The organism is Bradyrhizobium sp. STM 3557, from assembly GCF_045571465.1.
Lineage (GTDB): Bacteria > Pseudomonadota > Alphaproteobacteria > Rhizobiales > Xanthobacteraceae > Bradyrhizobium.
The window spans coordinates 6,116,375-7,018,966 of record NZ_CP120697.1 but is presented as its reverse complement, the minus strand read 5'-3'; the positions used below and the strand labels follow the sequence as shown (position 1 = coordinate 7,018,966).

At 64.1% G+C, this 902,592-nt stretch carries 827 protein-coding genes, 5 tRNA genes, 2 other RNA genes, 10 pseudogenes and 1 riboswitch (1 of these 845 running past the window's edge); of the genes and pseudogenes, 460 read left to right on the top strand and 384 right to left on the bottom strand.

Annotation, left to right across the window (positions count from 1 at the left end; translation table 11 throughout):
- On the bottom strand, positions 1-1,374 hold the 5' portion of the coding sequence (locus P6U24_RS32470) for an MFS transporter (RefSeq protein WP_407156487.1). Its footprint begins 45 nt before the window's first position; 1,374 of the gene's 1,419 nt are visible here — the first part of the coding sequence; the start codon lies at positions 1,372-1,374; the stop codon falls past the left edge of the window.
- On the opposite strand from P6U24_RS32470, the gene P6U24_RS32465 reads away from it, so the two are divergent.
- Positions 1,364-1,534: a hypothetical protein gene (locus tag P6U24_RS32465; protein ID WP_407156486.1), complete on the top strand. Its 171-nt coding sequence runs from the start codon at positions 1,364-1,366 to the stop codon at positions 1,532-1,534. The genes P6U24_RS32470 and P6U24_RS32465 overlap by 11 nt on opposite strands.
- Positions 1,535-1,734: 200 nt before the next feature.
- On the opposite strand, the gene P6U24_RS32460 is transcribed toward P6U24_RS32465, so the two are convergent.
- A complete protein-coding gene (locus P6U24_RS32460; RefSeq protein ID WP_407156485.1) occupies positions 1,735-2,238 on the bottom strand; it encodes a hypothetical protein in 504 nt (167 codons plus the stop codon).
- A gap of 137 nt (positions 2,239-2,375) precedes the next feature.
- Here P6U24_RS32460 and P6U24_RS32455 point away from each other — a divergent pair, with 137 nt between their 5' ends.
- Together P6U24_RS32455 and P6U24_RS32450 are read left to right on the top strand one after the other, a co-directional pair.
- Positions 2,376-2,960, top strand: a complete 585-nt coding sequence (locus P6U24_RS32455; RefSeq protein ID WP_407156484.1) for a hypothetical protein — start codon at positions 2,376-2,378, stop codon at positions 2,958-2,960.
- A 777-nt stretch (positions 2,961-3,737) separates the two neighbouring features.
- Positions 3,738-4,415: an AAA family ATPase gene (locus P6U24_RS32450; RefSeq protein ID WP_407156483.1), complete on the top strand. Its 678-nt coding sequence runs from the start codon at positions 3,738-3,740 to the stop codon at positions 4,413-4,415.
- A gap of 60 nt (positions 4,416-4,475) precedes the next feature.
- On the opposite strand, the gene P6U24_RS32445 is transcribed toward P6U24_RS32450, so the two are convergent.
- The 4 genes from P6U24_RS32445 to trxB all read right to left on the bottom strand — a co-directional run bounded on the left by P6U24_RS32445 (position 4,476) and on the right by trxB (position 7,974).
- Complete coding sequence (locus P6U24_RS32445) at positions 4,476-4,610, bottom strand: hypothetical protein (RefSeq protein ID WP_407156482.1); 135 nt, start codon at positions 4,608-4,610, stop codon at positions 4,476-4,478.
- A gap of 49 nt (positions 4,611-4,659) precedes the next feature.
- On the bottom strand, positions 4,660-5,637 hold the full coding sequence (locus P6U24_RS32440; protein WP_407156481.1) for a 4-hydroxy-tetrahydrodipicolinate synthase family protein: 978 nt from the start codon (positions 5,635-5,637) through the stop codon (positions 4,660-4,662).
- A gap of 434 nt (positions 5,638-6,071) precedes the next feature.
- Positions 6,072-6,965, bottom strand: a complete 894-nt coding sequence (locus P6U24_RS32435) for a LysR family transcriptional regulator (RefSeq protein WP_407156480.1) — start codon at positions 6,963-6,965, stop codon at positions 6,072-6,074.
- A 43-nt stretch (positions 6,966-7,008) separates the two neighbouring features.
- The gene (gene trxB / locus P6U24_RS32430; protein ID WP_407156479.1) at positions 7,009-7,974 is read right to left on the bottom strand and encodes a thioredoxin-disulfide reductase; all 966 of its coding nucleotides are present in this window, start codon (positions 7,972-7,974) and stop codon (positions 7,009-7,011) included.
- A 292-nt stretch (positions 7,975-8,266) separates the two neighbouring features.
- Here trxB and P6U24_RS32425 point away from each other — a divergent pair, with 292 nt between their 5' ends.
- Positions 8,267-8,746 (top strand): Lrp/AsnC family transcriptional regulator, encoded by a 480-nt coding sequence (locus P6U24_RS32425; protein WP_407156478.1) that lies wholly within the window; start codon positions 8,267-8,269, stop codon positions 8,744-8,746.
- 149 nt (positions 8,747-8,895) lie between these two features.
- On the opposite strand, the gene P6U24_RS32420 is transcribed toward P6U24_RS32425, so the two are convergent.
- The 4 genes from P6U24_RS32420 to P6U24_RS32405 all read right to left on the bottom strand — a co-directional run bounded on the left by P6U24_RS32420 (position 8,896) and on the right by P6U24_RS32405 (position 14,999).
- On the bottom strand, positions 8,896-9,300 hold the full coding sequence (locus P6U24_RS32420; RefSeq protein WP_407156477.1) for a DoxX family protein: 405 nt from the start codon (positions 9,298-9,300) through the stop codon (positions 8,896-8,898).
- Between the two features lie 203 nt (positions 9,301-9,503).
- Positions 9,504-9,977, bottom strand: a complete 474-nt coding sequence (gene greA / locus P6U24_RS32415) for a transcription elongation factor GreA (protein WP_407160665.1) — start codon at positions 9,975-9,977, stop codon at positions 9,504-9,506.
- A gap of 231 nt (positions 9,978-10,208) precedes the next feature.
- The gene (gene carB, locus P6U24_RS32410; RefSeq protein WP_407156476.1) at positions 10,209-13,673 is read right to left on the bottom strand and encodes a carbamoyl-phosphate synthase large subunit; all 3,465 of its coding nucleotides are present in this window, start codon (positions 13,671-13,673) and stop codon (positions 10,209-10,211) included.
- A gap of 165 nt (positions 13,674-13,838) precedes the next feature.
- Positions 13,839-14,999: an MFS transporter gene (locus P6U24_RS32405; RefSeq protein ID WP_407156475.1), complete on the bottom strand. Its 1,161-nt coding sequence runs from the start codon at positions 14,997-14,999 to the stop codon at positions 13,839-13,841.
- A 118-nt stretch (positions 15,000-15,117) separates the two neighbouring features.
- On the opposite strand from P6U24_RS32405, the gene P6U24_RS32400 reads away from it, so the two are divergent.
- The gene (locus tag P6U24_RS32400; protein WP_407156474.1) at positions 15,118-15,483 is read left to right on the top strand and encodes an ArsR/SmtB family transcription factor; all 366 of its coding nucleotides are present in this window, start codon (positions 15,118-15,120) and stop codon (positions 15,481-15,483) included.
- 88 nt (positions 15,484-15,571) lie between these two features.
- On the opposite strand, the gene P6U24_RS32395 is transcribed toward P6U24_RS32400, so the two are convergent.
- Both P6U24_RS32395 and P6U24_RS32390 read right to left on the bottom strand, forming a co-directional pair.
- A tRNA-OTHER gene (locus P6U24_RS32395) sits at positions 15,572-15,648 on the bottom strand.
- Positions 15,649-15,729: 81 nt separating this feature from the next.
- Entirely contained in the window at positions 15,730-16,434 is a 705-nt protein-coding gene (locus P6U24_RS32390) for a class I SAM-dependent methyltransferase (RefSeq protein WP_407156473.1), read from the bottom strand.
- Between the two features lie 113 nt (positions 16,435-16,547).
- Here P6U24_RS32390 and P6U24_RS32385 point away from each other — a divergent pair, with 113 nt between their 5' ends.
- Positions 16,548-17,075 (top strand): Dps family protein, encoded by a 528-nt coding sequence (locus P6U24_RS32385; protein ID WP_407156472.1) that lies wholly within the window; start codon positions 16,548-16,550, stop codon positions 17,073-17,075.
- 163 nt (positions 17,076-17,238) lie between these two features.
- On the opposite strand, the gene P6U24_RS32380 is transcribed toward P6U24_RS32385, so the two are convergent.
- Together P6U24_RS32380 and carA are read right to left on the bottom strand one after the other, a co-directional pair.
- On the bottom strand, positions 17,239-17,769 hold the full coding sequence (locus tag P6U24_RS32380) for a hypothetical protein (protein ID WP_407156471.1): 531 nt from the start codon (positions 17,767-17,769) through the stop codon (positions 17,239-17,241).
- Positions 17,770-17,955: 186 nt separating this feature from the next.
- Entirely contained in the window at positions 17,956-19,152 is a 1,197-nt protein-coding gene (gene carA / locus P6U24_RS32375; protein ID WP_407156470.1) for a glutamine-hydrolyzing carbamoyl-phosphate synthase small subunit, read from the bottom strand.
- 192 nt (positions 19,153-19,344) lie between these two features.
- Between carA and P6U24_RS32370 the strand changes: the two genes are divergently transcribed.
- Both P6U24_RS32370 and P6U24_RS32365 read left to right on the top strand, forming a co-directional pair.
- A complete protein-coding gene (locus P6U24_RS32370) occupies positions 19,345-19,800 on the top strand; it encodes a GatB/YqeY domain-containing protein (protein ID WP_407156469.1) in 456 nt (151 codons plus the stop codon).
- Between the two features lie 698 nt (positions 19,801-20,498).
- On the top strand, positions 20,499-21,284 hold the full coding sequence (locus tag P6U24_RS32365; RefSeq protein WP_407156468.1) for a DUF2189 domain-containing protein: 786 nt from the start codon (positions 20,499-20,501) through the stop codon (positions 21,282-21,284).
- Positions 21,285-21,475: 191 nt separating this feature from the next.
- Here the strand turns inward: P6U24_RS32365 and P6U24_RS32360 are convergent, their stop codons facing one another.
- The 3 genes from P6U24_RS32360 to P6U24_RS32350 are packed head-to-tail and all read right to left on the bottom strand — an operon-like array spanning position 21,476 to position 22,763.
- Positions 21,476-21,988, bottom strand: a complete 513-nt coding sequence (locus P6U24_RS32360) for an SRPBCC family protein (protein WP_407156467.1) — start codon at positions 21,986-21,988, stop codon at positions 21,476-21,478.
- A gap of 3 nt (positions 21,989-21,991) precedes the next feature.
- Positions 21,992-22,456 carry an SRPBCC family protein gene (locus tag P6U24_RS32355; RefSeq protein ID WP_407156466.1) on the bottom strand — a complete coding sequence of 155 codons (465 nt, stop codon included), beginning with the start codon at positions 22,454-22,456 and terminating at the stop codon, positions 21,992-21,994.
- Entirely contained in the window at positions 22,449-22,763 is a 315-nt protein-coding gene (locus P6U24_RS32350; RefSeq protein ID WP_407156465.1) for an ArsR/SmtB family transcription factor, read from the bottom strand. The genes P6U24_RS32355 and P6U24_RS32350 overlap by 8 nt, the downstream gene beginning before the upstream one ends.
- A gap of 190 nt (positions 22,764-22,953) precedes the next feature.
- Here P6U24_RS32350 and P6U24_RS32345 point away from each other — a divergent pair, with 190 nt between their 5' ends.
- The 3 genes from P6U24_RS32345 (at position 22,954) to P6U24_RS32335 (ending at position 25,867) form a co-directional block, all read left to right on the top strand.
- A complete protein-coding gene (locus P6U24_RS32345) occupies positions 22,954-24,339 on the top strand; it encodes an LVIVD repeat-containing protein (RefSeq protein WP_407156464.1) in 1,386 nt (461 codons plus the stop codon).
- Positions 24,340-24,368: 29 nt separating this feature from the next.
- A complete protein-coding gene (locus P6U24_RS32340; RefSeq protein WP_407156463.1) occupies positions 24,369-24,944 on the top strand; it encodes a hypothetical protein in 576 nt (191 codons plus the stop codon).
- Between the two features lie 302 nt (positions 24,945-25,246).
- A complete protein-coding gene (locus P6U24_RS32335; protein WP_407156462.1) occupies positions 25,247-25,867 on the top strand; it encodes a LysE family translocator in 621 nt (206 codons plus the stop codon).
- 137 nt (positions 25,868-26,004) lie between these two features.
- Here the strand turns inward: P6U24_RS32335 and P6U24_RS32330 are convergent, their stop codons facing one another.
- Positions 26,005-26,844: a PhzF family phenazine biosynthesis protein gene (locus tag P6U24_RS32330; RefSeq protein ID WP_407156461.1), complete on the bottom strand. Its 840-nt coding sequence runs from the start codon at positions 26,842-26,844 to the stop codon at positions 26,005-26,007.
- A 24-nt stretch (positions 26,845-26,868) separates the two neighbouring features.
- Complete coding sequence (locus P6U24_RS32325; RefSeq protein WP_407156460.1) at positions 26,869-27,111, bottom strand: hypothetical protein; 243 nt, start codon at positions 27,109-27,111, stop codon at positions 26,869-26,871.
- Between the two features lie 212 nt (positions 27,112-27,323).
- On the opposite strand from P6U24_RS32325, the gene P6U24_RS32320 reads away from it, so the two are divergent.
- From P6U24_RS32320 to P6U24_RS32305, 4 genes are all read left to right on the top strand, one after another.
- The gene (locus P6U24_RS32320; RefSeq protein WP_407156459.1) at positions 27,324-27,722 is read left to right on the top strand and encodes a gamma-glutamylcyclotransferase; all 399 of its coding nucleotides are present in this window, start codon (positions 27,324-27,326) and stop codon (positions 27,720-27,722) included.
- A 182-nt stretch (positions 27,723-27,904) separates the two neighbouring features.
- Positions 27,905-29,908 (top strand): DNA primase, encoded by a 2,004-nt coding sequence (gene dnaG / locus P6U24_RS32315; protein WP_407156458.1) that lies wholly within the window; start codon positions 27,905-27,907, stop codon positions 29,906-29,908.
- A 422-nt stretch (positions 29,909-30,330) separates the two neighbouring features.
- Positions 30,331-32,454 (top strand): RNA polymerase sigma factor RpoD, encoded by a 2,124-nt coding sequence (rpoD, locus tag P6U24_RS32310; protein WP_407156457.1) that lies wholly within the window; start codon positions 30,331-30,333, stop codon positions 32,452-32,454.
- Between the two features lie 660 nt (positions 32,455-33,114).
- Positions 33,115-34,050: a DUF817 domain-containing protein gene (locus tag P6U24_RS32305; RefSeq protein ID WP_407156456.1), complete on the top strand. Its 936-nt coding sequence runs from the start codon at positions 33,115-33,117 to the stop codon at positions 34,048-34,050.
- A gap of 114 nt (positions 34,051-34,164) precedes the next feature.
- On the opposite strand, the gene P6U24_RS32300 is transcribed toward P6U24_RS32305, so the two are convergent.
- A complete protein-coding gene (locus P6U24_RS32300; RefSeq protein WP_407156455.1) occupies positions 34,165-34,401 on the bottom strand; it encodes a hypothetical protein in 237 nt (78 codons plus the stop codon).
- A 262-nt stretch (positions 34,402-34,663) separates the two neighbouring features.
- On the opposite strand from P6U24_RS32300, the gene P6U24_RS32295 reads away from it, so the two are divergent.
- A complete protein-coding gene (locus P6U24_RS32295; RefSeq protein WP_407156454.1) occupies positions 34,664-35,038 on the top strand; it encodes a thiol-disulfide oxidoreductase DCC family protein in 375 nt (124 codons plus the stop codon).
- A 55-nt stretch (positions 35,039-35,093) separates the two neighbouring features.
- Here the strand turns inward: P6U24_RS32295 and P6U24_RS32290 are convergent, their stop codons facing one another.
- From P6U24_RS32290 to P6U24_RS32280, 3 genes are all read right to left on the bottom strand, one after another.
- Positions 35,094-35,546 (bottom strand): hypothetical protein, encoded by a 453-nt coding sequence (locus P6U24_RS32290; RefSeq protein WP_407156453.1) that lies wholly within the window; start codon positions 35,544-35,546, stop codon positions 35,094-35,096.
- 428 nt (positions 35,547-35,974) lie between these two features.
- Positions 35,975-36,301, bottom strand: a complete 327-nt coding sequence (locus tag P6U24_RS32285) for a hypothetical protein (protein WP_407156452.1) — start codon at positions 36,299-36,301, stop codon at positions 35,975-35,977.
- A 36-nt stretch (positions 36,302-36,337) separates the two neighbouring features.
- A complete protein-coding gene (locus P6U24_RS32280; protein ID WP_407156451.1) occupies positions 36,338-36,850 on the bottom strand; it encodes a hypothetical protein in 513 nt (170 codons plus the stop codon).
- Between the two features lie 164 nt (positions 36,851-37,014).
- Between P6U24_RS32280 and P6U24_RS32275 the strand changes: the two genes are divergently transcribed.
- Positions 37,015-37,821, top strand: a complete 807-nt coding sequence (locus tag P6U24_RS32275) for a lytic murein transglycosylase (RefSeq protein WP_407156450.1) — start codon at positions 37,015-37,017, stop codon at positions 37,819-37,821.
- 219 nt (positions 37,822-38,040) lie between these two features.
- Here P6U24_RS32275 and P6U24_RS32270 read toward each other — a convergent pair whose 3' ends face one another.
- The gene (locus tag P6U24_RS32270; protein WP_407156449.1) at positions 38,041-38,880 is read right to left on the bottom strand and encodes an SDR family NAD(P)-dependent oxidoreductase; all 840 of its coding nucleotides are present in this window, start codon (positions 38,878-38,880) and stop codon (positions 38,041-38,043) included.
- Positions 38,881-39,033: 153 nt separating this feature from the next.
- On the opposite strand from P6U24_RS32270, the gene P6U24_RS32265 reads away from it, so the two are divergent.
- Together P6U24_RS32265 and P6U24_RS32260 are read left to right on the top strand one after the other, a co-directional pair.
- Complete coding sequence (locus tag P6U24_RS32265) at positions 39,034-39,435, top strand: response regulator (RefSeq protein WP_407156448.1); 402 nt, start codon at positions 39,034-39,036, stop codon at positions 39,433-39,435.
- A 79-nt stretch (positions 39,436-39,514) separates the two neighbouring features.
- Positions 39,515-40,126 (top strand): LysE family translocator, encoded by a 612-nt coding sequence (locus tag P6U24_RS32260; protein WP_407156447.1) that lies wholly within the window; start codon positions 39,515-39,517, stop codon positions 40,124-40,126.
- 115 nt (positions 40,127-40,241) lie between these two features.
- Here the strand turns inward: P6U24_RS32260 and P6U24_RS32255 are convergent, their stop codons facing one another.
- A complete protein-coding gene (locus P6U24_RS32255; protein WP_011924498.1) occupies positions 40,242-40,322 on the bottom strand; it encodes a hypothetical protein in 81 nt (26 codons plus the stop codon).
- Positions 40,323-40,696: 374 nt separating this feature from the next.
- Here P6U24_RS32255 and P6U24_RS32250 point away from each other — a divergent pair, with 374 nt between their 5' ends.
- Positions 40,697-41,932: a GGDEF domain-containing protein gene (locus P6U24_RS32250; protein WP_407156446.1), complete on the top strand. Its 1,236-nt coding sequence runs from the start codon at positions 40,697-40,699 to the stop codon at positions 41,930-41,932.
- Between the two features lie 119 nt (positions 41,933-42,051).
- Here the strand turns inward: P6U24_RS32250 and rpoH are convergent, their stop codons facing one another.
- Positions 42,052-42,951 carry an RNA polymerase sigma factor RpoH gene (gene rpoH, locus P6U24_RS32245; RefSeq protein WP_407156445.1) on the bottom strand — a complete coding sequence of 300 codons (900 nt, stop codon included), beginning with the start codon at positions 42,949-42,951 and terminating at the stop codon, positions 42,052-42,054.
- A 218-nt stretch (positions 42,952-43,169) separates the two neighbouring features.
- A complete protein-coding gene (locus P6U24_RS32240; protein WP_407156444.1) occupies positions 43,170-44,222 on the bottom strand; it encodes an RluA family pseudouridine synthase in 1,053 nt (350 codons plus the stop codon).
- Here P6U24_RS32240 and P6U24_RS32235 point away from each other — a divergent pair.
- The 4 genes from P6U24_RS32235 to P6U24_RS32220 all read left to right on the top strand — a co-directional run bounded on the left by P6U24_RS32235 (position 44,221) and on the right by P6U24_RS32220 (position 45,351).
- Positions 44,221-44,556, top strand: a complete 336-nt coding sequence (locus P6U24_RS32235) for a hypothetical protein (RefSeq protein WP_407156443.1) — start codon at positions 44,221-44,223, stop codon at positions 44,554-44,556. The two genes, P6U24_RS32240 and P6U24_RS32235, sit on opposite strands and share 2 nt — an antisense overlap.
- A 215-nt stretch (positions 44,557-44,771) precedes the next feature.
- Positions 44,772-45,044 (top strand): DUF2846 domain-containing protein, encoded by a 273-nt coding sequence (locus tag P6U24_RS32230; RefSeq protein WP_407156442.1) that lies wholly within the window; start codon positions 44,772-44,774, stop codon positions 45,042-45,044.
- A complete protein-coding gene (locus P6U24_RS32225) occupies positions 45,035-45,181 on the top strand; it encodes a hypothetical protein (protein WP_407156441.1) in 147 nt (48 codons plus the stop codon). Before P6U24_RS32230 ends, P6U24_RS32225 begins: the two co-directional genes overlap by 10 nt.
- A 95-nt stretch (positions 45,182-45,276) precedes the next feature.
- A tRNA-Glu gene (locus P6U24_RS32220) sits at positions 45,277-45,351 on the top strand.
- A 645-nt stretch (positions 45,352-45,996) separates the two neighbouring features.
- Here P6U24_RS32220 and P6U24_RS32215 read toward each other — a convergent pair.
- The 4 genes from P6U24_RS32215 to P6U24_RS32200 form a co-directional block, all read right to left on the bottom strand.
- Positions 45,997-46,806, bottom strand: coding sequence for a hypothetical protein (locus tag P6U24_RS32215; RefSeq protein WP_407156440.1), 810 nt, complete (start codon positions 46,804-46,806; stop codon positions 45,997-45,999).
- A gap of 802 nt (positions 46,807-47,608) precedes the next feature.
- Positions 47,609-48,793 (bottom strand): cytochrome P450, encoded by a 1,185-nt coding sequence (locus P6U24_RS32210; protein ID WP_407156439.1) that lies wholly within the window; start codon positions 48,791-48,793, stop codon positions 47,609-47,611.
- 226 nt (positions 48,794-49,019) lie between these two features.
- Complete coding sequence (locus P6U24_RS32205; protein WP_407156438.1) at positions 49,020-49,547, bottom strand: ParB N-terminal domain-containing protein; 528 nt, start codon at positions 49,545-49,547, stop codon at positions 49,020-49,022.
- 521 nt (positions 49,548-50,068) lie between these two features.
- Positions 50,069-50,365 carry a DUF2061 domain-containing protein gene (locus P6U24_RS32200; RefSeq protein WP_407156437.1) on the bottom strand — a complete coding sequence of 99 codons (297 nt, stop codon included), beginning with the start codon at positions 50,363-50,365 and terminating at the stop codon, positions 50,069-50,071.
- 430 nt (positions 50,366-50,795) lie between these two features.
- Here P6U24_RS32200 and tnpA point away from each other — a divergent pair, with 430 nt between their 5' ends.
- The 3 genes from tnpA to tnpC all read left to right on the top strand — a co-directional run bounded on the left by tnpA (position 50,796) and on the right by tnpC (position 53,223).
- Positions 50,796-51,200: an IS66-like element accessory protein TnpA gene (gene tnpA, locus P6U24_RS32195; protein ID WP_407153975.1), complete on the top strand. Its 405-nt coding sequence runs from the start codon at positions 50,796-50,798 to the stop codon at positions 51,198-51,200.
- Positions 51,197-51,547 (top strand): IS66 family insertion sequence element accessory protein TnpB, encoded by a 351-nt coding sequence (gene tnpB / locus P6U24_RS32190; RefSeq protein ID WP_407153976.1) that lies wholly within the window; start codon positions 51,197-51,199, stop codon positions 51,545-51,547. Before tnpA ends, tnpB begins: the two co-directional genes overlap by 4 nt.
- 62 nt (positions 51,548-51,609) lie before the next feature.
- On the top strand, positions 51,610-53,223 hold the full coding sequence (gene tnpC, locus P6U24_RS32185) for an IS66 family transposase (RefSeq protein WP_407153977.1): 1,614 nt from the start codon (positions 51,610-51,612) through the stop codon (positions 53,221-53,223).
- Positions 53,224-53,250: 27 nt separating this feature from the next.
- Here tnpC and P6U24_RS32180 read toward each other — a convergent pair whose 3' ends face one another.
- Together P6U24_RS32180 and P6U24_RS32175 are read right to left on the bottom strand one after the other, a co-directional pair.
- Positions 53,251-53,451: a hypothetical protein gene (locus P6U24_RS32180; protein ID WP_407156436.1), complete on the bottom strand. Its 201-nt coding sequence runs from the start codon at positions 53,449-53,451 to the stop codon at positions 53,251-53,253.
- Between the two features lie 45 nt (positions 53,452-53,496).
- Positions 53,497-55,209, bottom strand: a complete 1,713-nt coding sequence (locus P6U24_RS32175; RefSeq protein WP_407156435.1) for an SUMF1/EgtB/PvdO family nonheme iron enzyme — start codon at positions 55,207-55,209, stop codon at positions 53,497-53,499.
- A gap of 162 nt (positions 55,210-55,371) precedes the next feature.
- Here P6U24_RS32175 and P6U24_RS32170 point away from each other — a divergent pair, with 162 nt between their 5' ends.
- On the top strand, positions 55,372-56,823 hold the full coding sequence (locus P6U24_RS32170) for a caspase family protein (protein WP_407156434.1): 1,452 nt from the start codon (positions 55,372-55,374) through the stop codon (positions 56,821-56,823).
- A 472-nt stretch (positions 56,824-57,295) separates the two neighbouring features.
- A complete protein-coding gene (locus P6U24_RS32165) occupies positions 57,296-58,237 on the top strand; it encodes an OmpA family protein (protein WP_407156433.1) in 942 nt (313 codons plus the stop codon).
- A gap of 134 nt (positions 58,238-58,371) precedes the next feature.
- Here the strand turns inward: P6U24_RS32165 and P6U24_RS32160 are convergent, their stop codons facing one another.
- The 6 genes from P6U24_RS32160 to P6U24_RS32135 form a co-directional block, all read right to left on the bottom strand.
- Positions 58,372-59,271, bottom strand: a complete 900-nt coding sequence (locus P6U24_RS32160; protein ID WP_407156432.1) for a DUF4399 domain-containing protein — start codon at positions 59,269-59,271, stop codon at positions 58,372-58,374.
- Positions 59,272-59,423: 152 nt separating this feature from the next.
- On the bottom strand, positions 59,424-60,590 hold the full coding sequence (gene metC, locus P6U24_RS32155) for a cystathionine beta-lyase (protein ID WP_407156431.1): 1,167 nt from the start codon (positions 60,588-60,590) through the stop codon (positions 59,424-59,426).
- Between the two features lie 355 nt (positions 60,591-60,945).
- Positions 60,946-61,404 (bottom strand): MaoC family dehydratase, encoded by a 459-nt coding sequence (locus tag P6U24_RS32150; protein ID WP_407156430.1) that lies wholly within the window; start codon positions 61,402-61,404, stop codon positions 60,946-60,948.
- Positions 61,405-61,551: 147 nt separating this feature from the next.
- On the bottom strand, positions 61,552-61,965 hold the full coding sequence (locus P6U24_RS32145; protein WP_407156429.1) for a hypothetical protein: 414 nt from the start codon (positions 61,963-61,965) through the stop codon (positions 61,552-61,554).
- Between the two features lie 21 nt (positions 61,966-61,986).
- On the bottom strand, positions 61,987-62,154 hold the full coding sequence (locus P6U24_RS32140; RefSeq protein WP_407156428.1) for a hypothetical protein: 168 nt from the start codon (positions 62,152-62,154) through the stop codon (positions 61,987-61,989).
- Positions 62,151-62,408, bottom strand: a complete 258-nt coding sequence (locus tag P6U24_RS32135) for a hypothetical protein (protein WP_407156427.1) — start codon at positions 62,406-62,408, stop codon at positions 62,151-62,153. The genes P6U24_RS32140 and P6U24_RS32135 overlap by 4 nt, the downstream gene beginning before the upstream one ends.
- Before the next feature lie 83 nt (positions 62,409-62,491).
- Here P6U24_RS32135 and P6U24_RS32130 point away from each other — a divergent pair, with 83 nt between their 5' ends.
- From P6U24_RS32130 to P6U24_RS32090, 9 genes are all read left to right on the top strand, one after another.
- Complete coding sequence (locus P6U24_RS32130) at positions 62,492-62,635, top strand: hypothetical protein (protein WP_407156426.1); 144 nt, start codon at positions 62,492-62,494, stop codon at positions 62,633-62,635.
- Between the two features lie 201 nt (positions 62,636-62,836).
- On the top strand, positions 62,837-63,535 hold the full coding sequence (locus P6U24_RS32125) for a hypothetical protein (RefSeq protein ID WP_407156425.1): 699 nt from the start codon (positions 62,837-62,839) through the stop codon (positions 63,533-63,535).
- A gap of 248 nt (positions 63,536-63,783) precedes the next feature.
- Positions 63,784-64,647 (top strand): NAD-dependent epimerase/dehydratase family protein, encoded by an 864-nt coding sequence (locus tag P6U24_RS32120; RefSeq protein ID WP_407156424.1) that lies wholly within the window; start codon positions 63,784-63,786, stop codon positions 64,645-64,647.
- Positions 64,648-64,707: 60 nt separating this feature from the next.
- The gene (locus tag P6U24_RS32115; RefSeq protein ID WP_407156423.1) at positions 64,708-66,015 is read left to right on the top strand and encodes an MFS transporter; all 1,308 of its coding nucleotides are present in this window, start codon (positions 64,708-64,710) and stop codon (positions 66,013-66,015) included.
- 380 nt (positions 66,016-66,395) lie between these two features.
- A complete protein-coding gene (locus tag P6U24_RS32110) occupies positions 66,396-67,103 on the top strand; it encodes a hypothetical protein (protein WP_407156422.1) in 708 nt (235 codons plus the stop codon).
- 26 nt (positions 67,104-67,129) lie between these two features.
- Entirely contained in the window at positions 67,130-68,614 is a 1,485-nt protein-coding gene (locus tag P6U24_RS32105) for a hypothetical protein (protein ID WP_407156421.1), read from the top strand.
- A gap of 40 nt (positions 68,615-68,654) precedes the next feature.
- Positions 68,655-69,062: a PilZ domain-containing protein gene (locus P6U24_RS32100; RefSeq protein ID WP_407156420.1), complete on the top strand. Its 408-nt coding sequence runs from the start codon at positions 68,655-68,657 to the stop codon at positions 69,060-69,062.
- Between the two features lie 330 nt (positions 69,063-69,392).
- The gene (locus P6U24_RS32095; protein ID WP_407156419.1) at positions 69,393-71,063 is read left to right on the top strand and encodes a TolC family protein; all 1,671 of its coding nucleotides are present in this window, start codon (positions 69,393-69,395) and stop codon (positions 71,061-71,063) included.
- 256 nt (positions 71,064-71,319) lie between these two features.
- Positions 71,320-93,873: a hypothetical protein gene (locus P6U24_RS32090; RefSeq protein WP_407156418.1), complete on the top strand. Its 22,554-nt coding sequence runs from the start codon at positions 71,320-71,322 to the stop codon at positions 93,871-93,873.
- 31 nt (positions 93,874-93,904) lie between these two features.
- Here the strand turns inward: P6U24_RS32090 and P6U24_RS32085 are convergent, their stop codons facing one another.
- Positions 93,905-95,281, bottom strand: coding sequence for an HlyD family type I secretion periplasmic adaptor subunit (locus tag P6U24_RS32085; protein WP_407156417.1), 1,377 nt, complete (start codon positions 95,279-95,281; stop codon positions 93,905-93,907).
- Between the two features lie 225 nt (positions 95,282-95,506).
- On the opposite strand from P6U24_RS32085, the gene P6U24_RS32080 reads away from it, so the two are divergent.
- Positions 95,507-97,633, top strand: coding sequence for an ATP-binding cassette domain-containing protein (locus P6U24_RS32080; RefSeq protein WP_407156416.1), 2,127 nt, complete (start codon positions 95,507-95,509; stop codon positions 97,631-97,633).
- Positions 97,634-97,731: 98 nt separating this feature from the next.
- Here P6U24_RS32080 and P6U24_RS32075 read toward each other — a convergent pair whose 3' ends face one another.
- From P6U24_RS32075 to P6U24_RS32065, 3 genes are read right to left on the bottom strand one after another with little or no spacing between them, the layout of a single operon-like run.
- The gene (locus P6U24_RS32075) at positions 97,732-98,229 is read right to left on the bottom strand and encodes a GNAT family N-acetyltransferase (protein ID WP_407156415.1); all 498 of its coding nucleotides are present in this window, start codon (positions 98,227-98,229) and stop codon (positions 97,732-97,734) included.
- A 3-nt stretch (positions 98,230-98,232) separates the two neighbouring features.
- Positions 98,233-98,535, bottom strand: a complete 303-nt coding sequence (locus tag P6U24_RS32070) for a DUF1778 domain-containing protein (protein WP_407156414.1) — start codon at positions 98,533-98,535, stop codon at positions 98,233-98,235.
- Positions 98,536-98,590: 55 nt separating this feature from the next.
- Positions 98,591-99,520, bottom strand: coding sequence for a LysR family transcriptional regulator (locus P6U24_RS32065; RefSeq protein WP_407156413.1), 930 nt, complete (start codon positions 99,518-99,520; stop codon positions 98,591-98,593).
- Between the two features lie 117 nt (positions 99,521-99,637).
- Here P6U24_RS32065 and P6U24_RS32060 point away from each other — a divergent pair, with 117 nt between their 5' ends.
- The 7 genes from P6U24_RS32060 (at position 99,638) to P6U24_RS32030 (ending at position 107,056) form a co-directional block, all read left to right on the top strand.
- Entirely contained in the window at positions 99,638-100,939 is a 1,302-nt protein-coding gene (locus P6U24_RS32060) for a CitMHS family transporter (RefSeq protein ID WP_407156412.1), read from the top strand.
- 76 nt (positions 100,940-101,015) lie between these two features.
- On the top strand, positions 101,016-102,347 hold the full coding sequence (locus P6U24_RS32055; protein ID WP_407160664.1) for an acyclic terpene utilization AtuA family protein: 1,332 nt from the start codon (positions 101,016-101,018) through the stop codon (positions 102,345-102,347).
- Between the two features lie 2 nt (positions 102,348-102,349).
- A complete protein-coding gene (locus P6U24_RS32050) occupies positions 102,350-102,667 on the top strand; it encodes a hypothetical protein (RefSeq protein WP_407156411.1) in 318 nt (105 codons plus the stop codon).
- A gap of 44 nt (positions 102,668-102,711) precedes the next feature.
- Positions 102,712-104,034, top strand: coding sequence for a tannase/feruloyl esterase family alpha/beta hydrolase (locus tag P6U24_RS32045; protein WP_407156410.1), 1,323 nt, complete (start codon positions 102,712-102,714; stop codon positions 104,032-104,034).
- The gene (locus P6U24_RS32040) at positions 104,012-104,365 is read left to right on the top strand and encodes a tannase/feruloyl esterase family alpha/beta hydrolase (protein WP_407156409.1); all 354 of its coding nucleotides are present in this window, start codon (positions 104,012-104,014) and stop codon (positions 104,363-104,365) included. Before P6U24_RS32045 ends, P6U24_RS32040 begins: the two co-directional genes overlap by 23 nt.
- Before the next feature lie 271 nt (positions 104,366-104,636).
- A complete protein-coding gene (locus P6U24_RS32035) occupies positions 104,637-106,130 on the top strand; it encodes an amidohydrolase family protein (RefSeq protein ID WP_407156408.1) in 1,494 nt (497 codons plus the stop codon).
- Entirely contained in the window at positions 106,127-107,056 is a 930-nt protein-coding gene (locus P6U24_RS32030; RefSeq protein WP_407156407.1) for a CobW family GTP-binding protein, read from the top strand. The genes P6U24_RS32035 and P6U24_RS32030 overlap by 4 nt, the downstream gene beginning before the upstream one ends.
- 240 nt (positions 107,057-107,296) lie before the next feature.
- On the opposite strand, the gene P6U24_RS32025 is transcribed toward P6U24_RS32030, so the two are convergent.
- Together P6U24_RS32025 and P6U24_RS32020 are read right to left on the bottom strand one after the other, a co-directional pair.
- Complete coding sequence (locus P6U24_RS32025; protein WP_407156406.1) at positions 107,297-108,517, bottom strand: ABC transporter substrate-binding protein; 1,221 nt, start codon at positions 108,515-108,517, stop codon at positions 107,297-107,299.
- A 157-nt stretch (positions 108,518-108,674) separates the two neighbouring features.
- A complete protein-coding gene (locus tag P6U24_RS32020) occupies positions 108,675-109,661 on the bottom strand; it encodes a DnaJ domain-containing protein (RefSeq protein ID WP_407156405.1) in 987 nt (328 codons plus the stop codon).
- 531 nt (positions 109,662-110,192) lie between these two features.
- Here P6U24_RS32020 and P6U24_RS32015 point away from each other — a divergent pair.
- From P6U24_RS32015 to P6U24_RS31990, 6 genes are all read left to right on the top strand, one after another.
- Positions 110,193-112,880 (top strand): M1 family metallopeptidase, encoded by a 2,688-nt coding sequence (locus P6U24_RS32015; protein ID WP_407156404.1) that lies wholly within the window; start codon positions 110,193-110,195, stop codon positions 112,878-112,880.
- 311 nt (positions 112,881-113,191) lie between these two features.
- Positions 113,192-114,067, top strand: coding sequence for a dihydrodipicolinate synthase family protein (locus P6U24_RS32010; protein ID WP_407156403.1), 876 nt, complete (start codon positions 113,192-113,194; stop codon positions 114,065-114,067).
- Between the two features lie 247 nt (positions 114,068-114,314).
- Positions 114,315-116,639: a xanthine dehydrogenase family protein molybdopterin-binding subunit gene (locus tag P6U24_RS32005; RefSeq protein WP_407156402.1), complete on the top strand. Its 2,325-nt coding sequence runs from the start codon at positions 114,315-114,317 to the stop codon at positions 116,637-116,639.
- Positions 116,640-117,841: 1,202 nt separating this feature from the next.
- On the top strand, positions 117,842-118,453 hold the full coding sequence (locus P6U24_RS32000; protein ID WP_407156401.1) for a LemA family protein: 612 nt from the start codon (positions 117,842-117,844) through the stop codon (positions 118,451-118,453).
- A gap of 25 nt (positions 118,454-118,478) precedes the next feature.
- Positions 118,479-119,369: a TPM domain-containing protein gene (locus P6U24_RS31995; protein ID WP_407160663.1), complete on the top strand. Its 891-nt coding sequence runs from the start codon at positions 118,479-118,481 to the stop codon at positions 119,367-119,369.
- A gap of 1 nt (position 119,370) precedes the next feature.
- Positions 119,371-119,868, top strand: a complete 498-nt coding sequence (locus tag P6U24_RS31990) for a TPM domain-containing protein (RefSeq protein WP_407156400.1) — start codon at positions 119,371-119,373, stop codon at positions 119,866-119,868.
- 72 nt (positions 119,869-119,940) lie between these two features.
- Here the strand turns inward: P6U24_RS31990 and P6U24_RS31985 are convergent, their stop codons facing one another.
- The 3 genes from P6U24_RS31985 to P6U24_RS31975 all read right to left on the bottom strand — a co-directional run bounded on the left by P6U24_RS31985 (position 119,941) and on the right by P6U24_RS31975 (position 121,870).
- Positions 119,941-120,192 (bottom strand): hypothetical protein, encoded by a 252-nt coding sequence (locus P6U24_RS31985; RefSeq protein WP_407156399.1) that lies wholly within the window; start codon positions 120,190-120,192, stop codon positions 119,941-119,943.
- Positions 120,193-120,376: 184 nt separating this feature from the next.
- Positions 120,377-120,475 carry a DUF1127 domain-containing protein gene (locus P6U24_RS31980; protein WP_407156398.1) on the bottom strand — a complete coding sequence of 33 codons (99 nt, stop codon included), beginning with the start codon at positions 120,473-120,475 and terminating at the stop codon, positions 120,377-120,379.
- Positions 120,476-120,811: 336 nt separating this feature from the next.
- A complete protein-coding gene (locus tag P6U24_RS31975) occupies positions 120,812-121,870 on the bottom strand; it encodes a helix-turn-helix transcriptional regulator (protein WP_407156397.1) in 1,059 nt (352 codons plus the stop codon).
- Positions 121,871-121,964: 94 nt separating this feature from the next.
- Here P6U24_RS31975 and P6U24_RS31970 point away from each other — a divergent pair, with 94 nt between their 5' ends.
- Together P6U24_RS31970 and P6U24_RS31965 are read left to right on the top strand one after the other, a co-directional pair.
- Positions 121,965-122,609, top strand: a complete 645-nt coding sequence (locus P6U24_RS31970) for a glutathione S-transferase family protein (protein ID WP_407160662.1) — start codon at positions 121,965-121,967, stop codon at positions 122,607-122,609.
- Positions 122,610-122,852: 243 nt separating this feature from the next.
- Positions 122,853-125,195, top strand: a complete 2,343-nt coding sequence (locus P6U24_RS31965; RefSeq protein ID WP_407156396.1) for a mechanosensitive ion channel domain-containing protein — start codon at positions 122,853-122,855, stop codon at positions 125,193-125,195.
- 24 nt (positions 125,196-125,219) lie between these two features.
- Here P6U24_RS31965 and P6U24_RS31960 read toward each other — a convergent pair whose 3' ends face one another.
- A complete protein-coding gene (locus tag P6U24_RS31960; protein WP_407156395.1) occupies positions 125,220-127,427 on the bottom strand; it encodes a prolyl oligopeptidase family serine peptidase in 2,208 nt (735 codons plus the stop codon).
- A 293-nt stretch (positions 127,428-127,720) separates the two neighbouring features.
- Here P6U24_RS31960 and P6U24_RS31955 point away from each other — a divergent pair, with 293 nt between their 5' ends.
- From P6U24_RS31955 to P6U24_RS31930, 6 genes are all read left to right on the top strand, one after another.
- Positions 127,721-128,116, top strand: coding sequence for a BlaI/MecI/CopY family transcriptional regulator (locus P6U24_RS31955; protein ID WP_407156394.1), 396 nt, complete (start codon positions 127,721-127,723; stop codon positions 128,114-128,116).
- On the top strand, positions 128,116-130,644 hold the full coding sequence (locus P6U24_RS31950) for a M56 family metallopeptidase (protein WP_407156393.1): 2,529 nt from the start codon (positions 128,116-128,118) through the stop codon (positions 130,642-130,644). The genes P6U24_RS31955 and P6U24_RS31950 overlap by 1 nt, the downstream gene beginning before the upstream one ends.
- 6 nt (positions 130,645-130,650) lie before the next feature.
- Positions 130,651-131,706 (top strand): aminoglycoside phosphotransferase, encoded by a 1,056-nt coding sequence (locus P6U24_RS31945; RefSeq protein ID WP_407156392.1) that lies wholly within the window; start codon positions 130,651-130,653, stop codon positions 131,704-131,706.
- 227 nt (positions 131,707-131,933) lie between these two features.
- On the top strand, positions 131,934-133,277 hold the full coding sequence (locus P6U24_RS31940; protein WP_407156391.1) for a hypothetical protein: 1,344 nt from the start codon (positions 131,934-131,936) through the stop codon (positions 133,275-133,277).
- Between the two features lie 204 nt (positions 133,278-133,481).
- Entirely contained in the window at positions 133,482-135,005 is a 1,524-nt protein-coding gene (locus P6U24_RS31935; protein WP_407160661.1) for a hypothetical protein, read from the top strand.
- A gap of 81 nt (positions 135,006-135,086) precedes the next feature.
- A complete protein-coding gene (locus P6U24_RS31930; protein ID WP_407156390.1) occupies positions 135,087-135,254 on the top strand; it encodes a hypothetical protein in 168 nt (55 codons plus the stop codon).
- A gap of 68 nt (positions 135,255-135,322) precedes the next feature.
- Here the strand turns inward: P6U24_RS31930 and P6U24_RS31925 are convergent, their stop codons facing one another.
- The 5 genes from P6U24_RS31925 to P6U24_RS31905 form a co-directional block, all read right to left on the bottom strand.
- The gene (locus tag P6U24_RS31925; RefSeq protein WP_407156389.1) at positions 135,323-136,543 is read right to left on the bottom strand and encodes a CaiB/BaiF CoA transferase family protein; all 1,221 of its coding nucleotides are present in this window, start codon (positions 136,541-136,543) and stop codon (positions 135,323-135,325) included.
- A gap of 255 nt (positions 136,544-136,798) precedes the next feature.
- Positions 136,799-136,999, bottom strand: a complete 201-nt coding sequence (locus P6U24_RS31920) for a cold-shock protein (protein ID WP_407156388.1) — start codon at positions 136,997-136,999, stop codon at positions 136,799-136,801.
- Positions 137,000-137,225: 226 nt separating this feature from the next.
- On the bottom strand, positions 137,226-137,531 hold the full coding sequence (locus P6U24_RS31915; RefSeq protein ID WP_407156387.1) for a cytochrome c: 306 nt from the start codon (positions 137,529-137,531) through the stop codon (positions 137,226-137,228).
- Between the two features lie 12 nt (positions 137,532-137,543).
- On the bottom strand, positions 137,544-138,740 hold the full coding sequence (locus tag P6U24_RS31910; protein ID WP_407156386.1) for a molybdopterin-dependent oxidoreductase: 1,197 nt from the start codon (positions 138,738-138,740) through the stop codon (positions 137,544-137,546).
- Positions 138,741-138,881: 141 nt separating this feature from the next.
- The gene (locus P6U24_RS31905) at positions 138,882-140,618 is read right to left on the bottom strand and encodes an adenylate/guanylate cyclase domain-containing protein (RefSeq protein ID WP_407156385.1); all 1,737 of its coding nucleotides are present in this window, start codon (positions 140,616-140,618) and stop codon (positions 138,882-138,884) included.
- A gap of 231 nt (positions 140,619-140,849) precedes the next feature.
- On the opposite strand from P6U24_RS31905, the gene P6U24_RS31900 reads away from it, so the two are divergent.
- Complete coding sequence (locus P6U24_RS31900) at positions 140,850-142,385, top strand: glycosyltransferase family 39 protein (RefSeq protein WP_407160660.1); 1,536 nt, start codon at positions 140,850-140,852, stop codon at positions 142,383-142,385.
- A gap of 265 nt (positions 142,386-142,650) precedes the next feature.
- On the opposite strand, the gene P6U24_RS31895 is transcribed toward P6U24_RS31900, so the two are convergent.
- Positions 142,651-143,703, bottom strand: coding sequence for a YcjF family protein (locus tag P6U24_RS31895; RefSeq protein WP_407156384.1), 1,053 nt, complete (start codon positions 143,701-143,703; stop codon positions 142,651-142,653).
- Positions 143,700-145,169 carry a YcjX family protein gene (locus tag P6U24_RS31890; RefSeq protein ID WP_407156383.1) on the bottom strand — a complete coding sequence of 490 codons (1,470 nt, stop codon included), beginning with the start codon at positions 145,167-145,169 and terminating at the stop codon, positions 143,700-143,702. The genes P6U24_RS31895 and P6U24_RS31890 overlap by 4 nt, the downstream gene beginning before the upstream one ends.
- Before the next feature lie 176 nt (positions 145,170-145,345).
- Here P6U24_RS31890 and P6U24_RS31885 point away from each other — a divergent pair, with 176 nt between their 5' ends.
- From P6U24_RS31885 to P6U24_RS31875, 3 genes are all read left to right on the top strand, one after another.
- The gene (locus P6U24_RS31885) at positions 145,346-146,041 is read left to right on the top strand and encodes a hemolysin III family protein (RefSeq protein ID WP_407156382.1); all 696 of its coding nucleotides are present in this window, start codon (positions 145,346-145,348) and stop codon (positions 146,039-146,041) included.
- Positions 146,042-146,062: 21 nt separating this feature from the next.
- Positions 146,063-146,857, top strand: a complete 795-nt coding sequence (locus P6U24_RS31880) for an SDR family oxidoreductase (protein WP_407156381.1) — start codon at positions 146,063-146,065, stop codon at positions 146,855-146,857.
- Positions 146,858-147,153: 296 nt separating this feature from the next.
- Positions 147,154-147,921, top strand: coding sequence for a class I SAM-dependent methyltransferase (locus tag P6U24_RS31875; RefSeq protein ID WP_407156380.1), 768 nt, complete (start codon positions 147,154-147,156; stop codon positions 147,919-147,921).
- Here P6U24_RS31875 and P6U24_RS31870 read toward each other — a convergent pair.
- Positions 147,913-148,383 (bottom strand): MarR family winged helix-turn-helix transcriptional regulator, encoded by a 471-nt coding sequence (locus P6U24_RS31870; protein WP_407156379.1) that lies wholly within the window; start codon positions 148,381-148,383, stop codon positions 147,913-147,915. The genes P6U24_RS31875 and P6U24_RS31870 overlap by 9 nt on opposite strands.
- Before the next feature lie 82 nt (positions 148,384-148,465).
- Between P6U24_RS31870 and P6U24_RS31865 the strand changes: the two genes are divergently transcribed.
- Positions 148,466-149,260, top strand: a complete 795-nt coding sequence (locus tag P6U24_RS31865) for an SDR family NAD(P)-dependent oxidoreductase (protein ID WP_407156378.1) — start codon at positions 148,466-148,468, stop codon at positions 149,258-149,260.
- A 113-nt stretch (positions 149,261-149,373) separates the two neighbouring features.
- On the opposite strand, the gene mdlC is transcribed toward P6U24_RS31865, so the two are convergent.
- From mdlC to P6U24_RS31845, 4 genes are all read right to left on the bottom strand, one after another.
- Entirely contained in the window at positions 149,374-150,993 is a 1,620-nt protein-coding gene (mdlC, locus tag P6U24_RS31860) for a benzoylformate decarboxylase (protein WP_407156377.1), read from the bottom strand.
- A 123-nt stretch (positions 150,994-151,116) separates the two neighbouring features.
- Positions 151,117-151,968 (bottom strand): MaoC family dehydratase N-terminal domain-containing protein, encoded by an 852-nt coding sequence (locus P6U24_RS31855; protein ID WP_407156376.1) that lies wholly within the window; start codon positions 151,966-151,968, stop codon positions 151,117-151,119.
- Positions 151,965-153,083: a CaiB/BaiF CoA transferase family protein gene (locus P6U24_RS31850; protein ID WP_407156375.1), complete on the bottom strand. Its 1,119-nt coding sequence runs from the start codon at positions 153,081-153,083 to the stop codon at positions 151,965-151,967. The genes P6U24_RS31855 and P6U24_RS31850 overlap by 4 nt, the downstream gene beginning before the upstream one ends.
- A gap of 9 nt (positions 153,084-153,092) precedes the next feature.
- The gene (locus P6U24_RS31845; RefSeq protein ID WP_407156374.1) at positions 153,093-154,265 is read right to left on the bottom strand and encodes an acyl-CoA dehydrogenase family protein; all 1,173 of its coding nucleotides are present in this window, start codon (positions 154,263-154,265) and stop codon (positions 153,093-153,095) included.
- 109 nt (positions 154,266-154,374) lie between these two features.
- Here P6U24_RS31845 and P6U24_RS31840 point away from each other — a divergent pair, with 109 nt between their 5' ends.
- Entirely contained in the window at positions 154,375-155,298 is a 924-nt protein-coding gene (locus P6U24_RS31840) for a LysR substrate-binding domain-containing protein (protein WP_407156373.1), read from the top strand.
- A gap of 235 nt (positions 155,299-155,533) precedes the next feature.
- Here P6U24_RS31840 and P6U24_RS31835 read toward each other — a convergent pair whose 3' ends face one another.
- From P6U24_RS31835 to P6U24_RS31815, 5 genes are all read right to left on the bottom strand, one after another.
- Positions 155,534-156,115, bottom strand: coding sequence for a thiamine pyrophosphate-dependent enzyme (locus P6U24_RS31835; RefSeq protein WP_407156372.1), 582 nt, complete (start codon positions 156,113-156,115; stop codon positions 155,534-155,536).
- Positions 156,115-156,669: a phosphonopyruvate decarboxylase gene (locus tag P6U24_RS31830; protein WP_407156371.1), complete on the bottom strand. Its 555-nt coding sequence runs from the start codon at positions 156,667-156,669 to the stop codon at positions 156,115-156,117. Before P6U24_RS31830 ends, P6U24_RS31835 begins: the two co-directional genes overlap by 1 nt.
- A 295-nt stretch (positions 156,670-156,964) precedes the next feature.
- A complete protein-coding gene (locus P6U24_RS31825; RefSeq protein WP_407156370.1) occupies positions 156,965-158,239 on the bottom strand; it encodes a cytochrome P450 in 1,275 nt (424 codons plus the stop codon).
- The gene (locus tag P6U24_RS31820) at positions 158,236-158,385 is read right to left on the bottom strand and encodes a hypothetical protein (protein ID WP_407156369.1); all 150 of its coding nucleotides are present in this window, start codon (positions 158,383-158,385) and stop codon (positions 158,236-158,238) included. The genes P6U24_RS31825 and P6U24_RS31820 overlap by 4 nt, the downstream gene beginning before the upstream one ends.
- A 21-nt stretch (positions 158,386-158,406) precedes the next feature.
- Entirely contained in the window at positions 158,407-159,678 is a 1,272-nt protein-coding gene (locus tag P6U24_RS31815; RefSeq protein WP_407156368.1) for a cytochrome P450, read from the bottom strand.
- 252 nt (positions 159,679-159,930) lie between these two features.
- On the opposite strand from P6U24_RS31815, the gene P6U24_RS31810 reads away from it, so the two are divergent.
- From P6U24_RS31810 to P6U24_RS31800, 3 genes are all read left to right on the top strand, one after another.
- A complete protein-coding gene (locus P6U24_RS31810) occupies positions 159,931-161,103 on the top strand; it encodes an isovaleryl-CoA dehydrogenase (RefSeq protein ID WP_407156367.1) in 1,173 nt (390 codons plus the stop codon).
- A 137-nt stretch (positions 161,104-161,240) separates the two neighbouring features.
- Positions 161,241-162,386 carry a DUF898 family protein gene (locus tag P6U24_RS31805; RefSeq protein ID WP_407156366.1) on the top strand — a complete coding sequence of 382 codons (1,146 nt, stop codon included), beginning with the start codon at positions 161,241-161,243 and terminating at the stop codon, positions 162,384-162,386.
- Complete coding sequence (locus P6U24_RS31800) at positions 162,361-163,500, top strand: M48 family metallopeptidase (RefSeq protein ID WP_407156365.1); 1,140 nt, start codon at positions 162,361-162,363, stop codon at positions 163,498-163,500. Before P6U24_RS31805 ends, P6U24_RS31800 begins: the two co-directional genes overlap by 26 nt.
- A 200-nt stretch (positions 163,501-163,700) precedes the next feature.
- On the opposite strand, the gene P6U24_RS31795 is transcribed toward P6U24_RS31800, so the two are convergent.
- Both P6U24_RS31795 and P6U24_RS31790 read right to left on the bottom strand, forming a co-directional pair.
- Entirely contained in the window at positions 163,701-164,465 is a 765-nt protein-coding gene (locus P6U24_RS31795; protein ID WP_407160659.1) for a DUF2927 domain-containing protein, read from the bottom strand.
- Positions 164,466-164,533: 68 nt separating this feature from the next.
- The gene (locus P6U24_RS31790; RefSeq protein ID WP_407160658.1) at positions 164,534-165,073 is read right to left on the bottom strand and encodes a L,D-transpeptidase; all 540 of its coding nucleotides are present in this window, start codon (positions 165,071-165,073) and stop codon (positions 164,534-164,536) included.
- A 378-nt stretch (positions 165,074-165,451) separates the two neighbouring features.
- On the opposite strand from P6U24_RS31790, the gene P6U24_RS31785 reads away from it, so the two are divergent.
- Together P6U24_RS31785 and P6U24_RS31780 are read left to right on the top strand one after the other, a co-directional pair.
- Positions 165,452-166,999, top strand: a complete 1,548-nt coding sequence (locus tag P6U24_RS31785) for an acetolactate synthase large subunit (protein WP_407156364.1) — start codon at positions 165,452-165,454, stop codon at positions 166,997-166,999.
- Between the two features lie 259 nt (positions 167,000-167,258).
- Positions 167,259-167,750, top strand: coding sequence for a hypothetical protein (locus P6U24_RS31780; protein ID WP_407156363.1), 492 nt, complete (start codon positions 167,259-167,261; stop codon positions 167,748-167,750).
- A gap of 148 nt (positions 167,751-167,898) precedes the next feature.
- On the opposite strand, the gene P6U24_RS31775 is transcribed toward P6U24_RS31780, so the two are convergent.
- Together P6U24_RS31775 and P6U24_RS31770 are read right to left on the bottom strand one after the other, a co-directional pair.
- Complete coding sequence (locus P6U24_RS31775; protein WP_407156362.1) at positions 167,899-168,105, bottom strand: hypothetical protein; 207 nt, start codon at positions 168,103-168,105, stop codon at positions 167,899-167,901.
- A gap of 302 nt (positions 168,106-168,407) precedes the next feature.
- Positions 168,408-168,677 (bottom strand): hypothetical protein, encoded by a 270-nt coding sequence (locus P6U24_RS31770; RefSeq protein ID WP_407156361.1) that lies wholly within the window; start codon positions 168,675-168,677, stop codon positions 168,408-168,410.
- 691 nt (positions 168,678-169,368) lie between these two features.
- Here P6U24_RS31770 and P6U24_RS31765 point away from each other — a divergent pair.
- Positions 169,369-170,139: a hypothetical protein gene (locus tag P6U24_RS31765; protein ID WP_407156360.1), complete on the top strand. Its 771-nt coding sequence runs from the start codon at positions 169,369-169,371 to the stop codon at positions 170,137-170,139.
- Between the two features lie 102 nt (positions 170,140-170,241).
- Complete coding sequence (locus P6U24_RS31760) at positions 170,242-170,676, top strand: type II toxin-antitoxin system PemK/MazF family toxin (protein ID WP_407156359.1); 435 nt, start codon at positions 170,242-170,244, stop codon at positions 170,674-170,676.
- Between the two features lie 321 nt (positions 170,677-170,997).
- On the opposite strand, the gene P6U24_RS31755 is transcribed toward P6U24_RS31760, so the two are convergent.
- From P6U24_RS31755 to P6U24_RS31715, 9 genes are all read right to left on the bottom strand, one after another.
- On the bottom strand, positions 170,998-172,170 hold the full coding sequence (locus tag P6U24_RS31755) for a tyrosine-type recombinase/integrase (RefSeq protein ID WP_407160657.1): 1,173 nt from the start codon (positions 172,168-172,170) through the stop codon (positions 170,998-171,000).
- Positions 172,053-172,319 (bottom strand): helix-turn-helix domain-containing protein, encoded by a 267-nt coding sequence (locus P6U24_RS31750; RefSeq protein WP_407160656.1) that lies wholly within the window; start codon positions 172,317-172,319, stop codon positions 172,053-172,055. The genes P6U24_RS31755 and P6U24_RS31750 overlap by 118 nt, the downstream gene beginning before the upstream one ends.
- 40 nt (positions 172,320-172,359) lie before the next feature.
- The gene (locus tag P6U24_RS31745) at positions 172,360-172,605 is read right to left on the bottom strand and encodes a hypothetical protein (RefSeq protein WP_407156358.1); all 246 of its coding nucleotides are present in this window, start codon (positions 172,603-172,605) and stop codon (positions 172,360-172,362) included.
- Positions 172,606-172,978: 373 nt separating this feature from the next.
- Positions 172,979-173,152 (bottom strand): hypothetical protein, encoded by a 174-nt coding sequence (locus tag P6U24_RS31740; protein WP_407156357.1) that lies wholly within the window; start codon positions 173,150-173,152, stop codon positions 172,979-172,981.
- 16 nt (positions 173,153-173,168) lie between these two features.
- Entirely contained in the window at positions 173,169-173,618 is a 450-nt protein-coding gene (locus P6U24_RS31735) for a hypothetical protein (protein WP_407156356.1), read from the bottom strand.
- Positions 173,619-173,655: 37 nt separating this feature from the next.
- A complete protein-coding gene (locus P6U24_RS31730; RefSeq protein WP_407156355.1) occupies positions 173,656-174,810 on the bottom strand; it encodes a DNA-directed DNA polymerase in 1,155 nt (384 codons plus the stop codon).
- Positions 174,811-174,826: 16 nt separating this feature from the next.
- Positions 174,827-175,084 carry a hypothetical protein gene (locus P6U24_RS31725; RefSeq protein ID WP_407156354.1) on the bottom strand — a complete coding sequence of 86 codons (258 nt, stop codon included), beginning with the start codon at positions 175,082-175,084 and terminating at the stop codon, positions 174,827-174,829.
- Complete coding sequence (locus P6U24_RS31720; protein WP_407156353.1) at positions 175,084-175,479, bottom strand: hypothetical protein; 396 nt, start codon at positions 175,477-175,479, stop codon at positions 175,084-175,086. The genes P6U24_RS31725 and P6U24_RS31720 overlap by 1 nt, the downstream gene beginning before the upstream one ends.
- 96 nt (positions 175,480-175,575) lie before the next feature.
- Positions 175,576-176,286: an XRE family transcriptional regulator gene (locus tag P6U24_RS31715; protein WP_407156352.1), complete on the bottom strand. Its 711-nt coding sequence runs from the start codon at positions 176,284-176,286 to the stop codon at positions 175,576-175,578.
- A 242-nt stretch (positions 176,287-176,528) separates the two neighbouring features.
- Here P6U24_RS31715 and P6U24_RS31710 point away from each other — a divergent pair, with 242 nt between their 5' ends.
- From P6U24_RS31710 to P6U24_RS31660, 11 genes are all read left to right on the top strand, one after another.
- Positions 176,529-176,903, top strand: coding sequence for a helix-turn-helix domain-containing protein (locus tag P6U24_RS31710; protein WP_407156351.1), 375 nt, complete (start codon positions 176,529-176,531; stop codon positions 176,901-176,903).
- Positions 176,904-176,915: 12 nt separating this feature from the next.
- A complete protein-coding gene (locus P6U24_RS31705; protein WP_407156350.1) occupies positions 176,916-177,692 on the top strand; it encodes an ATP-binding protein in 777 nt (258 codons plus the stop codon).
- A gap of 39 nt (positions 177,693-177,731) precedes the next feature.
- On the top strand, positions 177,732-178,355 hold the full coding sequence (locus P6U24_RS31700; protein WP_407156349.1) for a DUF669 domain-containing protein: 624 nt from the start codon (positions 177,732-177,734) through the stop codon (positions 178,353-178,355).
- A gap of 200 nt (positions 178,356-178,555) precedes the next feature.
- Positions 178,556-179,605, top strand: coding sequence for a hypothetical protein (locus P6U24_RS31695; RefSeq protein WP_407156348.1), 1,050 nt, complete (start codon positions 178,556-178,558; stop codon positions 179,603-179,605).
- Positions 179,517-179,852, top strand: coding sequence for a hypothetical protein (locus P6U24_RS31690; RefSeq protein ID WP_407156347.1), 336 nt, complete (start codon positions 179,517-179,519; stop codon positions 179,850-179,852). The genes P6U24_RS31695 and P6U24_RS31690 overlap by 89 nt, the downstream gene beginning before the upstream one ends.
- The gene (locus P6U24_RS31685; RefSeq protein ID WP_407156346.1) at positions 179,849-180,490 is read left to right on the top strand and encodes an MT-A70 family methyltransferase; all 642 of its coding nucleotides are present in this window, start codon (positions 179,849-179,851) and stop codon (positions 180,488-180,490) included. The genes P6U24_RS31690 and P6U24_RS31685 overlap by 4 nt, the downstream gene beginning before the upstream one ends.
- The gene (locus tag P6U24_RS31680) at positions 180,480-180,845 is read left to right on the top strand and encodes a hypothetical protein (RefSeq protein ID WP_407156345.1); all 366 of its coding nucleotides are present in this window, start codon (positions 180,480-180,482) and stop codon (positions 180,843-180,845) included. Before P6U24_RS31685 ends, P6U24_RS31680 begins: the two co-directional genes overlap by 11 nt.
- A complete protein-coding gene (locus tag P6U24_RS31675; RefSeq protein ID WP_407156344.1) occupies positions 180,845-182,833 on the top strand; it encodes a DEAD/DEAH box helicase family protein in 1,989 nt (662 codons plus the stop codon). The genes P6U24_RS31680 and P6U24_RS31675 overlap by 1 nt, the downstream gene beginning before the upstream one ends.
- Before the next feature lie 14 nt (positions 182,834-182,847).
- Entirely contained in the window at positions 182,848-183,114 is a 267-nt protein-coding gene (locus P6U24_RS31670; protein WP_407156343.1) for a hypothetical protein, read from the top strand.
- Positions 183,115-183,247: 133 nt separating this feature from the next.
- The gene (locus P6U24_RS31665) at positions 183,248-183,451 is read left to right on the top strand and encodes a DUF6511 domain-containing protein (protein ID WP_316228685.1); all 204 of its coding nucleotides are present in this window, start codon (positions 183,248-183,250) and stop codon (positions 183,449-183,451) included.
- Between the two features lie 80 nt (positions 183,452-183,531).
- Positions 183,532-185,970: a bifunctional DNA primase/polymerase gene (locus P6U24_RS31660; RefSeq protein ID WP_407156342.1), complete on the top strand. Its 2,439-nt coding sequence runs from the start codon at positions 183,532-183,534 to the stop codon at positions 185,968-185,970.
- 88 nt (positions 185,971-186,058) lie between these two features.
- Here P6U24_RS31660 and P6U24_RS31655 read toward each other — a convergent pair whose 3' ends face one another.
- The 10 genes from P6U24_RS31655 to P6U24_RS31610 all read right to left on the bottom strand — a co-directional run bounded on the left by P6U24_RS31655 (position 186,059) and on the right by P6U24_RS31610 (position 191,258).
- Positions 186,059-187,306 (bottom strand): hypothetical protein, encoded by a 1,248-nt coding sequence (locus P6U24_RS31655; RefSeq protein WP_407156341.1) that lies wholly within the window; start codon positions 187,304-187,306, stop codon positions 186,059-186,061.
- Between the two features lie 726 nt (positions 187,307-188,032).
- On the bottom strand, positions 188,033-188,320 hold the full coding sequence (locus P6U24_RS31650) for a transglycosylase SLT domain-containing protein (RefSeq protein WP_407156340.1): 288 nt from the start codon (positions 188,318-188,320) through the stop codon (positions 188,033-188,035).
- A 14-nt stretch (positions 188,321-188,334) separates the two neighbouring features.
- On the bottom strand, positions 188,335-188,679 hold the full coding sequence (locus P6U24_RS31645) for an HNH endonuclease signature motif containing protein (RefSeq protein ID WP_407156339.1): 345 nt from the start codon (positions 188,677-188,679) through the stop codon (positions 188,335-188,337).
- The gene (locus tag P6U24_RS31640; protein ID WP_407156338.1) at positions 188,676-188,912 is read right to left on the bottom strand and encodes a hypothetical protein; all 237 of its coding nucleotides are present in this window, start codon (positions 188,910-188,912) and stop codon (positions 188,676-188,678) included. Before P6U24_RS31640 ends, P6U24_RS31645 begins: the two co-directional genes overlap by 4 nt.
- Positions 188,912-189,118: a hypothetical protein gene (locus P6U24_RS31635; RefSeq protein ID WP_407156337.1), complete on the bottom strand. Its 207-nt coding sequence runs from the start codon at positions 189,116-189,118 to the stop codon at positions 188,912-188,914. The genes P6U24_RS31640 and P6U24_RS31635 overlap by 1 nt, the downstream gene beginning before the upstream one ends.
- The gene (locus P6U24_RS31630; RefSeq protein ID WP_407156336.1) at positions 189,118-189,603 is read right to left on the bottom strand and encodes a hypothetical protein; all 486 of its coding nucleotides are present in this window, start codon (positions 189,601-189,603) and stop codon (positions 189,118-189,120) included. Before P6U24_RS31630 ends, P6U24_RS31635 begins: the two co-directional genes overlap by 1 nt.
- Entirely contained in the window at positions 189,600-189,851 is a 252-nt protein-coding gene (locus P6U24_RS31625; protein WP_407156335.1) for a hypothetical protein, read from the bottom strand. The genes P6U24_RS31630 and P6U24_RS31625 overlap by 4 nt, the downstream gene beginning before the upstream one ends.
- Before the next feature lie 2 nt (positions 189,852-189,853).
- Positions 189,854-190,573, bottom strand: coding sequence for a hypothetical protein (locus tag P6U24_RS31620; protein WP_407156334.1), 720 nt, complete (start codon positions 190,571-190,573; stop codon positions 189,854-189,856).
- A 29-nt stretch (positions 190,574-190,602) separates the two neighbouring features.
- Entirely contained in the window at positions 190,603-190,866 is a 264-nt protein-coding gene (locus tag P6U24_RS31615) for a hypothetical protein (RefSeq protein ID WP_407156333.1), read from the bottom strand.
- Positions 190,867-190,877: 11 nt separating this feature from the next.
- Positions 190,878-191,258 carry a hypothetical protein gene (locus tag P6U24_RS31610; protein ID WP_407156332.1) on the bottom strand — a complete coding sequence of 127 codons (381 nt, stop codon included), beginning with the start codon at positions 191,256-191,258 and terminating at the stop codon, positions 190,878-190,880.
- Positions 191,259-191,685: 427 nt separating this feature from the next.
- On the opposite strand from P6U24_RS31610, the gene P6U24_RS31605 reads away from it, so the two are divergent.
- The 4 genes from P6U24_RS31605 to P6U24_RS31590 are packed head-to-tail and all read left to right on the top strand — an operon-like array spanning position 191,686 to position 194,287.
- On the top strand, positions 191,686-192,552 hold the full coding sequence (locus tag P6U24_RS31605) for a hypothetical protein (protein WP_407156331.1): 867 nt from the start codon (positions 191,686-191,688) through the stop codon (positions 192,550-192,552).
- Positions 192,553-192,588: 36 nt separating this feature from the next.
- A complete protein-coding gene (locus P6U24_RS31600) occupies positions 192,589-193,206 on the top strand; it encodes a hypothetical protein (RefSeq protein ID WP_407156330.1) in 618 nt (205 codons plus the stop codon).
- Positions 193,207-193,259: 53 nt separating this feature from the next.
- The gene (locus P6U24_RS31595; RefSeq protein WP_407156329.1) at positions 193,260-193,640 is read left to right on the top strand and encodes a hypothetical protein; all 381 of its coding nucleotides are present in this window, start codon (positions 193,260-193,262) and stop codon (positions 193,638-193,640) included.
- Positions 193,637-194,287, top strand: coding sequence for a hypothetical protein (locus P6U24_RS31590; protein ID WP_407156328.1), 651 nt, complete (start codon positions 193,637-193,639; stop codon positions 194,285-194,287). The genes P6U24_RS31595 and P6U24_RS31590 overlap by 4 nt, the downstream gene beginning before the upstream one ends.
- Positions 194,288-196,059: 1,772 nt before the next feature.
- Here P6U24_RS31590 and P6U24_RS31585 read toward each other — a convergent pair.
- The 3 genes from P6U24_RS31585 to P6U24_RS31575 are packed head-to-tail and all read right to left on the bottom strand — an operon-like array spanning position 196,060 to position 197,643.
- On the bottom strand, positions 196,060-196,689 hold the full coding sequence (locus tag P6U24_RS31585; RefSeq protein WP_407156327.1) for a hypothetical protein: 630 nt from the start codon (positions 196,687-196,689) through the stop codon (positions 196,060-196,062).
- A 15-nt stretch (positions 196,690-196,704) separates the two neighbouring features.
- Positions 196,705-197,208 (bottom strand): hypothetical protein, encoded by a 504-nt coding sequence (locus tag P6U24_RS31580; protein WP_407156326.1) that lies wholly within the window; start codon positions 197,206-197,208, stop codon positions 196,705-196,707.
- Positions 197,209-197,223: 15 nt separating this feature from the next.
- Positions 197,224-197,643: a hypothetical protein gene (locus tag P6U24_RS31575; RefSeq protein WP_407156325.1), complete on the bottom strand. Its 420-nt coding sequence runs from the start codon at positions 197,641-197,643 to the stop codon at positions 197,224-197,226.
- Between the two features lie 721 nt (positions 197,644-198,364).
- Between P6U24_RS31575 and P6U24_RS31570 the strand changes: the two genes are divergently transcribed.
- The 4 genes from P6U24_RS31570 (at position 198,365) to P6U24_RS31555 (ending at position 201,925) form a co-directional block, all read left to right on the top strand.
- Positions 198,365-198,967: a deoxynucleotide monophosphate kinase gene (locus P6U24_RS31570; protein WP_407156324.1), complete on the top strand. Its 603-nt coding sequence runs from the start codon at positions 198,365-198,367 to the stop codon at positions 198,965-198,967.
- Entirely contained in the window at positions 198,967-199,533 is a 567-nt protein-coding gene (locus P6U24_RS31565; RefSeq protein WP_407156323.1) for a terminase small subunit, read from the top strand. Before P6U24_RS31570 ends, P6U24_RS31565 begins: the two co-directional genes overlap by 1 nt.
- Before the next feature lie 173 nt (positions 199,534-199,706).
- Positions 199,707-201,671 carry a phage terminase large subunit family protein gene (locus P6U24_RS31560; protein ID WP_407156322.1) on the top strand — a complete coding sequence of 655 codons (1,965 nt, stop codon included), beginning with the start codon at positions 199,707-199,709 and terminating at the stop codon, positions 201,669-201,671.
- An 8-nt stretch (positions 201,672-201,679) separates the two neighbouring features.
- Positions 201,680-201,925: a hypothetical protein gene (locus P6U24_RS31555; RefSeq protein WP_407156321.1), complete on the top strand. Its 246-nt coding sequence runs from the start codon at positions 201,680-201,682 to the stop codon at positions 201,923-201,925.
- Between the two features lie 8 nt (positions 201,926-201,933).
- Here the strand turns inward: P6U24_RS31555 and P6U24_RS31550 are convergent, their stop codons facing one another.
- Positions 201,934-202,764, bottom strand: a complete 831-nt coding sequence (locus tag P6U24_RS31550; RefSeq protein WP_407156320.1) for a hypothetical protein — start codon at positions 202,762-202,764, stop codon at positions 201,934-201,936.
- A 1-nt stretch (position 202,765) separates the two neighbouring features.
- Entirely contained in the window at positions 202,766-203,599 is an 834-nt protein-coding gene (locus P6U24_RS31545; RefSeq protein WP_407156319.1) for a hypothetical protein, read from the bottom strand.
- A 17-nt stretch (positions 203,600-203,616) separates the two neighbouring features.
- Between P6U24_RS31545 and P6U24_RS31540 the strand changes: the two genes are divergently transcribed.
- From P6U24_RS31540 to P6U24_RS31405, 28 genes are all read left to right on the top strand, one after another.
- Positions 203,617-205,197: a phage portal protein gene (locus P6U24_RS31540; RefSeq protein WP_407156318.1), complete on the top strand. Its 1,581-nt coding sequence runs from the start codon at positions 203,617-203,619 to the stop codon at positions 205,195-205,197.
- On the top strand, positions 205,194-206,486 hold the full coding sequence (locus P6U24_RS31535) for a S49 family peptidase (RefSeq protein ID WP_407156317.1): 1,293 nt from the start codon (positions 205,194-205,196) through the stop codon (positions 206,484-206,486). Before P6U24_RS31540 ends, P6U24_RS31535 begins: the two co-directional genes overlap by 4 nt.
- Positions 206,487-206,502: 16 nt before the next feature.
- Positions 206,503-206,868 (top strand): head decoration protein, encoded by a 366-nt coding sequence (locus P6U24_RS31530; protein WP_407156316.1) that lies wholly within the window; start codon positions 206,503-206,505, stop codon positions 206,866-206,868.
- 39 nt (positions 206,869-206,907) lie between these two features.
- Positions 206,908-207,966, top strand: a complete 1,059-nt coding sequence (locus tag P6U24_RS31525) for a major capsid protein (protein ID WP_407156315.1) — start codon at positions 206,908-206,910, stop codon at positions 207,964-207,966.
- Positions 207,967-207,969: 3 nt separating this feature from the next.
- The gene (locus P6U24_RS31520; protein ID WP_407156314.1) at positions 207,970-208,416 is read left to right on the top strand and encodes a hypothetical protein; all 447 of its coding nucleotides are present in this window, start codon (positions 207,970-207,972) and stop codon (positions 208,414-208,416) included.
- Positions 208,416-208,784 carry a head-tail joining protein gene (locus P6U24_RS31515; protein ID WP_407156313.1) on the top strand — a complete coding sequence of 123 codons (369 nt, stop codon included), beginning with the start codon at positions 208,416-208,418 and terminating at the stop codon, positions 208,782-208,784. The genes P6U24_RS31520 and P6U24_RS31515 overlap by 1 nt, the downstream gene beginning before the upstream one ends.
- Position 208,785: 1 nt before the next feature.
- The gene (locus P6U24_RS31510) at positions 208,786-209,316 is read left to right on the top strand and encodes a hypothetical protein (RefSeq protein ID WP_407156312.1); all 531 of its coding nucleotides are present in this window, start codon (positions 208,786-208,788) and stop codon (positions 209,314-209,316) included.
- 88 nt (positions 209,317-209,404) lie between these two features.
- Complete coding sequence (locus P6U24_RS31505; RefSeq protein ID WP_407156311.1) at positions 209,405-210,106, top strand: hypothetical protein; 702 nt, start codon at positions 209,405-209,407, stop codon at positions 210,104-210,106.
- Positions 210,107-210,160: 54 nt separating this feature from the next.
- Complete coding sequence (locus P6U24_RS31500) at positions 210,161-210,577, top strand: GPW/gp25 family protein (RefSeq protein ID WP_407156310.1); 417 nt, start codon at positions 210,161-210,163, stop codon at positions 210,575-210,577.
- Complete coding sequence (locus P6U24_RS31495) at positions 210,577-211,437, top strand: baseplate J/gp47 family protein (protein WP_407156309.1); 861 nt, start codon at positions 210,577-210,579, stop codon at positions 211,435-211,437. Before P6U24_RS31500 ends, P6U24_RS31495 begins: the two co-directional genes overlap by 1 nt.
- Entirely contained in the window at positions 211,437-212,288 is an 852-nt protein-coding gene (locus P6U24_RS31490) for a hypothetical protein (RefSeq protein WP_407156308.1), read from the top strand. The genes P6U24_RS31495 and P6U24_RS31490 overlap by 1 nt, the downstream gene beginning before the upstream one ends.
- A complete protein-coding gene (locus P6U24_RS31485; RefSeq protein WP_407156307.1) occupies positions 212,272-212,970 on the top strand; it encodes a hypothetical protein in 699 nt (232 codons plus the stop codon). Before P6U24_RS31490 ends, P6U24_RS31485 begins: the two co-directional genes overlap by 17 nt.
- Positions 212,970-215,969, top strand: a complete 3,000-nt coding sequence (locus P6U24_RS31480; protein WP_407156306.1) for a DUF4815 domain-containing protein — start codon at positions 212,970-212,972, stop codon at positions 215,967-215,969. The genes P6U24_RS31485 and P6U24_RS31480 overlap by 1 nt, the downstream gene beginning before the upstream one ends.
- A 24-nt stretch (positions 215,970-215,993) precedes the next feature.
- Positions 215,994-216,191: a hypothetical protein gene (locus P6U24_RS31475; RefSeq protein ID WP_407156305.1), complete on the top strand. Its 198-nt coding sequence runs from the start codon at positions 215,994-215,996 to the stop codon at positions 216,189-216,191.
- A gap of 3 nt (positions 216,192-216,194) precedes the next feature.
- Positions 216,195-217,238 carry a hypothetical protein gene (locus P6U24_RS31470; protein ID WP_407156304.1) on the top strand — a complete coding sequence of 348 codons (1,044 nt, stop codon included), beginning with the start codon at positions 216,195-216,197 and terminating at the stop codon, positions 217,236-217,238.
- Entirely contained in the window at positions 217,238-217,840 is a 603-nt protein-coding gene (locus P6U24_RS31465; protein WP_407156303.1) for a hypothetical protein, read from the top strand. Before P6U24_RS31470 ends, P6U24_RS31465 begins: the two co-directional genes overlap by 1 nt.
- A gap of 86 nt (positions 217,841-217,926) precedes the next feature.
- The gene (locus tag P6U24_RS31460; protein WP_407156302.1) at positions 217,927-219,339 is read left to right on the top strand and encodes a phage tail sheath C-terminal domain-containing protein; all 1,413 of its coding nucleotides are present in this window, start codon (positions 217,927-217,929) and stop codon (positions 219,337-219,339) included.
- Between the two features lie 12 nt (positions 219,340-219,351).
- Positions 219,352-219,855: a phage major tail tube protein gene (locus P6U24_RS31455; protein ID WP_407156301.1), complete on the top strand. Its 504-nt coding sequence runs from the start codon at positions 219,352-219,354 to the stop codon at positions 219,853-219,855.
- Positions 219,856-219,917: 62 nt separating this feature from the next.
- Entirely contained in the window at positions 219,918-220,205 is a 288-nt protein-coding gene (locus P6U24_RS31450) for a phage tail assembly protein (RefSeq protein ID WP_407156300.1), read from the top strand.
- Between the two features lie 159 nt (positions 220,206-220,364).
- Positions 220,365-222,941, top strand: coding sequence for a phage tail tape measure protein (locus P6U24_RS31445; RefSeq protein ID WP_407156299.1), 2,577 nt, complete (start codon positions 220,365-220,367; stop codon positions 222,939-222,941).
- A gap of 2 nt (positions 222,942-222,943) precedes the next feature.
- Positions 222,944-223,330, top strand: coding sequence for a phage tail protein (locus tag P6U24_RS31440; protein ID WP_315743085.1), 387 nt, complete (start codon positions 222,944-222,946; stop codon positions 223,328-223,330).
- The gene (locus tag P6U24_RS31435; protein ID WP_407156298.1) at positions 223,330-223,539 is read left to right on the top strand and encodes a tail protein X; all 210 of its coding nucleotides are present in this window, start codon (positions 223,330-223,332) and stop codon (positions 223,537-223,539) included. Before P6U24_RS31440 ends, P6U24_RS31435 begins: the two co-directional genes overlap by 1 nt.
- Complete coding sequence (locus P6U24_RS31430) at positions 223,536-224,618, top strand: phage late control D family protein (protein WP_407156297.1); 1,083 nt, start codon at positions 223,536-223,538, stop codon at positions 224,616-224,618. The genes P6U24_RS31435 and P6U24_RS31430 overlap by 4 nt, the downstream gene beginning before the upstream one ends.
- Before the next feature lie 73 nt (positions 224,619-224,691).
- Positions 224,692-225,579 carry a glycoside hydrolase family 19 protein gene (locus tag P6U24_RS31425; RefSeq protein ID WP_407156296.1) on the top strand — a complete coding sequence of 296 codons (888 nt, stop codon included), beginning with the start codon at positions 224,692-224,694 and terminating at the stop codon, positions 225,577-225,579.
- Between the two features lie 10 nt (positions 225,580-225,589).
- The gene (locus tag P6U24_RS31420; RefSeq protein ID WP_407156295.1) at positions 225,590-225,958 is read left to right on the top strand and encodes a hypothetical protein; all 369 of its coding nucleotides are present in this window, start codon (positions 225,590-225,592) and stop codon (positions 225,956-225,958) included.
- A 57-nt stretch (positions 225,959-226,015) separates the two neighbouring features.
- Complete coding sequence (locus tag P6U24_RS31415; protein ID WP_315762349.1) at positions 226,016-226,486, top strand: hypothetical protein; 471 nt, start codon at positions 226,016-226,018, stop codon at positions 226,484-226,486.
- 5 nt (positions 226,487-226,491) lie between these two features.
- Complete coding sequence (locus tag P6U24_RS31410) at positions 226,492-226,830, top strand: hypothetical protein (protein ID WP_315743075.1); 339 nt, start codon at positions 226,492-226,494, stop codon at positions 226,828-226,830.
- Positions 226,827-228,128 (top strand): hypothetical protein, encoded by a 1,302-nt coding sequence (locus tag P6U24_RS31405; protein ID WP_407156294.1) that lies wholly within the window; start codon positions 226,827-226,829, stop codon positions 228,126-228,128. The genes P6U24_RS31410 and P6U24_RS31405 overlap by 4 nt, the downstream gene beginning before the upstream one ends.
- 29 nt (positions 228,129-228,157) lie before the next feature.
- On the opposite strand, the gene P6U24_RS31400 is transcribed toward P6U24_RS31405, so the two are convergent.
- Together P6U24_RS31400 and P6U24_RS31395 are read right to left on the bottom strand one after the other, a co-directional pair.
- On the bottom strand, positions 228,158-228,436 hold the full coding sequence (locus tag P6U24_RS31400; RefSeq protein ID WP_407156293.1) for a hypothetical protein: 279 nt from the start codon (positions 228,434-228,436) through the stop codon (positions 228,158-228,160).
- A gap of 74 nt (positions 228,437-228,510) precedes the next feature.
- Complete coding sequence (locus P6U24_RS31395) at positions 228,511-228,840, bottom strand: hypothetical protein (RefSeq protein WP_407156292.1); 330 nt, start codon at positions 228,838-228,840, stop codon at positions 228,511-228,513.
- Positions 228,841-229,145: 305 nt separating this feature from the next.
- Here P6U24_RS31395 and P6U24_RS31390 point away from each other — a divergent pair, with 305 nt between their 5' ends.
- Positions 229,146-229,379 (top strand): hypothetical protein, encoded by a 234-nt coding sequence (locus P6U24_RS31390; protein ID WP_407156291.1) that lies wholly within the window; start codon positions 229,146-229,148, stop codon positions 229,377-229,379.
- Positions 229,380-229,861: 482 nt separating this feature from the next.
- Positions 229,862-230,089 (top strand): hypothetical protein, encoded by a 228-nt coding sequence (locus tag P6U24_RS31385; protein WP_407156290.1) that lies wholly within the window; start codon positions 229,862-229,864, stop codon positions 230,087-230,089.
- A 694-nt stretch (positions 230,090-230,783) separates the two neighbouring features.
- On the opposite strand, the gene P6U24_RS31380 is transcribed toward P6U24_RS31385, so the two are convergent.
- From P6U24_RS31380 to P6U24_RS31370, 3 genes are all read right to left on the bottom strand, one after another.
- A tRNA-Val gene (locus tag P6U24_RS31380) sits at positions 230,784-230,858 on the bottom strand.
- A 221-nt stretch (positions 230,859-231,079) separates the two neighbouring features.
- Entirely contained in the window at positions 231,080-232,369 is a 1,290-nt protein-coding gene (locus P6U24_RS31375) for a hypothetical protein (RefSeq protein ID WP_407156289.1), read from the bottom strand.
- A gap of 166 nt (positions 232,370-232,535) precedes the next feature.
- A complete protein-coding gene (locus P6U24_RS31370) occupies positions 232,536-233,141 on the bottom strand; it encodes a DUF1134 domain-containing protein (protein WP_407156288.1) in 606 nt (201 codons plus the stop codon).
- A gap of 115 nt (positions 233,142-233,256) precedes the next feature.
- Here P6U24_RS31370 and P6U24_RS31365 point away from each other — a divergent pair, with 115 nt between their 5' ends.
- The gene (locus P6U24_RS31365) at positions 233,257-233,772 is read left to right on the top strand and encodes a YHS domain-containing (seleno)protein (RefSeq protein WP_407156287.1); all 516 of its coding nucleotides are present in this window, start codon (positions 233,257-233,259) and stop codon (positions 233,770-233,772) included.
- 21 nt (positions 233,773-233,793) lie between these two features.
- Here the strand turns inward: P6U24_RS31365 and cysQ are convergent, their stop codons facing one another.
- Positions 233,794-234,636, bottom strand: coding sequence for a 3'(2'),5'-bisphosphate nucleotidase CysQ (gene cysQ / locus P6U24_RS31360; protein ID WP_407156286.1), 843 nt, complete (start codon positions 234,634-234,636; stop codon positions 233,794-233,796).
- Positions 234,637-234,912: 276 nt separating this feature from the next.
- On the opposite strand from cysQ, the gene chpT reads away from it, so the two are divergent.
- The 8 genes from chpT (at position 234,913) to P6U24_RS31320 (ending at position 243,664) form a co-directional block, all read left to right on the top strand.
- A complete protein-coding gene (gene chpT / locus P6U24_RS31355) occupies positions 234,913-235,602 on the top strand; it encodes a histidine phosphotransferase ChpT (protein ID WP_407156285.1) in 690 nt (229 codons plus the stop codon).
- A gap of 256 nt (positions 235,603-235,858) precedes the next feature.
- On the top strand, positions 235,859-238,681 hold the full coding sequence (locus P6U24_RS31350) for a chemotaxis protein CheW (RefSeq protein WP_407156284.1): 2,823 nt from the start codon (positions 235,859-235,861) through the stop codon (positions 238,679-238,681).
- 28 nt (positions 238,682-238,709) lie between these two features.
- The gene (locus P6U24_RS31345; RefSeq protein WP_407156283.1) at positions 238,710-239,180 is read left to right on the top strand and encodes a chemotaxis protein CheW; all 471 of its coding nucleotides are present in this window, start codon (positions 238,710-238,712) and stop codon (positions 239,178-239,180) included.
- Between the two features lie 80 nt (positions 239,181-239,260).
- Positions 239,261-239,626, top strand: coding sequence for a PleD family two-component system response regulator (locus tag P6U24_RS31340; protein WP_407156282.1), 366 nt, complete (start codon positions 239,261-239,263; stop codon positions 239,624-239,626).
- A 73-nt stretch (positions 239,627-239,699) separates the two neighbouring features.
- On the top strand, positions 239,700-240,923 hold the full coding sequence (locus P6U24_RS31335; RefSeq protein ID WP_407156281.1) for a chemotaxis response regulator protein-glutamate methylesterase: 1,224 nt from the start codon (positions 239,700-239,702) through the stop codon (positions 240,921-240,923).
- Complete coding sequence (locus P6U24_RS31330; protein ID WP_407156280.1) at positions 240,920-241,792, top strand: CheR family methyltransferase; 873 nt, start codon at positions 240,920-240,922, stop codon at positions 241,790-241,792. The genes P6U24_RS31335 and P6U24_RS31330 overlap by 4 nt, the downstream gene beginning before the upstream one ends.
- Before the next feature lie 183 nt (positions 241,793-241,975).
- Positions 241,976-242,167, top strand: coding sequence for a hypothetical protein (locus tag P6U24_RS31325; protein WP_407156279.1), 192 nt, complete (start codon positions 241,976-241,978; stop codon positions 242,165-242,167).
- A 12-nt stretch (positions 242,168-242,179) separates the two neighbouring features.
- Positions 242,180-243,664 (top strand): sensor histidine kinase, encoded by a 1,485-nt coding sequence (locus tag P6U24_RS31320; RefSeq protein WP_407156278.1) that lies wholly within the window; start codon positions 242,180-242,182, stop codon positions 243,662-243,664.
- A 226-nt stretch (positions 243,665-243,890) separates the two neighbouring features.
- On the opposite strand, the gene P6U24_RS31315 is transcribed toward P6U24_RS31320, so the two are convergent.
- The 5 genes from P6U24_RS31315 to P6U24_RS31295 form a co-directional block, all read right to left on the bottom strand.
- Positions 243,891-244,280, bottom strand: a complete 390-nt coding sequence (locus P6U24_RS31315; protein ID WP_407156277.1) for a hypothetical protein — start codon at positions 244,278-244,280, stop codon at positions 243,891-243,893.
- A gap of 124 nt (positions 244,281-244,404) precedes the next feature.
- The gene (locus tag P6U24_RS31310) at positions 244,405-245,565 is read right to left on the bottom strand and encodes a glutathionylspermidine synthase family protein (RefSeq protein WP_407156276.1); all 1,161 of its coding nucleotides are present in this window, start codon (positions 245,563-245,565) and stop codon (positions 244,405-244,407) included.
- A 12-nt stretch (positions 245,566-245,577) separates the two neighbouring features.
- Positions 245,578-245,802: a hypothetical protein gene (locus P6U24_RS31305; protein WP_407156275.1), complete on the bottom strand. Its 225-nt coding sequence runs from the start codon at positions 245,800-245,802 to the stop codon at positions 245,578-245,580.
- A gap of 156 nt (positions 245,803-245,958) precedes the next feature.
- The gene (locus P6U24_RS31300) at positions 245,959-246,315 is read right to left on the bottom strand and encodes a hypothetical protein (protein WP_407156274.1); all 357 of its coding nucleotides are present in this window, start codon (positions 246,313-246,315) and stop codon (positions 245,959-245,961) included.
- Position 246,316: 1 nt separating this feature from the next.
- Positions 246,317-246,721, bottom strand: coding sequence for a DUF350 domain-containing protein (locus tag P6U24_RS31295; protein WP_407156273.1), 405 nt, complete (start codon positions 246,719-246,721; stop codon positions 246,317-246,319).
- Positions 246,722-247,134: 413 nt separating this feature from the next.
- Here P6U24_RS31295 and P6U24_RS31290 point away from each other — a divergent pair, with 413 nt between their 5' ends.
- The 3 genes from P6U24_RS31290 to P6U24_RS31280 all read left to right on the top strand — a co-directional run bounded on the left by P6U24_RS31290 (position 247,135) and on the right by P6U24_RS31280 (position 249,441).
- Entirely contained in the window at positions 247,135-247,587 is a 453-nt protein-coding gene (locus P6U24_RS31290) for an ester cyclase (RefSeq protein ID WP_407156272.1), read from the top strand.
- Between the two features lie 379 nt (positions 247,588-247,966).
- On the top strand, positions 247,967-248,569 hold the full coding sequence (locus P6U24_RS31285) for an HdeD family acid-resistance protein (RefSeq protein ID WP_407156271.1): 603 nt from the start codon (positions 247,967-247,969) through the stop codon (positions 248,567-248,569).
- 71 nt (positions 248,570-248,640) lie between these two features.
- Entirely contained in the window at positions 248,641-249,441 is an 801-nt protein-coding gene (locus P6U24_RS31280) for a DUF1269 domain-containing protein (protein WP_407156270.1), read from the top strand.
- Positions 249,442-250,470: 1,029 nt separating this feature from the next.
- Here P6U24_RS31280 and ctrA read toward each other — a convergent pair.
- The gene (gene ctrA / locus P6U24_RS31275; RefSeq protein WP_407156269.1) at positions 250,471-251,172 is read right to left on the bottom strand and encodes a response regulator transcription factor CtrA; all 702 of its coding nucleotides are present in this window, start codon (positions 251,170-251,172) and stop codon (positions 250,471-250,473) included.
- A 373-nt stretch (positions 251,173-251,545) separates the two neighbouring features.
- Between ctrA and fliI the strand changes: the two genes are divergently transcribed.
- From fliI to P6U24_RS31255, 4 genes are all read left to right on the top strand, one after another.
- Positions 251,546-252,871 carry a flagellar protein export ATPase FliI gene (gene fliI, locus P6U24_RS31270; RefSeq protein WP_407156268.1) on the top strand — a complete coding sequence of 442 codons (1,326 nt, stop codon included), beginning with the start codon at positions 251,546-251,548 and terminating at the stop codon, positions 252,869-252,871.
- Between the two features lie 105 nt (positions 252,872-252,976).
- Positions 252,977-253,396 carry a flagellar export protein FliJ gene (gene fliJ / locus P6U24_RS31265; protein WP_407156267.1) on the top strand — a complete coding sequence of 140 codons (420 nt, stop codon included), beginning with the start codon at positions 252,977-252,979 and terminating at the stop codon, positions 253,394-253,396.
- A 165-nt stretch (positions 253,397-253,561) separates the two neighbouring features.
- Positions 253,562-254,107, top strand: a complete 546-nt coding sequence (locus P6U24_RS31260) for a sigma-70 family RNA polymerase sigma factor (RefSeq protein WP_407156266.1) — start codon at positions 253,562-253,564, stop codon at positions 254,105-254,107.
- Between the two features lie 36 nt (positions 254,108-254,143).
- The gene (locus P6U24_RS31255; protein WP_407156265.1) at positions 254,144-255,097 is read left to right on the top strand and encodes an anti-sigma factor domain-containing protein; all 954 of its coding nucleotides are present in this window, start codon (positions 254,144-254,146) and stop codon (positions 255,095-255,097) included.
- A 128-nt stretch (positions 255,098-255,225) separates the two neighbouring features.
- Here the strand turns inward: P6U24_RS31255 and P6U24_RS31250 are convergent, their stop codons facing one another.
- Both P6U24_RS31250 and flhA read right to left on the bottom strand, forming a co-directional pair.
- Positions 255,226-255,426 (bottom strand): hypothetical protein, encoded by a 201-nt coding sequence (locus P6U24_RS31250; RefSeq protein ID WP_407156264.1) that lies wholly within the window; start codon positions 255,424-255,426, stop codon positions 255,226-255,228.
- A gap of 370 nt (positions 255,427-255,796) precedes the next feature.
- Positions 255,797-257,935, bottom strand: a complete 2,139-nt coding sequence (gene flhA, locus P6U24_RS31245; protein WP_407156263.1) for a flagellar biosynthesis protein FlhA — start codon at positions 257,933-257,935, stop codon at positions 255,797-255,799.
- A 1,032-nt stretch (positions 257,936-258,967) separates the two neighbouring features.
- On the opposite strand from flhA, the gene P6U24_RS31240 reads away from it, so the two are divergent.
- The 4 genes from P6U24_RS31240 to P6U24_RS31225 all read left to right on the top strand — a co-directional run bounded on the left by P6U24_RS31240 (position 258,968) and on the right by P6U24_RS31225 (position 260,947).
- A complete protein-coding gene (locus P6U24_RS31240; RefSeq protein WP_407156262.1) occupies positions 258,968-259,243 on the top strand; it encodes a type II toxin-antitoxin system ParD family antitoxin in 276 nt (91 codons plus the stop codon).
- A 2-nt stretch (positions 259,244-259,245) separates the two neighbouring features.
- The gene (locus P6U24_RS31235) at positions 259,246-259,479 is read left to right on the top strand and encodes a type II toxin-antitoxin system RelE/ParE family toxin (protein ID WP_407156261.1); all 234 of its coding nucleotides are present in this window, start codon (positions 259,246-259,248) and stop codon (positions 259,477-259,479) included.
- Positions 259,480-259,725: 246 nt separating this feature from the next.
- On the top strand, positions 259,726-260,010 hold the full coding sequence (locus P6U24_RS31230) for an immunity 53 family protein (protein ID WP_407156260.1): 285 nt from the start codon (positions 259,726-259,728) through the stop codon (positions 260,008-260,010).
- Between the two features lie 331 nt (positions 260,011-260,341).
- Positions 260,342-260,947: a hypothetical protein gene (locus P6U24_RS31225; protein ID WP_407156259.1), complete on the top strand. Its 606-nt coding sequence runs from the start codon at positions 260,342-260,344 to the stop codon at positions 260,945-260,947.
- Positions 260,948-261,094: 147 nt separating this feature from the next.
- On the opposite strand, the gene P6U24_RS31220 is transcribed toward P6U24_RS31225, so the two are convergent.
- Positions 261,095-261,496: a RidA family protein gene (locus P6U24_RS31220; protein WP_407156258.1), complete on the bottom strand. Its 402-nt coding sequence runs from the start codon at positions 261,494-261,496 to the stop codon at positions 261,095-261,097.
- Between the two features lie 427 nt (positions 261,497-261,923).
- Here P6U24_RS31220 and P6U24_RS31215 point away from each other — a divergent pair, with 427 nt between their 5' ends.
- The gene (locus tag P6U24_RS31215) at positions 261,924-263,459 is read left to right on the top strand and encodes a hypothetical protein (RefSeq protein WP_407156257.1); all 1,536 of its coding nucleotides are present in this window, start codon (positions 261,924-261,926) and stop codon (positions 263,457-263,459) included.
- A 202-nt stretch (positions 263,460-263,661) separates the two neighbouring features.
- Here P6U24_RS31215 and P6U24_RS31210 read toward each other — a convergent pair whose 3' ends face one another.
- On the bottom strand, positions 263,662-264,279 hold the full coding sequence (locus tag P6U24_RS31210; RefSeq protein WP_407156256.1) for a hypothetical protein: 618 nt from the start codon (positions 264,277-264,279) through the stop codon (positions 263,662-263,664).
- Between the two features lie 417 nt (positions 264,280-264,696).
- On the opposite strand from P6U24_RS31210, the gene P6U24_RS31205 reads away from it, so the two are divergent.
- The 3 genes from P6U24_RS31205 to P6U24_RS31195 all read left to right on the top strand — a co-directional run bounded on the left by P6U24_RS31205 (position 264,697) and on the right by P6U24_RS31195 (position 266,709).
- Positions 264,697-265,944, top strand: coding sequence for an alpha/beta hydrolase (locus P6U24_RS31205; RefSeq protein ID WP_407156255.1), 1,248 nt, complete (start codon positions 264,697-264,699; stop codon positions 265,942-265,944).
- Between the two features lie 358 nt (positions 265,945-266,302).
- Positions 266,303-266,512, top strand: coding sequence for a hypothetical protein (locus P6U24_RS31200; protein ID WP_407156254.1), 210 nt, complete (start codon positions 266,303-266,305; stop codon positions 266,510-266,512).
- 2 nt (positions 266,513-266,514) lie between these two features.
- Positions 266,515-266,709 carry a hypothetical protein gene (locus P6U24_RS31195; protein WP_407156253.1) on the top strand — a complete coding sequence of 65 codons (195 nt, stop codon included), beginning with the start codon at positions 266,515-266,517 and terminating at the stop codon, positions 266,707-266,709.
- Between the two features lie 428 nt (positions 266,710-267,137).
- On the opposite strand, the gene P6U24_RS31190 is transcribed toward P6U24_RS31195, so the two are convergent.
- On the bottom strand, positions 267,138-267,350 hold the full coding sequence (locus P6U24_RS31190) for a 4-oxalocrotonate tautomerase family protein (RefSeq protein WP_407156252.1): 213 nt from the start codon (positions 267,348-267,350) through the stop codon (positions 267,138-267,140).
- 62 nt (positions 267,351-267,412) lie between these two features.
- Positions 267,413-268,153, bottom strand: a complete 741-nt coding sequence (locus tag P6U24_RS31185; RefSeq protein WP_407156251.1) for an SDR family oxidoreductase — start codon at positions 268,151-268,153, stop codon at positions 267,413-267,415.
- A gap of 103 nt (positions 268,154-268,256) precedes the next feature.
- Here P6U24_RS31185 and P6U24_RS31180 point away from each other — a divergent pair, with 103 nt between their 5' ends.
- A complete protein-coding gene (locus P6U24_RS31180) occupies positions 268,257-269,150 on the top strand; it encodes a LysR family transcriptional regulator (RefSeq protein WP_407156250.1) in 894 nt (297 codons plus the stop codon).
- Between the two features lie 53 nt (positions 269,151-269,203).
- On the opposite strand, the gene P6U24_RS31175 is transcribed toward P6U24_RS31180, so the two are convergent.
- The 8 genes from P6U24_RS31175 to P6U24_RS31140 form a co-directional block, all read right to left on the bottom strand.
- A complete protein-coding gene (locus P6U24_RS31175; protein WP_407156249.1) occupies positions 269,204-270,370 on the bottom strand; it encodes a TAXI family TRAP transporter solute-binding subunit in 1,167 nt (388 codons plus the stop codon).
- A gap of 338 nt (positions 270,371-270,708) precedes the next feature.
- Positions 270,709-272,934 carry a tetratricopeptide repeat protein gene (locus P6U24_RS31170; RefSeq protein WP_407156248.1) on the bottom strand — a complete coding sequence of 742 codons (2,226 nt, stop codon included), beginning with the start codon at positions 272,932-272,934 and terminating at the stop codon, positions 270,709-270,711.
- 197 nt (positions 272,935-273,131) lie between these two features.
- Complete coding sequence (locus P6U24_RS31165; protein ID WP_407156247.1) at positions 273,132-273,434, bottom strand: copper-binding protein; 303 nt, start codon at positions 273,432-273,434, stop codon at positions 273,132-273,134.
- Positions 273,435-273,495: 61 nt separating this feature from the next.
- Entirely contained in the window at positions 273,496-273,960 is a 465-nt protein-coding gene (locus P6U24_RS31160; protein ID WP_407156246.1) for a cupredoxin domain-containing protein, read from the bottom strand.
- 43 nt (positions 273,961-274,003) lie between these two features.
- Positions 274,004-275,335: a multicopper oxidase family protein gene (locus tag P6U24_RS31155; RefSeq protein WP_407156245.1), complete on the bottom strand. Its 1,332-nt coding sequence runs from the start codon at positions 275,333-275,335 to the stop codon at positions 274,004-274,006.
- Positions 275,336-275,405: 70 nt separating this feature from the next.
- The gene (locus P6U24_RS31150) at positions 275,406-276,821 is read right to left on the bottom strand and encodes a TolC family protein (RefSeq protein WP_407156244.1); all 1,416 of its coding nucleotides are present in this window, start codon (positions 276,819-276,821) and stop codon (positions 275,406-275,408) included.
- A gap of 2 nt (positions 276,822-276,823) precedes the next feature.
- Entirely contained in the window at positions 276,824-277,120 is a 297-nt protein-coding gene (locus P6U24_RS31145) for a hypothetical protein (RefSeq protein ID WP_407156243.1), read from the bottom strand.
- 67 nt (positions 277,121-277,187) lie between these two features.
- On the bottom strand, positions 277,188-277,646 hold the full coding sequence (locus P6U24_RS31140; protein ID WP_407156242.1) for a hypothetical protein: 459 nt from the start codon (positions 277,644-277,646) through the stop codon (positions 277,188-277,190).
- 140 nt (positions 277,647-277,786) lie between these two features.
- Here P6U24_RS31140 and P6U24_RS31135 point away from each other — a divergent pair, with 140 nt between their 5' ends.
- Positions 277,787-279,085, top strand: a complete 1,299-nt coding sequence (locus P6U24_RS31135) for an MFS transporter (RefSeq protein ID WP_407156241.1) — start codon at positions 277,787-277,789, stop codon at positions 279,083-279,085.
- Positions 279,086-279,239: 154 nt separating this feature from the next.
- Here P6U24_RS31135 and P6U24_RS31130 read toward each other — a convergent pair whose 3' ends face one another.
- Positions 279,240-279,848, bottom strand: a complete 609-nt coding sequence (locus P6U24_RS31130) for a hypothetical protein (RefSeq protein ID WP_407156240.1) — start codon at positions 279,846-279,848, stop codon at positions 279,240-279,242.
- Positions 279,849-280,164: 316 nt separating this feature from the next.
- Between P6U24_RS31130 and P6U24_RS31125 the strand changes: the two genes are divergently transcribed.
- Positions 280,165-281,298 carry a hypothetical protein gene (locus tag P6U24_RS31125; protein ID WP_407156239.1) on the top strand — a complete coding sequence of 378 codons (1,134 nt, stop codon included), beginning with the start codon at positions 280,165-280,167 and terminating at the stop codon, positions 281,296-281,298.
- Between the two features lie 14 nt (positions 281,299-281,312).
- Here P6U24_RS31125 and P6U24_RS31120 read toward each other — a convergent pair whose 3' ends face one another.
- Together P6U24_RS31120 and P6U24_RS31115 are read right to left on the bottom strand one after the other, a co-directional pair.
- Positions 281,313-281,720, bottom strand: coding sequence for a DUF4864 domain-containing protein (locus tag P6U24_RS31120; RefSeq protein ID WP_407156238.1), 408 nt, complete (start codon positions 281,718-281,720; stop codon positions 281,313-281,315).
- Between the two features lie 104 nt (positions 281,721-281,824).
- Positions 281,825-282,127 carry an ArsR/SmtB family transcription factor gene (locus P6U24_RS31115; protein ID WP_407156237.1) on the bottom strand — a complete coding sequence of 101 codons (303 nt, stop codon included), beginning with the start codon at positions 282,125-282,127 and terminating at the stop codon, positions 281,825-281,827.
- Between the two features lie 60 nt (positions 282,128-282,187).
- Between P6U24_RS31115 and P6U24_RS31110 the strand changes: the two genes are divergently transcribed.
- Complete coding sequence (locus P6U24_RS31110) at positions 282,188-283,141, top strand: threonine/serine dehydratase (protein WP_407156236.1); 954 nt, start codon at positions 282,188-282,190, stop codon at positions 283,139-283,141.
- 100 nt (positions 283,142-283,241) lie between these two features.
- On the opposite strand, the pseudogene P6U24_RS31105 reads toward P6U24_RS31110, so the two are convergent.
- The 6 genes and pseudogenes from P6U24_RS31105 to P6U24_RS31080 form a co-directional block, all read right to left on the bottom strand.
- Positions 283,242-284,836: pseudogene (locus P6U24_RS31105) on the bottom strand (gamma-glutamyltransferase).
- Positions 284,837-284,968: 132 nt separating this feature from the next.
- Complete coding sequence (locus P6U24_RS31100) at positions 284,969-285,352, bottom strand: RidA family protein (protein WP_407156235.1); 384 nt, start codon at positions 285,350-285,352, stop codon at positions 284,969-284,971.
- Between the two features lie 230 nt (positions 285,353-285,582).
- The gene (locus tag P6U24_RS31095) at positions 285,583-287,910 is read right to left on the bottom strand and encodes an acetamidase/formamidase family protein (RefSeq protein ID WP_407156234.1); all 2,328 of its coding nucleotides are present in this window, start codon (positions 287,908-287,910) and stop codon (positions 285,583-285,585) included.
- A gap of 205 nt (positions 287,911-288,115) precedes the next feature.
- The gene (locus tag P6U24_RS31090; protein ID WP_407156233.1) at positions 288,116-289,357 is read right to left on the bottom strand and encodes an acetamidase/formamidase family protein; all 1,242 of its coding nucleotides are present in this window, start codon (positions 289,355-289,357) and stop codon (positions 288,116-288,118) included.
- Between the two features lie 59 nt (positions 289,358-289,416).
- Entirely contained in the window at positions 289,417-291,018 is a 1,602-nt protein-coding gene (locus tag P6U24_RS31085; RefSeq protein WP_407156232.1) for an amino acid ABC transporter permease/ATP-binding protein, read from the bottom strand.
- Positions 291,019-291,293: 275 nt separating this feature from the next.
- A complete protein-coding gene (locus tag P6U24_RS31080; RefSeq protein ID WP_407156231.1) occupies positions 291,294-292,184 on the bottom strand; it encodes an ABC transporter substrate-binding protein in 891 nt (296 codons plus the stop codon).
- A 417-nt stretch (positions 292,185-292,601) separates the two neighbouring features.
- On the opposite strand from P6U24_RS31080, the gene P6U24_RS31075 reads away from it, so the two are divergent.
- From P6U24_RS31075 to P6U24_RS31040, 8 genes are all read left to right on the top strand, one after another.
- Entirely contained in the window at positions 292,602-293,426 is an 825-nt protein-coding gene (locus P6U24_RS31075) for an ABC transporter permease (protein WP_407156230.1), read from the top strand.
- Positions 293,426-294,496 (top strand): ABC transporter ATP-binding protein, encoded by a 1,071-nt coding sequence (locus P6U24_RS31070; RefSeq protein ID WP_407156229.1) that lies wholly within the window; start codon positions 293,426-293,428, stop codon positions 294,494-294,496. The genes P6U24_RS31075 and P6U24_RS31070 overlap by 1 nt, the downstream gene beginning before the upstream one ends.
- Positions 294,497-294,505: 9 nt before the next feature.
- Positions 294,506-295,537 (top strand): extracellular solute-binding protein, encoded by a 1,032-nt coding sequence (locus P6U24_RS31065; protein ID WP_407156228.1) that lies wholly within the window; start codon positions 294,506-294,508, stop codon positions 295,535-295,537.
- Positions 295,538-295,540: 3 nt separating this feature from the next.
- Positions 295,541-296,371 (top strand): ABC transporter permease, encoded by an 831-nt coding sequence (locus tag P6U24_RS31060; RefSeq protein ID WP_407156227.1) that lies wholly within the window; start codon positions 295,541-295,543, stop codon positions 296,369-296,371.
- Positions 296,372-296,675: 304 nt separating this feature from the next.
- On the top strand, positions 296,676-298,286 hold the full coding sequence (locus P6U24_RS31055; RefSeq protein WP_407156226.1) for an amidohydrolase family protein: 1,611 nt from the start codon (positions 296,676-296,678) through the stop codon (positions 298,284-298,286).
- Positions 298,283-299,296 carry a CobW family GTP-binding protein gene (locus P6U24_RS31050; protein ID WP_407156225.1) on the top strand — a complete coding sequence of 338 codons (1,014 nt, stop codon included), beginning with the start codon at positions 298,283-298,285 and terminating at the stop codon, positions 299,294-299,296. Before P6U24_RS31055 ends, P6U24_RS31050 begins: the two co-directional genes overlap by 4 nt.
- Positions 299,293-301,119, top strand: coding sequence for a CocE/NonD family hydrolase (locus tag P6U24_RS31045; RefSeq protein ID WP_407156224.1), 1,827 nt, complete (start codon positions 299,293-299,295; stop codon positions 301,117-301,119). The genes P6U24_RS31050 and P6U24_RS31045 overlap by 4 nt, the downstream gene beginning before the upstream one ends.
- Positions 301,120-301,172: 53 nt before the next feature.
- Positions 301,173-301,751 carry a peptide deformylase gene (locus tag P6U24_RS31040; protein ID WP_407156223.1) on the top strand — a complete coding sequence of 193 codons (579 nt, stop codon included), beginning with the start codon at positions 301,173-301,175 and terminating at the stop codon, positions 301,749-301,751.
- Between the two features lie 297 nt (positions 301,752-302,048).
- On the opposite strand, the pseudogene P6U24_RS31035 reads toward P6U24_RS31040, so the two are convergent.
- Positions 302,049-302,863 (bottom strand): annotated as a pseudogene (locus P6U24_RS31035) (IclR family transcriptional regulator).
- 176 nt (positions 302,864-303,039) lie between these two features.
- On the opposite strand from P6U24_RS31035, the pseudogene P6U24_RS31030 reads away from it, so the two are divergent.
- From P6U24_RS31030 to P6U24_RS31000, 7 genes and pseudogenes are all read left to right on the top strand, one after another.
- Positions 303,040-304,111 (top strand): annotated as a pseudogene (locus P6U24_RS31030) (ABC transporter ATP-binding protein).
- Positions 304,112-304,131: 20 nt separating this feature from the next.
- Positions 304,132-304,977, top strand: coding sequence for an ABC transporter permease (locus P6U24_RS31025; RefSeq protein ID WP_407160655.1), 846 nt, complete (start codon positions 304,132-304,134; stop codon positions 304,975-304,977).
- Positions 304,978-304,982: 5 nt separating this feature from the next.
- Complete coding sequence (locus P6U24_RS31020) at positions 304,983-305,777, top strand: ABC transporter permease (protein ID WP_407160654.1); 795 nt, start codon at positions 304,983-304,985, stop codon at positions 305,775-305,777.
- Positions 305,777-306,061 (top strand): (2Fe-2S)-binding protein, encoded by a 285-nt coding sequence (locus P6U24_RS31015; RefSeq protein ID WP_407156222.1) that lies wholly within the window; start codon positions 305,777-305,779, stop codon positions 306,059-306,061. The genes P6U24_RS31020 and P6U24_RS31015 overlap by 1 nt, the downstream gene beginning before the upstream one ends.
- Positions 306,058-307,458 carry an FAD-dependent oxidoreductase gene (locus P6U24_RS31010; RefSeq protein ID WP_407156221.1) on the top strand — a complete coding sequence of 467 codons (1,401 nt, stop codon included), beginning with the start codon at positions 306,058-306,060 and terminating at the stop codon, positions 307,456-307,458. Before P6U24_RS31015 ends, P6U24_RS31010 begins: the two co-directional genes overlap by 4 nt.
- A complete protein-coding gene (locus P6U24_RS31005) occupies positions 307,442-308,569 on the top strand; it encodes an NAD(P)/FAD-dependent oxidoreductase (RefSeq protein ID WP_407156220.1) in 1,128 nt (375 codons plus the stop codon). The genes P6U24_RS31010 and P6U24_RS31005 overlap by 17 nt, the downstream gene beginning before the upstream one ends.
- Before the next feature lie 25 nt (positions 308,570-308,594).
- Positions 308,595-309,641, top strand: a complete 1,047-nt coding sequence (locus P6U24_RS31000; protein WP_407156219.1) for an ABC transporter substrate-binding protein — start codon at positions 308,595-308,597, stop codon at positions 309,639-309,641.
- A gap of 123 nt (positions 309,642-309,764) precedes the next feature.
- Here the strand turns inward: P6U24_RS31000 and P6U24_RS30995 are convergent, their stop codons facing one another.
- A complete protein-coding gene (locus P6U24_RS30995) occupies positions 309,765-310,487 on the bottom strand; it encodes a pyridoxamine 5'-phosphate oxidase family protein (RefSeq protein ID WP_407156218.1) in 723 nt (240 codons plus the stop codon).
- A 64-nt stretch (positions 310,488-310,551) separates the two neighbouring features.
- On the opposite strand from P6U24_RS30995, the gene P6U24_RS30990 reads away from it, so the two are divergent.
- Entirely contained in the window at positions 310,552-312,009 is a 1,458-nt protein-coding gene (locus P6U24_RS30990) for a PLP-dependent aminotransferase family protein (protein ID WP_407156217.1), read from the top strand.
- A 90-nt stretch (positions 312,010-312,099) separates the two neighbouring features.
- Here the strand turns inward: P6U24_RS30990 and P6U24_RS30985 are convergent, their stop codons facing one another.
- Complete coding sequence (locus tag P6U24_RS30985; RefSeq protein WP_407156216.1) at positions 312,100-313,257, bottom strand: patatin-like phospholipase family protein; 1,158 nt, start codon at positions 313,255-313,257, stop codon at positions 312,100-312,102.
- A 108-nt stretch (positions 313,258-313,365) separates the two neighbouring features.
- Positions 313,366-313,983 (bottom strand): hypothetical protein, encoded by a 618-nt coding sequence (locus P6U24_RS30980; protein ID WP_407156215.1) that lies wholly within the window; start codon positions 313,981-313,983, stop codon positions 313,366-313,368.
- Positions 313,984-314,247: 264 nt separating this feature from the next.
- Here P6U24_RS30980 and P6U24_RS30975 point away from each other — a divergent pair, with 264 nt between their 5' ends.
- On the top strand, positions 314,248-315,330 hold the full coding sequence (locus P6U24_RS30975) for an SMP-30/gluconolactonase/LRE family protein (RefSeq protein WP_407156214.1): 1,083 nt from the start codon (positions 314,248-314,250) through the stop codon (positions 315,328-315,330).
- 161 nt (positions 315,331-315,491) lie between these two features.
- Here P6U24_RS30975 and P6U24_RS30970 read toward each other — a convergent pair whose 3' ends face one another.
- From P6U24_RS30970 to P6U24_RS30930, 9 genes are all read right to left on the bottom strand, one after another.
- Positions 315,492-316,160: a class II aldolase/adducin family protein gene (locus tag P6U24_RS30970; RefSeq protein WP_407160653.1), complete on the bottom strand. Its 669-nt coding sequence runs from the start codon at positions 316,158-316,160 to the stop codon at positions 315,492-315,494.
- A gap of 363 nt (positions 316,161-316,523) precedes the next feature.
- Positions 316,524-317,729, bottom strand: a complete 1,206-nt coding sequence (locus tag P6U24_RS30965; protein ID WP_407156213.1) for a mandelate racemase/muconate lactonizing enzyme family protein — start codon at positions 317,727-317,729, stop codon at positions 316,524-316,526.
- Between the two features lie 282 nt (positions 317,730-318,011).
- Positions 318,012-319,553 carry a galactarate dehydratase gene (garD, locus tag P6U24_RS30960; protein ID WP_407156212.1) on the bottom strand — a complete coding sequence of 514 codons (1,542 nt, stop codon included), beginning with the start codon at positions 319,551-319,553 and terminating at the stop codon, positions 318,012-318,014.
- A 229-nt stretch (positions 319,554-319,782) separates the two neighbouring features.
- On the bottom strand, positions 319,783-321,231 hold the full coding sequence (locus P6U24_RS30955; RefSeq protein ID WP_407156211.1) for an aldehyde dehydrogenase family protein: 1,449 nt from the start codon (positions 321,229-321,231) through the stop codon (positions 319,783-319,785).
- Positions 321,232-321,286: 55 nt separating this feature from the next.
- A complete protein-coding gene (gene gudD, locus P6U24_RS30950) occupies positions 321,287-322,642 on the bottom strand; it encodes a glucarate dehydratase (protein ID WP_407156210.1) in 1,356 nt (451 codons plus the stop codon).
- A gap of 187 nt (positions 322,643-322,829) precedes the next feature.
- Positions 322,830-323,774, bottom strand: a complete 945-nt coding sequence (gene kdgD / locus P6U24_RS30945) for a 5-dehydro-4-deoxyglucarate dehydratase (protein ID WP_407156209.1) — start codon at positions 323,772-323,774, stop codon at positions 322,830-322,832.
- Between the two features lie 130 nt (positions 323,775-323,904).
- A complete protein-coding gene (locus tag P6U24_RS30940) occupies positions 323,905-324,810 on the bottom strand; it encodes a LysR substrate-binding domain-containing protein (RefSeq protein ID WP_407156208.1) in 906 nt (301 codons plus the stop codon).
- A 427-nt stretch (positions 324,811-325,237) separates the two neighbouring features.
- Complete coding sequence (locus P6U24_RS30935; RefSeq protein WP_407156207.1) at positions 325,238-326,584, bottom strand: MFS transporter; 1,347 nt, start codon at positions 326,582-326,584, stop codon at positions 325,238-325,240.
- 234 nt (positions 326,585-326,818) lie between these two features.
- Entirely contained in the window at positions 326,819-327,595 is a 777-nt protein-coding gene (locus P6U24_RS30930; RefSeq protein WP_407156206.1) for a class II aldolase/adducin family protein, read from the bottom strand.
- A gap of 168 nt (positions 327,596-327,763) precedes the next feature.
- On the opposite strand from P6U24_RS30930, the gene P6U24_RS30925 reads away from it, so the two are divergent.
- Positions 327,764-328,789, top strand: coding sequence for a histone deacetylase family protein (locus P6U24_RS30925; RefSeq protein WP_407156205.1), 1,026 nt, complete (start codon positions 327,764-327,766; stop codon positions 328,787-328,789).
- A 313-nt stretch (positions 328,790-329,102) separates the two neighbouring features.
- Here P6U24_RS30925 and P6U24_RS30920 read toward each other — a convergent pair whose 3' ends face one another.
- The 4 genes from P6U24_RS30920 to P6U24_RS30905 all read right to left on the bottom strand — a co-directional run bounded on the left by P6U24_RS30920 (position 329,103) and on the right by P6U24_RS30905 (position 333,889).
- Positions 329,103-330,641: a Do family serine endopeptidase gene (locus tag P6U24_RS30920; RefSeq protein ID WP_407156204.1), complete on the bottom strand. Its 1,539-nt coding sequence runs from the start codon at positions 330,639-330,641 to the stop codon at positions 329,103-329,105.
- A 369-nt stretch (positions 330,642-331,010) separates the two neighbouring features.
- Positions 331,011-331,745, bottom strand: coding sequence for an SDR family NAD(P)-dependent oxidoreductase (locus tag P6U24_RS30915; protein ID WP_407156203.1), 735 nt, complete (start codon positions 331,743-331,745; stop codon positions 331,011-331,013).
- A 64-nt stretch (positions 331,746-331,809) separates the two neighbouring features.
- Entirely contained in the window at positions 331,810-332,793 is a 984-nt protein-coding gene (gene glk, locus P6U24_RS30910) for a glucokinase (RefSeq protein ID WP_407156202.1), read from the bottom strand.
- Positions 332,794-333,001: 208 nt separating this feature from the next.
- Positions 333,002-333,889, bottom strand: a complete 888-nt coding sequence (locus P6U24_RS30905) for a LysR family transcriptional regulator (protein ID WP_407160652.1) — start codon at positions 333,887-333,889, stop codon at positions 333,002-333,004.
- A 121-nt stretch (positions 333,890-334,010) separates the two neighbouring features.
- Here P6U24_RS30905 and P6U24_RS30900 point away from each other — a divergent pair, with 121 nt between their 5' ends.
- From P6U24_RS30900 to P6U24_RS30875, 6 genes are all read left to right on the top strand, one after another.
- On the top strand, positions 334,011-335,432 hold the full coding sequence (locus P6U24_RS30900) for an amidase (RefSeq protein WP_407156201.1): 1,422 nt from the start codon (positions 334,011-334,013) through the stop codon (positions 335,430-335,432).
- Between the two features lie 93 nt (positions 335,433-335,525).
- Positions 335,526-336,476, top strand: a complete 951-nt coding sequence (locus P6U24_RS30895; protein ID WP_407156200.1) for an ABC transporter permease — start codon at positions 335,526-335,528, stop codon at positions 336,474-336,476.
- The gene (locus tag P6U24_RS30890; RefSeq protein ID WP_407156199.1) at positions 336,473-337,357 is read left to right on the top strand and encodes an ABC transporter permease; all 885 of its coding nucleotides are present in this window, start codon (positions 336,473-336,475) and stop codon (positions 337,355-337,357) included. The genes P6U24_RS30895 and P6U24_RS30890 overlap by 4 nt, the downstream gene beginning before the upstream one ends.
- A gap of 2 nt (positions 337,358-337,359) precedes the next feature.
- Positions 337,360-338,373 (top strand): ABC transporter ATP-binding protein, encoded by a 1,014-nt coding sequence (locus P6U24_RS30885; RefSeq protein ID WP_407156198.1) that lies wholly within the window; start codon positions 337,360-337,362, stop codon positions 338,371-338,373.
- 5 nt (positions 338,374-338,378) lie between these two features.
- Complete coding sequence (locus P6U24_RS30880) at positions 338,379-339,416, top strand: ABC transporter ATP-binding protein (protein ID WP_407160651.1); 1,038 nt, start codon at positions 338,379-338,381, stop codon at positions 339,414-339,416.
- Between the two features lie 30 nt (positions 339,417-339,446).
- Entirely contained in the window at positions 339,447-340,937 is a 1,491-nt protein-coding gene (locus P6U24_RS30875; protein WP_407156197.1) for an ABC transporter substrate-binding protein, read from the top strand.
- A 299-nt stretch (positions 340,938-341,236) separates the two neighbouring features.
- Here the strand turns inward: P6U24_RS30875 and P6U24_RS30870 are convergent, their stop codons facing one another.
- Both P6U24_RS30870 and P6U24_RS30865 read right to left on the bottom strand, forming a co-directional pair.
- Positions 341,237-342,091 (bottom strand): NAD(P)-dependent oxidoreductase, encoded by an 855-nt coding sequence (locus P6U24_RS30870; protein ID WP_407156196.1) that lies wholly within the window; start codon positions 342,089-342,091, stop codon positions 341,237-341,239.
- A gap of 73 nt (positions 342,092-342,164) precedes the next feature.
- Positions 342,165-343,088: a LysR family transcriptional regulator gene (locus P6U24_RS30865; protein ID WP_407156195.1), complete on the bottom strand. Its 924-nt coding sequence runs from the start codon at positions 343,086-343,088 to the stop codon at positions 342,165-342,167.
- A 159-nt stretch (positions 343,089-343,247) separates the two neighbouring features.
- Here P6U24_RS30865 and P6U24_RS30860 point away from each other — a divergent pair, with 159 nt between their 5' ends.
- From P6U24_RS30860 to P6U24_RS30825, 8 genes are read left to right on the top strand one after another with little or no spacing between them, the layout of a single operon-like run.
- Positions 343,248-344,309 (top strand): class 1 fructose-bisphosphatase, encoded by a 1,062-nt coding sequence (locus P6U24_RS30860; protein ID WP_407156194.1) that lies wholly within the window; start codon positions 343,248-343,250, stop codon positions 344,307-344,309.
- Between the two features lie 34 nt (positions 344,310-344,343).
- A complete protein-coding gene (locus tag P6U24_RS30855; RefSeq protein ID WP_407156193.1) occupies positions 344,344-345,219 on the top strand; it encodes a phosphoribulokinase in 876 nt (291 codons plus the stop codon).
- Complete coding sequence (gene tkt, locus P6U24_RS30850; RefSeq protein ID WP_407156192.1) at positions 345,216-347,240, top strand: transketolase; 2,025 nt, start codon at positions 345,216-345,218, stop codon at positions 347,238-347,240. Before P6U24_RS30855 ends, tkt begins: the two co-directional genes overlap by 4 nt.
- A gap of 23 nt (positions 347,241-347,263) precedes the next feature.
- Complete coding sequence (fba, locus tag P6U24_RS30845; protein ID WP_407156191.1) at positions 347,264-348,346, top strand: class II fructose-bisphosphate aldolase; 1,083 nt, start codon at positions 347,264-347,266, stop codon at positions 348,344-348,346.
- 35 nt (positions 348,347-348,381) lie between these two features.
- A complete protein-coding gene (locus tag P6U24_RS30840; protein WP_407156190.1) occupies positions 348,382-349,842 on the top strand; it encodes a form I ribulose bisphosphate carboxylase large subunit in 1,461 nt (486 codons plus the stop codon).
- 13 nt (positions 349,843-349,855) lie between these two features.
- Positions 349,856-350,278, top strand: coding sequence for a ribulose bisphosphate carboxylase small subunit (locus P6U24_RS30835; RefSeq protein WP_407156189.1), 423 nt, complete (start codon positions 349,856-349,858; stop codon positions 350,276-350,278).
- Positions 350,278-351,210, top strand: a complete 933-nt coding sequence (gene cbbX / locus P6U24_RS30830) for a CbbX protein (protein ID WP_407160650.1) — start codon at positions 350,278-350,280, stop codon at positions 351,208-351,210. The genes P6U24_RS30835 and cbbX overlap by 1 nt, the downstream gene beginning before the upstream one ends.
- A complete protein-coding gene (locus P6U24_RS30825; protein ID WP_407156188.1) occupies positions 351,207-351,932 on the top strand; it encodes an HAD-IA family hydrolase in 726 nt (241 codons plus the stop codon). The genes cbbX and P6U24_RS30825 overlap by 4 nt, the downstream gene beginning before the upstream one ends.
- A 110-nt stretch (positions 351,933-352,042) precedes the next feature.
- Here the strand turns inward: P6U24_RS30825 and P6U24_RS30820 are convergent, their stop codons facing one another.
- Positions 352,043-352,756: an LrgB family protein gene (locus P6U24_RS30820; protein ID WP_407156187.1), complete on the bottom strand. Its 714-nt coding sequence runs from the start codon at positions 352,754-352,756 to the stop codon at positions 352,043-352,045.
- A complete protein-coding gene (locus tag P6U24_RS30815) occupies positions 352,728-353,150 on the bottom strand; it encodes a CidA/LrgA family protein (protein ID WP_407156186.1) in 423 nt (140 codons plus the stop codon). Before P6U24_RS30815 ends, P6U24_RS30820 begins: the two co-directional genes overlap by 29 nt.
- Positions 353,151-353,262: 112 nt before the next feature.
- On the opposite strand from P6U24_RS30815, the gene P6U24_RS30810 reads away from it, so the two are divergent.
- Entirely contained in the window at positions 353,263-354,150 is an 888-nt protein-coding gene (locus P6U24_RS30810) for a LysR family transcriptional regulator (protein ID WP_407156185.1), read from the top strand.
- 84 nt (positions 354,151-354,234) lie between these two features.
- Here P6U24_RS30810 and P6U24_RS30805 read toward each other — a convergent pair whose 3' ends face one another.
- The 4 genes from P6U24_RS30805 to P6U24_RS30790 all read right to left on the bottom strand — a co-directional run bounded on the left by P6U24_RS30805 (position 354,235) and on the right by P6U24_RS30790 (position 358,713).
- Positions 354,235-354,993, bottom strand: coding sequence for a hypothetical protein (locus tag P6U24_RS30805; protein ID WP_407156184.1), 759 nt, complete (start codon positions 354,991-354,993; stop codon positions 354,235-354,237).
- A 669-nt stretch (positions 354,994-355,662) separates the two neighbouring features.
- Positions 355,663-356,409: an SDR family NAD(P)-dependent oxidoreductase gene (locus P6U24_RS30800; RefSeq protein ID WP_407156183.1), complete on the bottom strand. Its 747-nt coding sequence runs from the start codon at positions 356,407-356,409 to the stop codon at positions 355,663-355,665.
- A gap of 9 nt (positions 356,410-356,418) precedes the next feature.
- Positions 356,419-357,336: a polysaccharide deacetylase family protein gene (locus P6U24_RS30795; RefSeq protein WP_407156182.1), complete on the bottom strand. Its 918-nt coding sequence runs from the start codon at positions 357,334-357,336 to the stop codon at positions 356,419-356,421.
- An 84-nt stretch (positions 357,337-357,420) separates the two neighbouring features.
- Entirely contained in the window at positions 357,421-358,713 is a 1,293-nt protein-coding gene (locus P6U24_RS30790) for an MFS transporter (protein ID WP_407156181.1), read from the bottom strand.
- A gap of 254 nt (positions 358,714-358,967) precedes the next feature.
- Between P6U24_RS30790 and P6U24_RS30785 the strand changes: the two genes are divergently transcribed.
- Positions 358,968-359,798, top strand: coding sequence for a lytic transglycosylase domain-containing protein (locus P6U24_RS30785; RefSeq protein WP_407156180.1), 831 nt, complete (start codon positions 358,968-358,970; stop codon positions 359,796-359,798).
- 284 nt (positions 359,799-360,082) lie between these two features.
- On the opposite strand, the gene katG is transcribed toward P6U24_RS30785, so the two are convergent.
- Positions 360,083-362,305 (bottom strand): catalase/peroxidase HPI, encoded by a 2,223-nt coding sequence (katG, locus tag P6U24_RS30780; RefSeq protein WP_407156179.1) that lies wholly within the window; start codon positions 362,303-362,305, stop codon positions 360,083-360,085.
- 269 nt (positions 362,306-362,574) lie between these two features.
- On the opposite strand from katG, the gene P6U24_RS30775 reads away from it, so the two are divergent.
- The 4 genes from P6U24_RS30775 (at position 362,575) to P6U24_RS30760 (ending at position 365,559) form a co-directional block, all read left to right on the top strand.
- Positions 362,575-362,850 carry a hypothetical protein gene (locus tag P6U24_RS30775; RefSeq protein WP_407156178.1) on the top strand — a complete coding sequence of 92 codons (276 nt, stop codon included), beginning with the start codon at positions 362,575-362,577 and terminating at the stop codon, positions 362,848-362,850.
- A gap of 65 nt (positions 362,851-362,915) precedes the next feature.
- Entirely contained in the window at positions 362,916-363,806 is an 891-nt protein-coding gene (locus P6U24_RS30770; protein WP_407156177.1) for an NAD(P)-dependent oxidoreductase, read from the top strand.
- Between the two features lie 23 nt (positions 363,807-363,829).
- Complete coding sequence (locus tag P6U24_RS30765) at positions 363,830-364,933, top strand: LLM class flavin-dependent oxidoreductase (RefSeq protein ID WP_407156176.1); 1,104 nt, start codon at positions 363,830-363,832, stop codon at positions 364,931-364,933.
- Positions 364,930-365,559, top strand: coding sequence for an aspartate/glutamate racemase family protein (locus P6U24_RS30760; protein WP_407156175.1), 630 nt, complete (start codon positions 364,930-364,932; stop codon positions 365,557-365,559). The genes P6U24_RS30765 and P6U24_RS30760 overlap by 4 nt, the downstream gene beginning before the upstream one ends.
- Before the next feature lie 16 nt (positions 365,560-365,575).
- On the opposite strand, the gene P6U24_RS30755 is transcribed toward P6U24_RS30760, so the two are convergent.
- Entirely contained in the window at positions 365,576-366,376 is an 801-nt protein-coding gene (locus P6U24_RS30755; protein ID WP_407156174.1) for a cyclase family protein, read from the bottom strand.
- Between the two features lie 252 nt (positions 366,377-366,628).
- On the opposite strand from P6U24_RS30755, the gene P6U24_RS30750 reads away from it, so the two are divergent.
- From P6U24_RS30750 to P6U24_RS30740, 3 genes are read left to right on the top strand one after another with little or no spacing between them, the layout of a single operon-like run.
- Entirely contained in the window at positions 366,629-366,823 is a 195-nt protein-coding gene (locus tag P6U24_RS30750) for a hypothetical protein (RefSeq protein WP_407156173.1), read from the top strand.
- 50 nt (positions 366,824-366,873) lie between these two features.
- Positions 366,874-367,875: an amidohydrolase family protein gene (locus P6U24_RS30745; RefSeq protein WP_407156172.1), complete on the top strand. Its 1,002-nt coding sequence runs from the start codon at positions 366,874-366,876 to the stop codon at positions 367,873-367,875.
- A 37-nt stretch (positions 367,876-367,912) separates the two neighbouring features.
- Positions 367,913-368,803: a polysaccharide deacetylase family protein gene (locus P6U24_RS30740; protein WP_407156171.1), complete on the top strand. Its 891-nt coding sequence runs from the start codon at positions 367,913-367,915 to the stop codon at positions 368,801-368,803.
- A gap of 832 nt (positions 368,804-369,635) precedes the next feature.
- Here the strand turns inward: P6U24_RS30740 and P6U24_RS30735 are convergent.
- The gene (locus P6U24_RS30735; protein WP_407156170.1) at positions 369,636-370,985 is read right to left on the bottom strand and encodes a transposase; all 1,350 of its coding nucleotides are present in this window, start codon (positions 370,983-370,985) and stop codon (positions 369,636-369,638) included.
- Between the two features lie 347 nt (positions 370,986-371,332).
- On the opposite strand from P6U24_RS30735, the gene P6U24_RS30730 reads away from it, so the two are divergent.
- Together P6U24_RS30730 and P6U24_RS30725 are read left to right on the top strand one after the other, a co-directional pair.
- Positions 371,333-371,560, top strand: coding sequence for a hypothetical protein (locus P6U24_RS30730; RefSeq protein ID WP_407156169.1), 228 nt, complete (start codon positions 371,333-371,335; stop codon positions 371,558-371,560).
- 355 nt (positions 371,561-371,915) lie between these two features.
- Positions 371,916-373,124, top strand: a complete 1,209-nt coding sequence (locus P6U24_RS30725; protein WP_407156168.1) for an SMP-30/gluconolactonase/LRE family protein — start codon at positions 371,916-371,918, stop codon at positions 373,122-373,124.
- Positions 373,125-373,497: 373 nt separating this feature from the next.
- Here P6U24_RS30725 and P6U24_RS30720 read toward each other — a convergent pair whose 3' ends face one another.
- On the bottom strand, positions 373,498-374,787 hold the full coding sequence (locus tag P6U24_RS30720; RefSeq protein WP_407156167.1) for a Spy/CpxP family protein refolding chaperone: 1,290 nt from the start codon (positions 374,785-374,787) through the stop codon (positions 373,498-373,500).
- Positions 374,788-374,929: 142 nt separating this feature from the next.
- On the opposite strand from P6U24_RS30720, the pseudogene P6U24_RS30715 reads away from it, so the two are divergent.
- Positions 374,930-375,064: pseudogene (locus P6U24_RS30715) on the top strand (IS5/IS1182 family transposase); the annotation flags it as partial.
- Positions 375,065-375,354: 290 nt separating this feature from the next.
- Entirely contained in the window at positions 375,355-376,347 is a 993-nt protein-coding gene (locus tag P6U24_RS30710) for a Bug family tripartite tricarboxylate transporter substrate binding protein (protein ID WP_407156166.1), read from the top strand.
- A gap of 118 nt (positions 376,348-376,465) precedes the next feature.
- On the opposite strand, the gene P6U24_RS30705 is transcribed toward P6U24_RS30710, so the two are convergent.
- A complete protein-coding gene (locus P6U24_RS30705) occupies positions 376,466-377,404 on the bottom strand; it encodes a helix-turn-helix domain-containing protein (protein WP_407156165.1) in 939 nt (312 codons plus the stop codon).
- Between the two features lie 638 nt (positions 377,405-378,042).
- Here P6U24_RS30705 and P6U24_RS30700 point away from each other — a divergent pair.
- Entirely contained in the window at positions 378,043-380,910 is a 2,868-nt protein-coding gene (locus tag P6U24_RS30700; protein ID WP_407156164.1) for an ATP-binding protein, read from the top strand.
- On the opposite strand, the gene P6U24_RS30695 is transcribed toward P6U24_RS30700, so the two are convergent.
- Positions 380,858-381,592, bottom strand: coding sequence for a helix-turn-helix domain-containing protein (locus P6U24_RS30695; protein ID WP_407156163.1), 735 nt, complete (start codon positions 381,590-381,592; stop codon positions 380,858-380,860). The genes P6U24_RS30700 and P6U24_RS30695 overlap by 53 nt on opposite strands.
- 269 nt (positions 381,593-381,861) lie before the next feature.
- Between P6U24_RS30695 and P6U24_RS30690 the strand changes: the two genes are divergently transcribed.
- Together P6U24_RS30690 and P6U24_RS30685 are read left to right on the top strand one after the other, a co-directional pair.
- Positions 381,862-382,539 (top strand): type 1 glutamine amidotransferase domain-containing protein, encoded by a 678-nt coding sequence (locus tag P6U24_RS30690; RefSeq protein ID WP_407156162.1) that lies wholly within the window; start codon positions 381,862-381,864, stop codon positions 382,537-382,539.
- Positions 382,540-382,678: 139 nt separating this feature from the next.
- Positions 382,679-383,875, top strand: a complete 1,197-nt coding sequence (locus tag P6U24_RS30685; protein ID WP_407156161.1) for an adenylate/guanylate cyclase domain-containing protein — start codon at positions 382,679-382,681, stop codon at positions 383,873-383,875.
- 74 nt (positions 383,876-383,949) lie between these two features.
- Here the strand turns inward: P6U24_RS30685 and P6U24_RS30680 are convergent, their stop codons facing one another.
- The 3 genes from P6U24_RS30680 to P6U24_RS30670 are packed head-to-tail and all read right to left on the bottom strand — an operon-like array spanning position 383,950 to position 387,201.
- The gene (locus P6U24_RS30680; RefSeq protein WP_407156160.1) at positions 383,950-384,963 is read right to left on the bottom strand and encodes an amino acid ABC transporter substrate-binding protein; all 1,014 of its coding nucleotides are present in this window, start codon (positions 384,961-384,963) and stop codon (positions 383,950-383,952) included.
- Between the two features lie 12 nt (positions 384,964-384,975).
- Positions 384,976-386,325: an aspartate aminotransferase family protein gene (locus P6U24_RS30675; RefSeq protein ID WP_407156159.1), complete on the bottom strand. Its 1,350-nt coding sequence runs from the start codon at positions 386,323-386,325 to the stop codon at positions 384,976-384,978.
- 3 nt (positions 386,326-386,328) lie between these two features.
- Positions 386,329-387,201 (bottom strand): MurR/RpiR family transcriptional regulator, encoded by an 873-nt coding sequence (locus tag P6U24_RS30670; RefSeq protein ID WP_407156158.1) that lies wholly within the window; start codon positions 387,199-387,201, stop codon positions 386,329-386,331.
- A gap of 86 nt (positions 387,202-387,287) precedes the next feature.
- Here P6U24_RS30670 and P6U24_RS30665 point away from each other — a divergent pair, with 86 nt between their 5' ends.
- From P6U24_RS30665 to P6U24_RS30645, 5 genes are all read left to right on the top strand, one after another.
- Complete coding sequence (locus tag P6U24_RS30665) at positions 387,288-388,475, top strand: amino acid ABC transporter permease (protein WP_407156157.1); 1,188 nt, start codon at positions 387,288-387,290, stop codon at positions 388,473-388,475.
- Positions 388,476-388,477: 2 nt separating this feature from the next.
- The gene (locus P6U24_RS30660) at positions 388,478-389,587 is read left to right on the top strand and encodes an amino acid ABC transporter permease (protein ID WP_407156156.1); all 1,110 of its coding nucleotides are present in this window, start codon (positions 388,478-388,480) and stop codon (positions 389,585-389,587) included.
- Entirely contained in the window at positions 389,571-390,071 is a 501-nt protein-coding gene (locus P6U24_RS30655; protein ID WP_407156155.1) for a metallophosphoesterase family protein, read from the top strand. Before P6U24_RS30660 ends, P6U24_RS30655 begins: the two co-directional genes overlap by 17 nt.
- Positions 390,072-390,445: 374 nt before the next feature.
- Positions 390,446-390,916 (top strand): hypothetical protein, encoded by a 471-nt coding sequence (locus P6U24_RS30650; RefSeq protein WP_407156154.1) that lies wholly within the window; start codon positions 390,446-390,448, stop codon positions 390,914-390,916.
- 105 nt (positions 390,917-391,021) lie between these two features.
- The gene (locus P6U24_RS30645) at positions 391,022-391,237 is read left to right on the top strand and encodes a DUF2892 domain-containing protein (RefSeq protein WP_407156153.1); all 216 of its coding nucleotides are present in this window, start codon (positions 391,022-391,024) and stop codon (positions 391,235-391,237) included.
- Positions 391,238-391,336: 99 nt separating this feature from the next.
- Here P6U24_RS30645 and P6U24_RS30640 read toward each other — a convergent pair whose 3' ends face one another.
- From P6U24_RS30640 to mgtA, 10 genes and pseudogenes are all read right to left on the bottom strand, one after another.
- On the bottom strand, positions 391,337-391,468 hold the full coding sequence (locus P6U24_RS30640; RefSeq protein ID WP_407156152.1) for a hypothetical protein: 132 nt from the start codon (positions 391,466-391,468) through the stop codon (positions 391,337-391,339).
- 103 nt (positions 391,469-391,571) lie between these two features.
- Entirely contained in the window at positions 391,572-391,784 is a 213-nt protein-coding gene (locus P6U24_RS30635; protein WP_407156151.1) for a hypothetical protein, read from the bottom strand.
- A 108-nt stretch (positions 391,785-391,892) separates the two neighbouring features.
- Complete coding sequence (locus tag P6U24_RS30630; protein ID WP_407156150.1) at positions 391,893-392,072, bottom strand: hypothetical protein; 180 nt, start codon at positions 392,070-392,072, stop codon at positions 391,893-391,895.
- Positions 392,073-392,092: 20 nt separating this feature from the next.
- Complete coding sequence (locus P6U24_RS30625) at positions 392,093-392,815, bottom strand: CBS domain-containing protein (protein WP_407160649.1); 723 nt, start codon at positions 392,813-392,815, stop codon at positions 392,093-392,095.
- Between the two features lie 81 nt (positions 392,816-392,896).
- The gene (locus P6U24_RS30620; RefSeq protein WP_407156149.1) at positions 392,897-393,217 is read right to left on the bottom strand and encodes a c-type cytochrome; all 321 of its coding nucleotides are present in this window, start codon (positions 393,215-393,217) and stop codon (positions 392,897-392,899) included.
- A 14-nt stretch (positions 393,218-393,231) separates the two neighbouring features.
- Positions 393,232-394,360 (bottom strand): annotated as a pseudogene (locus P6U24_RS30615) (ABC transporter permease).
- 5 nt (positions 394,361-394,365) lie between these two features.
- Positions 394,366-396,888 carry a ribosome-associated ATPase/putative transporter RbbA gene (gene rbbA, locus P6U24_RS30610; RefSeq protein WP_407156148.1) on the bottom strand — a complete coding sequence of 841 codons (2,523 nt, stop codon included), beginning with the start codon at positions 396,886-396,888 and terminating at the stop codon, positions 394,366-394,368.
- On the bottom strand, positions 396,885-397,991 hold the full coding sequence (locus P6U24_RS30605; RefSeq protein ID WP_407156147.1) for an HlyD family secretion protein: 1,107 nt from the start codon (positions 397,989-397,991) through the stop codon (positions 396,885-396,887). The genes rbbA and P6U24_RS30605 overlap by 4 nt, the downstream gene beginning before the upstream one ends.
- Positions 397,992-398,011: 20 nt before the next feature.
- Entirely contained in the window at positions 398,012-398,854 is an 843-nt protein-coding gene (locus P6U24_RS30600) for a universal stress protein (RefSeq protein ID WP_407156146.1), read from the bottom strand.
- Between the two features lie 99 nt (positions 398,855-398,953).
- Positions 398,954-401,509, bottom strand: coding sequence for a magnesium-translocating P-type ATPase (mgtA, locus tag P6U24_RS30595; RefSeq protein ID WP_407156145.1), 2,556 nt, complete (start codon positions 401,507-401,509; stop codon positions 398,954-398,956).
- A gap of 223 nt (positions 401,510-401,732) precedes the next feature.
- On the opposite strand from mgtA, the pseudogene P6U24_RS30590 reads away from it, so the two are divergent.
- Positions 401,733-403,522, top strand: a pseudogene (locus P6U24_RS30590) (PHA/PHB synthase family protein).
- A 4-nt stretch (positions 403,523-403,526) separates the two neighbouring features.
- Here the strand turns inward: P6U24_RS30590 and P6U24_RS30585 are convergent.
- Genes P6U24_RS30585 through P6U24_RS30575 form a run of 3 tightly spaced genes read right to left on the bottom strand, consistent with a single transcriptional unit; the run spans position 403,527 to position 406,392 of the window.
- On the bottom strand, positions 403,527-403,784 hold the full coding sequence (locus P6U24_RS30585; protein WP_407156144.1) for a hypothetical protein: 258 nt from the start codon (positions 403,782-403,784) through the stop codon (positions 403,527-403,529).
- 50 nt (positions 403,785-403,834) lie between these two features.
- Positions 403,835-405,412, bottom strand: a complete 1,578-nt coding sequence (locus tag P6U24_RS30580) for an AAA family ATPase (RefSeq protein WP_407156143.1) — start codon at positions 405,410-405,412, stop codon at positions 403,835-403,837.
- Positions 405,409-406,392, bottom strand: coding sequence for a zinc-dependent alcohol dehydrogenase family protein (locus P6U24_RS30575; RefSeq protein WP_407156142.1), 984 nt, complete (start codon positions 406,390-406,392; stop codon positions 405,409-405,411). Before P6U24_RS30575 ends, P6U24_RS30580 begins: the two co-directional genes overlap by 4 nt.
- A gap of 163 nt (positions 406,393-406,555) precedes the next feature.
- Here P6U24_RS30575 and P6U24_RS30570 point away from each other — a divergent pair, with 163 nt between their 5' ends.
- From P6U24_RS30570 to P6U24_RS30545, 6 genes and pseudogenes are all read left to right on the top strand, one after another.
- Positions 406,556-407,014, top strand: a complete 459-nt coding sequence (locus P6U24_RS30570) for an HPP family protein (protein WP_407156141.1) — start codon at positions 406,556-406,558, stop codon at positions 407,012-407,014.
- Positions 407,014-409,740, top strand: a complete 2,727-nt coding sequence (locus tag P6U24_RS30565; RefSeq protein ID WP_407156140.1) for a GNAT family N-acetyltransferase — start codon at positions 407,014-407,016, stop codon at positions 409,738-409,740. The genes P6U24_RS30570 and P6U24_RS30565 overlap by 1 nt, the downstream gene beginning before the upstream one ends.
- Before the next feature lie 95 nt (positions 409,741-409,835).
- On the top strand, positions 409,836-410,942 hold the full coding sequence (locus P6U24_RS30560; RefSeq protein WP_407156139.1) for an MlaE family lipid ABC transporter permease subunit: 1,107 nt from the start codon (positions 409,836-409,838) through the stop codon (positions 410,940-410,942).
- A gap of 2 nt (positions 410,943-410,944) precedes the next feature.
- On the top strand, positions 410,945-411,688 hold the full coding sequence (locus P6U24_RS30555; protein WP_407156138.1) for an ABC transporter ATP-binding protein: 744 nt from the start codon (positions 410,945-410,947) through the stop codon (positions 411,686-411,688).
- A 14-nt stretch (positions 411,689-411,702) separates the two neighbouring features.
- Positions 411,703-412,809 carry an ABC-type transport auxiliary lipoprotein family protein gene (locus P6U24_RS30550; protein ID WP_407156137.1) on the top strand — a complete coding sequence of 369 codons (1,107 nt, stop codon included), beginning with the start codon at positions 411,703-411,705 and terminating at the stop codon, positions 412,807-412,809.
- Positions 412,810-412,896: 87 nt separating this feature from the next.
- A pseudogene (locus tag P6U24_RS30545) lies at positions 412,897-414,033 on the top strand (OpgC domain-containing protein).
- A gap of 32 nt (positions 414,034-414,065) precedes the next feature.
- Here P6U24_RS30545 and P6U24_RS30540 read toward each other — a convergent pair.
- A complete protein-coding gene (locus P6U24_RS30540; RefSeq protein WP_407156136.1) occupies positions 414,066-414,965 on the bottom strand; it encodes a DUF2189 domain-containing protein in 900 nt (299 codons plus the stop codon).
- Here P6U24_RS30540 and P6U24_RS30535 point away from each other — a divergent pair.
- The 6 genes from P6U24_RS30535 to P6U24_RS30510 all read left to right on the top strand — a co-directional run bounded on the left by P6U24_RS30535 (position 414,964) and on the right by P6U24_RS30510 (position 420,048).
- Positions 414,964-415,326 (top strand): hypothetical protein, encoded by a 363-nt coding sequence (locus P6U24_RS30535; RefSeq protein WP_407156135.1) that lies wholly within the window; start codon positions 414,964-414,966, stop codon positions 415,324-415,326. The genes P6U24_RS30540 and P6U24_RS30535 overlap by 2 nt on opposite strands.
- Positions 415,327-415,516: 190 nt before the next feature.
- Positions 415,517-416,350 (top strand): cytochrome c oxidase subunit II, encoded by an 834-nt coding sequence (locus P6U24_RS30530; RefSeq protein ID WP_407160648.1) that lies wholly within the window; start codon positions 415,517-415,519, stop codon positions 416,348-416,350.
- A gap of 72 nt (positions 416,351-416,422) precedes the next feature.
- Entirely contained in the window at positions 416,423-418,198 is a 1,776-nt protein-coding gene (locus P6U24_RS30525; protein ID WP_407156134.1) for a cbb3-type cytochrome c oxidase subunit I, read from the top strand.
- On the top strand, positions 418,195-418,899 hold the full coding sequence (locus P6U24_RS30520; RefSeq protein WP_407156133.1) for a cytochrome c oxidase subunit 3: 705 nt from the start codon (positions 418,195-418,197) through the stop codon (positions 418,897-418,899). The genes P6U24_RS30525 and P6U24_RS30520 overlap by 4 nt, the downstream gene beginning before the upstream one ends.
- Positions 418,900-418,914: 15 nt before the next feature.
- A complete protein-coding gene (locus tag P6U24_RS30515; protein ID WP_407156132.1) occupies positions 418,915-419,637 on the top strand; it encodes a heme-copper oxidase subunit III family protein in 723 nt (240 codons plus the stop codon).
- Between the two features lie 9 nt (positions 419,638-419,646).
- Positions 419,647-420,048, top strand: coding sequence for a cytochrome C oxidase subunit IV family protein (locus P6U24_RS30510; protein ID WP_407156131.1), 402 nt, complete (start codon positions 419,647-419,649; stop codon positions 420,046-420,048).
- A gap of 126 nt (positions 420,049-420,174) precedes the next feature.
- Here the strand turns inward: P6U24_RS30510 and P6U24_RS30505 are convergent, their stop codons facing one another.
- The 5 genes from P6U24_RS30505 to P6U24_RS30485 form a co-directional block, all read right to left on the bottom strand.
- Positions 420,175-420,828 carry a DUF4142 domain-containing protein gene (locus P6U24_RS30505; protein ID WP_407156130.1) on the bottom strand — a complete coding sequence of 218 codons (654 nt, stop codon included), beginning with the start codon at positions 420,826-420,828 and terminating at the stop codon, positions 420,175-420,177.
- Between the two features lie 46 nt (positions 420,829-420,874).
- Complete coding sequence (locus P6U24_RS30500) at positions 420,875-422,245, bottom strand: cytochrome B6 (RefSeq protein ID WP_407160647.1); 1,371 nt, start codon at positions 422,243-422,245, stop codon at positions 420,875-420,877.
- A 184-nt stretch (positions 422,246-422,429) separates the two neighbouring features.
- The gene (locus P6U24_RS30495) at positions 422,430-423,314 is read right to left on the bottom strand and encodes an SIS domain-containing protein (protein ID WP_407160646.1); all 885 of its coding nucleotides are present in this window, start codon (positions 423,312-423,314) and stop codon (positions 422,430-422,432) included.
- 125 nt (positions 423,315-423,439) lie between these two features.
- The gene (locus P6U24_RS30490; RefSeq protein WP_407156129.1) at positions 423,440-424,396 is read right to left on the bottom strand and encodes an N-acetylmuramic acid 6-phosphate etherase; all 957 of its coding nucleotides are present in this window, start codon (positions 424,394-424,396) and stop codon (positions 423,440-423,442) included.
- Between the two features lie 21 nt (positions 424,397-424,417).
- Positions 424,418-425,356, bottom strand: coding sequence for a BadF/BadG/BcrA/BcrD ATPase family protein (locus P6U24_RS30485; RefSeq protein WP_407156128.1), 939 nt, complete (start codon positions 425,354-425,356; stop codon positions 424,418-424,420).
- Positions 425,357-425,472: 116 nt separating this feature from the next.
- Between P6U24_RS30485 and nagA the strand changes: the two genes are divergently transcribed.
- The 3 genes from nagA to P6U24_RS30470 all read left to right on the top strand — a co-directional run bounded on the left by nagA (position 425,473) and on the right by P6U24_RS30470 (position 428,878).
- Entirely contained in the window at positions 425,473-426,648 is a 1,176-nt protein-coding gene (gene nagA / locus P6U24_RS30480; RefSeq protein WP_407156127.1) for an N-acetylglucosamine-6-phosphate deacetylase, read from the top strand.
- Positions 426,649-427,857, top strand: a complete 1,209-nt coding sequence (locus P6U24_RS30475; protein ID WP_407156126.1) for an aspartate kinase — start codon at positions 426,649-426,651, stop codon at positions 427,855-427,857. It begins immediately after the preceding gene.
- A 226-nt stretch (positions 427,858-428,083) separates the two neighbouring features.
- Positions 428,084-428,878 carry an adenylate/guanylate cyclase domain-containing protein gene (locus tag P6U24_RS30470; RefSeq protein WP_407156125.1) on the top strand — a complete coding sequence of 265 codons (795 nt, stop codon included), beginning with the start codon at positions 428,084-428,086 and terminating at the stop codon, positions 428,876-428,878.
- A gap of 83 nt (positions 428,879-428,961) precedes the next feature.
- Here P6U24_RS30470 and P6U24_RS30465 read toward each other — a convergent pair.
- Positions 428,962-429,037: transfer RNA gene (locus P6U24_RS30465), tRNA-Ile, on the bottom strand.
- A 208-nt stretch (positions 429,038-429,245) separates the two neighbouring features.
- Positions 429,246-430,220: a Bug family tripartite tricarboxylate transporter substrate binding protein gene (locus P6U24_RS30460; RefSeq protein ID WP_407156124.1), complete on the bottom strand. Its 975-nt coding sequence runs from the start codon at positions 430,218-430,220 to the stop codon at positions 429,246-429,248.
- A gap of 170 nt (positions 430,221-430,390) precedes the next feature.
- On the opposite strand from P6U24_RS30460, the gene P6U24_RS30455 reads away from it, so the two are divergent.
- The gene (locus P6U24_RS30455; RefSeq protein ID WP_407156123.1) at positions 430,391-431,356 is read left to right on the top strand and encodes a TAXI family TRAP transporter solute-binding subunit; all 966 of its coding nucleotides are present in this window, start codon (positions 430,391-430,393) and stop codon (positions 431,354-431,356) included.
- A 164-nt stretch (positions 431,357-431,520) separates the two neighbouring features.
- Here P6U24_RS30455 and P6U24_RS30450 read toward each other — a convergent pair whose 3' ends face one another.
- Together P6U24_RS30450 and P6U24_RS30445 are read right to left on the bottom strand one after the other, a co-directional pair.
- Positions 431,521-432,687 carry an ABC transporter substrate-binding protein gene (locus P6U24_RS30450; RefSeq protein ID WP_407156122.1) on the bottom strand — a complete coding sequence of 389 codons (1,167 nt, stop codon included), beginning with the start codon at positions 432,685-432,687 and terminating at the stop codon, positions 431,521-431,523.
- Between the two features lie 170 nt (positions 432,688-432,857).
- A complete protein-coding gene (locus P6U24_RS30445; protein WP_407156121.1) occupies positions 432,858-433,763 on the bottom strand; it encodes a substrate-binding domain-containing protein in 906 nt (301 codons plus the stop codon).
- Between the two features lie 86 nt (positions 433,764-433,849).
- Between P6U24_RS30445 and P6U24_RS30440 the strand changes: the two genes are divergently transcribed.
- Genes P6U24_RS30440 through P6U24_RS30430 form a run of 3 tightly spaced genes read left to right on the top strand, consistent with a single transcriptional unit; the run spans position 433,850 to position 436,113 of the window.
- A complete protein-coding gene (locus P6U24_RS30440) occupies positions 433,850-434,539 on the top strand; it encodes an ABC transporter permease (RefSeq protein ID WP_407156120.1) in 690 nt (229 codons plus the stop codon).
- A 3-nt stretch (positions 434,540-434,542) separates the two neighbouring features.
- Positions 434,543-435,265: an ATP-binding cassette domain-containing protein gene (locus tag P6U24_RS30435; RefSeq protein WP_407156119.1), complete on the top strand. Its 723-nt coding sequence runs from the start codon at positions 434,543-434,545 to the stop codon at positions 435,263-435,265.
- 32 nt (positions 435,266-435,297) lie between these two features.
- A complete protein-coding gene (locus P6U24_RS30430) occupies positions 435,298-436,113 on the top strand; it encodes a substrate-binding domain-containing protein (protein WP_407156118.1) in 816 nt (271 codons plus the stop codon).
- A gap of 181 nt (positions 436,114-436,294) precedes the next feature.
- Here the strand turns inward: P6U24_RS30430 and P6U24_RS30425 are convergent, their stop codons facing one another.
- The 3 genes from P6U24_RS30425 to P6U24_RS30415 are packed head-to-tail and all read right to left on the bottom strand — an operon-like array spanning position 436,295 to position 438,426.
- A complete protein-coding gene (locus P6U24_RS30425; protein ID WP_407160645.1) occupies positions 436,295-436,897 on the bottom strand; it encodes a cation transporter in 603 nt (200 codons plus the stop codon).
- Positions 436,898-436,901: 4 nt separating this feature from the next.
- Positions 436,902-437,543: a molybdenum cofactor guanylyltransferase MobA gene (gene mobA / locus P6U24_RS30420; protein WP_407156117.1), complete on the bottom strand. Its 642-nt coding sequence runs from the start codon at positions 437,541-437,543 to the stop codon at positions 436,902-436,904.
- Positions 437,536-438,426, bottom strand: coding sequence for a formate dehydrogenase accessory sulfurtransferase FdhD (locus P6U24_RS30415; RefSeq protein WP_407156116.1), 891 nt, complete (start codon positions 438,424-438,426; stop codon positions 437,536-437,538). Before P6U24_RS30415 ends, mobA begins: the two co-directional genes overlap by 8 nt.
- Positions 438,427-438,610: 184 nt before the next feature.
- On the opposite strand from P6U24_RS30415, the gene mobB reads away from it, so the two are divergent.
- The 6 genes from mobB (at position 438,611) to fdhF (ending at position 447,907) form a co-directional block, all read left to right on the top strand.
- Positions 438,611-439,132 carry a molybdopterin-guanine dinucleotide biosynthesis protein B gene (gene mobB, locus P6U24_RS30410; protein WP_407156115.1) on the top strand — a complete coding sequence of 174 codons (522 nt, stop codon included), beginning with the start codon at positions 438,611-438,613 and terminating at the stop codon, positions 439,130-439,132.
- An 11-nt stretch (positions 439,133-439,143) separates the two neighbouring features.
- Positions 439,144-440,397: a gephyrin-like molybdotransferase Glp gene (glp, locus tag P6U24_RS30405; RefSeq protein ID WP_407156114.1), complete on the top strand. Its 1,254-nt coding sequence runs from the start codon at positions 439,144-439,146 to the stop codon at positions 440,395-440,397.
- Between the two features lie 49 nt (positions 440,398-440,446).
- A complete protein-coding gene (locus P6U24_RS30400) occupies positions 440,447-440,689 on the top strand; it encodes a sulfurtransferase TusA family protein (protein WP_407156113.1) in 243 nt (80 codons plus the stop codon).
- 739 nt (positions 440,690-441,428) lie between these two features.
- Positions 441,429-443,084: an OFA family MFS transporter gene (locus P6U24_RS30395; RefSeq protein ID WP_407156112.1), complete on the top strand. Its 1,656-nt coding sequence runs from the start codon at positions 441,429-441,431 to the stop codon at positions 443,082-443,084.
- Positions 443,085-443,438: 354 nt separating this feature from the next.
- Positions 443,439-445,142, top strand: coding sequence for an NADH-ubiquinone oxidoreductase-F iron-sulfur binding region domain-containing protein (locus P6U24_RS30390; protein ID WP_407156111.1), 1,704 nt, complete (start codon positions 443,439-443,441; stop codon positions 445,140-445,142).
- Entirely contained in the window at positions 445,139-447,907 is a 2,769-nt protein-coding gene (gene fdhF / locus P6U24_RS30385; RefSeq protein WP_407156110.1) for a formate dehydrogenase subunit alpha, read from the top strand. Before P6U24_RS30390 ends, fdhF begins: the two co-directional genes overlap by 4 nt.
- Here the strand turns inward: fdhF and dapA are convergent.
- The 4 genes from dapA to P6U24_RS30365 all read right to left on the bottom strand — a co-directional run bounded on the left by dapA (position 447,849) and on the right by P6U24_RS30365 (position 449,994).
- Entirely contained in the window at positions 447,849-448,823 is a 975-nt protein-coding gene (dapA, locus tag P6U24_RS30380) for a 4-hydroxy-tetrahydrodipicolinate synthase (protein WP_407156109.1), read from the bottom strand. The two genes, fdhF and dapA, sit on opposite strands and share 59 nt — an antisense overlap.
- Positions 448,820-449,092, bottom strand: a complete 273-nt coding sequence (locus P6U24_RS30375; protein WP_407156108.1) for a hypothetical protein — start codon at positions 449,090-449,092, stop codon at positions 448,820-448,822. The genes dapA and P6U24_RS30375 overlap by 4 nt, the downstream gene beginning before the upstream one ends.
- Positions 449,093-449,235: 143 nt before the next feature.
- Positions 449,236-449,520 carry a hypothetical protein gene (locus P6U24_RS30370; RefSeq protein ID WP_407156107.1) on the bottom strand — a complete coding sequence of 95 codons (285 nt, stop codon included), beginning with the start codon at positions 449,518-449,520 and terminating at the stop codon, positions 449,236-449,238.
- A gap of 24 nt (positions 449,521-449,544) precedes the next feature.
- Positions 449,545-449,994, bottom strand: a complete 450-nt coding sequence (locus P6U24_RS30365) for a hypothetical protein (RefSeq protein ID WP_407156106.1) — start codon at positions 449,992-449,994, stop codon at positions 449,545-449,547.
- 318 nt (positions 449,995-450,312) lie between these two features.
- Between P6U24_RS30365 and P6U24_RS30360 the strand changes: the two genes are divergently transcribed.
- From P6U24_RS30360 to P6U24_RS30325, 8 genes are all read left to right on the top strand, one after another.
- Complete coding sequence (locus P6U24_RS30360; RefSeq protein WP_407156105.1) at positions 450,313-450,441, top strand: hypothetical protein; 129 nt, start codon at positions 450,313-450,315, stop codon at positions 450,439-450,441.
- 13 nt (positions 450,442-450,454) lie between these two features.
- Positions 450,455-450,544, top strand: a complete 90-nt coding sequence (locus P6U24_RS30355; RefSeq protein ID WP_407156104.1) for a K(+)-transporting ATPase subunit F — start codon at positions 450,455-450,457, stop codon at positions 450,542-450,544.
- 39 nt (positions 450,545-450,583) lie between these two features.
- Positions 450,584-452,287 carry a potassium-transporting ATPase subunit KdpA gene (gene kdpA / locus P6U24_RS30350; protein ID WP_407156103.1) on the top strand — a complete coding sequence of 568 codons (1,704 nt, stop codon included), beginning with the start codon at positions 450,584-450,586 and terminating at the stop codon, positions 452,285-452,287.
- Between the two features lie 24 nt (positions 452,288-452,311).
- On the top strand, positions 452,312-454,423 hold the full coding sequence (gene kdpB / locus P6U24_RS30345) for a potassium-transporting ATPase subunit KdpB (protein ID WP_407156102.1): 2,112 nt from the start codon (positions 452,312-452,314) through the stop codon (positions 454,421-454,423).
- Positions 454,424-454,547: 124 nt separating this feature from the next.
- Entirely contained in the window at positions 454,548-455,153 is a 606-nt protein-coding gene (locus P6U24_RS30340) for a K(+)-transporting ATPase subunit C (protein ID WP_407156101.1), read from the top strand.
- Between the two features lie 45 nt (positions 455,154-455,198).
- Positions 455,199-457,916, top strand: coding sequence for a DUF4118 domain-containing protein (locus tag P6U24_RS30335; protein WP_407156100.1), 2,718 nt, complete (start codon positions 455,199-455,201; stop codon positions 457,914-457,916).
- Complete coding sequence (locus P6U24_RS30330) at positions 457,913-458,602, top strand: response regulator (RefSeq protein ID WP_407156099.1); 690 nt, start codon at positions 457,913-457,915, stop codon at positions 458,600-458,602. The genes P6U24_RS30335 and P6U24_RS30330 overlap by 4 nt, the downstream gene beginning before the upstream one ends.
- 81 nt (positions 458,603-458,683) lie before the next feature.
- Entirely contained in the window at positions 458,684-458,956 is a 273-nt protein-coding gene (locus P6U24_RS30325; RefSeq protein ID WP_407156098.1) for a DUF6496 domain-containing protein, read from the top strand.
- 103 nt (positions 458,957-459,059) lie between these two features.
- Here the strand turns inward: P6U24_RS30325 and P6U24_RS30320 are convergent, their stop codons facing one another.
- Positions 459,060-459,944 (bottom strand): Ku protein, encoded by an 885-nt coding sequence (locus P6U24_RS30320; protein WP_407156097.1) that lies wholly within the window; start codon positions 459,942-459,944, stop codon positions 459,060-459,062.
- Between the two features lie 121 nt (positions 459,945-460,065).
- On the opposite strand from P6U24_RS30320, the gene ligD reads away from it, so the two are divergent.
- On the top strand, positions 460,066-462,738 hold the full coding sequence (gene ligD, locus P6U24_RS30315) for a DNA ligase D (protein WP_407156096.1): 2,673 nt from the start codon (positions 460,066-460,068) through the stop codon (positions 462,736-462,738).
- 190 nt (positions 462,739-462,928) lie between these two features.
- Here ligD and P6U24_RS30310 read toward each other — a convergent pair whose 3' ends face one another.
- On the bottom strand, positions 462,929-463,093 hold the full coding sequence (locus P6U24_RS30310; RefSeq protein WP_407156095.1) for a DUF3309 family protein: 165 nt from the start codon (positions 463,091-463,093) through the stop codon (positions 462,929-462,931).
- Between the two features lie 165 nt (positions 463,094-463,258).
- On the opposite strand from P6U24_RS30310, the gene P6U24_RS30305 reads away from it, so the two are divergent.
- Positions 463,259-463,570 (top strand): polyhydroxyalkanoic acid system family protein, encoded by a 312-nt coding sequence (locus P6U24_RS30305; protein ID WP_407156094.1) that lies wholly within the window; start codon positions 463,259-463,261, stop codon positions 463,568-463,570.
- 17 nt (positions 463,571-463,587) lie between these two features.
- Here the strand turns inward: P6U24_RS30305 and treY are convergent, their stop codons facing one another.
- Genes treY through treS form a run of 5 tightly spaced genes read right to left on the bottom strand, consistent with a single transcriptional unit; the run spans position 463,588 to position 475,666 of the window.
- Complete coding sequence (gene treY, locus P6U24_RS30300) at positions 463,588-466,380, bottom strand: malto-oligosyltrehalose synthase (protein WP_407156093.1); 2,793 nt, start codon at positions 466,378-466,380, stop codon at positions 463,588-463,590.
- Positions 466,380-468,149 carry a malto-oligosyltrehalose trehalohydrolase gene (treZ, locus tag P6U24_RS30295; RefSeq protein ID WP_407156092.1) on the bottom strand — a complete coding sequence of 590 codons (1,770 nt, stop codon included), beginning with the start codon at positions 468,147-468,149 and terminating at the stop codon, positions 466,380-466,382. Before treZ ends, treY begins: the two co-directional genes overlap by 1 nt.
- The gene (gene glgX, locus P6U24_RS30290) at positions 468,146-470,221 is read right to left on the bottom strand and encodes a glycogen debranching protein GlgX (protein ID WP_407156091.1); all 2,076 of its coding nucleotides are present in this window, start codon (positions 470,219-470,221) and stop codon (positions 468,146-468,148) included. The genes treZ and glgX overlap by 4 nt, the downstream gene beginning before the upstream one ends.
- Before the next feature lie 4 nt (positions 470,222-470,225).
- Complete coding sequence (glgB, locus tag P6U24_RS30285; RefSeq protein WP_407156090.1) at positions 470,226-472,370, bottom strand: 1,4-alpha-glucan branching protein GlgB; 2,145 nt, start codon at positions 472,368-472,370, stop codon at positions 470,226-470,228.
- Positions 472,367-475,666, bottom strand: a complete 3,300-nt coding sequence (gene treS, locus P6U24_RS30280; RefSeq protein WP_407156089.1) for a maltose alpha-D-glucosyltransferase — start codon at positions 475,664-475,666, stop codon at positions 472,367-472,369. The genes glgB and treS overlap by 4 nt, the downstream gene beginning before the upstream one ends.
- A 514-nt stretch (positions 475,667-476,180) precedes the next feature.
- Between treS and malQ the strand changes: the two genes are divergently transcribed.
- Positions 476,181-478,151, top strand: a complete 1,971-nt coding sequence (gene malQ, locus P6U24_RS30275; protein WP_407156088.1) for a 4-alpha-glucanotransferase — start codon at positions 476,181-476,183, stop codon at positions 478,149-478,151.
- Positions 478,152-478,185: 34 nt separating this feature from the next.
- On the top strand, positions 478,186-479,997 hold the full coding sequence (locus P6U24_RS30270) for a glycoside hydrolase family 15 protein (protein ID WP_407156087.1): 1,812 nt from the start codon (positions 478,186-478,188) through the stop codon (positions 479,995-479,997).
- A 150-nt stretch (positions 479,998-480,147) separates the two neighbouring features.
- Here the strand turns inward: P6U24_RS30270 and P6U24_RS30265 are convergent, their stop codons facing one another.
- The 6 genes from P6U24_RS30265 to P6U24_RS30240 are packed head-to-tail and all read right to left on the bottom strand — an operon-like array spanning position 480,148 to position 487,680.
- Complete coding sequence (locus tag P6U24_RS30265) at positions 480,148-480,957, bottom strand: HAD family hydrolase (RefSeq protein ID WP_407156086.1); 810 nt, start codon at positions 480,955-480,957, stop codon at positions 480,148-480,150.
- The gene (locus tag P6U24_RS30260; RefSeq protein ID WP_407156085.1) at positions 480,954-481,511 is read right to left on the bottom strand and encodes a gluconokinase; all 558 of its coding nucleotides are present in this window, start codon (positions 481,509-481,511) and stop codon (positions 480,954-480,956) included. Before P6U24_RS30260 ends, P6U24_RS30265 begins: the two co-directional genes overlap by 4 nt.
- Positions 481,492-482,241 (bottom strand): 6-phosphogluconolactonase, encoded by a 750-nt coding sequence (gene pgl / locus P6U24_RS30255; protein WP_407156084.1) that lies wholly within the window; start codon positions 482,239-482,241, stop codon positions 481,492-481,494. Before pgl ends, P6U24_RS30260 begins: the two co-directional genes overlap by 20 nt.
- Positions 482,242-482,252: 11 nt before the next feature.
- A complete protein-coding gene (zwf, locus tag P6U24_RS30250; protein ID WP_407156083.1) occupies positions 482,253-483,773 on the bottom strand; it encodes a glucose-6-phosphate dehydrogenase in 1,521 nt (506 codons plus the stop codon).
- Between the two features lie 5 nt (positions 483,774-483,778).
- Positions 483,779-484,777, bottom strand: a complete 999-nt coding sequence (gnd, locus tag P6U24_RS30245) for a phosphogluconate dehydrogenase (NAD(+)-dependent, decarboxylating) (RefSeq protein WP_407156082.1) — start codon at positions 484,775-484,777, stop codon at positions 483,779-483,781.
- A 56-nt stretch (positions 484,778-484,833) separates the two neighbouring features.
- Positions 484,834-487,680, bottom strand: coding sequence for a bifunctional transaldolase/phosoglucose isomerase (locus P6U24_RS30240; RefSeq protein WP_407156081.1), 2,847 nt, complete (start codon positions 487,678-487,680; stop codon positions 484,834-484,836).
- Positions 487,681-488,390: 710 nt separating this feature from the next.
- On the opposite strand from P6U24_RS30240, the gene P6U24_RS30235 reads away from it, so the two are divergent.
- The 5 genes from P6U24_RS30235 (at position 488,391) to P6U24_RS30215 (ending at position 495,527) form a co-directional block, all read left to right on the top strand.
- The gene (locus tag P6U24_RS30235; RefSeq protein ID WP_407156080.1) at positions 488,391-489,176 is read left to right on the top strand and encodes a hypothetical protein; all 786 of its coding nucleotides are present in this window, start codon (positions 488,391-488,393) and stop codon (positions 489,174-489,176) included.
- A gap of 90 nt (positions 489,177-489,266) precedes the next feature.
- Positions 489,267-491,210, top strand: a complete 1,944-nt coding sequence (locus P6U24_RS30230; protein ID WP_407156079.1) for a PrkA family serine protein kinase — start codon at positions 489,267-489,269, stop codon at positions 491,208-491,210.
- 26 nt (positions 491,211-491,236) lie between these two features.
- Entirely contained in the window at positions 491,237-492,511 is a 1,275-nt protein-coding gene (locus P6U24_RS30225; RefSeq protein ID WP_407156078.1) for a YeaH/YhbH family protein, read from the top strand.
- Positions 492,508-494,049, top strand: coding sequence for a SpoVR family protein (locus tag P6U24_RS30220; RefSeq protein ID WP_407156077.1), 1,542 nt, complete (start codon positions 492,508-492,510; stop codon positions 494,047-494,049). Before P6U24_RS30225 ends, P6U24_RS30220 begins: the two co-directional genes overlap by 4 nt.
- 188 nt (positions 494,050-494,237) lie before the next feature.
- Entirely contained in the window at positions 494,238-495,527 is a 1,290-nt protein-coding gene (locus tag P6U24_RS30215) for a TMEM143 family protein (protein ID WP_407156076.1), read from the top strand.
- A gap of 19 nt (positions 495,528-495,546) precedes the next feature.
- Here P6U24_RS30215 and P6U24_RS30210 read toward each other — a convergent pair whose 3' ends face one another.
- The 10 genes from P6U24_RS30210 to pqqA (P6U24_RS30165) form a co-directional block, all read right to left on the bottom strand.
- Complete coding sequence (locus P6U24_RS30210; protein ID WP_407156075.1) at positions 495,547-496,602, bottom strand: 2-oxoacid:ferredoxin oxidoreductase subunit beta; 1,056 nt, start codon at positions 496,600-496,602, stop codon at positions 495,547-495,549.
- Positions 496,599-498,449 carry a 2-oxoacid:acceptor oxidoreductase subunit alpha gene (locus P6U24_RS30205; RefSeq protein ID WP_407156074.1) on the bottom strand — a complete coding sequence of 617 codons (1,851 nt, stop codon included), beginning with the start codon at positions 498,447-498,449 and terminating at the stop codon, positions 496,599-496,601. Before P6U24_RS30205 ends, P6U24_RS30210 begins: the two co-directional genes overlap by 4 nt.
- A complete protein-coding gene (locus P6U24_RS30200; RefSeq protein WP_407156073.1) occupies positions 498,419-500,218 on the bottom strand; it encodes an FAD-dependent oxidoreductase in 1,800 nt (599 codons plus the stop codon). Before P6U24_RS30200 ends, P6U24_RS30205 begins: the two co-directional genes overlap by 31 nt.
- A gap of 548 nt (positions 500,219-500,766) precedes the next feature.
- Entirely contained in the window at positions 500,767-501,429 is a 663-nt protein-coding gene (locus P6U24_RS30195) for a hypothetical protein (RefSeq protein WP_407156072.1), read from the bottom strand.
- A 261-nt stretch (positions 501,430-501,690) separates the two neighbouring features.
- Positions 501,691-502,701: a prolyl aminopeptidase gene (gene pip / locus P6U24_RS30190; protein ID WP_407156071.1), complete on the bottom strand. Its 1,011-nt coding sequence runs from the start codon at positions 502,699-502,701 to the stop codon at positions 501,691-501,693.
- Entirely contained in the window at positions 502,694-503,893 is a 1,200-nt protein-coding gene (gene pqqE, locus P6U24_RS30185) for a pyrroloquinoline quinone biosynthesis protein PqqE (protein ID WP_407156070.1), read from the bottom strand. Before pqqE ends, pip begins: the two co-directional genes overlap by 8 nt.
- Positions 503,890-504,198: a pyrroloquinoline quinone biosynthesis peptide chaperone PqqD gene (gene pqqD, locus P6U24_RS30180; protein ID WP_407156069.1), complete on the bottom strand. Its 309-nt coding sequence runs from the start codon at positions 504,196-504,198 to the stop codon at positions 503,890-503,892. Before pqqD ends, pqqE begins: the two co-directional genes overlap by 4 nt.
- Before the next feature lie 257 nt (positions 504,199-504,455).
- On the bottom strand, positions 504,456-505,211 hold the full coding sequence (pqqC, locus tag P6U24_RS30175) for a pyrroloquinoline-quinone synthase PqqC (RefSeq protein ID WP_407160644.1): 756 nt from the start codon (positions 505,209-505,211) through the stop codon (positions 504,456-504,458).
- 20 nt (positions 505,212-505,231) lie between these two features.
- On the bottom strand, positions 505,232-506,161 hold the full coding sequence (pqqB, locus tag P6U24_RS30170) for a pyrroloquinoline quinone biosynthesis protein PqqB (RefSeq protein ID WP_407156068.1): 930 nt from the start codon (positions 506,159-506,161) through the stop codon (positions 505,232-505,234).
- A gap of 228 nt (positions 506,162-506,389) precedes the next feature.
- Positions 506,390-506,470 carry a pyrroloquinoline quinone precursor peptide PqqA gene (gene pqqA / locus P6U24_RS30165; protein ID WP_012029362.1) on the bottom strand — a complete coding sequence of 27 codons (81 nt, stop codon included), beginning with the start codon at positions 506,468-506,470 and terminating at the stop codon, positions 506,390-506,392.
- Between the two features lie 464 nt (positions 506,471-506,934).
- Here pqqA (P6U24_RS30165) and P6U24_RS30160 point away from each other — a divergent pair, with 464 nt between their 5' ends.
- Positions 506,935-507,192, top strand: coding sequence for a DUF6894 family protein (locus tag P6U24_RS30160; RefSeq protein WP_407156067.1), 258 nt, complete (start codon positions 506,935-506,937; stop codon positions 507,190-507,192).
- Between the two features lie 147 nt (positions 507,193-507,339).
- Here P6U24_RS30160 and P6U24_RS30155 read toward each other — a convergent pair.
- Positions 507,340-508,490: pseudogene (locus P6U24_RS30155) on the bottom strand (lactonase family protein).
- Between the two features lie 242 nt (positions 508,491-508,732).
- Here P6U24_RS30155 and P6U24_RS30150 point away from each other — a divergent pair.
- The 6 genes from P6U24_RS30150 (at position 508,733) to P6U24_RS30125 (ending at position 514,229) form a co-directional block, all read left to right on the top strand.
- The gene (locus tag P6U24_RS30150) at positions 508,733-510,124 is read left to right on the top strand and encodes an amidase family protein (RefSeq protein WP_407156066.1); all 1,392 of its coding nucleotides are present in this window, start codon (positions 508,733-508,735) and stop codon (positions 510,122-510,124) included.
- A gap of 2 nt (positions 510,125-510,126) precedes the next feature.
- On the top strand, positions 510,127-510,603 hold the full coding sequence (locus P6U24_RS30145) for a glutathione peroxidase (protein ID WP_407156065.1): 477 nt from the start codon (positions 510,127-510,129) through the stop codon (positions 510,601-510,603).
- On the top strand, positions 510,600-510,863 hold the full coding sequence (locus P6U24_RS30140; RefSeq protein ID WP_407156064.1) for a DUF3297 family protein: 264 nt from the start codon (positions 510,600-510,602) through the stop codon (positions 510,861-510,863). Before P6U24_RS30145 ends, P6U24_RS30140 begins: the two co-directional genes overlap by 4 nt.
- Before the next feature lie 131 nt (positions 510,864-510,994).
- Positions 510,995-512,164: a mandelate racemase/muconate lactonizing enzyme family protein gene (locus P6U24_RS30135; RefSeq protein WP_407156063.1), complete on the top strand. Its 1,170-nt coding sequence runs from the start codon at positions 510,995-510,997 to the stop codon at positions 512,162-512,164.
- Between the two features lie 275 nt (positions 512,165-512,439).
- Positions 512,440-512,985 carry a hypothetical protein gene (locus P6U24_RS30130; protein WP_407156062.1) on the top strand — a complete coding sequence of 182 codons (546 nt, stop codon included), beginning with the start codon at positions 512,440-512,442 and terminating at the stop codon, positions 512,983-512,985.
- 197 nt (positions 512,986-513,182) lie between these two features.
- On the top strand, positions 513,183-514,229 hold the full coding sequence (locus P6U24_RS30125; protein WP_407156061.1) for a hypothetical protein: 1,047 nt from the start codon (positions 513,183-513,185) through the stop codon (positions 514,227-514,229).
- Between the two features lie 87 nt (positions 514,230-514,316).
- On the opposite strand, the gene P6U24_RS30120 is transcribed toward P6U24_RS30125, so the two are convergent.
- The 3 genes from P6U24_RS30120 to P6U24_RS30110 form a co-directional block, all read right to left on the bottom strand.
- Entirely contained in the window at positions 514,317-514,607 is a 291-nt protein-coding gene (locus P6U24_RS30120; protein WP_407156060.1) for a DUF1330 domain-containing protein, read from the bottom strand.
- Positions 514,608-514,857: 250 nt separating this feature from the next.
- Positions 514,858-516,204: a malonyl-CoA decarboxylase gene (locus P6U24_RS30115; protein ID WP_407156059.1), complete on the bottom strand. Its 1,347-nt coding sequence runs from the start codon at positions 516,202-516,204 to the stop codon at positions 514,858-514,860.
- Positions 516,205-516,294: 90 nt separating this feature from the next.
- Positions 516,295-517,149 carry an AraC family transcriptional regulator gene (locus tag P6U24_RS30110; RefSeq protein ID WP_407156058.1) on the bottom strand — a complete coding sequence of 285 codons (855 nt, stop codon included), beginning with the start codon at positions 517,147-517,149 and terminating at the stop codon, positions 516,295-516,297.
- Positions 517,150-517,211: 62 nt separating this feature from the next.
- Between P6U24_RS30110 and P6U24_RS30105 the strand changes: the two genes are divergently transcribed.
- Positions 517,212-518,393 (top strand): MFS transporter, encoded by a 1,182-nt coding sequence (locus P6U24_RS30105; RefSeq protein ID WP_407156057.1) that lies wholly within the window; start codon positions 517,212-517,214, stop codon positions 518,391-518,393.
- Positions 518,394-518,595: 202 nt separating this feature from the next.
- Here P6U24_RS30105 and P6U24_RS30100 read toward each other — a convergent pair whose 3' ends face one another.
- Together P6U24_RS30100 and P6U24_RS30095 are read right to left on the bottom strand one after the other, a co-directional pair.
- On the bottom strand, positions 518,596-521,751 hold the full coding sequence (locus P6U24_RS30100; protein ID WP_407156056.1) for an efflux RND transporter permease subunit: 3,156 nt from the start codon (positions 521,749-521,751) through the stop codon (positions 518,596-518,598).
- 9 nt (positions 521,752-521,760) lie between these two features.
- A complete protein-coding gene (locus P6U24_RS30095) occupies positions 521,761-522,873 on the bottom strand; it encodes an efflux RND transporter periplasmic adaptor subunit (protein WP_407156055.1) in 1,113 nt (370 codons plus the stop codon).
- Here P6U24_RS30095 and P6U24_RS30090 point away from each other — a divergent pair.
- The 4 genes from P6U24_RS30090 (at position 522,872) to P6U24_RS30075 (ending at position 525,115) form a co-directional block, all read left to right on the top strand.
- A complete protein-coding gene (locus tag P6U24_RS30090; protein WP_407156054.1) occupies positions 522,872-523,024 on the top strand; it encodes a hypothetical protein in 153 nt (50 codons plus the stop codon). The genes P6U24_RS30095 and P6U24_RS30090 overlap by 2 nt on opposite strands.
- A 266-nt stretch (positions 523,025-523,290) precedes the next feature.
- Positions 523,291-523,878, top strand: a complete 588-nt coding sequence (locus P6U24_RS30085; RefSeq protein ID WP_407156053.1) for a cysteine rich repeat-containing protein — start codon at positions 523,291-523,293, stop codon at positions 523,876-523,878.
- A 71-nt stretch (positions 523,879-523,949) separates the two neighbouring features.
- Positions 523,950-524,159, top strand: a complete 210-nt coding sequence (locus tag P6U24_RS30080) for a hypothetical protein (protein WP_407156052.1) — start codon at positions 523,950-523,952, stop codon at positions 524,157-524,159.
- 158 nt (positions 524,160-524,317) lie between these two features.
- Positions 524,318-525,115: a transporter substrate-binding domain-containing protein gene (locus P6U24_RS30075; protein WP_407156051.1), complete on the top strand. Its 798-nt coding sequence runs from the start codon at positions 524,318-524,320 to the stop codon at positions 525,113-525,115.
- A gap of 36 nt (positions 525,116-525,151) precedes the next feature.
- Here the strand turns inward: P6U24_RS30075 and P6U24_RS30070 are convergent, their stop codons facing one another.
- The 4 genes from P6U24_RS30070 to P6U24_RS30055 all read right to left on the bottom strand — a co-directional run bounded on the left by P6U24_RS30070 (position 525,152) and on the right by P6U24_RS30055 (position 528,569).
- On the bottom strand, positions 525,152-525,466 hold the full coding sequence (locus P6U24_RS30070; RefSeq protein WP_407160643.1) for an alpha/beta fold hydrolase: 315 nt from the start codon (positions 525,464-525,466) through the stop codon (positions 525,152-525,154).
- Positions 525,467-525,550: 84 nt separating this feature from the next.
- Positions 525,551-526,177, bottom strand: a complete 627-nt coding sequence (locus P6U24_RS30065; protein ID WP_407156050.1) for a histidine phosphatase family protein — start codon at positions 526,175-526,177, stop codon at positions 525,551-525,553.
- A 250-nt stretch (positions 526,178-526,427) separates the two neighbouring features.
- Positions 526,428-527,222 carry a substrate-binding domain-containing protein gene (locus tag P6U24_RS30060; RefSeq protein WP_407156049.1) on the bottom strand — a complete coding sequence of 265 codons (795 nt, stop codon included), beginning with the start codon at positions 527,220-527,222 and terminating at the stop codon, positions 526,428-526,430.
- A gap of 126 nt (positions 527,223-527,348) precedes the next feature.
- The gene (locus P6U24_RS30055; protein WP_407156048.1) at positions 527,349-528,569 is read right to left on the bottom strand and encodes a polyhydroxyalkanoate depolymerase; all 1,221 of its coding nucleotides are present in this window, start codon (positions 528,567-528,569) and stop codon (positions 527,349-527,351) included.
- 148 nt (positions 528,570-528,717) lie between these two features.
- On the opposite strand from P6U24_RS30055, the gene P6U24_RS30050 reads away from it, so the two are divergent.
- Positions 528,718-529,371 (top strand): glutathione S-transferase family protein, encoded by a 654-nt coding sequence (locus P6U24_RS30050; RefSeq protein WP_407156047.1) that lies wholly within the window; start codon positions 528,718-528,720, stop codon positions 529,369-529,371.
- A 464-nt stretch (positions 529,372-529,835) separates the two neighbouring features.
- Here P6U24_RS30050 and P6U24_RS30045 read toward each other — a convergent pair whose 3' ends face one another.
- Positions 529,836-530,114 (bottom strand): hypothetical protein, encoded by a 279-nt coding sequence (locus P6U24_RS30045; RefSeq protein WP_407156046.1) that lies wholly within the window; start codon positions 530,112-530,114, stop codon positions 529,836-529,838.
- A gap of 136 nt (positions 530,115-530,250) precedes the next feature.
- Here P6U24_RS30045 and P6U24_RS30040 point away from each other — a divergent pair, with 136 nt between their 5' ends.
- The 7 genes from P6U24_RS30040 to P6U24_RS30010 all read left to right on the top strand — a co-directional run bounded on the left by P6U24_RS30040 (position 530,251) and on the right by P6U24_RS30010 (position 539,636).
- On the top strand, positions 530,251-530,640 hold the full coding sequence (locus tag P6U24_RS30040; RefSeq protein WP_407156045.1) for a hypothetical protein: 390 nt from the start codon (positions 530,251-530,253) through the stop codon (positions 530,638-530,640).
- Between the two features lie 221 nt (positions 530,641-530,861).
- A complete protein-coding gene (locus tag P6U24_RS30035) occupies positions 530,862-531,788 on the top strand; it encodes an SMP-30/gluconolactonase/LRE family protein (RefSeq protein ID WP_407156044.1) in 927 nt (308 codons plus the stop codon).
- Positions 531,789-531,905: 117 nt separating this feature from the next.
- A complete protein-coding gene (locus P6U24_RS30030) occupies positions 531,906-532,499 on the top strand; it encodes a GNAT family N-acetyltransferase (RefSeq protein WP_407156043.1) in 594 nt (197 codons plus the stop codon).
- Between the two features lie 75 nt (positions 532,500-532,574).
- Positions 532,575-534,212 (top strand): GMC family oxidoreductase, encoded by a 1,638-nt coding sequence (locus P6U24_RS30025; protein ID WP_407156042.1) that lies wholly within the window; start codon positions 532,575-532,577, stop codon positions 534,210-534,212.
- Positions 534,213-534,322: 110 nt separating this feature from the next.
- Positions 534,323-536,446: a phosphocholine-specific phospholipase C gene (locus tag P6U24_RS30020; RefSeq protein WP_407156041.1), complete on the top strand. Its 2,124-nt coding sequence runs from the start codon at positions 534,323-534,325 to the stop codon at positions 536,444-536,446.
- Positions 536,447-536,705: 259 nt separating this feature from the next.
- A complete protein-coding gene (locus tag P6U24_RS30015; RefSeq protein WP_407156040.1) occupies positions 536,706-538,469 on the top strand; it encodes an ATP-dependent Clp protease adaptor ClpS in 1,764 nt (587 codons plus the stop codon).
- A gap of 12 nt (positions 538,470-538,481) precedes the next feature.
- The gene (locus P6U24_RS30010; RefSeq protein ID WP_407156039.1) at positions 538,482-539,636 is read left to right on the top strand and encodes an AAA family ATPase; all 1,155 of its coding nucleotides are present in this window, start codon (positions 538,482-538,484) and stop codon (positions 539,634-539,636) included.
- An 81-nt stretch (positions 539,637-539,717) separates the two neighbouring features.
- On the opposite strand, the gene fabF is transcribed toward P6U24_RS30010, so the two are convergent.
- Positions 539,718-540,980: a beta-ketoacyl-ACP synthase II gene (fabF, locus tag P6U24_RS30005; protein WP_407156038.1), complete on the bottom strand. Its 1,263-nt coding sequence runs from the start codon at positions 540,978-540,980 to the stop codon at positions 539,718-539,720.
- A 6-nt stretch (positions 540,981-540,986) separates the two neighbouring features.
- Positions 540,987-541,526 carry a winged helix-turn-helix transcriptional regulator gene (locus tag P6U24_RS30000; protein WP_407156037.1) on the bottom strand — a complete coding sequence of 180 codons (540 nt, stop codon included), beginning with the start codon at positions 541,524-541,526 and terminating at the stop codon, positions 540,987-540,989.
- Positions 541,527-541,942: 416 nt separating this feature from the next.
- Between P6U24_RS30000 and P6U24_RS29995 the strand changes: the two genes are divergently transcribed.
- On the top strand, positions 541,943-542,785 hold the full coding sequence (locus tag P6U24_RS29995; protein ID WP_407156036.1) for an amidohydrolase family protein: 843 nt from the start codon (positions 541,943-541,945) through the stop codon (positions 542,783-542,785).
- A 132-nt stretch (positions 542,786-542,917) separates the two neighbouring features.
- Here the strand turns inward: P6U24_RS29995 and P6U24_RS29990 are convergent, their stop codons facing one another.
- Positions 542,918-543,880 (bottom strand): sulfonate ABC transporter substrate-binding protein, encoded by a 963-nt coding sequence (locus tag P6U24_RS29990; protein WP_407156035.1) that lies wholly within the window; start codon positions 543,878-543,880, stop codon positions 542,918-542,920.
- Positions 543,881-544,737: 857 nt separating this feature from the next.
- On the opposite strand from P6U24_RS29990, the gene P6U24_RS29985 reads away from it, so the two are divergent.
- Positions 544,738-545,838: an IS4 family transposase gene (locus P6U24_RS29985; RefSeq protein WP_407156034.1), complete on the top strand. Its 1,101-nt coding sequence runs from the start codon at positions 544,738-544,740 to the stop codon at positions 545,836-545,838.
- Between the two features lie 395 nt (positions 545,839-546,233).
- Here P6U24_RS29985 and P6U24_RS29980 read toward each other — a convergent pair whose 3' ends face one another.
- Positions 546,234-546,812 (bottom strand): TetR/AcrR family transcriptional regulator, encoded by a 579-nt coding sequence (locus tag P6U24_RS29980; protein WP_407156033.1) that lies wholly within the window; start codon positions 546,810-546,812, stop codon positions 546,234-546,236.
- Positions 546,813-546,930: 118 nt separating this feature from the next.
- Between P6U24_RS29980 and P6U24_RS29975 the strand changes: the two genes are divergently transcribed.
- Positions 546,931-548,160, top strand: coding sequence for an MFS transporter (locus P6U24_RS29975; protein WP_407156032.1), 1,230 nt, complete (start codon positions 546,931-546,933; stop codon positions 548,158-548,160).
- 131 nt (positions 548,161-548,291) lie between these two features.
- On the opposite strand, the gene P6U24_RS29970 is transcribed toward P6U24_RS29975, so the two are convergent.
- The gene (locus P6U24_RS29970) at positions 548,292-549,134 is read right to left on the bottom strand and encodes an AAA family ATPase (RefSeq protein WP_407156031.1); all 843 of its coding nucleotides are present in this window, start codon (positions 549,132-549,134) and stop codon (positions 548,292-548,294) included.
- A gap of 209 nt (positions 549,135-549,343) precedes the next feature.
- Here P6U24_RS29970 and P6U24_RS29965 point away from each other — a divergent pair, with 209 nt between their 5' ends.
- The 3 genes from P6U24_RS29965 to sseA all read left to right on the top strand — a co-directional run bounded on the left by P6U24_RS29965 (position 549,344) and on the right by sseA (position 552,086).
- Positions 549,344-550,519, top strand: coding sequence for a vWA domain-containing protein (locus P6U24_RS29965; protein ID WP_407160642.1), 1,176 nt, complete (start codon positions 549,344-549,346; stop codon positions 550,517-550,519).
- Between the two features lie 193 nt (positions 550,520-550,712).
- The gene (locus P6U24_RS29960; protein ID WP_407156030.1) at positions 550,713-551,126 is read left to right on the top strand and encodes a rhodanese-like domain-containing protein; all 414 of its coding nucleotides are present in this window, start codon (positions 550,713-550,715) and stop codon (positions 551,124-551,126) included.
- 102 nt (positions 551,127-551,228) lie between these two features.
- Positions 551,229-552,086: a 3-mercaptopyruvate sulfurtransferase gene (gene sseA / locus P6U24_RS29955; protein WP_407156029.1), complete on the top strand. Its 858-nt coding sequence runs from the start codon at positions 551,229-551,231 to the stop codon at positions 552,084-552,086.
- A 10-nt stretch (positions 552,087-552,096) separates the two neighbouring features.
- Here the strand turns inward: sseA and P6U24_RS29950 are convergent, their stop codons facing one another.
- Complete coding sequence (locus P6U24_RS29950) at positions 552,097-553,161, bottom strand: hypothetical protein (RefSeq protein WP_407156028.1); 1,065 nt, start codon at positions 553,159-553,161, stop codon at positions 552,097-552,099.
- Between the two features lie 349 nt (positions 553,162-553,510).
- Between P6U24_RS29950 and P6U24_RS29945 the strand changes: the two genes are divergently transcribed.
- Both P6U24_RS29945 and P6U24_RS29940 read left to right on the top strand, forming a co-directional pair.
- On the top strand, positions 553,511-554,821 hold the full coding sequence (locus P6U24_RS29945; RefSeq protein WP_407156027.1) for a L,D-transpeptidase family protein: 1,311 nt from the start codon (positions 553,511-553,513) through the stop codon (positions 554,819-554,821).
- Positions 554,822-554,943: 122 nt separating this feature from the next.
- Positions 554,944-555,909, top strand: coding sequence for an NAD-dependent epimerase/dehydratase family protein (locus P6U24_RS29940; RefSeq protein WP_407156026.1), 966 nt, complete (start codon positions 554,944-554,946; stop codon positions 555,907-555,909).
- A 13-nt stretch (positions 555,910-555,922) separates the two neighbouring features.
- On the opposite strand, the gene P6U24_RS29935 is transcribed toward P6U24_RS29940, so the two are convergent.
- Positions 555,923-556,885 (bottom strand): D-2-hydroxyacid dehydrogenase family protein, encoded by a 963-nt coding sequence (locus P6U24_RS29935; protein WP_407156025.1) that lies wholly within the window; start codon positions 556,883-556,885, stop codon positions 555,923-555,925.
- 137 nt (positions 556,886-557,022) lie between these two features.
- Positions 557,023-557,241 (bottom strand): hypothetical protein, encoded by a 219-nt coding sequence (locus P6U24_RS29930; protein ID WP_407156024.1) that lies wholly within the window; start codon positions 557,239-557,241, stop codon positions 557,023-557,025.
- A gap of 382 nt (positions 557,242-557,623) precedes the next feature.
- On the opposite strand from P6U24_RS29930, the gene ettA reads away from it, so the two are divergent.
- The 3 genes from ettA to P6U24_RS29915 all read left to right on the top strand — a co-directional run bounded on the left by ettA (position 557,624) and on the right by P6U24_RS29915 (position 561,381).
- Complete coding sequence (ettA, locus tag P6U24_RS29925; protein WP_407156023.1) at positions 557,624-559,273, top strand: energy-dependent translational throttle protein EttA; 1,650 nt, start codon at positions 557,624-557,626, stop codon at positions 559,271-559,273.
- Between the two features lie 132 nt (positions 559,274-559,405).
- Complete coding sequence (locus P6U24_RS29920; RefSeq protein ID WP_407156022.1) at positions 559,406-559,990, top strand: TIGR00645 family protein; 585 nt, start codon at positions 559,406-559,408, stop codon at positions 559,988-559,990.
- 161 nt (positions 559,991-560,151) lie between these two features.
- Positions 560,152-561,381: a lytic murein transglycosylase gene (locus P6U24_RS29915; RefSeq protein WP_407156021.1), complete on the top strand. Its 1,230-nt coding sequence runs from the start codon at positions 560,152-560,154 to the stop codon at positions 561,379-561,381.
- A gap of 81 nt (positions 561,382-561,462) precedes the next feature.
- Here the strand turns inward: P6U24_RS29915 and P6U24_RS29910 are convergent, their stop codons facing one another.
- Positions 561,463-561,747, bottom strand: coding sequence for a hypothetical protein (locus tag P6U24_RS29910; RefSeq protein WP_407156020.1), 285 nt, complete (start codon positions 561,745-561,747; stop codon positions 561,463-561,465).
- Between the two features lie 228 nt (positions 561,748-561,975).
- A complete protein-coding gene (locus P6U24_RS29905) occupies positions 561,976-562,287 on the bottom strand; it encodes a hypothetical protein (protein WP_407156019.1) in 312 nt (103 codons plus the stop codon).
- Between the two features lie 393 nt (positions 562,288-562,680).
- Here P6U24_RS29905 and P6U24_RS29900 point away from each other — a divergent pair, with 393 nt between their 5' ends.
- Positions 562,681-562,962 carry a bacterioferritin-associated ferredoxin gene (locus P6U24_RS29900; protein WP_407156018.1) on the top strand — a complete coding sequence of 94 codons (282 nt, stop codon included), beginning with the start codon at positions 562,681-562,683 and terminating at the stop codon, positions 562,960-562,962.
- Between the two features lie 116 nt (positions 562,963-563,078).
- Positions 563,079-563,564 carry a bacterioferritin gene (gene bfr, locus P6U24_RS29895; RefSeq protein ID WP_407156017.1) on the top strand — a complete coding sequence of 162 codons (486 nt, stop codon included), beginning with the start codon at positions 563,079-563,081 and terminating at the stop codon, positions 563,562-563,564.
- Between the two features lie 207 nt (positions 563,565-563,771).
- Here bfr and P6U24_RS29890 read toward each other — a convergent pair whose 3' ends face one another.
- The 4 genes from P6U24_RS29890 to P6U24_RS29875 form a co-directional block, all read right to left on the bottom strand.
- Positions 563,772-564,377, bottom strand: coding sequence for a pyridoxamine 5'-phosphate oxidase family protein (locus P6U24_RS29890; protein WP_407156016.1), 606 nt, complete (start codon positions 564,375-564,377; stop codon positions 563,772-563,774).
- A 73-nt stretch (positions 564,378-564,450) separates the two neighbouring features.
- Positions 564,451-564,804, bottom strand: coding sequence for a hypothetical protein (locus P6U24_RS29885; protein ID WP_407156015.1), 354 nt, complete (start codon positions 564,802-564,804; stop codon positions 564,451-564,453).
- Between the two features lie 135 nt (positions 564,805-564,939).
- Positions 564,940-565,989 (bottom strand): alpha/beta fold hydrolase, encoded by a 1,050-nt coding sequence (locus P6U24_RS29880; protein WP_407160641.1) that lies wholly within the window; start codon positions 565,987-565,989, stop codon positions 564,940-564,942.
- 114 nt (positions 565,990-566,103) lie between these two features.
- Positions 566,104-566,349 carry a DUF2188 domain-containing protein gene (locus tag P6U24_RS29875; protein ID WP_407156014.1) on the bottom strand — a complete coding sequence of 82 codons (246 nt, stop codon included), beginning with the start codon at positions 566,347-566,349 and terminating at the stop codon, positions 566,104-566,106.
- A gap of 135 nt (positions 566,350-566,484) precedes the next feature.
- Between P6U24_RS29875 and P6U24_RS29870 the strand changes: the two genes are divergently transcribed.
- Positions 566,485-566,757 carry a DUF2277 domain-containing protein gene (locus P6U24_RS29870; protein ID WP_407156013.1) on the top strand — a complete coding sequence of 91 codons (273 nt, stop codon included), beginning with the start codon at positions 566,485-566,487 and terminating at the stop codon, positions 566,755-566,757.
- 100 nt (positions 566,758-566,857) lie between these two features.
- A complete protein-coding gene (locus tag P6U24_RS29865) occupies positions 566,858-567,145 on the top strand; it encodes a hypothetical protein (protein WP_407156012.1) in 288 nt (95 codons plus the stop codon).
- A 6-nt stretch (positions 567,146-567,151) separates the two neighbouring features.
- On the opposite strand, the gene P6U24_RS29860 is transcribed toward P6U24_RS29865, so the two are convergent.
- Entirely contained in the window at positions 567,152-567,664 is a 513-nt protein-coding gene (locus P6U24_RS29860; protein WP_407156011.1) for a collagen-like protein, read from the bottom strand.
- A gap of 147 nt (positions 567,665-567,811) precedes the next feature.
- Positions 567,812-568,090, bottom strand: a complete 279-nt coding sequence (locus P6U24_RS29855) for a helix-turn-helix domain-containing protein (protein ID WP_407156010.1) — start codon at positions 568,088-568,090, stop codon at positions 567,812-567,814.
- A gap of 279 nt (positions 568,091-568,369) precedes the next feature.
- Here P6U24_RS29855 and P6U24_RS29850 point away from each other — a divergent pair, with 279 nt between their 5' ends.
- Both P6U24_RS29850 and P6U24_RS29845 read left to right on the top strand, forming a co-directional pair.
- Entirely contained in the window at positions 568,370-568,849 is a 480-nt protein-coding gene (locus P6U24_RS29850) for a J domain-containing protein (protein WP_407156009.1), read from the top strand.
- 203 nt (positions 568,850-569,052) lie between these two features.
- A complete protein-coding gene (locus P6U24_RS29845) occupies positions 569,053-569,493 on the top strand; it encodes a hypothetical protein (RefSeq protein WP_407156008.1) in 441 nt (146 codons plus the stop codon).
- Between the two features lie 153 nt (positions 569,494-569,646).
- Here the strand turns inward: P6U24_RS29845 and P6U24_RS29840 are convergent, their stop codons facing one another.
- From P6U24_RS29840 to P6U24_RS29790, 11 genes are all read right to left on the bottom strand, one after another.
- A complete protein-coding gene (locus P6U24_RS29840; protein WP_407156007.1) occupies positions 569,647-570,168 on the bottom strand; it encodes a mismatch-specific DNA-glycosylase in 522 nt (173 codons plus the stop codon).
- Positions 570,169-570,178: 10 nt separating this feature from the next.
- Positions 570,179-570,691 (bottom strand): IS1096 element passenger TnpR family protein, encoded by a 513-nt coding sequence (locus P6U24_RS29835; protein ID WP_407156006.1) that lies wholly within the window; start codon positions 570,689-570,691, stop codon positions 570,179-570,181.
- A gap of 226 nt (positions 570,692-570,917) precedes the next feature.
- Positions 570,918-571,217: a hypothetical protein gene (locus P6U24_RS29830; protein WP_407156005.1), complete on the bottom strand. Its 300-nt coding sequence runs from the start codon at positions 571,215-571,217 to the stop codon at positions 570,918-570,920.
- Positions 571,218-571,459: 242 nt separating this feature from the next.
- The gene (locus tag P6U24_RS29825; RefSeq protein WP_407156004.1) at positions 571,460-571,843 is read right to left on the bottom strand and encodes a RidA family protein; all 384 of its coding nucleotides are present in this window, start codon (positions 571,841-571,843) and stop codon (positions 571,460-571,462) included.
- A 294-nt stretch (positions 571,844-572,137) separates the two neighbouring features.
- Positions 572,138-572,830: a glutathione S-transferase family protein gene (locus P6U24_RS29820; RefSeq protein WP_407156003.1), complete on the bottom strand. Its 693-nt coding sequence runs from the start codon at positions 572,828-572,830 to the stop codon at positions 572,138-572,140.
- Positions 572,831-573,057: 227 nt separating this feature from the next.
- Positions 573,058-574,956 (bottom strand): phosphomethylpyrimidine synthase ThiC, encoded by a 1,899-nt coding sequence (gene thiC, locus P6U24_RS29815; RefSeq protein WP_407156002.1) that lies wholly within the window; start codon positions 574,954-574,956, stop codon positions 573,058-573,060.
- A gap of 146 nt (positions 574,957-575,102) precedes the next feature.
- On the bottom strand, positions 575,103-575,711 hold the full coding sequence (locus tag P6U24_RS29810; RefSeq protein WP_407156001.1) for a thiamine phosphate synthase: 609 nt from the start codon (positions 575,709-575,711) through the stop codon (positions 575,103-575,105).
- Positions 575,698-576,480: a thiazole synthase gene (locus tag P6U24_RS29805; protein WP_407156000.1), complete on the bottom strand. Its 783-nt coding sequence runs from the start codon at positions 576,478-576,480 to the stop codon at positions 575,698-575,700. The genes P6U24_RS29810 and P6U24_RS29805 overlap by 14 nt, the downstream gene beginning before the upstream one ends.
- Before the next feature lie 199 nt (positions 576,481-576,679).
- Positions 576,680-576,877: a sulfur carrier protein ThiS gene (gene thiS, locus P6U24_RS29800; RefSeq protein ID WP_407155999.1), complete on the bottom strand. Its 198-nt coding sequence runs from the start codon at positions 576,875-576,877 to the stop codon at positions 576,680-576,682.
- Positions 576,868-577,884 (bottom strand): FAD-dependent oxidoreductase, encoded by a 1,017-nt coding sequence (locus P6U24_RS29795; RefSeq protein WP_407155998.1) that lies wholly within the window; start codon positions 577,882-577,884, stop codon positions 576,868-576,870. The genes thiS and P6U24_RS29795 overlap by 10 nt, the downstream gene beginning before the upstream one ends.
- Positions 577,872-577,981: riboswitch (TPP riboswitch) on the bottom strand. It overlaps the preceding gene by 13 nt.
- A gap of 93 nt (positions 577,982-578,074) precedes the next feature.
- Entirely contained in the window at positions 578,075-578,956 is an 882-nt protein-coding gene (locus P6U24_RS29790) for a transglycosylase SLT domain-containing protein (RefSeq protein WP_407155997.1), read from the bottom strand.
- A 247-nt stretch (positions 578,957-579,203) separates the two neighbouring features.
- On the opposite strand from P6U24_RS29790, the gene P6U24_RS29785 reads away from it, so the two are divergent.
- The 3 genes from P6U24_RS29785 (at position 579,204) to P6U24_RS29775 (ending at position 581,782) form a co-directional block, all read left to right on the top strand.
- Entirely contained in the window at positions 579,204-580,697 is a 1,494-nt protein-coding gene (locus P6U24_RS29785; RefSeq protein ID WP_407155996.1) for a hypothetical protein, read from the top strand.
- 200 nt (positions 580,698-580,897) lie between these two features.
- Positions 580,898-581,122 carry a hypothetical protein gene (locus P6U24_RS29780; protein ID WP_407155995.1) on the top strand — a complete coding sequence of 75 codons (225 nt, stop codon included), beginning with the start codon at positions 580,898-580,900 and terminating at the stop codon, positions 581,120-581,122.
- A gap of 117 nt (positions 581,123-581,239) precedes the next feature.
- The gene (locus P6U24_RS29775) at positions 581,240-581,782 is read left to right on the top strand and encodes a PRC-barrel domain-containing protein (protein WP_407155994.1); all 543 of its coding nucleotides are present in this window, start codon (positions 581,240-581,242) and stop codon (positions 581,780-581,782) included.
- An 80-nt stretch (positions 581,783-581,862) separates the two neighbouring features.
- On the opposite strand, the gene P6U24_RS29770 is transcribed toward P6U24_RS29775, so the two are convergent.
- The 7 genes from P6U24_RS29770 to P6U24_RS29740 all read right to left on the bottom strand — a co-directional run bounded on the left by P6U24_RS29770 (position 581,863) and on the right by P6U24_RS29740 (position 590,456).
- Positions 581,863-583,191, bottom strand: a complete 1,329-nt coding sequence (locus P6U24_RS29770; protein ID WP_407155993.1) for an ATP-binding protein — start codon at positions 583,189-583,191, stop codon at positions 581,863-581,865.
- Positions 583,192-583,222: 31 nt separating this feature from the next.
- Complete coding sequence (locus tag P6U24_RS29765; protein ID WP_407155992.1) at positions 583,223-583,963, bottom strand: response regulator; 741 nt, start codon at positions 583,961-583,963, stop codon at positions 583,223-583,225.
- A 361-nt stretch (positions 583,964-584,324) separates the two neighbouring features.
- On the bottom strand, positions 584,325-584,963 hold the full coding sequence (locus P6U24_RS29760; RefSeq protein WP_407155991.1) for a VOC family protein: 639 nt from the start codon (positions 584,961-584,963) through the stop codon (positions 584,325-584,327).
- 230 nt (positions 584,964-585,193) lie between these two features.
- Positions 585,194-586,150, bottom strand: a complete 957-nt coding sequence (locus P6U24_RS29755) for a phosphotransferase family protein (RefSeq protein ID WP_407155990.1) — start codon at positions 586,148-586,150, stop codon at positions 585,194-585,196.
- Positions 586,151-586,304: 154 nt separating this feature from the next.
- Positions 586,305-587,516, bottom strand: a complete 1,212-nt coding sequence (locus P6U24_RS29750) for an ABC transporter substrate-binding protein (protein WP_407155989.1) — start codon at positions 587,514-587,516, stop codon at positions 586,305-586,307.
- A 150-nt stretch (positions 587,517-587,666) separates the two neighbouring features.
- Entirely contained in the window at positions 587,667-589,295 is a 1,629-nt protein-coding gene (locus tag P6U24_RS29745) for a DUF4403 family protein (RefSeq protein ID WP_407155988.1), read from the bottom strand.
- A 441-nt stretch (positions 589,296-589,736) separates the two neighbouring features.
- Positions 589,737-590,456 (bottom strand): L,D-transpeptidase, encoded by a 720-nt coding sequence (locus P6U24_RS29740; protein WP_407155987.1) that lies wholly within the window; start codon positions 590,454-590,456, stop codon positions 589,737-589,739.
- Between the two features lie 322 nt (positions 590,457-590,778).
- On the opposite strand from P6U24_RS29740, the gene P6U24_RS29735 reads away from it, so the two are divergent.
- From P6U24_RS29735 to P6U24_RS29725, 3 genes are all read left to right on the top strand, one after another.
- Positions 590,779-591,834 carry a glycosyltransferase family 4 protein gene (locus tag P6U24_RS29735; RefSeq protein ID WP_407155986.1) on the top strand — a complete coding sequence of 352 codons (1,056 nt, stop codon included), beginning with the start codon at positions 590,779-590,781 and terminating at the stop codon, positions 591,832-591,834.
- A 48-nt stretch (positions 591,835-591,882) separates the two neighbouring features.
- On the top strand, positions 591,883-592,572 hold the full coding sequence (locus tag P6U24_RS29730) for a class I SAM-dependent methyltransferase (RefSeq protein WP_407155985.1): 690 nt from the start codon (positions 591,883-591,885) through the stop codon (positions 592,570-592,572).
- A gap of 141 nt (positions 592,573-592,713) precedes the next feature.
- Complete coding sequence (locus P6U24_RS29725) at positions 592,714-593,349, top strand: hypothetical protein (RefSeq protein ID WP_407155984.1); 636 nt, start codon at positions 592,714-592,716, stop codon at positions 593,347-593,349.
- Between the two features lie 325 nt (positions 593,350-593,674).
- Here P6U24_RS29725 and P6U24_RS29720 read toward each other — a convergent pair whose 3' ends face one another.
- Positions 593,675-595,342: an aminotransferase class III-fold pyridoxal phosphate-dependent enzyme gene (locus P6U24_RS29720; protein WP_407155983.1), complete on the bottom strand. Its 1,668-nt coding sequence runs from the start codon at positions 595,340-595,342 to the stop codon at positions 593,675-593,677.
- Between the two features lie 35 nt (positions 595,343-595,377).
- Between P6U24_RS29720 and asd the strand changes: the two genes are divergently transcribed.
- The 6 genes from asd (at position 595,378) to P6U24_RS29690 (ending at position 602,850) form a co-directional block, all read left to right on the top strand.
- A complete protein-coding gene (gene asd / locus P6U24_RS29715) occupies positions 595,378-596,247 on the top strand; it encodes an archaetidylserine decarboxylase (protein ID WP_407155982.1) in 870 nt (289 codons plus the stop codon).
- A 105-nt stretch (positions 596,248-596,352) separates the two neighbouring features.
- Positions 596,353-597,516, top strand: coding sequence for an NUDIX domain-containing protein (locus P6U24_RS29710; RefSeq protein WP_407155981.1), 1,164 nt, complete (start codon positions 596,353-596,355; stop codon positions 597,514-597,516).
- 580 nt (positions 597,517-598,096) lie between these two features.
- Positions 598,097-598,624, top strand: a complete 528-nt coding sequence (locus P6U24_RS29705; protein ID WP_407155980.1) for a (2Fe-2S)-binding protein — start codon at positions 598,097-598,099, stop codon at positions 598,622-598,624.
- Entirely contained in the window at positions 598,621-599,637 is a 1,017-nt protein-coding gene (locus tag P6U24_RS29700; RefSeq protein ID WP_407155979.1) for an FAD binding domain-containing protein, read from the top strand. The genes P6U24_RS29705 and P6U24_RS29700 overlap by 4 nt, the downstream gene beginning before the upstream one ends.
- A gap of 4 nt (positions 599,638-599,641) precedes the next feature.
- Complete coding sequence (locus P6U24_RS29695; RefSeq protein WP_407155978.1) at positions 599,642-601,846, top strand: xanthine dehydrogenase family protein molybdopterin-binding subunit; 2,205 nt, start codon at positions 599,642-599,644, stop codon at positions 601,844-601,846.
- Between the two features lie 125 nt (positions 601,847-601,971).
- The gene (locus P6U24_RS29690; RefSeq protein WP_407155977.1) at positions 601,972-602,850 is read left to right on the top strand and encodes a DMT family transporter; all 879 of its coding nucleotides are present in this window, start codon (positions 601,972-601,974) and stop codon (positions 602,848-602,850) included.
- A 7-nt stretch (positions 602,851-602,857) separates the two neighbouring features.
- On the opposite strand, the gene P6U24_RS29685 is transcribed toward P6U24_RS29690, so the two are convergent.
- Entirely contained in the window at positions 602,858-604,051 is a 1,194-nt protein-coding gene (locus P6U24_RS29685; RefSeq protein WP_407155976.1) for a FecR domain-containing protein, read from the bottom strand.
- A gap of 48 nt (positions 604,052-604,099) precedes the next feature.
- Positions 604,100-604,237 (bottom strand): hypothetical protein, encoded by a 138-nt coding sequence (locus tag P6U24_RS29680; protein ID WP_407155975.1) that lies wholly within the window; start codon positions 604,235-604,237, stop codon positions 604,100-604,102.
- A gap of 38 nt (positions 604,238-604,275) precedes the next feature.
- On the opposite strand from P6U24_RS29680, the gene P6U24_RS29675 reads away from it, so the two are divergent.
- From P6U24_RS29675 to P6U24_RS29660, 4 genes are all read left to right on the top strand, one after another.
- Positions 604,276-605,520 carry an extensin family protein gene (locus P6U24_RS29675; protein WP_407155974.1) on the top strand — a complete coding sequence of 415 codons (1,245 nt, stop codon included), beginning with the start codon at positions 604,276-604,278 and terminating at the stop codon, positions 605,518-605,520.
- Positions 605,521-605,858: 338 nt separating this feature from the next.
- Positions 605,859-606,125, top strand: coding sequence for a hypothetical protein (locus tag P6U24_RS29670; protein ID WP_407155973.1), 267 nt, complete (start codon positions 605,859-605,861; stop codon positions 606,123-606,125).
- 41 nt (positions 606,126-606,166) lie between these two features.
- Positions 606,167-606,646, top strand: coding sequence for a nickel-responsive transcriptional regulator NikR (nikR, locus tag P6U24_RS29665; RefSeq protein ID WP_407155972.1), 480 nt, complete (start codon positions 606,167-606,169; stop codon positions 606,644-606,646).
- Positions 606,647-606,805: 159 nt separating this feature from the next.
- Positions 606,806-607,162, top strand: a complete 357-nt coding sequence (locus tag P6U24_RS29660) for a low affinity iron permease family protein (RefSeq protein ID WP_407155971.1) — start codon at positions 606,806-606,808, stop codon at positions 607,160-607,162.
- A 184-nt stretch (positions 607,163-607,346) separates the two neighbouring features.
- Here the strand turns inward: P6U24_RS29660 and P6U24_RS29655 are convergent, their stop codons facing one another.
- From P6U24_RS29655 to P6U24_RS29640, 4 genes and pseudogenes are all read right to left on the bottom strand, one after another.
- The gene (locus tag P6U24_RS29655; protein ID WP_407155970.1) at positions 607,347-608,531 is read right to left on the bottom strand and encodes a radical SAM protein; all 1,185 of its coding nucleotides are present in this window, start codon (positions 608,529-608,531) and stop codon (positions 607,347-607,349) included.
- 39 nt (positions 608,532-608,570) lie between these two features.
- Entirely contained in the window at positions 608,571-608,888 is a 318-nt protein-coding gene (locus tag P6U24_RS29650) for a hypothetical protein (protein WP_407155969.1), read from the bottom strand.
- A gap of 265 nt (positions 608,889-609,153) precedes the next feature.
- Positions 609,154-609,354, bottom strand: a complete 201-nt coding sequence (locus P6U24_RS29645) for an Lrp/AsnC ligand binding domain-containing protein (protein ID WP_407160640.1) — start codon at positions 609,352-609,354, stop codon at positions 609,154-609,156.
- A 180-nt stretch (positions 609,355-609,534) separates the two neighbouring features.
- Positions 609,535-609,633, bottom strand: a pseudogene (locus P6U24_RS29640) (AsnC family transcriptional regulator); the annotation flags it as partial.
- A gap of 75 nt (positions 609,634-609,708) precedes the next feature.
- On the opposite strand from P6U24_RS29640, the gene P6U24_RS29635 reads away from it, so the two are divergent.
- The 4 genes from P6U24_RS29635 (at position 609,709) to P6U24_RS29620 (ending at position 615,062) form a co-directional block, all read left to right on the top strand.
- A complete protein-coding gene (locus tag P6U24_RS29635; protein WP_407155968.1) occupies positions 609,709-610,161 on the top strand; it encodes a nuclear transport factor 2 family protein in 453 nt (150 codons plus the stop codon).
- 547 nt (positions 610,162-610,708) lie between these two features.
- Positions 610,709-612,217, top strand: a complete 1,509-nt coding sequence (locus P6U24_RS29630) for an amidohydrolase family protein (protein ID WP_407155967.1) — start codon at positions 610,709-610,711, stop codon at positions 612,215-612,217.
- Positions 612,218-612,610: 393 nt separating this feature from the next.
- Positions 612,611-613,018 carry a hypothetical protein gene (locus tag P6U24_RS29625; RefSeq protein WP_407155966.1) on the top strand — a complete coding sequence of 136 codons (408 nt, stop codon included), beginning with the start codon at positions 612,611-612,613 and terminating at the stop codon, positions 613,016-613,018.
- A gap of 250 nt (positions 613,019-613,268) precedes the next feature.
- A complete protein-coding gene (locus tag P6U24_RS29620; RefSeq protein WP_407155965.1) occupies positions 613,269-615,062 on the top strand; it encodes an adenylate/guanylate cyclase domain-containing protein in 1,794 nt (597 codons plus the stop codon).
- 566 nt (positions 615,063-615,628) lie between these two features.
- On the opposite strand, the gene P6U24_RS29615 is transcribed toward P6U24_RS29620, so the two are convergent.
- Positions 615,629-615,892 (bottom strand): hypothetical protein, encoded by a 264-nt coding sequence (locus P6U24_RS29615; protein WP_407155964.1) that lies wholly within the window; start codon positions 615,890-615,892, stop codon positions 615,629-615,631.
- Positions 615,893-616,785: 893 nt separating this feature from the next.
- Positions 616,786-617,424, bottom strand: coding sequence for a TetR/AcrR family transcriptional regulator (locus P6U24_RS29610; RefSeq protein ID WP_407155963.1), 639 nt, complete (start codon positions 617,422-617,424; stop codon positions 616,786-616,788).
- A 164-nt stretch (positions 617,425-617,588) separates the two neighbouring features.
- On the opposite strand from P6U24_RS29610, the gene P6U24_RS29605 reads away from it, so the two are divergent.
- The 3 genes from P6U24_RS29605 (at position 617,589) to P6U24_RS29595 (ending at position 622,824) form a co-directional block, all read left to right on the top strand.
- A complete protein-coding gene (locus P6U24_RS29605) occupies positions 617,589-618,899 on the top strand; it encodes an HlyD family efflux transporter periplasmic adaptor subunit (protein ID WP_407155962.1) in 1,311 nt (436 codons plus the stop codon).
- Positions 618,900-619,098: 199 nt separating this feature from the next.
- Entirely contained in the window at positions 619,099-620,688 is a 1,590-nt protein-coding gene (locus tag P6U24_RS29600) for a DHA2 family efflux MFS transporter permease subunit (protein WP_407155961.1), read from the top strand.
- A 324-nt stretch (positions 620,689-621,012) separates the two neighbouring features.
- Positions 621,013-622,824, top strand: coding sequence for an ABC transporter ATP-binding protein (locus P6U24_RS29595; protein WP_407155960.1), 1,812 nt, complete (start codon positions 621,013-621,015; stop codon positions 622,822-622,824).
- A gap of 128 nt (positions 622,825-622,952) precedes the next feature.
- On the opposite strand, the gene P6U24_RS29590 is transcribed toward P6U24_RS29595, so the two are convergent.
- Positions 622,953-623,315: a ClpX C4-type zinc finger protein gene (locus P6U24_RS29590; RefSeq protein ID WP_407155959.1), complete on the bottom strand. Its 363-nt coding sequence runs from the start codon at positions 623,313-623,315 to the stop codon at positions 622,953-622,955.
- A 101-nt stretch (positions 623,316-623,416) separates the two neighbouring features.
- An RNA gene (rnpB, locus tag P6U24_RS29585) (RNase P RNA component class A) lies at positions 623,417-623,848 on the bottom strand.
- A 140-nt stretch (positions 623,849-623,988) separates the two neighbouring features.
- Between rnpB and P6U24_RS29580 the strand changes: the two genes are divergently transcribed.
- Both P6U24_RS29580 and P6U24_RS29575 read left to right on the top strand, forming a co-directional pair.
- On the top strand, positions 623,989-624,342 hold the full coding sequence (locus tag P6U24_RS29580; protein WP_407155958.1) for a YciI family protein: 354 nt from the start codon (positions 623,989-623,991) through the stop codon (positions 624,340-624,342).
- Positions 624,343-624,497: 155 nt separating this feature from the next.
- Complete coding sequence (locus P6U24_RS29575; RefSeq protein WP_407155957.1) at positions 624,498-625,745, top strand: RNA polymerase sigma factor; 1,248 nt, start codon at positions 624,498-624,500, stop codon at positions 625,743-625,745.
- A 4-nt stretch (positions 625,746-625,749) separates the two neighbouring features.
- Here the strand turns inward: P6U24_RS29575 and P6U24_RS29570 are convergent, their stop codons facing one another.
- Positions 625,750-626,592, bottom strand: coding sequence for an N-acetylmuramoyl-L-alanine amidase (locus P6U24_RS29570; protein WP_407155956.1), 843 nt, complete (start codon positions 626,590-626,592; stop codon positions 625,750-625,752).
- Between the two features lie 543 nt (positions 626,593-627,135).
- On the opposite strand from P6U24_RS29570, the gene rsmH reads away from it, so the two are divergent.
- The 19 genes from rsmH (at position 627,136) to ligA (ending at position 653,575) form a co-directional block, all read left to right on the top strand.
- Positions 627,136-628,131, top strand: coding sequence for a 16S rRNA (cytosine(1402)-N(4))-methyltransferase RsmH (rsmH, locus tag P6U24_RS29565; protein ID WP_407155955.1), 996 nt, complete (start codon positions 627,136-627,138; stop codon positions 628,129-628,131).
- Between the two features lie 3 nt (positions 628,132-628,134).
- The gene (locus tag P6U24_RS29560) at positions 628,135-628,530 is read left to right on the top strand and encodes a hypothetical protein (RefSeq protein ID WP_407155954.1); all 396 of its coding nucleotides are present in this window, start codon (positions 628,135-628,137) and stop codon (positions 628,528-628,530) included.
- On the top strand, positions 628,527-630,296 hold the full coding sequence (locus tag P6U24_RS29555; protein WP_407155953.1) for a peptidoglycan D,D-transpeptidase FtsI family protein: 1,770 nt from the start codon (positions 628,527-628,529) through the stop codon (positions 630,294-630,296). Before P6U24_RS29560 ends, P6U24_RS29555 begins: the two co-directional genes overlap by 4 nt.
- Before the next feature lie 61 nt (positions 630,297-630,357).
- Positions 630,358-631,818 (top strand): UDP-N-acetylmuramoyl-L-alanyl-D-glutamate--2,6-diaminopimelate ligase, encoded by a 1,461-nt coding sequence (locus P6U24_RS29550; protein WP_407155952.1) that lies wholly within the window; start codon positions 630,358-630,360, stop codon positions 631,816-631,818.
- Positions 631,815-633,197, top strand: a complete 1,383-nt coding sequence (murF, locus tag P6U24_RS29545; protein WP_407155951.1) for a UDP-N-acetylmuramoyl-tripeptide--D-alanyl-D-alanine ligase — start codon at positions 631,815-631,817, stop codon at positions 633,195-633,197. Before P6U24_RS29550 ends, murF begins: the two co-directional genes overlap by 4 nt.
- A 193-nt stretch (positions 633,198-633,390) precedes the next feature.
- The gene (mraY, locus tag P6U24_RS29540; RefSeq protein WP_407155950.1) at positions 633,391-634,497 is read left to right on the top strand and encodes a phospho-N-acetylmuramoyl-pentapeptide-transferase; all 1,107 of its coding nucleotides are present in this window, start codon (positions 633,391-633,393) and stop codon (positions 634,495-634,497) included.
- Between the two features lies 1 nt (position 634,498).
- Positions 634,499-635,899 (top strand): UDP-N-acetylmuramoyl-L-alanine--D-glutamate ligase, encoded by a 1,401-nt coding sequence (murD, locus tag P6U24_RS29535; protein ID WP_407155949.1) that lies wholly within the window; start codon positions 634,499-634,501, stop codon positions 635,897-635,899.
- A gap of 322 nt (positions 635,900-636,221) precedes the next feature.
- A complete protein-coding gene (gene ftsW / locus P6U24_RS29530) occupies positions 636,222-637,376 on the top strand; it encodes a putative lipid II flippase FtsW (RefSeq protein ID WP_407155948.1) in 1,155 nt (384 codons plus the stop codon).
- 117 nt (positions 637,377-637,493) lie between these two features.
- Positions 637,494-638,594: an undecaprenyldiphospho-muramoylpentapeptide beta-N-acetylglucosaminyltransferase gene (murG, locus tag P6U24_RS29525; RefSeq protein WP_407155947.1), complete on the top strand. Its 1,101-nt coding sequence runs from the start codon at positions 637,494-637,496 to the stop codon at positions 638,592-638,594.
- A 145-nt stretch (positions 638,595-638,739) separates the two neighbouring features.
- Positions 638,740-640,143, top strand: coding sequence for a UDP-N-acetylmuramate--L-alanine ligase (gene murC, locus P6U24_RS29520; protein ID WP_407155946.1), 1,404 nt, complete (start codon positions 638,740-638,742; stop codon positions 640,141-640,143).
- Positions 640,144-640,348: 205 nt separating this feature from the next.
- Positions 640,349-641,272 carry a UDP-N-acetylmuramate dehydrogenase gene (gene murB, locus P6U24_RS29515; RefSeq protein WP_407155945.1) on the top strand — a complete coding sequence of 308 codons (924 nt, stop codon included), beginning with the start codon at positions 640,349-640,351 and terminating at the stop codon, positions 641,270-641,272.
- A gap of 67 nt (positions 641,273-641,339) precedes the next feature.
- Positions 641,340-642,329 (top strand): D-alanine--D-alanine ligase, encoded by a 990-nt coding sequence (locus P6U24_RS29510; protein WP_407155944.1) that lies wholly within the window; start codon positions 641,340-641,342, stop codon positions 642,327-642,329.
- Between the two features lie 292 nt (positions 642,330-642,621).
- Positions 642,622-643,683 (top strand): cell division protein FtsQ/DivIB, encoded by a 1,062-nt coding sequence (locus tag P6U24_RS29505; protein ID WP_407155943.1) that lies wholly within the window; start codon positions 642,622-642,624, stop codon positions 643,681-643,683.
- A complete protein-coding gene (gene ftsA, locus P6U24_RS29500) occupies positions 643,680-644,999 on the top strand; it encodes a cell division protein FtsA (protein WP_407155942.1) in 1,320 nt (439 codons plus the stop codon). The genes P6U24_RS29505 and ftsA overlap by 4 nt, the downstream gene beginning before the upstream one ends.
- 111 nt (positions 645,000-645,110) lie before the next feature.
- Entirely contained in the window at positions 645,111-646,934 is a 1,824-nt protein-coding gene (gene ftsZ / locus P6U24_RS29495) for a cell division protein FtsZ (protein WP_407155941.1), read from the top strand.
- 346 nt (positions 646,935-647,280) lie between these two features.
- Positions 647,281-648,240, top strand: coding sequence for a UDP-3-O-acyl-N-acetylglucosamine deacetylase (gene lpxC, locus P6U24_RS29490; RefSeq protein WP_407155940.1), 960 nt, complete (start codon positions 647,281-647,283; stop codon positions 648,238-648,240).
- A 363-nt stretch (positions 648,241-648,603) separates the two neighbouring features.
- The gene (locus P6U24_RS29485; protein WP_407155939.1) at positions 648,604-649,500 is read left to right on the top strand and encodes an outer membrane protein assembly factor BamD; all 897 of its coding nucleotides are present in this window, start codon (positions 648,604-648,606) and stop codon (positions 649,498-649,500) included.
- Between the two features lie 154 nt (positions 649,501-649,654).
- Positions 649,655-651,325, top strand: a complete 1,671-nt coding sequence (gene recN, locus P6U24_RS29480; RefSeq protein ID WP_407155938.1) for a DNA repair protein RecN — start codon at positions 649,655-649,657, stop codon at positions 651,323-651,325.
- 102 nt (positions 651,326-651,427) lie between these two features.
- Positions 651,428-653,575 carry an NAD-dependent DNA ligase LigA gene (gene ligA, locus P6U24_RS29475; protein ID WP_407155937.1) on the top strand — a complete coding sequence of 716 codons (2,148 nt, stop codon included), beginning with the start codon at positions 651,428-651,430 and terminating at the stop codon, positions 653,573-653,575.
- Positions 653,576-653,674: 99 nt separating this feature from the next.
- Here the strand turns inward: ligA and P6U24_RS29470 are convergent, their stop codons facing one another.
- The 3 genes from P6U24_RS29470 to P6U24_RS29460 form a co-directional block, all read right to left on the bottom strand.
- Entirely contained in the window at positions 653,675-654,955 is a 1,281-nt protein-coding gene (locus P6U24_RS29470; RefSeq protein WP_407155936.1) for a multidrug effflux MFS transporter, read from the bottom strand.
- 350 nt (positions 654,956-655,305) lie between these two features.
- Complete coding sequence (locus tag P6U24_RS29465) at positions 655,306-657,129, bottom strand: aminopeptidase P family protein (protein ID WP_407155935.1); 1,824 nt, start codon at positions 657,127-657,129, stop codon at positions 655,306-655,308.
- 548 nt (positions 657,130-657,677) lie between these two features.
- Complete coding sequence (locus tag P6U24_RS29460; protein ID WP_407155934.1) at positions 657,678-658,574, bottom strand: 50S ribosomal protein L11 methyltransferase; 897 nt, start codon at positions 658,572-658,574, stop codon at positions 657,678-657,680.
- Positions 658,575-658,831: 257 nt separating this feature from the next.
- Between P6U24_RS29460 and P6U24_RS29455 the strand changes: the two genes are divergently transcribed.
- Positions 658,832-658,996 carry a Flp family type IVb pilin gene (locus tag P6U24_RS29455; RefSeq protein ID WP_407155933.1) on the top strand — a complete coding sequence of 55 codons (165 nt, stop codon included), beginning with the start codon at positions 658,832-658,834 and terminating at the stop codon, positions 658,994-658,996.
- A gap of 222 nt (positions 658,997-659,218) precedes the next feature.
- On the opposite strand, the gene P6U24_RS29450 is transcribed toward P6U24_RS29455, so the two are convergent.
- Positions 659,219-660,820, bottom strand: a complete 1,602-nt coding sequence (locus P6U24_RS29450) for a phytoene desaturase family protein (RefSeq protein ID WP_407155932.1) — start codon at positions 660,818-660,820, stop codon at positions 659,219-659,221.
- Positions 660,821-660,970: 150 nt separating this feature from the next.
- Between P6U24_RS29450 and P6U24_RS29445 the strand changes: the two genes are divergently transcribed.
- Positions 660,971-663,265 (top strand): spermidine synthase, encoded by a 2,295-nt coding sequence (locus tag P6U24_RS29445; RefSeq protein ID WP_407155931.1) that lies wholly within the window; start codon positions 660,971-660,973, stop codon positions 663,263-663,265.
- A 363-nt stretch (positions 663,266-663,628) separates the two neighbouring features.
- Here the strand turns inward: P6U24_RS29445 and P6U24_RS29440 are convergent, their stop codons facing one another.
- Positions 663,629-664,426, bottom strand: coding sequence for a L,D-transpeptidase (locus tag P6U24_RS29440; RefSeq protein WP_407155930.1), 798 nt, complete (start codon positions 664,424-664,426; stop codon positions 663,629-663,631).
- Between the two features lie 332 nt (positions 664,427-664,758).
- Between P6U24_RS29440 and P6U24_RS29435 the strand changes: the two genes are divergently transcribed.
- From P6U24_RS29435 to P6U24_RS29420, 4 genes are all read left to right on the top strand, one after another.
- The gene (locus P6U24_RS29435) at positions 664,759-665,100 is read left to right on the top strand and encodes a hypothetical protein (protein ID WP_407155929.1); all 342 of its coding nucleotides are present in this window, start codon (positions 664,759-664,761) and stop codon (positions 665,098-665,100) included.
- A gap of 107 nt (positions 665,101-665,207) precedes the next feature.
- Complete coding sequence (locus P6U24_RS29430; protein WP_407155928.1) at positions 665,208-666,245, top strand: sugar ABC transporter substrate-binding protein; 1,038 nt, start codon at positions 665,208-665,210, stop codon at positions 666,243-666,245.
- Between the two features lie 27 nt (positions 666,246-666,272).
- Positions 666,273-667,355 carry an ABC transporter permease gene (locus P6U24_RS29425; protein WP_407155927.1) on the top strand — a complete coding sequence of 361 codons (1,083 nt, stop codon included), beginning with the start codon at positions 666,273-666,275 and terminating at the stop codon, positions 667,353-667,355.
- Complete coding sequence (locus tag P6U24_RS29420) at positions 667,352-668,161, top strand: ATP-binding cassette domain-containing protein (protein WP_407155926.1); 810 nt, start codon at positions 667,352-667,354, stop codon at positions 668,159-668,161. The genes P6U24_RS29425 and P6U24_RS29420 overlap by 4 nt, the downstream gene beginning before the upstream one ends.
- A gap of 278 nt (positions 668,162-668,439) precedes the next feature.
- Here P6U24_RS29420 and P6U24_RS29415 read toward each other — a convergent pair whose 3' ends face one another.
- Positions 668,440-669,201 (bottom strand): ABC transporter permease, encoded by a 762-nt coding sequence (locus tag P6U24_RS29415; protein ID WP_407155925.1) that lies wholly within the window; start codon positions 669,199-669,201, stop codon positions 668,440-668,442.
- On the bottom strand, positions 669,198-670,121 hold the full coding sequence (locus P6U24_RS29410; protein ID WP_407155924.1) for an ABC transporter ATP-binding protein: 924 nt from the start codon (positions 670,119-670,121) through the stop codon (positions 669,198-669,200). The genes P6U24_RS29415 and P6U24_RS29410 overlap by 4 nt, the downstream gene beginning before the upstream one ends.
- A gap of 268 nt (positions 670,122-670,389) precedes the next feature.
- Here P6U24_RS29410 and P6U24_RS29405 point away from each other — a divergent pair, with 268 nt between their 5' ends.
- Entirely contained in the window at positions 670,390-671,130 is a 741-nt protein-coding gene (locus tag P6U24_RS29405; protein ID WP_407155923.1) for a hypothetical protein, read from the top strand.
- Between the two features lie 118 nt (positions 671,131-671,248).
- Complete coding sequence (locus P6U24_RS29400; RefSeq protein WP_407155922.1) at positions 671,249-672,370, top strand: alpha/beta fold hydrolase; 1,122 nt, start codon at positions 671,249-671,251, stop codon at positions 672,368-672,370.
- On the opposite strand, the gene P6U24_RS29395 is transcribed toward P6U24_RS29400, so the two are convergent.
- From P6U24_RS29395 to P6U24_RS29370, 6 genes are all read right to left on the bottom strand, one after another.
- Positions 672,322-672,939 carry a methyltransferase family protein gene (locus P6U24_RS29395; RefSeq protein WP_407155921.1) on the bottom strand — a complete coding sequence of 206 codons (618 nt, stop codon included), beginning with the start codon at positions 672,937-672,939 and terminating at the stop codon, positions 672,322-672,324. The two genes, P6U24_RS29400 and P6U24_RS29395, sit on opposite strands and share 49 nt — an antisense overlap.
- A gap of 39 nt (positions 672,940-672,978) precedes the next feature.
- On the bottom strand, positions 672,979-674,007 hold the full coding sequence (locus tag P6U24_RS29390; protein WP_407155920.1) for an NAD-dependent epimerase/dehydratase family protein: 1,029 nt from the start codon (positions 674,005-674,007) through the stop codon (positions 672,979-672,981).
- Positions 674,007-674,558, bottom strand: coding sequence for a DUF962 domain-containing protein (locus tag P6U24_RS29385; protein WP_407155919.1), 552 nt, complete (start codon positions 674,556-674,558; stop codon positions 674,007-674,009). The genes P6U24_RS29390 and P6U24_RS29385 overlap by 1 nt, the downstream gene beginning before the upstream one ends.
- Before the next feature lie 273 nt (positions 674,559-674,831).
- Positions 674,832-675,494, bottom strand: a complete 663-nt coding sequence (locus P6U24_RS29380) for an OmpA family protein (RefSeq protein WP_407155918.1) — start codon at positions 675,492-675,494, stop codon at positions 674,832-674,834.
- Positions 675,494-675,907, bottom strand: coding sequence for a hypothetical protein (locus tag P6U24_RS29375; protein ID WP_407155917.1), 414 nt, complete (start codon positions 675,905-675,907; stop codon positions 675,494-675,496). Before P6U24_RS29375 ends, P6U24_RS29380 begins: the two co-directional genes overlap by 1 nt.
- A 125-nt stretch (positions 675,908-676,032) precedes the next feature.
- Entirely contained in the window at positions 676,033-678,690 is a 2,658-nt protein-coding gene (locus P6U24_RS29370; RefSeq protein WP_407155916.1) for a UvrD-helicase domain-containing protein, read from the bottom strand.
- A gap of 281 nt (positions 678,691-678,971) precedes the next feature.
- Here P6U24_RS29370 and P6U24_RS29365 point away from each other — a divergent pair, with 281 nt between their 5' ends.
- Positions 678,972-679,145: a DUF1328 domain-containing protein gene (locus P6U24_RS29365; protein ID WP_407155915.1), complete on the top strand. Its 174-nt coding sequence runs from the start codon at positions 678,972-678,974 to the stop codon at positions 679,143-679,145.
- A 156-nt stretch (positions 679,146-679,301) separates the two neighbouring features.
- A complete protein-coding gene (locus P6U24_RS29360; protein ID WP_407155914.1) occupies positions 679,302-680,801 on the top strand; it encodes an amidase in 1,500 nt (499 codons plus the stop codon).
- Positions 680,802-680,926: 125 nt separating this feature from the next.
- On the opposite strand, the gene P6U24_RS29355 is transcribed toward P6U24_RS29360, so the two are convergent.
- Entirely contained in the window at positions 680,927-681,799 is an 873-nt protein-coding gene (locus P6U24_RS29355) for an alpha/beta fold hydrolase (protein ID WP_407155913.1), read from the bottom strand.
- A gap of 106 nt (positions 681,800-681,905) precedes the next feature.
- Positions 681,906-682,745, bottom strand: a complete 840-nt coding sequence (locus P6U24_RS29350; protein ID WP_407155912.1) for a class I SAM-dependent methyltransferase — start codon at positions 682,743-682,745, stop codon at positions 681,906-681,908.
- Between the two features lie 316 nt (positions 682,746-683,061).
- Here P6U24_RS29350 and P6U24_RS29345 point away from each other — a divergent pair, with 316 nt between their 5' ends.
- Positions 683,062-684,597, top strand: coding sequence for a helix-turn-helix domain-containing protein (locus P6U24_RS29345; protein WP_407155911.1), 1,536 nt, complete (start codon positions 683,062-683,064; stop codon positions 684,595-684,597).
- Here P6U24_RS29345 and P6U24_RS29340 read toward each other — a convergent pair.
- Positions 684,594-685,109 (bottom strand): thioesterase family protein, encoded by a 516-nt coding sequence (locus P6U24_RS29340; protein ID WP_407155910.1) that lies wholly within the window; start codon positions 685,107-685,109, stop codon positions 684,594-684,596. The two genes, P6U24_RS29345 and P6U24_RS29340, sit on opposite strands and share 4 nt — an antisense overlap.
- A gap of 73 nt (positions 685,110-685,182) precedes the next feature.
- Here P6U24_RS29340 and P6U24_RS29335 point away from each other — a divergent pair, with 73 nt between their 5' ends.
- Positions 685,183-686,604 (top strand): FAD-binding oxidoreductase, encoded by a 1,422-nt coding sequence (locus tag P6U24_RS29335; protein ID WP_407155909.1) that lies wholly within the window; start codon positions 685,183-685,185, stop codon positions 686,602-686,604.
- 368 nt (positions 686,605-686,972) lie between these two features.
- On the opposite strand, the gene P6U24_RS29330 is transcribed toward P6U24_RS29335, so the two are convergent.
- A complete protein-coding gene (locus P6U24_RS29330; protein ID WP_407155908.1) occupies positions 686,973-688,688 on the bottom strand; it encodes a SulP family inorganic anion transporter in 1,716 nt (571 codons plus the stop codon).
- A 280-nt stretch (positions 688,689-688,968) separates the two neighbouring features.
- Positions 688,969-689,886 carry a LysR family transcriptional regulator gene (locus P6U24_RS29325; protein ID WP_407155907.1) on the bottom strand — a complete coding sequence of 306 codons (918 nt, stop codon included), beginning with the start codon at positions 689,884-689,886 and terminating at the stop codon, positions 688,969-688,971.
- A gap of 106 nt (positions 689,887-689,992) precedes the next feature.
- Here P6U24_RS29325 and P6U24_RS29320 point away from each other — a divergent pair, with 106 nt between their 5' ends.
- The 14 genes from P6U24_RS29320 to P6U24_RS29255 all read left to right on the top strand — a co-directional run bounded on the left by P6U24_RS29320 (position 689,993) and on the right by P6U24_RS29255 (position 711,156).
- Positions 689,993-690,427 (top strand): DoxX family protein, encoded by a 435-nt coding sequence (locus tag P6U24_RS29320; protein WP_407155906.1) that lies wholly within the window; start codon positions 689,993-689,995, stop codon positions 690,425-690,427.
- Between the two features lie 22 nt (positions 690,428-690,449).
- On the top strand, positions 690,450-691,262 hold the full coding sequence (locus tag P6U24_RS29315; protein ID WP_407155905.1) for a DODA-type extradiol aromatic ring-opening family dioxygenase: 813 nt from the start codon (positions 690,450-690,452) through the stop codon (positions 691,260-691,262).
- Between the two features lie 493 nt (positions 691,263-691,755).
- On the top strand, positions 691,756-692,676 hold the full coding sequence (locus P6U24_RS29310) for a LysR substrate-binding domain-containing protein (protein WP_407155904.1): 921 nt from the start codon (positions 691,756-691,758) through the stop codon (positions 692,674-692,676).
- Between the two features lie 269 nt (positions 692,677-692,945).
- The gene (locus tag P6U24_RS29305; protein WP_407155903.1) at positions 692,946-694,343 is read left to right on the top strand and encodes an MFS transporter; all 1,398 of its coding nucleotides are present in this window, start codon (positions 692,946-692,948) and stop codon (positions 694,341-694,343) included.
- Between the two features lie 191 nt (positions 694,344-694,534).
- Positions 694,535-695,731, top strand: a complete 1,197-nt coding sequence (locus P6U24_RS29300) for an ABC transporter substrate-binding protein (RefSeq protein WP_407155902.1) — start codon at positions 694,535-694,537, stop codon at positions 695,729-695,731.
- A gap of 21 nt (positions 695,732-695,752) precedes the next feature.
- Positions 695,753-696,610: a branched-chain amino acid ABC transporter permease gene (locus P6U24_RS29295; protein ID WP_407155901.1), complete on the top strand. Its 858-nt coding sequence runs from the start codon at positions 695,753-695,755 to the stop codon at positions 696,608-696,610.
- Positions 696,610-698,409 carry an ABC transporter permease subunit gene (locus tag P6U24_RS29290; RefSeq protein ID WP_407155900.1) on the top strand — a complete coding sequence of 600 codons (1,800 nt, stop codon included), beginning with the start codon at positions 696,610-696,612 and terminating at the stop codon, positions 698,407-698,409. The genes P6U24_RS29295 and P6U24_RS29290 overlap by 1 nt, the downstream gene beginning before the upstream one ends.
- A complete protein-coding gene (locus P6U24_RS29285; protein ID WP_407155899.1) occupies positions 698,390-699,139 on the top strand; it encodes an ABC transporter ATP-binding protein in 750 nt (249 codons plus the stop codon). Before P6U24_RS29290 ends, P6U24_RS29285 begins: the two co-directional genes overlap by 20 nt.
- A gap of 93 nt (positions 699,140-699,232) precedes the next feature.
- Positions 699,233-700,264: a TRAP transporter substrate-binding protein gene (locus P6U24_RS29280; RefSeq protein WP_407155898.1), complete on the top strand. Its 1,032-nt coding sequence runs from the start codon at positions 699,233-699,235 to the stop codon at positions 700,262-700,264.
- A 264-nt stretch (positions 700,265-700,528) separates the two neighbouring features.
- Positions 700,529-702,379 carry a TRAP transporter large permease subunit gene (locus P6U24_RS29275; protein ID WP_407155897.1) on the top strand — a complete coding sequence of 617 codons (1,851 nt, stop codon included), beginning with the start codon at positions 700,529-700,531 and terminating at the stop codon, positions 702,377-702,379.
- A gap of 256 nt (positions 702,380-702,635) precedes the next feature.
- On the top strand, positions 702,636-703,613 hold the full coding sequence (locus P6U24_RS29270) for an NAD(P)-dependent oxidoreductase (protein WP_407155896.1): 978 nt from the start codon (positions 702,636-702,638) through the stop codon (positions 703,611-703,613).
- Between the two features lie 1,007 nt (positions 703,614-704,620).
- Complete coding sequence (locus P6U24_RS29265) at positions 704,621-705,919, top strand: MFS transporter (RefSeq protein WP_407155895.1); 1,299 nt, start codon at positions 704,621-704,623, stop codon at positions 705,917-705,919.
- 90 nt (positions 705,920-706,009) lie between these two features.
- Entirely contained in the window at positions 706,010-707,242 is a 1,233-nt protein-coding gene (locus P6U24_RS29260; protein ID WP_407155894.1) for a cytochrome P450, read from the top strand.
- A 113-nt stretch (positions 707,243-707,355) separates the two neighbouring features.
- Positions 707,356-711,156: an AsmA family protein gene (locus P6U24_RS29255; RefSeq protein WP_407155893.1), complete on the top strand. Its 3,801-nt coding sequence runs from the start codon at positions 707,356-707,358 to the stop codon at positions 711,154-711,156.
- Positions 711,157-711,164: 8 nt separating this feature from the next.
- Here the strand turns inward: P6U24_RS29255 and P6U24_RS29250 are convergent, their stop codons facing one another.
- Complete coding sequence (locus tag P6U24_RS29250; RefSeq protein ID WP_407155892.1) at positions 711,165-712,091, bottom strand: LysR family transcriptional regulator; 927 nt, start codon at positions 712,089-712,091, stop codon at positions 711,165-711,167.
- 93 nt (positions 712,092-712,184) lie between these two features.
- Here P6U24_RS29250 and P6U24_RS29245 point away from each other — a divergent pair, with 93 nt between their 5' ends.
- Complete coding sequence (locus P6U24_RS29245; RefSeq protein WP_407155891.1) at positions 712,185-712,970, top strand: NAD(P)H-dependent oxidoreductase; 786 nt, start codon at positions 712,185-712,187, stop codon at positions 712,968-712,970.
- Between the two features lie 27 nt (positions 712,971-712,997).
- Here P6U24_RS29245 and P6U24_RS29240 read toward each other — a convergent pair whose 3' ends face one another.
- The 7 genes from P6U24_RS29240 to ssrA all read right to left on the bottom strand — a co-directional run bounded on the left by P6U24_RS29240 (position 712,998) and on the right by ssrA (position 718,582).
- Complete coding sequence (locus P6U24_RS29240; protein WP_407155890.1) at positions 712,998-714,869, bottom strand: ferrous iron transporter B; 1,872 nt, start codon at positions 714,867-714,869, stop codon at positions 712,998-713,000.
- A 19-nt stretch (positions 714,870-714,888) separates the two neighbouring features.
- Entirely contained in the window at positions 714,889-715,164 is a 276-nt protein-coding gene (locus P6U24_RS29235) for a ferrous iron transport protein A (protein WP_407155889.1), read from the bottom strand.
- 100 nt (positions 715,165-715,264) lie between these two features.
- Positions 715,265-715,546 (bottom strand): ribbon-helix-helix domain-containing protein, encoded by a 282-nt coding sequence (locus tag P6U24_RS29230; RefSeq protein WP_407155888.1) that lies wholly within the window; start codon positions 715,544-715,546, stop codon positions 715,265-715,267.
- Positions 715,546-715,731 carry a DUF4169 family protein gene (locus P6U24_RS29225; RefSeq protein WP_407155887.1) on the bottom strand — a complete coding sequence of 62 codons (186 nt, stop codon included), beginning with the start codon at positions 715,729-715,731 and terminating at the stop codon, positions 715,546-715,548. Before P6U24_RS29225 ends, P6U24_RS29230 begins: the two co-directional genes overlap by 1 nt.
- A gap of 260 nt (positions 715,732-715,991) precedes the next feature.
- Complete coding sequence (fumC, locus tag P6U24_RS29220) at positions 715,992-717,413, bottom strand: class II fumarate hydratase (RefSeq protein ID WP_407155886.1); 1,422 nt, start codon at positions 717,411-717,413, stop codon at positions 715,992-715,994.
- 97 nt (positions 717,414-717,510) lie between these two features.
- Positions 717,511-718,035, bottom strand: a complete 525-nt coding sequence (locus P6U24_RS29215) for an SspB family protein (RefSeq protein WP_407155885.1) — start codon at positions 718,033-718,035, stop codon at positions 717,511-717,513.
- A 194-nt stretch (positions 718,036-718,229) separates the two neighbouring features.
- Positions 718,230-718,582, bottom strand: a transfer-messenger RNA (tmRNA) gene (ssrA, locus tag P6U24_RS29210).
- 122 nt (positions 718,583-718,704) lie between these two features.
- On the opposite strand from ssrA, the gene P6U24_RS29205 reads away from it, so the two are divergent.
- From P6U24_RS29205 to P6U24_RS29155, 11 genes are all read left to right on the top strand, one after another.
- The gene (locus tag P6U24_RS29205; RefSeq protein WP_407155884.1) at positions 718,705-719,301 is read left to right on the top strand and encodes a chromate transporter; all 597 of its coding nucleotides are present in this window, start codon (positions 718,705-718,707) and stop codon (positions 719,299-719,301) included.
- The gene (locus P6U24_RS29200) at positions 719,298-719,834 is read left to right on the top strand and encodes a chromate transporter (RefSeq protein ID WP_407155883.1); all 537 of its coding nucleotides are present in this window, start codon (positions 719,298-719,300) and stop codon (positions 719,832-719,834) included. The genes P6U24_RS29205 and P6U24_RS29200 overlap by 4 nt, the downstream gene beginning before the upstream one ends.
- 111 nt (positions 719,835-719,945) lie before the next feature.
- Positions 719,946-720,725 (top strand): tripartite tricarboxylate transporter TctB family protein, encoded by a 780-nt coding sequence (locus P6U24_RS29195; RefSeq protein WP_407155882.1) that lies wholly within the window; start codon positions 719,946-719,948, stop codon positions 720,723-720,725.
- 7 nt (positions 720,726-720,732) lie between these two features.
- A complete protein-coding gene (locus tag P6U24_RS29190) occupies positions 720,733-722,247 on the top strand; it encodes a tripartite tricarboxylate transporter permease (protein ID WP_407155881.1) in 1,515 nt (504 codons plus the stop codon).
- Positions 722,248-722,415: 168 nt separating this feature from the next.
- Positions 722,416-723,210: a thymidylate synthase gene (locus P6U24_RS29185; protein ID WP_407155880.1), complete on the top strand. Its 795-nt coding sequence runs from the start codon at positions 722,416-722,418 to the stop codon at positions 723,208-723,210.
- 8 nt (positions 723,211-723,218) lie between these two features.
- Positions 723,219-723,704, top strand: coding sequence for a GNAT family N-acetyltransferase (locus P6U24_RS29180; RefSeq protein ID WP_407155879.1), 486 nt, complete (start codon positions 723,219-723,221; stop codon positions 723,702-723,704).
- A complete protein-coding gene (locus P6U24_RS29175) occupies positions 723,701-724,219 on the top strand; it encodes a dihydrofolate reductase (RefSeq protein ID WP_407155878.1) in 519 nt (172 codons plus the stop codon). Before P6U24_RS29180 ends, P6U24_RS29175 begins: the two co-directional genes overlap by 4 nt.
- Positions 724,220-724,453: 234 nt before the next feature.
- The gene (gene hflK, locus P6U24_RS29170) at positions 724,454-725,629 is read left to right on the top strand and encodes an FtsH protease activity modulator HflK (protein WP_407155877.1); all 1,176 of its coding nucleotides are present in this window, start codon (positions 724,454-724,456) and stop codon (positions 725,627-725,629) included.
- Positions 725,626-726,561 carry a protease modulator HflC gene (gene hflC, locus P6U24_RS29165; protein ID WP_407155876.1) on the top strand — a complete coding sequence of 312 codons (936 nt, stop codon included), beginning with the start codon at positions 725,626-725,628 and terminating at the stop codon, positions 726,559-726,561. Before hflK ends, hflC begins: the two co-directional genes overlap by 4 nt.
- Positions 726,562-726,687: 126 nt before the next feature.
- Positions 726,688-726,894 carry a DUF2065 domain-containing protein gene (locus tag P6U24_RS29160; RefSeq protein WP_407155875.1) on the top strand — a complete coding sequence of 69 codons (207 nt, stop codon included), beginning with the start codon at positions 726,688-726,690 and terminating at the stop codon, positions 726,892-726,894.
- A 268-nt stretch (positions 726,895-727,162) separates the two neighbouring features.
- Positions 727,163-728,668, top strand: coding sequence for a Do family serine endopeptidase (locus tag P6U24_RS29155; RefSeq protein WP_407155874.1), 1,506 nt, complete (start codon positions 727,163-727,165; stop codon positions 728,666-728,668).
- A 139-nt stretch (positions 728,669-728,807) separates the two neighbouring features.
- Here the strand turns inward: P6U24_RS29155 and P6U24_RS29150 are convergent, their stop codons facing one another.
- Together P6U24_RS29150 and serB are read right to left on the bottom strand one after the other, a co-directional pair.
- Positions 728,808-729,173, bottom strand: a complete 366-nt coding sequence (locus tag P6U24_RS29150) for a hypothetical protein (RefSeq protein ID WP_407155873.1) — start codon at positions 729,171-729,173, stop codon at positions 728,808-728,810.
- A 341-nt stretch (positions 729,174-729,514) separates the two neighbouring features.
- A complete protein-coding gene (serB, locus tag P6U24_RS29145; RefSeq protein ID WP_407155872.1) occupies positions 729,515-730,405 on the bottom strand; it encodes a phosphoserine phosphatase SerB in 891 nt (296 codons plus the stop codon).
- Here serB and miaA point away from each other — a divergent pair.
- From miaA to ilvC, 8 genes are all read left to right on the top strand, one after another.
- A complete protein-coding gene (miaA, locus tag P6U24_RS29140; protein ID WP_407155871.1) occupies positions 730,383-731,456 on the top strand; it encodes a tRNA (adenosine(37)-N6)-dimethylallyltransferase MiaA in 1,074 nt (357 codons plus the stop codon). The genes serB and miaA overlap by 23 nt on opposite strands.
- A 38-nt stretch (positions 731,457-731,494) precedes the next feature.
- Positions 731,495-731,752, top strand: coding sequence for a FitA-like ribbon-helix-helix domain-containing protein (locus P6U24_RS29135; protein ID WP_407155870.1), 258 nt, complete (start codon positions 731,495-731,497; stop codon positions 731,750-731,752).
- Positions 731,753-732,179: 427 nt separating this feature from the next.
- Positions 732,180-733,949, top strand: coding sequence for an acetolactate synthase 3 large subunit (locus tag P6U24_RS29130; RefSeq protein WP_407155869.1), 1,770 nt, complete (start codon positions 732,180-732,182; stop codon positions 733,947-733,949).
- 154 nt (positions 733,950-734,103) lie between these two features.
- A complete protein-coding gene (locus P6U24_RS29125) occupies positions 734,104-735,087 on the top strand; it encodes a threonine dehydratase (RefSeq protein WP_407160639.1) in 984 nt (327 codons plus the stop codon).
- A 144-nt stretch (positions 735,088-735,231) separates the two neighbouring features.
- Positions 735,232-735,774, top strand: a complete 543-nt coding sequence (gene ilvN, locus P6U24_RS29120) for an acetolactate synthase small subunit (protein ID WP_407155868.1) — start codon at positions 735,232-735,234, stop codon at positions 735,772-735,774.
- 3 nt (positions 735,775-735,777) lie between these two features.
- Entirely contained in the window at positions 735,778-736,464 is a 687-nt protein-coding gene (locus tag P6U24_RS29115; protein ID WP_407155867.1) for a class I SAM-dependent methyltransferase, read from the top strand.
- Positions 736,465-736,469: 5 nt separating this feature from the next.
- Positions 736,470-737,072: a LysE family translocator gene (locus P6U24_RS29110; RefSeq protein ID WP_407160638.1), complete on the top strand. Its 603-nt coding sequence runs from the start codon at positions 736,470-736,472 to the stop codon at positions 737,070-737,072.
- 146 nt (positions 737,073-737,218) lie between these two features.
- Positions 737,219-738,238: a ketol-acid reductoisomerase gene (gene ilvC / locus P6U24_RS29105; RefSeq protein ID WP_407155866.1), complete on the top strand. Its 1,020-nt coding sequence runs from the start codon at positions 737,219-737,221 to the stop codon at positions 738,236-738,238.
- Positions 738,239-738,497: 259 nt separating this feature from the next.
- On the opposite strand, the gene P6U24_RS29100 is transcribed toward ilvC, so the two are convergent.
- The gene (locus P6U24_RS29100) at positions 738,498-739,604 is read right to left on the bottom strand and encodes a DUF2336 domain-containing protein (protein ID WP_407155865.1); all 1,107 of its coding nucleotides are present in this window, start codon (positions 739,602-739,604) and stop codon (positions 738,498-738,500) included.
- Positions 739,605-740,101: 497 nt separating this feature from the next.
- Between P6U24_RS29100 and P6U24_RS29095 the strand changes: the two genes are divergently transcribed.
- Entirely contained in the window at positions 740,102-740,344 is a 243-nt protein-coding gene (locus tag P6U24_RS29095; RefSeq protein WP_407155864.1) for a hypothetical protein, read from the top strand.
- Positions 740,345-740,602: 258 nt separating this feature from the next.
- On the opposite strand, the gene P6U24_RS29090 is transcribed toward P6U24_RS29095, so the two are convergent.
- The 5 genes from P6U24_RS29090 to P6U24_RS29070 all read right to left on the bottom strand — a co-directional run bounded on the left by P6U24_RS29090 (position 740,603) and on the right by P6U24_RS29070 (position 745,136).
- Positions 740,603-740,737: a hypothetical protein gene (locus P6U24_RS29090; RefSeq protein ID WP_407155863.1), complete on the bottom strand. Its 135-nt coding sequence runs from the start codon at positions 740,735-740,737 to the stop codon at positions 740,603-740,605.
- A 10-nt stretch (positions 740,738-740,747) separates the two neighbouring features.
- Complete coding sequence (locus P6U24_RS29085) at positions 740,748-741,569, bottom strand: hypothetical protein (RefSeq protein ID WP_407155862.1); 822 nt, start codon at positions 741,567-741,569, stop codon at positions 740,748-740,750.
- Positions 741,570-741,829: 260 nt separating this feature from the next.
- Positions 741,830-743,053: an ABC transporter substrate-binding protein gene (locus tag P6U24_RS29080; protein ID WP_407155861.1), complete on the bottom strand. Its 1,224-nt coding sequence runs from the start codon at positions 743,051-743,053 to the stop codon at positions 741,830-741,832.
- Positions 743,054-743,087: 34 nt separating this feature from the next.
- Positions 743,088-744,077, bottom strand: coding sequence for a Bug family tripartite tricarboxylate transporter substrate binding protein (locus tag P6U24_RS29075; protein WP_407155860.1), 990 nt, complete (start codon positions 744,075-744,077; stop codon positions 743,088-743,090).
- A 165-nt stretch (positions 744,078-744,242) separates the two neighbouring features.
- On the bottom strand, positions 744,243-745,136 hold the full coding sequence (locus P6U24_RS29070; protein WP_407155859.1) for an IclR family transcriptional regulator: 894 nt from the start codon (positions 745,134-745,136) through the stop codon (positions 744,243-744,245).
- A gap of 208 nt (positions 745,137-745,344) precedes the next feature.
- On the opposite strand from P6U24_RS29070, the gene P6U24_RS29065 reads away from it, so the two are divergent.
- Positions 745,345-745,722 (top strand): rhodanese-like domain-containing protein, encoded by a 378-nt coding sequence (locus P6U24_RS29065; RefSeq protein WP_407155858.1) that lies wholly within the window; start codon positions 745,345-745,347, stop codon positions 745,720-745,722.
- A gap of 14 nt (positions 745,723-745,736) precedes the next feature.
- On the opposite strand, the gene P6U24_RS29060 is transcribed toward P6U24_RS29065, so the two are convergent.
- From P6U24_RS29060 to P6U24_RS29035, 6 genes are all read right to left on the bottom strand, one after another.
- On the bottom strand, positions 745,737-746,945 hold the full coding sequence (locus P6U24_RS29060; protein ID WP_407155857.1) for an MFS transporter: 1,209 nt from the start codon (positions 746,943-746,945) through the stop codon (positions 745,737-745,739).
- A gap of 17 nt (positions 746,946-746,962) precedes the next feature.
- A complete protein-coding gene (locus P6U24_RS29055; RefSeq protein ID WP_407155856.1) occupies positions 746,963-747,292 on the bottom strand; it encodes a hypothetical protein in 330 nt (109 codons plus the stop codon).
- 1 nt (position 747,293) lies between these two features.
- Positions 747,294-747,860, bottom strand: a complete 567-nt coding sequence (locus tag P6U24_RS29050; RefSeq protein ID WP_407155855.1) for an isochorismatase family protein — start codon at positions 747,858-747,860, stop codon at positions 747,294-747,296.
- Positions 747,861-747,891: 31 nt separating this feature from the next.
- Positions 747,892-748,347 (bottom strand): MarR family winged helix-turn-helix transcriptional regulator, encoded by a 456-nt coding sequence (locus P6U24_RS29045; RefSeq protein ID WP_407155854.1) that lies wholly within the window; start codon positions 748,345-748,347, stop codon positions 747,892-747,894.
- A 299-nt stretch (positions 748,348-748,646) separates the two neighbouring features.
- On the bottom strand, positions 748,647-749,282 hold the full coding sequence (locus tag P6U24_RS29040) for a response regulator (RefSeq protein ID WP_407160637.1): 636 nt from the start codon (positions 749,280-749,282) through the stop codon (positions 748,647-748,649).
- 20 nt (positions 749,283-749,302) lie between these two features.
- A complete protein-coding gene (locus P6U24_RS29035) occupies positions 749,303-750,736 on the bottom strand; it encodes a HAMP domain-containing sensor histidine kinase (protein ID WP_407155853.1) in 1,434 nt (477 codons plus the stop codon).
- Positions 750,737-750,953: 217 nt separating this feature from the next.
- On the opposite strand from P6U24_RS29035, the gene P6U24_RS29030 reads away from it, so the two are divergent.
- The gene (locus P6U24_RS29030) at positions 750,954-751,928 is read left to right on the top strand and encodes a DUF2380 domain-containing protein (RefSeq protein WP_407155852.1); all 975 of its coding nucleotides are present in this window, start codon (positions 750,954-750,956) and stop codon (positions 751,926-751,928) included.
- 22 nt (positions 751,929-751,950) lie between these two features.
- Here the strand turns inward: P6U24_RS29030 and P6U24_RS29025 are convergent, their stop codons facing one another.
- Positions 751,951-753,513 (bottom strand): ABC transporter permease/substrate-binding protein, encoded by a 1,563-nt coding sequence (locus P6U24_RS29025; RefSeq protein ID WP_407155851.1) that lies wholly within the window; start codon positions 753,511-753,513, stop codon positions 751,951-751,953.
- On the bottom strand, positions 753,510-754,292 hold the full coding sequence (locus tag P6U24_RS29020; protein ID WP_407155850.1) for an ATP-binding cassette domain-containing protein: 783 nt from the start codon (positions 754,290-754,292) through the stop codon (positions 753,510-753,512). The genes P6U24_RS29025 and P6U24_RS29020 overlap by 4 nt, the downstream gene beginning before the upstream one ends.
- Before the next feature lie 146 nt (positions 754,293-754,438).
- On the opposite strand from P6U24_RS29020, the gene P6U24_RS29015 reads away from it, so the two are divergent.
- From P6U24_RS29015 to P6U24_RS28995, 5 genes are all read left to right on the top strand, one after another.
- Positions 754,439-755,248: an ABC transporter ATP-binding protein gene (locus P6U24_RS29015; protein ID WP_407155849.1), complete on the top strand. Its 810-nt coding sequence runs from the start codon at positions 754,439-754,441 to the stop codon at positions 755,246-755,248.
- Positions 755,249-755,474: 226 nt separating this feature from the next.
- Positions 755,475-756,260 carry an ABC transporter permease gene (locus P6U24_RS29010; RefSeq protein WP_407155848.1) on the top strand — a complete coding sequence of 262 codons (786 nt, stop codon included), beginning with the start codon at positions 755,475-755,477 and terminating at the stop codon, positions 756,258-756,260.
- A 231-nt stretch (positions 756,261-756,491) separates the two neighbouring features.
- A complete protein-coding gene (locus tag P6U24_RS29005; protein ID WP_407155847.1) occupies positions 756,492-757,532 on the top strand; it encodes an ABC transporter substrate-binding protein in 1,041 nt (346 codons plus the stop codon).
- Positions 757,529-758,260: an NUDIX hydrolase gene (locus P6U24_RS29000; RefSeq protein WP_407155846.1), complete on the top strand. Its 732-nt coding sequence runs from the start codon at positions 757,529-757,531 to the stop codon at positions 758,258-758,260. The genes P6U24_RS29005 and P6U24_RS29000 overlap by 4 nt, the downstream gene beginning before the upstream one ends.
- Positions 758,257-759,183, top strand: a complete 927-nt coding sequence (locus P6U24_RS28995) for a polyphosphate kinase 2 family protein (RefSeq protein ID WP_407155845.1) — start codon at positions 758,257-758,259, stop codon at positions 759,181-759,183. Before P6U24_RS29000 ends, P6U24_RS28995 begins: the two co-directional genes overlap by 4 nt.
- Positions 759,184-759,222: 39 nt before the next feature.
- On the opposite strand, the gene P6U24_RS28990 is transcribed toward P6U24_RS28995, so the two are convergent.
- Both P6U24_RS28990 and P6U24_RS28985 read right to left on the bottom strand, forming a co-directional pair.
- Entirely contained in the window at positions 759,223-761,976 is a 2,754-nt protein-coding gene (locus P6U24_RS28990; protein ID WP_407160636.1) for an EAL domain-containing protein, read from the bottom strand.
- A gap of 113 nt (positions 761,977-762,089) precedes the next feature.
- On the bottom strand, positions 762,090-763,346 hold the full coding sequence (locus P6U24_RS28985; protein WP_407155844.1) for a FecR domain-containing protein: 1,257 nt from the start codon (positions 763,344-763,346) through the stop codon (positions 762,090-762,092).
- A gap of 218 nt (positions 763,347-763,564) precedes the next feature.
- Here P6U24_RS28985 and P6U24_RS28980 point away from each other — a divergent pair, with 218 nt between their 5' ends.
- The gene (locus tag P6U24_RS28980; protein WP_407155843.1) at positions 763,565-765,271 is read left to right on the top strand and encodes a ShlB/FhaC/HecB family hemolysin secretion/activation protein; all 1,707 of its coding nucleotides are present in this window, start codon (positions 763,565-763,567) and stop codon (positions 765,269-765,271) included.
- Positions 765,272-765,286: 15 nt separating this feature from the next.
- Here the strand turns inward: P6U24_RS28980 and P6U24_RS28975 are convergent, their stop codons facing one another.
- Entirely contained in the window at positions 765,287-766,537 is a 1,251-nt protein-coding gene (locus P6U24_RS28975) for a multidrug effflux MFS transporter (RefSeq protein ID WP_407155842.1), read from the bottom strand.
- A gap of 307 nt (positions 766,538-766,844) precedes the next feature.
- On the opposite strand from P6U24_RS28975, the gene P6U24_RS28970 reads away from it, so the two are divergent.
- Positions 766,845-767,165, top strand: a complete 321-nt coding sequence (locus P6U24_RS28970; protein ID WP_407155841.1) for a hypothetical protein — start codon at positions 766,845-766,847, stop codon at positions 767,163-767,165.
- A gap of 11 nt (positions 767,166-767,176) precedes the next feature.
- Complete coding sequence (locus P6U24_RS28965) at positions 767,177-767,827, top strand: CAP domain-containing protein (RefSeq protein ID WP_407155840.1); 651 nt, start codon at positions 767,177-767,179, stop codon at positions 767,825-767,827.
- Positions 767,828-767,939: 112 nt separating this feature from the next.
- Here P6U24_RS28965 and P6U24_RS28960 read toward each other — a convergent pair whose 3' ends face one another.
- The 3 genes from P6U24_RS28960 to P6U24_RS28950 all read right to left on the bottom strand — a co-directional run bounded on the left by P6U24_RS28960 (position 767,940) and on the right by P6U24_RS28950 (position 769,935).
- A complete protein-coding gene (locus tag P6U24_RS28960) occupies positions 767,940-768,668 on the bottom strand; it encodes a Crp/Fnr family transcriptional regulator (protein WP_407155839.1) in 729 nt (242 codons plus the stop codon).
- A 184-nt stretch (positions 768,669-768,852) separates the two neighbouring features.
- Positions 768,853-769,212 (bottom strand): response regulator, encoded by a 360-nt coding sequence (locus P6U24_RS28955; RefSeq protein WP_407155838.1) that lies wholly within the window; start codon positions 769,210-769,212, stop codon positions 768,853-768,855.
- A 150-nt stretch (positions 769,213-769,362) separates the two neighbouring features.
- Positions 769,363-769,935, bottom strand: a complete 573-nt coding sequence (locus P6U24_RS28950) for a hypothetical protein (protein WP_407155837.1) — start codon at positions 769,933-769,935, stop codon at positions 769,363-769,365.
- Between the two features lie 380 nt (positions 769,936-770,315).
- On the opposite strand from P6U24_RS28950, the gene P6U24_RS28945 reads away from it, so the two are divergent.
- The 5 genes from P6U24_RS28945 to P6U24_RS28925 all read left to right on the top strand — a co-directional run bounded on the left by P6U24_RS28945 (position 770,316) and on the right by P6U24_RS28925 (position 774,081).
- On the top strand, positions 770,316-771,800 hold the full coding sequence (locus P6U24_RS28945) for a PLP-dependent aminotransferase family protein (protein WP_407155836.1): 1,485 nt from the start codon (positions 770,316-770,318) through the stop codon (positions 771,798-771,800).
- 88 nt (positions 771,801-771,888) lie between these two features.
- The gene (locus P6U24_RS28940) at positions 771,889-772,518 is read left to right on the top strand and encodes an FMN-binding negative transcriptional regulator (RefSeq protein ID WP_407155835.1); all 630 of its coding nucleotides are present in this window, start codon (positions 771,889-771,891) and stop codon (positions 772,516-772,518) included.
- A 53-nt stretch (positions 772,519-772,571) separates the two neighbouring features.
- Positions 772,572-773,018, top strand: coding sequence for a DMT family transporter (locus P6U24_RS28935; RefSeq protein WP_407160635.1), 447 nt, complete (start codon positions 772,572-772,574; stop codon positions 773,016-773,018).
- Between the two features lie 18 nt (positions 773,019-773,036).
- On the top strand, positions 773,037-773,663 hold the full coding sequence (locus tag P6U24_RS28930) for a LysE family translocator (protein WP_407155834.1): 627 nt from the start codon (positions 773,037-773,039) through the stop codon (positions 773,661-773,663).
- Between the two features lie 151 nt (positions 773,664-773,814).
- Positions 773,815-774,081, top strand: coding sequence for a hypothetical protein (locus P6U24_RS28925; RefSeq protein WP_407155833.1), 267 nt, complete (start codon positions 773,815-773,817; stop codon positions 774,079-774,081).
- A gap of 155 nt (positions 774,082-774,236) precedes the next feature.
- Here P6U24_RS28925 and P6U24_RS28920 read toward each other — a convergent pair whose 3' ends face one another.
- A complete protein-coding gene (locus P6U24_RS28920) occupies positions 774,237-775,343 on the bottom strand; it encodes a DUF1236 domain-containing protein (protein ID WP_407155832.1) in 1,107 nt (368 codons plus the stop codon).
- A 195-nt stretch (positions 775,344-775,538) separates the two neighbouring features.
- Between P6U24_RS28920 and P6U24_RS28915 the strand changes: the two genes are divergently transcribed.
- Positions 775,539-775,718: a hypothetical protein gene (locus P6U24_RS28915; protein WP_407155831.1), complete on the top strand. Its 180-nt coding sequence runs from the start codon at positions 775,539-775,541 to the stop codon at positions 775,716-775,718.
- Positions 775,719-775,809: 91 nt separating this feature from the next.
- Here P6U24_RS28915 and P6U24_RS28910 read toward each other — a convergent pair whose 3' ends face one another.
- Positions 775,810-776,178: a hypothetical protein gene (locus P6U24_RS28910; RefSeq protein ID WP_407155830.1), complete on the bottom strand. Its 369-nt coding sequence runs from the start codon at positions 776,176-776,178 to the stop codon at positions 775,810-775,812.
- 1,492 nt (positions 776,179-777,670) lie between these two features.
- On the opposite strand from P6U24_RS28910, the gene P6U24_RS28905 reads away from it, so the two are divergent.
- From P6U24_RS28905 to P6U24_RS28865, 9 genes are all read left to right on the top strand, one after another.
- Complete coding sequence (locus P6U24_RS28905; protein WP_407155829.1) at positions 777,671-779,248, top strand: 2-isopropylmalate synthase; 1,578 nt, start codon at positions 777,671-777,673, stop codon at positions 779,246-779,248.
- 312 nt (positions 779,249-779,560) lie between these two features.
- Positions 779,561-780,559 carry a TRAP transporter substrate-binding protein gene (locus P6U24_RS28900; protein ID WP_407160634.1) on the top strand — a complete coding sequence of 333 codons (999 nt, stop codon included), beginning with the start codon at positions 779,561-779,563 and terminating at the stop codon, positions 780,557-780,559.
- Between the two features lie 96 nt (positions 780,560-780,655).
- Complete coding sequence (locus P6U24_RS28895; RefSeq protein WP_407155828.1) at positions 780,656-781,228, top strand: TRAP transporter small permease; 573 nt, start codon at positions 780,656-780,658, stop codon at positions 781,226-781,228.
- Complete coding sequence (locus P6U24_RS28890) at positions 781,228-782,511, top strand: TRAP transporter large permease (protein ID WP_407155827.1); 1,284 nt, start codon at positions 781,228-781,230, stop codon at positions 782,509-782,511. The genes P6U24_RS28895 and P6U24_RS28890 overlap by 1 nt, the downstream gene beginning before the upstream one ends.
- A 143-nt stretch (positions 782,512-782,654) precedes the next feature.
- A complete protein-coding gene (locus P6U24_RS28885; RefSeq protein WP_407160633.1) occupies positions 782,655-783,239 on the top strand; it encodes a Spy/CpxP family protein refolding chaperone in 585 nt (194 codons plus the stop codon).
- Between the two features lie 162 nt (positions 783,240-783,401).
- Positions 783,402-783,477: transfer RNA gene (locus P6U24_RS28880), tRNA-Lys, on the top strand.
- 167 nt (positions 783,478-783,644) lie between these two features.
- Positions 783,645-784,136 (top strand): pyridoxamine 5'-phosphate oxidase family protein, encoded by a 492-nt coding sequence (locus tag P6U24_RS28875; protein ID WP_407155826.1) that lies wholly within the window; start codon positions 783,645-783,647, stop codon positions 784,134-784,136.
- 285 nt (positions 784,137-784,421) lie between these two features.
- The gene (locus tag P6U24_RS28870) at positions 784,422-785,501 is read left to right on the top strand and encodes a HoxN/HupN/NixA family nickel/cobalt transporter (RefSeq protein ID WP_407155825.1); all 1,080 of its coding nucleotides are present in this window, start codon (positions 784,422-784,424) and stop codon (positions 785,499-785,501) included.
- Between the two features lie 384 nt (positions 785,502-785,885).
- Positions 785,886-788,147 (top strand): TonB-dependent receptor, encoded by a 2,262-nt coding sequence (locus P6U24_RS28865; RefSeq protein WP_407160632.1) that lies wholly within the window; start codon positions 785,886-785,888, stop codon positions 788,145-788,147.
- Positions 788,148-788,189: 42 nt separating this feature from the next.
- Here P6U24_RS28865 and P6U24_RS28860 read toward each other — a convergent pair whose 3' ends face one another.
- From P6U24_RS28860 to P6U24_RS28845, 4 genes are read right to left on the bottom strand one after another with little or no spacing between them, the layout of a single operon-like run.
- A complete protein-coding gene (locus P6U24_RS28860; protein WP_407155824.1) occupies positions 788,190-788,804 on the bottom strand; it encodes a HupE/UreJ family protein in 615 nt (204 codons plus the stop codon).
- Complete coding sequence (locus P6U24_RS28855) at positions 788,801-789,400, bottom strand: HupE/UreJ family protein (RefSeq protein WP_407155823.1); 600 nt, start codon at positions 789,398-789,400, stop codon at positions 788,801-788,803. The genes P6U24_RS28860 and P6U24_RS28855 overlap by 4 nt, the downstream gene beginning before the upstream one ends.
- Positions 789,401-789,417: 17 nt before the next feature.
- Positions 789,418-790,389 (bottom strand): HupE/UreJ family protein, encoded by a 972-nt coding sequence (locus P6U24_RS28850; protein WP_407155822.1) that lies wholly within the window; start codon positions 790,387-790,389, stop codon positions 789,418-789,420.
- Between the two features lie 2 nt (positions 790,390-790,391).
- Positions 790,392-791,180, bottom strand: a complete 789-nt coding sequence (locus P6U24_RS28845; RefSeq protein WP_407155821.1) for a peptidyl-prolyl cis-trans isomerase — start codon at positions 791,178-791,180, stop codon at positions 790,392-790,394.
- Positions 791,181-791,574: 394 nt separating this feature from the next.
- On the opposite strand from P6U24_RS28845, the gene P6U24_RS28840 reads away from it, so the two are divergent.
- The 3 genes from P6U24_RS28840 (at position 791,575) to P6U24_RS28830 (ending at position 794,966) form a co-directional block, all read left to right on the top strand.
- The gene (locus P6U24_RS28840) at positions 791,575-793,593 is read left to right on the top strand and encodes a hypothetical protein (RefSeq protein WP_407155820.1); all 2,019 of its coding nucleotides are present in this window, start codon (positions 791,575-791,577) and stop codon (positions 793,591-793,593) included.
- 100 nt (positions 793,594-793,693) lie between these two features.
- Positions 793,694-794,038 (top strand): hypothetical protein, encoded by a 345-nt coding sequence (locus P6U24_RS28835; protein ID WP_407155819.1) that lies wholly within the window; start codon positions 793,694-793,696, stop codon positions 794,036-794,038.
- 304 nt (positions 794,039-794,342) lie between these two features.
- Complete coding sequence (locus P6U24_RS28830; RefSeq protein ID WP_407155818.1) at positions 794,343-794,966, top strand: 2OG-Fe(II) oxygenase family protein; 624 nt, start codon at positions 794,343-794,345, stop codon at positions 794,964-794,966.
- 6 nt (positions 794,967-794,972) lie between these two features.
- Here P6U24_RS28830 and P6U24_RS28825 read toward each other — a convergent pair whose 3' ends face one another.
- Positions 794,973-797,579, bottom strand: coding sequence for a spermidine synthase (locus P6U24_RS28825; protein ID WP_407155817.1), 2,607 nt, complete (start codon positions 797,577-797,579; stop codon positions 794,973-794,975).
- Between the two features lie 959 nt (positions 797,580-798,538).
- Here P6U24_RS28825 and P6U24_RS28820 point away from each other — a divergent pair.
- Positions 798,539-799,084 carry a hypothetical protein gene (locus P6U24_RS28820; protein WP_407155816.1) on the top strand — a complete coding sequence of 182 codons (546 nt, stop codon included), beginning with the start codon at positions 798,539-798,541 and terminating at the stop codon, positions 799,082-799,084.
- Positions 799,085-799,279: 195 nt separating this feature from the next.
- Here the strand turns inward: P6U24_RS28820 and P6U24_RS28815 are convergent, their stop codons facing one another.
- Complete coding sequence (locus P6U24_RS28815; RefSeq protein ID WP_407155815.1) at positions 799,280-799,978, bottom strand: GntR family transcriptional regulator; 699 nt, start codon at positions 799,976-799,978, stop codon at positions 799,280-799,282.
- Positions 799,979-800,120: 142 nt separating this feature from the next.
- Between P6U24_RS28815 and P6U24_RS28810 the strand changes: the two genes are divergently transcribed.
- From P6U24_RS28810 to msrA, 5 genes are all read left to right on the top strand, one after another.
- Positions 800,121-801,035 (top strand): VOC family protein, encoded by a 915-nt coding sequence (locus P6U24_RS28810; protein ID WP_407155814.1) that lies wholly within the window; start codon positions 800,121-800,123, stop codon positions 801,033-801,035.
- Complete coding sequence (locus P6U24_RS28805) at positions 801,032-802,636, top strand: bifunctional 3-(3-hydroxy-phenyl)propionate/3-hydroxycinnamic acid hydroxylase (protein ID WP_407155813.1); 1,605 nt, start codon at positions 801,032-801,034, stop codon at positions 802,634-802,636. The genes P6U24_RS28810 and P6U24_RS28805 overlap by 4 nt, the downstream gene beginning before the upstream one ends.
- A gap of 36 nt (positions 802,637-802,672) precedes the next feature.
- The gene (locus P6U24_RS28800) at positions 802,673-803,521 is read left to right on the top strand and encodes a fumarylacetoacetate hydrolase family protein (RefSeq protein WP_407155812.1); all 849 of its coding nucleotides are present in this window, start codon (positions 802,673-802,675) and stop codon (positions 803,519-803,521) included.
- A 76-nt stretch (positions 803,522-803,597) separates the two neighbouring features.
- Complete coding sequence (locus tag P6U24_RS28795) at positions 803,598-804,923, top strand: MFS transporter (protein ID WP_407155811.1); 1,326 nt, start codon at positions 803,598-803,600, stop codon at positions 804,921-804,923.
- A gap of 117 nt (positions 804,924-805,040) precedes the next feature.
- Complete coding sequence (msrA, locus tag P6U24_RS28790; protein ID WP_407155810.1) at positions 805,041-805,553, top strand: peptide-methionine (S)-S-oxide reductase MsrA; 513 nt, start codon at positions 805,041-805,043, stop codon at positions 805,551-805,553.
- A 402-nt stretch (positions 805,554-805,955) separates the two neighbouring features.
- Here msrA and P6U24_RS28785 read toward each other — a convergent pair whose 3' ends face one another.
- Positions 805,956-807,230, bottom strand: coding sequence for a DUF2130 domain-containing protein (locus P6U24_RS28785; RefSeq protein ID WP_407155809.1), 1,275 nt, complete (start codon positions 807,228-807,230; stop codon positions 805,956-805,958).
- A 208-nt stretch (positions 807,231-807,438) separates the two neighbouring features.
- On the opposite strand from P6U24_RS28785, the gene P6U24_RS28780 reads away from it, so the two are divergent.
- Complete coding sequence (locus P6U24_RS28780; protein ID WP_407155808.1) at positions 807,439-807,699, top strand: hypothetical protein; 261 nt, start codon at positions 807,439-807,441, stop codon at positions 807,697-807,699.
- Positions 807,700-807,715: 16 nt separating this feature from the next.
- Here the strand turns inward: P6U24_RS28780 and P6U24_RS28775 are convergent, their stop codons facing one another.
- From P6U24_RS28775 to P6U24_RS28765, 3 genes are read right to left on the bottom strand one after another with little or no spacing between them, the layout of a single operon-like run.
- Entirely contained in the window at positions 807,716-808,099 is a 384-nt protein-coding gene (locus P6U24_RS28775) for a VOC family protein (RefSeq protein WP_407155807.1), read from the bottom strand.
- A gap of 13 nt (positions 808,100-808,112) precedes the next feature.
- The gene (locus P6U24_RS28770; RefSeq protein ID WP_407155806.1) at positions 808,113-809,252 is read right to left on the bottom strand and encodes an MFS transporter; all 1,140 of its coding nucleotides are present in this window, start codon (positions 809,250-809,252) and stop codon (positions 808,113-808,115) included.
- Between the two features lie 28 nt (positions 809,253-809,280).
- Entirely contained in the window at positions 809,281-810,036 is a 756-nt protein-coding gene (locus tag P6U24_RS28765) for a DeoR/GlpR family DNA-binding transcription regulator (protein WP_407155805.1), read from the bottom strand.
- A gap of 234 nt (positions 810,037-810,270) precedes the next feature.
- Between P6U24_RS28765 and P6U24_RS28760 the strand changes: the two genes are divergently transcribed.
- Positions 810,271-810,894, top strand: coding sequence for a class I SAM-dependent methyltransferase (locus P6U24_RS28760; protein WP_407155804.1), 624 nt, complete (start codon positions 810,271-810,273; stop codon positions 810,892-810,894).
- A 391-nt stretch (positions 810,895-811,285) separates the two neighbouring features.
- On the opposite strand, the gene P6U24_RS28755 is transcribed toward P6U24_RS28760, so the two are convergent.
- Positions 811,286-811,879 (bottom strand): TetR/AcrR family transcriptional regulator, encoded by a 594-nt coding sequence (locus tag P6U24_RS28755; RefSeq protein WP_407160631.1) that lies wholly within the window; start codon positions 811,877-811,879, stop codon positions 811,286-811,288.
- 109 nt (positions 811,880-811,988) lie between these two features.
- Here P6U24_RS28755 and P6U24_RS28750 point away from each other — a divergent pair, with 109 nt between their 5' ends.
- Positions 811,989-813,398, top strand: coding sequence for an amidase (locus P6U24_RS28750; RefSeq protein WP_407155803.1), 1,410 nt, complete (start codon positions 811,989-811,991; stop codon positions 813,396-813,398).
- 692 nt (positions 813,399-814,090) lie between these two features.
- On the opposite strand, the gene P6U24_RS28745 is transcribed toward P6U24_RS28750, so the two are convergent.
- Positions 814,091-815,050, bottom strand: coding sequence for a LysR family transcriptional regulator (locus P6U24_RS28745; protein WP_407155802.1), 960 nt, complete (start codon positions 815,048-815,050; stop codon positions 814,091-814,093).
- Between the two features lie 289 nt (positions 815,051-815,339).
- On the opposite strand from P6U24_RS28745, the gene P6U24_RS28740 reads away from it, so the two are divergent.
- From P6U24_RS28740 to P6U24_RS28730, 3 genes are all read left to right on the top strand, one after another.
- Positions 815,340-816,824 carry an MmgE/PrpD family protein gene (locus tag P6U24_RS28740; protein WP_407155801.1) on the top strand — a complete coding sequence of 495 codons (1,485 nt, stop codon included), beginning with the start codon at positions 815,340-815,342 and terminating at the stop codon, positions 816,822-816,824.
- A 76-nt stretch (positions 816,825-816,900) separates the two neighbouring features.
- Entirely contained in the window at positions 816,901-819,060 is a 2,160-nt protein-coding gene (locus P6U24_RS28735; RefSeq protein ID WP_407155800.1) for a carboxypeptidase-like regulatory domain-containing protein, read from the top strand.
- A gap of 66 nt (positions 819,061-819,126) precedes the next feature.
- Complete coding sequence (locus tag P6U24_RS28730; protein WP_407155799.1) at positions 819,127-819,921, top strand: fumarylacetoacetate hydrolase family protein; 795 nt, start codon at positions 819,127-819,129, stop codon at positions 819,919-819,921.
- A gap of 53 nt (positions 819,922-819,974) precedes the next feature.
- On the opposite strand, the gene P6U24_RS28725 is transcribed toward P6U24_RS28730, so the two are convergent.
- The 5 genes from P6U24_RS28725 to xoxF5 all read right to left on the bottom strand — a co-directional run bounded on the left by P6U24_RS28725 (position 819,975) and on the right by xoxF5 (position 824,563).
- On the bottom strand, positions 819,975-820,157 hold the full coding sequence (locus P6U24_RS28725) for a hypothetical protein (RefSeq protein WP_407155798.1): 183 nt from the start codon (positions 820,155-820,157) through the stop codon (positions 819,975-819,977).
- Positions 820,158-820,373: 216 nt separating this feature from the next.
- A complete protein-coding gene (gfa, locus tag P6U24_RS28720; RefSeq protein WP_407155797.1) occupies positions 820,374-820,937 on the bottom strand; it encodes an S-(hydroxymethyl)glutathione synthase in 564 nt (187 codons plus the stop codon).
- 33 nt (positions 820,938-820,970) lie between these two features.
- Entirely contained in the window at positions 820,971-822,080 is a 1,110-nt protein-coding gene (locus tag P6U24_RS28715; protein WP_407155796.1) for an S-(hydroxymethyl)glutathione dehydrogenase/class III alcohol dehydrogenase, read from the bottom strand.
- Between the two features lie 57 nt (positions 822,081-822,137).
- On the bottom strand, positions 822,138-822,656 hold the full coding sequence (locus P6U24_RS28710) for a c-type cytochrome, methanol metabolism-related (protein ID WP_407160630.1): 519 nt from the start codon (positions 822,654-822,656) through the stop codon (positions 822,138-822,140).
- A gap of 104 nt (positions 822,657-822,760) precedes the next feature.
- Positions 822,761-824,563 carry a lanthanide-dependent methanol dehydrogenase XoxF5 gene (gene xoxF5, locus P6U24_RS28705; protein WP_407155795.1) on the bottom strand — a complete coding sequence of 601 codons (1,803 nt, stop codon included), beginning with the start codon at positions 824,561-824,563 and terminating at the stop codon, positions 822,761-822,763.
- 446 nt (positions 824,564-825,009) lie between these two features.
- Between xoxF5 and P6U24_RS28700 the strand changes: the two genes are divergently transcribed.
- Positions 825,010-825,960, top strand: a complete 951-nt coding sequence (locus P6U24_RS28700) for a helix-turn-helix domain-containing protein (RefSeq protein ID WP_407155794.1) — start codon at positions 825,010-825,012, stop codon at positions 825,958-825,960.
- Positions 825,961-825,976: 16 nt separating this feature from the next.
- On the opposite strand, the gene P6U24_RS28695 is transcribed toward P6U24_RS28700, so the two are convergent.
- The 3 genes from P6U24_RS28695 to P6U24_RS28685 form a co-directional block, all read right to left on the bottom strand.
- Entirely contained in the window at positions 825,977-826,930 is a 954-nt protein-coding gene (locus P6U24_RS28695; RefSeq protein WP_407155793.1) for a substrate-binding periplasmic protein, read from the bottom strand.
- Positions 826,927-827,232, bottom strand: coding sequence for a c-type cytochrome (locus tag P6U24_RS28690; RefSeq protein WP_407160629.1), 306 nt, complete (start codon positions 827,230-827,232; stop codon positions 826,927-826,929). The genes P6U24_RS28695 and P6U24_RS28690 overlap by 4 nt, the downstream gene beginning before the upstream one ends.
- A 67-nt stretch (positions 827,233-827,299) precedes the next feature.
- Positions 827,300-828,964: a methanol/ethanol family PQQ-dependent dehydrogenase gene (locus P6U24_RS28685; RefSeq protein ID WP_407155792.1), complete on the bottom strand. Its 1,665-nt coding sequence runs from the start codon at positions 828,962-828,964 to the stop codon at positions 827,300-827,302.
- Positions 828,965-829,213: 249 nt separating this feature from the next.
- On the opposite strand from P6U24_RS28685, the gene P6U24_RS28680 reads away from it, so the two are divergent.
- From P6U24_RS28680 to pqqA (P6U24_RS28670), 3 genes are all read left to right on the top strand, one after another.
- A complete protein-coding gene (locus P6U24_RS28680) occupies positions 829,214-829,606 on the top strand; it encodes a hypothetical protein (protein WP_407155791.1) in 393 nt (130 codons plus the stop codon).
- Positions 829,607-829,869: 263 nt separating this feature from the next.
- Positions 829,870-830,271: an EF-hand domain-containing protein gene (locus P6U24_RS28675; RefSeq protein ID WP_407155790.1), complete on the top strand. Its 402-nt coding sequence runs from the start codon at positions 829,870-829,872 to the stop codon at positions 830,269-830,271.
- A 169-nt stretch (positions 830,272-830,440) separates the two neighbouring features.
- On the top strand, positions 830,441-830,521 hold the full coding sequence (gene pqqA, locus P6U24_RS28670) for a pyrroloquinoline quinone precursor peptide PqqA (RefSeq protein ID WP_035721241.1): 81 nt from the start codon (positions 830,441-830,443) through the stop codon (positions 830,519-830,521).
- 138 nt (positions 830,522-830,659) lie between these two features.
- Here pqqA (P6U24_RS28670) and P6U24_RS28665 read toward each other — a convergent pair whose 3' ends face one another.
- Positions 830,660-830,971 (bottom strand): EthD family reductase, encoded by a 312-nt coding sequence (locus P6U24_RS28665; protein WP_407155789.1) that lies wholly within the window; start codon positions 830,969-830,971, stop codon positions 830,660-830,662.
- 172 nt (positions 830,972-831,143) lie between these two features.
- Here P6U24_RS28665 and P6U24_RS28660 point away from each other — a divergent pair, with 172 nt between their 5' ends.
- Together P6U24_RS28660 and P6U24_RS28655 are read left to right on the top strand one after the other, a co-directional pair.
- Positions 831,144-832,007, top strand: a complete 864-nt coding sequence (locus P6U24_RS28660; protein WP_407155788.1) for a hypothetical protein — start codon at positions 831,144-831,146, stop codon at positions 832,005-832,007.
- Positions 832,008-832,123: 116 nt separating this feature from the next.
- Positions 832,124-832,360 (top strand): hypothetical protein, encoded by a 237-nt coding sequence (locus P6U24_RS28655; protein WP_407155787.1) that lies wholly within the window; start codon positions 832,124-832,126, stop codon positions 832,358-832,360.
- A 21-nt stretch (positions 832,361-832,381) separates the two neighbouring features.
- Here P6U24_RS28655 and P6U24_RS28650 read toward each other — a convergent pair whose 3' ends face one another.
- From P6U24_RS28650 to P6U24_RS28635, 4 genes are read right to left on the bottom strand one after another with little or no spacing between them, the layout of a single operon-like run.
- Positions 832,382-832,732, bottom strand: a complete 351-nt coding sequence (locus P6U24_RS28650; RefSeq protein ID WP_407155786.1) for a hypothetical protein — start codon at positions 832,730-832,732, stop codon at positions 832,382-832,384.
- Between the two features lie 22 nt (positions 832,733-832,754).
- A complete protein-coding gene (locus tag P6U24_RS28645; RefSeq protein WP_407155785.1) occupies positions 832,755-833,498 on the bottom strand; it encodes an ABC transporter ATP-binding protein in 744 nt (247 codons plus the stop codon).
- Entirely contained in the window at positions 833,488-834,225 is a 738-nt protein-coding gene (locus P6U24_RS28640; protein ID WP_407155784.1) for an ABC transporter permease, read from the bottom strand. The genes P6U24_RS28645 and P6U24_RS28640 overlap by 11 nt, the downstream gene beginning before the upstream one ends.
- A gap of 1 nt (position 834,226) precedes the next feature.
- Positions 834,227-835,228: an ABC transporter substrate-binding protein gene (locus P6U24_RS28635; protein ID WP_407155783.1), complete on the bottom strand. Its 1,002-nt coding sequence runs from the start codon at positions 835,226-835,228 to the stop codon at positions 834,227-834,229.
- A gap of 56 nt (positions 835,229-835,284) precedes the next feature.
- Here P6U24_RS28635 and P6U24_RS28630 point away from each other — a divergent pair, with 56 nt between their 5' ends.
- Positions 835,285-835,644: a hypothetical protein gene (locus tag P6U24_RS28630; RefSeq protein WP_407155782.1), complete on the top strand. Its 360-nt coding sequence runs from the start codon at positions 835,285-835,287 to the stop codon at positions 835,642-835,644.
- 21 nt (positions 835,645-835,665) lie between these two features.
- On the opposite strand, the gene P6U24_RS28625 is transcribed toward P6U24_RS28630, so the two are convergent.
- Both P6U24_RS28625 and P6U24_RS28620 read right to left on the bottom strand, forming a co-directional pair.
- A complete protein-coding gene (locus P6U24_RS28625) occupies positions 835,666-836,487 on the bottom strand; it encodes a quinoprotein dehydrogenase-associated SoxYZ-like carrier (protein ID WP_407155781.1) in 822 nt (273 codons plus the stop codon).
- A gap of 65 nt (positions 836,488-836,552) precedes the next feature.
- Positions 836,553-837,476 (bottom strand): quinoprotein relay system zinc metallohydrolase 2, encoded by a 924-nt coding sequence (locus tag P6U24_RS28620; protein WP_407160628.1) that lies wholly within the window; start codon positions 837,474-837,476, stop codon positions 836,553-836,555.
- A 94-nt stretch (positions 837,477-837,570) separates the two neighbouring features.
- Here P6U24_RS28620 and P6U24_RS28615 point away from each other — a divergent pair, with 94 nt between their 5' ends.
- On the top strand, positions 837,571-838,455 hold the full coding sequence (locus P6U24_RS28615; RefSeq protein ID WP_407155780.1) for a substrate-binding domain-containing protein: 885 nt from the start codon (positions 837,571-837,573) through the stop codon (positions 838,453-838,455).
- Positions 838,452-839,009 (top strand): PQQ-dependent catabolism-associated CXXCW motif protein, encoded by a 558-nt coding sequence (locus tag P6U24_RS28610; protein ID WP_407155779.1) that lies wholly within the window; start codon positions 838,452-838,454, stop codon positions 839,007-839,009. The genes P6U24_RS28615 and P6U24_RS28610 overlap by 4 nt, the downstream gene beginning before the upstream one ends.
- Positions 839,010-839,055: 46 nt before the next feature.
- On the opposite strand, the gene P6U24_RS28605 is transcribed toward P6U24_RS28610, so the two are convergent.
- The 5 genes from P6U24_RS28605 to P6U24_RS28585 are packed head-to-tail and all read right to left on the bottom strand — an operon-like array spanning position 839,056 to position 843,509.
- Positions 839,056-839,664, bottom strand: a complete 609-nt coding sequence (locus P6U24_RS28605) for a hypothetical protein (RefSeq protein ID WP_407155778.1) — start codon at positions 839,662-839,664, stop codon at positions 839,056-839,058.
- Positions 839,661-840,506, bottom strand: a complete 846-nt coding sequence (locus P6U24_RS28600; RefSeq protein WP_407155777.1) for an ABC transporter permease — start codon at positions 840,504-840,506, stop codon at positions 839,661-839,663. Before P6U24_RS28600 ends, P6U24_RS28605 begins: the two co-directional genes overlap by 4 nt.
- Positions 840,503-841,318: an ABC transporter ATP-binding protein gene (locus P6U24_RS28595; protein WP_407155776.1), complete on the bottom strand. Its 816-nt coding sequence runs from the start codon at positions 841,316-841,318 to the stop codon at positions 840,503-840,505. The genes P6U24_RS28600 and P6U24_RS28595 overlap by 4 nt, the downstream gene beginning before the upstream one ends.
- Positions 841,315-842,298: a YVTN family beta-propeller repeat protein gene (locus P6U24_RS28590; protein ID WP_407155775.1), complete on the bottom strand. Its 984-nt coding sequence runs from the start codon at positions 842,296-842,298 to the stop codon at positions 841,315-841,317. Before P6U24_RS28590 ends, P6U24_RS28595 begins: the two co-directional genes overlap by 4 nt.
- Before the next feature lie 29 nt (positions 842,299-842,327).
- Positions 842,328-843,509 (bottom strand): ABC transporter substrate-binding protein, encoded by a 1,182-nt coding sequence (locus P6U24_RS28585; RefSeq protein WP_407155774.1) that lies wholly within the window; start codon positions 843,507-843,509, stop codon positions 842,328-842,330.
- Positions 843,510-843,668: 159 nt separating this feature from the next.
- Here P6U24_RS28585 and P6U24_RS28580 point away from each other — a divergent pair, with 159 nt between their 5' ends.
- Positions 843,669-844,148, top strand: coding sequence for a DUF3280 domain-containing protein (locus P6U24_RS28580; protein ID WP_407160627.1), 480 nt, complete (start codon positions 843,669-843,671; stop codon positions 844,146-844,148).
- A 167-nt stretch (positions 844,149-844,315) separates the two neighbouring features.
- Here P6U24_RS28580 and fghA read toward each other — a convergent pair whose 3' ends face one another.
- Positions 844,316-845,161, bottom strand: a complete 846-nt coding sequence (gene fghA / locus P6U24_RS28575; RefSeq protein ID WP_407155773.1) for an S-formylglutathione hydrolase — start codon at positions 845,159-845,161, stop codon at positions 844,316-844,318.
- Between the two features lie 43 nt (positions 845,162-845,204).
- Positions 845,205-845,825, bottom strand: coding sequence for a response regulator (locus P6U24_RS28570; RefSeq protein WP_407155772.1), 621 nt, complete (start codon positions 845,823-845,825; stop codon positions 845,205-845,207).
- 142 nt (positions 845,826-845,967) lie between these two features.
- Here P6U24_RS28570 and P6U24_RS28565 point away from each other — a divergent pair, with 142 nt between their 5' ends.
- The 5 genes from P6U24_RS28565 (at position 845,968) to P6U24_RS28545 (ending at position 851,930) form a co-directional block, all read left to right on the top strand.
- Positions 845,968-847,305: a histidine kinase gene (locus P6U24_RS28565; protein WP_407155771.1), complete on the top strand. Its 1,338-nt coding sequence runs from the start codon at positions 845,968-845,970 to the stop codon at positions 847,303-847,305.
- A 145-nt stretch (positions 847,306-847,450) separates the two neighbouring features.
- A complete protein-coding gene (locus tag P6U24_RS28560; protein WP_407155770.1) occupies positions 847,451-849,892 on the top strand; it encodes a TonB-dependent receptor in 2,442 nt (813 codons plus the stop codon).
- A 190-nt stretch (positions 849,893-850,082) separates the two neighbouring features.
- Entirely contained in the window at positions 850,083-850,439 is a 357-nt protein-coding gene (locus P6U24_RS28555) for a hypothetical protein (protein WP_407155769.1), read from the top strand.
- Between the two features lie 356 nt (positions 850,440-850,795).
- A complete protein-coding gene (locus P6U24_RS28550; RefSeq protein WP_407155768.1) occupies positions 850,796-850,951 on the top strand; it encodes a hypothetical protein in 156 nt (51 codons plus the stop codon).
- 118 nt (positions 850,952-851,069) lie between these two features.
- Positions 851,070-851,930 (top strand): SDR family oxidoreductase, encoded by an 861-nt coding sequence (locus tag P6U24_RS28545; protein ID WP_407155767.1) that lies wholly within the window; start codon positions 851,070-851,072, stop codon positions 851,928-851,930.
- A 24-nt stretch (positions 851,931-851,954) separates the two neighbouring features.
- Here P6U24_RS28545 and P6U24_RS28540 read toward each other — a convergent pair whose 3' ends face one another.
- The 3 genes from P6U24_RS28540 to P6U24_RS28530 all read right to left on the bottom strand — a co-directional run bounded on the left by P6U24_RS28540 (position 851,955) and on the right by P6U24_RS28530 (position 854,444).
- Complete coding sequence (locus P6U24_RS28540) at positions 851,955-852,959, bottom strand: hypothetical protein (protein WP_407155766.1); 1,005 nt, start codon at positions 852,957-852,959, stop codon at positions 851,955-851,957.
- A gap of 397 nt (positions 852,960-853,356) precedes the next feature.
- Positions 853,357-853,887, bottom strand: a complete 531-nt coding sequence (locus P6U24_RS28535) for a carboxymuconolactone decarboxylase family protein (RefSeq protein WP_407155765.1) — start codon at positions 853,885-853,887, stop codon at positions 853,357-853,359.
- Between the two features lie 2 nt (positions 853,888-853,889).
- Complete coding sequence (locus P6U24_RS28530) at positions 853,890-854,444, bottom strand: peroxiredoxin (protein WP_407155764.1); 555 nt, start codon at positions 854,442-854,444, stop codon at positions 853,890-853,892.
- 278 nt (positions 854,445-854,722) lie between these two features.
- Here P6U24_RS28530 and P6U24_RS28525 point away from each other — a divergent pair, with 278 nt between their 5' ends.
- Positions 854,723-855,835, top strand: a complete 1,113-nt coding sequence (locus P6U24_RS28525; protein ID WP_407155763.1) for a mechanosensitive ion channel family protein — start codon at positions 854,723-854,725, stop codon at positions 855,833-855,835.
- Here P6U24_RS28525 and P6U24_RS28520 read toward each other — a convergent pair whose 3' ends face one another.
- The 3 genes from P6U24_RS28520 to P6U24_RS28510 are packed head-to-tail and all read right to left on the bottom strand — an operon-like array spanning position 855,836 to position 858,410.
- Positions 855,836-856,534 (bottom strand): DUF1045 domain-containing protein, encoded by a 699-nt coding sequence (locus tag P6U24_RS28520; RefSeq protein ID WP_407155762.1) that lies wholly within the window; start codon positions 856,532-856,534, stop codon positions 855,836-855,838.
- A 23-nt stretch (positions 856,535-856,557) separates the two neighbouring features.
- Positions 856,558-857,751 (bottom strand): alpha-D-ribose 1-methylphosphonate 5-triphosphate diphosphatase, encoded by a 1,194-nt coding sequence (locus P6U24_RS28515; protein WP_407155761.1) that lies wholly within the window; start codon positions 857,749-857,751, stop codon positions 856,558-856,560.
- Positions 857,748-858,410, bottom strand: a complete 663-nt coding sequence (locus P6U24_RS28510) for a DapH/DapD/GlmU-related protein (protein WP_407155760.1) — start codon at positions 858,408-858,410, stop codon at positions 857,748-857,750. Before P6U24_RS28510 ends, P6U24_RS28515 begins: the two co-directional genes overlap by 4 nt.
- Positions 858,411-858,583: 173 nt before the next feature.
- Between P6U24_RS28510 and phnC the strand changes: the two genes are divergently transcribed.
- From phnC to phnE (P6U24_RS28490), 4 genes are all read left to right on the top strand, one after another.
- Entirely contained in the window at positions 858,584-859,393 is an 810-nt protein-coding gene (gene phnC / locus P6U24_RS28505; RefSeq protein ID WP_407155759.1) for a phosphonate ABC transporter ATP-binding protein, read from the top strand.
- Between the two features lie 81 nt (positions 859,394-859,474).
- Positions 859,475-860,404 carry a phosphonate ABC transporter substrate-binding protein gene (gene phnD / locus P6U24_RS28500; protein ID WP_407155758.1) on the top strand — a complete coding sequence of 310 codons (930 nt, stop codon included), beginning with the start codon at positions 859,475-859,477 and terminating at the stop codon, positions 860,402-860,404.
- Positions 860,405-860,477: 73 nt separating this feature from the next.
- Positions 860,478-861,362 (top strand): phosphonate ABC transporter, permease protein PhnE, encoded by an 885-nt coding sequence (gene phnE / locus P6U24_RS28495; RefSeq protein WP_407155757.1) that lies wholly within the window; start codon positions 860,478-860,480, stop codon positions 861,360-861,362.
- On the top strand, positions 861,359-862,207 hold the full coding sequence (gene phnE / locus P6U24_RS28490) for a phosphonate ABC transporter, permease protein PhnE (RefSeq protein WP_407155756.1): 849 nt from the start codon (positions 861,359-861,361) through the stop codon (positions 862,205-862,207). Before phnE (P6U24_RS28495) ends, phnE (P6U24_RS28490) begins: the two co-directional genes overlap by 4 nt.
- A gap of 83 nt (positions 862,208-862,290) precedes the next feature.
- Here phnE (P6U24_RS28490) and P6U24_RS28485 read toward each other — a convergent pair whose 3' ends face one another.
- From P6U24_RS28485 to phnF, 3 genes are all read right to left on the bottom strand, one after another.
- Positions 862,291-862,719, bottom strand: coding sequence for a GFA family protein (locus P6U24_RS28485; protein ID WP_407155755.1), 429 nt, complete (start codon positions 862,717-862,719; stop codon positions 862,291-862,293).
- Positions 862,720-862,812: 93 nt separating this feature from the next.
- Positions 862,813-863,640 (bottom strand): EamA family transporter, encoded by an 828-nt coding sequence (locus P6U24_RS28480; protein WP_407155754.1) that lies wholly within the window; start codon positions 863,638-863,640, stop codon positions 862,813-862,815.
- 6 nt (positions 863,641-863,646) lie between these two features.
- Positions 863,647-864,372 (bottom strand): phosphonate metabolism transcriptional regulator PhnF, encoded by a 726-nt coding sequence (gene phnF / locus P6U24_RS28475; RefSeq protein WP_407155753.1) that lies wholly within the window; start codon positions 864,370-864,372, stop codon positions 863,647-863,649.
- 160 nt (positions 864,373-864,532) lie between these two features.
- On the opposite strand from phnF, the gene phnG reads away from it, so the two are divergent.
- Genes phnG through P6U24_RS28430 form a run of 9 tightly spaced genes read left to right on the top strand, consistent with a single transcriptional unit; the run spans position 864,533 to position 871,430 of the window.
- Positions 864,533-864,946 carry a phosphonate C-P lyase system protein PhnG gene (gene phnG / locus P6U24_RS28470; protein ID WP_407155752.1) on the top strand — a complete coding sequence of 138 codons (414 nt, stop codon included), beginning with the start codon at positions 864,533-864,535 and terminating at the stop codon, positions 864,944-864,946.
- A 3-nt stretch (positions 864,947-864,949) separates the two neighbouring features.
- On the top strand, positions 864,950-865,546 hold the full coding sequence (gene phnH, locus P6U24_RS28465; protein ID WP_407155751.1) for a phosphonate C-P lyase system protein PhnH: 597 nt from the start codon (positions 864,950-864,952) through the stop codon (positions 865,544-865,546).
- Positions 865,547-865,550: 4 nt separating this feature from the next.
- Positions 865,551-866,654, top strand: coding sequence for a carbon-phosphorus lyase complex subunit PhnI (locus P6U24_RS28460; protein WP_407155750.1), 1,104 nt, complete (start codon positions 865,551-865,553; stop codon positions 866,652-866,654).
- The gene (locus P6U24_RS28455; protein WP_407155749.1) at positions 866,651-867,529 is read left to right on the top strand and encodes an alpha-D-ribose 1-methylphosphonate 5-phosphate C-P-lyase PhnJ; all 879 of its coding nucleotides are present in this window, start codon (positions 866,651-866,653) and stop codon (positions 867,527-867,529) included. Before P6U24_RS28460 ends, P6U24_RS28455 begins: the two co-directional genes overlap by 4 nt.
- Positions 867,529-868,323, top strand: a complete 795-nt coding sequence (phnK, locus tag P6U24_RS28450; RefSeq protein ID WP_407155748.1) for a phosphonate C-P lyase system protein PhnK — start codon at positions 867,529-867,531, stop codon at positions 868,321-868,323. Before P6U24_RS28455 ends, phnK begins: the two co-directional genes overlap by 1 nt.
- Positions 868,324-868,333: 10 nt before the next feature.
- A complete protein-coding gene (phnL, locus tag P6U24_RS28445; protein ID WP_407155747.1) occupies positions 868,334-869,032 on the top strand; it encodes a phosphonate C-P lyase system protein PhnL in 699 nt (232 codons plus the stop codon).
- A gap of 13 nt (positions 869,033-869,045) precedes the next feature.
- On the top strand, positions 869,046-870,203 hold the full coding sequence (locus P6U24_RS28440; RefSeq protein ID WP_407155746.1) for an alpha-D-ribose 1-methylphosphonate 5-triphosphate diphosphatase: 1,158 nt from the start codon (positions 869,046-869,048) through the stop codon (positions 870,201-870,203).
- Positions 870,200-870,841: a phosphonate metabolism protein/1,5-bisphosphokinase (PRPP-forming) PhnN gene (gene phnN / locus P6U24_RS28435; RefSeq protein WP_407155745.1), complete on the top strand. Its 642-nt coding sequence runs from the start codon at positions 870,200-870,202 to the stop codon at positions 870,839-870,841. Before P6U24_RS28440 ends, phnN begins: the two co-directional genes overlap by 4 nt.
- Entirely contained in the window at positions 870,819-871,430 is a 612-nt protein-coding gene (locus P6U24_RS28430) for a pyridoxamine 5'-phosphate oxidase family protein (protein WP_407155744.1), read from the top strand. Before phnN ends, P6U24_RS28430 begins: the two co-directional genes overlap by 23 nt.
- Before the next feature lie 24 nt (positions 871,431-871,454).
- Here the strand turns inward: P6U24_RS28430 and P6U24_RS28425 are convergent, their stop codons facing one another.
- Positions 871,455-871,670: a hypothetical protein gene (locus P6U24_RS28425; protein WP_407155743.1), complete on the bottom strand. Its 216-nt coding sequence runs from the start codon at positions 871,668-871,670 to the stop codon at positions 871,455-871,457.
- 364 nt (positions 871,671-872,034) lie between these two features.
- Between P6U24_RS28425 and P6U24_RS28420 the strand changes: the two genes are divergently transcribed.
- Together P6U24_RS28420 and P6U24_RS28415 are read left to right on the top strand one after the other, a co-directional pair.
- A complete protein-coding gene (locus P6U24_RS28420) occupies positions 872,035-872,988 on the top strand; it encodes a YbhN family protein (RefSeq protein WP_407155742.1) in 954 nt (317 codons plus the stop codon).
- Positions 872,989-873,227: 239 nt separating this feature from the next.
- Complete coding sequence (locus tag P6U24_RS28415) at positions 873,228-873,416, top strand: hypothetical protein (protein WP_407155741.1); 189 nt, start codon at positions 873,228-873,230, stop codon at positions 873,414-873,416.
- 138 nt (positions 873,417-873,554) lie between these two features.
- Here the strand turns inward: P6U24_RS28415 and P6U24_RS28410 are convergent, their stop codons facing one another.
- Together P6U24_RS28410 and P6U24_RS28405 are read right to left on the bottom strand one after the other, a co-directional pair.
- Complete coding sequence (locus P6U24_RS28410; RefSeq protein ID WP_407155740.1) at positions 873,555-873,749, bottom strand: hypothetical protein; 195 nt, start codon at positions 873,747-873,749, stop codon at positions 873,555-873,557.
- A gap of 299 nt (positions 873,750-874,048) precedes the next feature.
- Positions 874,049-874,309, bottom strand: a complete 261-nt coding sequence (locus P6U24_RS28405) for a hypothetical protein (protein WP_407155739.1) — start codon at positions 874,307-874,309, stop codon at positions 874,049-874,051.
- Positions 874,310-874,654: 345 nt separating this feature from the next.
- On the opposite strand from P6U24_RS28405, the gene P6U24_RS28400 reads away from it, so the two are divergent.
- The 4 genes from P6U24_RS28400 to P6U24_RS28385 all read left to right on the top strand — a co-directional run bounded on the left by P6U24_RS28400 (position 874,655) and on the right by P6U24_RS28385 (position 879,759).
- Complete coding sequence (locus P6U24_RS28400; protein ID WP_407155738.1) at positions 874,655-875,992, top strand: c-type cytochrome; 1,338 nt, start codon at positions 874,655-874,657, stop codon at positions 875,990-875,992.
- Entirely contained in the window at positions 875,989-876,477 is a 489-nt protein-coding gene (locus P6U24_RS28395) for a (2Fe-2S)-binding protein (protein ID WP_407155737.1), read from the top strand. The genes P6U24_RS28400 and P6U24_RS28395 overlap by 4 nt, the downstream gene beginning before the upstream one ends.
- The gene (locus P6U24_RS28390; RefSeq protein WP_407155736.1) at positions 876,474-878,711 is read left to right on the top strand and encodes a molybdopterin cofactor-binding domain-containing protein; all 2,238 of its coding nucleotides are present in this window, start codon (positions 876,474-876,476) and stop codon (positions 878,709-878,711) included. The genes P6U24_RS28395 and P6U24_RS28390 overlap by 4 nt, the downstream gene beginning before the upstream one ends.
- 73 nt (positions 878,712-878,784) lie before the next feature.
- Positions 878,785-879,759: a quinone oxidoreductase family protein gene (locus P6U24_RS28385; RefSeq protein WP_407155735.1), complete on the top strand. Its 975-nt coding sequence runs from the start codon at positions 878,785-878,787 to the stop codon at positions 879,757-879,759.
- An 86-nt stretch (positions 879,760-879,845) separates the two neighbouring features.
- On the opposite strand, the gene P6U24_RS28380 is transcribed toward P6U24_RS28385, so the two are convergent.
- Together P6U24_RS28380 and P6U24_RS28375 are read right to left on the bottom strand one after the other, a co-directional pair.
- Entirely contained in the window at positions 879,846-880,121 is a 276-nt protein-coding gene (locus tag P6U24_RS28380; RefSeq protein ID WP_407155734.1) for a hypothetical protein, read from the bottom strand.
- Between the two features lie 176 nt (positions 880,122-880,297).
- Entirely contained in the window at positions 880,298-880,936 is a 639-nt protein-coding gene (locus P6U24_RS28375; RefSeq protein ID WP_407155733.1) for a helix-turn-helix transcriptional regulator, read from the bottom strand.
- A gap of 157 nt (positions 880,937-881,093) precedes the next feature.
- Here P6U24_RS28375 and P6U24_RS28370 point away from each other — a divergent pair, with 157 nt between their 5' ends.
- Together P6U24_RS28370 and P6U24_RS28365 are read left to right on the top strand one after the other, a co-directional pair.
- A complete protein-coding gene (locus P6U24_RS28370) occupies positions 881,094-881,627 on the top strand; it encodes a GcrA family cell cycle regulator (RefSeq protein ID WP_407160626.1) in 534 nt (177 codons plus the stop codon).
- A gap of 68 nt (positions 881,628-881,695) precedes the next feature.
- The gene (locus P6U24_RS28365) at positions 881,696-882,301 is read left to right on the top strand and encodes a DUF6456 domain-containing protein (protein WP_407155732.1); all 606 of its coding nucleotides are present in this window, start codon (positions 881,696-881,698) and stop codon (positions 882,299-882,301) included.
- Positions 882,302-882,348: 47 nt separating this feature from the next.
- Here P6U24_RS28365 and bamA read toward each other — a convergent pair whose 3' ends face one another.
- Positions 882,349-884,652, bottom strand: coding sequence for an outer membrane protein assembly factor BamA (gene bamA / locus P6U24_RS28360; RefSeq protein WP_407155731.1), 2,304 nt, complete (start codon positions 884,650-884,652; stop codon positions 882,349-882,351).
- A gap of 266 nt (positions 884,653-884,918) precedes the next feature.
- Here bamA and P6U24_RS28355 point away from each other — a divergent pair, with 266 nt between their 5' ends.
- Both P6U24_RS28355 and P6U24_RS28350 read left to right on the top strand, forming a co-directional pair.
- Positions 884,919-885,971: a hypothetical protein gene (locus tag P6U24_RS28355; protein ID WP_407155730.1), complete on the top strand. Its 1,053-nt coding sequence runs from the start codon at positions 884,919-884,921 to the stop codon at positions 885,969-885,971.
- Between the two features lie 538 nt (positions 885,972-886,509).
- Positions 886,510-887,274 (top strand): SPFH domain-containing protein, encoded by a 765-nt coding sequence (locus tag P6U24_RS28350; RefSeq protein ID WP_407155729.1) that lies wholly within the window; start codon positions 886,510-886,512, stop codon positions 887,272-887,274.
- A gap of 61 nt (positions 887,275-887,335) precedes the next feature.
- Here the strand turns inward: P6U24_RS28350 and P6U24_RS28345 are convergent, their stop codons facing one another.
- Together P6U24_RS28345 and P6U24_RS28340 are read right to left on the bottom strand one after the other, a co-directional pair.
- Positions 887,336-887,569: a DUF6894 family protein gene (locus P6U24_RS28345; protein WP_407155728.1), complete on the bottom strand. Its 234-nt coding sequence runs from the start codon at positions 887,567-887,569 to the stop codon at positions 887,336-887,338.
- A 226-nt stretch (positions 887,570-887,795) separates the two neighbouring features.
- Complete coding sequence (locus P6U24_RS28340; RefSeq protein ID WP_407155727.1) at positions 887,796-887,981, bottom strand: hypothetical protein; 186 nt, start codon at positions 887,979-887,981, stop codon at positions 887,796-887,798.
- A gap of 25 nt (positions 887,982-888,006) precedes the next feature.
- On the opposite strand from P6U24_RS28340, the gene P6U24_RS28335 reads away from it, so the two are divergent.
- Complete coding sequence (locus P6U24_RS28335; RefSeq protein WP_407155726.1) at positions 888,007-888,189, top strand: hypothetical protein; 183 nt, start codon at positions 888,007-888,009, stop codon at positions 888,187-888,189.
- Positions 888,190-888,200: 11 nt separating this feature from the next.
- On the opposite strand, the gene P6U24_RS28330 is transcribed toward P6U24_RS28335, so the two are convergent.
- The 4 genes from P6U24_RS28330 to P6U24_RS28315 form a co-directional block, all read right to left on the bottom strand.
- Positions 888,201-888,521 carry a cupin domain-containing protein gene (locus P6U24_RS28330; protein ID WP_407155725.1) on the bottom strand — a complete coding sequence of 107 codons (321 nt, stop codon included), beginning with the start codon at positions 888,519-888,521 and terminating at the stop codon, positions 888,201-888,203.
- The gene (locus tag P6U24_RS28325; RefSeq protein WP_407155724.1) at positions 888,518-889,180 is read right to left on the bottom strand and encodes a YqcI/YcgG family protein; all 663 of its coding nucleotides are present in this window, start codon (positions 889,178-889,180) and stop codon (positions 888,518-888,520) included. Before P6U24_RS28325 ends, P6U24_RS28330 begins: the two co-directional genes overlap by 4 nt.
- A 117-nt stretch (positions 889,181-889,297) precedes the next feature.
- On the bottom strand, positions 889,298-890,590 hold the full coding sequence (locus P6U24_RS28320; RefSeq protein WP_407155723.1) for an MFS transporter: 1,293 nt from the start codon (positions 890,588-890,590) through the stop codon (positions 889,298-889,300).
- Positions 890,590-891,303: a hypothetical protein gene (locus P6U24_RS28315; protein ID WP_407155722.1), complete on the bottom strand. Its 714-nt coding sequence runs from the start codon at positions 891,301-891,303 to the stop codon at positions 890,590-890,592. Before P6U24_RS28315 ends, P6U24_RS28320 begins: the two co-directional genes overlap by 1 nt.
- 65 nt (positions 891,304-891,368) lie before the next feature.
- Here P6U24_RS28315 and P6U24_RS28310 point away from each other — a divergent pair, with 65 nt between their 5' ends.
- Both P6U24_RS28310 and P6U24_RS28305 read left to right on the top strand, forming a co-directional pair.
- Complete coding sequence (locus tag P6U24_RS28310; RefSeq protein WP_407155721.1) at positions 891,369-892,385, top strand: GlxA family transcriptional regulator; 1,017 nt, start codon at positions 891,369-891,371, stop codon at positions 892,383-892,385.
- A gap of 119 nt (positions 892,386-892,504) precedes the next feature.
- Positions 892,505-892,858 carry a phasin gene (locus tag P6U24_RS28305; RefSeq protein ID WP_407155720.1) on the top strand — a complete coding sequence of 118 codons (354 nt, stop codon included), beginning with the start codon at positions 892,505-892,507 and terminating at the stop codon, positions 892,856-892,858.
- A gap of 378 nt (positions 892,859-893,236) precedes the next feature.
- Here the strand turns inward: P6U24_RS28305 and P6U24_RS28300 are convergent, their stop codons facing one another.
- Positions 893,237-893,476: a hypothetical protein gene (locus P6U24_RS28300; RefSeq protein ID WP_407160625.1), complete on the bottom strand. Its 240-nt coding sequence runs from the start codon at positions 893,474-893,476 to the stop codon at positions 893,237-893,239.
- A 533-nt stretch (positions 893,477-894,009) separates the two neighbouring features.
- Positions 894,010-894,270, bottom strand: a complete 261-nt coding sequence (locus P6U24_RS28295) for a hypothetical protein (protein ID WP_407160624.1) — start codon at positions 894,268-894,270, stop codon at positions 894,010-894,012.
- A gap of 163 nt (positions 894,271-894,433) precedes the next feature.
- On the opposite strand from P6U24_RS28295, the gene rocF reads away from it, so the two are divergent.
- On the top strand, positions 894,434-895,411 hold the full coding sequence (gene rocF / locus P6U24_RS28290) for an arginase (RefSeq protein ID WP_407160623.1): 978 nt from the start codon (positions 894,434-894,436) through the stop codon (positions 895,409-895,411).
- A gap of 5 nt (positions 895,412-895,416) precedes the next feature.
- Here rocF and P6U24_RS28285 read toward each other — a convergent pair whose 3' ends face one another.
- From P6U24_RS28285 to P6U24_RS28275, 3 genes are all read right to left on the bottom strand, one after another.
- Positions 895,417-896,946: an FAD-dependent monooxygenase gene (locus P6U24_RS28285; protein ID WP_407155719.1), complete on the bottom strand. Its 1,530-nt coding sequence runs from the start codon at positions 896,944-896,946 to the stop codon at positions 895,417-895,419.
- 95 nt (positions 896,947-897,041) lie between these two features.
- Positions 897,042-897,287, bottom strand: a complete 246-nt coding sequence (locus tag P6U24_RS28280; RefSeq protein ID WP_407155718.1) for a hypothetical protein — start codon at positions 897,285-897,287, stop codon at positions 897,042-897,044.
- 193 nt (positions 897,288-897,480) lie between these two features.
- On the bottom strand, positions 897,481-898,296 hold the full coding sequence (locus tag P6U24_RS28275; RefSeq protein WP_407155717.1) for a transporter: 816 nt from the start codon (positions 898,294-898,296) through the stop codon (positions 897,481-897,483).
- 80 nt (positions 898,297-898,376) lie between these two features.
- Between P6U24_RS28275 and P6U24_RS28270 the strand changes: the two are divergent.
- The 3 genes and pseudogenes from P6U24_RS28270 to P6U24_RS28260 form a co-directional block, all read left to right on the top strand.
- Positions 898,377-899,144, top strand: a pseudogene (locus P6U24_RS28270) (DUF1800 family protein); the annotation flags it as partial.
- Positions 899,092-900,099 carry a DUF1800 domain-containing protein gene (locus P6U24_RS28265; RefSeq protein WP_407155716.1) on the top strand — a complete coding sequence of 336 codons (1,008 nt, stop codon included), beginning with the start codon at positions 899,092-899,094 and terminating at the stop codon, positions 900,097-900,099. The pseudogene P6U24_RS28270 and the gene P6U24_RS28265, both read left to right, overlap by 53 nt.
- 20 nt (positions 900,100-900,119) lie before the next feature.
- A complete protein-coding gene (locus tag P6U24_RS28260; RefSeq protein ID WP_407155715.1) occupies positions 900,120-901,313 on the top strand; it encodes a DUF1501 domain-containing protein in 1,194 nt (397 codons plus the stop codon).
- 274 nt (positions 901,314-901,587) lie between these two features.
- On the opposite strand, the gene P6U24_RS28255 is transcribed toward P6U24_RS28260, so the two are convergent.
- Positions 901,588-902,475: a TauD/TfdA dioxygenase family protein gene (locus tag P6U24_RS28255; protein ID WP_407155714.1), complete on the bottom strand. Its 888-nt coding sequence runs from the start codon at positions 902,473-902,475 to the stop codon at positions 901,588-901,590.
- Positions 902,476-902,592: the final 117 nt, after the last annotated feature.

Sequence of the window (902,592 nt, the reverse complement as noted above, 5' to 3'; positions counted from 1 at the left end):
CCGGGCCACGAGCGCGCCAAGTGCCGCGCTTGCTCCGGATGCGAACATCACCGTCCGGAATGCGAAGGCGAACGCATCGATTGCGTGCAGATCGATATCGTCAGCACGACCAGACATCACGGCGCCGAGGGCCCCAGCGGCCGCGGCGCGGTCGGCGCTGTTCAAATCGCTCCTGAAGCTTGCGAACAGGACGGCGCCCAGGATCGCGACGGCGAGCAGGCCGGCGATCCGTGCCACCGCGTTGTTGACACCGGACGCGACCCCGGCGTGCTCGTCTCCGAGCGCCGTCATGACGGTCGCGGTCAGCGGGGCGACGGTGATGGTCATGCCGGCGCCCATCACCAGGACTGCCGGCAACACGGCTGCGTCGTATGGTGCCGAGAGATCGGCAAATCCCAGCATCGCGAAGCCAGGTGCGGCCAGCAAGGGGCCGCCTGATAGCATGAGGCGTGCGCCATAGCGATCGGCGAGCATGCCGGCGAAGGTCGATCCGAAGCCGAGCATGAGAGCGAGCGGCAGCAGGGCAGCCCCGGCCTGTGTCGCGGTATAGCCGCCGATCCGGATCAGGCCGAACGGCAGAAAATACATCAGGCCGCCGAGCGCAAAGTAGAGCAGCAGCGTCAGCGCGTTGGTGCCCGAGAAATCACGCGAGCGGAAAAACGAGAGCGGCATCATGGCCTCAATCCCGGCCTTCGCCTCGACGACGAGGAATGCTGCGAGCGCGCAGGCGCCGAACAACAGGCTCGCCATGACGCGAATATCGGACATTCCGGAAGCCGGAATCGCGCCAAGCGCCCATGCAAACGAGGCGAGGGCGGCTGCGATCGATACCGCGCCCGGCCAATCCAGACGGCCCTTATGGGGATCGCGGCTTTCGCAAGCGAACAATGCCGCGAAGACCACGGCGCCGGCCGCCAGTGGAATGTTGATCAGGAAGATCGCGCGCCAGGACAATTGGTCGACCAGCCAGCCGCCGAGCACGGGGCCGATCGCCGAGGTAAGGGCGCCGAAGCCCGCCCACAGGCCGATGGCCCGGTTGCGGTCTGCTTCGCCGAAGGCGGCACCGAGCATTGCGAGGCTCGCCGGCGTCAGCAGCGCGGCGCCGCAGCCCTGGGCAGCACGGCTGACGACGAGCGCAGGCGCATTGGGTGCCAGACCGCAGGCGACGGATGCGAGCGCAAACACGATGACGCCTGAGATGAAGACTCGCCGGCGTCCGTAATGGTCCGCGGCCGAACCGCCGATCAGCACTAACGCGCCGAGCATCAACAGATACGCGTTGGCGAACCACTGCGTGGTGCCTGCGCCCGCGCCGAGATCGCGCTGGATGGCGGGAAGGGCGACATTCACGACGGACGAGTCGATGAACGCCATGGACGAGCCGAGAATCGTCGTCACGAGCGTCATGCGCTTGCGTAAGCCAGACAGCGGCTCGGGCGAGGTTCTGCTTGCCCGTATCTGCGCCCTGTCGCAATGGGATCTGGCAACGCTCAGCATTGATGGATGTCCAATTGATATTCCGGCTGCTACCTGAGATTTGAGGGCAGACCGGGTATCCGTCAGGTAGTCACCGCCAGGGACTGCGCAAATCACCAAATCCTGATGAAAGTTGCAGGATGGAGATCGCAAAGGCCTTTCATATGTCGGTCGTCATCGCATGGACGGGCGATGCCGGACGAGCCGCTTAAGAATCGGGAGTCTGATCAGCCGTCATGGGTGGGGAGCCTGATCCAGTCAGTGGCCGTTGTAGCTCCAGTGCGGCGGATCGGCCATCACATTGACGAGGTGATAGACGCCGTAGGACTTGCCGACGCTGATCAGTTGCTGGTTGGTGCCATTTCTTGGCGAAGTCGCTATTGTTTTGATGGCGCCCGCATTGTCCTTGATGGACAGAGTGCCGCTCCAGGAGATGACCATATCGAGAGCTTTTCCCGCGATATGGTTCGACCTCAAAGCCGGCGGAACGTGCAGATTGGAGATACTGAACCCCATGACCATCTGATGCGCGGCATTCTTGCTCGCGGCGAGGTCAGGTTGGCCCGATGGCGTTCGATGCAGCCACTGGATGTCGACCGGTGACTCGCCGGCTTGCGGCACGAAAGCCGGTATGTTCGCAGCAGTCGTGCTTTTCCAATCCTTCCAGATGCACCAGGCATAGTGCATCAGATAGGCCCGCTCCGCCGGTCGCTTCGTCGCCGTGATTTGCACGCTGGCCCCGGCTGCGACCAGGGCGTCCAAGAATTGCTTAACTTTCGGACGAAATGAGGGGTCCAAACTCGCAAGGCTGTTGCTGGTTGGATACATCGATACCCAGCTTCGACCGCTCAGTCGCATGGGTCAGATCGCTTTTGCAAAACCAATGTAAGAAAGATCTTATGCTAGCAAAGACGGCGAAACATTGGAAGGTCGATATGTATCCTGCGCCGAATATCCTGCGAACGAGTGCGGTCCTGATCTTCGCCAGCTCGCTCTTGACCGCCGCGATCTGCAACGCTGCGGAGCAGGTCTCGCCCATCGGAAGCTATCGAAGCATGCGTCTCACAGACGAGCATTGCGACGGCTACGAGATCAAGTTGTGGCGCTTCGAAAATACCGCCCTCGGCATCCTCAATTACTGCGCCGGACTGGTGGACACGCGGTCTTTCGGCTCGCTGGAAGATACGAAGTTTGATCCGGTAACGGGCGAGCTGGAATTTTCCGCGCGGCTGACCGTCGGCATGGACTACCTCCCCGGTGGCGAAAGTCCATCGAAGGATTTTTGGACCTTTCGTGGGAAGCTCAGCGGAGGAAAGCTCTCCGGTACCCTGGTGAAAGTCGACAAGAACTATCCCACGCGTCCTCCGCAGCAGACCCGATTGTCGCTGAAAGAGTCCAGGGAGAAATTGAAGTCGTTTCCCAGCCGCGAGGATTGGAAGCGCTCGACGGCGGCCGAGTCGAGCGGAAACGGCCCCAAGTGGTGAGCGGGCCGTGGGTCGTAGGCTGATTAGCGACAGCGTAGTCCGCCATTTTCAATCTGAACGACAACGAACCGGCCCCTGCGGCGTGATCTCAGCCAACTAACCCGCGTACGTCTCATTCGGCGCGTCACCGGTTCGTTCTGCAAACAAGAAAGGTACAATTGAAGTGGCATCGGACGGGCGCAGGCCGGCCGATGGCTGGCGCGTCTGGTCCAGCACGAGGAGCGTGCCCTCTCGCCGTGATGCCAGGCGTGTCCATGCACGCCTTTCCCGGTGTGACCCGGCGTCGGCTGCCGACTTGCGAATCCCTGATCGTTGAATCACCCTTCGCAACGATCGGCTAGGGCCGGTGCGTGCGGCGTCTTTCCTGACCTGTTGCCGAGAGCCGCCAAGGGGGCGGCCAAGGCCAAAATCGACCGCCAAGCCGTCCAAGACGAACCGGCCGCACATGACGAGGTCCGCAAGGTCGTAAGGACGTCGGCGAGATCGCAGGCAGCGTGCGGATCGCGGCCTCGATCGGGAGCGTCAGTTTGTTGTTTGTTACGGTGCCACTCCTGCGAACGCAGGGGGGTGGTGCGACGCGAGCCCCCGCGTGGTCAGTGCCGGCTCTCGTCCGTGCGACCAGACCCAGTGGTTCCACGGGCTCTCGCGTCATGTGTGACGCAAAAACCAACAAAGATGGGAATCAGGCGCGACGTCACATTGCGCACCAAATTTGTCTTCCGCGAATCACCGTGCTGATTCATTTTTGAAGCCAAGGTCAATCTGGAGGCCAAGGGTATGAACGTCATTGTTTTTGCATCGCGTAAGGGCGGCTCGGGAAAGAGCACCCTGGCCGCGCACCTCGCCGCGCAGATCAAGGCGAGCAAATCCTGCCTGCTCATCGATGCCGATCCGCAGGGGTCGCTGACGCTCTGGCACAAGCTGCGCGGCACCAACGAGCCGCCGATCAAGACCGCCGTGAATTCGGTGAGCGGAATTGTCGCAGCCGCCCGCCGCGATGGCGTCGAATGGGTGCTGATCGACACGCCGCCGAACGTCTCTGCCGTGGTCGACGATGCCATCAAGAACGCCACCATGGTGATCATCCCGGCGCGCCCCGGCGTGTTCGACGTCAACGCGGTGCAGGAGACGATCCAGACCTGCCGCGCCGCGCGCAAGCCCTATGCCGTGGTCTTGAACGGCGCGCCGGCCCGGCGCGATGACTCCGAAAGCCCGATCGTCACCATCGCCCGCGAGGCGCTCGCCAAGTTCAAGGCGCCGGTCTGGGGCGGCCAGATCACCAACCGCGCCGACCTCTTGATGGCGCTCGGCCAGGGCGAGGGTGTGCGCGAATACTACGCCGAGGGACGGGCCGCTCAGGAGATCGCTAGGCTCTGGGCTGCGATCGAGCGCTCGGTGAAGGCGATCCGCGGCACGGTGTCCGCGAACGGCGCGATGCACAAGCAGGCGGCCTGATCGGCGCCTGCGAGGCTCCAATAGGACCAGGTGAGGAACGCGCAGGTCCCGGCAGTGGCTTCAGGCCACCATCACCATGTAGAACAGGATCATCGGCGTGAGCGTCAGGATCGTCGACCAGACGCCGACCGCCCAGAGAATGTCCCCAAAGCTGAAGCCCTGTTGATCAGGGTATGGATTGTCCTGCAGTGCCACAACGTCCTCGCGTTCCCGACTCCTTTTCAACAGTGATATTGGAATGGATTTAAGAACCTGGTCTCGAAATGGCCCGCATTTGAACGGGCTTGCTACTTCGCATTAACCAGCAGCCTGCAGCGGCGGCGGCCGCCGGCCGCCTGGCGATCTCCTGGTCGAGCCGCGCGGCGAGCGCCTCGCCGACCTCGACCATCGGCAGCCGCACTTGCGGGCTGTCGATCAGGCCGATCCGGGCCAGCCAGTACTTCGCCGGCGCGGGGCTGGGCTCGGTGAACAGGAGGCGGGTCAGCTCCGACACCCGCTCCCACAGCGCTGCGGCAGCGGCGTGGTTGCCGGCCTTCAGATGGGTCTGGATCGCGGCAAAGGTTGCGGTCTCGACATGGGCTGACAGCAGGATCGCGCCGTCAGCGCCGGCCTGCAGCGCATCGAAGGACTGCGCATCCTCGCCGGTCAGCACCCGGAAGCCGGCGGGGCGCAGCCGGAGCAGCTCGCGGGTCTGGGCGCGATTGGCGCAGCAATCCTTGCACCCGACGATGCTTGGATGCTCAGCCAGGCGCAGCAGCGTCTCGTTCTCGAGCCCGACCGAGGAGCGGTAGGGAATGTTGTAGAGCAGGATCGGATGCGCCGCGCGCTCCGCCAACCCGGTGAAATGCGCAAGCAGTCCGCGCTGCGAGGGGCGGACGTAGAACGGGCTCGAGATCAGATAGCAGTCGATCGGCCAGGGCGCGGTCGCGTCCAGCGCCTCGATCACGCGCGCGGTTGCTGCACCGGTGAGGCCAAGGCAGATCGGCAGCTCCCGGCGGATCATTGCGAGCTCGTCGCGCACCACCTCGACCAGGGTGGCGAGTTCGAGCAGTGACAGCGCGAGTCCTTCGCCCGAGGTCGCACCCAGGACCAGCCCCTCGATCGGCTGCGCGGCGTAGTGGCGGATCAGGTTGCGCAACGATGCGGTGTCGAGCGCGCCGTCACGAAACGGCGTCACCAGCGGCAGCCAGAGGCCGTGTAGTCGGTTGTGAAGGTCGGTCATGGCCCATCTCCTTAAGGTTTGATGCCGGGAGACGGGAGCCAACAAAAAACCCCGTCCTTTGCGGCGGGGTTTTGCGGAATGCGGCGTCGAATGAAACTCTAGCGCACGCGTTCACACCTCCCCGGAAGGGGAGCTTTTTTCGACGACAGCTTGCGGGCTGAACGTGTGAACATGCCGGCACCATGCGGCGCGCCTGATGTGCTGTCAACCTGCGGATGTGACACGCACAAAAAAATAGCCGGGCCCAGAGAGCCCGGCTGGAGGTATTGGCCATGTGAGGCCGACACAATCACCTTCCAAGAGGGATTCCTGAGCACCCGCGCCACTGGAGGAGGGGGACAAATGCGCAACGCGAGCGCTCAGTATGGAAACATTATGGTCGCCTGCACGGGCCTGCGGCAACCATGCAAGCCGCATGTCAGACATGCGCAAAATCAGGACGGCCAGCGCTGCGCTTTGCTCACGACGAAGTCACGGAACACCTGCACGCGAGCGACCGTTTTCAACTCCTCGGGATAGACGAAGTAGGTGTCGAGCTGGATCGAGTCGGACTCGCCGAACAGTTGTACGAGGCGGCTGTTTTCCTCGACCAGGTAATCGGGCAGCGCGGCGATGCCGAGCCCCTGCTGGCAGGCGCGCACCAGCCCAAGGATGTTGTTGACCTTGAAGTAGGCCTCACGTGGCCCGGAGCCGTTGCGTCCGGCCTCGATCAGCCAGTTGCGGTTCTGCAAGTGAGGCGCGACCTGGCCATCGGCCAATGTGATGATGCGGTGCGCGTCGAGCTCGTCGAGCGTGCGCGGCGTGCCGAAACGCTTGACGTATTCCGGCGAGCAATAGGCATGGAAGCCCATCGCGAACAGCTTGCGCTGGATCAGGTCGGGCTGCGTCGGCTTGCGGGTCCGGATGGCGACATCGGCCTCGCGCATCGAGAGGTCGAGCTCCTCGTCCGTGACGATCAGCGAGATGCGGATCTCGGGATAGAGCGCGGTGAATTCGCCGAGCCGCGGGATCAGCCAGTTGATTCCGACGCCGGGCGTGGTCGTGATCTTGAGGTCGCCGCTCGGCCGCTCGCGGCTGTCGGTAAGCTTGGCGCGGGCCGCCTGCAGCTGCATGAACACGTCATGCGCGGTGCGGAAGAGCAGGTCGCCCTGCTCGGTGAGGATGAGGCCGCGCGCATGGCGGTGGAAGAGCGACACTGAAAGCTCCTGCTCCAGCGCGCTGACTTGGCGTGAAACCGCCGATTGGGACAGGCCGAGCTGCTCCCCGGCATGCGTGAAGCTCCCTGCTTCCGCCGCTGCGTGAAACACCTTCAGCTTATCCCAATCCATATCCGTAGATCCGTCGCGTGTTCGTGATGCCATCGTCGTCAGTTCATTCCGCAGCCGCGCGTTCGCTTAACGAATGCGCGATGAAGCGCTCGGCCTCGAGCGCGGCCATGCAGCCCATGCCGGCGGCGGTGACCGCCTGGCGGTAGGTGTCGTCGGCAACGTCGCCGGCCGCGAACAGGCCGGGCACGGACGTCGCCGTGGAATTCGGGGCCACCTCGACATAGCCGGACGGCTTCAGCTTCACCTGGCCGGCGACGAGCTCGGTCGCGGGCGCGTGGCCGATCGCGATGAAGACGCCATCGGCGGGCAGCTCTTGCACAGCGCCCGTCTTGATGTTCTTCAGCCGCACATGCGTGACCTTGGACGGATTCTCGGCACCACAGACTTCGTCGAGCACGCTGTCCCACACCACGTTGATCTTGGGGTGCTTGAACAGCCGCTCCTGCAGGATGCGCTCCGCGCGGAAATGGTCGCGCCGGTGCACGATCGTGACCTTCGAGGCGAAGTTGGTCAGGAACAGCGCTTCCTCGACCGCGGTGTTGCCGCCGCCGACCACGATCACCTCCTTGCCGCGATAGAAGAAGCCATCGCAGGTCGCGCACGCCGATACGCCAAATCCCTTGAATTTCTCTTCCGACGGCATGCCGAGCCAGCGCGCCTGGGCGCCGGTGGCGAGGATCACGGTTTCGGCCAGGTAAACGTCGCCGGAATCGCAGGTCAGGCGGAACGGCCGTCGCCCGAGCTCGAGCTTGGTGACGAGATCGGTGCGGATCTTGGTGCCCATATGGGCGGCCTGCTTCTCCATCTGCTCCATCAGCCAGGGGCCCTGGATGACATCGGCGAAGCCCGGATAGTTCTCGACGTCGGTGGTGATGGTGAGCTGGCCGCCCGGCTGGATCCCCTGGATCAGCACCGGTTCCAGCATCGCGCGCGCGGCGTAGATCGCGGCGGTGTATCCCGCGGGACCGGAACCAATGATAACGACCTTGGCATGAACAGGAGCTTGCATGTGGCAGGTTTCTCTGGGCGGGGAGGCTTTGGGCTGGCGCAAGGATACGGAATGCGTGGAAGCGTCCCGCGGCCGCGTCAAAAAATGTCAAATCCAAGTCTAAGGCATCTGGCTAGCTATGCAAGAATTGCAACGCATCTCGGCGAATTTTCCCTTCACGAGGCGGTCAATGGGGAAAGTTTGCGCAATAAAATTGCGCAGCGGTGGCGAGCTGCGCTAAGAGAGTTGCCGTTCCAATCTCATTGGCCGCTCGCAGTTGCCATTCCCCCCCCGCCAGGACCCCATAATTCCCGTGTCGAAAAATCTGGACGAGATCGATCTGAAAATCCTGAGCGAGATCCAGGCTGACGGCCGAATCACCAACGTCGAGCTCGCCAAGCGGGTTGGTATCTCGCCGCCACCCTGTCTGCGGCGGGTCCGGGCGCTTGAAGAGGAGGGCTACATCACTGGCTATCGCGGCCTGCTCGATCCGCGTCGGCTCGGCTTTGACGTCACGGTGTTTGCCTCGGTCCATCTGTCCAGCCAGGCCGATGCGGATCTCCGCGCATTCGAGGAGTTCGTCCGCGCCGAGCCGCTGGTGCGCGAATGCTGGATGCTATCGGGCGAGGTCGATTTCATCCTCAAATGCGTGGCGCCTGACATGGCGACGTTCCAGGAATTCGTTACGCACCTGACCGCCGCGCCCCATGTGCGCAACGTTCGGACCTCGCTGGTCCTGCACAATTCGAAATATGAGGCGGCGGTGCCGCTCGAGGTGAAGGGACGGGGGTAGGGCTCGACGGCCGCTATCCACGCTGTCATCGTCCGCGAAGGCGGACGATCCAGTACGCCGTGACGGCTCGGCTCAATCACCTCTGCCGCGGCGTACTGGATGCCCCGCCTGCGCGGGGCATGACGGCGTTTGGATCGATGCGGTCGGGCTCACACCTTCTTTCGCAACATCGCGTCGAGGCTGATCGGGCCGCCGCCGGCTGTGGACAGGTACAGGCAGGCAAAGCAGAACAGGATCGCCGCAGTGCCGTTATTCAAGAGCGGAAGCCAGACCGGCTCGCCAGTCTTGAACATATGGCCGATGAAGTATGCGAACGCCATCTCGCCGGAGAGGATGAAGGCGGCCGGACGCGTCAACAGGCCGACAAGCAGCAGCGCGCCGAGCACGAGTTCGAGCAGTCCCGCGGTATAGATCAGCGGCGGGATGTTGGCGAAATAGGGCACCACCGGAAACTTGAAGATCTTGGCGACGCCATACTGAAACAACAGCAGCCCGGTAATGAAACGAAACAGGCTGAGCGCCATCGGTTGATACCTGGAAAGCATCTGGTCCATTCTGTCATCCCCAATCTTGAACCTCGCGAATTGTAGCACCAGCCGAGCCGGATTTCGTCACCCGCGTGCCACAGCCGGCGCCGATCCATCGCCACAATCTTGGAAGGCATAACACCGACCGATCAAAAAGATTTCAGCGGTGGCAAACGACAAAAGGCCGCGCGGGACGCGGCCTTTTGCAGTATCGAAAGATGCGGGAACGGCTAGCGCCATTCCACCTTGGCGATCTCATAGGACTTGGCGCCGCCGGGCGCCATGACCTCCACGGTGGTGCCCTTGGTCTTGCCGATCAGCGCGCGTGCGAGTGGCGAGGTGATGGAGATCTTGCCTTTCTTGGCGTCGGCCTCGACCTCACCGACGATCTGCCACACCGTCTTCTTCTCGGTGTCCTCGTCGATCAGGGTTACGGTGGCGCCGAACTTGACGGTGTCGCCGGACAGCTTGGAGACGTCGATCACATCGGCGCGCGCGAGCTTGTCCTCCAACTCGGCAATACGGCCTTCATTGTGCGACTGCTCCTCCTTTGCGGCGTGGTACTCGGCGTTCTCGGAGAGGTCGCCATGCGAGCGCGCTTCCGCAATGTGTTCGATGATGCGCGGACGGTCCACCGATTGACGGTGCTTGAGTTCGACTTCAAGTGCGGCATAGCCACCCGACGTCATTGGAACCTTTTCCATCATCTCTTTCGTCCTTCCATCGTGCGGGCCGGCGGGCGCGCACGAGCAGCTCCTTCAGGATAGGCCTTTCGGGCTCGAACCCGAAAGTAAATATTCGGCCTCATGGAAGGCCGAGACAACATCATGTGCGGCAGCTTGTTCCTGTCAGCAACCGTCTGCCCGGCGATGCGGGACTCGATTTGCCGATTGCCGCCAATCGCTTGGCGGCGCGGGGGGCCGCACCGGCCACGATCAATTGTCGGAAAAGTAACTCTGCAGGGTGCGGACCTCAAGGTCCCCCCCAAGATAGGCACGGACGCCCTGCGCTGCCGCCACGGCACCGGAGAGAGTGGTGTAGTACGGCACTTTATGCAAGAGGGCAGCGCGCCGCAGCGAACGGCTGTCTGCGAGCGCCTGCGGCCCCTCGGTGGTGTTGAAGACGAGCTGGATGTCGCCATTGGTGATGGCGTCGACGATGTGCGGCCGCCCTTCCAGCACCTTGTTGATCTTCTCGGCCGGCACCCCGTGATCGCTCAGGAAGCGCTGCGTGCCCGAGGTGGCCAGCACCTTGAATCCAGCCTCCTGCAACAGCCGAACCACTTCGGTGATCCGCGTTTTATCGGTGTCGCGCACCGAGACGAACACGGTGCCCTTGCGCGGCACGCGGGTGCCGCCACCGAGCTGGCTCTTGGCAAATGCGATCTGGAATGAACGATCGATGCCCATCACCTCGCCGGTGGAGCGCATCTCCGGCCCGAGCACGGTGTCGACGCCCGGGAAGCGGGCGAAGGGGAAGACGGATTCCTTGACGCCGACATGCTTGAGCTCACGCTTCTTCAGGGCGAAATCGGCGAGCTTCTCGCCGGCCATGATGCGCGCCGCGATCTTGGCCACCGGCGTGCCGACCACCTTGGCGACGAAGGGCACGGTGCGCGAGGCGCGCGGGTTGACCTCGAGCACGTAGATATCGCCGTTCTTGATCGCGTATTGCACGTTCATCAGGCCGACCACGTCGAGGCCGAGCGCGAGCTCTCGGGTCTGCCGCTCGAGCTCGGCAATGGTCTTGGCGTCCAGCGAATGCGGCGGCAACGAGCAGGCGGAGTCGCCGGAATGGATGCCGGCCTCCTCGATATGCTCCATGATGCCGACGATGAAGGTGTCCTTGCCGTCGGACAGACAGTCGACATCGACCTCGGTGGCGTCGGACAAATAGCGGTCGAACAGCAGCGGGTTCTTGCCGAGCACGGTGTTGATCTGACCGGTCTTGTCGTTGGGATAGCGCGCCTTGACGTCGGCCGGCACCAGCTCGGGCAGGGTGCCGAGCAGGTAGTCGCTGAGCTGGTTGTCCTCGCGAATGATCTGCATCGCGCGGCCGCCGAGCACGTAGGAGGGGCGTACCACCAGCGGCATGCCGAGATCGGCGGCCACCAGCCGCGCCTGCTCGACCGAATAGGCGATGCCATTCTTCGGCTGCTTCAGGTGCAGCTTGTCGAGGATACGCTTGAAGCGGTCGCGGTCTTCGGCAAGGTCGATGGCCTCAGGCGAGGTGCCGAGGATCGGCACGTCGGCTGCTTCCAGCGCGTGCGCCAGCTTCAGCGGTGTCTGGCCGCCGAACTGCACGATCACGCCATGTAACGTGCCGTTGGTACGCTCGGTCGCGATGATCTCCAGCACGTCCTCGGCCGTCAGCGGCTCGAAATACAGCCGGTCGGCGGTGTCGTAGTCGGTCGACACCGTCTCCGGATTGCAGTTGATCATGATGGTCTCGTAGCCCGCGTCATGCAGCGCAAAGCAGGCATGGCAGCAGCAATAGTCGAACTCGATGCCCTGGCCGATCCGGTTCGGGCCGCCGCCGAGGATGATGACCTTCTTCTTGTCGGACGGCGCGCTCTCGTCGCCGAGCTCGCCTGCGAACGGCGTCTCATAGCTCGAATACATGTAGGCGGTGGGGGATGCGAACTCCGCCGCGCAGGTGTCGATGCGCTTGAACGCCGGGCGCACGCCGAGCGCCCGGCGCCTCGCCGCAACTTCGGCCTCGCTGGTCTGGGCCAGCACGGCAAGCCGCGCGTCGGAGAAGCCCATCGCCTTCAGGCGGCGCATGCCGTGCGCGTTCGGCGGCAGGCCGTGGCGGCGCACCTTGTCCTCCATCTCGACGATGCCGCGCATCTGCGCCAGGAACCACGGATCGATCTTGCAAGAGTTGAAGATGTCGTCGTCCGACCAGCCGAGCCGCATCGCCTGCGCGACCTGCAGGATGCGGTTCGGCGTCGGCGTTCCGAGCGCGGCACGGATCGCGTTCTTGTCGTCGCCGCGGCCGAGCCCTTCGATCTCGATCTCGTCGAGGCCGGTCAGCCCGGTCTCGAGCCCGCGCAGCGCCTTCTGCAGGCTCTCCTGGAAGGTGCGGCCGATCGCCATGACTTCGCCGACCGATTTCATCGAGGTGGTCAGCGTGGTCGAGGCGCCCGGGAATTTCTCGAAGGCGAAGCGCGGGATCTTGGTGACGACGTAGTCGATGGTCGGCTCGAACGAGGCTGGCGTGGCGCCGCCGGTGATGTCATTGGCGATCTCGTCCAACGTGTAGCCGACCGCCAGCTTGGCCGCGACCTTGGCGATCGGAAAGCCGGTGGCCTTGGAGGCCAGCGCGGAGGAGCGCGACACGCGCGGATTCATCTCGATCACGACCATGCGGCCGTCGGCCGGATTGACGCCGAACTGCACGTTGGAGCCGCCGGTCTCCACCCCGATCTCACGCAGCACCGCCAGCGAGGCGTCGCGCATGATCTGGTATTCCTTGTCGGTGAGCGTCAGCGCCGGCGCCACCGTGATGGAGTCGCCGGTGTGCACGCCCATCGGATCGAGGTTCTCGATCGAGCAGACGATGATGCAATTGTCCTTCTTGTCGCGGACAACCTCCATCTCGTACTCCTTCCACCCCAGCACCGACTCTTCGATCAGCACTTCGTTGGTGGGCGAGGCATCGAGACCGCGCTCGATGATGTCGAGATATTCTTCCTTGTTGTAGGCGATGCCGCCGCCGGTGCCGCCCATGGTGAAGGAGGGGCGGATGATCGCGGGCAGGCCGATCTCGGAGAGCGCCATCAGCGCCTCGCCGAGCGCGTGCTCCTGGTAGCGCTTGCGCCGCTCGTTCTCGCCGATCGCCCATTGCCGATCGAGTTCGTCGCGCTCAGGGCCTGACAGCTTCTCACGCTCGGCAAGATATTTGTCGCGATACTGCTTCTTCAGGGCCGAGGCGTTGGCGAGCCGCGACTTCGGCGTCTGCAGCCCGATCTTCTCCATGGCGTTGCGGAACAGCTGGCGGTCTTCGGCCTTGTCGATCGCGTCCGCCGTGGCGCCGATCATCTCGACGTCGAACTTCTCCAGCGTGCCCTGCCGGCGCAGCGACAGCGCGCAGTTGAGCGCGGTCTGGCCGCCCATGGTCGGCAGCAGCGCAAAGCCGCCGGGAACCACGTGGCGTTCCTTCTCGATGATCCTGGCGACGATCTCCGGGGTGATCGGCTCGATATAGGTCGCGTCTGCCAACTCCGGGTCGGTCATGATGGTGGCCGGATTGGAATTGACGAGGACGACGCGATAGCCCTCTTCCTTCAGCGCCTTCACCGCCTGCGTGCCCGAATAGTCGAACTCGCAGGCCTGGCCGATCACGATCGGGCCGGCGCCAATGATCAGGATGGTGGAGATGTCGGTTCGTTTCGGCATTCAGTCTCACGGGCTCTGGGGGCCAGGAATTAGGCACAAAAAAAGGGCGCGCAAACCGCGCGTCCCCGTAAGGCCAAGGCGCGACCAATCCTCGCGCGCAAGCGGCTCTTTAGACCAGTTTCCCCAAGGCGGAAAGGGCTTTGAGAGGCCCATCAACGGGCAATTTCAGGCCGGTTTCAGCCGTGCGCGACGGCCGCTCAGCATCAGAACGGCCAATGCCGAGCCGACGCTCAGGCCGCCCACCCAGCCGAGATCGCTGGGAGACGAGGTGGAGAGCACGATACCGCCGAGCGCGCCGCCGATGGCGAAGCCGAAATACATGAAGGAGGAGTTGAGCGACAGCGCGACCGTCGCCGCCTGCGGCTCGATCCGGATGATGGCCGCGGCCTGGGCCGGGAAGAAGCACCAGCCGCAGACCGCCCAGCCGAAGATCGGGAGCAGGACGAGGTAGCGCGTGACGTCGCCATCCACCTCCTTCAGCACCGCCGACAACAGGATCAGCGCGATGGCCATGCCGGCCAGCGCGGCGGCCGAGGTCGGCGCCGGCCCGAGACGGTCGGCGAGCAGGCCGCCTGCGATATTGCCGATCGCGGCCGCCGAGCCGAACCCCAGCAGCGCGCCGCTGATCTCGGCTGCGCTCAATCCAATGCCCTGCAGCGGGATCGCGAGATAGGTGAACACGGTCAGGCCCCCGATCGCCCACAGGGTCGTGGTGGCGAGCGCGATCAGAACGCCCGGGTGCCGGGCCACCGCCAGCCGCTCGGCGAAGCTGGCGGTCTGCCGGGGCAGGCCGGAGGGCAGGCGCCACAGCACGCCGCCCAGCGCGATCGCGCCGAGGCCGGCGACCAGCACGAAGGTGGCGCGCCAGGCGATCTGGCTGCCGACAATGGTTCCGAGCGGCACGCCGATGACGGTCGCGATGGTGAGACCCGAGGTCACCAGCGAGACCGCGCGGCCGCGTCGTTCGGGCGGGGCAATCGCGACCGCAACGCCGATCGCGGTCGGCGTGCACAGACCGGCGCTCAGCGCCATAAGGATGCGGGAGAACATCAGCAGCGGAAATCCCGGTGCGATCACCGCGAGCAGGTTGCTGAGGATGAAGCAGCTCAATGCCAAAGCCAGCACGGTCCTGCGGTCGACATTGTGGAACAGCACGGCCAGCACCGGCGATCCCAGGGCATAGGCGAGCGAGTAGGCGGTGACCAATTGGCCGGCGGCGGCTGCGGAGATGTGCAGGTCGGCCGATATCGCGGGCAGCAGGCCCGCGATCACGAAGGCCTCCGTGCCGATCGCAAAGGTCGCCAAGGCCAGCCAGAGCATGCTCATGTCAACTCCACTCATGTTCAATGGTTTTTGAACCATCGGCGGAAGATCAATAATTGTCAATTGGTTCAATAAATATTGAACATTGCGGCAGGCTGGACTGTGCCCTATGATCTCCAGCATGAGCCGTACGCCCCACCATCCGACCCGCGAGCAGATCGAGCTGCCGATCTTGCTGGATTGCCTCAGCGATCCGATCCGGCTGGCGATCGTCTACAATCTCGACAGGACCGAGGGAGAGCTGCGCTGCGGCGACTTCAACGCCTTCAGCGGCAAGTCCAATCTGGCCTACCATTTCGCAAGGCTCCGGGAGGCCGGCCTGGTGCGGACGCGGATCGTGGGCACCGCACGCTACATGAGCCTGCGCCGGGCCGACCTGGACGCGCGCTTTCCCGGGCTGCTGGATGCCATCATCGCTTCGTGCGCGCGCGATGCCACACGGCTACAGATGCCCGAATGCGAGGCGACGCCGACGCTCGAGGCTTGATTCGAGGCCGTGCAATTGGCTTGCCGAGCCGAAGCCGCAATAGCGGCGAAGCTGGCCTACCGAGCCGAAGCTGCGAAGCAGCGTAGGCTGGAGGCCCGGCCTGGACTTGAACCAGGTTCAAGAGCGTTGCACCGCTCTTTGCGTCGTAGCTTCCGCCACCGGGCCGAGCCCAGAATGCCTGATCACGGCGCGGTGAGCCACTATGGGCGCGCGTTAACCTTATTCATTTCGGAATGTGTCTGCGGCTCAGCCGCCAGCCAATGCATGCCGAGCCACGAACGTCATCCGCCAGCGATTATGGCCGATATTCTTGGGCGCGCGGACTGCGCTGAAGCCGGCCTTCTTCAGCTTGGCGAGCATGTCCTGCTCGCTATAGCGCTGCAGGCCGACCTTGGTGCGGAGCTCGCGATAGTCGGATAGTGCGGTCTTGATCAGGCCGATCAGGGCGTCCTTCAGGAAGCGGTGTCGCGAGGCGAACATCAACAGCGCCAGCACGTCCCTGATCATGCCAACCTCGGGCCGCAGGATGTCCCCAAGCACCAGCCGGCCGTTCGGCTTCAGCAGCCGCCGGATCACGGCGAACGCCCCGCCAAGTTCGTCCGGTTGCATGTATTGCGCGACCGAGTTCATCACCACGAGGTCGATGGAGCCGCCGGGCATGCTGCGCAGCTCCTCCAGCGAGCGCACCCGGATTTTTGTGTTCGGCGCGAACCGCGCGATCAGCCGGCCGCGCACGCCTGGCGCGGGCTCGGCCAGGATCAGCATCCCGCAGGCTTCAGCCACTTTGCCGGCCGAGAGCGCCTCGCCGCAGGAATAATCGAGCACGATCGCGTCGGGCGAGGGGATGTAGCTGATGATGTCGCGCGCGATGACCTGAAAGTGCAGGTCGCGATGCAGCTTGCTCGCGTAAATCGTATGCGTGGAATCGTAATAATCGATCCAGTCGTTCATGGGTTCAAAAGTCCGGGATACCCGGTTCCTGTCTTGGAACTGGCGTCATCAGCGAGCGTTAGAGCGTCCGATCAAACCTGTCTATCGCTGGTTTCTAACAGGAAGGTTGCACCGTGAGTAAAGCAAAGTCTGACAAGGCCGCCCCCGATCTCGATACCCCGAGCGATCTGTCCCCGGATGCGGTGAACAAGATCTCGGCCGCGCTGAACACGTTGCTGGCTGACGCCTTCGCGCTCTACCTGAAGACCAAGAACTTCCACTGGCACGTCAGCGGCCGCCATTTCCATGACTACCATTTGATGCTGGACGAGCAATCGGACGCGATCTTCGCCACCACCGACCAGCTGGCCGAGCGCGTTCGCAAGCTCGGCGGCACCACGCTGCGCTCGATCGGCCAGGTCAGCAAGCTGCAGACCATCAAGGACAACAACGACGATTATGTCCCACCGCGCGAGATGCTGCGCGAGCTGATGGAGGACAACAAGCACATCGCCGCGGCGATGCGCAAAGCCCACAAGCTGTGCGACGATCACGAGGATTCCGGCACCGCCGGCCTGCTCGAAACCTTCATCGACGAGACCGAGCGCCGCACCTGGTTCCTGTTCGAGGCCAGCCGCCAGGAAGGCAGCAACGCGGCCTGAGAGGCGAGGGCGTTGCCCCGTAAAGGTGTCGTCCCCGCGAAAGCGGGGACCCATACCCACCGGCGGCGGGAGTTGGCTAAGCTGAAGCCACAGCTAATTTCGACAACAAGGCGGCGGTGTTTATGGGTCCCGGCGCAAGGCCGGGACGACACCGATTTTGGGTCTACGAGCGAGGCTTCCACAGCCTCACCAGCGGCCCGTCCTTTCCCATCACCGGATCGCTCTTCGGCAGCGGCACGAGCGGAATCGTCTGGAGTGCCTTGGCGTGGTTTTCTGGCGTCGGCCGGGTCACTTGCATCTTCGGCCCCGGCGGATAGGCGCCGACCACGCAGAAATCAGAGCTTGCCGAGATGCGCTGGTGCCCGGTTCCGGCGGGGAGGATGGCGACATCGCCGGCTGCGAGATCGAACACCTTGCCGCTGTCGCCGCCAAACCGCACCTTGGCCTGTCCCCGCGCCACGCCCAGCGCCTCGTGCACGGTGGCGTGATAATGCAGATAATCGAAGATGCCGTTGCGCCACATGTCGCCCCAACCATTGTCGCCGAACAGCTCTTCGATCGTCTCCTCGGGGTGGCCGCCTGTCACGTCCACCGCGCCTTTGTAGACAAGGAACGGCATCGGATTGTTCGGAACGAGACCATCGTCCTCGAACACGATGGTGAGCGGCTCAATTCTCTCTTTGACGAGCGACATGACGCAACCCTCCGGATCTTGCAGCATCGCGAGATTCAACAGGGGTCTCGTCGGTGCGTTCCGCCGGCGCACCGCAGCGATACAAGCGATACGTAAGCAAATGCCCGGACCTTCGCCCCGCACCCAAGGGCCTTTGGCCCCGCAGGCAGGACGCGCCGGGTATCGTGCTTGGATCAGGGAGCGCCCTTACATGCGCGCCCGCTTGTTCTCCCGCATCAGTTCGGCAAAGCGCTGGAACAGATAGTGCGAGTCGCGCGGGCCGGGCGATGCCTCGGGATGGTACTGCACCGAGAACACCGGTTTGTCGTCGAGCGCGATGCCGCAATTGGAGCCGTCGAACAGCGAGATGTGGGTCTGCGTCGCGCCCTTCGGCAGCGTGTCCTTGTCGACCGCAAAACCATGGTTCATCGAGGTGATCTCGACCTTGCCGGTGGTCTCGTCCTTGACCGGATGATTGGCGCCGTGATGGCCCTGATGCATCTTCCGTGTCTTGGCGCCGACGGCGAGGCCCAGCATCTGGTGACCCAGACAAATGCCAAAGGTCGGCGTGCCCGAGGCGATCACCTGCCTGATGACGGGAACGGCATATTCGCCGGTCGCGGCCGGATCGCCCGGACCATTGGAGAGGAACACGCCGTCCGGGTTCATCGCCAGAATATCCTCGGCCGGCGTCGTCGCCGGCACCACCGTCACCTTGCACCCGACGCCGGCCAGCAGGCGCAGGATGTTGCGCTTGATGCCGTAGTCGATGGCGACGACGTTGAACTCCGGATCGGTCTGCCGGCCGAAACCTTCATTCCACACCCAGGGCGTCTCGTCCCAGGTGAAGCGCTGGCCCGAGGTCACCATCGGCACCAGGTCCATGCCTTCGAGGCCCGGCCACTCCCGCGCTTCCTTCTTCAACGCGTCGAGGTCGAATTTGCCGTCCTTGGCATGTGCGATCACGCCGTTCGGCATGCCCTTGGAGCGGATCAGCACGGTCAGCGCCCGCGTGTCGATGCCGGAGAGGCCGATGATGCCGCGCGCGCGCAGCCACTGGTCGAGATGGCGGGTGGCGCGGTAGCTCGACGGATCCGAGATCGCCGTGCGCAGGATCACCCCGCGCGCGCCCGGCGTCGCCGCCATGTTCACCGTCTCGATATCCTCGTCGTTGGTGCCGACATTGCCGATATGCGGGAAGGTGAAGGTGATGAGCTGGCCGGCATAAGAGGGATCGGTCAGGATCTCCTCATAGCCGGTCATCGCGGTGTTGAAGCAGACCTCGCCCACGGCGTGGCCTTCGGCACCGAGGCCGAAGCCTTCCAGCACCGTGCCGTCGGCGAGCACGAGGAGCGCGGTCGGTTTGTGGTCCGGCCAGGCGGCGTCAGTATCGATATGTGTCATGAGCGCCCTACATAGTCGCGCGAGCGGCCGGCGTCAAAGCTGGAACGGCTGATTTCACCCGCCATTTTCGGTCGATCGGCATGCGAAACGGTGGGACTGACAGCTGTTCGAGGAGAACAAGTCCGGAACCGAGTTGTGTCCGGGACGTGATGAGCCTAGACCACCCGTCAATGATTTCGAGAGGTTCAGATCATGCTGCGCGACGACATCAACAATGCGGTCAAGGAGGCGATGAAGGCCAAGGACGAGCGCAAGCTCTCGACCTTGCGCATGGTCAACTCGACCTTGAAGAACGCCGATATCGAGGCGCGCGGGCAGGGCAAGCCGCCGCTCGGCGATGGCGAGGTGCTGGCCGTGCTGCAGAAGATGATCAAGCAGCGCCAGGAGGCCGTCGAGCTCTATGACAAGGGTGGCCGCGCCGAGCTTGCAGCCCAGGAGCGCGAGGAGATCGCGGTGATCTCGGCCTATCTGCCGAAGCAGATGTCGGAAGACGAGGTGAAGGCCGCGATCTCTGCCGTTGTCGCCGAGACGGGTGCCTCCGGCATCAAGGACATGGGCAAGGTGATCGGCGCGCTGAAGGCGAAATACGCCGGCCAGATGGACTTTGCCAAAGCCAGCGCGCTGGTGAAGGCCGCGCTGTCAGGCTAGAGCGTTTTCAAGCGAAGTGGATACCGGTTCGCGTCAAGAAAACGCGTCAAGACAAAAAGCTAGAGTCCCGTTCCGATTCAATCGGAACGGGGCTCTAGCTGCGCTCTCCGTTGCCGGCATCGTCATTCACGTCATTGCTCAAGTTGCGCGCGTAATGGGTTGCGCGTGTATTCGGTTGCTCGCGTCGCCTTGCTTGCCTGGCGACGCGAGCTTTTCAGGTATTCTGAAGTGCCCGTGAGCTTTCCCAGGTTTAATGGGAAGGCGCGGAATTTTTCGGCTCCTCGTCCCGTACTTGTCTCAGTGAACCGGTCGTGGAGCCTCTCATGACAAAGCCATCCGTCCTTGTGGCCTTGCCGCTCATCCTGTCGCTCGCCGTCATCCCCGCCGCACGAGCGCAGCCCGCACATTCCGGCTGGCGGACCGCATACGACAGTATCGTCGTGATCCCTCACGGGAGCGCCGAAGAGTATCCGCAAATGCGTGGACCGCGATGGTTGGCGCCACTTCCTGCGGCTCGGTCTCCGGATCTTATGAAGGATCCCTTCGCAGACTTGCATTTCGAGTAGGCACTGACCCGGAAGGGATTGGCGGAGTCTTTTTCCTCCCGGTTTTGAAGCCTGTTCGTCACGTTCAAATTGAAGTTGCACCGCACACGCTGGTAGCCTTTTGCCAAGCAAGAATGGCAGGAGGAAACGGCAATGACGACATCCGTGTCAGGCAAGGTCGATCCCGTGGTGCGTCGCATCACGACAGCCGATATCGCGGAAGCATTGACGGAAGGGCTGCGCGACTTCCAGGCCATGCCGCTCTATGGGCTCAGCTTCGCTCTGATCTATGTGCTAGGCGGCATCGGCATCATGCTCTGCCTCACCGCCTTGGGCCTCGTCTATCTGGCCTACCCGCTGGCGGCGGGGTTTGCATTGATCGGTCCGTTTGTTGCGATCGGTCTCTACGATGTCAGCCGCCGCCGCGAGACTGGCCAGCCGGTGTCTTATGGCGCGATCTGGCGTACCATCACCTCGCGTGCCGAGATCGGCTGGATGGCGTTCGTGACGCTATTCTTATTCGTGATCTGGATGTACCAGGTCCGGCTGCTGATCGCGCTCCTGCTCGGGCTGAACGCCTCGTTCTCGAGCCTTCGGGAGTTCATGAACGTCGTGCTGACCACCCGTGAAGGGCTGCTGTTTCTCGCCCTCGGCAATCTCGATGGCGCGGCGCTGTCCCTGATCCTGTTCTCGTTGACCGTGGTGTCGTTCCCTCTCCTTCTCGAGCGGGAGGTCGACTTCGTCACCGCGATGATCACGAGCGTGCGGGCCGTGGTGACGAGCCCGCTGCCGATGATCGGCTGGGGCCTCGTCATCGTGGTGCTGCTGATCGTGTCGGCTCTGCCTTACTTCCTCGGACTGCTGGTGACGCTGCCTGTGCTCGGCCATGCCACCTGGCACCTTTATCGGCGCATCGTGGCGCCGGTGCCCGGCTCCTGACTCGGCCGGCTTGGTGCACGAACTATCAACGCCTCGGTGTCGCCCCTGCGAACGCAGGGGCCCATAACCACAGGGCAGGGCTTATCGCGAGATGCTCGTGACATCTTTCGTCGTAACAAACTCCTGCCGCGGAGTATGGGTCCCGGATCGCCCTCGCTGCGCTCGGTCGTCCGGGACGACAGCAGTGGATGTTACGGCACTTTGATCCCCAGCTCCTTCAGCGCGGCCAGCATTCTTGCCGGCGGTCCCATCTTCACCTGCAGCGGTTTGCCGGTCTCCAGTAAGCTCTTCAGGCTGGAGAGGATCGCGGGCCAGCCCTGGCGGCCGCCTTCGAGGATGTCGTCCGAGAGCGGCCGGTCGTGCCACTCCGTCATGGTGAGGCGGACGGCGTCGCCAGCGGGTTCGATCTCGTACGACACCAGCGTCGGTCCGAGCTTCTCGATCAGGTCAGGCCAGTTGACATTGAAGGTGAAGGTCAGCTTGCGCGGCGGGTCGCATTCGGCCACTTCACCGCTGATATGCAGTGCGCCATCGGGCGTGCGCACAATGTAGCGGCCGCCGACCTTCCGCTCGATCTCGACGCTGTTGCCGAAGAAATATTGCCTGCTGAACTCAGCCGATGTCAGCGCCTCCCACACCTTCTCAGGCGCGGATGCGATGTAGATCGTGTAGACGGTGGCGGGCTTGAACTTTGCGGTATCCATGGCTCAGAGTCCCTTGGTGCCGAGGGCCGACAGTGGAATCGCTAGAGCATTGCCCGTTTCCAGCAGGCTCTTCAGGCTGGACAGGATCGCCGGCCAGCCGTTCGAAATTGCATTCAGCAACTCCTGTGCGCCGTCAAAGCCTTCATGGGTCAGCGTCAGCTTGACGAGTTTGCCGTGTGGCTCGAGCGTGAACACCACCTTGGTCGGCCGCTCGTTGCGAAACTCCTGTTTAAGCACGTGCTGGAATGTGTAGGAGAGGCGGCGCGGCGGATCATATTCGAGGATCTCACCGACATCACTGGTCGTGCCATCCATGACCAGCGCGAAGGGTGAGCCGACCCGCCAGTCGGAGCGCAGCTCGGTGCCGAACCAATAGGCCTTCGAGAACTCGCTCGATGTCAGCGCCTGCCAAAGCTTGTCCGGCGTGGTTTCGATGTAGGTGACGTAGACGAATTCCGGCTTAGTCATCGCGCTTCTCCAATTGCCGTTTCAATTCACTGAGCGCTGCGAGCCTGCCGCGCTCGAATTTCTTGATCCAGCGCTCGCCGATCTCGTGGATCGGGACCGGGTTGAGATAGTGCAGCTTCTCGCGGCCATGCCTGATCGTCGTGACCAGATTGGCCGCTTCCAGAATCGCAAGATGCTTGGTCACGGCCTGTCGCGTCATGTCGAGGCCGTCGCAGAGTTCATTCAGGGTCTGGCCATTACGGGCATGAAGCCTGTCCAGCAGCGAGCGCCGCGATGCGTCCGCCAGCGCTTTGAAGACCTCATCCATGCGCTCAATGATAGGCAACCATTTGGTTGCATGTCAAGAGCGTGTGTTCGAGGCCGCCCTTGCGCGTGTTAGGTTCCGATCGCGCCGGCGCGGAGATCGGCGGACAAAACAGTTGGGGTGGATGGAAATGGGTGGTCGTATTGGGTGGGCTGTGGTTCTTAGTTCGGTTCTTGCGCTGGAAGCGCTCGCAATGCGGACGGGGCACACGCAGCAGGTGATCGGTGCACCGCCGGAAGCTTCCAACATGAAGCTGGTCGGGATGAGCGATCTGCAGGCGCGCAGCGCCTATCAGCCGACCATCCATCATCAGGGCGATCGCTGGATCGCCTATATCGGCCACCACGGCGGCACCGACGCTACTCCCGATCCGCTCAATCCAATGACGGGCAAGGCCGAGCCGAACGGCACGTCGATCGTCGACGTCACTGACCCCGCGCATCCCCGATATCTGCATCACATTCCCGGACAGGAGGGAAAATACGAATCCGGCGGCGCGCAGATGGTGCGGATCTGCGACGGCAAGTCGTTGCCAAAGGGCGATCCCAGCGCGGTCTACATGCTCCGCACCTTCGGCAGCGAGGCGCATGAAATCTGGAATGTCGCCAATCCGGAGAACCCGGTGCTGGTGACGCGCATTGGCGGACTGAAGGACACGCATAAGAGCTGGTGGGAATGCGACACCGGCATCGCCTTCCTGGTGTCGGGTGCGCCGGATTGGCGCGTGCGGCGCATGACGCAGGTCTTTGACCTCAGCGACCCCGCGCATCCCGTGAAGATCAGGGATTTCGGCCTGCCGGGACAGGAGCCCGGCGCCACCGGTGCGGTGCCGACGGAACTGCACGGGCCGATCTCACTGGGTCCGCAGGCCAACCGAATCTATTTCGGCTACGGCACCGACAAGGGCGGCATCCTGCAGATCGTCGACCGCGACAAGCTGTTGAACGGTCCGAAGGAGCCGACGCCGGACAATCTGCGCTATCCTGAGATCGCACGCCTGCCGATGTCCGCCTTCAACGGCGCACACACGGTGTTTCCGATGATGCACATGCCGATTGCCGAATATGCCAAGGACAAAGACGGCAAGACGCGGGACATCGTGATGATCGTCGACGAGGCGATCCAGAACGAATGCGGCGAGCCGCGGCAGATGGTCTGGTTTGCCGACGTCACCACCGAGGCGCGTCCGATGATGATCTCGAGCTACACCGTGCCGGAGGAGAGCGGGCACTTCTGCGCGCGCGGCGGCCGCTTCGGCTCACACTCCTCGAACGAGAGCATGGCGCCGGTGTTCTACAAGAAGCTGGCCTTCATCGCCTTCTTCAATGCCGGCGTGCGCGCGCTCGACATCCGCGATCCCTATCATCCCAACGAAGTCGGCTATTTCATTCCATCGATTACTGCGAATACCGACAAGCGCTGCGTCGGTGAGGGCGAGGAGCACTGCAAGATCGCGATCCAGACCAACAATGTCGAGACCGATGAGCGCGGCTATATCTATGCCGTCGACCGTGCTAACACCGGCCTGCACATTCTGGAATTGACCGGAGAGGCGCGCAGCATCTCCGGTCTGCCATGATGTGAGCTCCGAGTCACTGCAAAGGAACCATGCCGCGCTTCAAGCCGCTTCTGATGATTGCTCTGCTTGCGATCAGCGCCATCTGGGCGGTGACCGTGTTCCAGATGGTGCAGTCGCGCGCCGAGCGCCGCGAAGATCTCGGCGCGCAAAAGCTCGGCTGGCGCGAGATTGCCTGGCCGTTCCCGCGCGACGGCTGGCCGGCGGGGCGTGCGTTCCGCTGCCAGCAGGCTGCCTGTGTCGAGGGCAGCGAGATCTATGTCCGCGCCAAGCTCGGCTTCTGCAATTGCGACACCGGAGTCGCCGACGATGACGAGGTCGATCGCGTCGCCGATCTCGACCTGATCAGTCCGCGCTTTACGGCGCGTGCAGCTGGCCAAGTGGTTCGCGTCGCAGACCTCGCTGGGCGCTCGCGCAGCTACGATCTCGATGTTGCCGACGCACGCCGCGGCGCGATCGGCTTCGCATTGTCGCATCGCTGCGACCTGATGGTCGCCGTGGTGCAGGGCAGGGCCGCTGAGCCGCTGGTGCAACATGCCGCACAACAATTTTTGCAGTCACCCGACGTGCAGCGCTGGATGATGGCGGCGCTGGGAAGCGGGAAGTAGCGTGGGCTTTTCATCTTTCCTCGCCTGCGACGTACTGTTGTATGGCCGTTCTCTTCGCGACCCTCTCCACGAACGTCGCAAGCGGCCTTTCTTCCTTCTCCCCTTGTGGGAGAAGGTGGCGCGAAGCGCCGGATGAGGGGTCTTTCTCCGCGGAGACAGACCCCTCACCCGCCTCGCTTCGCTCGGCACCCTCTCCTACAAGGGGAGAAGGTACAGTTGCGCAAGCCGTTAGAGGCGAGGCTTTCTCTCACGCGTAAGCCGTGCATTAATGCCGGCATCATCACGCGTATCGAGCCCGCATCATGTCCCTGCAAGCCTATCTCGCCTTCGTCGCCGCCTGCATTGCGCTGGCGCTGCTGCCCGGACCAGTGGTCACGCTGCTCATCGCCAACGGGCTGCGTCACGGCACCCGCGCCGCGCTGATCAACATCGCGGGCGTGCAGACCGGGCTTGCGATCGCGATCGGCATCGTCGCTGTTGGGCTGACCTCGCTGATGGCGACGATGGGTTACTGGTTCGAATGGGTGCGGCTGCTCGGCGCGGCCTATCTGGTCTGGCTCGGAATCAAGCTGATCCGCTCACCGGTGGAAGGCATTGCCGCGGATGATGCTCCGCCGCCACCTCCGCGCGGCGGCTTCTTCCTGCAGGGCCTGTTGGTGCTGCTGTCGAATCCCAAGGTGTTGGTGTTCTTCGGCGCCTTCCTGCCGCAGTTCATGGACATGAGCCGCGATCACGTCCCGCAGGTCGCGCTGCTCGGCGTCACCTTCATGGTGATCGCGGCGCTGACGGACGGGGTCTATGCACTGCTTGCCGGCCGGGCGCGAAAACTGTTCTCGGCACGCCGCACCCGGCTGGTCTCGCGCATCTCCGGCGGCTTCATGATCGGCGGTGGCCTCTGGCTCGCACTGACACGGACGCGGTAGCTCTGTTCGGCTGTTAGTCACGCCGTCATTGCGAGCGAAGCGAAGCAATCCAGAATCAGCAAGAAGATCTGGATTGCTTCGTCGCCTTCGGCTCCCGCAATGGCGGAATCACGAGTTCGGTAGAATGGTTGCTGAGTTCAAACCGTGATCGTCCCGCTCACGCAGGTCGTGACGTCGCCGCCGATCCAGATCGTCTCGCCATCCTTGGCGACATGGACGCGGCCGGCGCGGCCGAGCGCGGTGCCCTGAGCCGCCACATATCGGCTCGGAGCAATCCCGGCCCCGATCAGCCACTGCGCCAGGCTCGCATTGAGGCTGCCGGTGACCGGATCCTCGCCGCCGCTCCACATGAAGCCGCGCACCTCGAAATCCGCATCGGTGCCGTCGCGCGCCTTGTCGCAGGGCGCTACCACGCCGAGCGGCTGGTTGCCCTGCAGTGCGGTCGCATCGAAGCGCAGGCCAAGCAGCTCGCTGCGTGAGCGCAGCATCACCGCCACCCAGCCGGGACCGTTGTCGACCCACTGCGCACGGACGATCGCATCCGTCGTGATGCCGAGCGCCTGCGCGATGCGCGCCAGCAGATCGGGGGCGACCTCGCCGGAGCGGCGCTGGGGCGGAGCTGCGAACGCAAGCCGGGCTCCATCGCGCTTGATCCGCACCAGGCCGGCGCCGCATTCCTGCACGACGTGCTCGGATTTCGGCCGGCCACCGAGCCCGAGCCAGACATGGCACGAGCCGAGCGTCGGATGGCCTGCGAACGGCAGCTCGCGATGCGGCGTAAAGATGCGGACGCGATAGTCGGCTGTGGCATCGCTCGGGCGCTGCAGGAACGTCGTCTCCGAGAGATTGGTCCAGTTGGCGATCGCCTGCATCATCGCGTCGTCGAGGCCGTCGGCCTCGGCGATCACCGCCAGCGGATTGCCTTTGAACGGCGTCGCCGAAAACACATCGACCTGGCGGAATGGAACGTTGCGCATGCGGTCTTCCTCCTCAATCGATCTTCAATCGCGCCAGAACGGCTTTGTCATTTCGCGTCGGACCATTTCAGGATCGAGCCCGCAATCGCGCATCTGCGCAAGGTCGAGCGTCTTGAGCTCGGCGCGCCAGAACAGCCGCTGCAGCCAAAGCAGCGGCGGGCGCACCTGCCGGATCGTTCCGTTCTTGGTGATGATCTTGGTCGTCGTCTTGGCCAGCCGCAGCGCCGCCAGGCGTGCGGCCGGCATATGGGAGATAGTCGTCGCCATTGCTCTTCGGCCTTTTCAAGTTGGATCAGAGCAATGACTCAGTGCAAATATGAGAGCAATGGAAACATTGATCTCGGTGCAATATAGGGTGACCGCCCGATGAACGGCGCCGGTTTCCTCCAGGGGACGACCGGGACTTGCGAGTGCGGCTCGCATCCAAATCGGATGCCGGATCGCTTCGCTTCGCGTGCCATGCCGGTTATAGACCGGTCATGACCTCCGATCTCCTGTTCGTCTACGGCACCTTGATGCGCGGCTTCGACCATCCGATGGCGCGGCTGCTCGCCGCCAATGCCGACTTCATCGGTGAGGCAAGCAGCCAGGGCCGGCTCTATCTGGTGAAGCATTATCCCGGCCTCGTGCTCACGGGCGACGCCGCCGACATCGTCCATGGCGAGCTGTTTCGTCTGCGCGAGGTCGATGCGATGCTGCGCGAATTCGACATGTACGAGGCCTGCGGCGAGGGTTTTCCCGAGCCGACGGAGTATGTCCGCCGCCAGCTCGCGGTCACGCTCGCCGACGGCTCGGTCCGCGACGCCTGGACCTATCTCTACAATTGGCCGGTCGACGGCCTGCCGCGCATCGCCTCGGGGCGGTTTCTGGAGCATTGATCTGGAGTGAACGACGGCGGCGTCCTCCGACGTGGAAGCAGACCTAGCCTGTGCAAAGCTCGGAAAACGCGGATAAGCCTGGACGATTTTGACGAACTCAAAATTTCTTTGATTCGCCCCTATATTCCTGTCCGATTGCTGCCGGCTTCACAGCCGCCTCGCCGGAACCCGCGCACCGCCCCATGGCCCGCTTCACCACCGAATTCCTCGACGAGCTGCGTGCCCGGCTTCCGGTCTCGGATGTCGTGGGCAAGCGCGTCAAGCTGAAGAAATCCGGGCGTGAGTGGAAGGGGCTGTCCCCGTTCCAGCAGGAGAAGACGCCGTCCTTCTACGTCAATGACCAGAAGGGTTTTTACCACGACTTCTCCTCCGGCAAGCACGGCAACATCTTCGATTTCATCATGGAGACCGAGGGCTGCTCGTTCCCGGAGGCGGTCGAGCGGCTGGCCGGCATGGCGGGCCTCGCGCTGCCGGTGGCGAGCCCGGACGTCGCGCGGCAGGAAAAGCACCGCAAGACGCTGCATGACGTGATGGAGCTGGCGGCGACCTTCTTCGCCGATACGCTCGCCTCGCGTGTCGGCGCCAAGGCGCGCGGCTACCTCGCCGATCGTGCACTCAGTCCGCAGACGCAGCTTCAGTTCCGGCTTGGCTATGCACCGCCGGATCGTTTTGCGCTGAAGGAGCATCTCGGCAAGCACGGCGTGCCGGTCGCCGACATGGTCGAGACGGGCCTTCTGATCGGCGGCGACGATATCCCGGTGCCTTACGACCGCTTCCGCGACCGCGTGATGTTTCCGATCACCGACATCAGAGGCCGCGTCATCGCTTTCGGCGGCCGTGCGCTGGAGAAGGACGTGCCGGCGAAGTACCTCAACTCGCCGGAGACGCCGCTCTTTCACAAGGGCGACAATCTCTACAACTTCGCCACCGCGCGCCAGGCTGCGCACAACGGCGCGCCCCTCATCGTGGTCGAAGGCTATGTCGATGTGATCGCGATGGTCACCGCGGGCTTTGCAGGCAGCGTCGCGCCGCTCGGCACGGCGCTGACCGAGAACCAGCTGGCGCTGCTGTGGAAGATGGTCGACGAGCCGATCCTCTGCTTCGACGGCGACCGCGCCGGACAGAAGGCGGCCTATCGCGCCGCTGATCTCGCCCTGCCGCACCTCAAGCCCGGCAAGAGCCTGCGCTTTGCGCTGCTGCCCGAAGGGCAGGACCCTGACGATCTCGTCCGCTCCGGTGGCCGCGGCGCGGTCGAGGAGGTGCTGGGCGTGGCCAAGCCGCTCGCCGAACTGATCTGGGCGCGCGAGATCGAGGGCGGCAGCTTCACCACGCCCGAGCGCCGCGCGGCGCTGGAGGCCCGGATCGGGGAACTCACAAACGGCATCCGCGACGAGGTGGTGCGGCGCTATTACCGGCAGGACCTCTCCGAGCGCCTCGCCCGCGCCTTCGCCCCGGAAGGCGGGCGCGGCTACGGCCGGGCGGGCCGCGAATCAGGGCGCGGATTTGCGCCCCGCGGGCCAGGTCCCGGCCGGTTATCCACAGGGGGCGGGGGCGGATTCCGGCGCGGTGCACCGCCATCCACAGGCGCCGCGCTTGGCCGCGGACCCTACCAGGCGGCGAGTCCGCAGCTCGCTTTGAGCCCGATCATGCGCGGCCAGCGCAGCGCCATCTCGCGCCGCGAAGCGCTAATCCTGCTCTCGCTGATCAACCATCCCTGGCTGCTGCATGACCATCTGGAGGAGGTCGCCGCGCTCGAGCTGGCCCATCCCGAGGCGCACAAGCTGCGCGCCGCCATCATCGCCGCCTTCGCCCATGACCACCATCATTCGCCGGATCCCGAGGAGCAGGCCGAGAAGATGCGCGCCGATTTGGAGGCAGGCGGGTTTTCCGAGCTTCTTCAACGGGTTGAGCGGGCGATCACGACGGACGCGGTGTGGGCGGCGAAATCCGGCGCGGCGCGCGAGGATGTTCTTTCCACCTGGCATCAACTGGTTGCCTTGCATCGGCAATGGCACTCATTACTTAGGGAGCTGAAGGATGCCGAGCTGGCGCTTGGCGACGAGCCGAGCGACGCCAATCTGGGCTGGCTCCGTGACGTCAAGGCCAGGATGGCGGAGGTGGACGGCACCGAGGCGCTGATCGAAGGGTTCGGCCAATTGTCCGGTCGGTTCCAGAAATCGGTCTGAAGCACGTTCGCGCCTGAAGGCGCCGGCCAGTTCCCGGCGTTACGGAAAAGACTCGCCAAATCCATGGTTTGGCTGCAAAAACAGGGTTAAGCGAAGTTTAAGGGGTCCGGAGCATTTTCAGCCGCGAGAGGGTCGCTGGAGCCGTCGGAGGCAGCGTCACATCCCGGGGATCGCCCATAGCAGGGCACCTCAAAGGATTCGCTATCCGATTGCGCAAACCGGTATCGCTTTTGCAAGCACTTCCGTGCAGAAAAGCGCACCGGGCCGGGGACGAAACCAGCGACAGGGATTTAAGGGGTGGCGATGTTAAAACTGCGCCGCCCTTTCTCGCGTCGTCAACAGTGTGAGTAGAGCAAGCGGGTGCTGCGCTGCCAGGGTGCAGATTGCCACAGGCAGAAGCGGGCGCGTTTCGGGAGCAATGAATGGCCACGAAGGCAAAGACGCTGCAGGTGAAAGACAAGGAAAAGGACGACAAGGCCGCGGACGCTCCCGAGAAGGACGCCGCCGACGCCCCCTCGCCGTTGCTGGACCTGTCGGACGCGGCCGTCAAGAAGATGATCAAGCAGGCCAAGAAGCGCGGCTTCGTGACCTTCGATCAGCTCAACGAGGTGCTGCCGTCCGATACGACCTCGCCTGAGCAGATCGAGGACATCATGTCGATGCTCTCGGACATGGGCATCAACGTCACCGAGGCCGAGGACGCCGAGGAGGCCGACGAGAAGGACGACAGCGACGACGAGACCGACAACGAACTCGTCGAGATCACGCAGAAGGCCGTCACCGAGGTCAAGAAGTCCGAGCCGGGCGAGCGCACGGATGATCCCGTACGCATGTATCTGCGCGAGATGGGCACGGTCGAATTGCTCTCGCGCGAGGGCGAGATCGCGATCGCCAAGCGCATCGAGGCCGGCCGCGAGGCGATGATCGCGGGCCTTTGCGAAAGCCCGCTGACCTTCCAGGCCATCATCATCTGGCGCGATGAGCTCAACGAAGGCAAGATCTTCCTTCGCGACATCATCGATCTCGAAGCCACCTATGCCGGTCCCGAGGCCAAGGGCGGCATCAATCCGCAGATCGCGGCGCCTGTCGCCGGCGAGGCCAATGGTGACGGCAGCGAGGCCGTGGCGTCAGTCGCGCCCGCCCATGTCGCGCCTCCGGCGGCGCCGCCGCAGCCGACCCCGTTCCGCGCCCAGCCGGCACCGGCCGGCGAGGTCGAGGAGAAGGATCCCGGCGAGGCCGCGGCCGAAGCCGATATGGACGACGACGAGTTCGAGAACCAGATGTCGCTCGCGGCCATCGAGGCCGAGCTGAAGCCGAAGGTGGTCGAGACCTTCGACAAGATCGCCTCCGAGTACAAGAAGCTGCGCCGCCTGCAGGAGCAGGACATCGCCAACCAGCTTCAGAGCGAGTCGCTGTCGCCCTCGCAGGAGCGCAAGTACAAGAAGCTGAAGGACGAGATCATCGTCGAGGTGAAGTCGCTGCGCCTCAACCAGGCCCGCATCGACTCGCTGGTCGAGCAGCTCTACGACATCAACAAGAAGCTGGTCTCGTTCGAGAGCCGCTTGATGCGGCTTGCCGACAGCCATGGCGTGGCGCGCGAGGATTTCCTGCGCAACTACCAGGGCTCGGAGCTCGATCCGCGCTGGCTCAACCGGGTGTCGAAGCTTTCGGCCAAGGGCTGGAAGAACTTCGTCCATCACGAGAAGGACCGCATCAAGGACCTGCGCCACGAGGTGCAGTCGCTGGCGGCGCTCACCGGTCTTGAGATCGTCGAGTTCCGCAAGATCGTGCACAGCGTGCAGAAGGGCGAGCGCGAGGCCCGTCAGGCCAAGAAGGAGATGGTGGAAGCCAACCTCCGGCTCGTGATCTCGATCGCCAAGAAGTACACCAACCGCGGCCTGCAGTTCCTCGACCTGATCCAGGAAGGCAACATCGGCCTGATGAAGGCGGTCGATAAGTTCGAGTATCGCCGCGGCTACAAGTTCTCGACCTACGCCACCTGGTGGATCCGGCAGGCGATCACCCGTTCGATCGCCGACCAGGCTCGCACCATCCGCATCCCCGTGCACATGATCGAGACGATCAACAAGATCGTGCGCACCTCGCGCCAGATGCTCAACGAGATCGGCCGCGAGCCGACCCCGGAGGAGCTGGCCGAGAAGCTCGGCATGCCCCTGGAGAAGGTGCGCAAGGTCCTCAAGATCGCCAAGGAGCCGCTGTCGCTCGAGACGCCCGTGGGCGACGAGGAAGACAGCCATCTCGGCGACTTCATCGAGGACAAGAACGCAATCCTGCCCATTGACGCGGCGATCCAGTCCAACCTGCGCGAGACAACCACGCGCGTGCTGGCCTCGCTCACGCCGCGCGAAGAGCGCGTCCTGCGCATGCGCTTCGGCATCGGCATGAACACCGACCACACCCTCGAAGAGGTCGGCCAGCAGTTCTCGGTCACGCGCGAGCGCATCCGCCAGATCGAAGCCAAGGCGCTGCGCAAGCTGAAGCATCCGTCAAGGTCGCGGAAGCTGCGGAGCTTCTTGGATAATTGATATGACGTAGCCCGGATGAGCGAAGCGACATCCGGGTTTCTCCAAGGTCCCGCATATCGCGGCGCGTGCCCACCATGAAACGTGTGGGTGGGTACGGCGCGCGCAACGACGCCACAAACCGATGCAGCGCGCTCGGCACCTTTGCTCACGCTACGCATCGCCGCCCGTGCCAGGGGTCTGCCCGCATGAACGTCAGCGCTACGGCGTCGTTTTGCCCAACCTGAGTGAGTGAATTCAGTATCCCTTTGTGCTGCGCCATGCAGCGCCCTCTCCCCTTGTGGGAGAGGGCACCTCCGGCCCATCCACGCGCGCGATCGGGTGAGGGGTATCTTTCCGCGAACGACGCTTGTGGAGGCATACCCCTCACCCGATCGTGCCCCGCCGTGCTTTCCTACATGCCCTCTCCCACAAGGGGAGAGGGCGCATTCATTTGCACCGCGCCTCATCTCACCCATGTTCAATCGCCTAGAAGACGCGTTGAATGATGGCTACGACATGGAGGCTGCGAGTTCTACCCCGCTGATCCGCTCGTCGCCGTAGTTGCCGAGCGGATCGTGTCCGCAGTTGTCCGCATTGCTCCGGGAGAAGGCCGAATTTTCCGCTGACGTGACGTGGGAAGCTACTGCTACGCGTTAGGTCTTCCGCCGGTTCAGCCTTCCCATGCAGAACGATAGACGTCCGTCATCCTCTTCGAACAAAAGCCGAAGTGCCGCCGCGATCTGGCCGCCCTTGCGCCCCTTCATTGCCGCCGAGGCGCGGCTCTCCGCGCGTGCGGCTACGAGGCCCTGGACCTCGGCCGTCTACGAATTCCTCCGCTTCGGCGTGAAGCAAGGATGGGCGTGCCTGTTCGGCGGCATCGCGGTCGCGCTGATGCTGCTGACCTGGAAATTCTATCCGGCGCACGCGCCGCTCGCGCGTTACGACTTTCTCTTCCTCTGCATGCTCGGCGTCCAGGCGGTGCTGCTAGCCACGCGGCTGGAGACGTGGGAGGAGGCCAAGGTCATCCTGGTCTATCACCTTGTCGGCACCGCGATGGAGCTGTTCAAGACCGCGACCGGCTCCTGGATCTATCCGGAGCCGAGCCTGATCCGGCTTGGCGGCGTGCCGCTGTTCTCGGGCTTCATGTATTCCTGCATCGGCAGCTATCTCTGCCGGGTCTGGCGGCTGTTCGATTTCCGCTTCACCGATCATCCGCAGCGCCGCTGGCTGATCGCTTTAAGCGCGGTGATCTACCTCAACTTCTTCCTCGACCATTACGGCGTCGATCTGCGCCTTACGCTGTTCGTGCTGGCGGCGCTGCTGATCGGACCTGCCACCGTTCATTTCAGGGTCTGGCGCGTGTACCGGTCGATGCCGCTGCTGCTCGGCCTGGTGCTGGTCTCGCTGTTCATCTGGCTGTCGGAGAACATCGGCACCTTCACCCGGGTCTGGCTCTATCCGTCTCAGAGCCAGGGCTGGGCAATGGTCTCGTTCGCCAAGCTCGGCTCGTGGTTTCTGCTCCTGATCATCAGCTACACGCTGGTCAGCCTGATCAACCGGCCGAAGGCGATGGAGGTACGGTCGATCGCGGCCGAGCCGGAGCGGGAGGCGGCATAATGGGCCGATCGTAGCAGGCGGAGCCAGGATGAGCGAAGCGACATCCGGGACTTCGATACGTGCAACACCGGATATCGCGAACGCTCATCCGGGCTGCGGGAATGTCGAGACGCGCTACTTCTTCTTCGCGCCGACGCGGGCAATGCTCTTGATGGCGAGCACTGGGCGGCCGGACTTTTCCGCGATCTCGCGGTCCTGCTCCATGATGTAGCCTCTCGCCGGCTCGTCGCCGTCGAGGCCACCGAGCAGCTCGGCGGGCACGCGCCGGTTCGATTTCTGGGAGCCGTCCTCGTAGACGACGTTGAAGAAGGCGAATTCGCCTTTCGGATTGGTTCCTGGCTTCTTGGGCATGGTGGGCTTTTCCGCGATCTCGGACGCGGCGTCAACGACAGTGAACGCCGGCCTGCTCGCCAAATTCGCTGAATGAGATGGTTGAGCGCGCAAGCGGGCCAAGCGGCCGCTGCCGAGCGGCGAGCCCCCTTCGCGATCTTCACTGCATATGGTGGGCATGCCGTGCTTTGCCACCCTGTGAGGGCAATCGAACTCCTCGATTTTGCCGGATGGGCGTGCCTTGATGCGCCGAATTCCATGTCAGGTTGATGAATACATGCCGATGCCGCAGCTGACCGTCTGGTACAACACGCGCTGCCCGGTGTGCGATGCCGGGATCGACTGGCAGCGCAACAAACTCCTGGCACTCGTGCGCTCGGGCCGGGTCGCCTTCAAGGACATCAACGAGCAGCCGGAGGCCCTGAGCACCTATGGCGCCTGCCTCGACGATGTCAGGCGCCGGCTGCACGCGACCGACGAGGAGGGCAGGCTGATTGTCGGCGCCGATGTCGCGCTGCTGCTCTGGAAGCTGACGCCGGGCCAGGGCTGGCTGGCGAAGCTGCTCGGCAACCCTCTGATACGGCCAATGACGCGCTTCGGCTACGACCGCTTCGCGGATGTGCTGTTCGCATGGAATAGGTGGAAGGGCCATTGGTGACGGCGGGTGCCCTACGCTGTCTCCAATGGCATTTCGTTGTGGAAGCAAGGCGAGATCAGTTGGTCACGCGCAAGAAAAACCGCGTCGGCGTCTTGCCCCCTTTTCCGCTCGCAAAGCGGAAGTGTGGCTTGGGCTGCTGATTATCGGCAATAACCATCTCGTCCTGATTAAGCACATTGAGAACCAGATAGATGTGATCCTGACCATGGTGAGCCGTCCGCCCGCATGTCGACCCCACGTCGCCGACCTGCTGTTTTCCAAGTTCGATCAATTGCCACCCTCTCTCCTTTAGCACGTTGCCTAACGCGAGTGCCGTGTACGTGTTCTTGACGTTGAGTCCGGCTTCTTGGAGCAGGACAGACAACGTAATGGCACACCCATCCTTGGGGTAAATCTCGCCATCATATTCCAACAGTCGAGCGGCTGCGACATGCTGCGCCGCGAGCAACCTATTGGGGTCCGAAGCGATCGCAACGAGATGGGGAATGAACTCGCTATCGTTTTGCATGCAAAAATCCTCTTAGTTGAAATAAGAACTAAAACAATCCTAGATTACTCCCTGGACCCTGCCTTGTAAACGGCATGCGTCCTGTCGTTAGTTGCCGTTCAAAATGCGCAGGTAATAACTAACCGTTGCAACACGACTGAGGGGGCGTTTGCGCGTGGCCGTTATTTCGTACGCTATGGTCGCTTCGCGGATTTGCTATTCGCCTGGTACACTTGCGGCGGTGCTGGTGAGTAGAATGCTAAGATGCGCCACCGGCTCACTGTTCACCTCTCTCCGATGTAGAAGAGGTCCGATTGCACCATTAGATGCAAGCCGGTTGATGGGCGGGTGCCCTCGACGGATCTGAACCCGTCACCCGGCCTCTCAATGGCGGAGAGCGCGCCTGTCTTGTGGCAGAACAAATACAAGCTCGCGCGCTTTATCGCGCGTTATGGCCCCTTTACTCTCGCCATCGCCGTCTCGCTCTGCGCCGGCGTCCCGCTGCGCGGGCGCCGGCTCTCGTCGCGTCGGCCGAGCGCCATGATCGCGGTGCCCATCGCGGCGGAGCCGAAGGTGATGAAGAACGACATCAAGAGCAGCGCCAGCGCGACGCCGGGCGAGCGGTCATCGACGATCAGGTGACGCAGGCCGCCGGGATCGAGCGCCAGCAGGCCGCCGACGATCAGCGCCGCGACGCAGAGGCCAGCCGCCAGATTGATCGCGCGCAGCCGCAGCAGCGGCAGCCGCAACAGGCCGCGGCGCTTCCGTGTTTTCATCTGCATCGCAGCTCGCCTGTCATCGCCGGCAGAAGACTACGCCGCTTCGCCTTCGGCCACGCCGTGCTGCTTGGCGATCACGTTCTGCCACAGGCTCGCGATCGCGCGCTGGGTCTCGGGAGTGACGAGGCAGTGGCCGACATTGTCGAAGCCGCAGAAGCGCGCGGACGGATCATGTTTGATCTCGGCCAGTGCCTGGTTGATCATCTCGAGGCAGGCCATCACCTGGCTGATGTTCTGCAGCCGCGTATGATGCAGGATATCGATTAGGCGGAACATCATCACCGGAGGCTGTCCGAACGCGATGCCGGGACGGCTGAACTCGAACAGCACGTTGACCGCCGGCAGCACGCCCTGGACCTGCATCAGCACGCGCGCGGCATCGTCGATCGTCATGGCAACGAGATGAGTACTTTGCGGCGGCAGGCTCGGCGTCGGCGGCGTCTCCGCCCCAAGTCCAAGACCCGATAACACCTGGTGCTCGATCCAGCGCCGCACGTCCGGCGGCGCATTGCGGATATCCTCGGCGGACAGCGTAATTCCGATCATGGCGTCGTCTCCTCTCACCCCGGCAATCTAGGTGGGGCGGTCGATCTCGGCTTGACCAGGATCAAATGTATCAACCGGGCTCTGCGATCCTCGCCGTTTTTGACGGCGCCGTTGCGGCCATGGCATGATCTGCGCCATCTATGGTCACCCAAGAAGGATATTGCATGCTGATTCGTCGTCTGGCTGTGTTGCTCGCGGTCTCTCTTGCGGCAAGCTCCGCGCAGGCCGCCCGCTGTGGCGGCGATTTCAATTCGTTCATTTCGAGCTTCTCCGCGGAGGCGCAACAGGCCGGCATCTCGCCCAGCGTGGTATCGAGCGCGCTCGGCGGCGTCAGCGTCGATCCCGGCGTGCTCGCCTTCGACCGTCGCCAGCGCTACACCTTCACCAAGACATTCGAGCAGTATGTTTCGACCCGCGTCGGCTCGGGCCGCATCAATGGCGGCCGTGCCATGCTGCAGCGTCACGCGGCGCTGTTGTCGCGCATCGAGCAGCAATATGGCGTGCCGCGCCAGATCCTGGTGGCGATCTGGGGACTGGAGACCGATTTCGGCAAGGGCGATATGGGCAAGCTGCCGGTAATCCGCACGCTCGCCACGCTGGCGCACGATTGCCGCCGCTCCGATCTGTTTCAGGGCGAGCTGCTGGCGGCGCTGAAGATCGTCCAGCGCGGCGACCTGCCTCTGCGCGACCTGATCGGCGCCTATGCCGGCGAGATCGGGCAGACGCAGTTCCTACCGTCGTCCTACATCAAATACGGCGTCGATTTCGACGGCGACGGCCGTGTCGATCTGCGCCACAGCGTGCCCGACGTCTTGGCCTCCACGGCGAACCTGTTGCACACCAACGGCTTCAAGATGGGCGGCTCCTACGAAGAGGGCAGCGAGAATTTCGAGGCGATGCGCGAGTGGAATCACGCGGTGATCTATCGCAAGACCATCGCGTATTTTGCTGACAGGTTGATCGGGAGATAGGACGGGTGTCTCCGCATCCTCTGCTGTCATTCCGGGCTCGTGCTACGCGCGCTCCGGAATGACGGCGGAGGAATGAGTGTGCTCCATCCACAACCGTCATTGCGAGCAGCCGTAGGCGACTAAGCATCCAGACTCCTTGCCTCAGCTCTGGATGGCTCAGCGTCGCAGGCGATGACATCGAATACAACAACGCAGTTCGTGACGGTGACCGGCAGACGGTCACCCCTCCTTCACCGCTTTCGCCAACCGCCGTTCCATCACGCGCCAATACGTGCCCGGCAACAACCGCTGCAGCAGGTCCATGAAGCGGGCATCATTGCCGATCAGGATGCGCGGCTCGTTGCGCTCGATGCCCTTGGCGATGCGCAGCGCCGCATCGCGCGGCGAGGTCTTCGCAAGCCTGTCGAATCGCTCGATCGCCTCCACGCGCCGCGCGTTGTCAGTGACGCCGCTGCCCATTCGCGCATTGCGCGCGATCGAGGTTGCCACGCCGCCCGGATGCACCACCGACAGCCTGACCTGGCTCTGCGCGGCCGCGAGCTCATGCCGCAGGCTTTCCGAGAACCCGCGCACCGCGAACTTCGCAGCTGCATAGGCCGATTGTCCGGGTGGTGCGATGATGCCGAAGATCGAGGACAGGTTGACGATATGTGCTTCGCGCATGCGCGACAGATGCGGCAAGAAGGCGCGCGTGCCATGCATGACGCCCCAGAAGTTGATCGCGAACAGCCACTCCATCTCGGCCTGGTCGATCTCGTGGAATTGGCCGAACAGCGCGACGCCGGCATTGTTGATCAGGATGTTCAGCGCCGGATGCGCGGCGCACGCATCTCGCGCGAAGGCGCTGATCGCGGCGGGCTCTGCGACGTCGATGCAGTGCACGGTCACCTTGCTATGCGTGCTTGCGGCGATCTCGGCGGCGACCTCTTTCAGTCCGGCCTGGTCGCGATCGGCCAGCGCCAGATCGCAGCCCCTTGTAGCAAGCTCGATAGCGAGCGCGCGTCCGATGCCCCCCGCCGCTCCCGTCACCGCCGCGCCGGCCCCCCTGATTGTCGTCATTGTTCCTCCCGATGGTTGTCAGAATGCAAATCAGCGTGCACCCAAAAGTTTTCGGAGGTTTTGTGGCACTTTTTTAAATTGGAACCGAACCATCCGAGGGTTCCTTTTTTAACCCACGTTACTGCTGCAACTCGCACCTTTTCGGGAGGCCCCATGGGACAAGCAAAGCCCCTTCGCGCAACGGCGCTGATCGTAGAAGACGATCCAATGCAGCGAGAGATGATGAGCCTCCTGTTGGAGGAGAGTGACTATGACGTGATCAGTTGCGAAAGCGCCGAGGCTGCCGAGCTCGTGTTGAAGCGGAGCGGGGGCCGCGTCCTGCTGCTGATGACCGACGTGCAGCTTGCCGGTCGCATGAACGGCGTGGAGCTGGCGCATATCGCCAAGCAGCGCAACCCGCGCCTCAACGTGGTGGTGACCTCGGGCCGGCCGCCGCCGCAGCCGCTGCCGGAGAATGCCAAGTTCTGGGCGAAGCCATGGGCGCCGCTCGACGTGCTGCGGGAGGCCGAGACCGCGCTGGTCACGAGCCAGTCCGCGGCTGGGCGGCGGGAGTAGGCGGGTGCGGCCGGCTTCCGCCGCCGCGCGCGCCGTGATAGCAGCAAGGCAACACTGATTTTCGCCGGGGGAGCTTGCTGTGATGACCGCATTCCTGCTGACGTCCCTCATCGTCGTGGCCTCGCCCGGCACCGGCGTGCTCTATACGCTCGCGGTGGCGCTGACGCGCGGCGGCCGTGCCAGCATCGCGGCGGCGCTCGGCTGCACGCTCGGCATCATCCCGGCGATGCTGGCTGCGATCTTCGGGCTTGCCGCCGTCCTGCACACCAGCGCGCTGGCGTTCGCGGCGCTGAAATGGTGCGGCGTGCTGTATCTGCTCTATATGTCCTGGCAGACGCTGCGCGAGACCGGCGCGCTTGCCGTCGAGCCGCCGAGCAGGGCGCGCACGAACCGTGAGGTGATTGCGACCGGCTTTCTGATCAACATCCTCAATCCGAAACTGTCGATCTTCTTTCTCGCCTTCCTGCCGCAGTTCATCGCCTTGGACGCGCTGCATCCGCTTAAGGAGATGCTCGTGCTCAGCGCGGCCTTCATGGCGATGACGTTCGTGGTGTTCGTGATCTACGGGATGTTCGCGGCGCGCCTGCGCGAGCGTGTGATCACGAGGCCCCGGGTGATGAACTGGATGCGCCGCGCCTTTGCCGGCGGCTTCGTGCTGCTCGGGGCGCGGCTCGCCCTCACGGAGCGCTGAAGCGGACCCACGCCCTTGCCGCGCCTCGATTTCAGCTGGGAAGGAGAGAGCCGCAGGCGCGGCGAGAGCCCGGGTGAAGCGGTGCCCCACCCGGGAAGCAACACGCTAGTCTAGATTACTTCTTCTTGGCGGCCTTCTTGGTCTTCTTGGCCGTTTTCTTGGTGGCCTTGGCGGCCTTCTTCGCCTTCTTCGCCATTGTGTCCTCTCAAGGAGTGATGGAGTGAAACGCGACTCGAGGCATGCTCTCTCGGACTATATCCTTGCAACATCCTCGAACATCGATCCCAGCAGATTCGCGTCGCGCTGCCTCACCGCACGCCCGCCTGTCACCCCTTTATCCACAAGTGTCTTGCATTCCGGGCGATTTCCGCGCGCGCGAGAGAGCGGCCACATAGGGTTAACGGCGCGCAAACCCGCTCTTCATTGATTCACAACCAAGGCGTGATCTCGCCGGCGCCATTGAGGGTCCGTTAAGCGCGCCGGTCCCATGTTGCCGGCATTTGCAGGGATGATCATGAACCAGACGTTCGGAAACAGAGGGGAGAGGACGACGCGCGTCCTGCTGCTGCGATGCTGAGCGTTCCGACGCTGTGGGTGGTGATTATCTTCAACTTCCTCGCCATGGGCCTGGTCTGGGTCTATGTTACGCGGGCCTATCCGAAGTTCGAGGCGGCGCGCTACTGGGCGGGGGCGTCGCTATGTGCATCGACCGGCGCTTCGATCACGATGCTGCGCGGCGTCATCGAGCCATTCTTCCCGCTGGTGGTCGGCGGCAGCCTGATGGTGTTGGCCTGCTGCCTCGCGGCCGTGGGCGTGCGGCGCTTCTATGACGCGCCGGCCTCTTGGCGCATGCCGGTGGCGGTCACCGCGGCTACCGCCCTGGGGCTTTCTTTCTTTGTCTATGCGGTCGACGATATCGGAATGCGCATTGTCGTCTACTCGATCGGCCAAGCCATCGGGCTGCTTTCGACGTTGAAGCTGATGCTGGGCCGCCATTTCAATCGCACCAATCCCGGCGCGCGGCTGGCCTGCAGCATCGCGATCATGATCCTTGGCCTGCATGTCGTCCGTTCGACCTGCGCGGTGCTGCAGATCGGGGGCCCGCTGACGCTCGCCGATTTCAATGGCCTGCAGACGCTGTTGATGCTGCTCCTGGTCTTTCTGAGCCTGTCGTGGAATTTCGCCTTCCTGCTGATGGCCGTGGACCGGCTGCGCAACGAGGTGGCTGATCTGGCGCTGCTCGATGATCTCACCGGCGTCGGCAATCGGCGCTACCTGATGCAGCGGATGACCGAGGAGTGCGCGCGCTCGGAGCGCTCGGGCGAGGCGTTCGCGCTGCTGGTGATCGATCTCGACGGCTTCAAGACCATCAACGACACCTACGGTCACGCGGCCGGCGACGCCTGTTTGCAGCACTTCACGCTGATGGCGCAGACACGGCTGCGGCCGGGCGACATGCTCGCGCGCGCTGGCGGCGACGAGTTCTGCATCGTGCTGCCGGGGTCAACCTTGCGCGAAGGCGCGATGATCGCAGAGCGCGTGCTGCAGGTCTGCCGCGACGATGCGCAGGCCTGTACCGGCGTCGAGATTCCGATCGCGGTCTCGATCGGCGTCGCGGAGTGGACCCGCGAGGTCGGCGCCTTCCCCGACCGCTTGGTTGCGCTGGCCGATCAGGCCCTTTATGCGGCGAAGAAGGAAGGCAAGAACCGCTACGCGCTCTATGATGGCGCCCCTTCGCTCGCGCCCGGAATCGAGGCGGCGCTCGAGGCCGCATTGTTTGCCGACCAGCGTAGCTCGGCGGAGTAAATCCGGCCCTCCGACGACCAGCGCGGCAACAGAAAAGCCGGCGTTGCCGCCGGCTTCCAGCCATTCAATTCGGCCATCCCTTGCAATTCGGCCATCCCTTGGAGGCCGGTTGCCGCGCTTTAGTGCGCGGCTTCCAGCGCCGCGGCCTCCTGCTTGGCGATGGCGCCCTTGACCGCGGACTGCACCTTCTCGAAGGCGCGGACCTCGATCTGGCGCACGCGCTCGCGGGAGACGCCGAATTCGGCGGCGAGATCCTCGAGCGTCATCGGCTCATCCGCCAGGCGCCGCGCCTCGAAGATGCGGCGTTCGCGCGGGTTGAGCACGCCGATCGCACCGGTCAGCGCCTGCCGGCGATGATCGAACTCCTCGTGCTCGGCCATGATGGCTTCCTGGTTGGGCGAGGTGTCGACCAGCCAGTCCTGCCATTCGCCGGCTTCGCCGTCGTCGCGGATCGGCGCATTCAGCGAGGCGTCGCCGCCGAGGCGGCGGTTCATGTCGACCACGTCCTGATCGGTCACGCCAAGGCGCTTGGCGATCAGCTTAACCTGATCGGGATGCAGGTCGCCCTCATCCAGCGCGGAGATCCGGCTCTTGGCCTTGCGCAGGTTGAAGAAGAGCTTCTTCTGGTTGGCCGTGGTGCCCATCTTGACGAGCGACCAGGATCTCAGAATGTACTCTTGTATCGACGCTTTGATCCACCACATGGCGTAGGTGGCGAGACGAAATCCCTTTTCGGGTTCGAACCGCTTCACCGCCTGCATCAGGCCGACATTGCCTTCCGAGACGACCTCGGAGATCGGCAGGCCATAACCGCGATAACCCATCGCGATCTTGGCCACGAGCCTGAGATGGCTGGTGACGAGTTTTTGCGCTGCGTCGCTGTCGTCATGCTCGCGCCAACGCTTGGCGAGCATGTACTCCTCCTGCGGTTCCAGCATCGGGAACTTACGGATTTCAGCGAGGTAGCGGGCAAGTCCGGATTCTCCGTTGAGAACCGGTAGAGTAGCTGTACGGGCCATTGAGCGCCCTCCAGTGGTTCAGGCCCCCGATAGCGGCGGGCCAGGCAAGACGGTCGCTTTCCTTAAAGCCGGCCGGCTGGCGATGTTCCTGCGCCGGTTATTCGACGCAGGTGCAATATACACGATGTGCCCCCTTCCGTGGAAGGATTGCGGGGGTCACGTCCGCGTGTGCCTGGTATAACCTTTTGGTATAGTTGCTGTTTTCCAACGGGCCTGCGTCATAGCGCCGCTTCCAGGGCCCGGCGGAGGTGGAGCAGGTCTGCAGGCAGATCGGACTCCCAGCGCAGAATCTCCCCGGTCCGGGGATGCTCGATGGCCAACATATAAGCATGCAGAGCCTGCCGGCCAAGGGCGGCGAGCGCGGCCTGCGCCTCGGACGCAAGCTGGTTCGCCTTGGTCTTGAAATGCGGGCCGTAGACGGCATCCCCGAGCAGCGGATGGCCGAGATGGGCGAGATGCACCCGGATCTGGTGGGTGCGTCCGGTCTCCAATCGAAGCGCCAAGAGGCTCGCGACCGGCTTGCCGTCGCGGCCCGAAAACACCTCCTGCACCTCGTAATGCGTGACCGCCTCGCGGCCATGCGGGCGCACCGCCATCTTCTCGCGCGCGTGCGGGTGGCGATCGATCGGTGCGTTGATGGTGCCATGCTGCCGGTGCGGCACGCCCCAGGCAAACGCGAGATAGCCGCGCTCCATCTCGCCGGTCCGGCCGTGATCGGCGAACTGCGCGCTCAGCGATTGGTGGGCGAGGTCGTTCTTGGCGACCACCATCAGCCCGGAGGTGTCCTTGTCGAGCCGGTGCACGATGCCCGGGCGCTTAATGCCACCGATGCCGGACAGGCTCGCGCCGCAATGGGCGATCAGCGCGTTGACCAGCGTCCCGCGCTCGTGGCCGGCGGCCGGATGCACCACGAGGCCGGCCGGCTTGTCGATGACGATGATATCGGCGTCCTCGTGGACGATGATGAGCGGAATATCTTCCGCCTCGGGCTCGGCAGGGGCGGCTTCGGGCACGTCGATTGTGATCGTCTCGCCGCGGCTGACATGATAAGCGGGGTCGCGAACCGCGCCGATGCTGGCTTGGCCCGTGCTGGTTTGGCCGATGCTGCCTTGGCTGATGCTGACTTGGCCCGCCAGGATCAGCGCCTTCAGCCGGGACCGCGACAGTTCCGGCAGCCGCGCCGCGAGCACCCGGTCGAGCCGCGCCGAACCCTCGTCGCCGGCGACGACCACCGTGACCAAGCCTTGAAGATGCGAGCCTGAGATTTCCATGAATGTGACCGTTGCGCCCGAACCATCTCCCGAGCAGGCTCAGCTGATGGCGCGTCTGCGGCGCATGATGATGATTGCGGGCGTGACCACGTCGGTGGCGATCGCGGTCCTGCTGGTTGCCATCGGCTACCGCCTTTTCCGCGGCGAGGGAAGCAGCGCGTCGGGGCCTGACGTCACCGCGGTGCTGCCGAAGGGCGCCCGGGTGGTTTCCACGGCGGCGGCCGGCGACCGGCTGGCGGTGACGTTGGATGTCGGTGGCACCACCGAGCTCCGGACCTTCGATGCGAAAACCTTGAAACCCGTCGGCCGGCTGCGCTTCGCCGTCGAGCCGTAACGGGCGGGTTCGGCGCAGAGTAGCGGTCGCTGCAACCGGCGGTATCATTGTCGGCCGGTTCCGCCTTTGCTTTAAAGCCCCCGGGGAACTCTGGGGTGGGGCGGAATGACTGGATATCTCTATCGCGCATTGAGCCTGCTGGGGGCGGCGCTGCTGCTGGCGGCCTGTGCCGGCTCGGCCGCGCTGGAATCGCAAACCAGCAGCGTGATGCGAAGATGGCGCGACTGTATTCCCTTCGTGAGAAGGGCCTCGTCGGCGCCATGGGCGGCACGGCGGCTACGGCCGAGGTCAAGGTCGACGGTAAGTCCGTCGGTGCGCTCCGCAACGGCTATTATCTTTTCGTCGATCGTCCCGCCGGCGCCCACACGCTGACCGCCGACAACGGGGTGTCGATGGCGTACGAGACCGAGATCCAGGTCGACGCCGGGCAGTTCTATTATTCAACATCGGGTCGCAAGCCTCCGGAGCGCCGGGCCAGGTGCTGCTGAATCAGGCCTATGCGGGCGGCAGCGGCACACCGATGCAGTCGAAATCCTGGTTTGCCGGCGCCATGTCCGGGCTCACGATCTATCGGATGGAGCCCGCCGCGGGCGCCGCGCTGATGGCCCAGCTGCAGGTGCCCTGAGGCGAGGGACGAAAGCCGTTCCGCAACATTGCTGACGAAAATTTCCCCGCCCGTCTTGCGGTGCGCCGATTTCGCGGCTATGCGGTTCACCTCACGCTCCCTTCGTCTAGCGGTTAGGACGCGGCCCTCTCAAGGCTGAAACAGGGGTTCGATTCCCCTAGGGAGCGCCATTCCAGGCGCTTTTCCCCTTCATCTCCGACCTGATGGCGCGGCTTCGCTGCCTCGCGGCGCGTTTTCGCGTCCGAGCTTTGCTCTCGTGGACGCCCTCATGGAGAAGGCGCAGGGAAGGCCGGGTGCAGGCCGCACCCATGGCCCGCCTGCAACAAAGAAAGCAGGCGGCAGTCACCACAGGTACGAGCCGAACATCCGGCCTTCCCTGCGCGATGGTCTTCACGGCTGCTCCGTGCTCTCCCAGGGGACCGGGCTTGCTTGCCCCGTCATCGGCATCGTCGCCGACCAAGACACCAGCGTCGGGGTGTCGGGACCACACGGCTTGACCGTCCGCACAGAATCGTTCGTCCGCACGCATCTTGAGCATGGTCTTGGCCGGAAAACCGCAAACGCACTTTGCGCTTCGCGGCCTTCGGCACCGCAACCATACTCGCGTACTGCGACCCGATGCGGCCACCGCATCCCACGCTCCACGGTCCGTGACGATCGCGAAACGCCCCTCCAGTGAGCGCGAGACGGCGAGGAGGATCGTTCTGATTTGCCCGACGACACAAGCCGGACCGCCCGCGACGGAGTGGCACGACGGGCAATTTGGGCATGGGTGGGATGCGGGGGGCGAGCTATGAATTATTGGCGCGCGGCATCTAGCGTGGTTCTGGTTCTATGTCGTCGCCGCGAAGCAGTAGCCCTTCGTCGATCTTGATCGGGTCTTGATACTGCGGAGTATGAAGAAGCACTTTGAGCACGAAGCGAAGCAAGTCCGATGCGATTAGCCTCTCTCTCGAATTGAGGTCGTCAGCCGGTTCGGCTGCTTTTTTGGAGCGTTTCTTTCTCTGCTCGTGCATGATAGCCGAGCGTGCCTCATAGAGTCGCTTAACCTTCATGGCGATTTCGGACGGCGGATAGGCCGGGTCCGCGCGATGCATTGCGAGGGCGGCAGCGCGAAGGCGAAGTTTGTACGACAGCGATTGGTTCTGATCGTCGCCGAGAAGCACTTCAAGACCGATCGTGCCGTCGAGAATGGCGTCCGCTGCATCGTCACGAGTGAGGCATCCATTCAAACGATTGAACGCAAGCCTAATTGCTTCGCTCTCGCTATTGAGCAAAGCTTCATAAATGTGACGTGCCGCGCCAAGCTCCTCGGCAGTCACCGTCGCGCCCTGTTTCACCCATCCATAATTGTCAAATTCGTTTGGATATCGCCTTAGCGTCGCTCCGTAGACGGGCGTTAAGTTGCAGTAGTAATCCAGTGCCCAACCTCTCGGCGCCCACAATACCTGAGCATATCCCGTGCTAATCCCCGTTGCCACTCTTAGTGCGCCGAAAAAACTGTCGATCGCATCCAAAACATTTGATGAGACCTGGCCCAACGAGCCGTGCACCTCGTCGAAGCTGTTTACATCGAGGGTCCATCCATTGGACACGAACGCATGCGTGGCCGCGCCAACGACCATCTTTACGGCTCCGGATCCAAGCGTATCTATTCGGGCCCGAGCCAATTGCAGCTTCTTCGGAATCCTCGTAATGTAGCTCGTTGTGTTAAGTCGGAAATGACTGACTTCGAAATGAGTCAAGGCGATGGGCACGACGAGGCGGACGGCTAACGGCTTATTGATGGTTCCAAATATCAGGGGCCAGATAACAGCGTGTTGGCTTGCAGGTCCGCTTCGAAACGCTCGATTTACCGAATCTATATTGCTTGCTTTGAACTTGCGCAATTTGGAGTCCGCGGCCTAGGGTCCCTAGGCGTCGATGCAACGCCTCGGCAAAAGCGCGGCCGGTGTGGTCGGCGCGCTACCAAGCAATTGCGGCGCTTGCTCTGGACCCGCAGAGAGGCCAACAGTTGATATTCCTGTTAGGATGCAATCATATTTTGGCGGTCTAAACGATCGCTCGCACAGCGTGCTGGCAGTGCCGGGTGGCTTCGTGTTTGTGATCGCGGCCTGACGAGAAGGACTCGTGTTCAGCATCATCTTCCCGAGTGGTCATCGAGTTCAAGTGTCCATCACTGATCCGACCGTGGACGCTGATAGCATTCTTGTTCGCAGTGTCTCAGATAGAGTGTTCGTTTCTTTCCCGCAGCTTCGAAAAACCGTCGGCCCGATAAGTTTGCTTGAGTATATCGCATGGACCGGAAAGGCGCACCCTTTGCCCCAGATAGACCGAGTGCTTGGCGCCATCACGGATAGATCTGCTCTCCCGCCGCTACGATAGGAGGCGGGCAACACGCAGCAGAATGAGCCCCCGGCCCCAATCCTACTGCAGCCGAACCGGCAAATTCAGCGGCCCGCGAAACCCAAACCCATGCCACCGCACGCCCGCGGGATCCGGCAGCGTCATGTTCGGAAAACGCTCGAACAGCATCGGCAGCAGGATGGCGCCGACGGTGCGGCGGGAGAGGTGGGCGCCGGCGCAATGATGCGGGCCGTTGCCGAAGGCCTGGTGGGGATTGGGGTCGCGCAGCGCGTTGTAGTTCTCGCCGTCGTCGAACAGATCCTCGTCCCGGTTTGCGGAGGCCTGGATCGTCATCACGGTGTCGCCCTTCGGAATCAGGCAGCCGCGAATCTCCGTGTCCTCCATCACGAGGCGTGAGCTCGCCTGGATCGGCGCCACCCAGCGCACCCCTTCCTCGAAGGCGGCGCGCCATCTGTCCTGTTCGCGCACGGCAGCAAGCTGCTCCGGATTGGTCAGGAGGCCGTAGAGGATCGTCAGCAGGGCGTCGCGCGGCTCGTTGATGCCGCCGCCGATCGCGATCTTGATGTTGGCGATGATCTGGCTTTCCGGAATCGGGTTCTTCGCGTTGACCATGAAGGAGAGCGCCGACGAATCCGGTTCAGCCCGCACGCGTTCGGCATTGGCGCGAATGCATCGGTCCATCTCCGCATTGGCGAGGTCAGTCGCGTCGAACGGCCCCGGCGTCCAGCCAAAGTTTCCGGCACCGTCGATCAGGGTCTGCGACCACCGCTGCATGTCCTGGTCGCTCGCGTCCGGAACGCCCATCACTTCAGCGAGAATACGCGCGGCCAGCGGTCCTGCGAGGGCGGGGAAGAGATCGACCACCTCGCCGCGCGGCAGCCGGTCGAGATAATCAGTGGCGAATTTGGTATATAGCGGCTCCCAGACGGCTTCGATCGTTTTCGGCATCAGCGCCGGCATCATCGCCATGCGCTCGGCCCGGTGCTCGTCGTGATCCTTGCGCATCAAGGTATGCGCGAGGAAGGCCCGCTTCATCGGCGTGTTCGGATCGTTGGAAGAGAACAGCGCCGCATTGTCCTTCACATATTTGGTATCAGCCGCTTTCGTGAGGAACGTACGGCCCACCGACTTGACCCGCAACACCGGCGCTTCGCGTCTCAGGCGTCGGTAGATCGGATAGGGATCGCGCGTCAGCTCCGCGATCGTGATGGTCTCGTCCAGGGGAGCCAAGCTCGCGGTCGGCATGGGGCGATCCTGTTGGATACGGGCCAGCGCATGTCTAGCCTGAGGATAGTGGCACGGACGGAGCCGTGCAATCCTGGTCCGATGCGTTGGCAGGACGATCGTCTGTTCTGAACGAATTCTGACCTCGGCGGTTCCGCTACTGGAGCAAGCAGAAGAGCTATTTGCTATTCAGCCACAAAGTTCCTGCGCCATCCGAGCTGTCTAGGAGGCGATCGTTTGTGGCGAGTCAATATCGACCACCGCTGCGCTCTTGTTGTTTGATCCAATCCGACAACGTCCGGGGGGTTGATCCCTGGCTGGGGCGCGATTGTTTCGACGTTGTGGAGAGCTTGCTGCGGATCGTCTTCTCCGGGTACTCGCGCTGACGCGTCGGGGCGTCCGTCGCTGTGGCAGCTCTTGATGGAGCGGCGAGCTTCTCCGCCGCCTCTTTTTCGAGGCGGAGTTTTCGCAGGCGCTCCATCTTTTCGCGTTCGGGGTCGACGGGTGGAGGCGGGAGCTCCCGCTGGCGGGCGGCCTCGGCCGAGATCAGCACGCCAAGGATGGCGCGTTCGCCGAGCGCCTTGCAGGCTTCCAGCCGATGCAGGCCCTCGACCAGCACGAAATGGTCTTTCTCGCGACGGACGAGAATGGCCTCGCGTTGTCCGATGTCCAGGATGCTCTCTGCGATGTCCTCGACGATTTCGGGTTTGAGCGCTTTCCGCTTCTTCTCGGGAACGTGAATTTTTTCGATGGGAAAGCTTTGCGGTTCGGACACAGGCCTTGCTCCGTCAGTTGGCGCTCCCTCGTGATCACGCCCGCTCCAACGGACCGGCCGGAACTTGCAACGAATCCCAAGTCCGGAACGAGGCATCGCGAAGGCATGCAGAAGCCGGTGCGCGCCTCTACAATAGTGACATTGCGCTTCGGGCCGCAAGCGTGGTGATCGGGACCAATGGTGGCGTCCCTTCGTCCGCGATGGGTCCATCGCGAAATCGACGGGGTCGCGATGTCAGCGCCTTGCTTTCAGCACGCGTGGGGCGGATTCGCGGAGCGTCATCCGTCATTCGGCAGGAACGCCCTCCTGGTCGCTTCGATGCGTGATGGGCGGCGCGCGCATGCAAGGCGCATCGCGGCGGATGACGCGGCGCTGATCCGCCCTGCTTGCTGCACGATATCGGTGCCGTCCACCATGCGGTGACCCTGTTCAGCGGCTATTCGGATCGCCTCACGCGCCCTTTGTCCAGCGCGCCATCATGCGGCGAGTCTTCACCATCCCGACTGCGTGCGCCATTTCCATCAGCTTGCGCGCGGCGGCGTCGAGATCGCCGAATGTCCGGGCTCCACGAACACGTCATTGCCAACCCTTAAGGCCGGTGTCAGTCGAATACGCGATAGACCAATCATGTCCGTCCGGCCTTCGGGCCAGTTCCAGACCAGCTCGTGCACCACGTACAAGAGAACCGAGGTGACGGCTGCGAGTGCGGCGGTGTGCCCGGCGGTCGCGATGTGCCCCGTTGTCCAAAAAGAGATCGCAAAAATCTCGGTGGTTCCGATCAGTCGCCAGGTGAGGGCCTTCGCGATCGCCTTGCGCATTGGGATGCTCTCCTCGGTTTTTCCCGTGCTCCGAGTGTCCGGCAGACCCTCATGGGCCGTGCGCCGCGCGCTTCTCGGGAGCCTTCGCGCTGAACATTGAGAATGCCGTCGTCATCGTCGCTGAATGTCGCCGAGGCCGTTGCGCCGCTTCGGCTGGACCCCTCATCAGCGGGTCCACCGGCTGCCCGACTGATCATCATGGTAATCGATAAAATTTTATCGACAATTGAAAGCAATTGTTAAGGTTACCGTGGCCGCGATGGCCATACGAGACCTTCTGCCGAGCGCAAACGCCGAGACCATCTGAGCGGAAAGAACCTGCGTTCGAGCGCGACGGCCGGACCTGAAGGCTGATCGTTGGGCGTTCGGCCGTACCCCTCCGGTGAGAACCGCCTTGCGCTGATGCAGGGAGGCGCGAAGACATAGTCGTATGACTGAGCATACGACTATGCCGAAGGTGTCGCGGCTTGAGGTGATCCAGACCGGGTCGCGGCGTCGCTGGACGCTGGAAGAGAAGCGGCGGATCGTCGCCGAGAGCGATAGCGGCACGCGGCAGGTCTCGGCAACCGCCCGGCGGTATGGCTTGTCGACCGGTCAGTTGTTCACCTGGCGTCGGCTGGCACGCAAGGGGCGACTGGGCGGGAATGCCGAGCCCGTGTCGTTTGCCGAAGCGGTGATTGCGGATGGAGGATCGGCCGCGGCGGCATCGCCGCCTCCCGCTGGTGGGTGCAGACGCATGGAGATCGTGCTTGCGGATGGGCTGCGGGTCATCGTCGAGCAAGGCGTCGATCCCGGTGCGCTGGCGCGGATGATCGGCGCGCTGGAGCGGCGATGACGATCCCTATTCCGAGCGGGGCGCGGGTGTGGCTGGCGACAGGCCGCACCGACATGCGCAAGGGGTTCGATGGGCTGGCGCTGCTGGTGCAGGAGACCCTCAAGCGCGATCCGCATGGCGGCCACCTGTTCGTATTCCGCGGCCGGCGCGGCGACCTGATCAAAGTGCTGTGGCACGATGGCCAGGGCATGTGCCTGTTCTCCAAGCGCCTGGAGCGCGGCCGCTTCATCTGGCCGTCGCCGGCGGACGGGACGGTGGCGATCACGCCGGCCCAACTCGGGTATCTCCTGGAAGGGATCGACTGGCGGCTGCCGCAGCGGACATGGCGGCCGGAGGCGGCGGGCTGAACGCGTTGGAGCGCGATAGGAAGGGCATACAAACCGCGCGCCCTGTGATTCCATCATTGGCGATGAGCCCCAGTGATTCTCCCACGGATGAGATCGAGAGATTGACGCGCCTGCTGCGCGATCGCGACGCCGAGATCGCGCGGATGCGTGCCGAGGCGACTGGCGCGGAGGCTCTGATCACGCATCTGCGTCTGACGATTGCGAAGATGCGGCGCGAGCTCTTTGGACAGCGCAGCGAGCACAAGGCGCGGCTCCTTGACCAGATGGAGCTTCAGCTTGAGGAGCTGGAAGCAACTGCGGCGGAGGACGAACTTGCGGCCGAGAAGACAGCCGCTGCTGTTGGCGAGACGCCGCCGCTGTCTGCGTTCCCGCGCAACAAGCCTGCGCGCAAGCCGTTCCCGGCGCATCTGCCGCGCGAGCGGGTCGTGCTGCCCGGTCCCGATGCCTGCGCCTGCTGTGGCTCGACCCGGCTCGCCAAGCTCGGCGAGGATGTTACTGAGACACTGGAGGTGGTGCCGCGGCAGTGGAAGGTCGTGCAATACGTGCGCGAGAAGTTCACCTGCCGGGACTGCGAGAAGATCACGCAGGTGCCTGCGCCGTTCCACGTTCTGCCGCGCGGCTTCGCCGGGCCTTCTCTGTTGGCGATGATCCTGTTCGAGAAGTACGGGCAGCACCAGCCGCTCAATCGCCAGTCGGAGCGCTACGCGCGCGAGGGCATCGCGCTGAGCCTGTCGACGCTCGCCGACCAGGTGGGCGGTTGCGCGGCGCTGCTGCGGCCGCTGCATGATCTGATCCGTGCGCACGTGCTCGCGGGCAACCGCGTCCATGGCGACGAGACCCCGGTGCCAGTGCTTGCCAAGGGCCAGACGGCGACTGGACGGGCCTGGGTCTATGTGCGCGACGATCGCCCATTCGGCGGCCACGATCCACCAGCGGCAGTGTTCTTCTACTCGCGCGACCGCGCGGGCGAGCACGCCGAGCGTCACCTGCACGGCTATGGCGGCATCCTGCAGGCCGACTGCTACGCTGGCTTCAACCGGCTGTACGAGGCCGGCCGCAAGGGAGGGCCGATCACCGAGGCCGCTTGCTGGGCGCATGCTCGGCGCAAGTTCTTCGTGCTCGCCGACGTCACCGCCAAGGCGCGTGGCAAACTCGCCGTCATCGCGCCGATGGCGTTCGAGGCGGTGAAGCGCATCGACGCGATCTTTGACGTCGAACGCAAGATCAACGGCCGGGTGCCGCTCGAACGGCTCGCCGAGCGCGCGCTGCGCGTTGCGCCGCTGGTCGCTGATCTGCAGATCTGGATGCGCACCGAGCGCGCTAAGCTGTCACGGCACTCCGAGGTCGCCAAGGCCATGGACTATATGCTCAAGCGCTGGGAGACGTTCGCGCGCTTTCTCTCCGACGGCCGCATCTGCCTGACCAATAACGCCGCCGAGCGCGAGTTGCGCGGCATCGCACTCGGCCGCAAGGCGTGGCTGTTCGCCGGCTCCGATCGCGGCGGCGAACGGGCCGCCGTGATGTACACGCTGATACAGACCGCCAAGCTCAACGACGTCGACCCTCAGGCTTGGCTCGCCGACGTCCTCGCTCGAATCAACGACCACAACATCCGCACGCTTGACCAGCTTCTGCCTTGGAATTGGAAGCTCTCAGCCCAGAAGCTCGTCGCCTGATCCTTGGACTGGCGGGGCGGCAATCGACTAACCCGCGGTCTTCACCGGATACTTACGTTCGGACTCATGCGACAGCAACCGCCATTCGCGATCGCTTGCTCGTTTTCCGCCCGCGAGCGGATGCTTGAAATCCGGATCGGTCCATTCCGGGCAAAGAACCGGACCTGAATCAGCCGGCACCGATGTCGCAGCATTGATGGCATGGCGAATTGCCGTGCGAAGCATCATCAGACCATTCGCCTCGCGCAGGCACGCCGACCCGTCATGCAGCCGCTATTTGTCCCGAGCGACCCGGAATCCATTTGAAGAATACCGGACGTCGTAGTCGTATTTGAACCGCGCCGCTGACCGTACGTATTTGGGGTCGTTGTTGTACGCGCCGCCACGGAGCACGCGCTCCGCGCATGCTGGTTTTATCAGAGCCGCGCCGTCATTGGGCGCACCGCGATAGCCCTCGGTCCAGCAATCCTCCACCCATTCTGCGGCGTTGCCGGCCATGTCATAGACGCCGAAGCCGTTGGGCTTGAATGACCCCACCTCGATCGTGCTGTTGTGAGGCACGCTGGTGCAGCCCAGGCAGTTTGCTCGATCCTTTTCGAAGGCGCGTCCCCACCAATAGGCCGACGTCGTCGATGCCCTTGCAACATATTCCCACTCGCTTTCCGTCGGAAGGCGGTAGGTCTTTCCACTCTTGTGCGACAACCAGGCGATGTAGCTCTTGGCGTCGTTCCAATCCAGGTTGGTCGCAGGCCGACGGCCGCGCCCAAGACCTCGATCGTCCGGCCGGTATGTGCAGCCCTTATCCGCGACGCACGCATCCCATTCGTCGTAGGTCACTTCGAAGCGTCCGATGTAGAACGGCTTTCGAATTGAGACTTCATGAGGTGGTCCTTCGATCGGACTATCGGTGGAGCCCATCATGAAGCGGCCGGCTGGGATCGACACAAGCTCCGGGCATTCGGGGCAGTCTCGGATGGGAGCGGGCGGCTCGCTGGCCATCGACGCGAGCTTTTCGGCGCCCTTGGAGAGGATGCCTTGAAGCCGCTCACGCGCCGCGGACGCGAAGGCGCCGTTCGGATAGGAATCGAGGTAGGCCTGAAAGTCGGCCGCGTTGGCGCTATCCTTGATGGTATCCCAAAAACCCTGCTCCAAGGGCGCTGCGGGAGGAGAACGGACCGCCTGGACCCCCCTCTGCTCGGGATTCGGCATGACGACGAAGTCGGCAGTATCAACCGAACTTTCCCAAGGCACCTGCTTGTTTCGCGTCGCCTTCGCCACGGCCGCCTGGGTGAGGCCGAAGGCCTCCTTGAACGTCCGGCCCGAAACCTTGGCCGCCTTGACGAACTCGCTCGCGAAGAGGCCCTGGGTTCCCTTCTGGTCATCGACGGTCTGGCCGGGCGCCGCCGGATAGACCTGGGTTATGCCGTGGATGGCGCTCACATTCGCAAGGCCGTTCGTCTGGGGCGATATCCTCCTTTGCCAAGGATTGTTCCTTGTTGCATCGAGAATGACCACGGCCCCCTTGGGCCGATCCACGATCAGGGGATCAAGGATGAGATCAACATCGACTGCCTGAGAGCGTACATCTGCGTCCGACGAAATGGTCGCGTCGACAGGCACCAAAAAATTTCGATCCTGGCTCTGAACCGCGTGACCTGCGAAATACACAAATGCCGTGTCACCTGCCTGGAGCTTCTGGCTGAACTGCTTGATCGCAGCCTGGATCTCCGCGCGCTTGGCATCCTCCGCATAGACGATGTCGAACCCGCCATCATGCAGAAGCGCCGCCATCGCCTTGGCGCTGGCGATCGCCGTACTGATGGGCGACGATGGATACGCGTCGTTGCCAATAACAAGCCCGACCCGCTTTCCCGGCGATGACACCGTTGCGTCCTGCGCCGCCGTGGAAGTCACCTCGAGCAACGAAAAGATTGCCGCCAGGGTCAAGAACAGGACTAATGCGCGGTTTCCATTCAAAAATGCCATGAGCCTACGCCTAAGCTGCACCAATTACCATCTTTGCAATGCACAAATGGATGTCTGAGATAGTCTGAAATAACCGCCAATCCGGATCAACTTAATATGCTGATCCATCGGCAGCAATAAGTTGCGGACAAGCCGAATTGGTCCTACGTTTCGAACGTTTCATTGATCGGCGGCAACGGCATCGGGGCGGTCGTGAAGGTTATTGGCTTGCGCTCTATTTTTCTGTTGATCCTTATCCTCGCGGCGTCACTGAATCCTGGGAAGGTGCACGCCCAAGGCCGCGTCGCGCTCGTCGTCGGAAATGCGACCTATCTGAACGCGCCGGCGCTGCGGAACAGCGGCAATGATGCCGACGACATTTCCCAACAATTGCAGCGTCTGGGATTCGACGTGCTTGATGGTCGCAATCTCGATGGCCGGGCCATGCGGGTGGCCCTGGCGCGCTTTGCGCAGAAATTGAAAGGCTCCGACGCAGCCCTGTTCTACTACTCCGGTCACGGCTTGCAGATGGACGGGCAGAATTATCTCGTTCCGATCGACACCCCGGTCGACGGCAATTCGATCATGCCGTTTGACCTCGTCAAGCTCGACGACGTGATCGAAGCCCTTTCCTATTCGACGGGAACGCGACTGCTCATTCTGGACGCTTGTCGCAGCAATCCGTTCACGAAGAGCCTCGCGCAGCGAAACGGCACGCGTGGCGGGGAGGTCACGAGAGGCCTTGCCCGGATCGAACGAACACAGGGCATGCTGATCGCCTATTCCACCCAGGCCAACATGATTGCGGCTGATGGTTCAGGCCGCAACAGTCCCTTCACGCAGGCGCTGCTGCGCGAGCTGCAGGAGCCGGGCCTCGAGGTGGGAACGTTGTTTCGACGCGTTGCCATCGAGGTGAATCGCAATACTCAGGGGCAGCAAACGCCCGAACTGTCCGTCTCGCTGCTCGGAGAATTCTACTTGAATCAGCACGAGAGCGACATCGATGCGTGGAAAAGACTGGGACCATCAGCGAATGCGGCTGCGCTCAAGGAGTTCATATCCAAATATCCGTCCAGCACTCTTGTGGGCGCCGCGCAGGCCCGGATCGATGTTCTGGAAATTGCCGGCGAGCGAGAACGACTGATCCGGGAATACCAGGAGAAGGAGCAGCAGCTCCGGCGGGAGCTCGATCAGGCCGAAGAGGGGTTTCGGAAGGCGAGCAACGAGCTGAAGCAGATCAGGCAGCGCAACGAATCGATCGCAGCCGATAAGGACAAGAAGGCCGGCTCTGGCGATCAGCCGGCTGCGGTCGCCGCCGCTCCGGAAGCGGAAAGAAGAGAGCAAGACCGGCTTGCAATGCAGGTCTCCGCGCTCGAAGCCAACAAGAAGAGGCTCGAAGAGGAACGGGCGTCCTTGGAACGGGCGTTGCAGGACAAGTTGATGAAGACGCAGTCGGACCGCGCGCGGGCCGAGCAGCGCATCTGGAGAGAAAATGGGCGATCGCCGGCCATTGCAAGCGAGACCCGCGCTGCTCCCACAACGCGGTCGGCGGCAAGTTGTCAGGATCTCACCGCCCGCGCTCAATTGGGGGACATCACCGACGCCGATCGGTCGGCGCTTCGGCTGTGTCGCTAGTGCGATGGATTTGACATTCGCTTCAGCGTGGCCGGGGGAGATTTAAGAACGTCATCCAGACCGCACGAGATCATGATTTCGCTGGTGTCCAAAGGCTCCGACATTCATGGACGAGCCCGCGGCAAACCGATCCGAATGTCAGAGCCGGGCACGCGCCGGGCTCCGTTTGAGGATATGAATGATGTTTGATCGCCAGGCTCTTCTGCCTCAGCTCCTTTGCGCGGCCAGTCTCTTTTGCGCGGCAGCCCCGCTGGCTCTCGCACAGGGGACGCCAAGCCCGCAAACGGCGCCGCCTGCGCCGGCTCCTGCCCAGCCGCCGCCAACGCCAATTCCGTTTGAGGACGCGGTGCTGCGGGCGGCCAACGATCTGCTGTCCAAGGCCGTCTTGCCGCCGGCGCCGGCCAAGGTCGAGCTCGTCATCGATCCCTTGATCGATGGTGCGAGCGGTTCCCAATCCTCGGCAACCCGGCTCATGCAGGAGCGGATCAAGGATGTCATCAGCACGTCCTTTCCGCGCTTTGTCGTCCAACCGTTTTCGAGCGAGACGCTGGCGCGGTCTCCATTGGTTCTCATCGGCACGCTGACGGCCATCAACAACGCGGGCGCGCCCGACGGCGTGCGCGATGCCTACAGGGTGTGCCTGGCGCTGGCCGATTTGCGCAGCGGGAGCATCGTGTCGAAGGGTGTTGCTCGCGCCAAGCCCGAGGCCATTGATGTCACGCCGTCTCCAGCGTTTGCGGACAGTCCGGTCTGGGCGAATGATCCGGCAACAAACACCTATATCAAGGCCTGCCAGGGGTCGAAGCCGGGTGACCGCCTGGATCCCGTCTATGTCGAGCGGATCGCAACCTCTGCCTTTGTCAGCGATGCCATCCTGGAATACGACGACAAGCGCTATCGGGAGGCGCTGGCCTACTATCGCACGGCACTCGAGATGCCCGGAGGCGATCAATTGCGCGTTCGCTCCGGTATCTATCTGTCCAACTGGAAGCTGAATCGCAGAGTGGACGCGACGGAGGCCTTTGGCCGGCTGGTCGACTACAGCCTGGCTGGAAACCGATTGTCCGTGCGGCTCCTGTTCAAGCCAGGGACGACCAAGTTCCTCGACGATCCCGAGATCACGGCGCCTTATCCAATGTGGTTAAGTCAGATCGCCACCCGTGCGATGCAGCGCGATTCCTGCATCGATGTGGTCGGCCACACGTCGACCACGGGTCCTGTGCAGGTCAATGAACGTCTTTCCGTCCTGCGCGCGCAATTCATCAAGGATCTGCTGCAGAGCGCATCGCCCGCGCTGTCTGGCCGACTGACGGCGATCGGGGTCGGATCGAAAGAAGCCATCGTCGGCACGGGGCGTGACGACGCCAGTGACGCGATCGATCGTCGCGTCGACTTCAATGTGCGGCGCTGTTGAATCGGTCGGGTCAAAACTGTGGTGCGCGGCCCGGCCGCGATCGGGTTGGAGTTCGGAAGTCAGCCCGCCTTGGCTCCCAAGGGCTGCCGCGGGATGACTTGCCGGATTCATCCTCCGGATAAGTCGATCTCTGCTCAGTGCTCCAGCCGCCGATGATGATGCCGTCGAGGCCTGTGTGGCGGGCGACCGGTGGGCGTCACCGTGACGTTGATGGCTTCCGAGTAAACGGGCGGGTCGTGCGGAATATGGCTCGCATCCGCGAACAACAGCCGCAATGTGTGCTTGCCGGGCGACAGCGATATCTTGGCCTCGGTCTGGCCGGCGCCGAAGTGAACGTGATTGAGGTCGTTAGGTATGGGTTGGTCGAGCGGAGGCAGATTGGCATCGATCAGCAGATGATGGTGACCTGTATTCGGCTTGTCCAAGCCTGCCGGGGCGACGCCCATATTGAGCAGGCCGAAGCGAACGACCGTGTTCGGTTTGATATAGGCGCCATCGGTCGGATAGATGAAATAAACCTTGGCATCCTTGGGAGAGAGCTTCCGGCCGCCGCTGGATGAAGCCTGCGGAGGCGGAGCCGATGCCTGCTCCGCAACTTTGACCTTGATGCGGTCGGACACGATCGGCGGATTGTGCGGAACGTGGTTCTTGTCGCCGAACACGAGCTGAAGCGTGTGCTCTCCTGGCGTCAAAGTCAAATCGGTTTCGGTCTGGCCTGATCCGAAATGGAGATGCTGGGAGTCGCTTGGGATCTCGGCATTGAGCGGCGGGGTCGGAGCGTCGATGATCAGATGGTGATGTCCGGAGTTCGCCCGGTCGGAGCCCGCAGGCGCCACCCCCATGCCGCGCAGGCCGAAATGGATCGTGGTTTTGGGCGGTATCGTATCGCCATCCTTCAATCCGACGAAGTAAACGGCGGCGCCTGGCGGCGACGGCGTAGGCCCGCCGGTTTGGGCCTGGGCGTTCGCAGTGTCTTTCAGTATAAACAGACCAAACAGCAAACAAACGAACAAAGTCGATGCTCGTCGTTCCATTGCAATCTCCTCAATGGCGCGCGCCGGGCGTTTTCAATCAACTCCGGAACGATATCGATTTGCCACGCCAAGTAAATCGGATTCTGACGGTCAGTACCGCGGATCAGATTCGGCAATCAGCACAGGTGATCGGGACGTTAGAATGGCGGATGTCAGGTTGCGGCGATCGCAGCAAGAAAGCTCGCAAGATCGGCCCAGAGCTCGCCGGGCTCTTCAAGACCGATGCTGATGCGCAGCAGGGATTCCGACGCGTCCCACGGCCGTACGCTGCGGTCGCTTTCGACGTTCATCGGGGCGATCAGGCTGTGCGTGCCGCCCCAGGATGCGCCGATCGCAAACACGCGAAGCGCTGCCATGGCCGGATAGACCCGATCCTTGAACTCGGGCTTCACGACGATGCTGAACACCGCGCTCGATCCCGCGAAGTCCCGCTTCCACATCTCATGGCCGGGACAAGAGGGCAGGGCCGGATGCAACACCCGGCTTACCACGGGCGAGGCCTGCAGCCGTTCGGCGAAATCCTTGGCGACGCGTCCGGCATGCGCCATGCGAACGCCCATGGTCTCGATGCCGCGCAGAGCCAGCGCGGCCTCGTCCGGCGAGACGCCGATGCCGAGCATGCGCAGCACATCCTTGAGCGCCTTGCGCAAGGAGAGATCCTTCACCGTGATCGAGCCGAGCAGCAGGTCGGAATGGCCGCCGACATATTTGGTCAGCGCTTCCACCGCGAAATCCGCGCCGTGGGCTAGCGGCTTGAACAGCAGCGGACTGGCCCAGGTATTATCGCAGCCGGTCAGCACGCCCTTGGCTCGCGCGATCGCCGCGATCGCCGGGACGTCCTGCACCTCCATCGTTCCCGAGCCCGGCGATTCCATCCAGATCAGGTGGGTCTTGGAATCGATGATGCCGGCGATGCCGTCACCGATCAGCGGATCGTAAATCGCAAATTCGATGCCGCGCGGCGCCAGATAGTCTTCGCAGAGGCGGCGCACTGGCGGATACACGGTATCGGGGATCAGGACTTTTTGCCCCGGCAGCAGTACGGCCAGCATCGTCACCGCGACCGCGGCCTGTCCCGATGGCACCAGCACCGTGCGGACACCGCCGTGAAGGTCGGTGAGCTGTGCCTCGAGCGTCCGGGTCGTCGGCGTGCCGTGCAGCCCATACGTATAGCCGTCGAGGCCGCGCTCCGCTCGCCGCGCGAAAGATTGCGGATCATCGTAGACGATTGTGGAGGCGCGATAGGTCGGGACTGCCAGCGAGGCAAATCCTTCGTGGGAAACGGCGGGGTGCTGAACGCAGCGGGTCAGGTCGTGCATGGAAACCTCAGTCCGGGGTGACTGAGGCTAACGAACCGGCGGGTGCCTGCAATTGAAATAAAGGCATCAGGCTATGTGTTTCAGTTATAGGGGCACATGGAGTTCACTTCCCGCGCCATTCGCTCAGATGACGCGGACCGCCATTGAAGACCGAATTTCTGCCGGCACGCTTCGGACAAATCGAGAATGCATCCATCGCCCGTGGCCGCGGTCGCCGGCGTGACGAAACAATTCGACGATTTTCCTTCACCGGCTGGCTTTCCTTCCACGCGCCCCAATCTCGGATGTCCAGCTCATCACGGCAGTGTCATGAATAGCGGTAGCGGAGGTCGTATATCGGCTAAAGCACAACATGTCAGCGGATGTGCAGCGCGATCAGTTCGGCTACGCAAGCCGGACGTTGGCCGCCTTCGATCTCGATCACGAGTTGATAATTGACCCGCAGGCCATTGGGCGGAACATCCTCGATCTCGGCAACGCTGGTGCGTCCACGCAGACGCGATCCCGCCGGAACCGGGGCAAGATAGCGGATGCGGTCTGCGCCATAGTTCAGCGTGTTCTTCAGCCCCTTGAGCCCTATCACGGAGCGGATGAACATCGGCGCGAGACTGAGCGAGAGCAGTCCATGCGCGATGGTCCTGCCGCCCGGAAGTTCTTGTTTCGCACGATCCTGGTCGACGTGGATCCACTGCTCGTCGCAGGTTGCTTCCGCGAATTTGTTGATGCGATCCTGCGTGATCTCGATCCAGTCGCTGACACCCACTTCGGTCCCGACGGCTGCCTTTATGTCATCAAAGCCGTTGAATATCCGCATGGCCGTGCACTCCAGACGACGCAGAGCGTCAGATTTTCATTTTCGCTTCCTGCACGGAGACTGCTTTCATGGCAGGCTCTGTAGCCTCGCGGCAGCGTGGGGCCTGTAGAGCGGCGGACTTTGATTTGGGTCAATGTCCGCGCGGTCTCACACCGCCTTGTCGTTGCCCACGCCTATGCCGGCCAGCATGTCCGACCAGAGCTTGCGGACCTGGACATGTCGGCCCTCGACTGCCGCGCTGACCGCCTCGCGGCAGGGAAGAAGATCCTGTCCTTTCAGGAAAATAATCTGCGCCTGCATGATGCGGCCGTTCTCGAATTCGATACGGCGGAGCGCCATCACGAAGGGGTCTTCCGCCAGGACTGGGTCCGGCAATAGCGCGGCTGGGCGGATCGTCGCATGCACGGCGTGACCGAGCGCTGCGACGTCGACCACGCGCGCGATGATCGGGTCGGGCAGGCCAATGAGCGGCTGCGGCAGCCAAGCGGCCTCCCACGAGGCGGAGAGCACCAGTAGTTCGGGATCGAAGACCCAGGATGTCGTGCGCAGCAGCAGCGCCACGATTTCCGTCTCGCGATAGAATTAGGCGTTGAGCTCGGTCTGCCAGCCCGCATTCAACGGCCCGTACAGCGTGAAGGCCAGTTGCCGCGCCAGGGCGCCGTGGGCCGAGACGAGGAATGCCGCAATGCGGGTCTGCTGGCGCGGCGGCACGCGGCCGCTCGCGTCCAGCGGACCGAGGAACGGGCTCACGCGAGCACCGTCGCACGCGGAATGGCGCGCAGATGATCCTGTCCGGCGGGAAAGGGGATCAGCGCGCCACCTGCCGTTTCCGGCGCGATCCAGACAGATTGCTTTCCCGCCCATCGCTTGGCCAGCACGTCCTCGGCGAAAGTCGCGAGCAAATCCGCTGCCAGTTCGGGTTTCTCGAGCGTGAAGGCGTGATAGGCGCGCGGGACGATCACCAGGGCACTGTCGGCAATATGAACCCGCAAGGTCTCGTGCAACGAACGCGGCGTGAGAAAATCGAACTCGCCATTGAGGATCAAGGTCGGGGCCCTGATGGAGGCCGCCTGGAGTGGGGCATTCCATGAACTTGGAGCAGCCGGCGCTCTACGCGGGCAATCTTGGAGCCTGGTTCGGTGGCCTGCAGAGCGACGCAGTCTACAAGACGAAGCGGATTGGGTTTTGGGGGCTGTTCGATCACTGGCAGCCGGACAGTCACGCCTTCTGATCGATCAGTTCGGCAGTCGCGCACCGATCCTTTCATCGGCATCGTTCTCGAAAAAGAGCCGGGCTTTCGAAGTCCCGACCGGCGTAGCCTGCTGCGCCGGTCGACCAACCTCGCGCCACCGAAAAGCGGACTTATCGGAAACTCGTTGTCAATGTCAGGGCCACTCCCAATTTCGATGACGGGCGGGCGATTGGCAATGTCGTGCCCGAAATAAGCCAAAAGGTCGGTTCTAATCATCATCGCTGCGGTTCGGATCACGTCGGTCCGGCATTGCAGCAATTGACTGATCGACGATGCCGCGCATGGGAGGGTGTCATGGCTTTTCGGAATCAGGCGGCCTTCAACAAACCGAGCAGCCGCATGATGGCGGAAGGCATGGACTTGCGGACGTCCAACGCCATCGTCGATCACCGCGGCAATGTCCTGGCTTATGCCCAGACCGGCGGCATCATCGCGCCGACACGCTTCGAGATCGCGCCGGGCACGACACTGTTTCGGTTCGGCAATATTACCGCGGGGGTGCATCGCGTCGCCGGCGGTGCGTGGTGGATGGAGCAGGCCGCTTTTGAGAAGCTCTTCAACTTCGCGCAGGTTCATGACCTCTCGGTTGGGGTGGCGCTGCGCTACCTTTGCCTGGTGCCGCCGGAGTGGAGCGACGCGACGCTGTTGATCCGCGCCAGAGCGGTGGCGCCGCTCCTCGCCTGGCGCGGCCTCGCCAATTCGGTTGTGACGAAAGCGAATGATGGCGGTCCCGCCGTCAGGATGCCGCAACAAAACGAGATTGCCGCGCGCCGGGTTCATCAGCTCTTCATTCCCGGGCTCGATGGAGGTGCATTGAGCATCGAGCAGGATTATCCCCTGGACAAAGAGTCCAGTCGACGCGGTTTCCTCTATCTCTGACGCGAAAGGCGCTGCGCGTCCCGGGATGCTCACAAGCACCTCCGGCTTTCGAAATGCCATTCGCGTGTTGGCGGTCGCCATCCGCGCGATCGCGCACTCGCCTTCAATGCACAAATTGAATTGATCGATGCTCAATAGCATGTCGATCCCGCAAGGAATGTCTTCTAGAGGTCCTTTGTTCCAAGCAGAAAACGGCCCGGGGAAATTACCGGGGTCGAGCTGGAGGCGAGGGAAATGCCGGGCGCCCAATGTCGGGGGCTTACGCGATTCATCGCCGCCAGTCGCACGAGGGCGGACCAGACATGACCAAGGTTGCGCTGTCAGGCGCCGATGGACAGCTCGGCCAATTCTTACGCCGGTGCTTGCTCGCTCAGGGTATTGCCCTCCGCTCGGCCGGCCTTCAGCCGCTCGAGCCGCTTCATCCCGAGGAGGATCTGACGCACGGCGACCTCCGTGATCCCGACGTCGTCGATCGGCTGCTGCAGGGCGTCGACGTTCTGATCCATATGGCGGGCACCAGCGTAGAGCGGCCCTTGCCTGAAATCGTTCAGAACAATTTGTTCGCGCTCCACGAGGTGTATGAAGGGGCGCGACGCCACCGTTTGAAACGCGTGGTATTCGCCAGCTCCAATCATGCGGTCGGCATGCACAAGACGAATGAACGGCTCACGCTTGATTGCGACTATCGCCCCGACGGCTTGTACGGCCTCAGCAAAATGTGGGGCGAGGGCCTAGCCCGCCTCTATTGGGACAAGCACGGCATCGAGAGCATATGCGTACGGATCGGAAGTGCGCTCGAGCGGCCGACCGAATTCCGCCACCTCAGCACCTGGTTCGGCTTCGAAGATCTCTTGCGGTTCATCAATTGCTGCATCAAGACGCCGAATGTCGGTTTCATCACTGCATGGGGCGTATCAAACAATTCCCGGAGCTATTGGACGCCGACGGGCTGCGAGGCTCTCGGTTACCGGCCCATGCAGAATTCCGAGGAATTCGCGTCTGACATCATGCGGCAGCAGAACCCGCTTGACGTGGTCGGCCAGCGATATCAGGGCGGCAGCTTCGCTGCTTTTGACTACACGCCGCGGGATCAGCGACCCCGCGGCTGCTGACACCGCAGCCGCGCGGCCAAAACACGCCAAATCCAAGGGGCGATTTCAGGGAGGACTTAAATGAATACGCAAGACCTAAAGGCCTTCACCAAGGCCTCCACGCGCTACCGATGGGTCGTTTGCGGATTGCTGTTCCTCATTACGACCATCAACTACATGGATCGCAACATCCTTGGCGTGCTCAAGCCGACGATTCAGGGCGATCTGCATTTCAGCGAAACCGATTTCGGCAATATCATCTTCTTCTTTTCGTTCGCTTATGCGATCGGCTATGCGGGCATGGGCTGGCTTACCGACAAGATCGGGATTCGCTACGGCCTTGCCGTCGCCGCGGTGCTGTGGTGCTTGGCGTCGATGGCGCATGGCATGGTTGCGTCCGTCGCCGGCTTCATGGTCGCCCGCCTTGTGCTCGGCCTTGGGGAGGGCGGCAACTTCCCGACCTGCATCAAGACGATCGCTACCTGGTTTCCGGTGCGTGACCGCGCGCTCGCCACTGGTATTTTCAACAGCGGCAGCAACGTCGGCGCGATGCTGGCACCGCTGATCGGCGCATTGGTCGTCAGCCTGGCTGGCTGGCAAGCCGCTTTCTATGTGACCGGGGCGATCGGTCTGGTTTGGGTGGCGTATTGGCTGATCGTCTATCGCAGCCCCGCCGAGCACCCTCGGGTGTCGCCGAGCGAACTCGCCTACATCAACAGCGACCCGGAAGTCGCCGCAGACAAGGTCCCGTGGGTCAAGCTGCTGGCTTATCCCGGAACGTGGGTTTACATCGTCGGCGGCGTGCTCACCAATCCCGCCTGGTGGTTCTACAACAACTGGGTTCCGAGCTTCCTTAATAGCAAGTTTCACGTCACGTTGTTTGCCGTGGGCTTGCCGCTCGTCGTCATCTACCTGCTTACGGATGCCGGCTCGATCGCCGGCGGTTGGATCTCGTCGACCCTGATCAAGCGCGGCATGGATGTGTTCACCGCCCGCAAGATCACGCTGCTCGTCTGCGCAGCCTGCACCGTGCCGGTTTTCCTTGCGCCGCAGCTGGACAGCATGTGGGCCGCGGTCGTCCTGATCGGCGTTGCCATGGCCGCTCACCAGGGATTTTCAGCCAACCTGTTCACGCTGGTGTCCGACACCATGCCGCGCGGAGCCGTCGCCTCCGCGGTCGGGCTCGGAGGCGGCATCAGTTCCCTGGCGGGAGCATTTTCTGCCGCGGCTGTCGGCCGGGTGCTCGACGCGACCGGGAATAACTACACAGTGGTGTTCTTCGTCTGTGCCAGCGTCTACGTGGTTGCTACCGCGATCATCCACTTCGTTTTGCCGCGGACGAGAGCCGCGATCGTTACGGCAGACGAGGGGCTGGTGTCGGTCGGTTGAGGTCGCGCTCCGGACAACCACACGGGTTGTCATCGTTCGCGATGGTCGTAGGGTCGTCGCCATCAGATTCGCCCGGCGTAAGCTTGCTCCGGGCGAATGAGTTGAATTCGTTCGTGCCCCCAAAGATTGGAAGGGGCGAGGTGAGCGGAGGCAGCCGCGGCTTCCTGGTGCGCTCAATTAGCACCTGTAGCAACTGCGCGACTCTCGCCGTCATCAGGCGAACCAGCGCAGATGAGGGCATTCCGTCCATCCCGTCGAGATCATGATACCGCAGGATGGATTTGCTTCGAGCCGCCTGCACCCATTAGTAACAATTCTGATTTAATCACAGGGAGCCGATGCGTTCGGATCTGGCATCGTGAGGATACGACGGCCATTCCATGTCGCACGGCTCGGAGGAAGGTGAAAATTACTGGCCAGGGTACGTCGATGCGTTGACGTCCATGGTGCAGGTGCTGGCCTTCGTCATGATGATGCTGGCAATGGCCGTGTTCGTGCTGTCGCAAAGCGTGTCGAAGAAGGCGATCGAAGCCATCGCCAAGGCCGTCAACGCCGAGGTCAAACCCGACTCGGACGTCAAGCAGCTCACGCAGGCCGTGGTCGCGCAGATCGATCGGTTGCAGAAATCCGCTCCGGCCGCAGACCAGAGTCCGGCTGCCAAGTCGATCCCTGAAGCCGCGACTCAATCCGAGAACGACCGGCCAACGACCATGCGGATGAGCGCACGACAGACGCAGCCGTCTCAGGCTGCGATCGACGTGCCATCGGATGCGCCGCGACTGACGGTTGGCTTCGCTGACCGAAGCTTCAAGATCGAGGCCGACCAGGCGCAGTCGATCGCAAGCTTCATCGGCGAAAATCAGGGCGCCACCGCTGGCCAGACGGTCGTCGTCAATGCCTATGCGTATTCCGGTGAAGGAGCCATTTCGGAAGCGCGGCGGCTTGCCTATTACCGCGGGATGATCGCCCGCAAGCAGCTGGTCGACGCGAAGGTCAAGCCGGAAAGCATTCGGATCAGCGTCAACGATACCACCGACAAGTCCAAGGGAATGACGGTCGAGCTGATCGTCGCAGGCAGCGCCCACTAGCCGGCGCCGGGCGAGGGACCAGGGTCATGGAAAAGCAAATCGCGCAGATCCGAAACAAGATGATCGGATTGATTGCGATCATCGCGCTGGTCAGTGCCTGGCAGCACGAGTTCATCGCCGAAGGCGTGGCTGCGCATGTCTATGTGACCGGTTCGATTCTGGCTGCTTTCGCGTTCTCGATCGTGATGTCCTTCATCTTCGTCTCGAAGCTCAAGAACGAGGTGATCGCCTTCAACGCACTGAAGGAGATGTGGGACGACATCCGCAAGGGGCCCACGGAGCAGGCGGCGGATCCGCTGTGGCGCCATTACCGTTGCTCACGGCCGGGACGCCTGTTCCGGCGGCCGCGACTCCTGGGACATGCCTACGACCTCGTGACCGAGGAGCTCGCGCGCACCAAGAAGATCCGCATCTCCGTCGAGACGATGAACACGCTGGTTCACAAGATCAGCCAGACCATCGACGATGAGAAGTCGCTGCTCGGCTACATGTCGGGCCTCCTGGTGTTCATGGGCCTGATCGGCACCTTCATCGGCCTCCTGCACATGGTCGGCTCGATGGGCGGCATCATCGGCACGCTGGCCAGCTCGACCGGCGGCGGATCGGCGGGCGCGGATGCATTCCAGCAGCTTCTGGGCGCCTTGCAGGAGCCGCTCAAGGGCATGGCGTCGGGCTTTGCGGCGTCGCTGTTCGGCCTGTTCAGCTCGCTGATCGTCGGCCTTCTCAATCGCCTGGCCGGGCAGGCGGCCGGCGTGTTGAAGCACGAGTTCGAATCCTGGCTGGCCGGCGTCGTGCAGATCGGGGACCAGGAGCGCGAGGAGGCCATGGCGCCGAGAGGCTTCCACGGGCCGGTGGACGGCTCGATGATGCTGGCGACCGCGACCATGATGGCCGACTACTCGAAAGTTGCGTCGAGCTTCGATGATGCGGTCCGGCTGTTGCACAGCCTGCAGGCGAGGCAGGAGGATCACGCCCGGCTGATGGAAGGCGTGATGCAGACCCTCTCGCAGCTCGGCAGCAGCCTCGACGCGCTGACGAGCGGCGTGACACACACCGTCACCACCGAATTGGCTGCGACGCGGGGCATGGTGAGCGACCTTGCCGGAGCTCACAGGCAGTTTGCTCAATTGCACGCCGACACCTCCGCGCGGCTGGGTGACGCCATCGAGCAGACTGCGCAGACGTCGGAGCGATTGTCGGCGCGCCTGACCGACGACATGGGCACGCGGATTCAAGAGGCGGTCAAGGATGCGGTCGCTCCGATGGGGCTCTCGGTCGCCGACCAGATGCAGCGGCTCGAGCAGGCCGTCGCGCAGTTTTCGCAGCGGCGTCCCGCCGAGCACCGTCTTCCCGGAATGAGCGGCGATCTGCCGATCGAAATTCGCACCGATGTCGAGCCCGAGCTCTCGCCGAGCCTTGACTGGCTCAAGCGCGATGCCGGCGTATCGATGACCGCCTATTCGGACGGGCGGCAGCAGGCGGATCGCGGAGACATGGTTGCGAGCAACTGATGTCCGACTGCGACGTGATGAGAGAAGCAGGAGCCTTCCGATGAGCAATGCAGCCAGCAGGAGCGTGATCGGGCTGCCGCGGCTTTCGCTGCCAAAGCTTCGCAGGAGCAAGAAGCCGACGTTTTCCAGGCGCCACAACCGTCATGCCTGCGTCCTCATCGGCACCATGAAAGTCATCGAGATCGGCGCCGAGTTCGACGGCGCGCTGCTCGAGGTCTCGCTCGGCGGCTGCACCTTCCGGCAAGCCTCCATGTTCGTCCTGGACCGTGTGAACGAGGTGGTGCTCATCCATACCGAGTACTTCGAGATCGAAGGCCGCATCCGCGCGGTGCGTCCCGAAGGCTACGGCATCCAGTTCTTCGGTGAGATCGAAGAGAGCGTGGTCGATCGCATCATCGACGAATACGGTTTCAACGTCGCTGATTCGTTCCTTGCGAAGCGCAACTAACACGCGATTAGTTCGCTCATGCTCGATATCGAGCAGAATTTGCAACTAATAATAATATTACCCGGACAAACGCATCCTTGGGTGACTACGTAGTTATACGGCCATCCGGAAAATGGTAGGGCGAATGGCCCACGTTTTAGTCGGCATTAACGATAATGGAGCATTAACAACGATGTAGATGTTCGTATTTTTGGCGTCGTGAACCATGAGTGTCGTTTCTGAATTTCCGCGGATGGTCCGCGACGGGTGCTTGCGCGGTGCTCGCGCCGCAAACCTTTCTCCGACCGTTCCGGCAGAGTAATGGCTCACGCGTGCTCATGGGTTGCGGGGATGCGCAGCCGATCCGCCGATGTTGCGCGGCTCGCGGCGCTCTCGCTTCTGGCGGTCCCGCTCGGGGCGTGCGTGACGACCTCGGTGCCGAACAGCCCGTTCCTGACCGCGGTGGTGCGTCTCAATCCGCTGACTCCCCCGCCGGAATCCGTCGCCCACGCCAATGCCGCGGTCATCGGCCCGCCGGCGATACGGCCGGTTGCGTCCGAGGTAAGCGCGCAAAGCCGGAAGGCCGAGCCCCAGGCCACGACCGCTGACGTCGCAACAACATCCGCAGTCGGACCGGCCGTCGAGCGAAAGGAGGTCTATCCTCAGGTCGCCAGCGCCTCGAGCAATCTGGCATCGATCGCCGCTCCATCAGCGCCGCAGATCGCAAGGCCAGGCTCGAATGACATTGCCAAACCCGCGCTGAAGGGACGCGGAATTCTGCTCGGCGAAGCCGTCGGAGCCGCTGTGCTCAGCCACCCGCTGATGGGCGCGCAGGCGGCCAAGGTGACGGGATCGCTCGCGGACGTCCGCACCGCGCAAGGTGCGCTCAAGCCGCAGCTCCAGGTCTACGGCGGTTCCGGCGGCTCCTATCTCGGATCGTATGTGAATTATCCGCAGCAGTTTAGCGACGTCGCCATTCCCGGCAGCTCGCGATCGGACGCGGGATTGACGCTGCGGCAACTCGTCTATGATTTCGGTGCAGCGAAAGCGGACATTGCGCGCAGCAAATCGCTTGTTGATGCCGAGCGCCTTCGCCTGGCGGACCAGGCGGAAGACATCGCGCTGCGCACTGCCAATGCCTACTTCAACCTGCTGGAGCAGCGCGAGCTGATTGCGCTGATCGACCAGGTCGTCGCTGACGACAATGCGTTTGCCAAGCTGGTGACGCTCAGCGAGAGCCAGGGTAATGGCACCGTCGCCGACGTCAACCGGATCAAGTCCAAGGTGATCGAGGTGGAGGCGGTGCGGACCGACATCACGACCTCGCTCAAGACGGCGGAGGACGAGTTCTTCCGGCTCACCAAGCTTGATCCGGCGCAGGTCCGGCGATCGCCGCCGCCGCTGCCCCGCATTCCCGCCTCGTATGAGCCTGCGCTCGCGGCGGCCAGGCAATCCAATCCGTCGCTGCTCGCCCTGAGCGCGAACGGCGCCTCGATCGACTATCAGCTCGCCTCGCAGAAGGCGCAGCAATTGCCGCGCGTGGACCTGCAGGGCGACGGGCTCGTGAAGCACTATATCGGCAATGCGGCGGCAAGCCAGGGCATCGTGGATTCGCGCCTGATGGTGATGGTGTCCTACAAGCTGTTCGACGGCGGCATCATGGCAGCGCAGGCCGATCGGATCCGCGAGGACAAGAAGGCCAACGACTTCCGGACGCTGGATGAGAAGGAAGGCATCGAGCTCAATCTGAAGCGCTTCTACCAGGCGTTGTCGGCCAATCGCATCAAGGAGGCATCGGCGATCCAGGGCATCGCCACGGCGCAGAAAGCCAACACGCTTTATTTGGAGCAGTTCAAGGCCGGCAAGCGCACCGTGTTCGAGGTGCTGGACAGCCGCATGGTCGTCTTCACCATGCAGAAGAACGCCGTCAACGGCAAATACGAGCAGCTTCGGGCCGCCTACGGAATTCTGCGCAATGTCGGAACGCTGGTCGAGACGGCCGTGCGCTCTCCGGCCGGCTAACGAGATGCCCGGGTGTCTGCTGCATTGTTGAGCCTGTTGCCCGAACCGATCCGAGCGGCGGTCGGTAATATCCCAAGATGCCCCGGCTGCCGGCTTTTTGGCAGTGAGTTTTAACAGCCAGTAAACCAGCCGGCGACCTCGCCGCTCGCGAGGCTCGCCGGTGTTCTAAGAGGAAGTCCACGTTAACGAAGGACACGGATGGTGAACGGACTGAGTGACAGCCTTTGTGTCGCCAATCTGTTCCGGTGTTGCCATTATGGACGTTGCCGACACGACATCTGATAACGCCAGGCCAGGCGCTCCGTCGCAGGGGGAAAAGGCGGCGGCACTCGCGCCGGCGCAAGGCGGCGATGCCATTGTCACGTCGATTCACCGGCCGGCGCCGGGCTCGATCAATGTCGTCGAGGTCCCGCCGGGGGCGCATCTTAAGCTCGACTTCGCCTCCACCGACGTCAAGTTCGCGGTGCTCGACGTCGATCTCGTGATGCTGTTTCCTGATGGCGCCAAGGTCATTCTGCCGGGTTATGCCTTCAGCCTGGTCGGGCCGGAGAGCGCGGACGCCAATTTCTCCGACAAGATCGTCTCGCCGCAGCAGATGCTTGCCGCGGTCGATGATCTGCATCTGCTGAATGACGACAACGCGGCATTGCTCGGCTCGGGAACCAAGCCCGATCCGCAGAACCAGGACCAGGGCAAGGATCAGAAGGAGTCGAAGGAGACGGCGGAGGAGACCCCGCCCGCACCGCCGCCACAGCCTGCAGCGCCGACTGCGAAGATCGCCGCCGTCGCCGATTTCGACAAGCCGCCGGAGCCGCCCGCGGACCGCTCCTTCAAGCGGCCGCCGGGCGACGACGCGGTCCCGGCCTCATCGGGATCGCCGCCGTCGTCGCATCATACGTCCGACGCCGTTCCCAACACGAACACCAGCACGGACCACGGCAACGGCAATGGCGACGGCAACGTCAGCGCCGCCAACCTCTCGATTACGCTGCTCGGCGTCTCCGGTGACAAGGTCACGGCGCTGCCGTCGGGCGGCAACCAGATTCTCGGCGCGGCGTCCGAAGTCCCGGCCACGACCGATCCGACATTCTCGGTCCAGCAACAGATGCGCACCCTGACCGGGACCGCGCAGAACGACATCATCTACGCGGCAGATCCGAACCGGATGCCATCCGGCACCACGGAACGCCTGATCGACGTGCATGTCAGCTTTCCCGATGCGGGCATCACGGCGAAGACGGCGACGATCACCAACCTGCCTGCAGGCTATGCGATCAACAACGGCGTCCAGAGCGGCTCGAACTGGATCGTCCAGCTCGATCCCTTGGATCCGACCCATCTGCAGATCGAGCTGCGCTATGTCCTGCCGACATCGGCCACGCAGCCGGATACCAACGGATTCCTCGGCAGCTTCAATCTCAACATTCTGTTCGGCACGGTGGACGCCAACGGCGCGACGCGGCTGTACTCCGGAAGCCAGGCCTTCGTCATCCGCGATATCACCAGCGAAAGCGATGTAACGATCGTCTCGGCGGACGGCAAGTCGACGATCTACGCGCTGAACGCCACGCCGCCGGGCGCGACGATCTCTGCGGGCGCCGGCGACGATTGGGTCTATGCCGGACCGGGTCACGACAATCTGGACGGCGGCACCGGAAACAACACCGTCTCCTACAAATACTCCAACGAAGGGGTCACGGTGGACGTGTCCACCGGCAGCGCGCACGGAGGCTACGCCGAAGGCGATGTGCTGCAGAACTTCACCAATATCGAAGGCTCGCGGTTCGCAGACAAGCTGACCGGCACCGTCGGCGACAACACCTTCTATGGCAGTGGCGGCGGCGACATTATCATCGGCAATGGCGGCAACGACACCGTCGATTACAGTGCCTCCACGGCGGGTGTCTCGGTCAATCTCACCACCGGGCTCGGCTCCGGCGGACTCGCGAACGGCGACGCGCTGATTGGCATCAGCAATCTGATCGGCTCGGCCACCGGCAACAACACGCTGATCGGCAATAGCGGCGCCAACGTCATCACCGGCGGTACCGGCAACGATGTCATCGATGGTGCCGGCGGCGCCGACACGTTGATCGGCGCGGGCGGTGATGACACGATCACCTATCATGGCTCCGAGATCTCGATCGACGGCGGCACGGGAACGAACACGCTCGCGCTCGCTTCGGCCGTCACCGTCAACCTCGCCAATGCCGACCAGACAACAGGCGATGCGGTCAGCGTCACGAACTTCCAGAATGTCGACGCCTCGGCGCTGAGCGCGGGTGTTTCGATCACCGGCTCCGCCGGGGTCAACGCTATCACCGGCGGCGCCGGGGCCGATATCATCGATGGCGGCGGCGGCGCCGATGTTATCCATGCCGGCGCCGGCAACGATAGCGTGATCTATCGCGGCACCGAAGCCGTGATCGACGGCGGAACGGACAACAATACGCTCGTGATGCTGGCACAGGCCACGGTCAATCTCGCGAGCGCCGACCAGACCAGCGGCGACACCACGACGGTCACCAATTTCCAGAACGTCGATGCCTCGTCGCTCACGTCCGCGCAGCCGGTCTCGATCACCGGATCGGCCATCGCCAACATCCTGACCGGCGGCGCCGGCAACGATACCATCGATGGCGGCGGCGGCAGCGACACCATTTGGGGCGGCGGAGGCGACGACACGATCGCCTATCACGGCACCGAGAACACGATCGATGGCGGCAGCGGCAACAACACGCTGCTGATGCTGGCCGCGGCGATCGTCGAACTCTACAACGCGGACCAGACCGCAGGCGATGCCACCAACGTCGCCAATTTCCTCAATGTCGACGCTTCGCCACTGAGCACGAGTGTCAATATCACCGGCTCGACTGGCGCCAACATCATCAAGGGCGGATTGGGCGATGACACGCTCGATGGCGATGGTGGCGCTGATACGATCAGCGGCGGGGCCGGCAACGATACCGTCATCTATCACGGGACGGAAACGTCGATCGATGGCGGCGCGGGCACCGATACGCTGGTGTTGGCCGCGTCCGGCGGCATCACCCAGGTCAATTTCGCGGTCGCCGCAGGCGCCGACCAGACTATCGGCGACGCCGTCAATGCAACGCGGTTCGAGAACCTCGACGGCAGCGCGCTCGCGTCGGATCTCATCGTGACGGGATCGACATCGGCCAATTCGATTATCACCGGCAGCGGCAACGACACGATCGATGGCGGCGGCGGCGCCGATGTGATCCAGGCCGGCGCTGGTGACGACACGATCGCGTATCACGGTGGCGAAACCAGCATCGATGGCGGCACCGGCACCAACACGATCCGCCTGTTGGATGCCACCGACATCAATCTCGGACACGCCGATCAGTCGGTCGGCGATTCTGTGCTCGTCTCCAATTTCCAGAACGTCGATGCCAGCGCGCTCGGAAGCGGGCAGGGCATCTCGATCATCGGATCGTCCGGCGCCAACATTATCACTGGCGGTGCCGGCGCCGACGTGATCAATGGCGGCGGCGGTGCCGATGTGATCAATGCCGGTGCGGGGAACGATTCCGTCTCCTATTGGAGTACGGAAGTCTCGCTCGATGGCGGCACCGGCACCAACACGCTGGTGCTGCGCGCGGCCGCCACCGTCAATCTCGCCAATGCCGATCAGACCAGCGGGGACTCCACGAATGTCGCCAACTTCCAGAATGTCGATGCCTCGGCGCTGACATCGGGCGCGACGATCACCGGATCTGTGGCTGCGAACACCATCACCGGTGGCTCCGGCAATGATACGATCGATGGCGGCGGCGGCGCCGACACCATCAGCGCCGGTGCCGGCAACGACATCGTCTATGTTCACGGCAATGAGGTCTCGATCGACGGCGGCGACGGCAACGACACGCTGGTGCTGCCGGCCGCGAGCACGGTCACCGCGGTCAATTTCGCCGTCGCCGCCGGTCTCGACCAGACCGCGGGCGATACCGCGGTCGTGACCAATTTCGAGAATGTCGATGCCACCGCGATGACGACGGCCCTGACCGTCACGGGATCGCTGTTGGCCAACACGATCCTGACCGGATCGGGCAACGATGTCATCCATGGCGGCGGTGGCGGCGATGTGATCGATGCCGGCGCCGGCGACGACCAGGTGGACTATACCGGTACCGAAGTGTCGATCGACGGCGGCAGCGGCAGCAACACGCTGGTGATGCGCGCCTCCGCGGATGTCGATCTCACGGCCTCCGACCAGACCACCAACGATTCGACTGCGGTCGCGAACTTCGTCAACATCAACGCCAGCGCCGTGTCGACCGGCGTGTCGATCATCGGCTCTTCTGCGGCCAATGTCATCACTGGCGGCAGTGGCGCGGATACGATCGACGGCAATGGTGGCGCGGACACCATCAATGCGGGCGCCGGCAATGACAGCGTGACCATCCACGGCACCGAAGTCGCCGTCGATGGCGGCGCGGGCTCCGACACGCTGGTCGTCGGCGCGGGCTCGGCGATCTCCGCGATCAACTTCTCCGTCGCGGCCGGTGCCGACCAGACTTCCGGCGACGGCGTGCTCGTCGCCAATTTCGAGAACCTCGATGCCGGCGCGCTGACCACGGCACTCACCGTCACCGGATCGAGCGCGGCCAACAGCATCATCACCGGTTCCGGAAACGATAGCGTCGATGGTCGCGGCGGCGCAGACGTCATCGCCACGGGCGCCGGTGACGACATCGTCACCTATTATGGCACGGAAGCCTCGATCGATGCCGGCGCCGGCGTGAACACGCTGGTGCTACAGGCAGTGACGGACGTCAATCTCGGCCACGTCGATCAGACCGTCGGCGACGTCGTCACAGTCTCGAACTTCCAGAACGTCGATGCGAGTGCGCTCGGCTCTGCGCAGGGCATCAATGCCATCGGCAGCGCGCTGGCGAACGTCATCCTCGGCGGCGCGGGCAATGACACGATCGACGGCGGCGGTGGCGCCGACGTCATCGATGCCGGCGCGGGCGACGACATCGTGGCCTATCGCGGAACCGAGGCTTCGATTGCCGGCGGCGCCGGCGACAACACGCTGCAGCTCAAGACGGTCGCCACCGTTGATCTGGCGAGTGCGGATCAGACCACGGGCGATTCTGTCAACGTCTCTGGGTTCGAGAACGTCGACGCGAGCGCGCTCACTGCAGCGCAGGGCGTCTCGATCAGCGGCGATGCGCTAGGTAACACCATCACCGGCGGCGCGGGCAACGATACGATCGATGGCCGCGCCGGCGCCGACGTCATCGACGCCGGCGGCGGCAACGATACGGTCCATTACCACGGCACCGAAGTCCTGATCGACGGCGGCTTCGGCTCGAACACGCTGGTGATCGACAATCCCGGCGGCATCACCCATGTCGACCTCAGCGTTGCGCCGGGCTCCGACCAGACCACCGGCGACACCGTCAACGTCGCGAACTTCCAGAACATCGATGCGTCGATCCTGATCACGGCGCTGGTCGTGACGGGCTCATCGTCTGCCAACGCGATCACGACGGGCTCGGGCAGCGACACGATCGACGGCGGCGGCGGTGCTGACGCCATCAACGCCGGTGCCGGCAACGACACGGTCGCGTATTACGGCACGGAAGTCTCGATCGACGGAGGCACCGGGAGCAACACGCTGGTGCTGCACGCCGCTGCGACGGTCGACCTCGGCGCCGCGGACCAGACCACGGGCGATTCCGTCACCGTGGCCAATTTCACCAATGTCGATGCGTCCGCGCTCGCGGTGGGCGCGTCCATCACCGGCTCGGCGGCGGCCAACACCATCGCCGGCGGCGCAGGCAACGACGCAATCGATGGCGGCGGCGGCGCCGACGTCATCAATGCCGGCGGCGGTGACGATACAGTTGTCACGCACGGCACCGAAGCCTCGATCGACGGCGGCACCGGCTCCGACACGCTGATGCTGATGGCATCCAGCACCGTGACAGCGGTCGATTTCTCCGTCGCGCCCAACACCGACCAGACGACGGGCGACACCGTCAACGTCGTCAATTTCGAGAACCTGAACGCCGGCGCGATGACGACGGCGCTGGCCGTCACCGGCTCCTCAGGCCCCAACGTGATCACCACGGGCTCCGGCAACGACACGATTCATGGTGGCGGCGGTGCCGACATCATCAGCGCCGGAGCCGGCAACGACGCGGTCGACTATTGGGGCACGGAGGTCTCGATCGACGGCGGCGCGGGGACCAACACGTTGGTCGTGCGTGCCTCGGCGACGCTCGACCTCTCGGCGGCGGACCAATCCGCCGGCGATCTCGCGACCGTCACCAATTTCCAGAATATCGATGCGTCCGGGCTGACTGCGACCCAGGTGCTCTCGGCGAAGGGCTCGTCGGGCGCCAACGTTATCACCGGCGGTGCCGGCGCAGATATCATCGACGGCAATGGCGGCGCTGATGTTATCAGCGCGGGCGCCGGCAACGACACCGTCACCTTCCACGGCACCGAGGTATCGGTGGATGGTGGCACGGGCTCCGACTCGCTGATCCTGATGGCCGGATCCACCATCACAGCGGTGGATTTTTCGGTGACCGCCGGCAACGACCAGACCACCGGCGATACGGCGGCTGTCACCAATTTCGAGAATCTCGACGCCGGCGCGCTGACCACGGCGCTGACCGTGACCGGCTCGTCCGGCGTCAACACGATTCTGACCGGCTCTGGCAATGACGTCGTCGACGGCGGTGGCGGCCTCGACGTCATCAGTACCGGCGCCGGCAATGACACGGTGACCTATCGCGGCACCGAACTGTCGATCGACGCCGGCACCGGCACCAACACGCTGATCCTGGACGCGACGACCGACGTCAATCTCGGCCGCGTCGACCAGACCGTCGGCGATGCGGTCACGGTGATGAACTTCCAGAACGTCGACGCCAGCGCGCTGAGCGCGACCGAGGGCGTCAACATCATCGGAAGCTCGTCGGCCAACAGCATCATCGGCGGCCTTGGCAATGACGTGATCGACGGTGCCGGCGGCGCTGATGCGATCAGCGGTGGCGGCGGCGACGACATCATCGCCTATCGCGGCTCGGAGGTCTCGCTGGATGGCGGCAGCGGCAGCAACACGCTGCAGCTCAAGACCGCGGTGAACGTGAACCTCCTGAATGCCGACCAGACGTCAGGCGATTCCGTCAACGTTGCCAATTTCCAGAATGTCGACGCGAGCGCCTTGAGCGCTGCGCAGGGCATTTCGATCACCGGCACCGCGGCGGCCAACACGATCACCGGCGGCGCCGGAGCAGATACGATCGACGGCGACGGCGGCACCGACGTGATCACGGCTGGCGGCGGCAACGACACCGTCAAGTACTACGGATCGGAAATCTCGATCGATGCCGGCAGCGGCAACGACACGCTGGTGATGACCGCATCGGGCGGCACCAGCCTTGTCAATCTCGGTGCCCCGGCGAATGTCGACCAGACCTCCGGCGACGGCGTCGATGTCTTCAATTTCGAGAACGTCGATGCCTCGGCGCTCTCGACTGCGATCGCGGTCACCGGTTCGGCATCAGCCAACATCATCACGACGGGCTCGGGCGCCGACACCATTGATGGCGGCGGCGGTGCCGACGTGATCTCGGCCGGCGCCGGCGACGATGCAGTGTCTTACTATGGCAGCGAGGTCTCGATCGACGGCGGCACCGGCACCAACACGCTGGTGCTGAAGGCGGCCGTCGGCAGCATCAATCTCGGCAACGCGGATCAGACCTCGGGCGATGCGACCAACGTCTCGAACTTCCAGAACGTCGACGCCTCGGCGCTGAGCGCAGGCGCGACGATCAACGGCTCGAGCGGAGCAAACGTCATCACCGGCGGCGCCGGTGCCGATACGATCGACGGCGGCGTTGGCGCCGACGTGATCAATGCGGCTGCTGGCGACGACACGGTGGTCTATCACGGCTCGGAGATTTCGATCGACGGCGGCTCCGGTTCGGACACGCTGGTGCTCAGCGCCGGCGTGCCGGTGACGGCGGTGAACTTCGCCGTCGCGGCGGGCGTGGACCAGACCACTGGCGACTCTGTCCTGGTCAAGAATTTCGAGAACCTCGACGCGAGCGCGATGACGACGGCGCTCAGCGTCACCGGTTCGGCCGCTGCCAATGTCATCACCACCGGCTCCGGCGACGACGTGATCCAGGGCGGCGGCGGCGCGGACATCGTCAGTGCCGGCGCCGGCAACGACACCGTCGATTTCTGGGGCAGCGAGGTCTCGATCGACGGCGGCACCGGCGCCAACACGCTGGTGGTGCACACCTCCGCGACCATCAATTTGACCTCGGCCGATCAGACCACCGGCGATCTGACCACCGTCAGCGGCTTCCAGAACGTCGATGCGTCGGCGCTGAATGTCACGCAATCCGTCTCGGTGCTCGGCACGGCGGCGGCGAATACGATCCTTGGCGGCGCCGGTGCCGACGCGATCGACGGCAATGGTGGCGCGGACGTCATCAGCGCCGGCGGCGGCAACGACACCGTCACAGTTCACGGCAGCGAGACCTCGGTCGACGGCGGCGCCGGCTCAGACACGCTGGTCCTGACTGCTGGCACCAGCGTCACATCGGTCGATTTCGGCGTCCTTGCGGGCAACGACCAGACCAGCGGCGATTCGGTCACGGTGACGAATTTCGAGAACCTGCTCGCCGGCGCAGTGACCACGGCCCTGGCGGTGACGGGCTCGTCGGCCGCCAACCTCATCACGACAGGCTCGGGCAACGACGCCATCGACTCCAGCGGTGGTGCTGACATCATCGATGCGGGCGCCGGCAATGACACGGTATCGTACCGCGGCACCGAAGCCTCGATCGACGGCGGCACCGGCACCGACACGCTGGTGCTCAAATCTTCCGGCGGCATCTCCACGGTCGATCTGAGCGGCGCGGCAGGGTCCGACCAGACCTATGGCGACAGCGTCGCGGTCTCCAACTTCGAGAATGTCGATGCCTCGGTGCTGCTCGCGGCGCAGGGCATCACCATCATCGGGTCGACCGGCGCCAATGTCCTCACCGGCGGAGCCGGCGCCGACATCATCAACGGCAATGGCGGCGCTGACGTCATCAGCGGCGGCGGCGGCAACGATTCGATCTCCTTCTATGGCACCGAAGCCTCGATCGACGGCGGTACGGGCACGGACACGCTGATCCTTGCCGCGTCGGGCGGCATGACCGCTGTGGATTTCTCTGTGGCTGCCGGTGTGGATCAGACGACCGGCGATACTGTCAATGTCGCGAATTTCGAGAATCTCGACGCGTCTGTCGTCGCAACTGCGCTGACTGTGACCGGATCGGGCGGCGCCAACGTGATCACGACCGGCTCGGGTAACGACGTCATCGATGGCGGCGGCGGCGCGGATATTCTCAGTGCCGGCGCCGGCAACGACTCGGTCTCCTACTACAATTCCGAGGTGTCGATCGACGGTGGCACCGGCAACAACACCTTGGTGCTCAAGGCGGTGACGACCGTCAATCTCGGCAATCTCGACCAGACCAGTGGTGACGCGGTCTCGGTCAGCAATTTCCAGAATGTCGATGCCTCGGCGCTGTCCTCGGGCATTTCGATCACTGGCTCGGCCGGTGCCAACACCATCGTCGGCGGCAGCGGCAACGATACGATCGACGGTGCTGGCGGCACTGACACTATCGACGCAGGCTCGGGCAACGATACCATCACCTTCCATGGCACGGAGACGGCGATCGACGGCGGCGCCGGCGCGGACACGCTGATCGTCACCAGCGGCGCCACGGTCAGTGCGATCGACTTCTCTGTCGCGTCGGGTGCCGACCAGACCACCGGCGATTCCTCGCTCATCAAGAACTTCGAGAATCTCGACGCCTCCGTGATGACGTCAGGATTGACGGTCACCGGGTCGTCCGCGGCCAATGTCATCACGACCGGCAGTGGCAACGATACGATTGACGGAGGCGGTGGCGCCGACGTGATCAACTCGGGCGCCGGCAACGACATCGTATCCTACTACGGCTCAGAAAGCCTCATTGACGGCGGCACCGGCAGCAACACGCTCGTGCTCAAGGCCGTGACGACGGTCAATCTGGGCAATGTCGACCAGACCACCGGCGATGCGACCAGCGTCGCCAATTTCCAAAACGTCGATGCGACGGCGCTGTCGGCGTCGGTGTCTGTCACCGGCTCGGGCGCGGCCAATATCATCACGACCGGCTCCGGCAACGACACGATCGACGGCGCTGGTGGCGCCGATGTGATCGGCGCCGGCGCAGGCGATGACACGGTCTCCTATTACGGCACCGAAGCCTCGATCGATGGTGGCGCAGGCACCAACACGCTGGTGATGCGGGCGGCCGCGACCGTCAATCTCGCGAGCGCCGACCAGACGGTCGGCGACACCGCAGGCGTTGCCAACTTCCAGAACGTCGATGCGTCCGCCCTGTCTTCGGCGCTGTCGATCACCGGCTCGTCCGGCGTCAACATCCTGACCGGCGGCTCCGGAGCTGACACGATCGACGGAAATGGGGGGGCCGATGTCGTCAATGCGGGTGGCGGCAACGACACCGTCACCTATCGCGGCACGGAAAGCGCAATCGATGGCGGCACCGGCGCCGACACGCTGGTGCTGGCCGCCGCCGGCGGCACCACCGCGGTCAATTTCGCCGTCGCGACCAATGTCGATCAGACCACGGGCGACACGGTCAACGTCACCAATTTCGAGAACCTGGATGCGAGCGCGGTCGGCTCGGCGCTCTCGGTGACCGGCTCGGTATTTGCCAACAGCATCGCGACGGGTGCCGGCAACGACACCATCGATGGCGGTGGCGGTGCCGACGTCATCAGTGCGGGCGCAGGCGACGACACGGTCGCGTATTACGGCACCGAAACCTCGATCGACGGCGACGCCGGCACCAACACGCTGGCGCTGAAGACCGCGGCAACTATCAATCTCGCCGCCGCAGCGGATCAGACAACAGGTGATTCCACCGTCGTCAGCAATTTCCAGAGCATCGACGCCTCGGCACTGTCGACCGGGGTCACTCTCACCGGCTCGTCATCGGCGAACGTCATCACCGGCGGCACCGGGAACGACACCATCGATGGCGGCGGTGGCGCCGATGTCATCTCGGGCGGCCTTGGCGACGATACGATTTCCTATCACGGCACCGAGGTGTCGATCGATGGCGGGGCGGGCAACGATACGCTGGTGGTCAGCGCCGGATCTACGATCACCGCGGTCAACTTTGCCGTCGCCGGTGGAAGCGATCAGACCACGGGCGACTCGGTCCTCGTCACCAATTTCGAAAATCTCGACGCCAGCGCGCTCGCGACGGCGCTGACGGTGACCGGCTCCAGCGCGGCGAACGTGCTCACCACAGGTGGCGGCAACGACGTCATCGACGGCGGAGGCGGCGGCGACGTCATCAGTGCCGGGGCCGGCAACGACACCGTCTCGTACTACGGCACCGAGGTGTCGATCGACGGCGGCACCGGCACCAACACGCTGGTGATGCGTGCCGCCACCACGGTCAATCTCGGCAATGTCGACCAGACCACGGGCGATACGACGACAGTCGGCAGCTTCCAGAACGTGGACGCCTCCGCGCTGATAGCCGGCGTCTCTATCACCGGCTCGTCCGTTGCGAATGTCCTGACTGGCGGCTCCGGCACTGACACGATCGACGGTGCGGGCGGCGCGGACTCGATCTCGGCCGGCGCCGGCAACGACACCGTCACCTATCACGGCACCGAAACCTCGATCGACGGCGGCAGTGGCTCCGATACGCTGGTGCTTGCAGCGGCCGGCGGCGTCACCGCCGTCAATTTCACCGTGGCAGCGGGCGCCGACCAGACCGCGGGCGATACCGCGATCGTCGCCAATTTCGAAAATGTCGATGCGTCTGTCGTGACGACGGCGCTGACCGTGACCGGCTCGTCATCGGCCAACACCATCACCACGGGATCGGGCAATGACACGATCGACGGCGGGGGCGGTGCCGACGTGATCAGCGCCAATGCGGGCGACGACACCGTCTCCTACTACAATTCGGAAGTCTCGATCGACGGCGGCGCCGGCACCAACACGCTGGTGCTGCGCGCGGCCGCGACCGTGAACCTGGCGGCCGCAGATCAGACCGTCGGCGATGCAGTCTCGGTTGCCAACTTCCAGAACGTCAACGCGTCGTCATTGTCGACCGGCATCTCGATCACGGGTACCACGAGTGCCAACACCATCATCGGCGGCTCGGGCACGGACACGATCGACGGCGCCGGAGGCGCAGATGTCATCAGTGCCGGCGGCGGCAACGACACTGTCCAGTATTACGGAACGGAGACTTCGATCGACGGCGGCAGTGGCGCCGACACGCTGATCCTCACCGCCTCGGGCGGCATCACCGCGATCAATTTCGCGGTCGCCACGGGCAACGACCAGACCACCGGCGACGCCGTGAGTGTCGCCAATTTCGAGAATGTGGACGCCTCCGTCGTGACGTCAGCCCTGACCGTGACCGGCTCCGCGTCAGCCAACACGATCACCACGGGCTCGGGCAACGACGCGATCGACGGCGGCGGCGGCGTGGATGTCATCAGCGCCGGGGCAGGAGACGACGCCGTCTCCTACTACAATTCCGAGGTTTCGATCGACGGCGGCACCGGCACCAATACGCTGATCATGAAGGCGGCCATCACCGTCAACCTCAACAATTCCGACCAGACCACCGGCGACACTGCGACGGTTTCGAACTTCCAGAACGTCGATGCGTCGGCGCTGACGTCCGCAGTCTCGATCACCGGCACCTCCAGTGCGAACGTCGTCACCGGCGGGGCCGGCAACGACACCATCGACGGCGGCGGCGGCTCTGACACGATCGTCGCTGGCGGCGGCAATGACTCGGTCGCCTATTACGGCTCCGAAGTTTCGATCGACGGCGGTGCGGGCACCAACACGCTGGTGATGAAGGCGGCAGCGACCGTCAACCTCGCCAATGTCGACCAGACCACCGCCGATACGACCAACGTTTCAAACTTCCAGAACATCGACGCCTCGGCGCTGTCGTCGGGTATCTCGATATCAGGATCGACAAGCGCCAACTCGATCATCGGTGGTGCGGGCAATGACACGATCGACGGCGGCGGCGGCGCCGACATCATCAACGCCGGGGCCGGCGACGACACGGTGCTTTATCACGGCACGGAGGTGTCGATCGATGGCAACACCGGCACCGACACGTTGATCGTCGCGGCCGGCTCGACGCTGAGCGCGGTCAACTTCGCCGTCGCCTCGGGCTCCGACCAGACCACCGGCGATACCGTCAGCGTCACCAATTTCGAGAACCTCGACGCGGGCGCGCTGACCACGGCGCTGGTCGTGACCGGCTCGGCCTTCGCGAATACGATCACGACCGGGTCAGGCAATGACACGATCGACGGCGGCGGTGGCACCGACGTGATCGTGGCGGGCGCCGGCGATGACACCGTGTCGTATCACGGCAGCGAAACCTCGATCGACGCCGGTACCGGCACCAATACGCTGCTGCTCAAGACGGCAACGACAGTGGTGCTGAGCGCGGCGGATCAGACCAGCGGCGATTCCACCGCTGTCGCCAATTTCCAGAATGTCGATGCCTCGGCACTGGCCTCCGGCGTCTCGATCACTGGCTCCTCCGGTGTCAACACGATCATCGGCAGCTTCGGCAACGACACCATCGATGGCGCTGGCGGTGCCGACATCATCAACGCCAGCGGCGGCGACGACACCGTCACCTATCAGGGCACCGAGGCGTCGATCGATGGTGGCACCGGATCGGACACGCTGGTGCTGGCCGCGACCGGCGGCATCACGGCTGTCAATTTTGCCGTCGCAGCCGGTGCCGACCAGACCACCGGCGACGGCGTCGTCGTTGCCAATTTCGAGAACCTCGATGCGGCCGTCGCCACGACAGCGCTGAGCGTTCAGGGATCGTCGGCGATCAACGTCATCACCACAGGATCGGGCAACGACACGATCGACGGCGGCGGCGGTGCCGACATCGTCACGGCCGGCGGTGGTGACGACACCGTCTCCTATCGCGGCACTGAGTTCTCGCTGGATGGCGGCACCGGCACCAATACGCTGCTGCTGCGCGCGGTGACGACGGTCAATCTCGGCAGTGCCGACCAGACTTTGGGTGACGTCGTCACCGTCACCAATTTCCAGAACGTCGATGCCTCGCAGCTGGTTGCCGGCGTGTCGATCGCCGGAACGGCCGCCAGCAATGTGCTGACCGGGGGCGCCGGCAATGATACGATCGATGGTGCCGGCGGCGCCGACATCATTGCCGCAGGCGCGGGCGCCGATACTGTCACCTATTACGGGACCGAAGCCTCGATCGACGGCGGCACCGGTTCCGACACGTTGGTGATGGCGGCGTCCGGCGGGACGACGGCGGTCAATTTCGCCGTCGCGGCAGGCAACGACCAGACGACTGGCGACGTCGTCGGCGTCACCAATTTCGAGAACCTCGATGCCAGCGCGCTCTCGACCGCGCTCACGGTGACGGGGTCGAGTTCGATCAACTCTATCACGACGGGTTCGGGCAACGACATCATCGACGGCGGCGGCGGCGCCGACATCATCGCGGCGGGCGCCGGCAACGATACCGTGACGTATCGCGGAACCGAGGCTTCGATCGACGGCGGCACCGGCAACAATACGCTGGTCATGACAGCCGCGACCACGATCAATCTCGGCAATATTGATCAGTCCACCGGCGACATCACGGCCATCACCAATTTCCAGAACGTGGACGCGTCCGCGCTCTCGGCCGCGGTCTCGATCACCGGCGATGCGAACGCCAACATCATCACCGGCGGCTCGGGTGCCGACACGATCGACGGTGGCGGCGGCGCGGATGTCATCTCGGCTGGCGCGGGTGACGATACCGTCTCCTATCGCGGCACCGAGGTCTCGATCGACGGCCAGGCCGGCACCAACACGCTGCTGATGCGTGCGGCGGCGACCGTCAATCTGGCGAACGCCGACCAGACCACCGGTGACAGCACGACCGTCGCCAACTTCCAGAACGTCGATGCCTCGCTGCTTGCGACCGGCGTCAGCATCACCGGCGCGAGCGGCGTCAACCAGATCACCGGTTCCTCCGGCGACGACACGATCGATGGCGGCGGCGGCAGTGATACGATCCTTGCGGGCGCCGGCAACGATACCGTCACCTTCCGCGGCACTGAGACTACGATCGATGGCGGCAGCGGCTCCGACACGTTGGTGCTGTCCACCGCCGCCGGCATCACCTCGGTCAATTTTGCGGTCGCGGCGGGTACCGATCAGGCCACCGGCGATGCCGTCAAGGTGTATAACTTCGAGAATCTCGACGCCAGCGCGCTGAGCTCTGCGTTGACGGTGACGGGCTCGGCGGCCGCGAACACGATCACGACCGGCTCGGGCAACGACACCATCGATGGCGGCGGCGGTGCCGACATCATCGCGTCGGGAGACGGCAACGACACCGTCACCTACTACGGCGGCGAAACCTCGATCGACGGCGGCAACGGCACCAACACGCTGATCATGCGTGCCGCTGTAACGGTCAACCTTGCCAATGCCGACCAGACGTCAGGCGACACCACAGCGGTCGCGAACTTCCAGAACGTGGATGCGTCATCGCTTGCGGTCGGCGTGTCCCTGACCGGCTCGGCCGCCGCCAACGTTCTCAGCGGCGGCGCGGGCAACGATACGGTCGACGGCGGGGGCGGTGCGGACGTGATCGCGACCGGCGGCGGCGACGATACCGTCACCTATCATGGCACCGAGACCTCGATCGACGCCGGCAGCGGCATCGACACCCTCATCATGGTGGCAACCGGCGGCACGACGGCCGTCAACTTCTCGGTCACTGCCGGCACCGACCAGACCACCGGCGACGGCACCGCGGTCACAAATTTCGAAAACCTCGACGCCAGCGCGCTGGCGTCGGGCCTCACCGTCACCGGCTCGACCTCGGCGAACGTCATCACCACCGGATCGGGCGACGACACCATCAACGGCAACGGTGGCGGCGATACGATCAACGCCGGTGCTGGCAACGACATCGTCGCCTATTGGGGCACGGAGACCTCGCTCGACGGCGGCACCGGCACCAACACGCTGCAGATGAAGGCCACCGGCACGGTCAATCTGGCGGCCGCGGACCAGACCTCGGGCGACGTCAGCACCGTCACCAATTTCCAGAACGTCGATGCATCCGCGCTCACGGTCGGTGCGTCCATCACCGGCTCGTCAGGCATCAATATCATCACCGGCGGCTCCGGTGACGATGGGATCGATGGTGCCGGCGGGGCCGACGTGATCGCCGCGGGCGGCGGCAATGACGGTGTCACCTATCACGGCACAGAAGTCTCGATCGACGGCGGCTCGGGCACCGACACGCTGACGCTCGCAGCGCTCGGCGGCATCACCGCGGTGAACTTCTCCGTTTCGGCCGGCACCGACCAGACCACCGGCGATACGGTCACGGTCACCAATTTCGAGAACCTCAACGCCTCGATCGCCAGCACGGCATTGACCGTCACCGGCTCCACGGGCGGCAACAACATCACGACCGGTTCGGGCGCTGACACGATCGACGGCAAGGGCGGCTACGACTCCATCGCCGCGGGCGCCGGCAACGACACGGTGAGCTACTACGCGAGCGAGAATTCGATCGACGGCGGCAGCGGCACCAACACGCTGATCCTGCAGGCCGCCGCGACGATCAACCTCGGCAATACCGACCAGACCACTGGCGATCTCACCACCGTCACCAACTTCCAGAATGTCGACGGCAGCGCGGTTGCAACCGGGATGAGCATGACCGGCTCGTCCGGCGCCAACACCATCACCGGCGGCTCCGGCGACGACGTGATCGACGGCGCCGGTGGCGCCGACATCATCGCGGCAGGCGCTGGCAACGATACTGTTTATTACCGGTCCGGCGCGACCTCGTATGACGGCGGCACCGGCACCAACACGTTGATCCTGAGGAGCGTCGTCACCGTCAACCTCGCCAATGGCGATCAGACCAGCGGCGACTCGGCCACCGTTACGAATTTCCAGAACGTCGACGCCAGCCAGGTCGCCGGGCCGGAGACGATCACGGGCTCGTCCGGCGCGAACACCATCATTGGCTCGACCGGCAATGATACGATCGATGGCGGCGGCGGCCTTGATGTGATCGACGCCGGCACCGGCAACGACACTGTCACCTATCGCGGCACGGAAACATCGATCGACGGCAACAGCGGTACGGACAAGCTCGTGCTGGCGGCCGCCGGCGGCATCACCGCGATCAACCTGGCGATCGGCAGTGACCAGACCACCGGCGACACCGTCGTGGTGTCGAACTTCGAGAGCGTCGACGCCAGCGTCATGACCACTGCGGTCACCGTGACCGGCTCCTCGTCGGCCAACACCATCACCACCGGCTCCGGCGATGATATCATTCACGGCGGCGCTGGCGCCGACACGATATCGGCCGGCGCTGGCAACGACACCGTGGACTATTGGGGTTCGGAAACCACGATCGATGGCGGCACCGGCACCAACACGCTGATCGTCAAGGCCGTCTCGGGCCTGTCGGCCGTCGATCTGTCGGTCGCGGCCGGTTCCGACATCACGACCGGCGACACCGGGACGGTGAAGAATTTCCAGAATCTGGATTCGAGCGCGGTCAGCACTGTGCTGACCGTGACGGGATCATCTGGGGCAAATTCCATCATCACCGGTGGTGGCGTGGACACCATCGACGGCGGCGGCGGCGCTGATATCATCAGTTCGGGCGCCGGCGACGACGTCGTCACCTATCGCGGCGCGGAAGTCTCGATCGACGGCGGTGCCGGTAACGACACGCTGGTGCTTGCGGCGAGCGGCGGCATCACGGCGATCAATCTCGGCGTCAGCGCGGGCTCGGACCAGACCACGGGTGACAGCGTCACCGTTGCCAATTTCGAATATGTCAACGCCAGCGCCTTGTCGACCGGCATCACCATCACCGGTTCATCCGGCGCCAACATCATCACCGGCGGCTCCGGCGCGGACATCATCGACGGTGCCGGCGGCGCCGACACCATTGCCGCGGGCGCCGGCAACGACACGGTGACCTATCGCGGCTCGGAGACCTCGATCGACGGCGGCAGCGGCACCAACACGCTGGTGCTGGCGACGGCCACGACGGTCAACCTGTCGGTTGCGGACCAGACGACGATCGACGTCACCACCGTCACGAACTTCCAGAACGTGGATGCCTCGGCGCTGTCGACGGGCGTCGCGATCACCGGCACGTCCTCGGCCAACACCATCACCGGCGGCTCGGGCGGCGACAGCATCGATGGCGGCGGCGGCGCCGACGTCCTCTCCGGCGGCGCCGGCGACGATGCCATTTCCTACTACGGGGCGGAGAGCTCGATCGACGGCGGCACCGGCAACAACACGCTGGTGCTGCGTGCCGCGGTGACGGTCAATCTCGCCAATGCCGACGTCACGACAAGTGACGGCATTACTGTCACCAATTTCGTCAATGTCGATGCCTCTGCGCTCGGCGCCGCCGTGACCCTGACCGGCTCGTCAGGTGCAAATACGATCGTTGGCGGCGCGGGCAATGACACGATCGATGGCGGTGGCGGGGCCGATATCATCAACGCGGGCGGCGGCAACGACACGGTCACCTATCGCGGCACCGAGAGCTCGATCGACGGCGGCTCCGGCACCGATACGCTGACCTTCGCCGCGAGCGGCAGCGTCAGCGCGATCAATCTCACGGCGGGCGACCAGACCACCGGCGACGGCGTCGTCGTCGCCAATTTCGAGAACGTCAATGCTGGCATCTTCACCACGGCGCTGACCGTCACCGGCTCGTCCTCCGCCAACACGATCACGACCGGTTCAGGCAACGACACGATCGATGGCGGCGGCGGCGCCGACGTGATCAGCGCCGGCAGTGGCAACGATACCGTCTCCTATTACGGCACCGAGACCTCGGTCGATGGCGGCACCGGCACCAATACGCTGATCATGAACACCTCGGCGGTGCTGAACCTCGCGAATGCGAACCAGCTGTCGTTCGGCGCCGGCACGATCAGCAACTTCCAGAATGTCGACGCATCGGCGGTTGCGGCGGCGGTATCGATCACCGGCTCGTCGGGGGTGAACGTGATCACCGGTGGCGCCGGCAACGATACGATCGACGGTGCCGGCGGCAACGATACGCTCGCCGGCGGCGCCGGCAACGACACGATGTCCTACTACGGTACGGAAGTCTCGGTCGACGGCGGCACCGGTACCAACACGCTGATCATGAAGGCGGCTGCGACCGTCAACCTCGGCGCCGGCGACCAGACCAGCAGCGACTCCGTCACCGTCACCAATTTCCAGAATGTCGACGGCTCGGCGGTGTCGGCGACGATGTCGATCACGGGCTCGTCGTCTGCCAACACCATCACCGGTGGCTCCGGCGACGATACGATCGATGGCGCAGGCGGCACCGATGTCATCAACGCCGGCGGCGGCAACGACACCGTCACCTATCGCGGCAGCGAGACCTCGATCGACGGCGGCGCCGGCGCCGACACGCTGGTCCTGGTCTCGGGCGCCAGCGTCACCTCGGTGAATTTCACCGTCGCTTCCGGCGCAGACCAGACGACCGGCGACTCCGCATCGATCATGAACTTCGAAAACGTCAACGCCGGCGTTCTCTCCACCAACGTTACCGTTACCGGCTCGTCCTCGGCCAACACGATCACGACCGGCTCGGGCGACGACACCATTGATGGCGGCGGCGGCGCCGACGTGATCTCGGCGGGCGCCGGCAACGACTTGGTGTCCTTCTATGGCAACGAGAGCTCGATCGATGGCGGCACCGGCACCAACACGCTGGTGATGCGTGCGGCGGCGACGGTGAATCTCGGCAATGCCGACCAGACATCGGGCGATAGCGCCAACGTCACCAATTTCCAGAACATCGATGCGTCCGCGCTGGTATCGGCCGTGTCGTTGACCGGCTCGTCGTCGGCGAACACGATCACCGGCGGCGCCGGCAATGACACCATCGATGGTGGCGGAGGAGCCGATATTATCAGCGCCGGTGCAGGCAATGACAGCGTCACCTATCGCGGCTCCGAGGCTTCGATCGACGGCGGCGCGGGCGCCGACACGTTGGTGCTGGCCGCCTCGGGCGGGACCACAGCGATCAACTTCTCGGTGGCGGCGGGCACCGATCAGACCACCGGCGATAGCGTCGGCGTGACGAATTTCGAGAGCGTCGATGCCTCGGCACTCAGCTCCGCGCTGACCGTGACGGGTTCGTCCTCCGCGAACACGATCACGACCGGTGCGGGCAACGACAGCATCGACGGCGGCGGCGGCGCTGACGTCATCAGCGCGGGCGCCGGCAACGACACCGTCACCTATCGCGGCTCGGAAGCCTCGATCGACGGCGGGTCCGGCACCAACACGCTGGTCATGGTGGCTGCCGCGACCGTCAATCTCGCGAATGGCGACCAGACGTCCGGCGACTCGGCTGTCGTCAGCAATTTCCAGAACGTCGATGCCTCGGCGTTGTCGACCGCGCTGTCGATCACCGGCTCGTCGGCGGCCAACACCATCACGGGCGGCTCCGGAAACGACACCATCGACGGCGGCGGTGGCACCGATGTTATCAGCGCCGGCGGCGGCAACGATAGCGTCTCCTACTACGGCTCCGAGACGTCGATCGATGGCGGCACCGGTACCAACACATTGCTGCTGAAAACGGCTGTGACGGTGAACCTGGGCAATGCCGATGTCACCTCGAGCGACGCGATCAATGTCACGAATTTCCAGAACGTCGACGCATCGGCGCTGTCGGCGGCGGTGACGCTGACCGGCTCCTCCTCCGTCAACGCCATCACCGGCGGCTCCGGCGACGATACCATCGATGGCGCAGGCGGCGCTGATGTCATCAACGCCGGCGGCGGCAATGACAGCGTCACCTATCGCGGCACCGAGTCCTCGATCGATGGCGGCGCCGGCAGCGATACGCTGACATTCGCAGCCGCCGGCAGCGTCAGCGCGATCAATCTCACGGCAGGCGATCAGACCACCGGCGATAGCGTCGCAGTGGCGAATTTCGAGAACGTCAATGCGTCGATCTTCACGACGGCACTGATGGTCACCGGCTCGTCCTCGGCCAATACAATCACGACCGGCTCGGGTAACGATACTATCGATGGCGGCGGCGGCCTTGATATGATCGCGGCCGGTGCCGGCAATGACAGCGTGTCCTATTACGGCGCCGAGACGTCTATCGATGGCGGCACCGGCACCAACACGCTGCTGCTGAAGGCGGCGGTGACGGTGAACCTCGGCAACACCGATGTCACCTCGGGCGATGCCGTCAACGTCACCAGTTTCCAGAACGTCGATGCCTCGGCGCTGTCGTCGGCCGTCACGCTGACCGGCTCGTCCTCGGCCAACACCATCACGGGCGGCGCGGGCGCCGACACCATCGACGGCGCTGGCGGCTTGGATGTCATCAGCGCGGGCGGCGGCGACGATAGCGTCACCTATCACGGCACTGAGTCCTCGATCGACGGCGGTGCCGGCAACGACACGCTCGTGCTGGCGGCAGCCGGCGGCATGACTGCAGTGAATTTCTCGGTTGCGGCCGGTTCGGACCAGACGACCAGCGATTCCGTCGGCGTCACCAATTTCGAGCATCTCGATGCGTCATCGGTCAACTCGGCACTGACCGTGACCGGCTCGTCCTCGGCCAACACGATCACGACCGGCTCCGGCAACGACGTGATCGATGGCAATGGCGGCGCCGATACGATTCACGCCGGCGCCGGCGACGACACCGTCACCTATCACGGCACCGAGAGCGTGATCGACGGCGGCACTGGTACTAACACCCTGCTGATGGCGGCGAGCGCCACGGTCAATCTCGGCAATGCCGACCAAACCTCTAGCGATTCGGCTGCGGTCAGCAATTTCCAGAACGTCGATGCCTCCGGATTGTCATCGGGCGTCTCGATCACCGGATCGTCGTCGGCCAACAGCATCACCGGCGGCTCCGGCAACGATACGATCGACGGCAATGGTGGTGCCGATGTCATCAGCGCCGGTGGCGGCAACGATACCGTCACCTATCACGGCACGGAGGCGTCGATCGATGGCGGCAGCGGGACCAACACGCTGGTCCTGAATGCCGCGGCCACGATCAACCTCGGCAATGCCGATCAGACCTCCGGCGACTCGACCGCCGTTAGCAACTTCCAGAATGTCGACGGCTCCGCGCTGTCCTCCGCGCTGTCCATCACCGGTTCTTCCGGGAATAACACCCTGACCGGCGGCTCCGGCAATGACACGATCTCCGGCGGCGGCGGAACGGATCATCTGTTCGGCAATGGCGGTGACGACATCTTCATCATCGACCATTCGTCGCTCTCCGCCGGCTCGACCATCGATGGCGGCAGCGGCAACAACACCGTCAACATCTCCGCCAATTCCGGCACGGTCAGCGACACCGAGCTGCTCGCCGCGCTGACCAACATCCAGACCATCGACTTCACCGCCAGCAACGTCAACGCGTCGGTCAGCCTGTCCGGCAGCCAGATCAGCCAGATGGATGGCGGCGCCGCGAACACGCTGACGATGCTGATCAATGCGGGAGATTCGGTGAGCATCACCGATCCCGCGTCGAACTACACAACATCGGCCGTCGGCAACACGACGACCTACACCATCTACGACGACGCCTCGCACACCAACGTCATCGCGCACCTGTCGTTGGTGGCGTGAGGAGGACGCAATCGATAGGGTACGCTGACGGCTACTGCCTCAGCGCGTTGTCCTTGATCCGGCGTAGCGGCCGGAGCAGGGTGCCCAGCACGCTCTGCCGGCTGCCGATCACGTCGACATCGGCCAGCATGCCTGGCAGCACGGGATGCTCCGGCCCCAGCGCCGCGGCGTCGGCCTCGAGCCGGACCTTGAAATACGGTACGCCGCGCTCGTCCTGATGCGCATCCGGCGAGATGTCGGAGACGCGCGCGCTCAAGCCGCCATAGACCGAGAACTCATAGGCGCTGATCTTGACGATCGCCCGCTGCCCCAGCCAGACGTCGGCGCGGTCCGCCGGCGACAATTTCATCTCGACATCGATCGAACCGTCGGAGGGGACGATCTCGGCCAGGGCCTCTCCCGGCTTGACCACGCCACCGACGGTACTCACGTTCAGCTTGTTGATGATGCCGCTGACGGGGGCGCTGACGTCGGACCTGCTCATGCGGTCCTGCAGCGCCTCGATGCTCTTGGTCAGCTTCTCCAACTCCGTCGATGTCTGCGCCCGTTCCTTCTCTGCGTCGGCCTGGAAGCGCGAGGTGACCTCCGCCTTGCGTTTCTCCAGCTCCGAGAGCGCGGCTTCGGCGCGCGGGATCTCATGGGCGAGATCGGACAGACGCGCGACCGCCTGCTGCACCACGCGCTCGGCTTCCAGCTGCTCATTGTTCGAGGCCGCGCCAGCGGCGGTGAGCTTTCGCAAGGAAGCGAGGCGCTCGTCGGAGATCTGCCGTTCGCGGGTGACGGAGGGAAGGCGGGAGCGCAGCTCCGACAGCTCGATCTCCTTCTGCCGCTGCTGCTGCGTCACGATCGAGAGCTGCTCGTTCAGGTTCGCGCGACGGCGTTGAAACAGCGACAGCTCGTTGTCGATCACCTGCTGGCTGATGTTCAGCGAAGGTGGCGGGAACGAGACCTCACTTGCACCCTTGGTCTCGGCTTCCAGGCGAATGAGGCGAATCCGCTTCGCCGCCTGTTCGATCGCCGCCTGCGCCAGCTCCGATTTGAAGAAGCTGTTCTCCACGCGCATCAACGGCTGGCCGGCAACGACCCGATCGCCCGGCTTGACCATGATCTCCGCGATGATGCCGCCCTCCAGATGCTGCACCTCCTGCTTCATCTGCTGCGTGACGATGCGCCCCGATCCGCGCGTCACCTTGTCGATCTGAACGATCGCCGACCAGATCAACGCGGCGAGCGTGCAGAGCCCGACGATCACGACGAAGCGTCCCTGCGCTTCGGTGGCGATGCGATCGATCCGGCGCGGGAAGACGGCGGCTCGCTCCATACCGGCCACGACAGCGCGGTCGCCGGCCGGCATGCGTTCCGGTGCGACGCTACCTGCAGCGGTCTGGTGGGCGCGAAGTGGATGCAATGCCGTCTCGGTCCGGATCGATAACCCATTGAAACCGAAAGCGGTGCACGAACAATTAAGGCTAATGAACGATCATCGGGATCCATACTGCCTTGTAGGTGCATTGCGGACTCCATGTTTCAGAGCAGCATCAGGTCTGACCGTTCCGGTCCGGGAGTCGATGCGGCCGTGGGGCGGCTGGCAAGAATCGGTCGGGCGGAACGACGGGATCCGGAGCGGCTCGATATGTCCCGGCTGCCGCCGCCGGATCACCTCGCCAGGCTTCTGACGGAGATTGCCGCAGTCTGGAACAGGCAGCGCGGCGAGCCGGTGCGATCAGGCGCCAGCGCGCTACAGGACATCGACAGCCCGGAGACGCTGATCTCCTTCGCCGCGACCAACGGCATCGATGTCGTGTTCGAGAACCGTCTGGTCGCCTCGCTGTCATCAGAAGATCTCCCCGCAGTGATGCTGACCAACGAGGGCATGGGACGGATGCTGCTCGCGCGCCGCGGGCGCGAGTTCACCGCCCAACATGGCGGCGCGACCTATGCGATCGACAAGGATGCGCTGGCGGCCGAGGAGGCCGGCACGCTGTTCCTGGTTCGCCCTCGCGGCATCGTGCCGTCGGACAATCTCGCCGAGACCGTCGCGGAGGTCGCATCCTCCGAGGCCAGCGATCCGGTCCGCGGCATCCTCGATTTCATGACCGACCGGCATCGCAAGATGCTGGCCGAGCTCCTGGTCGCGGCGGCCTTCTCCAATTTGATGCTGCTGGCGCTGCCGGTCTATTCCGGCCTGATCTTCGATCGGGTGATTCCACATTCGGCGTTCGATACGCTGTGGGCGATCTCGATTGGCGTGACGCTCGCATTGCTGGCGGATCTCGCCGTGCGCTGGGTTCGGCTGAAGATCCAGGACTCGCTGGCGAGCTCGGCGAGCGCCGCCATTCAGGGCTCGGTCATCAGGCGGCTGCTGCAGGCCAAGATGGGCGAGGCACCGCGCTCGTCGGGCGCGATCACGCTCCGCCTGCGCAATCTCGATGCGATGACGCAGCTGATCCCGCAGCTCGTCACCGGCGTGCTGGTCGACGTTCCCTTCCTGCTGATCGTGTTCACGCTGCTGTGGCTGAACGGCGGCGCGGTCGTGCTGGCGCCTGTCGCTGGCATTGGCGTGCTGGCGGCGCTGCATCACTGGACCAGCCTTGGCTCCGACGCCGAGCAGAAGCGCTCGACCACATTGCTGCAGCTTCAGACCAATCGCCTGAACGAGGCGGTCGAGGTGCTCGAGACGATCAAGTCGACGCGCACCGAGCTGCGCGTGCTGAACCGCTTCGAGCAGATCTTCGACGAGTACGCCTATTCGACCCATGTGGTGCGGCTGTATCAGGGGCTCGCGGCCTACGCCAACGTCACCATCGGGCAGATGATGGTCGCAGTGGTGCTGGTGATAGGGGCCTATGAGGTTTCGGCCGGGGACATGACGATCGGCGGTCTCTCTACCTGCTCGCTGCTGATCGGGCGCGTCATCAGCCCAATCGGGCAGCTGATCGCGGTCATCCACCGCACGCTGCAGAGCCGCGCGCTTTTGAAGTCGCTGGCGAGCGAAAGCCGATATCAGAGCGAGACCGCCGGCGACGAGAGCGGCGCTCTGCGCAAGCCCGAGCAGTGCGCGCTGCGTCTGCAGAGCGTCGCGTTCTCCTATCCGGGCCAGAGCACGCGGCAGATCGACAATCTCACCACGACCATTCAGCGCGGCGAGCGCGTCGCCATTGTCGGCCGGTCGGGATCGGGAAAGTCGACGCTGCTGCGGTTGATTGCAAGGTTTGCCGAGCCCGACCGCGGCTCCATCCTGCTCGACGGCTTCGACGTCCGCCAATATGAGCCCTCGGATCTCCGCTCCGCGCTGGGCTATATGGGCCAGGGCGCCGGGATCGTCGAAGACACCCTGATGCGAAACCTGATGCTCGGCCAGAGCGAGCTCGATCCGGATCACTTCGCTGAAATCATGAAGCTGACCGGCATCTCCGATTTCGCCGCCACGCATCCGCAGGGCTTTGGTATGAATGTCGGTCCCCGCGGCGAGCGGCTGTCCGGCGGCGAGCGCCAATCGGTGGCGCTGGCCCGCATCCTGCTCTCCGATCCCAAGGTGCTGCTGCTGGACGAGCCGACCGCCTCGATGGATACGATGCTCGAGGCGAAGCTGGTCAAGAACATCGGAAAATTCATCGGCGACCGGACGCTGATCGCCGCGACCCACCGCGCGCCGGTGCTGCAGCTCGTCGACCGCCTGATCTGGCTGGACGGCGGCAAGGTCATCGCCGACGGCCCCAAGGCCGAGGTGCTGAAGCGCATGTCCGGCGCGGCGGCTTAGAGCGTTTTCAAGCGAAGTGGACACCGGTTCGCGTCAAGGAAACGCGTCAAAACAAAACGCTAGAGCCCCGTTCCGATTCAATCGGAACGGACAAGGCTCTAGCGAAGAGAGGCTGCGATATCGCCGATCGATCTGAAGAGCATCAGTGGATCGTCTCTTGAGGGAATGAACCCGCGCCGCACCCAGAACGCCGCAGCCTCCGTATCAACCGCCCGGACCAGCAGCGCGCGGCCTCCGACAAGGCCTGCAGCCGTGACGCAGCGCTGCAGCGCATGTTTGACCAGCCCCGTGCCGATGCCTTTGCCGCTCCAATTCTGATCCGTTGCAAGCTGACCCAGCAGCAGGCAGGGGACGGGATCGGGCGGCTGACCGGTTCGGATGGAGCGTGGCAGGATCGAAGGTACGACGGCCGTGGGCGCCAGACCATAATAGCCGATGACACGCTTGTCTTCATGTACGACGAGGACGGCTGTAAAGCCTTTCTCCTGATTGGAGAGTGCACGCGTCTTCAGCCACCGATCGAGGGAGGGCTTGCCACAGGAGAACGCTGCGATGTCGTGGACTGCGGTCAGCAACTCAGGCTCTGAGATCGCCAATTCCTAGCCCCGTTTCTTCGATCTGCCTGTCTCCCACGGGGCCGCGCGTTCGAACAGTTCGACCATTTCGGGGACTGCGGTGCCCGGTTCGGACAGCGCCGCCGTGAAAGCCTTGAAGCCGGCAGGACTCATCCGAATGGGGGCTGTCTCCATCAACGCATCCTCCGCCGCGCGGACAGCCGCATCACGGACAAAATCGGTACGTGAGCGGCCGCGCAATGCTGCTGCCCGATCGATGATTGCGATGTCCGCTTCGGGCAGCCGCATCGAGAGCGGATATTCCTTACGTTTGACGGTTCGTGGCACGACAGCCTCCTGATGCAACAGATTAATCCATTGTAGCGCATTTTGCAATACGTAGCTAGGCTTGACGCTTCTTCGAAGTTCTGTTTTTTCCCAGGCTCGCCCGCATTTCTCCAATCAGATGTTTTGCAAAGGCGTCGCTGAGCGCGGGCAGGGTGCGGCCGGCATGCTTGATGACGCTGATGCGGCGCGCGAAGGCGGGATCGTCGATCGCGCGTGAGCGGACGTCGCGCTCGGCCTTGATCTCGCGCGCGGAGCCTGGCAGCACTGCAAGGCCGAGGCCGGCGCGGACCATCGCCACCGCGGTCATCATGTAGGTGGCCTCGCAGGCCGGGTTGGGGATCAGGCCGCGTTTGTGGAACGCAGCCTCGACCACGGTGCGTACGCTGGTGTCGGCGGCCATCATGATCAGCGGATATTGCGCGAGCAGCGCCGGCGTCACCGCGGGCTCGCGGCTGATTTTGTGACCGGCGGGATAGACCACGTGCATCTGGTCCTGCACGCTGAACATCACCTCGATGCCGGGCTGCGCCACCTCGCCGCCGACGATGCCGAAATCGACCTCCTCGTTCCGGACGAGATCGAGCACCTGTTTGGCGATCACGTCGCGCAAGGCGAAATAGACATTCGGCTTGCCGGAACGAAACGACTGGATCGCATCGGGCAGAATGCCGGAAGCAATCGAGGGCAGCGCTGCGAGGCGCACGATGCCGCGCTGCCTGGTGCTGCCGCCCTGCACATCATGCACCAGCGTCTCGATCTCCTGCAGCAGCTTCTCGAATCCCGGCAGGATGTCGGCGCCCGTCCGGGTCAGCTCGACCGAGCGACTGGTGCGGTCGAGCAGGCGCGCCTTCAGCGTTTCCTCGAGCCGCCTGATCTGCACGGTCAGCGCCGGCTGCGAGAGATGGAGCAGCTTGGCCGCGCGGGTAAAGCTCTTCAGCCGCGCGACGGTCACGAAGGAGCGGATCTGGGTGAGAGCGACGTCCATAATGCAAGACTATTGCTGTGATAAAATCATTTCAATTGTTTAATCGAGCCTCCGATGGCAAGCCCATTGGCAAATCAATGAAATAAACCTGCGCGAGCACTCGCGCCGGAGGAAACAATGCTTGCCCTGCTCGGCCTCTTCACGATCGCGATCCTGCTCGTTGTCATCATGACAAAGCGGATGTCGCCGCTGATTGCCCTGATCACCATTCCGATCCTGGCGTCACTGGCCGGCGGCTTCGGCTGGGACACCAGCAAGTTCATCGTGTCGGGCCTGCAGAGTCTGGCGCCCGTGGTCGGCATGTTCGTGTTCGCGATCCTGTTCTTCGGCATCGTCAGCGACGCCGGCATGCTCGATCCGATCATCGACCGCATCCTGCGCACGGTCGGCACGCGGCCGACGCGCATCGTGATGGGCACCACGCTGCTGGCGCTTCTGATCCATCTCGACGGTTCCGGCGCCGTGACATTCCTCGTCACCATTCCCGCCATGCTGCCGCTCTATGAGCGGCTCGGCATCGACAAGCGCATCCTCGCCTGCGCGGCCTCGATGGCGGCCGGCGTGAATTTCCTGCCCTGGACCGGGCCGATGATCCGCGCTTCGGCCTCGCTGAAGCTGCCGATTCCGGAGATCTTCAATCCGCTGGTGCCGGTGCAGATCACCGGACTCGTCTTCATCTTTGCGGTCGCCTGGTGGCTCGGGCGGCGCGAGGAGCGCCGGCTCGGCTATGTCGCCGGTGCCAGCGTGGAAGCGCCGCAGCGCGTCATCACCGAGGCCGAGAAGGAGCTGCGCCGGCCCGGCAATTTCTGGATCAACATCCTGCTGACCGTGTTCGTGCTCGGCAGCATGGTGATCCTTGGGGATAAGCTGGCGCCCGCGATCGTGTTCATGGTCGGAACCTGCCTCGCGCTGCTCATCAACTATCCCAATGTGGACATGCAGCGTCGGCGCATCGATGCGCATGCCAAGGCGGCGCTGCTGATGGCTTCGATCCTGATCGCCGCCGGCGTCTTCACCGGCGTGATGCAGGGCACCGGCATGCTGAAGGCGATGGCGCAGACGGCGGTGAGCTTCGTGCCGGCGGATGCGGCGAGGTTCATTCCCGTCGCGCTCGGCATCGTCTCGATGCCGCTCAGTCTGCTGTTCGATCCCGACTCGTTCTATTTCGGCGTGCTGCCCGTCGTGGCCGAGGTTGGATCGCAGCTGGGGGTTGCGAAGGTGCAGGTCGCGCAGGCCGCACTTCTCGGCCAGATGACGACAGGCTTTCCGGTCAGCCCGCTGACACCCGCGACGTTCCTGGTGGTCGGTCTCTCCGGCATCGAGCTGGCCGACCACCAGAAGTTCACGATCCCCTTCCTGTTCGGCGCCTCGGTCGTCATGACCATCGCCTGTGTGCTATTCGGTCTGTTCCCGCTCTAGGTTTTTATTGACGCGTTTTCTTCACGCGAACCGGTACCCACTTCGCTTGAAAACGCTTTTGGATCGGAGAATGACGATGCGAACCATCAGGATCGGCGCCGGCGCCGGCTATTCCGGCGACCGCATCGAGCCCGCGATCGAGCTGGCCGAGAAGGGCGCGCTCGATTACCTCGTGTTCGAGTGCCTTGCCGAGCGCACCATCGCGCTGGCGCAGCAGGCGCGCATGAAGGATCCGGCAGGCGGCTACGATCCGCTGCTGGCGGCGCGCATGCAGGCCGTGCTGCCGATCTGCCGCGTCAACAAGGTCCGCATCATCACCAACATGGGCGCGGCCAATCCGCTCGGTGCCGCCGAGGCGACGCGGTCGATTGCGCGCAAGCTCGGCCTCTCAGGCCTGAAGATCGCAGCCGTCACCGGCGACGACGTGCTGACGAAAGCCAAGGACGCCGATCTCGCGCTCGACAATGGCGACACCATCAAGGGCCTCGGCAATCGCGTTGTCTCGGCGAATGCCTATATCGGTGCGCGCGGAATCGCCGATGCGCTCGCCGCCGGCGCCGACGTCGTCATCACCGGCCGCGCCGCCGATCCCGCGCTGTTTCTCGGGCCGCTGGTGCACGAGTTCGGCTGGGCGATGGATGATTGGGACCTGCTCGGCAAGGGCACGATGGTCGGCCATCTCCTGGAATGCGCCGGCCAGATCACCGGCGGCTATTTCGCCGATCCCGGCGTCAAGGATGTGCAGGATCTCGCCCGGCTCGGCTTTCCGATCGGCGAGGTGCGCGAGGACGGCGATCTCGTCGTCACGAAAGTCGCGGGCTCGGGCGGCTGCGTCACGCCAGCGACCGTGAAGGAGCAGCTGCTCTACGAGATCCACGATCCCGCCGAGTATTTCCAACCCGACGTGGTCGCGGATTTTTCACAAGTGCGGGTCGAAGAGGTCGGCCCTGATCGCGTCCATGTCACGGGCGGGCGCGGCAAGCCGAAGACGGGCCTGCTCAAGACCTCGGTCGGCTATATCGACAGCTATGTCGGCGAGGGCCAGATCTCCTATGCCGGTCCGGGTGCAGTGGCGCGCGGCCGGCTCGCGCTCGACATCGTACGCGAGCGGGTTGCGATGACGGGTGCGCAGACCACCGAGCTGCGCTGCGACCTGATCGGCGTCAACGCGCTGCACGGCGAGGCGTCCGGCGCCGGCGCGCCGTATGAGGTGCGGGTGCGCGTGACCGGCCGCACCGAGACGCTGGCGGAGGCCGTCAAGATCGGCAACGAGGTCGAGACGCTCTACACCAATGGTCCTGCGGGCGGCGGCGGCGCCTGGAAATCGGCGCGCGAGGTCATCGCCGTCGCCTCGTGTCTCGTTCCGGAGAACGCGGCGCAGCTCAGCGTGTCGCTGGTGGAGGCCTGAGCATGAAGCTGCGCGACATCGCCCATTCCCGGACCGGCGACAAGGGCAACATCTGCAATATCTCGGTCATCGCCTATCGCGCGGACGACTACGCGCTGCTGTGCCACGTCGTCACTGCCGAGCGCGTGAAGGCGCATTTTGCCGGGGTCGTGCATGGCGAGGTCGTCCGCTATGAGCTGCCCGGCATCGCGGCGCTGAACTTCGTCCTCAAGGATGCGCTCGGCGGCGGCGTCACCCGTTCGCTGGCGCTCGATGCGCACGGCAAATCGCTGAGCTCGCGGCTGCTCGATCTCGACATCAGGCCGGCCGACGGCAGCTGAAGCCGATCCTATCACGACCATCAATCATAAGAATGGGAGGTTTGATGATGACGATCGCGAGCGCTGTATCTGGCCGGACAAACCGGCCCGCCCGTCGCGGCTACGTGGCGGCCTTGTCCGCGATGAGCCTATTGCTGTTGTCGCCGTCTCTGGCTGCGGCCTCATGCGATCAGCTAGTCAAGCTCGCCGTCGACAACACCACCATCTCGGCCGCCGAGGCGCGCCCCGCCGGCTCGTTCGCGCCGCCGAGCGGCGCCGCGATTGCTGATCTTCCCGGCTTCTGCCGCGTGCAGGGCGTCATCTCGGCCGTGCCCGGCTCGCGCGTCGGTTTCGAGCTCTGGCTGCCGCAAGACGGCTGGAACGGCAAGATCGAGATGGTCGGCAATGGCGGTTACTCCTCGGCCATGTCCTACAAGGCGATGGCGCCACTGCTCAAGCGCGGCTATGCGGCGGTCGCGACCGACACCGGCCACACCGGCGATGATCCAAGCTTCGCGATCGATCATCCAGAGGCGATCGTCGATTGGGGCCATCGCGCGGTGCATGTCACGATCGCGGCCGCGAAGTCCGTGACCTCGGCGTTCTACGGCGAGAATCCGAAGCACAGCTATTTCGCCGGCTGCTCGACCGGCGGCCACCAGGCGCTGATGGAAGCGCAGCGATACCCGACTGATTTCGACGGCATCATCGCCGGCGATCCCGGCAATAACCGCACCCATCTGAATGCAGGCTTTCTCTGGCAGTTCGTCAGCAACCACCGCGCCGATCTCGGCGTCATTGTCCCTCCGACGAAACTCGCGGCCATTACCGATGCGGTGGTCAAAGCCTGCCGAGGCAAGGATGGCGGATTGGCGACTGATAGCTTCCTGACCGACCCCGAAGCCTGCAACTTCGAACCTGCGCAGATGCTCTGCAAGCATGGTGACGCCGACGACTGCCTGACATCGGAGCAGGTGGATGCGCTGGCGACCATGTATCGCGGTGCCCGCGGCGCGCATGAGGGCGAGCAGATCTATTATGGTTGGCCGAAGGGCAGCGAGAATTCAGGTCGCGTCATCGCGAGCCTGCCAGGCTGGAGCCTGTATTGGGCCGATCCGCAGCACGCCGACCGGCCGGCGCGGCTGAACTTCTGGAAGGTCTGGGCGTTTCCGGGAACGGACTGGGACTGGCGCAATTTCGAGTTCGGCAGCGGCATCAAGGCGGTCGACGACCGGCTTGCGCCGGTCATCAACGCGATGAGCACCGACCTATCTGCGTTCAAGGCTGCCGGCGGCAAGCTGATCCAATATCACGGCCTTGCTGATCCCGTGGTGCCACCGCGCGACTCGATCGACTATTACGCGAGTGCAGGCCGCCGAAAACGCTGACAAGCGCGCCGATGCGACCGCGGATTTCTATCGCCTGTTCCTGGTGCCCGGCCTCTACCATTGCGAGGGCGGGCCGGGGCCGAACGTGCTGGACACGCAGGCGGCACTGGAGAACTGGGTTGAGCAGGGGGCGGCGCCGTCGACCATCGCCGCAACCAAATTCCGCAACGACAAGCCGGCCGATGGCGTCGAGATGAGCCGGCCGCTGTGTCCCTATCCTCAGGTTGCGCATTACAAGGGCGAGGGCGATCCCACGGATGCCGCGAGCTTCGTGTGCACGGCGGGCAGGCGTTACCCAACGCCGCTGCCGGCTGCCGCCTATTTGCGCTGAACGCGCTGATCGGCGCAGGTTTCGTCATCCGTTGTGTCGATGAATGGGCGCCGTCGGAGGCGCAACTCGCTGAGCAGCCGGAGCTGCAGGACGAGCTCGAGCGGCCGATGATGGTGTTGATCTCGGCGCAGAGCACGTGACGGGCGAGCGTGTGGCGCCGTTGCCACCTCAGCGATCTTGAGGTGTTCACCCCGGCATGCAACCTTTTCGGCGCGGCGCGGTAGGTTATGCGTGATCGCCGCATTCCCGCAGTTTGGAACCCTTGATTGCAATGAACCGATACGACCTGATCATTCGCGGAGGCCGCGTCCTCGATCCTGAAACCTCGTTCGACGCCGTTGCCGACGTTGCGGTCAAGGACGGCGTGATCGCGGCGATCGGCGACATCGCGGGATCGGCCGAGCGGGTGATCGACGCCATCGGCCTCGTCGTCAGCCCCGGCTTCATCGACCTTCACGCCCACGGCCAGTCGCTGCCGGCCGATCGCATGCAGGCATTCGACGGCGTCACCACGACGCTGGAGCTCGAGGTCGGCGTGCTGCCGGTGGCGCGCTGGTATGACGAGCAGGCGGCGCAGGGGCGCACGTTGAATTACGGCGCTGCGGCCGGCTGGGTGTTCGGCCGCATCGCCACCATGACGACGCAGCAGACTGCCTCCAGTGTCGCCGGCATGGGCGAGGCGATGCGCGACAAGCGCTGGGTCGAGGAGGTCGCGACGCCGGCGGAGACCGCCGAGATCGTCGAGCGCGTGCGCGTCGGGCTGGAGCAGGGCGGCCTCGGCATCGCCTTTCCGAATGCCTATGCGCCCGGCACCGGCGTGAAGGAATTGTCTGAGCTGTGCAGCCTCGCTGCCCGCCACAACGTGCCGACCTACACCCACATCGCCTACATGTCGAACGTCGATCCGCGCAGCTCGGTCGACGCCTATACACGTCTCATCGGGCTTGCGGGCTCGACTGGCGCGCACATGCACATCTGTCACTTCAACAGCACCAGCCTGCAGGATGTCGAGCGCTGCGCCGAGCTGGTGCGAACCGCGCAGGCACAGGGCCTGAAGGTGACCGTCGAGGCCTATCCCTATGGCACCGGCTCGACCGTGGTCGGCGCCGAGTTCTTCGCCGATCCGGCCTTCTGCCAGCGCCAGGGCACCGGCTATGACGCGATCGAGATGGTCGCGGAGCGCCGCCGGCTCGCCAGCCGCGAGGAGCTGCTGGCGCGACAGAGAAGCGAGCCCGGCGCGCTGGTGCTGATCCATTTCCTCGATGTCGCGGTCAACCCACGGCATCGCGATCTGCTCGACATCTCAGTGATGTATCCGGGCGGCGCGATCGCCTCCGATGCCATGCCCTGGATCCTGGGCAACGGCACGCTCTACACCGGAGATGCCTGGCCGCTGCCTGAGGATGCGGTGTCGCATCCGCGCTCGTCCGCGACCTTCACCAAGTTCCTGCATGACTGGGTGATCGAGCGCAAGGCGGTGCCGCTGATGGAAGGTATTGCCAAGTGCACCTTGATCCCCGCGCAGATCCTTGGGGCTTCGACGCCTGTCATGCACAAGAAGGGACGGCTGCAGGTCGGCTGCGATGCCGACATCGTCGTGTTCGATCTCGCCACACTGAAAGACCGTGCCGACTTCCTCAACATGAACCGGCCCTCCGACGGCGTGAAGCATCTCCTGGTGAACGGTGAGGCCGTGATCGCCGATGGCGCCTTGTTGCGCGATGCGCGGCCTGGACGGCCGGTGCGGCGGCTGGTTGCGTCATGATCGTTCCGGTCTTGCTGGTCACCGGTTATCTCGGGGCGGGCAAGACCACGCTGCTCAATCATCTTCTCGCCAATCCCGGCGGACGCCGGATCGCCGCGGTCGTCAACGACTTCGGCGCTATCGATATCGATGCCGGGCTGCTCGGCACGGTGTCGGATGGCGTGGTATCGCTGAAGAACGGCTGTATCTGCTGCTCGCTGCAGGGCGATCTGCTGCGCACGCTGGCCTCGGTGATCAAGCGGCCGTCGCCGCCGGATGCGATCGTGATCGAGACCTCCGGTGTTTCGGATCCCGCCGAGATCATCCGCAACCTGATGGACCCTGTCATCTTCAAGGTGGCGCCGCTGGAGACGGTGGTGACCCTGGTCGACGCGCGGCGCGTGCTCGACGAGCCCGAGCTGGCGCAGGATGCGCTGTGGCGCTCGCAATTGCGCGCGGCGGATTTCGTTCTGCTGACCAAGACCGATCTGCTTGATGATGAGGAGCGCGGACGCGTCGCTGAATTCCTCGGCCGGCACAGGCCGGCGAACGTCGTGTTCGATGTTGTCCAAGGGGCGGTCGCGCCAGATCTGTTGTTCAGCCGCACTGCCGCCGGGCCGCGAACCGCTCCGACGCCCGCGCTGTCGGCGTCCGAGCCATTCGCGTCCATAACCTGGACCTCGCAGGCGCCGCTCTCGCTGGCGCGCTTTCAGCAGGTTGTGAGTGCACTTGCCGCCCGGACCCTGCGCATGAAAGGAGTCTTCGTCTTTACCGAGCACCCCGCGCAGCCGATGCTGTTCCAGTGCGTCGGCACGCGCGCGACGCTGTCGGCTTCGCAGCTCGCCCCGCCGGATGGTCTCACCGCGCAGCTCGTGCTGATCGGCCGGGAAGGCCAGATCGATCGGGATGAGATCGAGCAGGTGCTGAAGGGGATCGTTGCGGATTGAACCCTACCAATACCGATTGATGCGACCGAATTGCACGGTAGCTGCTCTCTCTTCCCTTCTCCCCTTGTGGGAGAAGGTGGCGCGAAGCGCCGGATGAGGGGTTGCTTCCGCAAACTCACACCGCAAGAGACCCGCTCGCCGAGAGAGACCCCTCACCCGTCTCGCCGCTACGCGGCGAGCCACCCCTCCCACAAGGGGAGAGGGTGCACCGAGATCGTCGCGCTGGCGATGATCCTGCCGCTATTGCTTCCCGATATACGGGCATCCGCCCTCCGCGAGCGGACGGAACGCCTGGTCGCCGGGGACGGTGGTCTGGTATTCGTAGAGGTCCCACTTGCCCTTGGATTCCTCGGGCTTCTTGATCCGCATCAGGTACATGTCGTGCACCATGCGGCCGTCCTCGCGGACGACGCCATTCTCTGCGAAGAAGTCGTTGACCGGGGTCTTGCGCATCTGGCGCATCACGGTCTCCGCATCCACCGAGTTGGTGGCCGCCACCGCCTTGAAATAGTGCCGCAATGCCGAGTTGACGCCCGCCTGGTAGGCGGTCGGCATCGCGTCATGACGTTTGAAGAACTCCTGCGCGAAGGCGCGCGTCTCCGGCGTGCGGTCCCAATAGAAGGAATCGGTGAACAAGAGGTCATGCGCATGCGCGAGCCCGAGCGCCGGCACGTCGGTCAGCGTCACCTGCAGCGCCACCACCTGCATGCTGCCTCGGATGTTGAACTCATCCGCCTGCGCCACGGCATTGCGGAAGTCGGAGCCGGCATTGGCGAGCGCCAGCACCTTGGCGGTGGAGGACTGCGCCTGCAGCAGGAAGGAGGAGAAGTCGGCGGTGTCGAACGGATGCCGCACGGCGCCGAGCACCTTGCCGCCGGCCGCATTGACCGCCTTGCTCGCATCGCGCTCCAGCGCCTGGCCGAAGGCGTAGTCGGCGGTGAGGAAGAACCACGGCGTGCCGCCGCGCGCGACCACCGCCTTGGCGGTGGCGTTCGACGATGCGTAGGTGTCGTAGGTCCAGTGCACCGAGGTCGGTGAGCACTGCTTGCCGGTGAGATCGGAGGAGCCGGAGCCCGAGATCAGGAAGATCTTCTTCTTCTCGCGGGTGACGTTCTGGATCGCCAGCGCCACCGCGGAGTTGACGCCTTCGGCGATGACGTCGACGCCCTTGTTGTCGATCCAGTTGCGCACGATGCCGACCGCCACGTCAGGCTTGTTCTGATGGTCGGCCGAGACGATCTCGATCTTACGGCCGGCGACCATGCCGCCGATTTCCTCCGCGGCCATCTGCGCCGAGATCACCGAGCCGGTGCCGTTGCCGTCGGCATATTGCCCGCTCATGTCGGTGATGATGCCGACCCGCAAAACGCCGTCTTGGGCGCGCGCCGCGCTGCTCGCAAACAGAATGGCAGCGCCCAGCAACAACAAGGTTCTCGCCAATGAAACCATCACCTTCAGCATTTCGTCTCCCGAAAAATTCTTCAATGTTATTCGGGAATTAGAACTGCAGGATTTGCCTCGGCCAGGCAATCTCGTATGACGCATGGCCGCTCCGCGGGCCAAAACGCTTTAAACGTCACTCGAGAGCGACGACGGGCAAAATGCGACAGACGGTAGCTTAGTCCGCGACCGAAGTGCGCCGCTGCGATACCCGCGTCAGCTTCGGCGGATCGAGCTTCAGCGGACGCAGCGGCTGCTTCCGCGCCATCGCATCCATCACTGCGCGGTTCGTCTTCTCGATCCTCTTGGCGCTGGCGACGTCGGCGAAGGCGCGGTCGAATTTGCCCATGCGATAGAGCACCGCGCCGCGATCGACATAGGCGGCGGAGAACTTCGGATCGATCTGGATGGCCTGGTCGAGATCGGCGACGGCGGCGGCCAGGTCGCCCTTGCGATAGGACGCCATGCCGCGGTCGCGGTAGAACTTGGCGTCGTTCACGCCGGGCGCGCCAGCTGCGGCGGACGTGTTGGCCGGCCCCGCAGCGGTCTCGGCGGGGCAGCCATTGCTGCCAGGCACTGAGGCGCAGTGAGCGCGGGCGTCGTCATCGGCGCTGTTCATCGAGTCCGCCTGCTCGGACGCGGCAGGCTGCGTTGCCTTCTCCGGCAGGCTCGCAACGGTCTCCACGGCGGCATCTCCTGCCGCCGGGGCAGCAGGCTCCGGCGCGAGGGCGGCAAGTTCGACCGGCTTGGTCGCCACCGCAATGATCTTGATCTTGTCCGTCGTCACGACGATCGGCTTGAGCGGCGCAATCGATGCGGCCGAGACGTGCATGAACAGCAGATAGCCGCCGACCGTCGTCGCCGCGGCGCCCGCGATCGCCATCACGCCGGAAGCGACCTTGTGGACCTTCGCCGCGACCGCGCGCTTGGATTCCTGCTCCTGCTCCTCGCGTGCGAGATCCAAGAGATGATCATAGGCCGCGCGCTGGTCACGGTCGCTGAGAATATCGTTGGCGCGCACGATCTGCCGGAAGCGCAGCGCTGCATCGGGATCGCCAGGATTGATGTCGGGGTGAGTGCCCTTGACGGCCTTGCGAAACGCAGACCGCAGCTCCTCGGCGTCGTCATCCGGAAGAGCTCCGAGCAAATCGTAAAGCGTCTTCATCGCTCTCGCCGCAGGGTCCTCTCGTCTCCGAGCAAAATTCCCGCCGCGAATTTACGCTGGAGCACGCTTACTAACACACTATCTACGGTTGGGATGATCCCCATCCAGTACGGCGGAAAAATGACTGAATTGCGCGGAGTTGGAGCCATTTCTGTCGTGTCGCCGTCACTCGGCTTCGTGTTGCGGACGTCCCTCAGCCCATGCCCGCGTGCATTATGCGTGCGCGCGCGGTACGACATTGTGGGATTTGCAACCAGGGATTGATGGAAAGCGCCGCCACCTAGCCGGATAGCGCCGCCTGCTGCCGGATCAGGGTGAATGGAAAGTTTGAAGCAGGTTCTAAGAATTAAGGTTAATGCGCATTTAAGCGCGGTCCTGTTGCCGAATGATCACGCCGAGATGAGCGGCCTTGATCGGGAGCCGGTCTTACCTCCTTACCGAGCGCGCGCTATCGTGGCGCGTGATGAGCCCGGCTTGCACGGATGCGGCGCGCCCCGGGCAAGGAATAACCTGGCGCTGCGGGAGGCCTCCATGTCGCCATTGAGGCCGCGCGGCGCGCGGCTCGGCTTTGTCGCGCTGCTCATGATGCTGCTGCCCCTTCCGCTCGCCGCGGAGCCGCTGTTCTCGTTCGAAGCGACGCCGGGCAAGCTGCCGAAGACGGCTCTGCCGGTGCGCTACGACATCGATCTCACCCCCGATCTCGCGCAGCTGACAATCGCGGGCCTGGAGACGGTGGAGGTCGAACTGCGCGAGCCGGCGGCGCGGATCACGCTGAACGCGGTGAATATGACCATCGACGAGGCGAGCGCGGATGACGGCGCGCAACACGCCGCCGTCGCGCTTGACGCGGCGGCCGAGACGGCGACGCTGTCGTTTCCGCAGGCGCTGCCGGCGGGCGCGCATCGCCTGAGCCTGCGGTTTTCAGCAAAGATCAACGCGTTCGATCGCGGCCTGTTCTTCGCCGACTATCCGACCGAGCAGGGCAGCAAGCGGTTGATTTCGAGCCAGCTCGAGCCGGCCGATGCGCGGCGGATCTTTCCCTGCTGGGACGAGCCGTCGTTCAAGGCGAGCTTCAAGCTCACCGTGACGGTGCCGCAATCGTTCATGGCCGTATCCAACATGCCGGTCGCGCATGAGGAGATGGCCGCGCCCGGCCTCAAGCGGGTCAGCTTTGCGCCGACGCCGAAAATGTCGAGCTATCTGTTCGTGCTCACATCAGGCGAATTGGAGCGGATCACGGCGGACGCCGGTGGCGTTGCCATCGGCGTGGTGACGACCAAGGGCAAGAGCGACAAGGGGCGCTTTGCGCTGGGTGAGGCCGTGAAGCTGCTCGGCTATTACAACGACTATTTTGGCGCCGCTTTTCCGCTGCCGAAGCTCGATCTGATCGCGGTGCCCGGCGGCTATGGCGGCGCGATGGAGAACTGGGGCGGCATCACCTTCTTCGAAAGCCGGCTGCTGTTCGATCCCGCCACGGATTCGGATGCGCATCGGCGCGACATCTTCAGTGTCATCGCCCATGAGATGGCGCATCAATGGTTCGGCGATCTCGTCACCATGGGCTGGTGGGACAATCTCTGGCTCAACGAGGGCTTTGCCAGCTGGATGCAGGAGAAGGCGGCCGAGCATTTCCATCCGCAATGGCGCAGCTGGCTGAACGGCTACGGCCAGAAGCAGGTCGCGATGGCGCTCGATGCCCGCCGCACCTCGCATCCGATCCAGCAGACAGTCGCCGACGAGAGCGAGGCGATGCTCGCCTTCGATGGCATCACCTACAGCAAGGGCCAGGCCTTCATCCGCATGCTGGAAGCCTATCTCGGACAGAACCCGTTCCGCGACGGCATCCGCGCCTACATGGCCGCGCATGCCTATTCCAACACCACCACTGCCGATCTCTGGCAGGCGCTGGCGCAGTCGACCGGCAAGCCGGTCGCCGCAATCGCATCGCCCTTCACCGAACAGGCGGGGGTGCCGCTGGTCTTCGCCGAGACCGATTGCAGGGATGGCGTGCAGCAACTCGCGCTGCAGCTGGAGCGGTTCGCGATCATCCCCGCGCGGTCCTTCTCGAGTGCCTCCGAGCAGAAGAGCCTACCGAGCGTGTCCTGGAAATTGCCGCTCGCCTTCGGGTCCGTCGGCGCGGGCGCATCGCCATCGGCCGTGCTGCTCGACGGGACGACGAGCTTCACTGGGGGTCCTTGCGGCGAGCCGCTCAAGGTCAATACCGGCGATATCGGCTACTACCGTGTGAGCTATGGCCCGCGAAGCGGCGCGGCGCTGGTGGCGGCGCTCGACCTGATGGCGCCGGAGGATCGGCTCAACATGCTTGCCGATGGCTGGGCCATGGTGGCAGGCCGGCGCGCCGAGCTAAGCTCCTATCTCGCGCTGGTCGAGCGGCTCTCGCCAAACGATCAGCGCGCGGTGTGGGATCAGGTGATCTCCAGTTTCGCGACGCTCGATCACTTGGCACGCGGCCAAGCTGAGCGCGAGGCGCAGCGCGCCTACGCACGGGCGCGGCTGCGTCCCGTGTTCGATCGACTCGGCTGGGATGCTGCGGGTCATGGTATGGTCGCCGGCGATGATGACGACACCTTGCTGCGCGCGCGGCTGATCCGCGTGCTCGGCGATCTCGGCGACGCCGAGATCGTGAGCGAGGCGCGCGCGCGTTTTGCGCGTTTCCTCATCGACCCGCAGACGCTGGCGCCCGAGCTGCGCGACAGCGTGATCCATCTCGTCGGCCTCAGCGCGGACGCCACGACCTACGAGCAACTGCTCAGCCTGGCGCGCGCCAGCACCGTGACCAGCGAGCGGGTGCGCTACTATCTGGCGGCTGCAAGCGCGCAGGACGCGGCGCTCGCAAAGCGCACGCTGGCGCTGACGCTGACGTCGGAGATTTCGGTGACGATCGTGGGGCCGGTCATCGGCAGCGTTGCGTCCTTCGCCGAGCAGCCGGAGCTGGCCTGGCGGTTCGCGCGGGAGAATTTCGATGCGTTGCTGGCGCGGCTCGGTCCGGGATTTCGAGACCAGATGGTGCCGAATCTGATGACGAACTTCAACGACGAGGACCATGCGCTGCAGCTTGCGCATTTCGAACCGTCACAGTCGACCGCCGGCGGCCGCATCGCCAGCGCGCGTGCGCTGGAGACCATGGCGATCGCGGCGGATTTCAAGGCGCGGGCTCTGCCTGAACTCTCCGCCTGGATCAGGCAGCACAAGCCTTGAGCCACATCGCCGCCTCATATTCAGTGTCGTCCCTGCGAAAGCAGGGACCCATAACCGCAGTTGTGTTTTGGTTAGAGCAGCCCTAGCTCCATCCATCGCAACACAAGACCTTGTGGATATGGATCCCGGGTCTGCGCTCGCGTTGCTCGCTTGCCCGGGACGACACCTTGCTTGAGGCACATTGTCGCCTCACACTCCGCTGTCGTCCCGGCCTTGCGCCGGGACCCATACGCCGCGGCCTCGCGATGAGGCAGAGTGGCCGACACGGCGGCGCTTGCGGAGATCGGCGTCCGGCCGCTATACCCCGGGGTATGGCTGATTTCCACGGCGTCTTTCCCTATCTCGTCTCGCCCGTCGATGCCGACGGCAATATCCGCACCGCGGTGCTCGGCAGGCTCTGCGATGACCTGATCCACGCCGGCGTGCACGGGCTGACGCCACTCGGCTCGACCGGTGAGTTCGCTTACCTTGACCGCGCCCAGCGCATGACTGTCGTCGAAGCCACGATCGATGCCGCCAAGGGGCGCGTGCCCGTGGTTGCCGGCGTCGCCTCGACCACGATGGCGGATGCGGTCGCGCAGGCCAGGGCGTATCAGAAGCGCGGCGCCGACGGCATTCTCGCAGTGCTGGAAGCCTACTTCCCGATCAGCGATGCCGGCGTCGAGGCCTATTTCCGCAGCATCGCGGATGCGGTCGACATTCCCGTCGTGATCTACACCAATCCGCAATTCCAGCGCTCGGACCTCTCGCTCGAGGTGATCGCGCGTCTCGCCGAGCATCCGCGCATCGGCTACATCAAGGATGCCTCGACCAATACCGGCCGGTTGCTGTCGATCATCAATCGCTGCGGCGATGCCATCAAGGTGTTCTCCGCCTCGGCGCATATTCCGGCGGCGGTGATGCTGATCGGCGGCCAAGGCTGGATGGCAGGGCCGGCCTGCATCATCCCGCGCGCCAGCGTCGAGCTCTACAATCTCTGCAAGGCGTCGTGCTGGGACGATGCGCTTGTGCTGCAGAAGAGGCTGTGGCGCGTCAACGAGGCCTTCGCCCGTTTCAACCTCGCCGCCTGTATCAAGGCGGGACTTGCCATCCAGGGCTATGATGTCGGCGATCCCGTTCCGCCACAGGCCGCGCTGACGGCCGAGCAGCGCAAGCTGGTGGAAGAGGTGCTGCAGGGGTTGGGGTGATTGGTTCGCGTTTGCCTCGCTCTCCCCACATCGCCATTCCGGTGCCCGCGCAGCGCCAGCACGGAATCCATCCGCCGTGACGCATCTGTTGGGCAGGCCAGGAGACACCGAGCCCATGAACCGCGGTCTGTGGTCATGGATTGCGGGCCCATCGCTGCGCGATGTCCCGGAATGACGGCAACGGTTGTTTTGGCGAACAGATCGGCTAAAACGCCCGCCACATTTCGATATGACGTGAAGGACGACGATGAACATTCTTCCGAGCAACATGCGATTTGGTGCGGGCCAGCCGGTCAAGCGGCTTGAGGATCAGCGGCTCGTCACCGGGAAGGGCCGCTTCATCGACGACAAGCCGGAGGACGGCGCGCTCTGGCTCCATGTGCTGCGCTCGCCGCATGCGCATGCGAAGATTGTTTCGATCGACACGACCGCGGCACGTGCGCTGCCGGGCGTGGAGGCGATCTTCACCGGCGCCGATCTGGTCGCCGATGACATTGGCACCATCCCGACGCTGGCGATCTTCAAGCGGCCGGACGGCAAGCCCATGACGGTGCCGCCGCGGCGTCTTCTGGCGCATGAGACCGTGCGTTTCGCTGGCGAGGCGGTTGTGGCGGTTGTCGCGACATCGCGCGCGATCGCGCAAGAAGCCGCCGAAGCGGTCCAGCTCGACTACGAGGTGATGCCGGCGGTGGTCGATCCGGTCGAGGCGATCAAGCCGGGCGCGCCGGCGGTGTGGCGTGATGCTCCCGACAACATCGTGGCTGCGATGAGCTATGGCGATGCTGCCAAGGTCGAGGAAGCCTTCGCTGGCGCGGCGCACAAGATCTCGCTCGATGTCGTCAGCCAGCGCCTGATCCCATCCGCGATGGAGCCCCGCTCGACCATCGCCGAGGTCGAGAAGAAGACCGGCCGTCTGATCCTGCACGTGCAGTCACAGACGCCGGCCTCGACCCGCGATGTGCTGGCGGACGTGTTGAAGCGGCCCAAGGAGAACGTGCGTGTGCTGGTCGGCGACATCGGTGGCGGCTTCGGCCAGAAGACCAATCTCTATCCGGAGGACGGCATCGTCGCCTATGCCGCGACCAAGCTGAATCGCAGGATTCGCTGGCGCGGTGAGCGCACCGACGAATTCCTCGGCGGCACACATGGCCGCGATCTCACCTCGACCGCCGAATTCGCGCTCGATGCCAAGGGGCGCGTGCTGGCCTATCGCGTGCGCTCGATCGGTGCGACGGGGGCCTATTCGTCCGGCGCCGCCAACATCATTCCGCTGGTGCTCGGCCCGTTCGTGCAGACCGGCGTCTATGACCTGCCGCTGGTGCATTTCGAGGTGAAGACGGTCATGACGCACACGGCGCCGGTCGGCGCCTATCGCGGCGCAGGCCGGCCCGAGGCGGTGTTCATCGTTGAGCGGCTGTTCGATGCGGCCGCGCGCCAGATCGGCATGGACCCGCGCGCGATCCGTAAAGTGAATTACATCAAGCCGGCGCAGTTGCCCTACACCAACGCGGTCGGGCAGGTCTACGATTCCGGCGCCTTCGCGCACATGTTGGAGCGCGCGGCCAAGCTCGCCGACTGGGACGGCTTCAACGCGCGCAAGCGCGAAGCCAAGAAGAAGGGCCTGCTCTATGGCCGCGGGCTGACCAGCTACATCGAATGGACCGGCGGCCGCGCCCACACCGAGAAGGTCTCGCTGCACGCGACCGCGGAGGGCCGCGTCGTGCTGCATTCGGGCACGATGGCCATGGGGCAGGGGCTTGCCACCACCTACACCCAGATGATCGCGGACACGCTCGGCATTGGCATGGACAAGATCGACGTCGTGCAGGGCGACACGGATCTGGCGACCGGCTTCGGCAGCGTCGGCTCGCGCTCGCTGTTCGTCGGCGGCACGGCCGTGGCGGTGTCCTCCAACGATCTCATCACCAAGGCGCGCGAGAAGGCCTCGAACCTGCTCGAGACCTCGGTCGAGGACATCGAATATCGCGACGGTTTTCTCACCGTGGTCGGCACCGACCGCCGCATCAGCCTGTTCGACATCGCGCAAAAAGAGCAGGGCGCCAAGCTCTCGGTCGACAGCGAGGGCGAGGTCGATGGGCCGAGCTGGCCGAACGGCACTCACATCTGCGAGGTCGAGATCGATCCCGATACCGGCGTCACCCGCGTGGTGCGCTACACCACGGTCGACGATGTCGGCATCGCGGTCAATCCGATGCTGGTGACCGGCCAGATCCATGGCGGCGTCGCGCAGGGCATCGGCCAGGCGCTCTATGAGGGCGTGACCTACGATGCCGACGGCCAGCTCCTGACCGCGACCTATCAGGACTACTGCATCCCGCGCGCCGACGACGTGCCGCCGATCGTGGTCACGCTCGACGATGCCGCGCCGTGCAAGACCAATCCTTTGGGCTCCAAGGGCTGCGGCGAGTCCGGCGCGATCGGCGGCCCGCCCTGCGTCACCAATGGGGTGATGGACGCGCTGGCCGAGTTTGGCATCACCAATCTGCAGACCCCGCTGACGCCGCAGAAGGTGTGGAAGGCGATCCAGGAGGCGAAGGCGGCGCGGGTGTGATTGCGCGGGCTTTCACTGACCGCGCGGCCTGCTCTCCGTCATTGCGAGGAGCCCACCGGGCCTCGCCTTCGGCGAGCCCGATGACAGGCTCCGGCGACGAAGCAATCCAGTTCCTCGTCTGCAAAGAGATTCTGGATTGCTTCGACGCGTAGGCGCGCGCCTCGCAATGACGGATGAGGAAGCTGCAGAGATGTGCGCGTCTGAAGCGGTTACGCGAAAGCGCGGCCACAAATTCGATGTCGTCCCGGCCTTGAGCCGGGACCCCCGACCTTTGTTTTGCGAAGGCTGGAGCGGTCGTCTCGTTTCATTACCCTTGCAGGCGGTTATGGAGCTTGGCTCTGCGCTCCGCCTGGCCGGGACGATACCGCTTGTGTGAGCGCCTATGTGACGTGCCGTCGGGCAAATCGCTGTGCGGCTTTGCGCAATCTTGCCACGCGACAGAGCTGCGGGAGGCGAACGAAACGCCGCGCAGAAAAACTCATTTCGCGAGCGGCTTCAATGTGCTGCGCTCCGCGCCGTCGGCGGCCCGAAATTTTGTGCTTTCGTTTTTCCGAAAAATTGTGGATCATGTACGCATCCCGCCTCGTCGAGAGGGGCGTTTCGCGCGATCGTCAGGAGACGCGAGGCGGGAATGCGGTGGCCGTGCCTGTCTTGACAGCGTGATCCTTCACGCAGACGAACGAGGCGGATGCGGACGTGAAGTCGTGTGGTCCTGGCATTCCGGTGCTAATGCCAAGTCGGCTGCGATGCTTTTCAAGTGTCGTACCGACGACGGGGGCAAACAAGCCGGTCTCCGGGGAGAGCGCGTATAAGCGTTAAGACCGCCGCGCAGGGAATGCCGGGTTGATCGGCTGCACCTGTGGTGACTGCCGCCTGCTTTTTTTCTGCAGGCGGGCCATGGGTGAGGCCTTCACCCGGCATTCCCTGCGCCCTCTCGATTCTCTCGAAGGGCATGTCCGTCGCAGAACCCGGGCGCACGTCGCCGCGGGAATGCGACCATATGTCCGAACAGGCTGCGTGAAATCCGGATCGAAGGCGCTGGCGCGCAGCGCCGGAATGTCGATGCGGGAACGCGGATGGTGCGTAAGGCGTTCAAGCCGGAGAGCCGCGGGCGGCCGACATTCGTTCGGTGGCTTTCGTTGCGCCGACAGCGGGACTGTGCTGTTAGATGGGCGCAGATGTTTCCGCGAAGGGGTAGTGCGATGCGCAGATTTTTGACCGTATTGGCGGCGCTGGCGACGTTGAGTCTGACCAATTGCGGTTACAATGCCATTCAGACCAATGACGAGCAGGTCAAGGCCAACTGGTCGGAAGTCGTCAACCAGTATCAGCGCCGCGCCGATCTGGTGCCGAACCTGGTCAATTCGGTGAAGGGCTTTGCGCAGCAGGAGAAGGATGTCCTGCTCGGCGTCACCAATGCCCGGGCCAAGGTCGGCAGCATCCAGGCGACGCCGGAGGTGCTGAACGATCCGGCGGCCTTCCAGAAATTCCAGGCCGCGCAGGGCGAGTTGACCAACGCGCTGTCGAAGCTTCTGGTCGTCACCGAAAACTATCCGCAGCTCAAGTCGGACGCGCTGTTCCGCGATCTGATGTCGCAGCTCGAAGGCACCGAGAACCGCATCACGGTGGCGCGCAACCGCTACATCAAGTCGGTGCAAGACTACAATGTCGGCATCCGCACCTTTCCGAACAACCTGACCGCAATGCTGTTCGGCTACAAGGAGAAGCCGAACTTCACTGTGGACAATGAGCGCGAGATCTCGACCGCGCCGAAGGTCGATTTCAACGCGCCAAGCCCGGCGCCGGCGAAGTAGTCCGGAGCGTTCGGCCGTGCGGGCGATGTCGGTCGCGAAAGCATTGGTCGCAGCGCTGCTCCTCTGCTTGACCTTCGCAGCTTGGGCCGAGGTCGCGGTGCCGCCGCTCACCGGCCGCGTCGTCGACCAGACCGGCACGCTGTCGAGCAGCGACATCGCGGGCCTCACTCAGAAGCTGAAGGATCTGGAGGCGCGCAAGGGCAGCCAGATCGCGGTGCTGATTGTCCCGACCACGCAGCCGGAAGACATCGCGCAGTTTTCCATCCGCGTCGCCGAGGCCTGGAAGATCGGGCGCAAGAAGGTTGATGATGGCGCGCTGCTGGTGGTGGCCAAGAACGACCGCAAGCTGCGCATCGAGGTCGGTTACGGGCTGGAGGGCGCACTGACCGACGTGACATCGCGGCGCATCATCGACGAGATCATCGTGCCCCAATTCAGGAGCGGCGATTTCGCCGGCGGCATCAATGCCGGCGTCGATCGCATGATCGCCGTCGCCAATGGCGAGCAGCTACCAGCGCCGCAGCCGCAGGCTTCGCATGGGGTGGATCTGGATTGGGACACGGTCACGTCGCTGGCGCCCTTCGTGCTGATCGGTGCGATCATCGTCCTGCGCGCCATCCTTGGTCGGCTGCTCGGATCGGTAGCGACCGGCGGCCTGTTCGGCGTCATCGCCTGGATCGTGGCCGGCTCGCTGCTGGCGTCGGTCCTGGTCGGCCTCGCCGGCTTCGTGATCGCGATGTTCGCAGACGCCGTCAACGCGGCGGGGCCGCCGATGCGCGGCCGCTCGCGCGGCGGCTGGGTGGGCGGCGGCTCGTCCTCTGGAGGCTGGAGCAGCGGCGGCAGTTCGAGCGACAGCGGCGGCTTCTCCGGAGGCGGCGGCAGTTTCGGTGGTGGCGGCGCTTCGGGGAGCTGGTGAGATGGGCATCGGACGCATCGCGCGGCACCTTCTCGCGCATCATTGGCGGGTTCGGCGCCTGTTTCCGCCCGCCGTGCGCGATCGCATCGCGCAGGCCATTCGCGCCGGCGAAGCCACCCATGCGGGGCAGGTCCGCTTCGTCGTGGAAGGCGCGCTCGATGGCCGACCGTTGCTGGCGAACCAGCCGGCGCGCGAGCGCGCGCTCGATATCTTCTCGCACCTGCGGATCTGGGACACCGCACATAATAACGGCGTGCTGATCTATCTTTTGCTTGCCGATCGCGACGTCGAGATCGTCGCCGATCGTGGCATCGATGCGCGGGTCGGCCAGGCCGACTGGGACGCGATCTGCCGCGATATGGAGGCTGCGTTCCGCGCCGGCCGCTTCGAGGACGGCGTCATAAAGGGTATCGAGGCCGTCTCGCGCGAGCTTGCGCGGCACTTTCCGCCGCAGCCTGGTCAGCGCAACGAACTGCCTGATCAGCCGGTGGTGATGTAGCCGGACGGAGGCCAGGTGGCGTCAGTCTCCGCGCCTCCAGGATGTTTGCAGGCGCGAACGCGCTGCGCGTGCTCACCATTGTCCCGGCTGGGCCGGCGGCCGCCCGGTCTCGAACAGATTGGGCGACGACATTGAGGGCGCCGGTGCTATCTCGTCCTGGCTCGGCATCCTGGCGTAACTGTGCCGCACCGTTCCGGCTGAGACGTGCTTCGTGGCTTTCGCGGCGTGCCGATGTGTCGGCGCTTCGCCGGCGTGGGCCAGCGCCAGCGCGAACAGCGAAAAGGCGCCCGCGCCGAGCGCGGCGAAAAAACTCTGTTTTGACATGTCACGTTTCCTTCGTCTGGATTCATCTCGCCGTGAGATGTGGCTTCTGCACGCCTGCGATTAGGCGCGACAGAGCGAAAGGACTTTTTGTTCGGGACGAACAGTGCTTGCGAGCCGCCGCTGTCGCGATACACGTGGATCGCGCCGGCGGGATCTTTTGTTCGGTCTGCACGGTCGCTCCGGTTCATTCCCATGGTCCGACCCGCGGGATCTGGTCGATCTCGCAACGGAGCAGCCCGATGTCACGCAATGAGCGGTCGTCGAGCGCCCTGAGTTCGGCCATGGCGCGGCGCCTTGCCCGCCATTGTCTGATCACGGATCGCATGCTCCTGATCGCCGACTCGATCCAAGCGAGCCGTCCCGGAGGCGAATTGATCGCCACCTCTGTCGGAAATAAGCGACTGGCAAGAAATGAACTCCTGGAACGCGCCTGCATCTGCGTCAGCATTGGCAACTCCCGGTCACGTTGGACCGGCGAGGTTGCCAGCGCGATGTTTCCGAACCATTCCGATCCGGAGAAAAAGCCTACGTCTGTAACGCGAGCCCCAAGACGCAGCACTGCCTTGCCAGCAGGCCCCGTCACCCGCTGCAGGAACCGCCGATGATGAGGCGGTGCGAGCTATTGGCGCTGAACACGCCGCTTTGGAAGGGAAGTCCGTCTGTCTCGCTCTGCAGCGTGTGCGCTCGCGAGACGTCGACTGGCGCGATACCGCGCGGCCATGGCCTCACTCAGCTCCGCCATCCTCGCACGCAGTTCGGGCGGCGCCAGCACCTCGGCCTCCGGCCCGAGCCGCAGCAGCTCGGCGGCAGCGTGCCAATCCGTGGTGCCGATCGGGATGGTGGCCGTGCGCCAACCGCCGGCATCCGCATCGTCGGCGACGCGCAGGCGTGCCTTGACGTAAGGCTGGGTCAATGCCTCCAGCAGCTTGATGCCGAAAGGCGAGAGCCGCACGAGTGCCTCGCGCGGATGCATCTCGGCTTCGAGCCGCTCGGTGGCGGCGCGCCAATAGGCGCCGAGATCGAAGTCGGCCGGTCGTGCGAAAGTCTCGCCTTGGACGGCGCAATCGAGAATGCGCGCGACGCGATAGGTGCGGATATTGTTGCCCGCTTCGGTGCCGACTTGGCCCGCGAGATACCAATTGCCGCCCTTCAGCACGAGGCCAAGCGGTTTAAGGCGGCGGCGCTTCTCCGCTTTCCAGCTCTGGTAGCGGATTTCGATCAGGCGATCGGCGAGCAGCGCATCGGCGATGGCGCGCAGGTGCCGCGGCTCCTCGGCCTCACCGAACCAGCCGGGTGCATCCAAATGAAACCGCGCCTGCATGCGCGTTGCGCTTTCGCGCAAGCCCGCCGGCAGGGCAGCGACGAGCTTGGCCTGCGCCGCGCTCATCGCGCCATCGAGTCCGAGCGCCGCCGCCGGCCCCGGCAATCCGGCCAGAAACAGCGCGTCGGCCTCGGTCAGCGACAGCCCGTTCAGGCGGACGCGGTAGCCGTCGAGCAGGCGAAAGCCGCCCTCTGCGCCGCGCTCCGCATAGACAGGAATGCCGGCGGCCGACAGCGCATCGACATCACGATAGATCGTGCGCACCGAGACCTCGCACGCCTCGGCCAGCTCGGGCGCTGTGACCCGGCCCCGCGCCTGCAGGATGGTGAGGATCGAAATAAGGCGGCTCGCGCGCATGTCGCCGTTAAACCATACCTGACACAGGATGTCAGGTATGGTGGTCTAAAACGCGCCGTCGCACAGGAGGAGACTTCCCATGATCCAAGCCCCCATGAATAAAGACGATCGCATCACGCTGTATTATTCGCCGCAGACCCGCGCAGGCGGCACCCGCGTGCTGCTGGAGGAGCTCGGCGCGCCTTACGATCTCCACGTTCTCAATATGAAGGCGGGCGAGCAGCGCAAGCCGGCCTATCTTGCCATCAATCCGCTCGGCAAGGTGCCGGCAATCGGCCATCGCGGCCAGCTCGTGACCGAGCAGGTCGCGGTCTTCATCTATCTCGCCGACCTGTTCCCTCAGGCCGGACTGACGCCAAGCCTCGATGATGTCAGGCGTGGACCTTACTTGCGCTGGATTGCCTATTACGGCTCGTGCTTCGAGCCTGCGCTGATCGATCGTTCGATGAAGCGCGATCCTGCGCCGGCCACGCAGTCGCCCTATGGTGACTACGACACGATGCTCGGCGCGCTGCAGGCGCAGCTCGCCAAAGGGCCCTATCTGTTCGGAGACAGCATGACGGCGGCCGACGTGCTCTGGGGCGTCGCTCTCAACTGGACCATGATGTTCGGGCTGGTGCCGAAGAACGATGTCTTCGTCGGTTACACCGAACGCATCACCTCGCGGCCGGCCTTCAAGCGGGTGACGGAGGAGGATGCCAGGATGGCGGCACAGCACGCGGCCGCGATCGGAAGCTGACGCGCGGGTATTGCGAGGCCGAGCCGGCTCGGCCTCGCTCCAGGCCCGGGCGTTCGGTCAAATGACCGTGAGCGCGGAACTAAGTAGTCCGGCTGCAACGGAGGAAATGCCAAGATAATGTCGTCACGCCGGCAAACTTCCGACACATCGCGGCTGCGAAACGGCGCATTCCAACATCACGCACGAGCGAAAGAGGCGCCGGTGTCCGGCGTCTTCGATCGCGTTTTATTCGAAGAGGCCCGCGTGTCGCACCGATTTCTCTTCGCCATTCTGTTTGCTGTCACGGTCCTTGCTTCTCCGGCCCTTGCGCAAAGCGCGCCGTCGCCGGCTGCCTCGCACGCCAATGATGCGCTGACGCCGGAGCAGGCGAGGCGCGCGCTCGAGACCCTGCAGGACGATGCCAAGCGCGCGCAGATGATCGACACGTTACGCGCGATCGCCAACGCTGCGCCTCCGCCAAATCAAGCTGCGCAGCCGAACGCGGCGGCGCCGGAGCAGAAGCCTGCCATTCCGCTCACCTCCGATAGTCTTGGCGCGCAGCTTCTGCTCACGGTCTCCGAGCAGGTGACTGAGATCTCGCAACAGGTCGCCGATGTCGCGCGCACGCTGACGCATTTCAGGGCGTTCTATTGGTGGTTCGTGCGCACGGCCAACGATCCTGCAGCCTACGGCCAGCTGCTCGATATCGCGTGGAAGCTGGCGCTGGTGCTCGCCTGCGCGCTCGCAGTCGAATGGCTGATCTTCCGCCTGATGAGACGGCCGCTGGTCTATCTGGAGCAGCATATCCCGCATGCCGCGCGCGTGCCTGCGCCGGCACTGGCAATGGCCGATCCGCCATCCTCGGCAGCGGACATTCTCAGCGAGCCGGAGCCGCAGCGGCGCCGGATCTCGCTCGCGCGACTCTGGCAATCGCTTATCAGGCTGCCCTTCGTGCTCGGCCGGCTCGCTCTCGAACTGTTGCCCGTGCTCGCCTTCGTCGGCGTCGCCACCACGGTGCTCGGCACCGAGATCGGCGACATGCCGACCACGCGGCTCGTGATCCTTGCGGTCGTCAATGCCTACGCGGTTTCGCGCGGGGTGATCTGCGCAGTGCGCGCGCTGTTCGGACCGTTCGGCCTGTTCCGTATCCCCGCGGAGACTGCGGCCTACATCGAGATCTGGACGCGCCGCATCGTGGCAGTCGCGGTCTCGGGCATCTGTTTTGCCAATGTGGCACTGCTGCTCGGCCTGCACCGCGCCGGCTATTGGGGCCTGCTGCGGCTGGTGATGCTGGTTGTACATCTCTTCGCCGTCGTGATCATCCTGCAATGCCGCCGCCAGGTTGCCGATCTGATCCGCGCGCCGGCCGGGCGGGTGGGCATTGCTGCGCGAGCGCGCAACCGCGCCGCAGCGCTGTGGCACCATCTTGCGATCGCGGTCGATATTGCACTGTGGGCGGTATGGGCGCTCAACATCCGCAACGGCTACTCGCTGATGCTGCAATATTTCGTCGGCACGATCGCAGTGGTCCTGATCGCGCGCCTCGTCACCATGGTGGCGCTGAGCCTGATCGATCGTGGCTTCTCGATCCGCCCCGAGATCCTGCAGCGCTTTCCGGGCCTGGAGGTGCGCGCGAACCGCTATCTGCCGGTGCTGCGCCGGATGGTCGCCGGCATCATCGCCTTCGTCGGCTTCGTCGCCGTGCTGGAGGTCTGGGGCGTCGATGCGATTGTCTGGTTCTACGGCGGCCAGATCGGCAGCCGCCTGCTGTCGGCCTTCGCCACCGTCGCCATCGCAGCTTTCGTGGCGGCGGCGATCTGGGAGGTCAGCAACGCGCTGATGGACCGCCAGATCGAGGCGCTGTCGCGCGGCGGCCATTTCGCGCGTGCGGCGCGCCTGCGCACCTTCCAGCCGATGCTGCGCACGGCACTGCTCTGCGTGATCATCACCGTGGTCGGGCTGACCGCGCTCAGCGAAATCGGCGTCAACGTCGCGCCGCTGCTGGCGGGCGCCGGCATCGTCGGCATCGCCATCGGCTTCGGCTCGCAGAAGCTGGTGCAGGACCTGATCACCGGGCTGTTCCTGCTGATCGAGAACGGAGTCCAGGTCGGTGATGTCGTCAACGTCGCCGGCCTGTCGGGCACGGTGGAGAACGTCTCGATCCGCACCATCCGTCTGCGCGCCGCTGACGGCGCGGTGCATATCGTGCCGTTCAGCGCGGTGACAACGATCACGAACGCGAGTCGCGGCGTCGGCAACGCCGCGGTGAGCGTCAGCGTCGCCTACAAGGAGGATACCGACCGCGCCGGCGAGATTCTCAAGGACATCGTCGCCGAGATGCGCCGCGAGCCGGAATATCGGATGGCCATTCGTGGCGATCTGGAATTGTGGGGCGTCGACAAGGTGGATGGCGCGATGGCGACCATCGTCGGCCAGATTCGCTGTACCGATTCCGGCCGCTGGCCGGTGCAGCGCGAGTTCAACCGCCGCATGAAGCGCCGCTTCCAGGAATGCGGCATCGAGATCGCATCGAGCGGACAGACCATCCTGATGGCGATCCCGACCCCTGCGGCCGAGGACGCAAAGCCGCGGCGCGCCACGGGCTGAGGGCGCGCTCGCGCGTGGCGCGTCCTACACCCGATCGAGCTTCGGCAAGTCCTTGATCGGGCCGCCGAGCTTGTCGCAGAGGAAGGCCAGCGTGTCGCAATGGCGATCGATGGTCTTGCGCAGCGCGTTGCCCTGGCCGTGGCCGGCGCGCTGCTCGATGCGCAGATACACCGTGCTGTCAGGCGCCTGCTCCTGCAGGGTGGCGACGAATTTGTAGGAGTGCAGCGGTGCGACGCGGTCGTCATGATCGGCCGTCAGCACCAGGAGCGGCGGATAGCTCACGCCCTTGCGGACGTTGTGCAGCGGCGAATAGGCGAGCAGGGCCTTGAAGTCCGTCTCGTTCTTCTCGGGGTCGCCATATTCGGGCCGCCAGTTGACGCCAAAGGTGAACTTGGCGAAGCGCAGCATGTCAGTGACGGGCACGGCCGAGACCACGGCGCCAAACAGGTCCGGCCGCTGCAGCATGGTGGCGAGCACCAGCAGGCCGCCATTGCTGGTGCCGGTGATGCCGAGCCGTTCGCGGCGGGTATAGTTGTTGGCGATCAGCCATTCGGCCGCGGCGATGAAATCGTCAAACGCGGTCTGCCGGTGCTCGCGCCGGGCGGCATCGTGCCAAGCCTGGCCGTATTCGCCGCCGCCGCGGATCGAGGCCAGTGCGAACACGCCGCCCATGCGCACCCAGGCCGTGATCTGCTCGCTGTAGTAAGGCCATAGCGAGATGCCGAAGCCGCCATAGGCATAGAGCAGGGTGCGCTTGCTGCCGTCGAGTTGGATGCCTGGCAGATGGACCAGCGTCATCGGCACCTTGGCGCCATCCTTGGTATCGACGAATACCTGGCGCACCACGGCATCGGACAGATCGTGCTTCGCACCCGAGGCATGGAACAGCGACGTCTTGCCGCTCTCCAGATCGAGCCATTCGATCAGCGGCGGCTGCTTGTAGTCGCTGACGCCGAGCAGTTGGTGATCGTCACCCTTGAAGCTGCGTCCGAAGGTGACGCTGGCGAGGCTGCCGAGATCAACGGTCGACTGCCGCTGGCCGGTGAGGTCATAGATGGAAATCCGATGACTGACGTTGTCGAGATGCTTGGCGATGATGCACTTGTTGAACACGGCGGCCTGGTCGAGCACCGCATCGCTCTCGGCGATCACGGTGTGCCAGCGCTCCGGTTTCGGATCGGAGATGTCGATCCGCACCAGCCGCTTCTTCGGCGCATCGAGATCGGTCAGCGCGTAATGGGTGCCGCCGGTGTCCGCGAGCGGATAGAATCCCGCTTTGCCGATCGGAAAGATCTCGGTGATGTGCAACGGATCATGCAACGGCGCGATGAAATAGCCGCGCTTCTCCGAGGTGCCGACGCCGGCGATGATCTTGAGCCAGTCGGAATCGAAGGTCGCGCGCAGCTCGAAATAATAGTCACGTTGGTCCTGACGCCTGAAGATGATGCGATCGGCCGATTGCGGCTCGCCCAGCCGATGCTCGCAGACGATCTGGCCGCGGCGATACCAGTCTTGAGGATCGTTGTCGCCCGGATAGCGCGAATAGAAGAAGCTGCGGCCATCGCGTGCCCAGGCGATCGACGTGTGCTTGCACCAGTTAAGCACATCCGGCAGGTCCTGCCCGGTCTCAACGTCCCGCACATGCAGCGTCTGGCGGTCGCTGCCGGCTTCCGACAGCAGATAGGCGACCTTGGTGCCCCGCCGGTCCGGCACGGCGCCTGCAATCGTCACCGTGCCATCCGTGGACAGCGTGCTGGCATCGATCAGCGTCCGTCGGGGCCCGCCGAGATGCTCCTGGACGCCGAGGCTCCGCTGATCGGCGAGGCCTTCGGAGAACATGGTGAAGTAGCGCGGGCCGAACTGGCCCGGAATCGTGGTGCGCGAATAGGCTGTCGCCGCCGAGATGAAGTCATGAAGCTGCGTCCGCACCGGCAATGCGTCGAGGAAGCCGCGGGCGCGGGCATCCTGCGCCTCGATCCAGGCCTTGACGTCAGCGCGCGCCATGTCCTCCAGCGGCCGGTAGGGATCGGCGATGCTGACGCCATGCAGAACATCCACCGTGCCGTCGCGAGGCGGCAGCGGCAGGTTGGCATTGCCTGGCCCGACGCCAGTGCTCGCCGGCGCCGGAGCCTGCGCATCGGCGCCTGGGCTCAGTGCTATCGATACGCCGACGGCGACGCCGCCCGCCACGACCGCGCGCCGCGTCAGTCCGCTCTTGCCCGCTGCCTGCATCGCCGTCGCTCCCCCGCTTGTCGATCGTGACCTTTGCCGTCCGGCTGGAAAATGCCGTGCCCGACCTGCCGAAAATGCTACGAAACGTAACATTGAGGTTTTCGCAACGCAAGCTGTGATTGAGCGGCAGCAATGGCGGGCGGCGTGACCGCCAGCAAGAAATATTCGAAAATGATCAACGTGGCCGTTGTCGTTTGCTGCGATCTGATCATTTCAAGGCTGGGTTGCATATCGGCCGCAATTGCGCGACAATCCGTAGCATTACAAACGTCGGATAATCGAAGGCAGCAGAGATGGACGATGGCTTGCCCGGCCTGGGCGACCTCGAGCGCGAGGTGATGCAATTGGTTTGGGCCCACGGGCCGGTCACGGCTGAGGCGGTGCGCGAGCAACTGTCGCGGCGCCTCAAGGAATCCACGGTCCGCACCGTGCTGAGGCGGCTCGAGGAAAAAGGCTATGTGCGCCACACTGTGGACGGGCGCACCTATGTCTATCAGGCCGCGGAGCCGCGGGCGCGCGTCGCGGCGAAGGCGGTCAAGCGTATCGTCGATTGGTTCTGCAACGGCTCGGTCGAGGAGGTGCTGGTCGGCATGGTCGATAACGCCATGCTCGATCAGAAGCAGCTTCGCGAGCTGGCCGATCAGGTCGCGAAGGCCAAGGCGAGCAAGGGGAGAGGGGCCCGAAAATAATGCTACCGATTCTGGCCGAGGCGGCGCTGCGTTCCCTGCTGCTCGGAAGCCTCATATGGATCGGCCTGAAGCTGTGCCGCGTGCGCAACCCGCAGGCGCAGATGACCGCATGGCAGATCGTGCTCGCGGCGTCGCTCGTGATGCCGTTCGTGATGCACGAGCCCACCGTGACGCTCACGGTGCCGGAGGCGCCGTTGACGGAGCCGGATCCGATCTGGTTCGCGGACGAATCGTTTCAGGACACCGGCTTGTCGGTGCCGGCCGCCGGGAGCGAGAGGCTCCATGCCGCAGCGCCCGGACCGTTCGCGCATATCATTGCGCAAATCGATGGCTTGCGCATCGCAACCGTCATCTATGCGCTCGTTGCCGGGTTCCTGCTGCTGCGGATGATCACCGGACTGCTTTTGACCTGGCGGCTGGCGCGAGCGGCGACACCTGTCGATGAGCCCTGGGTTGGTCGCTCGGACGTCCGTTTCAGCCGCGACGTGGATGGCCCCGTCACCTTCGCCTCCATCATTCTGTTTCCGCTGCACGCCATCACCTGGGAGGATGCCAAGCGGGAGGCGGTGCTGGCCCATGAGCGCGCGCATGTCGCGAACCGCGATTTCCATGTCCTGCTGCTCGCCGCGGTCAACCGCGCACTGTTCTGGTTCAGCCCGTTCGCATGGTGGCAGTTCGCCAAGCTGGCCGAACTGGCCGAGATCATCAGCGACGCGCATGCGATCGAGGCCGTCGAGGATCGGCTCGGCTATGCCGAGCTCCTGCTCGACATGGTGCAGGCGCGCCAGCGCCCGGTGCTGGCGCTGCAGATGGCCCGCTCCAATATGCTCCACAGCAGGATCGAACGCATCCTGGCTGCAACCGGCATTCCCGCGCGCATCGATTGGCAGCGCCGGGCATGGATCGTTGCCGCGATCATTCCGGCTGTTGTCGTCTGCGCAGCCACGATCGCCTACCGCACCGGGCCTGCGGCGGCCGTGGCACGGCATCCGGCCGAGATGGAGCGCAAGCCGCAGCACGTCGCCTTCTATGGGCTTGCGCCCGGCTCGATTCTCGCGATCTCGCGCGAGCCTGACGGCCTGTCGGGACAACTCACCGGCCAGCGCAGGCTGCGTCTTGCCGCGGCCGGCGATGGCGCTTGGTCCTATGCGAGCGGCCGGCTCACTTTCGCGCTCGATGCCGATGCCGCACAGCCTGCGCAGCTGACCGTGCATCAGGATGGACGCGATCGGAATGCGGAGCGGATTGCCGAATTGTCCTGGGAGGGCGAAGCCTGCGGGACGGTCCCGTTCGACGACTATGTCGGTTGGTACGAGCTGTCGCCGAGCCGGGTCGTCGCCGTCACGCGCGCCGGCGACCGGCTGCGCCTGAAGGAGACCGGACGTCTGAGCTTCGAGGTCGCGGCCGATTGCGTCGATGCCTTCTCGGGCAAGGACGACAATCTCGTGATCTTCCTGCGCGACCGGCAGGCCGGCGTGGCGCGGGTCCTGCTGCAGGATCCGGTGATCGGAGCGCGGGTGGCGCACCGCGTCGACGCGGCGAAAGCGCGCAGCATCGAGGACGCCTCGGCTGTCCGCATGGCCGAGGTCTCCGATCATTTCCGCGCGCAGGCCCCGACCCCCGGCAGCAAGGAGCTGGTGCTGCGCGGCGTCATCAACATGCAGCGCGGCCGGCCGTCCTATGATCGGATGAGCCCCGCACTGGCTGCGCGGGTCGCGCGGCAAGCCGACGACATCCAGTCCATGCTGGATGCGTTCGGGCCGGTCGAAACGGTCTTCTTCCGCGGCGTCGGTCCCGGCGGCTATGACGTCTATGGCGTGAAGTTTGCGAAGGGCTTTGCCGAGGTCCGCATTCTGCTGGGCGCGGATGGCAAGGCCGAGGATGTGACCTTCCGGCCCGATGGCAATGACGAGCAGGGTGAGATCGTGGGCTGCTCCGCAGAGGCCGGATTGAAGCCGCCAACGGAAAACATCCCGATCAAGGTCATGCTCTTCAATGCGAGCGGCGAGGATATCCGCCCCTTCAGTCTCGACGCCGACGGCAAACGGGTGGCGCGCGGGACCATGAGCGACAACACGACATCATGGCTGCTCACCGATGTTGGGCGCCCGATGGTGATCGCAAATCGTGATGGGAAGTGCCTGGAGGTCCTGCTGCCGGGCCAGCGCACGCGCTATCACAGCATTGAGATCTCCCAATCCGGCGAGGCGGCGCATCTGGGGCGGCCGCGGACCGCGCCGCTGCCCGGCAGCGAGGACGCGCTGCGCCGCTATATCGATGCGCTGGCCGCCGACGAGCTGGACGAGGTGCGGATGACGCCCGAGGTCGCGGCCCAGACGCGACAGCAAATGGCGCAGAGCCGCGCGATCCTGGCGCGGCTCGGTGGGCTGCGCGCACTGTCATTCCGCGCCGTCACCTCGATCGGCACCGATGTCTATATGGGGCATTTCGCCAATGGTACCGCGGAATGGCGTATCGCGCTCGCCAAGGACGGCTCCATCATGCGCATCGCGCTCGGACCGCAATGAGACTCGATGAGCATTCCGCAAGCCATTCAAGCTGAGCATCTCACCGCTGTCTTGCGCCGAAACGGCGTGCTGGGCGCGGCCGACGTCAGCGACGTTGCGATTGAAAGCTCGCGCGACACGATCCTCTCCCGCATCATTCGTGTCAGCCTGAGATACGATGCATCCGCGGATGATGCTCCGCGCTCGCTCATCTTGAAGACTGGCAATCCTGATCGGATCGGAGATGCCTTCGAGGCTGGTCGCCGGGAGGTCGAGTTCTACAACGAGATTACACCGCTGATGCCGGCCGACGTCGTGCCGCGTTGCTTCGAAGCCTACTATGATCCCGAGACGACCGCATGGCATCTGCTCCTCGAGGATCTCACGGAAACGCATGTCATAGCCACGCAGTGGCCGTTGCCGCCTTCAAGGCAGCAGTGCGAAGCCATTCTCCGGGCGCATGCGCGCCTTCACGCGTCCTGGTGGGACAATCCGCGACTTGGTGTCTCCGTAGGGACCTGGCTCGATGCCGAGGCTTTGGATCGGCGGATGCAGCTCGTCGCCGACGATTTTCAACGCTTTGTTGATCGGACGGGGGATCTGCTGTCTCAGGAGCGTCGCCAGCTTTATGAGCGATTGTTCAGCTCGGCGCCTCGTCTGCTTCAGCGCTATCACTCACATCGCAACTTGACGATCGCCCAGGGCGACGCGCATGTCTGGAATGCGTTCCTCCCGCGAGAGGAGCAGTCCGGCGATGTCCGCCTGTTCGATTGGGATGGCTGGCGCCTCGATGTTGGGTCGCGCGACCTCGCCTACATGATCGCGCTGCACTGGTATCCCGACCGCCGCAAGGCCATGGAGCGTTCACTGCTCGACGCGTACCACAATACGCTCGTTGCTTGCGGGGTGCAGGGCTATGACCGCTCCGCGCTCGAAGGTGATTATCGGCTGTCGGTGCTCTGGCAGATCACGACGCCGGTCTGGCAGGCCGTGAACAACATCCCCGCTGTCATCTGGTGGAATGGCCTCGAGCGCATCATGCTCGCGGTCGACGATCTCGACTGCCGGTCGCTCCTGACCTGAAGCTGCCTCGAAGCTGCCCATATGCGGCCACCGGCAGAGCAGCGGCGTTTTCGGAACCCGAAACCGGGAACATCCGGGCCGAAGCCGAATGCGGCAAGTCCTGCCATGGTGTTGGCACAAAACCGCCCCGGACAATTTCCTAAAATTTCGGTAAGAGCGCCGGAAGTAAGGATTTGGCAACCAATGGAAAGTTACCAAAGGCTCAACGTTATCTGGAGAATTCGAACGTGAGCGAACCACACGCCGAGCAGATCAGCGGCGGCTCCGTCGGTGCGGAGCCGGTCATCACCCCTCAGGCCTCTGCCGAACCGGCCCCAGCGAAGCCGGAGGCGATGGATGCCGCCGTTCCGGCGATCCATCAGCTCGAATCTCCCGTGATCTCTCCTGACCATGAGGCCCCCAAGGCCGACACCCCCAAGGCCGACACCGCTAAGATCGAGCCGGTCAAGCTCGAGCAGGCCAAATCCGAGGAGGCCAAGCCCGAGCAGGGCAAGTCCGCGCAAGTCAAGTCCGAGTCGATCGGCCTCGACCAGATCAAGCCCGATCCCATCAAGATCGAACCGACGAGCGCCGAACCGGCGAAAGCGGAGGCGCCCAAGCTCGAGCTGGCCAGCCTTGCGGCCGCAGCTCCCGCTCTCATCGCGAGCGAGGGATCGAAGGCGGAACCCGGCGGCTCGTCCGCGCCGAAGTCCGACCTGCCCCGCGCCGGCAGGCTGGTGATGGCGCCTGCCGCGAATGACAGCCTGCGCGCCGAAGCCGTGTTCGCGGCCGCGGCCGCGGCCACCAGGGGCGGCGCAAGGCCGGAAACGGCGGCGGGCACGGACAGTGCCGATCGTGCGAAGGCCGAACGGCGCGATCCGCCGCGTGCAACGGCAGCACAGCCGGCAGCGAGACGCGCGCTTCCCGTTGCGGCGATGCTGGCAATTGCCGTTGTGGCCGGCGCCGCTGGCGGCGCGCTTGCCACCATCGCGCTCGTGCATGGCTCCGGCGGTCAGGCGACGGCGGCGAACGGCAGCGCCGAGCTCAGCGCGTCCGTCGGCAAGATCGAAAATGACATTGCGACAGTGAAAGCGAGCCTCGAGCAGACCAGCCAGTCCAGCCTCGTCGAGCTCAACAAGACCTCCGAGCGCCTGGATAAGCTCGAGAAGGCGCAGGGCGAGCTGGCGAAGGCCGCCAAGCCCGGCGAGCTGCAAAAGCTGAGCGAAGCGGTGGAGCGGTTGCGCACCGCGCAAGCCTCCGCGACGCCGACGCCTGCGGCGACCCGGGAAACACCAGCCGCACGGGAACGAGAGACGACAGCCTCCGTCGCGCCAGCGACGTCCCAGCCGACGGCGGCTGGCGTTCCGGCGCAGTCCACGGCGGCTCCGCCTGCGGTCGGCCGGCTTCCGATCGTCGACGGCTGGGTGCTGCGCGACGTCGGCCGTGGCGGCGCCCTGATCGAAGGGCGGCAGGGCCTTTACGAGGTCTATGCCGGCGATCCGGTCCCCGGGCTCGGCAAGGTCGATGCGATCCGCAAGCAGGACGGCCGCTGGGTGGTCGTGACCACCAAGGGCCTCGTGGTCGCGCGCTGAGACACGTCACCGACGAATATTCGCGAGGCGCTTCACCGGCACGTGAGGCGCCTCGTTACGTTATTGCCCGCAGCTTTCCGCTTTTCGGCTATTTTCGCCCCTTAGCAAGAGCTCGCGCGAGATGTGATCGAATAGACCGGGCTTCGCGCTGTTCTTGTTCTCGTGAGGAGGCGCGTCTTGCGGTTTTCTGTTCTGGCTCTCGTGATGCTGGGGTGCATGCGCCTTGCGCATGCGGATGAGGCTGCGCCGCTGGAGCGGGGCGCCGCGATCATCGAGCCCACCGCCTTGCGCGAGCTCGATCACGGCGCGCTTGGTCTTAACCGCATGCTCGCACCGTCGCGCCCGGCTGACGCCGCGCTGACCGATGCCGATCTATACGCGCTGCCGGCGATGGTCCCGCTGCGCAAGGCGCTCGATGCCGAGTTCGAGCGCTATGTCGAGAGGCACAAGGCGACCTTGCCGGATGAGAGCATCGGGGTCGGCTCTTCTTTTGCATTTCAGCTGTTCGATCGCTCCGTGCTGGACTCGCAGGATGCCCGCTTCGTGCTGTCCGGCATCGTCAACCGGATGGACCGCGCCTATGTCGATCCCGCCCATTGCGGCGAGGTCCGGCTGATCTACCGCCTGGCGCGTACCACTTTGCCCGAGGCCGGCGACGAGGCGGTGCCGGCGCGGCTGCCGATGACGCTCAACCTGGTCCTGAAGGCGCGCAGCGACGCGCAGGCCGCCAGCAACACGCCGAGCTGCGCCGAGATCGCGCGGCGCTGGCTCGATACCTCCGACCTTGCGCTCACAGGCCGCGAGCTCGCCGCCAGACTCACCGAAAAGGATGGTGCGCTAGCCACGATTGCGCCGGAGAACATCGTTCGGATCGAAACCAACCTGCAGATCGCGCATGCACCGAAATCGGCGATCCGTGATTTCCGCACCGACTACATGATGAAGGTGTTCGACTATCACGCCGAGCGCGGCACCTTCGACGAGGCTGTGCTGGAAGACCAGATCGATCGCGACCGGCTGCTCGCCGATGCCAGCCTCGCGCGCGAGTTCAAGGACTGGCTGCTGCAGCCCGACCATCTCGGCGAGCTCGATCGCGGCACCGCGCTGATCCCCGATAAATTCCTGGCCAAGGTCGCGATCGCGCCGACGCCGACAGGCTTTGTCGATTCACCACTGCAGCCGGCGTTCGGGCTGGTGCAGGGCGATGATGACGGCCGCGCGCCTGTTTTCAGCGAGGATGATGTCGTCGGCGCATTGCGGAAGGCGGCCGAGAGCGGTGTCGCCATGGAGAACATCCAGTCGGTTGCAGGCTTCGAGCGGCGGCTGAACGACATCGGCTGTGGCGGCTGCCACCAGACCCGCGGCATCGGCGGTTTTCATTTCCCCGGCGTCGACTGGATGGCGGCGAAGCCGTCGAACACGATCGTGGTGCCGGGCTCGCCGCACTTCTTCGGCGACCAGGTGCGCCGGCGCGACATCCTGGCGGCGTTCCGCGACGGCCGCGAGCCGGATTTCTCGCGCGGCTTTGCCAGCCGTCCTCAGACGAGGGGCACCACCGAACTGGCAGGGACGGAGTACAGCGATGGTTGGGGCGGCCATTGCTACGTGCGGCACGACAACGCGGCTGATAACGACAAGAGCTTCAGCGCCTGGACCTGCGCCTCCGGACTCGCCTGCCAGGCCGGGCCGAAGACGCGGATGGGAATGTGCTTCATCTCCACCCATTGACGAGCATCGCCGGGATCGGCGAACGCCCGACATGTTTCTGCGTTAAGCTCGCACCAGCTGCATCGCGCAGGGGAGCGGGCTATGACGAGCCAAGAGGAGAAGAACAAGCAGCGCGATCGGCAGATCGCTGAGAACGAGGAGGTGCGCCAAATCACAGGCAACATCCGCGTCAGCGCCTGGGCGATCGTGTTCGCGATCATCCTCGGGACGATTGCAGTCTGGACCGGTTGGGGCTGGCTGCGGCACTGAGCGCGGCCGGGGCATCGATGCCACCGCCGCCGGGCGGCCGGGACGACGGCGGAATGTGTGGCTTGATCTCAGCCAACCGCACCACCTGAGCGGAGCTTCTCGATCGCGGCATCGTCGAAGCCGATTGAGCGGAGGATTTCGTCCGAATGCTCGCCGACGCCGGCGGGCTTGCGCGGCCGCACCTTGCGGGCGCCATCGATCCAGATCGGGCTGCTCACCGTCAGCATGGTATCGTTCTCGAACGGTACCAGCACCTCGTTCTCGATCATTTGCTGATCCGTCGGGATATCGTCGAGGATGCCGACCACGCCAAACACGAGGCCGTTGCCGTCGAGGATCTGGCGCCATTCGGCCAACGGCCGGGTCGCGAAGGTCGCGTCGAACTCGCGGATCAATTCAATGGAGTGAGCGTGGCGGTCGGCCTTGGTCGAAAAGCGCGGATCGGTGATCAGCTCCTCGCGGCCAAGGCAGCGGGCCAGGATCGGAAACTGCTTCTCCTCGTTCAGCAGCGACAGCATGATCCAGCGGCCGTCCTGGCAGCGATAGTGGTTGGTGACGGCGTTCAGCGCCCGCTCGCGCGGCCGCCGCTCCGAGAAGGTGGCGCCGCAGAGCTTCGCCTGCGCCAGCACCGAGGCGGCCCAGACGCCGTTCGCCATCAGGTTGGAGGCGACGTGACTGCCCTTTCCGGTGCGCTCCCGCTGGTAGAGCGCGGTGACGATGGCGCCGTAAAACGCCATCGCGCAGGGGTGGTCGCCCATGCCGGCAATCGAGCGAGCAGGTGTGGTGCTCTCGTCGGCGCGCACCAGGTCCATCAGGCCGGAGCGCGCCCAATAGGCATTGCTGTCGAACCCGGGCTTGTCGGCCTCCGCGCCCTTCTCCCCATAGCCGGTAAAGGAGGCGTAGATCAGCCGCGGATTCAGCGGGGCGAGCGTCTCGTAAGCGAGGCCGAGCTTCTTGCGCACCGCCGGCGGAAAGTTGGTGATGAAGACGTCGGCCTCCGTGACCAGCCGCCGCAGCACGGCCTGTGCCTCCGGCTTGGCCAGGTCGAGCGCGATGCTGCGCTTGTTGCGGGCTTCCAGATGCCAGGCGTAATTGTGCTCGCTGCGTGGATAGCCGGGCAGGTTGGGAAGATTGCGGTAGGGGTCACCGGCCCCGGGCGGCTCGATCTTGATGACGTCGGCGCCGAAATCCGACAGCACGGTCGCGGCGGCAGGTGCCGCGATGAAGCTCGCGCAGTCCAGCACCTTGAGGCCGTGAAAGATGCCTTTGTTCTCGCCGCTCTCATCCATTGGTCGTCGCTCCCGCTCACATTTATTGTTCCGCACGCTGGAATATTCTTGAGCGTGCGTCGGAGGTTAGAGCGTCATTTGACCCGTGTTGGGAGAGTGAGGCAATGGCCTGCGCGGCATCGCGGCGCGCTCAAATTGCAGATCAATGAGATAAATAAACAATGTACCAGGAGCGGGCCCCGCTCCTGTTGACGAATGCGCTGGTGTGGTGAGCTGGTCGTCGCGCCGTGGATGTCCCCGGCGGTCGCCTTCGCACTAGACCTTGAGGTTCTCGGCTGAGGTCCTGCCGCGATTGGCAATCTCCTCATACTCGATCGACTGGCCTTCGTTGAGCGTCGTGAGACCGGCTTTCTGCACTGCAGAGATATGAACAAAAATGTCTTTGCCCCCCGTGGCGGGCTGAATGAATCCGTAGCCCTTGGTCGGGTTGAACCACTTGACGGTACCTTTAGCCATACGTTGCCTCCGCGGGATCAATATCAATTTGGCCAAGACGGTCCCCGCGGGCCGCCTTGTCCGGACAAATAGGATACGCCGGTTGCGCTAGGCTTGGTAGCGCAAACAGCGGGCGGATTTGGCTTGAAATGATCGATATCGTGGCGCCTTTGCGGCTTTTCGCCGCCGCCGCGCTCATCGGTCTGCCAACCCCTTCAGACTGAGACTCCGTAATAGACCCTAAGGTTCAATAGGTCGCGGCCAGATAGTCGACGATCCTGCCGACATCCGCCTCCTCGATCGGTGCGCCGTAGAGCTTGATCATCTTGGTCACCTCGGCCTGCCAGAAGTCCTTCTTGTACTTGGGCCCCTGCGGCTGGGTATTGATGTAGTCGGCGGAATGGCAGCCGGTGCAGTTGTTCTTCACCACGTCCAGGTTGGGACCCGGCCTGAACGCGGCGGTCTCCTCGGGCAGTTTGTAGGCAATGGGCGCGGCGCCGGCGGCCGACATGATGATGGCGAGAGCGCAGCTCCCGAGAGCGATGGTTCGCATGGCCGATCTCCTTCAGGCGGCAGTGACGCGCACCGTCTCGATGACGTTGCGCAGATAGCCGGCCGGATTCCAGCGCGGCTCGGCCGGCTGCACCTCGCCTGCATTGCTGGTGGCGCGGACCTTCAGCTCATGCGTGCCCGCGGCAAGCTCGACCCGCAGCTTCCATTCACGGAAGGAGTATTTGCCGAGATCCTTGCCCAATCTTGCCGGCGTCCAGCTCGCGCCGCCATCGGTCGAGACCGCGACCTCCTTGATGCCGCTGCCGCCGTCGAAGGCGATGCCCTTCAACGTGGTGCGGCCTGCCTTCACCTTCGCACCGTCCGCGATGCTGGTGACGAAGGAGCGCACCGTGAAGCGGTTGATCGGGATCGTCGCCTTCGGCGCCGTCCCCGGCTCGACGCAGTTGCAGGGCGTGTCCGGAATCCGGTAGGCCGATTTCATCCAGAAGCCGTCGAACGTGCTGTCAATGACGGTGATCTCGCTCAGATGCTTGACCCAGTAGGTGCCGTAATAGCCGGGCACCACGAGCCGCAGCGGAAAGCCGTTGAGCACCGGCAGATCGTCGCCATTCATGCCATAGGCGAGCATGACCTCGCCGTCGCGGGCGTGGTCGATGTCGAGCGCCTTGACGAAATCCGGCGTCTTGTCGCTGACCGGGCCGTCCATGCCGTTGAAGGTCACCTGCTTGGCGGTCGCCTGCACGCCGGCCATGTCCAGCACGGTCTTCAGCGGCACGCCGCGCCAGCGTGCATTGCCCATCGCGCCATTGCCGAGCTGGCCGCCGGCGACGCGCGGCTCGACAAAGCCCCGGCTGTTGCCCGAGCATTGGTTGACGGCGACGAGCTCGACCGCCTTGAGCTTGCGGATGTCCTTCAGGGACAGTTTCTGCGGCCGGTCGACCTTGCCGGTCACGCTCAGCGTGAAGGTGTCCGGGTCGACGTTGAGCGGCAGGTCGGCTAGATGATAACGCACGAAGAAAGCGTTGTTCGGCGTGATGACGCCGTCATTGAAGATCGCAAACGGGGTCTCGAGCTGCGGTGGGCGGCTGGTCAGCCCGATCATCGGCCGCTTCTGCGGATATCTCACCAGCGGCCGCTCGCCGTTTCCGAACGGCAGGGTCACCGTCTCCGCCAAGGCTCGCGCCGGTCCGAGGCCTACTGCAACCGCGGTCCATCCGGCGCGCTTCATCAGCGTCCGTCGATCAAGCATTGCTCCCTCCGAAGCTTCGTTGGCAGAACCGGTCGCCACCGATTCCGTGGTTCTTCGACCGCTAGTTAGTTGCAACAGCGCGCTGTAGAGTCAATGAGCGCTTGTCGCCAACATCGCTTGCGTCGCAGCATCGAACTCTCGTCATGCCGCGACAACACGTTGTGTTTCCTTGAGCGCGGCGAGCGCCTTGGCGTCATCAGCGGTGCGGACATGCATCGGCTCGGTGCGGCCGCGGATCTCGACCTCGCGGGTCACCAGCGCATCGGCCGCGAGGCCGGCGGTGACGCAGACATCATTAGAGATGATGACCTCGCAAGCCAGGCTCTTGGTCATGTCCTGCAGCCGCGCGGCGACATTGACGGCGTCTCCGAGCGCGGTGAACACCATGTGGTCGCGATACCCGATCTCGCCGACGATCACCTCGCCGCCATGGATGCCGATTCCGAAGCGGATCGGCTCGCGCAGATCGTGGCTCAGGAAATCGTTGAGCTGCTCGACCTGGCCCGCGATCGCGGCTGCGGCTGAGATCGCCTGGCGGCAGGCGGTGGCCGGATCGACCGCGAGACCGAACAGCGCCAGCATGCCGTCGCCGATGAACTGGTTGGGCTGTCCGCCGCTGGCAATCACCGCCTGCGAGACCGCGCCGAGAAAACGGTTGACGATGAACACGGTGTCGAACGGCAGCCGCGTCTCTGCGAGCCGGGTCGAGCCGCGCATGTCGACGAACAGGCTGACGAGATAGCGCTCCTGTCCGGTCCGGGCTGGCGTCGCGGGCAGGGCGCTGGCGGATATCGCGCCGGGCATGAACAGCTGGAAGAAGGAGAGGTCGTCATTCGGGCGCAGCTGGCAGGCCAGCCGGATCGACGGATCGGCGGCGCCGACCTTTCCGAGCACGAACGCCTCGCGCGGCGATGGCGGCGGCAGGCGGCTGAGGTCGCCGATGATGCGGATGCGGCAGGTCGAGCAGCGGGCGCGTCCACCGCAGACGCTGGCATGCGGCACGTTGTGGCGCAGGCTGGCCTCGAGCACGCTGAGCCCTTTTGGCACGCGCACGGTGCGCCCGTTATTGTAGGACAGTGTGATGATGCCGCCGCGGCGCTCGTGCAGCGCCCGCGCCGCGCGGGCCAGCAGCGCGGCAGTCAGCAGCGCGAAATAGGCGATCAGGAAACCGTCTGCGATGTCCTCGAGCGTGGCCTGCTCGGCCGGCGTGCCCATCTGGCGTACGCCGACGTTGTCGGCGCGCCACTGCGGCGCTGCGCTCTCGACGACGATGGTGCGGCCGCCCTGATAGAAGCCGAGCAGCGCCAGCGTCGGGATCAGCACCGCGCAGCCGAGCAGCCACGGCGCGGTACGTTGATAGAACCGCTTCATCCGCAGCCAGAAATGCAAGCCGATGCAGCCATGGATCCAGGCCACCAGCACGGTCGCCGTCATCGGCCAGACGCGCGCGGGCGAGGCGACCCAGTAGGCGTACAGCACCTGCGGATAGAGCTTCTCGTGTCCGTACATCGCCTGCGCGAGCCGGACGCCGACGATATGTGCAAAGATGAGCGCAGGGATGCTGAGGCCGAGCACGAGCTGCAGCGGCTCGATGGCCTTCCGGCTGAACTGCCGCCGCTGGTACAGCGCCCAGACGCCGAGGCCGCCATGGACGATTGCCGCCGTGTAGAAAACGATCGCAACGGGAAGGAAACGCCAGAAGGCGACGTGATAGGCGACGCCGTTAGCCAGCGCCTGCAGCGAGATGATGCCGAGCGCATGGTTCAGGAAGTGACTGAGCAGGTAGCAGAACAGCACGAGCGCGCAGGCGAGGCGCACCTGCCGCACGCCGATGCCGCGAAGCATCGTCCGAACAGACCGGGAGGTGGTGGCGATCATGCGCTTCATCGGATCATGAACCGCGATTGGAGCAGTTTATTCCGCCGGGCATGCACGCGCCACCTCGCGCAGCCCAACACGGCGGGGGCGTACACAGTGGCACAGCGGACGCGTGGGAAGGGCCCCGCGGAGACGTTGACTTGCCGCTCCAGCTGGGGAAGAAAGCGCGCCGTGACAGCTCTCCCCGACACTTCCGGCCTCGCTTCGTCCCGCTTCGCGCGCCGGCCGTTCATGCTTGCGGCGCTCGTCGTCATCGGGATGACGGGCCTCCGCATCGTCTATGCCAGCATGCTCGATCTGCGCACCGATGAGGCCTATTACTGGACCTGGTCGAAGGAGCTGTCGCAGCTCTGCTTCCTCGATCATCCTCCCATGATCGCCTGGTTCATCAAATTCGGCACGTCGATCTTCGGTGATACCAATCTCGGCGTGCGCTTCGCCGGCATTCTGGCGATGGCAGCGACGCAGCTCTTGCTCGCCGATATCGTCTGGCGCGTCACGCACAACGCGCGCGCCATCATGCTCGCCGTGCTGCTCCCGGAGGCCGCGCTCTATTACGGCCTGCTGATGGCCAAGGTCTCGCCCGACACCGCGGCGATCCCCTTTGCAGTCGCGATGATGTGGGCGCTGGTGCGGCTCAGGGAGAGCGATGATGCGCGCTGGTGGCTCGCCGCCGGCCTGTTCGGCGGCCTCGCTCTGCTGTCGAAATTCACAGTGGTGATGCTGCTGCCGGCGCTGGTGGCGTTCGCGCTGGTGCCGGACTGGCGCCGGCGCTGGCTGCTCAGCCCGTATCCCTGGGCGGCCGCATTGATCGCGCTGCTGCTGTTCTTGCCGGTCCTGATCTGGAATGCGCAGCATGATTGGGCCTCGTTCAAGTTCCAGCTGGTGCGCGCCACCGCTGCCCGCGATGTCTCGCTGCGGACGGTCGGCGAGTATATCGGCATGCAGTTCGGCTTGGTCGGGTTTGTGCTGCTGCCGGTGACCCTCTCCGCGCTCGTGCTGACGGCCTGGCGCGGCTATCGCATGCGTGAGCCGGTCGCGATCCTGCTGTCGACCGCGGTGCTGGTGCCGTTCCTCTACTTCCTCTGGAAATCGCTGAGCCTGCGCGTCGGCGACACCTGGCCGATGTTCATGTGGCCGATCGGCTTTGCAGCGGTGGGGATCAACATCGTCATGCTGGCGCGCGAGAACCGGCCGGCCTGGATGATCCGCTCGACCATGCGCTGGGCGCGGATTGCGGTGGTCAGCGGCATCGCCATGGTGGTGCTGGTCTTCCTCTATTACGTCGCTGCGCCCTGGAATTTCATCGGCAAGACCGACCCGATCGGCGGCGAGGCCGGCTACGAGCACGTGGTGGCGCGGATCGACGCCGAGCTGCACAACACCGGTGCGAGCTGGATCGCGACCTCCGACTATCGCACCTATGCGATGTTGCGCTGGTTCTTCCGCGGCCGCGTGCCCGTGATCCAGATCAACGAGCGCGCCCGCTTCATCGGCTTCCATGATCCCGGCATGGACCGGATCGCGGGCCACACCGGGATCTATGTCACGCGCGAGCCCGACGGTGCCGCGCCGCTGTGGGCGGAGACCGCCGCCATCCGCGAGCCGCTTGGGCACGTGCAGCGCGTCTGGCGCGGCGTCGTTGCCGACACCTACCTGCTGGAGAAGCTCACCGGCTGGATCCCGGAGCTGGCGCCAGCGCCTGATAACCCGCTGTACCAGTGGCGCTGGCTGGCGGGTGGGTTCGAGCGCGCAGCGTGCGCGTGAGGCGTAGTTGTTGCGGCTGACTGCACATTCGGTGTCGTCCCGGGCAAGCGAAGCGCAGACCCGGGACCCATACCGCGTGATGCATGAAACGGGCAGGTGGCTAGTACCCCGTTCCGGCCTGCGGGCACCGCGCCTGGTTGTTGGCAGAAGATAACAGCCATCGTGCCTCATTGAGGGGCCGCGGCGTGTGGGTCCCGGCTCAAGGCCGGGACGACAGCGGAGTGCGTGGCGGCGGCGCGGTTCTCAGGAAGTCGCGTGCCCTGTCTCACTCCTCATCGTCGCGCTTGCGCAGCAGATCCTTGGCGAGATCGGCAAGCACGGGCCGCGGCAGCGCGGTGAAGGGCAGGGGGCGCGTCACGTCGATGGCGGCGAGCCCAAGCCGCGCCGTCAGCAGGCCGTTGAGCACACCCTCGCCAAGTCGCTGAGACAGCTTCGCCGCGATGCCGTGGCCAAGCACCTGCTGCACCAGGCTGTCGCTCGCGGCCATCCCGCCGGTGATGGCGAGATGCGCGACCACCTGGCGCGCCAACCTGATCATGCCGAGCGCGCCGGGACGTCCGCCATAGAGCCGCGCCAATTGCCGGATCAGCCGCAGCGCCGCCGCGAGCACGAACAGCACGTCGATCGCCGCGCGTGGGGATACGGCAGTGACCACGGAAACCCGTTGCGCGGCGACCGAGACCAGCCGCCGCGCCTCGACGTCGAGCGGGCTCATCAGCTCGCGCTCGGCGAGCTTGATCATGTCGGCGCCGTCGATGATCTCCTCGGTATGGCTCGACAGCGAGACCCGTGCCCGTGCCAGCCGCGGATTCTGGTGAGCGATCTTGAGAAGATCGGCGACCACGGCGCGGCTCGCCTTGCGATCGTCCGACCGCAGCACCTCGGCGGCGCGGCGGTGCAGCTTCTCGATGGTGGCGAGCCGGACCAGGCCGTAAGCCTCGCGGGTTATGATGGCGATCAGCGCCAGCGCAGCAGCGGCGGCGAAGCCGGCGCCCAGAAAACCGAGCCCCTCGCTGCGTCCGAACAGGTCCTCGATCAGGTGGGTGACGCTGAGACCAAGGCCGAGCAGCACCAGGCCTGCGACCGAGGTCCAGAGCAGCGCGCCCCAGCGGAAGCCGCGCCGCGCCGGTGAGGCCATCTCCACCACCGCCGGCAATTGCGCAGGCTCGGCTTGCGGTGCGATCTGGATCGTGCCGCGGGCAGGGCGGCCGGCCTCCTCGCCGTCGACAACGACCACGCCGGGATCGTCGAGGCGGAAGGTCGCCGGACGGCGATGCTTGCCATGTTGCTTCGCGCTTTCCTTGGCGGGCTCGCTCATTGCAGTCGGTCTCCGATCAAGAACTGGAGTGCGCGGTCCAGACGAATATGGGGCAGCGACGGCGCCCCGTCAGCGGGTGCCTCCAGCGGCGGCGGCCGAAAGCGCAGGAAGCGGAAGTCGGTCTGTTCGGCTGACGTGCTGGAGAGGCCATGGAATGCATCCGCGCCGTTGAACAGCGCGTCCGCATCAAGCGGCAGGTCGCCCGGGAAGGTCGCGACCTCGGTGTTGCCGTCGAAGATCTCTCCGCCGGCGCTCTCGCCGGCGGCCGGCGTGCCGAGCAGCGACGGCAGCTTGTCGCGGCCGCGCGCGACAAGCGCCTCCCGTGTCGCGCGCACCGCCGCAAGCGCCACCACGTCGATCGCTGCCCCTGTGCTCATCGCACGGGTCGCGGCCTGGTTGACCGCGCGCCGCAGCACCGCCTCCAGCCGGTCGTGACTTAAGTGATGCAGATGATCGGCCTTGGTGGCCGCGAACAGGATGCGATCGATGCGCGGCCGGAATAGGCTCGACAGAATGGTGCTGCGGCCGACGCGGAAGCAGTCGAGAATGCCTGATAATGCCGCTTCCAGATCATGCAGCGCCGCGGGTCCGGCATTGAACGCGGCGAGCGCATCGACCAGTACGATCTGGCGGTCGAGCCGCGCGAAATGGTCGCGAAAGAACGGCCGCACCACGATGTCCTTATAGGCCTCATAGCGGCGGACCATCATCGCCCACAGCGAGCCGTCAGGCGCGGTGCGCTCGGCCGGCACATCGAGCGGGGCAAAGGTCAAGGCCGGTGAGCCGGCAAGACTGCCGGGCATCAGGAAACGACCTGGCGGCAGCAGGCTCATCGCGAAACGCTCGTCGCGACAGGCGCGCAAATAGTCGGTGAACAGCCGCGCCGCTTCCAGCGTTGCCTGCTCGTCCGCAGGCCCTTCGGCCGACAGCGTCGCCAACTGCGCGTGCCACGCGCTCGCAAGATCGGCGCGCGGGCCTTCCCGCGACAGGCTAAGACTCTCGCGCGCCCATTGCTCGTAGCTCTTGCCGAGCAGCGGCAGGTCGAGCAGCCATTCGCCGGGATAGTCGACGATGTCCAAGGTCAGCGTACGATCGGCGCCGTTTGGACGCTGATAGTCGATGACGAGGCGAAGCTCGCTGATGTCGACAGTCGAGTTCGGCCAGCGCCGCTCCTCGACCAATGCCCGCAGGTGGCTCTCATAGGCAAAGCGCGGCACCCCATCATCGGGCTGCGGCGACAGATGCGCGTGGGCGATTCGTCCCGACGCCAAGGCCTCGAACACCGGGAAGCGGCCGCCGCGAACCAGCCCATGCACCAGCGCTGTGATGAAAACAGTCTTGCCGGACCGTGATAATCCGGTGACGCCAAGCCGTATTGTTGGGTTAAAAAAGCTCTCGCCATAATCGATCAGGGCGCGGGCCGAGAGGCGGGCTTCTTCGACGATTTCGAACAGGCTGGGTGTCATACGGAAGAGTGAATCGGCGGTTAAAATCGACGTGAACGACTTGTGAAAAGTGGCGATTGGAAGTGCGATTTCAAGCACATATTTCTGGCGCCTTTCGGGGTAAGACGGGATTTGAACCCTTCGTTGACCTCTCGATACGCATAGCTAATCGCAACATTATTGCGACAGGTTCCTCCATGACCGTGTTCAGGCTGAAGCAACTGGCTTCCGACTCCGTCCATGCCGCCGCGGGTGCGGTGCGCTGGAATTACGACAAGGTCGAGATGATCGCCGATGGCGTGGTCCATGCGGTCGGCATCAGCACTGGCCTCGTGGCCGCGACCGTGCTCGTGGTGCTGACCGCGATCTATGCGAGCGCGGTCGATATCGTCGTGGTCTCGATCTACGTCGCCGGCCTGTTGTCGATGCTGGTGCTGTCGGCAACCTATAATCTCTGGCCGGTGTCGCCGACCAAATGGGTGCTGCGCCGGCTGGATCATTCGGCGATCTATGTGCTGATCGCCGCGACCTATACGCCGTTCATCGCCGCGCTGCAGGATCATCTGTTTGCCGCAGCGCTGCTGGTGGGCGTCTGGGGCGTCGCGATCTTCGGCATCGTGCTGAAGCTGCGCTGGCCGGGCCGGTTCGACGCGCTCTCGATCGGGCTCTATCTCGCGCTCGGCTGGAGCGGCGCGATGATGTACAATTCGGTCATCGGCGTGCTGCCGAAGGGCGTGCTCGGCTGCGTGATCGCCGGGGGCATTCTCTACAGCCTCGGGGTGATCTTTCACTCCTGGCGGCGCTTGCGCTTCCAGAATGTGATCTGGCATTGTTTCGTCCTGCTGGGCGCCGGATTCCACTATACCGCGGTGCTCGACCTGGTCCTGACATAAGACCATTTCGCAGGAGGACGCATGCAGGTGACCGGCAAGATCGTGGTGGTCACCGGAGGCGGCCGAGGGATCGGCAAGGCCCTGTGCGAGGCGTTCGCACGCGCCGGCGCCGCCAAGGTCGTCGTCGCCGATCTCGACGGCGCGGCGGCCCGGGCCACGGCGGGCGCGATCGATGGGGCCGCGTTCGAGTGCGACGTCGCCCAGGAAAGGCATATCCTCCATGTCATCGAGGAGACCGAGCGGCAGTTCGGGCCGATTGCGCTCTTTTGCTCCAATGCCGGTATCGGCGGCGGCTTCGATCCGCTGTCGGTGAATGCGGGCGGCGCCTCGGACGAGCCATGGATGCGAAGCTGGTCGATCCATGTCATGGCCCATGTCTATGCGGCGCGCCACCTGGTGCCGCGCTACAAGGCGCGCGGCGGCGGCTATTTCCTCAACACCATCTCGGCGGCAGGGCTGCTGTCGCAGGTCGGCAGCGCGCCATACTCCACGACCAAGCATGCCGCGGTCGGCTTCGCCGAGAACCTCGCGATCTCGCACAAGGCCGACAACATCAAGGTCTCGATCTTGTGTCCGCAGGGCGTCGACACCGATATGCTGCGCTCAATTCCGAAGGGCCCGCAATCCGGCGATGGTGACCTCACGCCGGAGCAGGTGGCCCAGGACGTCCTGAAAGGTCTTGCGGAGGAGACCTTCCTCATTCTGCCGCATCCGCAGGTGCTCGGCTACATGCGCAAAAAGACCGAGAACTACGACCGCTGGATCGGCGGCATGGCGAAGATCCAGGCCAAGATGCGGGAAGGGTTTTCGAAGTAGTTCAGGTGTCACGGCCTTCTCCGCTGTCGTCCTCGCGAACGCGAGGACCCATACCGCGGAATCTCTCTTCGGCCCGCTTGGCTGAGACCCTGCATCGTGGCGTGGGACGGTGGGTATGGGTCCCGGCGCGCACTCGCTACGCTCGTTTGGCCGGGAGGACGGCACAGGAAACAGCGTTCCATGTCGTCGATCCATTCATCGCGAATTCGTGCTCGAACTGTTTCAGGCCTAACGTGTCCTCGATTGCGCGAGGACCGCAAACCCGTTCTACTCACGCAAGCAGAACGGAGCCGGTCATGGAGCAGCGCTTCACCTTCGATCAGGTTGCGGATGTCTATAAGGCGTCGCGGCCCGGCTATCCCGACGCGTTGATCGATGATGTCATCGAATATGCCGCACCCGGCCGCGACGATTGCATTCTCGAAGTCGGCTGTGGCACGGGTCTGGCGACCGCCGGCTTCGCTAAAAAGGGTTATGCGATCCTGGCGACCGATCCAGGCGCGGACATGCTGCGCGGTGCGCGCGAGCATCTGTGCGAGTTCGATAACGTCGATTATTTGCAGGCCACGTTTGAGGCGTTACCCGAGGCTGCCACGGATTTCCGCTTGATCGTCGCGGCGCAATCCTGGCATTGGGTCGCACCAGAGGTGCGGTTCGTCAAAGCTGCCAAGGTGCTGCTGCCGGGCGGCACTCTGGCCGTGTTCGGCCATGTCCCGGTGCGGCTGCCCGAGCGTCTCGGCGAGAGGTTTCGCGCCATCTACATGGAGCGGGTCGGACGTTGGGAACCACCGCCCGAGGCATGGTATCTGCCGACGGGTCCGTTCGAGGGCTGGTTTGACGAGTTTGGTCTGTTCCAACCGGTCGTGCACAAATGCTATCCGTGGATCCGGCACCACACGACGGCGTCCTATGTCGCCTTTCACCGGACGCGATCGGACCATCGGCTGCTGGAGGCGGAGCAGGGCGAGCAGCTTCTTTTAGATCTCGCACGGGCGATCGATAGCGAGGGCGGTCGCTTCGAGATCGGCTATGAGACGCATCTCTACATGGCGCGGCTAGCCTAGAGCCTGCATCTCATCGTCAGCCGCGCGCCAGGCCTTCAGCGCGCGTGCATAGAGCGTCAATCCCTCGCGCACGATTTTTTGCTCGGCCTTCGATAACGGCGCCAATGCGCCGGTGACCTGATGCCGGCCGAATTTATGCAATGCGTCCAGCGTTCGTCGGCCCTTCTGTGTCAGTGACAGCGGCTTGATGCGGGCGTCATCCGGATCGACCGTCTCCTTCAATTCGCCGCTCTCGATCAGCTTGCGTACGAGGCGGCTGATGCTGGATTTCTCCAGATGCAGAACCTGGCCGAGCTGCATCGCGGTCATCGGGCCGCGGATGCCGATCTCCAGAATGGTGTGTACCGCGGAGGGCGGATAGTCGGTTGCGGCGACTGTCTGCTCCATGAAGCCGAGCTCGCGCACCATCAGCCGCGAGGCGGCGCGGATATCGTCGACGAGGGCGAGATCGGGATCGGTCATCTTGACTCCTGAAATAGTTGTATCGTACAACTATGCGCGGGCGCAATGGCGCGCCCTGCCGTGATGTTGTGGAGGATGTGCGATGAGCGACGTGTCGGCTGCCGTCGAGCCGCTCACCTCCGGACGGCGAATGCACGGCAAGGTCTGCCTGGTGACCGGCGGGGGCAGCGGCATCGGCCGCGCGACCGCGCTGAAGCTCGCGCAGGAGGGGGCGATTGCGGTGATCGTGGCTGGCCGCCGCGAGGCCGAACTGGAAGCGACTGCCGCGCAATGCTGCGCGGCCGGCGCCGAAGCGCTGGCAGTGAAGACCGACGTGACCCGCGAGGACGACGTCGAAAGTCTCGTTCGTGCCGCGCTCGACCGCTACGGCCGGCTCGACGCCGCTTTCAACAATGCCGGATTCCAGGAGCGCCGTGCGCCGCTCGAGCAGCAGGCGGACGCCGTCTACGACGACGTGTTCGATACCAATGTACGCTCGGTGTTCTTCTGCCTGCGTGCGCAATTGCGCGCGATGTATGCGCGCGGGGAGGGCCGGATCGCGGTCAATGCCTCGGTCAGCGGCGTGCGCAATCCGAATACGGGTCTTGCGCTCTATTCGGCGTCGAAGGCGGCGGTGATCTCGCTGGTCCGCTCCGCGGCAATGGAGGCGGCGCCGCGCGGCGTGCGCATCAATGCGATCGCGCCGGGCCGCGTCGTGACCGACATGATGCTGCGGGCGGGCGTCGGCGACATGGCGAGCGTCGCGGCGGGATTGCCGTTGAGGCGCATGGGCCAGCCGGAGGAGGTCGCGGAGGCGGTGACGTGGCTGTTATCGGACGCGTCGGCCTATGTTGTCGGCCATGTGCTGGCGGCGGACGGCGGGTTCCTGGCGTCGTAATTCGTTATAGTCACGACCATTCCGGCATAGAAGGTGCACCTTCTCCGCTTGTGGGAGATGGTGCATCGAGTTTGCGGATCTCGCTCTCGTTCAATGCGCATTGATTGAGGAGTTCAGTGCTTCTGCGCGTACAGCAGCGGCACGGCGGAATCGACCATCACCTCGACGAGGCTCGTGCCGTCATGCGCGAGGCCGCGCTTCAGTGCCGCCGGAAGCTCCGACGCTTTCGTCACGCGCACCGCATCGCAGCCCAAACCTTCCGCGAGCTTGACGAAGTCGAGCCCGGGCAGATCGAGCCCGGGCACGTTGCGCACCTGCATGACCTGGCTGAATGAGCGCATCGCGCCATAGCCGGAGTTGTTGATGACGACGACCGTGATCGGCAGTTTGCGCTGTGCGGCGGTCCACAGCGCCTGGATCGAATACATCGCCGAGCCGTCGCCGATCAGGCAGACGGTACGGCGCACCGGGCAGCCCAGCGCGAGACCGACCGCGGCTGGTAAGCTCCAGCCGAGGCCGCCGCTCGCCATCGTGTAGAACGAGTCCTGGCCCCGCATCGGCATGAACTTCTGCATCGCTGGCCGGTGCGAGGGCGCCTCCTCGACCAGCGCGGCGTCAGGCGGCATCGCGATCGAGAGCGCATGCAGAAGATATTCGACCGGAATCGGATCGGACGCCTTCGGCGGCTCGGGCGGCACGCGGCCCTTCGGGGCCGCACGCTTCGCCTTCGGCAGCAACTCGCGCAGCAGCGACAGCGCAGGCTTCATGGTCGCGACGATGCTGGTGCCGATCGGCGGCACGCTCGCCGCCTCAGTGTCGTCGGTGATCTGGTAAATCGCGGTCTCGCCATCGAAGATCGCGGCGTGCCCCTCGACGTGAAAGGTGAAGACCGGCGCGCCGATCACGACCACGACGCCATATGGTTTCAGCGCTTCCGACAACTGGCCCGGCGAAGCGGGCAGGAAACCCTGGAATAGCGGATGCCGCTCGGGGAAGGAGCAGCGCGCGGAGAATGGCGAGACCCATACGGCCGCTCTGGCTTTCTCAGCGACCTCGACCATCAGATCGACGCAGCCTGCGCGATCGACGCCGGGGCCGATCACCAGCGCAGCATGGTTTGCGGTCGCCAGTGCATCTGCGAGCTCTGCCAATGCGGCGCGATCAGGGCCCATTTCGCAGCTGATCTTGCGCAAGGCAACCGGCTGCGCCGGTTGCGTCCAGTCGTCGATCGGCACCGAGACGAAGGTCGGGCCGCAGGGCGGCTGCATCGCCGTGTAGTAGGCCCGGGCGATCGCGCCCGGTACGTCCTCGGGCCGCGCCGGCTCGATGCTGTATTTCACGTAAGGACGTGGAAATTCGCTCGCACGCTCGGCGGAGAGGAAGGCCTGCAGCGGCAGGATCGAGCGCGCCTGCTGGCCCGCGGTGATCACGAGCGGCGTCTGATTGCGATAGGCCGTGTAGATGTTGCCGAGCGCGTTGCCGACGCCGGCCGCCGAGTGCAGGTTGACGAAGCCCGCATTGCGCGTCGCCTGCGCATAGCCGTCGGCCATGCCGACCACGCTCGCCTCCTGCAGGCCGAGCACGTAATCGATGTCGTCGGGCCAGTCGCTCAGGAAAGGCAACTCGGTCGAGCCGGGATTGCCGAACACTTTTCGGATGCCGAAGGCGCGGAGCAGATCGAAGGTGGCCTGCTTGACGGTGAGGGATTTGGTCTTGGGGGACTTGCCGGACAAGGCGCTTTCCTCGGAGATCGTTGTTTCTTATTCGTCATTGCGAGCGAAGCGAAGCAATCCAGGGGCCAGATCAAGATCCTGGATTGCTTCGTCGCTTCGCTCCTCGCAATGACGGCAGCGATGTCACCACGTCGCCGTTCCCTTCATGGTCGGATGGGCTTCCGCATTCGCGGTCCACAGCTCCAGCCCGGCGCTGGCCGGATTGGCATTGACGGAGAACTCGCTGCCCTCGAACAGCGGCTGCACGCCGCGATAGCTGAACCTCAAAGGCACCTTGCCCTTGAGCTTGGCGGCAAACTCGACCAAGAGCGCCGCCTGCAGCGGGCCGTGGAAGATCAGCCCCGGATAGCCCTCGACCTTCGTGACGTAGTCGCGGTCGTAATGGATGCGATGGCCGTTGAAGGTCAGCGCGGAATAACGGAACAGCAGCACGGGATCGGAGACGTGGACCTCGCGGTGCTGCGCGGCCGGCGGCGGCGCGGGCGCCTTGGCCGGAGCGGCGGCCGGCGCGCCACCCATCTCGCGATAGACGATGTCCTGCCGTTCGCGAATGGCAAGGCCACGCGGCGTCGTCACGGTGTGCTCGACCGAGACGAAGCAGAGCTGCCCGGTCGAGCCGCTCTTCAGCGTAACGTCTGCTATCTTCGAGACGCGGGTGACGAGATCACCGACGCGCAAGGCGTCGATGAACGTGAGCTCGCCGCCGGCCCACATCCGGCGCGGCAGCGGCACGGGCGGCAGGAAGCCGCCGCGAGCTGGATGCCCGTCGGGGCCAAGCTGCTCCTGCGGAAACACCGGCTGGCCCAGGCACCAGTGCACCGTGTAAGGCGCGATATCGCCCGTGTTGGGTTCGCCGATCTCCTGGAGCAAGGTCGCGCGCAGGCCCTTCGTGAGCTGCGCAGTGACGATGTCGGAGGCTTCGGTGCTGCGGCCGATCCATTGCCGCAAATGATCGATGTCGAGCTGTTCGGTCATGACGCGCTCCGTTCGTGTGCGAGCGAGGCGTGTTCGCCGATCGCCGGCACCGCGCCGTACTGGCGCTCCTCGCCGATCACGATCGCGGCCGGCGCCGGATAGGTGACGATGCCTTTGGGCGTGCCGACCTCGATGCGGCGCAAGTGCGGATGGACCGAGAGATCGGCCATGCTGTTGACCTCGGCGAAAGCGATGTCGGCGCTCGCGAGCTTGGTCAGCAGCTCGTCGCGCGTCATCGCGCCGAACGCGTCGCCGACGATGCCGTCGGTCAGCGCGCGGTTGCGCACCCGCTCGACCATGTTGGCAAAGCGCGGATCATCAGGCAAACCGGGCTGGCCGAGCACCTCGGCGCACAGCTTCTTCCACTCGCGCTCGCTCTGGATCGAGATCAGAATGTCCTTGCCGTCCTTGGAGCGGAAGGTGCCGTAAGGGGCGATCGAGGGATGGGCGAGCCCAATGCGCTTGGGCGGATTGCCGGCCTCTGAGTTGAGCAATGGGACTGTGAGCCAGTCTGCCATCACATCGAACATCGAGATGCGGATGTCGGCGCCTTGACCGGTGCGGCCGCGCGCGATCAGCGCTTCCAGGATCGCGGCGTGTGCCGTGGCGCCCGTCGCGATATCGACGATCGACAGCCCGACGCGCGACGGTCCGTCCGGCCCGCCGGTGATCGAGGCGAGGCCGCTCTCGGCCTGGATCAGCAGGTCGTAGGCCTTGCGGTCGGCATAGGGCCCGCTGTCGCCATAGCCGGTGATGGTGCAGCAAATCAGCTTCGGATAGTCCTTGCGCAGCCGCTCGCGCGTAAAGCCCATCTTGTCCATCGAGCCGGGCTTGAGGTTCTGCAAGAGCACGTCGGCACTCGCGATCAGCTTCTCAAGCTCGGCGCGGCCGTCCATGGTGGCGAGGTCGACCACGGCCGAATCCTTGCCACGGTTGAGCCAGACGAAATAGCTGCTCTGGCCCTTGGCAGCGGCATCATAGCCGCGGGCGAAATCGCCCTCGGGCCGTTCGATCTTGATGACATGAGCGCCGGCATCGGCCAGGCGCGAGGAGCAGAATGGCGCAGCGACCGCCTGCTCAACGGCGACGACGGTGATCCCTTCGAGTGGCAACATCGCAGCGCCTCAATACGAACGTGGCATGCCGAGCACGTGCTCGGCGACATAGGACAGAATGAGATTGGTCGAGATCGGCGCAACTTGGTAGAGCCGAGTCTCGCGGAACTTGCGCTCGATGTCATATTCCTCGGCGAAGCCGAAGCCGCCATGGGTCTGGATGCAGGCATTGGCCGCCTCGAACGAGGCATCGGCCGCCAGCATCTTGGCCATGTTTGCTTCGGCGCCGCAGTCGAGCCCGGCCTCGTATTTGCGCGTGGCTTCCTTCACCATCAGCTCGGCCGCGCGCATCGACGCATAAGCCTTGGCGATCGGGAATTGAATGCCCTGGTTCTGGCCGATCGGGCGGCCGAACACCACACGCTCCTTGGCGTAGTTGGTGGCCTTGGCAATGAACCATTTGGCATCGCCGACGCATTCGGCCGCGATCAGGATGCGCTCGGCATTCATGCCGGAGAGGATGTAGCGGAAACCCTTGCCTTCCTCGCCGACCAGATTTTCCGCCGGCACCCGCATGTCGGTGAAGAACACCTCCGTTGTGGCGTGGTTCATCATGGTGCGGATCGGGCGGATGGTCAGCCCGGCCTTCTTGGCCTCGCGCATGTCGACGATGAATACCGAGAGCCCGTCGGTGCGCTTCTTGGCCTCATCCTTCGGCGTGGTGCGCGCGAGCAGCAGCATCAGGTCGGAATGCTCGGCGCGGCTGGTCCAGATCTTCTGGCCGTTGACGACGTAGCTGTCGCCGTCGCGCTTCGCAAAGGTCTTCAGCGAGGTGGTGTCCGTGCCGCTCGTCGGCTCGGTGACGCCGAACGCCTGCAGCCGGAGTTCGCCACTCGCGACCTTCGGCAGCCATTTGGCTTTCTGCTCGGCGCTGCCGTGCCGCAGCACGGTGCCCATCGTGTACATCTGCGCATGGCAGCCGCCGCCGTTGCAGCCTGCGCGCTGAATCTCCTCCAGGATCGCCGCGGCGGCTGAGAGCTTCAGGCCAGCGCCACCATATTCCTCCGGAATCAGCACCGAGAGATAGCCGGCCTGCGTCAACGCATCGACGAAGGCGGATGGATAGGCCATCTCGCGATCGAGCTTGCGCCAATATTCGCCGGGAAATTGTGCGCAGAGCTTGGCCACTGCGTTGCGGATGTCGGCGTAGTCGTCCTGCTCGTGATGTTGTTCTTGTGTCATTCGATCCTCCGCAGGTGGTTGGAGAGTTGTGAAACCCCCGCGGTCTCCCTATGCTGAATTGTTATAGCCTATGAACCTGCATTCCAAGATTGGCAAGTAGATTGGACGAATGGATTTCCGCCAGCTCAAGACCTTCAGCAGCGTGGCCGAGCTCGGCAGCCTGTCCAAGGCCGCCGACCGGCTCAGAATCGCGCAGCCGGCGCTGAGCCGCCAGATCAAGCTGCTCGAGCACGAGCTGCGCGCCGAGCTGTTTACGCGCAACGGCCGCGGCATGGTGCTGACCGAGGCGGGCAAGCTCTTGCTGGCGCGCACCGCCGGTATCGTGCGACAGCTCGATCAGATCCGCGACGACATCCAGTCGCAGGCGGGCAGCCCGTCGGGGCGTGTCGTGCTCGGCCTCGTGCCGACGGTGAGCTACGTGCTCTCGGCGCGGCTGGCGCGCCGCACCGTCGAGCGCTATCCCGGCATCTCGCTCTGCATCGTGGAGAGCTATAGCGGTCATCTCACCGAATGGCTGCATCGCGGCGAGATGGACCTCGCGGTGGTCTATGGTCCGTCCGCCGATCTGCATCTGTCGATGCAGGCGCTCGGCCGAGACAGCGTGGTCGCGGTCGGCCCGCGCGGCTCGGGCCTTTCCCGCAAGAAGCGTGTGGAGATAGACTGGCTGCTCCGCCAGAAGCTGGTGCTGCCGTCTCATTCGCACGGGCTCCGCGCTCTGATCGAACACGCCGCGGCGAAGCGCAAAATGCGCCTCGACGTGCAGATCGAAGCCGATTCGTTCCGCGTGCTGACCTCGATCGTCGAGGCGGGCTTGGGCTTTACGCTGCTGCCGCCGTCCTCGCTGCGCGAGCAGGTCGCCGATGGAAGGCTCGAGATCGCCACCATCGCCAAGCAGGGGCCGATGCGTGAGCTCCTGGTGGCTGCTCCGATCGACCATCCCGGTTCCGCTGCCACCGCCGCCATCACCGCGCTGGTGCGCAGTGAGACCAAGGCATGCCGTGACGAAGGATTGTGGGACATCAGACTGGGTTGATTGTATCTGTTGAAGATAGACGATTAGAACGGATCTGCTGCGGCTCGGTAGGTGCACCCTCTCTCCTTGTGGGAGAGGGTGGCTTCGCGCAGCGAAGCCGGGTGAGGGGTATCTCTCAACAGACTCGCTCGCGGAGACATACCCCTCACCCGCCTCGCTTCGCTCGGCACCCTCTCCCACAAGAGGAGAGGGTGCACTTCCGATGCAGCGGCGGGTCGACACCATCTCGTTCTTATTAGTTCACCGGCAGACCGAGATGCTGGCGGAAGCGGTTCTTCAGGTATACGCCGTCCCGCGGCGGCAGGGCGCGGTCGACATGATCGGTCGAAATGGCGATGCGCGCGAAATGCGGGCCCTTGAGGTCGTGCAGCTTGGGGCGGAACGCATCGAGCGTTGCACGGTCGCCGATCTCGGTGACGGACGGAAATCCGGCTCCGGATGCGATCAGCTCGAGCCTGACACCCAAGCCCGAATGGCTCTTCTGCATTCCGGTCTCGCCGAAATGCGCGTTGTCGAGCACGACGATCGAAAGATTGTTGGGCTTCTTGGCGCCAATGGTGGCAAGGCTGCCGAGCCCCATCAACTGCTCGCCATCGCCGGTGATGATGGCGACGGGTCGCTTGGGCTGCGCCAGCGCGAGGCCAAGACCCACCATTGCGGCGCCGCCCATCGCGCCCCAGAGATAGAAGTTGGCGTCATGATCACCGGCATCGAATACGTCATAGGACGACGAGCCGAGGCCGGTCACGACAAGGAGGTCGCCGCGATCTCTGAGCAGCGCCTTCACGGCTTCGCGGCGGTCGAGTGAGCCGGCCATCAGTTGGTCTCCGTCCATTTTTTGCGACCGATCATGCGCTGCGAGATCAAGACCGCGATCGGCTGATCGCTTTCGTAAGCAAGAGCCGCGGCGGCAGACGCGATCTCGCCGGCGTCCTCGGGGCGCTCGAGGCGGAACACGGTGACGCCCATGATCTCGAACGCGTGCGGCGTCGCCTTGCCCATGGGCACCTGCCATGGATTGAACTCGGCCCATTCGCCGCGCATCGTGACGAAGGTCAGGAACGGGAAGCGGCAGCTCTGCAGCAGCGATAGCATGTTGACGCAATTGCCGACGCCGCTCGACTGCATCAAGAGCACCGCGCGATTCCCCCCGAGCCAGGCGCCGGCGCACAGCGCGACGCCCTCCTCTTCCGTCGTCAGCACCGTGGTCTGGATCGCGTTGTCCTCGTGGGCGAGATTGATCAGGCGGGAATGGCCGGCATCCGGCACGTAGCAGACCTGCGCGACCTGGGCTGCCTTGAGGGCCTTGTAGATGTCGAGCGGCCAGTCGCGCGCCATGGTGGCGGCAGCGTCAGAAGCGGGATCGGACATCAGGTTTCCTCGGAAGCATTGGGTCGTGTTTTCCGAGGTTTAGACAAAAAGCCAATGACCAGCCATCGCATCTGGTTCACCCAGCCATGCCGGAATTTTATAGGGGCGATGAGACCGATGCGCGACACGGCATCCTCCCCTGTCGTCCCGGCGAACGCCGGGACCCATACGCCGCGGCCCATCGGCAGGCAGAGTGGCCGCCACCTTCTGCTAACAACTGAGTTCGGTGGCTATGGGTCCCGGCGTTCGCCGGGACGACACTGTGGGCTGGTCTGGCAGCGATGACGGTCGAGGTTCACCCCGGAATCCGTACCGGCAGGCTCTCATAGCCGCGGACGAAGCTGGAGTAGACGCGCTTGGGCTCGCCGACCACCTCGATGCGCTCGAAGCGTTTCAGGATCTCCTCCCAGACGATGCGCAGCTGTAGCTCGGCGAGCCGCATGCCGACGCAGCGATGGATGCCGAAGCCGAAGGAGAGATGAATGCGCGGCCGGCGGCGGTCGATGATGAAGGCGTCGGGATTCTCGATCACCTCCTCGTCGCGGTTGCCGGAGACGTACCACATCACGACGCGGTCGCCCTTCCTGATCTTCTGGCCGCCGAGCTCGGTGTCGACCAGCGCGGTGCGGCGCATATGTGCGAGCGGCGTCTGCCAGCGGATCACCTCCGGCACCATGGTCTCGATCAGGCCCGGATTGTCGCGCAGCTTCTGGTATTCGGCCGGGTTCTCGTTCAGCGCCAGCACCGAGCCCGTCATGGTGTTGCGGGTGGTGTCGTTGCCGCCGACGATGAGCAGAATCAGGTTGCCCATCAGATTGTCCGGCGTCATGTGGCGTGTCGCCTCGCTATGCGCCATCATCGAAATCAGGTCGTTGCGCGGCTCGGCCTTGGCGCGCTCGTGCCAGAGCCGGCCGAAATAGGCGGCGCATTCCTCCAGCTCTTGCCGGCGCTGCTCCTCGCTCGCGACGATACCGCTTTTGGGCAGCGCGGTGGAGACATCGGACCAGCGCGTCAGCTTGCGGCGCTCCTCGAATGGGAAATCGAACAGGGTGGCCAGCATCTGCGTGGTCAGCTCGATCGAGACTTTCTCCACCCAGTTGAAGGTCTCATTACGGGGCAGCGAATCCAGGACCTTCGCCGAGCGCTGGCGGATCAGAAGCGCCAGCTCGTCGAGATGCTGCGGCGTGAACATCGGCGAGACCGTCTTGCGCTGCTCGCCGTGCCGCGGCTCGTCCATGGCAATGAAGCTCGGCCAGTCATAACCCGGCGCGACGTCACGGATCATGATGCCGCCGTGGCTGACATCGGAGGAGAAGATCGCGTGATTGGTGTCGACATGCATGATGTCGTGATAGCGCGTCACCGACCAATAGGGCTCGATCGGCGCGTGGGTGCAATAGTGCACCGGCGCTTCTCTGCGCAGCCGCTCGAACCAGGGCCACAGCGTGTCGTTCTGGAATAGCCGCGGCGCGCCGGGATGAAACTCCTCGAGCGGCGTCGCATAGGCCGCAAGCCGCGCCTCGCGCAGCAGCTCGGCCTTGTTGGGCTGGATGGCGGACTGGATGTTCATCGGTCGTCCTTCTCGTACTGCGTCATTGCGAGGAGCCAACGGGTCCGCGCGCAGCGCGGCCCGATGACAGGCTCCGCGACGAAGCAATCCAGAGTTTCGCGTTCGACTCTGGATTGCTTCGCTTCGCTCGCAATGACGAGGCTCATGGCCGCTGTCCTCTCAGCTGTTCACGCTGCGATCCGCACCGGCAGGGTCTCGTAGCCTTTGACAAAGCTGGAATAGACCCGTTTCGGCGGGCCTGCCACCTCGATGTGATCGAAGCGCTTGAGGATCTCCTCCCAGATGATTTTGAGCTGCAGCTCGGCGAGCCGCAAGCCGACGCAGCGATGGATGCCGAAGCCGAACGACAGATGCGTGCGCGGCCGCGCCCGGTCGATGATGAAATCGTAGGGCCGTTCGATCGCCTCGTCGTCGCGATTGCCCGAGACGTACCACATCACGACCTTGTCGCCCTTCCTGATCGTCTTGCCGCGGAATTCGAAGTCGGCGAGCGCAGTGCGGCGCATATGGGCGAGGGGCGTCTGCCAGCGGATCACCTCCGGCACGAAGCTGTCGAGCAGCGCCGGCTTGTTCTTCAGCTTGCGATACTGATCCGGATTGTGGTGCAGCGCATAGATGCTGCCGGACATGGTGTTCCGCGTGGTGTCGTTGCCGCCGACGATCAGCAGGACGAGGTTGCCGAGGAAGTTCTTCGGATCCATGTCGCGCGTAGCCTCGCTATGCGCCATCATCGACAAGAGATCGCTTTGCGGCGGCTGGTTGATGCGCTCGTTCCAGAGCCGCGAGAAATAGCGTGCGCAGTCCATCAGCTCCGCCTGCCGCTCGTCCTCGGTGGCGACAAGCCCGCCGGGGCCTGGGATGGTGGTCGCGATGTCGGACCAGCGCGTCAGCTTGCGGCGGTCGTTCCAGGGAAAGTCGAACAGCACCGCGAGCATCTGCGTCGTCAGCTCGATCGAAACCCTATCGACCCAGTCGAAGATCTCACCGCGCGGCAGGTTGTCGAGGCATTCGGCCGAACGCTTGCGTATGTTGATCGCCAGCTGGTCGAGATGCGTCGGCGTGAACATCGGCGCCACGGTCTTGCGCTGCGCGGCATGCCGCGGCGGGTCCATCGCGATGAAGCTTTCGCGTCGCAGGTCCGGGTCGACGTCGCGAATGGTGATCCCGCCAAGCGCCGACGCCGAGGAGAACACCGCGTGGTTGGTCTCGATCTCCATGATGTCGTTGTACTTGGTCACAGACCAGTAGGGCCCGAACATCGAATTCCGGCAATAATGCACCGGCTCTTCCTTCCGCAGCCGGTCGAAATATGGCCAATGGCTGTCGGTCCGGAACAGTTCGGGGTCGCCAGGATCGAAATCGGCGAGTGGCAATGATGCGGCGCGCCGGCGTGCGGCCTCCAATGGATCCTGTTCGGCGAGATCGATGGTCGCGTGCATGAGCTCTCTCCCTCCTGGTCTCGCGCGCGGTCGTCCGCGCCCAGCGGCATTTTTGCAGGATTACAGCCTGCCCGAGGCACTCGAGCAAGAGCGAGTTTGCAGCGTCAGCGTGCCGCGGGGTCGCAGGTCCGGCGCCTGATCCTGATCGGTCTCATGGGCGTTTTCTGGCCGTGACAATGTGGCGATCAGGGAATATGGCTACGGCCGTAACCGAGCATGATGCTTAGAGCAGGATTCTTGGAGGCCTCGGACATGATCCCCAATGCCAGCCGCATGTTCAACTTCGATCTCGGCGAGACGGCGGATGCCATCCGCGAGACGGTTTTCGGCTTCGCGCAGGATCAGATCGCGCCCCGCGCAGCCGAGATCGATCGCACCAACCAGTTTCCGCGCGACCTGTGGCCGAAGCTCGGTGAGCTCGGCCTGCACGGAATCACGGTCGAGGAGGAGTATGGCGGAGCCGGCCTCGGCTATCTCGAGCACTGCATCGCGCTGGAGGAGATTTCCCGCGCCTCCGCCTCGGTCGGCCTGTCCTATGGCGCCCATTCGAATCTCTGCGTCAACCAGATCCGGCGCAACGGCAACGAAGTGCAGAAGCGCAAATATCTCCCGAAGCTAATCTCGGGCGAGCATGTCGGATCGCTGGCGATGTCGGAACCGCAGGCCGGCTCCGACGTGGTGTCGATGAAGACGCGCGCGCAGAAGAAGGGTGACCGCTTCGTCCTCAACGGCAGCAAGATGTGGATCACCAACGGGCCGGTCGCCGAGACGCTGGTGGTCTATGCCAAGACCGATCCGACCGCCGGCCCGCGCGGCATCACCGCCTTCATCATCGAGAAGGGCATGAAGGGATTCTCCACCGCGCAGAAGCTCGACAAGCTCGGCATGCGCGGCTCGGACACCTGCGAGCTGGTGTTCGAAGATTGCGAGGTGCCGGAGGAGAATGTACTCGGCGAGGTCGGCCGCGGCGTCAACGTGCTGATGTCCGGTCTCGATTATGAGCGCGCGGTGCTGGCGGCAGGGCCCCTGGGCATCATGCAGGCCTGCATGGACGTGGTGTTGCCCTACGTCCATGAGCGCAAGCAATTTGGCGAACCGATCGGCACGTTCCAGCTCGTGCAGGGCAAGGTCGCAGACATGTATACGACGATGAACGCCTCGCGTGCCTACGTCTACGCGGTGGCGAAAGCCTGCGACCGCGGCGAGACCACGCGCGAGGATGCGGCGGGTGCCATTCTCTATGCGGCGGAGAAGGCGACGCAATGCGCGCTGGATGCGATTCAGCTGCTGGGCGGCAACGGCTACATCAATGACTATCCGACCGGGCGGCTGTTGCGCGATGCCAAGCTGTATGAGATTGGTGCAGGCACCAGCGAGATTCGCCGCATGCTGATCGGTCGCGAATTGTTTGAGAAATTCACATAAGACGAAAAATCATCGAGAAATATTCGGCGGCCATTCAGAAAGCGCCCCCTACCATCGAACCGTGACACGCGTCATGGAGACAGACCACTGAGCTTTGCTCTTTGCCGGCAATTTGACCGGACAGGAGGATTCCAGTCGTGAATCAGTTGAGTTTCGTGCCGCAGTCGCCGCCCCCGCTGCCGGCAGCCTCCACCGCGTTCTCCGGTGAACGTCGCGCCTTCTTGGAGCTGGTCAGCCGCGGCGCGGCGCTGGAACTCGTTACGCTCGGCTTCTATCGCTTCTGGCTTGCCACCGATATCCGCAGGCATTTGTGGACGAACACCGTCGTCGACGGCGACGCCGCCGAATATACCGGTCGCGGCAAGGAGCTTCTGATCGGCTTCCTGTTCGCGATGGCGATCCTGGTGCCGATCTATCTGGCGTATTTTCTGGTCAGCGTCGAAGCCGAGCGGTGGAAGGGATTCGCCGGCGTGCCGCTGGTGATCGCCTTCTACGCCTTCGGCCAGTTCGCGATGTATCGTGCGCGCCGCTACCGGCTGACGCGCACGGTCTGGCGCGGCGTGCGGTTCTGGATGGACGGCTCGGGCTGGTCTTACGCCGGCCGTGCGATGCTGTGGACACTGCTGGTCGTGCTCACGCTTGGTCTCGCCTGGCCATGGCGCGAAGCGGCGCTCGAGCGCTACAAGATGCAGCACTCGTATTATGGCGATCTGCATGGCAGCTTCGAGGGCAGGGGCTGGGAGTTCTTCAAGCGAGCCTGGTGGCTATTGCCCTGCGCGCTGATCTCGCTCGTCCTCCTGCCGCTGCTGCCGTTCGTCTATGCGCGCTTTCGCGCCATCGAGTGGCGCTGGTGGCTGTCCGGCATCCGGTTCGGCGGCGCACATCTGGAATCGACGCTGCGTCCGGGCGCACTCTACGGCCTCTACTGGAAAGTGATCGGCTGGTTCATGCTGCTACCGGTCGTCTCCGGTATCTATTTTGGCGTCGTGGTTGGCGCGGCCGCGAAGTTCGGCAGGGCGAGCGCCGAAGACGGACCCCCGACGCCGGAGGTGCTGCTCGACAACATTCCGCTGCTCGTGACGATCGGGCTCGGCTACGTCGCCCTGGTGCTGGCGCTCAACGTGGTGATGCGGCTCTATCTGCTACGCGACATCTGGGCGAGGGTAGTCGGCTCGGTCGAAGTGCACGGAATCGCGGCGCTTGCCAATGTCACGGCTAAGGGCGATCTGGCGAGCGCGCTCGGCGAGGGATTTGCCGATGGTCTCGATGTCGCAGGCTTCTGACGCGGACGGTCCCGGTGCGCCCGGTGATCGCGCAGCGGACGACGCTGCGCGCCCGGCCACCGGTCCCGCGATTTATTTCGACGGCATCTCCAACCGCCGCCAGGTGGTGAGCATCGCGCTTGTCAACCAGCTCGTCATGCGCAGCGACGACAATTTCGTCTCCTGGGCCTATTCCGATATCCGACGGGTCGACAGCCCGACCGGCACCTTGAGGGTGAGCTGCCGATCGGCCCCGCCGCTGGCCCGGCTCGAGATTCGCGACCCGGCGCTCGCAGCCGAGCTGGTCGCGCGATGCGCCGGGATCGACGAGAATCAACTGAATGGCGGCGCCATCGCGCGCATCGTGGCCTGGTCGGTAGCTGCGGCCGCCTCGATCGTCGCGGTGGTGTTGTTTGCGATTCCCTTCGCGGCCGACCGGCTTACGCCGCTGGTGCCGCGGACCATGGAGCGGCATCTCGGCGAGGCGGCCGAGGTGCAGCTCACGACCGTGTTCGGCGACAAGATCTGCAAGGGCGCGGCCGGCCAGGCGGCGTTCGCGAAGCTCGTCGAAGCCCTGCGTGTGCCGGCGGGGCTCGATGCGACGGTGAAGTCGCAGGTTCTGGATACGCCGATCCCGAATGCCTACGCGCTTCCCGGCGGGCGATTCTTCCTGTTGAGCGGCCTGCTGGAGAAGGCGCGCGATCCGGACGAGATCGCAGGCGTTCTGGCTCACGAGCTCGGCCATCTCAAGCACCGCGACAATGTGCGGGAGCTGATCCATAATGGCGGCAGCTCGTTCCTGATCGGGCTGTTGTTCGGCGACATCACCGGCGCCGGTGCGGCGCTGTTCGCCTCGCGGACACTGGTCAGCGCCTCCTATTCACGGGAGGCCGAGCACGATGCGGACAGTTTTGCGATCGAGGTGATGCACAAGCTTGGGCGGCCGACCCGTCCGATGGGCGAGTTGATGTTCCGCGTCACCGGCAAGGAGGGCGACAAGCGCCCCTCGATCCTGGCGAGCCATCCGTTGAGCGAGGACCGGCTGCAGCGCATGCGCGCCGAGGACCGGCCGCCGACCGGGCCTGCGCTGCTCAGCGCCGACGAATGGAATGCGCTGAAGGGGATTTGCAAGTAGCCGATCCGCGTTTGCTTGTCGCGACCATTGGACGGGCCTCGATTCCTGTCATTGCGAGCGAAGCGAAGCAATCCAGAACCAGGAAGGAAGTCTGGATTGCTTCGTCACTAACGCTCCTCGCAATGACGATGCTCGTTGCCGGCGTTCGCCAGGACGACAGTTGAGCTTGTAGGTGCGGCCAGCTCATCAATCTGAAGCTATCAATCCAGCAGATTGTTCGTCTTCTTCACGAAGGCGCGGACGTCGGCGAGCACTTCCGGCAGCACCGCCTTGACCTCCGCAAACGTCATTCCGGCCTTGATGCGGGGATCGTAGAGCAGGTTGAGGATGTACTGGTCGTAGACGTCGAAGAAGCCCATCGACACGTTATCGTTGAACATGGTCCAGGGCACGGTCGAGGTGTCGTTGATCGGGCCGAGCGACTGCAGGAGCTCCTCATAGGCGCAGTCGAGGAAGACGAAATCGCCATTGTCGACGGTGAGGATGACGTCGGAGTGCTCGATCTCGTAGGCGTCGTTCTTGCGGAAGCCGGACAGGCATTGCGGGTCGAGCGAGGTCTTGATCTCGTGCGCCCGCTCGCTGCCATAGGCCTCGCTGATGGTGTGGTAGAGATCGCGGTCGCGCACCAGTTTGACGTGGATGTTGGCGTCCTCGCCGCTCTCGCTCATGGCGATGTCGAGATGCTGGATCTTGGCGCCGATGTCGGTGACGATCTTGGCGAGTTGTGCCTTGCGGTCAGCGCGGCGGCCATCGGCGAATACCCTCACCGGCGTGTCGTATTTGCGGATGCGGTCGACCCGGCCGGCGAGATGATATTCGGCGCCGAAGGCGGTCTTGAAGAAGCCCTCGGTGATCTCGGCGTCGGTGAAGCTCTTCTTCTCCGCGCGCTGGCGTGCGGCGACGGAGGGGATGTCGCCGGCCCGCAGCTGCGGGGCGGTGAGCGGAAGCAGGAGGGCGGCCATCATGACCGCCCGAACGATCGACCAGCTTCGGCCACGCCATGGCGCGGCCCACAGGCTTTGAGCCATCTGTATTAGTTCTTGACGATCACCGTGGCGCCGACCGAAACCCGGTTGTACAGGTCGGTGACGTCCTCATTGGTCATGCGGAAGCAGCCCGAGGAGACGGCCTGGCCGATGGTCTCGGGCTCGTTGGAACCGTGAATGCGATACAGCGTCGAGCCGAGATAGAGCGCGCGGGCGCCCAGCGGATTCTCGATGCCGCCTTCCATGTGCCGCGGGAGGTCTGGCCGGCGTGCCAGCATTTGCCGCGGCGGCGTCCAGGCCGGCCATGCCTTCTTGGCGGTAATGCGATGCACGCCGCCCCAGCGGAAACCGTCGCGGCCGACGCCGATGCCGTAGCGCAGTGCCTCGCCGCCCCCCAGGACCAGATAGAGCCGCCGCTCGGCGGTGTTCACCACGATGGTGCCCGGCGCGTAGTTGGTCGGGTACATCACTATCTCGCGCGGAATCGGGCTGACGCCGCCCTGGAAGAAATTCGGGCCGCCGTACATGACGTCGCGTGTATCACCGTAGAACTGAGCGTGCGCGGCGCTGCTTGCCGCCACCATCATCGCCGCCGCACCCAAGACCCGCATCATCATCGTATTTCCCCCGCGAAGTTCAGCGTCTGTCGAAAATGTCCATAAATGGCGCGTTGCGCAACCCACGGCAGCGTGAGGCCAGGCATTTCCACTTGATGCCGTGACCGGGAAGCTCGCCTGCGGGGCCTGCTTGGACCTTCCCCGCGTGACGCGGCACGACTTGTTAGACAAGCTCGTTGGCCAAGTCCCCGCTGGCCAAGTCCCGGCTGGCCAAGTCTCGCCAGCCAAGTCCCGCCATCGTCCGCGCGGTGGTAGCTGCAATGCGGCTTCCCCCTTTGACTGCGCCTCCGAACAATGATTGATCTCAAGTTCCTTGAAGACAAGCCGGATGCGAGCGGGAGCGAAATGATGAACGGTGCGGAAAGTCTGGTGCGGACTCTGGTCGCGGGTGGTGTTGACGTCTGCTTCACCAATCCCGGCACCTCCGAGATGCACTTCGTCGCCGCGCTCGACCGGGTGGAGGGCATGCGCTGCGTGCTCGGCCTGTTCGAGGGCGTGGTGACGGGCGCCGCCGACGGCTATTTCCGCATGAAGGGCTCGCCGGCCTCGACCCTGCTGCATCTCGGCCCCGGCCTGGCCAACGGGCTTGCCAACCTGCACAATGCCAAGAAAGCCCGCTCCGGCATCGTCAACATCGTCGGCCAGCACGCGACCTACCACATCGGCTACAATGCGCCGCTGACCTCCGACATCGAGGGCCTGGCGCGGCCGATGTCCGACTGGGTGCGGACCTCGCCGAGCGCGAAGGCGGTTGCCGCAGATGGCGCCGCCGCGATTGCGGCCGCGAAAAGCGCGCCGCCGCAAATTGCGACCCTGATCCTGCCGGCCGATACCGCCTGGAATGAGGCCGACGGTATCGCCGCGGTGCCGGCGGATGCGCAGCGTCCGACCTATTCGGCGGAGGCGGTGGAGAAGGCCGCGAAGATCCTGCACGCGCATGGTCCGGAGACGCTGGTGCTGATGACCGCCGGCGCGCTGACAGAGCAGGGCCTCGCCTTCGCGCAGCGCATCGCCGGCAAGACCGGCTGCCGCGTCATGGGCCAGACCTATCACCCGCGCATGGCGCGCGGCGCCGGGCGCTTCTCCATCGACCGCATCCCTTACGTGATCGAGCAGGCGCTGCCGATCCTGAAGAACTACAAGCACATCGTGCTGGTCGAGGCCGCCGATCCCGTCGCCTTCTTCGCCTATCCGAACAAGCCGAGCATCTTGAAGGCCGAGGGCACCGAGGTCCACCGCATGACCGCCTGGGGCGAGAACTCGGTGGCGGCGCTCGAGGCGCTCGCGGATCATCTCGGCGCCAAGGCCTCCGACGTGCAGCCGCAAAAGCTCGCCGAGCTGATCAAGCCGACCGGCGCGTTGAACCACAGCTCGATCGCGCAGGCGATCGCGTGCGCGATTCCCGAGAACGCGATCATCGTCGACGAATCCATCACCACCGGGCGCGGCTTCTTCCCGCCGACCGCCGCAGCCAAGCCGCATGATTGGCTGCAGAACATGGGCGGCTCGATCGGTTTCTCCACCCCTGTCGCGACCGGGGCTGCGGTGGCCTGTCCGGACCGCAAGGTCATGTGCCTGGTCGGCGACGGCAGCGCCATGTACACGATCCAGTCGCTGTGGACCCAGGCGCGCGAGAATCTCAACGTCGTCACCATCGTGTTCGCCAACCGCATCTACCAGATTCTGCGCGGCGAGTTCGACGGCGTCGGCGCCGGCGAGCCCGGCCAGCGCGCCCAGGACATGCTCAAGATCGACCGGCCGACGCTCGACTTCGTTGCGATGGCCAAGGGCATGGGCGTTCCGGGCCGCGCCGTCACCACCGCCGACGAGTTCAACAAGGCGCTCGCCGAAGCCAATGCCGAAGCAGGCCCGCGCCTGATCGAAGTCCAGATGTAGCTGCGGGCTGCCAACCACGCATTCAGTGTCGTCCCGGGCAAGCGAAGCGCGGACCCGGGATCCATACCGCGTGATCCCTGAAATGGGCAGGCGACCAGTACCGCGCTCAAGCCATGGCCGCCGCGGCGTATGGGTCCCGGCTCAAGGCCGGGACGACAGCGGATATGGCAAAAGGCGCGATTGATGCTGCGATCGGCGATCCTCCACCGATCGTATGCTATGCTGGCGAATCGATTCCGTTGTCGCGTTTTTGGGGCGTATGCACTCCGAGCTCAGCCGGCTGATCTCCTCATTGCAGGAGTTCTATATGCGCGAGCGCTTCATCCTGGAGCGCGACCTCGGCGAGCGCACGCTGACCCATAGGCTCGCCGTACAGATCGAGCGGCATTTCCCCGGCTGGGACGTCGATTGCGACTACAGCCGACTCGGCGACCGCACCATGCTGCTGCCGCGCGGCAGCATCGTCTCGACCGACGACACGCTGGGTAAATCGGTCTACCCCGACATCATCGTGCATCGGCGCAGCGTGCCGAAGCATCTGCTCGCGGTCGAGGTGCGCAAATCAACCAATCACCAGCCGCTGCAGCACGACCTGCACAAGCTGATGGCGCTGACCGATCCGCATCTGTGGTTCGCCTTTGCCTGCGGCGTGCTGCTGACGCTCGGCCGGACCGGCGTGACCGGCGCGGAGGTCTATGTCGGCGGCCGGCGTGAGGCGGAATTGTCGGCGTGGCTTGCGGACCGGCTGTAGCGATCACGCGCCGGCCACACGGCAAAAAAGGCCGGCCCCTGTGAGGGGCGGCCAAGTCTGCAAGGTCAATGCCTTTAAGTCGTGTGCTTCGGGTCGCCGCGCGGGTGCGAGCGACATGGAGCTTGCTGCGGGAGGCTCACTTAGAGGCTCACTTGGCCTCTTCGCCTTCCGACGACGACGACTTCTTTGACTTTTTCGCCTTCTTGCTCTTGCTCATCTTCATGCCGTCACCTTTGCCCATGGTGTCGCCGCTCGTGGCCGACGTGCCGGCAGCGCCGGCCTTGTCTGTCGACTGGGCGAAGGCGCTCGAAGACAGCAGGGCTACGGCGGCGGTGGCGATGATGAGTTTACGCATTGCAAAAAACCTCCAGTGGGTTTGAACGGAGCGCACCATAACGGAACTTTGCTTGCGACGTTCCGTCGCAGTGATCAGTTCTTTGTGAGGAACCGGCCATCCAAAAGCCGCTTTGGCGGCCGTCTCGGCGCGAACTGGGCGGGTTATGTGATCGATCGGTGCGATGCAGGGCGCCATGCGCAGGATGAAGGTGAGCGGAGCGCCACGGCCGGGCGCGGTGCTTGGTCTTTCAGCTTAGGGTAGCGGACACCCTTGGCGGAGCGCCGATGGTTACACTTGCGTCTCTCGCGAGATCCGGTCGATCACTCCGCAGGGGCCGTGCCGGCGACTGCACCGTCGCGGTGGCGCCGGCTCCGGAACGCTTGCCGCAGCCAGGCCTTCGAGGGCACCTCGACGATTTTGTAGGTGAGCCAGGCGAAGGCCGTTGCGATCGCGACGAAGAAAACGAGGCGCGCGGCGAACTCCGGAACAGCGGCAAACTCTGATTTTCCGATCAGCGCAAATCGGAAAATGAACGGGTGCAGCAGGTAGATGCGGCAAGGCGAATTCCCGGAGCATGTCGCAACGATCATCGCGATGATCGACCAGTATGCCGATAGCGCGCTTGGCGATCGGCATTACTTCTGCGATCGGCCGCATGTCTTTCCGCCGGAAAAGCCGAAATTGAGCCACGCCGGACCAACGGAGCTTGATTCCCGACATCGCGACAGAAGGGGAGCCGCTCGATTGGGAAGCTCGCGACCAAAGCGGCAACGCGAACGAGCCGCGAACACATTCCACGGATTTTCCACGAGTCCTGTTGCCGAGTTTCGGCTCTGTCCTGCCTGCAACTGCCGGGCGGGAAAACGCGAGAGATGCGAAAAGCGCTAGAAAACAAGGGTTTTGATGGTGGGCGCACAAGGGATCGAACCTTGGACCTCTCCCGTGTGAAGGCTGCGGGTCAAAGCTTGTCTTGTAGAAAGATCAGTAGCTTAGGGGCTCTTCGCCAAGGGCTGCGCGGCTTTTGCACGGCGGAACCTGACACTTCGCTCAGCTAAGCCACACCGCTGTTCTCTCGGCCACAAAGCCGATCGGCCCTGCGACCCGTCGTGTTCTCGGCCGAGCGTCGGTCTTGAGAGTGGATTCCCAGAGACCATCCGTATTTCTACTGTTTCCATGGGAAAAGTTGTTACGCGTGGTAAGGTCACGAAAAAAGTTGACAATGTCTGCGGATATGATCATATTGCGCGTCGTCAATGCCCGCAAAAGGGCAGGAGGTGCCCAATGACAGACAGCATTAATGCGACGGCCGACATTGCGGCAGCCGATATTGCGGCCACGGAAGAGCCCAAGCGGTTCAGATCCGAGCTGAGTTTTCCGTATGCCGATCTCGAAAGCTGCGTTGAGCTTGCTCAGACCTTGTTCGCGAGAGTTGGATCGTCTGCCTGCGATCAGGGTGAGCTGGCTGCTTGGATGAACCAGAGCGCCACCGGAGGGACGTTCAGGACGCGCATTTCTGCGGCGAAGATGTTCGGGCTCATCGATACCGGCCAGGGCCGCGCGAGCATTACCCAGCTCGGTCGCGATGCCCTGACAGGATCGGGGGCGGAGCGCGGCGCTCGCGTACAGGCGTTTCTATCCCCGGAATTGTTCAGCCGGATGTACGAACAAAGCAAAGGTCACATTCTTCCTCCACCGGCGGCAATAGAGCGTCAGATGGAGCAGATGGGGATATCGCCGAGGCAAAAAGAGCGGGCTCGCCAAACGTTCGTGAAATCGGCGACTTATGCGGGATTCATCGACGCTAGCACGGGACGTTTCGTAAAGCCGGGCTTGTCGCCGCAGGAGGAGCGGGCCCCGGCGAGGGATGACGATCTGGGGAACGGCAATGGGGCCGGGGGAGGGAATCAGCCGCCCATTGATCCGATTATCGCGGGGCTCTTAGCGCGTCTGCCAAGGTCCGGTGAAGTTTGGCCTGAGGCTGAACGAGCGCTTTGGTTGCAGCTTTTGGAGGGCAGCTTTAAGTTGATCTATAAGGATCGACCGTCAGGTTAGTTGTGGATTTACATGACCTTACTTGTTTAGCATCTGATTAAGGGTCGCTCAGTACACTAGAAAAATGAGTTTCTTGAACAAGCGTTCTCACGGTTTGGCAAGATGAAGATCGTTCTGGAAAAGACCTTCACGACTGTGGTCACGGCATCGGTGGAGGAAAAGCCACCGAGGGTTCCGCCGCGGATTAAGGCCGCGCCGGCCATCCGGCAACTTTACTGGTGCGATTTTCCGCAGGATTCCCACCTGCCAGAGTTCTGGAAGACCAGGCCGGTTCTCATTATTTCTTTCAAAAACATACTTTCGGGCGCCGTAACGGTACTTCCTTGCTCCTCTCAAGCGCAGACCGGGAACCCTTGGGCACTCGAATTGGCGACAACGATTGATGGAGAACGATCCTGGGTGATTTGTGATAAGCCAACGACGGTGGCAGTGAGCCGTCTTACGCCCGACAAGAAGGGTATTCGACGTCTTCCCGTCAGTGAATTTGATCCTATATTGGCTTTGTTGTTCAAATGGCTGCCTAAACTTACCGTTTAGTCCGTTTGACAATGCTGCGGGATGTTATCTTTGGTGATAGCGATTTTCCTTGCAACTTTCCCTTGGTTATTATAGTTATAGTCCCACTCGCGGCCCCGAGAGGGTGTCCGTTTCCCATTGGGAGCTACTTAGCCAAGGGGTCCTCGCAAGGGGGCCCCTTTGGTCGTTTCATGTAGCTTTTCGATTATGCTCACGTAAGCCGAGCGTTACCCTGCAGAGGTAACGAGATTGCTGCATTGCAGCATGGAATCGGAGAAAGCCCGAGCCAACGCAAAGCACAATTTATGAGCAGCGCCTCATTTCAACGCTGCCTGAACCGATTTAAGCAATGCGACGCGCGGACCATTCCTTGAGGGCTCGCATCCCGGCCTCGCGCTCGGTTTTCTTCAACGTTTTCGCCCGGCGACTGACCAGCTTGACCGGCTCCTTCATCCAGTCTTGATCCAACCATTCTTGAATGGTCGGCAGCTTATTAATGGCTTCGATCAGATCGGGTTGCGGGACGTGGGTGTAATGGCGGCTCATGTCGTCGGCGACGTGCCCGAGAATCTGGTCCTTCTTGTAGGGGTGGACGTTCTTGACGACGAGTTCCGTCGAGACGGTGTGCCGCGCGGTGTAGGGAGCCACGTCGAAGACGTGCGTCCGCAGGCGGGCCGCTGCGATGGCCTTCTTCATCTGGCCGCCGTTGTCATCATAGACCGTGAACGGTTCGTTTTCCCATGTGCGGACAAGCTTACCCGGCCGGTTCTCGACCATGTCGGTCAACATGGGCACCAACGCTTCATGGATCGGCACACCCCGAGCCTCGCCAATCTTCGACTTCGGCAGAGTGATCCACCGAGCGGGCACGTTGACCTGCGTGGTCTCCATGACGAAGAGCTCTATGGGGCGCAGCCCGGTGTAAAACAGGATCGTGAAGATGCACTGGTTGGCGACGCCGCAGCCTTTAATGAAGCGCCACGCCGTCTCATACTCGGTCGGATAGGAGCCAACGCGTTTCGGTTTCAGCCGGACGACGTTAGTGCCCTTCAACTTTGTCTTCGGCCTGATCCACATCTTCGGCTCGGCCCATTCCTGCGACGCGGCGTGACGCCAGACCGCGATGAAAGGCGTCCATAGCTGACGGTTCAATGTATCGGGCAGGACTCCTGGATAGAGCTTGTTTCCGATGTCGTTCATCTGTTTTTGCGTGATTGAGCGGAGCGGCACGCCAATAAGTTCGGCCATCAGACCGGACCACTTGCCGGTCTCTTCATCGAACGTCCCAAGGAAGCGCGGAGAACCGCCGTTTTCCAAATACGACTCGACCGCCTGATCAAAAGTCACGACGGCCTTTTTGCCGTGGACTTGTTCGTCAAGCAGTTGTTTCTCTCGCTTTATGCGGAGACCTTCTGCCGCCGCCTTGTTAGTAGTTTTTGTAGATTCGTGGATTTCCCGGCCTTGGAAGTCCGTCCCCCGGATGATGTAGTTGGACGTGGGGGTGCGCTGCCACAAGTAGAGACGCATGACGTTCTCATTCCATTAAATATTGTAACTATGTCAGCTTCAATGAAGCGATACTCGCGGCCAATCCTCGCCGCATTTGGAAGATGCTTCGCAACTAATAGATAGAGTGTCTTGCGTGATACACGCAGGCGCGCCATCACGTCGGCCGCAGTCAGAACGGTGTCGAGTGGCGTGTTATCATTGGCGTGCTTCACGGACGATCCTTTTCAGGTCGATGTCTCTGACCTGGTACTGGTCGAGCACGACCTCGCGCATCACGTCCATGAGGCCGTCGGTCGAGCCGAGCGCTTTTACTTGGTCGATATAGCTGAGCAGTTGTATCGCGCGCTCGATCTCGACGGCGCGATGCATTCCACATTCGAGCGCGTCCCTGATTTGGCGCACGCGGTCTGCTCGGGAATGGCTCACGGCAATTGTCTCCATAGCGGCTGCGTCTGGCCTATTAGCTGGTATATCCGTCGATTGCAATGGATATAAAGGACATAAACAACGGCTCGCAGCAGGGCCGTCGCCGCCGCGATCGTCGTCGCAATAGGCGCGGGCCGACGTTTAGCGCGAGCGTAATAACGTAGCGCCCTAGCGCAAAGCTCGCTGTCGCTCGGTCCAAGCATTGTATCTTCCCCGCTGCTCAACGCGATAGCGAGCGCGAGCGCATTTCCCCGATCTGCCAAGAAGGTTCTCCATCTCCGCGAACGCATCGTTCGTTCCTCGTTCGTTCTGGTATTCCGATATTCAGAACATAGAGTCAATCACAACTTCTGATTTGCAGAAGGTCACCAAGCTGCCGCGCTAGTATTCATGCGACATCCAAGATCGGGACGGTGAAGGTGCCACGAACCGCGCGGACTCCGGCAATCACGGCATCTAACCGCATGTCGATCTCGAAGGCGCGGAAACGCGCATCGAGCAACGCGAGCACGATCGAGTCCATGTCTGGCTTAGCGTGGCGCGCTACGGCGGCGTCGATCATTTGCTTGGTGGTCGGATCAATGGACGGCATCGGAGGGCAAGTCCTGTAGGAGGGCGTGTTGATCGGGGTGGACGGTGGGGCGCTCCTTCCTCTTCCCCTTGAACCGCACCGGCTTGACGGCGGTGGGATCGCGGAGGAAGGGGAAGCGTTCGTGAATGCCGGTGACGATCTCGACCAGGGCGAGGACGGTCTGCGGCATTGAGAGGCCGAGCTTGTCGGCAATGGGCTGAAGCTCCGTGCGGACTTCGTCCGGCAAGGTCTTTGCGCGGGGCACCGCAACGAAGTCCCAGCCGAGCCATCCGAGCACCGCTTCAAGGCTTTCGAGACCCGGCTTGTTCTTGCGGCGCCACGCCTTGATCGAAGCGCGGCGGACGCCAGAACCTTCCTCAGTCTCGTCATAAGTGACGCGGAGACGTGCCATCTCCGCGAACACCAACTTGACATGCGGACCGACGCGGTCGGGCATTGTGACCGTGCGCCGGTTAGCCCGCTCGCGCCGGTGGCTAGTCATGCGTCGGACCCGCTGCCATCTCGGTCGAGATGTTCATCATGCCGATGACACCGATCATCGACGGCTCGTCCTCGGCCTGGAACAGCACGCGCCGGTTTTGGTGATCGGGATGCATCTGAATCGTGCTCGCCTTGAATGAGCCGAGCATCGTCTTCATGAACTGACCGTTGAGGCCGAACGCCGCGATCTCGCCGTTGATGTCGGCCTCGACCACGTCAACACCGCCGCCGGTCTGACTGCCAACCGCGACGACGAAGCCTTCGTCTGACCCGGCGCACTGCAACCGATAGCCCTGATCCTTGAGCGCGAACGGTTCGAGCAGCGCGACGGCGCTGGCGCACGCCTCGCGTTCGAGCCTGATGCGCGTCTCGCAAGGGTTCGAGACCAGCGGCGTATAGTTCGGATAGGTACCGAGCAGCAACGAAGAGCAGAAGCGAGTCGTCGGCGTCGAGACGAAGATCGAATGTTCGTTGACGACGATCTGCACCTCCTCGGCCGAGCGGAAGAGCCGCAGGATTTGCGACACGGTCTCGGCGCTCAAGATGACGCCAGGGCGGCCGCTGCCGTCCTGCGGCATGTCCTCGGCGCCGTCGGGCAGGGGCACCGACGACATGATCAAGATCATCCCTGTGGTGCCAACCGCCGCGAGGCGCCCGTTCGCGACGTGGAAGAACACGCCCTGCATTGCCGAGTTGGGGACCGTCGAAAGCTCCTGGGCGGTGTGGCTGAAGAGCTTGACCAGATCGGCGCCGTCCAGCGTGAACGTCGCGCCGTCCTCCTTGTATTGCCGCGCAGGCCAATCCTCGGCGGCGAGGGTGGGGAAGCTCGTGCGAGACCGGCCTGCCTTGACGATCATCTCGAACTTGGCTTCGTCGAAGTCGATCGTGACTTCGGCGCCCTTCGGCAGACGATCAACGACTTGCTTCAGCTTCGCAGCATCGACGGTGGTCGAGCCCTCCCGGCTCAATTCGCATTCGCCCGACGCCTCGACCTGCATCTGAAAGTCGGTCGTGGCGACGTGCAGCATGCCGTCTTCCGCAATGATGCGCGCGTTGTTCGCGATAATGGCCGGTGAGTTCTTCGGTGCGCTCGAAACGCCGCGCGTCACGATCTCTGCGAGCTTGTCGCGATTGATCTTCAGCTTCACAGTTAGTCTCCCCTGATTAGACATAGAAGTGACGGCGCTCGCCGATGTGCGCGATGCACTCTTCGAGCGACGGAAATTTCGGGTTGATGAAGAGGTTGAGGCGGTGGACCGCGTCATCGTGGAGACCGGCGCGAATAAGCGCATCGATCTCGTCAGCTACTTCTAAGTTGTCGAGCGTGGCGAGGTGCCGACGCGCGACCATCGAGTCGCCTTGCGCGAGCGCGGCATCGGCGCGCTGAAGTGCGGTCAGGTTTTCCGTGCTGATGTCGGACATCACTGGCCCGCGCGCTCTTCGATAGTGGAAACCACGAAGACCGGGAGGTGATCGGTCGGATACGGGAGCCGCACTTTCCCATCGAGCGCGCGGACCCTGAAGGGGCGCATCTCGTCGAGGCAACTTTCCAATGCGGCAAGCATCCCCTTCGACCAACCACGGTCGGTATAGAAGACCGAATAGTCGGCAGCCTTGCGCCAAGCGAGGCCGAGCGCGATGCCAAGCTCACGCTCTGCCGGATCGTTGTCGTTCAAGACTTGAGTGAGGAGGAGGTGAGATGCCTGGGCGCTCTCATTGCGGAGCGCGCAGTCTTTCAGGCAGCGACGTGCGTAGGCGACGTTCGCGTTGACCTCGCCCGCATAGGGCGATTCCAAGATGACGAGTTTGATTGACATGGTCCGTTGCCCCTCCCGTGAGGCTGCAACGGACCATAGATATTTATATCCGTTCTGTCAACGGATATAGAGGATATAACGGATGATGCAGAAAGGTTACAGTTCGCAACATCCGACAATCCGATGGAGCGATTTTACCTGAGAGCGAGGAAGATCAACGATCGCAGCGTCGCTAAGCATGCGGACGCTGATCTTATCGAGCGAGACTGTGACAACTTCTCGAATTGCGACACGATCGTCGGTCTGACGAATAATCGCGAAGCCACCATGAGCGACTGGCTTGTTTGGATTGACGATGACTACTTCACCAACTCGGAACCTGGGAGCCATAGTGTCGTCTGGAACCGTGACGGAGTACATCTCCGCGTCGTTGATTGGCACGGTCCAATTCATTCGACGTGAATCATTGAGCGCAAAGAAGCCGTCTGGATCGGTTAGGCCGATCTGGTATAGAGGTATTGACTTGGTGGCCGGATCGTCCGCGTGAGTCTCTGAAGAGGCGCCATTTCTTCTAGGATTTGGCTGGTCTCCGACCAAATACGCGTAGTCGCAATCCAAGATTGGGGCGAGCTTCATAAGCCCCTCTTTAGTTGGATTGAGTGACTTACCTGAGAGCAGGTCGTTCACATACGAGAGCCCGAGCCCAGCTCGGCGCGAGAGTTCGTTCCGAGAAGTTTTGAGAGACAAAACTCGCTCTTCGACTCGCTCCTTGATCGTTTCCAACTTCGGATGAACTCGGTGCTTCCGCTCTGGTGGTGCGGTCACCTTCGCCATTTCTCTTGCCCCCCGAACAATACTCAACACCATTATGTCTATCCGTTTTCTAACTGACGAACGCAAATCTTCCAAACATTTCAAAGAGTAGCGTTACCCCGGATCAACACGCGAAACGAATGCAAAACCGATAGCTCTGATTTTTGTCCGTTTCATCCGTTGACAGTGACAACGCCGTCCGTTACATAAAGTTCAACCACTTAAGCGAAAAGTTGTCGGTGATTCGGCTTAAAGCCGCAAAGCTGACGGATGTCAAGCTGCGACGACGGATAAAAATGACCGAACTCTCGAAGGAAGAACTTGTGGGCAAAGTCGCGTCGCTCACAGCAACCATCGAAGGGATGCGTCGGTCGATGGTCCTTGCGGCCTCTCTTCCTGCGGAATGGAGGCTTACTCCGATGGAGCGCGACCTGTTCCTCGCGCTCATCTCGAACGACACGGTCACGAAGCCGATGGCGATGGTGATCCTGTACGGCGCCGATCAGGACGGACGCCCGACCCATTCCGTCGATGTCTTCATCTCGCGCATTCGTCGCAAGACCGAAAACCATTCCGTCACCGTCGAGACGATCAACCGCACCGGCTACCGGCTCGTGGACCGCCTCGTATGGGCGAAGACCTTGAAGCTCGACATTTCCGTCGCGCACTAACCGGGGAGCCAAATGGCAATCTCACTCAAGAGCCTGAAGAAGAAGACCGCTGCCGAGTTGCAGCCGATCTTCACGATCTATGGTGTGCCGAAGGTCGGCAAGTCGTCCCTGGCTGCGGAGTTTCCGCGTCCGATCTTCATTCAGACGGCGGAAGGCGAGAGCGTCCCGGCCGGTATTGAAGCGGACACCCTCGAAGTTCGCAACTACGGCGATCTCTGCGAGGCGATCGGCGCACTCGTGAACGAAGAGCACCAGTTCGGCACGGCCATCTTCGACTCAACGACTGGCCTGGAAAACATCATCCGCGCCGAAGCCTGCGCGCGCAACGGCTGGAAGAGCATCGAGGACCCCGGCTACGGCAAGGGATACAAGATCGCCGCTCAAATCTTCCTCGAATACATCGACGGCATCATGACCCTGCGTCGCGAGCGTCAGATGGCAATCGTGCAACTCGGTCACTGCGACATCTCGCGTTTCGACTCGCCCTCGACTGACCCGTATTCGCGCTATCGCATCAATCTGCACAAGGATGCGGCCGACATCATCGAAGCGAACAGCGACGTGATCGCGTTCATCAACTTCAAGGCATCGATCAAGAAGGTCGATGCGGGCTTCAACAAGGAACTGCGTCACGCCGAAGGCGGCGGCACGCGCTGGATGTTCCTCGAAGAGCGCCCGAGCCATATCGCCGGCAATCGCTTCGGCATGCCGTCCGAACTTCAGTTCAAGAAGGGCGAGGGATACAAGGCGCTCGCCAAGTATCTGCCCCCTGTGCCTGAAGCGGCCTAACCCTTCCCACCAACGCCATAGCATCCAAGGGAGCACCAAATGGCAGACTTCGGCGTAAACCTCAACGGCGTCAACGCGGCGACGAGCAATCAGAGCGGCGGCGGCGGCGTTATTCCGCGCGGACGGTACGGCTTCCAGATCACGGAAGGCGAGATCAAGCAGAACTTCAAGAAGAACGGCGACAACTACAGCTTCAAGGCTGAAGTGACGGACGAAGGTCCGTTCAACAAGGCGATCGTCTACGGCACCATCGTCCTGTCGAACCCGAGCGCGTGGGCGCAGAACAACGGTCACGAGCAGTTGCAGGCCCTCGGTCTCGCGATGGGCATGGGGCCGGGCGAGTTTACCAACACCGACATGGCGCTCTATCAGCCGTTCATGGCCGACGTGGACATCGAGACCTACAAGAAGGACGGTCAGGACAAAGAGCGCAACGTCTTCGCGCGCTTCATCCACGAGGGCAACGCCAACACCGAACCGCCGTCCGAGAAGGAGCCGGCGACGCAGCCCGCGAACGACAACCAGCGTGCGCAGACCAACGCGGCGAACAACAATCAACCACAGAACAATGCCTCGACCGCTCGCCAGACGCAGAACGGCGGCTCGGCCTCCTCGGGAGCCTCGGGCGGCGGTCGCTCGATGCCCTGGAAGCGCAGCGGCTAATCATCCGACGCGCCTGACCTAAAGCCGGGACTTCGGCCCCGGCTTCATTCTCCTCCCCTCCGAAATTTCAAACCTGTCAAACGCGCCCTTCGGCGCGAACGATGAAGGCTTGCCTGATGGCCGAGTTTCCTACGCCAAACGCCACGACCGAAGCGATCTATGCGGCCTATGCGAAGGCGCGCGGTCAGGCTTGGGACGCCATGGGCATCTCGATCTCGGTGCTCGGCGAAGAGTGTGAGCGGGCGCTTTGGTACGCCTTCCGCTGGGCTGCGAAGCCCGAAGTCATCACCGGCCTGAAGGCGATCACCTTCGAGACCGGCGAGATCGAAGAGACCCGTCTGCTCAACGCGCTGCGCATGATCGGCTGCGAGGTGGACGAAGTCGATCATCGCGGCAAGCAGTACCGGGCGTCGGCGATCTCCGGTCATGTTCGCGGCAAGATGGACGGCAAGGTGCTCGGTCTCCCCGAGGCTCCGAAGACGTGGCACGTCGTCGAATGCAAATCGATGGGCGAGAAGTATTTCAAGGAGGTCGTCCGGCTGAAGTCGGTGCGCGAGGGCTACTACGCGCATTGGGTGCAGTTGAACATTTACTGCCATCTCTTCGGCTTCGAGCGCGGCCTTTACATCTGCCGGAACAAGAACACCGGCGAGGTCTACAGCGAGCGCATCCACACGGACCACGTCGAGGCAATCCGCCTTCTTCAGCGCGCCGAGCGCATCATCAAGTACGCGAGCCCGCCGCCGAAGTTGCACGAAAACCCTAACTCCAAGATGGCGTTCAAGTGCAAGACGATGTGCAGCAAAAAGGCGATCTGCCACGACGGCGAGTTCGCGCGCATTTCTTGCCGCACTTGCTTGCACGCCACCCCCGAGATGTTCGGCGACGCGGCGTGGTCGTGCGCGCGCTGGGGCAAGCCGCTCACGCTCGATGAGCAGAAGGCCGGATGCCCGGCGCATCTCTTCATCCCGGCGCTTGTGCCCGGCGAGATGATCGGCTCCTCCGAAGAGGAAGAGTGGGTGCTTTACACGCTACGCGACGGCCGCGAGTGGCGCGACGGCGCAAAGCCCGAGACCGTGCCGCGTTACTTCCACCATCCCGAAAGTGGCTGCGTCTTCATCGTGCAGCCCGGTGAGCCCGATCCACGCGATCAGGGCGGTGATGGCGCGCTCTGCGAAGAGATCAGCGCCGAACAGTTCGAAGAACTCTCCAACTATTACGCAGACGCAAAAGAGGAACAAGATGTCTGACTTTCCGAACAAGGCTCGCTTCGTCGATACCACGCGCGAGCAGTGCCAGTTCTTCTTGCCCGGCGAGTTCGGCATGCACGGCTTTGTCTGCGGCGACGCGACCAGGGAAGGCTCTGCGTTCTGCGAGTGCCACCATCGCGTCGTCTTTCAGCCGCAGCGGGTGAAGGTTCGGTCGGTGCAGGACCGTAACGTGCGCTACTCCGACCTCGACGAAGTCGAGCCCGACCTGACGGAGTTGGTCCTGTGAGGTTTCAGCTCATTTACGCCGATCCGGCGTGGACCTTCGAGACGTGGTCGGAAGAGGGCAAGGAGCACTCGCCCGAGCAGCACTATGACTGCATGACGCTGGCCGGCATCCAGGCGTTGCCGGTCAACGAAATCGCGGCCGAAGACTCGGCGTGCGGCATGTGGGTCGTTGATCCACTGCTCGACAAGGGCATCGAGACGCTGAAGCGGTGGGGCTTCGACTACTGCACGATCCTCTTCTACTACGTGAAGCTTGGCCGTGCGCTGAAGCCACACGTCGGCATGGGCTATTGGACGCGAGCCAACCCGGAGATTTGCATCTTCGGGACGCGCGGCCGTCCTAAGCGCAAGGGTAAGGATGTCCAGCGCCTGATCCTCGAATTGGGCCACGAAGAGCGGACGCTGCTCGAACCTCGCGGCCAGCACTCGGCGAAGCCCCTCGAAGCCTACAGCCGCATCGAACGGTTGGTCGATGGCCCGTACCTCGAAATGTTCGCGCGCTATGCGCAACCCGGCTGGCACCAATGGGGCAACGAGGTCGGCAAGACCGGCGGGGTCCCGAACCTCTTCCACCTTCCCGGCTACCCGGCTCGGGCAGCAAACGACAACACCTTCTTCGGAGGCACCAATGCAGCCTAAGAGCCGTCTGGCCGTCTTTCAGGACTACTTCGCCGAATACCTCAACGCCGGGGAGGAACGCGGCATGCACGCACTCGGCCTGGATTGTGAGCTGGAGCGGGCCGGTCTGACCGTGGTCTCGACCGAAGTGGTCGCCGCGTTCGCCGCCATCGTTGCCTACGGCGGCGTGTCGAGCTGGAGTTTGCAGGTACTGCTCGCGCGCCTGGGCCTCGGGACGATCGTTCCGTTCGACCCGGCGAAGCATGACGCGCAGGGCGCGGTGATCGAGCCCGGCGCGGAATATCTTGAATACGCGCCGCGCTTGGTGGAGGCCCTGCGCCTTGCCCGTCCGCATCTGCGTGGTGGTCTCAACTAATGCCCGTCAACCTTCGCGAATATCAGCGCAAGGCTTGCGACGCGCCCTATGAGTATTGGGCCGAAAAGCCGAAGGGCAATCCGCTGATCGTGCTTCCGACCGGCGGCGGCAAGTCAATGGTGCTCGGCACCATCTGCGAGGAGTTCATCAGCTTCGAGCCGACGACGCGCATAATCATGGCGACGCACGTCAAGGAGCTGGTCGCGCAGAACTTCGCCGAACTGCTCGGTATCTGGCCGTTCGCACCGGCCGGTATCTATGCGGCATCGCTCAAGCGCAAGGAGCTTCATCACCAGATCACGTTCGGAAGCATCCAATCGATGTTCCGCGTGGCTGAGAGGTTCGGCCGCATCGACGTGCTCATGATCGACGAAGCGCATCTGGTGCCGCCGGATGAGGCCGCGATGTATGGCAAGTTCATAAAGGCGCTGCGTGCCGTCAACCCGGACATGCTGATCCTCGGGCTGACCGCCACGCCGTACCGCCTCAACTCGGGCATGCTGACCGAGGGTGATGACGCGCTCTTCGACGACATCATCTATGAAATCACGATCAAGGAGCTTATTGACCTGGGCTATCTCTGCCCGCTGGTCTCGAAGGCGACGCAGACCGTGTTCGATCTGAAGGGCGTGGGGCGGTCCGGTGGCGACTATAAGCCGGGTCAATTGCAGGCGGCAGTCGATAAGCATCCAATCACGGAGGCGGCTGTCAAGGAGGTCATCGCATTCGCGACGAACAATGAAAAGCCGCGCCGGTCGTGGCTCTTCTTCTGCTCGGGCGTCGATCACGCGATGCACGTCCGTGATGAAGTGCGCCGGCACGGCTATTCGTGCGAAGCGATCCACGGCGAGACCGATGCCGGTGATCGCGACCGTTGGATCGAAGAGTTCAAGGCGGGCAAGATCACGGCGCTCACCAATGCGAACGTGCTCACGACGGGCTTCAACGCGCCGCGTATTGATCTGCTCGCCATGCTACGGCCGACCGAGTCCACGGCGCTCTATGTGCAGATGGTCGGCCGTGGCACGCGATGCATGGGCAAGGACATCCACGAGTCCATCCGCAACGGCAAGTCCGACTGCCTGGTTCTCGACTTCGCCGGCAACGTCCGAAAGCATGGCCCGGTCGATCAGGTCAAGGTGCGAAAGCCGGGCAAGGGCGGCGGTGAAGCGCCGGTCAAGGAATGCCCCGAGTGCCATTCGCTGATCTTCGCGGGTCTCCGCGAGTGTCCCGACTGCGGCCATATCTTCGAGCGCGATGTCGAGAAGAACATCAAGCAGACTGCAGATGCGGTACCGATCCTCTCAACGTCGAAACCGAATTGGGTGAAGGTCAACCGCCGCACCTTCTATCGGCACGATAAGCCCGGCGGCACTCCGAGCGTGCGCGTCGAGTATATGTGCGGCTTCACCGTCCACAAGGAGTGGATTTGCCCCGAGCATAAGGGCTATGCGCGCGTCCGCTTCGAGAAGTGGTGGAAGGAGCATGGCGGCGGCGATGATGCGCCGTTCTCGATCAACGAAACGCTTGCGGCTGCCGGCAGAAAGGTTCTGCGGGAGACGGCCGAGATCATGATCCGGGCCAACGGCCGGCATTATGAGGTCATCGGCCGCAAGCTCGCCGATGCAGGTCAAGTCTTGTCGCAGGACAACGCGGCGACGTTCGTCTCGGTGCAGCCATCTCGCGACGAGATCGTTGCCCGCAACTACGAACTCAACGGGAAGCCGGAAGAGGCGGCCAAGATACGCGCTCAAGCAGCGGCGAAGCCCTGGGCGAATCCTATGTCGGCAGCAAACAGCAACGTGCGGCGGACGATGCCGGGCGTGTCGCGTCCATCCGTAGCCAGGGGATCGGCAATGCCAGGAGTCGCAAAGCCGGTGGTGCAGCTTCGCAAGATGGCGCCTTGGGAGGAGAAGGCCGATGACGACGTTTTCGAGGGTACGTGGGGCCGTCGCGCCGCTGACGTTGACGACGACATTCCATTCTAAATTGGGAGGGGAACATGAGCAAACCGAACGCCGCGCGCAATCTGCGCCGCAATGAAATCTATCAGACGCTTGCCGAATACTGCGATGGGCAGGGCTACTCCTATGAGCCCGAGCACCGCAGCAAACACGTCTACATTGTCGTGGACATCCGGGCAGGGGAGCCCGTGCGGATGTCCTTCTCGGCCAGCGCAAGCGACCACCGAGCCGCGAAGAACGCACTCACGGTGCTGAAGCGCCTCATTCGGGAACGTCAGGCGAGCAATGACAACATCAAGGTTTGATCCCGAGCCCGTGTGCTGCGGCGTGTGCAAGCGGCTGGCGCACGGGATCGGCTACGCGCCGAAGCAGGGCAAGCCTGTCCTTTGGCTCTGCACCAACACCGACTGCATCTCTTTGGGGGAGACTGTTTTCAAGATGGCACCGAAGACGCTCAGCGCGCACGAGCTGTTTGCGCTCAACGAAGCCGGCGACGTTGCCGGCGCTTACCTCGAAAGCATTGGTAAGTTCGATCTCACCACGCTGAGCGAAGGCGAGTGGGCCGAGTTCTTGAAGACCATCCTCAACAGCTACGGCGAGAAGATGCGCGCTCGGCTGCTCAACCACGTCGCCCCGTTCTGAAGGCTCTCGCTATGACTGACTCTCCGTTCGCCCAGGTCGGCCCGACGTTGTACGAAAACGGCTATTCGCCGATACCGATCATGCCGAACAACAAGGTCCCCGGTCTGATGGTCGGCGACGAATGGCGTATGTTCAAAGGCTGGAATGAGTTCTGCCTTGAGCGGCCGTCGCAGTTCCAGATCAACCAATGGACGAAGTGGCCGGACGCCGGTGTCGGCGTGGCCTGCGGCCGTGGCCTGATCTGCATCGACATCGATCAGGAAGAGATCATCGCGCCGTTGATGGCGATCCTGCCGCCGTCCGACGTGCAGAAGAAGGGTCGCAAAGGCATCTCGCTCTTCTACCAGGGCAATACCGAGGTCATCCGCTCGAAGAACTACCGGACGCCGGATCGTGTAGGCCTTGTCGATCTGCTCGCAGAAGGCAAGCAGACCGTCTTGCCGCCCTCGATCCACCCCGACACCGGGGAACCGTATTTCTGGTGGACCGACGAAACGCTGCTCGATGTCGGTGTGGCTGCGTTGTCCGTCCTGCCGGACAACATCGCCGAGCAGATCGGCGAGGTGCTGCGTGCGTTCGGCTATGATCCAGATGGCGACCGCCCGGTGGTCAATCCGTCCGTGTCCGATCACCACGACACGTCGAGCAGCCACACCTCGAACTTCTTCCGCAAGCTCAACGAAGACGCGCTTTCCCGTATCGAGGCATGGGCGCCGAAGCTCAACCTGCCGAAGGGGCGCTTCCTGGGCCGTGTCTACCGCGCCGTGGCGCCATGGCGCCCCTCGGGCTCGGGCCGCCCCATGAGCCGCCGTAGCCCGAACCTGTCGATCTCGCCCGGCGGTATCGAGGACTTCGGAACCGGCGATCGGTTCACGGCGCTCAACGTCGTGATGAAGACGTTGCAGATCCCCGACTCCGAGTTGGACGCGGCCGTGCAGTGGCTCGGCGGCTGCCTGGGCTATGACTTCTCGCCGAACATTACCCTGACGATGGGGCCGAAGACGCTGGCAATGATCGCCGAGCGGGAGCGCCGTGATCAGGGGGAGGCCCCGCTGCGCACGGCAATCGAGGAGGCATTGACGCCACCGCCGCAGCACGAATGGCACCCGACGCCGGCCCCGGCTGTCGCCGCGAAGCCCGCCGGTGGTGATCTCTCGGCCTACCTCTCCCCGCAGCCCGGCGCGCCCACCACGGCCGCTGCGGAGCCCGCTGGTGAGCTTGTGGACGAAGAGCTTGGCGAATCACCGGCGGGCGGCGCACCGCCCTCTATGGCCGAACTGGAAGCCCTCTGCCGTGGCATCCCCGGTCTTGTCGGCGAGCTTGTCGAGTGGATGGCGGGCTCATCCTCGAGTCCATCGCGCCCGTGTGCGATCGGGCCTGCCCTGACCTGGGTCGGCACCATCGCCGGCCGGCATCACGCCGGTCCGACTGATCTCCGCACGAACCTCTATGTCGTCGCCCTAGCGCCTCCCGGCTATGGCAAGGACCACGCGCGCAAGGCGCTGCAACGGCTCGCGTTCAAGACCGGCATGCATCGGCTCCTCGGACCCGAGAACTTCCTGTCGGACTCGGCCCTGCGCAAAACTATCGAGCAGACCCCGGTCATGCTCTCGCTCATAGATGAGTTCGGCGGCTTCATCGGCAAGATCATGGACAGGCGCGCCGGCAGTCATCAGTCGAACATGCGCCACATGATCCTTCAGTTGTTCACGACCTCGAACGGCACCTACAGCGGTGCGGCTGCCGCCTCGGAGACGGCGGCGCCGATCCATCAGCCGTGCTTCTCGATCTATGGCACCAGCACGGCGCATGACTTCTGGCCGGCGATGTCCGGCCGTGGCGTTGGCGACGGCTTCCTGCCGCGCTGGCTGGTGCTCCCGATCTCAGGCAAGCCGTTGCTCGACCAGCGTGTGACGCAGCCCTATGAGCCACCGGACCGCATCGTCGAGGCATGCCGTGCGATCTTCAGGCTCTCGCGCCGGGGTGGAAACCTGCCCGACATGGCTTCGCAGCCGGTGCTCGATCCGGTGATCGCGGAGTGGGGCGGTGACGGTCTGGAAGCCGCGAAGTGGTATCGCGAGCATTTCACCCAATGCGCCGAAGAAGCGAGCGAGGACTCCAAGGTTCTGTGGACCCGCTCCATCGAGATCATGCTGCGCATCGCCCACATCGTTGCCATCGGCATCAACCCGGAACGTCCGATGCTAACGGACGAACTGGTCGATTGGGCCGGGCGGCTGACGGAACTCTCGACCAAGTCCTGCATCTCGGAGATGAGGGACCGGCTGGCTTCGACGGATAAGCAGGCGGAATATCTGTTCGTGCGTAGGTTGATCAAGGAGGCAGGTGCTAACGGGATCACGACTGTCTCGCTGAAGCAACAGATCAACGGGCTGTTCGATAATGCGCGGTACGAGGCAATCATCAAGCAACTTCAGGACGCGAGTCAGGTGTACGGACGGATGGGAACCGGGCCGCGCGGCGGTCGTCCCGCGTTCCGTTACTACGCCACGGCGTAGGCGGTGAGCCCATAAACGTGCCGGGCGGACGGCTTATTAAACTCCGCCGTGCACCGATAGCGTTGCAGCTCTAGCCAGCGTCTGACGCTCACCAGTGCGGCCTGGGGATATGCGGCATCCGGATGTTCGGGATGTGCGGAGTCGGAATGGGCGAAGGCGCGATGGGTGGAAGCTGGGTGGACGGAGTCGGAATGGGCGAAGGCGCGATGGGTGGAAGCTGGGTGGACGGTGTCGGGATGGGCGAAGTCGCGATGGGTGGAAGCGGGATGGGCGGTGTCGGGATGGGCGAAGTCGGGATGGGATGGAGAATCTTCTTCAGGAGATCTTCAATCTCTTTGAGCGCAGCGTCTGCCACAGCCTCGGCCTCCTGCGCGTGCTTTATAGCGCCCGCCAACATAACCCTCAGAGCGCTTTCGTTAGAATCGCGGTCGGGCGGCGTGAGCCCCATCTCCGTGTACATGGCCGCGATAAACAGGCAGTCCCAATACATGGTATTCTTCCACGCTTCCTCCGTGCTGTCGCGTTCCCATGACCATTGGCTCCGCAGATGGGGAACATCCGCTTCTTGGTCTGGGCACTCTTTTGTGATCAGCGGTAGCATGCTGTCCTTGCTTGAGCGTCGTTTGGCCACATACTGAAAGAAGGGGTTTAGCGGCTCTTCATCGGCTATCCTGCTGGCGACATCGCTCATCGAGCGCTTACCTAAACCCCAATCCTGCAAGATCATTATTTGTACTAGCGCATTGTGCCGCGAGAATCCGCGACCGTTCACTTTCGCAGCAATTGTCGAGTCGATCTGAGGAATCGTGAGCGCTAAAACCGCCTCGGCTTCTATCGTCGTGCGCAATTTCTCAATCGGCGCGACCGCGTCTTCGTAGGCCTTCAGCGCCTTGTCGAACTTGTCCCTCAGTAACTTCAACTCAGGCGGCTCGAATGGAAACCTTCTAATTGTGTGGTCGTAGAAATTCTTCATGGCTTGCGCGAGGTTCTGCACAGTTGGAATTGGAGTTATCCCATCGATTGAGCAGAAAGGCACGCCAACGCCCATCCGCCGGCCCAGTGCGATTAAAGTTGGACAGTCGCCAGGACCGAACGCGCATCGGTCATTCTTGCAAAATCTAGGCGTGCCGACTGGCATGGCCCCGCAGAAGGTTAGGCATCGTTCGTTCGAGTTGATCCATCTGATCCACTTCTCGAAGGCTTGCTTTTCTTTGTCACCCATATGACCGAAATAGACGTACAAGCCCGTTGCATGATCGCGGCTAAAAGTTGTCTCATCGCTTGAGCGTTTGCTAAGGCCAAGCTCTTTCTTAAGTGCGGTCTTTGCATCGTCCACGTCGGACGGTTCCTCCGCGCGGAGCTGACGCTTTCTCGGCGACCTCCAGAAGCGACCGTCATCGTCCTGCGACAGCTTTACGGTGTTGCACCCTCGTGGGTCGCCTGCTCTGCACAGCAGAGCGTTGAACATGACCGAATCGCCGTCGTCGCAGGGTGCGCTGCTGTCTGGCTCTTTGGATGGGAATCTGCCGGCGTCCGACATGCAGTAGAAGGTGCGGCTCTCCCACCATGCTATGCGCTGCTCGAGCTCGGATGCGCTTCCTTGAAGTCGCTTCCACGCTGTACCATTATCCCAATTGATGGTGGCCCCATCGGAGGTCAGGTTACCCCCGACTGCCCATTCCTTAGCTTGAAGCCGATTTCCGGAGAGCGACAAGGAAGATTCACCGCCGCACTCATTGCGCGCGATGCCATTGCTTGTGACCGAAGCGTACCGATGTAGCGAAGCTGGTGTGCACCCGCATCCCGATGCGCAAGCCCAATTTCCCCGCACGCTGGAATAATCGTCGGCATGGGCGCTCGAAAGGACCAAAAGTAAATCAGTTATGACTATTGCCAGAACACGGTACATTTGCGCCTCCGAAATGACTTCTAGTCATACAGATGCGTAAGTACTGTTGTCGCATGCAGATCGTGTACCTCATAAATACAACTTCAAATCATTAGGCTGACAACGTGCCATTTTAGCGCAGTCGTTACGGCGCGAACAAAACTGGTTGTGTCACTAGGTGCGCCCGGCGCGCAGTCCCGTGGCGCAATCGAACAGGTTCCCGGTCACGCCGACGCTGCGCGCGGTCTCAGGTTTGACCTGCATGATGCCGCGCTCGCCGTGGTTGCCGCGAAGGTGACAGTTGTAGTTGCTCTCGACCTTGACCACGGCATGCGCAATTGCGCGAAGGATGCCTTGTGCGTCGGCTGCGGAGTTGACGGCGTCGCGAACGTCGGAGGCGAACGCAGGCAAAGAGGCTCCGATCACGCTCACGAATGCGAGCGCGCGGATAGGGCGCTTCATGTCTCAGTTCCTTCTTAGGCCGCTACTACTTCACACTCGAAGTGGCGGGCCTTGTCGCGGCGACGCTGGTTTTCCTTGTGCGTCACCAGTTCAAGATGATCCGGGTTCACGCAGCGGCGAACACGGCAGAGATGGTCGAGTTGTTTGCGGGGAGGGATCGGGCCATGCTCGATGACGTACATCACGATATGAACGGCCATGGTGCCGCCATCGAGGCACATCCTCGGATAGTCTTTCCCTCGGCCGCTGCTTCCCGACGTAGGTCCGGTCCACAAGTGGCACGGCGTATCGAGCGGGCCATCGGCCATCTCGACGCGAGACATCACCTTGTCTCGGATGCGATCTCGGCGCGTGGTCATTCCGATAGCCCCAAAAGCGACTCGATCCGCTTCATGCGGCGCTCGGTTGCTTCAGCGGCGTCGATGAACTCCTCGATCGCCAGATCGCGCTCGTGATCCTCGACTTCATGCACGTAGTCGCACGGCTGTCCGGTCCACGGATCGCCGCAGTGCTGTTTGCCCTTGAACACTTCGCGGATGGTCGGGGATGACATCCCCGACCCGCACTTCGGGCAGTAACGATAGGCGCCCATCAGTGCCTCGCTTGGCGCTGCTTGAACATCTGAATGTGATACGCGCGATTGCCGGGCGTATCTTGGGTGGCGTAGTTGACGCGGGACAGTGCGTTGCGGGGCACGCCGTCTTCTGCCCATGTGTGAAGTAGCTCGGTGAACGGGTGGCCGTTGGCGGCCACGCGAGGAACGATCTTCACTTCAACGTTGGTCAGGACGCGCGCCATTAGGCGGCTTCCTGTTCGGTGGTGACGCCCAGGGCGGCGAGCTGTTCGTCGATGGCGGCGACCTTCTGTCCGAAGATCATAGCCATCTCGGGGAAGATGCGATCGGCTAGGGACGGGTTGACATGCACCGTGCCGATCTGAAGCCGGTACGGCGGCGTTGCGCAGGCCATGGCGGCAAGCGAGCTGACGTACTCGCGCTCTTTGATCAGAGCGCGAACCTTATCGAAGTCATTCAGTTTCATTGTTCTCGTTCCCCAAGTTGTCGAGACCATAGATTTGCGGAAGGCTTCGCGGCTGATGTCGTTCGCATCAACCTCGACGATGCTCGGCGGCATCACGCGGTCAGGGTCGCGCTCAAGTGCGATCCCGCTCATGTCGATCTGCCCGCCACGCATGAAGACGTGGCCGTAATCGTGTTTGCGAAACTCGGCGGCGATCTCATCGAACGCGGCCTGCGAGACGCGGAGCTTGACGAGCGTCCTCATGAGCCGTCTCCGATGCGGACCGCAGCACGCAGCGCGTTGAGGCGCTTGTTTGCGTCGGCGAGTTGAGCTTCGAGATCGGCGATCCGCTGACACTGCGCGCGCTCGGTGAAGGCGGCGATCTCGCGCGCCAAGTCGGTCCGCTCGGCGGTGACGTAGGCGAGGCCCATTTCCTTTTGGCGGGCGTCGGCCGTCGCGACGTACTTGCGGTCAACGAAGGCTTGCGCCTGGGTAAGCAGAGCTTCGGCCATGGCTAGTAAGCCTTCCCGTTCGCCGACAAACGGGCGGCATTGGAGTGGTCGGCGCGGCTGGCGTTGAAGGCGAGCTTGTCGGCGGCGGCTTGCCCCATGGTGAGGCGCTGCGAGCCGGCGAGATCGAAGATGCGGAAGAGGGCATCAACAAGCTCGACGGTGAGGCCGGGATACTGCGGCAGCTTGTCGTCGGGCAGGCTCTTGCGGTGAGCCTCCATCGCCTCGGCAAGCTCGCTGACGGTGAGCATGAGCTTCGTCGGGACGATGTAGCGCGCGGTGCGCAGGTCTTCGCCGGTGGCCGGGTCGATCCACCAATGGCGGTTCTGGTTGTGGATGATGTCGGTCAGCCAATCGAAGCAAAACCGGATGGAGACGGCCGGGTCTTGGAGTTCGGCGAGCACGTCGTCGATGATCTCGATGACGGCCTCGCGGCTACCGCGATCATGCAGGGCTTCGCGGGCATCGAGCAGCGCCCGCAAGTACAGGCCGGCTTCGGCCGCGCGCACGGATGCAACGGCCATGCTGTCGCTCGCATTGCGCTCGGCGGTGGCGACCAGTGCGTGGAGATTGCGGTCATCGTTGAAGTGCATCCAGCCGGCGATGAGGCTGACCAGCGCGAGGCCGCCGAGGACGATGGCGAAGAGCGGGACGTCGCGGATGGTCGCGTCGATCGCGAAGGCCATGCCGGCACCGCCCACGGTGCAGAGGTAGAGCTTGTTCATGGTGCGGGATGCTTTCGGTGGTGCGGTGATCAGGCGGTGGGGGCGAGGTCGAGGGCGGCGGGGAGCCGCTTGCCGAGGGCCTTGGCGCCCTCGGTGGTGATGCGGAAGACGCGCATGGCTCCGAAGTCACGGGCCGGATCGCGGACCGCCCAGCCCTTCCCGGCGAGGCGCTGGGCCACTTCGATGTCGTGGCCGTCAGCATGAACGGCGAGGTGGTTACGGCTGACGGTGTTGCCGTGCTCCATCCCGAGCGCCCGGCGGGTCAGCATCATTTCGTTGTGCGTGAGCAGCATCGATCCCTCCGTCAGCCGAACAAGGCGTTTTGGTCGGCGTGGACCGCCGGGGCTTTGATGCGGGTCGGGCGCTTCGGCTCGGGCTTGGGAAGCTCGACCGCGATGAGCGCGTCGCGGTGGCGCAGGACGTGGGCCGTCATGCCGCTGGCGTTCTTGCGGCGGTCCTCGGTCTTGACCAGGGTGCCGGACTTCACGAGTTCTGAGCAGCGAGGCCGGATCGCCAGAACGCTTTCCTTCAGGTGGTCGGCGATCTGGTCGGCGGTCAGCCGGTAGCCCTTCGCCATCAGGTTCTCGATCGCCGAGCGCAGCATCGAGGCGCGCGTCACGATCTGCTTGGCGGCGTCCGCCGACGCGCCTCCGCCCTTCGATCCCGGTTCAATTGGATAGCTCATAGGCAAAGTTCTCCCGTTCGCGCTGACGCGCGTTTCCAGACCAGCGATGTTTCGGTGGTGTCCCTACCTAGCCGCCGACTCGGCGGCTTTACGGGTTAGACTTATATCCGTTTCATCCGTTTTGGCAAGAGTTCGTTGAGGGATATCGATGGGAATGCGGCGGACAAGCCTGCCGTCGCGACGGGCAATTGTAGGAATTTGAAAAAATCGCAAATTGTAGGAATAGGTTTCCGAGAAAACCCCCGAGGTTTCCAGCTAAACCTCGGCCTAGCGGGCTAGTGTTTTCGTGGTTTTCGGGGTTTTGGGTTTGTCATGTAAGAATCTACTATTTTTATGATTTATATATCCGTTGATATCGCTAGAAGGGGAGCCTATTAGAGAGGAAACCCGAAACCCCGGAAACCTCTCTTCGACGGATGGTCAACGGATGAAATTGAAGGAAGAGATGGCGGGGTGGGTGGCTCGTGTGGGCGAGATCACCATCCCGTTCGAGGGGATGCCGTTGAGCGCCTTCGGCGCGGCTCTGCGGTGCTCGCATGATCGGGCGGTGCGCGCAGCCCGGTATCTGCACCGGCGGAAGGCGGTGAGCGTCCGAGAGCAGGCGGGGCATATCCGCATCTTCCCGGTGGTCATGAGGAATCGCCGGGGTCGGCCGACGAAGATCGCGGTGCTCCCTCGCATCGACCCCAGGCTTGCCGCGCTGCTCACGGAGGCGCACCCGACATTCCTGATGCTGAAGCTGTTGCGGCGGGAGATGCCGGCGGGAGATTGGCGCACCGAGCCCGAGCGCCGAGTCGAGATCGCCGACGCCATGGCAGTCGAGTCGGAACGCATCGTGACTCTCTGCCGGCGGTTTCTGGCGGCTCATGAGGGGACGGCGTTCCCGTGGGTCCGTGACGCGCTATGGCTCGATCAGGGGGACATCATGCCGGTGGCAGCCGAGAGACAGCCAGTGCTTGCCCTAGACGGTCCTGCGGCCCTTCCGCCGCCGATCCAATCTAACCAGGCCAAACGCCTGTCCCGGAACATGAGCGAGATCGATCGCGTGCTGACCTACGTCGCCCAGGCGGGGAGGGAGGGCATCACGGTGTCGGCGATCGGCTACAACTTCGGCGGCACGGTGAAGCGCGCGGCGCTCGATGACATCGTTGCTACGCTCGAAAGCGTTGGCAAGGTCATTGCGGTGGAATGCCGGACGGCCTCGCGCGGTCGCATGGGGACGCGGCTGTTCGATCCACAGTACGGTGAGCCGACCGTCCTTCCCAATGGGCGTTTGGTCGTGCCCGCATTGTGATAGCTTTGACTTGCGTGGTTGGGAGAACCTTAGAAAATGTTCGATCTGAAATCTCGGACCGAGATTGTTGGCAATGAATTGCTCGTGAACGAGCCGAGCGGCTACCGGTGGCGACTAGAGCGCGACCCATGTATTTTGATTTTGGAGAGCACCGAACTTGTGGTCAGGTCGGCGCTTGACTGGCCTCTTGACCCTGACGAAGATCAAGGCGTGCCGACCTTCAGTACGTCGATCAGTGCCAGCCTTAAGCCGATTCGGCACCGGATGTATGCATTCAAAGGCGAACGCCTTCTTGGTCAGGTCGAGGTTGCGAGCCTTTGGTGTAGAACCGCTGATACAAACCGTGTGATCGCGAACATCTTTGAGCCGAACGATGGCAGTGGCGTCGAGAAATTGACGCTCGGAATAACGTGCGCCTTGACGGAATCGATGTTCAAGGAGGTGTTCCATCCAATTTGGTTGAGGCAGTCGAAGTCGGTCCTCGACGCGATCTTTTACATCGACGGATATGAGAGCGCGGCTGACCGAGCGTTTAGGGAGGCCGACGACATCAGACAGTCCGTTTTCCAAGCGGATGCTGCTTTGAAGGTGAGATTCAGGTCGTTGTCACTTCGAACAAGCTTGAGTGCGGCTCCGCAAGCTCAGAACGATTGAGAGGTTGCCGGATCGGTCTCGCCGAGCGCGGTGATCTGCGCGAGTCTCGGGTCATGGAAACTCGCATCGTCAACACCATCCCCGAGTGGCGCTATCAGGCCGAGGTCATCGCGCGTCTTCACAAGATGGAAGGCGACGGCCTGCCTTTCACATGCGCCGGCGACATGAACCGCGCCAAGCGTAACCGCCGCGCGCAGATGGAGGCCAAGGTCACCGGGTTGACCGCCGGTGAGCCCGATGTTCGCGTCTACATCGCCGGTGGCGTACTGCTCAGCTTCGAGCTGAAGACGCCGAAGGGAGGGCGCTCGAAGGATCAGAAGGGGCGCCATGCCAAGCTTCAGGCGCTCGGCTTCGAGGTGATCACGGTCAAAGCGAAGACGCCGGAAGAGATGGCCGATCTCATCGAGATCGACGTGCGCAATAGGCTGCCATGATCCAATTTCAAATCCATCTCTCGGGGTATGAACTCCATCAGCTCGACCAGCTTCGCAAATCGACCGTCAACACGGTCACTGCGAAGGCGTTGACGTTCACAGCCAAGGACGCTCAGGCAGCGTTGAAGGCCGAGGTCCCGGCTCAATTCGTCCTGCGCCGCCAGTGGATTTTGCAGGGCATCCGCATCCGGCCTGCCAACGGCAACCGGCTCATGTCCGTCGTCGGCTCGATCGACAAATACATGGAGCGCCATGTCATCGGCGCCGGAAGGGAGAAGCATCCCGACAATGCGCTCTCGATCCGCTCTCGGCGAGACCCATCGACCGGACGACTCGCCACTGGCGGCATCCTGATCAAGCCATACGGCTCGATCGGGAGCGCAAAGATTCATACGGTGGTCCGCCGCCAGTTGAAGCGCGTGGACGGCCAAAAGCGGAAAACGTTCCAGGTCAAGGGCAAGGATGGAAAGGTCTTCATCGTCCGGCGCACCTCGAAGAAGCGGACGCCATTGCAAACGCTCGCGGTGCTTCAGAACCAAGCGACGATCAATGAGCATTGGGACTTCCGTGGCACTGTGGCCGGTGTCGTCTCGGCCCGCTTCGAGCATCACTTCTTCGGCGCGCTCGATCGCGCTGTGAAGCGGTAGGACCCATGGGCGATTCAACTCCACCCCCTTCTTCGAGGAAGGCTCATGAGCGAAATGGCTCCCACCCCCCTCCCACCGCGTAGGCGTCGCGTGGTGGTCCTGATAGCAGCGGCGACGCTCGCCGCATCCCTCGGCCCAGCGGTGGCGAGGCAGTGCTAGGGCATACAAGACGATGAGCAGCTACGTGCCACCGATATCTTTGCAGAAAACGCGAACAACTACCCCGACGACGATATTGTCGCCCCTGCGTCCGAACGCAGGCATGCTATGGATCAGCGCGCCGCATTTCACCGCTGGGGCGGACGCGGACCGTGGCATCGTGAAGGGAGCCATCGCTCCGATCATTCGCTACATGCACGGCTGGCCTATCGAGCGCGTGCGCTCCTATTGTCGCAGCAAACGTTGGGAGCTATGGGAGTGTGGTGTGGACCTCGCGCTCCCCCACTGAGTCGCGCGCGGGGAAAAAAAATTTTTTCGCGAGTGGTTTTTCCTGAGAGATTTTTCGGCCCGATCCCATTCTCGGCAACCTACCTCCGAAGGTCGTGCCGGATAATTTTATTAGTACCGATCCGATGTAGAATAATTTTTCAGCGGTCAAAATCGGGGTCAGGTTTATGTAGTTCGCGTGTGCCCCGCCAAGCGCCAGCGCGCGCACGCCATGCGGTCCAGTGACCATGCCCGCTACCTCGCATGGTCGAAATGGAAGGCCCCTGTACGGGCTTCTAATAGGCGCCTTGCCCCTATGGTCTCGGCGCGTGCGGCGCCGCAGTCTGCCCCGTTCCAAGTGGCGAACTAATAGGATCATGCGACAACTTGTCACGCGTTTGTGAACGCGCGCGCGTCTCCTACCGCGCCAAAAGCGGCGCGGCGGACCGTGCGACGCGCGCCTATAGCGGCGCGTCATGATTCGATTCCCTTTGTTGCCTCGTTAGTCGCTCGAAAAGGCGTCTCCCTGGTTTGCTAAAAATCGCCGCGCATGGCGTGGCGCATAGTGAAACGGCCGCGTCTCAATTGCGCGGCCGTTGAGTCTATGCGTCATGTGCGGCAAGCGGCGGACAAGGGGAGTCCGCGCTTCATACTGAAAGGGAAAACCGTCTTCTCATCAGGACGGCGGACTAGGAAATCATCGTATCCCGCGCGTGCCGCTGGCATGCGTGCCAATAGGATTGCAGGCTTTCCCCAAACGCAAAACGTCCGCCCGATATCGTCGGACGGTGCAGCGCACGCGGGGCCTGTGATCGCCGCAAGCGCGGCAATGGTGGTGGCAAAGCGTCTCATCCTTTACCCTTTCGAACGGCCGCACCGTGCGGCCGTCTAACGGCCTTAAGGCGGGTAAAGCCGAAGCTTGCCCGCCGCAGGTCGAAAGAAGAGCCGCGCTAGTAGTAGCAATGGCGAAAAACAATGTTCCCGCTATCGTCGCCAGTTAGAAACCCGCGAACCCGGCAACCGCGATAATTGCAGTATGCTGGGATTGAGAACGCGGTATCGGGATGGCCCGTCACAAAGGCTGTAACCAACGTATCGCCATGGTGAGTCGCCCAATGGCAATTCTGAATCTTGGCAATGGTCGGGCCTCCTATCCATTTGGTATACCAAATGGTTGCACTGGGGCTCGGAATAATCGGCGCGGAACATGACGTTTGCCTCTTGTCGGATTGAGTTAGACGGGAGTGCAGGCAATGCCTGCAACCGTGATAAAAATTGCGATGCAGAGCGCGACGACGACGAGTCGCACCAATTGACCGGCATAAATTGCGAGCATGACGCCGGCCTTAGTAGACGGTGGAAACGAACATGACGGTAGCGGAGCGATACGGACGAAACTCGAAGCTATCGCCATGCGAGTCGAGACGGCCGCGTACGTTGCTAAGGCCCATTGCAGCCTTTGCCGCGCGCATGATGGCGCGGTCCGAAGAGCCAACGCGCAGGGTTAGAGTCGCGCGCTTAACCCAACAATAGTTAGCTTCGCCTGCGAACGTATCTGTATACTCAACCGCCATTTGGAACGTCTCGCGCGGGATTGCCTTCTTAATTCGCGCGTAGTCTCCAGACGATTTGTAATAGGTCCCGTGATAGGTTTCGCCTGTAATGGCACGAATGGTCACGGCAACGCGCTTGCCTCCGAAGTTGTCGCGATATTCGCGACCAAAAGAGACGGTGCCAAGCGTGTCACCCGTGAACGTGGTAGCGGTTCGCTTTTCAGCGTTGATATAGAGGAAATAGCGCGCGGGCTTGTCCCGCAAAAACTCGAAGACTTCGAGCGCGCTCCGCTCCTCATTGGTCGGCGGGATAATGTCGGCGGGCAACTCGGAGGGATGATAGCTTGTGCGATTGCCAAGCCAATTGCGGAGCGCGGTTTCGCGGTTGCGGATGGTAGCGGCGGTTTCTGCGGAAATGGTCATTAGCGGGAGTCCTGATCAGAAAAGCAATTCGGAGGCATAACCGGCAAAGAAATCGCCGCGAACGCACGCGCGCATGTCCTGCCAATCGTGAAACTCAAACTGTGATCTATGGTCGCGGATATATTTGACGCGCTCCGCAACGCTGTAGCAGTCGCGCCAAACGTCGTTCGCTTCGCTCGTTTCCTCTTCCGACCAATCGTCTTCATTGATGACGGGATAGTCTTCGAGCGCGCCTTTAATTTCGTCCGCTTTGCGGAGCGCGGTTTCGTCATCCTGATGGATTGCAATCCATTCGACCCAACCAACGGCCCAATGAGACTCGCGAACGACCTGCACCGTCTCGCTCTCGCCTCCGATAGCCTTAAGCATCGAACGGAAATTGGAACGTTCCAGCGCGTCACTATCGCGGGATTGCCCGACTCCCGCCGAATAATAGGCGGGCCAAACTTCGCCGAAATAGTTGGACGGCATAGTCCAACGGTTCAGGTTTTCGGGCTCGAAAGCTGCGGTATCAGTCATTGGTCCGCGCTCCTATCAAGCTTCAATCTTGGAAACTTTGTCGGAAAGCGCGGCCAACTCTTCGAGAACGCGCGTGCGGCGTTTCTCGATTGCGGCCAACGTATGCGCTTTAGCGTCAATGACGTTGAGCGCGTCCCACATGGCTTTAGTAGCTTGCTCGGAGCGGCGGAAAGCGTCTTCGATTGTGGTCCGGTCGATGACGCATCCGAAAATGTCAAAGATCACATATCGAAAACCGCGCTTCGTATTCTCGAAATTGAGCGAGTCGCTTGTGACGATAGCGAAGAGCAATCCGCCATCCGTGTGACGCGCGGAGATGACGCGTGATTTATGAAAGCGAAGCGTATCGTCATCAACGTAATGCGTGCGACCTTGCAGATTGCGTTGGGCGTTAGCTTTCGCGTCCGAGGATTTGCAAGAGAAGAGGTCGTTCATGGCAGGGCCTTTTATCCGTTGATTGCGACGGACGATCCGTCGTTAAGCAGTGCATACGGCCGCATGCCGGAATGCGTCAACAAGTTTCAACGGACAAAACGGATGAACGGGCGGGTCGGAGCGCGGCAAAGGCGATTTTTGCCAATAAGCGGAGCGCAGCGCGAAGAAAGCGAAGTACAATCAGCGGGTTAGAGCGGAAAGCGCCTGGTGAAAGCGGAAACGCAACGAAAGGCGCTGAAAGCGCGAAAGCGCGAGCGCGCAAAGCTCCTAAGCCATTGAATGTATTGTGAAAAGCGTGGATCAGGCGCCGCAACTGGGCGTCGTCATGTTGCGTTGCACGCGTAATTAAATTGCGGCCGAAACGGGACAACCAATGGCGAGGCGACCAATTTATGCTAAGTAACTACGTTTCGGAGGAATTTTATCCTGTTTAGTCGCGATTAGTGGCAATTGGGTCCTTCCAGGCGCCCCAGCCGAGCGGGTGACGCGCGACCTCGGCTCTTTTCTAGATTTGCGTTTTTAAATGGCACTTGTTGTTCCAAAACGTGCCGATCGGAAAAAGCTCGTTCCCAGGTTGCCGCAGCGCGCTTTTTGCGAATTTCAGCTCGGATAATTGGCAATTGTGGTTGATCCGTCCGGCGGATGACCGACGGATACCGAAACAACCTCGAAAGAAAGTATCGGGTGCGGGACCGTATGTTCCCAACGGGAGCATTCATCCATGATCATCATCGGCATCAAGGGGCTCATCGGGGCCGGAAAGAGCACGGTCGCCCGGTATCTCATCGATCACCATGGCTTCGTGCGCGGTCGGGTCGCTGGCGCCCTTAAGGAGATGCTGCGCGCCTATCTGCGCTATCGCCGCTGTCCTGAAGACCTCATCGAGCGCATGGTCGAAGGGGACCTGAAGGAGGTTCCGACGCCCTGGATCGGCGGAAAGTCGCCACGGCACGCCATGGAGGGACTCGGCGGGCACTACGGCCGGGACTACATGGGCGAAGACTTCTGGATCGACACCGAGTCCGACAAGCTTTCGCGTGAGAATCCGACCCGCGTCGTCGTCGAGGACGTTCGGCACGCCAATGAAGGCGTCTGGATCGCGTCCACCGGCGGCGTGGTCGTCGAGATCGTTCGGCCCGGTCTCGTTCCGAAGGATCATCGCACCGAGCGCGCCCAGGCCGAGGTGAAGGCGGACCGCCATATCCTCAACTTCGATGGCGATTTGGCCTCGACACACCGGCAGATCGACATCGTCGTGCGCGATCTCGTGTCGAGGAACGCGAGCATTGGCCTGCCTCCGATGCAGACGCAGCCGGTGCGCTAGTGGGGCGCATCGTCAACCGCCAAGAGCTTTCGGACATTCTCGGCTACTCGCTTCCGACGATCTCATCGTGGACGGAGGAGGGGATGCCGGTGAAGTCGCAGGGCAGCCGTGGCCGGCAGTTCGAGTATGACACCGCCGACGTGGTGAAGTGGCTGCTTGCGCGTGCGCGCGGCGAGGCCAAGGCGAAGACGGCGGCCACGCTGAATGAGGGCGGCGACGACATCACGATCGACAAAGCACGCCTCCGCAATGAGATCGCGAAGGCGAAGCTATCCGAACTCGAACTCGCGACGAAGATGGACCTTGTCCGTCCGATCGACATGGTCCTCAAAGTGCTGAGCAATGAGATCGCTAACGCGCGCGCTCGCCTGCTCGGCATCCCATCCAAGATTCGGCCTGCGATTCAACTCGAACTCGGCACGCCCGAAGGCACAAAGACTCTCGTGAACGAAGTCGAGCGCCTGATCCTCGAAGCGCTCAACGAAATCAAGTCGCAGGCCGACGTGCCGGCTGAAGAAGAGCCGCACGCCGAGCCGACCGAAAGTGAAGAAGACAATGTCGAGTGACGCAACGCTTTTCCGTCCGTCATGGCTGCGGTGGCCGCCGAATAGCTGCGAAGCTTGCACCGGATGGGAAAAACAGGACGACTACATAGGCGTTTGCACCCGCGTCGAGTCGATCCATTGGGCCGAGCGCACCGAATCTCGGCAGAAGTGCTTTGAATACAAGCGCCGGCCGGATGTCTGAATCGATCGCCATTGTCAGCGAGTATGATACCGATCCAGCGTATGAAGCCCGGCTTCGTGCGCAGGTTCGCGAGATCATCGCGCAGAGCTTCAGCCCGCCGCCGAAGCTGACCGTCTCCGAGTGGGCGGACGAATACCGCATGCTCTCGCCGGAAGCGTCCAGCGAGCCCGGCAAGTGGTCAACGTCGCGCGTTGAGCCGTCGCGCGGCATCATGGACGCGTTCGCCGATCCCGAGATCGAGATCGTAACATGCATGGTCGCCGCGCAGACGGTGAAGACCGAGGTCATCAACAACGTCGCTGGCTACCACGTCCACCTCGATCCGTGCCCGATGCTCATCCTGCAACCGACGTTGCAGATGGCCGAGGCATACTCCAAGGATCGTCTCGCGCCGATGATCCGCGACACGCCTGCGCTCGCGGCAAAGCTCGGCAACCACGCGCGCGACTCCGAAGACACCATCCTTCACAAGAAGTATGCCGGCGGCCACATCACGATGGCCGGCGCAAACTCGCCTGCATCGCTCGCTTCGCGCCCGATCCGAATCCTGCTCTGCGACGAAGTCGATCGCTATGAGGCGAGCGCCGGCAAGGAAGGCGACCCGGTCTCGCTCGCCATCGAGCGCACCACGACGTTCTGGAATCGCAAGATCGCACTGGTCTCGACGCCGACCATCAAGGGCGCCTCGCGTATCGAGTCCTCGTATGAGGAGAGCGATCAGCGCCGGTTCTTCGTGCCGTGCCCGAAGTGCGGACACTTGCAGCATTTGCAGTGGAAGCAAGTTCGGTGGCCGGAAGATAAGCCCATGGAGGCGCGCTATCACTGCGAGTACAGCGATCCCGAGACCGGCGAGGTGTGCGACTACGGATGGAGCGAGGCCGAGCGGCTGAAGGCCATTGCTCGCGGCGTCTGGATCGCCACGCGTCCCGAGGTGAAGGGCCATGCAGGCTTCCACCTCAACCGCATCGCCTCGCCATGGCGTGCCCTGGGCGAAATGGCGCGCGACTTCGTGTTGGTGCGGAAGCACCCCGAGCGTCTGAAGACCTGGGTGAACACGCGGCTTGCCGAGACCTGGGAGGAGCGCGGCGAGCGTGCCAATCCTGACTCCATCTATGGCCGCCGTGAGGAGTATGATGCAAGCGTGGTCTTGCCGTTCGGCGTTGGAACTATTACAGCGGCGGTCGATATCCAAGACGACCGGGCCGAAATCGAGTGGTGCGGCTGGGGAGCCGACGAAGAGTCATGGTCGCTCGACTACAAGGTCCACTACGGCGTTCCGAACACGCCCGGATTTTGGGAAGTCATCGACAACGCGTTGCTGCGCACGTTCCAACACCCGGCCGGCGTGGTCATGCGCGTCGAGGCTGCCTGCATCGACTCCGGCGGTCACTTCACCCAGCACGTCTACAACTTTGTTCGGCCACGCGTGGCTCGCCGCGTCTACGCCATCAAGGGCATTGGCGGTCCAGGCCGTCCGATCTGGCCGGTGAAGGGCACCGTCAACAAGGCGAAGAACGTCACGATCTTCGTCCTAGGCGTCGATCAGGCGAAGGACATGCACTACAAGCGGCTCGAACTGAAGGAGCCGGGGCCGGGTTACTGCCATTTCCCGTTGGCCGAGCACTACGACCGGAAGTATTTCGACGGCCTGACGGCCGAGAAGGCGATCTTGAAGACCGACAAGAAGGGCTTCACGGTCAAGGAGTGGCACAAGGTACAACAGCGCAACGAACCGCTCGATCTGCGCGTTTACAACATCGCCGCGCGGCTCTCCCTGGGCATCAACATGGAGCGTCGCATGATGGCGCTCCGCGCTGCGGCGGCCCATCTCCTGAATGCTGCCCCTGTGCAGTCAAAGGTCGTCCGGGAGGAGGAGCCGCGTCCGACTAAGGAAGAAGTTGCAGCGCGCAGCCATGCACCCAGGCGGCGCATCCGCAGCCGTGGGGTTCAGTCGTGAGGAGCGATATGACCGGCGATGATATTCGGAAGGCTCGTGTAGAGCCGGGTCGCATGTGGAAGGCGGGCGGCGGCCCGCTTACCGCTCAGGAGCTTGTGCGCGCCCTAGGTCTATCGGAGCGACACGGCACCGACCACGTCTACAATATGGATGCCGTGCCACCCGACGATGTCGAGATATTCGACTGGCGGCGAATGCGCGGAAATGACAGATGCTGGATCAAAATTGCCGATCAACGAGGCTATTTAAGCTGATGAGGAATCTATTTCTTTCCGACAATGTATATTGTCGCGTCGCCATAACTATTATCCACTTTCCATCCCTTCGCCTCAACTTCTGCGCTCATCGATAATTTGACCAAGTCAATCAGCTTCACCATAACTTCGGCGAAAGGGAGTTCTTCTTCATTCAATGGCTGACGATAAGGTGAATGTGAGTTTTTTGTCACTGCTACGACTATCTCGGCTTGGAGTCGGAATACGATGGGCGCGCGCGGGAAGTGATAAAAATATCTATACCTATTAGGGAGGCCGTCGTCGGAGATCAATCGAAGGCAGTATTCAACATCCTCAAAGTAGGGTGGTGGCAAGACCAAGCTTGGCTTGCCACGGTGGGCTCTGCAAACAACATTCAGCTGATCCACCCACCCTATGGGCGTTGTGTCCGAGTAGCCGGCGAGAGCTTTTGTAGCCGAAGGGCCAAATGATGATCTAATTTGTGATGATGCTTCGTCGGTTAGGTTTTGGTCGAATGCATCCTCGGCTGTGAGTGCGCGATGCGGTGATTGAGCCTCGCGGATTGCAACGGCGAAAGCATAAGTAAAATGTCGCGCGGGGAGGATGCAAGACTCGCATCCGGGACTGGTCGGTTGATAGATCATTCTTCCGGGCATCGACCGATACACTTGAGCGAAGTAATCTGAAAACGGTCGGTCGTTAGTTTTACTATCGAGAGGAAAGCATTCGGGTTGAGGTTTCATAAACCCGCTGGCAAAGCAAAGTGGCGATGGTCGGTCTCTGTTCTTCGTCTCGGCCGCGTTCGTGTTGCAAACCAGCGCTATTTCAAGAAATAGAAGCGAAAGAGAGAGACGCATTTCAATGTTCCTTAGAAGGACGGGTCCCCCGCTTTTGTTGGGGCGTGTCAAAATATCGAACGATAATCAGAACGGTCGACGCGTTGAGAAGGGCGACGCAGAAGGTGACGAGACCTTTGAATGTTTCTGGCGCTGGAGGTACGCCGCGTGTGATGCCAGCAAATGCGAATTGTCCGAGCTGGATGGCGATCAAAATTGTCACAATAATAAGGGGGGATTTCACCGCCCATGTCGGTAAAGCGCTCCCAACATCGCGCTCGTCTGCACGTGGGTCAGTATAAAATCGATAGACGGCCGCGATTTGGCCAAGCAAGAACGGAAGCATTATCTCGAAACACGCAGTGCGATCGTTATTTTCCAATGGCAAGACGCTATCCGGCGCGATGATGAGATATCCTCCGAGAAAAGCAGCAAGAAAAAGTACATAGGCTCCAAGCCAACTCCGAATTTCATTTGCTCTCAAGACGTTCCCCTCAACGTAATCGTCAATACTCCCATGGAAGCTTAGCACACCCCGGCGAAAATGGACATTCACCAGAAGCGCGCAAGTTGGTTTTAGTGATACCAAAATGCTCTCTCCAGGAAACGTGGCCTCCCGTAGCTTCGGGGTATGGCAAAGAGCGTAGAAGAGCAGCTTGAAGAGACCTTGAACTCGATCAGCACGGTCGAGTCGAACGGTCAGCGTTACACGATCAAGGATCGTGAGCTTTGGCGCGCCGATCTGCGCCAGCTCGACCAGCGCGCGCAGCGTCTGGAAAAGCAAGCCGCTCGGGCAAAAAACGGCGGTATCAAAATTCAGCGGGTGATCCCGCTGTGATGAAGCTCCCGGCACCATCCTTTACGGATCGCCTCTTGGCGAGCGTCGCACCGGCATATGCGACGCGGCGCTATCAGACGCGCATCTCGCTCAACCTGGCAGGTCAGTATGCCGGCGCCAAGGGCAACCGCGCCGCTCTGAAGGCGTGGCGTCCCCATCCTGGGTCGGCGGACGGCGACACCATCGGCGATCTGCCGGCGCTGCGCAGCCGCTCGCGCGACCTCAACCGCAACAATCCGATCGCCACCGGCGCGCGCTCGACCTCGCGCGCGAACATCGTCGGCTCGGGTCTGCGCGCTCGGTCGAAGATCAACCACGGCCTGCTCGGCATGTCTGCGGAGGCGGCTGATGCCTGGGAGCGCAAGACCGAGACGCTGTTCGATCTTTGGGCGAAGTCCAAGCTCTGCGACATCACGCTCGCGCAGAATTTCTATGAGCTTCAATCGCTCGTTTTCAATTCGGTCTTTGAATCCGGCGACACATTCGTTCTGCGGCGCACGCCGAAGCGGGCCAACGGCGTCGTCCCCCTCGCGTTGAACGTTATTGAGGCGGACCGGGTCGCCACACCGACCGATAAGATCGGCGACTACTACATTCGCGACGGCGTCAAGATCGACGACGATGGGGCGCCGGTCAGCTACTTCGTCCTCGACGATCATCCCGGCGAAAGCCCCAACTACACCATCACCAACTACCGCGAGATTCCCGCCTACGGCGTGCAGTCGGGCGAGCAGATGGTGTTGCACATCTTCGAGCGCATGCGGCCGGGCCTCAACCGTGGCATTCCGCAACTCGCGCCCGTCATCGAGCTTCTGAAGCAACTCGACCGCTTCACCGATGCCGAGTTGATGAAGGCCGTCGTGTCGTCGTTCTTCACGGTCTTCTTGAAGACAGATGGCGACGATAGTCTCGCCCCCGCGATGGCCGCGCCCCAGGGCGCCTATCCCGGCTTCGGCGCGAACGAGGTCACGATGGGCTCGGGGACCATCGTCGATATCGGCACAAACGAGAGCATCGAGACCGCGCAGCCGGCGAACACCGCCAACTTCGACCCGTTCTTCACGTCGGTCGTTCGGCAGATCGGCGTGGCGCTTTCGATCCCGTTTGAATTGCTCATGCTGCACTTCACGGCGAGCTATAGCGCGTCCCGTGCAGCATTGGAGATGGCCGCCATGTTCTTCCGCGACCGCAGGACGTGGCTTGTCCGCAACTTCTGCGCTCCCGTTTACGAGTGGTTCATGACCGACGCGATCAACGCCGGTGTGATCCAGGCGCCCGGTTTTTTCGAGGACCCGGTCAAGCGCGCCGCTTGGCTGGGCGCTCAGTGGATCGGTCCGGCTCGCATCATCCTCGACCCGCTCAAGGAGTGGAAGGCCGAGACCGAGGCCGTGAACCTGGGCGCTCGGACCGTCGAAGAGGTGATCATCGAGCGCAGCGGCGGCGACTTCGAGCAGACGACGGCCCAGCGCGCGAAAGAGCACGCTGCTCGTGCGGCAGCGAAGCTCGAACCGGAAATCCTCGCACCGGCCGGAATGGGCTCGCAGGTCAAAGAGGACGTAAGCGAGAAGCCGACCGACGAACCGACGAAGCCGAAGAAGGCCGAGAAGAAGCCATGACCTTGAACGTCCGCAACCCGCTGATTTTCGATGCCGCGTTGACCGCGAATTGGGCGATCGACGAAGCAGCTCTGCGCGCGATCATGGAGATCGCCGCGCGTGAGGATCGCATCGATCCGCAGATGCTTGAAGCCTATCGTGCTCAGGAACTTGCGCGGGCCGAGCGCGCGACGGTACGCGATGGCGTCGCGATCATCGAACTGGCCGGTCCGATGTTCAAGCGCGCCAACCTGATGACGGCGTTCTGCGGCGCCACGGCCTATGAGACGGTCCGGCGTGACCTTCAGACCGCCATGGACAACGCGTCGGTGCGCGCGATCCTGCTCAATATCCATTCGCCCGGCGGCGAGGCCGCAGGCGTTGCGGAGCTTGCCAGCGCGATCCATGATATCCGGGGCCGCAAGCCCATCGTGTCCTACGCGGGCGATCAGGCGGCCTCGGCTGCGCTTTGGACGGCCGTCGCCGCTGACGAGTTCTTCATCGGCCCGACCGCGAGCGTCGGATCGCTCGGCGTCGTCGCCGGCTACCGCGATACGTCGGCCCAGGACGCGGCGCGCGGGATCAAGACCATCGAGTTTGTGTCGTCTCAGTCGCCCTACAAGCGCGTCGATCTCAACACCCAGGAAGGACGCGACCGCGTGCAAGCCCGCGTGGACTCGATGGCCGCCGTGTTCGTCGAGACCGTAGCGAAGTATCGCGGCAAGAGCGTCGATCACGTTCTCGAACGTTTCGGACAGGGCGATGTCCTGATCGGTCAGGGGGCAGTCGCCGCCGGCATGGCCGATGGCATCGCCACGTTTGAACAGGTTCTCGCGAGCCTCGCTCGCGGCGATAGCCCGAAGGCGACCTTCGGATTCACCACGGCCGCAAGCGGCCAAACGGAGACTGAAAATATGAAGACTGAAGAGCAACTGGCGGCGGAAGCCGCTGCGGCAGCCGCTTCCTCGGCGACGGGTCCGCAGACTGTCGAGACCTCGCGGGTCGAGACCGTTGACACGGCCGCTGCCGCGACCGCAGCCGAGCGCAAGCGTGTCACCGACATCATGGGCCTCACGCTGCCGGGCTACGAGTCGCATGCTCAGAAGGCTATCGAAACGGGCTCTTCGGCTCATGAGTTCTCGGCCATGATCGTGGCTGCTGAAAAGGCCAAGCGCACCGAGCGCGCTGAAGCTGTGAAGACGGACACGGACGCGAACGCGAACCTTGCTCCTTCCGGCGGCAGCGAGACCGCGACGGGCGACGACGCCGCCGTCAATGCTATTCTCGCGTCCTTCAGGGCCGCACGCTAACCAAGGAGCCCGGCAAGTGCCGATTGCAAAGTATCAGGACGAAGGTTCGTTCATCACGAAGACCTGGGCGCTCGGTCATATGCGCGCCCGCAAGGTCGTGATCAAGCAGGGTCAAAAGCTCGAAGAGGCGGCTGTCCTGGGCAAGGTCACGGCGGACTCCAAGTACATCAAGTCGCTGAAGGCCGCGACCGATGGCTCGGAAGTGCCGGATGCCATCGCGACCGAGGCGGTCGATGCGACCGCTGGCGACGTGGAGACCATCGTCTTCATCGCTGGTGAGTTCGATCAGGACGCCCTGGTCCTCGGTACCGGCCACACCCTCGGATCGGTGGATGCGGTCTTCCGCACCAAGTCGATCTGGCTCGTAAAGCCGATGGGCTAACCGAGACAAACACGCACGAAAGCAACGGGAAGCCCAACTATGGACCTCTATTCGACGACCGCCCTCAACCGCGTTGTGGAAGAGCTGCCGCTCTCGGCCTTCTTCTTCCTCAACACCTTCTTCACGACCGTCGAGACCTCGGACACCGAGGATGTCAAGTTCGACAAGGTGAAGGGTCGGCGCATGATCACGCCGCTCGTCAGCCCCATCGTGGCCGGCAAGGTGATCCGCGAGCAGGGATACAAGACCGCCTCGATCGCGCCCGCCTATGTCAAGGACAAGCGTGTGTTCGACCCGAACAAGCAGTTCAAGCGCCGCGCCGGTGAGAAGATCGGCGGCAGCCTGACCCCTGAGCAGCGTCTTCAGGCGTCCATCGCGTTCGCCTTGAACGAACAGCTCGATATGTGGACCCGGCGCCTGGAAGTCATGGCCGGCGAGGTTCTGCGTACCGGCAAGCTGATCCTCGAAGGCGACGACTATCCGCGTGAGGAAGTGGACTTCGGCCGCAATCCCGACGCGACCATCGTCCTGGCCGGCTCGGACAAGTGGTCGAACGCCGCCGTCAATCCGCTCGATGACATCGAGCAGTGGGGTCAGGACATCTTCATCGAGTCCGGCCTGACCGTGCAGGACGTGTTCCTGGCCGGTGACGTGTGGAAGGTCATCCGCGCCAAGATGGCCGGTCCCGACACCGACGCGGTCGCGAAGGCTCTGCGTCTTCAGATCGACATGACCAAGGCTTCGCTCGACACGGCTCGCGCCGCGCTCGGACCGATGCTGATCGTTCCCGGCGTCAAGCTGGTCGCCGTCTTCGGTGACTATCGTCTGTGGGTCCACTCCGACAAGTACATCGACCCGCTCGATGGCGTCGAGAAGGACATCCTGCCGTCCGGTGAGGTCATGATGGCCTCGCGCGGTATCGAGGGCGTCCGCCACTTCGGCGCGATCCGGGACCTGAAGGCGGGCATCCAGCCGCGTCCGTTCTTCGTCAAGTCCTGGGAAGAGGAAGACCCGAGCGTTCGGTACATCCTGGGTCAGTCGGCGCCGCTGATTGCCCCGTACCGGCCGAACGGCACCCTCGGCGCCAAGGTGCTGTAGGCCATGCCGCTCTATATGGGGCTGGTGAGGATCAAGTCCGGGGGGAAGTACCATTCCCCCGGCACGATCCACGATCTGAGCGAGGAGGACGCGAAGGCCCTCGGTCCGACCCGTGTCCGGCTGGCACCGGATCAGGCCGCCCCCGTCGCCGCGACTGCGATCGAACTGGTCGGGAACCTTCCCGGCCTCGAATCCGCCGGTGATGCCCCCGGCGACGCGCCGTCCGCTGTTGTAGCCCCTCCCGCCTCACAACAGACGGACGGCGCGAGCAATCGCATCGTTGAGATCAAGGATGCGATCGACCTGCTCGATGAGAAGAAGGACTTCTGGAAGTCCGGCGCTCGGATGGGCAAGCCGAAGCTGAAACCGTTGCTGGACATCGTCGGGTTCGACGATGTCACGGACGCTGAGATCGACGCAGCGATGGACCTTCGCGACGCGGGTGTGTGATGCCGGTAGAGACCGACGACGACTTGATGATCTTCCTCAACGCCGACGAGTTCGGCGTTGTTGCGTCTTATGTCTCGCGTGCAGACAACGCGGAGCCGAAGCCGATCACAGGCCACTTCGACGACGAAGGCAGCAATTGGAACCCGAGCCGCTGGAACGGCACGGAGTACCAGATGCAGATGGGCGCGAGCATCACGTCGTCCGGCCCCACCTTTCTCTGCCGCACGTCCGATCTGCTCAAGGGGGGCCGAAAGGGCGAGAAGCTGACCATCAAGGATCGCTCGGGCGTCGAGCAGGAATACCGGATCGAAGACAAGCGGCCGGACGGCACCGGCCTGTCGCTTCTGTTGCTCATGGCGAACGACTGACATGGCGCATCCCCGCAAACTGATCCGCACCGCGTTTGCGGATCGCCTGAAAACGCAACTCGACGGCGGCGGCTATCGCACGCGCGCGGAGAACCGCGTCTACAAGAGCCGTCTCGCGCCGGTGAGCGAGGAGGAGTTGAAGGAGGATGGCCCGGCCATTCTCGTTTACGCGCGTATGGAGAAGACCGACAAGGACAAGGACTATGGCATCGAGGGCGATGCGACCTTCGTCGAGCGCGAATTGACCCTTGTCACCGAGGCCATGTTGCTCGCCGGTGACGAAGTTGACGACGCCCTCGACGACATCGCCGAGGAGATGGAGGCCGCGATCTCGGACTTCATGATCCCAGGTTTCGAGTCCGCCGTCATCCATTTGCGCGAGTCCGACATCGACGTGATCACCGAACAAATGAAGCGGCCTGTCGGCGCGATCGGACTTGTTTGGACGATCAAGTACCGGACAAATTGGCGCCCGCGTGCGACCGCGAACGACCTAGACGCCGACATGCAGGCGTTTCTAGCCGGGAAGTGACATGGTCAAGTTCCTTCGCGATCCCGCATACACCGGCGGCGTCTCCGACCCCGAGGCGTCCGACATCGACCGTCGCGCCCAGGACGTTGTGAAGTTCGGCCGCGTCAAGGAGGTCGATTACAAGCGGAGCCCGCCAGCGTACCGTGTCGAGCTTGGTGATCCGAACGATGAGGATAACTACATCCTTACCGATTGGCTCCCCGCGACGGGCGGACGCGCCAAAGGCGACCGCGAGACGCATTATCTCGAAGTTGGCGAGAAGGTTGCGCTGCTCGCAGAGGGAGGCGAGCTTTCGACCGCATACGTTATGCCGGCCGGTCAGTATACCGAGCAGGACGACGAGAAGGAGACCACGGACAAGGCCGGCGTCTGGCGCAAGATTTTCTCGAAGCCGAAGAGCAACAACGGTCAGGGCGGCCAAGGTGGCGACCAGGGCGGCCAAGATGGGCAGAGTGGAGACCAAGAAGATATCCTGGGCGAGATCAGTTATGACCGCAACTCCGGCGATTGGCTGATCAAGGGCATCGACAATAAGGGCTCGATCACGATTGAAGGCTCGGGTTGCTCCATCGTCATGAAGGACGGTACGATCACGCTGAAGGCAAAGAACGTCGTCGTCGAGGCGAGCGAGAAGTTTGAGTCGAAGACGAAGCAATCGCTGCACACCGCCGACGCGTTCAAGACCATCGGCAGCACGTACCTCGGACTCGAGGATGCCGGCGACACGCCGCAGGACAAGGTCGAGACCGAGGCCGGCCCCGCGAAGAAGACCTTCGCGAAGGTGGGCTAAGAGGCGATCGGAACAGGCTGTAAGGCGTCGAGCTGTCGCGGCACGGTGCGCTTTATGGCGACCATTGATCTCACCACAGGCAAGAAGCTGGAAGGCATCGACGATGTCTGGCAGTCGATCGCGACCATTCTCGGGACGACTCTCGCGTCGCTCGTGATGGCGCGCGACTTCGGCTCGAAGATGCCGCGCCTAGTTGACCGTGCCGTGTCTCAGGTGACGGTCATCGAGTTCTATGCGGCCGTGCCAGACGCGATCAATCGCCTCAACCCCGAAACGCTGATGGCTGAAGAGCCGCGTTTCCGCATCATTCAAATGACCCTCGCGGACATGACCGATGAGGGCCATGTGACGTTCGACATCGACGGCATCTACTACCCGCGCGGCCATCTCGGCGATTACTCCGAGGCGCGTGACGCTCAAGGTCGCGTCGTGGTGTCGAACAACATCATTGTCGGGAGCTATGTGCAGTAATGGATGCTCCGCTCCCGAATATCCCGTTGCCGGTCATTGAGCGGGAGCCCGCGTTCGAGACCCTGTTCAACGATCGTCTCACGCAACTACGCGGCCTGCTCACCGACGCGGGGTTTGATTGGGACACCTACATGCTGCGGTCGGACCCCCTGAATCGCTTCTGCCGTCATGCGGCCTATGGCGATCTGCTTATGGTCTCCGCGATGAACGACACGTTCCGCGCGACGCTGACGGACTTCGCCCAGGGCTCCGACCTGATCGCCTTGGCATCGGATTGGAACCTGACGCAGGCCGATGGCGAGTCCATCGACGATCTTCGTCGCCGGCTGCGCGAGACGAAGAAGGGGCAGGGCGGCTTTACCGAGAACTGGTATAAGCGGTGGGCATTCGCCGCCGCTCCGCTGCTCGTGGATGACGTTGGCGTCGAGGGCGATGCCAAGGGCGGGGTGCTCGTCTCGATCCTCTCCAAGGACAACGGGGGCGTTGCCAGCGACGATTTGCTCGCGACCGTGGACGCGGCATTGAACATGCCCAGCATCCGGGGCGACAACGATCACATCACGGTCGTTCGCGCGGTTATCCGCACGGTTGATGTCCAGGCCGACGTTTGGCTGCTCCCGGAAGCCACGAAGGACACCACGATCGCTGCGGCCGAAGCCGCGCTGCGTGCCAACTTCGCGACCGAGCGGCGCCTGGGCTGGGACCTCGCATCTGACTTCGTGTCCGCGTCGCTGCGCACGACCGGCGTCAAGCGCGTCGCGTTGATCACGCCCGAGCCGAACAGCGTGGTGGTGACGGCCGCCAATGAAGCCGTCGCGCTCGGAACTGTCGATCTGCGTTATCAGGGTCGGGCATACTGATGACGGACCTTGTCGATCTCGCGCCACGCAACTCGACGCCGCTCGATCTGGCCGCAATTCGGACGGCGGACTCGCGTGAGCGTCACAAGGGGCTGGTGCAAGAGATCGCGGATATCCGCTATCGCGACGTGATCCCCGACGACGTGCTGCCGTGGCTTCTGCGCCATTGGGGGCTCGAAGACGCGGCTGCGTTCACGGACGATCACCAGCACCTCTACAAGGAGGGGAAGCACTGGCAGACCGTCCGTGGCCGTCTGGAAGCCTTCGAGATCGTCTTCGGCTGGCTTGCCCTCAATGGCGAGCATGAGCGCGGGACGGGCGGAGATGTGCGCTGGGGCCTTTTCCAGATCGGTTTGGATGGCAGGCCCGAGATGGGCAAGCTACTCGACCTGATCGGCCTCGCGAATCTCTCCAAGGGTGCGGCAAGCGTCTTGGGGCGCATCTATGGCGGCTATGACATCCGGCCGATGCGGCTCGACATGATGCGCCTCGACGGCGCCATGCTCGACGATTGGTCGGGCGTCTATCTCGACGGCATCGCGCCGAAGCTCTCGTTTGGCAGTCGGCTAGGCGAGGAGATCGACTTCGAGGCGCATGTGTCCGGCGGCAGCGACGGCCTCATCTCGGGCACTGCGCGTTTCGAGGAAGGCTTCGTGCTCGACCGCTCGCTTCTCGACGGCGAAGTGCTCGAACCGTCCGTCGTCGCGATCCAGGCGTCCTTGTCCGGCGAAAACATCGACATCGGTCGGGACGTGATGATGCCATGGCCGAACGGCCCTTGGCCGTCGATTCCCTGGTCACAGATTGAACCTTTCACCATTTACGGAGGCCCTGATGGCACTTCTGGTTAATAGCGGTCGCGCCGGTTTGGCCGCCGCGTTGAAAGCTCGTCCGATGTTCTTCGCCTGGGGGCGCGGCGCGTCGTGGTGGGGGCAGACGGACGTGAAGAACAGGACGTTCGCCGGTGCGCCGGAAAAGTTCACGCTCGACCACGCTCCCGTCGCTTCGCTCACCTTGAACAGCCCGGACAGTGCGCAAACCTACCAGACGCCGGCCGACTACCTGTTCGATCCGAACAGTGGCGTCGTGACGCGCGTCAACGGCGGTGCCATCCCGCCAGGTGCTACGGTCCAGGCGCAGGCCGTCTATGGCACGACGCCGCTCGGCGCGAGCGATACGGCGTTGGTCGATGAGGTCGGGCGGCGCATTGCGTCATCGGTCGAATTTGTCGTGCCCGATCCGAACGGCAACCTCTACACGCCCGGAGGCGAGCGGTGGTCTGTCTCGCCGGTGGCGACCCGCTATCTCTATGTCGCGACGCAGTTCGACTTCCTCGAAGCCTCGACCGAGACGATCCGCGAGGTCGGCATTTTCGTTGATAGCGTGCGCGCGGCGGGAGTGCCTGAAGGGCAACTGTACTTGACTCCCGATCAGGTCGCAGAACCCGGATACTTGCTTCTGCTCGATCGCTTCGCCGGCAAAGTTCGCTCCCCCAGCGAGCGGCTTGGCTTCTCCTACGTCTTGGTGATTTAATGGCAGACGCCCGCGACCAACTCCCGGCCTACATCAACACCTTCGATCCGACGAAGGGCTATCAGCGTCTTGCGGCTCACTATGACCGCTTCCTGACCAGCAACGAAGTCAATATCATTCAGGATATTGACGGATATCGCGTCAAGGGCATTGCCGACGTTTGGTGGAAAGACGGCGCGCTTGTTGGCGGCGGCGCCATCGTGCTCGGGCCGATCACCAACGGGACGGTGGAAGCCCGCTTGGCGGCAGCGAAGGTCTACATTCGCGGCGCGGTGCATGATATCGAGGCGCGCAACCTCACCATCTCGGCCGTTGGCACCGTCGTCATCGGCATCCGGCTTCGCACTTTTACCGTGACGTATGAGCAGGACCCGACCCTGAAGGGCATGGCTCCCGGCACGCGCGCTCAGGGCGAGCCCGGCGCTTCGGCGCTCGCCATGCTTGGCCGCTGGGGCTATGAGGGCGACGGCGAGGAGGGCGACTTCTTCCCGATTTACACGATCAAGGACGGCTCGATCGACACGCCGACCGAGCCCGGCATGGATGACGCATGGGCCAACCTGCTCGCGCGCTATGACCGCGAGGCCCACGGTGGCTACGTCGTGGAAGGCTTTGACGTGAAGGCGCTCGGCCTCGACGACGCCGGGAAGCAGGTCTTCACGATCTCGGAAGGCACAATCAACGTCTACGGCTACAAGCGCACCCGGCCTGCCTCCGCGCGCTTGCGTGTGGACGAAGAGCCCGAGATCATGGCGATCGACGATGAGCCGCACGCCGTCAATTCGGGAACGCAGACCATCAAGGTTCGCTTCGCCCCGATCTCGGCCGTGAAGGAAGTCACGATCATCGCCGAGAAGACCGTCACGCTGACGCACGGCACCTTCATCGGCGCTTCGGACGCGCTGCCCGATCCGACCGTGCTCTCGATCCGCGAGGTCAAGCAGGGCGCGAAAGTGTACGCGGCGACCTCCGACTACAAGCTGACCGGCGCATCGGTGGATTGGTCGCCGAGCGGCGCCGAGATGGCGCCGGGCTCGACCTATCAGGTGACCTATCGCTACTTGACCAATGCGGTCCCGACCAACATCACGCGCGACTCGTTCGACATCACCGGCGCGGCGGATGACACCACGGCCTTCGTGAAGTATGACACGAAGTTGCCGCGCTACGACGCCATCGTGGTCGATCAGACTGGATCGATCTCCTATCTGAAGGGAATTAGCTCGCTGTACGCGCCGCAGCCGGCGGCGGTCGCGCCGACGCTGCACAAGCTCGCCGATGTCTACAACAATTGGGGAATCGCGCCGACCGTCAAGCAGGTCGCGACCGTCCGCATGCCGTTCGCCGATCTGCGCAGCCTCGAAACGATGGTTAGCGATCTCTATGCGCTGGTCGCCGAGGAGCGGCTTCAGCGCGACGTGGATCGTAAGGAAGTCTCCTCGAAGCGCGGCGTTTTCGTCGATCCGTTGCTCGACGACGACATGCGCGACCAGGGTCTTCCGCAGACTGGCGCGATCTTCGGCGGCTTGCTTTGGCTTCCGATTATCCCGACCATCTCGATCCTGCCGATCACCGGAACTTCGCTCGCCTACGCGACCGACAATGTCTTCGAGCAGCGGCAGATCACCGGCGAGTCGAAGATCAATCCCTACGCGTCGTTTAGCCCGCCGCCGACCGATGTCTCGCTCGATCCGCCCGTCGATCTTTGGACGGACACGCAGGACATTTGGACTTCGATCAACACGTCGCGCATCGCTTGGCAGAAGACCAATTTTGAAGCCGGCCCGCTGATCGGGACCAACGTGTCCGTGACTGATCGCGTCGTGAGCAGCGCCACGACTGCCGAGGAGACCATCCGGCAGCGTTCGGTGGGTTTCACGATCCACAAGTGGGGCTACAACGAAGTCCTGAAGTCGGTCACGTTCGACGACATCGACGTGACCCCGGCGGGCCAAGTTCGCGCGGACGGCAACGGCACGCTGGTTTCGTCGTTCCAAATCCCGGCCGGCGTCCCTGTCGGCGTGAAGCACGTCGCCTTCGAGGGCGTCGGTGGCTCGAAGGCCAATGCGCTCTACACCGCATACGGCTGGCTGACCACGATCAGCAACGAGCGGACCATCGTCACGACCTATTGGTACAGCGCCGATCCGCTGGCGCAGACCTTCCGTCTGCCCGAGCCGCGTCAGGCGCTCGGCGTGGATGTGAAGTTCACCAAGGTAGGCGACAAGAGCAAGCCGGTTCGCCTGCAAATCCGCGAAGTCGAGCTGGGCGTCCCGACCGAACGCGTCGTCGCCGAGTCGCTCATCGACATGAACACGGTCAAGGTCATCGATCCGCTCTCGACCGCGCCGCGTACAGAAGCCGATTGGACCTTTGCAGCGTTCGAGCGTCCGGTGACGCTGCGCGAGGACCGCAGCTACGCGATCACGCTTCTGACCGATGACGACACCCATTCGGTTGCCATCGCCGACCTCGGCGGCTTCGACCAGATCAACGGTTGGGTCACCAGCAACGCCTTTCCGCTCGGGACCTTCCTTGACGGCTCCGACTCGCGCACTTGGCTCGCGAAGCCCGGCCGTTCGCTCGGCTTCCGCCTTCGCTGCGCGAAGTTCGCGCCGGTCACGAGCGCCATCGAGATCGGCACTCTTGACGTGACCAACTGCTCGGACCTCATGCCGCTGATTGCGGCCGAGCGGCCGGAAGGTACGGCGATTGAAGTCGAGTTCGAGGCGCCGAACGGAGCGAAGTATGTCACCGCGCCGGCGGTGAACGTGCAGCTACCCGCCGCCATCACCGGAACGCTGAAGGTTCGCCTTCGGTTGATTGGAACCGCCAGCCTCTCGCCGCTCATGCTGCCCTATGTGCAAGTCGTGGCCGGCTCGATCCAGCCGAACGGAGACTACATCACGCGCGCCTTCGAGGCGGGGACCGACTCGAAGATTCGCCTGATCCTCGACGTGTATCTGCCCTCGACCTCGACCTTCGAGGCCGCCATCTAGACCGGCGCAAACGCGGGCCTGCCCGTGTGGTCGGCCGCCAACGCGCTCACGCTGGAAAAGTCCACCCCGCTGGGAGACGGCTGGGAAGAGCGCCAATACATGCTCGACCACGTCAACACCGACATCTCGCGGGCATACGTGAAGATCGGCGGCGGTCCCGCCGCCCGGTCGAACGCTCGCAATATCCGCGCCGTCGCGGTCAAGTCCACCACGGGGGCTTAATAGATGCCGAACGACACCACGCAGCGGGGCTATCCGCTACCGAACCCCGACAATGTCGCCCGCGAGGATGCGACCCGCATCCGCAACGCGATCGAGCAGATCAGCGATGACATGACAGCGCTCGAAGGGCGCAACATCATTGCGTCGGAGAGTGAGGCGGGCAGCGTGCAGTTGGCGACGGATGCCGAGCGCATCGCGGGCACCGCGGAAGACCGCGTGCTTACGGTAAAGCGCACCAAGGACATGATCACGGCACTTCTGAGTACCGTCGAGACTGCTCTGAACAGCGCCATGGATGCACTTCAGCGGACCACGGCGGTTCAGTTGAGCCAAAATGAGGCCGATGTCGATAAGGCCATCGCCGACTTCAACACGTCCGTTGCGACGCAACTTAACAACTTCAGCAACACGCTCGCCGGAAAGTTCGACAAGACGGGTGGCGCGCTTAGCGGCGCCTTGACGATCAATATGGCGGCGGGGCAAGTCGCCTCGATCGGGGGCGTGATCAGCGGCCAAATGCGTTGGATGCTCGCGCTGGGCGCTGGCGGTACCGAAAGCGGCAACAATGCGGGCTCCAACTTGCAACTGAACCGCCACAACGACGCAGGCGCTTATCTCGGCACGGCCATCGGCATCAATAGGGCGACCGGGGACATCACGCTTGGCGGTCAGCTCGCGTCCAGCTACAACATCACCGGCAACGATCTCCGAGCTAATCGCAACAATGGTCAGGGTTACTATTTCTTCGGCTCCGGCGCGACCTACATCGGATTTGACGGAAGTAACTTCACTTCGACCAACTGGCTTATCTCGCCCAACGGCAATCGCTATGCGGCGTTTAACGAAATTCCCGCTGCGGTCACCAGCATTCGGGGCGTGAACGCGGGCTCGTTTCAGCTCCTCGGCAATGGTCAGTGGCAGCAAATCGGGAATGCATGGATGACCGGGGTCAACCTAGATCCTGACGGAGGTGGTTGGCAGTTTCAATCCCGGTACGTTCAATATGCGATCAACGGACAATGGGTCACAGCGGGGTGGGCATCGTAATGAATATCGTTTCTCATGGCACATGGTCGCTGTACGTTCCCAGCGCATGGCCCGAGGGCTTTCCGAGCAACATCATCTTCTGCAAGAGCGATGTGAGCGGAGCGGACTGGTACGCATTTCAGCAGGCCCGCTCTCTCTCGGATGAGAGTGTGAAGTTGCTTTTGCGAATGGACGGAAGCGGAAGGACAATCGTGCAAGTCGCGACTGTGGATGCAAGTCGGCTGTTCCCCGCCGGTTCGCTTCTGCTCGAAATGTACGACGCAATGGACTTTACCAACCCGGATGGCGTCGATCCGCAGGTGTTGTTTGGAGGGATGATGTACGATGCGGCGGCGAACGCACTCGTGGACGCCCCGGCGGTCACGTTCGTTCCGGAGTCAGCCACCAAACTCGGTCTGCGCCGCGTGTTCGTCGAACAGGGAAGGTGGGATCAAGTCAGGGCGTTGATCGCGTCTGACTCGGTGACGCAAGAGGAATGGGATTTGGCTATTGAGATTAAGCGGAGCGATCCGTTAACCCAGGCTCTTATCTCGGCCATGAGCCTCCAGCCTGCTGACGTTGACGCAATCCTTGTTCGCGCCAAGCAATTGACCGAGTTCTAGTGGGTTACCGGAACGGTCCCGACAACTAAGACCGCGCTTCCTACGGTGCTCTCAATCCCATCGCTTTGAGGATTGAGAGCACACAAATGTCCCTTACCGACTTTCTGCACGGCGTCGAGACTGTCGTCGTAGACTCCGGCCCTCGGCCGATCCAGACCGTCCGTTCGTCCGTGATCGGATTGATCGGCACCGCTCCGAAAGCGAATGATGTCGCTTTCCCCTTCAACACGCCGGTTCTCGTGAACCGTCGTCAGGCTGCCGCCGCGATCGGCGCGGATGGAACTCTGCCGCAAGCCATTGACGCGATCTATGACCAGGGCGGCGCCCTCATCGTCGTCGTCCGTGTCGAGACCGCTGCGGAGGAAAACGTCCAACTTTCCAAGATCATCGGCGGCATCGACCCGGCCACCGGCGCCTTCAGCGGCATTCACGCTTTCCGCGCGGCCGAGGCCGAGTGCGGCGTTTCGCCCATGATCCTGATCGCGCCGGGCTTCACGCACCAACGGCCGATCGGCGTGAGCGGCCACACCGTCACCAACGCGGGCACCAGCGACTACACCGAGGCGACGGTCACGTTCGCCGGTGGTGGCGCCGGCGCGGTCCTGCCGCAGGCCAAGGTGCTCATCGTCAACGGCAAGGTCACCGGCCTTGAGTTCTCCTCGCTCGGCTACGGCATGACCGCAGCGGTCACCGCGACGATCGACGGCGATGGCGAGGGCGCGGCCGTGACGATCCAGACCGGGGCGTCCGCGAATCCGGTGGTCAATGAGATGTTGGCCCTGGCCGATGCCATGAAGGCGCATATCCTGGCCGATGGTCCCTCGACCACGGATGCCGCCGCGTTCGCATACCGCGCTGACTATGGCTCCCGTCGCGTGTTCGTCATCGACCCGACCGTGTCCGGCTGGTCGGTGAAGACCAGCACCTACTCATTGGAGCGCGCTTCGGCTCGCGTCGCCGGCCTGATCTCGCGCGTCGATAACGACACCGGCTTCTGGGAGTCGCCGTCGAACAAGGAGGTCTACGGCATGGCCGGTCTCGGTCGGCCGATCGACTACGCCTACGGCGACAAGAACAGCCGTGCGAACATCCTCAACGAAAGCCAGATCGCGACGTTCATCCGCGACGACGGCTGGTACCTGTGGGGCAACCGCACTTGTTCGGCGGATGAGAAGTTCGCCTTCCTATCCGTGTCCCGCACGGCCGACATGATCGACATCTCGATCGCCAAGGCGCACCGCTGGGCGGTCGATCGCTCGATCACCAAGCAGTATCTCGACGACGTGGTGGCGTCCGTGAACGCGTACATGCGGCAGTTGAGGACAAAGGGCGCGATTCTCGGCGGTCAGTGCTGGGTCGATCCCGAGTTCAACACCGAGGCGGACATCACCGAAGGTCATGTGACGTTCTCGTATGACTTCACCCCGCCGTATCCGGCCGAGCGCGTGACCTTCCGGTCGCATCTCGTCTCCGACTACATCCGCAACCTCTTCGCATAACGGGGGAAAGAGATGATCCCGCGCGTACTCCGCAACTTCAACAGCTTCGTGAATGGGGTCGGCTATGCCGGCCGCATTTCCGAAGTCGAGCTTCCCGAACTCAACATCAAGACCGAGGAGTATCGGGCCGGCGGCATGGATGCACCCGCCGAACTCGACCTGGGCATGGAGGTCATGACCGCCAAGTTCACGTTCGGCGAATACAACACGCAGATTCTCGGCCTGTTCGGCAACATGGACGGCAACGCCTCGCGCGTGCAGCTCCGTGGCGCCCTTCAGCGCGACGGCGAGACGGCCGTTGCGATGATCGTCGATCTGCATGGCGGCTTCAAGTCGAACACGCTCAACACTTGGAAGGCGGGCGACTTGACGCAGAACGAAGCCACGATGACCCTTCGCTATCTGAAGATTCAGATCGGCGACACCGTCGCGGTCGAAATCGACGTGGACAACATGATCAGGCTGGTCAACGGCGTGGATCAGTTGGCTTCGATCCGCACCGCTATGGGCATGTAATCACCAACCGGCCGGTTCGCCATTGCGGACCGGCCACTACTCGAAGCGGGAGACTACCGACTATGACTGATGAAGTGAAAGAGCCGGACATGCGGCTGACCGCCGATGTCGAACTGAAATTCCCCGTGACCGTGGACGCGGTGGCCTACAAGAAGCTGACCATGCGCCGGCCGAAGACCAAGGACTCGATCAAGGCCGCAAAGTTCAAGGGGCACGATGCCGACAAGGGCATCCTCCTCCTGGCCGATCTCTGCGGCGTCGCGCCGAACGTGATCGAAGAGCTTGACGAGTTCGACGCGAAGAAGCTCGGCGATCAGCTTGAGGCTTTTCGTGGGGGTCAGTCGAACTAATCGATCTCCGCAAGGCGATCCTGACGCTCATCCGGCTGACCAAAGGCGGCGTCTCAATCAGCGAAGTCGAAGAAATGATGCTCTCCGACTTCTATGAATGGCTCGAAGCCGCCACGGAGCTTCAGGCTGATATCAACAAGGCGATGAAGGCAAAGTAAGATGGCGACCGGCTTCTCCGTATTCGTCAATATCGGGGGCAAGGTCAGTCCCAGCCTCAACGCCGCAGTGAACGCAGCGAAGTCGCAGGTCAATGGCCTTGCGGCTTCGCTCGCCGCCGCCTCCAAGAGCTTCAGTGCTCCGTTCGTGGCGGTCAATAAGCACCTCGATGCGACCGCCAAGCGGATGGCTACCGTCCAGCGCGCCGGCCGCAATGCGACCTTGGGCGTGACCGCGCCGGTCGGCCTGATGGCGATCAGCGCCATCAAGGCGGCAAACGAGCGCGCCAAGGCGATCAATGTGCTCGATGCGGTCGGCCTCGATGACTACGGCGCCGATCAGGAAAAGGAGCGCGCCGCTGCGCGGGACGACATCGTCAAGTTTGCCGACACGCTCTCGAAGAAGTATGGCGACGCTACTGAAATTCTGAAGACCTTCAACGAACTGCTCAAGGCGGGCTTCAGCGCGCCAGCGGCGAAGGGCTCAATCGAGACCGTGTTGCAGGGCGCAGCCGGCGCCGAAGACATGAGCGGCGCGGAGCTTGGCGGCTATGTCACCAAGCTCGCGACGCAATTCCGGCTTGGGATGAAGTCCACGGAGGATGCGGCAGCGAGCACCCAGCGCATCGTTGACGCGCTGGTGTACGGCGCGCTGAAGACGAGCGCCAGCACGAAGGATATGGCGCAGTCATTCAAATACGTCGGCGCGGCAGCGGCGGCGGCCGGTCAGTCGGTCGAGAAGACGAACGCGCTCGTTATCTCGTTGGCGAAGGGCGGCTTCGTCAATTCAGAGTCGGGCGTCGCACTTCGGTCCGCATACGTCCGTCTCGTGAAACCCACAAAGGGCGGTCGCGCCGCGATGGCAAAGCTGGGGCTGAATTATTCGGACTATGTGTCGCAAGGCAACCGGACCGGCGCGGGCATCAGTGCGGGCCTTTCCGCGCAGGGGTACGACATCGAGCCGAAGCTGATCGACAAGGCACTCGCGAGCAATAAAGGGGTGCCCGAGAAGCAGCGCAAGGCGATCTATGACGCGATCGTCACGAAGCTCGGCGCGACCAAGGCGGAAGACCTCAAGACCATCATGGAAGCCGTCGATGATAGCTTCACGGCGTCCGGCAATGAGATTGACCTCATCAAGCTCCTGAAGGACTTGAAGGCGAAGGGCGCCGGCCAAGGCGAGTTGGCCGCGATCTTCGAGGGTCGCCAGTCCGTCCGCATGATGGCGTCCATGATGCAGAATCTCGACGACATCCTGAAGGACGTGGAGGGCTACTCGAAGGGCTACACGCAGAAGGTCTTTAAGCGGCTCTTCGTGGGGCTGCCGGCGCAGATCACCGAGCTTGACGCCTCTTACAAGATGCTCCGCAACACGCTCACCGAGCTTGTCATGCCGGACGTTCTTAAGGGCATGAAGTGGCTTGAGCAGTCGATGATCAGGTTGCGGGAGGCAAATCCCGCCTTGCTCAAGACCGGCATCTATTTGACCGCCGCTGCGGCAGCGGCCGGGCCGCTGATGTTCGCGCTCGGCGCTCTCGGCCGCGTTGGCTTGGTCGGCTTGAAGGGACTCAACATGGTGACCCTCGGCCTGCTCGTGCCGTTCCGGCTGCTCGGGACCGTGCTGCTTTGGGTGGCGCGCGGCCTATTGCTGCTCCCGGCGCGCGCCGCAGCGGCAGCCATCGGCCTGCGCATGCTCACCGCGCTCGGCGCTGGCACGACGCTGTCTGCGCTCGCGATGAGCCTTGTGCGGCTTGCGGCGGCCCCGTTCTTGCTGATCGCTTCGGGCATCCGCGCCGTTGCACTCGCCATGGTCTCGCTTGTCGCGAATCCGGTCGGCCTGATCATCGCCGGCCTGGTGGTCGGGCTCACTGCGCTCGGTGTGTGGGTGTCGAACAATTGGGAAGGGATCAAGTCGTTCTTCGCCGGCTTCGGTGAGGGTTTCATGAAGGGTCTCGGCCCTGCGGGAGACTCCGTCAAGCAGCTCTCGGACGGCCTCGCCAGCGCGTTTAAATGGGTATCTGACATGCTCGGCCCCCTCGACGCGAGCAACGCGAAGTGGCGCGAGTGGGGGACAACGGTCGGCGGCATCGCGGCGGACGGCGTCAACACGGTGATCTCTGCGATCGAGAAGCTGATCGGATTGGTCGGGAGCGCGATCGACAAGTTCGTCAGCCTGGGGAGGGCTATCGGGAACGCCTTCAAGGGCGCTTGGGGCAGCGGCATCGAAGGCGGCGCGCCTGCGCCTGCGCCGCCGGTGGCCGGCGCTCGCGCGCTGGGCGGTCCGGTGAGCTACGGCAAGCCGTATCTGGTCGGTGAGCGCGGCCCCGAGCTTTTCGTGCCCGGCGCGACCGGCCGTATCGAGACGAACAGCATGCTTCGCCGGCTCAATGCCAGCGGCGCGGCTGCGGTCGCTTCATCGTCGTCGAGCGGGGGCGGAATCGTCTCGAACTCCAATCGTGTGGAGATCAACATGGCCGTGAACGGCGGCGATCCGGCCGAGGTTCGTCGCGTCGCCGAAGAGGCGGTCTATGTCGCGCTCGCACGGATCGAGTCCGAGCAGCGCGGACTCCTGAGTGATTGATCATGCAGAGCACAGTCCTCCTTGCGCTAGGCTCCTATCGCTTCTCCGTGACCACAGGAGCCTATCAGAAGTTCGAGCGCACGACCGCTTGGCGGTGGCCTGCGACGGAGCGGATCGGCGTGGCACCGGCGAAGCAGTACGTCGGACCCGGCGAGGATGAGATCAGCATCGAAGGCACGATCTATCCGCACTATCGCGGCGGGCTTCGGCAGATCGACCAGATGCGCGCCCAGGCCGGTCTCGGGCAGCCGTTGCCGCTTATCACCGGCTTTGGCCGGTTTCTCGGGAATTGGTGCATCGAGAAGATCAAGGAGAACCAAGACTACCTGATGTCGGACGGTGCGCCCCGCAAAATCGAGTTCACAATCGACCTGGGGGCTTACTCCTGATGGCTGAGACCTACACTACGCAAGAGGGCGACACGGTGGACCTGATCGCCTGGAACCGGTTCGGCGTCACGCACGGCGCGACCGAAGCGATCCTGCGCGCGAACCCCGGCCTCGCTGCCGCCGGCACGAAGCTCCCGGAGGGGCTGACGGTGACGATCCCGGCATTCACCCCGAAGAAGGTCACCGCAGCCGCGAGGATTTGGTCGTGACGCCTGCCGCCCGCATCGTCCTTGACGGGAAGGACATCACCGCGAATCTGATCCCGGCTCCCTTCGGGCTGCCGTTGGAAGGCGGCGGTCGCGTCATCGCGGGCGGACTCGGTAGCAATTGTCCGTTGATCTCGCTGACCATTCAGGATCACGAGGCCAAGAAGTCCGACTCCTGCGAACTGGAACTCGATAATCGGGAATACATCCCGTCGCCGGGGAAGGGCTCGAAGCTGGAAGTTTGGCTCGGCTTCGTCGAGACCGGCGTCAACTACATGGGCCTCTATCAGATCGATTCGTGGACGAAGAAGGGGCGGCCGAAGATCATGACCGTGTCGGCCAAGGCCGCCGGCCTGACGACCGAGATCAAGGCTCCGAAGTCGCGCTCCTATCACGAGAAGAGCGTGGAGGAGATCGTGCAGTACATCGCCGGGCGCAATGGCCTGCGGGCGATCGTTGCCGGCGAACTCGGCAGCCTGAAGCCGGGTCACCTAGATCAGTCCAACGAGTCCGACTTGAACTTCCTCACACGGCTCGCCGGCCGGATTGGTGGCAACTTCAAACTGGCGAACGGGACGGTCATCATGAACAAAGCGGGCTCGGGCCTGCTTCCCGGCGGCGACGCGGCCCCGACATTCGTGCTGATCGAGACCGGACAGACTGAATGGGATTGCACCGGCTCAACGCGCGGTGACTACAACTCCGTCGAGGCAGCGTGGCACAACGTCAAGAAGGGCGAGCGCGAGTGGGTACAGGCCAGCGGTGGCGGCGGCAGCGGGCCGAAGCATCGCGTCCGTAAGCTGTTCAAGACGAAGGAGGAGGCCGAGGCGCAGGCCAAGGCCACGAAGGGCGCGCTCGCTCGTGGCAAGAAAATCTTCGGCGCCGGCTTCCCCGGCCGCACCGAGATGTTCGCCGGGGCAGGGATCACGGCAACCGGCTTCGATCCCGACTGCGACGGCAGCTACACCATCAAGTCGGCGACGCACACACTCAACAGTTCGGGCCTTAAGACCCGCATTTCCTGCGAGACCGCAGGCGAAGGCGACGGCGATACGTGGGGCGGTGGCGGCGGCGAGGAGTAGGCGAGGGCTACTAAAACGGTCCCGTCAAACGCGAAACGATTAGCGATGATGCTCTTAACAAAAGAGGTTCATCGTGACGATCAAGATCGACGCCGCTTCCATCAAGCAGATTTTCCCGCGCGCGCCGCAAGAGGTGATCGATGCGTTCGCCTCGAAGCAGGCTGCGCTCGACGCGGCGGGTGTCACGCATACCCGCACGCGGCTGACCGACTTCTTCGCGAACATCGATCATGAGTGCGCCGGCTTCGCGCTGAAGGGCCTCACCGAGAATATCAACTACACCGCTGAGCGCATGGCGGCGGTGTGGCCGAACCGCTTCAAGAACGCCGCCGCCGTCGTTGCGAAGTATGGCTCCGCTCCCGGTTGGCAGAAGCGCGCGTTCGACGACATCTACGGCAATCGGATGGGCAACCGCCCCGGCACGCACGATGGCTCGACGTACATCGGGCGCGGTGGTCCGCAGTGGACCGGGCGCGATGGCTACGCGGCGCTCGCGCAGCGCACGGGCCTTCCCGCCGTCGAGACGCCGGATGTCGCGACCAATCTCGACAAGCAGCCCGAAGTCTGCGCCGCGTTTTGGGCGTGGAAGAACCTCAACCCGAAGGCGGATGTTGGCGACTTCACCGGGCTCGTGAAGATTTGGAATGGCGGCACGAATGGCCTCGCCGAGCGCAAGGCCAACGCGGCTCGTATCGCGCCTATCGTCGCTCGCATGGAAGGCTCGCCGCCGACCGCAACGCCTCCCGCTGATGTCTACGCGGCGGCGACGCGGAAGGAGCGCGCAGGCGTGGCCGCCGCCGCAGCGGCAACCGTCACGACGAGCGTCGGCGCCACTTCGCCGCAGCCGGCCCTTCCGAAGGTCGCGTCCGTCGTCGGCATCGGGTTCGGAATCGTCGCGATGGTCGCGGCGATTGTTTTGATCGCACGGAAGAAGCAGGCCGTGCTTGCTAACTGGTTTTAGGAGAGCAGCTATGTTCTACGTCGTTCTCGCACTGACCGTCGTCACCGCGTTCGCGGTAGCCTACGTCTTCCTGATCCGGCCGTTCCTTCATTCGGTCCAGAAGCTGAAGGCTTTCTTTGATGACGCCGATACCTTTTGGGGGAAGGTGTGGGCTCTCGTCTATCGGTCGGCCACTGTCGCATGGTCATACGCCATGCTGGTTTTCGGCACGCTTTTCAATCAGCTTGACACCATCGCGGGCGCGCTTGGCGACCCCGACCTCAAGACGCAGGTCTCGAACTTCTTTTCCGCTGACCCGAAGGTCCTTGGATGGTTCCTGATGGGCGCCGCCGCTGTGACTCTCGCCGCTCGCCTCCGGTCAATCGCCAAGTCGGTCTAGGGCGCCGGCTCGTGTCGGGAGCCTCGACTCCCGCCGATCTCTTCGGAAGGACAAGCTATGCTCGCTGCGCTTTTTACTGGCCCGATCATCTCCGCGTTGGTCAACTCGATCTTCGGCAACATCACGCAGGCGTTCACGGCGTATCTCAACAAAGAGATCAGCGAAGCGCAACTGAAGGAACAGCTCCAGGCGGCCATGCTGTCGGCCTTCGCCCAGGTGGAGAAGGACTACGCGGCGTCCCTGACGCAGACGTTCCAAAGCTTCATGCAGGCGGCGGCGCAGTCGAAGCTTATGCAAGCGGTGTGGGCGTCGGTCGCATTGTCCCAGCTTATCGTTTTGATCTGGCATCAGATCGGCATCCCCGCAGTGAGCTTCTTCCTCGGCGTTCGTTATCCGTCGTCCGGTGCGACTGTTGATTGGGCCTATGCACTCGTCATGTTCTGCCTTGGGGGCGGCGCTATCTCGATGCGGTTTGGCCCCGGCAGCAACTCCATCAGTTCGCAAATCAAGACCCTCACCGGGAAGTAACGCCAGTGATCACGATCCCGGAATGGGCCATCGGCATCCTCGGCACCCTGGTCGGTGGCGTGATCGGCCTGCTAATTCGCAACGCGGTGTCGCATACGAAGAACGAAGCGTCCGCGAAGGCAGGGCAGGCAATCGCCAATGAAGCGAAGGCCGCCGCAGCCGAAGCCCACCGGCTTGCGGCTGCGCTTGAACGCGAACTCGCGCAGTTCCGCGAGAAGGTCGCCGAGGAATACGCGACCATCCAACTGATCGACCGGATCGAAGAGCGTCTGGTCGGAGCGTTGGATCGTATCGGCGCGCGCTTCGATCAGTTCCTATTGACTCAGGGCGGAAAGCAAAAGTGATCTCGGACAAGCAGAAGAAGGAAGCCGTCGAGGCGTGTCTGCGCGAGGGCTTCGAGCCGTGGCGCTCGAAGGTGCGTGGCAAGGGTTCGGCTGTTCTCGAAGCCGGGCGCCGGCTGAAGCTCAATCGCAACGCGCTCACCGATTGGTGCCGTGCCCAAGCGGCGCTCGCCTCCGATGGCAAGAAGAACTTCCTGCCAAACTGGAAGTTCTATGTCGCGCCGGTGCCGGCGAACGACAATACGCCAGTGGGCCGCCGCGAGCTTCACGATAGCGCCTATTGGCGCACGCGGGCACACGCGATGGAGAAGGAGTTGGCGGCCATCGAGAAGCTTCTGGAAGAGGTCGGAGGCATCCGCAGTCTCGACGTACCGAAGCCGGAATGGCTCCTGAAGCACGGCACCGGCAAGCGCAACCGCTCCGTGCTCTCGATGCTCTTCACCGATCTGCACATGGGCGAGGTCATCGACCCCGACGAGATCATGGGCCTCAACGCCTTCAACCCGGCGATCGCCGAGCGCCGGGTTCAGCGGTTTTTCCAGGCGGCGTGCGAGATCGGTCCGCGCTGGGCGGCCGATACCAAGGTCGAAGGTATGCTGCTCAACCTCGGCGGCGATCTGATCTCGGGCGACATCCACGAAGAGCTTCGCATCACCAACGGGCTCACGTCGCACGAGCAGGTTCGTGCGGTCGTGTCGATCCTGATCGCGGGCATCAAGTTGCTGCTCAAGGTCTACCGGCGCATCCACGTCACCTCGGTTCCGGGGAATCATGCCCGGACTACGTTCAAGCCGACCGCCAAGCTGTACTCGAAGCTGTCCTATGACACGCTCATTGCTCAGATGGTCGCAGACGCCTTTGCCGGCGACGCACGCGTGACTTTCCAGATCACGCCGTCCAACGATGCCATCATCCCGGTGCTGGGCTATACGGCCTTCCTAACGCACGGTGACAAGATGGGCACCGGCGGCGGCCAAGGCTTTGCCGGTCCGCTCCTTCCGATCGTGCGCGGCACGAAGAAGGTTGAAGCCCAGCAAGCCAGGGCGCAGCGTCGGCCGGACATCATTATGCACGGCCACTATCACCACTCGGCCAATCCCGGCCCGGTGTTCTCGAACGGCGCGTTCCCCGGCTACAGCGAATACGGCAACGGCCTGCGTGCTTCGCTCGAACTGCCGCAGCAATGGCTCTTCCTGATTCATGAGACCTGGGGCGTCCGCGAGCGGGCCGAGATCAAGCTGGAAACCCCGGCGATCCCGGCACGGCCGGCAAGCTCGATGCCGAAGGAGATGGCAGCATGAAGGGGGCCGTCATCTCGGCGGCCGCCGCATTACCAAGGCTCGAAATAGCCCTCGCCGTTGTTCTGGATGTATTTGAGGCTCCAGGCTTTCTCTAGGTCGGTCGAGCGACAGTCGAGCCGTGCGATGTGGCCGCGTTCGTTTTCGCCCACAAATGTCAGGCTCATCGGCCATGGACAGTTGAGCCCGGCCTGGGCCACCCTTTGCCGCACGGCGTTTTGCAGCGGCTTGTCCAGGGTGAGATCCTTGCCTTCGAGCGCGAGGGCAGGGGTGCACAACAGCGCGGCTACGATCGCGATGGCAGTTCGCATAATCAAATCCCTTCGAAGACGATGCCTCGCGTCAAATTTACGCGGAGCAGAGGAGGCGGGCCTCTATCGATAGTCTAGTCCGACGCGACCTGCGTCTGATTCATCCAAAGGCAGGCGGACTTGCCCTTGGCGCGAACGCAGGCGAGCCCGTTCGCGGACAGGTCTTCGACGACGATTTGGCTGCCTTCGGACAATAGGATGCAGCCTTTCGATACGGCGTACCTCATCCCCTGGGAAGGGTCGCTCTGACCGAGGCTCATGACCTTCCTCACGATCTCGACGCTCGGGCAGGCCAGCGCGTCATCATCCTTGATGTGACCGGGTTTTCCGATCTCGGGGACGGCGCTCGCGGAGGCGATCCCGGCAGCCAGGGCGACGACGGTAAGGGCTACTCGAATGGGCATGTAACGGGTCTCCTAGTCGGTATTGTGCTGTCATTCGCCGCTCAGGCGGCCCCGATTTGGAGCACAGTTGTGAAGATGTAAATACCTCCCGAGTTGATGGAACGTTTGATCTTTGAGACCCGAGAACCCGCACCCTTGTCGAGCAGGCGCCAAGCTTAACGCTTCGGCCATCATCAACACGAAAATGGGCGGTGTTCTCGGGGCTCATTGGCACCGGGAAGAGATCGGAAATCCTTTCACGCGGGCTGGACTCTTTGTTCTGTTTTTGTTCTAGTGCGCCTCACTCCTAATTTGAGGGTGAGAGGATGCCGGACATTGACGAAATCCGCGCAGAGATCGAGCGTGCGCGTAAGAATGTCGGCCGGATGCGCCGTGACATTCTCGCGCTTCAGAAGGCCGGAAGGCCAACGGCGGCCACGGAGGTTGATCTGCAAAGGCTGCTCGATCGGATCGATACGTTATGCGAGCAGCGCGATAGGCTAAAAGCCACCCTTCCGAATCCGATGCATGGAAAGGTGCTTGGTGGTCGCTCATGGTGAAGGTGACGCCATTCCGATGGTTTGACACTGACCCGCACACCACGCCTTTTCTCCGCGCGCTGGACACGTTGCGACGTGAGGCGACGAGGGAAGCTGGGTGTTACCATCATGTACAGGCGATAATCATCGCGATTGACCAGTACGCGGAGGGCGCAACTGGCAATCGGGCTTACTTCATGACACCGCCGACTGAGCTAAATTCGAGACCAGAAACAAAATGAGATCACCTTATGAGCGCCGGCTTGAGCGGGAAGCTTTGGTCGCTGGGCTTCTAATTGGCGCTTGGTGCTTGTGGCGTCTCGGCCGCTGGCTGCTTTGGTGATCCACACCGCGCTTCGTGTGGTCGCGCATCTCAAAGAGCGGCATTGTTCCGTGGAAACCGGAGCTGGCCTCAATTGGTTATTGACAAACACGATCGATGTCCGCATTATGCGGACATGGCTGAGCGGATAGTCCCCGGCCGATTGAGAGGCAGAGCCCCAATGACGGACGTTACGACGATGGATCAACAAGAGCAGATCGCACGCATCGAGCGCGCTCAAGAAGAGGTCCGCAAATTCGTCGCCGAGCAGCACAAGCTCACTGCGGAGGCGCGGAAGCTGACCCGCGACGCCGCGCTCGCGCCGTGGCAACTGGTCGTCACGGCAATGACCGCCGGTGCTGCACTGTTCGGTGCGGGTGCGGCCTTCACAAAGTTGCTCGGGCCATGACCGGAGCGCGTCTAATCGAATGTCTGGCCTCGCTGCGGTGGACGCAGCGGGGCCTCGCCGCGATCCTCGAATGCGATGATCGCCTAGTTCGCCGATGGGCATCGGATCAGGCGGACATCCCGGCCAGCGTTGCAGCATGGCTTGAGACCTTGGCGGAGGCGCACGATGCGCTTCCGCCGCCAGTCGGATGGAAGCGACGACAATCTGCTTAAGGCCCACTCGGGTGCTCCCGGCGGGTGTTGCTGTTCGCTAGTTGCTACGAAGGTTGCGCCGATCTTTTGAGTATCCGATCGCAAACGCGATCAGAAATATAATCGAAATGCCAGTCAGCATCTGAGCAACGTTCTCGATGATGCCATCGCCAACCCATGGTGCGTATCTATTGCCGCGCCACTCAAGCAGTATGTCAGCTAGCACGTATGCTATGCCGACGAGTAATCCACCAAGTCCCCACCGCCACTTCGCAGACATGACGACCCCCAAAGTCGAACTAGTTACCGATTTCAGAACTTAGATGAGTCGGGACCAAATACAGAGGGCCGCTTAATCCTTGGGAACGTGCCGAGAACAGACTGCACGGATTTTGCACGGAAATGCACGGATGTTCTTACCCCGTTCGGCCCTTTTGTGCCCCCGTGTGCCCTGACGTATATAAAGGCCACCGAGATTTTTGCAGCGATGTCAGAGGGTTCGATGGTGGGCGCACAAGGGATCGAACCTTGGACCTCTCCCGTGTGAAGGGAACGCTCTCCCGCTGAGCTATGCGCCCGGATTCCGGTCGAGACGACACGCAAAGCGGTCCCGGTCCGAAGGTCTCCGTCGGAGAGCGCGATTTACGAAGCCGCGGCCCCCGGTGTCAAGGTTTTGCGCGGGGCTTCGAGCCAAAAAGGCGGGTGCGGCCGGCCGGTCTTGGGACGGGACCAGCGCCAGACCCTTCCAATGTGGCGTGAGCAGCCGGTGGGAGAGTGATCTTCCCTGAAAACCGCCCGATCAAGCCCCGATCTGGCGGGCGCGCGAGGCGTGCGACTGCAGTGCGCGGATGCGCTCGGCGAGCGTGCCGCCTTGACCATTCCCTTGGCCATTCGCCTGAGCTCCCATCGGCGTCACGTCGTTGGCATTGGCCGGGCGGGCCGGGGCGGGTTCGGCTGCCAGCATGGCCTCGATCGTCGAGTTTGGTCCTTCGATCTGCATCGCGAGCTTGGCGACCTCGGCGGCGATGTCGTTGATTCGCTCGCGGAGCAGCGCGTTCTCCATGCGCTCCTGAGCCCAGGCGCTCTCGGCCTGCTGCTGGATCTGGTGGAGCTCGCGCTGCAGCTTGCCGCGCTCGTCGCGGGCAAGCCGGAGCTGCTCTTCGACCGCGGCCTTCTCGCTGCGCAGCTTCTCGAGCGCCGAAGATTTGCCTCCGCTGAAGCCTTCGACCTCCTCGCGCAGCTCCTTCAATGTCCGCTCGGCGGCGTCATTGGCCTGCCGGAGCTGGTTGTTCTCGAACTCGCGTTCGGCAAGCAGCTTGCCTTGAGTGGCGAGCCGTCCCTCGAGATCGGCGACCCGGCCGGACAGCATCTCGGCCTCCTTGACCTGGACGATCAGCTGGCGATCGAGATCGCTAACACGCTGGCTGAGATTCTCGACCCGGCTGCGCGCATCGGTCAGCTCGCGCGTGGCGGTCTCCGAGGCACTGCGCTCCTGGGTGAGGCGGCTCTGCGTGCTGCTGACGTCCCGTTCGGCCTCGCCGACGCGGGCCTTCAATTCCTCGATCTGGGTGCGCACCGTCACCAGCTCGACCTGCCGGTTGTCGGCCAGCATCGCGCGGTCGTTCAGCTCGGTCGAAAGCCTGGTCAGCTCGTTCTGCTTCTCTTTCAGCGCCTGCTCGGCCGCGCGGAGCGCCTCGGTCTTGGCGGCGAATTCCTCCTCGGTGGCGCGCAGTTGATCCTTCAGCGCCTTCTCGCGGGCCTCCAGGGCGAAGATCGCGGCGTTCTTCTCGCCGAGCTCGATCTTCATCCGGTTGATCGCATCGGTCTTCTTGCCGAGCTCGGCCAGCTGGCTTGTGGTCTTGCTCTTGAGCGTTTCAACGCTCATCTCGAGCCGGCGTGCCGACATCGCGAACTCGGCACGAAGCTGATCCTTGTCTGCCTGGATCTCCGCCATCGACAGCGGCGTCGCGGCCTCCAGGCGGCGCGTGGTCAGCCGCACCGCCCGATTGTGCACGAGCGGCACGATCATCAGCGCACACAGCATCGCGACCAGAAAACCGATCGCAAAATACATGAGCGGCTCGACCATACGCGCGACTCCCGTTGGCTTAGAGCATGATCCGGAAAAGTGGAGACCGGTTTTCCGAAAAGATCATGCTCAATCTAGGGGAATCACATTGCCATGCCCGCGGGCATGAAAGAAAGCCTCAAGCCGCACTAAGCTTGATCGGACGGCCTGCTGTGTCGGGCGGGTATCAGAACGGGTTCCAGGTGGCGCTCGGCGTGTACTTCAAATAGCCGACGTTGGCGCCCAGCCTCAGACCGATGCCGGAGCGGATCGGCACCAGCACGATATTGTTGGCGGTGAGCGCGGTCATGCCGAAGCCGCCGACGATGTAGGCCGAGCCGTCGATGCCGACGAAGCGCTGGTAGATCGCGCTGGTCGAGGGCAGGTTGTAGACCAGCGTCATTGTGCGGGCGCCGTCGCCGCCCCAGTCGAAGCCGACCGACGGCCCCTGCCAGTAGACGCGCAGATCGCCGGCGTTCTTAGTGTACAGGGTTCCTTCGCCATAGCGCAGCCCGGCGACGAACGCGCCCGAACCTTCCTCGCCGAGAACATAGCCGTTCGGCAGGCCCCATTGGCTGACCGCGCGCTCGATCACCGAGGCGAGGCCGCGCGAGACGTTGCCGAAGAAGCGGTGGCCGGCGTTGACCAGCTCGTCCGTGCCAAATGTGTCAGGGCTCGGCGCGCGTTGCGGCGGCGGCAGGTTGGGCGGCGGAGCCTGCTGCGCGGCCACCGACGCGGTCAGGCCGAAAAAGGCCGCGAGCGTCATTGCGGCGAGGCGTGAGGCGAAAGTCATGGAAAAGTCCCCTGCTATCGAAGTTCCGACCACTGCTTAACCTAACGCCAACCATGAGCAGCGACTGTCGGAGAGGGGGCATGCCCCATCGACTCTCATGTTATCGGCATCAACTATGACGGCACAACGGCAACAACAAAACCATGGAGGGCATTGGCCGCTGTTTCGTCGCGGAATTGCCCTGTTTACGCTGCTTGCCGGCCTCATAGCGCAAGATCTTGCGGGGCACGCCGCCATTACCGAACGGATCGTGACTGATCGTTTCTCGGGGCTCGCCATCGGCGGTTTCGATCCGGTCGCCTATTTCGTCGACAGCAAGGCGGTCATGGGGCTCGAGGATTTCGAGGCTTGGCAGGGTGGGGTGGTCTGGCGCTTCCATAACGAAGGCAACCGCGCCTCCTTCCTGGCTCATCCGGAAATCTACGGCCCGCAATTCGGTGGCTACGATCCGGTCGACGTCGCACGCGGGGTGACTGTGGCAGGCAACCCGCGCCTCTGGATGATCGCCGGCGAGCGGCTGTTCCTGTTCAGCCGCGAGGCAAGCCGCGAGGCCTTTGCCGCCAATCCCGAACGCTACGTGCAGCGCGCCAACGCGCGCTGGCAGACCCTGCAGCAGGAGCTGTCGCGCTGATCGCGTCCACTCTAACCGGCCTCACAGCACCGGTGCAGCCACCGACGGATCACCCCAGGCGATGAACGATGGCACAATGAAGCCGTCGCGGCGCTCGCCGAAGCGCAAGCACGCGCCGGTCTCGTCGGTGACCTTGCCGCCGGCGGCCGTCACCACCGCCTGTCCGGCCGCGATGTCCCATTCCGAGGTTGGCGCCAGCCGCGGATAGATATCGGCTGCACCTTCCGCCAGCCTGCCGAACTTGACCGCGGAGCCGAGCGGCAGCCGGATGGCGCCCGGCCGGCCCTGGATGAAGGCCTCGGTGCGCGCATCGCCATGCGAGCGGCTCACCGCCGCAACCCAGGACTCGCCGGCCTTCGGCATCTGCCGGGTCTGGATCGGTTGCGCGGTGCCAAGGCCGGCCTCACCGATCGCCAGCCGCTCGGCGCCGCGCCCGACGATGCCGCGCCACACGAGGTCAATCGCCGGTGCGCAGATGATGCCGAGCAGCGGCGTGCCGTCCGTCACCAGCGCGAGATTGACAGTGTATTCGCCGCGGCCGGCGACGAATTCCTTGGTGCCGTCGAGCGGATCGATCAGGAAGAAGCTGCCGCGATAGGGCGCGGCGGCAGGCTTCGCGCGCTCCTCGGACAGGATCGCGATGTCGGGCGCGATGCTGGCAAGGCCATCATGGATGACACGGTCGGCGGCGAGGTCGGCTTCGGTCACCGGCGAGCCGTCGGACTTGTCCATCACGGCCATCGCACGGCGGTTGACGGCAAGGATGGCGCGTCCGGCCTGCACGACGAGCTCGGTCAGGGGCTCTATCAGGGCGGCGGCGGCAGTGGCGTCGATCCCGTGAGCCGAAGGGGCAGCCTGCGTCATCTGCAGCGTCCGTGTGCTGCGGCTCGGATGATCTCTCGGTGAATCCTGCGGATAGCCGTCATGGCGCTTGCCTTCTTTTGCCTGCATGTTGCCAATGTGGCGCCGCTTTAGCCGCAATCGGCGGGTTTGTCGCGGCCTTCATCCCAGGGCGACATCGCCGGTCTTTTCCGGCCCGGTCTCCAGCTTGGTGGCGGCCGCTGCTTTCGCAGTGTATCAAGCCCAGAAAGCACGTATGATTCGCATTCGCCCCAGATCTGGGATTTCCAGGAACACCGAATGTCCGACACGTCGTCTCCAGCTATCTCGTCTGCAGGTCTTGCATCCTCGTCAGCGGCGCCGGGTCCCGCACCCGACAAGCTCGAGCTGGCCGCGCTGCTCTGTTCCAAGGTTTGCCATGATCTCATCAGTCCGGTCGGCGCGATCGTCAACGGGCTCGAGGTGCTCGACGACAATCCGAAACCCGAGGACCGCGATTTCGCGCTGGAGCTGATCCGCAAGAGCGCCAAGACCGCGTCCGCCCGGCTGCAGTTCTGCCGCCTGGCTTTTGGCGCGGCGGGCTCCTCCGGCGCCCAGATCGACCTTGGCGATGCGCAGACCATGGCGCGCGGCCATATCGAGGATGCCAAAACCTCGATCGAGTGGAATCTGCCGCGGCTGCTGCTGCCGAAGAACCGGGTGAAGCTGCTGCTCAACATGCTGGTGATCGCGCAGCAGACGATACCGCGCGGCGGTCGGCTGACGGTCGATCCGGTCGGCGAGGGCGAGACGATGAGCTTCAAGGTCAGTGCGACCGGGCTCAACGCGCGGCTGCCGCAGAACATCGTCACGATGCTGGGCTCGGCCCATGAAGGGCCGATCGATGCCCATGCGGTCCAGCCTTACTACACGAGCCTGCTCGCGGAGTCCTGCGGCCTGAAGGTATCGCTTGCCGCCGAAGGGGATGCGATGGTCGTCTCTGCGTCCTGATATCGCAGGCACCGGCGCCGACCGCGCGCGTCGGGCCGCAAATAGCGGCATTTTGCGCGGCAAACAGCGGCGCCGCTGCGCCTCATGGTTAACCGGAGGTTGCCAAAGTGGCCCCGGTTTTCAAGCGCGCATCTTATCTCTTTGTTGAGTCCGTTCTTTTCCGCTTACTCAACCAATATTAAACGCTTTGCGTCGAAACTGGCCGCGCTTTGAGGGCGCGTCATGTCGCGTGCCGTTGCGTGCGAAGGCCTGTTTCATGGATGATCTGTTGCGTGAGTTTCTGACGGAGACCAGCGAGAGCCTGGACACCGTCGACAATCAGCTCGTTCGGTTCGAGCAGGAGCCGAACAACGCCAAGATTTTGGACAACATCTTCCGCCTGGTGCACACCATCAAGGGGACCTGCGGCTTCCTCGGCCTGCCGCGGCTCGAAGCGCTGGCGCACGCCGCCGAAACGCTGATGGGCAAATTCCGCGACGGCATGCCGGTGACCGGCGAGGCCGTCACGCTGATCCTCACCACGATCGACCGCATCAAGGACATTCTCGGCCAGCTCGAAGCGACCGAAGCCGAGCCCGAGGGCGCCGATCGCGACCTGATCGACGAGCTCGAAGCCATGGTCGAGCGCGGCATGGCGGCCATGGCGGCAGGCGCGCCTGTGGCAGCGCCGGCGCCCGCACCGGCGGCACCTGTTGCCGCGGCTCCTGCGCCCAAGGAGAAGGAGATGACGCACGGCACGTTGATCGACCAGACGCTGGAGCGGCCGCTGCGTCCTGGCGAGGTCTCGCTCGACGAGCTGGAGCGCGCCTTCCGCGAGACCGCGATCGAAGTGCCGGCCGCGCATGCGCAGCCCGCCCCGCCCGCACCGAAGCCGGCTGCGAAGCCCGCCGCTGCTGCACCGGCTGCCAAGCCGGCAGTTGCGGCACCTGCCGCCAAGGTCGAAAAGGCCGAAGCCGCGCCCGCCAAGAAGGATGCCAAGCCGGTTCGCAAGGCCGTCGCCGCCGAAGGCGAGGTGCAGGAGAGCGACAAGGTCGCCAACCAGTCGATCCGCGTCAACGTCGACACGCTCGAACATCTGATGACGATGGTCTCCGAGCTGGTGCTGACCCGCAACCAGCTCCTGGAGATCGCCCGCCGCAACGAGGACACCGAGTTCAAGGTGCCGCTGCAGCGGCTCTCCAACGTCACCGCCGAGCTGCAGGAAGGCGTCATGAAGACGCGCATGCAGCCGATCGGCAATGCCTGGCAGAAGCTGCCGCGCATCGTGCGCGATCTCGCGACCGAGCTCGGCAAGCAGATCGAGCTCGAGATGCACGGCGCCGACACTGAGCTCGATCGCCAGGTGCTCGATCTGATCAAGGATCCGCTCACCCACATGGTGCGCAACTCCGCCGACCATGGCCTGGAGACCACCGCCGAGCGCGTCGCGGCCGGCAAGGGCGAGCAGGGCACCATCCGCCTGTCCGCCTATCATGAGGGCGGCCACATCATCATCTGCATCGCCGACAACGGCCGCGGGCTCAACACCGAGCGCATCAAGGCCAAGGCGGTGGCGAACGGCCTCGTCAGCGAGGCCGAGCTCGAGAAGATGACCGAAGCCCAGATCCACAAGTTCATCTTCGAGCCGGGCTTCTCAACCGCCGCCGCCATCACCTCGGTCTCGGGCCGCGGCGTCGGCATGGACGTGGTGCGCACCAACATCGACCAGATCGGCGGCACCATCGACATCAAGTCGGTGGCCGGCGAGGGCACCTCGGTCACCATCAAGATCCCGCTGACGCTCGCCATCGTCTCGGCGCTGATCGTCGAGGCCGGCGGCGACCGCTTCGCGATCCCGCAGCTGTCGGTGGTCGAGCTGGTCCGCGCCCGCGCCAATTCCGAGCACCGCATCGAGCGCATCAAGGACACCGCGGTCTTGCGGCTGCGCAACAAGCTGTTGCCGCTGATGCATCTGAAGAAGCTCTTGAAGATCGACGACGGCTCGTCGATCGATCCGGAGAACGGCTTCATCGTGGTGACCCAGGTCGGCAACCAGACCTTCGGCATCGTGGTCGATGGCGTGTTCCACACCGAGGAGATCGTGGTCAAGCCGATGTCGACCAAGCTGCGTCACATCGACATGTTCTCCGGCAACACCATCCTGGGCGACGGCGCTGTGATCATGATCATCGATCCGAACGGCATTGCCAAGGCGCTCGGCGCCGCCGGCTCTGCCTCGCACGCGGTCAATGACGAGCACAACGCCATGCACGTCTCCAGCGCCGAGCAGCTCACCTCGCTCCTGGTGTTCCGCGCCGGCACCGCGCAGCCCAAGGCGGTGCCGCTCGGTCTCGTCACGCGTCTGGAGGAGATCGCCGCCGACAAGATCGAGCTCTCCAACGGCCGCTACATGGTGCAGTACCGCGACCAGCTGATGCCGCTGGTGCAGATGGAGGGCGTTGCGGTCCAGACCATCGGCTCGCAGCCGATCCTGGTGTTTGCCGACGAGACCCGCGCCATGGGCCTCGTGGTCGATGAGATCATCGACATCGTCGAGGAGCGGCTCAACATCGAGGTCTCCGGCGCCAAGGTCGACGGCATTCTCGGCTCGGCGGTGATCAAGGGCCAGGCCACCGAGGTGATCGATGTCGGCCACTTCCTGCCGATGGCGTTCGCCGACTGGTTCATCCGCAAGGAGATGAAGCCCTCGCTGCTGTCGCAGTCGGTGCTCCTGGTCGACGATAGCGCGTTCTTCCGCAACATGCTGGCCCCGGTGCTCAAGGCCGCCGGCTACAAGGTGCGCACTGCGAGCTCCGCGCAGGAAGGACTCGCCGCGCTGCGTTCGAGCCAGAACTTCAACGTCATCGTCACCGACATCGAGATGCCGGAGATGAACGGCTTCGAGTTCGCCGAGACCATTCGCGCCGACCAGAACCTGAACCATCTGCCTGTCATCGCGGTGTCCTCGCTGATCTCGCCCGCGGCGATCGAGCGTGGCCGCCAGGCTGGCTTCTACGACTACATCGCCAAGTTCGACCGTCCGGGCCTGATTGCGGCACTGAAGGAACAGACCGAAGAGCGCGCCAAGCAGGCCGCGTAAGCGTAGCGTTTTTGAGGAGTAGCGTAAGATGAGCAGCAAGAGCGAAACCAGCGAAGGGCTGGTTGCCGAATACGTCACCGCCGTGATCGGCGGGCAGCTGTTCGGGCTGCCGATCTCGCGGGTGCAGGACGTGTTCATGCCGGAGCGGCTGACGCGCGTGCCGCTGTCCTCGGCGGAGATCGCCGGTGTGTTGAACCTGCGCGGCCGCATCGTCACCGTGATCGACATGCGCGCGCGTCTCGGCCTGTCCAAGGCCGATGACGGCAAGCCGCCGATGGCGGTCGGCGTCGACCTGCGCGGCGAGTCCTATGGTCTCCTGATCGACCAGATCGGCGAGGTGCTGCGGCTTCCAGAAGAAGGCCGCGAGGAGAATCCGGTCAATCTCGATCCACGCATGGCCAAGCTCGCCGGCGGCGTCCATCGCCTCGACGGCCAGCTCATGGTCATCCTTGACGTCGATCGCGTGCTCGAAATGACGCACGACAAGATGGCTGCCTGACGAGAGAGACCGCGACGCGCGAGCCGCGCCGCAGACCATGCTCATTAGATTGGATCTGAAAAAGAAAATAAGAGGCACACATGAGAACCTGTCTTGTGGTTGACGATTCCAGCGTCATTCGAAAGGTCGCGCGTCGCATTCTGGAAGGCCTGGATTTCCAGATCATGGAAGCCGAGGACGGCGAGCAGGCGCTGGAGATCTGCAAGCGCGGTCTCCCCGACGCCGTGCTGCTGGACTGGAACATGCCGGTCATGGACGGCTATGAATTCCTCGGCAATCTGCGCCGCATGCCGGGCGGCGATCAGCCGAAGGTGGTGTTCTGCACCACCGAGAACGACGTCGCGCATATCGCGCGCGCACTGCATGCCGGCGCCAATGAGTACATCATGAAGCCGTTCGACAAGGACATCGTCACGGCCAAGTTCCAGGAAGTCGGCCTGATCTGATTTCCGATCGCGGCCGGGTCGGCGCGAATGCGGCCCGGTTCTATCCAGTCTGCCTCTGGCTTTTCGGTGAGTAATGAGCGTCGCATTGGCAAGTTCCTCGATTCCCAGTTCGACCAGCCAGGGGCCACTGCGTGTGATGGTCGTCGACGACTCCGTCGTGATCCGCGGCATGATCTCGCGCTGGATCGGATCGGAGCCCGACATGGTGGTGGCGGCTTCGCTGCGCACCGGGCTCGAGGCTGTCAACCAGCTCGACCGCGTCAACCCCGATGTCGCCGTGCTCGATATCGAGATGCCTGAACTCGACGGCATCGCGGCGCTGCCACGGCTGCTCGCCAAGAAGAAGAATCTCGTCATCATCATGGCCTCGACGCTGACCCGCCGCAACGCGGAGATCAGCTTCAAGGCGTTGTCGCTCGGCGCCGCCGACTACATCCCCAAGCCCGAGAGCACGCGCGAGGCGGGCGCGGCCGACATCTTCCACCACGATCTGATCCAGAAGATCCGCACCCTCGGCGGCAAGGCGCGCCGCGTCGGTCACGTCGCGCCCATGCATGCGCCGCCGATGCACGCACCAGCTTCGCCGACCGTGGTGCCGATCCCCGAGCACCGTCAGCATGTGGTGCGTCCCGCCGCCGTGCCGGCGGCGGCTTCGGCACCGGCTGCACATGGCAGCGGGGCTGGCCTGGCGCGCCGCGCGTTCAGCTCGCAGATGCCGAAGGTGCTGTTGATCGGCTCCTCGACCGGCGGCCCGCAGGCGCTGATGTCGGTGGTGACCGATCTCGGTCCGGTGATCGACCGCTTCCCGGTGCTGATCACCCAGCACATGCCGCCGACCTTTACCACCATCCTCGCCGAGCATCTTGGGCGATCGAGCCGGCGTCCGGCGCATGAGGCGGTCGATGGCGAGCCGGTCAAGGCCGGCCGGATCTATCTCGCGCCGGGCGGACGTCACATGAAGGTCGCGCGCCATGGCACGGATACCGTGATCGTGCTCGACAACGGCCCGCCGGTGAATTTCTGCAAGCCCGCGGTCGACCCGCTGTTCTCTTCGGCGACCGAGATCTGGCAGGGCGCCACGCTCGCCTTGATCCTCACCGGCATGGGCTCGGACGGCATGCGCGGCGGCAAGGAGATCGTCGCCGCCGGCGGCAGCGTGATCGCCCAGGACGAAGCGACCAGCGTGGTGTGGGGCATGCCGGGCGCCGCCGCCAATGCCGGCATCTGCTCCGCCATTCTTCCCTTGAATCAGATCGCGCCGAAGCTGGTCCGATTGTTTGCAGGAGACCGCTCGTGACGCCGCTCGACTACGAATATCTGCGCCGGCTGCTCAAGGAACGTTCGGGGCTCGATCTGTCCACAGACAAGCAGTATCTGGTCGAGAGCCGGCTGCTGCCGCTGGCGCGCCGCGCCGGGCTCAGTGGCATCACCGAGCTGGTTCAGAAGATGAAGAGCGGCGCCGAGCAGCTCACCTGCGACGTCGTCGAGGCAATGACGACCAACGAGACGTTCTTCTTCCGCGACAAGATTCCGTTCGACCACCTGAACGATTCCATCCTGGCGGAGCTCGCGCGCTCGCGCGCAGGCAGGCGTTCGATCCGGGTCTGGTCGGCGGCGTGCTCGACCGGTCAGGAGCCGTATTCGATCGCGATGTGCCTGCGCGAGTTCGGCCCGGCGCTGTCGGGCTGGCGCAACGAGATCGTCGCCACCGACCTGTCGCACGAAGTGCTGGAGAAATCGAAGGCGGGTCTCTACAGCCAGTTCGAGGTGCAGCGCGGACTGCCGATTCAGCTGCTGGTGAAATACTTCACCCAGCTCGGCGAGTTCTGGCAGCTCAGCGCCGACATCCGCGGCATGGTCCAGCATCGCCAGCTCAATCTGCTGCAGGACTTCTCCCATCTCGGCAAGTTCGACGTGATCTTCTGCCGCAACGTGCTGATCTATTTCGACCAGGAGACCAAGACCTCGATCTTCGAGCGCATGGCGCGCATGCTGGAGCCGGACGGCTACCTGATGCTGGGGGCGGCGGAATCCGTGGTCGGCATCACCGATGCGTTCCGGCCCTGCCCGGACCGCCGCGGGCTGTATCAGCTCAATCCCGCGCGGATGGCGCGCTCGGCAGGCGGCGCGTTGCTGCCCGGCCTGAAGGTGGTCGCGGCCCGCTGAGCCCCTCGGCTTGAGGACGCAAAGACGCACGGGCGCGGCCGGTGCCGCCGCCCTGCGCGCCCAAGGGCATTGACAGCCTTCCAAAAAAATAATTCGAGCGAGCGCGGGAACTTTTCCGCCCGTCCTGCGTCGTCGTCCATTCGTGATCAGGCCGCGCGTTGTCATCTGCGGCAGGGGGACCGGATGAGAGCGAGCGCGCGTTCCGAAGGCCTGTTCATCCGGATCGGCTTTTCAATCGACGCAATCGGGCCCAAGCGCATCATCATCGAAATCATCGAGACGCCGGCCGGCGGCTTGGGCAGCCAAGCCAAGCTGCGCCGCGACCTATCCAATGCCGAGAAGGTGCCGGTCGGCCTCCACATCGCGCCAAGCTGAGTTGGGGTGCGCGTGACGTCATCCACCGAACCTATCGAGCCTGATCGCTCGCCCAACGAAGCGGAGGAGGCCGTCGAGGCTATCCACCCCGGCAAGGCCGATGCGGCGGTGGTGCAGGGCCTGGACACATCACCGGTCATCATGCTGCAGGGCGCGGAGGCGCCCTATCACATCCTGGTCGAGCGGATGAGCGATGGCGCGCTGACGCTGCGCGCCGACGGCAACATCGCCCTGGTCAATTCCCGCCTGTGCGCGCTGACCGGGCGAGGGGCGGCCGATCTGATGGGACAGAGCTTCGCGACATTGTTCGCTGGCGCAGCGCCCGTGCAGCGCGACGGCGAGGCGGCAAGCGAGGCGCAGCTGCGGCGGACCGACGGTGGCACGCTGCCGGTCTCGGTGTGGATGCATCAGATGTCGATCGGCGGCGTGGTCGCGACGCTGGTCACGTTGACCGATCTGTCGATCCACCGCCGCGCCGAGGAGGGCGCGAGTGCCGAGCGCTTCGCGCGCTCGATCCTGGAGCAGGCGACGGACGCGATCGTGGTGCTCGCGCGCGACGGGCACATCACCCATGCGAGCCAGGTCGCCGAGCGGCTCGCAGGGAGCTCGCCGGTCGGGCAATTGTTCTCGGACGCCTTTCCGCTCGATGCGCAGAGCGCGGAGGAGCAGGGGACCTTGACGCGCTTCTCGCGCGAGAGCCTGGATCGCGCGCTGGGGACGCGGCCGATCCATGGAATCGAGGTGCGGCTGCGCAACGAGGCCAGCCGCTCCTTCCTGCTCAGCGCCGGGCCGCTGGTCGACGACGCCAAGGATGTCGTCGGCTCCATCGTGACGCTGACCGACATCACCGAGCGCAAGCGGGCCGAAGAGCAGCAGACCGTGCTGGTGGCCGAGCTCAACCACCGCGTCAAGAACATCCTGGCGATCGTGCAGTCGGTCGCGGGCCAGACCCTGCGCACCTGGCCGTCGCTGCCGGCGTTCAACAAGGCGTTCTCCGGCCGGATCCAGGCGGTCTCGATCGCCCATGACATCCTGACGCAGACGCGCTGGATCGGCATCGGCGTGAACGAGCTGCTCGCGACGGTGCTCGCGCCCTATGGCGCCAGTGAAAGGCGCTTCGTCACCGAAGGCCCGCCGGTGCTGCTGCGGGCCCGCCTGGTGCTGCCGCTTTCGATGGTGCTGCATGAGCTCGCCACCAACGCGTCGAAATATGGCGCGCTGTCGACGCCATCGGGCCGGGTCGCGATCTCCTGGCAATTGCGCGAGGACGGACACCGTCTCGCGTTGACCTGGCTGGAGCGCGGCGGCCCGAAGATCGAAGGCAGCGGTTCGCGCGGCTTCGGCATCACGCTGATCGAGCGCGTGGTGCGGTTCGATCTCGACGGCGAGGCCAAGATCAATTTCGAGCCCGACGGCATCAGGTGCGTGCTGAGCTTCGCCCTGAAGGCGGACGTCTCGCCCGAGAACGTGCCGGCCTCCGCCGTGCGGTCGGGTTAGTCATCTACGCCGAAGCAAAGCTTTTCGTCAGTCCTGATAGTCGCAGGACCAACCGCGAACTCGGTTCACCTCTCCCCATCGGGGGAGAGGTCGATCGCGAATGCAATGAGCGATCGGGTGAGGGGGCGCAGCTCCCTCGTGAGAGCGCAACCCCTCACCCGGATCGCTGCGCGATCCGACCTCTCCCAATGGAAGAGGTGGACCTCGTCTGCCGCGGCAGAACAGTTCAACGCGTATTAGTCTTCAAAAACGTCTCTTCGCAGATCTTCCGCAGCGAGCGCTCGCCGAACGGTTTGGCCAGCCGCGGCAGCGTGCGGAACGCCTCCGGAAACAGCGTAGCGTCGTCATAGCCCGAGGTGATGACGATCTTGAGCTTCAGCTCGGTCAGCCGCGGCAGGATCGCGAAGATCTGCTCGCCGCGCAGATTGACATCGAGCAGCGCGCCGTCGAGGCCGCCGCGCTCCGCCTCGCGCAGCGCGTCGCTCACGCGCGAGACCGGCCCGACCACCTCGCAGCCGAAGCCCTGCAGCACCGTCTCGACCTCGAGCGCGATCAGGCCCTCATCCTCGGCGAGGAGGATGCGCAATCCGTCGAGACTGGGAGCAGCAATGGTCATTGCCCGCGTTCGGCTATCAGGGAAATGAGTCAGGCCGGCGGCGTGCCGGTTGCCTCCTTTTTAGTCATCCAGTCCGGCCTGTCGAGCCGTTTCAGGCCGCGCCAGCCGTTTGGCTTGCCCGCCGTTACAGGATTGCATGCGGCAAAAAGCGCGAGCTGTTCCCCGTGATCGGCGTGGCGTCCTCGCGGATCGACAGCCCGCACGGCTCGCCGGCGACCAGCCAGCTGCCGATCACCGGATAGACGCCGCCGAAATCCGGCAGCGCCGCCAAGGCCTGGCGCACGAATCCCTCCGCGCCATAGGGTCCTTGTTGCGCGCGGACCGCAACGCCATCGGAAACCAAACTGACGTTGGAGCCCTCGCGCGAGTAGAGCGGCTTGCGTACGAAACTCGTGCCGAGCCTGGAGGCCCGCGGATCGTCCTCGAAGAAGGCCGGCAGCAGGTTTGGATGGCCCTCGAACATCTGCCAGAGCAGCGGAAGAATGCCCTTGTTGGACGGGATCGCCTTCCATGGCGGCTCGATCCAGCGCGTCGATGCTTCGGCAAGGCGCGCGCCGAATTCATCGCGGAACATCCATTCCCAGGGATAGAGCTTGAACACGAGCTCCATGTCGTTGCTATCGAGGTCCACGAAGCCGCCGCCATCCTCGCGCCAGCCGATGTCCTCGATGTCGATGATGGAGGTCGCAAGGCCGGCCTGCGCCGCGGTGTCGGCGAGATAGGCCAGCGTGCCGGCATCCTCGGCGTCGCCGGTGATCCCTGCGAGATGCAGTCGGCCATTTTGGCCGAGCTCCTGCCAGCGCGCGATCAGCCGCTCATGGATCGAATTGTACTGATCGGCGCCGCCGGGCAGCACGCGCCGCTCGATGCTCTGCTCGAGCCAGGTCCATTGAAACACCGCGGCCTCGAAGATCGAGGTCGGAGTGTCGGCATTATATTCGAGCAGCTTCGCGGGACCCTGTCCGCTGAAGCTCAGATCGAGCCGGCCATAAAGGCTGCCGTCGCCGCGCTGCCAGCTCTCGGTCAGCAGCGGCCAGAACGCGGTCGGAATTTTCAGCCGAGCCAGAACCTCTTCATCGCTGAGTGCGCGTTCGACCAGCTCGAGGCACATCGCCTCGATCTCCGCTGTCGCCTCCTCGATGTCGACCTCGATCTCGTGAAGCGTGAACGCGTAGTAGGCGCGCTCGTCCCAATAGCGTTCGCCGTCGATCTCGCAGAAGTCGAAGCCGCAACCGGCCGCTGTCTGTCGCCAGTCGTCACGCTCGGGACAGGCGATTCGCTTCATAATATGAAGTCGTCAGCCGCCGGCATGGCCGTGGCCATGCCCGTGACCATGTCCGTGAAAATGCGCGACCGCACCGCCGAAGCCACCATGGATGGCGCGGCAGTCCGGCCGACCGTTTGGCCCGGGCACGGTCTCCAGCCCGGGGCCGCAAGGAGGCTGCCGTGTAAAGCCCATGGAGACTGCACCAACGGCGGCAGTCCCCATCATCGTCAGCACAACACGGCGCGACCGTTTCATGGGTCTCATCCCCAAAAGTCAGATTTTGATTTTCTTATGATTTTAGAGTCTGTGTCAAAGATCCGCGCCCTATCAACAACGTAAACGCGGTGATTTCGCGGCATCATCGTAGCGTTTTCAAGCGAAGTGGATGCCTCGGCAAAACGTGCCGAGCTATCAGCCGCCGCGCGAGAAGGCGAAGGCTCGCGCGAATGAGCCGAAGCCGCCGCGTGACACCCGGCCGGATTCGGCATCGGCGACATTCGTGCGGCCGGAGTTGCTGCTGTCGTAGAAGCGCGAGCCGCTGCCCCCGCCACCGCCGGATGAGCTGCGCGTAGTGCAGGCGGCTTCAGTCTGCGGCGTGCCGGGCGCGGGCGGGTCGCAGCTCGTGCGCGGCATCAGCGCGTAGGCGGTGCCGCCGACCGCGAGCGATCCCATCACCAGCAGCGCGACATGGCCGGAGCGTTTCACCGGCGGCGTGGTCGGCGGAGCTAGCGGCCTGCGTTTGCCGAATCCGCGGCTCTGCTCGGTCATCTCATGACATCATCGAGGCCGCGTTCAGCGCACCGGCCGAGAGCGAGGCGAGACCGAGCCAGATCGCGGGCGCCAGCTCGCCGGCGGCGATCCGCTCGGAGAGGTTCGGCACCGGGATCTTGACTAGGTAATAGACGACCACCTGGACGATCAGCGCGATCAGTGCCCAGATCATGCAGTCCGCGACATTGGCGGAGTGGGCGATGGCGCTGACCAGCGGCAGCGTGAAGCCGAGCAGGCTGAGGCCGAGCGCGGTCGCCGCCGCCGGATCGTTGTCGCGGATGAGCTGGAATTCATTATGCGGCGTGACGCGGGTGTAGACGTACAAATACGCCGTCACCGCGATGATCGCCATGCAGAAATAGACCAGGAAGGCCGGCAGCCCGGCCAGCGATTGCAGGATCATCCGCGCGCCCCTTGCACGATGAATCGGTCTGATCACTGCGACGGTAGGTTCAAAGCCTTAAGTCGAAATGAAGCCGAGCCGCAAGTGCGGGAGACATCGTCGCGGCCATCGGTGGCAAGTCGGGCAGGTGGGTAGGTAACAGCGAGCGTAGCCCGGATTGAGCGACTTGTCCGCCATAGCCCGAAGGGCGACGGCGGAAGCGACATCCGGGATCTTGGCCCCGCATATCGCTGCCGCTCGTGCGGGCTACGCTTGCTGGGCGTCTTAAACGCTCGTGCAGTGATGGAATTGCGGGGGCAATCGCGGGATGAAGCGGGAATCGGGTGGCGACCCACGTGTCACTGCTCCAAGGTCCAATGCATCGATCGACCCGGTCGTCAGTAGGGACAACGAAGCAAAGACGGAGATGCAAGATGTCGAGGGAAGAAGACAACAAGGCCATCGTAGGACGCTGGTTCACCAAATTCTGGGGTGAGACGTGCGATCTCGGAATCGTCGATGAGCTGGCGGCACCGGATATGCTCCTTCAATATTCGCTGCACGCGCCACGTCGCGGACGCGAGGACATCAAAGCCTTCATGACGGGCTTCCGTCGGGCCTTCCCCGATCTCAATTTCTGGGGAGCCGGCGACCTCATCGCGGAGGGCGACTATGTCGTCGGCCGCTGGGAAGGTGGTGGGACGCACACCGGCCCCGCGTTCGACGACTTCCTGGCCGGCTCCTTGCCCGCCAACTCGGGTCGTAAGATGCGGTTTACCGGCACGACTGTTCTGAAGCTGAAGGACGGCAAGATCATCGAGGAGGTCGGGCTCGACGACGGCGTCACCGCGCTGCAGCAGCTCGGCCTGATCAAGCTCGCAGCTTAGCTGACGGCAGCCGAACGCGGCCCTCTTGTTCGCCTTCGAGGACGTAGGGCGGATTAGCGAAGCGTAATCCGCCATTGCACGATCGATGCGGGAGAGTGGCGGGTTACGCCTGCGGCTAACCCGCCGACGCGCTGGGAAGGGCTGCAGCAGGGCGTGTTCTCGCTGTTTTCAAGTGATCATTGCCGTTTTCCGCGACGACGGTCGCGCGAGCTTGAAGCGGAACCGGCAACCGTTTGACCCAAATCAAGGACGCATTCCCGATCGTCACCATGATTGTCTCAGTAGTCCGGAATTGCCCTCATAGTTTGGCGCCATGAGGTCGCCCGATTTGATCCGTCGCCCTCAGTGGCCCATTCGGCGATCAAATGGAGGAAGTCCGATGAGTTTTTCGAATCCGACGCTTAGCGACGCGGAACGGACAGTACAGCAGGCAATGCGCACCTATTGGGGCCTGTTTGTTGCCCAAGGAGTGATCATGATGGTGCTAGGCATCATCGCGATCATATGGCCGGCGGTTTCGACGCTCGCGGTCGACATCTATGTCGGCTGGCTCTTCCTGCTTAGCGGTATCACCGGGCTGGTCACGATGTTCTTTGCGCTGACGGTGCCGGCATTCTTATGGTCGCTGCTGACGGCGGCGCTCTCGCTGTTTTGCGGCGTACTGCTGCTCTGGCATCCGGTGGCAGGCGCCGTGTCGCTGACGCTAGTGCTGATCGCCTTCTTCATCGCTGAAGGCGTGTTTCAGATCGCAGCTGCGCTCAGCTACCGCGACGCGTTTCCCGGGTCCTGGGGATGGATGGTCATGAGCGGTCTTGCCGACCTGCTGCTTGCAGCCATCATCATCAGCGGTTGGCCGGGGTCGGCGGTCTGGGCGCTCGGCCTCATCGTCGGCGTCAACCTCGTCACTTCGGGCCTCGCGATCACGATGGTCGCGGTCGCATGCCGAAAACTCGTGAACGCGATCGAGAACACCTCGCGTTGAGATGAGAGTTGAGAACCCGGGTGGGCGCTCGACCAGATGCACGACTTCAACATCCCACAGGAGGACTGATCATGGACAAGATGCTGGTTGCAGTTTTCGAAGCCGAGTCCTCGGCGTTCGAGGGCCTGAGTGCCTTGCGAAATCTTCACAGAGAGGGCGATATCAGTCTTTATGCCTCGGCGGTGGTGGTGAAAGACAACGCAGGAACGATCGCGGTCAAGCAGGCCGCTGACCAAGGCCCGGTCGGCACGGCCGTCGGGCTGGTGACGGGAAGCCTGATCGGACTTCTGGGCGGACCGGCGGGCGTTGCAATCGGCGCTTCACTGGGGAGTTTCGGCGGTCTGATATTCGATCTCGATGCCAGTGGAATCGGAGTAACATTCCTCGACGAGGTTTCCAACGCATTGTCGCCCGGAAAGGCGGCCGTGCTGGCGGAGATCGAGGAGGCCTGGACCACGCCTGTGGATACGAGGCTGCACAAGCTTGGCGGGACCGTTTTCCGCCGTCTGCGCTCGGAGGTGGTCGAGGATCAGTTGGTCCGGGAATCGGCGGCCTTCGAAGCTAACCTGAAGACCTTGCAAGAGGACCTGAAGCACGCCGACGCCGAGACTCGCGCCGCGATCCAAAAGGATATCCAGCAGGTCAAGTTGCAGATCCAAACCCTACAGGAGCAGGCGAAGAAAAGGCTCGACCAGGCGAAGGCCGAAACAGATGCTAGGCTGCAGTCCCTGAAGGATCAGACGCAACAGGCGAGCGATCGCGCCAAGCGTCGCATCGACAAGCGCATGACCGAGGTGAAAGCTGACTTCGAGATGCGCTCGAAGAAACTGAATCAGGCTTGGTCGCTGACCAAGGAGGCGCTTGCTGTATAACGAACGCTCCGGTCTTAAGCAGCCCTGCGGCGCTCGGCGAAGGCCGGGCGTCGCGTCATTAAGACTCCGAACGCTCCATCGTAGATCGCAGCTGTGTACCAATCTTAAGGCGACTGGCTTCCGATTCCGATGCGGAAACATTTCTATTGCGGTTTTTCAGAAATTATGCTTTGATCCCTTCCGTCCTGCCTCCCACGAGGGGCGCTTCGCGATCGTCACGGACGTCGGGTGCGGGATGCGGTGGGCGCATTGGGTTGCAGCGCGGGTTTCTCGCGCGGACGAACAGCTCGATGCGACGGTGAAGTCGCGTGGTCCTGGCATCCCGGTGCTGATGCCAAGCCGGCAATGACGAATTGCTGCGGCGATGGGGGCAAGACAGCCGGTCCCCAGGGAGAGCGCGTATAAATCGTAACACCATCGCGCAGGGAGGGCCGGGTGTGTTCGGCCAGACCTGTGGTGACTGCCGCCTGCATTTCTTTCTGCAGGCGGGCCACGGGCGCGGCCAGCGCCCGGCCTTCCCTGCGCCCTTGTTTGATGAGGGCGGTGAAATCTTCAAAGCTCGGGCGAAACGCGCCGCGAGAACGCGAATGCATGTGACGATGAATAGTGAGGTGTTGCTGCGACGGCGGTGCGCTCGCCACTCCGCCATCGCGCAGCGATCTCGGCAGCAGCCAAGAGGCGGGGTAGAGCTAACTCATGGTCTGGACTGAGGGTATGGAGAGTTCCTTTAATGGCGCGGCGCGCCGACCTTTACGTGAGGGCAAAAATGGCTACCCGCGTGCTGGGGCTCGCGTCAGTGCTGAACGCGAGGCCATCCAAATGCGGACCGGTTTGGAGGACCCCTATCCCCGCAAGGGGAGGGGAGTTGACCGTCCTCCCGGTGGGAGGTCGAGCCAAAATGGCAGAAGCCGGTCGGATCTTCGCTGGTCTTTCGTTCCCAAAACAAAAACCCCGCCATTTGCGGCGGGGTCCAGGTTCGGGTGCCAGGAGAGCAAGTCTCGCAGCCAGCCCCGGGAAACTATGGTGAGATCAAGCGGGGATGCGTTCGTCGAGGTCGTGCGGCTCGCGCAGCACATAGCCGCGGCCCCAGACGGTCTCGATGAAGTTGCGGCCTTCGGAGGCGTTGGCCAGTTTCTTGCGCAGCTTGCAGATGAAGACGTCGATGATCTTCAGTTCCGGCTCGTCCATCCCGCCATAGAGATGGTTGAGGAACATTTCCTTGGTCAGCGTGGTGCCCTTGCGCAAGCTGAGCAGCTCCAGCATCTGGTATTCCTTGCCGGTCAGGTGCACGCGCTGGCCGCCGACTTCCACCGTCTTGGTATCGAGATTGACGACGAGGTCGCCGGTCTGGATCACCGACTGGGCGTGGCCCTTGGACCGGCGGACGATCGCATGGATGCGGGCAATCAGCTCGTCCTTGTGGAAGGGCTTGGTCATGTAGTCGTCGGCGCCGAAGCCGAGACCCTTGACCTTGTCCTCGGTTCCGGCGAGGCCCGACAGGATCAGGATCGGAGTCTTGATCTTGGAGACCCGAAGCTGCTTGAGCACGTCGTAACCCGACATGTCCGGCAGGTTCAGATCGAGCAGGATAATATCGTAATCGTAGAGCTTACCGAGGTCGACGCCTTCTTCCCCGAGGTCCGTCGTATAGACGTTGAAGCTCTCCGACTTCAGCATCAATTCGATGGACTGCGCGACGGCGCTGTCATCTTCAATCAGCAAAACGCGCATGCCAGTTCCCCATAGTCGCCGCTCCGGGCGTCAGGTCGGCCGCACACACTGCGGCACTCAAAACGCCTTTGAACAACTGATTCGGATCCTGACGTGAGATGGTTAACAAAATCTGATTCCCCTGCGCAAGCTCTAACCGTGCAATTTTTAACGAATCGCCCTAAGATGTTGCGACGAAGCAGCTTTTCCAAACCGATCCCGTTCAAGCTCCATGTTAAGAGACGGACTTAACCGACTCCTGCGGCAAGCTGTTGTTTGCGACAGCGCGCCGAGCCCTCTCAGTCACCCAAGACAGTGACGCAATGATTAATGATGCGGGTAAACACCAAGTTAAGCGGGGCAGGCGAAATAGCCCATACTTAAGGTTTCCGCAATGAAGGCGCTGGCCGAACAGATCAACGATATCGATGGCGTCAACATCTATGGACGCGTCGTCGGCGTGAAGGGACTGATGGTCGAAATTGCCGGCCCGATCCACGCGATGTCGGTCGGCGCCCGCATCGTGATCGAGACCGGCGGTAACCAATTCATCCCCGCCGAGGTGATCGGCTTCTCCGGCAAGAATGCAGTGGTGATGCCGTTTGCCGGGCTCGATGGTGTCCGGCGCGGCTGCCGCGCCGTGATCGCCAATGCCGCCAACCAGGTGCGCCCCTCTGCCGCTTGGCTTGGCCGCGTCATCAATGCGATGGGCGAGCCGATCGACGGCAAGGGCCCGCTGGAGCAGGGCGCATCGCCCATGCCCTATCGGAACAATCCGCCGCCGGCGCATTCGCGCAAGCGGGTGGGCGCGCCGCTCGATCTCGGCGTGCGCGCGCTCAACACATTCTTAACCTGCTGCCGCGGCCAGCGGCTCGGTATCTTCGCCGGTTCCGGTGTCGGTAAATCTGTCCTCCTCTCGATGCTGGCGCGTAACGTCGATGCCGACATCTCTATTATAGGGCTGATCGGCGAGCGCGGCCGCGAGGTGCAGGAGTTCCTGCAGGACGATCTCGGCGAGGAAGGCCTCGCCCGCTCGGTCGTGGTGGTGGCGACCTCGGACGAGCCGGCGCTCATGCGGCGGCAGGCGGCGTATCTCACGCTCGCGATCTCGGAATATTTCCGCGACGAGGGCAAGAGCGTGCTGTGCCTGATGGATTCGGTGACGCGCTTTGCCATGGCGCAGCGCGAGATCGGTCTTTCCGTCGGCGAGCCGCCGACCGCCAAGGGCTATACGCCGACCGTGTTCACCGAGCTGCCGAAGCTTTTGGAGCGCGCCGGCCCCGGCAGCGGAGAGGGCGCCATCACCGGCATCTTCACCGTGCTGGTCGACGGCGACGATCATAACGAGCCGGTGGCGGATGCCGTGCGCGGCATTCTCGACGGCCACATCGTGATGCAGCGTTCGATTGCCGAGCGCGGCCGCTATCCGGCGATCAACATCTTGAAGTCGGTGTCGCGCACCATGCCGAAATCGGCCGATCCGGAGTTCCTGCCGACTATCATGCGAGCGCGGCAGATCATGGCAACTTATGCCGACATGGAGGAGCTGATCCGGCTCGGCGCCTACCGGGCCGGGTCGAGCCCGGAGGTCGACGAGGCGATCAAGCTGCACGAGCCGCTGGAAGCTTTTCTGCGCCAGCGGAAGGATGAAGTGTGCGGTCTCGCAGCGGGATACCGCCAGCTGGAACAAATCCTCGGTCGGTTGGAAACGGAAAGCTAACTTTGTCGGGGGATCATCGGCGCCACGAGATGAGCCAAGCCGGCCGGCCGAGGAAGGCGGTCGGCCCTGTCCCGCGTGTGAGGGACTTCTGGGGAGTATGAGTCGATGAAGTCACGCGATACGCTAATACGCCTGAAGAAGTTTCAGGTCGACGAGAAGCGCCGGAGGGTCACCCAGATCGAGGGCATGATCGCCGACTTCCAGCGCATGTCGGCCGAGCTCGAGCGCGAGATCCAGACCGAGCAGGATCGTGCCGGCATCAACGATCCCACGCATTTCGCCTATCCGACCTATGCCAAGGCTGCGATCCAGCGCCGGGAAAATCTGACGCGCTCGGCCGACGAGCTGCGCACCCAGCTCGAGGACGCCAAGTCGGCGCTGTCGGAAGCCTTCGAGGAATTGAAGAAGGTCGAGCTCCTGGACGAGCGCGACCAGGCGCGCGAGAAGGCCGAGGAGAGCGCCCGCGAGCAGGCCGATCTCGACAGCATCGGCCTGATGCGCGCAAGGCTCGGCGTCATCGCGTGACGCTGCAGCTTTTTCCGATCAGCAGAGCCCGGGCCGCAACGCCCGGGTTTTTCTTTGGCGGGTTTGCAGCATCACGCGGGCAGCTTGGCGGACGGTTATGCTCCAGACTATGCTAAGTCACGGCCGTCGACGGTAATGGGGCAAAGTGATTTCGGGGATGTCTGAATGCTGACGCCGGCAGAGCTGGTCTGGCTGATCGCCGCGGTCTCCAAGGGGGATGAAGCCGCTTTCGAGCGTCTCTACGTGGCCACGCGCGCGAAACTCTATGGCGTGGTGCTCCGTATCTTGCGGCGACAGGATCTCGCAGAGGAGGTCATTCAGGAAACCTACGTCAAGGTCTGGAACAGCGCCGGGCAGTTCAATCCCGCAGTCTCCTCGCCAATCACCTGGATGGCGGCGATCGCGCGCAACCGCGCGATCGACATCGTGCGCAAGCGCGGCGAGAGCTCGATCGAGGAGGAGCCGGGGGCGATGGACGTCGCCGCCGAAACGCCCGATCCGCTGGCGCGGCGGGAAATGTCGGAGGAGCTGAAGCGGCTCTTGGAATGCGTCGGCCGGCTCGAGCCCGACCGTCAGAAGCTGGTGCTGCTGGCCTATTACAACGGCTGGAGCCGCGAGCAGCTGGCGGCGAAGTTCGAAACGCCTGTCAACACGGTGAAGACCTGGCTCAGGCGGAGCATGATGGAGATCCGCGAGTGCCTGGGTCTTTGATGATCACCTCGCGCCGAGCGACCTTGGACGTGGATGATGGCCTATAGCGAAGACCATATCGCGCTCGCCGCGGAATACGCGCTCGGCACGCTGGATGCCGAGGAGCGCGTGCAGGTCCAGACCATGATGGCTGTCGATGCCAGCTATGCCGCGGTCTGCGAGGCCTGGGAGTTTCGCCTGGGTGCACTGAACCAGATGGTCGGCCTGGTCGAGCCGCGCGCGGAGGTGTGGGAGCGCATCAAGGCCGCGATCGCAAGGCCTGCGGTTGCCCCGGCTGGACCTGCCGCCGCGCCGCAAGCCGCTACGCTGGACACTGCTGAAGCAACCGCGCCGGCGCTGGCATCCGAACTCCCAGCGCCAGAAGCGCAAGCCTCGGCTCCGGCTGCCGAGCCACCGGGCGAACCGGTTACGGCGATGCCGCGGCGCGCGGAGCCGGCGTCAACGCGCGACCCCGACGTGATCCAACTCGCCGCGCGGGTCCGGCAATGGCGTACGGTTGCCAACGCGATGACGGCACTCGCTGCCGCCCTGCTGGCGATGATCACGGTCCAGGTCTATCGGCCCGACCTGTTGCCCGCCGCGCTGCAATCGAAGCCGCGCACGCAGGTGGCGGATGCCAAGGCGCCGCCCGCGCAATTCGTCGCGCTGCTGCAGAAAAACGGCGAGGCGCCGGCTTTCATCCTGACTGTCGACGCTGCCAGCAAAAGCTTCACCGTGCGCCGGGTCGGGGCCGAGCCGGAGCAGGGCAAGAGCTATGAGCTGTGGCTGGTGTCCGACAGACTGCAGGCGCCGCGCTCGCTTGGTGTGATCGGCAACGCTGACTTCACCACCAAGCCGGCGCTTTCGTCCTATGACAGCGACACCGTGAACAGCGCCACCTTCGCGGTGTCGCTGGAGCCGGAAGGTGGATCGCCGACGGGGGCGGTGACCGGTCCGATCGTGTTCTCCGGCAAGCTGATCGAGACGGTGCCGCCAGCGGGCGCGCGCTGACGTGCCTCCCACAAAAAAAAACGCCCGTGGGGAGCGGGCGTTTTCGGTAGTCGACTTGGGGTTGGGTCTACTACATATCCATGCGGTCGCTTGGGGGGCTGTAAGGCCGCATGAATTCCTGAAATCCTCTATCGAACCAGCGTGGCTTCCGAACTCGTCACCACCACCGGCTTGCCGGCCTTGATGACACGGGCCGTCTGCGTGTAGCCGCCTTCCGAACCACTGCGCGCCGAGATGCCGAAGCCCGCCACTGCGATTCCTGCGACCAGCGCAACCGCCACGATCTTCAAATGGGTCGAGCGATCGGCGCTGTAAATCGAGTGGTTCATGGAAGCCCCTCCTGCCGTCTTCCGTGCTTGCGTTACTTCGTCGAGCCCATCTATCGGCCGGTTCATCGTCGTCGTGATGCAGAAAGTAAGAATTGACGATTTCGTTCCGCAAGGGTCATCACAAGAGCGTGATAGACTGTGATCCATTGCGATCTGTATGGTGCATAAACCGGCTAATTACACGGTATTACAATAGGTTAGAGCGATATTCCGGGCGCATTGGCAAAAAGTAGCGAGCATAACGAAAAATTAAGAAATCGTTTGCGTGTGGCGCAAACACACAGGCGAAAACTGCTTCGAAAAGCGGCAACGGCCGGTGCTTTCGCGCCGGCCGTCTGAATAATGAGCAATGGTAAACAGCGTTCCACAACTACACGCTGCCGACCGTCTTCAGCCTTGCGCGTGGGTGAATCTCGGCTTGCGACAGCACCGTGGTTTGGGCGCGGAAGCGTTCGACCAGCGAGCGCACGAAGGGGCGGATCGCGGCTGACGTAACTAAGACCGGCGACTCGCCTTCGTGGGCGGCGCGCTCGAAGGCGTTGCGCACCGCGCCCATGAACTCCGACAGCTTCGAGGGCTGCATGGCGAGGCTCCGTTCCTCGCCCTGGCCGACCAACGATTCCGCGAACGCCTGCTCCCACTTTGCCGACAGCGCGATCAGCGGCAGATAACCCATCGGCGAGGTGTTAGCGGCGCAGATCTGGCGCGCCAGCCGGGCGCGGACGTGCTCGACGATGGTTGCCGGGTTGCGCGAGAACGCGAGCGCATCGGCAATGCCTTCCAGGATGGTCGAGAGATCGCGGATCGAGATGCGCTCGGCCAAAAGCAGCTGCAGCACGCGCTGGATGCCGGAGATCGTGATCTGGCTCGGCACAATGTCCTTGACCAGCTCGCTCTGCTCCTTCGGCAACTCCTTGAGCAGCTTCTGCACCTCGCCGTAGGAGAGCAGGTCGCTCATATTGGCCTTGAGCAGCTCGGTGAGGTGGGTGGACAGCACGGTCGCGGCGTCCACCACGGTGTAGCCCTTTAGCGAGGCCTCCTCCTTCAGGCTGGCATCGACCCAGGTGGCGGGCAGGCCGAAGGTCGGCTCCGTGGTGTGGATGCCGGGCACCGAGACCTGGTTGCCGCTGGGGTCCATCGCCATGAACTGGCTCGGCCAGATCTTGCCGGTGCCGGCGTCCACTTCCTTGATCTTGATGATGTAGGTGTTGGCCTCGAGCTGGACGTTGTCGAGGATGCGCACTGACGGCATCACAAAACCCATCTCGATCGCCAGCGACCGGCGCAGCGCCTTGATCTGGTCGGTCAGGCGGTCGGTGCCGTCAGGACCATTGACGAGCGGCAAGAGCGCATAGCCGAGCTCGATCTTGAGATCGTCGATCTTCAGCGCGGCGGCGATCGGCTCCTCGGCGGCCGCGGCGGCGGCAGCGGCAGCGGGAGCGGCGGCAGCTGCAGCCTCGGCGACCTTGCTGGCCTGCTTGTGCTTGCGCGCCTGCCACGCCATTGCGGCGGCGCCGGAGCCGAGCGCCAGGAACGGCAGGGCCGGGATGCCCGGCAGCGCAGCCAGAACGAGCATCACGGCGGCTGACATGCCGAGCGCCTGCGGATAGCCGGAGAACTGTTTGATCAGCGCCTTGTCGGCGGCGCCGCTGACGCCGGCCTTGGAGACGAGCAGGCCGGCCGCGGTCGAGACGATCAGCGCCGGCACCTGGGTGACGAGGCCGTCGCCCACCGTCAGTGTGGTGTAGGTGCTGGCGGCTTCGGCGAAGCCGAGACCCTGCTGGGCGACGCCGATAATGATGCCGCCGATCACGTTGATGAAGACGACGAGCAAGCCGGCGATGGCATCGCCGCGGACGAATTTCGAGGCACCGTCCATGGCGCCGAAGAAGCCGCTTTCGTCCTCCAGCTCCTTGCGCCGGGCCTTGGCGACCTTCTCGTCGATCAGGCCCGCGGAGAGGTCGGCGTCGATCGCCATCTGCTTGCCGGGCATCGAGTCCAAATGGAAGCGCGCCGCGACCTCGGCGATGCGGCCCGAGCCCTTGGTGATGACGACGAAGTTCACCGTCACCAGGATCGCGAAGACGATGATGCCGATGACGAAATTGCCGCCCATCACGAACGACCCGAAGGCTTGGATGACGTGGCCGGCGGCGTCGGTGCCCTCGTGGCCGTGGGACAGGATCAGCCGGGTCGACGCCAGATTCAGCGACAGCCGCAGCATGGTCGAGATCAGGAGCACAGTCGGGAAGGAGGAGAATTCCAGCGGCGCCTGGATGAACAGCGCCAGCATCAGGATCAGCATCGAGAGCGTGATCGAGATCGCCAAAAACAGATCGAGCAGCAGCGAGGGCAGGGGCAGGATCAGCACCACCAGGATGGTGAGAATGCCGAGCGCCAGCGCGATGTCGCCGCGCAGCACCAGCGTCTTGATGTCGTCGATCTTGATCCCGCCCGTGAGGCCGCCCGAGGGGAGTCCTGCGCCTTGTCCTGCCGTGACGTCGACCATGTTCGTCGCCTTTCATCCGGGGCCGCTTCTGAGGCCCTTTAACGCTTTCGCGGCCACCGATCGGCTGCCGCCTTGTGAGCCCGACCTTCGCGCCTTGTCTCCGCGGGGGCTTTTCCCGGTCGCCCATTGCGCACGACGCCCAGTTTCACCCGGCAATTTTTGCCCGGTGTATGGTTAGCAACGGGTTAATGCGAGGTGACAACGGCATGAAGAGTGGGGCAGTGACACCCTCCCCCTTGCGGGGAGGGTCGACCGTAGCGAAGCGAAGGTCGGGGTGGGGGTCTCAGCAACGCGCTCGTCGTGAAAGCGCATGAATCGACTCGCAGTTCATCGCACCATTGTCCATCGGACGCACCTCCTCGTTCTCGCGACGCTTCGCGCCCGAGTTTCTACGGAGAATTCGTCGCCCTCGATTTAGTGGAGGGCGCAGGGAAGGCCGGATGCCTGGCCGGCACCCATGGCCCGCCTGCAAAACAAAAAGCAGGCGGCAGTCACCACAGGTGGGCCGAGACATGCCGGCCTTCCCTGCGCGGTAGTTTTGACGGCTTATACGTGGTCTCCCCGGGGACCGGCTTGTTTGCCCCCGTCGTCAGCGCGACGCACAGACGTCGCCGCGCAACTTGGCATCAGCACCGGGATGCCAGGACCGCACGATTTCACCGGCGCATCGGAACCGTTCGTCCGCGCGAGAAACCCACGCTGCGATCCGACGCGCCCACCGCATCCCGCACCCGACGTCCGTGACGACCCGCGAAGCGTCCCCTCATCCGGGGCGGGACACACGCATCAAATCATAATTTCCGAAAAAACGAAACAAGAATATTTTTGCGCGAAGTGCTGGACAGCCCGAGTCGCCTTGATTGCATTGATGAAACTAGTCTTTCGGCGCACGTGCATGCAAGTGCTCAAGGGTCGGCGGGAATGATCGCATGCGGCGCAAATCGCCAATAAGGAAGTGTTTCACCCAGGCCGCCGAAACGTTGTATGACACTGTCATATTGCGTGGTATGATGGTCTGAAGGAAGACACTGCATGCGAACCAACAAGCCCATCACCGTCACGCTCGGCCCTCAGCTCGCGAGCCTCGAGGCGCGTCTGAAATCTGGCGAATACGCCTCGGCGAGCGAGGTCATGCGCTCGGCGCTCCGCGCCCTCGACCGGCAGGATGCCGCGCTCGACGACTATCTCCGCGCCAAGGTGCAGGCGTCGGTCAAGGACCCGCGCCCCAGCGTTCCCGCGGCAGACGTGTTCAAGCGCCTGCGCGCTCGCCACGCAAGAAGTACCAAGGCCGCCAAGGCCGGTACTTAGAGGTGGCGCTCAGGGTCGTATTCCGCCCGGAGGCGGAGGCCGACCTCATTGGCCTCTATGACTACATCGCGGAGCGGTCCGGCCATCAGATCGCGGGTGGCTACATCGACCGCATCGAGGAAGCCTGCATGGCGCTCTCCACCTTCGCGAAGCGCGGCAGGCGCCGCGACGATATCCTGCCCGGACTTCGCACCATTGGGTTTGAGCGGCGTGTCACCATCGCCTACCGGGCTTGAAAAGGCAGGTGGAGATCATAACCATCGCCTATGCGGGCCGGACTTTCGAGGACGACCTGAAGGAATAGGCACCGGGCGCTGCTGAAATCAGCACTCTAGCTTCGGTGGAGCAGTCGCGACTCTGCCCACGCTACAAGGTCGCCTCTGCTATCACGATAATCCAGTTCGCGCTGCCGGGATTTAGTGATGAATTTCGAAAGTGTTTGTGATGACTGACGCTGGAGCGACATTGATCCGCTCAAGGATTTGCAGGAGTGGTATGGCTCTCAATGCGACGGGCAATGGGAACATCAGTGTGGAGTGAGTATTGAGACGATAGACAATCCCGGTTGGCGCCTTGCGATCGATCTGTCCTTCACGGACTTGGTCGATCGATCGTTCACTGAGGTGCAGCACAATCACGACAACAACGTGGATTGGTATGTCTGCCGGGTCAAAGATGAGGTGTTCGAAGCAGCTTGCAGTCCGAACCATCTCGGCGATGTGATCTCGATTTTCCTGAAGTGGGCGAGGACGTCCACCTGCGCCTGACTACGCAGAGCAGCTCAGCTCGGATACGTTCGTCGGCGCGAGAAGACCACGCTGCGACCCGACGTGCCCACCGCATCCCGCACCCGACGTCCATGACGATCGCGAAGCATCCCCTCATCCGCCGCGGGAACGGAAGTCGTATAGCACGAATTCGGAAAAAATGAAATGAAGAATCTGCATTGGGTGTGCCCCATCGGGTAACCGGTCGAGCACATGGTACAAATGGGGCGAGAATCGGCTTTCCCCAGAATAGTCCGCCGCCCCTGCATCATCTCGAGTTCACTGCTATCATGACGGTACGAAACGTGGAGTGACGACGATGGCAGTGAACATGGCGCAGAAGCGGGCCAAGAAGGCGCAACGGCGCAAGCAACTGGCGGCATTGGCAAAACGCGACGATGCAATTCACAACAGCCTGCCCGCCCGCGTGGCGAGGGCGGCACAGGCGCCGATCCAGCATTGCTACATCAACGAAGGCTTGTTCGAGATCGGCTTGGGGACGCTGGTCCTGTCCCGCGGCCACACCTCGCCTCTCGGCGTGGCTGTGTTTCTGCTCGACACCTTCGCGCTCGGCGTCAAGGACGTGATGTTCAGGTTCATGGACGAGCAGCAGGTCGAGGACTACCTGGACATGGCTGATTCGAGCTCCACGATGGTTCCGGTCGCTCCGAGCGAAGCGCGTAAGCTGTTGCGTGAGCTGGCCGCGTGGTCGAAAGGACACGGCTTTGCTCCGCATCGGGATTTCGTCGCGGTGGAGAAGATTTTCGGTGACGTGAATGCTGATGACAGCGACGCCGTCTTTCGATTCGGCAAAGACGGCAAGCCGGTTCTGATCAGCGGCCCGTTCGATCCTGATGCCGAGCTGTTGGACGACGAGGCATGGGAGGCGGCTCTCGCAGATCAGAGCGAGCCGGACGGTCGCGACGACGCCGGCTGAGCGCGAACCGCTTGATTTGACGTTCGAGGGGGATCAGCGAAGCGTGATCCACTGCTCCATTTTGCGCCACGTGCGCTCCTGCAGTTGAAAAGGCGCTTCTCAAGGTGCCACCTCAATTCCGAGCCTGTTTCCATCGGAAACCCTGTCTCAGCGTGGTGGGGTCGCCTCGGAGGAGGCGACAGCAACCATCTCGATCTCGACTCTCGCTCCCAACGGGAGCGAGAGCACGCCTATTGTTGTGCGTGCGGGATAGGGTTCTGAGAAGTGCTCAGCGTAGACAGCATTCATGGTGGCGAAATCGCTCATATCAATCAAAAAGGCATTGCACTTTATCACGTTATCAAGCGAGAGGCCTGCTGCTTCCAATGCAGCCGAGAGATTTCGAAAGCATTGACGCACCTCGGCATCTATCCCGCCTTCGACCAATCGGCCGGTAGTGCTATCGATTGGCGTCTGACCGGAAAGATAGACGAAACCATTCGCCACCACTCCGTGAGAGTAAGGGCCGACCGAAGCAGCCCCCGAGGCCATTATTGCTTCTCTTGCCATGGTTCTACCTCTCTCTTGGCGACGAGTTCACTCGGATTTTGTCGGCCCGGTCCATCCAAGAAAATCCCGATCGGTCGCGCGACTCAGCAGGCTCAAAGTAGCGCCAGAGGTGATGGATTGTCATCAGATACGCTGCGCAGGTGCAATCATCGACACCAATTCTGGGTAGTCGTGTCCGCACGGGTTGGCATCAGGTCAGGACGGCCGGAGAAGATCGCCTTCGATGGCTGATCAAGTTGACATGACTACGCGGCAGCACTGTTGCCGTAATTTCTGAGTGGCCTTCTCGTGAACCGATCGGCAGTCGCGTCGACCATCGCGTCCATGGATCGATTTCTCGTCGGCCATGTGTTGCCGAAGCGCCCATCAGTGTAATTCGTAATCGATAGCGGCGGTACCCCAGTTGTCGGTCGGACACTGGGCCTCTATGGTCACCGCTCTTTCGGGGAGCACCATGCGACGCGTCGGGTTGAGAATCACACTTGCGCTTGTGTCGTGGGCGCTGTTTTCAGCTGCCGTGCTGTTTCAGCAGCAATACGCGGTCTCAGGTTGGATCGGAGAGCGGCATCATGCGCTGCCCGCAGCCCTCTCCTACACGCTCGATGGCGCCCCGCTCACCATGATGGACCTCAACTTCCGCCGGGAGCTGATGTCCGGCGAGAACCCGCGCGACTTGATCGAGCGGCTAGCCAAGGCCGAAACACCGCGTGATCGTCTGGTCTTCGCCAATGATGGGATCGGGCCCGCCTTTGCCGTCTATGCCAGCACGGTGATGAAACTGCTCGGCCCCCATCTGGTGTCGCTGGTCCTTGCATTCCTAGCTCTGCTCGGCACCTCGACGCTGGCGTTTGTGGCGCGTTACCAGGACGGGCGCCTGCTCATCGTGCCTTTGCTATATCTCGGCCTCACCGTCATGCTGATCACGATGGCGGGGACCGATCCGATCGCGGTGAACCACGGCCCGGTGGCCGGCGAGCGCTACGTGATGATGCTGGCGGTAGTGCCGGCCTTCCACCTGATCTTCGAATTCCTCGAGTTGGCTGAAGGCCGGATACCCTCCTTGGCGGGGTCCGAGTGGGGTCGAGCCGGATTGTTGATCCTCCAATCGGCCATCCTCATGGGTGCACTGCTGCTGCGCGGCGCGATCGCCTACATGCTGCTCGTGACCGTGCTCGCCGGCGCACGGGCATTGCGCCAGCCCAAAGCGCGGCGCATCGCAATCACATACGGTGCCTGCGTTGCCGTCACCTTCGCAGTGGTCGTGGGATCGCTGGCAGCCTCGGTTCCATCCTATTGGTTCGAGACCGGGCGGTTCAACACCAATGTCTGGCACCGTCTGTTTGTCGGCATGACCTTCACGAGGAATTGGCCGTACGGCGACGATATCCCAAAGATGTTCCCGTGCACGGCGTTTTCTCCGAGCGGGCTCACGATGGGCGGAGATGCCGCGGCTTGGTGCGCCTACCTCGCCAGCCGCCCGGACCTGCCCGCGGACAGCCGGCATTTCGACGAGACCGTGCTCGCCCATTTCTATGACGCCGATTACGATCATGTCCTCCGCGATGCCTTCTTCAAGGTTGTCGCCAGCCATCCCAAGGAGTTCATCATCTACATGGTCGTCTGGAAGACCGGCCGCTGGGCGCTGACTCTGCTTGATGGGCTGACCCTCCGGGCGTCCCCGCTCGTTACGCCGGTGTTGCCCTTTCTGCTCGCGCAGCTCCTGGCTTTTGCTGTATTTGCGCGGACATTGAGATCGCGCGATGTCATACGCCTGAGGCCCGTCCTGGTGGCGGTGTTCGCGCTGTCCCTGCTGCCCGGCTATGCTTTCATTGCCGGTCTGCACATATCGAGCGACGGGATTCTGTTCATGCTCATGGGCCTGGGGTCCGTCGCCGCATGGGCCGTCGCACGAAAGGCCGGGCGGGACTACGATCGCGGCGCGCTCAATCCGGTCAGCGCGTAGGACGGATCAGCGACTGTCCGCCGTAGCTCAGGAGAAGGCGGAAGCGTGATCCGCCGCTTGGTCAGATCAAAAGAGTCGACGAGCGGTTCTGCGGCATTGCGTATTATCAAGTTTGAACCGCCCATGTAGAGTCGCAGAACTTTCAGTTGCCTCTCATCGTCGATTGGCGGATTACGCTAACGCTAATCCGCCCTACGGGGTATCAGCGGCCAGCCGGCGTATTGGGAGGCTTGGCTTGAGCTGGCTCTGTGGGCGTGCCCAGGCTGACTTCGCCGTTCGGCCGCTTCAGTTGCCAACCCGGCGCGGTCCGCGTCAAATCGCTCGCGACCTGCTTCCCGTCGGCGCCGGTCGCTTGCAATTGCAGACGGTTGCCGCCGTTCCAGGTATCAAAATCGTAGAGCTCGAAGCCGTCTGGCTTGTACTGCCAGTCAAGTCGCACAGAGCCCTTGATCAGGGAAAAGATTGCGATTGCATATTTCGTGTCGCAATTGCCCGGCTCTCTGGGTTCGATCACCACGAAGCGCGTCTTGTCTGGCGAGAGACGGGGCCAACCGCCCAGCTCGGTCTCTGTGCCGGACTTGCGGTTCACAAGCGTGATGTAGGCGCACTCGTACGGTGCGACCATCACGATGTAGTACTGCTCACCGAGTCGACCGACGAGCCGATAGGTGATGCAGGAGGCCTCCTGGTTCTCGTCCTCGCATTCCTTGGCGTCGCTGATGACCTTGGTCTTGCCGTTAGCCAGTCCGAGCGTCAGTTGGCGGCCGTCTCGCCTGGCGGACGCGCCTAGTTCCTTCAGACACGCCTTCTCGTCCGGCACTCCGTCATGAACTTCGAGCGGTTGACAAAGCGTTTGCGCGTCGAACGGAGGAGAGTCCGCGAGGCTCGGGCGGGGCAGCGGTACTAAGCCTGCAGCGACGCTCAACACGAAACAGCAAATTCGATTCATCTAAAGGCCAGTAATGCACGTAGGGTGAGTCAGCAGAACGTTCCGATTCCGGCAGCATGTGTATCTCAGCGGTGCGCTAAGCGCGATAAGAGATTTGCTGTCATGTTGACCACTCGCCGACCGCGCGACATACTCGCCTCAAAGCCTGCTCATAAGACTGCCGGCACGGGAGGAAACATGAAGAGGGCCCTGACTGTCCTTGCGGGGACGTGGATCGCCGCCTCTGCCGTCGCAGCCAGCCAGGTGCAAGCACAACAATTGCAAACGCAACAAGGGCAGACGTCGCAAATGCCCTCAGCCTGCGTGACCCAGAACATGGCGGTGCCTCCCGGAGCCAACACAACAGACAGGGACAAGCCGTTCTTCATCGACACCACCGGCCTCGACCTCTCGACCAAGCCGCCGACGCGCGATCCCAAAAATCCAAACTATCCCCAGGCGACCGAGCTGCCCGACGGCAGCTTGCCGCCCGCAGGCGCGGAGGGGAATTTCATCATCGGCCCGACGCATGCGCCGGCGGCCGAAACGATCGCGAAGGATGGCGTGCCAAAGGGCACCGTCGTCTCATTCACGATGTCGTCGCGCGATAGCGTGATCTACAACCCCGGCCTGATCCGCGATGACGTGGCGGGCTGCACCAACTCTTCGATCATGATCACCACCACTGCGCCGGGCGACAAGTCGAACATGATCGTGACGACGAGCCATCCGGGCACCTGGACCCGCAAGATCGAGGTCTACGTGCCGGCGAACTACGTGAAGGGGACGGAAGTGCCCTTCATCGTCCTGGGCGATGGCGGCTCCGCCGCCTGGAAGGACATGAACACCGTCCTCGACAATCTGATTCACCAGCGGCGCGTGCCGCCGATGGTGTCAATCCAGATCGGCAATGGCGGGCAGGATGCGCAAGGAGCCCAGCGCGGCCGGGAATACGACACGGTCTCCGAGACCTATTCGCAGTTCGTGCAGCGCGAGGTGATGCCGCTCGTCGAGCAGCACGCCGGCGTCAAGCTAACTGGAGATCCCGAGGGGCGCGCGACCATGGGCTTGAGCTCCAGCGGTGCCGCGGCGTTCATCATGGCGTGGTTCAATCCCGATCTCTATCATCGCGTCCTTGCCTATTCGCCGACGATGGTGAACCAGCAATGGCCGCAAAATCCGGCCTTACGCGGTGGCGCGTGGGAATTCCATTCGCCATGGACCGGCCCGGCCACTCCCAATCTCACCGTGAAGGATGGCGCGCTCGTGCCCTCAGAGCCGCCCGGCGCTCCGCTGATCCCGAGCGCACCGGTGAAGCCGATCCGCTACTGGTTCGAGATGGGCGACCAGGACCTGTTCTATCCCAATCCGACCATTCCGGACGGCATGCACGACTGGACGCTCTCGGCCGAGCTGATGGCCAAAGTGCTGGCCGACAAGGGCTATCATTATCAGTTCCTGTTCGTGCGCAACGCCAAGCACGTGGACCGGCCGACCATCGCGCAGACGCTGCCCTCCGCGTTGGAGTGGCTGTGGAAGGGATATCCGATTCCGTAGATGTCGCCGTCGCTGGCGAGGGGCGCGGAGGGCGGATCAGCGACCTGTCCGCCGTAGCTAAAGAGCGAAGGCGGAAGCGTGATCCCTCCGCTTCGATCGTGTGCGGATGTAGCAAAGAGAGGCGGGTCACGGCACGTTTGCCGGTTGCCGATGCCGGTGAGTATCGGCGGGCCGACTGTTTGTTGTGGGCCGGCGGATTATGCTGACGCTAAATCCGCCCTACGAACTACGGATGGCGCGATGTCCAGGCGCACGTGGCCGCGCAATAAACCTTTCGTGAAATGTGAGATGCCCCACAGCCGCTTCGCCGGGCAGAGGCGACCTATGCGCATGTTCAATCGATTGTGGAGCCGGTCCGATGAACCAGGCATCATTTTCGTTGAAGGCCATCAATCCCGTGCGCACCGAATGCGAAGCCAAGCCGCAGCGCGCCGGCTATTTCAATATTCTATTCGCGATGCTGCGTCACTCGCGGCGGCTGCAGGCCGAGCGCGTTCTCAGGCAATACGGCCATCTGTTCGAGAGGGCGGGCCAGCCGCTCGATCTGACCAAACTGGGGGATTGCTGACGATGACGACCGATGATGTGAGATTGGAGCGTAAAGCCTCCGTTCGGCTCCCGATCCTGACCGAGAACACGCTGCTGCTCATAATTGCCGCGGGCTTTGTCATCCTCCATATCCTGGCCGCTATTGACCTGCTGCCGCAATCAGCGTCGGCCGATACCTCGCCGCCACCCGAAGCAAGCGGCGCAATGTTCGACTAGACGACCCGTTTCCAAAGTCACGGCCTGTGTATAGGCCCCGCTGTCATCGTCCGCGAAGGCGGACGATCCGGTACGCCGCCGCGTTTTGGTTCGATCTCTTCTGCCGCGGAGTACTGGATGCTCCGCCGGAGCCTGTCATCCGGCCGGCCGAAGGCCGGACCGGGTGGCGGAGCATGACAGCGTTGGAGACGGCGAGAGCTCAACCCATCCACCGACAGCCGATTTCAAGGAAACGCTAGTCTACCTCATAGGGCGGATCAGTCGGACGAGTACGGCGAGCTTTCGGTCTATTTTGAACGGCGGATTACGCTAACGCCAATCCGCCCTACGAGCTGTCGCTCGTGGCAACAAAGACCTGGATGGCCGGGCCGAGCCCGGCCATGACGGCGTGGAAACGCCTTGCTGATGTCGAGGCGCTTCTACCGTGGTCACTCGCTGGCGCGATAGTCCTGCGGGATCACGAACACCTGGTCGGCGCGGCCATAGCCGCCGTCGGGGACTTCTTCGATCAGCACCATCGTATGCGGCCGGGCGGCCTCGCTGAAGTAATCGACGAACATCGCGGTGATGCGATGGACGATCTCCTCCTTCTGGGCCCTGCTGAGTGCGGCTTGCGGGACCTTGATGTTGGCGAACGGCATGAGAGCTCCTGTTTGTTGTGATGGCTATGTCCGGCTGGGCCGGCCGTGATGAAAGCGCGGCGTCAGACGACGCCGCCGTTGACGCGCAGAATCTGGCCGTTGACCCAGCTTGCCTCGGGGCTCGCCAGGAAGGCGACGACCGCGGCGATCTCCGGTGGCTGGCCGAAGCGGCCGAACGGATTGGCGGCCGCGATCGCGCGCAACTGCTCGTCGCTCTTGCCGCCGAAGAACATCTCGGTTTCGGTCGGCCCCGGGGCCACCGCGTTGACCGTGATGCCGCGCGGCGCGAGCTCCTTGGCCAGCACGTGGGTCATGGCCTCGATCGCGGCCTTGGAAGCGGCATAGGCGCCATAGCGCGGCTGATAGAGCCCGACCACGCTCGAGGAAAAATTGACGATGCGGCCGCCGCCCCGCAGCCGTCGCGCCGCCTCGCGCAGGGTTCGAAACACGCCGGTGAGATTGACCTCGATCTGGCGCGCGAACGCCGCGTCGGTCGTCTCCGAGATCGCGCCGAGCTCCATGGTCCCGGCATTGTTGATCAGAATGTCGGCGCCGCCGAAGGCACGTTCGGCGGCGTCGAACAGCGCTGCTGCCGTGTCGGCGCCGGCGATATCGCCTTGAGCGGCAAGCGCCCGGCCGCCGGCCGCTTCGATTCGCTTAACCACCTGCTCGGCCGCCTCGCGGCCGCGCGCATAGTTCACCACCACGGCGATGCCGCTGGCAGCGAGGCGCTCCGCGATGGCGGCGCCGATCCCGCGAGAGGCTCCGGTGACGATGGCAACCCTTGTCTGGTCGTTGGACATGACCGTTCTCCATTCCTTGACGGGAACGGAAATAGCTGATCGGCTTGCTCGGATAATCTTTGCCGGATTGACATCACCTGTCGGTTTGGGCGAACAATCTGACATGGACCGCTTCGATGCCATGCGTCTGTTCGTCCGGCTCGTCGAGCGCCGCAGCTTCACCGCGGCGGCGGCCGATCTCGGCATCCCGCGCTCGACGGCCAGCGAAGTGCTGAAGGCGCTGGAGGCGCGCCTCGGCACGCGCCTGATCGAGCGCACCACCCGCCACGTCACGCCGACGCTCGACGGCGAAGACTACTACCGGCGCAGCGTTGCCATCCTGACCGAGGTCGAGGAGGCCGAGACCGCGTTGCGCGATGCGAGACCGCGCGGCCTGCTCCGCATCGATGCCCACCCGATGCTGACGCGCACCTTCCTGCTGCCGCATCTGCCGGCGTTTCTGGCGCGCCATCCGTTGCTGGATTTGCGGATCGGGCAGGGCGACCGCCTGGTCGATCTCGTGCGCGAAGGCGTCGATTGCGTGATCCGCTCGGGCGAGCTGGATGCCAGCGGCATGATCCAGCGGCGGCTCGGCACGATCGAGGAAATCACCGCCGCCAGTCCGGCGTACTTGCGCGCGCATGGCACGCCGCGGTCACCCGACGAGCTCGGCGGCCACCAGATGATCGGCTTCATCTCCTCGCGCACCGGCGAGGTGCTGCCGCTCGAATTCACAAGTCACGGAGCGGTGCGGCAGGTCACGCTGCCGAGCCGGGTCATGGTCAACAATTCCGACACCATGGCCGATCTCGCCCGGCTCGGGCTTGGTCTTGTTCAGGCGCCGCGCTACCGCTTCACGGAGGATCTCGCCGCCGGCACGCTGGTGGAGGTGCTTAAGCGCTATCCGCCGTCGCCGACGCCGCTCCATGCGCTGTATCCGCAGAACCGCCAGCTGACGCTGCGCCTGCGCGTCTTTCTTGACTGGGTCGCGGACATCCTCGCTCGCGCCGGGCTGTAATGTGGGGGCGCGCCCCACGCGCCGCGGCGTAGCGTCGCCGGAAAAATCGCCGCTTACCGCACCGCCGACTGGCTGCCTTCCCGCTTCATCCACTCCTGGAATTGCTTGAACAGTGCACCGGCCTCCTCGTCGGTCATGCGCTGGCCGGTCTTGGCGGCCCTCGCTCTCATCCATGCGTCGAATTGCTGCTTGCCGGCGCCGGTCTCCGGCGGTGGCGCCTCCTGCGCCAGCAACTCTTCGGCGGCTTTAAAGCGTGTCCACCCTGGAAGGCTGGAGGCGAGATTGATCTCGTTCCACTTGGGATGGAACGGCGGCTGCCTGAACTGATCGAACCGCTTGAAGAAATATTCCACGAAGCGCGCGACACGGCGATATCGCTCGGTCTCGGGCGGCCAGTTGTAGACGGCGAGCACCTGCGGCACGCCGACGGTGTCGACGATCTGGCCGGGCTCCAGCAGATTGGGATAGTCCCGCGACGTCAGCGCCGTCGGAACATAGTAGTCCTTCAAGTTCGACGCATACGGGACGGGGAGGAAGTGGAAGCCCGGCTCCGGCTTGTACTTGGCGAACAGGTCCGTCGGGGCGCCGGTGACGTGCACCACGCCGGCGATCTCGCCGCTGCGCATCTTCTCGAGCGCGATCGAATTGTTCATCAACACCCGCTCCGCGTTGATATGAAGGCGGTCGAAGATGATGCCGCCGGTCAGGTTCGCCGCGCTTCCCGCCGTATTGAAGCTGACCTTCTTGCCGTTGAGATCCTCGAGCGTCTTGATCTCGGGACGAACGTAGACATGCACCTCGTTGATATAGAACGAGCAGATGTAGCGGACCCGGTTCTTGATGTTGGCGAGCGTGCCCTTGCGCACGAACTCCTCGAGCACGTCGGCCGATGTGATGGTGACGTCGACGCCCTTGAGATAGAGCAGGTCTTCGATGTTGCCGAGCGCCCCGTAGGTCACCATCGGTAGCACGCGCAGGTTCGGCCTGTCGTCCAGCACTTTCGCCATCTCGGCGGCGAAGCGGATGTTGGTGCCTTCGAGCAGGCCGCCGGCAAGACCAACCGTCCATTCGTTGGATTCCTGGACCTTGCCGCCTTCGCCGACGGCGGCGGCTGTCGCCGGACGCGGCGCCCGCGCGGTCTGTGCGGCCGCCGGGCCGACCCATGCTGCGGCAACACCCAATCCTGCCGCAAGCAAGCCCATCAAGACAGTGGCCCGCATCGTTCATTCCCCCTCAGTCGGCCGCGTGGCGGTCACCGACGCGGCTCTTCGCCGCACTATGTCAGAGCTGATCGGAGGAGGTCTACTACTCGCGGGTTGGTCGCAATGTGCAGCACCTGCCGCGCGACATCGCCACCAAAAAGCCATCACCGGATTGGCCGACAGTCGCCCGTCGGAGAAAACCCAATGTTGTCAGGCGCCGTTCGCGCCGACTGTGATGAGGGGCCGCATGACAGCGGCAATGCGGGATACACCACATGGTTGTAATGCGCCGTCCCGAGGCGCATCAGCCCGAGTTGGCCCGTGCGCCCGAGGCGCACCGGTCCCAGCGGCTCACGTCATCCAGCGTGCCCGGCGCAATAGTCGCGCCAGAACCGGCGGTAGCCGGCTTCGACCGCTCGCGTGTAGGTCGCAACGTTACCGGCAGCCGAATGCGCGATCAGCTCGGGCAGCTCGGCGCGCAGCGTGCCGAGATAGGCCGGGTTGGTGGCGAACGCCTTGGCGATCTCGACATAGCCGGAATCGTCCTCGGCCACCCAATCGTCGAGGCCGATCGCCTTGAGGATGGCGCCGGCGGCGCGCGAGGAGGCGCCGCGGCCGAGCTTGGCGATGACCGGCACGCCCATGTAGAGCGATTCCCAGGTCGAGATGCCGCCATTCTGCGGGAACGGATCGAGCGAGATGTCGATTTGCGCGAAGGCGCGCAGATGGTCGAGGCGCTCGGTCGTGCCGATGCAGGCGATGCGGTCCTCCGGCACGCCGTGCGCCTTGAAGCGGCCGAGCAGGCCGTCGCGCACGAGTTGGTCGTCGAGCGCGAGGTGCTTGACCACCAGCTTCGATCCATCGATCTCGGCGAGCAGCTTCGACCAGACCGCGAGCACCTCGTCGGAGATCTTGTCGATCCGGTTGAAGACGCCGAAGGTGACGTGGCCGTTGCGCAGCATTGGCAATGTCGAAGGCGTAACATCGGTGATCGGATCGATCGTGATCACCGACGGAAGATCGTAGACGGTCTCCGCAAACATGTGCCGCACCTCCTGCGGGATCGTCACGGGATCGGCGAAGAAGTAGTCCATCGTGGCTAGCCCCGTGCCGGTGCCGCTGCCCCAGGCCGTGACTTGAACGGGCGCCGGCTTGCGCGCGAACACGGGAATGCGGTTGCCGGTGGTGTAGCCGGAGAGGTCGACCAGGATGTCGACGCCATCGGCCTGGATGCGGTCCGCCAGCTCATCGTCGGACAGATGCACGGCATCGACCCAGACGTCGGCGATCGACTGGAAGGTCGCGGTGAAGGAGTCCTTCGCGGTCGAGGACGAGTAGCAATTGATCTGGAACTGCGCCTTGTCGTGGCCGCGCAGCACCGGCAGGAAGGCGAAGGCCGCCGAATGCATCCGGAAATCGGACGAGACGTAGCCGATAATGATCCGCCTGTCCGGATCGAGCGAGCGGGGCACGAGCTGCCGCCGCGGCAGCTTGCTGCCGATCGCATCCCACCACTGTCGCCGCGTCGCCTGCTGGACCGCGAAATCGGCCTCGCTGAGAAAATCCTGATAGAAGATCTTCTTGCTGATCGCCTCGTCGTAGTCAGGGTTGATCTCGATCGCGCGGTCGAAATGCGCAATCGCATTCGCGGTATCGCCGAGCCGGCCGAGGCAGGCGCCGAGCAGGGTCAGCGCCACCTCGGCGGTCGGGTTTCTCTCCAGCACGCGCTTGCAGGCGAGCATGGCCTGCGCCACGTTGCCGGTCAGCATGCTCATTTGCGCCTTGCCCTGCCAGGCGACTTCGAGCGTCGGATCGCGCGTCACCGCGGCATCGAAATCGGCCTCGGCCGCAGTGCGCCGCCCCATCAGCATGTTGAGCCGGCCGCGATGCGCCAGCACCTCCGCCATGTCGGGCCTGACCGCGATCGCAGCGTTGAACGCCGTTTCCGCCACGTCGTAATGGCGCAGCTCCAGATGCGACAGCCCCTTGTTGACCAGCGCCTCGAAATGGCGAGGCCGTAGAGCCAGCGCGCGCTCCGCGCTGGCAGCGGCAGCGTCCCAACGCTTCAGCATCAGTTCGGCCACGCTGCGATTGCACCAGGAATCGGCGTCGTCGGACTTGAGCGCGATCGCCCGGGAAAACGCCGCGATGGCCGGCTCGGCGAGCTTTAACCGCAGCAGCGTGGTGCCGAGATTGCGCAGCGCGGTCGGAAAATTCGGCCGCAAGACCAGTGCCTGCTCCAGCGCCGCGCGCGCCTCGTCATGGCGCTGCAGGTTGAGCAGCGCAAAGCCGAGATTGGAGTGCGCATCGGCCGAACGCGGATCGAGCTGAACCGCGCGCTCCAGATGCGGCACCGCCTCGGCAATCCGGTTGGATTCGACCAAAGACACGCCGAGCAGATGCACGGCATCGAAGACGCTTGGAAAGTCCTGCAGAAGCTGGCGGCACAGCGCCTGCACGTCGGCCTGCCGGCCCTCGCGATAGGCGATGAAGGCGGCCGGCAGCAGCGTCTCTACCTGCTTCTTCAGCTTCTTCTGTGCCCGCGCATTCTGGAAGGCGCGGGATCCGACGGTGCTTGCCATGCTGTCTTTTTCTCTGTCCCCGGAAGTGCCGCGGTCGCGCCCCGCAAGCCGGAGATTCGCCCGCGCATGGTTAGCGATTGGTTAACGGCCGATGCCCGCAGAATTGCGGGCACAGTCCCGCGGCTTTCTGCATCGGCGCGCCCGGGCGGATCGCATCCGATGACGATCCGCCCTGCGAGCTTGCTCCCTGGATTTGGCTACTTGGCCTTCTGAAGCTTGGTCACAGTGTAGCCCTGCTCGGCCTGCTCGGCCTCGAACTGGACCTTGTCGCCGACCTTGACCGACTTGAGCAGGCTGGCGTCCTTGACGCGGTACACCATCGTCATCGGCTCATCCATGCCAAGGCTCTTGGCCGGACCGTGCTTCAAGGTGATCTTGCCGGCGCTCTCGTCGATCTTCTTGACCTCGCCGGTGATCGACGAATCGGCCGCCGTTGCGGCTGAGATCGCGAAGCTCGCGGCCAATGCGGCGGCTGCCGCCATGCGAATGAATGCCTTCATCATCGTCTCCTTCTGCTGTTGAACTGCTGTCTCGGTTCGCGCCGCTTCATGTCACGCCGTCTCATTTCACGATGACGTGGCCGGTCATGCCGGAGTCGCGATGCAGCGGGATCAGGCACGAATATTCGAACGTGCCGCGCTTGCTGAACTTCCAGACGATCTCGGCGGTCTTGTTCGGCGCCACGCGCACCCCGTTCGGCTCGTCGTGCTCCATGTGCGGGAATTTCTTCATCAGCTCGCCGTGCTTGAGGTTTTCGCGAGTGGTGGCGAGCAGGAATTCGTGGTCTTCCTTGCCGACATTGCGCAGCACGAAGCGGATCTGCTCGCCGCGCGTGACCTCGATGCGCGCCGGCGTGTAGTCCATCTCGTTCATCAGGATCTCGATGGTCCGCGCCGGCTTGCCGGGATCGCCGGGCTCACCGGCGGAGTAGGAGCCATGGTCGTGCGGACCATGGCCGAGCGCCGGCGTCATGCCCAGCATGGCGGTCAGTGCGGCGCATAGCACGGCCGCGGTCGTCGTCTTCATCGAACTCTCCTGTCTGCTTGTCGATTTCGTTAAATGCATCGCGCTACGGCGAGGGCTTCGCCGTCGCCGGATCATTCCGGCGCGGCGGCCCGGCGGCGGGCGGGTCGATTTCGTAGGCCACGCTGCCGCCGGGAAACTGATAGGGCCCGGGATCGCGATAGTCGTCGCGTGCGAGGGTCTCGCGCACCTTCACCACCGAGAACATGCCGCCCATCTCGATCGATCCGAACTGACCCTCGCCGGTCATCATCGGCAGCGTGTTGTCGGGCGCCGGCATCTCCATGCTGCCCATCGCCATGCCGGTCGAGCCCATGGCCATGGAATCGGGCGCCAGCCGCGCGACCGCGCGCGCGACGTCCTTGCGCGACACGCCGATCAGGTTGCGCATGTCGTGGCCCATGGCATTCATCGTGTGATGCGACTTGTGGCAGTGGAACGCCCAGTCGCCCGGATTGTCGGCGGTGAAGTCGATCGCCCTGATCGCACCGACCGGAACGTCGGTCGTCGTCTCCGGGATCTGCGCGCTCTCCGGCAACCAGCCGCCGTCGGTGCAGGTCACCGCGAATCTGTGGCCGTGCAGATGGATCGGATGATTGGTCATGGTCAGGTTGCCGATCCTGATCCGCACCGTCTCGCCGAGCCGCACCGGCAGCGGATCGATGCCCGGGAAGACGCGGGCGTTCCAGGTCCACATGTTGAAGTCGGTCATCTCGTTGACCTTGGGAAGGTAGGTCCCGGGATCGATCAGGTAGGAGCTCATGATGAAGACGAAGTCGCGATCGACAGGGCGGAAGGCGCGATCGCGCGGATGCACGACGATCATGCCCATCATACCCATGGCCATCTGCACCATCTCGTCGGCATGCGGGTGGTACATGAAGGTCCCGCTGTGCTTCATCTCGAATTCGTAGACGAAGGTCTTGCCCGGCTTGATGTGCGGTTGCGTCAGGCCGCCGACACCGTCCATGCCGCAGGGCAGGATCACGCCGTGCCAATGCACCGTGGTGTATTCGGGCAGGCGGTTGGTGACGAAGATGCGCACCTTATCACCCTCCACGGCTTCGATGGTCGGGCCGGGCGACTGGCCGTTGTAGCCCCACAGATGCGCCTTCATGCCGGGAGCGAATTCGCGCACCACCGGTTCGGCGACGAGGTGGAATTCCTTCCAATCGCCGTTCATGCGCCATGGCAGCGACCATCCGTTCAAAGTCGCCACCGGGTTGTAGTCGGGGCCGCTCGACGGACGCAGCGGCGGCTGCATCGTGCCGCGGTCCATGCTCGGCGCTTCCGGAATCGCCGCGGCCTGGACTCTGCCGCTGACGGCGCTCGCGCTTGCCAGCGCCGCGGTGCCGAGAAGTGTCCTGCGTGACAACATCTTCGCTGCTCCTCTTTGTTTTGACGCGTTTTCTTGACGCGAACCGGTATCCACTTCGCTTGGAAACGCTCTAGTCATCGCTCGTGGAGATCTGCGCGCGCGCCTGCACGGCCTCGCCGCCGCTTCCTCCGCCATTGACAGCGGCTGACAATTCGGCCTGCGCCAGAAAGAAGGCGCGCCTGGCATCGACGGCCGCGCGACGCGAAGCGAGGCGCTGCCGTGCCTCCACCAGGAGCGCGAAGATGTCGACCTGCATGCTCGAATAACGCAGCTGCATCTCGTCACTGATGATCTGCCGCAGCGGCAGCACCTCGCGCTGGTAGTGGCTGGCGATATCGTAGGCAGCGCGATAGCTGCGATAGGCATCGCGGGCCTCCGAACGAACATTGACCGCCTTCTCGGTCAGGCGGTTGAAGGCGCGCTCATAGGTCGCGGTCGCCTGCCGCAGGCGCACCTCGCCGCCGTCGAAGATCGGGATTTGGAATTCGACGTCGAAGCCGCGTTCGCGGAACGGCTGCGCCTCCGGATCGCGGGTCCGCCGCTCGATTCCGGCGACGTCGAGCAGGGTGACGAAGCGCGTCGCCTCGGTGAGCTCGAGCGATTTCGCCAACGCCGTAAGCTCGATGCGCGCCATCTGCAGATCGATGCGGTGACGGACCGCGTCGACCTCGACGAAGGGCTGGTCGAGCGGCCGCCGCGGCAGCTCGGGCAGCCGGTCGGGCAGGCGGAAGCCGAGATCGTCGCCCCACAGGCCCATCAGGCGCGTGAGCTGCTCGCGCGCGCTGGAGGCGGCCTGGCGCGCGGTCGCGAGCTCGGCCGTGGTCTCGGCATAGAAGACCTGCTCGCGGGCCTGGTCGAGCCGGTTGAGCGCGCCGGTCTCGCCGAGCTTGCGCGAGAGCTGGGCCGTGGCCTCGGCTGCGGATTGCGCCTCGGTCAGCAGGCCGACGAGCTCGTTGGCGGCAACGGCGCGGACCTGCGCGCGCCTGACGTCGGCGGCGAGCCGCAGCGTCGCCAGCGCCGCCTTGAGCTGCGCCTGACGGAAACGGTCGCGCGCGATCTCGGAGCGCACCGGCAGGGTCGCGAGCGCCAGGATGTCGCCCACCACCTGGCGTTCGGCTTCGCTCGCGCCATCGCCGGAAATGCGCGACAGCGAGAAGGTCGGATTGGGCGGCAGGCTCTCCTGGACCAGCTCGGCCTCGCTGAGGGCGAGCTCGTTGTAACTCGCCTGCAGGCCCTTGTTGCTGAACAGCGCGACCTGCACCGCGGCTTCGGTCGAAAGCGGCCGCGCCAGCAGTCGCCGCGCCGCCTTGCGCGCACGGTCGGCATCGTCGGCGCTGCTCACCGCCGTGGTTTCGTGGTCGATGGTCCGGCTCGTGATGTCCGACACCACGGCCATGCCGCCGTCGGGCGAGAACGACGCGCAGCCGGAAAAGGTCAGCGCGGCGACCACAGGCAGCGATCGCAGCAGGAGCGATTGTCCTCGCATGATCAGCGCTCCTGCCGGTCCGGTCCGGACCGCGGCGCGACGTCGTCGTTGCGCTCGCGCCATGGTGCCGGCGACGCCGGACGCAGGCTCGCGTAAGGCGAGGTCGTAGCGCGATCGCGGATCGGTGCGACCTTGGCCGCGGGATCGGCCGGATCGGCACCGGCGAGCGCAATCGTCTTGGGCTGGCAGCCCGCGAGCCCGATGATGGCCGCCGGCATCAGCAGAATGACTGAAAGAAGATGCAAGCAGCCGCGCGCTGAAGATGCGCGGGCGTGCTTCGCCTCCGATGGCGAAAACATGGATGATCCCCTGATCTGTCGATGAAGCAGCACAGCGGCAAGCGCCGCTGCAGCTCGCGTCGTTCGTTCAGGTCAGGACGATGGGGGGACGATAGAGGAGCGGCGGTGCGCGGCCGACCAGGCTCTGCTCGCCGGAGAAGACCTGGCCCGCGGCGATCCGCGTCGGCGCGGTCAAATTCGGCAGATCGACCGCGATGCCGACCACGCAAAGCGCGGCACAGCAGGCGCCCGGCATCTTGCCATGATCGTGGTGATCGACCGGGGCGGCGGCGTCCTCATGCGCGACATCAAGATGATGCGTGTGCATGCCCTCGTGATGGTGCCGGCCGTCCTCGGCCCGCATCTGCGCCATCATCGCGTGTTGCGCGGTCTCATGATGCGCGATCTCGTGATGTGCGGCGGCGATCGGTGCGACGAATTCGTCGAAGCAGGGTTCCGGACCGGTGCCGAACGCAAGCGCCACGCCCGGGCTGAACACGCAGAAGAGATAGGCGAGCGCAATCAGCCGCCCCGCCAGAACCCTCATCGATCGCGTCAGCCGCAACGACATTCGTTTTCGAAAACCTTCCTCGTTCGCGCGCAACCTAACCGCAAACCTCTGCTTCGCCAAGCTCGGTCGCGGGTCGGATCGCGCAATGTTTCTCGTCGTTGTTGCGCTGCTTCTGCATGCCCAATATCGCAGCAATATGGCTTGACGATGGGCGGTCAACCGAAGAACTTGCCCGCGCCGTGCATGCCGCCTTGAAACAATGTGAGAAAACACCAGCCTTCGTTCCGGACTCGCCTCAGGCCTGGACGCGGCTCGGTTTGGCACTCCTGATCGCCTCGATCGGCGGCGTCGGCATGTGGTCGGTCGTGGTGGTGCTGCCTGGCGTTCAGGCCGAGTTCGCGGCGTCTCGCGGCGCGGTCTCGCTCGCCTACACGCTGACGATGTTCGGCTTCGGCCTCGGCGGCATCATTGTCGGTCGCATCACCGATCGCTTCGGCATCGTCACCGCGATGTCCCTGAGCATCGCCTGCACCGGGATCGCTTATCTGCTCGCCGGCGCCTCGACGACGCTGTGGCAGTTCCAGGCCGTCTACTTCCTGATCGGGCTCGGCACGTCGGCGACGTTCGCGCCGCTGATGGCCGAGGCTTCGCATTGGTTCAGCCGCTATCGCGGTCTCGCCGTCACCATCGTTGCCGCCGGCAATTACGTCGCCGGCACGGTGTGGCCGCCGCTGATCAATCTCGGCCTGGAGTGGCTCGGCTGGCGCGGCATCCATGTCGCGATCGGCCTGTTCTGCGCGATCACCATGTCACTGCTGCTCTTGGTGCTGCGTGCCCGCATGGGCGGCGCCGGCGCCCATGATCACGCCCAAGCGCCGCCGCCACCGCTCAAGCTTGCGATCTCGACCAACGCGCTCACTGCGCTGCTGTGCATTGCTGGTGTCGCCTGCTGCATGGCGATGGCGATGCCGCAGGTCCACATTGTCGCCTATTGCGGCGATCTCGGCTATGGCGTCGCCCACGGCGCCGAGATGCTGTCTCTGATGATGGGCTTCGGCATCGTCAGCCGGATCGGCTCCGGCTTTCTCGCCGACCGCATCGGCGGGATTCGCACCCTGCTGCTCGGCTCGCTCGCGCAGGGCTTTGCGCTCACCTTCTATCTGTTCTTCGACAGTCTCTCCTCGCTCTATCTGATCTCGGCGATGTTCGGCCTGTTCCAGGGCGGTATCGTGCCGAGCTACGCCATCGTGATCCGCGAGACCATGCCGGCGCGCGAGGCCGCGACACGGGTCGGCATCGTGATTTTCGCCACCGTCGTCGGCATGTCGTTCGGCGGCTGGATTTCGGGCGTGATCTTTGACGCTACCGGCTCTTACACGGCCGCGTTCGCCAACGGCGTGGTCTGGAACGCGGTCAACATCGCGATCGTGCTCGGCCTCCTGGTGCTGGCGCGGCGGCGGCCAGCCGTCGCGTGACGTGTATTGCGCCTGGCCGCAATTGAGTGTTGCGACCGCGGGAATTGCTCGATGATGCGGCTGCCAGCGAGCCACATGAGAGTGTCACATGGGACTCGCTCAAGGCTTCCCGCACGTCATCCAGCCCATGCTCCCGAGCAGGGCGGGCCGAGCCTCAGCGTTGCGCCACCCACTTCCTGTGATGCCGCCGATGGCCCCTGGCGATCGAGCTGGTCGCCTCGGTGACAGCTTCGATGCGTGCGACCTGGAGGCGGATATCGCCCGTGGACGAGCGGAGCGAGTCGAGGCCGATCTCGCTGTTCGCCACGCCGGCACGCAGCGAGCCCATCTCGGTCGTGGTGTCGTCCTGCGCCATGCGGAGGCGGAGCGTTTCGCCCTTCAGCTCGGCGAGCTTCGACTCGATCTGGGCCGTCGTCTCGCGCCGACGTGCCTCGTTCTCGTCGGTGGAGGTGCGTAGCCCGGCAAGGCTGATCTCGGCATTGGCAAGGCCGGCGCGGATATGAGCAAACTCCTCGGAGGTCTCGCCCTGGATCTCCCGCAGCACGGCGGTCTCCCTCCTGACCTGAGCGAGTTCTGCTGTCAGGGCGGCGACCCGGTCCTCGAGCGTCACGGATGATGCACTGGCGAAGGAGAAGTTGTGGTTACCGGTGCCCCACAACACCACACTGGCGCTGGCTGCGAGCGCCAGGCCGATGGCGATGCGGAAAGAGCCGGCCGTGCCGCGATGCGGAGGGGCAGCAGGCGTCGTTGTCGGGGTACGCATGGACAGATCTCCAAAGGATTTGAATGAAAAAATTTTGCTCACCTTCAGGTTGCCAATCCCCTAAACGCATGGCGCTTATTTGAAAATTCATACTACGTAGATCTGCGGGATCGCGGACGCGCTGCGGACGGTCACCCGGATGCGGGGTAAAAATGCTGCAGGGCACAGCGTATCTGCACGCTCCTCTGCGCGATCGATGCCCGGCGATGCGCACGGGGGCGTAACGGGAGCTGTGAGGGGCGTCACAGAAGGTGGAGCGCTGTGAGGTAGGCTGGCGAGTGGTTGTTTGGATCACCTCGCAACTCCCCGCGGTCCCATGAATTCCGATCAGTTCGTCAAAGTCTTCGATATCCGCGATGCCGGCCTCGATGCCTGGTTCGCCCCCGCTTTCGGCTTGTTTTTTGTCGCGGTCGGCCTTGCCGCAATTGCCGCCCCGAGAATCCTACGCGCGGTCGACATTCCCTTTCTGGACGATGTGTACGGGTTGCGCGGCTTCTTCAGTTCGCGGCGCGTGGTCGGCTATATCTTCCTGGCCTTTGCGCTGATGTGGACCGCCATCGCCTTCTCAAGCACCTACGGGCGCAACCAGCGATACCGGGTCATGATGGAGCAGGACGGCTGCCGCATGGTCGAGGGGCAGGTCGAGCATTTCGTTCCGATGCCCTATGGCGGCCACAGCGTCGAATCGTTCTCGGTGCGAGGCATCCGGTTCAGCTATTCCGACTACATCGTCACCGGCGGGTTCAACAACACCGCCTCCCACGGCGGACCGATCTCTGCCGGCTCGTATGTTCGCATCTGCTACGATCCTGCCAACCATGTCATTCTGCAACTCGACATCCGCGGCTTGTCCGCACCGCCTCGGCGTACCGGCACCGGATGGTTTCCGCCGTTGCGCTTCGGCGGCTCGGATGCAGACCAAGGGGCCGGGCTGTTTCGGCTTGGCGTTCCCATCGTCGCGTTCAGCCTGCTCGATCTGCTGGCCATTGCGGCGCTGTACCGTCCTTATCTACGAACGTTCCTTCGCATCGGCGGCCAGCCGGCGCGCCTGACGCTTCGCCCCGAACTGGTGCCGGACAGGATCATCAAGCTCGCCGAATGCACGATCTACTGGGACCGGGCCGATCACGCGATCTGGCTGCGGCCGCGCGGACTGATCCTCCTGCAGCTTCCGCTCCTGGTCGCGAGGCTCAGCTTGGACAGCGATGATCGCTCCATCCTTGGCTGGGACATCCGTCTATCGTCAGGAGGTTTTGTGGTCTCCGCTCTCATCGCGGCGGCGTTCGTTCGGTTTCTGCTCGTTTCCTCTGCACAAGACAGCGCGCAGACGACTGCCATTCTCGTCGCGCTGTGCGGATTTGCGGTTCTGGCCACAGGCGTCAATCTCTGGATGCTGCGATCGCGGATGACCGATTTCGTCCGGAGAGTGCTGCCGGATATCGCCGCCTAAGGCGGAAGCGGTCGTTAAACGGCGTCTGCGGCCTTCAGTAGCGAGCAGCCGGTGATCTTGAGGCTGCCGTCCGGCTGCGTCTCCAGCGTGTAGAGCGCCTCCCATGCCTCGCCCTTGGCGTCGATGATGTGAACCCGCTGCGCGACCACGCCGCCCTCGGTCCTGCTTTCGCCGAACTCGAAGCTCTGGTGCCGATAGACCGGCGCATAGCCTTGTCTCACCATGGCCATGAAGATGTCGGGGGAAGGAAAGATCGCATGAATCTCGGGGGCCGCCTGCGCATAAGCGGCCGCCGCGTCGTCGCGCGCAAAAGCCCGCTCCTGCTGGCGGATGGCATTCTGGGCCGGTGTCGCGTCATCGGCGGCGATGGCAAAGGCGGGCGCGGCGACGAGCAGGGCAAGCAACAGCAGGACCATGCGCATGACGAAACTCCTTGGAGGTCATCGAGCGCGGTGATCCTAACAGACGATCTTGGGCATTGCCGGGGCAAAACCGGCTTGCACCGCCTGACAGCTCTCGATCGGCCTTACAGCGCGTCACAGAGCAGGCGGCGCGCCGCCTTCAGCCCGTCCTCGTCGCGCTTATAGAACGTCCAGCCCTTGGCGCGTTTGGCCTTGACGAGGCTTGCTGCGATCAGCACGCGCATGTGCTCGCTCAAGGTGGGCGCCGAGACGCCGAGCTTCTCGGCGATGAAGAGGCCGCAGACGCCGTCCTTGACCAGGTCGCCATCGACCTGCGGCGGGAAATGCCGCCGCGGCTCGCGCAGCCATTCTAGAATCTGCAGCCTTTTGTCGTTGGCAAGCGCCTGGAAGACGCGATCGGGTTTCATTTTGCTACTTTGCCAATTAGCTAATTTATGTCAAGCTGCATCGAGGTGGCGAGGTGTGACATGCGAGATGAATCCACTGATGTGACGCGGGAGCGGATTGCGGAAAGCTACGAGCTGATCCAGCCATATGTCCGGCACACGCCGCTGGTGACGGTCGATGCCGCCGATTTCGGCCTGCCGTCCGCTCCGCTGCGGCTGAAGCTGGAATTCATGCAGCATGCCGGCTCGTTCAAGGTGCGCGGCGCGTTCACCAATCTGTTGACGCGCGATGTGCCCGCTGCCGGTGTGGTCGCGGCTTCCGGCGGCAATCACGGCGTCGCGGTCGCGTTCGCGGCGAACCGGCTGAAGCAAAAGGCTGCGATCTTCGTGCCCACTATCGCCTCGCCTTCCAAGATCGAGCTGATCCGGCATCACGGCGCCGAACTTCACATCGGTGGCGACCGTTACGCGGATGCGCTGGCGGCGAGCGAGCGGCATGTCGCAGACCATGGCGCGCTGCCGATCCATGCCTTCGATCAGACCGAGACCATGCTGGGGCAGGGCACGGTCGGGCTCGAGATCGAGCGCGACGCGCCTGATCTTGACGCGCTGCTGGTTGCGGTCGGCGGCGGCGGTCTGATCGGCGGCATCGCCGCCTGGTATCAGGGCCGCGTCAAGGTGGTGGCGGTGGAGGCCGACGGCGCGCCCACCTTGCGCGATGCGTTCGCGGCCGGCGAGCCGGTCGACGCGCCGGCCGGCGGCATCGCCGCCGACAGCCTGGCGCCGAAGCGGATCGGCGAACGGGTCTTTCCGATCCTGCGCCGCTATACGGCGCCCGAGGTCGTGCTGGTCAGCGACGACGACATCCGTACCGCGCAGCAGGCGCTGTGGTCGACCTTGCGAATCGTGACCGAGCCCGGCGGCGCCGCGGCGTTCGCCGCGTTGCTGTCGGGCGCCTATCGCCCCGCGCGAGGCGAGCGCGTCGCGGTGCTGGTCTGCGGCGCCAATACGACGGCGGTCAATTTCGAGAGTTGATCTCATCGTCATTGCGAGCGAAGCGAAGCAATCCAGCGTAGAAAAGCCTGGATGCCTCGTCGCTTGCGCTCCTCGCAATGACGGGCTTCCTCAGTTGGAACTATCCCTCCGCCACAGCCTCGCTCCAGGGCTGGAACACCTCGGAGGCGCCGCTATTCGTGCCTTCGTCGCGCAGCACCACGCTCGGGCAGGCGAACTTCATCGGCAAGGTCTGCGGATGTGCCTCCTCAGTGTCGAACTTCGCAGCGAGCGCGGCGCGCGCCTCTGGCGGCAGCCGCGTGTCGGCGATCACGATCGCGCCCTCGCTGGCATCGATCCGCGGCTGGTGGATCGCGCCGTCGAGGTCCATGCCGAAATCCATCACGAACGACAGGATCTGCGTCACCGCGGGCGGGATGCGCCGGCCGCCGGAGGCGCCGAGCGCCAGGCGGCGGCCGTCGGCAGCCTCGGCAACGACCGGTGTGTAGTTGGTGAGGCAGCGCTTGCCGGGCGCCAGCGAGTTGGTCGTGCCCGGTGCCGGGTCGAACCACATGATGCCGTTGTTCATCATGATGCCGCTTTGCGGCGTCTGGAACTTCGATCCGAAGTTCGACAGCAGGGTCTGTGTCACGGCTGCCATGTTGCCGTCGCGATCGACCACCGAATAATGCGTTGTGCAGGCGGGCGCGAGATATTCGGCGCCCAGCGAGCGCCGCCCGTCCGCATCGCCCATGCCCTTGAGCCGCTCGCGATAGGCGGCCTGCAGTGCATCGGCATAAGCCAGATAGGCGTCCGCGCCCGGCAGTTCCTGCGATGGTTGCAGGCTCGCCTGCAACAGCCGCAGCGTATGGGCGAGCGTCGGCCCCGCAGTGAGCTCCGGGGTCGCGAACACCGTGCCACCGCGATAGGGAATCTTCAGCGGCTCGCGGACATGCGCTTTGAAACCGGCGAGATCCTCGACCGAGAGCTGGCCGCCGGCGGCCCGGATGTCGCGGGCGATCGAGCGGGCGAGGTCGCCTTGGTAGAAGTCGCGCGGGCCAGCACCGGCGAGGTGGGTCAGCGAGGCTTGCAGCTCTCGCTGCGGCATCCGCACCACCGACCTGATGCCCCATTGCGGGTTCGGCGGCAGGCCGTCCTTCAAGTAGGCCATCGCGCTCGCCGGATAGCGGCGCAAATCCGCCGCCGAGCTCGAGATCATCAGGGTGGTCCACCAGTCGATCAGCAGGCCCTCGCCGGCGAGCCTGGCGCTCGGTGCGAGCAGCTCCTGCCACGGCAGTTTCGCGTAGCGCTGATGCGCCTCGCCCATGCCGGCGACCATGCCGGGCACGGCGATCGCGCCGGGACCGTGGATGTTGCGGTCGTCCTTCACCCGTGCCCAAGGAAAGATGTCGGTAGCAACAGCGCCGTCATTGGTGAGCGGATAGTCTTCGACGCGCAGGCTGTCCGGCGCGCGCATGCCGTAATCGATCACCTCGACGCGTTGTCCTTGGCGCGGTAGAGCACCATGGCACCGCCGCCGCCCATGCCGTTCATCCAGGGCTCGAGCACGCCGAGCGCAAAGCCGGTGGCAACAACGGCATCGATGCAGTCGCCGCCGGCCGCCAGCACCTCCGCGCCGATCTCGGCGGCGCGCCGCGATTGCGCGGCAACTACTCCCCCTTTGGACGTGACCGCGGACTTCCTGATCTGTTGGCGGTTGGAAAACTGGCTCGGCATGGCATTCCCTGGCTCGACCTCATTGTCACGACCGAATTGACACGCAGCGGCAGAGCGAAGCAATCCGCGAAAACGGTTGCCTCCTCCGCAAGGGAACATTATCGCCGGTGAGGACTTATTTACCGCTGGCGACTAAGGTCGTCGGCAGACCAGATCGATCTCGATCAGCGCGTCGTAAGCGAGCCCGGTGACGCCGACACAGGTGCGGGCAGGCAGGCGATCCGCGGGGAAGAACGAGCGCCACGTTTCATTCATTGCGGCGTAATCTTCCTTAAAGCGCGTCAGGTATATCCGAGCCATCACAATATGTTCGAGGCCGATGTTGAGACCTTGAAGTATGTACTTCAAGTTCTGCATCACCGCCTTGGTCTGCTCGACGATGCCGTCCGGCAGCACGCCCGGCGAGTCCGGACTATCAGGCATCTGTCCCGTGACGAAGATGAAGCCGTCGCTCTCCACTGCGTGACTGAACGGTGCGACAGGCTTGGGCCCGCCGGCGATCATATGGAACTGCATGATGTCATCCTTATGGCAGTGATTATACGGAGTTGAACTGCAGCAGCCGCCGTGAGGCGGAGCATTCCGGTCATGAGGACCGTCATTGCGAGGAGCGTAAGCGACGAAGCAATCCAGAATCTTTGCATGACTCTGGATTGCTTCCGCCGTCAGCCTTCAGGCCATGGCGGACGCGTCGCTTCGCTCGCAATGACGGGATCTCAAGGTGCCGCCACGATCGGACCCGGAAATTAGTTGGCATCCTGGAACAGCCGCTTGCTCAGGATCGCGTGCACGCCCCAGTTCCCGTCGACCACCTGGGTGACGCCGAAATCGACGGCCGCCGACATCAGCGCGATCGCCTCGTCTTCGCTGAGGCCTTTGGCCTGCATCAGGAAGCGGCGCATCTTGCGGAAGGCATCCTTCATGGCGAGGTCGAGCGATGAGGTGGCATAGACCTCGCTCTGGCCCTGCGCGCCGAACTCGGCCAGATAATTCGGATGGCTGAAGCCGGTCAGCACCCAGTCGGTCTCGGTCTCGATCAGCGGATAGGAGAGGTCGGCGACGACTTTGCCGGCCAGCTCGCATTTCTTATGCAGGATCACTTGGAATGTGCCGGTCATCGAGCATTCGATCGCGGTGCCGCCGAGTTCGCCATCGCCCTGCGCGGCATGGGGATCGCCGACCGAAAGCAGTGCGCCGGGGACCGCGACCGGTAAATATACGGTCGATCCCTTGCCCAGCCGCCAATTGTCGAGATTGCCGCCGAAATAGGAAGGCGGGATCGAGTCGACGAAATCGGCCTCGCGCGGCGCCACCGCGATCACGCCGAAATGCGGCCGCAGCGGAATCTTGACGCCGTCGAGCACGCCGTGGCGGAGCTTGACGCTGCTGGGCGCAACAGGAACGCCGGGATAGTCATAGGTCGCATGCACGACGCCGGAGGGATCGGTTTGTGGCGCCCAGCGAAAAGAATAGAGCGCGCGCGCGTGCGGTGCGGGATCGTCAGCAAAAATCTCATAGATGGTCACGGCCTCGCGCATCGTGGGTTCCGTGAGCAACTCATTGTAATGATAGCCCCACCAGGCCGCGACGCTGGAGCCGAACACCCGGCCCGCATGCTCCGGCGCGCGGCTCGGCCGCGGCACGATGTCGAGAATGCGCACCTCCAGCACGTCGCCGGGCTGCGCATCCTTTACCGCGACCGGGCCGGTGCAGATATGCACGCCAAAGCCTTCGCCGGCGCCGCGGCCGAACACGCTGGCATCCATCGGTCCGGCGCCGCGGCGCTCGACATTCTTGCTTGTGCTGGTCCAGCCGAACACGCTCTCCGCACCAGGATCCCCCGCGATCATTCGCTCGGGATCGTCGGAGGCGTGCTGCGTCAGCGTCTCAATGGTGATGGTGTCGCCGGAGGCGATCTCGAGCTGCGGCGGCAGCGCACGGCTGAAATAACCCCAATGCACCCGCGATGCAGCGGCGGCGAGATGATGATGCCTGCGTTGCACCGGCGCCCCGCGATCATTCGCCGGCGCCGGCGGGATCGCACCGGCCTTGGCAGGCGCGGTGTGATGCGCGCGTAGCAAAGCATCCTGCGGCCAGCCGCGTTGCCCGCGGGCAGGCGATGCCTCCGCGGCCTGCTCGGCCTTCCTTTGCCGGAATTCGCGCGGCGAGGCGCCGAAGCGCTGCCGGAAACTGCGGCTGAAATGCGCAGAGTCCGCAAAGCCGGTGCGATAGGCGATCTCCGAGATCGAGCGATGTGCTTCAAGTGGATTGGAAAGATCGGCAAGAGCGCGCTGCAGCCGCCGCTCGCGGATGTAATGGCTGAAATTGTCGCCGACGCCTTCGAACAGCTTCTGCAGATAGCGCTCGGATATTCCTTCGCTTTGCGCCACCCGTGCCGGTGTCAGCGCGGCATCGTCGAGCCTGCGCTCGATGGCCTGGCAGATCCGATGCAGGATCGCGGCCTGCGTCGCGGTGGTGCCGGAGTCGGCCGAGGGCGTCGTCTGCTGATGCGCGAGCGTCAAGAGCAGATCGACAAGGCTCTGTGCGATCGTGGTCCATTCGGCATCTGTCAGTGTCTCCATCGTACGCGCCGTCGTCTCGAGCAGCCGGGAGAACACGATGCCGAGCCCCGATGCGACGACTTCTGGCGCACTGCGCTTCAGCCGGCCGGCGATGCGGCCATGCAGCGCATCCGATGTGACCGACAGCACGATCGCGCGCATGTCGCGCTGGAACAGCACGCTCCAATTGCCGCCGCGCGGCAGCAGCAACAGGTGGCCGGCGGGAACGATGCGAGGGCCGTCCTTGGCCTTGAGCACCGCGCCGTCCTCGGTCGGCAGCAGAGCGATCGGCAGGTCCTCGTTCGGTTGGGCGAGGGCTGTGATCGCTTGCGCGCCCGCCGCGATCCGCGTCAGCGCGACGCCGGGGGCGCTGCGGTGCGAGGCGGTCGCATGCCCGTCATGGACGGCGCTGCCCGATGTCGGCTGCAAGCCGATCGCGCTCAGCACGTCGCGCCACGCCGCGGGGCGGTCGTCCTGCGTGTAGGACTCGCTGGTAAAGGGTCGAAAACTCATGGGATTGCTCGACACGCGAAGAGTCAAGCAACCGCCATGCCAGACGAGCGTCATGGCGTGCCGTGATTGTGGCGACGTGGACACATGTAAGATTCCTGACCCGTTGTTCTCGCTTTGCTATCCGCTGGCTCGGTTCACCTCTCCCCAGCGGGGAGAGGTGGACGTCCGCTGACGCACCGCCACGCCGAACTGCTCTAATCTCCCTCTAATCACACCGGAACACGGTCTTGCGGATGGTGCCGTGGACGCCCCAATTGGCGTCGACCACCTGGGTGACGCCAAAATCGGCACCGACCGACATCAGCGAGATCGCCTCGTCCTCGCTCAATCTGTGCACCGTCATCAGGAAGCGCCGCAGCTTGCGGAACGCGTCGCGCATCGCCCGGTCGAGGCTGGAGTGGTTGGTGATCTCGGTCTGCGCATTCGCGCCGAGCTCGGCCAGATAGTTCGGATAAGTGAAGCCGTAGACCGACCAGGCCTGATCGGTCTCCAGCAGGGGATGGGCGAGCCCTTCGAGCACTGTGCCGCCGAGGTCGCTCTTCTTGTGAAGGATGAACTCGAACTCGCCAGTCAGCGACGTCTCGATCGCGGTGCCGCCGAGCTCGCTGTCGCCTTGCGCCGCATGGGGATCGCCGACCGAGAAGAAGGCGCCGGGCACCGCGACCGGGTAGTACATCCGCGCGCCCTTGCCGATCCGCCAGTCGTCGATATTGCCGCCGGTATAGTTTGGTGGAATCGAGGAGACATAGTCGGCTTCGGCTGGCGCGAGCCCCATGGTGCCGAAATGCAGCCGGGCCGGCACCTTCATTCCTCGAAGAATGTTCTCGCGCTTTATGATGGTGGCGTGGTCGACGCGGACGCCGGGATAGTCGATGGTCGAATGCACGATGCCGTCCGGATCGGTCTGCGGCGTCCAGACATAGTTGTAGACCGCCGTCGCGAACGGCTCGCCGCTCGTGTCCAGCTCGAAGATGGTGACGACCTCGCGCGGCTTCGGCTCCTCAATCAGGTCGTGATAGTGAAAGCCCCAATTGGCGGCGACGTTGGAGCCGAAGCATTTGCCGGCATGGCAGCCGCACTGGCTTGGCCGCGGCTTGATATCGAGGATGCGCACCTCCAGCACGTCGCCCGGTTCGGCACCTTCGATCGCCACGGGACCCGTGAGCAGATGCACGCCGATGCCCTCGCCCGCGCCGCGGATGAACGGACCTTCCGTGGGGCCGGAGCCGCGGCGCGCCACCGCCTTGTGCTCCCTGGTCCACTGGAACACGCTCTCCGCGCCGGGATCGTCCTTGATCATCCGCTCGTAGTCGTCGTTGGCGTGATGGGTCAGCGTCTCGATGGTGGCACGATCGCCGGAGCGCAAGGTCAGCGCCGGTGACACGACCTTGCTGAAATAGCCCCAGTGAACGGTTTTGGGCGAAACCGGCAACAGATGATGTTTCATGCAAGGGCCTCTTTGCGAGAACGGGCGCGAAGTGATTGATGTTGACGTGAAGGATGAACTCATCGCACCGGCTCCGCTTGCCGCTCGGCATCCATCACCGAGAGGAACCGCGCAGTGACCGGATGGCGCGGGTTGGTCAGCACCTGATGCGCCGGACCTTCCTCCAGGATGACTCCGCCACTCAGGAAGGCGATGCGGTCGGCGACCTCGTCTGCGAAACGGATCTGGTGGGTCGAGATGATCATGGTGAGCCCATCGTCGATCGCGAGCCGCCGGATCACCTCCAGCACCTCGCCCACGAGCTCCGGGTCGAGCGCTGAGGTCGGCTCGTCGAGCAGCAGCACGCTCGGGTTTGGTGCCAGCGCGCGAGCAATGGCGACACGCTGCTGCTGGCCGCCGGAGAGATGGCGCGGCAGCGCATCGGCGCGGTGGCTTAAGCCCACGCGGTCGAGCAGCTCGAGCGCGCGACGTTCGGCTTCGAAGCGGCCCATGCCGTGCACCCAGCGCAGGGGACCGGCGATATTCTCTTTCGCGGTGAGATGGCCGAACAGATTGAACTGCTGGAACACCATGCCGACGCCGATCTCGGCGCGCTCGTTGGCGACGGCGCGCGGCGACAGCTTCTTGCCGTCATCGCCGAAGCCGAGCCGCCTGCCACCGACGCGCACGGTGCCGCTGTCCCAGGTCTCCAGATGATTGATGCAGCGAAGCAGCGTGCTCTTGCCCGAGCCGCTCGGGCCAAGTAGCGCGATCACCTCGCCGATCCGCACCGTGAGGCCGAGGCCGTTGAGCACCGCGTTGCCGTGATAGGCCTTGTGCAGATCCATCACCTCCACCGCGACATTGTTGCGGGCGATGGTGGCGGCGCGCTTGGCGCGCTCCGCTTGCGTCAGCGGAAGCGGCGACGGCTCAGTCGCGATGGCAGGCGCAATCTTCTCGGCAAGCTCGGGCTTGGTCAGGAGATCGACGCGGCGCCAGGGGAGATAATGGGCGAGCTTGCGTTGCTTCGTCGTGCGGTCGAGATCGAGCAGCCATTCCAGCGCGAGCTGGATCGCGCTGACCGCGCCGGTCAACACCAGATAAATCAGGCCGGAAGCGAAGAAGATCGAGAAGAAGTCGAAGGTGGAGGACGCCAGCTGGGTCGAGCGCAAGGTCAGCTCCTGCACGGCGATGACGGAGGCGAGCGAGGAGTTCTTCAGCGCGCTGACCGCTTCATTACCGAAGGCGGGGATCATGGTGCGGATCGCCTGCGGCGCGATGATCCGGCGCATCAAGACGGCCGGCGTCATGCCGAGCGCCTGGCCGGCCAGTAATTGCCCGCGCTCGACGCCGAGCACGCCGGCGCGCAGCATCTCCGCGATGAACGGCGCCTCGTTGCAGGCGAGCGCGAGGCCGGCGGCCATCACCGCCGGCAGCTTGATGCCGATATGCGGCAGCGCGTCGTAGGCGAACACCATCTGCAGGATCAGCGGCGTGCCGCGGAAGATCACGGTGTAGCCGCGTGCGAAGGCTGACAGCAGCGACAGCCGGCTCAGTTGCATCCAGGCGAGGATCAGGCCAAGGATCAGTCCGCCGCCAAGCCCGAGCGCCGTCACCTGCAGGGTCAGCTCGATGCCCTGCAACAGATACGGCATGCTGAGATAGTGCAGGAAGAGGGACATCGATCTGGTGCCTAGTCAGTCGATTAGAGCGTCGTGTTAGAAGAGGTCGATCTGGCGCCGCATCGGCGGTGCACCCTCTCCCCTTGTGGGAGAGGGTGGCGCGAATAAGCGAAGCGAAATTCGCGACGGGTGAGGGGTCTGTCTCCGCATTGTCGCTCGCAGAGAGACCCCTCACCCGGATCGCCGCCGCTTCCGCGTCGGCGATCCACCCTCTCCCACAAGGGGAGAGGGTGCACCGTCCGTGCCGCTTTGGTGCGATCAAATCTCTTCGTTCTCTAATCCGCCGTCAGCAGATCCGGCTCCTTGAAGTTCGCCGGATCGAGCTCCCACTTTTTCAAGAGCTCCTGGTGGATGCCGGCCTTCTGCACTTCGATCAGCGCGGCCATGACGGCGTCGCGGAATTTCGGCTTGTCCCTGGGCACGGCGATGCCGACCGAGTAGGGGATCGTCACCGCGATCGCCTTCTCCAGCTTGTCCGGATTGGCCTTCACCGCCTGGTCGACCGTGTTGACGTCGTTGATGTAGGTGTCGGCGCGGCCGGCGAGGATCGCCTGGATGCAGTTAGCGTTGTTGTCGTAGAGCTGCAGGGTCGGCTCCGGCTTGCCGGCCTCCTTGCACTTCGGACCCATGTCCTGCACTAGCGGCACCTCGACGAAGCCGGTGTTCTCCGCGGCGGCCGCGCCGCACAGGGTCAGGTCGATCCCGTGGATGCCCTTCGGATTGCCCTTGGCGACCAGCACGCCATCGAACACCTTCGAATAGGTGATGAAGTCGGCGGCCTTGGCACGCTCCTTGGTCGCGTAGATATCGGAGATGACGATGTCGGCCTGGCCGCTCGCCAGCGTCGTCAGCAGCGCTGCGAACACCACCGGCTTGTAGGTCAGCTTGAAGCCGAGGCAGTCGCCGATCGCCTCGCCGAGATCGATATCGAAGCCGACATATTTGCTCGGGTCTTTCGGGTCGATCGCCTCATAGCCCGGCGTATGCGGATTGATGGCGTTGGTGAGCGTCTTGCCTTTCCAGTCCGGATATTTGTCCTGCAGCGCCGCGCAGCCGGCAGGCGTCGCCGCCTGCGCGTCGATGGGCGACAAGAGCCCCGCGGCGACGACCGCGCCGAGCGCGGCAAGGAAGGCGCGCCGCGCTTTGGTGAAAAGCCAATTCTGCATGTGCCAGCTCCTTCGAACGATGGTGGGTCGCGTGGTCCCGGCGGTGCTGTGATGCCGTCGTCCCTCGCCAGGCGCGAAGGAAAGCTTATGTGCGCGCGCGGCTCGAAGACTTGTCCAAGGGCGCACGAAAAGTTGGATCGCGCGGGTTCAAGAAGTGAGCAGGCGCTGCTCAAAAACTATTCGTGCTGATGTTGCGCAGTGTGTGGTTGTAGACGCTCACCATGTCACGTCGAGTTTGCTTTTTGCACAGCGACGATCAGTCGCGCGGCGTGCGTATCATCTGCGGCGATGCAAAAAGCACTCTGATGCATAACGCTATGCGCGCGCGGTGGGCTTGGCGAACGGGGGCGCATCGGACTACGATGCGCGCGGCTCGCTTCCGGGCCAAGGGGCGATCTGCGTGACAAGGTATCTGCAATGTTCCTCCGTTTGACGGATCAGCCGTCGCTCGGCCGCGTCCTGATGCGGACGCTGATTGCAGTCGCCTACCTCATCATCTTCGCCCCCGTCGTCATGATCGTGGTGACGAGCTTCTTCGCACAGGAGATCATCAGCTTTCCGCCGCCGGGCCTGTCGCTGCAATGGTACGCGAACGCGTGGGGCAAGCCGGAATTCTTCCGCGGCCTGACCACAAGCCTGCAGATCGCGCTGCTCGCGGCAGCGATCGGCGTGCCGATCGGCACCGCCGCCGCGCTCGCGATCGTGCGCGGCGAGTTTCCGGGGCGAGGATCGCTGAGCTCGTTTCTGCTGGCGCCGCTCGCGGTGCCCGGCGTCGTCGCGGGCTCGGGTCTTTATATGCTCTATGTGATGGCGGAGGATTTCTTCGACCGCGACATCAAGGCGACCACCGAAGGGCTGGTCGCCGCGCACACGCTGCTCGCGATCCCGTGGACGGTTCGCCTCGTCGTTGCGAGCCTGCAGGGGCTGGATCGCCGCGCCGAGGAGGCGGCCGCCAATCTCGGCGCCAACCCCTTTACCGTGTTCCGTCGTATCACGCTGCCGATGATGCGGCCCGGCGTCGTCGCGGCCGCGATGTTCTCCTTCATCCAGAGTTTCGAAAATCTTGACCTGTCGATGCTGCTCGTTGGCCCCGGCCGGATCACGCTGCCTGTTGCGATGCTGAACTATCTCGAATTCCGGATCGATCCGACCTTGGCCGCCGTGGCGACCGTGCAGATCATTCTTGTCGGCTTGCTGATGGTGGTGACCGACCGCTTCGTCAAGCTGTCGCGGGTGGTCTGATGTCGAGCCTTGCGATCGAGAAGCTGACCAAGCGTTTCGGTGCATCGGTGGCGGTGGACGAACTCGACCTCGCGGTGCGCGAGGGCGAGCTGGTGGCGCTGCTCGGCCCCTCCGGCTGCGGCAAGACCACGACCTTGCGCATGGTCGCAGGCTTCCTGCCACCGTCGAGTGGCCGTGTGCTGTTCGACAAGGAGGATGTGACCAGGCTGCCGGCCTACAAGCGCGCGACCGGCATGGTGTTCCAATCCTACGCGCTGTTTCCGCATATGAGCGCGGCTGACAATGTCGGCTTTGGTCTGGAAATGCGCGGACTGAATGCGACTGAACGTCGCAAGAAGGTTGAGGACGCGCTGAGGCTGGTACGCCTGGTGCATCTCGCCGAACGTCTGCCGCGGGAGCTCTCCGGCGGCCAGCAGCAGCGCGTTGCGCTGGCCCGCGCGCTGGTCATCAACCCGCGCATCTTCCTGCTCGACGAGCCCCTGTCGAATCTCGACGCCAAGCTGCGCGCCGAGGTGCGGCTCGAGATCCGCTCCCTGCAGCAGCGGCTCGGGCTGACCACCTTGATGGTCACGCATGATCGCGAGGAGGCGCTGACCATGGCCGATCGCCTTGTCGTCATGGAAGGTGGCCGCGTGCGCCAGATCGGAACGCCGCGCGAGCTCTATGATGCGCCGAAGGATGCCTTCGTCGCGGACTTCGTCGGCCGCTGCAACATCCTCTCCGGCCGCCGCGAGAGTGAAACGCAGTTCCGCACCGGCAGCGGCCTCTTGCTGCCGGTCGACAGCGCGACCGATGAGTGCAAGGATGCGAGCGCCTTCGCGCTCCGGCCGGAGCGCATCACGCTGCAGACCGGCGGCGCTGACGGCGTGCAGGGACGGCTTAAGGCCGTCACCTATATGGGCGCGCAAACCGAATACGTCGTCGCGGTGGGCGCGGAGGTTCTGGTCGTCGTGCAGTCGACGCCCCAGGCCAATGAGCCGCTGGCCGGGCTGAAGCCGGACGACACCGTTTTTCTGCACTGGGACCGCAAGGCCCCGCGCCTCGTTCCGCTAGCATTGCCCCGAGTTTGAGAGGTCACCATGATTTCACGACGTCATTTTCTCTCCGCCACTGCCGGCGCAGCGGCGCTGGCCACCAATCTTCCCGCCGCGCGTGCCGAGGGCGGCCAGATCGTGGTTGGCACCTGGGGCGGCGACTACGGCCAACTTCTGAGTGACATCATCGACAAGCCGATCCTGATCCCGAAGGGCTATGAGATCGTGCAGGACGTCGCCAACAACGATCCGCGCAAGACCAAGTTGCTTGCCGAGCGGCAGAGCCGGCGTGGCTCGATGGACGTCGCTTTGCTGTCCGACAGCGATATGTACATCGTGGCGCAGTCCGGCACCTTCGAGCCAATCGATGCCAAGCAGGTCACGCGGCTCGATAAGGTGTTTCCGGAGCTGCGCAGCGACATCGCCATTCCGCACATCTATTCGGCGCAGGTGATCCTCTATAACACCAACCAGGTGAAGACGCCGCCGCAGTCCTTTGCCGATCTCTGGGATCCGAAATGGCGCGGCCGTGTCGGACTCGCCGACATTCTCTATCCCAACAACACGCTGGCCGCGGCGCTTGCCGGCGGCGGCGGGCCGAGCAATCTCGATCCGGCCGAGAAGAAGCTCCTGGAGTGGCGCTCGCTCGACGTGAAGATCTACCCCTCCAACGAGGCGCTGGCGGCGGCGCTGAAATCGGAGGAGGTGTGGCTGACCACGATGTGGCTGGCGCGCGGCTTCATGTGGAAGAAGGCCGGCATCCCGCTTGGACACGTGGTGCCGAAGGAGGGCGCGCCGGCGATTGTGTTCCAAGGCTCGGTGCCGAAGAACGCCAAGAACAAGCCGGGTGGGTTCGCCTATCTCGACGCGATGCTGGATGCCAAGGCGCAGGTCGGATTCGCCGACAGGATGGGCTACGTGCCGACTGTGACTGACGCCGTGCTGCCGGAGGATCTCGCTGCGCAGGTCAGCCTCAGCGAAGCCGAGCGCGCGCGATTGCTGAAGCCGGATTATGCCTATGCCGCCGGCCGCACGCAGCGTACGCAGGACTTCTGGAACAAGGAGTTCAAGGGCTAGAAGATGGCGCTGCTGGTCGTCCCCGCCTGCCTGCTGGTGCTCGCGCTGCTGGTCGGGCCGATGATCCTGATGTTCCGGATCTCGCTCAACCAGTTTCATCCGACGCAGATGATGGTGCAGGCCCTCGCGCCGGAGAACTACATCAAGGCGGCGACCGATCCGTACTACCAGCAGATCATCGTCTCCACGCTCGGCATCGCGCTGCTCTGCACGCTGCTGACCCTGGTGCTGGCGTTCCCCGCGGCCTATTGGCTCGGCCGGAACGAGAGCCGCTGGAAGAGCCTTGCCGTGATCGCGACGCTGTTTCCGCTCTTGGTCGGCAATGTCGTGCGCTCGGCCGGATGGATGGCGCTGTTCGCGCGCGGCGGCCTGATCAATCTGGCGTTGCTCAAGCTCGGCATCACCTCCGAGCCCTTGGAGATCCTGTACACGCCAAAGGCGGTGGTGATCGGCATCATCGCCGTCGTGCTGCCCTACATGATCCTGACCTTGGCCGCCGTGATCGAGAGCATCCCGCGCGATCTCGAGGATGCCGCGGCCAATCTCGGCGCCTCGGGCGCGCGCATCTTTTGGCGCGTGATCCTGCCGCTGTCGGCACCGGGGGTCGCCGCCGGCTCGATCCTGGTGTTCGTGCTTTGCATGAACACCTATGCAACGGCGGTGCTTCTCGGTGGCCCCCGATTCAAGATGATGGCGCCTGCCGTCTACGACCAGTTCGTGCGCGGCAACAACTGGCCGATGGGCGCCACGCTCGCCTTCATGCTGCTGGCAGTGACGATGGCATTCACGGTGTTCGGCAGCGTGGCGTTCGCGCGGCGGTATAGGACGGCGTAGGCATCATGAGTTTCGCCATTGCGAGGAGCCGAAGGCGACGAAGCAGTCCAGACTTCCTGCGCGACCCTGGATTGCTTCGCTTCGCTCGCAATGACGACAACACAACTGGATTTGTGCGCGTTCGCTGCAACCTCGCCCCGCTTGCGGGGAGAGGTCGATCGCGAAGCGATCGGGTGAGCGGGTACAGGTCTCACGACTTGCACTTCTCGTGCGTCTGCCCCTCACCCCAACCCTCTCCCCGTAAGAACGGGGAGAGGGGGCGCATCGTCTTCCGAATTAGCTGATTGGAACAAAGGAAAAGAGCATGACTGAACAGGCCAATATCCTTCCCGGCGACGAGCTCGCGCATATCCGCAACAAGGGCATGGAGGCGATCGTGCCGGCGGCGACCTCGCGCGATCGCGGCATCGGCCCGTTCAAGCGGCTCGCGCTGCGCAGCGCCACCGTGATCGACGGCACCGGCGCGCCGCCGATCGGCCCGGTCGATATCATCGTCGAAAACGGCCGCATCGTTTCCATGAAGAAGGTCGTCGGCTATGGCTATGGCGGCAAGCCACCGGAGCCCGCCGATCACGAGATCGACTGTCGCGGCAAATGGGTGACGCCGGGCTTCGTCGACTGCCATGCCCATGCCGGTGTCGCCTATCACTCGGCGAACGGCTGGGTGCCGCCGGTTGACTACGTCTATAAGCTGTGGCTGGCGCACGGCGTCACCACCGTGCGCGAGATGGGCTCGATGAACGGACTCTCCTGGATGATCGACCAGAAGAAGCGTTCCGAAGAGAACTCGATCGCCGCGCCGCGCCTGCTGTCCTACGCCTATTTCCCGGCGGTCAACGACATGGTCAAGACCATCTACACGCCGGAGCAGGGCCGCGCCTGGCTGCGCGCGGTGAAGGAGCGCGGCGCCGACGGCATCAAGTTCTTCGGTGCGCCGCCCGCGATCATGGAAGCCGCACTCGACGAGTGCAAGAAGATCGGCCTGCGCACCGGCTGCCATCACGCGCAGATGGCTGTGTCGCGGATGAACGCGCTGACGACAGCGAAATGGGGCCTGACCAGCGCCGAGCATTATTACGGCCTGCCGGAGGCGCTGTTCGAGGATCGTGTGATCCAGAACTTCCCGCTCGACTACAACTACACCGACGAATATTTCCGCTTCTCGGTATCGGGCCAGATGTTCGGGCAGGGCGCCGAGCCGGGTTCGGCGAAATGGAACGAGGTGCTGGAGCAGTTCCTCGAGCTCGGCTTCACCTTCGTGCCGACGTTCACGATCTATGATGCAAACCGCGACCTGATGCGCGCGCGCCAGGCCTATTGGCACAAGGACTATACCTGGAGGTCGATGTGGGACTACTTCACGCCCCAGCGCGGCGGTCACGGCTCCTATTGGTATCGCTGGTCGACCCAGAACGAGATCGAGTGGAAGGAGAACTACCGGCTCTGGATGGCCTTCATCAACGAGTACAAGAACCTCGGCGGCCGTGTCTGCACCGGCTCGGATTCCGGCTTCATCTACCAGATCTTCGGCTTCGGCTATATCCGCGAGCTCGAGCTGTTGCAGGAAGCCGGCTTCCATCCGCTGGAGGTGGTCCGCTCGGCGACCTCGCAAGGGGCCGCGCTGTGTGGCATCGAGGACGAGGTCGGCACCATCGACATCGGTATGCGCGCCGACATGCTGGTGCACGACCACAACCCGCTGACCGACTTCAAGCTGCTCTATGGCACCGGCGCGATGCGTTTCAACGATGCGACCAACGCGGTCGAATGGCATCGCGGCCTGAAATACACCATCAAGGACGGCATCATCTATGACACCGAGGAGCTGCTGGCCGACGTGCGCGAGCTCGTCAAGGCGAGCTGGGAGAGCGAGGTGCCGGCGAAATACGCGGCCAAGGACGCCGCCGCGCCATGAGCGTTGCGCCGATCGATTTCCTGGTGCTGACCGGCTTTCTCGGCTCGGGCAAGACCTCGCTGCTGCGTGATTTGCTCAGCAGCGCCGAGGCATCCGACACGGCCGTGATCGTCAACGAGGTCGGCGAGATCGGGCTCGATGGCGTGGTGCTGCGCGAGAGCGGCGACGACGTGCCGATGGCGATGCTGTCGAACGGCTGCGTCTGCTGCCAGGTCGGTAGCGATCTCGCCTTCACCATCGACCGCCTGATCATGACGCCGCGACCGGATGGCGCGCCACAGCTCGCGCGGATCATCCTGGAGACGTCTGGTCTGTCGATGCCGGGGCCAGTGCTGCGTCAGCTCGCAACGTTAGCCGAGCACCGCATGCGCGTCGCCGTCGTCAGCACCTATGATCTGACACGCGGCACAGCGACTGCGGCTTTCGAGGAGGCTGCAGCGCAATGGGCGGCGTCGCATCGCATCGTCGCAACCAAGGCTGATCTCGTCGCAGCGGAAGAGGTGGCCAAGGCGTCGGCGGCCATAGCGGGCATCAATCCGGTTGCCGAGATCGTTGCCACAGCCGATCGTCCCGCTGCCGTGAACGAAGCCTTTGCGCCATTGACGTCGGCGCTGCCGTTGCGCGAGCTCGCACCCGCGCTCGCCTCCGCACATCCGCGTCTCGTATTATGTCTTGCTCGCCCTGTCGCCGAGCTCGCTTATCCAGATCTGGCGGCCTGGCTCGACAATCTCGCCGGTTGTCTCGGCGAGCGCCTGCTACGCATCAAGGGGCTGGTCAAGGTAAACGAGGCGCCGCGGCCGCTTCTGGTCGAAAGCGTCGGCACGGTGTTCTCACCGCCGCGGCAGGTTTCGGCCGATCATCCGCCCAAACCCTTCATCCTCGTGATCGCGCGCGATATCGAGCGCGCCGAGGTCGAGCAGGTCGAACCTGCAGGCCTGTTCGACCTCTCGTGGCAGACCCCGGAGACGGGCGACACGCGCCGCATCATCAAGGCCGAGTGGGTGACATGAGCACGGACAACGTTGCGGGCGCCTGGCGCGTGCCGCCGGCGGACTATGTGGCAGCCCGTCCGGTCGAGCACGAACTGGCGCCGCCATCGTCCTCCTATGTGATCATGCGCGACGGCTGCCGGATCGCGCTCGATGCTTATGTGCCGCAGCCGAAGCAGGGCGCCGAAAGCGGACAGCGCTTCCCGACGCTGCTGTTCCTCACGCCCTATTATCGCCGTTTCAAGCTGCGGCCGGGCGGCAGCGGCGAGGTCAATCCGAACACCGGAAAATTCCGCGACTATTTCGTGCCGCGCGGCTATGCCGTGGTCGTGGTCGATGTGCGCGGCACCGGCGCCAGCTTCGGCACGCGCGACTCTTTTCGTTCGCCGCGTGAGCGCGAAGACTCCCGTGAGATCGCTGACTGGATCGTGGCGCAGCCCTGGTCGAATGGCGTGATCGGCGCCACCGGCATCTCGTATCTCGGCGCGGCGGCGGACTTCCTCGCCAGCACCTCGCATCCGGCGGTGAAGGCGATCGCACCGATCTGCAGCGTCTGGGACACCTATGTCGACAACTACTTTCCCGGCGGCATCCAGCTGAAGTCGCTGACCAAGGTCTATGACGAGTTGATGGTCGGGCTCGACCATGACCGCCGCGATATTCTGCGGCAGTTCTCTTATTTCGCCAATCCGGATTTCGCGGGGCCGCAGCCGGTCGATGAGGACGTGGACGGCGCGCTGGTGAACGCAGCGGTGACCGAGCATCTCGGCAATTTCCGCCAGACCGATTTCATGGCCGAATTCAAATTCCGCGAGGAAGGCCTGCCTTACGATCCGGCGTTTTCGTCCGCCTCGTTCAGCCCCTATGCTGTGTCCGGCGGCATCAGGCCGGACGTCGCCATTCTCTCGGTGTCCGGCTGGTATGACGGCGCCGGCTATGCCAACGGTGCGATCGCGCGGCACCTCACCATGGCTGACAATCCGCGCCACCTTCTGCTCGGTCCCTGGGATCATGGCGCGCGCATCGACGTCTCGCCGTGGCGCAAATCGGTCGAGCCGACATTCCCGCTGCTTGGCGAGATCCTGCGCTTCTTCGACACCTATCTGCTCGGGCGCGACACCGGTCTCACCGGCGAGGCGCCGGTGCATTATTACGCGATACATGCGGAAGATTGGCGCGCGGCGCATCAATGGCCGCCGGTCGTGGCCGAGAGGCGGCTTTATCTCGCGCCGGATCGGCAACTGGCCGAAGCCGCGCCGCTGGCGGGTGAGGATCGCTACGCGGTCGATTTCAGCCGCGGCACCGGGCACAACACGCGCTATGAGCGCATCGCCGGGATCGACAGAGGCGACTACTACGCCGACTGGCAGGGCCGCACCGAGGCGATGTTGAGCTACACCAGCGCGCCGCTATCAGCGGCGATGGAGCTGGCCGGTCACGGCCTTGCCGATCTGCATGTCGCCTCGAGCGAGCCGGATCTGGCGCTGTTCGTCTATGTCACGGAAATCGAGGCCGACGGCACCGAGCGCTACGTCACGGAAGGGTTGTTGCGCGCGCTGCATCGCAAGGAGAGCGCAGCGCCTGCGGCCTACCGCACCACATGGCCATTCCGCAGCTTTACGCGATCGGATGCAGCGCCGCTCGCGCCCGGACAGGTCGAGCGTATCCGCGTGCCGCTGTTGCCGGTGGCTTGGCAATTTGCGAAAGGCAGCCGCATCCGTGTCTCGATCGCGGGTCATGACGAGGATCATTGTGGGCAGGTGCCGCATGGCCGGCCGCCTGTGATCACGCTGCGCTTGGGCCAGTCCGCCCTGGAATTGCCGCTGGTGGCCGTCCGCGATTGAACCTATATGCTTCGATGCAGTGGGCCGCCCGGTGCGCGCTTCGGAGTGGACGAATGACGTCAATCGGACCTGTCGACATCGTGAAGGCCGGCCATCCCGTGTTGCGTCAGCGCGCGCAGGCGGTCTTGCCCGAGTTGCGCGGCTCTGCGGTATTCCATGAACTGATCGAGATCATGAGTGTCACGCTCGAAGGTCGCGGCGTCGGCTTGGCCGCGCCGCAGATCGGTGTGAGCCTGCGCATCTTCGTGATGAAGGATCCGAAGGAGCGCGTCGAGATGGACAAGGAGGCGGCCATCAAGGAGCGCAGCGCCATTCCGTTCGAGGTTGTGATCAATCCGGCCTGGCATCCACTGGATGATGAGAAGGTCACGTTCCCGGAAGGATGCCTCAGCATTCCCGTGCTGACCGCCGCGGTCCCGCGCTATCGCACCATCGCGGCGGAATGGACCGCGCCGGACGGTGCGCCGCGCAAGCAGACGTTGATCGGATGGCCGGCGCGCATCTTCCAGCACGAATATGATCATCTCGAAGGTACGCTCTACACGGACTACCTGCCGGGACGTCCGGAGATTTCCTATGCCGACCCGGGGCAGGGTGTTTCGGACGAGTTGCTCAAGCGGCTTGGGCTTTGAGCCTCGGGCGGCAGTTGCGCACCTATGGAATGTAATGAGCTGCGATGCGACGAGCTAGTTTCTCACCGCACGAACGGTGCACCCTCTCCCCTTGTGGGAGAGGGTGGATCGCCGGCGCGGATGCGACGGCGAGCCGGGTGAGGGGTCTGCATCCGCGGAGACAGACCCCTCATCCGGCGCTTCGCGCCACCTTCTCCCACAAGGGGAGAAGGTGCATCGAGCTCGCCGCGAGACATCCATCTCATCGTATGGTCCGTCTCACGCATAACCAATCTCCACAACTAACGCGCTCGCTCCCTAAATCGCGCTCAGGCTGCGTGACGGATAGCGCAGCGCCATGTCGAACGGGTTGAGCTTCGCTGCCAGCGCCTGTGCCTCGCTCTGCAGGATTTTCACCACATGCGGCAGCCGCTCCGGATTCAGCCGCTCGGCGAGCGTGCCGACGCTGAGGGCGGCGACGGCGCGTCCCTCGGCATCGAGCACCGGCACGCCAAGGCCGGCCATGCCGGGAATGAGCCCGGTGCTGTAATTCACCCAGCCTTGCGCGCGCGCTTTGGCGATTGCGCTGCGCAGCGCGGCCTCGTCGAGGAAGCCGCGATCGATCAGCCGCGGGATGTTGAAGCGGATCACCGCTTCCTGCTCCTCCTCCGGCAGGTTGGCGAGGATGGCGAGGCTGCCCTGGCCGAGCCCGAGCGGCACCTTGCCGCCGATATCGCCGGTGAAGGAGCGGATCGGGAACGGGCCCTCGACGCGTTCTAGGCAGACCGCATCAAAACCGTTGCGCACCAGCAGAAAGATCGTGTCGCTCAAGTCGCCGACAGTCGCAACAGCGCCGGTCGCGCGAGCTCGCGCAGCCCGTTGGCCTGGCCGGCGCGCGCAGCCAGTACGTAGAAATCGAGCGCGAGCCGGTAGCGCTTGCCGCCCGCGACCTGCTCGGCAAAGCCCTCGGCGATCAAATCCTGCAGTGCGCGATGCGCGGTCGGCTGGCTGCAGCGGGCCGCTTGCGCGATGTCCTTCAGCCGCAATCCGGCCGGGTCGCCACCGGCCAGAACGCGCAGCAGACCGAGCGCGCGGCGCAGGCTGGAGAAGGATGCTTGATACTGGTCGTCCATCTCGATTTCAGAATAGAATGCATCTATCGCGGACTAATATTTCATATGTCAGAATTTTTCCAAGAAAAATTCGGGATAGCTGAATCTGTCATTGACCGGTCGCATGCGCGCTCCGCATGAAAAGGTCCCAGGGCGGCGACCGCATGGGCGAGGACCGTCCCGCCTGACGAGGTGGTATGGCTTTCCTGACGCTTGAGGCCTTGACCCGGATCTATGGCGATGTCGCTGCGGTCAGCGACGTCAATCTCAGCGTCGACAGGGGCGAGTTCATTTCGCTGCTCGGTCCTTCCGGCTGCGGCAAGACCACCACCTTGCAGATGATTGCGGGTCTCGTCGAACCGACGGCGGGGCGCATCATCCTGAAGGGCCGCGACATCACCTACGAGAAGCCGGATCGCCGCGGGCTCGGCATCGTATTCCAGAGCTACGCACTGTTTCCGCACATGACGGTGGCGCAGAACGCAGCCTTTGGTCTGGAGATGCGGAAAGTGCCGCGCGCCGAGCGCGACAAGCGCGTCGCGCAAGCACTCGCGCTGGTGCAGCTCTCGGCGATGGCCGACCGCTATCCGCGCCAGCTCTCCGGCGGCCAGCGCCAGCGTGTCGCGATCGCGCGTGCGCTCGTCATCGATCCGCCGGTGCTGCTGCTCGACGAGCCCTTGTCCAATCTCGATGCCAAGCTGCGCGAGGAGATGCAGTTCGAGTTGCGCGGCATCCAGCAGCGCGTCGGCACCACCACCATCATGGTGACGCACGACCAGGGCGAGGCCGCTATCGATGAGCGATCGCGTCGTGGTGATGGAGCATGGCCGCATCAAGCAGGTCGACGCGCCTTATCGGCTCTATGAAAATCCGGCGACGCCGTTCATCTCCTCTTTCGTCGGCAAGATGAATCGTCTGTCCGGCACCTGGTGCGCTGGCGGCCTCGAGATCGCAGGGCAAATGCTACCGTGCGAAGGCGCCGGCCTTGCGGCCGGTGATAAGGCCGTGTTCTCAATCCGTCCCGAGAAGATCGCGCTGACGCCTTTCGGCCAGGGCCGGCTCGATGGCCGCATCAAGGGCCGGTTCTTTCTTGGCAGCTCCTGGTTCTTCACCGTCGAAACCGCGGCGGGCGTGCTCGGCGTCTCCCAGCCCAATCTCGGCGTGGAGCCGGTGGGCGAGGGCGCGCATGTCGCGCTTCATTGGAGCGCTTCAAGCGCACGCGCCGAAAAAGCCGGCGCGGAGCGGCCGGCCGCGGAGCTGCTGTCGTGAGCGGCGTGCGCGCGAGCTGGATGCCGAATTGGACACCGTGGCTGCTGACATTGCCGGGCACGGTGCTTTTCGCTGCGCTGGTGCTCCTGCCGCTCGCGCTGACCGTTGCGCTGTCGTTCCACGTCTATGATTCTGCGACTGGCGTGAAGGACGAGATCACGTTGGCGCATTACATCGCTGTCGTTACCGACGATTACTTCATCAACATTTTCTGGCGCACCTTGCGGCTTGCGACACTGACGACGCTGATCTGCGCCGTGATCGGCGCGCCCGAAGCCTATGTCCTGTCGCGGATGCGCGAGCCGTGGCGCGCGATCTTCCTGCTCGCCATCATCGGCCCCTTGCTGGTCTCCGTCGTCGTGCGCACCTTCGGCTGGAGCATGCTGCTCGGACCCGCGGGCCTCATCAACGAGGCTTTTCGCTTCCTCGGCATCGGCACGGTGAGGCTGCTCTACACCGAGACAGCGATCGTGATCGGGCTGGTGCATGTGATGCTGCCGTTCATGGTGATCCCGGTCTGGACCTCGCTGCAGAAGCTCGATCCGATGGTCGAAGCCGCCGCATGGACGCTCGGCGCCTCGCGCTTCACGGCGCTGCGGCGCGTGGTGATGCCGCAGGTGACGATGGGGCTGCTCTCCGGCAGCCTGGTCGTGTTCGGTCTCTCGGCCAGCGCGTTCGCAATGCCTGCTTTGCTCGGTGGCCGCCGGCTGAAGGTGGCCGCCACGGTGGTCTACGACCAGTACATGAACGAGCTGAACTGGCCGCTCGGCGCTGCGATCGCGATCATCGTGCTTGTCGTCAATCTCGTCGTCATGATGGCCTATCACCGTGCGGTCGAGGGCCGCGCGCGCCGGACCTTGGGGTGAGCGCGATGCAGAGCAACGGTCCGGTCGCGGTTGTCTTCCACACTCTCGTCGTCGTCTTCATGCTGGCGCCGCTGGGCGTGATCTGCCTCGTCGCCTTCACGCCGGCGAACACGCTGACCCTGCCGACTACGCAGGTCTCGCTGCGCTGGTTCGCGGCGGTGTTCGATCATCCCGATTTCGTCGCGTCTTTCGTCAACAGCCTCTGGGTCGCCGCGATCGCAGCAACGATCGCGGTCGCGCTGGCGGTGTCCACGGGGCTTGCGCTCGATCGCTATCAGTTTCGCGGCCGCGCGGCACTGAACGCGCTGTTCCTGTCGCCATTGATGATTCCGCATCTGGTGCTGGGCGTCGCGCTGCTGCGATTGTTTGCGCTGATCGGCGCCACCGGCAGCTTCGTCTGGCTGACGCTTGGCCACATCGTCGTGGTCACGCCCTATGTGCTGAGGCTGGTGCTATCAGCGCTCTCCGGGCTCGACCGCAGCATCGAGCAGGCGGCGGTAACACTGGGGGCATCGCGCTGGACTGTGTTCCGCCGCATCACGGTGCCGATGATCCTGCCCGGCATCACCGGCGGCTGGCTGCTCGCCTTCATCAACTCGTTCGACGAGCTGACGATGTCGATCTTCGTTACCTCGCCGGCGACCGTGACCTTGCCGGTTCGGATGTACATGTATGCGACCGAATCGATCGACCCGATGATGGCAGCAGTCTCCGCGCTGATGATCGCGTTGACTGCTGCTACGATGCTGCTGCTCGACCGCATCTTCGGACTGGACAAGATTCTGGTCGGGGAGGGCTGATGCCGCTGTTTCATCGCATTGCTCGTATCGAGAAAGCAGCCATTCCCTTCACGCTCGACGGCATCGCGTGCGAAGGCCGTGAGGGGGACACCGTGCTGACCGCGATCCTCTGCCATGCCGAGCGGCTGCGGCAAAGCGAGTTCAGTGGTGCGCCGCGCGCCGGCTTCTGCCAGATGGGTGCGTGCCAGGACTGCTGGGTGCAGTGCGAGGATGGTGAGCGCCTGCGAGCCTGCTCGACGCCGCTCACCGAGGGCTTGCGGATCATCACGACGAGGCGGCCATGAGTGAGCGTGCAAGCCCGTTGATCGTCGGCGCCGGGCCCGCCGGAATCCGTGCCGCGCAGGCATTGGTCGCGGCTGGCCTCAAGCCGACAGTGGTCGACGAGGCGCCGCGCTGCGGCGGCCAGATCTATCGCCAGCCGCTGGTCGATGACGGGCGCGATGCCCGCGCGCGTTACGGTTCGGAGGCTATGAAAGCCGAACGGCTGCATCGCGACTTTGCTGCACTCGAAGGTCGTATCGATTATCGGCCACAGGCGCTGCTGTGGAATTTGCGCGATGGCATCGCCGACATCATGCACGATGGCGCCCATCAGCGCGTTGCCTATGATGGCCTGATCCTGGCGACCGGCGCGACCGATCGCGTGCTGCCGCTTCCGGGCTGGACCTTGCCCGGCGTGTTCACGCTCGGGGCTGCGCAGATCGCACTAAAGGCGCAGGCCTGTGCGATCGGCACAAGCGTGGTGTTCGCAGGCTCCGGGCCTTTGCTCTATCTGGTCGCCTGGCAATATCTCAAGGCCGGCGTTCAGGTCGCCGCGGTGCTCGACGCCGCCCCGCTATCGGCGAAGTTCAATCTGTGGCACGCGCTGCCGCTCGCGCCCGCGATCGTGCTGCGCGGCCTGCGCATGGCGACCGAGCTGAGGCTCGCCGGCACGCCGCTGCATTTCGGCGTGACAGATGTGCACATGGAAGGCGAAGCGCGCGTTGAGCGCGTTGCATTTGGCCTCGGCGGTCGCGCGCACAGCATCGCCTGTGATGGCGTTGGCTATGGGTTGAATTTGCGATCGGAGACCCAGCTCGCCGATCTCGCCGGCTGCACCTTCCGCTTTGATCCACGCGATCGCGCGCATCTGCCGGTGCGCGAGGCCAGCGGCCGCAGCAGCGTAAGGAGCGTCTATCTCGCCGGCGACGGCGCGCGCATCGCCGGCGCCGATGCGGCGGAAGCCGCCGGCGAGCGCGCCGCGCTGGCGCTGCTGGAAGATCGCGGCCTGCCCTACGATGCTGCGCGTGCCGCTGGGCTCGAGCGCATGCTGCGGCGGATTGATCGTCTTCGCGACGTGCTGGAGGCGGCGTTTCCTTATCCTGCGCATTGGGCTGACGAGATCGCTGATAGCACGCCGCTCTGTCGCTGTGAGGAGATCAGTGCAGGCGAGGCACGGCAGACGATCAAGGATTTCGCACTGGTCGAGCTCAATCGCCTCAAAGCCGTGAGCCGGATCGGCATGGGCCGTTGTCAGGGCCGCGTCTGCGGCGCCGCGGCGGCCGAGCTCCTGGCCGGCGAGACCGGGCGCGACATTGCGACAGTTGGACGCCTGCGCGCGCAGCCGCCGATCAAGCCAATTCCGTTTGCGCTGGCGGCATCAGATCACACGAACGAAGAGCAGCATGACGAGGCGCATTGATACCGATGTCGCGATCATCGGCGCCGGGCTGGTCGGCAGCTCCGCGGCGCTGCGGCTGCGCCGCATGGGCTTCTTGGTCGCGCTGCTCGACAAGGGCTTTTGCGGCGCGCAGGCCAGCGGCGTCAATTATGGCGGCGTGCGCCGCCAGGCGCGGCCTCCCGAGCAGCTACCGCTGTCGCAGCGCTCGCACGCGATCTGGCCGCGGCTGAAGGCGCTGATCGGCATCGACGGCGAATTCCTGCGCTCCGGTCATCTGAAGCTTGCGCGCACGGAGGCCGACATGGCGAGCCTCGAAAGCTATGCAAGTCGCGTCGCATCGTTCGGGCTCGATCTCGAGTTGGTCGGGCACAATCAGTTGCGCGAGCGCTTCGGCATCTCGGGCCATGTCGTTGGCGGTTCGTTCTGTCCCGGCGACGGGCACGCCAATCCGCGGCTGGTCGCGTCGGGTTTTGCCGCCGCTGCGCGTCGCGCCGGCGTCGAGGTGCTGGAGAATACTGCCGTGATCGGAGCCATGAAAAGCAGCAATGGGTTCGCGCTCGAGGCCGGCGGGGTGTCGCTGAGAGCGCGTGTCGTCATCAACAGCGCCGGCGCCTGGGCCGATACGTTCGCGCGCGATTTCGGCGAGCCGGTGCCGCTGCAGCGTACTTATCCTTCGATCGTGGTGACCGAGCCGCTCGCCCCGTTCCTCGGCGTCAATATCGGCATGGAGGGCGGCGGCATCTATGCGCGGCAGGTCACGCGCGGCAATTTCATTCTCGGCGGCGAACGCGCGCTGCCGCTCGAGAATCCGGACTATTCGCGCCCGCGCAGCGATGGCGTGCTCGCGATCATGCAGCGCGCGAGCGGATTGTTCGGCGGCCTGCGCCATGCGCACGCGATCCGGTTCTGGAGCGGCACCGAAGGGACCATGCCGGACAACAATCCGGTGATCGGACCGAGCAGCACGACCCCCGGCCTCATTCATGCTTTCGGTTTCTCCGGCGCGGGCTTCCAGATCGCGCCCGGCGTCGGCGACGTGCTGGCCGAACTGGTGCGCGACGGTAGGACCTCGACGCCCATCGAACCGTTCGCCATCGGGCGCTTCAAGCAGGCTGGTACAGACAAGCAGTAAGATCATCGTACGAGGAGTTCACAGCATGACCCGTTTGCTTCACTCGCTTTGCGCCGGCCTCGCGCTCGCTCTCGCCAGCGCCGCCGGGCATGCCGAAACCAAGACGCTTTATGTCGGCATGAACGGCGGCAATTTCGAGCGGACCTACACGCAAGGGGTGTTTCCGGATTTCGAGAAGGCCAACGGCGTCAAGATCGTCGTCGTGCCCGGCACTTCGTCGGAGATCCTGGCAAAGGCGATCGCGGCGAAGGACAAGCCGCAGATGCATGTGATGTTTCTCGACGACGGTGTCATGATCCGCGCCGCCGGCATGGGACTCTGCGAAAAGCTGAAGCCAACGCCTGCGCTCGCCGACCTCGAGCCGGTGGCGCGGCTGAAGGACGACATGGCGGCCGGCGTCGATCTCGGCATGACCGGGATCGCCTACAACAAAAAGCTGTTCGATGAGAAGGGCTGGGCGGCGCCGACTTCGTGGTTGGATCTGGCCGATCCGAAATTCAAGGACAAGGTCGTGTTCCAGTCGGCTGCGGTCTCGACCTTCGGTCTGCATGCCTTCCTGATGTTCAACCGCATCAAGGGCGGCGACGAGAATAATGTCGAGCCGGGCTTCAAGGCGTTCCCGGATACGATTGGCAAGAACGTGCTGGAATATATCCCCAACTCGGCAAAGATCTCGGAGATGGCGCAAACCGGAGAAGCGGCGATCTTTCCGTTGACCCCGACCGCGGTAGCAACGCTCAAGGAGAAGGGTATTCCGGTCGAATATGCGCAGCCGAAGGAAGGGTCTGTCGTGCTGATGGTCGCCGAATGCGTGATCGCCAACAATTCGGAGCCGGACCTTGCGCAGAAGCTCGCCGCCTATCTCTTGTCGCCCGAGGCGCAAGCGAAGGCGCTCGCGAGCGGCAACATCGCGCCTTCGAACACCAAGACCAAGGCGACGACCGAAGCCGGAGAGCAGAAGTTATCGGCGATTCATAACTACATGAAGACCGCCGTGACGCTGGATTGGGATGTCATCAACGCCAAGCGCGCGGAGTGGAACAGCCGCTGGAACAGGATGATCGAGCGGTGAGAGTCGCGTGCTGCGTCGTCATTGCGAGGAGCCGAAGGCGACGAAGCAATCCAGAGTCCTCGGGAGAGTTCTGGATTGCTTCGCTTCGCCCGCAATGACGCCTCTGGTGACTGAGAAATCCAACTATCCCCTCGGATAGCTCATCGCATAGGCCTCGGTCAGTGCGTCCTCGAGCAAACGTCCCGCGCTGAAGCCGGCAAGCGTGGTAGGCCGCTCCACGCCTGGCAGCAGGCGGTCGCAGGGTTCAGGCGCGCCCATCACGGTGCGCACCGGAATACGTTCGGCATAGGTCGGGAACGCGTAGTCCTCCTCGTCGTCAGCGAGGCCCTTGGCCCGGATCTTGGCCGAGGCTTTCTCGATCTCCATCATCACCACGGCGGTAGCCTTGATCTCCTGCGCCGTGCTCGGCCGGAGCGTCGCGGTGCGGCCGGGAAAGAAGCGGTCGACCATCATCACCAGCGCGCGCTCCTTCTCCGCCAGGTCCTCGATCAGGCGGGCATGGCCGAACGCCATCACCGAGCGATAGTCGGCGGAGTGGTTGAAGCCGCAACGCGCCAGCACCAGGCTGTCGAGATGGGTGACGGTGAGGCAGGCGGGCTGGCCTTGCGACTGGTTGCGCAGCATGCGGCTGGCGCTGGAGCCGTGCCAATACAGCGTCTGGCCTTCGCGCCAATACAGCGTCGGCGTGCAATAAGGCAGGCCGTCGATCGCATAGGCGACGTGGCAGAGCGCGGCGGAATCGAGCAAGGCATGCACCGTGGCATGATCGTAATGGCCGCGGTCGTGACGTCGCTTGACGCGGTTCACCTCGTCGACGGGATAGCTCGCTAGGCCCTGCTCGGACATTTTCGTTCTCCTCTTGGCGAGCGTGTCTTGCCATGGCAAAGTGGTCGCCGTGAGTTCCACTTTCATGCCAAATAGAGCAACCACTTTGAGGCGCACCCGGGATGACGTGCAGGCCCTGCCGATCCGCCTCGATCGTGCGATCCGCAACCAGCCGCAGCAGGTGCATGGCGCGTTGCGGACCGCGATCGTCGACGGCCTGTTAGTGCCGGGCCTGCGGCTGCCGTCGACGCGTGTGCTCGCCGAGCAGCTCGGCGTCCGCCGCAACGCCATTGTCGCCGCCTACGAGCAATTGCTGTCGGATGGCCTGGCCGAGGCACGGCATGGCTCCGGGACTTTTGTTGCTGCCGAGCTGCCGGCGCCCTCGACATCGGCGCCGGTCGCCGACATCAGGGTCCGCACCACGCCGCATCGCCCGTTCGCGCTCGGCTTCACCTTGACGGACCCTTCGCTGCTCAAGCGCCTCGGCAATGCCAGTCGCCGCCGCATTGTGCATGCTGCGGTCGATGAGCTTGGCTATGGCGATCCGCGCGGCAGCCTGCATCTGCGCACGCAGGTCGCGCACTACCTCGCTGCCAACCGGGGCATTCGCTGCGATCCAAGCTGCATCATGATCGTGAACGGCACGCAGCATGGCCTGCGGCTCTGCGTCGAGGCGCTGCTCAAGCCCGGCTGCGCCGTCTGGTTCGAGGACCCCGGCTACTACGCCTCGCGCGACACCCTGCGCGCCGCCGGCATGAAGCTGGTGCCGGTGCCGATCGATGCCGAGGGCATCGTGGTGACCGCGGGCGAAAAGGCGGACAGCGCCGCCAAAGCAGCCTATGTCACGCCGTCACATCAATTCCCGACCGGCGTTGCCATGAGCATGACGCGCCGCGTTGCGCTGCTGAACTGGGCGAGATCGGCCAAGGCTTTCATCTTCGAGGACGATTACGACAGCGAGTATCGCTTCGCCGGCCCGCCGCTCACTGCGCTGGCCGGGATCGGCGGCGAGCACGTGATCTATATCGGCACGTTCGCCAAGACGCTGTTCGCGAGCTTGCGGCTGGCCTATCTCGTGCTGCCGCCTTCTGTGGTCGGCCGCGTCGTCGCGGCGCGAGCGACGCATGATCGCTTTCCGCCGCGCTTCATGCAGGATGCGCTGGCCGATCTGATGGCGGACGGCGTAATATCGGCGCACATGCGGCGGATGCGGCCACGTTATCGGCAGGCGCGCGATGCGGTCGCGGAGACGCTGGCGAAATCCGCTCGCGGATGTCTGCAGATCGCCGCCCCCGCGCAAGGCCTGCATCTGCTGGCGACCTTGCCACCAAGCGTGCCGAAGCAGGCCGCCTCCGTGATCCGCGAGCGCGCCGGCATCGAGTGCCGGCTGTTGTCGGAGGCGCGCATCATGCAGCGCGGCCCCGACGGCTTCGTGCTCGGCTATTCGGGATTTCCGACCGGCGATCTGGTCGATGCCGGCAAGCGCCTCGGCCGGGCGGCGCAGGACGTGTTGAACGCTGCGCCGCGTGCTCAGAAATTGTAGTCGATGAACAGCTTGTGCGTCGGCGCCGTGAGCAGCGGCTCGCGCGACACCTGGTTGAAGGCGTGCGCCTGGGTCGAGCACATGCTCTGCTCAATAATCTCCCGGGAACGGAAAGCCTGACGGCGCGGTGATCTCGATGCCGAGCTTCTGCTGCAGCTCTGCGCTAATATGCGCGCGCAGCGCGGCATCGCAGATCGCATAGCCCCAGTTCATCAGCCGGTTCTGCTGGTCGCGCGGCATCTTCTGCAGCCGCGTCGGGATCGCCGCCAGCGGCTCGGGATCGCGGTGCAGGCAGTTCAAGGGATCGCTCGGCAGATGATAGTCGGCGAAGTTGGTGCGGATGCCCCAATAGGTGCCGGTGTGGTCGCCGCGATTGTAGGCCTCGATCAGCTGCCGCTTGCGCAAGGACCTGACCTGGTTGTCGACGACGTCGAGGATACGCACCGCGTGGCGTGCCCAATCATGCGCAGGATCCGGCTCGGCTTCGACCTTCTGGCCGGCGTCGCTGACGAGCAGGGTCGAAAAGCGCTTGACGGTTTCGAGGCCCAGATTGTCGTACACGCCGCCGTCGCTCAGGATCGCCTGCGTCGTGTAGGCCGCAATGTGATTGAGGTCGGCGCCTTTGGTCGGTCGCACCGGCTGCTTGATCGGCAATGTCAGCGGCGACAGGATCGGCGGAAATGCCGAGGACGCCGCGACCGCCGTCGCCAGTGTCACATTCGGCGCGTCGATGAGACCGACGTGATAGTCGCCCATATAAGGCCGCGAGAACCGCCACAGCGCGGCCGTCTGCACATTGGTGGCATTGATGACGAAACGCGGCGCAGCCCCGCCGTGATCGTCGGGCAGGTTGGCAAGCTTGGCACCCTTGAACAGCACATCGTCATAGGCCTCCGCGACCCGGTCGCTGATGGTGCCGGGCAGGAAGATGCCGCCGACGACGGCGCCGATATCGACGCTGGTGTCGGCCATCTTCTGCATGCCCTCGATGAAGAGTTGGAAGTTGGCCGCTTTGCCGGCGTTGAATTCCAGCCGGCTCCACATCAGTCCGAGATAGGCCGCGGTGATCGAGCCGCCGGAGACGCTGGAGATGCGCTTCAGTCTTCCGAGCAGGCCAACCTCGTTGAGGCGGCAGAGCGCGCCGATGTGGAACACCATGGCGCGATAGCCGCCGCCGGAGAGCGACAGCGCGACGCCGTCCTCGCGCTCGGTCGATTCGGAATCGAGATCCGCAGGTTCGGTCGGCATGGCTGTTGCCCCTTTTCGAGGTCAGTCTGCCGAGCGGGCACACACGTTCAAGGCGCAATAAAATATTTAGACACGCGCCGCGGTGGGCTGGTTGCGCGTGCGGTAGCCCTAGGGAGTTTCATCCTGCTGGATGCTCGGCGTGGTCTGCAACACCCGCCGCAGCGTGATCGGTGTGCCGTCGGAGACGAACTGTAGTTCGTAGACCCGCCCGGTCCGGTCGGTCGCCGAGCAGCTGATGCTCGTGACCCGGAGCGAGGCGAAGTTGCCGATCTGGCGACAAACCCCGGTCGACGTTTCCGTGGCAGGTACGGGGATGCCATCGACGCGCGGTCGCGACTTGGAATTGAGCAGGAGGCGATCGACCGGCAGCTCGTAAACATCCTGCTGTGCCGGGGAGCGGTGGCCTTTCCTGCCGGAAAACGCGATGATGTGGCTGTCGTCGGCGGGGTCATCGAGCGCGACCGTGAAGTGGGCACGACCCTTCATGCTGTGGAAGAAAGCGACCGTCTTGCAGGGAAAGTCGCGGCCGTCGACGGTAAGCTTGCTGCAACTGCCAGACATCAGCGCATAGAGGTCGATATCGGGCTTTTGCTCGGGCTCGATGGAGGCCGGGCTCGTCTGCGCCAAAACGGGGCTGGCGAGGCACAGGCCGAGGATGACGAGAACGCATCGCCCCATCCGCCGGACGCGGATACGGTCGAGGAGCCGGTCAGGATTCAGGGGCATCGGCGGGCACGGCCTCAGTCATTAAGCTGCCGGGGATGTTAATTGAGTCAGGTCGCGGCGAAAAGACGCCGGGATACGATCTGGGCGAACTCCGGAGGGGGGACACTGGCACGCCATTGCTGTGCGTTGCAACGCGGTCGGTGTCGATACGGCGCAGGTATCGATCGATGCCGGATGAAAATTAGACCCCTCGGCGTGCAGCCTCTATTGGATCGGACCAAGCCCGGGCGGCAGCCCAGGGCACGATTTGCAAGGGAGGATACCATGACGATCTCACGCCGGACCATGCTTGCCGGCGCCGCGGCCAGTGTTGCGATGGCCGCTCGCGCACAGGCGCAATCGTTCGCCTTCAGGCCGAACCAGCGCTATCCGGATCCCGCCGTCGAGGTGCTCGATCCGAGCTTCACGAAATATCGCCTCTACAGCAGCTCGGTCGAGCAGCTTGCGAGCGGCATGCGCTGGGCCGAGGGGCCGGTGTATTTTCCGGATGGCGGTTATCTGCTGCTCAGCGATATCCCCAACAACCGCATCATGAAATACAGCGAGGCGGACGGCAGCTTCACCGTCTTCCGCAGCCCCTCCAACTACGCGAACGGCAATGCCCGCGACCGGCAGGGCCGGCTCGTCACCTGCGAGCATTCGCTGACGCGGCGCATCACCCGCACCGAGAAGAATGGCGCGATCACCGTGCTCGCCGACAGTTTCGAAGGCAAACGGCTGAACGCGCCGAACGACATCGTCGTGAAGTCGGACGATACGATCTGGTTCACCGATCCGACCTTTGGCATCAACGGCAATTGGGAGGGCTACAAGGCGAAGCCCGAGCAGGCCAACACCAACGTCTTCCGGATTGGCACCGATGGCAAGCTGACCGCCGTCATCACCGATCTCGTCAATCCGAACGGGCTTGCCTTCTCGCCGGACGAGAAGAAGCTTTATGTGGTGGAGTGGAAGGGCACGCCGAATCGCAGCATCTGGAGCTACGACGTCAATGCGGACGGCTCGGTCGGCAACAAGGTCAAGCTGATCGACGCCGCGGACCAGGGCGCATTGGACGGCTTCCGGGTCGATCGTGACGGTAACTTGTGGTGCGGCTGGGGCAGCAATGGCGCACTGGCCTCCGAACCGGTCGAGGTCAATGGCCATAAGGTGTATCCGCTCAGGGGCCGGTCGGAAGATCTCGATGGCGTCATGGTGTTCAATCCGCAGGGCAAGCCGATCGGCTTCATCCGCTTGCCCGAGCGCTGCCCGAACCTCGCCTTCGGCGGCCCGAAAGGCAACCGGCTCTACATGGCGGCGTCGCACTCGCTCTATGCGCTGTATGTCGAGACGGAGGGCGCGGTGTAGTTGGCAGGACTGCCGCCTACGTCATTGCGAGCGAGGCGACGTGTCCGCCATAGCCCGAAGGGCGACGGCGGAAGCAATCCAGAAAATCGCTCCAGAGACAGCCTGGATTGCTTCGTCGCTAGCGCTCCTCGCAATGACGGCGGCACCGGCAGCGCAAGTCACTACTTCCCCAGTAGCGTCTGCACCCGCAGCCTCCACAGATTCCAGACGCGTTCCATGATGATCATGTTCACCGCGTCGGCCTTGGCGCTTTCCTCCGGGGAGAGGAACGTGATGTCCGGCCCGAGCGCGAGCGCCTGGGTCTGCAGCCGCGCATTGACGTCGGTGTAATAGGCGCGGAACACGGCGACCTTGACGGCCGAGCCCACCGCGACGTCGCCATGGCCGCGCATCAGCACGATCGCCTTGTCGCCGAGCGCCTGCGCCAGCGAGTTGCCGATCGCGTTGTTGCGCACCAGCATGTCGGTGGCGCCGAAATCCTTGGCGATGTCCCAGACCGGCGTGCCCGCGCCGAGGAAGGCCCCATTGTGAAACATCGGCTTCAACGGCGTCTTGCCATTGGCGAATGGAATCACGCCCGGCGAATGCGCGTGCACCACCCCCATCACGTCTGGTCGCGCGCGATAGATCGCGGCATGGATGAAGCGCTCCAGGAAGATGGCGCGACCGCGCGCATCGACCGGCTCGCCGTTCTCGTCGAACTCCATGATATCGTCGGCGGTGACCAGCGCCGGGGCCACCGAGCGCGCCATCAGGAAGTGTTGCGGGTTGGTCGGATGCCGTGCGCTGACATGGCCGAAGCCGTCGACGATGCCGAGATCGGCCAGAATGCGGCTGCCGGTCACGATGTCGTCGAGCACCTCGCGCGGGACATTGGAAAGGGCGTCCTGGGCGTGGGAGGGGCTGCACATCAGCAAAAGGCCGACAAAGGCAGCAGCAACACGGTTCAACATGGCACGCCTCATCCCTCGCGTGACCGATGGTCGCCATCCCGGAATGGGCGCGCCGACGGCCTTGCGACCAGTCTATCCGTCATTGCGAGCGAAAGCGACTTGTCCGCCATAGCCCGAAGGGCGACGGCGGAAGCAATCGAGAATGCTGAAAAGCAAAGAACTGGATTGCTTCGGCGCGTACGCACCTCGCAATGACGGCGGATAGACCTGCTGCGATGTACATCCGGAGCGTCGCCGCGCTCATGTGTCTGCCCTGCTCTCCCGCACGATTGCATCTTCGCGCCGCTTCACGTCCGGATGGAGCGCGAGGCCGAGGCCCGGCGCTGATGGCGCCTGCACCATGCCGCCTCTGATGACCGGCAGCTCCGTGACAAGCTCGCGGTACCAGGTCGCCAGTGTTGCGCGCACCACCTCTTGGAAAATCGCGGTCGGCGCGTGCAGCGCCAGATGCAGCCCGGCCATCAGCGCCACCGGACCGGTGCAGTCATGCGGCGCCACCGGCTTGTTGTAGGCTTCCGCAAGGCCTGCGATCTTGCGCGCCTCCGTCAGCCCGCCGCACCAGGCGACATCGAGCATGACGACATCGAGCGCGTCGGCCGCGAGCAGGTTGCGGAAGCTGGCCGCGCCCGCCAGCGTCTCGCTGCCGCAGATCGGAGTCTTGACGCGGCGGCGCAGGTCGACGAGGCCCTGCACATCGTCCATTTTGTTCAGCGGATCCTCCACCCAGAATACGTCGTAATCTTCGAGCGCACGGCAGATGCGTTCGGCGGTGTGGGCGCCCCACAGGCTGTGCAGCTCGCACATCACCTCGATGCGGTCGCCGACCGCGGCACGGATCTTCCTGAACGGCTCCAGCCCGGTCTTCAAGTCCGTGAGCGAGATCGCGTGGCCGCCAGCATGGGCAAAGGGATCAAAGGGCCAGATCTTCATCGCGCCGAAGCCTTCGCTGAGCAGGCTCTCCGCAAGCGCGCCAGCATCGCGCATGAAGGCAATCTGGTCGTCGTAAGGGCCGAGTGCGGCGTCCGCGCTGCCGATCTCGCGGCGCTTCGCGGCCGCCGTGTTGTAGGCATAGCCGGCGCAGGTGTTATAGGCGCGGATTTCGAGCCGGCTGGCACCGCCGAGTGCCTCGTGCACGGGCACACCGTGGCGCTGGCCTTTCAGGTCCCATAGCGCAATGTCGATCGCGCTGGCCGCGCGCACCTCGGCGCTGGCGCTGTGGAAGCCGAGATAGGGCGTCAGCAAGGTGCGCGAGATCGCCTCGATGCGGCGCGAGTCTTGTCCCAGCACGAGCGGCGCGATCAGCTCATGGATCGTTGACTCCACCGCTCGCGTGCCGCGAAAGCTTTCGCCAAGCCCGGTCAGGCCCTCGTCGGTCTCGACCTCGACCCAGATCAGGTTCGGCCGTTCGTCGACGCGGATGGTGCGCAGCGCTGATATGCGGGACATTTGCGAGTCCTCTTAGTCGTCGAGTCAAAGAAGGATTGGCCGACACCGGTGTACCCTCTCCCCTTGTGGGAGAGGGTGGATCGATCTCGCGAAGCGAGATTGAGCCGGGTGAGGGGTTTCTCTCCACAATTCGTGCGCGCGGAGAGAGACCCCTCTCCCACAAGGGGAGAGGGTAGACCTTCATTGGCGGACCAGCGAGTAGCCCGGGTGAGCGCAGCGATACCCGGGGGCCTTGGTCGAGACATTCCCGGATGTCGCTTCGCTCATCCGGAAGCGTGACCGTCAAGTCACCGGCGCGGGATTGAACAGCGTCAGATCGTTGTGGATGCCCCAGTGGTCCGACCACGGCTTGGTACGGCCACTGGCGACATCGAGGATCAGCTTGAATAGCTCCCAGCCGGTCTCCTCGATCGTCATCTCGCCGGTGGCGATGCGGCCCGCGTCGAAATCGATCAGATCCTTCCAGCGCCGCGCCAGCTCGCTTCGGGTTGCGACCTTGATCACCGGCGCGGCCGCAAGGCCATAGGGCGTGCCGCGGCCAGTGGTGAACACTTGCAGCGTCATGCCAGAGGCGAGCTGCAAGGTGCCGCAGATGAAATCACTGGCCGGCGTTGCCGCAAACAGCATCCCCTTCGTCTTCGCCTTCTCACCCGGCGACAGCACGCCCGCGATAGCACTGGAGCCGGACTTGACGATCGATCCCAATGATTTTTCCACGATATTGGCGAGCCCACCCTTCTTGTTGCCGGGCGTGGTGTTGGCGCTGCGGTCGGCGCCGCCGCGGGCGAGATAGGCGTCATACCAGGCCATCTCGCGCACCAGCGCGCGGCCGACGTCTTCGTTGATGGCCCGGCGCGTGAGAAGCTGGATCGCGTCACGCACCTCGGTCACTTCCGAGAACATCACCGTGGCGCCAGCACGCACCAGGAGATCCGCGGCAAAGCCGACCGCTGGGTTGGCGGTGACGCCGGAGAAGGCATCGCTGCCGCCGCATTGCAGGCCGATCACGAGATCGGAGGCCGGGCAGGTCTCGCGCTGGCGCTTGTTGAGCTGGGCGAGCCGCGCGTCTGCTTGCGTCATGATGGCATCGACGATGGCGCCGAAACCGTCGAAGGCTTCGTCCTGCATGCGCACGATGCTATCACTGACGCCTTCGGGCAGCAGCCGCTCGGGCGCGAGCTTCTCGCAGCCGAGGCCGACGACGAGGATCTCGCCGCCGAAATTCGGATTGAGCGCGAGGTTCTGCAGCGTGCGGATCGGCACCACGGCGTCGGGCGCGGAGATCGCGACACCGCAGCCATAGGCATGGGTCAGCGCGACGACATCGTCGACGTTCGGATATTTGGGCAGGAGCTCGGCGCGGATGCGCTTGATCGCATATTCGAGCGTGCCCTTGACGCATTGCACTGATGTGGAGATGCCGAGCACGTTCTTGGTGCCGACCGAGCCGTCGGCGTTGCGATAGCCCTCGAAGGTGTAGCCTTCTAGTGGCGGCAGCGGGGCAGGGACGGCGGTCGAGATTTCCAGCTTGTCGAGGTCAGGCGCATCCGGCATCTCGATGCGGGGCTCGTCGACCCATTCGCCGGCTGCGATCTTCGATTTCGCTGTGCCGATCACCTCGCCATAGCGGATGATCGCCGCGCCTTCGTCGATGTCCACAAGCGCTGTCTTGTGCCCCTGCGGCACGAAACTCTTCAGTTCGAGGCCGCAGGGGAATCTCGTGCCGGCGGGCAGGCCGAAATCATTGACGACGATCGCGACATTATCGCGCGCGTTGAGCTTGATGTAGCGGGGTTGCTCCGCCGTCGGCGTCTGATGTTTCATGCCTGCTCTCCCTCATCGGGTGTAGGTGGGCAAAGCGAAGCGTGCCCCACCATCTGTCTTCGGAGCGAAAGAACGGTGGGCAAGGCGCATTGCGCCTTTGCCCAGCCCACGGTCCTGCTTTCCGTCATTGCGAGCGAAGCGAAGCAATCCAGAGGCAGAAGGGAAGTCTGGATTGCTTCGTCGCCTTCGGCTCCTCGCAATGACGGCTCTTAATCAACGGCGAATGAAATCACACCGGATAGACGTAAGACGTCTTCACCGTCGTGTAGAACTCGCGTGCGTAGGAGCCTTGCTCGCGGGCGCCGTAGCTCGAGCCCTTCCGGCCCCCAAACGGCACGTGATAGTCGACACCGGCGGTCGGCAGGTTGACCATCACCATGCCGGCCTCGCTGTTGCGCTTGAAGTGCGAGGCGTATTTCAAATTTGACGTGCAGATGCCGGAGGCGAGACCGAATTCGGTATCGTTGGCGATCGCCAGCGCCTCGTCGTAGTTCTTGGCGCGGATGACAGCGGCGACCGGGCCAAAAATCTCCTCACGCGCGATGCGCATGTTGTTGTTGGCCTCGGTGAACAGCGCCGGCTGCATGTAGAAGCCCGGCGCGTCGCGGTTCAAGAGCTCGCCGCCCCAGGTGAGCTTGGCGCCCTCGTCCTGGCCGATCTTGAGATAGCGCAGATCCTGGTCGAGCTGGCCCTGATCGACCACGGGGCCGATATGGGTGCCTTGCTTCAGCGCGTCGTCGACGACGAGGCCCTTCAGCCGCTCGGTCATGGCGGAGACGAACTTGTCATGGATGCCCTCGGTGACGATCAGCCGCGAGGACGCCGTGCAGCGCTGGCCGGTGGAGAAATAGGCGCCGTTGACGCAAGCCTCGACTGCGACCTTGAGGTCGGCGTCGTCGAGCACGATCATCGGGTTCTTGCCGCCCATCTCGAGCTGGAATTTCTTCATCGGATTGGAGAGCACGCAGGCTTGCGCGATCTTGCGACCCGTGGCGACCGAGCCGGTGAACGAGATCGCGCTGACGTCCGGATGCTCGAGCAGCGTCTGGCCGACCACCGAGCCCGACCCGACCACGAGATTGAACACGCCGGCGGGAATGCCCGAGCGGGCGATGATTTCGCTCAAAGCATGCGCGCAGCCCGGCACCAGCTCGGCAGGCTTGAACACCACGGTGTTGCCGTAGCAAAGCGCCGGCGCGATCTTCCAGGCCGGGATCGCGATCGGGAAGTTCCAGGGCGTGATCATGCCGACCACGCCGACCGGCTCGCGGGTGATCTCGACGTCGAGGCCGGGGCGTACCGACTGGCCCTTCTCGCCCATCAGCCGCAGCGCCTCGCCGGCGAAGAACGCGAAGATCTGGCCGGCGCGGCCGACCTCGCCGATGCCCTCGGGCAGCGTCTTGCCTTCCTCACGCGCCAGCAGCCGGCCGAGCTCTTCCTTGCGGGCCAGGATCTCGGTGGCGATCTTGTTCAGCGCGTCATAGCGCTCCTGCGGGGTCGAGCGCGACCAGGCCGGGAAGGCGGCCTTGGCGGCGGCGATCGCCTTCTCGGTCTGCGCCTTGTCGGCCTTGGCATATTCGCCGACGATGTCTTTGGTATTCGATGGATTGATGTTCTTGGTGACGCCGGAGCCGTCCACCCACTCACCGGCGATGAAATTCTTCAAGATCGCGTTCATCTTATTCTCCACGCATTGCTCGCGATTGCCGCGGCACACTACCGCATCCGACAACTCAGCGCACGAGGCACGGACGCTTGTCGTCGAAGGTCCAGCCCGGGATCAGGTACTGCATTGCGATCGCGTCGTCACGTGCGCCCAGGCCATGCTGCTGGTAGAGCGCGTGCGCCTTGTCGATGGCGGCACGGTCGATCTCGACACCAAGGCCCGGGCGATCGGGAATCGCGATCTGGCCGCCTTTGATCTGGAACGGCTCTTTCGTCAGCGCCTGGCCGTCCTGCCAGATCCAGTGGGTGTCGATCGCGGTCACCTTGCCAGGCGCGGCGGCGCCGACATGGGTGAACATCGCCAGCGAAATGTCGAAATGGTTGTTGGAGTGTGAACCCCAGGTCAGGCCGTTGTCGCGGCAGGTCTGCGCCACCCGCACCGAGCCCTGCATGGTCCAGAAATGGGGGTCGGCGAGCGGGATATCCACCGCGCCGAGCCGCAGCGCGTGGCTGAGTTGGCGCCAGTCGGTCGCGATCATGTTGGTCGCGGTCGGCAGGCCCGTTGCGCGGCGGAACTCGGCCATGATCTCGCGGCCGGAGAAGCCGGCCTCGGCGCCGCAGGGGTCCTCGGCGTAAGCAAGGATGCCGTGCATGTTCTTGCAAAGGCGGATCGCCTCATCGAGCGACCAGGCGCCGTTCGGATCGAGCGTCACGCGCGCCTGCGGAAAGCGTTTGGCGATCGCGGTGACGGCCTCGATCTCGGCCTCGCCCGCGAGCACACCGCCCTTCAACTTGAAATCGGCAAAGCCGTAATGGTCGTGCGTCGCCTCGGCAAGCCGCACGACCGCCTCCGGCGTCATCGCCTGCTGATGGCGCAGTGTGAACCAGCCGTCCCTCCCGCCCTCGCCGGTGGCATAAGGCAGGTCCGTCTTGCTGCGGTCGCCGACGAAGAAGAGATAGCCGAGCACCTCGACGGAGGAGCGCTGCTGGCCCTCGCCGAGCAACGCCGCAACTGGCAGGTTCAAATGCTGGCCGAGCAGATCGAGCAGCGCCGACTCCACCGCGGTGACCGCATGGATCGTCACGCGCAAGTCAAAGGTCTGCTTGCCGCGGCCGCCGGCATCGCGATCGGCGAACTTCGTCCGCATCGACGCCAGGATGTTGTTGCAGGCGCCGATGGTTTGGCCGACCACGAGGTCGCGTGCGTCCTCCAGCGTCTTGCGGATCTTCTCGCCGCCCGGCACCTCGCCGACGCCGGTGTGGCCGGAATTGTCGGTGAGGATGACGATGTTGCGCGTGAAGAACGGCGCATGCGCCCCGCTCAAATTGAGGAGCATGCTGTCCCGGCCGGCGACCGGAATGACTTCCATGCCGGTGACGACGGGCGCGCCCTTGAAACCTGCGCGGATCGCGTCCTGAACCATCTGCTCCTCCTTTGTCGTCTTGCTTCGTTGGTCCCGCCTCATGGTGAGAAGGCGCACAGCGCCGTCTCGAACCATGAGGCCTCAGTCGGGCCTCATCCTTCTCTAGGCGATGCGAAGCATCGTCCGGGAGACGCCTGGCTTGCGCCAAGCTCCTCGGGATGAGGGGTAGAGGCGAATACGACCCGCCTTACTCCGCGGCCTGTCGTGCCGGCACTGCGTCCGGCAGCGCCTTCACCAGCGCCGTGAGTTCTGCCATCTCCGCATCCGTCAGGTCAGTGAGCGGCGGGCGCACCGGGCCGGAGTCGCGGCCGATCACCTTCATGCCGGCCTTGATGATCGAGACCGCGTAGCCCTTCTTGCGGTTGCGGATCGCGATCAGCGGCAGGATGAAATTCTTCAGCCCGGCGTGGATCGCGGCGTGATCGCGCCTGCGCACGGCAGCGTAGAAATTGGTGGCGAATTCGGGCACGAAATTGAACACGGCGGACGAATAGGTGGTCACGCCCATGTCGAGATAGGGCAGTGCGAAGGTTTCCGCGGTCGGCAGGCCACCGATATAGGTCAGCCGATCGCCCATCTTGGAATAGACGCGCGTCATCAGCTCGATGTCGCCGATACCGTCCTTATAGCCGACCAGGTTCGGGCAGCGCTCGCAGAGCTTCGCGAGCGTGTCGGGCTGCAGGATCGCGTTGTCGCGGTTGTAGACGATGACGCCGATCTTGACCGATTTGCAGATCGCCTCGACATGGGCGGCAAGGCCGTCCTGCTCGGAATGCATCAGATAGGGCGGCAGCAGCAGCAGGCCGTCGGCGCCGGCCTCCTCGGCGCCAATTGCGATCTCGCGTGCAATCGCGGTGCCATAGCCGGTGCCGGCCAGCACGGGCACGCGGCCCTTGGTCTCCTCGACCGCGACCTTGACCACCTGCGGGACCTCGGCCGCGGTCAGCGAAAAGAATTCGCCGGTGCCGCCGGCGGCGAACAGGCCGGCGACGTCATAGCCGCACAGCCAGTCCATGTTGGATCGATAGGTCACCTCGTCGAAGGAATAGTCCGCCTTGAACGGCGTCACGGGGAAGGAGAGCAGGCCGCCGCCGATTTGCTGGGCCATCTCCTGAGGGGTCATCTTGCTCATCGCGCCGCTCCTTGGAATTCCATGACATGATTTATTTGGACGCTTATCTGCCGCGTCCGCAGGCTCTGGTTAAGCTCAAGTCCGATGCCGGTCCAAGCCAATCACGGTATTGATCGATGCTGGCTCGGTATCAATCCTCGGCGCGCTGCAAGGCGGCGAGACCGCCGGCGATGTCGACCAGCGCTGGCAGCAACGGGTTGTCGTGCTCGCGGCGCCAGACGATGAACAATTCCACCGGCGCCGGGTTGCGCAGCTTCAACGGACGCAGCTTGACGTCGGCGATCCTGAGGCTCGTGGCGGCCTCCGGCACGATGGCGAGCCCCAGGCCCGCGCGCACCATCGACAGGATGGAATGGATCTGGCTCAAGTGCTGGACGTAGCGCGGCAGCACCTCGGCGCGCATGAATTGCGCCACCAGGAGGTCGTGAAAATAGCGCGCCTCCGATGGCGAATACATGATGAAGGGTTGAGCATCGAAATCCTTGATCGAGATGGTTTCGGTCGAGGCCAGGCGATGGCGTCGCGGGATCGCGGCATAGAGCGGCTCGGCCAGCACGCGCCTTGTCGCGAATTCCGGCCGCGCGATGGGCGGCCGCAGCAGCCCGGCATCGATCTGTCCCGACGCCAGCGCCTCCATCTGATCGCCCGACACCATCTCCTGCAGCGACAGGTCGGCTTCCGGTAGCTTCGCGCGGCAGGCCGCGACCAGGTCGGGAAGGAAGCCGTAGGCCGCCGCCGCCGTGAAGCCGATCTTCAATGCGCCGCTCTTGCCGCTCGCAATTCTCCGCGCGACCTGCGCTGCGGTCTCGGCGAGCTTCAGGATGCGTCGTGCCTCGGGAAGGAAGCTGCGGCCCGCCGGCGTCAGCTTGACCGAGCGGCTGGTGCGCTCCAGCAGGGCTGCGTCGACGATATGCTCCAGCACCTGCACCTGCCGGGACAGCGGCGGCTGCGTCATGTTGAGCCGCACCGCGGCGCGGCCGAAATGCAGCTCTTCGGCGACCGTGACGAAGCAACGGAGCTGGTTGAGATCGAACATCGATACCTCCCGGGCATGGATCGAGCGGGCATGGACGCGGATTAGCATCGATTGAGAGAGAGAGAAATCGAAGTTATTGTTGCTTACCGGATTGTCGGCGCTGTCTCGACGAGTCGGCTGCACCCTCTCCCCTTGTGGGAGAGGGTGGCGAGCGAAGCGAGCCGGGTGAGGGGTCTGTCTCCGCGGATGCAGACCCCTCACCCGGATCGCATTTCGCTTCGCTCATGCGATCCACCCTCTCCCACAAGGGGAGACGGTGCACTGAGTGCGTCGCCATAGCTGAGCTTCGTCATTGCGAGGAGCGAAGCGATAAAGCAATCCAGCCTTCCTTCGCTGGATTGCTTCGCTTCGGTCGCAATGACGAGCATCTACGCGCAAAAAAAACGGCGGCCAGAGGCCGCCGTGAAGTCGAGCACAATTGTGGTGCTCAGGAGGTTCGCAGCTGCACCCGCTCGATCTTGCCGACGATGAAGAGATAGGAGATCGCCGCCAGCAGCGCGTTGAGGCCGACGAAGACCAGCGCGCCATTGAACGATCCCGTTGCGGCCAGGATGTAGCCGATCACGATCGGGGTGGTGATGCTCGAGAGGTTGCCGCAGGTGTTGAACAGGCCGCCTGAGACACCGCCGGCTTCCTTCGGCGAGGTGTCGGAGACGACGGCCCAGCCGAGCGCACCGATGCCCTTGCCGAAGAAGGCGACCGCCATCAGGCCGACCACCAGCGCCTGGCCGTCGACATAGTTGCAGCCGATGATCGTCATCGACAGCAGCATCCCGCCCACGATCGGGATCTTGCGCGCGAGCGTCAGCGAGCCCGTCTTGCGCAGGATGGCGTCCGAGATGAAGCCGCCGAGCACGCCGCCGATGAAGCCGCAGAGCGCCGGCAGAGTGGCAACGAAGCCGGCCTGCAGGATCGACAGCCCGCGCTCCTTGACCAGATAGACCGGGAACCAGGTGAGGAAGAAGTAGGTCAGCGTGTTGATGCAGTACTGGCCGATATAGACGCCGAGCATCATGCGATTCGACAGCAGCTGGCGGATGTGCGACCAGCCCGGGCCGCTGGCAGCGTTGCTTTCCTTGCTGTCCTTCTTGGCGCCTTCCATGTCGACCAGCGCGCCGCCGTCCTTGATGTAGTCGTACTCGGCCTCGTTGATCGAAGGATGTTCCTTGGGGCCGTACATGGTCTTGATCCAGACCAGCGCCATCAGTACGCCGAGCACGCCCATCACGGTGAAGACATGGCGCCAGCCGAACTCATGCGCGATCCAGCCCATCAGCGGCGCGAAGATCACGGTGGCGAAGTACTGCCCCGAATTGAAGAAGGCAGACGCGGTGCCGCGCTCGTTGCTGGGAAACCACGCGGCGACGATGCGCGCATTGGCGGGGAAGGACGGTGCTTCGGCAAAGCCGACCATCAGGCGCAGCGCGAACAGGGCTCCGATCGCGATACCGCCGTTCAGGAAGCCGACCCAGCCCTGCATCAGCGTGAAGACCGACCAGGTCAGGATGGAGAGCGCATAGACCCAGCGCGAGCCGAAGCGGTCGAGCAGCCAGCCGCCCGGGACCTGCGCGATCACATAGGACCAGCCGAACGCCGAGAATACGTAGCCCATGGCGACGGGATCGAGGCCAAGTTCCTTAGAAAGCGCGGGACCGGCGATCGAGAGCGTGGCGCGGTCGGCATAATTCACGGTGGTGACCAGGAATAGCATGGTCACGATGAAAAGACGGACCCGCGTTCGACGCACGTCGGCCACAGACGCAATTGTGCTCATGCGCACACCTCTCTTGAAGACGTTCCTCGAGAACCTTCCTAGAGAGATGTCGAGGAGCGGTCCAAGCCGAAACCGGTATCGATCGATACAATTTCTGAATTGATCGGTTTCATACCGGTGCATGCCTGTATCGCGACGCGCGTGATACCGCCTGCCCCATGCGCTCGGCGCGCCGCATCAACGTGTCGCGCGCCGGATCAGCTGCCCGGCCCGCACTCGTCTCAAGCGATCAGCTCAGCTTGCGTAGTCGGGGTCCGACTTGTCCAGCATGCGCTTGAACGCAGCCCATTCGCCGTCCGGCTTGCCTTCCTTCTCGATCCGGTCGTAGCCCTTGGTGTACTGGTCGGCGGTGTGCAGCGCGATCTGCGGCGAAATCGGGTTGATCTCGGCGCCGGAGGCCTGGATCGCGAGCTGCGCCTTGCAGGAGCGCTCGAGATTGTGCATCAGCTTGAACGCTTCCGCGACGGAGCGGCCGCAGGTCAGCATGCCATGGTTGCGCAGCACCAGCACGTTCTTGTCGCCTAGATCGTTGATCAGGCGCGCGCGTTCGTCGAGGTCGAGCGCGATGCCTTCGAAGTCATGATAGGCGAGCCGGCCGGCGAATTGCGCCGACCATTGATTGAGCGCCAGCACGCCGCATTTCAGCGACGACACCGCAACGCCCGCGACCGTGTGCGTGTGCAGCACGCAGGCGACGTCGGGACGCGCCATGTGGATCGCGCTGTGAATGGTGAAGCCGGCCGGATTGATGCCGAGCCCGAGCGGATCGTCGGTGACCTTGCCGTCGATGTCGACCGTGACGAGGTTCGACGCCGTCACCTCCTCGAAGCGCATGCCATAGGGATTGATCAGGAAACGGTCATGGGTGCCGGGCAGCCGCACCGAAATATGGGTGTAGATGCTGTCATCCATGCCCAGGCGATGGATCAGGCGGTAGGCGGCGGCGAGGTCGACGCGCGCCTCTCGCGTCGCATCGGTCAGGCTTTCGGGTTTGACATGGGCGGTCATCATCTGGCTGTTCCGGCTTGAGCGTCTGAGCACGACTTTATGCGGGGGGATCGGGGCGGCAAGTCCAAACTCGCGACAGGGATGCATAGCGGTTAGTCGCCGCGAGCACGGCGCTTGTGCCGGTGCAAGCCGCATGCACAATCGCGTCGCAGGCAACAGGAGCGATCTGACGTGAAGGCCGTCTATACCGGGCTGCATCGCAGCCACGACCCGCAATTCTATCTGGTGCGCGGCGTCGTCAAGCGCACCACCGAGCAGCCCGAGCGCGCCGACCGCCTGCTTGCAGGGCTGAAGGCTGGCAATCACCAGCTGGTGGCGCCGACCGCGTTCGGCCAGGGGCCGCGGGCGCGGGTGCACAGCCCGGAATATCTCAACTTCCTGGAAGAGGCGTGGGAGGCGTGGAGCGCGCTGCCCGATTCCGGCTCCGAGATGATCCCGAACATGCACCCGGTGCGCAACGCTGGGACCTATCCGACCCATATCGTCGGCCGGCTCGGCTGGCACACCACGGACACCTCGGCGCCGATCGGTCCCGGCACCTGGGTAGGCGCCTGTGCCGCGACTGATGTCGCGACCACGGCGGCACAGATGGTGATGGACGGCGAGGACGCGGTCTACGCGCTGTGCCGGCCGCCCGGCCACCACGCCTATCGCGATCTCGCCTCCGGCTTTTGCTTCATGAACAATTCCGCCATCGCCGCGGCGCATCTGCGCCAGCGGCATGAGCGCGTCGCCATCCTCGATGTCGACGTGCATCACGGCAACGGCACGCAGGGCATCTTCTACGATCGGCCTGACGTGCTGACGGTGTCGATCCACGCCGATCCGACTGCCTACTATCCCTTCGTCTGGGGCTATGCGCATGAGCGCGGGCAAGGCGCGGGGCTGGGCGCCAACCTCAACATTCCGCTGCCGCTGAAGACCGGCGACGATGGCTATCTGAAGGCATTCGAGACCGCCGCCAAGATGATTCACGCCTTCGCGCCGGGTGCGCTGGTGGTGGCGCTCGGCCTCGACGCCTCCGAGCACGATCCGCTGGCGGGCCTTGCCGTGACCACGCCCGGCTTCCGCCGCATCGGCGCCGCGCTGGCGCGGCTCGGCCTGCCGACCGTGCTGGTGCAGGAGGGCGGTTATTTGTCGGATATTTTGGGGCAGAACCTGACTGCAGTGCTCGCCGGGTTTGAAGAGGCAAGATGAGGGCTTCGCCCCGTTGTTAGTTCGTCGCGGACATACGCCGGTTCGACTACAGCTCTCATGTCCGCCATCCGGTCCGGCCTTCGGCCGGCCCGGATGACAGGCCCCGGCGGACGATCCAGTACGCCAAGACAGCTCGGTCAATCGCTCAAGCCGCGGTACTGGACGCCCGCCTGCGCGGGGCATGACCAGAAGGCGCGTAAGCTGGATTTATCGCGTCATTGCGAGCGAAGCGAAGCAATCCAGGCGTTCTTCTTGGCCCTGGATTGCTTCGTCGCTCACGCTCCTCGCAATGACGGCGTCTATCGCGGCGTTATCAGCCGATCGGCACGGCGACATAATGCGTGTTGTTGGCGGTCTTGACCCGCATCAGCACGTCGTGCTTGCCGTTCGACTTGGCATCCGCCAGCGCGCTGCGCAGCTCGGACACGTTGCCAACGCTCCGGCCCGCGACATCGAGAATGACGTCTCCCGATTGCAGGCCGTGCTCGGCGGCGGGACCGTCGGGGTCGACGGCGGTGATCACGACGCCAGTGCTGCCCGCACCCGCAACCTCATTGGCCGGCGCCACCGTCACGCCGAGATGCGGCACACCTGTGGTCGGACCGTTGTTGTCCTCGCTGCCCGCATTGGCCTGCTTCTCGTGGTCGCTCGGCATCGTCGCCAGCGTCACCGTGATGGTCTTCTGCTCGCCCTTGCGAACGATGTCGAGCTTCGCGCTGCTGCCAGGCCCCATGCTCGAGATCTCACGCGCCAGCGCGCGCGAATCCTTGATCGGATTGCCGTTGACCGCGGTGATCACGTCGCCGGGCTGGATGCCCGCCTTCGCCGCCGGCGTGTCGGGCTTGGCTTCATCGACCAGCGCGCCCGCTGCATTCTTCAGCCCAAGGCTTTCGGCGATGCCGGCCGAGACCGGCTGCACCTGCACGCCGAGCCAGCCGCGCGTCACCACGCCCTTGTCCTTGAGCTGCGCGATCACCGCCTTGGCGGTCGCTGCCGGCACGTCGAAGCCGATGCCGATCGATCCGCCCGACGGCGAGTAGATCGCTGTGTTGACGCCGACGACATTGCCGTTGGTGTCAAATGTCGGCCCGCCGGAATTGCCCTTGTTGATCGGCGCATCGATCTGCAGATAATCGTCATAAGGTCCGGAGCCGATGTCACGGCCCTCGGCCGAGACGATGCCGGCCGTGACGGTGCCGCCAAGGCCATAGGGATTGCCGACCGCGATCACCCAGTCGCCGATCCGCGGCATCTTGGTCTCGAAATTCACATAGGCGAAGTCACCGCCACCCTGCACCTTGATCAGCGCGAGATCAGTCTTCGGATCGGTGCCGATCACCTTGGCGGTGTAGGTCTTGCCGTCGTCGGTCGTGACCTGCACGGTCCTTGCATGATCGACGACGTGATTATTCGTCACGGCGTAGCCGTCGGCGGAGATGAAGAAGCCCGAGCCGACGCCGGTGATGAGCTGATGGCGCTGGCGCTGCATATGCGGGCCGTCCTCGCCGAAGCCATATTGCTGGAAGAAGCGCTCGAACGGCGTGCCGCGGAACGAGCCCGGACCGTTGGAATCGTCGCCGTTACGGCCGAGCATGTTGACGTCGGGCGTCTCGTCGAGCTGCACGCGCACCGAGATGACGGCGGGTTTCACCTTGCTGACCAGATCCGCAAAGCCGTTCGGACCCTGCTGCGCTTGCGACGCAGGCGTCGCCGCAAACGCGCTCTCGGCAAATCGCCCAGAGCCCAGCGGGCCAGCAAGGATAACAGCGGAGCCGAGAACCGCAACGGAGCCGAGCAGCGCAAGGCGCCGCGCTGCGAGGGACCTTCGTTGATGACCATTTGAACCTGTCATGATCGTAATCTCCAAGCCGGAAAGTGAATGTCGGAGCCCTACAGGCTTCGATGGAGATCTAACGATCAGGCCATTACGGCACGCTGGCCGCCGGATTAATTTGTCCTATCGAAGAGATTAATTCGTCGTAATTGAGCGGGGGGTATGGCTCGGAGCTAGAGCGTTTTCAAGCGAAGTGGACACCGGTTCGCGTCAAGAAAACGCGTCAAAACAAAAAGCTAGAGCCCCGTTCCGATTCAATCGGAACGGAAAAGGCTCTAGTGTCAATGGCTCTCGTCATTGCGAGCGAACCGAAGCAATCCATGGTCAGACGCAAAGATTCTGGATTGCTTCGTCGCCTTCGGCTCCTCGCAATGACCGCGTGCTCTCTCAGTTGAACGACATGCCGCCGCTGAGCGCGATCGTCTGCCCGGTCATGTAGGGATTGTCGACCAGCAGCATCACGGCCTTGGCGACCTCAGCCGCCGTGCCGAAGCGGCCGAGCGGAATCCGGCTGACGAGGCTATCCTGGCCCTTCATCATGTCCGTCTCGATCAAGGACGGCGCGACCGCATTCACGGTGACGCCTTCCTTGACCAGCCGCGCCGCATAGCCACGCGTCAATCCTTCCATGCCGGCCTTCGAGGCATTGTAGTGCGGGCCGATCGCGCCGGCGCCGCGGGCAGCGCCGGAGGAGATGTTGACGATGCGGCCCCATCTGCGCGCACGCATCGAATCCAGAACGGCTTGCGTGCAGAGGAACGCCGATTTCAGATTGACCAGGATGGTGCGGTCGAAATCGGCCTCGGTGAGATCGTCGACGCCGCGGGTGATGGCGATGCCGGCATTGTTGACGAGGATATCGACCGGACCAAGCCCGGACGCAATTTCCCTGACCAACTTATTGACCGCGCCAGCCTCGGATACGTCTGCCTGGAACGGTGCAGTGCGCACGCCTTTGCTGCGCAATTCATCCGCGAGCTTTGCCGCATCGTCAGCACGCTCGCGGTAATTGATCGCGACATCGGCACCGGCATCCGCCAACGCGCGACAGATTGCGGCGCCGATGCCGCGCGAGCCGCCGGTGACCAGGGCCGTGCGGCCACGAAGAGAGGATTGAGACATCATACGCTCCGATCTGCGGAGGATGATAAACCAGCAATAGCTGGATGATCAGATCACGTTCCGCTCAGGTGCGAGGCAATCCACCGCCGGCCGCCGCATCGGCTTCGAAGAACGATTTCAGGCCGACGAAGCTGATGTCGGGCCTGGTCACGATATAGGCCGGGATCGGACGCAGGTAGGTCTCGTAGCGGCCCTTGCTCTCGAACTGCTTGCGGAAGGCGGATTGCGCGACGCGCTCGGGGAAGCGCGGCGGAATGCCGCCGGCGATAAAGACGCCGCCGCGGGCGCAGAAGGTCAGCGCGAGATTGCCGGCGACCGCGCCAAGCCAGCTGCAGAACTGGTCGAGCGTGGCGCGGCTCGTCGCGCAACTGCCGTCCAGAGCGGCTTGCGTGATCGCAGCCGCGTCGCGTTCCGCCACCGCGGCGCCATCAAGCGCGGCGATCGCCCGGTAGATGTTCTCCAGGCCCATTCCGGACAGCGCGGCCCGCTCGATCGAGGTATGGCCGAGGCGCTCCCGTATCTTCGCGAGCACCTGGGCCTCGCGTTCGGTGGTCGCGGGCAGGGTCGCATGGCCGGCCTCGGTGACGGCGACCACCGGCCGTCCGTTATTGGGCAGGTAGCATGCCGCGCCAAAGCCGGTGCCGGGGCCGATCACCAGCATCGGCGCGCCGGCGACGGCCGCCGTGCCGCCGAGCGGAAAAAGATCGGCCCGCTGCAGCGCCGGCAACGACCAGCCGACCGCCTCGAAATCATTCAGCAGCTTTGCCGAGCGTAGGCTGAAGCGGGACTTAAGCTCCGCGCCGTCGATGATCCAATGGCTATTGGTGAGCTCGCAGCGATTGTTCTCGATCGGCCCGGCGACGTCCAGCACCGCTGCCGTTGGCGGTCCGCCGGCCTCATGGGGCAACAGGAATGCCGCGACAGCGTCGACCGAGCTCGGAAAGTCCGCGACCTTGAAATGCGTGATCGGTCCGATCACGCCGTCGTCCAGCAGCGCGAAGCGCGCATTGGTGCCACCGATATCCGCCAGAAGAACGCGCTCGCCCATCCCTCAGCCGCTTCCATCCGGTTGGCGCCGCCGCTGGGAACCCTTTTCCCTCCGGCCGCAGTCATGCCCGCTTACCACCGCGCCACAGCTTTGGGAATGCGGCGCAGGCGGGACCTGGTCGTCAGAGACAATGCCCAACCGTAGCGAACGGTCCGGCCTAGCGCAAATAATCCGCCGGCTGCCGGCGGCATTGCCGTCCGTCATCGCATCACATCCGGACCACCACTTTCTCGGCGCATTTGCGGAAGCTTTGAACGAGCGGGCTGTCAGAATCCCGCCGCCAACAGACCGCGAACTCGATTGCATCGGCTGCGTCGAGGAATGGCTTGAAGACGATGCCGCGCGGCGCGCCGAGCGCTGCGCAGGCCGGAAGAATGGCGAGACCCTCGCCGGCGAGGACGAGACTCATGGCCGAATGAACGGTCTCAACCCGGCTGACGATCGGCATGTCGACCCGATGTCGCCGAAGCAGGGCCGCCACCGCGGAGGATGCCGGCTCTTCGCCCGGCCTCGGCAAGGCAACCAGGGGTCGCCCCTGCAACCTGCTCATCGGCACGGCCGCGAGGCGGGCGAGGGGGGATCGGGTCGGCACGGCCAGCATGAGAGGCTGTGTGCCGATCTGCGCCACTTGAAGGTCCGGATGACGGATTGCAGGCATGCACAAGGCGACCGTCACGGTGCGATCGAGCAGCCGGGCCTCGCGGGTCGACGCGCTCAGTTCCACGAATTCGAGGTCCGCTTTGGGGAGGGTCCGGCGCAGCTCCGGGACGAGCCTTGGCAGAACCGCATTCGCCAGCACGAACATGTATCCGACGGAGAGCCGTCCGCGCTGTCCGGCTGCCACGGCACGCGCGGACTCGGCGCCTTCGGCGGCAAGGGCAAGCGCTGCGCGCGCCCGCGAGAGCAGTGCCTGACCTGCTTCGGTCAGATCCATGCCGCGGGTGCCCCGGCGAAACAGAGCCGTGCCGATCTCGGACTCCAGCTTTCGAATTTGCAGGGATAGCGGCGGCTGTGCCATCCGCAGCCGCTCCGCGGCTTTGCCGACACTGCGCTCCTCGGCCACGGCAACGAAGTAAGGAAGCCGACGGAGGTCCATGGGCATACCGAAAATGTATGGGTTGGCGCTCGAATTCGTATTGGACGGCGAGTTAACATGGGTGCCATTCTCGCTGTCAATGCGCCTTCGCGGAACGGCCCTTGCGGAGATTGATCTGAAGATGAGCGACGACCTCTGCTTCTGCTCCGCAGCCGAGCTGCGCGAGTCCATCGCTCGCAAACTGATCTCGCCGGTCGAGATCGTCGGCGCAGTCCTCGCCCGGGCTGAACGATTGCAGGGCGATCTCAATTGCTTCATCACGATCTGTGCCCACAGCGCCTTGGCGCAGGCACGGGATGCCGAACGCAGGATGATGAGCGGCGAACCGGTTCGGATGCTGGAGGGCATTCCGTTCACGGTGAAGGACATCGTCAACACCAAGGGCGTTCGCACCACCTTTGGCGCGGTGCCTTACGCGGACAACATCCCCGATCAGGATGCCGTGGCGGTCGCCCGGCTGCGCGCACACGGCGCGATCCTGATCGGCAAGACCACGACGCCGGAGTTCGGCAGCAAGTGCCTGACCGACTCGCCGCTGTTCGGCCGGACCCGCAACGCGTGGGATGCGCGGCGCTCCAGCGGCGGCTCCAGCGGCGGCGCGGCCGTGGCGGTGGCGAGCGGTATCGCGCCGCTGGCGGTTGCCACCGATGGCGGCGGGTCGACGCGGATTCCCGCCGCATGCAACGGCGTCGTTGGATTGAAGCAGAGCAATGGCGTCATCCCCCACAGTCAGGTGCAGGATGCCTTCGGTAACCAGACCTATGTGACTCCCACCACCCGGACGGTCGCGGACACTGCTTTGATGATGCAGGCAATGGCGGGGGAGGATGCATCCGACCCCTGGTCGATCGGCGTTCCAGTGCCGGACTTCGTCGCTACGGCTGCGCCCCGCGGCGATCTGCGCGGGCAGAAGATTCTGTTCTGTCTGTCGCTGCCCGGGCGGCCGGTCACAGCGGACGTTGCGGAGGCCTTCAAGACCGCTCTCGATCGACTGACCGGTCTCGGCGCGGAGCTCGAGGAATTTTCCGGCGACGGGTTCGATATTGAGCCGATCTGGCGCGCCATCAATCATACCGTCTGGCGGGCGCGCTTCGAGAAGCTGGCCTCCGAGCACGGCGATGTTCTCAGCGAAGCCTTCCTCAGGCAGCTCGCGCTGGCTGCCAGGGTCAGCGGAGTGGACTACCAGCAGGCCATGTTCGAGCGCACGTTGCTGTTCCGGCGCGTGCAGGCACTCCTTGCGCGGGGCAACCTGCTGGCGATGCCGACCCTGACGCGGACCGCGCTGCCGATCGACCAGGACTTGTTCGGCACCATCGACATCGACGGACAACGCTTCGACAGCGTCCGGGCGCATTGGTTTCCCTGGACGATGCCGTTCAACATGACCGGACATCCCGCCATCAGCCTGCCTTGCGGATTTGGTCGTGACGGACTGCCGATCGGCCTTCAACTGGTCGGTCGCTTTCGCGCGGACGCGGAGCTCCTGCGGGTGAGCGCGCTGTTCGAGGCGTCGCACGACCTGCTTGCCCGGCGGCCCGGCTGATCGCGGGATAGACGTGATGTGTGAGGGGCTTGCGTCCGGCAGCGGGACATGTTGGATCGTTCCGGGGATTAGTGCGAGATCCGAGATCACCGAATGAGCGTGTTCGTCCTGCGGCGATTCCTCACTCTGCTGGCCACCCTGGTCGGCGCGTCGCTGGTCATCTTTCTGGTGCTGGATGCCTTGCCCGGCAATGCCGCGCAGATGCTGATGGGCGCGGATGCCTCGCCCGACGCCGTTCGTGCGCTCACCGTCAAGCTCGGACTCGACCAGCCGCTGCTCACGCGCTACGTCCACTGGGTCGGCGGCATGCTGGTGGGCGATCTCGGCAACAGCTATGCCTACGGCACGCCGGTCGCAGGCCTGATCGCCGAGCGGCTGTCGCTGACGATCCCGCTCGCGATCCTGTCGACGGCGATCACGGTGGTGCTGGCGCTCGCCGCCGGCATCTATACCGCCGCCAACCACAACAGGCTCGGCGATGTCGGTGTGATGTCGCTGACCCAAATCGGTATCGCGCTGCCGAATTTCTGGTTCGCGATTCTGCTGATCCTGCTGTTCGCGGTGAAGCTGCAATGGCTATCCGCCGGCGGCTTTGCCGGCTGGGACGATGGCATCTGGCCGGGCCTGAAATCGCTGCTGCTGCCGGCCATCTCGCTTGCGGTGGTGCAGGCTGCGATCCTGGCGCGGGTGACACGCTCGGCGGTGCTCGAGGTGCTGCGCGAGGATTTCGTGCGCACCGCGCGCGCCAAGGGGCTAAGCCGGCGCGAGGTGCTCTGGCAGCACGTGCTGCGCAACGCCATGATCCCGGTCATGACCGTGATGGGCCTGCAATTCGCCAATCTGCTGGCCGGCACCATCGTGATCGAGAACGTGTTCTATCTGCCCGGGCTCGGCCGGCTGATCTTTCAGTCGATCGCCAATCGCGACCTGATCGTGGTGCGCAACTGCGTCATGCTGCTCGCAGGCATGGTGGTCGTCGTCAACTTCGTGGTCGATGTGCTCTACGCCTATATCGACCCGCGGATCAAGGTGCACGACCTGTGAGCTCATCCCCGACGATCGCGCTGGCGCCGGCCGCAGCCGTAGGCGCGAACAGCTTCTGGCGCCGCGCGCTGCGCCACCGCAGCTTCGTGCTCGGCGGCGTGCTCTGCCTTGCGGTGCTCTTCGCCGCACTGCTCTCGCTGGTCTGGACGCCATGGCCCGCCTACGACCTCGACGTCGCCGCCAAGCTGAAGCCGCCGTCGGCGTCGCATTGGCTCGGCACCGACGTGCTCGGGCGCGACATCGTCTCGCTGCTCTTGGTCGGCGCCCGCGCGACCATCCTGGTCGGCATCATCGCTGTCGGCATCGGGCTGTCGTTCGGTGTCTGCCTTGGGCTGCTCGCGGCCGCACGCCGCGGCTGGACCGAAGAGCTCATCATGCGCATGAGCGATTTCACCTTTGCCTTTCCCGCCGTGCTGTCGGCGATCATGCTGGCTGCGGTGGTCGGACCGGGCATGGTGACGTCGATCACTGCGATCGGCATCTTCCAGATTCCGGTGTTCGTGCGCGTGACCCGTGGCTCGGCCGGCGCGATCTGGGCGCGCGAATTCGTTCTCGCCGCGCGCGCCTCGGGCAAGGGCCGCTTTCGCATCACCATCGAGCATGTGTTGCCGAACATCATGTCTGTCCTGATCGTGCAGGCGACGATCCAGTTTGCGCTCGCGATTCTCGCCGAAGCCGCATTGTCCTATCTCGGGCTCGGCACCCAGCCGCCGACGCCGTCCTGGGGGCGCATGCTGAACGACGCGCAGAGCCTGCTGTTCCAGTCGCCGATGCTCGCGGTCTATCCGGGTGTGGCGATCGCGATCGCCGTGCTCGGCCTCAACCTGCTCGGCGACGGATTGCGCGACCTGCTCGATCCCAGACTCTCACGCGAGCGCTGAGCATGAGCCACGCAAACGACAGGCCCCTGATCGCGGTGGAGGGTCTCGGCATCTCGCTCAACACCAGCCGCGGCCGAGCGCTAGCGGTGCGGGAGGTGTCCTTTACGCTCCGGCGCGGCGAGACGCTCGGGCTGGTCGGCGAGTCCGGCTGCGGCAAGTCGATCACCGCGCTGGCATTGATGGGGCTATTGCCGGACAGCGCCGTCATCAGCGGCAGCGTCAAGCTCGACGGCGGCGAGCTCGTCGGGTTGTCCGATCCCGATTATTGCCGGCTGCGCGGCAACCGCATCAGCATGATCTTCCAGGAGCCGATGACCGCGCTCAATCCGATGCACACGATCGGACGCCAGGTGGCCGAGCCGCTGCGCCGGCACAAGAAGCTCTCGGCTGCTGAGGCCCGCGAGCAGGCGATCGCGCTGCTCGATCGTGTCGGCCTGCCGGATGCGGCGAGGCGCGTCGATGCCTATCCGCACCAGTTCTCCGGCGGCCAGCGCCAGCGCGTCACCATCGCGATGGCGCTCGCCTGCCAGCCGGATGTGCTGATCGCCGATGAGCCGACCACCGCGCTCGACGTCACGATCCAGCGCCAGATCCTCGACCTCATCGCTGATCTCGTCGAGGAGCGCGGCATGGCGATGATCCTGATCAGCCACGATCTCGGCGTCATCGCCGAGAATGTCCGCCGCATGATGGTGATGTATGGCGGCACCGTGGTCGAGAGCGGCACCACCGAGCAGGTGTTCTCGCGCATGGGTCATCCCTATACGCAAGGCCTGTTTCGCGCCCGGCCGCGGCTCGGCGCCAAGAAAGGCACGCGGCTCAGGACCATTGCCGGCACCGTGCCTGAATTGGCCGATCTACCTGACGGCTGCACCTTTGCCGATCGTTGTCCCCTGGTGATCGAGCGCTGTCGTGCAGCATTGCCGGCTGCGTTCGATATCGGCGGCGGTCATCGCGTGCGCTGCATCCGCACCGATGTCTCGATGGCGGGCGCCGTCGCGGAGGCCGGCGCATGACGCAAATGCCCGACGTGCCACTGCTCGAGGTGAACGATCTGGTGCGGCGCTATGCGCTGCCGCGCGAAAGCCTGCTGCGTGCGCCGGGAGAGGTGCTGGCGCTCAATGGTGTTTCGGTGCGGGTGATGGCCGGGCGGAGCTTAGGGGTGGTCGGCGAGTCCGGCTCGGGCAAGTCGACCTTCGCGCGGCAGGTTATGGCGCTGGAGCGGCCGACCTCCGGCTCCGTGCTGCTCTCGGGACGCGATCTCGCTGCGTTGCGCCCCGATGAACTGCGCCGCGCCCGCCGCGACTTCCAGATGGTGTTCCAGGATCCCTATGGCTCGCTCGATCCGCGCCAGACCATCGCGCGCATCGTCGCCGAGCCGCTGACCGCACTCGGCAAGCTCGATCGCGCCACTTTGCGCGAGCGCGTCGCTGGTGTGCTGCGCCAGGTCGGTTTGCGCGACGCTGACATGGACAAGTATCCGCATGAGTTCTCCGGCGGTCAGCGTCAGCGCATCGCCATCGCCCGTGCGCTGATCACGCAGCCGAAGCTGATCGTCGCCGACGAGCCGGTCAGCGCGCTCGACGTGTCGGTGCAGGCGCAGGTGCTGAACCTACTGCAGGACCTGCAGGAGCAGTTCGGTCTGAGCTACATCCTGATCAGCCATGATCTCGCCGTGGTGGACTACCTCTGCGACGAGGTCGCGGTGATGTATCTCGGCCGGATCGTCGAGCAGGGCAGCCCGGAAGATCTGTTCGCGCGCTGCGCTCATCCCTATACGCGCGCGCTGCTGGACGCCGTGCCGCGCGCGCAGGCCGGCGCGGTCAGGCGGCGCCGCGAGGTCTTTGCCACGGCCTCGCAGTCGGCCGCGAGCCGCGGCTGCGCCTATGCGCCGCGCTGTCCGCTGGCCGATCAGCATTGCCGCGACGTCGCGCCGCAGTTGCGCGAGATCGGTCCGAACCATTTGGCCGCCTGCCACAAGGCCGAAGCCGTGATGACGCTGCCGACGGTCGCTGCGGGGGCCGCCTCGGCCCTTGTGCCGGACCAGCGCGATGCGTAACCTCAATAATTAGTCCGGGGGAGTTGAAGCATGCTGAAGAGACTATCGATCATCGCCGTTGCAATGGCATTCGCCGCGACAGCGCTGCCTGCGCAGGCGCAGAGCAAGAAGGACAGCGTCGTCATGGCGATGACGCTGGAGCCGCCGGGACTCGATCCCACCACGGCGGCCGCCGCAGCGATCGCGGAGGTGACGCTCTACAACATCTATGAAACGCTGACCAAGATCAACGAGGACTCGTCGGTGTCGCCGCTGCTGGCCGCGAGCTGGCAGGCTTCGCCCGATCTGAAGACCTACACGTTCAAGCTGGTCAAGGGTGTCAAGTTCCAGAACGGCGAGCCGTTCGATTCATCGGCGGTGAAATTCTCCTTCGATCGCGCCGCGGCGCAGACCAGCACCAACAAAGACAAAGCGTTGTTTCAGAGTTTCGAGCGTGTCGACGCACCCGATGCCGAGACCGTCGTGATCGCGCTCAGGAATGCCGAGCCGAACCTGCCGTTCCTGCTGGGTCAGGCGAGCGCCGCGATCATCGAGCCGAAGAGTGCGAGCACGGACGCGACGCAGCCGATCGGCACCGGGCCCTACACTTTGGGGGCTTGGGCCAAGGGCTCGTCGATCACGCTGAACAAGTGGCCTGATTATCGCAACGCCGCCGCAATCAAGCTTTCCAAAGTAACGATCCGCTTCATCTCCGATCCCTCGGCACAGGTCGCAGCATTGCTGTCCGGTGACGTCGACGCGTTTCCCCGCGTCTCGGCCGGGCGGAGCCTGGCGCAGTTCAAGGCCGACCCGCGTTTCACCGTGCTGATCGGCGGCTCCAAGGCGAAGGCCATCGTCACCATCAACAACAAGAAGAAGCCGCTCGACGACGTTCGCGTCCGCCGCGCCATCCTGGCCGCGATCGATCGCAAGGCGATGATCGAGGGCGCCGCCGACGGTCTGGGTACGCCGATCGGCAGCTTCTACGTGCCGGGCTCGCTCGGTTATGTCGACACCACCGATATCAACCCCTACGATCCGGAGAAGGCGAAGAAGCTGCTCACAGAGGCCGGCGTCACCACGCCGCTCGAGCTCAGCCTCAAGCTGCCGCCGCCGGCTTACGCGCGGCAGGGCGGCGAGGTGCTCGCCGCCGAGCTCGCCAAGGTCGGCATCATCGCCAAGATCGAGAATCTGGAATGGGCGGCGTGGCTGTCGCAGGTCTTCAATGGCCCCCACAATTTCGACCTCACCATCGTCGCGCATGTCGAGCCGTTCGACCTAGTGAAGTTCACCGAGCCCAACTATTATTTCGGCTATCATTCCGACGCGTTCGACAAGCTCTATCAAAAAATCGTCGCCACGCCAGATCAAGCCGAGCGCGCCAAGCTGCTCGGCGATGCCCAGCGCATGCTGGCGACCGATGCTGCGGCCGGCTTCCTCTACCAGCCGCAATACATCACCATCGCGAGCAAGAAGCTGAAGGGCCTGTGGAAGGACGTGCCGCAGTTCGAGAACGATTTCTCGAGCTGGTCCTGGGAGTAGGCGGACGCCAAATCGGCGGTGCACTCGCTGTCCCTAAAAGCACGGTCGAATATGACAGGATGTGGCCGGGAGCACTTTCTCACGGAGCCGTCCATCGGGAAGCATCGCTGTCACTGCGGCTCTCTTCAACCTCGGCCCGCTTGCGGGGAGAGGTTGGATTGCATCGAAAGACGCAATCCGGGTGAGGGGGTACAGATTTAACTATTCACACTGATCGTGCGTCTGCCTCACCCCGTAAGAACGGCGAGAGGGGCGCACTTCGAGCTGGGCTAGTGTCGCGAGCCGCAATTTCCTCTCTCTCACTCCCTTCCCTCACCCGCCCTCCACAGCGCATCGAGGCCGGCGCGATAGGTCGGATAGGCCAGCGCGACGCCGAGCTCTTGCTTCATCCTGATGTTCCTGACCCGCCGGTTGCTCGCATAAAAGCTCCGCGCCATCGGCGACAGCTCGGCGCTCTCGAACGGTTGCTCGGGCGGTGGCGCCATGCCCATCAGGTCGGCGGCATAGGCGATCACGTCCTGCGGCGGCGCCGGCTCGTCGTCGCAGATGTTCCAGAGGCCGCCGTGCTCGCGCACGATCGCGCCCATGATCGCGCGGGCGATATCGTCGGCATGGATGCGGTTGAACACCTGCCCGCGTTTGACGATGCGCCGGGCGCGGCCACGCCGCAGCTCCACGAGGGCATTGCGGCCGGGACCATAGATGCCGGCCAGCCGCAACACGGCGAGCCGGTCACCAAGCAGCTCGCGCCAGCGCCGCTCGACCGCAAGCCGCGAGGCCGTGCGATCGAGCTCCGGCTGCGGCGCAGTGTCCTCGTCGATCCACGCGCCGCCGTGGTCGCCATAGACGCCGATCGTGGAGAGGTAGATCACGCGCCGGGCAGCGCCGCCAGCGATGGTCGCTGCAAAGGCGCCGAGCACGTCGTCTCCAGCGGGGCCGGGCGGCGCGGAGATCAGGATGACCTCCGCAGTCGCCGCCCTAGCCAGCGTCTCGGACAAGGCTGCGCCACCATCGAACAGATCGATATCCAGCGCGCCAAGCTGCGCGCGCTTCTCGGCGCTGCGCACCGTGCCCGAGATGCTGTCGAAGGCGGAGCGCTGTGTGGCGATCAGGCGGCCGGCGGTGTAGCCGACACCAATGATGAAGAGCTTCATGCGATCAGGTCATTCCCTGCACGCGGCATGAGGTTGCCGCTGCGTTGAGGTTCTGCCGACATGATAGCACGCGTCAACCCGGCAGATACCGCGCGCCTTCCTTGCCGAGAAAATCGAGCATCGCCTCCGCTGGTGGCAGCAGCACCTTGTCGGCGCGCCGGATCGCGTGCCACTGCCGGATCAGGGGCAGCCCTGGCACCTTGAGCGCGACCAGGCGGCGATCGGCAAGCTCGTGCGAGACCGTATGCTGCGAGATGAAGGCGATGCCGAGGCCGGCGATCACGGCCTGCTTGATGGTCTCGTTGCTGTCCATTTCCATGCCGATCGTGGGCTGCAGATCGTTCTTCTGGAAGAAGCCCTGCATCAGCATGCGCGTGCCGGAGCCGACCTCGCGGGTGATGAAGACTTCGCCAGCCAGCTCGGCCAGGGCGACCGGCTTCCTGCGCGCCGCCAGCGGATGGTCTGACGCGGCGATGATGACATGCGGATGCTTGCCAAGCAGCCGCATCTCGACCTGCAGATCCTCCGGCGGCCGGCCCATGATGGCGATGTCAAGATCATAGCCGCGCAGCGCCTCGCGGATATCCTCGCGGTTGCCGATACGCAAGGACACGTCGATCTTGGGAAAGCGCCGCGAGAAGGCGGCGATTGCGAAGGGCACGAAATATTTCGCGGTCGAGACCGCCCCGATCGAGACCCGGCCGCCGCTCCGGCCGGCGATCATGTCGAGCGTCTGCTCGCAATCGAGCAGCGCCGCCTCGACGCGCTCGGTCAGCGCCAGCACGCTGCGGCCGGCATCGGTCAGGACCATGCCGTCGCCGGTGCGCTGAATCAGCGGCAGCCCGGCCAGCTCCTGCAGGTTGCGGATCTGCAGCGTCACCGCGGGCTGGGTCAGATGCAGGCGGCCGGCCGCCGACGTCACCGATCCCGCCTGCTGAACGGCAGCGAGCGCGCGGAGCTGGCGGATGGTCAGGTCGCGCGAAAAGTGCCGCGCCATCGGGGTGTTCCTCTCATAAGCAAAACTTTGGCTGATCCAAAGATAAACAAATTTCACTAATTGAGCAATTCGCGCGTTGATAGGCGCAAGGGGGAAGCGGCGCCGGTCGGATGCCGCAGCGTCAAGTCCTGCCGAACAGGGCGACGAAGGGAGCGGCACATGGATCAGCGTTTGGATCAGCGTCTGGATCAACGCCCGACATTGCATGCCCATCTCGCGGCGTCGCCGCAAGCGCAGGAGTCCGGCGCGGCCTGTGCCGCGATCGTCGCGGCGCTTGCGGGCGCAGCACGCAGCCTCGCCGGCGTCATCGCCGCAGGTCCGCTCGGCAGCGCGATGGGAGAGGCCGGCAGCATGAATGGCGACGGCGATGTGCAGAAGGAGCTCGATCTCGTCGCCGACGAGATGATGCGCCGGGCGCTGCAGATGGTGCCGGTCGCAGGTTTACTGTCAGAGGAGGGCAGGGGGCCCGAAATCGTCGATGCAACCGCGCCGTTCTGCGTCGCCCTCGACCCGCTCGACGGCTCGGCCAATCTGCAGAACAACATCTCGGTCGGCACCATCTTCTCGATCCGGCCGCGCGCGCGCGACGTCATCTCCAGCTTCTTCGAGCCTGGCACCGCGCAGCGTGCGGCCGGCTTCTTCATCTATGGCCCGCAGACCTGCCTCGTGCTCGCGCTCGACCGCCGCGTCGACCTGTTTGTGCTGCATCCGGCGAGCGGCGAGTTCATGCTGGTCCAGCGCGGTCTGCGCATCCCGCCGGATACAGCAGAATTCGCCATCAACGCCTCCAACCGCCGCCACTGGAACGGGGCGGTGCGCAACTACATCGACGAATGCCTGATGGGGGCTGCCGGTCCGCGCGGCTGCGACTTCAACATGCGCTGGATCGCTTCGCTGGTCGCGGAGGCCTATCGCATCCTGATGCGCGGCGGCGTCTTTCTCTATCCGGCCGATGCGCGCCCCGGCTATCGCGAGGGACGGCTGCGGCTGGTCTATGAGGCGCACCCGATGGCGCTGATCATGGAATGGGCCGGCGGCGCCGCCTCCAACGGCCGCTCGCGCACCCTCGAACTGTCGGCCCGCACGCCCCACCAGCGCGCGCCCTTAATCATGGGCGATGCGCGCGCCGTGCGCGACGTCGACATGCTGAGCGAGGGCATCGAGCCGCTGTACGAAAGCGGCGACGCGCCGCTGTTCGCGCGCCGCGGCCTGTTCCTTTGAGCGAGATCGAGAGCAGATCCCGGGGAGAGATCACATGTCGCGCCGCCATCCCATCATATCCATCACCGGCTCCTCGGGCGCCGGCACCACCTCGGTGAAGAAGACCTTCGAGAACATCTTCCGCCGCGAGAACGTCAATGCCGCCTATATCGAAGGCGACGCGTTTCATCGCTACGACCGCGAGGAGATGCGCCGCAAGATGGTCGAGGAGCAGGAGCGCGGCAACAAGCATTTCAGCCATTTCAGCCCCGACACCAATCTGTTCGAGGAATTGGAGAAGACGTTCCGCGACTATGCCGAAACCGGCACCGGCATGACGCGCCACTATGTGCATGACGAGGAGGAGGCGCAGCTCTATGGCGGACGCCCCGGCACCTTCACCGAATGGACGCGGCTGCCGGAGGACTCCGATCTGCTGTTCTACGAGGGGCTGCACGGCGCCGTCGTCACAGACAAGGTCAACATCGCCAAGCATGCCGACCTGAAGATCGGCGTCGTGCCCGTCATCAACCTCGAATGGATCCAGAAGCTGCATCGTGACCGCGCCTCGCGCGGCTATTCGACCGAGGCGGTGACCGACACCATCCTGCGGCGGATGCCGGACTACATTCATTACATCTGCCCGCAATTCACCGAGACCGACATCAACTTCCAGCGCGTGCCGACGGTCGATACCTCGAACCCATTCATCGCGCGCTGGATCCCGACGCCGGACGAATCGATGGTCGTGATCCGCATGAAGAACCCGCGCGGCATCGACTTCCCCTATCTGCTCTCCATGATCCCGCAGAGCTTCATGTCACGTGCCAATTCCATCGTGATCCATGGCGCCAAGCTCGATCTCGCGATGCAGCTCATCCTCACCCCGCTGATCCTGCAATTGATGGAACGAAAGAGGCGCACGCTATGACTGCAATTGCCCTGCAAACCGTGGCTCCGAACACTGCTCCCAGCCATGCCGAGCTGGCCAATGCCGTGCGTTTCCTCGCCATCGACGCGGTGGAGAAGGCCAAATCGGGTCATCCGGGCATGCCGATGGGCATGGCCGATGTCGCCACCGTGCTATTCTCGCGCTTCCTGAAATTCGATCCCGCAGATCCCAGTTGGCCGGATCGCGACCGCTTCGTGCTGTCGGCCGGCCACGGCTCGATGCTGCTGTATGCGCTGTTGCATCTGACCGGCTACGAGGCCGTCACGCTCGATCAGCTCAAGTCTTTCCGGCAATGGGGATCGAAGACGCCGGGCCATCCGGAATACGGCCACACACCGGGTGTCGAGACCACGACAGGACCGCTCGGCCAGGGGCTTGCGACCGCTGTCGGCATGGCGCTGGCCGAGCGCATGATGAATGCGCGCTATGGCGATGATCTCGTCGATCACTACACCTACGTGATATCAGGCGATGGCTGCCTGATGGAAGGCATCAGCCACGAGGCGATCTCGCTCGCTGGCCACCTCAAGCTCAATCGCCTGATCGTGTTGTTCGACGATAACGGCATCTCGATCGACGGCAGCACGCAGCTCTGCTGCTCGGACGATCAGCTCGCGCGCTTTGCGGCGTCCGGCTGGGCCACATGCCGGATCGACGGGCATGATCCCGCGGCCGTCGAAGCGGCGATTGCGGCGGCGCGCACCAGCCACGGCCCGAGCCTGATCGCCTGCCGCACCACCATCGGCTTCGGCTCGCCGGGACGGCAGGGCTCGGAAAAGGCGCATGGCGCGCCGCTGGGTGCGGAGGAGATCGAGAAGACGCGCGCAGCGCTCGATTGGCCGTACCAGCCATTCGAGATTCCTCCCCAAATTCTTGCCGGCTGGCGTGCCATCGGCGCGCGCGGTCAGGTTGCGCGCCAGGCCTGGATCGAGCGTTCGCGGCGCCTCAGCGGCAATGGCCGGTCGGCCTGCCATGATGCGCTGAACCGGAAACTGCCTGCGGCCTATGCCGCGGCGATGGCGGCGCTGGTCGCGCAGCTCGCGGAGGAGCGGCCGGCAATCGCAACGCGCCAGGCGTCGCAACGCGTGATCGATGCGATCGCGCAGGTGCTGCCAAACCTGCTTGGCGGCTCCGCCGACCTCACCCACTCGAACCTGACACGAGCGAAGACGCAGACGCCCGTCATGCCCGATGCGATGGATGGCAACTACGTCCATTATGGGGTGCGCGAGCACGCGATGGCGGCTGCGATGAACGGCATCGCGCTGCACGGCGGTTTCATCCCCTATGGCGGCACCTTCCTGGCGTTCGCCGATTACAGCCGCCCGGCGATCCGGCTCGCGGCGCTGATGGGCCTGCGCGTCATCCATGTGATGACGCATGACTCGATCGGGCTCGGCGAGGACGGGCCGACGCATCAGCCGGTCGAGCATCTGGCCGCGTTGCGTGCCATTCCCAACCTCTTGGTGTTTCGCCCGGCGGATGCGGTCGAGACCGCGGAAGCCTGGGACTGCGCGCTGCGCGCCGAGACGCAGCCCTCCGTGCTGTGCCTGTCGCGACAGGCGCTGCCGGCATTCCGCGGCGATGCCACCAGCGAGAACCGCGTCGCGCGCGGCGCCTATGTCGCCGTCGAGCCCGAAGCGGTGCGCGACGTTACGTTGATCGCAACCGGTTCCGAAGTCGCTATCGCGCTGGGCGCAGCCAGGCTGCTCGCCGCTGAGGGCGTGCACGCGGCCGTGGTCTCAGCCCCGTGTTTCGAACTGTTCCGCAAGCAGGGCGCCGATTACCGCGCCGAGGTGCTGGGCACCGCGCCGCGGGTTGGCGTCGAGGCTGCGATCGAGGGCGACTGGGCGCGCTGGCTCGGCGACGACGGCGAGTTCGTCGGCATGACGAGCTTCGGAGCGTCGGCGCCGGCGGAGGCGCTCTACCGCGAATTCGGCATCACGCCGGCGGCGGTCGCCGACGCCGCGATGCGCGGCATCATCCGCGCGCGCTCATAAGCGGCAACAGCAGGAGATAGAAAATGGCGAAGATCACCTTGAGGCAGCTGCTGGACCATGCGGCCGAGCGCGGCTACGGCGTGCCCGCCTTCAACATCAACAACATGGAGCAGGGGCTCGCGATCATGGAGGCGGCGGCCGCGGTCGATGCGCCCGTCATCCTGCAGGCCTCGCGCGGCGCGCGCTCCTATGCCGGCGACATCATGCTGGCGAAGATGATCGATGCGTTGGAGGAGATGTATCCGCAAATCCCGCTGTGCCTGCATCAGGATCACGGCAATGACGAAGCCACCTGCGCCACCGCGATCAGGCACGGCTTCACCTCGGTCATGATGGACGGCTCGCTGAAGGCCGATGCCAAGACCGCCGCGGACTACGACTACAATGTCGACATCACCCGCCGCGTCGTCGAGATGGCGCATTGGGTCGGCGCCTCCGTGGAGGGCGAGCTCGGCGTGCTCGGCTCGCTCGAACATGGCGGTGGCGAGCAGGAGGACGGCCACGGCATCGAAGGCCAGCTCAGTCACGATCAGCTGCTGACCGATCCGGCGCAGGCGGTCGACTTCGTCCGCGCGACCAAGGTGGATGCGCTCGCGGTCGCGATGGGCACCTCGCATGGCGCCTACAAGTTCTCGCGCAAGCCCGACGGCGACATCCTCGCCATGCATGTGATCGAGGAGATCCATCGGCGCCTGCCGAATACGCATCTGGTCATGCATGGCTCGTCCTCGGTGCCGCAGCCGCTGCAGGATATGTTCAATCAGTTCGGCGGCGAGATGCCGCAGACCTGGGGCGTGCCGGTCGAGGAGATCGTGCGCGGCATCAAGCACGGCGTGCGCAAGGTCAATATCGACACCGATTGCCGGCTGGCGATGGCCGCGGTGTTCCGCAAGGTCGCGACGCAGACCAGAGGCGAGTTCGATCCGCGCAAATTCCTGAAGCCGGCGATGGACGAGATGCGCAGCCTCTGCCGCGAGCGGTTCGAGCAGTTCGGCACCGCCGGCAACGCCTCGCGCATCAAGGTGATTCCGCTGGCCGAGATGGCGCGGCGCTATCGCAGCGGCGCGCTCGATCCGCAGGTCGAGGCAATGACCGCAGCCGCGTGAGGACGCGGGCCACAGACAAGCACGAGGAGGAAGAGATGAACGACCAGTCGATCACGGTGCGTGGCAAGGATCGCTACAAGTCCGGCGTGATGGAATATAAGCGCATGGGCTATTGGGAGCCCGGCTATCAGCCGAAGGACACCGATGTCATCGCCCTGTTCCGGGTGACGCCGCAGGACGGCGTCGATCCGACCGAGGCCTGCGCCGCGGTCGCCGGCGAATCCTCGACCGCGACCTGGACCGTGGTGTGGACCGATCGGCTCACGGCGGCGGAGAAATATCGCGCCAAGTGCTATCGCGTCGATCCGGTGCCGGGTTCGCCAGGTGTCTACTTCGCGTACATTGCCTATGATCTCGACCTGTTCGAGCCGGGCTCGATCGCCAATCTCACGGCCTCCATCATCGGCAACGTGTTCGGCTTCAAGCCGCTGAAGGCGCTGCGGCTGGAGGACATGCGCCTGCCGGTCGCCTATGTGAAGACGTTCCAGGGCCCCGCGACCGGCATCGTGGTCGAGCGCGAGCGGCTCGACAAGTTCGGCCGGCCGCTGCTCGGGGCGACGGTCAAGCCGAAGCTCGGCCTCTCCGGGCGCAATTACGGCCGCGTCGTCTACGAAGCACTGAAGGGCGGGCTCGATTTCACCAAGGACGACGAGAACATCAACTCGCAGCCCTTCATGCATTGGCGCGAGCGCTTCCTCTATTGCATGGAGGCGGTGAACAAGGCGCAGGCCGCGACCGGCGAGATCAAGGGCACTTACCTGAACGTCACCGCGGCGACCATGGAGGACATGTATGAGCGCGCGGAGTTCGCCCGCGAGCTTGGCTCCTGCATCATCATGATCGATCTCGTGATCGGCTACACCGCGATCCAGTCGATGGCGAAGTGGGCGCGCAAGCACGACATGATCCTGCATTTGCATCGCGCAGGTCACTCGACCTACACGCGGCAGCGCTCGCATGGCGTGTCGTTCCGCGTCATCGCCAAATGGATGCGGCTCGCCGGCGTCGATCACATCCATGCCGGCACCGTGGTCGGCAAGCTCGAAGGCGATCCGAACACCACGCGCGGCTACTACGACATATGCCGCGAGGACTTCAATCCGATGCGGCTCGAGCACGGCGTGTTCTTCGACCAGAACTGGGCCAGCCTCAACAAGCTGATGCCAGTCGCCTCCGGCGGCATTCACGCCGGGCAGATGCACCAGTTGCTCGATCTGCTTGGCGAGGACGTGGTGCTGCAGTTCGGCGGCGGCACGATCGGCCATCCGCGCGGCATCCAGGCGGGCGCCACTGCCAACCGCGTCGCGCTCGAGGCGATGATCCTCGCCCGCAACGAGGGCCGCGACTACGTCCATGAAGGCCCCGAGATTCTCGCGCGCGCCGCACAGAGTTGCACGCCACTACGCGAGGCGCTCGAAGTCTGGAAGGACGTCACCTTCAACTACGAATCGACCGACACGCCGGACTTTGTTCCCACCGTCACGGCTGCGGTCTGAAGAGGAGATTACCATGCGCGTCACCCAGGGTTGCTTCTCGTTCCTGCCTGATTTGACCGACGAGCAGATTACGGCCCAGGTCCAGTATTGCCTTGACCGGGGCTGGGCTGTTAACATCGAGTTCACAGACGATCCGCATCCACGCAATACCTATTGGGACATGTGGGGATTGCCGATGTTCGACCTGCGCGATGCCGCTGGCATCATGCGTGAGCTCGCCGAATGCCGGCGCATCTATGGCGACCGCTATATCCGCGTCTCGGGCTTCGATTCTTCACATGGCTGGGAGTCGGTGCGCATCTCCTTCATCGTTAACCGGCCGAAACAGGAACCGGGCTTCCGGCTCGACCGTCAGGAAACCGTCGGGCGCAATCTTCGTTATGCGACGAAGTCCTATGCGACCGAGCGGCCGGAAGGGGAGCGGTATCAACCATGATGGAAGCTGCCGCTCAACTTGGCTCAGCGGATACGGCGCCGATCGACGCCATCGACCTGCGCCGCGAGTTCGAGGATGTCGAGATTGCGCCCGTGCTGGCGCAGCTCGACCGCGAGCTGGTCGGGCTCGCACCGGTGAAGACCCGTATCCGCGAGATCGCTTCGCTTTTGCTCGTCGAGCGCATCCGGCAGAAGATGGGTCTTGCGACCACGTTTCCCACGCTGCACATGTCATTCACCGGCAATCCCGGCACCGGCAAGACCACGGTGGCGCTCCGCATGGCCGGCATCCTGCACCGGCTCGGCTTCGTGCGCCGTGGCCACGTCATCAGCGTCACCCGCGACGATCTGGTCGGGCAATATATCGGGCACACCGCGCCGAAGACCAAGGAAGTGCTGAAGAAGGCAATGGGCGGCGTGCTGTTCATTGACGAGGCCTATTACCTCTATCGTCCGGAGAACGAGCGCGACTACGGCCAGGAGGCGATCGAGATCCTGCTGCAGATCATGGAACAGCAGCGCGAGGACCTCGTCGTGATCCTCGCCGGCTATGGCGACCGGATGGAGAAATTCTTCCAGAGCAATCCGGGCTTCCGCTCGCGCATCGGTCATCACATCGACTTTCCGGATTATTCCTCCGGCGAGCTGCTGACGATCGCCGAGCTGATGCTGGAGGAGCAGAACTACCGCTTCACGCCGGAGGCCCGCGCCGCGTTCGAGCGCTACATCGCCGTGCGCCGGATGCAGCCGCTGTTCTCCAATGCCCGCTCGATCCGCAACGCGCTCGACCGCATCCGCCTGCGCCAGGCGAACCGTCTGGTGTCGCGGCTCGATCGGGTGCTGACCGCGGCGGAGGTGACCTCGATCGAGGCGGCGGACGTGCTGGCGAGCCGCGTGTTTACCAGGCCGGAAGCTGTGGAGATGCAGCCATGAGCGCCATGCCGGCCGCGACGACATCGCCTCTTGCCGAGGCGCGGCGCCGGCTGGCAGAGGCGACCGCGCTGATCTTCGATATCGACGGCACGCTGGCCGAGACCGAGGAGCTGCATCGCGCCGCGTTCAACGAGGCCTTCGTGCAGGTCGGGCTCGACTGGCACTGGGGCCGGCGCATCTATCGCGATCTGTTGCGGGTGGCCGGCGGCAAGGAGCGCATCCGCGCCTTCGACCAGATGCGGCGCTCCGGCCCACCGCTCTCGGACAAGGCGATCGCCGAGCTGCATCAGGTCAAGACCGAGCGCTTCGCGGCGCTGATGGCCGCTGCGACTTGCCCCTTGCGACCGGGTGTTCATACGCTGCTCGATGCGGCACGCGCGCGCGGCCAGAAGCTTGCCATCGCCACCACGACGACACGGATCAATATCGATGCGCTGCTCGAGAAGACACTCGGCGCGCGCTGGGAGGGGCTGTTCGCCGCCGTCGTCGCGGCCGACGACGTTCCGCGCAAGAAGCCGGCGCCCGACGCCTATTTCGAGGCGCTGTCGCAGCTCGATCTGCCCGCGAGCGCTTGCCTTGCGTTCGAGGATTCCGGAAACGGCCTGCTCTCCGCGGTGCGCGCCGGCATTCCCTGCATCGTCACCCGAAGTCGTTACTTCAGCGACGACGATTTCACCGGCGCACTCGCCGTGGTCGACGAGCTGACGGAGCTTTGTGCCTGACGTCATTGCGAGGGGCGCAGCCCCGAAGCAATCCAGACTTCCTTCTTGGCGCTGGATTGCTTCGCTTGCGCTCGCAATGACGGCGTAGTTGGACTCGCGCCTTCCGCCGCTCAGCGCATCAGTGCGGCGAGCACTGGGGCCAGCGCCACGTTCATCAGCCCGACCAACACCATCACGAGGCCTGCGATTGCGCCTTCCTCGCGGCCGAGCTGGTGCGCGCGCGCCGTGCCGGCGCCATGCGCGCCGACGCCAAACGAGGCTCCCATGGCAATGCGCGAGCGCAGCGGCAGCCGCGCCAGCACGACGTCGCCAACCGCAGCGCCGAACAGGCCGGTGAGAACGACAAACACGGCAGTGAGATCGGGTATGCCGCCGATCTCGCCCGACACCTCCATCGCGAACGGCGTCGAGATCGAGCGCGGCAGCAGGCTCAAGCGCAGCGCGCCGTCGATGCCGAGCAGGTAGGCCAGGGCCCAGCTCGTGATCACGGCGGTGAGGCTGCCCGCGATCATGCCGACCAGCAGCAGCGGCCAGCGGCGACGGATCAGCGCGCGCTGCTCATAGATCGGCACCGCGAAAGCGACCGTCGCAGGTCCCAGCAGCGCTACCAGCCAATGCGTTCCGCGAATGTAGTCGCGGTAGGAGACGTGGAGCATCAGCGCCGCGATCATCAAGAGCGCCGGTGTCACGCCGAGCGGCATCAGCCACCAGCGCGGCCAGCGGCGGTGCAGTCGCTTGGCGCCGAAATAGAGCATGATGGTCGCGAGCGACCAGGCAACCGCTTGGACCAACGGCTCACGCCACAGCGTTGGCAGCACGCTCATCACGCTCGGTCCAGCGGTAGAACAGATCGACCGTCAGCGCGGTCACGCTCATCACCGCGACGGTGCTGAGGACGATGACGGTGAGGATCTTCAGCCCCATCAGGCCGAGCAGCTCGCTGTGGTCGAGCAGCGCCAGCACGGCCGGTACGAAGAACAGCAGCATCTCGGCCAGCAGCCAGTTGGCGCCGCGCTTCATGCTGCCGATGTGCAGGCCCCGGACGCCGAGCGCCAGCAGCGCCAGGCCCATGCCGATGATGCTGCCGGGCAGCGGTAATCCGGTGATCCGGACCAGCTCTTCGCCGGCCAGCCAGAACGCGGCCACCAGCGCGAGCTGAGCCGGTCGGCTGCGGCGCAGGAGACGGCGGAGCTGAAAGGAAATGCTGCGCTGCACCATGAGGGGTCCTTCCGATTGCGGCAATGCAGCAAAATCATATATCGCGGCGCAATATGTACAAAGCGAATTGATTGAATGCATTAAAGTCGCAGATGGAATAGAACTGCCCTCCATGGAACTCAGAACCTTGAAAAGCTTCGTCGAGGTCGTCCGCCAAGGCGGCTTCTCCCAGGCCGCGAAGGTTGTCTTCGCCACACAGTCGACCGTCAGCAAAGCGGTGAAGCAGCTCGAGGATGAGCTCGGCCTGCCGCTGCTCGACCGCCTCGGCCACAAGAGCCGGCTGACCGCGGCCGGCGAGATCGTCTATCGCCGTGCCGTCCGGCTGCTCACCGAGCGCGACGACCTGCAGGCCGAGCTCGAGGAATTGCGCGGCCTGAAGCGCGGCGTGCTGCGGCTCGGCCTGCCGCCGATCGGCTCCGCGACCTTGTTCGCGCCGCTGTTTGCGCTCTATCGCCAGCGCTTTCCGGAGATCGAAATCCGGCTCTCCGAGCATGGCAGCGACCGGCTCAACGAGCTGCTCGCCGCCGGCGAGATCGACTTTGCCGGGCTGCTGCCGCCGATCGCCGACGAGTTCGCCTCGCAGGTCGTGCGCCGCGAGCCGCTGATGGTGCTGGTCGCGGCCGATCACCCCTTGGCCGCCTGCGAGAGTGTCACGCTCCTCGACCTGCGCGAGACGCCGTTCATCCTGTTCGAGGCAGGCTTTGCGCTCAATCGCGTCATCCGCGATGCCTGCCGCCGCAACGGCTTCGAGCCGATCGTGGCAGCGCGCAGCACGCAGATCGACTTCATTGCGGAGCTCGCCGGCGCCGGCCTTGGCGTTGCCTTCCTGCCGAAGATGATCGCGGCCCAGCGCACGCAGGTGCCGATTCATCTTGCTCTCCTGGATGAACCCGGCACCGAATGGACACTGGCAATGGCCTGGCGCCGCGGCGCCTATCTCTCACCCGCCGCTGCAGCTTGGCTGCGGTTGTTGAAAGAGAGGGGCGGGGAGGGAGCTTGAGCTACATGTTCGCGAGCTATTGCGCAGTGAGCGGTGGGCTCCCTCGCCCCGCTTGCGGGGAGAGGTTAGGAGAGCCTGCCCGCCTCAGAACCCGACGTTCTCGTCGCGATAGAACGTATTGAGGATGGTGATGCGCGGCGCCGTCGTTTTCACCTTCGGCCGGCCGTGCCAGCTCATCTGCTTCAGCGTGTGATAAGCTTTCAGCACCACGAAGGCGTAGCCGACATTGGGCAGGAACGGGATCGTCTTCACCGGCTCCAGGCAATAGGAGCCGACGTGGAACAGGCCCTTGAGCGAAGCCTGGTAGAGCGTCGTGCCGAGATCCGCCTGGCTCTCGTCAGCCGGACAGTAGAGCTGCATCGTCACGACCTTTTTGCGCGTGTCCGGATGCGGCTTGATCTGGTAGCCGTCGGAATCCTTGTAGAGCACGGGCTTGGCGACCAGCTTCAGCTCATCCGGCCCGCTCACCTTGTCGCCCTTGGCGCGGATCACCAGCCCTTCATGCAGCTTGCGGCGGATCGCGTTCTCGACCTCCTTCGAGGTCAGCATCGCCGAGACCGCGGCCCACAATTCGCGCCGTGCCGGCTCGATGTGGCCGACATGCTCGCCATAGAGCCGCAGCGCCATGCGGGTCTGGTCGGCCTTGATCGGATCGTAGCCCTCCGAGGGGACATTGCCGATCAGCTCGCGATAGATGTCGGCGGGGAAGAAGTCCCGGAACACGATGTGCGGGAACGGCGTCAGGAAGCGGTCGGAAGCCTCGATGCTGGCAACGGCATGCGAGACCAGATTCCAACGGTCATCCGTCCGGTCAAGAACCGGCGCCTCAGCCAGTGCAGTCATTGGAGATCCCCCAAGCTAGATGCGTACGAATGGTCCGATTGAGTCGAAGGCGGCACTGGGCCAAGCCTGGAAACAACATACCACGCGCCGCGGAAACGGTCTTCTGGAAGTCGCGCATGCTGCCTGCCGCCGGACGCAATTGCAACCCGCCCGCCAGTTCCAACCATCACATTGTTGTTCTGGATAGAGTCTTTCCAAAATCTGGCAGACCTGCGCAGGCGTCGCGCGGCCCGTCGGGCAAAGCGTCGGCTTGAGGCGCGGATGATCGTCTCGATCGGCCGTTTTTCCGCCGGAATCATCTCGCGCCAATAGTCATGCATCAATACGTTCAGAGCCGATTGGCCGCCTCAAAGACCTGGTGTCATTCCGCGGCGCGACTAAGTCGCCAGTCCCATCTCCACAGGAGGTCGTGCGGGCACGGACCGCTCCAGTCTGCCATCACCACATCCGCTCGGGCGTATGGAGTCCGGGCTCGCGCTAACGCGCGCCCCGGAATGACGATGTGGAGAGAGTGTGCTCTCTCGCATCGCGCGTCATTGCGGGGCGCATGCGCCGAAGCAATCCAGAATGTACCAGAGCAAAGGTTCGGGATTGCTTCGCGGAGCCTGTCATCCGGCCGCGCTTTGCGCGGACCGGGTGGCTCGCAATGACGGAGTTGGCAGCGCGCGCCTAACAATGCCACTGAAAGCCATCGACGACGAAATGCTGACCGGTCATGAACATATGCGCGCCGGTGGCGAGATAGCGCACGATGCTGGCCACGTCTTCCGGCGTGCCGACGCGGCCCATCGCGATGCCCGCGATCAGCTCGGCCTCGCGGCTTTCGAGCAGATCGCGCAGCAGCTCTGTCTTGATGATGCCGGGGCAGATCGCGTTCACGGCGACCTTCGGCCCGAGCTCCTTGGCGAGCGAGCGGGTCAGGCCAAGAATGCCGGCCTTGGCCGCCGCATAGGCGTGCTTGCTGACAGCACTGGTGACGCCACCGGACAGCGCGTTCAGGGACGAGATCGAGATGATGCGCCCACCAGTCTCCTGCTTCAGCATGATCGGCGCGGCGGCGTGGCAGTAGTTGAAGCAGCTCTTCAGGTTGACCGCGATCGCGCGGTCGAACTCCTCCTCTCTGATCTCGACGATCGGCTTCGGGCTCGGCGCGCCGGCATTGTTGAGCAGCACGTCGATCTGGCCCCATGTCGCGACGATCTCGTCGACGATCACGTGAGCATGTGTGAACGCGGCGGCATCGGCCTGGAAGGTCAGCGTGCGCGCGCCGTGCGCATCGATCTCGGCTGCGGTCGTGGCCATCTCGGGCTCGAGCAGGTCGACCAGCGCGATGTCGAAGCCTGCTTCGGCGAGAGCGAGCGCACAGGCGCGGCCGATGCCGCGCGCCGCGCCCGTGACCAGCGCAACCTTGCCCATCGAACGCCCTCAGTCCGCCGCGTGGTCGCGCGCGAAGCGGACCACGTCGGCATGGGTTGCGAACCAGACATCGCCCTTGGCCTGCGCGAGGCGAATCAGCTCCTCGATGATCCAAATCCGCGAGCGATAGCCGATGATATGCGGATGACAGGTCAGCTGGAAGATGCCGCCGTCCTCATAGGCCGCCTCGAACTCGCGCCGGAAAATGTCGAAGACATCGGTGGGCGGCGTGTAGGGGCGCAGGTTCTGGAAGCGCATCATCATGAAATAGGGCGCATCGTCCCTGATCCATTCCACTGGCAGCTCGATCACGCCGGTCGGCTCGCCGTCCTGCACGAGCTCGTAGCAGTCGACATCGGCCATCAGCGAGGAATCGTAGAGCAGCCCGGCCTCTTTCGTGATCTGCAATGTGGTGGGCGAGAAATCCCACGATGCGGTGCGCGCGCCGACGGGACGCACGCCGGTGGTCTTTTCCAGCACATCAGCCGCGCGCAGCATCAGGTCCTTCTCGGCCTCGTAGGGCAGCACCGAGTTGAGCTCGTGGATCCAGGAATGGATGCCGATCTCGTGTCCCTCGGCGATGACGCGGCGCTGCTCGTCGGGATAGAGCAGGGCGACCACGGCGGGCACGTAGAAGGTCGCGGGCACGGAGTGCTTCGCCAGCAGCTTCAGGACGGTGGGCACGCCGACGCGGTTGCCATATTGGCCCCAGGCCATGCGGCCGATCGACTTGCCGCCGTCGCGCAGCTCATTGGTCTCGTGATCGCTGTCGAAAGAGAGCGCGAAGGCGCAGCGCTTGCCGTCTTTCCAGGCCTTCGGGCGGAAGCTGCGACCGGCGCGGACGTGATTGACGAGGCCGCGCCAATGCGATTCCGGCCATTGCCAAGGTTCGAGTTTCGAAGGATCGAGCTTTGCCATCTCGCTCATGATCATGCTCCTCGGTTCGTTGGCGTTTCTATCGCATGCCTACATCAGCGGACTATCGGTCATGCACGGGCCTCTCGCTTTGCCTCAGCCGAGTTGACGTCCGCTGGTCTCGCTCAGCTTCCAGATGACTACGAGCGAGATCACCGCCGACGGCAGCAGATAGAGATAGGTCGGCGCCACCGGCGAACCGGTGACCTGGATCAGCCAGGTGGCGATGAACGGTGCGAAGCCGCCGAAGATCGCGACCGCGAGGCTATAGCCGGTCGACATCCAGGTCGAGCGCAGACGGGTCGGGAAGATCTCGGAGATCGCAGCCGGCCCCGCTCCGGAATAGAGCGCGAGCAGGATGCCGAAGAAGATCTGGATCGGCGCCACCAGCATGAGCCCGCCAGCCTTGCTCATCAAGGTGAACAGCGGCCAGGCCAGAAGTCCGATGCTGATCGCGCTCGCCATCAGCAGAGGCCGGCGGCCGACCTTGTCCGACAACGCGCCCCAGAGCGGCACTGCAATGATCATTGCGACCAGGCCGATCGTGTTCGACCACAGCGATTGCGATGGCGACAGGCCGGCGAAGCGCTGGGTGAAGCTCGGCATCCAGGCGAGCAGCGTGTAGTAGGCGACGGTCCAGAAGATGGTGAAGCCAAAGGCGAGCAGGCCGAGCGGCGCGCCGGCGACCGCTGGCTGCTCGGCGACGGCCTTCTTGCTTGCTTCATAGGACGGCGTCTCCTCGACGTTCTGGCGCAGATAGATGCCGACCACGAGCAGGACGGCGCCGAGCAGGAACGGCACGCGCCAGCCCCAGTCGAGCATCGCCTGCGCGCTCAGCGACGAGGTCAGAATGGCCGCGATGGCCGAGCCAAGCAGCGAGCCACCGGCGGTCGAGACCTGCTGGAAGCTGCCGAAAAAGCCGCGGCGGTGCGGCGGCGACCATTCGATCATGAAGGCTGTCGAGGTGCCCCATTCGCCGCCGGCGGCGACGCCCTGCAGGATGCGCAGCAGGACCAGCAGTGTCGGCGCCCAGATGCCGATGCTCTCATAGGAGGGAACCAGGCCGAGCCCGATGGTGCCGAACGCCATCAGGAAGATCGTCAGCACCAGCGCCGCCTTGCGGCCTTTGACGTCGCCGCGCCGGCCGATCACGATGCCGCCGAGCGGCCGCGCCAGGAAGCCGACGCCGTAAGCCGCGAAGGCGGCGAGCAGCGAGGCGGTCGGATCATTGCCGGGGAAGAACTTGGTTGCGATGAGCGAGGCGAGATAGGCGTAGACGCCGAAATCGTACCATTCGAGCAAATTGCCGATCGATGCGGCCCAGATCGCCTTATGCGACTTGTCGGCTGAATGCGCCAATGGTGCGCTCAGGATAGACGCTTCTGTCATCGATCGTACCTCGCTCCCACATGTTTGTTTCGTGACATTCAACCGCGCGATGCAGACGAAGTCGATAAGCAAGATGCGCGCCGTGCTGTCGCCGTGCCAGCGGTTGACGAGGCGATGCAGTGCGAAATAGCCTTGCTCGCCACGCAAGTACGCTCTCGCTGCGCGCAGAAGCTGCAGTGTGGAGCTTGTAAGTTTCGAAAACCGGGACCGGCGGGATCAGTCTGCGTCCGTTGGTCCCACGCCGGGAGAGATGAATGATCAAGGCTGGATATCTGGCAGGGGCTGCGCTGAAGGCCTTGCTACTACTGATAATGCTCGGGGGCGCCGCGCATGCCGCGCAATGCGGCAATGGGCCGGGCGGCTTCGAGGCCTGGAAGCGTGAGTTCGCCGAGGAGGCGCGTGCCAAGGGCATCGGTGCCAATGCCATCGGCGCGCTGATGCAGACCAACTATGCATCGGCCACGATTGCGGCCGATCGCAGCCAACGCAGCTTTGGCCTGTCGCTCGATGCGTTTCTGGCCAAGCGCGGCGCCGCCGCGATCGTCGCGCGCGGACGCGCGCTCAAGCAGTCGCAGGCGGCATTGTTCGCTTCGATCGAGCAGCGCTACGGCGTGCCGCCGGGACCGCTGATCGCGATCTGGGGCATGGAGACCGGCTTTGGCAGCCAGCGCGGCAACCAGCACATGCTCTCCTCGATCGCGACGCTGGCCTATGATTGCCGGCGGCCGGAGTTCTTCACCGATCAGCTCTACGCCGCGCTCAAGCTGATCGAGCGCGGCGCGATCTCGCCGTCGCAGCGCGGCTCGATGCATGGCGAGGTCGGCCAGACTCAGTTCATGCCGAAGACCATCCTGAACTACGGCACCGGCAATCTCGACGTCGCCGCGAACGCGCTGAGCTCGACGGCAAATTTCCTGCGCGCCAATGGCTGGCGTGCCGGCGCCGGCTACCAGCCGGGCGAGCCCAACTTTGCAGCGATCGAGGCCTGGAACGCGGCGGGCGTCTATCAGAAGGCGATCGCGCTGATGGGCCGCCAGATCGACGGCGGCGGCGCGGGGCGTGGTGCTGCGCGGGGTGAGGAGTAGGATGAAACAAAAGGGCGGCGCCTTGCAGCGCCGCCCTTCATTATATCAAATACATTAATTGAATTGATTAGTTGTTAGTTGAGAAGTGCGAGACCCTCTCGACGTCAAAGGGCTTACCCTCTCCCCTTGTGGGAGAGGGGGCCCGAGCGAAGCGAGGGCGGGTGAGGGGTCTCTCGCCGTGGAGACAGACCCCTCACCCGGCTCGCCGTCGCATCCGTGCCGGCGATCTACCCTCTCCCACAAGGGGAGAGGGTGCACTGATTGCTGTCGATGGAGTCAGCGTATTAACGCAGCTCGACCTTGCGGCTCGGATCTTTCGCGATATCGAAGCGATCGAGATCGCCGATCTTGGCCCAGACCGCGACGAAGTCGTCGACGAACTTCTCCTTGGCATCGTCGCTCGCATAGACCTCAGCCAGCGCGCGCAGCTGCGAGTTCGAGCCGAACACGAGGTCGACGCGAGTCCCAGTCCACTTCACCTTGCCCGACGCGCGGTCCGTGCCCTCATAGACGCCCGCCGTGGAGGAGGGGGCCCATTTGGTGCGCATGTCGAGCAGGTTGACGAAGTAGTCGTTGGTCAGCGTCTCCGGCTTGTCGGTGAACACGCCGTGCTTGGTCCTGCCGTAGTTGGCGTTGAGCGCCCTCAGGCCGCCGATCAGCACCGTCATCTCGGGCGCGGTCAGCGTCAGCAGCTGGGCCTTGTCGACCAGCAGTTCCTCGTCGGCGATCTGCTGGCCGGGCTTGATGTAGTTGCGGAAGCCGTCGGCGACCGGCTCCAGCACCTTGAACGACTCGACGTCGGTCTGGTCCTGCGCCGCATCGGTGCGGCCCGGCGAGAACGGCACGGTGACGTCGTGACCCGCCTTCTTCGCCGCGGCTTCGACGCCGGCGTTGCCGGCCAGCACGATCAGGTCCGCGAGCGAAACCTTCTTGCCGCCGGTGGCCGAAGCGTTGAAGTCGGTCTGGATCTTCTCCAGCGCCGAGATCACCTTGGCGAGCTCGGCCGGCTCGTTGGCTTCCCAGTCCTTCTGCGGGGCGAGGCGGACGCGGGCACCATTTGCGCCGCCGCGCTTGTCGGAGCCGCGGAAGGTCGAGGCCGAGGCCCACGCCGTCTTGACCAGCTGCGAAACCGACAGGCCGGAGGCCAGGATCTTGGCCTTCAGCGCGGATGCATCCTTGTCGTCGATCAGCGGGTGATCGACTTTGGGCAGCGGATCCTGCCAGATCAGCTCTTCCTCAGGCACCAGCTTGCCGAGATAGCGCGCCCGCGGCCCCATGTCGCGATGGGTCAGCTTGTACCAGGCGCGGGCGAAGGCGTCGGCGAACTGATCCGGGTTCTCGTAGAAGCGCCGCGAGATCTTCTCATAGGCCGGGTCGAAACGCAGCGCGAGGTCGGTGGTGAGCATCGACGGCGCATGGCGCTTGGTCGGGTCATGCGCATCCGGTACCGAGTTGGCGCCGGCGCCGTGCTTCGGCGTCCACTGGTGCGCGCCGGCCGGACTCTTGGTCAGCTCCCAATCGTAGCCGAACAGGTTCCAGAAGAAGTTGTTGCTCCACTTGGTCGGCGTCGAGGTCCAGGTCACCTCGATGCCGGAGGTGATGGTGTCCTTGCCCTTGCCCGAGCCATAGCTCGAGATCCAGCCAAGGCCCATATGCTCGATCGCCGCGCCTTCCGGCTCCGGCCCGACCAGCGAGGCATCGCCCGCGCCGTGCGTCTTGCCGAAGGTGTGACCGCCGGCGATCAGCGCCACCGTCTCTTCGTCGTTCATCGCCATGCGGCCGAAGGTCTCGCGGATGTCGCGCGCAGCCGCCACCGGGTCCGGCTTGCCGTTGGGGCCTTCCGGATTGACGTAGATCAGGCCCATCTGCACCGCGCCGAGATGGCCGGCGAGCTCACGGTCGCCGCTGTAGCGCTCGTCGGCGAGCCACTTGCCCTCAGGGCCCCAATAGATGTCCTCTTCGGGCTCCCAGACGTCCTCGCGGCCGCCGGCGAAGCCGAAGGTCTTGAAGCCCATCGATTCCAGCGCAACGTTGCCGGTCAGGATCAAGAGGTCGGCCCAGGAGAGCTTGCGGCCATATTTCTGCTTGATCGGCCACAGCAACCGGCGGGCCTTGTCAAGGTTGGCGTTGTCAGGCCAGCTGTTGAGCGGCGCGAAACGCTGCGTGCCGGCGCCGGCGCCGCCGCGGCCATCGCCGATGCGATAAGTGCCCGCGCTGTGCCAGGCCATGCGGATGAAGAACGGCCCATAGTGACCGAAATCGGCCGGCCACCATTCCTGCGAATCCGTCATCAGGGCCTTGAGGTCATTGACGACGGCATCAAGATCGAGGGTCTTGAATTCCTCGGCATAGTTAAACGCCTTGCCCATCGGATCGGTGAGCGGCGAATTCTGATGAAGGATCTTCAGGTTCAGCTGGTTCGGCCACCAGTCGCGGTTGGACCAGGAGCCCGCCGCGGTCGGTATGCGCAATGCGCCCGAAAATGGGCACTTGGTGGTGTCGTCCATGGTCGTCTCCTGCCGTGATGTACGTGGGGTCCCCTGCTCGGGTTGTCGCAATTTAGAGGCACTCAATGATCAGGGGAAGTCGAGTTTAATGATTGTGACGATCAGGTTTTCTGATCAAATTCAGCCGGAAATGTCGAAATATGCGGGCTGGGTGAAAGGAACGAGAAGCAAGGGTTGGGCGAAGTGCACTATTTTCGCTTCGGGCTGGCCTGGACGGCGCCACGATCGCGATTGATCCATACCGGGCGGTGCATCCAGGGGGCCTGCGCATGAGCGAATATCAGTACTACGAAATCCTGGCGATCGACCGGCCTCTCGATCGGTCCGCGCAAGAGGGGCTGCGATCCATCTCACATGAGGTAGAGGCGGAGATCGCACGCCGCAATCCAGCCGGCTACGAAAAAGCAATGCTGCTGCTGTCCGATCTCGCAGCGCTGGCGATCGAAGAAAGTGCCGAGAGTGCCTTGCGCCGCATTGTCGATATTCGCGCGCGGCACGGCACGAAACAAACGTCCCTCGATCGGCTGGACAAGCTTCGTCTGTGAGAGCTTCCGCCGATCGGACGTGTGCCTTATAACCGCGAACAGGGCGGACATACCAGGTGGGCAGCATGGATCGCACGGTCGGCGTCGTCGGTCTCGGCATCATGGGCGGCGCGGTCGCGCGCAACCTGCGTGAGCGAGGTTGGCGCGTCCTCGGCGTCGATATCGATGCTGACAGGCGAGAGGCGCTCGCTGCTGATGGCGTCGAGATCGCGCCGGATGCCGGCAGCCTTGCGCACGAGGTGCCGATCATTCTGACCAGCCTTCCAAGCCCTAAGGCGCTGCAAAGCGTCGCCGCGGAGCTTGCCGCGTCCGGCGCGCCCAAGCGCTTCGTCGCCGAGCTCAGCACCTTCACCGTCGATGAAAAGCTTGCGTTTGCAGCAATGATGGAGGGCGCGGGGCATGTCGCGCTCGATTGCCCGCTGAGCGGCACCGGCGCACAGGCTGCAATCGGCGATCTCGTCGTCTATGCTAGCGGCGATCGCGCTGCAGTCGACGCCTGCATGCCCCTGTTTGCCGACTTCGCCAAGAAGACGGCCTTCCTCGGCGCATTCGGCAATGGGAGCCGGATGAAATACGTCGCCAACCTCTTGGTTGCGATTCATAACGTCGCTTCGGCGGAGGCCATGGTGCTCGCCATCAAGTCGGGCCTGGACCCGAGAGATGTCGTCGAGGTGATTGCGCCCGGCGCTGGCGGCTCGCGCATCTTCGAGCTGCGCGCGCCGATGATGGCGCGGGACGACTATCAGCCCGCGACGATGCGGGTTTCGACCTGGGACAAGGACATGCACGTGATCGACGAGTTTGCGCACAGCCTTGGCGTATGGACGCCTTGCTTCGACGCTTCGAAGCCGGTCTATGACGAGGCGCTGCGCATGGGACTCGGTGAGCTCGACACCGCGGCCGTCTGCAAGGTGATCGCGGCGCAGTCCGGCCTCCATCGCAGCGATACGAACTGAAGGTCATTAGGGAAGGGCGCGTCATGAAGCTCGGCTTCTTCACCATGCCGATCCATCCGATCGACAAGGATTGGCAGCAGTCGCTGCGCGAGGATCGCGAGGCCTTCGTGCTCGCCGACGAGCTCGGCTTCGTCGAGGCCTATTGTGGCGAGCACGTCACCGACAAGGCCGAGAACATCACCTCCTGCGTCACCTTTCTCGCCTGGATCGCCAGCGCGACGCGGATTATCAAGCTCGGCACCGGGACCTTGAATCTGCCGAACACGCATCCCGCAACCGCCGCGGCGCAGATCGCGATGCTCGATCATATGCTCGGCGGCCGGCTGCTGCTCGGCATCAGCCCGGGCGGGCTGCTGTCCGATGCTGAGCTCTACGGCAATCTCGACGCCAACCGCAACGAGATGTTCCTGGAATGCATCAACATGATGCTGGCGATCTGGAGCGGCGAGCCGCCCTACGACATCAAGGGCAAGTATTGGAACGTGTCGACCGTACGCACGATGATGCCGGAGATCGGACAGGGCTATCTGTCGCGGCCGCTGCAGCGTCCACATCCGCCGATCGTGGTCACCGCGGTGGCGCCATTCTCGCAAGGCGTGACAGAGGCGGCGGCGCGCGGTTGGGAGCCGATCTCGGCGAATTTTTTGATGCCGCTGTGGGTGAAAAGCCATTGGCCGAAATATGTCGAGGGCTGCGCACGCGCAGGCCGTCCCGCCGATCCCGCCAACTGGCGTGTGGCCAAGAGCATCTTCGTCGCCGAGGACGCCGCCACCGCGAAGGCCTATGCCACCGATCCCAACGGCCCCTATGTCGGCTACTACCGCTCGCTTTTCACGAAACTGAAGAAGAACGGTCGCATCGGCCTGTTCAAGACCCGCAAGGACCAGCCGGACGACGAGGTGACGCTCGACCAGGTCTGCGAGGAGCTCGTCATCTATGGCACGCCGGACAAGGTCGCCGACGAGCTGCTCGCTTTCCGTGAGCAGGTCGGCGAGTTCGGCACACTGCTTTACGCGGGCAAGGATTGGCACGATCGTGACCTCGGCCGTCGCTCGATGATCCTGCTCGCTGAGAAGGTGCTGCCGAAGCTGCAGCCGGCCAGCCGGACAACGAAGGTTTCGTCATGAGGATTGCGCTGATTCACGCGTTGCGCCATTCGCCGGCGCCGATTGAGGCGGCGTTCCGCGCGTTGTGGCCGGAGCCGCAGCTGATGAACCTGCTCGACGACAGCCTCTCGGCCGATCTCGCACGCGATGGACGCATCACCGAGGCGATGACCGCGCGCTTTCTGGAGCTCGCGCGCTACGCGACCGGCACCGGCGCCTGCGCCATCCTGTTTACCTGCTCTGCGTTCGGTCCCTGTATCGATCGCGTCAAGCAGGCGCATCCGAACATTCCCGTGCTGAAGCCCAATGAGGCGATGATCGAGGAGGCGGTCGCATGCGGCCGCCGCATCGGCCTGCTCGCGAGCTTCGCCCCGACCTTGCAATCGATGCCGGCGGAATTTCCCGATGGCGTGGAACTCAAACTGAAGCTGGCCGAAGGCGCGCTGGCGGCCCTGGATGCGGGCGACGGCGCCGGGCATGATCGGCTGGTTGGAGAGGCGGCCAGCGACCTGCGCGATTGCGATGCGGTTGCGCTCGCGCAATTCAGCCTCGCCCGTGCCCGGGATCGGGTGACTGCGAACTGCGGCCGCCCGGTGCTCACCACGCCCGACAGCGCCGTGCGCAAGCTGAGGGCGCTGCTGCAATGAGGCGATTGTTCCGATGTCATGGCAGGATCGCGAAGGCCCGGGCCGGGAAGCCGAGCCCGTCCTTGACCTTGGGCCAGCTCACGACGATCACGGCGCCCGTCGCCGGCACCTTGTCCAGATTGGCCATCACCTCGATCTGGTAGTGGCCGCTCTTGAGGATGTAGGTCTCCGAATCCATCTTGTCGGTGATGTCGGTGTCCATCGACTCGTGGCCGGTCGCGGTCACGCCGCGCTCTTCGTACAGGAACTTGATGGTCTCGAACGCCCAGGCCGGAAACGGCGAGCGCTTGAAGCGCTCCGGATTGCTGTCCCAGTCCTTGGACATGTCGGTCCTGAGCGCGACGAACGATCCCTTCGGCACCTGCCCGTGCTCTTTCTCCCAGGCGCGCAGGTCATCGAGCGAAAAGGCGTGATTGGGATCCTTGGCGAGATAGGGCGTGTCGTCGAGCACGATCAACGGCAGAATCATTTGCTTCAGGTCTATCCTGTCCATGGTCGTGCCGTGCTCGTCGAAATGCGCCGGCGGATCGACATGCGTGCCGTATTGTCCCACCATTTCATAGTAAGTGGTACGGAAGCCGTCGTTGGCGATCGTATAGGGCTGCTTGGTCTCAGGACTGATGGCGGGCGACATCTTGGCCTGGCCGAATCCGGACCAGACCGGCGTATCGGGTCCAAAGCCATGTGTGAGATCGACGAACTGCTTGCCTGCCAGGATCTTGTAGGCCTCCATCGTGGATTCGGCTTGCGCTGCAGCGCTCGCTGCGACCAGGATCGACAGGCTGACGAGCAGGCTTCGGAATGGATGAGCGGACATGATGACCGGCCTCATTGACGTGCTTCTGCAAAGCTCATGCGCGAACGGGGTTCGAGAAGCACTTGCTCGATGATGACAATGGTAATCGCGTGGAATCGTTTGCGCTACAGGCGTAAGCGATGACCTGACACTGACGTCTTCATCCGCAAACCGGTCAAGAGAACGGCAAAGATGTGGACGCGCCGATCGAGACCCGTCCGCGAGTGTCACAGTTCTGGAAATGTGATCGGGTAACCTCAGTGAAACAGCGGGTTGATGGCGGCGAGCGGCCTGCCGGAAGGGTTCGCGCCTGTCATGGTGCAGCACCTTGGGGGCATCGTCGCCGGCCTGAGCAGCAGGGCCTTGCGATTCTCTTATGTGCCGGAAACGGGTAAGGTGGTCCATGAGAAGGCCGCCGAGCTTGCGGAAGACCCGCAATCGCTCGTACGGTTTTTGGGGGTGCATTAGCGGGGTCATCGAAGCCGCGTCGGCAGGACGCTCGAAACACGGCAGACGTCATGCATATCGACATCCACAGTCACGTCATTCCCAGCCGCATCGTTGCGGCGATCGCGGCCGAACCCGCGCGCTTCCAGGCGCGGATCGAAGGCGAGGGCGCAGCCCGCAAGGTGATCCACGACCAGGGCTATGTCTACCCGCTGTTTGCGGAGTTTCACCAGGCCGAGGCCAAGCTCGATGCGATGGATCGCAAGGGCATCACCATCTCGGTGATCTCGCCGGCGCCGCCGATGTTCTACTATTGGGCGGACGCCGACCTCGCGCTGCAGGTAGCTCACCTTGTCAATGACGGTGTTGCCGACATGGTCGCGGCCAAGCCGGACCGCCTGCGCGGCATGGCGACCGTGCCGATGCAGCATCCGGACGCCGCAGTGGCCGAGCTCGAGCGCGTGGTCATGGAGCATCGTTTCAAGGCGGTCGAGATCGGTACCTCGATCGAGGGTGCGCAGCTTGCCGAAGAGCGGTTCCGGCCGCTGCTCAAACGTGCCTCGGAGCTCGGCGTGTTCGTGTTCGCCCATCCCTATTACGTCGGCGCCAAAGCAGGCCTGGAGAATTATTACCTTACCAACCTGATCGGGAATCCGCTCGACACCACGGTGATGCTCGCTAATTTGATGTTCTCCGGTCGGCTCGACGAACTCCCAGGGCTGAAGCTCGTGCTGGCGCATGGCGGCGGCTTCGCGCCTTATCAGATCGGCCGCCTGGTGCATGGCCACAAGGTGCGCAGCGAGGCTCATGGCATCACCAAATCCTCGCCGCGGGATCTCCTGGGGCGGATCTATTTCGATAGCCTGGTGTTCGAGCCGCAGGCCCTGCGCTATCTGATTGATCTCGTCGGTGCCGATCACATCTGCGTCGGCACCGACGCACCATTCGACATGGCTGACAACAATCCGCAAGGAACGATCGCGGCCGTCCCGGGATTGACGGCCAAGGAGCGGCAATGCGTCTGCTGCGGCACCGCGCTGAAGCTGCTCGGCGAAGGCAGCGGCAAGATATAATTGGGGTGCTCGCGTGTTCGACATGGGGAGACAGCCAATGACCGATCCGATCGGGAGCAGTGTCCGCAGCCGGTTCGACTACCAGCCGATCCACAAGAGGCCGCTGCTGCGGCTGCCCAAGCACGCCCGTGTGGCGGTGTGGACCATCGTCAATGTCGAGAACTGGAGTCCGACCGCGGCGATGCCGCGGACCGTGCTGCCGCCGCCGATGGGCCTGCCGCTGCTGCCGGACATTCCGAACTGGGCGTGGCACGAATACGGCATTCGCGTCGGCTTCTGGCGTTTCCTGGAGACACTGTCGAGCCGCAAGCTGAAGGCGACGTTCGCGATCAACGGCTCGGTCTGCTCGCTCTATCCCGAGGTATGCGAGGCGGCGCGCGAGGCCGAATGGGACTTCATGGGTCATGGCTTCGTGCAGAAGCCGATGCACAAGGTCGAAGATCAGCGCGCGGCGATCACTGATACCATCAAGGCGATCACCGCCTTCACCGGCAAGCCGCCGCGCGGCTGGGAGAGTCCGGGGCTGACCGAGACCGACGAGACGCTCGATCTGCTCGCCGAAGCCGGCATCGAATATGTCGCCGACTGGGTGATCGATGACCAGCCGGTGCCGCTGAAGACGCGCGCAGGCACGATCGTCTCCGTGCCTTATACGGTCGAGATCAACGACGTCGTCATCAGCGCTGTGCAGCAGCAGCCGTCGGACGAGATCTACCGGCGCGGCCGCGATCAGTTCGACAGGCTGTATCTCGAGGGCGCGAAGGCACCGCGGGTGATGGCGATCTCGATCCATCCTTATCTCACCGGCGTGCCGCACCGGATCAAATATCTCGAGATGCTGTATGACTACATTCTCGGCCATGACGACGTCGTGATGTGGACCGGCGCCGAGATTCTCGACTGGTATCGGTCGCAGGTCGAGGGTTGAGCGGCGAGCGCTGGGATGCGCGTCTGCGCTCGTCCCTCATTGCCGCGCAGTCGCACGGGGTGCTCGCGATGCCGATCGCCTCATGATGAGTCCGCAAGCCAAGCATCTCCGGTCCCGCGGCATGATGAGTGCCCGAGTTAAGATCTTCGAGGTCGCCACTCCAGACGGAGGGCGCAGGGAAGGCCGGGTGCCGATCGCACCCGCGGTCCGCGTGCAGCAAAAAAGCACGCGGCAGAACCACAGGTACGAGCCGAAACAACCGGCCTTCCCTGCACGATGGCTTTACGGCTTATACGCGCTCTCCTCGGTGCACCGGGCTTTTTGGCCACCGTCGTCCGCAGATCATCGCTCGCGAACTTGGCATCAGCGTCGGGATGCCAGGACCACACGATTTCGCCGTCCTACCGGAGCTGTTCGTCCGCTCGCGAAGCGCGTGCTGCAACTCCGATAGGCCATCGCATCCCGCGCCCAACGTTCGTGACGATCGCGAAGCGCCCCTCGTGATCGGGTGCGGGACGAGGATAATAAAGCACAATTTCTGTAAAAGCGAAACAGAGATATTTTTGCAATGAGGGCTTGACGGCCAAATCAGCTGGGGACCGGATCCAGCGCATCGTGTTCCGGAGGTTCTTCACGTTCCGCGGCGATAATGACGAGGCATGGCCGCGGGCGGAGCGCTTCGTGTCGGAGGAGGTCCGCGACCGGCTGCTTGAAAGCAGATCGCAGCAATAGGCGACGCGCGTCTCCAATGGGGCTGATTCCGTTGAAAAAGTCGGCAGTAGTTTCGTCGCGAAAGACCGCTGTTCCACGAACGAATTTGGCTTGGTGGGGTTCACGCGGGCGTCGGTGCAGGCATCGGGATCAGCTTGGCCATCTTACGAAGGTTCTGAGCGGTGGCCGCGAGGGTGAACTCGTCGCGTGCGCCGTTCGGTCCTCTTAGGCGCAGCCGATCCAGCTTGAGAATGCGCTTGAGATGCGCGAACAGCATCTCGATCTTCTTGCGGAGCCGGCGTGAAGTGCGGCCTTCCCATGAGCTTGCGATCTCGCGCGCCATGTCGCGAGCGCCCTCGTAGATCGAGCGTGGAACTTTCCGGGCCGGGGTGTTGGGGCAACACCTGCTTTTCAGAGAGCATGCTTGACAATCGTGCTTGCTCGCGCGGTAGAGGATCGTCCTATGGTCGTTCACCGGCCTCCCTGTGGTGGTGAGGGTTTTGCCATCGGGGCAGCGATAGACGTCCGCAGCATAGTCGTAGGTGAAGGCCTCGCGCGAGAAAGTCCCGTCGGTGCGGGCCGACTTGTCGAAGACGGTCACGTGCGGCTCGATCCCCTGCTGGTAGACCAACCACCCGAGCATCTCAGCGGAGCCATAGGCACTGTCGCCGAGAAGCCGGCTTGGATAAAGATCGAACCTTTCGAGTGAACGCTCAATCATGCGCTTGGCGGCCAACACTTCTGCTTGGCGGATCGCCGTGGTCGCCTCGACATCGACGATGATCGCATTCTCGACGTCGACCAGATAGTTCGTCGAGTAGGCGAAGAAGGCTTGGCCGCCGTGCGCTCCCGTCCAGCGTGCCGCTGGGTCGGAGGGCGACACAAACTTGGGCGTGACCTCCGTCGCGGCGCCGAACGCGGCATCATCAAGAACAGCAAGATATTCATCGATCGCTCGGCTGGCAGCCTCCGGTGGAAGCCCCTTGTCGCCTTCGATGCCCTTCTGCCGATTGGCATCCGCCTTGATCAGGCTCGCGTCGACCGCGAATCCTTCGCCGCCGACCAGGCGCTCCCGGATGCACCGGCGCAAGACGGCCTCGAACACGCGGCGGAAGAGATCGCTCTCACGGAAGCGGCCGTGCCTGTTCTTCGAGAACGTCGAGTGATCAGGGACAGTCCCGTCCAGACCCAGACGGCAAAACCAGCGGTATGCCAGATTGAGGTGGACTTCGTCACAGAGCCGCCGCTCCGATCGGATGCCGCAATAGCCGATCAGGAGCATCCTGATCATCAGCTCCGGATCGATCGAGGGCCGCCCGATGTTGCTGTAGAACGGTGCCAACTCCCGTCGCAGGTCCTCCAGGTCGACGAACCTATCGATCGACCGCAGGAGGTGGTCGGCTGGGATGTGCCTTTCTAGCGAGAACTCATAGAACAACGCAGCCTGTTCGACTTGCCGATGCCCCATCATGATCTTCAGTCCTGCCCAATTAGACAGACTGAATCATCGATATCTCTGCGTCGCAACTGCCGACTTTTTCAACGGAATCGGGCTAGGAGCGGACGCTCGATCACTTCTCCATTGCTGCCAGGATTCTAGCGGAACTCTGGGGCCTAAGATGAGAATCCGGTTCAACCGCATCCATACTGCATCGGGGTAAGAGCGGTTCGATTACTCGATCTGTATTTTTCGAGTTCAGCCCGGATGTGCAATTTCCTGCCGGTGGCTGGAATGACTTCGTCGTTGTCATCGCGAACTGGTGGAGGGCTGCTCTGCAACGACTCGGCTAGAGAAGAGCGGAGACCGAGTTACTATTCATGGATGGTCCTTATCGCATCACCGCAGTTTCACAAGGAACGACGAACCTGCTGCTGCGCTGCATTGAAGATCGACGAGACGCGAGGCTGGTTTACGAGATCCTGGTTAAAGTGGATGATCTCAAGCGTGAGCTACTTACCTTCGCTCGCGACGTGTCACTCGCCTGCAAAGCGGCCCGGATCGAATCTGCTGACTTAGACGGGCTCAGGCGCCATCTGCCGAACTGACGCACGCGTGGCTCCTAGCCCGTCGCAAAATGTCAGCTCTGGGTCAATTTCTACAAAACTCGAACTGAGCACAACGAGTCTGCTGTCCCTCCGAAACTCTCCGTTACAGCAGACGTCGCCGATCGGCAGGAATGCGCCACATCCGGACTCCTCCGGAGGCACACTGAAAACATGAGACACCGCAATGACAGGCCCTAATCGGTTTTAGCTGCGACCAACGTCGAGCACGTGCATATCGCCGCGGCTCTGTGTGCTGTTGAGAGCGGGTTGAGCCTGCTCGGCTCAGGCGGGTTTGGATCATTGATGTTGATTGTGGGCGGATGTAGCATTGAAGAAAAACGGGAGGAGCGGAGCAATGGCAGTGATGAGATTGGTTTTAGGCGTTCTTATACTGACCGTTCTCGCAGCCGCCGGGGAGTCCTCCGCGCAGAGCGTAGCGGGTCGTACTGCTCGGACTGTCGTCACATTCGACAACGTGGGCGATGTGCCGGGGGTGCCGGAGGGAATCACCACGGACGGCAAGGACGGGCTCTATGTCTCCCTCTTCGTCCTCGATCAGATCTGGCACGTCAATCCGGCTACCGGCGAGAAGAAGAAGGTTGCGGATGTGCCTGGCGGCGATCTCAAGGGCGACCTTATCGGGATCGAGCGGGATCCCACCGACGGCACTATCCTTGCCGCCTTCAAGCGCGCGACGAAGGTCAACCTGTTCACGGAGGATCATCCTGACTGTCGCGACGCCACCGACGCATCAACCGGCATCTACCGAGTCGACCCACAGACTGGGGCGGTAAGTCCGTTCGTGACGCGTGGAACCGGCGTCTCGCTCTGCTTCCCCGACGACATCGCGATCGATCCGAGCGGCAACGTGTATGTCTCCGACCTCGAGCTTGGGGTGATCTGGAAGTTCGATCGCGCTGGCCACGGGGGTGTCTGGTCGGATGACCCCTTGCTCGGCTGGACCGAGCAGACCGGTACGTGGAACACGAATAACGGCACGGTGGCGGGTTACATTGGCATCAACACTGTGGCTCTTAGCCCCGATGGCCGTTATCTCTTCGCCGGCACCGACGGGGGTCCCGGCGGTGCCACAGGGAGCGGGCTGCTGGTGCGCATCCCGATCCAGGCCGACGGCTCGGCCGGCAAGGCAGATCTCTTTGCCGCAGGGCTCGGGGCCAACGATGGTCTCGAGGTGGGCCCAGACGGAACGGTCTACTTCGGTGATACGTACAACAGCGACGTCTGGGCCTTCTCACCCGACGGGTCCCGCCGCCAGCTGATTGCCTCCCGCGATCAGTTCGGCGACCCCTTGGATAATGCGACCAGCCTCGTCTTCCTCAACGGCTGTCTTTACGAGACGCAGCTTGGCTTCTTCAAGCTACAGCTGGGCAAGGCGAATGAGACGCTGCGGAACGTGGTGGAGATCTGCAAGTTCGGCAACCCAGCGGAGAACGGTACGTACACGCCGCGTCCCGTACTGGAGACGTCGCCCCCGACGCCGCGTCCGCCGGCAGCGCGAGCGACGCACCCGCTGTTCTCGACGCTCGGCCGCGACCGACCGTAACTGCCGCCTCGCCCACTCAATGTTCGCAACATGGTCCTGCGCGATGCGCTCGCGCGTGAGTTTGCAGTCAGGCGGCCGCACTGTGATCGCCCGAAAGGGAGTTTCGCCGCGGCGGTTCTCCAAGCCGTAATAGACCAAGGGAGAATCTGGGCCGCGCTACAACCAGCATGGGTCGAGAGCCGCTTCGACGCGTTTGCGTGCGCGCCTCAACGATCATGTTGAAGGCGTTTCGGGCGCGCGTCGGAACGCTTGAGCCCGTCCCCATAGCGCCCGCTCGCATGTTCAGCCCAGCTATTCTGCTTCTTAACGGACGACTAGCAATGCGACAGCGGATGCGAGTGCTGCCTTACCCGATCAGCGCCGGGATAGAAATTCACACCCCCCGCTTTTTCGGCCCGAGCTCCTCGAACTGCGTCTTCTGCTCGTCAGTCAGGTGCCAATAGAAATCGTCGACCGCGTCATTTACGCTTCGGATCGCCTCTCGCATCGCTTCCAACCGCGCCTTTGCGGCCTTCAGGCGAGCCGGCGGTGTGAGCGCATCCTTTGGCGGGCATGCGCTCAAGGCTTCCACGGTGCCCATCGTGGTGTCCTGCACCACTTCGAGCGCGGCGCGTTGGGTATCATCCAGTTTCAGGCTGGCGCTGATATCGTCGAGGGGCCATTGCCTGGCGACGAGCTGGCGGTATTGCGTTTCGGCCTGTTGCTCGTCCTGCGGTTCGCGGCTCGCCTGGCAGGCTGCGTCCTGCATCTCCTTTAGCTTCGCGGCCGCAGCGTCAGCGCGGCGGTTGCGTTGGGGCGCTTTGAGCCGCGCCTTTTGTTCGTCGCTCAGCAGATCGTAGAATTTTTGCAGCGGCGGCTGAACGGCCTCAACTCCGCTCAGCATCGCGTTGACGCGGCTCTGCATGGCCGCGAGCCGTTCCAGCGCGGTGGTTGCGGCCTGTGCTGGACAGGAGGCGCGGATGGTGTCGCCGGCGGAAGTCCAGGCGCTCACGAGCTCGTCGAAGGCTGTGCGCTGCGCCTCGTTCGCCGCGATCACCTGGCCGATCCGCTCGAGCGGAAGGCCGGTCGTCTCGGCGGTGTCGCCGCCACAGAGCTCCTGCATGGAGGGCGCATGGCGATGCCGCCTCGCGGCGGGGCGCTCGGCCGCAAACGCCGAGAGATCGCTCGCAGCGTAAGGCGAGAAGATCGCGGCGTAGAGGTCACCGTAGCCATAGGCCCAGAAGCCGCTGCCATCACCGAGAAGTACGTAGTCATAGAGATCGCTATAGGCGAAAGGCCAGAACAACGGACCGACCCAGCCGTACGAGCCGTCGGCATGCTGCCACCAGCCTTGCGTCGCCCGGCCGCCCTGCCAGCCGGCCAGCGCCGCGACAGCGGTGAGCTGCGCGCGCTCACTCGGGCGGATCGACTCGGCAGCGGGACGAAGATCTTGCGGTCTCAACGCGGCCATGCGGACGCGGCTGCGGCGGGCTGCCATGCGTGCGTGGCGGAGACCTGCGACCGACAGTATGCCGGCCATCGCAAAGCGCGCGACACCGACAGGACCGCCGACGCGTAGGCGGAAGCCCGCCTCGGCCGCGCTTGGCAGCGTTCCCAGAACGACCAGGGCAAAGCCGGCCGCAGCCATTCCAAGGCGGGACTTTCCAAGGCGGGACTTTGGCATGATCTCTCCCCTGGCTTCCCTCCTCCGCGGGCAGAGCGCATCGGGTCGCAAATAAGACTCGGAGCGAAACCGAAAGTTCCTTCTACTGTCATTCCGGTGAGCCTGCGGTCAGGTCATGATGTCGAACCCCCGAGCTTGCATCAACTTGATCGAGCGGTTCTTGAACAAGGTCGGGCAACATCGGCGCGTCGCTACCCGATACGACAAACTCGCGGCTAACTATCCGGCGTTCGTCAAACTCGCACCGATCCGAATTTGGCTGCGTGCAAATGAGTCTGCACCCTGGGCAGGCCTCGACGTTATGACGTCACCGCTCCCGCCGTCGATGAAGCGGCGCTGCAGGGGTACGAACACTGGCACGACGGGCGGCACGATCAGGATCGCGGCTCGCGTTGACTCGCGTCGGAGACATCGGCCTTCGCGTTGCGCGCAATGGCCGTTCAATATTGCAGGACTTCCATGCGTTCCGCCGCTGCCGGCACGAGTCGACAGCCGCCCGCATGCGGTGCATCTATCCCCTGCCTTGAACAACCGACAGCCGTGCGGCTGTCCTATCCTGGATGAAAGATGTCTCTATTTTCGCGCAGGCAGGCGCTCGCGCAGGCCGTCGGCGCTGCCATGTGGGGCGGGGCAGCGCTTGGCGCCAGCGCCGATCCCTATCCGTCGCGCCGCATCCGCCTGGTGATCCCGTATGCGGCGGGCGGCTCGGGTGACCAGATCGGCCGGCCCTGGGCGGAGAAGATCGGCGAGCTGCTTGGCCCTGTTGTCGTCGAGAATATCGGCGGCGCTGGCGGGGCGATCGGCTGCGCCGCCGTGCTTCACGAGGCGCCCGATGGCTATTCGCTGCTGCTCGGCAACGTCAGCACGCAGGTCATCGGACCCTTGAGCTCGACCCGCCCGTCCTATGATCCCATCGCCGATTTTCGCGCCGTCTATCGCCTGATCAGCACGGCGCTCGCCTTTGCGGTCCATCCGTCTCTGCCGGTCCGCAACTTGTCGGAGCTGATCGCCTATGCCAAGGCGCATCCCGGCACGCTATCCTATGGCACGCCCGGCGTCGGCACCGGTAATCATTTGGTCGGCGAAATGTTCAAGCAGCAGGGCGGCATCCCCGATCTCGTCCATGTCCCTTATCGTGGCATGGGGCCAGCGACCAACGACCTGATCGGCGGCCAGATCGGCATGGTGATCGCGGTGATCTCGGGCCAGCTCCTGGAGCTTGCCCGCGCCGGCAAGATACGCATCATTGCGGTGACGTCCGAGCGGCGGCTGTCGGCCGAGCCGGAGCTGCCGACCGCGATCGAGCAGGGCATGCCGGATCTGAAGTACGAAGGATGGTTCGGCCTGTTCGTAGCCAGAGCCACCGCCGACGAGATCGTGGCGCGCATCGCGCAGGCCACGCGGCAGGCGATGGCCGATCCAGCTTTGCAGGAGATCTATCGGTCCCAGGGCCTGGAGCCCGATGCCGATTCCAGTCCTGACAAATTCGAGAGGCTGGTCGAAGACGAGTATGCGCGGCTGGCGCCGATCATCCGGTCGATCGGGCTCAAGCAGAACTGACCGCTGCAGCGGCGGCATCCGTCGCGGCTTCTCGACAGCGTCGCAAGTGCGCGCGGCGGTCTACGTCTTGTCGAACTGATCTTGTTCGCAAGACCGCTTCGCGCTTTTCCGGTTCGTGCTAACCCTGACGCGACGAGCGCCAGCGCGCCGGGGTTTCGTCTGTCATCCGCTTGAACACCGTCGAGAAGTGCGCCTGGGTGGAGAAGCCCACCGTCAGCGCGACCTCCGCTAGCGGCGTGTCGGTGCGCGACATGATCGACTTCGCCCGCTCAACGCGGTGATGCAGCAGATATTCGCGCGGCCGGTATCCTGTTGCTGCACGAAACTGCGCGGCGAAATGCATGCGCGACAGCCCGGCGACCTTGGCCAGATCCGAAAGCCCGATGCTGCGGTGGAAATTCGCGCTGACATAGTCTTCCACACGCCGCAGCCGCCATTTGGCGAGAGCGTTGACCTTGCTCCGCGACAGCTCGCGGCGGGTGATGTGCGCCGTCAGCGTCTGCCCGACGCAGAGCGTGAACAGATGATCCTCATCGCCACGCCCGACCAGCGCCTTGGCGAGCTGCTCGGCCAGCGAATCGCGCAACAGGATCAGATCGCTCGCTCCATCGACACCGACGTCGGCCTGGTCGCTTGCGCGGTGCGACCGGAAATAGTCGGCAGCGACATGGAAATGAAGGAAGTCGTAGGGCGCGCGGAAATGTGCGCTGAGCGGCCTGGAAGGCCCGGTGACATGCAGAGTACCGGCCGGCATGATGCCGTCGAAGATGGGCCTCCCGCTCCTTGCAAGGCTGAGGCGGGTGGTTCTCAGCGCAATGGCGATGACGTAGCGATCCTCGGGGGCGGTTGCCTCCTCGCGTCGCGAGGTCGCCTCGAGATCGGTCCAGCGCGAGGTCGCAATGTCTCCGAGCGGGACGTCGGCCGCGTGATCGAACTGGCGCCATTTCTGCTCCCGGCAGATTGTCCCGGCGCCGGGCTTCGCGGCGGCCGTGGTCGGAGCAGCGGCAAAGCCGATGCTGGGGAAGGGCATTTGTGAGGGCAAGCTCTGCGTGAGCATCGTTGATCCTTTCCGGGCCGCTCTCGGCGCCGTCGCTTGCGAGCGAACCCGCGAATGCGATGAGCGATGCTGAAAGAATAGACCTCTCGCTCCGTAATGCTCGTTATGGGTGCTTAATGCGTGTTACATATTGCAAAACGCAGCGTGACGGCGGCGCTGCCGCTGTATCGAATACTCATTTGATCATAATGATTTAATCTCGTTGTTCGGCGTTTTAACGCCGGCTTGCGCGGAGAGCCCGGCTTGGCACAAACCGTGACAAGCTGTCGCATCCTAAAGTCGAAGATGGCGTGCGTTCGCGGCGACATCATCTCGTGCCGGCGCATGATCGATAGCGGCGACGTGCCTGCGGCAATCACTGCGCTCTACCTTTCATGACAGCATGTCCGCCAAAATGCGACGCATTCTCGGTCGGTCGCGCAGCGCACGGCTGCGCGTATCGATGCGCGCGACTCACTTGCCGAATGCGTCTTTCGATGATGAATTGCGCCTGTGAAGCGAGCCGCTGTGCGGCCCGGCTGCGATTGCAAGGCGACTTGCGCCTGCGGCCACGGAGAGGAAGGCCCGTAGCCTTCAGCCATACGAGACGATGTGAGATCGGACGCTGCCGGACATGGGCGTGTTTTGTGGTAGACGGGATGTCTGAGCAAGTCCAAGCACGCGTCTATGTCTGCGGAGAATGGGAGATCGATCTCGTCCGTCGCGAGCTCCGGCATCAGGGCCTCGCCGTGCCCCTCGGTGGTCGCGCCTTCGAGATCCTGGCGGAGCTCGCGAAATCCGCCGGGGAGCTGATCACCAAGAGCGACCTGCTGCAGCGTGTCTGGCCGGGCGTGTTCGTCGAAGAGATCGCGCTGAGGGTTCATGTCGCTGCAATCCGCAGAGCGCTCGGTGACGACCGCGAGCTCTTGGAGACGACGATCGGCCGCGGCTATCGGCTGCGCGGGATCTGGCACGCGCGCGAGGAGAGCGAGGCGCTCGCAATTCCGAAGCCGGCATCGCCGGGCGAGACCGACCTGCCTTCGACCAACATTCCGGTCGCAACCTCGGGTCTGATCGGCCGTGCCGCAATCCTTCCACATCTTCAGGGATTGTTGTCGGCCTATCGCATCGTGACGCTCACGGGACCTGGCGGCATCGGCAAGACGGTGCTGGCGCTTGATCTGGCGCGCTCCGTTCTCCACAGTTTTCAGGGCTTGGGTTTCCTGGTCGAGTTCGCTCCGCTCGCCGATCCCAGGCTCGTGTCCTCGACCGTCGCGACGGTGCTCGGCCTGAAGCTGGTCGGCGAGGAGGACGCCGAGGATGCCGTGGTACGCGCCATCGCGCACCGCAGGCTGCTGCTCGTGCTCGACAATTGCGAGCATGTGGTCGACGCTGCCGCTAGCTTCTCGGAAGCGATCGTCAGCCGCTGTCCCAATGTCCATGTGCTCGCGACCAGCCGCGAAATGCTCCGGATCGAGGGGGAATATGTCTATCGCGTCCCGCCACTGGATCTGCCGTCCGGCGATTGGGCGGAAGGCCCGCCGGTGCAGGGCGGCGCGGCCGCCGAGCTGTTCATGGCGAGAGCAAGGGCGCTGGGGCGTGAGTTCGGCGGCGACCGTGAGACATTGCGCGCCATCGCCGCGATTTGCCGGCGGCTCGACGGGATTCCGCTGGCGATCGAGTTTGCCGCGGCGCGTGCCGCCATGCTCGGGCCGCCCGCGGTCGCCGAGTCGCTCGATGATCGCTTCAACCTGCTGACCACGGGCCGCCGCACGGCGCTGCCGCGACACCGCACGCTGCGCGCCGCGCTCGACTGGAGCTACGAGCTGCTGCCCGAATCGGAAGCGAGGACGCTTCGCTTTCTCTCGGTCTTCGCCGGCGAGTTTCCGCTCGCTGCCGCCATGGCCGTCGAGGACGAGGGGACGATTCCGATCACCGACGGCATCGCCAATCTGGTGGCGAAGTCGCTCATGACGGTCGATCTCGCCGGCGACAGCCCCAAATATCGTCTGCTGGATACGACGCGGGTCTATGCGCTCGAGAAGCTGCGCAAGCAGGGCGAATACCGGGAAGCCGCGCGTCGGCACGCAAGATATTTTCGCAACTATTTCGCCAATGCGGAGCGCGAGAGCGAGTCCAGGCCGCTACCTGATTGGCTGGCCATCTACGGCCAGCATCTCGACAATGTGCGGCTCGCGCTCGATTGGGCCTTTTCTCCCGACGGCGATGCCCAGATCGGGGTCGAGCTCGTCGCGGTCGCGGTCCCAATATGGGTGCAGCTGTCGCTGCTGGCCGAATGCCGCAATCGCGTGCAGCTGGCGCTCGAGCGGCTCGACGATCGCGCCGCCGGCGCGGAGCGGCTTCGCATGCAATTGTCCGCCGCGCTCGGCTGGTCGCTGATGTACGGCTTCGGCCGCGCGAGCCAGGCAGGCCCGGCCTGGGCCACGGCGCTCGAACTCGCCGAGCGTCTCGGCGACCGCGACTACCTGCTGCGCGCGCTCTGGGGCCTCTCCATCAATCAGCTCAACGATGGCCAATTTCGGCGCGCGCTCGAATTCGCGCATCGCTTCAGGGAGGTGGCGGACGGCTCGGACGATCCGATCGAGCTGATCATGACCGACCGCCTGCTCGCCACGGCGCTGCATTATCTCGGCGAGCAGGATCTTGCGCGCGATCACATCGACCGTGTGGTCAGCCGCCTCAACACTTTCGGTTACGAACCCAGGTTCATCCGCTTCCGGTTCGATCTGCGCATCTCCACACACTATTTCCTGGCTCGCATCCTCTGGCTTCAAGGTCTTGCCGAGCAGGCACTCGGCGTGGTCGCGCGCAATCTGGTGGAGGGGCGCAATGGCGGTCACGCGCTCACTCTATGCAGCGTATTGGGGCAGGCCGCCGGTCCGATCGCCTTCCTCGCCGGTGATCTCGATACGGCTGGTGCGTATTGTGCCGAGCTGCTGGACCACACCAGGCGTCATCCGATCCGGTTGTGGCAGTTGTGGGCGGAATGCTTTCAGGGGCTGGTGATGGCCAAGCGCGGCGGCACGACGGCCGGTCTCGCCATGCTCGGCACCGCGCTCGAAAAGGCTGGCGACGCGCAGTTCCTGCCGCGCTTCCTGCTGCCGCTCGGCGAATATGCAGCCTGCCTTGGCAAAGCAGGGGATGTTGCGCGGGGGCTGGCCATCGCCAACAACGCATTGGTTCGCTGCGAGGGCCGGGACGACTTCTGGTACTGGTCCGAGCTCGAGCGCATCAGAGGCGAGCTCTTGCTGCAGCTCGACGGGGGACGGCGTGTCGCCGAGGCCGAGCAATGTTTCGACAAGGCGATCGATCTCGCCCGGCGGCAGGGCGCGCGGTTCTGGGAGCTGAGAGGGGCCATGAGCCTGGCGCGCCTGCGCATCGCGCAGGACCGGCCGACCGACGCGCGCGATCTGCTGCTGCCGGTGTATCGCAAGTTCACCGAGGGTTTCGACGTCACCGCCGATCTCCGCGATGCGAGGTCGATGCTCGCGGCGCTGCCTGAGTGATGTCGCGGGGGTGCGCCTTGCGGCGCGCGAGCGAGGCGGCCGACCCGTCGCGCGAAGACGCCAAGTGCTCGATCCGCGGACGCCTCGCGATTGCGGCGCCGTTGCGCTCGCGGCGCCAGGCGTGCGGCGTCGTGCCGACAGTGCGGTGGAAGCGGGTCGTCAGATGTGCCTGGTCCGAGAATCCGACGGCGAGCGCGATCTCGCAGATCGAAGCATCCGTCGTCATCATGAGATCCTGCGCCCGCTTGATCCGGCGCTGTGTCAGATAGGTGTGGGGGCTGACCCCGAAGCACTTCTTGAACGCCCGGCGGAAATGGCTCGGACCGAGCCGGGCCATGGCGGCGAGTTCGGAAATCCGGACGCGGTCGTTGAGGTTGGCGTCGATATAGGTGCTGATGCGTCGGATCTGCCAGGCGGCGAGCCCGCCGTGCACCGGGCGGGCCGGTTCCGGATCGGAGGCGCGGCTATCATTGCCTTCAAGCAGCGCACAGGCCTTCGCGATCAGCTCGGCGGCGGCGTCGCGGTCGCTCTCGAGCTGCATCAAGCTGCTCTGCAGCAGGGCTACCACGAGTTGAGTCACGTCGCGCCGGTCGACCGCCTCTCCAGCGGTCCAAGGCGCGGCCGTTTGGCAGTCCTTCGGTGTTGCAGGGGCGTTCACATAGAGCTCCACGTCATCAGCCATCCGGCGGCAGATTCCGCTTGGAACGGCAGTCAAACGTGCCCCGGAAAGCGTCAGCCTGCCCGTTAAGTCTTGTTAAAACCGGCCGCGCGCACACGCGGGAAAGCCCCAGGGACCCGCCACCTTGCTGATCCCGTCCGTGCCCGCGATGGCTGCCGCCGCGCGCGTTTTGTGCAAGCCGCGCGCGGGATTTTCTAGTCAGATTGCAGCCATCCGGTGGAGTTTGACGCCGATTCACCGGCCGGATTGGCTCGTCAAGTCTGGATGGCCCGTTGCGCATTCTCGTGGTGCTGACATCGCACGACCGCCTGGCCTCGGGACGCCGGACCGGGGTGTGCCTCAAGAGCTTTGCGCTCGGATACTACGCGTGCGTCGATGCAGGGCTCGAGGTCACGATCTGCTCGCCGCTCGGCGGTCCGGCGCCGATCGCGCCCTGTTCCGATGGGGATATGGCGTCCGGTATCGTGCAACGCTTCCTTGGCGACCGGACCGTGCGCGAGGAGTTCTCGGACGGACTGATGCTGTCGCAGGTCTGTGCCGGCGATTTCTCGGCCGTGTACTATCCCGACGGCCCCGGCGCGCTATGGGATCTGCCAGGCGATCGCGACTCGCAGGCGCTCATCTGTCAGATGCATGAGCAGCGACGACCCTGCGCTTTCATCGGACATGGGACGGCCGCGCTGCTGCAGGTCTGCAAGCCCGATACGATGCCGCTCGTTGCCGGTCGCAGGCTGATGGCGCCAGGCCGGGACAAGAATGCCGCTGTCGGCCTGCCGGATGAAGCGCCGTCGCTCGAGCAGGAACTCGATAGACTCGGTGCGATCTGCGTGACGGGAGCGGGCGTCGCGCCGGTCATGGTCGAGGACGGCGGCCTCATCACCGGCCGAGATGCCGACGCCAGTGTGCCCGTCGTGCAGTCTATGCTGGCGGCGATCCAGGCGTCCGCATAGATCACGATCCCGCTGCCGGATTCTTCTCTGCCGATGCGAGTACGTGGTCGTCAGCAAGTGATTGCCGCTTATCTGGACCTGTTCCGGCGATCGGATAAGATGGGCCAAGCACGCAGGCGATGCTGAACCGAATTCATCAATGACCCAAGACAATAGCGAATCCGTCATCACGCAGTCCGACGGCGACGTCGTGGACTGGCTGACGAACCACACGCGCGACGAGCGCTTTCTCGACAATATCTTCGCGCAGATGTGCGTTCGGCTCCAGCGCGCGGGCATTCCCGTCAAGCGCGCGACGCTTCACCTCCTGATCCATCATCCGCAATGGCTTGGCGCCAGGATCCTGTGGGCCGACGGCAAGCGCGAGGCCGACATCGCGCGGGTCGACTACGACGTCAGGGAGCGCTCCGAATATATCGGCAGTCCCGCCAACGAGATTCATGACGGCGCCGCGGAGATACGCGAAAATCTCGAGCGCGATCCATCACTGGGCCGCCGGCATGCCGTCTATGACGAGATGCGCGCGCAAGGCCTGACGGACTATGTCGCCTGGCCGTTGTACCATACGCTCGGCAAGCGCCACATCGTGACCTTCGCGACCGACCGGCGCGGAGGCTTCGATGACGCGCATATCGCCGGCCTGCAGAAGCTGTTGCCGGTCCTGGCGCTGGTCAGTGAAATCCGCATGAAGAACCGGCTGGCGCGAACCCTGCTCGAAACCTATGTGGGGTCGCATGCCGGCGAGTTGATTCTGGCCGGCGCCACCAGGCGTGGCAGCGGGACCACGGTGCGCGCCGCTATTATGATCTGCGATCTCAGAGATTTCACCAAGATCTCCGACAACTGGCCGCGCGATGACGTCATCGATCTCCTGAACGGCTATTTCGATGCGGTCTCCGACCCGATTGTGCGCCATGGCGGTGAGATCCTGAAATTCATGGGCGACGGCCTGCTCGCCATCTTTCCGCTCAGCGAGCCTCAGGCCTGCGCCAACCTGCTGCATGCCGTGACGGATGCCCGCAAGGCGATGACGGCCCTGAACGAAAAGAATGGCGAAGCAGGCCGCACGCCGCTGAACTTCGGAATCGGCGTTCACGTTGGGGACGTCATGTACGGCAATATCGGCTCGCGCGCGCGGCTCGACTTCACCGTGATCGGTCCCGCCGTCAATATGGCCTCACGGCTCGAAGCGCTGACCAAGCAACTGGGACGGCCGGTGCTGCTGTCGCGCGCCTTCGCTGACCATGTCGCCGGCGCGTTTGAACTCGATCGTGTCGGCGAGCATTCCGTGCGCGGCTTCAGCGAGCCGATCGAGCTGTTTGCCTACGACGGCTGAAGCGAGTCCGCTGTCAGGTGTCGTCAGCAGCGCAACGTGAGGCATTGCGCTGCTGAGCCGCCAGACCGCGATGCCTACTTGAACGGGACCGCGTACATCAGGCCGCCCTTGCTCCAGAGCCCGTTGAGGCCGCGCTCGAGTTTCAGCGGGCTCGCCTTGCCGACATTGCGCTCGAAGATCTCGCCGTAATTGCCGCCGGCTTTGATCGCCGCCACCAGCCATTTGTTGTCGAGGCCAAGCCGCGAGCCGAGATCGCCGGAGGTGCCAAGCAGCCGCTGCACCGCGGGCGTGTTCGACTTTGCCATCTCCTCGACATTGGCTTGGGTGACGCCGAGCTCTTCGGCCTCGACCAGCCCGTAATGCAGCCAGGTGATGATGTCGCTCCAGACCTCGTCGCCGTTGCGGGTGAAGGGGCCGAGCGGCTCCTTGCTGATGGTCTGCGGCAGCACGACGTAGTCGGCCGGATTCGGCGCCGCGGTCGTGACCGCGCCGGCGAGTGCGGACGCATCCTGGGTCATGGCATCGCAGCGGCCGCCGAAGAAGGTCTGGTACATGGTGTCGACGCGGTCGAACACCAGCGGTTTCCAATCGATGCCGTTGGCGCGGCCATAGTCGCCGAGCGTGACCTCATGGGTGGTGCCCTGCGCCACGCAGACGGTGGCGCCTTTGAGGTCCTTCAAATCCTTCACGCCGAGATCCTTCTTCACGACAAAGCCCTGTCCGTCGTAGAAGTTGATGGGACCCTGCCGCAGGCCCAGCGTGACGCCGCGCAGAAAAGTCTGCGTCGAGTTGCGATAGAGCACATCGATCTCGCCCGATTGCAGCGCGGTGAATCGATTCTGCGCGGTGAGCGCGACGTAGCGCACCTTGGTGGGATCGCCGAGCACGCCGGCCGCGAGCGCACGGCAATAGTCAACGTCGAGGCCCTTGAAAGTGCCTTGTGAATCCGGCGCCGAGAACCCGGCGAAACCGGTGCTGACGCCGCAGATCAGCGTGCCACGCTGCTTCACCGTGTCGAGCGTCGCGGCCGACGCCGTTCCTGTCGATGCCGCGAGCAGGCCGGCCGCGATGATCATTTGCCTCATCATGTTCCTCTCCCCTCAGTGATTGATGTTGTCCAGCACGTTGTCGACGGCCGCGCCGAGCTTGTCGACGATCAGGTCGATCTCCTGCGCCGACGTGATGTAGGGCGGCGCGAGCAGCACGTGATCGCCCCGGACGCCATCCACGGTGCCGCCGCCGGGATAGCAGCCGAGCCCGCTGGCAAGAGCCTCCGCCTTGATCTTCTGGTGCAGCTTGAGGGCCGGATCGAACGGGGTGCGCGCCGCGCGATCGGCGACGAGCTCGATCGCCCAGAACAGGCCGCGGCCGCGAATGTCCCCGACATGGCGGTGATTGCCGAAACGCTCCGTGAGGCGTTGCTCGAGCTGACGGCCACGTTCCCTGACCTGCGCGAGCAGTCCGTCCTCGCGGATGACGTCCTGCACCGCGAGCGCGGCCGCGCAGGCGAGCGGATGCGCAAGATAAGTGTGGCCGTGCTGGAACGCGCCGGAGCCTGCGCGGATGGTGTCGATGATCCGCTTGCTTGCGAGCATCGCGCCGATCGGCTGATAGCCGCCTCCAAGGCCTTTTGCGATCGCCTGGATGTCGGGCGCGACGCCCTCCTGCTCCCACGCATGCGTGGTGCCGGTGCGGCCCATGCCGCTCATGACCTCATCGAGGATGAGCAGTGCGCCATGGCGGTCGCAGATCGCGCGCACCGCCTTGAAGTAACCCTCGGGCGCGGTCACCGCGCCTGCGGTGGCGCCGACGACAGGCTCGGCAAGGAATGCTGCGACAGTGTCGGGGCCAAGCCGCTGAAACTCGGCCTCGAGCTCGGCTGCGAGCCGCGCCACGAACTGCGCATCCGTCTCGCTCTCATGCTTCTCATGATAGGTAAAGGCCGGGCTGACATGACTGAACGCGGATGACAGCAGCGGAGCATAGGGTGCGCGCCGCCAGGCGTTGCCGCCCGCAGCGAGCGCGCCGAGCGTATTGCCGTGATAGCTCTGCCGGCGCGCGATGAAATGCTGCCGCTGCGGCTCGCCGCGCTCGATGAAATATTGCCGGGCCAGCTTGATGCTGGCTTCGACCGCCTCCGATCCGCCGCTGACGAAATAGGCGTAGGCGAGGCCGCCCGGCTCGTGGCCGACCAGCACCTCCGCGAGCGCCTCCGCAGGTTCGGACGAGAAGAAGGCCGTATGTGCGTAAGCCAGCTGAGAGGTCTGTTTCGCGATCGCCGCGATCACGCGCGGATGCTGATGACCAAGGCAGGAGACCGCCGCGCCGCCGGAGGCATCGATCACGCGCCGCCCGTCTTCGGCGATGAGATAGATGCCATCGCCGCCGATCGCCTTGGGCGGCGTCTCGCGCAGGGAACGGTGCAGGACTCGGCTGGTGCGAGCGGTCATGGCTCAACCTTTCTCGGGGACATAGGTGGCAGCCGCGGCCAGTCTCGCCTCGGTATCCTGGAGACGCTTCTTCGCAGCCGCGCCGCCGAGCGAGAACGTCACCGCGGCCAGCGACTGCGCGATCGCGATCGCGCCGGTGAGGCTGGGGAAGAAGCCGGGCGAGGCGGCGGCCTCGAACAGCAGCGTGTGGTCGGCACCTTCGGCCATCGGCGCGGTGACGACGTCAGTGATCGCGATCAACGTCGCGCCGGCGTGATAGGCGGCCTGCGCGATTCGGACGCTTGCATGCGTATAGGGCAGGAAGCCGATAACGATGACAGCCTCGCCCGATCGGAAGGCGCCGAGATCGAGATCGTCAGGCCCGGACGCGCCGACGATCTGCACCTGGTCGGGACGGAACAGCCGCAGCTCGTAATTGAGCAGCTCCGCGACGCTGCGACAACTGCGATAGCCGGCGATCCAGATCCGCTTGGCCGCGTGCAGCGTGCGGGCCGCATCCGCGATCGTCTGCGCTGAGATGCGCGGAAGGCCGGCAGCCTCTGCCTCGAGCTTGTCAGTGACGAGCATGACGTCGGCGTTTGGACCATGGCGGCGGCCTTTCGCGCGGCCGGAGAAGGGTGAGGTCTGCGACGGTCGTCGCGCCTCTGTCAGCGCCGCACGCAACTCATCCCAGCCGGAATAGCCGATCGCCTTTGCAAGCCGCGTGAACGCGGCCGGATCGGCCCCGGCTTCGGCGGCGAGATCGCGCATCGAACGGGTGGTGGCGTCGTAGTCGTTGGCGGCGACAAATCGGCCGACCTGCTGCAGGCGCTGCGGCAGCGATGGCAATGCGCTGCACAGCTCGTTCAAGGGCGAGGGTCTCGCGATCTGGGTCATGAAACAGTTGTTGCACGCATTGATATTTGGTGCAACACTTGATGTAATCAGCCGGACATCGCTGCATTTGCGAAGGATTTTGTGCTGTGACGACCGATCGCCCCAGACCGCGCCCGCGTCGCCGTTTCTTTGCCGCCTGGGGACGCCGCGAACTGCACGGCTTGTTCTGGCAGATGCTTGTGGTCGCCATCGTGGTCGGCGTCGTCGCCTTCCTCTGGTCCAACACCGTCGCCAATCTGTCGGCTCGCCGCATCACCACCGGCTTTGCCTTTCTCGGGCGCGAGGCCGGCATGCCGATCGCCGACAGCCTGATCGCCTATAGTCCAAGGGACACCTATCTCTGGGCGTTCGTGGTCGGAATTGCCAACACGCTGCGCGTCGCGGTGATCGGCATCGTGCTCGCGACCATACTTGGCACGCTGGTCGGCATCTCCAGGCTCTCCGCCAACTGGCTGTTATCGCGACTCGCTGCCGTCTATGTCGAGGTGCTGCGCGATATCCCGCTGCTGCTGCAATTGTTGTTCTGGTACGTGCTGATGCAGGCGCTGCCGGCCGCGCGGGTAGCCCTAAGACCGGTCGACGGCGTGTTTCTCTCCAATCGCGGCCTGATCCTGCCGTCGATCCCGCTCGGAGGGCCGCAGCTTTGGGTGCTCGGCACAGCCGTGCTCGGCGCTGTGCTATCCCACTTCATCCGGCGGGAGCTGATCGCGCGGCAGATGCGCGACGGCAGGCCGCGACGGATATGGCCATTTGCGGTCGGCTTCATCCTCGTGCTGCCGGCGCTGGTATCATGGCTGCTGGGCGTGCCGTGGACCATCGACTGGCCGGAACTGCATGGCTTCAACTTCACGGGCGGGCTGACGCTCGCGCCGGAATATTTCGCGCTGCTGATTGCGCTCGTGACCTACACCTCGGCCTTCATCGCGGAGATCGTGCGCAGCGGCATCCAATCCGTATCGCGCGGCCAATGGGATGCCGCCAACGCGCTCGGCCTGCGCCGCAGCTTCACCTTGCGGCAGATCGTCTTGCCGCAGGCGCTGCGCGTGATCGTGCCGCCGATGACGAGCCAGTATCTCAATCTGACCAAGAACTCCTCGCTCGCGGTCGCGATCGGCTACCAGGACGTGGTGTCGGTCGCCAATACCACGCTGAACCAGACCGGGCAGGCGATCGAGGCGATCGCGCTCATCATGGCGGTGTTCCTGGTGATCAGTCTGAGCATCAGCTTCTTCATGAACTGGTACAACGCGCGCATCGCGCTATCGGAGCGCTGATCATGACTGTTGTCACGGACGTTCCGGACTCACCGCGCGCAGCAAGGCGCCCGCGATCGGGCCCGCCCGCGCTGCGATGGATACGCGCCAATCTGTTCTCGTCGATCCCGAACGCGATCATCACGCTGGTGCTGCTGGCGGTACTTGCGAAGGCCCTGATCGGCTTCCTGCAATGGGGCATCGCGAATGCGATCTGGATCACCCATGGCAACGATTCCAGCGCGTGCAAAGCCGTGCGCGGCCTCGGCGCCTGCTGGGCCGTGATCCCTGAGAAATATCGCTTCATCCTGTTCGGCACCTATCCATTCGATGAGCAGTGGCGGCCTGCGCTTTCGGTGCTGCTGTTCATCGCGCTGTTCTATCTTTCCACCCGCCGCTCCTGGTGGCGGCGTGAGCTGGTCTATGTCTGGATCGGCGCGCTGGCCTTGATCAGCGTGCTGATGTGGGGCGGCGTGTTCGGGCTCAGCTTCGTCTCGCAGGACCGCTGGGGCGGATTGCCGGTGACATTGATCCTCGCGACCTTTGGTCTTTCCTTCGGCTTTCCGCTGGGGATCGTCGTCGCGCTCGGCCGGCGCTCGAAGCTGCCGGCGATCCGCTCGCTCTGCGTGCTCTATGTCGAGCTGATCCGCGGCGTGCCGCTGGTCAGCCTCTTGTTCATGGCAAGCGTGATGTTTCCGCTGTTCATGCCGGGCGGCTTCAACATCGACAAGCTGTTGCGGGCGCAGATCGCAATCATCCTGTTCGCCGGCGCCTATCTTGCGGAGGTGATCCGCGGTGGGCTCCAAGCAGTGCCGCGCGGGCAGCATGAAGCCGCTGATGCGCTCGGCCTGTCCTATTGGCGCAAGAACCGGCTGACCATCCTGCCGCAGGCGATCCGCCATGTGATTCCGCCGCTGGTCAACACTTTCATCGCGTTCTTTAAGGACACCAGCCTTGTCCTGATCATCGGCATTTTCGACCTGCTGACCACGGCCAAGACCGCGATCATCGATCCGGCCTGGCAGCAGTTCTCGGTCGAGGTCTATATCTTCGTGGCGATGATCTATTTCGCCTTCTGCTTCGCGATGTCGCGGTATAGTCGAAGCCTGGAGGCGCATGGCGCGGGGCGGTGATCTTCGGCTGCAGATGAAAATCGGCGTCATCTCGGACACCCACGGCCTCTTGCGCCCGGAAGCCGAACAGCGGCTCGCCGGCGTTGCGCACATTCTTCACGCCGGCGATATCGGCAAGCCGGAGATCATTGCGAGGCTTTGCCGGATCGCGCCGGTGACTGCGATCAGGGGCAATGTCGATACGGGACCGTGGGCTGAGGCTTATCCCGAGACCACGACGGTGACGCTCGGCGGCCACAAGATCTACATCCTGCACGATCTTCAGCAGCTGCAGCTCGATCCCGCATCTGCCGGCATTGACGTGGTCATTTCGGGCCACTCCCATCGCGCTGGAATCAAGACCGAGCAGGGCGTGCTCTATCTCAATCCGGGAAGCGCCGGGCCACGCCGCTTCAAGCTGCCAATCACCTTGGCGATCCTCGAGGTCACCAAGCGCGGGCTGCGGCCGACGCTTCATCATCTCAGTGCTGCGAGCGCCGCGTGAGGAGGCGGGGTATTGCCGGGGCGGTGAGATGGTCCCGGCCGGCCCCGCTCGGCCGGCGATCGCGTCGACCGATGCGGTCCACCTGATCAAAGCTTGACCTCGCTCAAGGCGCGCGTGCGTGGCCGGCGGTATTACTCAACCTCGCGTGCATGCTCAGATGGGTGACGTCATGGTCGAACAAACGAATAAATCCGTTGGGGCAGAGGCCCAGGCAGCCGGCGCAAAGACGCCTCAGGGGCGTGCCGGCAGAGTCGACGCAGCGCGCTGGTTTCGGAACGCTTTGGAAGATGATGACGTTCGTGAGGCGCTGAGGAGCGAAAGGTCATCGAGCCGGCGGAGCCGCGTACCCGTTGCTTCGGACGGGAGATAAAAACATGAAGATGCGCGTGCTTGTGGCGGCTGCCTTTGCTGGATTGGTGCCGCTAGCGCTTGCTGTGGCCCAATCTTCGCAGCAACGAATGTCGCAGGGCGAAAATCGTCCCCGTCTCGGAGAGATCATGATGGCAAAGCAATGGCGGCATATCAAACTGTGGTTCGCAGCAAAGGATCATAATTGGGCCCTTGCGGCGTATGAACTGGCCCAGATCAAGGCAAACCTCGTCGAGGCGGCGGCGCTTTATTCGGGCATCCCTGTAGGCGATATCGCAACGATGGCCGAGCCAATTCGATCGATCGAGAAAGCCGTTCAATCGAAAGATCAGGCCGGCTTCGTCAATGCCTTCAATGCACTCACGGCTGGCTGCAACGCGTGCCACCGCGACATGGGACGAGATTTCATTGAAATAAAAGTGCCTGCAGGCTCCCCCTTCGGCAATCAGGTCTTTGCACCATCGACGAAGCCTTAGATTTTGCTAATCCTACGGCAGCCGGTCCATTGCCGTTGAGCAGGATCAATGCAGGGTGGACCAAGCAGGAGCAGATTTGATGCGGCTCATCGGGGAGATCGCATCATGCGCCGCAACATCGGAATTATCGATCAAACCATTCGCGCGATTCTCGGCTTGGCATTGATTGCTCTCGCCGCACAGGACGGCATCTCGATTCCGGTCGACGTGCTCTCGATCCTCGCCGCGGCTTATCTGCTCGTGACGGCAATCGTGCTGCACTGTCCACTTTATCGCGCGCTGGGATTGAGCAGCTACGGCCAGCTGGACCGCTCCACCTAAATCGGGAGCGCGGCGGGCTGCTGCCCCAGCGCTCGGCGATCGCCTGCCGCCGAGCGCGACCGGTTTGCATTGCGGCTGTCAAGCGGTGGAACGCCCGGATTATTCACGCGCCTTCGCCGCAGCGGGTGTGGCGGAATCCTGGGTCTGCCGATCGGCCCACGCCAGGGCGACGGCGAAGATCGAAAACATGCCAACGATCGCGGCAATGACGCGCATGGTTGAGACGGGCATTTCATCATCTCCCCTTTTTTTGCGGCCCGACCGGTTTGCCCGATCTGCCCGATGCCGGCCTTGAGGAAGATCAAGCCCGCCCGGCCAAAGTCGGTGCGAGCGCCTATCGCGGCTTCGCGTCCGCGCCCAGCAAAGCGCCGGTGGCCAGATTGACGAAGTGCGTTTCCGAGCAGGCGATGCAGGAGATCGGTGCGTAGCGGTCCGCCTCGGTCGTGTCGAACGATTCCTCGGCGAGAAAGCCCTGGACCGTGTGTCCGGTTCGCGGACAGATGAAAAGAACGGTGCGGCAGGTCCGACACGTCTGCTGATCAGTCATTTTTCGATCCCCGATGCGGCGTGGAAGGAGGGACCACATTGGCATCCCGGTCGGGTAGGCCAGCTATCCGGCGGAGCTTGCAGCCGCACTTGGATCGAAGGCCGGCTGCTACGGACGATGGCTTCGCCGCCGCTGGGTGGTGCAGACCGCCCCAAAGCCGAGCAGCGCAATCATCAGAAGAATAGCGACAAAGGTTTGCACGATATCGAAGTTCAAGCTGTCACGCGCAACCAGCAGCGCCGCGATCGGCGCTGCAATGATGGAGAAGAGCCGGACGAGCCAGGCCACGGAGCATTCTCCCGATCTGCTCAACTGGCCGCCTTCATGTCTTCAGGCGAGTCGAAATAGAAGCCGGAGTAGCTATCGACCAGGCACAGGTGATCATGCACCTCGGTGACGCCGGCGGTGTTCTCCGCGGCGACGATGGCGGCCTGGCGCGACTCGTCGGTGGTAATGATCCCGTGCAGGTGAACCAGGCCACTGCGCACGGTGACCTCAAATCCAATCGGCCGCCAGTCAGTCGCGTTGACCTGCCGCAGGATCCGATCGCGGATGTGGTCGTCATCCGCCGTCGGATCGGGGATTTCGCGCGCCATGCTGGCGACAGCCTGCAGCAGGTTGGTCCGGGTCACGATGCCGACCAGAGCCTTCCCGTTCATAACGGGCAGGCGCTTGATGTCGTGTTTCTCCATCAGCCCGACCAGCTCTTCGAGCGGCGTTTCCTCCACGACCGTGATCGGGCCTGCCGTCATGACGTCCTCGATCTTGCGTCCCCGCTCGCGAATGAAATCCGCCGCGGCGCGGCCAGGTCCGACCAAGAATTGCAGCCAGGCCGGTCGCTTGCGTCCGGTTCCGATTTCACTGCGGCGCAGGAAATCACTTTGCGAGACCATGCCGACCAGCGTGCCGTTGTCCTCTACGACAGGCAGGCCGCTGATCTTGTTCAGGAGCATGATCCTGGCGGCGTCCTCGATGGACGTGTGTGGGGTCACGCTGATGACGTTCTTCGTCATGATCTGGTGGGCGCGCATGGGAAGCCTCCAAGTTTGCGAAATCAAGGATAGCGCGTCGGGGGGCATTGCGCCTTGACCTGCCTCAACGGCGCCGAGCTCTCATTCCAGCGTCTTCAGGAAAGCGATGAAGTCAGCGACCTGATCGGCATCGAAGCGGAATTCCGGCATGGTGGGGTGGCCGGTGACGATCCCTTCGGCGAGCGATTCCTGCAGCATCCCTACGGGATAGCGCTCGTGCAGGGTGCGGAATGGCGGTGCGATGCGGAGCGGGCTCGGGCTCACCTTGTCGGTTGCGTGACATTTTGCGCAGTAGAGCAGAGCCAGCCGTTTGCCTTGTTCGGGATTGGCCGCGGCCAGCGGATTGACACTGGCGAGGCCGACCAGAACGGATAGCACTGCCACGCGAATAGCGTTGGACATTTTACTCTCCCATCTCAATTCGAATTCGATGTCACTGCGGCTCGGAAGCGCAGCAGCGACAGCACCAGGAAAAGCGCGCCGATGCCGGCTACCGCGAGGAACTGCGGCCAGACCACGTCCATTCCGGCGCCGCGATAGAGGATCGATTGCGCAAACGAGACGAAATGCGTGGACGGAGAGGCCTGCATCGCAGTGGCAAGAAAGGGCGGCATGCTCTCCAGCGGAGTCGCGCTCCCCGACAGCAGGTTCATCGGCAAGGCGACCGGCATATAGATCAGCCCGAGTTGCGGCATTGAGCGCGCGACCGTTCCGAGGAAGAGGCCGATCGAGGTTGCGAAGAACAGGTACAGCACAGTGCCGAACAGGAAGAGCGGGATCGATCCACTGATCGGAATGCCAAGCAGCGCGCGGACCACGACATAGAGCGACAGGCCGGTTGCGACCGCAATGACAAACCCGTTCGCCCAGATCTTCGACATGGCGATCTCGAACGGGCTGAGCGGCATCGCCAGGAGATGCTCCATGGGTGCCGTGCTCTCGCTCCCGCACCAGCGCCGCGCCGGCCAGGATGATCGCGAGCATTGTGACATTGTTGATGATGCCCATGACGCTCGCGAACCAGGATGTCGTGACATTTGGGTTGAACGCGACGCGAACCGCGAGATTCACCGGGGACAGCGGCGTGCCCTCTGCCTTCGACAGGAAGCTGGAGATCTCGGTATCGATGATCTGCTGGGCATAGCCGGAGCCCAGGCCGGCCTGGACCATGGCTGTCGCATCGACATTGACCTGCAGTCCTGCCTGGCGGCCGGTCAGGATGTCCTGTTCGAAATTCGGGGGGATGTCGATGACGAACGTGTAGCTGCCGTTGTTCATCAGCGGCTCGATCTCGGCCTGCGAGATCAGCACCGGCGGCTTGAAATAGGGCAGCAGAAACGCATGCGTGATCCGACGCGAGAGCTCCGAATGATCCTCGTCCACGATCGCGATCGAGGCGTGATAGAGCTCCTGTGAGTTGCTATGCGCCTGGCTGATCACGGTGAGCGAGAACGAGTAGATCACGAAGCCGAGCAGCACGAAATCGCTGAAGAAGCTGCGCAGCTCCTTGGTTCCGAGCCAGAAGATGTTGGATAGCGAACGCATCGATCTCAACGCTCCTGCCTGCGCAGGCAGGCCAGGCTCGCCAGCGTCAGCACCGGAATGAACACCGCAAGCGCCAGCATGCTCCTGTCGAGGTCGGCGAAACCGAGCCCCTTGGTGAAGGCGCCGACGCTGATCGGCCGGTAGTAAGTCATCGGAAAGCACAGGCCCATGATCTGCGCCGAGCCCGACAGGGACGATACGGGCACCCTCATGCCGGAAAATTCCGAGGCCGGCTTGCCGAGCAGAAATTCCAGCCGCGTGACCGGCGTCACGTACAGGTTCGTGATCGAGCCAAGTTCTTTCTCGCGCACCACCGCCAGTGCCATCAGGATCGCCGGAAACAATGCAAGCATCATCGCGAGCGTCGACGGCACCATAGCGTAGATGCTGTCAAAACTCTGGTTGTATTTAAAGCGAACCTCGATGTTGGCGGGGCTCGAAGCCATGGACTTTGTCGTCCTCACCGCCGGGTCGGCCAGGTAGGCCTGATGCATGCCCTGGAGATAGCCGCGGATCGTCTCGGCCCGGAACGGCATGGCACCGTCAATCCACGCCGATACCCAGGCCGGCCGCCCTCTCTTGATATCGATGCCGAACCCGGGCGGGATTTCGATGCTGGCCTGGATGTCCCTGTTTTTCATGCGCCGATCGAGATCGGCATAGCCGGCGAGAGCAGGTCTTTCGACGAAGTAGGGCGAACCCCTGAGCTCCTCCAGATAGGCACGGCTTTCAGGCGTCTGGTCGCGGTCGAGCGCCGCAAAGCTCAGATTGTTGACGTCCGTGGAGATGCCGAGGCCGAACACCACCATCAGGAACGCGGTGCCGAACAGCGCGAACATGATGCGGAGCGGATCGCGGACGAGTTCGAGGCTCTCGCGAACAGTGTAGGCGAAGAGCCGGCGAAAGCTGAACAGCGGATGATCGCGATTGTTCGAGCGCGCCGGAATATTGCGGCGGTCCGGTGCAGCTGCGTCGGTTGAGGTCCTCGTGGCGGATGCTTCCTCGAGGAAGCAGATGAATGCCTCTTCCAGGCTGCCTGCGGACTTCGCCTGGATCAGTCGCTCCGGCGTATCGGTGGCGAGCACATGCCCTTCATGCATCAGCGACAGGCGATCGCAACGCGCCGCCTCGTTCATGAAATGCGTGGAGACGAAGATCGTCATCTCCTGATCGCGCGACAGGTCGATCAGGAGCTGCCAGAACTGGTCGCGTGCGAGTGGATCGACGCCCGACGTGGGCTCGTCCAGGATCAGAAGATCGGGTTTGTGGACGATGGCGACCGCGAGTGACAGCCGCTGCCGGATGCCGAGCGGCAGCGAAGACGCGAGGCTGTCCAGGTGATCGGCGAGATCGCATTTGTCGATCAGCTCCGCAATCTGATGTTCGGCGACAGCGGACGGCAACCGAAACAGCTTGGCGTGCAGCGAGAGGTTCTGTCGAACAGTGAGCTCGCCGTAGAGCGAGAAGGATTGCGACATGTAGCCGACGCGACGCCGTGAAGCGAGATTTCCGGCCTGCAGGCTCTCTCCGAAGATCAGCGCTTCGCCCTCGGTCGGCGGCAACAGGCCGGTCAGCATTTTCATGGTGGTGGTCTTGCCCGATCCGTTCGAGCCGACGAACCCGAAGATCTCGCCCCGTGTGATCGCAAAGCTGACGCGGTCGACCGCAACGAAATCGCCGAACCGGCAGGTCAGGTTTTTGGCGACGATGACAGTCTTGCTCTCCTCGCTGATTTCGGGCCGCGCCGGCGTCGGCTGCTGCCGCATGCGCTGCTGCTCGGGCAGCAGTGCAACGAACGCGGCCTCGATCGAGGATGTGCCGGTCTGGCGCTTCAGGTCCGTGGGCGAACCGGCAGCGAGCACGCGGCCTGCATTCATGGCAATCAGCCAGTCAAAGCGTTCCGCTTCCTCCATATAGGCGGTGGCGACGAATACGCTCATTGCCGACGCGCTGCGCGATCGCAGGCGATCGATCAGATCCCAGAACTGCCGACGCGACAGCGGATCGACGCCAGTGGTCGGCTCGTCCAGGATCAGCAGGTCAGGATCGTGGATCAGTGAGCAGCAGAGACCGAGTTTCTGGCGCATGCCGCCGGACAGCTTTCTGGCTGGCCGGTTGGCAAATTCCGCAAGCGCCGTGCTCTCCAGGAGCTCCTCGATCCGCCAGTCCCGCTCCTTGCGCGACTGGCCGAACAGCCTGGCGAAGAACTCGATGTTCTCGCGAACGCTGAGGTCCGGGTAGAGATTCTTGCCCAGCCCCTGCGGCATGTAAGCAATCCGCGGGCAGATCGAGGCGCGGGCGCCGGCGTCCGAAATGTCCACGTTCAGCACGCTCGCCTGTCCCTGCTGGACGGCGCGTGCGCCCGCCAGGATCGCAAGCAGAGAGGACTTGCCGACGCCGTCGGGACCGATCAGCCCGACCAGGCAGCCGGAGGGAAATTCGACCGACACATGGTCGAGGGCGGTTACCTTGCCGTAGCACTGCGTGACACCGGTGACGATCGCGGCCGCATGCGCATCTTCGCTCATGGCGAACCTTGCAGGTCTTTTGGCCAAGCCGCCGTCGGGTCCCAGCGGATATAGGTCAGGCCCGGCAATCCGCTTCGGATGGCGTCGCTATGTGCACGCAGCCGCTCTTCGTCGATGCGGACCCTGATCCTGAACATCAGCTTGTCGCGCTCGGTCCGAGTCTCGACCGTTTTCGGCGTGAACTGGGATTGGCTTGCGATGAAAGCGACCTTGGCCGGGATCGGATGACCGGGATAGGCGTCAAGCACGATGCGCGCATCCGCGCCGACCTGCACCTTGCCGGCTTCCTGCGTCGGCAGATAGACATCCATGTAGACGTAGCTGAAGTCCAGCATGGTGAAGACCTTGCCGCCGGCCGGCAGCACCTCGCCGACGTTCGTGAGCCTATACTGGATGCGCCCCATTTTCGGCGCGACCAGCGTGTTGTCGGCGATCTGCACCCGATAGAAGCCCGCATCATGCTCGGCCGCGTCAAGCGCGTGCAGAGCCTGCGAGATGCGTTCCTGCGCGGCGTTCAGGCCGGCGCTGGCCGCGTCGAGCGCCTGCTTTCGTTGATCTGCGATCTCTTGCGTCGTCCAACCATTCTTCAGCAGGCTGTTGCTGCGGTCCATCTCCTGCTGAGCAAGAAGCTTCTGCGCCTGTTGCTGTGCGAGGTTCGCCTTGGCTTCGTCGACCGCATGTTGGGCCTGCCGGCCTTGCGCCTCCGACTTTGCGAGCGACTCCTGCAGGTCGCGCGTGTCGATCCGGGCGACGATCTGCCCGTGCACGACCATGTCGCCGATATCGGCGAGCAGTTCCGAGACACGCCCCGCATATTTGGCGGCAATATCTATCTCGTCCGTCTCGACGCGACCGTTGCCGAAGCTGATGCCAAGCGGCAAGGGTGGATGTGCCCACTTCCACCAGCCATATCCGCCGCCGGCGCCCGCCAGCAGGACAAGGGCGAGTGGAATGGCAACGCGCCAAGTCCTCCGCGCGGCGCTCTTTGGCGGCGCCGCGATCGGCACGGGCAGATTTTCTTGTCGCAGCGCGACCACATTGCTCGATTCGCGCTGGTCGGCTCGACGCGCCCGATCCAACAACTCGTCGCCCTGGTTTGCCATGGGACTGCCTCGTTGCATCGTCAGTGCGACATCAGGGTCGGCACCGTCATGCTGCGGAACATCTCGCGGGTGACGCCGCCAAGGATCGTTTCCTGCAGGCGCGAATGGCCGTAGCCGCCCATCACCAACAGATCGAGGTCCTCGTCGGCAGCGAGCGACAGAATGGCTGATTGAATATTTGCTCGGTCGACGTCGAGAGAGATTGCCTTGCTTGGCAATCCGACGCGGGCAAGATAATCGCCCAGCCGCTGCTGCGAAGCCTCCTCCGGAACGGTGCCGCTTTCGTTCATGGAGATCGTCGTCAGCGCGTCTGCCTGATAGAGGAACGGCATGGCGTCCCGCAATGCCCGCGCCGCGGCCCGGCTGCCGTCCCAGCAGATGCCGACGCGCGCCGCACAGAAGGCGCCGTGAAATGTGTAGGGGATGACGAGGACGGGGCCGCCGCTCCGAAGCAGGAGCTCTTGCGGGATCCGATTGTCGAAGGTGCCATGCTTCGACTCGGGCTGCGACACGACGGTCAGGCCGTGCACGCGAGCCATCGGTCCGAGCATCGAAGCGACCTCGGCAAACGTGCCCGTGACTGGCCGGCAACGGAAAGAAATGCCGGCGCCCTTGGCCTCGACCGAGAAAGCGTTCAATGCCACGTTGGCGCGTTCCATGGCAAGCTCATGGTCGGCTTCGTAGATCGTCGGGGCGGCTGCGCTTGCATCGATGCCGACCGGGCAGACCGAATAGGTTTCTTCATAGCCTGCGGCGACCGCGTCGACGTGAGCATCGCAGGAGAGCGCGAGCGATACCGAGGCGTCTATTGCCGCTCGGGCGGGCCGCTCCGTCGGAACATGAACCAGAAGATTCCTATACATGATCGCTCTCCGTGCAGGCTCGGTCCGGAGAAAACCACGCAATGGCCGCCAGAGCCTTGACCCACGTCAATCGAGCCGTCCGGCTTCCGCTATCCGTCTCTAGCTTCGGTGGGAAGGGCAGCGCGAAAGGGCGACGTGTTTGGCGATTTCGGCCGCAGCCAGGTAGGCCACCGTAATGGCGATGATTGTTCCGATCAGCGGGGTAGAAAGCGCGGCAAACCCGAACAGCGGAGCGACGGGACCGAGCGCGATGAACACGCTCATCGCCAGCGCACCGAGCGACGTCGTAACCAGAATGCGGTGCGGAGGGCGCGCGCGCCAGGGAAGCCGACGCGAGCGGATCAGAAAGATCACAAGGATTTGCGTGGTGATGGACTCGATGAACCATCCGGCCTGGAAGTGCGATGCATCCGCGTCGAAGGCCTTTAGCAGCACCGCGAACGTGATGGCGTCGAACAGCGAGGAGACAGCTCCCATGATGACCGTGAAGCGCAGGATGTCGTGCATGTTCCAGGCTTGCGGACGGGCGACATCTTCAGTGTCGACTTCGTCGAAAGGAATGCCGATCTCTGAAAGATCATAAAGCAGATTGTTGAGAAGGATCTGCAGGGGCAATAGCGGCAGGAAGGGAAGCACGATCGAAGCCAAGGCCATCGAAAGCATGTTGCCGAAGTTTGAGCTCGTTCCCATGCGGACGTATTTGAGAATGTTGCCGAAGGTTCGCCGTCCCTCGCTGACACCTGCTGCGAGCACGGATAGATCGGGCGCCAGCAGGATCATGTCGGCTGCAGCGCGCGCCACCTCGGTCGCGCCGGTGACCGAGATGCCGACATGGGCGGCGTGCAGCGCCGGTGCGTCGTTGACGCCATCCCCCATGCAGCCGACCACATGATTGCGCTTCTGCAGCGCCAGGATGATGCGCCGCTTTTGATCCGGATCGACCCGCGCGAACAGATCGACCTCGCTCACGCGCGCCGCCAAGGCGATGTCGGAGAGCTCCTCGATGTCTGCGCCGGTCAGGATTCGCGATGTCGGCAGGCCGACGGAGCCGGCAATATGCGCGACCACGGCGGCGTGATCGCCCGAGATGATCTTGGTCTTCACGCCGAGCGAGGTCAGGCCGCGCAGCGCCTCCGCGGCATCTGTTTTCGGGGGATCGGCGAAGACACAGAAGCCGACCAGCGTGAGCTCGGCCTCGTCCGCGATCTTGACGCTCGTTTGCGCCGGCGGCATCGATTTGACGGCAATGGCAAGCAGGCGGAATCCCTGCCGTGAATAGCTGTCCTGGATCGCGGCGAGTCGATCGCGCCACGCCTGATCGAGCGGATCAGCGCGTCCGTTGGACTCGACGGCGACAGCGCGAGCCAGGATCGACTCCGGCGCGCCCTTCACGATGAGCCATTTTTGGCTTTCGTGCGCCACCAGCACCGAGAGGCAGCGCCGCTCGAAATCGAACGGCACCTCGGCGATGCGGGTCCAATCGCTCGCCGGACCGGGTCCGGCCATTAGGATCGCATCATCGAGCGGGCTGCGGACGCCGGCCTGAAAAGTGCTGTTGACACGGGCCAGGCTGAGAACGCGTTCGCTGTGATGCCCTTCCGGATCGACATGGGCCGCAAGCGTGATCTTCGCTTCCGTGAGCGTGCCCGTCTTGTCCACGCACAGCGTGTCCATGGCGCCGAGGTCGTGGATCGCGGACAACCGCTTCACGATGACCTTACGCGCCGCCATTCGTTGAGCGCCGCGCGCCAGCGTGACCGTCATGACCATCGGCAGCAGTTCGGGCGTCAGGCCGACCGCAAGCGCGACCGCGAACAGAAACGACTCCATCGCCGGCCTGTGTGCGGCGAGATGGGCCAGCAGAACGAAGAGGGTGAGGAACAGCGTCAGGCGCAGGATCAGCAGGCCCAGCCGCCTGGCGCCCTCTTCCAGTGCGGTTGGCGGCATGTTGGCGGCGAGCGCGGAGGCGATCGCGCCGAAGCGTGTATGGGCGTCGGTCGTCACGATCAGCATCGTGCCGCTGCCACCGACCACGCTGGTGCCGGCGAACAGGGCGTTGCTCGCCTCGGCAGGCGAGGTTGCGGAGCAGGGCGCAGCGCTCTTGAGGGCCGGAAACGGCTCGCCCGTCATCAGCGCCTCGTTGACCTGCAATTCGGCGGCTTCGAGCACGACTCCATCGGCAGGCACCAGGTCTCCGGTGCGCAATCGCACGATGTCGCCAGGCACGAGCGCCAGCGTGCGTACCTCCGCGAGCCTGCCGTCCCGCAATGCGTCAGCCTCGATGGCAACCGACTCCTGCAAGGCCGCGGCTGTCAGCTCGGCGCGGTGCTCCTGGACGATGTCGAGCGTCAACGACATCGTGACCACGGTGACAATGATGACGAAGCTGCCGAGATCTCCGCTGATGCCGGAGACGGCCGCGGCGATCACCAGCATCGCAACAAGCGGATTGAGAATGCGGTGCAGGAGCTTGCGGAAAATCGAGCGGCTCTCGGAAGCCTCCATCCGGTTTAGTCCAAACAGTCCCAGCCGCCGCTCCGCCTCCGTGCTCGACAACCCATTCAGGACGGCATCGAGAGCCGAGAGAAGCGACTGCGGCGACCGGCGCCAGAAGTCGGCAGTCAGGGCACCGGCAGTCGCTCGGAGATCGGCCATGGAGTCGCTCGTGAGGGGAGGTGGCTCGGTCCAGCAGCGGTAAGCCAAAACTTGCACAGCCGTTTGACGCAGCTCAATGGTCCGGGGCGGCGGGGCGCTACTGTCCGCTCTGACAATCGCTTGAAACCAGCGGCCATACTGAAGCGAATGTCGGAGCCAGCGCACTCGGCTGGAGCAGGAGGAGAATGCCATGCCGACTTCCGCATCGACACCTCGCGTGCCTATGCTCGTGCCTCGGTTGGACGAGCCGTCGTCTCCTCTTCCACCTCCCGCACCAGCACGCCCCGAGCCCGGTCATTCTGCCGCCTACAATGTGATCGACCGGTCATTCCATGCTGCCCTGGCGCGCTGGACTGGCGGCCTGTCCCCGGCGGCGGTCGCGCTTGCATTCGCTGACTGGCAGCTTCACCTCATGGCGGCGCCGGGGAAACAGCTTGCGCTGGCCGCCGAAGCGTTCACGCATGCGCTTCAATTCGCCGAAGCGTGCGTGCCGAGGCATCCAGGCTTCGAACCATGGAGCCTGATCAAGCCGGCGGCCCAGGACCATCGCTTTGTTGAAGCGGATTGGGAGCTACCCGCCTTCAACATACTGGCGCAATGGTTCCTGCTAATCGAGCAATGGCTGCACTCCGCGAGCACCGATGTCAGCGGTCTGTCACGCCCCAATTCGGCGGTCGTCGATTTCACGTTGCGCCAGCTGCTCGACACCGTGGCGCCATCGAACTTTCTGACAAATCCGGAAGTTCTGCGCGCCGTCATAGAAAGCGGCGGCGGCAATTTCATCTCCGGCCTGCACAACTGGTTCGAGGACTTGACGACGCTCGCGACCAGGGGCGGCTGAACAGCGAAAGCAATTTCGTGGTCGGCAAGGACGTCGCCGTGACTAAGGGCAAGATCGTCTATCGCAATGATCTGATCGAGCTCATTCAATATGCGCCTGCAACTCCGGTGGTCCATCCCGAACCGGTCCTTATCGTGCCTGCATGGATCATGAAGTACTATATCCTCGATCTCTCGCCGCACAATTCGATGGTGCGCTTCCTGGTCGAGAATGGCTTTACCGTCTTCATGATCTCCTGGAAGAATCCGACATCCGACGACCGCGAGCTCGGCCTGGAGGACTATCGGCGACTGGGAGTCGACGCCGCTATTGCGGCCATCAATGAAATCGTGCCCGGCCGATCGATCCATGCTACGGGCTACTGTCTCGGCGGCACATTGCTGTCGATCGCAGCCGCACAATTGAGCCGCGTGCGCCCTGATTGCCTTCGCACGGTGACGCTGCTCGCCGCCCAAACCGACTTCACCGAGGCGGGCGAGTTGACGTTGTTCATCAATGAGAGTCAGGTCACGTTTCTCGAGGACATGATGTGGAAACGCGGTGTGCTCGACACGACGCAGATGGCAGGCGCCTTCCAGTTGCTCAGGTCGAACGATCTGATCTGGTCGCGCATGGTGCGGGATTATTTGATGGGTGCGCGCGAGCCGCTCAGCGATCTCATGTCATGGAACGCGGACGCCACGCGCATGCCATACCGCATGCAGTCGGACTATCTGCGGCAATTGTTCTTGAATAACGATCTTGCGGAAGGCCGTTACACGGCCGAAGGGAAGCCGGTCGCGCTATCCGACCTGCGTGCGCCGATGTTTGTCGTCGGCACCGCGCGCGATCACGTCGCGCCGTGGAAATCGACCTACAAGATCCACTTCCTGGCCGATGCCGATGTTACCTTTGTCCTGGCGAGCGGAGGACATAATGCCGGCATCGTTGCTGCGCCCGATGAAGAGGGACGTAGCTACCGGGCCCTCGCCAGAAAAGCTCACGACCCTTATATCGGTCCGGACGAGTGGCTCAAGCGAGCGCCGGAGCAGCAGGGATCGTGGTGGCCCGAGTGGACCCGCTTCCTGGCAGCGCATTCGGGCCCGCCTGTGGTGCCTCCATCAGCCGGCGGATCTCGACAGAGCGGGGCAGCGCAGGCGGACGCGCCGGGCTCCTACGTTCTGCAGCGATGATCTCTCATTGTGATCGAGATGTTTTGGCCGAGCGAGGTCGCCAGAGATACGCCGCCAGCACGATCGAAAAGACGACCGCGAGTTCGGCCGATATCCAGGCAGTGGCCGTGATCAGGAACGCGGCCTGGCGGTGCCATGACACGATGCCCGTCTCGCGCACGGCGTCCGGGACAACGTCCGGAAACATCAATTGGGCCGATACGAACAAGCTGGCGGCCAGGGCAGCGCATGCGATGATGATGAAGATCAGCTTTCTGCTCATCGGCTAGCTCCATGATTGCTGTCGAGCCTGCCATGGAGCCCGGGGCGAGACTATTCCGTATCTTTCCTTAAACACGCGTCCGGACGGGTCCGGTCACCAAGCAGATGAGCGGCGCTTCGCTGCAGCGTTTCGTCTGTCGATCCCGACGCGTCGATCAGCGGCCAGCCGACTTGTCCGAGCGCATAGTGTTCCTGCTGAGCGGCGACATCGCGCGTGGCATCGGAAGCGTCGCCGCGGCGGGAGGCTATGCGGGACAAGCGGATGGCCAGATCTGCGGTCAGAAAGACCGGGCGGAACGTGGCGGGCCAGTCGCGGGCCTCTCGATCGAGCGCATCACGCTCTGCTTCACGCAGGAATGCTGCGTCGAGGATTGCAGAAAACCCCTGTTTCGTGATCTGACGTCCGCGCTCGAACATCGTCCGGTAGACGCGTTGGGTGACGTCTGCCTGGTAAGCTTCCTTGGGCAGCGCGGTCAGCGGATCGACGCCGAACAGCTCTTTGCGGATGACGTCGCTGCGAATGATGATGGCGCCCGGCGCCGGCTGCAACAAGCCGGCAATGTCGCGCGCCAAGGCGCTCTTGCCTGTCCCGGACATTCCCCCGATCGCGACGATCGAGGGCCGCGACGGCGTGATCAGCCGCAGCGCCAGCTCGAAATAGGATTTCGCCTCGGTTGCTACCGTAACGTCGGTGGCCTGCTCGCATTTCGTGAATAGCACGTGAGCGCGGATCGCCGCCCGGATCGAGAGAAACAACGACAACAGCCGCATCGCATCGCTGTGATCGCGCCAATTTGGCTCCAGGTAGCGGTTCAGCAGACGGTTCGCTGCGCGATGCGATCCGAAATGGATCAGGTCCATGAGCGGGAAAGCGAGATCATAGAGCACGTCCGTGGTCGCTATCGCAGGATCGAACTCGATCGCGTCGAACAGCACTGGTTGCTCGCCGATCAGGACGACATTGCCGAGATGCGCATCGCCGTGGCAGCGCCGCACCCATCCTGCCGCGGCGCGCTGTCGCAAAGTGGGCTGGCACTCTGCCAGCCATTGCTGGCTCAGGGCGTGCAGCCGCTCGACCGTATCGCTTTCGAGCGACGACTGGGTACGAAACTTCTCGGTGTTGCGATCGATCAGAGTGGCGATGGAGGCGAGCCATGCAGCGCCGTCGGACGTCTCTGCCGCCTTGTGTGAACTGCGAAGCACATCGGCGAGCGCCTCACCGAGCTCCGGCGTGACGGCGCCACGGGCGGCGAGATGGTCGAGAGTCCTGCTTTCATCAAAGCGCGCCATCTCGACGGCCCATTCGATCGCAGGTCCGGTGCCATCGATCTCCAGCCCTTGCGCACCCCTGGTGATCGGAACGACGCGCCGGTAGATCTGGGGGGCATAGCGCCTGTTGACCACGAGCTCGTCCTGGCAGGCCTGCCTGCGCTTGGCGAGCGACGAATAGTCGAGAAAGGGCAGACGGACAGCACGCTTGATCTTCAGGACACGATCCGGCTCGAGAAAAACCACAGAAATATGAGTATCCACCCGCTTCGCGACGCCGTGACGGACGCGCTCATCCATGAAGGCAAGCACCGCACCTTGATCGGCCTCGCGATCATCGATCCGTCCCGGTCTGATCATGGCCGGAGCACCGCCGCGCCCACCAGCCGGCCCTCACGCAGCCGCGCCAGCGCTTCGTTCGCCTGATCGAGCGGAAACACAGTGGTGTGGGTCTGGATGTTGGTCCGGGATACAGTGTTGAGGAAATCGATGCCGTCCCGGCGAGTCAGATTGGCAACGGAGAGGATCTGTCGCTCGCCCCAGAGAATGCTGTAGGGGAAGGCGGGAATGTCCGACATATGGATGCCGGCGCAGACCACCCGGCCCCCCTTGCGCACCGCGCGCAAGGCCAGCGGCACCAGCGCTCCGACCGGCGCGTAGATGATCGCGGCATCGAGCTCGACCGGCGGCCGATCTTCCGATGCGCCGGCCCATTCCGCACCCAAAGAGCGAGCAAGCGACTGAGCCTGCTCGTCGCCTTTGCGGGTAAACGCATAGATCGATCGCCCTTGCCACCGGGCGACCTGCGCGACGATGTGTCCAGCAGCGCCAAATCCGTAGATGCCGAGATGCTTGCCCTCGCCCGCCATGACCAGCGACCGCCAGCCGATCAGCCCTGCGCAAAGCAGCGGCGCCAGCGCCGCGTCGTCGCCATGCTCGCCGAGCGGGAAGCAGTATCTGGCGTCAGCAACGATGTGACTGGCGAAACCGCCGTCGCGCGTATAGCCGGTGAATTGTGGCCGGTCGCAGAGATTCTCCTTGTCCATGCGGCAGTAAGGGCACACGCCGCAGGTCGAGCCAAGCCAGGGAATGCCAATGCGGGTTCCCAATGACGGCTCTGTGACGCCCGAACCCAGCTCGTCGACGCGGCCGACAACCTCGTGACCGGGGATGATCGGATAATGCAGATCGGGCAGCTCGCCGTCGACGACATGCAGATCGGTCCGGCAGACGCCACATGCGCCGATCTTGACCCGAACTTCACCCGGTCCCGGAACCGGATCAGGCCGCTCTTGAAACACAAGAGGCGCGCCGCGCGCTGCGAGCACCATGGCGTACATGACAAGTCACCCGATTATGCCCTCGCTTATGCTCCGCCAGATATTCATTCCCTGGGTTGATCCTGGTCAACCTTCATTTCCGCGCCCTGCATAAGGATACACTTGAGAAGTTGATCCCGTCGCTTCGCAAATGAGGCGGTGCGCTCGGACGCGGAGAATGGTCATGTATGAATTTCTCGAGGAAACCGTCGCGAGCAACATGGTGAGCAGGGTGAGGAGTGTGACGCCGCATACCACCGTCGCGGATCTCTATCGCCTGTTTGCCGTCGATGGTTTCAATGCCTACCCGGTGGTCAGGGACGGCCTGTTGATCGGCGTCGTATCGAAGACGGATGCGTTGAAGGTCTTTGCATTCACACAGGCGCAGCTGCTTCCGCATTATGCGGACGGCATGGCCGCGACCGTCGAGCAGATCATGTCGAGCGATGTTGTCACCGTCGATCCGGCAACCAGACTGCAGCGTGTGCTGCAGCTCATGGTGGAGCATCGTATCAGAAGCATTCCGGTCGTCGATGAGCAGCGAAAGCTGCTCGGCATCATTGCGCGCGAGGATGTCATGCGTGCGATGGAACGATCCGCCGTGCGTCAGTTTCCGGGCGCGCTTCCCTTCGAGGATGCGTAGTGTCGACGTTCGGCCTGGAGCGGACGCTGATGCCGCGCAGCATTGCGGTCGTCGGAGCCAGCCCGCGCGCATCGTCGCTTGGCAAATTCATCAGGCGCAATCTGGAGAAGGCCGGCTTTGCCGGCGAGGTCGGCATCGTCAATCCCAACTACGCGTCGATCGACGGCGAGCCGGTGCACCCCGATATCGCATCGCTGCCGTTCGTGCCTGATCTGGTCGTGATCACCGCGCCGGCTGCCGCAATCCCTGATATCATCGCGCAGGCCGGCGCGCGCGGAGCCGCGGGAGCCGTCATCATCTCGTCCGGCCTCGGTCACGGCGAGGGATCCATTGCCGCCGCCGTCCTGGATGCCGCCCGCGCGCATGGTGTTCGTATCATCGGGCCAAACTGCCTCGGCATCATGTTCCCCGCGCTGGGGCTGAATGCCAGCTTTGCCGCCCGCCATCCCGCCCTCGGTTCGCTGGCGCTGATCGCGCAATCGGGTGCGATTGCGGCCGCAATGGTTGATTGGGGCGCGGAAAAATCCATCGGCTTCTCCGGTGTCGTTTCGGTCGGCGACCAGCTCGATGTCGATGTTGCAGATCTTCTGGATTATTTCGCGCTTGATCACCGGACGCGCGCGATTCTCCTTTATGTCGAGTCCGTCAAGGACGCTCGCAAGTTCATGTCCGCCGCCCGGGCCGCGGCGCGCGTCAAGCCGGTCGTGGTCGTCAAATCCGGGCGGATGCCGCAGGGCGCGAAGGCCGCGGCCACGCACACCGGCGCCCTGGCGGGATCGGATGCAGTCTATGATGCGGCGTTCCGGCGGGCAGGGCTGCTACGCGTTTTCGATCTGCGCGAGTTGTTTGACTGCGCCGAACTGCTCGGCCGGCCCGGCTGCCCGCCCCGCGGCAGGAATCTGGCGATTCTGACAAACGGCGGCGGGCTCGGAATCCTTGCCGTCGATCGCCTTGCGGAACTCGGCGGCAGGGCGGCTGCGCTCCGCAATGAGGTGACCGCGCGGCTCGATGCCGTGTTGCCGCCGATCTGGTCGCGGACCAACCCGATCGACATTGCCGGTGATGCCGACCAGATACGTTATGTCGCGGCTCTCGACATCCTGCTCGGCGACCGCGACAGCGATGCGATCCTGGTGATGAACGTGGAGACGGCGGTCGCGCCGGCGACAGACATTGCCGAAGCCGTTGCCGGCCGCGTGAGCGAGCATCGCGAACGCAACGGGCTGCTGAGCAAGCCCGTGCTGGCCACCTGGGCGGGAACCGACCGGACCGTGGCGCCGATCTTCGACAAGGCGCAGATTCCTCACTTTCAGACCGAGGACGATGCGGTGCGGGCCTTCACCTATCTGGTGCGGCACCGCGAAGCGACGGACGCATTGATGGCGACCCCCTTGAATGTGTCATCCTTGTTCACGCCGGCCGTTGGTGCAGCCAGAAAGATCGTTCAGGGCGCATTGAAGGACAATCGGGCCTGGCTCGATCCGATCGAAATCGCCGGCTTGTTTACGGCCTATTCGATTCCGATCGTGCCCACATTGGCTGCGCGCAACGCCGAGGATGCTGTCGCAAGGGCAGAGCCGTTCCTCGCCCAGGGCCAAGACGTTGCGGTGAAAATCCTCTCCCGCGATATTTCTCATAAGTCGGATGTCGGCGGCGTCATGCTTGGCCTTGCCACCAGGGATGAGGTTCGTGCTGCCGCCAGAGCGGTCATCGGGCGAGCCATGCGGGCGCAGCCAAACGCGCGTATCGACGGCGTGGTGATTCAGCCGATGATCGTGCGTCGGTCCGCCCGTGAATTGATCCTTGGCATTGCCGACGACCCCACCTTTGGCCCGGTCGTGGCTTTCGGCCGTGGTGGCACTGCCGTCGAAATCGTCCGCGACAAGGCTTTGGCGCTGCCGCCGCTCGATCTGAATTTGGCGCGTGATCTCGTCGGCCGAAGCGAAATTGCGAGGCTCCTGGCTGCCTATCGCGACGTTCCGGCCGTGCCGGCCGATGCCATCCCACTGACGCTCGTGAAATTGTCGCGGATCGCGTCCGACCTTCCGGAAATCCATGAGCTCGATATCAACCCGCTGCTTGCGGATGAGAGCGGCGTAGTGGCACTGGACGCGCGCGTTGCCATCCGACCGCCGGCCAGGATGTTTGCCGGCCAGACGCGGCTTGCGATCCGGCCATACCCGACGCAATGGGAACGACGGCTGCAGTTGAAGGGCGGCTGGAGGGTTGATGTGCGCCCCATGCGACCGGAGGACGAGCCGGCTGTCATCGCACTTCTGCGCAAGGTCTCCCCAGAAGACCTCAGGCTGCGCTTCCTGCATCCGATCAAGGAGTTTCCACACCCGTTCGTCGCACGGCTGACGCAACTCGATTATGCGCGGGCGATGGCCTTCGTGGCGATCGATCCTGGAACCGGCGAAGTGATCGGGATCGTGCGGCTGCACTCGGATTCGCACTACGAGAAGGCTGAATACGCCATTCTGCTTCGCAGTGACTTGAAGGGACGGGGGCTCGGCTGGGAGCTGATGCAGCTGCTGATCGATTACGCGCGCGCGGAAGGATTGACGTCTCTGTTCGGTGAAGTGTCGAACGAGAACACCACGATGCTCACCATGTGTCGCGAACTGGGCTTCGACGTGACAAGCAATTCCCGAGAGCCGGGTATTTCCACCGTGTCGCTCAACCTTGCGCCGGCGGATGGCGAACCGTCTCGACACCGTGGTTGAACCGCGTGGTGGCCAGGCGGACGTGACACAGGCCTTTGCGTTACGTCAAGGACAAGCGGCCTGCTCACGCTAGCGTGCTTCGCATGGAGCTTCGCTTGACCGACACACCGACGTTGCAGGCCGCAGCCGGCGATCCCCGCGTCCTTGCCCCCGGCGGCGCCTGGACGGTTGCGCATGTGGAGACGCTGGAGCGGCTCTGCAGCGACGTCCGGCATCAGGCGCCACAGGCCATCGATCTCAGCGACGTTACTGCGATGGATACCGTCGGGGCCTGGCTGTTTGAGAAGCTTGCGCGTCATGGCGCTGGGCCGGCGGAGGCCAGCTTCGTCGGGGTGCCCGACTCCTACTCAGGACTGCTGCGCGAGGTCCGGGAGCTGAACAGGCAGACGCCGGTCATCGGGCGCGCCAGACCCTTTGCCAAATGGCTGGACGAGCAGGCGCGCAGCTTCGCCGACGATGCCGCGTCATTCCTGGATATGCTGGGTGCGCTCGGCCTCGCGCTGCTGCGCACGCTCCGCCATCCCGCCTCGTTCCGCTTCATACCGACGGTTTACCAACTCGGCCGGGTCGGCTGGCAGGCGATTCCGATCATGGCGCTGATCACCTTCCTGATCGGCGCCATCATCGCCCAACAGGGGATCTTTCACTTCCGCAAATTCGGCGCCGATTCCTATGTCGTCGATCTCGTCGCGATTCTGGTCCTGCGCGAGATCGGCGTGCTGATCGTCGCGATCATGGTCGCGGGGCGTTCGGGCAGCGCTTACACGGCCGAGCTCGGCTCCATGAAGATGCGCGAGGAGGTCGACGCGCTGGTCACGATGGGCGTCGACCCGATCTCGGTGCTCGTCCTCCCCCGGGTTGCAGCGCTGGTGATCGCACTGCCGATCCTCACCTTCCTGGGATCGATGGCCGCGCTCCATGGCGGCGGCCTGGTCGCCTGGCTCTATGGCGGCATGAGCCCGGTGATCTTCATCGCGCGGTTGCGCGAGGCCGTCTCGGTGAATAGCTTCGAGGTCGGCATGTTGAAGGCGCCCTTCATGGCGCTCGTCATCGGCGTGGTGGCAGCCTGCGAGGGCTTCCGGGTCAAAGGCAGCGCCGAGTCTCTTGGCTTGCAGACGACGTCGTCCGTGGTGAAGTCGATCTTCCTCGTGATCGTGCTCGACGGGCTGTTCGCCGTCTTCTTTGCATCGATCGGAATGTAGCGATGGCTCCGGATTCGTTGGCCATCTGTATCCGCGATCTCGTCGTCGGATTCGGCCCGCACGTGGTGATCGATCACCTCTCGCTCGACATTCGCAAAGGAGAGATTCTTGGTCTCGTCGGTGCCTCCGGTGGCGGCAAGTCCGTCCTGATGCGCACCCTGATCGGGCTGCTGCCGAAGCGCAGCGGAGCGATCGAGTTTCCGCAAGCCGTGAACGGGAGCGGGATGCGACGCGGCGTGCTGTTTCAGCAGGGCGCTTTGTTCTCGGCGCTGAACGCCCGTCAGAACGTCCAGTTCCCGCTCCGGGAGGCGGCGCGCCTGTCGCCGGCCTTGCTCGATGAGGTCGCCAACGCCAAGCTCGAAATGGTGGGCCTCTCCGCCGCCGATGGTGACAAGTTTCCATCCGAGCTTTCCGGCGGCATGACCAAGCGCGTTGCGCTGGCGCGCGCGCTCGCGCTCGATCCGCCGTTACTGTTCCTGGACGAGCCGACCTCTGGTCTCGATCCGATTGCCGCGGGTGAATTCGACGCGTTGATCAAGACGCTGCAGGCCACGCTCGGCTTCACCGTCTTCATGATCACCCATGACCTCAATTCCCTGGCGGCGATCTGCAATCGCGTCGCGGCGCTGGCCGATGGCAGGATCGCGGCGATCGGACCACTGCGGGCGGTGCTGGAGTCCGATCACCCCTGGGTGAGGGCCTACTTCCACGGCGCTCGTGCCCAGATGCTCCACCTCGAGGCCTGAGCAAAGGACAGATCATGGAAACACGCGCACCCACCATCGTCGTCGGCGCTTTCGTGCTGGCCGGGATCGTCGCCGTGTTCGGCTTCGTCTACTGGCTCAAGAATGCCGGCGGAATCGGCAAGCGAGAGAGCTACGAGGTCGTTTTCAACGGCCCAGTGCCCGGGCTCCTGGTCGGCGCGGCCGTGCTGTTCAACGGCATTCGCGTCGGGGAGGTCACCTCGCTCGACCTCGTCGCCGATCGGCCGAACAACGTTCATGCCACCATTGCGGTCGCGGAACATACGCCGGTTCGTTCCGACACCAAGGTGGGCCTGGACTTTCAGGGTTTGACCGGCGTGCCGGTGGTTGCGCTTGAGGGCGGGGAAAATGCCGGTGCCCCGCCGGTGCGCGGGCCACTGATCGCCGACAAGGCCGCGGGCCAAAGCATGACGCAGGCCGCGCGCGATGCCTTGCGCAAGGTCGATGCTGTCCTTTCCGAGAACGCCGCGCCGCTGCACGATGCGATCACCAATCTCAGCACCTTCACCGACGGCCTCGCCCGCAACACGCCGAAGCTCGACGGCATCGTGGCCGGGCTGGAGCGCATGACCGGCGGCGGCACGCCGCCGCGCAAGATCACCTATGATCTCAAGGCTGCGGATAAATTCGAGACGCCGCACGGTCCGTTGGTCGCGGGGCTTGCGATCGCCGAGCCGACCGCAACGGCGCGGCTGCAGACTCAGCGTTTTCTGTTCGCGGCCGCCGATGAGCCCGATGGTTTTGTCGATGCGCAATGGAGCGACAATCTGCCGATCCTGGTTCAGGCCAAGCTGCTGCAGAGTTTTGAAAACTACGATATCTCCCATGCCCCGGTTCGGGCGGACAATCTCTCCGAAAGCGGCCTGCGGCTCCTGATCGACCTGCGGCAGTTCGACATTGTGCGTTCGCCGGATTCGCAGGCGGTCATCGCGCTGTCGGCGAAGATCGTCGATGCCGGAGGCAAGCTGAAGGCGGCCCAGATCTTCAAGGAGACGGCGCCGATCAGCGCGGTTTCGCCGGCGGAAGCGACATCGGCCTTCGACAAGGCATTCGATGCCCTGGCGCGCAAGCTCGTCCAGTGGACGGCGGCGACGGCGAGCTAAGACGGCTGGAAACCCGACAGGCGCTGTTGCGAAAAGCCGGGCCGGGCTATGGTCTGACGACCACGACAGAGAAGGAATAACGGCGCGTTGCGGCCGGCCGGTCACGATGGAATTGCAGACCAAGCTGACGTCGAGCGCGATCTTCGCCTGGACGCGTGCCGCGGCGTCGCGCTCTGGTTCGTCTTCATCAATCATATTCCGGGCAATGTCTGCAGCTGGCTGACGCTGAGCCATTACGGCTTTAGTGACACCACCGAGATCTTCATGTTCATCTCCGGTGTGACCTGCGCATTGGCCTACGGCAAGATCCAGCGCAGCCATGGTTGGTGGGCCACCCTCAGCCACACGCTGCGGCGAGGTTGGGACATTTATGTCGCGTTCATCACGCTGATCGTCGCCATCATTGTCGCCGTATACATCAACGGCATTGACGACTTCGCGGATGCGACGAATGTCAGAGTTCTGCTGCAGCAGCCGGCCGCGGCCCTTGCCCACGCCGCTATCCTGCAATATCGGCCGGTCAATACCGACGTTCTGCCGACGTTCATTGTCTTCCGTTTGTTGTTTGCAGGGCTGCTATGGCTACTGGTCAAAAGTCCCGATATCGCTCTGGCGATGTCCTTTCTGCTTTACGTGCTGGTCCATCTGTTCGGTTGGAATCTGCGACAATGGCCGAGCTAGGACTGGTACTTCAATCCGTTCGCCTGGCAATTGCTGGTCGTGCTCGGCGCGTGGTGGGTGGTTGGCGGGCGGAAGCGGCTGAAGCAGCTCGTGACCTCCCCCATGCCGGTGAGTCTTGCTGTTCTTTATCTGCTGTTCGCTCTGTTCGTTGCACTGGGCTGGAGCATCAAGCCGCCCGAGACGATGCTTCCGCGCGCCATTGCCAGCATGATCTATCCGATCGACAAGTCCGATCTCGATCCGTTGCGGCTGGTGCACTTTCTGGCGATCGCCATTCTTGTGGCGCGCTTCGTTCCGGAAAAATGGGAGGGGCTGGCCAATCCGGTGCTTCGTGCCGCCATCCGCTGCGGCGAGAACTCGCTGGAAATCTATTGCGTGGGCGTCCTGCTGTCGCTGGGCGCCCATATGCTGCTGGTGCGGATCTCCGGCGGCGCTGCGGCCCAGATCGTCCTCAGCGCCGTCGGAGTTGTCATGCTGGTCGCCTTTGCGACGTGGTCGACCTGGATCGGCATCGCCAGCCGCCGGCATCCCAAATTGTTTTGAGCGCGCGATCGGGCCGCTCGCTGCTGCTCCGGCTAACGTTCGCGGCTCCACGGAAACAGTGAGGCCGGGAAATCCGCCGCGTAGCGGTGGCCTATCGGTGGGCGGGGCTGTTCTTCTTCCCTGGGATTCGGGTCAGGCTCGACCACCTTCCGATAAAGATGCCAGGTGGCATGACCGAGCACCGGCAGAACGACGGCGAGGCCGACGAAGAACGGCAGTGAACCCGCCGCCAGCAAAGCCGCAACCATCAATCCCCATACACCCATCTCGATCGGGTTTCTCATCACGGCCTGCATCGAGGTGCGGATCGCGTCGATCGCGGTCGCGTGGCGGTCCAGCATCAGTGGAAACGAGACGACGCTGACGCACAGGGCGATCAGGGCAAACAGCAAGCCGACGCCGCAGCCTACGATGATGAGCGACCAACCTTCCGATGTTGTCAATACGCGCCGCGCGAAATCGGGGATGCTGGCGGCTGGAGCATAGTCGAAAATGGTAATGTAGATCGCATCAGCGGCGGCGATCCAGACGCCGAATAGAACGAGAAGGAGAACGCCGAGCTCGAAGATGGCGCCGAAGGACGGTGCGCGCAGCACGCGCATGGCATCCCAGGCTGCTGCTTCTTCGCCGCGCTCGCGACGGCGGCTGAGTTCGTAGAGGCCGAGCGCGGCGAACGGGCCGATCAGGGTGAAACCGGCTGCGAGCGGGAAGAGCAACGGCAGCACCGAATGGCCAAGGACCAATCTGAAGAGGACAAGTCCGAGGACGGGATAAATCACGCACAGCACGATGGCGTGAGTTGGGACGGCTTTGAAGTCTTCCCAGCCCAGGCGCAACGCGTCGACCAGGTCGGAAAGGCTGATCTTGCGAACGACATAGGTGGTAGAGACGCCAAATAATTGCAGTCTGGGCCTTGCGAATACTGTGGCCATGGCTCCGGCCTCCTTGCCGGTGGTTGCAGGAAACGGAGGTGCCCTCGAAAACGGGCGCAACCGTCTCGTGCGCGAAAATCGCGATCGAGCCCGGCAAACCAAGGTCGACGAAAAGGAGCTTTGTCGGGCAACACCTGTCGCGACCGTTGGAGCAAAGTTAGCGCGATGCCGGGCAGAAGCAAAGCGGATTGGGTCTGTGCATCTGCAACAACCTTATGTTGCAACGCATCGTCAGCTGATTGATGCGCGAGGAGCGTTCTGCTGCATGTCGCGGATCGGCCGCGTGCGCCTCGGCCAAGGTAGGAAGCGCGCTTCAACTCTATTGACGCCGGGCGCGACGAATATCATCATTGCTGACTGAACGCTCCCAGTTCCGAAGAGAATGCGTTTGAGATTGCGGTCCTGACGTTCGACCTCCGGTGATGTTCGAAGGTCGTGACCGGAAGAATGGGAAGGCAAAGGCGCTGCGATGGTGAACGAGACGCCATCGCTCTAACGTGAGTTCCGCCCTTCGTTCGTCTCCTGGCCTTGAATGGCAAGGGGGATTAGTTATGGCTGTAGCTATCGTACTGCTGTTGGTTGCAGTTGCCTCGGTGCTGTTTCACCTCTTCAGCCCGTGGTGGTGGACGCCGCTTGCCTCAAACTGGGGCTACATCGACGATACGATCACTCTGACATTCTGGATCACCGGAGCGGTGTTCTCCGCAGTCGTCCTGTTCACGGCCTATTGTGTATTCCGCTTTCGTCACAAGGAGGGACACAGGGCCGAATACAATCCCGAAAACAAGAAGCTGGAATCCTGGCTGACCGTTGCGACAGCAGTCGGCGTCGCCGCCATGTTGGCACCCGGGCTCGTGGTCTGGCATCAGTTCGTCACGGTGCCGGCCGGTGCGACCGAAGTCGAGGTCATGGGACAGCAGTGGCAATGGAGCTACCGGTTGCCTGGCAAGGATGGGCGGCTCGGAACTTCGGATGCGCACATCATCAGCCCCGAAAACCCGATGGGATTGCGTCCCGACGATCCAAACGGACAAGACGACATCGTCGTTCAAAACGACGACTTGCACCTCCCGGTCGGGAAACCCGTGAAGGTGTTGCTCCGCTCGATCGACGTCTTGCATGATTTCTACGTGCCCGAATTCCGCGCGAAGATGGATATGATCCCGGGCTCGGTGACCTACTACTGGTTCACGCCCACCCGCGCCGGAACATTCGATGTGCTCTGTGCGGAGCTCTGCGGCGTCGCACATGCGCAGATGCGGAGCAAGGTCGTCGTCGACGAAGAGAAAGACTATCACGCTTGGCTCGACAAGCAGCGGACGTTCGCCGAGTTGTCAGGGCAGCGCAACGTGACCAAGGCCGCTTACAAGACAGAGAGCAAGTGAACGCTGCGAGGAGCCGCCGCATCTCGTAAAGGTGGACTCCTTACCAAGGCGAAGACCAAGGGGGTAATTCCAATGGTCGATATTCCGCTGGACACAGTCGCAGGCATCCCGCCGGCCGAAGTGGGCGAGGTCGAGCTCTATCATCCGCGAAGCTGGTGGACGAGGTACGTCTTTTCGCAGGATGCCAAGATTATCGCCGTGCAGTATTCGGTCACGGCGATGGCGATCGGAATGGTGGCGCTGGTGCTGTCCTGGCTGATGCGGCTGCAACTCGGATTCCCCGGCACGTTCTCCTTCATCGATGCGAACCAGTATCTGCAGTTCATCACCATGCACGGCATGATCATGGTGGTCTATCTTCTCACCGCGCTCTTTCTGGGAGGCTTTGGCAACTACCTGATCCCGCTGATGGTCGGCGCCCGCGACATGGTGTTCCCCTATGTGAACATGCTGAGCTACTGGGTGTACCTGCTCGCAGTCCTGGTGCTGGCCTCGACCTTCTTTGTGCCGGGCGGCCCCACCGGCGCAGGCTGGACGCTGTACCCGCCGCAGGCGATTCTCTCCGGCACGCCCGGGCAGGATTGGGGCATCATCCTCATGCTGTCCTCCCTGATCCTGTTCATCATCGGCTTCACCATGGGCGGGCTGAACTATGTGGTGACGGTGCTGCAGGGGCGCACGCGCGGCATGACGTTGATGCGCATGCCGCTCACGGTGTGGGGTATCTTCACGGCCACCGTCATGGCGCTGCTCGCCTTCCCGGCGCTGTTCGTGGCCTCGGTCATGCTGCTGCTCGACCGCCTGTTGGGAACCAGCTTCTTCATGCCGACGCTGGTCGAGATGGGTGAGCTGACGAAGTATAGCGGCGGCAGCCCGATCCTGTTCCAGCACCTGTTCTGGTTCTTCGGTCACCCCGAAGTCTACATCGTTGCCTTGCCCGCCTTCGGCATCATTTCCGATCTGATCAGCGTTCACGCGCGAAAGAACATCTTCGGCTATCGCATGATGGTCTGGGCCATCGTCGCAATCGGTGCCCTCAGCTTCATCGTGTGGGCGCACCATATGTATGTGAGCGGCATGCACCCGTATTTCGGGTTCTTCTTCGCCACCACGACGCTCATCATCGCTATTCCGACCGCGATCAAGGTTTACAACTGGGTCCTGACCCTTTGGCGCGGCGACATTCATCTCACCATCCCGATGCTGTTCGCGCTGGCGTTCATCATCACCTTCGTGAACGGGGGCCTCACCGGCCTGTTTCTTGGCAATGTGGTCGTGGACGTTCCGTTGTCGGATACGATGTTCGTTGTCGCTCATTTTCACATGGTGATGGGCATCGCGCCGATCATGGCCGTGTTCGGCGGCATCTATCATTGGTACCCGAAGATCACCGGGCGGATGCTCAACGAGGCGCTTGGACGATTCCACTTCTGGGTGTCGTTCCTTGGAGCCTATGCGATCTTCTTCCCCATGCATTATCTGGGCCTGCTCGGCATGCCCCGCCGTTATCACGACATCGGCGAGACCGCCTTTGTTCCGGCATCTGCCCATGATCTCAATGCATTCATGAGCGTGGCGGCTTTGATCGTCGGCTTTGCGCAGCTCGTGTTCCTGTTCAATCTGGTCTGGAGCCTGTTCAAAGGAAAGGAGGCGGGCGGCAATCCCTGGGGCGCCGCATCATTGGAATGGCAAACGCCGGAAACCCCGCCGGGGCATGGCAATTGGGGCAAGGAGCTGCCGATCGTCTATCGCTGGGCCTATGACTACAGCGTCCCCGGCGCCGCGAGGGATTTCGTGCCGCAAAATGAACCGCCGACCCGCTTGGCGGCGCAAGGGGCCCACCCGTGAGCGCCATTATCCTGTTCATGGCTGGACTAGCGGCGATCGCGGGCTGGTGGCTCTCGCAGCAGCGGCTGACAGCCAAGCCATGGCTGGAGCAAGGCGTGATGGTCGATCATCGCGAGGAGAGCGCCTCATCGCCGCCCGCCGCGAAGATCGGATTGGGTGTTCTACTGGCGGTCGTTGGTTCGTTGTTCGCGCTCTTCATCAGCGCATACTCCATGCGCATGACCATGGCGGACTGGCGAGCACTGCCGATACCAAGGCTGCTGTGGTTTAATACAGCCGTCCTGGTCCTGAGCAGCGTGGCGCTGCTGGGGGCACACATGGCCGCGCGCCGGAACGACATCGCCGGCGTCATCTTCGGTTTGTGCGCAGGCGGAGCATCCGCCACGACATTCCTGATTGGACAGCTTCTGGCGTGGCGTGCGCTGAGCGCTGCGGGGTATTTCCTCGCGTCCAATCCGGCCAACTCGTTCTTCTACCTGATCACCGCTGTGCACGGGCTGCATCTGATGGGCGGTCTGGTGGCCCTCGGCAGAACGACCGCCAAGGTGTGGCATGGCGCGCCGGCGACACAGGTACGGCTGAGCGTGGAGCTCTGCGCCATCTACTGGCACTTCCTGCTGCTCGTTTGGCTGGTTCTGCTCGGACTGCTGACGGGCTGGACAGACAATGTCGTGGAAATCTGCCGCCAGTTGCTGAGCTAGGGAGGCAAGGACGAGATGGCAGAAACGGCGCTGATAAACAATCTGGAGCCGCCGGCGCGGGAAGGAGGTTGGCGAGGCATCGCCGCCGATTGGTCCTCGGATCAGCGCGCCTTCAAGAACGTGTCCTGGGGGAAGGCCATGATGTGGATCTTCCTCCTCAGCGATACCTTCATTTTCAGTTGCTTTCTGCTCTCCTACATGACGGCGCGAATGTCCACGACCGTGCCGTGGCCCAATCCCAGCGAGGTCTTCGCCCTGAGGATCGGGGACAAGGAGATCCCGCTCATTCTGATCGCCATCATGACCTTCATCCTGATCAGCAGCAGCGGGACGATGGCGATGGCCGTCAATTTCGGCTACCGCCGCGACCGCGTGAAGACCGCGGCCTTGATGTTCGCCACGGCGGCATTCGGCGCAACGTTCGTCGGAATGCAGGCCTTCGAATGGACCAAGCTGATCATGGAAGGCGTTCGGCCCTGGGGCAATCCCTGGGGGGCGGCGCAGTTCGGCGCAAGCTTCTTCATGATCACCGGCTTCCACGGCACCCACGTCACGATCGGCGTGATCTTCCTGATCGCGATTGCGCGAAAGGTCCTTCGGGGAGATTTCGACGTCGGACGGCGCGGCTTTTTCACAAGCCGGACGGGGCATTACGAAATCGTCGAAATCACCGGCCTGTACTGGCACTTCGTCGATCTCGTCTGGGTGTTCATCTTTGCGCTTTTCTATCTTTGGTGAGGTCGCAGCATGACGAACGTCGCGGTACATCCGGAAGTGCAACAACACTCGCTGCAGGCCCACGCGCATGACGCACCCGCATCAGGAACCTCGCACGCCAAGGGCCAGCAGCATCCGATCAAGCTTTATCTTGTGGTCTGGGGATGGCTGTTCGTTCTCAGCACCTGCTCGTACCTCGTCGACTATTTCGGCCTCCAAGGCCATCTCAGATGGTCGCTGATCCTGCTGTTCATGGTGTTGAAGGCTGGCCTGATCGTCGCGGTCTTCATGCACATGGCCTGGGAGCGTCTGGCTTTGACCTACGCGATCCTGTTGCCGCCGGCGCTGGTGCTGGTCTTCGTGGCGATTATGGTGTTCGAATCCGGCTACACGCATCTGCTCCGGGTCATGTTCTTCGCGCAAACGTCCTAGCTGGAGCGTTTTCAAGCGAAGTGGACACCGTTTCGCGTGAAGAAAACGCGTCAAAACAAAAACCTATCGATTGACGCCGGCCACCGCTGCACTTCGCAGCGGCGGCCGGTTTGTCGATAATCTCAATCAGCGGGTCGTCGGCGGCTTGTCCGCTGGCGCCGACTGGTCGGTCGGGGAGGCCTGGGCCGCCCCGCTGATCTCGGCAGCGATCGACTGCGCCATGCGCAGGTGATCGAGTACGATCGGCAGGGTGTCCGATGCAAATGTCTTCAGGTCCTCGTTCTCGCCCGAACCGATCTGATAGATGAGCAGTTGTACCGTCTTCTGGTGATCCGTGATCTGGCCCCTGATATAGGCATGATCGAACTCGGTCTTGCCCGCTTGTTGCAGGCGGTCGCGCATCGATCGCTGCTCTGAATCGAACTGGTCGGGCAGCGCGATGCCGTTCGCCTTTGCCAGCGAGGCGAGCCTGTCGTTCGCCTCGCTATGGTCCTTGATCATGCGTTGCGCAAAGTCCTTGACCGCAGTGCTAGATGCTTTTTGGGCCGCGAGCTTGGCGAGATCGACTTCAGCAAGTCCTCCCAATGCCAACGCGCGAACGAAAATGCGATCCGCATCATTGATCTGATGCGGAGCAGGCTTGCCCGGCGCCGACTCCCTGGTCGTCGGCGACATCCCGCCGGGGTTGCCGGGCGCGGGAGTTGCCGGATTCGTCGATTGTCCAAAAGCGGGTGCGAGAAGCGCCAGAGTACATAGCGCAAAGGCGGAAAGACGGGCCATCTCGATCTCCTTCTGCTGGCTCGCGCTGTGCGAATGCCGGCTGTCATCACAGCGTGAGCATGTAGGCCACCAGCTGTTCCTTCTCCTCCTGGGTCAGCTTCAGGCTGAGCACCAGGTTGAAGAATTCAACCGTATCGGCGAGCGTGAGCAGCCGCCCGTCATGCATGTAAGGCGGCGAGTCCTTGATGCCGCGCAGCGTGAACGTCTTGATCGGCCCATCCGGCAGCATGACGAGCCCATTCACGGTCTGCCCGGGGTTATAGAAGCGCTCGAGCTTGAGATCGTGCATGTTGTTGTCGAGGAATGAGGTCTGCGGGACGTGACATTCCGCGCAGCGGCCCTTTCCCACGAACACCCGCTCGCCGGCGAGTTCCTGCTGCGTCGCCTTGCTCGGATCGAGGCGCCCCGCAGGATCGAGCTTCGGCGCCGGCGGGAAATCGATGATGTTCTGCATCTGCGCCATCATCGGAACCTGATCGAACCGGTCGGGAAGATGGACGCCTTTGCGCTGGGCACTGACATGATCGCCGTTGAAATAGGCCGTGCGCTGTTCGAACTGCGTGAAGTCCTCGATCGAACGCAGCGAACGCTTCGAGCCGTGGAGCTGCTGATTGAACACCCCACGCAGGCTCACGGTATCGAGGCGGAAGCGGGCCGCCTGTGGGCGAACGTCCGGCGTCAGGTGGAACGCGGCGTTGGTATGAAAATTTGCGTGACAGTCGAGGCAGGTCACGCCCAGGCTCTGATCTGCGCTCTTGCGGTCTTCGGTCTGGTTGAATTCCTCCTGCGGGAACGGAGTCAGCAGCAGGCGCAGCCCCTCCATCTGCACAGGCGTGATGAAACCGACCATCAATTGGTAGTAATTCTTGATGGTGAGGAGCTGCCCGTGAGACACGTCGCCGAGTTCCGGATGGCTGGTCAGAAAGATCGGCGGCGGAAATTCAGGCGTGAACCGGTCTGGAAGGTCGAAGTCGACGTCGAAGCGGCGCAGGTTGCGATTCTCCTGCCTGCCGATCTCGTCGATCTGGTTGTTCGGGAAGACCTGGCCGCCGGTCGGCTGCTTGACGTGGGGCAGGGGCATGAATCCCGCCGGCAATAGCCCGCGCTGCCGGATCTCGTCCGGACTCATGGCTGAGAGCGAGTCCCAGGTCACTCCCGCAGGCAGCCTGACGCGGACGCCGCCCTGCACGGGCTTGCGGCCGCCGGACATCATCACGTTCGGGATCGGCCTGTCGGAGAGATCGTTGCGCTGGGCAAGCAGATCCTGCTGGCGCTGCATCACGAGGGGCTTCTGCGCCTCGTCATTCGCCCTGACGGCATCCAGCGGCAAGGTGGGAAGCGGCCGATAGGTCGCGTCCGGCGGCAGCGATTGGGCCAGCACCGCGACTCCAAGCAGGGTCGCTGCTGCCAGCGGCATGGCGACGAGGAAAGCTTTTTGCACGGGTGGCCTCCGTGAATTGAAGCAGCTGGATCGGGACAGAAACAAACGGCACGGACTGCAGATGGCGGGCGCAACGTCTGCTGAGCTGCTTTGTTCCTATTCGGCACGCAGAGGTAGTGGGTCTGTGCGCTTCCGGCCGCCAGCCAACCGTGCTCAGCCGTCAAAACGTTTCGGTGATCTTGCTGAGGCGAGGGGGACGATCCGGGTCAAATCCGCAGGCGCGCGCGGCCTGCTCGATCATCCGGTAGGCTGGAACGAGCATCGTGACCGGATCGGTCACCGCGTCGTCCAGGGCGAGCCAGGGCAGCGAGCCCTGCGGTCCGCCGCACAGATGCAGCGCGATGTGTTGCTGCCGCAGTTCTTCCGCCAGCGCGTCCACGCTGGCCGCCGTTTCATCCATGAGGCGCATCATGATAATAGGCGTGCGCGGTGACAGCGCGGCCCGCGGCCCATGCTGCAGCTCGGCGGCGCTCAGCCCGATGGACGGCAGGCGCAGGATTTCCGAGAGTTTGAGCGCGATCTCCCGCGCCGAGCCGAGACCAAGGCCCCGAGCGGCCACGAATACGGCTGACGCCTTCTCGAGATCATCGGCAATCATGGACCAATCGAGCGCCATTGCGCGTTGCAGGCGCTCAGGCAACCTGTCGAGCGCCGACCGCAGGGCATCATCGTCCGCCAGCTCGGCGACGAGGCCGGCACCGGCGGCCATCGAGCCGATCACGGTCTTCGTCGCCGCGACGGAATGCTCTTGGCCGGCTTCGATCGGAACGACGAACTCCGCTGCGTCAGCCACCGGCGAGGTCGTCGCATTGACGATGGCGACGGTGCGGGCGCCTGCCGCGCGGGCTGATCTGGTCGCCGCGACAAGATCCGGGCTGCGCCCGGATTGCGAGATCACGATGAACAGCGCGCGGCGCAGCATCAAGGGCGTGCGAAATGCCGTGATCACCGAAGGCGCGCTCGCCGACACGGGAAGGCGAAGCCGCGTCTCGACAAGGTACCTCAGGTAGACCCCGGCATGTCCGGAGCTTCCCCGGCCGCACATGACGCACAGGGGGGCGGAGCCACTGCCAATGCGCTGCGCGATGTCGCGCTTCGCAGCGCGGTCGCGAATGATGTTGGCGACAATATCAGCGCTTTGTCCGATTTCGCTCGCCATCGCGGATGTCGTCATGGCTCGACCGCTCCGGCTCGCCCGCGCGCCGCTGCTTCCTTTGAGGGCCGGTCGCGTTCCACGTGAACGTCCTTGGTGAGCTCGGCAAACACGCGCCGAAGGTTGCCTTCAGAGTGTCTGAGCAAAGCCTCGGCATCGGTCCTGTCGACGCCGAGCGCCAGAAGGACTGCCGTCTTGATGTCTCCTCCGGCCAGCTCGAGCGAGCGCGCCGCCTGCTGTGGATCGCAGCGGGTGATTTGCGCCACCATGGCCTCCGCGCGCCGCTTCAGCTTGGCATTGGTCGGCAGCATGTTCACCATCATGCCGCGATACACCCGACCAAGGCGCAGCATGATCCCGGAGGAGATCAGGTTGAGCACGATCTTCTGCGCAGTGCCCGCCTTCATCCGCGTGGAGCCGGCGATCAGCTCGCGGCCGGTCTCGATCAGGATCGGAAACTTTGCCGACGTCAGCAGGGCGGTACCAGGATTGTTGGCAATACCGATCGTCACTGCGCCAAACGAGCCTGCGTGCTGCAGCGCCGCCACCGTGAATGGCGTGGTCCCGCTGGCGGCAACGGCGATGACCACGTCGTGTGGCGTGAGCCGCGCGGCATTGACCTGCGCGACGGCATCATCGACGTTGTCCTCCGCGCCCTCGATGCTGGTGGCGAACGCACTGTCGCCGCCGGCGACGATGAAGCGGACGCGCTCCTTGGGCCAGGCGAAGGTCGGTGTCAGCTCGGCGCCGTCCTGGACTGCCACGCGACCCGAGGTGCCGGCGCCGACATACACAATGCGACCGTGATCGCTCAAGGCCGCGTTGGCTGCTTCGGTCGCCGCGGTGATCGCCGGGAGGGCATGGCCGATCGCCGCGACGGCCGCGAGCTGGCCTTCCCACATGGCTTCGATCGCCGAGGTCAGCGGCCATGCATCAAGATCGGCAAAGCGGGGATCGACTTCTTCGGTCGCCATACGATTTATTCCATGCGCATCCTAAACGCGGAACTTCGAAGCCTGTGCTTGGTCAGTTTCTTCTTGGTCAGTTTCTCTCTTGGGCAGATCGAGCCGGCCTCGCGCTACCAGCAAGGCGCCGGCCGCGGCGTCGGCGTCGGGGCGCCTCAGGCGGGCACGCAGGTCAGGCGTCAGCCAGGGCGTCATGGCATCCGCGAGCCCGCCGACCAGCGAGAGCCGGTCAATCCCTCGCGCCAGGAACAGGTCGAGCAGATCGCCGATGGCATCGGCTGCGCGTTCGATAATGCGACGGCCGGCCGGATCGCCCTGATTGGCATGCCGCATCACGATCGGCGCGAATGCGGCGTAGTCCGTCGCCCTGGCTTCCTCAGACCAGGCCACCGCCTGATAGGGATCGTGATCGAACGCGGCCAGCACCTCCGAAAGCAACGGGGTCAGCTCGCTGCGGCGATCCGCAGCGCGCAGTGCCAGTCGAACAACCTGCAGGCCGATGTCGGCGCCGCTGCCTTCGTCCGACACCGGAAAGCCGTAACCGGCGAAACGGATTTCGCGACCGTCGATCAGGCCGACACCCACCGAGCCTGTACCGGCGACCACGATGGCCCCATCCGCACCGCTATGGGCGCCGAGACAGGCGGCCAGGCCATCGCTGATGAAAACAACCGACGCAAAGGGATGCGAGATCTCGTTCAGCGCCGCTTCCGCGCCCCGGCGGCCCAGTCCGGCAAGGCCAATTCCGGCATGCATCCGCGCAAAATCCTCGCGCGCCAAGCCAGCCTGTGCGGCTGCCGTTTCAGTGGCCTCCATGATGGACCGCCAGGCCTTCTCGAGGCCGATCCGCGTCGTCGCGGGCCCCGAGCTCGCTTCACCGAGCACTCTGCCGTTCTCGTTCTCGATCCGCGCGCGGCAGCGGGTTCCGCCGCCATCAATGCCGAGATAAGTGGTACCGTTTGCTCCCATGATGAGTTAACGCCAGGGTTTCATTCCGGGTCCTTACTGGGGTCTTAGTGTACATATGAAGTCTCGTAGGGGACTCGTCTCACGGGTCCGTGACTGCCGTTCTCGGAACGATACTGATGGGCCAGACCGGGTCTTCCTCCGTCACGATTGCCGCGCAGCGGATCTTCGATGGTGCCGCCATGCGCGGGCCCGGGTCGGTCAGGATCTCGCAGGGGCGCATCGAAAGCGCCACCTTTGGCAAGGCGGAGCCGCGCGCCTCTATCCAGCTCCCGCCAGATGCGATCCTTGCACCTGGGTTCATCGATATTCAGGTGAACGGAGGTGGGGGCGTTCTTCTCAACGAGCAGCCGACGGAGGCGGGCGTTCGGCGCGTCGTTGCGGCGCACCGCAAGCAGGGAACGACGGGCTGCCTGCCGACCCTCATCACTGATCGCAGGGAGGTCATCGAGCGCTTGGCCGTCGTCGCCGAGGCTTGCTTGAAGATTCCCGGCGTGCTCGGCTTTCATCTGGAGGGCCCGGCAATCAACCGGTCTCGCAAGGGCATTCATCCGGAGGCCGAAATCCGCGTGCCTGACGAGCGCGATCTCGCTGCCATCAAGAGCTTTGGAAGCCGCGGCCGCTCCGTCGTGACCCTGGCCCCGGAATGCGTGCCGGCATCCATGATCGATGAATTGATCGGCGCCGGACTACGTGTCGCAGCCGGCCACAGCGACGGCACCGCAGCCGATATCAGGCAGGCGGTCGATCGCGGTGTCTCGGGCGTGACCCATCTGTTCAACGCCATGTCGCAGTTGAACGCCCGCGAGCCGGGTGTGGTGGGCGCCGCGCTCGAAGACGACCGGCTGTTTGCAGGGATCATCTGCGACGGCATCCACGTTGACGGCGCGGCCCTGCGTGTCGCCTTTCGCTGCAAGGGGCGCGATCGCTTGATGCTGGTCACCGATGCCATGCCGCTCGTCGGCACGAACGAACGGCAATTCGTCCTGCAAGGAAGACAGATCACGTTGCATGACCATCGCCTGACGGGTCCCGATGGCACCCTCGCGGGCGCTCACCTCACCATGATCGAGGCCGTGCGCAACGCTGTTGCGCTACTTGGCATCTCGCTGGTCGATGCGCTCATCATGGCTTCTGCGACTCCGGCCGCATTTCTGGGCCTTGCGTCCGAGCTTGGACGGATCGCGCCTGGCTACCGCGCGGACCTCGTCGCTTTCAACTTGAACTTTGAAGTCCTTGGCACATGGATCGGCGGTGTCGGTTCGATGGGCGAGGCGAATGCAGCGTCTCTTTAGATGAGCGACCATCCCATCATCGTGCAAAAATATGGCGGGGTTTGCCTCGAAACACCGGAGAAAATTCGCGCGGTTGCCCGCAGTCTCGCCGACATGCATGGGCGTGGTCAGCGCGTCGTGGTGATCGTCTCGGCGATGGGCAAGACCACCGACCAACTGATCCAGATGGCTTATCAGGTGAGCCCGGCGCCCAATCGCCGCGAACTTGACATGCTGCTGACGACCGGTGAGCGCATCAGCATGTCGTTGATGAGCATGGCGCTTGCCGATCTCGGCGTGCCCGCGATCAGCTTCACCGGCAGCCAGGCCGGCGTGATGACCGACGGCTCCCATTCCTCGGCCCGCATCCTGGATGTGCGGCCTATTCGCGTGCGTGAGGAGCTCGATCGCGGGCGCGTCGTGGTGCTGGCGGGGTTTCAAGGCGTGAACCCGGCGAGCAGGGAAATCACCACCCTCGGTCGGGGGGGCAGCGACACCACGGCCGTTGCGATGGCCGCGGCGCTGAAAGCCGAACGCTGTGAAATCATCAAGGAGGTCGACGGCATTTGCTCGGCCGATCCGCGCATCGTGCCGGATGCAAAGCCGCTGCGGCAGGTGGACTTCGCGTCGCTATCGGAGATGTGTTTCTGGGGCGCTAAGATCCTGCATTTTCGCAGCGTCGAATTGGCGCAAAGTCAGGACGTGCCTCTGGTTCTCAAGCGATGGGACGGCGTTGAAGATAGCACGCAAGTGATGAAAGAGGTTGCTGGCATGGAAAACGGAAAGGTTCTGGCCGTCAACTCAATGGCCCGGATTGAGCATGTGGAAATCGATTCCAAGGATCTCAATCATGGGTTCGATAAGTTCGCGCAGCATCTCAAGCAAAACGGCCTGTCCTGGCCGCAGCTCCTGACATCAGACTTCGCCGCGGGAAAGACCTGCATGACCGTAGCCTGCGATTCGGAATGGCTCGACGCGCTGTTGCGCTCGCTGGAGCACGCGAAGGACCTGCGCAAGCAGCGCGAGACGTCAAGTTCGGTCAGTCTCACCTGCTTCGGTGGTGTATCGTCCGAATTGCCGTTCAGGGCGTTGCAGGTTCTGGAACGTCACAGGATTGTCCCTGACAAGTATGTCCTGTCGCCGCATTCGGTCAGCCTGTTTGTCCCGGTGGAGAGCAGGGAGGCCGCGGTCAAGGCGCTGCATTCGCTTGTCGAGCAAGCATCGCATTAGACCTTGCAGATCGATTTCGCTGGCGGGCTCGGCAGGACCCCGAACCTGCAACCACCGCTATAAGCAATACAAGAGCGCCGGCTTCGCGAACGCGAACGGACGTTGGAGCCGTCCGCAAATTTTCGACTGGGACGACAGTTGCCAAGGCTGGATTGTACGACTACCCTTGTCGAAATATGCCCCAAGCGAAGCACGCCGCAACGGTCCTTCGATCGGCCGCACGTTCATGCCAAAATTCCTTCGCGTCGGAGTCCATCAGTCGAACGTCTCCGGGTACACGTCAAAGGCGTGGTGTATCAGGCGTGTTGGCTCGACGGTTTTCCTGAAATGGGGCGCCGTGGACGTCCATGGCGCCGGAGATGAGCGAAAGGTCTACTGGACCGTTCCACCAAGGGTGAAAACAATTCGTTGCGGCACGGCGCAGCGTGCCCAGGACTATGCAAGAGCCGCCATCGCGCGGCGCCGCAGCCATCGCTATGAACCGCTGGCCGGACCGATTGCGATCCGACGTCGATCCGCCGAGCGCAGCACTGAGCTCAAACAGGCACTCGCCACGATCCTGATCGTCGATATCGTCCGCTCCACCGAAAAAGCAGCAAAGCTCGGCGATGCGCGTTGGACGAAAGTGATGGGTCACTATTACGCAGCGGTCCGCAAGGAGTTGAAGGCCTCGCGCGGAAAGGAAGTCGTGACGACTGGCGATGGAGTGCTGGCGACGTTCAGGGCACCGGCTGCCGGCATCAGTTGCGCGACCACGATCCAGAAGGCCGTGCGCACGCTGGGCCTCGAGATCAGGATAGGACTGCATGCCGGCGAGTACACCGTGAGCGGGGGCGAAATGGTCGGTCTCGCCTTTCACATCGGCACCCGCGTCGCCGCGAAAGCGCGCGCCGGCGAAGTCCTGGTCTCGAGCGCGGTCAGGGACCTGATGTCACAATCTCAAATCCGCTTCAGGGATCACGGCGTCCACCAGCTCAAAGGCGTGCCGGAGCGATGGCGCCTGTACCGGGTCGAGGATTGAGGGGAATGCGGGACCGACCGGCTTACCCTCCAGTCTGCCACGGCGCGTCGCGCAGGCCGAGATGATCAAGCTATCGATGGCACTGGTGGGCCCGGCAGGACTCGAACCTGCAACCAGACCGTTATGAGCGGCCGGCTCTAACCATTGAGCTACAGGCCCCGCGACGTGACGGTCCCCGCGGCGGCGCTCGCGATCTGCGAGGCTGGGGCCGAAGGCCCAGGGGGAATCGGACGACGGTGCGGAGTTCGTTTACAGGGCGGCGCGCCATGCCGCAATGCCGGTCGCCCGCCGTCGTTCCGATCCGGGCGCTCCCGCCGGCAGCCGAATATCGGCCCGGCGGCCGGTTCGGTGTCCTTGCCGCTGCAGCCTAATCCACCGAGACGCCGGCGAACTCGACCACCTTGCGCCATTTCTCGGTCTCCTCTGATATCAACTGCCCGAACTCGGTCGGCGTCATGGCTTTCGGGATGCCGCCGGTTTCATTGAGCCGCGCCACCAGCTTGGGATCCCTCAGCGCCTCGCCAACCGCTTTGTTCAGTGTTGCGACGATCTCGGCCGGCGTGCCCTTCGGCGCCGAGATGCCGTAGAAGCCGACGGCAGAGAAGCCGGGCACCGTCTCGGCGATCGCCGGCACGTCCGGAACGCCCGGCCAGCGCTGCGGGGAGGTGACGCCGAGCGCGCGCACGGTGCCGCCGCGCGCCTGCTCCAGCGCGCTTGGCAGGTTGTCGAAGATCAATTGGACCTTGTTGGAGATGATGTCGGGCATCGCGACCGCCGAGCCGCGATAGGGCACGTGCAGCATGTCGCATTTGGTCATCGCCTTGAACAACTCGGCCGACATGTGCACGGAGGTGCCGTTGCCCGACGAGGCGTAGGAGATCTTGCCGGGATTGGCGCGGCAATAGTCGATGAACTCCTGCACGGTCTTGACCGGCATCGCGTTGCTGACCACCAGCATGTTGGTAAGCTGCATGATGCTCGCGACCGGAACGGTGTCGCGGATGAAGTCGTAGGGCAGCTTCTTGTACAGCGAGGTGCTGATCGCGTTGTTCGGCGCCACGAACAGCAGCGTATAGCCGTCCGGCGGCGAGTTGATCGCGGCCGCTGCGGCGAGGTTGCCGCCGGAGCCGGCGCGGTTCTCGATCACGAATTGCTGGCCGAACCGCTCCGAGAGCCACTGCGCCATGATGCGGGCGACGGTGTCGACCGGACCGCCGGCGGTGAAGCCGATCAGCCAGCGCACCGGATGGTCCGGATAGGCGCCATAGGCCGCAGGAGGGCACGCCGCAAGACCGGCCAGACACAGCAATCCCAACAGCCACGCGCGCCAAGGCCTTCGCATCGTCTCGCCCTGATGTTTTTGTGGTCGTTCGGCGCAATGGTTTCACAAATCCGCGAGCTTGCAAATCCGCGCAATGACGCAGTCCCGCGGGCAGCACTTGCTCGTGCGGCGCTTCCAAACATGCGCACGGGCGCTTACAAGCTGGCGGACGGCCACGGGAGCAGAGTGTCATGCGTTTCACTGCAATGGTTTGTCTTGGCCTGGCGATGCTCGGCGGCAGCGCGTTCGCCCAACAACGGGAGGCGACGATCAACAGGATCACGATCAGTCTCGGCACGGCGACGCCCGGCGGCGGCTTCCCGCTCTATGGCGATGCCTTTGCCAGGGTGATGAACGACGCGGACTCTGCGCTTGCGATCTCCCCGCGCAACACCAAGGGCAGCAACGAGAACATCCCGCTGCTCGAGAAGGGCGAGCTCGACCTGGGCCTCGTCGCCGGCGAGCCGGCCTATCAGGCCTTCATGGGCATCGACCGGCCGCCGACACGCGTAAAGATCCTGACCGCGATCTATTCCAGCCCCGGCCTGTTCGTCGTGCGCGCTGACAGTCCCTACAAAGCGATTCGCGACCTGGTCGGGCAGACCGTCGTGTTCGGCGCCAAGGGCTCGGGCCTGCCGATCATGTCGCGCTACATGCTCGACGGGCTCGGCCTGAAGCAGGACGAGGACTTCAAGGCGATCTATCTCGACCGCGCCGGCGACGGGCCGGCGATGGTGCAGGACGGCCGCGCCGCCGCGCTGTGGGGCGCCGGCATCGGCTGGCCCGGCTTCGAGGCGATGGCGAAAAGCTCTTCGGGCGCGCGCTTCATCGCGCCGTCAGCGGATGAGATCGCACAGGTGCTGGCCAAGCACAGCTTCCTAAAGGCTCTGACCGTGCCGGCCGGCAGCTATCCGAACCAGAGCGAACCGATCGACTCGATCGGCTCATGGAGCTTCGTGCTGGTGCGCGATGATCTGCCCGACGATGTCGCCTACCGCCTCGCCAAGACGCTGCACGGCGCCGAGGCGACCTTGTGCAAGACGCTGGCGCAGGCCTGCGAGACCACCGCCGCCAACACGGTCGCTGCAGCCCCGCGCCTCGATTTGATCCATCCGGGGGTGATGAAGTACTTCAAGGAAATCGGCGTCACCAAATAATTCGCTGTCGTCCCGACCAAGCGCGCACGGCGCAGAGCCGGGACCCATAAACGCTGAACCACATTGTGCGAAGGCTGGAGCAACGGCCAGCTCTTGCAATGCATGGCGGTGGTTATGGGTCCCGGCTCAAGGCCGGGACGACACCTTTCGTGTTGGTGTCAGCGCTACTTCTTCAACAACGGACACGCCGCATCAGGCGGCCCGAATGCATCCTCGCCCGAGATCGTCGCCAGGATCTTGTAATAGTCCCACGGATATTTGCTCTCATCCGGCGACTTGACCTGCACCAGCATCAGATCGTGCACCATCAGATTGTCGGCGCGCAGTTTGCCGTGACGGGCGAACATGTCTTCCACCGGCGCCTCGCGCATCTTCGCGGCCACCGCGAGCGGCTCGTCGGTGCCGGCGGCCTTGATCGCGTTAAGATAGTGCGTGACGGCGGAATAGACGCCGGCCTGCCACATCGTCGGCATCCGGTTCATCTTGGCGAAATAGCGCTTCGACCAGTCGCGGGTCTTGTCGTCCATGTCCCAGTAGAACGAGGTCGTCAGCAACAGACCTTGCGCGGCCGGCAGCCCCAGCGAATGGATGTCGGTGATCAGCGCCAGCAAGGCCGCCATCTGCTGGCCGCCCTTGAACACGCCGAACTCGGCCGCCGTCTTGATCTCATTCATGTTGTTCGGCGGACCGGCGGCAATGCCGATGATCTTGGCCTTGGACGACTGCGCCTGCAGGATGAAGGAGGAGAGATCCGGCGTGGCGAAGGGCGGGCGCACCGCGCCCACCACCTTGCCGCCATTGGCCGTGATGACGCTGGAGGCATCGCGCTCCAGCGAGTGCCCGAAAGCGTAGTCGTCGGTGATGAAGAACCAGCTGTCGCCGCCGCGCTTCACCACCTCCCTGGCCGTGCCGGTGGCGAGCGCGCGGGTGTCGAACACCCATTGCATGGCGTAGGGCGAGCAGAACTTGCCGTGGAAATCGGCCGCGCCGGTCGATTGCGTGATGAACAGCCGCTTCTTCTCGCTGGCGATGGTCTGCACGGCGAGCCCGACCGCGGAGACCGGCACGTCGACGATCAGGTCGACCTGCTCGGCGTCGTACCAGCGCCGCGCGATCGCGCTGCCGATGTCCGGCTTGTCCTGATGGTCGCCGACGATGACGCTGATCGGCTTGCCCAGCACCTTGCCGCCGAAATCGTCCACCGCCATCTGCGCCGCGGTCACCGAACCCTGTCCGGTCGGCGTCGAGGCCGGCCCGTTCATGTCGGTGAGCACGCCGATCTTGACGACCTCGTCCGACACCTGCGCCAGCGCCGCCGATGCGGGCAGCATGGCACTCGCGCAGGTCGCGAGCAGCGCAATTCGTGTGGCTGAAATCAACCCTCTTGCTGAAATCAACTTTCGTCCTCCCGGAAAATATCGGCGTGGCGCCGTCGTTGGCCGCCAGCCCCAATGCGGGGAAGCGGCTCGGCCATCTGCCGCCATTCGCAAGCCGCCGTCAATCAGGCGGCAAAGCGGATCTGGCCGGCCGGTGCGAGATCGTATCCGGTGAGTTCGCCTGCGCGCAGCGCCATGCGCCTGCCTGTGACGAAGCGGACGAGCGCCTGCATCGCGGGGCGGAAGTAGCTGCGTTGGCGGGTCAGCAGGTCGAAGCTTTCCCAGGTCAGGGTGATGAAGTCGAGGCCGGCGGCCTTGGCCGCTGCGCGCGTTGCAATGCCGCAATCGGCGCTGCCGCTGCGGATCGCGGCTGCCAGGTCCGGTCCGGTGAGGCAGGGCGGCTCGAGCCGCTTCAGCTCCTTCAATGTGGCGCCCGCGCGCTGCAGCAGAACCTCGAGCAGGAGCTGCGCGCCCGCGCCTGGCTGGCGCGTCGCCACCGTCGCGCCCGTGGCGAGCACGTCCGTGAGGCTGCGCAAATTCTTCGGATTGCCGGGCGCCAGCAGCAGGCCCTGTTCGCGCTTGGCAATGCCGATCAGCACCGTGTCGTGCAGGCCGGAGAGGGCACGCACCGCGGCGATATTGGCGTCGATGGCACCCTTGGCCGCCTCGCCGTCGAGCTCGTCGATGCGGTGGAAATGGACAGCGGTCGCGACCACCTCACCGCGCTGCAGCCGCTCGATGCCGCGCATGGTGCCTTCGTTCAAGGAGGCCAACGACGAGCCGGATTCACGCAAGGCCCATTCCAGCAGGTCGTCCTGGCTGCCGCCGACGATCGGCGGCGGGTCCGCCGGCACCATGCCGTTCGGCCGCGCCATGCCCGCGAGCACCCACAGGTCCAGCTCATGGCGCGGGAACAGCCATTTTCCGGTGACCTTGCTGCAGGGAATCGCGCCCAGCGTCACCAGCTCGTAGAGCTTGCGTTCCCCCAGCCGCAGGTAGTCCGCAGCCTCGCTTGTGGTCAGAAATTCCATCTTGCATTTATATGCATATAAGCGATCTGGTTCAATTAATTGACAAAGACCGGAATTTCTGCCGAACAGGCCAGAAGGAATCGACTATGAATGAGGCCAGCGCCTGGCAATTGATCGTCGCCGGCGATCCGACATTGTTCGCGATCGTGCGGCTGTCGCTGGCTGTCAGCCTGGCGGCGGTGGCGCTCGCGGCCGTAATCGGCCTGCCGCTTGGCGCCAGCCTTGCGCTGTTGCGGTTTCGCGGCCGCGCCGGCCTTTTGGTCGCACTCAATGCGATGATGGGGCTGCCGCCGGTCGTGGTGGGATTGGCGATCTACCTGTTGCTGTCGCGGTCCGGCCCGCTGGGGAACCTTGGCATCTTGTTCACGCCAACCGCGATGGTCATCGCGCAGACCGTGTTGATCGTGCCGATTATCGGCGCCCTGACGCGCCAGACCGTCGAGGACCTCGCATACGAATATCGCGACGAGCTGGCGGCGCTGTCGGTCGGACCGATCGACCGCATGATCACCTTGTTGTGGGACGCGCGCTTCAGTCTGCTCACCGCGCTGCTCGCCGGCTTCGGCCGTGCCGCCGCCGAGGTCGGCGCGGTGATGATCGTTGGCGGCAATATCGACGGCTTCACCCGCACCATGACCACGGCGGTGGCGCTCGAGACGTCCAAAGGCAATCTGCCGTTGGCGCTCGGACTCGGGCTGGTCCTGCTTGCGATCGTGGTGGCGATCAACGCCGCGGTCTGGGCGGTGCGCGCCGTCGCGGAACGGCTGGCGGCCTAGACCATGCGCGCACCCTTGACCGATCTTCCGCTGGTGCTCGACAGGGTCTCGCTCGCCGTTGGCGCGACCGAGATCCTCGACCGGCTGAGCGTGACCATCGCGGCGGGACCGCCGACGCTGGTCGTCGGCCCGAACGGCTCCGGTAAGACCAGCCTACTGCGGATCTGCATGGGCCTCGCGCGGCCGACGTCAGGAACGATAAGCTGGGGCGGCCGCCTTGATGCGCCGCCGCTGCGGCGCGCCTTCGTGTTCCAGCGCCCGGTGATGCTGCGGCGGAGCGTCGCCGCCAATCTCGATTACGCGCTGGCGCATGCCGGCGTTATCAGGCGGCAGCGGCCGGCACGCATCGCAGAGCTTCTGGCGCGCGTCGGCCTCGACGGGCTCGAGGGGCGGCCGGCGCGCCGCCTGTCCGGCGGCGAGCAGCAGCGGCTGGCGCTGGCGCGCGCGCTCGCCCGCGAGCCCGAGATCCTGCTCTTGGACGAGCCGACCGCCAGTCTCGACCCGGCCGCGACTCGCGCGGTCGAGGACATCGTCCTTGCGGCCGCGCGCTCCGGCATCAAGGTGGTGATGGCGAGCCATGATCTCGGCCAGGTGCGCCGGCTCGGCGGCGACGTCGTCTTCCTGGTGCGCGGCGCTTTGCGCGAGCGCAGCGGCGCGATCGATTTTCTCGACCATCCCGCAAGCGAGGATGCCGCGCGCTTCGTGCGCGGCGATCTCGTGATCTGAAGTCCCGTCGATCCATCAATGGAGAACGCCTGATGCGCCTGCGGCTCGCTCTTCTGCTCGTCCTCGCTCTGACGCTGGTGGCCGCGCCGGGACGGGCGGAGGATCGCTCGATCGTGGTCGCCTCGACCACCTCCACCCAGGATTCCGGCCTGTTCGGCTATCTCCTGCCGCTGTTCAAGCAGAAGACCGGCATCGACGTGAAGGTGGTTGCGCAAGGCACCGGCCAGGCGCTGGACACCGCGCGGCGCGGCGACGCCGACGTCGTCTTCGTCCATGCCAAGGCGCAGGAGGAGAAGTTCCTGGCAGAGGGATACGGCGTGAAGCGCTATGAAGTGATGTACAATGATTTCGTGCTGGTCGGCCCCCAGAGCGATCCCGCCGGCGTGAAGGGCCAGGATATCCTGGCCGCGTTCCGCAGCATCGAAGCCAAGGCTGCGCCCTTCGTTTCGCGCGGCGATCGTTCCGGCACGCATGCCGCCGAGCTCGCACTGTGGAAGCAGGCCGGGATCGACCTCTCCGCGCATAAGGGGCCCTGGTATCGCGAGATCGGGCAGGGCATGGGCGCGGCACTCAACACCGCGAGCGCCATGGACGCCTATGTGCTCTCCGATCGCGGCACCTGGATTTCGTTCAAGAATCGCGGCGAGCTTGCGATCCTGGTCGAAGGCGACACGCATCTGTTCAACCAATACGGCGTGATGCTGGTGAACCCTGCGAAATTTCCGCACGTCAAGAAGGAAGATGGTCAAGCCTTCGTCGACTGGCTGATCTCGCCCGAAGGGCAGGCAATCATCGCGAACTACAAGATTGACGGCCAGCAATTGTTCTTCCCGAACGCAAAGCCTTGAGCCTGAATAAGTCTAGAGCAGGCTCTCGCCGCTCGCTCGATCTGCTCCCCTCCCCTTTGCGGGGAGGGGCCGGGGGTGGGGGTCCACAACGGCAGTGTCGATTTGGGCTACCCCCCTCCCCAACCCTCCCCCGCAAGGGGGGAGGGAGCGCACTTTCGCCGTGGCCACAGCTACATTCTCACTATGCCTTCGCCGCCTGCCGCTCGCGATGGGCGGCTTCCCAGATCTCGCGCGCGGCGTCCGCGTTCATCGCAGCGATGCCGATGCCAACGATCAGGTCGGGCCAGGCCGAGTGCCAGAGAGCGGCGGTGATCAGGCCGGCGATGATGATCGCGATGTTGGCCGCGGCGTCATTGCGGGCCGACAGGAACGCCGCCCGCGTCAGGCTGCCGTGATGATCGCGCACCCGCGCCAGCATCAGCGCGCAGGAGAGATTGACCGCGAGCGCGCCGAGTCCGGTGATAGTCAGCGGCAGCGCCTCGGGCGCGACTGGCGTCAGCAGCTTTTCGGCTGCCGTCCAAAGCCCCGCGAGCGCCGGCGCCAGCAGGATCGCCGCCAGCACCATGCCAAGGTAGGCGCGCGCCCGCGCGCTCCAGCGCAAGGCGAGCAGGATCAGCAGATTGACCGAGGCGTCCTCCAGAAAGTCGACGCTGTCGGCGAACAGCGACACCGAGCCGATCTGCAGCGCGACCGCGAATTCGATGCCGAAATAGGCGAGGTTCAGCACCGCGACGGTGATCACGGTGCGGCGAACCGCGGTCATGTCGGGCGCGGCCGTCTCCATCACGTCAGTCGCCGTCCAGTGCCGCCAGCCGCTCCGCCTCGGTCAGGTCCTCGGCGGTGTTGGCGTTGAAGAACGGATCGAGCGGGATGGTCGGCCAGCTCACCGTGGCGAGCCGATAGCGTGCGGTGAAACGGTCGATCTTGCGGATGTCGTCCATGGTCAGTGCGTGGCGCAGCTCCTCGCGCAACGCGACCTTCCAGAGTCCGATCACCGGATGCGACTGGCCGCCGGAGGCCGCGACGGCAAGCTCGGCGGCCTCGGTCGCGCGTGCCGCCACGAGCCGCGCCACCAGATCGCGCGGCAGGAACGGGCAGTCGCCGGCCGCGCTCAACATCCACTCCGCATCACGGCGGTTCGCCGCCACCCAATCGAGCCCGGCGAGGATGCCTGCGAGCGGTCCCGGGAAATCGGCGACGCTGTCGGCCACGACCGGAAGGCCGAAAGCGGCAAAGCGCGCCGGATCGCCATTGGCGTTGAGGATCAGCGCGCCGCATTGTGGCGCAAGACGCGCGATCACGCGGTCCAGGATGGTGCGACCGCCGATCATGCGCATCGGCTTGTCGCCGCCGCCCATGCGCCGCGCCAGACCGCCGGCCAGCAGCACGCAGGGAACCTGCGCAGCAGCATTCTGCGTCAGCTCAGTCATCGCCGCCTTCGCCCTTGCGCCGGTGCTTGGCCGATTCCTCCTCGACGTAAGCGAGATCCTGGTCGTACACGATGCGCTCCTCGCCGGAGAGCGCGATGAAGCGCTTGCCGCGGGTGCGTCCGACCAGCGTCAGCCCGACCTGTCGCGCCAGCTCGACGCCCCAGGCGGTGAAGCCCGAGCGCGACACCAGGATCGGAATGCCCATCCGCACCGTCTTGATCACCATCTCCGAGGTCAGCCGTCCCGTGGTGTAGAGGATCTTGTCGGCCGGGTCGACGCCGTGGCGGTAGAGCCAGCCGGCGATCTTGTCGACGGCGTTGTGGCGGCCGACGTCCTCCGTGTAGCAGACGGGCGTGCCCTTGACGCACAGCACACAGCCATGGATGGCGCCGGCTTCGAGATAGAGCGATGGCATGGTGTTGATGGTCTGCGTCATCTGGTAGAGCCAGGATGTCCTGAGCTCCGCCTTTGGCAGCGCGATGCTCTCGATCGCCTCCATCAGATCGCCGAACGCGGTGCCCTGCGCGCAGCCCGAGGTCTGGGTGCGCTTCTTCAGCTTGGCTTCGAAATTGGTGTGATGCGCGGTGCGTACCACCACCACCTGGAGGTCGTCGTCATACTCGACCTCGGTGACGACGTCGTCATATTTCAGCATGTTCTGGTTGAGCAGATAGCCGAGCGCGAGATACTCCGGATAGTCGCCGATCGTCATCATGGTGACGATCTCCTGCGCATTCAGGTACAGCGTCAGCGGCCGCTCGACCGGCACGTTGATCTCGACCCTCGCGCCAGTCTGGTCGATGCCGCCGACACGTCGGGTGAGCCGAGGGTCGTGCGGGTCGGGCAGGATGCGCGGGGCGGGGGATTTCAGCAACGTCGTCATGGCCAGCAGGTTAGCATGACATCGGGGGAGCGCCGATATAAAGCTTATTGACCAAATCACGCGACCAAAGCCCCGTCATTGCGAGCGAAGCGAAGCAATCCAGGGCGCCAAGAAAGCTGGACCGCTTCGTCGCTGTCGCTCCTCGCGATGACGGCGTGTATGCGGTTCCGCTCCGGAGACCGAGATGAAAGTGATTGGCCTCGCCGGCTGGAGCGGCGCCGGCAAGACCACCCTGTTGACGCGTGCGATCCCGCATCTTCTGGCGCAGGGCCTGCGCGTGTCCGTGATCAAGCATGCCCATCACAAGTTCGACGTCGACACGCCGGGCAAGGATTCCTGGCGGCATCGCGAGGCCGGGGCCGAGGAGGTGCTGGTCTCTTCGGGAGCCCGCTGGGCGCTGATGCACGAACTGCGCGGCGAGCGCGAGCCGGGATTACCGGAGCTGCTGGCCAAGCTGTCGCCAGTCGATCTCGTCATCGTCGAAGGCTACAAGACCGATCCCCATCGCAAGATCGAGGTGCATCGAGCTGCCAATAGCAAGCCGCTGTTGTTCCCGAACGATTCCGCCATCGTCGGCATTGCCAGCGACGTCGAGGTTGCAACGTCGCTGCCGGTGGTCCATCTCGATGACGTCCCGGCGGTGGCTGCGATGATGCTGCGCTCGGCGATGCCGATCACCGAGCTGTTGGTTTCACAGGGGACTTGAAGGGAGCGACGATGGCGCAACTCTCCGACGATTGCTTCGCCTTCGGCGGTCCGCTGATGTCGATCGACGAGGCGGTCGGCATTATCACCGATCGCGTCAGGCCAGTCGCGGAGAGCGAGCGGGTCTCGCTGCTCGGCTCGGACGGCCGCGTTCTCGCAGCCGACGTCGCCGCGCCATTGCCACTACCGCCCTTCACCAACTCCGCAGTCGACGGCTACGCCGTGCGGTCGGCCGACCTGCCGCATGGATCCGAAGCGGTCTGGCCGGTGACCGGGCGCGTTGCGGCCGGCGCTGCGGCCGCGCCAATCGCGGCGGCGCATGCGATGCGCATCTTCACCGGCGCACCGATGCCAGAGGGGGCCGACACCGTGTTCATGCAGGAGGACGTCCGCCTCGCTGAGGATGCTCGCGTGGTGCTACCCGCGGGGCTCAAGCCCGGTGCCAATGTACGTCCTGCGGGCGAGGACATCGCGCTCGGAACGGTGGCGTTGAAGGCGGGCCAGCGCCTGCGGCCGCAGCATGTCGCGGTCGCGGCCGCGTTCGGTCTCACCGAGCTCCCCGTGCGGCGGCGCATCCGTGTCGCCGTATTCTCGACGGGCGACGAGCTGGCTTCGCCTGGCGCGCCACGCGCGCCGGCGCAATTGTACGATTCCAATCGGGTGATGTTGCTCGCGATGCTGAAACGTCTCGGCTGCGACGTCTCCGATCTCGGCGTCTTCGACGACAGCCGAGCGCCGCTGGCCAGCGCCTTGCGCGAGGCCGCCGCTGCGCATGATCTTCTGCTCACCACCGGCGGTGTCTCGACCGGAGAGGAGGACCACGTCAAGGCCGCGGTCGAGAGCGTCGGAACACTGGTGCTGTGGCGGATGGCGATCAAACCGGGACGTCCCGTCGCGATGGGCATCATCGCCGGCACCCCCTTCATCGGCCTGCCCGGCAATCCCGTGGCGAGCTTCGTCACCTTCGTCCACGTGGTGCGCCCGACCGTGCTGGCGTTGGCGGGAAGCCTGCCGGAGCGGCTCACGCCGCTGCCGGTGCGCGCGGCCTTCACCTACAAGAAGAAGGTCGGCCGCCGCGAATATGTGCGGGTCTCGCTGCGCAGGGCTGCTGACGGCCACCTCGATGCATTCAAGTTTCCGCGCGAGGGCGCCGGATTATTGTCGTCGCTGATCGAGACCGACGGCCTCGCCGAGCTCGGCGAGGAGGTCACCAGGGTCGAGCCGGGACAGAGCGTCGGCTTTCTGTCCTACGCCGAGCTGATGTGAGTGGACGCGGACGGTTGACGCTGTTCCCCGGGCTCGCCATGGTCGCCGAATGACCACCACCATGCTCGACCTCACCGGCCTCAAATGTCCGCTGCCGGCGCTCAAGACGCGCAAGGCGCTGAAGCCGCTCAAAGCCGGCGACCGGCTGGAGGTGCACTGCACCGATCCGCTGTCGGTGATCGACATCCCCAATCTGATCCGTGAGACCGGCGACAAGGTCGAGATCACCGAACGCAGCGAGACGCGGATCGTGTTCCTGATCGAGAAGCAGGCCGGCGGGGCCGGCAACTGATCAGGCCAGCTCTCCACGAGGTCATCCAGGGCGCGCTTGCGCAACGAACGGTCTTGCCACGGGGTGGCGCGCGATGTTGCGCAGTAATGGCGGAGGTCCCATGCATGTCTGATATGCGCAGATTGTCCGCCAGGCCAATCTGTCGCATATGCTCGCGCTTGCGGCGGGCAGACGACTTGGGTTTCGGCAGCGCCCTCCGCGGTCGCGCCGTTAGTTCCATTTGGAATTCAAATGGACTGATTAGTAAGGCGGATCGATCCTGGCCGTGCAGGCGATCCGGAATCGAGACCTGATGGATCTACGGATCTCGAGCTGCAACCATCGTGATCACGTTGCCGCGATCTTGTAGGGGGACTACATGGCGGGGCCGCACTCATGCGCCAATTAGTCGCGGATCGGCCTCCGGGTCGCTGCGGCGCACTGAATCCCCTGTGATTCGGAGCTTCGCTACGTTTTATCTATCGACAACCGCGATTGCTTCTGCCCCAATCCGGGTTCCGCGGAGGTTGCGGGTGGATCTGCGATGCCCTTTCAGACCGCGCGAGTGTTTCTGAGGATGACGGCATGAGTCAGCTGAGGGGGTGTTATGCATGTTGAAAACACGCTCGCCTCTTGTGCATCGCGAAAATGTCGCGGAGCAACACTACGGGACGTCGCGGGAATTTCCGCGTTGATTCAAATCAAAGGGGACCGATGATGACATCAAGGCATGGGATCGATGCCTGCAGGGGAGGATGGCATGGCAGTTGTTGAGAGCGCCGGGAGAGCAACCGGTGCGGCAACAGGAATTTTCGATCGCGAGCACACGATCGCGAAGCCGGGATTCAATCGCTGGCTGGTTCCGCCGGCAGCGTTGTGTATCCATTTGTGCATAGGCATGTCCTATGGACTGAGCGTGTTTTGGCTGCCGCTGTCGCGTGCGATCGGCATCGACAAGCCGGTGGTCTGCGCCGGCCAGTCGATGATCTCGGATCTCTTCACGACGAGCTGCGACTGGCAGGTCACCAATCTCTTGATGATCTTCACGATCGGCATCGTGATGCTGGGATTGTCGGCAGCCGTATTCGGCGCCTGGCTCGAACGGGCCGGCCCGCGCAAGGCGGGCGCCGTGGCGGCCGTGTGCTGGGCCGGCGGCTTTGCGATTTCCTCGCTCGGCGTCTATGTCCATCAGCTCTGGATGTTGTGGATCGGACTCGGCCTGATCGGCGGCGTCGGACTCGGTCTCGGCTACATCTCGCCGGTGTCGACGCTGGTGAAATGGTTCCCGGATCGGCGCGGCATGGCCACCGGCATGGCGATCATGGGGTTCGGCGGAGGCGCCATGATCGGCTCGCCACTTGCCAATTACCTGATCAACTACTTCAAAACTCCGACATCGGTCGGCGTCTGGCAGGCCTTCCTTGTGATGGGCGCGATCTATTTCGTGTTCATGATGATCGGCGCCTTCGCCTATCGCGTCACGCCGGCCGGTTGGCAGCCGGACGGCTGGACGCCGCCGGCGACGGCCAAGGCCATGATCTCCACCAACAACGTTCATCTTGAGGACGCGCACAAGACGCCGCAATTCTGGCTGTTGTGGCTGATGCTCTGCATGAACGTTTCGGCGGGCATCGGCGTGCTGGCGATGGCCTCGCCAATGCTGCAGGAGATCTTCGGCGGCGCGCTGATCGGAAAGCCTGAGGTCGGCTTTGCGGCCTTGGATGGGTCGCAGAAGGTCGCGATCGCCACGATCGCCGCCGGCTTCGTCGGGCTGCTGTCGCTGTTCAACATCGGCGGCCGCTTCTTCTGGGCCTCGCTGTCGGACCACATCGGGCGCAAGGCGACCTACTACACGTTCTTCATCCTGGGGATCGTGCTCTATGCGTTGGCGCCGAGCTTCGCCCATATGGGATCGCGGCTCCTGTTCGTCGGCGCGTTCTGCATCATCCTGACCATGTATGGCGGCGGTTTCTCCACCATTCCGGCCTACCTCGCCGACCTCTTCGGTCCGCAGTTCGTCGGCGCCATTCATGGCCGGCTTCTGACCGCATGGTCGACCGCCGGCGTGATCGGCCCGCTTCTGGTGGGCTATATCCGCGACGCGCAGTTGCAGGCCGGCATCGAGCGCGCGCTGGTCTACGACCGCACCATGTACATCCTGGTCGGCCTGCTCGTGATCGGCCTGATCTGCAATCTCCTGGTTCGGCCCGTGGCCGACAAGTGGCACCTGACCAAGGAGGAGGCGGCGCGGCTGCAGGCCGAAAGCGCTCAAAGCGAGGCGGCGATCCAGCATGGCTCGTTCGGCATCGGCACCGGTGGTCTTGATCTCAGCGCCGGCCTGTTCTGGGCTTTCGTCAGCATCCCGCTGCTGTGGGGCGTGTGGATGACGCTGCAGAGCGCGGTCAAGATCTTCTGATCGCCATCATTGCGGGAGGCGCGGGCTTCGAGAGCTCACGTCTCCCGTAGTGTCTTTTGTGCTTTGGACCATGGCCCCCGGTCGGCACTTCCGGTGGCCGCAGCCTTGCCAGACAGCGCCAGGCCATTAAGGATCAAGCTGACGGATGGGAAGTTGTGAGTCGAGGGGCTCGCCGCGCTGATCGCTGGTTCTGCATTCAGGACCGCAAAATCAGCCGCCGAGTACGGGTTCAGGCACTGAATGGTAGGTCAGTGCCGCTCGAGTTGCGGCTTCCGCATAAGACAGAGTTTCGCCTTGTATCTGGCATGCCAAGAGCTAGAGTGGCGACAAGCAATAATCGAAACGGAACGCCTCATGACTGAAGACGTGCATCGCGTGCGTGCATTCGAGCATCCCGGAGAGGGGCGCCGGCGCGCCAAGGCGACGCCCAAGGGGCGGCAGGTGGATCCGACCGCCGCCCACGAGATCGCCGAGCTGCTCGGCGATCTGCCGCGACGCCGCGATTTGCTGATCGAGCACCTGCACCTGATCCAGGACAAGTACCGTCAGATCTCGGCGGCTCATCTTGCGGCGCTGGCCGACGAGATGAAGCTCTCGTTTGCCGAGGTGTTCGAGACGGCCACCTTCTACGCCCATTTCGACGTGGTGAAGGAGGGCGATCGGCCAGTTCCGCCGCTCACCATTCGCGTCTGCGATTCCATCACTTGTGCGATGATGGGTGCCGAGCCCTTGCTGCAGGAGCTGCAGCAGCAGGCCGGCCCCGGCATCCGCGTCGTGCGCGCGCCCTGCGTCGGTCTGTGCGATAGCGCGCCGGTCGCAGAGGTGGGCCACCACTTCGTGCATCGGGCGACGACAAATGAGGTGCTCGCGACCGCCGGCCGCGGCGACACCCATCCGCATGTTCCGGATTACATCGACTACGACGCCTATGTCGCCGGCGGCGGCTACGAGCTGCTGGGCGATCTGCGCGCCGGGCGCATCACGCGCGACGACATCCTCAAAGCGCTGGACGATTCCAGCCTGCGCGGGCTTGGCGGTGCCGGCTTTCCGACCGGCCGCAAATGGCGTGCCGTGCTCGGTGAGCCAGGGCCGCGGCTGATGGCGGTGAATGGCGACGAGGGCGAGCCGGGCACCTTCAAGGACCGGCATTATCTGTACAGCGATCCGCACCGCTTCCTCGAGGGTACGCTGATCGGCGCGCATGTGGTCGAGGCCGGCGAGGTCTACATCTATCTGCGCGACGAATATCCGATCGCGCGCGAAATCCTGGTCCGCGAGATTGCCAAGCTGCCGCGGGGCGGCCCGGTGCTGCACTTACGCCGCGGCGCCGGCGCCTATATCTGTGGCGAGGAATCCTCGCTCTTGGAGAGCATCGAGGGCAAGCGCGGCCTGCCGCGGCACAAGCCGCCTTATCCGTTCCAGGTCGGCCTGTTCGGCCTGCCGACCCTGATCAACAATGTCGAGACCTTGTGGTGGGTGCGCGACATCGTCGAGAAGGGCGCGGAATGGTGGAGCAGTCACGGGCGCAATGGCCGCAAAGGCTTGCGCAGCTATTCGGTGTCGGGTCGCGTGAGGGATCCCGGTGTCAAGCTGGCGCCCGCGGGCATCACCGTGCGTGAGCTGATCGACGAGTTCTGCGGTGGCATGGCCGACGGCCACAGTTTCTATGCCTACCTGCCCGGCGGCGCGTCCGGCGGCATCCTGCCGGCGTCAATGGGCGACATCCCGCTCGATTTCGGCACGCTTGAGAAATACGGCTGCTTCATCGGCTCGGCCGCGGTCGTGATCCTGTCGCAGCAGGATAGCGTGCGCGCGGCGGCGCTCAACCTGATGAAGTTCTTCGAGGACGAGAGCTGCGGCCAGTGCACGCCGTGCCGCGTCGGCACGCAGAAGGCGGCGCTGCTGATGCAGCGGCCGGTCTGGAACAAGCCGTTGCTCGACGAATTGAGCCAGGCGATGCGCGATGCCTCGATTTGCGGGCTCGGCCAGGCCGCCTCGAACCCGCTGACATCTGTCATCAAATACTTCCCCGATGAGTTCAAGGACGCCGCGGAATGACTACGATCACGTTCGAACTCGATGGCGTCAACGTCGAAGCCAAGCTAGGCGAGACCATCTGGCAGGTGGCGCAGCGGCAGGGCAAGGAGATCCCGCATCTCTGCTACTCGCCGGCGCCCGACTATCGCGCCGACGGCAATTGCCGTGCCTGCATGGTGGAGATCGAAGGCGAGCGCGTGCTCGCGGCCTCCTGCAAGCGCACGCCGACCGTCGGAATGAAGGTGAAGACGGAGAGCGCGCGCGCGGTCGCGGCGCAGAAGATGGTGATGGAGCTCTTGGTCGCCGATCAGCCGGCGCGCGAGACCTCGCACGATCCCGATTCCAAGTTCTGGCATTGGGCCGAGAAGACGGGCGTCACTGAAAGCCGGTTTCCGTCTGTGGAGCGCTGGCAGGCCGATCCCAGTCATCCGGCCATGCGCGTCAATCTCGACGCCTGCATCCAGTGCGGGCTTTGCGTGCGCGCCTGCCGCGAGGTCCAGGTCAACGACGTCATCGGCATGGCCTACCGCAATGCCGAGGCCAAGATCGTGTTCGACTTCGACGATCCGATGGGCGAATCCACCTGCGTGGCCTGCGGCGAATGCGTGCAGGCCTGTCCGACCGGCGCGCTGATGCCGGCCGTGATGCTCGACGAGAACCAGACCCGCGTCACCTATGCCGATCGCAAGGTCGACTCGTTGTGCCCCTATTGCGGCGTCGGCTGCCAGGTCACCTACCAGGTCAAGGACGAGAAGGTGATCTACGCGGAAGGGCGCGACGGCCCGGCCAACCACAACCGGCTCTGCGTCAAGGGCCGCTTCGGCTTCGACTACATCCATCATCCGAACCGGCTGACCAAGCCGCTGGTGCGGTTGCCGGGCGTCAAGAAGGACGCCAACGACCAGGTCGATCCCGCCAATCCGTTCACGCATTTCCGCGAGGCGAGCTGGGAGGAAGCGCTCGACATCGCCGCGAAAGGCCTCGTCAAGATTCGCGACGAGAAGGGACCGAAGGCGCTCGCCGGCTTCGGCTCGGCCAAGGGCTCCAACGAGGAAGCCTATCTGTTCCAGAAGCTGGTGCGCACCGGCTTCGGCTCCAACAATGTCGACCACTGCACCCGGCTGTGCCACGCCTCCTCGGTTGCGGCGCTGTTCGAAGGTCTGAGCTCCGGCGCCGTGTCGGCGCCGTTCGCGGCCGCCGCCGATGCCGAGGTGATCTGGGTGATCGGCGCCAACCCGACCGTGAACCATCCGGTCGCCGCGACCTACATCAAGAATGCGGCCAAGCGCGGCGCCAGGCTGTACGTCATGGATCCGCGGCGGCAGACGCTGTCACGCCACGCGACCGCGCATCTCGCCTTCAAGCCCGGCAGCGACGTCGCGATGCTGAACGCGATGATCAACACCATCATCACGGAAGGCCTGACCGACGATCAGTACATCGCCGGCTACACGGAAGGCTATGAGGAGCTGAAGGCGAAGATCCAGGAGTTCACTCCCGAGCGCATGGCTCCGGTCTGCGGCATCCCGGCGGAAACGCTGCGCCAAGTCGCCAGGGACTACGCGACGGCCAAATCATCCATCATCTTCTGGGGCATGGGCATCAGCCAGCATGTCCACGGCACCGACAATGCGCGCTGCCTGATCGCGCTGGCCCTGATCACCGGCCAGGTCGGCCGCCCCGGCACGGGCCTGCATCCGCTGCGCGGGCAGAACAACGTGCAGGGTGCGTCCGATGCCGGCCTGATTCCGATGTTCTTTCCGGACTATCAGCCGGTCGGCCGCGCCGACATGCGCGGCGCCTTCGAAAAGCTATGGGGACAGGAGCTCGATCCCGTGCGCGGGCTCACGGTGGTCGAGATCATGAACGCGATCCACGCCGGCGAAATCCACGGCATGTATATCGAGGGCGAGAATCCGGCGATGTCGGATCCTGACTTGCAGCACGCTCGCGAGGCGCTCGCCAAGCTCGATCACCTCGTGGTGCAGGACCTGTTCGTCACCGAGACCGCGTTCCATGCCGACGTCATCCTGCCGGCCTCCGCCTTCGCGGAGAAATCCGGCTCCTTCACCAACACCGACCGGCGCGTGCAGCTCGCGCGCGAGGTGATCAAGCCGCCGGGCGATGCGCGACAGGATCTTTGGATCATCCAGGAGATCGGCAAGCGCATGGGTCTGCCCTGGAACTATTCCGGGCCTGGCGAGGTCTTCACCGAGATGGCCGAGCTGATGCCGTCGCTCAAGAACATTACTTGGGAGCGGCTGGTGCGCGAGGGCGCGGTGACCTATCCGGCAGATGATCCCAACAAGCCCGGCAACGAGATCATCTTCACCACCGGCTTCCCGACAGAGAGTGGCCGCGGCAAGATCGTGCCGGCGCACATCATCCCGCCGGACGAGGTGCCCGACGACGAGTACCCGATGGTGCTCTCGACGGGGCGCATGCTCGAGCATTGGCACACCGGCTCGATGACGCGCCGCGCCGCCGTGCTCGACCAGATCGAGCCGGAAGCGGTCGCCTTCATGTCGCCGAAGGACATGCGGCGCAAGCAGCTGGCGCCCGGCGATTTCATCCGCCTGGAGACGCGGCGCGGCGCGATCGAGGTCAAGGTGCGCGCGGACCGCGACGTGCCGGAGAACATGGTGTTCATGCCGTTCTGTTACGCGGAGGCTGCTGCCAACCTGTTGACCAATCCCGCGCTGGATCCGTTCGGCAAGATCCCGGAGTTCAAATTCTGCGCGGCGCGGGCGGAGCGTGCCGAGCTTCGCAACGCGGCGGCGGAGTAGGCAGAGCGAGCAAGGCCATGGCATCTGCGACCATGGCCTTGGTGTTGTCGTCGGCTTCGACCAGCGGCAGCCGCATGTCCGGACGCCCCAGCCCTTGCAGGCTCAAGGCGTATTTGAGGGCCGCAGGCGTCTCCCGCGCGAAAGCATCGAGCAGCGGCAGCGCCAAGCCGTGCAGCCGGCGTGCGGATCGCCAGCGTCGGCGCTGGCCCTGTATGAACATCGCCTGGCACAGCTCCGGCGCCACCAGGGCAAGCGGGGACATGCAGCCATCGACGCCCGCGGCGATGCTGGCCAGTACGGTGGATGCATCGCCAGCCAGCAGCCGGAAGGCTGGTGGCAGTTGCGATCGCAGCCGCGCCACGCGCGCGACATCGCCGGTGCTGTCGCAGAGGCCGACGAACTGGCCCGATTGCGCCAAGCGGAGCAACGTGTCATCGGACAAGACGCGCGCAGTCCGTGCCGGACAATCGTGCAGGATGATCGGCAGTGCAGTGGTCTCGGCGACGGCGCCGAAATGCGCAAACATGCCCTCCTGCATCGGCCTGTTGTAGTAGGGGACGACCGACAGGATCGCGTCGGCGCCCGCCGCCGCGGCTTGCCGGGTCAGCTCGACCGCCTGATGCGTGGCGTTTGAACCGGCGCCAGCGATGACATGGAAGCGCTTGCGCGAGGTTTCGACCGCGGTGCGGATCAGCTGCGTGCGTTCGGCCGGCGTCAGCGTCCAGGCCTCGCCTGCGGTGTCGCAGATCAGGATTGCGGATGTCCCGGCTGCGATCTGGCGCTCGCAGAGCGCGGCGAACGCAGCGAGGTCGATGCTGCCATCAGCGCTGAAGGGCGTCGGAATGTCGGGGATGAAGCCTGCGAGCCATTTGGCTGGATGGCCGCCCCAGCGATAGGGCACGACGTTGCTGCTCATGCGACCGGCGGCCTTCCAAATCCGAGCAGCAGCCCGGCCGGCGCGAGCCGGCCCTCGGTGTCGAGTTCGATGGCGCGCGCGAGTTCGACGATCGCCTCGGGATGATGCCCATTCTCGAACAGCGCATATTTGATTGCCTGCGCACGGTCGACGAACAGACCGCCAAACAAACCGTTCTGCTCCTGCGCGACCCACTGGCCGCTTCGGTTACGGCCGATGAAGACGAGTGCGGCCGAGGTGCTGCACGAGGGAGGTTCGACAAGTTTCATGGACGTGGTCCCTTCGGTGTTCGAGCGGAAGACGCCTGTCGCGCAGGCGCTCCGCTTCGTCGATCAATATTGAGGGGGATGGATAGGAATGCGAGGCGGCTCGTGGGCGATCTCATAAGTCCTGCGTAGGGGGGAGATGCTGCTTACGAGGCTGATAGCTGATTGATCTCCATGACCGCGCAATACAGCGCCGTATAGGCGGCCATCTCGTCCCAATGGTTCAGGCCCGCGGTGAAGACGCGCTCGCGGCGCATCATGCCGATCACGGCGCAGAGAATGATGGTCATCCAAAGCAGCGCAGCGATGCTGCGCCCGAAGCCGATACTGCCGAACGCGGCGAATAGGGTCAGGATCGCGGTCCGTATGCCGAAGCGCAGCAACACCTGCTCTGGTTTCAGCCGCGCCGATGTGTCTGCGAAATGCGCCACGCCGACCTCCTCAATGCAAGGACGTCAGGAGAAATTGTCGCAGCACAGCGGCGTGCACATTGCATCCGTCAGCGGCGACAGGACGCTCGGCTGGCGCGACGATGCGACCACCTGCTGTGCCTCGACGAGGGCGTCGAGTAGCGCCAAGGCGAGATCGGAATGCCAGCCGTCCACGGATTGATCGAGCCAATCCGCGAGTTCGCGCCTCCGCGAGAGCGCGCAGTGCCACTCGCCGCCATCATAAGCGATGCGTCGAAGCTGCCATTGCGGCAATTCCAGCGCGATCAACGCGAGCGCGGCATCGATCCGGGCACCCGACTGGATCAACCGTCCGATCTGTGCTGCGCCTTCTGCGTGTTGACGGCGCGTCCCCGAATGATGGCTGCTGCCAAGAATGTTCGCGATCACGGCGGCCGTTGTGCCGGCCGGATCAAAGAATTCATCCACTTGGTGATGTCCGGCCAGGAGTTGCATGCTGTCATCCTGTCGTCAGGTGATCCCGTACTGGGACTGCGACAGGCAAGATGGTCCCGACAGCTGTTTGAAAACGAGATGGCGGACCGGCCGAAGATATAAAGCCGGCATAAATACCGTGCGGAATTGGAATTTTTCTCCTATTTGCTGCGCATCTGCTCCATTGGCGATATCCGCGCTTCGGGCACCGCGCCTTTATGAGATTCCTATAACTTCGCCGGCTAGACCGTCTCGAAAACCTATGGCCCGGCTGGCATCTCCTGAGCACGAAAACCCGAGCGCGCAGAATCAGCTCACGCTGGATGCGTCGTAGATCCCGTGCCCGGAACGTTGCGCGAGATATCGCGCAAACAGGAGCAAATCATGCTGGACATCCTGATGCTGGCGCTGGCCGCCGGCTTCTTCGCACTGGCGATTGGCTACACCTATGCCTGTGAACGGCTCTAGGAGGAGACGCGCCATGATCTTCGACTATTCCCTCGCCGCCGCAGTCTCGCTCGGCCTTCTGTTCTATCTCACCTACGCGCTGCTGCGGCCCGAACGGTTCTGACCGGCCTCCCACCCTCACGCGTCCTCAAAGGCAACATCCATGACAGCGATCGGCTGGCTCCAGATCATCCTTTATTGCGCTGTTGTCGTCGCGCTGGTGAAACCACTCGGCTGGTACCTCACGCGCGTCTTCAACGGTGAACGCACCTTCATGTCGCCGGTGCTCCGGCCGGTGGAGTCCGCGATCTACCGGGTCGGTGGTGTCGACGAACGGCGTGAGCAGCATTGGCTGACCTACACGGTCGCGATGCTGCTGTTTCATGTTGGTGGCTTCCTGATCATCTACGGCGTGATGCGGCTGCAGGCCGTGCTGCCGTTCAATCGGGCCGGCCAATCGGCCGTGGCCGAGGACCTATCGTTCAACACCGCGATCAGCTTTCTCACCAATACGAACTGGCAGAACTACGGCGGCGAAAGCACCGTTTCCTATCTCGTCCAGATGCTGGGGCTGACGCACCAGAATTTCCTGTCGGCCGCGACCGGCATCGTGCTGGCGATGGCGCTGATCCGCGGCTTTGCCCGCGCCTCGGTGCGCACGGTCGGCAATTTCTGGGTCGATATTGTCAGGTGCACGCTCTATGTGCTGCTGCCGATCTGCATCGTCTACACGCTGTTCCTGGTCTGGCAGGGCATACCCCAGACGCTTGGGCCGTATGTTGAGGCCACGACGCTTGAAGGCGCCAAGCAGACCATCGCCGTTGGCCCGGTCGCCTCGCAGGTCGCGATCAAGATGCTCGGCACCAATGGCGGCGGCTTCTTCAATGCCAACGCGGCGCATCCGTTCGAGAACCCGACGGCGCTGTCGAATTTCGTACAGATGATTTCGATCTTCGCGATCGGTGCGGCGCTCACCAACGTGTTCGGCCGCATGGTGGGCAACCAGCGCCAGGGCTGGGCGATCCTTGCCGTGATGGGCGTGCTGTTCATCGCCGGCGTCACCGTGACCTATTGGGCCGAGGCCAGCGGCACCTCCACGCTGAGCGCGCTCGGGCTGACGGGCGGCAACATGGAAGGCAAGGAAGTCCGCTTCGGCATCGTGGCGTCCTCACTGTTCGCAGTCATCACCACGGCGGCGTCTTGCGGCGCGGTCAATGCGATGCATGACAGCTTCACCGCGCTCGGTGGCATGATCCCGCTGATCAACATGCAACTTGGCGAGATCATCGTCGGCGGAGTAGGTGCCGGCTTCTACGGCATGCTGCTGTTCGTCGTGCTCGCGATCTTCGTCGCCGGACTGATGGTCGGCCGCACGCCGGAATATGTCGGTAAGAAGATCGAGGCCCGCGAGGTCAAGATGGCGATGCTCGCGATCCTGGTGCTGCCGTTGATGTATCTCGGCTGGACCGCGGTCGCGGTGGTACTGCCGTCGGCGGTCGCATCCATGGCTAACGCCGGCCCGCATGGCTTCACCGAGGTGCTCTATGCGTTCACCTCGGCGACCGCCAACAATGGCTCGGCTTTCGCTGGCCTCACCGGCAACACCTTCTTCTACAACCTGACGCTCGCGAGCTCGATGTTCGTCGGCCGCTTCTTCATGATCGTGCCGGCGATGGCCATCGCGGGCTCGCTCGCCGAGAAGAAATCAGTGCCGCCGTCGGCGGGCACGTTCCCGACCACCGGCGGCCTGTTCGTCGGCCTCGTCGTCGGCGTGATCCTGATCATCGGCGGCCTGACCTTCTTCCCGGCGCTCGCGCTCGGCCCGATCGTCGAGCATCTGGCGATGAACGCTGGCACCCTGTTCTGATCCGTTGCTCTCGGAGTGACTTCGATGGAAACCATGAAACTGCAAAAGCGCACGCCCGTCTCGGCGATGCTCGATCCGAAGATCGTATTGCCGGCGATCAAGGCGTCGTTCACCAAGCTCGACCCGCGGCTGATGGCGAAGAACCCGGTGATGTTCGTGGTCGAGATCGTGGCTGCGCTCACCTCCGTGATCTTCCTGCGTGATATCATGACCGGCGGCGCAGACCTCGGTTTCACCTTCCAGATCATCCTCTGGCTCTGGTTCACGGTGCTGTTCGCGAACTTCGCGGAAGCCGTCGCCGAAGGTCGCGGCAAGGCGCAGGCGGACTCGCTGCGCAAGACCCGCACCGAGAGCCAGGCCAAGCTGCTGGCGGGATCTGAGGACGCCGTTCGGCTGGTGCCGGGCACCAGCCTCAAGGTCGGCGACATCGTCCTGGTCGAGGCGGGCGACATCATCCCGTCCGACGGGGAGGTGATCGAGGGCGTGGCGTCGGTGAACGAAGCAGCTATCACCGGTGAGTCGGCGCCTGTTATCCGGGAATCCGGCGGCGACCGCTCGGCGGTGACCGGCGGCACGCAGGTCTTGTCCGACTGGATCAAGGTGCGGATCACGGCCGCGCAAGGCTCGACCTTCATCGATCGCATGATCAGGCTGGTGGAGGGGGCCGAGCGGCAGAAGACGCCGAACGAGATCGCGCTCAACATCCTGCTTGCGGGCCTCACCATCATCTTCGTGTTCGCGACCGTGACCATTCCGAGCTACGCGGCCTATGCCGGCGGCTCGATCTCGGTGGTGGTGCTGGTCGCGCTGTTCGTCACCTTGATCCCGACCACGATCGGCGCGCTGCTCTCCGCGATCGGCATCGCCGGCATGGACCGCCTGGTACGGTTCAACGTGCTGGCGATGTCGGGCCGCGCAGTGGAAGCCGCAGGGGACGTCGACACGCTGCTGCTCGACAAGACCGGCACCATCACGCTCGGCAACCGGCAGGCGACAGCCTTCCGACCGGTGCGTAGCGTCACTGAGCACGAGCTCGCGGATGCCGCGCAGCTCGCCTCGCTAGCGGATGAGACGCCGGAAGGCCGTTCCATCGTGGTGCTGGCGAAGGAGAAGTATGGCATCCGCGGCCGCGACATGGCCGAGCTCGGCGCCACTTTCGTGCCCTTCACGGCACAGACCCGCATGAGCGGCGTCGATGCCGGCGGCTCGTCAGTCCGCAAGGGCGCAGTCGATGCCATACTAAATTACATCGGCGGTGGTACCGCGCAGCTCGCCTCGGGCAATACGGTGCGGGCGATCCAGCCAGCGCTGGAGAGCGATGTGGCGCGCGAAGTGCGTGCGATATCAGACGAGATCGCCAAAGCCGGCGGCACGCCGCTGGCCGTCGCCAAGGACGGCCGGCTGCTCGGCGTCATCCAGCTCAAGGATATCGTCAAAGGCGGCATCCGCGAGCGCTTTGCCGAGCTGCGCCGGATGGGCATCCGCACCATCATGATAACAGGCGATAACCCGATGACGGCCGCTGCCATCGCAGCCGAAGCTGGCGTCGACGATTTCCTGGCGCAGGCGACGCCCGAGGACAAGCTGAAGCTGATCCGCGACGAGCAGGCCAAGGGCAAGCTGGTGGCAATGTGCGGCGACGGCACCAACGACGCGCCGGCACTCGCGCAGGCTGATGTCGGCGTCGCCATGAACACCGGCACGCAGGCCGCGCGCGAGGCCGGCAACATGGTCGACCTCGACTCCAATCCGACCAAGCTGATCGAGGTGGTCGAGATCGGCAAGCAGCTATTGATGACGCGCGGCGCGCTGACGACGTTCTCGATCGCCAATGACGTCGCGAAGTACTTCGCCATTATTCCCGCGATGTTCCTCGCGTTCTATCCGCAGCTCAACGTGCTCAACATCATGCACCTGGCAAGTCCGCAAAGCGCGATCCTGTCGGCGATCATTTTCAACGCGCTGATCATCATTGCATTGATTCCGCTGGCTCTGAAGGGCGTCGCCTACCGGGCCATCGGAGCCGGCGCGCTGCTCAGCCGCAACCTGATGATTTACGGCGTGGGCGGCATCATCATTCCCTTCATCGGCATCAAGGCGATCGATCTCGTGGTGACCGCCTTGCACCTGGCCTGAACACCATAACAGCCGTCATTGCGAGGAGCCGAAGGCGACGAAGCAATCCAGACTGCATCCAAGGAAAGATCCTGGATTGCTTCCGCTTCGCTCGCAATGACACCTCTAGTTCGGAGACATCACAATGCTCAGAGAAATCCGTCCCGCCATTTTCGTCCTGCTGGCGCTCACCATCATCACCGGCCTGATCTCTCCGCTGGCCATGACCGCCATCGCCGGCATCATCTTCCCGTCCCAGGCGGAGGGCAGCTTGGTCGAGCGCGATGGCAAAGTGGTCGGCTCCGTCCTGATCGGGCAGGAGTTCAAGGATGACAAATACTTCCACGGCCGTCCCTCGGCGACCACGGCACCCGATCCCAGCGATTCGACCAAGACCGTGCCGGCACCATACAACGCCGCCAACTCGTCGGGCTCCAATCTCGGCCCGACCAGCAAGGCGCTGGCTGACCGCCTCAAGGATGACGTGGAGAAGCTGAAGGCGGAGAACCCTTCGCAAGCAGTGCCGGTCGATCTGGTCACGACCTCCGGAAGCGGCCTCGATCCGGACATCTCGCCGGAGGCGGCCGCCTTCCAGGTGCCGCGGATCGCCAAGGCGCGCAGCCTGCCGGAGGATCGGGTCCGCGCCCTGGTGGCGCAAAACACACAAGGACGCCTGCTCGGCATTCTCGGCGAGCCGCGCGTGAATGTGCTGGCGCTCAACATGACGCTTGATGCGGCGCCGGGCAGATAGGACGCGCTGGCCTTGGCGCATCCACTCGCGTATCTATAGTGCGATATGGCCAGTCAACGCCGCGATCTAGATCAACGTCCCTCGCCGGAAGCCCTGCTCGAGGCCTTCAGGCGCGAGGACAGCCCTGCGGGAAAGCTGAAGATCTTCGTCGGCGCGGCGCCGGGCGTCGGCAAGACCTATGAGATGCTGCAAAGTGCGCATGCCAAGCTCAAGGCCGGCGTCGATGTGGTGGTGGGATACGTCGAGACCCACGGCCGCGCCGAGACCGAGGCCCTGGTCCGCGGGCTCGAGGTGATCCCGCGCAAGCGCATCGCCTACAAGGACCAGATCCTCGAGGAGATGGATCTCGACGCGGTGATCGCGCGCAAGCCGAAGCTGGCGCTGGTCGACGAACTCGCGCATACCAACGTCCCCGGGGGCCGCCATCCCAAGCGCTATCTCGACGTCGAGGAGCTGCTGTCGCACGGCATCGATGTCTATACCGCCGTCAACGTCCAGCACATCGAAAGCCTCAACGACGTTGTCGCCCAGATCACCCATGTGCGGGTACGCGAGACCGTGCCGGACTCGATGTTCGATCGCGCCGATGCGATCGAGCTGATCGACCTCACGCCCGACGACCTGATCCAGCGCCTGCGCGAGGGTAAGGTCTATGTGCCCAAGCAGGCGGAGCGGGCGCTAGAGCATTATTTCTCGCCCGGCAATCTGACCGCGCTGCGCGAACTCGCGCTCCGCCGTACGGCCGAGCGTGTCGATGAGCAATTGCTCACCCACATGCAGGCGAACGCGATCGCCGGGCCCTGGGCGGCCGGCGAGCGCATCCTGGTCTGCGTCAGCGAGGACCCGCGGGCGGCAGGGCTGGTGCGTTATGCCAAACGGCTGGCCGATCGGGTCCATGCGCCCTGGACCGCGATCACCATTGAGACACGGCGCAGCCTGCAGCTCACCTATGCGCAGCGCGATCGCCTCGCCGACACGTTGCGGCTGGCTGAATCACTCGGCGGCGAGGCGCTCACGCTGCCCGGTGTCAACAGGCATATCGCCGACGATCTCATCAATTTTGCCCAAGGGCACAACGTCACCCAGATCATCATCGGCAAGTCCAGCCGCTCGCGCCTGTTCGAGATCGTGCAGGGCTCGGTGGTGCACGATTTGGTGCGGCGCGCCGGTAATATCAGTGTCCATGTGATCGCTGGCGACGAGTTGCCTGCCAATGCAAGCACTCCGGTGCAGACCCGCGCCCGCAGCGAGCCGTTCCGGCCGCGCCCTTACCTGACGGCGGTCCTGATCACGGCGCTCGGCCTCGGGGTTGCGGAATTGATCCAGCCCTGGTTCGGCGTCGAGAATGTCGATCTCGTGTTCCTGACCGCCGTGGTCGGCGTGGCTGCGCGTTATGGCCTGTGGCCATCGCTGCTCACAAGCGTCCTCGCCTCGCTCTGCTACAATTTCTTCTTCCTGCCTCCGATCTACACCTTCACCATCACCGACCCGACCAACATCGCGGCATTCTTCTTCTTCATGTTGATCGCGGTGCTGGTCTCCAATGTTGCGGGCCGCGTGCGTGTCCAGGCCGATACCGCAATCGGCCGTGTCCGGACGACCGAGCAGCTCTATGCCTTCAGCCGCAAGCTCGCAGGCACCGCGACGTTGGATGATGTGTTGTGGGCGACCGCCTATCAGACCGCGCTGATGCTCAAGGTGCGCGTGGTGCTGCTGCTGCCCGAGGGCGGCAAGCTGACGGTGATGGCGGGTTATCCGCCGGAAGACCAGCTCGATGATGCCGACCTCGCCGCGGCGAGCTGGGCCTGGAGCAACGATCGTGCGGCGGGGCGCGGCTCCGACACCTTGCCAGGCGCGAAGCGGCTGTTTCTGCCGATGCGCACCGGGCGCGGTCTGATCGGAGTCATAGGCATCGATGATGACCGCACCGGGCCGCTGCTCACGCCCGATCAGCGGCGCCTGCTCGATGCGCTGGTGGACCAGGGCGCGCTTGCAATCGAACGGGTGCTGCTGGTCGAGGATATGGACCGCGTCAAGCGCACCATGGAGCAGGACCGGCTGCGCGCGGCGCTGCTGACCTCGATCTCGCATGACCTGAAGACGCCGCTGGCCTCCGTGCTCGGCTCCGCCTCCACCATGCGTGATCTTGCAGGCAACCTCAGCGATCAGCAGAAGGCCGATCTGCTCGCGACGGTGATCGACGAGTCCGAACGTCTCAACCGCTTCATCGCCAATCTGCTCGACATGACCAAGCTGGAATCCGGCGCGATCGTGCCGAACAGCGCGCCGCACGATCTCAGTGAGATCGTCGGCAGCGCGCTGCGCCGGGCAAGCAAGATCCTGGCGAGCCACAACGTCTCGCTCGAGCTTCCGGCCGATCTGCCGATGCTGGAGCTCGACGCGGTGCTGTTCGAACAGGTACTGTTCAATCTGCTCGACAACGCGGCCAAATATTCGCCCGCCGATACCACGATCGCAATTCGCGCTCTACGGGATGGGCAATGGGTGGTGATCGATATCAGTGACGAAGGCGAGGGGATCCCGCCTGGCGAGGTCGAGCATGTGTTCGACAAATTCTATCGGGTGCAGAAGGGCGATCATGTACGGCCAGGCACGGGTCTCGGCCTTGCGATCTCGCGCGGCTTCATCGAGGCCATGCACGGCCGCATCACCGCGGCAAATCGCGGTGACCGCCGCGGCGCCGTGCTGACCATACATCTGCCCGTCCCCTCGCGAAGCCAATCACTGGATACCGCCGCATGACCGGGGCTCCGATCAAGGTTCTCGTCATCGACGACGAGCCGCCGATCCGAAAGCTGCTCAGGATGGGCCTGAGCACACAGGGCTATGAGATCCTGGAGGCCTCGAACGGCAAGCTTGCGCTGGAGTTTCTGGCGCAGCACCCGGCGCTCATCATCCTCGATCTCGGTCTGCCTGATATTCAGGGGCATGAGCTGCTCCGCATGATCCGCGGTCGTGATGACGGTGTGCCGATCGTGGTGCTGTCGAGCCGCGGCGACGAGGCGGGCAAGGTCGAGGCACTCGATCTCGGCGCCGACGACTATTTGACCAAGCCGTTCGGAATGGATGAGCTGCTGGCACGCTTGCGAGCGGCGCTGCGGCATCAGCTGCAGGTCAAGGGCGAGCGGCCGGTGTTTCGGTCAGGTGATCTCTCCGTCGATCTCGTCAGGCGCATCGTCAAGGTCGGTGAGCGCGAGATCAAGCTGTCGCCGAAGGAATATGATCTTCTACGCGTGCTGGTGCAACATGCCGGCAAGGTGCTGACCCACCGCTTCCTGCTGAAGGAGCTGTGGGATGAGCTGACGGACGCGCAATATCTGCGCGTCTATGTGCGGCAGCTTCGGCAGAAGATTGAATCCGATCCCGAACGACCGCAGTTCGTGCTGACCGAAACCGGCATCGGCTACCGGCTTCGTGCGCCGGACTGATGCATGCTGTCCACCGGGAACACCGATTCGGAACCAACAGGAACTGCCGTGATTACTTTCGTGTCATCAGGAGAAAATTCCATGGCACGTAAGACTCGCAAATATTCCAAGGGTGCGTCCAAGAAGGTCGGACGCGCGATGAAGAAAAGGAAAGCCGGCACATTGAAGAGCGGGCGCTCCGGCCGCAAGGTCAAGAGCCGAAAGCAGGCGATCGCGATCGGCCTGTCCGAGGCCCGCCGCGAAGGCAAGAAGGTGCCGCCGAAGAAGGGCGCGAAGAAATCGACGAAGAAGAGGTCGACTAAGAAGTCCAAGAAAAAGACATCGAAGAAGCGGAAGTCGAAGAAGAAGAGCTGACGTCTCTCTCAGCGTCATTGCGGGGAGCGAAGCGACGAAGCAATCCAGACCGTCATCGTAGAGGCAGTCTGGATTGCTTCGCTGCACTCGCAATGACTGCGAACTAACCCGCTTTCCGTGCCCGCGCGGACGAACGATGTGCTTTCCTGGCGGGACGCCGCTGTGCGTGGGAGCGCCTGGAGGAGGAGTGGCGTGCGGCCTTCGCCGCGCGCTTGCCCTTCAGGCTTTGCTTCAATGCATCCATCAGGTTGATGACGTTGCTCGGACGCTCCTCGGGCTCCGGGATCTTGATGGTCTTGCCGGAGGCCTTGCGCTTGACTAGCGCCTTCAGCGCGGTCTCGTACTCGTCCTTGAATTTGCTTGGATCGAAATGCGCGGCCTTGCTGTCCAGGATATGGCTGGCGAGCTCGACCATGTCCTTCGTGATCTTCGGGTTCTTGATGTCGTCGAAGAACTCGCTCTCGTCGCGCAGCTCATAGGGAAAGCGCAGGGTGGTGCCGAGCAGGCCCTTGCCGCACGGCTCGATGGCGATGACGTGCTCGCGATTGGTCAGCACGATGCGCGCCAGCGCAACGCGGTCCTGGTCCTTCATCGCGTCGCGGATCACGGCGAAGGCATCGACGGCCGCCTTGCCATCGGGGGCGATGTAGTAGGGATGATTGAGATAGCGCTTGTCGATCTCCTCGCGCGGCACAAAGCTGTCGATGTCGATCGTATGGTTGCTCTCGATCTGCACCGCCTCCAGCTCCTCCGGCTCGATCTCGACATATTTGCCCTTGGAGAGCTCATAGCCACGCCCCTTCTGATCGCCTTCGACGACCTCGCCGGTCTCGGCGTCGACCATCTGCTGCTTCAGCCGGTTGCCGGTCTCGCGGTTGATCATGTGGAAGCGTGTCTTCTCGACCGAGGTCGAGGCCGGATAGAGCACGACCGGGCAGCTCACCAGCGACAGCTTGAGCGAACCTTTCCAATAAGCACGCGGCGCCATGCAATAATCTCCAGCATTTCCAGGGATTTGGGAACTCCAACCGGCCTTGGGGGTTTTGGTTCCGAGCGGCTGGCGCGGCGTGTTAGGCTCGCGGCCGGCATATCTGATCAGGACGACGGCCGTGGCGCTGAAGAAGCTCTCCACCTATCGGAAGAAGCGGGATTTCGACAAGACGGCGGAGCCTTCGGGCGACGTCAAGGTCGCCCCCGGGAAGCGCCTCCGCTTCGTGATCCAGAAGCACGATGCGACGCGGCTGCATTACGATCTGCGCCTGGAATATGACGGCGTCTTCAAGTCATGGGCGGTGACCAAGGGGCCGTCGCTCGATCCGCATGATAAGCGGCTCGCGGTCGAGGTCGAGGATCATCCGCTCGACTATGGCGACTTCGAAGGCACGATTCCGGAAGGCCAGTATGGCGGGGGCACCGTGATGCTGTGGGATCGCGGCTATTGGGAGCCTGAAGGCGATCCCGAGCAGGGCTTCAAGAAGGGCGACCTGAAGTTCACGCTGGACGGCGGCAAGCTGCATGGCTCCTGGGTGTTGGTTCGGATGCGGCACGACCGCACCGGCGGCAAGCGCACCAATTGGCTTCTGATCAAGCATCGCGACGAGAATGCGCGCGAAGGCGAGGCCAACGACATCCTGGATCAGGACAAATCCATCGCCTCCGGGCGCAGCATGGAGCAGATCGCGGCCGGCAAGGGCCGGGCGCCGAAGCCCTTCATGATGGCGAAGACGACGCGCATGAATGCCGACGCTGTCTGGCACTCCAATCGCGGCGATGCCCATGAGGCGCGGGCAAAGACGTTGGCCTCCAAGGCGCCCGCACCGAAGGCCAAAGCGATCGGGCCCAAGACGGCCGCGACGATGCCCGATTTCGTCAAGCCGGAGCTTTGCATATCCGTTGACGAGCCGCCGGGCGGCGAGGGCTGGGGCCACGAGATCAAATTTGACGGCTATCGCGTGCAGATCCGCGTCGAGGATGGCCGGGCCACGCTGAAGACGCGCAAGGGCCTGGACTGGACGGCCAAGTTCGGTGCGATTGCCGCGGAGGCCGGCAAGCTGCCGGATGCGATCGTCGACGGCGAAATCGTCGCGCTCGACGGCAAAGGCAATCCGAATTTCTCGGCGCTGCAGGCGGCGATCTCGGAGGGGCAAACAGATGAGCTGATCTTCTTTGCCTTCGATCTGATGTTCGCCGAAGGCCTCGATCTGCGGCAGTTGCCGCTGCGGGATCGCAAGCAGCGGCTGCAGAAGCTGTTGAAGGCGCATATCAAGGGCAAGAACGCTCATATCCGCTACGTCGAGCATTTCGAAAGCGACGGCGAGACCGTGCTGGAATCGGCGCGCAAGCTCAATCTGGAAGGGATCGTCTCCAAGCGGCTCGACGCGCCCTATCATTCCGGCCGCACCGAGGGCTGGACCAAGGCCAAGACCCGCCCCGGACATGAGGTCGTGATCGGCGGCTGGAAAACGACCAATGGCAAATTCCGTTCGCTGATGGTCGGCGTGAACAAGGGCGATCATCTCGCCTATGTCGGCATCGTCGGCACCGGCTTCGGCCAGGACAAGGTCAAGCAGCTGATGCCGGCGCTGAAACGCGCGGCTTCGAACGACAATCCGTTCGGCGGCGAGAATGTGCCGCGCAAGACCCGTGATATGCACTGGCTGAAGCCGGAGCTGGTGGCGGAGATCGAGTTCGCCGGCTGGACCGAGGGCGGCAATGTCCGTCAGGCGGCGTTCAAGGGGCTGCGCCACGACAAACAGGCCAGCGAGGTCGTGGCGGAGGAGCCGGTCATGACCAAGGTCAAGAAGCCGCTGGCGCGGGCCGCCGCGACCGCCGCAAGCGCCGGCACGGTCGTGCATCGGACGCCGTCGAAGACAAGAGAAGCCGCGGTGATGGGCGTCACCATCTCGAAACCGGACAAGGCGTTGTGGCCGGACGCCGGCGACGCCGAGCCCGTCACCAAGCTCGATCTGGCGCGCTATTTCGAGGATGTCGGCGAGTGGATGATCGCGCACCTGAAGGGGCGGCCGTGCTCGATCGTGCGCGCGCCCGACGGCATCGATGGCGAGAAATTCTTCCAGCGCCACGGCATGCAGGGCCAATCCGATCTGCTTGAACTGGCGAAGGTCTGGGGTGATCGCAAGCCCTATCTGCAGATCGATCGCGTCGAAGGCCTGATCGCCGTCGCGCAGGTCGCGGCCGTCGAGCTGCATCCCTGGAATTGCGCACCGGATGATTACGAGGTTCCGGGCCGGCTGGTGTTCGACCTCGATCCTGCGCCGAACGTCGATTTCGAGGAGGTCATTGCCGCCGCCAAGGAGATGCGGCAGCGGCTCAAGGATGTCGGGCTCGAAAGCTTCTGCAAGACCACGGGCGGCAAGGGACTGCACGTGGTGACGCCATTGCGTTATGGCGCCCGGGACAAGGTGACGTGGCCGGAAGCCAAGGCGTTCGCGCAAGGCGTCTGTCAATGGATGGCGAACGACAACCCCGAGCAATATCTGCTCAACATGTCCAAGAAGCTGCGCAAGGGAAAGATCTTCCTCGACTATCTGCGCAACGACCGGATGTCGACCGCGGTGGCGCCGTTGTCGCCGCGCGCGCGGGCTGGAGCGACTGTGTCCATGCCGCTGACCTGGGCCCAGGTGAAGAACGATCTCGATCCGAAGCGTTACACGGTCCGCACCGTGCCTGGCCTGCTGGCGAAGTCAAAAGCCTGGAAGGACTATGATGATGCGGCCGCGTCGATCAAGCCGGCGATCAAGAAGCTGGCGGAGAAGATTTGACCCTCCGCTTCGACGCAGTTGGTTGATTGAGTTCAGTGTCATGCCCCGCGCAGGCGGGGCATCCAGTACGCCGAGACCCCTCGGCCGATCACGAGCGCCTCGGAATACTGGATCGCCCGCTTTCGCGGGCGATGACGACCAGTTGTTATTGGTAGTCCGACATGCCAGCGTCGGGTGAATGCAAGCGAGTTCAGATTCGCCCGAGCAACAACAGAATCAGCAGGATGATGATGATCAGGCCGAGACCGCCGCCGCCGTAATAGCCGGTGCCGTAGAAGGGCCCGCCGCCGATGCCCGAGAACCCGCCGAGCAGCGCGATCACGAGAATGATCAGGATGATTGTTCCGATAGACATGACTCCTCCTTCGCCCCGGCAGCAGGAGGGCGACAATTTGCTCTGCCTTCGCCGAGGAAACCGGTGGGAACTTCGAAAGTTCCGGGGGCGTTGTTGGGAAAAATGCACTGTGTCTTTCGGAACAGCGCTGCTGTGCGTGCAGTGCGTCAATAACGAGGGCATCCGATGTCCGCACCACTTGTCGTATCCATTCCCCACCGTCTCGGCAAAGAAGAGGCATTGCGGCGGCTGAAGCACGGTCTGACGCGCGCTGCGAGCAGCGTGCCGGTGCTAAAGGTCGACGAAGAGCACTGGGACGGCGATCAGATGACTTTCCGTGTGCGAGCGCTGGGACAGGCGGCGTCCGGCCACATCAATGTCGGCGAGGCGGACGTGCGCGTCGAGGTGGTGCTGCCCTGGCTGCTGCAGCGCTTCGCCGAAGTGGCGCAGGCAGCCATCCGCAGTCGCGGGCAGCTGCTGCTGACGAAAAAGGGCTGACGACTGTCTGAGCGCGATCAGGCGGTCACGCGTGGTCGCAATCGCGGTGCAGCGGCATCAGTGCGGGCCTTCACGACGGCCGCAGGCAGATGGGCAAACAGCGCCGACACCGCAAGCTCACTCGCGCCCGCAAAGCCATTCGCTGCATAGCCGCCGAGTTGCACCGCCGCGTCGAATGCGTCGGCGCGCAGCCATGTGCGGCCGTGGTCGCAGAACGGCGCCATCGCGCGGCCGACGACGACGATCGCGGCATCGCGGCCGTGACGCCGGGCAAAGGCAATGATGTGGTCGGCATGTGGACCGCTGACCTCGAGCGGCTCGTAGGCGCCGTTCGTGAACACAGAGGGCAGCGCGCTCCGCAGCTGCAGCAGGCGCCGCGTCCAGGCCAGCTTGATCCGGCCGTCGCGCCAGTCGCGGGAGAGGCTATCCCAGTCCGGCGTATCGACCTCGCGAAGCGCAGCCGCCCGCGCGGCAAAATCGACCGGACGGCGGTTGTCGGGATCGACCATGGACAGGTCCCAGAACTCGGTTCCCTGATAGAAGTCGGGCACGCCGGGCATTGTCGCCTTCAGAGTGATCTGGCTCAGCGAATTGAGCGCGCCGAGCAGACTGGTTCGCCGCGCGAACGTATCGAGTGACAGCAGGAATTCGCCCGACAGCGCCGGATCGAGGATGCGCGCGATGAAGGTGCGCAAGCCGGTCTCATAGGCCTCGTTGGGATTGAGCCAGCTCGTCTCCTGCTTGCCTTCGCGCGCGGCCTTCAGCGCATAGGCCTGCAGGCGCTCCGGCAATGTCTCGTCGTCGCCCTCGGCCGGCCAGATGCCGAGCAGGGTCTGATACAGCATGTATTCGAACGTCGCCGACGGACTGCGCATCGCGCCATCGGTGACCAGATGCGGCGCGTTCAGGAGCTTCCAGCGGGCCACTGTCGAGGTCCAATCGGACGGAAGTTCGGTCAGCGCCATCAGCCGCGCCCGCGCGTCCTCGCCGCGCTTGGTGTCGTGGGTTGCGGTCGCGCTCATGCCGTGCGGCCAGTGCTTTGCGCGATCGCGCATCAACGCGTGAAAGTCCGGGGTGGAAAGCGCACCGGCGGCCGGATTGCCCCCGACCTCGTTCAGCGCCAGTAGCCTATGGAAGCGATAGAAGCCGGTGTCCTCCAGCGATTTCGCCATGACAGGCCCGGTGAACTGCTGCACCTTCAGCGCAAAGCGGCGCACGCGCGGCACGCTGTGCGTCGCCTTGCGGTGGCCTCTGACGAGATCCATGGTCAGCGCATCGCGCAGGAAGTCGAATATCGAGCCGTCCGAGGCGAACCATTCGGCGCGCGCACGGACGATCGCGTGCTCGATCAGCGCACGGTCGGCGGCGGTGGGCATCGCCGTCGTCAGATAGGTGCGATAGACCGGGAAGTGCAGCACATAGAGTTCGAGCGCCTGGCGAAGGCTGTCCTCCGAATAGTCGCGAGTCGAGTAGTGCCCGTTGGCGATGCGGGCGAGCAGCCGCGTCAGCACGGTGAATTCGCTGGTCAGCAGCGTCTCCAGCACGCGGCGCTTGGCCGCCTTCAGCACGGGCTCCAGCCGCGGCGGGCTGTTGGAGAGCTGGCGCCAGATCTCGTCCAGCGGATCGAGGCCCTTGCCGTCGATCAGCACATGGGTGATGGCATTCATCCACTCATAGCCGGTGGTGCCGTGGACGCCGGCAAAGCTCGGCAGTTTCTCGTGCTCGCAGACGATCTTCTCGATCACCACATAGAACGGTCCGGCGGCAGGACCACGCGCATCGCGGATCAGCCGGCGCAGCCGCTGGAAATATTGTGCAGGATCGCGCAAGCCATCGATATGATCGAGCCGCAGGCCCTGCAGCTGGCCGTCGGCGATGAGCTTCTTCACCAGGCGATGAATGGCTTCGAACGTGCCGGCATCCTCGACGCGAAGCCCGGCCAAAGTGTTGACGTCGAAGAAGCGGCGGTAGTTGATGTCGCTGGAGGCCAGCCGCCAATGTCCGAGCTTGTAATGCTGCCGCTCCAACAGGTGGTGCAGCGCCAACGTCCGTGCCGGACGATCGGGGCCGGCGCGATAGGCAGCAAGGCCGCGGGTAATGATCTCGGCGGCGCCGGGGATGGCCTTCAACTCGGCCTTGAAGCCGGGAGCCTCCTTGCGGTTCGGATGCCGCAGTCCTTGATAGCGCGCAGCGAGCTCCAGCATGCGCTGGCCCGCATCGCTGTGTTCGGCACCAGCCTCCTGGATGATGATCCGCAGCATCTCGCCATAGCGCTCCGGCGCGATCGGCAGGCGATGCTCGTAGTACCAGCAGGAGAAGCTGCCTTCATCGGCATCGTAGCGCAGCTCGATCTCACCGTGCTCCAGCGCCTCGCCATAGGACGAGCCGATGATCGGCAACAGCACGCCGCCGCGGGCGCGGTAGGACAGCTGATCCCAGTCGATGTCGAATGAGGCCGCATGGGGTGAGGCCTGTCCCCATTCGAGCACGTCCAGCCACCAGGGATTGTCGTCGTAATGCACGCCGACATGGTTGGGCACGAAGTCGAGGATCAGGCCGAGATCGTTGTTCTTCAGCTCTGCCGAGAGCCGGGCAAAGCCTTCCTCGCCGCCCAGTTCTGGGTTGAACTTGGTATGGTCGACGACGTCGTAGCCGTGTGCCGAGCCCTTGCGCGCCTTCATGAAGGGCGAGGCATAGACATGGCTGATGCCCAGCGCCTTCAGATACGGTACTATCGATGCAGCCGCGTCGAAATTGAAATCCGCAGTGAGCTGCAGGCGATAGGTCGCGAGCGGAATCGCTGCAGGCATCACACCTCTCCAAGACTCCACAGCACCGACCAGGGAAGCAGGCGGTCGGTGAGGGCGCCGCCCCAGATCGGCTTGCCAGCCGGTCTCGTGCGGGGCGGGCTCAACTCGCTCGCCGAGAGATTGGCGATCAGATGCAGGCGCGTGCCGTCGCCCATGATCCAGTCTGCAGTGAGCAGGCCATCGGCGCCGGCACGCGCCTCGCCGAACGTGGCGCCCGGCAGCCGCGGCGCGATCTCCTTGTGGCGCACCGCGAGTAGGCCGCGCACCAGCGCCAGGCGCTCCTTGCCCGGTGATTGATTGCGCGCCTCCCAGTCGATGACGGCCGACTTGAATGTCTCGACGGCAAGCGGATCGGGCACCTCATCGCCATATTTGCTGTAGGCCCATTCGTACTCGATGCGCCGGCCCTTGCGCACCGCGTCCGCAAGTCCGCCCTGGAAGTCGCAGAAGAACGGAAATGGCCGCCTGGAGCCCCATTCTTCGCCCATGAACAGCATCGGCACCGTCGGGGCCAGTAGCGTCACCGCGAGCGCCGCAGCGACCGCCGCGGGCGCGGCGATCGACTCCAGGCGGTCGCCGAGCGCGCGATTGCCGATCTGGTCGTGGTTCTGCAGGAAGTTGACGAAGGCGCTGGGCGCGAGGTGTCCGCTCGGTTCGCCCCGCGGCTCGCCGCCCCAGAAGGCCGCCCGCTTGCCCTGATAGACAAAGCCCGAGCTGAGCGCGCGCGCTAGATCGCCGCGCGGATCATCCTGATAGTCGCCGTAATAGCCGGCGCTCTCGCCGGTCAGCATCACATGCCAGACGTGGTGATAATCGTCATTCCACTGCGCGCGAAACTTGCCACGCGGCGGATCCTCGGCGGAATCCAGCATGCTGGCGCGATTGTCGCCATTCTCCAGCACGAGGTGAATGTGCCGGCCCGTTTCCGTGGCAAGATCGCCGACCGCCGCGCTCAACTCATGCAGCAGCGGGATCTCGTCCCGGACGCCGAAGATATGATTGACGGCATCGAAGCGCAGGCCGTCGAAGCGATAGTCCGCCAGCCAGTGCAGCGCGTTCTCGATCGCAAATGCCCGCACTTGCGGAACGCGATAATCGATCGCGCTACCCCATGGCGTATGGGCGGCGGTGAAGAACTCAGGCGCGTAGTGGCCGAGATAGTTTCCCTCCGGTCCGAAATGATTGTAGACGACGTCGAGGAACACCATGAGACCGCGCAAGTGTGCCTCGTCGATCAGCGCGCGCAGATCGTCCGGCCGACCATAGGCGCTGTCGGGTGCATAAAGCAGCACGCCGTCGTAACCCCAATTGCGGCGCCCTGCGAAATCCGCCAGCGGCATCAACTCCAGCGCGGTGATCCCGGTTTCGACCAGATGATCGAGCTTGTCGATCATCGCGCGGTAAGTGCCCTCATGCGTGAAGGTGCCGACATGGCTTTCGAGGAACACCGCGTCCTGCCACGGCCGCCCGCGCCAGTCCTTGGCACGCCAGGCATAGGCGCCGTGGTCGATCACCTCGCTCGGACCGGTCACGTCATCCGGCTGGAAGTCAGAGCCGGGATCAGGCACCTCGAGTTCATTGTCGATGCGGAATTTGTAGCGGCTGCCTGCCGTCAGGCCGGGAACGTCGACGGCATGCCAGCCGTCGTCGCGGCGTTGCATCGGCAACGCGCGGTCGAGTAGGAGATCGACCCGCTTGGCTGCGGGCGCCCAGAGCCGGAACGAAACACCATCCTTGCTGACGCGAGGGCCGAACTGGCGCGATCTCATGACAGGCCCGCATAGGCCAGCACGGAGCGCGGGGGCGCTTTCAGCTCGGTGCCCGGTGAGAAATCGGCGGAGGTCGGCTTCGCTTCCGTCGTATTCAACACCTGTTGCCAGGTTTTGTATTCGGTCATCTTGGGCAACGTGAATGCGATCTCTTCAGGTGCTGCGTTCAGCACGATAAAGATCGGTGCCTGCTCTTGTTCCACCGGGCCAAGCACATAGGCCAGAAATCGACCGTCGGGAAAGGTCCAGTCCGCGTTCGTCATCTCCGCGGCCGATGGGGTCAGCCACAGGACCCCGAACGAGCCGTCGGGGCGGCGTCCCTCGAGCCAGCGCCGCGCGCGGATCTGGCCGAAGCGTTGCCGCAGTTGGGTCATATGGGCGATGAAATCGGTGAGATCGTCGCCTTCGCGGCCGAGGCCGCTCCAGCTGACCCAGCCGACCTCATTGTCCTGGCAATAGGCGTTGTTGTTGCCGTTCTGCGAATTGCCGACCTCGTCGCCAGCCAATAGCAGCGGCAGACCCTGAGCCAGGAACAGACAGGCGAGCTGGTTCTTGCGTAGTTGCCGGCGCAGCGCGTTGATCGCAGGATCGTCGGTCGGACCTTCGTGACCGCAATTATTGCTGTGATTGTCGTTGGAGCCGTCACGATTGTCCTCGCCGTTGGCCTCGTTGTGCTTGGCGTTGTAGCTGAAGAGGTCGGCGAGCGTGAAACCGTCGTGCACGGTGACGTGATTGACGCTGGCGCGCTGGGTGCGGCCGTCATGGTTGAACAGGTCCGACGAGCCGGTCATGCGGCTCGACACCTCGCCGATCAGGCTGCCTTCGCCGCTCCAGTAGCGGCGCATGGCGCTGCGATAGCGGTCGTTCCACTCGGACCATTGCGAGGGGAAGGCGCCCACCTGATAGCCGCCTAGTCCGACGTCCCAGGGTTCGGCGACCAGCTTGACGCTCGACAGCACCGGGTCTTGCCTGATCGCGGTGAGAAAGCCGCTCTTGCGGTCGAAGCCGTGCGGCTCGCGCGCCAGCGTGGTGGCGAGGTCGAAGCGGAAGCCGTCGACATGGCACACCTCGACCCAATAGCGCAGCGAATCCATCACCATCTGCAGCACGCGCGGATGGGTGAGATTGACCGAGGAGCCACAGCCGGTGAAGTCGTCATAGTAGCGCGGATTGTCCGGCTTCAGCCAGTAGTAGGATGCGTTGTCGATGCCGCGAAAGCACAGCGTGGGCCCGAGATGATTGCCCTCCGCCGTGTGATTATAGACGACGTCCAGCATCACCTCGATTCCGGCATCATGCAGCCGTGCCACGGCGGTGCGGAAGGAATCGAGCGCGTTGTCCTGCGCGTAGCGCGGCTCCGGTGCAAAGAAGGAGATGGTGTTGTAGCCCCAATAGTTCACCAGCTTCTTCTCGACCAGGATGCGGTCGTCGATGAAGGCGTGCACCGGCAACAGCTCGATCGTAGTGACGCCGAGCCGCTTCAGGTGCTTGATCATGGCCGGCGAGGACAATCCGCCGAACGTGCCGCGCAGGTTCGGCGGCACGTCGTCGCGCTTGTACGTCAAACCCTTGACATGAGCCTCGTAGATGATGGTGTCTTCCCAGGGGATCTGCGGCCGCATTTCGCGCCGGCCCCAGTTGAAGGTCTCATCGATGACGACGGCCTTCGGCATGCCGCGCGCATTGTCGCGGCGATCGAACGAGAGATCCTCGCGCGGGCTTCCCGCACGATAGGCGAAATGCGCGTCGCTCCATACCAGGCGCCCGGCGAGGCGCTTGGCATAGGGATCGAGCAGCAGCTTGTTCGGGTTGAAGCGATGGCCGTGCTCGGGCTCGTAGGGACCGTAGACCCGGTAGCCGTAGAGCTGTCCGGGCGAGACGTCGTTGAGATAGCCGTGCCAGACGTCCTCGGTGCGCTCGGGCAGCTCGATGCGCTCGATCTCGCGACGGCCCTGATTGTCGAACAGGCAGAGCTCGACCTTGTGGGCATTGGCTGAAAACAATGCGAAGTTGGTCCCGCGGCCGTCCCAGCTTGCACCGAGGCGCGAGAAGGTTCCAGCGGAAAGGCGCATAGAGTCAGCCTTCCGGGACGAGAAATATCGCTGCCAGGGGCGGGACGGTGAGAGAGAGCTCGTTCTGACCTTCAGAGGCATGGACCTCGCCGATATTGCCGACATTGCTGCCGCCGTAGTGAGCGGAATCCGAATTGAAAACTTCCCGCCATTTGCCGCCAAACGGCGCCCGGACCTTGTAGTTGTAGTACACGTTGGGCGAAAAATTCACGACGACGACGCAGCGCGCGCGTGCATCCTTGCCCTTGCGGAGCCAGGCGAAGACGTTGTGATCGGCGTCATCGGTAATGATCCATTCGAAACCCGCGCCGTCGCAGTCGAGTTCGTGCAGGGCGGGCTGGCTGCGATAGAGCTTGTTGAGATCGCGGATCAGCGACTGGATGCCGAAATGTCGGGCATCTCCAAGCAGGTGCCAGTCGAGCGAATGATCGTGATTCCATTCGCGCTCCTGCGCGATCTCACAGCCCATGAACAGGAGCTTCTTGCCGGGGTGGCCGAACATGAAGCTGTAATAGGCGCGCAAGTTCGCAAAGCGTTGCCAGCTGTCGCCGGGCATCCGCCCAAGGATCGACCGCTTGCCGTGCACGACTTCGTCATGGGACAGCGGCAGGATGAAGTTTTCAGAGAACGCGTAATGCAGGCCGAACAGGATGTCGCCATGGTGATAGCGGCGATGAATCGGATCCTTGCTGACGTAGCGCAAGGTGTCGTTCATCCAGCCCATGTTCCACTTGTAGCCGAAGCCGAGCCCACCGGTATCGACCGGCCGTGATACCTGCGGCCAGGAGGTCGACTCCTCGGCCGCCGTGGTGGCATGCGGATAGCGGCCGAACAGCTCGGTGTTGAAGCGGCGCAGGAAATCGATCGCCTCCAGGTTCTCGCGCCCGCCATATTTGTTGGGAATCCATCCACCCGCCGGCCGGCTGTAATCGAGATAGAGCATCGAGGCTACTGCATCGACGCGCAAACCATCGATGCCGTAGCGGTCCACCCAGAACAGCGCGTTCGAAATCAGGAAGTTGCGCACTTCGGTGCGGCCGTAATTGTAGATCAGCGTGCCCCAGTCGAGATGGCGGCCCTGCATCGGGTTGGCGTGCTCATAGAGCGCTGTGCCGTCGAAACGTCCGAGCCCATGCGGATCATCGGGGAAGTGGCCGGGGACCCAGTCGAGCCAGACGCCGAGGCCCTCGCGGTGACAGGCGTCGACCAGTGCGGAGAAATCCTCCGGCGTACCGAAGCGGCTGGTTGGTGCGAACAGGCCGGTCGGCTGATAGCCCCAGGAGCCGTCGAATGGGTGCTCGCTGACCGGCATGAACTCGACATGGGTGAAGCCCATGTCGCGCGCATAGGCCGGCAACTGCTCGGCGAGCTCGCGATAGGTCAGCCATTCGTTGCCGTTCTTGCGCCGCCACGAGCCGAGATGCACCTCGTAGATCGAGATCGGCGCGTTGATCGCGTTGGTGCCTGAAGGCGCAGGCCGCGGATGCGGCAGCTTCTTCTCGTCCAGCACGATCGAAGCCGTCTTGGGCCGGACCTCGGCGGCAAAGGCAAGCGGATCGGACTTCAGCGGCAGATGCTCGCCATGTGCGCCGAGCAGATCGAATTTGTAATGATCGCCGACCTTGGCATGCGGGATGAACAGCTCCCAATAGCCGCTACCGCGCACGCGCATCGGATGACGCCGCGCATTCCAGAAATTGAAATCGCCGACCACGCTGACGCGCTTGGCGTTGGGGGCGAGGACGACGAAGCCGACACCATCGGTGCCGTCGATCGTCATGGGATGCGCGCCGAGCTTGTCGTAGAGCCGCTGGTCGGTGCCTTCACCGAGCAGATAGAGATCGTAATCGCTCAGGATCGGCAGGAAGCGATAGGGATCGTCGAGATCGACAACATGATCGCCGAAATGCGCACGCAAATGGTAGCGCTGCAGGCCCCCTGACAGCGTGCCGGCGAACAGGCCGGCGTCATGGATGCGTGACATCGGTGCGACGCCGCCACGCTCGCCGACCGCCTCGACGCGCGAGGCTTCGGGCAGGAAGGCGCGGACGACAGCGTTGTCGCCGTCGGGGTGCTGGCCGAGATAGCGAAACGGGTCGGCGTGCCGACCTTCGATGATCGCAAATGCCTCGGAAGAAAGCTGGGTCATGCGGACTCGCTAGCGGGAACGGAGAGAACGTGAAGCAGATTGCTCAGTGCAATGCGCAGCCAATCAGGCCGGTGAGCCAGCTCATATTCGGTCTCGGCCACGGCTTTTTCCAGCATGAAGAAGCGCAAGATGGCTTCGACCGTATGCGGGTCAGCCGGCCAGAGGCGTTGATTTGCCTTGATCTCGCGATAGCCGGCAAGGAATGCGGCGGCCGCTTGATCGCGCCAGTCCGACAGCGCCGCCGACAGCCGGCCATGATCGTCCGGCGCCGTCCGCAGCGCACGCTCCAGCGCCATCCGCACCGAGCAGTCGATCGAGCGCAGGAAGCCGGCGATGTCGCGCGCCGGCGGCGCCTTACGTCGCCGCTCGGCAAGCGACAGCCGCTCATCGCCATCGAAATCGACGATGAAGATGTCGTCCTTGACGATCAGGATCTGGCCGAGATGGAAATCGCCATGGAGCCGAATATTCAAGCCGTCGACGTCGTGCGGCAGCAGCGTTGAAAGCAGCTCATAGAGGTCCGTCTGCCTGGCCAACACCTGGTCGACCAACGCGCGTTCGGCGTCCTTGAAGCGGTCGCGGCGCTCGGCCAAGGTCGCGAAGACACGGCCTGCCTGCGCCCTGATGCTGTCCATCCAGTGATCGACATCGTCTGCGCGCGTCGGCTCCGGCACGAAATCGACGAGATCGGTGCTCGAGGTCAGCGCGGCGTGCAGCTCGCCGACGCGCCGGCCGGCCTGCGTCAAATAACGCAGATAAGGCGGCTGCTCCTGGCTCAGGCCCGCATCGTCATTGGCACCTCGCACGCGCTGCTCGTCGACGAAGCGGTCGAGATAGGCGAGGCTGACCGTCCAGCCATTGCCCTGGTTCTCGATGAAGCCGTGAACGCTGCCAAGCGCGCGGCGCTCATCGTCGTGCACGAGCTCGACACTGCCGAGCAGGGGCGGCGTGTTGGCAAACCCTGCGACCTCGGTCAGGAAGCGCCCGATCTCGATCTCGGGATGGATGCCTGCCTCGAGTTCGCGATGGATCTTGACGAAGAATTCGTTGTCGATCACCGCGAGGCTGTTGCAGCGGTCGGTTTCGATGCTGCGGATATGCTCGGATTCGCGGATGGTCTTATCCGGGAATTTGCCGGTCGGCCGGAATTCGAGCTGCAGGCCATTTTCTTCCACGGTCAACGAGCGCCGCAGGTTGTGCAGCAGCAGCGCCAGGAAGATCGGGCTGGTCGCGACATCGAGCAGGGTGCCCTCGCGGGCGCCCTGGCGCACGGCGGCGAGGGCCTGCGGATTGTAGCGCTCGCGGTCGAACCGCACCCATTCGATCTGCATCGGCAGCAGAAAGCGCGTGGTCTCCTTCTGCTCGGCGGCCTTGAAGAAGATCAGCCACGGCCGGTTGTCGCCGATGTCGCAGAACGGGATCGCCGAGGTGAGCGTAGGGTGGATCGCTTCAGCCGAGCGCTCGGGATACCAGCGCGTTCGCGACAGATGGCCCGGCAGCACGTCGCGCTCGAACACGCTGCGGGTGCGGGCCAGCGACACCCAGGTCGAGCCGAGCGGCACCACCAGGGTCTCGAATTCGGGCACCACGCGCTGCACGACCGGCTCGGATTTCTCGCGCTCCTTGAGCTGGAACCAGTAGAATCCGTAAGGCGCGAGCGTGATCATGTAGGGCAGTTCGCCGATCGCGGGAAAGCGCGAGCGTCCGAGCATCTCGATCGGGATGCGGTTCTTGAAGGGGGAGAGGTCGAGCTCGGTTGCCTGCGCCGAACGCGATAGATTGGCGACGCAGAGGATGACCTCGTCCTTGTACTGCCGGACATAGGCCAGCACCGCGCGGTTGGCGGGCCGGATGAAGCTCATGGTGCCGCGACCGAAAGCGAGCGTGGTCTTGCGCACCGAGATCAGCCGCTTGGTTGCGTTCAGGAGCGAGGATAGGCTGCGCGACTGCGCTTCCACATTGACGGCCTCGTAGCCATAGACGGGGTCCATGATCATGGGCGCATAGAGGCGGGCCGGATCGGCGCGCGAGAAGCCGCCATTGCGGTCCGGCGTCCACTGCATCGGAGTCCGCACGCCGTTGCGGTCGCCGAGATAGATGTTGTCGCCCATGCCGATCTCGTCGCCGTAATAGATGATCGGCGTGCCCGGGAACGACATCAGCAGCGAGTTCATCAGCTCGATCTTGCGCCGGTCGTTGTCCATCAGCGGCGCGAGGCGCCGGCGAATGCCAAGATTAATACGAGCGCGGGGGTCGTTGGCATAGGTCGACCACAAATAGTCGCGCTCGACGTCGGTCACCATCTCCAGTGTCAGCTCGTCATGGTTGCGCAGGAACAGTGCCCATTGGCAGTTGCTCGGGATGTCGGGCGTCTGCCGCAGGATGTCGGTGATGGGGAAGCGGTCTTCCTGCGCGATCGCCATGTAGATGCGCGGCATCAATGGGAAGTGGTAGGCCATGTGGCATTCGTCGCCCTGGCCGAAATATTCCTGCACGTCTTCCGGCCACTGGTTGGCCTCGGCGAGCAGCAGCTTGCCCTTTGAATAATTGTCAAGCTCCATCCGCAGCCGCTTGATGATGGCGTGCGTCTCGGGCAGGTTCTCGTTATTGGTGCCGTCGCGCTCGCACAAATATGGAATCGCGTCGAGCCGGAAGCCGTCTACACCGGCATCCAGCCAGCGCTTCATCACCTGGATGATGGCACTGACGACGCGCGGATTGTCGAAGTTGAGATCCGGCTGATGCGAGAAGAAGCGATGCCAGTAGAACTGGCCGGCTTCCGGATCCCAGGTCCAGTTCGATTTCTCGGTGTCGGTGAAGATGATCCGCGTGCCCTGATATTTCTGGTCGGTGTCGCTCCAGACATACCAATTGCGCGCGCTCGAGCCGGGCGCGCTGCGCCGGGCGCGCTTGAACCAGTGGTGCTGGTCGGAGGTGTGGTTGACGACGAGCTCGGTGATGACACGCAGGCCGCGCCGCTTGGCTTCCTGGATGAAGCGCTTGAAGTCCTTCATCGTCCCGAAATCGGGGTTGATGGTGCCGTAATCGGCGATGTCGTAGCCGTCATCCCGGCCGGGCGAGGGATAGAACGGCAGCAGCCACAGCGTGGTGACGCCGAGGTCCTGCAGATAGTCCAGCTTCTCGGTCAGGCCGACGAAGTCGCCGACACCGTCATTATTGCTGTCGGCGAACGCTTTGACGTGGAGCTGGTAGATGATGGCATCCTTGTACCACAAGCCGTCGCCGTCGGAATCGGTGATGAGATTGGTCGCGTCAAGGGAAGACAGCAAGTTCATGAAGCCCTCACGCTTTCCGGCGAGAGACGAATACACGGCGAGAGAGGAAGGTGGGTCCGCCATGCGCGAGGCGGTCGTCCTCGAAAGAGGACAGAATAGAAGCAAAAGCGCCAGACGCGAGGGCGCTCCCGAGAGTTTGAGTGATTTTGTTCACGGTGATGCCATTGACAAGAAATTGACGGTTCGTCGCGCTGGTGTCCCGGTTCTGACATTCGTATCATGTTGCCGCAGGGCTCGTTTACGAATGTCAGAACCGATGGACACCTGCAGAATCACAATTCTGGCGTGGCCTTGTGCCTGACACTCGCTTAACGGACCCGCGGACATTCTTGCGCGAATGTCAGACACGCCACACTAGCGCGGACGACGTCCCAACCCTATACAAAGCCGCTTCGCTTGCTTTGGTTCCGGCGGGAACCAGGAGCCGAGCCGAAGCGTTAGGCAAGACTATCTCGTTGTCGCTCTTAACGAATCCCGTGACGGTTGAATCCGTTACGTGCAAAGCGCGTGCCGAATGGATCTCTTCAGCCAAGCTCATAACCTCGGAATCCTGACCGAATTTTTTGATGGCCAAGGCGTTCGCCACGTCACTGACGAGGCGGCGCTCAAGATCATCGTCGAAGCCTTTCCGGAGGCGCCACCCCGCCGGCTCATCGATGGCGCGGTGGTGATTCGCTCCGGGCTGCCGGCGCGTTCGCGCCTGCACGAGCAAGCCGTGCTGCCGGTGTCCTGGACGATTCGCGAGCTCAGTGCCGGGCAGGATGGTCATGCGAAGGTGGTCGCCAGTGGCAACGCCGCCGAGCGGATGATCGGCTGGCCGGATGATCTTGCGGTTGGTTCGTATCGTATCGAACTCGTCGATGCATCGTCATGTCATGAAGAGGTCCCGCTGCTGGTCGCGCCGGAAAAGGCCTTCCTCGGCGATTTCGAGCGCGGCTGGCTGCTCGCGGTGCAGCTTTACGGCATCCGTTCAGGGCGCAATTGGGGCGTCGGCGATTTCACCGATCTCGCCAATCTGATCACGTTGTCCGCGGAGCTTGGCGCCGAAGGCGTCGGTCTCAATCCGCTGCATGCGCTGTTCGACGACCGGCCCGGCGACTTCAGCCCTTATGCGCCGAACAGCCGGCTGTTTCTCAACGCACTTTATATCGACGTCGAGAAGGCGCCGGGCTTCAAGACTGGCACTGATCGCGAGGCGCTCGCGCGTGTCAGGCAGACCGAGCAGGTCGACTATAACAGCGTCGCGGCGCTGAAATGGCCGGCGCTGCGCGCGGCTTTCGCGGCCTTCAGTGCGATGAACGACAGCGCAGAGGCCAAGGAATTTGCGACCTATTGCGCCGAGCGGGGCGAATTGCTCGAACGCTTCGCGGCCTTCGAAGTGCTGCGCCATCGCTTCAAGACACCATGGTGGGAGTGGCCGGCCGAGTGGCAGCAGCCCGATCACGACAAGTGCCTGGCAATATTGCAGGGATCTGACAAGGGCGAAGCGCGCTTCGTCATGTATGTGCAATGGCTTGCCGAGCGGCAGCTGCGCGCGTGCAAGGATCTTGCCCATCAGCTCGGCATGAAAGTCGGTCTCTATCTCGATGTGGCTGTCGGCGTGCAGTCGGACGGATTCGACGCCTGGAACGAGCAGGGTGCGATTTCGCGCAGCCTCTCGGTCGGCGCGCCGCCGGATCCGCTCAACACCGTGGGACAGAACTGGGGTCTTGCGGGGTTCAATGCGCCCGGACTGGAGCAGAAATCGTTTCAGCCGTTCCGCGACATGCTGCGGGCCTCGATGCGCCATGCCGGCGCGATCAGGCTCGATCACGTGCTGGGCCTGAAGCGGCTCTATCTCGTGCCGCATGGCTTTCCTGCACGGCAGGGGGCGTATGCCCAGATGCCGTTCGACGCGCTGCTGGCTGCAACCGCGCTGGAAAGCGCGGCCAATCGTTGCGTCGTCATCGGCGAGGATCTTGGCACGGTCCCGGAAGGCTTCCGCGAGCAGATGGCCGATTGGGGCATCTGGTCGTACAAGGTGATGATCTTCGAGCGCGACGAGGCAGGTCGCTTCCGTGATGTCGATTATTACGCGCCGAACGCGCTGATCACCTTCAGCACCCATGATCTCTCGACCTATGCCGGCTGGCGCTCCTTCGGCGATCTGAAGACCAAGCGCGGGCTCGGCATCGACCCGGGCGAGACCGACCAGGAGCGCTGGCATGCACTCGCGATGCTGGACGAGGTGCTGCGGCACAATACGATCGAGAGGAATGATCTTTACTCGGTCATCAGCTTCCTGTCGCGCACGCGCTCGCGGCTGCTGGCGATCTCGCTGGAAGATCTGCTCGGGGTGGTCCCGCAGCCCAACATTCCGGGCACGATCAACGAGCATCCGAACTGGCGACAGAAGATGCCGGTGGCGCTTGAGGATCTCACCCAGGCCTTCGATGTTGCCGCGTTGAAGGCCACCACCGCCGGGCGGGCCAGAGCGGCAGGCTGATTTCTGCAAGAGGCATCGTTCGTTAGGCGTCAGAATGTCCTCCAGGATCGAAGATTACGCCCTGATCGGCGATTGCGAGACCGCCGCCCTCGTCGGCCGCGACGGATCGATCGACTGGTTGTGCTGGCCGGCCTTCGATTCCGACGCCTGCTTTGCCGCTCTTCTCGGCGAGCGTCGGCACGGCCGCTGGCTGCTTGCACCGCAAGGCCAAGTCACGGCGGCGTCGCGCCGCTATCGCGGCGACAGCCTGATCCTGGAGACCCGGTTCGAAACGACTGCGGGCGTCGTCGATCTGATCGACTTCATGCCGCCGCGCGGCAAGGCCTCGGATATCGTGCGTTTGGTGCGCGGCGTGCGCGGCACGGTCGCGATGCGGATGGAGCTCATCATTCGCTTCGGCTTCGGCGTCGATATCCCCTGGGTGCGGCGCACGGAGGATGGTTCGGCGCTGCTCGCCATCTGCGGCCAGGACATGACCGTGCTGCGCACGCTGGTCCAGACGCGTGGCGAGAATCTGACGACGGTTGCCGAATTCGAGGTCAAGGCTGGCGAGACCGTTCCGTTCGTGCTGACCTATGGGCCGTCATATCTGCCGGTGCCAGCGTCGATCGATCCGGATCAGGCGCTTGCGGATACCGAGGCATATTGGCGCGATTGGTGCAGCCGCTGCACCTTCCAGGGCGACTGCCGCGATCTGGTGGTGCGCTCGCTGATCACGCTGAAGGCGCTGACCTTTGCTCCGACCGGCGGCATCGTCGCCGCGCCCACCACGTCGCTGCCGGAAAAGCTCGGCGGCGCCCGCAACTGGGACTATCGCTTCTGCTGGTTGCGCGATGCGACCTTCACGCTGCTGGCGCTGATGAACTCGGGCTATACCGAAGAGGCGATGGCCTGGCACAACTGGCTGCTCCGCGCCGCGGCCGGAGCGCCCGCCCATATGCAGATCATGTACGGCATCAAAGGCGAACGGCGGCTGCTTGAGTGGGAGGCCGACTGGCTGCCCGGCTATGAGGGCGCGCGGCCGGTGCGGATCGGCAATGCCGCGCACGCGCAGCTGCAACTCGACGTCTATGGCGAGCTGATGGATGCCTTCCACCAGTCGCGCGTGACCAAGCTCAAGCTGAACGACGGCACGTGGGCGCTCGAATGCGCGGTGCTCGCCCATCTCGCCGAGGTCTGGGATCAGCCGGATCACGGCATCTGGGAACGGCGCGGAGACGGCCGGCACTACGTCTTCTCCAAGGTGATGACCTGGGTTGCGTTCGACCGCGCCATCAAGAGCGCGCAGAAATTCGGCTTCAATGATGCGCCGCTGCAGGACTGGCAGGCCCTGCGCGCAACCATCCATCGCGAGGTCTGCGAGAAGGGCTTCGATCCCACGCTCAACAGCTTCGTCGAATCCTACGGTTCGCGATGGCTGGATGCCAGCCTGCTGCTGTTGCCGGCCGTGGGCTTCCTGCCGCCGACCGATTCCCGCATTCGCGGCACGATTGCCGCGATCGAGCAGCATCTGATGCGCGATGGTTTCGTGCTGCGGCACGATCCCCGCGAGCCAAAGCTTGGCGAGTTCGACCCGACGGAAGGTGCGTTCCTGGCCTGCACGTTCTGGCTTGCCGATGCGCATGTGCTGGCCGGCGATATTGCCAAGGCCGAGGCGCTGTTCAAGCGTGCGGTCGCCATCGCCAATGATCTCGGCCTGCTCGCCGAGGAATTCGATACCGGCGCGGCGCGGCAGACCGGCAATTTCCCGCAGGCCCTGACCCACATCGCGCTGATCAACACCGCGCATAATCTGTGCGACGCCAAGCACAGGAGCGAGAAGCCGGCGATGCAGCGGTCGGAGTGACCGATGAGGCGCTGTCGTCCCGGCCTTGAGCCGGGACCGATACCCACCGCCGGCTATGTTGCGACGGCTGACAATTAACGACGTGCCACAAACGACTGCTGCGGATTATGGGTCCCGGCGTTCGCCGGGACGACGCGAGAATGCGTGGGTCTACGGAGCATTCTCCTTCAGGATCAGCTCCATCGCCTTGGCAAAGCCCTCATCCTCGTTGGAGGTCGTCACGCGGCTGGCGAAGCTCTTCACCTCGTCGGAGGCGTTGCCCATCGCGATCGACAGTCCGCTCACCTTGAACATCGCCACATCATTGTGCATGTCGCCGATGGTCGCGACCGCGCTCAGCGGAATGCCCAGCCGCTGCGCCGTTGCGGTCACGAAGGTGCCCTTGTCGTGGCCGGGCGGCGTGATATCGAGATAGTAGTTCTGCGACCGCACCGCGAGCGCCTGCGTGCCCAGGGCGTCGTGCATCGCCGCCTCGCAGCGGACCAGGAGATCGAAATCGCGGCTCGAGCCGACGATCTTGCAAGCCGCAGAGAGATAAGGCGAGAAGTCGGCGATGATGGTCGGGTCGGCCAGGATCGCGCGCTTCTCGTTCGGCACATAGGGGCCATCGGGATTCTTCGTCAGCCACGCCTCGTTGGTGAACAGCCAGATGTCGACGCCGAACTTGTCCAGCACGGAGAGCGCATGTTTGGCGGCCGTGGCCGGGATCAGGCTCTGCTCGATCGGGCGCATGTTGACGTCGACGATGGAAGAGCCGTTGAACGGGCCGACCGGAAGCGTGATGCCAAGCGGCTCGACCAAAAAGCGCATGCCGATCGCGGGCCGGCTCGAGGTGATCGTGAAGGCGATGCCGGCCTCGTGCAGCCGCTGCGCCGCCTTTCGTGCGGCGTCGGTCAAAGTCTTGTCCTTGGTCAGCAGCGTGCCGTCGACGTCGGACACGACAAGCGCAATACGGGTCATGCGTGATTCCTGGAAAGCAGGGGAGAGGGCGGGCTGGGCTGCAATTGCTGCAGCACCTCGTCTACGATGGTCTCGACCGGCGCATCGATCGAGACGGTGATCGGCCGCTCCTCGGGCGACGGTGGCTCCAGCGCGGCAAACTGGCTGTCGAGCAGGCCGGGCGGCATGAAATGGCCTTTGCGGTGGTTCAGCCGGTCGGCGACCAGACCCTGGCTGCCGCACAGATAGACCATCCTGATGTCGTCGCGGCCATGCACCAGGATGTCGCGATAGGCCTTTTTCAGCGCCGAGCAGGCGATGATGACGTGCTCGCCGGCCCGCCGGCAGCGCTCGATCTCGGCGGCGATCGCCTTCAGCCAGGGCCAGCGGTCCTCGTCGGTCAGGGGCTGCCCGGAGCTCATCTTCGCGACATTGGCTGCGGGATGGAAGCTATCGCCGTCCTCATAGCGCCAGCCAAGGCGCCGCGCCAGCGCCTCGCCAATGGTGCTTTTTCCCGAGCCGGCCACCCCCATGATCACCAGGGCGCAAGGCAGCTCAGACGTCGGGTTGGTCACGAAAATTCTCCGGCCACGCGGCCGCATCGATCAGGAACACCGTCTGGTGCTCCGAGCGGGCGCGATTGGCCGGCAGATTCTCGCCGGACAGCACCCGCGTCAAGATCGCCCGCTTGTCTTCCCCCGCCACTTCGAACAGCATCTTGCGACAGGACGCCAACACCGGCAGCGTCAGGCTGACCCGTGGGACGAAAGGCGCGACGTTGGCATGGTCGACGCCGACCACCCAGCGATCGCGCACCTCCAGCGCCGGAAAGCCCGGAAATAGCGAAGCGGTGTGGCCATCGGGGCCGATCCCCATCAGCACCAGATCAAACAGCGGCCTGATGGGATCAAGCCGGTCCGCTCCGTAGAACGCCCGCAACTCCTCCCCATAGCGGCGCGCGCAGGCGTCCGGATCGGTGCCGTCGGTCGGAATCGGATGGATGTTTGCGGGCGGTGCGCAGGCATCAAGGAATGCCCGCCGCGCCATCGTCATGTTGTGCAGCGGATCGCCCGCGGCAACGAAGCGCTCGTCGCCGACGAACCAATGCACGCGATCCCAGGGGATCCGGCTGCGATAGGGCATGGTCGCGAGCAGCTCATAGAGCTGCTTCGGGCTCGACCCGCCAGTCAGGCAGATCGCGATGCGCGCTGGATTGGCATCGATCTGAGCCAGCAGTTGCTCGGCGGCGGCCGCCGCCAGCGCCGCCTTGTCGGCTACGCGCACCAATTGGCGACGATCCGACATGGCCGTCCCCGCTAGCCCGGCTTGCGCCAGCTGCGGCCATCACGGATCAGGAGCTCCGCGGCTGCCTCCGGTCCTTCGCTTCCGGCGGCGTAGGTCTGCAGGCCCTCACGTCCGGCTTTCTTCCAGGCGTCGATGAAAGGCTGCACCGCCTTCCAGCCTGCCTCGACGCTGTCGGCACGCTGAAACAGCATGTTGTCGCCGATCATGCAGTCATAGATCAGCGTCTCGTAGCCGGTCGCAGGCTCCGCCTTGAAATAGTCCTTGTAGTTGAACTTCATCTGCACGCCTTCGGTGCGGATCGTCGGTCCCGGCACCTTGGTGTTGAACTGCAGAGTGATGCCCTGGGTCGGCTCGATGGCGATGACCAGATAGTTCTCCGCCAAGCTCTCGACTGGTGTGCAGGTGAACATCGCGAACGGGGCCTGGCGGAATTTGATCGCCACCTCGGTGCGCTTCTGATCCAGCGCCTTGCCGGTGCGCAGGTAGAAGGGCACGCCCGCCCAGCGCCAATTGTCGATGGTCAGCTTCAGTGCAGCATAGGTCTCGGTCGCGCTGTCCGGCCTGACGTCCTCGGTGCTGCGGTAATCGGGCAGATCGGTGTCGCCGATCCGCCCCGCCGTGTACTGGCCCCGCACCGAATTCCGCAGCGCTTCGTCCTCGCTCTGGATCTGGATGGCGGCCAGCACCTCGGCCTTCTCCGAGCGCACGGTGTGTGCATCGAAACGTGCCGGCGGCTCCATCCCAACCAGCGACAGCAGCTGGAAGAGATGATTGGGCACCATGTCGCGCAACGCGCCGGTCGCATCATAGAAGCTGCCGCGGGTGCCCACACTGAGCTTCTCGTGGACCGTGATCTGGACGTGATCGATGTGGTGCCGATTCCAGATCGGCTCCAGCATGCCGTTGGCGAAGCGCAGCACCAGGATGTTCTGCACTGTCTCCTTCCCGAGATAATGATCGATCCGGTAGATCTGGTGCTCGTTCAGGATCTTGAGCAGCTTGTCGTTCAGCACCTTCGCCGAAGCGAGATCGGTGCCGAACGGCTTTTCGACCACGAGCCGCCGCCACGGACTGCCGTCGCCATCTTCCTGCAACAGGCCGACGCGGCCGAGCTGCTGGGCGATCGGCGCAAAGGCGCTCGGCGGGGTCGCCAGATAAAACAGCCGGTTGCCGCCGGTCTCGCGGTTGGCTTCGAGCTTCTCCAGACGCATCTTGAGCTGATCGAAGCTTTCCGGCTCCCTGGGATCGGCCTCGATCGCCGTGACGCATTGCAGGAGGCGTTTCGCCACCTCGTCCTCGACCGGACGTGTCGCATATCTGCGCAAGCCCTTCAGCAGGTCTTCGCGCAGCTTCTCGCTCGAGGCTTCCTTCCGCGTAATGCCGACGATGCAGAAACGGTCCGGCAAGAGGTTGCTGGCCGCCAGATTGTACAGCGACGGCAGCACCAGGCGATGGGTGAGGTCCCCCGTGACTCCGAAGATGACGAAGGCGCAAGCATCCGGCTTCTTATACGCAAATGAACCGTTTGCCATCGGCTCTACCCCTTCGGCTTGGCCGTCGGGGCGTTCGGCTCATGATGGCCGCCGAAGCCTTCGCGCATCGCCGAGAGGATCTTCTCGGCAAAGGTGTGATCCTTGCGTGAGCGGAAGCGCGCGAACAGCGCCGCGGTCAGCACCTCGGCCGGCACGGCCTCGTCGATCGCGGCATTCACCGTCCAGCGGCCTTCGCCGGAATCCTCGACAAAGCCGGAATATTTTTCGAGGCCGGGCTGCTTGGCGAGAGCAGAGGCGGTGAGATCGAGCAGCCAGGACGGGATCACGCTGCCGCGCCGCCAGACCTCCGCGATATCGGCGAGGTCGAATTCGAAGCGATGCCCCGTTGGCAGCGCTTCACTGCTGGCATTCTTGAGAATGTCGAAACCCTCGGCATAGGCCTGCATCAGGCCATACTCGATGCCGTTGTGGATCATCTTGACGAAGTGGCCGGCGCCGACGGGGCCGGCATGGATATAGCCGCGCTCGACGCGGGAATCCCGATTGTCGCGCCCGGGCGTGCGCGGAATGTCCCCGGTGCCTGGCGCCAGGCTCGCGAAGATCGGATCGAGCCGGTCGACGACTTCCTTGTCGCCGCCGATCATCATGCAATAGCCGCGATCGAGACCCCAGACGCCGCCGGACGTGCCGACGTCAATGTAATGCAAACCGCGCTCCTTCAGCGTCTTGCCGCGGCGAACATCGTCCTGCCAGAAGGTGTTGCCGCCGTCGATGATGACATCGCCGGACTCCATCAGCTTCGCAAGCTGCGCGATGGTATCTTCGGTGATCTTGCCCGCCGGCAGCATCACCCAGATGGTCCGCGGCTTGTCGAGCTTGCCGACGAACTCCTCGAGGCTGCTGGCGCCCACCGAGCCATCGGCTGCGAGGGACGCGACCGCCTTCGTATCGCGGTCGTAGACGACGGTCTTATGTCCATCGCGCATCAGGCGGCGGACGATGTTGCCGCCCATCCGCCCCAAGCCGATCATGCCGAGCTGCATTTGACTGACTTCCCTGACTTGAACGCGTTAGATCGTGAGCATGGTCGGCACGCACATCAGCTCAGCGCCTCCGTGATCGCGGCGTCCAGCATCTTCAGTCCCGATTTGAGATTGCCCTTGAGATGTACGCGCAGGGCGCGCCGGCCGCGCTCGGTCAGCACGTCGAAATCGCCGCGCGCCTGCGCTGCCTTGATGACGCCGAAGCTCGCCTTCTGGCCGGGGATCTCCAGGTCCATGGCGTCGTCGGCGGTGATCTGCAGAAACACGCCGCTGTCGGGGCCGCCCTTGTATGCCTGGCCGGTGGAGTGCAGGAAACGTGGGCCGAATTCGGCGCAGGTCGCAACATGCTTGCGGTCGCGCAGTTTCACGCGCATCGCCTGCAGCGCATCGATATTGCCTTCATTGCGCTCGACGTAGCCGAGCAGGGCGACATAGTCGCCCTTGTCGGCGCGCGCGAGATGCGCCTTCAGCCACGAGGTCAAGCTGCCGTCGGCGCCATGCTCGCGCAGCGCCTCCGCATTGTGCGCATCGGTGTAGAGCTCGCAGCCTTTCGCCGACATCACCGGCTGTTCGCTCGGCAATGCGCCGGTTTTTTCGAATTCGGCCGTGAGCTCGCGGGTCTTGATCTTGGCGGCCTCGACATCAGGCTGATCGAAGGGGTTGATGCCGAGCACGCTGCCGGCGACCGCGACCGCCATCTCGAAGCGGAAAAATTCCTGGCCGAGTTGATCGATCGATTGCATGATGATGCGCGCCACCGGATGGCCGGCCTCTTCGAGCGCCTTGAGCTTCTGCTCATGCGCCTCGTCCTGCTCGTCCTCGGTGCGGATGTCGATGAAGAAGCGATCGTTGCCGTAAGAGGCTGGCTCGCCCAGCGGCTCGCCATCGATCGGGATCAGGCCCTTGCCTTCCTTGCCGGTGGACTCCGCGATCAGCTGCTCGGCCCACGCGCCGAAATCGGCGATCTTGGCTGAGGAGAAGATCGTCACCTTGTCGCGGCCTTCGAGGCCGGCAAGGCCCATCGCGAGCCCCAGCTGAACGCCGGGATTCTCATGCGGCGGCACGTCGGCTCCGCAGGAGCGCACCATCGACAGCGCGCTGGTGATCAGCTTGCGAACGTCGATTCCGGCGGTCGCGGCCGGCACCAGGCCGAACGGCGACAGCACGGAGTAGCGGCCGCCGATCGATGGCTCGCCGTGGAAGATGCGCGCAAAACCCTGACGCTGCGCGGTCTTCTCCAGCGATGAGCCGGGATCGGTGACGGCGATGAAGCGATGGCCGGCCTTCGCCGCGCCGATCGCCTCGGAGACGCGCGCGAAGAAGTAGTCCTTCATGGCGTTCGGCTCGGTGGTGCCGCCGGACTTCGAGGAGACGATGAACACCGTCCTGGAGATGTCGATCGCCTTCTCCATCGCCCGCACCTGCGCCGGGTCCGTGGAATCGAGCACACGCAGCTTGGGGAAGCCGGATTTGCGCGGGAAGGTCTCGGCCAGCACCTCCGGCCCAAGGCTGGAGCCGCCCATGCCGAGCACGACGGCATCGGAGAATTTCTGGCCCTTCACGCGCTGGGCGTAATCCTCATAGTCGGCGAGGTTGGCCTTGGCCGGGCTGGTCAGCCAGCCCAGCCATTTGTGCTCGTCGGCACCGGTCCAGACCGACGAGTCCTTCTGCCACAGCCTGCGAATCTTGGCGCTGGCGCGCCATTCTTCCGTGGTCTTCTCGACCTTCTTGTCGAGTTCGGCGCCGGCTGCGATCGTCTGCCCGCCGATATTGTCGCCGAGCACGGTTGCGCGCTTGTGGGCGACGGCCCCGTAGAGCTTGTCGGCAGCATCGGCAAACTGCTTGACGCCGTCCTTGACCAGCTCCGCCGTGATCGCGTCGAGCGAGATCCCTGTGTGCGCGAGCTCATCGAGCACGGCTTTCGCCCCGTCGATGTTCTCCTCGAGGGTATCATGCACCTTGCCATGGTCACGGAAGGCGTCGAGCGTCGCCGGCGGCATCGTGTTGACGGTGTTGGGGCCGATCAGCTCCTCGACATAGAGCGTGTCGCGATAATCCTTGTTCTTGGTGCCGGTGGACGCCCATAGCAGCCGCTGCGGCTTGGCGCCCTTGGCGGCGAGCGCTTCCCAGCGTGCACCTGAGAACAGCCGCTTGTAATCCTGATACGCCATCTTGGCGTTCGCGATGGCGACCTTGCCCTTCAGCGCGGTGAGGCGCTCCTTCTCGGTCGGATCGTTCGCCTTGGCGATCTTCTCGTCCAGCTGCTTGTCGACCATGGTGTCGATGCGGCTGACGAAGAACGAGGCGACGCTGGCGATATGCGATGGATCGCCGCCCGCTTCGACATAGGCCTCCAGACCAGACAGGTAGGCTTCGACCACTTCGCGATAGACCGCTTGCGAGAACAGCAGCGTGATGTTGATGCTGATGCCCTTGCCGATCAGGTGCTCGATCGCGGGCAGGCCCTCCTCGGTGGCCGGCACCTTGATCATCAGGTTCTTGCGGTCGACCGCCTTCCACAGATGCTTGGCCTCGGCGATCGTGCCTTTGGTATCCAGCGCGAGATAGGGCGAGACCTCCAGGCTGACGAAACCGTCATTGCCGTCGAGGCGGTCGTAGACCGGGCGCAGCACGTCGGCGGCATGCCGGATGTCCTCGACCGCGAGCGCCTCGAACAGCGCGGAAACGGGCCGGTCGCCGCTCTTGAGAGCCTTGCCGATCGGGGCGTCATATTCGTCGGAGCTACCGATCGCCTTCTCGAAAATGGACGGGTTCGACGTCACGCCTTTGACGCCGTCCTCATCGATCAGCCGCTTGAGGTCACCCTTCGCGACGAAGCCGCGGGCGAGGAAATCCAGCCAGACGGCCTGGCCATGCTGTTCGAGTTTCTTGACGGGATTCATGGGCCTATCTATGTGCGCTGGCTTGCTTTTTTGGAGGTTCCAGCATTCGGCGCAGGCTGGCTTTTGTCAATGGAACCGAGCCTCACTATGCGCTCCCCCTTTGGATAACGCCATTCATAATGGATTGATCCAGAGCGAATCCCAAGGTGGGATTGGCAGATTCATGCGCTCAGATGCCGCCAGCCTCGCCGTGGCAGGTTGCGCCCCCGGTTCTGGCAAACCAGGGCCGGATGTACAGGTGTCCCTGCCGCTCGGCGATTGCGCCACGCCGCCTTTCTCGGCTTCGACAGATCCCGGCAACAAATCCGCCAAGGTGATATGCTGCACTGTCACGGTGTTGCCGCAGGCGGCAAGCTTGAGTCCGGCTTCGACGAATTGGTCGACCTTGGCGCTGATCTCGGAGAGTGCCGCGGAAGGCGTAGAGTGCCCTCAGCGCCGGTCCGTCCGCCACGAGGCGCGATCGCGACGGGTCCGCCGATGCCGTCAAGGTGGTTCTGGACATCGCCGAGCACGAAAGCCACCTTGTCGAGGTCGCTCGAGCGGTAGACGCCTTCGGCTTGTCGGCGCGACGACGAACGCGCCCACCATTGCCGCGAGCGCGCCAGGAAGCATGTTTCGGCGATGCATGCCGGCCTCCTTGCAAAACGCGAATGCAGTCACATGTGTTCAACGAGATGCTATCATTTGTGCCTGACGGCCGCGAGTGCCTGATGAAAGGCGACGAGCGCGGCGCGATTTTCAGTGTGGCCACGGTCGAGCAGGAACGAACCTCTCGTCGTCGCCTTATCAACGTGGATTTCATCGTCGCGAATTTCCGCCGTCACGAACGGCATCGTCGCGGCGATCCACTGCTTCGGGTGATGCGCAAGATGAACAGCGTCATTGCGGCGGACGAATCACGCATGAAGCTTGCTGCCGGAGGCGGCAGGCAAGGACGTGGTGACGATATGGATGATTGTGCGGCGATCGAATGTTGCGATCTCGGCGTTGCTGGACGCATTGCCGGCGCAATCAGGCGCGGCAATCGATGGTGTCTTCAGGGCAACAAAGATGAACAAGTGAGAGAAACGGGTAATTGCGCGGATAGCCTGCTTGTTAGGAAAGCGATAACTTTAGCGGATCAGGCTGTATCTGCCGTGACCGAAGCGGCTGAGTCGCGTCGAGATGGGTCGCTCGCGAAACGGTTGGCGTTCGATGGGTATACGACGCGTCGGAAACGACTCGTCTTTGTCAGCAAGAGCCAGCAGTGCCGGCGCGTCCATGCCGGTTCACAAATGTTTGTGCACCGCAGGGAAATGCGCCGGACGCGAAATTCCGGTGATTTGCGGATGTTGCGAAGCGGCGACAATAGGCTACAAAATATAGTATGGAGCGCGGTTTTGCCGAACTATTGGGCGAACTGCTTGTTGATACAGCAACGGTTGCTTGCGCTTCGCGTTGCAGAATCCGGGCTAACAGGTGCCCAATGGCCAACAGAATGCCCGCGTTGGAGTTGAGTCGGTGACGTCGATGACGAGGATCAAAACGCTTCCGTAGCTCGACTGGCAGCCAGGCAGTGCGGCGGAACTTACCGGTGGAGAGGGATCATGTACAACGATTCTTTGTTCAACGCTTTCGCCAGGTCGTTCGAGGCGAGAAGCCAGACCGACATGTCGATGGCGGAATATCTTGAATCGTGCCGAAACGACCCGATGCGATATGCAAACGCTGCTGAACGACTACTAGCCGCGATCGGTGAACCGCAGATGATCGACACGGCCAAGGACCCTCGCCTTGGCCGTATCTTTTTAAACCGCACGGTGCGCCTGTATCCGGCGTTCTCAGGCTTCTACGGCATGGAGGACACGATCGAGCGCATCGTCGGCTTCTTCCGTCACGCCGCGCAGGGGCTCGAAGAGCGCAAGCAGATCCTTTATCTGCTCGGGCCGGTCGGCGGAGGCAAGTCCTCGCTCGCCGAGCGCTTGAAGCAATTGATGGAGGTGCATCCCATCTATGTGCTCAAGGCCGGCGACGAGCTGAGTCCGGTGTTCGAAAGCCCGCTCGGGCTGTTCGATCCCGAAGCGCTCGGCCCGATGCTGGAGGAGAAATACGGCATTCCGCGTCGCCGCCTCACCGGCCTGATGAGCCCGTGGTGCTACAAGCGGCTGGAAGCGTTCGGCGGCGACATCTCGCAATTCCGCGTCGCCAAGCTGCAGCCGTCGCGGCTGCGCCAGATCGCCATTGCCAAGACCGAGCCGGGCGACGAGAACAACCAGGACATCTCCTCGCTCGTCGGCAAGGTCGATATCCGCAAGCTCGAGACTTACGCCCAGAACGATCCGGACGCCTACAGCTATTCCGGCGGGCTGAACCGCGCCAACCAGGGCGTGCTCGAATTCGTCGAGATGTTCAAGGCGCCGATCAAGATGCTGCATCCGCTGCTCACGGCGACGCAGGAGGGCAACTACATCGGTACTGAGAATATCGGTGCGATCCCCTTCAGCGGCATCATCCTCGCCCACTCCAACGAGGCGGAGTGGCAGAGCTTCAAGGCCAACAAGAACAACGAGGCCTTCATCGATCGCATCTGCGTCATTAAGGTGCCGTACTGCCTGCGCGTCACCGAGGAGCGCAAGATCTACGAGAAGCTGATCCAGAGCTCCGAGCTCGCCACCGCGCCCTGCGCACCGGCAACCCTCGAAACGCTGGCCCGCTTCTCGGTGATGTCGCGGCTGCGCAAGCACGAGAACTCGACGCTCTATGCCAAGATGCGGGTCTATGACGGCGAGAGCCTGAAGGAGTCCGATCCGAAGGCCCGCAGCGTACAGGAATATCGCGACTCCGCCGGTGTTGACGAAGGCATGGACGGCGTCTCGACCCGCTTCGCCTTCAAGGTGCTGGCGGCGACGTACAACCACGACACCGCGGAGGTCTCGGCCGATGCCGTGCATCTGATGTACGTGCTTGAGCAGTCGATCCGCCGCGAGCAGCTGCCCGAAGAGCTCGAGAAGCGCTATCTCGAATTCATCAAGGCCGACCTCGTGCCGCGCTATGCCGAGTTCATCGGCCACGAGATCCAGAAGGCCTATCTCGAATCCTACTCGGATTACGGCCAAAACCTGTTCGACCGTTACGTCGATTATGCCGACGCCTGGATCGAGGATCAGGACTTCAAGGACCCCGACACCGGGCAGCTGCTCAATCGCGAGCTGTTGAACCAGGAACTGACCAAAATCGAGAAGCCGGCCGGCATCGCCAATCCGAAGGATTTCCGCAACGAGGTTGTCAAGTTCTCATTGCGGTCGAGGGCCCAGAACGGCGGCAAAAATCCCAGCTGGACGTCTTACGAAAAAATCCGCGAGGTGATCGAAAAGAGGATATTCTCGCAGGTCGAGGACCTGCTTCCGGTGATCTCGTTCGGCACCAAGAAGGATGGCGACACCGAGAAGAAGCATGCCGACTTCGTCGCGCGCATGGTCGAGCGCGGCTACACCGAGCGGCAGGTTCGCCGGCTGGTCGAGTGGTACATGCGCGTGAAGCAGGCCGGCTGACAGGCTGATAGCGAGGCGTATCGAAGATGCACATCATTGATCGGCGCCTGAACCCGGGCGGCAAAAGTCTCGAGAATCGTCAGCGATTTTTGCGCAGGGCCAAGGCGCTGGTTCAAGGCGCGGTCAAGAAGACGTCGCAGGACCGCGACATCAAGGACGTGCTGGAGGGCGGGGAGATTACCATCCCGCTCGACGGCATGGACGAGCCGCGGTTTCGGCGCGAGGGTGGCACCCGCGACATGGTGCTGCCCGGCAACAAGAAGTTCGTCGAAGGCGACATTCTGCCGCGGTCCGGCGATGGCAGCGGCCGCAAGTCGGCGCCGGGGCAGGGCGACAGCGAGGACGCCTTCCGCTTCGTGCTCAGCAAGGAGGAGTTCGTCAACCTGTTCCTCGACGATCTCGAGCTGCCCGATCTTGCCAAGCGCAAGTTCGCCGAGGCCGAGAGCGAGGGGCTGCAGCGGGCCGGTTATGCGACCTCGGGCTCGCCGGCCAATATCTCGATCAGCCGCACGGTAACCCGCGCGCTGGCCCGCCGTGTGGCGCTGCGGCGGCCGCGGCCCGAAACCATCGCCCAGCTCGAAGCCGAGCTAGCGGAGGAGGAGGACGAGGATCGCCGCGCCGAGCTGATGGCGCAGATCGAGGCGCTGAAGGCCAAGGCCAAGCGGATTCCCTTCATCGATCCGATCGACATCCGCTATCGCCGCTTCGAGACGGTGCCGAAGCCGATCGCGCAGGCCGTGATGTTCTGCCTGATGGATGTTTCCGGCTCGATGTCGGAGCACATGAAGGATCTCGCCAAGCGGTTCTACATGCTGCTCTACGTGTTCCTGACGCGGCGTTATCGCCATGTCGAGATCGTCTTCATCCGCCATACCGACCGCGCCGAGGAAGTCGACGAGCAGACCTTCTTCTACGGCCCGGCGTCGGGTGGCACGCTGGTCTCGAGCGCCTTGCAATGCATGCACGAGATCGTCCAGTCCCGCTTCCGTCCGTCGGATTGGAACATCTACGCCGCGCAGGCCTCCGACGGCGACAACGCGACCTCGGATTCCGAGGCCGTCGCGCGTATCCTGACCAGCAACATCCTGCCGGTGTCGCAATTCTTCGCCTACCTCGAAGTCGGCGAATCCGGCGGCTATTCCTTCGAAATGCCGGACTCGGCGCTGTGGTCTCTCTACGAGAAGCTGCGCGCCGGCGGTGAGCCGCTGTCGATGCGCAAGGTGCGCGACCGCAGCGAGATCTTCCCGGTCTTCCATGACCTGTTCCAGCGTCGCAGGCCACAGGAGAAAGTCGCTTCATGACCGAACTGCTTTTCGACGGAGCCGACTGGAATTTCTCGACGCTGCAGCGGATACACGATGCCTGCGAGACCATCGCGCAGCGTGAGCTCGGGCTTGACACCTATGCCAATCAGATCGAGGTGATCACCGCCGAGCAGATGCTGGATGCCTATTCGTCGGTCGGCATGCCGATGTTCTACAAGCACTGGTCGTTCGGCAAGCACTTCGCGTTCCACGAGGCCTCCTACCGCAAGGGCCTGATGGGGCTTGCCTATGAGATCGTGATCAACTCATCGCCCTGCATCTCCTATCTGATGGAGGAGAACACGGCGACGATGCAGACACTGGTGATCGCGCATGCCGCGTTCGGCCACAATCACTTCTTCAAGAACAACTATCTGTTCAAGCAGTGGACCGATGCCGACGGCATCCTCGACTACCTCGAATTCGCCAAGAGCTATGTCGCGCAATGCGAGGAGCGCCACGGGCGCGCAGCGGTCGAGCACACCATGGACGCCGCTCATGCCCTGATGTCGCACGGTGTCGACCGCTATCCCGGCAAGAAGAAGCTCGACTTCCGCGAGGAGGAGAAGCGCGCCGGCAAACGCCGGCTCTACGAGGAAGCGGCCTTCAACGATCTCTGGCGCACCACGGTGCCGACCGGCCCGGCCAAGACGCATGCGACGCTCACTGTCGAGCGGCGCCGTGCGCTGCTCGGGCTGCCCCAGGAGAATCTACTGTACTTCCTGGAGAAGAGCGCGCCGCGGCTTGCCCCCTGGCAGCGCGAGCTATTGCGCATCGTGCGCCACATCGCGCAATATTTCTATCCGCAGGGCCAGACCAAGGTGATGAACGAGGGCACTGCAACCTTCGTTCACTACCAGATCATGAACCGCCTGCATCAGCGGGGACGGATCACCGACGGCAACTTCCTCGAATTCCTGCAGTCGCATACCAATGTCGTGTTCCAGCCGGATTTCGACGATCCGCGCTTCTCCGGTTTCAATCCCTATGCGCTCGGTTTCGCGATGATGCAGGACATCGAGCGCATCGTGACGCAGCCTTCGGACGAGGATCGCGAATGGTTTCCGGATATCGCCGGCAAGGGCGATGCCATGGGCGTGCTGCGCGATGTCTGGGCCAACTACCGCGACGAGAGCTTCGTCGGCCAGTTCCTCAGCCCGCATCTGATGCGCCAGCTCCGCCTGTTCCACCTGCACGACAACCCGGCCGATCGGGCCGGCATCCTGGTCGACGCGATCCACGACGAGCGCGGCTATCGCCGCATCCGCCGCGAGCTCTCCCGGCAATATGACGTCGGCTATATCGATCCGAACATCGAGGTTGTCGATGTCGATCTCGCCGGCGACCGCCGGCTGATGCTTCGCCACACCGTGGTGAAGGGCGCCCAGCTCAACGAGACCGACGCCAAGCGGGTGCTGCAGCATCTGGCCGATCTCTGGACCTACGACGTGTCGCTCACGGAAGTCGACGCAGGCACCGACAAGGTGCTGAAGGAGTATGTGCTCAATCCGCGGATACAACCGGCGGCCGCTTGACGCGGCCGCCGTAGGAGCCTCCTGAGCGCTGTCCTCACGTCGAAGCATAAGAAGGCCCGAGGTGCCGTCTTGCTCCGGGAGCGGGACTGTGGCTGCCATCTTGACTTTGGCCGGCGAAGTCAACCTAAATCCTGGCGCACATCTCCGGTAGATGCCGGGCATGATCGTTCGAGCCAGGGCAGGGCGCTGTGACTGAAGGGCTTCGCGGCACGTCGCTGCCGTTGGTGCGTGATCGCTTCATCCCATTGCAGAAGTCCGACATGCTCGATGGGCTGATCGCGCATTTTGGCGTCGATGGCGACGCGGCGCGTGAATTGCGGCAGCTCGCCCACATGCTGGGCGCCATCCTGCATCAGCAATATTTCGATGAGCTCGATGGGCTGCGCGAGGCCTATTTCTATTTCGATCCCGAGGTCGGTTCGGTGGCGCATCGATCGCCGCAGCAGCTCGATGCCGCCTATCGCAGGCTGAGCGACGAGTTCGTCCGCATCCTGCGCGAGGCCAATTTCGTCGAGATCACGCATGACGAGATCCTGCAGGCGTTTGCCGAGCACGCGCTGGTCCGGGTCAAGATCAAGGCACCGATTTCGGACTACCGCGACATCAGAATGTTTCGCCGCGGCTGGCATCGCGAGACGATCGAGATCGCCTCGCTTTATGGCCTGCGGCGGCAAGCGCTCGAGATCGACGTCTATGACGACGTGGTGCTGATGGTCGCGACCCTGCCTGATGATCCCGCATCAAAGTCGGCGAAGCCGCGGGCCGGCCTTTGGCGCGGCCGCAACAAGGTCCGTGGCGGCGCGGTGCTGTTCAAATATTTTCGCCACATCGCACGCGGCGATCTCGAAGCTTTGCTCCCCAACGTGCGGGTCGTGATGAGCGTGTTCGACCAGCTCACCTTGGGCGTGCCCGCGCTGATCGGCGGCGTACCGATCCTGCTCAAGCTCGCCTCCACCTTCACGGTGCTGTTCGTGGTCGCGGGCTTCTATCTCGGCCTCACCGGCACGGTTCAGGACGACGATACCAAACAGGCGCTGGCGGCACTCTCCGGCCTGTTTGCGCTCGGCAGCTTCGTGCTGCGGCAATGGGGCAATTTCCACCGTCAGTCGCTGATCCACCAGAAGCAGGTCACCGACAATATCTACTTCCGTAACGTCAATAATAATTCCGGCATTTTCAACTATCTCGTCGGCGAGGCCGAGGATCAGGATTGGAAGGAAGCGCTGCTTGCCTATGTCGCGCTGTGGCTGGCGGCCGTGTCGCTCCGCCGCGAGGTGGTCGGCGGCCATGTCCAGGAGCTGCTGCAGCAGACATTCGGCGTTCGCGCGTCCTTCGCGGCCGACGCGGCGCTGGCGAAGCTGCAGGAATTCGGTCTGCTGAGGGAGGCTGACGACGCCGTCGCCGTGGTGTCGCCTGCGGAGGCGATTGCGCGGCTGGAGCGGGTGTGGACGACGTTGTTGCGCCCGACCTCGAAGTGACGCCCAGCCTTTTTTCGAGCTAGCGCAGGCTCGCATTGATCTTGTCCAGTACGGCAGAGCCCGGACACAGGTCTTCGGCCTCCAGCTGGTTGAGCGGCCGGTTCACCGTGTTGAGATGGCTATGCAGGTCGTCCGCCTCGGGGTCGACATAGAGCAGCCCGGTGACGATCTGGCCCTGCGCGGCGTGCTTCTGCAGGAAGGTCATGGCGCCGAGCCGGTCATGCGGATCGTAGTCGGCGTCGATCTTGCGCAATGCCAGCCGCGAGCCATCATGCTGCTCGACGATCTGCACGCTGCCCGGCGCGTAATCCACCGTGATCGGATCGCGCCCGGTCAGCACGTCGAGCCGGTTCACCGCGTCATTGTGCTCGCGCACATAGTCGAAGCTCTTGGTCGAGCCGGCATGGTTGTTGAAGGCAATGCAGGGGCTGATCACGTCGATGAACGCCGAGCCCTTGTGCTGCAGCGCGCCGGCAATGATCGGCACCAGCTGCTTCTTGTCGCCGGAGAAGGAGCGGGCGACATAGGTCGCGCCCAGCTGCAGCGCGATGCCGACCAGATCGATCGCGTTATCGGTGTTGGTGATGCCTTTCTTCGACTTCGAGCCGCGGTCGGCGGTAGCCGAGAACTGGCCCTTGGTCAGGCCGTAGACGCCGTTGTTCTCGACGATATAGGTCATGTTGACGCCGCGCCGGATCGAATGCGCGAACTGGCCGAAGCCGATCGAGGCGGAATCGCCGTCGCCGGAGACGCCGAGATAGATCAAATCGCGGTTGGCCAGATTGGCGCCGGTCAACACCGACGGCATCCGGCCATGCACGGAGTTGAAGCCGTGCGAATTGCCGAGGAAATAGTCCGGCGTCTTCGACGAGCAGCCGATGCCGGAGATCTTTGCCACCCGGTGCGGCTCGATCGACAGTTCGAAGCAGGCCTCGATGATCGAGGCGGTGATCGAGTCGTGGCCACAGCCGGCGCACAGGGTCGAGATCTTGCCCTCGTAGTCCCGATGCGTGAAGCCGAGCTCGTTCTTCTTGAGGCCGGGATGCTGGAATTTCGGTTTGGCGATGTAGGTCATGACACGGCCTTGCGCAGCGGTGTGATCTTGAGATGGTCCTGGTGGTCGCCGATGGCGTCCGCGATGAAGCGCGCGGTGATCGGCGTGCCGTCGTAATGCAGGATCGGCACCAGGCGGACCGGGTCGATGCCGTTCTCGTTGACGATCAGCTGGCGCAATTGCGCGTCGCGGTTCTGCTCGACCACGTAGACGAAATCGTGCTCGGCGAGGAAGCTCGCCACGCTGGAATGGAAAGGGAAGGCGCGGATGCGCATACGGTCGAGCTGATGGCCGCGCGCCTCCAAGAGCTCGATGGCCTCGTCCATCGCCGGAGCAGTCGAGCCGAAATAGATCACGCCATATCGGGTCGGCTTGGCGGCATTGGCCTGCAGCGGCCGCGGCACCAGATCCTGCGCAGTCTCGAACTTGCGGATCAACCGCTGCATGTTGTCAGCGTAGACGGCGCCTTCCTCGGAATAGCGCGCGTAGCGGTCGCGCGAGGTACCGCGGGTGAAGTAGGAGCCCTTGGTTGGATGGGTGCCGGGATAGGTGCGGTAGGGGATGCCGTCGCCATCAACGTCGAGATAGCGGCCGAAGTCGCGGCCCTCGTCCAGCATCTCCGCCGTCATGATCTTGCCGCGGTCATATTGCCGCGCGTCGTCCCATTTCAGCGGGCGGCAGAGGCGATGGTTCATGCCGATGTCGAGATCGAGCATCAGGAAGATTACCGTCTGCAGCCGCTCGGCGAGATCGAAGGCGCAGGCCGCGAATTCGAATGCCTCGGCCGGATCTTCCGGAAACAGCAGCACGTGCTTGGTGTCGCCATGCGAGGCATAGGCGCAGGCAATGATGTCGCATTGCTGGGTGCGGGTCGGCATGCCCGTGGACGGGCCGGCGCGCTGCACGTTCATGATCACGGCCGGGATCTCGGCAAAATAGGAGAGGCCGATGAACTCGGTCATCAGCGAGATGCCGGGGCCAGAGGTCGCGGTGAAGGCGCGGGCGCCGTTCCAGGAGGCGCCGATGACGATGCCGATCGAAGCCAACTCGTCCTCGCCCTGCACGATGGCGTATTTGGCCTGGCCCGTTTCGGGATCATGCCGCAGCTTCTTGCAATGGCTGGTGAACGCGTCGGCAAGCGAGGAGGAGGGCGTGATCGGATACCAGGCGCAGACGGTAGCGCCGCCATAGACTGCACCGAGCGCGGCGGCGTTGTTGCCCTCGATGAAGATGCGGTCGCCGACCTTGTCGGCTTTCTTGATGCGCAGGCCGATCGGGCATTTCAGGTTCTGCAGCGCCCAGTCGCGCCCCAGATGCAGGGCGTGGACGTTGGAGGAGAGCAGCTTCTCCTTGCCCTTGTACTGCTCGCCGATCAGCTGCTCGATCAGCTTCGGGTCCATGTCGAACAGCGCGCAGAGAGCGCCGAGATAGATGATGTTCTTGAACAACTGGCGCTGGCGCGGATCGGTATAGGTCGAGTTGGTGATCGCGGTCAGCGGCACGCCGATGACGTTGATGTCGTCGCGGAATTTGCTCGACGGCATCGGTTTCGTCGAATCGTAGAACAGGTAGCCCCCCGGTACGATGCCGGCGACATCCTTGTCCCAGGTCTGCGGGTTCATCGCCACCATCATGTCGGTGCCGCCGCCGCGGGCGCCGAGATGGCCGGCTTCGGTGATGCGCACCTCGTACCAGGTCGGCAGGCCCTGGATGTTGGAGGGGAAGATGTTGCGCGGTGAGACCGGAACGCCATGGCGGAGCACGGAGCGGGCGAACAGCTCGTTGGCACTGGCCGAGCCCGAGCCGTTGACGTTGGCGAAGCGGACGACGAAGTCGTTTACGCTGCTGAGCGGCGCTTGCTGGGGCATGCGGTACCTGCGTGAGTCATCTCGATGAAATATTTCTGCATGTCCCACGCACCGGTGGGGCAGCGTTCGGCGCACAGGCCGCAATGCAGACAGACGTCTTCGTCCTTCACCATCACGCGTCCGGTCTTCAGATCCGAGGACACGTAAAGGCTCTGGTCGGGATGCAGCGATGGCGCCTTCAGCCGCGACCGGAGGTCGGCTTCTTCGCCATTCTCTGTGAAGGTGATGCAGTCCGTCGGGCAGATGTCGGCGCAGGCGTCGCATTCGATGCACAGCGACGTCGAGAACACGGTTTCGACGTCGCAGTTCAGGCAGCGCTGCGTTTCGCCGAGCGCGAGCTTGACGTCGTAGCCAAGCTCGACCTCGGCGCGGATGTCCTTCAGCGCCACCACCTTGTCGCGATGCGGCACCTTATGGCGCTTGTCCGGCGAGATGTCGTTATCGTAGCTCCATTCATGAATGCCCATTTTCTGCGAGGTGACATGCACCTCGGGCAGCGGACGCTCTGTGATGTCCTCGCCTGAGAGCATCCGGTGGATCGACAGCGCGGCCTCGTGGCCGTGCGCAACCGCCCAGATGATGTTCTTCGGTCCGAACGCGGCATCGCCGCCGAAGAACACCTTTGGATTCGTCGAGGCGAAGGTGGTCTTATCCACCTCTGGCATATGCCACTTGTCGAATGCGATGCCGCAATCCGGCTCGATCCAGGGAAACGCGTTCTCCTGGCCGACCGCGACCAGCACGTCGTCGCAAGGATAGGTCTGGTCCGGCTCGCCCGCGGGCACCAGATTGCGCTTGCCCTTGGCATCGTATTCCGCCTTCACCTTCTGGAAGGTGACGCCGGTGAGCTTGCCGTTGTCATGGGTGAAGGCGACGGGAACGAGGAAATTGAGGATCGGAATGTCCTCATGCATCGCGTCTTCTTTTTCCCAGGGCGAGGCCTTCATCTCCTCGAAGCCGGAGCGCACGATCACCTTGACGTCCTCGCCGCCAAGCCGCCGCGCGGTGCGGCAGCAATCCATCGCGGTGTTGCCGCCGCCGAGCACGATGACGCGCTTGCCGATCTTGTCGGTGTGGCCGAACGAGACACCGGAGAGCCAGTCGATGCCGATATGGATGTTGGCGGCCGCTTCCTTGCGGCCGGGGATGTCGAGCTCGCGGCCGCGCGGCGCGCCGGAGCCGATGAAGATGGCGTCGTATTTGTCGGCGAGCAGCTTCTTGAGGCTGTCGACGCGCTGGCCACCCCTGAACTCGATGCCAAGGCCCAGGATGTAGTCCGTCTCCTCGTCAATGACGGCATCGGGCAGGCGGAATTTTGGAATCTGGCTGCGCATCATGCCGCCGGCTTTCGCATCGGCGTCGAACACGGTGCAGTGATAGCCGAGCGGGGCGAGATCGCGCGCCACGGTGAGCGAGGCGGGGCCGCCGCCGACCAGCGCGATGCGCTTGCCGTTCTTCGCTGCCGGCCGCGGCATGCGCTGCTTGACTTCGTCCTTGAAGTCGGCCGCAACGCGCTTCAGGCGGCAGATCGCGACCGGTGTCTCCTCGACGCGTCCGCGGCGGCAGGCGGGCTCGCACGGCCGGTCGCAGGTGCGCCCGAGAATGCCCGGGAACACGTTGGATTTCCAGTTGATCATGTAGGCGTCGCTGTAGCGACCCTCGGCGATCAGGCGGATATATTCCGGGACGGGGGTATGCGCGGGGCAGGCCCATTGGCAATCGACCACTTTATGGAAGTAGTCGGGGGCCGAGATATCAGTCGGTTTCATTCCCACCTTAATCCCGCGCGGGCAAACAGACGATGCGCGGCCTTCCTGAAGTGAGAGCGCTGGCTCGACGGGATCGACCGATCGAAAAGCGGTATCTGTTCGCTGGTCGATGCCTCTAGCCGCCGCTCTTCTGATTTTTGAATGGCGTCATAGATTTATCCAATCAGACTAGAGCCATTCCAAGGCGGGCACAAAGGCAAAATTGCGCAAAAACATCAATTTGTGCCGCATGCTGCGGCGCACTTTGGAAAAGTCCAGCGCGTGCATGCTGCGCCGCAGTCATCCCGGAGATAGCTTGCGGTGTATGTTCGGAACTGTCGAGTGGCGGTCCCGAGCGCCCAGATTGTCATCGCCCGCCACCCGGTCCGGCCTTCGGCCGGCCGGATGACAGGCTCCGGCGGCAGATCCAGTACGCTGAGGCGTCTCGATTCAATTACTCCTGTTTCTGAATACTGGATCACCCGCATGCGCGGGTCATGACAGCGGAGTGTGGAACGACGCCACATGGTACGTCGCGGCAAGTCGACAAGTGCGACCTGCGGACCGTCTTAAGCGATATCAGCCTTGCTCAAATCCCACATCAGGCGGTAGAGCCCGACCGATATCTGTGTGGCAAGCGGACCGTCGATCGCGGCGAAGCGCGTGGTCATCAGCGTGGCGATGGCATGGCTGTCCGTGCCGTCGATCAGCACGAACCAGTCGGCGCCGCGTGAGCTTGCGGGGATTCCGCCGGTCGGGCCGGACAAATCGGAATCGCCTTCGAGCAGGTGCATCGAGATGATGCCGTCGAGATTGGATGGATCGAGCTCGATGCACAGGGCATCGCGCAGCGCCTGATCCTGCCCGGGCTTCGGGCGCAGGCGGATGATGCCGAGCACGGCGCCGCGGCCGGTGCCCTTGCTGATGGTGATGCGCGCGACGCTGCGGATCATGTTCTTGAACTTCGCCATCGTCGCGACCGACCATTCGGTCGGATGCGCGAGCCGCGCGCGATAGGGCTCGCTATTGAGCACGTCGATCGTTCCGGTCGAATAGAGGCAGAGATATTTCGGGCTGCCTTGCTCGGCGACATAGCGCCGCGCCTCATTGAACCCTTCGATCGCGACGCGCTCCTCAAGATGCTCCTGGTCGTACCAGCGGTTGAAATCGGCTTCGTCAGATGGATCGATGTCCATGGAGGTCAGCAGCATGCCTTGTCCGGCGAGTGGCATTGGGGCGTCCTTGTCTTTGCGTCGTCGTTGTTTGCGAGCTATCGCGCAGTGGACAGTGGGCTCCCTCTCCCCGTTCTTACGGGGAGAGGGGTGGGGTGAGGGGCAGACGCCCGATCGGTGTGAGTTGTTAGACCTGTACCCCCTCACCCGGATTGCATCTGACGATACAATCCGACCTCTCCCCGCAGGCGGGGCGAGGTTGCAGCGAGCGAGCCGCAAGATATGTGCGTACCTGACCCTCCAATGGGAGGGTGGAGACCGTCACGTCATCTGAACGCTATATTGCCGCGAACTCGTCCGCGCCGCCATATCCGCGATCGCTTTCATGACCGCATCGCGGATGCCGGGATCATAAAGATTGTGACCTGCGGCTTCGACGACACGGATTTCGGCCTCACGCCAGACCTCAGCCAATGCAGCGGAGGTCGACGGCGGGCAGAGCAGGTCGTAGCGGCCCTGCACGATGATGCCGGGAATGCCGGCGAGCCCACCCGCATTGCGTAGCAACTGGCTGGGTGCCAGGAAGCAATTGTTGTGGAAGTAATGCGCCTCCATGAACGGCGTTGCCGGCATGGCATTGCCGGAGCGCACCGCGAGCCGGTCGAGCCTGGTGCGGCCGGGCTTCAGCTCCGACAGTGCCCGCTCGGTGTCGTGCCAGGCACGCGCGGCAGGACCGTGGATGGCGGGATCAGGATCCAGGATGCGCCGCCAATAGGCGTCCATTGGGGTGCCGCGCTCCTCGGCGGGCAGCATATCGAGGAAATCGCGGTGCAGATCGGGATAGAAGCGCGCGAGCGTCGGCCCGAACGCCGTCTCGACCTCGGCGCGCATGCCGAGAAAGGTCGCGCGCAGCACGAGGCCCGCGACGCGGTCGGGATGCGCCTGCGCATAGGCCAGCGCCAGCGTCGCGCCCCAGGACCCGCCCGCGACGATCCAGCGTCCAAAGCCAAACCCTTCGCGGATCGCCTCCATGTCGGCGACGAGATCGGGGAGGGTGTTGTTGATGCGGCTCCCCTTCGGCTTGCTGCGTCCCGCGCCGCGCTGGTCGAACAGCACGGCGTGAAAGCGCTCGGGATCGAACAGCCGGCGGTGATCGGCCTGGCAGCCGGAGCCCGGGCCGCCATGCAGATAGACCGCGGGCACGCCGCCGCTGCGGCCGACGCTTTCGACATAGATCTCATGGCCGCCGGAGACCCGCAGCCATTCGGAGGTCAGCGGCGCGAACGGATCGGCGCGATGCGACGCTGCAGGTCCCGCTCCGGCGTCAGGCACCAGCATCATCCTTTTCCGGCGTGCCGCCGGCGAAGTTACGGTAGACGAAGCGGTCCTGGCCGGACGCCGCATCGGCCTCCGCCTGCTTGAAGATGCTCTCGTGCAGCGGCGACAGGGTGCAGGCCGGATCGGTGTTGGCAGCATCGCCCGACAACGCGAAGGCCTGGCAGCGGCAGCCGCCGAAATCGATCTCGCGGAATTCGCAGGACTTGCAAGGCTCCTTCATCCAGCCGGTGCCGCGATAGCGGTTGAAGGCGTCCGAGTTCTGCCAGATCCAGGCGATCGAATGGTTCGAGCGCACGGACTCGAATTCGAGCCCGGTGATGCTCTCGGCGGCGTGGCAGGGCAGCACCTTGCCCGCGGGCGAGATGTTGAAGAACTGCCGGCCCCAGCCGCCCATGCATTTCTTCGGCCGAAGCGCGTAGTAATCGGGCACGACGTAGTCGATCGTGAGAATGCCCTTCAGCCGCTCGCGCGCCTCTTCGACCAGGCGGTCGGTCTCCTCGAGCTGCGCGAAGGTTGGCATCAGGCTGGCGCGGTTCTTCAGCGCCCAGCCGTAATATTGCACGTTGGCGACCTCCAGCCGGTCGGCATCGAGATCGACCGCCATCTGGATGATATCAGGCAGCTGATGCAGGTTCTGCCGGTGCATCACCGCGTTCACGGTCAGCGGCAGATCGAGCTCGCGCGTCCAGCGGGCGACCTCGAGCTTCTTGGCGTGGCCGCCTTTGTGGCCGCCGACGCGGTCTGCAAGCACGGCCTCACTGCCCTGGAAGCTGATCTGCACATGGCAAAGCCCAGCATCGGCCAGCGCCTGCAATCGCTCGCGCGTCAACAGCACCGCCGAGGTGATCAGATTGGTGTAGAGGCCGACATCGGTCGCGTGCTGCACCAGCTCGACCAGGTCCTTGCGCGCGGTCGGCTCGCCGCCGGAGAAGTGCACCTGCAGCACGCCGATCTCGGCGAGCTCCGTCAGCACCTTCTTCCATTCGGCCGTTGTCAGCTCATTGCCGGCGCGATCGAGCTCCAGCGGATTGGAGCAATAGGGGCATTGCAGCGGGCAGCGATGCGTGAGCTCGAGCAGCACCGCAAGCGGAATGCCATAGGTCTCGGCGACCGAGCCGTGAGCCTCCAGCACGGCGAGGCTATCGCTCTCATCGCTGCGCGGTTTCGTTTCGGTGAGTTCGGTCATGAGGTCTTCTCCCGAACTTCGGTCAGAAATCCCTTGTCGGCGAGGTCCTGCAGCATGGCGACGACGTCGGTTGCGATGACGTCGCGCGGCGCGGCATATTTCGCCGCCAGCTCGTCCGCGATGTCAGCGACGCTGCGCACGCCGTCGCAGAGCTTGAGCACCTCGACGGCGATCTCGTCCGGCGCCAGCACGCGCTCCGGCGCCAGGATCACCCAGACCTGCCGCGTCTCGTCATAGCGCAGCTTGGTATGCCGCGGCAGCACCGGCCGGCTTTGTTCGCTGACTTGGATGTTGCGCGGCACCATGGTTACGATCTTTCAGGGCGAGGCGAAGTTGACGCGGCATCCACCGCTCGCACCCTCCCCTGGAGGGGGAGGGTCGGCTCGCTTAAGCGAAGCGCAAGCGAGGCGGGGTGGGGTGAAGCTATCGGGCACCGTGTTCGCCGCACGATCACCCCACCCCGCCTCACATTCTCGCTGCGCTCGATGTGAGCCGACCCTTCCCCTCCAGGGGAGGGTGGCAGAGTGCCTCGTATGACTGCGCTGCGATTCAGGATCACTGCTTAACCCTCCTTCGGCACGAAGGCGCCGGGCGGGATATGGCCATCGACATAGGCGTGATGCAGCGCGTCGAGCTGCACCCACAGCACGTTGGTCTTGAAGATCAGCGCGTTGCAGACGGCCGCGCGCTGCTCCGGCGTGGTCGCGTGCTCCTTGACATAGGACAGCGCGAAATTGGCGTCGCGCGGCGCCTGCGTCAGGCGCCGCTTGAAATAGCTCATAATGTCGGGATTGACGAAGTCGTAGTGCTGCAGCATCCCGGAGATGCGCTCCTCGTGGATGCCAGGCGCGAACAGCTCGGTGAGCGAGGAGGCGATCGCCTCCAGCGGCGAGCGGTCGCGGCAGAAATGCACATAGGCCTCGACCGCAAAGCGCGTCGCGGGAAGAATGCCTTCGGTCGATTCCACGTATGCGGTGGGCACGCCGAGGCCTTCGGTCAGCTTGAGCCAGCGCTCGATGCCGCCCTCGCTGCCGACATCGCCGTCATGATCCTCGATGCGATGCCGCCATTCCATCCGCGTGGCGCGATCGCGAAAGCGCGAGATCACCACCGCGTCCTTGATCGGGATCGTCGACTGATAATAGTAGCGGTTCAGTGCCCAGGCCTGCACCTGGCCCTTGTTGAGCTTGCCGCCGTGCAAGAGCTTATGGAAGGGATGCAGATTGTGGTAGCGCGTCGCGCCGATGTGGCGCAGCGCGGCTTCCAGTTCGGCCGCGTCGTTCAGTTTGACATGCGCGCCGATCGACAGCGCCGTCATGCCGCTTAAGTCCACGTTACTCACAGCACGATCTCCATCCCCTCGCTCGGGACCTGCCATCCCGCGCGCTCCAGCGCCTGCCGCTCGGGCGAGGCCTGCAGCCACGCCGGATTCGAATTGTTGATGTGCAGGAAGATCTTCCTGCCGATCCCAAGATCCGCGAGCGATGCGATCGCGCCATCGTCTCCGGACATTGCGATATGTCCCATACTCTGGCCGGTCTTGTTGCCGAGTCCAGCCCTGATCATCTCGTCGTCGCGCCACACCGTCCCGTCGAACAGCACCAGCGGCGCACCGGTGAGCCGCTGCTTCAGGGCGTCATCGACGCCAGCGCAGGCGGTGATGACATAGAGATATTTGCCGCTGGCCTTGTCCGCAATCCTCAGCCCCAGTGTGTCGCCGGTCGAGGCGCCGCCGCCCGGATGCTCCTTGCCGCGAAGGTACCAGGCGCTGGTACCTGCGACCGCGAACGGCAGGATCTCGAGCCCGGAACGCGCGCCGCCCGGCAATTGCGGCTCGAATGCGGTATCGACCTCGATGGCGACGCGCTGCACATGCTCTGGCCGCAACACGTCGAAGATGCTGTTGGACTTCAGGATCGCCAGCACCTTGGGATGGGCGTAGATCGCAAACGGCGAGCCCTCGCGCATCGACAACAGCCCGGTGACCGCGTCGATCTCACCGTTGGTGAGGATGACGCCCGCGATCGGGCTATGGCGCAGCGCCCCTCGCTTGGGATGGAGCTGCGGCGTCGACGTCACCTGCTGGCGCAGATCGGGCGAGGCATTGACCAGGAACCAGTGCTCGCCGTCATTGCTGACCGCAACTGACGCTTGGGTGCTCCTGATCGCGGGATGCTCGTTGCGTGCGGCCCGGCAGATCTCACAGCCGCAATTCCACTGCGGTACTCCGCCGCCTGCGGCAGCGCCCAGGACGACGACGCGAAGCATGAATTGTCTCTCGGAAACCGTCTCTTGCAGATGAGCTGACCGAGGTCAGCCGAGCACGATGTTCCGCTCTTGCGCGTAACACGCAGGCGCTCGGCGGGTCGAGGGTGGACGGCGAACTTGCGCACGGGGCTGGCACACGCGCCGCTCAGCCGCCCACCCTCAAGACGTTGATAGCTGAAGACGCCCTGCGAACCGTGACTGGCTACGCAATGACGTCACACCCGCGATTTATTTGCGGGCAGCGCAGGCATACATGTTGATTTCCATGCCAACCGGCACTTCAACGATCTTCGGTGCTTTCCAGGCCATTGTCCTCTCCCTCTAACGTGTGCGGGACATTTCCGTCCTCAGCATTAAACTACCGCGCCATGAAAAGTTCGCCAGTGGAATCTTTTAGTTTTGACGATCCGGTTTGATTTTTGCAGGTTTGATTTTGCAGGTGCGAAGGTGATGTCCTCAATTCGCCATCGCAGCCGTCAAATGAACGAATTCGTGACCGAAGCCTTCGCAACGCCATGCTGTTCCCGGCGTAGGCTGTGGTGGAAAGTGAACCGAATAAAGCAGTTGTGAGATGAAAGAAGCTTTGAATCCTGGTGCTCGATTGCCGAAGTTTCGCAGCAGCCGCTGTTGCAAACTTCGGAAGCAAAACAGCACCAGACGCCTGAGGTTCTGGAGCGGCTTTGGACTTGCAGTTCCTATGGCGGCGTCGCGGCAAAGACCGCCAGGAACTTCAGATTCACCGCACCAGCGCGCGACCCCATTGGAATGTGCCCATGCCCCGATATTTCTTTAACACCAGGATCGGCGACGAGCTGGTCGCCGACACGGATGGCGAGATGTTGCGCAATCCGGACCGCGCCTGGGAAGTCGCGCGCGACATGATCCGCGAGCTGTTGCGCACCGAGGGCGCCAATGCGGCGCTGCTGTCCGCCGTGATCGAGGTGACGGACGAGGAGGGCGACGTGGTGCTGGAGTTTCCGTTCTCCGAGGCGATCTTCGATATGCCCGCCCAGTCGCTGACACGGCACTAAGCCGCCTCAATGCACGTTGCGGTGCATTAGAGCGTTTTCAAGCGAAGTGAACACCGGTTCGCGTCAAGAAAACGCGTCGAAACAAAAAGCTAGAGCCCCGTTTCGATTCAATCGGAACGGAAAGGCTCTAGGCGGCGCAGTTGACCATCACGGCAGGTTCACGAATTCCACCCAGTTCGGCTGCTTGCCGACGGGATAGGATTTCAGCTTGGTCAGCCGGCCGCTGGCTTGATCGATCCCATAAACCGTCATGCTGTTGGAGAGTTCGCCGACGGCGGCGAGGTAACGGCCGGAGGCATCGATGTTGAAGCCGCGCGGCTGGGTCTCGGTCGGCACGCTCTCGATGCTGGTGAGCTGGCCGGTCGCAGCATCCACCTTGTAGGCGGCCAGCGTGTTCGAGCCGCGCTCCGACGCATAGAGGAATTGTTGTAGGCGGCCAGCGTGTTCGAGCCGCGCTCCGACGCATAGAGGAATTGGCCGTTCGGGGTGATGTGGAGGTCGGCAGCCCAAGGTTTGCCGGAAAAATCCTGCGGCAGGGTGGTCATCCGCTGCGTCTCGCGCCAAGTGCCGTTGTCGGCATCATAGGCGAACGCCGCGAGATCCGCGTTGAGCTCATGCAAGAGATAGATGAACTTGCCGTTCGGGTGGAAGATGAAGTGACGCGGGCCCGACTTCGCCGGCGTCTTCACCGTGGCAGCCTCGTCCGGCGTCAGCTTGCCGGTCTCGGCATCGAATTTGAAGGCGAGCACCTGGTCGGAGCCGAGATTGGTTGCGAACACGAAGCGGTTGTCGGGCGAAGGCAGGAAGGCGTGCGCATTGAGGCCGGTCGGGATCACCTGGGCAGGCGCGCCGACCACGCCATTGGCCTGAACCGGATTGACGGCGACCTTGTTGCCGCCATAGGAGGCGCTGAACAGGAATTTACCGGTGTGGTCGAAGGCGATATTGGCCATGCTGTCGGCCAGCGGCCCGTTGCCAATGTGCTTGAGTTCGCCGGTCTTGGGGGCGATCGCGAAGCTGACAGCCGTGAAGGGCTGCGAGCGGACACCGGCAATCAGCACGCGACGATCGGGGCTGACCGCGAGCGGCGTTGACGAACCCGGCTTCTCGATGCCGGCAAGAGCGGCAGTCTGCACCGCTGTCATCTCGCCGCTGTTAGCATCCAGCTTGAACACGCTGATGTCGTTGCTGGCCGCGTTGCCGACATAGGTGAAGGTCTCGGCCGCAGCGGTATCAGCCGCAAGTGCGAGAGCGGCAAGAACGAGCGATGTCGCGATGAATGTGCCTGGTGCCGGCATGCGTTTCCCCCGAAGTTGTTTGTTGTAGCTCTTAAAGTGGATTGTCGTCTTAAAGTGGATTGTCGAGGTTAGCCAAGATTGATTCCGTATGGATCAATTCAGCAATAGCATCGGTGGGTGCCCATCATTTCGCGGTTGCCTCTGACCGCTGACGCATAGCCGTCTGCCGCAAAGGCCGGGACGTGTCGCTTTCTCCGCGTTCTCTCGCGCGCTAAAAGACGCCGTTGTTTACGGAGTTGCCCATGACCGATCTCTGGCGCCTGTCGGCCGCCGACCTCGCCGCTCGCATCGCATCCAAACAGGTGTCCGCCCGGGAGGCCGCGACGTCGGCTCTGGCCCGGCTGGACGCGGTCAATCCCAGGATCAACGCGGTGATCGATCATCGCCCTGACGACGTGCTGCGGCAGGCGGATCGCGTCGATGCGGCGATCGCGAAAGGCGAGAGCGTCGGGCCGCTCGCCGGCGTCCCGATCACCGTGAAGGTCAATGTCGACCAGGCCGGCTTTGCCACCACCAACGGCCTGAAGCTGCAGCGCGACACCATCGCGACGGTGAACAATCCGGTGGTCGACAATCTCCTCAAGGCCGGCGCCGTCATCCTTGGCCGCACCAACACGCCGGCCGTGTCCTACCGCTGGTTCACCAGCAATCTCATCCATGGGACGACCCGGAATCCGCGCGATCCCGGCATCACGCCCGGCGGCTCCTCCGGCGGCGCGGGATCGGCGACGGCCGCCGGCATCGGCCATATCGGCCACGGCACTGATATCGCCGGCTCGGTCCGTTATCCCGCCTATGCCTGCGGTATCCATGGCCTGCGCCCGACGGTCGGGCGGATTCCAGCCTTCAACACCGCGCTGCCGGAGCGCCCGATCGGGCCGCAGATCAGCGCGGTCTCGGGACCATTGGCGCGCACGATTGCCGACATCCGGCTGGCGCTGGCCGCGATGGCGGCGCGCGATGTGCGCGATGTCTGGTGGATGCCGGTGCCGCTCGAAGGCCCGCCGCTGCCCAGGCGCGTGGCGCTCTGCGTCAATCCCGACGGTTTGAATCCGGTGCCGGAGGTGATGGCCGCGGTGGTCGATGCCGCCGGGCGGCTGGAGCGCGCCGGCTGGATTGTCGAGGAAATCAAGGACACGCCGCCGCTGCAGGAGGCGGCGCTGCTGCAGACGAGGCTATGGCTCGGCGATGGCTACGAGGCGCAGCTGGCACTGGCCGAGAAGGAGGGCGATCCCGGCGCGCTGGCCTGCCTGCGCGGCAATCGTGCGAAGGTGTTTCCGTTCGACCTGTCGCAGACGCTGACACGCCGCGCCACGCTGACCCGCGACTGGCTGCTGTTCCTGGAGAAGTATCCCGTCGTGCTGATGCCGGTCTCCGGCGAGTTGCCGTTCGCCGACCAGCTCGACCGCAAGGACGAGGCGTCCTTCACCCGCGTCTGGCACGCGCAGCTGACGCAGATCGCCATTCCCTTCTTTGGCCTTCCCGCGCTCACCGTCTCGACCGGCCTGGTCGACCGCATCCCCGTCGGCGTGCAGCTCGTGTCACAGCGCTTCCGCGAGGACCTCTGCCTTGCCGCAGGCGAGGCGATCGAGGCCGGCGGCACACCGCCCTCGCCAATCGATCCCGTCGGTTAGAAATGTCGAGCCTCTACGATTTCACCGCGACCTCGCTGGCCGGCGAGGAGGTGCCGATCCGGCGCTTCGCGGGCCAGGTGCTGCTCATCGTCAACACCGCGAGCGCCTGCGGCTTCACGCCGCAATATCGCGGCCTGGAAGCACTTTACCGCGAGTTCGCGCCTAAGGGCTTTGCCGTGCTGGGATTTCCCTGTAACCAGTTCGGCGGCCAGGAACCGGGAACGGCGTCCGAGATCGATGCATTCTGCGCCGGCAAGTACGACGTCACGTTTCCGATGTTCGCCAAGATCGACGTCAACGGTGCGGCGGCGCATCCGCTCTACAAGTTCTTGAGGAGCGAGAAGTCGGGCCTGCTGGGATCTGCGATCAAATGGAATTTCACCAAATTCCTGGTTGACCGGTCGGGCCGGGTGGTCTCGCGTCGCGCGCCGACCACCAAACCTGAGGCATTGAAGAAAGAGATCGAGGCGCTGCTGTGAGCGAGAACGAGACGACGAACGAATTGCCGGACCGCCTGTCGGTCGATCCGAAGAGCCCCTATTACAACGCGGAGGTGCTGTCGCGCGATGTCGGCATCCGCTTCAAGGGCGTCGAGAAGACCAATGTCGAGGAGTATTGTGTCAGCGAGGGCTGGATCCGCGTGCCCGCCGGCACGGCCCGCGACCGCTACGGCAATCCCCTGACCATCAAGGTGCACGGCCCGGTCGAGCCGTACTTCCGGGATAAAGAGACGTCCTGACGCGAGCTCTCCACCGTCATTGCGAGGAGCGCAAGCGACGAAGCAATCCAGCGTTCTCAGCGGGACTCTGGATTGCTTCGCTTCGCTCGCAATGACGGCCCGATCACCGTCTGCCGTTGAAAGCCCACCCCATGTCCGTCCGCATCATCGACGTCCGCGAAGTCACCAAGCCGATCTCGTCGCCGATCCGCAACGCCTATATCGATTTCACTAAGATGACGACGAGCCTCGTTGCCGTCGTCACCGATGTGGTCCAGGGCGGCAAGCGCGTGGTCGGCTACGGCTTCAATTCCAACGGCCGTTACGGGCAGGGGGGGCTGATCCGCGAGCGCTTCGCGCCGCGCTTGCTGGAAGCCGATCCGAAGACGCTGCTTGACGCGAGCGGCGACAATCTCGACCCGGACAAGGTCTGGGCGACCATGATGTCGAACGAGAAGCCCGGCGGCCATGGCGAGCGCTCGGTCGCGGTCGGCACCATCGACATGGCGGTGTGGGATGCGGTGGCGAAGATTGCGGGTAAGCCGCTGTTCCGCCTGCTCGCCGAGCGTCACGGCCTCACCGCCAATCCGCGTGTCTTCGTCTATGCCGCCGGCGGCTACTACTATCCCGGCAAGGGTCTCTCGATGCTGCGCGGGGAGATGCGCTCCTATCTCGACCGCGGCTACAACGTCGTGAAGATGAAGATCGGCGGCGCTTCGATCGACGAGGACCGCACCCGCATCGAGGCGGTGCTGGAGGAGATCGGCAGCGATGCGCAGCTTGCGGTCGATGCCAACGGCCGCTTCGATCTGGAGACCGCGATCGCCTACGCCAAGATGCTGCGCGACTATCCGCTGTTCTGGTACGAGGAGGCCGGCGATCCGCTCGACTATGCGCTGCAGGCTGCTCTGGCCGAATTCTACCCGCGGCCGATGGCGACCGGCGAGAACCTGTTCAGCCATCAGGATGCGCGCAACCTCATTCGCTATGGGGGCATGCGCCCGGACCGCGATTGGCTGCAGTTCGACTGCGCGCTGTCCTACGGCCTTTGCGAATATCAGCGCACGCTCGAAGTCTTGAAGGCCCATGGCTGGTCGCCGAGCCGCTGCATCCCGCATGGCGGTCACCAGATGTCGCTCAACATCGCCGCCGGCCTCGGCCTCGGCGGCAATGAGAGCTATCCGGACCTGTTCCAGCCCTATGGCGGCTTCCCCGACGGCGTGCGGGTCGAGAACGGCCATATCACCATGCCCGACCTTCCCGGTGTCGGTTTTGAAGGCAAGTCCGATCTCTACACCGAGATGAAGGCGCTCGCGGCGTAGGTTATAAGTAATAATTGCGCTATCTCGTCATTGCGAGCGAAGCGAAGCAATCCAGGAATCATCCGAGAAGTCTGGATTGCTTCGTCGCTTAACCCCTCGCAATGACGAAGCTCGTGGGTAGCGCGTAGGCGATGCGCAAAGCGAAACGTGCCCATCATTGTCATGACGCATCGTCTGCGGAGCAGCGTAACTACAGCTTCATTATGCGGATCAGCAGATGCGAGCTTAGTCCGCCGATGTTACCATCGCGCAGATGATAACTGCGCGAGAAAACCATGGACCTTGATCGAGAGAACGGCCACTCCCTGGAGGAGCTCTTCCAAAATCTGGCAGAGACCGCCGCCTGGTGCGGATCGCGTCCGAGACCGTGGTCGCCTTTTGCGACATTTCGAAGCGCTGATGTCGCGCCCGAATTCGCATGCACAAGCCGCAAGGCCTGGGTTCAGTCGGTCGCTGATCAGCGTCGTCGCCGAACCTTCGTGGGCAGCAAAATCTCCTTTCAGAAGATCTACAGCTTTCAAGGCCGGCTGCTTGCTTTGTTTCCAGACGATAGTCTGGCATGCGGCGTTGCGGAGGCCGAAACGGAGGGCTTTCTCACGTCCGACAACGTACCGCCTTGGGACACATGGGTCGCGTACCTTTATGAGGATAGCCGAACCCAATATCTGGTCTCGTGGGTCCCGGGATCGTTGGTGAGGATGGTCGATAGTGGCATCCGCGTGATTCCCGAGGAATGCGCGGGGTGGGTGGATGAGCGCTGTCCGCAGCTGGCGGAGGCGTTGGCGGCGCGAGGCGTAGAGTTCGCCAAAGCAAGAAGATGATCGAACGTACGGCGTCGCGGTAGGCATTCCCGAAAATAACGGTATCAAATTACTCCGCACTGTGTTCTTTTTTGAGCGTCGCTCAAATATCGCTTGAACGTCGCTCAAGATCCGATACACTCATCTCCAGTTCCCGATAATCGGAGCGCGCGGACGACGCTCGCCGCCGCCGCGCACTCTGCGAGGAGATGATGCCCATGTCCTATTCGGAAAGTGATCTTCGCGCCGCCGCAGTCGCCGGTGTGATCGGCGAGACGGATCTGCAGCGGCTGCTCGCCTACCTCTCGCAAGTCACCACGCAAGGCCGCGCTGCGCCAGCCGCGAAGTTCGATGTCGCGCATCTCCTCTGGTATGCAGGTGCGCTGATCGTGATCGGCGCGATGGGCCTGTTCTCGACGCTCGCGTTCTCGCAAATGGGCGGACGCGCGCTGATCGCCAGCGCAATCGCTTATGCGGTGGCGTTCAGCTTCGCCGGCGATCACCTCTGGCGCAAAGGCCTGCGCGTGCCCGGCGGGCTGCTGATCGCGATCGCGGTGTCGATGGCGCCGCTCGCGGTCTATGGCATCCAGGACGAACTCGGCTGGTGGAGCAGGTTCGGCAGGCCCGGCACGGTCCACGACTTCTACGTCTGGATCAAGGGCAGCTGGATCTTCATGGAGCTCGCGACGGTGGTCGCCGGCACCATTGCGCTGCGCTTCTATCGCGTGCCTTTCATCGTCGCGATCATCTCGGTCGCATTGTGGTTCATGTCGATGGATCTGGCGCCCTGGATCGCCAATGCCGCTCATGCCGACTTCGAGACACGCCGTCGGGTCTCGGTGTGGTTCGGCCTTGCTATTCTCGTGATCGCCTGGATCGTCGACTATCGCAGCCGCAGCAGAGACTTCGGCTTCTGGCTGCATCTGTTCGGACTGATGACCTTCTGGGGCGGCATCACTGCCTCGAGCGGTGGCAATCCTGCGCTCTATTGCCTGTTCAATGTCGGCTTGCTGCTTATCGCCGTCGTCATCATGCGGCGTGCCTACGCCGTGTTCGGCACCTTCGGCATTACACTCTATCTCAGCTATCTGGCCTATGACGTATTCAAGGACTCCCTGATGTTTCCGTTCGCGCTGTCCTTAATCGGCATCGCCGTCGTTGCTTCCGGCCTCGCCTATCACCGCAAGCAGGACGCGATCGCGGCCTGGCTATCGGCCAACCTGCCGCCGGCGCTGCTGCGGCTCCGGCCGCAGAGCGGAAGCTAATAAGGTGAGTGTAGCCCGGATGAGCGCAGGGATATCCGGGATGATCAGGTCCCGCATGTCGCGCGCTCATGCGGGCTACCAGGCTAACTACGTGCAGCCGTCGACGAGCAGCAGCCTGCTCGTCGACGTTGTGTGGCGGATGTTGAACAGGCCCTGAATCTCACGATCGGCTAGGAACGCTTCCGCCTTGTCGCGCGTCTGGAATTCGATGATGACCACGCGCTCGGGCTTCCAATCCCCCTCGATGACCGTCGGCTGAACGCCTGGGACGATGTACTGCCCTGAATGTTTGGAGATGTAGGCAGGAATTTCAGCGATGTATTCCCTGAAACCGTCCATGTCGTTCACGGTCAAGTCGAGCACGAGGTAGGCTTTCATTCGTTTGCCTCGGTAGTTGCGCTTCAGACGAAGCGTAGCCCGGATGAGCGCAGCGATATCCGGGAAAGTCGCTCCCGCATGTCGCTATGCTCATGCGGGCTACGAACTGCGCATCATCATCTCGGCCGTCATCGTCCGCGAAGGCGGACGATCCAGTATCCCAGAGACGGTCGTGCTTTACTGAGATGCCGCGGCGTACTGGATCGCCCGGTCAAGCCGGGCGATGACAGTGTCAAAAGGCTCAACAAGTTTACGACAGCCGCATATCCAGCAAGCGGCGGCCCTCGGGCTTCAGCAGCCTCTTCACCGCGCTGGAGGCGACAACCTCGCCTTCATTGGCGTAGGCCTCGTGGTTCTTCTCGATGTCGTCGAGACGATAGAGATAGTTGACCATGATCCCCGCGGATTCGCGCAAGCCCTTGGGCGAGAGATCGCCGAGCCAGTTGATGCGCTCCAGCCGGGCGCCGTTGCCGAGATGGAAGCGCGCGACGGAGTCGATCAGCTTGCCCTTCGGTGTGCGCGCCTTCAGGAAGTAATAGGCGGCCAGCGGCTCCAGCATGGCGCGGAGCTGTGCCTCGGTCTCGCTGTTCTCGAACCATTTCGGCTCGTCGAGCAGCTTGAGCACCGCGCGATCTTCGTCGGTGATTTCGGTGGTCTGCTTCAGCCAGCCCATGAAGTTCGGCACCGGCGACAGGGTGACGAAGGTGTCGAGCTTCGGCAGCTCGCGGCGCAGCTCCTCCACCACCTGCTTGATCAGGAAATTGCCGAAGGAGATGCCGCCAAGCCCGCGCTGCGTGTTCGAGATCGAGTAGAACACGGCGGTGCGGGCGCGATCGATCGGCACCGGCTGGCGGTCGACCGCGAGCAGCGGCGCGATCGCCGACGGGATGGCTTCGGTGAGCGCCACCTCGACGAAGATCAGCGGCGCATCGGGCATCGCCGGATGGAAGAAGGCATAGCAGCGCCGGTCGACTGGATCGATGCGGCGGCGCAGATCGTCCCAGTCATGGATCTCGTGGACCGCTTCGTAACGGATGATCTGTTCCAGGATGTTGGCAGGTGTGGACCAATCGATCCGGCGCAGCACGAGAAACCCCCTGTTGAACCAAGAACTCAAGAGATGAACGACGTCGCGGTCGAGCGCGGCGAGCTCGGGATGGCCTTTCATCAATCCCAACAGGTCGGTGCGCATTGCGACCAGCTCGCCGGTGCCGCCCGGCGCGCGGTTGAGGCGGCGGATCAGCTCCTGCCGCCGCGGCTCGGAGGCGAAATGCAGCGCGCTGGCGCCTTCGTCGGTCGGCTTGGCGCGCCAGCTCTCGATCGCCTTGGCGAGCTTGGCCGTGTCGGGCCCGAAATTGTGCACCAGCGCAGTGAAGAACGCCTTTTGCCCTTCGGCATCGAGATCGTGATAGCCGTCCAGCACGTCGCGCGCCATCGCGGTGCCGGAGGCTTCGCCTGCGCCGGACACCAGCGCCTCGCAGAGCTCGGCCAGGGATTGGGCGTCATGCTTGATGGCCGGTGTATGGCCGCGTCCGAGGAGGGTGCGGCCGCGCTCGGAAATGGTGGAGAGCAGGTCGGTGAAAAAGGCGTTGGCCATCTGATGTTTCGTCGAATCCCCAGTGATCGGCTTCGGCTAACGTTACACTGATTTATGGCAAAGCTGGTCACAATCAAGCTTAAGGTTCGGTCAAGACCGCATCGGTGCGGCGGGTGTCGGCGCGCGCGCGTGCATGCGCCGCGGCTCCTCCTGCGCCGCGAATTCGGTCGGCGATCTCCCGGTCACCTGACGGAAAGCGTGCGAAAAGGCCGGCACGCTGGCATAGCCGAGATCGGCGGCGAGCTGCTTGATGGAGCCGTGGCGTCCGCTCGTCAGCCGCTCGATCGCCGCCGCGATCCGCGCGCGCTGACACCAGGCCTTGAAGCTGAGGCGGGTCTCCGCGGCAAACCGTCGCGACAGGGTTCGCGCCGAGGTGCCGACCTTGCGCGCCAGGGTGTCGATGTCGTCGGCATCCGCCGGTGCTGCCAGCACCATCTGCGCCGCCCGGCGGCAGCGCGGCTCCTGGGGCAGCGGAATGAAGCTGGAGGAATCGCCGGCATACCGCATTTCGCGCATGAGCAGCCTCACGAGCAGGCTAGCGCGCTCGCGGTCGTCGTCGCCATCGAACAGGGCCAGCACCACCTCGCGCAGCAAGGGCGACACGTGCACCACGAATTCATGGATAAGCCGCCCGCGATGGCCTTCGCCTTCCAGCCAATCGAGATCGAAATAGAGCGTTCGCATCTTGGTGTCGGCCAGCATGTCGATCGCATGCGGCAGCTTCGCAGGCACCCAGACAGCGCGATCCGGCGGCACCAGCCACAGTCCCTTCGGCGTCGTCACCTGCATCGTGCCGCTGGTCGCATAGACAAGCTGGGCCTCGCGATGCATGTGCGGATCGAGCCGCGTGCCCTGAGGAAAGCTGCGCGCGACCAGGTGCACGCCGGTCTCAATGGTGCGGCGGTCAGGATGGAGAGGGTGAATTGGCGCGTCGACGATGGTCATTGGCGGCATCCCGTCAGGATGGCCGACTATAGTCGATTTAAGGACATCAGAGGAATCGCCTTATGAATAGCCCGAGCCGGGTGATCGGCTTCGTCAATGCCGCGCACTTTATCGACCACTATGCGATGCTGATCTTCGCCGCCGCTGTCATCATCATGGGGCCGGCGCTGGGCATGGCCTATGCGGAGCTGCTGCCTTACGCGACGCCGGGCTTCATCGCCTTCGGCGCGGGCTCGCTGCTGACCGGCTGGCTCGGCGACCGCTGGAGCCGGCGCCATATGATGGTGATCTTCTATCTCGGCATCGGCGCCTCGATGATCGCGGTGGGCTTCGTCTCGAACCCGCTGCAGCTCGGCGTTGCGCTGTTTTCGATCGGGCTGTTCGCCTCGATCTATCACCCCGTGGGCACCGCGATGATCGTCTCCTATGCTGACAAGCTCGGCCGCGAGATGGGCATCAACGGCGTGTTCGGCAATCTCGGCGTCGCCTCCTCGGCGCTGGTCACCGGCGTGATCGGCCAATATCTCGGCTGGCGCTTTGCCTTCATCATTCCCGGCGTGATCACGATGGGGATCGGTGTGGCCTTCGCGGCGCTGGTGGTGCATGAGGATCGCAAGGGATCCAAGCAGGCGGCTGCGCAGGCGCGCGTCGCCCGCGAGCACATGTGGCGGGTCGTGGTGTCGCTCCTGATTGTCGTGATCGCAATCTCGACCACCTTCAACGCGGTGACCGTGGCGCTGCCAAAGCTGTTCGCCGAACGGCTCGCGGGCCTGACGCAAAGCCCGGCGCTGCTCGGCCTGATCGCCGCCGGCGTCTATGTGTTCGGCGCGATGACGCAATACACGATCGGCAGGCTTCTCGATCGTCATGCATTGAAGACCGTGGCACTGCCACTCTCGGTCATATTGGCGCCGCTGCTCTACCTCGCCGCCAGCTTCTCCGACCTGCCGCTGATCCTGGTGTCGATCGGCATCGTGATGGGCGCGTTCGGGCAGGTGACGGTCAACGATGCCATGGTCGGCAAGTATACATCTGAGGAATGGCGCTCGCGCGCCTATGCCGTGCGTTATTTCGTCGGCTTCACCGCGGCGGGCGCTTCCGTCGGCCTGGTGGCGTGGCTCTATCAGCAGGGCGGTTTTGCCACCATGCTGCATGCCTTTGCCGGTCTCTGCCTGCTGGCGATCGCAGCCGCGCTGATCCTGCCGCCGGAAATCAAGGTGCCGGCGCCCGTAGGGGCGCGATGAACTTGATGGAACCGGTGGGGGATCGGCGTACGCGGTTCACCTCTCCCCGTTGGGGAGAGGTCGCGCCGGAGGCGCGGGTGAGGGGCCGCGACTCCGTCGATAGACCGTTACCCCTCACCCGGATTGCATCTGTCGATGCAATCCGACCTCTCCCGATGGGAGAGGTGGATCTTTTCCGTAGACGCATCTTGGGCTCATCGATTCAAGAGGCGAGTGGAGCTTCGTTGGCTACAGTCTTCCGCTTGCGCTGCGTCCGCCAGTTCTCGAAGCGCTGCACCACGACGAAGAACGCCGGCACGAACAGCACCGCAAGGCAGGTCGACGCCAGCATGCCCGAGAACACCGTGATGCCGATCGACTTGCGCGCGCTGGCGCCGGCCCCAGTCGCCAGCACCAGCGGCACCACGCCGAGAATGAAGGCGAACGAGGTCATCAGGATCGGGCGGAAGCGGGCGCGCGCGGCCTCGATCGCGGCCTCCATCAGCGGCTTGCCGTCGCGGCCGTGCAGCTCGAGCCCGACCTCGACGATCAGGATCGCATTCTTGGCCGACAGCGCGATCAGGAGGATCAGGCCGATCTGGACGTAGAGATTATTGTCGATCTTGAGCGCCGAGAGCACCGCGGTCGGTCCGAGCAGCGACAGCGGCACGGCCAGGATGACCGAGATCGGCGCGTACCAGCTCTCATATTGTCCGGCCAGCACTAGGTAGACCAGCAGCATCGCGAGCCCGAAGGTGAGATAGATCTGACCCGAGACCGCCTTCTCCTGATACGACATCGCAGTCCATTCGAAGCCGCTGCCCTGCGGCAGCGTCTTGGCGGCGATCTCCTCCATCAGCTTGAGCGACTGTCCGGAGCTGTAGCCCTGGGCGGGCAGGCCGATGACGCTGGCGGAGGGGTAGAGATTGTAGAGGCTGATCAGCGAGGGGCCGACCGCCGGCGTCACCGTCGCGACCGTGCCGAGCGGAATCATGTCGCCATTTTGATTGCGCACCATCATGGTCTCGAGATCGCGCGCGCTCAGGCGAAATTTGGCATCGGCCTGCACATAGACCTGGAACACGCGGCCGAACTTGTTGAACTGGTTGACGTAGGAGGCGCCAAGGTAGGAGGCGAGCGCGGAGAACACTTGGTCGGTTGTGACGTGCAGGGTCTGGGTCTTGACGCGGTCGACCTCGACGTCGAATTGCGGCACCGTGGCGCGGAACGGCGAGGAGACGCGTTGCAGCGCGCTCTGGGTCTGGGCATTGGCGACAACGGCCGAGGTGATCGCCTGCAGCTTGGCGTAGTCGCTGTTGCCGTCGCGCAGCTCGATCTGCATGGCGAAGCCGGCGGCATTGCCGATGCCCTGGATCGGTGGCGGCGGCAGCACCAGGGTGCGCGCTTCCATCACCGCTGCCACCTTATCGTTGAGGCCATAAACAAGAGAGCGCAGATCCTCGCCCTTGCCGCGGGAGTCCCAGTCCTTCAGCACGATATAGGCGACGCCGGCGTTCGCAAGGCTCGCGCTGTTGTCGAGCGCGGAGATGCCGGCGATGGTGATGACCTGCGCCACGCCCGGCGTGCTACCTGCGATCTCGCTGACTTTCTCCAGCGCCGCCTGGGTGCGGTCGAGCGAGGCGCCGTCGGGAAGCTGCACCGCCGCCATGAGATAGCCCTGGTCCTCGATCGGCAGGAAGCCGGTCGGCACCCGCGACAGGCCATAGAAGCCGATTGCGATCAGCATCAGCGCTGCGATGACGGAAGCCGTGCTGTGGGCGACGAGCCGGCCGATCAGCGCCGTGTAGCGCCGCTCCAATCGGCCGTAGAGATTGTTGAAAGTCCGGTAGAAAACATTGCGCCGCTCCAGCGGCACCGCGGGCCGCAGCCACAGCGCGCATTGCGTCGGCTTCAACGTCGCGGCGTTGATCGCCGACAGCAGCGCGGTCGCCGCGATCACCAGCGCGAATTGCGCGTAGATCCGGCCCGTCAGTCCTGGCAGGAAGGCTGCGGGCAGAAAGACCGAGATCAGCACCAGCGTGATGCCAACAATCGGCGCGAACAGCTGATCCATGGCGCGAATCGCCGCATCATGGCCGTTCATGCCGCGCTCGATATTGTGCGCGGCGCCTTCGACCACGACGATAGCATCATCCACCACGATGCCGATCGCGAGCACGATCGCAAACAGCGTCGACAGGTTGATGGTGAAGCCGAGCGCGGCCATGCCGGCGAAGGCGCCGATGATGGTGACGGGCACGGTGGTGGCCGGCACCAGCATCGCGCGCCAGTCCTGCAGGAACACCAGGATCACGATCAGCACCAGGACGCCGGCCTCGATCAAGGTCTTGTAGACCTCATGGATTGAGGCATTGACGAATTTGGTGGTGTCGAACGGCGCGTCGTACTTGATGCCTTGCGGAAAACTCTTGGCGAGTTCAGCCATCCGCTGCTCGACGGCCTGCTCCACCTGCAGCGCATTCGCACCGGGCGACTGGAACACGCCGATGCCGGTAGCGGGCTGATGGCCGAGCGAGAAGATCTGGCTGTAGGTCTGCGCGCCGAGCTCGACCGAACCGACGTCGCGCACGCGCGTCACGTCGCCGTTGTTGCCGGTCTTGACGATGATGTCCTCGAACTGGCTGGCATCGCCGAGCCGGCCGGCAACGTTGAGCGTGTACTGAAATGCTTGCCCAGGCGGCGTCGGCGGTGCGCCGACCTGGCCAGCGGTGACCTGCTGACTCTGCTGTTGGATCGCCTGGATCACGTCCTGCGGCACCAGGGCGCGCGCCTGCAGCTTGTTCGGATCAAGCCAGACCCGCATCGAATATTGGCCGGCGCCGAACACGGTGACATTGCCGACGCCCGGCAGCCGCGCCAGCTCGTCCTTCAGATTGATGGTGGCGTAGTTGCTCAGAAAGAGACTGTCGTAGCGCGCATCAGGCGAGGTCAGCGTCACGAACAAAAGAATCGACGTCGACCTCTTCTGCACCGTCACGCCCTGGTTCTGGACCGCCTGCGGCAGCTGCGACAGCGCGCTGGAGACGCGGTTCTGCACCAGCACCTGCGCGAAGTTGAGATCGGTGCCGATCTTGAAGGTCACGGTCAGCGTGTAGGTGCCGTCGGCGCCGCTGTAGGACTGCATGTAGAGCATGTCCTCGACGCCATTGACCTGTTGCTCGATCGGCAGCGCCACGGTGTCGACCAGCGTCTTGGCGCTGGCGCCAGGATAGCGTGTCGTGACCTGCACGGTCGGCGGCACGACGTCGGGATATTGCGCGACGGCGAGCTTGAACAGCGCGACCGCGCCGATCAGGATCATCAGCAGCGCGATGACGTTGGAGAGGACCGGCCGCTCGATGAAGAATTTGGAGATCATCGGCCGCTCCTACTTGTTGGCAGCGGATTGTTCGATCGGCTTAAGCTGCGGATCGACCTTCTGGCCGGGAATCACCCGCAGCAGGCCGGCGATCACGATACGGTCCTCCGGCGCGAGGCCGCTCTCGATCACGCGCAAGCCCCCGTCGAGGGGTCCGATCGTCACCTTGCGCTGCTCGACGAGGTTCTCGCCGTTGACGACCAGCAGGTAGCGGCCGCTCTGGTCGGTGCCGAGCGCGAGGTCGGGGACGAGCAGGGCATTCTCGGTACGGTCGGTCGGCACGCGGATGCGGACGAAATAGCCGGGCAGCAGCACACGGTTCGGGTTCGGCACCAGACCTCGCACGGCCAGCGTGCCGGTCGACTGGTTGATGGTGGGCGCCGCGTAGTCGAGCTTGCCCTGATGCGGATAGCCGTCCTCGGTCTGCAGGCCCACCTCGACGGGGATCTGCCTGAAGTCGGACGGCGTCAGGCCGCGCCGCCGCGCCTCGGCGCGAATCCGCAGCACGTCCTGTTCGTTGACGGTGAAGTTCACATAGATCGGATCGAGCGAGACGATGCTCGCAAGCTGCGTCGGCGAGGCGACACCGACGAGCTCGCCCACCGAAACCAGATGTGCGCTGACGACGCCGTCGAATGGCGCGCTCACCTTGGTGTAGCCGTAGTTGACCTGCGCGATACGGGTGTTGGCCTGCGCCTGCTGCAGATTGGCCTGCGCATTGTCGCGTGCAGAGGTCGAGTTCTCGAGCGTCGCCTGCGACACCGCCTGGCGCGCAACGAGATCCGATTGCCGGCGGAAGTCAGCCTCGGCCTGCTTCAGCGACGCCTCGGCGCCGGCTTCTGCTGCCTGCGCCTGATCGAGCTTGAGCTTGTAGGTCTCGGGCTCGATCGTGAACAGCTGGGTGCCTTCCTTGACCGTGTCGCCGTCCCTGTAGTCGATAGACTGCAGAAAGCCCTGCACCCGTGCGACCAGGTCGACGCTGCGCACGGGCGCTGTGTTGCCGGTGGCTTCGAGATAGCGCGTCACGGCGCGCTGCACCGGCTGCGCAACTTCGACCTTCGGCGGCGGTGGCTGTTGGAACGTGTTCTGCTCGCAGCCGGCGAGCAGCAGCGATGCCAGCATGAGCTTCGCGAAGACAGGCCAGCAGCGCGATCCAAGCAGAAACTCAGCAAACAGAGATCTGGAGCACGATGGCGAATCCGTCGGCATCATCTGCAAAGTCCATCTGAATGGTTTTAAAAATAAGCACGGCAGCAAGCACACTGGCTTTTAGCAACAATCGCGATGCAACGAAACCCGAAACGGAAGATGATACAAACCGATATAGCAATAAGATCGGCAATTCGCGCGTCGGCCGTTACGGATTTGTCCGCCACGAATGTGGCGACGCACCCAATTTTTCACAGTTGCCAAGACCGGGCGCGGAGCGCAGGTTAGTAGGCTGTACCGTCTTATGCATGCGCATGCTTTTCAACGGCCGGCAGCCCTTGCCTCCGCAGCCGGCGTATTTGGCTTTCAAAAACCTTTGGGATCTCTCCGATGACAAATAGCTTCAAACGCTTTTCGCTGATTTCGATGGTTATCGCGAGCGGCCTTGTGGCGACCCAGGCCCTCGCCCAGGCGCCGACCACTGCTCAACGCAACGCCATCAAATCGTCGTGCCGCTCGGACTACATGGCGCATTGCTCCAGCGTGCAACCGGGCGGCGCCGCCGCCTTGCAATGCCTGCAGAAGAACATGACGAGCCTGTCCTCATCGTGTCAGGCCGCGGTGAAAGCCGTCACGTCGTCCGAAGCGAAACCCGCTCCACCGGCAGCTGCGGAAGACAAGCCGGCAGCGGCCGCGAAGGCCGCTCCGGAGGCGGCACCTGCCGCGACTACTGCTCCCGCCGCAACCGCAGCGCCGGCGGCAACGACTGCGGCGCCAGCGACGCGCGCGCTGGCGCTGCGTCCGTTGCGGCCGATCGAGGAGATCAGGATCGTCAATGCCGCTTGCGGCGCGGATGCACGGGCATTGTGTGGCGGGATCGAGCCCGGCGGCGGACGCATCGCGCGCTGTCTCGCCGCGAATGCGGCTGCGCTGTCACCGCCTTGCAGAAGCATGCTGGCGCGATTCGCGGCGCGCTGATGTCTGCGTGCGCTTGACGATGTGAGACCGAATTTTCCCAACCTCTGAATTTCGACATCGAGGAGTTCATCATGCGCTTTGCTCTTTCTGCCGTGACTGGTGTTTTCACACTGGCGGCGACGCTGTTCTTTGCCGCGTCCGACGCGAATGCGGTGGTGTGCGCACGCGGCGTCTATCGCGCAGGCTGCGCCGGGCCCGCAGGTGCGGTCGTTGTACGTAAGCCACCGGTCGCGTGCAGGACCGTCATCGTGAACGGTGTCGCAGTGCGCCGGTGTGTTTGATTGGCGAGTGATATCGCTTGATTTGATTTGCTAATTGATGGCGCGCAAAGAAATCTGCGCGTCGTAATTTGTTTGCGTGCGGCGCAGTAATTTGTATTTAAGAATGGCCTCGCCATGGTAGCGGGCGTAGTTTCACCCGTGTAACGATGGAGAAGGCCATGTCCTTTTGGCGTGCGCTGCGTGCCGCAACGCTTGCGGTTGTAGTTGTCATGATGGGAGCAGGCCTTGCGCATGCCGGCGGATTGAAGGACGAGATCGCGCCGACAGGGAAGCTGCGGGTTGCGATCGCGATCAGTCCGGCTGGCGGCGCGTTCTGGTGCAGCAAGACCGAGAACGGCTATGCCGGCGTACCGGTCGATCTCGGTCGCGCGATGGCCGAGCAGCTGGGTGTGCCGGTTGAATATGTCGCATTCGACAACTCCGGTCAGATCACGGAGGCTGCATCGCAGGGGACGTGGGACGTCACCTTCCTGCCGAAAGACAAGGAGCGCGAGAGCAAGATGTCGTTCGGCCCGATCTATGAGGTCGCGGACGCAACCTACATCGTCAAGGCCGGCTCCAAGGTGACGAATTTCGCTACGCTGGACCAGGCGGGTACTGAGGTCGCCGCGGTGAAGAACACCACGACGATGCGCGGCGCCCAGGCGCATCTGAAGAAGGCAACGGTCACCGGTTATCAGACCTTCGAGGAGATCGTGTGGCTGCTGAAGGCCGGCGAGATCGAGGCTTTTGCGCTGTCGCGCGATCAGCTCAACGCGCTCGCCAAGCAGCTGCCGGGCACCAAGGTGCTCGACGAAACCTTCAAGAAGACGGTCACCGCCACGGCGGTGCCGCTCAACCATCCGCAGTCGCTCGCGTTTGTCGGCAAGTACATGACGGAGGCGGCCTCGAACGGCGTGTTGCGCAAAGCCTATGACAATAATGGTCTGAAGGAGACCCCGATCCACACGCAGTAAGCCAGCGCCCGGTCATCGGAGCGAAGGCCTGATTAGTCAGGCAGCTGCGTCCGCCGGCTGCAGAAAATCCGCGATCGCCGCAAGGAAGCTGTCCGGCTGCTCCAGCAGCGGGCAATGACCGCAGCCCGGCAGCTCGATATAGGACGCGCCGGCGATCCGCTCCGCCAAGAGCCGACACGGCGCCGGCGGCGTCGCCGCATCGAGCTCGCCGCAGACCACGCGCACGGCCTTCCTGATCTTGCCGAGCTCGGGCGTCAGGTCCGCGCTCATCAGGCAGGCCGCGATGAATCCCCGATACCAAGCAGGACGTTGCGGCGCTGCCCGATCGCTTCGGGGGGCGCCGCTAGACAGGCGGCATGGAAGACGCGGTTGGCCGAGATGGTCGCGACCGATCCGATGCCGTCCTGCGCGACCTTGGAGGCATGATGCGCTCGATTACTGCGGCGCACCGGTCAGCGCGTTCCAGCCGTCGGCCTGGATGCGGGTGATCAGCCTGTAGCTGCCGTTTCCGGCCGGCTGGAAAATCGAGGCCTCGCCTTCGTGGACGTCGGACCAGCCTTCGCCCAAGGCATCGATGATGTTGGGCTTGTGCGAAACGATCACGACGTTCTTGTCGGCCGGTGGCTGGGTCCCAATGAGCTTGCGGAACGCTTCGGCGCGCCGCTTGCTTTCTTCGGGAGGGATCGCAGGGCCGCTTTCGGCGAGATCGGCAATAGGCCTGACTTCGCCGAGCTCGAGCAGCGTCGCGGTGTCGAGCGCCCGCTGCACCGTGCTGGCCATGACCAGTCCCACGGGGATGTTCAGCTTGCGCTTCGACTGTCCGATCGCTTTGGCCTGCGCTCTGCCGCGCTCGCTGAGCTGACGATCCGCAGGAACATTGGGCCTGCTCATCGAGTCCACCTTCGACGGCTCGGACGTGGTCGCGCCATGGCGCAGGACGATGACATATCCGCCGCGGCGCACGTCATCGAGCCATGCGGTCCCGGTCGGAGCCTGGGCTCGCGCAGCGAACGGAAGCACGGCGAGCAGGGCTGACAACAGCAGCAGTTGCGTCCTGGGCATGAATCCCTCCTGGGCCGGCTTGATCGAGGGTCCGCGCTGCATCAACACGCCGCGCGAGTGTGCAGTCTCTGGCACACCCGCGAAGGATATCATCCGTAGCTTGATCAGGCGTCCCGTGAATGGGGGATGTTTGTCGCCAGCTCCAGAGGATGTGATCGCCATCTGGGATGAAATAGCGCCCGCGTCGTCATGATCGCCGCGGGCTCGTTTGCCGCTGTTAAATCCAGCAGGAGCGCTGCCTGGCCTTGGCTCATTTTGTCGACGCTGGCGCGATCGGATCGAGGCCGCTATCGATGATGGTCTGGCGCGCCGCCGGCGAGCCCAGGAACTTGATCAGGGTCTGACCCGCCTCCGGCTCCTTCGACACGCTGGCGATGCCGGCCGAGAACACGGTGATCTTCTGGATGTCGGCCGGCAGCGGGCCGACGATGTCGATGCCCTTCACGGGCTTGAGCTCGCTGATCTGCTGCAAGCCGAGCTCGGCCTCGCCATGGGCGACGATCTCGCCGACCGGAGTGGCCGGGATCATCTTTGCCTTGTCCTTCATCTGCTCCTTGATGCCGAGCTTGTCGAACATCTCGGTCGAGACATAGACACCGCTGGCGCTGTCGGAATAGGCGACGGACTTGGCCGCGAGCAAGGCCTGCTTCACTGCGTCCGAGGTGGCGATGTCGGGATGCGGGCTGCCGGACTTGACGGCGATGCCGATGGGCGAATTCACGAGGTCGACGCGGCTGCCTTCCCTGACCTTACCGGACTTGATGAGGTCGCCGAGCGCGTAGCCGACCATGATCAGAACGTCCGCCGGCTCGCCGCGCGCGAGCCGTACCGGAATGGCGTTCGTGGTGGTGCCCATCGACGGCCCGAAGGCGAGGAGGACCTTGTTGCCGCTGGTGCGCTCATACTCCGGCACCAGCGCCTTCACCGCCGCGGTCAGGCCGCCGGAGATCATCACATGGATCTCGGCCGCGTTGGCCGAAACAGACAGCGCGAGGGCCGTCGCGAAGCCGAGTGCGAAGGTGCGGATAGTCGCGGCGAAGGTCATTGCATTTCTCTCCCGAAGACAGCCGGCGTTATCAAGGCTGCGCGTCGGATAGCGTGCTTCGCTGGGGAGAGCTACGGCGAATTTGTCGTGGAGACCGTCGTCCAGCGCGGTGGTGCGCTGCGAAGACTACGAATTCACGTGCACGAAGTCGCGCAGCAGTGGGTAGATCTCGTTATTCCATTTGCGGCCCGAGAATACGCCGTAATGGCCGACGCCGGCCTGCATGTGGTGTACGCGGCGGAAGGCGCGCACGCTGGTGCAGAGCTCCTGCGCAGCCAGCGTCTGACCGATCGAGCAGATGTCGTCCTTCTCGCCCTCGACCGTCATCAAGCCGATGCGGCGCACCGCGGCCGGATTCACCACCCGGCCCTTGTAGGTCAATCTGCCCTGCGGCAGCAGATGCTCCTGGAAGACGTCGCGCACGGTCTCGATGTAGAACTCGGCCGGCAGGTCCATGACCGCGAAATATTCGTCATAGAAGGTCTTGATGCTCGCCGCCTTCTCGATCTCGCCCCTCGCCAGATGATTGGCGAGGTCCATGTGCTGCTTGAGATGGCGCTCGAGGTTCATCGAGACGAAAGCGGCGAGCTGCACGAAACCGGGATAGACTTTGCGAAATGCGCCCTGGCACTGCATCGGCACGTAGTGGATCAGATTGTTCTCGAACCACCTGAGCGGCTTGCTCTTAGCGAATTCATTGACCTTGGTCGGCTGGATCCGCGTGTCGATCGGTCCCGCCATCAGCGTCAGGCTCGCCGGGCGCGACGGATGATCGTCCTCGCACATGATGGCCGTGGCGGCGAGCGCCGACACGGACGGTTGGCAGATCGCGATCATATGCGGACGCGGCCCGAGCTTCCCTAAGAAGGTAATCAGGTGCTCGGTATAGTCGTCGAGCCCGAACCGGCCGTGCGCGCGCGGGATGTCGCGCGGATTGTGCCAGTCGGTGATGTAGACGTCATGGTCCTGCAGCAGCGTCTTGACCGTGCCGCGGAGCAGCGTGGCGAAGTGCCCGGACATCGGCGCCACCAAGAGCACCCGCGGCTGCTCCGGCGCGCCGTCCTTGCTGAAATGCAGCAGCGAGCCGAAGGGGGTCTTGAACGCGACCTCCTCGCGGACCGGCACCTCATGATTGCCGACCATGACGCTGGTAATGCCGTAGGCCGGGCGCGCATAGGTCAGCGACGAACGCGAGATCAGCTCCAGCGCCGCTGCGAGCCGCCCCCACGCCCGCCGCGACAGCCCTTGCGGGAGCAGATGGAGGTAGCGCAGCGCCGCCGCCGCGCCCTGCCGCCAGGGTTCGGTCAGGTCCATATGGTTCTGGTAGGCCTGGTACAGCAGCGCCATCGCATCGTCCGTCGCTCTCGGCTTTGGGCATGCAATATCGGAGCCAGAGCGGCGCCGGCCTGCCTGGAAAATTGGCACGTCGCTTGCTGCGCGAAGGCGGTGGGTATCGGGTGCGAAGCGGCATTGACCACGAGGGGAGGCGAGCGACATGGCCAAAGCGACATTGACCATCAGCAGCAAGAACTACTCGTCGTGGTCGCTGCGCGGCTGGCTGCTGGCCCGGTTCGCCGGCCTCGACTTCGAGGAGATCGTCACCGCGCCGGACGATCCGTCGGCGCGCGCCGAAATCCTGCTGCTGTCGCCGACCATCCTGGTGCCGTGCCTGCGGCATGACGGCGCTACCATCTGGGACACGCTGGCGATCGGCGAATATCTCCACGAGACCTTCCCGCAGGCCGGCCTGCTGCCGGCGGACCGCATCCAGCGCGCGCATTGCCGCTCGATCTGCGGCGAGATCCATTCCGGCTTCACCACTTTGCGCGCCTCGCTGCCGGTCAACCTCAAGGGGCACTTTCCCGGCTTCAAGGTCTGGAACAGGGCGCAGGCCGACATCGACCGCGTCTGCACCATCTGGCGCGAGTGCCTCGACAAGTCCGGTGGCCCGTTCCTGTTCGGTGAGCGCGGCATGGCGGACGCGATGTATGCGCCGGTGGTCACCCGTTTCGCGACCTATGACGTCAGGCTGGAGCCGCGATTGAAAGCCTATGCCGATCTGATCATGGCGATGCCGGAGATGATCGCGTGGGTGGAGGCAGCGCGCGCCGAGCCTGCGGAGATCGAAGAGCTCGAGGTCGAATATTGAAGACGCGAGCGCGCGCGGACAGCGCAGCCTAGCGTCCAGGCAGGCCGTGCTCGTTTTGAGTCCAGCCAAGCCTTACGTCCAAGCCTTAACCTGTTGCGGTCCGGCCCGCTTCGACCGCACCCAGGGCTTGGCCTGCATCTGGTAGGTCGTCTCGGCCCGCACCGATACCTGGCGTGAACAGGGCTCGTACGAATCGCTTCTGCCGATTCGAGCCCGATTCGTTCCGGCCGCGTTCCGATCGTTAAGACCGACGCATCGCGGCGTCACGTTTTGAGGCAGCGCGCGCCCAAGGCGTATCGTACTCAAATACTAATTTGGCGGGACGGCCATTCCGGCAAGCATGTCGGGCATGACACGTCCCGTCGTGAGCGCCGTCCGCACGCGCAAAGCGCGGCGGAGGGAATTTGAAACCTCATCCGCCCGGTCGAAACGCACGGCGGTGCAGTTCCTCTCAATTGCATGAACTAATAAGAGGGCACGCGATCGGACGTGAAGACAGGGCCGATGCGCCCGTGTCGTCCGCCACGTTCCTCGAAGCGCATGCGCGGAAAACGCCAGCCGACCACGGTGGCTTCCAGCCGTCCGCCGGATTCCTGGTTGTGCCACTGACCGTCGACATAGAAGCACGGGAACGGAAGTTGATAGGTGCCGCTGTGATCCTCGCACAGCACCTCGACCGCCTGGCCCGGCGGTGGTTCACCGTTGCCATCGAATTGCGCCAGCCGTTTTTCGCGTGTAGCCATTCTGTCCATCTCCCTAAAAACGGGTCGCCAAGCGTCAAGCACAATGCCCGATTGAGGTCTCAGTATGGTATCTTTCGGTCGATCCTGCCGGTTCCCTGCAATTTCATGTGTTTGGCAACAGGGTGAGGAAATTGTGATGCGTGTGTTTCTGCCTGTGTCGATCGTGGTCGTCGTGCTCGCGCATCCGGCGCGTGCGCAGGACATCCCGGGTATCGAGATCTGCACGGCGGAGAAGACGATGGAGCGGCGCACCTCCTGTCTGCAGAGCAATGTCGACTTCCTGCAGAAGACCATCACCAAGCTGCAACTCGATCATCAGCAGAAGCTCGATGCCGCGAACCGTCAGATCGAGGCGCTGAAGGCCTATGCGCTGGCGCAGCAGAAGAGCATCGAGGAGTTCAAGGCCGCACAGGCGAAGCTCGCCGACGATCTGAAGAAGAAGGCCGACGCGCCGGCAGCAAAGGACGTGCCGCCGCCCGCTGCAAAGGACGGTGCCAAGGACAGTGCAAAGGATCGTGCGAAATAGCGCCCCCGGCACGATTCAATTTCGGCACGCGGGACATGCGCTGATGGTCTCGCGCGCTTGACGCTGCAGCAGAGCAGCATTGCGCTCGCAATGAGCGACGTTTGCCGGCCGATTGCTTGGCAAGCCTCGTATGCTTTGCCATAACCGGACGCACAACAATCCGCAGGCAGGCGAACGTCATCGGAAAACCGGCCTGCAGCTCGCTTTCGGGAGGTCGTCCGATGTCGAATATGCGCGTGCTTGCCACCGATCTCGAATTTCCGGAAGGGCCGGTGGTGATGCCCGACGGATCGGTTGTGCTGGTCGAGATCCGCGGGCGCAGGCTGACCCGGGTCTGGCCCGACGGCCGCAAGGAAGTGGTGGCGCAGATCCCCGGCGGGCCCAACGGCGCTGCGCTCGGCCCCGACGGCAAGATGTACATCTGCAATAACGGGGGCTTCTCCTGGATTCCGACGCGCAACACGATCATGCCTGGGCCGCAGCCTGAAGATTATATCGGCGGCTCGATTCAGCGCGTCGACCTGCAGAGCGGCAAGGTCGAGACCGTCGTCACCAAATGCGGCGAGCACGAATTGCGCGGGCCCAACGATCTGGTGTTCGACAGGCATGGTGGCCTGTGGTTCTCCGACCTCGGCAAGCGCCGGGCGCGGGAAATGGATGTCGGTGCGTTCTATTACCTCAAGCCGGGCATGAAGGAGATCGTCGAGGGCGTGCATGGTGTGCTGCCGGCCAATGGCATCGGCCTGTCGCCGGACGAGACCACCGTTTATATCGCGGAGACGCCGACCGCGCGGCTCTGGGCCTACGATCTCTCCGAGCCCGGCACGGTGAAACCGCGCGACGTCATCTATCGCGGCGAGCGCGGCAAGCCGATCGCGGGCCTTGGCGGCTATCAGATGTTCGACTCGCTCGCGGTGGAGGCGAATGGCAATATCTGCGTTGCCACGCTGATCACCGGCTGCATCACGGTGATCGCGCCCGACGGAACTGTGGTCGAGCAGGTGCCGACCGGCGACCGAGTCACCACCAACATCGCCTTCGGCGGCGAGGGGCTGAAGACCGCCTACATTACGCTGTCCGGCCGCGGCGAGCTGGTTGCGATGGACTGGAAGCGGCCGGGCTTGCCGCTGAATTTTTTGAACAAGTGACGAGGGCGTGATAGTCCCACTGTCATTGCGAGCGAAGCGAAGCAATCCAGCGCCTGCGGCAAGATCAGTCTGGATTGCTTCGTCGCTTGCGCTCCTCGCAATGACGGAAAACTTTCGATGCCTTTTCTCGAACCGGTAACCCTGCGCGGCGCCTATGCGCGGCTCGAGCCCTTATCGCGCGATCATTACGACGGGCTGGTCGAGGCGGTGGCCGATGGCGAGTTGTGGAAGCTCTGGTACACCGCGATTCCCAAGCCGGAAAATATGGCAAAAGAGATCGAGCGCCGGCTCGGCCTGTTCGCCGCCGGCTCGATGCTGCCGTTCACGGTGTTCGATGCCGACGGGCGCGTCGCGGGCATGACGACCTACATGAACGTCGATGCCGCCAACCGCCGCGTCGAGATCGGCTCGACCTGGTACGCGAGGCGCGTGCAGCGCAGCGCGCTCAACACGCAGTGCAAGCGGCTTTTGCTCGCGCATGCGTTCGAGACATTGAATTGCATCGCGGTCGAGTTCCGCACGCATTTTTTCAATCATCGAAGCCGGCGCGCGATCGAGCGGCTCGGCGCCAAGCAGGACGGTATCCTGCGCAGCCACCAGATCACGCCGAACGGCACGTTGCGCGACACCGTAGTCTACAGCATCATCGCCTCGGAATGGCCGACGGTGCGGGCGCATCTCGACTTCCAGCTCAACGACAAGCCGCGCTGATCCTTTCCTTTGCGCGAGGCGCGCGCCGTGCTACGCGCCTCGCCGACGTGAGCGACAAAAGAGCAGAAGACCAAGATGGAAACGTTCGACTATGTGATCGTGGGGGCTGGATCCGCCGGCTGCGTCGTGGCCAATCGTCTGAGTGAGGATCCCACGGTCACGGTCTGCGTGCTCGAGGCGGGCCCACGCGACTGGCATCCCTACATCCATCTGCCGGCCGGCTTCATCAAAACCTTCTACATGAAGAGCATCAACTGGTGCTATCAGCAGGAGCCCGGGCCCTATACCGGCGGCCGCAGCATCTATGCGCCGCGGGGCAAGACGCTCGGCGGCTCGTCCTCGATCAACGGCCATATCTACAATCGCGGCCAGCGTCAGGATTTCGACACCTGGGCGCAGATGGGCAATCGCGGCTGGAGCTATTCGGACGTGCTGCCGTACTTCAAGCGGATGGAGAAGCGGATCGGCTTCGGCGAGGACGCCTATCGCGGCCGCGAGGGCAGCCTCACCGTCACCACCATGGAATGGAAGGACACGCTGTGCGAGGCCTTCATGGATGGCGCGGTCAGCATCGGTATTCCGCGCAACCCCGATTACAACGGCGCGATCCAGGAGGGCGTCTCCTACGTCCAGCGCACAATCCAGAACGGCCGGCGCGTCTCGTCGGCGACCGCGTTCCTGCGCCTCGCGAGCCGGAGGCCGAATGTCGAGGTGCGCACCCATGCGCATGCGACGCAGATCGTCATCGAGGGCAAGCGCGCGGTCGGTGTGCGCTATGCCAAGGGCGGGCGTGGCGGCGTGCCGATCGAGGTCCGTGCGCGCAAGGAGGTGATCCTGTCCGGCGGCGCCTACAACTCGCCGCAATTGCTGCAACTGTCCGGCGTGGGCAACCCGGAGCTGCTCCGCGAGCACGGCATCGAGGTGCGCCATGCGCTCGCAAGCGTCGGCGAAGGTCTGCAGGATCACTATGCGCCGCGCTCGGTCGGCCGCGTGAAGAACATCAAGACCGTCAACGAACTCGCGCGGGGCTTAAGCCTGTGGGGCGAGGCGCTGAAATGGGCGACGACACGCCGCGGCGTGCTGTCGCTGTCGCCCACCATGGTCTACTGCTTCTGGCATTCCGGCGAGACGGCCGAGAGCTCTGATCTGCAGCTCACATTCACGCCGGCGAGCTACAAGGAAGGCGTGCAGGGCCAGCTCGAGGATGAGCCGGGCATGACGATCGCCTCCTGGCAGCAGCGGCCCGAGAGCCGCGGCTACGTCCGCATCCGCTCCGCCGATCCGTTCGCCCCGCCGATCATCCAGACCAATTATCTCGCCGCCGAGCTTGACCGCCGCGTCGTGGTCGCCGGCATGAAGCTGGCGCGTAGGATCATGCACTCCGCACCGCTTGCGCCTTATCTCGCCTATGAGGATTTCCCGGGGCCGAAAGTCCAGAGCGACGACGAGTTTCTTGCCGCTGCAACCCAGCGCGGCACCACCACTTTCCATCCCGGCTGCACCTGCCGGATGGGGCCGGCAGACAGCACCTGGGCTGTTGTCGACGACCAGCTTCGCGTTCACGGCCTGCAAGGCCTGCGCGTGATCGACGCCTCGGTGATGCCGCGCATGATCTCGGCCAATCTCAACGCCTCGACCCTGATGATCGGCGACAAGGGCAGCGACCTGATCATGGGCAAGCAGCTTGCCGGTGCGAATATCGCGTCGGCATGAGCAGCCGCGTGATGCCATAATCGCCATCAAGATTTAATCGCGCGGTCATGTCCCTGTTACCGCGCGCACCTAGTCACGCTCGACATGCCATCACTTGGGGAGTGAATGAGTTGTCGAACGATATTCGTCGCGATCGTCGCGAGTTTTTAGCATTGCTCGGCGCATCCGCCGCCACGGCCGCGCTCACCTCGAGCATCGAACGCGCGCACGCGATCCCGGCCTTCAACCGCCAGGGCGGGATCGAGGACGTCAAGCACATCGTGGTTCTGATGCAGGAGAACCGCGCCTTCGATCATTATTTCGGCAGTCTGCGCGGCGTCCGCGGCTTCAACGATCCGCGCGCCGTCAAGCTGCCCAACGGCAATCCGGTCTGGCAGCAGCCGAATGGCGCCGCCTCCGTGATGCCGTTCCGCGTCGACAATGCCGCGAACGTCTATGTGGAAGACGTCGCCCACGGCTGGAACGACGGCCAGAAGGCCTGGAACAACGGCAAGTACGACCAGTGGATCGCCAACAAGGGCACCACGACCATGACCCACATGGACCGGCGGGATCTGCCCTGGCACTACGCGCTGGCAGACGCCTTCACGGTGTGCGATTCCTATTTCTGCTCGGTCATGGGCCCGACCGATCCGAACCGCTATTATCTGTGGACCGGTTGGGATGGCAATGACGGCAAAGGCGGCGGTCCTGTCATCACCAATGCCGAGGCCGGCTACGACTGGACGACATTCCCGGAGCGGCTGGAGAAGGCCGGCATCAGCTGGAAAGTCTATCAGGACATCGGTGTCGGCCTGACCGCGAGCGGTTCCTGGGGCTGGACCGAAAATCCCTGGATGGGCAATTTCGGCGACAATTCGCTGCTCTATTTCCACCAGTACCAGAATTCGCAGGCAGGCAGCCCGCTCTATGAGAAGGCGCTGCGCGGCACCAACATCGCCAATGGCGGCAGCTTCGAGAACCTCTTCGACATGCTGCGCAACGATGTCCGCAACGGCACGCTGCCGCAGGTGTCGTGGATCGCGGCACCAGAGGCGTTCAGCGAGCACCCGAACTGGCTGCCCGGTCCCGGCGCCTGGTACATCTCCAAGGTGCTGGACATCCTGACCTCCAATCCGGACCTGTGGAGCAAGACTGTTCTCCTCATCAACTACGACGAAGGCGGCGGCTTCTTCGACCACGTGGTCGGGCCATATCCCGCTCCGTCGGCGGCCTTTGGCCAGTCCACCGTCGACGTGTCGAGCGACCTGTTCGCCGGAGACGGCAGCCATGTCGCAGGGCCTTACGGCCTTGGCGTTCGTGTGCCGATGCTGGTCGTCTCGCCCTGGTCGCGCGGCGGCTTCGTCTGCTCGGAAGTGTTCGACCACACCTCGGTGATCCGGTTCATCGAAAAGCGCTTCCATCGCACCGCGCCCGGCCTGTTCGAGAGCAACATCCCGGCCTGGCGCCGCGCGGTCTGCGGCGACCTGACCTCGGCCTTCAACTTCACCTCGCCCAATGAAGGCCTCTCGCCGCTGCCGGCCACGGTCGGCTACAAGCCGCCGGCGAGCGACCTCGCCTCCGGCATCCGTTATGACAACTATCATCCGGTGCCGCCGGCGAAGCAGGTGATGCCGGTGCAGGAGCAGGGAATGCGTCCGGCGCGCCCGCTGCCCTACGATCTGCGCGTCGACGGCGAGGCCGATCCGGCGCACAACAAGTTCGCCATTCGCTTCGCCAATGTCGGGCAGGCGGGCGCCTGCTTCCACGTCCGCTCCGGCAACACCGCGACCGGGCCGTGGAGCTACACGGTCGAGGCCGGCAAGTCGCTGCAGGGCTCGTGGGATCTTGCCGCCAGCGCCGGCCAGTATGATCTGTCGGTCTATGGACCCAATGGTTTCTTCCGTCACTTCAAGGGCGGCGGCATTGCGGCCAATGTCGCACGCGTGGATGTCGATACGGTCCACGTCTGCGATGCTCTCGATTCGCTGTTGCTGGCGGTGGCGCTCACCAACAACGGCGCTCCTTGCGTGGTGACGATCGCCGACAATTACAGCGGCCAAACCCAGAAGCACCGCCTGCAACACGGCCAGACTTACAAGATGTTGCAGCCGCTGCTGGCGACGCATGGCTGGTACGACCTGACCGTGACGGTGGACAGTGATCCTGGCTTCAACTGGCAACTCGCCGGTCACGTCGAGAGCGGCCGCCCGTCCGTGAGCGATCCGGCCATGGCCAAGTCAGCGACGACATAAGTCCGCGACGACATAAGGCCGTCCACTGATTGCGAATGATTGAGTGAGAGGTGCAACGCCCGGGAGCAGATCCCGGGCGTTTTCGTTCGTGCCCGGCTATCGGCCTCCGACGCAGCGCGCGATCTCCGCGACGAACGACAAAGGTCTCGTCACTGCCGGTTAACGACGGTTACTGAGTGTGTCATTTTGTTCTCTATTTGTTCTTGCGACATGACCATAGCATGCTACCGACGATTATTAGCACCAAAGAGGTTTCTTCATGCGCGATGTGCCGGCCGGCGTCAGTGACGCTCAGATTATCATCTACAATGACGATGACACCCCGTTTGACTTCGTCGTCGATCTCGTCCGCTCCATCTTCGGTCGTTCGGAGGCAGAGGCGACTGCCTTTGCGGCCACGATCGAAAAGCAGGGCAGGGCTGTGTGCGGCATCTACGCGCCAGCCGTCGCCGATGCGATGCTCACAACCGCGCAGCGACAGATAGAAGAAGCCGGCCATCGCCTGCGCGTCACGGCCGAACAACTCGGGGCCGCGATCGGAAGGGACGAGCCTTGCTGTGCCATGTGCGGGGAGCCGGCGGACGAGCAGGATCTTGTCAGGGGAGAGCATGCGCTGATTTGCGGGCCGTGTGTGCTGACCGCGGCCGATCGCATGTCGAGCGCCGCGCGCAGCCGGACGTTCAAATATGCGCACGAGGCGATCGCCTGGCATTTTGCGGGACACAGGCAGGATGAGATCGTCACCACCTCACGGCGGTTTCCCGGACATATGCGCGCCGATCTGCAGGTCGCGCTCGACCGCTTGTTCTCGGCCGCGCCGCTGCGCTTCTTCGGGCTGTACGAGGAGCATCGCTATGAAACGCTCACCTATGCCGGCCTGACCAAGGAGGGACAGCGCGCCGTGGCGATCTCCGCGGCGCAATTCCAGGATCTCGATATCGGGGAAGACAGCCCGATCAAGTGCCTCAACAACGGCCTGTGGCTCAATCGTGCGGGTGACCTGCGCTACGCGGTCGTGCTCTCGGGCCACCGCGAGTATGGCGAGGAGACCGGCATCTGCGTGGAGATCGCGGTGCCGGCCGGTGAAGACGGCGTTGGCTTGGTGCAGCGTTGCTTCGCGGAGCTCGAAGCTGCGATCAACGCTGCGCGATCCTATCGCGGCAAGGTCCTGTCGCTCGAAGGGAGCACCGATTATCGCGGGCGCTCGAGAGGCATCATGGTCCACCGGTTACGGCAGGTCCACCGCGACGAGGTCATCCTGCCCGAGCCGACCCTGAAGCTGCTCGATCGTAACGTGATCCGCTTCATCGAGAGCCGCGAGAGGCTGCGACAACTAGGGCAATCCACGCGCAAGGGCATTCTGCTGTACGGGCCGCCGGGCACCGGCAAGACGCATACGATCAAATACCTCGCCGCCAATCTTCCAGGACACACCTCGCTCGTCATCACGGCCGGCCAGATGGGTTTGCTGTCGCACTACATGGCGTTGGCGCGGCTGCTGCAGCCGACCATGGTGGTGATCGAGGACGTCGATCTGATCGCGCGGGATCGTGAGGACATGGACGGTCCCTGCGAGGAGTCCCTGCTCAATGCGTTGCTCAACGAGATGGATGGCCTGAAGGACAACGCCGACATCCTGTTCGTGTTGACCACCAACCGGCCGGAGCAGCTCGAGGGCGCGCTGGCCGGCCGGCCGGGACGCATCGACCAGGCCATCGAGGTGCCGCTGCCCGATGACATCGGCCGCGAGAAGCTGGTTCGCCTCTATGGCGGAGGGTTGGTGCTGACGGACAGGTTGGTGGCGGAAGCAGTGGCGCGCACCGCAGGCGTCAGCGCCGCCTTCATCAAGGAGCTGATGCGTCGCGTGGCGCAGTCGAACGTCATGCGTGGCGATGGCGGGAGGGTCAGCTCCGCGGACCTCGCGGAAGCCTTGGATGACATGCTGTTCACCGGCGGCACGCTGAACGTTCGACTGCTCGGCGGCGCCAATGGGGGATCGATGCGCGCTGCCGCGAGCTGCTGACCGGATCACCGCATGCCGCTCTCTGCCGTCAGCATCAAGAACTATCGCTCGGTCCGGAAGCTCTGGCTTCCGGTCGAGCAGCTCAGCATCTTCGTCGGCGCCAACGGCGTCGGCAAGACCAACCTCTACAAGGCGCTGGCGCTGCTGCGCGCAGCGGCCGACGGCACCATCACGCGCGCGATCGCGGAGGAGCGCGGGCTCAACTCCGTGCTCTGGGCAGGCCCCCGCACCGATCGCAAGCCGGTGCGGCTGGTGCTTAAGGCCGTGTTCGATGAGCTGGAATATGGCCTCGAGGTCGGGCTGCCGCATTCCTACGAGATCGAGGTCGGCGTGCGGCAGCCGACCGAGGCCGCGTTTGTCCTCGAGCCCCTGGTCAAGGCCGAGCGTCTGACCATCCGCAGCGGCGGCCGCGACGTCGTGATGATGGAGCGCAACGGCCCGGCGGTCATGCTGCGCAAGGACAAGGGCAAAAGGGAAAGCCACGAATTCGCGGTGCTGTCATCGGAGACTGCGCTCGCCGCGTTTCGCGACGGTGCCCGCTATCCCGAGCTCGAGGCCGTCAGGCGCGAGCTCTTGGGATGGCGGCTCTATCACGATTTCCGCACCGATGCCGGCTCGCCGATCCGCCAGCCCTCCCACGCCATCACGACGCCGACGCTGTCGTCGGATGGCCACGATCTCGCAGCCGTGCTGGCAACGCTGTCGGTCATTCGTGAGGATACGACGGCTCTCGACGCTGCGATCGACGACGCCTTTCCGGGCGCGCGGCTCGCTGCGGGCGAGAAGGGCAGTCTGTGCCAGATGAGCCTGCGCTTTCCCGACATGCCCCGTCCCTTCGCCGCCCACGAGCTGTCGGACGGCACACTCAAATATCTCTGCCTGCTCGGCGCGCTGATGGGCTACCGGCTGCCGCCGCTGATCGCGCTGAACGAGCCGGAAGCTAGCCTGCATCCGTCGCTACTGGCGCCGCTCGCCCGCCTGATCGCATCCGCAGCCGGACGCAGCCGGATCTGGATCGTCACGCATTCCGAAGAGCTCGCCGGGCACCTGCTGGAAGAAGCCGGCAAGCGGGCGCGACGTGTCATCAAGTCGGCCGGCGCCACCGGCATCGAGGGCCTGAAATTGTCAGGCGAGTTCGCCGACGATGACGAAGACGAGGATGAGTAGGTCTCGCGCGCAGCGCGAGACGGCCGCGTCGGCATGTCGTGCGGCCGGCCGCTACAACGCGAGCGTCTGCAGCGGGGCGTTCTAGCCGATCCGGCTGAAGATCACGCTGGCATTGACGCCGCCGAAGCCGAAGCCGTTCGAGACGGCATGCGCCATCGCCATCGGCCGTGCTGCGCCCGCCACGATGTCGATGCCCTCGGCACCGGGATCGGGATTGTCGAGGTTGAGCGTCGGCGGGGCGATCTGGTCGCGCAGTGCGAGGACGGTGAAGATCGCTTCCAGGCCGCCGGCGGCGCCCAGCAGGTGCCCGGTCGCGGACTTCGTGGCGCTCACTGCAATGCCGCGGCCGCGGCCGAACAGGGCGCCGATCGCGGCGAGCTCGCCCTCGTCGCCGGCCGGTGTCGACGTCGCATGCGCATTGAGATGCTGCAGATCGTCCGGCCCGAGCCGAGCCTGTCGCAGCGCAATCTCCATCGCGCGCCTCGCGCCTTCGCCATCCGGCGGGCCCGACGTCATGTGATAGGCGTCGGCGGTGGTGCCGTAGCCCGCGATCTCGGCGATCGGCACCGCGCCGCGCGCCAGCGCGTGCTCCAGCGCCTCGATCACGAGGATGCCCGCGCCTTCGCCCATGACGAAGCCGTCGCGGTCGCGATCGAACGGGCGCGAGGCCTGCGCCGGCTGATCGTTATAACGGCTCGACAGCGCACGCGCCGCGGCAAAGCCGCCCAGGCTGACCAGATCGATGCAGGCCTCCGCGCCGCCGCAGATCGCAACGTCGACATCACCGGTTCTGATCATGCGTGCGGCATCCCCGATCGCCTGCACGCCGGCCGCGCAGGCGGTCACCGGCGTGCCGAGCGGTCCCTTGTAGCCATGCCTGATCGACACCTGGCCGGCCGCCAGGTTGGCCAGGAACGACGGAATTGTGAACGGCGACAGCCGGCGGACGCCGCGCTGGTCGGTGGTCCGCACCGCCTCCGTGATGGCCGGAAAGCCGCCGATGCCGGAGGCGATGATCGTGGCGGTCCGCTCCCGCGCGGTGGCGTCCTGCGGCGCCCATTGCGCCTGCGCGATCGCCTCCGCGGCGGCGAGCAGGGCAAACAGGATGAAGCGGTCCATCTTGCGCTGGTCCTTCGCAGGCGCGGCGAGCGACGGATCGAAGCCGCCTTCATCGTCCTCATTCTTGCCGAGCACGAGGCCGGCAATGCGCGCCGGCAGCGCCAGCGACCAGTCCGGCAATAGGCGCAGCCCGCTTTGTCCCGCCAGCAGACGGCGCCAGGACAGCTCGACCCCGCAGCCGAGCGGGCTGACGGCTCCCATTCTGGTGACAACGATGCGACGCATGAGAGCTCAGCCTCCAGCTATGGACATGCCAGGACTTGGATCGGGGGGCACTGCGGGATTCATCGCCCGGAGTGTGGCCAGCCGCTTGCGCAGTCCGCGGCTTGCGCGCGGTCCGGCCACGACGACCGTATTGGCGGGCGTGATCGGATGCATGTCGCGCGAATCGACCAGGACCGGATCGAGCAGGCGGCGATCGGCGCGGTTCGCCAGCACGATCGACTCGCCCTTGGATGCAAGGTGTCTGTTGCCCCAGGTGAACAGCGCGACCACCACCGGGAAGAAGTCCCGCCCCTTCGGCGTCAGCACATATTCGTAGCGGGGCGGACGATCGCTGTAGCGGCGTCGTGCGAACATGCCGGCTGCGGTGAGATGGCCGAGGCGCCGCGACAGGATGTTGGGCGCGATCCCAAGGCTCGCTTCGAACTCGTCGAAGCGGGTCATGCCCTGAAAGGCATCCCGCAGGATCAGCATGCTCCACCACTCGCCGACCGTTTCCAGGGCGCGCGCCGCGGGGCATTCCGTGAGGGACGAGGATTTCGGCTGCATGATGCGCAATTAGGGCGGTTACTTTCAAAATGCAAGTCACTCGGACATGGCTTTGGCGCTGCGGGGCGCAACGCGCTTTTCCCGCGCTTCGGTCTTCATGTCGCAGCGCCTGTCCTGCCGAGAGCCGCTCCGGATGGAAGCACGGCCCGCCAAGCAGGCGCCGACGGGCAATGAGCCAAACCGGGGAAACCACGATCACGACACGCGGAGCCTTGCTGCTGGCCGCGTCCAGCCGCAGGCGACGGATTTGAGGTTTGCCCTCAGCCTGCCGCGGTGGTCTGATGCAAGCCATGGCAGCAAGGCGGCACGAGCAGGCATGGCTCGTGCTGGTTGCCGCAGGCATCAAGTGCTGCTCATAAAAAAGAGAGCGGACCACTCAGTAGAGAGCGGACCACTCAGTAAGGAGGAGCTGCCCGATGAGCATTATCGATTCCCAGGTCCACGCCTATGAGGCGAATACGCTGAAGCGGCCCTGGCACACCGTGCCGAACTGGCCCGAGCACGTCACCGGCGACGAGATGGTGGCGGCGATGGACAAGGTCGGTGTCGACGGCGCGATCTTCATCTCCGCCTTTTCGATGTATCGCTATGATGCCAGCTATGCCATGGAGGTGCAGCAGGCGCATCCGGGCCGGTTCGCCATCGTCAAGCCGGTCGATCCGGATGATCCCGCGGTTGAAGATGTCATCGCTGCCTGGAAGGCCGTGCCCGGCGCTGTCGGCATTCGCATCATGCTGACGCCGGAGCTGAAGCGCGACCCTGAGAGCCCCGGAATCGACCGCATTGCGCGCGCGGCCGTGCGCCACGATTTTCCCGTGAACGTGCTGTGCTGGGGCAACCTGGATGCCGGCACCACGCTGATCGATCGCCATCCCGACACGCGTTTCATCCTCGATCATCTTGGCATCCTGCAGCCGCGCGTGCCGCCGGCGCCGAAGGATGCCTGGGCTGACTTGCCGAAAGTCCTCGAACTCGCCAGGCGGCCGAACGTCGTAATCAAGGTCAGCGGCGCCTGCACGCTGTCGCACGAGCCCTATCCATTCCCGGACATCTGGGATCCGCTGGCGCGCGTCTTCGAGGCCTTCGGTTTCGAGCGCTGCCTGTGGGGCACGGATTGGACCCGCGCCTTCGCTGTCGTCAACTACGAGCAGGCCGTCGAGCCATTCCTGCGCACCGACCGCCTGAGCGACACCGAGCGCGCCATGCTGATGGGCGGCGCCTGCGCCAAGGCCTATCGCTGGTCGCCGAAGAGGGGCTAGACATTTTTCGATAAACGCCTAGCCCGCGTGAGCGAAGCGACACGCGGGGGTCTCTCATCCTATCGCTTCCGCCGAGCCAGTCCCGGATGTCGCTGCGCTCATCCGGGCTACATTTGCCGAGCCATGCAAGCTTTATTTGTCGGCGCTTGCCAGATCGGTCGGCACGGCGTCGCCGATCCTGATGGCCTTGGGGATCAGCCCGAGCTTGAAGAATGCATCGGCAATCTTCTGTTGCTCTGCGATCACTTCGCTTCTGATCGGCTTCGCGCCGAAGGCAGTGCGTTTCAATGCGGTTTCCAGGATCGGGGCGGGAATGCCGACCGCCTGGCTGAACTGTGCGGCGACCTCCGGGACGTTATGATTGATGCGGTCGCCTTCTTCCGACACCGCAGCAAGAATAGCAGCAACGACTTGCGGATGCTCGTTCGCGAAGGGCTTCGATGCCAGATAGAATTCGTGATTGGCAACGAGGCCGGTGCCATCCGTCAACGTTCGCGCGTTGGCGGTCGCCTCGGCCGCTGCACGGAAAGGATCCCAGATCACCCACGCATCCACCGAGCCTGCGACGAACGCCGCGCGCGCATCGGCCGGCGGCAGGAACACCGGCTTGATGTCGCCATATTGCAGGCCGGCCTGCTCCAGGGCGCGGACCAGCAGGTAATGCACGTTGGAGCCCTTGTTGAGCGCGACGCGCTTCCCCTTCAAATCGGCGACCGACTTGATCGCGCTCTCGCTCGGAACGAGAATGGCCTCGCTGGTCGGCGAGCCCGGCTCATAACCGACATAGAGCAGGTTCGCGCCGGCGGCCTGCGCGAACACTGGCGGCGCCTCGCCGGTGTGGCCGAAATCGACTGCGCCGACGTTCAACGCTTCGAGCAGCTGAGGCCCGGCCGGAAACTCGGTCCAGGTCACCTTGTAGCCGAGCCCCTTCAGCTTCTCTTCGAGCTTGCCCGTCGAGCGCAGCAGCGCCAGCGTGCCGAGCTTCTGATGCGCGATGCGCACCACCTTGTCGGCTGCCTCGGCGCGGTCGAGGGCAAAGACTCCTGCGATCAATGTCAAGGCAAGTGACAGCGACCGGCGTCGCGTAATCGGCATTTTGTGTCCTTTCCAATGGGTGACGCGCTGCTTCGCGCTGCGAGCGCGGATCGCGCGCTGCAGTTCCGAAGACGACCGTCAAGCTGGTGCTGCTAGCGCAGCTGCGACTTAAAGCGTCGTCCGACGATATATCCGGAAGGCCAAAATTGAATTCCAAAGATATCGGCGGGAAGGGGCGATTGATGTTGTGTAAATGCGCGAGCGCAAAACATGTCGTCGATGTCAGTGCCTCTGCGGTGCGCCATAGCATCAACAAGTAGCCCGCATGAGCGCAGCGATATGCGGGGACGCCACGGATGAGCAGTTTTCTATCGGATCCGGATATCGCTGCGCTCATCCGGGCTATGTTCGAGCGAGAATTTCTCGCGCCAAAACGCGGACTCCGTGAGCGTTTTCAAGGACAAGCCGGCCGTCCATGCCTTCGCTGGAAATTTCGATTTCTTTTTTTCGGAAATCATGCTAAATGAATGCGCATCCCGCCTCATCGACAAGGGGCGTACGCGTCGTCACGAACGTGGAGGCGGGCTGCGATGGACACGGCTGGTTGCGCGCGACGAGCGCAATCGACGTGGACGACGAAATCGTGTGGTCCTGGCCTCCCGGTGCTGAGGCCAAGTCCGCTGCGCTTTGACGAGCGTGCGGACGACGGGGGCAAGAGAGCCGGTCCCCGGGGAGATCACGTATAAGCGTTAAAACCATCGCGCAGGGAGGGCCGGGTCGTTTTCGGCCAAACCTGTGGTGACTGCCGCCTGCTTTTCTTTCTGCAGGCGGGCCATGGGCGAGGCCAACGCCCGGTCTTCCCCATAGGCGTTAAGTTTAGTCTTGCGTGTTGGAATCGTTCGTGATTCGAACATGGGATGACACGAGATTCGCTTTTGAACGAAGACTGGGCGAGCGTCGTTACGCAGCTAGGTGGGGCTGCGCAGCTCGAGAGCAGCGCGCGCCAGACGAAAGCTTTCGTGCGGCAACGGCGGATCCCTGATGCGGTGGCGTTGCTTCGGCTGATGCTGGCTTATTGTCTGGGTGAAAGAGGGTTAAGATCGACGGCCGCGTGGGCTGCTTCTGTTGGCCTTGCCAATCTGAGTAGCGTGGCGCTGTTCTACCGCCTGCGTCAATGTGGCGATTGGTTTACCTTGCTTGTGGAGCGCTTGCTCGCGGCGGCGGCGCCAAAGGCGAGCCGAGGCCGTCTGATCCGTATCATCGATGCCACGACAGTGCCTCAGGCAGGGCCGGCTGCGCGCAAGAACAGCGAGCTTTGGCGCATTCATAGTGCATTTGATCTGCCATATGAGCGGTTTGGCCATTTCGAACTGACAGATCAGCAAGAGGGCGAGACGTTTGACCGCATACCAGTGGTCAAGGGTGAGATCCGTATTGCTGACCGCGCCTATCTACAACCTGATCGGATCTCGGCAGTGCTCGAAGCTGGTGCAGATGTTTTGATCCGAGCGGGCTGGAAGAACGCACGTTGGCTTGATGCCAAAGGCTGTCCGCTCGATCTGATAGCCGAATTACGGGCGGGGAACGCCCGCGGACTGATCGATCGGCCGATTTGGATCAAACGCAAGGCCGGCGCGCCTCTGGCTATGCGTCTGATCGCAGTCAAGAAGTCTGCCGATGCGGCTGCCGCGTCGCGTCGTAAAGCCCGGCGAGACGCCCAAGACGAAAACCGCACCATCTCTAAAGAAACTTTGGAAGCGGCGGATTGGGTCATCCTGGTCACCTCGCTAGCGCCGGACGAGTTCACCGTCGAAGATGTGCTTGCGCTTTACAGACTGCGATGGCGGATCGAACTCGGCTTCAAGCGATTGAAGAGTTTGATCGGCCTCAAGACACCGCCTGGAACCGATCCGCGCTCCGCCAAGCCCTACCTGCTGGCTCATCTCTTGATCATTTTGCTGCTCGAACCGCTTGTCCGCGAGTTCGAGGACTCTCCCCACTGGACGCAGGCCGCCTGACGACACCTGGCGCTTGGCGTGTCTTGCAGCAACTCATTGCGTCCTTGCTACAAGCAATCATTCCACAACCAACCATCCGCCGCCTCCATCACAGCAAACGGGTACTGGACCGGCACCTCTACGAGCCACCTCGAAAACGACGATATCAATCGATGCCCGCATTATCTTAACGCCTATGCGGTCTTCCCTGCGCCCTCGTTATTCAAGAGGGCGAATGATCGCAGAACTCGGGCGCCGATGGTGCTGCGAGAGTGCGCCCCTATGGCTCAACATCGTCATTGCAAGCGACGCGAAGCAATCCAGAGTCTGACGCGCGCTCTGGATTGCTTCGTCGCGTTGCTCCTCGCAATGACGCCTTGGAGATGGCATGGCGCCCAAGCGCCAGTCAGTAGAAGTCAGTCAGCGCACTCCGTTGTCTGCGGCAGCGACCGCAGCCGCGCCAGCAGTTGATGGCAATAGGCCGGCGTCATGGGCCGGTCGTCGAACAGGATGTGATAGACGATCGGCGCCACCACGTGATCGATGACCTCCTCGATATCGAACGGCGTCTCGCCGCGCGCTTTCGCCCTCGCCGCGAGCGTCGCGAGATGCGCGCGCGTGAAGGTGCAGCATTGGCCGGGAAAGCTCTCGCCAGAGGACGCCAGCACGTCCCGCATCAAGGCCTGCCCGACCGGCGAGGACATTTCTTCTGCGTATTGCTCGATGAAGGCGCGCAGGTCCGTGGCGACAGCGCCGGTGTCCTCGGGCTCGCCGACCGGCCGCAGCCGTTCGACCGCGACATCGGCGAGCAGGGCAGGCAGGTCGCCCCAGCGCCGGTAGATGGTGGACGGGGTAACGCCGGCCTCAGCGGCGATCTGTGGAACCGTCAGCGCGTCGCGGGCGGTGGTCTTGCTCAGCCGGGTCACCGCGTCATGGACGGCGCTTTGGATGCGGGCGCTGCGCCCGCCGGCCCGTATCCGTTCTTTGACGGCCACCGTCCTACTCCCTGCAATCTTGCCATGCGGAAAGCGAGGTCGCCATTAAAGCAAAAAATTTGCTTTAGGTCGAGAGCTCACCTATCCTTAAAGCAATATATTAGCTTTAGGAGGTCCCATGCAAGGTTGTCAGGTCCAAGCGGCGGCTCCGACGGTCGAGGTCACGCCGGCGGTCAAGACGCCGGCCCGATCCGTCCCGCTCGGAGTCATGACCGCCTACAGTTTTGCCGGCGCGATGCTGATCGGGGCCAGCAGCAGCGCGGTCACGCCGCTCTACCGGCTCTATCAGCAGTCGATGCATCTGACGCCATTCTGGATCACGGTCGTGTTCGCCAGCTATGTCGTGAGTCTGCTCGCTGCGCTGCTCACCGTCGGCGGGCTGTCGGATTATGTCGGCCGCCGGCCCGTCATCTTCGCGTCGCTGCTCGTGAACGCCGCAGCGATGCTGATCTTCGCGGAGGCCGGCAGCCTCGGGCAACTGATCGCGGCGCGCATGGTGCAGGGGCTCAGCGTCGGCATCGGCACCACGGCGTTCGGCGCTGCGATCCTCGACACCAGCCGCACGCGCGGGCCGCTCTTGAACAGCGTCACAGCGTTCCTGGGCCTCACGGCCGGGGCGCTCGGCTCGGCGGCGCTGATCACACTCGCGCCCGATCCGCTGCATGTCGTCTATCACGTGCTGCTCGGCCTCACGCTGCTGATGCTCGTGGCTCTCTGGTTCATGCCGGAGAGCTGCACGCCCAAGGACGGCGCGTGGGCCTCGCTGCGCCCGCATGTTGCCGTTCCCTTGCAGTCGAAATCCGTTCTGGCCCGCTTGACGCCGGCCAATGTGGCGGCCTGGGCGCTCGGCGGCTTCTATCTGTCGCTGATCCCGACCGTGGTGGCGACGGCCATGCACGTCGCCTCGCCTTGGGTCGGCGGCATCGTGGTGTCGGCCCTGATGCTGACCGCGGCCATTGCGGTGGCGGCGTTTCGCAACTGGCCGCCGCGCCGGCTGGTCCTGATGGGCACCAGCACGCTGCCGATCGGTGTCGCGGTCTCGATGGTCGGCATTCACGAGCAGCAGGTGGCGATGCTGCTGGCCGGCACGGTGATCGTCGGCGCTGGCTTCGGCGCGACGTTTGCGGGAATCTTGCGCGCGGTGCTGCCGACCGCCCATGCGCACGAGCGTGCGGGCCTGCTTTCGGCGTTCTATCTGCAGTCCTATCTGGCGTTCGCGGTGCCTGCCGTCGCGGCCGGGCTCTCGGTGCCGCTGATCGGACTTTCCGCCGTGGCCTATGTCTACGGCGCCGTGATTGTCGTGCTGGCGATCATCTCATTGGTGGCGTCGCTGTTGGCGGAGCGCTGAGATCCTCCGTCATTGCGAGCGCAGCGACGTGTCCGCCGAAGCCCAGCGGGCGAAGGCGGAAGCAATCCAGAGTCAGGAAGAAAGCCTGGATTGCTTCGTCGCCTTCGGCTCCTCGCAGTGACGGGACTGCCTCACACCTCGCGCCGGCTCAAGAACGCCAGGCGCTCGAACAGGTGCACGTCCTGCTCGTTCTTGAGCAGCGCGCCGTGCAGCGGCGGGATTAGCTTGCGCGGATCGCGCTCGCGCAGCTGCTCCGGACCGATGTCCTCGTTCAGCAGCAGCTTGAGCCAGTCGAGCAGTTCCGAAGTGGAAGGCTTCTTCTTCAGACCCGGCACGTCGCGCACTTCGAAGAAGATGCGGAGCGCTTCCTCAACGAGGCGCTTCTTGATACCGGGGAAGTGCACGTCGACGATGCGGCCCATCGTCTCCGTATCGGGGAACTTGATGTAATGGAAGAAGCAGCGGCGCAGGAAGGCGTCCGGCAGCTCCTTCTCATTGTTGGAGGTGATGATGACCACGGGGCGCAGCTGCGCCTTGATGGTCTCGCCGGTCTCGTAGACGTGGAATTCCATACGGTCCAGCTCGAGCAGCAGGTCGTTGGGGAATTCGATGTCGGCCTTGTCGATTTCGTCGATCAAGAGCACCGGGCGCTGCGCGGCGGTGAAAGCCTCCCACAGCTTGCCGCGCTTGATGTAGTTCTTGATGTCGGAGACCCTGCTATCGCCGAGCTGGCTGTCCCGCAGCCGCGACACCGCATCATATTCGTAGAGGCCCTGCTGCGCCTTGGTGGTCGACTTGATGTGCCAGGTCAGGAGCGGGGCGCCGATCGCCTTGGCGACCTCCTCTGCCAGCACGGTCTTGCCGGTGCCGGGCTCGCCTTTCACCAGCAGCGGCCGTTCGAGCACGATTGCTGCGTTGACGGCCACCTTGAGATCGTCGGTGGCGACGTAGTCCTGGGTACCGGTGAACTTCATCTCGGGTCCGTGCCTTCGTTTATTCTGTGCCGCGGCATACACGCCAACGCTTGGGGCGAGGAAACGTCCCAACTGCGCGGCAAGCGGTCGTTATGGGGGATAAAGCCTTCAAAGGGAATAGTAATTGAAAAAGCCCGAAGGTCCAGGCCCTGGAAACAGGACATTGGGCTGCCCTTGACGCGTCCTCTCCGGCAGGCGATCTAATGGGCATGTTCCTGCAATTCTTCACATCGCTGCGCGAGGCCCAGGTCCCGGTGACCCTGCGCGAATATCTGACGCTGATGGAGGCGCTCGACGCCGACCTCGCCGAGCAGTCGGTGGAGAATTTCTACTATCTGTCGCGCGCTGCGCTGGTGAAGGACGAGCGCAATCTCGACAAGTTCGATCGCGTGTTCGGCTCGGTGTTCAAGGGCATCGAGAGCCTGCTCGATGCAATGGAGAAGGCCGAGATCCCGGAGGAATGGCTGAAGAAGCTCGCCGAGAAATATCTCACGGATGAAGAGAAGAAGCAGATCGAGGCCATGGGCTGGGACAAGCTCATGGAGACGCTGAAGAAGCGGCTCGAAGAGCAGAAGGGGCGGCATCAGGGCGGCAACAAATGGATCGGCACGGCGGGCACCTCGCCGTTCGGCGCCTATGGCTATAATCCGGAAGGCATCCGGATCGGGCAGGAGAAGAACCGCAACAACCGCGCGGTGAAGGTGTGGGACCGCCGCGAGTTCAAGGATCTCGACGGCAATGTCGAGCTCGGCATCCGCAACATCAAGGTAGCGCTGCGGCGGCTGCGCAAATTCGCCCGCACCGGCGCGCCCGACGAGCTCGATCTCGACACCACGATCAGGGAGACCGCCAATCACGGCTATCTCGACGTGCATATGCGGCCCGAGCGGCGCAATGCGGTGAAGGTCTTGGTGTTCTTCGATATCGGCGGCTCGATGGATTCCCACATCGCGCAGGTCGAGGAGCTGTTCTCCGCGGCGAAGAGCGAATTCAAGCACATGGAGTATTTCTACTTCCACAACTGCCTCTACGAGGGCGTGTGGAAGCAGAACAAGCGCCGCTTCACCGATCGTACCCCGACCTGGGACGTGCTGCACAAATATCCGCACGACTACAAGGTGGTGTTCGTCGGCGACGCCTCGATGAGCCCTTACGAGATCATGGTGCCCGGCGGCTCGGTCGAGCATGTCAACGAGGAGCCGGGTTCGGTCTGGCTCGATCGCATCATCCGCACCTATCCACACGCGGTATGGCTCAATCCGGTAGCGCAGAAGCACTGGGACTATTCGGAATCGACGACGATCATCCGCCGCATCTTCGCTGGTCGCATGTATCCGATCACGATCGAAGGGCTGGAGGCGGCGATGAGGGAGTTGGTCAGGTAGAACAATAGCGCACTGGTCACCCTCCCCTGGAGGGGAGGGTCGGCTCGCATGAGCGCAGCGACATGCGAGCCGGGGTGGGGTGATCCATCGACACGATAACTCGCGGATAGATCACCCCACCCCGATCGCTCATTGCATTCGCGATCGACCCTCCCCCTCCAGGGGAGGGTGGGCCGCCATCACGGAGGGGACAATGCCCCAGACCATCACCCGCGGCATCAAGGCGCTGCTCGACGAGGCTAATGCCGAGATCAAGACCTTGAGCGCAGCGGAGGCGATCGACGCGGCGAAGCGCGATGACGTTGTTATCGTCGACATCCGCGATCCCCGCGAGATCGAGCGCGAGGGGCGGATTCCCGGCGCGTTCGCCTGCACCCGCGGCATGCTGGAGTTCTGGATCGATCCGCAGAGCCCCTATGCCAAGCCGATCTTCCAAGAGGACAAGACCTTCATCTTCCATTGTGCCGGCGGCCTGCGCTCCGCGCTCGCCGCCAAGACCGCGCAGGACATGGGCCTGAAGCCGGTCGCCCATATCGGCGGCGGCTTTGCCGCCTGGCGCGATGCCGGCGGCCCGGTGGAAGCCTGGGCGCCGAAGAAGAAGGATTGATCTGCACTGTCATTCGTGGCGCACCGCAAACAACAACGTCGTCATTCTGGGTTCGTCGCGCTTCGCACGACGCCCCCGGAATGACGAACAAGGAATAGGCCAATGACCACCACCGACGACCCTCTCGTCTCCACCGAATGGCTCGCCGCGCATCTGAAAGACCCGAAGGTCAAGGTGCTCGACGCCACCTTCAAGATGCCGGGCGTGCTGCCGCTGCCGAAGGACGACTATTTGAAGGCGCACATTCCGGGCGCCGTGTTTTTCGATGTCGACGCGGTGTCCGATCATACCAATCCGCTGCCGCACATGTTTCCGAGCGCGGAGCAGTTCGGCCGTGATGTCGGCGCGCTCGGCATCGGCACTGACGACACCGTCGTGGTCTACGACGCGGGCGGCTGGGTCGCAGGTCCGCGTGCCTGGTGGATGTTCCTCGCATTCGGCCACGGGGGCGTGCGCGTGCTCGATGGCGGCCTGAAGAAGTGGACCGCCGAGGGCCGCCCGGTGGAGAGCGGCGAGGCATCGCCAAAGCCCGCGACGTTCAGGGCTTCATTCGACGCATCGCGCGTGCGCTCGATGCAGCAGCTCGTCGCCAATCTCGACAGCTGCGCCGAGCAGGTGATCGATGCGCGTGCCGGCAACCGCTTCGAAGGCGCGATGCCCGAGCCGCGTCCGGGCCTGCGCTCAGGCCACATCCCCGGCGCACGCAATCTGCCCTATGGCGAGCTGTTCGATGCCGCGACCGGCACGATGAAGCCGCTCGACGAGCTGCGCAACGCCTTCATTTCGGCGGGTGTCGATACCGCCAAGCCGATCGTCACGTCATGCGGGTCGGGCGTCTCGGCGGCGGTGCTGACGCTCGCGCTGTATCGGCTCGGCGTCCGCGACACCGCGCTCTATGACGGTTCGTGGTCGGAGTGGGGCGCCGAGGCGGGCCCGCCGATCGCGACGGGCCCGGCCTGATCGGTTGTTGTTAGCGTGTCCGTTGCGCCGGCTGCTGTCCGAAGGCCGCTTGCTGCCCGAAGGCTGCTGGCTGGCCGAAGCCCTGTGGCTGCGCGAAGGGATCGGCGATCTGCTGCTGTTGCTGCTGGACAGCGGCGGCCTGCCGTGCGGCGCGGGCTCGCAGCGCCATCCGGCGTTGCTGCTTGGCGCGCTGGGCTTCGGCGAGCCGCTGCTTGGCGAGGCGTTCCTTGGCCTGACGCTTCCTCGCAAGGCTCTGGTGCAAATGGAGGCTCGCGATCTTGATCGAGGCCTTGTGTTCGGTCGCGGCTGCTCGATCGGCCGACAGCGCGATCATCTGCGCGAGCAGCTCGCTTCGCGACGGCGATGGGGTCGGAAGGGGAGTAGCATTCCCTGCGTCGCTGGTGACGACCGCGGTCGTGGTCGGCACCTTGGCCTCGGCGAACACGGGCAGCACGTCCTGCCGCGCGATCGTCGTTTCGATCGTGACGGGCGGCGAGCTTGCAGCCGGTGGTGTGGCGGGGCTGGTGGTCGTGCTCTCAGGCTTGGGCGGGTCGGCCGTCACTTCCTCCAGTGTGGGCGGCGGAGCGGCTGCGGCGGTCTCGGTCTTCACGGCCTCGGCGCCGCCGATGGCGGTCGCGGTTGGAGCCACCGCGGCAACCACGATCGGCTCCGACGCGGGGGCGGGCGGGGTGGTGGCGACCGTCGCCCCTTCGGTGGCCGACGGCTCGACCGGTGCGGCGGCGGTTGTAGCAGGCGCGGTGTCCGATGGGCCGGCGGATGCTGCAGGTGCCTCGACGGGCGTGTCGATCGACGGCAGATCCGTGTGCGGCTCGGATGTCGGCGCCGGTGCGCTGGCCGGCGGCGGCTCGATGCGGAGCATCGCGATCACCGGCCGCGGCGGCTCGGCCGGGGGCAGGAAGCTGGTGTAGCTGCCCTCGGGCGTCGTGCGCCATGAGGAGCTGCTGGCGAATTGCTCATGGGCCGCTCGGAACAGCGCGGCGGCGCCAAGACCGAAGACGAGGAGAGACAAAGAGAAGACGATCGCGGCGACAAGGAAACGGAAGCCGGGAAGCATTGACAGGAACTTTCGCCGCGGCAGCATCGCTGCTGAGGCATTCGAGCGAGATGGGAACGCGGTGACCACTGGGGATGGCCGCGTTCGCGGGGACGCAGCCGGTGGCTGCCTGCCGCGAATCAGGCTCGATTCAAGATACCGCAAGCGCGTGGCCGGTCTGGGTGATTTGAGGGCCGATCAGGCCGGTGGGCACACTTTTTGGGCGGCTGAGACTTCGGTGCAACGACGCGAACGAGATCACAATGTGCCGAAATACCGCGGTGCCAACCGAATTGTCTTGAATGCGCCGCTATCTTCGGCCATCTGGCGGACAATGATCCGGAGTCGGCTTGGGGAACAGACAAGAGCGATGATGATCCGACACATTCTGACGATTTGCGCTGTCGCGGCGGCGGGCGCGGCAGTGACTTCGCATGTGCAGGCGCAGCAGGTCTACCAGACGGCTCCCGGTGGAACGTATTTGCCCCCTCCCGGCGCTTATCCGGCCGATGCGCGCGCTGGCAATGGGCAGGGGCCTGATTTCGACGCGGTCGACGATGAGGACAGCAACGGAGCAGCGCTGCCGCCGCCCGGCCCGGTGATGTCGCCGGATGATCCGCGTTACGGTCGTCCCGCCAACGCTCCGGTGTACAGCGCCGCGCCGCAGGGGCCGGTGATGTCGCCGGACGATCCGCGTTACGGTCGTCCCGCCAACGCTCCGGTGTACAGCGCCGCGCCGCAGGGGCCGGTGATGTCGCCGGACGATCCGCGTTACGGCCGTCCGGCCAACGCGCCGGTGTACAGCGCGGCGCCGCAGGGGCCGGTGATGTCGCCGGATGATCCGCGCTACGGCCGCCCGGCCGGTCCACCGCCGGTGATCTATGCCGACCGCCCGGCCGGCGCGCAGCAGACTTATGGAAGCACCACTGCGGGGGATTCCAACGCGCTGCGGCCGCCCGGTGCTGTCGGCGGCCAGGCTGCCCCCGCCGCGACCGATTCCGCCGGCCGGCCGATGACGGTGGCGTCGCTGCCGCCGGAGGAGCAGCCGGATGCCGCTCCCGCCGAGCTGCCCGCGAATCTGCGCCGGCAGGAGGTTGCGTTCATAACCAAGGAGCCGCCAGGCACCATCGTCGTCGATACGCCCCACACCTACCTTTATCTGGTGCTCGGTGGCGGTCGTGCGATGCGCTATGGCGTCCGCGTCGGCCGCGAAGGGTTCACCTGGACCGGCGTACAGAAGATCACCAAGAAGACCGAGTGGCCGGATTGGTACCCGCCGAGCGAGATGATCGAGCGCCAGCCTTATCTGCCGCGCTTCATGGCCGGCGGCCCGGGTAATCCGCTCGGCGCGCGCGCGATGTATCTCGGCTCGACGGTCTATCGCATCCACGGCACCAACCAGCCTTCGACGATCGGCAAGTTCGTCTCGTCCGGCTGCATCGGCATGCTCAATGAGGACGTCTCCGACCTGTTTGACCGGGTCAAGGTCGGCACCCGCGTGGTGGTCATGCCGGGCGGCCCGCCGCCGGGCGGTGGCAACACCGCGACCGCGTCAGCCGCGCCGGTACCGAACGCGGCCCCGGTGGCGAACGCGGCGCCGGCCCCGATGCACCAGGCCAGCGTTCCCGGTGCGCAGCCGGCTTCGGTGCAGCCACTGCCGCCTCCGGTCACCATCCGCTAGGCGGACGGCTTTCTTTCCTAGGTCGGGCGGCCTTGGGCTGTCGCCCGATTTGCTTTGTTCGCTTGACCTTCCGCCATGCCTGACTATGTGCCGCCCGTCGCTGCGGCATGGAGATTTCGGTCATGCGGATCTTTGTTGCGGGCGCCACCGGCGCCGTCGGTCGCGAGCTTGTTCCCGCCCTCGTTGCCGGGGGGCACCAGGTCACGGGATTGACCCGTAGCCCGGCCAAAGCCGAAACAATCAGACGCATGGGTGGCCAGGCCGCCGTCGCTGATGCGCTTGATGCGGCGGCAGTCACGAGCGCGCTTCGCGCCGCCGAGCCGGAGGTTCTGGTCCACGAATTGACGGACCTCGGCGGACTGGCGGATTTCCGGCATTTCGATCGCGGATTCGCCGCGACCAACCGGCTGCGTACCGAAGGCACCGACATTCTGCTTGCCGCAGCTCGCGCCGCCGGCGTCCGGCGGTTCATCGCGCAAAGTTTCTGCGGCTGGACCCTTGGCCGCAGCACAGGTCCGATCAAATCGGAGGCCGATCCGCGCGCTTCGGATCCGCCGATGGAGCTTCGGCGCACGCTGGAGGCGATGCGATATCTGGAGCAAACCGTCACTGCTTCATCGGCACCCGAGGGCATCGTATTGCGCTACGGATCGTTCTACGGCGAGAACACCGGCATTCTCTCGCCCGTGATGATTGAGCAGTTGCGCCATCGCCGTGTGCCTGTCATCGGCGACGGCGCCGGCTGGTGGTCATTCATTCATGTTGCGGATGCTGCGTCCGCCACGATGGCCGCAATCGAGCGCGGCCTGCCCGGCCAAGTGTACGACATCGTCGACGATGAGCCCGCTCAGGTGAAGGACTGGCTTCCGGCGCTGGCGCAGATGGTTGGCGCCAAGCCACCGCTGCGCGTGCCCGCCTGGATCGGCCGCTTGCTCGCGGGCGAGCATATGGTCGTGATCATGACGCAGGTGAGCGGCAGCGCCAATGAGCGGGCCAAGCGCGAGCTCGATTGGCGCCCGGCGCATCCGAGCTGGCGCGAGGGATTTTCGCAAACCTTGCGACTATCGGCGGCGCGATCGGCGGCCTGAACCCTGTTGTCCGTCACGCCAGTCGGCGCGGTGGCTCCCCGCCCGCAACATAGGCGGCGATGCACTCGACCATCTGCCCGTAATGGGCGCGGAAGCTCTCCTCGGTGACGTAGCCGAGATGCGGCGTCAGCACGAGATTGTCGAGTTTGCGGAACGGATGCTCCGTTGGCAGCGGCTCGACCGAGAACACATCGAGCGCAGCGCCCGCTATTCTCTTCTGCCGCAGCATCTCGAGCAGCGCAGCCTCGTCAACGATTGGCCCACGCGACGTGTTGACCAGATAGGCGGACGGTTTCATCCGCGCCAGGTCGTCGCGGCCGACCAGCCCACGCGAGCGCTCGCTCAGCACCACGTGGATGCTGATGATGTCGGCGGTCGAGAACAGCTCCTCCTTGGTCGCATAGCCGACGCCGGCGGCCGCACAGCGCTCCGGCGTCAGGTTCGGGCTCCAGGCGATCGCGTTCATGCCGAACGCCTTGGCGAGACCGGAGACCTTGGTGCCGAGCTTGCCGAGCCCGATCACCCCGAGCGTCTTGCCCTCGATCTCGATGCCGCCAAGCTTCTGCCAGGGCTCGCCCGCATGCATCCGCGCGTTCTCCTGGCCAATCCTGCGGGTCAGCTCCAGCATCAGGCCGATCGCCAGATGCGCCGTCGGATCGCGGCCATATTGCGTGCCACAGACCACGATGTTGCGCGCCTTGGCTGCGTCCATATCGATCGCGGCATTGCGCATGCCCGAGGTAAGCAGCAGTTTCAGCCTGGGCAGTGCCTCGATCAGGGAGCGCGGGAACGCCGTGCGCTCGCGCATCGCGCAGATGATGTCGAAATCGGCGAGCGCGCTTTGCGCGTCCTTTTCGGAGGCGAAATGATGCGTGAACGCGGTCACGTCGACGCGGTCGGCAAGCCTGGGCCAGTCGGCGAGCGTGAGCGCCGTGTCGTAATAATCATCGAGGATTGCACAGCGCAGCCGCGTCATCGGCAGGGTCCATTCATGGCGGGAACGGCGACAGGGAGCGTCGCCCCTGGAATGGACATCATCGTTGCGCGCAAATCAGGGCCGCGCAAGCACCCGGCTTTCAATTCGCGTCGAGCGCGAAGCCGGCTCGGCCGGTGTCAGTTCAAGTCGGTCTTCACCCGGAACGTGGCCTGAGCGCCGTATTTCGCGTGCCAGGCCGGGCCGGGTCCGCGCATATAGTGCAGTTCCGGCCGGTAGGGATTGAAGGCCCGGGCGAAAAACTCGCGCCAGAAGCTCTTGATCTCGGCGATTAGGCCGGATGGTTTCCCGCGCTTCACCGCGGGCGAGGACAGGGACGCTGTCGAAAGGGTCGTCATGACGGGCGCTCGCTGTTGTTCGATCTCGGCGCTTTTTTTTGCTCGATGGACGTTTTTTGGCGCCTGGAGCGAGTTTCCGTCCCAGTTGATTAAAAGTTGGTTTCAATTGTCGTGATCGACTGCACACATGGTGTCGATCCCGTAGTCATCCGTGGTGAATGAATGGGAAAGGCAGATTCGGCAAGACCGTAATCGCCCCGCCCGGGCAACCGCGGGTGGTCAAATCTATCCAGTGTGGCTTTTCGACCCGAGCTTTCGAGGCGCCATCGCTGATGACGGTGCAGGGATTCAGATCGGCGGTACTGGTTGCCCTTTGGGGGCGGCGCGGCTACATCAGCGTCAACATTCCCCATAAACGTTGACTGTTTCCAAAGGAAACGCGATGGCGCGCCAATTCGTCTATTTCATGCAGGGTCTGTCCAAGACCTATCCGTCCCGGAAGGTGCTCGATAACGTTCATCTGTCGTTCTACCCGGATGCCAAGATCGGCGTGCTCGGTGTCAACGGCGCCGGCAAATCGACCTTGCTCAAGATCATGGCCGGCATCGACAAGGACTATACAGGCGAGGCCTGGGTCGCCGAGGGCGCGCGCGTCGGCTACCTGGAGCAGGAGCCGCAGCTCGATCCCAAGCTCTCGGTGCGCGAGAACGTGATGCAGGGCGTCGCCAAGCAAAAGGCGATCCTTGACCGTTACAACGAGCTTGCCGTCAATTACTCGGAAGAGACCGCCGACGAGATGACCCGGCTGCAGGACGAGATCGAGGCCCAGGGCCTGTGGGATCTCGACAGCAAGGTCGACCAGGCGATGGACGCGCTGCGCTGTCCACCTGACGATGCCGACGTCACCAAGCTGTCCGGCGGTGAGCGACGCCGCGTCGCGCTGTGCCGACTCCTGCTCGATCAGCCCGACCTGCTGCTGCTGGACGAGCCGACCAACCATCTCGACGCGGAGTCGGTCTCGTGGCTCGAAGGTCATCTGCGCAATTATCCCGGCGCGATCCTGATCGTCACGCACGACCGCTACTTCCTCGACAACGTCACGGGTTGGATCCTCGAGCTCGATCGCGGCCGCGGCATTCCCTACGAGGGCAATTACTCCTCCTGGCTGGTGCAGAAGCAGAAACGGCTGGAGCAGGAGGGCCGCGAGGAGGCGGCGCATCAGCGCACGCTCGCGCGCGAGCAGGAGTGGATCGCGGCCTCGCCGAAGGCGCGCCAGGCCAAGTCCAAGGCCCGCTATCAGCGCTATGAGGAGCTGCTCAAGAAGGCGAGCGAGAAGCAGACCCAGACGGCGCAGATCATCATTCCCGTTGCCGAGCGTCTCGGCAACAACGTCGTCGATTTCGAGGGCCTGACCAAGAGCTTCGGCGATCGCCTCCTGATCGACAATCTCAGCTTCAAGCTGCCGCCCGGCGGCATCGTTGGCGTGATCGGCCCGAACGGCGCCGGCAAGACCACGCTGTTCCGCATGATCACCGGGCAAGAGAAGCCGGACGCCGGCACCATCACGATCGGCGAAACCGTGCATCTCGGTTATGTCGACCAGTCGCGTGACGCGCTCGACGGCAGCAAGACGGTGTGGGAGGAGATCTCCGGCGGCAACGAGCTGATCCTGCTCGGCAAGAAGGAAGTGAACTCGCGCGGCTATTGCTCTGCCTTCAACTTCAAGGGCGGTGACCAACAGAAGAAGGTCGGCGCGCTGTCGGGCGGTGAGCGCAACCGCGTCCATCTTGCCAAGATGCTGAAATCGGGCGCCAATGTCCTGCTGCTCGACGAGCCGACCAACGATCTCGACGTCGACACCTTACGCGCACTCGAAGAGGCGTTGGAGGATTTTGCCGGCTGCGCTGTCATCATCAGCCATGATCGCTGGTTCCTGGACCGTATCGCGACCCACATCCTCGCTTTCGAAGGCGACAGCCATGTCGAATGGTTCGAGGGCAATTTCCAGGACTACGAGAAGGACAAGATGCGCCGGCTCGGCCAGGACAGCATCATCCCGCATCGCGTGAAGTACAAGAAGCTGACGCGCTGACGGCTGAGCGCGACGCATGCCCGGCCAACGGGACAATGCGTCGCGCCCCCGATGCGGCCAGTTGTCGCTTCCCGGCGGATGTCGATTGCGTAGATAGAGCGTCCCGCAATCAGTCTTCCGAGCAACTTGCCTATGCACGCGACTTCAGACGTTTCAGCGCAGCCGAAGACGGTTCAGCTGCGTCCTGTTCCCATGCTGATCTTCGGATCGCGCTGGCTTCAGGTCCCGCTCTATATCGGCCTGATCATTGCGCAAGGCATCTATGTCGTGCTGTTCATCAAGGAGCTGTGGCATCTGTTTGCCCACGCCTTTGAGTTTTCCGAGCAGCAGATCATGCTTGCGGTGCTCGGCCTGATCGACGTCGTCATGATCTCGAACCTGCTCGTCATGGTGATCGTCGGCGGTTACGAGACCTTCGTCTCGCGCCTCAACCTGCGAGGCCATCCCGATGAGCCGGAATGGCTCAGCCATGTCAATGCGAGCGTCCTGAAGATCAAGCTGGCGATGGCCATCATTGGCATCTCCTCGATCCATCTGCTGCGCACCTTCATCGAGGCCGGCGGGCTCACCTCGGCAAGGACGGTCTACACGGAAACTGGCGTGATGTGGCAGACCATCATCCATTGCGTCTTCATCATGTCCGCCATCGGCATTGCCTTGGTCGACAAGCTGTCGAATGCCTCGATCGAGGATGCGAGGCAGTCGGCGGCACATTGAATCAAGTGACAGGGATGGAACGCCTGTCGGGGGAGGCGAACGGTGCCGTGGTTCACAACGCGGCAGCGTGATGATAGATTTGCGAGATGATGGTGATCGCTCGGTCGTTCATGATCGGGTGGATCGAATCCCGCCGCTAACTGGCTGAGCTGCTCGCTGTGATGTTTTGCCGCTTGTTCGGCTTCGGCCTTCTGCTTCTGTTGTTGCAGCCGGCGACGCCGGCGCGGGCGGCCGACGCCGGCTTCACGCAGTTCGTCGCCTCCCTATGGCCTGAGGCAAAGGAACAGGGCGTCTCGCGCGCGACATTCGAAGCCGAGACGCGCGCGCTCGATCCCGACTACAGCCTGCCTGACCTTCTGCTGCCCGGACGGCCCACGACCGGTGCGCCGTCACAGGCCGAGTTCGTGCAGGTGCCGGCCGACTACATCAAGGAAGCCTCGATCGCGCGGCTGGCGTCGTATGGCGCGAGGCTGATGCAGCAATATCGTCCGGCGCTGGACCAGATCGAGAAGCGCTTCGGGGTGCCGGCGCCGGTGGTGCTCGCGATCTGGGGACGCGAGACCGATTTCGGCCGCTACACGCTGCCTTACGATGGTCTGCGCGTGCTGGCGACACAGGCCTATGTCGGTCGCCGCAAGGACCAGTATCGCACCGAGTTCATCCTGGCGCTGAAGATGCTGAGCGACGGCGTCGTGAGCCGCAAGGATCTGCGCGCATCCTGGGGCGGCGCCGTTGGTCTCACCCAGTTCCTGCCGTCGGAATACTACAAGCACGGTGTCGACATCGACGGTGACGGCAAGGTCGATCTCTGGCATTCGGTGCCGGATGCGCTCGGCTCCGCCGCGCAGCAACTCGCGAACAAGGGCTGGCAGAGCGGCCTGCGCTGGGCCTACGAGGTCAAGGCGCCGGCGAATGTCGACTGCACGACGGGTGTGCCGGAAGTCACGAAACCGATCGGTCAATGGTTGCGGGCGGGCTTCGTGCCGGTGCGGGGCGAGCGGCTCAGTGCGGCCGAGCAGGCGCAGCCGGCCTCGCTGCTACAGCCCGAGGGCATCTATGGCCCGGCTTTCCTGGCAACGAAGAACTACTTCGTCATCAAGGAGTACAATTTCTCCGATCTCTACGTGCTGTTCGTCGGTCATCTCGCCGACCGCATGACAAGTCCGCTGCCGTTTGCAACGCCCTGGTCGGCGTCGAAGCAGCTCCGCACCGCCGATGTCGAGGCGATGCAGAAGGGGCTGACACGGCTCGGCCTCTACAAGGACAAGCTCGACGGCAAGGCCGGAATGCAAACCCGTGCCGCGCTCGGAACGTTCCAGAAGTCGGCCGGGCTCAAGGTCGACTGCTGGCCGAGCCAGAGCGTGCTGCAGGCGATCAATGCCGCGCACTGAGCCAAGCCAAACGGGCTGGCGCAAAGAAAAAGCCCGGCCGCTCCGGCCGGGCTTTGCATGCAGGCGCGATGGGCCCGTAGCTCAGTAGCAGACGCGAACCGGGCGAACGACCCAGCCGTAACCGTCCCAATAGCGCTCGCGGCGCCAGTAGCACGGCGCCGGGGCCGGGGGCGGACCTTCGACATAGACCGGTCCGCCATAGGCAGGACGGCTGGAGGCGATGGCGCCGCCGACAATGGCGCCACCGATCAGACCGGCGGCGATGCCGGCGCCCACGCCGTCTCCGGCCTTCGCAGCCGGCGCACTGACGGTGATCGAACCCGCGATCGTCGCAACCGCAATGGCAGCGGTCAGGATCTTCTTCATAATGGGAGTTCTCCTGGAGAAGGCGCCTTCGCAGGCGCCGGGTTTGGGTTACTCACACGCTTTTCGGAATTGCCAGCCGCGTGAGAAAACACGCAAATCCGTCAACCCTTCGTAAACGCTACAAACGCCGGCTGGTCAGGTGCCCCGCAAAAACGGTTTTTTCTGGCCTGGCCAACGCTTCGTTTCGCAAATCCAACACGTCTGTGCGGATTTAATGAAGGTGAATGCTTACTCGCACACCCGGACCCGGCGAATGCGCCAGCCATAGCCATCCCAGAACCGCTGGCGCTGCCAGTAGCAGGCGTAGGCAGGATCGTCGGCGACATAGGCCGGGCCGCCGCCGTAATAATACGGGCCGGGGCCATAGTAATATCCGGGTCCATAGCCGCTGCCAGCCGCGATCGCGCCCCCGACAAGGGCACCTCCAATCAGACCGGCGGCGACACCGGCGGCAACGCGCCCCCCTCCGGCCTCGGCCGGGGCCATTGCGGACGTGGCGAGGGCCCCGGCCGCTACGAGGGCGATAAGCATCTTCTTCATGACCGTACCTTTCTGAGCAACAGCAGACGGCAAAGTTCCCACGGCAAACTTCCATAGTTTGCTTGAATGATCAATGAACAGGCGCCGCCGCGCGGCGCGATCTTGACGGCAAATCTTGCGATGCACAATTCGCCAAGAATGGCTGGCGCATTGCTCGGTCGCAAGCGCCCGGTATCGCGGTGGTGGAGCGGCGCAGGTCGCCGTGATGCGCGCCCGGATTTCTACGGTTAAGCTTTTCGTGGCGCCGTTTGATCTTCCTCAAGCACCGCTATTTGGATTCATTCCAGGTTGAGTAGCAGTTTGGAATCGCTTCAAAAGACGTGTTTTTCTTTTGCGAACCCACCTGCGCTTGACTATCCCTGGGATCACGATCTTCGAAGGTTGGTCCGTTCTATGATTGTGTGTTCCTGCAACGTCCTCAGCGATCACGACGTCCGCAACGCGGTCAGCACGGCGGACGAACTGCCGCGCAATCCCAAACAGGTCTATGGCTGCCTTGGCTGCAGCGCCGAATGTGGACGCTGCGCACGGACCATCAAGACGATCATCGACGAGGCGCTGGGGCCGTGTGCCCGCGCCTGCCAGTCCGGCTGCCAGCACAGCCGTGAGCATGCCCACGCCCACGCGTCTGACGACGCGGATGCAGTTAGCGAGTTCGCGCTGGCCGCCTGCTAGGTCTCGCCTGTCAGGTCCGATCCTCCATAAGCTTTGGAAGGCTGGTGTTCGGGGTCGTTTTTGCTCCTCGAAGCTGATATTGAGCCGGTTCCGGCCTCAATTTCTTGGAGCATACAATGCAGGGCGACCCGAAGGTCATCGAATATCTCAACAAGGGGCTGCGCAGCGAGCTGACCGCGATCAACCAGTATTGGCTGCACTACCGCCTGTTGAGCAATTGGGGCCTGCTGGACATGGCCAAGGTCTGGCGCAAGGAGTCGATCGAAGAGATGAACCACGCCGACCGGTTCACCGACCGGATTCTGTTCCTCGACGGCTTTCCCAACATGCAGGTGCTCGACCCCCTGCGGATCGGCCAGAACGTCAAGGAAATCATCGAGTGCGATCTGGCGGCCGAGGTTTCGGCGCGCACGCTTTATCAGGAAGCCGCGACCTATTGCCACGGCGTCAAGGACTACGTCTCGCGCGACCTGTTCGAGGACCTGATGAAGGACGAGGAGCATCACATCGACTTCCTCGAAACCCAGCTCGATCTGATCCAGCGCATCGGGCTCGAGCTCTACACCCAGAAGCATGTCGGCGGGCTCGAGAACGGGGACTGAGCGAGGACTATTCGCGTGGATCTGGCGCGAGCGCCTATCGTTCAGGCCGGTGTCGTCCCCGCGAACGCGGGGACCCATAGCCACCGGCCGTTGTTGTTGAACAAACCAGTGCGCCAAAGCCTGCCTCAACACCGAAGCCGGTGATCCGGTGATCATGGGTCCCGGCTCTGCGCTTCGCTTCGGCCGGGACGACAGCATTTGGATGAGCTACAATTGCGTCCGGTAGCGGGCGTCGATCGCCTCCTGCGATTCCGGCTCTCCCAGCTTGGTCTGGTCATGGATGATCTCGGCGATGCTCGGCATCGCCGAGCGCTCGACCTGGGCCTCCTTGAGCCAAAGCTTGGAACGCATGATCGCCTTGCCGCAGTGGAAATAGGCTTCGCTGACCTCGACGCTGAGCACCAGGCGGGGCGGCTTGCCGAACTCCACCATTCTTTCGAGCAGTTCGGGTGCACTGGTCAATGTGCCCCTGCCGCCGACCCGCAGCGTCTCGTTGATCCCCGGCACGAAGAAGATGAGCTGCACGAGGCCGGTGCCCTCGGTGATGTTCCTGAAGCTGTCGATCCGGTTGTTGCCCGGGCGGTCCGGCATCAGCAGCCGGCTATCGCCCTCGACATGAATGAAGCCGGGATTGCCGCCGCGCGGCGAGGCATCGACGCTGCCGTCCGCGCCCGAGGTCGCCAGCACGCAGAACGGCGACAGCGCGATGAACTTCTTGCTGTGGATGTCGAGCGCAGGCCGTGCCTTCGCGATCACGCGCGGGTTCGGCTTGGCATAGATCGCCTCGAGATCAACGGCGGCCATGTCGGTCAAGGTGTCCCTCCAGGCATCAATGTGATTGCGAAAGGCTATCATCGGCAGGCTGGCACGCAATATCGCACGCGCGTCATACCGCGTCTGCAGGTACGAAGCAGCTGATGACGATGCTGCCGCGATGGTGCACGTACCACACCACGGCCTCGCCAACCGGATTGCCGCGGTCGCGGATCACGGCACGCTCCGGCACCGCCATCCACTGGCCTTCGATCGGAACCCAATAGCTGCCGTCGTGAAAATCGTAGGCTGTGCGGTGGCCGTCGGCGATGTCGCAGCAGGGCACGCCATTCGGCGCGATCACGCTCTTGAACCAGGCACGGATGTCGGGCGGCACATTCTCGAACTGGCCGTGATCGAAGGCGAGCGCCGCACGCGCCAGCATCATGATGCATATCAGCAGGGCAGCTCGCGGCAGCCATCGCATGCGATTCTCCGTCGCCGTGATCGCCGCGATGCTCTCGCATGCAGCGATTCAGGAGCCGGATTAAGCCCGAGCTGAGTCAGCGATGCATGCCCAAAGTTTGAGCGCCGCGGCGGCATCGGTTTGCAGCGTCGGGGATTACATGCCGCGCTGCGGTGCGGTGGCGAGCAGCTCGCGCAGCGGCTCAGCATAGAAGCTGGCATTGCCTGTCGTGAGATGGCCGCGCGTGTCGGTCGAAGCCGGGATCAAATAGAGCCGGGCATTCTTGATGCGCTTCAAGGCCTCCGCCGTCACCCCGGTCTCCGGCGGATTGCGCTCGTCGTCGGCCGCGTTGATGGCGAACACCGTCGCGGTGATCTTCTCCAGATCGGCGGAGGGATCGTAATCGTGCGAGGCGTCCCACTGATAGATGAAATCATTGGCATCGGCGGTGACCGGCGTGCCGAGCCGTTCCTCGACCATCTTGTCGGCTTTTGCCGCGGTCGGCGCCAGCATCTGGTAGGCTAACGTGCCGCCCGCGCTGGCGATGCCATAGGCGGTGATCGCATATTTCATCATGCGCGGCTGGCTGGCGTAGTTGCCGCCGTTGTAGTCGGGATCGTTGCGGATCGTGTCCAGCATGATCCGCCGCAGCATCCAGTTGCGCGCCGCCATTGCGGTCGGCTGCGAGGCCATCGGCGCCAGCGCGTCCATGAAATCGGGATAGCGCGTGCCCCAGAGCCAGCTGTGCATGCCGCCCATGGAGTTGCCGATCACCAGCCTGACATGCTTGATGCCGAGCCCCTCGGTCAGCAGGCGATGCTGCGCGTCGACCATGTCCGCATAGTCGTAAGCCGGAAATCTGGTCTTCAGCCCGTCGGAGGGCTTGCTCGACTTGCCGTGGCCGATGCCGTCGGGAATGATGATGTAGTATCTGCTCGCATCGAGCGGCTGGTCCTTGCCGAACAGCACGCCGGCGAAGGTGGGAGTCAGCATGCTCGCAGCCGAGCCGCCGGAGCCGTGCAGCACCAGCACCGGCTGCCCGGTCGGCTCTCCCAGGGTGGTGTAGTGCAGCCGCAGCTCAGGCAGGGTCTCGCCGGTGTGGAACTTGAAATCCTTGGCGATGAACTCGCCCTCTCTCGGCGTCGGATAGTCACTCGCCATGGCGCCGGCCGATGTCAGCGCGAGGGCCGTCAAGGCGATCGCCATCCGGCATGTGATATTCCAGCAGCTCATGTCTCTCTCCCCTGATGCGCGCGCTCTTCCTGGCGCGTCGTTGAAATCTGAAGGCCGCAAGTCGCCGACCAATACGGGCGGCTGTCACTATGGATTGTCCTCGACATCCGTTTCCGGCCGGTCGCTGCCGGAGGCGGTTTCGGTGTGCCACTTGCCATCAGCCGTCTCGTATTCGATCATCTCGGTGCGCCCGGGAGTGCGCTGTTCCTTGGCTGCATGCCGCGCCGCCGTGAGCGCCGCTGTATGGGAGGCGAAGGTTTCCGAGAAGACACCGTCGACGGTGTAGGCCCAGCCGCCATCGTGCTGGACGATCTTGTAGGTGATGTGGCTCATCATGCACTCGCTGACTGTTATGGCGTCCGGGGCTGTAACATGGGCGTGCCGTCATGATAGGCCAAGGGCATCGATCTTGTCAGGGTGCCTGCTTGAGACGATCGGCAGGCTGAATGTTTGGTGGAGGAGTGGATCATGTGCCGCAACATCAAGACGCTGTTCAATTTCGAGCCGCCGGCAACGGAGGCGGAGATCCAGGCCTCTGCGCTGCAATTCGTTCGCAAGCTGTCGGGCTTTGCGAGGCCCTCGCAGGCCAACGAGGCCGCATTCCAGCGCGCGGTCGAGGAGGTCGCCGATGCCGCGCGCCGGCTTCTGGTCTCGCTGCACACCCAGGCGCCGCCGCGCGATCGCGCCGTCGAGGCTGAGAAGGCGCGCGAGCGCTCGCGGGTGAGATTTGCCGACCGGTGAGGGGGCGGCGCGACGCGCGCCCTGATCCGTGATGCCGCGCACGGCATCGTCAGGGCAGGGGCGGCATGATGTCCGTCTTTGGACGCCATCGGAGATCGCCATGATCAGCAGCCCCACTTTGCCGCTGCGGCTCGGAGCAACCGCCTTCACCGTGCTGTGGGCAGACTGGATGTTGTGGTCGAACGGATCTTTCGATCGCGCGAGTGTCGCCGTGCTCGCGGTCTGCACTGCGCTGGCCGCCTATATCTGGCACCGCATGATGCGATGGTCATTTCGCCACATGATGCAGCTCGCCGAGAGCGAGCAGGACGGGCCGAGCGAGCGGCCGTATGCCGCTTTACTTCGTGCCTGTTGGCGTTGCCGATGCGGATCGGCCGGCACGGAATAGTGCCGATCAGAAATCTGCATCCTCGTCGGGCTTATGCTTCTTGTTCTTCTTCTTTTTCTTGTCCTTTTTCTTCTTCTTGTGATGCTGCTCGATGAGCTCGGGATGCGGATCGTCGTCCTCGAACGCCTCGTCGAGTGCATCGTCGTGCTGGGACGCCATGAAGATCTCGCGCACCGCATGCTGCGCGGCCTCGCGCTCATGCGCCTCGCGATCCCTGGTTTTCTTGTATTGTTCGAAGGCCTCGAAGATCTGCTCCAGCCACGGCATCAGCTGATCGATGGTGGGCAGCGTGCCGGGCGGCCCCGGCTCTCCACGCGGACCTGGTGGCCCTGCCGGGCCCTGCGGACCTGGCGGTCCCGCTTCACCGCGCGGGCCCTGCGGCCCTGGCTTGCCCGGGGGGCCGGGCTTGCCGTCAGGCCCCGGCTTGCCACGCAAGCCATCCGGTCCGCGTCGTCCTGGTTGTCCCTGTGGGCCACGCGGGCCCGCGCGCCCCTGCCGACCGGCCGGATCCTTCGCCACTACCGCAACTCCACAAACGCTTGATTCTCGCGGAAGCGTAGCAGAGGCGCGATGGTGCCAGCAATTCTGCGGCGCGCGGAGATGGCGATCGATCAACATCAATCGCCATCCGCGTCATCATGTTCGCATCGTCCTGATCGACGATGGTTATTGCGCGCCGTAGGCCGGTACCTCGATCCCGTCGGCCACGTAGAGCCTGATACGGTTGCGCAGCGTGCGCACGGGCATGCCGAGCAAACGTGCTGCATGGGTTCGGTTGCCGTTGCAGCGGCCGAGCGTTTGCACGATGAGCTCGCGCTCGATTTCAGAGAGCGGTGTTCCGATCAAGAGCGGAACGACCTCGTTCGCGGTCCGCCCTGGCATCGGCGGCGCCAGCGTCGGAACGCTGGATAGATCTACGGCGTGGTGTGACAGATCGTGCGACATGAAACTCCTCCCGATCAACGCCCCGCGCCGGCACAAGACGCGGAAAACATCGAGACCAACAAACACCCAGCCCGTAAAACAACGTGCTCCGATAAGGTTAACGGCCTCTTAACGCGGACCGCCGTCAGGTTGAATGTCAGGAAATTGCCACGTTTTCGCGCGTTCAGCGACGCATTTTGCGGTGCACGGCGCGTCGCAGCCCGTGGATTTAAGCGAGCAGAAACGAAGCGCACCCCATAACGGCCGTATCAGATCACGCCGCAGGACACGGCAAGGACTTTGGCCAAACCATCTTCCGCTGTCTGGAAATCCGTCCTCGAGCGACTGCTGCAGGTCGATCAGCTCGACTGGCATGAGGCTGTCACGCTCGTCGGCGACATCGCGCGCCTGAGCCCTGACATGACGTTGCGGCAGGCCGCAACGCAGGCACTGCCGATCCTGCGCAGCGCGGCCAGCCTCAGTGCGGATCATGTCACGCTTGACGCGGCACGGCGCCGCCTGATCGTCGTGCTCGACGTGCTGATCGAGCTGACCACGCCGCGCTTTGGCCGTCGTGGTGCCAAGCCGAAGCCGCTGAGCCCGGAGCAGCGCGCCCGCAAGCTGCTCGGCCTGCCGATCGACGGCATACTGTCGGCGCCCGATATTCACAGCGCCTTCCGCCGCGCCGCCAAGACCATGCATCCGGATGCCGGCGGCAGCGAGAGCGCTTTTCGCGAGCTCGTCGCCGCGCAGGACGTGCTGATGAAGCGGCCGGCGTGATCGTGGTGTCGCGGAGGCGGCGCAACATCGGGAAAAGTGCCGATCGCAATCTCCCGCGAGCATCGTGCGCCTATGGCTTTTCGCGCACAGTCGCGGCCGCATATGCGCCCTGCCGCGCAAAAGGCTAAATTCAGCCAAATCGATTCGTTTGGTCTCATCACGCATCTCGCTTTGTCTTGCCCATCTCCAGGAGTTTTCCGCACATGAAGATTGCATCCTTCCTTCGCGCCGCGCTGGTGGCTCTCACCGCGCTGGCAGGCAGCCTGCTGCCGGGCGCGGCCTTCGCCGATGGCGGCACCATCACGCTGACCATCTACAAGGCGGGCTGGATCATCGGCGGCTCCGGCGGCTCGGGCGTGCTGTATTTCCGCGGCCGGCCTTATGCGCTGTCGACCGGCGGCCTCGACTGGGGCCTCGTGTTCGGCGGCTCGCGCACGGTGCTGCATGGCCGCGTCAGCAACATCTGGCGTCCCTCCGACGTCGCGGGCGTCTATGGCGCCGCCGGCGCCGGGCTCGCGGTCGGCCGCGGCGTGCGCGGCATCGTGCTGACCAACCAGAAGGGCGCCGTGCTGGAGCTTGCAGGCGAGCAAATCGGGCTGCTCGCCAATGTCGATCTCTCGGGCCTGGCGATTTCGCTGCGCTAGCTTGTGCCCACACGGCCGTCTTTGCGAGGCGCGTCAGCGCCGAGGCAATCCAGATTTACTTCTCGTTGCTGGATTGCTTCGTTTCTCTCCCAATGACGGACTTCGCGATATCTGTTCAAGCTTCAAGTAGCCCGACACGGCTTTACGAACGAGCTATGTTCCCGCGACATGCGCCGCCAGCTCCAGCCATGGCGCGAGCGTCCACGCCCCTGACGCCGCGCCCGAGGGCGAGGCGAGCACGAAGATCTCCGGAAAGTCTTCGTGCGGCGGCTGCCTGCCGAGCGCGATTGCCGATGTCGGCCGACCATAGAACAGGCTTGCCGCCTTCTTGCTGGTGAAGGCGATCGTGCGGGGCTGATAGTGCCGGATCTTCGCGGTGAAGCCGTCGACATCGATGCCGGCTTTCAGCGCGACATGATCCATGCCGGCGCCCTGCTTGCAGAGATCGGTGAAGCCGATGCCAAGCGCAAGCAGCGCGGGAAATTCGTGGGGCTGAAAGAGCCGCGGCGTCAGCCCGATGGCGTGCAGCGTGCGCCAGAAGCGATTGCCGGGATGCGCATAGTAATGACCCGTCGCAGCCGAGCGCGCGCTGGCCGCGGTGCCGACGAAGACCAGGCGCAAGTCCGGCTGAAGCTGATCGGGCAGGCGATCGTGCCGGCCGGTGACGCCGGTCATCCCCGCTGCATCATTTCTTGCCGAAGCTGATGACCTCGCCGGTCCGGGGATTGATGCCGATCCGCGGCCCATCGATCTCATCCTCATCCGCTTGCGGGTATTGCTCCGGCGCCTTGCCCTTGGCCGCGACCACGCGCGGATAGCGCGCCTTCGGCTGCTTAATGCCGGTGGCCTTCAGCGTGATGCGGAACAGCCAGTCGTCGCCATAGTCGAACAGAAACAGCAGCGTATGGCCGGCCTGCGGAAAAGCGTGGAAGATCCGGGTCTTCTCGACCCCGAGCACGCCGGGATCGGCCTGACCCATGTCGGCAAACAGCTCGTATTGCGGATGGACGACCTTGATCTTCGACAGGGTCAGGCCGGTATAGAAGCCGAACGCGTGGTCGAAGTCGAAGCCGAACGCCTGCACGATGGCTTCGGCCAGTTTATAGAGCGATTTCGCCGGATCGATCTCGATGTCGCGATACACCGAGCGTCGGCCATCGAGCGCCGCGTGCAGGATGAAGGTCTCGTTCTGAGCCATTCCGGTCTCCACGGAGCGCGCGTGACGCCCTGGGCGGAGACTACACGGGATGGATGGCCGGAGCGAGAGCGGCGCGCGCCCAGCAGACCAGTTGTCCCGTCCCATCCACATGATCTGGTGTGGGCGGGCGGCGCCCGCTCGCTGCACAGGTTGTGGACGGATGGAACCGGCGTCCGCCGGTGCGGCGGTCGCCGGGCATGTCCTGTCGTCAGAGCGGCCTCTGACGTCAGAGCGTGCAGCGGCGCTCGTCGCGCATCTTGAGCTGGATGTTCATCGCATCGTTGAAGGTCGATACCGGCTTGCTGACGACCTTGTAGGTCGAGGGCCATTCGGTCGGCTTGGACGTGAGCTGCTCGTTCCAGATCTGGCAGATGCCGGTGTTGTCCCAGCGGATCACGTAATAGCCGGGCTGGGCGGCCCCGACCTGCGGCTGCGGATCGGCAGCATGCCGACGGGCCGCGAAGGCGGGCGCAACAGATGCGGCCGCCAGACCGGCGACGACCGCGAGAGTGACGAAGCGACGCATGAGAAATCTCCCCGTAACAGACTAACCCCAGCCGCCGCGGCTCGACGCTGGCCGGCGGCGGTGCCCATCCGGAGCGGCGGGCAAGCGGGCCAGTGCTGCGGCAAAAGCACGCGCCTTGCAAGCGCGCGACATGGCCGTTCACATCGATGTTAGTGCGCGCTGTGAACTCAGGTCGCGAGCGTGTCTTTGCGGTGACTCCCGGCTTCGCCGTGCAAAGCGGCCGACGAACGGATCTGAGCGTCTCACTTCGCGAGCGACGCCACGCCCTCGATCTCGATCAGCATCTTCGGATCGGGCAGCGCGGCGACGACGCAGGTGGTGCGGGCCGGGTAGGGCGCCGGGCCGAACGCCTGGGCATAAAGCTTGTTCATGGTCGCGACGTCTTCGGCGCGCGTCAGCAGCACATTGACCTTGACCAGGTTGCGCATCGTCGCTCCGGCCTCCGTCAGCACGCGCGTGAAGTTGGTTACGACATTGGCGAACTGCGCCTCGAACCCGTCGGGCAGCGCCCCCTGCGCGTCGAAGCCGGGAATGCCGGAGATGAAGACGAGATCGCCGACACGCGTGCCAAACGACAGCGGCGGCGCCTTGATGTGTGAGGGAGCGGGGATGTGGTGGATGGGCATGAGGGACCTCTGACCGTTTGGGGGTAGGTCGAAGATAGCGCCAGTCTCATAGGATGGGCAAAAGCGCGTTCGCGACGGTGTCCCTGTCCTGGCCACTGTAGACGCGCCGTGCCCACCATTGTCGGTTTCGCTATGAAGGGTAGGCACGCTTCGCTTTGCTACCCTACGGCTCCTGATGACTGTCGTCATTGCGAGGCGCGCATGCGCCGAAGCAATCCAGACTTCCTTCTTGGCTCTGGATTGCTTCGCTTCGCTCGCAATGACGAGATCATGCGCTATTCGCTGCGAGGTCTCTCACCCACTCACTGCCGAATGAATTGCCTCGCAATGGCGCACCAGGTTCGGATGCGCCGAGACGAACGCCTTCAGAGGCGTTTGGATCGGATAGAAATGGATGTTGGCGATGAAGCCGTAGAGGCCGGCATCGATGCTGGTTGGTGCTGGACCGTGCACATAGCCTTCGGTCGGAACGAGTTCAGCGAGCACCTCGAGGTCGGCCAGTCCGCGCGCGTAGGCCTGGTCCGGCGTGTAGCGGCCGATGCCTTGATAATAGTAACGCTGCGCGTTGTAATCCCTGGCCTTGTCGAGGCCGGCGGCGTCGAGCTGCGGATGCTGTGCCATGAAGGCGTCGCGGAACTGCGGATAGAAGCGATCGTCCTTCCAGCGGGAGTAGGACATCACCCAATAGAGATCGTCGAGCATGCGCGTGACCAGAAGATTGGTCCGGCGCTGTTCAGACCATAGCGCGGCATCGATGGTCACGCCGTGCTTTCGCGTGAGGTGCGCGATGATGGTGTCGGAGTCGCCGATGGTCTCGCCGTCCTCGGTGACATAGGGCAGCTGCCCGCGCGGCGCGGCCGAGGCATCGAACAGGTGCTCGTGAACAAACGGGACGCCTGCGAGCTTGAGGAATGCAAAGACCTTCAGCCCGTATCCGTTATTGTCGGCGACCCCGAACAGCGGGGGATAGGAATAGAGCGTGAGCATGGGGGGACTCACAGCAGAGCGCAACGTGCTTGAACGGCAATTGTCCTGCAGCAATCGCCGCAGCGTGATGGTATTTCAGCGAGCCAAAAAAGTGAAGCCGCGAAATCCCGCGCTAAGAGTTTGTTGGACGAATCAATTGTGACGCCTGTCGCAAGCAAAAAAGCTGGGCTTTCGCCCGGCTTCGTGGATGGCCGGGACGAGCCCGGCCATGAGAGCGGAGAGCGAACTCACAACGCCTTGTTGCTTTCCTTCACCTTGTCGGCGTCGAGATAGACATTGCTGCCCATCTCCTTGAACTTGGCGCTCATCTGCGCCATGCCGTCTTCGATCTGGCCGCTCATCGACATGCCGACACCAGCCGGATCGTTCAACGTTGCCGCGTAGTCGCGGACGTCCTGGGTGATCTTCATCGAGCAGAATTTCGGGCCGCACATCGAGCAGAAATGCGCGACCTTGTGGGCTTCTTTGGGCAGGGTCTCGTCGTGGAATTTGCACGCGGTGTCCGGGTCGAGGCCGAGGTTGAACTGGTCGGTCCAGCGGAATTCGAAGCGCGCGCGGGACAGCGCGTCGTCGCGGAGCTGCGCCGCCGGATGGCCCTTGGCGAGATCGGCGGCGTGCGCCGCGATCTTGTAGGTGATGACGCCGGTCTTGACGTCGTTGCGGTCGGGCAGGCCGAGATGCTCCTTCGGCGTGACGTAGCAGAGCATGGCGCAGCCGAACCAGCCGATCATCGCAGCACCGATGCCCGAGGTGATGTGGTCATAGCCCGGTGCGATGTCTGTGGTCAGTGGCCCCAGCGTATAGAACGGGGCCTCGCCGCATTCCTTGAGCTGCTTGTCCATGTTGATCTTGATCTTGTGCATCGGCACGTGGCCAGGGCCCTCGATCATGACTTGGCAGCCCTTGTCCCAGGCGATCTTGGTGAGCTCGCCCAGCGTCTCCAGCTCGGCGAACTGCGCGCGGTCGTTGGCATCGGCAATCGAGCCCGGACGCAGGCCGTCGCCGAGCGAGAACGAGACGTCATACTTGCGCATGAGGTCGCAGATCTCGTCGAAATGCGTATAGAGGAAGCTCTCCTTGTGGTGCGCCAGGCACCACTTCGCCATGATCGAGCCACCGCGGCTGACGATGCCGGTGACGCGGTTCGCGGTGAGGTGGATGTATTGCAGCCGCACGCCGGCATGGATGGTGAAGTAGTCGACGCCCTGCTCGCACTGCTCGATTAGGGTATCCTTGTAGAGCTCCCAGGTCAGCTTGACCGGATCGCCGTTGCACTTCTCCAGCGCCTGGTAGATCGGCACGGTGCCGATCGGGATCGGCGCGTTGCGCAAAATCCATTCGCGGGTGGTGTGGATGTTGCGGCCCGTGGAAAGGTCCATCACGGTGTCGGCGCCCCAGCGGATCGCCCACACCATCTTGTCGACTTCCTCCTCGACCGATGAGGTCACCGCCGAGTTGCCGATATTGGCGTTGATCTTGGTGAGGAAGTTGCGGCCGATGATCATCGGCTCGAGCTCGGCGTGGTTGATGTTGCAGGGGATGATGGCGCGGCCGCGCGCGATCTCAGAGCGTACGAACTCCGGCGTGATGAAGGCCGGCACCGCAGCGCCGAAGCTTTCGCCGTCGGCCAGCGCGGCCTCGGCGCGCTCCAATTGCTGCTTGCGGCCGAGATTCTCGCGCTCGGCCACAAAGATCATCTCCTTGGTGATGATGCCGGCGCGGGCGAATTCGAGCTGCGTCACCTTGTGGCCGTCGAGCCCACGCAGCGGCTTGTGATAGGCCGAGAAGGCGCGCGCCGCATGCGCGGCGCCGACATTGCCGTTGTCTTCCGGCTTGATGACGCGGCCCTCGTACTCTTCGACGCCGCCGCGCTCCAGCACCCATGCCGTGCGGCTCCGCGCAAGACCCGCATTGACGTCGATGGTGACGGCCGGATCGGTGTAGGGACCGGAGGTGTCGTAGACCGGCAGGTTCGGCTCGCCTGCGCCTTCCGAGAGGATGATCTCGCGCAGCGGCACGCGCAGGTCGGGCGCGGCGGCGGGCGTCGCATAGATCTTGCGCGAGGAGGGCAGCGGGCCGGTGGTGACGGCGGGTATGGTGGTGTCAGGATTGGAGCGGATGTTCATGGGATCCTCCTTCTCTCAATTGTTGTTGACGGAGTGAATGGGTGGCGTCATTGCGAGGAGCGTTAGCGACGAAGCAATCCAGAGCTTCATGCGTGGCTCTGGATTGCTTCGCTTCGCTCGCAATGACGGAGGAGAGAGTTGGCGCATCACGCCATCTCCTTCGTTGCATCGAGCCAGGTGCGGACGCGGGCGTCGGGATCGGGGTTCTGGGTGACATCACTGACGACAGCGATCGAGTCGGCGCCGGCGGCGAAGATCTCCGCAGCCTGCTCCAGCTTGATGCCGCCGATCGCAACCAGCGGAATGTCACCGATACGCTTCTTCCATTCGGTGATCTTCGGAATGCCCTGGGGCGCGAAGCGCATCGCTTTCAAGGTGGTCGGGAAGATCGGGCCCAGCGCGATGTAGTCGGGCCTCGCCGCCAGCGCAGCCTCGAGCTCGGCATCGTCATGGGTGGAAATGCCGAGCGTCAGCTTGGCCTCGCGGATCGCGGCGAGGTCGGCCTCGGCCAGGTCCTCCTGGCCGAGATGCAGATGTCTTGCGCCGGCGACGATTGCCGCGCGCCAGTAGTCGTTGACGATCAGCTTCGTCGCAGTGCCCTGGGTGATAGCGAGCGCGTCGGTGACGATCTTCAGCGCCTCGCCGTCATTGAGGTTTTTCGCGCGCAACTGCACGGTGCCGACGCCGAGCTTTGTCAGGCGCTCGAGCCAGGCCAGCGAGTCGATGACCGGGTAGAAGCGATCAGGATACGGCATGCCAGAACGGGGTCCCAACGACAGGGGTGGAGGGCGAGGCGAAATCGCGGGCGTCCATCAGCCCGGCCTCGTAGGCGGTGCGGCCGGCATCGACGCCGAGCCTGAAGGCGCGCGCCATCGCCACCGGGTCGGCGGCCTTGGCAACGGCCGTGTTGAGCAGCACCGCGTCATAGCCGAGCTCGAGCGCTTCGGCCGCATGGCTCGGCGCGCCGAGGCCGGCGTCGACCACGAGCGTGATGTCGGGCAGGCGGTCGCGCAGCAGCTTGAGCGCGTCGCGATTGATGATGCCCTTCGCGCTGCCGATCGGCGCCGCCCAGGGCATCACGACCTTGCAGCCGGCATCGACCAGCCGCGTCGCCACCGAGAGATCCTCGGTGCAATAGGGGAACACGTCGAAGCCGTCCTTGATCAGGATGGCGGCGGCCTCGACCAGCCCGACCACATCGGGCTGCAGCGTGTCATTGTCGGCGATCACCTCGAGCTTGATCCAGCTTGTGCCGAACAATTCGCGCGCGAGCTTCGCCGTGGTGACGGCCTCGCGCACGCTGCGGCAGCCGGCGGTGTTCGGCAGCACGGTGACGTCGAGCTCGCGGATCAGCTTCCAGAACGCATCGCCGGTCTTGCCGCCGGCGGCCTCGCGGCGCAGCGACACCGTGACGATCTCAGATCCCGCGGCGCGGATCGCGTCCTGCATGATCGCGGGCGAGGGATAGAGCGCCGTGCCGATCAGGAGGCGCGAGGTGAAGGTCTTTCCGTAGAAGGTCAGCATGGGTGGCTAGTCCTATCCTCGTCGTCCCGGCGAACGCCGGGACCCATACCGCGTGATTTTTCAATGAGGCACAACGGCCGATATCCGAGCTCACTACGTCCGCCGGTGGCTATGGGTCCCCGCTTTCGCGGGGACGACAGCGAAGTGTGTGGCGGGCAGTTCGGGGACGACGGCGGAGTGTGGCGCGAAAATCTCATCTTCACCCTCCCTGCCGCGGGGTGATGATCTCGATCTCGTCGCCGGCCTTGAGTTGCGTTTCAGCCCAGCGGCTCCTGGGAACCACGTCGTAGTTGAGCGCGATGGCGAAATGCGTGCCTTCGTAGTCGAGCTCCGACAGCAGCGCTGCAACGGAGGTCGACGCGATGTCGCGGGTCTCGCCATTGACAGTCACGCGCATCGCATCACCTCATTGTCGATCGCACCTTGCGTGATGTAGTTCAGCGTCGCCTGCGCCAGTGCAGGCGCAATCAGGAAGCCGTGGCGATAGAGTCCGTTGACGCGGATCTCGTTGTCGCCCTTGACCGTGATGCGCGGCAGATTGTCGGGGTAGGCCGGGCGCAGGCCCGAGCCGAACTCCAGGATGCGCGCCTCGCCGAACGCCGGATGCACCGAATAAGCCGCGCCCAACAGCTCCAGCGCCGAACGCAGGCTGACGCCGGTGTCCTCGGCCTCGAGCGAGGTCGCGCCCAGCATGAACAAATTGTTCTCGCGCGGGATCACGTAGAGCGGCCAGCGCGGATGCATCAGTCGCACCGGGCGCGCGAGGCTCACCTCATCGGTCTCGATCAGGATCATCTCGCCCTTGACGCCGCGCAACTCGGGCTCAACGTCGCGTGCCTCCAGGCCGCGGCAATCGATCACGAGACCGTCGAGGTCGTCGCGGGAAACGTCGCTGTCGAACTGGATGGTGCCGCCGGCCGCGATGATGCGCTGGTGCAGCTTCGGCAGCACGCGGCGCGGCTCGACATGGCCTTCGGTCGGATAGAACAGGCCCTCGCGGAAGTGCCCCTCCAGCGACGGCTCGAGCTCGGCCAGCTGTGCTGCGTCGAGCCGCTGATGGCCGCTCGTGCGGCGGGCGAAGCGTTCGTAGTCGGCGCGGTCGCGCGCATGCGCCACTACCAGCGAGCCGTTGAATGGTGTCTCCGGCAGCTCGCGGCGCCACAGTTCGAGCGAGGCGAGCCCCAGCCGGCTGATCACCGGCTCGGACACTTCACTTTCACAGTACGGCGCCAGCATGCCGCCGGCCCAATGGCTGGTGGAGCGCATCATCTCGGCGCTGCTGCGCTCGTGCAGGGTCACGGCGTGACCGGCTTGCGCGAACAACAAAGCGTGCCACGCACCGGCAATGCCTGCACCGATGATGGAAACGGGGGACTCCCCGCGGATAGATTTGGTCTGCTGCATCCCTGTCCCTTCGCCGGCATGACCCGGATCAGGTTCAAAGGGTCACCGCACCCGTGCGGTATCTCAGCTCCCCCTCGGAGCTCCCCTCGGAACGGCGCTAATGTAGACTGATGCGCTCGCGTGTCAACGGATTGTCACGCCGCGCCAATGCGCAAAATTTTAGGAACCATGCTGCGGGAGGGCGAAGCGATCAGCGGCTTGCGGTGGCCTGCTTGTCGAGCGGCGCGCGGCTCGCATTCTTTGCGGTGTGGATCGCAGCGGGCGGCTTTGGTGTGATGTCGAGCGGGGCGTGCACGCGCGCGAGCTTGCCGAACGGCTGCGCGTCAGCGAGGCGCTGGCGCTTGGCGGCCTCGTAATAGCCCTTGGCGAAGTAGTGGACCGCACGATCATGGTCGCCATTGGCGGCGCGATAGGCGCCGGCCAGGTATTTCACGCCGTAGGTGAGATTGGTGTTGGCATCGTGCAGGCCCTTGGCATCCCCGGTGTAGCCGAGCCCGCGCGCGGTTGCGAGCTTGATCTGCATCAGCCCGATGCAGCCGCAGCTGCCGACCAGGTCCTTCTGGTATTTGCTCTCACGTACGATGACGCGATGAACCAGCGCCTCCGGCACGTTGTTGGCACGCGCATGGGTCGCGACCAGCGCATCGATCTCGGGATGGCCTGTCCGCATGTAGCTCGGTTTCGCCTCGGTCGCCTTTGCGGTGGCTGGCTCCGGCGCAGCATCGGCGGCAGGCGGCTCGGCGGCCTGGGTGTCGGCCGGCGTCGCGTCGGCCTGAACCTCGGTCTGGGCCGCGCCCTCGGCGGCGGCATCGCCGTCGGTTGCCTCGGCCTCGGCGGGCTTCGGGGTAGGCAGGGGAATCTTGCCTTTGACGGGCTTGCCGGCCTTGGCCGACGCGGTCTTGATCGTTGCCGGCTTGCTGGCTGACTTGGGAAAAATCGGAAAGATCGGTTTGTCGGTCGCCGCCGTCGTGCCGGTCGCGGTTGCTGCGCCTGCGTTCTGGGCCATGGCGCTCGTGGTCGCGCCAGAGATCGCAAGGCCTGCGAGGCAGGCCGAAACCAGCAGACGTTTCATCAATGAAATTCCCCCGGGAACCCAGCACGTGCCCGCGCCCCGCGCGCGAAGCAGCACCCCCAGCCAGTTCATGCTTTACGCACCCTAATTGTTGCGACCGGGGGGCCATAATGTGGCGGCAATGTGACAGTATATTGCGTTGCGGTAAGGCGCTGCTGGACCAACGAGTTTACCAGGAATTATGCGCCGCTGTGATTGGCTGGGCTCCCAAAGCTGGTTCCCAACTCCCTGGGTCATAGGACCTGCCATGACGCTTTCCGTCACCCATTCCGATGCGACAACGCAGCCCGCCCGCAACCTGCTGCCGCTCTGGGTCGGCGCCGGCGTCTACGTGCTCTTGTTGATCTCGGGCAACCGGCTGCTGGCCGATACCGATACGCTGTGGCAGATCACGGTCGGGCAATGGATCCTCGACCACCACGCCGTGCCTGAGACCGACGTCTATTCCTTCACGATGCGCGGCCAGCCCTGGATCTCGACGCAATGGCTGGCGCAGGTCCTCTACGCCAAGGCCTACGCGCTCGCGGGCTGGCGCGGGCCGGTGGTGCTCGCGGCCTCCGCGATTGCGCTGACCTTCGCGCTGTTTGTGCACGCGCTTGGCAAGCACCTGCGCGAGAGTACCACGCTTCTGTTCGCCACCGCCGCGCTGCTGCTGACCCTGCCGCATCTCTTGGCCCGGCCGCATGTGCTGGCGTTTCCCGTGCTGGTGACGTGGATCGGCGGCCTGATCGACGCTGCCGACCGGAAAGACGCGCCGCCGCTGGCGCTGACGCTCTTGATCGCGCTCTGGGCCAATCTGCACGGCGGCTTCGTCTTCGGCCTGTTCTTCATCGCGCCGGCCGCGCTCGATGCGCTGGTGAACGCAGAAGCAGCCGCGCGCCGCGCGCTGGCGCTGCGCTGGATCGTGTTCGCACTTGTCGCGCTCGCCGCGAGCTGCTTGACGCCCTATGGCTGGAACGCGCTGCTCGCTTCGCAAAAGATCCTTTCGCTCGGTGCGGCGCTGCCGCTAATCATCGAATGGACTCCGGCCAATTTCGGCAGCCTCGGCCCATTCGAGGTCTGCCTGCTGCTGGCGATCGGCTTCGCGCTGTTGAACGGGATCAAGCTGCCGCCGATGCGCATCCTGATGCTGCTCGGCCTCTTGCACATGGCGCTAGCGCAGGGCCGTGCCGTCGAGATCCTGGCACTGGTCGGACCGCTGGTGCTGGCGGCACCGCTCGCGCGGCAGATGGACGGCGCGCTCGCGGCCGATCCGCAGGGCTCGCATGCGATATCCTGGCGCGCCGCCGCGGCCGTGGTGCTGGTGCTGGCGATCGGCACCGTTGCCTCGGCCACGACGCTGCAATTTGCGCCACGCATGCGCGGCATGCCGGTGGCTGCCGTCACCGAGCTGAAGAAGCTCAATTTGGCACGTGTGCTCAACGATTATGATTTCGGCGGCTATCTGATCGCCTCCGGTGTCGCGCCATTCATCGATGGCCGCACCGAGCTCTACGGCGAGAAATTCTTCGTCGACCATAACGCGGCGTCCGGTCTGATGGAGCCGGACAATTTGTTCCGCCTGCTCGACGAATATCAGATCGAGGCGACCTTCCTGCGCACGCAGAGCGCGGCGACGAAGCTGCTCGATCACATGGATGGTTGGGAGAAGGTCTACTCGGACGACATCGCCACCATCCATTTGCGAAAAGCGAACGCCCGGCACAGTCGCGAGCCGGTCATCGATCCCGTCGCAAAATAGCTGATGCGGCGCATCAACGTTTGGCGCCGCACTGACCTCCGACTGTCGTGCAATTGACGCAATTGCGGCGCTAGCATTCGTGTTGCTCGGGTCGGACGGCGGGGCTCACTCGACAGAGGAATGCACGCATACGTCTCGAACCGATTCCGATCCGTTCATGCCATTCTCATTCAACCGCCTTGCGGAGAGGGCAGTTTGTTATGGCCATGTTCAAGACCCGTCACCAGTCCGTCGATGACCTCCAAACTCTGCCGCGGAATAATCCCTGCGCCCAATGCGGTACGCCGATCCCTCTTCCCGAATGGATCGAGCAGGGAGAGGGGCGCGCCGCTTATCTCTGGCATTGCTACGCCTGCGACTACCAGTTCGAGGCGGTCGCCTATTTCCGCGATGGCGATGATGGGGGCCATGCGCTCGCCGCCTGATCTGCGGGCCATGATGGCTCGCCTTGCGGCGCACACGTGAAATCCATGGTTCCAACGGGAACAGGGGCTCGCTCCGGCAGTTTTCTCGTCACCATTCGCTGATTAAGGAGAAATCACATGGTGATGAAAACTGTCATAGCGGGCCTTGCCGGTTCCCTTCTGCTCGCCAGTGCTGCCTTTGCGGCTGAAACGTCGACGTCCACCACTGCGGCGAAGGCGGGCGATACCACGGCGGCTTCGTATCAGGGTGACTGGCGCGCCTCGAAGCTCGTTGGCCTCAAGGTCTACAATGAAGCCAATGAAAATGTCGGCTCGATCAACGACCTGCTTACTGACAAGAGCGGGAACATCAAGGCCGTCGTGATCGGCGTCGGCGGTTTCCTCGGCATGGGCGAGCACTTGGTCGCGGTCGCGTTCGACAAGGTGAAGTTCTCGGATCAGCCGGTTGCCTATACCGGTGCCTCGAACGCACCGGCCGGCAGCACGGCTCCGGCCGGCACCTCGCCGCCATCCTCGACCACTACCACGGGCTCAACCGCGACCTCGCCGTCAACCTCGACGGCAAGCTCTAAGCCGAATCCCTGGTATCCGGACCACGCGATGTTCAACGCGAGCAAGGACGAGCTGAAGGCGATGCCCGAGTTCAAGTACTCGGAGTAAGTCGGTCGATCTGACGTTCGACTGAATTTGAGAAAGCGCGTCCGGTGTCGCCGGGCGCGCTTTTCCTTTGTGATCTCGCTTCAGGCTGCCGCCTGCAGCGTCTTTTGCCGCACCGGCAGACGGATGCGCGCGATCAGCCCGTGCGGGTTGCGGTCATGCAACGACAGCGCGCCGCCATGCGCGGCGACGATCGCGCTCGCGATGGACAGGCCGAGGCCGAAGCCGGTGGCCTCATCCATGTTCCGCGCGTGGTCGCCGCGCACGAACGGCTCGAGCACGCGCGGCTTATCCGCGTCCGAGATGCCGGGGCCATCATCCTCGACATCGATCGTCAGGTCATCCAGCAGGACAGAGAGCCGGACCGTCGCCATGGTGCCGAACTTGACCGCGTTCTCGACCAGGTTGGTGACGCTGCGGAGCAGATCGTCCGGCCGTACGGTGGCCATGGCGTGGCCGGGGCCAATATAGCTGACCGTGTGGCCCATGTCGGCAAACTGATCGGCAACCAGTTCCAGGATGCTGGCGACGTCGACCAATGTCATCGGCTCGAGCTTGCGGCCGTTGCGCAGGAACGACAGCACCGAGCTCAGCATCGAATGCATCTGGTCGAGATCGGCGAGCATCCGGCTGCGCTGGATCTCGTCCTCGACGAACTCGCAGCGGAGCCGCATCCGGGTGATCGGCGTGCGCAAATCGTGACTGATCGCGGCCAGCATCTTGGTGCGGTCGTTGATCAGCGCGGTGATCCGTTCGCGCATCCGGTTCAGCGCCCGTGCGAGCGCACGGATCTCCTCCGGCCCGCGCTCGGGCAAGGCGGCCGCATCGCCGTCGAGGCTGAAATTCTCGGCCGCCCTGGCGAACGAGGATAAGGGCGCCGTCAGCGCGCGCGCCGCCCACAGGCCGAGCAAGGTCACAATGATCACGGCGAACATCACCGTCGTGATCAACGGACTGCCCCAGAACGGCGGCGGATGGCGGTGCATCGGCATGTTCGCCGAGATCATCGCACCATCAGGAAATTCGACGACGACGCCATGCGCCTCGCCGTTTGGCGGCAGCGGAGCAACCCTATAGGACGGGCCGAGACGACGCTGGATGAAACTGTGCGGTGGCCTCGGTTCGCCCGCTCTGGGCAGAGGGCCGCTATAGTCCGCGATCTCGAGTTGCGGGAAGCCACGCGCGATGTCCGCCATCAGTCGCGGCCGTTCCGAGAGCGGCGCACGCGCCAAAAGCTGGACCGCGGCGAACAGCTGCGCCGGACCGGCTTCTGCTTCCTGCTCCGGCGGCTCGGACCGTTCGACCAGGAACACCGCGGTGATGATGAGATGCAGCGCGATGATCGAGGCCGCCACCAGCGCGGTGATCTGGCTGCGGATGCCTTTCAGGCTGAGAACGCCGAACCGTTTCATGGCGCGCCTCTGGAGATCAACTTCCGCGCGATCAATGGCTGGATGGCGTGGGCACCACCTCGACCACGGGCGTGAACATGTAGCCACCGGAGCGCACCGTCTTGATCATGGTCGCCTCCTGCGGATCGGGCTCGATCTTGCGGCGGATGCGGCTGACCAGCACGTCGATGGAGCGCTCGAACGAGCCGGAGCTGCGGCCCTGGGTCAGGTCGAGCAGGCTGTCGCGCGACAGCACGCGGCCGGGCCGTTCGCAGAAGGTGCGGAGCAGGTCGAACTCGGCGCTGGTCATGGCGACGCGCGCGCCCTCCGGGTTGCGCAGCTCCCGCAGGCGGAAATCGATTCGCCAGCCCAAGAAAGTCAGCGTGCTGGCGCCTTCGGTTGCGCTCGCCGTCATGGCCGCCGCCTGCCGGCGCAGCACCGCGTTAATGCGGGCGAGCAGCTCGCGCGGATTGAACGGCTTCGGCAAGTAGTCGTCGGCGCCCATTTCCAGTCCGAGGATGCGGTCGACGTCCTCGCCGCGCGCGGTGAGCATGATGATCGGCACCTGCGATTCGGCGCGCAGCTTGCGGCAGAGCGTCAGCCCGTCCTCGCCGGGCAGCATCACATCCAGGATCAGCAGGTCGACGCGATGGTCGCCCATGATCTTCGTCATCTCGCGGCCGTCGGTCGCGGTGGTCACGTTGCAGGAATTGTTGCGGAGATATTTCGCGATCAGCGTTCGCGTCTCGCGGTCGTCCTCGACGACAAGGATATGGGGAGATGTCTGGGCCATGCTGCTGTTTGACCTCAAATCGCGGCAGACTGGTGAGGAATTTTGTTACTGATTGTTTCCGGTGCGACGGCTCCGGTGTGTTTGGCGCTTGCTGACAAGATCGGCCCGATTCCGTCAACCCTATCGGAGTGGTCGCTCGCGCACACGTTAATGTCCGAACAGGAAGGGAATTCAATCATGCTAACAGCGCGTCGGGACGAGCTGGCCGAGGACCGGAGCCGGCAGAGCGCCGACCGCATGATGCTACCGGAGTAGGGCCGTGTTGGCGCGAGACCAACCAAGTCGTGCATTCGACCCGCGCATCCATGCGTTGGTTTCGAGCCGTTTGCAAACAAGCCAAGCCCTGACGGCAGCGAGCTACTCAGGTCAGCTCCCTTGGTCCTGCCGGCGTTTGAATATGCGCGCGATACCGCAAGCTCGGGCCTTCGATCAGCTGAGGCGGACGATCGATCTGCAGTGACCGATACAACTTGTCGATAGGAGCGGGATGCGGATGTTCGAGGGTGAAGGATCGCAACCGTGCACCGAAATCCGCGATCGTCTCCATGGCGCGTGGCCGGCCACGCCGGTCGATGATCGACGGTGCCGCGCCGCCGAGCGGCAACGTGCCGTCATTCGGAATAGCGAAATCGAACGAGGAATTGACCGTCGGAAGCGGGACCTTGTCTCCGAAGATGTTTCCATGAGCTGCCAGGATGGCGTCGATTGCATCCGTCCTTGCAACCCAGCCCCGCAAGCGCCGGCCGTCCTCCCAATCGGACCTGACCCTGGCCTGGTCGTCGAGACCGAACCAGCGCCGGCGGCACGGCGCATCGGCGGCGGGGTCCAGCGCTACGATTTCCAGATAGACCGTATCACCCAGCTGAAGCAGGTGATTATAGGAGCCCATATAGCTGTGGCGCTGACCAAAGGGAACATCGAGGTCAAGGCATTCTCGAACATGCGCGACACCCTCAGCCAAGCTTGGAGCGACGATGGTGAGATGGTCGAGCTTGAGCATGTGATAACCTTGTCGTGACCTTGCAGGATGGATAAAGCGCGAGCGAAACCCTTCATGGTGTAACAACAGCGGTCGGTTAGGTGTCGCTCAAGCCCCTTTGATCCTGAAACTCGTCATTGCGAGGAGCAACGCGACGAAGCAATCCAGACTTCCTTCTTGGCCCTGGATTGCTTCCGCCGTCGCCCTGCGGGCTATGGCGGACACGTCGCTGCGCTCGCGCCTTTGACTTGTTACAAGCTGTTGTATCGCTCCAAATCCAACGCCAGCCCTCCGAGCCGTTGCCGGTTGCCGATCTGCGCCATCCAGCACCACAGTTCGAGAACGAACAAGAGGTGATAGAGATCGAGCGTCTCAGGCCCGCGCTCTCGATCCAACTCGCCATAGCCTTCGAGGATCGCGCGCCGATCGTCCGGCTTCAGATAGAAGGCAGCTTTCGCGATATCCATGAGCGGGTCGCCAGCCCGAGCGCCCTCGAAGTCCACGACGCCCGTGAGCCGCACGCTGCCATCGGACACGGTGGCCAGGAGGTTGCCCGCGTGCAGATCGTTGTGGCACAGGACCGCCTGTGTGCAACCGTCCAGCAGCCCTTCACGTTCGGCAGCATGCCCCGCGATCCTCTCAGCGAGGCGCGCGTCACCGCCACGCTCGACGAATTCCTTGAGCTTGCGCTGGAATTGATAAGTCACATTGAGCCGATTGGTCGGACGCGGAGCCACAATGCTTTTGGCGCCGATATATCCGAATGCCTCCATCGGAATGCGGTGGAATTCGCGCAGCAGCCGGCCGATCTGGACATGGGCGGAAAGCCGTTCGCCCGGGCTCAAAGTCTCTTCCAGCCCGCCCAAGCCCAATTTGGTGCCCTTGAGCCCGGTCATCAATGTGAAGTTCAGGCCAAGCAATGTCTTTGAATCGTCGGCGAGCAGGATGCGCGGCACAGGCACGCTGAGCCGGTCCCCGATCAGATCGAGGACTGTGATTTCCTTCTGCATTTTCCAATGCAGGTCTTCGGGATAGACCTTCAGTACCAGCGGCGGATGGTTCGCGTCGACGAAAGCGATCTCGTAGACCGTCGCCATCTCGCCGCCATGCAGCCTGGAGATAGCAGCAACGGCCGATGCCGGGATTACCTGATCGACGATCGCCTGCACCATAGCGACCGACAGTTGCAGATCCGGCTTGAGTTTCATCATGCGCTTCCGGGCCGAGAGGGAGCGTCGCCGTCGCACGGCTGGTGCAGTCCGCCGCGCGGTGACGCCCAAGGGGTGGAGCGCGATTCTAGCGATGGCCGCCTCAGGCTCCTCTCCCCAGCGCTTCGCGAGGGGAGAGGTACACGTCTCGCGATCAGTTCGACTTCACCAGCGGACAGCCGCCCTTGTCGAGCGGGCGGAATGCCTCGTCGCCCGGCACGGTGGCGATCAGATTGTAGAGGTCCCATTCGCCCTTGGACTGTGCGGGCTTCTTGACCTCGAACAGATACATGTCGTGCACCATGCGGCCGTCGATGCGGATCTTGCCGTTCTTGGCGAAGAAATCGTTGATCGGGGTCGCACGCATCTGCTCCATCACCTTCGGCGCTTCGTCGGTGCCGATCGCCTCGATGGCCTTGAGGTAATGCATGGTTGCCGAATAGAGCCCGGCCTGGATCATGGTCGGCATGTGGCCGACGCGCTCGTTGAAGCGCTTCGAGAACGCGCGCGTCTCATCATTCATGTCCCAGTAGAACGCATCGGTGACGATCAGGCCCTGGGTCGCATTGATTCCGAGCGAATGCGTGTCGGTGATCTCCTGCAACAGTGCGATCATCTTCTGGCCGCCCTGGGTGATGCCGAACTCGGCCGCCTGCTTCAGCGCGTTGGTGGTGTCGCCGCCGGCATTGGCGAGCGCCACGACCTTGGCCTTGGAGGCCTGCGCCTGCAGCAGGAAGGACGAGAAGTCCGATGAGTTCAGCGGATGGCGCACATTGCCGAGCACCTTTCCGCCGCTTTCCTTGACGATATTGCTGGCGTCGCGTTCCAATGCCTGGCCGAACGCATAGTCGGCGGTGACGAAGAACCAGGTGTCCTCGCCGCGCTTCACCATCGCCCGGCCGGCGACGTTGGAGAGCGCGTAGGTGTCGTAGGTCCAGTGCACCGTGTTCGGCGAGCATTGCGCGCCGGTGATGTCCGAGGAGCCGCCGCCGGAATTGATGTTGATCTTGTTCTTCTCGCGCGTCAGCGCCGAGACCGGCAGCGCCACCGAAGACGTCGGCACGTCGAACACCGCATCGACCTTGTCGTTGTCGTACCAATTGCGCGCAATGGAGACGCCGACGTCAGGCTTGTTCTGGTGATCCGCATAGACCACTTCGACCGGCTTGCCCTTGACCTTGCTGCCGTAATCCTCCACCGCCATCTGCACCGCGGCGACCGAGCCCTTGCCGGTCGCGTCGGCGTAGAGGCTCGACATGTCGGTCAGCACGCCGATCTTGACGACGTCGTCGGAAATGCTCTGGGCGTGGGCGGCTCCGCAGAGCGTCGCGAATGCAACTGCGGCGGCGCTGGCCGAAAACTTCATGTGTCTCTCCCTGGCTCTTCTTGATCTTTGATGTCTTGAGCGAGCGCCGGATTTGTAGCGGGCCTCAACCGCCGATGCAAAGCCTAACGCGGACCGCCATCGCGGCAGCGTGGTTAAGATGTGGGCACGTCCTGACCGCAGGGCTGTGCCTCAAAGACCCGGCAACGCGCTGACGATGACGTTCATCGTGCCTTCCGCGGAGGCGATCACGCGCAGCATTTTGGCGTCGAAGGCGATGTCCGTCAGGGTCAGGCTTGAGATGTCGGTGTCGATGCGGACGCCGCTGTCATTGCGCTTGAAGTCGGCCATCGCAGTGGCGATCTTCGCGCGCACATTGTCCGCGAACGGCTTCAGGTCGATCACCGATTTCTCCAGCAGCGCCCGCTCCAGCTGCGGCACCACCCCGCGCGCGGCCGCGCCGAGCAGCCCGAAGGCCGCGTCCGATTCGACCGCGAGCTGCAGGTCGGCGAGCTGCAGCGTCTGCTGCGCCTGATCGACCAGCGGCCGACCCCAGATATGCAGCGTCGCCTCGGCGCCGAGGCCAAGGAAGCTCTCCTTCTCCTTGGCGCGAACTTTGAGGGAGATCAACAGCCGGTCACCTGATGGCGTGACGCTCGCATGATTCACCGTAACGGCGACCGGACCCGAGCCGTCCTCGGGGAAGGTGCGGCCCGCGAGCTGGCTGTCGACCAGCTTGTTGAGCTCGGCAAAGGGCACATCGATCGGGACCGCGACATTGATGCCGCCCGTAGTCGGCGGAATCACGGTGATCTTGTCGGGGAACGGGCAGTCGGGCTTGGTCTCGGCCGGCGTCACCCGCGTTTCGGCCTCGATGCCGATCGTGACCGTCACGACCTTGGCGTCGACAGTGGGCTGCGCCGCCAGCACGCGGGTCGGCTTGACCTCGAGCCAGACTATAGGCATGCCCGCGCCCTGCAGCGGCACCGAGCGGCAGGCGCGGCTCCATTGCGCCTGCGCGCTGCGCATCAAGGTCGGATCGTTGCGCAGCCGCTCGCCGAGCGCGTTCATCTGCTCGTTGACGGTCCTGTCGATCACCGGCTTGATCTGCGCCGGGACGTTGAGGCGCGCACCGCCGACCGACATCGTGGTGTCGCTGAGGCTGACCTGGGCGGCGAAGTTCGGCTCCAGATGCCAGTTCGCCGCAAAGCGCGGCCTCATCGTGATGATGACATTGCCCTTGAGCTCGGCATTGGCGTTGATGTTCTTGATGTTGATGCCGCCGATCTGCTTGGCGGCGTCGCCCCCGAGCAGGTTGTTGATCGCGTCACCGACTGCGCCGCTGACCTTCGCCGACAGCGAGCCGGTGACGTTGAGCTTGCCCGAGAATGGCGCCGCCAGCGCCACCAGGTCCTGCCCGCCGGAAATGGCGACTGCACCGCGCGAGGCGCTCCAGCCGATGTCGGCGTTCTGCAGCACCTGCGCCACCGGATTGTCGGCCTTGCCAGCGAAGCTGCGTGGCGCCGCCCGTTCGGCGGCATCGCGGATCGCGCCCAGGTTGATTGCCACCGGCGCCATGATGATGGAGTTGCGCGTCACCGGCGGCAGCGGCGGAACGTCCGCGATCTGCGGCGTCGGAACATTGCCGGCAGGCCAGAAGATCTCCGCCACGATGATGCCGACCAGGACGATCGCAGCAAACGCCGCGCCTGCGATCAGGATGAGCTTGAGCCGCCCCGGACGGGAGGGCGGGACCGGCGATCTGGGCGCGAGCGGATGCGGCCTGTTTTGCCAATCCGGACGCGGCGACGAAAGCTTCATGCGAATCCAAAAACTCCGACCAGTGCGGGCGATGGCCCGAAACGAGGGAGTTTACAGGGCAGGCGAAGACGGCGCCAGAGCGGCAGCGATGGCCGTGTTCCATCAAGCGGCGGTGAGGCGGGAGTGATGAACGGAGAGCCGGGAAATATTGCGCAACAAAGGCCCTGGCGGGGACGAAGGAAAAAAACGACGTGACGCACTCAGGCCTTACCGCGAACTCAGTGCACCCTCTCCCCTTGTGGGAGAGGGTGGCTCAATCTTGCGAAGCGAGATTGAGCCGGGTGAGGGGTTTCTCTCGACGAGCCGAGCACGCGGAGAGAGACCCCTCACCCGCCTCGCATCTAACGATGCTCGGCACCCTCTCCCACAAGGGGAGAGGGTGCACCTTTTCCTCGGTTGCCAGTCTGCAAACGATGTTCGATCTCAAATCTCGACAACACTTCACCGCACCGCTTTGCCGAGATCGGCGCGGCGCTCCATCGGCAGCACGATCACCTTGGCGCCGACGCTGACGCGGGAATAGAGATCGATCACGTCGGCATTGGTCAGGCGGATGCAGCCCGACGACACATGCGTGCCGATCGTCTCCGGCGCGTTGGTGCCGTGAATGCGATAGACCGTGCCGCCGAGATACATCGCGCGTGCGCCAAGCGGATTGCCGGGACCGCCCGCCATGTGGCGCGGCAGATAGGGCTGGCGCGCGATCATCTCCGGCGGCGGCGTCCAGTCCGGCCATTCGGCCTTCCTGGTCACCGACTGCACGCCGGACCAGGTGAAGCCGTCGCGGCCGACACCGATGCCGTAGCGCAGCGCCTGGCCGCCGCCAAGGATGTAGTAGAGATAGGTGTTCGGCGTATCGATGATGACGGTGCCGGGCGCCTCGCGCGAGGCGTAGTTCACCACCTGACGCCGCAGCCTGGCTGGTAGTTCGTAAGCCCCGCCATCCTCGGACGGCACTGCCGCCTGCGGCTCGGCCGGCTGATAGGGCAGCGCCTGATCAGGCTGATAGGAGGGCGCCGGCGGCAGCAGCAGGAACGGGAAGGGCAGCGGCGCCGGTGGTGCAGCCTTCGCCGGGTCGCTACCTGCAATCGCGCCGATCGCGAGCACTGCCACGAAGATGGAACGGCGGAAATACAAACGGAATGCGTCACGCTTGAGCATGGGTCGTCCCCCTGTCTGAGCCTCTCGGCAAGCGCGGGCGTTATTCGGCCTCGTCGCTCCCTGGAATGATTTTGGCGTGCTGATCGCGCCCTATGGGAGGACAACTAACGGACAAAGGTTTCTCGGCGTTTGCGCCGACCCGTGAAAACAGCGTCGTGCGCTTAAGGTTTGTTTCATGACGGTTTCGCGACAGAGATCTCACATCGCAGGGGACAGGGCGGCCAAAAAGAATCCTCGACAGTTCGATGACGTCACACGTTTGAAACATCATTGTCGGATTTTGCGGCCGTCAAGAATCGCAAGCCAACTTCCGGACCCGATCATGCGGATACTCATCGCGACCGACGCCTGGCACCCGCAGGTGAACGGCGTCGTCCGCACGCTGACCTCGCTGGCGCGCGCGGCTGCCACGCTCGGCACCGAAATCACCTTCCTGACGCCGGAGGGCTTTCCCTCGTTCCAGGTGCCGACCTATCCGGGCCTGCGGCTCGCGATTACCAATCGGCGCGAGATCGCGCGGCGGATCGAAGCGGCCGCGCCCGATGCAATCCACATCGCAACCGAAGGGACGGTCGGCTGGGCGGTGCGGCGCTACTGCCTGCGCCACAACCTCGCCTTCACCACCTCCTACACCACGCGCTTTCCCGAATATGTCTCGGTACGAACCGGCATTCCGGACGCGGTCGGCTATTGGGTGATGCGCCGCTTCCACGATGCGGCGGCGATGACCATGGTTGCCACCAACTCGCTGAAGCAGGACCTTAGCCGCCGCGGCTTCAAGCGGCTCGGCTTCTGGACCCGCGGCGTCGACACCAAGCTGTTCAATCCGGACGAGCCGGCCAAGCTCGATCTGCCGCGGCCGGTATTCCTCACTGTCGGCCGCGTTGCGGTCGAGAAGAATCTCGAAGCCTTCCTGTCGCTGGATCTTCCCGGCTCCAAGGTCGTGGTCGGCAACGGCCCGCAGAAGGCCGAGCTGGAGAAGCGCTTCCCGGACGCGCATTTTCTCGGCGAGAAGACCGGTAAAGACCTGACCGCGCATATGGCCGCCGCGGACGTGTTCGTGTTCCCGAGCCTCACCGACACATTCGGCGTCGTGCAGCTCGAGTCGCTTGCCTGCGGCACGCCGGTCGCGGCATTTCCGGTGACCGGGCCGCTCGACGTGATCGCGGACAATCCGATCGGCGCGATCGACAACGACCTTCGCGCCGCCTGCCTGCGTGCGCTGATGATGTCGCGCACGGCCTGCCGCAATTTCGCGCTCGACCGCTCCTGGGAGAACAGCGCACGCCAGTTCATCGGCAATCTTGCAGTGCTGCAGCCGAGCCGCGTGCAGCACGCGAGGCGCGCGGTCGCCGGACAGAGCCCGGCGCGCGGCTGACAGGAACTTTGCGTTCTCCGACCCATTCCAAAGCAGTGAGATGTGACGATGGCAGAAACCATGAAGCTGGACGGTGCAAGGGAGCTGGACTTCGACCGCCAGTCGGTCGAGCAGGCCTATGACCGCTGGGCGCCGATCTACGATCTCGTGTTCGGCGGGGTGTTCGAGAAGGGTCGTCAGGCCGCGATATCAGCCACCAACAAGATGGGCGGCCGCGTGCTCGAGGTCGGCGTCGGCACCGGCATCTCGCTGCCGCTCTATGCGCCCAATGTGCGCGTGTTCGGCACCGACATTTCCGAGGCGATGCTCGCCAAGGCCAAGCGCCGGGTCGCCGAGCAGCGGCTGAAGAACATCGAGGGCCTCGCGGTGATGGACGCCGAGAAGCTCGAATTCGCCGACAACTCCTTTGACGTCGTGATGGCGCAATATGTCGTCACCGCCGTCCCGAATCCGGAGGCTGCGCTCGACGAGTTCGCCCGCGTGCTGCGTCCGGGTGGTGAGCTGGTCATTCTGACCCGCGTCAGCGCCGACGAGGGCCTGCGCCGCGTCATCGAGCAGGCGCTGCAGCCGGTCGTGCGCAGGCTCGGCTTCCGCACCGCCGAGTTTGCCTGGTCGCGCTACATGAAATGGCTCGCCGGCGCCCGCAACATGGAGCTTGCCGAGCGCCGCCTGATACCGCCGCTCGGCCATTTCTCGCTGGTGCGCTTCCGCAAGATTGGGCTCGCTGCCGCCGCCTGAACGGAGCGGGGGGCCCCCGGGGAGGGGCTCCCATCGCGCCATCCCGCGTTCTTGCATCCAGTGATGTGACATTATGATGATGTCACATCAGTTACATCGAATCCCTGTAGACGCCTTGCAACTCATCACTAGGGGTAAGCAATGATCAAGAACTTCCTGGAGCAGCTGCGGATTCAGCGCTGGGATGACCACCGCTATTATCACCACAGCCGCATCAATCAGAGCCTGCATTTCGTCAGCGCGATCAGCTTCATGATCGCCTATGTGATGATGTTCATCGATCCCTTGATGTCGGCGCTGATCGGCTGGCTGGTCTCGATGACCTCGCGCCAGGCCGGCCACTTCTTCTTCGAGCCGAAGGGCTACGACCACGTCAACCAGGCGACCCACGAGCACAAGGAAGAGATCAAGGTCGGCTACAATCTGCAGCGCAAGGTCGTGCTGATGTCGATCTGGGCGGTGGCGCCACTGGTGCTCTATGCCGAGCCCACCTTCTTCGGCCTGATGGCGCCCTGGGTCACCCCGATGGACTTCCTGCGCGGCGTCGCCAAGCTGTGGCTCGTGATCGGCATCGGCGGCCTGTTGTTCCGCACCGTGCACCTGTTCTTCATCCGCGATGTCGAGACCGGCCTCGTCTGGATGACCAAGATCATCACCGACCCGTTCAACGACTTCATGCTCTACCGTAGCGCGCCGCTGGCGCTGCTGCGCGGCGAGCTGATCGATCCCGGCCTGCATCTGTTCGAGGAGCATGGCCTGGAGGAGCAGCACGCCTGAGCGATCTGAAGCTTTGGATCAACGCGATGCCCGGGCCGGTCCCGGGCATTGATGTTTCTGGGCTAGAGTCGGAGTAGCCGCAGTCCTGTTGGCATCGGAGGTCGGCTCCCTCTCCCGCTTGCGGGGGAGGGTTGGGGAGGGGGCGCCGCTTGCGAGACAGTCATGGTCGCAAAGAAACCCCCACCCGCCGCGCTCTTCGAGCGCGTCGACCTCCCCCGCAAGCGGGAGAGGTGGACCGAGATCGCCGCTCTAGCAAAGCCTTCAAATACAAATGGCCGGAACGAGCCCGGCCATGAGAACGAAGATGGAAACTACCGAAGCAACCTCACGCGCGCCCAAAGGCGTGCCCCACCATCTCTTTCAGGATCTTCCGCTTGATCGCCTTGTTGGTGAGCGAGCCGTCGTTCCACCACCACCCGTCCTGCTTCATCTTCTCGGCCGCCGCGACGAAGCGGTTGGAAACCTCGGCGAAATCGGCATCGGTGTAGTTCAGGCTGAAGATGAAGCGTCCGGTGCCGACCCAGCTGAGCGCCAGCCCCTCGGCGCGCAGGTAATATTGCAGCATCCAGTTGTAGCGCGACGGCGTTTCGTATTCGACCATCCAGATCGATTGCAGGTTCGAAACCCGCACCGGCAGCTCCTTTGCTGCGAGCGCGTCGTTGAGCTGCCTGGCGCGGCCATTCCAGGTCTCGTCGAGGCCGTTATAGATCGCCGAGAAGTTCGGGCTCTTGAGGCGGCTCAGGAATTCGTCCATCGCCGTCATGACATAGGGGTGGGAGTTGAAGGTGCCGCGGGCAAAGCAGATGTCGGCGGGGCGCTCGTCGTTGAAGCGGCGCATGAACCTGGCTTTGCCGCAGACCACGCCGATCGGCAGGCCGCCGCCGAGGCTCTTGCCGTAGGTCACCATGTCGGCCTTGACGCCGAAATATTCCTGGGCGCCGCCCGGCGCGAGCCGGAAGCCGAGGAACACCTCGTCGAACAGGAGCACGATACCGCGCTCTGTGCAGACCTCGCGCAGTTTTCTCAGCCATTCGGTGTAGGCGGCGCGGTCGTATCTGCCCTTGCGCGAGGAGTCGACGAGGGCGGAATCGCCGGGCGCGTTGCTGTTCGGATGCAGGGCCTGCAGCGGGTTGACCAGCACGCAGGCGATGTCGCGGCGGGTGCGCAGCACATGCAGCGTCCGTTCCGACATCTCGGCCAGCGTGTAGGTCTCATGTGGAGCGATGGGATTGCCGACGCCGGGCTGCACGTCGCCCCACCAGCCGTGATAGCTGCCGGCAAAGCGCACCAGATGGGTCTTGCCGGTGTGATAGCGGGCCAGCCGCACCGCCTGCATCACGGCCTCGGTGCCGGACATGTGGAACGAGACCTCGTCCATGCCCGAGAGCTCGGTCAGGCGCTTCACGTTATCGGCAACGACGGGATGGTAGAAGCCGAGCACGGGGCCGAGCGTCTGCGCCCGTCTGTCGGCGCCGGCGATGCACTCCTTGTAGAAATCGTAGCCGAAGATGTTGACGCCGTAGGACCCGGCAAGATCATAGAAGGTGTTGCCGTCGAGGTCGGTGAGCGTCACGCCCGAGGAGGCCTGCATGAAGGAGCCGGCGCCGAGATGTTCCTTGACCAGCCGGCTATACTGGAACGGCACCCGGTAGCTTTGCGTGAACTGCAGGTCGGAGATGCCGCTGGCTGCTTCCGCCGTGGCCGCGCGGCTCTTGGCAAAGCGCTGCTGATAAAGCGCGGACAGGCGGAAGAATCCGTCCTGCCGCCTGGTCGCGACGTCCGCCGGCGCACCGTCGGAGCTGAAGAAGTTGTTGATGTCGAACTCATAGCGCGGGATCAGCTTGCTGATCCGGCGGGACATCTTGGAATGGCCGGCGAGCGAGCGGTGCTTGGCACGCGACAGTTCGATGCGGGCCTTGACCTTCGGGGCGACGGCGGCTGTGACGGCAACGGCGCCGGCCAGCGAGAGATAAGGAATCGAGCTATCCATCATGTCCACAAGCGCTAACCACTCCTGCTGACAGATTCATGACAGTCAAAAGCCTGATCTCCTCCTTAACCCAACAAGAAGACCTGAACTTCCTGCTCACCAACCGCATCCCGCGCGCCGCCGTGACCCGTTTCATGGGCTGGTTCAGCAAGATCGAGAACCCCCTGGTACGGGACCTCTCGATTCTGTGCTGGAAGCTGTTCTCCGACCTCGATTTGTCCGAGGCCAAGGAGACCAATTTCAAGAACCTGCACGACTGCTTCACGCGCGAGCTGAAACCAGGGCTGCGACCATTCGATCCCGATCCTGCGATCGTCACCAGCCCGTCGGACGGCATCATTGGCGCGCACGGCACGATCAGGGACGGCGAGCTCTACCAGATCAAGGGCGCACCCTATTCGCTGCGCGATCTGGTCGTCGATCCCGCTGTGGTCGAGACTCATCGCAACGGGCGCTTCGTCACCTTGCGGCTGACGTCGAGCATGTATCACCGCTTCCATGCGCCGGCGGACCTGACCATGGAGCAGGTCAGCCTGATCCATGGCGACACCTGGAACGTCAACCCGATCGCGCTGAAGCGGGTCGAGCGCCTGTTCTGCAAGAACGAGCGCGCCGTGATCCGCACGCATCTGGCGAGCGGCGAGCCGTTCACCATCGTGCCGGTCGCGGCGATCCTGGTCGCCAGCGTGCGGCTGCATGCGCTGGATCGCGTGCTGGACGCCCGGACCGAGCGCCCGCTGGTGTTCCCGTGTTCGGCCAGCGCACGCAAGGGCGAGGAACTCGGCTGGTTCGAGCACGGCTCGACCATCATCATGCTGGCACCGGGCGATTTCGAGTTCTGCGACAACGTCCAAGAGGGCGCACGCATTCGCGCCGGCGAGCAACTGTGGCGTAAGCGCGTCGCCTGAAGATGAATGCACGGCAGATGAACGGCGAAATCTCGATTTCGCCGTGTCGCGTCGCTATATCCGGCGAATCGAATCGCAAGCCGAGGCCAAGGACCGGGAGACGCGATGGCGAGAGAGCAGATCATGGCGGCAGGTGGGATCGTGCTGCGGCGGGAGCAGCCGCCGCGGGTTGCCGTGGTGCGTCTGCGCAAGCGCGACGAATGGGTGCTCCCGAAGGGCAAGCTCGATGACGGCGAGACGCCGCGCGATGCCGCCAAGCGCGAGGTGGTGGAGGAGACCGGGCACAATGTCACCGTGCACGAGTTTCTCGGCACATTGGTGGTCGATACCGGCACCCGCGCGAAGATCGTGCATTATTGGCGGATGGAGGCGAGCGGCGAGGCGACGCGCCCGCTGATGGACGACATCCGCGCTGTCGACTGGCTGCCGCTGGACGAGGCGGTGGAGCGGCTGTCGCGCAGCCACGAGAAGACGTTTCTGGAAAATGTCGGGCCCTATGCGCTGGCCGGGCTGATCCGACGCACCAAGGCCAAGCCCGAGGAGGAGGAGAAGGCGGCGGAGGCCAAGACCGCAGCTAAGCCCGCCGCGAAGTCGACGGCCGCAGGCAGGGCGGCGACAGCGAAGGTTGCAGCCGCCAAGCCGGCGACGGCGCGCAAGCGGCGCACGCCAGCGATTGAGCCTGCCGAGCTTGTGCCGCCGGAGCCGATGCCGCTGCCCGCCGAGATGGCGCCGGCCGAGGCGACAGCGATGGAGAGCGCGTCAATCGTGACCGAGACAATTCCGGAGGCGCGGCCGATCGAGGCGGCCAGTGCTCCGGACCACGTCGTCACGGCCGAAGCGTCGAAATATGCTCCAGCTGCACCTTGGGACGAGCCTGTTGCGCCCGAGGCAGAGCCGGCCGCGGTGGAAAGCGAGCCTCCGAAAGCCGAGACGATCGAAGCCGGTGCGCCGGCGGATGGTGCGCCGGGCGAGACGACGGATGTCGAGCGCGTGCAGGCTGTGGCCGCGAAGATCAAGTCGATGACCACGGAAGTGGCGTCGCGGATCGCACAGGCCAGGGATGACGACGAGGAGCAGGACGAGCCGCTGCAGCATGTGGCGGTCGCGCCTGGCGCTGCCGCGGAGCCTGATGCATCCGCGCTGGTCCCATCCGAGGTGCAGCACGCGGCCGAGCCGCAGGGCAGCATCAGCGAGGCTGCCCATCAGACCGAGCCGCAGCGGCGCACCTTGGCCCAGAAGGTGCGCGGCTGGTTCGGCCGGGCGGCGTGAGCGGCATGAGAACGTGACGAGAGTTGGCTGATCTCGATAGAGGAGGGCGCTCTCTCTCGCACGCCCTTGCGCACTGGAATGAGGCAGTGCGCGCCTTCGGCGTTCGGTGCAACCTCGCCCCGCTCTTGTCCGCCGTAGGGCGAAGGCGGATGCGGGGAGAGGTCGGATGGTATCGAAAGATGCCATCCGGGTGAGGGGGCACAGGTCTGACAACTCGCACCGATCGGGCATCTGCCCCTCACCCCACCTCGTCTGCGCGATAGTTTCTGCTCAAGGCCCAGGCCTGAACATTTGTGCGTCCGGGACACGGACAGCTTAAGGTGCTGACGGCGTCTTAATTCGGTCACGAACCGCCGTGCCCCAATGTCGCAGCCGAGCGCCGCGCTAGGTGGCATCAGCCCTGAAGACTTTCCTCCGAGCAGTCGCATTTTCCGCAACGCACGATCGTGAGCCGGCAGAGCCGCAACGCGAAGAACTTTTGCCGGCGTTATGGGTTAGCGTGAGCCGTTCCCTGTTCCGCGGCGGCCGCGTCGTGCCTGGCGAGGTGCGATCGGGCTGCCGCCGTTTCCGGAGAGATTGCATGAGCTCGCCTCCGTCCACCCAATCCGGCCTGCAGCCCACCGCGACACCCAAGCCCATCTCGATTACGCTCACGATCAACGGCAAGGCACGCACGCTCGATGTCGCCCCCTGGACCACGCTGCTCGATCTGCTGCGCGATCGCCTCGACCTCACCGGCAGCAAGAAGGGCTGCGATCATGGCCAGTGCGGCGCCTGCACCGTGCTGCTGGACGGACGTCGCGTCGTCTCCTGTTTGACGCTGGCAGTGACCAAGGACGGCGCCGAGATCACAACCATCGAGGGGCTGGCGAAGGATAGTGAGCTGCATCCGCTGCAGCGGGCCTTCATCGATCACGACGCCTTCCAGTGCGGCTACTGCACGCCGGGCCAGATCTGCTCGGCGGCCGGCCTGATCGCGGAGGGCAGGGCGAGGACGGTCGACGACATTCGCGAATTGATGAGCGGCAATATCTGCCGCTGCGGCGCCTATCCCAATATCGTCGCCGCAATCGAGCAGGCGATGGCTGCGATGGGAGGCCGCTCATGAACAATTTCGAATATGCGCGCGCCAGCGACGTCGCTGATGCAATCAAGCTGAAGGCCGCCGACTCCGCGGCAAAGTTCATCGCCGGCGGCACCAATCTGGTCGACCTGATGAAGTATGAAGTCGAGCGGCCGGCGCGGCTGATCGATATCAGCCGCCTGCCGCTCCGATCGGTCGAAGAGACCGATAATGGGGGTTTGAGGATTGGCGCGCTGGTGCCGAACAGCGATCTTGCCTATCACCCGCTGATCGAGCGCAGCTATCCGCTGCTATCGAGCGCGATCCTGGCCGGCGCGTCGGCGCAACTGCGCAACATGGCCTCGACCGGCGGCAATCTGATGCAGCGGACGCGCTGCGCGTATTTCTACGACGTCGCGACGCCGTGCAACAAGCGCGCGCCGGGCTCCGGCTGCTCGGCGATCGCGGGCCTCAACCGCGGCCATGCCATTCTCGGCACCAGCGAAGCCTGCATTGCCACCCATCCGTCTGACATGGCCGTGGCGCTCGCGGCGCTCGATGCCACCGTGCATGTTGCAGGTCCCGGCGGGACGCGCAGCATCGCGTTGATCGATTTCCATCGACTGCCCGGCGACACGCCCGAGCTCGACAACAATCTGCGCGCTGACGAGATCATCACGGCGATCGAATTGCCGCCGCAGGGATTTGCGACACATTACAGTTATTTGAAGATCCGCGACCGGCTGTCCTATGCGTTCGCGCTGGTCTCCGTCGCGGCCGCGCTGGAGATCGAGAACGGCCGCATCAGGGTGGCGCGGCTGGCGCTCGGCGGCGTCGCGCACAAGCCCTGGCGCGACATCGCCGTGGAGGCGCTGTTGCGAGGGGAAGCGCCGAGCCGCGATCTGTTTGGCGCAGCCGCCGATGCGCTGCTGAAGGACGCGAAGGGCTTTGCGCACAACACGTTCAAGATCAGCCTGGCGCGCCGCGCCATCGTTCGCACCCTGACGCAGGCTGCGAATGCCACCCCGCAGATTCAATCGGTCAAGAAGGTGAGGTGATATCATGCCTGCTACGATCGGCACTCCCACCTCCCGCGTCGATGGCCGCGCCAAGGTCACTGGCGCTGCCAAATACGCCGCCGAATTTACCGCGCCCGATCTCGCCTATGGCGTGGTGGTCAACTCGACCATCCCAAGGGGGCGCATCGTCGGCATCGACACCAGCCGGGCGCTGGCAGTTGCCGGCGTCATCGACGTTCTCACCCACAAGAACCGGGTGAAGATGGCTGATAAGGACGATGACTACCGCGACGACGTGGCGCCGGAGAACGGCACGCCGTTCCGTCCGCTCTATGATGACAGGGTGCATTTCAACTTTCAGCCGGTCGCGCTCGTCGTCGCCGAGGACGAGGATACGGCGCGCTTTGCCGCGACCTTGGTCGACATCAACTATCAAGCCGAGAGCTTCGCGACCGACCTTCAGGCCCATCGTGAGGAAGCGATCAAGGTCGACAAGCCGGTGAAGCCGCGGGGCGATGCCGTCAAGGCGCTCGCGGGCGCGCCTGTGCGCCACGACGCCGAATACGTCGTCCCGGCCGAGTACCACAATCCGATGGAGCTGTTTGCCGCCACTGCGGTCTGGCGTCCGGGCGGCAAGCTCACAGTGTACAACAAGACGCAAGGCGTGCAGAACGTGCAGCGCTATGTCTGCAGTGTGTTCAAGCTGAAGCCCGAGGACGTGCAGGTGATATCGCCTTATGTCGGCGGCGCGTTCGGCTCCGGGCTGCGGCCGCAATATGAGGTCGCGCTGGCAGCGATGGCTGCGCTGAAGCTGCAGCGCTCGGTGCGCGTGGTGCTCACCCGCGCGCAGATGTATGGCCTCTGCTATCGCCCGGCGACGATCGAACGGCTGGCGCTCGGCGCGAGCCATGATGGCGCTCTGGCGGCGCTGACGCATGAGGCGATCGCGATGACCTCGCGGCACGAGGCTTTCTCGCGCAATGACATCGGCTGGGGCGATGTGCTCTACCGCTCCGAGACCTCGCGGGCGACGCATCGCCTGGCCAAGCTCGACGTGCCGACGCCGGGCGACATGCGCGCGCCAGGCGCGGCCAGTGGCGTCTATGCCCTGGAATGCGCGATGGACGAGCTGGCCGTGGCCTTGAAGATGGATCCGGTCGAGCTGCGGCTGCGCTGCTATTCCGATCAGGATCAGGACAGTGGGTTGCCGTTCAGCAGCAAGCAGCTCAAGGAATGCTATCGGCAGGCGGCCAACGCGTTCGGTTGGACCAAGCGGAGCGCAGAGCCACGCTCGATGCGCGACGGCAGCGAGCTGGTCGGCTGGGGCATGGCGAGCGGCGTCTGGGAGGCGCTGCAGATGCCGTTCGCAAGCCGTATCGTGATGACGGCTAATGGCCATGTGGAGGTGTCGTCGGCAGCCTCGGATATCGGTACCGGCACCTACACCATCGTGGCGCAGGTCGCCGCCGACATGCTTGGCGTGCCGCTCGAGAACGTCACCGTGAAGCTCGGCGACTCCACGCTGCCGCAGGCGCAGGTCGAAGGCGGATCATGGACCGCAGCCTCCATCTCGCATGCGATCGTCAATGCCGCCGACGACATCCGTGCGCAGCTGCTCTTGATCGCGCTCGGCATGCCGGACTCGCCGCTGAAGGACCTCAAGCCCGACGAGGTGACGCTCGTGGACGGCGCCATCACCGCAATTGCCGGTCCCAGCCGTAAGGTCGCGATATCGGACGTGATGCGCCATGGCGGGCTGGAGCGGATCGAGAAGGAGCGTGGCTCCGATTTCGAGAACGACGACAAGCATGCCCACAACACGCATTCAGCCGTCTTCGCCGAAGTGAAGATCGATGAGGAGCTCGGCATCATCCGCGTGACGCGCGTCGTCAATGCCGTGGCGGCCGGGCGCATCATCAACACCAAGACCGCGGCGAGCCAGATCATGGGCGGCGTGGTCTGGGGCATCGGCATGGCCTTGCATGAGGAAGCGCAGATCGATCACCGGTTCGGCCGCATCATGAACGCCAACATCGCCGAATATCATGTGCCGGTGAATGCGGACGTGCACGACATCCAGGTGATCTTCGTCGAGGAGCCGGATGCCATCATCAACAGGATGGGCATCAAGGGCGTCGGCGAGATCGGCATCGTCGGCGTCGCCGCCGCGATCGCCAATGCCGTCTATCACGCGACGGGCAGGCGCGTGCGCGACCTGCCGATCACGCTGGACAAGGTGATGTTGTAGGTATGACTGGCGGTGCGCTGAGGCCGCTGCTAAAGCAACGCTGCGGCATATACGGCCGGGCGCATCATCATCGGTGTCGTCCCGGCGAAGGCCGGGACCCGTAACCACGCCATCCGCGAGTGCCCATGCTGTACGATCTGGCTGCCGTTGCTGCCGCGGTCAGCATCGCCTTCAGCAATCTGATCGCGCCGCCGGCCATCCGCCATCTCGGACCCGTCGTCTTCAATTGCTGGCGGCTTGCGGCCGCGCTCATGGCTCTGCTCGGTATCGTCGCGGCCCGTGGCGCCTGGAGCCGGCCTGCGTCGGGACAATTGCTCGCGCTCGCCATCTCCAGTCTCCTCGGCATCGTCACCGCCGATTCCTGCTTTTATGCCGCGATGGCGCGGCTCGGGCCGCGGCGGACCTCGGTGATCTATACGACTTGGGCGGCGTTCGCCGCGCTGCTCGGCTACCTCATCCTTGGCGAGACCTTATCGCCGCTGAAAGTCGCAGGCATCGGATGCGTCATTGCCGGCGTCTGGCTCGCCATCCTGTTCCGGGGCGGCAAGTCGAGCCAGGAAGAGCCGCACGGCTCGCTGCCAGTGGGCATAGTCTTCGGCCTGCTCAGTGCACTCTGTGCGGCAGGCGCGGTGCTGATCGCGCGCCCGGTGATGGCGCAGGGTATCGATCCCTTGATGGCGACGGTCGTCCGCGCTGCCGTTGCATTGCCGGGCCTGGGGCTGCTCTCACGTCTGCCGGGCTTCCAAGAGCCTATTCCAGTGACCAAGACGATCGCGCTGCGCTCGGCGGCGAGCGGACTGCTCGGCATGGGTGCGGGCATGACGCTGGTGCTGTTCGCGCTTTCCGGGCAGGCGGTCGGCATCGTCTCGGCGCTGTCGTCGATCACGCCGGTCGCCATCCTGCCGCTGCTGTGGGTGACAACGGGCGTGCGGCCATCGCCGGTCGCGTGGCTCGGTGCGGTGTGCGCCGTGATCGGCGCGGCCGCAATCGCCAGTGGGTACTGATTGCCGATCACTGACGATCCCGTCGCCGGTCTCTTGGGGCGATAGGACGCCCGCGCGGCCGCAGCATCGGCCGTGCCGTGCCACCTGGCCGCTGCAACTGCGGCCGCGCTCGTTGCACATCGCTCGGCTGCGCGTGGGTCGGCGGCTGTTGTGGCCGTGCGCCGGGTTGCTGCGGAGCATGCGGCTGCATGCCGGGCTGCTGAGGTGAGCGCGGCGCGGGCTGCGCCTGGCCTTGACGCAGGCCTTCACGTTGACCCCTGCGATCGGGCGTCGTCGTCGCCGGCGGCTGCTGACGCGGCCGGTTGTTGTTCAGGCGGTTGTTGTTCTGTCCCGGCGCGGCGTTCGGCCGCTGCGGCGCCGGTGGATTGCCGCGGTTCGGCGCAAGTCCCGGATTGGCGCGGCGGATCGCACGCTGCTCGCTGACGATCTGCCGCCCGAGGGTCTGCGCGCTGTGAACCTGGCGCACAAAACCCTGGTCGCGCTGCAGCTCGCGCGGTGCGATCACAAGCGGCACCGCGGCAAAGCGCATGGCGCCGCCGCCGGCTGGGCCGCCGCGGATCGAGAACCCGCTGGCGCCGCGCGTCAGCGCGCCGAGCGAAGCGCCGTGGCGATCATTGACCTCAATCCGCCCGACATGTCCGTCATCATCCGGATAGAGCTTGATCGCGACGTTGCCGGCAGACGCGCGCGCCGACGAGACGTTGTCCGGCACCTCGACGAGGCCGGTGGTGCCGCGAATGCCGAGCGTTGCGGTTGGCGTGTCGATCTTCATGTCGCCGGTCTTGGCCACCGATGCGGCGACAAAGGCCACCGTGCCGCGGCCGATGTTGAAGGTGGCGGCATTCTGCTTGCCGCCGTCCTCATAGACGTAGTTGTCGATCGCGATCTTCGCGTTCGCCGAGAGGCGAAAGGTGGTGCCGTCGTCGAAGGTGATGCCGAGCGAGGAATCCGCCGCGGTCTGCACGATGTCGTTGAGGAAGATGTCGTCGCGCAGCCTCAAGGGCAGCGAGTTCTTGTTGCGGACCACGGTAACGGTGCCGGTCAGCGCGGCCACGTTGCCGATCGGCTCGGCCGAGGCGGGCATGGCTGCGGTGTCGGCGGCCGCAGCTGCCGCGGGCGCGGGCGCCTGGGCCAGGGCAGGCGCGCCGATGGCGATCGCCGCGACGACTGAGAACGCCAGCGCAAGCCGATGCAATGTCACGATCAAGGATTCCGCGGGGACCGGATGATGGGAGCGAGCGCGGCGATTTCAACCGCCGGGGGCTGAATGGCGGATGAATATCGATCGCCAGCAGATCGCGACGAGCTCCAAGGCGAGCGCGCGCTCCGTGAGGCGGATCACAGCCGCGTGGCCCTGCGTGGCGAGACCGGTGTGAGGCGACGTCATTGACAAGTCCTTAAGCAAATTACCGCAAGTCTAAGCGCATGACGCGCGGAGTTCGTTTGTATCTCGTCGGCTCCATCGTCCTTGTTTCGCTTGCGGGGTGTGGTCGTGGATTTTTCCAGGAGCGCGAACCGTGGCGGACCGAGGCCGAGATCGCCTGCCTGAAATCGGGGGCGGTGAAGGAGAGCGCCGAGATCGTGCGCATCGACCCGATCTCCGGGCCCGGAATGTGCGGCGCGGACTTTCCGCTCAAGGTGTCCGCGCTCGGCGAGGGTATGGGCTCCTACGGCTTCGCCGATGAGGACCTGCATCCGCCGGCACCGATCGGCAACCAGCCGCGCTGGCCGATCAACCAGCCACCGCCACCGCGCACCTCGCCGGCATCGGCCTATCCGCAATCCCAGCCTTATCCGCGCAGCGCCTATCCGCCGCAAACCTATCCCGATGCGCGCAGTGGCGGCTATGCCGCGCCTTCGGGTGCGCCGCTGTCGCTCAATGCGCCAAGTCTTAATTCATCAAGCCTTGATTCATCAAGCGCGCAGCCGGGCGAGGATGACCTCAGCCTGCCGCCGGAAGGCGCGCCGGGCACTGGCTATCCCGCGCAGGGATACCCGCAGCAGGCCAATCCGCAGCGGCCTTATCAGCAGCAGACCTATACACCTCCGCCGCTCGGACCGGCGCGCGGTGATCCGATCGCGGCCGTCGGTCCGGTCGCGGTGAAGCCGGCGGCAACCTTGGCCTGTCCGATCGTGTCCGCGCTCGATCGCTGGCTTGCCGAAGCCGTGCAGCCGGCGGCGATGCGCTGGTTCGGCAATCGCGTCGTCGAGATCAAGCAGATCTCGGCCTATTCCTGCCGCGGCATGAATGGCAATCCGAGTGCACACATTTCCGAGCACGCCTTCGGCAACGCCCTCGACATCGCCGCCTTCACGCTCGCCGACGGCCGCCGCATCACCGTCAAGGAGGGCTGGCATGGCCTGCCTGAGGAGCAGGGTTTTCTGCGCGACATCCAGGGCGCGGCCTGCCGGACATTCAACACCGTGCTGGCCCCAGGATCCAACGTCTATCACTACGATCACATTCACGTCGACCTGATGCGCCGCGCCCGGCGTCCGGTGATCTGCGAGCCGGCCGCGGTGTCCGGCGAGGTGGTCGCCCAGCGCGCGCAGCAGCGCCGCTATGGCTACGGGGTGCGTGAGCCGGATGTCACAAGCTCGATTTCGAGCCGCAAGGAAGCGCGCGGCAGGCGCGGCAAGATCGACGAGGACGACATCGAGGACGAGTGACGCAAGCCGGGTCACTTGGTCATCTTCGCCTTGCTTCTTGCCCCTTTTCGCACTCCTGCGGTGATGGGCTACCGAGTGTGGACCATCGCAATCGGCCGGCCGCTCGCATCATCCACACTATCCACCGTCGCGGCACGGCGGTCATTGGCGCTGCCGCTGCGCTATCTTCTTGTTCTCAGGCCCTTGTCTGGGCCGCACTGCGCCGTGGTTGACGCTGCGTTTACCAGTCTGCCGCTCAGCCATTGGCCGACGCTAGACCTGCCACACTCGGCAGGAACAACGCGCGCGGGGTTCGGGTTGCCGCACGCATTTTGCCGTCGGCTCGGGAGAGGGTTCACATGTCCGCGTATCGCATCAAGAAGCTCGGCGCGCATGTCGTGGTGGGCACCGAGGACGAGCCGGTCTTGATCTGCGCCAATCTCGATGTCGCACGCCGCGCGGTGGCGGACGCCGAATGCGCGCCGACGATTCCAACCTGGCAACTGCTCTCGGAGCGCGCGGCGCGGATCGGGGAGGAAGCCGATGCCGCGGCGCTGGCCGCCGATATGGCTGCGATGATCCGCGATCCGGCTGCGCAGGATCGTAGTGACGACGATCTCGCGTGATATGATCGGCGGACGCAACACGCCGCGCGAGGAGAATGCATATGGAGCGCCTGACGATCACGATCGATGACGATTTGCTCGGTGAGGTCGATGCCTTCATCGCGCAGCGCGGCTATGCCAACCGCTCGGAAGCGTTTCGCGACCTGGTGCGCTCGGGCCTCGAGCAGGCGAATAGCGAGACGGTTACGGGCCGCAACTGCATCGCCACGTTGAGCTATGTCTATGATCACGCCGCGCGCGACCTGCCGAAGCGGCTGACGCAAGAGGCGCACGAGCATAGCGATCTCGCCCAGGCCACGCTCCACGTGCATATCGATCACGGGAGCTGCCTCGAGGTCACCGTGCTGAAGGGCGCGCGCACCGCGGTGAAGGCGTTTTCCGATCACGTCATCGCCGAGCGCGGCGTGCGCCACGGACAGCTCGTGATGATGCCGATCGAGCTGCCGCATGGGCATGCGCCTGGTCATGGTCACGCGCATTCCACTACCGCGACCGGCAGCAAGAAGGGATCACGCGGCTGATCGAGTTGCACGCCCTTCCCGGTCCTGCCGGCAATGCCGCCCGTTACCGCATGGGTCGTGCTGACCGGGTACTCGGCGAAGCCCGCGAAGCGATCATGGAACCGAAGCCGTACTGCTTTGTAGTTAGAGACAGAGAAAGGGCGTTGGTGCCTGCGTGCGATGCCGCAAGACGAGGAATATCGTTTCTCAAGGCTTGCAAGGGAGACGTCGACCCAGGTCGGTCGTCCCTGGGCATTCGCATTGGCTGCCGGGTTCGTGCTGCTCTGGCTCGTCTCTGGCCCGATCTTCCGCTTTTCCGATACCTGGCAGCTGGTGATGAACACCGTCAGCAGCATCGTCACTTTCCTGATGGTGTTTCTTATCCAGAACGCTCAGAACCGGGACAGTACAGCGCTGCAGCTGAAGCTCGATGAGCTGATCAAGGCGACCAATTCGCGAAAGGACGTGATCGGGATCGAGGACAAGCCGCAGCCTGAGCTGGACTCGAAGAAGGAGCGTGAGAGCAGTAGCGGATGATGCAACGCAGGGCACGTCTTGCGAACGATGGATTTGCAATTCTAGCGCGCTTTCCCTATGTGGATTGTGCGTGGCGCGGGAAGCGATGAGCTCGGGCCTGTACTCACTAGGCTGCCGACCGATTGATGTTCGCCTAACCTCAACAACGGTCGTTCGACTGCTCCAAAACGAGGTAAGGAAACAGTCATTCCGCGCCCGTCAACGCGTCGCGAATGGCGACCCGCTCGCCGCCCGGCTTTTTGACATAGAGGTGCTGTTCCAGCACATTCCGCATGTTCTCGAAAATTGCATAGAGATCATCGCAATAGACCGACGGGTTGTCGTAACCGTTGGTCTTCGAAAAGCGATGCGGAAGGTAGCCGCCGCCGCAGGTGTTCATGAACTTGCATCTTTGACATTTGGCGGCGAGGTTGATCGAGGCGTCGCGCGCGGCTTTCCAGCGCGGCTCGCTACGGACCTCATCGAGCGAGTGGTCGAAAATGTTGAATGTCGTCCGCGTGAAGCCGTCACCCGCGATCCTGAGCACGTCATGCGCCTCAACCGAGCCGTCGGTCATCACGGTGCACAGCTCGATTGGATTGTAGCCGACACCCTCGGTCGGTGAGTTGTTGCCGAGAAGCGCGGTGACCATGTCGGTGATGATGCGAATGTTCACGGCCGGCCGGCTGCGGTTTGCCTCGAACCAGAGGTCGAACAGACCGTTGTAGAAGCTGGCGATCGCGGGCGGCTTCTCGTCGACGGTCGCGTCCGGGATCATGATGTCGTAATGGGTGATACCGCAATCGGCGAAGAAGTCGACATAATCACGCGGCGGGTAAGCCGGATTGCAGACGGCCAGCGCACTGACGTGCACGTCGCGCGACACCAGCAAGCGCGCCGCGCGCGCCACAGCTTCATGGGTGCCGCCACCTTGAAACGTCTTTCGGTGCAGGTCGTGGATATGCGCGGGACCGTCGAGGCTGATCGCCACCGAAATACGGTGCGCCTCGAAACAGTCCAACCACCGATCGTCGATCAGGACGCCATTGGTCGTGACGGCGATCGGGATGATACAGCCCGTTCGTGCGGTGATGGCGGCGCAGGCTTCGGCAAAATGGTTGAAGTTGTCGACGCCCCAGAGTAGCGGCTCGCCACCATGCAGGACGATAGGCAAATCAGGCAGACGATAATCGGAAACGTGTTCTTCAATGCGCGACAACAGCTGGTGCAGCACCTCGGCGCTCATCAGCTTTGGCTTGTCGTAGACTGCGGCGTCGCGAAACCAGTAGCAGTAGGAGCAGTCGATATTGCAGCGCGTGGCAACTTTGACCAACAGCTGCGCGATCGGTTGGCTTACGAAGTCGACAGCCTCTGGCGCGTCAGCCGACATGCGGGACACCGAACCAAGATGCAGGGCCTCAACAATCAGCTAATAACCGCGGGCAAACCCTCGGCGGAATCCACCATACGGCGCGGCAGCACCTCGACGAAAAGCGCCATGATAAGGCGCGCCGCGAACGAAACCGCGCCTGAAATAGGCCTCCGTCACCAGCGGCTCGTCCGACAGGAAGTCTTCGGAAGCGGCCATGCCCGAGGAGTCTTGATCGGACAAGCTGCTCTTGTTCGAGCTCTGATCGCGCATGTCGGGCAGCAACGCGTCGATACCCGGATGATCGCTCTGAATTGTTGCCCCTGGCCCATGCAATTGGAGCAGGCCGGCAAAAATCTTCAGCGTCAGAATAGACATCGCTCTATTCCTTCTTCTCGCGGAGGATAGCCCAATACGAATACAATGGCTTGATCGGGTCGGCAATGCGATGACCGCGGAATAACGCCCGATTGGGTTAGTGTTACTGACATGCTGTCGGGTCGGGGTGCTCCGAATGGCCATGCGGTCGGTCGCGCCGGGTTCAATCGGCAACGCAAAGCCGCTTCGTGGCTTGGCATTGACGATTGCACCGGAATGACGGTGAAAGAGGCTGCTCAGCTCTTCACTGACGCGGTAGGATCATTCACTCCGGAGAGGGGAGCGGCAGAGGTGCCGCGGCCTTCCTGGTCTGGATCGCGATGTTGCTCCTGACTTCGCGCACGATCGGCAGGGTCAGCAGTCGTTCGACCAGAAATCGTTGGTATCGCTCGAGATCGGCGACGACGACTTCGAGCAGATAGTCGGCCTCGCCGGATATCAAGTGACAGGCAAGGACCTCAGGCATCGCACAGACCGCGTCTTCGAACGTCAGAGCACGATCGTTCGCATGCGCCTCTATCTTGACTGCAAGAAAGACAGAAAAGCCGAGCCCGACACGGTCACGGCTGAGTACGGCGCGATAACCCTCGATGACGCCATCGCGCTCCAGGCGCTTCACGCGACGAAGACAGGGGGAAGGCGACAAGCCGACCCGGTCGGCAAGTTCGACATTGCTCAGCCGGGCGTCCGCCTGAAGCTCGGCAACGATGCGCCGGTCAATGGCATCAAGTTGGATTTTTGGCATGTCCAAAACGTTCTGAGGAGCAATTGGGTGATTTGTTGCGTCTGTGGCTCGCAGGATAGCAGAATTCGCAAGGACATGCCTGCCGGTCTGGTGCGAAGCTGCAGACCCGACGAACAACACCGGGGATTGGACATGACCGATACTGCCGCACTGCGGGCGCTCCTCATCGTCATCGAGCAATATTTCGAGATGATGTTCGACTCTGACGTTGCTCGGTTTGACCACGTTTTCGCGCCAACGGCCCAACTGCACGGCTTGCGCGATGAGGAACTCCGCATCCTCACCGCAGCCGACTATCGCGACCTTTTGGCTACGAACCCGTCCCCGAAGTCCAAAGGAGCGCCGCGCCAGCAGGAAATCCTGCTCGTGGACTTTGCGTCGCCGTCGCAGGCTGTTGTGAAGGTGCGCGTTCGGATCGAAGCGATCGTGTATGTCGATCACCTCTGCTTTCATCTGATCGACGGCAAATGGCTGGTGACCGCCAAGTCGTTTCATGTCGAGCATCGTTTTGAGGGGACGACGGTCTGACCGGCGCCGTGTCCGCCTACGACGCAGGGCTATTGCGTATGGCTCTTCTGGCCAAGCTCCGTGGCCTCATGGTTCGAGACGCGTCGCAAGAAAAGCGCGGTTCGGCCTCGACACGATCATTTCCGGTTAGGCTCGATAGGCGGACGTCTTCGGCGTCGACCGAAGTCTCAAGCGGGCCCGGTGCGGAAGCGCTACATTTGAGCAACAACACTTTCACGCTTCGGTTCGGGAAACGGATCATATGAACGGGGTTGGGGCAGTATGACTGTCGGATTACATTGCTTGCGCCGGCAGAAGTTTGAGAGTTGAATTTCAGCGGTGATGCGCCACTACCGGAAGTCGTTTTTTTTCGGGCCCGCTTAAGCTTTTGCAGGATAACGCGATGAAGAGACGCGCCTCGGCTTAAGGCACGCGTGACTGCTTCATGCGGAGCTGAACATGGGAGGGAGCGCCGGTCGGTCCACCCAACTGATCCAGAGTGGCGAAACGCGCATCCTGATGCGCACCCTCCTGCACTGTCGATGACCAGCAAGAAGGGAGGAGAGCCATGAGCACTTGGCTTAGTGAGCGTGAACAGCGTCTCGTCGCGGGCGCCGAGGCGGCATCAGCCGCAACGCCGATTCCGACTCAGATCGTTTCCAACGGCGAGTATCTTCCGCCCCCGCAGAGCGCTACGCAGAAGAAGGTAGAGGCGCGGATCAACGAGCTTGCCGACGTGAACGGCAAGTACCTCGGCTTGAGCCGCCGGCAGTTCCTGCACACGAGCTGCGGCATGGCTGCGGCGTTTCTCGCAATGAACGATATCTACGGTAACGTCTTCCAGGTCGCGCCCGCCGAGGCCCACGAGCCCGAGCTGATGCGGGTGCGCGCGGAAAGCCTCGCAGACCAGTTCATCTTCGATGTCCAGACCCATTTCGTGCGCGACGACTTCAATCACCCGGAGCTCCTGGACTTGGGCAAATTCGCAGGCGAACACTGGAATCCGAAGATGAAGGAAGAGGGCGTCTCCTCGCTCGCCCGCTATAAATTCCAGAACTACGTGAAAGAGGTCTATTACGACAGCGACACCAACATGGCCCTCTTGAGCGGCGCGCCGTTCGACGACCCGAGCTGGTGGCTTCTGTCCAACGAGCAGATCGTCAAGGCGCGGGAGCTGATCAACGACTTCGCCGGCTCGCGCCGCCTGTTGGCGCACAGCGTCATCACTCCCAAGCAGCCCGGCTGGATGGACGAGGTCGACAAGGCAATTGCGGTTTACAAGCCGGATTCATGGAAATCCTACACGATCGGTGACCCGCTCGCGCCCTCGAAGTACCCATGGCGGCTCGACGACGAGCAGGTGATGTATCCCTTCTACGAGAAAGCGGTGAAGGCCGGCATCAACACTCTTTGTATTCACAAGGGGCTGCTGCCGCCCGATTACGAGAAGTCGTTCGCCGGCGTGTGGGAATACGCAACGGCGTGGGACATCGGAAAGGCCGCGAAGGATTGGCCGCAGATGAACTTCGTGATTTATCACTCGGCGCTGCGACCGTTCCTGGAACTGCCGGACAAGGCGTGGGCGGAGTTCGAGCAGACCGGCCGCATTCAGTGGGCTTCGGATCTCGCGGAGATCCCGCAGAAGTTCGGCGTCACCAATGTCTATGCCGAGCTCGGCACGTCATTTGCCAACTCCGCCGTCGCACATCCGAAGTTCTGCGCCGCGCTGGTTGGCACGTTGATCAAGGGGATGGGGGTCGACCACGTGATGTGGGGCACCGACTCGGTCTGGTACGGCTCACCGCAGTGGCAGATCGAAGCGCTGCGCCGGCTCGAAATCCCGGAGGACATGCAGAAGAAGTACGGCTTTACGCCGCTGGGCGACGCCAACAGTGTCACCAAGCAGCTGATCTTCGCGGGCAACGCTACCAAGTTCTACAAGATCAAGCTGAGGGCAGCCGAAAACACCAGGATGCCGGCGTTTTCCGAGGATCGCCTCGCAGCGCTCAAGCATGAGTATGCGCAAGCGGCGCAGCAGCCCTCGAACCTGCGCTACGGCTACGTTCGCGCTGCTTGAGCGCGGCCGGCTGCGCTGGCGGCGCGCGCAAGCTCCGCCGGCGCGGCCAGCGCGGCTGCAAGGTCGAAGACCGATCGACGATCCGATGTCCGCTGTGGGTCTTGGCTGTGTAAGAACGGACGTTCTCACACAGCCAGGGTCAGTTCCGGACTTCCTGAGGGGACGCTGTGTCTTCGTGTCACCTGTTCCCTGGAGGCGTCAGGTGACTTAAAATGTCACTGCCCGTGAAGCGGGATGTGCCGAAAATCACCGTCCGGGCAAACGGGCAGCATTGGTGCTATCGGCAGGCGAGCTCTCTTAGAGACCGATCTTTCTAGGTTTCGCACCACCGTTCACCACGAACTTCGTGCGCTGCTTATGCAGCGGCTCGTTCGGTAACGTCGGGAGAAAGCGATGAGCAAACTCGATCGAAGGTCTGCACTGGGAATCGGGTTGGCAGCGGCTTCGGCTGCCATGATCAAGCCAGCCGCCGCTCAAGCCACGGGCTACAAGGATACGACGCCTTGGCCAGGTGTCGTGGTGCGTGAATATGAAGGCGAGACACCATCGCTGATCCCAGGCTTTAAGACCGTTTCAATGCGCGACGTCATCATGCAGCCGGGGTCGAAGACCATGGGGCCGCCGATGATGAATGCCATGGTCTGCCATGTCACCGAAGGGGAGCTTCGGCTTGAGCAGGAGGGAAAGACCTTTACGGGCAAGAAGAATTTTGTCTGGACCTGCAACAAGGAAACGAAAGAGCAGGCGTACAACGACGGGAATGTGGTCGCGATTATGCGGATCACGGACCTGAAGGCTTAAGGCTCGTTTCATCGCAAGAGGTCGATTGTAGGAGCAGATGGCGCTGGCGACGACGCGCCATCCGTGCGCAGGACCCGCTTCGGGTCAAAATGCGAAACACTCGACCAGAGCAATTCCGGGCCGCTGACCACCCGGGAGCAAACGTCCAAGCGGCGGGTCGCCACTTCTCTAATGGGCCAACAACCGGCGCTAGGCTGATGGGCATCCCCGCTGATCCGTCGTACAATCGCATCAAAGTTGGATTGCGGAGATGGTGCAAGAGCGGCCAGTCCGGGTCGAGCGCAGGTTGGCAGCAATACTGGCTGCCGACGTCGCGGGCTATTCGCGCCTCATGCATAGGGACGAAGAGGCTACACACGCCAAGGTAACCGCGCTCCTAACGGAAGCTGTCCATCCGGCTGTCGCCGAGCATGGCGGCCGAATCGTGAAGACCACCGGAGACGGGTTCTTGGCGGAGTTTCCGAGCACAGTCGAAGCAGTTCGGGCAGCTGTTCAGTTCCAGACCCGTATCAAGGAGCTTACGATTGGCGAGGCTGAAGACAGTCGCATTTCTTTCCGGGTGGGCGTCAATATCGGTGACGTGATTGTCGAGCCCCACGACATCTTTGGGAACGGAGTTAACGTTGCGGCCAGACTGGAGGGCATTGGAGAACCCGGCGGCATCTGCATCTCGTCCGCTGCGTACGATCAAGTCCAGGGCAAAGTAGGGTTTGAGTTCGCCGACCTGGGCGAGCAGAACCTCAAGAACATTGCCCGCCCCGTCCGAGCCTATGCGGTGGCCTGGGATGGACGTGATCAGGCAACAAAGATTGACGCTATCAAGCCGGAGCGGCCTTCACCTCCTCGTCTTTCCATCGTTGTACTGCCGTTCGCCAATCTCAGCGGCGATCCCGAGCAAGACTATTTCGTTGATGGCGTGACGGAGAACCTCACCATGGACCTGTCACGGATAAACGGATCCTTTGTTATCGCTCGCAACACGGCGTTCACGTTCAAGGGCAAGGCTATGGACGTGCAGAAGCTCGGCAGGGAATTGAATGTCCGCTATGTCCTTGAGGGTTCGGTACAACGCGGGGGCAATCGGATACGAGTTAGTGCGCAGCTTATCTGCGTTGAAACCGGCAACCATCTTTGGGCCGAGCGTTTCGACAAGCTCATCACTGATCTATTCGATATGCAGGACGAAATCGTTTCTAGCCTCGCCAATGCGCTAAATGCTCAGCTCATTGAGGCTGAGGCACGGCGCGCGGAGCATTCACTGAAACCGGATGCGATCGACCTAGTGTTCCAGGGGACCAGCTGCTGGAACAAGGGAATAACTGCCGAAAATATGGCGCAGGCGAGAGGCTTTTTCGAGCGCGCTTTGATGCTCGATCCCGGAAATACGGAAGCGTTGGTCGGTATAGCGGCTCTCGATACCTTAAGCGCTGCATTTTTTTTAGTCGATGACCGTGACTCGCGCCTCGCGGCGGCTGAAGTAACATTGACCAAGGTCCTATCTATGTGTCCGCAGCACGCCCGGGCGCACTTGTATTTGGGTGCCGTGCAGAACTTAACGAAGCGCGCGGCTCAAGCCGTTTGGGAATGCGAGCGAGCGCTGGCCCTGGATCGAAACTTGGCAGACGCCCATGCTTTCATCGGTGCGGCCATGTTCTTTATCGGTCGAAGTGAGGAAACCGAGGCTCATATCCAGCAAGCGTTTCGGCTCTCTCCTCGCGACCCTGGTGCCTTTCGGTGGATGCTGCACAATGCCATTGCCAAGCAGATTCTCTGCGAGGACGCCGAAGCGGTTGCATGGCTACGCGGGTGCCTCGAAGCCAACCGAAATTATCCAATTGCGCATTTCATGCTCGCCGGCGCACTTGGGCTGCTCGGCTCATTGGAGGAGGCGCGGGCTGCGGTACGGGCGGGGCTTGCGCTCGATCCAACTTTCACTCTTCGCCGCATGCGAGTGCGAGGCAGAATGAGCGACGATCCGGCCTTCCGCGCGGGAAGCAAGCGCCTCATGGAAGGGATGCGGATGGCCGGGGTACCGGAGGAATGATGGGTCAATAGCGCACATCGGCCCACGGCGATGTCCGCTGAACTCGTCGTATTGCCCTCCGTTTTATGTTGCCTGGAATGTCTGGTGTGGGTCTTGGCTGTGTGAAAACGCGACGGCGCTCAAGATTGGGAGAAGAACGTTTCCTTTGCCGCCGCTTCTGAGATTGCGGAGAGCATATTGAGCTTCAGTACCGCGGGATGTGAGAAGTAGGTTCTCCTCGCTTGGCCAATTTCCGTGTTTTCACACAGCCAGCGTCAGAAGCGGTCTTTTCGCAGATCACCGCGCCGCGTCAGGTCCATCCCTTGAGACAGGACATTCGCGGCGTCCGCGCGATCTTCGGCTATGGGCCAAAGGAGCTGTCATCCGAAAAGCGCCTGTCAGCAGCAGGCGGCAGCGCATAGCGTTAGGTTAGCCGGATGCATCGGAGGCTAAAGTCGGAGTTCTCTTAAAATACCATACCATGCGGATAAGCCCGCAACGGCGCCGGCTACAACAAGTGGCCAAAGTGTCCGGCTGTTGATCGGCTTGAAAACGTGATTCCCGAGCCAGCCGAGCGCTGCTCCATATCACGCAAAGAGCACAGCAAACTCTATCTTCAGCTTGTGTGCAGCCCACATGAATATGCCAGCCGGAATTGCGCTGAAATATGCGATGATTGTGAATTGAATTACTGATAGCAAAGGGGCAGAGAGCAGGGAGCCAACAGTAATACCATGCGGCCCGAGTAGAGCTAAGAAGATTTCCCGAACGAAGAGAACAAGTACTGCGGCTACACAACCAGCAAACCAAGCTTTGACGCCGCCGTAGATTGCTATTCCTTGGGCTGTCATGACCCTCACCTATCTCAGCTTTGAATAAACCGAATTCTGCGTAAAAATCTCCAGAAGCGCGAAGCTCTAAGGTATCACAATTGAAGCGGCCAAATGCGTTTAGCAATTGGTTAGACGTGCGCCAAAACACGAAGTTTCACAGCGCTCTCAATGACATCACCCCTGTCCAGTCCCGCTGCGAAAAATATTCCTGTTTCGATTTTTCGGAAATCGTGCTTATCTGCCCGCATCCCGCCTCGCAGGAGGGGCGTTTCGCGACCGTCACGGACGTGGAGGCGGGGAGCGGTGGGCCGCAGCACATCGCAGCGTGCGAGCATGATCCGGAAAAGTGCCTAGCGGTTTTCCGAAAAGATCATGCTCACCAATGCGCGCGGACGAACGATGTGATGCGGACGGTGAAGCCGTGTGGTCCTGGCATCCCGGTGCTGATGCCAAGTTCGCGCATGCTTTGACCAGCACGCGAGCGACGGGGGCAAACAAGCCGGTCCCCGGGGAGAGCGCGGAGTAAGCCGCCAAACCATCGCGCAGGGAAGGCCGGTTGTTCGGCTCGTACCTGTGGTAACTGCCGCCTGCTTTCTTTTCTGCAGGCGGGCCATGGGTGCGGCCTTCCCTGCGCCCTTCTCTGTTAGTTGAGGGCGTCTCTGCTGGCAATGACTCGGACGTAGTTGCGTCGCGAGATCGCGGGCGTCTGTTCTGTGGAGCTGAAGATGATGATGCCGCGCCCTCTGGCGTCATCGTCCGCGAAGGCGGACGATCCAGTACGCCGCGGCCCCTCGATTCAAGTACTGCCGCCTCTGGGATGCTGGATCGCCCGGTTGAACCGGGCGATGACAGCGGAATGTGACGATTGCTTCCGGCTATCCGCGATGAGGGCCGAGTGTGCAGCTCGGCTGCTATTTCTTCACCCCATACGCCGCCAGGAACATCTTCACGGCGCTGGCGACGACCTCGCGGGTGCGCTCGGGGGAGGGGGGCGGCGCGGCCTGGAAGATGAAAGGCAGGAACAGGGTGGCCTGGCACATCAGCGGGAATTGCGCGGCGGCGAGCCGGCAGTCCTCGATCGCGAGTTCGCCTGCCCGCACCCGATCTTCGAGATAGCCGGCAAGGCAGTTGATGGTACCTTCCAGCACGCGATCGTAGTAACGGCGGCCAACCTCCGGCATGCGCTCGGCAATCGCCATCACGGTGCGGATCGCCGATCCGCCGCCGGGCCGGCAGACCATCGCGATATAGGCCTCGCCAAACCCGGTGAGATTGCTCGTCACGTCGCGCGCGGTATCGAAGCTGAAGGCCGCCTTGCCCTGAACCACCGTCTCCTCGTGCACGATCGCCTCGAACAGGCGGGACTTGTCTTCGAAATAGACATAGAGCGTCCCCTTGGAGACGCCGGCGGAGCGGGCGATCTCGCCCATGCTGGCGCCATCGAACCCCAGGTCCATGAACACCTTGCGGGCGCCATCCAGGATCTGGCGCCGTTTGGAAGAGTCCTCCGCCGGAGGCGGGGGAAGGGTATTCTGGCCGGTTTCAATCATTCGTTCAGGGTCTTTGCAGATTCCGGGTAGCCGAAACCTCTCGTAGGAGCTTTCCGTCCATTTTGCATGTGCGAAGATATATATTGACCGAACGGTTCGGTCAATGCTACTTTCAAACAACAGCGGCCGCCAGAGCGTCCGCAACTATCTTTTTGGAGTGTTCGATGGGCGCGAGAGATCAGGCCGCACGTGTGCGTCGTCCGGAGCCGGCTGAGAGCCCTGAGCCCGTCACGCGTGAACCGGCCGCACTTGGCGAGGCTCTGCGTGCGCAGGTTGCCGACGAAGCCAAAGGCCGCGCTGTGGATGCGCAGCTCGAGCGCGCCGAGGCGGCGCCGGTTGCGAAGCCATCTGCCGCGCCAGCGGCTGAAGCCGCCGCGCCGCCGAAATCGGGCCGCCGCAAGCGCATCATGCTCGGCGCGATGCTCGCGGTGGGACTCGCCATCGCCGGCTATGCCACGCATTACGTCCTGGTCGGTCGCTTCTTCGTCTCCACCGACGATGCCTATGTCCGCGCCAACAACACCATGCTCGGCGCCCGCGTCGCTGGTCACATCGTCGAGATCGTACCGCGCGATAACGCGCCGGTGCACAAGGGCGATGTCATCATCCGCATCGACGATGGCGACTATCGCATTGCCGTCGATGCCGCGCGCACCAAGATCGCGACGCAGGAGGCGACCATTGCCCGCATCGGCCGCCAGATCGGCGCGCAGCAGAGCGCGGTCGAGCAGGCGCAGGCCAATCTCGCCTCCGCCGAGGCCACGCAGAAGCGCGCCGAACTCGACTATGATCGTCAGCAGGCGCTGAGCAACAAGGGCTTCGCCTCGCACGCCACGTTCGAGCAGTCGGAAGCCGCCCGCGACCAGGGCGTCGCCGGCGTGAAGTCGGCGCGGGCCGCGTTCGATGCAGCGCGCGACAATGTCGAGGTGACCAAGGCGCAGCAGGCGGAGGCGCAGGCGCAGCTTGCCGAGTTGAAGACATCGCTCGCCAAGGCCGAGCGCGATCTGGACTTCGCTGTGGTGCGCGCGCCGGTCGACGGCATCTTCTCCAACCGTCTCGTCAATACCGGCGACTTCGTCGCGGTCGGTCAGCGGCTCGCCAATGTCGTGCCGCTCGATGACGTCTACATCGACGCCAATTTCAAGGAGACCCAGCTGAAGCGCATCCGTCCCGGCCAGTCGGTGACCATCAAGGTCGACGCCTATGGCTCGCGCAAGTTCAAGGGCACGGTCGACAGCATCTCGCCGGCGGCGGGCTCGGTGTTCACCTTGCTGCCGCCGGATAACGCGACCGGCAACTTCACCAAGATCGTGCAGCGGCTGCCGGTGCGCATCCGCGTGCCGAAGGAGGTGGCGCGGCAGAACCTGCTCCGCGCCGGCATGTCGGTCTATGCGACGGTCGACACGACCGACGGCGCCCAGGACGCCGACAGCGACGCCGATCTCGATTCGCCGATGATGATCCATCCGCAGTGATTGACTCTTTTGATGAGATCTCGCGCTCGCCACGAAATGAGTTCACCTCTCCCCATCGGGGAGAGGTCGGATTGCATCGAAGATGCAATCCGAGTGAGGGGGCACAGATGTACGTAAGACCGTAACCCCTCACCCCAGCCCTCTCCCCATGGGAGAGGGGGCGCACCTACATCGCGGCTGCATTTGAACTGAACGCACCATGGCCAACGCCACCACAGCCAACCCCACCATGATCGCGCCGGCCGCGGCGGCCGAGCGCATCGCGCCGCGCCGGCTGTTTGCCTTCCTGATCATGGTGTTCGGCATGTTCATGTCGATCCTCGACATCCAGATCGTGTCGGCGTCGCTGACCGAGATCCAGGCCGGCCTGTCGGCGAGCTCGAGCGAGGTGTCCTGGGTCCAGACCGCGTACCTGATCGCCGAGGTGATCGCGATCCCGCTGTCGGGCTTCCTGTCGCGCGCCTTCGGCACGCGGCTGTTGTTCGCGATCTCGGCAGCCGGATTCACGCTGTCGAGCTTTCTGTGCGGCTTCGCCTCGACCATCGAAGAGATGATCCTGTGGCGCGCGCTGCAGGGCTTTCTCGGCGCCGGCATGATCCCGACCGTGTTCGCTTCTGCCTACACGGTGTTTCCGCGCTCGAAATTCTACATCGTAGGTCCGATCATCGGCCTCGTCGCGACGCTCGCGCCGACCGTCGGTCCGACCGTCGGCGGCTACATCACCGACGCGATGTCCTGGCACTGGCTTTTCTTCGTCAACATCCCGCCCGGCGTCCTCATCACTATCGGCGTGCTGGCGCTGGTCGATTTCGACCAGCCTAATTTCAAGCTGCTCGATCGCTTCGACTGGTTCGGCCTGATCTTCATGGCCGGTTTCCTCGGCTCGCTCGAATATGTTCTCGAGGAGGGGCCGCAGTACGAGTGGATCCAGGACACCAGCGTTGCGATCTTCGCCGCGGTCTGCGTCCTCTCCGCAGTCGCCTTCTTCTGGCGCGTCCTGACCGCCAATGAGCCGATCGTCGATCTCAGGGCCTTCAGCAACCGCAATTTCGCGGTCGGCTGTCTGCTGCAGTTCTGCATCGGCATCGGCCTTTATGGCCTGACCTACATCTATCCGCGCTATCTCGCCGAGGTCCGCGGCTACAGCGCGCTGATGATCGGCGAGACCATGTTCGTCTCGGGCGTCGTCATGTTCCTGATGGCCCCGGTCGTCGGCCGCCTGATGCTGCGCTTTGACATGCGCTACATCATCGCCGCCGGCCTCGTCATCTTCGCGCTCGGCTCCTATCAGATGACCAACATCACGCGCGACTTCGATTTCTGGGAGCTGTTCGTGCCGCAGGTGCTGCGCGGCATCGGCATGATGTGCGCGATGGTGCCGACCAACAACATTGCGCTCGGCACCCTGGCGCCGGATCGTGTCAAGAACGCCTCCGGCCTGTTTAACCTGATGCGCAATCTCGGCGGCGCGGTCGGCCTCGCCGTCATCAACGAGGTGTTGAACGATCGCACCGATCTGCACATCAGCCGCCTGCAGGAGCGCGTCAACTGGGGCAATGCCACCGCGGTCGAGACGCTGAACAATTTCACCCAGCGCCTGCAGGGCATGGGCGATGCGGCCGTCATGGCGATGAAGCAGCTGTCACAGATCGTGCATCGCCAGGCCGTGGTGATGGGCTATGGCGACGCCTTCTTCATGCTGACCCTGTTCTATGTCGGCCTCAGCCTGATGGTGATGCTGCTCAAGAAGCCGAACGCGGCGGCGATGGGAGGCGGCGGCGGGCATTGAGCGCTCGCCGCATCGTGAGCGCGGTCGCGGGTTGCCAGATCGTTTCAACACATTTATAAGTGCGCCATCATTGCTCGAACGGGGGAGATTTGCATGAAGATGTCTTATGCGCAGATCGTCCGCCCGCGTTCGTTTGCGTCGCTGGGCCTTTCCACCGGCTGCTGACAGCCGCCTTCGCCCGCACCGATCGTGACCGATGTCACGGTTGTTTCAGCTTCCCATAAGTCACTGAAATCATTCTGCATGGCGCTCGCGCGCGGTCCTCGCCGCCCGGCGTCTGCATCAATCGGAGCCGGCGCGCGATGAGTGCGGCCGGATGATGTCATGACCATCGAGCTCAGCAGATCAAGACAGCGGCCCGCCGCCATCCGCGTCGTGATCCCCTTCGTGTTCCGGCACTGGCTGAAGCAGCCCGCCGGCACCCTTGTCATAGCCTTGACCTTGCTCGGCGCCACTGCAGCCGACCTGTTCATGCCGGTGTTCTCCGGCAAATTGGTCGACGCACTGACCCGCGGCCCAATCGAGGCGGAGGCGCGTATCGCTGCGCTGCAGGCGTTCGGCGCCATTGTCGCGCTCGGCTTCATGTCGATCGTGCTGCGGCTGGCGGGCCTGCAGGTGATCGTGCCCTTCACCTTGCGCATCATGTCGGACGTGGCGCGCGAGGCGTTCGCGCGCGTGCAGCGCTTCTCGACCGACTGGCACGCCAACAGCTTCGCCGGCTCCACGGTGCGCAAGGTCACCCGCGGCATGTGGGCGCTCGATCTCTACAACGACACCATCCTGCTGGCGCTGCTGCCGTCGCTGTCGGTGCTGCTCGGCTCGATGGTGCTGCTCGGCCTGCACTGGGTGTCGCTGGGCGCGGTGATCGCGCTCGGCGCGGCGCTCTATGTCGCGATGACGGTCGTGTTCTCGACCCGCTATATCGCGCCGGCCGCCCGCATCTCCAATGCCTGGGACACTAAGGTGGGCGGCACGCTTGCCGATGCCTTGACCTGCAACGCGGTGGTGAAGTCGTTCGGCGCCGAGCGGCGCGAGGATTTGAGGCTCGCACGGGTGATCGACCGCTGGCGAAGGCGCATCAACCGCACCTGGTCGCGCTACAACATGACTGCGGCGGTGCAGCTGATCGTGTTGCTCGGCTTGCGCGCCTCGGTGATCGGCGGCTCGGTGCTGCTGTGGATCGCCGGTCGCGCCTCGCCGGGCGACGTCACCTACGTGCTGACCAGCTATTACGTCATCCACGCGTACCTGCGCGATGTCGGCATGCACATCAACAACCTGCAGCGGGCAGTCAACGACATGGAGGAGCTGGTCGCAATCCATGACGAGCCGATCGGCCTCACTGACGCCGCCGACGCACGCCCGATCGCCATCACCGGCGGCGGCATCGTGTTCGACGCCGTCACGTTCCACTATGGCGGTCATCGGACGCCGCTCTATGACGCGCTGTCCGTGGACATCCGTCCGGGCGAGCGGATCGGCCTGTTCGGCCGCTCAGGCTCCGGCAAGACGACCTTCGTCAAGCTGGTGCAGCGGCTCTACGACGTCAGCGGCGGCCGCATCCTGATCGACGGCCAGGACATCGCGAAGGCGACGCAGGAGTCGCTGCGCAGCCAGATCGCGATCGTGCAGCAGGAGCCGATCCTGTTCCACCGCTCGCTGGCCGAGAACATCGCCTATGGGCGGCCGGGCGCGAGCCAGGCCGCGATCGAGCAGGCGGCGCGGCTCGCCAATGCGCATGAGTTCATCATGCGCCTGCCGAAGGGCTACGGCACGCTGGTCGGCGAGCGCGGCGTCAAGCTGTCGGGCGGCGAGCGGCAGCGCGTGGCGCTGGCGCGGGCGTTCCTGGCGGATGCACCGGTGCTGATCCTGGACGAGGCGACCTCGAGTCTCGACTCGGAATCGGAGGCGCTGATCCAGGAGGCGATGGACCGGCTGATGAAGGGCCGCACCGCGATCGTGATCGCGCACCGGCTCGCCACTGTGCGCAGTCTCGATCGCATCCTGGTCTTCGATCGCGGCCGGATCGTCGAGCAGGGCAATCACGCGGCCCTGGTCGGCCGCGAGGGCGGGCTCTATCGCGCGCTGTTCGAGCGGCAGTCCACCGAGATCGGCCAGCTCTCAGCCGCGGAATGAACGAGCAGGCAGGCGCGTACGCGCGCCTGCCTCGGCAGCCCACCGGCCAGCGCGCCGATCAGGAGCAGCGCATAGTCGATGGTGTTCATGCATAGTCCTTGATGGAGATGAGCATTGAACACAAGGCTCTAACGGTTCCTCTCCACCAGCGATTGTACGAAGTCGACATGCTCCCGGAGCCATTCCGGTTGCTTGTTAGCGATGATTTGGACGCACAGCCGGACACATTCGTTGCAAATGAACCCCGTGGCACCGGCAATCAACTGCACCACGTCGACCTGGGCCTTGCCGCAGAACGAACAGACGAGGGACGGTGACGGAACGGCATCGTCGGTGACTTGCATCCCAGCGTCGCGCAATGCGGCAAACAAGGATTCGATATGGTCGGGCGCTGTTTCCTTTGGGCAGAGGTCGTTGATCTGATCGAAGCTGACGAAACCCGTGTGCTGACCGATTTCGATGGCCTTCTGGATGATCGCCTCAAGCTCCATCCGCTCCTCCTTTACGGACCCTCTACCCTTAGGGATGGAGATCAGTCGAAGCCGCCAAAAATGGTGAGGGGTTCGGCGCTGTCCGCCGAACCCCTCATGAACATATCAGCCGGCCTGTAAGCCGGGTTCTGTAGGGCACCGCCGCGCTTGCGCGCGGCGATACGTGACGGCCATTCCTCTGGGATCGCGCTTGCGCGCGACCTCGAGCGACCTACCCGGACGGCGAGCCTGACATCGCTCCCGCGGACGTTGTCGCTCGCGCGAACTGTCCGTGTTGCCGTCCCTATTCGGTCTTGCTCCCGGTGGGGTTTACCTTGCCGGCTCCGTTGCCGGACCCGCGGTGCGCTCTTACCGCACCTTTTCACCCTTACCGCGCCGAGGCCTGAGGGCCAAGGCGGGCGGTTCGTTCTCTGTGGCACTGTCCCTGGGGTCGCCCCCGCCGGACGTTATCCGGCACCGCATGTCGATGGAGCCCGGACTTTCCTCCCCGGCGGCCTTTCGGCACCTGCCGGAGCGGCCGTCCGGCCGACTGACGCGCCCTGAATGGAGCTTTCGAAGCCATGCGTCAAGCCGGCGTGATCGGGCCGAAATATTTTATGCTGCGCCTGTCGTCCCACGTATCGGCCATTCGACTGGATGTCGGCAATCCAGCCGATCACAAGGAGCAAGAACCATGCAGTATCTGCTGATGATCTATCAGAACGAGGTCGAATACGCGAAACGGGACCCCGCGGAAGCCGAGAAGACGCTCGCAGAATATCAGGCCTTCACCCAGTCCATCATCCAGAGCGGAAACTTCAAGGCGGGCGACCGGTTGCGCCCGACGACCACCGCAACAACGGTACGTGTCCGTGACGGCAAGGTCCTGGCCACCGACGGTCCCTTTGCGGAGACGCGTGAGCAGCTCGGCGGCTACTATCTGGTCGAAGCCAAGGACCTGGACGAGGCGATCGGCATCGCGGCTCGGATTCCCAGCGCGCGGATCGGCTCGATCGAGGTGCGGCCGATCTGGGTGTATAATAGTTGATGATCTCTCCGTTCGTCGTTCCGGGATGCGTCGTTAGGTGCAGGCAACAGACGTGCAACTGCGCGTCGGGGAATCCATACTCCCCGATCGTGGTTATGGATTCCGGGCTCGCCCCGCGGGCGCCCCGGAATGACGAATGCCAAGAGCGTATGCGCATGACTCCCGAGGCTATCGACAAAATCTTCCGCGACGAGGCCGGCCGTGCATTGGCGACGCTGATCCGGCTCGTCGGCGATTTCGATCTCGCCGAGGACGCCTTGCAGGATGCATTCGCGAGCGCCCTGCAGAGCTGGCGCGGGGGTGAGCTTCCGGCCAATCCGCGCGCCTGGCTGGTCAATGTCGGCCGGAACAAGGCGATCGACCGCATCCGCCGGCGGATCGCCTTCCGCGATCGGCAGCAGCAGGTCGCTCACGACATCGCGCTCAACGCCGCGGCCTGCGACGATCTCGCCGCGCCGGCCGAGCTCGATGACGACATGCTGCGGCTGATCTTCATCTGCTGCCATCCCTCATTCGCTCCGGAGGTTCAGGTCGCGCTGACCTTGCGCACGGTCTGCGGGCTGACCACGGCGGAGGTCGCGCGCGCCTTTTTGGTGAGCGAGGAAGCAATGGCGCAGCGGCTGGTCCGCGCCAAGCAGAAGATCCGTCTTGCCGGCATCCCCTATGAAGTCCCGATGCGCAGCGCGCTCGATGAACGGCTGAGCGGCGTGCTCGCGGTCATCTATCAGGTCTTCACCGAAGGCTATGTCGCGACCTCGGGCGACGATCTGATGCGGCCCGATCTTGCCGGCGAGGCGATCCGGCTCGGCCGCCTGCTCGACGGTCTCATGCCTGACAAGCGCGAGATCAAGGGTCTGCTGGCGCTGATGCTGTTGCATGATGCACGCCGTGCCGGCCGCGCCACCGCCGATGGCGACGTTGTGCTTTTGGAGGAGCAGGACCGCTCCTTATGGAATCGCGAGCAGATCGCGCAGGGCTTGCAATTGGTCGAGGACGTGCTGCGGATGCCGGGCCGGCCGCTGGCTTACGCGGTGCAGGCGGCGATCGCGGCGCTGCATGCGCGAGCGCCGAGCTATCAGGAGACCGACTGGCGCCAGATCGCCGGCCTCTACGAAGTGCTGTTGCGGATTGCGCCCTCGCCGGTGGTCGAGCTCAATCACGCCGCCGCGGTTTCAATGGTCGACGGCCCGGCGCGGGCGCTCGACCTCGTCGATGCGCTCAGCGCCCGCGGCGGCCTCGACGGCTACGATCTGCTGCCCGCCGTGCGCGCCGATCTGCTGCGGCGGCTCGGCCGGCATCAGGCGGCGCGCGAGGCCTATCGTGCGGCGTGCGCCGCGACCAGGCTCGAGCCGCTACGACGGCTCTATGCGCGCAGGCTCGCGGAACTGGGCGCGAACGGATGAGTGATTATTTGGCAGTCTCGGCCGGCAGCGTCGACAGCAGCGCACCCAACGTCAGCAGCGTGGAATGATCGGCGATGCCATCGACGCGTTCGGGACGGAAATGACGCTGGAACGCGGTGACCACCTCCATGGTCGGGCCGTCGAACTTGGCATTCACCGGAACCGCGTAGCCGTATTTCGCCAGCGCCTTCTGCAAGTCGCGGACAGCATCACCGATGCTGCCGAGCTTGAGCGATTCGCTGCGTGTGATCGGCGCCGGCTGCACCCAATGACCCACGCCGGAATTGGCCAGGGAATGCCAGGGAAATTTCTCGCCCGGGTCCTTCTTGCGTGCGGGCGCGACATCGGAATGGCCGAGCACGCGATGAGCCGGAATGTTGCGTCGGAGCATGATGCCGCGGCAGAGTGTGATGACGGCGGCGATCTGGCGGGATGGGAAATCCGGATAACCCCAATCGTGACCGGGATTGATGATCTCGATTCCGATCGAGCAGGAGTTGATGTCATCCTCGCCGGCCCAGGACGACACGCCAGCATGCCAGGCGCGCTTGGCCTCGGGCACGCTCTGCACGATGCCGCCATCCTCCAGCACGATGTAATGCGCCGAGACCTCGGTGCCGGCGGTGCAGAGCTTGGTGATCGCGCCGTCGGCGTCCGGCATGCCGGTGTAGTGCAGCACGATCATGTCCGGAACACGATCGTTATTGCGATCGCCGAAATTCGCAGATGGAATCACTTCGGAAACAACAGACGAATCCGGTGTGAATGCGTCCGTCGCCGGACCGTCCTGCAGCGCTTGCCGGCGTTTCGAAGCGAATGTGTCGGAGGCGGGCGAACCAGGCGGCATGAAAATCTCGAAGGCATGCGAGCGGGGAAAAGGCACACGTCCAATATGGCTGCCACTACTCCTTTGCACCTCCCCGTCGCAATGGAAATTACATGCGACAGGGTGCATTTCGGAGCTGGTGTGTGCTCCGCGCTGCATGGCCGCCCCGGCCCCGTGTCCTTGCGGGGAGATCGCCGGCGCCAAGATTCCGCCGTGGATCATCAACGGTTTCTTAACGCTAAACGCCGTTACTAAGTGGTGAACGCCTGTTCCGGCGGGCTGCCGCAGTTTGAAGGTCCTGCACGCGAGAAAAGGGTTTTTGAAGTGTGGAGGGCAGCGGATTTCGGGCCTTTGACCGTGCTACACGGCCGAAATCCACTGGACCAGCGCATGGCCCGTGGAATGCCGGTGGCCGCGCGGGGCTCTCGCGCCGGCCGCGCGGTCAGGCGGTTTTGCGGTTCGATCGGACGTGGCAAAGGTTTTAGGCGCGAGGATGTTGGGCGCGATGGGCTCGCTGCCGTACATGGTCTGTCTGGCACGCCGGCTCGGTCGTGGAGCCGGTGCATGAGCACGGCTGACCAGCGTCACATTTCCGTGCTCGGGCCGGAAGCGGTGGCGGCGCTCGCGCCGCGCGCCGGCGGCATCTATGTCGATGCCACGTTCGGCGCCGGCGGCTACAGCCGGTTGATTCTCGCAACAGCAGGAACCCGGGTGATCGGCATCGATCGCGATGCCACGGCGATTTCTGGCGGCCAGGATCTGGTCGCACAGGCGGCCGGGCGGCTGACATTGGTCGAGGACCGCTTCTCGCATCTTGTCGAGATCTGCGCCGCCCAGGGCATCGATGCCATCGATGGTGTCGTGATGGATGTCGGCGTCTCCTCGATGCAGCTCGATCAGGCCGGCCGCGGCTTCTCGTTCAGGCTCGACGGCCCGCTCGACATGCGGATGGGCGGTAACGGTCCGACCGCGGCCGACGTCGTTGCCCGCGCTGCCGAGCGCGATCTTGCGGACGCCATCTATATCTTCGGCGAGGAGCGGCATTCCCGCGCCGTGGCGCGCGCCATTGTCGCCGCGCGCAGAGAGCAGCCGATCACGACGACACGCGCGCTTGCCGACATCGTCGCGCGCGTGGTGCGGTCCAAGCCGGGCGACATTCATCCGGCGACGCGCACCTTTCAGGCGCTGCGCATCCTGGTCAATGAGGAGCTCGACGAGCTCGAGCGCGCGCTTGTCGCGGCCGAGCGCGTGCTGAAGCCGGGCGGGCGGCTTGCGGTGGTGTCGTTCCACTCGCTGGAAGATCGGATCGTCAAGACCTTCCTGGCCGAGCGGAGCAAGAGTGGCGGCGGCTCGCGGCATCTGCCGGAGGTCGCGCAGCAGCCGCCGAGTTTCACGTTCCTGACCCGTCGGCCGGTCGTGCCGAGCGACGAAGAGGTCGCCGCCAATCCCCGTGCCCGCTCGGCCAAGCTGCGCGGCGCGCAACGGACGACGGCACCCGCGCATGCCATAAGCGAAGAATCATCCTGGCCGCGCCTGGATGATGTGATGAGGGGAGGGTAGCGTATGCGGCTCATCCACCTCATGGTGATCGGCGCGCTGATCTTCGCCGCCGCCTATGTCTACCGGATCAAGATGGAATCGACCGCGCGGGTCGAGAAGGTGCTGCAGCTGCGCGCCGAGATCCGCGAGCAGCGCGAGGCGATCGCGGTGCTGCGCTCGGAATGGGCCAAGCTCGACGCGCCGCTGCGGCTGCAGGGGCTGGTCGAGCGGCACCTGCCGCTGAAGCCGCTGAACGCCACGCAATACGACAGTCTGAAGAACCTGCCGGAGCGGCCGCCGAATTTCGCGCGTTCCGGTAATCCCGATCCGATCGGCTCGATGATCGATGCCATCGACGCCGCCACCCAGGACGACACGCCCACCGGATCCGTGCCGCAGCAGCCGGAGGACGCACAATGACCGGCTATGCTTCGCTCAATCAGGGAAAGCCGAAGCAGGAACGGCCAAGGCAAGAGCCTTGGCAGCAGCGGCTGGTGCGCACGCTGCTGTACGGGCGCAATGTCGATCGCACGGCCAAGGCGCGCGCCCGCGTCGGTCTCGTCATCATCGCCTTCGCAGCGATCTATGCCATCATCGGCGGACGCCTCGTGATGTTCGCGGTCGGCGCGGACGGACCGAGCGCGCGGCGTGCGGCGGCACAGGATGCAATTGCCACCGCACGCCCCGACATCGTCGACCGCAATGGCGAGGTGCTGGCCACCGACGTCAAGACGCCGAGCCTGTTCGGCGAGCCGCGCCGCATCATCGACAAGGACGAGGCGATCGAGCTGCTCACGGCCACGTTGCCCGATGCCGATGCCGGCGAAGTGCGTGAGCGCCTGTCGTCGCGGAAGGGGTTCGTCTGGCTGAAGCGCGAGATCTCACCGCAACAGCAGTTCGAGATCCACAAGCTCGGCATTCCCGGCATCGGTTTCCTGCGCGAGAACAAGCGCGTCTATCCCACCGGCAACGAGGTGGCGCATCTGATCGGCCTGGTCAACATCGACAACCAGGGCATCGCCGGCATGGAGAAGTGGCTGGACAATCAGGGTCTGGCCGATCTGCACCGCGCGGGCTTTGCCACCGACCGTCTGCAGAAGCCGATCGAATTGTCGGTCGACCTGCGCGTCGAGCACGCGCTGCGTGACGAGTTGCTGAAGGCCAAAGACAAGTTCCACGCCAAGGCGGCCTCCGGCCTTGTCGTCAACGTCAACACCGGCGAGGTCATCGCGATGGTCTCGCTGCCGGATTTCGATCCCAACAGTCCGAAGGAGGCGCACGATCCTGACAGGATCAACCGCCTGACCACGGGCGTCTATGAGATGGGCTCGACCTTCAAGGCCTTCACTCTGGCGATGGCGCTCGACACCGGCAAATACGGTCTGGACTCGATGTGGGATGCACGCGGACCGCTGCATTACGGCAAGTTCGCGATCCATGACGACGAGCCGAAGGGACGCTTCCTCAGCATGAAGGAGGTCTTCACCTTCTCCTCCAACGTCGGCGCGGCGCGGATCGCGCTGTCGCAGGGGGTCGAGGCGCACAAGGCGTTCCTGCGCAAGATGGGACAGTTCGAGCGGCTGCGCACCGAGCTGCCGGAGAGCGCCTCGCCGCTGGTGCCGAAGCACTGGAGCGATCTCAACACCATCACGATCTCCTTCGGCCACGGCATGGCGGTGGCGCCACTGCAGGGCGTGATGGGCGTCAGCGCGCTAGTCAATGGTGGTCTGTTGATTCCGCCGACCTTCATGAAGCGCAGCGAGGAAGAGGCAAGGGCAATCGCCAAGCGCGTGATCAAGCCGGAAACCTCGGAGAAGATGCGCTACCTGATGCGCTTGAATGCCGAGATCGGCACCGCCAAGAGGGCGAATGTTCCCGGGTACTACATCGGCGGCAAGACCGGCACCGCCGAGAAGGTGATCAACGGCCGCTACGCCAAGAAGAAGGTGCTGACCCTCTTCACCGCCGTGATTCCAGCCGACAAGCCGCAATACCAGCTGCTGATCATGCTGGACGAGCCGCAAGCTCTGAAGGAGACCTACGGCTTCATTACCTCCGGCTGGAACGCGGTGCCGACCGCCGGCAACGTGATCAGCCGGATCGGGCCGCTGCTCGGGATCGAGCCGCGCTTCGACCTGCCGCCGTCGGACCGCCAAATTCTTGCGGCATCGCGGCTGACGCAGTAAGCCCTTCATCTTGAAGGCCCCGCCGATTTGAATCGTTCGGCCGAGGCCGGACGGGATCTCTATGAAACTCCGCGACCTTCTCGGTAATGAAACCAGGCTCGACCCAAGCGCGGATGCCGTCGATGTGAAGGGCCTTGCCGTCGACAGTCGCGTGGTGAAGCCGGGCGACCTGTTCTTCGCGCTCGCGGGCACGAAGACGGACGGCGCGCGCTTCATCCAGGCCGCGATCGCCGCCGGCGCCCTGGCTGTGGCAGGCGAGCACGCCCCGAGCGGCGATCTGCCGGTTCCCTTCATCGAGCTGTCCAACCCGCGCCGGGCGCTGGCGCTCGCCGCCGCACGCTTCTTCCCCTTGCAGCCGGCCACCATCGCGGCCGTCACCGGCACCAGCGGCAAGACCTCGGTCGCCGCCTTCACCCGCCAGATCTGGCGAGGGCTCGGCCATTCTTCGGCCAGCATCGGCACCATCGGCCTGGTGTCGGACAAGCGCACGGTTTACGGCTCGCTGACCACGCCGGACCCGATCGCGCTGCATCGGCAAATCGATGAGATCACGCGCGACGGCGTTACGCATCTTGCCTTCGAGGCATCCTCGCACGGGCTCGACCAATATCGCCTCGACGGCGTGCGCGTCTCGGCCGGCGGCTTCACCAATCTCTCGCGCGACCACATGGATTATCACCCCGATGTCGCGCATTACCTCGCCGCGAAGCTGCGGCTGTTTCGCGATCTGGTGCCGCCGGACGGCGCTGCCGTGATCTCGGCCGATCATGATTGCTCGGATGAGGTGATCGCGGCGGCAAAGGCGCGAGGTCTGCGTCTCATCACGGTCGGCACGAAGGGCGACGGCGCAGGCGAGGGCATCCGCCTGATCGATGCAAGCATCGAGGGCTTTGCGCAGACGCTGCAGATTGAGCATCTCGGCCGCAGGCGTGCAATCAGGCTGCCGCTGGTCGGCGCGTTCCAGACCGAGAATGCGCTCGTAGCGGCTGGTCTTGCGATCGGCACCGGCAGCGATCCTGAGGCGGTGTTCGATACGCTCGGTGCGCTCGAAGGCGCCAAGGGTCGACTCGAACTGGTCGGCGAGCGCAACGGCGCGCCGATCTTCATCGATTATGCGCATAAGCCTGATGCCTTGGCGAAAGCGCTGCAGGCGCTGCGACCTTACGCGAAGCGCAGGCTGGTCGTGGTGTTCGGCGCCGGTGGCGATCGCGACATCGGCAAGCGTCCGCTGATGGGTGCGATTGCCGCGGAGCATGCCGATCGCGTCATTGTCACGGATGATAATCCGCGCAGCGAAGATCCGCAGGCGATCCGCGCCGCGATCCTGGCGACTGCCAAGGGCGCCCAGGAGATCGGCGACCGTGCGGAGGCGATCCGTGCTGCGATCGATGCGCTGGAGGAGGGTGATGCCCTCGTCGTTGCCGGCAAGGGCCACGAGATCGGACAGATCATCGGCGACAAGATTTTGCATTTCAGCGACCACGAAGCGGTCGCCGACGCATTGGCAAAGAGGACGGCATGACGAAGGCGCCGCTATGGACCGTGGCCGAGGTGGCGCATGCGCTGGGCCTTTCCGGTGAGTTTCCGGATACGCCAGTCGACTTCGTGACCCAGGACAGCCGGGCGGTGAAGCCGGGCAGCCTGTTCGTGGCCTTGAGCGGCACGCCAAGCGGCGGCTTCATCTCGAGCTTTGCCTCCAGCCGTGATGGCTGGGAGTTCGCCGCGAATGCGCAGGACGCCGGTGCTGTGGCGATGATCGTGCCGCACCGGATCGACGGCATCACCGTGCCGCAACTGATCGTCGGGGATACGCTGATCGACGGGCTCTGGGGGCTGGCACGTGCGGCACGCGCGCGGTTCAAGGGACCGGTGATCGGGCTGACCGGCAGCGCGGGGAAGACCTCGACCAAGGAGTTCATCGCCGCCTATCCGCAGGCGGCCGCGAGCCCATCGAGCTTCAACAATTTCTGGGGCGTGCCGCTGACGCTGTGTAACGCCGACCCGAATGCCTCGGTTTGGGTGGTCGAGATGGGCATGAATCAGACGGGCGAGATCGCGCGGCTGACGGAGCTGACCAGACCGACGGTGGCGCTGGTCGTCAATGTGCAGCCGGTGCATCTGGAGAAGCTCGGCAGCCTGGAGGCGATCCGGCAGGAGAAGGTCTCGATCGCGCGCGGCTTGCCGCCATGTGGCTCGCTGGTGCTCCCCGCCGGACTTGTCGCGTCCGAGTGGAGCGGCAAGACGCTGCGCTTCGGCGAGGGCGCCGAGGTGTGCGAGCTGAAGCACACGCCGCGCGGCGAGAGCTGGGACGTCAGCGCCGAGGTCGCCGGTCGCAAAGTCGATTTCTCGCTGACGCCCGGCGCGCCGCACCGCCTGCAGAATGCGCTGGCTGCGCTTGCGGCCGTCTCCGCCGCCGGGCTCGATCCGGCGCTGCTCGCAAAAGAGCTCGACCACGTCGGCATCATGACCGGCCGCGGCGTCGAGCAGAGTGCCGGCGGCATCGTACTGATCGACGACAGCTTCAACGGCAACCCGGCCAGCATGGCTGCGGCGCTGGACAGCCTGCAGGCGCGGCCGGTGACATCAGGACGACGCATCGGAATCGTCGGCGATATGCTCGAACTGGGTGCCGAGGCGGCAGCCTATCACGAAGGTCTGATCCGCCATCTCGACGGCATCGATGGCGTCTATTGCGTCGGTTCCCTGATGCGGCACCTGTTCGACCGGCTGCCCGCAAACAAGCGGCTCGGCTGGCACGAGGATCCCGCGACCTTGCAGCCCGCCGAGGTTGCAGCGTTGCTGAAGCGCGGAGACGTCGTGGTCATCAAGGGCAGCAAGAAGATCTTCTGGGTGAACAAGTTCGTGCCCCGGCTTGCCGCTGCGCTGGAGGCGCAAGCTTAAAATCAGGCGATATCGCGGCGCGGCAGGCCTGTCGCCGGCGGGGCTGGTATGCCGGGCGGGATATGCCGCAATTGTTTGCAACGATTCGCACAGGGCCGCCGATCGTGGTTAAAGGAGCGCCTCAACACGGATTCGCGCGGGGATTCGTAAGCGGTCCCGGCAGGCCCTTGGCGAGACGGCATAGGCGGATTGTATGTTTTACTGGTTGATCGAGCTGACCAACACCTTCCCGAGTCTCGGGATGTTCCGCGCGGCCCTCAACGTCTTCCGTTACATCACCTTCCGCACCGGCGGGGCGGTGGTGACCGGCGCGTTGTTCGTGTTCCTGTTCGGACCCTGGATCATCGACCATCTGCGGTTGCGCCAGGGCAAGGGCCAGCCGATCCGCACCGACGGCCCGCAGTCGCATATCATCTCCAAGAAGGGCACGCCCACCATGGGCGGGCTGATGATCCTGTCCGGCCTCGTCGTCTCGACCGTGCTGTGGGCCAATCCGCTCAACCCTTACGTCTGGATTGTGCTGGCGGTGACGCTCGGCTTCGGCTTCGTCGGCTTCTATGACGACTACCTGAAGGTGACCAAGCAATCGCATTCCGGCTTCGCCGGCCGCGCGCGGCTTGCGCTCGAAGGGCTGATCGCGCTCGCCGCCTGCTACGCCTTGGTGCGGCTCGGCCGCGATGCCACCTCGACGTCGCTGGCGATTCCCTTCTTCAAGGATCTCGTGCTCAATTTCGGCTGGTTCTTCGTGATCTTCGGCGCCTTCGTGATCGTCGGCGCCGGAAATGCGGTCAACCTGACCGACGGGCTCGACGGGCTTGCGATCGTGCCGGTGATGATCGCTGCCGCAAGCTTTGGCCTGATCGCCTATCTCGCCGGCAACGCGGTGTTCTCCGACTACCTGCAGATCCATTACGTGCCCGGCACCGGCGAACTCGCCGTGCTCTGCGGCGCGGTGCTCGGCGCGGGCCTCGGCTTTCTCTGGTTCAACGCGCCGCCGGCTTCGATCTTCATGGGCGACACCGGCTCGCTTGCGCTCGGCGGCATGCTCGGCTCGATCGCGGTCGCGGTGAAGCACGAGATCGTGCTGGCCGTGATCGGCGGACTGTTCGTGCTCGAGGCGGTTTCGGTGATCGTGCAGGTCGTCTCGTTCAGGCTTACCGGCAAGCGCGTCTTCAAGATGGCGCCGATCCATCATCATTTCGAGCAGCTCGGCTGGACCGAGCCGCAGATCGTGATCCGGTTCTGGATCATCTCGGTGATGCTCGCGCTCGCCGGCCTCGCCACCTTGAAGCTGCGCTGACATGATCCCCATCACCTCCTTTGCCGGCAAGACAGTTGCCGTGTTCGGTCTCGGCGGCTCGGGCCTCGCCTCCTGTCATGCGCTGCGCGCCGGTGGCGCGGAGGTGATTGCGGCCGATGATGGTGCCGACCGGCTCGCTGAAGCCGCCAAGGCGGGCTTCGTCACCGCCGATCTGCGCGCCGTGTCCTGGACGAATTTTTTCGCGCTGGTGCTGGCGCCCGGTGTGCCGCTGACGCATCCGGCGCCGCATTGGAGCGTCACGAAGGCGCGCGAGGCCGGCGTCGAGGTGATCGGCGACATCGAGCTGTTCTGCCGCGAGCGCAAGCGTCAGGCGCCGGACGCGCCGTTCGTCGCGATCACCGGCACCAACGGCAAGTCGACCACGACGGCGCTGGTTGCGCATCTGATGAGAGTCGCCGGCTACGACGCCCAGATGGGCGGCAATATCGGCACCGCGATCCTGTCGCTGGAGCCACCGCGCATGGGCCGCGTCCATGTGATCGAGATGTCCTCCTTCCAGATCGATCTGACGCCCTCGATCGATCCGACCGTCGGCATCCTGATCAATGTCAGCGAGGATCACATCGACCGTCATGGCACGCTGGCGAACTATGCGGCCGTGAAGGAGCGGCTGGTCGCAGGCGTGCAGTCGCGGGGGACTGCGATCGTCGGTGTCGATGATGATTTCTCCCGTGCCAGCGCCGATCGCCTGGAGCGGGCGGGCAAGCGCGTGGTGCGGATCTCGGTCAAGAACCCGCTTTCCGACGGCATCTATGTCGAGCGCGAGACGATTGTGCGCGCGAGCGGCGGCGCGCGCAGCGAGATCGCAGGCATCGGCGGCATCGGCTCGCTCCGTGGCTTGCATAATGCACAGAACGCTGCCTGCGCGGCGGCCACGGCGCTCGCGCTTGGCATCAGTCCGGACGTGCTGCAGCAGGGGCTACGCAGCTTTCCGGGTCTTGCGCACCGCATGGAGCAGGTCGGTCGCCGCGGCGAGGTGCTGTTCGTCAACGACTCCAAGGGCACCAATGCGGATGCCGCCGCCCATGCGCTGTCGTCCTTCCCCGACATCTTCTGGATCGCCGGCGGCAAGCCGAAGGCCGGCGGCATCACCAGCCTGACCGGCTATTTCCCCCGCATCCGCAAAGCCTATCTGATTGGGGAGGCGGCAGAGGAATTCGCCGGGACGCTCGGCGACCAGGTGCCGCACGAGATGTCCGGCACGCTCGATGTCGCGGTTGCGCAGGCCGCCGCCGATGCCGAGGCTTCTGGGCTGAAAGACGCCGTGGTGCTGCTGTCGCCCGCTTGCGCCTCCTACGACCAGTACCGCAATTTCGAGATCCGCGGTGCCAGGTTCCGCGAGCTGGTGCAGGCGCTGCTCGGCGTCGAGCCGGCGGTGTGACGGCCTCCGCTGAGTCACCCGCAAAGGCGCGCAAAGGCGGGCGATCGAGCTCTCCGCTGTCATCGCCCGGCTCGACCGGGCGATCCAGCATTCCAGAGACAGTCGTGATGAACCGATGGGCCGCGGCGTACTGGATCCTCCGCTTTCATAGAGGATGACGGCAGCAGGTGGGTTGCCGGGCTTCACATCTCGAATGAAGGTCTCTCCCTTAACCCTCTGATAACCATCATCGGCCACCAATAGGGTTGGCCTCTCATTAAGCATGCCGGAACACCGCTTCCCGCGTTTTTCCGGATCATGCGCGCGGCCAGAGGGATACCCCATGCTCTCCCGCGAAGAACGCAATCCTCTGTCGGATTGGTGGTGGACGATCGACAAGCCGCTGCTCGGCGCCATCCTGGCCCTGATGCTGTGCGGCGTCATCCTGTCGCTGGCGGCGAGCCCGCCGGTCGCGACCCGCATCGGGCTCGACCCGTTCCACTTCTTCAACCGCCATGTGCTGTTTCTGCTGCCCTCTTTCGTCACGCTGATCGGCGTCTCCTTCCTATCGCCACGGCAGATCCGGCGCAGCGCGCTGATCATCTTCGCGATCTCGATCGCGCTGATCGTGCTGACGCTCGCGATCGGGCCCGAGGTGAAGGGCTCGCGGCGCTGGATCACGCTGCTCGGCGTCAACATCCAGGCCTCGGAAGCCGCCAAGCCGTCCTTCGTCGTGGTCGCGGCCTGGCTGTTCTCGGAATCCGCGCGGCGGCCGGACATGCCGGCGACCTCGATGGCGCTCGTTCTGCTGCTGCTGATGGTGTCGCTCTTGGTGATGGAGCCGGATTTCGGCCAGACCATGCTGACCTCAATGGTGTGGGGCTCGCTGTTCTTCATCGCGGGCATGCGTATGATCTGGGTGGCGGGCCTCGCGGGCGCGGCGAGCGCCGGCCTGTTCGGCGCTTATCTGTTGGTCCCGCACGTCGCGGGCCGCATCAAGCGCTTCATGAACCCGGCCTCCGGCGACACCTTCCAGGTCGACACCGCGATGGAGGCTTTCTCGAACGGCGGCTGGTTCGGGCTCGGGCCCGGCGAGGGCATTGCCAAGCGCAGCCTTCCCGACAGCCACACTGACTTCGTATTCGCGGTCGCTGCGGAGGAGTTCGGCATCATCCTGTGCCTGGCGCTGGTCGCGCTGTTCGCCTTTATCGTGATCCGCACGTTGTCACGCGCTTACGCTACCGAGGACAGTTTCTCGCGCTTCGCCGCCTCCGGTCTCGCCATCCTGTTCGGCGTGCAGGCCGCCATCAATATCGCGGTCAATCTGCAGCTCATCCCGGCCAAGGGCATGACCCTGCCATTCATTTCTTATGGCGGCTCTTCGATGGTCTCGCTCGCCTATGGCGTCGGCATGATGCTGGCGCTGACGCGGCTGCGGCCGCGCACCGAGATCGAGGCCACCGATGCTGCAGCCGGCGCGTTGGGCAGTTACGCGTAGGTCTCTCTTCGTCATTGCGAGCGCAGCGAAGCAATCCAGTGTACGTCCGAGGACTGGATTGCTTCGTCGCTGACGCTCCTCGCAATGACGTCGGTTTGTGTGTAAAGAGGGGCCACCATGACGACTGCGCCCCTCATTCTGCTCGCGGCCGGCGGCACCGGCGGCCATCTGTTTCCTGCCGAAGCGCTCGGTGTCGAACTGATCAAGCGCGGCTTGCGCGTCCGCCTCGTCACCGACGCCCGCGCGCTGCGCTACAGCGGCCTGTTCTCCAAGGACATGATCGACGTGGTGCCGAGCGAGACCATGCGAGGCCGCTCGCCGGTCGCGCTCGCCCGCACCGCCTGGATGCTCGCCTCCGGCATTGTCGTCGCCTTCAACCTGATGCGCCGGTTGAAGCCTTCCGCCGTGGTCGGCTTCGGCGGCTACCCGACCGTGCCGCCTCTGCTCGCGGCGCGCCTCGCCGGCGTGCCCGGCATCATCCACGACGCCAATGCCGTGCTTGGCCGCGCCAACCGCCTGCTGTCGCGCCATGTGAGGGCGATCGCGACCTCGCTGCCCGGCGTGCTCGACCGCGATCCGGCACTCGCCGGCAAGACCACCACCGTCGGCACGCCGATGCGTCCCATGGTTCTCGAAGCGACAACAGTGGCCTATACGCCTCCTGACACGATGGGCCCGTTTCGTCTGCTCGTGACCGGCGGCAGCCAGGGCGCGCGGGTCATGAGCGACATCGTACCCGGCGCGATCGAGCGGCTGGAGCCTGCGCTGTGGAGCCGGCTGGTGCTGACCCAGCAGGTGCGCCAGGAGGACATGGCGAGGGTGCGCGCGGTCTACGACAAGCTCAAGATCAATGTCGAGCTCGCACCCTTCTTCACTGATTTGCCGGCGCGGCTCGCCGCCAATCACCTCGTCATCTCACGCTCCGGTGCCGGCACGGTGGCGGAGCTTGCGGCGATCGGCCGGCCCTCGATTCTTGTGCCGTTGCCCGGCGCCATTGACCAGGATCAGTTTGCCAATGCCGGCGTGCTGTCGCAGGCGAACGCCGCGTTGCGTATCGCGCAAACCGATTTCACGCCCGATCGCCTCGCCTCGGAAATCTCGGCATTGGTCGCGGAGCCCACCCGGTTGGCCGCGATGGCGCAAGCCGCCCGTTCCGTCGGCCGGCTCGATGCGGCGGAGCGACTGGCCGATCTCGTGATCAAAACCGCCGGAATTTAGGCCTTCCACGCCGAAATTGCCTCTTGTCATGCCCCGCGAAGGCAGGGCATCCAGTACGTGGCGCCGCTGATTTGTCGGATGACCGCGCCCCGGTGAATGCTGGATCGCCCGCCTGCGCGAGCGATGACCCCTTAAGGAACCATCGATGAGACTGCCCCGCGAGATCGGACCCATCCATTTTGTCGGGATCGGCGGCATCGGCATGAGCGGCATTGCCGAGGTGCTGTGCAATCTCGGCTACACCGTGCAAGGCTCGGATGCCTCCGACAACGCCAACGTGGCGCGGCTGCGGGAGAAGGGCGCGACCGTCAGCATCGGCCACAAAGCGGAGAATATCGCCGGCGCCGATGTCGTCGTGGTGTCCACGGCGATCAAGCGCGACAATCCGGAACTGATGGCGGCTCGCGCCCAGCGCATTCCGGTGGTGCGGCGCGCCGAGATGCTGGCCGAGCTGATGCGGCTGAAGAGCTGCGTTGCGATCGCCGGCACCCACGGCAAGACCACCACGACCTCGATGGTGGCGGCGTTGCTCGATGCCGGCGGGCTCGACCCGACCGTCATCAATGGCGGCATCATCAATGCCTACGGCACCAATGCGCGGCTCGGGGCCGGCGACTGGATGGTGGTCGAGGCCGACGAGAGCGACGGCACCTTCCTGAAGCTGCCGACCGATGTCGCGATCGTCACCAATGTCGATCCCGAGCATCTCGATCACTTCAAGACCTTCGAGGCGGTGCAGGACGCCTTCCGCGCCTTCGTCGAGAACGTGCCGTTCTATGGCTTTGCCGTGATGTGCATCGATCATCCTGTCGTGCAGAGCATCGTCGGCAAGATCGAGGATCGCCGCATCATCACCTATGGCGCCAATCCGCAGGCCGACGCGCGGCTGGTCGATCTGACTCCGACCGGCGTCGGCTCACGCTTCAAGGTCGTGTTCCGGGATCGCAAGAGCGGCGCGACCCACGAGATTCCCGATATCGTGCTGCCGATGCCCGGCCGTCATAACGCGTCCAACGCCACTGCGGCGATCGCAGTCGCGCGCGAGCTCGGCCTGTCCGATGACGCGATCCGTAAGGCGATCGCCGGCTTCCGCGGCGTCAAGCGCCGCTTCACCCGCACCGGCGAATGGAATGGCATCACCGTGATTGACGATTACGGTCACCATCCGGTCGAGATCGCCGCCGTGCTCAAGGCGGCGCGGGAATCGACCAATGGCAGGATCATCGCGGTGGTGCAGCCGCATCGCTATACCCGCCTGCAGTCGCTGTTCGAGGAGTTCTGCACCTGCTTCAACGACGCCGATGCGGTCGTGGTCGCCGAGGTCTATCCGGCCGGCGAAGCGCCGATCGAAGGCATCGATCGCGATCATTTCGTGCTGGGCCTGCGCACCCACGGCCATCGCGACGTGGTGCCGCTGCCGAAGGCAGGCGACCTCGCCGGCATCATCAAGGGACTGGCGAAGCCGGGTGATCTCGTCGTCTGCTTAGGCGCCGGCAACATCAGCCAATGGGCCTACGCGCTGCCGGGCGAATTGAAAGCGCTGGGATGAGGGCGGTGTTGAGCGAGCTCGTCAGCGCAAGCATCCAACGACCTGCCACGGTCTCTCCGTTCCCTCCCCCCTTGTGGGGGAGGGTTAGGGAGGGGGGTAAGCCGCAAGCGCCGGCGCTCGTGGTACCCCCGTCTCCAACTCTCCCCCACAAGGGCGGAGAGGGCTCAGTGTGCTCGTGGCACGCGCTGGAGTTCAATTGCGAGCAATGACCTTCCCCGACATCACTCCCGATCTCAAAGTCGCGATGCCGGGCTTGCGCGGGCGGCTGCTTGCCAATGAGGTTCTGGCGCCGCTGACCTGGTTCCGGGTCGGTGGCCCGGCGCAGGTGCTGTTCACGCCGGCCGACGAGGACGACCTCGCTTACTTTCTGAAGAACTTGCCAAGCGATCTTCCGGTCACTGTCGTCGGTGTCGGCTCCAACCTGATCGTGCGCGACGGCGGCGTGCCGGGCGTGGTGATCCGGCTCGCGCCGCGCGGTTTCGGCGAGGTCGAGACGGAAGGCGAGATCGTCCGCGCCGGCACCGCGGCACTCGACAAGCGCGTCGCGGAGGTGGCGGCAACGGCCAATCTCTCCGGACTCGAATTCCTGTTCGGGATTCCCGGTAGCATCGGTGGCGCCTTGCGGATGAATGCCGGCGCCAATGGCGGTGAGACCAAGGATATCCTGATCGAGGCAACTGCGTTGGATCGGCAGGGCAATCACCATCGCTTCACCAATGCCGAGATGAAGTTCACCTATCGCGCGAACGGTCTCGATCCCAGCCTGATCTTCACCTCGGCGCGCTTTCGTGGACTGCCGGCCGCACCCGAGGCGATCCGCGCCCGCATGGCCGAGGTGCAGACCCATCGCGAGACCGCGCAGCCGATCCGCGAGAAGACCGGCGGCTCGACCTTCAAGAATCCGCCCGGCCACTCCGCCTGGAAGCTGGTCGATGCTGCGGGGTGCCGCGGGCTCAAGGTCGGCGGCGCGCAGGTCTCGGAGATGCACTGCAACTTCCTGATCAACACCGGCGACGCCACCGCCCACGACATCGAACAACTCGGCGAGACCGTGCGCGCGCGGGTCAAGGCGGCCTCGGGGATCGAGCTGCAGTGGGAGATCAAGCGGATTGGAATCGAACGGACGTAGCTCGCCTGCCGCATCAACATGCGCGGATGGCGCGCGCGCAAATTGAAATGAATCCGAGAACGCATTGATGCGCATCACCATTCTGTTCGGTGGCTCCAACAAGGAACGGCTCGTCTCGGTGGCGAGCGCGCAAAGCCTGCATGCGACGCGCCCCGAGGCCGACCTCTGGTTCTGGGACGCCGACGACAGCGTGCATGAGGCGAGCGGCAAGGCACTCGCAAGCCATGCCAAGCCGTTCGAGGAGCCGTTCAAGGCCGATGGAAAGAGTCTTGGCCCGCTCGCCGCAGCGCTCGATCGCGCCAGGGATGAAGATCGTGTGCTGGTGCTTGGCTTGCACGGCGGCAGGGCCGAGAACGGCGAGCTGCAGGTGATGTGCGAGATGCGGGGCGTGCCCTATACCGGCTCAGACTCGACCTCGTCGCATCTTGCCTTCGATAAGGTCGCGGCCAAGCGCTTTGCGGTGCTCGGCGGGGTCAACGCTGCGGAGGGGATCGCGCTTGATGATGCCGAGGCGGCGCTCGCCCGCCACGGCAAGCTGATTGCCAAGCCGGTCAAGGATGGTTCGAGCTACGGGCTGATGTTCGTCAACGCGAGGCAAGACCTCGTTGCGGTGAGGAAGGCAGCGGAGACGGAGGAATATCTCATCGAGCCATTTATCTCCGGCGTGGAGGCCACCTGCGCTGTGCTGGAGCAGGCGGATGGTTCGCTGATCGCACTGCCGCCGATCGAGATCGTGCCGGCCGCGGGCGCCTTCGATTATTTTGCCAAGTACCTTGCCGAGGCGACGCAGGAGATCTGCCCAGGCCGCTTCCCGCCCGACATCATGGAGAGCATCAAGCGTGAGGCGATCAAGGCGCACCGGGCGCTGTCATGCGGCGGCTATTCGCGCTCCGATTTCATCGTCTCGGCCAATGGTCCGATCTACCTCGAGACCAATACCCTGCCGGGCCTGACTGCGGCCTCATTGTATCCGAAGGCCTTGAAGGCGCAGGGGATTGCCTTCGTCGATTTTCTCAACCTGCAAATAGTGCTTGCGGAACGCCGCAGCCGCAAATAGCGCTGATGGAACCAGGCGCGGCTTGTTCCCGCTACCGGTAAAATACTTAAGAATTTGGCTCAAGGTCCTCAAATGACGAAGAAAAAAATCGTCTCTGCCGACCGATTTTACCTTTTGTTTACCAGGAAGGCCGAAGGTTAACGCTGGCGGCACAGTGGTGCTCGGCTGCCGGGGTGAGCTGTCGTGACGCGGGCTTCTCGCGCCCGTCACCCACCCCGGTCGACGTGGAGACCTCGCCGATGCTGCGACCCGCAACGTATTTGCGGGCCCCAACAGTTGATGAGCTCGTGCAATGGATGGTGCAGGACGCCTCGCTCGATCGCAGAGGCCCCAAGCTGACCTGAGGGCCGCCGCGCTTGGCGCGGCGATCTTGCTGCGCGAGTATGTCGCCGCACGTTTCCCGTGGACTCGGCCCCGTCGAAGCCGGGCGCGCCAGCCCCGATCGCGTCAAGCCGCGTCGTATCAAGTCCAGCCGCGGCAGATCGTGCCGGCGGCAGCGGCCGAGCGGCCGCAGCCTGCCGCGGGCCTGGTCGCATTCGTCGAACGCTATCTGCCGCAGCGTCTTGGAACTGTCGCCGCCGTCGCCTTGCTGTGCGGCAGTGTCTGGCTCGGCGTCGTCAAGGGCGGCCATGTCGACGAGGTGAGCACCGCCTTCAGTGACGCCCGCAATACGCTGGCCAATTCTGCCGGCTTCCGCATCACCGCGGTCGCTATCAATGGCCGTAAGCAACTGACGCAGGATGAGGTGCTGGCGATCGGCGGCGTTACCGGGCGCTCGTCATTGCTGTTCCTGGATGCGATCGCGGTCCGCGACCGGCTCAAGGCCAATCCTTGGATCGCTGAAGCGACGGTGCAAAAGTTCTTCCCGAACCAGCTTCAGATCGACATCGTGGAGCGCAAGGCATTCGCGCTGTGGCAGCAGGACGGCAAGCTGTCGGTCATTTCGGATGATGGTGCGGTGCTCGAACCCTATGTCTCGCGACGCTTCCTCACGCTGCCGCTCGTGGTCGGCAAGGGGGCCGAGAGCCGTGCGCATGATTTCCTGGCACTGCTCGACCGCTATCCGCAGGTGAAAGCCGTGACCCGCGCCGCCGTCTTCGTTGGTGAGCGCCGCTGGAATCTGCGCACCAAGGACGGCCTCGACATTCGCCTTCCGGAGCACGACGTCGGCAATGCGCTGGCCGTGCTGAGCCAGCTCGACCAAGAGGACCATCTGTTCTCGCGAGACATCGTTGCGATCGACATGCGGCTGTCGGACCGGCTGACCGTGCAATTGTCCGACGATGCCGCCAAGGCGCGCGAGGACATGTTCAAGGATAAGGCGAAAGCCCAGAAGAAGGCCGGCAACACATGACCGGCTTCGATCGCCAGACCCCGAAGACGCGTCCGGTGTCTCAGAAGCGCACCGCGCTGGTGGCATCGCTCGACGTCGGCACCAGCAAGATCGCCTGCCTGATCGCGCGGCTGAGGCCGGCGCCGCCGAGCGACGCGCTGCGCGGCCGCAGCCATGCGGTGGAGCTGGTCGGCTACAGCCAGATCCAGTCGCGCGGCGTCAAGGCCGGCGCCGTGGTCGATCCGATCGAATGCGAGCAGGCGGTGCGCCAGGCGGTGGCGCTGGCCGAGCGCATGGCCAAGGTGCGGGTCGAGTCCGTGCTGCTGCCGGTCGCCGGCGGGCGGCTGCAGGGGCATCTGATCGAGGCGACATCGGACATTCGCGGCGGCGCTGTGACTCAGGCTGATGTCAGCCGCGTGACCTCGACCGGCATGCATCATGCCACCGGTGAGGGCCGTGCGGTGCTGCACGCGCTTCCTGTCGGCTACACGCTGGATGGAGTGAAAGGGATTCGGGATCCCCGCGGCATGCTGGCGCGTCAGTTCGGCGTCGACATGAACGTCGTCACCTCGGACGCGACCGTCGCCAAGAACCTGATGCTGGTGGTCGAGCGCTGCCACCTCAATGTCGAGGCGATGGCGGCGAGCCCGTATGTTGCCGGACTATCCGTTCTGACCGACGACGAGGCCGATCTCGGCGCCGCCGTGGTCGAGATGGGGGCGGGCACCACGACCATCGCGATCTATTCCGGCGGCCGCTTCGTGCATGCAAGCGGATTTGCGCTCGGCGGTCATCATGTGACCATGGACCTTGCGCGGGGCCTGTCGGCGTGCATTGCGGATGCCGAGCGAATCAAGACGTTATATGGCACGGTACTGACTGGCGGGTCCGACGCGCGTGAGTTGATGTCTGTTCCGACGGCCGGGGATCATGAGCGGGATGTTCCGCAGATCGTGTCCCGCGCCACCATCGCGAACATCGTCAGGCACCGCGCCGAGGAGATTTTTGAAATGGTCCGCGACCGGCTGAAGGATTCCCCTTTTGCGGCAGAACCCAAGGCCCGTGTCGTCCTCAGCGGAGGGGCTTCGCAACTGACCGGTCTCGTCGAGCTGGCAACGCGGATTCTCGGCCGGCCGGTGCGCATCGGGCGCCCGCTCGGTTTCGGCCGGCTGCCGCACGAGGCCAAGAATGCCGCCTTCGCGGTGCCGACCGGGCTTTTGGTCTATCCGCAATACGCGCATCTGGAACATGTCGAACCGCGGCATACGCGGCAGCAGGGAACAGGGACCGACGGCTATTTCGGAAAGGTCGGACGATGGCTGCGCGAGGGCTTCTGATGAATGTTTTCCGACCCAAGAAAATTACCATGAAAATTCCCATGCGGTTTTCACCAACACCCGCGGCCACCGGCCGGGATGAACCCACGCGCGCGTGATCGAGAGGCAACCATGGCACTCACTATTTCTCCTCCTGACATCCATGAGCTGAAGCCGCGAATCACCGTCTTCGGTGTCGGTGGCGCGGGCGGCAACGCCGTGAACAACATGATCACGGCCGGCCTGCAGGGCGTCGACTTCGTCGTCGCCAACACGGACGCGCAGGCGCTGACGATGTCGAAGGCGCAGCGCATCGTGCAGATGGGAACCCAGGTGACGCTCGGGCTCGGCGCGGGCTCGCAGCCCGACGTCGGCGCGGCCGCGGCGCAGGAAGTGATCGACGAGCTGCGCGATCATCTCTCGGGCGCCAACATGGTGTTCGTAACCGCCGGCATGGGGGGCGGCACGGGCACGGGCGCAGCTCCGGTGATTGCCAAGACCGCGCGCGAAATGGGCATTCTCACGGTGGGCGTCGTCACCAAGCCGTTCCACTTCGAAGGCCAGCGCCGCATGCGCACGGCGGAGTCCGGCATCGCGGAGCTGCACAAGGTCGTCGATACGCTCCTGATCATTCCGAACCAGAACCTGTTCCGGGTCGCCAACGAGAAGACCACCTTCGCCGATGCCTTCGCGATGGCCGACCAGGTGCTCTATTCGGGCGTCGCCTGCATCACCGACCTGATGGTCAAGGAAGGCCTGATCAACCTCGACTTCGCCGACGTCCGCGCCGTGATGCGTGAGATGGGCAAGGCGATGATGGGCACCGGCGAAGCCTCCGGCGAGAAGCGCGCGCTGACCGCGGCGGAGGCCGCGATCGCCAACCCCTTGATCGACGACTCCTCGATGAAGGGCGCCAAGGGCCTCTTGATCTCGATCACCGGTGGCAAGGACCTCACCCTGTTCGAGGTCGACGAGGCCGCGACCCGTATCCGCGAGGAGGTCGACCAGGACGCCAATATCATCGTCGGCGCCACCTTCGACGAGGCCCTCGACGGCCTGATCCGCGTCTCGGTCGTCGCCACCGGCATCGAGCAGGCCCAGTTCAACCGCAACTCGACGCCGTCGGCACCACCGCCGCCGCCGGCAGCTGCGCCGTCCACGCCGATCGGCATGCCGGAGAGCCGGCTCGCCGATCTGACCGCGCGGCTGCGCGCCGACAACCAGCGTCTCGCCGAGCGGGCCGCCAAGCTCGAGGCTCAGGCCGCTGCGCAGGCTGCCGTCGCGATCGCTCCAGTGGCTGCACCCGTGGCGCCGGCACCGCGCCCGGCTCCTAGTCTCGAGCGCGACACGCTGGCCGCCGTTGCTGCCGCGATGGCCTCGGAACCGGCGCCTGCCGCGGCCGCCGTGCAGCCGGCCTCCTATGGCGATGTGACCGTGCGTCCGATCGCGCAGAAGCCCTCGCTGTTCCCGGAGCCGGAGGCTGCGCGTCCGATGCCGACTGAGCCGGCGGCGCCGCCGGAGACCTTCATCCCCCAGGCTGCTGAGCGAGTTCCAGCCCGCGCGCCGCGGATGCCTAAGTTCGAGGAACTGCCGATTCCGGCCCAGGCCGAGATTCGTCAGGCGAGGGGCGATGCCGATTCGGAGGAGCATCCGCAGAAGAGCCGGATGTCGCTGCTGCAGCGGCTAGCCAATGTCGGCCTCGGCCGCCGCGAGGAGGACGAGCCGCCGGTTGCGCCGCGGACCGCCACTCCCGCGATGCCGCCGCTGCCGGACCGGAAGCCGCAGCGGAGCGTTGCCCAGCAAATCGCGAATCACGAGCAGCCGGTATCAGAGTACGCGCGCCGCCCTGCACCCCACGGTTTGGACCATCACGGCCGCCCTGCATCTGTTGCGCCGGCGCCACAGGGCGATGATCATTTGGATATCCCGGCGTTCCTCCGACGGCAGGCGACCTGACAATTGTTACAGCCCAGGCTGTGTCGACGAGGCCCGGTTCTCACGAACCGGGCCTTTTTGTTACAGCCCATGTCAGCGTTGTGAGTGCTCAACTCACTGATTTTAAATGATTAATTATTCTTTTCGCCGCCTAATGCGGAAACTGGAGGTTAATTCCGCGTTCCAATCTGGTTAAGGCTTGGCTTGAATACGGCAGAGATGGGGTAACAATCCGTAAAGAAGCGTGAGTTGGCGCTCTTTGGGGTCCTGATTAAGGTCTGCCGCGACTTGGGGATACTTCGATGTGAGTCGGCACGCAGGGGCGAGCTGGCAAACGATGTCGAAGTGGGGTCTTGGGCGAATATCGATGAAGTTCAGCCGGCAAACAACGCTTCGTTCGCAAGCCACCGTAACCGGTGTAGGCGTTCACTCGGGTAAACCAGTGAACCTCACCATCGGGCCGGCATCTCTCGACGCAGGATTCGTTTTCATCCGCACCGGGCTCGATGGGCGCGACCGCGAGGTCAGGGCGATCGCCGGTTCAGTGATCGCGACCGAGCTCGCCACGGTCCTTGGTGACCGCGACGGCGCGCTGGTTTCCACGGCCGAGCATGTCCTGGCTGCGCTGCGCGGCATGGGCGTCGACAACGCCACGATCGAGATCGACGGCCCCGAAGTTCCGATCATGGACGGCAGCGCCGCCGCCTTCGTCGCTGCGATCGAGCAGGCCGGCGTCATCTCCCAGTCGGCCCCGCGCCGTTTCATCCAGATCTTGAAGCCGGTGCAGGTCGCGATGGGTGCCTCGCTCGGCGAACTGCGCCCCAACGCGACCGGCTTCCGGGTCGAGGTCGAGATCGACTTCAGGAGCCCAGTCATCGGCCGCCAAGCCTATAATTTCGATCTGAGCCCGGAGCGCTTCCGCCGCGAGATCGCCCGAGCCCGCACCTTCGGCTTCATGAGCGACGTGGCGCGGCTCTGGAGTGCCGGCTTCGCGCTCGGCTCGTCCTTTGAGAACTCGCTGGTGTTCGACGAGGAGCGCCTGCTGAATCCGGAAGGCCTGCGCTACGCCGACGAATGCGTCCGTCACAAGGTGCTGGATGCGATCGGCGATCTGGCGCTGGCGGGTCTGCCGCTGCTCGGCACCTATCGCTCGGTGCGAGGCGGCCACAAGCTGAATCACGCCGTGCTGACCGCGCTGCTTGCGGATCGGACGGCATGGCGCGTGGTAGAGGGCGAGGCGGTGCGCCGTCCGCGCGTCGCGACCGACGTGGTCGGCGGCATGGTCGGTAGTATGATCGCCCCGGCCTTCGGGCCGGACGTGTCCTGAGTCGCAGCTCCCTTAGCGCGAGCGGCCAAAGGTTCGGGCCACGCTATTTCCAGATATTCGATCTTAGGGGCCGATCGGCCGACCCGGTGCTGTGACCATGAACTGCGTCCGGGCACCGGCAGCCTTTCCTCCGGTGATCTGACGCGGTAACCATGATTGTCCACCGCAAGTCAGAGGCCGCCTTAATCCGGGCGAAATGGCTGCCTATGCGGTTGGTCCACGAAGGTTTTTCGGCTAGACAGCCGCATGGCAGGCGTCACGGGCAGTGCCCATCCTTCGCGTTCATGGCTGAAGCCATTCTTGGCTTAAGCTCTCGGGGCGCGGCATATTTCGGATCTCAGGCATCAGGTTCAAAAGAAGCTCATGTCGACACAGCCTCTTTCGCGCGATCTTCGCAATCCTTCGCTTGCAGCAGGCTTGGGCCGCGTGCGGCTCGCTGCGTCCCTGATCCTCCTCGCGCTGCCCTTGAGCGGCTGCGGCACTGGCGCGCTGTGGGACAAGTTCATGGCCAAGGACGACACCTTCGTCGATCAGCCGCCGGACAAGCTCTACAATGAGGGCTTGTACCTCATGAATGAGAAGAAGGACGTCAAGGAAGCGAACAAGAAGTTCGAGGAAGTCGACCGCGAGCATCCTTATTCCGACTGGGCGCGCAAATCGCTGCTGATGTCGGCCTACGCATCCTACCAGGCCTCCGACTATGACGGCTGCATCGGCGCTGCGACGCGCTACATCACCTTGCATCCGGGCAGCCCGGACGCCGCTTATGCGCAGTACCTGATCGCCGCCTCGCATTACGACCAGATTCCGGACATCAGCCGCGATCAAGGTCGCACCGAGAAGGCGATCGCCGCGCTGGAAGAGGTGGTCCGCAAGTATCCGACCTCCGAATACGCTACCAGCGCCAAGGCCAAGCTGGAAGGCGCGCGCGACCAGCTTGCCGGCAAGGAGATGGATGTCGGCCGCTACTACCTGCAGAAGTCCGACTACACGGCGGCGATCAACCGCTTCAAGACCGTGGTCACGCAGTACCAGACCACGCGGCACGTCGAGGAGGCTCTCTACCGCCTGACCGAGGCCTATATGCGGATCGGCATCGTCGGAGAGGCGCAGACCGCGGCTGCCGTGCTCGGGCATAATTTCCCTGACAGCAAATGGTACAAGGACGCCTATAGTCTCGTGAAATCCGGTGGCTTGGAACCGGAGGAGAACAAGGGCTCCTACATCTCCAAGGCCTTCAAGAAACTCGGCCTCGGCTAGAATCGCCGAGATATGGGGCAGGTGACGTGGGCGCCTTCTGGGGCGCTTTCATAATTCCCGCTTTGTTCTCAATTCTTGTTTTGTTCTCATTCTGCTGCTAGACTTGAGTCCGTCGATTCAGGGCACTCGCCCTCAAACGAGGACTCATTCCGTCATGCTGGCGCGTCTGTCGATCCGTGACATTGTTCTGATCGAGCGGCTTGATCTCGAGTTTTCCAGGGGACTTGCGGTGCTGACCGGTGAGACCGGTGCCGGCAAGTCGATCCTGCTCGACGCCTTTGCGCTGGCGCTGGGCGGCCGGGGCGATGCCAGCCTCGTCCGCCACGGCGCCGAGCAGGGGCAGGTCACGGCCGTCTTCGAGGTCGCCAAGAACCATCCGGCGGCAAAAATCCTGGCCGACAACGGCCTTGATGCCGACGGGGAGATGATCCTGCGCCGCGTCCAGTTCGGCGATGGCCGCACCCGTGCCTTCATCAATGACCAGGCCGTCAGCGTGCAGACCCTGAAAGCCGTCGGGGCCGCCCTGGTCGAGATCCACGGCCAGCACGACGAGCGCGCGCTGGTCGATGCCGCCACCCATCGCCGCCTGCTCGATGCCTTCGCTGGCCTCGAGAAGGATGTCGCTGCGGTGGAGGCGCTGTGGGCGGCGCGCCGCACCGCGTGCACGGCGCTGGAGGCACATCGCGCCGGCATGGAGCGCGCCGCGCGCGAGGCGGATTACCTGCGCCACGCCTCCGATGAATTGAAGGCGCTGGCGCCGAAGGAGGGCGAGGAGACCCAGCTCGCCGCGCGCCGCACCGCGATGATGCAAGGCGAGAAGATCGCCTCGGATCTGCGCGACGCCCAGGAGGCGGTCGGTGGCAATCAGTCGCCGATCGCGAACCTGTCGGCCGCGGTGCGGCGGCTGGAGCGGCGTGCTGGCCACTCGCCGGCCTTGGTCGAGCCGGCGGTGAAGGCGATCGATGCCGCCATCAACGCGCTGGAGGAGGCCGACCAGCATCTGACGGCCGCGCTCCGCGCTACTGATTTCGATCCCTTGGAGCTGGAGCGGATCGAGGAGCGGCTGTTCGCGCTGCGCGCCGCCTCGCGCAAATATTCGACCCCCGTCGATGGGCTCGCCACGCTGGCGGCCAAATATGCCGCCGATGTCGTGCTGATCGATGCCGGCGCCGAGCAGCTGAAGAAGCTGGAAGCCGCCGCGGCCGAGGCTGATGCACGCTATGCGTCGGCGGCCGCTAAGCTGTCGGCGGCGCGGAGTAAGGCGGCCGAGAAGCTCAACAAGGCCGTCAATGCCGAGCTGGCGCCGCTCAAGCTGGAGCGCGCCCGGTTCATGACCCAGGTCGAGGCCGACGCGCAGACGCCGGGGCCGCAGGGTATCGACCGCGTCGAATTCTGGGTGCAGACCAATCCGGGCACGCGGCCAGGGCCGATGATGAAGGTCGCCTCCGGCGGCGAGCTGTCGCGCTTCCTGCTGGCGCTCAAGGTGGTGCTGTCCGACCGCGGTTCGGCGCCGACCCTGGTGTTCGACGAGATCGACACCGGCGTCGGCGGTGCCGTGGCGGACGCGATCGGCAGCCGGCTGGCACGGCTGGCCGGCCAGGTCCAGGTGATGGCCGTGACCCATGCGCCACAGGTCGCGGCCCGCGCCGACCAGCATCTCTTGATCTCAAAAGCCGCGCTCGACAAGGGCAGGCGCGTCGCCACCCGTGTCAACACACTCCCCGCCGAGCACCGCCGCGAGGAGATCGCCCGCATGCTCGCCGGTGCCGAGATCACCGCCGAGGCCCGCGCGGCGGCCGACCGGTTGCTCAAGGCCGCGGCATAGCTGCTTGCTCAGTCATGCCGGGTTCGATACGGAACCTGTTACAGGCCTGACGTTTTGCGTTAGGTCGTCCGCATCGCCCGGAATGACGGACTGTAGCGAGCAATGGCCAGAGCAGCAAAAGCGAAGAAGCTAGTCGAGGTTGCCGATCTCACCAAGGCGCAGGCCAAGGTGGAATGGAAGCGTTTGGCCCTTGAGCTCGAAGGGCACGACAAGCGCTACTATCAGGACGATGCGCCTGTCGTCACCGACGCCGAATACGACGCGCTGCGCCAGCGCTTCAATGCGATCGAGGCGCGCTTTCCGGAATTCGTCAGCCCGGATTCCCCGTCGCAGAAGGTGGGCGCTGCGCCATCAGGCCGCTTCAGGAAGGTACAGCACGCAGTGCCGATGCTCTCGCTCGACAACGCCTTTGCCGAGGAGGATGTGCGCGACTTTGCGGGGCGCATCGTCCGCTTCCTCAAGCTGCCCGACGATCAGATCGATTTCTCCGCCGAGCCGAAGATCGACGGGCTCTCGATGTCGCTGCGCTATGAGGGAGGCGAGCTCGTCACCGCGGCGACGCGCGGCGACGGCGCGGTCGGCGAGGACGTCACCGCCAATATCCGGACCCTCGAGGATGTGCCGCAGAAGCTGAAGGGCCGCAACATTCCCGACGTCTGCGAGGTGCGCGGCGAGGTCTACATGACCAAAGGCGCATTCCTGGCGCTGAACGAGCGGCAGAAGGCGGAAGGCGGTACGATTTTCGCCAATCCCCGCAACTCGGCCGCGGGCTCGCTGCGGCAGAAGGATCCCGCCATCACCGCCTCGCGTCCCCTGGGCTTCTTCGCGTATGCCTGGGGCGAGATGAGCGCGATGCCGGCCGAGACGCAGAGCGGCATGATCAAATGGTTCGAGCATTGCGGCTTCAAGACCAATCCGCTGACCAAGCTCTGCCACTCCGTCGATGAGCTGCTCGCCTTCCATCACGCCATCGAGGAGCAGCGCGCCGAGCTCGACTACGACATCGATGGCGTCGTCTACAAGGTCGACCGGATCGACTGGGAGGACCGCCTCGGCTTCGTGTCGCGCACGCCGCGCTGGGCGATCGCGCATAAATTCCCGGCCGAGCGCGCGATGACCGTGCTCAAGGACATCGAGATCCAGGTCGGCCGCACCGGCTCGTTCACGCCTGTTGGCAAGCTGGAGCCGGTCGGCGTCGGCGGCGTCATCGTGCAGAACGTGACGCTGCACAACGAGGACTACATCAAGGGCGTCGGCAACAAGGGTGAGGTGCTGCGCGAAGGTCGCGACATCCGGATCGGCGACACCGTCGTGGTCCAGCGCGCCGGCGACGTCATTCCGCAGGTGGTCGATGTCATCCTCGACAAGCGGCCGAAGAATGCGAAGGAATTCCATCTTCCGAAGAAGTGCCCATGCCCGCTGCACACCGACGTGGTGCGCGAGGAGACCGCCACCGGTGAGGAGGGCTCGCGCGCCCGCTGCACCGGTGAGTTCGCCTGTCCCTTCCAGAAGATCCAGCACCTCCTGCTGTTCGTATCGCGCCGCGCCTTCGACATCGACGGACTCGGCGAGAAGCAGATCCAATATTTCTTCGACCAGGGCTGGGTGAAGGAGCCAGCCGACATCTTCACCCTGCAGAAGCGCAACGCCGAGCTGAAGCTCGAGGAGATCGAAGGCTATGGCGAGACCTCGGTGCGCAATCTGTTTGGTGCAATCGAGGCGCGGCGCGACATTGCGCTGGAGCGCTTCATCTATGCCCTCGGCATGCGCCATGTCGGCGAGACCACGGCCTTAGCGCTGGCGCGCGGCTACGGCTCCTGGGATGCATTCCATGATGCCTGCCTGAAGGTCGCCAATGGCGACGCGGAGGCGATCGCCGAAATGGATGCGCTCGACCAGATCGGCGACACCGTGATCAAGGCCATCGCGGCGTATTTCGGCGAGAGCCACAACCGCGGCATCGTCGAGCGGCTGACGAAAGAGGTCAAAATCGTCGATGCCGCGAAGCCAAAGAGCAATTCGCCGCTCGCCGGCAAGACCGTGGTGTTCACCGGCTCGCTGGAGAAGATGACGCGTGACGAGGCCAAGGCCACCGCCGAGCGTCTCGGCGCGAAAGTCTCGGGCTCCGTGTCGAAGAAGACGGACTATGTGGTTGCCGGTCCCGGCGCAGGTTCGAAGCTTGCCGAAGCGCAGAAGCACGGCGTGCAGGTCTTGACCGAAGACGAGTGGCTGAAGCTGATCGGGGAGTAGGGCGTTCTCTCCCCGTCATTGCGAGGAGCGCAGCGACGAAGCAATCCAGAGCCGCCCTCGATGACTCTGCATTGCTTCGCTTCGCTCGCAATGACGGACTCACATTACTCCGGCCTCATCCTCTTCCGCCTCTGCGAGCATCGCCTGGTTCGCCACGATCTTCCTGCGCGGGACCAGGAAGATCATGGTCGAGGCGCAGGCGAGCGACATCGCCGCGATGGCCGACGTCAGCGGCAGCGTGGAGGCGAAATGTCCGCCGAGAAAGGCGCCGAGCTGCGAGGTCAGCGCGCCCATTCCCATCTGCAGAAAGCCCATCGTGCCCGAGGCCGTGCCGGCGGCGCGCGGGTGAATGCTGAGCGCGCCGGCCGCGGAATTGGCCATGACGGCGGCGTTGGCGAACATCACCAGCATCTGGGTGCAGAACAGCACCACCGGCACTTGGTTGAGCCCAAAGATGCTCCAGCCAAAATTGAGCAAGGCGCCGTTCAGCTGCAACGTCAGCCCGAACCAGATCAGGCGATCGAGCTGATAACGCGGCGAGAAGCGGACGCAGAACAGATTGCCGACGAAATAGGCAAAACCCGTGGTCGCGAACCACGCGCCATATTCGGCGGAGGATCTGTTCATCTGGATCTCGACGATGTAGGGGCCGCCGCCCGCGAAGGCAAAGATGATCTGCGAGGCCAGCACCTGGCAGAGCGCGTAGCCGACAAAGGCGCGGCTGCGCACCAGCAGCGCGACGTCGCGGCGGAAGCTCGCGCCTGCGACGCGGGTCGGGCGGGTCTCCGGCAGCGCCAGCGTGACGCCGATTGCGACCGCCACCGCGAGCGCGGCCACGACGTAGAAGATCGCGTGCCAGCCGAGCGCGGTCTCGATCAGCCCGCCCGTCAAGGGTGAGAGCAACTGGGCGATCATCATCACGGCGATGACGAGGCTGATCATCGCGCCGATGCGCTCGCGCGGATAGAGATCGCGGATGATGGCGCGGCTGATCACCATGCCGCTGGCGCCGCCGAGGGCCTGGAAGAAGCGCGCGATGATCAGCTGCGGCAGGCTGTCCGCAAGGATGCAGCCGAAGCTTGCGATGACGGCGAGGCCAAGACCTCCGAGCATCACCGGACGACGGCCGAAACGATCCGACAGCGGCCCGAGCAGCATCTGCGAGCAGGCGATGCCGACCATGTACAGGGAGACCGTCATCTGCACCACGGAAGCGTCGGTGCCGAAGGTGGTCGCGAGCATCGGCAGCGCCGGCACCAGCAGATAGAGCGAGATTGGCGCGAGGCCCGTCATCACCACCAGCAGGGTCAGCATGGTGCGCGGATGCGCGAGGCCCGCTTGCGTTGCTGCCTTGGGCGGCTTGCTGATCATTCCGTGCATCCAAGGGGCGCTCACATCGTCTGCGGACGCGGTGGACTGTACTGGCCTGCCGGCTCACGAAAACGCCTGTTTCGGCATACGGCCATGCCGATTGCGGGACTGTTATAATCACACGCCGAAGGATGCTGCAGATGTGCTGGAAAACACGGCAGCTACTTGCACGTGATTCCGGGTTCGAGGCGTCCGGCCTCGCCGCGGAATGACGGTGTGTGTTAATGAGCGCCCCGGAACGACGACTGGCAGCGCGTAGCTGGATGAGCGCAGCGATATCCAGGATTGCAGGACACAGATGTCCCGGGTGTCGCCGTCGCTCACCCGGGCTACGAAGCGCCGCCGCCGTTTTCGGCCGGCTACAGTGGCGCCGTGGCCTGATCGAGCCAGCGCTGGTCAGCCTCGTCGAGCGCGCCACGCACCGCCGCGTTGACCTCGGCGTGGTAGGCATCGAGCCAGGCACGCTCCTCGCCGCTCAACATGGCGACGTCGATCAGCCGCCGGTCGATCGGCGCAAAGGTCAGCGCTTCGAAGCCGTTCATCGGCTTCTCTGCGCCCGCAATGTCCTTGGCCACCACCAGTTCCAGATTCTCGATGCGGATGCCGTAGGCATCGGTCTTGTAGTAGCCGGGTTCATTGGACAGGATCATGCCGCGCTTGAGCGGCGTGGTGCCGAGCTTGGAGATGCGCGCCGGCCCCTCATGCACCGACAGATAGCTGCCGACGCCGTGGCCGGTGCCATGCTCGAAATCGAGGCCCGCCTGCCAGAGGAACTGCCGCGCAAAACTGTCGAGCTGCGCGCCGGTGGTGCCGTCGGGGAACACCGCGCGTGCGATGGCCAGATGGCCGCGCAGCACGCGGGTGAAGCGGTCGCGCATCTCATCGGTCGGCTGGCCGATCGCGATGGTGCGGGTGACGTCGGTGGTGCCGTCCTGATACTGCGCGCCGGAATCGATCAGCAGCAGGTCTCCTCGCATGATGCGGCGATTGCTCTTGCGACTGACGCGATAGTGCACGATGGCGCCGTTCGGCCCGGTGCCGGCGATCGTCGGGAAGGACACATCCTTCAGCGCGCCGCTATCGCGGCGGAACGTCTCCAGCGCCTCGACAGCGTCGATCTCGGTCAGCGTGCCCTTGGGCGCCTCGCGGTCGATGAAGGCAAGGAAGCGGGCCAGCGCCACCGCGTCGCGGCGATGGGCCCGGCGCATGCCTTCGATCTCGGTCGCGTTCTTGGCCGCCTTGAGCAGGCTGACCGGATCGGCCGATCGCACCGGCTTGCCCCCGGCGTTCTGGATCAGCCGGGTCAGGGCGTCGGCGGCGGTCGCGCTGTCGAGCGCGATCGCCGCGCCCGATTGCGCCAGGCCGGTGAGCCGCGCCGTCAGCGCGTCCGGCTCCTGGACATCGGCCGACTGTTCGAGATGGTCGCGGGTGAGGTTGGAAAGCTTGCGATGGTCGATGAAGATGGTCGGCCGGCCGCTCTTCGGCACCAGCGCGTAGGAGAGCGGCAGCGGCGTATGGGCGACGTCGGCGCCGCGAATGTTGAAGGTCCAGGCGACGTTGTGAGAATCGGACAGCACCAGCGCCTCGACCCCGAGCCGCTCGACCTCCTGACGGATACGGCCGAGCTTGTCGGCCTCGCTTTCGCCGGACAGCTCCGCGCCATGGATCGAGACCGGTGCGATCGGCGGCTGCGGCCGCTCGGTCCATACCGCGTCCAGCGGATTGCTCTCGACTGCGACCAGTTCCGCGCCGGCCTTCGTACAGGCAGCCGCCAGCCGCTCCGCGACGGCCGTCGTGTGCAGCCAGGGATCGAAGCCGATGCGGTCGCCGTCCTTCAGGTGCTGGGTCAGCCAGGTCTCCGGCGGCGGCTCGACCAGCGGCTCCACCGACCAGGCCTTGGTGTCAACCTGCCTCGCCGCCTGCAAGGTGTAGCGTCCATCGACGAAGATCGCGGCGTCCTGCGCCAGGACGATCGCCAGGCCGGCTGAACCGGTGAAACCGGTCAGCCACGCCAGCCGCTCGTCGGACGGCGGCACATACTCGTTTTGCTGCTGGTCGGCACGCGGCACGACAAAGCCGGTCAGCCGGCGCCGCGTGAGCTCTTCGCGGAAAGCAGACAGGCGTGCGGTCAGGGCCACGCCGGTTTCAGGGTCTTCGAATGTCTGGAAGTGTGCTTCGAACATCGTGCAGATACTCTAAAGCGTTTTCGAGCGAAGTGGATACCGGTTCGCACCAGGAAAACGCGTCAAAACAAACACTAGAAGCCGCCGATCGCGTGCGCAATCCGACCCCTGTGCGACGACCGGTGTGCAGCACAAAGAATCTCCTTGCATTCGGCAGTGCAAAACGTTTTGCTGTCTTACGTCGGTCATCTAACAGGATGCGGTGGGGAGACGTCCGGGCGTTATACCAAGGTCGAATGACTGGTTTGGCGTTCGTAAGGAGTGCCTCAACTCGACGGCGAGGGGATGCACGATGCCTGCTTTTACCTTCGAAAAATTATCCACGCCCGCGGAGCACGGGCCGGCCGCACCGCCCGCCGAGAAGCAACGCGGCACGCTCGGTCAGCTTCTGCACCGTCTTGCCGAGGCCCGCGTCCGGCGCAGTCTGCGTCAGCATCAATCGCGCTCCGAAGGCAAGAGCTCCACGTCATCCAAATAGCTCGCCGACAATAGAGCGCGATCGTCAGACCGAAAACGTCGTCATCACGACGCACTCGCACTCGGCGTCCTCAGCCGGCGTGACGCAGCAACAGGCTGCTCCATCCCTCGATCTTGATGTGCTTCACTGGCACCAGCCCGCGCGCGCGATAGGCTGCGATCACCCCGCGCGCCTGCGGCGTCAGCAAGCCCGACAGGATCACCTCTGCCTTCGGCGCCAGATACCGCCGCATCGGCCCCGCGAGCTGGCGCAAGGGATTGGCGAGGATGTTCGCCAGCACCAGGTCGAACGGACCGTGCTGGGCAAAATCCGGTGCGGCAAAGCCTGTGGCGCGGATCACGCGCAGTTGCGGTCTTACCCCGTTGATTGCCACGTTCTCGCGCGCGACCCGCACCGACGGCGGGTCGATGTCGCTGGCCAGCACGTGGCGATGCAGCGCCTTGGCCGCGGCGATCGCCAGCACGCCGGTGCCGGTGCCGAGATCGAGCACGCGGTGCGGCTTGCGCGATTTCAGCACGTGATCGAGCAGCAGCAGGCAGCCGCGGGTGGTGCCGTGGTGGCCGGTACCGAAGGCCAGCGCCGCCTCGATCTCGATGCCGAGCTTGTTGGCGGCGACGCGGGCGCGATCGTGGCTGCCATGCACGACAAACCGGCCGGCCGGGACCGGCACAAGATCGTCCAGGCTGGCCTTGACCCAATCCTTTGCCTCGACGAGATCGAAGGTGACCGTCTCGGCGATCGCAGGCCCTGCCGCGCCAGCAACCAGCTCGCGCACGAGCACCTGGTCCGGTGCTTGCGCGAAATGCACGGTTACGTCCCAGCGCCCGTCCGGGCGCTCGAACGCGGCCACCGCCGCGTCGCCTTCGAAGAAGACTTCTGTGAGGACGTCGACGGCCTGGCGGGCCGTGATCTCGTCGGCGAGCGTGAAGCTCGCGCGATGGCTGGCGGGAGTGAGCGTGGAGGTCATCGGCAATCCGGGAAAAGTTGCGGTGTGGTTAAGCCTTTTCGGCAGCAAGGCAAGGGTGGGGAACCGCATCCGGTTCGTGCAGCCGCAGCGAATGGCATGTGCCTGCACGATTTCCATCGCTGACCGGCATTTTCGGCTCAAATATCCGATAAGTTGATATGCGCCCGTTTAAGCAACTTTAGAGGCTGGACGGTAGGTTCCTGTGCCGGAACGGGGGATGATCCACCGGTCCAGGGAAAAGGGAACGAGGCAAAGGTATGAAGGCACTGGTCTTGAGGTTCGTGCGCGATGAATCGGGTGCGACCGCCATCGAGTACGGACTCATCGCGGCCGGCATCTCGCTGGCCATCATCGCAGCCGTCAACGGGCTTGGCACCTCCCTCAGCGGCAAGTTCGATTCGATCAACAATTCTCTGAAGTAAACGAGTTCATTTCTTTAAAACGTCCTCGGCACCGGGCGCACGCGCCCGGTTTTTCTTTGCGCGCCACATCCGTCAGCCGGCCGTACACAGGGAATCCGCAGGCCTGATCACAGGCGTGCCAACCGGATATCCCGCCGTTCTGCACCATCTTATCCCCAGGCGACGAACAACCTGTCCCCAGGACATCCACAGGCCCGTCCCCAGCTAATCCACCGCTTGTCCTCAGGCAAACAGCGAGCGGCGGTCGGACAAGATGGCTTGTGCGGCGTTGTGGCCGGGCGCACCGGTGACGCCGCCGCCGGGATGGCTGCCGGAGCCGCAGTGATAGAGGCCCTTCACCGGCGAACGGTAGTCGGCATGGCCGAGCATCGGCCGGGCCGAGAACAGCTGGTTCAGCGTCAGCGCGCCGTGGAAGATGTCGCCGCCGAGCAGGCCGAACTCCCGCTCGAGGTCAAGGGGGGACAGGATCTGCCGTCCCTCGACCAGGGAAGCGAAGCCCGGTGCGTAGCGGTCGACGGTTGCGATCATCAAGTCCGCGACCTCCTCGCGATGGTCGTCCCAGGAACGCCCCTCGGGCAACTCGGGCGCGACGTGCTGGCAGAACAGGCTTGCGACATGCCGGCCCGGCGGGGCGAGGCTGTCGTCGAGTGTGGAGGGGATCAGCAGCTCCACGACCGGCTCGCGGCTCCAGCCATGGTCGCGCGCGTCGAGATATGCACGGTCCATGTAGCCCAGGCTGGGCGCGAGGATGATGCCGGCGGAGAGATGGTCGCCCTCTTCGGGCAGCGCGGTGAAGGAGGGCAGGCCGCTCAGCGCCACATTCATGCGGAAGGTGCCGGAGCCGCAGCGCCAATTCCTGATGCGGGCGAGGAACGGAGCCGGTAACGCTTCCGATGGCACGAGGCGGGTGTAGAGCAGTTTTGGATTGACGTTGGCCGCGACGGAGCTGGCGCGAATGGCCCGGCCGTCCTCGAGCACCACGCCGACCGCGCGGTCGCGCTCGATGATCACCTCGCGTACGGGCGCGTCGAGATCGATCTGCGCGCCGTGGTCACGCGCGGCGCGCGCCAGCGCCTGCGTGATCGCGCCCATGCCGCCGATGGCGTGGCCCCACACGCCCTTCTTGCCGTTCACCTCGCCGAAGGCGTGATGCAGCATCACATAGGCCGAGCCCGCGGCGTAGGGACTCGCATAATTGCCGACGATGGCATCGAAGCCGAACAGGGACTTGACGAGGTCGTTCTCGAACACCTCGTCCAGCATCTCGCCGGCGGAGCGTGTGAACAAATCGAGCAGGTCGCGTTGCTGCTCCAGCGACAGCGCGCGCAAGCGGTTGGCGGTGCCGAGCGCGTTGAAGGCTTCGCGAATGGCGCCGGTGCCGAAGCCTTCGACCAGGTTTGGTGGCGCGCGCAGCACGAAATCGCGCAGCACGTCAGCGATTGCATCGAGCCGCTGCACGAACGGACCCCACGCGGCGGCGTCGTGGCTGCTGAGCTTTGCCACGGCGGCCTGTGTGCGGCCTTCGCCGGTCAGCAGATAGCGTCCGTCCGGGGCGGGCAGGAAATTCTGCGCGCGGCGCTCGACGATGGTCAGCCCATGCTCGTGCAGCTTGAGATCGGCGATGACGCGCGGGTTGAGCAGGCTGACCGTGTAGGACGCCACCGAGTTGCGGAACCCCGGATGAAACTCCTCGGTCACAGCCGCTCCGCCGACCACCTTGCGCCGCTCGACCACGTGCACGCGCAGACCCGCGCGCGCGAGATAAGCGGCGCAGGTGAGGCCGTTGTGTCCGGCACCGATAATAACGACGTCGGTCTCGTTCATGTGAGCTTCAAGATCGATTGATTAACCTGCTGTCGCGCGGGATCTGTGCGCCGTCAAGTGATCTTGCTGCCCCGTTCTCGTCCGACGCCTTGCCCGCCATGCCGCCATATGATCCTGTGGCCGCCCTGGCGCATCTCTGCCGGAGCTTTCATGACCTCTGTCGCCTCGTCCGTCGCCGTCGAACGGCCCTCTGCCGCACGCAATGGGCTCGTTCTCGTGGTCTACACCGCCGCGATCTTCGTCAGCGCGCTGCTGCTGTTCTCGGTGCAGCCGCTGTTCACCAAGATGGTGCTGCCGCGGCTTGGCGGCTCGCCGGCGGTGTGGTCGGTGGCGATGGTCTTCTTCCAGACGCTGTTGCTCGCGGGCTACGCCTACGCGCATCTCTTGATGCAGATCCGCAATCGCATCGTGCCGGTCCTTGTGCATCTCCTGCTGCTGGTTGCGGCCATTCTGACGCTGCCGCTGGCGATCGCGAGCGGGTGGGGCGAGCCGCCGGCCTCCGGCTATGCGGTCTGGCTGCTCAGCCTGTTCGTGGTCTCGATCGGGCTGCCTTTCTTTGCGCTCGCCGCCAACAACCCGCTGCTGCAGGCCTGGTTCGTCCGCACAGGTCATCCGGCTGCGCCCGACCCCTATTTCCTGTATGCCTCCTCGAACATCGGCAGCTTCCTTGCGCTACTATCCTATCCGCTGCTGGTCGAGCCGCTGTTCACGCTGCGCACACAGAATCTGATCTGGACCACAGGCTATGGGGTGCTGATCCTGCTGATCGCCGGTTGCGGCGTGCTGCTGCTGCGCTCGCCGGCGCTTGCGATCGCGGACGCACAGAGCGAGGCGACCACGTCGCCGGCACCGAGCTGGCTCTTGCGCGCGCGCTGGATCTTCCTTGCCGCGGTGCCGTCCGGCCTCTTGATCGCGGTCACCGCGCATATCTCGACCGACGTCGCGGCGGCGCCGCTGCTCTGGGTGCTGCCGCTCTCGCTCTATCTGCTCACCTGGGTCCTGGTGTTCCAGTCGCGGCCGCTGCTGCCGCACAAATGGATGCTGATGCTGCAGCCGGTGGCGATCGCCGGAATCGTGCTGCTGCTCGCGTTCGGCGGCGAGCAGAACCTGCTGCTGACGCTCGGCGGGCATCAACTTTGTTTCTTCGTGATCGCGATGGCCTGCCATGGCGAACTGGCGCGCACCCGTCCCGCCGCGAAATATCTCACCGGCTTCTATGTCGCCCTGTCGTTCGGCGGAATGGTCGGCGGCCTGTTCGCCGGTCTCATCGCGCCCTTCAGCTTCTCCTGGGTCGCGGAATATCCGATCCTGCTGGCGCTCGCCGCCATCTGCCGGCCGGCCAAGGACAGCGAGCGATGGCCGCGCCAGATGCGCTGGTACTGGATCGTGCTCGCGGCAATCGCGCTCGCGCTGATCGTGCCGGCGCAGTCGTCAGGCAAGCTCACTGAGACGCTGCAGGATCACCGCGTCTGGGTGGCGGGCTCTCTCGGCGCGCTCGCCGCGCTGCTGGCGCTCGCCCTCAATGCCAACAGATGGAAGATCTTCGCCACCATCGCGCTCGCTTTGGTGCTGATCCGGCTCTATCCCGCCGACGACGGACGGGTCGAGACCGTGCGCAGCTTCTTCGGCGTGCACAAGATCGTGATGACGCCGGGCGGCCAGTATCACGTGCTGATGCACGGCACCACGATCCATGGCGCCGAGAAGTATTTCAACGATGACGGCACGCCGGTCACCGGCCGGCCCGAGCCGATCACCTATTATCACAAGGACGGCGGCATTGGTCGCGCGATCACAGCGATCCGCGAACGCAAGGAGGCGAATAACGGCGCGCCGCTCAAGGTCGCCGTGATCGGCGTCGGCGCCGGCACCCTGACCTGCGCGGCGGAGCCCGGCGAGAGCTGGAAGTTCTTCGACATCGACCAGACCATGGTCGATACCGCGAGCGATCCGAAATATTTCAGCTACATCCAGAAATGCGCGCCGGACCTCAAGCCGGTGATCGGTGATGCCAGATTGACATTTGCGAAGGAGCCGGACGGCATCTACGATCTCATCATCGTCGACGCCTACTCGTCGGACGCGATCCCGATCCATCTCGCCACGCAAGAGGCGATGGCGATCTACAAGTCCAAGCTGGCGCCGCAGGGCGCAGTGGTGATGCACGTCTCCAACCGCCACCTCGAGCTCGAGAGCGTGGTGGTCGGCATCGCCGACGAGAACGACCTGAAGAGCTGGGTCTACAACGAGGATTCCGGCCGCGACAGCGAGTACATCTTCGCCACCGATGTCGTGGTCTCCGCGCGCGAGGAGGCCGATGTCGGCAGCCTCGCCTCGTCGGACAAATGGACTGAGACCGAACCCACCGAAGGCCAGCGGGTCTGGACCGACGACTATTCGAACATCTTGGGCGCAGTCTATCGGCGGCTCAGGGACGGGGAGTGAACTAGACACGCGCGATGGCGCAGCAATTCGTAGAGCGAAAAAGCGAAGCGCGCCACCGTCCATCCTCCGAACCATCATTGGTGGGCTTTGAGAGCCGCGCCGTAACTCCAAGCCCCGCTGTCGTCCCGGCCTTGCGCCGGACCCATACGCCGTGGCCTGCCAACAAGGCAGACTGTGCAATACCTTCTGAAAACAATGGCGCCCGATGGCTATGGGTCGCTGCGTGCGCGGGGACGACACCGAATGTTGTCTGGCTTTAGAGTGCACGGAAAGGCTCGCAACGACGGCCGCGGCTTGGCCAAGACAAAAGGCGGGCTCAAGGCCCGCCTTTTTCTGTTCATGCAACCCTGATCCGGGACGGTCTCAATCCTGGTAGGTGCCGCCGTAATAGTAATCCCGCGGCTGATAGGGACGCGGCTGATAGTAGCGCTGCTGGTAGCCGCCGTTGGCGTAGTAATACTGCTGCTGCGGCGCCGTCACCTGCGCGCCGTAGACCTGGCGGGTGGTGCTGCGCGGCGCGGGGTAACGGGCACCGGTATCGCTGCCGTCCGCCGGATAGATGTAGCCGTCGTCGGCCCGCTGCTGCGGCACGACCTGGCGGCCGGGCAGGAACTGCGGCTGTGGCGTCAGCACCACCGGCTCGCCGGCGTCGGAATATTGCTGCTGTGCCTCGGCGGGCTGGGCCGCGCGGGCCATCGCGGTGCCGCGGCGCGGATTGCGCGCCAGTGCGATCTCGGCGGATCCGGTCAAGGTCACTGTGGTGTTGAGCACGCCTTCCTTCTGGACGAGTTCATAGAGCGTGGTGGCGTTGGCCTTGGACAGCCGCACGCAGCCATGCGAGGCCGGCGTGCCGAGACGGTTCTCGAAATCCGTGCCGTGGATCGCATGCCCGATCTTGGTGAAGAAGATCGAATGCGGCATCGGCGCGTCGTCGAATTCCTTGGAGTAGTGGTCCTCCTCCATGCGGAAGGCGCGGAAGCTCCCGTTCGGCGTCTCGCGCGAGGGAATGCCGGTCGACACCGGCCAGTGGTAGCGTTCGACGCCATCGACAGCGACGGTCATCATCTGGTTGTTCTTATCGATGGTGATATCGACCTTGGCGAAGGCGGGCGCGCCGGTCACCAGCAGCAATCCGGCAAGCGCGAGAAAGATAGAACGCATATGAACCTCTGGCCTGTGGGCCCTGTTCTGATTGCACCGAGGCTCTCCGTCCCCGGCATCCACTATGTCGGAAATCCGCTTTTTGTTCCAGCATGGGACCCCTCCATCCTTAATGGTGGCCGCGGCGCAAGCAAGGCGGGGCGCGGCTGCAAAGGGTGACATTTTCGCGAGGAGACCCGGAGACTGCGAGCGAGAGCTTGCGCGATCGCGGGTGGTTCAGTACCCCTCTCATTCGTCACACAGCCGCAACCATTTCGCCGCATCTGCGTTTCAAGATTCCTCCCGTGGTCCAGCCCTGCCAGATCACCAGGACAAATCACCAGGACTCGACGATGCTGAAAACCAAGGCCAAGACGGTGGCCCTTCCCGGCCGCTCGCCGCAGCGACTGACGCTCCTGCTCGCGGTGCTCGCGATCATCGCATTGGCGCTTGCCTGGCTCGCACTGCCGCAGCAGGTGCAGGCCCAGGGCATCGTGCGCGGTGCTCAGGAAGGCGCCTATGAAGGTAACCGCGCGGCGGGTCCGGTGGGCGGCGTGGTCGGAGGCGCGGTCGGCGCCGGCGTCGGCGGCGCCGTTGGCGCGGTCGAGGGTATCTTCGGCGTGCCGCATCGCGGCTGGCGTCATCACTGCCGCGGCTACCGCGATCGTTACGGCCACTTCCACTGCTACCGCTAGCAAGCAGCATCGCGCCTCGCTTCTCTCCTCTTGCCAGCGCAGAGCTTCCCGTTCAGGATGACCTCAATCACGCGAACAACCGCGGGCGCTTTGCATGGGAGGGACGAATGCGTGGCTCTGGAATTGTTTTTGGGTCTGCCGGGATTTTCGCTGCACTGATGCTTGCGCTTGGCGCGGGTGGTGCGTTGGCGGCGGATAAGCCGATCGTCGGCCTCATCACGAAGACCAACACCAATCCGTTCTTCGTGAAGATGCGCGAGGGCGCCGAGGCGGCGGCCAAGACGAGCGACATGGAGCTGCGCTCCTTCGCGGGCAAGATCGACGGCGACAATGAGGGCCAGGTCGCGGCGATCGAGAGCCTGATTTCGGCAGGCGCCAAGGGCATCCTGATCACGCCGAACGATTCCCGCGCCATCGTGCCCGCGGTCGAGAAGGCCCGGGCCGCCGGCATCCTGGTCATCGCGCTCGACACCCCGCTCGATCCGCCGAACGCGGCGGATGCGACCTTTGCCACCGACAATTTCCTGGCCGGGCAGTTCATCGGCCAATGGGCGGCGCGAACCTTGGGCCCCAAGGCGAAGTCCGCAAAGATCGCGATGCTCGATCTCAATGCCAATCAGATCTCGGTCGACGTGCTCCGCGACCAGGGCTTCCTCAAGGGCTTCGGGATCGAGATCGGCGACCCCAAGCGGATCGGCGACGAGACGGATCCTCGCATCGTCGGCCATGACTCGACGACCGGCAACGAGGAGGGCGGCCGCACCGCGATGGAGAACCTGCTGCAAAAGGACCCGTCGATTTCGGTCGTCTACACCATCAACGAGCCCGCGGCGGCGGGCGCCTATGAGGCGCTGCGCGCGGCCGGGCGCGACAAGGACGTGCTGCTGGTCTCGATCGATGGCGGCTGCCCGGGCGTGCACAACGTCAAGGACGGCGTGATCGGCGCCACCTCGATGCAGTTTCCGCTGCTGATGGCGGCCAGGGGCGTCGAGGCCGTGAAGACCTTCGCCACCGGCGGCGGCAAGCCGCAGCCCTCGCCGGGGCTCGACTTCGTCAATACCGGCGTCGAGCTCGTGACCGACAAGCCGGTGGAGGGTCTGCCGTCGATCGACAGCGCGGCCGCGCTGAAGAAGTGCTGGGGCTGACAGCTCTACGCAACGGGGATCACGCCCATGACCGAGATCGGCACGGGACCTCAGGGCGCCCAGGCTTTCGAGTTATCGAGCAAGGATGGGGACACTCGTGTCGCCGAGTTCGAGGTGCGGGCGCGATCGCTGCCGCGCAAGCTGCAGCACTACCTGCACGCCAATCCGACTGTGGTGCCCGCCATCGTGCTGCTGATCGGCGTGGTGGCGTTCAGCCTCGTGGTCGGCGGGCGCTTCCTGTCGATGTTCAACATGTCCCTGATCATCCAGCAGGTGACGATCATCGGCGTCATTGGCGTGGCGCAGACGCTGATCGTGATCACGGCCGGCATCGATCTCTCCGTCGGCGCCACGATGGTGCTGTGCTCGGTGATCATGGGCAAACTCGCGGTGATGATGGGCGTGCCGGCGCCGCTCGCGCTTGGCATCGGGCTCGCCGTCGGCGCGCTGTGCGGGGCGATGAACGGCCTGCTGGTCACCGGCTTCAAGCTGCCGCCCTTCATCGTCACGCTCGGCACTTGGTCGATCTTCTTCGCGCTCAATCTCTGGTACTCGGCCTCGCAGACCATCCGCTCGCAGGACGTCGCCAAGGCGGCACCGCTGCTGCAATGGCTGGGGCGGCCGGTCGATGTGCTCGGCGCCCGCTTCACCTATGGCTCGTTCTTCATGCTCGGCCTGGTCGCGCTGATCTGGTACGTGCTGAACCGCACCGCTTTTGGCCGCCATCTCTATGCGGTCGGCGATGATCCCGACGCGGCGCGCCTGACCGGCATCCGCACCGACCGCATCCTGTTCTCGGTCTATGTGCTGGCCGGACTGATCTCCGCGCTCGGTGGCTGGGCGCTGATCGGACGCATCGGCTCGGTGAGTCCGCAGGCCGGCCAGACCGCCAATCTCGACAGCATCACCGCGGTCGTGGTGGGCGGCGCCAGCCTGTTCGGCGGCCGCGGCTCGATCATCGGCACCCTGATCGGCGCCCTGATCGTCGGCGTGTTCCGCAACGGCCTCGCGCTGTCCGGCGTCGACGTGCTGTGGCAGGAGTTCACGGTCGGCTGGCTGATCATCATCGCGGTCGCGCTCGACCAATGGATCCGCAAGGTGTCGGCATGAGCACGGCGAGCAGCACGCCCAAAGGCGAGCCGAAGGGTGAACCGATCTTGCAGGCCCGCGGCCTGATCAAGCGCTACGGCCGGGTCACCGCGCTCGACCGCGCCGATTTCGATCTTCACGAAGGCGAGATCCTCGCCGTGATCGGCGACAACGGCGCCGGCAAATCTTCGCTGATCCGCGCGCTGTCAGGCGCGCTGGTGCCGAACGAAGGCGAGATCAGGCTGGACGGGCAGCCGGTCGCCTTCCGTTCGCCGCTCGACGCACAGGCCGCCGGCATCGAGACCGTGTATCAGACGCTGGCGCTGTCGCCGAGCCTGTCGATCGCCGACAACCTGTTTCTCGGTCGCGAGCTGCGCAAGCCGGGTCTGCTCGGCAGGTATCTGCGCATGCTCGATCGCAAGGCGATGCAGCGCATCGCCCGCGAGAAGCTCACCGAGCTCGGGCTGATGACGGTGCAGAACATCAACCAGCGCGTCGAGACCCTGTCGGGCGGCCAGCGCCAGGGCGTGGCGGTGGCACGCGCCGCCGCCTTCGGCTCGCGCGTCGTGATCATGGACGAGCCGACGGCCGCGCTCGGCGTGAAGGAATCGCGCCGCGTATTGGAGCTGATTTTGGACGTGCGGCGCCGCGGCATCTCGGTCGTCCTGATCAGCCACAACATGCCGCATGTGTTCGAGATCGCCGATCGCATCCACATCCACCGGCTCGGCCGGCGGCTGACGGTGATCGATCCGAAGGACTACACGATGTCCGACGCGGTCGCTTTCATGACCGGCGCGCGGGTGCCCGTGGAGGCGGCGGCGTGAGCATGCTTTCGATTGGGGTGAAGTAGTAGCCAAGCAAGAGCTCTGACCCTCTCCCCTTGTGGGAGAGGGTGCCTGAGCGAAGCGAAGGCGGGTGAGGGGTCTCTCTCGGCACTCGCGAATGCCGAGAGAGACCCCTCACCCGGCTCAATCTCACTTCGTTCGATTTCGCCACCCTCTCCCACAAGGGGAGAGGGTGCACTTCCCGTGCCGAAGCAGAGCGTCAAAAACTAACAGAACGTCACGTATATTTGCGTCATGCTCCCGGCATTGCCCGCTCGTCACCGCTTCAGCCGATATCCCGTCTTGAAGATCCACCAGACGATCGCAAGGCAGATGGCAAGGAACACCAGGGTCATGCCGATGCTGATCTCGACGTTGACGTCGGCGATCTCGTAGAAGCTCCAGCGGAAGCCGGAGATCAGGTAGACGACCGGATTGAGCAGCGCGATCGAGCGCCAGGCCGGCGGCAGCATGTTGACCGAATAGAAGCTGCCACCGAGGAAGGTCAGCGGCGTCACCACCAGCATCGGGATCATCTGCAGCTTCTCGAAGCCGTCCGCCCAGATGCCGATGATGAAACCGAACAGGCTGAAGGTCGCCGCCGTCAGCACCAGGAAGGTCAGCATCCACAGGGGATGATGGATGTGCAGCGGCACGAACAGGCCCGCAGTGGCGAGGATGATCAGGCCGAGAATGATCGACTTGGTGGCGGCGGCACCGACATAGCCGATCACGATCTCGAAATGCGAGATCGGCGCCGACAGGATCTCGTAGATCGTGCCGACGAATTTCGGGAAATAGATGCCGAACGAGGCGTTGGCGATGCTCTGCGTCAGCACCGACAGCATCACCAGGCCCGGCACGATGAAGGTGCCGTAGCTGACGCCCTCGACCTGGCTGATGCGCGAGCCGATCGCGGCGCCGAACACCACGAAATACAGCGAGGTCGAGATCACGGGCGAGACGATGCTCTGCAGGATCGTGCGCCAGGTGCGCGCCATCTCGAATTTGTAGATCGCGCCGATTGCTCGAAAATTCATGATTGGTGCACCAAGCTCACAAAGATGTCTTCCAGCGATGATTGCTGGGTCTCGAGGTCGGCAAAGCGGATGCCGGCGTTACGCAGATCGCCGAGCAGGCTGGTGATGCCGGTGCGCTCGACGCGCGTGTCGTAATCGTAGCTCAGGTGCCAGCCGTCCTCCGCCAGCGCGAGCTGATAGGGGGCGAGCACTTCGGGGATGGCGTCGAGCTTCTGCTGCAGATGCAGCGTCAGCCGCTTCTTGCCGAGCTTCTGCATCAAGGTGGCCTTGTCCTCGACCAGGATGATGCGGCCGCTGTTGATGACGCCGACGCGGTCGGCCATCTCCTCGGCCTCCTCGATGTAATGCGTGGTCAGGATGATGGTGACGCCGGCGCTCTTCAGCTCGCGCACCACCTCCCACATGCCCTTGCGCAGCTCGACATCGACGCCCGCGGTCGGCTCGTCGAGAAACAGGATCTGCGGCTCGTGCGACAACGCCTTGGCGATCATCACGCGCCGTTTCATGCCGCCCGACAGGGTGATGATCTTGGAGTCCTTCTTGTCCCAGAGCGACAGGTCCTTCAGGATCTTCTCGATGAGGACCGGGTTCTTCGGCTTGCCGAACAGGCCGCGGCTGAAGCTCACGGTCGCCCACACGGTCTCGAAGGAATCGGTGTGCAACTCCTGCGGCACCAGCCCGATCAGCGAGCGCGCCGCCCGATAGTCGGTGATGATGTCGTGGCCGCCGACCGCAACCTTCCCGCCGCTCGGATTGGCGATGCCGCAGATGATGCTGATCAGCGTGGTCTTGCCGGCGCCGTTGGGGCCGAGCAGCGCGAAGATCTCGCCGCGCTCGATCGTCAGATCGATTTTGTTCAAGGCGGTGAAGCCGGATGGATAGGTCTTGGACAGACCGGAGACGGAGATGACGGGAGCCATGCGTGATCGGAAAGAGGAACGCGGCCATAGGGAACCGCTGGAAGGGCGAAGCGCACAGATAGGAACGCAGCCCACCGCACGCAATCTTGAGGCGTGCGTGAACGGCGGCGATTTACGGGCTTTTCTGCGACCAATTTGGGTGAGTGTTGCCTGCCAGACACGTCTTCGATGGTAACATGCAGCAAGCTCGCTGCTGCATGTTGCATCTGCGAGTATCTGGATATTACGGTCGCGCGCGTCGCGACATTTCTGCCGCGGAGGAGGACCGATGACGCCACGAAGCCGCATCACCCGATCGGACCGCAGGGTCTCGGTTGTCGTCCGGTGGCTGAGCGCGGGGGCGCTCGCTCTGTCGATGCTGCTGCCGTCAGCTACGGCGCCAGTTCAGGCTGCGCCCTTGCGGGCTGCTGCGGTGTCGCCCGTGTCTGCAAGCACCACCCATGTCTATCTGCTGCGCGGCGTCCTCAACATCTTCTCGCTCGGACTGGACGATATCGCCGCCCAGCTGCGGGCCCAGGGCATTCCGGTGACGGTCGCGAACTTCATCTCCTGGTCCTCGCTCGCTGATGAGGCGGCCGCAGGCTATCGGTCCGGCCAGATCAAGACCGTCATCCTGGTCGGGCACTCCTCCGGCGCGACCGCGCTGCCGGACATGATCGCCAAGCTCGGCCAGCTCGGCGTGCCGGTGAAGCTCGCGATCGGTCTTGATTCGGTGTTCAAGACCAAGCTGGTCGCCGGCAATGCCGAGCGATACATCAATTTCTACATCGCCAATGGCGCCGGCGAGCCGGTCCGTCGCGACGACGGCTTCCGCGGCAAGCTGGAGAATGTCGACGTCGAGTCGGTTCCCGGGGTCGGCCATGTCACGATCGAGAAGAACGCGATCATGCAGCAGAAGGTGATCGGCGCGATCGATTCGGTGGTGTTCGGCGGCCGGCGGCAGCCGGGCCCGGCGCCGGTTGCGGCCGGCAGGCAGCGGGCGGCGAGCGCCGCCGGCTCGCGCAACTAGACTAGGGCAGCCGACGGAGGCGGGCGCCGACGGCGCTGCCTCAAATTGTGCCGATTTGCGGGCGACAAGCAGGGCCAGACGGGGATACCCTTTCCCCTATGTCACCCCCGGGAGGCGCATGACCGGTCTCGGACGCATTGCCGCCATCGGCGTGCTCGCGCTTTTCGCCGCTGCGGCCATTCATGGTGGCGCGATGGCGGGGCCTGCGGGCGCGCCCAAGCCTGTTTCTAACGCTCCTGTTGGTGCACCGGCCGCCGCTGAGTCATTGATCTCCCCGCCGTCGGAAACTCCGACGCCGGCAAGCCTGCCGCCGCGCGTCTACATCTTCCGTGGCGCGCTGGGTCCGATCTTCTCCACCGGCATGGACCGATTGGCCGAGAAGCTCGAGAAGGCCGGCTTCTGGGCCACCGTCTACGAGTTCACCCTCTGCGACCTGATCGAGTTGCAGGTCGAGAAATCCTATCGCGAGCAGCCTGCGCCGATCGTGCTGATCGGCCATTCCATGGGCGGCCTGTGCAGCGTCCGGATCGCGACCGCACTCGAGAAGGAACACATCCCGGTCAGCCTCGTGGTGACGGTCGACCCGGCGCATGCGACCAAGAGCGTGCCGCTTAACGTGCAGCGCTTCATCAACATCTTTCTGTCCGACAACATTCTCGGCGGCGGCGACGTGAAGCCCGAGCCGGGCTTTCGCGGCCATTACGCGAGCTACGACATGAAGGATCATGACGAGATCACGCACATCAACATCGACAAGATGGCGGATGTGCACGCCCAGCTCGTCACCATGATCGGCCAGCTCAACCAGACGCCGGCGGCCGCAGATGCCGATCCGGTGCAGTTGCGCTATCTGGTGCCGCCGAAGACCTCGCTCGAGCTGTGGGACAGCGGTGTGCCACTCTTCGTGCGCCCGGGCGACACGCTCGAGCAGATCGCCGACACTTATCACCTCCCGCTTTGGGCCGTGCAGCAGTCCAATCAGGGTGCGGGCAGCGGGCCGCTGATGCCGGGCGAGCGGATCGTCATTCCCCGGCATCTGTTGCCGGCGAGCGCCGGCGCGCCGGAGGCGACGGCGAGTGGCGCGCCGGTCACGACCGCGCGACCGAAGGCTGCAGCTCAGCGCAGCGCGGGCAGGGGGAAGACGGCCACATCGCAAGCCACCGCCAGCGCCGATTCGTCCGCGGCGGCGGCTCAGCCCGGCGGCAAGAACGGGATGATCATCGGCACGCGGCGGCAATAGGCGCCGTAGTCCGGGCCGAGCTCCTGCGAGAGGAATGTTTCCTCCATCTTCGCTTTCCAGCTCATGCCGAGCGAGATCAGGATCGCGCCGACAATGGCGCTGATGGTGCCGACCGCGACGCCGGTTGCGATCATGCCGATGATCAAGCCGGTGTAGATCGGGTGCCGCACCATGCCGTAGGGCCCGGTGTCGATCACCTTGTGACCTTCCTTGTGCGTGATCGCGTTCGACCAGAAGCGGCCGAGATGGATGCGCGCCCACCAGGTGAAGCTAATGCCGGCCAGCGTGATGATGGTCAGCACGGCGAAGCCGAACTCACCGAAGCTGAAAATCGGCGTCTCGCCGAGCACGCGCGCCGTCCAGGGCGTGAACAGGATGCCGCCGAGCACGATCAGCAGGTGATAGCGGCTCGTCTTGACCACCGTGACATGCTTGCGGGTCTGGCCCGACCAGAACGAGGCGCCCACCCAGCTCGCAAGCCAGACCAGCCAGATGATGGCGAGCAGCGAGGTGGGCCAGGTCGTGGTCCATCCGCTGAACGCAAACCGAAGGATTTCGCTGCCCGACATGTCTTGACCGCTCTCTGACCTACGACCGGTCGCTCTTACCTATTCGGCCGCCGTGCGAAAAGGGTGTTGTTTGACGTCGAGCCCTCTGCCGTCGGTCTCTGTCTGCAGCAGGAAGGCGATGGTCTCCCGGAGAGTCGGCTCGATCGCGCGCGGTGCATAGCCGAGCTCGCGCCTCGCCCTGTCGATCGACAGGTCGGAGGCATGCAGCGCGATCCGCACACCTTCGGCGGTACCCGTTGGCGGCCGCCGGGTGATGTGATCGGAGACGAATTCCAGCATGCCGGCGGATAGCTCGGCGAGCCGGCCGGGCACGGGAATCGCGAGATGCTTGCGGCCGCTGATCGCCGCCACCAGCTGCAGGATCCGGCTGAGGTGCAGGCTCTCGCCGCCGAACACATAGCGGCCACCGATCTTGCCGCGCTCCATCGCCAGGATCAGGCCGGCCGCGACGTCGCGCACGTCGACCAGATTGACGATGAAATCGAGATAGAGCTGGACCCGGCTGCCGAGGAAATGCCGCAGCATCGCCGATGGCGGGGTCAGGTTGCTGTCATGCGGGCCGATCGGCATTGTCGGCGTGCCGACCACCACCGGAAAGCCCTCGGCGGCGGCCTGCATCGCCCGTGCTTCGGCCAATGCCTTGGAGCGGGTATAGGCGCCGGGCATCGCATCCGCAGGCGGCGCTGTCGGCGCCTCCGCCGCGCCTTCCGCGCGCGGATAGTCGAACAGGATCGATTCGGTCGAGCAGTGCAGGAAGCGCTGCACCTTGCCCGCGCGCGCGGCAGCAAGAACGGTCTCGGTGCCCTGGCAATTGACCCGGTGGAAATCCTGCCGATCGGGCATCCACATGCCGGGCAGACCGGCCAGATGATAGACCTGTTCGACGCCGTCGACCGCCTCGCGCACGACCGCGGGATCGAGCACCGAGCCCTCGATATACTGCACATCGGCGACCATCTGCGTCGGGCAACGCACGTCGAGCACGCGCACCCGCGCGCCCCGCGTCGCGAGTGCCACGACGAGATGTTGGCCGATGAATCCGCTGCCGCCGGTGACGAGAACGTTCATTAGGGGTGCGAGTGCTGATCGCCTTGGAGCTGTTCCGAACGACGTCGATGCGACGGCCAATCCGGCGCGATGAGGTCCGCGATCGTAGGCCGGAAGCCGAGCGCCATATACAATTTCGCCATCACGAACATCGGTCCAAGCCAGAGATGAGCGGGGTGATCCAACAGTGACGGCTTATTACGTTCGAAAACCTGGTGGCCGACGGCCTGCGCCGTGAGACCGAGGACGATCAGCGTCGCGAACAGCGCCCACAGGGCGATGCCATGGACGTGATCGACGATCATCATGGCAGCGGCAAGGAACAGGACGGCGAAAGCGAGAATCCCGGCGCCTAGTGCCGCGTCGAGCAGCAGCCAGTAGACCAGGACAGGCAGCGTCAGGATCGCGCCCAAGCTGATCTTCAGGCCGAAGGCATCGAACTGCCACAGGCTCAAGGGAAGCACGGCGCCGAGAAACAGCAAGATGATGCCGATCACGTGCATCAGGCCATTCCGCGGGTCCCGATGATATTCGACATAGTCGATCATTTGGCGTCGAAACAGGTCGCTCATACCGGACTCGCTCGTCAATGAGGTCGAGGACCGCTCAATCGACGGCCGCAAAGATGGGGCTATACCATCAAGCGCCAGCGCCGACAAACCGCGAATCGGACCCGCTCGTAAAGGCCATTTGTCGCGCTGCCGTGACGTCTTTTGGCCCCGAATCGGGTTCCCGCCGCAGCATGGCGGCTTCGACGGGGGGCAGGATGCAGTGATGTTGTCACAGTGCAACAGTCGCACGGGTGCGCGATCGATTTATTCCGCGCGGGCGGGTCCCGATCCAGTCTATTTGCGGCGCTTTTTGGCCGCCGCCGGGGCGGACGCCGCCGGAGCCGCTACTGGAGCCGCGGTCTCTTCCGGGACTTTGGCGATCGTGAAGATCTGAATCTGCTGGTTGATCGGCGCGGTGGGACGTGCCGGGTCAAGCAACTGCTCTTCGCCGAGCCCGATCGATTGCAGCCGCTTGGCCGAAATCTTGAAGGTATTCACCAGGATGTCGCGGATCGCATCGGCACGGCGCTGGCTCAGGATCACGTTGGGCTCGCGCTTGCCGTTGGCCTCGATGTGGCCGACGATCAGGAAGGTGTAGGGCAGCAGCGATGAATTCACCATCGCATCGGCGATGCGGCCGACCGTCTGGTAGGAGTCGGGGCGCACGATCGGCGTGTCGACGTCGAACTGAATGTCAACATTGAGCGCCGGCAGATTCATCAGGTCCGGCGCGATCGGCGGCCGCTTCTGCGGCGGCGGTTCGTTGCGTCCACGCAGGCGCGAGCGTTCCTGGGTCTGCGTTCGCAAGGCAGGCAGATCCAGGGTCGGCGGGTTGTCGAAATGATTGAGCCGGCTGATGATCTCGTCGCGGGTCTGGGCATGGACCGGCGCATTGAGGCCGGCATAGACGAGCAGGGCGGCCGCGAACGTGCCGAGCACACTTCCGGCTCCGCGCATCAGCGGTACCCCGCGTCCCCGATCGCCTGCTGACAGCGCGCGCTGACGCCGTTCGCGCTGATCAGGCAAGGGATCGATTTGGAGGTTTCCTTGGTCGAGCCCGCGCAGATCTTCACGATCTCATGCGTGCAGGCATTGGCGACCGAGACCCTGGCTGCGATGCGCTTCTGGATCGCGTCAAACGCCTTCGGGTAATTGGCCTTGCAGGCCGGCGAGATCACATCCTGGTTGCGCGACAGGCATTCCTTCAGACGCGAGGAATCGAGATTGACGCCGCGGCAGTTGGCTTCGATATCGGCGGCGCAGTTCGAGGCGATCAGCGCCGACGCATCGCCAAAGCTCATCGTCTCCGCCGCCACATGCGACGGCGCGACCAGCGCGACACAAAACAGGATCAAGCCTCCCCGAACCATGGCCGCATCTCATACGACGCGAGCCGCCATGGTCAAGACCCAAGAAAGGCAGATCAGGGCGGAGTTGTGGAGTTCGCCGCGCTGACGCGGCGGAAGGCAGATTGGCAGCTTCGTGATTCGGTCCGCTAGGCCCGCTGCACGAAGCTATCGACGACCTTCTTCTCGCCGGCCTTGTCGAAGGCGATGGTCAGCTTGTTGCCGTCCACTTTCACCACATGGCCGTAGCCGAACTTCTGGTGGAAGACGCGGTCATCGAGCGCAAATTCCGACGTGGTGCCGGTGGACTTGGCCACCAGCTCGCCCTCGATCGTCACGGGTGAGCGCTTGTTGCGGCCAAAGCTGCCGAAATCATCGCCCATGCCGAACGGCGACTGGTCTTCGCTGAAGCCGCCAGAGGACTGACCACTCGCCTGACCACCGCCGCCCCGTCCGCCGGGACGACGGGCCTGGGCGCGCTGCCATCCAGGTGTCGAATAGCTGGAGCCGAAGGATTCCACGTTGTCGAAGCGCGAAGGACCATAGCCGCCGGCGCCGCCCCAGCCAGAGCCGCCCTTGGACTCGGTGATCTCGACACTGGCCGCCGGCAATTCGTCGAGGAAGCGCGATGGGATGGTGGTGGTCCAAGTGCCGTGGATTCGGCGGTTGGTCGCGAAATAGAGTTTCGCGCGACGCCGCGCGCGGGTCAGGCCAACATGCGCAAGACGCCGCTCCTCCTCGAGCCCGGCGCGGCCCTGTTCGTCGAGCGTGCGCTGGCTCGGAAACAGCCCTTCCTCCCAGCCCGGCAGGAACACGTTGTCGAACTCCAGCCCCTTCGCCGAGTGCAAGGTCATCAGCGACACCGCCTCGTCGTCGCTGCCGCCCTCGCGGTCCATCACCAGCGAGATGTGCTCGAGGAAGCCGTGCAGGTTCTCGAACTCCTCCATCGAGCGCACGAGCTCTTTCAAATTGTCGAGCCGGCCGGCGGCATCGGCCGAGCGGTCCTTCTGCCACATGTCGGTGTAGCCGCTCTCGTCGAGCACGATCTCGGCCAGCGCTGTATGGGCGGTAACCTCGCTCTGCGCGCGCCAGCGGTCGAACTGCAGGATCACCTGCCGCAGCGAGCTGCGCGCCTTTGGCTTCAATTCGTCCGTCTCGACCACCGCGCGCGCGGCTTCGAACAGCGGAATCCGGCGCTTGCGCGCATGGTCATGCAGCATCTGCACGGTGGCCTCGCCGAGGCCGCGCTTGGGCACATTGACGATGCGCTCGAAGGCGAGATCGTCGGCCGGCGAGTTGATCACGCGCAAATAGGCCAGCGCATCGCGGATCTCGGCGCGCTCGTAGAAGCGCGGGCCGCCGATCACGCGATAGGGCAGGCCGAGCGTGACGAAGCGGTCTTCGAACTCGCGCATCTGATAGGAGGCGCGCACCAGGATCGCGATCTCGTTGAGATGCTCGCCCTTGCGCCGCAGCTCCTCGATCTCCTCGCCGATCGCGCGGGCTTCCTCTTCGGAATCCCAGGCGCCGGTCACGGTGACCTTCTCGCCCTCGACGTCCTCGGTGCGCAGCGTCTTGCCGAGCCGGCCCTCGTTATGCGTGATCAGATACGACGCTGCGGCAAGGATGTGACCGGTTGAGCGATAATTGCGCTCGAGCCTGATGACCTTTGCGCCGGGGAAATCGTGCTCGAAGCGCAGGATGTTGTCGACCTCGGCGCCGCGCCAGCCATAGATCGACTGGTCGTCATCGCCGACACAGCAGATGTTCTTGGGCGGGGCGGCAGCCACTTGCTCCGCTGAACCCTCTCCCTTTGTGGGAGGGGGGGCCGAGCGAAGCGAGGCGGGCGAGGGGTCTCTATCCGTGGGCGCAGGAGCAAGCGGAGAGAACCCGTCACCCGGCTCGGTTTCGCTTTGCTCAACCGGTCCACCCTCTGCCACAGGGGGAGAGGGTGCGCCAGCACGTGTAGCAACAGCGCGTGCCGGCGAGGGCGCCTGCGCCAGCAGTCGCAGCCAGAGATATTGCGCGACGTTGGTGTCTTGATACTCATCCACCAGGATGAACTTGAAACGGTGCTGATACTGCCGCAGCACGTCCGGGTTCTCGCGGAACAGCCGGATGCCCTCCAGCAACAGGTCACCGAAATCGGCGGCGTTGAGGATCTTCAGCCGCTCCTGATAGCTCGCATAGAGCTTGCCGCCCTTGCCATTGGCGAATACGGCGGCCTCGCCCGAGGGCACCTGCGAGGGCAGGAGACCGCGATTCTTCCAGCCGTCGATCAGCCCGGCCAGCATCCGCGCCGGCCAGCGCTTGTCGTCGATGTTCTCGGCCTGAAGGAGCTGCTTGAGCAGCCGCACCTGGTCGTCGACATCGAGCACGGTGAAGTTGGATTTCAGCTGCACCAGCTCGGCATGGGTGCGCAGGATGCGGCCGGCGATCGAGTGGAAGGTGCCGAGCCACGGCATGCCTTCGACCGCCTGGCCCAGCATCTCGGCGAGCCTGCCCTTCATCTCGCGCGCCGCCTTGTTGGTGAAGGTGACCGAGAGGATCTCGTTCGGCCGGGCGCGGCCCTGGCTCAGGATATGGGCGATGCGCGTCGTCAGCACGCGCGTCTTGCCGGTGCCGGCGCCGGCCAGCACCAGGACCGGACCGTCCAGCGTCTCCACCGCCTCGCGCTGCTCCGGATTGAGGCCGGCGAGATAGCGCGGCCCGCCGGTCGCAGCAGCGCGGGCGCGCGCAGCGATACCGCCGGCGGCAGGCTGGTGCTCGGGAGCGGGATAAGGGCTCAGTCGGTTGGGCTCGGTCATCAGCGAATCAGTCTCGTCCCCACGGTGACACCGCGAAGCTTCAAAGGGGAGCCTTCTTAGCAGGGATTAAGGGCGATATGGGGTCGCCTCCCATCGTTTTACAGAGCTAAATCGGCCCTCGGGGGCCGCGCTCCCAGGATGCACGACGGATTTCGTTCCTCGCTTTTCAGAAATTATCCCACCCCGCCGCCCTGGAACTATCGTTCCCAGCCCGGATTGTCTCGGCAACGGTTCCTCTGAACCGCAAATCGAGAGCAATTCGCAAGCTAGAGGGTCGTATCATGTTAGGCTGGGTGGTCACTTTCCTGATCATCGCGCTGATCGCGGGCATCCTTGGCTTCGGCGGCATCGCCGGTGCCTCCGTCGAGATCGCCAAGATCATCTTCTTCATCGCGGTCGTGCTGTTCCTGGTCTCCGCCGTTGTCGGCGTGGCGCGCGGCCGAAACCGGGTCTGACCTCAAGCCCCTGACATTGAGGTCGGCTGCAAGGGCGCGGTGCTCTCCCGGCGAGGCACTGCGCCCTTTCTCGTTTAACGTCTTACGGACTGGCGCAGCTAGCCAATCCCGCTACCATCGCCCCACACCGCCGTGAGAGCGGAAGAGGGGCGCCGCATGAAATTGTCCGAATACCTCGCGCACGATGCCGTTGCGCTGGCCGAGCGCGTTGCGAGTCGCGAAGTGAGCGCGGCCGAACTCCTCGACCTTGCGCTCAAGCAGAGCGCGCGAACGCAGGCCAAGACCAATGCGATCTGCCGAATGATGGAGCAGGAGGCGCGCGCGCAGATCGGGCGCCAGCCGGCCGGCCCGTTCGGCGGTGTGCCGTTCCTGATCAAGGATTGCGCGCAGGACTATGCCGGCCTGCCGACCAGCTTTGGTAGCCGCGCACTCGCGAGCAACGTCGCCTCCGAGCACGCTTATGTGGTCAGGCGTTATCTCGATGCCGGACTTGTGATCTTCGGCAAAACCAATTTGCCGGAGTTGGCATTGAAGGGCGTCAGCGACTCCCGGGCGTTCGGCCGCAGCTGCAATCCCTGGAACATCGATCACACGCCCGGCGGCTCGAGCGGCGGCACCGCGGCCGCGGTCGCCTCCGGTGTGGTGCCGATGGCGGCCGGCAATGACGGCGGCGGTTCGATCCGGATTCCCGCCGCCTGCTGCGGCTTGTTCGGGCTCAAGCCGTCACGCGGGCTGGTCTCGTCGGGACCGGCCTATGGCGAATATTGGTACGGTGCCTCCAGCGAGGGCGTGATCTCGCGCAGTGTGCGCGACAGCGCGGCCGCGCTGGACGTGATCGCGGGCGCCGAGCGAGGTGATCCCTTTCTTTGTGCCGAGCCGCCGGTGGTCTATGCGCAGGCGATGATGCGCGATCCGCCGCGCCTGCGCATCGGCTTCACGACGGCCTCGCCGATCGGCACTGAGGTGCATGCGGAAGCGAAGGCCGCTGTCGAAGGCGCGGTGAAGCTGCTGCAACGCCTCGGCCATGAGGTCGAGGAAGCGTCCCCCGAGATCGACGGCACGGCGCTCGCCAAATCCTTCCTGCACATCTATTTCGGCCAGGTGCCGGCGATGGTGGCGCGTGCGTCCGCCAACGGGGCTGGACGTGACGATTTCGAGCTGTTGACGCGCGTGCTGGCGGCGATCGGCGGTGCGATCTCGGCCGGCGCGCTGACCACGCAGCTGCTGAAGTGGAACGAGTTTGCTCGCGCATTGGCGCGCTTCCACGCGCGCTATGACTTCTTGCTGACGCCGACGCTGGCGCATCCGCCGATTCGTCACGGCCAGGGCGATCCGAGCCGCACCGAGCAGATGCTGCTGAACATGCTCGATCGCACCGGACTGCTCGGGCTGCTCGCGCGCGCCGGCCTGCTCGACGGCACCATCGACAAGATCGCGCGTGACAGCCTGCAATATGTGCCCTTTACGCAAGCAGCCAATCTCACCGGCACGCCGGCGATGAGCGTGCCACTGCACTGGACCGCCGACGGTCTGCCGCTCGGTGTGCAATTCGTCGGCCGGCTCGGCGACGAGCCGCGCCTGTTGCAGCTCGCCCGTCAGCTCGAGCATGCGCAGCCCTGGTTCGACAGATTGCCAGCGTGGGTGCGGGAGGAGTGAAAAGACGTTGGTAGTTGACGCAAGCAATGGTGCGCTCCCTCTGCCCGTTCTTACGGGGACGCGACGAGCTTCGCTCGCGCTGGGAGGGTTGGGCTGAGGGGCCGGCGCTCGCGTCGTATGAGTTGTTAGACCTGTACCCCCTCACCCGGATCGCTTCGCGATCCGACCTCTCCCCGCAAGCGGGGCGAGGTCAAAGAGCGCGCGCCGGTGAAATGCCGGCTCAGCAGCGCTGCGAGTTGGCGCGGATGGGTCGCGATCATGAAATGCGCGGCGTCGCCGAGCATCATGATGTCCGCGTTGGGGATCGACCAGCCGATCAGCTCGTTGGCGCGCTTCGGCGCGCCGTGGCTGGTCTCGCCATAGACCACCAGCGTCGGCGTCGCCACGCGCGTCAGCATGGCCGGTGTCAGCGGATAGCCATAGGCGCAGGCCCAGTCGCGGATGTTCACCTCGGTCGTGGCAATGGCGTAGTCGCGCACGCGCTGCGGCCAGGCTGAGAACGTCCCATCGCCGCCATAGAAATCGATCATTGACTGGATCGCGTCTGTGCGGCCGCTGCGGAAGGCGTTGAAATACAGCTCGGTCATGCTGCGAAACGCAGCGTAATGCGCGCGCTCATGGCACGATTTCAGGATTTCCGGCGCCGGCGATTCCAGGATGGTCAGGCTCTGCAGCAGCTCCGGGCTGCGCAGCGCGACCGCGAGCGCGACCAGTCCGCCGAAGGAATGGCCCACCAGATGAACCGGCGCGCCGGCCCGCGCAATCACCGCTTCGATGATCTCGGCCTCGAGCGCGATGTCATTGTTGCCGGCGCCGCGGCGCTCGGCGGTGCGGCCATAGCCGAGCAGGCTGGTGGTGACGCAGCGATAGGCGCCCTGCCATTGCGTGATGAGCGGCCGCCAGGCGGCGCCGGTCGCGCAGGAGCCGGGCACCAGCACCACGGTCGGCCCTTCGCCGGTTTCGTCATATTCGATCGGGCCGCGCGGATCGTCGATCATGGGCGGCAACTCCACTCAACTGATTGGGACGCGAGAGATGTGCGCGGCCCGTATGTCATGTCCGCTCTGTCCTCGCGTCCTCCATTGAGACGATGTGAGATCGCCGTTACCGCCTGGCGATGACGATCTCGAGATATTCGGAAGGCACCACCATGGTGCCGTCTTCGGCGCGGTTGAGCGTGGCGATCAGCGCCAGCAGGTCGCGCTCCAGCGCATCCTGATTGGCCGCATCGAGCGCGGCGAAGGCCTTCAGCACCGGGCCGTAATAGGTCTCGAAGACGTCGAGGAAATGCTCGGGCGAGCGGTAGCGGAACATGAACTGGCGCCGTTCGCAGCGGATGCTGCTCGCGGCGGCGCCGAACATCTCGGTGATTCGCGCCTCCGTGCCCCACAGCGCCGGTGATTTCAAGCCGGCCGGCGGCGGCAGATATGTGCCGAGCGTCTTGAACACCTGGCCGATGAAGCCCTCCGGCGTCCAGTTGGCGAGTCCAATTTTGCCGCCCCGCCGGCAGACGCGCGCGAGTTCTGCGGCCGCTCTGTCCTGGTTCGGCGTGAACATCACCCCGAAGGTCGACACCACCGCATCGAACGCGCCGTCGTCAAACGGCAGCGCCTCGGCATCGGCCTCCCTGAACGTGACCGACAGCCCGTCGGCGGTGGCACGCAGGCGCGCGCGTTCGAGCAACGCCGGCACGTAGTCCGTTGAGACGACGTCGCACCAGCGGCGCGCCGCAGCCAAGGTCGCGTTGCCGTTGCCGGCGGCGACATCCAATACCCTCTGGCCCGCGCGCAGGTCGAGCGCCTCGCACAGCTCTTCGCCGACGATCTGCAAGGTGGTGCCGATGATGGCGTAGTCGCCCGACGACCACGCGCCGTGCTGGCGTTTTTTGACAGCATCGAAATCGGGCTGCACGTTCGCTTCATTTGTTACAATCGAAACCACCATAATCATGCTCCCGTGCTTTTGGCGCGCCTGCCGGATCGATAGTGGGCTTCGATCTGAGCGCTCTCGCGGCGGATTCGTTCGCCAAGCATCTGCAAGACCCGGCCTTCCAAGCCGCACAGGCGTGCGCGACAGTCCTGTAAAATTGTCGTCAGCAATGCCATGAAATGTCCTCGCTCATTGAACATGCCGCGCATCTAAGCGACACATCCGGGACGCCGCTATCCAGATCGCGACACGCCTATCCGGATTGCGAACTTTTCGCCGCCGCCGGCGACATATGGCTAATTCATCTTCGCGAGTGATCGGAGATCGTCGCATGATCTCAGCCACGATCGGGGTGCCAGAACCGGGCCAGCCTCAACCGCGCAGCGTCCGTCGCGCGCTGCAGGCGATGCGCGCGGATCTCGAACGGCATTGGACGATCGGCGAGCTCGCCAAAATCGCCGGTGTTTCCGCGCGAACCCTGCAGCGGCAATTTCACGCCTGCTATGACAAATCGCCGCAGTCCGTCTTGCGCGACATCGGCTTCGAGCGCGCCCGGCAGGAGCTGTTGCGAGGCGGCGCCGAGGACAAGGTGATGGATGTCGCCCTGCGCTGCGGGTTTGGACATTACGGCCGCTTCGCCGTCGATTATCGCCGCCGCTTCGGCGAGACGCCGTCACAGACCTTGAAGCGGCGAGCGGTGCTGGCCCATCAACTTGCGGCCAAGCTTCCCGCGACGATCTCTGCACAGCGGCGGCCGACCCTTGCATTCGAGCGGATCGAGGCGGGCGCCGGCCATGAGGACGTCGCCGCAAGCCTGGCTGACGATCTGATCGCTGCGTTGACGCGGTCGGGATTTGCCGTCGTTGCCGGCGCCGCGCCTTATCGGATGCACGGCGCGATTCGTGCGGACGCTGTCGGTGAGGCGCGGCTGACGCTCCAGCTGATCGATCATGCGAGCGGCCGCATGCTCTGGGCGCAGCGTCTGGACGGTATTCTCGGCTACGATGCCGAAGGCTGCGAGCAATTGGCGACCCGTGTCGTCGCGGCACTGCAGCCGCACCTGCGCGGTGCCGAGATCGATCGCGCCTTCCGGAAACCCGATGCAGAACTCACGGCGCACGATCTGGCGCTGCGGGCAATGCCTGGCGTGCTCTCGCTCGACGCGGAAGGCAATGCGCGGGCGTTCGAACTTTTGCAGCAGGCCCTCGATATGGCTCCGGAGGAAGGGCTCGCCACTGCGCTCGCGGCGTGGGTTCATGCCCAGCGCGTCGTCTATCACTTCTCATCGAATACGGCGGACGATCGGGCGCGAGGCCTCGCGCTCGCCGGCCAGGTGGGCGCGCAGTCGGCGGACGCGACCGTGCTTTGTCTGCTCGGCAATGCGCTGACCGTGCTGGACGCGCTTGGTGATGCCGATCAGGTCATCCGCAAGGCGCTGGCGGTCGACGGCGGCTCGGCATGGGCCTGGAGCCGCAGCGGCTGGCTCGACGTCTACCGCGGCGATCCGGCGTCGGCGATCGAGCGCTTTCGCATCGCACTCGACCTCGCGCCGCAGGACCCGCTTGCCTTCAACAGCATGGTTGGTATCGGCTGTGCGCATTTCAACGCCGGCCGGTACATCGAGGCCGCACGCTGGCAGCAGCGCGCGTTGCTGGAACACCCGTCGGCGCTGTGGGTGCACCGGACGATGTGCCCGGCCTATCTGCTCGCGGGTGCGGGCGACGAGGCAAGGCGCAGCATGCAGGCGCTGCGTGCGCATTATCCGGAGTTGACGTTATCGGAGGTGCGGCGTGGCACGCCGCCGCTGCCGGATTCCTATCTCAGCCTGATGTTCGAGGCGCTGTCCGACGCAGGCCTGCCGGCTTAGGCCTTCGCGCGCGGCATTGCGATCGCGCGGCCGAGCCCGTCGGGGCGCGGCAAGGCGGCATGCGCATCGGCCACCGCGCGGATGCGCGCCGCAATGTCAGGTGGGAATGGCGCGACCTTGCGCTTGGTCATGTCGATATGAACGGACATGTTCTCCGATGTCGCCGACAGCCAGCCTTCGCCGGCATGGCGCAGCTCCTGGAACGTGTGCAGCCGCTTCTCGTCCGCAGCGATCAGCTGGACCGCGATCTGCACGGGATCGCGCAGATGGATCTCACGCAGATAACGCACATGGCATTCGGCAGTGAAGGTCGAGCCATGGCGCTCCGCCTTGTAGGCCGGACCGATGCCGAGCTGGTGCCACAGCTCGTCGATCGCCCGGTCGAACATCACGTGATAGTAGGCCATGTTGAGATGACCATTATAGTCGATCCATTGCGGCTCGATCTGCATCACCGAGGACAGGAAAGGACCGGTAGCGCCCGCGTCGGTGGTTGTGGCGATTTCCGTCATTGCTATTCCGTCTGCTCCCTTGACCCTCCAGGCATCCTTTGCCACGGTCCGCGGCGCATTCGGAGGACCCCAGTTGGCTACCACGATTCCCCACCACGACCTGAAGCGCCCGGAACCGGGGGCACTCAAGGCTGCGCTGGATGCGCTCGCCGCGCGGTTCGGCAACCGGCTCATCACCTCGCAGGCCGTGCGCGAGCAGCACGGGCATACCACGACCTGGCTGCCCACGCAGCCGCCGGATGGCGTGGTGCTGGCGCAGGAAACGGCCGACATCCAGGACGTGGTGCGGATCTGTGCGAAACATGGCGTGCCGGTGATCCCGTTCGGCACTGGCACCTCGCTGGAGGGCCAGGTCAATGCGCCGATCGGTGGCATCTGCGTCGACCTGCGCGACATGAACAAGGTGCTTGCGGTGCATGCCGAGGACCTCGACTGCGTGATCCAGCCCGGCGTGACCCGCAAGGCGCTGAACGAGCATCTGCGCGACCAGGGGCTGTTCTTTCCGATCGATCCCGGCGCCGATGCATCGCTCGGCGGCATGGCCTCGACCCGCGCGTCGGGCACGAACGCCGTGCGCTACGGCACCATCCGCGAGAACGTACTTGCCTTGAAGGTCGTGCGCGGCGACGGCGAGATCATCACCACGGGCACGCGCGCCAAGAAGTCCGCAGCAGGCTATGACCTGACGCATCTCTTCATCGGCGCCGAAGGCACGCTCGGCATCATCTGCGAGCTGACCATGCGACTGCGCGGCATCCCGGAGACGATCGCCGCCGCGGCCTGCTCGTTCGAGACCGTTGGCGGCGCCTGCCAGGCCACCATCCTCGCGATCCAGACCGGCATTCCGCTGGCCCGCATCGAGCTGCTCAACGCCGCGCAGGTGAAGGCCTGCAACGCCTATTCGAAGCTCACGCTGCCGGAGACGCCGCTGCTGCTGCTCGAGTTCCACGGCAGCGAGGCCGAGGTCGCCGAGCAGTCGAAGAATTTCGCCGAGATCGCGAGGGAGTGCGGTGGCGGCGAGTTCACCTGGACGACGCGGCCGGAAGATCGCACGAAGCTCTGGCAGGCGCGGCACGACGCCTATTGGTCCATCAAGGCCCTTCGCCCGGGCGTAGGTGTCATCGCCACCGACGTTTGCGTGCCGATCTCGCGCCTTGCCGATTGCGTCACCGAGACCGAAGAGGATATCGCGCGTTTCAACCTGATCTCGCCGATCGTCGGCCACGTCGGCGATGGCAACTTCCACTGCTCGCTGACATGCGACCTCGATGATGCCGACGAGACGGCGCGCTGCGAGGAGTTCATGCATCGCCTGGTCGAGCGCGCGCAAGGCATGGGCGGCACCTGCACCGGCGAGCACGGCATCGGGCAGGGCAAGCAGAAATATCTCAAGGCCGAACTGGGTGCGGAGGCGCTGGACGCGATGCGCGCGATCAAGCGCGCGCTGGATCCGCAGAACATCTTCAACCCCGGCAAGATCGTGCCGGCAGTGTAGGTCTACTGATGTTTGATTGAGTTGCTGTAGATAGTCCGAATGAGCTGAAGTGGCGCTCCTGCCACGAGCTCGGTGCACCCTCTCCCCTTGTGGGAGAGGGTGGATCGCCGACGCGGTACGCGGCGGCGAGCCGGGTGAGGGGTCTCTATCCGCGGAGACAGACCCCTCACCCGGCGCGCATTTCGCGGAGCCTGTCATCGGGCGGCGCTTCGCGCCGACCCGTTGGCTCATGCTCGCCACCCTCTCCCACAAGGGGAGAGGGTGCACTGCCCGTGTAGTTCGATTGCTGGTTCGCATCCCGCAGTCGTCAACCGACCGCAGGCTAGGAGATACGCCTACTAGGATTCAGCTGGTTGCGGCTTGGCTGATTATCCCGGCTCTACCGCCTCCGCCTTCGCCGGTGCAAGCCTCCGCACGGCCTCGTCCACGCTGCGGAAGACGTGATCCCGCGGCAGCATGTCGTAGAGGCCGAAGCGTTCGAACGCGGCCTGCGCGCGCAGGGACTCCAGCCGCGCCACCGCAAAGGTGACGTGGCGATCTCGGCAGAGCTTGATCAGGTCGCCCAGCGCCTCTGCCGCGGTGAAGTCGATCTCGGGAATGCCGCCGGCTTCTAACACCAGCAGCCGCGGCGTTTTGGCCTGCAGGACGTCCTGCAGGTCGGCGCGGAAGGTCGCGGCATTGAGGAAGCTCAGCGGCGCCTGGAAGCCGACCACCACGACGTCGTCGATGGTCTCCCCGGAAATGTGCGGATGTGCCGGCCACCAGATCGTCGTGCCCGGCACGCGCTCGAACAGCACGAGATGCGTTCGCGTCGTGCTCCAGATGCCGTGCATTAGCGATAGGGCGATGCCGAGCGCGACGCCTTGCTCGATCGGCAGCACCACGATGGCGGCCGCGGTCGCCGCGACCAGCAGGAATTCGGCGCGCGACTGGCGATAGATCCGTGCGATCTGCTTGAGGCGGATGATGCGCAGCGCCACGAACAGCAGCACGCCGCCAAGCGCAGCGTCCGGCACATGCGCGAGCAGGGTCCCACCGAAGGCAAGCAGGGCCAGCACGATCGCTGCCGCGATCAGGCTCGATGCCTGCGATCGTCCGCCGGTCTCGACGACGATGCCGGTGCGCGGCGGGCTGGCATTGACCGGGAACGCGCCGAACAGGCCGGCGAGCAGGCTGCCGGCCCCGGCCCCGAGAAAGTCGCGATCGACATCCGCGGGCCTATCCGGATCTGACGGAAACGAGCGCGTGGTTGCCGCGGTCTGCACCATCACCACGATCGCGATCAGGAAGGCGAGCGGGAACAGCTTGGCCCATTGTTCGGGCGCGATGATCGGCAGTGATGGAACGAAGCCGTGCGCGGAATCCTTGAGGCTGCCGACCACCTGAACGCCCTTGTGCTCCAGGTTGGCCGCGACCACCAGCAGAGTGGCGCCGGCCAGCGCGATCAGCGCGCCGGGAATCCGCGCGCTGATGCGTTCGGACGACGCGACCACGGCGAGCACGCCAAGGCCGATCACGACCGTGTAGACGTTGGCCTCGTCGATGTGCCGCGCCAGCGTTGCGATACGTTCCAGCGTCGGCCCGTGCGGTGCAGGCAGGCCGAGCACGCCGGGTAGCTGCGAGACGATGATGTGCACCGAGATGCCGGCGAGAAAGCCGACGGTGACCGGCTGCGACAGCAGGTTGGCGATGCCGCCGAGCCTGAACGCACCGCTGCCCATCAGCATGATGCCGACCAGAAGCGCCAGTGCGCCGGCCAGCGCCTGGTAGTCCGGTGAGCCGGCCGTCGCGAGCAGCGCCAGCCCGCCGGCGAAGATCGGCGTGATCGTCGAATCGGCGCCGCAGGACAGGAAGCGGTTGGCACCGCAAAGCGCAAAACCGAGCGAGCCGGCGATGAAGGCGAAGAAGCCGAGCTCGGGCGCGAAGCCGCCGAGCCTGCTGGTTGCCATCTGCTCAGGGATGGCGATCGCTGCGAGCGTCAGTCCGGCAATCAGGTCTGATGACAGCGATGCCGCGCTGTAGCCCTGCAGCGAGCGCAAGAGCGGCCAGGGCCGCTTGCCTGGACCGGATATCTGATCAGTCATCGTGTTCTCTCCGGTCGTTGTGTCGGGTTCGCACCAACGCTGTGGTTCGTCGCGAACTCTCACGCGGAAGGCGGTGCGCTCCCTCTCCCCGTCCTTCACGGGGAGAGGGTTGGGGTGAGGGGCAGACGCACGATCGGTATTAGTTGTTAGACCTGTACCTCCTCACGCGGATTGCTTTGCAATCCGACCTCTCCCCGCAAGCGGGGAGAGGTTACAATGAGCAAGCCGCGGGCCGTGTGCGTATCCCCACTATCTTCGCAAACAAAAGCAATTCGCATCCTCACGCAAGGCCGTGATCCCAGGGCGGCTCGGGCGCGTAGGCGTCGGCTATGAAATCGATGAAGGCGCGCACTTTCGCCGAAGGCGTGCGGTCCGGCAGATAGACCGCATAGACGGCAAGCTGGTCGGACGGCGGCAATTCCAGCGTGATCGGCACCAGTTCGCCGCTACGGAGCGCGTCGGCGACAATGAAGGTCGGCTGATAGATAATGCCCTGGCCAGCGAGCGCGGCCGCGAGCAGCGCATCGCCATTGTTGGCGCGGAGATTGCCAGAGACGGCGATGTCGATCTGCGGCGTGCCGCCGATCCGCCAGCGTCCGGGCCCGGCCTGCGCGAGTGTGTAGCCAAGGCAATTGTGGCTGGCGAGATCGGCGCTGGTGCGCGGCGTGCCGTGCGCTGCGAGATAGGCGGGGGCGGCGCAAATCATCATGCGGCAGCGGGCGAGCCGCCGCGCAACCAGGCTCGAATCGCGCAAGGCGCCGATCCGGATCGCGAGATCCCAGCCTTCCTCGGCGAGATCGACCAGCCGGTCGTTCAGGCCAAGCTCGACGGTAACGCCGGGATAGCGCGCAGCGAACGCCGCCAGCCGCGGCGCGATCTGCCTGACACCGAAGACCAGCGGCACGTTCAGCCGCAGCAGTCCGCGCGGCTCGACTCGCTCGGCCGCCACCGCCGCCTCGGCGGCTTCGATGTCGGCAAGCAGGCGCTCGGTCGAATCGAGATAGCGGCGCCCGGCTTCGGTGATGGTCAGGCTGCGGGTGGTGCGGTGAAACAGCCTTGTGCCGAGCCGCGCTTCGAGCGCCGCGAGATGCTTGGTCACCATCGTCTGCGACAGCCCCATCGCCCGCGCCGCGCCCGACAGGCTGCCGGCACCGGCCACCCGAACGAAGACCTCCATTCCGGTTAGGCGATCTAGCATGGACGATTTCACTCTCCTGGTTTGAGCTATCTTTCCCAAATAGCGGATTATCGCCTGCCAGGAAATGATCCATAGAGACGAGAGATATCCCTTTTCGGAGCTTGCGATGATCGATTCCCGCACTGCGCCTTATGCCGCGCTCCTGCTGCGCCTCACCCTGGGCGGCCTGTTCTTGACCCACGTCAGTCTGAAGCTGTTCGTTTTCACGCCCGCGGGCACCGCTAAATTCTTCGGTAGCATCGGCCTGCCGCCCGAGCTCGCCTATGTCGTGATCGCAGCCGAGATCCTGGCCGGCATCGCGCTCATTTTTGGCATCTTCACCCGCTGGGTCGCGCTGGCGGCCACCCCGATTCTGCTGGGCGCCATCGTCACCGTGCACGGCGCAGCCGGCTTCTTCTTCAACAATCCGCATGGCGGCTGGGAATATCCGGCGTTCTGGACCATCGCGCTGCTGGTCCAGGCACTGCTCGGCGACGGCGCCTATGCGTTGCGCGCGCCGCGTCCGAACCTCGCCAGTGGCGCGCTGCGCAGCGCGCATTGACCTCCTGACCGGAGGATCGAAAATGACACTGCCGAGCCTGTTCGTGTCGCACGGATCGCCGATGCTGCCCTTGACGGATGTGCCGGCCCGGCAGTTCCTGATCGATCTCGGCCGCAGCCTGCCGCGGCCCAAGGCCATCCTGGTGATCTCGGCGCATTGGGAGACGGCCGAGCCCGAGGTCAACGCAGTTGCCAGTAACGAGACCATCTACGATTTCTACGGCTTTCCGCGCGCGCTCTACGAGCTGCACTATCCTGCGCCGGGCTCACCCGACCTCGCGCAAGACATCGCCATGTGGCTTGCGGCCGCCGGCCTTCCCACCTCGATCGACCGCGCCCGTGGTCTTGATCATGGCGCCTGGGTGCCGCTGCTCTTGATGTATCCGGACGCGAACATTCCGGTGCTGCAGCTCTCGATCCAGACCGAGCGCGGACCGACGTACCATCTGGCGCTGGGCCGCGCGCTGGCGCCGCTGCGCGAGGATGGCGTGCTGATCATTGGCAGCGGCAGCTTCACCCACAATCTCGCCGAGTTCCGGGTGCGGCGGCCGGAGCTGAACGCGCCCGCGCTGCCCTGGGTCGATGCGTTCGCCGATTGGGTGCATGAGGCGGCGATCGCGGGCCGCGTCGATGATCTGCGCGACTATCGCAGCCGTGCGCCGTTTGCGGTCAAGAACCATCCGACCGACGAGCACTTTCTGCCGCTGTTTGCTGCGCTGGGAGCAGCCGGCGAGGGGGCCCGCGCCGAGCGTCTGCACAATAGCGCCAATTATGGCGTGCTGCGCATGGACGTCTACGCGTTCCACGCCGCGAATGAGACCGCCGCCGCAGCGTAGATGCCGGTTTGAAATCGGCCGTCGTCGATGGGTGAGCTCTCGCCATCTCCAACGCTGTCATGCTCCGCGCAGGCGGAGCATCCAGTACTCCGCGGCAGCGAAATCGAACCGAAAGGTCACGGCATACTGGATCGTCCGCCTTCGCGGACGATGACAGCGGAGACCACCATTTTCCGCATCAATAGGACCGATACTTCGGAAACGGTGTTCTAGCTAGCTAGAGCTTACTCCTAACTGACTCAAACGCGAAACGGCCGCCGGTGCGAGCTCCGGCGGCCGTTTTGCTTCTGTTGCGATCGCGTGCGTCCCGCATAGCGGCGACCCACGCGACGAACACTCTCATCTTCCGACGCCTCAAGGCCGACGGTTCGGCGCAATCCTCGCAACGGCAGCGCAACGCCTGACGCCGTTTGGACCGCAGCGTCAACGCTACGGGGGATTGTCGATCAGGTCCAATCGTATTAATCTACAATCAGGATAAGAAAACCTGATCATGAACATCTCTCTCAAGCAGCTCAGATACTTCGACTCCGTGGCACGGCTTGCGCATTTTGGGAAGGCCGCGGCGCAATGCGCGGTGACCCAGCCGGCGCTCTCGATGCAGATCCAGGAGCTGGAAAAGACGCTGGGCGTGCAGCTCTTGGAGCGCAGCCGCAAAGGCGTGATCCTGACCGAGGCGGGCCGCGAGATCGCCGCGCGTGCCGAGCGCGTGCTGGCCGATATCCGCGACATCGTCGATACTGCCCATCGCCAGCGCGGCATGCTGGCGGGCGCGCTGCATCTCGGCGTGATCCCGACGCTCGCGCCCTATGTGCTGCCCGCGGCACTGCCGCTGGTGCGCGACAAATATCCGCAACTCGATCTGCATCTGCGGGAGACGCAGACCCAGAACCTGATCGAGGAATTGCTGGGCGGCGAGCTCGATCTCTTGCTGCTGGCGCTGCCGGTCGAGCATCCGGATGTCGAGACCATCAAGCTGTTCAGCGACCGCTTCCTGCTGGCGCTGCCGAAGGCGCGGCATATCGCGGCCAACCGCGTCCGCGCTACGCCCGAGCTGCTGCAGCAGGACCGGCTGCTGCTGTTAGAGGAGGGGCACTGCCTGCGCGATCAGGCGCTGTCGTTCTGCAACCTGCGCCGCGTCGACAACATCGACACCTTCGGCGCCTCCAATCTGTCAACCATCGTGCAGATGGTGGCGAACGGGCTCGGCATGACGCTGTTGCCGGAGCTGTCGGTCGATCTCGAATGCCGGCGCGGCGACATCAAGCTGATGCGCTTCTCCGATCCCGAGCCGCGCCGCGTCGTGGGCCTTGCCTATCGCAAGACCTCGCCGCGCAAGCGCGACTTCGCCGCGCTCGGCAAGTTGATCGCCCAGGCCGCCTCCGCCCAGATCAAGGAGATGGAGTGGGTGTAGCGCCCCACTCGCTCGACGACATCGTCATTGCGAGGAGCGGAGCGACGAAGCAATCCAGCTTTGTTGTTAAGCTCTGGATTGCTTCGCTTCGCTCGCAATGACGATGCCGTTGGACGGTCGTACTGCTGCACGCGATACCGCGTAGCTATTACGCGATAGGCGCGAAAAGACGTCTTGCCGTCGCGATGCCGTCTGCTAACCTTGGCTTATCATGCACCCGCGCGATGCCACCAAACGAGCGTCGCCGGGACCACGGGGGAGGACGTCACATGGGCATCGCATCGGTGCGGACGGCACATGGCGCACGCCAGTGTCACAAGGCAGCAGCGAGCGGGTGGATCGGCTCCGCGCTCGAATATTATGACTTCTTCATCTATGCGACCGCGGCGTCGCTGGTGTTTCCGCAGCTGTTCTTCCCCTCCGGCAATCCGACCGCTGCGATCGTCGCCTCGCTCGCGACCTATGGGGTCGGCTACGTCGCACGCCCGATCGGCGCCTTTGTGCTGGGCCATTGGGGCGACACGCATGGCCGCAAGACCGTCTTATTGGTCTGCCTGTTCCTGATGGGCTTCTCGACCATGGCGGTCGGGCTGCTGCCGACCTATCAGCAGATCGGCGTCACCGCGCCGGTGCTGCTGGTCGTGCTCCGCCTGATCCAGGGCTTTGCGGTGGCGGGCGAGATATCCGGCGCCAGCTCGATGGTGCTCGAACATGCGCCGTTCGGCCGGCGCGGCTTCTATGCCAGCTTTGCGCTGCAGGGCGTGCAGGCCGGACAAATTCTCGCCGCAGCCGTCTTTCTGCCGATCGCGGCGTATATGTCCTCGGACGCTTTCATGAGCTGGGGCTGGCGCGTGCCGTTCCTTTTGAGCTTCTTCGTGATCATCGCCGGCTACATCATCCGCCGCGAGGTGGAGGAGACGCCGGCCTTCGCGGCGGAGGAAGAGCAGGGCCGGGTGCCGAGGGCGCCGGTCGTGCAGGCCTTCAAGACCAGCTGGCGCGACATGCTGCGCGTGGTCTGCATGGCGCTGATGAACGTGATCCCCGTGGTCGCGACCATTTTCGGCGCCGCCTATGCGGTGCAGCCGGCCTACGGCATCGGCTTCGCCAAGGATGTCTATCTCTGGATTCCCGTGCTGGGAAATATCGCCGCGGTGCTGATCATTCCCTTCGTCGGCAGCCTCTCCGATCGGATCGGGCGCCGGCCGCCGATCATCGTCGGCGCGCTCGGCTCCGGCCTGCTCGCCTTCGGCTATCTCCACGCCATCAGCATCAAGGACGTCCCGCTTGCGATTGGGCTGTCGATCCTGATGTGGGGCCTGGTCTATCAGGGCTACAACGCGGTCTTCCCGAGCTTCTATCCCGAGCTGTTCCAGACCCGCTCGCGGGTCTCGGCAATGGCGATCGCGCAGAACACCGGCACGACGATCACCGCGCTGCTGCCGGCCTTGTTCGCGGCGGTCGCGCCGCCCGGTGCCGCGCATATCCCGCTCACGATCGGCGCGATCACCTTCGCAATCACGATTGTGGCTGCGGTCGCGGCGGCCTCCGCCCGCGAGACCTACCGATTGCAGGTGCGCGATCTCGGTAATCCACAGGCGGTGCCGATGGAGAAGCCGGACTACGACCGCCAGCGCGCGGCCTCGTTGGGCGGCGCCGCGCCCGCGTGAGCGGCACACCGCTCGCGCGCGCAAGCCTCTGGACATTCTCCGCGCGTCGGGTTCAACTCGCCGCGTGACGACGAACCATGGCCGTGAGAGCCGGGCGCCGTCCGCCGGACGTTCGCGCATGTCATGACGTGAAGAGCGCATGAGGTGACAAGACGGACGCCGAGCCTCGAGGAAACGAAGGGGAGATTGTCATGGCGGTTTCGCGTCGCGAGCTGTTGGTGGGGGGTGCTGGTGCGCTCGGTGCGGCCTCGTTGCCTTTTCCGATGCCGTCGCTCGCGCAGACCGAACCGATCAGGATCGGCTGCCTCGCGGCCATGACCGGGCCGAGCTCGGCGCCGACCATCGGCTTCAATCGCGGCGTCGATTTCGCGGTCAAGGCGATCAACGCAGCCGGCGGCGTCAAGGGCCGCAAGATCGAGATCGTGATGCGCGACACGCAGGGCGATCCGACCAAGGCGGTCAACGCAACCCAGGAGATGATCAGCCAGGTCAAGGTGCACGGCATCTGGGGGCCGTTCAATTCCGGCGAGGCGCTGGCGACCACGCCGATCATGGCGCGCGCCAAGATGCCCGACATCCATCCTTGCGTGGTCGAGAGCCTGATCGACCCCACGAAATATCCGAACGCGTTCCGCATGGCGCCATCGAACAGCCAGTGGGACGATGCGGTGCGAAACTATTGTCTCAAGGTGCTGAAGGTGAAGAAGGTCGCCGTGATCGGCGATACCACCGGTTATGGCGTTACCGCAGTCGGTGCCTCCGTGGCGGCATTCAAGAAGGACGGCGCCGACGTGGTGTATCAGGCGAATATCGATGCGACCCAGCCGGACATGACGCCCGACATGCTGCGGGCGAAGAACGCCGGCGCCGAGGTGATCGTGGTGTGGAGCGTGACCACCGGCATGGAGGCGCGCATGTTCAACACCCGCGCGGCGATGAACTGGGACGTGCCGTTTGCCGGCCATCCCTCGCTGGCCTCGGGCGAGATCGCAGGGCTGGTCGAGAAGCCGGAGAACTGGAAGAAGGTCTACGCCATCGGCTACAAGAGCTGCAGCTATGATGCCGCCGGCAAGCTGCCTGCGAAGAGCGAGGAGCTGGTTGATCGCCTCACCAAGGCTGGCGTCGCCCTCAATGATACGCTCTTGTGGTGGATCGCCGGCGGCATCGACGCGATCGAGCTGTTCGCGAAAGCCGTCGAGGCCAGCGGCGGCACGGAGTCGGCCGGCATCATCGCCTACCTCAATGGCCTCAACAAATATCCCGGCTATTTCGGCAACTACACGTTCTCGCCGACCCAGCACAACGGCTATCCGACCGAGGAGATCGTGATGTCGGAGGCCTCGACCGCGAAGAACGGCACGTTCGCGCTGGCGCCGGGATATGGCTGAGCGGGCTAGGGGGCAGCGCGCATGCTCGCCTCGATCATCGCTTCCGGGCTGGCGGCAGGCGCGATCTATGCGCTCGTCGGCGTCACCTACAACACCATGTTCTCGACCTCGCGGGTGATGAGCTTCACCGCGGGCCAGCTAGCCATGCTCGGCGGCGTGTTCGGCTCGCTGTTCACCTTGAAGCTCGGCTGGCCCGCGATCGCAGGTTTTGCGATGACGCTGGTCTGTTGCGCCATCATCGGCATCATCACCGAGTTCGTCGCCGTGCGCCCGGTGCTGAAGAGCCTCGACCAGCATCTCTACGTGCTCTCGACGCTCGCGCTCGCGCTGATGATCCAGCAGGTCGCCGCGATCAAATGGGGCACCGAGCCGCAGCCGTTCCCGCGTTTGGTCGGGCTCGGCAGCGGCGTGCTTGACGAGAAATTCTGGCTGCCGGTGGTGGCCTGCGCCGTTACCATTGTCGGTCTCGAAGTTCTCTATCGCCGCACTTTGGTCGGTCGCGCCTTCCTTGCGATTGCGGAGGACAATTTCGCGGCGCGTGCGCTGGGCCTGCCCGAGCGCAATCTGCGCATCGCAAGCTACGCGCTGGCAGGCATCGTCGGCGGCATCGCCGGCTTCTCCGGCGGACAGCTTTTGCTCGCCTTCTTCGCCAACGGCGCGCTTCTGAACTTCTACGGCTTCGTGCCGGTCGCGCTCGGCGGGCTCGGCAACAACCGCGGCGCGATCGCCGGCGGGCTGGCGCTCGGCCTGTTTCAGCAGGCCGCGAACTTCCTGGTCGGCGGCATCTTCTCCTCCGTCGCGGTGTTCACGCTCTTCATCGTGGTGCTGCTCGCCGCGCCGCAGGGCCTGTTCGGCGCCGCCACCGCGCGGAGGGTGTGATGGCGATGCTGACCGCGACCTCCGCGCCGAAGCCGGCCCGCGCGACGTCGTTTGCGTGGGCGCGGCTGGCGCCGTTCCTCGCCATCCTGCTGTCAGCCGCGGTCCTGCCCTTCGTCAGCAATGACTATTGGGTGCTGATCGGTACCCGCATGGCGATCTATTGGGTGCTGGTGTCGGGCCTCAACCTCGTCGTCGGCTTCGCTGGCCACCTCGCGATCGGCTATGTCGCGCTGCTGACGCTCGGCGCCTACACCACCAGCGTCTTGGTTGCCGGCAACGTGCTGCCGTCGCTGCCGGTGTTCGCGGCGCTCGCCATCGCGGCGATCGTCGGCGCCATCTTCGGCGTTGTCGTCGGCTTGCCGGCGCTGCGCCTGCGCACCTTCTATTTCGCGATGTCGACGCTCGGCTTCGCCACCATCGTCACCCAGATCGCGCTGGCCTGGCAGAGCGTCACCGGCGGCGGCATCGGCATCGCGGGACCCGAATTTCCGCATCCCTTCGACACGGCCGCAGGCTTTTATGCGCTGTGCATCGGTTTTGCGACGTTCACCACCTGGATCAGCGCCAATGTCGGGCACAGCCGCTTCGGCCGCGCGCTGATCGCGCTGCGCGACGCCGAAGTTGCCGCCGAGTCCGCAGGGATTTCCAAGCAGACCTTGCTGATCGCGATCTTCCTGCTCGCGGGCGCCTGCGCCGGTGTCGCCGGCGGGCTGTTCGCGAGCTTGCAGACCTACATCACGCCGGACGCCTTCACCTTCGATCTCTCGGTGCTGTTCTTCATCGCCATCCTGATCGGCGGGCGCGGCTCGATTCTCGGTCCGCTGCTCGGCGCCATCATCCTGACCATCCTGCCGGAGGTGGCGGCGCCATTGGCGGCGTGGTCGACCTTTCTGTATGCGGTGCTACTGCTCTTGATCGTGCTGGTGATGCCCGGCGGCATCGCGGCGCTGCTCGATATCCGCAACCGCCGGCCACTCGCGGCGAACCGGGCCATCCTGCCGCGGCCTGCGGCGCTCGCCGAGATCATGCAGGGCAAGCCAGGCGACAAGCCGCTGCGCCTGCGCGGCATCGCGCTGTCCTTCGGCAATGTCCGCGCCATCGACGGGCTCGATCTCGACGTCGCGCCCGGCCAGATCCATGGCCTGATCGGCCCGAACGGCTCCGGCAAGACCACGACCTTGAACGTGATCTCCGGCTACTACGCCGCCAAGGCCGGCACCATGGCGCTCGGCGATGCCGCGCTGCCGCCGGGCCGCCCCGCGCTGCGCGCGACATGCGGCATCGCCCGCACCTTCCAGACGCCGCGCGTGATCGGCGAGGCCTCGGTGCTGGAGAATGTCATGATCGGCGGCACGACCAGCGGCACCGCGAGCTTCGCCGAGGCGATGCTGTCGCTGCCGCGCAGCCGGCACGACGAGCACGCACTTGCCGCAAAGGCGCGCGCGCTGCTCGGCGTCGTTGGTCTCGACGGCCTCGGCGAGGTGCGCGCCGACCGGCTGCAGCACAGCGAGCTGCGCTTCGTCGAGATCGCGCGTGCGCTGATGCTCGACCCCGATATGCTGCTGCTCGACGAGCCGGCCGCCGGGCTCTCCAATGACGAGATCGCGCGGCTGGCCGAGCTGATCCGCGCCATCGCCGCGCGCGGCACCGGCGTCTTGCTGGTCGAGCACCACGCCGACCTGATCTTCGAGATCTGCGATCAGGTCACCGTGCTCAATCTCGGCCGCACGCTCGCCGCCGGCACGCCGGCCGAAATCCGCGTTCACAGGGAGGTCGTCAGTGCTTACCTCGGCGGCTGAGGCGCTGCTCAATGTGCGCGCGCTCGAATCTGGTTACGGCAAGATCCGCGTGCTGCACGGCATCGACATGACCGTATCGGCAGGCGAGGTGGTGGCGCTGCTCGGCCCGAACGGCGCGGGCAAGACGACGCTTTTGCGCGCGATCTCCGGCCTGTTGCCGGTCAATGCCGGGCAGGTTCGTTTCGCCGGCCGCGACATCAGCAACACCACGCCGCGCGAGGCGGCGCGCGCCGGCCTCGTGCATGTCATCGAAGGCCATCGCGTGTTCACGCAGATGTCGGTGACGGACAATCTCCTGCTCGCGGCTTACGACCTGCCGCGCGGCGAGCGCATGGCGCGCGTCGAGCAGGCGCTGTCGTTCTTTCCCGAGATCGCCGCCAAGCGTCACGAGCGCGGCGGCGCGCTCTCCGGGGGGCAGCAGCAGATGCTGACGGTGGCGCAGGGCCTGGTGCGGCAGCCGCGGCTTCTGATGCTGGACGAGCCCTCGGCCGGACTGTCACCGGTGCTGGTCGACCGCGTGCTCGACGTGATCGATCGGCTGCGCCGGCAGGGCACCGCGGTGCTGCTGGTCGAGCAGCTCCTGGAGAAGGCGCTGCGCTGCGCCGACCGCGTCTATGCGCTGGTGCAGGGAAATATCGTGCTGCAGGCGTCCACGAACGAGGGCGACCTGCCGCACCGGCTGGAGCGCGCCTATTTCGGCCATGAGAGTCACGTGCTGGCCGGGCCGTGAGCCTGCTTGCCTGCATCGCAGCTTTGATCCTACAGTCGTCCCGCAAGCCGCGAGCAACGCGCGGCGCCAATAAACAAGAACCGGGGAAACGCCATGACCTCAGCGCCTGTCAGCCGCCGTGCCATCATCAGATCGTCGGCGGCCGCCGCGTCCTGGCTCGCCGCGTCACCAGCGATCATCGGCCGCGCGCAGGCCGCATCATTGAAGCTGAAATGCTCGTCCTCCTTGCCGAACGATCCGAAATTCGCCAATGGCCGAGTATACTACGATAACCTCGTCAAGAGCCTGAAGGCGAACGGGCTCGGCGAGAGCGTCGATGTCGCGTTCTTCCCGGACAACCAGCTCGGCCAGGAGATCGACGTCATCAACTCGGTCAAGCTCGGCGTCATCGACATGATGGTGTCGGGCTCGTCGATCTCGGCCAATCTGGTGCCGCTGGTAGGAACCTTCGACCTCGGCTACCTCTTCTCGAGTTTCCCGCAGCAGACCAAGGCGTTCGATGCCGGCGCGGCCAAGCCGATCGAGGACGCGCTGCTCAAGGGCGCCAACATCCGGATCATCGCCTGGGCCTATAATTTCGGCTCGCGCAGCGTGCTGGCGCGGAAGAAGGTCGCAACGCCGGATGATCTCTCCGGCCTCAAGATCAGGACATTGCCCAATCCGATCATCACCGAATGCCTGCGCCTGATGGGCGCGGCCGCGACGCCGCTCGCCTTCGGCGAGATCTACACGGCGCTGCAGGCCGGCGTGCTCGACGGGCTGGAGCACGATCCGCCGACCATTCTCGCCAGCAAGTTCTTCGAGACGGCCAAGAACTACGCCCTGACCCAGCACAATTTCTCGCCGCTTGCGATCTATTTCAGCGAGACGACCTTCACCCGCATGGATCCGAAGCTCCGCGAGGGCTTCCTCGACGCGGCGAAGAAGGCCGCGGTCGACACGCGCGCGCACGGGCTCGCGGTCGAGAAAGAGGCGCTCGCGGCGTTGGCCGAGAAGGGCGTCTCAGTGGCCGAATGCGACCGCGAGGCGTTCCGCAAGCGCGTCGCGCCACAGACCGACAATTTCATCAAGGCGCGTCCCGAGGCGAAGCCGGTGGTCGAACTGATCCGGTCGACGCCGGTTTGAGGCCGCCGTGAGTCTGTCTCCAATAGCTTCGGCACCCCCAACCGTCATCGCCCGCCACCCGGTCCGGCCTCTGGCCGGCCGGATGACAGGCTCCGGCGGGCGATCCAGTATTCCAGAGACGTTCGCAATAACCGATAGGCCGCGGCGTACTGGATGCCCCGCCTGCGCGGGGCATGACGAGCGAGCGTGCAGTGCCGGCTATCCACCACGATCGCGAGAATGCCTGCAAGCTCGTGAGGAGCCCGCCGCAGGCGGTCGCCTCGCATGACGACGGATGTTGCAGTGCCGATCACCCGCCATGGCGTCATCAGCGCGCTCCTGCTCGCGAGCGACGCGATCGCGGCGCTGCTGCTGCTGGCCGACCTCGTCGTGGTCTGCGGCTCGGTGCTCGCGCGCTTCCTGTTCAACGCGCCGGTCGAATGGTCCGATGACGTCGCGCGCGGGCTGATGGTCGGCTCGAGCTTCTTTGGTGCGGCGAGCGCGCTCGCGCGAGCTGAAAATCTCGGCGTCGCCTTTTTCGCCGACATGCTGCCGGCGAAAATCCGCCCCGTGGTCGACGCCGTCAGCGCGGTGCTCATCGTGCTGGTTTCGGCGACCGTCGCGTTCAACGCCCTCAAGCTCGGCGCGCTGACAGCGGGGCAGACCACCGGCTCGGGGCTGCCGCTCGAACTGACCTTCTATCCGATGGGCGTCGGGGCCGTGTTCATGACCGTCTTCGCGCTCGACATTTTTCGCACGCGAGATCTCAAGCATATGATCGCGGGCGTGATCGTCATCGCGCTGATCGCCGGCCTTTATCTCGCCTGGGATGATCTCTCGCCCGACACGGTGCCGTCATCCGGCGTGCTGATGCTGATCGGCTTCTTCGTCACGCTGTTCGGCGGCCTGCCGATCGGTTTTGCGCTGGCGCTAGCCGCGCTGATCTTCATCTGGGTGGAAGGCACGCTGCCCGGCGTCATCTTCGCGCAGCAGATGGCGCGCGGCATCGACAATTTCGTGCTGCTGGCGATCCCGTTCTTCATCCTGGTCGGCTACCTCATGGAAGCCAATGGCATGTCGGTGCGGCTGATCGAGCTGCTGCAGCGCGCGGTCGGCCACATGCGCGGCGGCCTCAACGTCGTGATGGTGACGTCGATGGTGCTGTTTTCGGGCATCTCGGGTTCGAAGATGGCCGATGTCGCCGCGGTCGGCTCGGTGCTGATCCCGGCGGCGCGGCGCGCCAGGCAGAATCCGGGCGGGGCGGTGGCGCTGCTCGCGGCCTCCGCCGTCATGGCCGAGACCATCCCGCCCTGCATCAACCTGATCATCCTGGGCTTCGTCGCCAATCTCTCGATCGGCGGCCTCTTCGTCGCGGGTCTGTTGCCGGCCGGGCTGATGGCGCTGGCACTGATCATCGTCTGCATCCTGTTTGGCCGGCGGCCGGTGCAATCCGACGCGCCGCTGACAGCACCGGTCGCGGGCCTGTGGAGCGGCGCCATCGCCTCGCTCGGGCTGATCGTGCTGATCTTCGCCGGCTTCAAGTTCGGCTTCGCCACGGCGACCGAGATTTCGGCCTTTGCCGCGCTCTACGCGCTGGTGGTCGGCGGGGTCGTGTTCCGCGAGCTCAATCTCAGATCGGCCGCGCACAGCTTCGTCCACGCCGCAACCCGCTCGGGGCTGGTGCTGTTCATCGTCGCCGCCGCGCAGTCGCTCGCCTTCATCCTGACCCTGCAGCAGGTGCCGCACGCGGTCGGCGACCTCATGCTCTCGCTCTCGCAAAGCCACGGCGTCTGGCTGTTCATGCTGCTGTCGATCGCGGTGCTGATCGTGATGGGCTCGGTGCTGGAAGGCGCCGCCGCGCTGATCATCTTCGGGCCGCTGCTGCTGCCCGTTGCGGTCCGGCTCGGCATCGATCCCCTGCATTTCGGCGTGGTGCTGGTGATCGCGATGGGCATCGGCCTGTTCGCCCCGCCGCTCGGCCTCGGGCTCTATGGCGCCTGCCTGATCGGCAAGGTGCCGGTCGAGCAGACCATCAAGCCGATCGCGGGCTATCTCGGCCTCTTGTTCTTGTGCCTCCTGGTGGTGGCGTTCGTGCCCGCGATCAGCACCGCCTTGCCGCGCGCGCTTGGGTATTGAAACGATCGGTTTGTCTGCCATGAGATGACGTCGGTTCGGTGCGGCAATTGAGGTCCACCTCTCCCATCGGGAGAGGTCGGATGGCATCGCCAGATGCAATCCGGGTGAGGGGTTACGGTCTGTCTTTGGAGCGGCGCCCCCTCACCCGGATCGCTGCGCGATCCGACCTCTCCCCGCTGGGGAGAGGTGAACCGAGCGCGCGGGCTCTGTCTCGAGCTAATCAGGACTCATCAGGCTTCGTTGGAGGAAACTGATCATGAAGGTGCTCCTGACCCACACGCCGGAGTTCCGCCGGCAATATTACGGCGAGCGCAGCCTGAGGGGCCTGCAGGCGCTGGCCGAAGTGATCCTGCATGAGAGGGATGCGCCGCTCGATGCGAACGGCCTCGTCGCGGCAGCAAAGGATGTCGACATCATCGTCGCCGATCGCGTGACCGAGGGCAGGGGAGAGATCTTCGCGCAGCTTCCGAAATTGCGCGCCTTCGTGCGCTGCGCGGTCGATATCCGCAACATCGACGTGACAGCGGCATCGGTGCAGGGCGTGCTGGTCACGCGGGCCTCGCCCGGTTTCGTGCCGGCGGTATCGGAGCTTGCGCTCGGCTATATGGTCGATCTGTCGCGCGGCATCTCGCGCGCGACGGCGGACTATCACGCTGGGCACAAGCCTGACGTGGTAATGGGGCGTCAGCTTTCCGGCAGCCGCATCGGCATCATCGGCTATGGCAGCATCGGGCGATACCTTGCTCGTGTCGCGAAGGCACTCGGCATGGAGGTACTGGTCGCCGATCCCTTCGTCAGCATCGACGAGCCTGATATCGCGCATGTCGCGCTCGATGACCTGCTCGCGCGTGCCGATTATGTCGTCTGTCTCGCCATTGCCAATGAGCAGACGGAAAATCTGATCGGGGCCGACGCGCTGGCGCGGATGTCGCCGCATGCATTCTTCGTCAACCTGTCGCGCGGCAACCTTGTCGACGAGCAGGCGCTGGCCGCAGCATTGCGAGAGGGACGCATCGCCGGCGCCGCAATGGATGTCGGCCGCGCGCCGGATCAGATGCCGTCGCCGGAGCTGGCGCGACTGCCGAACGTCATCGCCACGCCACATATCGGCGGCCTGACGCCGCAGGCCATCGAGCACCAGGCCTCCGAGACGGTGCGGCAGGTCGCAGCGATCATCAAGGGCGAGGCGCCGGTGGGCGCGGTCAATGCGGAGCATTGGACGAGGCGGCTGTAATTGGATTATCGCTGCGGTTAGTGGTGCTAACCTCTCCCCGCCTGCGGGGAGAGGTCGGATTGCATCGTCAGATGCAATCCGGGTGAGGGGGTACAGGCCTGACAACTGACACCGATCGGGCGTCTGCCCCTCACCCCAACCCTCCCAGCGCGAGCGAAGCTCGTCGCGCCCTCGCGAAGAACGGGGAGAGGGAGTGCACTGCCTCCGGCGCGGCAGCTTCCATGCAACGTCTTGAGACACGCGCATAGTTAGTTTGCGTGCGGGCGCGATACGGATGGGGCACAACAACGCATCCCAGCTCTGCGCAGATTGCCCGTCGTGCCATTCTGTCGCAGATGCCCGGCTTGTCACGTCGGGCAAATCACGACGATCATCTCGCGCATCCCGCCTCATCGAAGAGGGGCGTTTCGGCCGATCGTCACGATACGTGGAGTGCGGGGAGCGGTGGACATGTCGGCGTTGCAGCGTGATCTATCATGCGGACGAACAACATCGATGTGTCGGCGAAATCGTGTGGTCCTGGCGCCCCGGTGCTGGCGCTAAGTTCGTGGTGCTCCCTGGATGAGCATCGCGCGTGACGGGGGCAAGAGAGCCGGTCCCCGGGGAGAGCACGTATAAGCCGCTAAACCACCGCGCAGGGAAGGCCGGATATTGGCTGAACCTGTGGTTCTGCCGCGTGCTTTTTTGCTGCACGCGGACCGCGGGTATCAGTCGGTACCCGGCCTTCCCCGCGCCCTCAATTCGAAGAGGGTGGTCAATATGCAAAGCTCGGACGCGATTGCGCCGCGAGAACAACAGAACGCGTTCGGAGAGGGAAAGCCGCGCTCCATTCACGGTGTCATCGTCCGCGAAAGCGGACGATCCAGTACGCCGCGGCCTCTCATTTGACAACGACAGCCGGTGGATACTGGATCGCCCGGTCGAGCCGGGCGATGACGGCGGAATGCTTGGTGACATGGTCAGTTCTACAGTAGATGATGCGGCAACCCGGGAGAGAAACACCATCAATGCGCCTGCCCTTCTTCTACGGCTGGGTCGTCGTCGCCGTGACCTTCGTCACCATGGCGATCGGGGTGAATGCGCGCACCGCGTTCTCGCTGTTCTTTCCGCCGATTCTCACTGAGTTCGGCTGGGATCGCAGCGTCACCGCCGGTGCGTTCTCATTCGGCTTCGTCGCCTCGGGCATCGCCAGTCCTCTGATCGGACGACTGATGGATCGCGCCGGGCCGCGCGCGGTGATGGAACTCGGCGTTGTCCTGATGGGCGGCGGCCTCTTGCTCGCGCCGCTGACCACACAGCCCTGGCATCTCTATCTCACCATCGGCGTCATGGTCGGCGCCGGCAGCGTCTGCCTGGGTTATTCCGGTCAATCTCTCTTCCTGCCGAACTGGTTCAATCGCCGCCGCGGGCTTGCGATCGGCATCGCGTTCGCCGGTGTCGGCATCGGCTCGGTAACGCTGCTGCCTTTCGTGCAGCACATGATCGCGCAAGGGGGCTGGCGCACGGCCTGCACCGCGATGGGATGCATGGTCGTGCTCGTGCTTGCGCCTCTCAACCTGTTGCTGCGCAAGCGGCCCGAGGACATCGGCCTGCGGCCGGATGGCGACGCCGCGCCGCAAGCGGCGGCAGCTCCCGTCTCCAACGTGGTCGATCCGGCCTGGGCCGGCATCGATTGGACGCTCGCGCGCGCCATCCGCACCGCGCGGTTCTGGTGGCTCGCGACCGGCTATTTCGGCGGGCTCTATGTCTGGTACGCGGTGCAGGTGCACCAGACGAAATATCTGCTCGAGATCGGCTTCAGCCCGAGCACTGCCGCCTGGGCGCTCGGCCTCGTCAGCCTGCTCGGCATTCCCGGGCAGATCGCGCTCGGCCACGCTTCCGACCGCATCGGGCGCGAGGCGGTGTGGGGGATCAGCAGCGCCGGCTTTGCCATCTGCTTCGTCGCGCTGATCGTGCTGAAGGCACATCCCTCGCCGCTGCTGCTCTATCTCATGATCGCAGCCCAAGGGGCGCTGGGCTATGGCCTGACCTCGGTGATGGGCGCCGTCGTGCTCGAGATCTTTCAGGGCCCGCATTTCGGCAGCATCTTCGGCACCATCATGGTGATGGGATTGATCGGCGGCGCGGCCGGGCCGTTCGTGACCGGCCTCATTTATGACCTCACGAGCAGCTACACGGGCGGCTTCGCGATCGGCGTCGCGGTGAGCGCATTATCGGCGTTTTCGGTCTGGCGCGCCGGGCCAGGCAAAGTGCGTGCCGTGGCGGGCAAGCTGCAGCGGTTGCGGCCGGCTGCGGATGCCGTCTGACATGATCGCCCGCCATGCCCTCGTTGTGATGACGCGGCGGCTTGCCAGAGGATGGCAGGCGTGGACTCATTGGAGAGCAGGAGAGGGCCCATGAACGAGCACGTTCAGACCAGCGCAACTGCGCCGCTGTTCAATCCGCTGGCGCCCGAGTTCATCAGGGATCCCTATCCTTTCTACGCGCGGCTGCGCGACACCGATCCGATGCATGTGACGCCGTTCGGCTCCATCGTCGCGAGCCGGCACGCAGAAGCGAGCCTGGTGCTGCGCGACAAGCGCTTCGGCAAGGATTTCGTCGCGCGCAGCATGCGCCGCTACGGTCCCAGGATCATGGACGAGCCGGTGTTCCGCAGCATGAGCCATTGGATGCTGCAGCAGGACCCGCCGGACCATACCCGCCTGCGCGGCCTGGTGGTGCAGGCCTTCACGGCGCGGCGCGTCGAGGACATGCGGCCGCGCATCCAGGAGATCGTCGATCGGACGCTCGACGCGGTCACGCCGCGCGGCGAGATGGATTTGATCGCGGACTTCGCCTATCGGCTGCCGGTCACGATCATCTGCGACATGCTAGGCATCCCCGAGGAGCATCGCGAGGTGTTCCACGAGCGCTCCAGCGACAGCGGCCGTCTGCTCGATCCGGTGCCGCTATCGCCGCAGGAGATCGCACAAGGCAATGCCGGCAATGCGATGTCGCAGGCCTATTTCCAGAACCTGTTCGAGCTGCGCCGGCGCCAGCCCGGCGACGACCTCATCACGCAACTGGTGCAGGCCGAAGAGGACGGCGCCAAGCTCAGCAATGAGGAGCTTACCGCCAATATCATCCTGCTGTTCGGCGCCGGCCACGAGACCACCGTCAATCTGATCGGCAACGGCCTGCTTGCGCTGCATCGCAATCCGGACCAGCTCGCGCTCTTGAAGGCGCGTCCCGAACTGATCGGCAACGCAATCGAGGAGTTCCTGCGCTACGATTCCTCGGTGCAGCTCACCGGGCGCGTCGCGCTGGAGGAGATCGAGGATCTGGGCGGCAGGCGGATTCCGAAGGGCGAGACCGTGCTCTGCCTGCTCGGCTCGGCCAATCGCGATTCCGCCGTCTATCCCGACAGGCCGGAGCAGCTCGACATTACGAGGCCCAACGTGAAGCCGCTGTCATTTGGCGGCGGGATTCATTTCTGCCTCGGCGCCCAGCTCGCCCGGATTGAGGCGGAGATCGCGATCCTGACCCTGCTACAGCGGCTGCCGGAGCTGAGGCTGGTCGATGCCGAGAACCCCGAATGGCGGCCGACTTTCGTGCTGCGCGGCTTGAAGCGACTGCCCGGGCGCTGGTAACCATTTCATGAAGCCGGGTTGTGCACCGCCGTTGAAATCGCAACCCGCGCTGTGACTTCGCCATACTTAATCCTATATAGTGTGGCGCCCCGGCATCGGTTGAGGGAGACCCCGTGCAGACGACCCTGCTCGGATTGGCGATTGCCTTCATTCTTGCGCTTCTGGCCGCGCTGATCGGTCCGTTTTTCGTCGACTGGAACCAGTTCCGGCCGCAATTCGAGGCTGAGGCCAGCCAGGTGATCGGCGTGCCCGTGCGGGTCGCCGGCGCGCTCGACGCACGCCTGTTGCCGACGCCCACCTTGCGGTTGCGCCAGGTGACGTTCGGCGGAGCGAACGATCTCGGCAAGCTGCGCGCCGACAAGTTCGACGTCGAGTTCAGCCTCGGCGATCTGATGCGCGGCGAGTGGCGTGCCAACGAGCTGACCATCGGCGGCATGGCGGCCGATCTCGGGCTCGATCCCAAAGGCAAGGTCGATCTGCCGGCGGCGAGCGGCCGGTTCAATCTGGCAGCGCTCTCGATCGACCGGCTCAACCTGACCGGCCGGGTCGCGCTGCACGATGCGGCGAGCCGCAGCACGCTCGAGCTGAGCGACATCGTCTTCTCCGGCGACGTCCGCTCGCTGGCCGGCTCGCTCCGCGGCGACGGTGCGGTCACCATCCAGGGCACGCGGTTTCCGTTCCGGGTGTCATCCAGCCAGGACAGGGACTCCCGTGGGCTGCGTGTGCATCTCAACGTCGATCCCGGCCAGCGCCCTGTCGTGGCCGATGTCGAGGGCCTCATCAGTTTTGGCAACCGCTCGCCGCACTTCAATGGCGCGCTGACCTTGTCCTCGCCGCCCAAAGAACAACCCAAGGACCAGGCAAAGGACCAGGCCGCGAAGGATCAGCCATCGAAGCCGCAGGCTGCAAAGGAGAAGAGTGCATCGCCCGCCAAGGACGCATCGGCGCCGTGGCGGATCGTCGCCAAGGTGGTCGCCGATTCGGCCGGCGCCAAGCTCGATCAGCTCGAAGCGAGCCTTGGCGATGAGGAACGCGCGCTGAAATTCGTCGGCGACGGCAATGTCCGCTTCGGTGCCTCGCCACTGCTCCGGGCGCAGCTCGCGGCGCGCCAACTCGATGCCGACAAGCTGCTCGCGGCCGACGAGGCGGCAGACAAGAAGGCGACGACGCCCGCGCGCGCGCTCCCTGGCTTGCGCAATTGGCTGGTATCGCTGCCGCCTCTGCCTTTGCCCGCCGACATCCAGATCTCGGCCGAGCAGATCATGCTCGCCGGCCGGCCGGTGCAGACGGTCACGGCCGAACTCCACAACGAAGCCAATGCTTGGAGCATTGGGAAGGTCGATCTGCGCGCGCCGGGGACGACACATCTCACCTTCAAGACCATCGGCATCCCGACTTCGGTCACGTCAGGCTTTTTCGGTGCGCTCGATCTCGACTCCGCCGATTCCGACGCGCTGCTCGCCTGGGTGCAGGGGCGCACCGAGTCTGGCTACCGCGGCCCGCGGCCGCTGCGGCTGCGCGGCGACGTCAATGTCGCGCCGGATCGTGTTGCGATCGATGGTCTCAAAGCCGAGCTGGATGGTGGCGCCGTTCAGGGCCGGGTCGCGCTGATCAATCTGGCAGGCGATTCCGGCACACGGGTCGAGGCTGCCTTGAAGGGCGAACGGCTCAACATCGATGGAGCGGCGGCACTGGCGCGCTCGCTGACGGCGCCAGACGGAACGTGGCCGGAGGCCGCCGCGCTCTCGCTCGACGTTGGACGGGCGACCTGGAACGGCCAGGAATTTCGTCCGCTCAGCGTGAAGCTCGCCTACGATCCCAAGAGCATCGTGATCGATCAGCTGAAATTCGCGCAAGGAGGCGGCGTCAGCACGGAGGCGTCCGGCCGCTTTAACCGTACCGATGCAACCGGCCAGATGATGGTGAGCGCCAGCGCCGGCGCACTGCATGACATCACGACTCTGGTGCAGCCGTTTGCGCCCGCGCTTGCCGCGCGCGTCGATGCAGCGGCCGGCTCCACGGCGGCTTCGGCTGCGGCGCGGGTAAAGTTCGCGCTCGATCTGTCGAAAGATGCCGCGGACGCGACCTATGTGGCTGCACGAGCCGCGCTCGATCTCAACGCGCCGCAGCTCAAGGCTTCGGCGCTCTGGACTGCGAAGCCGCAGGCGGCCGCGCTTCGCGGTTTCGATCTTGACGCCATCGGCCGCACCGAGGTCGGTGTCGAAACCAAGCTTTCGGCAGAGCAGGGCAGCACCCTGCTTGCGCTGCTCGGGCTCGATCGCGTGGTCGTTGCCGGCAACGGGCCGGCACAGTTGGAGGCCAATGTCAGCGGCGCCTGGCGTGCGCCGCTCAAGGTGAATGCCAAGCTGTGGGGTACGGGCCTCGACGGCGAGATGCAGGGCACGGCGGAGCCTTGGCCGGAGTCTGGGGCTGCCGTGCCTGATGCGACAAAGGCGAGCCTCAGCCTGCGGGTCCGCAGCGCCAATCTGTCGCCGCTGCTCGGGCTGAAGCCGCAGGATCCGGCCGCACAGAATGTCCGCCTGTTTGCACGGCTCTCGTTGTCCGGCAACAAGCTGACGCTCGACGATCTCGACAGCGTTGCCGGCGGTGCGCGGCTGCGCGGTCGCCTCGCTGTGCTGCTCGACGGTGACAAGCAGGTCGATGGCGAGGTTGGCCTCGATGCGGTCGACATTCCCGCGGCCTTTGCGCTCGGCATCGGTGCGGCCGGGCATGATGCCGCGGAGCCCTTGGGCGCGGGCCTTCTGAAAGGATGGCGCGGACGGGTGGCGTTTCAGGCGCTGAGCGGCGCATTGCCGGGTGGTGGCGAATTGCGGCCGGCGACCGGCGCGATCAAGAGCGACGGGCAGGCGCTGACGCTGGAGAATCTCAAGGGCAAGCTCGGCGGCGGCGACGTCACCGCGACGATCGATGCGCGGCCCGGCGCCAATGGGCTTTCGCTCAGCGGCCGCGTCGAGCTGTCGGGTGTCGACGGCGGCGCGCTGCATTATCGCGGCCTGAGGATGCCGGCCGGCCACGTCTCGGCGCAGATGACGCTGTCCACCGAAGGCCGCAGCGCGCAGGCGCTGATCAGCGCGCTCGCAGGCAACGGCACGATGACGCTGGACAAGGTGTCTATCCCGGGCCTTGATCCCCGCGCCTTCGAGATCGCGCTGCATGCGGCAGATAGCGGCCAGGTCGCCGACGACACCAAGCTGCGGCAGATCGTGGAACCGGCGCTCGCGGCCGGCTCGCTCGGCGTGGCGTCGGCGCAGATTCCCTTCATCATTCGCGACGGGCGGCTGCGTGTCAGTGCGACGACGCTGGAGGCGGAAGGGGCGCGCGCAATCGTCTCGGGCGGCTACGACATTCCGGCCGACCAGGCCGATATCCGCGCCAGTCTGAGTTCGACCACGATCGGCAGTGCCAATAGCCAACCCGAGGTTTCGCTGTTTGCAGCGGGGCCGCCCGATGCGCTGAGCCGCAGCGTCGACGTGACTTCGCTGTCGTCGTGGCTCGCTGTGCGCGCAATCGACCGCGAGACGCGCCGGCTCGATGCCATCGCGCGTGGCGAGCCGGTGCCGACCTATCCCGCCTCCACCGCCTCATTGCCGGGGGCGCGGGACACCGCCACGCCGCTGCCGGCGGAAGGGCCGCTGCCGGGCCGGGGTCCGCGGCGCGTCGATCCGCGTGCCAAGCTCGGTGCGCCGCGCCAGCAGGGCGGATCGCCGGCGCCGCCTCTGTCCGGGGCGCCCGGAGCAGCGCCGCCGGCGACCGTGCAGCCCTTGGCTTCCAGCCAGCAAGCGGCGCCGCTGCCGCCACCGGTCGAGGTCAGGCCGGCGCCAGGCGCAATCCTCGCCCGCCCGAAGCCGCCGCGGCCGCCGATGGTGCTGACGCCGTCATTCGGCAATCCCTGAAGTCGAGGTTACGTGGCGTGCGGCGTGATTCCGGGCAGGCGGCCGATCTGGGCGACGAGATCGTCGATCAGCAGGCGGACGCGGACGATGCCGGCGCGCTCGGGCACGATCAGCATGCTGAGCGGCACCGAACGCAGCGTGTAGCCCGGCAGCAATGGCACCAAGCGGCCGCTGCTGACGAGATCGTCCACCAGCCAGTGATGGCTGGCTGCGATGCCGCGGCCCGCGAGCACGGCTTCGCGCACGGCGAGGCCATGATTGGCGCGAAAGCGGCCGACGAATGGCACCTGATGCCGTGTGCCATCCGGCGCCTGCACGCTCAGCATCTCGCTGCCCGCGACATTGGACATGCGGATCGCCTCATGGCCGGCGAGCGCCTCGGGCGTCGCCGGCGCGCCGTGCCGGGCGAGATAGTCCGGGCTGGCGACCAGGATGCGGTGGGAGTGGCCGAGCGCGCGCAGCTTCATGGCGCTGTCGGCGAGCGGCGCCAGTCGCAGCGCGATGTCGACGCCTTCGCGCACCAGGTCGATGCGCTCGTCGGTCAGGCTGAGGTCTACCGCGATCTCGGGATGGCGGTCCTGGAACGCGAAGATGAGACGGGTGACGTGCAGGATGCCGAACGCGGCCGTGCAGGACAGGCGGACCGTGCCGGCCGCGGCGGAGCGGGTGGCGCGCGCTTCGTCGCCGGCCTGTTCGACGAGGCGCAGGATCTGGACGCAGTTCGCGTGGTAGCGGCTGCCTTCGTCGGTCAGCGTCACCCGCCGCGTGGTCCGGCTGAGCAGCGGCACGCCGACGGCCTCCTCCAGCTCCTGGAGGTGGCGGCTGACGGTCGACTGCCCGACATTCAGCTCCCGCGCGACGGCCGACAGGCTGCCGCGCTCGGCGATCCGGACGAAGGTCCGCATATGCTCCAGGCTGACCGGCAATTTATCCATGTTCCGGCATAATATTATGCATTTGCCGGAGATAGTGAATGAATGCGGCGGCATCTATGTCAAGGCCGGTTTCAACTCCTGGGAATACCGACCATGAATGTCCTGCTCGTTTTCGCTCATCCCGAACCCCGCTCCTTGAACGGCGCCCTGCGCGACATCGCTGTCGCCGAGTTGAAGGACCAAGGCCATGAGGTCCGGGTCTCCGACCTCTATGCCCAGGGCTGGAAGTCCGAGATCGACCGCGCCGACTTTCCGCAGCTTCCTGACGATGCTCGCCTGAACGTCGCCGCCGCGTCGGGCGAGGCATTCAAAGCCGGCGCGTTGACGGACGACGTCAAAGCCGAGCAGCAGAAGCTGCTATGGGCCGATGCCGTGATCCTGCAGTTTCCGCTGTGGTGGTTCACGATGCCGGCCATCCTGAAAGGCTGGGTCGACCGGGTCTATTCCTATGGTTTCGCCTATGGCGTCGGCGAGCACAGCGACAAGCGCTGGGGCGACCGCTATGGCGAGGGCGTGTTTGCCGGCAAGCGGGCGATGCTGATCGTGACCACGGGCGGCTGGGAGGAGCATTACTCCGAACGCGGCATCAACGGGCCGATCGACGACCTGCTGTTCCCGATCAATCACGGCGTGCTGTTCTATCCGGGCTTCGATGTGCTGCCGTCCTTTGTCATTCATCGCGTGAGTCGTCTCGACGAGGCCGGCTTCGCTGCCGTCGCGACGCGCCTGCGCGAGCGGATGCAGACGCTGTTCACCACCAAACCGATTCCGTATCGGCGGCAGAACCACGGCGACTACGCGATCCCGACCATGCAGCTTCGTCCCGGGCTCGGCGATCCCGGGGCGCGCGGCTTCGCGCTCCATATCGATGCTGCCTGATTTGATAAACGGCCGGCGGGCGCGGGACTATCCCGCGCTCATCGCCACCGCGATGTTGTACGTCAGAAGGCTCGCGGCGTAGGCGAGCGTCAGCATGTAGGCGAAGGTGACGCCCATCCACGCCCAGCTTCCGGTCTCGCGGCGGATCACCGCGAGCGTCGAGGCGCATTGCGGGGCAAAGATGTACCAGGCGAGCAGCGACAGCGCGGTGGCAAGGCTCCATTTGGTCGCGAGCACCTGGCCGATCTGCTCGGCGGCTTCCTTGCCGCCCTCGATCGCATAGACGGTGCCGAGCGCCGCGACCGCGACCTCGCGCGCCGCCATGCCCGGGATCAGCGCGACCGCGATCTGCCAGTTGAAGCCGATCGGCGAGAGCAGCGGCGCGATCGCCTTGCCGACCATGGCGGCAAGGCTGTAGTCGATCGCGGGCTCGGTGGCGCCGGCCGGCGGTTGTGGGAATGACGCCAGGAACCAGATCAGCACCATCATGGCGAAGATCGTGGTGCCGGCGCGCTGCAGGAACATCTTTGCCCGCGTGTAGATGCCGATGGCGATCGAACGCGGCCGCGGCATCTTGTAGTCGGGCAGCTCCAGCATGAACGGCGCGGGCTGGTAGTCGCGCCACATGAAGAACTTGATCACGAAGGAGACGCCGAGCGCGCTGACGATGCCGGCCGCATAGAGCCCGAACATCACCAGGCCCTGCAGATTGACCACGCCCCAGACGTCCTTGGCTGGGATGAAGGCCGAGATGATCAGCGTGTACACAGGAATCCGCGCCGAGCAGGTCATCAGCGGCGCAATCAGAATCGTGGTCAGCCTGTCGCGGCGGTTGTCGATCACGCGCGTTGCCATGATGCCAGGGATGGCGCAGGCAAAGCTCGACAGCAGCGGAATGAAGGCGCGGCCGTGCAGTCCGGCGCCGCCCATGATGCGGTCCATCAGGAAGGCCGCGCGCGCCATGTAGCCGAAATCTTCCAACAGCAGGATGAACAGGAAGATGATGATGATCTGCGGCAGGAACACGATGACGCTGCCGACGCCGGAGATGACGCCGTTCTGCAGGAAGCTCTGCAGCAGGCCTTGCGGCAGCTGGTCGTGAACGAACTGGCCGAGCGCATCGAAGCCTGACGACAACAATTCCATCAGCGGCTGCGCCCAGGCGAACACCGCCTGGAACATCACGAACAGGATCAGCAGCAACACCACGAGGCCGCCAACGGGATGGAGCACCACCGCATCGATGCGCCCGGTCCAGGTGTCGGGCCGCGCCGGCAGGCTGACGGTGGCGGCGATGATGCGGTCGGCCTCACGCTGGGTCGCGCGCAACTCCGGCACGGTCAGCGGCCGCCAGGTGTTCTGATGGAGCGGGGAGGGGGCGGCCGAGAGGAGCTCATCGGTCAGCCGCAGCAGGTCGGCGGTGCCGCCCTTGCGCACCGCGATGGACGTCACGACCGGGACGCCCAGCATCTCCGACAGCTCGGGCACATCGACGGTCACTCCGCGCCGGGTGGCGATATCGAACATGTTGAGCACCAGCGCCAGCGGCCGGCCGGTATTCTTCAATTCGAGCAGAAGCCGGATGGTCAACCGCAGGTTGGTGGAATCGGCGACACAGAGCACGAGATCGGGCGGGATCTCGCCCTTGGCCCGTCCCAACACGAAATCGCGGGTGATCTCCTCGTCAGGGCTGCGGCCACGCAGCGAATAGGTGCCGGGCAGGTCGACCACCGAGACCTGGCGGCCCTGCGGGGTGACAAATGACCCTTCCTTGCGTTCGACGGTCACGCCCGGATAGTTCGCGACCTTCTGCCGGCTGCCGGTCAGCGCGTTGAAAAGCGAGGTCTTGCCGCTGTTGGGGGTCCCCACCAGGGCCAGATGCATCAGCGGGCTTTCCATGGGGTGCGTCCCAGCCGCCTCAAGCGACGATGATGGCCATGGCCTCGCGGCGGCGTACCGCGACGGTGATGTTGTCGACGCGGACCGCGATGGGGTCACGCCCGACGATGCCCTCGTGCAGGATCTCGACCCGCGCACCTTCGACGAAGCCAAGCTCGATGAGACGGCTTTCAAGCTCCGTGTCCGGCAAGGACGAGCCGGCGCCGGAGGCCGCGAGGTGTTGAATCGTGCCGGCAAAGCCGCGCTTAGCCAGCCCAAGCGGCAGGTGCGGCGGTTGATCGCAGTTTTCGCTCATGACCTGTATTTTCAATCGCACGCCGGCAGGTCAAGCGCAGCGTGCGAAATGCCGCTGCACCTTAGAGCGATTATAAACCAGGTCGGCGGCGAACCCCCGATCAGACCCCGGGAGCTGCCGCGGAGGCGGAGTGGCGACCGTCAGGCTTCGGCTCGCTGCAACTGGCAGCGCGGCTCTTGAAGTGGTCAAGGACGAAGAGGCGGATGGCAGACGACAGATTGCCTTGCTGGCGATTGTTGTCGATCTCTCCCACCAGCTCCGACAAGGTCATGTTTCGGAGCCCGGAGATTTCCTTCATGCCGTTCCAGAACGCTTCTTCGAGGCTGACGCTGGTCTTGTGACCGGCGACGACGATCGAACGTTTTACGACGGGCGATTTCATCACGCGTCCTCGCCATTAATACGATGTTGATCCAGTAAGTCGTTTGCGCGCTTGCCACGTTGCGCCTCGGCAGCGCGTTCGGCCTTGGTCATGCCGAAGCGTGCGCGATTGGCTTCGGCCGCCTTCGCAGATAGATCGCGCTCCATGCGTTTCTTAAAACGCTTCAAGTTGATCACGTCCCCCATGTTCGCTCCAATCATCCAAGAGACCGCAGAGCGTGATAGTCATGACGAAAACATGAGCGGCCGCGCAGCGCGCAAACGGCCTCAACCGCTATCGAGACAATCACGTTATTGGCCCCCGACACTATCAATACTCCGACTCTGCTTTGCGAAGAGAACGCAGTTTCATACGTCGACACAGCAGTATCTTAGCTGTTCAACAGTATCCTTTAGGGGTTAACAGCGAGAATTGCATCAGCCCCCGTAGTACTACGGGACTACCTTCACGACCTTCCGGGACGAGTCATCTTTTGCGGCTGCACAAGCAGATCGAACTCATCCGCGGAGACGAAACCAAGCCTCGTCGCTTCTTCTTTCAAAGTCGTGCCGCGCTGGTGTGCCGACTTTGCCACCTTTGCGGCGTTATCGTAGCCGATCTTTGGCGCAAGCGCGGTGACGAGCATCAGCGAACGTTCCATTAGTTCGCGAATCCTTTTCTCGTCGGCGTTGATGCCGATCACGCAATGCTCGGTGAACGAGCGCGCGGCATCGCTGAGCAATTGGATTGATTGCATCATGCAATGGGCCAAAATAGGCTTGTAAACGTTCAACTCGAAATGTCCCTGGCTGCCGGCCACGGTGATCGCAGTATGATTGCCGAACACCTGACAGCACACCATCGTCATGGCTTCGCATTGGGTCGGGTTGACCTTGCCCGGCATGATCGATGAGCCCGGCTCGTTTTCCGGGAGAATGAGTTCGCCCAGACCCGAGCGCGGCCCAGAGCCCAGAAGGCGGATGTCGTTGGCGATCTTGAACAGTCCGGTGGCGGCCGAATTGAGCGCGCCGTGCGCGAAGACATAGGCGTCGTTCGAGGCCAGCGCCTCGAATTTGTTGTCGGCGCTGGTGAAGGGCAGCGTCGTGATCTCCGCGACCTGCTTAGCGAACAGTTCTGCGAATCGCGGATGTGCGTTCAATCCGGTGCCGACGGCGGTCCCGCCCTGCGCGAGCGGAAACAGGTCGCGCGACGCCGTACGAATACGGGTGATGGCATGGTCGACCTGGGCGGCATAGCCGGAGAATTCCTGGCCAAGCGTCAGCGGTGTCGCATCCTGGGTGTGGGTGCGCCCGATCTTGACGATGTCGGCGAACGCCGTCTCCTTGGCGCGCAGCGCGCCGAGCAACTCCGTGAGGGAAGGCAGCAGATGGTCGTGGATCGCACGCGCGGCGGCAATGTGCATGGCCGTCGGAAACGAATCGTTCGACGACTGGCTCATGTTGACGTGGTCGTTGGGATGCACCGGCTGCTTGGTGCCGAGCTCGCCACCCAGCATCTCGTTGGCGCGGTTGGCGATCACCTCGTTCAGGTTCATGTTGGTCTGGGTGCCGGAGCCGGTCTGCCACACCACTAGCGGAAAGTGCTCGTCGAGCTTGCCATCGATCACTTCCTGCGCCGCACGCGCAATCGCATCGGCGCGCTCCGGGTCGAGCAGACCGAGCTCGCGGTTGGTCTGCGCCGCCGCGAGCTTGACGATGCCAAGGGCGTGCACGACCGACAACGGCATACGCTGCTGGCCGATCCGGAAGTTCTGCCGGCTGCGTTCTGTCTGCGCGCCCCAATAGCGATCGGCGGGGACCTCGATCGGACCGAAGCTGTCGGTCTCGGTGCGCGTGGACGCGCGGCGCGATTTCGTTGAGTGTGCCATGCAGCATGCCCGTTATTGGTCGCGAACCGACACCTGCCGGTTCAAGCATGCTCAATCTAGGCAGCTCCGGAGCGTTCCGCCCCGCCCAAATTTGCGGCTACTTCTTGCGGAAACGATCGAGCCGCACGACTTCGGCCCCTTCGCCAGGCGTGGCTGGCGGTTCGGGCTCGTCGGTGGCGGCAGCCGGCGCGGGCGCCGGGGCGCTGACCGCGGTCGGGGCAGGGGCGGCCGGCAGCTTTGGCCCAGCGGCCTCCGTCTCAGTGGTCCCATCGGACGGCTCGAACTGCAGGCCGAACTGCACCGAGGGATCGAAGAAGCTCTTGATGGCATGGAACGGCACGACCAGCCGCTCAGGAATGCCGCCGAATGACAGGCCGACCTCGAAGCGGTCCTCGGTGACGGCCAGATCCCAGAACTGGTGCTGCAGGATGATCGTCATCTCGTCCGGATATTGCGCGAGCAGGCGCGGCGACAGCTTGACCCCCTCGGCCTTCGACAGGAACGTGATGAAGAAATGGTGCTCGCCCGGCAGGCCGTGGGCCGCAGCGTCGGTCAGCACCCGGCGCAGCACGCCGCGCAATGCGTCGCGCGCCAATACATCGTACCGAATGTGATCCGTCATCGCCGATCCTGCCCGTGCTCAATCCTGTCGTGTCGCAATCCCGGCTGACCGCCGATATGGGTTGCCAGCGTTCCGACTCGCGCATCTGCCATCGTAGCCCGGACCGGCGCCAGCGTCAGCAGCCATCCGGCTCTGTCATCGAGCCCGTCTGGAGCGGAAGCCCGGCAATACAATCCGGCGACGGCAAAAGATGAAGTGGAGGCTTCTGTTGCCAGGTGCCTCCGAACCCCGCCTAGCGGAGCTTAACCCGCTAGGACTTTAAAGTGGTCTTTCAAACTGCGTTACGCAGCCTGAGCAACCGGAGCAAAGTTGTCGTTGGCAACTATTGCAGTAGCCCGATAACGGCGGAACAATACCGGGAAAAAGCTCGCCCTTTACGCCCTCGTCGATCCTATTTCGCCCCCGCCGAAGCCCGCCGGAGCGGGCTTTGGTGGAGGCGCCGGGTACCGCCCCCGGGTCCGAATGGTTTATTGCGACGGCGATTTATTTCCATAGCCGGCGAACCGGCACCCCCAATATAGGGGCCAATGGTTGAGAAAGACAGTGCCCAGGACAGCGCAGCGCGCGACAAAAATGTGGGCGGAGCGTGGAACCCGGCGAATTGGATTGGCTCGCGACATTTTGCCGTCCTAGAGTTTCGCTCCGTCCTTTCGCATCGAACGTCGGATAATGCCTCCTGATTCCGTCCCGGCGGAGCTCCCCCTGCCGGATCTGCATAGCAATCCGCCAAGCGTGGTCGCGCTCTTCCTGGCATTCGCCAAGATGTCGCTGTCGGGGTTCGGCGGCGTGCTGGTGTTCGCGCGGCGGGCCATCGTCGACGAGCACCGCTGGATGACGGCGGAGGAATTCAACGAGACCTTCGCGCTCTGCCATTTCCTGCCGGGCCCCAACGTGGTCAACCTGTCGTTGGTGTTCGGCTCGCGTTTTCGCGGCATCGTCGGCGGACTGGCCGCCTTCGCCGGGCTGGTCGGGCCGCCCATGCTGCTGGTGACCGGGCTGGCGGCCATCTACAGCCATTTTGGACAAGTCGAGGCGCTGCGGCGGGGGCTGGTCGGCGTCTCCTGCGCGGCGATCGGCCTGCTCGCTTCCGCCGTCATCCGCATGATGGCGCCGCTGCTCAAGAAGCGTGACGTGCTCGGCTTCGTCGTGACGGCCGCCGTGTTTGCCGCGATCGGCCTGTGGCGGCTGCCGTTACCCGCCGTGCTGCTGGTCGCGATCCCGATCAGCCTTGCCGTGACCTATGCCAAGACGCGGTGGACGTCATGAGCAGCGATGACAATCCGCTGTTTCAGCTGTTCTGGAGCTTTGCGGTGATCTCGCTGTTCGCGGTCGGCGGCGCCAATGCCGCGATCCCGGAGATGCACCGCATCGCCGTCGATGTTCATCACTGGATGGACGACAAGCAGTTCGCCGACGTCTTCGCGATCGCGCAGTTATCGCCCGGGCCGAATGTTCTGATCGTGACGCTGATCGGTTATTCAGTCGCAGGTGTAGCCGGCGCGCTGGTCTCGACAGTTGCCATGTGCGGCCCGACCGCGGCGCTGGCTTATGTTATCAGCCGCTGGCTCACGCATCCGCGCGAAGCCCGCTGGCCGGCGATCGTGCAGGCGGCTCTGGTGCCGCTGTCGATCGGACTGATGGCGGCGAGCGCGTTGATCCTCACGCAAGCGTCCGACACTACGTTGCCCGCGCTGCTGATCACGCTTGGCTCCGCGATAGTTGCATCCACGACCAAGCTCAATCCGCTATGGCTGCTGCTTGTCGGCGCTTGCCTGGGTTTCGCTGGCATTCTTGGATGAAAGCCGCTAGGCAAGGAGAATGGCGCATCCACGGCATGCGCTCAATGATAACGACCTGGAACGCAGGGAACGTGTAACGGCCGAATGGCCGGGTCGGGGAGGCACTACCACATGGCCGAAACCACGAGCCATCTGCCGGGAGGATCGGTTACTGCGCCATCTTCGCGCAGCGCGACCGGCGCCATCGTCATCCTGCTGCTTGCCTTCGCGCCACAGCTCGTCGAACTCCTGACCTCGCTCGTGGGCCTCATCGTGCCGCTGTCCGGACGTCATCCGTTGCAGGTGCTGTCTGGACACGGTCCGGCGCTGATCGTCGCGCTGCCGAGCCTGTTCCAGCAATATGCGGCCGGCGGCAAGACAGCGCTGTCATCCGACATCCTGCTGGCGCTGATCTACACCTATCCGCTGATAGCGGTGGCGCTGTTCACGCTGCTCGTTCGCCCGCGCGCACCGCAGGACTATTACGGCGGCGTCGTGTTGATGGCGATCGCGCTGTTTGCGTTGTGGGCGTCGAGCGACCTGCAGGGCATGCACGGCTTCTCGTTCGGCGCCGGCACCGCGCCGCGCATGTTCGGTGTGCTGCTGCTTGCGCTCGGGGCCGCGGTGGCCGTGATCGGCATCATCACGGATGGCGCGCAGCTTGCGACCTATCACTGGCGCGGCCCTCTCTTCGTGTCGCTCGCGATCCTGGCATTCGCGCTGTCGATCCGTCCGCTCGGGCTGGTCGTCTCCGGCCTGGCGAGCTTCCTGATCGCGGCGCTCGGCACCCATGAGACACGTTGGGGCGAGACGCTGATCGTCGGCATCTGCCTGACCGTCGGCTGTGCGCTGTTATTTCCCTATGTGCTGGGACTGCCGATGCCGCTATTCCCGCGCTTCCTGGTGCCGTGAGGGCGCAATGGATCTGTTTGCCAATCTCGCTCACGGTTTTGCTGTCGCATTCTCGCCGATCAATCTTTTGATGTGCCTGATCGGCGCGCTGGTCGGCACCCTGGTCGGCGTCCTGCCCGGCATCGGCACCATCGCCACCGTGGCGATGCTGCTGCCTATCACGTTCGGCCTTCCGCCGGTCGGCGCGCTGATCATGCTGGCCGGCATTTACTATGGCGCCCAGTATGGCGGCTCGACCACCTCGATCCTGGTCAACATTCCCGGTGAAGCCACATCAGTCGTGACTGCGCTCGACGGCTTCCAGATGGCCAAGCAGGGGCGGGCGGGCCCTGCGCTGGCGATCGCAGCAATCGGCTCGTTCTTCGCCGGCTGCGTCGCGACCGTGCTGATCGCCGTGCTCGGCGCGCCGCTGACCAAGCTCGCGCTCGCGTTCGGCCCGGCGGAGTACTTTTCGCTGATGGTGCTCGGCCTGATCTTTGCGGTGGTGCTGGCGAAGGGCTCGGTGCTGAAAGCGGTGGCGATGATCGTGCTCGGCCTGCTGCTCTCGATGGTCGGCTCCGACATCGAGACCGGCGCCTCGCGCATGGCCTTCAACATCCCCGAACTTGCCGACGGCCTTGGCTTCGCCACGGTGGCGATGGGCGTGTTCGGTTTTGCCGAGATCATCCGCAACCTTGATGTCGGCGCCGAGATGGACCGCGATCTGGTGCAGCAGAAGATCACCGGCCTGATGCCGACGAGAAAGGATCTGAAGGATTCAACGCCCGCGATCCTGCGCGGCACCGTGCTCGGATCGATCCTTGGCATCCTGCCGGGCGGGGGCGCCGTGATCGCCTCCTTTGCCGCCTATACGCTGGAGAAGAAGCTCGCGAAAAATCCGTCGCGGTTTGGCCGCGGCGCTATCGAGGGCGTGGCGGCGCCGGAAAGCGCCAACAACGCCGCGGCGCAGACCTCCTTCATTCCGCTCCTGACGCTCGGCATCCCGCCGAACGCGGTGATGGCGCTGATGGTCGGCGCCATGACCATCCACGGCATCGTGCCGGGACCGCAAGTGATGCAGAAGCAGCCAGATCTGGTCTGGGGCATGATCGCCTCGATGTGGATCGGCAATCTGATGCTGATCATCATCAACCTGCCGCTGGTCGGCATCTGGGTGCGGCTGCTGCGCGTGCCATACCGGCTGATGTTTCCCTCGATCGTGATCTTCTGCGCCATCGGCATCTACTCGGTCAACAATGCGCCGGTCGATGTCATCCTGGCCGGCGCGTTCGGCCTGGTCGGCTATTGGCTGATCAAGCACGAATTCGAGCCGGCGCCGCTCCTGCTCGGCATGGTGCTCGGGCCGCTGATGGAGGAGAACCTGCGGCGGGCGCTTCTGATCTCGCGCGGCGACTGGTCGGTGTTCGTAAGCCGGCCGCTGTCCGCCGTGCTGCTCGCGATCGCCGCCGGTCTGTTGGTGCTCGCGGTGCTGCCGACGCTGCGGCGCAAGCGCGACGAGGTGTTCGTGGAATCGGAGTCCTGAGGGCTCTATATAAAGGCAGCAGCATGGGTGGAACCGTCGTTTCGCCCTTGTTCCACCGGAGCGGAATGCCCAGCTGTTTGGATATAGCTGTGGGCGAGGGCCAATCGGCGCTGTTGGTCGGCCGAGCGGTCCGCTACATCTTATGCCTTCGAAACGGCATATCCGGCCATGCACCAATATCACGACCTGCTCGAACGCATTCTTGCCGATGGCGCTGAGAAGCACGACCGCACCGGCACCGGCACGCTATCCGTGTTCGGCCACCAGATGCGTTTCGACCTCTCGGCCGGCTTCCCGATGCTGACCACCAAGCGGCTGCCGCTCAAGGCGATCGTGCATGAGCTGCTTTGGTTCCTGAAGGGCGATACCAACGTCAAATATCTGCACGACCACGGCGTCACCATCTGGGACGAGTGGGCGGACGCCAATGGCGATCTCGGACCGGTCTATGGCTATCAGTGGCGCTCCTGGCCGACGCCAGATGGCGGCAAGATCGACCAGATCAAGAATGTCGTGGACATGATCAGGCGCAATCCGGACTCGCGGCGCCTGATCGTCTCGGCCTGGAATCCGGCCGATGTCGAGAAGATGGCGCTGCCGCCGTGCCACTGCCTGTTCCAGTTCTATGTCGCTGATGGCAAGCTGTCCTGCCAGCTCTATCAGCGCTCGGCCGATGTGTTCCTCGGCGTACCCTTCAACATCGCCTCCTACGCACTACTGACAATGATGGTGGCGCAGGTGACGGGCCTGAAGCCCGGCGACTTCGTGCATTCGCTCGGCGACGCGCATCTCTATTCCAATCACATCGAGCAGGCGCGGCTGCAGCTCACGCGAGCGCCGCGGGCGCTGCCGACCATGACGATCAACCCGGACGTGAAGGACATTTTCGGCTTCCGCTACGAGGATTTCGCGCTTGTCGGCTACGATCCGCATCCGCACATCAAGGCCGAAGTCGCGGTGTGAGCGACGCGATGCCGCTCATCATTCGCCGCGCCCGGCCGGACGACATCGGTGTCGTGTTCGCGCTGATCAAAGAGCTGGCAGACTACGAAAAGCTGACCCATGAGGTCGAGGCGACGGAAGCTGATATCGCAGAGGCGCTGTTCGGCGGAACGCCGCGGCTGACTTGCGATCTTGCCGAATGGCAGGGCGAGGTGGCCGGCTTTGCCGCCTGGTTCGTCAATTTCTCCACCTTTGCAGGAAAGGCCGGCATCTATCTGGAGGACCTGTTCGTGCGGCCGGCCTTCCGCCGGAGCGGCATCGGCCAGGCGCTGCTCGGCCATCTCGCCAGGACCTGCATCGACAATGGCTGGGCGCGGCTGCAATGGTCGGTGCTCGACTGGAACACGCCGTCGATCACCTTCTACAAGTCGCTCGGCGCCGAGTTGATGGACGAATGGACCTTGTGCAAGGTGACGGGCCCGGCGCTGTCCGCGCTTGCGGGGCGCGCACCATGATCGAGATCGTGCTGGTCGCGGCAGTGGCCGACAACGGCGTCATCGGGGCGCAGGGCGCGATTCCCTGGCGCCAGAAGAGCGACATGCAACGCTTCAAGGCGATCACGATCGGAAAGCCGGTTCTGATGGGGCGCAAGACCTTCGTCTCGTTCCCCCGCCGGCCGCTGCCGGGCCGCACCAACATCGTCGTCACCCGCGATGGCGCTTTTCGCGCTGCGGGCGCTGTGGTCGCGAACTCCATTAACGAGGCGCTTACGATAGCGCGGGGCGATGCGCTGCGGCGTTCGGCCGCGGAGATCGTCGTGATCGGCGGTGCGGAGGTCTATGCCCAGGCGATGCCGTTCGCCGATCGGCTGGAAATCACCGAGGTTCACGCGCAGCCCGACGGCGATACCGTTTTGCCAGCCATCGACCGCACGCTGTGGCAGGAGGTTGCGCGCGAAGACCATCCCTCAGGCGCTGATGACAGCGCGGCATTTTCCTACGTGACGTGGCGCCGGCTGTCGCATCGTTAATGTTGCGCCGGCGTTATTCGCGCTAAAATCCGTTAAGGATGAACTGTCGTGGTTGACGGTGCGATGGTCGCGCCAGCCGCGTCAAACCGGCGCTGTGGCGCTGTTTACATTGACAAAAGCAGGTTCGGGCTTAGCTGGAGGCCTACATTGTAAGGGGCCTAGCCGTCCCTTATAAAGCCCGCCTGCGTTGTGAGGCCTCCGGCTCCCCGCTGGCCTCTCGAAGGAGATCGATCGATGCCGTGGAAGAATCAGGGCGGAGGCCCGTGGGGTCCCGGTCCGAAGGGACCCTGGGGCTCCGGACCGCAACCCGTCGGTCCGAGGCCACCCGACCTGGAAGATCTTCTGCGGCGCGGCCAGGACCGGCTGCAGCAGATGATGCCCGGCGGCCATTTCGGCAGTGTCGGTGTCGCGCTGGTCGTGATCGGCGCGCTCGCGATCTGGCTATTGTCCGGCTTCTACCGCGTGCAGTCGGAGGAGCTCGGCGCCGTGCTGCGCTTCGGCAAATATGTCCGCGAGGAGCAGCCGGGCCTGCGCTACCATCTGCCTTATCCGATCGAGACGGTGCAGCTGGTCAAGGCGCAGCGCGTCAATTCGATCTCGATCGGCGTGACGCCGATCGATGACGGCTCGCGGCGCGGCCGCTCCGCGCGCGACGTGCCGGAAGAGAGCTTGATGCTGACTGGCGACGAGAACATCGTCGATGTCGACTTCACCGTGCTGTGGCGCATCAAGCCGAAGGGCGTTGCCGACTATCAGTTCAACATCCAGAACGTCGACGGCACCGTGAAGGCGGTGGCCGAGAGCGCGATGCGCGAGGTGGTCGGCCGCTCCAACATCCAGCCGATCCTGACGGGCGCCCGCAACACGATCGAGCAGAACGTGCAGGAACTGATGCAGAAGACGCTCGACAATTACGGCGCCGGCGTCCTGGTCGCGCAGGTGCAGATGCAGAAGGTCGATCCGCCCGCCCAGGTGATCGAGGCGTTCCGCGACGTGCAGGCGGCGCGCGCCGACCTTGAGCGCAAGCAGAACGAGGCGCAGACCTATGCGAACAAGATCGTGCCCGATGCGCGCGGCCAGGCGGCGAGGATCGTGCAGACCGCCGAGGGCTACAAGGAGCAGGCGGTCGCCGAGGCCAAGGGCCAGAGCGCGCGCTTCCTGAAGGTCTATGACGAGTACAAGAAGGCGCCCGACGTGACGCGCGAACGCATCTATCTCGAAACCATGGAGCGCCTGCTCGGCGGCTCCGACAAGCTGATCTACGACGCTGGATCGTCCCAGCAGGGCGCGGTGCCGCTGCTGCCGCTCGGCGATCTCGCGCCGCGGCGGCTGGCGCCGACCGGCTCGCTCGGTTCGCCTGGCTCGACCACAACCGCGCCCTCAACGCTGCAGAGCGGAGGCACCCGATGAGGTCTCCGCTAACAGGTATCGCCACGCTGGTCGCGGTGCTCGTGCTCGCGATCGTGGCCTATAGCTCCGTCTTCACGGTGCAGCAGACCGAGCAAGCGCTGGTGCTGCGCTTCGGCGAGATGGTCGATGTGGCCACCGAGCCCGGGCTGCACTTCAAGGCGCCGTTCATCGACACCGTGGTCTCGATCGACAAGCGCATTCTCGATCTCGAGAATCCCTCGCAGGAGGTGATCGCCTCGGACCAGAAGCGGCTCGTGGTCGATGCCTTCGCGCGTTACCGCATCAAGAATGCGCTCAGGTTTTACCAGAGCGTCGGCTCGATCCAGACCGCCAACGCGCAGCTCGGCTCGCTGTTGAACGCGGCGTTGCGGCGCGTGCTCGGCGAGGTCACCTTCATCCAGGTGGTGCGCGACGAGCGTGAATCGCTGATGGGCAAGATCCGCGATCAGCTCGATCACGAGGCCGACGGTTACGGCATCCAGGTGGTCGACGTCCGCATCCGTCGTGCCGACCTGCCCGACGCAAACAGCCAGGCGGTCTACGAGCGAATGAAGACGGAGCGGCAGCGGGAGGCCGCGGAATTCCGCGCGCTGGGCGACCAGAAGGGGCAGGAGATCCGGTCCAAGGCCGACCGCGATGCGACCGTGATCGTGGCCGAGGCCAATTCGCAGGCCGAGCAGATCCGCGGTGCGGGCGATGCCGAGCGCAACCGCCTGTTCGCGGAGGCGTACGGCAAGGACCCCGACTTCTTCACCTTCTACCGCTCGATGTCGGCCTATGAGGCCGGGCTCAAAGGCGGCGACACGCGCTATCTGCTGCGGCCCGATTCGCCGTTCTTCCGCTACTTCACCGATCCGCAAGGCAAGGGAGAGGGCAAGGGAGATGCCAAAGCGGCTGCGGAGCCTGCACCCGCGCCGGCGGCAAAGCCCTGATGGACGTCGTTCGGATTGACGACAACGTCAGCAAGATGATTAGGAGTTGACAGGGCCGGAGCAAAAGAACGTTGCTTCGCCCTGTCGTCCTCAAGAAAAGACGGTCACACGGGAGGTTCCAGGCCGATGAGGTCAATTGCGTTCTCCGACTTCCTCATCGGTCTAGGCGTCCTGTTCGTGCTGGAAGGCTTGTTGTTCGCGGCCAGCCCCGAATGGATGCGGCGCGCCATGAAGAGCGCGCTCGCCACGCCGGACAATGTGCTGCGCGCGGTCGGGATCGGCTCGGCGGTGGCAGGCCTGATTTTAATCTGGGTTATCCGGCGCCCGATCTGAGCGGGCGGGTCCCCGTCCTCATCCGGAGGGGCCGGTACTGTGATCCAGTCGTGCTATCAACGCGCTTGTGAGGCGTATGCGTCGGCTTTTTGCCGTATGGATGGCCTTCAATGCGCTGAATTGACTTAAGGTCCTGGCTCGCCGGGTCCTTTCCGCGAGGGCTCTGCCGAGCCCCACCAGGGCGGGCCGCTTGCACCGCCGCCCGGTTCCGGCGCACTGTAGCCCATAACTGACCCCTTAGATCGTTTGCCTTTGGAGATCCGCCGACATGACAGCGACCGCAAGCTTCAGCCATCGCCTGCGCCCGATCCTGACCGCTGCCTGCCTTGCCATGGCCAGCGCGATGGTCCCAGCGCCGGCGTCGGCGCGGGGGCCGGAAGGCATCGCCGACGTCGCCGAGAAGGTGATCGATTCCGTCGTCAACATCTCGACCTCGCAGACCGTCGAAGCCAAGGGCGGCGGCGACGGCAAGGGCACGATGCCGCAACTGCCGCCGGGCTCGCCGTTCGAGGAATTCTTCGACGATTTCTTCAAGAACCGCCGCGGCGGACCGGGCGGCAAGGGCGGCGGCGGCGACCTGCAGCCGCGCCGCACGAACTCGCTCGGCTCCGGCTTCATCATCGATGCCTCCGGCGTCGTGGTCACCAACAACCACGTCATCGCCGATGCCGACGAGATCAACGTCATCATGAATGACGGCACCAAGATCAAGGCCGATATCGTCGGCATCGACAAGAAGACCGACCTCGCGGTGTTGAAGTTCAAGCCGCCGCGGCCGCTGACCGCGGTGAAGTTCGGCGATTCCGACAAGCTCCGGCTCGGCGACTGGGTGGTCGCGATCGGCAATCCCTTCAGCCTGGGTGGCACGGTGACGGCCGGCATCGTCTCGGCCAAGAACCGCGACATCTCCTCCGGGCCCTATGACAGCTACATCCAGACCGACGCCGCGATCAACCGCGGCAATTCAGGCGGTCCGCTGTTCAACCTCGAGGGCGAAGTGATCGGCGTCAACACGCTGATTATTTCGCCCTCGGGCGGGTCGATCGGCATCGGCTTTGCGGTGCCGTCGAAGACCGTGGCCGGCGTGGTCGACCAACTCCGTCAGTTCGGCGAATTGCGCCGCGGCTGGCTCGGGGTGCGGATCCAGACCGTGACCGACGAGATCGCCGAGAGCCTCAACATCAAGCCGGCGCGCGGTGCGCTGGTCGCCGGCGTCGACGACAAGGGCCCGGCCAAGCCGGCCGGCATCGAGCCCGGCGACGTCGTCGTCAAGTTCGATGGCCACGACATCAAGGATCCGAAGGACCTGTCGCGCATCGTTGCCGACACCGCTGTCGGCAAGGAGGTCGACGTCATCGTCATCCGCAAGGGCCAGGAGGAGACCCGCAAGGTCACGCTCGGCCGGCTGGACGATAGCGAGAAGGTGCAGCAGGCCGCCGCCAAAAGCGACGAGCAGCCCGCCGACAAGCCGGTGACGCAGAAGGCGCTGGGGCTCGACCTCGCGACGCTGAGCAAGGATCTGCGCACGCGCTACAAGATCAAGGACAGCGTCAAGGGCGTGGTGATCACCAGCGTGGACGCAAGCTCCGATGCTGCCGACAAGCGGCTCTCCGCCGGCGACGTCATCGTCGAGGTGGCGCAGGAGGCGGTCGCCAGCGGCGCCGACATCAAGAAGCGCATCGATCAGCTGAAGAAGGACGGCAAGAAGTCTGTGCTTCTGCTCGTCTCGAACGGCGACGGCGAGCTGCGCTTCGTGGCGCTGAGCCTGCAGTAACCTGAGCCTGCAGTAACCCGGCGGCGTCGCTCAACTCCTCACTTCGTCATTGCGAGCGAAGCGACGTGTCCGCCATAGCCCGAAGGGCGGCGGCGGAAGCAATCCAGAGCCAAAGAGGAAGTCTGGATTGCTTCGTCGCTTACGCTCCTCGCAATGACGAGCCCATCGGCGGCGTGTAGCCACCGCCGTATGGCGGTGCATCGCCATCGATCGAAATAATCAGTTCCGGACTGCGCCGACAGTCGACGTCGATCTCGGCCGCGGCACTGCGGCGGTTGTGCGGAGCGAGCACTGACAGCTGGACCGGAGTTGCCGGCATGCCGTTGCGCGTCAGCGGCGCGGCAGGCGACTGCTCACGAACGCCGGCCGAGCCCAGCACCGAGAGCTGGACAGGCGAGGCCGGAAGCGACGAGCGCTCGTAGCTCGGAAGTTCGCCGGCGGCGGCCGCCTGCAGGGTGGCGAAAGCGAGGAGTGCGCCGGGGACGAGATGTTTCGCGAAGTTCATGGAAGGTGGTCCTTTGGTTGGCGATTGTTCGATCGCGTGATCCGCAATCGCATTCCGCCTTCCTTGGACGCTCCCTAAACCTGGTCCACAGTTAAACCACTGGAGTCGTTTTGACAATTGATTTTTCTGCAGTGCAGCAAAATGGCAATAAAGTACCTATTTGATATGATGGATCGATTACGATCCGCGACGGTCTGCGCCGGGCGCGGGGCCATGCGCGAACCGCGATCAGTCGATCGACGACACGATTTCGAATCGTACGGGCGCTCGATATCGGCATGATCAGACTTGGCGGGTACGCGGCGGCCTGGCCGCGGCTGCTTGGCCGCCCCCTAGACTAATTAGTTCACGAATTCGTCGCGCCGATATCCCTGCGCATAGAGCAGGGCGGTGAGGTCGCCATGATCGATGCGCGCCGATGCCGCCGCCGACACCGCCGGCTTGGCATGGTAGGCGACGCCGAGCCCCGCGGCCTGGATCATGCCAAGGTCATTGGCGCCGTCGCCAACCGCAAGCGTGTCGATCTCGTCGAGATCGAAGGACTCGCGCAGTTCGACCAATGTGTCCAGCTTGGCGGCGCGGCCGACGATCGGCTCGCGCACCACGCCGGTGAACTTGCCGTCCGCGATGACGAGCTCGTTGGCGCGGTTCTCCTGGAAGCCGAGCTTGGCCGCGATTGCGCTCGTGAACAGCGTGAAGCCGCCGGAGACCAGGCACGTATAGGCGCCATGTGCGCGCATCGTCATGACGAGCTCGCGGCCGCCCGGCGTCGGCACGATCCGGCTCGCGAGCACCTCGTCGACAACGCTCGCCGGCAGGCCCTTCAGCAGCGCCACGCGCTCGCGCAGCGCCGGCTCGAATGCGATCTCGCCGCGCATCGCGCGCTCGGTAATCCCGGCGACATGCTGCTTCAGCCCGGCGAAATCGGCGAGCTCGTCGATGCATTCCTGGCCGATCATGGTCGAATCCATGTCGGCGAGAAAAAGCTTCTTGCGCCGGAACGCCATTGGCTGCACGACGATGTCGATCGGCAGGTCGCCGCGGATCTCGCGCAGCCGCGCTTCGATCTTGTGCACTTCACCTTCGCCGCCGAAGGGAATATCGACCGCGACCTCGTTGAACAGCCAGTGCGGCGTGCCCGCCAAGGGCAGCACGGCGAGGAAGCCGTCCACGATGGTGCTGTCGAGCGCCGGATTGGCGGGGTTGCAGATGAAGGTCGCGACGAGGGACATTGAGGTGGTTTCTGAGGTGGCTTCGCTGGCGGACAACAAGGCGGTGCTTATCGCAGGGCCGACCGCCAGCGGCAAGTCGGCGTTGGCGCTGCGCCTGGCGGAACAGACCGGCGGCGTCGTCATCAATACCGATTCCATGCAGGTCTATCGCGATCTCCGCATCATTACCGCGCGACCGACAATGGAGGAGGAGGCGCGCGTGCCGCATCGGCTCTACGGCCATGTCGATGCCAGCGTGAACTACTCCGCCGGCAGCTATGTCACCGATGCCGCGTCTCTGCTCGCTGAGGTCCGTCGTGAGGGGCGGCTGCCGATCATCATCGGCGGCACCGGGCTGTATTTCAAGGCGCTGACGCGGGGGCTGTCCGCGGTGCCGCCGGTCCCTGAGGAGATCCGCGACGGCGTGCGGGCGCGACTGGAGCGCGATGGCGTCGAGGCGCTGCACGCGCAGCTTCAGCGGCGCGATCCGGAAGCAGCGGCGCGGCTGAAGCCGCGCGATCGCACCCGCATCGCCCGGGCGCTCGAGGTGATCGAGGCGACGGGACGACCGCTCGCCGATTGGCATCGCGAAGGCCAGCCACCGCTGCTGGCCGAAGGCAGCTATCAGGCGCTGTTCCTGGCGCCGGATCGCGAGACGCTTTATGGGCGGATCGATGCGCGCTTCGATGCGATGCTAAAGAACGGCGCGCTGGAGGAGGTGGAGGCGCTCGCCGCACGTGGACTGGATCCGCTGCTGCCGGCAATGAAGGCCCATGGCGTGCCGGCGCTGATCCGTTACCTCAAGGGAGAAATCAGCCTTGACGAGGCCGCCACCATCGGCACGGCCGACACCCGCCACTACGCCAAGCGCCAATTCACCTGGTTCCGGCACCAATTGCCGGAGTTTCGATGGATGACGCCGGAGGAGGCGAGGGCGTGGGCCACCGCTATCATTCCGGGACATCGCGAAGCGATGGGCCCAGGATCCATGACCACAGCAATGAGTATGGATTCCGGGCTCGCCCAACGGGTGCCCCGGAATGACGACGGAGAAAGTGGCGTAGAAGGTTGATGGTACCGTGGTATTATCAGGATTGTGGGAGGTGTCCGATGGTCGATATCCTGATCCGCGAGGTGGATGAATCGACAGTGGGATTGCTGCGGCGTCGCGCTCAACGGCACGGCAAGAGCCTTGAGGCTGACCTTCGAGAGGCGCTCGAAAAGATGGCGCGCAAGGAAGCGGAATTGCCTGATGATGCTGAGCCGTTCGGCGGCTGGCTCGTCGCGATTTCAAGGCCGGGCGTTGACTTGGACCAAGCGCTTCAGATGCTCCGATCCGCACCTGTTCGATCGATGTCGTTCGAGTGATCTTGGCGAAGCCTGAAATCCGTAACGACCATCGTGAGTATGGATTCCGGGCTCGCCCTGCGGGCGCCCCGGAATGACAATGGAGAGAGCTTGCGCGCTTCGTCGCAAAATTCCCTCTCGCCGAACCGCAAAAACCCGGTTAACCTGACAAAATCGTGCGAACGAGTGGCTTCGCCTTGACAAGAGGGCGACTGCGCGTATGTTCGCGCAACCTTTGGGAAGCCGGTTCGGCGTCATGCGCAACATTATTACCATCCTCCTTATCGTCGTCGTACCCAGGCGCACCGCCGGGGATGGCTAAGGCCATCCAAAATCCGAGCGGTGCGCATGGGCCTCTTGAGGCCCTTTTTTATTGCCCTGACGCCAGAGACCAGAACCCCGCCTCACTTCGAGAAACAGCCGCCGAGAAGGCGATCCGGAGCCCACCATGAGCGACAAGAGCCACGATCCGAACCAGATGACCGGCGCTGCCATGATCGTGCGCGCGCTCATCGATCACGGCATCCAGCACATTTTCGGCTATCCCGGCGGCGCGGTGCTCCCGATCTATGACGAGATCTTCCAGCAGAGCGAGATCCAGCACATCCTGGTCCGGCACGAGCAGGGCGCCGGCCATGCTGCCGAGGGCTATGCGCGCTCGACCGGCAAGCCCGGCGTCGTGCTGGTGACCTCAGGCCCCGGCGCCACCAACATGGTGACGCCGCTCGCCGACGCGCTGATGGACTCGATCCCGCTGGTCTGCATCACCGGCCAGGTGCCGACGCACCTGATCGGCAACGATGCCTTCCAGGAATGCGACACGGTCGGCATCACGCGCCCCTGCACCAAGCACAATTGGCTGGTCCGCAACGTCAACGACCTCGCGAAAGTCCTGCACGAGGCGTTCTATGTCGCGACCTCGGGACGGCCGGGACCTGTTGTCGTCGACGTGCCGAAGGACGTGCAGTTCGCCGTCGGCACCTATCATCCGCCGCGCAAGTCCGACGTCCATATTTCCTACGCGCCGCGCCAGAAGGGCGATGCGACGGCGATCCGCAAGGCTGTGTCGTTGCTGGCGGGCGCCAAGCGGCCGGTGATCTATTCCGGCGGCGGCGTCATCAATTCCGGACCGGAAGCCTCGAAGCTGCTGCGCGAGCTGGTCGAGGTCACGGGCTTTCCGATCACCTCGACGCTGATGGGGCTGGGCGCCTATCCGGCGTCGGGCAAGAACTGGCTCGGCATGCTCGGCATGCACGGCACCTACGAAGCCAATATGGCGATGCATGGTTGCGACGTCATGCTGTGCGTCGGCGCACGCTTCGACGACCGTATCACCGGCCGCACGGATGCGTTCTCGCCGGGCTCGAAGAAGATCCACATCGATATCGATCCGTCCTCGATCAACAAGAACATCCGCGTCGACGTGCCGATCATCGGCGATTGCGGCAACGTGCTCGGCGACATCCTGCAGGTCTTCAAGGCGGAGGCGAAGCGGCCCGACATCAAGGCCTGGTGGGCCGAGATCGCGCAATGGCGCGCGCGCAACTCGCTGGCCTACAAGGCGAACAAGGACGTGATCATGCCGCAATATGCGATCCAGCGGCTGTTCGAACTGACGCGCGGACGCGACACCTACATCACGACCGAGGTCGGCCAGCATCAGATGTGGGCTGCGCAGTTCTACGGCTTCGAGGAGCCGCACCGCTGGATGACCTCGGGCGGGCTCGGCACCATGGGCTATGGCCTGCCGTCGGCGATCGGCGTGCAGGTCGCCCATCCCGACAGCCTCGTCATCGACATCGGCGGTGATGCCTCGGTGCAGATGACGATGCAGGAGATGTCGACCGCCGTGCAGTACGAGCTGCCGGTCAAGATCTTCATCCTCAACAACTCGTATATGGGCATGGTGCGGCAATGGCAGCAGCTGCTGCACGGCAACCGCCTGTCGCATTCCTACTCGGAAGCGCTGCCGGATTTCGTCAAGCTCGCGGAGGCCTATGGCGGCATCGGCCTGCAGGTGTCAAAGCCCGCCGATCTTGATGGCGCGATTCTGGAGATGATCAAGGTCAAGAAGCCGGTGTTGTTCGACTGCCGTGTTGCGGCGCTCGAGAACTGCTTCCCGATGATCCCCTCCGGCAAGGCGCATAATGAGATGATCCTGCCGACCGAGGCCTCCGATCCCGCCGCCTTCTTCGCCACCGGCAAGGCGCTGGTGTGAGAGCAGATCGTGTTGGAGAACCGGGCCAGGAATTCCACTGTCATCGTCCGGCTTGACCGGACGATCCAGTACGCCGCGGCGTTTCGGCTAGAGTCGAGTCGGCACGGAATACTGGATGCCCGCCTTCGCGGGCATGACGAGTGCGGGAGGCAACATGTTCACCCTCGCTGACCTCGAGCAAGCGCACGCCCTGGTCGCCTCCGCCGTCCCGCCGACGCCGGCTTATGCCTGGCCGTTGCTCGCGCAGCGGCTCGGCACGCATGTCGTGGTCAAGCATGAGAACCACACGCCGGCCGGCGCCTTCAAGGTGCGCGGCGGGCTCACTTATGTCGGCCAGCTGAAGCGCACTCATCCCGAGGTGCGCGGGCTGATCTCGGCGACCCGCGGCAATCACGGCCAGAGCATCGCCTTTGCCGGCCGCCGCCATAACCTGCCGGTGACGATCTACGTGCCCAGGGGCAACTCGGTCGAAAAGAATCGTGCGATGGCGGCGTTCGGCGCCGAGCTCATCGAGCACGGCAGCGACTTCCAGGAGGCGCGCGAGGAGGCGATCGCCCGCGCTGCGCGCGACGGCCTGCACATGGTGCCGTCGTTCCATGCCGATCTCGTGCGGGGCGTCGCGACCTATGCGCTGGAGCTGTTGCGCGCCGTGCCCGATCTCGACGTGCTCTACGTTCCGATCGGGCAGGGCTCCGGCATCTGCGGCTGCGTCCTGGTGCGCGATCTGCTGGGCGTGAGGACCGAGATCGTCGGCGTGCAGTCGACGCTGGCGCCATCCTATGCGTTGTCCTTTGCCGCGCGCACGGTGGTGACGACCAACAGCGCGGACACGCTCGCTGACGGCATGGCGACGCGCAGCCCCGATGCGGACGCGCTCGCGATCATGCTCAAGGGCGTCTCGCGCATCGTGCAGGTGACGGACGAGGAGATCGCGGCCGCGATCCGCGCCTACTGGACCGACACCCACAATCTCGCCGAAGGCGCCGGCGCCGCGCCGCTTGCCGCCGCGCTGCAGGAGAAGCGCAGGCTTGCCGGCAAGCGCGTCGGGCTGGTGCTGAGCGGCGGTAACATCGATTTCGATTTGTTCAGGACGTGGGTCATGCAGGGCGCGGCTGCTGAAAAGGCGGTCGTGTCATGAAGACACCTACTCGCAAGAACGCAGTGTCATCGCCCGGCTTGATCGGGCGGTCCAGTACGCCACGGACGTCGTGTTTAACACGGCCGCTGATGTTTACTGGACGCCTGCCTTCGAAGGCATGACGACAGAATAAAGGGGGAATGTATGACACAGCCCGCATCGGCCTATTTCATCGAAGACCGCCGCGATCCGAACGAGACTCATACGCTCGCGATCCTGGTGCAGAACGAGCCTGGCGTGCTCGCGCGCGTGATCGGCCTGTTCTCGGGCCGCGGCTACAACATCGAGAGTCTCACGGTCTCGGAGACCGAGAGCCAGAAGCATCTGTCGCGCATCACCATCGTCACCACGGGCACGCCGATGGTCATCGAGCAGATCAAGCACCAGCTCGACCGGATGATCCCGGTCTACCGCGTCGTCGACATGACCTTGTCCGGCCGTGCCATCGAGCGCGAGCTGGCGATGGTCAAGGTGCGCGGCACCGGCGAGCACCGGGTCGAGGCGCTGCGGATGGCGGACGCCTTCCGCGCGCGGGTGATCGACGCCTCGACCGAGAGCTTCGTGTTCGAGATCACGGGCAATAGCGGCAAGGTCGATCAGTTCATCGAGCTGATGCGGCCGCTCGGTCTGGTCGAGGTGTCGCGCACCGGCGTCGCCGCCATCGGACGGGGACCGGAAGGGATGTAGCTCATGCTGGCGCGCGACTGGTACTACAACGAGCGGAGCCGGATCGGGCTCGATAATGCCGTCGCCTCGATCTATGGCGCGGGCGACGATGCCGACAAGCGGGCGCGTGCGGCGCTGACGATGCTCGGCGTGAGGCGGGGCTGGCGCGTAGCCGATATCGGCTGCGGCAACGGCGTGCTGGCTTGCGAGGCCGCGCTGATGGGCGCCGAAGTCGACGCCATCGACATCTCGCCGGCAATGCTGGCGCTGACCGAGATCTACACGCGCGACCGCCGCGCCGCCGTGCGCACCCAGCCCGCAGGGCTGCTGTCGTTCGCCTACGCGCCCAATTCCTATGACCTGATCGTCAGCGAGTTCACGCTGCATCACTTGCCGGATTTCTGGAAGGCGGTGGCGCTGGCGCGCATCTTCGTCGCGCTCAAGCCCGGCGCGTGCTTCTATCTGCGCGACATCGTTTATACTGTTATGCCTGACGGCACCGAACGCAGCGTCGAGCAGTGGGCGGATTTCGCCATCGGGAATCACGATTTCGACCGCCAGAGCGTCATCACGCATATGCGCGACGAGAACTCCACATTCGCCTGGGTGATCGAGCGGATGCTGACGGAGGTCGGCTTCACCTTGCTGTCGGCCGACACGCATGCGCCGTTGCACGGCACTTATCTCGCGCAGAAGCCGGAGGCCGCGTGAGTGCCATGTCGCAACAGCTGCTGCTCGCTTTCGTGATGTTCGCCTTCGTGATGTCGTTCACGCCGGGGCCGAACAATGTCATGCTGCTGTCGTCAGGCGTGACCTACGGCTTCCGCCGCACGGTGCCGCACATCATGGGCGTCACCTTCGGCTTTGCCTTCATGGTTGCTGCCGTCGGGTTCGGGCTGGCGGCCGTATTCATCACCTATCCCGTGCTGCAGACCATCCTGAAATATCTCGGCGCCGCCTACCTGATCTATCTTGCGGTCGCGATCGCGATGTCCGGGCCGGTCAAGGCGGGGGAGGGCGGAGAGCGCCGTCCGATGACGTTCTGGGGCGCTGCGATCTTCCAGTGGGTCAACGCCAAGGGCTGGGTGATGGTGATCGGCACCATCACCGCCTATGCGGCGATCGCGAGCTTCCCGTTCAACATCCTGATCCAGACCGTGATCAGCTTCCTGATGGGCATCGGCTCGACAGTCACCTGGACCCTGTTCGGCACTGCGTTGCGGCCGGTTCTCAACTCCGAGCGCGCGGTACGCGCTTTCAACATCGTGATGGCGATCTTGCTACTCGCCTCGCTCTATCCCGTGTTCATGGACGCATGAGAGTGCGGTTCGCCATGCGGATTGAGGGTTTCCCACATGAGCGAAAATGCTCTAGACATCGCCCGAATTTTTGCCGGCGGCCGTCGCCTGCATTTCACCTGTAACGGACTTCCAGCCAATTCCGGCCACTCGAAGAGGAAACGACTATGCGTGTTTACTACGATCGCGACGCCGATCTGAACCTGATCAAGGGCAAGAAGGTCGTCATCGTCGGGTACGGCAGCCAGGGCCATGCCCATGCGCTGAACCTGAAGGATTCCGGCGTCAAGGAGGTGGCGATCGCGCTGCGCAAGGGCTCCGGCTCGGCAAAGAAAGCGGAAGCCGCCGGGTTCAAGGTGATGGAGGTTGCCGAGGCCGCCAAGTGGGGCGACCTGGTGATGATGCTCACCCCCGACGAGCTGCAGGGCGACATCTATCGCGAGCACCTGGCCGACAACATGAAGAAGGGCGCCGCGCTCGTCTTCGCCCACGGCCTCAACGTGCATTTCAATCTTCTTGATCCCCGGCCTGACCTCGACGTGCTGATGATCGCGCCGAAGGGCCCCGGACACACCGTCCGTTCCGAATATCAGCGCGGCGGCGGCGTGCCCTGCCTGATCGCGATCGCCAAGGATTCCTCCGGCAATGCTCACGACCTCGGCCTGTCCTATGCCTCGGCGATCGGCGGCGGCCGTGCCGGCATCATCGAGACCACGTTCAAGGAAGAGTGCGAGACCGATCTGTTCGGCGAGCAGGCGGTGCTGTGCGGCGGCCTGGTCGAGCTGATCAAGGCCGGCTACGAGACGCTGGTCGAGGCCGGCTACGCGCCGGAAATGGCCTATTTCGAGTGCCTGCACGAGGTGAAGCTGATCGTCGACCTGATCTATGAAGGCGGCATCGCCAACATGAACTACTCGATCTCCAACACCGCCGAGTATGGCGAGTATGTCACCGGCCCGCGCATTGTTACGGCTGAAACCAAGAAAGAGATGAAGCGGGTTCTCGACGACATCCAGTCTGGCCGCTTCGCGCGCGACTGGATGCTGGAGAACAAGGTCAACCAGACCTCGTTCAAGGCGACCCGCGCCAAGCTCGCCCAGCACCCGATCGAGGAGGTCGGCGCCCGCCTGCGCGACATGATGCCGTGGATCAAGAAGGGCGCACTGGTCGACAAGAGCAAGAATTAACAAGCTTCGACAGCAAGGACCGTCTCGAAGGCCGGTCATCCGGTGCGACAATGAAGGTGCCACCCTCTCTCCTTGTGGGAGAGGGTGGCGTGTATGAGCGGAGCGAAATGCGTGCCGGGTGAGGGGTCTCTATCCGCGGAGACAGACCCCTCACCCGGCTCGCCGCCGCATCCGCGCCGGCGATCCACCCTCTCCCACAAGGCGAGAGGGGGCAGCGGAGCCCTGGTTTGGCTCAACCTTGGGGCTAAGGCGCTCCGCCTCACTTCCCGATCTTGTTGTGGACCAGCCAGAAGCGCAGGGTGCGCTGGGCGGTGTCGAGCGACAGCCGGCCGTAGTCCTTTTCGGCGAGCTTGAGCGTGCCGCTGTCGATGCCGTGCTTGACCGGGCGGTGCCAGAGGATCTTCTCCACCGTCGGCCATTTCAGCCCGGCCGATTTGCAGGGGATCAGCACCAGATCGGCCCGAGGGCCTTCCAGCACCTTGGCGATCATGCCGGTCGGCACATTGTTGAGCAGGCCGAGCGCTGCGGCGATCTCGGAAAAGCGCTTGGCCTCCGCAAACCAGACCAGCGAGGTGTCGTTCAGCTCGTTCAATCCCTTCATGCGCTTCACCGCCTCCTCGGCGACTGAGAAGTCGCGCCCCGAGAAGCTGTCGCCGCGCGCGGCGTCGGTGAAGGTCTTCAGCACGCGCGTGATCTCGTCGCGCAGATCCGGCGGAGCGTTCGCAAGCAGCCGGCTGCGCACCGCGTCGGTCGCCCGCTGCAGCAGCTCGCGCAAATGCTTGGGCGGCAGATCGACCCGCATGCCAAGGATCTGGGTCAGCTCGTCATCCGCCTCGGCCCGCACCACCATCCCCGAATATCCGGTCTCGGAGAAACGCGCGCTGGCGTTGCCGGCAAGCTTGCGGATGACCCGGTTCTCACCGCGGTCGACGATGATGTCGGTGACGGCCTCGGTCAGGTTGGCGCGTCCCGACAGCGCCATCAGGTGCTCCTGGCCCTTGGTGGCGGCGACCTCGACCAGCGTGCTCTCGCTCACGCGGCTGGAATGGGTGAGCACGGCTCCCGCAACCGCGATCTCATCATCGCGGGCCAGTCGCTGGATCACGTCGACCGGTGCGTAGTCGAGCGTCGACAGGCACTTGCTCAGCTCGGCGCGGACGCGCGTCTCGACCCGCGACACCAGCATGCATAGCACGTTGTCGAAGACCCTGATCTGTTCCTCGCTCAGGCGCTCGCCGCCATGCAGGAACAGACTGGTGACCTCGCGAAGAGTGTTGACGCGCTTCTCCGAAGAGCCGCTGCGTACGGCCTCCTCGAGCTCGGCGATGATGGATTGTTCTGGCTGGATCTGTCCTGGATGCTGCACGGTTCGCGCTCGTTCGGATCCCGAAATCCAAGGCAGGCGGCGGTTGCACGTCCAGTCTGCCGCATGCTTGTCACCGCAAGGCTTCCCTATCCGCGATAAAAATGTGTTAGAGCGTCAGCCCGTAGAATTCCGGGGCAGAGCTGAGATAGAGGTCTAAGGGGTGTTTGCTAACGCTCGTGCCGCACAAAAAGGGGCCGTCCTGGCCGCCTCGAAAGGAGGCCGATCCGATCGTCCGTCGTGAAGAATTGAGAACGCATCTTCTTTCTTCTCAGGCTGTTCTCTCACATCGGGTTATGCCGAAAAGATGAGCGGCTGCAATTTGTAAGCGCGACAAGTTCAATCAGCTCCGTTAGCCCCCCGCAACCTCATCCCATCTCTGCAGTCCTCAAGGATTGCATTTTGATATACATTCTTGAGCCGGCGCCACGCCCTCGCAGCGCGTTTCGCAGCTCCGTAGCGCCGGATGCGTTCGCAGCTCTACCTTCTGACGAGGCGGGATGACCACGATCGGAAAAAGACAGGCCGAGCTGACACAGCTGGTGGAAGAGGCGCTTCGTGCGCAGCCCGGCTGCGAGACCGCGCGGGTGCCCGCTGTCCACGAACTGCCCCATGTGCGCGAAGGCCGGAATTGGGAAATCCCGCAGGTGATTCTTGGCGACAGCCTGATCAGCGACGTCGACCGCGCCGTGATGGCGGTCCAGCGGCGGCTTGGCCGCGCATTTCATCTGATTGCAGACTAGACTGTCGTTTCCTTGAAATCGGCTGTCGGTGGATGGGTTGAGCTCTCGCAATCTCTACCGCTGTCATGCTCCGCGCAGCCGGAGCATCCAGTATTCCGCGGCAGAAGAGATCGAATCGAAACGTCACGGCGTACTGGATCGTGCGCCGGAGCCTGTCATCCGGCCGGCCGAAGGCCGGACCAGGTGGCGGACGATGACCGTGAGGCTCATATATAGGCCGTGACTTTGGAAACAGTCGTCCAATCACCTATCAGGCGGTCAGCCGATGCCCATCATGCGCGCGAAGCGGCCGGCAATCTTGGCCTCGGGGGCCTGTTGCGCGTCCGGCTCCTCCGGCCGGCTGAGCTCCGCCAGCGAGATCAGGACGATCTGGTTGACGTATTCGATGCTCATCGAGAACAGGTCACCTTCGGAATTGCGATAGTCGATCCGCGTGGCCTGGCCGTCCCGCATCGACTTGGTCACCGTCCAGCCCAAGGGGTCGCCCAGATAACGGATCAGTTCGCCGACCGTGTGGAGCTGATAGCGCGTGCCGCAGCATCTCTCGCGCCTTGGTGTTCAGGGTCAGGATGCGCGCATCTTCGGTCTTGTTCTGTCCGTTCATGAGCGGAACTGCGGCAATGATGCCGAGAGGGGACCGATCGTAGAGGATCTGCAGCACGTCGATCTTCTCGCTCAGCATCGCCACGAAGCTCATGGTGAAGATCGGTGCGCTACGCTCGTTCAGCGCAAGCGGCAGCACCACGACCTCCCAATAGGCGTTCTGGTCGGACAACGACGAGATATAACGGGCATAGATCGGCTGTCGGCTCGCAAGGCATTGATCATAGATCTCGCGCAGGCTGTTGGCCGTTGCGAATTTCAGCTCGCTCAGCCGCGCTCCGCGCAAATCCTGCCCAAGGTTCCTGATGTAGCTGTCGCTCTGGGACACGACCACATGGTCGTCGCCAAGGTTGAGGTTGAGCAGCGTGTCGCCATACGCACAGAACGTCTTCGAATACAGATCGCGCAGGGTCGGCTGACGGCTGGCGCGATGAAACAGCCAATGGCGATAGCCTTCTCTCAGCGGCTTGCTGTGAATCTGCTCGGCGATGGTCTTGCCTGTCCAGGTCTGGATCGGAGCGCGGCTGCCCGCACCGCTGTCACTGGTCCGCACGGGCCTGATGGTCGCGCTCTCGGCTTCCGGATGAGATTGCACGCGAGGTTGGGCTGACGCCTGGTTCATCACTGGGTCTTTCGGACGATGCAGGTCCGGGGCCTCGGTGGTCTAGGTCGGCCCCGACAATGAGGGAATTGTCTCCGAAGTTAGGAAACGATCGCTAGGTGCCGATTAAACTCGCACGGGCACCGTAGTCTTACGGTGTGTCGGAACCAAGATGCATCCGGAAGGCGAGTGCGATGGAAGGCCCTCGCTGTCCTGTCCGGGACGACGAAAGCGCTCATGTCTGCTACCGCAAGAAGCTCTGTTGCGGCGGGGAGCCTGTGCTACTCGCTCGCTGCATCCGTGATGATGCCGCCGATGTTCTGCCAGCGCTCGCCGTCGAACTGGATCATCTGCAGCTGCTTGTTGACACGATAGTCGGTCGGTGAGGTCGTGATGGTGATGCCGGGCAGCAGCATGCCGAGCGCGACATGGTCGAGCCTGCTCGCCTGCTTCAGCACGTTCTCGCGCGTGAGATCGTCACCGCACTGCTGCAGCACCTTCACCATCAGCTCGGCGGTGATATAGCCATAGACGTTGAAGTTCGAGCCCTTGTCTCCATCGGGAAAATACTTCTCCATGAAGGCGAGATATTCCTTCACGCCCGGATCGTCCTTCCAGACTGGCTCGCTGGGGTCCTTGACGTAGCCGACGCTGATCAGGCCCTTGGCGTTTTCGATGCCGGCCGGCTTCAAAGTTGCGTTCATGGAGTTGGCGTTGATGTCGACGATGTGGACTGGATGCCAGCCGAGCTCGGCGATCTTCTTGATCGCCTGCGCGGCCTGCTTCGGCGTCGAGGCGCTGAAGATGAGGTCGGCGCCGGCATCCTTGATCTTCAGGATCTGGGAATCGATGGTGGGATCGGACAGCTCGTAGGACACTTCCGCGACGATCATGCCGGCGGCTTTGGCGCCGAGCCCGGCCTTGAGGCCGGCGAGATAGTCCTTGCCGAGATCGTCGTTCTGGTAGAGCACGCCGACCTTGGCGTTCGGATGCTCCTTGAGAATGTATTGGCCGTAGATGCGGCCTTCGACGAAATAGTTGGGGTTGAAGCCCATGGTCCAGGGAAAGTGCTTCGGATCGGTGAAGCGTGCGGCACCGGTGGCAGCGAACAGCTGCGGCACCTTCTTGGCGTTGAGATATTTCTCGACCGCTGCGTTCGGCGCAGTGCCGATGATCTGGAACGTCAGGAGCACCTCGTCGCTCTCGACCAGCTTGCGCACCTGCTCGACCGTCTTTGGCGGCGAGTAGGCGTCGTCATACTGGATCAGGTTGATCTTGCGGCCGTTCACGCCGCCCTGGTCGTTGATCATCCTCATATAGGCGGCCTGCGCCTTGCCGACGGTCGCATAGGCCGACGCCGGGCCACTCAGCGGCACGGTCTGGCCGATCTTGATCTCAGTATCGCTGGCACCGGTGTCATATTTCTTCTCGGCTGCCGCGGCTGCAACGGACAGCGCGGCTGCAAGCGCCGACGCAGCAGCGAGCGCCAAGATCCTCTCTCTCATGACATAAGGTCCTTGTTGCCTTCTGACTGAAAACTCATTCGGCCTTGATGCCGACCTCGCGGATGACAGCGCTCCATCTGGCGGTCTCGTCCGCAACGAAGCGGCCGAACGTCTCGGCGCTGTCGACGCGAACATCGAGCCCTTGCGCGAACAGCTTCTGCTTGATCTCCGCTTGCCCAAGCATGCCGCAGAGCTCGCTTTCGAGCCGATCGACGATCGATTGTGGCGTGGCCGACGGCGCCATGAAGCCGTACCAGCCGGCGGCGACGACGTCGGGATAGCCTTGTTCGCGCAAGGTCGGCGCCTGCGGATAGATCGCGCTGCGCTCGGCCGAGGCCACGCCGAGCACGCGGAATTTGCCGCTCTGGACGTAGGGCAAAGCAGTGCTGAGCGCAGTCAACGTCGCATCGACGCGGCCGGCGAGCAGCTCGGTATAGGCCGTGGAGTCGCCGCGGAAGGGGATGTTGAGGCCTTTGACGTCGGCGCCGCGGAACAGCAGCTCGGCGGCAAGGTGCGGCTGCGAGCCGACGCCAGGCGAGGCGAAGGTGAGGCCCTCGGGCCTGGACTTGCCGTAGGCGATCAGCTCGCCGAGCGTCTTGAAGCTCGCCTCAGTGCTGATCATCAGAAAGATCGGCGCGATGACCGTGCCGGCAATCGGGCGCAGGTCCTTGCGCGGGTCGTAGCTCAGCTTGCCAAACAACGCTTCCGCGGTGGCATAGGGCGCGGCCGCGTAGAGCAGGGTATAGCCATCGGGCTGCGCATGCGCGACCTGCTCATTGGCGAGCCGCGAGCCCGCGCCCGGCCGGTTCTCGACGATGAATTGCTGGCCCAGACGATGGCTCAGCCGTTCGGCCAGGATGCGCAGCGAGATGTCGCTGGCGCCGCCGGCGCCATAGGGCGAGATCAGGCGCACCAGCCGCGACGGATAATTGTCCTGTGCATGCGTGGCAGCGGCATGGCCGAATGCGAATGCGGCGGCGGCGCTGCCGAGCAGGGTTCGGCGCGTGACTGTCTGGCATGCCATTGATGTGCTCCCGTTCCCTGCTTGTTTGTTGCTTGTTCTTGCCGGCCCTGTTCTTGCGGGTCTTGTTCTTGCGGGTCTTGTTCTTGCCGGTGTTGGCCGCGCGGCTGCGGCCTCACGAAAGACTTGTCGGAACGCCTCCTGCTGTCATGTCATGCGCATTCCGATTCAAGGCGCGTCGGCCGCGGCCATCGGCGGCGTGCTGCGCCGTTCGATTGCAGGCTCTGGCTCATCGATGAGCGCACGGATGCTGCCGGCGAGGGCGCGAATGCGTGGCCCGATCTCGGCCTCGAGCTGGCCGGAGGCGAGGCGGAACGCTGGGATGCCGCAATTGATGGCGTAAGCGCGCTTCGCGCCCGGCGCATAGAACAGCGGCGCCGCAACCGCATGGATCGAGGCCATGTATTCGCCAAAGCAGGTGCAGAAGCCCTGGTCCGCGCATCGTGCGAGGCCCTGACGATAGAGGTCGCCGAGCGCGGACCATTGTCCAGCGTCCTCGGCCTGCAATTGCGCATCCAGCGCCGCACCGTCGGGCACGGGGAGGATTGCTGCCGCGGCACGGCCCATCGCGGTCGGGACCACCGGGATCGGCATGCCGATGTCAGGCGTGTGCGGACCAACATCGCCCGAGCGTGCGGTCTCGACATAGACCATCGCCGTCCCGTCGAGCACTCCGATCGAGACCGTCCCGCGGACGCTGTGCGCGAACTCCTGCATCAGGGGACGGGCGAGCTGGCGGAACGGCATGTCCGCGAGCAGCGGATGCGCCATGTGCAGCGCCCGAATGCCGACGCGGTATTTGGCGAGATCCCGGTCGTATTGGAGATAGCCGAGTTCGGCGAGCGTGTGCGTCAACCGCGCCACGGTCGGCCGCGGAATGCCGGTGCGGACCGAGATCTCCATGTTGCCGAGGAGACGAGAGTCGGCCCGGAACGCCTCCAGCACCACGAGCCCCTTGGCCAGCGTGGTGGCGAAAGCCGCATCGCCGGCGCTCTCGGCCAGCACTGCCTCGGCTGAGGATTGCGAGACAAGAAACGGCTTTGGTCGCGTGAGGGAGGTCATGTCTGAAAAGATCGCTCATGAGGCCATCCTTGTCCACAAAAATTGATCAAACGCAGAGATATGTCCAATACGTGGACGAACCCGGCTGAGCGTCCTGCGTCCCCCTCGGTGAGCGGGACTGCATCTGCGTTGAGGACTATGTTCAGTCCGTCGTTCGCCATCGGCGATGTGCGGGACGGCCATTGATGTCAAAAGTGGAGGGTTTGCGATGTCATCAAGCGTCAAGGAGATGCTGGCGGCAGCCAATGCAGCGGTACCGAAAATCACGCCCGCTGAGGCGCGCGATATGATCGCCAAAGGCAACGTGCTTGTGGTCGACGTGCGCGATGCGCCCGAGGTCGAGAAGAGCGGCAAGGTGGCCGGCGCGGTGCACGTCTCGCGCGGCATGCTCGAATTTCGCGCCGATCCGGACTCGCCCTATCACGACAAGAACTTCGCGAAGGACAACACCGTGATCCTGTATTGCGCTTCCGGCGGGCGCTCGGCGCTTTCAGGCAAGACGCTGAAGGATCTCGGCTACGAGAACGTCTACAACGTCGGCGCGTTCAAGGACTGGGCCGAGAGCGGCGGCGCGGTCGAAAGCTGAACAGCGCCCCCAGATCACGCCCTCCGCGGTGTCCGCATCGCTGCGATCGCAACGAGCGCTGCGGCAAAACCTGATGCTGCGCCGACGCACAGCGCCCAGCGCGGTCCGAAATCGTCGGCGACCCAGCCCACGATCGGGGCGCCGATTGGCGTGCCGCCGAGCGCGACGCCGACACGCAGCGCCATCACCCGGCCCCGCATCGAGGGCTCGGTCGCGAGCTGCATCAGGCTGTTGGTGGTGTTGGTGAACATCAGGGCGGCGATGCCGATGACGACGAGCGCGGCGCCAAACAGCCAGATGGTCGGCGCGAGCGCCGCCAGCGTGCAGCCGATGCCGAACAGGCTGCTGCCTGCGAGCAGCATTCCAAATCGCGGCTTGTGCTGGCTGGCGTTGATCAAGGCGCCGGTGACCGTGCCTGCGGCCATGATCGAGGACAAAAGGCCATAGCCGCGGGCGTCGCTGTAAAAGACCTTGATTGCCATGGTCGAGACGAAGATCTGGAAGTTCAGTCCGAACGTGCCGATCAAGGTCAGCATGATCAAAGTGGCCCGGAGCTGCGGATGAGACCATGCGTAGCGAAAGCCGGCGGTGAAGCTCGCCAGGAAGTTTCCCTTGGCGTGCTGCGCCCGCGCGTTCGGACGCAGTTCGGCGGCGCGGAGCAGCGTCAGTGACACCAGCACCGCGGCGAACGACGCGCCGTTGATCAGGAAGGCCCAGCCGGTGCCGAAAGCGGCGATCACCACGCCGGCAATGGCAGGGCCGATCATCCGCGCGGCGTTGAACGATGTCGAGTTGAGTGCGATCGCGTTGGGCAGGTCGTTGTCACCGACCAGCTCGGCGACGAAGGTCTGGCGCACCGGCGCATCGAACGCGGCCGCGCAGCCGAACAGAAATGCGAACGCGTCGACCTGCCAGAGCTGGACGACGCCGGCCACGGTGAGCAGACCCAGAATGAGCGCGAACGCGCCCATCGTCGCCTGGGTGGCAATCAAGAGCCGGCGCTGATTGAAATGATCGGCGACGTATCCGGTCAGGGGCAAGAGCAGCAGCTGCGGTCCGTACTGCAGCGCCATGACAAGGCCGACGGCGGAGGCGTTGTGCTGCGTGAGCTGCATCAGCACGAGCCAGGTCTGGGCGGTGCGCTGCATCCATGTGCCGACGTTGGAGACGAACGCGCCGGCGGCCCAGAGCCGATAGTTGTAGCTGCGAAGCGACCGGAACATGCCAGGCACCTTGCCCGTCACGACCGCTCCCGCAGATCGCCGCCATGCAGCGAGCCGAAGTGTCGTGCCAGGAACAGGCTCATCGCGAGCGCGCCCAGACCGAGCGCAATGACATCGCTCGTGTTTCTCAGTTCGAAATCGCCAACCCGGCAGACAAGCAAATAGCCGATGACGATGTTGAACAGACCCCAGAGCACGTTCACCGTCGAGGAGGAGAGCCCGCGTCCCGGCGGCTTTGCGAATGGGGTCTGAAAGGGCTGGCCCATCAGCCCGCTGACAACATGCGGCACGGCGTTGGCCAGGAAGGCACCTCCGAAGGCATAGGAAACGAGATGAAGCCAGTTCATGTCAGGCGTTCCTGTTGTCGAGCAGCTCAATGATCTCAGCCGTGGTGCCGGTCTCGCCGAGCCGTGGAAACACATTGGCGATGCTGTAGCGATGTGCCTCTGGCCTGATGTCGGTCATGGCATCCACCGCGAGCGTGACGTTGAAACCCTGCTCATAGGCCTGGCGCGCGGTCGCTTCGACGCCGGTTCCGGTGGAGACGCCTGCGATCACGACTTGCGTCACGCGGCGGGTTCTCAATTGTGTTTCGAGATGGGTGTTCGCAAACGCGCCCCAGGTCCGCTTGGTGACAACGATGTCGTCCGGCTGCTGGTTCAGCTCGGGGATGAAATCAGTCCAGCCGGCGGGAATCGGCGTAGTCTGGCGCGGCGGCTGCTCGGTTCGGCCCGGCGCAGTGCCGGTGACGTTGACCAGCACGACCGGCAGTCCGAGCGCTCTGAACTTGTCTGCCAGAGCGCGGGCGCGCGTCACGACTTCGTTGATCGAATGCAGGAAACGGGCGCCGATGATGCCCTTCTGCAGGTCGACGATGATGAGCGCAGTGTTCGGATCGAGCTGCGTGAGCGCCATGGGTTCTGTCCTTCGCGTGTATCGCGACTTGTCAATCGTCGACGAGCCGTCTGAGCAGCCCGATTGCGGCTGCGAGCTGCTGCTGCTCCGCAGGCGAGAGCCGGGCCGCGATGGTGCGCGACAACCAGTCCTGGCGCGCGGCGCGCCCCTCATCGATCCGGGTGCGACAGGCTTCCGTCAACGACAGGATGATCTGGCGACCGTCGGTAGGGTGAGGTGATCCGCGCACCAGGCCGGCGCTCTCCAACGCAGCGATGATCGGCCCCATTGATTGCGGCCGCATGCCTTCCATCCGTGCGAGGCCGGACGCCGTTGCCGGGCCGTCCTTTTCCAGGCGTAGCAACACCGACACTTGGGAGGGCGTCAGATCGCCGACGTCGGCCTGCTCGCGCAGCCGGCGCTTCAGCTTGCCGGCCAACGCCCGCAGCTCGCCAGCCAGGGCATGGGCGTCGGCCGAGGCGGCTTTCCGGGATGATTGCCGGTTCATGTCGCCTGGTTAAGGCAGGAAAACTGAAAAGTCAATCTTATAAGTTTAGCTGAATGTATGGGCAGCTACCCGCAGCCGCTTCGCTCAAGGGGCCACAGGGTTGCGCCAACCACCGCTGTCGTCCCGGCGAACGCCGGGACCCATAACCACCGGCGGACGTGGCTTATTCTGTGCTGTAGCTCCAGCGCGTTCAATTCATCTGCAGCTGTGTCTATGGGTCCCGGCGTTCGCCGGGACGACAGTTGCATATGTTGCGGCCAGCGTGGCTGGGATGATGATGGTGTAGTTGCGACCTGACCTCAGACCGGCGGCAGCGGCTGCGACAGGAGGCCCTGCCGCAGCGCGAGCCTGACGAGCTCGATATCCGATCCGACGCCGAGCTTGTCCTTGATGATCGAATGGAGATTGGCGACCGTCTTCGGGCTGAGGTGAAGCGCCTCGGCAATCTCCTCGGTGCTCCGCTCCGCCAGCAGCATCTGCAACACCTCGAATTCGCGCGCGGTCAGGACGTCGGCGGCGACGGTCTCGCCGGCGAGCCGCCCGAGCGCGAGCTCATGAGAGATGTCCGGGCTGACCGCCATGCGCCCGGCGAGGACGTCACGCGCTGCCTGAACCAGCACCTCCGGCGGGCTGCTCTTGGTGACATAGCCCTTCGCGCCGGCGCGAATGGCCTGCACGGCAAAGCCGGCATTCTCGTGCATGGTGAACACCAGGATCCTGGCGTCGCGGTCCCACTGCCGGATGCGGCGGATGGCCTCGATGCCGCCAATGCCGGGCATAGTCACATCCATGATGACGAGATCGGGCTTGGCCTCCTTGAACAGCCGATAGGCTGCCGCGCCGTCGGACGCTTCTGCAATGACCCGCAATCCCGGCTGCTTCTGCAGAACCGACCGGTAGCCCTCGCGCACCACCGCATGGTCATCGACCAGCATGATGGTCCCGCTGGGGCAGCTCACGCCGCGCACTCCGTAAGGATGCGCTGATCCAGTCGCGGCCGGTTGCGACTTGCGGCGAGGGGAACGACGACATGCAGGCGCGAGCCGCCGCCCGGCCTGGGCTCGAAATTCAGCTGTCCGCCCAGCACTGCTGCGCGTTCGCGCATGCCGAGCAGTCCCATCCCGCTCTTGCCGGCCTGATCGCTGGCAGCGCCGTCATCTTCGATTGTGAGCTCGACTGCTGTTGCGGCTTGTTCGATGCTGGCATCGCCTGCGTCACGCAGCGTCAGCTGCAAGAGCACGCGTGTGGCATCGGCATGCCGTGCCGCATTGGTCAGGCCCTCCTGAGCGATGCGGTAGAGGTTCAGGCCGACCGTGTCCGGCAGGCTGTCGACGGGTCCCGTAAGCCTGATCTCGAACTGCGTTCGCCCGCATTGGCGCCTGCTCCACCCCGCGACCAGGCCTTCTAGGCTTGCAGCCAGTCCAAGTTCATCGAGATCGGGCGGACGCAGCCTGAACAGCGCGCCACGGAGCGTGGTCATCATGTCGGTCGCCGTCCGCCCGATACTGTCGCATTCGGATGCGAGCTCGGGACAGGCCTTTGCAGCGCTCTGGCCGGCCGCGGACGCCAGCGCACGGATGGCCGCAAGCGACTGGCCGAACTCGTCATGCAGCTCGCGCGCGAGATGGCGACGTTCCTCGTCCTGCAGCGCGATCAGCCGCCGCGTCAGCTCGTTGCGTTCCGCGATCGCTGAAGCGAGACTCTCGGCAAGCCGGTTGAAGACGTCGCGGATCGCCGAGAGCTCGGCCAGATCGAACGGCGGCAGCCGCGCCGTCAGGTCGCCAGCAGCGATCCGCTCGAGCCCTGCACGGATCAGCCGCGTCGGCCGCAGCGCCTGCGCCAATGCCGCATAGGCCAGCACGCAGAGGAGCACGAGTGCGCCCGCAAGCACGGGCAGCAGGCGGCTCAGCTCGCGCCATGTCTCCGCAGTCACGACCGATGGATCGATCCAGGCCACCGCCTCGCCCATCTGCCTGTCGCCGAGCAACACTGGTCTTGCGGCCTCCCGCCCGGGATCGAAGATTGTGCGATGGACGACGGCAAAGGCAAGCGGCGGCTCGCCTGGCATCCGCGCTCCGCTACAGAACTGCTGTACCATATGGCCGTTGCCGGCACGGTAGGCGATGCAGAGACCCGGCCTCATCACCGATGAGGCGATGCTGTCGAGGTCGGGAAAAGTTGAAGGCGGATTGTTGATCCAACGCGTCTTGCTGAGCTGCAATTGCAGCGTCCTGGCAGTGATGTTGGCGGCGTCATCCAGCTCGGCGCGAGCGGACCGGTCGATGTCCCACAGCACGACCGCGCAGATCGCCGCAAAGCAGATCGCTGACACGGCCGATATCCGCAAGGTCAGGCGGTATTTGAGATCGAAATTGGCGAAGGTCCACATCGGTCGAGGCCTCGCGCGCGGAGCGTTGGCGCATGTCGCTGTGCATTTAACGGCAGAACGGCCGCCGCGAAAAGCTTTGCGAGCGGAGGAGACATCGCGTCGTGAAATTTTCCCGCGGCCGGCCGGGAAGTTCTCCGTTTTGGGGCATCGCCGCGGGTCCTAGCGTTCCGATGCTTCATGCCTCTCGCTCGCGCAAAACAACTCAAAAGGAGCTCTCATGACCCGCAGCCTGCATTTGCCTTGCTCGCATTGGCCTTGGCGCCTCGCGATCGCTGCCATGGTCCACGCGGCGGGCTTCGGCCCGGCCTGGTCGACCCAGCCGTCCGGTGCGGCCCCGGCGGTGATGGTCGCGGATTTCAGCTATGTCGACACGTCCGGCGAGCCGGTTGACCAGAGCGCCGCGCACCAGCGCCGGCTGCAGGCTTTCATGGCCGCCCTTCGCAACGAGCTTGCGGCGGATCAGCGCCTGCGCCTCGTCGATCCATCCTGCGCGCCGGCCTGCGTTGCCGACGCCACAGCGGCAGACGCGCTTCGTCATGCGGCGACCGAAGCCGGGGCCCAGATCGTGGTGATCGGCGGTATTCAGAAAACGAGCACGCTGGTGCAGTGGGCGCGTACCGCTGTGGTCGATGTCGCATCCAACCGCGTCGTATTCGAGAAACTGTACACGTTTCGCGGCGACGACGACGCCGCATGGCAACGCGCCGAGATGTTCGTATCACGCGAGCTTCGCGACGTGCTGGCCACATCGCCGGCGTCGGTTCGGCTTGCACTGCTTCCCTTCACGCTGGAGGATACCAGCGCCGGGGCTGGGACAGTCGGTGAGAGCGAGTCCGACGTCAAGGGACTGCGTGACGCGACCGAGGCGGTTCGTCAGCTTCTCAGCCAGTCCGGCCGTTACCGCCTCATTGAGGTGAGGGCGGAAGCGATGGCACAGCCGAAGGATGGTTGCGGCGACTGTGACCTGCGGCTCGCCCGGGAGCTCGGTGCCGATCAATCGCTCGCCGGCGTCGTCAGAAGGGTCAGCCGCACGGAATACACGATCAGCTTCCAGCTCCGCAATGTCGGGACAGGGGCGCTCATTGCCGCCGGCGATAGCGGGCTCCGCCTGGGCGCCAACTACTCCTGGGGGCGCGGCGCGGTCCGCCTGGTGCGTGACAGGCTGCTTGGCGGCGAGGAGACCTCGCCATAAGAGCTCGCCTGTGGTTCTCGTCCTACTTCGTGGGCGCGATTCTCTCCCACAGCCAGCGCGCCACGGCCGGAGGTGAGGAGTCCGCATCGTTGCCGGAAGCACGTAGATTCGCCTCTTGCATGATCTTCAGATCGATCCGGCCGAGCAGGGGTCTTAGCGCAGTCTGCAGCACCTGATCGTCGGCGCGCTTCGGCGACAGCAAAAGGATTGCGTCATAGGGCGGAATCGCATGCTTGCTGTCGTCGAGCACGACGAGATCGTACTTGGCGATCAGCCCGTCGCTGGTGTAGCCCGCGATCACGTCGACCTCGCCGGAGGCGACCGCTGCATACATGAAGTCCGGCTGCATCTGCCGCTGCGCCCTGAATGACAGGCCATAGGCGTCTCGCAGGGCCGCCCACTCGGGCCGCGAGAAGAACTCGTAGTCGCCGGCAATGGTCATGCCGGATGTATGGCTGGCGAGATCGCCGATCGAGCGGATGTGCAGCGCTTCGGCCTTCTGGCGCGGCATTACCAGCGCATAGGCGTTCTCGAAACCGAGCCCGCCGAGCAGCGTGACCTTCTGCCGCGACAGATCCTGCTTCAAGGCGTCGAGCAATTGCGCGCGCGGCAGCATCTCGCCGTGGTGAAACTGGTTTGCCCACAGCGTGCCGGAGTAGTCGACGTAAAGGTCGATGTCGCCGTTGCGCAGCGCCTCATAGATCACGCTGGAGCCGAGCCCCGAGCGCGTCGTCGCCGGCAGACCGGATGCCTGCAGCCGCTCGGCCAGCAGCGCGGACAGCACATATTGTTCGGTGAACGTTTTTGCGCCGACGACATAGCGCGCCGTTGACGTCGCGAACGCCGGGATGAGGCTCGCACCCATCATCAGCGCGATGCCGGCGCCGCCGAGCGCGCTGCGCAGCCTGCTGCGCGCGCGCAAGCCTTGTTCGATCAGGGCCAGCAACTGGTCGACCGCGAGTGCCAGCACTGCGGCCGCCACGCAGCCGAACACGACCAGCACCCAGTTCTGGGTCTGCAATCCTGCAAAGATGTAGTTGCCGAGCGAGGTCTGGCCAATCGGCGTCGACAAGGTCGCGGTGCCGATCACCCAGACGGCGGCGGTGCGGATGCCGGCCATGATCACGGGAAGCGCCAGCGGCAGCTCCACCATGGTCAGCGACTGCCGCTCGGTCATTCCGACGCCCTGCGCCGCCTCGGTCAGCGCCGGGTCGATGCCGCTGAGACCGGTGATGGTGTTGCGCAGCACCGGCAGCATCGAATAGAGCGCGAGCGCCAGCACGGCAGGCAGGAAGCCGAAGGCGGAGAAGCCAAAGCCGAGCCAGCGTAAGGTCAGCGCGGCCAGCGCCAGCAGCAGCGGATAGAACAGCGCGAGCAGCGCCAGCCCCGGGACGGTCTGCACCACGCTGGCGAGCCCGAGCAGGCTTGCGCGCAGCAGCGGCCGGTTGCGCGCGATCAGCGCCAGCGGCAGGCTGACGACAAGCCCGAGCGCGAGCGCGGCGATGCTGACGCGCAAATGGCTGCCGAGATAATCGGCCAGATGCGACCAGGCCTCGGTGACGCGGGGATCGGAGAGCAGTCTCATGCGATGCCGCTTTCCGGCAACAGCGCCTTCAGTCGCTCGGTCTGCCGCCGCGGTGTCTGCAGCAGCTGCTTCACATAGGGCTCGTCGCTCGTGGCGAGCTCCGCTGCCGTGCCGATGCTGAGCAGCCGGCCCGACCGCATCACCGCGACGCGGTCGGCGAGCAGGATCGCCTCCGTCATGTCGTGGGTGATCATGATGGTGGTCAGGCCGAGCTTCTTGTGCAGGGCGCGGTAATCGTCCCCGAGCGCATCGCGCGTCAGCGGGTCGAGCGCGCCGAACGGCTCGTCCATCAGCACGATCCGCGGCCGGGCTGCGAGCGCGCGTGCCACGCTGATCCGCTGGCGCTGACCGCCGGACAACTCATGCGGCAGACGGTCGCGATATTGTTTGCGGTCGAGCCTGACGAGGTCGAGCAGCTCGTCGATGCGGGTGTCGATCTCCGGCGCCGGCGTGCCGAGCAGGGACGGCGTGATGCCGATATTGGCCGCGACGCTCATATGCGGAAACAGCCCGCCGCTCTGGAACACATAGCCGATGCGGCGGCGCAGGCTCACCGGGTCGAGACCGGCGATATCCTCGCCGTCGATCGTGATGGTGCCGGAATCGGCGTCGATCAGCCGGTTGGTCAGCCGCAGCAGCGTGGTCTTTCCGGAGCCGGAGCCGCCGACGATGGCGAGAAATTCGCCGGCAGCAACCGAAAGCGACACGTCGTCGACCGCGGCCACGCCGACAAAGCTCTTGCATATGTGGGCATAGGCAATCAGCGGCGTGTCCGGCATGCGTCCTTCGACTTCAGGTTTGTTTTCACCCCCTCAACGGGAGGATGAGGAAGACGTTGAGTTTACCTACCACGTCATGCGGCTTCGTTGAACTTCTCCGCGCAAGCGGCTAAGCCGTTGGGCGCAATGGGGAGAAACGCGAAGTGATGAAGGCAACGACCGCGGCGGTCGCGCTGGCAGGGACGACCGTGGCGTTCCGCTTGGCCGGAGGAGGCATCTATACCGCGGTGGACAAGGCGGATCTGACCGTCGCCGACGGTGAGTTCGTGGCCATTGTTGGCCCGACCGGCTGCGGGAAGTCGACCCTGCTCAACATCGCCGCCGGGCTGCTCAAGCCGGCCGACGGTGAGGTGCGGATCTTCGACCGGCGGCTCGCCGGGCTGAACAAGGACGCCGGCTACCTGTTTCAGGCCGATGCGCTGTTTCCCTGGAAGACCGCGCTCGACAACGTCGCGATCGGGCTGGAGGTCGCAGGCACGCCGCGCGCCGAGGCGCTGCCGCGCGCGCAGGCCTGGCTTGAGCAGGTGGGTTTAGGTGCTTTCGGCAACCGCTATCCGCATATGCTCTCCGGCGGCCAGCGCAAGCGCGTCGGGCTCGCGCAGGTCCTGATCCGCAATCCCAGAATCATTCTCATGGATGAGCCGTTCGGTCCGCTGGACGCGCAGACGCGGCAGATCATGGGCAATCTCCTGCTCGACCTCTGGAGCGCGGACCGCAAGGCGGTGCTGTTCGTCACCCACGATCTGGAGGAGGCGATCGCGCTCGCCGACCGCGTCGTCATCATGTCGGCAGGACCCGCCGCGCGCATCATCGGCGACTGGCGCGTCACGCTGCCGCGCCCGCGCGACATTTTCGAGGTGCGCCTGGGGCACGAGTTCCACGCGCTCCATCGCGAGATCTGGCACAAGCTGAAGGCCGAGGTCGCGAAAGGATATGCGCAGGCTGGTGCCGCATGATGATGGCTATAGTCTCGATGCTTCCTGTACGGTTTGAGAATCGGGTGGCTGGTCTTGCTGAGTGCGCTCCCTCCCCCCTTGTGGGGGAGGGTTGGGGAGGGGGGTACCCAGCAAAGATTAGTCTTTGGAGCACCCCCACCCCTAACCCCTCCCCGCAAGGGGGAGGGGAACAGAGCAGCGTGCGCAGTGAGAGCTCCGCATCTCACACGTATGGCGGAGCTTAGTGATGTCGCGTCTCGGCCTGTTCGCGCTGCAACTGCTTGTTGCCGTCGCCATCATCGCGCTTTGGCAGTTGTTCGCCACCGTGCCGGTGTTCGGCCGCGTTTTGCTGCCGCCGTTCTTCTTCTCCAACCCAGTCGACGTCTTCAGCCAGGTAATCGCCTGGTTTGCATCAGGCGCGATCTGGAAGCATCTTGCCATCACGCTATGGGAATCCGTCCTCGCCTTCGTGATCGGCTCGCTCGGCGGCGTGCTGGTCGGCTTCTGGTTCGCGCGGAAGCCCGTGGTCGCAGCCGTGTTCGACCCCTATGTGAAAATGGCCAATGCGCTGCCGCGCGTCGTCCTGGCGCCGATCTTCACGCTGTGGTTGGGCCTCGGCATCTGGTCCAAGGTGGCGCTCGGCGTCACGCTGGTGTTCTTCATCGTCTTCTTCAACGTCTATCAGGGCGTCAAGGAGGTCTCGACCGTGGTGCGCGACAACGCCCGCATGCTCGGCATGAGCGAGCGGCAGCTGATGCGGCATGTCTACTGGCCGTCGGCGCTGTCGTGGATGTTCTCTTCGCTGCACACCTCGGTCGGCTTCGCCGTGGTCGGTGCGGTCGTCGGCGAATATCTCGGCTCGGCTGCGGGCCTTGGCTATTTGATCCAGCAGGCGGAGGGTGTGTTCGACGTCGCCGGCGTGTTCGCCGGCATGTTCGTGCTGTCGATCTTCGTGATCCTGATCGACCTCGGCGTGACGCTGGTCGAGCGGCGGCTCCTGGTGTGGCGGCCCGATGCAGCAAGTGAGCGGTGAGGTGTCCGCCCATCACCAAACAACAGATGTCGTCCTCGCGAACGCGAGGACCCATACCGCGTGATCTCTCGTGGAACGAAGCCGGCCGGGCGTGCGCACCAATCAACAGCCGTGGTTATGGGTCCCGGCTCGCGCTTCGCTTGGCCGGGACGACACCGTGATTGAATGCCCCGCTCTTCTCAAGTCGGGCACGGCGTCCTAATCTGCCGACCAATCGAACGGAGGAAAACGATGAACAAGATACTTGGCGGGATTCTTGGCAGGCTGGCCGGAACGCTGCTCGCGCTCACCCTCACGTCAGGCCTTGCATCCGCTGCGACCAAGCTCACGGTCGCGGTCGGCGGCGGCTCCTGCCTGTGCTACCTGCCGACCGTTCTGGCCAAGCAGCTCGGCGAATATGAAAAAGCCGGACTCAACGTCGATCTGGTCGACCTCAAGGGCGGCTCCGATGCGCTCAAGGCCGTGCTCGGCGGCAGCGCCGATGTCGTCTCAGGCTATTTCGACCACTGCGTCAATCTCGCGGCCAAGAAGCAGGAGCTCCAGGCCTTCGTGGTCTATGATCGTTATCCCGGTCTGGTGCTCGTGGTGGCGCCCTCGCACACCAAGGAGATCAGCTCGATCAAGGATCTCGCCGGCAAGAAGGTCGGCGTCAGCGCGCCGGGCTCCTCGACCGATTTCTTCCTGAAATATCTCTTGAAGAAGAACGGCGTCGATCCCTCCGGCACGGCCGTGATCGGCATCGGGCTTGGCGCCACTGCGGTCGCGGCGATGGAGCAGGGCCAGATCGACGCCGCCGTCATGCTCGATCCCTCTGTGACGGTGCTGCAGGGCAGCCATGCCGATCTCAAGATTCTGAGCGACACCCGCACCCAGAAGGACACGCTCGAGGTGTTCGGCGGCGAATATCCGGGCGGCGCGCTCTACGCGACGTCAGCCTGGGTCGCGTCGCATGAGAAGGAAGCGCAGGCGCTGACCAACGCCATCCTTGCGACGCTCGCATGGATTCATTCGCACACTCCGGAGGAGGTGACGGCGAAGATGCCCGAGGAGATGGTGGGCAAGGACAAGACGCTCTATCTCGCCGCGCTGAAGAACACGATCCCGATGTATTCGCAGACCGGCAAGATGGATCCGAAGGGCGCCGAGGCCGTGCTCGCGGTGTTCAGCACCGGCTCTCCCGATGTTGCCAAGGCCAATATCGACGTCACCAAGACCTACACAAACAAGTTCGTCGATCAGGCCAAGGGCACCACGGGCGCGGCCACGAAGTGAGTCGTGCAACCATCCATCGCGTTGCCACGCTCGACCTCAAGGTCGAGCCGTGGACATGGCCCTTCGCGCTGGCGCGGCGCGATGAGATCGCCGCGCATTTCGCCAAGCTGCAGGGCGAGAAATCCGCGCTGTGGAACGGCCGCATCCTGCTCGGGCGCGATGCCACCTTTGCAGCCGGGCATCTGGCTGCCTCCTATTTCGAAACTGATTTTGCCAATCTGTTGGCCTGGCGCGACTGGGGCTATCCCGACAACACCATCTTCAACGGCTTCGGCATGGGCGCGCTGCGGTCAGTCGACGGCGCTTTCGTCCTCGGCGAGATGGGCGGCCACACCGCGAATGCGGGCCGCGTCTACTTCCCGTCCGGTACGCCCGACCCCGATGACGTCAGCGACGGCCTGCTCGATATCGGCTCCAGCGTCGCCCGCGAGGTCGAAGAGGAGACCGGCATCGCGCCTGACGATTACCGTCCCGCTGCACATTGGGATTGCGTCGTCGTCGGGGCCACGATCGCGATGATGCGGATTCTCGATGTGGACTGTCCAGGCGAGGAGCTCAAGCGGCGGATCGAGGCCAACTTGGCGTGCCAGGACGAGCCGGAACTTTCCGGCATTCTGCTGGTTCGGAACAGGGCGGAGCTGACATCGGCCATGCCGTTGTTCGTGACCGCGTTTCTCGAAGCGCAGTTCGCAGATCAGGCACAGGTCACAGAAGACGGTTCGCAATGAGCAAGAAGCACGCGCGGTCGCTCGCGGCCGAGCTCGATTCCTTCATCTCGCCATACCGCGTCGACGGATCCGAGAAGTTTCACCTCAAGGCGCAGAAGACCAACGCAAGAGGTGGCCTTGACAAGGTGGGAGGTGAGGAGATTCTGGCTGCCAACCGCAAGTGGCTGGCCCATTTCCAGGAAAAGCTCTATGCACAGGACCGCTGGTCGCTGCTCTTGATCTTCCAGGGCATGGACGCCTCGGGCAAGGACAGCGCGATCAAGAGCGTGTTCGAAGGCGTCAATCCGCAGGGCTGCGAGGTCACCTCGTTCAAGCAGCCGACCTCGAAGGAGCTCGACCACGACTTCCTGTGGCGTAGCATGATCGCGCTGCCCGAGCGCGGCCGCATCGGCATCTTCAACCGCTCCTATTACGAGGAGTGCCTGGTGACGCGGGTGCATCCGGACGTCTTGAAAGCCGAGAAGCTGCCGCCCAAGCTGGTCAGCAAGAACATCTGGCGCGAGCGGTTCGAGGACATCACCGCCTTCGAGCGTTATCTGTCGCGCAATGGCACGATGATCCTGAAGTTCTTCCTCAACGTGTCCAAGGAGGAGCAGCGCCAGCGTTTTCTCGACCGGCTGGAGGAGCCGGGAAAAAACTGGAAGTTCTCGATGGCCGACGTCAGGGAGCGCGGCTACTGGAGCCGGTACCAGGCGGTCTATCAGGACATTGTGCGGCACACCTCGTCGAAGGTGGCACCCTGGTATGTCGTACCGGCCGACCACAAATGGTTTGCCCGCGTGGTGATCGGATCGACCATCGTTGCCGCGCTGGAAAGCCTCAATTTGCAGTTCCCGCGTGTCGACAAGGAATCGCTGAAGGAGTTCGAGGCCGTGCGCAAGGCGCTGGAGCAGGAAGGCAAGGGCAGCAAGACGCCGGCGTGAGGGTGCACCGAGCCTTATCGCTCCGCGGCCGCGTGGGGGTCACACTGCGCCGCGCCCTGCGCTCCCGGCTTCTGCGCTGTCACCTGCGCTGAGAAACTTCGCTTCGAATTCCGCCGCCAGCATCGGCTTGCCGAAGTAATAGCCCTGGCCTTGCTCGCAGCCGAGCCGCAGCAGGAGATCGGCGGTCGCGCGGTTCTCGATGCCCTCGGCGATCACCGAGAGGCCCAGTTGGCGGCTCAGATTGACGGTCGAGCCGACGATCGCGGCATCGTCGGCGTCGCTCAGCAAATCGAGTACGAAGGAACGGTCGATCTTCAACCCGTCGAGCGGGAACTTCTTCAGATAGCTGAGGCTCGCATAGCCCGTGCCGAAATCATCGAACACGATGCTGACGCCGAGCGCCTGAATGCGCTGGAAGATGTCGAGCACGCTTTTCTCGTCATGCAGCAGGATGTCCTCGGTGACCTCCAGCTCCAAAAGCTCGGGCGACAGGCCGGTCGCCGCCAGGCTCTCGGCAACGGCAGCGGCGAGGTCGGCGGAATGCAGCTGCGACGGCGACAGGTTGACGCCGATCCGAACCGCATGTCCGGCGAGCTCCCATTGCCGCGCCTGCCTGCAGGCCGTGTCCAGCACGAAGGTGGCGACCCCATCCGACAGTGCCGAGCCGTTGACGACCGGAATGAAGACGCCCGGCGGCACCAGGCCGCGGGTCGGGTGGCGCCAGCGGATCAACGCCTCGGCGCCGATCAGGTGGCCATCAACCAGATTCACCTGCGGCTGATAGAACAGCTCGAATTCCTGCCGCTCGAGCGCGAGCGCAAGCTCCGCTTCCAAGGTCAGCCGGGCCTCGAGCTCGGCCCGGATCGACTCCTCGAAGATGACATGGCTGCCGCGGCGGACAATCTTGGCCCGGCTCAGCGCCAGATGGCTGTTACTCAAGAGCTCGTCTGCCGAGCTGCCGCCGTGGGGATGAATGGCGACGCCGACGCTGATCTTGACGCGGTGCTGGCGGTTGCCGGCATCGAGCGCACGATCGAAGGCGCGGATGAGATGCTCGGCCAGCTCGGCGATGGTGCCGCTGACGACGCAGGCGGGGATCGCGATCGCGAACTCGTCGCCACCGAGCCGCGCCACCAGGCCGAGATCGCCGACCTCAACGGTCAGTCGCTCGGACACCGCGCGCAGCACGCGATCGCCGTAGCTGTGCCCGAGCATCTCGTTGACCTGCTGAAAGCGGTCGAGACCGATCACGAGCAGAGCGACCTCGCCGCCAGCAGGCTGTGCGGCCGCGATCATCTCGGTCAGCCGCAGATGCAACGTATTCCGGTTGGCCAGCCCGGTCAGCGTGTCGTATTCCGCGAGGTGACGGATGTGCGCCGCTTCCCGCTTGCGCTCCGAGATGTCGCGCAGGATCGCGCCATATTGCCGGCCGTCCGCGCCCTGCCAGGCTGCGAAGCTCGCCTCCACGGGAAATACCTCGCCGTCCTTGCGTCTCCCTTCGAACTCGGACACGGCGCCGCTCGGCAACGACGCCATCTCGTGCAGCGAGAATGGATGCTCCGGGGCGTGCTTTGCGACGCACAGCAGATCGAACGGCTTGCCGATCGCCTCGGCTTCGCGATAGCCGAAGATCGCGGCCGCGCCCGGATTCCACATCGTGATCAGCGCGTTCTCGTCGGTGCAGATCAGGCCGTCGCCGAGCGACATCGCGATGCGCTGGAAGCGGTTCTCAGCGACGTGGCCGAGCAGGCGGCGGAAGTCGATCTCATCGAGCGCGATCGCCGCGAGATAGGCGACGATCGCGGTCTGCAGCAGCGAAGTATCCAGGACCATCGCGAACTGCACATGCAGCAGCATGGCGAAAGCTTCGAGCGCAGCCGAGATGGCGACCAACAGCAGCGCGCGCTGGCCGGCGGCAAGCCGGCGCCAGCTGATCATCATGATCGCGGCAAGCAAGACCAGGCCTGCCAGCGTCGGCAGCTCCGGGGTCGGGCGCAGCTCGCGATGCTGCAGGATCGATTCCGCCGCGAGCGCCTGCAGCACCGGGCCGGAGACGATCCTGGCATTGGGAATGTTGAAGCGGTCGCCAAGCTCGAGCGCCGTGCCACCGATGATCACCCGCTTGCCCCTGAGCTTCGCCAGCGTGGCGGGATCGCCCTTGAGCGCGTCGACATAGGAGACCTTCGGCACCGATGCGGGGTCGATGCCGAAATCGATCAGGAACGAGCTGTCGGATTTGCGGCTTTGCCCAGCCAGCATCGCGGCCATTGAGGGCAGGTATTCGCCGCCAAGCGTCGTACCCGTGGGATAGCTGCGCACACGCCCGTCCGCCTCGACGGCGACGTTGACCAGCGCCGACCATGCATGGCCGGCGAATTGCGGCAGCGGCCGATTGACATAGACCGCGCGATCGCTGCTTGCGCTGCCCGGTTGCTTGAAGGCCGGCAGGATCACCCCGCCGCCGGCCGCTTTCAGCGCGTCGGCGAAGCTGCCATCAGAGGCGGGGTCGGACACGGCGCTAAAGTCGACGTCGAAGGCAATCTCCTGCACACCGGCGCGCTGCAGCCATTGCAGCAATGTGGCGTGGAGCGCCCGCGGCCATGGCCAGATGCCGATCGCCTCGATCGAGGGCGCGTCGATGGCGATGACGACGACCTCGCCGGTCGCCTGCCGCTTGTCCCAGGCGAAGCGCAGGTCGGTGAGGCCGTTGCGCAGCGTCTCGTGCCAGCCCAGCACGCTGACCGTGAGTAGTGCAATCAGCACCAGAAAATGCGGCCGAAACTGTCTCAAGATGCCCCTCATGCGCCCGCGTGGGCGTCATCCCCTCGATCGACGGCGATGCCGCCGCTGCTCAGCTGAAGGCGCGCCAACTGCGCCAACGACGTCCCCATCGGAGCAACGATCGATCAGTTCTTGCCTTTGCCGATCCCGTTGCCATTACCGAGACCGTAGGCGTTGCCATTGCCGTGCGTCCTCTCGGCCAGATAGTTCAACCACTGAGCCACAGAGTTTGCGCCATTGCCGTTGCCGTAGGCGTTGCCCTTGCCTTGGCTGCCGTTACCGCCGCCATTGCCGGCAGGGCCGTTGCCGCCGATCCCGTCATTGCTGCTGGTGTCCGAGCTGCTGCCGGCGACATTGGCAGATGCACTGGCCGAGCCGATCGCCGTCGCCACGGTGGCGCTGATCGCCGCGGGGTTCGTGCCGTCGCCACCCGTCGTCGCGTTGCTGTTGCCGCTTCCATTGCTCGCACCGGCGGTGTTGTTATCGCTCCACGTCGTGGTCTTGTGCGAGCCGTTGCGAGGCCCAGGTGGAACGGCGCCATGAGCGAGGCCGTGGGTGGCGCTGCCGACATTGAGCTTCACTTCGCCAAGGGAGGAGGAGATGCGCACGCCGTGAGGTTTCGGCATCGTGGCTGCGCCCTGCCGCTGGTCGGTTCGTTGTGCGGCCGGATTGACGGGTACGGTGTTCATCGGGCCGATCGCATGAATCACGCTGCCTTTCGCCTCGCGCGGCGCCTGCAAGCCGCCCTTCGGCACCGGGACGCGATCGATGGTCGGCGCACGCGGCCGTCCCTGCTCGATCGGAGCGAAGGTGCCGGAGCCGCTCAGATGCAGGCCGGGCCTGCCGCTGGCAAAACTGATGACGCTCTGTCCCGGCGTGACCTGCGCGATCTGGCCGGACTTGAAATCGGACACCTCGACCTGGCCACGGCTGACATCGACCTTGGTACGGCCGGCCTCAATGGTGACGCGGAACTGGGTCCCCTTCACGACGGCGGCGAGGTAGGGGGTCTCGACCTCGAAATGCTTGACGTTGCGCCGTTCGACATCGAGCAGGATCGAGCCGGCGCGCTGCAGGATGGTTGTGGCCATTCCGTCCTGCGCATCCGTCGGCAAGCCGACCACCGAATTTGGCGCGATCAGGATGGTTTCCGCGCCACGCGTCAGGAGAACGCGGCCGTTGTGACCGGTGCGGATCGTATCGCCCGGCTTGAGCACATCGCTGCCGAGTGCCACCTGCTGGGCGCCTTGCGTGGTGACCCAGACCTCGCCGGACGACTTGCTGACCGACCACGGATCGCCGTCCGCCGCCCATGCTGTGGAACCGGCCACCATCGCAAACGCAGCAACGATGACGTGTTTGAAGCGGGACTTGGCTGACATTTTGCGGGCGCTCGCAATGGTTGCTTGCCCGGCAAACTAACGGAAATGTTTCAAGAGACCCTTGCCACTCGGCGCGCAGTTTTACTGACGCGTTAACGATTCATTGACCATAATTTTTCTACAACATGGGGCGGACCCTCGTCGTCCTGGCAATCGTCGTGTGGTTCCCTCGAGCAAAAGGCCCTTGGATGGCACGCAAAGGCCCATGCAGATCTGGCATGGCATCTCTCGTCTTCAGTGCGATCTTGGTGCAGCCGCTCGCCGTCCCCCTCGCGCGTGCCGAGCAGGTCACCCAGCCGACCTTCAACACGCGGCAGACCGAAAAGTATTTTGACGATCTGCAGGCGCAGCGCGGGCCGGCGCCGCCGCTGAGCATGCCGCCCGTTGGGGCTGCCGAAGGGGCGCGCAGCGGCAAGCCGCTCTTCGTGCTGCGCTCGGTCGTGCTGACGGGGGCCACGAGCTTGGACAACGCCGAGCTCGCTGCGGCCTATCAGCCCTTTCTCGGTAAGCCCGTCTCGCAAGCCGATCTCGCCGGCATCGCCAATGCCATCAGCGATCGCTACCGGGCCGCGGGATATCATCTCAGCCGCGCCATCGTGCCGCCGCAGGATATCGAGAACGGCCGGGTGCGCATCCAGGTGATCGAGGGCAGCATCGCTGAGGTCAGCCTGAAAGGCGAGGGCGCCGAAGAGTTCGGCATTCGCCCGATGCTCGATCCCGTGCTCGCCGAGCAGCCGTCGCGATTCGCGACGCTGGAGCGGCAGCTGCTCTTGATCAATGGCCGCGCCGGCGTGCGGATCACGGATTCCGCGATGGAGGAGGTCGGCGGGACCACCGGCCGCTTCCGCCTCGTTCTCCAAGTGCAGGCGTGGCACGTCTACGGCTTCGCCGGCGTCAACAATCTCGGTGCGTCGACGGTCGGTCCGTGGCAGAGCTACGCCACGGCCGCTTTCAACTCGTATCTCACCCCGGGCGACGCGCTGGCCGTCAATCTTTCCACCACGCCGGGCGATGTTCGCGAGCTCAGCTTCGTCCGTCTGTCCTATGACACGCCTGTTGGAACCGGCGGCGCGCGCGTCGGCGCCTCCGCGCTCTACAGCGAGGTGCGGCCCGGCGACTTCAGGCGGCTGTACAACGATAATACCGTGACGGAAGCGGTCGAGGTTCACGGCAGCATCACGCCGATCCAGACCCAGCATGCCTCGCTGGTGCTGACGGTCGCTGCCGGCTTTCTCAATGCCACGGAGCGCAGCGTGTTCGGCACGCTCTACGAGGATCATGTCCGCACGCTGACGCTGACATCGGACTATCACTGGGACGATAGGCTCGCGGGCGACAATTTCCTCACGGTGTCGTACCGCCAGGGGCTCGATATCTTCGGCGCCGGCTCGCCCGACGGTCTGTCCTCGCGCGATGGCGCCTCGCCGAATTTCTCGGTGGTCAATGCCTGGTTCACGCGCTACCAGAGCCTCGCGGCCGGCTGGTCGATCAAGCTGGCCGGCGCGGCGCAATTCGCCTCGGGTGTGCTGTTCACGTCGCAGCAATTCTATCTCGGCGGCTTCGCATTCGGCCGCGGCTATGGCAGCGCCGAGGTCAGCGGCGACAATGGCCTCGCCGGCACCTTCGAGCTGCGCTACGATCAGGCCGTGAACTGGGCCTATCTCGCCGGCTATCAGCTCTACAGCTTCGTCGATGCGGGCCTTGCCTGGAACGACGGTTATCGCCCTTGGGAGGGCATTGCTCTCACCTCGGCCGGCGCCGGCGTGCGCTTCACCTTCGCCAACGATCTGCACGCCGACTTCTCGGTCGCGTTTCCGCTGTCGTATCGCGCGCCCGACAACGACACGCGCAGCGCGCGCTTCCTGGTCTCGCTCTCCACCGCGCTCAAGCTCTGCCCGCAGCGCGGGCAGGGGCATTGCCTGTAGAACGTCCTCGCTCCGTTACTTCGTCGCCGGGTTGTGAGGGCGGAACAGCCGGCCCTTCTCGGTGATCGCGACGATCACCAGGCTGATGAAGATGCAGGCGAGAAAGCCGGTCGCGAACGGCGTCACAGTGCCATCGTAACCCTGGCCGATCACGGCACCGGCGCCGATGCCGAGCAGGGTAGTGATCGAGCCATAGAGCGACGACGCCGTCCCGGCGTTGAAACGCTGCGGCTCCAGCGCCAAGGCCGTGAAGTTCGAGAACATCAGTCCGAAGGCGAACATCATCAGCGCCGACAGGGCCATGAATGCCCAGAGCGGCAGCAGATGCATGTGCGCGGCGACGAACATCGCTGCGGCGACAAGGAGGCACAGCACCAGCGCGGCATGCGAGATCATGCGCATGCCGAGCCGGACGACCAGGCGCGAGTTGAGGAAGCCGGCAATCGCGATGGCCGCGGCGATCGCAGCGAAGGCGAGCGGAAAGGAGCGGCCAAGACCGTAGACTCCCGTGAAGATCTGCTGCGCGCACAGCACGTAGGCGAATATCGCGCCGGAGATGCCGGCGGCGGCGAGCGCATAGCCCAGCGTCTGCCGGTTGGTCAGCGTGTTGCGGAACGCGTCGAGGATCGCGCCTGCGGAGAACGGCTTGCGCTCGTCCTCCGGCAGCGTCTCAGGCAGCCGCGCGGCGCTCCAGAGCAGCGTCACGAGGCCGTAAATCGTCAGCACCACGAAGATGCCGCGCCATTGCACCAGCGTCATCACCGCCTGGCCGAAGGAGGGCGCGACCACGGGAATGGCGATGAACACCATCATGGCCAGCGACACCACGCTGGCCATGCGGCGTCCGGCGTAGCAGTCGCGCACGATCGAGGTCGCGATCACCCGCGTCGCCGCGGTGCCGAGGCCTTCCATCGCACGTGCCAGCAGCAGCGTCTCGAATGAGGGCGAGGCGATCGCGAACAGGCTCGCGACGACGTACAGCACCATGCCGCCGAGCAGCACCGGGCGCCGGCCGAAACTGTCGGACAGCGGTCCTATGGCGAACTGGCCGACGCCGAAGCCGAGCAGGAACGCCGACAGCACCATCTGCAGGTGGTTGGGCGAATCGATATGGAAGCTCGAGCCGATCTCCGGCAGCGCGGGCAGCATCATGTCCATCGCCAGCGGATTCAGCGACATGATGGTCGCGATCACGATGACGAATTCGGCGAAGCCCATGGGTCGATGACGGACGACCTCGATGGCGTCGGCATTGGTGTCGGCCAAGTCGGCAAACCTTCTGAATTGGTTAGGATACGAACGAATCTGGCCGAGTCTGTTGCGGTGCACAACCCACGTTTCGGGATGGCAGCTCACCGGCTTGCGGCTGGGACATGGCTGTTTTGACGAAAGCTTCGGCAGAATGCGGAAGGGGACACGCACGCGCCCGGCAAGGCTCTGCCGCACACCACTTGTTCACCACGGCCGGCGAAAGCGCCGTGCCTCATGGCGCGTCGTGTCCCCGCCGCGGTTTTGACGCGCTGGCGAGATTGAGCTACCTACGCACGGCGGAGTTCGATGGAACCTGCACGCGATGAAGACCTACAAGATTGTCGTGTTCGTGCCGGAGGCTGACGGGGAGGCCGTGCGCATGGCGATGGGGGAGGCCGGCGCGGGCCGGATCGGCAATTACGACTGCTGTTCGTTCACCAGCATAGGGATCGGCCGGTTCCGGCCGCTCGCCGGCGCGCGGCCCGCGATCGGGGAGGTGGGCCAGCTTGAAGAGGGCGCGGAGCAACGTATCGAGACCGTCTGTTCGGAGGCACGCGTGAAGGATGTGCTGGCCGCGATCTGCCGCGTCCATCCCTATGAAGAGCCGGCAATCGACATCTATCCGCTCGCGGCGATCGACTGATCGGATCGGACATGCAGCGCAGCCCTTCGCGATCCCCGATCCGCGTCATCGCAATTGCCTTGCTCATGCTGCCGGCGCGCCCGGCGCTGGCCGCGGAAGCCTCGCCGGCCGAGCAGATCACCGCGTTCCGCCTCAAGCATGGCGAGGTGCGCGTCATCAGGGATGCCACGCTCGACCGCATCGCCGCCGACCAGGCGCGCGAGATGGCCGCCAAGGACAATCTCAGCCACGAGGTGCTTGGCTCGTTCACGCGCCGCATCGCGCCGTCGCAGGCCGGCCGTGCCGCCGAGAACATCGCCTATGGCTACGACAATTTCGAGAAGACGCTCGGGCAGTGGATCAACTCGCCGGAGCACCGCAAGAATCTCTTGCTGCATAACGCCACCAAGGTCGGCATCGCCAGCGCCAAGACCGCCAACGGCAAGCGCACCTATTGGGCGATGGAGATCGCCGGCGACTACGAGACCAAGCCCAAGGAGAAGGGCAAGAAGGCCAAGCCGGCGGTGGTCGCGCAGGCAAAGCCGGATGCCAAGCCGGACACCAACAAGCCGGACACCAACACGGCCGCGAAACCCGAGACCCATTGGGGCGCCAAGCTGCCGTCGAAGCCGGCCGAGAAGGATTGCCACGTCAATATCAAGTTGATCGGGCTTTGCATTTGAGGGGTGCGCTCTGTCTTGCTTGTCATTGCGAGCGAAGCGAAGCAATCCAGTCTGTCTCCGCGAAAAAATTCTGGATTGCTTCGTCGTCTTCGTCGCCTCGCAATGACGAGAGTCATCGCGGCGGCCGCTTCAGATGCAGGTAGCCCGGATCGAACTGGCCGATCGCGCGCAGCTTTGGCCAGTCGCGGACCGTCAATAGGCCGGTGCGAAAGTCCATGGTGCGGCTCGCGCGCAGCTCGCTGAGCGTGCGGTTGACGGTCGCGATCGCCATGCCGAGCGTCTCGCCGAGCTGCGGCAGGCTGATCGGCAGGGGCAGCTCGTTCTCGCGGGCGAGTCCCGAAGCGCGCGCCCGATAGAACAATTCGCAGAACAGATGCGCCATGCCTGCGGGCTTGCTGCGCGCGCTGTTGTTGGTGATGGCCTCGCGGAAGATCGCCGCATCGATCAGCGTCTCGCGCCAGATCGCAAAGCCGATCGACGGGCGTAGCTCGAAGGCCCGGACGATCTCCTTGTGCGGAATGCTGGCCACTTGCGCAGCGCCGATCGCGCAAACGGCATGGTCCATCCGGTCGAGGAAGATCGCCTGCGCGTCGGGCCAGTCGCCCGCCATGTGAAAGGAGAGATATTGCCGTGGTCCGTTCGGCAGCAGATGATAGCGCGCCACCCATCCGGACATGACCACCGCCGACACGTGAGGGTCGTCGCCCTGGCGGATGAAATCCTCGTTGGGGGCCAGCTCGCGGACGCTGTGGCTGAAGCTCCGGATCATGGCGACGTCCTCGCCCGACAGCCGCGAATGCTCCTTCAGCTTTGCGACCAGGATCTTGTCGAGACTGGCCAAGGTCCACCTTTTCTCCGGCGCTTCCCTGCCGCGTCGTATCAACCGATACGGTTCCCTTCTAAACGCCGCGTCAGATGCAGGGTTTCATGATGCAAACGGAGGCCGCGGCTGGATGTCAGACTTGCGCCGAGCCGGCATTTCGACCTTATCGTGATGCGGCATAGCCGACGCGGCCGGCAGCGGGTCAGATCAGGTTGGTGGTGGTGCGGACGAGATCCGCGGGCTGATAAGGTTTTCTGAGAAAATGAATGCTGCCCGGCAGCCGCACGTCCTCGTCACCCGACACTACGATGACGCAGAGATGCGGATGTCTTTCCTTGGCAAAGCGCGCGAGCTCGGCGCCAACAGGCGCGTTGGACAGCCAGAGATCGGTGATGAGCAGCCGCAGCTCGGTGCCGAGCCGCGCCACCAGGAGCTCCGCCGCTGCCGCACTGCTGCAATGGATGACATCGATGTTCTCACGCGCGAGCGCGCCGGCCAGGGCGTCGCGCTGGAGCGTGTCGTCTTCGACGACCACCGCCAGTGATGGAGCCCGGGATTGCATCGGCCTCGGTCCTTGCGCCTCCAAAGGCGGTTAATCCCGAACATCGCAATTGGTTCAGCGCCTCCAATGGCATAGCAGGAAGATGCCTGATCGCACCTGCATCGCCAGCAAAGCCGATGCAGGTGCGATCTGTGCGCGGGCGAGGAACGGCTAGCCGCGCCCCTTGTTGGCGGCGTGATCCTCGCGTTGCTCGGTCTGGATCCAGCGGCTGTCCTGGCCGCGTTCGCGTGAGCTCTCCGCCTTGTCGCGGTTGCTCAGCACCTCGTTCTCACCGAGCAAATCGTCCTGCAGGTCGGTCATGGCGCCGCTGCCATCGCCCTTGCCCCTGATCGGGGAGCCCGCTTCGGGCTTTCCGCTGACCGTGGCGGCGAACGCCTTTTCCTCATCGAGGCGCCGCGGATCCGGCCCATCCGGATTGCGCTCCAGGATGCGCAACTGCTGCTCATGCGTCTTGCGGCCCTGGAGCTGTGGATGCCGCGGCGGCTGCGTGCGGTCCGGCTTCGGTGGCGCGCGGCGCCGATCCATCACCTCCGCCTTGTCGATGCCGCCTTGCGGATTGGTGTCGTTCTCGACATCGCCTTCGAAAGTGTTGGCGCCCTGGAGCGCCTCCAGATCGTCCAGATCAGCCTGCGCCATGGTCACTCCCTTGGAGCCACCGATGCCGGGATTGCGCACGAGGTTGACATTGGTCGGGCGAGGGAGCTTGGAGTGCTTGTTGCTCATGCTCATCCTTTCGCTGCGGGTCATTGCGGCTGCGATCGTCCGGGCATCACCAACGTGATGCAGATCGTGCCCCCGCTGCCGCCTTGGTGCTTGTTGGGGCACCGATCGACGACGGAACCGGAAGCTCGGCCGTGACCTGTTTCCGTCCCGTCAGCAGACCAACGCGGCAACCGTGCTCGGGTTCTAAATTCGCAGAGTCGCACGCGCGAGGCTGTAACTCTGCGGGGAGGGGACCGGATTGACGGAACCGCTCAATGCACAGAAGCCGACACTCGCCCGAGGTCCGCGCGTCGTGTGCATAGGCCCGCCTCGTCCTCTGGCTTCTGGCCGAGAATGGCGTCACACTGGACGTGGCAAAATTGTCGTTTTGAGAATTCTTGATGGTCCAGGCAAGGACGGCGCGGCGCGATGGCGCCGATCGGATGGGCGCACGGCAGATCTATGAGGCGCTCAGGGACCAGATCCTGCAGCGTGCCTATCGCGCCGATGGCCAGTTGCCGTCATCGCGCGCCCTTGCGGTCGAGCTCGGCATCGCACGCTCGACCGTCACGGTCGCTTACGAGCAACTCGCCGCCGAGGGCTTTGTCGACATTCGCCATGGGTCCAGGCCGCGCGTCGCGCGCGATGTCATCGCCGAGGAACCTCAACGCAAGGCGGTCCGCCACCCGCCGCGCAAGGCCCGGCTGTCCGAATATGGTGAGCGGCTGACACGATTTGCGCTGCATTGGGAGCGGCCGCGCAGCCTGCTGGCGGACTTCCGCTATGGCGACCTCGCGCCCTCGGACTTTCCAATTCCCGCCTGGAAAAAGGCCGTGGTCGCTGCGATTACGCAGCGTCCTGACAGATTGGCTTATGATGATCCCTGCGGATCTCTGCGGCTGCGCAGCGCGCTGCAAAACTATCTCTGGCGCTCGCGAACCGTGCGCTGCGACGTCGATCAGATCATCGTCGTGAACGGCTCGCAGCAGGGGCTCGATTTGTGCGCGCGCCTGCTGCTCAACCCCGGTGACCATTTCGTCATGGAGGACCCCGGCTATCTGATGGCAAGGCGTATCTTCGCCGCGACCGGCGCCGCGACTGTGCCGATTCCCGTCGACAAGGACGGGCTGGAGACCGAGCGGCTCGCGAAGGTCGCGGCGCGGCTTGCCTATGTGACGCCGTCCCACCAATTTCCGCTTGGCGGGGTGATGCCGATCGCGCGCCGGCATCAATTGCTCGCCTGGGCCAAGCGCTCCAATGCCTATGTGATCGAGGACGATTACGACAGCGAGTACCGCTACGACACCAAACCGGTGCCGCCGCTGCACGCGCTCGAGGGCGGCGGGTCGGTCATCTATCTCGGCACCATTTCCAAAACACTCTCGCCGGCGTTGCGGATCGGATATCTGGTGGTGCCGTCTGAGCTGCACTCCGCGTTTGCGGCTGCCAAGCAGATGATCGATCGGCATACGCCGCTGCTCGAGCAGGACGCACTCGCAGCGATGCTGGAGAGCGGCGCTTACGACAGCCACGTCAATCGCGTGCGACGCCACAATGGCGAGCGGCGGCAGGCTCTGCTCGATGCCTTGCGACGCAGGTTTGGCGATCGCATTCAGATCGACGGGGCCGCGGCCGGCCTGCATGTGGTGGTCTGGTTTCGTGACCTTGCGCAGACGTCCGAGGCCGCCTTGATCGAAGCTGCGCGCGACAAGCGCATCGGCATCTATCCGGTCTCGCCGCTGTTCGACAAAGCGCGCCGGGACCAGCGTCCCGACGTCGTCGGCCTCGTCATGGGCTATGCGGCGCTCGACAGGCGTCAGATCGAGCGCGGCTGCCAGCTGCTGGCGCAGGTGGTGCAGCAGCTTGTCGCGCGCAAGGGGTGGTGACGAGACTGGACCGGCCAAATCATCGAAAACTGGCCGTTCCTATCAGGCCAGATCAGGTTTATCCCATGGGCCGGATAAGGAGACCGGCATGTACACGCCCCCCGCGTTCAGAGATGATGATATCGACAGCATCCGTGCGACCATTCGCGCCGCCCGCCTGGCCAACCTGATCACCGCGACAGTGGATGGGCTGCTCGCAACGCCATTGCCGCTGTTCCTTGACGAGGCCGAGGGCGAGCGTGGCGTGCTCTATGGGCACGTGGCCAAGGCCAATCCGCAGTGGCAGGCGGCGCCGATCGGGGAGGCTCTAGCGGTCTTCATGGGGCCGGACGCGTATGTGACGCCGTCCTGGTACGCGACCAAGCAGGAGACCGGCAAGGTCGTGCCGACCTGGAATTACATCGCCGTCCATGCTTATGGCCCGGTCGAATTTTTCCACGAGCCCGAACGCCTGCTGCAGGTCGTGACCTGCCTGACCAACAGGCATGAGCAGTCGCGCCCGTCGCCTTGGGCCGTCGGCGACGCGCCTGCCGATTTCGTCGCCGCTCAATTGCGCGGGATCGTGGGCATACGCATTCCCGTCACCAGGTTCGAGGGCAAGCGAAAGATGAGCCAGAACCGCTCCGAGGCCGATCGTATCGGCGTCGCTGCGGGCCTTGCGGTGAGCGAAAAGTCCGGGGATCGGGAGGTCGCTTCTCTCATTCCCGTTCCGGTGTGATGGTCTGTTCGTTGTACAACCGCGCTGAGGGCGCGTTCCAGTCTGGAGGGAAGATGCTCAAACTGGCGTTTCCGATGCTGCTGGCAGTCTCCGCCGGCGTCAGTCTCGTGATTCAGCAGGCATTGAATGCGAACCTGCGAACGGCACTGGCGTCTGCGGCCTGGTCTGGATTCATGAGCTACTTCATCGGCGTCCTCTGCATGGCGGCGCTCGCGTTCTTTCTGCAGGATCCGATGCCTTCGGCAGCCACGGCCGTGCGCATTCCCTGGTGGTCGTGGAGCGGCGGTCTGTTCGGCGCCATCTTCATCGCCTTGGGCATCTTGCTGATTCCCCAGCTCGGCGCAGCCACATTCTTTGCTCTCCTGATCGCAGGGCAGATGATCGGATCGATCGCTTTCGATCACTTCGGCTTGCTTGGCGTTCCTGTCCACCCCATCAGCGCCGTCCGTCTTGCAGGCGCCGCACTGCTGGTTGGTGGCGTGGTGCTGATACGCATGTAGACCGCGGCGTCGAGAGCCATGATCAGTTTCCAATTGTTCGCAGTGTTTCTGGCCGCGGCGCTGCTTGTCGCAATTACGCCAGGTCCGGGCATCTTCTATATCGCAGCCAGAACGCTCGCCGGCGGCCGCAGCGAGGGGCTGGCATCGAGCGTCGGCTTGGGGCTTGGCGGCCTCGTTCACGTCATCGCCGGCGCCGCGGGCCTGTCAGCCCTGGTGATGGCCAGCGCCGAGGCCTTCACGCTGCTGAAGCTTGCAGGCGGCATCTATCTCGTCTGGCTCGGCTTCAAGACCTGGCGCGAGGCAGGCATCCCTCAGCCCGTCGAGGTCCGAACATCGGGCGCGCGCCGCGCCTTGCGCGAAGGCATCCTGGTCGAAGCCCTGAACCCGAAAACGGCTGCGTTCTTTCTCGCCTTCATCCCGCAATTCGTCGATCCCACGGCTGATGTCGCCGTGCAGTTCGTGGTTTTCGGACTGATCTCTGTTGCCTTGAACGCCAGCGTCGATTTGATCGTGACCATTTGGGCTGCCAGGGCGAGGGCAGGGCTGATCAAGCGGCCATCGCTCATAGCGAGATCGAGACAGCTCTCCGGCGCCGTCATGTGCGGGCTCGGGGCCTCCTTGCTGCTGGCCCGGCGGGCTGGGTGAGCTTGAGAGACGGATGGGCGCGAATGCCGAGCATATGGCTCGGCTGCTGAGGCTGACCAACAAAGGCGCCCGGCCGCGATCTGGCTTTGTGGAACCATCGTAAACAGCGCCCGTTGACTTAGCCGGCTTGGCGACAAGGAAAGATCAGATCATGAGAACGATGACCGTCGCGTTGGCGCTTGGGACGGCAATGGCGCTGTGGACTACGGCTCACGCCGAAACGAGGATGCGACGAGTCGTCCACAGGATTCCCATCACGGTGCCCGTCGTGAGGGCCGACCCCTACTGGATACCCGATTACAACATCGTTCCCCGCTATCGTTATCGTCCCGAGGACGACCGGGTCGACACCAGCCCCTACGCGCCCCCGGTGGCGTGGGGCGACGTGGAGCCCGGCGGATTTGGCATCGGGCAATAAGGCTGCTCTGGCGTGATCTGTCGCGAGGCGGTGAGCACGCCGCTATCTCGAGCGAAATCGCCTGCGCCGAAGAAGGTCCATCCGACACTTGCTTTAAGACACCGCAGGAGAACGAACGCTTCCGGAGCGCTGCTCTCCTGCCAAGTCACTCCACCTCAATCCTCAATGAGCGAGACCACTTCCATCGTCTCTGGATCGACGATCACGATCTCGTCGTTCGCGATGAAGTAGCGGTAGCCCTCAAAGCCCGGCGCGTAATCATAGATCTCGTCGGGCAGATCGTAGGACGTGATGTACTCCGGCACCCTGGCGCCAATCCGGATCGGGAAATCGACCTGCGCCGGCTCCACGTGCCTGCGGACGATGACGTCGCGGACGCGGGCGCGTTGGCGGCGCGTGATCTGCAGGTTGCGGGGGCCGCTATAGCCGTGCTCCGCACGGCTGCCGTAGTACCGGCGATCCTCGTAGCGTTCTCCGTAGCGACGCCCTTCGTCGTAGCGGCGATCCTCGTCGTACCGGCCTCCATAGCGTTCGCGCTCGTCGTAGCGGCGGCGCTCATCATAGCGACGTCCTTCGTCATACCGGCGGCCTTCGTCGTAGCGACGGCCTTCATCGTAGCGGCGGCCTTCGCCGTATCGGCGGCCCTCATCATAGCGCCGTCCTTCCTCGAACCGGCGGCCGCCCTGATCGTCGCTTTCCCTGCGGTATCTCCTCTCGTCGCTCCGGCCTTCCTCGCTGGCCCTCCTTTGCTCGTTTCGCTGCTCTTGGGCTCCCTGCTGCTGCTCGCCCTGGCGGGCATTCCGTTCGCCGGCGTCTCCACGCCCCTCCTGCTGGGCCGATCGGGTGTCGGCTCCGGACCGGTTGGCGCCGGCCTCCTGCGCCTGTCGCGAGCCCTGCGAAGACCTGTTCTGCTCCGCGCCCTGGTTCTGGGAAGTGCCTTGATTCTGGGAAGGGCCTTGGGCCTGGGAAGTTGCGCCGCCTGCCTGACCCTGAGCTGGGCCCTGCGCGCCGGCGAACTGGGTTCCGAGCAGAACGGCGGTCACGATGGACGTACCAAGCAACCAATTCCGCATGCGTTTTACTCCGATGACGCTTGCCCCCGTCGAGAACTCGGCGTCGGCAGCCCGGTTCCTAACCGGGAAAAACTGGTACCAACGCGCGATCGATGGGCGGAGCGGCAAGATCAGCGCCGCCGCGCAGTTTGAAGCGTCGGATCGATCCTTCCTCCGAATGATCACCCTCGGCGCTTTGGCTGCGAGCATCTGGAGCGGTCTGGAGTTTCTGATTTGTTCCTGCGTGGGCCATGGTGCCGTTCGTGGGTAAGCCCCGATGTTCTCACTCAGATCCGAGAAGTGTCCCGATTCACACTGTGTGCACTTTTGTACATAGCGTTAGGAACGGATTCCGGCGTTCTGCGTAAATGGTCGCAAGCATCATCGACTTTGGGGACTGGCGACGTGGCGGGAAAAAAATATCTAGCGGATCAGGCCGCCACCCTTCTCAAGTTCGCGCAGGCAACCACCGATCCGGACGTCGCCGTTCGCCTGCTCGACAAAGCCGCTGACTTGACCGCGAAGATGGAGGAGGCGCCCGACCTCAGCCCCCGGGCGCCTGACGTGGAGCAGCCGGACGGCTAACCTGCGTGCGACAGAGGCCGCCCGCTGGCGGCTTCTCTCGTATCATATAAGCTCGCTAGAGTATCGACGGCGTGCCGTCCCGGCAGCTTGCCTATAGGCGCTTCCATTCTTTGACTACGATTTGATAGTCGTCTTCGTACAGGATTTTTCCTGGCTTCCTCGATCTAAGGACGCGAACGGCGATTGCGTGCTCCTGCAGAAGAGTGACGATCTCCCACATTTTTCTGATCGGCAATTTGGCGTCGTGCTTGAACCATGAAACGGCTTCGCGCCCCCATCCGCTTTTTGAAAACGGCGGGCAGGGCAGGTGCTCGTTCAGCCATTCATACGTTTCCTCAAGCCAGATTGCTTGGTGCTGCTCAAGCTTGCCGCGGTCACGTAGCAGCCGGGCTTCGGTAATTATGCCGGTGAGCCAACGATGGTCCTCACCGTCAGATCCTATGACGAAGCGAATATACATGTTGACGACAGACGGCTGTGTCTTCAGAGCGCTCTTCGAATGCGGTCGACGACGAAACTTACGGTGGCCTGAACTAACCGCACGTTAAGGAAGGTCTGGAGCGTCCGTCGATAACCCATTGCAAGCGATGACCCGTAGCAAGCGATGACCATTGCAAGCGATGGCCCAACGGTTCTTCCGCTGTAAAGGTCAGGCATTCATCATTCATAATGGGTCGTCTCCTTCCATCCTTGCCGCAAGGTACGATGGAGCCCACATCACCTCTCTTGATAGTTGCAGCAAGCCTTACTCATCCCATAAGGCGAACGTTTGCCGGGCGGGGAGCCGGCAGCTTTCGTGAGGGGAGCGCTCAGAAGCATATGAAGCGAGAAAAATCCTGCAAATCCGGTGCACCGTAACGTAAAGTCTGCCTGCGTTATCAATATGTCTCGGCCTGTCAGCCTCGCGCCGGAAATTTTTCGCTTTCTATTTTTCGGAAATTGTGATATCCAGCCGCATCCCGCCTCATCGAAGGGGCGTACGCGTCGTCACGAACGTGGAGGCGGGCTGCGATGGACGTGATCGATACCGTTGGACGAGCGGCGTCGATGCGGACGGCGAAATCGTGTGGTCCTGGCATCCCGGTGCTGATGCCAAGTTCGCGATGCTTTGACGAGCACGCGAGCGATGGGGGCAAGAGAGCCGGTCCCCAGGGAGAGCACGTATAAGCCGTAACCCAATCGCGCAGGGAGGGCCGGGACGTCTTGGCCAAACCTGTGGTTCCTGCCCCGTGCACTTCTTCACGCACGGGGGCCATGGGGGCGGCGAGCTCCCGGCCTTCCCTGCGCCCTCGATATTTGAGGGCTCTTCGTTTGGCATCACTCGGGCACGGCGTGCAGCGGGAGGGAGAGGGTGTGTCTTGATGGATGTGTGTCTCGATGGCCAGCCGGACGTTTTCAATCGCCGCTGTCATCATCCGCCACCAGGTCCAGCCTTCGGCCCGCCGGATGACAGGCTGCGGCGGATGATCCAGTCCTCTGGAAGGTCGATAATAGAACCGAAAGACCACGGCGTTCTGGGGCGCCCGGTCAAGCCGGGCGACGATACCGTATCCGAGCCATTAGGTCACGTGTTCTGTCCCTTATTCGGCGTTGCGGGACTGTGGCCTTCTCGGCTAAAACTGCGTAGGGCATGCGCCGGCAACCGGATGACGTCAACCAGCCGTCAATGGTTTTGCCGCAGGGTTCGCGTGTCCTTTGAAGGGTCTGGCAATGCTGATTCGCAGCGCAACGACAAAAGCCTTCGCCGGTGCGGCCGCCGCCCGGACGATCGCTGCTGCGCCGCTGCCCACCCTCGTTCCGAGCCTTGCTCTGAGCCTTGGGCTTCTGCTTCTTAGCTGCCCCTGAGGGCCGGCTGGGCGGGATTCGCCTGGGCACTCAGGGGTTGCGCAAGATCGACCAGACCCTTCAGCGCCCTTGAGACGGCGCGCACCACCCAAGAGGAATTTTCAGAGATGACTACCGCACCGAAGTCCGAGAAGGACCGCGTCATCATTTTCGACACCACCCTGCGCGACGGCGAGCAGTGCCCCGGCGCCACCATGACCTTCGAGGAAAAGCTCGAGGTCGCCGAGATGCTGGACGACATGGGCGTCGACGTCATCGAGGCGGGTTTCCCGATCACCTCCGAAGGCGACTTCCAGGCGGTCAGCGAGATCGCCCGCCGCTCCAAGAACTCCGTCATCGCCGGCCTGTCGCGGGCGCATCCGGCCGACATCGACCGCTGCGCCGAGGCGGTGAAATTCGCCAAGCGCGGCCGCGTCCATACCGTGATCGCGACTTCGCCGCTGCATATGCGCGTGAAATTGAACAAGACCCCGGAGCAGGTGATCGAGACCTCGGTCGCCATGGTGGCGCGCGCCCGCAACCAGATCGACGACGTCGAATGGTCGGCCGAGGATGGCACCCGCAGCGAGATGGACTTCCTGTGCCGGATCGTCGAAGCCGTCATCAAGGCCGGCGCTACCACGGTGAACATTCCCGACACCGTCGGCTACACGGTACCGGAGGAATACACGCAGTTCATGCGCACCTTGATCGAGCGCGTGCCGAACTCCGACAAGGCGGTGTTCTCAGTGCACTGCCATAACGATCTCGGTATGGCGGTCGCCAATTCGCTGGCCGGCATCGCCGGGGGCGCGCGGCAGGTCGAATGCACCATCAACGGCATCGGCGAACGCGCCGGCAACGCTGCGCTGGAAGAGATCGTGATGGCGATCAATGTGCGGAACGACAAGTTTCCGTACTGGAACAAGATCGACACCACTCGCCTGACCGCGGCCTCGAAGCTGGTATCGGCCGCGACCTCGTTCCCGGTGCAGTACAACAAGGCGATCGTCGGCCGCAATGCGTTCGCGCATGAGAGCGGCATCCATCAGGACGGCGTGCTGAAGGACGCCTCGACCTACGAGATCATGCGGCCCGAGATGGTCGGGTTGAAGCAGTCGTCGCTGGTGCTGGGCAAGCATTCCGGCCGCCATGCCTTCGTCCACAAGCTGGAGGAGATGGGCTACAAGCTCGGCCCGAACCAGCTGGAAGATGCGTTCACGCGGATGAAGGCGCTGGCCGACCGCAAGAAGGACATCTACGACGAGGATATCGAGGCGCTGCTCGACGAGCGCATCGCCGCTGCGCATGACCGCATCAAGCTGGCCTCGCTGACGGTGATCGCCGGCACCCATGGGCCGCAGCGCGCCACCATGAAGCTCGATGTCGATGGTCAGATGAAGATCGAGGAGGCCGAGGGCAACGGGCCGGTCGATGCGGTGTTCAACTGCATCAAGGCCCTGGTGCCGCATGAGGCCAAGCTCGAATTGTATCAGGTGCACGCGGTGACCGAAGGCACCGATGCGCAGGCAGAGGTGTCGGTGCGGCTGTCGCAGGATGGCCGCTCCATGACGGCGCGCGCCGCCGATCCGGATACGCTGGTCGCCTCGGCGAAAGCCTATCTCGGTGCCCTGAACAAGATCGTCATGAAGCGCCAGCGCGACGTGCCGGTAACGGCCACCGCGAACACCGCGGTCGCGAGCTGACGGGCTTCAGCCCGTCGTTCCGGGGCGGTCCGTCAGGACCGAACCCGGAAATCCCGAAGTGGTGAGCGTAAAACAACTTGAGAGTCCGGGTTCGCTCGCGGTGCGAGCGCCCCGGAATGATCATAATGCACCGCAGCACGGGATTTCAGCCTCTGCGGCTAACGGTCAATTCCATTCCCTGCGACAACTCGGTATTGATGCCCTGGCATACAAGTCGGGCGCCGCATCGTACGGCTCCCGAAACGTCGGGAGGATCAATTGCATAAGACAGAATTGCTCAGGCCCTCACATGGCCTGACCAGGCGCAATCTGATGGTCGGTGCAGCCTCGCTTGCTGCGGGCGCGGCGATCCGGCCGGCCAAGGCCGCCGACAATCCGATCGTGATCAAGTTCAGCCACGTGGTGGCGTCCGACACGCCGAAGGGCAAGGCGGCCGACAAGTTCAAGGAGCTCGCCGAGAAGTACAGCGACGGCAAGGTCAAGGTCGAAGTCTATCCGAACTCGACGCTCTACAAGGACAAGGAAGAGCTGGAGGCGCTGCAGCTCGGCGCGGTGCAGATGCTGGCGCCGTCGAACTCCAAGTTCGGTCCGATCGGGATCAAGGAATTCGAGGTGTTCGACCTGCCTTACATCCTGCCTGACCTGAAGACCTTGCGGAAGGTGACCGATGGCGAGCTCGGCGGCAAGCTGCTCAAGCTGCTCGACAAGAAGGGCATGAGCGGGCTCGCTTATTGGGACAACGGCTTCAAGCAGATGACCGCCAACAAAAAGCTCATCCAGCCTGCCGACTACAAGGGGCTGAAATTCCGCATCCAGTCCTCCAAGGTGCTTGAGGCGCAGTTCCGCGCGCTCGGCGCGATCCCGCAGGTGATGGCTTTCTCGGACGTGTACCAGGCGCTGCAGACCGGCGTCGTCGACGGCCAGGAGAACACCTGGTCCAACATCTATACGCAGAAGATGCACGAGGTGCAGAAATACGCCACCGTCACCAACCATGGCTATATCGGCTACGTGGTGGTCGTGAACAAGAAGTTCTGGGACGGCATGCCCGCCGATATCCGCGCCGCCTGCGAGAAGGCGATGAAGGAGGCGACGGAGTACGGCAACGGTCAGTCGGCGAAGGAGAACGAGGACGCGCTGGAGGAGATCAAGAAGGCGGGCAAGACCGAGATCGTCACGCTGACGCCGGAGCAGGACGAGGCGATGCGCAAGGCGATGATGCCGGTCTACAAGGAGGTTGCCGGCCGGGTCGGCCAGCCCCTGATCGACGAATTCCTCAAGGAGACCGGCCGCAGCCCGATGAACGGGTAAATCCGAAATAGGCCGAGGCTTCCGCGGCCGGTGGGCCGCGGAAAGGGCGCTTGACCTGATGGTGATGGCGGCCGTCCGGTCGCTGTGGGGACCTACATGCTGCTACGTATTCTCGACCGGCTCGAGGAGATCATCATTGCGAGCCTGATGGGCGCGGCGACGCTGATCACCTTCGTCGCCGTGGCGCATCGCTTCCTGGTCGATGTGCCCTTGCTCTATCCCTATCTGTTCCAGATCAATCTCGCCTGGTCGCAGGAACTGTGCATCTACATGTTCATCTGGATGGCGAAATTCGGCGCCGCCTACGGCGTGCGCACCGGCATCCATGTCGGCGTCGACGTGCTGATCAACCGGCTCAATGACCGCTGGCGCAAATGGGTGATCCTGTTCGGCCTGTTCGGCGGCGTGGTGTTCACGGCCATCGTCGGCACCATGGGCGCCAAGTTCGTCTATGAGCTGATGTCGACCGACCAGACCTCGCCCGATCTCGAGATCCCGAGCTGGATCGTCTATGCCTGCATTCCGCTCGGCTCCTATCTGATGTGCTTCCGCTTCATCCAGGTGATGTGGGCCTATTTCTGGACCGGCAGCCTGCCGCATCACGATGCCTCGCATGTCGAGGGCGTCGAGGTCAGCTCCAAGGCGCCGATCGCGCTCGGAGAAGCGTGATGAGTGCGGCGCTGATCTTCGGACTGCTGTTTGCCCTGATGCTGACGGGCATGCCGATCTCGATCTCGCTCGGCCTCACCGTGCTCGCCTTCCTGTTCACGATGACGGAAGTGCCGATCGAGAGCGTCGGCCTGAAGCTGTTTTCCGGCCTCGACAATTTCGGCATCATGGCGATCCCGTTCTTCATCCTGGCCGGCACCTTCCTCACCCGCGGCGGCGTCGCCCGGCGGATGATCGCGTTCACGACCTCGCTGGTCGGTCATCTGCCCGGCGGCCTGGGCCTCGCCGGCGTTGCGGCCTGCGCGATGTTCGCTGCGATCTCCGGCTCCAGCGTCGCCACCGTGGTCGCGATCGGCTCGATCATGATGCCCGCGATGGTGGAATACGGCTATCCGCGCAGGTTCGGCGTCGGCGTGATCTCGACATCAGGTGCGCTCGGCATCCTGGTGCCGCCCTCGATCATCCTGGTGCTGTACGGCGTCTCCACCAACACCTCAATCGGCGCGCTGTTCATGGCCGGCATCGTGCCGGGCGTCCTGCTCGCGCTGATGCTGGCCGCGGTGACCTGGTTCGTCGCCTGGCGCAACGACTATCCAAGGATGAAGCGGGCGACGCTCGGCCAGCAGTTCAAGGCATTCCGCGAGAGCCTGTGGGGCCTCCTGCTGATCGGCATCGTGCTCGGCGGCATTTATGGTGGCATCTTCACGCCGACGGAAGCCGCAGCGGTTGCCGCGGTCTACGCCTTCATCATCACGGTGTTCGTCTACAAGGAGCTCAGACTCGTCGAAGTCCCGAAGGTGCTGCTGCAGGCCGCGAGCATGAGCTCGATGCTGCTCTACATCATCACCAACGCGGTGCTGTTCTCGTTCCTGATGACGCACGAGCAGATCCCGCAGGCGATGGCCGCCTGGATCGTCGACAAGCACTTCTCGATCTGGATGTTCCTGCTGGTCGTCAATATCATCCTGCTGCTCGCCGGCAACGTGATGGACCCGTCCTCGATCCTGTTGATCATGGCGCCGATCCTGTTTCCGTTGGCGACCAAGCTTGGCGTGCATCCGGTACATCTCGGCGTGCTGATGATCGTCAATACCGAGGTCGGGCTTTGTCATCCGCCGGTGGGGCTCAATCTGTACATCGCCTCCAGCATCGCCAAAATGGGGATCAGCGAGATCACCGTCGCGGTGCTGCCCTGGCTGTGCGCGATGCTGGTGTTTCTCGGCTTGATTACTTACGTGCCGGAGATCTCGCTCTGGCTGCCAAGGCTGCTCGGCATGATCTGATGGCGGTGCAATGATCTGAAACAAATTTGCGCCGCAACGCGGGAAATATTTCCTCGCAATGGAGACATGTCTGTCCAAACTGTAATTTGATTGCGGCATGCCGCGCGCTCATGCTGGCGCCAACTTTCCCCATGGAGGTTCGCATGAGAAGGTTCACCGTCGCCGCCATTGCGGTTCTCGCCATCGCCGGATCGACCGCGGTCTACGCGCAGCGCACGTGGTTGTCGGACCATATGCACCATATGCGAATGAACCCCGAGGACCGCGCGGCGTTCGCGGATGCCAAGATCGCGGCCGTTCATGCCGGGCTGAAGCTCAACGCCGATCAGGAGAAGCTGTGGCCGCCGGTCGAGAGCGCGGTGCGCGACCTGGTCAAGATCCGCCTCGACCGGGCAAATGCGCGCATGCAGGTGCCCGCTGATCCGCAGTCGCCGCAGAGCGTCGACGATCCGGTGACGCGGCTGCGCGAACGCGCCGACACGATGGCCGCGACGGCCGCAGCGATGAAGAAGATCGCCGACGCCGCCGACCCGCTCTACAAGACGCTGGACGATGGCCAGAAGCGCCGGCTGGCGGTGCTCACCCATCACGACGGCCGTTTTTTTGGCCCGGCCGGCTGGCGCCACCGCTGGATGGAGCGCGGCGAGGGCGATTCCGACATGCCGCATTTTGGCGGCCACCGGTTTGGCTCGGATCGCATGGACGAGGAGGGGTCCGGACGGCTCTGACGCCGGCATCGCCGGTCGGTTAAGGATCATTGGGGAAAACCGCCGGCAGCGGCGGTTTTTCCGCATCTGAGGATGCGAAAAAACCCTTTCTCTTGCTGGACATCCGGGAAACGCTTTGCTAAACGACCGGCTCTTGCGAAGGCTTTCCCGGATGCAAGTTCCGGGCGCATAGCTCAGTTGGTAGAGCAGCTGACTCTTAATCAGCGGGTCCTAGGTTCGAGCCCTAGTGCGCCCACCAAAGGAAAATTTTCATTTTCCAGGACCTTCGCGGAGGGCCGCCGAGAACCATGGGTCTCGTGCGGCGTTTTAGTGTGGGCGGCGGGCGAGTGGTTTGACCCCCGGTCCCGAACCACCGTGTACCGTCGGTTGCGATCCGTTCCGAATGCTGCAGCTCGATTGTTCGCTATGAGCAAGAAAGATTGCATCGACCGCGTCTGGGACATTATCGAAAAGGTCGGCGTGTGCATGCTGACGACGCAGTTCGTCGGGGGACTGCGTGCGCGCCCGCTTGAAGCCAGACCCGACCGCGACGCCGGCGTGATTTTCTTCGTGACCGACATCCACAGTCCCAAGGAGGACGAAATCGAGGCCGCGCCCGATGTCGGTCTCGTCTTCATAGATTCAGGCAGTAAAGCCTACCTCTCCATTACCGGTCGCGCCTCAGTCATGCGCGATGCTGACAAGATCGGGGCGGTGTGGCGCAAGACCGACGAGGTGTGGTGGCCGGGCGGCCCGAATGATCCAGACGTATCTTTGTTACGGATTGAGCCTTTCACAGCCGAATTGTGGGATGGACCGGCGAGTGCCGTCGTTACGGCATTCGAGTTCGCCAAGGCGAGGTTCACTGGTGACGAACCGAAGCTCGGCGAAAATCGCAAGGTGACAGTCAAGATGTGAGTGCGCCACGATCTGCCGTCCGCTTTCGCCAGTGCAGTCCCATTTTGTATCGCAACACCCACGACGTATGATGCACGCTATTCTGCTGGGAAGCTCTACGCCGCCGGATCTCCCCTTTTCATCGCACTTCGAGTTCTCTTGTTCAGCCTTGCGCTCGATGGCCCCGCGGCCGCCTTCGCGGCGGAACCATGCGTTGACCAAACGGCTGGCTGGTATCCTTCGCAGTTGCCCGGCTCTTGCTTTGAAGTATGATGGATTCACGTAAACATCATACTGGGTGACGGCGTGGACTGGTCAGGTCGTGTCGCGAGGCAACCATTCGAGCCCGGCTCGATCGTCCTGTTCGGCGGTCTCATCGTCGCCAATGTCGTCGCGTGGGCCTGGGCCTTCGCGCTGTTTGCAGACCGGCCTGCGGCTATGGCAACCGCGCTGCTTGCCTGGGTGTTCGGACTGCGCCATGCCGTCGATGCCGATCACATCGCCGCCATCGACAACGTCGTGCGCAAGCTGATGCATGCGGGCGATGCACCCAAGAGCGCTGGTCTCTATTTCGCGCTCGGCCATTCCACCGTTGTCGTGGTCGCGACCATGCTGCTGGCGCTGGGTGTCCTCAGCCTTGGCGGCGACAGCCTGCTCAGGGAGATCGGCGGCCTGATCGGCACCTCGGTCTCGGCGCTGTTTCTGCTGGCGATCGCGATCCTCAACCTCGTCATCTTCGCCGGCCTCTGGCGGACGTTTCGCGCGGCCCGCGAGCGTAGGGTCCATGATGCCGCGCAACTCGATGCGCTCCTCGCCAGCCGCGGCCTTCTGGCGCGACTGCTCGGCCCGATGTTCCGCCTCGTGACAAAGCCCTGGCACATGTATCCGCTCGGGCTCTTGTTCGGGCTCGGCTTTGATACCGCGACCGAGATCGGTTTGCTCGGCATCTCTGCCACCGAAGCTGCGCGCGGTGTTTCTTTCGCCCAGGTGCTGGTTTTCCCCGCTTTGTTCGCGGCCGGCATGGCGCTGGTCGACACCGCCGACTCCGCGCTGATGGTCAGCGCCTACCGCTGGGCCTTCGTCGACCCCCACCGCAAGCTCTGGTACAACCTGACCATCACCGGCGCTTCCGTCGCGGCCGCGCTGTTCATCGGCGGCATCGAGGCACTGGGGCTCGTCAGTGATCGTCTCGGCCTGTCGGGCGGACTCTGGGCCCTGGTCGAGGGCCTCAACGAGTCGCTCGCCAATCTCGGCTTCGCCGTGATCGCGTTGTTCGCGATCGCCTGGCTCGTCTCGATCGTGCTCTATCGCCGCGTGTTTGCGAATGACAAACGTCGTGCTGCGCCCGAACCGCTGAAATGCGCCGATGCGACCGAGGCGGCGTGAGGGCGTTCCAACCCGGCCAACGATGCAGGCTCGCGATAATCATCTGCTGACCGAACTGACTGCGCTTGCTGCCGCACTCGAGCGTGGCGCCGCCGGCAACCTCTTCCGGTTCGGAGTGTTCCGAGTGCAGCGCAGCCCGCGGTGGTCAGTATGATGTTTTCACATTGATTTCATACTGGCGTCACCCTAGCATTCTTTAAGCACCGGCGCAGGGGCAATGAAGCCGGCTTCTCGCATCTCTTTGCGTTTAGGTGCCGGACTTGCGTGGAATGGCGTGGGGCAGGTCTGGGAATGCGGGTGCGGGGAGTTGGCGCGGGCGTGCTGGCGCTATCGGTTCAGGCTGCAAGTGCCTGGGCGCAGGCGCCGGCGGAGACGGGCAACGCGATGGCGGCGGCCGTCCCGATTCAACTGCCGGCCGTGAATGTCGAGGCCCCGAAGCGATCGATACGACCGGAGCGCGAGGCGAAGCACGTGCCGCGGCGCTCGCGATCGGCGGCAACGCGCAACGCGCCGATCTCACCGACGACAATGCGGGCTTCGGATACGCCGTCCGACGCGCCAGCGGTCGCGTCCGGCGCTGCTACTCCGCCGAGCATGGCAAGCGAGATGCGCATCAGCGGCGAAGCCATCAATGCACGTCCGGTGACGCGTCCCGGCGAGGTGTTGGAGGTGGTCCCGGGCCTGATCGTCACCCAACATTCGGGCGAGGGCAAAGCCAACCAGTATTTCCTGCGCGGCTACAATCTCGATCACGGCACCGATCTTGCCATTTCGGTCGACGACGTGCCGGTCAACATGCGCACGCATGCCCATGGCCAGGGCTATGCCGATTTGAACTGGCTGATGCCGGAGACGATCGGCGGTGTCGATGTGCGCAAGGGACCGTACTTCGCCGATGAGGGCGATTTCGCTTCCGTCGGCAGCGTGCATATCGGCCTGATCGACAGCGTGCCAAAGGCGATCGCGCAGCTCACGGCCGGCAGCTTCGGCTATCGCCGCTTCTTCGGCATGGACTCCGCCAGGGTCGGCGACGGCAATCTCCTCATCGCTGCCGAGACCGCGCATTATGACGGGCCGTGGACCACGCCCGATGACATGCAGAAGCGCAGCGCGCTGCTGCGCTACTCACAGGGGACTGCGACCGACGGCTTTTCCGTCACCGGCATGGCCTATGCGAACCGCTGGACATCCACCGACCAGGTGCCGGAGCGCGCGATCAACTCCGGCCTGCTCGGCCGGTACGATTCGCTCGATCCCACCGATGGCGGCAAGACCAACCGCTTCGCGCTATCGGGCCGCATTGCCGGCACGGACGATGCCGGCGCGTGGAAGGCCAACGCTTACGTCCTGAAGAGCCAGCTCGACCTGTTCAACAATTTCACCTACGTCCTCAACGATCCCGTGCTTGGCGACCAGTTCCATCAGCACGATGATCGGCTGATGGCTGGCGCGAACGCCTCGCGCACGCTCGACGGCAGCTTTGCAAACCGGCCGATGCAGACGACGTTCGGTGTCCAGACCCGCTACGACGACATCGCGCTGGCGCTGAGCAACACCTATCAGCGGACCCTGCTCTCGGATATCGATAGCAGCAAGATCGGCAACGTGCGCAGCGACAAGGTGGGCGAGGGCAGCGTCGGCGTCTACGTCGAGAATACGGTCAAGTGGACTGACTGGCTGCGCACCACGGTCGGCTGGCGCGGCGACTACTATCGGGCGCACGTCTATTCGCTGTTCGACGGCAACAATTCCGGCGATGTCAGCGCCGGGATCGGCAGCCCGAAATTCCGCATGGTGCTGGGCCCGTTCGACAAGACCGAGTTCTTCCTGGGCGCCGGCTATGGCATGCACAGCAACGACGCCCGCGGCGCCACCACGACCGATGATCCGAACAATCCGGGCAACAGGCTCGATTCGTCGCCGCTGCTGGTCCGCACCAAGGGCGCGGAAGTTGGCGTGCGCACACGGACAATTCCGGGGCTCGACTCCTCGCTCAGCTTCTTCATGCTCAACCAGGATTCCGAGATCCTGTTCTCGGGCGATGCCGGCGACACCGAGACCAGCCGGCCGAGCCGCCGCTACGGCTTCGAGCTGACCAACCACTATCGTCCCGCGCCCTGGATCGACCTTGATGCCGATCTGGCGATGACGCATGCGCGCTTCACGGGCTTCGACAGCGACCAGGCGGCGGCCTACGCCTCGCTCGCCGGTTACCCGCAAGCGCAGCTCGGCAATGCGCCGGGCAACTACATCCCCAACGCACCGGCGTTGATCGCCTCGGCCGGACTCACGCTCGGCGACAGGACCGGATGGTTTGGCGGCCTGCGCTGGCGCTATCTGGGGTCGACGCCGCTCACGGAAGACAACTACTTTCGTTCGAGCGCGACCAGCATCGTCAACGGCCGCATCGGCTTCCGCGATGCCAATGGCTGGCGTATCCAGCTCGATGTGCTCAATCTGTTCAACACCAAGGCGAACCAGATCGCCTATGGCTATGGCTCGCTGCTCAAGACCGATAGCCTGTACAAGCTCTGCTATCCAACGCAGATCGCGCCGGCAGCCGTATGCCAGACCGGTGTCATGGATACCGTGCTGCATCCGGTCGAGCCGCTGACGCTCAGAGTGACCATCGCCGGCAGCTTCTGAATTGGTAACACCATGCCTGCCGCGATCTGGCGACCGCAAGGCTCAGGTCGCAAAGGACAAGCCCAGCATCATCAGCCCGATCGCGGCCACCCAGCCGCCCAGCGAGCGGATCGCGATGCTGCGCCAGCCCGTCATCGAGTCCGGCTGCATGAAGGCGACCGCGAGGGCCATCACCAGCGTGATCATCACATAGCCGACGCAAGCGAGCCCGGCCGCGAACAGCAGGCGGTCACTCTGAGGTGCAAGATCGGCAGCATTCACCGCGCCGCGCAGCAGAGCAACCGAGAAAGCGATCATACACAACCCGGCAAGCGGGATGCGCGGCGCTGCTGCGAGTAACAGCCCCAATACCAGGATCAGGCTTGCGTTAAGGACCGGGCCAATCGTCGCTGTGCCAAGCCAGTGAACGGCGGTCATGCCCGCCAAAAGCCCGAGCGGGAAGATGAGCACCAGCCAGCGCCCTATTGCGGCGCCGAGCGAGCCGGCCAGCACGCCCAAGGCCGTCCAAAGAATGAGGTCCTGCAGGTCGGTGAGTGGATGCAGCGCGCCGGCGTAGAAATCGCCAAGGCGGATGGATACGATGTGCGCCTGTGCAGGAGCCGCATGCAGCAGCAGAAGAAGAGGTGCAATCGCGACCCGAAGGGCCCGCTTCGTCATGCAAGGGCTCCAAGGCTCTGGGCGAGGAAATAGCCGCCAAGAACCGCAATCACCACGCCGAAGCCTTGGATCAGGCGCTCGCCAATCGGCCATTGCGTCAGGGTTCCGAGCACGATGCCGCAGAGGTGGAGCAGGCCGGTCGCGACCACAAAGCCCACGCCATAAGAGAGTGGATTGGCCGAACTCGGAAGCTCGACGCCGTGCGCGTGACCGTGAAAGATCGCAAACACGGTGACCACGGCTGCAGCCGCGACGAACGGCGGGCGCAGGCGCATGGCGACGGCGGCACCGAGCACCAAGGCCGACAGTGCGATGGCCACCTCCGGCACAGGAAGCGGTATCTTCAGCACGCCGAGAACGGCACCGACAGCCATCACCAGTGGGAAGGTGATCGGGAGCACCCAGATGGCCGGCGCGCCGAGTTGTGCGCCCCAGATGCCCACCGCCACCATTGCGATCAAGTGATCGATGCCGGTGAGTGGATGGAGCAGGCCTTGAGCGAGGCCGCCGCCGAGCCCGGCCTGCTCATGGGCAAAAGCCGGATGGCTGCATGCGGCAAGGACGAGCAGCGCCGAGCTCACAAGACGAATGGACATTGTTTGCGGCTGTCTCTTCATGGAATCGCCAGAACACGTACCAACCGGCCGAGAAACCAGAACATCGAGACCGAACCGATCGCATAGGCCGGCAGCTGGTCTCCCCAGCGCGGGAGCGCTGCGCCCAGCTGCCGATGCGCCCAGATCAGCGCAAGAACCAGAAGCACGAAGGCGATCTGCCCAATCTCGACGCCGACGTTGAAGAACAGCAGGGCAGCAGGGAGCAACCTGCGCTCCAGCCCGAGCCCCGCGAGCGCGCCCGCGAATCCGATCCCGTGCACGAGGCCGAAGGAGAGAGCGACGGCCCAGGGATGGCGCGCGGTCAGTCCGGTCTCGCCGCGCTGCTGCTTGACGATCTCCACTCCGACAAAGACGATGCTGAGAGCGATGCACGCGTTGAGCGGGGCTTCGGGCACGCCGATCAGGCCGAATGCAGCCGCCGCAAGCGAGGCTGAGTGCCCGATTGTGAAGGCGGTGATCGTCTTCGCCAGCCGCCAGCCACCATGCACGATCCAGATCAGGCCGAGCACGAACAGGAGATGGTCCGCGCCAAGCAGGATGTGGTCGATCCCGAGATTCACATAGGTCTTAGCGAGCTCGAGCCAGGTATCGAGCGTGGGCGCATCGCTGCCAAGCAGCGACACCACCGGGTTTGCAGCCGAGATCGTGTAGCTGCGCGGCTCGCCCTTGAGCGGGATGATCTTGATCAGGGCAGCCGACATGTCGGCGCCGAGATTGCCGATGGTGATCTGGCCGACCAGCCCCTTGTCGCCGCAGTTCAGCTCCGGCAGCCGCAGGTAGCAATGCGGCGGGACCTTCAAGTCGACGTGCTCGGCGCCGATCGTCGGCTCCATAGTCCAGTGGCCGATGAAGACCCCACGCCGCATCTCGCGGAACTCGAGCACGCCGAGCGAGGCTTCGTGGGCAGCCACCATGCGTGGCAACACAATCGCGAGAACCAGCAGCGCGAGACTGAGCAGGCGAAGCATGGTCAAGGCTCGTAGCGGATCTTGTAGCTCGCCTTGAGGCGGTTCACGGCCTCCCAGGCCTGGCGACGGGTCTCGTCGGTGTGCCACATCTTCTCGGCATCGTCGCGGACATCTTCGAGCTTTGCCGGCACGCCCGGCGTGCGGGAATCGAGCCGCACGACGTGCCAGCCATCCTTGGACTGGAGCAGGTGCCACTCGCCCTGCGGCATGGCCAGCAATCCGTCGCGGAAGCCGTCGCCGAACGCGGCGGCCAGGCTGTCCACCGGGCGGCCGAGAATGGCCCGCGTCTGCTCGCGCAGATCCTCGGACTCGCGCTGGGCACTGATATCTGCGAGCTGGCCTTCGGCGCTGGCGCGATCTGTCGCAGGCGTCAGGTAGAAGCCGACGCGCTCTGGGGTATCGAAGCGGGCGTGGTTTTCGGCGAACCAGGCCCGCAGCTGCTCGTCGGTCGGCGGGGGGACATGGACCTGGTCGAAAATCAATAGCTGCAGCTTGAAGGCGACGCGATCGCGGATCATCTCGTCGCCGCGATCGACGCCAAGCGCCTTGCCTTCGCGATAGAGGATCTCGCTCGCGATCCAGGCGTCGGCCATCTTCTGCAAGTCGGCCTCGGACGGTACGCGCTCCTTGTCCTCGTCGAAATTGTCGATGAACGACTGGCGCAGTGCCTTGGTGACCGTAATCACCTTCTCATCCTTCGCCGGCGGGTGCAGCAGCGCATCGGCTGCGAAGATCGTGGCGCCCAGCACCGCGAAGTGGAGAAGGGGCTCGCGCAGCAGAGAGCGCAGCATCGATGCGACAGATTGTCCTATCGAGGCGCCGCTATTGTATCGATTGTCCGTCAGCTCCTCGGAAGGACCAATGGCAGCAATTGGCTGTATCGTATTCGAAATCACCGGCGCTGACATGTTCGTGCTGCGAGCTCACAGATAGCGGCGGCGCGTATATGCAACGGGCCGCCAGCCCATGTCATCCGCAAATCCGTCATGTCACAAAAATTTCGCATGGACTCTACCGCATGCTCGTTCGCCGTACGCCGCGTGCGGGAAAATTTGTGAGCTAAACAAAACCTTCAACAAACTGTCTCCGAGTTTTGGTTGGTTCGCGGGCGCAAATAACCGGCGTATCGCGCATATGGCGATGATTTCGTTTTGCACTCGTAATAATTCGCATGGGGGCAACCACGTGGTTCGATCAACCAAGACTATTCTTCTGACTGCAGCATCGGTCTCGCTTGCGCTGTCGCAGGCCGCCGAGGCAAACGAGCAGTTCGGCCAGAAGACGAGGGGAAATCCTTACGTCGCCGGCGACATGCATAATCACAATACCTGCACCGACGGCTCGGTGGCGGCGGGCTATTCGATCGATCGTGCGGTCGGCAAGGGCACTGCGGCCGCGGGCGGCACCAATTTCGATCTCGACTGGTTCACGCTCGGCAACCACGGCGGCTCCGGCAACCGAGACTGCCGCTTCAGCGACACCAGCGCGAACATTCCGGGTGACACCACCACCACCTGGAGCAAGACGCTCGGCAAGACCATCGACGGCATCACGATCAGCAGCCTGAAGGGCACGCCGAACGGTACCGGTGACAGCGCCGCGATGTGGCGCTGGCAGTCGATCAAGGAAATCGAATATCCTGTTATCGTCAACCGCACCTCGATGTACAACAAGGTGCTTGTGGAAGGGCTGGAGTGGATCGTCCCCGGCCATGAGCACACCGACGTCGCCGTCATCGCGGGCCAGAATCCGCGCGGCTACGGCAATGCCGACAAGATGGCGGAGTTCGAATTCCGCTTCGACCGCGCCGATACCGACGCGATCGGCCCGCTCGATGCCAAGAACAACCAGGTCTGGACTGGCAAGGACAACGTCAACAACAGCGGCACTGCCGGCCACGGCAAGTCGGTTGCAGGCATTCAGTGGCTGCAGGCGAACTACCCGCTGACCTCCTACGCCGTTCCGACCCATACCGAGCGGCAGGGCCCGTTCAATCCGTCCAGCTCCGCCGGCTATAACATCGAGCATTTCCGCGACTTCAACAATGCCGGCCCGACGGTCGCTTTCGGCATCGAATCGCCCGGCCACATGGCGCAGGGCGGCACGTCAGGCGGCTCCGGATCCTATGGCAGCGGTGCCGTTGGCGGCGGCACCTACGGCATGGCCGGCATCTATACCGCGAAGGTCGGTGGTCTGTGGGACGGCCTGCTCGGTGAAGGCCGCAACATGTTCGTGTATGTGAGCTCCGACTGGCACAACCGTGGCGCCTTCGGTGCACGCGACGCCGCGACCACCTCGGACTTCATCCCCGGCGAATACACCAAGCTCTACGTGCCGAATGCCGATCATTTCCGTGCGCAGTCGATCATCGATGGCATGCGTTCGGGCAACTCCTACTCGGTCAACGCCGACATCATCGGGCCCGATCTGATGTTCCGTGCCAAGGGCGAGTGGGACTTCGACTGGAAGACCATGGGCGAGACGCTGGTTGTTCACCCCGGCGAGAAGATCGTGCTCGAGATGCAGATGACCATCCCGGCCAAGAACAACAGCCCGTACAGCTTCAACAACCCGTTGTTGGCGCAGGTCGGCATCAAACAGCCGCTGAACAAGCCCTCGCTCGACCACGTCGATCTGATTACCGGCGACATCACCGGTCCGATCGCGCCGGGCGCGCCAGGCTATGCGGTCGCCAATGCCGCCGGTACCGCCGGTGCTGCGATCGTCTACAATCCCTCGGCCAAGATCGCCAAGCAGATCAGCGCGACGAAGATGCAGAGCGAGAAGCTCAGGGATGGTTCGACGCGCCTCCGCTTCACCACGACCTTCACCGCGAGCAAGACGCCGTTCTACATCCGTGCCCGCGGCACCAACATTCCGGTCGCGACGCCGAATGTCACCGACAGCGCCGGCAATCCGCTGCTCGACGTCAATAACGCCAGCGTCAACTGCACGGACGCCGCCTGTCCGGCCCATCTGGCGACGGTGAACGGTGTCAAGAAGGTCACCTACGACGTTCAGGCTTATTCGAACGTCTGGTTCTACGGCAATCCGATCTTCGTCCGGCCGTTTACCGCTCCCGAGCTTCTGGTCGAGAAGAACGCCCATCTCGCGCGCAAGCTCGCCTTCGAGCATCATCACTGGGACGGCTGGGATCATTGGGGTTATTGGGGCCATTGGGGTCAGTGGGCCTGGAATCGCTGAGATCTGAGAACTGGTCCGGCGGCTGACCGCCGTCGGACCGTGATCGCTGCGAGCGCCGGTCCGCACTGGACCGGCGCTCACGACTTTGGAGGGTGCGGTCTTGCCTCGACGCCATCATCTCGTCTCATGGTCGGCGGTGCTGGTTTGCGCGCAGGCCGTTCTCGGCTGCACGAGCGCCGCGGCGGAAGAGCCGACCCGGGAGGCCTGCACGGCCGCTGTCGAACAGGCGCAGAGCATCGCTTCAGCGCTGCCCGCCGACGATGCGTCGCGTTATTTTGCCGAACGCGATCTGCATCAGGCGCTGGTGGAGGCTGGCAATGGCGAGTTCGACGACTGCCTCGAAGCCGTCGCGCGCGCCACCGATGAGTTGCGCGAGCGCCGCCATCAGCTCAAGCCGGGCGAACGTCTCAACGTGCTGCGTCCGGACGAGGTGCCGCCCCGCTGACAGCGAGGCTATCGCACATGGCTGGTTGCGTTCGGGGCCTCATGGTTCGAGACGCGTCGCAAGCGCGACGCTCCTCACCATGAGGATTTAGGACCTCTCCGCGGAAACAGCCCTCATCCTGAGGAGGCCGCGGCAGGCGGCCGTCTCGAAGGATAGCGAACAATAGCTGCCCACCCCGCCTCCTTCGCCCTATGCGATTGCCCTGCCGCCAGGAGGGGGCCGCTTACGCTGCCTTGTCATTGTCGTGTCATGCTCCTGCGCGCATGGTCCGACAATGTCGATAGTTGCTGCGGGCTTTCAAGACATGGACCAGATCGAGCCGCTTTTCCCGATTCCGCTCATGCGCTCGCCGGGGCTGCTCAGTCCCGAGCTCAAGGACGCAGCGGTCGCCGCCATTCGCAGTTCGAAGATCGAAAACAACCTGCGCTCCGGTCAGCTGTTTCACACGGAAGTGGCCGATCCGCGCAATAACAACCTGTTCCAGGCCATCGCCGAGCTCGCAGGCCCAAAGCTTGTCGATTTCGGCGAGTTGCTGTTCGGCGAGAAGCTGCGCTGGACGGTCAAGGAGATGTGGACCAACATGCTGGAGACGGGCGGCAACCAGACCCTGCATGCGCACGCCAACAGCTTCATCTCCGGCATCTTCTATCTGACACCGTCACATCCGGCGAGCCACACCGTGTTCGTGCGGCCGCCAGGCGGCTATGACTTCTCGTTCCGGCATCACACGCGCAGTGCCGCGATCGGCCCCTACAATGCCGGCAAGTACATGCTGCCCGAGGCCGAGCCAGGCGATCTCGTGTTGTTTCCAAGCTATCTGTATCACGAGGTCCCGCGCAATCAGGGCGAACAGCGGATCACGATCGCCTTCAATGCAATTCCCGATCACCTGGATTGCTGGGGCTATCGCGTCACCTTCACGCCGTGAGCTCTTTCAGTCGGCGAATTCGTGTGCGAGCAGATCGCGCGCCTCGGCGCGCGATGGCGCCGCCGCGTCGATGGCGGACAGCAGGCGTTGCGCCGCGGCACGATCGGAGCCGCGCAGCGATCGCGCCATGCTCATCAGCGGCGCATAAGCCGGCTCGAACTCCGCACTGAGACGAAGCGCATCGAGCAGCCCCGGAGCGGCCGCCGCGATCAGGGCCGGCCCGCGCGGGTCGCCGGTCAAGGCGGCGCCGGCCTCGATGAAGCGGTTGCGGGCCCGCCAGTAGGCCTCAAGCCGGGCGCTCCAGAGATCATGCTGCGCCGATGCCAGCAATTCCCTTGCCTCGGTCGGCATGCTCCTGATGACACCAAGCAGCAGCGACCATGGCGGCGCCGACAGCGCCTCGACATTGCGCCGCGCATCATAGGTCACGAAGGGATTGTCGTCGGTGTTGCGCGGACCGTCGCCGGCGAAGGCCGCAAGCGCGTTCGATCCGCCGAGATATTGCCCGAGCACGTCGATCGGTGCGTCGAAACCGAGCCCGTGCGTGATGTGCCGAAGCTGCGGATCGCGTAATCTTGCTGCCAGCGCGTCGGGATCCAGCGGGCGGGCTTCTCTTGCACCGATCAGCGCCAGCATCGGCGTGCGGACGCTGTAGTGGTTGAGCCAGGCGGACGCGCCGGGATAGACAGCGAGGAAGCTGCGAATGATCGCGCGCAGCGATGGCTGATCGAGCTGATAGAGCGGCAGCCACTGGCAGAAGATCCCATCCTGCGTCAGCCTCTCGCGCACGGCCGCGAAATGCTCGGTCGTGTAGAGCGCGCCGCTGCCATCCAGCGCCGGGTGGAACAGATCGGCGACGATCACGTCATAGCTGCCGGAATCGGCCACGACATAGCGTCTGGCGTCGGCGACCGTGATCGGCGGCGTGTCCTGCGTCGCGTCGGGATTGGCGAACCATGGCAAGAGGTCGATGACCTCGTGCGACAGCTCGACGCCGCGGATGTCGGTGCCGGGCATCCGGGCGCCGCCGACGATGGTGGCGCCGGTGCCGATGCCGAGAAACAGCGCGCGCCGAGGCGCCGGATGCAAGAGCAGCGGCAGCAGCGCCTGGCGATAGTCGGATCGGACCGAGCTGGTGCCGCCCATACGCGAGCGACCATTGACCTCGAGATAGCGCACGCCCATCGCGTCCTCGACGGCACTTGCCGTCACCATCGGCCCTTCGCGAACGGCGAGCAGCCGGCCGCCGGGCGGCACCTTGACCAGCATCGGCGCCGGCATGGCGAGCAGGATGAGCGCAGCCAGGACAGGAGCGGCGGCCCAGAGAAGGGCGACCCGGCGCGGCGGCAACAGCAGGAGATAGCCGAGCGCGATGCCGATGAGCGCGGTCCATGCACCGAGCTTCGGGATCAGGAGCTGAGCCGCCAGCATCGGCGCGATCGCCGCACCGACGCTGTTGATGCCGACCGCCCAGCCCAGCGATCCCCTGATGTCGCGCACGTCCTGGGCGAGGTGCGCGAACAGCGCGCCCATCGCTATCGAAGGCACCAGAAACAGAGCAAGCGCGATGGCCAGCTCGCCGAGCATGCCTGCCTGGAGCGCCGAGTCGGCAGCACCCATGACATGGGGAACGAGGAAAGCGGTCATCAGGCACGCCAACGCGGTGATGGCGAGCAGGGCGAAGAGACGCGTCTCGCTGCCATGGCGCCGCACCCGCTGCCAGATCCATCCGCCGGCCGCCGTGCCGAGCAGATAAGCCGCGAGCAGGCTGGCATAGGTATAGACGGTGTCCTGCAGCACCTGAGCGGCCAGACGGACGATCAGGATCTCGAAGGCAATGCCGAGCAGGCCGGTCGCAAACAGCGTCACGGCCAGGCGCGTATCGGTCATTCGGCCGCGCTGCGGCGCCCTGCCGGCATCCGTCTCCACCCCGTGCGGGCCGACTCCGGTGGTGAGTGCCCCGAGCGCGCATAGCGCGTTCACGGCCGCGAGGCAGAGCAGCGTTGCCGAGAGGCCGACGGCCGGGATCAGCAGGAAGGTCGACAGCAGCGTTCCGGCGACCGCACCCGCGGTGTTGGCACCATAGACGGCCGCGGCCACAGGCGCATCTGCCGACGATTCGCGCAGCATCCGCTCCAGCGCGGCGAGCGTGCCGCCCATCGCCACTGTCGCCGGAAGCAGAACCATGGTCGGCAGCGCGAAGCTGCCGGTCCACAGCAGGACGGGTGATGGCTCCGTTCCGAGCAGCGGCGCCAGCGCCCGGCCTGCCGCGGGCAACAGCCAGATGGCGCAAACGCCCCAGCCTCCGATGACGGCTTCGAGCAGCGCGTAGACCTGGCGTGCGGAAGAGGCACGACGGATGAGGCGATCGAGCGCGAACGCGCCGAGCGCAAGCCCGGCGAAGAATCCGGCGATCGAGCCCAGCACCGCCATCATCTCGGTGCCGAGCACCAGGCTGAACTGACGCATCCAGACGATCTCATAACCGAGACCGGCGCAGCCGGATGCGGCGGCGAGGCAGATGAGCCAAAGACGTTGACGGCGCAACGAAGCGCCGACGCGATCAGTTCTGGCGATCGTCGCGCGGGGAATCTCAGATGGCAGGCTGGTCATGCGGGGTCCGGATTGCAACGGCTAGCGCCGGTTGCGAGAGAGCTGGCGGAAACCTGCGCGCGGCGGGCACGCCAGCGGGTCCTTGCCCAAGAGCTGTTTGTCCTATCTATCCCGGACTTCTTGACACGCATTTGACAGAGCCGTTTTGGCTGTCGCTATATTCTCAGCGCAAGCGACTCCGTGATGACGATGGTTGCATTGATCGCGATGAGACACGCGCTGCCGCATTTCACAAAATGTAAGGAGATCGCAATCATCGGCGTCCCCGCGGGCCGCTAGATCGCTCGATCGGCCTTCGCGCGCTGCATCCGCAGGCCACGCGGTGGCACAAACGCCCCTCGCGCTCAGAACCAGTGAATACGATGATGACCGCGACAATCCAAGGATGCCGCCTGCTGGACCGTTGAAGTGGTGCGCGCTCGACCGTTGAAGTGTTGTTCGCCGTCCCTAGTTGAGGCTTGGCGCAGCGATCGAGGCAAGCGCGTCTATGATGCGGCATCGGATTGATGGCAGCCCATTCAAGTTGGGGGAGCAAATCATGGGCGTCCGGCGAAACGCAGCGCTATTGGCTGGCCAGGCGCGGGCGCTTTCGGGGCAAGCGGACGTCAACCGGCCGACCACCCCGCTGAAGCGGTTGAAAATGAGCCAAGGCTGTCATTCAGCTGCGCGTCTCTGTCACACGCTGCCGAGGTATTCTAAAACCGACATCTCGGTGGTGGCACGTTTGTTACTGACACTTTGTGCGATATGTTTCCCTCCTCAAGCCAGCTGCTCATGCGTCCGGCACGGTGTACGGAGCATATGCATGGCCGAAGCCATCTCGCTTAGAAAACTTACAAAATAAGCCGCGCCTTTTCTCGGCAACAGGACGGGCCGGAGCCGTGCGCGCGTCAGTATGAGTAGCCTCTGCAAACAGCGGCCGTCGTGGCTTGAAGATTGCCGCTCGGTAGGAGGTGCTAATGACCCGCATCAAATTTAGCCCACTTTCGATTTTGGGAACGGCTTCTCTTTGCGCGGTCCTCGCGGTCCTTGTGCCTGGAGTTGGTGGAGCACAAACCACAGAAAAGAAGGGAACAACGCCTTACGTGACACATTTCATCTTCCGCCCGATTATGAGTATTGACATCCCTGGCCTTGGCACTGCCACAAATCTGGAAGCTGTCGGAACTACGCAAAACATGAAAGGAGAAAAGATGTTCGACAAGATGTCTGCGCGTTGCGCAGCGCTGAGCGTCGCATCAGGCGAGAAGAAATACATCGACGGCGCCTGCGTTCTGGCTGACAGCGACGGTGACAAGATCTTCTCGACGTTTGATACTCGTGACGTCGACAAGTCGCAGCCCGAAATGAAGTGCGGCACGCATATCATCACCGGCGGTACCGGCAAGTACAAAGGCATAACTGGCAGCGAGCCATTTGCATGCGTAATGATGCCGGCGCTCGCTGGCCCAGGCGACTACACCGCGATGGATATCCCTCACAACACGGCATGGGAGATCAAGTAAGGGTTCAGCGCGCTTGGGCCGCCTCTTGTGTCGGCACGGCGACGCGCGAAGGCTGGCGATATGCGCTCACGGCCGGATTGAACATCCTTGCCGATTTGCAGGGCGGCGTGATGCGCGGTTCGTAAAGGAATGAAGCCCCGACCAAGTGCGCCGGGGTCTGTACGCCTAACGTCTGAATGTGGCCTGCACCGCCAACTATGAAAGCACGGTTTCCAGATCGGAATAGATGACGTCGGCCGTGCGCTGATAGTGGCGCTGGAGCAGATGCACGGCCTCGTCGGTGTTCTTTGCAAGAACCGCCTGGAGAATCTGTGAATGCTCCGCGCCGACCTTGCGCACCGGATAGGCCTTCGCGATCGACATCATGCGATAGCGATAGAGCCGGTCGGCGAGCTGCTCGCAGAAGCCGAGCAGGGGCCTTGATCCGCACTGGCCGATCAGCGCGGCGTGGAAGGCGCGGTGAACCCGCTCCCACGCTGGATTGTCCTCGAATTTGTCCGGGTCGAGCGAGCGCGGCGTGCGGTCGAGCCGGTGATGCGCCACCAGCAGCGACTCCTCCCAAGCCTGCGTCGCATTCTGCATGGACTCGCGCAGCGCCAGGCCCTCGACCCAGCACCGCGTCTTGGTCAGCTCCTGCAGCTCGTCCTTGCTGACCTCTTTCACATAGAAGCCGCGCTGCTCCATGCCGACGACGAATTCCTCGGTCGTCAGGCGGTTGAGCGCCTCGCGCAGCGGGGTCTGGCCGACATTGTACTGCTCCATCAGGAAGCGCGACTGCAGCTTGCGTCCAGGCTCCAGGCGGGTGGCCAGGATGTCGGCCTTCAGGCGCGCATAGATCGTCGTTGCCAGCGTGGCGGGCGTATCCGTCTTCGGGCTCGGCAGATCGGAGCTCATTTGCATCTCACTGGAATCACGTCCGGATTCTGTACATCAGCTGATCTAAGTAGATAATTTATAAATTTTAGCTTTACTAGCTTCTTTATATACAATAAACGTCCCCTCACAAGGCCTGCTTCGGCCACGGGAAGGACGCTCCATGTTGGATTTTCCGGTGACTGCGCTGCGCAGCGTGGAGATCGTGACGCCGCAACCGGCCGCTTCGTTCGATTTCTACACCAAGGTCTGGGGGCTCGATTTCGCCGCCGAAGCGGACGGCACGGTTTATCTCGCCGCGACGGGCAGGGATTTCCACGTGCTCGAGCTGACGCCGGGCGGGCGCACGTCGCTGCGTAAGGTGAGCTTCCGCGCTCGCTCGCGAGAGGACTTGCATACTCTGTTCGTCCGTGCGCGAGAGGCCGGCTGCGAGATCATCAGCCCGCCAGCGCTGTCCTCCGCGCCATGCGGCGGCGAGAGCTTCATTGTTCGCGAGCCACAGGGCTGCACCCTGGAGTTCGTGCACGGCGATCGCATCAAGACCGCGCGCGTCGTCGCAGACCGGCCCGAGCGGCTGGCGCATGTCAACATCAACAGTGCCGATATCGAACAGCTCTCGGTCTTCTATCAGCAGGTGCTCGGCTTTCGTCTGTCGGATCGCTCCAAGCTGATGGCGTTCCTGTGCTGCAACAGCGATCACCACGCTGTTGTGCTTGCCGAAGCGCCCGTGCATGGCCTCAACCACGTCGCCTTCCTGATGCCGGACCTGGAGTCGGTGATGCGCGGCTCCGGCCGCATGATCGATCATGGCTATCCGATCGGCTGGGGCGTCGGCCGGCACGGACCGGGCGACAACGTGTTTGCCTATTTCGTCGATCCGACCGGCGCGGTGATCGAGTACACCGCCGAGGTCTTGCAGATCGACGACAGCTACCGCGCGAGAGGTCCAGGCGAATGGGTCTGGCCACCCGGACGGACCGATCAGTGGGGCATCGCGCCGCCGAAGAGCGGGGCCTGCAAGGCCGCGCAAGTTTCCGTGCCTTTCTCGTCCTGGGCCACGACAGGCACGCGCGTATGACGAGCTCCGCCGCCACCGATTATGACGTGCTCATTATCGGCTTCGGGCCGACCGGCGCAGTCGCCGCCGGCATGCTCGGCCGTCTCGGGCATCGCACGCTGGTGATCGACCGGCTCACCGGAATCTACGACAAGCCGCGCGCGATCGCGCTCGATCACGAGATCTTCCGTCATTTCGACAATATGGGGCTTGCCGAGGCGGTCTCGCCTTACATCGAGCCGTTCACCGCGTCGGACCATTTCGGCGTCGATGGCCAATTGATCCGGCGCGTCCACATGGTCGCAGAGCCGTATCCGCTGGGCTACACGCCGAGCATGGTGTTCAGCCAGCCCGCGGTGGAGGCGGAGCTGCGCCGCCACGCCACCAGCTTTGCCTGCGTGCAAGCCGAGCTCGGCACCGAGCTGCTCGATCTCACCCAAGCCGGCGATTGCGTCGTCGCGACATTGAAGGACGCCGCCGGCGAGCTCCGGTCCGTCACCGCGCGCTATGTCCTTGGCTGCGATGGTGCATCGAGCACCGTGCGGCAGCTCGCGGGCATCGCGCTCGAAGACCTGATCTTCGATGAGCCCTGGCTTGTCGTCGATGTGCAGGTGAATGCGGATGCGCTGGCCGAGCTGCCGCAAAGCTCGGCGCAGTTCTGCAATCCCGTGCGTCCGGTGAGCTTCATCATCGGGCCAGGCAATCATCGCCGTTGGGAGATCATGCTGCTGCCGGGCGAGGACGCGCGGCAGATGGAGCAGCCGGAGAACGTCTGGGCGCTGCTCGCGCCCTGGCTGGCGCCGGATGACGGCGTGTTGTGGCGCGCCGCATCCTATCGCTTCCACGCCCTCGTCGCGTCCGAATGGCGTAACGGCCGTGTCCTGATCGCCGGCGATGCGGCGCATCAGCAGCCGCCCTTTATCGGCCAAGGCATGTGCCAGGGCTTGCGCGATGCCACCAATGTGGTCTGGAAGCTCGATCGCGTGCTGAAGGGGCTTTCGCCCGACAGCCTACTCGACAGCTACACAGCGGAGCGCAAGCAGCACGTGATCGAGCTGACCAGCAGGATCAAGCTGATCGGCCAGTCGATCTGCGAGCGCGATCCGCTCGCCGCGCGCCGGCGCGACGCAACGATCCTGGCGGAAGGGGGCGGCAAGCCGCTGCTCATCACGCGGCAGGAAATCATTCCGCCGCTGCGCGCAGGCTTGCTGTCAAACCGCGAAGGGGCAGGGCGCGGCAGCCTGTTCCCACAGCCGCGAATCCTGCAGGGCGGCGCGGTCCGGCTGCTCGACAAGGTGGTTGGAGTTGGCTGGAGCGTGTTCGTCGACGGTCGCCGCGATGATGCTGCCTCGCTTCTGTCAGTTTGCGCGGACAATCCCGATGCTTCTGCTGCGGCCGTGGCGGCCGTCGGCACCGGCACGCCGGGCGTGCTCGAAGAGACCGAGGGCGTTCTCGCAGGCTGGTTCGACCGCCATGGCGTCGTCGCCGCAATCGTGCGGCCCGATCATTACGTCTTCGGTACGGCGCACAACGCGTGGGAACTACGCGAGCTGCTGCGCGAACTCGAGATTCGTCTTCGCGGCACGTCAGAACAACGTGACGCCATGGCTGCCGCCGGATGATTCCGCACCACAACCGATAAGAATGGAGATGACAGCGTGAAACTAGCAACCGTTGCGGCCGACGGCCGGACCACCTGGGGCCTCATTGAGGGCGACACTTTCTTCGACGTTGGCGCCGTGCTCGCGGTGCGCTACGCCGATCTTAAGGCCGCCTTGAGCGCCGCGCTTGCCGGCGTTGCTGATGCCAAGACTACGGCCGCCGCCATTCCGCTTGCAAAGATCACCTGGCTGCCGGTGATTCCGAATCCGGACAAGATCCTGTGCGTGGGCCTGAATTACGAGACACACCGCAAGGAGACCGGCCGGACCGAGGTCGAGCATCCCACCATCTTCTCGCGCTACGCCAACAGCCAGACCGGCCACTTGCAGCCGATCGTGCGGCCGCGCGTCTCCACCGATCTCGACTTCGAGGGCGAGCTCGCGGTCATCATCGGCAAGCCTGGCCGCTATATCAGCCGCAATGACGCAATGAGCCATGTCGCTGGCTATTCCTGCTACAATGACGGCAGCATCCGCGATTTCCAGCGCCATACGCATCAGTTCACGCCGGGCAAGAATTTTCCCGACACCGGCGCCTTCGGGCCCTGGATGATGACGCCAGACGAGCTCGGCGAGCTTGGAGAGCTGAAGTTGCAGACCCGCCTCAATGGCGAGGTCGTGCAGGAAGCCCAGATCAAGCAGATGATCTTCGATATCCCGCGCCAGATCGAATATTGCTCGACCTTCACGCGGCTGGAGCCCGGCGATGTCATCGTCAGCGGCACGCCGGGTGGCGTCGGCTCCCGCCGCACGCCGCCGCTCTGGATGAAGCCGGGCGATGTCGTCGAGGTCGAGGTCGAACGGCTCGCCGTGCTGCGCAATCCCGTCGTCGACGAGGCGCGCTGAACAATCCAGACATCACTGCTGCCGCACAACAACATAACAGCGGCAAGGCCAAGGAAACGCCAGGGAGGGGACCACCATGACTGATCGTGCAGAGACGATGGCCGGCGCGATGGGATATGCCGATGCAGCTCCCGTCACGCCGGCCTATCGCAAGCTCGTCGTCGCATCCTCGCTCGGATCGGTGATCGAGCATTACGACTTCTTCATCTATGCGTTCACGGCGCCGATCGTGTTCGACCGCTTCTTCTTCCCGAAGATGGATTCGGTCGCCAGCATGCTGGCGGTCTATGCGACGTTCGCGGTCGGCTTCGTCGCCCGGCCGCTCGGCGGCATGGTGTTCGGTCATTATGGCGACCGGCTCGGCCGCAAGGCCATGCTGACCATCACCTTCCTCCTGATGGGCATCGCGAGCTTCCTGATCGGCTGTCTGCCGAGCTATGAGAGCATCGGCGTCGCCGCGCCGGTCGCGCTCGTCGTGCTGCGCTTCATCCAGGGCTTTGCCTTCGGCGGCGAATACATGAATGCGGTGTCGCTGACGCTGGAGAACGCACCTTCCGCACGGCGCGGTTTCTTTGCATCCTTCATCAACGCATCGGGGCCGATCGGCGTGATCCTGGCATCGGGCTTCATTGCGTTGCTGGGCTATTTGGCGAGCCCGGAGGATTTCGCCCGCTGGGTCTGGCGCGTTCCCTTCGTGCTCAGCTTCGCATTGGTGATTCTCGGCACCTACATCCGTTTCCAGGTCGATGAATCCACTCCGTTCAAGGCGGTGCAGGCTTCCACCGCGAAGCCGCGGACGCCGTTGCTCGACGTGATCAGGTCCTGGAAAAAGTCGGTGCTGTTCGGCTGCCTTGCCAACATGGTTCACAGCACGTTCCAGTACATGAGCACCGTGTTCGTCTTGGGTTACGCAGTCAAGACGCTCGGCATGCCCGGCTCAGGCGTGACGTTCGGCACAATGCTGGCCAATGTGCTGGAGATGTGCCTGGTCCCGCTGATCGCGAGCTATTCGGACCGGTTCGGCCGGCGTCCGTTCATGGTCGCCGGCATCCTGCTCGCCGCGGCGTGGTATCCGATCTACTTTCAGCTCGTGGCGACGAAGGACCTGACGCTCCTGATCGTCGGCCTCGTCGTGTCCATCGGCATCATTCACGCGTTGATGTTCGCGCCGGAGGCCGCCTTCACCGCCGAGCTGTTTCCGACCAAGGTGCGTGTCAGCGGCTCGTCGCTCGGCAAGCAGATGGGCATCATCCTTGGCGGCGGCATTGCGCCGCTGGTCGGGGCTGCGCTGATGGGGCAGGGCGGCAGCTTCCTGCCGGTCATCCTCTATTTCGAGGCCATCGCACTGTGCGCGCTGATCGGCGTGATCATGGCTCCGGAGAGTGCAAAACGCGCCTTGTGATCTGAACGGACGGCGCGGCGGTCATTGTGACGAGCGCGTCCCGAGCTTATCTGTGGAGCATCGATCCCCACGCGCCGGGTACGCCTCAAGCCCGGTGCAAGAACATCAGGTGGAACCATGGACAGAAAGACTGAACGCGCGGTCCTTGCGGGAGGGTGCTTTTGGGGGATGCAGGATCTGATCAGAAAGCAGCGCGGCGTCATTTCGACTCGCGTGGGCTATAGCGGCGGCGACGTCCCCAATGCGACGTATCGCAACCATGGCACGCATGCCGAGGCGATCGAGGTAATCTTCGATCCGGCGCTGCTGAGCTATCGCGATCTCTTGGAATTCTTCTTCCAGATTCACGATCCCAGCACCTTGAACCGGCAGGGCAATGACCGCGGCCTCAGCTACCGCTCGGCGATCTTCTTCACCAGCCCGGAGCAGGAGCGCGTGGCGCGCGACACTGTTGCCGATGTCGATGCATCCGGCCTGTGGCCGGGACCGGCCACGACCGAGATCGCTCCGGCCGGCGATTTCTGGGAAGCCGAACCGGAGCACCAGGATTATCTGGAGCGCTATCCGGACGGCTATACCTGCCATTTCATCCGGCCCGGCTGGAAACTGCCGCACCGGAAGGCCAGCTGACGAGGAACGTGGTCAGCGCAGGATCACGCTGGTCGCGGTTCGCTCAACGGCTCGGGAAAATCACGGGCGCGTGCACGGGTTTCAGTAGAAACATTTGTGCAACCTCCGGTATTATCCGGATACCCGCGAATCAGATGATGCGGTAAACATGATTCAGCCCTTTTTGGGCGTTTCCTCCCTGGACTTGGGCCGCCTGGCGAAACAGGCGGCTTTTTTTTGGAGGCTTGCCCGGCCTTCTCCAAACGCTCCACTGTCGTCCCGGCCTTGCGCCGGGGCCCATAACCATCGCTGGTCGTGGTTCACTCGTGCTGGACCTCCAGCGCGTTCAACTCATCGTATCTGTGGTTAGGGGTCCTCGGGTTCGCGAGGACGACAGCGATCTGCGTAGCGGGCCGGCGCGCCTTACTCCGCCGCCTCGCTTCTCGTTTCGATCATCAGGACGTCGAGGCTTTCGATGTCGGCCATGGCGCGGCCGGCGATGCCCTGCAGGTCCCCGTAGAGGCCGGCGGTGGAGTCGAGCACACCGCGCAGCTGCTCCTCGCGCTTGGCCCACATCCGCATCATGGTCTTGCGCTCTCGGTCGAGATCGTTCTGCATCTCGGTGAAGCGCTCGACGATGGCGTCGATGCGGTGGCGGAATCTCGGTCCGGTCAGGTACGCGTAGACCAGCTCCATCTTGCTCTGCTGGCCCTCCTGCGCGAGGCGGCTGCCGGCGACATCGATCAGCGACTGGCGCAGCGCGATCGCGAGCGGCAGCGCAAAGCGCGGCTCGACCACCCAGACGCCCTCGATCAGATCGAAGCTCTCGACGTCCTTCGGCAGCGCGCTGGAGACGATCATCGCGATCTCGGCCTTGGCCGCGCGCTGGTCGTCGCGCAGCTTCACCAGCCAATCGTCGCTCCAACGCTTGGTGCGCTTGGTTTCCCACAGAATCGTGCCGCAGGCCTGACCGGTCGGGCTGAACACCCGGTGCAGCACGTCGCCGCCGAACTCGCCCTTCGGCACGGGCTCGATCTGGTCGCGCGCGAAGCGGGCGCGCAGCTGCGACTCCAGCTCGATCTCGAGCGCCTCGCCCTGCAGTTGCTGCGAGCCCTGTTCGGCCTTGCGGCGCAGCTCCTCGATCTGCCGCTGCATGCCGGCGATCTGCGTCTCCTTCTCGGCGACCTTGGCCTTGAGCGCGTCCTCGGCTTCCAGCCGCGCTTTGTCGCGGACCGCGGCCAGGCCTTCCTGCACCTTCTTCTCGACCGTCAGCTCGAACTCGCGCTTGGCCTCGTCGAGCTCGCGCTGCTTGCGCAGCATCTCGGCCTGCGCCTTCTGCGCCTCCGCGAGCTTGGCGTCCTTGGTGATGATGGCCTCGTGCAGCTCGGCGAGCTGGCGGTCGCGGTTGCCGATCTCGTCGGCAACGGCCTGGCGCGCGCGTGCAGCCTCGGCCTGTGCGATCGCCGCACGCTCGGATTTCAGCTTGGCCGCGACCTGCTCGTCGATGCCAGCGCGCGCCTGCGCGAGCTCGTCCTGCGCCTTTTTCAGCACGGACTCGCGGCGGCTGAAATCCGCCTCCTTGGCGGCGAGCTGCTGATCGAACTTCCGCCGCGTCTCCGCGATCAGGGGCGCGGCGAGCTGTTCCGTCAGCCTGATCTCGGTGCGGCAATTGGGGCAGACGATCTGGGGATCGGTCATGATTCGAATCCTGTCGTGATTGATTCGGAGTCTACCCGCTTGCCGGACCCCGTTTAAGCCGGGCCTGCCGCGTTATCCCGGGGCAAAATCGGAAGGTTCCCGTCTGCTCAGGCATGAATCCCGTCTGGCATCCGCTTTGCCATTCCAGGGGCAGAGGTCACGGATTGGTCCGTGACTGTGCCAAAGCCGGACAATCGAGGTGACCATCATGATGCCTTTGCTCCGTTCCGCGACAATCGACCAGCATCCGTCCCATGAGGTCGCGCGTCTTCGCAGCCTGATCGACACGCTCAGGACCACCCAGGAGGTCATGACCGCCGACATCGAGACCGAAGAACAGAAGAGCCAGGTCTCCGATGTCGCCGATATCAGCTACTCGACGCTCGCCAAGTCGCTGCGCGCGCGGCGCGACAATCTGGAGGCGACGATCAGCCTGCTGAAGGAAACGCTCGCGCGTATCGAGCGGTGAGCGCCGTGTTGGAAATTCATGCCGTGATCTCGACGCGGGTGCCGTCCGGCATCGCGATCACGGCCTCATAGAAGCCGTCGCCAGTGGTTCGCGGCGCCGAGACAGGGATGCCATCCGCAGCGCAGCGCGCGGCGAGCGCGTCGACGGCGGCCTCGCTTCCGAGCGACAGAGCAATGTGGTCCCAACCGGCCCGATCGTCCGAGCCCGCCGCGGCGATCCAAGGACCGGTCATGAGTTCGATGCACCCGCCGCCCTCGGGCAGGGTGATGAAGCGGGAGACGAAACCAATGCGACGCGTGCTGCGATAGGGCTCGCCGACCGTGGCGCCGAAGTAGTCCCGCCAGAATGCCGCGGCTGCATCGATATCCCTCGTCCAGAGCGCGACATGCGCCAGGTGCATTTGGTGCCTCCGCTCAGCCGTGCTCTGCGCTGACTGCGCGCGCCGACAGCGTCACGACGCCGAGCAGTGCGGCCAGAAACAAGAATGCTGTTTGCAGGCCGGTGAACTGGGCAACAAGCCCGATCGCGGCCGGGCCGAGGAGGACGCCGGCATAGCCGGCCATCGTCACCGCCGCGACCGCCAGCTCGACCGGCATCCGCGTCTGCTTGCCCGCCTTGCGGAACAGGATCGGCACGAGGTTCGAAGCGCCAAGGCCAATGAACAGGAAGCCGGCGAGGGAGGGGAGGGCGAAGGGGACGATCAGCAGAATGACAAAGCCGGCGATCGCGAGGCCGCTGCCCCAGATGAGGGTAGTGCGGTCGCCAACGCGGCTGACCACGGCATCGCCGCCGAGCCGGCCAACGGTCATGGCGATCGAGAAGAGCATGTAGCCGATGCCCGCTTGCGCCTCGGCCAGATGTTTCGTGCTGGTGAGCAGCAGAGCGCTCCAATCGAGCATCGCGCCTTCGACCAGAAACATGATGCAGGCGAGCGCGGCCAGCAGCACCACGAATCCATGAGGAAGACTGATCAGCGGCCCGGCTTCTGCGGGAGCTGACTTCAGGAGCCGCGGAGCGGCCAGGAGCATCGCCAGGCCTGTCAGGCTCGCGCAGGCAAGGGCGCTGGTCAGCACGTCGGCTCCTGTTGCAAGCAGGAGCGTCATCAGGCCGGCGCCGGCGAAGCCGCCGATGCTGAACTGCGCGTGAAAGCCGGACATCAGTGGCCGGCCTTCGGCGCGCTCGACCTCAATGGCATGAATGTTCACCGCGACGTCGAGCGAGCCGAGCGCGGCGCCAAAGGCGAATAGCGCCAATGCCAGCGTGGTGGCAGTGGATGCAGCCGCCAGCAGCGGCAGGATGAGCGCGAGAGCGAGACCGCTTGTGGTAATGACGGGTTTGCTGCCGAAACGCGCACACAGCACGCCCGTGACCAGCATGGCGGACACCGAGCCGACGCCGAGGCAGAGCAGCAGCAGACCAAGCGCTGCGTCGTCGACCGCAAGTCGCTGCTTGGCGAACGGTACCAGCGGTGCCCAGCAGGCGATGCCGAAGCCGGCGACAAAGAAGGCAATACGGGTTGCCAGTTTGGCTGCGCGCTGAACGGAAGAGGACATGACGATTCTCGTGAGGGAGTCTTTGGCGTCAGACCGGCGGATCGGCCTTCAGGATGGACGCCCCGGCTTTTGCGAGGGGCGCGAGCTGAGCTGCAGGCGCGTCGCGCTCGATGACGAAACACGAGATATCTCTGATCGCCGCGATGCGATGCGGCGCGCGCTGGTCGAGCTTGTCGGTCGTGACCAGCACCAGGCTCTCTCTGCTGACCGAGAGCAGCGTGCGTTTGAAACACGCGTCGGACAGGTCGAACGCGCTGATGCCGTTCGCCGCGACTGCGCATGCGCCCAGAAACAGCCGGTCGATGTTCATTCGCGTGATCGCCAGAACCGCGTCGGCATCCACGCAGCCACCGACCATCGTGTTGACGGCGCCGCCGATCATGATGAGCCGGAGGTCCTGCCGCTGCAGCACAGCGGATGCGATGTCGATCGAGTTGGTGGCCACTGTGAGTTCGGTATCCTCGGGCAGATATTCGGTGAGCGCCAGATTGGTGCTGCCGCTGTCGAGAAAAATGAGCTCGCCGGGCTTGATCGTTGCCGCCGCAGCGCGGGCCAGCGCCTGCTTCCGCTCGCGGCCTTCGCCGATGCGCGCCGCCATCGGCAACCAGCCCGACGTGATCGGCAACGCTCCGCCGTAGACGCGGCGGCAGCGCCCTTCAGCCGCAAGCGCACGCAGGTCGCGCCGGATCGCGTCTTCTGAGACGCTGAATTCGTCGGCAAGCGCCGCAGCAACCACCGATTGCCCCTGCGCCAAGCGGTCCGCGATCACGTCCCTTCGCGCCATCGGAATCTCATCTGACATGGGCCTTGGATATCATGCAAAAACAAGAATAGCAACATGCATAAACGTGCAGACATCCGCCAAGCCGGCTTGGCGCCAGACAGATCATTTCTCGGGACGATGCGACGCCTGGTCACGCCCAGCGACGGCCGCCAAGCTCGAACATCATGACATGATCGTTGTCGCGGATCGGGGAAGGACCATATTTGATCCGTTGGGCTACGCGGAGAAGCGGCCATGCAGAGCGAAGATCGCCGAGCCCATTGGGAGAGCGTCTATTCCAAAAAGCGCGAGAATGAAGTGAGCTGGTTCGAGGAGAACCCCGTTCTCTCGCTTGAATTGTTTGCGCAGGTCGGGGCGACGGCGGCTTCACCGATCATCGACATTGGTGGCGGCGCTTCGCGTCTGGTCGATAACCTCCTGCAGCGGGGCTTTGAGGACATCACCGTTCTCGACCTGTCGGAGACTGCGCTTGAGAGCGCCAAGGCACGTCTTGGAAGGAACGCCGGACGGGTTCGTTGGATCGTCGCCGACGTGACAACCTGGCAGCCGCTCCAGACTTACGGAATCTGGCACGACAGAGCAGCGTTTCATTTCCTCACGAACGAAGATGACCGGGCGGCATATGTCGCACGCCTTCGGCAGGCTCTCAGGATCGGAGGATATGCCATCATTTCGACCTTCGCTCTCGATGGTCCCGAACGTTGCAGTGGTCTTCAAGTAACGCGGTACGACCCCGAGAGCCTCGGCAGGACCCTCGGGCGCGAGTTCGAATTCGTCGATTCCCGACAGCATATCCACGCGACCCCTTGGGGAGCGGAGCAATCGTTCCAATGCAGTGTATTCCGCCATTGCCCCTGAGGTGCCCAACTCGACAACCGTTTCCAAAGTCACGGTCTATGGTTAGGCCCCGCTGTCATCGTCCGCGAAGGCGGACGATCCAGTACGCCGTGACGTTTCGGTTCGATCTCTTCTGCCGCGGCGTACTGGGTGCTCCGCCTGCGCGGAGCATGACAGCGTTGGAGATGGCGAGAATTTTTCGCCTCCATGTGAGGCCGGAACCGGCAAGCGCGGGCGCTCAAACACTCACTCCCCGGTTTGCTGAAGCTGCTGGCTCCTGAGCTGGTCACGCCACGCTGTTGTTTGGCGGCAAGATTGCCGCTTTGAAGAGCCAATTTTACTTGTCGCCGGTGGCATGGCATGCGCGAGCCGAACCCGGTCGGGCGCAGCGGACTGAAACCGGCGTCCGGATCTACTTCTTGCGCGAGCCCTGCCTGGCGTCCGGCAACAGACCCGCCGCGCGATAGCCGTCGATCAGCGCATCAAAAAGCGAGATGTCAGCCCGGCTTCGTGCCATGAGTTGAGCGCCAGAGACGGCGGCGAAGATCGAACGCGCGCGGGCTTGGCTTTCTGCGCGCCCAACCACGTCAGCCGCCACCAGAGTCTTGCCGAGCCATGCAATGTTGACGTCGGCGAAGGCCTGGACCTCCTTCTGCACTTCCGTCGGCAGGTCGTCATATTCGGCCGACATGAAGCTGCAGAGGCAGATGCGATTGCCGTTCTTGAGCGAAGGCCGGAATATCCTGGCGGGATATTCGTGCAGCGCGCGCACGGGACGGTCAGCGAATTCCCTCGACATGGCGTCGAGACCGGCGGCCGTGTCCTCCCAATAGCGCTTCGCCACCGCGGCGCCGAGATCAGCCTTGCTGGGGAAGTGATGGTAGATGCTCGGGGCCTTGATGCCGACATCGGCAGCCAGATCGCGGAAGTTCAGCCCGCCATAGCCGTGCGCCTGCGCGATCCGCGTCGCCGCGGCCAAGATCGCTTCCCGTGAATTCGCGCTCAAAATATTCACCCTCACACATTCGTGTAGCCTACCAAACGTTAGATAGGGGTTGACGAAGAAATTGAAAAGCCTTTTATGTTGCCTACCAAACGTTAGGTAGGAAGCATTCATGAGCGCTGAGATCATCTATTCCGACGCGACCCGGCTGGCCGAACTGATCCGGTCCAAGGAGGTATCGCCCGTCGAAATCGTGCAGGCCTATCTCGACCGCATCGAAGCGGTGAACCCGAAGATCAACGCGATCGTCACGCGCGTCGACGGTGTGCTCGATGCGGCCAGAGCGGCGGAGAAGGCGGTCCTCGCCGGTGACGAGCTCGGCCCGCTGCACGGCGTCCCGTTCACGGTGAAGGATTCGATTGACACTGCCGGCGTCCCGACCCAGCGCGGTTCGCCGATCTTCAAGGGTCGGATTCCCGACATTGATGCGACCAGCGTCGCGCGCATGAAGCAAGCCGGCGGCCTCCTGTTGGCAAAGACCAACCTTCCCGAGTTTTCTTATTGGATCGAAAGCGACAATCTGCTCACCGGCAGGTCGAACAACCCCTGGGATCTCACGCGTACTCCCGGCGGTTCGAGCGGCGGTGAATCCGCGGCCATCCCGGCTGGCATGTCGCCGCTCGGCCTTGGCACCGATCTGACCATCTCGGTGCGCGGTCCGGCCGCTCAGACCGGCATTGTCGCCCTCAAGGCGACGCATGGCCGTGTGCCGATGACGGGCATCTGGCCGCGCGCGCCTCGCCGTTTCTGGCATGTGGGCCCCATGGCGCGCAGCGTCCGTGATCTCGCGCTTGCCTTCTTGCAGCTCGCCGGACCCGATGGCCAGGATGCCTTCGCGACCAGCATCGGCCAATTCGATGCCGGAGTGGGGCGCGAGCCCGGTCGACGATTGCGGGTTGGCTGGCTGGTCGGGCCCGGCTTCGGCCCTGTCGATCCCGAGGTCGGCGCGACCGTGAAGGCCGCCGCCGAGGCGCTCAAGGATATCGGCTGCTTCGTGGAGCCGGTGCGCATCCCGGCACTTGAGCGCGACTTCGCGCTCGACATATTCAATCGGCTACACGTGATGGAGACGAAGCCTGCGTTCGCGGAAGCGACCGCCGGCCGCAGTCCCGAGGAGCTCTACACGATGGCCAAGTCCATTCTTGCTTTACCTGATACGCCAATGAAGGACTACATCGACGCGGAGCAGGCGGCGGAGCGGCTGCGCGACGGCTATGCCGCCTATTTCAAAAACTACGACGCGCTGATTACACCGGTGTTGCCGATCCCGGCACACAAGCACGGTGCGGTTGAGCTCGTCATCGACGGCCAGAAGGTCGACGTGAGCTACGTGCAGGGCGCGACCGTGCCGCTCAGCATCACCGGCTTGCCTGGTTTGTCGATGCGGTTCGGCACCAGCAAGGAAGGTTTGCCGATCGGCGTGCAGCTTGTCGGAAGCTGGCTCGCCGAGTCGACCATTCTGTATCTCGCCTCGTTGCTCGAAAGCGTGAGCACCGTACGGGACCTGCACCCGAAGCTTTGACGTATGACAAGGTCTGTGACCGTCATTGCCTCATGAGCGGCATAGGGTGGACAAGGCGCAAGCGTGCCCACCCTCTCACCCGTGCTCGCGATCGATCGCTTCGCCTCCTACGACAAGGTTCTGCAACGGTCATCTATCGACAAAATCGCCGAGCCGAAAAACTAATTTTGTCTGCGCATTCAGACTGATGACCAATATCAAGACGCTCAGCTAAAAATATTCTTGTTTCTATTTTTCAGAAACCATGGTTTTCTATCGCCATCCCGCCTCATCGAGAGGGGCGTACGCGTCGTCCACGATACGTGGAGTGCGGGGAGCGGTGGCCGCGATCGATCGCGCAAGACGAGCGCGAGAGGCGCGGACGCGAAATCGTGTGGTCCTGGCATTCCGGTGCTAATGCCAAGTCTGCGGCGCGACGAGCCCGCAGGTGATGGGGGCAATCAAGCCGGTCCCCGGGGAGAGCGCGTATAAGCGTTAAAACCGCCGCGCAGGGAATGCCGGTTGATCGGCTGCACCTGTGGTGACTGCCGCCTGCTACTCTTTCTGCAGGCGGGCCATGGGTGAGGCCTTCACCCGGCATTCCCTGCACCCTCTCTCATCGGAGAGGGGCTCGCCGACATAGCTCGGACTTTTGCATGCCGCGAGGAGGCGGACGCATGGCTTTTCGCCAACTGATCCTCGCGCCCACGTCGTTATTTGATTCGCTGCACGGTCGACGGCGATTTCCTGCGGCCCTTCTGAATTGCGCTCCAGAATGCCTCTGCGGTGTTCGGCAATCGCGTGCGCGGCCGGAACAGGCAAATGCCGATCTCGATATCCCAGTCCTCGCCGCCGGCGCGCAGCAGGCGGCCGTTGTCGAGATCGTGCTGGACCAGACTGCGCGGCGCGAACGTGATACCGCGTCCTGCGCGCGCCATGTCGACCAGCAGCATGACAGGCGCCGCGAAGCTCGGGACCAGCCAGGCGGATGGCTCTTTCTGCATCAGGAAGGCGCTCACGATGCGGCCGACCCCGGAGCCGGGATGATAAGCGAGATAGGGCAGGGGCGCGGCGGCCGTGCCGGGCAGGCAATAGCGCGCCTCGCGCCTTGCACGGCCGCGTCGCCTGGCCGATGCGGGCGTGGGGGCGCTGATCGGGATCAGCACGTCGCGGTCGAGCTCCATGCGCAGGAAGCGGTCAGTATCGAGACGATTGACAAGGGCAGGATGATGGTGCGCCAGCATGAAATGCGCCTCCGCGTCGTGCAGCAGCTTCTCACAGCCGGCGAAATTGGAAGCAACGAGCTGCACCGTCGCGCCGCCCCTGGCCTTTTCGGTCTTGCGCAGCCAGTCCGGGAAGTAGGACTGCGACAGCGCATGCGTTGCGGCGAAGTTGATCGTCTCGGCTTTCAGCCGGGCTGCCTGCAGCGCCTCGGTCCGGCCGGCGAGAAGGTGGCGCATCACGTCTTCGGCGACCGGCCGAAACGCGCGGCCCGCCGCCGTCAGGGTCAAGGTGTGCGAGCCGCGCTCGAACACCGGCGTGGCCAGCCATGCTTCGAGCGACTTGATGCGGCGGCTCAGCGCCGGCTGCGTCACATGGCGCCGCTCGGCCGCGCGCGAGAAGCCGCCTTCCTCGGCGATGGCCAGGAAATCCTCCAGCCAGATCAGGTCCATGATGCCATTTCGGTTTCAATTGATGCCAATACGGCATTAGCGCCGGCGCGGCCGCTGGTCCAATGTAAATCGTCGCACAGGCGCCAGAGCCATGGGCCGTCAAGCGCAGCCCGCCCGGGAGATGACCACTTGCCGATCGCCATGATCACTGTTGCTGCCGCTCCGCCAGGGCGTGAGCAGCCAGCGCGGTGGCTTTAGCAAGGCCCGCGCGCCCGCCGCCGATCACGCCCGATGCCGTGCTCGTGAGATCCGCCGTGCGACACAAGCGAATTCAAATCCGGAGGACATCATGCCAAGAACCGACCGCAGGACTTTGTTGCAGGGCGCTGCCGCGCTGCCGTTTCTTGCCGCCGGCACGACCATCGCGGCGGCTGACGGCACCGACAGCACGGCCGCTGCACCGGCCAATGCTGCACCAAACAAGCCGGCGCCGGCCAAGGATGTCACGCGCCAGCTCGCGCATTACATTGTGACATCAGGTTATGACGACCTGCCGGCCAACGTCCGCAAGGAGGGCGTGCGCACGCTGCTGAACTGGGTCGGGGTTGCCATCGGCGGCTCGCGCCACCAGACCGTCGACATTGCCGTGGCGGCGCTGGCGCCGTTCTCCGGCCCGCCGCAGGCCTCGTTGTTCGGGCGCAAGGAGCGCTTCGACATCATGAATGCGGCCTTCATCAATGGCGTTTCCAGCCACATCTTCGACTATGACGACACCCATCTGAAGACCATCATTCATCCCGCAGGGCCGGTGGCCTCGGCGATCCTGGCACTGTCGGAACTGCAGCCCGTATCAGGCAAGGACTTCCTCAACGCGCTGGTGCTCGGCGTCGAGACCGAGTGCCGGATCGGCAATGCGGTCTATCCGAACCATTATGACGTCGGCTGGCACATCACCGGCACGGCCGGCGTGTTCGGGTCTGCCGCGGCGGTCGGCAAGCTGCTCAAGCTCAATGAGCAGCAGATGGTGTGGGCGCTGGGACTCGCCGCATCGCAGCCGGTGGGCCTGCGCGAATCCTTCGGCTCGATGAACAAGAGCTTCAATCCTGGCCGCGCTGCCTCGAACGGCATCTTCGCGGCGATGCTGGCATCGAAGAATTTCACCTCCTCCGACGGGATGATCGAGGCCAAGCGCGGCTGGGCCAACACCATCAGCACCAAGCAGGACTACAACGAGATTCTGGGCGATCTCGGCAAGCGCTATGAGGCGGCGCTGAACACCTACAAGCCGTTCGCCTGCGGGATCGTGCTGCATCCGGCGATCGACGCCGCGATCCAGCTGCGCAATGTGAACAAGCTGACGGCGGACCAGATCGATCACATCGATCTCAAAGTGCATCCGCTCGTGCTGGAGCTGACCGGCAAGAAGACACCGCGGGAAGGGCTCGAAGGCAAGTTCAGCATCTATCATGCGGTCGCGGTGGCGCTGGTCGAAGGCGCCGGCGGCGAGAAGCAGTTCAGCGATCGCGCCGTGACCGATCCGACCATCGTGGCGCTGCGGAGCAAGGTCCATCCGGTGATCACGCCCGGCATCAAGCCGGAGCAGGTCGATATGACCATCGTGCTCAAGGATGGGCGGCAGCTGCATCGCTATATCGAGCACGCGATCGGCAGCGTGGAGGTGCCGATGACCGACAAGCAGCTCGAGGCGAAGTTCTCCGATCTCGCCGAGGGCATCATTCCGGCGGATACGATCCGGCGGGTCATGGATGCCTGCTGGAATATCGAGAACCTGCCCAGCGCCGCTGACATCGCCAAGATGTCTGTCTCCGCCTGACAGGCGAGGTTGGGCCCGAAGAGCACCTCAGGTGCCAAGACAAGCCGCATAATGGGAGTGATCCGGAGGGAGAAACATGAAGCTCAAGATGATCTTGCTGGGCTGCTGCGCGGTGGTGCCGCTTCAGATCGGCATGGCGTCCGCAGCCGACGTCGACATTTCCGCGCACGATATCGGTGGCCAGGTGACCGGCGCTAATGGTCCTGAAGCCGGCGTCTGGGTGATTGCGGAAACGAAGGACCTGCCGACCAAATACGCCAAGGTGGTCGTCACCGACGACCAGGGCCGCTACGTGATTCCTGGGCTTCCCGATGCGACCTACAAGGTCTGGGCGCGCGGCTATGGCCTGCAGGACACAGCGCAGCAGGATGCGCGTCCCGGCAAGCAGCTCGACTTCAAAGCCGCGCCCGCGACTTCGCCTGCGGCTGCCGCACAGCTTTATCCTGGCATGTATTGGTACGCGATGCTCGACATTCCCAAGCCGGAGGAATTCCCCGGAACGGGCGACAAGGGCAACAAGATGCCGGAGACGATGAAGTCCCAGGCGCAGTGGGTGGATACGGTCAAGAATGCCTGCCAGTCCTGCCACGCGCTGGGATCTCGTGGCATTCGCGAGGTGCCGAAGATTTTCAGCGAAGGGCACAGCTCGCAGGACGCCTGGGCGATGCGGACCCAGGCGGGCCAGGCCATGGAATACATGGCCACGGTGCTGGGCAGCATGGGCCCTGACCGAGCCTATGCGATGTTCGCGAACTGGACCGATCGGATTGCCGAAGGCGAACTGCCGTTCGACAAGCCGGAGCGGCCGAAAGGCGTCGAGCGCAACGTCGTCTACACCATGTGGGACTGGTCCTCGCCGACGCATTACCAGCACGATGCGATCTCGACCGACAAGCGCAATCCGACTGTCAACGCCAATGGTCTGATCTATGGCTCGCCGGAGGAAAGCACCGACCTGATTCCGACGCTCGATCCCGTGAAGAACGTCGCATCGACCATCACCGAGCCCTATCTCGATCCGAAGACGCCGTCGTCCGAAGATGCGCCGCGAGGGACATCGGCCTATTGGGGCGACGAGGCGATCTGGGATGGCCACACCAGCATCCACAACGTCATCATGGATGAGCAGGGTAAGGTGTGGTTCACGGCCCGGCTGCGCCCGCCGCAGAATCCCGACTATTGCAAGCAGGGGTCCAGCCATCCGTCCGCGCAGGTCGATCCTCAGCCGACGTCGGTCCGGCAGTTGTCGCGCTTCGATCCGGTGACCGGCAAATGGGATATGATCAACACCTGCTTCTCGACGCATCATCTTTATTTCGGTCATGATCCGAACGACACGCTGTGGATGAGCGCCGGCGGGCCGGGGCTTGGCGGCGGCATCGTCGGCTGGCTGAATGCGAAGCAATTCCGCGAGACTCATGACGGCGTCGCATCGCAGGGCTGGACGCCGCTCGTGATCGACACCAACGGCAATGGCAAGCGCGATGCTTTCGTCGGGCCGAAAGACCCGCTCGATCCAGCCAAGGACAACCGTGTCGTCGCCTCTTTCTACGGCGTGATGCCAAGCCCGGTGGACGACTCGATTTGGGGCCAGTCGATGGACCGGGGATTCTCGCGGATGGATCAGCCCGGCTACATCATCCGTGTGGTGCTGGGACCGGATCCGGCCAAGACGGCACTCGCCGAGATCTATCAGCCGCGGGAGGGGACATTCGGTCCACGCGGCATCGATCTCGGATTGGACGGCGTGGTCTGGACCGCGCTGTCGAGCGGGCATCTGGCGAGCTTCGATCGCAGGCTCTGCAAAGGACCGTTGAACGGGCCGACCACGGCTGACGGCAAGCAATGTCCGGAAGGCTGGAAGGTGTACCGGATGCCCGGTCCGCAGTTCAAAGGCCTGGACCCGAAGGGCAGCGCCAACCACGCCTACTATCTCTGGGTCGATCGCTACAACATTCTTGGCCTCGGCGCCAACGTGCCGATCGCATCTGCCAATGGCGGCGAGTCGCTGCTCGCGCTCGTGAATGGCGAGTTCGTCACCTTACGCGTTCCCTATCCGCTCGGCTTCTTCACCAAGAATGTCGATGGCCGCATCGATGATCCGTCGACAGGCTGGAAGGGCCGCGGTATCTGGACCACCTCGGGCACACGCGCGAACTTCCATGGCGAAGGCGGGAAGGACGCCTATCCCAAAGTATTCAAGGTGCAGATGCGGCCCGATCCGCTTGCACATTGATAGGACGACAACCTCGTGTCGGCTCCGCGCGCCTGTGCGTGCGGGCCGGCCAAACGGAGCAGAGACATGCAAGGACCATCCCGGCGCAACCTTCTCGCAGCGGCCACAGGCGCTGCAGCCGCCGTTGTCATTTCAGAGCCGAAGCCGGCAGCCGCGAAGGACGCGCCGAAGCCGATCTTCGACGTTCCGGTGACCTGGATTCCGATCGTCGGCGAGAAGGAGGTGTTTCCGGTCCGGCGCATCTACTGCATCGGCCGCAACTACGCCGCGCATGCGCTCGAGCGTGGTTCGGATCCGACGCGCGAGCCGCCGTTCTTCTTTCAGAAGCCGACCGACGCAATCCAGAATGTCGTGCCCGGCCAGGTTGCGGATCATCCTTATCCGTCGTTGACCAAGAACTATCATCATGAGGTGGAACTGATCGCGGCGCTGAAGTCGGGCGGGACCAACATTGCGCCCGAGAAGGCGCTCGATCACGTCTACGGTTACGCGCTCGGGCTCGACATGACCCGGCGTGACCTGCAGAACGAAATGGCGGGCGAGAAGAAGCCGTGGGAGATCGGCAAGAGCTTTGATCATGCCGCGGTGATCGGGCCCATTCATCCGGTCGCGAAGGTTGGTCACCTCACCAAGGGCGCGATCTCGCTCGCCGTCAATGGCACGGTGCGGCAGAACTCGGATCTCAGCAAGATGATCTGGAGCGTCGCCGAGCAGATCGCGAAATTGTCAGAGGCATTCGAGCTGAAGGCCGGCGACATCATCTATTCCGGCACGCCCGAGAATGTCGGCCCCGTGGTGAAGGGCGATGTCCTGCTCGCCAAGCTCGAGGGCCTGCCGGACGTGTCGATCAAGATCGTCTGATCGGAATGGCGATGGCCTGCAGCGCTCGGATGGCTGCAGGCCGGTCGCGATTGTCAAGCGTCGCGTCGCTGCGGCTCGATCGGTTGGGCCTGCTGCTCCGATGCCTCGTCGTGCTCGGGCTCGGTTGCGGCATGGACGATGCGTCGATGCGACAATGTGGCAATGACGCCCTCGTAACGTTTGCGCTGCGGCTGCGCCGCATGGGTCCGTCCCGGCAGTCGCTCGTAGATCCGCATGGCTGGCTTCCCCTGCTGAAGCTTGCTCTGTGAGTCGAGCGATCAAAAGCTTGCCGCCCTCGCGCCGGTTACGCAATCCGGGCCGCGACGGATTTGGTGGAGCAATTCAAAAACGCCTTCGGCCGGCACGCCGGCGCGGCGTTGCTGGTGAACGAAAAATGCCTCGCCGGCGGGGCCAGCGAGGCATCAAGTTGGTCAGGAAGGAACCTGTTGGCGTCAGGCCGCCTTGGCCTTGGCGACATGGGTTGCGATCGCATCCATCAGCGCCGGCGACAGGCAGTCATAGGGTTCGAGCCCGAGCTCCTTCAGGCGGGCCCTGATGGCGCCCATCTGGTCCGGCTTGACGCCGGATTCGATCACCGAGGAGACGAAAGCTGCGAAGCCGGGCGCCGCGGAACCCTCTTCCTGGAACAGCTCGGGATGGATGAAGTCGAGGCCGTAGAACGGATGGCCGGTGTTCTCGATCCGGCCGTACATGTGGGTGCCGCAGGCCGTGCAGGCGTAGCGCTGGATCACCGCCGAGGGATCGACGATCTGCAGCTTGTCGCCGTTTTCGAGCACGGTCAGGTTCTGGCGCGGAACAACTGCAACCACCGAGAAGATCGCACCTTCCGGCTTCCAGCATTTGGTGCAACCGCAGGCATGGTTATGAGCCACGTCGCCCTTGATGCCGACCTTGACGGGCCTGTCATGGCACTTGCAGACCAGCGTTCCGCCGGCAAAGTTGCCGGACCCCTGCTTGACGCCGTTGTCGACCGACGGATGGATATGAACAGTCATGGCAGTTCTCCTCCTGTTGATGTTTTGGCGATATCAGAACACGACGACCGAACGGATCGACTTGCCCTCATGCATCAGGTCGAAGCCCTTGTTGATGTCCTCGAGCTTGAGCGTGTGCGTGATCATCGGATCGATCTGGATCTTTCCGTTCATGTACCAGTCGACGATCTTGGGCACATCGGTGCGGCCACGCGCGCCGCCGAACGCGGTGCCCTTCCAGACGCGGCCGGTCACGAGCTGGAACGGACGGGTCGCGATCTCCTTGCCGGCCTCGGCGACGCCGATGATGATCGACTCGCCCCAGCCGCGATGGCAGGCCTCCAGCGCCTGGCGCATTACGGTGGTGTTGCCGGTGCAATCGAAGGTGTAATCGGCGCCGCCATCGGTCAGCGTGACCAGGTGCGGAACGATGTCTTCAGAGATCTTCTTCGGATTGACGAAATGCGTCATGCCGAAGCGGCGCCCCCATTCCTCCTTGGAGTCGTTGATGTCGACGCCGATGATCTTGTCGGCGCCCGCCATCTTGGCGCCCTGGATCACGTTGAGCCCGATGCCGCCGAGGCCGAACACGACGACGTTGGCGCCGGGCGTGACCTTTGCGGTGTTCACCACCGCGCCGACGCCGGTCGTCACGCCGCAGCCGATGTAGCAGCTCTTGTCGAAGGGCGCGTCCTCCCGGATCTTCGCGACCGCGATCTCCGGCAGCACGGTGAAGTTCGAGAAGGTCGAGCAGCCCATGTAGTGATAGACGGTCTGGCCCTTGTAGCTGAAGCGGGAGGTGCCGTCGGGCATCACGCCCTTGCCCTGGGTGGCGCGGATCGCGGTGCAGAGATTGGTCTTGCGGCTGAGACAGCTTTTGCATTGCCGGCATTCCGGCGTGTACAGCGGGATGACATGATCGCCTGCTTTCACCGACAACACGCCCGCGCCGACCTCGCGCACGATGCCGGCTCCCTCATGACCCAAAATCGAGGGGAAGATGCCCTCGCTGTCGAAACCGTCCAGCGTGTAGGCATCAGTGTGACAGATGCCGGTCGCCTTGATCTCCACCAGCACCTCGCCGGCCTTGGGGCCCTCCAGATCCAGCTCGACAATTTCCAGCGGCTTCTTGGCTTCGAAAGCGACCGCGGCGCGCGTCTTCATCTTCAACTCCTATGTCTTGGCTCGGAAGCCGCAGGCTTCGCCATCCCGGCTCCCCTCTCACTTGTGGCCCATGCAGGATTCCTCGGCCTTCACATAGGCCTCCGGCTTGTCCTCGTGCTTGGCAGGACGCGTGCGTCCCCAGGCATCATTGGCCCGGGCGCGCAGATAGACGTAGAGATCGTCCATGTAGCAGGCGACGTTCGGATTGTCGCCGAACGCCGGCATGACATTTTCCTGAGCCGTACTGATATTCTTGCGGCCGCTCGCGACGACCCCAAGAAAGTCGCCATAGCTCATTGTCTTCAACGAGTCCTTCAGCGCCGGTGCGTAGGTCGATCCCATACCATCGGGACCGTGGCACACGTGGCATTCCGAATGATAGCGGCGATATCCGGAGTAGGTGTACCAATCAACGGTGCCGTCGGATTGAACCTTGTAGGTTGGGTTTCCATCCTTATCGAGATATTTGCCGTCCTCTGACTTCACAGCAGTCGGATCACCCGAGCCGTCTGCCAATGCGGTCGCCGGCAGAACCATTTCCGTTAGGGCAATTCCTCCGGCCGCCAAGACAAGCATCATGGCTGCCGCAAAACAAGTTTTACGCAAGTGTTTGATCCCTGAGATTGATGGCGGCGAGCCGGCGCATGGACGGATCCATGCGCCGGGAGACAGGCCGGAGCTTACTGAGGCAGCGAGAAGACGGTGAGCGTGCCACCGAGCGCCGTGTAGTTGCTCAGGGCCGCATAGCCGCCGACCGCGCCGAGACCGGCGGTCGGATCGGTCAGGCCGGCTGCAAGACCGATACCTGCCCAGCCGCCGACGCCGGAGAGCACTGCAACGTACTGCTTGCCGTTGTTCTCATAGGTCGTCACGTTGCCGATGATGCCGGACGGAGTCTTGAACTTGTAGAGCTCCTTGCCGGTCTTGGCATCGACGGCCTTGAGATAGCCTTCGAGCGTTCCGTAGAACACCACGTTGCCTGCAGTTGCGAGCGCGCCCGACCACACCGAGAACGGCTCCTTGTTCGACCAGACGATCTTGCCAGTCTTGCCGTCCCAGGCGATGAAGTTGCCCATGTTGCTATCGCCCTGGGGCGGATACATCGACAGCGTCGCGCCGACATAGGGCTGACCCGCGGTGTAGCTCACCTTGAACGGCTCGTAGTCCATGCAGACATGGTTGGTCGGCACGTAGAACAGCTGCGTCTCGGGCGAGTAGGCCGCCGGCTGCTCGTCCTTGCTGCCGAGTGCCGCCGGGCAGACGCCCTTCGTATTGACGTCCTCACCATTGTGATCGGTCGAGTATTGCGCCACGACCTTCGGACGGCCATAGGTCTGCGAGTTCTTGTCCATGTCGACGCCGGTGGTCCAATTGACCTTCGGATCGTACTTCTCGGCGACCAGGAGTTCGCCGGTGGCGCGATCGAGGGTATAGCCGAGACCGTTGCGGTCGAAATGGGTGAGCAGCTTGCGCGCCTGGCCATTGATCGTCTGATCGGTGAGGATCATCTCGTTGACGCCGTCATAGTCCCATTCGTCGTGCGGCGTCATCTGATAGACCCACTTCGCCATTCCGGTATCCGGATTGCGTGCGAAAATGGTCATCGACCATTTGTTGTCGCCGGGGCGTTGCTTGGGATTCCAGGTCGAAGGATTGCCCGAGCCGTAATAGACGAGGTCGAGTTGCGGATCGTACGAGACCCAACCCCAGGTGCAGCCACCGCCGGTCTTCCACTGTTCACCTTGCCAGGTCTTCAGGCTGGAGTCCTTGCCGACTGGCTTGCCGAGCGCGGTGGTCTTGTCGTCGAACAGGATCTGATCATCGGGACCTTCGGAGTAGGCCTTCCAGACCTGCTTGCCGGACTTGATGTCGTAGGCGGTCATGCTGCATTGCACGCCGAACTCGCCACCAGAGGTACCGACCAGCACCTTGTCCTTGACGACCAGCGCGGCGGACGTGCCGGTCTGGCCCTTGCTCGGATCGCCGTTGGTCGCGCTCCAGACCAGGTTGCCGGTCTTCGCATCGAGCGCGACCAGCTTGTCGTCGGCCTGATGCAGGAAGATCTTGCCGTCGCCGTAGGAGAGACCGCGGTTCACGGTGTCGCAGCACATCACCGGAATGACGTTCGGGTCCTGCTTCGGCTCGTAGCGCCAGACGATCTTGTTGTCCTGAGAGAGGTCGAGCGCGTAGACCTTGTTCGGGAACGGCGTGTGGACATACATGATGTTGCCGATGATCAGCGGTCCGCCTTCATGGCCGCGCAGCACGCCTGTCGAGAACGTCCAGGCCACCTGCAGCTTGCCTACATTGGAGGCGTTGATCTGATTCAGCTTTGAATAGCGCGTATTGGCATAATCGCCTGCCGGCATCACCCAGTCCTTCGGGTTTTCCGACATCTTGACCAGTTCGTCACTGGCCCATGCGCTGCCTGCACAAAGTGCAGCGACTGAAGTCAGACAGGTTGCGAGTAGCACCTTTCGCATCGTCGATCCTCCCAGGTTGAGATCAAGGGGTTGCGCGAGATGCGGCCCCCAGTCATTGATTGTTCATCCTCATCCCTATCTGGTCCGAAGTCCAGAAACTTGCCCAAGAGCGAAACACGCTTGCTCAAGAGTGAAACTGCGGGACTAAAAGTACATTTTTGTCGGGACTTTTTCCTGTGCAGGTCAGCAGAGTGACAGCGCGCGTGTTCTTGCTGCGCAGCATCATCGTGTGTGTCGGCGTCGTCCCAAGAGCAAGCCAGGGTTGATGTTTTCCTTGACGTTACAAGGACGAAGGCACAGGATCGAAGCGGGGATGATGCTCTAAGGAGGACTCCGCCTGCCAAGCTCGGAAGCTGCCCCAAGAAGGCAATGATCCTGCTTCAACATCGGCCGTCACCGCGAGTGCCGGAAGAGTTGTTTTTTCGATCTTGAATCGGTGGATGGACATGTCCGATACGATCCGCTCGCTCAGCACCTCGGGACTAGCGACCAAGAAGCAGGTCGAATGTTGGTCAGATGCGCTGACCGATCTCTGCGGCCGATTTGATGTCGATCCGTTGGAGGGCGTCACCTTCGAGGGGCGCATTCACTTCACAACCGTATCGAAGCTGAAGCTGTGTCAGATCGAGGCAAGCCAGCATCGTATTGCCCACACGTTTTCCCGCGCTCGATCGAGCGAGCACCCCTATATCAAGATCCTGTTCCAGACCTATGGCGTGTCGTATTTCGAGCAGGAGGGGCGTCATATCGAGATCGGGCCGGGTGACTGCCTGGCCTACGACGTCTCCTGTCCGCATACCATCGTGAGCCCAGGGCTGACGCGGCATGAGGTGGTGATCGTGCCGAAGGATCTGCTGCGGGAACGCGGCTTCCGGCTGGAGAAGATGTCGGCCTGCAAGCTTTCCGCACGCAGCGGCACGGCCCGCATCGCGCATGAGTTCGCGCACGCCGCATTCGACGAAGCCAACCGGTTGTCGCCGAACAGCGCGGCAGGCGTTGCCGATTCGCTGATCGATCTGCTGTTGCTGCCGCTTCGCGAAGCCGATGCCATGTTCGATCGCGGTGGGCCGGAGGCGATGTATGTCCGTGCTCAAGGCTTCATCCGCGAGCATCTGCGCGATCCCGAACTCTCCATCGATCAGATTTCCGCTGCGCTCGGTTGCACCAAGCGCTATCTGCACATGGTGTTCAGCGATCGTGGCATGACGGTGAGCGACTACATCTGGCGTGCCCGGCTGCAGCATTGCCGCCAGGAGCTCGAGACCCAGTGCGGCAAGACCATCACCGACGTGGCCTTCTCCTGGGGGTTCTCGAGCTCGTCGCACTTCAGCCGTGTGTTCCGAAAATATTTCGGCGTCGTGCCGTCGGCGGTCCACAAGGCAGCTGCGCGGACCTGAAGCCTCGGTTCGTGAATTACTGCGCGCCGCTGCGCAGGACCTTCTGGAACGCGTCTCCCAGCACGGCCGGCTCGCGCGGTGGCAGATAGGTGAGGCCGGTCGCCTGACCGAACTCGGCCAGCTTTCCCGACGCCTGCAGGGCAGCCAACACCTTGTTCACCTCGGCGATGAGGTCGGGATTGCTGGCAAGTCCCACATAGCCGCGGTTGGCGCCGATCGGATAAAGATAGCCCGAGCCGGTCAAGGTCGTATCGGGATGCGCAGCCCGGTACGCATCGAAGCGCCCGAGGTCGAGCAGGGTGGCATCGAAGCGGCCCTGCTCAAGCGCGCCGAGCAGATCGTCACGGCCCGGCACGAGATGGGTGATGCTGTCGATCAGCCGTCCCTTGTCGTAGGTCATCAGGATGGCGTCCCCGAGCGTTCCGCTCTCGATCGCAAGGCGAAGACCGGAGAGATCGCCGATATCGGCGATGTGCCGTTCCCGTGCCTCCCGGCCGAGCACGACGGTCAGCGAGGAAAACATGTAAGGTCGCGTCGGCGCGAGAATGCCGATGGTGATGCGCCGGCGGCGATCGTCCCGGGTGGCACCCTCGAAGTCGGGCAGCTTTGCAGTTTTCACGCCCGGCACCACCAGCGAGTCCTGCGTGAAGGCGTAGCTGCCGACGAGTGAACAACGGCCGTCGGAGAGCAGGGCATTGGCTTCGAGTGCGGGACTCGAGTCCTCGTCGAGCTTGCTTTCGAACCACTGGATCTCCAGCCGCCGGCCAAGGCCTTCTGCGATCGCTCGGGCCAAGGCGACTTCGAAGCCTGTGCCGGGCTTGCTGCGGTGATGCATCGAGAGCGGTGGCAGATTCTCGTCGAGACATATGCGCAACGGCTCATCGGCCGCGCGTGCCGGCAACGTCATGGCAGCACAAGCGGGCAGGGCAAGTGCTGCAGCCGAGATCATGGCCGCGATCGCGCCTCTCATGGCGTCCTCCGGCTCGAGACATAGGCCCAGAGCGCGCCGATGTCGTCGTCGTTCAGGATGTCGCCCCACGGTGGCATCCGGCCGTTCTTGCCCTGTTTCACCGTCGTGACGAAGCGTGGCTCGTCATTGGGAAATCGGCGCAGATCCGGCGTGACGGTGCCAGAATTGACCATGTTGGGTCCGTGGCAGTGCGAGCATTTCTGGGCGAAGGTCTGCTTGCCCTGATCGATCTTCGCCTGATCGGTCTCGCCGCCTTGCTGCTGAGCTTGTTGGGCGATGGCGGCTGCCATGGCAGCCGACATCACCGCGACGGCGACGAGCTGCGTCGCCGTCCAGATGAAACCATTTCGTGTCACTGGCAATCCGCGCTCAGTTCTTGACCGCGAAAACCCAAAGTGAGCCGCCGGCCGGTACATTCGCCAGACGCTCGTCACCGGAGAACAGCGAATAGACGCCGCCATAGCCGCTGGTCACTGCGACATATTGCACGCCGTCCTGCTGCCAGGTCACAGGCTGGCCCTCGATGCCCGAGCCGGTCTGGAACTGCCAGAGCTTCTTGCCGCTGTCGGCGTCGAAGGCTTCGAACTCGCCGGTCAACTGGCCTGAGAAGACAACGCCGCCTGCGGTCGACAATACGCCGGAGAAGCGCGGAATGTCGCTCGGCTGCTCCCATTTGGTCTTGCCGGTGAGGGGATCGATCGCCTTGAGCTGGCCGCGCGGGCCATCCGGCCAATCCCAGAGATCGGTCAAGTCCATGCCGAGATACCACTCGCCGGCCTTGTAGGTTGCCGGCTCAGTCTTGTAGTGGCCGCCGAACACCAACGTATTGGCGTAGGCAAAGCCGGTCTGCGGATTGAACGACATCGGCTCCCAGTTCTTGCCGCCAAGGATCGATGGATAGACGGTGACCTTCTTGCCTTCGCGTGCTTCGCGCGTGACATCGGTCTCGATCGGCTTGCCGGTCTTCATGTCGATGCCAGAAGCCCAATTGACCTTCGCGTAGGGGTTGGCGGCCAGAAGCTTCCCGTTGGTGCGATCGAGCACGTAGAAGAAGCCGTTGCGATTGGCGTCCATCAGCACCTTGGTTGGCTTGCCCTCCACGGTGAGATCGGCGAGCACCATCTCGGCGACCGAATCATAGTCGAACGGATTGTTGGGCGAGAACTGATAGTGCCATTTGATCTTGCCGGTCTTCGGCTCGAGTGCGAGCACCGAGCAGGTGAAGAGATTGTCGCCCGGGCGCACGGCGGCATTGAACGGGCCAGGATTGCCGACACCCCAATATACGGTGTTCAGGTCGGGATCATACGAACCGGTGATCCAGGTCGAGCCGCCGCCGAGCTTCCACGTGTCGCCCTTCCAGGTGTCGCCACCGGGCTCGTCCGGTGAAGGCACCGTGTGGGTGCGCCATAGGTGCTTGCCGGTCGCAGGATCCCAGCCATCGATGAAGCCGCGGGTGCCGAACTCCGCGCCGGAGATGCCGGTCAGCACGACGCCATCGGCAACCAGCGGCGCCACCGTCATCGAATAACCTTCCTTGATGTCGGCTGCCTTCTGCCGCCACAGCTCCTTGCCCGTCTTGGCATCGAGCGCGATCACATTGGCGTCGAGGGTGGTGCGAAACAGCTTGCCGTCGAACAGCGCGGCGCCGCGATTGATGATGCCGCAACAGACGATGCGCGGCGTCTCGGCGGGATAGTCGACCTTGGTCTTCCAGATCTGCTTGCCGGTCTTGGCGTCGATCGCCATCGTCGCATTGTGCGTCGTGACGTAGACGACGCCCTGATAGACGAGAGGCTGGGATTCCTCGCTGCGATCGTCGGCGAAGCTGTAATTCCAGACCGGAACGAGGTTCTTGACGTTGTCCTTGGTGATCTGCGTCAGCGGGCTGAACCTCTGCAGATTGTAGCCCATTCCGTAATTGAGGACGTTCGATGTATCAGTTGCGCCCTTGACCAACTCATCGGCCGTCTGCGCGTGTGCGCCATGCGAAGCGAGAATAGCGAGGCTTACGGCCAACGCGATCCGTTTCATTCGATCCCTCCCGAATATGTCATGCGCGCCTATGTTGACGCTGCACGATCAACACTCCGCCTGAAATGAAAATGCGTCAACAAGGAACGTGCGAGGCGTCGCTCATGGCGCGGCCATGCATCACGCCACGGAATTTACCGAGGTAATTTCCGTTGGTGCTGCCTTTGGGACACCGTATTAGTCCGTGCTGCGATGCGGCATGAAGCTTGCTTCCTCGACCCCTGCCGGGACTAACAGAGGAGTAAGCGGATGAGACGAACCATCCTTTGGCTCGGCATGATGTTTTGCCTTGGGATTGGCGCGCACGCGCGCGACCTCGGCCAATGGGGATCGGTCGATCCGGCGCTGCGCGAATGGTATCAGGCTCTGATGCAGCCGGACGTGCCCACGGCGTCCTGTTGCGGCGAAGCCGACGCCTATTTCGCCGATGAGATTCGGGTGCGCAACGGCAAGATCTACGCCGTGATCACGGACGATCGGCCGGACGAGCCGCGCGGCCGACCGCATGTCGATGTCGGCACCGAGATCGAGATTCCGAACAACAAGCTGAAGTGGGACAAGGGCAATCCGACCGGGCATGGAATCGTTTTCCTCAGCCATAGCAAATACGTATTCTGTTACGTGCAGCCCGGCGGTGCCTGATCATACGCTCGTTGCGCAAGCCCTCTCGGCAAGAACAAAGTCACCGCCCCTGACGGCATCTCCCGGCTCAGATTAGACGCCGGGAGCCCTGCGGTTCGCGAATGCAAAAAGCAACGCGGATGGCCAATTTCGGCGCGGACAGGGACTTGACGCCGCCAATATTTCGGAGAGCTTTCTGTACCAGCGTCGACATGGTCTGAAGCGTCGCGCGAGAATGCTGTGACGTCTTGAGTTTTCCGCATCGAGATCATCGGAGGTCGAATATGAGATTGCCAGTTGCTGTCGCGCTGATCGTGGCAGGCGCGACATTGGTAGGCCTGCCAGCCTTGGCGGCACCGCGCGCTGCCGACCCGGTCAAGGCCTTTGACACCGACAACGACGGAACGCTCGACCTGATGGAGGTGAAGAAGGCCGCGGCCGCCGAGTTCGCAAAGCTCGATCGGGATCACGAAGGCACGCTCGACGCTCGCGAATTGCGGGGACGGCTGAGTGCGAAAGACCTCAAGGCGGCCGACCCCGATCACGATGGCACCCTGACGATGGACGAATATCTTGCCGTCGTCGAGCAGCGCTTCAATGCGGCCGACGCGGACCATGACGGCACACTGGACGCGAAGGAGTTGAGGACGCCGGCCGGCCGTGCCCTGATGCGGCTGCTCCAATAATCGCCAGTGACGGGTCGTCGGCGGTGATGCGGCGAGAGAAGCACGCGCGCCGCCGACGCCGTTCCGCCCTCGGACGAGCGCCCTTGCGTTCGTTCCAGGCCGGCCCTAGCTTCAATCCCGGCGCGAGCAAGGCGCCAGCCTCTTGGAAACCAGAGCTTGGGAGAGTGAAATGACCTGGAAGACCCCGAAAATCGTCGAAGTGCCGGTGGGCATGGAAATCAATATGTACGCCTGCGCGGCGCGCAAGTAATCGCGACTGAAAAGTCGCGATTGATCAAAGGTCTGCCAGACCTGCTTGAGCGGATACGTGAAGCACGGGTCTGGCAGATACTGTTTGGGCGGATACAACGCCGATACTACGAAGTCGGTACGACGGTGTGGCTGTCGTTCACAGATCCTGAGTGTCGAATATATAGAGATCAACGCCGCCGTCTGCGAAATTGGCAAGATCCCCGGCCGCGGCCTTTCCCTCAGCAGATCCCATCCCGGCCTTCAGCGCATCCATCGTATCGAACGATAACGTCGCGATGAGATGGATGTCGGCGCTCGGACCTGTCGGGGTGCCAACCCCTCCGCGGCTGATGTCATAGGCCGTCAAACCGGGAATTTTCTTGGCGAGCGGTACGTGGACCGACATGTAGTGCTTCTCGAACGCTTCGGCGCTTTTCGGCTTCTTGTAGAGCACGAGAACCTTCGGCATCGCTTTTTCCTCCCCTGTTGTTGCGGTCTCACGGACCCGGCTCGATTGCAGCCGATCTCGGCGCGGGGATCAAGCGCGGGGTTGCTGGCCGCCACTCTCGATGATGTGATAGGATATTTGCTCGCGCAGCGACGCTGCACTCCGATTCTTCACATGCCCTTGCGAAACGTGAATGCCCGTCGCCACGCATGTATTCCGCGCTGCCACGATCGCCGTTACGTTGTTTTCTGGCATAACGCATGCCGAAGGCATTGATAGCGAACACATCTTCGGCTTCATGATCGGCAGCGATGTCGGTGATGCCGGCGAGCGCGAGTTCCAGACCCAGACCACCGGACGCTTCGACAAAGGCGCCGGGCGCTATCACGCCGGTGAGCAGGAGTTCGAGCTCGAACTGGTCCCGGTGGAAAACTTCCGTATCGAACTCGGGACTGCATTCGCCGGCCACGATATCCGCGATGTTGCAGGCCTAGACGATCGCCGGCAGCTCAGCTGGACGGGCGCCTCGCTCGACCTGCGCTATCGTTTCCTGGCGCGCGAGACTGCGCCATTCGGCATGACCTTTGCCGTGCAAAGCGAAGGCAGCCGAATCGATGATATCAGCGGCGCGGGCGCATGGCGGTATGGCACCACATTCACTCTGGCATTCGATCGCGAGATCGTGCCCGATTTTGCGATCGCGGCGCTGAACCTATCGTATCAGCCGGAATGGACACGGTTTTCCAGCTTGGCCGAGACCGAGCGCGAGGTCACGGTCGGCGCGGCGTTCGCGCTCATGGCGCAGTTCCGTCCGGGGATTTTGCTCGGTGGCGAAGCGCGCTATTTTCGGCACTATGACGGCTTCGGGCTGGACGCCTTGTCCGGCCAGGCGCTGTTCATCGGACCGACCGCCTATTTCCAGCTCTCCGAGCGCTCGCGGCTGACGGTGTCCTGGAGCACGCAAGCCTGGGGCCGCGCGAGCGGACTGCGGGCCGGGCTCGATCTTGCGAACTTCGAACATCATCAGGCACGCCTGGTGTTTGGCGTGAATTTCTAGGCCGGTCAGTTCGAGCTCAGGCAGGCGCTTTTTTATGACGGGCTTTTGAAACCCCGGCCCGGCTGAGTTGTAATTATTGGTGCTACGCTATCGGACAATTCAACGGGATTTGTGGCATGAATCCGATCGAACTGATCATCACGGTCTGTGCGGTGCTCTCGCCGACCACATGCGAGGAGACGCATCTGGTGTTCTCCAGTGCCGCCTCGCTGCGGCAATGCACGATGCAGGCGCCGCCCTATATCGCCCAGTGGGTCGGCGAGCATCCGAAATGGACTGCAGTCAAATGGCGCTGCGAATATCCGCATACCAACGACAAGGCCGAGCGTGGCGGCGGCAGCGCCCCGAGCTGATCTGATCGGCCCTCCCATTCGTCACTTGTTGCAATCCCTCAGATCCTTGTCGGCGACCGAGAACACCGCGCCTGCCTTGATCTCGATGTCGTGCACGAGGCATTGCTTGCCGCCGGCATAGCTGACTCTTGCATCGTATCGTCCGGGCTCGACGCCGGTGATGCGCAGGCGCTCGTCGTGATCGACCTCCTTGTCCTTGTCGTTCAAGGTCTGGTTGGGCCCCCATTCGCTCTTGCCGACTGGTGACAGCTCGAAGCCGGTGATGGTGGCTGTGGTCAGATTCCACAGCCGCATGCCCTTGCCCTGCGCCAGCAATTGGCAAGGCGCGATCGACAGCAGCACGGCGGCAGCGGACATCAGCTTGCGCGACATTCCATCCTCCCAAACTCTACGTTCATTGTCGTTGCCCGTCAGGGTCCATTGGACCTGAGGAATTTGCAAGGTTCAATCTGACGATGTCGGCCCTGATCGCAGCGATGGCCTGCTCGTCACGTGGCGCGCGCGGAACGGCGATGGGCAAGGTGTGCAGCAGGCGGGCCGGACGCGCCGACAGCAGGATCAACTTGTCGCCAAGGCGCACGGCGTCATCCAGGCTATGCGTGACCAGGAGCGTAATCATCGGCCGGCTGCCGACCAATGTCGCGATCTCCTCGCGCAGCCGTGCCGCCAGGGCATCGTCGAGCGATGCCAAGGGCTCGTCGAGAATGAGGAAATCAGGCTCGACGGCGAAGGCCCGGGCAAGCGCGACGCGGCGAGCGAGGCCGAGTGACAATTCTCCCGGATAGTGGTCGCGATGCGCGTTCAATTCCAGCACCGAAAACAACGTGGCGAGCCTGGCGTCATCCGCATTGGGTGCGGCGAGGCGGACATTGTCCTCGACCGAGCGCCAAGGCAGCAGCCTGGGCTCCTGAAACACCATTGCCAGCCGCGCGCCGGCTGGTCGCGCGATGCGTCCCTGATAGCTCGGATCGAGGCCTGCGAGGATCCGCAGCATCGTGCTCTTGCCGCAGCCGGAGGGACCGACCACGACACCGACCTCGCCGGTCGCGAGCGAGAAACTGATATCCGCAAGCACCTGATGCGGCTTGCCAGCGGCGCTGACGAAGCTCTTGCCAGTGATATCGATGTCAAGCTGCACGGAGGCGCCACCGGGAGACACGGAGTTCGAACGGCTGCACCAGCACGGCCTCGATGACTAGCACGACGGCGGCGAAGCTCAGCGAATAGGCGAGCAGCAGCGGGATGTCGAAGAGCTGAAAAGCGACGCCGATCTCGAAGCCGATGCCGTTGGGCCGGCCGAGCAATTCCGCGACCAGCACGATCTTCCAGACCAGCGACAGGCCGGAGCGCGCCGCAGCGGCGATGTAGGGGGCGAGCTGCGGCAACAGTACATGGCGAAAGGTGCGCCAGCGTGAGAACGCGAACACTTGCGCCATCTCGTCCAGTGCCGGATCGAGCGCGCGGGTGCCTTCGCGCAAGGTGACGACCGCGGTCGGCAGCTTGTTGATGGCGATCGCTGCGATGGCGGCGGCCTCGGTCAGTCCCGCCCAGATGTAGGCCAGCACGATCACGACCAGCGCCGGCAGATTGAGCAGGAGGATAAGCCAGGGATCGCCGAGCCGGTTGGCGAGCTTGCTCCGTCCCATCAGATAGCCGATCGCGCTGCCGATGCTCATTGCCAATGTGAAGGCCAGCACGACGCGAGCAAGCGTCGCGGAAAGGTGCAGAAACAACGCGCCGGATCGGGCCTCTGCGATCATCGTGGTGAAAACGATCAATGGCGGTGGCAGCTTGGCGCTCCCGGCGAGCAGCGCCGCGATCCACCAGGTCGCCAGGAACAGCACGAAAGATAACAGGCGCAGCACCTCAGTCCCTCGGCGAAGGATTGTAGTAGGTCCCACGACTGAGCTCTGTGCCGGGGCCGACCAATTCGCGGCCACCGATGCCGGCCAGCACGCCATAGAGAATGCGCGCATCGGCCTCCTCGTCGGCGAGCGGCCGGCGCGGAATGCCGTCCCGGTAGCGATCGCGATAGGTCCGCAAGGTCACTGCATCAGCAGCTCCCGTCAGCGGCGCGATCGTGCTCCACTCCGCATCGGACGCCGCAAGGATCTCCTTGGCCTTGCTGGTCACGGCAAGGAAGCGCGTCAGCAGCTCACGATGGGCGTTCGCCCAGTCCTCGTCGAACACATAGCCGACCATCGCCACGCGCCCCTTGGCGCCGAATTTCGGTAGGATCTGCTCGATGCCGGCCAGTCGGCGAAAGCCCTTGGCTTCGAGCGCGGCGCAGAAATTCCAATAATTCAGGTTGGCGTCCATCTCGCCATCCGCCATCTTGGCGGCGAGCAACGGCGGCGCGCCATATGTGATGGTCGCCTGAGATTTGAGGTCGATATCTTCCTGCTTCAGCGCCGCCTGCAGCAGCAGCCAGCTCTTGTCGATGGGCCCGCCGGCGATTGCGAGTTTCTTACCCTTGAGGTCGGCGAGACCGTGAATCGGCGAAGCGGCCGGAACCATCACCGCGCCCAGGGCGCTCGAATAGGGATAGAAGGCCAGCTTGGCGCCAAGCGCCCGCTCGCGCGACACCCACAGCCAGTCGGAGACCATGAGGTCAGCATTGCCGGCGCGCAGCGCGATCTTGCCGGCTTCAGGGCTCGCAAGCTCGGTGGTCTGGATCTCGATGTCCTGCTGCTTGTCCAGCCCGTGCGCGCGGATCACGGCGAGCTCCCAGGCGAAGGTGCCGGTCTTTTGCGCTGCAACCCTGATCGTCTCGGCGCCGCAGCATGCAGATACCGGAACGAACGCGCAAGCCAACGCGCCAAGCAACAAACCAATGAAACGTGCCATGTAATCTTGCGCCGCTCTCATCTTTTCATCCCGACAGTCATAGCATAGCTTTCGTGTCCTGCTCCGGGAGGAAAGCAATGATGACATGCAGACGGGTACGACCGATTGTCGCCGCGCTTGCGCTTCTTTGCGGTCCGGCCTCAGGGGTGCGCGCGCAGGACCTCAATGATTATCCGACCTCCGCACGCGCCGAATATGTGTTTGGCTGCATGAAGGCGAATGGCGAGACCCGGCAGTCGATCGAGCAATGCTCCTGCTCGATCGACGTGATCGCGACCATTCTTCCCTATGAGCGCTACGTCACGGCGGAGACGGTGCTCAGCATGTCGCAGGTGCGCAGCACGCTCGGTGCCGAGTTTCGCTCCTCCGAGCAGGCGACCTCCGCAGTCAACGACCTCAGACGTGCGCAGGCCGAGGCTGAGGTCAGGTGCTTCTGAGGCTAAGCTCGTGCGTACCGTTCAGCTGCCCGAGCCCTCGACGGGCCATTCATGCTGGAACAGATGGCCCTGCGTGTCCTTGGCTTCGGCCTCGAAGTGCTTGGCGCCGTTCGGGACATAAGTAAAGCGGATGTTCGGATCCTCCGAGATCGAGATGCCGCCTTCCATGGCGAGCACCAGGCTGCCGTCCTGCGACAGCTTCAGATCGTCGATGAAGAAAGCCGGAATGTAGAGCTGGGTGAGCTGATCCATCTGCAGCCCCGAATTGTTGGGATGCCCGATCATCACCTGCGCCTCGCGCGCGCCGCTCATGGCGCCGTCGCCAGCTTGCGCGAACTGGCGATAGCGCATCTGCCCGATATGCGCCTTGGCTTCCTCGGGATTCTTCGCGGCCGGGGCCGAGCAGCCGCCGGACGCCTTCACATAGACCTTGGTCACGTAGAGCTGTCCGTCGGACAGCTCGGCGACCGCGTGCACGTCCGTGTAGTTGTTGACGCGGACGCGAGTCGAGATCGCCGTGACATTGGCGTCCTGGCCGAGCGTGAACTTCGCCGCCATTGGTGCCGGGTTCTTGTCGATCACGAGCGTGATGGTCTTGATGCGACGCGTATCAGCCGGCGAAAGCTTGCTGCGCAGCGTCACCGGCACCAGCGACGCATCCTCGGCGCGCGCCGGCATCTCGACCGCGAGCACGTCCGCTCCGTCATTCATCGGGCGATTGCCGAAGATGTCCTGGACCAGCCCGGGCCACGGGTCATAGTCCTCGGCCTTCGCAGTTGCGAAGGCAAGGACTAGCAGGGCGCCAAGCAGTGGCGCGCGAAGCAAACGGGCTGCAGCACTCATGTCGCATTCCCTCGTTCGTTCCGGGAATTTGGAGCGCGAGACCTCAATATAGACCTCCGTGCTCGCTATTCCCACTCCATTTCCGAAAAAGCCGCAGTGGCGTTCCGGGCGTTGTAGTCGTCAAACAGCTGCCATTTCGACCGCTCTGAGGCGGCGGCCGACCTCGCCGCCTCGGTGATCGGGCGCCCCCGTGCGATCAGTCCGCGAATATCGGTGGCGAGTGTGTCGAGGTAACGGCGTTGATCGGTCAGCACGGCGGGCCAGTCGCCAACCGGTCCATGCCCGGGAACGACGCGCTGGGCGGGCAGGGCGGCGAGCTTATCGAGCAGACTGCGCCAGCCGCTCAAGCTGCCGTCCATGACCGGGATATGCGATGCGAATACGAGATCGCCGGCGAATAGCGTCCGGCTCTGCTCGTCATAGACGGTGAGATCGCAATCGCTGTGCGCCGCCGGCCAAGCCTGCAACACAATGGAACGGCCGCCGAGATCGAGGGTGAGACGGTCGCCGACCAATAATGAGGGTGGCACCAGGCGCACCTCGTCGATCAGCTCCGCGCCCATGATCTGTCGAAAGGCTTCGATGTAATGCAGTCCGCGCATCGCGAGGGCGCGCGGTTCATTGGCGGCGCCGACGAAAGTGGTTCCCGCTCGATCGAAAGCGGCATTGCCGAACAGATGGTCCGGATGAGCATGGGTGTTGATGACATAGCGGATCGGCTTGTCGGTGCGGGCACGGATCGCGGCCAAAAGTTGCCGGCCCTCGCGCACGCTGCCGCCGGTGTCGATCACCGCGACGGCATCATGACCGACGACGACGCCGAGATTGGCAATGTCGCCTTCGTTGTCTCGGGTCATCAGCGCGATCTGGCCACTGTGCACGAACACGCCCGGCGCGATCTCGTGCATTTCGAGTTCCTGTGGCTCTGCGCCCAGGCATGCCGGTGCGAATATCAATAGCAGAACAAGGAGGAGGGCGTGCCTTGCCATGGTTTTGCCTGCTCTAGCGCCCTTGCACGCGCGGATGCGGCAGCATAGCATTTTGAAAAATAACGCGACATGCGTGAGCGGGATGGAAACGATGATGACGAATGGCAATCTTGGCCGCAGCCTTCTGCTCGGCCTTGCTGGGTGTCTGACGCTGGCTGCGGCACCTGCCGCATTTGCGCAAGCGAGCGGTGACGGTGCCGACCTCTCGATCGAACTGGTCGATCCAAAGGTCCTCCGCGTCTGTGCCGACCCCCGCAACCTGCCGTTCTCCAACGAGAAGGGCGAAGGTTTTGAGAACAAGATTGCCGAGCTGTTTGCTGCCAAGCTGCAGAAGAAGCTCGACTACATGTATTTCCCGCAGGCGCAGGGCTTCGTGCGCGTGACGCTGGGATCGCATCGCTGCGACGTCATCATGGGCTATCCGCAGGGCGATGACCTCGTGCAGGGCACCAACCCCTATTACCGCACGACCTACACGATCATCACCAAGCCGGGCTCCGATCTCTCCGATGTCGCGACCTTGGAGGATCCGCGCCTGAAGGGCCGGCGTATCGGCATCGTCGCGGGTACGCCACCGGCAACCAACATGGCGGCGGCCGGGCTGATGGCGACTGCGAAGCCGTATCCGCTGATGATCGATACCCGCGTCGATTCCTCGTCGCAGGCCATGATCGACGACCTCGAGTCCGGAGCGATCGATGCCGGCGTGCTGTGGGGACCGATGGCCGGTTACTACGCCAAGAAGGCATCGCCGGCCCTGCACGTCACGCCGCTGCTCAAGGAAACCACCGGGCCGAAACTGATCTATCGGATCGGCATGGGCGTCCGCACCGCCGATCAGAACTGGAAGCGGCAGCTCAACCGGCTGATCCAGGAGAGCCAAGGCGAGATCAACAAGATCCTGCTCGATTACGGCGTGCCGCTGCTGGACGAGAGCGATCATCTGATCACCGCCGAGGCCGCGACCAAGTCGCCATGAGCGGCGGGTGCAGCCCCGTCGCGCTGGCAGCCTTGCTGCTGACGGCTGTCGCGCGCGCGCAAAGCGGCGTCGCGGAGCCAGGCGGCTATCGCACCGAGAATTATCGCAGTCCTGTGCCGGCGACGCTGGCAGGCGCGCGCGTGCTTTCGACCGAGGAGGCGGCGGTGATCTGGCGCGCCAAGTCGGGCGCCTTTATCGACGTGCTGCCGCGCCCACCGAAGCCGAAGAATCTTCCCGAAGGCACGGTGTGGCGTGACCAGCCGCGGCAGGACATTCCCGGCAGCATCTGGCTGCCCGACGCCGGTTACGGCGTGCTGGCCCCAGCCACCGAAGACTATCTGAAACGCGGCTTGGCGCGCGCCTCCGGTGGCGACCATTCGCGCTTGTTGGTGTTCTACTGCCTCGCCGATTGCTGGATGTCGTGGAATGCGGCCAAACGCGCGCTGTCCTACGGCTACACCGAGGTCGCGTGGTATCCGGAAGGCACCGACGGCTGGAGTTTCGCAGACCTGCCGCTCGAGGAGACGAAGCCTGAGCCGCGGCCGGAAGAGTGAGCGCTTTGCCGGGCCGCCGTGTGCGAGGTCGGCACCCATGGAGCCGCTACTCGATGTCCTGCTGGATCTCGCGGCCCAGCGCGAACAGGCGCTGGTCGATCGTGGTCGGCACCTCGCAGACGAACTTCACCACACGGCGGCGGTCTTCGAAGATACGGGTTTCCCAATTGAGCTGGTTCGCGAGCTCGTCGACCTTGGTCTGATCGGGCGAGGCTCCGCTCTGCATCTCCTGCAGCGCGATGGTGTCGGCCTTGATCTTCTCAACCGCATCGCGCTGCTTGCGCATCACCCGCTCCAATCCGTTCATGACCGAGGTTCGCTGCGCATTGAGCGTATCGAACAGACCTGAAAACAGCAGCTTGCCTTTCGTGATCTTTTCCTCTGCCGAGCCGGTGAGGAAATCGGCGATGTCCTTCTGCGCCTCCTCGAGCGGGGTACGGCGCGCGGCGAGCTTGGCGACGAGCGCGGAGACCTTGGCGTCGTCCTTCCATTTGCCGGCGACGTCATCGAGCGGGGGCCCCGACCAGACTGCCGCCACAGAGATCTCCGGGACCTTGGCTTGTGCGCAAGGCCAATCCGGATAGCGCGGATCGGCGGCCAGGCAGGCGCTTGTCGATAGCGCAGAAAACAACGCAATGATGATCGCACGCATCATGTCTCGCCTCCGGGGCCGCGGCGAACGAAGCCGCGCGAGGGATCGTAAGCCAGGATCGCACCGACCATGAAGGCGATGGTGCAACCGCCAACCACCGTGAGCGAGATCCAGTTCATCTTGCCGTAGAGCGCGAAGCGGACCAGCTCGACCGCATGGGTGAACGGATTGGCCTCGCAGACCATGGCGAGCCACGGGCTGCCTTCCTCGACGCGCCACAGGGGATAGAGTGCCGAGGACGCAAAGAACATTGGAAAGATCACGAAGTTCATGACCCCGGCGAAATTCTCCAGCTGTTTGATCCCGGATGAGATCAGCATGCCGAGCGCGCCGAGCATAAGGCCCGACAGCACCAGTGCCGGCAGCACGGTGAGATAGCCTGATGGTGGCGGCGTGATGTCCCAGAACCAGGCAACCGCGAGGAATGCGTAGACCTGCAGCACCGAGACGGCTGTGCCTGCGAGAAGTTTGCAGAACAGCAGGTACCAGCGCGGCAGCGGGCTCACCAGCAGAGTGCGCATGTTGCCCATCTCGCGATCATAGACCATCGACAGCGAGGACTGCATGCCGTTGAAGAGCTGGATCATCGCCATCAGGCCCGGCGCGATATAGACCTCGTAGGGGATATAGGTCTCGTAAGGCGGGATGATCGAGATGCCGAGCACCTGACGGAAGCCGGCCGCAAAGATGAACAGCCAGACCAGCGGCCGCACCAGCGCCGAGACGAAGCGTTCGCGCTGATGCAGGAAGCGCAGCCCCTCGCGCCAGACGATGCCGGTCAGGCAGGTGAGATATTGCCCCGCCGAGAAGCCCGTTCGCGCCGGAGCGATGGCGGTGACGCTCATGGCTCTGAACTCCGCGCCGTACGATCCTGCGTCGTCAGCCGCGCGAAGGCGGCATTGACGTCAGAGGCGCCGGTTTCGCTGATCACGCGCGTTGCCGGCCCCTTCGCCAGCACGCGGCCCTGATGCAGCACCACGAGATCGTCGGTCGGCGTGATCTCGTCGAACAGATGGGTCGCCCAGAGCACGCCGATGCCCTGCTCGGTAACGAGCTGCCGGACATGACCCACGATGTCGGCCCGCGCCTTGACGTCGAGCCCGACGGTGGCTTCGTCGAGCAGCAGCAGGCGCGGCCGATGCAGCAGCGCACGCGCAATCTCCAGTCGTCGCATCTGGCCGCCGGAGAGATCGCGCACCTTGTGGCCGGCGCGGTCCGCGAGCCCGATCCGTGTCAGCAACTCGTCGCTGCGCAGGCGCGCCTCGCGCCTTGCAATGCCATGGAGCGCGGCGTGGTAGAGCAGGTTCTGGGTCAGCGACAGGTCGAGATCCAGTGTGCGCGGCTGGAAGACGACGCCAAGCAGCCGCAGCGCTTCGCCCGGCGCGCGGCCGATGTCATGGCCGAAAATGCCGATACGGCCGGTCTGCACCCCGAACAGCCGGGTGATCAAGGAAAACAGCGTGCTTTTCCCGGCGCCGTTGAGGCCGAGCAATGCGGTGAAGCTGGCGGGCTGGACATCGAAGGAGACATTATCGAGCGCCCGCCGCGCACCGTAGGAATGGCTGATGCGGTCGATCGCGAGTGCCGGCACGCCACCGGGCTCGCGCTGCGCGGCGACATCATCCTGCGTGATGATGGTGGCGCCTGGCATCGTCATGGCTGTGCAATCGTGATGCCCCAGGGCAGCTCGCCGACCTGGATGGTCTTGATCACCTTCTGCGCGGCGACGTCGATGACAGAGACATCATTGGAGACCCCGTTCGTCACCAGCAGATATTTCTCGTCGGGCGTGAAGGCCATGTGCCAGACGCGCTGGCCGACCAGGAGATATTTCTTCACCTGATGGCTAGTCCCGTCGACCACGGCGATCCGGTTGGCGGGGCCGAGTGCGACGAACGCCGTCTTGCCATCCTTGGTCATGCCGATGCCGACCGGCTGGATCGCCTCGTTGCGCAGGCCGGGAATGGCGAAACTGACCTTGCCGGTAACCTCGCGCTTGGCCGGATCGATGATCGAGACCGTGCCGCCGATCTCGGAGGACACCCAGAGCTCGGACTGATCGCGCTTGAACTCGGCAAAGCGCGGCCGCGCATCGACCAGCACGTTGGCGACGATCTGGCGCGTGGCGGTGTCGATGAAATGCGCCATGTTGGTGGTTTCCGACGTGCAGATCAGGATCTTGCCGTCGGGGCTGACCGTCATGCCCTCGGGCTCGACGCCGACCTGGACGTCACCGACGCGGGCCCGCTTTTCGAGATCGATGATCGTGACGGTGTTGTCGTTCTCGTTGGCGACATAGAGCGTCTTGCCGGGGGCATCCAGGGCAAACAGCTCCGGATCGGGGCCGGAGGGCAGGGTGTCCACCACCTCCTGCTTGGCGGTATCGATCACCTGGATAGTGTCGTCGTCGCCGACGGCGACCATCACGAACTTGCCGTCGCGGCTGAACTCGATGCCGCGCGGCCTCTGCCCGACCTTGATGGTCTTGGTCACAGTCCAGCTGTCAGTATCGATCACCGTGACCGTGTTGCCCTTCTCATTGGAGACATAGGCGATGAAGGCCCAGGAGGGCGATGCGGTCGCGAGCCAGAGCGCGGCGCAAGGCGCAGCCAATCGCAACGAAATTGTTCGCATCATCTTGCCATTCCGCATCTCGGACCCACGGCTCACTGCAGCTTGCATTTGGTTTCAGGACGGTCGACGCCGAGCGTGTCGAGCTCGGAGACCTGGTGCAAAAACCCCTCCTGCGGCGATACCGATACGATCATGCGGCCGTCCGACAGCAGGATCGGCTGGCGAAGCTGCAGATTCCAGTCGCGCAGCGTCAGCCGGGTGCCCTTGAATGCTGCGATCGAGAAGCTCGGGCCCTTGATGAAGCCGAGCAACGTCTTGGCGTCGCCGGAATTGGTGCGCGAGGCAGCCTCGCCGATCATCCGCACGGCCGTCCAGGCCTGCATGTCGAGCGCGCTCATATGCCGCGACGCCAGCTTGATGAACCGGTTCTGCAATTGCGTCGCACCCCATTGATCTTGCGCGGGATCCCAGCTCGTCGGCTTGAGGCCGGCGGAGCCCGCGACCGGGCGCGGATCCCAGGTACGATAGGGCAGGTAGGACGCGAACACCTCGCTTTCGTCGGCTGCGACCAGCACGTCATAGGCCGGTGCTTTTTGTGTGAACACAGGCATCTGGCGCTGGATCAGGGTGACGCCGGAATCGGTGCGACGGGCGCCGCCGGTATCCTCGAACGTGCGCTCCTCGACGATCTTGGCGCCGAAGCGTGCGGCGGCGCGGCGCAGCGCATCGGCATAGAGCTTGTCATTGTCATGCGAGCCGGTCACCAGCAGCCAGCGCTTCCACTGCTTCCAGACCAGATATTGCGCAAGGCCGTCGGCGAGCATGGAGCGGGTCGGTGCGATGTGGACCACGTCGGCGCGGCAATCCTGCTCGCGCAGCCGGTCGTCGGTTGCGCCTATATTGAGCAGGATCGCGTCGCGGCCGCGCAACGCATCGGCGGCCTTGACCAGCGCATCGGCGGGGAGGTCGGCCAGGATGAATCCGGTCTTGCTGGCGAGCTCGTTCGCCGCGGCAACGACGTCCTCGCCCTCCTTGAGGCGATGCTCCACCAAGTTGAAGTGCTGGTTGAGGAACTTGCCGGTGGTGTTGTTGTCCTCGATCGCAAGTCGCGCGCCGGCGAGCCCGTCATCCGGGGCAGGCTGCTCGACGGGCGACAAGGTTTGCGAAACGCCGGCGCGGCCAAGATAGCCGATCGCGACCTCGACCGGCTCCGAAGCCACGGCAGGTGTGGCGAGAACGGCAAGGCTGATCGCGCCGATCAACCATCGGATCATGCTTCCTCCCTGTGTCCTCCGCGCCTGTTCCGGCGCAGGAGGCATTTCGGCTTGAAAGATGACCGAATTAGCCTAGCTTGCAACCCCACTTTAGCAGCTCCCGTCTCATTTCGGATCACGTCCGTGAAACTGCGCGTCGCTTTCGTTACTTCGATGTTGATGGTGGCGACGCCGGTGCGCGCCGACCAGCCGAGGGTCGCGGTGTTCGACTTCGAGCTGCTCGACAGCAGCCTGCAAGGCGAGCTCGAAGGCCTGCGCAAGGACGAGCAGGCGCGCCTGACGCGCGCCACGCAGCAATTGCGCGAAGCGCTGGCCAACTCAGGCAGGTTCCAGGTGCTCGATATCAGGCCGATTGCTGATGCAGCGCACAACAGCAATCTGCAGGCCTGCGGCGGCTGCGACGTGAAGCTGGCCGAAGAGCTTGGGTCGGATATCGCCATCACCGGCGTGGTGCAGAAGATCTCCAACCTCATCATTAACATGAACATTTACCTGCGCGACGTGCACAGCGGAAAGCTGATCACGGTCATGAGCGCGGATATGCGTGGCAACACCGACGAGTCCTGGACGCGCACGATGAACTGGCTGATCCGCAATCGGGTGCTGGCACCGAGCTACGGCTCGCCCCAGGCACAGTAGACTGTAGCAGACATCACGACGTCATGCTCTGCATAGGCGGGGCATCCAGTACGCCGCGGTCTCTGATCAATCACAACTTCCTCTGGATACTGGATCACCCGCCTTCGCGGGTGATGACAGCTTTTCTGTTGATGCACGCACCGCTTCAATTGGAATGACATCTACCTTCAATCGTTCAGCCGCGCCGCGTGCCAGCGCAGATGATCGCACATGAAGGTGGAGATGAAATAGTAGCTGTGATCATAGCCCTCCTGCCGGCGCAGCAGCAGCGGGATGTTGGCCTTGGTGCAGGCGGCCTGCAGCAGCTCGGGCCGCAGCTGCTCGGCGAGGAACTGATCGGCATCGCCACAGTCGACCAGGAGGTCTGAGAATTTTGCGCCGTCTTCGATCAGCGCCACCGCGTCGTGCTTGCGCCAGTCGTCCTTGTTGCTGCCGAGATAGCCACCGAGCGCCTTGATGCCCCAGGGGACCTGCGAGGGCGCGACAATCGGCGAGAATGCACTGGCGGCGCGATAGCGATCGGGATTGCGCAGCGCCACCGTCAGCGCGCCGTGACCGCCCATGGAATGGCCCATCACCGACTGTCTCCGCGGGTCGACCGGGAAGTTGGCGGCGACCACGCTCGGCAGCTCCTCGGTCACATAGCTCCACATGCGGTAGTTACGCGCAAAAGGCTCCTGCGTCGCATCGACATAGAAGCCGGCGCCAAGGCCGAAATCATACGCGCCATTGGCATCGCCGGGCACGCCCTCGCCGCGCGGGCTGGTGTCAGGCGCAACGAACACCAAACCGAGCTCGGCGCAGGCAGCGCGAAACTCGCCCTTCTCGGTCACATTGGCATGAGTGCAGGTGAGGCCCGACAAGTACCAGACCACGGGCAGCTTGGTACCGGCCTCGTGCGGCGGCACATAGACAGAGAATGTCATGTCGGTGCCGGTCTCGTGGCTGGCGTGCCGATAGACGCCTTGCACGCCGCCATGGGATCGGTTCTGCGAAACGGTCGTGAGCGTCATGTTGTTTTATCCTGTTTCACCACGGTATCAGGCCGTGGCGGGGTTATGCGACGCCATGCGCGATGGCGAGCCGGACCAGTTCGCCGGAGGTACGCACGCCGAGCTTCTGACGGATGATCGACGAGGTGTTGGCAACCGTCTTGTATGATGACTGGACCAGCCAGGCGATCTCGGACAGGCTCTTGCCGGCGCTGAGCAGGCGTACGATCTCCAGCTCGCGCGATGTCAGCTTCGCCAGGGGACTTTGCGCCGCAGCCGGCCCGGCAAAGGCGATGCGACGCGCGATCGCAGGTGGCAGATAGGTATCGCCGCGTCCGACCTGCAAAATCGCCTCGACCAGATCGTTGGGGTCGCCGCTCTTCGACACATAGCCTTTGGCGCCAACCTCGATCGCACGGGCGGCGAACACAGGATCGTCATTCATGCTGAACATGATGATGCGCGCGGCCGGCTGACGCGCCAGGATGCGGCGCGCGAGCTCGAACCCGGACACCGTAGGCAGATTGATGTCGATGACGCAGACGTCAGGCTGTTCGGCCGTGAACACCCGCTCGCCGCTTTCGGCGTCAGCCGCCTCCAGCGGCGCAACGTCGGACTCGCCTGACAGCACCGCGCGGCAGCCTGACGCGACAATAGGATGGTCGTCGACGATCAGCACGCGCATGATCTAAATTCCCCGGGGTGTCGCCTTCTATTGTTGCGGCGCATCAAAGATGCATCGCGCGCATTGTTGCGACATGGTTCGATTAGATCGCCGGCTGATTTATCTGTCAACGCTGGCGAGCCGCATACTAGGACGAAGGACAATGTGGCAGGAACTGTCTTTGCAGACCCGCATCAACGTGCTGCTGGCATTGGTGCTGACGCTCGGGCTTGCCATCAACATCGCGCGCCTTGCGTTGGAAGCGGGCCCGCGCGTGCAGGCCGAGGACCAGAGCGTGATACGGCTGGCGCGCGCCTTCGTCGACACGATCGTGACCGGGTTGAATGAGTCGCCCGATCCGGATGCGCAGCTGAACAGGATTGTCGCCGATCTCAGCCGGCTGCGCCACGTCAGCGTCTTCAGGCAGAGTGCGCTACCATCGCAAGGCGTGGAGCCGGGCGGGGAGAGCCGTGCGCCGGCCTGGTTCGTGTCGCTGGTGCATCCGGAGCAGATGTCCGTCAGCGTGCCCTTGATGGTCGCCGGCCGACCGGATGCGCTGGTGATCACCGCGCATCCGGACGACGAGATCGCGGAAATCTGGGACGGCATCACGACCCAGCTCGTGATCGGGCCGGTGATTGCGGTCGTGCTGTTCCTGTTCACGACGCGCGTTGTCAGCAGCGCGCTCGCGCCGCTGCAACAGCTTTCGCAGGTAATGAGCGCGATCGAGGACGGCGCCTACGACGCGCGGGTAACGCCCGGCGGCGCGCCCGAGCTCGCCGCGCTGTGCCACAAGCTCAACCATCTCGCGGCCACGCTTGGCGCGGCGGTCGAAGACAAGCGCCGCCTCGCTGAGCGTACCGTGTCGTTGCAGGACCAGGAGCGCAAGGAGATCGCGCGTGAGCTGCATGACGAATTCGGTCCGCATCTGTTTGCGCTGCGTGCGCATGCCAGCGCCTTGATGCGGCTGCCCGATTCCGGTGCCGTCGATGTCGGCGCGATGCGGCGGCACGGCCAGGCGATCCTCGATCAGGTCAATGCCGTCCAGCAGTTCAATCGTCGTATTCTGGAACGGTTGCGACCGGTCGGTCTGGCCGAGCTCGGCCTGCGCGAGGCGCTCGGGGCGCTGGTGCGGCTGTGGCGCGAATCCCGTCCCGACGTCGCGATCGCGACCGATATCTCTCCTTCGCTTGGCGTGACCGGCGAGAGCGCCGATCTGACCATCTACCGGGTCGTGCAGGAGGCGCTGACCAATGTGTTCCGCCATGCCGATGCCAGCAGGGTGAATGTGACGATCGCGCCTGCGGGGCAGCGCGGCGGCCGCGCCTACACGATGGTGCAGGTGCGCGATAATGGGCGGGGACTTGGCGACGATCACAAGCTCGGCTTTGGGCTGCTCGGCATGCGCGAGCGGCTGAGTGCACTCGGTGGCACGCTTGATATCGCCTCCGTTGGCGCCGGCGTGACGGTCGAGGCCATGGTGCCTGCCGATGCAGGCTGATGCAATGCTACGTTCTGGACCGGGAATTTTTCCCGACCCGGACGGGACGTTTTGCAGATGGCGCGTTCTGCAATCACCATTCTAAGATTGCTGCACCGACCGGCCGGATTCACAACAGGTCGAGCGGGATTGGTGGGGAATGGGAATGCGCGTTCGTCGCTGGGCGATTTCTTTGTCGATTGCTTTGCTCGTTCCTGCGGAACGCAGCCTCGCTCAGGACGCCGGAACCGAGGTGCAGGAGCTGCCGCCGGTGGAGGTCACGGCGCCGCGAGAGAGCGCCAAGCGGGCACGCACCGCCAGCGCCCCGGTGCGGGTGGTCCGTGCGCGCCCCCGGCCGCGGGCGCTCGTCGCAACCACGCCGGTGCCGAGCGCCAAGGTGGAGGCCGAGAAGGTGCCGATGGGGACCTCCGTGGTGGACAGCAGACAGATCGCGCGCACCGGCTCGTTCAATGTCGGCGAGGCACTGCAGCAGAGCGTCCCCGGGATCAACCTCAGCGAGGTCACCGGCAATCCATTTCAGCCCGATATCGAATATCGCGGCTTCGTCGCCTCGCCGGTCGAAGGGACGCCGCAGGGGCTTGCCGTCTATCAGAACGGCGTGCGCGTCAACGAGGCGTTCGGCGACACGGTCAACTGGGACCTGATTCCGACCGCAGCGATCGCTTCGGTCTCCATCGTCAACAATCCGGCCTTCGGGCTGAATGCGCTTGGCGGCGCCGTCAACGTGCAGATGAAGGACGGCTTCACCTACCACGGTGCCGAGATCAACACGATGGCGGGCAGCTACGGCCGCATCCAGAGCTCGGCGCAATGGGGCAAACAGATCGACAGCAATTTTGCCGTCTATGGCGCCCTTGAAGGGCTGCATGACGACGGCTTCCGCAATTTCTCGCCCGCCAATGTCCGCCGGTTCTATGGTGACGTCGGCTACCGCAATGACGGCAACGAATTCCATCTCAACATGGGGCTGGCCGACAATCGCTTCGGCGCCACGGCCACGGTGCCGGTCGAGCTGCTGCAGCAATATTGGGGCGCAACCTACACCACGCCGCAGACCTTGACCAACCAGGTCGGCTATCTCAACCTGACCGGCAAGGCCGAGGTGACGCCGAGCTGGACGCTGGACGGCACCGCGCATGTGCGCGTGTTCAATCAGAACATGGTCGACGGCAATCCGACCGGCACGCAGCCCTGCGACGATCCCAACGGCGGATTGCTGTGCTTTGGCAACGGCACGACGCCAGCCAACGGCCTGAACGGCGTGCAACTGTCAAACCCGTTCCCGACAGGCACAACGCTCGGCGAGCTCGACCGCACATCGACGCGTTCGACCACGGCCGGCACGTCGCTGCAGGCGACTAACACCGACCAGCTGTTTGGTCACGACAATCGCTTCGTGGTCGGAGGGACCTTCGACGCCAGCGTGACGCATTTCAATGCCAGCGCCGAGCTCGGTACGATCGGATCCGACTTCGTCGTGTCAGGCAGCGGCATCTTCCTCGGCCCGTCCGGATTCATTGGCCCCTCCGGCACCCCCGTCGGCATCGCGCCGGTCTCGCTGCGCACGACCAGCCAGTACACCGGGCTCTATGTGCTCGACACCTTCGACGTCACGCGCGCGTTCTCGATCACCGCGGGCGGGCGCTTCAACGATGCGCGGATCTCGCTGCAGGATCAGCTCGGCACCGCGCTCAACGGCGATCACAGCTATGACCGCTTCAATCCGACCATCGGTGCCACCTACAAGATCACGCCGGAGTTGTCGGCCTATGCTGGGTACACGGAGGCCAATCGTGCACCGACGCCGCTCGAACTCGGCTGCGCCGACCCGGCGCGCCCCTGTATCATTTCGACGTTCCTGGTCGCAGATCCGCCACTGAAGCAGGTGGTGTCACGCACGGTCGAGGCCGGCCTGCGTGGCTCGAAGGAGCTGAACATCGGCACGCTGGAGTGGAAGATCGGCGGCTTCCGCGCCACCAACAGCGACGACATCATGGCCATCCCGAGCCCGGTGCTGCAGGGCTTCGGCTATTTCCAGAATGTCGGTTCGACGCGCCGGCAAGGCATCGAGGCCGAAGCAAAGCTGAGATCGGCCGCGCTTCAGGTCTATTCCAGCTATGCATTGGTCGATGCGCGCTTCCTCGACGCTTTTCAGGTGGGCTCCAACAGCCCCACCGCCGAGGCCAATGGTGGGATCATCCAGATATTGCCGGGTAACGTGATCCCCTCCGTGCCGCGCCACCGGATCAAGGCGGGATTCGATTATTCCATTACCGATGCCTTCAAGGTCGGTGGCGATGCGCTGTTTGTCAGCAGCCAGTATTTCGCGGGCGACGGCGCCAATGTGGAAGCCAAGCTGCCATCCTACACCGTTTTCAACGCGCACGCGTCTTATCAGGTCGACAAGAACGTTCAGGTCTACGGCCGCGTCGACAATCTGTTCGACAATCGCTACGCGACCCATGGGGCGTTTTTCGATATCGGCGCCATTCCCAACCTGTCGAACGGCACCACCTTCACCGATGCCCGCTCGGTCAGCCCGGCGCGGCCGCGCGCCTTCTATGCGGGCGTCAAGGTGACGTTCTAACCACGCCAATGCGCGCCGCGGGCGGCTCGCCCCGCGACGGAGTGCCGTCCTACACGATCTTGTGTCGTCTCACCGAGGTGGAAGGCGCGTGTTCCAGTTGGAACCATCGTCACATCGACGCATTTGAGGACGATTGGTGCGGTTGGCGTGGCCCGTATCCCCGGGAGCGCAACCGCTCTGCGGTGATCAAATGAGCAAGAGCTTGATCGCTTTGGGTTTTGCAGCCTCCCTCATGGGAGTACCGCTGCAATGGGCGATGGCGCGCGATGATGGCCGCTACGCCAACTCTCCGCTGAAATCCTGGTTTGACAGCTTAAGAAGCGGGCGAGGGCCGTGCTGCTCGGACGCCGACGGCATCGCCATTGCGGACCCCGATTGGGAGCTGCAAGGCAGCCACTACCGCGTTCGGCTCGACGGCGAATGGATTGTCGTGCCCGACGACGCCGTGATCACCGAGCCCAATCGGGCCGGGCGGACAATGGTATGGCCGATCAAGGGCACGCTCGGGACCTCGATCCGCTGCTTCATGCCGGGCAATCTGAGCTAAGCCGCGACCGATCTTGTCGGCGACGAGCAGCCCGCGTGCGCTTGGGGACGATCTTTTCCTCGCACGCGGCACGGCCCTCTCGTTGCGGTTTGGCGACAGTGCATCTCGAATGCCTGGCACTGCAGCCTTGGGAACTTCGTCTGATATCGGAAGGAACTTCGTCCGATGTCAGAAATTGCCCCGCTGGGTCATGCATTGAGATGTGGCCCGCACGACCTATCCTTTCCCCTCCAGCCCCGGAGAGGAAGGCCGTGCGCCTGACGTGAGAGAGCTACGAGCCCTTAGCGGCGTCTTGCTCGATCCCACCTCGCGCAGCAATCAAGTGAACATTTTAGATCGGCGAGAAAGGACATGTCATGAGCAAGGAAACACCAAAGGACGACCCCCGGCAACAGACTGACTGGGGTTCGATGAAGCAGACCAACAAGCCGTGGAATGAGAAGCCGGAGAAGGATCAGCGCTCCGAATCCGCCAAGGATCTCGAGAAGTGGGGAGAGACCAAGACCCACTGACAAGCGCCGGATGCGTTGCCCGCGTTGCGGTTGGAGCGGGCGACCCAAGCTGAAAACTGTCCAGGAACATCGATAAGTCCAGTCGATTGAAGCGAAGGAGATCGACAGGAGATTCACGATGCCGCAATCCTATCCTCAGCCGCCTTTTCCGCCGCAACAGCAGTCCATGCCGGGAACGACGGCGCGGATGCAGCCGCGGCCGGACCATGGCGAGACCAGCTACAAGGGATCGGGACGGCTGCAGGGCAAGAAGGCCGTCATCACCGGCGGCGACAGCGGCATCGGCCGCGCCGTCGCGATTGCCTACGCGCGGGAGGGCGCCGACGTCCTGATCGCCTATTTAAACGAGCATGACGATGCCAAGGAGGTCAAGGAGCTGATCGAGAAAGAGGGACGCAAGGCCGTGCTGGTCCCCGGCGATCTGCAGGATGCGGCCCATTGCCGCTCAATCGTTCAGCGCGCAGTGGACGAGCTCGGCGGCATCGACATCCTGGTCAACAACGCCGCCCATCAGGCGACTTTCGCTGACATCGGCGACATCTCTGACGAGGAATGGGAGAAGACCTTCCGCACCAACATCCATGCGATGTTCTACCTGACCAAGGCGGCGGTGCCGCACATGAAACCGGGCAGCGCGATCGTGAATACCGCCTCCGTCAATTCCGACATGCCGAATCCGAGCCTGCTGGCCTATGCCACGACGAAGGGGGCGATCCAGAACTTCACGGCCGGCCTCGCTCAGTTGCTGGCGGAAAAGGGCATCCGCGCCAATGCGGTGGCGCCGGGACCGATCTGGACGCCGTTGATCCCTTCGACCATGTCTGAGGACAGGGTCAAGACGTTCGGCCAGCAGGTGCCGATGAAACGCCCCGGCCAGCCTGCCGAGCTTGCGAGCGCCTACGTCATGCTGGCCGATCCGCTGTCGAGCTACACGTCCGGAACCACGGTCGCGGTCACCGGCGGCAAACCGTTCATCTGAGCCGCGTGCTTCGCGATCAGCGCCTTATTCGGACGCCGCTTGCTGCAGTTGCCGGCCAGCCGCGGACGAGCGTTGCTCGGCCGCTTTCGCATACCACTGGCGAGCCTTGTCGAGATCCGGCGCGACGCCGAGCACATGGAGACGAGCGAGTTGCACCGGATCGAACGTCCCCGCGAGCAATAGCGAGGCGTCCGCTTCGCCATGCTCGGCCAATCGGGCCAGGATCAGGCGGGCGCTTGCAATGTCTCCCACCGCGAGCAGGTCCCTGCCGCGCTTCATCAAGGCCGCCACCTCGTCGCGTGGGAGCGAGGGGGTCACGTGCGACGGCGGGCTGGGCGGCGCGGGCGGCGGCGTCACGTCGGCTGCCGCATGCGAAGCAGCCGTCGCAGCCGGCGGTCGCGCGGGCTCGACCGGCGTCGCTGGCTCTTCAGCGATGGCCGGAGCCGCCGGTGCTGTGACGTGCTCGATACTGGTCTGTGCGACGTTCTCGATGTTGCCCTGTGCGGCTGCCAAAATCGCAGTCGCGGGTCCTGGTGCGACATCGTTCTTCTGCACGCCGGCCTGGGCCGTGCTGATCTGCGCGAGCTGGCTGAGCACAGCGGTCGTGTCGCGGGCCATCGGGCTGCCCGGCAGCTGCACCATATTCGTCACCACATAGGCGACGCCTGCGGCGAGCCCGACGGCGAAGCCGAGCTTGGCCATCGCCAGAAGCCCGACCGAATCGTCGTCATCCTCGGGGAGGGGCGGTATCAGCGCCGGAGGAAGGGCGAGGCGCCACCGGCGATTTGCAGGCATCTCGTTCTCGAACGCGCCGCGGGTGGTCGTGACAAGTTCGAATGCACTGTTATCGACATGCGGCTCGGGCAGGGTGTCTTCCTTGACGGATGCGTGGGAATCCCTGATCAGCACTTCCGCCGCCGCCGCGACCTTGTCATGTAGACGGCGAATCTCCTCCGGCTCGTGATCAAAGAGCGCCGGTGCCGAGGCGGAGATGCTCTCGCTTGCTGCGTCGTGGGCCAGGGAACTCATTTTCTCGCCTCCTGTCGGCTGACGGATCCGGATAGTGTCGCAGTCCTCCTGTCCGAGAGGCGCCAGTCCCGTTCATGCGCCGCCAGTCTGCGCGCGGATTTCGACGGTTCGGCCTGGTGCGGATGCGGGCCTGCGACCGAAAACGCCGCTACAACCTGCGGACGTCCCCGAAGCCGATAGCTTTATGGAAGTTTTTGGCGGGAACGGTAAGCGAGCGCGGCGATTGTGTGATCATTTTCCGACGGACTTGGCGCCGCGTCCGCGCGCAATCGGCCGGGCCGGAACGGCTCGTAGCGATTTTACCGCCTGCCGTCCAGCCTGTGTGACGAGTGATATCTTGCAGCGCCGCGGCGGCGGTGACCGCCGCTGGCTTTTGATCGTGGCAGCTATTCCGCCGTTACAGAGAGAAGCCGGCTGCCTCGATCGCAACCGCAACTGATTCAATGATCGCGGCAAAGCGCACGGCGGTCTGAATTGCCGGGGCGGTGACGCCAGCCTCCTTCAGCGCCTTTTCATGTGCATCGATGCAGGTGCCGCAACCATTGATGGCGGAGATTGCCAGCGACCACAGCTCGAAATCCGCCTTGTCGACACCCGGATTGGCGATGACGTTCATACGTAGGCGGGCCGGCATCGTGGCGTAGTCCTTGTTCGAAGCCAGATGCACGAACCGGTAATACACGTTGTTCATCGCCATGATGGCGGCTGCGGACTTCGCCGCGGCCATCGCGGCCGGCGACAGATGCTCCGCGGCGACCGCCTCGAGCGCCGTCACCACGGTCGAATTGCGGGTCGCGATCGCGCAGGCGACGAACAGGCCGTATTTGGCCTGCGGCGCCAGCGTGTCGTCGGACGCCATTGACGTCAGGTTCAACCTGACATCCTTGGCGAAATCCGGAATCCGGTCCTTCAGCACCTCGATCGACATGATCAGGCGACCTTCAGCGTCTCGCCGCCGACCTCGCGGTTGCAGGGGCAGAGCTCGTCGGTCTGCAGCGCGTCGAGCACGCGCAGCGTGTCCTTCGGGGCGCGGCCGACGTTGAGGTTCGTCGCATAGACGTGCTGGATGGTGTTGTCGGGATCGACGATGAAGGTGTAGCGGTAGGCAACCCCATCAGGCGAGCGGACGCCGAGGCCGTCGACGAGCGCGCCCTTGGTGTCGGCGAACTGCCAGATCGGCAGTTTGTGCAGATCCTTGTGCTCGCGGCGCCAGGCAAGCTTGCAGAACTCGTTGTCGGTCGAACCCCCAAGGACGACCGCGTCACGGTCGGCGAAGTCGTTGGCGAGGCGTGCAAACTCGGCGATCTCGGTCGGGCAGACGAAGGTGAAATCCTTCGGGTAGAAGAAGATGATCTTCCACTTGCCGGGGAAGCTCTTCTCGGTCAGCGTTTCGAAGGCGCTCTCGCCTTTCTCCTCCTGGGCATGAAAGCCCGGCTTGACGCCGACAATTTCGAACGATGGCAGTTGATTTCCGATTCCGAGCATTAGAGCACTCCAAGCAAATTACTGCGCTGCAATAGCGAGCCTCATTGTGCATTGCAAGACGAACGGCGGCCGATCCTCGCGCCACTTTGCCAGTCCAGTGAACCGCTCGAACGCGCCGAGAATTGCGGGCCTTGGATGGCGCAATGCCTTTAGAGATCCGGTTCAGTTCCCAATCAGCGCTGCCATGCATCTTCAGAATGCTGCGCTGCGATTGCGGAACGGCCGATGCCAAGGGCTCGAGAGTTGGATGCTCTTCGGAAATGGCGAGGGAGCAGCCGATGCAAGCGCTGTTGGTGCGGATATTTGGCCTTGTGCCCGATTGGCTCGTCGGGCTTGGGCTGATCGCGTTTGCGATCCTCTGTGCGCTCCTGGTGCACAAGCTGGCGCGCGCGGTGGTCCGGCGCGCCATCCGCCCGCAGAACTCGCTGGCGCTGCCGATCCTGCAGCGAACGGCCGGACCCGCGCGGCTTGCGCTTTGCCTGATTGCCGTCGCGCTGGTGTTGCCTCTGGCACCGCTCGATGGCGAACTGCGCGGTACGCTCACACACCTGTTCGCGGTCGCGACGATCGCGTTGATCGGCTGGATCTCGATCCGCGCCGTTGACCTCGTCGCCGGCCGCTATCTGCAGCGGTTTCGGGTCGATATCGCCGAAAACTTCCTGGCCCGAAAGCATGTCACCCAGGTCAGCGTGTTCAAGCGCGTGGTCGATACGCTGATCATCATCGTGGCGATCTCGACGGCCTTGATGACGTTCGATTCGGTCCGGCAATACGGCGTCAGCCTGTTCGCTTCGGCCGGTGCCGCCGGCGTGATCGTCGGTCTCGCCGCGCGCCCGTTGCTGAGCAACCTGATCGCCGGTGTGCAGATCGCGGTTACCCAGCCGATCCGGATCGAGGATGCCGTCATCATCGAGAACGAATGGGGGTGGGTCGAGGATATCGCTTCGACCTATGTCGTGATCCGGCTATGGGACTGGCGCAGGATGGTCGTGCCGTTGTCTTATTTCATCGAGCGCCCGTTCCAGAACTGGACGCGCGATGCCGCCTCGCTGATCGGCTCGGTGATCCTTCACGTCGACTACTCCGCCGATGTCGCTCGGATCCGTAAGCGCCTGGAGGAAGCCGCGCGTGAATCCAAGCTATGGGACGGTGCGGTGGTCAATCTTCAGGTCGTCGACACCAACACCCGGACCATGGAATTGCGCGCGCTGGTCAGCGCGCGCAATGCGCCGCAATCCTGGGATCTGCGCTGCGAGATCCGCGAGAAGCTGATCGCCTATCTGCAGCGTGAGATGCCCGATGCGCTGCCGCGGGACCGTGCCGATATTTCGCCGCCGCTGGCGCTCTATGACGTACCGCGGCCGGCGCAGTTCGCGCGTGCGCCGAACTAGCTAATACGCGAGCGCCCAGGACTGGATGATGCGAAAGCGAGCGCTTGCATCGTCCTGCTTGAACAGTGCGATGCGGTCGATCGCAAGCCGCTCGAGCCCGAGCACGGCGAACCGTTCGCGTAGCATGGCGAGGATCGAGACGCGCCGCTCCGCGTCGAGTCGGCAGGTGAGCGTCATGTGGAAGCGAAACTCCTCCATGACATAGGGGTAGCCCCAGCGATCGAGATACTCGAGCTGCCGCGGCGTCATTCGCTCCGGCTTGCGGCGCGCACGGTCGTCAGCGCTCAGCGGCGCCCGGAACGGCTCGAAGGCCTGCACGCAGTCGGCTGCAAGCTGTTGCAACTCGGGCGATGGATCGCCCGGAATGACGGCGATGAAGCCGCTGATCGCATCGACCACCGGCCTGATCTGCGGCAGCGCTCGCGCCGTGACGGCGAAGGCTGCGCATGTCTGGCGCAATTGATCTTCGCTGCGATCATCCGCGAGATAGAAGGGCGCCTTGAGCGTGGCATGAAAGCCGTATTTCCGCGCATCCTCCGTCAGTTCGGGCCAATCCGAGACCGCATCGACAGCACCTTTGGCGAACGCGATGTCTTTGCCGGCCCAGGCGTCATAGCCCAGCAAATGCGTGCCGAAGCGATCGAGCGCGCTTCCCTCGGCGGGCGCATAGTAGATGGCGTAGCGCGGCAAGCTTGTCATGGACATCCAACCGTCACGTCCGATCATTCCGCCGCAACTGCTTCGCGACGCGCTGCGGAGGCAGCCGCGAGGCGGCTCGGCTCGGTCAGATGGACGAGGCGGCCGGCAGCGATGACGGCGACGATGCGAGGACGCATTGGCAGCCGATCGTCGACCAGGATGATATCGGCGCGCCGGCCTTCGGCGAGCGCGCCGCGATCGGACAGGCCGGCAGCCTGCGCGGGCGCGGCCGAAATCAGATCCCAGGCCCGCGACAGCGGCACGATGCCGTCCGCCGCGAGGCGGAAGGCGGCGAGCAGGGGGGCCGGATAGTAATAGTCGGAGGCCAGCACCGAGCAGAGGCCTTTCGCGATCATGTCGCTGGCGCGGGTCCACCCGGTATGGCTGCCGCCGCGAACGACATTCGGCGCACCGAACACGATGGCATCGCCGCCGACGGCCGCCTCGCGCGCAGTCTCCTCATTGACTGGAAACTCCGCTATCGCGACGCCTTGGCTGCGGAAGGCCTTGCGCATCTCGGGCGTGTCGTCGTCATGCGACAGCATGCGAACACCGGCCTTGCGCGCCGTCGCCGCCAGCCGCGCGATCGATGCTGGCACCTCGTCGGCGCGTGAAGTAACACGCTCGACCAGACGATCAAAGTCCTCGCCCGATAATCCCGTGCGATCGACCATGCGCTGGCGCTTGTGCGGCTTCTCCAGGCTGGCGACAGTCGCGTCCATATGATCGTTGAAGGCGAACAGGTCGACACGTCGCGCGGCCAGCCACGCAGCGATCTCATCTTCGGCATCGAGATTGTAGGTCTCGTGCCGCAGGTGGAAGCGGGTATCGGCTGCCAGCCGCGGCCGCAGGCCCTCGATGGCCTCGAGCAGGCCGCGCGCGTTGTCCCCGCTGCGCAGGCCCGGCTCCCATGACCAGGTCGTGGCGTGAAAGACAGTGGTGATGCCGTTGCTGATCACCTGGCGATCGCTGTCGATCAGCGCGACATCGAGCGGAAAATCCACGCCGGGGCGCGGCATCATCTGCCGTTCGAAGGCATCGCCATGGATGTCGACGATTCCGGGCAGTGCGAGCAGGTCGCTCGCATCGAGCGAGGATGCGAGGTTTCGGTTGATGGCGCCGATCTCGACGAGCTGGCCGTCCATGACCGACAGCGGAGTCTCGACGAATTCATGGCCGAGCAACGCCCGGCCGCCTGCGACAAAAAGTCCCTTCATGGCTCGGCACTTTGCCGCACCGGCTGCCCGGCGTCGAGAGCGGCCTCATACTTGTCCAGGAAATCACCGATCTCCAGCTGCCGGAAATCGGGCAGCGCGACGCGCAGCGCCTCGTGATCCCAGTCCCACCAGGCGAGTTGGATCAGCCGCTCGGCCACATCTTCTGGGAAACGCTGCCTGATCGGCCGCGCCGGATTGCCGCCAACGATCGTGTAGTCCGGCACGTCCTTGGAAACGACGGCACCGGCCGCAATGACGGCGCCGGTGCCGATCGAGCGGCCCGGCAGTATGATCGCGCCGTGCCCGATCCAGACATCGTGGCCGATCGTGACGTGATGCTGTTTGCGCCAGGCGAAGAACTCGGCCTCGTCCGGCTCGCCTGGAAAATAAGCGCTGGCGCGATAGACGAAGTGCGACTGCGTCGCGCGATGCATCGGATGATTGCCCGGATTGATCCGCGTCATCGCCGCGATCGAGCAGAACTTCCCGATCGTCGTGTAGGTGATCTGGGAATCATTGACCACGTAGGAATAGTCTCCCATCGTTACGTCGAGCAGGATCGTGCGCGCGCCGACCTCGCAATAGGCGCCGAGCGTCGCGCCTCGAACGTTCGCGCTGGGATCGATCAAGGGTTCCGTCGAAAGCGACTTGCCGGCCATATCGAGCTTTGTCCGTCTGCTGCTGATGTCGTCCTCTGCTTGTGCATCGTTGATGACAGCAACATGACGCATTGATGACGGTGTGGACCATTCCAGACCGCGGCGGGGCTGTCACACAGCTGTTGAATCCCGGCGCTAGCGGTGGCGCAGGGGCTAAGCCTGTGGAGCAGTGAATGCTGGTAGTTGAAGGTTTGACGTGCCGGTTTGGTGCGAAAGCCGCCATCGATAACGCGTCATTCTCCGTTGCGCCGGGCAGTTTCGTGGGCGTGATCGGCCGCTCCGGCGCCGGCAAGTCCACGCTTCTCCGTTCGATCAATCGCCTGTCCCCCGTTACGGCGGGCCGCATCAAGTTCAATGATGTCGAGGTCACCGCGCTGCATGGCCGCGAGCTGCGCCGCTGGCGCGCCCGCTCGGCGATGATCTTCCAGCAGTTCAATCTGGTCGGACGGCTTGATGTGCTGACCAACGTGTTGATGGGGAGGCTTGCCGAGGTGCCGTCCTGGCGGTCGCTGGCCCAGCTCTGGCCGGCTCAGGATATCGCGGTCGCGATGTCGGCGCTCGAGCAATTCGACATCGCCGCACTGGCGGCGCAGCGCGCGGATCAGTTGTCGGGCGGGCAGCAGCAGCGCGTTGCAATCGCGCGGGCGCTGGTGCAGGAGCCTGACATCATTCTCGCCGACGAGCCGATCGCCTCGCTCGATCCGCGCAACACCAAGATCGTGATGGATGCGCTGCTGCGCATCAACAAGCATTTCGGCATCACCGTGATCTGCAACCTGCATTCGCTCGATCTGGCTCGTAGCTATTGCGACCGGCTGATCGGCATGGCGACTGGCCGGATCGTGTTCGATGGCGCGCCGGCGGCGCTGACCGCGCAGGTCGCGCGTGAGCTCTACGACCTCGAAGCCAACGACGTGATGGACGGGGCGCCGATGCCCCTGCCTGCAACGGTCCCGGCGCTCGGCGAAGTCGCCGCCGCCTGATGTGTTCCGCGTTCGAAGCGAGGCGTCCGAAGGGGACCCTACCGATACTTGTCACCACCAACCTGATCTTAAAGGTGCAATATGATTGATCGTCGTCTCGTTCTGGCCGGCATGGCCTCGCTGGCCTTGGTTTCCTCCGCATCCGCCGACGACTGGCGCGCCAAATATCCGGAGATCACGTTCGCCGTTCATCCGGAGGAAAATGCCTCGGGTGTGACCGAGCGCTATACGCCGTTCGTCAACTATCTGTCCAAGGAACTCGGGGTAAAGGTGACCCTGCGGATCGCCAACGACTATGCTGCCGTTATCGAGGGGCAGCGTGCCGGCAACATCCACATCGGCTATTATGGGCCTGCCTCGTTCGCACGCGCGCGCCTTACCGGCGTGAAGACCGATGCTTTCGTGATCGATGTGAATACGGACGGCTCGAAGGGCTACTATTCGGTGTTCTACGTGCGGGCCGACAGCCCCTACAAGTCGATCGACGACCTGAAGGGCAAGAATCTCGGCCTGGTCGATCCGAATTCGACCTCGGGCAACAACATGCCGCGCTTCAGCCTGAACCAGAAGGGCATCGATCCCGAGACCTACTTCTCCAAGGTCGTGTTCACGGGCAGTCACGAGAACGCCGTGCTGGCACTGGCGCAGGGCACGGTTGACGTCGCCGCCAACTGGTGGAAGACGGACGACGATTCCAACCTTGCCCGCATGGTCACCAAGAACATGGTGAAGTCGGCCGACGGCAAGACCTTGACGAAGGACGACTTCCGGATCATCGCGAAATCCGATCTCATCATCAACTCGCCCTTTGCCTATCTCAGCGATCTTCCGGATGACATGAAGGCGGCGATCAAGCAGGCGTTTCTGGATGCTGCCACCAAGGATCCTGAGACGTTCAACAAGCTCTCTGACGGCAAGAACAAGCCGTGGGAGCCGACCACCAATGAGGACTTCAACAAGACCATCGAGCTGATCAAGTTCGTCGACGGTCTGCGCAAGAAGGCGTCGTAAGACATCCCAAACAGAAGGGGCCGGGTCGTCGTGACCCGGCTTTTTCGTTCATCCGCTCATCACCAGGCCTGCGATGTCATCGGCGATCTCGCTTCTTCCCGGTCCGCAACTGGCCGCCCTGAATGACGCCTACCGGAGGGCGGTGGGGCGCAGGCGGCTGCGCATCCTGATCAGCGCGGCGCTGTTCATCGTCGTGCTGCTGGTCGCCTGCATCGGCGCCGAAGTGAACCTGAAAACGTTTTTTACCTACTTCGGAAATTTCGTCAGCTATTTCGACCGCATTCTGAAGCTCGATGACGGCACGCGGGTCTGGACCAACATCCCGGAATGGTTCTGGGGCTTGCGCAAATGGCTCAAGATGCTCGGCGAGACGCTGTTGATCAGCTATGTCGGCACGCTGCTCGGCACCGTCTGCGCATTCTGTCTCAACTTTCTCGCCGCCGAGAACACCTCGCCTGTACCATGGCTGCGCTTCGTCGTAAGGCGGCTGCTCGAATTCGCGCGCACCGTGCCGGGCATTGTGTTCGCCCTTATCTTCGTGATGGCATTCGGGCTCGGGCCGATGGCCGGTGTGCTGGCGATCGCGCTCCATACCACCGGCACGCTTGGCAAGCTGTTCTCCGAGGTGGTCGAGAACGCCGACATGAGGCCCGTCGAGGGCATCCGGTCCACCGGTGCGAATTGGCTATCCAGCATGCGCTTTGCAGTGCTGCCACAGGTGATCGCCGGCTATGCGAGCTACACGCTGCTGCGGTTCGAGATCAACGTGCGCGAGGCTTCGGTGATGGGCTTCGTGGGCGCCGGCGGCATCGGCCAGGAGCTCCTGGTCGCGATCCGCAAGTTCTATTATTCCGACGTCAGCGCCATCCTGGTGCTGGTCGTGGTCACCGTGTTTCTGATCGATATCGGCACGGGCTGGCTTCGCGGCCGCCTGTTCGGCGAGGAGGCGCGCACGTGAGGCCGATCGAGGCGCCAGATCCGGCGGTGCTGCGCGAGCGTTATCCGCAGGTTTTCGAGCGGCCGGCTTCCGCGCGGCTCGCGCTGCCGGCGATGCTGCTCTTGGTGCTCGCCATCTTCGTGTTCGGGCTGGTGGATCTCGACTTCTCGCCGGCGCGGCTCGTCGCCGGGCTGCGGCAGCTCGGCTGGATCACGCTGATGATGCTGCCGCCCGATCCGGGTTCGTCGCTGCCGACCTATCTCAAGGCGCTCGGGGAGACCCTGTCGATCGCGGTGCTCGGCACAACCGTGGCCGCAGTGGCGGCGCTGCCGATCAGCCTGCTTGCCGCTCGCAACGTCGTGCCTTCGGTGCTCTTCCGCTTTCCAGTGCGGCGCTTCTTCGACACGATCCGCGGTGTCGACCAGCTGATTTGGGCGCTGGTCTGGATCAACGTCGTCGGCCTCGGTCCGTTTGCCGGCGTACTGGCGATCGCGGTGTCGGATTTCGGCGCGCTCGGCAAGCTGTTCTCGGAGGCGATCGAAGGCGCTGACCGCAAGCAGGTCGAGGGCGTGCGCGCCTCTGGTGGGCACGTGCTGCACGAGATCCGCTTCGGTCTGTTGCCACAGGTGCTGCCGGTCATCGCCGGGCAGGTGCTCTACTTCATCGAATCCAACACTCGCTCGGCCACCATCATCGGTATCGTCGGCGCCGGTGGTATCGGACTGCAGCTCGCCGAGCAGATCCGCGTGCTCGAATGGCAGAAGGTCTCGTTCCTGGTCCTGATGATCCTGGTTGCGGTGGCCGCGATCGACTGGATCTCGAGCAAACTGCGCTTTGCCATTATCGGCCGACGCGCGGTGGCCTGAACACGCCCGGCAAGCGGACGATCCGCTGCGACAGGGTCCGCCACCGCGAGGGCTGCCGAGCAGTCATTGGTCGATAGCGATGGTCAGTCCACCGCGGGGATAAAGCGGAGGGTGCCTGCCCGGCGCGTTGGCAGTCCGGTGTCGTTCGTATGATTGACGCCGTCCATGACGGGCACCTCAGAGAAGTCGAATGGGCTTACCCCATCCAGGCAAGCCACGTTGACGGCATACAGGTTTTGGTCGGATCGTCGTTGATGATGCGTGTATATTCCGCAGCGGGAGCAGAAGAAGTGCTGCGCTGACCCGGTATGGAAGCGGTAGCTTGTTAGCGCGTCCTCGCCCTGCAGGAATCTGATCCCACCCATCTCCGCCATGACAACGACCGCGCCTCGCATCCGGCAGTAGGAGCAAGTGCAGCGGCGGATCGAATTGAAACCCTCACTGAGCCTCGCCTCGAAACGCACAGCGCCGCAATGGCACTGGCCGGCCCGAACATTCGTGTCGCTCATCATGCCGTCTATGTCTCCTGTTAAGATCACTTCTAGCCGCCATTCTTGGTGGGCGGATGAGAACGTCCGGACCGTGCAGCAAGAGTTGGCAGCGGGCTATACCGCCAAGCACGCCACCCCCGAGACGATCGCGAGACAGGATGCAATCCGCCGCACCGTCAGCTCCTCATTCAGGAACAGCCGACCGATCATAGCGGCGTAGATGACGCTGGTCTCGCGCAAGGCCGAAACGACGCCCATCTCGCCGAACTTCATGGCCCAGATGACAATGCCATAAGCAAGAATCGAGACGACCCCGCCCATCAACGCCGTTACGGTCTGCGCTCCGGTGTAGGCCGGAGCTCTCCTGCGCAGAGCGAAGTAAATGATGGGCATCGTCACGCTCCACAACAGGAACATTGCATTGGAATATGCCAAGCTGTCGTTTGCCAGTCTCACTCCGATGCCGTCGACTACTGTGTAGGCGCCAATTAGGACGCCCGTAACGAGCGCCGCCGGGAGAAAATCGGCTCGAACCCTCTCGCGCTGGAAGGCGAGCGACATGATGCCGCCAGAGACAAGCAAAATGCCGATAGCGGACAGGAAAGTAATCGTCTCTTGCGCGAAGACAGCGGCTCCCACCGTAACGAGGACGGGCGAGGAGCCGCGTGAGATGGGGTAGGTCTGACCCAGGTCGCCGGAGCGATAGGTGCGGATCAATGACACGTTATACAACGTATGGATGGCGGCCGACGCGACCACGTATGGCCAACTCGCTGCATTGGGCCAAGATATGAAAACCGTGGTGAAACTCGTGACGCAGACGATGGCTGTCATCATGAGCGTCATCGACCACAAACGGTCGCTGCCGCCTCGAAGCACGGCGTTCCAACTTGCGTGAAGGACTGCGGCGCACGTTACGAAGCCAAATACGATCGGCGTCATGACACCTTAGCTCTCGACTTCGAACGTGACGCGTTCCGCAGCGAAGCGTGAGCGCTTGGTGACCAGCGGCGCGCCATCGGCATCGATATCGGTCGAGTCGACCACGAGAACGGGACGGCCGAGCGCAAGGTCGAGCCGCGTCGCATCGGTCGCGTCGACGATCGCGGCCGTGATCCGGGTCGAAGCGCGGCGATAGTCGCGAACGCCATAATGCGCGAGCAGGGCGGTCATCGAGCGGACCTTTGCGAACACGCCGCCTGCATCGGGGAAGCGATCGGCCGGCAGCCACGAGGTGCTGACACAGATCGGCGTGCGGTCGGCGAAGCGGACGGATTCGATCCGCACCAGCGTTGCACCGGTCTTCAGTCCGAGCTGCCGCGCCAGGTCCCGCGCCGCCGGCTCTTCCGATGTCGCGATGAGCTGGCCGCGCGGCTCGCGACCGCCGGCGCCGACGATCTCGGAGAAGCGGGTACGCGACCTCAGCGGATAGGCCAGCCGCGGCGCCTCGACATAGGTGCCGCTGCCGCGCTCGGCGCGAACCAGCCCGCGCTCGGCCAGCGTCGCAAGCGCCCGCCGCACGGTATGGCGATTGACCCGATAGGTTTCGGCGATCTCGGTCTCGCCCGGCAGCTTCTCGCCGGCCGCGAAGCGGCCGTCCGCGATGTCGCGCTCGATGCCGTCGGCAACCCGGCGCCACAGCGCGACGCCTGATGCAGCGTCCTGCAGGCTCATGGCCGCGTTTCCTTGGGCAGTGTGAAAATCATACCTGTGTCACGAAATCTTCATGGCGCGTCGTTATCAAGTTGTCTAATATCATAGACAACTTCAGTTCGGCAAGATCGAGGTGGGCGTGAGCAGCGAGGCGGCATGGCAGGAGCGGCGCAAGGCGGCGATGCGGGTGCTGGCGCATGCGCCGACCGCAGAGATCGGTTCCAGGCTTGGTGAGATCGAACTGCCCGCGCACGTTCAATTGCGTGAGCCGGAGAACGGTCTCGTGATGGTGCGAGGTCGCGTCGGCGGTGACGGTGCGCCGTTCAATCTCGGCGAAGCCACCGTGTCGCGCGCGGCTGTCAGGCTGGTGAGCGGCGAAGTCGGTTTTGGCTACGCGCTGGGCCGCGACCGCGAAAAGGCGCGTCTGATCGCGCTGTGCGACGCGCTGATTCAGACCGAGGCTTATGCCGGCCTGATCGAGATGCAGGTGATCGTGCCGCTGCGGAACGCGATGGCGGCGAGCCGCACGCAAGCTGCCGCCGAGGCCGCGGCGACGCGGGTTGACTTCTATACGATGGTCAGAGGTGAGGGCTGAAGCATGTCGGTTACCGAGCTTTCGGCGGGCTTCTCTGACAAAGTTATGTCGGCGCAGTCGACCTTCCGCGCCGTGATGGAAGCGATCGCACGCCCAGGCAGTGTGCAGCGCGTAGCCGTGGAACTTGGCGCAGTGCCGGGCCTGATGCCGGCGACGGCGGCCATCGCCTTGACCTTGTTCGATCATGACACGCCGGTCTGGCTCGATCCACGGCTGGCACCTGGCGCCGTCGCCGCATGGGTCAAATTTCATACCGGCGCGCCGGTCACGACGAAGGGCGCGGAAGCGAGCTTCGCGCTGGTCGCCGACGGTGCGTCGTTGCCGCCACTGGACAGTTTCGCGCTCGGCAGCAGCGAATATCCGGATCGTTCGACGACGGTGATCCTGCAGGTCGAGAGCCTGAGCGCAGGACGCGCCTGCGAGCTGCGGGGCCCAGGCATCGACGGTGCCGCGCGGTTGAATGCAACGATTGCGCCGGACGACCTGTTCGATCGGCTAGCGGTCAATGCAAAGCTGTTTCCACGCGGCATCGATGTCGTGCTGGTGCATGACGATGCCATTGTCGCGATCCCGCGGACGACGCGGCTGGTGGGAGTTTGAGCGCATGTATGTTGCAGTCAAAGGCGGCGAGCGCGCCATCGAGAACGCCCACCGGCTGCTCGCCCATGAGCGTCGCGGCGATCGTGCGGTACCGGAGTTGACGCTGTCGCAGATCTCCGAGCAGCTTGGGCTTGCCGTCGACCGTGTGATGGGCGAAGGCTCGCTCTACGATCGCGAGCTCGCGGCACTCGCGATCAAGCAGGCACGCGGCGACCTGATCGAGGCGATTTTTCTCGTGCGGGCATTCCGCGCCACCTTGCCGCGGTTCAGTGCCACCGAGCCGATCGATACCGGCGAGATGCAGGTGCGGCGGCGCATCTCGGCCGTCTTCAAGGATATTCCTGGCGGCCAGGTGCTCGGGCCGACCTTCGACTACACGCATCGTCTGCTCGATCCGCAGCTCGCGGAAGGTTTTGAGCCGGAGGCGCCGGCAACGGGCGAGGCGCCTGACACGGCGATGCCGCGCGTCACCGACATTCTCGGTCGCGACGGTCTGATCGAGACGTCCCCGCAGAGCGACGGCGATGCACCGGTCGGTGATCTCACCCGCGAACCGCTGAGCTTCCCGGCTGGGCGCGATCTGCGGCTGCAGAATCTCGCGCGCGGCGATGAAGGCTTCCTGCTGGCGCTCGGCTATTCGACCCAGCGCGGCTATGGCCGCAATCACCCCTTCGCCGGCGAGATCCGCTTCGGTGAGGTCGAGGTCGAATTCTTTGCCGAGGAGGTCGGCTTCACGGTGCCGCTCGGCTCCATCGAGGTGACCGAATGCCAGATGGTGAATCAGTTCAAGGGCACGGCGACGGAAGCGCCGTGCTTCACGCGAGGCTACGGTCTCGCCTTCGGACAGAGCGAGCGCAAGACCATGTCGATGGCGCTCGTTGATCGCGCGCTGCGCGCGCGCGAGCTCGGCGAGGACGTCAAGGCGCCCGCGCAGGACGAGGAGTTCGTCATGTCGCATTCCGACAATGTGCAGGCCACCGGCTTCGTCGAGCACCTGAAGCTGCCGCATTATGTCGACTTCCAGTCCGAACTCGGGCTGCTGCGCAAGCTCAGGGCCGAGTTCGCCGAAGCCAACGACTCGGCGGCGCTGAAGGAGGCCGCGGAATGAACGCGCCCGCTTACAATTTCGCCTATCTCGACGAGCAGACCAAGCGGATGATCCGCCGCGCGATCCTGAAGGCGATCGCGATTCCCGGCTATCAGGTGCCGTTTGCCAGCCGCGAGATGCCGATGCCCTATGGCTGGGGCACCGGCGGCGTGCAGGTGACGGCCTCGATCCTTGGGCCTGACGACGTGCTCAAGGTGATCGATCAGGGCTCCGACGACACCACGAACGCGATCTCGATCCGCAAATTCTTCGCCAAGACCGCCGGGGTCGCGACCACGACGTCCACTGAGGCGGCGACCGTGATCCAGACCCGTCACCGCATTCCGGAGGCGCCGCTGCGCGCCGGCCAGGTGCTGGTCTATCAGGTGCCGATCCCCGAGCCGCTGCGGTTCCTCGAGCCGCGCGAGACCGAGACGCGCCGCATGCATGCGCTGGCCGAATATGGGCTGATGCATGTGAAGCTCTACGAGGACATCGCGCGCTTTGGCCATATCGCCACGGCCTACGCCTATCCGGTGAAGGTCAATGCGCGCTATGTGATGGACCCGTCGCCGACGCCGAAATTCGACAATCCCAAGATGGACAATTGCGCGGCGCTGCAGCTGTTCGGCGCCGGCCGGGAGAAACGGATCTATGCGATCCCTCCGTTTACGTCGGTGGTATCGCTCGATTTCGAGGACCATCCCTTCAAGCGCTACAAGTTCGACGCGCCCTGCGCGTTGTGCGGAGCTGAGGATTCGTATCTCGACGAGATCGTCACCGACGACAAGGGCAGTCGGATGTTCGTCTGTTCCGACACCGATTTTTGCGAGGGGCGGCAGGCTGCCGGCCATCATGGCAGCGCGAATGCCGCGCCTTACAAGGGAGCCGCGTGATGGCCGCGACGCAGAATGGAGCCGATCAGCGGCTGCTGGTCGCAGACGGCCTGGCCAAGAGCTATGGCCGGCTCGTAGCCTGCCGCGACATCTCGTTTTCGCTTTATCCCGGCGAGGTGCTCGCGATCGTCGGCGAATCCGGATCGGGCAAGTCGACATTGCTGCAGATGCTGTCGGCGCAGCTTGCGCCCACCAGCGGCCGTGTCTCCTATCGGATGCGTGATGGTGTGCTGCGCGATCTCGCCGGCCTCGGCGAGGCGGAGCGGCGCTTCCTGTTTCGCACCGATTGGGGCTATGTGCACCAGGACCCGGCGCAAGGCCTGCGCATGGCGGTCTCGGCCGGCGCCAATGTCGGCGAGCGACTGATGGCCGTCGGCTGGAATCATTACGGCCGCATCCGCCAGACCGCATCGTCCTGGCTGCAGAAGGTCGAGATCGACGTCGAGCGCATCGACGATGCGCCGCGGACCTATTCCGGTGGCATGCGGCAGCGGCTTCAGATCGCGCGCAACCTCGTCACCGAGCCACGGCTTGTCTTCATGGACGAGCCGACCGGCGGCCTCGACGTCTCCGTGCAGGCGCGACTGCTCGATCTGATGCGCAGCCTCGTCAACGAGCTTGGGTTAGCTGCGATCGTCGTCACGCACGATCTCGCGGTGGCGCGGCTCTTGTCGCACCGGGTGATGGTGATGAAGCAGGGCAGGGTGGTCGAGACCGGCCTGACTGACCAGGTGCTGGACGACCCGCGCGAGCCGTACACCCAGCTCCTCGTTTCCTCGATCCTGCCCGCATGAGAGTGCGCCCATGACCGTTATGATCGAGATCGAGAACGCAGAGAAGTCCTTCACCATGCATCTGCAGGGTGGCGTGACGCTGCCGGTGGTGCGTGGCGTGTCGTTCCAGGTGAACTCGGGCGAGTGCGTGGTGCTGTCCGGACCGTCGGGCGCCGGCAAGTCGTCGATCCTGAAGATGATCTTCGGCAATTATCGTTGCGATGGCGGCGGGATCGGCGTGCGGCATCAAGGCGCCATTCTCGACTTGGCGAAGGCGGAGCCGCGCACCGTGCTGAATGCGCGCCGCGACACGATCGGCTATGTCAGTCAGTTTCTGCGTGCGGTGCCGCGCGTGCCGGCGCTCGATGTCGTGGCCGAGCCGTTGCTGGCAGCCGGCGCCTCGCGCGAGCACGCGCGTGAGCAGGCGGGAAACCTGCTGCGCCGCCTCAACATCCCGGAGCGGCTGTGGGCGTTGCCGCCCTCGACCTTCTCCGGTGGCGAGCAACAGCGCGTCAACATCGCCCGCGGCTTCATCTCAAACCTGCCGGTGCTGCTGCTCGACGAGCCGACGGCCTCGCTCGATGCGGCCAACCGCGCGGTGGTGCTCGATCTGATCGGTGCCAAGAAGCGCGCCGGCGTGGCGATGCTTGCCATCGTCCATGATGACGAGATCCGCCACGCGATCGCCGATCGCATCGTTGATGTCACGACGTTTGCAGCCGCGGCATGAGGGAAGGCGGGAGATGGGTTCAAGCAATTCCGAGATCGTGATCGGCAACGCCAGGATCGTGCTGGCCGATCGGGTGATCGAGCACGGCTGGGTGGCGATCGCACAAGGCAAGATCGCCGAGATCGGCGAGGGCACGGCGCCTACGTATAGCGCGGACGCGGCCGGCGACCTCATCATGCCGGGCCTGGTCGAGCTTCACACTGACGCGCTCGAGGCGCATTTCGTGCCGCGGCCGAAGGTGTACTGGGATCCGATCGCCGCGGTGATTTCCTACGACGCGCAGCTTGCAACGTCAGGGATCACGACGGTGCTGGATTCGCTCCGCGTCTGGACGGAGGAGGGGTCCAGCGGTGTTGACGGCGCAGCTGGCATGTTGGCCGATGCGATTGGAAACGCCCGTGACGGCGGTCTCCTGCGTGCCGATCACTTCCTGCATCTGCGCTGCGAAATCCCGATGCCGACGGTGGTCGACGAAGCCAAGGCGATCGCCGGACGCCCCGATGTGCGGCTGATGTCCTTGATGGACCACACGCCGGGGCAGCGCCAATTTCGGGATGAAGGCAAGCTCCGCGACTACTATCGCGGCAAGGGCGGCGGGAAGACCGACGCCGAGCTCGACGTGATCTTTGCAAGGCGCGCCGCCTACCAGCAGGAATATGCTGAGAAGAACATGCGCGAGATCGTTGCGCTGGCGCAGCGCCATGGCGTTCCGCTCGCGAGCCACGACGACACGACGGAAGAGAATGTCGCGGACGCCGTGAGGGACGGCATTGCCGTGGCCGAGTTTCCGACCACGATGGAGGCCGCACGCGGATTGCACCGGGCCGGCATCAGCATTCTGATGGGCGCGCCGAATGTGGTGCGCGGCGGCTCGCACTCCGGCAACATCGCCGCGATCGATCTTGCGCAAGAGGGCATGCTCGACATTCTCTCGTCGGATTACGTCCCGTCGAGCCTGCTGATGGGGGCGCTGCAGTTGCCGCAGCGCGTGCCTGCGATCGATCTGGCCACGGCGATCCGTACTGTCACCAAGACGCCGGCCGAGGCTGTGGGTCTGACGGATCGCGGTGAGATCGCGGTCGGCAGGCGCGCCGACCTGATCAGGGTGCAGGTCGCCGGCGATGTTCCTGTCGTGCGCAGCGTCTGGCGCGAGGGGCGGCGAGTGGCATGAGCGAGACCGTTGCCGCGACCGCTTCCCCAGCCAGGCTTGGTCCCGGCCGCCTCGTGCTGGTGGTCGGTCCGAGCGGTGCGGGCAAGGACACGCTGATCAATCTCGCGCGCGCCGAATGCGCTGGCGATCCCGACATTGTGTTTCCGCGCCGCGTGGTGACGCGAAGCGCTTCGGCATTCGAGGACAACGAGGAGATCGACGCCGCGGGCTTTCGCCAGGCACTGGCTGACGGCTGTTTTGCGCTCCATTGGGAGGCGCACGGCCACTCCTACGCCTTGCCGCGCGCGATCGACGAGGATATCCGTGCGGGACGCGCGGTGGTCGTCAACGTCTCTCGCGCCGTGATCGACGCGCTGCGACAGCGCTACGAAAATGTCGTCGTGGTCGCGGTCAGTGCGCCGCCGGAGATCCTCGCTACCCGTCTGGCGACTCGCAAACGTGGCACAGATGTCGATGTCGGCGAACGGTTGCAGCGCGTGATCGACGGGGAAGGACTACCGGATTTCAGCATCGTCAATGTCGGCGACGCCCGGGAGCATGCTGCGGTTCTGACGCAGATCATTAAGGGAGAGCGCGTCCAACTCGCCGGCGATGCGAATAGGAAGGGGACTACAGATGTCGATCGTCACCACGATTGATCAACTCGAAGCGATCTATGGCGAAGTCGGCCTGGCTTCGACAGCCAAGGTCGCCGATCACATCACACCGCATTATCGCATCATGATCGAGAAGTCGCCGTTCGTGGCGCTCGCGACCTGCGGCCCGGAAGGGCTGGACTGCTCACCGCGCGGCGACCTGCCCGGCTTTGTCCGCATCCACGATGAGAAAACGCTGATGATGCCGGACCGTCGCGGCAACAATCGAATCGATTCGCTGCGCAACATCGTGCGTGATCCGCGTGTCGGCCTGTTGTTCCTGATCCCAGGCTCCGGCAGCACCCTGCGCGTCAATGGACGCGGGCAGGTTTCCACTGATCCCGATCTCCTGGAATCGTTCAAGATGGAAGGCAAGAGGCCGCGCAGCGTCATCGTAATGACGGTGGACGAGATCTACTTCCAATGCGCGCGTGCCATCGTGCGTGCCGATCTCTGGAATCCAGACAAGCGGGTCAATCCGCGCGACCTGCCGACGCCCGGACAGATCCTCGCCGACATGAGTGCCAATGCAGTCGGCGGTGAAAGCTACGATCGCGAATGGCCCGAACGCGCACGGCAGACGATGTGGTGAGCACAGGCGGCGAGAAGGCGGCGGTCAGGCCGCCAGGTCGAGAAGGCGCGAGGAGCCTCTGACGAGCACTTTGCGGCCGGCATCGGTCATGCAGGGCGTACCATCCACGATCGCCGCGAGCCCGAGCGCGATCAACTGATCGAGAAAGAACCGATTGAGCGGACGACGCTCACGCGCAGGACCACGGAGCGCTTTTAGCGTCTCCCATTGGTCGTGCGTTAGCTCGCTATCGAATTCCATCGTGTTCTGCCTTCAATGCGCGTTGGTCTGCGGCCTCTTACAAAGCGCGCATGACGCTGATGCGACTGCCATGCATCCGTATTGTCACGGGGATTCAATACAGGCGGATGCCTCCGCGCTTAATTCAAATTTGAATGATCGGCTGCGTCGCAATGCGGCATTGCCGGACGCGCGCGCGGGATGTCCATCGGGCCGGATTGGTTAATAAAGCGTGAAAGCCGGCATTCATGCGGAGTAGCGGTTACGCGACTGTCACATCGGCGTGGCAAACGGCGCCATCGAGAGCGCGCGAATCGACCAATGCGGCAGGCGTGCGCCGCGATCGCATGGACCCGCAGCCCTGACACAGAATGTGCCGCTAGCAATGATTGGTCGTTCGGCCTGGCTGCGAGGCCTGGGCGGCGCCGCGGTGAGTCTTGCGGTCGCCGCCGGCGCAATCTACGCGCTGACACACGCGATCAAGAAGCTCGATCTCGCTCATGTCGTCGCCATCGCCGAGTCGACCGATCCGCGGCTGATCGCCATGGCCCTGGCACTGGTCGCGATATCCTATGCCAGCGTCACGCTTTACGATCTGCTGGCACTACGTACTCTTGGACGCGACGACGTGCCGTACAGAATAGCGGCTCTGGCGAGTTTCACGAGCTATCCGATCGCACACGGCATCGGAGCTGTTGCGCTGATCTCGCCCGTGGTCCGCTATCGAATGTACGCGCCGTATAAGCTCGGCCTTCCCGAGATTGCAGCGATCGCTGTGCTGACCGGGGCAACGTTCTGGCTCGGCAATTTGACCGCATTAGGGCTCAGCCTGATGCTTGATCCCGATGCGTTCGGCTGGGTCGATTATTGGCCGCCTGAGCTCAACCGCATTGTCGCCGGCGCCTTGCTTGCGGGTATCGCCGCTTTCGTGATCTGGAGTTGGCCCGGCCGCCGCAGCAGCCGATGGCCGGTGCGGCTGCCGTCCGGACCACTGGTGTTGCTGCAGATCGCCATCGGATTATTCGATCTCGGCACGGCGGCGCTGGCGATGTATGTGCTGATACCAGCCGATCTCGACGTTGAACTGTCACGCCTGACAGCCGTGTTCATTGCAGCAACCTTGCTCGGATTTGCAAGCCATGCGCCTGCTGGAATCGGCATGTTCGATGCGACGATTCTGTTAGGGCTTGGGAGTGACGACAAGGAGCCGCTGCTCGCTGCGCTTCTCGTCTTTCGTATCCTCTACCACTTGCTGCCATTCGTGCTCGCTCTCCTGCTGTTCGGCTGCATCGAGCTTTGGCGTTCGGCGCGAGCAGCGACGCGAGACCGCCTGTCTTGAGACAGCAGCGTAGCTTTTCCATCGGCTGGATCGAAGCGTCGAGGCGAGGCGCGACCAAAGGGAATGTCAATGTTGCATCGCAGTGCGACACCCAGGCGACGGATCAAATTTCAGCAAGCGTGCCGATCAAGCCGTAGCGCAGATAAAGTCATCGTAGCGCACGATAGAGTGAGATCGATCGGGCGCCAATTTGGTAGATGATGACTGCGATCTTGGCTTCGCACCCCCGGAGTGAGGGCATGAACAGACTCGTGGAGATCCGCAGTCAGGAATATCTGTGTCGCGAACGCGCGGCGCTCGACACGCAGCGCAAGGGATTTTGGCTCTCGCAGGCCGAAGAATGGGAAAAGCGCGCGCTTGACGAGATCGCTTCGCACTTTCGAGAGTGCAATCTCAATTGGTCCGATCTTCCATCGATCCCGCATTGACCATCGGTGCGACTTTCGTCATCGGCGCGCCCGCAGCCGATGTGATCTGCTAGGCCAGCGCGTGATCTCACGCGGCTGCGATCGGGCATCTTGAGGGTGGCGAGCCGGCCGTTCTCTTCCGCGTTTCACTCACCGGAATCAGTGCGAAAGCTGCTTCTTCACGGTGTGCCGGACCTCGGCGCCGCAATCCGCGCATTCGTAGATGAAATCGATCTTCGCCATGCTCCAGTGTGGCTCGACCTCCCGCACGAACATGGGCAGCAGGCCGATGCAGCCCGGGCACAAGACCGGTGCGAGTTCGGTATCGTCGCAATGTCTGATGTACGCTGGCATTTCGGCTCTCCCTGAATTTGACCAAGCGAACCTCAACCCGCGCGCGAAACTACCGCTGTCGCGCAGGGGTCCGTCATCAACTGTTTCGAACGGACGGAGAACAGCCGGCACATTGTGTGTGGCTGTGACATTCTTGTAACATCTGAGAGGGCAGGGAGTTCCGGTGATCGAACGTCTTCTGTAACCATCGGGCGGCCGACGGGGGCGCACTCGCGTGCGCATCCACCGTCCGGGTGAGGCGCCGCAATCATGTATGAGTCGAGATCGAGGAATAGGTCGCAGGCTGCCGAGCAAAAGCCTCAGCGCTCTTCCATGATGGTGAAGACCAGGCCCGTGAGCGTCGCCCCGACGCCGAAGGCGAGCGTGAACGTGCCGACGAAGATCGTGAGCGTCACCCTTGGCTGGAAGCTGTGAGCAATCAAGGTCGCGATACCGAACGCGTCGATGAATGTTAGTGCGAACGCGAAGCCGAGACCCAGTGCGACCCCCATCACCGTATGGCAGGCCATCTCGAGCATGATGGTCGGATTGAGCCGCGCCGAACGCTTCCGGGGCCGCATGGGACGAGCTCCTATCTCGGACATGCTGGGATCGACAGCGGGAGAACAGTGCGGCGCCGACCTGCAACGAACATCCAGCCTCGACCGGTTGGCATGATCTCGCCGCCGCGGGCTGTCTCAGCAAGGAAGGGGGCGGGGGATGACGAAGATGGCGCGTCTGCTCTCACCATGTTTGCGTCCAACATGCGTGTGGGTGGAAGCGCATGAGGAACGTTCAAGGCGGAGGCTGGTTCCTCAGTCGGGGTCGGGCGAAACCCTCATTCAACTGGCGGTGATCTTCGATATCGGTCCGGCCGGACAAGTAGTCGCCGTGCTACGAAGTTGCTGGGGAGGATGGCTGACCGGATGACCCGCTGGAAGATAGTTGCAGGTGCTGCAGCCGTGTTGCTCTTCATTGCAGGCTGCAGCGCGTTCGCGCTGGTGTGGCGGCCGACCATCGCTGCCGTCGCCTCGCCATCGCCAGCGTCTTTTCAGCCCGACCTGATCCGGCGCGGACGCGAGCTAGCCGCGATCGGCAATTGCAACACCTGCCACACGGCGCGTGAAGGCCGCGACTTCGCCGGTGGGCTGCCGGTGTCGACACCGTTCGGCACGATTTTCTCGACCAACATTAGCCCTGATCCGGATAGCGGCATCGGTGGCTGGTCCGAGGCCGCGTTTCGACGGGCCATGCGCGCGGGAGTGGATCGCGACGGCCATCATCTGTATCCGACGTTCCCCTATGACCATTTCACGAGCATCTCCGACGAGGATGACCACGCGCTCTATGCCTTCCTGATGACACGCGAGCCGGCACGCGCGCCGGCTCGGGCGAACGAGCTCTCGTTTCCATACGACCAGCGCTGGCTGATCGCGGGCTGGAAGCTGCTGTTTTTCCGTCCGGGGACGTATCGGCCGGAGCCTGGCAAGAGCGTGGAATGGAACCACGGCGCCTATCTGGTCGAAGGCCTTGCGCATTGCGGCGCCTGTCATACGCCGCGCAACGCGCTCGGCGCGGAGCGGACGGGCGCCTCCTTCTCCGGCGGCGAGGTCGACAACTGGCAGGCCTATGCGATCAACACGCGCTCGCCGGCGCCGGTGCATTGGGATCGCGAGGCGCTCATCTCCTATCTGCGGCAGGGGTGGCATGCCGACCATGGCACGGCCCGGGGCCCGATGGCGGAGGTGGTACGCAATCTGTCCTCGGTGCCCGCCAGCGACGTTGCCGATATCGCGACCTACATGGCCGATGTCTTTGGTCCGTCGCCTGCGGGCCAGAAGGAGCCGCCGGCGATACAGAGCTTCGCCGGCCCGCCTGGTGATCCCGGCGCGGCGATCTACGCGGCCGCCTGCGCGAGTTGCCATGAAAGCGCAAGGCCTTTGCCCTATGGCGGCGTCGACCTCGCGCGCTCGACCGCGATCAGCGCCTCCGATCCGCGCAATCTCGCCAATATCGTGATGTCGGGCGTGCAGCCGGTTGCAGGTGAGAGCAGCCCGATCATGCCGGGCTTCGGCGACAGCATGGACGATGGTCAGATCGTCGCGCTTTTGACCTATCTGCGGGCACGGTTCGGCAAGGGGCCGGCGTGGACTCATGTCGAAGATATCGTGAAGCAGGCGCGTCAGACGCAGACCGCTTATCTTCAGCCATCGCTTGGACCACAGAATGCGCGGGCCGACGCTGCACAGCGAGACAAGCCATGATGACATTGCACGTCAACGGAAGGGATCACCAGGTCGATGCCGAACCCGACACGCCGCTGCTCTATGTGCTCCGCGATGACATGAAGCTCAACGCCGCCAAGTTCGGCTGCGGGCTCGGGCAATGCGGCTCCTGCACGGTCATTGTCGACGGCAAGGCGGTGCTGTCCTGCGTGACGCCGATCCTGCTGCTGCAGGGCAAGCAAGTCACGACACTGGAGGGGCTGGGCGATGTCGCAAATCCGGCGCCGATCCAGCGCGCCTTCATGGAGGAGCAGGCCGCGCAGTGCGGTTATTGCATCGCCGGCATGATGATGCGCGGACAGGCGCTGCTGATGCGCAATCCGAAGCCAAGCGATGCCGAGATCCGGGCCGAGCTCGGGCCGCATCTGTGCCGTTGCGGCACTCACATGCGCATCCTGCGCGCGATTCATCGTGCGGCGCACCTGATGGATCTGACTAGGACCACGACGGGGAACGGGCGATGAATGGTCCCATCAATCTCGACCGACGGCAGGTGCTCGCCGGCGGCGGCGCGCTGGTCGTGAGCTTCTCCCTGTCCGGTGCGGCCTCAGCGCAAGTCCAGGGAGCGGCGGATGCGAAAGCGACACCAGCCCTGCCAGGCAGCCTAAAGGCTTCACCCTATCTCGATTCCTGGCTGCGCATCGAAGCCGACGGCGCGGTCACGGTCTTCACCGGCAAGGCCGAGCTGGGGCAGGGTTTCAAGACCGCGTTCCAGCAGATCGCGGCCGAGCAGCTCGATGTGCCCCTCGCATCGCTGAAGGTGGTCACCGCTGACACCGGCCTCACCGCCAACGAGGGCTACACTTCAGGCAGCCATTCGATGCAGGACAGCGGCACCGCGATCCTGAACGCGGCCGCGCAGGCGCGGGCGCTCCTCGTCGCGGAGGCTGCCAGGCGGCTTGAGCTTCCGACGGGCGGGCTGCGCACGGGGCACGGCGCGGTGATCGCCTCCGACGGCCGCCGGCTCACCTACGGCGAGCTGGTCGCCGATGGCATGCTGCATGTCGAGGCACAGCCAACCTCGCCATTGAAGGATCCTGCAACCTTCACGGTGATGGGGCAGCCGATCCAGCGGGTCGACATTCCGGCGAAGGTCACAGGCGGCCCGGCCTATGTCCAGGACATGCGGCTTCCCGGCATGGTGCACGCGCGCGTGGTGCGGCCGCCGAGCTATGGGGCGCAATTGGCCGCCTGCGATACGTCTTCGGTCGAGACAGTGCCGGGCATGGTCAAGGTGATCCGCGACGGCAATTTCCTCGCGGTGGTCGCCGATAAGGAGTATCGCGCCATCAAGGCAATGCAGGCGCTTGCGGCTGCCGCGACTTGGCAAGAGGCAGCGCGTCTGCCGAACCAGCGCGACCCTGCCGAGATCCTGCTTGGATTGCAATCAAAAGACAGCGTGATCTTTGAACGCGGCGACGCGGCCGCAGCAGGGCGTACGACGCTGGAAGCGACCTATACGCGACCCTATCAGTCGCATGGCTCGATCGGACCATCCTGCGCGGTCGCGCAGCTGGTCGGTGATCAGATGACGGTCTGGACGCATACGCAAGGAGTCTATCCTGACCGGCAGGCGATTGCCGAGATGCTGCGGGTCCCGCCGGATAGAGTCCGCTGCATTCACGTCGAGGGTTCCGGTTGCTACGGCCACAATGGCGCGGACGATGTCGCTGCGGATGCCGCGCTGATCGCGCGCGCGATGCCGGGAACGCCGGTGCGCGTGCAATGGATGCGTGAGCAGGAGCACGCCTGGGAGCCGTTTGGTCCGGCGATGGTCACGAAGCTGAAGGCCTCGCTCGGTGCCGATGGCAAGATCGCCGACTGGCACTTCGACGTCTGGAGCAATACGCATTCGATGCGGCCAGGCGGTGCTGGCTCGTTGCTGGCGGCTCAGCACATGGCGCAGCCGTTCGCGGTGCCGGCGCCAAAGCCCCTGCCGCTGCCGGAGGGCGGCGGCGATCGCAATGCAATCCCGATCTACACATTCCCCAATGCCAGGATTGTGCATCACTTCATTCCGGAGATGCCGCTGCGGATCTCGGCGATGCGCTCGCTCGGCGCCTATCACAACGTGTTCTCGATCGAGAGCTTCATGGACGAGCTCGCCACTGCCGCAGGCGCCGATCGGGTCGAATTTAGGCTGAGCCATCTCGATGATGTCAGGGGACGGGAGGTGATCGCCAAGGCCGCGGAGCGCTTCGGCTGGACCAAGAACCAGGAGCGGCCGCGCGATCGCGGCTTCGGCTTCGCGTTCGCGCGCTACAAGAATCTCGCGGCCTATTGCGCGATTGCCAGCGAAGTCGAGGTCAACCGCGAGACCGGGCGCGCGCGGCTGGTCCGAGCGGTCGCTGCCGTCGACAGCGGCCAGGTGGTCAATCCGGACGGCCTGACCAACCAGATCGAGGGCGCGATCGTGCAGTCGGCGAGCTGGACCCTGTTCGAGAGCGTCAGCTTCGATGATCGCAGGATCACGAGCATCGATTGGCAGACCTATCCGATCCTGCGCTTCGATGCGGTCCCGGACAGTATCGAGGTGCATATTATCAACCGGCCGGGACAACCGTTCCTCGGCAGCGGCGAGACCGGGCAGGGGCCGGCGGCGGCGTCGATCGCAAATGCGATTGCCAACGCCACCGGCAAGCGGCTACGGAATCTGCCGCTGACGCGCAAGCGCATCAAGGACGCCATCGACGCGTGAACCGCCGCCTTCGCTCCCGTCCGTGACGGGAGTGCCGACGGTGCAATGTGCAGATTGTTTGGGAGTAGACGCCATGACGCATGCCATTCGCTTTCACAAGCCTGGTGGGCCAGAGGTGCTGGTCTGGGAGGAAGTCGAGGTCGGCAAGCCCGGACCCGGCGAGGCCCGCATTCGCCACACCGCGGTCGGGCTCAACTTCGTCGACATCTACACCCGCTCCGGACTCTATCCGGCGCAGTTGCCGAGCGGACTCGGCGGCGAGGCCGCCGGTGTGGTCGAGGAGGTGGGTGAAGGCGTCACTGATCTGAAGGCGGGCGATCGCGTCGCCTATGGCCAGGCGCCGCTCGGGGCCTATGCCGAGGCGCGGCTGATTCCGGCCGACCGGTTGCTGAAGCTGCCCGACAGCATCGACGACAAGACCGCCGCGGCGATGATGCTGAAGGGGCTGACGGTGCAATACCTGATCCGGCAGAGCTATCGCGTCAAGACCGGCGACACCATCCTCTTACATGCGGCGGCCGGCGGCGTCGGTCTGATCCTCGGCCAATGGGCCAAGCATCTCGGCGCAACCGTGATCGGTACCGTATCAAGCGAGGAAAAAGCCAAGCTCGCGCAGGCTCATGGCTGCGATCACACCATCATCTACACCCGCGAAGATTTCGTGAAGCGGGTCGACGAGATCACCGGCGGCAAGAAGGTGCCGGTGGTCTATGATTCCGTCGGCAAGGATACCTTCCTGAAGTCGCTCGATTGTCTGGCGCCGCTCGGCTATGCGGTGCTGTTCGGCCAATCTTCCGGAACCGTCGAGCCGCTCAATCTTGGCCTGCTCGCCCAGAAGGGCTCGCTGTTCGTCACGCGGCCGACGCTCAACACCTATGCGGCGAAGCGCGAAAACCTTGTCGCCATGGCCAAGGAGCTGTTCGACGTGGTGCAGTCCGGTGCGGTGAAAATCGAGGTCCGCCAGACCTATCCGCTGAAGGACGCGGCCAAGGCGCAGGCCGATCTTGCCGCACGCAAGACCACGGGCTCGACCGTCCTTACGGTGTGATCCAATCCAGATCGGGCACGACGACGTGGAGCGCTGCGTTGCCGTGCCCAGGGTCGATCCATCTGCGGAGCGGTGTTGCCCGCCTGCTATATTCGTTCGTGCTTGCGCAGGTCCCTGAGGTGGTCGAACCGGTTGGCCTGCAGGTCGATCTCGCCCGCTTCGATCTCGGGCACCGCGGCTTCCGCCAGGATGTCGGTCGTGATGTCCTCGACCGACCGATCGTCGATTTCGTGGATGAAGCTGATGTTGCTGTATTCTCCGGATGCCACGCGCGCGACCACGTCGCGCCGGGTCATCTCGGGATCGACCACGGCTTCGCGTCCACGCCGGCCATAATCGATCATCACCACAAAATACTGCATGCGGAAAACCACTCGGGCTCGTCACTATGCAGTCAGTATTTCCGAAAAACAGAAAAAAGTCAAGTTCTGAATTCTGACAGCGGAACGGGATCGACCAACCGAAGCCGCGGACGACTCCGGTTGGTCGCTGGCTGGTGTGGCAGGTACCTGACCGCGCCGGCTGCCGGCTCGTTCCGCTATTTATCCCGCGATCGCGAGCCGCCGGGCTTGGCGGCCTGTCGGGCACGAGCTGCCGTCTTGGCCCGCATCCGTTCGATCTGGCCGCGCGGCAGGGTCACGCAGATCTCCCCGATCCAGTCCAGCTTGACGCCGATGATCGGCTTGGCGTTGAAGCTCTTCAGGTTCACCAGCGAGGGCGATTTGCCGCGCTCGATCGTCTTCAGATAGCGCTCGCCGGTCTTGAGGCGAACGACCGCTTCCTCCCCATAGAAGCTCGCCAGCGGATGCCGTTGCTGGCGATAGACGACGATGACGTCGCCGCTCTCATATTTCGGCAACATCGAATCGCCGGACACCTCGAATGCGATCGTATCCTCCTCGATCGGGAACGGCAGGGCGACCTCGCCGACGCCCTCCGCCGGCACCTGCTCATATTCGGGCTCGATCACGGCGCCGGCACCGACCCGGCCCATGATCGGCACGGAATTCAGTTCCAGATATTCCATGATGATCGGGACCTCGGCCGCCTTGATGAGCCGCAAGCCCGATAGAATCTCCGAGACGGCTCCCGGGCGCACGCCCATGGCGCGGGCGAGCCCGCCTTTGGATTTTCCGGTCTTCTCCAGCCCGCGTTCTATCATGGCAACGTCCAGCATGGTCCTGTCCTCGTTTGCGAATCTGCCGGAACTATACATTTCCGATAATCAGAATACAAGCTTGACTTTTGCTTCCGAATATCAGAAAATACCTCTGCGTTCCCTGGATGGCAATAGCTACCCCAGGATGCGCACAAGAAAGCAGGAAGAGGCAAGGATGCAACCGACCGATTGGCCGACGGAACATTCGCGCGCGCTGCGTGAGCTTCACGCCAAGGGCATGTCTTATGGCGAGATCACCAGGGAGATGAATGCACGATTCGGGACCGCCTACACCCGAAATGCCGTGCTCGGACGTGGCAAGCGCATGGGATTTGTGTCGCCCGGGACCACACGGGAGCGGCAGCCGCCGCAGCGATTGATGGCGAAAGCCGAGCGTATTCAGGCCTGTATGACAGAGGAACGCCGGGGGACCCCGATTCTGGTCGCTCCGGTGCCGCGTGCCGAACCGGTCCAGCTCCGCTGCGTGGGCATCAGCCCCCGGCTGATCAGCCTGGTCGATCTGGAGCCGGGCGACTGCCGCTATCCCTACGGCGGTGACAAGGATGGCGATCCGATCGTGTTTTGCGGCCACCCCTGCCAAGCGGGATCCTGCTATTGCACCCCGCATTTTCACCTGACGCGCAACCCGGAAGGAATTGTCGAGCGCCCTTTAGGCCCTGTGATCCTGCGACTGGTCGAAGCCGCATGACGCCGCGGTGAATCCTGCCGGTTTTGGTCATCCCCTGCTGCTTTATCTTTTGACTGGAGACATTCAGAATGGCGCGCGCCAAGCGGAACAAGTCGTATCGGATTTCGAAGAATCATGACCGGCGCGCCGGCGATCTGCCGCGCAATGCGGAAGTGGTCGCGGTCAAGGTGGACGATCCCCTCGCGCTTAAGCCTGGCGAGAAGATCGTGGCGCTGCGCTCGATTCGCCATGACCCGCTGGGCCGACTGCATGCGCATCATCAGATCGATGAAGCGCAATATCGCGGCGGCCGTGCCTTTCAGAACGACTGGGAGCGGGCGGAGCGCGGCCCACAGGCGATCGATCCGGGACGCGAGCATGTCGACGGCGCGCGGGGCCGGGAGCCGATCACCGAGGGGCAGCGCCAGGCGGTGCTGCGGCTGAACCGCGCCGAGCGCGAGCTTGGCGCGGACGGGGCGGCAATCGTTCATGACGTGCTGGTGCAGGGCCTGACGATGGAGCAGGTCGGCCAGAAGCGAGGCCTCTCCAGCCAGCGCTGGACCGATTACTTCTCACGCCGGTTTCGCGAGTGCCTGGACCGCCTGGCTGTGCTCTATGGTTTTGCGACGACGGGTGCGACGCCGAAATCGGTTCTGGTCGGCGTGCTACGGCAGCCAGGAGATCGGTCGCGCTGATCGAGAGGCCGTCTCGCCGCGCGCCGCACGACGATCATGCCCCGTGATCAGAATCCGCCCGCGTTGAAGTTGAGCCGCTGCGTGACGTCGGAGGCCGCCTTGCTCAGCGGCATCGCATAGTCGACGCTGAGCGGGCCGAACGGCGAGGCCCAGCTCAGGCCGACGCCGGCCGAGGAGCGTATGATGTTCTTGTTCGCGATCTGCGCCGATTGCGTCGGACCCTTGTAGCCGAATACGCTACCCGCATCGACAAACGCCGATGCCTTTAGGCCATACTCCTGGGGCAGGCCGGGGATCGCGCTCTGCAGCTCGGCGGTGGTTGCCCAATATAGGCTGCCCCCGACATTGTCCATCGTCGAGCCTGGCGTGAGGTCTCGCGGACCAAATCCATTCGGTGCGAAACCGCGGACCATGCTGGGGCCGCCGAAGAAGCTGTTGAGCAGAGGGGCCTGCTGGCCGCCCCAGCCGGTGATGTAGCCGCCTTGGGCGCGCACCATGCCGGTGAGATCGCTGTTGATCGACTGGTAGTAACGGGTGTCCTCGGTCGTCCGCAGGAACTTCACGTCGCCGCCGAGCCCGGCAAGATCCTGGCTGAGCTGCGACCTGAACCCGCTCGTAGGGGTCTTGTTGTTGTCGAGCGTGTTGTAGGTGACGGTGTTGCCGATCGACGAGACGAGTTGCGGCCCGGCGGCCGCAGCCTGCCGGATCGGTAGCGATACGGTCGTGGCGGATGGCCCCGGCGCCAGTGTGACGTTCTGGTCGTAGAGCGAATAGCGCCAAAGCATGCTGGTCTGCTCGGTGACCGGCATGCCCAGCGTCAGGTTGCCGCCATAGGTGTTGCTGCCGTAGGATTGGTAAGGGCTGACATCGGTTTGCCGATCGAACACCTCGGCGCCTGCTGTGGCGCGGCCCACCGCATAGGGCGAGGACACCGACAGGTCCGCGCCGCGTGCAAACTGGCCGTAGGTCACCGATGCCTGCACGGCGTTGCCGGTGCCATAGAAATTCCGGTCACCGACCTTGACCTCCGCGAGCAAACCATCGGTCGTGGAATAGCCGCCGGAGATGTTGAAGTCACCGGTCGCCTGATCGTCGGCCTCGATGTCGAGCACGACGCGATCCGCCGCCGAACCCGGCTTGGTCGTGATCTTGACCGTCTTGAAGTAGTTCAAGTTCTTCAGCCGTCGTTCGGCCCGGTCAATGAGAGTCTTGTTATAGGCGTCGCCCTCGCTGATATCGAACTCGCGCCGGATCACATAATCACGCGTCCGGCTATTGCCGTGAGTCTCGATCCGCTCCACATAGGTCCGCGCTCCCTGATCGATCACGAAGGCAATGTCAGCCCGATGGGCCTGCGGGTCACGCGCAATGCGCGGCTCGGCATGGGCGAAAGGAAAGCCGCGCCTCGACATGTCGGCTGTGAGCGCCTCGCTCGCCTTGTCGAGTAGGCTGGCATCGAACGACGCGCCGGTGCGCGCGAGCAGCAGGTGGCGGAGCTTCTCGCAATCGAGCCCCGGCACGTTGCAGACGATGCTGATGTCGCCGAAATGATAGAGCTCGCCCTCGTCGATCGCGAAGACCACATCGAAGCCGTTGCTTGCCGGGTCGTATGAGGCGCTGGCGTTTGTGACGGTCGCGTCGGCATAGCCGTGATTGCGGTAGTACTGCCGCAACAGCTCCCGATCCCCGTTGATCTGATCGGGGTCATAGACGTCGCCGCCGGTCAGAAAGCTCAGCGCGCTCGTGACCGAGGTCTTGATGATGGCCCTGAGCTGCCGATCGCCGAAGACATGATTGCCGGTAAAAGAGATCCGGCGCACCGTTGTCTTTTTCCCTTCGACGATATCGAACACGAGGTCGACACGGTCATTGCCGCGGTCGATGATCTGCGGTGTAACCCGGACATCGTCCCGGCCGGCGCGGTGATAGGTCTCGACGATGCGGTTGACATCGCCTTGAACGGTGGCGCGCTGCAATCCTCCTGATGGTTTGGACTGGATCACGGCGGACAGGTCTGCGTCCTTGACCTTCTTGTTGCCTTCGAAGACAACTTTGTTGAGCGTTTTGGCTTCCGTCAGGTGAACCACGATGCGTTCGCCGGCATCGGTGATCTTCACATCCTCGAACTGGCCGGTCGCGATCAGCGCCTTCAGGGCTGCATCGCGCGCGGCGGCATCGTAGTGGCCGGCCTGGTCGGCGTGAAAATAGCTGCGCACCGTGTCGGCATCGACCCGGCGATTGCCTTCGACGGTGATGGCCTGTTGCGCCGCAGCCGGGACAGAGATACCGCTCAAGGTCGCGACGGCGACCATCGCCAGCAGCCATCGCGGGCTCCGATGGCTTCCCGTCATTTCCCGCAAGCTCATTATGCGACGCCTGTTCATGCTCGACAGCGGCGCGATGCAAGGCGCGGCGCGCGGCGAAAGAATGTCCGCTCCCTCCGATTGCGCGATTGTGAACGGCGCCACGATTCCGGCGCAATGGAACGGCTTGCCTGTCGCATAATTGTCGCAGTGCAGGATCAAAGGCGAGCGCGTAGTGGGTACGAGCTGACGACGCTCGGTCGTTCGTGGCCTCGTTGAAAGCTTGTGCCCGAACGCGTTCGTCGGAGCAGCACATGCGCTACGTTGTTCTTGCGGTCCTTGCCTGCATCCTTGTCCAGCAGGCCCGCGCTGCCGTCGCGCCCGAGATCGACCCGCGCGCCTCCCTCGGCGTGGTTCAGCAATGGATCTACAATTATCGCACCAAGCCGGACTACGCGCATGTGCCGGCTGCGGTGCGGGTGCTGTTTCACACCCAGACCTTCAAGGAGCCCGAGAATGCCGGCATCTATCTGGGCTTCATTGCTGGCGCGATCGGCTCCAATCCGGCCAAGGCCGAGCAATTGGTGAACAGCTTCTTTCCGGTGCCGCCGGAGGACGAATGGGTGATCGTCCGCGCGATCGCCTATTCCGGCCTGCCGGACTGGCGCAATCTGATGCGCAAGGTCGAGCTCAGGATGCCGGGCCGCCGCGTTATGATCGAGGGTTATCTTGCCGGAACGCAGCCGACTTTGATGGACATTCCGCTCGAGGAGCCAAAGCCCGGCGTGCTCGATAAGCTGCGTGGGACGCTGACGCGCAATCCCTTCGCCAAAGAGGAGCGCAAGCTCGACACCAAGCTGACCTATGCGACAAACCAGGATCTGCTCGATACCCTATGGGGCTACTATTTTGCGACCGGCTCACATCTGCCGATCCAGCGCATCATGCACATGCTGCCATGGTCCAAGAGCCGCGATACCATCGACAAGCTCACGATCGGAAGCATGGCACGCTATACGCTTGCGAGCTACGCCGTGCGCGATGCGGGACTGCGTGAGTACCTTCGTGAGCAGCTCGGCCGGGAGTCCGAGCCGATCAAGGCGCCGCTGACCGAGGTCGTCGAGGCCGCCGATACGGTCCAGCTCGGCGCCGTGCGCAAGGATGCCGTTGCCGCCGTGGAGGAATTGAAAGCCAAGGGCTCGGATGCGCGGCGTAACCTGGACTTCTGGGGACAACTCGGCGTCGGCGCCGTCGCTCTTGGCTGCGTCTCGGCAGCTGCATTGGGACAGGTGGCGGTTGGAATTCCCTGCGTGATTGGTGGCTCTGCATCCCAGGGTCTGCTGTCATTCTGGGAGAAGCAGCAGTAGGCCCGACAGGGACGTGGACGAGGGGCGATCATAGTGATCATCTCGATCGGCTTCACCGCCCGCTGCTGTACACATTGGATGCCGCACCTCGGCATAGGGACCGCGCGGATATCACCCGTTGGTCGCCCGCCAATTCGATGGTCGTTGAAGTGAAGCCATTCTCTCTGAACATGCGATGAGCGCCGGCAAGGCCGAGCAGAACCAGCGCATCGCTGCCGATGTTGCCCGTTTCCGGTCGCGCTTGATTCACGGTGGGGACTACTCGTGATTGCAGTAATGCTGCCGGCCCTGATCTGGCGCCTGCTTGACGAGGAGAGATTGCTGGCCATGAACCTCGCAAGCCGTCGTGAATACCAAGACAAGGTGCGTCATCGGTTACTGCCGTGGGTGTGGTAGGACGAGGGGGCACCTGGTCCTGCTCCATCGGGGAATAGGGAGCGCAGGCTTGCAGGTGGCGTCGATCGCTATCGCGCGGCGATCATGGAGGCTGCGGCGCCATGCCGTCGTTGCGCGCGAGGGAAGTCGTGGGGCTGAAGTCATGGGGCTGTTGTCGTTCGTCGTCGTCCTGATCGTATTTTACGCCTTTGCCTCGATCCGGATCGTGAAGCAGTATGAACGCGGCGTGGTATTCCTGCTCGGCCGCTTTGTCGGGGTGCGCGGGCCTGGCTTGACGCTGATCTTTGCCCCGGTCCAGCAGATGACGCGCGTATCCCTGCGCACCGTGACCATGCTGGTCCCATCGCAGAAGATCATCACGCGGGACAACGTCTCGATCGATATCGCGGCCGTCGCCTACTATCACATCACCGATCCCGAGCGTTCCGTGATCGCGATCGAGAACGTCTACAGCGCCATCAGCCAGATCAGCCAGACCACGGTGCGCAATGTGGTCGGCCGCTTCAGCCTGGATCAACTCTTGGCTGACACCGCAAGCATCAACGACCAGATCAAGAACGTGATCGATCAGCACACCGAGCCCTGGGGAACGCAGGTCACGGCGGTCGAGATCAAGGATATCGTGCTGCCGGAGAACATGCAGCGCGCCATGGCCAAGGAAGCCGAGGCCGAGCGGGAGCGTCGGGCCAAGATCGTCGCCGCCGAAGGCGAGTATCAAGCGGCGGTGAAACTCGGCGAAGCGGCCGATATCATTACACAACATCCAGTTGCGCTGCAGCTGCGAACGCTGCAGACGATGGCCGAGATTTCAGTCGAGAAGAACTCGACTATCATCTTCCCGGCACAATTCATGTCGACGGTTCAGGACGCGATCGCGATGCTCTCGAAGGAGACGGTCACGAAATAGCGGGTGCGTTGCGGCAGGCAGGAATGAGCGCTGTGGCGAAACCGCGCGGCAGCAGGGATGATCAGGCTATGCCGACCTTGGCCGCAGCAGGGTAGACCGGCTCACGATGGATTTCAGCGCCCGATTCATCGACGATTACGATCGACAACTTCCGGTCGGTGAGACGGGGGTCATGGCGAAGTCTGCGCGCCAGATCCCTGCTGTGTTCGATAGCGCCGGCGACGGTGGCAAATTCGAGCCCGTTCCGGCCTCTGGTCGGAATGCCGTTCTTCATGTCGAAATAGTAGGTTCGCATGCTCGTTCCCGCAGCCGCTGCCGTCGCAGACCGGAGAAGCGGAGCCCTCCGGCATCCGCATCCCATTTTTGTGCTGCAGAATTCATTAACGGCCGGGGTCTGGCGGGACAAGCATACCGCTGCCAATTTCCGGTCGGCGGGGGCCGCAATCGACCATTTTTGCTGGCCTTGGAAACCAGAAGCTGCCAGATAGCTCAATTCCTGCCACCCGGCTCAGGCCGGCCGCTTAGTTCGGCTTGCTGCTTGGGTTGTTCCTTGGCATACTTTCAACCTCGTCGGGCTCGGCGCGTTCGATCTCCAGACGCGCCATGCGTAGGATCAGGGTCGCCGTCGTCAGGCCGAGACTTTCAGCCTCAATTGCTGCAGTATCGACCTTGCGTACGAGGCCTTCACGTTTGCTAAGAATGGTCATTACCGTTTCCTGTCAAAGGTGCGAGATGAAAAATCCCACGTTCCTGGCGGAGCTGCACAAGAAGCTCGGAGCTCCATCGAGCGAAGCCATGGAAAGCCTTCGGTTGTTGAAAGCCTTCCTGAAACTGGCCCCCAGGCAGCGGTACGAACTTATCGAGACGGCCGAGCGCCTTGTGAGCGACGCTGATTCCGATCGTCCACTGTCCTGAAGGATAGCCTGTCAGTTTCCGCCCGCAGCCAATGCCGGCGGCCGGGTGGCGATTGCGTAGATCGTCTCATCCAGCGCTTCTGATTGGTGCAGCGTGCCTGCGGGCAGAAGGATCGTGTCGCCGGGATTGCAGACACGCTCGCCGCCATCCCAGATGAAGTTCAGCCTGCCGCTGATCACGACAAGGATCTCGTCGACCGAGTGAGTGTGGAAGGCGTGCACCTTGCCGGCCGCGTCGCGCTGCAGTTCGATGCAGCCCTGCTCCGGCAGCAGCGCCATGATGGCGGGATCGATCGAAAATTCGGTCTTCGTTCCGGCGATGATCTGGGTCATGCGGCCTGCTCCGTGTCCTCGATGGGTGAAGTCTTGGTCTGTGCCAGCCGGTGAAAGGGGCATTCGGGCGCCGGCTGGTTGTCATCGTAAAGGAAGTACTGACTATACTCGCGCCCCTCGGGGTCGCCGTAGCGGCCGAGCAGGGGGGACGGGCTCGTCGTGTCGAACGGAACGAGCCGCTTGCGCACTTGCGCGAACGCGGCTGCGGCAGCCTTCTCGGTGCCGAGGATCTTGTCGAACACCCAGCGCGGCTGGAACGTCATCATGAAAGCGCTCGAGCGGCGGCTCTGCCGCATGACATGTGCAGGCGTGCTGCACACCACGAAGATTGGCTCGCCGGCAAAGGAGAACTCCCACATCGGGTGATCGACCGCTTCCGGGATTTCGGCTGGCCACGGACTCTTGTCGATGCGCGCCAATTCATCGAGCGTGCGCCAGAACTTCTTGTAGTAGGCATCGAGGGTTTGCACCGGGCGCGGCCGGGTGAACAGCACGAGCGAGGTGTTCGGTCCGTGCGAGCGTGCTTCCGAGACGAACAGAGCAAGCTGCTCGCCGAGCACGCTGACGTCGAGCGGATCGAGAAACAGATAACGGAGCTGGTCCTGACGGTACCCTGCAACACCGAAGACGCAGGGAAAGGGGCGGGCGTCACTGCACATCTGAGCTTCAAACTCCGAAAACAGGACCGTCTGCCAACTGCTGACTTGGTAGTTCGAGCGGACGTCGGTTTTCCTCAAATACAGACGCGGCATTCGGACCCCTCTCTGTTCTTATTGTTACGCACGAAATATCAATTTGCGCCTCATCAGCAGCGGACCAACGATGCCCGGCACCGACATGAGCAGAAGAATTCCGATCAGGGCCGCGTAGCCGGAATCGCTTGCCGCGATGCGTATGCTGTGTCCGCCGTCGGGACCGAGCCCGCTCGCGGCGACCATTGCCATGGCGATCACCGGCTGTGAGAGGCCGGCAAAAATGCCGGCTGAAGTGGTGTTGACGGAAGCGCCGACGCCGATCAGCTCCGCCGTATAGAGCTGCTTGGTGGACTTGAGTACGAAGGGAACAGTGCCGCCTGCGACCAGTCCGAGGATCGCAAACACCGTCCCGACATAAAACAGACCGAGCGCATGGGCGAAGACGGGCAGCAGCAACGCGATCAGCGCCATGCGCAGCAGGCAGATTCCGATCAGCGCGCCGTCCAGCGCGTTCGTCCGGTCGGCGGCATGACCGAGGAAAATCGAGCCCAGCGCATTGCCGATCATGAAGGCCAGCAGCGGCGTGCCGGCGGCCGATGTCGAAATGTTGAAGTAGTGCGCGACCATCGGAATTCCCCAGACGCCCGACAGCGTCGTCACCACCGCAAAGTGCGAGGCGAAGCTCATTGCAACGCCCCAATTTGCACCCGAACCGAGCGCCTGCCAGCTCGCCAGAAGGACGCCTTTGAACGTCTTCCTGCTCTGCGGTCCCGGCGCCGGCCTCAGCGTCGCCGACGCAAAGGCAAGGTTTGCGACCCCGACGCAGGCGATGAAGACGAAACAGGCGCGCCAGCCGAAGCCGCTGATCGCCGCAGCAAGCGGCGTGGTCGCCAGCACGCCGCCGACATAGCCGGAGACTTGGGAGATGCCCGACATGATGCCGAAGCGTTCATCGGCGAAGCTCTGGGCTACGAGCTTGAGCAGGGCGGTGAACACCAGCGCATCACCGCAGGCTACGATCAGCCGCGCCACGAACACGTCGAACAGGCTGGGTGCCAGGGCGAACGCGGCGCTGCCAAGCGCGGATGCCGCCATGCTCGACAACACCACGCGCTTGACGCCGTAACGATCGACGAGCAGGCCGGCGGGAATCTGCATCACCGTGTAGCCCCAGAAATAACTGGAGGCGAGCATCGCGACGCCGGAGGCATCGGTGCCGAAGTCATGCATGAAGCTGAGGCCGACCGTCTGCGGAGACACCCGCTGCAGAAAGGCGATCGCATAGGCGATCGCGACCGTTCCCCACGCGATATAAGCGCGATCGATGAAGCGGATCGGAGAGGGCAGAACAGCCTGCTGTCCGGACATCGCCATCATGGCCTCGCATAGCCGACCGAGAACAGCGCATCCGCCGTATCGGGAATGAGCCTGGAGATGGCCGCATCGATCACTGAGGCGGTGCCGTGATAGCTCTGACGGTTGTGCTTGATGTGGCCATAGGCGCCACGCATGATCATGCCGGGGATTTCGAGCTGCTTGCCCGGATAGAGTGCCTTGCACATTTCAATGCAGGCGGCCTGCAGCTCGGGGTCCGCCTTGTCGCCGAGTAATGACGGCGCCACCCGGTCGCAGATCTTCGCGTTCGCCGCCCATACGATCGGATTGCGCGTCCGCCAACCGTAGAGAACGGCGCCGTCTGCCGATGCCGACTTGTCAGCGCGCTTGAGGATCTCTGACGTGAAGAACCCATAGAGGCCGCGGCCTTGGTGTGCGGGCAGCACTTCCGTGCCGCTGCGATAAATGGCCAGCCGGTTCGCGATGCGCATCACGCGATAGACCGAGAAGGCCACGAGCGTCGCATGATCGTAGACGAGAATGAGACTGTATTTCTTATCGCAAGGCGAGGAGGCCGTGGTCCAATGCGGCTCAGTTGCTTTCCAGTTAATCGCAATGATCGCATTCATCGCATCCATCAGCGGCTGCTGATCCGAAGGCGCGACCAGGGAAGCATCGGGAAGGCTGTAGATCGTGTAGCCGGTCCAGGGCGAGGCGATGGTCTGGGATTGGGCGTCCAGATGTCGCGACATGGCGGAAACTCCAGCTCTTCAAGGTAGAGCTATACAGACCGCGGTCGGATGGCTTAAAGGACAATATGCCCTCGAATTCTGCCAGATCCCGCAACGCCGCAGCGCACCAGAAGGCCCCCGAAAGGTGCGTGGCGATGGTGGCGTTTCCCGGGGTGACGCTGCTCGATATTTCCGGCCCCGCTCAGGTCTTCGCAGAGCTGAGCGAGATCGAGCTGCCGGGCCCGAATTATGCGCTCGTCTACGTGTCGAGCTCCGGAGGACTGGTGCCGACGGATGTCGGGCTGATGATCGATACCGTACCGATCGCAAGCCTGAAGCCGCATCAGGTCGACACGCTGCTGATCCCAGGTGGCCCCGGTATCTGGAAGCTGCCGCAGGATGAAGTGCTGATGAACTGGATCGCGCGCGCTTTGCCGAAGGCGCGGCGGATCGCCTCGGTGTGCCTTGGGGCATTCGTGCTGGCCTGGACTGGGGTGCTCGACGGCAGGCGCGCGGCGACGCACTGGCGCTATTGTCCACGGTTGCAGGACGGCTTTCCCAACATCAAGGTCGATCCGAATGCGATCTTCGTCCAGGATGGGCATGTGTGGTCATCGGCGGGTGTCAGCGCCGGAATCGATCTCGCCCTGGCGATGATCGAAGAGGATTTCGGACATACCATCGCGCTCGACATCGCGCGGCGTTTGGTGGTCTTTCTCAAGCGTCCCGGCGGCCAGAGCCAGTTCTCGACGGTGCTTGCGGCACAGGCATCTGACGTCGAGGGTCGTTTCAGCGCGCTGCACGCCTGGATCATCGAGAACATCGCGAGCGACCTGCGCGTCGAGAATCTCGCGGCAAAGGCGGGGATGACGCCGCGAACCTTTGCACGCACCTATGTCAATCGCACCGGCATGACGCCCGCCAATGGGGTCGAGGCGCTGCGCGTCGAGACCGCGCGGCTGCTGCTCGAAAGCCGGCAAGTCGGCAGCGTGGTCGAGGTCGCCAAGCGCGCCGGCTTCGGTGATGACGAGCGCATGCGTCGCGCGTTCCTACGCCATCTCGGCGTCTCGCCGTCAGAATACCGAAGCCGGTTCTCGGGTTGAGCACGGTGATGATTGCCGCGCGTGTCGCCTGTCTGGCATCATCCGCCGACGTGAGAACGCCACGGACGCCTCGCCGCAAATGTGCTAACTGGTTCCTTACCTAGCGGAGGATAGCCAAGATGAGCGAACCGAAACTGGACGTGCCGACCGAACTGCGCGAGCTTGCGGAGAAAACCATCGAGCAGGCCGAGCGGGCTTTTCAGATGTTCTTCGATGCCGCCGGAAAATCGATGTCCTCGGTTCCCGGACCGGCCGCGGACATTTCCAAGCAGGCGCTTTCGCTGACCGAGCAGAATATGAAGACGGCCTTCGAGCACGCGCGCAAGCTCGTGCACGCAACCGAGCTGGAGGAGGCGATGCGCATCCAATCGGAATTCCTAAGGAGCCAGTTCACCAACGCCGGAGAGCATATGCGGGAGATTACGACCCGCATGATGAACGTAACTAAGAAGCCGACGCAGGACCCATCGTAATTCCGGCCGGCGCCGACTGCTCATCCGCAGCAGGAGCCCGGAAAGTGCGATAGATCGATCCGGGCAAGCACCGATCTCACCGCCATCGTTAGGCGGTGAAGCAGCGACGCCGACCCGCTCGGGGACGGCATATCGGCGATAGAGAGTGGCTGTTGCCTACGCCGGTCGCGCCTGAAAGTCTCCAGAGCTTCGATCGACGGTAAGCGAGGCCTCACTCGGGTCAGGGAAGAAGCCGGATTTTGCATGATATGATCATGGCGCAGCGGCATCGACCGCGCCTTGATTTGTCTCAATCAATGGCATGAGACGATCAATGGCATGAGAGGACCACTTCAAGCGGCGGCGACGACAAGCCGAAATGGCGTTGGCAGGCCGCGATCAGCGGCCGGATGAGGCCGCCGGTAGGTCAGAACGGGTAGCGGCTCCTTGCTGCGTCGCGCCGGACTTTGCCGCACGAAGAGCTGCATCGATCTTCGATTTGACGCGCCTGGCCGCCAACGCGGCGAGGCGCGTCTGCGTTCTGCCGGTCTTGACCTGGTCGCCGAATTCGTACCGCCATTCCCAAATGTCCGGTTCCGCCGTCGCCACGACCGTAAATTGAACGCCTCTGTGGATCACGGAAGCCCCCTTTACCACGTGGATGAAAAACAGCTTCTCTTGGATTTGCAATCAATCCGGGCAAATACGGGGCCGGACCAATTATCAGATGCAGTCGGCAACCTCACTCTCTGGTATTGGTTCCCAACGGCTCCTGATATCAAACCGATGAATTGGCACTTCGGCACGGATTCGACGACCCCGTAGGGCGAATTCGCTTCGATACACCCCCGAGACCGGAGCGTCCCGCATGTCGGTACCGGTGGACGGCGCAGCCTTTGGTCCCGAACAATTGATGGATCGATCCCAGGATGGTCGACAACGAGCTTGGGATCCCAGCAGCTCATCGCGCCGAGCGGCTGACGTCGATCGGCATGGCCCGGCCAGACCGCTTCAGGACGGCAACGAGTCGATGTGGCGAAAATGTGCCGGCGATTTATTTGCCCGGGCGAATTGCCGGCACTCAATTCAATACATCGGCGCTGTTGGCGCGATGCCGGATAAGTCGCCATGCAGGTGCCGGCCTTTCGATGCGATCACTCGAGCCCGGAGCATTAGAGCCGGCGAGCCACCGCAATGCCGAACAGGAAAGCAATGAACAGGCTGGCGAGCGGGGCTTCGCGCGTGATCGCGGCAACGGTCGATAGCGTATTGCCCGGACGCTGTGCCTCTTGGACCGTGGCGCTGAGCCGGTCGACCGCCGCGCGCAGCGCGCCGGTGACTTCGCCGAGCGTGCGGGAGACGTCGGTCGCCGTATCGAGGGCGCGTTCGGCGACGCCGGGCTGCGCACTGGTTTCGAATGGTTCGGTGCTCACGATCGTAGTTTCCGGCAGCAAGGGGCTTAGCGAGAAAAATGCGCGCTGATGAATTTGGTTCCTGAAGGAAAGGATGTCCCGACGCTTGCCGGACATATGCCGATCACCCGATGCCGCGTATCCTCGTTGATGATAAGGGATCGCGAAGCGAAGGAGCATGGCGATGATTGGAGCCGCAAGATCAGGAGAGCCAAGCCGCGTTGCGCTGCTTGGTGCCCCCATCGACATGGGAGCGTCGCGCCGCGGCACCTTGATGGGGCCCGCGGCGCTGCGGACCGCGGGATTGCCGGATTTGCTCGTGAGCCTTGGTCTCGACGTTGTCGATTTCGGCGATGTCGGGATTGCTGATGTGGCCGACCTTGCCGACTTGCCTCCGCCCAAGGCCAACCACTATCGCGAAATCCAGCGCTGGTCGCGCGTGCTCGCCCGTCGCAGCTATGAGCTGGCGCAGACCGGAGCGATCCCGATCTTCCTGGGCGGCGACCACTCACTGTCGATGGGATCGGTCAACGGCGTCGCGCGCCACTGGCGAGAGGCCGGCCACGACCTGTTCGTGCTCTGGCTCGACGCGCACGCCGACTACAACACGCCGGAGACAACGCTATCGGCCAACATGCATGGAATGTCCGCGGCCTTCCTGTGCGGCGAGGCGGGGCTCGATGGTCTGCTCGGTGACGAACCGCGCGCACGGCTCAATCCGGATCAGCTGGAGCTGTTCGGTGTGCGTTCGATCGACAAGCTCGAGAAGGACCTGCTGCGGCTCCGGAGGGTCAGCATCGTCGATATGCGCGCGATCGATGAATTCGGGGTCGGCGTGCTGATCCGGCGCGTCATCGACAAGGTGCGCGCACGCAACGGCGTGCTCCATGTCAGTTTCGACGTCGACTTTCTTGATCCCGACATCGCTCCGGGTGTCGGCACGACGGTGCCGGGCGGCGCGACCTATCGCGAGGCGCATCTGATCATGGAACTGCTGCACGATTCCGGCCTGGTCCGCTCGGTCGATATCGTCGAGCTCAATCCGTTTCTCGATGAACGCGGCAAGACCGCGCGCGCTGCGGTCGAATTGATCGGCAGCCTGTTCGGCCAGCAGATCGCCGATCGCCCAACGCCCAGCAACGCGATCACGCCGGATCATTAGACAGTCTATGGAGCGGACGCTGGTATGATCTGCTGCGCGGTGAAGTAGCTGTTAAGGTCGTCCGGTGTGGCTCTGGCGTCAGCGAACGCGATATAAGTATCCGGCCGAAGCAGATAGACCGCGTCGCGGACAAATCCCGCAGCATCGTGCTCCGGCCGCCACGCGAAGACGTGCAGCCCGACGCCATGCGCCGTGCACCAGGCGGCAAGTTCTGCCTTGGCCTCACCATAGACGTGCGCCTGCCAGCCGATCTCCTTGAGCGGTGCGTGATTATCGACACCGCCGGCGGCGACCCATGGCAGGCGGTCGCCGGCCCGGATCTGGCCGGCTGCGCCCCGACTCAATGGGCTATCATGATAGTTCACCATGATCTGCGAGACCGTCCGGAACATGTAATCGCGGACCGCCTCGAACCGCGTCGCTAGCGGAAGCAGCACAGGTGCAACCCGCGTGCGAATGACATCTGCCAGACGGCCTTCTGCTGTCACGACACTGAAGGCCCGATCGGTGGTCGCGACGAGGCGGCGGGCAAAGCCGATGCGTTCGGCTTCATAGGTATCGAGCAGACCGTCTGGCGCGCGGCCGGCGAGCACGGTTGCCAGCTTCCAGGCGAGATTGATGGCGTCCCCGATGCCGGTGTTCATGCCCTGGCCGCCAGCCGGGCTATGGATGTGGGCGGCATCTCCCGCCAGGAACGCGCGGCCCTTGCGGAAATGTTCTGTGACCCGGTGATGCACGTGGTAGGTCGAGAACCAGTTGACCTTCTCGACCTGCAGACTCAAATGCCGGATGGCACGATCGCTGACGTCGCCAAATTCGAGGCTCTCGGCGTGATCGGCGCGCTCGTCGCGTACCGTTCCAATCAGGCGGACATGTCCGCTGTCGGCGAGCGGAAAGACCGCGAGAAAATCAGCATCGTCGAGATCGATATGCAGTTCGCCATTCGTTACCGTACCGGAGGCGTCGACGTCCGCGACATAGAACAGCTGGCGGTAAGTGCCGCCCGGAAAGCCACTGCCGACGACGTTGCGGACGAGCGAGCGGGCACCGTCGCAGCCGACGATATAGTGCGCCTCGCAGTCCTGCTCGTTGCCATCAGGGCTGCGCAAGCGCGCCAGAATGGCGTCGCCGCGGTCGGTAAAATTCAGGAGCTCGGTCTGGCGTTCGACTTTGGCCCCAAGCTGCGCGAGCCGATCGATCAGCAGTCGCTCGTGCTGGTCCTGCGGAAAAATGTGCAGGAATGGGTAGCGCGTCGATCCGGTGCCTATGTCTTCGAGCGAGACGCGTGCGGCATGCTGGCCCTCGGCCCACATATTGACAGCAGGGACACGGTGGCCCTGTGCGACCACGGTCTCGGCAAGATCGAGCTGCTGGTAAAGCTCGAGCGTTCGTGCCTGGACCGCGAGCGCGCGTGACGTCGTTCCCGGCTCAGATGTCTTGTCGATGATACGAACGCTGACACCCAGTCGTGTCAGCCACAGCGCGAGCACGAGGCCGGTGGGGCCGGCTCCGACGATCAGGACTTGAATCGGCATTGTATGTGCCTCCCGGCGTATCCTACCGCCTATCGAGGCACATCGTCATCCGTCGGGCAAAGAAAAAGGCTGCCCGCAGGCGGCCTCGGCAAGGATTATCGTTCCCACCACCACCAATCGGCGTGCAACCTGCGCCAGTCCGCATGGCGTTGTTCGTTGCGGCCGATCAGAATGCCGAAACGAATGCAAGCGCGGCGGTCGCCTTTCTGGCAAAGCTGGTGGAAGCCGATCATTTCGGCCTCCGCCGCGTCCTGCGCACGCGCAGGTGTCGGGCTGGCAGTGCCGGCAGCCGAGACGACAATGGCGAGCGTAAGCGCCGCCAGCAGCGGTTTCGAATTCATCTTCCCTCCTGGATCATGACAGCCCCATCGGCGAGGCTAGTTAGAAGGAGCTGAACGCCATCTGAACCGCAGCGGGGAGAGGATGTGAGAGATCGACGCAGATGTGAGGCGAGGCGCCTGGCCGCGATCAGGATGCCTAACCGCGATGGTTTCGGCGACGATCTGCGGCCTGACGTGAAATGAATGCGACGCGTCAGAATTGCCGGCTGGTTTCCCGGGTGGAATGGCTGCCGAACAGATCGTCGATCCGGAATGAATAGCCGACGCCGACGATATAGGAGGGGGAGTTGCGGTTGAGCCCGAAAGCGACGTGGAAGTCGACCTGATCTTTCGGGCTCAGATGATAGAGGCCGCCGGAATTGATCAATTGGGTCGGGCCTGCGCTCTGCGCATAGTCGCCGACATATTCGGTGAAGACGCTGAATTTCTCGTTCAGCTTCTTCTCCAGCACGAACGTAGCTTCGGTGACGTGCCGCGCAGTGCTCTCCTCGGGCCGGAAGAACTCGGTCAGCATGCCGCTGACGCCCCACCCTCCCTGCAGTTCATAGGACCACGGCAGCTGCACGTAGGGCTGGGTGCCGCGCCCGGCGATATCAACGGCGCCGGTCGGCAGCGCGGCGCCGACGACGATAGATAGGTCGAACTTGCCTGGAAATGGGCTGACCTGCCATTTGACCGCTGGCGCCACATCGGTGAATCCGGGTGTGGCGGGCGCGCGGAGGCTGCCGACATAGCTCGGTAGGTCGATCAACAGTTCGAGGCACGGCGCCACGCCGAGCCGCCATCTCGTGTTGGTACCGTCGATGGTACGTCCGCCGTCGCGGGCGGTCAGATTGACGCCGTTCTCGTTCTGAAGGCTGCCGGTCGGCACGACCAGGCTGGAATTTGTGACATCAGGACGGTCGGTTGCCAGCTCGTCCTTGGCGGTCGGGCAGGACTCGGCTCGCGCCTCGATCGCATCGAACACTACAAGGATGGGAAGGAGCGACAGAACGGCCGCATGACCCACGGCAGAACTTGACTTGGCGCAACGCGACTTCACCATTCCCCACACGCCTGACCGTCGGAAACCAGGATCCGGATTGCCCCATGATCGGCGTCAGGTGCGATTTATTCCCAGCGCTCCCGCCGAGGCTCAATTCACGATCTCTTGCCGCCTCCACGCGTTCCATTCAGATGTTATTCAGGCAAATCACCCAACATACCCATGAAATCCATCCAGACCGAGACGATTGCCTGACTGCGAGGTTGGAGATGACGTTACCTCCCATCAAGCCGGTTGGCCGCCGAGTCCAGGTGATCAGCGCGATGGGATCGCTGCTCGCCGTGCTCGCATCGGGCGCCCACGCGGCGTACTCCGCAGACTTCTCGGCACACGATCTCGCGCTTGTCGACCGTCTGACCTTCGGCGTCAATTTATCGTCTGCAGAGCACATGCGTAGCGTGGGCATCGAGCGCTGGTTGCGGGAACAATTGTACCCGCCGGCCAATGCTGCGCTCCCCGAGCAAGTCAAAGCGCAGATCGAGGCCATGCCGGACGTGCACAAATCCCCGTTCGACATTGCGGTCGCATTTGAACAGCAGGCCAAAAGCGCCAAACAGGTCGTCGATCCCGAACAGAAGAAGGCGGCACAACAAGTCTATCAGCAGGCGATGAACGACCGCGCCAAGCAGGCGGCGGCGCGCAGCATCCTGCGCGCGCTCTATGCGCCAGACCAGCTACGCCAGCGCATGACCTGGTTCTGGTTCAACCATTTCAACGTGCATCAATACAAGGCCAATATCCGTATCCTGGTCGGAGACTATGAAGACCGGGCCATCCGTCCTTACGCGCTTGGCAAGTTTCGCGATCTGCTCGTCGCCACGCTGCATCATCCGGCGATGCTGCGTTATCTCGACAACGCCGACAACGCCGTGGGGTCACATCAACGAGAACTACGCGCGCGAGATCATGGAGCTGCACACGATGGGTGTCGGCTCCGGATACACCCAGGCCGACGTCGAGGCCTTGGCAAAGATCCTCACCGGCGTCGGCATCGACCTCAAGCCGGAGGATCCGAAGCTGAAGCCAGAGCTGCAATCCCAGCTCGTGCGTGAGGGCGCCTTCGAGTTCAATCCGGCTCGCCATGACTACAGCGACAAGACCTTCCTCGGCCATCAAATCAAGGGACGCGGGCTCGCCGAAGTCGATGAGGCGCTCGACATTCTCCTGCATCATCCTGCGACGGCGATGCATCTGTCGCGGCAGATCGCGACTTATTTCGTTGCCGACAATCCGCCGGAAGCGCTGGTGCAGAAGATGGCGCAGAGCTTCAAGTCGTCGGACGGCGACATCGCCGCCGTGCTGTCGACGATGGTTCACGCACCGGAATTCGCCGCATCGCTCAAGCCTGGCGCGCGTTTCAAGGACCCGGTCCAATACGTGCTCTCGGCAGTTCGCCTTGCCTATGACCAGAGGATCATTCTCAATACGGCTCCGATCCAAGGCTGGCTGAACCGGCTGGGCGAAGGCCTTTTCAACCATGAGACGCCGGACGGCTATGCGTTGACGTCCGCGTCGTGGAACGGACCCGGACAGATGATGGTGCGTTTCGAGATCGCGAGGCAGATCGGATCCGGATCATCCGGACTGTTCAAGCCGGAGGGGCCGAATGCCGTCGATCAGCCGGCCTTTCCGCTGCTGCAGAACGCGCTCTATTTCGATGGGTTGCGGCAGACCTTGGGTCCAGCGACACTTGCCGCCCTGGACAAGGCGATCTCATCGCAGGACTGGAACACCCTGTTCCTGTCCTCGCCCGAATTCATGTACTGAGCCAGGCTGGAGTCGGACTCATGAACCGCCGTGACCTGATCAAGGCTTTCGCCGCGATGGCTCCGCTCACGATCGCCGGTCGCGTCTGGGCCGCGCCCGCGAGCGACGCGCGGCTGCTGGTGGTCTTCCTCCGCGGTGCCTACGACGCAGCCAATGTGCTGGTGCCGGTGTCGAGCGACTTCTACTACAACTCGCGGCCGGCGCTGCACATTGCCAAGCCTGATGTCGGAAATCCCGACGCGGCGCTGTCGCTGACGGCGGAGTGGGGGCTGCATCCGGCACTTCGCGACAGCATCTATCCGATGTGGGGGCGACGGGAGATCGCCTTCGTCCCGTTCGCGGGGAGCAGCGACGATCTGACCCGCAGCCATTTCGAGACACAGGACACGATCGAGCTCGGCCAGTCCGTGGGCGGTTCGCGCGACTACCGCTCCGGCTTCATGAGCCGCCTCGCCACCGAGCTCGCGCGCGCGAGGCCGATCGCGTTCACCGATCAGCTCCCCCTGATGTTCCGGGGGCAGACGCAAATTCCGAACATAGCCCTGAACAGCGTGGGCAAGCCCGGCGTGGATGATCGTCAGGCGCAGCTTATCAGGGACATGTATGCGCACAGCAATCTCGCGGCCTCCGTGGCCGAAGGTTTCAAGGTGCGCGATGATGTCTATCGGTCGATCTCAGAGGAGATGACGGCGGCCAATCGCGGCGCGGTGTCGCCGCGCGGCTTCGAGTTGTCGGCCCGGCGGATCGGCCGCTTGATGCGCGAGCAATACAATCTTGGTTTCGTCGATGTTGGCGGCTGGGATACGCACGTCAACCAGGGAGCGGCGACAGGCTATCTCGCCGATCGTCTCGGTGAGCTCGGACGCGCGCTTGCCGGCTTTTCCGAAGAGATCGGGCCGGCCGGCTGGCGTGATACCACCGTTGTCGTCATTTCCGAATTCGGCCGAACCTTCCGCGAGAACGGCGACCGAGGCACTGACCATGGCCATGGCAGCGTCTATTGGGTGCTGGGCGGCGGCATCAATGGCGGGCGAATCGTGGGCGAGCAGGTCAAAGTCGAGCAGGCAACGCTATTTCAGAATCGCGACTCTCCGGTGCTGACCGATTATCGCGCGATGTTCGCAGGCCTGTTCCAACGGGTGTTCGGGCTTGACGCCGCGGCAGTGCAGCGCATCTTCACCGGCGTTCGGCCAGCCGAGCTGGGCCTCGCATAGGCCGCGCGTGCCGCTCCGGTCAGAAGTCCCAACGGGCTGTTTTGCGCTCAATGGTTCTGAGTTCTAGGATGTTCGCCTGCATGTTCCCGGAATGGTCCTGAAATAACGCCAGATATCGCTGCTTTTGGCCACAATCGGGAACGACATAGCAGGCCATGAAGACTTTGGCCCTTATTTCGCTTCTCGCGTTACTCGCGATCACCGGCGCGGTCTACACCGACCTGGTCCTCACGAGCGAGCAGAACGTCACGCAGCACTCGAACTAATCAGTCCGCTATTCCGCGGCCTGCCCGAAGGGTGGATGCATGCTGGCGAGTCCATCGGATTCGGAGGCGGAGATCGTTGTCCTCACCATCAGCCGCGGTTCCGGTGCCGGCCAAGGCCGCCCGCGATGCATCGTGGCCCTGTTGTCCCACATCACCACGTCACCCATCCGCCATTGATGCAGATAGCTGCTGCCGGGGGCGGTCGCGACGGCTGTCAGCTCCTCGATCAGAGCCTTTCCGGTGGATGGCTCCATGCCCTCTATCGCATAAGCGTGCGAGGCGATGTAGAGCGCGCCGCGCCCATTGGCGGGATTGCGCCAGACCAGACGCCAGCATTGCGCCGGTAACGCGGCTCGCTCCTCCGGACTCGCCAGATCGGGCGCGATCTGGCCTCGCGAATGTGCGTAATCATGCCAGGCATAGGAACTCTCGAGCTGCTGCTGTATGTCCGGCGCGAGACGTTCGAAGGCAAGACGCGTGGAGACGAACTCGGTTTCGCCGCCATGTTCGGGAATGATGCGCGCCGACAGGATCGAGGCCAGCGCGGGGATGCGCTTGAATGAAGAATCCGTATGCCAAAGCTGGTTGGCTTTGGCACGCAGCGCCATCCGGTGATCCGGCGGCACAACGGTCCCGTCGGGGCCGATCGTCGTCAGCACCACGAAATATGTGCCGGTTCCCTGGGTCCCGACTTTCGTGACCTCCGGCTGGCCAAAACGGCGCGAGAAGGCGAGCTGCACGTCGTCGCTGACGTCCTGGTCGCGCAGCACCAGGACCGAGTGTTCCTCGAATGCGGCACGAACCGCCGCATAGGCGTCGTCATCGGAGACGACATCTGACAGCGTGATGCCGCGCAGCTCTGCGCCGAAGCCTGGACCACAGGGAATGACATCCATGGCCGATCCTCCTGCTGTTCGATCGGGTCGAGCTTAGGACAAGGTGCCAGCGCCCGCAACGTCGGATCGGATGTCGTTCAGGTGTCGCATTGCAAGGTGATAGTTTGTATCAATGCC

What these genes read in the sequence shown, in the direction of transcription:
- P6U24_RS32275 (WP_407156450.1), top strand. Translation starts at nt 37,015, where the DNA reads ATGCTGATTCGTCGTCTGGCTGTGTTGCTCGCGGTCTCTCTTGCGGCA.
- P6U24_RS31900 (WP_407160660.1), top strand. Translation starts at nt 140,850, where the DNA reads ATGCTTGCGGCGCTCGTCGTCATCGGGATGACGGGCCTCCGCATCGTC.
- P6U24_RS32405 (WP_407156475.1), bottom strand. Translation starts at nt 14,999, where the DNA reads ATGAGCATGCTCTGGCTGGCCTTGGCGACCTTTGCGATCGGCACGGAG.
- P6U24_RS30240 (WP_407156081.1), bottom strand. Translation starts at nt 487,680, where the DNA reads ATGAATCCCGTCAAGAAACTCGAACAGCATGGCCAGGCCGTCTGGCTG.
- P6U24_RS31635 (WP_407156337.1), bottom strand. Translation starts at nt 189,118, where the DNA reads ATGGCGCGCGTCCTGACCAACGTTGAAGTGAAGATCGTTCCTCGCGTG.
- P6U24_RS30120 (WP_407156060.1), bottom strand. Translation starts at nt 514,607, where the DNA reads ATGAAAGCCTACCTCGTGCTCGACTTGACCGTGAACGACATGGACGGT.
- phnC (WP_407155759.1), top strand. Translation starts at nt 858,584, where the DNA reads ATGCTGGTAGTTGAAGGTTTGACGTGCCGGTTTGGTGCGAAAGCCGCC.
- P6U24_RS28340 (WP_407155727.1), bottom strand. Translation starts at nt 887,981, where the DNA reads ATGACCATTCTTAGCAAACGTGAAGGCCTCGTACGCAAGGTCGATACT.
- P6U24_RS28365 (WP_407155732.1), top strand. Translation starts at nt 881,696, where the DNA reads ATGGCGCGCGCCAAGCGGAACAAGTCGTATCGGATTTCGAAGAATCAT.
- P6U24_RS32290 (WP_407156453.1), bottom strand. Translation starts at nt 35,546, where the DNA reads ATGCAAAACGATAGCGAGTTCATTCCCCATCTCGTTGCGATCGCTTCG.
- P6U24_RS30625 (WP_407160649.1), bottom strand. Translation starts at nt 392,815, where the DNA reads ATGCGCGCCCACCAGATCATGACGAAGAACGTCATCAGCGTGACCCCA.
- P6U24_RS32180 (WP_407156436.1), bottom strand. Translation starts at nt 53,451, where the DNA reads ATGATGCTTCGCACGGCAATTCGCCATGCCATCAATGCTGCGACATCG.
- P6U24_RS29760 (WP_407155991.1), bottom strand. Translation starts at nt 584,963, where the DNA reads ATGCTCAAGCTCGACCATCTCACCATCGTCGCTCCAAGCTTGGCTGAG.
- P6U24_RS32095 (WP_407156419.1), top strand. Translation starts at nt 69,393, where the DNA reads ATGCGCAGCCGATCCGCCGATGTTGCGCGGCTCGCGGCGCTCTCGCTT.
- P6U24_RS31840 (WP_407156373.1), top strand. Translation starts at nt 154,375, where the DNA reads ATGGATTTCCGCCAGCTCAAGACCTTCAGCAGCGTGGCCGAGCTCGGC.
- P6U24_RS30475 (WP_407156126.1), top strand. Translation starts at nt 426,649, where the DNA reads ATGAGCGACCATCCCATCATCGTGCAAAAATATGGCGGGGTTTGCCTC.
- P6U24_RS31620 (WP_407156334.1), bottom strand. Translation starts at nt 190,573, where the DNA reads ATGAACAAGCTCTACCTCTGCACCGTGGGCGGTGCCGGCATGGCCTTC.
- murD (WP_407155949.1), top strand. Translation starts at nt 634,499, where the DNA reads ATGATCCCCATCACCTCCTTTGCCGGCAAGACAGTTGCCGTGTTCGGT.
- P6U24_RS29075 (WP_407155860.1), bottom strand. Translation starts at nt 744,077, where the DNA reads ATGGCATGCCAGACAGTCACGCGCCGAACCCTGCTCGGCAGCGCCGCC.
- P6U24_RS31935 (WP_407160661.1), top strand. Translation starts at nt 133,482, where the DNA reads ATGCTGGGGTGCATGCGCCTTGCGCATGCGGATGAGGCTGCGCCGCTG.
- P6U24_RS30220 (WP_407156077.1), top strand. Translation starts at nt 492,508, where the DNA reads ATGACCGAACTGCTTTTCGACGGAGCCGACTGGAATTTCTCGACGCTG.
- P6U24_RS31200 (WP_407156254.1), top strand. Translation starts at nt 266,303, where the DNA reads ATGAACCAGGCATCATTTTCGTTGAAGGCCATCAATCCCGTGCGCACC.
- P6U24_RS28540 (WP_407155766.1), bottom strand. Translation starts at nt 852,959, where the DNA reads ATGAGTTCCCTGGCCCACGACGCAGCAAGCGAGAGCATCTCCGCCTCG.
- P6U24_RS30700 (WP_407156164.1), top strand. Translation starts at nt 378,043, where the DNA reads ATGTCTGAGCAAGTCCAAGCACGCGTCTATGTCTGCGGAGAATGGGAG.
- rpoD (WP_407156457.1), top strand. Translation starts at nt 30,331, where the DNA reads ATGGCCACGAAGGCAAAGACGCTGCAGGTGAAAGACAAGGAAAAGGAC.
- P6U24_RS29595 (WP_407155960.1), top strand. Translation starts at nt 621,013, where the DNA reads ATGACCATCGAGCTCAGCAGATCAAGACAGCGGCCCGCCGCCATCCGC.
- gnd (WP_407156082.1), bottom strand. Translation starts at nt 484,777, where the DNA reads ATGCAGCTCGGCATGATCGGCTTGGGGCGGATGGGCGGCAACATCGTC.
- P6U24_RS28890 (WP_407155827.1), top strand. Translation starts at nt 781,228, where the DNA reads ATGAGTGCGGCGCTGATCTTCGGACTGCTGTTTGCCCTGATGCTGACG.
- P6U24_RS29215 (WP_407155885.1), bottom strand. Translation starts at nt 718,035, where the DNA reads ATGACGGATCACATTCGGTACGATGTATTGGCGCGCGACGCATTGCGC.
- P6U24_RS32215 (WP_407156440.1), bottom strand. Translation starts at nt 46,806, where the DNA reads ATGGTCGTTGGCGCGGCCACGCATGCGTTCGTGTCCAATGGATGGACC.
- P6U24_RS31885 (WP_407156382.1), top strand. Translation starts at nt 145,346, where the DNA reads ATGACCGTGTTCAGGCTGAAGCAACTGGCTTCCGACTCCGTCCATGCC.
- P6U24_RS31435 (WP_407156298.1), top strand. Translation starts at nt 223,330, where the DNA reads ATGGCTGAGACCTACACTACGCAAGAGGGCGACACGGTGGACCTGATC.
- P6U24_RS29035 (WP_407155853.1), bottom strand. Translation starts at nt 750,736, where the DNA reads ATGTGGACCTTCGCCAATTTCGATCTCAAATACCGCCTGACCTTGCGG.
- P6U24_RS31300 (WP_407156274.1), bottom strand. Translation starts at nt 246,315, where the DNA reads ATGACCGAGCAGAGCCGCGGATTCGGCAAACGCAGGCCGCTAGCTCCG.
- P6U24_RS32160 (WP_407156432.1), bottom strand. Translation starts at nt 59,271, where the DNA reads ATGGAACGACGAGCATCGACTTTGTTCGTTTGTTTGCTGTTTGGTCTG.
- P6U24_RS28845 (WP_407155821.1), bottom strand. Translation starts at nt 791,180, where the DNA reads ATGCTGCGCTCTCTGCTGCGCGAGCCCCTTCTCCACTTCGCGGTGCTG.
- P6U24_RS31915 (WP_407156387.1), bottom strand. Translation starts at nt 137,531, where the DNA reads ATGCGAACCATCGCTCTCGGGAGCTGCGCTCTCGCCATCATCATGTCG.
- P6U24_RS31325 (WP_407156279.1), top strand. Translation starts at nt 241,976, where the DNA reads ATGAGAGCGAGCGCGCGTTCCGAAGGCCTGTTCATCCGGATCGGCTTT.
- P6U24_RS29810 (WP_407156001.1), bottom strand. Translation starts at nt 575,711, where the DNA reads ATGCCGTATCCTGATCGCTTCTACCCGGTCATCGACTCGCTGGCCTGG.
- P6U24_RS28750 (WP_407155803.1), top strand. Translation starts at nt 811,989, where the DNA reads ATGAGCGCTGAGATCATCTATTCCGACGCGACCCGGCTGGCCGAACTG.
- P6U24_RS29710 (WP_407155981.1), top strand. Translation starts at nt 596,353, where the DNA reads ATGGCGAGAGAGCAGATCATGGCGGCAGGTGGGATCGTGCTGCGGCGG.
- P6U24_RS28980 (WP_407155843.1), top strand. Translation starts at nt 763,565, where the DNA reads ATGGCATCTCTCGTCTTCAGTGCGATCTTGGTGCAGCCGCTCGCCGTC.
- P6U24_RS29245 (WP_407155891.1), top strand. Translation starts at nt 712,185, where the DNA reads ATGAATGTCCTGCTCGTTTTCGCTCATCCCGAACCCCGCTCCTTGAAC.
- P6U24_RS29240 (WP_407155890.1), bottom strand. Translation starts at nt 714,869, where the DNA reads ATGGAAAGCCCGCTGATGCATCTGGCCCTGGTGGGGACCCCCAACAGC.
- mraY (WP_407155950.1), top strand. Translation starts at nt 633,391, where the DNA reads ATGTTTTACTGGTTGATCGAGCTGACCAACACCTTCCCGAGTCTCGGG.
- P6U24_RS31065 (WP_407156228.1), top strand. Translation starts at nt 294,506, where the DNA reads ATGATTTCACGACGTCATTTTCTCTCCGCCACTGCCGGCGCAGCGGCG.
- P6U24_RS28665 (WP_407155789.1), bottom strand. Translation starts at nt 830,971, where the DNA reads ATGCCGAAGGTTCTCGTGCTCTACAAGAAGCCGAAAAGCGCCGAAGCG.
- P6U24_RS28745 (WP_407155802.1), bottom strand. Translation starts at nt 815,050, where the DNA reads ATGGACCTGATCTGGCTGGAGGATTTCCTGGCCATCGCCGAGGAAGGC.
- P6U24_RS28255 (WP_407155714.1), bottom strand. Translation starts at nt 902,475, where the DNA reads ATGGATGTCATTCCCTGTGGTCCAGGCTTCGGCGCAGAGCTGCGCGGC.
- P6U24_RS30660 (WP_407156156.1), top strand. Translation starts at nt 388,478, where the DNA reads ATGACTGTTGTCACGGACGTTCCGGACTCACCGCGCGCAGCAAGGCGC.
- P6U24_RS29225 (WP_407155887.1), bottom strand. Translation starts at nt 715,731, where the DNA reads ATGGGGGACGTGATCAACTTGAAGCGTTTTAAGAAACGCATGGAGCGC.
- P6U24_RS31480 (WP_407156306.1), top strand. Translation starts at nt 212,970, where the DNA reads ATGGCAGACGCCCGCGACCAACTCCCGGCCTACATCAACACCTTCGAT.
- rsmH (WP_407155955.1), top strand. Translation starts at nt 627,136, where the DNA reads ATGAGCACGGCTGACCAGCGTCACATTTCCGTGCTCGGGCCGGAAGCG.
- P6U24_RS29835 (WP_407156006.1), bottom strand. Translation starts at nt 570,691, where the DNA reads ATGGCTCAGAACGAGACCTTCATCCTGCACGCGGCGCTCGATGGCCGA.
- P6U24_RS30840 (WP_407156190.1), top strand. Translation starts at nt 348,382, where the DNA reads ATGAACGACCAGTCGATCACGGTGCGTGGCAAGGATCGCTACAAGTCC.
- P6U24_RS30730 (WP_407156169.1), top strand. Translation starts at nt 371,333, where the DNA reads ATGGATGGTCCTTATCGCATCACCGCAGTTTCACAAGGAACGACGAAC.
- P6U24_RS31855 (WP_407156376.1), bottom strand. Translation starts at nt 151,968, where the DNA reads ATGACCGAACAGCTCGACATCGATCATTTGCGGCAATGGATCGGCCGC.
- P6U24_RS29390 (WP_407155920.1), bottom strand. Translation starts at nt 674,007, where the DNA reads ATGAACGTTCTCGTCACCGGCGGCAGCGGATTCATCGGCCAACATCTC.
- P6U24_RS30330 (WP_407156099.1), top strand. Translation starts at nt 457,913, where the DNA reads ATGACCGGGGCTCCGATCAAGGTTCTCGTCATCGACGACGAGCCGCCG.
- P6U24_RS28605 (WP_407155778.1), bottom strand. Translation starts at nt 839,664, where the DNA reads ATGATGCGTGCGATCATCATTGCGTTGTTTTCTGCGCTATCGACAAGC.
- tkt (WP_407156192.1), top strand. Translation starts at nt 345,216, where the DNA reads ATGACTGCAATTGCCCTGCAAACCGTGGCTCCGAACACTGCTCCCAGC.
- P6U24_RS31390 (WP_407156291.1), top strand. Translation starts at nt 229,146, where the DNA reads ATGCCGGACATTGACGAAATCCGCGCAGAGATCGAGCGTGCGCGTAAG.
- P6U24_RS30640 (WP_407156152.1), bottom strand. Translation starts at nt 391,468, where the DNA reads ATGCCCGTCTCAACCATGCGCGTCATTGCCGCGATCGTTGGCATGTTT.
- P6U24_RS31910 (WP_407156386.1), bottom strand. Translation starts at nt 138,740, where the DNA reads ATGCTTGATCGACGGACGCTGATGAAGCGCGCCGGATGGACCGCGGTT.
- P6U24_RS30955 (WP_407156211.1), bottom strand. Translation starts at nt 321,231, where the DNA reads ATGAACGCGATCTTGAAGAATTTCATCGCCGGTGAGTGGGTGGACGGC.
- P6U24_RS29990 (WP_407156035.1), bottom strand. Translation starts at nt 543,880, where the DNA reads ATGCCGATTACGCGACGCCGGTCGCTGTCACTTGCCTTGACATTGATC.
- P6U24_RS28940 (WP_407155835.1), top strand. Translation starts at nt 771,889, where the DNA reads ATGTACACGCCCCCCGCGTTCAGAGATGATGATATCGACAGCATCCGT.
- P6U24_RS31975 (WP_407156397.1), bottom strand. Translation starts at nt 121,870, where the DNA reads ATGCGCGCGAGCCGCCTTATTTCGATCCTCACCATCCTGCAGGCGCGG.
- P6U24_RS31400 (WP_407156293.1), bottom strand. Translation starts at nt 228,436, where the DNA reads ATGCGAACTGCCATCGCGATCGTAGCCGCGCTGTTGTGCACCCCTGCC.
- P6U24_RS31760 (WP_407156359.1), top strand. Translation starts at nt 170,242, where the DNA reads ATGAAGATCGTTCTGGAAAAGACCTTCACGACTGTGGTCACGGCATCG.
- P6U24_RS29055 (WP_407155856.1), bottom strand. Translation starts at nt 747,292, where the DNA reads ATGAACTGGCTTCATCTCGTTTCCTATGCCTTCGGAGGTGCCTTCCTG.
- P6U24_RS30130 (WP_407156062.1), top strand. Translation starts at nt 512,440, where the DNA reads ATGGACCTTGATCGAGAGAACGGCCACTCCCTGGAGGAGCTCTTCCAA.
- P6U24_RS29690 (WP_407155977.1), top strand. Translation starts at nt 601,972, where the DNA reads ATGCTGTACGATCTGGCTGCCGTTGCTGCCGCGGTCAGCATCGCCTTC.
- P6U24_RS31170 (WP_407156248.1), bottom strand. Translation starts at nt 272,934, where the DNA reads ATGGCAAGCACCGTCGGATCCCGCGCCTTCCAGAATGCGCGGGCACAG.
- P6U24_RS31185 (WP_407156251.1), bottom strand. Translation starts at nt 268,153, where the DNA reads ATGTCCAACGACCAGACAAGGGTTGCCATCGTCACCGGAGCCTCTCGC.
- nikR (WP_407155972.1), top strand. Translation starts at nt 606,167, where the DNA reads ATGGAGCGCCTGACGATCACGATCGATGACGATTTGCTCGGTGAGGTC.
- P6U24_RS30905 (WP_407160652.1), bottom strand. Translation starts at nt 333,889, where the DNA reads ATGGACCTCCGTCGGCTTCCTTACTTCGTTGCCGTGGCCGAGGAGCGC.
- P6U24_RS30145 (WP_407156065.1), top strand. Translation starts at nt 510,127, where the DNA reads ATGTCGAGCCTCTACGATTTCACCGCGACCTCGCTGGCCGGCGAGGAG.
- P6U24_RS29755 (WP_407155990.1), bottom strand. Translation starts at nt 586,150, where the DNA reads ATGAAACTCAAGCCGGATCTGCAACTGTCGGTCGCTATGGTGCAGGCG.
- P6U24_RS31715 (WP_407156352.1), bottom strand. Translation starts at nt 176,286, where the DNA reads ATGGTGTTGAGTATTGTTCGGGGGGCAAGAGAAATGGCGAAGGTGACC.
- P6U24_RS30575 (WP_407156142.1), bottom strand. Translation starts at nt 406,392, where the DNA reads ATGTACGCCATGGTGCTCGCAGCGCGCGGCGCGCCTCTTGTGTTTCAA.
- recN (WP_407155938.1), top strand. Translation starts at nt 649,655, where the DNA reads ATGCTGGCGCGTCTGTCGATCCGTGACATTGTTCTGATCGAGCGGCTT.
- P6U24_RS30995 (WP_407156218.1), bottom strand. Translation starts at nt 310,487, where the DNA reads ATGTCCGAGCAGGGCCTAGCGAGCTATCCCGTCGACGAGGTGAACCGC.
- P6U24_RS28565 (WP_407155771.1), top strand. Translation starts at nt 845,968, where the DNA reads ATGTGGCAGGAACTGTCTTTGCAGACCCGCATCAACGTGCTGCTGGCA.
- P6U24_RS28420 (WP_407155742.1), top strand. Translation starts at nt 872,035, where the DNA reads ATGATTGGTCGTTCGGCCTGGCTGCGAGGCCTGGGCGGCGCCGCGGTG.
- P6U24_RS28630 (WP_407155782.1), top strand. Translation starts at nt 835,285, where the DNA reads ATGATGACATGCAGACGGGTACGACCGATTGTCGCCGCGCTTGCGCTT.
- P6U24_RS30555 (WP_407156138.1), top strand. Translation starts at nt 410,945, where the DNA reads ATGGCTCCGGATTCGTTGGCCATCTGTATCCGCGATCTCGTCGTCGGA.
- pqqD (WP_407156069.1), bottom strand. Translation starts at nt 504,198, where the DNA reads ATGGTGCCGCGCAACATCCAAGTCAGCGAACAAAGCCGGCCGGTGCTG.
- P6U24_RS28440 (WP_407155746.1), top strand. Translation starts at nt 869,046, where the DNA reads ATGGGTTCAAGCAATTCCGAGATCGTGATCGGCAACGCCAGGATCGTG.
- P6U24_RS29945 (WP_407156027.1), top strand. Translation starts at nt 553,511, where the DNA reads ATGATGATCCGACACATTCTGACGATTTGCGCTGTCGCGGCGGCGGGC.
- P6U24_RS30100 (WP_407156056.1), bottom strand. Translation starts at nt 521,751, where the DNA reads ATGATCTCCAAATTCTTCATCGAGCGGCCGGTCCTCTCCAACGTCATC.
- P6U24_RS28430 (WP_407155744.1), top strand. Translation starts at nt 870,819, where the DNA reads ATGTCGATCGTCACCACGATTGATCAACTCGAAGCGATCTATGGCGAA.
- P6U24_RS28930 (WP_407155834.1), top strand. Translation starts at nt 773,037, where the DNA reads ATGATCAGTTTCCAATTGTTCGCAGTGTTTCTGGCCGCGGCGCTGCTT.
- P6U24_RS31795 (WP_407160659.1), bottom strand. Translation starts at nt 164,465, where the DNA reads ATGATGGCCGCCCTCCTGCTTCCGCTCACCGCCCCGCAGCTGCGGGCC.
- P6U24_RS32320 (WP_407156459.1), top strand. Translation starts at nt 27,324, where the DNA reads ATGACCTCCGATCTCCTGTTCGTCTACGGCACCTTGATGCGCGGCTTC.
- P6U24_RS29725 (WP_407155984.1), top strand. Translation starts at nt 592,714, where the DNA reads ATGATCAAGAACTTCCTGGAGCAGCTGCGGATTCAGCGCTGGGATGAC.
- P6U24_RS30030 (WP_407156043.1), top strand. Translation starts at nt 531,906, where the DNA reads ATGCCTTTTCTCGAACCGGTAACCCTGCGCGGCGCCTATGCGCGGCTC.
- P6U24_RS32355 (WP_407156466.1), bottom strand. Translation starts at nt 22,456, where the DNA reads ATGACTAAGCCGGAATTCGTCTACGTCACCTACATCGAAACCACGCCG.
- P6U24_RS31165 (WP_407156247.1), bottom strand. Translation starts at nt 273,434, where the DNA reads ATGAAGGCATTCATTCGCATGGCGGCAGCCGCCGCATTGGCCGCGAGC.
- P6U24_RS31820 (WP_407156369.1), bottom strand. Translation starts at nt 158,385, where the DNA reads ATGAGCCTCGTCATTGCGAGCGAAGCGAAGCAATCCAGAGTCGAACGC.
- P6U24_RS29630 (WP_407155967.1), top strand. Translation starts at nt 610,709, where the DNA reads ATGAGCACTTGGCTTAGTGAGCGTGAACAGCGTCTCGTCGCGGGCGCC.
- P6U24_RS29270 (WP_407155896.1), top strand. Translation starts at nt 702,636, where the DNA reads ATGAAGGTGCTCCTGACCCACACGCCGGAGTTCCGCCGGCAATATTAC.
- P6U24_RS29430 (WP_407155928.1), top strand. Translation starts at nt 665,208, where the DNA reads ATGCGTGGCTCTGGAATTGTTTTTGGGTCTGCCGGGATTTTCGCTGCA.
- P6U24_RS30080 (WP_407156052.1), top strand. Translation starts at nt 523,950, where the DNA reads ATGCGCTTTGCTCTTTCTGCCGTGACTGGTGTTTTCACACTGGCGGCG.
- P6U24_RS30530 (WP_407160648.1), top strand. Translation starts at nt 415,517, where the DNA reads ATGGCTGTAGCTATCGTACTGCTGTTGGTTGCAGTTGCCTCGGTGCTG.
- P6U24_RS30685 (WP_407156161.1), top strand. Translation starts at nt 382,679, where the DNA reads ATGACCCAAGACAATAGCGAATCCGTCATCACGCAGTCCGACGGCGAC.
- P6U24_RS31075 (WP_407156230.1), top strand. Translation starts at nt 292,602, where the DNA reads ATGTTCCTCCGTTTGACGGATCAGCCGTCGCTCGGCCGCGTCCTGATG.
- P6U24_RS30055 (WP_407156048.1), bottom strand. Translation starts at nt 528,569, where the DNA reads ATGGCGCTGCTGTACCAGGCCTACCAGAACCATATGGACCTGACCGAA.
- glk (WP_407156202.1), bottom strand. Translation starts at nt 332,793, where the DNA reads ATGGGCGAGCGCGTTCTTCTGGCGGATATCGGTGGCACCAATGCGCGC.
- P6U24_RS32440 (WP_407156481.1), bottom strand. Translation starts at nt 5,637, where the DNA reads ATGACCGACCTTCACAACCGACTACACGGCCTCTGGCTGCCGCTGGTG.
- P6U24_RS31220 (WP_407156258.1), bottom strand. Translation starts at nt 261,496, where the DNA reads ATGGCAAGAGAAGCAATAATGGCCTCGGGGGCTGCTTCGGTCGGCCCT.
- P6U24_RS29735 (WP_407155986.1), top strand. Translation starts at nt 590,779, where the DNA reads ATGCGGATACTCATCGCGACCGACGCCTGGCACCCGCAGGTGAACGGC.
- P6U24_RS31420 (WP_407156295.1), top strand. Translation starts at nt 225,590, where the DNA reads ATGTTCTACGTCGTTCTCGCACTGACCGTCGTCACCGCGTTCGCGGTA.
- P6U24_RS31705 (WP_407156350.1), top strand. Translation starts at nt 176,916, where the DNA reads ATGGCAATCTCACTCAAGAGCCTGAAGAAGAAGACCGCTGCCGAGTTG.
- P6U24_RS30650 (WP_407156154.1), top strand. Translation starts at nt 390,446, where the DNA reads ATGAAGATGCGCGTGCTTGTGGCGGCTGCCTTTGCTGGATTGGTGCCG.
- P6U24_RS29870 (WP_407156013.1), top strand. Translation starts at nt 566,485, where the DNA reads ATGTGCCGCAACATCAAGACGCTGTTCAATTTCGAGCCGCCGGCAACG.
- fumC (WP_407155886.1), bottom strand. Translation starts at nt 717,413, where the DNA reads ATGGCACACTCAACGAAATCGCGCCGCGCGTCCACGCGCACCGAGACC.
- P6U24_RS29160 (WP_407155875.1), top strand. Translation starts at nt 726,688, where the DNA reads ATGAGGTCAATTGCGTTCTCCGACTTCCTCATCGGTCTAGGCGTCCTG.
- P6U24_RS32450 (WP_407156483.1), top strand. Translation starts at nt 3,738, where the DNA reads ATGAACGTCATTGTTTTTGCATCGCGTAAGGGCGGCTCGGGAAAGAGC.
- P6U24_RS28855 (WP_407155823.1), bottom strand. Translation starts at nt 789,400, where the DNA reads ATGTCCATTCGTCTTGTGAGCTCGGCGCTGCTCGTCCTTGCCGCATGC.
- P6U24_RS29605 (WP_407155962.1), top strand. Translation starts at nt 617,589, where the DNA reads ATGGGCGCGAGAGATCAGGCCGCACGTGTGCGTCGTCCGGAGCCGGCT.
- P6U24_RS32005 (WP_407156402.1), top strand. Translation starts at nt 114,315, where the DNA reads ATGAACATTCTTCCGAGCAACATGCGATTTGGTGCGGGCCAGCCGGTC.
- P6U24_RS29555 (WP_407155953.1), top strand. Translation starts at nt 628,527, where the DNA reads ATGACCGGCTATGCTTCGCTCAATCAGGGAAAGCCGAAGCAGGAACGG.
- P6U24_RS32270 (WP_407156449.1), bottom strand. Translation starts at nt 38,880, where the DNA reads ATGACGACAATCAGGGGGGCCGGCGCGGCGGTGACGGGAGCGGCGGGG.
- P6U24_RS31525 (WP_407156315.1), top strand. Translation starts at nt 206,908, where the DNA reads ATGGACCTCTATTCGACGACCGCCCTCAACCGCGTTGTGGAAGAGCTG.
- P6U24_RS30485 (WP_407156128.1), bottom strand. Translation starts at nt 425,356, where the DNA reads ATGGGAGCAAACGGTACCACTTATCTCGGCATTGATGGCGGCGGAACC.
- P6U24_RS31280 (WP_407156270.1), top strand. Translation starts at nt 248,641, where the DNA reads ATGGACAAGATGCTGGTTGCAGTTTTCGAAGCCGAGTCCTCGGCGTTC.
- P6U24_RS31100 (WP_407156235.1), bottom strand. Translation starts at nt 285,352, where the DNA reads ATGCAGTTCCATATGATCGCCGGCGGGCCCAAGCCTGTCGCACCGTTC.
- P6U24_RS28410 (WP_407155740.1), bottom strand. Translation starts at nt 873,749, where the DNA reads ATGCCAGCGTACATCAGACATTGCGACGATACCGAACTCGCACCGGTC.
- carA (WP_407156470.1), bottom strand. Translation starts at nt 19,152, where the DNA reads ATGACACATATCGATACTGACGCCGCCTGGCCGGACCACAAACCGACC.
- kdgD (WP_407156209.1), bottom strand. Translation starts at nt 323,774, where the DNA reads ATGAGCAAGATGACCCCTCAGGAGATGGCCCAGCAAATCGGCGGCGGC.
- tnpC (WP_407153977.1), top strand. Translation starts at nt 51,610, where the DNA reads ATGAGCCCCAGTGATTCTCCCACGGATGAGATCGAGAGATTGACGCGC.
- phnH (WP_407155751.1), top strand. Translation starts at nt 864,950, where the DNA reads ATGTCGGTTACCGAGCTTTCGGCGGGCTTCTCTGACAAAGTTATGTCG.
- P6U24_RS29610 (WP_407155963.1), bottom strand. Translation starts at nt 617,424, where the DNA reads ATGATTGAAACCGGCCAGAATACCCTTCCCCCGCCTCCGGCGGAGGAC.
- dnaG (WP_407156458.1), top strand. Translation starts at nt 27,905, where the DNA reads ATGGCCCGCTTCACCACCGAATTCCTCGACGAGCTGCGTGCCCGGCTT.
- kdpA (WP_407156103.1), top strand. Translation starts at nt 450,584, where the DNA reads ATGACAGCGATCGGCTGGCTCCAGATCATCCTTTATTGCGCTGTTGTC.
- P6U24_RS30060 (WP_407156049.1), bottom strand. Translation starts at nt 527,222, where the DNA reads ATGACCTTCGCCGCGACTATCCGCACCTTCGCACTCGGCTTCGCGACG.
- P6U24_RS32250 (WP_407156446.1), top strand. Translation starts at nt 40,697, where the DNA reads ATGCTGAGCGTTCCGACGCTGTGGGTGGTGATTATCTTCAACTTCCTC.
- P6U24_RS30365 (WP_407156106.1), bottom strand. Translation starts at nt 449,994, where the DNA reads ATGCAACTCCTGGCCGGACATCACCAAGTGGATGAATTCTTTGATCCG.
- P6U24_RS28685 (WP_407155792.1), bottom strand. Translation starts at nt 828,964, where the DNA reads ATGAAACGGATCGCGTTGGCCGTAAGCCTCGCTATTCTCGCTTCGCAT.
- P6U24_RS30050 (WP_407156047.1), top strand. Translation starts at nt 528,718, where the DNA reads ATGGCCAAAGCGACATTGACCATCAGCAGCAAGAACTACTCGTCGTGG.
- P6U24_RS31445 (WP_407156299.1), top strand. Translation starts at nt 220,365, where the DNA reads ATGGCGACCGGCTTCTCCGTATTCGTCAATATCGGGGGCAAGGTCAGT.
- nagA (WP_407156127.1), top strand. Translation starts at nt 425,473, where the DNA reads ATGGGCCAGACCGGGTCTTCCTCCGTCACGATTGCCGCGCAGCGGATC.
- P6U24_RS32345 (WP_407156464.1), top strand. Translation starts at nt 22,954, where the DNA reads ATGCGGACGGGGCACACGCAGCAGGTGATCGGTGCACCGCCGGAAGCT.
- P6U24_RS28530 (WP_407155764.1), bottom strand. Translation starts at nt 854,444, where the DNA reads ATGCTCGGAATCGGAAATCAACTGCCATCGTTCGAAATTGTCGGCGTC.
- P6U24_RS31485 (WP_407156307.1), top strand. Translation starts at nt 212,272, where the DNA reads ATGGCACTTCTGGTTAATAGCGGTCGCGCCGGTTTGGCCGCCGCGTTG.
- P6U24_RS30425 (WP_407160645.1), bottom strand. Translation starts at nt 436,897, where the DNA reads ATGGAGACGGCCGCGCCCGACATGACCGCGGTTCGCCGCACCGTGATC.
- P6U24_RS30095 (WP_407156055.1), bottom strand. Translation starts at nt 522,873, where the DNA reads ATGCTGGCATCGCTGCTGCTCGCCGGCTGCGAGCAGAACACGTTCCAA.
- P6U24_RS32365 (WP_407156468.1), top strand. Translation starts at nt 20,499, where the DNA reads ATGACGACATCCGTGTCAGGCAAGGTCGATCCCGTGGTGCGTCGCATC.
- P6U24_RS29280 (WP_407155898.1), top strand. Translation starts at nt 699,233, where the DNA reads ATGACCTCAGCGCCTGTCAGCCGCCGTGCCATCATCAGATCGTCGGCG.
- P6U24_RS29405 (WP_407155923.1), top strand. Translation starts at nt 670,390, where the DNA reads ATGACGCCACGAAGCCGCATCACCCGATCGGACCGCAGGGTCTCGGTT.
- fliJ (WP_407156267.1), top strand. Translation starts at nt 252,977, where the DNA reads ATGAAGTCACGCGATACGCTAATACGCCTGAAGAAGTTTCAGGTCGAC.
- P6U24_RS29110 (WP_407160638.1), top strand. Translation starts at nt 736,470, where the DNA reads ATGTCGCAACAGCTGCTGCTCGCTTTCGTGATGTTCGCCTTCGTGATG.
- P6U24_RS29625 (WP_407155966.1), top strand. Translation starts at nt 612,611, where the DNA reads ATGAGCAAACTCGATCGAAGGTCTGCACTGGGAATCGGGTTGGCAGCG.
- P6U24_RS31830 (WP_407156371.1), bottom strand. Translation starts at nt 156,669, where the DNA reads ATGTCCGATCCCGCTTCTGACGCTGCCGCCACCATGGCGCGCGACTGG.
- P6U24_RS30135 (WP_407156063.1), top strand. Translation starts at nt 510,995, where the DNA reads ATGTCCGTCCGCATCATCGACGTCCGCGAAGTCACCAAGCCGATCTCG.
- P6U24_RS29370 (WP_407155916.1), bottom strand. Translation starts at nt 678,690, where the DNA reads ATGACCGAGCCCAACCGACTGAGCCCTTATCCCGCTCCCGAGCACCAG.
- P6U24_RS30820 (WP_407156187.1), bottom strand. Translation starts at nt 352,756, where the DNA reads ATGAGCGTGCTGCCAACGCTGTGGCGTGAGCCGTTGGTCCAAGCGGTT.
- murG (WP_407155947.1), top strand. Translation starts at nt 637,494, where the DNA reads ATGACGACTGCGCCCCTCATTCTGCTCGCGGCCGGCGGCACCGGCGGC.
- P6U24_RS29485 (WP_407155939.1), top strand. Translation starts at nt 648,604, where the DNA reads ATGTCGACACAGCCTCTTTCGCGCGATCTTCGCAATCCTTCGCTTGCA.
- P6U24_RS29030 (WP_407155852.1), top strand. Translation starts at nt 750,954, where the DNA reads ATGACCCGCAGCCTGCATTTGCCTTGCTCGCATTGGCCTTGGCGCCTC.
- P6U24_RS30755 (WP_407156174.1), bottom strand. Translation starts at nt 366,376, where the DNA reads ATGTCCGCTCATCCATTCCGAAGCCTGCTCGTCAGCCTGTCGATCCTG.
- P6U24_RS30540 (WP_407156136.1), bottom strand. Translation starts at nt 414,965, where the DNA reads ATGGCCACAGTATTCGCAAGGCCCAGACTGCAATTATTTGGCGTCTCT.
- P6U24_RS31710 (WP_407156351.1), top strand. Translation starts at nt 176,529, where the DNA reads ATGACCGAACTCTCGAAGGAAGAACTTGTGGGCAAAGTCGCGTCGCTC.
- P6U24_RS29875 (WP_407156014.1), bottom strand. Translation starts at nt 566,349, where the DNA reads ATGAGCCACATCACCTACAAGATCGTCCAGCACGATGGCGGCTGGGCC.
- P6U24_RS29620 (WP_407155965.1), top strand. Translation starts at nt 613,269, where the DNA reads ATGGTGCAAGAGCGGCCAGTCCGGGTCGAGCGCAGGTTGGCAGCAATA.
- P6U24_RS30045 (WP_407156046.1), bottom strand. Translation starts at nt 530,114, where the DNA reads ATGGCTACACGCGAAAAACGGCTGGCGCAATTCGATGGCAACGGTGAA.
- P6U24_RS29435 (WP_407155929.1), top strand. Translation starts at nt 664,759, where the DNA reads ATGCTGAAAACCAAGGCCAAGACGGTGGCCCTTCCCGGCCGCTCGCCG.
- P6U24_RS30670 (WP_407156158.1), bottom strand. Translation starts at nt 387,201, where the DNA reads ATGACCCAGATCGCGAGACCCTCGCCCTTGAACGAGCTGTGCAGCGCA.
- P6U24_RS30435 (WP_407156119.1), top strand. Translation starts at nt 434,543, where the DNA reads ATGCGCGCACCCTTGACCGATCTTCCGCTGGTGCTCGACAGGGTCTCG.
- P6U24_RS29840 (WP_407156007.1), bottom strand. Translation starts at nt 570,168, where the DNA reads ATGACCGGCGTCACCGGCCGGCACGATCGCCTGCCCGATCAGCTTCAG.
- P6U24_RS30500 (WP_407160647.1), bottom strand. Translation starts at nt 422,245, where the DNA reads ATGCCGCTGGCAGCAGCGACCCTGCTTGGAGTCGCGGTGCTGGCCCAA.
- P6U24_RS31070 (WP_407156229.1), top strand. Translation starts at nt 293,426, where the DNA reads ATGTCGAGCCTTGCGATCGAGAAGCTGACCAAGCGTTTCGGTGCATCG.
- P6U24_RS31095 (WP_407156234.1), bottom strand. Translation starts at nt 287,910, where the DNA reads ATGAGTTTTCGACCCTTTACCAGCGAGTCCTACACGCAGGACGACCGC.
- P6U24_RS28955 (WP_407155838.1), bottom strand. Translation starts at nt 769,212, where the DNA reads ATGCAATCCCGGGCTCCATCACTGGCGGTGGTCGTCGAAGACGACACG.
- P6U24_RS29910 (WP_407156020.1), bottom strand. Translation starts at nt 561,747, where the DNA reads ATGAAGAAGATCCTGACCGCTGCCATTGCGGTTGCGACGATCGCGGGT.
- P6U24_RS31335 (WP_407156281.1), top strand. Translation starts at nt 239,700, where the DNA reads ATGAGCGTCGCATTGGCAAGTTCCTCGATTCCCAGTTCGACCAGCCAG.
- P6U24_RS31180 (WP_407156250.1), top strand. Translation starts at nt 268,257, where the DNA reads ATGGACCGCTTCGATGCCATGCGTCTGTTCGTCCGGCTCGTCGAGCGC.
- P6U24_RS30695 (WP_407156163.1), bottom strand. Translation starts at nt 381,592, where the DNA reads ATGGCTGATGACGTGGAGCTCTATGTGAACGCCCCTGCAACACCGAAG.
- bfr (WP_407156017.1), top strand. Translation starts at nt 563,079, where the DNA reads ATGCAGGGCGACCCGAAGGTCATCGAATATCTCAACAAGGGGCTGCGC.
- P6U24_RS28600 (WP_407155777.1), bottom strand. Translation starts at nt 840,506, where the DNA reads ATGAGCGTCACCGCCATCGCTCCGGCGCGAACGGGCTTCTCGGCGGGG.
- P6U24_RS30085 (WP_407156053.1), top strand. Translation starts at nt 523,291, where the DNA reads ATGACAAATAGCTTCAAACGCTTTTCGCTGATTTCGATGGTTATCGCG.
- P6U24_RS28570 (WP_407155772.1), bottom strand. Translation starts at nt 845,825, where the DNA reads ATGCGCGTGCTGATCGTCGACGACCATCCTATTGTCGCGTCAGGCTGC.
- P6U24_RS31315 (WP_407156277.1), bottom strand. Translation starts at nt 244,280, where the DNA reads ATGACCATTGCTGCTCCCAGTCTCGACGGATTGCGCATCCTCCTCGCC.
- P6U24_RS32175 (WP_407156435.1), bottom strand. Translation starts at nt 55,209, where the DNA reads ATGGCATTTTTGAATGGAAACCGCGCATTAGTCCTGTTCTTGACCCTG.
- P6U24_RS28795 (WP_407155811.1), top strand. Translation starts at nt 803,598, where the DNA reads ATGACTGATCGTGCAGAGACGATGGCCGGCGCGATGGGATATGCCGAT.
- P6U24_RS29670 (WP_407155973.1), top strand. Translation starts at nt 605,859, where the DNA reads ATGTCCGCGTATCGCATCAAGAAGCTCGGCGCGCATGTCGTGGTGGGC.
- P6U24_RS30395 (WP_407156112.1), top strand. Translation starts at nt 441,429, where the DNA reads ATGGCAGTTGTTGAGAGCGCCGGGAGAGCAACCGGTGCGGCAACAGGA.
- P6U24_RS29865 (WP_407156012.1), top strand. Translation starts at nt 566,858, where the DNA reads ATGATCAGCAGCCCCACTTTGCCGCTGCGGCTCGGAGCAACCGCCTTC.
- P6U24_RS31250 (WP_407156264.1), bottom strand. Translation starts at nt 255,426, where the DNA reads ATGAACCACTCGATTTACAGCGCCGATCGCTCGACCCATTTGAAGATC.
- P6U24_RS30455 (WP_407156123.1), top strand. Translation starts at nt 430,391, where the DNA reads ATGCGTTTCACTGCAATGGTTTGTCTTGGCCTGGCGATGCTCGGCGGC.
- treY (WP_407156093.1), bottom strand. Translation starts at nt 466,380, where the DNA reads ATGCCTGCAGCGATTCCGCTCGCGACCTATCGCCTGCAGCTCACTGCG.
- P6U24_RS31985 (WP_407156399.1), bottom strand. Translation starts at nt 120,192, where the DNA reads ATGTCAAAACAGAGTTTTTTCGCCGCGCTCGGCGCGGGCGCCTTTTCG.
- P6U24_RS30965 (WP_407156213.1), bottom strand. Translation starts at nt 317,729, where the DNA reads ATGTCCCGCATATCAGCGCTGCGCACCATCCGCGTCGACGAACGGCCG.
- P6U24_RS30585 (WP_407156144.1), bottom strand. Translation starts at nt 403,784, where the DNA reads ATGAGCAGAAAGCTGATCTTCATCATCATCGCATGCGCTGCCCTGGCC.
- P6U24_RS30125 (WP_407156061.1), top strand. Translation starts at nt 513,183, where the DNA reads ATGTCCTATTCGGAAAGTGATCTTCGCGCCGCCGCAGTCGCCGGTGTG.
- P6U24_RS28820 (WP_407155816.1), top strand. Translation starts at nt 798,539, where the DNA reads ATGACCCGCATCAAATTTAGCCCACTTTCGATTTTGGGAACGGCTTCT.
- P6U24_RS32045 (WP_407156410.1), top strand. Translation starts at nt 102,712, where the DNA reads ATGATGACGATCGCGAGCGCTGTATCTGGCCGGACAAACCGGCCCGCC.
- gfa (WP_407155797.1), bottom strand. Translation starts at nt 820,937, where the DNA reads ATGACTGTTCATATCCATCCGTCGGTCGACAACGGCGTCAAGCAGGGG.
- lpxC (WP_407155940.1), top strand. Translation starts at nt 647,281, where the DNA reads ATGAAGTTCAGCCGGCAAACAACGCTTCGTTCGCAAGCCACCGTAACC.
- P6U24_RS29070 (WP_407155859.1), bottom strand. Translation starts at nt 745,136, where the DNA reads ATGACCTCCCTCACGCGACCAAAGCCGTTTCTTGTCTCGCAATCCTCA.
- P6U24_RS30605 (WP_407156147.1), bottom strand. Translation starts at nt 397,991, where the DNA reads ATGGCAAACCAGGGCGACGAGTTGTTGGATCGGGCGCGTCGAGCCGAC.
- P6U24_RS32230 (WP_407156442.1), top strand. Translation starts at nt 44,772, where the DNA reads ATGGCGCGACTGTATTCCCTTCGTGAGAAGGGCCTCGTCGGCGCCATG.
- P6U24_RS32015 (WP_407156404.1), top strand. Translation starts at nt 110,193, where the DNA reads ATGTCGCCATTGAGGCCGCGCGGCGCGCGGCTCGGCTTTGTCGCGCTG.
- P6U24_RS28695 (WP_407155793.1), bottom strand. Translation starts at nt 826,930, where the DNA reads ATGAGAGGCGCGATCGCGGCCATGATCTCGGCTGCAGCACTTGCCCTG.
- mobA (WP_407156117.1), bottom strand. Translation starts at nt 437,543, where the DNA reads ATGACTGAGCTGACGCAGAATGCTGCTGCGCAGGTTCCCTGCGTGCTG.
- P6U24_RS32335 (WP_407156462.1), top strand. Translation starts at nt 25,247, where the DNA reads ATGTCCCTGCAAGCCTATCTCGCCTTCGTCGCCGCCTGCATTGCGCTG.
- P6U24_RS31055 (WP_407156226.1), top strand. Translation starts at nt 296,676, where the DNA reads ATGACTGAACAGGCCAATATCCTTCCCGGCGACGAGCTCGCGCATATC.
- P6U24_RS31590 (WP_407156328.1), top strand. Translation starts at nt 193,637, where the DNA reads ATGATCCAATTTCAAATCCATCTCTCGGGGTATGAACTCCATCAGCTC.
- P6U24_RS30460 (WP_407156124.1), bottom strand. Translation starts at nt 430,220, where the DNA reads ATGCGAAGGCCTTGGCGCGCGTGGCTGTTGGGATTGCTGTGTCTGGCC.
- P6U24_RS28515 (WP_407155761.1), bottom strand. Translation starts at nt 857,751, where the DNA reads ATGAAGGGACTTTTTGTCGCAGGCGGCCGGGCGTTGCTCGGCCATGAA.
- pgl (WP_407156084.1), bottom strand. Translation starts at nt 482,241, where the DNA reads ATGTCGGATCGTCGCCAATTGGTGCGCGTAGCCGACAAGGCGGCGCTG.
- P6U24_RS28770 (WP_407155806.1), bottom strand. Translation starts at nt 809,252, where the DNA reads ATGTCCTCTTCCGTTCAGCGCGCAGCCAAACTGGCAACCCGTATTGCC.
- P6U24_RS28590 (WP_407155775.1), bottom strand. Translation starts at nt 842,298, where the DNA reads ATGATGCGAACAATTTCGTTGCGATTGGCTGCGCCTTGCGCCGCGCTC.
- P6U24_RS28935 (WP_407160635.1), top strand. Translation starts at nt 772,572, where the DNA reads ATGCTCAAACTGGCGTTTCCGATGCTGCTGGCAGTCTCCGCCGGCGTC.
- P6U24_RS31135 (WP_407156241.1), top strand. Translation starts at nt 277,787, where the DNA reads ATGCCCAATATCGCAGCAATATGGCTTGACGATGGGCGGTCAACCGAA.
- P6U24_RS28415 (WP_407155741.1), top strand. Translation starts at nt 873,228, where the DNA reads ATGAACAGACTCGTGGAGATCCGCAGTCAGGAATATCTGTGTCGCGAA.
- P6U24_RS31700 (WP_407156349.1), top strand. Translation starts at nt 177,732, where the DNA reads ATGGCAGACTTCGGCGTAAACCTCAACGGCGTCAACGCGGCGACGAGC.
- P6U24_RS31050 (WP_407156225.1), top strand. Translation starts at nt 298,283, where the DNA reads ATGAGCGTTGCGCCGATCGATTTCCTGGTGCTGACCGGCTTTCTCGGC.
- P6U24_RS32210 (WP_407156439.1), bottom strand. Translation starts at nt 48,793, where the DNA reads ATGCCGACCGCGAGCTTGGCTCCCCTGGACGAGACCATCACGATCGCG.
- P6U24_RS30570 (WP_407156141.1), top strand. Translation starts at nt 406,556, where the DNA reads ATGTATGAATTTCTCGAGGAAACCGTCGCGAGCAACATGGTGAGCAGG.
- P6U24_RS32255 (WP_011924498.1), bottom strand. Translation starts at nt 40,322, where the DNA reads ATGGCGAAGAAGGCGAAGAAGGCCGCCAAGGCCACCAAGAAAACGGCC.
- P6U24_RS29775 (WP_407155994.1), top strand. Translation starts at nt 581,240, where the DNA reads ATGGTGATGAAAACTGTCATAGCGGGCCTTGCCGGTTCCCTTCTGCTC.
- P6U24_RS29650 (WP_407155969.1), bottom strand. Translation starts at nt 608,888, where the DNA reads ATGTCTATTCTGACGCTGAAGATTTTTGCCGGCCTGCTCCAATTGCAT.
- P6U24_RS31680 (WP_407156345.1), top strand. Translation starts at nt 180,480, where the DNA reads ATGCAGCCTAAGAGCCGTCTGGCCGTCTTTCAGGACTACTTCGCCGAA.
- P6U24_RS30645 (WP_407156153.1), top strand. Translation starts at nt 391,022, where the DNA reads ATGCGCCGCAACATCGGAATTATCGATCAAACCATTCGCGCGATTCTC.
- P6U24_RS29185 (WP_407155880.1), top strand. Translation starts at nt 722,416, where the DNA reads ATGCACCAATATCACGACCTGCTCGAACGCATTCTTGCCGATGGCGCT.
- P6U24_RS29250 (WP_407155892.1), bottom strand. Translation starts at nt 712,091, where the DNA reads ATGGATAAATTGCCGGTCAGCCTGGAGCATATGCGGACCTTCGTCCGG.
- P6U24_RS31260 (WP_407156266.1), top strand. Translation starts at nt 253,562, where the DNA reads ATGCTGACGCCGGCAGAGCTGGTCTGGCTGATCGCCGCGGTCTCCAAG.
- P6U24_RS29940 (WP_407156026.1), top strand. Translation starts at nt 554,944, where the DNA reads ATGCGGATCTTTGTTGCGGGCGCCACCGGCGCCGTCGGTCGCGAGCTT.
- P6U24_RS31375 (WP_407156289.1), bottom strand. Translation starts at nt 232,369, where the DNA reads ATGGTCGAGCCGCTCATGTATTTTGCGATCGGTTTTCTGGTCGCGATG.
- P6U24_RS28875 (WP_407155826.1), top strand. Translation starts at nt 783,645, where the DNA reads ATGAGCAAGAAAGATTGCATCGACCGCGTCTGGGACATTATCGAAAAG.
- P6U24_RS30885 (WP_407156198.1), top strand. Translation starts at nt 337,360, where the DNA reads ATGAGCCACGCAAACGACAGGCCCCTGATCGCGGTGGAGGGTCTCGGC.
- P6U24_RS29470 (WP_407155936.1), bottom strand. Translation starts at nt 654,955, where the DNA reads ATGCACGGAATGATCAGCAAGCCGCCCAAGGCAGCAACGCAAGCGGGC.
- P6U24_RS31835 (WP_407156372.1), bottom strand. Translation starts at nt 156,115, where the DNA reads ATGGCCGGCTCACTCGACCGCCGCGAAGCCGTGAAGGCGCTGCTCAGA.
- P6U24_RS30040 (WP_407156045.1), top strand. Translation starts at nt 530,251, where the DNA reads ATGCGTGTGTTTCTGCCTGTGTCGATCGTGGTCGTCGTGCTCGCGCAT.
- P6U24_RS30400 (WP_407156113.1), top strand. Translation starts at nt 440,447, where the DNA reads ATGACCACCACCATGCTCGACCTCACCGGCCTCAAATGTCCGCTGCCG.
- P6U24_RS30900 (WP_407156201.1), top strand. Translation starts at nt 334,011, where the DNA reads ATGAGCGACGACCTCTGCTTCTGCTCCGCAGCCGAGCTGCGCGAGTCC.
- P6U24_RS30355 (WP_407156104.1), top strand. Translation starts at nt 450,455, where the DNA reads ATGATCTTCGACTATTCCCTCGCCGCCGCAGTCTCGCTCGGCCTTCTG.
- P6U24_RS31865 (WP_407156378.1), top strand. Translation starts at nt 148,466, where the DNA reads ATGAGCGACGTGTCGGCTGCCGTCGAGCCGCTCACCTCCGGACGGCGA.
- mgtA (WP_407156145.1), bottom strand. Translation starts at nt 401,509, where the DNA reads ATGGCCGATCTCCGAGCGACTGCCGGTGCCCTGACTGCCGACTTCTGG.
- P6U24_RS29825 (WP_407156004.1), bottom strand. Translation starts at nt 571,843, where the DNA reads ATGCCCATCCACCACATCCCCGCTCCCTCACACATCAAGGCGCCGCCG.
- P6U24_RS30990 (WP_407156217.1), top strand. Translation starts at nt 310,552, where the DNA reads ATGCCAAATAGAGCAACCACTTTGAGGCGCACCCGGGATGACGTGCAG.
- serB (WP_407155872.1), bottom strand. Translation starts at nt 730,405, where the DNA reads ATGTCCCTCGTCGCGACCTTCATCTGCAACCCCGCCAATCCGGCGCTC.
- P6U24_RS28945 (WP_407155836.1), top strand. Translation starts at nt 770,316, where the DNA reads ATGGTCCAGGCAAGGACGGCGCGGCGCGATGGCGCCGATCGGATGGGC.
- P6U24_RS31630 (WP_407156336.1), bottom strand. Translation starts at nt 189,603, where the DNA reads ATGAGGACGCTCGTCAAGCTCCGCGTCTCGCAGGCCGCGTTCGATGAG.
- P6U24_RS31440 (WP_315743085.1), top strand. Translation starts at nt 222,944, where the DNA reads ATGCAGAGCACAGTCCTCCTTGCGCTAGGCTCCTATCGCTTCTCCGTG.
- P6U24_RS31740 (WP_407156357.1), bottom strand. Translation starts at nt 173,152, where the DNA reads ATGATCGACGCCGCCGTAGCGCGCCACGCTAAGCCAGACATGGACTCG.
- murF (WP_407155951.1), top strand. Translation starts at nt 631,815, where the DNA reads ATGACGAAGGCGCCGCTATGGACCGTGGCCGAGGTGGCGCATGCGCTG.
- P6U24_RS31025 (WP_407160655.1), top strand. Translation starts at nt 304,132, where the DNA reads ATGCCGAATTGGACACCGTGGCTGCTGACATTGCCGGGCACGGTGCTT.
- P6U24_RS29010 (WP_407155848.1), top strand. Translation starts at nt 755,475, where the DNA reads ATGTCGCGTCTCGGCCTGTTCGCGCTGCAACTGCTTGTTGCCGTCGCC.
- P6U24_RS29080 (WP_407155861.1), bottom strand. Translation starts at nt 743,053, where the DNA reads ATGAGAGAGAGGATCTTGGCGCTCGCTGCTGCGTCGGCGCTTGCAGCC.
- P6U24_RS32055 (WP_407160664.1), top strand. Translation starts at nt 101,016, where the DNA reads ATGCGAACCATCAGGATCGGCGCCGGCGCCGGCTATTCCGGCGACCGC.
- P6U24_RS28535 (WP_407155765.1), bottom strand. Translation starts at nt 853,887, where the DNA reads ATGTCGATCGAGGTGCTGAAGGACCGGATTCCGGATTTCGCCAAGGAT.
- P6U24_RS31800 (WP_407156365.1), top strand. Translation starts at nt 162,361, where the DNA reads ATGGTCTCGATGTCGCAGGCTTCTGACGCGGACGGTCCCGGTGCGCCC.
- ilvC (WP_407155866.1), top strand. Translation starts at nt 737,219, where the DNA reads ATGCGTGTTTACTACGATCGCGACGCCGATCTGAACCTGATCAAGGGC.
- P6U24_RS30015 (WP_407156040.1), top strand. Translation starts at nt 536,706, where the DNA reads ATGCGCGATGTGCCGGCCGGCGTCAGTGACGCTCAGATTATCATCTAC.
- P6U24_RS29445 (WP_407155931.1), top strand. Translation starts at nt 660,971, where the DNA reads ATGACCTCTGTCGCCTCGTCCGTCGCCGTCGAACGGCCCTCTGCCGCA.
- P6U24_RS29455 (WP_407155933.1), top strand. Translation starts at nt 658,832, where the DNA reads ATGAAGGCACTGGTCTTGAGGTTCGTGCGCGATGAATCGGGTGCGACC.
- P6U24_RS29180 (WP_407155879.1), top strand. Translation starts at nt 723,219, where the DNA reads ATGCCGCTCATCATTCGCCGCGCCCGGCCGGACGACATCGGTGTCGTG.
- P6U24_RS29095 (WP_407155864.1), top strand. Translation starts at nt 740,102, where the DNA reads ATGACCACGATCGGAAAAAGACAGGCCGAGCTGACACAGCTGGTGGAA.
- P6U24_RS29695 (WP_407155978.1), top strand. Translation starts at nt 599,642, where the DNA reads ATGCCTGCTACGATCGGCACTCCCACCTCCCGCGTCGATGGCCGCGCC.
- P6U24_RS31745 (WP_407156358.1), bottom strand. Translation starts at nt 172,605, where the DNA reads ATGGAGACAATTGCCGTGAGCCATTCCCGAGCAGACCGCGTGCGCCAA.
- P6U24_RS29765 (WP_407155992.1), bottom strand. Translation starts at nt 583,963, where the DNA reads ATGGCCCAGACATCTCCCCATATCCTTGTCGTCGAGGACGACCGCGAG.
- P6U24_RS28610 (WP_407155779.1), top strand. Translation starts at nt 838,452, where the DNA reads ATGAGCGGCGGGTGCAGCCCCGTCGCGCTGGCAGCCTTGCTGCTGACG.
- sseA (WP_407156029.1), top strand. Translation starts at nt 551,229, where the DNA reads ATGACCACCACCGACGACCCTCTCGTCTCCACCGAATGGCTCGCCGCG.
- P6U24_RS28405 (WP_407155739.1), bottom strand. Translation starts at nt 874,309, where the DNA reads ATGCGGCCCCGGAAGCGTTCGGCGCGGCTCAATCCGACCATCATGCTC.
- P6U24_RS29600 (WP_407155961.1), top strand. Translation starts at nt 619,099, where the DNA reads ATGGCCAACGCCACCACAGCCAACCCCACCATGATCGCGCCGGCCGCG.
- phnK (WP_407155748.1), top strand. Translation starts at nt 867,529, where the DNA reads ATGGCCGCGACGCAGAATGGAGCCGATCAGCGGCTGCTGGTCGCAGAC.
- P6U24_RS29655 (WP_407155970.1), bottom strand. Translation starts at nt 608,531, where the DNA reads ATGTCGGCTGACGCGCCAGAGGCTGTCGACTTCGTAAGCCAACCGATC.
- P6U24_RS32065 (WP_407156413.1), bottom strand. Translation starts at nt 99,520, where the DNA reads ATGGACGTCGCTCTCACCCAGATCCGCTCCTTCGTGACCGTCGCGCGG.
- P6U24_RS29315 (WP_407155905.1), top strand. Translation starts at nt 690,450, where the DNA reads ATGACACTGCCGAGCCTGTTCGTGTCGCACGGATCGCCGATGCTGCCC.
- hflK (WP_407155877.1), top strand. Translation starts at nt 724,454, where the DNA reads ATGCCGTGGAAGAATCAGGGCGGAGGCCCGTGGGGTCCCGGTCCGAAG.
- P6U24_RS31895 (WP_407156384.1), bottom strand. Translation starts at nt 143,703, where the DNA reads ATGAGCGAGCCCGCCAAGGAAAGCGCGAAGCAACATGGCAAGCATCGC.
- P6U24_RS28965 (WP_407155840.1), top strand. Translation starts at nt 767,177, where the DNA reads ATGCAGCGCAGCCCTTCGCGATCCCCGATCCGCGTCATCGCAATTGCC.
- P6U24_RS28995 (WP_407155845.1), top strand. Translation starts at nt 758,257, where the DNA reads ATGAGCAAGAAGCACGCGCGGTCGCTCGCGGCCGAGCTCGATTCCTTC.
- P6U24_RS30855 (WP_407156193.1), top strand. Translation starts at nt 344,344, where the DNA reads ATGTCGCGCCGCCATCCCATCATATCCATCACCGGCTCCTCGGGCGCC.
- P6U24_RS31155 (WP_407156245.1), bottom strand. Translation starts at nt 275,335, where the DNA reads ATGTTGTCACGCAGGACACTTCTCGGCACCGCGGCGCTGGCAAGCGCG.
- P6U24_RS31460 (WP_407156302.1), top strand. Translation starts at nt 217,927, where the DNA reads ATGTCCCTTACCGACTTTCTGCACGGCGTCGAGACTGTCGTCGTAGAC.
- P6U24_RS31990 (WP_407156400.1), top strand. Translation starts at nt 119,371, where the DNA reads ATGGGCATCGGACGCATCGCGCGGCACCTTCTCGCGCATCATTGGCGG.
- P6U24_RS28580 (WP_407160627.1), top strand. Translation starts at nt 843,669, where the DNA reads ATGGTGGCGACGCCGGTGCGCGCCGACCAGCCGAGGGTCGCGGTGTTC.
- P6U24_RS30920 (WP_407156204.1), bottom strand. Translation starts at nt 330,641, where the DNA reads ATGACAGGTTCAAATGGTCATCAACGAAGGTCCCTCGCAGCGCGGCGC.
- P6U24_RS30010 (WP_407156039.1), top strand. Translation starts at nt 538,482, where the DNA reads ATGCCGCTCTCTGCCGTCAGCATCAAGAACTATCGCTCGGTCCGGAAG.
- P6U24_RS30620 (WP_407156149.1), bottom strand. Translation starts at nt 393,217, where the DNA reads ATGTCCAACGCTATTCGCGTGGCAGTGCTATCCGTTCTGGTCGGCCTC.
- P6U24_RS31595 (WP_407156329.1), top strand. Translation starts at nt 193,260, where the DNA reads ATGGAAACTCGCATCGTCAACACCATCCCCGAGTGGCGCTATCAGGCC.
- P6U24_RS31125 (WP_407156239.1), top strand. Translation starts at nt 280,165, where the DNA reads ATGAATTCCGATCAGTTCGTCAAAGTCTTCGATATCCGCGATGCCGGC.
- P6U24_RS30810 (WP_407156185.1), top strand. Translation starts at nt 353,263, where the DNA reads ATGGAACTCAGAACCTTGAAAAGCTTCGTCGAGGTCGTCCGCCAAGGC.
- P6U24_RS31735 (WP_407156356.1), bottom strand. Translation starts at nt 173,618, where the DNA reads ATGCCCGACCGCGTCGGTCCGCATGTCAAGTTGGTGTTCGCGGAGATG.
- P6U24_RS29060 (WP_407155857.1), bottom strand. Translation starts at nt 746,945, where the DNA reads ATGTTCCGGTCGCTTCGCAGCTACAACTATCGGCTCTGGGCCGCCGGC.
- P6U24_RS29130 (WP_407155869.1), top strand. Translation starts at nt 732,180, where the DNA reads ATGAGCGACAAGAGCCACGATCCGAACCAGATGACCGGCGCTGCCATG.
- mobB (WP_407156115.1), top strand. Translation starts at nt 438,611, where the DNA reads ATGAAAGTGATTGGCCTCGCCGGCTGGAGCGGCGCCGGCAAGACCACC.
- P6U24_RS30975 (WP_407156214.1), top strand. Translation starts at nt 314,248, where the DNA reads ATGACGATCTCACGCCGGACCATGCTTGCCGGCGCCGCGGCCAGTGTT.
- P6U24_RS28520 (WP_407155762.1), bottom strand. Translation starts at nt 856,534, where the DNA reads ATGACAAGCTTGCCGCGCTACGCCATCTACTATGCGCCCGCCGAGGGA.
- P6U24_RS29380 (WP_407155918.1), bottom strand. Translation starts at nt 675,494, where the DNA reads ATGCGCGGAGCCGGAAGTGTGCTCGGCACGTTCGCGGCCGCCCTGCTC.
- P6U24_RS28285 (WP_407155719.1), bottom strand. Translation starts at nt 896,946, where the DNA reads ATGCCGATTCAAGTCCTGATCGTCGGAGCCGGCCCCACCGGCCTCGTG.
- P6U24_RS30775 (WP_407156178.1), top strand. Translation starts at nt 362,575, where the DNA reads ATGAGCGAATATCAGTACTACGAAATCCTGGCGATCGACCGGCCTCTC.
- dapA (WP_407156109.1), bottom strand. Translation starts at nt 448,823, where the DNA reads ATGAGCAGCAACGTCGTGCCCTATCGCTGGGGCGGCCATCCAGCCAAA.
- P6U24_RS28425 (WP_407155743.1), bottom strand. Translation starts at nt 871,670, where the DNA reads ATGGAATTCGATAGCGAGCTAACGCACGACCAATGGGAGACGCTAAAA.
- P6U24_RS30725 (WP_407156168.1), top strand. Translation starts at nt 371,916, where the DNA reads ATGGCAGTGATGAGATTGGTTTTAGGCGTTCTTATACTGACCGTTCTC.
- P6U24_RS29295 (WP_407155901.1), top strand. Translation starts at nt 695,753, where the DNA reads ATGCTCGCCTCGATCATCGCTTCCGGGCTGGCGGCAGGCGCGATCTAT.
- P6U24_RS29820 (WP_407156003.1), bottom strand. Translation starts at nt 572,830, where the DNA reads ATGCTCACGCTCTATTCCTATCCCCCGCTGTTCGGGGTCGCCGACAAT.
- P6U24_RS31770 (WP_407156361.1), bottom strand. Translation starts at nt 168,677, where the DNA reads ATGATCGTTGCGACATGCTCCGGGAATTCGCCTTGCCGCATCTACCTG.
- P6U24_RS30680 (WP_407156160.1), bottom strand. Translation starts at nt 384,963, where the DNA reads ATGATGAGGCAAATGATCATCGCGGCCGGCCTGCTCGCGGCATCGACA.
- P6U24_RS29235 (WP_407155889.1), bottom strand. Translation starts at nt 715,164, where the DNA reads ATGAGCGAAAACTGCGATCAACCGCCGCACCTGCCGCTTGGGCTGGCT.
- asd (WP_407155982.1), top strand. Translation starts at nt 595,378, where the DNA reads ATGACAGTCAAAAGCCTGATCTCCTCCTTAACCCAACAAGAAGACCTG.
- P6U24_RS28895 (WP_407155828.1), top strand. Translation starts at nt 780,656, where the DNA reads ATGCTGCTACGTATTCTCGACCGGCTCGAGGAGATCATCATTGCGAGC.
- P6U24_RS31785 (WP_407156364.1), top strand. Translation starts at nt 165,452, where the DNA reads ATGAACGGTGCGGAAAGTCTGGTGCGGACTCTGGTCGCGGGTGGTGTT.
- P6U24_RS29310 (WP_407155904.1), top strand. Translation starts at nt 691,756, where the DNA reads ATGAACATCTCTCTCAAGCAGCTCAGATACTTCGACTCCGTGGCACGG.
- P6U24_RS29115 (WP_407155867.1), top strand. Translation starts at nt 735,778, where the DNA reads ATGCTGGCGCGCGACTGGTACTACAACGAGCGGAGCCGGATCGGGCTC.
- P6U24_RS29795 (WP_407155998.1), bottom strand. Translation starts at nt 577,884, where the DNA reads ATGCAGCAGACCAAATCTATCCGCGGGGAGTCCCCCGTTTCCATCATC.
- P6U24_RS29150 (WP_407155873.1), bottom strand. Translation starts at nt 729,173, where the DNA reads ATGAACTTCGCGAAACATCTCGTCCCCGGCGCACTCCTCGCTTTCGCC.
- P6U24_RS29305 (WP_407155903.1), top strand. Translation starts at nt 692,946, where the DNA reads ATGGGCATCGCATCGGTGCGGACGGCACATGGCGCACGCCAGTGTCAC.
- P6U24_RS31365 (WP_407156287.1), top strand. Translation starts at nt 233,257, where the DNA reads ATGACGGCACAACGGCAACAACAAAACCATGGAGGGCATTGGCCGCTG.
- P6U24_RS31215 (WP_407156257.1), top strand. Translation starts at nt 261,924, where the DNA reads ATGGTCACCGCTCTTTCGGGGAGCACCATGCGACGCGTCGGGTTGAGA.
- P6U24_RS28675 (WP_407155790.1), top strand. Translation starts at nt 829,870, where the DNA reads ATGAGATTGCCAGTTGCTGTCGCGCTGATCGTGGCAGGCGCGACATTG.
- P6U24_RS28595 (WP_407155776.1), bottom strand. Translation starts at nt 841,318, where the DNA reads ATGACGATGCCAGGCGCCACCATCATCACGCAGGATGATGTCGCCGCG.
- P6U24_RS29260 (WP_407155894.1), top strand. Translation starts at nt 706,010, where the DNA reads ATGAACGAGCACGTTCAGACCAGCGCAACTGCGCCGCTGTTCAATCCG.
- P6U24_RS32305 (WP_407156456.1), top strand. Translation starts at nt 33,115, where the DNA reads ATGCAGAACGATAGACGTCCGTCATCCTCTTCGAACAAAAGCCGAAGT.
- P6U24_RS31535 (WP_407156317.1), top strand. Translation starts at nt 205,194, where the DNA reads ATGACCTTGAACGTCCGCAACCCGCTGATTTTCGATGCCGCGTTGACC.
- P6U24_RS30600 (WP_407156146.1), bottom strand. Translation starts at nt 398,854, where the DNA reads ATGTATAGGAATCTTCTGGTTCATGTTCCGACGGAGCGGCCCGCCCGA.
- P6U24_RS29985 (WP_407156034.1), top strand. Translation starts at nt 544,738, where the DNA reads ATGACACGAGATTCGCTTTTGAACGAAGACTGGGCGAGCGTCGTTACG.
- P6U24_RS31625 (WP_407156335.1), bottom strand. Translation starts at nt 189,851, where the DNA reads ATGGCCGAAGCTCTGCTTACCCAGGCGCAAGCCTTCGTTGACCGCAAG.
- P6U24_RS30415 (WP_407156116.1), bottom strand. Translation starts at nt 438,426, where the DNA reads ATGACGACGTTGCTGAAATCCCCCGCCCCGCGCATCCTGCCCGACCCG.
- ctrA (WP_407156269.1), bottom strand. Translation starts at nt 251,172, where the DNA reads ATGCGCGTTTTGCTGATTGAAGATGACAGCGCCGTCGCGCAGTCCATC.
- P6U24_RS28900 (WP_407160634.1), top strand. Translation starts at nt 779,561, where the DNA reads ATGGTCGGTGCAGCCTCGCTTGCTGCGGGCGCGGCGATCCGGCCGGCC.
- P6U24_RS32165 (WP_407156433.1), top strand. Translation starts at nt 57,296, where the DNA reads ATGCAGGAGCGGATCAAGGATGTCATCAGCACGTCCTTTCCGCGCTTT.
- P6U24_RS28910 (WP_407155830.1), bottom strand. Translation starts at nt 776,178, where the DNA reads ATGTATATTCGCTTCGTCATAGGATCTGACGGTGAGGACCATCGTTGG.
- pqqA (WP_012029362.1), bottom strand. Translation starts at nt 506,470, where the DNA reads ATGGCCTGGAAAGCACCGAAGATCGTTGAAGTGCCGGTTGGCATGGAA.
- P6U24_RS30150 (WP_407156066.1), top strand. Translation starts at nt 508,733, where the DNA reads ATGACCGATCTCTGGCGCCTGTCGGCCGCCGACCTCGCCGCTCGCATC.
- P6U24_RS28660 (WP_407155788.1), top strand. Translation starts at nt 831,144, where the DNA reads ATGCCCGTCGCCACGCATGTATTCCGCGCTGCCACGATCGCCGTTACG.
- P6U24_RS31090 (WP_407156233.1), bottom strand. Translation starts at nt 289,357, where the DNA reads ATGAAACATCATCTGTTGCCGGTTTCGCCCAAAACCGTTCACTGGGGC.
- P6U24_RS31305 (WP_407156275.1), bottom strand. Translation starts at nt 245,802, where the DNA reads ATGAAACGGTCGCGCCGTGTTGTGCTGACGATGATGGGGACTGCCGCC.
- P6U24_RS28310 (WP_407155721.1), top strand. Translation starts at nt 891,369, where the DNA reads ATGCCCTCGAATTCTGCCAGATCCCGCAACGCCGCAGCGCACCAGAAG.
- P6U24_RS31150 (WP_407156244.1), bottom strand. Translation starts at nt 276,821, where the DNA reads ATGCGAGGACAATCGCTCCTGCTGCGATCGCTGCCTGTGGTCGCCGCG.
- P6U24_RS28280 (WP_407155718.1), bottom strand. Translation starts at nt 897,287, where the DNA reads ATGAATTCGAAACCGCTGCTGGCGGCGCTTACGCTCGCCATTGTCGTC.
- P6U24_RS31465 (WP_407156303.1), top strand. Translation starts at nt 217,238, where the DNA reads ATGAATATCGTTTCTCATGGCACATGGTCGCTGTACGTTCCCAGCGCA.
- P6U24_RS28635 (WP_407155783.1), bottom strand. Translation starts at nt 835,228, where the DNA reads ATGAGAGCGGCGCAAGATTACATGGCACGTTTCATTGGTTTGTTGCTT.
- P6U24_RS29400 (WP_407155922.1), top strand. Translation starts at nt 671,249, where the DNA reads ATGACCGGTCTCGGACGCATTGCCGCCATCGGCGTGCTCGCGCTTTTC.
- msrA (WP_407155810.1), top strand. Translation starts at nt 805,041, where the DNA reads ATGGACAGAAAGACTGAACGCGCGGTCCTTGCGGGAGGGTGCTTTTGG.
- pqqC (WP_407160644.1), bottom strand. Translation starts at nt 505,211, where the DNA reads ATGACGGCGCTGTCGATCGGCGCGCATGTCAAACTGAACGACGCGGCC.
- P6U24_RS29845 (WP_407156008.1), top strand. Translation starts at nt 569,053, where the DNA reads ATGAAGATTGCATCCTTCCTTCGCGCCGCGCTGGTGGCTCTCACCGCG.
- P6U24_RS30510 (WP_407156131.1), top strand. Translation starts at nt 419,647, where the DNA reads ATGACGAACGTCGCGGTACATCCGGAAGTGCAACAACACTCGCTGCAG.
- P6U24_RS31000 (WP_407156219.1), top strand. Translation starts at nt 308,595, where the DNA reads ATGACCCGTTTGCTTCACTCGCTTTGCGCCGGCCTCGCGCTCGCTCTC.
- P6U24_RS30390 (WP_407156111.1), top strand. Translation starts at nt 443,439, where the DNA reads ATGACTGAAGACGTGCATCGCGTGCGTGCATTCGAGCATCCCGGAGAG.
- P6U24_RS29750 (WP_407155989.1), bottom strand. Translation starts at nt 587,516, where the DNA reads ATGAAGTTTTCGGCCAGCGCCGCCGCAGTTGCATTCGCGACGCTCTGC.
- cbbX (WP_407160650.1), top strand. Translation starts at nt 350,278, where the DNA reads ATGGAAGCTGCCGCTCAACTTGGCTCAGCGGATACGGCGCCGATCGAC.
- P6U24_RS29300 (WP_407155902.1), top strand. Translation starts at nt 694,535, where the DNA reads ATGGCGGTTTCGCGTCGCGAGCTGTTGGTGGGGGGTGCTGGTGCGCTC.
- P6U24_RS30870 (WP_407156196.1), bottom strand. Translation starts at nt 342,091, where the DNA reads ATGAAGCTCTTCATCATTGGTGTCGGCTACACCGCCGGCCGCCTGATC.
- phnL (WP_407155747.1), top strand. Translation starts at nt 868,334, where the DNA reads ATGACCGTTATGATCGAGATCGAGAACGCAGAGAAGTCCTTCACCATG.
- P6U24_RS29915 (WP_407156021.1), top strand. Translation starts at nt 560,152, where the DNA reads ATGTTTTGCCGCTTGTTCGGCTTCGGCCTTCTGCTTCTGTTGTTGCAG.
- P6U24_RS32325 (WP_407156460.1), bottom strand. Translation starts at nt 27,111, where the DNA reads ATGGCGACGACTATCTCCCATATGCCGGCCGCACGCCTGGCGGCGCTG.
- P6U24_RS29700 (WP_407155979.1), top strand. Translation starts at nt 598,621, where the DNA reads ATGAACAATTTCGAATATGCGCGCGCCAGCGACGTCGCTGATGCAATC.
- P6U24_RS30505 (WP_407156130.1), bottom strand. Translation starts at nt 420,828, where the DNA reads ATGGCCCGTCTTTCCGCCTTTGCGCTATGTACTCTGGCGCTTCTCGCA.
- P6U24_RS29830 (WP_407156005.1), bottom strand. Translation starts at nt 571,217, where the DNA reads ATGCGTCGCTTCGTCACTCTCGCGGTCGTCGCCGGTCTGGCGGCCGCA.
- P6U24_RS28730 (WP_407155799.1), top strand. Translation starts at nt 819,127, where the DNA reads ATGCAAGGACCATCCCGGCGCAACCTTCTCGCAGCGGCCACAGGCGCT.
- P6U24_RS28380 (WP_407155734.1), bottom strand. Translation starts at nt 880,121, where the DNA reads ATGCAGTATTTTGTGGTGATGATCGATTATGGCCGGCGTGGACGCGAA.
- P6U24_RS29195 (WP_407155882.1), top strand. Translation starts at nt 719,946, where the DNA reads ATGGCCGAAACCACGAGCCATCTGCCGGGAGGATCGGTTACTGCGCCA.
- treZ (WP_407156092.1), bottom strand. Translation starts at nt 468,149, where the DNA reads ATGAGATCGCGCCAGTTCGGCCCTCGCGTCAGCAAGGATGGTGTTTCG.
- P6U24_RS31040 (WP_407156223.1), top strand. Translation starts at nt 301,173, where the DNA reads ATGACGTCAATCGGACCTGTCGACATCGTGAAGGCCGGCCATCCCGTG.
- P6U24_RS28825 (WP_407155817.1), bottom strand. Translation starts at nt 797,579, where the DNA reads ATGACCAGCCTGCCATCTGAGATTCCCCGCGCGACGATCGCCAGAACT.
- P6U24_RS28905 (WP_407155829.1), top strand. Translation starts at nt 777,671, where the DNA reads ATGACTACCGCACCGAAGTCCGAGAAGGACCGCGTCATCATTTTCGAC.
- P6U24_RS32380 (WP_407156471.1), bottom strand. Translation starts at nt 17,769, where the DNA reads ATGTCGCTCGTCAAAGAGAGAATTGAGCCGCTCACCATCGTGTTCGAG.
- P6U24_RS29660 (WP_407155971.1), top strand. Translation starts at nt 606,806, where the DNA reads ATGCCGCAAGACGAGGAATATCGTTTCTCAAGGCTTGCAAGGGAGACG.
- phnF (WP_407155753.1), bottom strand. Translation starts at nt 864,372, where the DNA reads ATGAGCCTGCAGGACGCTGCATCAGGCGTCGCGCTGTGGCGCCGGGTT.
- fba (WP_407156191.1), top strand. Translation starts at nt 347,264, where the DNA reads ATGGCGAAGATCACCTTGAGGCAGCTGCTGGACCATGCGGCCGAGCGC.
- P6U24_RS28985 (WP_407155844.1), bottom strand. Translation starts at nt 763,346, where the DNA reads ATGTCAGCCAAGTCCCGCTTCAAACACGTCATCGTTGCTGCGTTTGCG.
- P6U24_RS30735 (WP_407156170.1), bottom strand. Translation starts at nt 370,985, where the DNA reads ATGATGGGGCATCGGCAAGTCGAACAGGCTGCGTTGTTCTATGAGTTC.
- miaA (WP_407155871.1), top strand. Translation starts at nt 730,383, where the DNA reads ATGAAGGTCGCGACGAGGGACATTGAGGTGGTTTCTGAGGTGGCTTCG.
- P6U24_RS28865 (WP_407160632.1), top strand. Translation starts at nt 785,886, where the DNA reads ATGGCGGCGGCCGTCCCGATTCAACTGCCGGCCGTGAATGTCGAGGCC.
- fabF (WP_407156038.1), bottom strand. Translation starts at nt 540,980, where the DNA reads ATGCGTCGCATCGTTGTCACCAGAATGGGAGCCGTCAGCCCGCTCGGC.
- P6U24_RS31790 (WP_407160658.1), bottom strand. Translation starts at nt 165,073, where the DNA reads ATGATGGTGGCGGCAAGCAGCGCCGCGCACGCTCAGTTCTACGGTGAT.
- P6U24_RS28950 (WP_407155837.1), bottom strand. Translation starts at nt 769,935, where the DNA reads ATGAGCAACAAGCACTCCAAGCTCCCTCGCCCGACCAATGTCAACCTC.
- P6U24_RS30745 (WP_407156172.1), top strand. Translation starts at nt 366,874, where the DNA reads ATGCATATCGACATCCACAGTCACGTCATTCCCAGCCGCATCGTTGCG.
- P6U24_RS31550 (WP_407156320.1), bottom strand. Translation starts at nt 202,764, where the DNA reads ATGCGTCTCTCTCTTTCGCTTCTATTTCTTGAAATAGCGCTGGTTTGC.
- P6U24_RS29355 (WP_407155913.1), bottom strand. Translation starts at nt 681,799, where the DNA reads ATGATCGACGATCCGCGCGGCCCGATCGAATATGACGAAACCGGCGAA.
- P6U24_RS30825 (WP_407156188.1), top strand. Translation starts at nt 351,207, where the DNA reads ATGAGCGCCATGCCGGCCGCGACGACATCGCCTCTTGCCGAGGCGCGG.
- P6U24_RS31195 (WP_407156253.1), top strand. Translation starts at nt 266,515, where the DNA reads ATGACGACCGATGATGTGAGATTGGAGCGTAAAGCCTCCGTTCGGCTC.
- P6U24_RS28740 (WP_407155801.1), top strand. Translation starts at nt 815,340, where the DNA reads ATGCCAAGAACCGACCGCAGGACTTTGTTGCAGGGCGCTGCCGCGCTG.
- P6U24_RS32265 (WP_407156448.1), top strand. Translation starts at nt 39,034, where the DNA reads ATGGGACAAGCAAAGCCCCTTCGCGCAACGGCGCTGATCGTAGAAGAC.
- P6U24_RS30800 (WP_407156183.1), bottom strand. Translation starts at nt 356,409, where the DNA reads ATGGGCAAGGTTGCGCTGGTCACGGGCGCGGCGCGCGGCATCGGCCGC.
- P6U24_RS29580 (WP_407155958.1), top strand. Translation starts at nt 623,989, where the DNA reads ATGCAGTATCTGCTGATGATCTATCAGAACGAGGTCGAATACGCGAAA.
- P6U24_RS30705 (WP_407156165.1), bottom strand. Translation starts at nt 377,404, where the DNA reads ATGCTCACGCAGAGCTTGCCCTCACAAATGCCCTTCCCCAGCATCGGC.
- P6U24_RS29770 (WP_407155993.1), bottom strand. Translation starts at nt 583,191, where the DNA reads ATGAAACGGTTCGGCGTTCTCAGCCTGAAAGGCATCCGCAGCCAGATC.
- P6U24_RS31010 (WP_407156221.1), top strand. Translation starts at nt 306,058, where the DNA reads ATGAGTGAGCGTGCAAGCCCGTTGATCGTCGGCGCCGGGCCCGCCGGA.
- P6U24_RS29425 (WP_407155927.1), top strand. Translation starts at nt 666,273, where the DNA reads ATGACCGAGATCGGCACGGGACCTCAGGGCGCCCAGGCTTTCGAGTTA.
- P6U24_RS32060 (WP_407156412.1), top strand. Translation starts at nt 99,638, where the DNA reads ATGCTTGCCCTGCTCGGCCTCTTCACGATCGCGATCCTGCTCGTTGTC.
- P6U24_RS32010 (WP_407156403.1), top strand. Translation starts at nt 113,192, where the DNA reads ATGGCTGATTTCCACGGCGTCTTTCCCTATCTCGTCTCGCCCGTCGAT.
- P6U24_RS32420 (WP_407156477.1), bottom strand. Translation starts at nt 9,300, where the DNA reads ATGGACCAGATGCTTTCCAGGTATCAACCGATGGCGCTCAGCCTGTTT.
- ilvN (WP_407155868.1), top strand. Translation starts at nt 735,232, where the DNA reads ATGACACAGCCCGCATCGGCCTATTTCATCGAAGACCGCCGCGATCCG.
- P6U24_RS30580 (WP_407156143.1), bottom strand. Translation starts at nt 405,412, where the DNA reads ATGATCAGACCGGGACGGATCGATGATCGCGAGGCCGATCAAGGTGCG.
- pqqB (WP_407156068.1), bottom strand. Translation starts at nt 506,161, where the DNA reads ATGCTTCGCGTCGTCGTCCTGGGCGCTGCCGCAGGCGGCGGAGTACCG.
- P6U24_RS31510 (WP_407156312.1), top strand. Translation starts at nt 208,786, where the DNA reads ATGGCGCATCCCCGCAAACTGATCCGCACCGCGTTTGCGGATCGCCTG.
- P6U24_RS29780 (WP_407155995.1), top strand. Translation starts at nt 580,898, where the DNA reads ATGGCCATGTTCAAGACCCGTCACCAGTCCGTCGATGACCTCCAAACT.
- P6U24_RS29340 (WP_407155910.1), bottom strand. Translation starts at nt 685,109, where the DNA reads ATGACGGAAATCGCCACAACCACCGACGCGGGCGCTACCGGTCCTTTC.
- ftsA (WP_407155942.1), top strand. Translation starts at nt 643,680, where the DNA reads ATGACCGGCTTCGATCGCCAGACCCCGAAGACGCGTCCGGTGTCTCAG.
- P6U24_RS31890 (WP_407156383.1), bottom strand. Translation starts at nt 145,169, where the DNA reads ATGACACCCAGCCTGTTCGAAATCGTCGAAGAAGCCCGCCTCTCGGCC.
- P6U24_RS31870 (WP_407156379.1), bottom strand. Translation starts at nt 148,383, where the DNA reads ATGACCGATCCCGATCTCGCCCTCGTCGACGATATCCGCGCCGCCTCG.
- P6U24_RS29590 (WP_407155959.1), bottom strand. Translation starts at nt 623,315, where the DNA reads ATGGAGCTTGAGGCGATCATCCAGAAGGCCATCGAAATCGGTCAGCAC.
- pqqE (WP_407156070.1), bottom strand. Translation starts at nt 503,893, where the DNA reads ATGACCGAACTCACCGAAACGAAACCGCGCAGCGATGAGAGCGATAGC.
- P6U24_RS30515 (WP_407156132.1), top strand. Translation starts at nt 418,915, where the DNA reads ATGGCAGAAACGGCGCTGATAAACAATCTGGAGCCGCCGGCGCGGGAA.
- P6U24_RS29230 (WP_407155888.1), bottom strand. Translation starts at nt 715,546, where the DNA reads ATGAAATCGCCCGTCGTAAAACGTTCGATCGTCGTCGCCGGTCACAAG.
- tnpB (WP_407153976.1), top strand. Translation starts at nt 51,197, where the DNA reads ATGACGATCCCTATTCCGAGCGGGGCGCGGGTGTGGCTGGCGACAGGC.
- P6U24_RS31725 (WP_407156354.1), bottom strand. Translation starts at nt 175,084, where the DNA reads ATGTCCGACATCAGCACGGAAAACCTGACCGCACTTCAGCGCGCCGAT.
- P6U24_RS30985 (WP_407156216.1), bottom strand. Translation starts at nt 313,257, where the DNA reads ATGCCGACCGAACCTGCGGATCTCGATTCCGAATCGACCGAGCGCGAG.
- gudD (WP_407156210.1), bottom strand. Translation starts at nt 322,642, where the DNA reads ATGGTTCAGGACGCGATCCGCGCAGGTTTCAAGGGCGCGCCCGTCGTC.
- P6U24_RS31905 (WP_407156385.1), bottom strand. Translation starts at nt 140,618, where the DNA reads ATGATCGCCACCACCTCCCGGTCTGTTCGGACGATGCTTCGCGGCATC.
- P6U24_RS29510 (WP_407155944.1), top strand. Translation starts at nt 641,340, where the DNA reads ATGCGCATCACCATTCTGTTCGGTGGCTCCAACAAGGAACGGCTCGTC.
- P6U24_RS30440 (WP_407156120.1), top strand. Translation starts at nt 433,850, where the DNA reads ATGAATGAGGCCAGCGCCTGGCAATTGATCGTCGCCGGCGATCCGACA.
- P6U24_RS31950 (WP_407156393.1), top strand. Translation starts at nt 128,116, where the DNA reads ATGCTACCGATTCTGGCCGAGGCGGCGCTGCGTTCCCTGCTGCTCGGA.
- fliI (WP_407156268.1), top strand. Translation starts at nt 251,546, where the DNA reads ATGAAGGCGCTGGCCGAACAGATCAACGATATCGATGGCGTCAACATC.
- P6U24_RS31500 (WP_407156310.1), top strand. Translation starts at nt 210,161, where the DNA reads ATGGCGACCATTGATCTCACCACAGGCAAGAAGCTGGAAGGCATCGAC.
- malQ (WP_407156088.1), top strand. Translation starts at nt 476,181, where the DNA reads ATGGATCTCTTCAGCCAAGCTCATAACCTCGGAATCCTGACCGAATTT.
- P6U24_RS32235 (WP_407156443.1), top strand. Translation starts at nt 44,221, where the DNA reads ATGAATGTGACCGTTGCGCCCGAACCATCTCCCGAGCAGGCTCAGCTG.
- P6U24_RS32130 (WP_407156426.1), top strand. Translation starts at nt 62,492, where the DNA reads ATGAACTTGGAGCAGCCGGCGCTCTACGCGGGCAATCTTGGAGCCTGG.
- P6U24_RS32035 (WP_407156408.1), top strand. Translation starts at nt 104,637, where the DNA reads ATGAACCGATACGACCTGATCATTCGCGGAGGCCGCGTCCTCGATCCT.
- P6U24_RS29200 (WP_407155883.1), top strand. Translation starts at nt 719,298, where the DNA reads ATGAGCAGCGATGACAATCCGCTGTTTCAGCTGTTCTGGAGCTTTGCG.
- thiS (WP_407155999.1), bottom strand. Translation starts at nt 576,877, where the DNA reads ATGCGCGTGACTGTCAATGGCGAGACCCGCGACATCGCGTCGACCTCC.
- P6U24_RS29930 (WP_407156024.1), bottom strand. Translation starts at nt 557,241, where the DNA reads ATGACGACCCTTTCGACAGCGTCCCTGTCCTCGCCCGCGGTGAAGCGC.
- P6U24_RS29950 (WP_407156028.1), bottom strand. Translation starts at nt 553,161, where the DNA reads ATGCTTCCCGGCTTCCGTTTCCTTGTCGCCGCGATCGTCTTCTCTTTG.
- P6U24_RS31645 (WP_407156339.1), bottom strand. Translation starts at nt 188,679, where the DNA reads ATGACCACGCGCCGAGATCGCATCCGAGACAAGGTGATGTCTCGCGTC.
- P6U24_RS28555 (WP_407155769.1), top strand. Translation starts at nt 850,083, where the DNA reads ATGAGCAAGAGCTTGATCGCTTTGGGTTTTGCAGCCTCCCTCATGGGA.
- P6U24_RS32050 (WP_407156411.1), top strand. Translation starts at nt 102,350, where the DNA reads ATGAAGCTGCGCGACATCGCCCATTCCCGGACCGGCGACAAGGGCAAC.
- P6U24_RS30550 (WP_407156137.1), top strand. Translation starts at nt 411,703, where the DNA reads ATGGAAACACGCGCACCCACCATCGTCGTCGGCGCTTTCGTGCTGGCC.
- P6U24_RS28315 (WP_407155722.1), bottom strand. Translation starts at nt 891,303, where the DNA reads ATGTCGCGACATCTGGACGCCCAATCCCAGACCATCGCCTCGCCCTGG.
- P6U24_RS32115 (WP_407156423.1), top strand. Translation starts at nt 64,708, where the DNA reads ATGAATACGCAAGACCTAAAGGCCTTCACCAAGGCCTCCACGCGCTAC.
- P6U24_RS31175 (WP_407156249.1), bottom strand. Translation starts at nt 270,370, where the DNA reads ATGCGGGCCACTGTCTTGATGGGCTTGCTTGCGGCAGGATTGGGTGTT.
- P6U24_RS29450 (WP_407155932.1), bottom strand. Translation starts at nt 660,820, where the DNA reads ATGAACGAGACCGACGTCGTTATTATCGGTGCCGGACACAACGGCCTC.
- xoxF5 (WP_407155795.1), bottom strand. Translation starts at nt 824,563, where the DNA reads ATGCGAAAGGTGCTACTCGCAACCTGTCTGACTTCAGTCGCTGCACTT.
- P6U24_RS29805 (WP_407156000.1), bottom strand. Translation starts at nt 576,480, where the DNA reads ATGCTGACCTTCTACGGAAAGACCTTCACCTCGCGCCTCCTGATCGGC.
- P6U24_RS31490 (WP_407156308.1), top strand. Translation starts at nt 211,437, where the DNA reads ATGACGGACCTTGTCGATCTCGCGCCACGCAACTCGACGCCGCTCGAT.
- P6U24_RS29190 (WP_407155881.1), top strand. Translation starts at nt 720,733, where the DNA reads ATGGATCTGTTTGCCAATCTCGCTCACGGTTTTGCTGTCGCATTCTCG.
- treS (WP_407156089.1), bottom strand. Translation starts at nt 475,666, where the DNA reads ATGAACTTGCTGTCTTCCCTTGACGCGACCAATCTCATCACCGATTCC.
- P6U24_RS29740 (WP_407155987.1), bottom strand. Translation starts at nt 590,456, where the DNA reads ATGCTCAAGCGTGACGCATTCCGTTTGTATTTCCGCCGTTCCATCTTC.
- P6U24_RS30720 (WP_407156167.1), bottom strand. Translation starts at nt 374,787, where the DNA reads ATGCCAAAGTCCCGCCTTGGAAAGTCCCGCCTTGGAATGGCTGCGGCC.
- P6U24_RS28860 (WP_407155824.1), bottom strand. Translation starts at nt 788,804, where the DNA reads ATGACGAAGCGGGCCCTTCGGGTCGCGATTGCACCTCTTCTTCTGCTG.
- P6U24_RS29040 (WP_407160637.1), bottom strand. Translation starts at nt 749,282, where the DNA reads ATGCTGGTCGATGACCATGCGGTGGTGCGCGAGGGCTACCGGTCGGTT.
- P6U24_RS28265 (WP_407155716.1), top strand. Translation starts at nt 899,092, where the DNA reads ATGAAGACCGGGCCATCCGTCCTTACGCGCTTGGCAAGTTTCGCGATC.
- P6U24_RS29325 (WP_407155907.1), bottom strand. Translation starts at nt 689,886, where the DNA reads ATGCTAGATCGCCTAACCGGAATGGAGGTCTTCGTTCGGGTGGCCGGT.
- P6U24_RS30270 (WP_407156087.1), top strand. Translation starts at nt 478,186, where the DNA reads ATGTCCTCCAGGATCGAAGATTACGCCCTGATCGGCGATTGCGAGACC.
- P6U24_RS30430 (WP_407156118.1), top strand. Translation starts at nt 435,298, where the DNA reads ATGCGCCTGCGGCTCGCTCTTCTGCTCGTCCTCGCTCTGACGCTGGTG.
- P6U24_RS29050 (WP_407155855.1), bottom strand. Translation starts at nt 747,860, where the DNA reads ATGGCGCTCACGCAGCTCGATCCGAACACTGCGCTCATCATCGTCGAC.
- P6U24_RS31310 (WP_407156276.1), bottom strand. Translation starts at nt 245,565, where the DNA reads ATGAAGCGAATCGCCTGTCCCGAGCGTGACGACTGGCGACAGACAGCG.
- P6U24_RS29005 (WP_407155847.1), top strand. Translation starts at nt 756,492, where the DNA reads ATGAACAAGATACTTGGCGGGATTCTTGGCAGGCTGGCCGGAACGCTG.
- P6U24_RS29045 (WP_407155854.1), bottom strand. Translation starts at nt 748,347, where the DNA reads ATGAACCGGCAATCATCCCGGAAAGCCGCCTCGGCCGACGCCCATGCC.
- P6U24_RS31225 (WP_407156259.1), top strand. Translation starts at nt 260,342, where the DNA reads ATGGCGCAGAAGCGGGCCAAGAAGGCGCAACGGCGCAAGCAACTGGCG.
- P6U24_RS31575 (WP_407156325.1), bottom strand. Translation starts at nt 197,643, where the DNA reads ATGAACGACCTCTTCTCTTGCAAATCCTCGGACGCGAAAGCTAACGCC.
- P6U24_RS28460 (WP_407155750.1), top strand. Translation starts at nt 865,551, where the DNA reads ATGTATGTTGCAGTCAAAGGCGGCGAGCGCGCCATCGAGAACGCCCAC.
- P6U24_RS31955 (WP_407156394.1), top strand. Translation starts at nt 127,721, where the DNA reads ATGGACGATGGCTTGCCCGGCCTGGGCGACCTCGAGCGCGAGGTGATG.
- P6U24_RS32000 (WP_407156401.1), top strand. Translation starts at nt 117,842, where the DNA reads ATGCGCAGATTTTTGACCGTATTGGCGGCGCTGGCGACGTTGAGTCTG.
- P6U24_RS32090 (WP_407156418.1), top strand. Translation starts at nt 71,320, where the DNA reads ATGGACGTTGCCGACACGACATCTGATAACGCCAGGCCAGGCGCTCCG.
- P6U24_RS31450 (WP_407156300.1), top strand. Translation starts at nt 219,918, where the DNA reads ATGACTGATGAAGTGAAAGAGCCGGACATGCGGCTGACCGCCGATGTC.
- P6U24_RS31585 (WP_407156327.1), bottom strand. Translation starts at nt 196,689, where the DNA reads ATGACCATTTCCGCAGAAACCGCCGCTACCATCCGCAACCGCGAAACC.
- P6U24_RS29440 (WP_407155930.1), bottom strand. Translation starts at nt 664,426, where the DNA reads ATGCGTTCTATCTTTCTCGCGCTTGCCGGATTGCTGCTGGTGACCGGC.
- P6U24_RS32080 (WP_407156416.1), top strand. Translation starts at nt 95,507, where the DNA reads ATGTCCCGGCTGCCGCCGCCGGATCACCTCGCCAGGCTTCTGACGGAG.
- P6U24_RS29275 (WP_407155897.1), top strand. Translation starts at nt 700,529, where the DNA reads ATGACGACGGATGTTGCAGTGCCGATCACCCGCCATGGCGTCATCAGC.
- phnN (WP_407155745.1), top strand. Translation starts at nt 870,200, where the DNA reads ATGAGCGAGACCGTTGCCGCGACCGCTTCCCCAGCCAGGCTTGGTCCC.
- P6U24_RS31930 (WP_407156390.1), top strand. Translation starts at nt 135,087, where the DNA reads ATGACGAGCCAAGAGGAGAAGAACAAGCAGCGCGATCGGCAGATCGCT.
- P6U24_RS30025 (WP_407156042.1), top strand. Translation starts at nt 532,575, where the DNA reads ATGGAAACGTTCGACTATGTGATCGTGGGGGCTGGATCCGCCGGCTGC.
- P6U24_RS28680 (WP_407155791.1), top strand. Translation starts at nt 829,214, where the DNA reads ATGAGACGAACCATCCTTTGGCTCGGCATGATGTTTTGCCTTGGGATT.
- P6U24_RS28550 (WP_407155768.1), top strand. Translation starts at nt 850,796, where the DNA reads ATGAGCAAGGAAACACCAAAGGACGACCCCCGGCAACAGACTGACTGG.
- P6U24_RS30200 (WP_407156073.1), bottom strand. Translation starts at nt 500,218, where the DNA reads ATGAAACCGACTGATATCTCGGCCCCCGACTACTTCCATAAAGTGGTC.
- P6U24_RS30230 (WP_407156079.1), top strand. Translation starts at nt 489,267, where the DNA reads ATGTACAACGATTCTTTGTTCAACGCTTTCGCCAGGTCGTTCGAGGCG.
- thiC (WP_407156002.1), bottom strand. Translation starts at nt 574,956, where the DNA reads ATGAACATCCGCTCCAATCCTGACACCACCATACCCGCCGTCACCACC.
- metC (WP_407156431.1), bottom strand. Translation starts at nt 60,590, where the DNA reads ATGCACGACCTGACCCGCTGCGTTCAGCACCCCGCCGTTTCCCACGAA.
- P6U24_RS31290 (WP_407156272.1), top strand. Translation starts at nt 247,135, where the DNA reads ATGTCGAGGGAAGAAGACAACAAGGCCATCGTAGGACGCTGGTTCACC.
- P6U24_RS30235 (WP_407156080.1), top strand. Translation starts at nt 488,391, where the DNA reads ATGAAAGGCGACGAGCGCGGCGCGATTTTCAGTGTGGCCACGGTCGAG.
- P6U24_RS31240 (WP_407156262.1), top strand. Translation starts at nt 258,968, where the DNA reads ATGCGAACCAACAAGCCCATCACCGTCACGCTCGGCCCTCAGCTCGCG.
- P6U24_RS29935 (WP_407156025.1), bottom strand. Translation starts at nt 556,885, where the DNA reads ATGACGCGGCTGCGCTGTGCAATCCTCGATGATTATTACGACACGGCG.
- P6U24_RS29705 (WP_407155980.1), top strand. Translation starts at nt 598,097, where the DNA reads ATGAGCTCGCCTCCGTCCACCCAATCCGGCCTGCAGCCCACCGCGACA.
- P6U24_RS31995 (WP_407160663.1), top strand. Translation starts at nt 118,479, where the DNA reads ATGTCGGTCGCGAAAGCATTGGTCGCAGCGCTGCTCCTCTGCTTGACC.
- P6U24_RS28810 (WP_407155814.1), top strand. Translation starts at nt 800,121, where the DNA reads ATGTTGGATTTTCCGGTGACTGCGCTGCGCAGCGTGGAGATCGTGACG.
- tnpA (WP_407153975.1), top strand. Translation starts at nt 50,796, where the DNA reads ATGACTGAGCATACGACTATGCCGAAGGTGTCGCGGCTTGAGGTGATC.
- rpoH (WP_407156445.1), bottom strand. Translation starts at nt 42,951, where the DNA reads ATGGCCCGTACAGCTACTCTACCGGTTCTCAACGGAGAATCCGGACTT.
- P6U24_RS30265 (WP_407156086.1), bottom strand. Translation starts at nt 480,957, where the DNA reads ATGACCCGTATTGCGCTTGTCGTGTCCGACGTCGACGGCACGCTGCTG.
- P6U24_RS30075 (WP_407156051.1), top strand. Translation starts at nt 524,318, where the DNA reads ATGTCCTTTTGGCGTGCGCTGCGTGCCGCAACGCTTGCGGTTGTAGTT.
- P6U24_RS30710 (WP_407156166.1), top strand. Translation starts at nt 375,355, where the DNA reads ATGTCTCTATTTTCGCGCAGGCAGGCGCTCGCGCAGGCCGTCGGCGCT.
- P6U24_RS28345 (WP_407155728.1), bottom strand. Translation starts at nt 887,569, where the DNA reads ATGCGAACCTACTATTTCGACATGAAGAACGGCATTCCGACCAGAGGC.
- P6U24_RS31920 (WP_407156388.1), bottom strand. Translation starts at nt 136,999, where the DNA reads ATGGCTAAAGGTACCGTCAAGTGGTTCAACCCGACCAAGGGCTACGGA.
- P6U24_RS31690 (WP_407156347.1), top strand. Translation starts at nt 179,517, where the DNA reads ATGGCGCGCTCTGCGAAGAGATCAGCGCCGAACAGTTCGAAGAACTCT.
- P6U24_RS32020 (WP_407156405.1), bottom strand. Translation starts at nt 109,661, where the DNA reads ATGAAGACGCTTTACGATTTGCTCGGAGCTCTTCCGGATGACGACGCC.
- P6U24_RS31880 (WP_407156381.1), top strand. Translation starts at nt 146,063, where the DNA reads ATGCAGGTGACCGGCAAGATCGTGGTGGTCACCGGAGGCGGCCGAGGG.
- P6U24_RS30195 (WP_407156072.1), bottom strand. Translation starts at nt 501,429, where the DNA reads ATGCCACTCGCCGGACAAGGCATGCTGCTGACCTCCATGGACATCGAT.
- P6U24_RS31825 (WP_407156370.1), bottom strand. Translation starts at nt 158,239, where the DNA reads ATGAACATCCAGTCCGCCATCCAGCCCAACAAGGCCGAGCTGCTGCGC.
- P6U24_RS29675 (WP_407155974.1), top strand. Translation starts at nt 604,276, where the DNA reads ATGACGCGCGGAGTTCGTTTGTATCTCGTCGGCTCCATCGTCCTTGTT.
- P6U24_RS29975 (WP_407156032.1), top strand. Translation starts at nt 546,931, where the DNA reads ATGCAAGGTTGTCAGGTCCAAGCGGCGGCTCCGACGGTCGAGGTCACG.
- P6U24_RS28335 (WP_407155726.1), top strand. Translation starts at nt 888,007, where the DNA reads ATGAAAAATCCCACGTTCCTGGCGGAGCTGCACAAGAAGCTCGGAGCT.
- P6U24_RS30090 (WP_407156054.1), top strand. Translation starts at nt 522,872, where the DNA reads ATGAGCTTCGCGAAGACAGGCCAGCAGCGCGATCCAAGCAGAAACTCA.
- P6U24_RS32120 (WP_407156424.1), top strand. Translation starts at nt 63,784, where the DNA reads ATGTCGGGGGCTTACGCGATTCATCGCCGCCAGTCGCACGAGGGCGGA.
- P6U24_RS29410 (WP_407155924.1), bottom strand. Translation starts at nt 670,121, where the DNA reads ATGGCTCCCGTCATCTCCGTCTCCGGTCTGTCCAAGACCTATCCATCC.
- P6U24_RS32465 (WP_407156486.1), top strand. Translation starts at nt 1,364, where the DNA reads ATGAACGCCATGGACGAGCCGAGAATCGTCGTCACGAGCGTCATGCGC.
- P6U24_RS31560 (WP_407156322.1), top strand. Translation starts at nt 199,707, where the DNA reads ATGTCTGAATCGATCGCCATTGTCAGCGAGTATGATACCGATCCAGCG.
- P6U24_RS31555 (WP_407156321.1), top strand. Translation starts at nt 201,680, where the DNA reads ATGACCGGCGATGATATTCGGAAGGCTCGTGTAGAGCCGGGTCGCATG.
- P6U24_RS29680 (WP_407155975.1), bottom strand. Translation starts at nt 604,237, where the DNA reads ATGACGTCGCCTCACACCGGTCTCGCCACGCAGGGCCACGCGGCTGTG.
- P6U24_RS31675 (WP_407156344.1), top strand. Translation starts at nt 180,845, where the DNA reads ATGCCCGTCAACCTTCGCGAATATCAGCGCAAGGCTTGCGACGCGCCC.
- flhA (WP_407156263.1), bottom strand. Translation starts at nt 257,935, where the DNA reads ATGGTCGACGTCACGGCAGGACAAGGCGCAGGACTCCCCTCGGGCGGC.
- P6U24_RS30490 (WP_407156129.1), bottom strand. Translation starts at nt 424,396, where the DNA reads ATGGCGACCGAAGAAGTCGATCCCCGCTTTGCCGATCTTGATGCATGG.
- P6U24_RS28620 (WP_407160628.1), bottom strand. Translation starts at nt 837,476, where the DNA reads ATGGCAAGGCACGCCCTCCTCCTTGTTCTGCTATTGATATTCGCACCG.
- chpT (WP_407156285.1), top strand. Translation starts at nt 234,913, where the DNA reads ATGTCCGACACGTCGTCTCCAGCTATCTCGTCTGCAGGTCTTGCATCC.
- greA (WP_407160665.1), bottom strand. Translation starts at nt 9,977, where the DNA reads ATGGAAAAGGTTCCAATGACGTCGGGTGGCTATGCCGCACTTGAAGTC.
- P6U24_RS29265 (WP_407155895.1), top strand. Translation starts at nt 704,621, where the DNA reads ATGCGCCTGCCCTTCTTCTACGGCTGGGTCGTCGTCGCCGTGACCTTC.
- P6U24_RS31205 (WP_407156255.1), top strand. Translation starts at nt 264,697, where the DNA reads ATGCCCTCAGCCTGCGTGACCCAGAACATGGCGGTGCCTCCCGGAGCC.
- P6U24_RS28885 (WP_407160633.1), top strand. Translation starts at nt 782,655, where the DNA reads ATGAGAAGGTTCACCGTCGCCGCCATTGCGGTTCTCGCCATCGCCGGA.
- P6U24_RS28320 (WP_407155723.1), bottom strand. Translation starts at nt 890,590, where the DNA reads ATGGCGATGTCCGGACAGCAGGCTGTTCTGCCCTCTCCGATCCGCTTC.
- P6U24_RS30940 (WP_407156208.1), bottom strand. Translation starts at nt 324,810, where the DNA reads ATGTTCGATCTCAACCAGCTCCGTTGCTTCGTCACGGTCGCCGAAGAG.
- P6U24_RS31570 (WP_407156324.1), top strand. Translation starts at nt 198,365, where the DNA reads ATGATCATCATCGGCATCAAGGGGCTCATCGGGGCCGGAAAGAGCACG.
- P6U24_RS28765 (WP_407155805.1), bottom strand. Translation starts at nt 810,036, where the DNA reads ATGGCGCGAAGGGACGTGATCGCGGACCGCTTGGCGCAGGGGCAATCG.
- P6U24_RS31600 (WP_407156330.1), top strand. Translation starts at nt 192,589, where the DNA reads ATGTTCGATCTGAAATCTCGGACCGAGATTGTTGGCAATGAATTGCTC.
- P6U24_RS31815 (WP_407156368.1), bottom strand. Translation starts at nt 159,678, where the DNA reads ATGCACGCGACCATCGATCTCGCCGAACAGGATCCATTGGAGGCCGCA.
- P6U24_RS30105 (WP_407156057.1), top strand. Translation starts at nt 517,212, where the DNA reads ATGAATAGCCCGAGCCGGGTGATCGGCTTCGTCAATGCCGCGCACTTT.
- P6U24_RS28690 (WP_407160629.1), bottom strand. Translation starts at nt 827,232, where the DNA reads ATGTCGGCTGCCATGGCAGCCGCCATCGCCCAACAAGCTCAGCAGCAA.
- P6U24_RS28725 (WP_407155798.1), bottom strand. Translation starts at nt 820,157, where the DNA reads ATGCGGATCTACGAGCGACTGCCGGGACGGACCCATGCGGCGCAGCCG.
- P6U24_RS31875 (WP_407156380.1), top strand. Translation starts at nt 147,154, where the DNA reads ATGGAGCAGCGCTTCACCTTCGATCAGGTTGCGGATGTCTATAAGGCG.
- ettA (WP_407156023.1), top strand. Translation starts at nt 557,624, where the DNA reads ATGGCGCGCCAATTCGTCTATTTCATGCAGGGTCTGTCCAAGACCTAT.
- P6U24_RS31455 (WP_407156301.1), top strand. Translation starts at nt 219,352, where the DNA reads ATGATCCCGCGCGTACTCCGCAACTTCAACAGCTTCGTGAATGGGGTC.
- P6U24_RS28775 (WP_407155807.1), bottom strand. Translation starts at nt 808,099, where the DNA reads ATGCACCTGGCGCATGTCGCGCTCTGGACGAGGGATATCGATGCAGCC.
- P6U24_RS32300 (WP_407156455.1), bottom strand. Translation starts at nt 34,401, where the DNA reads ATGCCCAAGAAGCCAGGAACCAATCCGAAAGGCGAATTCGCCTTCTTC.
- P6U24_RS32200 (WP_407156437.1), bottom strand. Translation starts at nt 50,365, where the DNA reads ATGCGCAAGGCGATCGCGAAGGCCCTCACCTGGCGACTGATCGGAACC.
- P6U24_RS29905 (WP_407156019.1), bottom strand. Translation starts at nt 562,287, where the DNA reads ATGAAGAAGATGCTTATCGCCCTCGTAGCGGCCGGGGCCCTCGCCACG.
- P6U24_RS30450 (WP_407156122.1), bottom strand. Translation starts at nt 432,687, where the DNA reads ATGCTGCCCGCATCGGCGGCGCTGGCGCAGGTGTCGGACGAGGTCGTC.
- P6U24_RS32400 (WP_407156474.1), top strand. Translation starts at nt 15,118, where the DNA reads ATGAGCCGTACGCCCCACCATCCGACCCGCGAGCAGATCGAGCTGCCG.
- phnD (WP_407155758.1), top strand. Translation starts at nt 859,475, where the DNA reads ATGATTGATCGTCGTCTCGTTCTGGCCGGCATGGCCTCGCTGGCCTTG.
- P6U24_RS31385 (WP_407156290.1), top strand. Translation starts at nt 229,862, where the DNA reads ATGACGGACGTTACGACGATGGATCAACAAGAGCAGATCGCACGCATC.
- P6U24_RS28785 (WP_407155809.1), bottom strand. Translation starts at nt 807,230, where the DNA reads ATGACCGATCCCCAGATCGTCTGCCCCAATTGCCGCACCGAGATCAGG.
- P6U24_RS32110 (WP_407156422.1), top strand. Translation starts at nt 66,396, where the DNA reads ATGTCGCACGGCTCGGAGGAAGGTGAAAATTACTGGCCAGGGTACGTC.
- P6U24_RS28545 (WP_407155767.1), top strand. Translation starts at nt 851,070, where the DNA reads ATGCCGCAATCCTATCCTCAGCCGCCTTTTCCGCCGCAACAGCAGTCC.
- hflC (WP_407155876.1), top strand. Translation starts at nt 725,626, where the DNA reads ATGAGGTCTCCGCTAACAGGTATCGCCACGCTGGTCGCGGTGCTCGTG.
- P6U24_RS30635 (WP_407156151.1), bottom strand. Translation starts at nt 391,784, where the DNA reads ATGACTGATCAGCAGACGTGTCGGACCTGCCGCACCGTTCTTTTCATC.
- P6U24_RS31110 (WP_407156236.1), top strand. Translation starts at nt 282,188, where the DNA reads ATGCGAGATGAATCCACTGATGTGACGCGGGAGCGGATTGCGGAAAGC.
- P6U24_RS28850 (WP_407155822.1), bottom strand. Translation starts at nt 790,389, where the DNA reads ATGCTTCGCCTGCTCAGTCTCGCGCTGCTGGTTCTCGCGATTGTGTTG.
- P6U24_RS29880 (WP_407160641.1), bottom strand. Translation starts at nt 565,989, where the DNA reads ATGGCGATCGCCTTGACGGCCCTCGCGCTGACATCGGCCGGCGCCATG.
- P6U24_RS28830 (WP_407155818.1), top strand. Translation starts at nt 794,343, where the DNA reads ATGGACCAGATCGAGCCGCTTTTCCCGATTCCGCTCATGCGCTCGCCG.
- P6U24_RS29720 (WP_407155983.1), bottom strand. Translation starts at nt 595,342, where the DNA reads ATGATGGATAGCTCGATTCCTTATCTCTCGCTGGCCGGCGCCGTTGCC.
- P6U24_RS29560 (WP_407155954.1), top strand. Translation starts at nt 628,135, where the DNA reads ATGCGGCTCATCCACCTCATGGTGATCGGCGCGCTGATCTTCGCCGCC.
- P6U24_RS29345 (WP_407155911.1), top strand. Translation starts at nt 683,062, where the DNA reads ATGATCTCAGCCACGATCGGGGTGCCAGAACCGGGCCAGCCTCAACCG.
- P6U24_RS28480 (WP_407155754.1), bottom strand. Translation starts at nt 863,640, where the DNA reads ATGACGCCGATCGTATTTGGCTTCGTAACGTGCGCCGCAGTCCTTCAC.
- P6U24_RS32370 (WP_407156469.1), top strand. Translation starts at nt 19,345, where the DNA reads ATGCTGCGCGACGACATCAACAATGCGGTCAAGGAGGCGATGAAGGCC.
- P6U24_RS29175 (WP_407155878.1), top strand. Translation starts at nt 723,701, where the DNA reads ATGATCGAGATCGTGCTGGTCGCGGCAGTGGCCGACAACGGCGTCATC.
- P6U24_RS28455 (WP_407155749.1), top strand. Translation starts at nt 866,651, where the DNA reads ATGAACGCGCCCGCTTACAATTTCGCCTATCTCGACGAGCAGACCAAG.
- P6U24_RS28615 (WP_407155780.1), top strand. Translation starts at nt 837,571, where the DNA reads ATGACGAATGGCAATCTTGGCCGCAGCCTTCTGCTCGGCCTTGCTGGG.
- P6U24_RS30865 (WP_407156195.1), bottom strand. Translation starts at nt 343,088, where the DNA reads ATGGCGCGGCACTTTTCGCGCGACCTGACCATCCGCCAGCTCCGCGCG.
- P6U24_RS28625 (WP_407155781.1), bottom strand. Translation starts at nt 836,487, where the DNA reads ATGAGTGCTGCAGCCCGTTTGCTTCGCGCGCCACTGCTTGGCGCCCTG.
- P6U24_RS28395 (WP_407155737.1), top strand. Translation starts at nt 875,989, where the DNA reads ATGATGACATTGCACGTCAACGGAAGGGATCACCAGGTCGATGCCGAA.
- P6U24_RS28780 (WP_407155808.1), top strand. Translation starts at nt 807,439, where the DNA reads ATGATGCCTTTGCTCCGTTCCGCGACAATCGACCAGCATCCGTCCCAT.
- P6U24_RS31665 (WP_316228685.1), top strand. Translation starts at nt 183,248, where the DNA reads ATGGCACCGAAGACGCTCAGCGCGCACGAGCTGTTTGCGCTCAACGAA.
- P6U24_RS29020 (WP_407155850.1), bottom strand. Translation starts at nt 754,292, where the DNA reads ATGCCGGACACGCCGCTGATTGCCTATGCCCACATATGCAAGAGCTTT.
- P6U24_RS29385 (WP_407155919.1), bottom strand. Translation starts at nt 674,558, where the DNA reads ATGAGCGACCTGTTTCGACGCCAAATGATCGACTATGTCGAATATCAT.
- P6U24_RS31160 (WP_407156246.1), bottom strand. Translation starts at nt 273,960, where the DNA reads ATGAAGACGACGACCGCGGCCGTGCTATGCGCCGCACTGACCGCCATG.
- zwf (WP_407156083.1), bottom strand. Translation starts at nt 483,773, where the DNA reads ATGGCAAACGGTTCATTTGCGTATAAGAAGCCGGATGCTTGCGCCTTC.
- P6U24_RS31370 (WP_407156288.1), bottom strand. Translation starts at nt 233,141, where the DNA reads ATGACTTTCGCCTCACGCCTCGCCGCAATGACGCTCGCGGCCTTTTTC.
- P6U24_RS30535 (WP_407156135.1), top strand. Translation starts at nt 414,964, where the DNA reads ATGGCTCCGGCCTCCTTGCCGGTGGTTGCAGGAAACGGAGGTGCCCTC.
- P6U24_RS29550 (WP_407155952.1), top strand. Translation starts at nt 630,358, where the DNA reads ATGAAACTCCGCGACCTTCTCGGTAATGAAACCAGGCTCGACCCAAGC.
- murC (WP_407155946.1), top strand. Translation starts at nt 638,740, where the DNA reads ATGAGACTGCCCCGCGAGATCGGACCCATCCATTTTGTCGGGATCGGC.
- P6U24_RS29615 (WP_407155964.1), bottom strand. Translation starts at nt 615,892, where the DNA reads ATGACAGCCCAAGGAATAGCAATCTACGGCGGCGTCAAAGCTTGGTTT.
- P6U24_RS30495 (WP_407160646.1), bottom strand. Translation starts at nt 423,314, where the DNA reads ATGTGCGGCCGGGGAAGCTCCGGACATGCCGGGGTCTACCTGAGGTAC.
- P6U24_RS32350 (WP_407156465.1), bottom strand. Translation starts at nt 22,763, where the DNA reads ATGGATGAGGTCTTCAAAGCGCTGGCGGACGCATCGCGGCGCTCGCTG.
- P6U24_RS28525 (WP_407155763.1), top strand. Translation starts at nt 854,723, where the DNA reads ATGCAAGCGCTGTTGGTGCGGATATTTGGCCTTGTGCCCGATTGGCTC.
- P6U24_RS30210 (WP_407156075.1), bottom strand. Translation starts at nt 496,602, where the DNA reads ATGACCTACATCGCCAAACCGAAATTCCAGCATCCCGGCCTCAAGAAG.
- P6U24_RS31080 (WP_407156231.1), bottom strand. Translation starts at nt 292,184, where the DNA reads ATGCAGAATTGGCTTTTCACCAAAGCGCGGCGCGCCTTCCTTGCCGCG.
- P6U24_RS32025 (WP_407156406.1), bottom strand. Translation starts at nt 108,517, where the DNA reads ATGCTGAAGGTGATGGTTTCATTGGCGAGAACCTTGTTGTTGCTGGGC.
- P6U24_RS31020 (WP_407160654.1), top strand. Translation starts at nt 304,983, where the DNA reads ATGCAGAGCAACGGTCCGGTCGCGGTTGTCTTCCACACTCTCGTCGTC.
- P6U24_RS29730 (WP_407155985.1), top strand. Translation starts at nt 591,883, where the DNA reads ATGGCAGAAACCATGAAGCTGGACGGTGCAAGGGAGCTGGACTTCGAC.
- P6U24_RS29570 (WP_407155956.1), bottom strand. Translation starts at nt 626,592, where the DNA reads ATGCCGCCTGGTTCGCCCGCCTCCGACACATTCGCTTCGAAACGCCGG.
- P6U24_RS28385 (WP_407155735.1), top strand. Translation starts at nt 878,785, where the DNA reads ATGACGCATGCCATTCGCTTTCACAAGCCTGGTGGGCCAGAGGTGCTG.
- P6U24_RS29415 (WP_407155925.1), bottom strand. Translation starts at nt 669,201, where the DNA reads ATGAATTTTCGAGCAATCGGCGCGATCTACAAATTCGAGATGGCGCGC.
- glgB (WP_407156090.1), bottom strand. Translation starts at nt 472,370, where the DNA reads ATGACCCAGCTTTCTTCCGAGGCATTTGCGATCATCGAAGGTCGGCAC.
- P6U24_RS28325 (WP_407155724.1), bottom strand. Translation starts at nt 889,180, where the DNA reads ATGTGCAGTGACGCCCGCCCCTTTCCCTGCGTCTTCGGTGTTGCAGGG.
- P6U24_RS29575 (WP_407155957.1), top strand. Translation starts at nt 624,498, where the DNA reads ATGACTCCCGAGGCTATCGACAAAATCTTCCGCGACGAGGCCGGCCGT.
- P6U24_RS28375 (WP_407155733.1), bottom strand. Translation starts at nt 880,936, where the DNA reads ATGCTGGACGTTGCCATGATAGAACGCGGGCTGGAGAAGACCGGAAAA.
- trxB (WP_407156479.1), bottom strand. Translation starts at nt 7,974, where the DNA reads ATGCAAGCTCCTGTTCATGCCAAGGTCGTTATCATTGGTTCCGGTCCC.
- P6U24_RS30790 (WP_407156181.1), bottom strand. Translation starts at nt 358,713, where the DNA reads ATGACAGAAGCGTCTATCCTGAGCGCACCATTGGCGCATTCAGCCGAC.
- P6U24_RS30110 (WP_407156058.1), bottom strand. Translation starts at nt 517,149, where the DNA reads ATGACCATCGTCGACGCGCCAATTCACCCTCTCCATCCTGACCGCCGC.
- phnG (WP_407155752.1), top strand. Translation starts at nt 864,533, where the DNA reads ATGCGGGTGCTGGCGCATGCGCCGACCGCAGAGATCGGTTCCAGGCTT.
- P6U24_RS28330 (WP_407155725.1), bottom strand. Translation starts at nt 888,521, where the DNA reads ATGACCCAGATCATCGCCGGAACGAAGACCGAATTTTCGATCGATCCC.
- P6U24_RS31340 (WP_407156282.1), top strand. Translation starts at nt 239,261, where the DNA reads ATGAGAACCTGTCTTGTGGTTGACGATTCCAGCGTCATTCGAAAGGTC.
- P6U24_RS30805 (WP_407156184.1), bottom strand. Translation starts at nt 354,993, where the DNA reads ATGACTGCACTGGCTGAGGCGCCGGTTCTTGACCGGACGGATGACCGT.
- P6U24_RS30340 (WP_407156101.1), top strand. Translation starts at nt 454,548, where the DNA reads ATGCTCAGAGAAATCCGTCCCGCCATTTTCGTCCTGCTGGCGCTCACC.
- P6U24_RS31780 (WP_407156363.1), top strand. Translation starts at nt 167,259, where the DNA reads ATGCACTCCGAGCTCAGCCGGCTGATCTCCTCATTGCAGGAGTTCTAT.
- P6U24_RS30675 (WP_407156159.1), bottom strand. Translation starts at nt 386,325, where the DNA reads ATGACCGCTCGCACCAGCCGAGTCCTGCACCGTTCCCTGCGCGAGACG.
- P6U24_RS30225 (WP_407156078.1), top strand. Translation starts at nt 491,237, where the DNA reads ATGCACATCATTGATCGGCGCCTGAACCCGGGCGGCAAAAGTCTCGAG.
- P6U24_RS32240 (WP_407156444.1), bottom strand. Translation starts at nt 44,222, where the DNA reads ATGGAAATCTCAGGCTCGCATCTTCAAGGCTTGGTCACGGTGGTCGTC.
- P6U24_RS29025 (WP_407155851.1), bottom strand. Translation starts at nt 753,513, where the DNA reads ATGAGACTGCTCTCCGATCCCCGCGTCACCGAGGCCTGGTCGCATCTG.
- P6U24_RS32330 (WP_407156461.1), bottom strand. Translation starts at nt 26,844, where the DNA reads ATGCGCAACGTTCCATTCCGCCAGGTCGATGTGTTTTCGGCGACGCCG.
- P6U24_RS30880 (WP_407160651.1), top strand. Translation starts at nt 338,379, where the DNA reads ATGCCCGACGTGCCACTGCTCGAGGTGAACGATCTGGTGCGGCGCTAT.
- P6U24_RS30740 (WP_407156171.1), top strand. Translation starts at nt 367,913, where the DNA reads ATGACCGATCCGATCGGGAGCAGTGTCCGCAGCCGGTTCGACTACCAG.
- P6U24_RS30930 (WP_407156206.1), bottom strand. Translation starts at nt 327,595, where the DNA reads ATGATGACCGCCCATGTCAAACCCGAAAGCCTGACCGATGCGACGCGA.
- P6U24_RS30815 (WP_407156186.1), bottom strand. Translation starts at nt 353,150, where the DNA reads ATGGTGCAGCGCAGCATTTCCTTTCAGCTCCGCCGTCTCCTGCGCCGC.
- P6U24_RS30980 (WP_407156215.1), bottom strand. Translation starts at nt 313,983, where the DNA reads ATGCCCCTGAATCCTGACCGGCTCCTCGACCGTATCCGCGTCCGGCGG.
- P6U24_RS29375 (WP_407155917.1), bottom strand. Translation starts at nt 675,907, where the DNA reads ATGGTTCGGGGAGGCTTGATCCTGTTTTGTGTCGCGCTGGTCGCGCCG.
- P6U24_RS32455 (WP_407156484.1), top strand. Translation starts at nt 2,376, where the DNA reads ATGCTAGCAAAGACGGCGAAACATTGGAAGGTCGATATGTATCCTGCG.
- P6U24_RS31810 (WP_407156367.1), top strand. Translation starts at nt 159,931, where the DNA reads ATGATCCCCAATGCCAGCCGCATGTTCAACTTCGATCTCGGCGAGACG.
- P6U24_RS28655 (WP_407155787.1), top strand. Translation starts at nt 832,124, where the DNA reads ATGAATCCGATCGAACTGATCATCACGGTCTGTGCGGTGCTCTCGCCG.
- P6U24_RS31670 (WP_407156343.1), top strand. Translation starts at nt 182,848, where the DNA reads ATGAGCAAACCGAACGCCGCGCGCAATCTGCGCCGCAATGAAATCTAT.
- P6U24_RS31415 (WP_315762349.1), top strand. Translation starts at nt 226,016, where the DNA reads ATGCTCGCTGCGCTTTTTACTGGCCCGATCATCTCCGCGTTGGTCAAC.
- P6U24_RS30770 (WP_407156177.1), top strand. Translation starts at nt 362,916, where the DNA reads ATGGATCGCACGGTCGGCGTCGTCGGTCTCGGCATCATGGGCGGCGCG.
- P6U24_RS30310 (WP_407156095.1), bottom strand. Translation starts at nt 463,093, where the DNA reads ATGTCTATCGGAACAATCATCCTGATCATTCTCGTGATCGCGCTGCTC.
- glp (WP_407156114.1), top strand. Translation starts at nt 439,144, where the DNA reads ATGGCGCAACTCTCCGACGATTGCTTCGCCTTCGGCGGTCCGCTGATG.
- pqqA (WP_035721241.1), top strand. Translation starts at nt 830,441, where the DNA reads ATGACCTGGAAGACCCCGAAAATCGTCGAAGTGCCGGTGGGCATGGAA.
- P6U24_RS29960 (WP_407156030.1), top strand. Translation starts at nt 550,713, where the DNA reads ATGCCCCAGACCATCACCCGCGGCATCAAGGCGCTGCTCGACGAGGCT.
- P6U24_RS29885 (WP_407156015.1), bottom strand. Translation starts at nt 564,804, where the DNA reads ATGCGATGGCTGCCGCGAGCTGCCCTGCTGATATGCATCATGATGCTG.
- P6U24_RS31845 (WP_407156374.1), bottom strand. Translation starts at nt 154,265, where the DNA reads ATGACACAAGAACAACATCACGAGCAGGACGACTACGCCGACATCCGC.
- P6U24_RS32030 (WP_407156407.1), top strand. Translation starts at nt 106,127, where the DNA reads ATGATCGTTCCGGTCTTGCTGGTCACCGGTTATCTCGGGGCGGGCAAG.
- P6U24_RS31470 (WP_407156304.1), top strand. Translation starts at nt 216,195, where the DNA reads ATGCCGAACGACACCACGCAGCGGGGCTATCCGCTACCGAACCCCGAC.
- P6U24_RS31605 (WP_407156331.1), top strand. Translation starts at nt 191,686, where the DNA reads ATGAAATTGAAGGAAGAGATGGCGGGGTGGGTGGCTCGTGTGGGCGAG.
- P6U24_RS29970 (WP_407156031.1), bottom strand. Translation starts at nt 549,134, where the DNA reads ATGAAGTTCACCGGTACCCAGGACTACGTCGCCACCGACGATCTCAAG.
- P6U24_RS28485 (WP_407155755.1), bottom strand. Translation starts at nt 862,719, where the DNA reads ATGATGAGCGACACGAATGTTCGGGCCGGCCAGTGCCATTGCGGCGCT.
- P6U24_RS32295 (WP_407156454.1), top strand. Translation starts at nt 34,664, where the DNA reads ATGCCGCAGCTGACCGTCTGGTACAACACGCGCTGCCCGGTGTGCGAT.
- P6U24_RS31145 (WP_407156243.1), bottom strand. Translation starts at nt 277,120, where the DNA reads ATGTTTTCGCCATCGGAGGCGAAGCACGCCCGCGCATCTTCAGCGCGC.
- phnE (WP_407155757.1), top strand. Translation starts at nt 860,478, where the DNA reads ATGTCATCGGCGATCTCGCTTCTTCCCGGTCCGCAACTGGCCGCCCTG.
- P6U24_RS30935 (WP_407156207.1), bottom strand. Translation starts at nt 326,584, where the DNA reads ATGAGCACAATTGCGTCTGTGGCCGACGTGCGTCGAACGCGGGTCCGT.
- P6U24_RS31945 (WP_407156392.1), top strand. Translation starts at nt 130,651, where the DNA reads ATGAGCATTCCGCAAGCCATTCAAGCTGAGCATCTCACCGCTGTCTTG.
- P6U24_RS29135 (WP_407155870.1), top strand. Translation starts at nt 731,495, where the DNA reads ATGGTCGATATCCTGATCCGCGAGGTGGATGAATCGACAGTGGGATTG.
- P6U24_RS28370 (WP_407160626.1), top strand. Translation starts at nt 881,094, where the DNA reads ATGCAACCGACCGATTGGCCGACGGAACATTCGCGCGCGCTGCGTGAG.
- P6U24_RS29205 (WP_407155884.1), top strand. Translation starts at nt 718,705, where the DNA reads ATGCCTCCTGATTCCGTCCCGGCGGAGCTCCCCCTGCCGGATCTGCAT.
- P6U24_RS31720 (WP_407156353.1), bottom strand. Translation starts at nt 175,479, where the DNA reads ATGTCAATCAAACTCGTCATCTTGGAATCGCCCTATGCGGGCGAGGTC.
- P6U24_RS31615 (WP_407156333.1), bottom strand. Translation starts at nt 190,866, where the DNA reads ATGCTGCTCACGCACAACGAAATGATGCTGACCCGCCGGGCGCTCGGG.
- P6U24_RS31775 (WP_407156362.1), bottom strand. Translation starts at nt 168,105, where the DNA reads ATGCGTAAACTCATCATCGCCACCGCCGCCGTAGCCCTGCTGTCTTCG.
- P6U24_RS31580 (WP_407156326.1), bottom strand. Translation starts at nt 197,208, where the DNA reads ATGACTGATACCGCAGCTTTCGAGCCCGAAAACCTGAACCGTTGGACT.
- P6U24_RS31115 (WP_407156237.1), bottom strand. Translation starts at nt 282,127, where the DNA reads ATGAAACCCGATCGCGTCTTCCAGGCGCTTGCCAACGACAAAAGGCTG.
- P6U24_RS31190 (WP_407156252.1), bottom strand. Translation starts at nt 267,350, where the DNA reads ATGCCGTTCGCCAACATCAAGGTCCCGCAAGCCGCACTCAGCAGGGCC.
- P6U24_RS31345 (WP_407156283.1), top strand. Translation starts at nt 238,710, where the DNA reads ATGAGCAGCAAGAGCGAAACCAGCGAAGGGCTGGTTGCCGAATACGTC.
- P6U24_RS29365 (WP_407155915.1), top strand. Translation starts at nt 678,972, where the DNA reads ATGTTAGGCTGGGTGGTCACTTTCCTGATCATCGCGCTGATCGCGGGC.
- P6U24_RS29090 (WP_407155863.1), bottom strand. Translation starts at nt 740,737, where the DNA reads ATGAGCATCGAATACGTCAACCAGATCGTCCTGATCTCGCTGGCGGAG.
- P6U24_RS28350 (WP_407155729.1), top strand. Translation starts at nt 886,510, where the DNA reads ATGGGGCTGTTGTCGTTCGTCGTCGTCCTGATCGTATTTTACGCCTTT.
- P6U24_RS30445 (WP_407156121.1), bottom strand. Translation starts at nt 433,763, where the DNA reads ATGGAATTTCTGACCACAAGCGAGGCTGCGGACTACCTGCGGCTGGGG.
- glgX (WP_407156091.1), bottom strand. Translation starts at nt 470,221, where the DNA reads ATGCGCCTTTCCGCTGGAACCTTCTCGCGCCTCGGTGCAAGCTGGGAC.
- P6U24_RS30895 (WP_407156200.1), top strand. Translation starts at nt 335,526, where the DNA reads ATGAGCGTGTTCGTCCTGCGGCGATTCCTCACTCTGCTGGCCACCCTG.
- P6U24_RS31295 (WP_407156273.1), bottom strand. Translation starts at nt 246,721, where the DNA reads ATGATCCTGCAATCGCTGGCCGGGCTGCCGGCCTTCCTGGTCTATTTC.
- P6U24_RS28760 (WP_407155804.1), top strand. Translation starts at nt 810,271, where the DNA reads ATGCAGAGCGAAGATCGCCGAGCCCATTGGGAGAGCGTCTATTCCAAA.
- P6U24_RS31515 (WP_407156313.1), top strand. Translation starts at nt 208,416, where the DNA reads ATGCCGGTAGAGACCGACGACGACTTGATGATCTTCCTCAACGCCGAC.
- P6U24_RS30795 (WP_407156182.1), bottom strand. Translation starts at nt 357,336, where the DNA reads ATGAGCGAGATGGCAAAGCTCGATCCTTCGAAACTCGAACCTTGGCAA.
- fghA (WP_407155773.1), bottom strand. Translation starts at nt 845,161, where the DNA reads ATGACGCTCACGACCGTTTCGCAGAACCGATCCCATGGCGGCGTGCAA.
- rbbA (WP_407156148.1), bottom strand. Translation starts at nt 396,888, where the DNA reads ATGAGCGAAGATGCGCATGCGGCCGCGATCGTCACCGGTGTCACGCAG.
- P6U24_RS29350 (WP_407155912.1), bottom strand. Translation starts at nt 682,745, where the DNA reads ATGGTGGTTTCGATTGTAACAAATGAAGCGAACGTGCAGCCCGATTTC.
- P6U24_RS32100 (WP_407156420.1), top strand. Translation starts at nt 68,655, where the DNA reads ATGAGCAATGCAGCCAGCAGGAGCGTGATCGGGCTGCCGCGGCTTTCG.
- P6U24_RS31750 (WP_407160656.1), bottom strand. Translation starts at nt 172,319, where the DNA reads ATGGCGCGCCTGCGTGTATCACGCAAGACACTCTATCTATTAGTTGCG.
- P6U24_RS29855 (WP_407156010.1), bottom strand. Translation starts at nt 568,090, where the DNA reads ATGTCGCACGATCTGTCACACCACGCCGTAGATCTATCCAGCGTTCCG.
- P6U24_RS31520 (WP_407156314.1), top strand. Translation starts at nt 207,970, where the DNA reads ATGCCGCTCTATATGGGGCTGGTGAGGATCAAGTCCGGGGGGAAGTAC.
- P6U24_RS30035 (WP_407156044.1), top strand. Translation starts at nt 530,862, where the DNA reads ATGTCGAATATGCGCGTGCTTGCCACCGATCTCGAATTTCCGGAAGGG.
- ftsW (WP_407155948.1), top strand. Translation starts at nt 636,222, where the DNA reads ATGCTCTCCCGCGAAGAACGCAATCCTCTGTCGGATTGGTGGTGGACG.
- P6U24_RS31395 (WP_407156292.1), bottom strand. Translation starts at nt 228,840, where the DNA reads ATGCCCATTCGAGTAGCCCTTACCGTCGTCGCCCTGGCTGCCGGGATC.
- P6U24_RS31695 (WP_407156348.1), top strand. Translation starts at nt 178,556, where the DNA reads ATGGGCATCTCGATCTCGGTGCTCGGCGAAGAGTGTGAGCGGGCGCTT.
- P6U24_RS28585 (WP_407155774.1), bottom strand. Translation starts at nt 843,509, where the DNA reads ATGATCCGATGGTTGATCGGCGCGATCAGCCTTGCCGTTCTCGCCACA.
- P6U24_RS31970 (WP_407160662.1), top strand. Translation starts at nt 121,965, where the DNA reads ATGAATAAAGACGATCGCATCACGCTGTATTATTCGCCGCAGACCCGC.
- P6U24_RS29360 (WP_407155914.1), top strand. Translation starts at nt 679,302, where the DNA reads ATGAAATTGTCCGAATACCTCGCGCACGATGCCGTTGCGCTGGCCGAG.
- P6U24_RS29290 (WP_407155900.1), top strand. Translation starts at nt 696,610, where the DNA reads ATGGCGATGCTGACCGCGACCTCCGCGCCGAAGCCGGCCCGCGCGACG.
- P6U24_RS30000 (WP_407156037.1), bottom strand. Translation starts at nt 541,526, where the DNA reads ATGCAGCCGAAATCCTCGTCCCTCACGGAATGCCCCGCGGCGCGCGCC.
- P6U24_RS28805 (WP_407155813.1), top strand. Translation starts at nt 801,032, where the DNA reads ATGACGAGCTCCGCCGCCACCGATTATGACGTGCTCATTATCGGCTTC.
- P6U24_RS28650 (WP_407155786.1), bottom strand. Translation starts at nt 832,732, where the DNA reads ATGTCGCGCAAGCTGATGTCCGCTGCCGCCGTGCTGCTGTCGATCGCG.
- P6U24_RS28920 (WP_407155832.1), bottom strand. Translation starts at nt 775,343, where the DNA reads ATGCTCGCAGCCAAAGCGCCGAGGGTGATCATTCGGAGGAAGGATCGA.
- P6U24_RS30525 (WP_407156134.1), top strand. Translation starts at nt 416,423, where the DNA reads ATGGTCGATATTCCGCTGGACACAGTCGCAGGCATCCCGCCGGCCGAA.
- P6U24_RS30335 (WP_407156100.1), top strand. Translation starts at nt 455,199, where the DNA reads ATGGCCAGTCAACGCCGCGATCTAGATCAACGTCCCTCGCCGGAAGCC.
- P6U24_RS31130 (WP_407156240.1), bottom strand. Translation starts at nt 279,848, where the DNA reads ATGCGTACCCCGACAACGACGCCTGCTGCCCCTCCGCATCGCGGCACG.
- P6U24_RS30765 (WP_407156176.1), top strand. Translation starts at nt 363,830, where the DNA reads ATGAAGCTCGGCTTCTTCACCATGCCGATCCATCCGATCGACAAGGAT.
- P6U24_RS31495 (WP_407156309.1), top strand. Translation starts at nt 210,577, where the DNA reads ATGGATGCTCCGCTCCCGAATATCCCGTTGCCGGTCATTGAGCGGGAG.
- P6U24_RS28715 (WP_407155796.1), bottom strand. Translation starts at nt 822,080, where the DNA reads ATGAAGACGCGCGCCGCGGTCGCTTTCGAAGCCAAGAAGCCGCTGGAA.
- P6U24_RS32105 (WP_407156421.1), top strand. Translation starts at nt 67,130, where the DNA reads ATGGAAAAGCAAATCGCGCAGATCCGAAACAAGATGATCGGATTGATT.
- P6U24_RS31850 (WP_407156375.1), bottom strand. Translation starts at nt 153,083, where the DNA reads ATGTTGCCACTCGAAGGGATCACCGTCGTCGCCGTTGAGCAGGCGGTC.
- kdpB (WP_407156102.1), top strand. Translation starts at nt 452,312, where the DNA reads ATGGAAACCATGAAACTGCAAAAGCGCACGCCCGTCTCGGCGATGCTC.
- P6U24_RS30655 (WP_407156155.1), top strand. Translation starts at nt 389,571, where the DNA reads ATGGCGCGGGGCGGTGATCTTCGGCTGCAGATGAAAATCGGCGTCATC.
- P6U24_RS28510 (WP_407155760.1), bottom strand. Translation starts at nt 858,410, where the DNA reads ATGGCCGGCAAGTCGCTTTCGACGGAACCCTTGATCGATCCCAGCGCG.
- fdhF (WP_407156110.1), top strand. Translation starts at nt 445,139, where the DNA reads ATGACTACGATCACGTTCGAACTCGATGGCGTCAACGTCGAAGCCAAG.
- P6U24_RS31140 (WP_407156242.1), bottom strand. Translation starts at nt 277,646, where the DNA reads ATGAGGGTTCTGGCGGGGCGGCTGATTGCGCTCGCCTATCTCTTCTGC.
- P6U24_RS30375 (WP_407156108.1), bottom strand. Translation starts at nt 449,092, where the DNA reads ATGAAACTTGTCGAACCTCCCTCGTGCAGCACCTCGGCCGCACTCGTC.
- P6U24_RS28700 (WP_407155794.1), top strand. Translation starts at nt 825,010, where the DNA reads ATGTCCGATACGATCCGCTCGCTCAGCACCTCGGGACTAGCGACCAAG.
- P6U24_RS28925 (WP_407155833.1), top strand. Translation starts at nt 773,815, where the DNA reads ATGAGAACGATGACCGTCGCGTTGGCGCTTGGGACGGCAATGGCGCTG.
- P6U24_RS32280 (WP_407156451.1), bottom strand. Translation starts at nt 36,850, where the DNA reads ATGATCGGAATTACGCTGTCCGCCGAGGATATCCGCAATGCGCCGCCG.
- P6U24_RS32285 (WP_407156452.1), bottom strand. Translation starts at nt 36,301, where the DNA reads ATGAAAACACGGAAGCGCCGCGGCCTGTTGCGGCTGCCGCTGCTGCGG.
- P6U24_RS30160 (WP_407156067.1), top strand. Translation starts at nt 506,935, where the DNA reads ATGCCCCGATATTTCTTTAACACCAGGATCGGCGACGAGCTGGTCGCC.
- P6U24_RS32340 (WP_407156463.1), top strand. Translation starts at nt 24,369, where the DNA reads ATGCCGCGCTTCAAGCCGCTTCTGATGATTGCTCTGCTTGCGATCAGC.
- P6U24_RS30860 (WP_407156194.1), top strand. Translation starts at nt 343,248, where the DNA reads ATGGATCAGCGTTTGGATCAGCGTCTGGATCAACGCCCGACATTGCAT.
- P6U24_RS29320 (WP_407155906.1), top strand. Translation starts at nt 689,993, where the DNA reads ATGATCGATTCCCGCACTGCGCCTTATGCCGCGCTCCTGCTGCGCCTC.
- P6U24_RS29505 (WP_407155943.1), top strand. Translation starts at nt 642,622, where the DNA reads ATGGATGGTGCAGGACGCCTCGCTCGATCGCAGAGGCCCCAAGCTGAC.
- P6U24_RS28400 (WP_407155738.1), top strand. Translation starts at nt 874,655, where the DNA reads ATGACCCGCTGGAAGATAGTTGCAGGTGCTGCAGCCGTGTTGCTCTTC.
- P6U24_RS28305 (WP_407155720.1), top strand. Translation starts at nt 892,505, where the DNA reads ATGAGCGAACCGAAACTGGACGTGCCGACCGAACTGCGCGAGCTTGCG.
- bamA (WP_407155731.1), bottom strand. Translation starts at nt 884,652, where the DNA reads ATGACGGGAAGCCATCGGAGCCCGCGATGGCTGCTGGCGATGGTCGCC.
- P6U24_RS30835 (WP_407156189.1), top strand. Translation starts at nt 349,856, where the DNA reads ATGCGCGTCACCCAGGGTTGCTTCTCGTTCCTGCCTGATTTGACCGAC.
- P6U24_RS29330 (WP_407155908.1), bottom strand. Translation starts at nt 688,688, where the DNA reads ATGACTGATCAGATATCCGGTCCAGGCAAGCGGCCCTGGCCGCTCTTG.
- P6U24_RS32360 (WP_407156467.1), bottom strand. Translation starts at nt 21,988, where the DNA reads ATGGATACCGCAAAGTTCAAGCCCGCCACCGTCTACACGATCTACATC.
- P6U24_RS30760 (WP_407156175.1), top strand. Translation starts at nt 364,930, where the DNA reads ATGAGGATTGCGCTGATTCACGCGTTGCGCCATTCGCCGGCGCCGATT.
- P6U24_RS30320 (WP_407156097.1), bottom strand. Translation starts at nt 459,944, where the DNA reads ATGGCGCCGCGTGCTTATTGGAAAGGTTCGCTCAAGCTGTCGCTGGTG.
- P6U24_RS32150 (WP_407156430.1), bottom strand. Translation starts at nt 61,404, where the DNA reads ATGCGGATATTCAACGGCTTTGATGACATAAAGGCAGCCGTCGGGACC.
- P6U24_RS32390 (WP_407156473.1), bottom strand. Translation starts at nt 16,434, where the DNA reads ATGAACGACTGGATCGATTATTACGATTCCACGCATACGATTTACGCG.
- rocF (WP_407160623.1), top strand. Translation starts at nt 894,434, where the DNA reads ATGATTGGAGCCGCAAGATCAGGAGAGCCAAGCCGCGTTGCGCTGCTT.
- murB (WP_407155945.1), top strand. Translation starts at nt 640,349, where the DNA reads ATGACCTTCCCCGACATCACTCCCGATCTCAAAGTCGCGATGCCGGGC.
- P6U24_RS28355 (WP_407155730.1), top strand. Translation starts at nt 884,919, where the DNA reads ATGCGCTACGTTGTTCTTGCGGTCCTTGCCTGCATCCTTGTCCAGCAG.
- P6U24_RS29965 (WP_407160642.1), top strand. Translation starts at nt 549,344, where the DNA reads ATGTTCCTGCAATTCTTCACATCGCTGCGCGAGGCCCAGGTCCCGGTG.
- P6U24_RS31350 (WP_407156284.1), top strand. Translation starts at nt 235,859, where the DNA reads ATGGATGATCTGTTGCGTGAGTTTCTGACGGAGACCAGCGAGAGCCTG.
- P6U24_RS31005 (WP_407156220.1), top strand. Translation starts at nt 307,442, where the DNA reads ATGACGAGGCGCATTGATACCGATGTCGCGATCATCGGCGCCGGGCTG.
- P6U24_RS30305 (WP_407156094.1), top strand. Translation starts at nt 463,259, where the DNA reads ATGTCCGCACCACTTGTCGTATCCATTCCCCACCGTCTCGGCAAAGAA.
- P6U24_RS29125 (WP_407160639.1), top strand. Translation starts at nt 734,104, where the DNA reads ATGTTCACCCTCGCTGACCTCGAGCAAGCGCACGCCCTGGTCGCCTCC.
- P6U24_RS29065 (WP_407155858.1), top strand. Translation starts at nt 745,345, where the DNA reads ATGTCATCAAGCGTCAAGGAGATGCTGGCGGCAGCCAATGCAGCGGTA.
- carB (WP_407156476.1), bottom strand. Translation starts at nt 13,673, where the DNA reads ATGCCGAAACGAACCGACATCTCCACCATCCTGATCATTGGCGCCGGC.
- P6U24_RS29785 (WP_407155996.1), top strand. Translation starts at nt 579,204, where the DNA reads ATGACGCTTTCCGTCACCCATTCCGATGCGACAACGCAGCCCGCCCGC.
- P6U24_RS29155 (WP_407155874.1), top strand. Translation starts at nt 727,163, where the DNA reads ATGACAGCGACCGCAAGCTTCAGCCATCGCCTGCGCCCGATCCTGACC.
- P6U24_RS29395 (WP_407155921.1), bottom strand. Translation starts at nt 672,939, where the DNA reads ATGTCGGGCAGCGAAATCCTTCGGTTTGCGTTCAGCGGATGGACCACG.
- P6U24_RS29645 (WP_407160640.1), bottom strand. Translation starts at nt 609,354, where the DNA reads ATGCCTGAGGTCCTTGCCTGTCACTTGATATCCGGCGAGGCCGACTAT.
- P6U24_RS28390 (WP_407155736.1), top strand. Translation starts at nt 876,474, where the DNA reads ATGAATGGTCCCATCAATCTCGACCGACGGCAGGTGCTCGCCGGCGGC.
- P6U24_RS31085 (WP_407156232.1), bottom strand. Translation starts at nt 291,018, where the DNA reads ATGTCCCTCTTCCTGCACTATCTCAGCATGCCGTATCTGTTGCAGGGC.
- P6U24_RS30205 (WP_407156074.1), bottom strand. Translation starts at nt 498,449, where the DNA reads ATGCCCCAGCAAGCGCCGCTCAGCAGCGTAAACGACTTCGTCGTCCGC.
- P6U24_RS31640 (WP_407156338.1), bottom strand. Translation starts at nt 188,912, where the DNA reads ATGGGCGCCTATCGTTACTGCCCGAAGTGCGGGTCGGGGATGTCATCC.
- P6U24_RS31650 (WP_407156340.1), bottom strand. Translation starts at nt 188,320, where the DNA reads ATGAAGCGCCCTATCCGCGCGCTCGCATTCGTGAGCGTGATCGGAGCC.
- P6U24_RS29900 (WP_407156018.1), top strand. Translation starts at nt 562,681, where the DNA reads ATGATTGTGTGTTCCTGCAACGTCCTCAGCGATCACGACGTCCGCAAC.
- P6U24_RS29635 (WP_407155968.1), top strand. Translation starts at nt 609,709, where the DNA reads ATGCCTGCCGGTCTGGTGCGAAGCTGCAGACCCGACGAACAACACCGG.
- P6U24_RS31045 (WP_407156224.1), top strand. Translation starts at nt 299,293, where the DNA reads ATGAGCACGGACAACGTTGCGGGCGCCTGGCGCGTGCCGCCGGCGGAC.
- P6U24_RS31255 (WP_407156265.1), top strand. Translation starts at nt 254,144, where the DNA reads ATGGCCTATAGCGAAGACCATATCGCGCTCGCCGCGGAATACGCGCTC.
- P6U24_RS31765 (WP_407156360.1), top strand. Translation starts at nt 169,369, where the DNA reads ATGACAGACAGCATTAATGCGACGGCCGACATTGCGGCAGCCGATATT.
- P6U24_RS29790 (WP_407155997.1), bottom strand. Translation starts at nt 578,956, where the DNA reads ATGAAACGTCTGCTGGTTTCGGCCTGCCTCGCAGGCCTTGCGATCTCT.
- P6U24_RS31120 (WP_407156238.1), bottom strand. Translation starts at nt 281,720, where the DNA reads ATGCGCATGGTCCTGCTGTTGCTTGCCCTGCTCGTCGCCGCGCCCGCC.
- P6U24_RS28970 (WP_407155841.1), top strand. Translation starts at nt 766,845, where the DNA reads ATGAAGACCTACAAGATTGTCGTGTTCGTGCCGGAGGCTGACGGGGAG.
- P6U24_RS31015 (WP_407156222.1), top strand. Translation starts at nt 305,777, where the DNA reads ATGCCGCTGTTTCATCGCATTGCTCGTATCGAGAAAGCAGCCATTCCC.
- P6U24_RS29085 (WP_407155862.1), bottom strand. Translation starts at nt 741,569, where the DNA reads ATGAACCAGGCGTCAGCCCAACCTCGCGTGCAATCTCATCCGGAAGCC.
- P6U24_RS31925 (WP_407156389.1), bottom strand. Translation starts at nt 136,543, where the DNA reads ATGGATGAGAGCGGCGAGAACAAAGGCATCTTTCACGGCCTCAAGGTG.
- P6U24_RS29745 (WP_407155988.1), bottom strand. Translation starts at nt 589,295, where the DNA reads ATGAAGCTTTCGTCGCCGCGTCCGGATTGGCAAAACAGGCCGCATCCG.
- P6U24_RS30115 (WP_407156059.1), bottom strand. Translation starts at nt 516,204, where the DNA reads ATGGCCAACGCCTTTTTCACCGACCTGCTCTCCACCATTTCCGAGCGC.
- P6U24_RS28815 (WP_407155815.1), bottom strand. Translation starts at nt 799,978, where the DNA reads ATGAGCTCCGATCTGCCGAGCCCGAAGACGGATACGCCCGCCACGCTG.
- katG (WP_407156179.1), bottom strand. Translation starts at nt 362,305, where the DNA reads ATGGACGACACCACCAAGTGCCCATTTTCGGGCGCATTGCGCATACCG.
- garD (WP_407156212.1), bottom strand. Translation starts at nt 319,553, where the DNA reads ATGAAACATCAGACGCCGACGGCGGAGCAACCCCGCTACATCAAGCTC.
- ligA (WP_407155937.1), top strand. Translation starts at nt 651,428, where the DNA reads ATGGCCAGAGCAGCAAAAGCGAAGAAGCTAGTCGAGGTTGCCGATCTC.
- P6U24_RS31660 (WP_407156342.1), top strand. Translation starts at nt 183,532, where the DNA reads ATGCCGAACAACAAGGTCCCCGGTCTGATGGTCGGCGACGAATGGCGT.
- P6U24_RS29015 (WP_407155849.1), top strand. Translation starts at nt 754,439, where the DNA reads ATGAAGGCAACGACCGCGGCGGTCGCGCTGGCAGGGACGACCGTGGCG.
- P6U24_RS31285 (WP_407156271.1), top strand. Translation starts at nt 247,967, where the DNA reads ATGAGTTTTTCGAATCCGACGCTTAGCGACGCGGAACGGACAGTACAG.
- P6U24_RS29420 (WP_407155926.1), top strand. Translation starts at nt 667,352, where the DNA reads ATGAGCACGGCGAGCAGCACGCCCAAAGGCGAGCCGAAGGGTGAACCG.
- P6U24_RS30470 (WP_407156125.1), top strand. Translation starts at nt 428,084, where the DNA reads ATGCCAAAATTCCTTCGCGTCGGAGTCCATCAGTCGAACGTCTCCGGG.
- P6U24_RS28710 (WP_407160630.1), bottom strand. Translation starts at nt 822,656, where the DNA reads ATGCTTGTCTTGGCGGCCGGAGGAATTGCCCTAACGGAAATGGTTCTG.
- P6U24_RS28735 (WP_407155800.1), top strand. Translation starts at nt 816,901, where the DNA reads ATGAAGCTCAAGATGATCTTGCTGGGCTGCTGCGCGGTGGTGCCGCTT.
- P6U24_RS30915 (WP_407156203.1), bottom strand. Translation starts at nt 331,745, where the DNA reads ATGTCTCAATCCTCTCTTCGTGGCCGCACGGCCCTGGTCACCGGCGGC.
- P6U24_RS31545 (WP_407156319.1), bottom strand. Translation starts at nt 203,599, where the DNA reads ATGGTGCCGGGAGCTTCATCACAGCGGGATCACCCGCTGAATTTTGAT.
- P6U24_RS29465 (WP_407155935.1), bottom strand. Translation starts at nt 657,129, where the DNA reads ATGTTCGAAGCACACTTCCAGACATTCGAAGACCCTGAAACCGGCGTG.
- P6U24_RS30785 (WP_407156180.1), top strand. Translation starts at nt 358,968, where the DNA reads ATGATCAAGGCTGGATATCTGGCAGGGGCTGCGCTGAAGGCCTTGCTA.
- P6U24_RS31980 (WP_407156398.1), bottom strand. Translation starts at nt 120,475, where the DNA reads ATGGCCGAACTCAGGGCGCTCGACGACCGCTCATTGCGTGACATCGGG.
- P6U24_RS29920 (WP_407156022.1), top strand. Translation starts at nt 559,406, where the DNA reads ATGCACGCGACTTCAGACGTTTCAGCGCAGCCGAAGACGGTTCAGCTG.
- P6U24_RS29995 (WP_407156036.1), top strand. Translation starts at nt 541,943, where the DNA reads ATGAGCATTATCGATTCCCAGGTCCACGCCTATGAGGCGAATACGCTG.
- P6U24_RS28260 (WP_407155715.1), top strand. Translation starts at nt 900,120, where the DNA reads ATGAACCGCCGTGACCTGATCAAGGCTTTCGCCGCGATGGCTCCGCTC.
- P6U24_RS28560 (WP_407155770.1), top strand. Translation starts at nt 847,451, where the DNA reads ATGCGCGTTCGTCGCTGGGCGATTTCTTTGTCGATTGCTTTGCTCGTT.
- P6U24_RS31610 (WP_407156332.1), bottom strand. Translation starts at nt 191,258, where the DNA reads ATGAGCTATCCAATTGAACCGGGATCGAAGGGCGGAGGCGCGTCGGCG.
- P6U24_RS30065 (WP_407156050.1), bottom strand. Translation starts at nt 526,177, where the DNA reads ATGCCCAGGACGCAACTGCTGCTGTTGTCAGCCCTGCTCGCCGTGCTT.
- P6U24_RS29460 (WP_407155934.1), bottom strand. Translation starts at nt 658,574, where the DNA reads ATGACCTCCACGCTCACTCCCGCCAGCCATCGCGCGAGCTTCACGCTC.
- cysQ (WP_407156286.1), bottom strand. Translation starts at nt 234,636, where the DNA reads ATGACGCAGGCTGCCCCTTCGGCTCACGGGATCGACGCCACTGCCGCC.
- P6U24_RS32435 (WP_407156480.1), bottom strand. Translation starts at nt 6,965, where the DNA reads ATGGATTGGGATAAGCTGAAGGTGTTTCACGCAGCGGCGGAAGCAGGG.
- ftsZ (WP_407155941.1), top strand. Translation starts at nt 645,111, where the DNA reads ATGGCACTCACTATTTCTCCTCCTGACATCCATGAGCTGAAGCCGCGA.
- P6U24_RS30325 (WP_407156098.1), top strand. Translation starts at nt 458,684, where the DNA reads ATGGCACGTAAGACTCGCAAATATTCCAAGGGTGCGTCCAAGAAGGTC.
- P6U24_RS31060 (WP_407156227.1), top strand. Translation starts at nt 295,541, where the DNA reads ATGGCGCTGCTGGTCGTCCCCGCCTGCCTGCTGGTGCTCGCGCTGCTG.
- P6U24_RS31960 (WP_407156395.1), bottom strand. Translation starts at nt 127,427, where the DNA reads ATGCAGGCAGCGGGCAAGAGCGGACTGACGCGGCGCGCGGTCGTGGCG.
- P6U24_RS30875 (WP_407156197.1), top strand. Translation starts at nt 339,447, where the DNA reads ATGCTGAAGAGACTATCGATCATCGCCGTTGCAATGGCATTCGCCGCG.